At 47.1% G+C, this 732,389-nt stretch carries 606 protein-coding genes, 12 tRNA genes, 12 rRNA genes, 1 other RNA gene, 8 pseudogenes and 1 riboswitch (1 of these 640 cut by a window edge); of the genes and pseudogenes, 261 read left to right on the top strand and 378 right to left on the bottom strand.

Going from position 1 to position 732,389, the window contains the following annotated elements; translation table 11 throughout:
• The first annotated feature begins 190 nt into the window (after positions 1-190).
• From DYH48_RS24045 to DYH48_RS23540, 15 genes and pseudogenes are all read left to right on the top strand, one after another.
• Positions 191-325 (top strand): hypothetical protein, encoded by a 135-nt coding sequence (locus DYH48_RS24045; protein ID WP_256613136.1) that lies wholly within the window; start codon positions 191-193, stop codon positions 323-325.
• Positions 283-543, top strand: a complete 261-nt coding sequence (locus DYH48_RS23580) for a hypothetical protein (protein ID WP_115336061.1) — start codon at positions 283-285, stop codon at positions 541-543. Before DYH48_RS24045 ends, DYH48_RS23580 begins: the two co-directional genes overlap by 43 nt.
• Before the next feature lie 84 nt (positions 544-627).
• Positions 628-804 carry a hypothetical protein gene (locus tag DYH48_RS23795; RefSeq protein ID WP_172481234.1) on the top strand — a complete coding sequence of 59 codons (177 nt, stop codon included), beginning with the start codon at positions 628-630 and terminating at the stop codon, positions 802-804.
• Positions 801-1,592: an Ig-like domain-containing protein gene (locus DYH48_RS23790; protein WP_172481233.1), complete on the top strand. Its 792-nt coding sequence runs from the start codon at positions 801-803 to the stop codon at positions 1,590-1,592. Before DYH48_RS23795 ends, DYH48_RS23790 begins: the two co-directional genes overlap by 4 nt.
• 14 nt (positions 1,593-1,606) lie before the next feature.
• Positions 1,607-1,783 carry a hypothetical protein gene (locus DYH48_RS23785; RefSeq protein ID WP_172481232.1) on the top strand — a complete coding sequence of 59 codons (177 nt, stop codon included), beginning with the start codon at positions 1,607-1,609 and terminating at the stop codon, positions 1,781-1,783.
• Between the two features lie 109 nt (positions 1,784-1,892).
• The gene (locus DYH48_RS23780) at positions 1,893-2,219 is read left to right on the top strand and encodes an Ig-like domain-containing protein (protein WP_172481231.1); all 327 of its coding nucleotides are present in this window, start codon (positions 1,893-1,895) and stop codon (positions 2,217-2,219) included.
• A gap of 38 nt (positions 2,220-2,257) precedes the next feature.
• Positions 2,258-2,434 carry an Ig-like domain-containing protein gene (locus tag DYH48_RS23775; protein WP_172481230.1) on the top strand — a complete coding sequence of 59 codons (177 nt, stop codon included), beginning with the start codon at positions 2,258-2,260 and terminating at the stop codon, positions 2,432-2,434.
• Positions 2,428-2,709: pseudogene (locus DYH48_RS24185) on the top strand (Ig-like domain-containing protein); the annotation flags it as partial. The gene DYH48_RS23775 and the pseudogene DYH48_RS24185, both read left to right, overlap by 7 nt.
• 45 nt (positions 2,710-2,754) lie before the next feature.
• On the top strand, positions 2,755-17,646 hold the full coding sequence (locus DYH48_RS23570) for an Ig-like domain-containing protein (protein ID WP_440591198.1): 14,892 nt from the start codon (positions 2,755-2,757) through the stop codon (positions 17,644-17,646).
• Between the two features lie 91 nt (positions 17,647-17,737).
• On the top strand, positions 17,738-19,915 hold the full coding sequence (locus tag DYH48_RS23565) for a type I secretion system permease/ATPase (protein WP_115336059.1): 2,178 nt from the start codon (positions 17,738-17,740) through the stop codon (positions 19,913-19,915).
• On the top strand, positions 19,912-21,294 hold the full coding sequence (locus DYH48_RS23560; RefSeq protein WP_006083434.1) for an HlyD family type I secretion periplasmic adaptor subunit: 1,383 nt from the start codon (positions 19,912-19,914) through the stop codon (positions 21,292-21,294). The genes DYH48_RS23565 and DYH48_RS23560 overlap by 4 nt, the downstream gene beginning before the upstream one ends.
• A 29-nt stretch (positions 21,295-21,323) precedes the next feature.
• Complete coding sequence (locus DYH48_RS23555) at positions 21,324-22,742, top strand: TolC family outer membrane protein (RefSeq protein WP_006084411.1); 1,419 nt, start codon at positions 21,324-21,326, stop codon at positions 22,740-22,742.
• The gene (locus DYH48_RS23550) at positions 22,742-23,350 is read left to right on the top strand and encodes an OmpA family protein (protein WP_006083436.1); all 609 of its coding nucleotides are present in this window, start codon (positions 22,742-22,744) and stop codon (positions 23,348-23,350) included. The genes DYH48_RS23555 and DYH48_RS23550 overlap by 1 nt, the downstream gene beginning before the upstream one ends.
• 19 nt (positions 23,351-23,369) lie before the next feature.
• The gene (locus tag DYH48_RS23545) at positions 23,370-24,077 is read left to right on the top strand and encodes a transglutaminase-like cysteine peptidase (protein WP_006083437.1); all 708 of its coding nucleotides are present in this window, start codon (positions 23,370-23,372) and stop codon (positions 24,075-24,077) included.
• Between the two features lie 8 nt (positions 24,078-24,085).
• Positions 24,086-26,005, top strand: coding sequence for a bifunctional diguanylate cyclase/phosphodiesterase (locus tag DYH48_RS23540; protein ID WP_115336058.1), 1,920 nt, complete (start codon positions 24,086-24,088; stop codon positions 26,003-26,005).
• Positions 26,006-26,659: 654 nt separating this feature from the next.
• Here DYH48_RS23540 and DYH48_RS23535 read toward each other — a convergent pair.
• From DYH48_RS23535 to DYH48_RS23520, 4 genes are all read right to left on the bottom strand, one after another.
• Positions 26,660-26,736: transfer RNA gene (locus tag DYH48_RS23535), tRNA-Pro, on the bottom strand.
• 56 nt (positions 26,737-26,792) lie between these two features.
• Positions 26,793-26,869, bottom strand: a tRNA-Pro gene (locus DYH48_RS23530).
• 33 nt (positions 26,870-26,902) lie between these two features.
• Positions 26,903-26,978 (bottom strand) — tRNA-His (locus DYH48_RS23525).
• Positions 26,979-27,031: 53 nt separating this feature from the next.
• A tRNA-Arg gene (locus DYH48_RS23520) sits at positions 27,032-27,108 on the bottom strand.
• Between the two features lie 206 nt (positions 27,109-27,314).
• Between DYH48_RS23520 and DYH48_RS23515 the strand changes: the two genes are divergently transcribed.
• Positions 27,315-29,963, top strand: coding sequence for a sensor domain-containing phosphodiesterase (locus DYH48_RS23515; protein ID WP_115336057.1), 2,649 nt, complete (start codon positions 27,315-27,317; stop codon positions 29,961-29,963).
• A gap of 47 nt (positions 29,964-30,010) precedes the next feature.
• Here the strand turns inward: DYH48_RS23515 and rep are convergent, their stop codons facing one another.
• Positions 30,011-32,023, bottom strand: coding sequence for a DNA helicase Rep (gene rep / locus DYH48_RS23510; protein WP_115336056.1), 2,013 nt, complete (start codon positions 32,021-32,023; stop codon positions 30,011-30,013).
• A 234-nt stretch (positions 32,024-32,257) separates the two neighbouring features.
• On the opposite strand from rep, the gene ubiK reads away from it, so the two are divergent.
• The 3 genes from ubiK to DYH48_RS23495 all read left to right on the top strand — a co-directional run bounded on the left by ubiK (position 32,258) and on the right by DYH48_RS23495 (position 33,375).
• On the top strand, positions 32,258-32,512 hold the full coding sequence (ubiK, locus tag DYH48_RS23505) for a ubiquinone biosynthesis accessory factor UbiK (RefSeq protein ID WP_006083441.1): 255 nt from the start codon (positions 32,258-32,260) through the stop codon (positions 32,510-32,512).
• Between the two features lie 96 nt (positions 32,513-32,608).
• Positions 32,609-32,953 carry a hypothetical protein gene (locus tag DYH48_RS23500; RefSeq protein ID WP_115336055.1) on the top strand — a complete coding sequence of 115 codons (345 nt, stop codon included), beginning with the start codon at positions 32,609-32,611 and terminating at the stop codon, positions 32,951-32,953.
• Between the two features lie 74 nt (positions 32,954-33,027).
• Entirely contained in the window at positions 33,028-33,375 is a 348-nt protein-coding gene (locus tag DYH48_RS23495) for a hypothetical protein (RefSeq protein ID WP_115336054.1), read from the top strand.
• Here DYH48_RS23495 and DYH48_RS23490 read toward each other — a convergent pair.
• A pseudogene (locus DYH48_RS23490) lies at positions 33,372-34,543 on the bottom strand (winged helix-turn-helix domain-containing protein). The gene DYH48_RS23495 and the pseudogene DYH48_RS23490 overlap by 4 nt on opposite strands.
• Before the next feature lie 245 nt (positions 34,544-34,788).
• On the opposite strand from DYH48_RS23490, the gene DYH48_RS23485 reads away from it, so the two are divergent.
• The 3 genes from DYH48_RS23485 to DYH48_RS23475 all read left to right on the top strand — a co-directional run bounded on the left by DYH48_RS23485 (position 34,789) and on the right by DYH48_RS23475 (position 37,886).
• Complete coding sequence (locus DYH48_RS23485; protein WP_115336053.1) at positions 34,789-35,295, top strand: hypothetical protein; 507 nt, start codon at positions 34,789-34,791, stop codon at positions 35,293-35,295.
• A gap of 207 nt (positions 35,296-35,502) precedes the next feature.
• Entirely contained in the window at positions 35,503-36,981 is a 1,479-nt protein-coding gene (gene creD, locus DYH48_RS23480; protein WP_006083446.1) for a cell envelope integrity protein CreD, read from the top strand.
• A 122-nt stretch (positions 36,982-37,103) separates the two neighbouring features.
• Positions 37,104-37,886 (top strand): phosphatase PAP2 family protein, encoded by a 783-nt coding sequence (locus DYH48_RS23475; protein ID WP_115336186.1) that lies wholly within the window; start codon positions 37,104-37,106, stop codon positions 37,884-37,886.
• Positions 37,887-37,939: 53 nt separating this feature from the next.
• Here DYH48_RS23475 and DYH48_RS23470 read toward each other — a convergent pair whose 3' ends face one another.
• On the bottom strand, positions 37,940-38,665 hold the full coding sequence (locus tag DYH48_RS23470; RefSeq protein ID WP_115336052.1) for a substrate-binding periplasmic protein: 726 nt from the start codon (positions 38,663-38,665) through the stop codon (positions 37,940-37,942).
• Between the two features lie 192 nt (positions 38,666-38,857).
• Between DYH48_RS23470 and DYH48_RS23465 the strand changes: the two genes are divergently transcribed.
• Both DYH48_RS23465 and DYH48_RS23460 read left to right on the top strand, forming a co-directional pair.
• A complete protein-coding gene (locus tag DYH48_RS23465) occupies positions 38,858-39,358 on the top strand; it encodes an Lrp/AsnC family transcriptional regulator (protein WP_115336051.1) in 501 nt (166 codons plus the stop codon).
• Positions 39,359-39,726: 368 nt separating this feature from the next.
• Complete coding sequence (locus DYH48_RS23460; protein WP_115336050.1) at positions 39,727-41,091, top strand: sodium-dependent transporter; 1,365 nt, start codon at positions 39,727-39,729, stop codon at positions 41,089-41,091.
• A gap of 86 nt (positions 41,092-41,177) precedes the next feature.
• Here the strand turns inward: DYH48_RS23460 and DYH48_RS23455 are convergent, their stop codons facing one another.
• Positions 41,178-42,041, bottom strand: coding sequence for a Tim44 domain-containing protein (locus tag DYH48_RS23455; protein ID WP_115336049.1), 864 nt, complete (start codon positions 42,039-42,041; stop codon positions 41,178-41,180).
• Positions 42,042-42,565: 524 nt separating this feature from the next.
• Here DYH48_RS23455 and DYH48_RS23450 point away from each other — a divergent pair.
• Complete coding sequence (locus tag DYH48_RS23450; protein ID WP_256613133.1) at positions 42,566-43,186, top strand: hypothetical protein; 621 nt, start codon at positions 42,566-42,568, stop codon at positions 43,184-43,186.
• Positions 43,187-43,668: 482 nt separating this feature from the next.
• Here the strand turns inward: DYH48_RS23450 and DYH48_RS23445 are convergent, their stop codons facing one another.
• The 7 genes from DYH48_RS23445 to ilvC all read right to left on the bottom strand — a co-directional run bounded on the left by DYH48_RS23445 (position 43,669) and on the right by ilvC (position 53,088).
• The gene (locus DYH48_RS23445; protein ID WP_115336048.1) at positions 43,669-43,929 is read right to left on the bottom strand and encodes a hypothetical protein; all 261 of its coding nucleotides are present in this window, start codon (positions 43,927-43,929) and stop codon (positions 43,669-43,671) included.
• A gap of 1 nt (position 43,930) precedes the next feature.
• Positions 43,931-45,064: a pyridoxal-phosphate-dependent aminotransferase family protein gene (locus DYH48_RS23440; protein ID WP_115336047.1), complete on the bottom strand. Its 1,134-nt coding sequence runs from the start codon at positions 45,062-45,064 to the stop codon at positions 43,931-43,933.
• Between the two features lie 244 nt (positions 45,065-45,308).
• Positions 45,309-46,904: a threonine ammonia-lyase, biosynthetic gene (ilvA, locus tag DYH48_RS23435; protein WP_115336046.1), complete on the bottom strand. Its 1,596-nt coding sequence runs from the start codon at positions 46,902-46,904 to the stop codon at positions 45,309-45,311.
• A gap of 1 nt (position 46,905) precedes the next feature.
• Positions 46,906-48,795, bottom strand: coding sequence for a dihydroxy-acid dehydratase (ilvD, locus tag DYH48_RS23430; RefSeq protein WP_107946308.1), 1,890 nt, complete (start codon positions 48,793-48,795; stop codon positions 46,906-46,908).
• Positions 48,796-48,931: 136 nt separating this feature from the next.
• Entirely contained in the window at positions 48,932-49,189 is a 258-nt protein-coding gene (gene ilvM / locus DYH48_RS23425) for an acetolactate synthase 2 small subunit (protein WP_006083459.1), read from the bottom strand.
• Positions 49,186-50,859 carry an acetolactate synthase 2 catalytic subunit gene (gene ilvG / locus DYH48_RS23420; RefSeq protein ID WP_172481228.1) on the bottom strand — a complete coding sequence of 558 codons (1,674 nt, stop codon included), beginning with the start codon at positions 50,857-50,859 and terminating at the stop codon, positions 49,186-49,188. The genes ilvM and ilvG overlap by 4 nt, the downstream gene beginning before the upstream one ends.
• A gap of 750 nt (positions 50,860-51,609) precedes the next feature.
• The gene (gene ilvC / locus DYH48_RS23410) at positions 51,610-53,088 is read right to left on the bottom strand and encodes a ketol-acid reductoisomerase (protein ID WP_115336044.1); all 1,479 of its coding nucleotides are present in this window, start codon (positions 53,086-53,088) and stop codon (positions 51,610-51,612) included.
• Between the two features lie 248 nt (positions 53,089-53,336).
• Between ilvC and ilvY the strand changes: the two genes are divergently transcribed.
• Entirely contained in the window at positions 53,337-54,209 is an 873-nt protein-coding gene (gene ilvY / locus DYH48_RS23405; RefSeq protein ID WP_115336043.1) for an HTH-type transcriptional activator IlvY, read from the top strand.
• Positions 54,210-54,420: 211 nt separating this feature from the next.
• Here ilvY and paeA read toward each other — a convergent pair whose 3' ends face one another.
• From paeA to DYH48_RS23390, 3 genes are all read right to left on the bottom strand, one after another.
• Positions 54,421-55,737: a polyamine export protein PaeA gene (gene paeA / locus DYH48_RS23400; RefSeq protein ID WP_006084442.1), complete on the bottom strand. Its 1,317-nt coding sequence runs from the start codon at positions 55,735-55,737 to the stop codon at positions 54,421-54,423.
• Between the two features lie 907 nt (positions 55,738-56,644).
• A complete protein-coding gene (locus tag DYH48_RS23395; RefSeq protein WP_115336184.1) occupies positions 56,645-58,429 on the bottom strand; it encodes a sensor domain-containing diguanylate cyclase in 1,785 nt (594 codons plus the stop codon).
• A gap of 45 nt (positions 58,430-58,474) precedes the next feature.
• Positions 58,475-59,503 (bottom strand): ABC transporter substrate-binding protein, encoded by a 1,029-nt coding sequence (locus DYH48_RS23390; RefSeq protein WP_115336042.1) that lies wholly within the window; start codon positions 59,501-59,503, stop codon positions 58,475-58,477.
• A gap of 586 nt (positions 59,504-60,089) precedes the next feature.
• Between DYH48_RS23390 and DYH48_RS23385 the strand changes: the two genes are divergently transcribed.
• The 3 genes from DYH48_RS23385 to yihG (DYH48_RS23375) all read left to right on the top strand — a co-directional run bounded on the left by DYH48_RS23385 (position 60,090) and on the right by yihG (DYH48_RS23375) (position 63,580).
• On the top strand, positions 60,090-61,616 hold the full coding sequence (locus DYH48_RS23385; protein WP_115336041.1) for a YifB family Mg chelatase-like AAA ATPase: 1,527 nt from the start codon (positions 60,090-60,092) through the stop codon (positions 61,614-61,616).
• A gap of 109 nt (positions 61,617-61,725) precedes the next feature.
• On the top strand, positions 61,726-62,622 hold the full coding sequence (yihG, locus tag DYH48_RS23380) for a 1-acylglycerol-3-phosphate O-acyltransferase, YihG family (RefSeq protein WP_115336040.1): 897 nt from the start codon (positions 61,726-61,728) through the stop codon (positions 62,620-62,622).
• A gap of 13 nt (positions 62,623-62,635) precedes the next feature.
• On the top strand, positions 62,636-63,580 hold the full coding sequence (gene yihG, locus DYH48_RS23375) for a 1-acylglycerol-3-phosphate O-acyltransferase, YihG family (RefSeq protein WP_115336039.1): 945 nt from the start codon (positions 62,636-62,638) through the stop codon (positions 63,578-63,580).
• Here the strand turns inward: yihG (DYH48_RS23375) and DYH48_RS23370 are convergent.
• Positions 63,577-64,062, bottom strand: coding sequence for a 2-thiouracil desulfurase family protein (locus DYH48_RS23370; protein WP_432344237.1), 486 nt, complete (start codon positions 64,060-64,062; stop codon positions 63,577-63,579). The genes yihG (DYH48_RS23375) and DYH48_RS23370 overlap by 4 nt on opposite strands.
• Positions 64,063-64,392: 330 nt before the next feature.
• Between DYH48_RS23370 and DYH48_RS23365 the strand changes: the two genes are divergently transcribed.
• The 7 genes from DYH48_RS23365 to DYH48_RS23330 all read left to right on the top strand — a co-directional run bounded on the left by DYH48_RS23365 (position 64,393) and on the right by DYH48_RS23330 (position 77,435).
• Complete coding sequence (locus DYH48_RS23365; protein WP_115336037.1) at positions 64,393-65,160, top strand: GntR family transcriptional regulator; 768 nt, start codon at positions 64,393-64,395, stop codon at positions 65,158-65,160.
• Positions 65,161-65,217: 57 nt separating this feature from the next.
• On the top strand, positions 65,218-66,096 hold the full coding sequence (gene prpB / locus DYH48_RS23360; RefSeq protein ID WP_071940617.1) for a methylisocitrate lyase: 879 nt from the start codon (positions 65,218-65,220) through the stop codon (positions 66,094-66,096).
• A 275-nt stretch (positions 66,097-66,371) separates the two neighbouring features.
• Positions 66,372-67,499, top strand: a complete 1,128-nt coding sequence (gene prpC / locus DYH48_RS23350) for a bifunctional 2-methylcitrate synthase/citrate synthase (RefSeq protein WP_012090444.1) — start codon at positions 66,372-66,374, stop codon at positions 67,497-67,499.
• A 96-nt stretch (positions 67,500-67,595) separates the two neighbouring features.
• Positions 67,596-70,199 (top strand): Fe/S-dependent 2-methylisocitrate dehydratase AcnD, encoded by a 2,604-nt coding sequence (gene acnD, locus DYH48_RS23345; RefSeq protein ID WP_115336035.1) that lies wholly within the window; start codon positions 67,596-67,598, stop codon positions 70,197-70,199.
• A 160-nt stretch (positions 70,200-70,359) separates the two neighbouring features.
• Positions 70,360-71,583 (top strand): 2-methylaconitate cis-trans isomerase PrpF, encoded by a 1,224-nt coding sequence (gene prpF / locus DYH48_RS23340; protein WP_115336034.1) that lies wholly within the window; start codon positions 70,360-70,362, stop codon positions 71,581-71,583.
• A 55-nt stretch (positions 71,584-71,638) separates the two neighbouring features.
• Entirely contained in the window at positions 71,639-72,493 is an 855-nt protein-coding gene (locus DYH48_RS23335) for an isocitrate lyase/PEP mutase family protein (RefSeq protein ID WP_115336033.1), read from the top strand.
• A 415-nt stretch (positions 72,494-72,908) separates the two neighbouring features.
• Positions 72,909-77,435 carry an EAL domain-containing protein gene (locus DYH48_RS23330; RefSeq protein ID WP_115336032.1) on the top strand — a complete coding sequence of 1,509 codons (4,527 nt, stop codon included), beginning with the start codon at positions 72,909-72,911 and terminating at the stop codon, positions 77,433-77,435.
• Between the two features lie 95 nt (positions 77,436-77,530).
• On the opposite strand, the gene DYH48_RS23325 is transcribed toward DYH48_RS23330, so the two are convergent.
• Positions 77,531-78,622 carry a branched-chain amino acid aminotransferase gene (locus DYH48_RS23325; protein ID WP_006084457.1) on the bottom strand — a complete coding sequence of 364 codons (1,092 nt, stop codon included), beginning with the start codon at positions 78,620-78,622 and terminating at the stop codon, positions 77,531-77,533.
• Between the two features lie 553 nt (positions 78,623-79,175).
• On the opposite strand from DYH48_RS23325, the gene DYH48_RS23315 reads away from it, so the two are divergent.
• Positions 79,176-79,448, top strand: coding sequence for a Rho-binding antiterminator (locus DYH48_RS23315; protein ID WP_006084458.1), 273 nt, complete (start codon positions 79,176-79,178; stop codon positions 79,446-79,448).
• A 39-nt stretch (positions 79,449-79,487) separates the two neighbouring features.
• Positions 79,488-79,802, top strand: a complete 315-nt coding sequence (locus tag DYH48_RS24160; protein ID WP_319796006.1) for a hypothetical protein — start codon at positions 79,488-79,490, stop codon at positions 79,800-79,802.
• A gap of 138 nt (positions 79,803-79,940) precedes the next feature.
• On the opposite strand, the gene DYH48_RS23305 is transcribed toward DYH48_RS24160, so the two are convergent.
• Both DYH48_RS23305 and DYH48_RS23300 read right to left on the bottom strand, forming a co-directional pair.
• Complete coding sequence (locus DYH48_RS23305; protein WP_006084460.1) at positions 79,941-80,294, bottom strand: RidA family protein; 354 nt, start codon at positions 80,292-80,294, stop codon at positions 79,941-79,943.
• A gap of 80 nt (positions 80,295-80,374) precedes the next feature.
• Positions 80,375-81,868, bottom strand: a complete 1,494-nt coding sequence (locus DYH48_RS23300; protein WP_006084462.1) for a Na+/H+ antiporter NhaC family protein — start codon at positions 81,866-81,868, stop codon at positions 80,375-80,377.
• Between the two features lie 179 nt (positions 81,869-82,047).
• On the opposite strand from DYH48_RS23300, the gene DYH48_RS23295 reads away from it, so the two are divergent.
• Entirely contained in the window at positions 82,048-82,269 is a 222-nt protein-coding gene (locus DYH48_RS23295) for a cell division protein ZapB (RefSeq protein WP_006083484.1), read from the top strand.
• Here the strand turns inward: DYH48_RS23295 and DYH48_RS23290 are convergent.
• From DYH48_RS23290 to DYH48_RS23255, 7 genes are all read right to left on the bottom strand, one after another.
• Complete coding sequence (locus tag DYH48_RS23290) at positions 82,266-82,478, bottom strand: DUF1107 domain-containing protein (RefSeq protein WP_006083486.1); 213 nt, start codon at positions 82,476-82,478, stop codon at positions 82,266-82,268. The genes DYH48_RS23295 and DYH48_RS23290 overlap by 4 nt on opposite strands.
• Before the next feature lie 506 nt (positions 82,479-82,984).
• Complete coding sequence (locus DYH48_RS23280; RefSeq protein WP_006083489.1) at positions 82,985-83,593, bottom strand: thiol:disulfide interchange protein DsbA/DsbL; 609 nt, start codon at positions 83,591-83,593, stop codon at positions 82,985-82,987.
• A gap of 130 nt (positions 83,594-83,723) precedes the next feature.
• Positions 83,724-84,746, bottom strand: coding sequence for a serine/threonine protein kinase (locus DYH48_RS23275; RefSeq protein ID WP_115336031.1), 1,023 nt, complete (start codon positions 84,744-84,746; stop codon positions 83,724-83,726).
• A 2-nt stretch (positions 84,747-84,748) separates the two neighbouring features.
• Positions 84,749-85,081: a DUF3630 family protein gene (locus tag DYH48_RS23270; RefSeq protein WP_006083491.1), complete on the bottom strand. Its 333-nt coding sequence runs from the start codon at positions 85,079-85,081 to the stop codon at positions 84,749-84,751.
• Positions 85,082-85,094: 13 nt separating this feature from the next.
• Positions 85,095-86,549 carry a protein adenylyltransferase SelO gene (locus DYH48_RS23265; RefSeq protein WP_012588772.1) on the bottom strand — a complete coding sequence of 485 codons (1,455 nt, stop codon included), beginning with the start codon at positions 86,547-86,549 and terminating at the stop codon, positions 85,095-85,097.
• Positions 86,550-86,558: 9 nt separating this feature from the next.
• Positions 86,559-86,870: a hypothetical protein gene (locus DYH48_RS23260; protein WP_115336030.1), complete on the bottom strand. Its 312-nt coding sequence runs from the start codon at positions 86,868-86,870 to the stop codon at positions 86,559-86,561.
• Between the two features lie 144 nt (positions 86,871-87,014).
• The gene (locus DYH48_RS23255; RefSeq protein ID WP_115336029.1) at positions 87,015-87,851 is read right to left on the bottom strand and encodes a hypothetical protein; all 837 of its coding nucleotides are present in this window, start codon (positions 87,849-87,851) and stop codon (positions 87,015-87,017) included.
• 274 nt (positions 87,852-88,125) lie between these two features.
• Here DYH48_RS23255 and DYH48_RS23250 point away from each other — a divergent pair, with 274 nt between their 5' ends.
• The 4 genes from DYH48_RS23250 to DYH48_RS23235 all read left to right on the top strand — a co-directional run bounded on the left by DYH48_RS23250 (position 88,126) and on the right by DYH48_RS23235 (position 90,740).
• Positions 88,126-88,485 (top strand): DsrE/DsrF/TusD sulfur relay family protein, encoded by a 360-nt coding sequence (locus DYH48_RS23250; RefSeq protein WP_115336028.1) that lies wholly within the window; start codon positions 88,126-88,128, stop codon positions 88,483-88,485.
• A gap of 147 nt (positions 88,486-88,632) precedes the next feature.
• Positions 88,633-89,031: a nitrous oxide-stimulated promoter family protein gene (locus tag DYH48_RS23245; protein WP_115336027.1), complete on the top strand. Its 399-nt coding sequence runs from the start codon at positions 88,633-88,635 to the stop codon at positions 89,029-89,031.
• Between the two features lie 57 nt (positions 89,032-89,088).
• Positions 89,089-90,003 (top strand): hypothetical protein, encoded by a 915-nt coding sequence (locus tag DYH48_RS23240; protein WP_115336026.1) that lies wholly within the window; start codon positions 89,089-89,091, stop codon positions 90,001-90,003.
• Between the two features lie 152 nt (positions 90,004-90,155).
• The gene (locus DYH48_RS23235; protein ID WP_006083498.1) at positions 90,156-90,740 is read left to right on the top strand and encodes a YSC84-related protein; all 585 of its coding nucleotides are present in this window, start codon (positions 90,156-90,158) and stop codon (positions 90,738-90,740) included.
• Positions 90,741-90,923: 183 nt separating this feature from the next.
• Here DYH48_RS23235 and DYH48_RS23230 read toward each other — a convergent pair whose 3' ends face one another.
• From DYH48_RS23230 to DYH48_RS23200, 7 genes are all read right to left on the bottom strand, one after another.
• A complete protein-coding gene (locus tag DYH48_RS23230; RefSeq protein WP_256613132.1) occupies positions 90,924-92,060 on the bottom strand; it encodes a GGDEF domain-containing protein in 1,137 nt (378 codons plus the stop codon).
• A 228-nt stretch (positions 92,061-92,288) separates the two neighbouring features.
• On the bottom strand, positions 92,289-92,894 hold the full coding sequence (locus DYH48_RS23225) for a hypothetical protein (protein WP_115336024.1): 606 nt from the start codon (positions 92,892-92,894) through the stop codon (positions 92,289-92,291).
• A 95-nt stretch (positions 92,895-92,989) separates the two neighbouring features.
• Positions 92,990-94,027, bottom strand: a complete 1,038-nt coding sequence (locus tag DYH48_RS23220; protein ID WP_006083507.1) for an acyltransferase family protein — start codon at positions 94,025-94,027, stop codon at positions 92,990-92,992.
• A gap of 2 nt (positions 94,028-94,029) precedes the next feature.
• Positions 94,030-95,427 (bottom strand): hypothetical protein, encoded by a 1,398-nt coding sequence (locus DYH48_RS23215; protein WP_115336023.1) that lies wholly within the window; start codon positions 95,425-95,427, stop codon positions 94,030-94,032.
• A 193-nt stretch (positions 95,428-95,620) separates the two neighbouring features.
• Positions 95,621-95,971, bottom strand: a complete 351-nt coding sequence (locus tag DYH48_RS23210; RefSeq protein WP_115336022.1) for a YkvA family protein — start codon at positions 95,969-95,971, stop codon at positions 95,621-95,623.
• A gap of 49 nt (positions 95,972-96,020) precedes the next feature.
• A complete protein-coding gene (locus tag DYH48_RS23205; protein WP_006083510.1) occupies positions 96,021-96,779 on the bottom strand; it encodes a helix-turn-helix transcriptional regulator in 759 nt (252 codons plus the stop codon).
• A 24-nt stretch (positions 96,780-96,803) separates the two neighbouring features.
• Positions 96,804-97,343: a YbhB/YbcL family Raf kinase inhibitor-like protein gene (locus DYH48_RS23200; protein WP_006084477.1), complete on the bottom strand. Its 540-nt coding sequence runs from the start codon at positions 97,341-97,343 to the stop codon at positions 96,804-96,806.
• 470 nt (positions 97,344-97,813) lie between these two features.
• Between DYH48_RS23200 and speFL the strand changes: the two genes are divergently transcribed.
• From speFL to DYH48_RS23180, 4 genes are all read left to right on the top strand, one after another.
• Positions 97,814-97,930: a leader peptide SpeFL gene (speFL, locus tag DYH48_RS24155; protein ID WP_100199882.1), complete on the top strand. Its 117-nt coding sequence runs from the start codon at positions 97,814-97,816 to the stop codon at positions 97,928-97,930.
• A gap of 321 nt (positions 97,931-98,251) precedes the next feature.
• Entirely contained in the window at positions 98,252-100,414 is a 2,163-nt protein-coding gene (speF, locus tag DYH48_RS23190) for an ornithine decarboxylase SpeF (protein WP_012197746.1), read from the top strand.
• 86 nt (positions 100,415-100,500) lie between these two features.
• Complete coding sequence (gene potE, locus DYH48_RS23185) at positions 100,501-101,820, top strand: putrescine-ornithine antiporter (RefSeq protein ID WP_006084479.1); 1,320 nt, start codon at positions 100,501-100,503, stop codon at positions 101,818-101,820.
• A 118-nt stretch (positions 101,821-101,938) separates the two neighbouring features.
• Positions 101,939-103,093: a porin gene (locus DYH48_RS23180; RefSeq protein WP_012197747.1), complete on the top strand. Its 1,155-nt coding sequence runs from the start codon at positions 101,939-101,941 to the stop codon at positions 103,091-103,093.
• A gap of 459 nt (positions 103,094-103,552) precedes the next feature.
• Here the strand turns inward: DYH48_RS23180 and DYH48_RS23175 are convergent, their stop codons facing one another.
• Entirely contained in the window at positions 103,553-104,113 is a 561-nt protein-coding gene (locus tag DYH48_RS23175) for a gluconokinase (RefSeq protein ID WP_006084481.1), read from the bottom strand.
• An 85-nt stretch (positions 104,114-104,198) separates the two neighbouring features.
• Between DYH48_RS23175 and gntU the strand changes: the two genes are divergently transcribed.
• Positions 104,199-105,542: a gluconate transporter gene (gntU, locus tag DYH48_RS23170; protein WP_115336021.1), complete on the top strand. Its 1,344-nt coding sequence runs from the start codon at positions 104,199-104,201 to the stop codon at positions 105,540-105,542.
• Between the two features lie 53 nt (positions 105,543-105,595).
• On the opposite strand, the gene gntR is transcribed toward gntU, so the two are convergent.
• The 3 genes from gntR to DYH48_RS23155 form a co-directional block, all read right to left on the bottom strand.
• Positions 105,596-106,594, bottom strand: a complete 999-nt coding sequence (gntR, locus tag DYH48_RS23165) for a gluconate operon transcriptional repressor GntR (protein ID WP_115336020.1) — start codon at positions 106,592-106,594, stop codon at positions 105,596-105,598.
• A gap of 390 nt (positions 106,595-106,984) precedes the next feature.
• A complete protein-coding gene (locus DYH48_RS23160) occupies positions 106,985-109,420 on the bottom strand; it encodes a YgiQ family radical SAM protein (protein WP_115336019.1) in 2,436 nt (811 codons plus the stop codon).
• A gap of 217 nt (positions 109,421-109,637) precedes the next feature.
• On the bottom strand, positions 109,638-110,048 hold the full coding sequence (locus DYH48_RS23155) for an MAPEG family protein (protein ID WP_106649122.1): 411 nt from the start codon (positions 110,046-110,048) through the stop codon (positions 109,638-109,640).
• Positions 110,049-110,207: 159 nt separating this feature from the next.
• Between DYH48_RS23155 and DYH48_RS23150 the strand changes: the two genes are divergently transcribed.
• Positions 110,208-111,428: a threonine/serine exporter family protein gene (locus tag DYH48_RS23150; protein WP_006083522.1), complete on the top strand. Its 1,221-nt coding sequence runs from the start codon at positions 110,208-110,210 to the stop codon at positions 111,426-111,428.
• 191 nt (positions 111,429-111,619) lie between these two features.
• On the top strand, positions 111,620-113,266 hold the full coding sequence (locus tag DYH48_RS23145) for a BamA/TamA family outer membrane protein (protein ID WP_115336018.1): 1,647 nt from the start codon (positions 111,620-111,622) through the stop codon (positions 113,264-113,266).
• Positions 113,267-113,396: 130 nt separating this feature from the next.
• Here DYH48_RS23145 and DYH48_RS23140 read toward each other — a convergent pair whose 3' ends face one another.
• The 5 genes from DYH48_RS23140 to rsmI form a co-directional block, all read right to left on the bottom strand.
• Positions 113,397-113,645, bottom strand: coding sequence for a hypothetical protein (locus tag DYH48_RS23140; RefSeq protein ID WP_115336017.1), 249 nt, complete (start codon positions 113,643-113,645; stop codon positions 113,397-113,399).
• 11 nt (positions 113,646-113,656) lie between these two features.
• Positions 113,657-114,148 (bottom strand): hypothetical protein, encoded by a 492-nt coding sequence (locus tag DYH48_RS23135; RefSeq protein WP_115336016.1) that lies wholly within the window; start codon positions 114,146-114,148, stop codon positions 113,657-113,659.
• Positions 114,149-114,157: 9 nt separating this feature from the next.
• Positions 114,158-114,481: a DUF883 C-terminal domain-containing protein gene (locus DYH48_RS23130; RefSeq protein ID WP_006083526.1), complete on the bottom strand. Its 324-nt coding sequence runs from the start codon at positions 114,479-114,481 to the stop codon at positions 114,158-114,160.
• A 361-nt stretch (positions 114,482-114,842) separates the two neighbouring features.
• Positions 114,843-115,194: RNase P RNA component class A (gene rnpB, locus DYH48_RS23125), an RNA gene on the bottom strand.
• Positions 115,195-115,259: 65 nt separating this feature from the next.
• Positions 115,260-116,102, bottom strand: coding sequence for a 16S rRNA (cytidine(1402)-2'-O)-methyltransferase (gene rsmI, locus DYH48_RS23120; protein ID WP_012090476.1), 843 nt, complete (start codon positions 116,100-116,102; stop codon positions 115,260-115,262).
• An 88-nt stretch (positions 116,103-116,190) separates the two neighbouring features.
• On the opposite strand from rsmI, the gene DYH48_RS23115 reads away from it, so the two are divergent.
• The 4 genes from DYH48_RS23115 (at position 116,191) to dolP (ending at position 119,684) form a co-directional block, all read left to right on the top strand.
• Positions 116,191-118,095 carry a penicillin-binding protein activator gene (locus DYH48_RS23115; RefSeq protein ID WP_115336015.1) on the top strand — a complete coding sequence of 635 codons (1,905 nt, stop codon included), beginning with the start codon at positions 116,191-116,193 and terminating at the stop codon, positions 118,093-118,095.
• Positions 118,092-118,418, top strand: coding sequence for a YraN family protein (locus tag DYH48_RS23110; protein ID WP_006084496.1), 327 nt, complete (start codon positions 118,092-118,094; stop codon positions 118,416-118,418). Before DYH48_RS23115 ends, DYH48_RS23110 begins: the two co-directional genes overlap by 4 nt.
• A gap of 109 nt (positions 118,419-118,527) precedes the next feature.
• Positions 118,528-119,121, top strand: a complete 594-nt coding sequence (locus DYH48_RS23105; protein ID WP_006083530.1) for a phosphoheptose isomerase — start codon at positions 118,528-118,530, stop codon at positions 119,119-119,121.
• Positions 119,118-119,684 carry a division/outer membrane stress-associated lipid-binding lipoprotein gene (gene dolP / locus DYH48_RS23100; RefSeq protein ID WP_006083531.1) on the top strand — a complete coding sequence of 189 codons (567 nt, stop codon included), beginning with the start codon at positions 119,118-119,120 and terminating at the stop codon, positions 119,682-119,684. The genes DYH48_RS23105 and dolP overlap by 4 nt, the downstream gene beginning before the upstream one ends.
• 92 nt (positions 119,685-119,776) lie before the next feature.
• On the opposite strand, the gene DYH48_RS23095 is transcribed toward dolP, so the two are convergent.
• Positions 119,777-120,661, bottom strand: a complete 885-nt coding sequence (locus DYH48_RS23095) for a DMT family transporter (RefSeq protein ID WP_115336014.1) — start codon at positions 120,659-120,661, stop codon at positions 119,777-119,779.
• Between the two features lie 120 nt (positions 120,662-120,781).
• Here DYH48_RS23095 and DYH48_RS23090 point away from each other — a divergent pair, with 120 nt between their 5' ends.
• On the top strand, positions 120,782-121,654 hold the full coding sequence (locus DYH48_RS23090; RefSeq protein WP_172481227.1) for a LysR substrate-binding domain-containing protein: 873 nt from the start codon (positions 120,782-120,784) through the stop codon (positions 121,652-121,654).
• A 63-nt stretch (positions 121,655-121,717) separates the two neighbouring features.
• Here the strand turns inward: DYH48_RS23090 and trpS (DYH48_RS23085) are convergent, their stop codons facing one another.
• From trpS (DYH48_RS23085) to rpe, 3 genes are all read right to left on the bottom strand, one after another.
• The gene (gene trpS, locus DYH48_RS23085) at positions 121,718-122,716 is read right to left on the bottom strand and encodes a tryptophan--tRNA ligase (RefSeq protein WP_012090479.1); all 999 of its coding nucleotides are present in this window, start codon (positions 122,714-122,716) and stop codon (positions 121,718-121,720) included.
• 71 nt (positions 122,717-122,787) lie between these two features.
• The gene (locus DYH48_RS23080; RefSeq protein ID WP_115336013.1) at positions 122,788-123,465 is read right to left on the bottom strand and encodes a phosphoglycolate phosphatase; all 678 of its coding nucleotides are present in this window, start codon (positions 123,463-123,465) and stop codon (positions 122,788-122,790) included.
• 2 nt (positions 123,466-123,467) lie between these two features.
• A complete protein-coding gene (gene rpe / locus DYH48_RS23075) occupies positions 123,468-124,142 on the bottom strand; it encodes a ribulose-phosphate 3-epimerase (RefSeq protein WP_006084504.1) in 675 nt (224 codons plus the stop codon).
• A gap of 556 nt (positions 124,143-124,698) precedes the next feature.
• Between rpe and DYH48_RS23070 the strand changes: the two genes are divergently transcribed.
• Both DYH48_RS23070 and DYH48_RS23065 read left to right on the top strand, forming a co-directional pair.
• Positions 124,699-125,064 carry a hypothetical protein gene (locus DYH48_RS23070; protein WP_071940652.1) on the top strand — a complete coding sequence of 122 codons (366 nt, stop codon included), beginning with the start codon at positions 124,699-124,701 and terminating at the stop codon, positions 125,062-125,064.
• Positions 125,064-125,249: a DUF2970 domain-containing protein gene (locus DYH48_RS23065; RefSeq protein ID WP_006083538.1), complete on the top strand. Its 186-nt coding sequence runs from the start codon at positions 125,064-125,066 to the stop codon at positions 125,247-125,249. Before DYH48_RS23070 ends, DYH48_RS23065 begins: the two co-directional genes overlap by 1 nt.
• 18 nt (positions 125,250-125,267) lie before the next feature.
• Here the strand turns inward: DYH48_RS23065 and DYH48_RS23060 are convergent, their stop codons facing one another.
• The 9 genes from DYH48_RS23060 to DYH48_RS23020 form a co-directional block, all read right to left on the bottom strand.
• Positions 125,268-126,107: a Dam family site-specific DNA-(adenine-N6)-methyltransferase gene (locus tag DYH48_RS23060; RefSeq protein ID WP_011848129.1), complete on the bottom strand. Its 840-nt coding sequence runs from the start codon at positions 126,105-126,107 to the stop codon at positions 125,268-125,270.
• Positions 126,108-126,155: 48 nt separating this feature from the next.
• Positions 126,156-127,604: an AAA family ATPase gene (locus DYH48_RS23055; RefSeq protein WP_115336012.1), complete on the bottom strand. Its 1,449-nt coding sequence runs from the start codon at positions 127,602-127,604 to the stop codon at positions 126,156-126,158.
• Between the two features lie 18 nt (positions 127,605-127,622).
• On the bottom strand, positions 127,623-128,699 hold the full coding sequence (gene aroB / locus DYH48_RS23050) for a 3-dehydroquinate synthase (protein ID WP_006084509.1): 1,077 nt from the start codon (positions 128,697-128,699) through the stop codon (positions 127,623-127,625).
• Positions 128,700-128,708: 9 nt separating this feature from the next.
• Positions 128,709-129,224, bottom strand: a complete 516-nt coding sequence (gene aroK, locus DYH48_RS23045) for a shikimate kinase AroK (protein WP_006083542.1) — start codon at positions 129,222-129,224, stop codon at positions 128,709-128,711.
• 216 nt (positions 129,225-129,440) lie between these two features.
• Complete coding sequence (locus DYH48_RS23040) at positions 129,441-131,492, bottom strand: type IV pilus secretin PilQ (RefSeq protein ID WP_006084510.1); 2,052 nt, start codon at positions 131,490-131,492, stop codon at positions 129,441-129,443.
• Between the two features lie 21 nt (positions 131,493-131,513).
• Positions 131,514-132,029 carry a pilus assembly protein PilP gene (locus tag DYH48_RS23035; protein ID WP_006084511.1) on the bottom strand — a complete coding sequence of 172 codons (516 nt, stop codon included), beginning with the start codon at positions 132,027-132,029 and terminating at the stop codon, positions 131,514-131,516.
• Entirely contained in the window at positions 132,029-132,652 is a 624-nt protein-coding gene (locus DYH48_RS23030; RefSeq protein WP_006083545.1) for a type IV pilus inner membrane component PilO, read from the bottom strand. The genes DYH48_RS23035 and DYH48_RS23030 overlap by 1 nt, the downstream gene beginning before the upstream one ends.
• The gene (locus DYH48_RS23025; RefSeq protein WP_006084512.1) at positions 132,649-133,233 is read right to left on the bottom strand and encodes a PilN domain-containing protein; all 585 of its coding nucleotides are present in this window, start codon (positions 133,231-133,233) and stop codon (positions 132,649-132,651) included. Before DYH48_RS23025 ends, DYH48_RS23030 begins: the two co-directional genes overlap by 4 nt.
• Positions 133,221-134,300, bottom strand: a complete 1,080-nt coding sequence (locus tag DYH48_RS23020; protein WP_012090485.1) for a pilus assembly protein PilM — start codon at positions 134,298-134,300, stop codon at positions 133,221-133,223. Before DYH48_RS23020 ends, DYH48_RS23025 begins: the two co-directional genes overlap by 13 nt.
• 188 nt (positions 134,301-134,488) lie before the next feature.
• Between DYH48_RS23020 and DYH48_RS23015 the strand changes: the two genes are divergently transcribed.
• On the top strand, positions 134,489-137,023 hold the full coding sequence (locus DYH48_RS23015) for a penicillin-binding protein 1A (RefSeq protein ID WP_012090486.1): 2,535 nt from the start codon (positions 134,489-134,491) through the stop codon (positions 137,021-137,023).
• 100 nt (positions 137,024-137,123) lie between these two features.
• Here the strand turns inward: DYH48_RS23015 and argH are convergent, their stop codons facing one another.
• The 5 genes from argH to argC all read right to left on the bottom strand — a co-directional run bounded on the left by argH (position 137,124) and on the right by argC (position 142,612).
• A complete protein-coding gene (gene argH, locus DYH48_RS23010; protein ID WP_115336011.1) occupies positions 137,124-138,491 on the bottom strand; it encodes an argininosuccinate lyase in 1,368 nt (455 codons plus the stop codon).
• Positions 138,492-138,600: 109 nt separating this feature from the next.
• Positions 138,601-139,839, bottom strand: a complete 1,239-nt coding sequence (locus DYH48_RS23005; RefSeq protein ID WP_006083550.1) for an argininosuccinate synthase — start codon at positions 139,837-139,839, stop codon at positions 138,601-138,603.
• Positions 139,840-139,899: 60 nt separating this feature from the next.
• The gene (locus tag DYH48_RS23000) at positions 139,900-140,805 is read right to left on the bottom strand and encodes an ornithine carbamoyltransferase (RefSeq protein ID WP_115336010.1); all 906 of its coding nucleotides are present in this window, start codon (positions 140,803-140,805) and stop codon (positions 139,900-139,902) included.
• 12 nt (positions 140,806-140,817) lie between these two features.
• The gene (gene argB, locus DYH48_RS22995) at positions 140,818-141,600 is read right to left on the bottom strand and encodes an acetylglutamate kinase (protein ID WP_115336009.1); all 783 of its coding nucleotides are present in this window, start codon (positions 141,598-141,600) and stop codon (positions 140,818-140,820) included.
• A 31-nt stretch (positions 141,601-141,631) separates the two neighbouring features.
• Positions 141,632-142,612, bottom strand: coding sequence for an N-acetyl-gamma-glutamyl-phosphate reductase (argC, locus tag DYH48_RS22990; protein ID WP_115336008.1), 981 nt, complete (start codon positions 142,610-142,612; stop codon positions 141,632-141,634).
• 624 nt (positions 142,613-143,236) lie between these two features.
• Between argC and ppc the strand changes: the two genes are divergently transcribed.
• Both ppc and DYH48_RS22980 read left to right on the top strand, forming a co-directional pair.
• Positions 143,237-145,906 carry a phosphoenolpyruvate carboxylase gene (ppc, locus tag DYH48_RS22985; protein WP_115336007.1) on the top strand — a complete coding sequence of 890 codons (2,670 nt, stop codon included), beginning with the start codon at positions 143,237-143,239 and terminating at the stop codon, positions 145,904-145,906.
• Complete coding sequence (locus DYH48_RS22980; RefSeq protein WP_115336006.1) at positions 145,906-146,451, top strand: YceB family lipoprotein; 546 nt, start codon at positions 145,906-145,908, stop codon at positions 146,449-146,451. Before ppc ends, DYH48_RS22980 begins: the two co-directional genes overlap by 1 nt.
• 143 nt (positions 146,452-146,594) lie before the next feature.
• Here DYH48_RS22980 and DYH48_RS22975 read toward each other — a convergent pair whose 3' ends face one another.
• From DYH48_RS22975 to DYH48_RS22935, 8 genes are all read right to left on the bottom strand, one after another.
• Complete coding sequence (locus DYH48_RS22975; RefSeq protein ID WP_115336005.1) at positions 146,595-147,869, bottom strand: CinA family nicotinamide mononucleotide deamidase-related protein; 1,275 nt, start codon at positions 147,867-147,869, stop codon at positions 146,595-146,597.
• A gap of 535 nt (positions 147,870-148,404) precedes the next feature.
• Positions 148,405-148,520: ribosomal RNA gene (rrf, locus tag DYH48_RS22965) — 5S ribosomal RNA — on the bottom strand.
• A 190-nt stretch (positions 148,521-148,710) separates the two neighbouring features.
• Positions 148,711-151,615: ribosomal RNA gene (locus DYH48_RS22960) — 23S ribosomal RNA — on the bottom strand.
• A 416-nt stretch (positions 151,616-152,031) separates the two neighbouring features.
• Positions 152,032-153,576, bottom strand: a 16S ribosomal RNA gene (locus DYH48_RS22955).
• 530 nt (positions 153,577-154,106) lie between these two features.
• Positions 154,107-154,694, bottom strand: coding sequence for a TlpA disulfide reductase family protein (locus DYH48_RS22950; protein WP_011982120.1), 588 nt, complete (start codon positions 154,692-154,694; stop codon positions 154,107-154,109).
• Positions 154,691-155,170: a heme lyase NrfEFG subunit NrfF gene (nrfF, locus tag DYH48_RS22945; RefSeq protein WP_006079712.1), complete on the bottom strand. Its 480-nt coding sequence runs from the start codon at positions 155,168-155,170 to the stop codon at positions 154,691-154,693. The genes DYH48_RS22950 and nrfF overlap by 4 nt, the downstream gene beginning before the upstream one ends.
• Entirely contained in the window at positions 155,167-155,721 is a 555-nt protein-coding gene (locus DYH48_RS22940; RefSeq protein ID WP_006079711.1) for a DsbE family thiol:disulfide interchange protein, read from the bottom strand. Before DYH48_RS22940 ends, nrfF begins: the two co-directional genes overlap by 4 nt.
• Before the next feature lie 11 nt (positions 155,722-155,732).
• Positions 155,733-157,712, bottom strand: a complete 1,980-nt coding sequence (locus DYH48_RS22935; RefSeq protein WP_115336004.1) for a heme lyase CcmF/NrfE family subunit — start codon at positions 157,710-157,712, stop codon at positions 155,733-155,735.
• Positions 157,713-158,112: 400 nt separating this feature from the next.
• Here DYH48_RS22935 and ccmI point away from each other — a divergent pair, with 400 nt between their 5' ends.
• Positions 158,113-159,366 carry a c-type cytochrome biogenesis protein CcmI gene (gene ccmI, locus DYH48_RS22930; protein WP_011982118.1) on the top strand — a complete coding sequence of 418 codons (1,254 nt, stop codon included), beginning with the start codon at positions 158,113-158,115 and terminating at the stop codon, positions 159,364-159,366.
• A 63-nt stretch (positions 159,367-159,429) separates the two neighbouring features.
• Here the strand turns inward: ccmI and DYH48_RS22925 are convergent, their stop codons facing one another.
• A complete protein-coding gene (locus DYH48_RS22925) occupies positions 159,430-159,729 on the bottom strand; it encodes a c-type cytochrome (RefSeq protein WP_006079708.1) in 300 nt (99 codons plus the stop codon).
• A 318-nt stretch (positions 159,730-160,047) separates the two neighbouring features.
• Here DYH48_RS22925 and ccmA point away from each other — a divergent pair, with 318 nt between their 5' ends.
• The 6 genes from ccmA to DYH48_RS22895 all read left to right on the top strand — a co-directional run bounded on the left by ccmA (position 160,048) and on the right by DYH48_RS22895 (position 163,970).
• Positions 160,048-160,698, top strand: coding sequence for a cytochrome c biogenesis heme-transporting ATPase CcmA (gene ccmA / locus DYH48_RS22920; protein WP_006079707.1), 651 nt, complete (start codon positions 160,048-160,050; stop codon positions 160,696-160,698).
• An 11-nt stretch (positions 160,699-160,709) separates the two neighbouring features.
• On the top strand, positions 160,710-161,396 hold the full coding sequence (gene ccmB / locus DYH48_RS22915; RefSeq protein WP_006079706.1) for a heme exporter protein CcmB: 687 nt from the start codon (positions 160,710-160,712) through the stop codon (positions 161,394-161,396).
• 1 nt (position 161,397) lies between these two features.
• On the top strand, positions 161,398-162,144 hold the full coding sequence (locus tag DYH48_RS22910) for a heme ABC transporter permease (protein WP_011982117.1): 747 nt from the start codon (positions 161,398-161,400) through the stop codon (positions 162,142-162,144).
• Complete coding sequence (gene ccmD / locus DYH48_RS22905) at positions 162,144-162,344, top strand: heme exporter protein CcmD (RefSeq protein ID WP_011982116.1); 201 nt, start codon at positions 162,144-162,146, stop codon at positions 162,342-162,344. Before DYH48_RS22910 ends, ccmD begins: the two co-directional genes overlap by 1 nt.
• A complete protein-coding gene (ccmE, locus tag DYH48_RS22900; protein ID WP_011982115.1) occupies positions 162,341-162,829 on the top strand; it encodes a cytochrome c maturation protein CcmE in 489 nt (162 codons plus the stop codon). Before ccmD ends, ccmE begins: the two co-directional genes overlap by 4 nt.
• Positions 162,830-162,962: 133 nt before the next feature.
• A complete protein-coding gene (locus DYH48_RS22895) occupies positions 162,963-163,970 on the top strand; it encodes an ABC transporter substrate-binding protein (protein WP_115336003.1) in 1,008 nt (335 codons plus the stop codon).
• 59 nt (positions 163,971-164,029) lie between these two features.
• On the opposite strand, the gene rplQ is transcribed toward DYH48_RS22895, so the two are convergent.
• The 45 genes from rplQ to DYH48_RS22670 all read right to left on the bottom strand — a co-directional run bounded on the left by rplQ (position 164,030) and on the right by DYH48_RS22670 (position 196,420).
• A complete protein-coding gene (gene rplQ / locus DYH48_RS22890; RefSeq protein WP_006083573.1) occupies positions 164,030-164,425 on the bottom strand; it encodes a 50S ribosomal protein L17 in 396 nt (131 codons plus the stop codon).
• A 40-nt stretch (positions 164,426-164,465) separates the two neighbouring features.
• Positions 164,466-165,455, bottom strand: coding sequence for a DNA-directed RNA polymerase subunit alpha (locus DYH48_RS22885; RefSeq protein WP_006083574.1), 990 nt, complete (start codon positions 165,453-165,455; stop codon positions 164,466-164,468).
• A gap of 24 nt (positions 165,456-165,479) precedes the next feature.
• On the bottom strand, positions 165,480-166,100 hold the full coding sequence (gene rpsD, locus DYH48_RS22880) for a 30S ribosomal protein S4 (protein WP_006083575.1): 621 nt from the start codon (positions 166,098-166,100) through the stop codon (positions 165,480-165,482).
• Between the two features lie 32 nt (positions 166,101-166,132).
• Positions 166,133-166,525 (bottom strand): 30S ribosomal protein S11, encoded by a 393-nt coding sequence (gene rpsK, locus DYH48_RS22875; RefSeq protein ID WP_006083577.1) that lies wholly within the window; start codon positions 166,523-166,525, stop codon positions 166,133-166,135.
• A gap of 15 nt (positions 166,526-166,540) precedes the next feature.
• A complete protein-coding gene (gene rpsM, locus DYH48_RS22870) occupies positions 166,541-166,897 on the bottom strand; it encodes a 30S ribosomal protein S13 (protein ID WP_006083578.1) in 357 nt (118 codons plus the stop codon).
• 117 nt (positions 166,898-167,014) lie between these two features.
• Positions 167,015-167,128 (bottom strand): 50S ribosomal protein L36, encoded by a 114-nt coding sequence (rpmJ, locus tag DYH48_RS22865; protein WP_006083579.1) that lies wholly within the window; start codon positions 167,126-167,128, stop codon positions 167,015-167,017.
• 21 nt (positions 167,129-167,149) lie between these two features.
• Complete coding sequence (secY, locus tag DYH48_RS22860) at positions 167,150-168,490, bottom strand: preprotein translocase subunit SecY (RefSeq protein WP_006083580.1); 1,341 nt, start codon at positions 168,488-168,490, stop codon at positions 167,150-167,152.
• A 7-nt stretch (positions 168,491-168,497) separates the two neighbouring features.
• Positions 168,498-168,932 carry a 50S ribosomal protein L15 gene (gene rplO / locus DYH48_RS22855; RefSeq protein ID WP_006083581.1) on the bottom strand — a complete coding sequence of 145 codons (435 nt, stop codon included), beginning with the start codon at positions 168,930-168,932 and terminating at the stop codon, positions 168,498-168,500.
• Between the two features lie 3 nt (positions 168,933-168,935).
• Complete coding sequence (gene rpmD, locus DYH48_RS22850; RefSeq protein WP_006083582.1) at positions 168,936-169,118, bottom strand: 50S ribosomal protein L30; 183 nt, start codon at positions 169,116-169,118, stop codon at positions 168,936-168,938.
• Positions 169,119-169,124: 6 nt separating this feature from the next.
• A complete protein-coding gene (gene rpsE / locus DYH48_RS22845) occupies positions 169,125-169,628 on the bottom strand; it encodes a 30S ribosomal protein S5 (protein WP_006083583.1) in 504 nt (167 codons plus the stop codon).
• An 11-nt stretch (positions 169,629-169,639) separates the two neighbouring features.
• Positions 169,640-169,990, bottom strand: a complete 351-nt coding sequence (rplR, locus tag DYH48_RS22840) for a 50S ribosomal protein L18 (protein ID WP_006083584.1) — start codon at positions 169,988-169,990, stop codon at positions 169,640-169,642.
• 10 nt (positions 169,991-170,000) lie between these two features.
• Positions 170,001-170,534 carry a 50S ribosomal protein L6 gene (rplF, locus tag DYH48_RS22835; RefSeq protein ID WP_006083585.1) on the bottom strand — a complete coding sequence of 178 codons (534 nt, stop codon included), beginning with the start codon at positions 170,532-170,534 and terminating at the stop codon, positions 170,001-170,003.
• A 10-nt stretch (positions 170,535-170,544) separates the two neighbouring features.
• Positions 170,545-170,937: a 30S ribosomal protein S8 gene (gene rpsH / locus DYH48_RS22830; RefSeq protein WP_006083586.1), complete on the bottom strand. Its 393-nt coding sequence runs from the start codon at positions 170,935-170,937 to the stop codon at positions 170,545-170,547.
• 24 nt (positions 170,938-170,961) lie between these two features.
• On the bottom strand, positions 170,962-171,267 hold the full coding sequence (gene rpsN, locus DYH48_RS22825; protein WP_006083587.1) for a 30S ribosomal protein S14: 306 nt from the start codon (positions 171,265-171,267) through the stop codon (positions 170,962-170,964).
• Between the two features lie 10 nt (positions 171,268-171,277).
• Positions 171,278-171,817 (bottom strand): 50S ribosomal protein L5, encoded by a 540-nt coding sequence (gene rplE / locus DYH48_RS22820; RefSeq protein WP_006083588.1) that lies wholly within the window; start codon positions 171,815-171,817, stop codon positions 171,278-171,280.
• A gap of 12 nt (positions 171,818-171,829) precedes the next feature.
• Positions 171,830-172,144 (bottom strand): 50S ribosomal protein L24, encoded by a 315-nt coding sequence (gene rplX / locus DYH48_RS22815; protein WP_006083589.1) that lies wholly within the window; start codon positions 172,142-172,144, stop codon positions 171,830-171,832.
• Between the two features lie 11 nt (positions 172,145-172,155).
• Entirely contained in the window at positions 172,156-172,524 is a 369-nt protein-coding gene (gene rplN / locus DYH48_RS22810; protein ID WP_006083590.1) for a 50S ribosomal protein L14, read from the bottom strand.
• 180 nt (positions 172,525-172,704) lie between these two features.
• Positions 172,705-172,953, bottom strand: coding sequence for a 30S ribosomal protein S17 (gene rpsQ, locus DYH48_RS22805; protein ID WP_006083591.1), 249 nt, complete (start codon positions 172,951-172,953; stop codon positions 172,705-172,707).
• Positions 172,953-173,144, bottom strand: coding sequence for a 50S ribosomal protein L29 (gene rpmC / locus DYH48_RS22800; protein WP_006083592.1), 192 nt, complete (start codon positions 173,142-173,144; stop codon positions 172,953-172,955). Before rpmC ends, rpsQ begins: the two co-directional genes overlap by 1 nt.
• Positions 173,144-173,554, bottom strand: coding sequence for a 50S ribosomal protein L16 (rplP, locus tag DYH48_RS22795; protein ID WP_006083593.1), 411 nt, complete (start codon positions 173,552-173,554; stop codon positions 173,144-173,146). The genes rpmC and rplP overlap by 1 nt, the downstream gene beginning before the upstream one ends.
• Positions 173,555-173,565: 11 nt before the next feature.
• Positions 173,566-174,258 carry a 30S ribosomal protein S3 gene (gene rpsC, locus DYH48_RS22790; protein WP_006083594.1) on the bottom strand — a complete coding sequence of 231 codons (693 nt, stop codon included), beginning with the start codon at positions 174,256-174,258 and terminating at the stop codon, positions 173,566-173,568.
• 9 nt (positions 174,259-174,267) lie between these two features.
• Positions 174,268-174,600, bottom strand: coding sequence for a 50S ribosomal protein L22 (gene rplV, locus DYH48_RS22785; protein ID WP_006083595.1), 333 nt, complete (start codon positions 174,598-174,600; stop codon positions 174,268-174,270).
• Between the two features lie 15 nt (positions 174,601-174,615).
• Positions 174,616-174,894, bottom strand: coding sequence for a 30S ribosomal protein S19 (rpsS, locus tag DYH48_RS22780; protein WP_006083596.1), 279 nt, complete (start codon positions 174,892-174,894; stop codon positions 174,616-174,618).
• 14 nt (positions 174,895-174,908) lie between these two features.
• Positions 174,909-175,733, bottom strand: coding sequence for a 50S ribosomal protein L2 (gene rplB / locus DYH48_RS22775; RefSeq protein ID WP_006083597.1), 825 nt, complete (start codon positions 175,731-175,733; stop codon positions 174,909-174,911).
• Positions 175,734-175,749: 16 nt separating this feature from the next.
• Complete coding sequence (gene rplW, locus DYH48_RS22770; protein ID WP_025008843.1) at positions 175,750-176,052, bottom strand: 50S ribosomal protein L23; 303 nt, start codon at positions 176,050-176,052, stop codon at positions 175,750-175,752.
• Positions 176,052-176,657 (bottom strand): 50S ribosomal protein L4, encoded by a 606-nt coding sequence (gene rplD, locus DYH48_RS22765; RefSeq protein ID WP_006083599.1) that lies wholly within the window; start codon positions 176,655-176,657, stop codon positions 176,052-176,054. Before rplD ends, rplW begins: the two co-directional genes overlap by 1 nt.
• 17 nt (positions 176,658-176,674) lie before the next feature.
• Positions 176,675-177,313, bottom strand: coding sequence for a 50S ribosomal protein L3 (rplC, locus tag DYH48_RS22760; RefSeq protein ID WP_006083600.1), 639 nt, complete (start codon positions 177,311-177,313; stop codon positions 176,675-176,677).
• A gap of 30 nt (positions 177,314-177,343) precedes the next feature.
• Entirely contained in the window at positions 177,344-177,655 is a 312-nt protein-coding gene (gene rpsJ / locus DYH48_RS22755) for a 30S ribosomal protein S10 (RefSeq protein WP_006083601.1), read from the bottom strand.
• Between the two features lie 335 nt (positions 177,656-177,990).
• Entirely contained in the window at positions 177,991-179,175 is a 1,185-nt protein-coding gene (tuf, locus tag DYH48_RS22750) for an elongation factor Tu (RefSeq protein ID WP_006083602.1), read from the bottom strand.
• Positions 179,176-179,247: 72 nt separating this feature from the next.
• Positions 179,248-181,344, bottom strand: a complete 2,097-nt coding sequence (gene fusA, locus DYH48_RS22745; protein WP_006083603.1) for an elongation factor G — start codon at positions 181,342-181,344, stop codon at positions 179,248-179,250.
• Positions 181,345-181,422: 78 nt separating this feature from the next.
• The gene (gene rpsG / locus DYH48_RS22740) at positions 181,423-181,893 is read right to left on the bottom strand and encodes a 30S ribosomal protein S7 (RefSeq protein ID WP_006083604.1); all 471 of its coding nucleotides are present in this window, start codon (positions 181,891-181,893) and stop codon (positions 181,423-181,425) included.
• Positions 181,894-181,974: 81 nt separating this feature from the next.
• On the bottom strand, positions 181,975-182,349 hold the full coding sequence (gene rpsL, locus DYH48_RS22735; protein WP_006083605.1) for a 30S ribosomal protein S12: 375 nt from the start codon (positions 182,347-182,349) through the stop codon (positions 181,975-181,977).
• A gap of 179 nt (positions 182,350-182,528) precedes the next feature.
• Positions 182,529-186,746, bottom strand: a complete 4,218-nt coding sequence (gene rpoC / locus DYH48_RS22730) for a DNA-directed RNA polymerase subunit beta' (protein WP_006083606.1) — start codon at positions 186,744-186,746, stop codon at positions 182,529-182,531.
• Between the two features lie 84 nt (positions 186,747-186,830).
• Positions 186,831-190,862, bottom strand: a complete 4,032-nt coding sequence (gene rpoB / locus DYH48_RS22725; protein WP_006083607.1) for a DNA-directed RNA polymerase subunit beta — start codon at positions 190,860-190,862, stop codon at positions 186,831-186,833.
• Positions 190,863-191,105: 243 nt separating this feature from the next.
• On the bottom strand, positions 191,106-191,471 hold the full coding sequence (rplL, locus tag DYH48_RS22720; protein WP_006083608.1) for a 50S ribosomal protein L7/L12: 366 nt from the start codon (positions 191,469-191,471) through the stop codon (positions 191,106-191,108).
• Between the two features lie 54 nt (positions 191,472-191,525).
• Entirely contained in the window at positions 191,526-192,026 is a 501-nt protein-coding gene (rplJ, locus tag DYH48_RS22715; protein ID WP_006083609.1) for a 50S ribosomal protein L10, read from the bottom strand.
• A 268-nt stretch (positions 192,027-192,294) separates the two neighbouring features.
• Complete coding sequence (gene rplA, locus DYH48_RS22710; RefSeq protein ID WP_006083610.1) at positions 192,295-192,996, bottom strand: 50S ribosomal protein L1; 702 nt, start codon at positions 192,994-192,996, stop codon at positions 192,295-192,297.
• Between the two features lie 4 nt (positions 192,997-193,000).
• On the bottom strand, positions 193,001-193,429 hold the full coding sequence (gene rplK, locus DYH48_RS22705) for a 50S ribosomal protein L11 (protein WP_006083611.1): 429 nt from the start codon (positions 193,427-193,429) through the stop codon (positions 193,001-193,003).
• Between the two features lie 127 nt (positions 193,430-193,556).
• Positions 193,557-194,108: a transcription termination/antitermination protein NusG gene (nusG, locus tag DYH48_RS22700; RefSeq protein ID WP_006083612.1), complete on the bottom strand. Its 552-nt coding sequence runs from the start codon at positions 194,106-194,108 to the stop codon at positions 193,557-193,559.
• A gap of 9 nt (positions 194,109-194,117) precedes the next feature.
• Positions 194,118-194,489, bottom strand: a complete 372-nt coding sequence (gene secE, locus DYH48_RS22695) for a preprotein translocase subunit SecE (RefSeq protein WP_006083613.1) — start codon at positions 194,487-194,489, stop codon at positions 194,118-194,120.
• A gap of 264 nt (positions 194,490-194,753) precedes the next feature.
• Entirely contained in the window at positions 194,754-195,938 is a 1,185-nt protein-coding gene (gene tuf, locus DYH48_RS22690; protein WP_006083602.1) for an elongation factor Tu, read from the bottom strand.
• 117 nt (positions 195,939-196,055) lie between these two features.
• A tRNA-Thr gene (locus DYH48_RS22685) sits at positions 196,056-196,131 on the bottom strand.
• Between the two features lie 8 nt (positions 196,132-196,139).
• Positions 196,140-196,213 (bottom strand) — tRNA-Gly (locus DYH48_RS22680).
• A 38-nt stretch (positions 196,214-196,251) separates the two neighbouring features.
• A tRNA-Tyr gene (locus DYH48_RS22675) sits at positions 196,252-196,336 on the bottom strand.
• 8 nt (positions 196,337-196,344) lie between these two features.
• A tRNA-Thr gene (locus tag DYH48_RS22670) sits at positions 196,345-196,420 on the bottom strand.
• Between the two features lie 234 nt (positions 196,421-196,654).
• Here DYH48_RS22670 and coaA point away from each other — a divergent pair.
• Positions 196,655-197,605 (top strand): type I pantothenate kinase, encoded by a 951-nt coding sequence (coaA, locus tag DYH48_RS22665; RefSeq protein ID WP_115336002.1) that lies wholly within the window; start codon positions 196,655-196,657, stop codon positions 197,603-197,605.
• 27 nt (positions 197,606-197,632) lie between these two features.
• Here the strand turns inward: coaA and birA are convergent, their stop codons facing one another.
• The 7 genes from birA to DYH48_RS22630 all read right to left on the bottom strand — a co-directional run bounded on the left by birA (position 197,633) and on the right by DYH48_RS22630 (position 205,262).
• Positions 197,633-198,592, bottom strand: coding sequence for a bifunctional biotin--[acetyl-CoA-carboxylase] ligase/biotin operon repressor BirA (birA, locus tag DYH48_RS22660; protein WP_115336001.1), 960 nt, complete (start codon positions 198,590-198,592; stop codon positions 197,633-197,635).
• Complete coding sequence (murB, locus tag DYH48_RS22655; RefSeq protein WP_115336000.1) at positions 198,585-199,610, bottom strand: UDP-N-acetylmuramate dehydrogenase; 1,026 nt, start codon at positions 199,608-199,610, stop codon at positions 198,585-198,587. The genes birA and murB overlap by 8 nt, the downstream gene beginning before the upstream one ends.
• A gap of 199 nt (positions 199,611-199,809) precedes the next feature.
• Positions 199,810-199,925, bottom strand: a 5S ribosomal RNA gene (rrf, locus tag DYH48_RS22650).
• Between the two features lie 136 nt (positions 199,926-200,061).
• Positions 200,062-202,966, bottom strand: a 23S ribosomal RNA gene (locus tag DYH48_RS22645).
• Between the two features lie 362 nt (positions 202,967-203,328).
• Positions 203,329-203,404: transfer RNA gene (locus tag DYH48_RS22640), tRNA-Ala, on the bottom strand.
• 137 nt (positions 203,405-203,541) lie between these two features.
• Positions 203,542-203,618: transfer RNA gene (locus tag DYH48_RS22635), tRNA-Ile, on the bottom strand.
• 99 nt (positions 203,619-203,717) lie between these two features.
• A 16S ribosomal RNA gene (locus tag DYH48_RS22630) occupies positions 203,718-205,262 on the bottom strand.
• Between the two features lie 659 nt (positions 205,263-205,921).
• Between DYH48_RS22630 and DYH48_RS22625 the strand changes: the two genes are divergently transcribed.
• Positions 205,922-206,386: an RNA-binding protein gene (locus DYH48_RS22625; protein ID WP_006083618.1), complete on the top strand. Its 465-nt coding sequence runs from the start codon at positions 205,922-205,924 to the stop codon at positions 206,384-206,386.
• Between the two features lie 37 nt (positions 206,387-206,423).
• Here DYH48_RS22625 and murI read toward each other — a convergent pair whose 3' ends face one another.
• Positions 206,424-207,248, bottom strand: a complete 825-nt coding sequence (murI, locus tag DYH48_RS22620) for a glutamate racemase (protein ID WP_115335999.1) — start codon at positions 207,246-207,248, stop codon at positions 206,424-206,426.
• A 243-nt stretch (positions 207,249-207,491) separates the two neighbouring features.
• Between murI and trmA the strand changes: the two genes are divergently transcribed.
• On the top strand, positions 207,492-208,589 hold the full coding sequence (gene trmA / locus DYH48_RS22615) for a tRNA (uridine(54)-C5)-methyltransferase TrmA (RefSeq protein WP_115335998.1): 1,098 nt from the start codon (positions 207,492-207,494) through the stop codon (positions 208,587-208,589).
• Positions 208,590-208,716: 127 nt separating this feature from the next.
• Here trmA and fabR read toward each other — a convergent pair whose 3' ends face one another.
• A complete protein-coding gene (fabR, locus tag DYH48_RS22610) occupies positions 208,717-209,331 on the bottom strand; it encodes an HTH-type transcriptional repressor FabR (RefSeq protein ID WP_115335997.1) in 615 nt (204 codons plus the stop codon).
• A gap of 144 nt (positions 209,332-209,475) precedes the next feature.
• Here fabR and DYH48_RS22605 point away from each other — a divergent pair, with 144 nt between their 5' ends.
• The 3 genes from DYH48_RS22605 to mnmH all read left to right on the top strand — a co-directional run bounded on the left by DYH48_RS22605 (position 209,476) and on the right by mnmH (position 212,836).
• Positions 209,476-210,582 (top strand): acyl-CoA desaturase, encoded by a 1,107-nt coding sequence (locus DYH48_RS22605; protein WP_115335996.1) that lies wholly within the window; start codon positions 209,476-209,478, stop codon positions 210,580-210,582.
• Between the two features lie 95 nt (positions 210,583-210,677).
• Positions 210,678-211,736, top strand: coding sequence for a selenide, water dikinase SelD (gene selD / locus DYH48_RS22600; protein ID WP_063884299.1), 1,059 nt, complete (start codon positions 210,678-210,680; stop codon positions 211,734-211,736).
• Positions 211,736-212,836, top strand: coding sequence for a tRNA 2-selenouridine(34) synthase MnmH (mnmH, locus tag DYH48_RS22595; protein WP_063884300.1), 1,101 nt, complete (start codon positions 211,736-211,738; stop codon positions 212,834-212,836). The genes selD and mnmH overlap by 1 nt, the downstream gene beginning before the upstream one ends.
• Positions 212,837-212,886: 50 nt before the next feature.
• Here the strand turns inward: mnmH and DYH48_RS22590 are convergent, their stop codons facing one another.
• The 12 genes from DYH48_RS22590 to DYH48_RS22535 form a co-directional block, all read right to left on the bottom strand.
• Complete coding sequence (locus DYH48_RS22590; RefSeq protein ID WP_115335995.1) at positions 212,887-214,200, bottom strand: hypothetical protein; 1,314 nt, start codon at positions 214,198-214,200, stop codon at positions 212,887-212,889.
• Between the two features lie 55 nt (positions 214,201-214,255).
• Complete coding sequence (locus tag DYH48_RS22585) at positions 214,256-216,133, bottom strand: MFS transporter (RefSeq protein ID WP_115335994.1); 1,878 nt, start codon at positions 216,131-216,133, stop codon at positions 214,256-214,258.
• A complete protein-coding gene (locus DYH48_RS22580; RefSeq protein ID WP_115335993.1) occupies positions 216,124-216,735 on the bottom strand; it encodes a TetR/AcrR family transcriptional regulator in 612 nt (203 codons plus the stop codon). Before DYH48_RS22580 ends, DYH48_RS22585 begins: the two co-directional genes overlap by 10 nt.
• 298 nt (positions 216,736-217,033) lie before the next feature.
• Positions 217,034-217,477 carry a GNAT family N-acetyltransferase gene (locus DYH48_RS22575; RefSeq protein WP_115335992.1) on the bottom strand — a complete coding sequence of 148 codons (444 nt, stop codon included), beginning with the start codon at positions 217,475-217,477 and terminating at the stop codon, positions 217,034-217,036.
• Positions 217,478-217,484: 7 nt separating this feature from the next.
• Positions 217,485-218,297, bottom strand: coding sequence for a 3'(2'),5'-bisphosphate nucleotidase CysQ (gene cysQ / locus DYH48_RS22570; protein ID WP_006083628.1), 813 nt, complete (start codon positions 218,295-218,297; stop codon positions 217,485-217,487).
• Positions 218,298-218,368: 71 nt separating this feature from the next.
• Positions 218,369-218,920, bottom strand: coding sequence for an ADP compounds hydrolase NudE (nudE, locus tag DYH48_RS22565; protein ID WP_115336183.1), 552 nt, complete (start codon positions 218,918-218,920; stop codon positions 218,369-218,371).
• Between the two features lie 236 nt (positions 218,921-219,156).
• The gene (locus tag DYH48_RS22560; RefSeq protein WP_370452682.1) at positions 219,157-231,084 is read right to left on the bottom strand and encodes a putative Ig domain-containing protein; all 11,928 of its coding nucleotides are present in this window, start codon (positions 231,082-231,084) and stop codon (positions 219,157-219,159) included.
• 94 nt (positions 231,085-231,178) lie between these two features.
• Positions 231,179-231,778: a phage tail protein gene (locus tag DYH48_RS22555; protein WP_115335991.1), complete on the bottom strand. Its 600-nt coding sequence runs from the start codon at positions 231,776-231,778 to the stop codon at positions 231,179-231,181.
• 243 nt (positions 231,779-232,021) lie between these two features.
• Positions 232,022-232,510: a GNAT family N-acetyltransferase gene (locus DYH48_RS22550; RefSeq protein ID WP_115335990.1), complete on the bottom strand. Its 489-nt coding sequence runs from the start codon at positions 232,508-232,510 to the stop codon at positions 232,022-232,024.
• The gene (locus DYH48_RS22545) at positions 232,507-233,667 is read right to left on the bottom strand and encodes a hypothetical protein (RefSeq protein ID WP_115335989.1); all 1,161 of its coding nucleotides are present in this window, start codon (positions 233,665-233,667) and stop codon (positions 232,507-232,509) included. The genes DYH48_RS22550 and DYH48_RS22545 overlap by 4 nt, the downstream gene beginning before the upstream one ends.
• Positions 233,667-235,724, bottom strand: coding sequence for a phytanoyl-CoA dioxygenase family protein (locus DYH48_RS22540; RefSeq protein WP_115335988.1), 2,058 nt, complete (start codon positions 235,722-235,724; stop codon positions 233,667-233,669). The genes DYH48_RS22545 and DYH48_RS22540 overlap by 1 nt, the downstream gene beginning before the upstream one ends.
• A complete protein-coding gene (locus DYH48_RS22535; RefSeq protein WP_172481226.1) occupies positions 235,702-236,301 on the bottom strand; it encodes an aspartyl/asparaginyl beta-hydroxylase domain-containing protein in 600 nt (199 codons plus the stop codon). The genes DYH48_RS22540 and DYH48_RS22535 overlap by 23 nt, the downstream gene beginning before the upstream one ends.
• Before the next feature lie 167 nt (positions 236,302-236,468).
• Here DYH48_RS22535 and yrfG point away from each other — a divergent pair, with 167 nt between their 5' ends.
• Complete coding sequence (gene yrfG, locus DYH48_RS22530) at positions 236,469-237,131, top strand: GMP/IMP nucleotidase (protein WP_115335986.1); 663 nt, start codon at positions 236,469-236,471, stop codon at positions 237,129-237,131.
• 77 nt (positions 237,132-237,208) lie between these two features.
• Here the strand turns inward: yrfG and DYH48_RS22525 are convergent, their stop codons facing one another.
• The 12 genes from DYH48_RS22525 to gspC all read right to left on the bottom strand — a co-directional run bounded on the left by DYH48_RS22525 (position 237,209) and on the right by gspC (position 248,822).
• Complete coding sequence (locus DYH48_RS22525) at positions 237,209-237,970, bottom strand: type II secretion system protein N (RefSeq protein WP_115335985.1); 762 nt, start codon at positions 237,968-237,970, stop codon at positions 237,209-237,211.
• A 14-nt stretch (positions 237,971-237,984) separates the two neighbouring features.
• Complete coding sequence (locus tag DYH48_RS22520; protein ID WP_011982096.1) at positions 237,985-238,461, bottom strand: type II secretion system protein M; 477 nt, start codon at positions 238,459-238,461, stop codon at positions 237,985-237,987.
• Between the two features lies 1 nt (position 238,462).
• Positions 238,463-239,653, bottom strand: a complete 1,191-nt coding sequence (gene gspL, locus DYH48_RS22515) for a type II secretion system protein GspL (protein WP_115335984.1) — start codon at positions 239,651-239,653, stop codon at positions 238,463-238,465.
• Positions 239,654-239,790: 137 nt separating this feature from the next.
• Positions 239,791-240,789, bottom strand: coding sequence for a type II secretion system minor pseudopilin GspK (gene gspK, locus DYH48_RS22510; protein ID WP_115335983.1), 999 nt, complete (start codon positions 240,787-240,789; stop codon positions 239,791-239,793).
• Positions 240,786-241,559, bottom strand: coding sequence for a type II secretion system minor pseudopilin GspJ (gene gspJ, locus DYH48_RS22505; protein ID WP_115335982.1), 774 nt, complete (start codon positions 241,557-241,559; stop codon positions 240,786-240,788). Before gspJ ends, gspK begins: the two co-directional genes overlap by 4 nt.
• Positions 241,540-241,908: a type II secretion system minor pseudopilin GspI gene (gene gspI / locus DYH48_RS22500; protein ID WP_006083643.1), complete on the bottom strand. Its 369-nt coding sequence runs from the start codon at positions 241,906-241,908 to the stop codon at positions 241,540-241,542. The genes gspJ and gspI overlap by 20 nt, the downstream gene beginning before the upstream one ends.
• The gene (gene gspH, locus DYH48_RS22495) at positions 241,895-242,470 is read right to left on the bottom strand and encodes a type II secretion system minor pseudopilin GspH (RefSeq protein WP_115335981.1); all 576 of its coding nucleotides are present in this window, start codon (positions 242,468-242,470) and stop codon (positions 241,895-241,897) included. Before gspH ends, gspI begins: the two co-directional genes overlap by 14 nt.
• Before the next feature lies 1 nt (position 242,471).
• The gene (gspG, locus tag DYH48_RS22490; protein ID WP_006083645.1) at positions 242,472-242,906 is read right to left on the bottom strand and encodes a type II secretion system major pseudopilin GspG; all 435 of its coding nucleotides are present in this window, start codon (positions 242,904-242,906) and stop codon (positions 242,472-242,474) included.
• A 62-nt stretch (positions 242,907-242,968) separates the two neighbouring features.
• On the bottom strand, positions 242,969-244,192 hold the full coding sequence (gene gspF / locus DYH48_RS22485; protein ID WP_115335980.1) for a type II secretion system inner membrane protein GspF: 1,224 nt from the start codon (positions 244,190-244,192) through the stop codon (positions 242,969-242,971).
• Between the two features lie 3 nt (positions 244,193-244,195).
• A complete protein-coding gene (gene gspE, locus DYH48_RS22480; protein WP_115335979.1) occupies positions 244,196-245,761 on the bottom strand; it encodes a type II secretion system ATPase GspE in 1,566 nt (521 codons plus the stop codon).
• Positions 245,754-247,868 carry a type II secretion system secretin GspD gene (gene gspD, locus DYH48_RS22475; RefSeq protein ID WP_115335978.1) on the bottom strand — a complete coding sequence of 705 codons (2,115 nt, stop codon included), beginning with the start codon at positions 247,866-247,868 and terminating at the stop codon, positions 245,754-245,756. Before gspD ends, gspE begins: the two co-directional genes overlap by 8 nt.
• 24 nt (positions 247,869-247,892) lie before the next feature.
• On the bottom strand, positions 247,893-248,822 hold the full coding sequence (gene gspC, locus DYH48_RS22470; RefSeq protein ID WP_006084927.1) for a type II secretion system protein GspC: 930 nt from the start codon (positions 248,820-248,822) through the stop codon (positions 247,893-247,895).
• 253 nt (positions 248,823-249,075) lie between these two features.
• Between gspC and hslR the strand changes: the two genes are divergently transcribed.
• From hslR to DYH48_RS22440, 6 genes are all read left to right on the top strand, one after another.
• Complete coding sequence (gene hslR / locus DYH48_RS22465; RefSeq protein ID WP_006083650.1) at positions 249,076-249,474, top strand: ribosome-associated heat shock protein Hsp15; 399 nt, start codon at positions 249,076-249,078, stop codon at positions 249,472-249,474.
• 14 nt (positions 249,475-249,488) lie between these two features.
• A complete protein-coding gene (gene hslO / locus DYH48_RS22460) occupies positions 249,489-250,349 on the top strand; it encodes an Hsp33 family molecular chaperone HslO (protein WP_115335977.1) in 861 nt (286 codons plus the stop codon).
• A gap of 210 nt (positions 250,350-250,559) precedes the next feature.
• The gene (locus DYH48_RS22455) at positions 250,560-252,101 is read left to right on the top strand and encodes a phosphoenolpyruvate carboxykinase (protein ID WP_115335976.1); all 1,542 of its coding nucleotides are present in this window, start codon (positions 250,560-250,562) and stop codon (positions 252,099-252,101) included.
• Positions 252,102-252,679: 578 nt separating this feature from the next.
• Positions 252,680-253,930 carry a dicarboxylate/amino acid:cation symporter gene (locus DYH48_RS22450; protein ID WP_063881968.1) on the top strand — a complete coding sequence of 417 codons (1,251 nt, stop codon included), beginning with the start codon at positions 252,680-252,682 and terminating at the stop codon, positions 253,928-253,930.
• A gap of 294 nt (positions 253,931-254,224) precedes the next feature.
• Complete coding sequence (locus DYH48_RS22445) at positions 254,225-255,343, top strand: FUSC family protein (protein ID WP_115335975.1); 1,119 nt, start codon at positions 254,225-254,227, stop codon at positions 255,341-255,343.
• Between the two features lie 133 nt (positions 255,344-255,476).
• Positions 255,477-257,531 carry a M14 family metallopeptidase gene (locus DYH48_RS22440; protein ID WP_115335974.1) on the top strand — a complete coding sequence of 685 codons (2,055 nt, stop codon included), beginning with the start codon at positions 255,477-255,479 and terminating at the stop codon, positions 257,529-257,531.
• A gap of 25 nt (positions 257,532-257,556) precedes the next feature.
• Here DYH48_RS22440 and DYH48_RS22435 read toward each other — a convergent pair whose 3' ends face one another.
• A complete protein-coding gene (locus tag DYH48_RS22435) occupies positions 257,557-258,324 on the bottom strand; it encodes a class I SAM-dependent methyltransferase (RefSeq protein ID WP_115335973.1) in 768 nt (255 codons plus the stop codon).
• A gap of 285 nt (positions 258,325-258,609) precedes the next feature.
• Between DYH48_RS22435 and DYH48_RS22430 the strand changes: the two genes are divergently transcribed.
• Entirely contained in the window at positions 258,610-259,395 is a 786-nt protein-coding gene (locus DYH48_RS22430) for a DUF4097 family beta strand repeat-containing protein (RefSeq protein WP_115335972.1), read from the top strand.
• A 303-nt stretch (positions 259,396-259,698) separates the two neighbouring features.
• On the opposite strand, the gene DYH48_RS22425 is transcribed toward DYH48_RS22430, so the two are convergent.
• The 4 genes from DYH48_RS22425 to DYH48_RS22410 form a co-directional block, all read right to left on the bottom strand.
• Entirely contained in the window at positions 259,699-260,220 is a 522-nt protein-coding gene (locus tag DYH48_RS22425) for a hypothetical protein (protein WP_006083658.1), read from the bottom strand.
• Between the two features lie 234 nt (positions 260,221-260,454).
• Entirely contained in the window at positions 260,455-261,063 is a 609-nt protein-coding gene (locus DYH48_RS22420; protein ID WP_115335971.1) for an SIMPL domain-containing protein, read from the bottom strand.
• Positions 261,064-261,266: 203 nt separating this feature from the next.
• The gene (locus DYH48_RS22415; protein WP_115335970.1) at positions 261,267-261,716 is read right to left on the bottom strand and encodes a GIY-YIG nuclease family protein; all 450 of its coding nucleotides are present in this window, start codon (positions 261,714-261,716) and stop codon (positions 261,267-261,269) included.
• A gap of 11 nt (positions 261,717-261,727) precedes the next feature.
• Positions 261,728-263,863 carry a S9 family peptidase gene (locus DYH48_RS22410; RefSeq protein ID WP_115335969.1) on the bottom strand — a complete coding sequence of 712 codons (2,136 nt, stop codon included), beginning with the start codon at positions 263,861-263,863 and terminating at the stop codon, positions 261,728-261,730.
• Between the two features lie 180 nt (positions 263,864-264,043).
• A riboswitch (FMN riboswitch) is annotated at positions 264,044-264,274 on the top strand.
• Positions 264,275-264,466: 192 nt separating this feature from the next.
• Between DYH48_RS22410 and ribB the strand changes: the two genes are divergently transcribed.
• Together ribB and DYH48_RS22400 are read left to right on the top strand one after the other, a co-directional pair.
• Positions 264,467-265,120 (top strand): 3,4-dihydroxy-2-butanone-4-phosphate synthase, encoded by a 654-nt coding sequence (gene ribB / locus DYH48_RS22405; protein ID WP_006083662.1) that lies wholly within the window; start codon positions 264,467-264,469, stop codon positions 265,118-265,120.
• A 440-nt stretch (positions 265,121-265,560) separates the two neighbouring features.
• Entirely contained in the window at positions 265,561-268,785 is a 3,225-nt protein-coding gene (locus DYH48_RS22400; RefSeq protein WP_115335968.1) for an EAL domain-containing protein, read from the top strand.
• Between the two features lie 94 nt (positions 268,786-268,879).
• Here DYH48_RS22400 and ftnA read toward each other — a convergent pair whose 3' ends face one another.
• Positions 268,880-269,416, bottom strand: coding sequence for a non-heme ferritin (ftnA, locus tag DYH48_RS22395; RefSeq protein WP_107946218.1), 537 nt, complete (start codon positions 269,414-269,416; stop codon positions 268,880-268,882).
• A gap of 349 nt (positions 269,417-269,765) precedes the next feature.
• On the opposite strand from ftnA, the gene moeA reads away from it, so the two are divergent.
• The 4 genes from moeA to DYH48_RS22375 all read left to right on the top strand — a co-directional run bounded on the left by moeA (position 269,766) and on the right by DYH48_RS22375 (position 272,825).
• A complete protein-coding gene (gene moeA / locus DYH48_RS22390) occupies positions 269,766-271,019 on the top strand; it encodes a molybdopterin molybdotransferase MoeA (RefSeq protein WP_115335967.1) in 1,254 nt (417 codons plus the stop codon).
• Between the two features lie 10 nt (positions 271,020-271,029).
• Positions 271,030-271,797 (top strand): molybdopterin-synthase adenylyltransferase MoeB, encoded by a 768-nt coding sequence (gene moeB / locus DYH48_RS22385; RefSeq protein WP_115335966.1) that lies wholly within the window; start codon positions 271,030-271,032, stop codon positions 271,795-271,797.
• Positions 271,798-271,896: 99 nt separating this feature from the next.
• Positions 271,897-272,559, top strand: coding sequence for a Bax inhibitor-1 family protein (locus DYH48_RS22380; protein ID WP_115335965.1), 663 nt, complete (start codon positions 271,897-271,899; stop codon positions 272,557-272,559).
• Positions 272,560-272,576: 17 nt separating this feature from the next.
• On the top strand, positions 272,577-272,825 hold the full coding sequence (locus DYH48_RS22375; protein WP_006084905.1) for a putative hemolysin: 249 nt from the start codon (positions 272,577-272,579) through the stop codon (positions 272,823-272,825).
• Positions 272,826-272,899: 74 nt separating this feature from the next.
• Here DYH48_RS22375 and rlmF read toward each other — a convergent pair whose 3' ends face one another.
• Positions 272,900-273,991 (bottom strand): 23S rRNA (adenine(1618)-N(6))-methyltransferase RlmF, encoded by a 1,092-nt coding sequence (gene rlmF / locus DYH48_RS22370; RefSeq protein ID WP_115335964.1) that lies wholly within the window; start codon positions 273,989-273,991, stop codon positions 272,900-272,902.
• Positions 273,992-274,049: 58 nt separating this feature from the next.
• The gene (locus DYH48_RS22365; protein ID WP_012586415.1) at positions 274,050-274,472 is read right to left on the bottom strand and encodes a flagellar basal body-associated protein FliL; all 423 of its coding nucleotides are present in this window, start codon (positions 274,470-274,472) and stop codon (positions 274,050-274,052) included.
• 116 nt (positions 274,473-274,588) lie between these two features.
• Between DYH48_RS22365 and DYH48_RS22360 the strand changes: the two genes are divergently transcribed.
• Positions 274,589-275,152 carry a chorismate--pyruvate lyase family protein gene (locus tag DYH48_RS22360; RefSeq protein ID WP_006084902.1) on the top strand — a complete coding sequence of 188 codons (564 nt, stop codon included), beginning with the start codon at positions 274,589-274,591 and terminating at the stop codon, positions 275,150-275,152.
• A 95-nt stretch (positions 275,153-275,247) separates the two neighbouring features.
• Here the strand turns inward: DYH48_RS22360 and DYH48_RS22355 are convergent, their stop codons facing one another.
• Both DYH48_RS22355 and DYH48_RS22350 read right to left on the bottom strand, forming a co-directional pair.
• Positions 275,248-277,845 (bottom strand): immune inhibitor A domain-containing protein, encoded by a 2,598-nt coding sequence (locus tag DYH48_RS22355; protein ID WP_115335963.1) that lies wholly within the window; start codon positions 277,843-277,845, stop codon positions 275,248-275,250.
• Between the two features lie 314 nt (positions 277,846-278,159).
• Positions 278,160-278,753 carry a YhgN family NAAT transporter gene (locus DYH48_RS22350; protein WP_011848195.1) on the bottom strand — a complete coding sequence of 198 codons (594 nt, stop codon included), beginning with the start codon at positions 278,751-278,753 and terminating at the stop codon, positions 278,160-278,162.
• A 532-nt stretch (positions 278,754-279,285) separates the two neighbouring features.
• Here DYH48_RS22350 and DYH48_RS22340 point away from each other — a divergent pair.
• Both DYH48_RS22340 and DYH48_RS22335 read left to right on the top strand, forming a co-directional pair.
• The gene (locus DYH48_RS22340) at positions 279,286-280,944 is read left to right on the top strand and encodes a ZIP family metal transporter (protein WP_115335962.1); all 1,659 of its coding nucleotides are present in this window, start codon (positions 279,286-279,288) and stop codon (positions 280,942-280,944) included.
• A gap of 61 nt (positions 280,945-281,005) precedes the next feature.
• Positions 281,006-281,809 carry an NRDE family protein gene (locus DYH48_RS22335; protein WP_107403196.1) on the top strand — a complete coding sequence of 268 codons (804 nt, stop codon included), beginning with the start codon at positions 281,006-281,008 and terminating at the stop codon, positions 281,807-281,809.
• A gap of 73 nt (positions 281,810-281,882) precedes the next feature.
• Here DYH48_RS22335 and DYH48_RS22330 read toward each other — a convergent pair whose 3' ends face one another.
• Positions 281,883-282,335 carry a YybH family protein gene (locus DYH48_RS22330; protein WP_011848197.1) on the bottom strand — a complete coding sequence of 151 codons (453 nt, stop codon included), beginning with the start codon at positions 282,333-282,335 and terminating at the stop codon, positions 281,883-281,885.
• A gap of 392 nt (positions 282,336-282,727) precedes the next feature.
• Between DYH48_RS22330 and DYH48_RS22320 the strand changes: the two genes are divergently transcribed.
• Both DYH48_RS22320 and DYH48_RS22315 read left to right on the top strand, forming a co-directional pair.
• Complete coding sequence (locus DYH48_RS22320; RefSeq protein ID WP_011848198.1) at positions 282,728-283,291, top strand: lysophospholipid acyltransferase family protein; 564 nt, start codon at positions 282,728-282,730, stop codon at positions 283,289-283,291.
• Between the two features lie 26 nt (positions 283,292-283,317).
• The gene (locus tag DYH48_RS22315; RefSeq protein ID WP_115335961.1) at positions 283,318-283,941 is read left to right on the top strand and encodes a LysE family translocator; all 624 of its coding nucleotides are present in this window, start codon (positions 283,318-283,320) and stop codon (positions 283,939-283,941) included.
• Here DYH48_RS22315 and DYH48_RS22310 read toward each other — a convergent pair.
• Complete coding sequence (locus DYH48_RS22310) at positions 283,938-285,206, bottom strand: mechanosensitive ion channel family protein (protein ID WP_115335960.1); 1,269 nt, start codon at positions 285,204-285,206, stop codon at positions 283,938-283,940. The two genes, DYH48_RS22315 and DYH48_RS22310, sit on opposite strands and share 4 nt — an antisense overlap.
• 208 nt (positions 285,207-285,414) lie before the next feature.
• Here DYH48_RS22310 and DYH48_RS22305 point away from each other — a divergent pair, with 208 nt between their 5' ends.
• The gene (locus DYH48_RS22305; RefSeq protein WP_115335959.1) at positions 285,415-285,993 is read left to right on the top strand and encodes a TonB-dependent receptor; all 579 of its coding nucleotides are present in this window, start codon (positions 285,415-285,417) and stop codon (positions 285,991-285,993) included.
• A gap of 36 nt (positions 285,994-286,029) precedes the next feature.
• Here DYH48_RS22305 and DYH48_RS22300 read toward each other — a convergent pair whose 3' ends face one another.
• Positions 286,030-286,422, bottom strand: a complete 393-nt coding sequence (locus tag DYH48_RS22300) for a DUF1090 domain-containing protein (RefSeq protein WP_115335958.1) — start codon at positions 286,420-286,422, stop codon at positions 286,030-286,032.
• A 233-nt stretch (positions 286,423-286,655) separates the two neighbouring features.
• Here DYH48_RS22300 and DYH48_RS22295 point away from each other — a divergent pair, with 233 nt between their 5' ends.
• Together DYH48_RS22295 and DYH48_RS22290 are read left to right on the top strand one after the other, a co-directional pair.
• On the top strand, positions 286,656-287,282 hold the full coding sequence (locus DYH48_RS22295; protein ID WP_115335957.1) for a DUF3157 family protein: 627 nt from the start codon (positions 286,656-286,658) through the stop codon (positions 287,280-287,282).
• A gap of 138 nt (positions 287,283-287,420) precedes the next feature.
• Complete coding sequence (locus DYH48_RS22290; protein WP_115335956.1) at positions 287,421-288,416, top strand: DUF481 domain-containing protein; 996 nt, start codon at positions 287,421-287,423, stop codon at positions 288,414-288,416.
• A 3-nt stretch (positions 288,417-288,419) separates the two neighbouring features.
• Here the strand turns inward: DYH48_RS22290 and DYH48_RS23845 are convergent.
• From DYH48_RS23845 to DYH48_RS22275, 4 genes and pseudogenes are all read right to left on the bottom strand, one after another.
• Positions 288,420-288,601 (bottom strand): annotated as a pseudogene (locus DYH48_RS23845) (VOC family protein); the annotation flags it as partial.
• Positions 288,602-288,705: 104 nt separating this feature from the next.
• Positions 288,706-289,998 carry a M23 family metallopeptidase gene (locus DYH48_RS22285; protein WP_115335955.1) on the bottom strand — a complete coding sequence of 431 codons (1,293 nt, stop codon included), beginning with the start codon at positions 289,996-289,998 and terminating at the stop codon, positions 288,706-288,708.
• A 507-nt stretch (positions 289,999-290,505) separates the two neighbouring features.
• Positions 290,506-290,928, bottom strand: coding sequence for a VOC family protein (locus DYH48_RS22280; protein WP_006083714.1), 423 nt, complete (start codon positions 290,926-290,928; stop codon positions 290,506-290,508).
• 18 nt (positions 290,929-290,946) lie between these two features.
• Positions 290,947-291,585 (bottom strand): MliC family protein, encoded by a 639-nt coding sequence (locus DYH48_RS22275; protein WP_115335954.1) that lies wholly within the window; start codon positions 291,583-291,585, stop codon positions 290,947-290,949.
• Positions 291,586-291,987: 402 nt separating this feature from the next.
• Here DYH48_RS22275 and DYH48_RS22270 point away from each other — a divergent pair, with 402 nt between their 5' ends.
• A complete protein-coding gene (locus DYH48_RS22270; protein WP_115335953.1) occupies positions 291,988-292,623 on the top strand; it encodes a hypothetical protein in 636 nt (211 codons plus the stop codon).
• Between the two features lie 208 nt (positions 292,624-292,831).
• The gene (locus DYH48_RS22265) at positions 292,832-294,166 is read left to right on the top strand and encodes a M48 family metallopeptidase (RefSeq protein ID WP_115335952.1); all 1,335 of its coding nucleotides are present in this window, start codon (positions 292,832-292,834) and stop codon (positions 294,164-294,166) included.
• A 138-nt stretch (positions 294,167-294,304) separates the two neighbouring features.
• Here the strand turns inward: DYH48_RS22265 and yedF are convergent, their stop codons facing one another.
• The 3 genes from yedF to fdhD form a co-directional block, all read right to left on the bottom strand.
• Positions 294,305-294,538 carry a sulfurtransferase-like selenium metabolism protein YedF gene (gene yedF / locus DYH48_RS22260; protein WP_006084883.1) on the bottom strand — a complete coding sequence of 78 codons (234 nt, stop codon included), beginning with the start codon at positions 294,536-294,538 and terminating at the stop codon, positions 294,305-294,307.
• A complete protein-coding gene (yedE, locus tag DYH48_RS22255; protein ID WP_115335951.1) occupies positions 294,538-295,752 on the bottom strand; it encodes a selenium metabolism membrane protein YedE/FdhT in 1,215 nt (404 codons plus the stop codon). The genes yedF and yedE overlap by 1 nt, the downstream gene beginning before the upstream one ends.
• Before the next feature lie 110 nt (positions 295,753-295,862).
• Positions 295,863-296,699, bottom strand: coding sequence for a formate dehydrogenase accessory sulfurtransferase FdhD (gene fdhD / locus DYH48_RS22250; protein WP_115335950.1), 837 nt, complete (start codon positions 296,697-296,699; stop codon positions 295,863-295,865).
• 141 nt (positions 296,700-296,840) lie between these two features.
• Between fdhD and DYH48_RS22245 the strand changes: the two genes are divergently transcribed.
• Positions 296,841-296,935 (top strand) — tRNA-Sec (locus tag DYH48_RS22245).
• A gap of 93 nt (positions 296,936-297,028) precedes the next feature.
• Here the strand turns inward: DYH48_RS22245 and selB are convergent.
• The 9 genes and pseudogenes from selB to hutC form a co-directional block, all read right to left on the bottom strand.
• A pseudogene (gene selB / locus DYH48_RS24150) lies at positions 297,029-298,852 on the bottom strand (selenocysteine-specific translation elongation factor); the annotation flags it as partial.
• Positions 298,849-300,270, bottom strand: a complete 1,422-nt coding sequence (selA, locus tag DYH48_RS22235; protein WP_115335949.1) for an L-seryl-tRNA(Sec) selenium transferase — start codon at positions 300,268-300,270, stop codon at positions 298,849-298,851. The gene selA and the pseudogene selB, both read right to left, overlap by 4 nt.
• Before the next feature lie 97 nt (positions 300,271-300,367).
• Complete coding sequence (gene fdhE / locus DYH48_RS22230) at positions 300,368-301,273, bottom strand: formate dehydrogenase accessory protein FdhE (RefSeq protein WP_115335948.1); 906 nt, start codon at positions 301,271-301,273, stop codon at positions 300,368-300,370.
• A complete protein-coding gene (locus DYH48_RS22225; RefSeq protein WP_006084873.1) occupies positions 301,273-301,914 on the bottom strand; it encodes a formate dehydrogenase subunit gamma in 642 nt (213 codons plus the stop codon). The genes fdhE and DYH48_RS22225 overlap by 1 nt, the downstream gene beginning before the upstream one ends.
• Positions 301,911-302,822, bottom strand: coding sequence for a formate dehydrogenase subunit beta (fdxH, locus tag DYH48_RS22220; RefSeq protein WP_011982053.1), 912 nt, complete (start codon positions 302,820-302,822; stop codon positions 301,911-301,913). Before fdxH ends, DYH48_RS22225 begins: the two co-directional genes overlap by 4 nt.
• 2 nt (positions 302,823-302,824) lie before the next feature.
• A complete protein-coding gene (fdnG, locus tag DYH48_RS22215; RefSeq protein ID WP_147287780.1) occupies positions 302,825-305,839 on the bottom strand; it encodes a formate dehydrogenase-N subunit alpha in 3,015 nt (1,004 codons plus the stop codon).
• A 681-nt stretch (positions 305,840-306,520) separates the two neighbouring features.
• Positions 306,521-308,062, bottom strand: coding sequence for a histidine ammonia-lyase (gene hutH, locus DYH48_RS22205; RefSeq protein WP_115335946.1), 1,542 nt, complete (start codon positions 308,060-308,062; stop codon positions 306,521-306,523).
• A 52-nt stretch (positions 308,063-308,114) separates the two neighbouring features.
• Positions 308,115-309,782, bottom strand: a complete 1,668-nt coding sequence (gene hutU / locus DYH48_RS22200) for a urocanate hydratase (protein ID WP_115335945.1) — start codon at positions 309,780-309,782, stop codon at positions 308,115-308,117.
• Between the two features lie 155 nt (positions 309,783-309,937).
• Positions 309,938-310,645, bottom strand: a complete 708-nt coding sequence (gene hutC / locus DYH48_RS22195) for a histidine utilization transcriptional repressor HutC (protein WP_115335944.1) — start codon at positions 310,643-310,645, stop codon at positions 309,938-309,940.
• A gap of 233 nt (positions 310,646-310,878) precedes the next feature.
• Between hutC and hutI the strand changes: the two genes are divergently transcribed.
• Positions 310,879-312,105: an imidazolonepropionase gene (hutI, locus tag DYH48_RS22190; RefSeq protein WP_063881898.1), complete on the top strand. Its 1,227-nt coding sequence runs from the start codon at positions 310,879-310,881 to the stop codon at positions 312,103-312,105.
• A gap of 111 nt (positions 312,106-312,216) precedes the next feature.
• Here hutI and DYH48_RS22185 read toward each other — a convergent pair whose 3' ends face one another.
• The 4 genes from DYH48_RS22185 to DYH48_RS22170 form a co-directional block, all read right to left on the bottom strand.
• Positions 312,217-312,975, bottom strand: a complete 759-nt coding sequence (locus DYH48_RS22185; RefSeq protein WP_115335943.1) for a siderophore-interacting protein — start codon at positions 312,973-312,975, stop codon at positions 312,217-312,219.
• Positions 312,968-313,528, bottom strand: a complete 561-nt coding sequence (locus DYH48_RS22180; RefSeq protein WP_115335942.1) for a MarR family winged helix-turn-helix transcriptional regulator — start codon at positions 313,526-313,528, stop codon at positions 312,968-312,970. Before DYH48_RS22180 ends, DYH48_RS22185 begins: the two co-directional genes overlap by 8 nt.
• 549 nt (positions 313,529-314,077) lie before the next feature.
• A complete protein-coding gene (locus DYH48_RS22175; RefSeq protein WP_115335941.1) occupies positions 314,078-314,659 on the bottom strand; it encodes a hypothetical protein in 582 nt (193 codons plus the stop codon).
• A gap of 170 nt (positions 314,660-314,829) precedes the next feature.
• Positions 314,830-315,102 carry a hypothetical protein gene (locus tag DYH48_RS22170; protein ID WP_115335940.1) on the bottom strand — a complete coding sequence of 91 codons (273 nt, stop codon included), beginning with the start codon at positions 315,100-315,102 and terminating at the stop codon, positions 314,830-314,832.
• Positions 315,103-315,599: 497 nt separating this feature from the next.
• On the opposite strand from DYH48_RS22170, the gene DYH48_RS22165 reads away from it, so the two are divergent.
• Positions 315,600-316,217 carry an FMN-binding negative transcriptional regulator gene (locus tag DYH48_RS22165; RefSeq protein WP_115335939.1) on the top strand — a complete coding sequence of 206 codons (618 nt, stop codon included), beginning with the start codon at positions 315,600-315,602 and terminating at the stop codon, positions 316,215-316,217.
• Between the two features lie 218 nt (positions 316,218-316,435).
• Positions 316,436-318,259, top strand: coding sequence for a glycerophosphodiester phosphodiesterase (locus tag DYH48_RS22160; RefSeq protein ID WP_115335938.1), 1,824 nt, complete (start codon positions 316,436-316,438; stop codon positions 318,257-318,259).
• 12 nt (positions 318,260-318,271) lie between these two features.
• Here the strand turns inward: DYH48_RS22160 and DYH48_RS22155 are convergent.
• From DYH48_RS22155 to DYH48_RS22140, 4 genes and pseudogenes are all read right to left on the bottom strand, one after another.
• Positions 318,272-318,476: pseudogene (locus tag DYH48_RS22155) on the bottom strand (hypothetical protein); the annotation flags it as partial.
• A gap of 293 nt (positions 318,477-318,769) precedes the next feature.
• Positions 318,770-319,783, bottom strand: coding sequence for a DUF3137 domain-containing protein (locus DYH48_RS22150; protein WP_115335937.1), 1,014 nt, complete (start codon positions 319,781-319,783; stop codon positions 318,770-318,772).
• Positions 319,784-319,879: 96 nt separating this feature from the next.
• Entirely contained in the window at positions 319,880-320,314 is a 435-nt protein-coding gene (locus DYH48_RS22145) for a hypothetical protein (RefSeq protein ID WP_006084852.1), read from the bottom strand.
• 203 nt (positions 320,315-320,517) lie between these two features.
• Complete coding sequence (locus DYH48_RS22140; protein WP_172481225.1) at positions 320,518-321,675, bottom strand: alpha/beta hydrolase-fold protein; 1,158 nt, start codon at positions 321,673-321,675, stop codon at positions 320,518-320,520.
• Positions 321,676-321,917: 242 nt separating this feature from the next.
• Between DYH48_RS22140 and mtnC the strand changes: the two genes are divergently transcribed.
• Positions 321,918-322,598, top strand: coding sequence for an acireductone synthase (mtnC, locus tag DYH48_RS22135; protein ID WP_115335935.1), 681 nt, complete (start codon positions 321,918-321,920; stop codon positions 322,596-322,598).
• 96 nt (positions 322,599-322,694) lie between these two features.
• Here mtnC and DYH48_RS22130 read toward each other — a convergent pair whose 3' ends face one another.
• The 4 genes from DYH48_RS22130 to DYH48_RS22115 form a co-directional block, all read right to left on the bottom strand.
• Positions 322,695-323,777, bottom strand: coding sequence for a hypothetical protein (locus tag DYH48_RS22130; RefSeq protein WP_012586387.1), 1,083 nt, complete (start codon positions 323,775-323,777; stop codon positions 322,695-322,697).
• A gap of 295 nt (positions 323,778-324,072) precedes the next feature.
• Positions 324,073-324,459 (bottom strand): carboxymuconolactone decarboxylase family protein, encoded by a 387-nt coding sequence (locus DYH48_RS22125; RefSeq protein ID WP_071940568.1) that lies wholly within the window; start codon positions 324,457-324,459, stop codon positions 324,073-324,075.
• A gap of 193 nt (positions 324,460-324,652) precedes the next feature.
• Positions 324,653-325,009 (bottom strand): MerR family transcriptional regulator, encoded by a 357-nt coding sequence (locus DYH48_RS22120; protein WP_115335934.1) that lies wholly within the window; start codon positions 325,007-325,009, stop codon positions 324,653-324,655.
• A 3-nt stretch (positions 325,010-325,012) separates the two neighbouring features.
• Positions 325,013-325,408 (bottom strand): GFA family protein, encoded by a 396-nt coding sequence (locus DYH48_RS22115; protein WP_006083738.1) that lies wholly within the window; start codon positions 325,406-325,408, stop codon positions 325,013-325,015.
• A gap of 156 nt (positions 325,409-325,564) precedes the next feature.
• Between DYH48_RS22115 and DYH48_RS22110 the strand changes: the two genes are divergently transcribed.
• The 3 genes from DYH48_RS22110 to DYH48_RS22100 all read left to right on the top strand — a co-directional run bounded on the left by DYH48_RS22110 (position 325,565) and on the right by DYH48_RS22100 (position 327,197).
• Positions 325,565-325,993, top strand: coding sequence for an acyl-CoA thioesterase (locus tag DYH48_RS22110; RefSeq protein ID WP_012586384.1), 429 nt, complete (start codon positions 325,565-325,567; stop codon positions 325,991-325,993).
• Positions 325,994-326,055: 62 nt separating this feature from the next.
• On the top strand, positions 326,056-326,322 hold the full coding sequence (locus DYH48_RS22105) for a GNAT family N-acetyltransferase (protein ID WP_115335933.1): 267 nt from the start codon (positions 326,056-326,058) through the stop codon (positions 326,320-326,322).
• Positions 326,323-326,414: 92 nt separating this feature from the next.
• A complete protein-coding gene (locus DYH48_RS22100; RefSeq protein WP_115335932.1) occupies positions 326,415-327,197 on the top strand; it encodes a hypothetical protein in 783 nt (260 codons plus the stop codon).
• Between the two features lie 73 nt (positions 327,198-327,270).
• Here the strand turns inward: DYH48_RS22100 and DYH48_RS22095 are convergent, their stop codons facing one another.
• From DYH48_RS22095 to DYH48_RS22065, 7 genes are all read right to left on the bottom strand, one after another.
• On the bottom strand, positions 327,271-327,819 hold the full coding sequence (locus DYH48_RS22095) for an HPP family protein (RefSeq protein WP_006084842.1): 549 nt from the start codon (positions 327,817-327,819) through the stop codon (positions 327,271-327,273).
• A 123-nt stretch (positions 327,820-327,942) separates the two neighbouring features.
• Positions 327,943-328,353 carry an acyl-CoA thioesterase gene (locus DYH48_RS22090; protein WP_115335931.1) on the bottom strand — a complete coding sequence of 137 codons (411 nt, stop codon included), beginning with the start codon at positions 328,351-328,353 and terminating at the stop codon, positions 327,943-327,945.
• Positions 328,354-328,481: 128 nt separating this feature from the next.
• The gene (locus DYH48_RS22085; RefSeq protein ID WP_115335930.1) at positions 328,482-330,935 is read right to left on the bottom strand and encodes a toxin-antitoxin system YwqK family antitoxin; all 2,454 of its coding nucleotides are present in this window, start codon (positions 330,933-330,935) and stop codon (positions 328,482-328,484) included.
• Between the two features lie 143 nt (positions 330,936-331,078).
• Positions 331,079-332,884, bottom strand: a complete 1,806-nt coding sequence (locus DYH48_RS22080) for an AMP-dependent synthetase/ligase (RefSeq protein ID WP_115335929.1) — start codon at positions 332,882-332,884, stop codon at positions 331,079-331,081.
• Positions 332,885-333,012: 128 nt separating this feature from the next.
• Positions 333,013-334,323 (bottom strand): ABC transporter permease, encoded by a 1,311-nt coding sequence (locus DYH48_RS22075; RefSeq protein WP_115335928.1) that lies wholly within the window; start codon positions 334,321-334,323, stop codon positions 333,013-333,015.
• Positions 334,320-335,183 (bottom strand): ABC transporter ATP-binding protein, encoded by an 864-nt coding sequence (locus tag DYH48_RS22070; protein WP_115335927.1) that lies wholly within the window; start codon positions 335,181-335,183, stop codon positions 334,320-334,322. The genes DYH48_RS22075 and DYH48_RS22070 overlap by 4 nt, the downstream gene beginning before the upstream one ends.
• Before the next feature lie 53 nt (positions 335,184-335,236).
• Positions 335,237-335,608 (bottom strand): GntR family transcriptional regulator, encoded by a 372-nt coding sequence (locus DYH48_RS22065; protein ID WP_006084836.1) that lies wholly within the window; start codon positions 335,606-335,608, stop codon positions 335,237-335,239.
• Positions 335,609-335,701: 93 nt separating this feature from the next.
• Here DYH48_RS22065 and DYH48_RS22060 point away from each other — a divergent pair, with 93 nt between their 5' ends.
• From DYH48_RS22060 to DYH48_RS22045, 4 genes are all read left to right on the top strand, one after another.
• Positions 335,702-337,351, top strand: a complete 1,650-nt coding sequence (locus DYH48_RS22060) for an alpha/beta hydrolase (RefSeq protein ID WP_115335926.1) — start codon at positions 335,702-335,704, stop codon at positions 337,349-337,351.
• 3 nt (positions 337,352-337,354) lie between these two features.
• Positions 337,355-338,089 (top strand): ABC transporter ATP-binding protein, encoded by a 735-nt coding sequence (locus DYH48_RS22055; protein WP_115335925.1) that lies wholly within the window; start codon positions 337,355-337,357, stop codon positions 338,087-338,089.
• A 94-nt stretch (positions 338,090-338,183) separates the two neighbouring features.
• Positions 338,184-339,323, top strand: coding sequence for an ABC transporter permease (locus DYH48_RS22050; protein ID WP_115335924.1), 1,140 nt, complete (start codon positions 338,184-338,186; stop codon positions 339,321-339,323).
• Between the two features lie 107 nt (positions 339,324-339,430).
• A complete protein-coding gene (locus tag DYH48_RS22045) occupies positions 339,431-339,682 on the top strand; it encodes a hypothetical protein (protein WP_115335923.1) in 252 nt (83 codons plus the stop codon).
• Positions 339,683-339,706: 24 nt separating this feature from the next.
• Here the strand turns inward: DYH48_RS22045 and pbpC are convergent, their stop codons facing one another.
• From pbpC to DYH48_RS22015, 6 genes are all read right to left on the bottom strand, one after another.
• The gene (gene pbpC / locus DYH48_RS22040) at positions 339,707-341,989 is read right to left on the bottom strand and encodes a penicillin-binding protein 1C (RefSeq protein ID WP_115335922.1); all 2,283 of its coding nucleotides are present in this window, start codon (positions 341,987-341,989) and stop codon (positions 339,707-339,709) included.
• The gene (locus DYH48_RS22035; protein WP_115335921.1) at positions 341,986-347,604 is read right to left on the bottom strand and encodes an alpha-2-macroglobulin family protein; all 5,619 of its coding nucleotides are present in this window, start codon (positions 347,602-347,604) and stop codon (positions 341,986-341,988) included. The genes pbpC and DYH48_RS22035 overlap by 4 nt, the downstream gene beginning before the upstream one ends.
• Positions 347,605-347,812: 208 nt before the next feature.
• On the bottom strand, positions 347,813-348,346 hold the full coding sequence (gene mog / locus DYH48_RS22030) for a molybdopterin adenylyltransferase (protein WP_006083754.1): 534 nt from the start codon (positions 348,344-348,346) through the stop codon (positions 347,813-347,815).
• 253 nt (positions 348,347-348,599) lie between these two features.
• Positions 348,600-349,559 (bottom strand): carbohydrate kinase family protein, encoded by a 960-nt coding sequence (locus DYH48_RS22025; RefSeq protein ID WP_012196493.1) that lies wholly within the window; start codon positions 349,557-349,559, stop codon positions 348,600-348,602.
• Between the two features lie 119 nt (positions 349,560-349,678).
• Positions 349,679-352,075 carry a TonB-dependent receptor domain-containing protein gene (locus DYH48_RS22020; protein WP_012586370.1) on the bottom strand — a complete coding sequence of 799 codons (2,397 nt, stop codon included), beginning with the start codon at positions 352,073-352,075 and terminating at the stop codon, positions 349,679-349,681.
• A gap of 278 nt (positions 352,076-352,353) precedes the next feature.
• Positions 352,354-353,574 carry an MFS transporter gene (locus tag DYH48_RS22015; protein ID WP_006083757.1) on the bottom strand — a complete coding sequence of 407 codons (1,221 nt, stop codon included), beginning with the start codon at positions 353,572-353,574 and terminating at the stop codon, positions 352,354-352,356.
• Between the two features lie 269 nt (positions 353,575-353,843).
• On the opposite strand from DYH48_RS22015, the gene gtfA reads away from it, so the two are divergent.
• Positions 353,844-355,322 carry a sucrose phosphorylase gene (gtfA, locus tag DYH48_RS22010; RefSeq protein ID WP_115335920.1) on the top strand — a complete coding sequence of 493 codons (1,479 nt, stop codon included), beginning with the start codon at positions 353,844-353,846 and terminating at the stop codon, positions 355,320-355,322.
• Between the two features lie 114 nt (positions 355,323-355,436).
• Here gtfA and DYH48_RS22005 read toward each other — a convergent pair whose 3' ends face one another.
• The 7 genes from DYH48_RS22005 to DYH48_RS21975 all read right to left on the bottom strand — a co-directional run bounded on the left by DYH48_RS22005 (position 355,437) and on the right by DYH48_RS21975 (position 363,307).
• Entirely contained in the window at positions 355,437-356,468 is a 1,032-nt protein-coding gene (locus DYH48_RS22005) for a LacI family DNA-binding transcriptional regulator (protein ID WP_115335919.1), read from the bottom strand.
• A gap of 92 nt (positions 356,469-356,560) precedes the next feature.
• Positions 356,561-358,024 carry an MFS transporter gene (locus tag DYH48_RS22000; RefSeq protein ID WP_006084820.1) on the bottom strand — a complete coding sequence of 488 codons (1,464 nt, stop codon included), beginning with the start codon at positions 358,022-358,024 and terminating at the stop codon, positions 356,561-356,563.
• A gap of 59 nt (positions 358,025-358,083) precedes the next feature.
• Positions 358,084-358,548 carry an NlpC/P60 family protein gene (locus DYH48_RS21995; RefSeq protein WP_006083761.1) on the bottom strand — a complete coding sequence of 155 codons (465 nt, stop codon included), beginning with the start codon at positions 358,546-358,548 and terminating at the stop codon, positions 358,084-358,086.
• 136 nt (positions 358,549-358,684) lie between these two features.
• A complete protein-coding gene (locus DYH48_RS21990) occupies positions 358,685-359,422 on the bottom strand; it encodes a sulfite exporter TauE/SafE family protein (protein WP_006084819.1) in 738 nt (245 codons plus the stop codon).
• A 134-nt stretch (positions 359,423-359,556) separates the two neighbouring features.
• Positions 359,557-360,801 (bottom strand): L-lactate MFS transporter, encoded by a 1,245-nt coding sequence (locus DYH48_RS21985; RefSeq protein ID WP_115335918.1) that lies wholly within the window; start codon positions 360,799-360,801, stop codon positions 359,557-359,559.
• Between the two features lie 107 nt (positions 360,802-360,908).
• Positions 360,909-361,640 (bottom strand): LytR/AlgR family response regulator transcription factor, encoded by a 732-nt coding sequence (locus DYH48_RS21980; protein WP_011848248.1) that lies wholly within the window; start codon positions 361,638-361,640, stop codon positions 360,909-360,911.
• Positions 361,634-363,307 (bottom strand): sensor histidine kinase, encoded by a 1,674-nt coding sequence (locus DYH48_RS21975; protein ID WP_172481224.1) that lies wholly within the window; start codon positions 363,305-363,307, stop codon positions 361,634-361,636. The genes DYH48_RS21980 and DYH48_RS21975 overlap by 7 nt, the downstream gene beginning before the upstream one ends.
• A gap of 525 nt (positions 363,308-363,832) precedes the next feature.
• On the opposite strand from DYH48_RS21975, the gene DYH48_RS21970 reads away from it, so the two are divergent.
• The 5 genes from DYH48_RS21970 (at position 363,833) to DYH48_RS21950 (ending at position 368,873) form a co-directional block, all read left to right on the top strand.
• Positions 363,833-364,756 carry a pirin family protein gene (locus tag DYH48_RS21970; RefSeq protein ID WP_012196485.1) on the top strand — a complete coding sequence of 308 codons (924 nt, stop codon included), beginning with the start codon at positions 363,833-363,835 and terminating at the stop codon, positions 364,754-364,756.
• A 272-nt stretch (positions 364,757-365,028) separates the two neighbouring features.
• Entirely contained in the window at positions 365,029-366,075 is a 1,047-nt protein-coding gene (locus DYH48_RS21965) for a sensor histidine kinase (RefSeq protein WP_115335917.1), read from the top strand.
• Positions 366,076-366,765, top strand: a complete 690-nt coding sequence (locus tag DYH48_RS21960; protein WP_115335916.1) for a response regulator transcription factor — start codon at positions 366,076-366,078, stop codon at positions 366,763-366,765.
• Between the two features lie 46 nt (positions 366,766-366,811).
• Positions 366,812-367,510, top strand: coding sequence for a potassium channel family protein (locus tag DYH48_RS21955; RefSeq protein ID WP_006084814.1), 699 nt, complete (start codon positions 366,812-366,814; stop codon positions 367,508-367,510).
• 1 nt (position 367,511) lies between these two features.
• Positions 367,512-368,873, top strand: a complete 1,362-nt coding sequence (locus DYH48_RS21950) for a TrkH family potassium uptake protein (RefSeq protein ID WP_115335915.1) — start codon at positions 367,512-367,514, stop codon at positions 368,871-368,873.
• Between the two features lie 230 nt (positions 368,874-369,103).
• Here the strand turns inward: DYH48_RS21950 and DYH48_RS21945 are convergent, their stop codons facing one another.
• The 6 genes from DYH48_RS21945 to DYH48_RS21920 form a co-directional block, all read right to left on the bottom strand.
• Complete coding sequence (locus DYH48_RS21945) at positions 369,104-369,853, bottom strand: HIRAN domain-containing protein (protein WP_115335914.1); 750 nt, start codon at positions 369,851-369,853, stop codon at positions 369,104-369,106.
• A gap of 30 nt (positions 369,854-369,883) precedes the next feature.
• The gene (locus DYH48_RS21940) at positions 369,884-370,819 is read right to left on the bottom strand and encodes a HipA domain-containing protein (protein WP_115335913.1); all 936 of its coding nucleotides are present in this window, start codon (positions 370,817-370,819) and stop codon (positions 369,884-369,886) included.
• Between the two features lie 202 nt (positions 370,820-371,021).
• The gene (locus DYH48_RS21935) at positions 371,022-372,206 is read right to left on the bottom strand and encodes a BaiN/RdsA family NAD(P)/FAD-dependent oxidoreductase (RefSeq protein ID WP_115335912.1); all 1,185 of its coding nucleotides are present in this window, start codon (positions 372,204-372,206) and stop codon (positions 371,022-371,024) included.
• A 185-nt stretch (positions 372,207-372,391) separates the two neighbouring features.
• A complete protein-coding gene (gpsA, locus tag DYH48_RS21930) occupies positions 372,392-373,408 on the bottom strand; it encodes an NAD(P)H-dependent glycerol-3-phosphate dehydrogenase (RefSeq protein ID WP_006084809.1) in 1,017 nt (338 codons plus the stop codon).
• Positions 373,409-373,412: 4 nt separating this feature from the next.
• Complete coding sequence (gene secB, locus DYH48_RS21925; RefSeq protein ID WP_006083777.1) at positions 373,413-373,898, bottom strand: protein-export chaperone SecB; 486 nt, start codon at positions 373,896-373,898, stop codon at positions 373,413-373,415.
• 295 nt (positions 373,899-374,193) lie between these two features.
• The gene (locus tag DYH48_RS21920; protein ID WP_006083779.1) at positions 374,194-374,628 is read right to left on the bottom strand and encodes a rhodanese-like domain-containing protein; all 435 of its coding nucleotides are present in this window, start codon (positions 374,626-374,628) and stop codon (positions 374,194-374,196) included.
• A gap of 267 nt (positions 374,629-374,895) precedes the next feature.
• On the opposite strand from DYH48_RS21920, the gene gpmM reads away from it, so the two are divergent.
• The 4 genes from gpmM to DYH48_RS21900 are packed head-to-tail and all read left to right on the top strand — an operon-like array spanning position 374,896 to position 379,590.
• On the top strand, positions 374,896-376,440 hold the full coding sequence (gene gpmM / locus DYH48_RS21915) for a 2,3-bisphosphoglycerate-independent phosphoglycerate mutase (protein WP_115335911.1): 1,545 nt from the start codon (positions 374,896-374,898) through the stop codon (positions 376,438-376,440).
• Between the two features lie 10 nt (positions 376,441-376,450).
• Entirely contained in the window at positions 376,451-377,584 is a 1,134-nt protein-coding gene (locus DYH48_RS21910) for a murein hydrolase activator EnvC family protein (protein WP_115335910.1), read from the top strand.
• A gap of 32 nt (positions 377,585-377,616) precedes the next feature.
• Positions 377,617-378,822 (top strand): S41 family peptidase, encoded by a 1,206-nt coding sequence (locus DYH48_RS21905; protein WP_115335909.1) that lies wholly within the window; start codon positions 377,617-377,619, stop codon positions 378,820-378,822.
• A 12-nt stretch (positions 378,823-378,834) separates the two neighbouring features.
• Positions 378,835-379,590, top strand: a complete 756-nt coding sequence (locus DYH48_RS21900; protein WP_115335908.1) for a divergent polysaccharide deacetylase family protein — start codon at positions 378,835-378,837, stop codon at positions 379,588-379,590.
• Here DYH48_RS21900 and DYH48_RS21895 read toward each other — a convergent pair.
• From DYH48_RS21895 to DYH48_RS21870, 6 genes are all read right to left on the bottom strand, one after another.
• Positions 379,565-380,020 (bottom strand): Rrf2 family transcriptional regulator, encoded by a 456-nt coding sequence (locus DYH48_RS21895; RefSeq protein WP_115333713.1) that lies wholly within the window; start codon positions 380,018-380,020, stop codon positions 379,565-379,567. The two genes, DYH48_RS21900 and DYH48_RS21895, sit on opposite strands and share 26 nt — an antisense overlap.
• A 22-nt stretch (positions 380,021-380,042) precedes the next feature.
• Positions 380,043-380,297: a YkgJ family cysteine cluster protein gene (locus DYH48_RS21890; RefSeq protein ID WP_006084804.1), complete on the bottom strand. Its 255-nt coding sequence runs from the start codon at positions 380,295-380,297 to the stop codon at positions 380,043-380,045.
• A gap of 362 nt (positions 380,298-380,659) precedes the next feature.
• Positions 380,660-380,736 (bottom strand) — tRNA-Asp (locus tag DYH48_RS21885).
• Between the two features lie 36 nt (positions 380,737-380,772).
• Positions 380,773-380,888 (bottom strand): 5S ribosomal RNA (gene rrf / locus DYH48_RS21880).
• Between the two features lie 138 nt (positions 380,889-381,026).
• Positions 381,027-383,931: ribosomal RNA gene (locus DYH48_RS21875) — 23S ribosomal RNA — on the bottom strand.
• 367 nt (positions 383,932-384,298) lie between these two features.
• Positions 384,299-385,843, bottom strand: a 16S ribosomal RNA gene (locus DYH48_RS21870).
• Between the two features lie 568 nt (positions 385,844-386,411).
• On the opposite strand from DYH48_RS21870, the gene DYH48_RS21865 reads away from it, so the two are divergent.
• A complete protein-coding gene (locus DYH48_RS21865) occupies positions 386,412-386,960 on the top strand; it encodes a gamma carbonic anhydrase family protein (protein ID WP_115335907.1) in 549 nt (182 codons plus the stop codon).
• A 119-nt stretch (positions 386,961-387,079) separates the two neighbouring features.
• On the opposite strand, the gene DYH48_RS21860 is transcribed toward DYH48_RS21865, so the two are convergent.
• Positions 387,080-387,355, bottom strand: coding sequence for a DUF1488 family protein (locus tag DYH48_RS21860; RefSeq protein ID WP_006083787.1), 276 nt, complete (start codon positions 387,353-387,355; stop codon positions 387,080-387,082).
• 5 nt (positions 387,356-387,360) lie between these two features.
• Positions 387,361-388,209: a shikimate dehydrogenase gene (gene aroE, locus DYH48_RS21855; protein WP_115335906.1), complete on the bottom strand. Its 849-nt coding sequence runs from the start codon at positions 388,207-388,209 to the stop codon at positions 387,361-387,363.
• 153 nt (positions 388,210-388,362) lie between these two features.
• Here aroE and DYH48_RS21850 point away from each other — a divergent pair, with 153 nt between their 5' ends.
• On the top strand, positions 388,363-388,800 hold the full coding sequence (locus DYH48_RS21850; RefSeq protein WP_006083789.1) for a group II truncated hemoglobin: 438 nt from the start codon (positions 388,363-388,365) through the stop codon (positions 388,798-388,800).
• A gap of 34 nt (positions 388,801-388,834) precedes the next feature.
• Here DYH48_RS21850 and hemF read toward each other — a convergent pair whose 3' ends face one another.
• From hemF to DYH48_RS21820, 6 genes are all read right to left on the bottom strand, one after another.
• Entirely contained in the window at positions 388,835-389,743 is a 909-nt protein-coding gene (gene hemF / locus DYH48_RS21845; RefSeq protein ID WP_115336181.1) for an oxygen-dependent coproporphyrinogen oxidase, read from the bottom strand.
• A gap of 25 nt (positions 389,744-389,768) precedes the next feature.
• The gene (tsaC, locus tag DYH48_RS21840) at positions 389,769-390,335 is read right to left on the bottom strand and encodes an L-threonylcarbamoyladenylate synthase type 1 TsaC (RefSeq protein WP_115335905.1); all 567 of its coding nucleotides are present in this window, start codon (positions 390,333-390,335) and stop codon (positions 389,769-389,771) included.
• Positions 390,336-390,461: 126 nt separating this feature from the next.
• A complete protein-coding gene (locus DYH48_RS21835) occupies positions 390,462-391,025 on the bottom strand; it encodes a DNA topoisomerase family protein (RefSeq protein WP_063884471.1) in 564 nt (187 codons plus the stop codon).
• Positions 391,026-391,144: 119 nt separating this feature from the next.
• The gene (locus DYH48_RS21830) at positions 391,145-391,618 is read right to left on the bottom strand and encodes a DUF494 family protein (protein WP_006083793.1); all 474 of its coding nucleotides are present in this window, start codon (positions 391,616-391,618) and stop codon (positions 391,145-391,147) included.
• A gap of 2 nt (positions 391,619-391,620) precedes the next feature.
• Entirely contained in the window at positions 391,621-392,637 is a 1,017-nt protein-coding gene (dprA, locus tag DYH48_RS21825; protein ID WP_172481223.1) for a DNA-processing protein DprA, read from the bottom strand.
• An 83-nt stretch (positions 392,638-392,720) separates the two neighbouring features.
• Positions 392,721-393,851 (bottom strand): LysM peptidoglycan-binding domain-containing protein, encoded by a 1,131-nt coding sequence (locus DYH48_RS21820; protein WP_006084796.1) that lies wholly within the window; start codon positions 393,849-393,851, stop codon positions 392,721-392,723.
• 125 nt (positions 393,852-393,976) lie between these two features.
• Here DYH48_RS21820 and def point away from each other — a divergent pair, with 125 nt between their 5' ends.
• Genes def through DYH48_RS21795 form a run of 5 tightly spaced genes read left to right on the top strand, consistent with a single transcriptional unit; the run spans position 393,977 to position 399,630 of the window.
• Positions 393,977-394,489 (top strand): peptide deformylase, encoded by a 513-nt coding sequence (gene def / locus DYH48_RS21815; RefSeq protein WP_218565658.1) that lies wholly within the window; start codon positions 393,977-393,979, stop codon positions 394,487-394,489.
• Between the two features lie 8 nt (positions 394,490-394,497).
• Positions 394,498-395,454 carry a methionyl-tRNA formyltransferase gene (fmt, locus tag DYH48_RS21810; RefSeq protein WP_115335902.1) on the top strand — a complete coding sequence of 319 codons (957 nt, stop codon included), beginning with the start codon at positions 394,498-394,500 and terminating at the stop codon, positions 395,452-395,454.
• A 1-nt stretch (position 395,455) separates the two neighbouring features.
• The gene (gene rsmB / locus DYH48_RS21805; RefSeq protein ID WP_006083798.1) at positions 395,456-396,742 is read left to right on the top strand and encodes a 16S rRNA (cytosine(967)-C(5))-methyltransferase RsmB; all 1,287 of its coding nucleotides are present in this window, start codon (positions 395,456-395,458) and stop codon (positions 396,740-396,742) included.
• Positions 396,743-396,757: 15 nt separating this feature from the next.
• The gene (gene trkA / locus DYH48_RS21800; RefSeq protein WP_006083799.1) at positions 396,758-398,167 is read left to right on the top strand and encodes a Trk system potassium transporter TrkA; all 1,410 of its coding nucleotides are present in this window, start codon (positions 396,758-396,760) and stop codon (positions 398,165-398,167) included.
• A 20-nt stretch (positions 398,168-398,187) separates the two neighbouring features.
• Positions 398,188-399,630: a TrkH family potassium uptake protein gene (locus DYH48_RS21795; protein WP_006084792.1), complete on the top strand. Its 1,443-nt coding sequence runs from the start codon at positions 398,188-398,190 to the stop codon at positions 399,628-399,630.
• 70 nt (positions 399,631-399,700) lie between these two features.
• On the opposite strand, the gene hemG (DYH48_RS21790) is transcribed toward DYH48_RS21795, so the two are convergent.
• Complete coding sequence (gene hemG / locus DYH48_RS21790; protein WP_006083801.1) at positions 399,701-400,252, bottom strand: menaquinone-dependent protoporphyrinogen IX dehydrogenase; 552 nt, start codon at positions 400,250-400,252, stop codon at positions 399,701-399,703.
• Between the two features lie 200 nt (positions 400,253-400,452).
• Between hemG (DYH48_RS21790) and DYH48_RS21785 the strand changes: the two genes are divergently transcribed.
• On the top strand, positions 400,453-400,761 hold the full coding sequence (locus DYH48_RS21785) for an ArsR/SmtB family transcription factor (protein ID WP_115335901.1): 309 nt from the start codon (positions 400,453-400,455) through the stop codon (positions 400,759-400,761).
• A gap of 63 nt (positions 400,762-400,824) precedes the next feature.
• Here the strand turns inward: DYH48_RS21785 and hemG (DYH48_RS21780) are convergent, their stop codons facing one another.
• The 4 genes from hemG (DYH48_RS21780) to pepQ all read right to left on the bottom strand — a co-directional run bounded on the left by hemG (DYH48_RS21780) (position 400,825) and on the right by pepQ (position 404,851).
• On the bottom strand, positions 400,825-401,349 hold the full coding sequence (hemG, locus tag DYH48_RS21780; RefSeq protein WP_115335900.1) for a menaquinone-dependent protoporphyrinogen IX dehydrogenase: 525 nt from the start codon (positions 401,347-401,349) through the stop codon (positions 400,825-400,827).
• A gap of 2 nt (positions 401,350-401,351) precedes the next feature.
• A complete protein-coding gene (locus DYH48_RS21775; RefSeq protein ID WP_006083804.1) occupies positions 401,352-402,809 on the bottom strand; it encodes a TrkH family potassium uptake protein in 1,458 nt (485 codons plus the stop codon).
• 77 nt (positions 402,810-402,886) lie between these two features.
• Complete coding sequence (locus tag DYH48_RS21770; RefSeq protein WP_115335899.1) at positions 402,887-403,501, bottom strand: YigZ family protein; 615 nt, start codon at positions 403,499-403,501, stop codon at positions 402,887-402,889.
• Between the two features lie 27 nt (positions 403,502-403,528).
• Positions 403,529-404,851: a Xaa-Pro dipeptidase gene (gene pepQ, locus DYH48_RS21765; protein WP_115335898.1), complete on the bottom strand. Its 1,323-nt coding sequence runs from the start codon at positions 404,849-404,851 to the stop codon at positions 403,529-403,531.
• 490 nt (positions 404,852-405,341) lie between these two features.
• Between pepQ and fadB the strand changes: the two genes are divergently transcribed.
• From fadB to DYH48_RS21735, 6 genes are all read left to right on the top strand, one after another.
• Positions 405,342-407,492 (top strand): fatty acid oxidation complex subunit alpha FadB, encoded by a 2,151-nt coding sequence (gene fadB, locus DYH48_RS21760; protein ID WP_115335897.1) that lies wholly within the window; start codon positions 405,342-405,344, stop codon positions 407,490-407,492.
• A 22-nt stretch (positions 407,493-407,514) separates the two neighbouring features.
• Positions 407,515-408,678, top strand: coding sequence for an acetyl-CoA C-acyltransferase FadA (gene fadA, locus DYH48_RS21755; protein ID WP_006083808.1), 1,164 nt, complete (start codon positions 407,515-407,517; stop codon positions 408,676-408,678).
• A gap of 243 nt (positions 408,679-408,921) precedes the next feature.
• Positions 408,922-410,085, top strand: coding sequence for a diguanylate cyclase domain-containing protein (locus DYH48_RS21750; protein WP_115335896.1), 1,164 nt, complete (start codon positions 408,922-408,924; stop codon positions 410,083-410,085).
• Between the two features lie 170 nt (positions 410,086-410,255).
• Positions 410,256-410,501: a sulfurtransferase TusA gene (gene tusA, locus DYH48_RS21745; RefSeq protein ID WP_006083810.1), complete on the top strand. Its 246-nt coding sequence runs from the start codon at positions 410,256-410,258 to the stop codon at positions 410,499-410,501.
• A gap of 47 nt (positions 410,502-410,548) precedes the next feature.
• A complete protein-coding gene (locus DYH48_RS21740; protein ID WP_115335895.1) occupies positions 410,549-410,995 on the top strand; it encodes an MOSC domain-containing protein in 447 nt (148 codons plus the stop codon).
• Positions 410,996-411,256: 261 nt separating this feature from the next.
• Positions 411,257-414,445, top strand: coding sequence for an amidohydrolase family protein (locus DYH48_RS21735; RefSeq protein ID WP_115335894.1), 3,189 nt, complete (start codon positions 411,257-411,259; stop codon positions 414,443-414,445).
• Positions 414,446-414,646: 201 nt separating this feature from the next.
• Here the strand turns inward: DYH48_RS21735 and DYH48_RS21730 are convergent, their stop codons facing one another.
• Positions 414,647-415,249: a DNA-3-methyladenine glycosylase I gene (locus DYH48_RS21730; protein ID WP_115335893.1), complete on the bottom strand. Its 603-nt coding sequence runs from the start codon at positions 415,247-415,249 to the stop codon at positions 414,647-414,649.
• A gap of 117 nt (positions 415,250-415,366) precedes the next feature.
• Between DYH48_RS21730 and glyQ the strand changes: the two genes are divergently transcribed.
• Positions 415,367-416,272 (top strand): glycine--tRNA ligase subunit alpha, encoded by a 906-nt coding sequence (gene glyQ / locus DYH48_RS21725; protein WP_006084781.1) that lies wholly within the window; start codon positions 415,367-415,369, stop codon positions 416,270-416,272.
• 10 nt (positions 416,273-416,282) lie between these two features.
• On the top strand, positions 416,283-418,352 hold the full coding sequence (gene glyS / locus DYH48_RS21720) for a glycine--tRNA ligase subunit beta (protein ID WP_006084780.1): 2,070 nt from the start codon (positions 416,283-416,285) through the stop codon (positions 418,350-418,352).
• Positions 418,353-418,439: 87 nt separating this feature from the next.
• Here the strand turns inward: glyS and DYH48_RS21715 are convergent, their stop codons facing one another.
• Positions 418,440-419,480 carry an HDOD domain-containing protein gene (locus tag DYH48_RS21715; RefSeq protein ID WP_006084779.1) on the bottom strand — a complete coding sequence of 347 codons (1,041 nt, stop codon included), beginning with the start codon at positions 419,478-419,480 and terminating at the stop codon, positions 418,440-418,442.
• Between the two features lie 333 nt (positions 419,481-419,813).
• Here DYH48_RS21715 and DYH48_RS21710 point away from each other — a divergent pair, with 333 nt between their 5' ends.
• Positions 419,814-420,734, top strand: a complete 921-nt coding sequence (locus DYH48_RS21710; protein ID WP_006084778.1) for a 5-oxoprolinase subunit C family protein — start codon at positions 419,814-419,816, stop codon at positions 420,732-420,734.
• Between the two features lie 80 nt (positions 420,735-420,814).
• Here the strand turns inward: DYH48_RS21710 and DYH48_RS21705 are convergent, their stop codons facing one another.
• The 4 genes from DYH48_RS21705 to DYH48_RS21690 are packed head-to-tail and all read right to left on the bottom strand — an operon-like array spanning position 420,815 to position 423,060.
• Positions 420,815-421,150 (bottom strand): c-type cytochrome, encoded by a 336-nt coding sequence (locus tag DYH48_RS21705; protein ID WP_006084777.1) that lies wholly within the window; start codon positions 421,148-421,150, stop codon positions 420,815-420,817.
• On the bottom strand, positions 421,147-421,530 hold the full coding sequence (locus DYH48_RS21700) for a hypothetical protein (RefSeq protein WP_006084776.1): 384 nt from the start codon (positions 421,528-421,530) through the stop codon (positions 421,147-421,149). The genes DYH48_RS21705 and DYH48_RS21700 overlap by 4 nt, the downstream gene beginning before the upstream one ends.
• A complete protein-coding gene (locus DYH48_RS21695) occupies positions 421,530-422,756 on the bottom strand; it encodes a sulfite oxidase (protein ID WP_115335892.1) in 1,227 nt (408 codons plus the stop codon). Before DYH48_RS21695 ends, DYH48_RS21700 begins: the two co-directional genes overlap by 1 nt.
• A 1-nt stretch (position 422,757) precedes the next feature.
• Positions 422,758-423,060, bottom strand: a complete 303-nt coding sequence (locus DYH48_RS21690; RefSeq protein ID WP_006084774.1) for a c-type cytochrome — start codon at positions 423,058-423,060, stop codon at positions 422,758-422,760.
• A gap of 240 nt (positions 423,061-423,300) precedes the next feature.
• On the opposite strand from DYH48_RS21690, the gene DYH48_RS21685 reads away from it, so the two are divergent.
• Positions 423,301-423,963 (top strand): glutathione S-transferase family protein, encoded by a 663-nt coding sequence (locus tag DYH48_RS21685; RefSeq protein WP_115335891.1) that lies wholly within the window; start codon positions 423,301-423,303, stop codon positions 423,961-423,963.
• An 84-nt stretch (positions 423,964-424,047) separates the two neighbouring features.
• On the opposite strand, the gene gyrB is transcribed toward DYH48_RS21685, so the two are convergent.
• From gyrB to dnaA, 4 genes are all read right to left on the bottom strand, one after another.
• Complete coding sequence (gene gyrB, locus DYH48_RS21680) at positions 424,048-426,465, bottom strand: DNA topoisomerase (ATP-hydrolyzing) subunit B (RefSeq protein ID WP_006084772.1); 2,418 nt, start codon at positions 426,463-426,465, stop codon at positions 424,048-424,050.
• 16 nt (positions 426,466-426,481) lie between these two features.
• A complete protein-coding gene (gene recF / locus DYH48_RS21675) occupies positions 426,482-427,564 on the bottom strand; it encodes a DNA replication/repair protein RecF (RefSeq protein ID WP_006083824.1) in 1,083 nt (360 codons plus the stop codon).
• 201 nt (positions 427,565-427,765) lie between these two features.
• A complete protein-coding gene (dnaN, locus tag DYH48_RS21670; RefSeq protein WP_006083825.1) occupies positions 427,766-428,866 on the bottom strand; it encodes a DNA polymerase III subunit beta in 1,101 nt (366 codons plus the stop codon).
• A 19-nt stretch (positions 428,867-428,885) separates the two neighbouring features.
• Entirely contained in the window at positions 428,886-430,274 is a 1,389-nt protein-coding gene (gene dnaA / locus DYH48_RS21665) for a chromosomal replication initiator protein DnaA (RefSeq protein WP_006083826.1), read from the bottom strand.
• Positions 430,275-430,720: 446 nt separating this feature from the next.
• Here dnaA and rpmH point away from each other — a divergent pair, with 446 nt between their 5' ends.
• From rpmH to glmS, 23 genes are all read left to right on the top strand, one after another.
• Positions 430,721-430,858, top strand: a complete 138-nt coding sequence (gene rpmH / locus DYH48_RS21660) for a 50S ribosomal protein L34 (protein ID WP_006083827.1) — start codon at positions 430,721-430,723, stop codon at positions 430,856-430,858.
• 15 nt (positions 430,859-430,873) lie between these two features.
• Positions 430,874-431,230 carry a ribonuclease P protein component gene (rnpA, locus tag DYH48_RS21655; RefSeq protein ID WP_006083828.1) on the top strand — a complete coding sequence of 119 codons (357 nt, stop codon included), beginning with the start codon at positions 430,874-430,876 and terminating at the stop codon, positions 431,228-431,230.
• Positions 431,197-431,451 carry a membrane protein insertion efficiency factor YidD gene (yidD, locus tag DYH48_RS21650; RefSeq protein WP_006083829.1) on the top strand — a complete coding sequence of 85 codons (255 nt, stop codon included), beginning with the start codon at positions 431,197-431,199 and terminating at the stop codon, positions 431,449-431,451. Before rnpA ends, yidD begins: the two co-directional genes overlap by 34 nt.
• A 3-nt stretch (positions 431,452-431,454) precedes the next feature.
• Positions 431,455-433,080: a membrane protein insertase YidC gene (gene yidC, locus DYH48_RS21645; protein ID WP_006083830.1), complete on the top strand. Its 1,626-nt coding sequence runs from the start codon at positions 431,455-431,457 to the stop codon at positions 433,078-433,080.
• A gap of 127 nt (positions 433,081-433,207) precedes the next feature.
• Positions 433,208-434,569, top strand: a complete 1,362-nt coding sequence (mnmE, locus tag DYH48_RS21640; protein ID WP_012090676.1) for a tRNA uridine-5-carboxymethylaminomethyl(34) synthesis GTPase MnmE — start codon at positions 433,208-433,210, stop codon at positions 434,567-434,569.
• A 266-nt stretch (positions 434,570-434,835) separates the two neighbouring features.
• Positions 434,836-435,276 carry an FMN-binding protein MioC gene (gene mioC, locus DYH48_RS21635; protein ID WP_006083832.1) on the top strand — a complete coding sequence of 147 codons (441 nt, stop codon included), beginning with the start codon at positions 434,836-434,838 and terminating at the stop codon, positions 435,274-435,276.
• Between the two features lie 439 nt (positions 435,277-435,715).
• Positions 435,716-437,605: a tRNA uridine-5-carboxymethylaminomethyl(34) synthesis enzyme MnmG gene (mnmG, locus tag DYH48_RS21630; protein ID WP_115335890.1), complete on the top strand. Its 1,890-nt coding sequence runs from the start codon at positions 435,716-435,718 to the stop codon at positions 437,603-437,605.
• A gap of 117 nt (positions 437,606-437,722) precedes the next feature.
• A complete protein-coding gene (gene rsmG / locus DYH48_RS21625) occupies positions 437,723-438,352 on the top strand; it encodes a 16S rRNA (guanine(527)-N(7))-methyltransferase RsmG (protein ID WP_115335889.1) in 630 nt (209 codons plus the stop codon).
• Positions 438,353-438,416: 64 nt separating this feature from the next.
• Positions 438,417-439,205, top strand: coding sequence for a ParA family protein (locus DYH48_RS21620; protein ID WP_012090674.1), 789 nt, complete (start codon positions 438,417-438,419; stop codon positions 439,203-439,205).
• A gap of 9 nt (positions 439,206-439,214) precedes the next feature.
• Entirely contained in the window at positions 439,215-440,093 is an 879-nt protein-coding gene (locus DYH48_RS21615; RefSeq protein ID WP_006084765.1) for a ParB/RepB/Spo0J family partition protein, read from the top strand.
• Between the two features lie 225 nt (positions 440,094-440,318).
• Positions 440,319-440,702: an ATP synthase subunit I gene (locus DYH48_RS21610; protein ID WP_006084764.1), complete on the top strand. Its 384-nt coding sequence runs from the start codon at positions 440,319-440,321 to the stop codon at positions 440,700-440,702.
• Positions 440,703-440,714: 12 nt separating this feature from the next.
• Positions 440,715-441,509 (top strand): F0F1 ATP synthase subunit A, encoded by a 795-nt coding sequence (gene atpB, locus DYH48_RS21605; protein ID WP_006083839.1) that lies wholly within the window; start codon positions 440,715-440,717, stop codon positions 441,507-441,509.
• Positions 441,510-441,573: 64 nt separating this feature from the next.
• Positions 441,574-441,825 (top strand): F0F1 ATP synthase subunit C, encoded by a 252-nt coding sequence (gene atpE, locus DYH48_RS21600; protein ID WP_006083840.1) that lies wholly within the window; start codon positions 441,574-441,576, stop codon positions 441,823-441,825.
• 37 nt (positions 441,826-441,862) lie between these two features.
• Positions 441,863-442,333: a F0F1 ATP synthase subunit B gene (atpF, locus tag DYH48_RS21595; protein WP_006083841.1), complete on the top strand. Its 471-nt coding sequence runs from the start codon at positions 441,863-441,865 to the stop codon at positions 442,331-442,333.
• A gap of 15 nt (positions 442,334-442,348) precedes the next feature.
• On the top strand, positions 442,349-442,882 hold the full coding sequence (gene atpH / locus DYH48_RS21590; protein WP_115335888.1) for a F0F1 ATP synthase subunit delta: 534 nt from the start codon (positions 442,349-442,351) through the stop codon (positions 442,880-442,882).
• A 14-nt stretch (positions 442,883-442,896) separates the two neighbouring features.
• A complete protein-coding gene (gene atpA, locus DYH48_RS21585) occupies positions 442,897-444,438 on the top strand; it encodes a F0F1 ATP synthase subunit alpha (RefSeq protein ID WP_006083843.1) in 1,542 nt (513 codons plus the stop codon).
• Between the two features lie 50 nt (positions 444,439-444,488).
• Positions 444,489-445,349 (top strand): F0F1 ATP synthase subunit gamma, encoded by an 861-nt coding sequence (atpG, locus tag DYH48_RS21580; RefSeq protein ID WP_006084762.1) that lies wholly within the window; start codon positions 444,489-444,491, stop codon positions 445,347-445,349.
• Between the two features lie 35 nt (positions 445,350-445,384).
• Positions 445,385-446,776 carry a F0F1 ATP synthase subunit beta gene (gene atpD, locus DYH48_RS21575; RefSeq protein WP_006083845.1) on the top strand — a complete coding sequence of 464 codons (1,392 nt, stop codon included), beginning with the start codon at positions 445,385-445,387 and terminating at the stop codon, positions 446,774-446,776.
• A 36-nt stretch (positions 446,777-446,812) separates the two neighbouring features.
• Positions 446,813-447,241: a F0F1 ATP synthase subunit epsilon gene (locus tag DYH48_RS21570; protein ID WP_006083846.1), complete on the top strand. Its 429-nt coding sequence runs from the start codon at positions 446,813-446,815 to the stop codon at positions 447,239-447,241.
• A gap of 187 nt (positions 447,242-447,428) precedes the next feature.
• Positions 447,429-448,811 (top strand): bifunctional UDP-N-acetylglucosamine diphosphorylase/glucosamine-1-phosphate N-acetyltransferase GlmU, encoded by a 1,383-nt coding sequence (gene glmU / locus DYH48_RS21565; protein WP_115335887.1) that lies wholly within the window; start codon positions 447,429-447,431, stop codon positions 448,809-448,811.
• A 284-nt stretch (positions 448,812-449,095) separates the two neighbouring features.
• Positions 449,096-451,216 carry a TonB-dependent siderophore receptor gene (locus DYH48_RS21560; RefSeq protein WP_115335886.1) on the top strand — a complete coding sequence of 707 codons (2,121 nt, stop codon included), beginning with the start codon at positions 449,096-449,098 and terminating at the stop codon, positions 451,214-451,216.
• Positions 451,217-451,416: 200 nt separating this feature from the next.
• Positions 451,417-452,187, top strand: coding sequence for a DeoR/GlpR family DNA-binding transcription regulator (locus DYH48_RS21555; RefSeq protein ID WP_012090670.1), 771 nt, complete (start codon positions 451,417-451,419; stop codon positions 452,185-452,187).
• 49 nt (positions 452,188-452,236) lie between these two features.
• Positions 452,237-454,066, top strand: coding sequence for a glutamine--fructose-6-phosphate transaminase (isomerizing) (glmS, locus tag DYH48_RS21550; RefSeq protein WP_006079348.1), 1,830 nt, complete (start codon positions 452,237-452,239; stop codon positions 454,064-454,066).
• Positions 454,067-454,174: 108 nt separating this feature from the next.
• Here glmS and DYH48_RS21545 read toward each other — a convergent pair whose 3' ends face one another.
• From DYH48_RS21545 to DYH48_RS21535, 3 genes are all read right to left on the bottom strand, one after another.
• Complete coding sequence (locus tag DYH48_RS21545) at positions 454,175-454,378, bottom strand: DUF2061 domain-containing protein (protein WP_012090669.1); 204 nt, start codon at positions 454,376-454,378, stop codon at positions 454,175-454,177.
• A 185-nt stretch (positions 454,379-454,563) separates the two neighbouring features.
• On the bottom strand, positions 454,564-455,469 hold the full coding sequence (locus DYH48_RS21540; RefSeq protein WP_006084758.1) for a 1,4-dihydroxy-2-naphthoyl-CoA synthase: 906 nt from the start codon (positions 455,467-455,469) through the stop codon (positions 454,564-454,566).
• A gap of 124 nt (positions 455,470-455,593) precedes the next feature.
• Positions 455,594-455,944 carry a hypothetical protein gene (locus tag DYH48_RS21535; protein ID WP_006079351.1) on the bottom strand — a complete coding sequence of 117 codons (351 nt, stop codon included), beginning with the start codon at positions 455,942-455,944 and terminating at the stop codon, positions 455,594-455,596.
• A gap of 91 nt (positions 455,945-456,035) precedes the next feature.
• Between DYH48_RS21535 and ccoG the strand changes: the two genes are divergently transcribed.
• The 5 genes from ccoG (at position 456,036) to DYH48_RS21510 (ending at position 465,939) form a co-directional block, all read left to right on the top strand.
• On the top strand, positions 456,036-457,463 hold the full coding sequence (gene ccoG, locus DYH48_RS21530; RefSeq protein ID WP_012588966.1) for a cytochrome c oxidase accessory protein CcoG: 1,428 nt from the start codon (positions 456,036-456,038) through the stop codon (positions 457,461-457,463).
• A gap of 616 nt (positions 457,464-458,079) precedes the next feature.
• Positions 458,080-459,624: ribosomal RNA gene (locus tag DYH48_RS21525) — 16S ribosomal RNA — on the top strand.
• Between the two features lie 416 nt (positions 459,625-460,040).
• Positions 460,041-462,945, top strand: a 23S ribosomal RNA gene (locus DYH48_RS21520).
• 139 nt (positions 462,946-463,084) lie between these two features.
• Positions 463,085-463,200: ribosomal RNA gene (gene rrf / locus DYH48_RS21515) — 5S ribosomal RNA — on the top strand.
• A gap of 288 nt (positions 463,201-463,488) precedes the next feature.
• Complete coding sequence (locus DYH48_RS21510) at positions 463,489-465,939, top strand: GGDEF domain-containing phosphodiesterase (protein WP_115335885.1); 2,451 nt, start codon at positions 463,489-463,491, stop codon at positions 465,937-465,939.
• On the opposite strand, the gene DYH48_RS21505 is transcribed toward DYH48_RS21510, so the two are convergent.
• Both DYH48_RS21505 and DYH48_RS21500 read right to left on the bottom strand, forming a co-directional pair.
• Complete coding sequence (locus DYH48_RS21505) at positions 465,896-466,879, bottom strand: alpha/beta fold hydrolase (protein ID WP_011845362.1); 984 nt, start codon at positions 466,877-466,879, stop codon at positions 465,896-465,898. The genes DYH48_RS21510 and DYH48_RS21505 overlap by 44 nt on opposite strands.
• Positions 466,880-466,974: 95 nt before the next feature.
• Positions 466,975-468,786 carry a DUF885 domain-containing protein gene (locus tag DYH48_RS21500; protein ID WP_063884460.1) on the bottom strand — a complete coding sequence of 604 codons (1,812 nt, stop codon included), beginning with the start codon at positions 468,784-468,786 and terminating at the stop codon, positions 466,975-466,977.
• Between the two features lie 210 nt (positions 468,787-468,996).
• Between DYH48_RS21500 and add the strand changes: the two genes are divergently transcribed.
• Positions 468,997-469,992 carry an adenosine deaminase gene (gene add, locus DYH48_RS21495; protein WP_115335884.1) on the top strand — a complete coding sequence of 332 codons (996 nt, stop codon included), beginning with the start codon at positions 468,997-468,999 and terminating at the stop codon, positions 469,990-469,992.
• 94 nt (positions 469,993-470,086) lie between these two features.
• Here the strand turns inward: add and hemN are convergent, their stop codons facing one another.
• From hemN to DYH48_RS21465, 5 genes are all read right to left on the bottom strand, one after another.
• Complete coding sequence (gene hemN / locus DYH48_RS21490; protein WP_006084752.1) at positions 470,087-471,463, bottom strand: oxygen-independent coproporphyrinogen III oxidase; 1,377 nt, start codon at positions 471,461-471,463, stop codon at positions 470,087-470,089.
• A 261-nt stretch (positions 471,464-471,724) separates the two neighbouring features.
• Positions 471,725-472,192, bottom strand: a complete 468-nt coding sequence (locus tag DYH48_RS21485) for a DUF2489 domain-containing protein (RefSeq protein ID WP_006079358.1) — start codon at positions 472,190-472,192, stop codon at positions 471,725-471,727.
• Positions 472,193-472,266: 74 nt separating this feature from the next.
• Positions 472,267-472,827, bottom strand: a complete 561-nt coding sequence (yihI, locus tag DYH48_RS21480) for a Der GTPase-activating protein YihI (RefSeq protein WP_006079359.1) — start codon at positions 472,825-472,827, stop codon at positions 472,267-472,269.
• A gap of 90 nt (positions 472,828-472,917) precedes the next feature.
• Entirely contained in the window at positions 472,918-473,556 is a 639-nt protein-coding gene (locus tag DYH48_RS21475; RefSeq protein WP_006084750.1) for a class I SAM-dependent methyltransferase, read from the bottom strand.
• An 821-nt stretch (positions 473,557-474,377) separates the two neighbouring features.
• Positions 474,378-475,001 carry a c-type cytochrome gene (locus DYH48_RS21465; RefSeq protein WP_006084749.1) on the bottom strand — a complete coding sequence of 208 codons (624 nt, stop codon included), beginning with the start codon at positions 474,999-475,001 and terminating at the stop codon, positions 474,378-474,380.
• 168 nt (positions 475,002-475,169) lie between these two features.
• Between DYH48_RS21465 and yihA the strand changes: the two genes are divergently transcribed.
• Positions 475,170-475,829, top strand: a complete 660-nt coding sequence (gene yihA, locus DYH48_RS21460) for a ribosome biogenesis GTP-binding protein YihA/YsxC (protein ID WP_006079362.1) — start codon at positions 475,170-475,172, stop codon at positions 475,827-475,829.
• 1,246 nt (positions 475,830-477,075) lie between these two features.
• Here yihA and polA read toward each other — a convergent pair.
• Positions 477,076-479,841 carry a DNA polymerase I gene (gene polA / locus DYH48_RS21455; protein ID WP_041411530.1) on the bottom strand — a complete coding sequence of 922 codons (2,766 nt, stop codon included), beginning with the start codon at positions 479,839-479,841 and terminating at the stop codon, positions 477,076-477,078.
• Positions 479,842-480,228: 387 nt separating this feature from the next.
• Here polA and elbB point away from each other — a divergent pair, with 387 nt between their 5' ends.
• Complete coding sequence (elbB, locus tag DYH48_RS21450; protein WP_115335883.1) at positions 480,229-480,891, top strand: isoprenoid biosynthesis glyoxalase ElbB; 663 nt, start codon at positions 480,229-480,231, stop codon at positions 480,889-480,891.
• 89 nt (positions 480,892-480,980) lie between these two features.
• On the opposite strand, the gene glpG is transcribed toward elbB, so the two are convergent.
• From glpG to DYH48_RS21425, 5 genes are all read right to left on the bottom strand, one after another.
• On the bottom strand, positions 480,981-481,826 hold the full coding sequence (glpG, locus tag DYH48_RS21445) for a rhomboid family intramembrane serine protease GlpG (protein ID WP_107403004.1): 846 nt from the start codon (positions 481,824-481,826) through the stop codon (positions 480,981-480,983).
• Positions 481,823-482,128: a thiosulfate sulfurtransferase GlpE gene (gene glpE, locus DYH48_RS21440; RefSeq protein ID WP_006084745.1), complete on the bottom strand. Its 306-nt coding sequence runs from the start codon at positions 482,126-482,128 to the stop codon at positions 481,823-481,825. The genes glpG and glpE overlap by 4 nt, the downstream gene beginning before the upstream one ends.
• Before the next feature lie 101 nt (positions 482,129-482,229).
• Positions 482,230-483,255, bottom strand: coding sequence for an L-threonine 3-dehydrogenase (tdh, locus tag DYH48_RS21435; RefSeq protein WP_006079369.1), 1,026 nt, complete (start codon positions 483,253-483,255; stop codon positions 482,230-482,232).
• An 11-nt stretch (positions 483,256-483,266) separates the two neighbouring features.
• Entirely contained in the window at positions 483,267-484,460 is a 1,194-nt protein-coding gene (locus DYH48_RS21430; RefSeq protein WP_006084744.1) for a glycine C-acetyltransferase, read from the bottom strand.
• A 287-nt stretch (positions 484,461-484,747) separates the two neighbouring features.
• Positions 484,748-485,395 (bottom strand): TetR/AcrR family transcriptional regulator, encoded by a 648-nt coding sequence (locus tag DYH48_RS21425; protein WP_006084743.1) that lies wholly within the window; start codon positions 485,393-485,395, stop codon positions 484,748-484,750.
• Positions 485,396-485,537: 142 nt separating this feature from the next.
• Here DYH48_RS21425 and waaA point away from each other — a divergent pair, with 142 nt between their 5' ends.
• A complete protein-coding gene (gene waaA, locus DYH48_RS21420) occupies positions 485,538-486,800 on the top strand; it encodes a lipid IV(A) 3-deoxy-D-manno-octulosonic acid transferase (RefSeq protein WP_006084742.1) in 1,263 nt (420 codons plus the stop codon).
• Between the two features lie 26 nt (positions 486,801-486,826).
• On the opposite strand, the gene DYH48_RS21415 is transcribed toward waaA, so the two are convergent.
• A complete protein-coding gene (locus DYH48_RS21415) occupies positions 486,827-487,582 on the bottom strand; it encodes a 3-deoxy-D-manno-octulosonic acid kinase (RefSeq protein WP_006084741.1) in 756 nt (251 codons plus the stop codon).
• A 98-nt stretch (positions 487,583-487,680) separates the two neighbouring features.
• Between DYH48_RS21415 and DYH48_RS21410 the strand changes: the two genes are divergently transcribed.
• From DYH48_RS21410 to DYH48_RS21400, 3 genes are all read left to right on the top strand, one after another.
• Positions 487,681-488,724 carry a glycosyltransferase family 9 protein gene (locus DYH48_RS21410; protein ID WP_115335882.1) on the top strand — a complete coding sequence of 348 codons (1,044 nt, stop codon included), beginning with the start codon at positions 487,681-487,683 and terminating at the stop codon, positions 488,722-488,724.
• Positions 488,725-488,815: 91 nt separating this feature from the next.
• Entirely contained in the window at positions 488,816-489,901 is a 1,086-nt protein-coding gene (locus DYH48_RS21405) for a glycosyltransferase (protein ID WP_115335881.1), read from the top strand.
• Positions 489,902-489,923: 22 nt separating this feature from the next.
• Entirely contained in the window at positions 489,924-491,006 is a 1,083-nt protein-coding gene (locus DYH48_RS21400) for a CDP-glycerol glycerophosphotransferase family protein (protein ID WP_370452681.1), read from the top strand.
• A 48-nt stretch (positions 491,007-491,054) separates the two neighbouring features.
• Here the strand turns inward: DYH48_RS21400 and DYH48_RS21395 are convergent, their stop codons facing one another.
• A complete protein-coding gene (locus tag DYH48_RS21395; protein ID WP_012197882.1) occupies positions 491,055-492,227 on the bottom strand; it encodes a glycosyltransferase family 4 protein in 1,173 nt (390 codons plus the stop codon).
• Positions 492,228-492,581: 354 nt separating this feature from the next.
• Entirely contained in the window at positions 492,582-493,652 is a 1,071-nt protein-coding gene (locus DYH48_RS21390; RefSeq protein WP_115336180.1) for a glycosyltransferase, read from the bottom strand.
• A gap of 287 nt (positions 493,653-493,939) precedes the next feature.
• Between DYH48_RS21390 and coaD the strand changes: the two genes are divergently transcribed.
• Positions 493,940-494,431 (top strand): pantetheine-phosphate adenylyltransferase, encoded by a 492-nt coding sequence (coaD, locus tag DYH48_RS21385; RefSeq protein WP_115335879.1) that lies wholly within the window; start codon positions 493,940-493,942, stop codon positions 494,429-494,431.
• Between the two features lie 90 nt (positions 494,432-494,521).
• Complete coding sequence (locus DYH48_RS21380) at positions 494,522-495,997, top strand: capsule assembly Wzi family protein (RefSeq protein WP_006084734.1); 1,476 nt, start codon at positions 494,522-494,524, stop codon at positions 495,995-495,997.
• 65 nt (positions 495,998-496,062) lie between these two features.
• Here DYH48_RS21380 and DYH48_RS21375 read toward each other — a convergent pair whose 3' ends face one another.
• Together DYH48_RS21375 and DYH48_RS21370 are read right to left on the bottom strand one after the other, a co-directional pair.
• Positions 496,063-497,070, bottom strand: coding sequence for an NAD-dependent epimerase (locus DYH48_RS21375; RefSeq protein WP_115335878.1), 1,008 nt, complete (start codon positions 497,068-497,070; stop codon positions 496,063-496,065).
• A gap of 32 nt (positions 497,071-497,102) precedes the next feature.
• Positions 497,103-498,266, bottom strand: a complete 1,164-nt coding sequence (locus tag DYH48_RS21370; protein WP_115335877.1) for a nucleotide sugar dehydrogenase — start codon at positions 498,264-498,266, stop codon at positions 497,103-497,105.
• Positions 498,267-498,500: 234 nt separating this feature from the next.
• On the opposite strand from DYH48_RS21370, the gene DYH48_RS21365 reads away from it, so the two are divergent.
• The 3 genes from DYH48_RS21365 to DYH48_RS21355 are packed head-to-tail and all read left to right on the top strand — an operon-like array spanning position 498,501 to position 501,633.
• Positions 498,501-499,232 (top strand): glycosyltransferase family 2 protein, encoded by a 732-nt coding sequence (locus DYH48_RS21365; protein ID WP_115335876.1) that lies wholly within the window; start codon positions 498,501-498,503, stop codon positions 499,230-499,232.
• Between the two features lies 1 nt (position 499,233).
• Entirely contained in the window at positions 499,234-499,899 is a 666-nt protein-coding gene (locus DYH48_RS21360; protein ID WP_115335875.1) for a TVP38/TMEM64 family protein, read from the top strand.
• Between the two features lie 9 nt (positions 499,900-499,908).
• On the top strand, positions 499,909-501,633 hold the full coding sequence (locus tag DYH48_RS21355) for an ArnT family glycosyltransferase (protein ID WP_115335874.1): 1,725 nt from the start codon (positions 499,909-499,911) through the stop codon (positions 501,631-501,633).
• Between the two features lie 62 nt (positions 501,634-501,695).
• Here the strand turns inward: DYH48_RS21355 and mutM are convergent, their stop codons facing one another.
• The 8 genes from mutM to DYH48_RS21315 all read right to left on the bottom strand — a co-directional run bounded on the left by mutM (position 501,696) and on the right by DYH48_RS21315 (position 508,754).
• Positions 501,696-502,511 (bottom strand): bifunctional DNA-formamidopyrimidine glycosylase/DNA-(apurinic or apyrimidinic site) lyase, encoded by an 816-nt coding sequence (mutM, locus tag DYH48_RS21350; RefSeq protein ID WP_071940241.1) that lies wholly within the window; start codon positions 502,509-502,511, stop codon positions 501,696-501,698.
• Positions 502,512-502,546: 35 nt separating this feature from the next.
• Entirely contained in the window at positions 502,547-503,002 is a 456-nt protein-coding gene (locus DYH48_RS21345) for a hypothetical protein (protein WP_006084727.1), read from the bottom strand.
• A gap of 90 nt (positions 503,003-503,092) precedes the next feature.
• Complete coding sequence (gene moaA / locus DYH48_RS21340; RefSeq protein ID WP_006084726.1) at positions 503,093-504,076, bottom strand: GTP 3',8-cyclase MoaA; 984 nt, start codon at positions 504,074-504,076, stop codon at positions 503,093-503,095.
• A 16-nt stretch (positions 504,077-504,092) separates the two neighbouring features.
• Positions 504,093-505,904: a bifunctional molybdopterin-guanine dinucleotide biosynthesis adaptor protein MobB/molybdopterin molybdotransferase MoeA gene (locus DYH48_RS21335; protein WP_115335873.1), complete on the bottom strand. Its 1,812-nt coding sequence runs from the start codon at positions 505,902-505,904 to the stop codon at positions 504,093-504,095.
• 33 nt (positions 505,905-505,937) lie between these two features.
• Positions 505,938-506,528: a molybdenum cofactor guanylyltransferase MobA gene (mobA, locus tag DYH48_RS21330; protein WP_071940244.1), complete on the bottom strand. Its 591-nt coding sequence runs from the start codon at positions 506,526-506,528 to the stop codon at positions 505,938-505,940.
• Entirely contained in the window at positions 506,512-507,222 is a 711-nt protein-coding gene (locus DYH48_RS21325) for an ABC transporter ATP-binding protein (RefSeq protein ID WP_115335872.1), read from the bottom strand. The genes mobA and DYH48_RS21325 overlap by 17 nt, the downstream gene beginning before the upstream one ends.
• Positions 507,223-507,225: 3 nt before the next feature.
• Positions 507,226-507,933: an ABC transporter permease gene (locus tag DYH48_RS21320; protein ID WP_006079398.1), complete on the bottom strand. Its 708-nt coding sequence runs from the start codon at positions 507,931-507,933 to the stop codon at positions 507,226-507,228.
• A complete protein-coding gene (locus DYH48_RS21315) occupies positions 507,930-508,754 on the bottom strand; it encodes an ABC transporter substrate-binding protein (protein WP_006079399.1) in 825 nt (274 codons plus the stop codon). The genes DYH48_RS21320 and DYH48_RS21315 overlap by 4 nt, the downstream gene beginning before the upstream one ends.
• 284 nt (positions 508,755-509,038) lie before the next feature.
• Here DYH48_RS21315 and DYH48_RS21310 point away from each other — a divergent pair, with 284 nt between their 5' ends.
• Both DYH48_RS21310 and DYH48_RS21305 read left to right on the top strand, forming a co-directional pair.
• Positions 509,039-510,421 carry a sigma-54-dependent transcriptional regulator gene (locus DYH48_RS21310; RefSeq protein ID WP_115335871.1) on the top strand — a complete coding sequence of 461 codons (1,383 nt, stop codon included), beginning with the start codon at positions 509,039-509,041 and terminating at the stop codon, positions 510,419-510,421.
• A 1-nt stretch (position 510,422) separates the two neighbouring features.
• Positions 510,423-512,576, top strand: a complete 2,154-nt coding sequence (locus DYH48_RS21305; protein WP_115335870.1) for a sensor histidine kinase — start codon at positions 510,423-510,425, stop codon at positions 512,574-512,576.
• A gap of 350 nt (positions 512,577-512,926) precedes the next feature.
• On the opposite strand, the gene DYH48_RS21300 is transcribed toward DYH48_RS21305, so the two are convergent.
• A complete protein-coding gene (locus tag DYH48_RS21300) occupies positions 512,927-513,385 on the bottom strand; it encodes a GNAT family N-acetyltransferase (protein ID WP_115335869.1) in 459 nt (152 codons plus the stop codon).
• A 100-nt stretch (positions 513,386-513,485) separates the two neighbouring features.
• On the bottom strand, positions 513,486-514,145 hold the full coding sequence (locus tag DYH48_RS21295; protein ID WP_012588938.1) for a 7-cyano-7-deazaguanine/7-aminomethyl-7-deazaguanine transporter: 660 nt from the start codon (positions 514,143-514,145) through the stop codon (positions 513,486-513,488).
• 215 nt (positions 514,146-514,360) lie between these two features.
• On the opposite strand from DYH48_RS21295, the gene DYH48_RS21290 reads away from it, so the two are divergent.
• Positions 514,361-515,101, top strand: coding sequence for a substrate-binding periplasmic protein (locus DYH48_RS21290; RefSeq protein ID WP_006079406.1), 741 nt, complete (start codon positions 514,361-514,363; stop codon positions 515,099-515,101).
• Between the two features lie 12 nt (positions 515,102-515,113).
• Here DYH48_RS21290 and DYH48_RS21285 read toward each other — a convergent pair whose 3' ends face one another.
• Positions 515,114-516,472: an isochorismate synthase gene (locus DYH48_RS21285; protein ID WP_115335868.1), complete on the bottom strand. Its 1,359-nt coding sequence runs from the start codon at positions 516,470-516,472 to the stop codon at positions 515,114-515,116.
• A 424-nt stretch (positions 516,473-516,896) separates the two neighbouring features.
• On the opposite strand from DYH48_RS21285, the gene DYH48_RS21280 reads away from it, so the two are divergent.
• The 8 genes and pseudogenes from DYH48_RS21280 to DYH48_RS21245 all read left to right on the top strand — a co-directional run bounded on the left by DYH48_RS21280 (position 516,897) and on the right by DYH48_RS21245 (position 524,949).
• The gene (locus DYH48_RS21280) at positions 516,897-519,128 is read left to right on the top strand and encodes a TonB-dependent receptor plug domain-containing protein (protein ID WP_115335867.1); all 2,232 of its coding nucleotides are present in this window, start codon (positions 516,897-516,899) and stop codon (positions 519,126-519,128) included.
• A 1-nt stretch (position 519,129) separates the two neighbouring features.
• Positions 519,130-520,500, top strand: coding sequence for an ATP-binding cassette domain-containing protein (locus DYH48_RS21275; RefSeq protein WP_115335866.1), 1,371 nt, complete (start codon positions 519,130-519,132; stop codon positions 520,498-520,500).
• Positions 520,490-521,170: a CbiQ family ECF transporter T component gene (locus DYH48_RS21270; protein ID WP_006084716.1), complete on the top strand. Its 681-nt coding sequence runs from the start codon at positions 520,490-520,492 to the stop codon at positions 521,168-521,170. The genes DYH48_RS21275 and DYH48_RS21270 overlap by 11 nt, the downstream gene beginning before the upstream one ends.
• Complete coding sequence (locus DYH48_RS21265) at positions 521,163-521,705, top strand: hypothetical protein (RefSeq protein ID WP_012588933.1); 543 nt, start codon at positions 521,163-521,165, stop codon at positions 521,703-521,705. Before DYH48_RS21270 ends, DYH48_RS21265 begins: the two co-directional genes overlap by 8 nt.
• A gap of 29 nt (positions 521,706-521,734) precedes the next feature.
• Positions 521,735-522,472 (top strand): DNA-binding protein, encoded by a 738-nt coding sequence (locus DYH48_RS21260; RefSeq protein WP_012588932.1) that lies wholly within the window; start codon positions 521,735-521,737, stop codon positions 522,470-522,472.
• 38 nt (positions 522,473-522,510) lie between these two features.
• Positions 522,511-522,749, top strand: a pseudogene (locus DYH48_RS21255) (hypothetical protein).
• Between the two features lie 234 nt (positions 522,750-522,983).
• Complete coding sequence (locus tag DYH48_RS21250) at positions 522,984-524,174, top strand: HD-GYP domain-containing protein (RefSeq protein ID WP_115335865.1); 1,191 nt, start codon at positions 522,984-522,986, stop codon at positions 524,172-524,174.
• A gap of 112 nt (positions 524,175-524,286) precedes the next feature.
• Positions 524,287-524,949, top strand: a complete 663-nt coding sequence (locus DYH48_RS21245) for a paraquat-inducible protein A (RefSeq protein ID WP_115335864.1) — start codon at positions 524,287-524,289, stop codon at positions 524,947-524,949.
• Positions 524,950-524,996: 47 nt separating this feature from the next.
• Here the strand turns inward: DYH48_RS21245 and DYH48_RS21240 are convergent, their stop codons facing one another.
• From DYH48_RS21240 to DYH48_RS21225, 4 genes are read right to left on the bottom strand one after another with little or no spacing between them, the layout of a single operon-like run.
• A complete protein-coding gene (locus DYH48_RS21240) occupies positions 524,997-525,302 on the bottom strand; it encodes a DUF3240 family protein (protein ID WP_006079422.1) in 306 nt (101 codons plus the stop codon).
• Positions 525,299-528,352 carry an efflux RND transporter permease subunit gene (locus tag DYH48_RS21235; protein WP_115335863.1) on the bottom strand — a complete coding sequence of 1,018 codons (3,054 nt, stop codon included), beginning with the start codon at positions 528,350-528,352 and terminating at the stop codon, positions 525,299-525,301. Before DYH48_RS21235 ends, DYH48_RS21240 begins: the two co-directional genes overlap by 4 nt.
• A 1-nt stretch (position 528,353) precedes the next feature.
• A complete protein-coding gene (locus tag DYH48_RS21230) occupies positions 528,354-529,382 on the bottom strand; it encodes an efflux RND transporter periplasmic adaptor subunit (protein WP_006079425.1) in 1,029 nt (342 codons plus the stop codon).
• Positions 529,379-530,602 carry a metal transporter gene (locus tag DYH48_RS21225; RefSeq protein ID WP_115335862.1) on the bottom strand — a complete coding sequence of 408 codons (1,224 nt, stop codon included), beginning with the start codon at positions 530,600-530,602 and terminating at the stop codon, positions 529,379-529,381. Before DYH48_RS21225 ends, DYH48_RS21230 begins: the two co-directional genes overlap by 4 nt.
• A 145-nt stretch (positions 530,603-530,747) precedes the next feature.
• On the opposite strand from DYH48_RS21225, the gene DYH48_RS21220 reads away from it, so the two are divergent.
• Positions 530,748-531,293, top strand: coding sequence for a helix-turn-helix transcriptional regulator (locus DYH48_RS21220; protein ID WP_006079428.1), 546 nt, complete (start codon positions 530,748-530,750; stop codon positions 531,291-531,293).
• A gap of 113 nt (positions 531,294-531,406) precedes the next feature.
• Entirely contained in the window at positions 531,407-531,553 is a 147-nt protein-coding gene (locus DYH48_RS21215) for a hypothetical protein (protein ID WP_086014207.1), read from the top strand.
• A 23-nt stretch (positions 531,554-531,576) separates the two neighbouring features.
• On the opposite strand, the gene DYH48_RS21210 is transcribed toward DYH48_RS21215, so the two are convergent.
• Together DYH48_RS21210 and DYH48_RS21205 are read right to left on the bottom strand one after the other, a co-directional pair.
• Positions 531,577-532,527 carry a YeiH family protein gene (locus DYH48_RS21210; protein ID WP_006084708.1) on the bottom strand — a complete coding sequence of 317 codons (951 nt, stop codon included), beginning with the start codon at positions 532,525-532,527 and terminating at the stop codon, positions 531,577-531,579.
• Between the two features lie 288 nt (positions 532,528-532,815).
• The gene (locus DYH48_RS21205; protein WP_115335861.1) at positions 532,816-533,379 is read right to left on the bottom strand and encodes an aldolase/citrate lyase/malate synthase family protein; all 564 of its coding nucleotides are present in this window, start codon (positions 533,377-533,379) and stop codon (positions 532,816-532,818) included.
• Positions 533,380-533,630: 251 nt separating this feature from the next.
• Here DYH48_RS21205 and DYH48_RS21200 point away from each other — a divergent pair, with 251 nt between their 5' ends.
• Both DYH48_RS21200 and DYH48_RS21190 read left to right on the top strand, forming a co-directional pair.
• Complete coding sequence (locus DYH48_RS21200) at positions 533,631-535,160, top strand: DUF3612 domain-containing protein (RefSeq protein WP_115335860.1); 1,530 nt, start codon at positions 533,631-533,633, stop codon at positions 535,158-535,160.
• 502 nt (positions 535,161-535,662) lie between these two features.
• Complete coding sequence (locus DYH48_RS21190; RefSeq protein WP_115335858.1) at positions 535,663-536,355, top strand: DUF4145 domain-containing protein; 693 nt, start codon at positions 535,663-535,665, stop codon at positions 536,353-536,355.
• A 424-nt stretch (positions 536,356-536,779) separates the two neighbouring features.
• On the opposite strand, the gene DYH48_RS21185 is transcribed toward DYH48_RS21190, so the two are convergent.
• The 16 genes from DYH48_RS21185 to DYH48_RS21115 form a co-directional block, all read right to left on the bottom strand.
• The gene (locus DYH48_RS21185) at positions 536,780-537,106 is read right to left on the bottom strand and encodes a DUF3325 domain-containing protein (RefSeq protein WP_115335857.1); all 327 of its coding nucleotides are present in this window, start codon (positions 537,104-537,106) and stop codon (positions 536,780-536,782) included.
• A complete protein-coding gene (locus DYH48_RS21180; protein ID WP_115335856.1) occupies positions 537,103-538,707 on the bottom strand; it encodes a PepSY-associated TM helix domain-containing protein in 1,605 nt (534 codons plus the stop codon). Before DYH48_RS21180 ends, DYH48_RS21185 begins: the two co-directional genes overlap by 4 nt.
• Positions 538,704-539,072: a hypothetical protein gene (locus DYH48_RS21175; protein WP_115335855.1), complete on the bottom strand. Its 369-nt coding sequence runs from the start codon at positions 539,070-539,072 to the stop codon at positions 538,704-538,706. Before DYH48_RS21175 ends, DYH48_RS21180 begins: the two co-directional genes overlap by 4 nt.
• On the bottom strand, positions 539,065-542,244 hold the full coding sequence (locus tag DYH48_RS21170; RefSeq protein WP_115335854.1) for an efflux RND transporter permease subunit: 3,180 nt from the start codon (positions 542,242-542,244) through the stop codon (positions 539,065-539,067). Before DYH48_RS21170 ends, DYH48_RS21175 begins: the two co-directional genes overlap by 8 nt.
• A 4-nt stretch (positions 542,245-542,248) precedes the next feature.
• Positions 542,249-543,298, bottom strand: coding sequence for an efflux RND transporter periplasmic adaptor subunit (locus DYH48_RS21165; RefSeq protein WP_115335853.1), 1,050 nt, complete (start codon positions 543,296-543,298; stop codon positions 542,249-542,251).
• Positions 543,299-543,324: 26 nt separating this feature from the next.
• On the bottom strand, positions 543,325-543,966 hold the full coding sequence (locus tag DYH48_RS21160) for a nickel transporter (RefSeq protein ID WP_115335852.1): 642 nt from the start codon (positions 543,964-543,966) through the stop codon (positions 543,325-543,327).
• 39 nt (positions 543,967-544,005) lie between these two features.
• Positions 544,006-546,192 (bottom strand): TonB-dependent siderophore receptor, encoded by a 2,187-nt coding sequence (locus DYH48_RS21155; protein ID WP_115335851.1) that lies wholly within the window; start codon positions 546,190-546,192, stop codon positions 544,006-544,008.
• A gap of 402 nt (positions 546,193-546,594) precedes the next feature.
• Positions 546,595-547,842 carry a glutamate-5-semialdehyde dehydrogenase gene (locus DYH48_RS21150; RefSeq protein WP_115335850.1) on the bottom strand — a complete coding sequence of 416 codons (1,248 nt, stop codon included), beginning with the start codon at positions 547,840-547,842 and terminating at the stop codon, positions 546,595-546,597.
• Between the two features lie 48 nt (positions 547,843-547,890).
• Complete coding sequence (proB, locus tag DYH48_RS21145) at positions 547,891-548,991, bottom strand: glutamate 5-kinase (RefSeq protein ID WP_006079434.1); 1,101 nt, start codon at positions 548,989-548,991, stop codon at positions 547,891-547,893.
• A gap of 11 nt (positions 548,992-549,002) precedes the next feature.
• Positions 549,003-550,499: a sodium/proline symporter PutP gene (putP, locus tag DYH48_RS21140; RefSeq protein ID WP_006079435.1), complete on the bottom strand. Its 1,497-nt coding sequence runs from the start codon at positions 550,497-550,499 to the stop codon at positions 549,003-549,005.
• 3 nt (positions 550,500-550,502) lie between these two features.
• Positions 550,503-550,679: a hypothetical protein gene (locus DYH48_RS23770; RefSeq protein ID WP_006079436.1), complete on the bottom strand. Its 177-nt coding sequence runs from the start codon at positions 550,677-550,679 to the stop codon at positions 550,503-550,505.
• 163 nt (positions 550,680-550,842) lie between these two features.
• Complete coding sequence (locus DYH48_RS21135; protein ID WP_115335849.1) at positions 550,843-552,915, bottom strand: FUSC family protein; 2,073 nt, start codon at positions 552,913-552,915, stop codon at positions 550,843-550,845.
• Between the two features lie 5 nt (positions 552,916-552,920).
• Positions 552,921-553,784: an efflux RND transporter periplasmic adaptor subunit gene (locus DYH48_RS21130; RefSeq protein WP_115335848.1), complete on the bottom strand. Its 864-nt coding sequence runs from the start codon at positions 553,782-553,784 to the stop codon at positions 552,921-552,923.
• Between the two features lie 6 nt (positions 553,785-553,790).
• Positions 553,791-553,991, bottom strand: a complete 201-nt coding sequence (locus DYH48_RS21125) for a DUF1656 domain-containing protein (RefSeq protein ID WP_006079439.1) — start codon at positions 553,989-553,991, stop codon at positions 553,791-553,793.
• Between the two features lie 465 nt (positions 553,992-554,456).
• Positions 554,457-556,127, bottom strand: coding sequence for an ATP-dependent helicase (locus DYH48_RS21120; protein ID WP_006084694.1), 1,671 nt, complete (start codon positions 556,125-556,127; stop codon positions 554,457-554,459).
• Positions 556,124-558,043, bottom strand: coding sequence for an AAA family ATPase (locus DYH48_RS21115; protein ID WP_012197858.1), 1,920 nt, complete (start codon positions 558,041-558,043; stop codon positions 556,124-556,126). The genes DYH48_RS21120 and DYH48_RS21115 overlap by 4 nt, the downstream gene beginning before the upstream one ends.
• Positions 558,044-558,568: 525 nt before the next feature.
• On the opposite strand from DYH48_RS21115, the gene DYH48_RS21110 reads away from it, so the two are divergent.
• On the top strand, positions 558,569-559,552 hold the full coding sequence (locus tag DYH48_RS21110) for an AAA family ATPase (protein WP_006084691.1): 984 nt from the start codon (positions 558,569-558,571) through the stop codon (positions 559,550-559,552).
• Positions 559,553-559,561: 9 nt separating this feature from the next.
• A complete protein-coding gene (locus DYH48_RS21105) occupies positions 559,562-562,066 on the top strand; it encodes a S8 family peptidase (RefSeq protein ID WP_115335847.1) in 2,505 nt (834 codons plus the stop codon).
• Positions 562,067-562,291: 225 nt separating this feature from the next.
• On the opposite strand, the gene DYH48_RS21100 is transcribed toward DYH48_RS21105, so the two are convergent.
• Both DYH48_RS21100 and DYH48_RS21095 read right to left on the bottom strand, forming a co-directional pair.
• A complete protein-coding gene (locus DYH48_RS21100; RefSeq protein WP_012090613.1) occupies positions 562,292-563,707 on the bottom strand; it encodes a DEAD/DEAH box helicase in 1,416 nt (471 codons plus the stop codon).
• Between the two features lie 4 nt (positions 563,708-563,711).
• The gene (locus DYH48_RS21095) at positions 563,712-564,254 is read right to left on the bottom strand and encodes a VspR family transcription factor (protein WP_006084687.1); all 543 of its coding nucleotides are present in this window, start codon (positions 564,252-564,254) and stop codon (positions 563,712-563,714) included.
• 131 nt (positions 564,255-564,385) lie between these two features.
• Between DYH48_RS21095 and DYH48_RS21090 the strand changes: the two genes are divergently transcribed.
• Positions 564,386-564,592 (top strand): helix-turn-helix domain-containing protein, encoded by a 207-nt coding sequence (locus tag DYH48_RS21090; protein WP_006084686.1) that lies wholly within the window; start codon positions 564,386-564,388, stop codon positions 564,590-564,592.
• A gap of 109 nt (positions 564,593-564,701) precedes the next feature.
• Here the strand turns inward: DYH48_RS21090 and DYH48_RS24030 are convergent, their stop codons facing one another.
• Positions 564,702-564,830 carry a hypothetical protein gene (locus tag DYH48_RS24030; protein ID WP_006084685.1) on the bottom strand — a complete coding sequence of 43 codons (129 nt, stop codon included), beginning with the start codon at positions 564,828-564,830 and terminating at the stop codon, positions 564,702-564,704.
• 173 nt (positions 564,831-565,003) lie between these two features.
• Here DYH48_RS24030 and DYH48_RS21085 point away from each other — a divergent pair, with 173 nt between their 5' ends.
• The 7 genes and pseudogenes from DYH48_RS21085 (at position 565,004) to DYH48_RS21055 (ending at position 574,850) form a co-directional block, all read left to right on the top strand.
• Positions 565,004-565,234, top strand: coding sequence for a hypothetical protein (locus tag DYH48_RS21085; RefSeq protein WP_006084684.1), 231 nt, complete (start codon positions 565,004-565,006; stop codon positions 565,232-565,234).
• Positions 565,235-565,294: 60 nt separating this feature from the next.
• Positions 565,295-565,702: a LexA family protein gene (locus tag DYH48_RS21080; RefSeq protein ID WP_006084683.1), complete on the top strand. Its 408-nt coding sequence runs from the start codon at positions 565,295-565,297 to the stop codon at positions 565,700-565,702.
• A complete protein-coding gene (locus DYH48_RS21075) occupies positions 565,702-566,958 on the top strand; it encodes a Y-family DNA polymerase (RefSeq protein WP_006084682.1) in 1,257 nt (418 codons plus the stop codon). Before DYH48_RS21080 ends, DYH48_RS21075 begins: the two co-directional genes overlap by 1 nt.
• 693 nt (positions 566,959-567,651) lie before the next feature.
• A complete protein-coding gene (locus DYH48_RS21070) occupies positions 567,652-572,340 on the top strand; it encodes an RHS repeat domain-containing protein (RefSeq protein WP_006084681.1) in 4,689 nt (1,562 codons plus the stop codon).
• Between the two features lie 41 nt (positions 572,341-572,381).
• Entirely contained in the window at positions 572,382-573,278 is an 897-nt protein-coding gene (locus DYH48_RS21065; RefSeq protein ID WP_006084680.1) for an RHS repeat domain-containing protein, read from the top strand.
• A 24-nt stretch (positions 573,279-573,302) separates the two neighbouring features.
• Positions 573,303-573,719, top strand: a complete 417-nt coding sequence (locus tag DYH48_RS21060; protein ID WP_006084679.1) for a hypothetical protein — start codon at positions 573,303-573,305, stop codon at positions 573,717-573,719.
• 97 nt (positions 573,720-573,816) lie between these two features.
• Positions 573,817-574,850 (top strand): annotated as a pseudogene (locus tag DYH48_RS21055) (transposase).
• A gap of 266 nt (positions 574,851-575,116) precedes the next feature.
• Here the strand turns inward: DYH48_RS21055 and DYH48_RS21050 are convergent.
• The 7 genes from DYH48_RS21050 to DYH48_RS21020 form a co-directional block, all read right to left on the bottom strand.
• Complete coding sequence (locus DYH48_RS21050) at positions 575,117-575,575, bottom strand: hypothetical protein (RefSeq protein WP_006084676.1); 459 nt, start codon at positions 575,573-575,575, stop codon at positions 575,117-575,119.
• Complete coding sequence (locus DYH48_RS21045; protein ID WP_006084675.1) at positions 575,572-577,623, bottom strand: hypothetical protein; 2,052 nt, start codon at positions 577,621-577,623, stop codon at positions 575,572-575,574. The genes DYH48_RS21050 and DYH48_RS21045 overlap by 4 nt, the downstream gene beginning before the upstream one ends.
• A 4-nt stretch (positions 577,624-577,627) precedes the next feature.
• A complete protein-coding gene (locus DYH48_RS21040) occupies positions 577,628-579,382 on the bottom strand; it encodes a hypothetical protein (protein ID WP_012090611.1) in 1,755 nt (584 codons plus the stop codon).
• Positions 579,375-580,700: a tyrosine-type recombinase/integrase gene (locus tag DYH48_RS21035; RefSeq protein WP_006084673.1), complete on the bottom strand. Its 1,326-nt coding sequence runs from the start codon at positions 580,698-580,700 to the stop codon at positions 579,375-579,377. Before DYH48_RS21035 ends, DYH48_RS21040 begins: the two co-directional genes overlap by 8 nt.
• 104 nt (positions 580,701-580,804) lie before the next feature.
• Positions 580,805-582,163, bottom strand: a complete 1,359-nt coding sequence (gene gorA, locus DYH48_RS21030) for a glutathione-disulfide reductase (RefSeq protein WP_115335846.1) — start codon at positions 582,161-582,163, stop codon at positions 580,805-580,807.
• 179 nt (positions 582,164-582,342) lie between these two features.
• On the bottom strand, positions 582,343-582,906 hold the full coding sequence (locus tag DYH48_RS21025; protein ID WP_115335845.1) for a hypothetical protein: 564 nt from the start codon (positions 582,904-582,906) through the stop codon (positions 582,343-582,345).
• A gap of 168 nt (positions 582,907-583,074) precedes the next feature.
• Positions 583,075-583,866, bottom strand: a complete 792-nt coding sequence (locus DYH48_RS21020) for a hypothetical protein (protein ID WP_115335844.1) — start codon at positions 583,864-583,866, stop codon at positions 583,075-583,077.
• A gap of 268 nt (positions 583,867-584,134) precedes the next feature.
• On the opposite strand from DYH48_RS21020, the gene prlC reads away from it, so the two are divergent.
• Both prlC and DYH48_RS21010 read left to right on the top strand, forming a co-directional pair.
• Positions 584,135-586,174, top strand: coding sequence for an oligopeptidase A (gene prlC, locus DYH48_RS21015; RefSeq protein ID WP_115335843.1), 2,040 nt, complete (start codon positions 584,135-584,137; stop codon positions 586,172-586,174).
• Positions 586,175-586,358: 184 nt separating this feature from the next.
• Positions 586,359-586,889, top strand: a complete 531-nt coding sequence (locus DYH48_RS21010; protein WP_006079446.1) for a thioesterase family protein — start codon at positions 586,359-586,361, stop codon at positions 586,887-586,889.
• Positions 586,890-586,914: 25 nt separating this feature from the next.
• Here DYH48_RS21010 and DYH48_RS21005 read toward each other — a convergent pair whose 3' ends face one another.
• Positions 586,915-587,562: a glutathione S-transferase family protein gene (locus DYH48_RS21005; RefSeq protein WP_115335842.1), complete on the bottom strand. Its 648-nt coding sequence runs from the start codon at positions 587,560-587,562 to the stop codon at positions 586,915-586,917.
• A gap of 207 nt (positions 587,563-587,769) precedes the next feature.
• On the opposite strand from DYH48_RS21005, the gene DYH48_RS21000 reads away from it, so the two are divergent.
• Entirely contained in the window at positions 587,770-588,459 is a 690-nt protein-coding gene (locus DYH48_RS21000) for a DNA-3-methyladenine glycosylase I (protein WP_115335841.1), read from the top strand.
• 133 nt (positions 588,460-588,592) lie between these two features.
• Here DYH48_RS21000 and DYH48_RS20995 read toward each other — a convergent pair whose 3' ends face one another.
• The gene (locus DYH48_RS20995; protein ID WP_011845425.1) at positions 588,593-589,339 is read right to left on the bottom strand and encodes a TorF family putative porin; all 747 of its coding nucleotides are present in this window, start codon (positions 589,337-589,339) and stop codon (positions 588,593-588,595) included.
• A gap of 898 nt (positions 589,340-590,237) precedes the next feature.
• Between DYH48_RS20995 and DYH48_RS20990 the strand changes: the two genes are divergently transcribed.
• From DYH48_RS20990 to DYH48_RS20975, 4 genes are all read left to right on the top strand, one after another.
• Positions 590,238-591,383: an efflux RND transporter periplasmic adaptor subunit gene (locus DYH48_RS20990; RefSeq protein ID WP_115335840.1), complete on the top strand. Its 1,146-nt coding sequence runs from the start codon at positions 590,238-590,240 to the stop codon at positions 591,381-591,383.
• Positions 591,384-591,392: 9 nt separating this feature from the next.
• Entirely contained in the window at positions 591,393-594,527 is a 3,135-nt protein-coding gene (locus DYH48_RS20985) for an efflux RND transporter permease subunit (RefSeq protein ID WP_115335839.1), read from the top strand.
• Between the two features lie 145 nt (positions 594,528-594,672).
• The gene (locus DYH48_RS20980; RefSeq protein ID WP_006079452.1) at positions 594,673-594,936 is read left to right on the top strand and encodes a hypothetical protein; all 264 of its coding nucleotides are present in this window, start codon (positions 594,673-594,675) and stop codon (positions 594,934-594,936) included.
• Positions 594,937-594,973: 37 nt separating this feature from the next.
• Positions 594,974-595,297 carry a hypothetical protein gene (locus DYH48_RS20975; RefSeq protein ID WP_115335838.1) on the top strand — a complete coding sequence of 108 codons (324 nt, stop codon included), beginning with the start codon at positions 594,974-594,976 and terminating at the stop codon, positions 595,295-595,297.
• Between the two features lie 74 nt (positions 595,298-595,371).
• On the opposite strand, the gene DYH48_RS20970 is transcribed toward DYH48_RS20975, so the two are convergent.
• On the bottom strand, positions 595,372-596,994 hold the full coding sequence (locus DYH48_RS20970) for an AbgT family transporter (RefSeq protein ID WP_012588902.1): 1,623 nt from the start codon (positions 596,992-596,994) through the stop codon (positions 595,372-595,374).
• A 572-nt stretch (positions 596,995-597,566) separates the two neighbouring features.
• Between DYH48_RS20970 and DYH48_RS20965 the strand changes: the two genes are divergently transcribed.
• From DYH48_RS20965 to DYH48_RS20955, 3 genes are read left to right on the top strand one after another with little or no spacing between them, the layout of a single operon-like run.
• Positions 597,567-598,133, top strand: coding sequence for a LemA family protein (locus DYH48_RS20965; RefSeq protein ID WP_006079455.1), 567 nt, complete (start codon positions 597,567-597,569; stop codon positions 598,131-598,133).
• A 49-nt stretch (positions 598,134-598,182) separates the two neighbouring features.
• Positions 598,183-599,220: a DUF3137 domain-containing protein gene (locus tag DYH48_RS20960; protein ID WP_115335837.1), complete on the top strand. Its 1,038-nt coding sequence runs from the start codon at positions 598,183-598,185 to the stop codon at positions 599,218-599,220.
• Entirely contained in the window at positions 599,220-599,975 is a 756-nt protein-coding gene (locus DYH48_RS20955) for a lytic transglycosylase domain-containing protein (RefSeq protein ID WP_115335836.1), read from the top strand. Before DYH48_RS20960 ends, DYH48_RS20955 begins: the two co-directional genes overlap by 1 nt.
• A gap of 68 nt (positions 599,976-600,043) precedes the next feature.
• Here DYH48_RS20955 and DYH48_RS20950 read toward each other — a convergent pair whose 3' ends face one another.
• Positions 600,044-600,889: a 23S rRNA (adenine(2030)-N(6))-methyltransferase RlmJ gene (locus tag DYH48_RS20950; protein WP_006079458.1), complete on the bottom strand. Its 846-nt coding sequence runs from the start codon at positions 600,887-600,889 to the stop codon at positions 600,044-600,046.
• Between the two features lie 92 nt (positions 600,890-600,981).
• A complete protein-coding gene (locus DYH48_RS20945; protein ID WP_115335835.1) occupies positions 600,982-603,246 on the bottom strand; it encodes a bifunctional diguanylate cyclase/phosphodiesterase in 2,265 nt (754 codons plus the stop codon).
• Positions 603,247-603,512: 266 nt separating this feature from the next.
• On the opposite strand from DYH48_RS20945, the gene DYH48_RS20940 reads away from it, so the two are divergent.
• Positions 603,513-604,259, top strand: a complete 747-nt coding sequence (locus DYH48_RS20940; protein WP_115335834.1) for a class I SAM-dependent methyltransferase — start codon at positions 603,513-603,515, stop codon at positions 604,257-604,259.
• A 109-nt stretch (positions 604,260-604,368) separates the two neighbouring features.
• On the opposite strand, the gene DYH48_RS20935 is transcribed toward DYH48_RS20940, so the two are convergent.
• The 10 genes from DYH48_RS20935 to DYH48_RS20890 all read right to left on the bottom strand — a co-directional run bounded on the left by DYH48_RS20935 (position 604,369) and on the right by DYH48_RS20890 (position 613,403).
• Positions 604,369-605,184: an energy transducer TonB gene (locus DYH48_RS20935; RefSeq protein WP_115335833.1), complete on the bottom strand. Its 816-nt coding sequence runs from the start codon at positions 605,182-605,184 to the stop codon at positions 604,369-604,371.
• Entirely contained in the window at positions 605,181-605,585 is a 405-nt protein-coding gene (locus DYH48_RS20930; RefSeq protein ID WP_115335832.1) for an ExbD/TolR family protein, read from the bottom strand. Before DYH48_RS20930 ends, DYH48_RS20935 begins: the two co-directional genes overlap by 4 nt.
• On the bottom strand, positions 605,585-606,055 hold the full coding sequence (locus DYH48_RS20925; RefSeq protein ID WP_115335831.1) for an ExbD/TolR family protein: 471 nt from the start codon (positions 606,053-606,055) through the stop codon (positions 605,585-605,587). The genes DYH48_RS20930 and DYH48_RS20925 overlap by 1 nt, the downstream gene beginning before the upstream one ends.
• The gene (locus DYH48_RS20920) at positions 606,039-606,965 is read right to left on the bottom strand and encodes a MotA/TolQ/ExbB proton channel family protein (RefSeq protein ID WP_115335830.1); all 927 of its coding nucleotides are present in this window, start codon (positions 606,963-606,965) and stop codon (positions 606,039-606,041) included. The genes DYH48_RS20925 and DYH48_RS20920 overlap by 17 nt, the downstream gene beginning before the upstream one ends.
• Before the next feature lie 8 nt (positions 606,966-606,973).
• The gene (locus DYH48_RS20915) at positions 606,974-607,342 is read right to left on the bottom strand and encodes a DUF3325 domain-containing protein (RefSeq protein WP_107402957.1); all 369 of its coding nucleotides are present in this window, start codon (positions 607,340-607,342) and stop codon (positions 606,974-606,976) included.
• Positions 607,343-607,362: 20 nt separating this feature from the next.
• A complete protein-coding gene (locus DYH48_RS20910) occupies positions 607,363-609,042 on the bottom strand; it encodes a PepSY-associated TM helix domain-containing protein (RefSeq protein WP_115335829.1) in 1,680 nt (559 codons plus the stop codon).
• Entirely contained in the window at positions 609,039-609,401 is a 363-nt protein-coding gene (locus DYH48_RS20905) for a hypothetical protein (protein ID WP_014358124.1), read from the bottom strand. The genes DYH48_RS20910 and DYH48_RS20905 overlap by 4 nt, the downstream gene beginning before the upstream one ends.
• A gap of 2 nt (positions 609,402-609,403) precedes the next feature.
• Complete coding sequence (locus tag DYH48_RS20900) at positions 609,404-611,803, bottom strand: TonB-dependent receptor (RefSeq protein WP_115335828.1); 2,400 nt, start codon at positions 611,801-611,803, stop codon at positions 609,404-609,406.
• A gap of 101 nt (positions 611,804-611,904) precedes the next feature.
• Positions 611,905-612,894: a FecR domain-containing protein gene (locus DYH48_RS20895; RefSeq protein WP_115335827.1), complete on the bottom strand. Its 990-nt coding sequence runs from the start codon at positions 612,892-612,894 to the stop codon at positions 611,905-611,907.
• Between the two features lie 2 nt (positions 612,895-612,896).
• Positions 612,897-613,403 (bottom strand): sigma-70 family RNA polymerase sigma factor, encoded by a 507-nt coding sequence (locus DYH48_RS20890; RefSeq protein ID WP_012090589.1) that lies wholly within the window; start codon positions 613,401-613,403, stop codon positions 612,897-612,899.
• 358 nt (positions 613,404-613,761) lie between these two features.
• Between DYH48_RS20890 and DYH48_RS20885 the strand changes: the two genes are divergently transcribed.
• Entirely contained in the window at positions 613,762-614,505 is a 744-nt protein-coding gene (locus DYH48_RS20885; protein ID WP_115335826.1) for a substrate-binding periplasmic protein, read from the top strand.
• 322 nt (positions 614,506-614,827) lie between these two features.
• Complete coding sequence (locus DYH48_RS20880; RefSeq protein ID WP_014620493.1) at positions 614,828-615,475, top strand: CatB-related O-acetyltransferase; 648 nt, start codon at positions 614,828-614,830, stop codon at positions 615,473-615,475.
• Positions 615,476-615,521: 46 nt separating this feature from the next.
• Here the strand turns inward: DYH48_RS20880 and DYH48_RS20875 are convergent, their stop codons facing one another.
• Positions 615,522-616,442, bottom strand: coding sequence for a LysR family transcriptional regulator (locus DYH48_RS20875; RefSeq protein ID WP_115335825.1), 921 nt, complete (start codon positions 616,440-616,442; stop codon positions 615,522-615,524).
• Between the two features lie 184 nt (positions 616,443-616,626).
• Here DYH48_RS20875 and DYH48_RS20870 point away from each other — a divergent pair, with 184 nt between their 5' ends.
• From DYH48_RS20870 to DYH48_RS20850, 5 genes are all read left to right on the top strand, one after another.
• Complete coding sequence (locus DYH48_RS20870) at positions 616,627-617,376, top strand: 3-oxoacyl-ACP reductase family protein (RefSeq protein ID WP_115335824.1); 750 nt, start codon at positions 616,627-616,629, stop codon at positions 617,374-617,376.
• 196 nt (positions 617,377-617,572) lie between these two features.
• Positions 617,573-618,001, top strand: a complete 429-nt coding sequence (locus DYH48_RS24145) for a hypothetical protein (protein WP_037390930.1) — start codon at positions 617,573-617,575, stop codon at positions 617,999-618,001.
• Between the two features lie 279 nt (positions 618,002-618,280).
• Positions 618,281-620,392 carry a protein-disulfide reductase DsbD family protein gene (locus tag DYH48_RS20860; RefSeq protein ID WP_115335823.1) on the top strand — a complete coding sequence of 704 codons (2,112 nt, stop codon included), beginning with the start codon at positions 618,281-618,283 and terminating at the stop codon, positions 620,390-620,392.
• Positions 620,393-620,514: 122 nt separating this feature from the next.
• Entirely contained in the window at positions 620,515-621,399 is an 885-nt protein-coding gene (locus DYH48_RS20855) for a DsbA family protein (RefSeq protein ID WP_115335822.1), read from the top strand.
• A gap of 25 nt (positions 621,400-621,424) precedes the next feature.
• Entirely contained in the window at positions 621,425-621,949 is a 525-nt protein-coding gene (locus DYH48_RS20850) for a protein disulfide oxidoreductase (RefSeq protein ID WP_014620499.1), read from the top strand.
• 110 nt (positions 621,950-622,059) lie between these two features.
• On the opposite strand, the gene cyoE (DYH48_RS20845) is transcribed toward DYH48_RS20850, so the two are convergent.
• From cyoE (DYH48_RS20845) to DYH48_RS20820, 6 genes are all read right to left on the bottom strand, one after another.
• The gene (gene cyoE, locus DYH48_RS20845; RefSeq protein WP_006079488.1) at positions 622,060-622,992 is read right to left on the bottom strand and encodes a heme o synthase; all 933 of its coding nucleotides are present in this window, start codon (positions 622,990-622,992) and stop codon (positions 622,060-622,062) included.
• A 13-nt stretch (positions 622,993-623,005) separates the two neighbouring features.
• The gene (cyoD, locus tag DYH48_RS20840) at positions 623,006-623,347 is read right to left on the bottom strand and encodes a cytochrome o ubiquinol oxidase subunit IV (protein WP_006084647.1); all 342 of its coding nucleotides are present in this window, start codon (positions 623,345-623,347) and stop codon (positions 623,006-623,008) included.
• Positions 623,347-623,967, bottom strand: coding sequence for a cytochrome o ubiquinol oxidase subunit III (cyoC, locus tag DYH48_RS20835; protein ID WP_006084646.1), 621 nt, complete (start codon positions 623,965-623,967; stop codon positions 623,347-623,349). Before cyoC ends, cyoD begins: the two co-directional genes overlap by 1 nt.
• Before the next feature lies 1 nt (position 623,968).
• Entirely contained in the window at positions 623,969-625,948 is a 1,980-nt protein-coding gene (gene cyoB / locus DYH48_RS20830; RefSeq protein WP_006079491.1) for a cytochrome o ubiquinol oxidase subunit I, read from the bottom strand.
• A gap of 2 nt (positions 625,949-625,950) precedes the next feature.
• Positions 625,951-627,054, bottom strand: coding sequence for a ubiquinol oxidase subunit II (gene cyoA, locus DYH48_RS20825; RefSeq protein ID WP_115335821.1), 1,104 nt, complete (start codon positions 627,052-627,054; stop codon positions 625,951-625,953).
• Between the two features lie 188 nt (positions 627,055-627,242).
• A complete protein-coding gene (locus DYH48_RS20820; protein WP_006079495.1) occupies positions 627,243-627,632 on the bottom strand; it encodes a hypothetical protein in 390 nt (129 codons plus the stop codon).
• Positions 627,633-628,256: 624 nt separating this feature from the next.
• Between DYH48_RS20820 and DYH48_RS20815 the strand changes: the two genes are divergently transcribed.
• On the top strand, positions 628,257-631,880 hold the full coding sequence (locus DYH48_RS20815; protein WP_115335820.1) for a bifunctional diguanylate cyclase/phosphodiesterase: 3,624 nt from the start codon (positions 628,257-628,259) through the stop codon (positions 631,878-631,880).
• A gap of 97 nt (positions 631,881-631,977) precedes the next feature.
• Entirely contained in the window at positions 631,978-632,454 is a 477-nt protein-coding gene (locus DYH48_RS20810) for a hypothetical protein (protein WP_012090576.1), read from the top strand.
• Between the two features lie 91 nt (positions 632,455-632,545).
• Here the strand turns inward: DYH48_RS20810 and DYH48_RS20805 are convergent, their stop codons facing one another.
• The 4 genes from DYH48_RS20805 to DYH48_RS20790 all read right to left on the bottom strand — a co-directional run bounded on the left by DYH48_RS20805 (position 632,546) and on the right by DYH48_RS20790 (position 636,541).
• Complete coding sequence (locus tag DYH48_RS20805; protein ID WP_115335819.1) at positions 632,546-634,048, bottom strand: DUF3300 domain-containing protein; 1,503 nt, start codon at positions 634,046-634,048, stop codon at positions 632,546-632,548.
• A 147-nt stretch (positions 634,049-634,195) separates the two neighbouring features.
• Positions 634,196-635,560, bottom strand: coding sequence for an ATP-binding protein (locus DYH48_RS20800; RefSeq protein ID WP_115335818.1), 1,365 nt, complete (start codon positions 635,558-635,560; stop codon positions 634,196-634,198).
• A complete protein-coding gene (locus DYH48_RS20795; protein WP_115335817.1) occupies positions 635,553-636,248 on the bottom strand; it encodes a response regulator transcription factor in 696 nt (231 codons plus the stop codon). Before DYH48_RS20795 ends, DYH48_RS20800 begins: the two co-directional genes overlap by 8 nt.
• Positions 636,249-636,250: 2 nt before the next feature.
• Positions 636,251-636,541 (bottom strand): PepSY domain-containing protein, encoded by a 291-nt coding sequence (locus DYH48_RS20790; protein ID WP_115335816.1) that lies wholly within the window; start codon positions 636,539-636,541, stop codon positions 636,251-636,253.
• A 358-nt stretch (positions 636,542-636,899) separates the two neighbouring features.
• On the opposite strand from DYH48_RS20790, the gene DYH48_RS20780 reads away from it, so the two are divergent.
• Positions 636,900-637,856 carry a choice-of-anchor H family protein gene (locus DYH48_RS20780; protein ID WP_115335814.1) on the top strand — a complete coding sequence of 319 codons (957 nt, stop codon included), beginning with the start codon at positions 636,900-636,902 and terminating at the stop codon, positions 637,854-637,856.
• A gap of 80 nt (positions 637,857-637,936) precedes the next feature.
• Positions 637,937-638,410 (top strand): peroxiredoxin, encoded by a 474-nt coding sequence (locus DYH48_RS20775; RefSeq protein ID WP_115335813.1) that lies wholly within the window; start codon positions 637,937-637,939, stop codon positions 638,408-638,410.
• 77 nt (positions 638,411-638,487) lie between these two features.
• Here DYH48_RS20775 and DYH48_RS20770 read toward each other — a convergent pair whose 3' ends face one another.
• The 3 genes from DYH48_RS20770 to ompR form a co-directional block, all read right to left on the bottom strand.
• Entirely contained in the window at positions 638,488-640,467 is a 1,980-nt protein-coding gene (locus tag DYH48_RS20770) for a methyl-accepting chemotaxis protein (RefSeq protein WP_115335812.1), read from the bottom strand.
• A 129-nt stretch (positions 640,468-640,596) separates the two neighbouring features.
• Positions 640,597-641,913 carry a two-component system sensor histidine kinase EnvZ gene (gene envZ / locus DYH48_RS20765; RefSeq protein ID WP_115335811.1) on the bottom strand — a complete coding sequence of 439 codons (1,317 nt, stop codon included), beginning with the start codon at positions 641,911-641,913 and terminating at the stop codon, positions 640,597-640,599.
• Between the two features lie 42 nt (positions 641,914-641,955).
• Entirely contained in the window at positions 641,956-642,681 is a 726-nt protein-coding gene (gene ompR, locus DYH48_RS20760; RefSeq protein WP_006079507.1) for an osmolarity response regulator transcription factor OmpR, read from the bottom strand.
• A gap of 358 nt (positions 642,682-643,039) precedes the next feature.
• Between ompR and DYH48_RS24140 the strand changes: the two are divergent.
• From DYH48_RS24140 to DYH48_RS20735, 5 genes and pseudogenes are all read left to right on the top strand, one after another.
• Positions 643,040-647,929 (top strand): annotated as a pseudogene (locus tag DYH48_RS24140) (PAS domain S-box protein).
• On the top strand, positions 647,929-648,861 hold the full coding sequence (locus tag DYH48_RS20750; protein WP_014620512.1) for a diguanylate cyclase: 933 nt from the start codon (positions 647,929-647,931) through the stop codon (positions 648,859-648,861). Before DYH48_RS24140 ends, DYH48_RS20750 begins: the two are co-directional and overlap by 1 nt.
• 83 nt (positions 648,862-648,944) lie before the next feature.
• Positions 648,945-649,439 carry a transcription elongation factor GreB gene (greB, locus tag DYH48_RS20745; RefSeq protein WP_115335810.1) on the top strand — a complete coding sequence of 165 codons (495 nt, stop codon included), beginning with the start codon at positions 648,945-648,947 and terminating at the stop codon, positions 649,437-649,439.
• A gap of 172 nt (positions 649,440-649,611) precedes the next feature.
• On the top strand, positions 649,612-651,975 hold the full coding sequence (locus tag DYH48_RS20740; RefSeq protein WP_115335809.1) for a Tex family protein: 2,364 nt from the start codon (positions 649,612-649,614) through the stop codon (positions 651,973-651,975).
• Positions 651,976-652,192: 217 nt separating this feature from the next.
• Complete coding sequence (locus DYH48_RS20735) at positions 652,193-654,157, top strand: LTA synthase family protein (protein ID WP_115335808.1); 1,965 nt, start codon at positions 652,193-652,195, stop codon at positions 654,155-654,157.
• 99 nt (positions 654,158-654,256) lie between these two features.
• On the opposite strand, the gene DYH48_RS20730 is transcribed toward DYH48_RS20735, so the two are convergent.
• Both DYH48_RS20730 and bioH read right to left on the bottom strand, forming a co-directional pair.
• On the bottom strand, positions 654,257-654,814 hold the full coding sequence (locus DYH48_RS20730) for a hypothetical protein (protein ID WP_115335807.1): 558 nt from the start codon (positions 654,812-654,814) through the stop codon (positions 654,257-654,259).
• Between the two features lie 61 nt (positions 654,815-654,875).
• On the bottom strand, positions 654,876-655,670 hold the full coding sequence (gene bioH, locus DYH48_RS20725) for a pimeloyl-ACP methyl ester esterase BioH (protein WP_115335806.1): 795 nt from the start codon (positions 655,668-655,670) through the stop codon (positions 654,876-654,878).
• A gap of 32 nt (positions 655,671-655,702) precedes the next feature.
• On the opposite strand from bioH, the gene DYH48_RS20720 reads away from it, so the two are divergent.
• A complete protein-coding gene (locus tag DYH48_RS20720; protein WP_172481222.1) occupies positions 655,703-656,494 on the top strand; it encodes a ComF family protein in 792 nt (263 codons plus the stop codon).
• 241 nt (positions 656,495-656,735) lie between these two features.
• Complete coding sequence (nfuA, locus tag DYH48_RS20715; protein WP_006079591.1) at positions 656,736-657,314, top strand: Fe-S biogenesis protein NfuA; 579 nt, start codon at positions 656,736-656,738, stop codon at positions 657,312-657,314.
• 84 nt (positions 657,315-657,398) lie between these two features.
• Here nfuA and DYH48_RS20710 read toward each other — a convergent pair whose 3' ends face one another.
• The gene (locus DYH48_RS20710; RefSeq protein WP_115335805.1) at positions 657,399-659,336 is read right to left on the bottom strand and encodes an alpha/beta hydrolase family protein; all 1,938 of its coding nucleotides are present in this window, start codon (positions 659,334-659,336) and stop codon (positions 657,399-657,401) included.
• 80 nt (positions 659,337-659,416) lie between these two features.
• Positions 659,417-660,784 carry an MATE family efflux transporter gene (locus DYH48_RS20705; protein ID WP_115335804.1) on the bottom strand — a complete coding sequence of 456 codons (1,368 nt, stop codon included), beginning with the start codon at positions 660,782-660,784 and terminating at the stop codon, positions 659,417-659,419.
• A gap of 22 nt (positions 660,785-660,806) precedes the next feature.
• Between DYH48_RS20705 and DYH48_RS20700 the strand changes: the two genes are divergently transcribed.
• Positions 660,807-661,853 (top strand): polysaccharide deacetylase family protein, encoded by a 1,047-nt coding sequence (locus DYH48_RS20700; protein WP_115335803.1) that lies wholly within the window; start codon positions 660,807-660,809, stop codon positions 661,851-661,853.
• On the opposite strand, the gene DYH48_RS20695 is transcribed toward DYH48_RS20700, so the two are convergent.
• The 5 genes from DYH48_RS20695 to DYH48_RS20675 all read right to left on the bottom strand — a co-directional run bounded on the left by DYH48_RS20695 (position 661,854) and on the right by DYH48_RS20675 (position 665,832).
• Complete coding sequence (locus DYH48_RS20695) at positions 661,854-662,486, bottom strand: SCO family protein (RefSeq protein ID WP_115335802.1); 633 nt, start codon at positions 662,484-662,486, stop codon at positions 661,854-661,856.
• Positions 662,487-662,533: 47 nt separating this feature from the next.
• Positions 662,534-663,439 carry a heme o synthase gene (gene cyoE, locus DYH48_RS20690; protein ID WP_006079596.1) on the bottom strand — a complete coding sequence of 302 codons (906 nt, stop codon included), beginning with the start codon at positions 663,437-663,439 and terminating at the stop codon, positions 662,534-662,536.
• A gap of 14 nt (positions 663,440-663,453) precedes the next feature.
• A complete protein-coding gene (locus tag DYH48_RS20685) occupies positions 663,454-664,431 on the bottom strand; it encodes a COX15/CtaA family protein (RefSeq protein WP_071940320.1) in 978 nt (325 codons plus the stop codon).
• A complete protein-coding gene (locus DYH48_RS20680) occupies positions 664,431-664,976 on the bottom strand; it encodes a redox-active disulfide-containing membrane protein (protein WP_115335801.1) in 546 nt (181 codons plus the stop codon). The genes DYH48_RS20685 and DYH48_RS20680 overlap by 1 nt, the downstream gene beginning before the upstream one ends.
• A gap of 91 nt (positions 664,977-665,067) precedes the next feature.
• Entirely contained in the window at positions 665,068-665,832 is a 765-nt protein-coding gene (locus tag DYH48_RS20675; protein WP_115335800.1) for an SURF1 family protein, read from the bottom strand.
• Between DYH48_RS20675 and DYH48_RS20670 the strand changes: the two genes are divergently transcribed.
• Positions 665,831-666,049 carry a DUF2909 family protein gene (locus DYH48_RS20670; protein ID WP_115335799.1) on the top strand — a complete coding sequence of 73 codons (219 nt, stop codon included), beginning with the start codon at positions 665,831-665,833 and terminating at the stop codon, positions 666,047-666,049. The genes DYH48_RS20675 and DYH48_RS20670 overlap by 2 nt on opposite strands.
• A 4-nt stretch (positions 666,050-666,053) precedes the next feature.
• Here DYH48_RS20670 and DYH48_RS20665 read toward each other — a convergent pair whose 3' ends face one another.
• From DYH48_RS20665 to lexA, 6 genes are all read right to left on the bottom strand, one after another.
• Positions 666,054-666,929: a cytochrome c oxidase subunit 3 gene (locus DYH48_RS20665; RefSeq protein WP_115335798.1), complete on the bottom strand. Its 876-nt coding sequence runs from the start codon at positions 666,927-666,929 to the stop codon at positions 666,054-666,056.
• The gene (locus DYH48_RS20660) at positions 666,926-667,507 is read right to left on the bottom strand and encodes a cytochrome c oxidase assembly protein (RefSeq protein WP_115335797.1); all 582 of its coding nucleotides are present in this window, start codon (positions 667,505-667,507) and stop codon (positions 666,926-666,928) included. Before DYH48_RS20660 ends, DYH48_RS20665 begins: the two co-directional genes overlap by 4 nt.
• A 1-nt stretch (position 667,508) precedes the next feature.
• Positions 667,509-669,101, bottom strand: a complete 1,593-nt coding sequence (ctaD, locus tag DYH48_RS20655; protein ID WP_006084616.1) for a cytochrome c oxidase subunit I — start codon at positions 669,099-669,101, stop codon at positions 667,509-667,511.
• 9 nt (positions 669,102-669,110) lie between these two features.
• Complete coding sequence (gene coxB, locus DYH48_RS20650; RefSeq protein WP_115335796.1) at positions 669,111-670,667, bottom strand: cytochrome c oxidase subunit II; 1,557 nt, start codon at positions 670,665-670,667, stop codon at positions 669,111-669,113.
• Between the two features lie 402 nt (positions 670,668-671,069).
• Positions 671,070-671,582, bottom strand: a complete 513-nt coding sequence (locus DYH48_RS20645; protein ID WP_006079607.1) for a cell division inhibitor SulA — start codon at positions 671,580-671,582, stop codon at positions 671,070-671,072.
• On the bottom strand, positions 671,579-672,199 hold the full coding sequence (lexA, locus tag DYH48_RS20640) for a transcriptional repressor LexA (RefSeq protein ID WP_006084613.1): 621 nt from the start codon (positions 672,197-672,199) through the stop codon (positions 671,579-671,581). Before lexA ends, DYH48_RS20645 begins: the two co-directional genes overlap by 4 nt.
• 160 nt (positions 672,200-672,359) lie before the next feature.
• On the opposite strand from lexA, the gene plsB reads away from it, so the two are divergent.
• From plsB to DYH48_RS20625, 3 genes are all read left to right on the top strand, one after another.
• A complete protein-coding gene (gene plsB / locus DYH48_RS20635; RefSeq protein WP_006079610.1) occupies positions 672,360-674,783 on the top strand; it encodes a glycerol-3-phosphate 1-O-acyltransferase PlsB in 2,424 nt (807 codons plus the stop codon).
• Positions 674,783-676,039, top strand: a complete 1,257-nt coding sequence (gene mtr, locus DYH48_RS20630; protein WP_011845445.1) for a tryptophan permease — start codon at positions 674,783-674,785, stop codon at positions 676,037-676,039. Before plsB ends, mtr begins: the two co-directional genes overlap by 1 nt.
• 149 nt (positions 676,040-676,188) lie before the next feature.
• On the top strand, positions 676,189-676,962 hold the full coding sequence (locus tag DYH48_RS20625; protein WP_115335795.1) for a VOC family protein: 774 nt from the start codon (positions 676,189-676,191) through the stop codon (positions 676,960-676,962).
• A gap of 204 nt (positions 676,963-677,166) precedes the next feature.
• Here the strand turns inward: DYH48_RS20625 and DYH48_RS20620 are convergent, their stop codons facing one another.
• Both DYH48_RS20620 and DYH48_RS20615 read right to left on the bottom strand, forming a co-directional pair.
• Entirely contained in the window at positions 677,167-679,128 is a 1,962-nt protein-coding gene (locus tag DYH48_RS20620; protein ID WP_115335794.1) for a methyl-accepting chemotaxis protein, read from the bottom strand.
• A gap of 353 nt (positions 679,129-679,481) precedes the next feature.
• Complete coding sequence (locus DYH48_RS20615; protein WP_115335793.1) at positions 679,482-680,651, bottom strand: ribonuclease T2 family protein; 1,170 nt, start codon at positions 680,649-680,651, stop codon at positions 679,482-679,484.
• 406 nt (positions 680,652-681,057) lie between these two features.
• Between DYH48_RS20615 and trpS (DYH48_RS20610) the strand changes: the two genes are divergently transcribed.
• Positions 681,058-682,095, top strand: coding sequence for a tryptophan--tRNA ligase (trpS, locus tag DYH48_RS20610; protein WP_115335792.1), 1,038 nt, complete (start codon positions 681,058-681,060; stop codon positions 682,093-682,095).
• 111 nt (positions 682,096-682,206) lie between these two features.
• On the opposite strand, the gene DYH48_RS20605 is transcribed toward trpS (DYH48_RS20610), so the two are convergent.
• From DYH48_RS20605 to DYH48_RS20580, 6 genes are all read right to left on the bottom strand, one after another.
• Positions 682,207-685,344, bottom strand: coding sequence for an efflux RND transporter permease subunit (locus DYH48_RS20605; RefSeq protein WP_115335791.1), 3,138 nt, complete (start codon positions 685,342-685,344; stop codon positions 682,207-682,209).
• A gap of 9 nt (positions 685,345-685,353) precedes the next feature.
• Positions 685,354-686,895: an efflux RND transporter periplasmic adaptor subunit gene (locus tag DYH48_RS20600; protein ID WP_115335790.1), complete on the bottom strand. Its 1,542-nt coding sequence runs from the start codon at positions 686,893-686,895 to the stop codon at positions 685,354-685,356.
• A 21-nt stretch (positions 686,896-686,916) separates the two neighbouring features.
• Positions 686,917-687,177: a heavy metal-binding domain-containing protein gene (locus DYH48_RS20595; RefSeq protein ID WP_115335789.1), complete on the bottom strand. Its 261-nt coding sequence runs from the start codon at positions 687,175-687,177 to the stop codon at positions 686,917-686,919.
• Positions 687,178-687,444: 267 nt separating this feature from the next.
• Complete coding sequence (locus tag DYH48_RS20590) at positions 687,445-687,882, bottom strand: hypothetical protein (protein ID WP_006079621.1); 438 nt, start codon at positions 687,880-687,882, stop codon at positions 687,445-687,447.
• A 109-nt stretch (positions 687,883-687,991) separates the two neighbouring features.
• Positions 687,992-688,447 (bottom strand): DUF2057 family protein, encoded by a 456-nt coding sequence (locus tag DYH48_RS20585; RefSeq protein ID WP_011845453.1) that lies wholly within the window; start codon positions 688,445-688,447, stop codon positions 687,992-687,994.
• A 100-nt stretch (positions 688,448-688,547) separates the two neighbouring features.
• Positions 688,548-688,910, bottom strand: a complete 363-nt coding sequence (locus tag DYH48_RS20580; protein WP_115335788.1) for a hypothetical protein — start codon at positions 688,908-688,910, stop codon at positions 688,548-688,550.
• Between the two features lie 435 nt (positions 688,911-689,345).
• Here DYH48_RS20580 and DYH48_RS20575 point away from each other — a divergent pair, with 435 nt between their 5' ends.
• On the top strand, positions 689,346-689,909 hold the full coding sequence (locus DYH48_RS20575; RefSeq protein ID WP_006079625.1) for a NapC/NirT family cytochrome c: 564 nt from the start codon (positions 689,346-689,348) through the stop codon (positions 689,907-689,909).
• A gap of 102 nt (positions 689,910-690,011) precedes the next feature.
• On the opposite strand, the gene DYH48_RS20570 is transcribed toward DYH48_RS20575, so the two are convergent.
• Entirely contained in the window at positions 690,012-690,296 is a 285-nt protein-coding gene (locus DYH48_RS20570; RefSeq protein ID WP_012588824.1) for a DUF1145 domain-containing protein, read from the bottom strand.
• Positions 690,271-690,939, bottom strand: coding sequence for a 16S rRNA (guanine(966)-N(2))-methyltransferase RsmD (gene rsmD / locus DYH48_RS20565; RefSeq protein ID WP_115335787.1), 669 nt, complete (start codon positions 690,937-690,939; stop codon positions 690,271-690,273). Before rsmD ends, DYH48_RS20570 begins: the two co-directional genes overlap by 26 nt.
• Positions 690,940-691,152: 213 nt before the next feature.
• Between rsmD and ftsY the strand changes: the two genes are divergently transcribed.
• The 4 genes from ftsY (at position 691,153) to rpoH (ending at position 695,649) form a co-directional block, all read left to right on the top strand.
• Positions 691,153-692,889: a signal recognition particle-docking protein FtsY gene (gene ftsY, locus DYH48_RS20560; RefSeq protein WP_115335786.1), complete on the top strand. Its 1,737-nt coding sequence runs from the start codon at positions 691,153-691,155 to the stop codon at positions 692,887-692,889.
• A 3-nt stretch (positions 692,890-692,892) separates the two neighbouring features.
• Positions 692,893-693,606, top strand: coding sequence for a cell division ATP-binding protein FtsE (gene ftsE, locus DYH48_RS20555; RefSeq protein ID WP_006079632.1), 714 nt, complete (start codon positions 692,893-692,895; stop codon positions 693,604-693,606).
• On the top strand, positions 693,603-694,568 hold the full coding sequence (ftsX, locus tag DYH48_RS20550; protein WP_012090538.1) for a permease-like cell division protein FtsX: 966 nt from the start codon (positions 693,603-693,605) through the stop codon (positions 694,566-694,568). Before ftsE ends, ftsX begins: the two co-directional genes overlap by 4 nt.
• A gap of 223 nt (positions 694,569-694,791) precedes the next feature.
• Positions 694,792-695,649: an RNA polymerase sigma factor RpoH gene (rpoH, locus tag DYH48_RS20545; protein ID WP_006079635.1), complete on the top strand. Its 858-nt coding sequence runs from the start codon at positions 694,792-694,794 to the stop codon at positions 695,647-695,649.
• Positions 695,650-695,741: 92 nt separating this feature from the next.
• Here the strand turns inward: rpoH and menE are convergent, their stop codons facing one another.
• The 5 genes from menE to DYH48_RS20520 form a co-directional block, all read right to left on the bottom strand.
• Positions 695,742-697,154 carry an o-succinylbenzoate--CoA ligase gene (gene menE, locus DYH48_RS20540; protein ID WP_115335785.1) on the bottom strand — a complete coding sequence of 471 codons (1,413 nt, stop codon included), beginning with the start codon at positions 697,152-697,154 and terminating at the stop codon, positions 695,742-695,744.
• Position 697,155: 1 nt separating this feature from the next.
• Positions 697,156-698,256 carry an o-succinylbenzoate synthase gene (gene menC, locus DYH48_RS20535; protein ID WP_115335784.1) on the bottom strand — a complete coding sequence of 367 codons (1,101 nt, stop codon included), beginning with the start codon at positions 698,254-698,256 and terminating at the stop codon, positions 697,156-697,158.
• A gap of 27 nt (positions 698,257-698,283) precedes the next feature.
• Positions 698,284-699,078 carry a 2-succinyl-6-hydroxy-2,4-cyclohexadiene-1-carboxylate synthase gene (gene menH / locus DYH48_RS20530; protein WP_115335783.1) on the bottom strand — a complete coding sequence of 265 codons (795 nt, stop codon included), beginning with the start codon at positions 699,076-699,078 and terminating at the stop codon, positions 698,284-698,286.
• Positions 699,078-700,799, bottom strand: a complete 1,722-nt coding sequence (gene menD / locus DYH48_RS20525; protein ID WP_115335782.1) for a 2-succinyl-5-enolpyruvyl-6-hydroxy-3-cyclohexene-1-carboxylic-acid synthase — start codon at positions 700,797-700,799, stop codon at positions 699,078-699,080. Before menD ends, menH begins: the two co-directional genes overlap by 1 nt.
• Before the next feature lie 181 nt (positions 700,800-700,980).
• Positions 700,981-701,949, bottom strand: coding sequence for a LysR family transcriptional regulator (locus DYH48_RS20520; protein ID WP_006084593.1), 969 nt, complete (start codon positions 701,947-701,949; stop codon positions 700,981-700,983).
• Positions 701,950-702,358: 409 nt separating this feature from the next.
• Here DYH48_RS20520 and DYH48_RS20515 point away from each other — a divergent pair, with 409 nt between their 5' ends.
• The 4 genes from DYH48_RS20515 to nrfD all read left to right on the top strand — a co-directional run bounded on the left by DYH48_RS20515 (position 702,359) and on the right by nrfD (position 705,008).
• A complete protein-coding gene (locus tag DYH48_RS20515; RefSeq protein ID WP_006079641.1) occupies positions 702,359-702,835 on the top strand; it encodes a DUF2726 domain-containing protein in 477 nt (158 codons plus the stop codon).
• Positions 702,836-702,912: 77 nt separating this feature from the next.
• Entirely contained in the window at positions 702,913-703,374 is a 462-nt protein-coding gene (locus DYH48_RS20510; RefSeq protein WP_012586446.1) for a nitrite reductase, read from the top strand.
• A gap of 9 nt (positions 703,375-703,383) precedes the next feature.
• Complete coding sequence (locus DYH48_RS20505; RefSeq protein ID WP_115335781.1) at positions 703,384-704,070, top strand: 4Fe-4S dicluster domain-containing protein; 687 nt, start codon at positions 703,384-703,386, stop codon at positions 704,068-704,070.
• Complete coding sequence (gene nrfD / locus DYH48_RS20500; RefSeq protein ID WP_115335780.1) at positions 704,067-705,008, top strand: cytochrome c nitrite reductase subunit NrfD; 942 nt, start codon at positions 704,067-704,069, stop codon at positions 705,006-705,008. The genes DYH48_RS20505 and nrfD overlap by 4 nt, the downstream gene beginning before the upstream one ends.
• 278 nt (positions 705,009-705,286) lie before the next feature.
• Here the strand turns inward: nrfD and DYH48_RS20495 are convergent, their stop codons facing one another.
• A complete protein-coding gene (locus DYH48_RS20495) occupies positions 705,287-705,718 on the bottom strand; it encodes an Lrp/AsnC family transcriptional regulator (RefSeq protein ID WP_006079646.1) in 432 nt (143 codons plus the stop codon).
• 251 nt (positions 705,719-705,969) lie between these two features.
• Between DYH48_RS20495 and yjeH the strand changes: the two genes are divergently transcribed.
• On the top strand, positions 705,970-707,232 hold the full coding sequence (gene yjeH / locus DYH48_RS20490; RefSeq protein WP_006079647.1) for an L-methionine/branched-chain amino acid transporter: 1,263 nt from the start codon (positions 705,970-705,972) through the stop codon (positions 707,230-707,232).
• Positions 707,233-707,322: 90 nt separating this feature from the next.
• On the opposite strand, the gene DYH48_RS20485 is transcribed toward yjeH, so the two are convergent.
• On the bottom strand, positions 707,323-707,934 hold the full coding sequence (locus tag DYH48_RS20485; protein WP_115335779.1) for an energy transducer TonB: 612 nt from the start codon (positions 707,932-707,934) through the stop codon (positions 707,323-707,325).
• A 340-nt stretch (positions 707,935-708,274) separates the two neighbouring features.
• Between DYH48_RS20485 and DYH48_RS20480 the strand changes: the two genes are divergently transcribed.
• A complete protein-coding gene (locus DYH48_RS20480) occupies positions 708,275-709,099 on the top strand; it encodes an HDOD domain-containing protein (RefSeq protein ID WP_115335778.1) in 825 nt (274 codons plus the stop codon).
• Between the two features lie 285 nt (positions 709,100-709,384).
• On the opposite strand, the gene DYH48_RS20475 is transcribed toward DYH48_RS20480, so the two are convergent.
• Together DYH48_RS20475 and DYH48_RS20470 are read right to left on the bottom strand one after the other, a co-directional pair.
• Positions 709,385-709,858, bottom strand: coding sequence for a tellurite resistance TerB family protein (locus DYH48_RS20475; RefSeq protein WP_011845463.1), 474 nt, complete (start codon positions 709,856-709,858; stop codon positions 709,385-709,387).
• 101 nt (positions 709,859-709,959) lie between these two features.
• Positions 709,960-710,490 (bottom strand): DUF2780 domain-containing protein, encoded by a 531-nt coding sequence (locus DYH48_RS20470; RefSeq protein WP_006084587.1) that lies wholly within the window; start codon positions 710,488-710,490, stop codon positions 709,960-709,962.
• Positions 710,491-710,679: 189 nt separating this feature from the next.
• Between DYH48_RS20470 and DYH48_RS20465 the strand changes: the two genes are divergently transcribed.
• Positions 710,680-711,387: a hypothetical protein gene (locus tag DYH48_RS20465; RefSeq protein ID WP_006084586.1), complete on the top strand. Its 708-nt coding sequence runs from the start codon at positions 710,680-710,682 to the stop codon at positions 711,385-711,387.
• A 33-nt stretch (positions 711,388-711,420) separates the two neighbouring features.
• Positions 711,421-712,896, top strand: coding sequence for a DUF4145 domain-containing protein (locus DYH48_RS20460; protein ID WP_115335777.1), 1,476 nt, complete (start codon positions 711,421-711,423; stop codon positions 712,894-712,896).
• An 85-nt stretch (positions 712,897-712,981) separates the two neighbouring features.
• Here the strand turns inward: DYH48_RS20460 and DYH48_RS20455 are convergent, their stop codons facing one another.
• A complete protein-coding gene (locus DYH48_RS20455; protein ID WP_115335776.1) occupies positions 712,982-713,329 on the bottom strand; it encodes a hypothetical protein in 348 nt (115 codons plus the stop codon).
• 374 nt (positions 713,330-713,703) lie between these two features.
• Here DYH48_RS20455 and DYH48_RS20450 point away from each other — a divergent pair, with 374 nt between their 5' ends.
• A complete protein-coding gene (locus DYH48_RS20450; RefSeq protein WP_115335775.1) occupies positions 713,704-715,575 on the top strand; it encodes a methyl-accepting chemotaxis protein in 1,872 nt (623 codons plus the stop codon).
• A gap of 89 nt (positions 715,576-715,664) precedes the next feature.
• On the opposite strand, the gene DYH48_RS20445 is transcribed toward DYH48_RS20450, so the two are convergent.
• Entirely contained in the window at positions 715,665-716,636 is a 972-nt protein-coding gene (locus tag DYH48_RS20445) for a LysR substrate-binding domain-containing protein (RefSeq protein ID WP_115335774.1), read from the bottom strand.
• Between the two features lie 113 nt (positions 716,637-716,749).
• On the opposite strand from DYH48_RS20445, the gene DYH48_RS20440 reads away from it, so the two are divergent.
• Both DYH48_RS20440 and DYH48_RS20435 read left to right on the top strand, forming a co-directional pair.
• Positions 716,750-717,958, top strand: coding sequence for a multidrug effflux MFS transporter (locus DYH48_RS20440; RefSeq protein ID WP_006079661.1), 1,209 nt, complete (start codon positions 716,750-716,752; stop codon positions 717,956-717,958).
• A 157-nt stretch (positions 717,959-718,115) separates the two neighbouring features.
• Entirely contained in the window at positions 718,116-718,739 is a 624-nt protein-coding gene (locus tag DYH48_RS20435) for a tRNA-uridine aminocarboxypropyltransferase (RefSeq protein WP_115335773.1), read from the top strand.
• A 261-nt stretch (positions 718,740-719,000) separates the two neighbouring features.
• Here DYH48_RS20435 and DYH48_RS20430 read toward each other — a convergent pair whose 3' ends face one another.
• Positions 719,001-721,121, bottom strand: a complete 2,121-nt coding sequence (locus DYH48_RS20430; RefSeq protein ID WP_115335772.1) for a putative bifunctional diguanylate cyclase/phosphodiesterase — start codon at positions 721,119-721,121, stop codon at positions 719,001-719,003.
• A gap of 293 nt (positions 721,122-721,414) precedes the next feature.
• On the opposite strand from DYH48_RS20430, the gene DYH48_RS20425 reads away from it, so the two are divergent.
• From DYH48_RS20425 to DYH48_RS20400, 6 genes are all read left to right on the top strand, one after another.
• A complete protein-coding gene (locus DYH48_RS20425; RefSeq protein WP_172481221.1) occupies positions 721,415-721,786 on the top strand; it encodes a hypothetical protein in 372 nt (123 codons plus the stop codon).
• Between the two features lie 104 nt (positions 721,787-721,890).
• The gene (locus DYH48_RS20420) at positions 721,891-722,529 is read left to right on the top strand and encodes a methyltransferase domain-containing protein (RefSeq protein WP_115335771.1); all 639 of its coding nucleotides are present in this window, start codon (positions 721,891-721,893) and stop codon (positions 722,527-722,529) included.
• Positions 722,530-723,025: 496 nt separating this feature from the next.
• Positions 723,026-723,757, top strand: coding sequence for an FRG domain-containing protein (locus DYH48_RS20415; RefSeq protein WP_115335770.1), 732 nt, complete (start codon positions 723,026-723,028; stop codon positions 723,755-723,757).
• Positions 723,758-724,144: 387 nt separating this feature from the next.
• Positions 724,145-725,560: an amidohydrolase gene (locus DYH48_RS20410; RefSeq protein ID WP_115335769.1), complete on the top strand. Its 1,416-nt coding sequence runs from the start codon at positions 724,145-724,147 to the stop codon at positions 725,558-725,560.
• 137 nt (positions 725,561-725,697) lie between these two features.
• Positions 725,698-727,029, top strand: a complete 1,332-nt coding sequence (locus tag DYH48_RS20405) for a M16 family metallopeptidase (protein ID WP_115335768.1) — start codon at positions 725,698-725,700, stop codon at positions 727,027-727,029.
• On the top strand, positions 727,026-728,489 hold the full coding sequence (locus DYH48_RS20400) for a M16 family metallopeptidase (RefSeq protein ID WP_115335767.1): 1,464 nt from the start codon (positions 727,026-727,028) through the stop codon (positions 728,487-728,489). Before DYH48_RS20405 ends, DYH48_RS20400 begins: the two co-directional genes overlap by 4 nt.
• A 116-nt stretch (positions 728,490-728,605) precedes the next feature.
• Here the strand turns inward: DYH48_RS20400 and DYH48_RS20395 are convergent, their stop codons facing one another.
• On the bottom strand, positions 728,606-730,627 hold the full coding sequence (locus DYH48_RS20395) for a S9 family peptidase (RefSeq protein WP_115335766.1): 2,022 nt from the start codon (positions 730,625-730,627) through the stop codon (positions 728,606-728,608).
• A gap of 300 nt (positions 730,628-730,927) precedes the next feature.
• Here DYH48_RS20395 and DYH48_RS20390 point away from each other — a divergent pair, with 300 nt between their 5' ends.
• The gene (locus tag DYH48_RS20390) at positions 730,928-731,482 is read left to right on the top strand and encodes a hypothetical protein (RefSeq protein WP_115335765.1); all 555 of its coding nucleotides are present in this window, start codon (positions 730,928-730,930) and stop codon (positions 731,480-731,482) included.
• A gap of 42 nt (positions 731,483-731,524) precedes the next feature.
• On the opposite strand, the gene trmL is transcribed toward DYH48_RS20390, so the two are convergent.
• The gene (gene trmL, locus DYH48_RS20385) at positions 731,525-731,989 is read right to left on the bottom strand and encodes a tRNA (uridine(34)/cytosine(34)/5-carboxymethylaminomethyluridine(34)-2'-O)-methyltransferase TrmL (protein WP_006079682.1); all 465 of its coding nucleotides are present in this window, start codon (positions 731,987-731,989) and stop codon (positions 731,525-731,527) included.
• A gap of 159 nt (positions 731,990-732,148) precedes the next feature.
• Here trmL and DYH48_RS20380 point away from each other — a divergent pair, with 159 nt between their 5' ends.
• Positions 732,149-732,389: the 5' end (the start) of a type 2 periplasmic-binding domain-containing protein gene (locus DYH48_RS20380; RefSeq protein WP_115335764.1), read on the top strand. 533 nt of this gene lie beyond the right edge of the window; 241 of the gene's 774 nt are visible here — the first part of the coding sequence; it begins with the start codon at positions 732,149-732,151; the stop codon falls past the right edge of the window.

The raw sequence follows: 732,389 nt of genomic DNA, 5'->3' as shown, positions 1-732,389 counted from the left end.
ACACCACTGCCAACGGCTTGGTATTGATGCCAGCGGTAACTGGAGCATCGACTTAACCGGCACCACCTTGGCCGATGGCACTTACCCTGTCAGCGCCACGGTCCACTGACCTGGCGGGCAAACAGCAAACCGTCACCCAGGACGTGGTGATTGATACCAAGAGATTGACCAAGATGGCGACGGCAACACCGTGGCGATCACCAGCATTACCGATGACACCGGCGCCTCGGGCAGCGACTTCATCACCAACGACAACACCTTAGTGTTCAACGGCACGTCGATTTGGGTGACAACAGCACCTTGGCCGTCACCATCAATGGCGTGATCTACACCACTGCCAACGGCTTGGTGATTGATGCCAGCGGTAACTGGAGCATCGACTTAACCGGCACCACCTTGGCGATGGCACTTACCCTGTCAGCGCCACGGTCACTGACCTGGCGGGCAACAGCAAAACCGTCACCCCAGGACGTGGTGATTGATACCAAGATTGACCAAGATGGCGACGGCAACACCGTGGCGATCACCAGCATTACCCGATGACACCGGCGCCTCGGGCAGCGACTTCATCACCAATGACAACACCTGATTTCAACGGTACCGGTCGATTTAGGTGACAACAGCACCTTGGCCGTCACCATCAATGGCGTGGTCTACACCACCGCCAACGGCTTGGTGATTGATGCCAGCGGTAACTGGAGCATCGACTTAACCGGCACCACCTTGGCCGATGGCACTTACCCTGTCAGCGCCACGGTCACTGACCTGCCGGCAACAGCAAAACCGTCACCCAGGACGTGGTGATTGATACCAAGATTGACCAAGATGGCGACGGCAACACCGTGGCGATCACCAGCATTACCGATGACACCGGCGCCTCGGGCAGCGACTTCATCACCAACGACAACACCCTGATTTTCAACGGTACCGTCGATTTAGGTGACAACAGCACCTTGGCCGTCACCATCAATGGCGTGGTCTACACCACTGCCAACGGCTTGGTGATTGATGCCAGCGGTAACTGGAGCATCGACTTAACCGGCACCACCTTGGCCGATGGCACTTACCCTGTCAGCGCCACGGTCACTGACCTGGCGGGCAACAGCAAAACCGTCACCCAGGACGTGGTGATTGATACCAAGATTGACCAAGATGGCGACGGCAACACCGTGGCGATCACCAGCATTACCGATGACACCGGCGCCTCGGGCAGCGACTTCATCACCAATGACAACACCTTAGTCTTCAACGGTACCGTCGATTTAGGTGACAACAGCACCTTGGCCGTCACCATCAATGGCGTGGTCTACACCACCGCCAACGGCTTGGTGATTGATGCCAGCGGTAACTGGAGCATCGACTTAACCGGCACCACCTTGGCCGATGGCACTTACCCTGTCAGCGCCACGGTCACCGACCTAGCCGGCAACAGCAAAACCGTCACCCAGGACGTGGTGATTGATACCAAGATTGACCAAGATGGCGACGGCAACACCGTGGCGATCACCAGCATTACCGATGACACCGGCGCCTCGGGCAGCGACTTCATCACCAACGACAACACCCTGATTTCAACGGTACCGTCGATTTAGGTGACAACAGCACCTTGGCCGTCACCATCAATGGCGTGGTCTACACCACTGCCAACGGCTTGGTGATTGATGCCAGCGGTAACTGGAGCATCGACTTAACCGGCACCACCTTGGCCGATGGCACTTACCCTGTCAGCGCCACCGTCACTGACTGGCGGGCAACAGCAAAACCGTCACCCAGGACGTGGTGATTGATACCAAGATTGACCAAGATGGCGACGGCAACACCGTGGCGATCACCAGCATTACCGATGACACCGGGCCTCCGGCAGCGACTTCATCACCAACGACAACACCTTAGTGTTCAACGGCACGGTCGATTTGGGTGACAACAGCACCTTGGCCGTCACCATCAATGGCGTGGTCTACACCACTGCCAACGGCTTGGTGATTGATGCCAGCGGTAACTGGAGCATCGACTTAACCGGCACCACCTTGGCCGATGGCACTTACCCTGTCAGCGCCACGGTCACTGACCTGGCGGGCAACAGCAAAACCGTCACCCAAGACGTGGTGATTGATACCAAGATTGACCAAGATGGCGACGGCAACACCGTGGCGATCACCAGCATTACCGATGACACCGGCGCCTCGGGCAGCGACTTCATCACCAATGACAACACCTGATTTTCAACGGTACCGTCGATTTAGGTGACAACAGCACCTTGGCCGTCACCATCAATGGCGTGGTCTACACCACTGCCAACGGCTTGGTGATTGATGCCAGCGGTAACTGGAGCATCGACTTAACCGGCACCACCTTGGCCGATGGCACTTACCCTGTCAGCGCCACGGTCACTGACCTGGCGGCAACAGCAAAACCGTCACCCAGGACGTGGTGATTGATACCAAGATTGACCAAGATGGCGACGGCAACACCGTGGCGATCACCAGCATTACCGATGACACCGGCGCCTCGGGCAGCGACTTCATCACCAATGACAACACCTTAGTCTTCAACGGTACCGTCGATTTAGGTGACAACAGCACCTTGGCCGTCACCATCAATGGCGTGGTCTACACCACCGCCAACGGCTTGGTGATTGATGCCAGCGGTAACTGGAGCATCGACTTAACCGGCACCACCTTGGCCGATGGCACTTACCCTGTCAGCGCCACGGTCACTGACCTGGCGGGCAACAGCAAAACCGTCACCCAGGACGTGGTGATTGATACCAAGATTGACCAAGATGGCGACGGCAACACCGTGGCGATCACCAGCATTACCGATGACACCGGCGCCTCGGGCAGCGACTTCATCACCAACGACAACACCTTAGTGTTCAACGGCACGGTCGATTTGGGTGACAACAGCACCTTGGCCGTCACCATCAATGGCGTGGTCTACACCACTGCCAACGGCTTGGTGATTGATGCCAGCGGTAACTGGAGCATCGACTTAACCGGCACCACCTTGGCCGATGGCACTTACCCTGTCAGCGCCACGGTCACTGACCTGGCGGGCAACAGCAAAACCGTCACCCAAGACGTGGTGATTGATACCAAGATTGACCAAGATGGCGACGGCAACACCGTGGCGATCACCAGCATTACCGATGACACCGGCGCCTCGGGCAGCGACTTCATCACCAACGACAACACCCTGATTTTCAACGGTACCGTCGATTTGGGTGACAACAGCACCTTGGCCGTCACCATCAATGGCGTGATCTACACCACTGCCAACGGCTTGGTGATTGATGCCAGCGGTAACTGGAGCATCGACTTAACCGGCACCACCTTGGCCGATGGCACTTACCCTGTCAGCGCCACCGTCACTGACCTGGCGGGCAACAGCAAGACCGTCACCCAGGACGTGGTGATTGATACCAAGATTGACCAAGATGGCGACGGCAACACCGTGGCGATCACCAGCATTACCGATGACACCGGCGCCTCGGGCAGCGACTTCATCACCAATGACAACACCTTAGTGTTCAACGGTACCGTCGATTTAGGTGACAACAGCACCTTGGCCGTCACCATCAATGGCGTGGTCTACACCACTGCCAACGGCTTGGTGATTGATGCCAGCGGTAACTGGAGCATCGACTTAACCGGCACCACCTTGGCCGATGGCACTTACCCTGTCAGCGCCACGGTCACTGACCTGGCGGGCAACAGCAAAACCGTCACCCAGGACGTGGTGATTGATACCAAGATTGACCAAGATGGCGACGGCAACACCGTGGCGATCACCAGCATTACCGATGACACCGGCGCCTCGGGCAGCGACTTCATCACCAACGACAACACCCTGATTTTCAACGGTACCGTCGATTTAGGTGACAACAGCACCTTGGCCGTCACCATCAATGGCGTGGTCTACACCACTGCCAACGGCTTGGTGATTGATGCCAGCGGTAACTGGAGCATCGACTTAACCGGCACCACCTTGGCCGATGGCACTTACCCTGTCAGCGCCACCGTCACTGACCTGGCCGGCAACAGCAAAACCGTCACCCAAGACGTGGTGATTGATACCAAGATTGACCAAGATGGCGACGGCAACACCGTGGCGATCACCAGCATTACCGATGACACCGGCGCCTCGGGCAGCGACTTCATCACCAATGACAACACCTTAGTCTTCAACGGTACCGTCGATTTGGGTGACAACAGCACCTTGGCCGTCACCATCAATGGCGTGGTCTACACCACTGCCAACGGCTTGGTGATTGATGCCAGCGGTAACTGGAGCATCGACTTAACCGGCACCACCTTGGCCGATGGCACTTACCCTGTCAGCGCCACGGTCACTGACCTGGCGGGCAACAGCAAAACCGTCACCCAAGACGTGGTGATTGATACCAAGATTGACCAAGATGGCGACGGCAACACCGTGGCGATCACCAGCATTACCGATGACACCGGCGCCTCGGGCAGCGACTTCATCACCAATGACAACACCTTAGTCTTCAACGGTACCGTCGATTTAGGTGACAACAGCACCTTGGCCGTCACCATCAATGGCGTGGTCTACACCACTGCCAACGGCTTGGTGATTGATGCCAGCGGTAACTGGAGCATCGACTTAACCGGCACCACCTTGGCCGATGGCACTTACCCTGTCAGCGCCACGGTCACCGACCTAGCCGGCAACAGCAAAACCGTCACCCAGGACGTGGTGATTGATACCAAGATTGACCAAGATGGCGACGGCAACACCGTGGCGATCACCAGCATTACCGATGACACCGGCGCCTCGGGCAGCGACTTCATCACCAATGACAACACCTTAGTGTTCAACGGCACGGTCGATTTGGGTGACAACAGCACCTTGGCCGTCACCATCAATGGCGTGGTCTACACCACTGCCAACGGCTTGGTGATTGATGCCAGCGGTAACTGGAGCATCGACTTAACCGGCACCACCTTGGCCGATGGCACTTACCCTGTCAGCGCCACGGTCACTGACCTGGCGGGCAACAGCAAAACCGTCACCCAGGACGTGGTGATTGATACCAAGATTGACCAAGATGGCGACGGCAACACCGTGGCGATCACCAGCATTACCGATGACACCGGCGCCTCGGGCAGCGACTTCATCACCAACGACAACACCCTGATTTTCAACGGTACCGTCGATTTAGGTGACAACAGCACCTTGGCCGTCACCATCAATGGCGTGGTCTACACCACTGCCAACGGCTTGGTGATTGATGCCAGCGGTAACTGGAGCATCGACTTAACCGGCACCACCTTGGCCGATGGCACTTACCCTGTCAGCGCCACCGTCACTGACCTGGCCGGCAACAGCAAAACCGTCACCCAAGACGTGGTGATTGATACCAAGATTGACCAAGATGGCGACGGCAACACCGTGGCGATCACCAGCATTACCGATGACACCGGCGCCTCGGGCAGCGACTTCATCACCAATGACAACACCTTAGTGTTCAACGGTACCGTCGATTTGGGTGACAACAGCACCTTGGCCGTCACCATCAATGGCGTGGTCTACACCACTGCCAACGGCTTGGTGATTGATGCCAGCGGTAACTGGAGCATCGACTTAACCGGCACCACCTTGGCCGATGGCACTTACCCTGTCAGCGCCACGGTCACTGACCTGGCGGGCAACAGCAAAACCGTCACCCAAGACGTGGTGATTGATACCAAGATTGACCAAGATGGCGACGGCAACACCGTGGCGATCACCAGCATTACCGATGACACCGGCGCCTCGGGCAGCGACTTCATCACCAACGACAACACCCTGATTTTCAACGGTACCGTCGATTTGGGTGACAACAGCACCTTGGCCGTCACCATCAATGGCGTGATCTACACCACTGCCAACGGCTTGGTGATTGATGCCAGCGGTAACTGGAGCATCGACTTAACCGGCACCACCTTGGCCGATGGCACTTACCCTGTCAGCGCCACCGTCACTGACCTGGCGGGCAACAGCAAGACCGTCACCCAGGACGTGGTGATTGATACCAAGATTGACCAAGATGGCGACGGCAACACCGTGGCGATCACCAGCATTACCGATGACACCGGCGCCTCGGGCAGCGACTTCATCACCAATGACAACACCTTAGTCTTCAACGGTACCGTCGATTTAGGTGACAACAGCACCTTGGCCGTCACCATCAATGGCGTGGTCTACACCACCGCCAACGGCTTGGTGATTGATGCCAGCGGTAACTGGAGCATCGACTTAACCGGCACCACCTTGGCCGATGGCACTTACCCTGTCAGCGCCACGGTCACCGACCTAGCCGGCAACAGCAAAACCGTCACCCAGGACGTGGTGATTGATACCAAGATTGACCAAGATGGCGACGGCAACACCGTGGCGATCACCAGCATTACCGATGACACCGGCGCCTCGGGCAGCGACTTCATCACCAACGACAACACCCTGATTTTCAACGGTACCGTCGATTTAGGTGACAACAGCACCTTGGCCGTCACCATCAATGGCGTGGTCTACACCACTGCCAACGGCTTGGTGATTGATGCCAGCGGTAACTGGAGCATCGACTTAACCGGCACCACCTTGGCCGATGGCACTTACCCTGTCAGCGCCACGGTCACTGACCTGGCGGGCAACAGCAAAACCGTCACCCAGGACGTGGTGATTGATACCAAGATTGACCAAGATGGCGACGGCAACACCGTGGCGATCACCAGCATTACCGATGACACCGGCGCCTCGGGCAGCGACTTCATCACCAATGACAACACCTTAGTCTTCAACGGTACCGTCGATTTAGGTGACAACAGCACCTTGGCCGTCACCATCAATGGCGTGGTCTACACCACCGCCAACGGCTTGGTGATTGATGCCAGCGGTAACTGGAGCATCGACTTAACCGGCACCACCTTGGCCGATGGCACTTACCCTGTCAGCGCCACGGTCACCGACCTAGCCGGCAACAGCAAAACCGTCACCCAGGACGTGGTGATTGATACCAAGATTGACCAAGATGGCGACGGCAACACCGTGGCGATCACCAGCATTACCGATGACACCGGCGCCTCGGGCAGCGACTTCATCACCAACGACAACACCCTGATTTTCAACGGTACCGTCGATTTAGGTGACAACAGCACCTTGGCCGTCACCATCAATGGCGTGGTCTACACCACTGCCAACGGCTTGGTGATTGATGCCAGCGGTAACTGGAGCATCGACTTAACCGGCACCACCTTGGCCGATGGCACTTACCCTGTCAGCGCCACCGTCACTGACTTGGCGGGCAACAGCAAAACCGTCACCCAGGACGTGGTGATTGATACCAAGATTGACCAAGATGGCGACGGCAACACCGTGGCGATCACCAGCATTACCGATGACACCGGTGCCTCCGGCAGCGACTTCATCACCAACGACAACACCTTAGTGTTCAACGGCACGGTCGATTTGGGTGACAACAGCACCTTGGCCGTCACCATCAATGGCGTGGTCTACACCACTGCCAACGGCTTGGTGATTGATGCCAGCGGTAACTGGAGCATCGACTTAACCGGCACCACCTTGGCCGATGGCACTTACCCTGTCAGCGCCACGGTCACTGACCTGGCGGGCAACAGCAAAACCGTCACCCAAGACGTGGTGATTGATACCAAGATTGACCAAGATGGCGACGGCAACACCGTGGCGATCACCAGCATTACCGATGACACCGGCGCCTCGGGCAGCGACTTCATCACCAATGACAACACCCTGATTTTCAACGGTACCGTCGATTTAGGTGACAACAGCACCTTGGCCGTCACCATCAATGGCGTGGTCTACACCACTGCCAACGGCTTGGTGATTGATGCCAGCGGTAACTGGAGCATCGACTTAACCGGCACCACCTTGGCCGATGGCACTTACCCTGTCAGCGCCACGGTCACTGACCTGGCCGGCAACAGCAAAACCGTTACCCAGGACGTGGTGATTGATACCAAGATTGACCAAGATGGCGACGGCAACACCGTGGCGATCACCAGCATTACCGATGACACCGGCGCCTCGGGCAGCGACTTCATCACCAATGACAACACCTTAGTCTTCAACGGTACCGTCGATTTAGGTGACAACAGCACCTTGGCCGTCACCATCAATGGCGTGGTCTACACCACCGCCAACGGCTTGGTGATTGATGCCAGCGGTAACTGGAGCATCGACTTAACCGGCACCACCTTGGCCGATGGCACTTACCCTGTCAGCGCCACGGTCACTGACCTGGCGGGCAACAGCAAAACCGTCACCCAGGACGTGGTGATTGATACCAAGATTGACCAAGATGGCGACGGCAACACCGTGGCGATCACCAGCATTACCGATGACACCGGCGCCTCGGGCAGCGACTTCATCACCAACGACAACACCCTGATTTTCAACGGTACCGTCGATTTAGGTGACAACAGCACCTTGGCCGTCACCATCAATGGCGTGGTCTACACCACTGCCAACGGCTTGGTGATTGATGCCAGCGGTAACTGGAGCATCGACTTAACCGGCACCACCTTGGCCGATGGCACTTACCCTGTCAGCGCCACGGTCACCGACCTAGCCGGCAACAGCAAAACCGTCACCCAGGACGTGGTGATTGATACCAAGATTGACCAAGATGGCGACGGCAACACCGTGGCGATCACCAGCATTACCGATGACACCGGCGCCTCGGGCAGCGACTTCATCACCAACGACAACACCCTGATTTTCAACGGTACCGTCGATTTAGGTGACAACAGCACCTTGGCCGTCACCATCAATGGCGTGGTCTACACCACTGCCAACGGCTTGGTGATTGATGCCAGCGGTAACTGGAGCATCGACTTAACCGGCACCACCTTGGCCGATGGCACTTACCCTGTCAGCGCCACGGTCACTGACCTGGCGGGCAACAGCAAAACCGTCACCCAGGACGTGGTGATTGATACCAAGATTGACCAAGATGGCGACGGCAACACCGTGGCGATCACCAGCATTACCGATGACACCGGCGCCTCGGGCAGCGACTTCATCACCAACGACAACACCTTAGTCTTCAACGGCACGGTCGATTTGGGTGACAACAGCACCTTGGCCGTCACCATCAATGGCGTGGTCTACACCACTGCCAACGGCTTGGTGATTGATGCCAGCGGTAACTGGAGCATCGACTTAACCGGCACCACCTTGGCCGATGGCACTTACCCTGTCAGCGCCACGGTCACTGACCTGGCGGGCAACAGCAAAACCGTCACCCAGGACGTGGTGATTGATACCAAGATTGACCAAGATGGCGACGGCAACACCGTGGCGATCACCAGCATTACCGATGACACCGGCGCCTCGGGCAGCGACTTCATCACCAACGACAACACCCTGATTTTCAACGGTACCGTCGATTTAGGTGACAACAGCACCTTGGCCGTCACCATCAATGGCGTGGTCTACACCACTGCCAACGGCTTGGTGATTGATGCCAGCGGTAACTGGAGCATCGACTTAACCGGCACCACCTTGGCCGATGGCACTTACCCTGTCAGCGCCACGGTCACTGACCTGGCGGGCAACAGCAAAACCGTCACCCAGGACGTGGTGATTGATACCAAGATTGACCAAGATGGCGACGGCAACACCGTGGCGATCACCAGCATTACCGATGACACCGGCGCCTCGGGCAGCGACTTCATCACCAACGACAACACCCTGATTTTCAACGGTACCGTCGATTTAGGTGACAACAGCACCTTGGCCGTCACCATCAATGGCGTGATCTACACCACTGCCAACGGCTTGGTGATTGATGCCAGCGGTAACTGGAGCATCGACTTAACCGGCACCACCTTGGCCGATGGCACTTACCCTGTCAGCGCCACCGTCACTGACCTGGCCGGCAACAGCAAAACCGTCACCCAAGACGTGGTGATTGATACCAAGATTGACCAAGATGGCGACGGCAACACCGTGGCGATCACCAGCATTACCGATGACACCGGCGCCTCGGGCAGCGACTTCATCACCAATGACAACACCTTAGTCTTCAACGGTACCGTCGATTTGGGTGACAACAGCACCTTGGCCGTCACCATCAATGGCGTGGTCTACACCACTGCCAACGGCTTGGTGATTGATGCCAGCGGTAACTGGAGCATCGACTTAACCGGCACCACCTTGGCCGATGGCACTTACCCTGTCAGCGCCACGGTCACTGACCTGGCGGGCAACAGCAAAACCGTCACCCAAGACGTGGTGATTGATACCAAGATTGACCAAGATGGCGACGGCAACACCGTGGCGATCACCAGCATTACCGATGACACCGGCGCCTCGGGCAGCGACTTCATCACCAATGACAACACCTTAGTCTTCAACGGTACCGTCGATTTAGGTGACAACAGCACCTTGGCCGTCACCATCAATGGCGTGGTCTACACCACCGCCAACGGCTTGGTGATTGATGCCAGCGGTAACTGGAGCATCGACTTAACCGGCACCACCTTGGCCGATGGCACTTACCCTGTCAGCGCCACGGTCACCGACCTAGCCGGCAACAGCAAAACCGTCACCCAGGACGTGGTGATTGATACCAAGATTGACCAAGATGGCGACGGCAACACCGTGGCGATCACCAGCATTACCGATGACACCGGCGCCTCGGGCAGCGACTTCATCACCAACGACAACACCCTGATTTTCAACGGTACCGTCGATTTAGGTGACAACAGCACCTTGGCCGTCACCATCAATGGCGTGGTCTACACCACTGCCAACGGCTTGGTGATTGATGCCAGCGGTAACTGGAGCATCGACTTAACCGGCACCACCTTGGCCGATGGCACTTACCCTGTCAGCGCCACGGTCACTGACCTGGCGGGCAACAGCAAAACCGTCACCCAGGACGTGGTGATTGATACCAAGATTGACCAAGATGGCGACGGCAACACCGTGGCGATCACCAGCATTACCGATGACACCGGTGCCTCGGGCAGCGACTTCATCACCAACGACAACACCTTAGTGTTCAACGGCACGGTCGATTTGGGTGACAACAGCACCTTGGCCGTCACCATCAATGGCGTGGTCTACACCACTGCCAACGGCTTGGTGATTGATGCCAGCGGTAACTGGAGCATCGACTTAACCGGCACCACCTTGGCCGATGGCACTTACCCTGTCAGCGCCACGGTCACTGACCTGGCGGGCAACAGCAAAACCGTCACCCAAGACGTGGTGATTGATACCAAGATTGACCAAGATGGCGACGGCAACACCGTGGCGATCACCAGCATTACCGATGACACCGGCGCCTCGGGCAGCGACTTCATCACCAACGACAACACCTTAGTGTTCAACGGCACGGTCGATTTGGGTGACAACAGCACCTTGGCCGTCACCATCAATGGCGTGGTCTACACCACTGCCAACGGCTTGGTGATTGATGCCAGCGGTAACTGGAGCATCGACTTAACCGGCACCACCTTGGCCGATGGCACTTACCCTGTCAGCGCCACGGTCACTGACCTGGCGGGCAACAGCAAAACCGTCACCCAGGACGTGGTGATTGATACCAAGATTGACCAAGATGGCGACGGCAACACCGTGGCGATCACCAGCATTACCGATGACACCGGCGCCTCGGGCAGCGACTTCATCACCAACGACAACACCTTAGTGTTCAACGGCACGGTCGATTTGGGTGACAACAGCACCTTGGCCGTCACCATCAATGGCGTGGTCTACACCACTGCCAACGGCTTGGTGATTGATGCCAGCGGTAACTGGAGCATCGACTTAACCGGCACCACCTTGGCCGATGGCACTTACCCTGTCAGCGCCACGGTCACTGACCTGGCGGGCAACAGCAAAACCGTCACCCAGGACGTGGTGATTGATACCAAGATTGACCAAGATGGCGACGGCAACACCGTGGCGATCACCAGCATTACCGATGACACCGGCGCCTCGGGCAGCGACTTCATCACCAACGACAACACCTTAGTGTTCAACGGCACGGTCGATTTGGGTGACAACAGCACCTTGGCCGTCACCATCAATGGCGTGGTCTACACCACTGCCAACGGCTTGGTGATTGATGCCAGCGGTAACTGGAGCATCGACTTAACCGGCACCACCTTGGCCGATGGCACTTACCCTGTCAGCGCCACGGTCACTGACCTGGCGGGCAACAGCAAAACCGTCACCCAGGACGTGGTGATTGATACTACCGCCCCAGCGGTCAGCATCAGCATCACCGAAGACACCAACAATGACGGCCTGCTCAGTAGTGCTGAGCTCGACGGGCAAGTAAACTACGTCGTTACCCTCGGCGCCGGCACTGCCCTGGGCGATACCTTAGTGATTGTCGATCAAGACGGGAGCGAGCTGTTTAACGGCCCTGTCACCCAAGCCATGCTCGACAGCGGTCTGGCGCTGGCAGTGAATGCTCCAGCAGACGGAGCTACCCTAACCCTAACGGCCACTGTCACCGACCCTGCGGGCAACAGCTATTCCGCCCACGACAGTGTCACGATTGATACCACCGCCCCTAATCCTCCAACAGTATTAATCGTTGATGACGGTATACCTGGTGATGGTGTACTTACTCAATCTGAGATTAGTAATAATGGTGCTGGTGTTCAGATCGAAGTTAATATTGATGCCACTGACTTTTTAGCTGGAGGGCATGTTAATTTAACGATCAATAACAGTGCAGTCATAACCTCAATTGAGCTTAAAATAGTCGATGTTGGTAACGGGGTTATCGAACTACAATTTGCTGATGGCACTCCCGCAACAAACTTCAGCTACAGTAATGGTATCATTAGCTGGACAGAGTCAACCCCTGAAGCAGGTCAAGATATTACAATCTATGCGACCCAAACGGATGCGGCGGGCAACACTTCAAGTCAGGGCTCAGATACTGCAACGGTCAATTCAGTACCAACGATTAACGTACTTAATAACGTAATTGTTTCAGAGGAAGGTTTGCCCCTAGGTCTACCTGATAGCACTGGAGATACCGATTCGACTAATAGTCCTGACGCCTCTGGGACAGTAAGCATACAAGATAGTAATAATGATAATCTGACCGTTTCACTTTCTGGCCCATCAGGATTATTCTCTGGTGGCCAAGCAATTCAATGGAGTTGGGACCCTGTCACGCAAACTTTAACGGGTTATATTGGTACTGCAGGTGAGGCTTCATATACCGAAATTATGACTGCAACACTGACGCCACCGGTTAATGGTAGTTCAGGAAATTGGACCTATGATGTCACGCTTAAAGGTCCCGTCGATCATCCAGATACTGAGACTGAAGACACCTTGTCAGTCAATATCGGTATCAATGTTGATGATGGTCATGGTGGAACATCAACTGGAAGTTTCAATGTCACCATTGAAGATGATGCTCCAGTCATATCACCAATTGCAGCCGTGCAAACTACAACGACAAGTATTCCTGATTCATTGGTGGGTTCATTCTCACTCACTGGTTACAGCGGCAACAGTAATTCATTAGATTTCAATGGGTTTACTATCAGTGCAAGAGGATTCACTTCGTCAACTAACTCAAATTTAATTGATGCCGCAATCTTTGGTAGTAGTAGTGGGATAGGTGTTAGTAGCGCTGGTGCTCCTTATCATAATCTCGCGAACGAAGTCGATTTCCGTAAATTTGCAGATGGAAGTTCTGCATCTGAAGAAATCATCATTACTCTCGATCCTGGAACTATTGCCTACGGCGTAAATATCCAGTTTTCCCACATGTTTGGTGGCGAACTAGAAGTCGGTGTCGTCGAGTTTTGGCGAGATGGCCAACTTATCGCAACTCAAACATTTAGCTCAGATGCCAGCAGTGGCGACTATGCCGCCAACTTCCAAGCCTTACAAGGCGGTTTTGACACTATGGTCATCAAAGCCCTTGATAATGGCCAGGGCCCAAGTAGCGGTGATAATAGTGACTTCACTGTTACCGCTATTGAGTTTTTAGGCGCAACTACTCCACCAGCAATCGCCTTTGCTTCAGGAACAGTTAGCCCTGATTGGGGCGCAGATGGTAAAGGTTCGCTCACATTACAAGGTAGTGATGAAACCAATTTATTCACGGCAACAGGCAGTGCAATTACCATAACCCAAACGGCAAATACACTGATTGGGGTCGATGCAGCTGGTCACTTGGTATTCAAACTGGAGTTCACCCCAGGTACTGGTCAATGGGACTTCCATCAATATCAAGAGATGTTACAACCTAGCGATGGTGATATTGATTTCAAAGTAAGAGCCACTGATGGAGATGGCGATCATACAGATGGTACTTTCTCTGTTATTCCACAAGTTTATGTTGATACAACGCCACCTTCTGCACCTGAAGTACGCATCATAGATGATGTAAATGATGACGCGTATTTGACGAGTACTGAGATAGGTAGTAATGGCGTTCAAATACAGGTCAAAATTAATGCTAGTGACTTTAATACTGGCGGCAGTGTACATCTAGAAATCGATAATGCAGGTAATAGCAGTACAGTAGACCTCATTCTTGACAATGGCGTACTGAAATTTAGTAATGGTGCTCTAGCAACAGGTTACACCTATACAAATGGTGTTATTACTTGGACAGAGCCTACTCCGACTGCAGGTCAGGCAATCTCAGTCACCGCAACTCAAACTGATAGTGCTAATAATGAATCAGCTGAAGGCACGGATAATGCTACTGTTATTGATGCGACTGACGATCGCTATACCATCGACGAAGATCAACAGCTAACGGGTAATGTTCTTACCAATGATCAACTCGGCAATCTGAGCATCACTAGCTTCAGAGTCATGTATAACGGTATGCAAACCAGTTTTAACGCTGGGCAAACCGTTACCTTGGCCGTGGGTAGCTTATTAATACAAGCTAATGGTGAATTCCAGTTTACTCCAAATGATAACTGGGCAGGCGAAATGCCAAGTGTCACCTACACAACAAATACTGGTTCCACAGCAGCACTTGATATCACTGTTTTACCTATAGCAGATAAGCCTGTCGTTAACGTTATTCTGACTGATAATGGCATACCGCTATACAGTAACTTTAAGACTTCAGGCATCACTACCGAACAGTTCCGTACGGGCGATTTCACTACCGCACCATTTAATACTGGTACGCGTACTATTGATAATACTTCCGGACAAGATCAGTTGCTCGGTACTGGGGGGAACGATCATCTTGTCAGCGCAAATGGCGGCGGTGATCTACTTTACGGTATGGATGGTGATGACATACTCGTCGGCAGTGATGCCGTTCAAGGTGACTCTCTCTATGGCGGAACAGGAAATGATGTTCTTGTTGCTGGTCTAGGTAATGACGGGCTCTACGGTGGTGCAGGAACAGATATCGCCGTACTTCTTGGCAACCGAGCCGACTACATAATAGAGAAAAGTACTGGCTACTCTAGTAATGATCGTTGGTTCAACTTCTTTGTAACTGAAAATGGTATCGGTGTCACTAAGGCCCTGCATGATATTGAGTATGTGCAATTCAAGGATGGCATATACGCGATCAATCAAATCACAGGTGAACTCACATTAGAACAGCCTACAGCTGTAGACTATCCAATCGAAATTAATGTGTCACTTGCGGATCGAGACGGTAGCGAAAGCATCGATAGCATTCAGCTCAGTGGTTTACCCGAAGGCACCTTACTCTACAGTAGTAACGGTACATTGATGGGAACTGCAGATGCAGACGGTAATATTCTTCTAAATCATGGCAGCGTATGGAACAGTGCATCTTTAGATGTCAATCTGACAGGATTAACATTAAGGGTTCCTGGTGAATATGCAGGTCAAGTCAACCTCGTTGTCGAAGCAGTATCAAGAGAGTCAGGTACAGACCTGACCAATACTGCAACAGATGCAGATAGCGTCATTCTTAGCTACTTCAGTGGTCATGAAGGAGAGCCTGGCGATCAAAATCTTAACTTTGGTAATGAGCACAACATTGTGGTCGGCGATTTAGACGGTAGCGTTATTTTGCCAGGTCAAAACTACAATATCGCCTTTATGGTCGATAGTTCTGGCAGTATTGGAAGCACGGCGCTCAATAGCATGACAGCGCAACTTGAACAGGTGTTTACGACACTGAAAAACAGCGCTACCGCTGAAGGCAGCGGCACTGTAAATGTGTTCTTGGTTGACTTTGATGGCATTTCTAAAGGTTGGGTTTCTGTCGATATGAAAGACCCCAATGCCCTGTCGATACTGGAAGATGCATTGGACGACATGCGTTCAGGTGGAAACACCAACTACGAAGATGTATTTAAAACGACCGCCAACTGGTTCTCTGGCATCAGCGGTAACAGTGCCACAAATCTGGCTTACTTTATTACCGATGGCCAAGCTAATGAGTACAACTACAATGAGGGCCAAAACCCTGAGGTTTATAACCCACGCGGAGCAAACAACAGTATTTACCTATCCAGTATCATCCAAAACGGTTATGTATTTGGCAATATATATAGCCAGGATGGACGTACGATCATCAACCAGTACGGTGAAGTATTAAAATGGACCCAAAATAGCAATAATAGTTGGAGCTCAAGTTCAGTTGGCTTTATGCGCCCAGATGGTAATGGAGGTTTCCAATTTGCCAACTTGGGTACAAACGGCACCGGAACGAATGCGAATTCCCAGCAAGGATTTGCTTTCCTATCAACGCTAGGAGTGATTGTTCAGGCCATTGGGATAGGCCCATCACTGGATAGTGAAGATCTTAAGCCATTTGACTCTGACGGTAATGTTCTGACTAACATCAACGCTGAGGATTTAGCCGATGCGATCATTGGTACTCCAATTACCCAACTGCCAGGATCTGATACCATCAACGGTGGTAACGGCGACGATATACTCTTTGGTGATGCCATCAACTTTAACGGTATCAGTGGCCAAGGTTATGTTGCCATCAAAGATTATGTTGCTGATCAGCTAGGGATAGCTGCAGTAACCGATGCCCAAGTACATAGATATATTACTGAGCATGCATCTGATTTTGACCAATCTGGTGCCAGCGATAAGGCAGATGTTCTTATCGGCGGACAAGGTAATGACATACTTTATGGGCAAGGTGGGAATGATCAGCTTTACGGCGGTAATGGTAATGATCTTATATTTGGTGGTGCTGGTAACGATACTATTATTGGGGGCCTAGGAAACGATAAACTAACGGGTGGGACTGGTGCTGATACTTTCGTCTGGCAGGCTGGCGAGTCAGGAACAGACCATATCACTGACTTTAATATCCATGAAGATAAATTGGATTTACGCGATCTACTTCAAGGTGAAAATACCAACACGCTAGACAGCTATTTGAATTTCAGCCTTAACAGTAGTGGCTCTACAGTGATCGATATTGATGCCAATCAAGACGGTGTCTTTGAACAACATATCATCCTTGATGGTGTTAATTTGTTCGACGAATATGGCAGCACTAACGATGCTGGTATAATTAATGGCTTACTGGGTAGTAATAATGATGGTCCGCTAATCATTGACTCTCAGCCTGTCACACCAGAACCTGTACAAGGAATCGCACCACTGGATACTAATCCACACCATAATATTATTCCTTAAATAAAATCAGTTCAGATGGCCTATAGAAATATAGGCCATCATGACCGATACTTGCCATAACCATATAAAAATCCAAAGGATAAGTAATTAGGTGTCAGCTGCAGCTTCTGAAAAAATTGACCAATGGACCATTTCAGCCTCGCAAAGAGTCTTAGTGGACCCGCTGCTGGATTGTTTAGTGTTACTCACTGAGCATTTTGGCAACCCGTGCTCGAGCGACTCGCTTGCGGCAGGTTTACCTTTGTCAGGTGCGGTATTAACACCCGATTTATTGCCTCAGGCCGCATCGAGAGCTGGCCTAGCGGCGAAGTTATCCCGAAAAGGCTTAAACGAAGTATCACCGATATTGCTTCCCTGTATTTTGTTATTAAAAAACAAGAAAGCCTGCATATTGCGTGAACTTGATGTTGAGTCCGATAAAGCGATTATTCAATTACCTGAGACGGGTGGTGAAGAGACGCTGACAATTGAGTCGCTCGAAGCCTTATATGTGGGATATTTATTCTTAGTTAAACAAGAATACCGTGGTGACATGGGCTTTGATGTTTATCTACACGATAATAAAACCCACTGGCTAGTCCAAACCTTAAAAGATTCTGCACCCATTTATCGCGATGCATTAATCGCTTCTGTATTAGTGAATTTGTTCGCCTTAGTTTCACCTTTATTTATCATGAATGTGTATGACAAAGTCGTGCCCAATCTTGCCTTTGAATCCCTGTGGGTGTTAGCGATTGGCGCTTCTATTGCTTATCTGTTTGATCTTGTCATGCGGCAGCTCAGAAGCTACCTGATTGATGTAGCAGGTAAAAAAGTAGACATCATAGTATCTTCTCGCCTCTTCGCAAAAGCGATTGGTATCCCCTTAGAAAAACGCTCCCCCAGTATTGGCGGTATGGCAAAACAATTAGGCGAATTCGATAACATCCGTGAAATTTTAACCTCGGCGACGATCACAACCTTAGTCGATCTGCCCTTTGCGGTATTTTTCTTAATTATTATCTACATCGTTGCTGGCGATCTCGCCATTGTTCCAGTGATCGGTGGCGCCATCATTATTGGCTTTACGCTTTATATTCAACCTAAACTCAAAGCCGCTATCGAAGAAGGCAATAAATTTTCAAGCCTGAAACATGGGCATTTAATTGAGAGTTTATCGGCACTAGAGTCAATCAAAGCCAATGGGGCCGAAGGGATAGTACAAAAAAGCTGGCAACAAATGATAGGCCACAGTGCCAACTGGCAATTAAGGTCAAAAAAGCTCTCCAACTCTGTCTCGAACGTGGCTAACTTCACAGTGCAATTTACCGTTGTTTGTGTGGTGATTTTGGGCGTTTATCGCGTGGCCGATAATGCGATATCGATGGGCGGAATTATTGCAGCCGTTATGTTATCAAGCCGTGCTATTTCACCTATGGCGCAGCTTGCAGGCCTGATGACCAGAGCAAATCACACTGCCAGCGCACTGCGTCAGCTTAATGAAATTATGACTCAAGAAGATGAGTTTGAAAATAAAGGGCATTTGGTTAGCAAACAAAGGCTAATAGGCAAAATCAATGCTGATCATGTCGGTTTTGGTTACCCAGGTTCAGAAAAACCTGTACTTCATCCTATGTCATTGACGATTAATCCCGGCGAGCGTATTGCGATTATTGGCCGCAATGGTTCAGGTAAAAGTACCCTTGCTAAGCTATTGGTTGGACTATTTCAACCGACAGCAGGAAGCCTGCGTTATGACGGTTTAGACTCGGCACAAATCCATCCGAGTGATTTACGCCGTAACTTTGGCTACTTGCCCCAAGATGTCACCCTGTTCCACGGTTCGATTCGCGACAATATTTTATTTGGTACCCGCCAAGTCACTGAACACCAGCTAATCCGTGCCGTGCAACTTTCTGGGGTGAGTCAATTTACCAACCTAGAAGCAGAAGGGTTAGACCAACAGGTCGGTGAAGGTGGTATGTCACTCAGTCGCGGACAAAGGCAAACCGTTGCCCTTGCCCGCGCCACACTCAATGATCCACCAGTGCTACTGATGGATGAGCCCACCGCCAGCTTGGATGCGCGCGCAGAACAACAATTTATTCGCTCAATGCAGAATGTCAGCAAAGACAGAACCTTGATTCTTATTACCCATAAGATGCATCTACTGCAGCTTGTTGACCGTATTATCGTACTCGAGCGCGGCCATGTGGTCGCCGATGGTCCCAAGGCAGAAGTGTTAGAAAAACTCAATTTTGGCCTCGTGAATGGAGAAGCTAAAAGATGAGTAAAAATTTAACCGCAAATGACTTAGACATGGTTGATGATGTCTACGGCGCCATGATGACGGACGCTCCCAGCGGACACAGGTTAATCATATGGGCACTTGCAGCTATGGTTGTGTGTTTTTTACTGTGGGCAGGTTTTGCTAAATTAGACAAGGTCACCACTGGGACAGGTAAAGTCATCCCCTCATCACAAGTCCAAGTCATCCAGAGTTTAGATGGCGGCATAATGCAAGAGCTCTACGTTCAGGAAGGTGAAATGGTGACTAAAGGGCAACCTTTAGTGCGTATTGATGATACCCGCTTCCGCTCCGACTATGCTCAACAAGAGCAAGAAGTTTTTGGCTTAAAAACCAATGCTATTCGTATGCGCGCCGAACTCGACAGCATTCTCATATCAGACATGACTTCTGACTGGCGCGAGCAAGTACTCATTACTAAAAAAGCATTGGTATTCCCGGAGAATATTATTGCAGCGGAACCGGCATTAGTTAAAAGACAACAAGAGGAATACAACGGACGCTTAGATAACTTAAGTAACCAGCTTGAAATCCTGGTCCGTCAAATTCAACAAAGACAACAAGAAATTGATGATCTCGCGTCTAAAACAACGACATTAACCACCAGTATGCAGCTGATCTCCCGTGAGCTTGAACTCACTCGGCCTTTAGCTAAAAAAGGTATCGTGCCTGAAGTTGAACTGCTCAAGCTCGAACGCACAGTGAACGATTTGCAAGGCGAATTGAATTCAATGCGCCTACTGCGCCCGAAAGTCAAAGCGGCGATGGATGAAGCCATCTTAAAACGCCGTGAAGCCGTATTCGTTTATGCCGCCGATCTACGCGCACAGCTTAATGAAACCCAAACCCGCCTGTCTCGCATGAATGAAGCACAAGTGGGCGCACAGGATAAAGTCAGCAAAGCCATTATCACCTCACCAGTCAATGGCACCATTAAAACCACTCACATCAATACACTAGGCGGCGTTGTGCAACCTGGAGTCGATATTATCGAGATAGTGCCATCGGAAGATCAGTTACTGATTGAAACCAAAATCTTGCCTAAAGATATCGCCTTCTTACACCCAGGATTACCCGCAGTGGTAAAGATTACCGCCTATGACTTTACTCGCTATGGCGGCCTTAAAGGGACAGTTGAACATATCAGTGCCGACACATCCCAAGATGAAGAAGGCAATAGCTATTATCTCATTCGAGTCAGAACCGCAGAATCCAGTTTAACCAAAAACGATGGCACACAGATGCCAATTATCCCGGGAATGTTGACTTCGGTTGACGTTATCACGGGGCAAAGATCCATACTTGAGTACATTTTAAATCCAATTTTAAGGGCTAAGGACACAGCGCTAAGAGAGCACTAAGCCTTTTTTTATAAACCGGGAGGTTGGTCATGAAGACTTCAGCAAGACGACAATTTCAATGTTCAAAGATAGCCATAGTGCTGTCATTGATCCTGTTACCTTTATCGGCTCAAAGCCAGACGTTAGAACAAGCCGTTGCACATACGCTTGATACGAACCCTGATTTACGGGTTGCCTTTAACCGCTTTAAAGCGCGTGAAGAGCAAGTTAATCAAGCAATCGCAGGCTATATGCCGACGATTGATGTCACTGGTGGCTACGGTTACGAACAGACAGACAGTGTGTCGACCCGTAGACGACCTAACGTCGGTGAAGTTGATAGCAAAGGGGTGGCAGAATTAAACCGCGGAGAGTTTGGTGTTAGCTTAAAACAAATGCTTTTCGATGGTTTCTATACCAGCAGCGAAGTTGATCGTTATAGCTTTGAAGCCAGCGCAGACCAATGGGCGCTACTTGCAGCGGCTGAAGATATGGCACTCGATGTCAGTAAGGTCTACCTCAACTATTTACGCACTGATGAAGTGCTAAAATTAGCGGAGAAAAACCTTAACAGCCATAAAGAAATTTATGACCAAATCAAGCAACGTACTGATTCAGGTTTAGGCTCAATTGCAGATCTCTCCCAAATCACGGGACGCTTAGCGCGGGCCAATGCCAACGTGATTTCTGCTCGTAACAATTTACTTGATGCAAAAGCGCAGTACATTAGAATTGTAGAGTCGGCACCAGCAGACTTAATCTTACCAGTGCCCGATGCAGATATGCTGCCAAAGGATCTAAGCTCAGGCATTATCGAAGCGCAGGAGAATCACCCCATACTCAAATCTGCAGCGAATGATATCCGTGCAGCAGAGAATGAACGCTCTTCAGTACAATCTAATTACTATCCTCAGGTTTCTTTGGAGCTGAATGGTAATTGGAATAATGATGTCGGCGGCGAAGATGGTATCTCTGGCGCAGGAGCCTTCCGCAGTGATGTGGGTGGCTATAGCAATGATTTAATGGCCATGGTTCGAGTAAAATATAACTTATTCTCGGGCGGTAAAGATCTTGCCCGTGAGAAAGAAACGGCCTACAAACTTGGTGAAGCCAAAGAAATCCGTCAACGTGCCCAGCGCGAAGTCGTTGAAGGCGTCAACCTGGCTTGGAACGCTTTTGAAATGCTTGCTCCGCAAAAACAATACATTCGAGATCATGTTGTGGCCGCAAAGGATACCCAAACAGCCTATGCGCAACAGTTCAACTTAGGTCAACGCAGTCTACTCGACTTATTGGATACCGAAAATGAGCTCTTCGAAGCACGTAAAGACTACTTACAAGCCGAATATGACGAGATCATCGCTAAGTATCGCGTGCTAAATTCTACTGGACGCTTATTAGACTCACTCAGAGTCACCAGACCTGAAGCATGGCGTGGTGAGCGCAACTATGAAGGAGGAGCTAACTAATGAAAACTCTCACATTTTTTCTCAGTGTCACTCTTTTAGCTGGTTGTTCAATGCGCGATACAGTTAATATTGACGAAATGACCACAACCCAAGCCTATGATCTATCTGATAAAGATGGTGATGGCGTGATAGAGGCCCGTGAACGTTGCAATGATACCGCGCAAGGGGCTGGCACAGACAACTATGGCTGCGGCAAAATCAAAGCGATAAACGAGCGAAAAGAAATAAATATTTTATTTCCTAATGACTCTGCATATATCGCACCTGAGTATTATCCTCAGATAGAAGAAGTTGCCATTTTTCTTCGTCAGTATCCAACGACCAAAGTGACGATTGAAGGCCATACTAGTCGCACAGGCACCGATGAGCGTAATGCGGTATTATCGCAAGATCGTGCAAATGCAGTGACTGCTGTGTTAGCCGAACGCTTTAGTATTGATAGAAGTCGATTAACTGCAATTGGATATGGCTCTAGTCGCCCTGTTGTTTTAGAGCAAACACCAGATGCAGAGATCCGTAACCGCCGTGTCGTGGCTGAAGTGACCGGTGATGATACGGCCACGGACATGAAATGGACGATTTACTCGGTCGATGACAACACACAATAAAGGACTCACACATTAGGTTATGAACGGCAGACTTGGTTATAAACATTCATTATTGCGAGTCTGCCGCTTTAGCCTCATAGCGTCAGCCTTAGGCATATGCTGCCTATATGCTGCCCCCACACAAAACCTTGATGAAGGGAAGATCACTTCAACCCTTGAAAAACATTATGGTGAGCGTGCAGGGATGCGAGCTAGGGCTTGGTTCAAAGTGTTATCGGAAGCAAGTACGCTAGATGAAAAAGAAAAGCTATTGAAAGTAAATAACTTTTTTAACTTATTCCGCTTTATTGATGACAGTAAATTATGGGGTGAGTCGAATTATTGGGCAACGCCGATGGAGTTTATTGGCGTGAATGGTGGTGACTGCGAAGATTTTTCGATCGCTAAATACTTCACCTTGCTCCAACTTGGCGTGCAAGAGGACAAGATGCGGATCACTATGGTTAAAGCGACTACGGTAAATCAATACCACATGGTATTGGCTTACTATGAGACACCAGCATCGATCCCCTTAGTTCTCGATAATCTTGATCATGAAATAAAGCCCGCCACCAAAAGAAAAGATCTACTACCTGTTTATAGCTTTAACGGTAAACAGTTATGGCTCAATAAAGAGCAAGGTCGAGGTGTACTAGCAGGTTCGTCAACACGGCTAGAAAAATGGAACGATCTTAACCATAGATTAGGTGTTGACCGCCTTAGACAACCAAAATTAAAACTGGAGTAGCACCAAAAATGACACTGTTTAGACAGATTTATTCGCTGCTTTTTAGCCTATTTTTGCTCGTAGTTGCAAGCCTTGGCTATGTGCAATTTACTGAGACTCAAAGCTTTTTGACCAAGCAAATGGAGTCAGATCTAAACAATGCCAGCACTTCACTTGGTCTAATGCTTACTCCAGCACTTCAAGCTGGCGATACCGCAGCGGCAGAAACTTTAGTGAATGTCATCTTTGAAGGTGGCTATTATCAAAATGTAAAGCTGACATGGATGGTGGATGGTAAGCAACAAGAGTGGAATAACCCTTTAAGAATTGAAGATGTACCTCAATGGTTTATCAATTTAAATCTATTTAAAACCATCAAAAAACAAAGCACTATTACTTCTGGCTGGTTGCAACTCGCGCAACTTGAGATCACCGCTCATCCTGGGTTTGGTTACCATGAGCTGTGGCGAATCATGTCCAATACAATCATTGCCTTCTCTCTACTTTTCCTCGTCGCCATTTTTACCGCAAGAATTGGTTTAACGTGGATATTGAAACCTCTACACACTTTGTCGGAACACGCGAAAAGTATTGCGGCACGCCAATTTGGCCCAGACATGGCATTACCTAAGACCACTGAATTGAAAGACTTAGTGACCGCATTTAACAGTATGTCGGCGCAGTTAAAGCAAGTATTCCATTCCCTCGACGAAGAAGTCGGCGCGTTACGTAAGAAGAATCTTGTCGATCCTGCGTCAGGCCTGCCTAACCGCCAATATGTGGTGAGCCGTTTAAATGGTTGGTTGAGTGAACCTAGCAGCGGCGCGTTATTCCTGGCTAAACTCGACTGGCTCGAAGAAGTGCACAGCAAATATGGCTACCAAGTTCGAGATGAAACCATACGGATCTTGGCAGAAAAGTTTCAGCTGCAGTTAAACGAAATAACACCGTCTGTTATAGGCCGCATTGCCGCCTATGAATTTGCATTTTTAGTGACTGATGTTGAACACGATCAAATAAGCAAATATTTACAAACACTTATCCGCACCATCAACCAAGAAATGTCGAAGGCGGGCTGTAAGCCTAATGAAGACTTTGCGATTGGTATTGCGGAGCGTATTGGGCAAATGAATGTGTCGGATATTTTGGCCCAAGCCGACAACGCCCTTCAAAAAGCGTTACAAGAAAATAAAACATTCCATTGGTTTGAAACCACAGAGCAGCAACTATTCACCCGTGAACAGTGGCGGGATAACCTTAGCCATGCCATCAGTAATAAGAAGTTTAAGTTTAGATGGCAGCCTATCCAGTTTTGCGATGGGGATGGTATAGCGCAGCGGGAATTATATTGCCAATTAGAGCTCGGCGATCAACTCGCCCATGCAGGGCAATTTATGCCTTATATCGAGCTCTTATCACTCGGTGCCTTGCTCGATAAATGTTTGATTGAAACCGTCTACGAGCAGAAACTGCTAGAGCGTAGCTATGAACCGCTCGCGATTAATTTAACCCACCAAAGTATTAACGATCCTCAGTTCCATGAGTGGCTCAATCACTTCTTACGTAATGCTACATTTATTGAGCGGATCTGCTTCGAAATTCCTGAGGCGGGCGTCTATAGCGATCTTAATTCGTGTCAGCACTTATGTAACATTATTCGTGATAATGGCGCTAAGTTCGGCATTGACCACTTTGGCCGTCAGTTTGGCTCTATGTCTTATCTACAGGAATTAAGACCGAGTTATGTGAAACTCGATCAATCCTTCGCCTACTATGATGAGACACACCATAATAGTGAGCTCTGCCGCGCGCTAATCAACGTAGCGAAAGGATTAGATATTCAAGTCATAGTGACGGGTATTCAAGAAAAAGCTCAGCTAGAGCGCTTTAACGAGCTTAGAACAGATGCCTATCAAGGCTTTATCGCCCCTCCGGTGAGTCTTGATTAAGCCGAATTAAGAAGTGAAATTAAAAACAAAAAGCTCCGTAAGGAGCTTTTTACTTTTCTAACGACAGAATGGCTATATCGATACCGTTGCACATCTGTATTGTCTACAAAGAGTTTAAGCAAGCGCATAAACAATTTCTGTATGAAGCTACATTGCACAAATGCCAAAAAGCCCCTGCATAATGATTAAGAATGCTGAGGTGTTTCTGCTTATTTGTTCGATGCGTTGAATTTGGTCGATACGTTGAAAGCGCGAGGATTCGCCCCCCCTGCTTTCTGGCAATAAGGCTTCTAATGCCAAGATACAAACAGCAAACCGCAGATGCAAAAAAGCCCCAGTGCATTCATTAGAATACTGAGGCTTTTTTACTTATTTGGTCGATGCGCTGAAAGAGTGAGGATTCGACCTCTGCTTTCTGGCAATAAGGCTTCTAATGCCAATCAAGACAAGCAAACCGCAGATGCAAAAAAGCCCCAGTGTATTCATTAAGAATGCTGAGGCTTTTTTATTTATTTGGTCGATGCTTTGATAGAGTGAGGATTCGACCTCTGCTTTCTGGCAATAAGGCTTCTAATGCCAATCAAGACAAGCAAACCGTAGATGCAAAAAAGCCCCAGTGAATTCATTAAGAATGCTGAGGCTTTTTTACTTATTTGGTCGGTGATAGAGGATTCGAACCTCTGACCCTCTGGTCCCAAACCAGATGCGCTACCGGGCTGCGCTAATCACCGTAAACTGTTCACTATTTACTTAACTTACATTAAGTTCGCTAGCTATGCGAAGAATTTGGTCGGTGATAGAGGATTCGAACCTCTGACCCTCTGGTCCCAAACCAGATGCGCTACCGGGCTGCGCTAATCACCGAGAATATCAATCTTTATATCAAAGCAAACGAAATGGGGTGACTGATGGGGCTCGAACCCACGACAACCGGAATCACAATCCGGGACTCTACCAACTGAGCTACAATCACCACTGACTTTCACTTATTTTGCTAACCTAAAAGCTCACAACTCTGTTCGGAATTGGTGCGCCCAAAAGGATTCGAACCTTCGGCCTCACCCTCCGGAGGGGTGCGCTCTATCCAGCTGAGCTATGGGCGCTCGCCTTGGTTAGCGCCGCATATACTAGGGTCAAATCCCCTTTGAGTCTATAGCTGTTTTGCACTTTTTTTACTGACTGCTCAAGTTTTATCACATTAGCTGACTTTTAAAGCAAAATGCAGCCAAAATATGACTTGGATGTTACAGTATTTCATGCTAATTATAGAGATTGGTAAAAGCAACCCTATATTTAACTAGTGAGTATCATGTTTAAGGATGAAGATGAAACTGGCCAGCCTCGCATAAATGAAGCTGAACGCTTACGCAAAAAAATTATTCGCTTAAAACAATTAGCGCATAAGTACAAGCATGCCGAGATCATTCAAAACGCATTACTCGAAATTTCCAATATTGCGACCCATGCTTCTTCACTCGAAGAATTCTATGTCGGCGTGCATAGCCACCTAAAACAACTCATTCCCGCTGATAATTTTTTTATTTCAACCCTCGATGTCAGCACTGGCGAGCTTGCTATCCCTTTTTTCGCCGATGAGAAAGATGCGCATCCTGCGGAGCTTTATCCTGAACAATCCTTATCAACATTACTACAGCAGGGATTAACGGGCTACGTTCTCAGAACTGGTAAGGCTTTGTTATGTGATGATGACAAAGTCAATGAACTGATTGCCGCAGAGGAAATCGTTAACTTAGGTTCTCCCTGCCATTTATGGCTTGGCGTGCCCATCAAACACGATGACATAGTGACCGGCGTATTAGTCGTGCAAACATACGACACGAATGTCAGTTATGGTGAAATCGAACTCGAGTTAATGACCTTCATTTGTCACCATATCTCAGGAGTAATGGAACGGCTCAAGCATCAGGAGCAATTAGAACAAGCCATCCAGCAAAGAACCAGAGAACTCAGCCAAGCCTACGACAAATTAAAACTAGAAGTCTATGAAAGACGCAGAGCTGAGCGCTTACAAAAATCACTGTTTGAGATTGCCGAACTAGCCAGTTCCAGTGCCGACAACCCAGACTTTTATGCCCAATTGCATAATGTCATTCGACACCTCATTCCCGCCAACAATTGCTATATCGCGCTTTTGGATGACACAGAAACTCATCTCACGTTCCCCTTTTATGTCTCGCAATTAGCCAATAAGCATCCAGGAACTCGGCCACTACAGGATGGCTTAACCGAATATGTACTCAAACATAAGCGCCCACTACTGTTAGATCAAAATAGTATCAATGCGTTAATTGCCTCTGGCGAATTGTATTCCCAAGCGCCAGCGTTAAACCACACTCAAACTATGCATCAATGGATTGGCATCCCCCTCTTTATCCATGATCAAGTACGTGGTGCCTTGACGATTTACAGTTTTAGCATGACGCAAAATTACCAAGTCAAAGACTTAGAATTACTGACATTTGTCTCGCAACACATTGGTTCTGCTATTGAGAAAAAACTGTCCGCAGAGTCCTTGCAACGCAGTTATGAAGAGTTAGAAGAAAAAGTCATCGACCGCACTAAAGCGTTAGCCGAACTCAATCAAAACCTTGAAAAAGAAATTCAACAACGCCGCAGTATGGAAGCTAAGTTAGTTCACGACGCTAAACATGATGCGCTCACAGGCTTGCCTAACCGCGCTATGTTTATGGAACGCTTATCTCAAGCCATTAAGCACGTCCGTCGCCATAGCTTAGAACAGTTTGCCCTGCTCTTTATCGATCTCGACCGCTTCAAACAGATTAACGACACTATGGGGCACTTAGAAGGCGATAAATTCTTAATCGAGACCGCAAGCCGCCTCAAGTCCTGCATTCGTGATAACGACACGTTAGCGCGCCTGGGGGGCGATGAGTTCGTGATCTTGCTCGATAGTATTAACAACATCAACGACGCTAGGGACGTATCAGAAAGAGTGATCCAAAAAATATCCCAGCCCTATCGACTCGGCACGATGGAATTTAACTCTGGCGCCAGTATCGGTATCACCATCAGTGGTAAACATAAAGTCGATACCAGTGAATCTATGTTGCGTAACGCGGATACAGCCATGTATCAAGCGAAAGCCAACGGTAAGGGCTGCTATGTTATTTTTGATGATAACGCCCAACATCAAGCTATACAGGATGTCGAGTTAGAAAATGAATTTAGACAGGCATTACACCTTGCCGAAATCGAACTCAGTTATTTACCTGTCGTCGATTTTAACACTGGTCAAGTACATGCATTAGAAAGTCGCCTGTTTTGGCAGCACCCACTACGTGGACTTTTACAACAAGAACAACTCAGTGCGCTTGCCGAACAATCCCATCTTACCGTTGAACTCGATAAATATACGATCAGCATCATTGATCGCACTTATGCTGAACTTATCAAGCAACATGATGAATCTATTGAATTACATGTGATGCTTTCGAGCCAACATCTCAAGCATAAGCATGTACTGCGCAGTTTGAAAAACACCCTCAAGCAAACTCAGTTAAACCTGAGCCATTTGTGGTTATTCTTTAATGAAAAAGCCCTAGTGCAGGAGACTGAAAATCATATCAATGGCTTTGAATTGTTGCAGAAACTCGGGGTAAAACTCGGTATCAGCCATTACGGTAGCGGCTATAGTGCATTAAATAGCTTATTGTTTTTGCCGATTAAAGGCTTAAAGCTCGACGCCAATCTCACTAAACAGATACACGCTGAACAGCAGCTTAAATTAATGTCCGCTTATCAAAAAACGGCATCAACCTTAGAACTGCAAACCTTTGTAGATGGCATTGATTGCCCTGAACAAAAACGTATCTTCAGTGAACTGGGTTATCAGCTGGGTCAGGGGGCTGCTTTAGCCAACACTTTTACCTTAAGTGACACCCAACCACAGATATGTGTTCAGCTCGAATATGCCTAGATAAAATATAAGTAATTAATTTAAAAAACATTAAGTGAAACAACTCGCTATTTTTTAAACATATCCCTTAAGCTAGAAATGTTGGCTCGCCCAGTCTGCATCCGCTCCTGCTCAGTTTGCTGTGGTTTACGATTTTCCCACACCACATCATCTTGAGGTAACTCAAGCAAGAAACGGCTCGGCTCACAACGCATGGTTTCACCAAATTGACGCCTTTCACGGCAGAGGGTAAACCACAGTTCACGTTGAGCCCGAGTGATACCCACGTAGGCTAAGCGACGCTCTTCATCGACATTGTCTTCATCTATGCTGGTTTGATGGGGCAAGATCCGCTCCTCCACTCCCACCATAAACACAAACGGGAACTCTAAGCCCTTAGAAGCATGCAAGGTCATCAACTGCACCTGATCGCCGCCTTCATCCTCACTATTGCGCTCCATCATGTCTCTGAGCGTCAGTCGAGTCACAACCTCAGGCAAGGTCATTGGCTCATCTAATTCATCACCCGCGAGCATCTCAGTTACCCAACGGTATAGCTCAGAGATATTCTTCATCCGCATTTCAGCGGCTTTGGCACTCGTGCTGGTTTCGTATAGATAATCTTCATAATTGATCTTACGGATCAAATGCTTCACAGCCTCGACAGGTTCACCACGCTCTGCATGATCCCCGGTCTCGACAATGAAACGACCAAATTGATACAGGGATGACATGGCCGCCGGCGGCAAATGATGATTGAGTTCAGGCTCAAAAATCGCCGCAAACATAGAAATATGCTTCTCATTAGCGAAATTACCTAAGCGCTCTAAAGTCGATGGGCCTATGCCACGTTTAGGCAAGTTAACGATGCGCAGGAAAGCATTATCATCATCGGGATTCACCACCAGCTTTAGATAGCCCATGATGTCTTTGATTTCAGCACGGGCGAAGAATGACGTGCCACCACTCAATTTGTAAGGAATACGGTTCGTCATCAGCGCGCGCTCGAGTAACCGCGATTGATGGTTGCCGCGATACAGAATCGCATAGTCGCCAAACTGAGTACGGCCAACAAACTTGTGTCGCACTATTTCCGCGACCACACGTTCTGCCTCTTGCTCCTCGTTGGCGGCAAATAGCACCCGCAGCGGCTCCCCATAGGCAAGCTCACTAAAGAGCGCTTTATCGTAAACATGGGGATTGTTCGCGATAAGAATGTTGGCAGCCCGCAGGATCCTTTGGCTAGAACGGTAGTTTTGCTCGAGTTTAATTAACTTAAGCTGCGGAAAATCCGTACCCAATAACACTAAGTTTTGTGGTTTAGCACCGCGCCATGAATAGATGGACTGATCGTCGTCACCCACTACGGTAAAGCGCGCCCGATCACCCACTAACAGCTTTACCATTTCATATTGGCTGGTATTGGTATCTTGATATTCATCCACCAGCAAGTATTGGATCTTGGTTTGCCAGCGGGTACGCACTTCTTCATGATGCCGCAACAATAAGGTTGGCATCAGGATTAAATCGTCAAAATCTAAGGCGTTATAGGCTTTCATGTGCTGGGCATAACGCTGATACAACATGGCAAATAAATGCTGCTGCTCATCTTTAGCGATTTTACGCGCATGCTCGGGAATAACTAAACCGCCCTTCCAGTTTGAAATCGTACTGGCGAGCGCTTTGAGTAAATCTTTATCTTCGTCTAATTCGTCTTGGGTTAACTCTTTGAGCAGTGCCAAGGTATCTTGATCATCAAACAGCGAAAATCCCGGCTTTAAGCCTAAGACCTTATGCTCACGTTTAATGATTTCAAGCCCTAAGGTGTGGAAGGTTGAAATCCACAGGCCTCTGGCCTCTTTGCGTCCCATGGACTGAGCGACCCGCTCTTTCATCTCACGGGCAGCCTTGTTGGTGAAGGTCACCGCCGCAATATTGCGCGCCTTATAGCCGCATTTTTCGACCAAGTAAGCGATTTTATTGATAATTACGCGCGTCTTACCACTGCCCGCACCCGCCAATACTAGGCAAGGGCCTGAAACATAATGAACAGCATCGTTTTGGGCGGGATTGAGTTTCATCTTTGCGCAATATCCAAACAAGTCGACAGAAAGGGATGGGATCATAGCAGAATCGGCGGTTTTAAGGCTAACAAATCCCCGCTTGGGCTGAGCAGAACTCAACCCAATAGACATGCTTGGCCGTGATATAAGCCTCAACAACGACTCACTAAAGCCATTGCGCGTTAGCTTTACTTTTGAAACCTAACGCACTGAGTTACAATCGAGCTATTCAGTGAAGAGGCGGACAAGATTATGATCAATCCAAAGAAAATCGAAGAAATGGCGAAACAGCTGAGCGAAAGTTTGCCCAGCGGTCTGAAGCAATTTGCCGGTGAATTTGAAGAGCGCAGCAAACAAGTTCTGCAAAATCAATTACTCAAGTTGGATATGGTTTCCCGTGAAGAATTTGATGTGCAGCAACATGTGCTACTGAAAACCCGCGAAAAGTTAGAAGCGCTGCAAGCTCAAGTCAATGAGTTAGAAAAAAAGCTCAACGCTGCGGGCTAACTTACGTTACGCATATTGAATAAAGCACGGTGAGCGAAAGCGCAGCTGTGCTTTTTTGTTTTTAACGCTTCGAGCAGTGCGTCACTTGGGGAAATAATGCAGCAACTCGCCAGCTATATTCTTGCAATTCATGGATATCCAAGCTTAGTATCGATATTGAGCCATTCGAGTAAAAGCCATAGCTATCAAGATGATGACCTCACTATTCATGAAATAGAAACGCTGTATCACTTCGATAATGGCGTGGTGATCTGCCAGCAAACCGAACAAGATCAACTCATGATTGAGGCGGCATCGGACAGTGTTTGCGAAGACTATTGGATAAACTATCGGGTGATAGCATCGAGCGGAATCGTTATTTCACCGCAGCAGAAATCCTTCAGTAACCTTTGCCAACAGGGATTCTGGCTCAAGATGCAACGGGATCGCAGCTCAATATAGACCCGCAAAATAGACCAGCAAACCTGAGTGATTGATTGAGGCAAAGCGTCAACAGAGGGAAGACGATAAGCGTGATGGAAACCGCAGTGGAATTGACGACTTTTGAGAGCCTAATACGCTGGATATTACTCCTGCTCGGTGGCCTGCCGCTACTCACTTATCCCGGAGTGCTCCTCGCCAGTTTGATGGGACTGGCCAGTCAATCAAGTATCAAACCCGCTTTTATCACTCGATTGATGAATCAGTGTTTTCTGTGGGGCAGCTTAGTTTATCCCGCCGTATATATTCCCTGCTATCGCATCGCTAGCGATAGCACAGCCTCGTCACCCTTAGTCACCGCAGCCTTGCCACTGCTGTATCTTATTTTACTCTATGGTTGCTTTCGCTTTATGGACATTCCAATTAAAGCGACTGATGACTAACACTTTTGTTGGCGAGCATACTTCTGCTTAAGGCCTTTATGATTTGCTTTAACTAACTTCCAGCGATCGCAACCGTTAAAGCGGGCATATTCACTGACGGCGATATCAAAGGCAGCACAGAAATCCTCATCTAGGCCATTCACCATCACGCCCGCTTCTAAGGTCAATTGCTGCAATAACAAGATGCCCGTTTGGCGATCGGCTTTCACATCCACGCGGCCGACAAAAGTATCGCGCCACAGAATCGCTAAAGAATAATAACCATACCGACGCTTTTCGGCGGGCACATAGACTTCAATTTGATAATCAAAATCAAACCATTGCTTTAGCCGTTGCCGTTGGATTAATAAATTATCGAAGGGATTTAGCAGCCAGACTTTATTGGGTAATGGCGCATGGAGCTGTAATGCAGGGTGGTAAAAGTAGCTTTGCCCCGCCGCCTTAAACTCGCTAATCCCCCCTGTGACAGCATCTCTGCCAGCTCTTGGGCTACTGCTGATTTTAAGCCTTTGCGTAGATAAGCTATTTGCGCCGCAGTACCAAAGGCATGGGCATAGAGATAACGATCAATCAGATAACGGATAAACTCAGCCTCTGTTGGTGCTTCAGTATTAATACCTTGGGGTAACACCCGCGCAGTGAGATCGTAAACCTTCTGGAATTTTTCCCGCCGCACTACCATCAACTCACCACGCATAAAGAGCTGCTCTAGGGCTTTTTTCGCAGGTTTCCAATCCCACCAGGCACCATTTTTACCTTCACTGTGTTCAAAATCACTGGCCTTGAGCGGCCCTTCTGCAAGGATTCTCGCCCGCACTTCCTGCATCACTTTATCATCGGGTTCAAACCAATGCTTACCGCCATTTTGCAACTGTTGTTTACGTTGCAAACTAAACCGGTAATCGGCAATCGGTAAATAAGCCGCCGCATGGGACCAATATTCAAAAATCTCACCTTTAACCAAAGCCGAATCAAGCATCTTCGGCTGGTATCCAGGCATACGGCTATGCAATACATGGTGATGCGCCCGTTCAACCACATTAATCGAGTCGATTTGCACATAACTGAGGCGCGAGATAGTCTCAGCCACCGAAGTCTGTGGCTGCAATAATCCTTGCTGCTGCATCGTTAATTGCAGCCATTCGCGGGGTGAAAAGGGATTAGACATCTCGTTTCCTAAGGTAAAACCTGCAAACACTAAGCCCAACAGACAAAACTAAGATTCTAAAAAATGCTGATGTAGTTTGTATCTTTCAAATGAGCCCCTAAAATACACCGCAAACTAGCTCACGCAGCGCGCTCTTCGGATAACATAAGCCATTTATAACTTAACGGCTATCGCTTTACAGGCCTGTTAGTTTCACGACTCAAGGTCGCGCTAACCACGTACTGACGCCTCATTAAGGATTGATGATGAATATCTACTATCGCCAAGCACAACTCTGCGGCCGCAAAACGGGCAATGGCGCTAAGCTGCCATTTTTGATGAATATCTTGTATTCTCTTGCGGCTAAAAATGGCGATCACCAGCCCTTTTCAATGGATGACATTAACGCCGTACTGTTCAATCAACATCAGTCGATTGGTTGCTCTATCAAAGCGCCGCTACCGATAGTGAGCTGGCGCACCGAAGCGATAGAGTATGAGTTATTCAAAGGCGAAGAGCTGGTTTATCTGCCCCAATGCATCATCTTTAGCAATGGCGCCATCGCCTATGTCATTGTCGTCATAGGTGATGAGTATGAGCTGCGTATTTGGCCCGATTACAGTAACCGTGAGCGTGAAAAACACCACTGGTTTTCCCACCATGCCATAGTCTATTCCGCCGAACTTGACGTCTTTAAGCAAAGCTTCGAAGCACTGCTTCAGCATATTCGAAAAGAAGATGACTATGAGTCAAAACACCCCAAGTTTGGCTAAAGCGCCATGCTTTTGAGTAACTCATGTATCGCTTAATATTTTAATTAACAGCCACTGCCATAATTTTGCCACTATTGATCAGCAACTTGCCCGCAACTCTTGTGGGGAAATCTGTTTTAATACTTGCCGTTAATGCTTAGCCTTCTTGGCGAAACATGGCATAAAAACTTAAGGCTCAGTACTGTATTTCATAGGGAATGAAATCACATGTTCAACATTATCGTGGGCGTCATCGCCCTATTCACTTTGGCATTATTTGGTGGTGCAGCCTACTTAGTCGTACGCGCACTGCTAAAAAAATTCAATCGAGATCAAGGAATAGACATGGAATCGCCACAGGCACAGTCCTCACACAGCAAAGGGACACCACTCGCCAAAAACACCACCCTATTGAAAGCGTTAACCATAGGCATACTGTCGATCTTAGCTATGATCCCATTAGGGATCATCATGGATATGACCTCAGATCGCGAAGCCTTGTACCACAGTGTTGTCGATGAAATTGGCCGTTCATGGGGCGAGCAGCAAACCCTCTCTGGGCCTGTGCTTGTGATTCCCTATAGCTATTTTGTGATGCAGGAAGAAGTCAGCGCCGATGGCAAAAATCGCCATCAAGTGAAGCGTACCTATCAAGATGAATTGGTCATACTGCCAAAAAAACTCAAGCTCGATTTAGATCTTAAGCATGACTTTCGTACTCGCGGGATTTATCAATCCTTAGTCTACAACGCTACTTTGCAAGGCAAGGCAGATTTCAGTTTAAGTCATTATGAAATCCCTAACCTCATTGCCTTTGACAATAAAAATGCGCGCCTCGCCTTTGGTGTTTCATCAAATCAAGCCATTGATAAAGTGGATAAACTTGAATTAACGGGTGATGCGGTCACGCTTTCAGGCTCACTGATGTCGGGCACCGGATTAGGCAGCACCGGCGGTCTAGAAAAGGGCTTCAACCAAGGCGTACAAGTCGCCGAAGCCAGTGACTTTAGCGTGGACTTTGCGATGACACTGCGCGGTTCTCAGTCCATCAGCGCCCTGCCACTGGGTGAGCAAACCTTAATTAACATTCACGCCGACTGGCCACACCCGAGCTTCAAGGGATTATTACCCGCAGAGCGTGATATTAACGCGCAGGGCTTTACGGCAAGCTGGAATATCAGTCACTTAACCCGTAACTATCCTCAGGAGTTCATTAAGAGTAATCAATCGAGCCTGACCGAAGTATCGGCCAATGCGATTCTGTTCGAGCCCGTGACTCACTACGGCAAGATTGAACGCTCAGTGAAATACGGCCTGCTGTTTATCGTACTGACTTTTATCATGTTGTTCATTTTTGAGCTTGGGCAAAAAACCAGCCTCAGCACGATTCAATATGTGTTAGTCGGCAGCGCCATGGCCTTGTTCTATTTGCTACTGCTGTCGCTGTCTGAGCATTTAGCCTTCTTGCATGCCTATTTAATTGCCGCCTGTATTCCCGTGTTGTCGGTATCCGCCTACGTGGGCAGTGCTACTGCAAGCATCAAGCGCGGTGCGATAGTAGGCATTATGCTGGTGAGTTTATATGCCGTGCTGTACTCGATACTGCAACTTGAAGATTACGCCCTGCTGATGGGCACAGGATTACTGTTAGTTGTCCTACTGATTTTGATGTTTGTCACAAGGCATCAACCCAAGAACACGGCGTAACAGCGCCCAACCGATCCACCCTTGAAGACCCCCGACAGCGCCACTTTTTGCTGTCGGGATTTTTTTATTGGCAAAGCCATTGCCGCGTTGTAGCCTATGGCGTTTATCAAGAGGCTTATATTTTGACCCATAGCGCCTATCTTTTCCGCCGTTTAGGTTTAGCCTGGTTATTGCTGGCAAGCATTCCAAGCTTACTGTTACTGACCCAAAATCAGTTGTTTCCACTGATCGATCTGCACTCTCACTTAGCCCGAACCTTATATTGGATTACCATGACGGGCACAGCGCCCTATGGCGTGGCCACTGTGTTGTTTGTGCTGGCTATCGCCTATCGTCTTATGCCTAAAGCCCTCTTTATGAGTTTGTTTTTAGCCATTAGTCTCAGCCAAGTCATCAGCTTAAGTGTGAGCCATACGCTCAAATCCTATTTCAAAGAGTCCAGACCTAATCTGGTCTTTTTGGCTAAGCAAGCACTGCCTACGAACGAGCAGCTTTCACTCGATGCCTTTTATCAATTGGATAAACAGGGGCGCTCCGAGACAATATCCACTGCGCTAGATGGCTTAAAAACGACTGAACCTGAGATGAGACTCGACTCGCGCATTCACCAGCATTGGGAAGATGAAATTGGCTACTCATTCCCTTCTGGGCATACCATTTTTGCTGTGACACTGGTGCTCACCGCCAGTTACTATCTGCTGCTCGCAGGCTTACCTAGCGTTGCATTGGTATTATTAGGTTGGGGATTTTTGATGGGATTAAGCCGCATGCTGTTAGGGATGCACTGGCCACAAGATGTGCTGTTTTCAACCTTTTTAGCCGCCTTCATCAGCAGCTTGAGCGTGTTCTTAGTCAGTAAAATACGCCCACTCACACAAGCGCTCGTGAACGAGCCAGAACGCTAACCTCTGTAGTTGATCATCTCGATTCAGCCTTCCACTCAAATACTTAGGCCTTGCTAAGCACTGCCTAAGTATTTGACCACTAAGGCCTGATAAATCCCATTGGCCTTAATTTTTGCCAGCCCTTGATTAAAAGTATCCCGCGCCACTGAGTTGTGGAATACCATGCGATAGGATGTCGGCGGGAAAATAAAGTGATAGCTCAATGCTTGCTGGGTGTCGATATTGGGTTCAACAAACCGATTCAATTGAGTGAAGATATAACGGTCGGCAATCACGGTATTAATCCGACCTAAGTACAACATACGATTCTGGCTTAATTGAGTATCAACTTCGCGATAAATCGTCTGTTGCGCTACGGCATTAAATTCAGCACCGAGCAATAGGCGAGCATTTTCAAAGGCCGCAATACTGTAGTTTTTTAGATCGGCAATACTTTTTATTTCAAGGTGTTGCGCAGCCAAGCTAATCGCCACATTGGTATAGTCGACATAATCATTAGACCAATAGCCATCTACACCATTTGCGGGATTCATGGTCATCACGGCATCTAATCTGTCTTTGTTGAAATATAAGACTTGGCGCTTACGAGAGTAAAATTTAAAGTTAACTGGCTGGCCCATTTCCTTAAAGGCAGCCTTAATAATATCAATCTCAAGTCCCGATTCGGCATCTTCGATAATATAGGGTGGGCGATTTAACGCACTACCAATGGTTATCGAGGCAGAAAATGCATACGTCGGTAAGATTAATAGGCAGATTAACAGCAAACTCAAGCGCATACAGTGTCTCACTCTTATTAGTATTATAACTATAGCGGTAAATGGTGGGAGATCCAGACAGCGCGCCCCTCACCCACAGTCAGTAAGGGTGATCACTCTCCCAACTTTTAAATCCTGATTGACTCAAGATTTTTGGCAAACTTGGCTAAGACTGGCAAACTAGGGGCAGACCCAGCCAACCCTAAGCTTTCGATGACAGAAACTCCCCCATACAAACTCGATCAACTCGATTTAACCATTTTGCGTTTACTGCAAACCCACGGCAGATTGTCCAACCTCGAACTGGCCAATAAAGTCGGCCTGTCGCCGTCCCCTTGCTCGCGCCGTGTTAAAGCCTTAGAAGAAGCGGGTTATATTGCCGATTATGCAACGCGTCTGTCGGCGGATAAATTCAACCTGCATTTGACTGCGTATATCCATGTGCGGATGGAAAAACACACGCCAGCAATCCTCAATCAATTTGAAGCCAATGTACTGGCCTACGAAGAAGTCCAAGAATGCGCGCTGATCACAGGTTCTGAAGCCGACTACCAACTTAAAGTGTTAGTACAAGATATGGCGCACTTTCGCACTTTCCTGTTAGATAAACTCACGACGAATGTGCATATCGCAGGTGTGCATTCCAGCTTTGTGTTGAAAAAGGTCAAGGACCACACGGCCATTCCCTTAAGCCATATCACCATTCAACCATAGGCTATGTAAAAGATACGGCGTTCAAACACAAAGTGCTGCGACATGACTCAGACTTATCCAGTCACAATTGTGGCTTAAGTAAAGTCATAGCATCAAAATACCCACTAAGCTTCTGCCATACGGTATTTTTTGACCATAAGATCACAATTCATTGCATTTTTATCATCGCAATTATTCGCTAAAGTGAGGCCGCGAGTCATCGCTACTCGCAATATAGTCTCGCATAAAGTCTTCTGGCGAAACACAACACCAAAATATCAGTAAATTTGGAATATAAATTGCCGATTAACATCATTATAACGCACTAAAATTGCGTTGAACTTCTTATTTATCCGCCTAAGATACGCCTTCTTTTTACGGGAGGCATAATGCAATCGGCCAATACAAGTTCGACTAACCACTTCAGCTCACGCTTAGGTTTTATCATGGCGGCAGCCGGTAGCGCCGTTGGTGTAGGTAACATCTGGGGATTCCCTACCCAAGCGGCCACCCATGGCGGCGGTGCCTTTTTACTGGTTTACCTAGTACTGATTTTTATCCTAGGCATTCCCATGCTCATGGCTGAACTCATGATAGGTCGCCACGGACAAACCAACCCCGCCGATGCCATGGGCAAACTCGGCTTCAACACCCTAACTCGCAATTTAGGCAAGGCGATAGGTTTGATTTCCATCGTCACCGCGGGATTGATTTATACCTTCTACAGCATTCTTTCTGGCTGGTTTGTCAGCTACGCCATCGCCCCGATTGCCACAGCCTTTGGTTCGAACGATACCGCCGCTTGGTTAGTGGATTTCTCGCTGTCGCGCAATCTCGTGTTCACGCTGATCTTCAGCACACTCGTGTTTCTAGTATTGCTGCAAGGCGTGCAAGAAGGCATAGAAAAATGGTCGAAACGCTTGATGCCGTTATTGTTGATCATGCTGATCGCGGGCGTGGCGTATATTTTCACCCTTAATGGTGCGAGCGAAGGCATTACCGCACTATTAACGCCTAACTTTGCTAAGGCACTGGCGCCAGATACCTTGATCAGCGCGCTCGGACAAACCTTCTTCTCCCTCACCATAGGCACAGGTGCCATGATGGTTTATGGCAGCTATTTGAGCCAAAAAGAGAATATCGCCAAGCTGACCGTCTGGGTTGCCTTTACCGATAGCGGCATCGCCTTTCTCGCCGCCTTTTTAATCATCCCAGCCATGTATGTGGCCCAGCACAATGGCGTGGAGATTTTTAACGCCGAGGGCAAATTACTCGATTCAGATGCGCTGGTGTTTACTGTTTTACCCGCGTTATTTTCGACCTTAGGAGACACCGCCAACCTCATCATCAGCGTGGTGTTCTTTATTCTGCTGATCATCGCCGGCCTGACTTCAGCCATTTCCATCGCCGAAGTCCCGACTAGTTATGTGATGCAAAAATTCGTGCTCAGTCGCCAGCGCGCCACCTTGATCATCGGCCTATTACTGACCTCATTATCTCTATTGCTGGCGGTATTTTTTGAGACGTTATTTAGCTTCACTATTATGCTCACCACCCAAATCGCCCAGCCGCTGGTCGCCCTTGGTATCGCGATTTACTTAGGTTGGATTTGGCGCCAAACACAATTACTCAAGGCGATTCGTGGACAAGAGGGTGTCGATACCACAGGACTCTTCTGGCGCATTTGGCCAAGATACGTGAAGTATGTGTGCCCAGTCCTGATCATCGCGATCGCTATCAGGCAATTTGTGTAACCCTTTAAAAAGCAAAATCCCCGCTGAGTGCGGGGATTTTTTATTTAGCAATTAACAGATTAAGGCTGCTTTTGAAGATGGGCAGATTACTGTTCGATACCAACGATCAACCAAGGTGAATTGGCTTGCGTTACGTTACGCTCTAAATGCCAGATTTCCTTAATGTCCTCTTCTACGCCTTCAACGGTATCACGATAGCGGCCAGTAAATTTAACGCTCACTTCCGCAAGATTTGCATTGTGTGTGGCGCGGACAAGTTCTGCATCCAAAAACATCACTTCAGTGTGCTGATCGCCAACTAACTCGCGACGTTGGTTGCTGAGTTCATTGTAAAGATCAATAGAAACATACTCTTGGATTTTGCTTAAGTCGTTTTCATTCCACGCCAATTGCAAGGTTTTGTAGTGACTACGAGCACCTTCCAAAAAGCTGGGTAAATCAAAACCGGCAGGCAAATCGAAGGGAACTGCGCTTGTCGCTTGGCCAAAACCATTGCTGCCGCTGTTTGCATTGGTGGCAAAACCTGTTTGTTCAGTCTGTTGGCGCTGCATATTCGGATTGGGTTGGCCAGCACCCGCGTAGGCTGGTCTTTGCTGCGTCCCCGCTTTTGAGGCCATCACAGTACGGACGATTTTGAATAGTACGAATGCCAGCAAACCGATTATCAAAATATCCATAATTTGAATATTTTCAAAACCACCGCCCATAAACAGCGCAGCCAATAAGCCACCTGCTAATAAACCGCCTAACATGCCGCCCATCATACCTTTCTTGCCCGGCGCTCCCGCTGGTGCCGTAGTCGGTGTATTGGCCGCCGCTGGTTGAGCCGGAGCCGTTTGGTGACTCTTGCCAATAGATTTACTACCGCCGAATTTTTTTGCTTCTGCGACTGGACTAGCAACCAAGCTAACCGCAAAAATCATCGCAAACATAATTAATAACTTTTTCATTTATAAGATCTTTGTTTGTATAACCTGTGGTATCGGCATCATAGCGGGATGACATTATATGTCAACTATCAAAAGAGGGGCCTAAGCTTACAAACTTCGTTTGTTCTTCTAAATCAAAATCGTGGGGCTTCATCCCTGATTATTCAACATGACTCAACTAAGAATGCGTCAAAAGATATGACCATTAGACTATGTGACGTGAGAAGTGACTAAGCACTGTCATTCCAGTGACACGCAGCAAGCACATCCCTGTGAGCTCGACCGTGACATCCCTGTCACGAACGGTCACTTACATGCCAGTGCTTAATCCCGTTAACTTCCGTGCATTCTGTTCGCCAGAACTACCCGAGGTCCAATGCCAAGATCTAAGTAACATCTCAATAGGCATATTTTTTGAAATATGCGATTCGATACAATGTTATTAGATAAATGTATGCCTGTTCTTTGTTTTTTCTAACATAATAGAACAACTAATATAGTTAACATTAGAGGACATGGCAGTGTGTCATTATAGGGAAATGATTATGAGAAGCGCTGGGGTTATTTTGCTTTTGTTGTTAACGGGTTGTCAGCCTAACGATACTGACTTTAATAATGAAGTCAGTGAATTCAAATCGACTGGAATAGGGGCTGATATTGCCAATAGTCGATTTATTCCTCCATACAATAGTTTTGAGCCATTACTTGAATATACACAGTGGTGCAATTCAGTCTTATGGGCTCAACAGTCTGCTGAAGAGACTTCGATTGATTTGGCATTTTTAAGAGAAGAAGTTTTTGTAATGACACCCCCAGAAATTATTGGTGCTAAAGGCTTAGTAAATGAGTTTGTTGAGCGTAGCGGTGGTGTAGATTCTCTTTATCCCTATATTCACGGGGATGCTGCTTATCTTATGAAACCTTCTCGTCTAGCGATGCCAATTATTAAGAAGATGCTAAATAGCTACCAAAGAAGTGCTAGTTTTAAAAAGGCAATTGAACTTAATAAGAAGAGACCCAAAAGGTCAAAGTCTTTCACTGATGCTGATACCTTGTGTTTTAAAGCGGACATGTTGACCGGTATTTTAGATGGGGAAAGTCGCTCAAGGAACGTTATTAGTGAAGTTTCGGAATTAGTTCGTAAGAATACTTTAGCAAGCCGATAAATCCACATTGTTGGTATCCGGTAGTTTTTACCTAATTTGACCACGAATGCCGCAGGATACGATTTCCCTGCGAAGTTGCCGCGGGGCGTTGGAATAAATTGCGTGAGTCCGGACATGGATGTCCGGCTAGCTTCCGTAGGTACAGGGACGTTGCCTTCGGAAGCGATAGCCATTTATCCATAAGACCAAGGCCAGTATCTAATGCATGTAACTTCGCTAGGGACGGCAAGGGAGATCCAAGAGGGGATTGCTGTTGATCCCCTCTTGGTCGGGTGTGGGGTGAAGCCCCACGACTTTCTCGGCCGTAAGGCCGCAAATGTGTTTAATAAAATACAACTTTAAAACCGAAAATCCTCTAGAGCCCATTGAACATTATTCTGGGTGATTTCAGAAAATATCAACTAAGTGCAACCAGCAGAAAAGTAAAAATCCCCGCATTGCGGGGATTTTCAATATTTCAAAGACAACTAACACTCACAGCGTTACACGCATTTTCCATCCGATGACTTATCGGAAGAAAGTGCTCGGCTGATGCCGCCGAAGATGACACTTAAGAAGCCAATACTGACATCTTTTTGTCGCTCATCGGCGCTGCCCGTATCGTGGCCGCTCGCCTCACGCATACTTTGATTATTGTTGGTTCCGCGCACAAAATCGCAGGACGCATTGCTGGTATTGTTCACCGAGCAGGCACTGAGTAAAGCGATCATTAGGCCGCAAAGGGCAAGGCGTAATCTTGGCATATTAGTTCAACACTTCTTCTAATGCCTTGAGGCATAAAGAAACATTCTCACGGCGGGCACCAAAGCCCATCAGACCGATGCGCCATGCTTTACCCGCAAGGGCGCCAAGGCCTGCACCGATTTCGAGGTTGTAATCCTTCAGTAAACGAGTCCGCACTGCGGCATCATCGACACCAGCGGGGATATAAACCGTATTCAGCTGCGGTAGGCGATAATCTTCGGCAACCACAAAATTAAGCCCTAACTTTTCCAGCCCAGCACGCAGCACTAAATGCATTTCGTGATGGCGTTGCCACGCATTCTCTAAGCCTTCGGCCGCCAAAATACGTAGGGATTCATGCAGTGCATAAAGCGCGTTCACTGGCGCAGTGTGATGATAACTGCGCTTGCCGCCCGCGCTGGTCCAATAGGCCATCACTAGACTTTGATCGAGGAACCAACTTTGCACTGGGGTTTTACGATTCTTGAGTTTTTCGACGGCAGCAGGCGAGAAAGACACAGGTGATAAACCCGGTACACAGGAAAGGCACTTTTGACTGCCAGAATAAATAGCATCAATGCCCCATTCATCGACTCTTAACTCGACGCCACCAAGGGAAGTCACGGCATCGACGATTGATAAGCAGCCGTATTGTTTGGCTAATGCACACAAGGTTTTGGCATCGGACAAAGCACCAGTAGAGGTTTCTGCGTGCACAAAGGCTAAAAATTTGGCATCGGGATTGGCTTTCAGCGCCACTTCAACCGCAGCAGGGTCGACAGGGGCACCCCACTCATTGTCCACCAGCACTGCAATGGCGCCCACACGCTCGACGTTTTGGCGCATACGCTCACCAAACACACCGTTACGACAGACAATCACCTTCTCACCCGGCTCGACTAAGTTAACGAAACAGGTTTCCATGCCCGCACTGCCCGGCGCAGAGACCGCCATGGTCATTTCGTTTTTAGTTTGGAAAGCATATTGGATCAGGCTCTTAAGCTCATCCATCATGCCCACAAATAGCGGATCTAAGTGGCCAATTGTCGGTCTGGACTGCGCCGCAAGCACTTCAGGATAAACATCCGACGGGCCTGGGCCCATTAAAATACGGCGAGGAGGATTAAAAGCGGTAAAACGCGGTGCTGGTAACATCATGTCTCCTTAATGCGTGCAGGTCGAGGTCTCGTTGTTATTCGTTAGCCGTTCTGTTTTAAGAAACTGCCAGTTAATCGTTAGCGGGTTAAGTCAGTAACTTAACTGTGACGTATTAATCGGCGGCTAGAGTATTAAGTCTACAAAACTACCACAAAAAAGGGCGCATGTGCGCCCCTCCTTTAGCCTAACTTTGCCTAACATGTCATCGCGTCGATCTAAGCTATGTGCATCACCGCAAACCCTATAAGACTTTGTTGCCGTTACCCGCATTTAAAAACAGCTGATAGGCAGGACTTTGGGTTTCCTCTTGATAGACGAAACCCAACTCAGTTAAAAACTGTTGGAACGGCAAGGCATCACTCGCGGGCACTTCAAACCCAGCCAGCACTCGGCCAAAGGCCGCGCCGTGGTTGCGATAATGGAACAGACTAATGTTCCATTTGCTCTGCAAGGTAGTTAAAAACTTCAGCAGCGCACCGGGATGTTCAGGGAATTCGAAGCTAAACAAACGCTCTTCTAAAGGCTCAGGTGGATGGCCGCCGACCATATAGCGCACATGCAATTTCGCGGTTTCATCGCCGGATAAATCCTGCACTTCAAAATCGTTAGCCTCTAAGGTAGCGATGATTTGTTCAAGCTCGCCTTGGCCTCGGCTTAAGCGAATGCCAGCAAACACCACGGCTAGATCGCGACTACTAAAACGATAGTTAAACTCTGTCATCACCCGCTTATCGAGTAACTCACAGAATTTTAAGAAACTTCCCGGACGTTCAGGGACTTTCACCGCCAGAACTGCTTCTTTTTGCTCACCAAGTTCGCAGCGTTCCGACACATAACGCAGACTGTGGAAATTCACATTCGCGCCACTCAAAATCGCAGCAACTTTTTCGCCTTTACCGCTGTCGCCACTCGCATTAGCGCTGACATATTTTTTAAGCCCAGCCAAGGACAAAGCCCCAGCGGGTTCAGCAATCGCACGGGTATCTTCGAAGATATCTTTCACCGCAGCGCAGATTTCATCCGAGGTCACAGTGACCACTTCATCGACATACCGTTTGGCGACTCGAAATGGCTCAGTGCCAATACGCTTCACCGCCACACCGTCGGCAAATAAACCGACTTGTGCCAGTGTCACAGGCTCGCCCGCTTCCATCGCTGCCTTTAAACAGGCGGCATCTTCAGGCTCGACGCCGACAATTTTCACCTGCGGCATCACCGCCTTGTAATAGGCAGCAATACCCGCGATTAAACCGCCGCCGCCCACGGGCACAAATACCACTTCGAGATCGCGCTGCTGCTGCAACATCTCTTGGGCGATAGTGCCTTGGCCTGCGATCACCGCTTCATCGTCGAAGGGCGCGATATAAACTCGGCCCTCTTCCTTGGCCAGCGCCATCGCATAGCCATTGGCTTGATCGAAGGCTTGGCCGTGCAATACCACGTTGCCACCTAAACGGCGCACCGCATCGACTTTAATATCGGGCGTTGTCTCAGGCATCACAATTACAGCATCCACGCCGCGACTCGCCGCCGACATCGCCACACCCTGAGCATGATTGCCTGCCGAAGCGCACACCACGCCGCGCTGACATTCTTCTTTCGTCAGCTGGGCGATACGGTTATAGGCACCGCGTAACTTGAAGGAGTGCACTGGCTGCATATCTTCGCGCTTCAAAAATACCTGACAACCTAAACGCGCCGATAACTTGTTCATGCTTGAAAGCGGCGTCACTTTCGCTATGTCATACACAGATGACAACAGGATTTTTTGCAGATAGCTTTGTGCCAATTGAAAATGTGCTAAATCCGTCCGAGCTTGCGATGCAAGTGGCAACATATTAGTCCTCCAGTTTACTGCGATCGCGCACTGCGCCCTTGTCGGCACTGGTAGCGAGCATGGCGTAGGCCTTAAGCGCGAGTGATACATAACGTTGGCGACCGATAGGTTTCCACGCCATTGGGCCAAGACTGTGCATTTTTTCGCGGCGAGCATTGAGTTCAACATCGCTTACTGCCAGCTTGATGCTGCGCTTTGGAATATCAATTTCGATGCGATCGCCATTTTCAATCAAGGCGATTGTGCCGCCCGCTGCCGCTTCGGGTGAAACGTGGCCAATCGATAAGCCTGAAGTGCCGCCGGAGAAACGACCGTCGGTGATCAGCGCACAGGCTTTGCCTAAGCCACGTGATTTTAAGTAACTGGTTGGGTATAACATTTCTTGCATACCCGGGCCGCCTTTCGGGCCTTCGTAACGGATAACAACCACATCACCCGCCACCACTTCGCCGCCTAAGATACCCGCCACTGCGTCATCTTGGCTTTCATAGACTCGCGCCGAGCCAACAAAGGTCAGATTCGATTCATCCACGCCCGCCGTTTTAACGATACAGCCGTTCTCGGCCACGTTGCCCGACAATACGGCAAGCCCGCCCTCTTGGCTGAAAGCAAACTCGCGGCTACGGATACAACCTTCTTGTCTGTCGTTATCCAGTGACGGCCAGCGACAATCTTGGCTAAAGGCTTTAGTGGTCGGAATCCCCGCAGGCCCCGCCATAAAGAAGTGTTTTACTTTTTCATCTTGGGTTTGCATCACATCGTATTTCGCCAATACCGACTTCAAGGTACCGCCGCCCTCAGCGCCACCAGCAAAAGTACCATCATTGTCAGCCGCCACATGGAACACATCGGTATGCAGTAATCCGGCTCTGTCGAGCTCGCCTAAAATCCCCATCACACCACCCGCGCGGTGCACATCTTCCATATGGTATTTAGGCGTCGAGGGCGCGACCTTACAAAGGTGCGGCACTAGGCGCGACATACGGTCAATATCCGCCATGGTAAAGTCAACATCAGCTTCCTGCGCGGCAGCCAATAAATGCAAAACGGTATTAGATGAGCCGCCCATGGCGATATCTAAGGTCATGGCATTTTCGAAGGCTTTAAAGTTCGCGATATTGCGTGGCAATGCCGATTCATCATCTTGATGATAATAACGTTTTGCCAGCGCCATCACGCGGCGACCCGCTTCTAAAAACAGCTCACGACGATCGGCGTGGGTTGCCAGCATAGAGCCGTTACCCGGTAGCGATAATCCTAGAGCTTCGGTTAAACAGTTCATTGAGTTGGCGGTAAACATGCCAGAGCAAGAGCCACAGGTTGGGCAAGCACTACGCTCAATTTTGGCACTGTCTTCATCGCTCACGTTCGAGTCGGCGCCCGCAATCATGGCATCGACTAAGTCGAGCTTGATGAGTTTATCCGACAGCTTAGTTTTACCCGCTTCCATCGGTCCGCCAGAGACAAACACGACGGGAATATTAAGGCGCAGCGCCGCCATCAACATACCGGGAGTGATCTTGTCGCAGTTGGAGATACACACTAAGGCATCGGCGCAGTGGGCGTTAACCATATATTCCACACTGTCGGCGATAAGCTCACGCGATGGCAGACTGTAAAGCATGCCGCCGTGGCCCATGGCGATACCGTCATCGACGGCAATGGTATTGAATTCTTTGGCGATACCGCCCGCTTCCTCGATGGCGCTCGCAACGAGTGAACCCATATCTTTTAAATGCACGTGGCCCGGTACAAACTGAGTAAAGGAGTTAGCAATAGCGATAATTGGCTTACCAAAATCATTGTCTTTCACCCCTGTGGCGCGCCATAACGCACGTGCACCCGCCATATTGCGGCCTTCGGTACTGGTAGCTGATCGTAACTTTGGCATTGACTGTATCCTTTATCTCAAATCGAAAATCGTATTCTTAATTCACATGGCGAATGCTGCACTTACCGCATTCGTCTCAATATCTGGCACTCATAGTCACTCAACATCAGGGACTAAAATGAACCCAAGCAAGGCCTTAAGCATTCGCCGTTTGTTGCAAGCTCAGCGGTAACAATACCTTACATTGAGTCACATCAATCAGTTTATTCAGCTGATTACTTAGCAGTTCGATGGCACGTTCGCTATCGACCTCCATATCCAGTGATAGACTCGCATCGTCATTCATGCGCATCTGCATTTGGGTAATCGTAAAGCCACGGTGGCGAGTCACGCGCAAAACACGCTCAAGCACTTCGGGGCGTTGTTGAACCGTTAATTCCAGAGAGTGGATCATGTTTGTTTCTCCATTTCGTCCATCATATCGCTGTTTGATGCGCCTGGGGGCACCAGTGGCCAAACGTTAAAAGCATCGTCGATTGCAACGTGTAATAAATACGGGCCCTTAGCCGCTAACATTTCTGTTAAGGCTTCTTCCACTTCGTCGGAAGAGAAAATCGTGCGGCCGGGGATATCAAAGGCGGAGGCCAATAAAACAAAATCTGGGTTATCGGATAAATCCGTTTCGCTGTAGCGTTCTTCAAAGAATAGCTGTTGCCACTGTTTCACCATGCCAAGCTTTTGGTTATCAACCAGCACGATTTTCACTGGCAGCTTGCGGCGTTTGATGGTGGTCAGTTCCTGCACATTCATCATAAAAGAACCATCGCCAGATACTGTCACCACAGTGGCATCGGGACGGGCCACTTGCGCACCAATCGCGGCGGGTAAGCCAAAGCCCATAGTGCCTAAGCCCGCGCTGGACAGATGATCTTCTGGGCGGCGGAACCACATATGCTGGGCCACCCACATTTGGTGCTGACCCACATCGCAGCACACTACGCTGTCTTCGGGTAACTTATTGGCTAAACGGCGCAGCAACGCTGGGGCGTAGATCAAACTGCCGGGGTGTTGATAATCCCATTGGTGCTTACGGGATAAATGCTCCACCTCGGCCTGCCAAGGGGTGATGTTCATCGACATGGCTAAGGCAGGTAAGATTTGGCGTAAGTCGCCGGCGATTGCCACCTCAGGCATACGCAATTTGCCCAGTTCGGCGGCGTCGATATCTAAATGGATCACTTTGGCCTTGTCGGCAAAGCTCGCTAAACGGCCTGTTACCCTGTCGTCGAAACGAGCACCCACCACGATCAGCAAATCGCAATCCTGTACCGCTAAGTTAGCGGCCTTGCCGCCATGCATGCCTAACATGCCTAAGTAACCGGGCGTGCCGTGGGCGATACTGCCCAGCCCTTTCAAGGTCGCGACCGAAGGTATGCCCGTCACTTTGATAAACTCACGCAGTTGATCGACCGCGCCCGCCATGCCTACACCGCCGCCGACATACAACATAGGCTGTTTAGCCTCTGCCAACAGCGCACGGGCGGCGTCGATATCACTCATCTCGGCTTGGGGTTCGTTCATCACGGCCAGCAAAGGGGTGCGATATTCCAATTGGGCGATTTGGATATCCTTCGGGATATCGACCAGCACAGGGCCAGGGCGACCGGATGCGGCGATCTCAAAAGCTTGATACAAGGTTGGGATCAGTTCGTTGACGTCTGTCACCATAAAACTGTGCTTAGTGCAGCTCAGTGACATGCCCAGTACGTCGATTTCTTGAAAGGCGTCGGTGCCGATTACGGCGGTAGAGACTTGGCCTGTGATGGCCACCATAGGCACAGAATCTAACAGGGCATCGGCTAAGGAAGTGATCAGGTTAGTCGCGCCTGGGCCTGAAGTCGCAAAGCACACGCCAGTTTTACCGCTGGCTCTTGCGTATCCTACGGCGGCAAAGGCGGCGCCTTGTTCGTGACGGCTGAGCAGATGTTCGACAGGGCTTCCATAGAGGGCATCGTATATTGGCATAATGGCACCACCTGGGTAACCAAACACTGTGGTGACTCCATGTGCTGCTAACACTTTGATTACCGCGTCTGCGCCTCTGATCATCTGCCCTGGTTCCATATTCTCTCTCGCTACGTTAGTCCTGAATTGCCGAAAATCGACGCTAATTTTTTACTCTTTCGAAGCTTAGGACCTTGCTCTAGGCCCTGAAACGAAGAACCCCCCGGTCCTTTCGGAGCGGGGGGTTCTTTCGAAACTTCTAACCTTTTAGGTCTATCAGTTTGCCATGCGCCGCCCCCGCTGTGATTTAATAATCACGACGGTAATAATCACGAGAATGAGCTTGGCAGCTTGGTTAAACATCAATATGGATTCCTAATCGGTGTTTCTAAAATTGGGATATTGCATGAAAGTTAGTTTCGCTTTGGACTTTGCCCTACCGCGAGCTATTAGCTTTACCATAAAGCGACAGCCAAACACAATAAAAAATATCTTTTGTCAAAAAAAATTCAGCTTCCCTGCCGAGACAATGCAAAACAACAAAGTAAAACGTTAACTGTTGATCCTCAGTCGGCGCGATTCACCTACCGCAGGATTCATTCACTGAACGCGCATTAACTCGCGAACGCTCACTGAAGATTCACTCACTAACTATTAACTCACTAACTATGTCGTTTTTGCCCGCTCGACAGCCCACTGAACAGGAAAAAATTTGTTTCTCACTAAGCAGATTCATCACTAAGCTGATTCATCACTAAGCAAGCTCAAGATGCGCGTTTCAGTATCTGAGGTTGCTTGGGAACTGAGCTGAGACCCAAGTCCTTTGAGTCTCAACCCTCTCCCCCAATGTTGGGCTTAATTAACTATCAATTAAGCCTCAACAATGCTCTTCATATCAGTCATGTAACCGCGAAGTTCAGCGCCAACATATTCCACAGCCGTTTCACGAATCGCTTCGTTAACTGCGATGAGCGTTAGGTTGTCGACACCGGTTGCGCTGTCTTTCAGGCCAGCACCTAAATACTCAGATGACATGGCATTAACGTAGTCGCGCAGCATAGGTACGGCGGCGTGATTGAACAGGTAGCAACCGTATTCGGCCGTGTCTGAAATCACCACGTTCATCTCATACAAACGCTTACGGGCAATAGTGTTGGCGATAAGTGGAGTTTCATGCAGTGACTCGTAATAAGCCGACTCTTCCACGATACCCGCAGACACCATGGTATCGAACGCCAGTTCCACACCCGCTTTGATCATAGCGACAAGGAAAATACCTTTGTCGAAATAGGTTTGTTCGTCGATATGCTCGCTCGATACGGGTGCATTTTCGAAACCTGTTTCGCCAGTTTCCGCTCTCCAACGCAGTAAGTTCGCATCTTCGTTCGCCCAGTCTTCCATCATAGTGCGAGAAAATTCGCCGCTGATGATGTCATCCATGTGCTTTTCAAATAATGGCTGGAGGATTTCTTTTAAATCTTCTGCAATTTCAAATGCTTTAATCTTGGCTGGATTAGACAAACGGTCCATCATGTTAGTGATGCCGCCGTGTTTCAACGCTTCAGTGACCGTTTCCCAACCTTGCTGGATAAGCTTGGCCGCGTAGCCTGGTTCAACACCATCGGCGATCATTTTCTCGTAACCTAAGATGGCACCCGTCTGCAACATACCGCACAGAATGGTCTGCTCGCCCATTAGATCTGACTTCACTTCGGCGATAAAAGACGACAGTAAAACACCGGCTCTGTCTCCACCCGTTGCGCTAGCGTAGGCTTTAGCAATCTCTAAGCCGTCACCGTCTGGATCGTTTTCTGGGTGTACCGCAATAAGGGTTGGCACACCAAAACCACGTTTGTATTCTTCACGCACTTCAGTGCCCGGGCACTTAGGCGCAACCATCACCACAGTGATATCGGGACGAACTTGCATGCCCTCTTCAACGATGTTGAAGCCGTGTGAGTAAGACAAGGTAGAACCTTGCTTCATCAGTGGCATAACCGCGTTAACCACGTTGGAATGCTGTTTGTCCGGCGTCAGGTTAAGTACCAGATCCGCCGCGGGTATTAATTCTTCAAAGGTACCGACACGGAAACCGTTGTCAGTCGCTTTTTGCCATGAGGCACGTTTCTGTTCAATCGCTTCAGGACGCAGGGCAAAAGAGATATTCAGACCCGAATCACGCATGTTCAAGCCTTGGTTAAGACCTTGAGCACCACAACCTAAAATAACAATATTCCAATCTTTGATATAGTTACAGCCGTCGCTAAACTCAGAACGGTCCATGAAACGACATTGGCCAAGCTGTGCTAATTGTTGACGTAAATTCAGAGAGTTAAAATAGTTAGCCATCTGATATACCACCTATAAGTCAGAAATTTTGGACGCAACCAAACTAACATAATGTTACGGCTTGGTTGTGATTGAAATCACTATAACCCATGCTTATCATTGCTTAAAATGATATATTCGAAACTTCATATTGCATTCTGCGCAACGTCAACTGTAATCATGAGCAGTAACATCGGCGCCAATATGCGGCACCCAATCACGCCGTCACTCAAGCCAAGGCTCAAGCTCAGACTAAACAGGATAAGATCATGGATATTCGTACCCTCAAATTGTACCTGCACTTATGTGACAGTTTGCACTTCGCCAAGACAGCGGAACAGATGCATGTGAGCCCATCGACCTTAAGCCGAGCCCTGCAAAGATTAGAAGAAGAAGTGAATGCTAAGCTGTTAGAGCGGGATAATCGCAGCGTGACCTTAACCCACGCGGGACACGAGTTTAAGCGGTTCGCCGAGCAGACCTTGAACCATTGGAGCACACTCAAGCACAGTATCGATCTCAAGCAGGACGTACTGCGCGGTCGATTGAATCTGTATTGCTCGGTCACCGCCGCCTATAGCCATTTACCAGGTTTATTGGATTTATTCCGCCAAGAACATCCCTTCGTCGAAATCGCCTTAACCACGGGAGATGCGGCGAACGCGCTGGCCGAAGTGCAACAGAATCGCGCCGATATCGCCATCGCCGCCCTGCCCGATCCGTTTCCCAGCAGCTTACACTTTGCCAAAATCGACGATGTGCCGCTGTCGATTATCGCCCCAACCATACGTTGCGCGGTGCAGCAGCAGATTTCCCAAACGCCCATCGATTGGTCGAGCGTGCCCTTTATCATTCCCGACCACGGGCCCGGACGTCGCCGCGCCGATAACTGGTTCAAACAAATGGGCATTAGCCCTAATATTTACGCCCAAGTGTCAGGCCAAGAAGCGATCGCCTCTATGGTGGCGTTAGGCTGCGGCGTGAGCATAAGCCCAGAAGTGGTAATCAATAACAGCCCAGTGCGGGATCGCATTCAACTGCTCTCGTCGCCGGTTGCGATTCCACCGTTCGAGTTAGGGTGCTGCTGCAAAGTAAAACGGCTCGACGATCCCATCGTTAATGCATTTTTGGATGTGATTTAAGCGGTACGAGTTAATACAAAAGAAATTTATGCGACAAGAGTGAATACAAAAACGGTTTTTACGTGGCGGGTATTGATGGGGCACTAGGAGCGCTAACAGTAAAACGACTCTCCAAGGCAAACACTTAGCCCAAGAGAGTCACTTATATTGAGAGTCGCTGAATCGAAAATAACTTAATCGAGAATAGCTTAATCGTCACCAGATAACGGGATTACACATCCGGTGAGTTGAGCTTATCGATAGGATCGATGCGCGTAACCAATAGCTGATCGACCTTGTAAGAATCGATATCGACCACCTCAAATTTATAGCCCGCATAGTTCACGAAATCGGTACGCTTAGGGATTTTACGCAGCATATACATCATAAAACCGGCAATGGTTTCGTAGTTCTGATTATGCGGGAATTCTTCGATGCCGAAGGCGCGCATTACGTCTGTAATAGGTGTTACCCCATCGACTAACCAAGAGTTGCTATCACGGGCGATGATCTGCTCTTCGCTCTCATGCAATGACCAAGCACCCATTACCGCGCGCTGCAAATCGTTGGTCGTGACAATCCCGACCACTAACGCATATTCGTTCATGACCACGGCAAAATCGGCGCGGCTATTCTTAAAGTATTCCATTGCCTCAGATAGGCTCAAAGTATCAGGAATAATCAGCGAAGTGTGGACTAAGTTACTGCCTTTTAAGGTAATATTCTCACCGTTAATCACTCGGATCAGCAGCTCTTTTGCATCCACAAAACCTTTGATCATATCTAACTGACCATCGCAGACGAGGAACTTGGTATGGGGATCTTCAGAAATCTTACGCTTGATATCTTCTTCGCTATCTTGCAGTAAAAAGTACACTAAGCTTTCACGGGCCGTCATGGCAGAAGTCACAGAAACGGTTTGCATTTCAAACACATTTTCCATCATCTGTTGATCACCGCGATCTAACACCCCTGCTTCGGCGCCCGCATTCATCACGGCATAAATGTCGTCAGAGGTGATGGCATCGTTACGCACGGTTGGGATTTGCAGCAGTTTAAAGATGCCGCTCGCCATACCATTGAAAAACCACACTAATGGACGCAGTAGCACGATACAGAAAGACATAGGCCCAACAACGGCCAAAGCGACGGGCTCAGGCATCGCCATGGCAATGCGTTTTGGCATCAAATCGGCCACCAGAATAAAGGCACTGGTGACGACAATAAAGGATAAAACAAAGCTCATTTGGCTCAACCAAGGATCGGTCAGCAAAGGCGACAGTAATTCATAGAAATAAGGCCGAAATGCCGACTCACCGACGATACCGCCCATGATGGCAACGGCATTAAGACCGATTTGTACTACAGTAAAAAAACTGCCGGGAACGGCTTGTAACTGCAGCACTTTTTCTGCACGGGCATCGCCCTCATCGGCCAACTGACGTAAACGGATTTTACGTGAAGCGGCAAGTGCAATTTCTGACATAGAGAAGAAACAACTCGCGCCGATTAGGCACAATATAATCATCACGTTATCAAAGAGACTCATGTAACACCTTTCATTTAACACTGGACTAACTAGGACCAACCCGCGCTTTATTGCTCGCGTGTCAGCTGAATTCATTTTATTTGGGCGCAGTTTGCTTTGTCTTGCTTGGTCTAAAAACCGTTCACGCGGCTGCGCCAGCCACTTGCTACCCTAAGATAAAAAAGCGCTTAAATTGCTCGCTTTAGGCTGTTCTCAGTATATCTGCAAATTCACGGCTTAGGCGTGACTCGACTCTCGCAGCCAGCGAATAGCGCAAATGCGCTTGCATCATTTAAGTGACGTTTTGTGTCGAAGAGACTGAATATCCAGCATTTAATTATTTTATTCGACTCGACATCATTAAGATAACTAAGTGCGGCGGCTTTGATATTGAGCTGCTAGAACGTACATTTAAGCCAATGGAATTGACTAGGCAGTCGTGGCTTTCGCTTAGTTGCGTTACGAGAAATACGTCCAGAATGGCAGCATGGATGTCACTCAGAGTGCATCACTAAATCGACTATGGGCGACAGATTATATCTCATCTGCCGCCTAATATTACCTCACCTTGAGATAATTTTTATCTTAACGGCGGATCTACAGCACAGTTTCATATAAATGTTATCAGTTAGTTAGCACGATTAGAGGCTGTCTGTGACATAACGAAACTCAGCTGACAGGGCCTAAATGTTACCGGATTTATATATAAGCGAGAGAGGATAACTGAGTAGAGATGGCTGAGTGGTAATGGCTTAATGGTGATGAATTAGGCATAACTTAGGTATAAACTTAGGCATGGATACAGGGCAGTTTGACTGCTTGATAATCAATCACAAAGCGCAGAGATAAGCTATTGATGGAGCAAAACTCAGCTTGTGCCCAACCGCGAAAGACTACGATAGGCACAAGCCTGCCTCGACCCTAGCCATTAAATCACTTCAACCTCAACTCTATTGCGACCTTTATCCTTAGCGCGATAGAGGCAAACATCGGCGCGGCGTAACACGTCGGCCATCTTAAGCCCCGAGACCTTATCTAATGGTAAAAACACGCTGCCAATACTGATGGTCACCACAGCCAACGGCGATGCTTGATGGGGTATATTGAGTTGCTCGACGAGATAACACAGCTGCGTGGCAATGGCCGTTAACTGTGCAGGCGTGACATGCTCAACAACTAAGGCAAACTCTTCGCCACCGATGCGCGCCAACAAAGCATTGTGCGGCAGGATATCGCACTGCGCTAAGGCATCTGCCACACGCTTAAGCACTACATCGCCTTCGAGATGACCGTAAGTGTCGTTGTAGGATTTGAAATAATCGACGTCCAACATAAACAGTCCCGCAGGAGTATCCGCCTGTAGTACGGTTTCTAATCTTTCGGTGAAGGGGCGTCTATTGGCTAAACCCGTTAACTCATCGGTTTCGGCCATTTCTTTCAATTGAGTATTGGCAGAAACCAGCGCTTGTTGCAGCACTATCATCTGCTGCTCTTTTTGCTCGCGCAGCAGTAACTCGTTCAATGCGGAGGCAAACTGAGTCAGCATATTCTTTTTCTGGGCGTTCCAATTCAAGGGCCGCGACACCGTCGACAGCGAGAGTAATCCCAATAACTCTCCGGCATTTTTAATCGCAAAGGCAGCAATAGAGCAAATGCCCACGGATTTCATCACTTCATATTCCTGCGGTGACAATGCCTTTAACGCCTCAAGATCCTCAATCACTAAGGTCGATTCAGTTTCGAATTTTTTAGCAAGCTGAGTAATGTTGTCCACCGAAATCCCTTGGACCTTGTTAGCATGTAACTCGCTGGTCCAAAAGCTGCGGTAATAGGCATGCTGTTGATTAAATTCGAGAATACTCACTCGTTCAACATCAAACAACTGACCGATTTTGTGGCACACCTCAGTTAAGGTTTTATCCACATTGCAGGTGTCTATGCTTAAAAATTGCAACGAAATCTCTGCCAGTAATTGATTCGACTGCGACTGCCAATCCAGTTCTTTGGTCCGCTCTTTCACTAAGTCCGACAATAAATGCTGCTGTTGCTGTAACGCACGTTGATGGCGTTTATTGATAGCGAGGTCGTTGCGTATCCTTTGATACATGGCCTTAAGCGACAATGCCACATGGGCAATCTCATCAGGACTGGCGGTCATCGTCTCGGGCACAGATAACTTCTTTAGGGATTTTAGATTGATTTTATTAGTAAAGTCTTCCAATGCTGACAATCTATCCGTCACCATGAGTCGCACTAAGGTCAAGATCAAATAGATCATCAGTAGGGTCTTTAAGCCATTGCCGAGCACAATAAAAATCAACTGTCGCCACAGCTCGTAGTAAAGCTGGTTGGTGTCTAAGCCTACGGTTAAGGTTGCGATCAGCTGATCTTGATAAGTCACAGGATAATGAAACAGGGTTTGCGACTCGTCGTCGGTTAACAGCGGTTTACCCAGCTGCATAGTGACGCCGTCGATACTGTCTAAATGCACGCTCGACACTAACGGCATCATTCCTAAACCAGAGAGCAAATCAGATAGCAGGCTGCGGTCGACGTCCCACAGCGACTTCGCCACGCTCGGCAGAATAGATTCTGAATATTCGCGGATATCCGACGTGGCATTGTCGATACTATCCTGATAGTTCCAAATCAACTGCACCAGCATAGTTAACACAGCAAAAAATGAGCTCACCCCGATAATGGTCAGCGTCATCTTATGACTAATAGAATGATTTCGATGCTTCATGTACACCCGTTATTACGCCTTGAAGGGCAACTTATTCAAAATCTGAGACTGGAAAATCTGTGGCCAATCCCGAGCAACTAACATTTGATAAAATGCCGAATCAGGCAGTAAAACGCCGAACAAGGTGACATTGTCATAGGGAATATAGTGCTTATGCTGCTGATAATATTTCAACTCGACCAAAGCTAACGCGCCAGCCATAAAGTGCCCGCCACCAATAATGCTCACCGAGTGTTGGCGACAAAGCTGTAAAATCTCGGGGGACGTATTGATCGTACTGACAAATACATCCCTACCCGAGACTAAGCCTTTTTCCTTCAATGCTTTAAGCACTCCAATCGCCATACGATCACTGGCGGTCCAAATAACATTCAGATCGGGATAACGATTCAGTAGGGTTAACGCTTGACCATAAGCCACAGCGTCGCTCCACTGGCCATAAACCGTTTGAGTCAGAGTGGCATTGGCCTGCATAAAGAAATAATCACTGGCACCTTGGGTACGTAGCACTGAAGCAGGCGTCGATTTATCGCCAGAAATCAACAGAATTTTAGCTGGCTTTCCCTCTAAGTCGTCCATTAAGCCCTTAGCGGTCGCCGAACCAATGGCGTAATTATCGGGAATAATGGCGGGTAACAGATATTCTTGCCAATGGGGATCTTGCAGTAGCGCATCACGCTCACCGATGGAAATATCATTTAAAATCAATTGCACGTAGATAGGAAAGGGGGAAAGCGCTTGCAGCATTTTTATCGCGGATTGTTTTTCATTAACCAGAATAACGTAATTGGGCAGTACCTTTGCGGAAGCTAACAACTCATCGAGTTGGGTGATCATCTTGAAATGATTGCGATCGGAATGAATGATTTCGAGCTTAATATTGAGTGTCGTCGATGCCTCCAACATCAATTGGTCGACGTCCCCCCAAAAACTGTCATCGACAGCCCCCGGATTAAAAAATACAACATCGAGTTTTGCCCAAGCCGCCCCACCAAAACCCGCAGTACAGATAAACACACACGCTAACATCCACGAACGCATAGGCGAGTTCTCCTCGACCATGTTCCCTCAAATGTCATCCTTCACAAGAGGTCACTTTATTATTATCGATTCACAACCTTGTTACCGCATCGCCGCCCAAAATGTTGCTAAAACCAGCAGCAGATGTTTCGATTAAACCACAAAATGATACAAAGTATACTTTATATGCTGACTATTTATTCAGACACCCAGTCTGTATAAGGAAATCGCGTGGATCCGTAGCAGAATATTTATGAGTCATTGCAGACTATCTTATGGGTCAGTCTTACGGCCTAACCACGTAGAAAATGACAGGGACTTAAACGTTTTAAAAGGGGAAGTTGTTGGTTCGTCATTAAAAGTCACAAGGTATACGAGTTCACTCTAGGCGTTAATGCGGCCTAACGGCCGAGGTGAATCAAGGTCGTGGGTATTCAACCCACGACTTTGACTCTAATCAAAAACTAAACCTGAACGTAAAACGTACTTCAAAGTACCGCGCCGTTTCGCGTATAACCAAACGGCAATCCCCATAGATGGCGAAGCCATAATCCCAATTACTGCTACACTCAAATTCTGCGCGAAATGACCACAAAAGGATTTGTTTATGGCGATTGCCTGCGTCAATACCCGAGCCAGTTGTGGGGTCGAAGCTCCCCAAGTCACAGTTGAAGTGCATCTCAGTAACGGCTTACCGGCATTTAATCTAGTGGGATTACCCGAAGCGTCGGTGAAAGAAGCCCGCGAGCGGGTGCGCAGCGCACTGATCAATGCAGGATTCGAGTTTCCGATGCGGCGGATAACCGTTAACCTCGCGCCAGCAGATTTACCTAAACAAGGTGGTCGCTACGATTTACCCATAGCCGTGGGCATACTAGCCGCCTCGGAACAAATCCCAGCTAATAGCTTAAAAAATCTTGAGTTTGTCGGTGAGCTGGCACTGTCTGGGCACATACGTTATTGCCAAGGATTATTACCGGCGATTATCGCCGCTAAGCGCCAAGACCATACCTTGATATTGCCGCTGGATAATCGCCACGATGCCGAGCTAGTCGGCTATCCTAATGTGTTGTTTGGCTCGCACCTTCAGAGCTTAGCCGCTTATTTACAGGGGCAAAACCAACTACCGACGCTGGCGCCGCAATTAGAATGGATAAGCCAAGAGACGCCTGAGTCCCATACTTGCCTGAGCGATGTGATTGGCCAATATCAGGCCAAGCAAGCACTCGAAATTGCCGCGGCGGGAAACCATAACCTCCTGATGCTTGGCCCGCCAGGTACGGGCAAAACCATGCTTGCCAGCCGAATGATGGCGCTTTTGCCCGCGCTTAATTATGAGGAAGCTTTAGAAGTGGCAGCGATTCATTCCGTTGCCGGACTCGACATTAAGCCGCAGCATTTTTTGCAGCGACCCTTTCGCTCGCCACACCACACAAGTTCATCGATATCCCTCGTGGGTGGCGGCAGTATCCCAAAACCCGGTGAAATTTCCCTCGCCCACCGTGGCGTGCTGTTTTTAGATGAAGTGGCTGAATTTCCGCGTAAAGTCTTAGATTGCCTGCGCGAGCCGATGGAAACCGGCGAAGTGGTGATTTCCCGCGCAGCCGCTAAGCTGACATTTTTGAGTCGCTTCCAACTAATTGCGGCGATGAATCCCAGCCCGAGCGGTGATATTGATAGCCAACACAGATCGAGCCCCGAACAGATTCAACGTTATCTTTCACGGCTTTCGGGCCCATTTCTCGACCGTTTCGATTTAACCATTGAAGTGCCCAAACTCCCCGCCGGCACCTTGACTCAAACCGCGCCGCAAACAGAAACCAGCCAAGATATCGCCAAGCGAGTGAAACGAGCGCGTGAGCTGCAACTCGGCCGCGCTGGCGTGCTCAATAGCGAACTCACAGGGAAACAATTGAAACGCTTTAGCGGGATCAGTGACGCTGATTTAGTGTTTTTGGAACAAAGCGTGGTAAAGCTTGGCCTCTCGGTTCGCAGCTTTCATCGTATACAAAGAGTCGCGCGCACGATTGCCGATCTGGAACAAGTGCCTAACACAGAACGCCGCCATATTGCCCAAGCACTGGGTTATCGCGCTATGGATAGATTACTCGCCCGCTTATCCCAGCAATATTGAGTTTTCGCGGGAACAAATGTTAACAAATGCACCGACCAGCAGTGCCTAAGATTGAGCCAAACGCCGACACCGAGTAACATAGGCCTCCAATTTTTGTCAGGGGGCTCGGATGGGAACGCTGTTTTCACAGATAAAAGGCTGTATCGCATTTTTAGGCTACGTTATAAATACCGTCTTTTGGACTATCCCAATCGTGTTGATCAGTTTTATAAAACTGATACCTATCAGTCCATTAAGGACTGCAACTAGCCATGTGCTCGACTTTTGTGCCAGCGCTTGGATCAGCGTCAATGGTGTGATTGAGCGCTGCTTGCATCCGGTTAAGATAGAACTGAGTGGTGACACCGACTTTTCCACTAAAGAGTGGTATATGGTGATTGCCAATCACCAGTCTTGGGTGGATATCCTGATCCTGCAGCGGGTTTTTAACCGAAAAATCCCTTTCTTGAAGTTTTTCCTCAAGCAAGAACTGATTTTTGTGCCGATTTTAGGCTTAGCTTGGTGGGCGCTCGATTTTCCTTTTATGCGCCGTTACAGCACGGCACAGTTGCGTAAAAATCCTAAGCTAAAGGGCAAAGACATTGAAATTACTCGTAAAGCCTGTGCTAAGTTCAAGGCTAAACCGGTAAGTGTGATGAACTTTGTCGAAGGCACGCGCTTCAGCAAGGCTAAACATCAAAAGCAGAACTCACAGTTCCAACATTTGTTAAAACCCAAAGCGGGCGGCATGGCCTTCGCGCTATCGGCCATGGGTGAACAGATCCACAAGCTAGTCGATGTCTCCATTTACTACCCAGACTCAGTGCCAAGCTATTGGGACTACCTGACAGGTAAGTTGCCAAGCGTTAAAGTACACATCAAGGTTTCTGATATTGATCCTGCGATGCGCGGCGATTATATGAATGACCGCGATTTTAAAATTGGCTTCCAAGAACAACTGAATCAACTCTGGCTCACTAAGGATCAAGTGTTAAGCCAACTCGCTAGCCAAGCGAATAAAGAATAAAGGTAACGCCACTATGTTGAATTTCCTGCCCGGGCCAGTGTTGTTTATGCTGAGCTTAAGCTTGCTGATCATTAATACCGCCGTTTGGGGCTCGCTTATCAGCATAGGCGGAGTCGTAAAACTCGTGATGCCAGCGCAAAGTGCACGTAATGCGGTGACTGCGGTTATGAATCGTTTTATGTGGGCGTGGGCCTGCTGCAACGGTGGCATCTTGTATTTGATCGCTAAAATTGAGTGGGATGTCGAAGGGCTCGAAGGACTCGATAAAAACAGCTGGTACTTGCTGATCAGCAACCACCTCAGTGGATTCGACATTGCCGCGCAAACCTATGTGTTACGTAACCATATTCCTATGCTGAAGTTCTTCCTCAAAAGAGAACTCGCCTATGTGCCGATTATGGGACTGGGTTGTTGGGCGCTGGATATGCCTTTCATGAACAGGACTAGCCCGGCAAAACTCAAGAAGAATCCGAAGCTTAAGGGCAAAGATTTAGCGACCACACGCCGCGCCTGCGAAAAGTTTAAAAATATGCCCACCTCGATCATTAACTATGTTGAAGGCAGTCGTTTCACTAAAGATAAACATCAGCGCCAAAACTCACCTTATCAGCATTTGTTGCGTCCTAAAGCAGGCGGTATCGCCTTTACTTTATCGGCCATGGGTGAGCAATTTACGAGCCTGCTGGATATGACTATTGTCTATCCCGATGCACCTGACGATATTCTGTTTTGGGTAATGAACGGTAAAGTCACTAAGATCATTGTTAGGATAAGAGCGTTGCCCGTACCTCAAGTCGATCCAACGCGTTATTTCTCTGAGTCTGAATATCGCGTCGAGTTCCAACGCTGGTTAAACCAAGTGTGGGCGGAAAAAGATCAACAAATCGATGCCTTACTGCAAACGAATCAAAATGTCGCGGATAGCGCCGACAGCACCAATCACACTCAAGCGAGCTAGATCTGCTCAGTTCTTTTCTTACTTTGCTCTAGTTCTGCAACCCATGCCGCTGCAGCGGATAACTCAAATTCATTGAATACGGTTATCCCTGCTGCGCTGAGTTTTTCAGCCGTTAATCCCTGTCCCGCGATTAATTGCTTCGCAAATTGACCATCGTAGATCTGCTTATTACCACAGGATGGACTGCGGGCTTTTAGGATCGCCACTTTAATCCCTTCTTGCTGCGCCAGCTTTAGGGCGAGATCGGCTCCCAGACTAAAAGCGTGGGTCACATCCTCACCCTGAGCGGTTAAGATACGCTGCCCAACCCGCTCAGCAGGCGGTCTGGGTGTCGGCAAACCGCCTGCACATTCGGGACAAATCGCCACAATCCGCCCTTGCTCGAGCCACGTCTGCACAAGTTCGCTCTCCATCAAGTTATGACCACCGTCGTAGCGCACCGCTTGCCCGAGTAAACAACTGCTCACTAACACTTTTTCCACTGTCATGCCCAAATGTCTCATTCCGCCCATAGCATAACGCGAAGGACAAACATGCCAAATGCTTTTGGACGATTTCCCCCAAAGCCATCAACACCTGCAACAAGAACGGACGGCAAAAACCACTTAATTGTTGACAATTTAATATTTAAAAATTCATAAGCTAAAATATTAAAAACGAACAAATTAAAATAAAACTATAAAAATCAGAGTAATAAATAAAAATCAATTAGGATGTAGACTTACGTCTAAGTAAACACATTGTTGACAATCCACTAAGAGAGGGCTATTTTTTACCCATTGTCGACAATCCTATTAATAGTGATGCGCTCTATGTTGAAGCAAGACACGACGTTCGTTTCTGATGACACACATGTTTCCCACCTGCATAAGGTCAAATCGACCTCGGCAGATAAAACGTCGACCACACTCGCCGATCAAATTTTGGTGCAGATCCAAACCAGCATCATCAAGGGCGAACTGCCTGCGGGCAGTAAAATTAACGAGCAAGCGCTGGCCGAAAAATACGGTATCAGCCGCGGCCCGACCCGCGAAGCCCTGCAAACCTTAGAAAGACAACGCTTAGTAGTGCGCGCACCCCATGTTGGCGCCCGCGTAGCACAGCTGACAGTTAGCGAACTTAACGATTTATATCAACTGCGTAGCGTACTTGAAGGCATGGCCTGCGAACTCGCCGCCAGTCGTATCACTCCAGAACAATTAGCCAAGTTAGAAGATTTGCTCGCCATGCAGGAAGCGGCGCTCGCTAAGGGTGATACCTACTTCCAAGAGGAAGGCGATGTCGATTTTCACTACCAAATTATTCAAGCCAGCGGTAACAAGCATCTGCAGGAAACCTTAGTCGGCGGCCTGTATCACCTGCTGCGCATGTACCGCTACCAATGCACCAATAAAAATCGCCCCGTTAAAGCGATTGCCGAACACAGACGCATAGTAGAAGCCATTGCCCAGCGCGATGGTGAGTTGGCCAGTTTGCTGATGCGTCGCCATATCGAGCAGGGGCGTAAAAATACCGAATTACGCTTAATTGAATTGCAAGCCAATGCAGCCGCAAAAGAAACCTTAGCCAACATCAGCTAAGTTTATACGGCTCAATATGCCCACTTCCCATAAATGGAAAAGGATAAGGACAAGACCATGACCCAAAGCGCAGGATTACGTTTTCGCCAAGCTCTTGCTAAGGCTAAACCGTTACAAATCGTTGGCACCACCAATGCCTATTTTGCCTTGATGGCAGAGCAAACTGGCTTCCAAGCCTTGTATCTTTCGGGCGCTGGCGTTGCCAATGCTTCATACGGTTTGCCTGACTTGGGCATGACCTCAATGAACGACGTGCTGATCGATGCTGGCCGAATCACCTCTGCAACACAAGTGCCTTTACTGGTCGATATCGATACAGGCTGGGGCGGCGCATTCAACATTGCTCGCACCATCAAAGAATTCGAAAAAGTCGGCGTCGCCGCTGTGCACATGGAAGACCAAGTGTCGCAAAAGCGTTGCGGCCACAGACCTAACAAAGCGGTCGTGAGCATTGAAGAAATGGTCGATCGCATTAAAGCGGCCGTCGATGCCCGTACCGATCCTAACTTTGTGATCATGGCGCGTACCGATGCGGTTGCCGTTGAAGGCTTAGAAGCAGGTATCGAACGCGCGCAAGCCTATATCGCCGCCGGTGCCGACATGATCTTCGCCGAAGCTTTAACTGAGCTAGACCAATATCGCCACTTTAAAGCGCAAGTCAAAGCGCCGATTTTGGCCAACATGACTGAATTTGGCCAAACCCAATTGTTCAATAAAGAAGAACTCGCCGAGGCGGGCGCCGATATGGTGCTCTATCCACTCGGTACTTTCCGTGCAGCCAACCAAGCGGCACTGAACGTCATGCAAGCGCTGATGAATGATGGTCATCAACGCAACGTGCTCGACACTATGCAGACCCGTAAAGACTTGTATAAGTACTTGGGCTACCACGCCTTTGAAGACAAGTTAGATCAACTGTTTAGCCAAGATAAATAACTAAGCAAGCGAGAAAGCAAAATACACAAGACCATGGATTGTCAGTAGAAGCGCAAGCTCATGTTGTTACTGAAACCCAGACGCTTTGCCCCAAGCAGCAAGGCGTCACCGAAAAGCTGCACCCCTACAGGGTTTGGCGTTAAAGCAGATTTAACGTTAAACAAGTTACATAAAAAGTGCAGCCTTAACCAATAAATGTCGGCGAATGAACACTCAAAAATGAGTGCATTCATCCACCAGCAATAACCACACAGAGTTAACGGAAGGGAAGGATTATGTCAGAAGCTAAAAAACTAAGCGGTGCAGGATTACGTGGCCAGAGCGCAGGCGAAACGGCATTGAGCACAGTGGGCGTGTCAGGCAGCGGCCTCACGTACCGCGGTTATGATGTGAAAGATCTCGGTGAAAATGCCACCTTCGAAGAAGTCGCCTATCTCATTCTTTACGGCGAGTTGCCCACTCAAGCCCAGCTTGATGCCTACAAAACCAAACTCAAAGGCCTTCGCGGTCTACCACAAGCCTTAAAAGAAGTATTAGAACGCATTCCTGCTGAAACTCATCCTATGGATGTGATGCGTACTGGCTGCTCTATGCTAGGCAACTTAGAAGCCGAACACAGCTTTGCCGATCAGAGTGAAATCACCGACCGCCTATTGGCTGCATTCCCATCGATCATCTGTTACTGGTATCGCTTTAGTCACGATGGCGTGCGTATCGACACTGAAACCGATGACGATCAAATTGGCGCGCACTTCCTGCATTTATTACATGGTAAAGCGCCGTCGGCACTGCATGCAAAAGTGATGGACGTATCATTAATTCTTTATGCAGAACATGAATTTAACGCATCAACCTTTACCGCTCGCGTCTGTGCTTCAACTCTGTCAGACATGCATTCGTGCGTAACAGGTGCGATTGGTTCACTGCGCGGCCCGCTGCATGGCGGCGCGAACGAAGCAGCGATGGAACTCATTCAAGACATGAAAGATGAAGCCGATGCGCGCGACATTTTAATGGGTAAACTGGAGCGTAAAGATAAGATCATGGGCTTCGGTCACGCAATTTACCGCGACAGCGATCCACGTAATGCCATCATCAAAGAATGGTCAGAAAAACTGGCTGCCGCCAACGGTGACGACCGTCTATACCGCGTATCGGTTGCCTGTGAAGCCCTGATGTGGGAACAGAAAAAACTCTTCTGTAATGCAGATTTTTTCCACGCCAGCGCGTACCACTACATGGACATTCCGACTAAGTTGTTCACGCCAATCTTCGTGTGTTCACGGGTAACGGGCTGGGCGGCGCACGTGATGGAGCAACGCTCTAACAACCGCATCATCCGCCCAAGTGCCGATTATGTGGGCGTTGCACCACGCAAAGTCGTCCCCATTGCCAACCGTTAAGCCAAGCTAACGACTCTTGGCGCGAGACTTCTGTTAAAGAAATGTCTGTGAATAGACTGTCTCGCGCCAACTTCATTTTCCGAAATGGATGATGTTATGAACACTGCTATGAATACCCAATATCGCAAGCCCTTACCCGGCACCAAACTCGATTATTTCGACACCCGCGAAGCCATAGAAGCGATCGCTCCTGGCGCGTACGCCAAGCTACCTTATACATCGCGCGTACTCGCGGAAAACTTAGTCCGTCGCTGCACACCTGCGGACTTAACCGCCTCGCTGAAACAAATTATCGAATCTAAGCAAGAACTGGATTTCCCTTGGTTTCCTGCCCGCGTAGTTTGCCACGACATTTTGGGGCAAACTGCCTTAGTTGACCTTGCAGGCCTGCGTGATGCGATTGCCGCTAAAGGTGGCGATCCCGCTAAAGTGAACCCTGTTGTACCAACACAACTCATTGTGGATCACTCGCTCGCCGTTGAGTTTGGTGGTTTTGATAAAGACGCCTTTGCCAAAAACCGCGCTATCGAAGACAGACGCAACGAAGACAGATTCCACTTTATTGATTGGACGCAAAAAGCCTTTAAAAACATTGATGTTATCCCTCAGGGTAACGGCATCATGCACCAAATTAACTTAGAGCGTATGTCGCCTGTGGTGCATGCTCGCAATGGCGTGGCCTTCCCCGATACTCTAGTTGGCACCGACAGCCACACGCCGCACGTTGATGCTCTGGGCGTTATCGCCATTGGTGTCGGCGGGCTAGAAGCCGAAAGCGTGATGCTGGGACGCGCATCTTATATGCGTCTGCCGGACATTATCGGTGTCGAGCTCACAGGCAGACCGCAGCCTGGCATTACGGCCACTGACATAGTATTAGCCTTGACCGAATTTTTACGCGCACAAAAAGTCGTCTCCTCTTACTTAGAGTTCTTCGGTGAAGGCGCAGCGGCGCTGACACTCGGCGATCGAGCCACGATTTCAAACATGACGCCTGAATTTGGCGCCACCGCAGCCATGTTCTACATCGACCAGCAAACCCTTGATTATTTGACCTTAACGGGCCGCGAAGCCGAGCAAGTAAAACTGGTTGAAACCTATGCTAAAACCGCAGGTTTGTGGGCCGACAGCTTGACTGAAGTGCACTATCCACGGGTACTGCGTTTTGATTTATCCTCGGTGGTGCGCACCATTGCAGGACCATCAAACCCACATGCACGGGTGCCAACATCAGAATTGGCTGAGCGCGGAATTAGCGGCGTAGTTGAAAACGAGCCCGGCTTAATGCCCGATGGCGCAGTGATTATCGCGGCGATTACCAGCTGTACTAACACCAGTAACCCACGCAACGTGATTGCTGCTGGTCTGATTGCCCGCAACGCCAACGCTAAAGGCTTAAGCCGCAAACCTTGGGTCAAAACCTCACTGGCACCCGGCTCTAAAGCGGTGCAATTATATTTAGAAGAAGCCAAGCTATTACCAGAGCTTGAACAGCTCGGTTTTGGCATTGTTGGTTTTGCCTGCACGACATGTAACGGCATGAGCGGCGCGCTGGATCCTGTGATTCAAAAAGAAGTGATCGACCGCGACTTGTACGCCACCGCAGTGTTATCGGGTAACCGCAACTTCGATGGCCGTATTCATCCCTATGCTAAACAAGCCTTCTTAGCATCGCCGCCATTAGTGGTCGCCTACGCAATTGCCGGCACTATACGTTTCGATATCGAAAAGGATGTGCTGGGATTAGATCATGATGGTAAACCAGTCAAACTTATCGACATTTGGCCATCGGATGAAGAAATCGATGCCGTGATTGCGACCAGTGTTAAACCTGAGCAGTTCCGCAAAGTGTACGAGCCTATGTTCGATTTAGCCGTCGATTACGGCGAGCAAATTAGTCCGCTGTACGATTGGCGTCCGCAATCTACTTATATTCGTCGCCCACCTTATTGGGAAGGCGCATTGGCCGGAGAGCGCACGCTAAAAGGCATGCGACCACTAGCGGTACTGGGTGACAACATCACCACAGACCATTTATCACCGTCGAACGCCATTATGCTCGACAGCGCCGCAGGCGAATACCTGCACAAAATGGGCTTGCCGGAGGAAGACTTTAACTCCTACGCCACCCACAGAGGCGATCACTTAACCGCCCAGCGCGCGACCTTTGCCAATCCCAAGCTCAAAAACGAGATGGCAATCGTTGACGGTAAAGTACAACAAGGTTCACTAACGCGTATCGAGCCCGAAGGCCAAGTGACCCGCATGTGGGAAGCGATTGAAACCTATATGGAACGTAAGCAGCCGCTGATCATCATAGCGGGTGCAGACTACGGCCAAGGTTCGTCCCGCGACTGGGCAGCCAAAGGCGTGCGTTTAGCTGGGGTTGAGGCCATTGTTGCCGAAGGTTTCGAGCGCATTCATCGCACTAACTTAGTGGGTATGGGCGTGTTGCCGCTGGAATTTAAAGCCGGCGACAATCGCGCCACCTACGCCATCGACGGCACCGAAGTGTTCGATGTCCTCGGCACGCCAGCGCCACGAGCAGATTTGACCGTCGTCATCACCCGTAAAAACGGTGAGCGCATCGAAGTTCCAGTAACCTGTCGTCTCGATACCGCCGAAGAAGTCTCGATCTACGAGGCGGGCGGCGTATTGCAACGCTTCGCGCAGGACTTTCTCGAATCGAATCAGGCTTAAATCGAATCTTGTTTGAGTCGAGTCTTGAATCAAGGCTCGGCTCAAGTAAAACACGAATATCAGCTAAAGATAAGCTAGCTAAACCGAGCGCCAATAACTTCCCCAATTAAGTTACTGGCGCTCATTTGGATTCCATTGGGAGTCCTTTTGGAGTCAATCTATGAATGCTTCAACACCCCACGCGCCGCAAATCAAAGTTGCTGCGACCTATATGCGCGGCGGCACCAGTAAAGGCGTGTTTTTCCGGCTGCAGGATTTGCCTAAAGCCGCACGAGTTGCTGGCCCTGCTCGTGATGCGCTACTGCTGCGAGTGATTGGCAGCCCAGATCCCTACGGCAAACAAATTGATGGCATGGGTGCAGCCACCTCAAGCACCAGTAAAACTGTGATCCTCTCCCCTAGCACTCAAACCGATCACGATGTCGATTACCTGTTCGGCCAAGTGGCCATCGACAAACCCTTTGTCGATTGGAGCGGCAACTGCGGCAACTTAACCGCCGCCGTCGGCGCCTTTGCCATCAGCAATGGCTTAATTGATACGGCCCGCATTCCACACAATGGCATCTGCACTGTGCGTATTTGGCAAGCCAACATAGGCAAAACCATTATCGCCCATGTACCCATCACCCAAGGTGAAGTGCAAGAAACCGGTGATTTTGAGCTCGATGGTGTGACCTTTCCCGCGGCCGAAGTGCAAATCGAATTTATGAATCCGGCTGCGGACGAAGATGCCAATTCTAACGGAGGGAGTGGCAGCATGTTCCCGACCGGCAATGTTGTTGATGTACTAGAAGTGCCGGGTATTGGCAGCTTTAAGGCCACTATGATTAACGCTGGCATTCCCACCATTTTTATCAATGCAGAGGACTTAGGCTACACAGGCACTGAGCTGCAGGATGATATTAATAGCGACACGGCGACACTGGCTAAATTTGAAACCATTCGCGCCTATGGCGCTGTGCGTATGGGCTTGATTTCGCATATAGATGAGGCCATTACACGCCAACATACGCCCAAGGTCGCCTTTGTTGCTAAACCCAAAGCCTATGTGTCATCGAGCGGCAAACCCGTCAATACCGATGATATCGACTTGCTCGTGCGCGCACTGTCGATGGGCAAACTGCACCACGCCATGATGGGCACAGCAGCAGTGGCAATTGGCACAGCAGCAGCAATCCCCGGCACCTTAGTTAACTTAGCCGCTGGTGGAGACATTAAGGACAAAATAGATGCAGTGCGTTTTGGTCATCCCTCAGGCACGCTGCGTGTTGGGGCTGAGGCGTCAATGGTTGACGGCGAATGGACAGTCGTTAAAGCCATTATGAGCCGCAGCGCCCGCGTGCTAATGGAAGGTTTTGTGCGAGTGCCGAGCGAGTGTTTCTAATCGTTTATCTGGTTTTAGGTTCAATCGCTAAAGGCACACAAGGAAGACGATTCAAATGAAAAAAACAACGGCATTACGACAAATGCTCAGTGGTAGCGATATTCACGTCGCCCCAGGCGTTTACGATGGCATGACCGCACGTTTAGCCGAACAGGCGGGGTTTAAGCTGATTTATGCCAGTGGCGGCGCGATTGCGAGAAGTTGTGGTTTCCCCGATATAGGCATGCTGAGCTTTAGCGAAGTGTTGCATCGACTCGAGCAAATGGTCGAAGTGACCCAAGTGCCCATCATAGCGGATGCAGATACTGGGTTTGGTAATGCCATCAACGTGAGCCGTACAGTGAAAGCCTTTGAGCGAGCAGGTGTCGCAGCATTGCACTTGGAAGATCAAACCTTTCCAAAGCGCTGCGGCCATCTGAATGATAAATCTTTGGTGAGTACCCAAGAAATGGTGCACAAAATCCGTGTTGCCAAGGATAGCCAAACTGACCCAGATTTTACCTTAATTGCCCGCACTGATGCGATCGCCGTTGAAGGATTCGACGCTGCAATGGAACGATCACATGCGTATTTAGCAGCGGGTGCCGACGTGATTTTTGTCGAAGCGCCAGAAACCGTTGAGCAAATTGAATTGATCGCTAAGCATATCAAGCAGCCTAAGCTCATCAATATGTTCCACAGTGGTAAAACACCGCTGGTGTCGAAGGACAGACTGCAAGCATTGGGATACAAGTTCATCATTATTCCCTCAGACTTACAGCGAGCGACTATCCATGCTTGTCAGCACACCTTACGCACCATTCTCGAGCAAGGTGACAGTGGCAGTATTGCCGAGCAGATGGTGTCGTTTGCAGAGCGTGAACGGATCATAAATACACAAGCGTATTTGGATCTTGACCTCGGCTATTGACGTAACTGAGTCAATGCAAGTTTACCCCTGCCATCTAAACGCTAAAACAGTTCAACCAAAGACCTTGCTTCTCCCCCTTCCGGCAAGGTCTTTTTCTATTCGCCCTCATGATTTTAGTGACTCTGCGCACTGGTTTTCGCTGCATTTGTCGCAGCATCATATGTTGGCCAATCTTAAACAGTGCTAAGATTCTTAAGCTTAAACACTGGAAAAAAAGCTCGTCATAACCAGCACAAAGACACTAAAACAGCATATTTGAACTATCGCGTTATCGATGACAGAATCGCGCCCATCGATTTTGGTTGTTTTTAAACCAAGTCAGCAATTTAAGCTAAAGTTTTTACAACAAAATGGCATTTAAGGTCTAGGCTAAGAACTAAACTAAATAGAAACCTAATCAGGATGGGTCCGTTTTTTGGTAGGGGAAAATTTGAGTCAACTAATCCACAAGCTAGTGCTAGGCGCGCTTTGTATCCTAAGTTTGTGGGGGATCTCGTGCAATGGATTAGCGCAACCATTGAGCGCCGCTTTCACGCAGCTTAAATTTGAACATATTCGCAGTGAAGATGGTCTCAACCAGAATACGATTACCAGCCTGTTTATGGACAGTGCTGGCATGTTGTGGATTGGAACTCAAGATGGTTTGCATGCCTACAACGGTCATAACTTCACCATTTTCACCCACTCTCCCAACGATCCTAGCAGTATTTCTGAAAGTTATGTCTCTGACATTATTCAAGATTCAGAAGGCTACATTTGGGTTTCCACGTTCAGCCAAGGGGTCAATCGACTCGATTTGAGCACTGGGACCTTTGAGCACTTTGGCCAAGAACAAGGTCTGACCGATCCCCGCACCACCAAACTCAGCATAGTGGGTAATACACTCTGGATTGGTACTAAAGCAGGACTATTTTCCCTATCGACCAAAACCAAACGCATTACCCAGGTCAGTTTAGGTAACAGCGTCGAGCCCTATATCACTAGCTTAGCCAATGTTGAAAACACGTACCTGCTGGCAGGTACCCAAGATAGCGGCACCTTTGCCGTCAGTGCGAATACCATCACTCGCTTAAACGTGCCGCAAAATGTCACCACCTATCAAATTCGGGCGAACTCGGCCTACTCGATCACTTTAGCCCTTGGTGGACAACTATGGCACTACAACTTGGCCTCGCAGCAGGGCGAAATCCTTTGGCAGACTGACGATAACGTGCCTTACATTAAGGATTTTATCCAAACCGAACAGGGTGACTTTTGGGTCGTCGGGCCTGAAGCGGGTCTCATTCAACTCGAGAAAAATGATAATTTATTCACAGCGACCTACCATAGATACGATCCTAAGCGCACTAACAGTATCAGTGAAAATAACATACTGAGTTTACTACAAGATCCCTTTGGCAACTTATGGCTAGGCGCCAGTTATTCGGGATTAGATAAAATTAATACCCGTCGCCAGTATTTTCAGCATATTTTCGAATACACCACGGAGCTGTCGCAACAGAGCAACAATATTCGCACCTTATTCCGCAGCAAAGATAATGCCCTTTGGATAGGCACTGAAGGCGCAGGGCTTAAGCGCATATTAGCCGATGGAAAATATGAGCATTATACGGAGCTATTTGCGAACGCCTTAGGAATGCATCAACGCAATTTAAACCTCATCCTGCGAGATATTGATCAAGACAAAGCTGGCGTGCTCTGGTTTGCCACTAACTATGGACTCGGTCGGCTGTCGCCAGAGGGCGATTTCCAATTACTCAAGGTCACTACAAGTACGGACCAAGGCTCTGAAGCCAATTATATTCGCAATCTAGACATTGATGATCAAGGTCATCTCTGGGTAGCAACGACCCATGCCATCTATCGCAAAGCTATAGATACCGATGAGTTTACTTTTATCTCATTGGCACATATTGATAATTTCTATCCGGCACAAAACCAGCTTTTAATCCTAAGAGCACACAAAGATACGCTTTGGATAGGCACACTCAATGGCCTGCTGAAACTGGATATGAAAACGGGGATAGGTAAATCTTACTTCCATCAATCCTCTAATAAGAAAAGCTTAATCAACAACCGTGTCCGCGATATTTTGGTGACTCAGGCGGGTGAGGTATGGTTCGCCACCCATGGCGGGATCAGTAAGTTATCTTCCCAAGGTGCCGATGCAGGCTTTACTCATTACACCCGCGAGCAGGGATTACCAAGCGATACCATCTACGCCTTACTTGAGGACCAAGAACATAACATTTGGTTTAGCAGCAATGCCGGCATAGGTAAACTTAACCCTAAAACCAATCGCATCATCATATTCAACGAACAAGAAGGTTTGCAGGCACTGGAGTTTAACGGCGGTGTAAAACTTCAGGACAGCGATGGCGATCTCTGGTTTGGCGGTATTAACGGCATCAATCGTTTCAATCCCCAGTCGATTCCAGATCAACGACCAGATGTCAAAGTCGCGCTCACTGGCTATAGCATTGCGGGAAAAGGCCACACGATTCTCGATTTAAGCCGCCCCCCTAGCATAGTGATGGACTATAGCGATCAGCTAGTCAGTTTTGAGGTGACCTCATTGGATTTCAGCTACACGGGTAAAAACCGTTTCAGCTATTATCTCGAAGGGTTTGATAACAGATGGCATGAGCTACCCACAGGCAATGAAATCACCTTTACTAACATCAATCCTGGCCATTACCGATTACATGTTCGTCATGGGCTGCAATATAACTCAGAAGGTGCCTATGCGCTGCTTGTCGATCTGAATGTGCAAGCCCCCTTCTATCGCACTCAATTCGCCTATATCCTCTATTTCTTACTCACTTTAGGACTGCTGGCTTGGGCCATTATCTGGCGTAGGAACAAACGCCAACAGCAACGTGAATTTGAAACCAGTATCCGCGCCTCAGAAGAGCGGCTAAAGCTGGCACTTTGGGCGTCTGGCGATGGCATGTGGGACTGGAACATAGCCGAAAACCAAGTCTATCGTACCAATATGGACTCTTCGATTCCCCATTGGAACAGCAGCAATATTGCCCATGAGAGCATGCACTCTGAAGACAGAGAGAGATTCAAACTTGAGCTAAACGAGCACCTTCAAGGCCGCTCGCCTTTCTTCGAAGCTGAGTACCGTGTCGAACGCTCACCGGGTAATTGGGTGTGGATTTTAGACCGTGGCAAAGTGGTTGAAAAAGATAGCTTAGATAACCCAATCCGCATGACAGGGACTAACCGTAATATCACCTCTCGTAAACTGATTGAGAACGAGCTGGTATTGTCCTCGCAAGTGCTCAACAGTATGAATGAAGCGGTTGTCGTGGCGGGCCTAGATTATCGCATTCGCTCGGTTAATCCCGCATTTTGTGCCATTACTGGCTACACAGAGCGCCAAATCACCGACAGGCATTTCATTCATTTAGCCTTTGGGCGCCAACAGCGAGAATTGTTCAATACCATTGAACAACAGCTACTGCGCCATAAACATTGGGTCGGGGAGCTGTGGATCCGCAATAAACAACGGCAGGCGATTTTAGTCTGGCTTGAGATCAACCAAGTTATCGATATTAAAGGTGAAACCAGTCACTTCGTCGCCGTATTTACCGACATCACACAGCGGAAAAAAGCCGAAGAAGATCTGCGTTTCCTCGCCAGTTTCGACACCTTAACGGGCCTGCCAAACCGAACCTTATTCCAAGACAGGCTCAATCACGCGATAACCCAAGCGCATAGGGCGAACAATATCGTCGCCTTACTGTTTTTAGATCTCGACCGCTTTAAACATATCAACGACTCCATGGGGCACCATGTCGGCGATTTACTGCTCAAAGCGGTAGCCAGAAGACTGCAAAATGCGGTGCGTGATGGCGATACGGTCGCACGCCTAGGTGGTGATGAATTTACCATTATTTTAGAAGGGGTGGCGAAAACCAAAGCCGCCACTTTGATCTCAGAGAAAGTACTCAGAGCATTCCAAACGCCCTTCTTATTGGACGATAAAACGCTAACCATTTCGACCTCCATCGGCATCAGTCTCTATCCAAATGATGCTGATAATGCCGACTCGCTGATTAAATTTGCCGATACAGCCATGTACCACGCGAAATCCTCAGGTAGAAATAACTTCCAGTTTTATACTTCTAAGTTAAATGAAATTGCCACTCGCCATGTGCAACTCGAAAGTGGGTTAAAAGAGGCGATTCAGCGCAACGAGTTGAGCTTAGTTTATCAGCCTAAGTTCTGTTTAAAAGATGGCTCGCTGACTGGGATAGAAGCGCTTTTACGTTGGCATCACACTGAACTTGGCCCCATTTCCCCCGTCGAGTTTATTCCGCTGGCGGAAGAAACCGGCATCATCACCCAAATTGGCCATTGGGTGATCAATCAAGCTTGCCAGCAATTAGCCGAATGGAACAGCTTAGGATTCAACGGTATCACTGTCGCCGTTAACCTATCGGCTCGCCAACTTAAGGCCGATATTATCTCCACTATAGAAGTTGCCTTAGCGGTTTCAGGTCTCCCGGCACAATCCCTTGAGCTTGAACTGACAGAGTCGATGATCATGGGCAATCCGCAGGAGTCAGTCAGTATTCTATCTAAACTAAAGGCCCTAGGCTTGACCATAGCGGTGGATGATTTTGGGACGGGTTATTCGAGCCTAAGTTATCTCAAACGCTTCCCGATAGACACGCTGAAAATCGATCGAGAGTTCGTCAGAGACATCACCAATGATCCTGACGATGCGGCCATCACCAGCGCCATTATTGCCCTCGCTCACAGCTTAGACCTGAACGTTGTCGCCGAAGGCGTAGAGACCCAAGAACAGCTCAACTTCTTGGCGATGCAGGGTTGCGATCAAGTACAAGGTTTCTTACTCAGTAAACCCTTAAGTGCCGCGGATTTTTTAACTTTACTCAAGAATCAATCTAAGCCACAGCCGATTTGATTTGGTTTGATTTGAGGCGAAGCCTACAAATGTCATCGTCAAAAATAGCCAATAAAAAAGGCTCCTAGGAGCCTTTAATCATCACCACAACATCCTTACTTTGCTAAACGTTCAACACGCTTAACCCAGCCTTCAGGACCTTGAATGTGGCCCTTTTGGATTTCGGTATACAGTTTGTAGATGCGCTGAACATGCTCGCCCACTTCACCATTACCGACAGTGACTATGTGGCCATCTTCAAAAATGTAGGAACCCACAGCTGAAACCACAGCCGCAGTCCCGAAACCACCCGCTTCGATAATTTCACCAGATTCGATATCGGCGATAAATTGATCAAGCATGACAGTCTCTTGGCGCACTTCACAACCAAGCATCTCACCCAATTCCATGATGGATTGCGAGGTGATCGACTTAAGAATGGTATCGGTGAAGGTCGGAATGATCACAGTGCCATCTTTTAATATGTGGAAATGGTTCATCGCGCCCGCTTCTTCAATCTGTTGATTGGTCGAGTCGAGATATAACACTTGCGATGCACCAAAGGCTGCCGCGGCTTTACCCGCACGCAACGACGCCGCATAGTTACCCGCCGCTTTTGAGGCACCAGTGCCACCCGATACCGCGCGATGGAAAGTTTTGCTGATCAATAAGCGTATGCCTTTGTTCACGCCCGCTGCGTAATAAGCACCACTTGGGCTTAATACCACACAGAAGGTATAACGCGTGCTTGGGCTAACAGAGAGACGGTCTTCGGTCGCAAAAATAAAGGGGCGAATATACAGACACGCACCTTCTTGCATCGGGAACCACAGGCGATCGACATCGATCAACGCATTGATCGCATCCATCTGCACTTGTTCATCGATATTAGGAATACAGACGATATCGGCGGAGCGATTCATCCGCTCGGCATTCTTATTAATGCGGAAAGTATAAATCTCGCCATCTTCGTGCATAAAGGCTTTCGCGCCTTCGAAGATCGACTGGCCATAATGCAACGCCATTGCACCCGGTGCCATTTCAAATGGACCATAAGGAACGATGCGCGGATCGCACCATTCTCCATCATGATAATCCATCAAAAACATATGATCGGTTCTGAGGCTACCAAAGCCCACATTCCCCTCGGGCTTGAATTGCTCAGTACGGCGCTCGGACGCAGGTTTTAAATTGTAAGTTATTTCCATCGCATACCACCTTGATTACTGAACAAGCAGACTAGGGAGCGACAGGAATAAAGTCAAGAGGGGCGCGCATATCTATACCCAAACAATCTGAAGATGCAGGATTCAGCGGCTGATGTTAACGGAATGGTAACGCACTTTAGGCAAGGCCCTTTATTGCTCCTGCATAAATGGCATTCACGCCATCCATGGCGATTGCGGTTATTTGCGGACCTAGTGGGCTAAGTTAAAAATAACCAACACAGCATAAAGTGCATTAAAACCCGCCGGGACGGAGCGCCTAGGGAACTCCACTTCCGTGTTGCATCAATTCAAAAGGTGACCGACATTCTGTCATTGATGCGCCTTGAATTGAAGCACCCTAGGCGCTCTGAAACTCGTATCTTCAGGTAGCTTGGGTATAAAGGTCTAAGCAATAAAAAACTCGCTAACATGCTTGGCTCAGCCTTTCACACTGCCTTAGATACAAGATAAAACAATCCGCATTGGGTCACACATAATGCCAATGGCAAGTATTTTTGCCACAATGGGGTCGAACTCCCGATGAGATAAACCTATGTCTGACTATAAGATGATCCCCTGTGAGCACTACGATTACCTCGAACTTGCCTGCCTGCGCGGTTATCAACTCAAGATTGAGTTGATTGATGGCACGCAGTGCCAAGGTCAAGCCATCACCACGCAGACCAGAGCCGACAAAACTGAGTGGCTTGTTATCCAGCAGCAACAAAATAAACAATCCCTTAGGCTCGACCATATCGTCGCTATCACGCCTGTCGATGTGCATGCTGAATTTGGCAGGGTACTGATTGTCACTAAACGAGGTTAGCGAGAACAACACATGGCAAAGATGATTTTAGCGGTTTAAATCGGTCACTGGACCGGTGGGCATAATGGCCAATATCCCCAGCTGATTGAGTTTGATACGGCGCATCTTGATAGACCCTTTCAGGTCAGCGAGGGTTGGGGGCATGGTTTAGGTGGCGCGGCTTACTCACTCGCACAATTTGTCGCCACGCCTTATTACCTAAAGCTCAAAACCGAGGCTCCTTGGGCGTTTGCCATTATCGAACAGGGCTTAGCGCAACAGAATATGGATGCGATCGCCGCGGCACTCTCAATGCAATATGTGGATCATCCACCGCTTGTGCCTGCACATTTAATGGAATACTTATTAGGTTAAAGCTGAAAGATTTAGCTAGAAGAGAGTGAACGTGATGAACAATGCAGGTTTAGATAGCGAGGTGTATTGCGGAAAAGCGTCACCGAGTCATGACACTCGGTGACAGGATTCTAAACTGGACGAAAAATAGCTCCGCGCTTAAACCGCGACCGCCGCTATCACAGACACTTCAACCAAATATTCCGGTTCAGCAATGGCAGCTTGCACGCAAGCGCGGGCTGGCGCATGGCCTTTAGGCACCCAAGCATCCCATACGGCATTCATCGCATCGTAATCACCCATGTCTTTCAGATAGATAGTCGCTGACAATACATGCTCACGCGCACTCCCCGCCTGCGCCAACAAGGTATCGACTTCTTCAAGCATAGTGACGGTTTGTTCAGTGATATCTTGATACTTATCCTTGGCCACTTGACCACACAGATACACAGTACCTTGGTGAATGACTATGCTGCTCATGCGGGTGCCAACGTCTAAACGGGTAATGCTCATATTGATCATCTCTTAAATCAGTACATTTAAATAATTGGTTTAACTCAAACCGAATAGGCCATTTTAACGATAAACAGGCGTTATGTCTGCGCCGCTAACTTAGGCCAAGGCGAATAGAAGCGCGCCATCAAGGCAAATAAACCGAGACCACAGCTCACCACGGCCAACCACACTAACGGCGTCGCCACTTCTAAATTCACTAATTGGAATCCAACCAAGGCCGAACACGCCGCGATTAACGCGAAAGGCAACTGAGTCACCACATGGTCATGGGGAGCGCAACCTGAACTGGTCGCACTGAGCACGCTGGTATCTGAAATGGGCGAGCAGTGATCGCCAAAAACTGACCCCGCCATCACAGCGCTCAATACTGGCAATAACAGATGAGGATCTAAATTATGGGCAATCTCAGCGCCAATCGGGATCATAATCGCAAATGTGCCCCAGCTTGAACCCGTCGCAAAAGCCATTATCGCGCAGAGTAAAAACATGCCCGCCACCAGCAAGTGCGGAGAAAGATAAGATTTAGCCCAAGCGGCCAACAATTTCGCCACGCCAAGATCTTGGATAACAGCGCCAATCATCCAAGTGCAGAGCAAAATTGCAATGGCAAAGGCGATCATGCGCACACCGTGGCTCAAATCCCCCACTAACGCCGTTAAGCGTCGCCCAGACAAGCCCAGCATAATCAGAGTGACCAAGGTCGCCAACAAACAAGCATCGCGCATAGAGGCGCCAATATCGGCCTTAGCCATCCAGAGCGACACATCCCAAGAAGAGACCTGCTGAGCCCCCGACCACAAAGTTAATCCCACTGAAGCCAATAACAGCGTCAGCATAGGAATAGCGAGCAGCCAAGGATTACCCTTGGTCTCGACTGTACTTGAAGATTCCACCACGGTAGCGGCGACAAAAGAGCGAAAACCCACGCCATACCAAGCGACAAGCACGGACAAACCTAAGGTCACTATGGCGTAAAAGTTGAATAAGGCCACATCTATAAAGGCTTCCAGCGGCGACACTGGCAAAAAGCTGATCCCCGCAATAAGTGCCATCACATAGGGGCCCCAACTGGAGAAAGGCAATAGCGCGCACAGGGGCGAGGCATTGGAATCGACCAGATAAGCGAGCTGCTCATGGCGAATGCCATAACGCTGGCTCAATGGCTGACAAACATGACCGACGGCAAGGCAACTGAAAATCCCATCAATGAACACTAACCAACCGAGGAAAACCACTCCCAGACGCGCCTGACGCTCAGTGCGGATACGGCTATATAGCCAATCGCCAAACTGACCCACGGCGCCGCCACGTGCTAACAACTGCGTCATGCTACCTAGCAGCAACATGGCCAATAGCACATTGAGGTGCCACGCTTGCCACGCGCCTTGGGCATAAAATTGTTTAACACCGATATCAAGCAAATACCGCCCAGTTTGTAGCGGGTCAAATTGGGCGATCAATAGGGCGCCAGAGACGATACCAACGCCTAACGCCACCAGCGTGCGGCGTAAAAACAGGGCTAAGGTTAAGGTCAACAGTAGCGGGAGTATGGCGAGCAGACTAGGCGACATGGACCATTCCGATAAAAAATAAAACCAAGAATACTAACGAGTTAATAACAAATGCAAAAAAACTTAATTTAGAACCCAGTAATAGGGTGTTTTTTGACCAAACGACAAGAATCGCTATTCCTTAAGTTCTAGGCACTGCTAGAATCACAGTCCCATCCAGAAACCATAGGACTCTCCAGATGAGCCTTGAATTACTGTCCAAACTGGAAACCAAAATCCAGGCTGCACTCGAAACTATCGAGCTTCTAAAAATGGAGCTTGAAGAAGAGAAGCAAAAAGCGTCTACGCTAAGTGAGCACAATCAACAATTGAATGCGCAAAACCAGCAACTACAAGAAGAACTCACTTCTTGGAACGAAAAAGTGACTGGCCTTGTTGGCTTGTTAAACAGCGAAATCTAAACAGCATTTGTTTGATGATGCTGCGCTTCGATCAGTTCGTTCAATTCTAAAATAGCCTGCTTCACTTTTGGCAGGCTTTTTCTTGGCAGTAAAAACCGCCCCTTCTCAAATTCCAATCGTCCTAAGTCTTTAACCCAAATAACACCAGTGAGAAAAATACGCGCGTGCTTAACGATAAGCTTAGGTGCGTAGACAGGAAAAACTCTCATATGACCACCTACAAGCATTCTTGTTGTTATTGATTACAGTTGTTTGACAGAAGCTTTACCACTTGAGTTCATCTTTCGGAGGCTTTTTTTCATATTTGATTGCCCAACACTGTTAATCATCTGATTTAGTTAACTTACCAATATGCCATGCTGCAAACCAAAAAAACAAAGCGCCATAATAATGTCACTTGCCAATTTTTTGACGCTCTGTTAAATTAGCAGCGTTACTCAGGGTAAAAATGAGTCCTCTGGCTCAAGTCCGTACTTTCCGTTATAAGAAGTACGGTTTTTTTTGCCCATTTTTTACCTCGTCTTTATTCAATGAGTTCAAACGACTAACCTCTCTAACAGCCTACCGTATGCCTTACAGCAGCTGTCTCTGCTCGTTTCACCTTACTGTTGTTCTTTGCCGCAACAAAAAAGGAGCCTTAAGGCTCCCTTTAAAACGCTGTACGTGCAGTATTATCAACCGCTCAGATGACAGCGGTGTGATAAGGTCATCCGAACTATTTTTTTGCTAAGTAGAAAGCGATATCTAACAGTTCGTCGTAGGATTTAATCGCACCGGTTTCAACACGATACTTACCGTTAACGACGAGAGCTGGTACGCCAGTCAGCTTAGCGTTTTCAGTATCACGCTTCATTTTCGCCATTTGCGCCTTCACCATGAAAGACTCAGCGGCCGCATCGAAGGTTTTACCATCGACACCATTAGCCACGAAAAGAGCGCGAATATCGGCAAGGCTAGTGAAGTGTTCTTTTTTCTCATGAATGGCAGAGAATAACGCCGCATCCATTTTATCATCGACGTTTAACTGATGCGCAACTGCGAATGCGCGTGACATTTCAACGCCCATTTCTTTACCAATAAAATCAACGTGTGCTTGGTTAAACGCTACGCCTTCAGGCTTTTCGGCGAGAATTTTTGGCACTACCGTTTTAGAGAAATTAAAGCAGTGTGGGCAATAGAAAGAGAAAAACTCGGTGATCTCTGGCTTAGCCGTTGCTGGGCCATCGTTAATCACTGTGTAATGCACACCTTCTTGGTATTCCACAGCCGATACAGCCAGTGGCGCCAGTAATAAAGCCGCGGCCATAAGTAATACTTTTTTCATGAACATTCCTTAAATCATTTTTGATAAATTGGCTGGAGACTAACATATTCCATTTTTTGAGTGTAACTCAAGCTTAAGAGTTCAATCTAATGTCACAAGATACGTCAGTGACATCATATTTTGCTCAATACTAATAAGGCACTAGGCTCAGTGGTGGCTCGCCAAGGGCAAAAAGTTGCTCCTTAAATGCCAAGATCTGCTGTTCCCAATATTTTTCATCCCCAAACCAAGGGAAGTTCATCGGGAAAGCAGGATCGTCCCAGCGACGGCCAATCCACGCGTTGTAGTGCACCATACGCAGCGCCCGCAGCGGTTCAATCAAGGCTAACTGCCTGGTATCAAACTCACAAAACTCTTCATAGGCTTCGAGCAATATCTCAAGCTGCATCAACTGCTGCGCTCTATCACCCGTTAACATCATCCATAAATCTTGAATTGCTGGCCCCATACGCGCATCGTCTAAATCGACGAATCCGGGACCGTCTGGCATCCACAAAATATTGCCTGGGTGTAAATCGCCATGCAAACGAATGGCCGCAAAATCTTGGCGCTCCCAAATCGCATTCGCCTTAGCCAACACTTGCTCAACGACGGTAAAAAACGGTAAGCGTAGGCTGTTAGGCACCAGATTAGATTGCTTTAACCACGCAAGCGGCTCGGCACCTAAAATCTGCGGATTCAGCGGTTCACGTTCAGCAAATACAGTTTGCGCCGCGTACTGATGTATACGACCGATGAATCGGCCAACTAATTCCAGCTGTTCTAAATTATCGACTTCAAAGGCGCGGCCACCCAAGGAAGGAAACAGGGTAAATCGATAGCCTTGGTACTTGTGTAACGTATGACCTTCGATGATCACAGGTACGGCAATCGGGATATCTTCTGCCGCAAGTGCGAGCGCATAATCATGTTCCTCTTGGATCTGCGCGTCGCTCCAACGGTCGGGGCGATAGAATTTCACCACATAACGCAGTCCTTCATCACTACGGAACTGATACACGCGGTTCTCGTAACTGTTCAGCGCAAGCAGGCCCGTTTCTGGGTACACGCCCAAACTTTCGATCGCATCTAAGATCAAATCCGGCGTTAGGGCTTGAAAATGGAACTCAGCGCCGCTAGAACTCGTGGTTGGTGGCGTCATATTCTGACTCATATTCAGTTCACTCTTAGGTGAGGTTGCAGCAAAGTGGCTAAGTATTCCAGCACCTCAAAATCGGCTTCTCGTTCGGTCGAGAGCCAGCAAATGTTGCCGTAAAACTCATAATTGAGCCATAACTGGCTGCCTTCAAATTCTAATAACCATTGATGCCTATCGGCGCCCCACTGACGCTCGCGCACAGTGCAATCGAGCGCCGCGGCTAAGGGTTCGGCAAAGTCGGCGAAACGATCAAAATCGATATCCGCACTAACCGCTAAACTTAAGGCGCTTCTATCTAAGCTTATGGTATCTAAGCTAATAGCTTTTAAATGCGTGCTTGGTAATTTCATGCTTGTTATCCAATTAACTACTACATGACATGATCAAACCTTGGCCCCAGTCCGGTGGACGCTTGGCCAAGTCTTCATGTTCTGCGTGTTCAGCAAAGGGCTGAGTTAAGATTTTTTGCAGCAAATGCAGCGGCGCAAGATTACCCTCTTCTACCGCGATTATCGCCTCTTGGGCTAAATAGTTACGCAAAATATATTTGGGATTCACACTATTGCGCTCAGTTTGCCACGCAGGGATATCAGCCACCGCGCCCAATCGCTGTTGATAGGCTTGATACCAAGTATCAAACTGGCTGACATCGATAAAGTCATCCCGCAGCGCACTGTGTTTGCTGGTCGGATCTAACTTACCTAATTGACGCCAAGTCTGAGTGTAATCAAGCTGATTTTTCTCCATCAGCACAGTGAATCGACCTATGAGGTCGAGATCCTGTTTGTCCTGCTCTACCGACGGGACATCAACTGCAGAGAGACCTAATTTCGCCCGCATCAAGCGCAAATAAGGCTGCACTAGCGCCTCTTGGTATTGATTAAGAATGGCAATTAAGTCATCGGATGGGATCACAGGTGTGAGCGCCTGCGCTAAGCGTTGCAAGTTCCACAAACCAACGCCCGGCTGCTGTCCAAAGGCATAACGACCTTCGGGATCCGAATGATTACAGATAAAATCCTCTTGGAATGTATCGAGGAACGCAAAGGGACCGAAGTCAAAACTGTCACCCAGAATCGACATATTGTCTGTGTTCATCACACCATGGGCAAAACCGACCGCTTGCCAGTGGGCAATCATCTTGGCGGTATCTTGCACTACCTGCAAAAACCACGCTTTATAACCTGCGGCATCACAACTCAAATGGGGATAATGCTGAGTAATAGTGAAGTTGAGTAATTGAATCAGCTTATCGGCACGACCGCGTTCACTGTGGCAGAAAAACTCGAAATGACCGAAACGAATATGGCTACGGGCTAAACGCACAGTAATGGCTGCGGTTTCTTGGCTCTCGCGCCATACGGGTAGGTCAGAGCCAATCACCGCCAAGGCACGGGTCGTCGGCACATGTAAATGATGCAGCGCCTCAGAGACTAAAAACTCACGCACGGCAGAGCGCATCACAGCGCGGCCATCACCACGGCGCGAATAAGGCGTCGGACCGCCGCCTTTAAGGGCGACATCCCATGCGCCATTTGGGCCAATCGCTTCACCTAAAATGATCGAGCGTCCATCCCCTAAGCGCGGCGTATAACCGCCAAATTGGTGACCGCTATACACTTGGGCATAGTAAGTCGCGCCATCGACGGCGGCATTGCCAGACAAGCCCAATAACAACTCATCTGTGGGTTGGCTCAAGCCAATCAATTGGGCGGCGTCATCACTCCATGCCAGCCATTCAGGCTTAGTTATCCCTTGCGGGTACACTTGCGAGTAAAACTCAGGTAACTGTGTAAAAAAATCCTGTTTAAACTTCATCTTGTCCACCTATTGGCTCATGGTCTTGCAAACCAGCACCGACTTATCGTCGAACTCACATAGGTGCCCACATTGATACACCCCAAGGCCAAAGCCACTTACGCCAGAGCTGCTTAGACGCTGCATGCCGTGGGCCTTGCTCTGGCATTGCGCTAGGGTGTCGTAGTAGCCATTAATATCCTCAGCCTGCAAGGATGTCACCGGAATGGCACTCACATCGGGATAATAAAATAGGGTCCATTCTGGGGTTTTAGTACAGCCACTGAGTAGCAATAATCCAAGCCCGAATAAGACATTCGGTAAGGCATAGCTTAGTTTCATTTTTCCCCTATCAAGCCCATAAAAAAAGCGAACCTTAGTTCGCCTTTTGCGCATTCAGTTAGCAGGGATTCTACACTGCTTAGACGAGGGAAATAACCGCTTTTCGTTTAAGGATTTACCCGCTAAGCGCTCCCATCCAAAGTGTTAAGCCGTGGCGGCTTTAGCCTGTGCTTTCTCAATCCGATTTATCCGGCCCTCAAAGCCAGTGACAGTGCCATCGCTCAGCCCAAGCTCTAATGCTTTACGGCAAATGACAATGGCGGCATCGAACGCTTGGGTATCATTTAGCAAGGTGGCTAAATGCAAGAAACCGGAAGATTTAAGCTCAGTATCTTTGCCTTGCTCGGCGCTAGCCGCTTGGAACAGTGCGACATATTCTTCAGCTAACTGAGCGCCATAGTTGAGATAATCCGCCGATTTACGCTGCTTGTAGCACTCTGCGACCATATTTTGCAGCGCGGTATAGCGAGCACTGGCTGACGTTGCCCCTTGATATTCTTCAAAGGCCCGAACTAAGGTTACATTCGCCCAAGCCCCTGGCGCACCGACCTCTGAACGCGTGCTCGATGCAGGCTCAGCTTCAGTCTTAACGTCAGCTTGTTCATCTGTTGGCGTGGTGCCTAAAATGATCACCGCCTCTTCATTATGGGCCGCAGGAATATCGACTTCGATGATATCTGTGTCTAGCTCCACCGAAATGTTCGCCGGCTCATTCGTCTCACGGGGCATTAATTCAGCTTCAACTTCGATGATAGGCTCAACTTCCACCACGCGAGTGTCCTCAGCCTGCTCAACTGGCTCAGGCTCTACGCGCTCGGGTTCAGCAGCGGAGGAAATAGGTACCTCTTCGGTAGGAACAACAGGTTTTACCGTGGTCGACTTAGGTTTCATCGCCTCTTGTTCTTCTTTCGCCAATCGCTGCGCGCGAAGGAATAAAAACACCCCGACAGCAATTAGTATAAATACGACTATGATCTTCATTCTTGTTCACCTTTGATGGCCGCTTCTCGTCAGAAGCCGTGTCAATTGGTTTGCCAAAATCCATTAGGACAGTGTCCATGGCAACCGAGTCTAGCTAAAAATTGAGCAGAGATTAACCGCTATTAAAGTCCATTGTGTCGGTGTAAATCAAGTATTTATGCCTTTTTATACGATCTTGCGCTCAAATAGTTATAGCCAATTGCGCTAGACTGACGGAACCGCGTTGCCTTATCACCCCAATCGCCCAGTTTACGACAAATATAAGGAAAACCTGATGCAAAGTATTCTTATCGTGGCCCACGCTAGCCCCTACGGGACAGAAAAGCTATTTAACAGCCTACGCATCGCATTAACACTGAAGGATCAGGATGAACAAGCCGTCGATCTTAAACTCTTTCTCATGTCTGATGCCGTGTTTGGCGCACTCAAAAATCAAACCACACCCGACTTAAGCTATAACCTACAACAGATGTTCGAGATCCTCTCAGCGCAGCAAGTGCCTATCCTGCTTTGTAAGACCTGCGCTCAAGCGCGAGGCGTCACGGCGGAAATGATCATCGAAGGCGCGCGCATAGGTACGCTACAAGATTTAACTCGCTGGACACTGGCTGCCGACAAAGTGATGCATATCTAAGGTTTACTTTTAGGTGCGTATGCTAAGAGGGCGGGATTGTTTAAAGCCCCATTTTGTGCGCACCTTCATAAATTGGCGCTTTCGTTTTGTCAGCGCCAATTTCACTGCCTATGATGGGATTTCCGAGTGACAAGCTAAGGTATTCCAATGGGCACAGCCACACTGCTTACGGGCAAACTCCTGTACGAACACCAAACCATTGCCGCTATGGTAACGATTTATTGCAAGGCGAAACACCAAGGCCAAGACGCGACAGGCCTATGTGCAGATTGCATTGAGTTATTGGATTATGCCGCAACGCGCCTAGATCGCTGCCCCTACGGACAAAGCAAACCCACCTGTAATAAATGCCCTGTACATTGCTACAAACCAGCGCAGAAACAAATCGTCAAAGAGATCATGATCTTCTCCGGTCCTAGGATGCTGTTACCGCATCCCATTCGTGCAATCAAACACTTACTCGCGGAACGCGTTCCCGTTCCCAGCACAGTGCCCGAGGCGGCTTCAAATCGTCATCAGCGCATAGCAAGCCAGCAGAAAAACTAACAGCGATACTTTTACCGAGCCGATTTCCCTGATATAACAGGGCTCGAGGTATCGCATATGAACGATTTTAATACTTTTTTCGCTCAAGCTTACTGGTGGTTGTCGTTATTCGGAGGCGTACATTGCCTCGCGTTAGCTATTTATATTCGCTACTTTTATCACCCAGACGGTAACCAAAAACTCCTCGCCGCTTTCTTAAGTCTCATCGCCCTGTACTTCCTAACGGGTTTGCTGAACCGCGATAACAGTCCAATTCCGATCCATATTCTATTCAACCTGATTAACCCTATCTATTTTTTGCTCATGCCTTTGCTCTATCTCTATTGCAAACGCAGCTTAGTACCAACCCATAAACCGCTAGGGTTTTCAAAACATTACTGGCCGTCGGCATTCACCTTAGTTTTCGCCATTTTAGATATCGCCCTAAGATTAAGCGCGCATCCAAACGGGGAGTGGCAGCCTGTAACCCAGATGCTGAAGGAAATTAGCATTAGCCAATGGGGCGCCATACTGCCCGCACTGCTATCAATACAAACCTGTTGTTACTTTATCGCGCTGTGGGTGCTGTTTCGTCGGCATAAACGCAATCAAAGCGATGCCACACTAACCCAAGAGGCGCTCGGTACCATTCGGTTTCGTTGGCTGATAGGTTTGACTTTAGCCATGTTGTTGAACTGGTTGATCCGCGTGTTTGTGGTGATTTTGCCCTTCTATCTTGGTGATAACTTATCGTTGCTATCCCATGCGTTACCAAGACTCACCTTACTGCTGAGCATGTATATGTTGGCCGTATACGGCCTGAAACAAATCACCCGATCTGCCTACCTAAAAGGTCGCCTAGCTAAACCCCAATCACCGCCACGCCCGATCGCGATTGAAAACGTGCTCCCCCCTGAGGAGTATGAATTCTTACATCAAATTCAGCAGGACGACACAGAAAAACCCCAAGCTTCTTCACCACCTAAGAACTAATTGGCGAAACCACACTCCAATAATCACCATCAATATCACTCCAACCATTGAGCCGAACACTGAACCTAAGCTGACACAGGAGTCACTTTGGGCTGTCATTTGTGTCGATAAAGGCTAGTCTGGAGCAACTGAAGACTTGAAGAGGCATTACCATGAAATCATTTTTAACTGCCATTGCGGCATCGACATGCCTTATCGTGAGCCTATTTGCGGCGCCCACTGCACATGCGGATGAAAGCTATGATCAGGCGGTAGTCAATTTCCAAAAAGCGAAAGAAACCAGTAAGTTTTTCGACACAGCCTATGGCTATGCGTTATTCCCGACTGTGGGCAAAGGCGGCATAGGCATTGGCGCAGCCTATGGCAAGGGCCGAGTCTATCAAGGCGGTGTTTATATGGGTGATTCGAGCCTGACTCAATTATCCATCGGTTTTCAATTAGGTGGCCAAGCCTACAGCGAAATCATCTTCTTTAAAGATGCTAAATCCTATGAAGCCTTCACGAGCGGCAGTTTCGAGTTTGATGCCCAAGCCTCGGCGGTTGCCATTAACATGGGCGCGAGCGCTCAAGCTGGAACCACAGGCAACTCAGCAGGCGCAGGCCAATCGGGTGGCAATCGCTCGGCAAGTGGCTCGTACATTAACGGCATGGCGGTATTTACCGCAGCGAAAGGCGGTTTGATGTTTGAAGCAGCACTTGCGGGTCAAGCCTTTAGCTTCGAGCCTAAAGCTAACTAATACGAACCATTAACGGTTAACTCAAACGGCGGGCCTCAGTGCTCGCCGTTTTTTTTATAACGTTATGATTTAAGATAGAAGTAAACAATATTTGAAACCACTTTTAGCTTGTTCCCAAGTGACTTGGTCGTATAAAGGCTGAATACATGAAATAACAGGATAAATAAGCCATTGAATAAAAAACTAATTAAGTGCTAACAGATCTGCATGAATTACCTGATTGCGACCTTTAGATTTAGCCTCATACAAAGCCTTATCGGCCCGAATAAGCAAAGGCTCAATACTCGAAACACTACTAGACGTCGCCACACCAATACTAATTGATAACCGTATATCTGGATTTACATTAATTGTTTCAATAGCTAATCGAAGTTTTTCGGATACAACTAATGCTTGTTCGCTATCTGCTCTGGGTAAAATGGCGGCGAACTCTTCGCCACCGAAACGGCCAATAATGCCATATTGCTTTAGTCCATCTTGCAAAGCATCAGCACAAAGCTTAAGCACAGTATCGCCGACATTATGTCCGTGTACGTCATTAATTTTCTTAAAATTATCAAGATCTAACATAAGCACACTAACGGGAAAGTTTTCACTGGCGATGATACTCGTCGCATTATGCATAAAAGCCCTTCGGTTAAATAAACCCGTCAAACTATCCTGCGAAGCTAATGTGGATAACTCTTTGTTTAATCTATCCAATCTAACTAACAGAATGACAACCGTGCTGAAAATGATATAAATCATTCCAGCAATCACTAATCCACTCTGAAAAGAACTTTTGGCGACTAAATGAATAAATAATTCAGGTTTTACATAACAAAATAAGGCTCTTACGATAAAGCCTACCCCGAATAAGCCAGTAGAATACATCAACCAGCCCTTTAGCTTTTCACTTCCATACCAATTGCCTCTCGTTAAAATAAATGCCATTAAGATCAATTGAGTACCCGTAATAATACTTGCAAAAATAACTCGCATGGCTATGTCATCAATATAAATAGACATAGTCAGGATCATCACGAATATGGGAAATAAAACGAGCCAAAGCGGCGCTTGTTTACCCACTAAGCGAGCAAACGCCAGATAACTGAATGAAAACGCAGTAGTGACGCAAAAATTATAAAAAATAACCGCAATAACGGGAGGTAAATAAGGACGAGAAAACAGCAGTAAGTTAGCAATCCCGTGGATAAACAGTGCAATAACCCAGTACTTTGTCCCTTTATCCATTCCCCTCTCAGCCATCAGTAATATTGCAAGCAGCCATTGAACAATAGCTTGTGCGATGATTAGCGTTGGAGAATCGAGTTCTATCATGTTTTGGACTGATAAGTTCATGTCTAGGTTTAGATAGAAATAGTATCAGAGTCGATACTCATACGATAATAAGTAATTCCGCAATGCTGATAAGGAGCCGGATAGAGAATGTCAAAGCATGCTTTCAGCAAAGGTTTCTGCTGAAAGCAAATCACAAATGAAATACATAGAATAAAGTGAAATACATCAAATTATAGCAACATCAGCCCAATTATAGGCCCAGCTAAACTACTCATGCCCCCAAGGTTTTGGCGGTAATACGACGGGTTGAGTGAGATCAAAATCGACTTTGAAATCGCGGTTTTCGCGCGTGAGTTGATAGCTAAACGTTGTTGGCGTAATTTCCATGTGCCACACATTCGTGATCGACTGGGTTAGCCCATTCTTAACGAAGTTATCGATAGATTCCCGATCAATGGGAAACGATTGTTTCAGCACTGTCCCGTCATTCATGGTATCGCCGCCATACATAGTCACAGCATCTTCACTGCCATCTTGATGGCGATGGTCGTGTTTCAACTTAAGTCCTTGCTGCGTTTTAGTCAGCACCCAAGTACGTGAATGGTCATCACCGACATGGAACGGGATCTTAAGCTCAGTGTCGCTGCATTCGCGCACGTGCATAATTAAAGACTTACCGCTAAAGGCCGAGTCCGCAGTGTCACCCGAAACCACTTTGCCCGCAAAAGCTTGGCCACAATGGGCGGCAATTTGCGCAAAGAAAGCATTCTGGGTCTCAGTGGATAAGGGCTCAGCTTGAGCCGCTATGGATGGTAAGGCAATCGAAGACAAACAGGCGAGCGCGAGACTCTGTAGGGCAATTCTGGACTTCATCATGTTCTCCATTTTTTTAGATGAAAAACACCCTAACACTAGGAAATAAATTCAAACTGAATTTCCCCTAGTGTTAGTGATGATAAGCCAAGTGATTACCAGCCGATATACGTGCGTGAACGGTTACCGAGACGCTTCTTGATAAAGCGAGCCGTAATAATACTGCCCATCATCAGGAAGATAAAAATCCCCGCGGAGAAGAGCACGCTAGTGACCCAAGATCCCGGCGGTAAACGGTAACGCATTAAGGTCGCAGTGGCGTTAAACATCATGTCGAACAGCGGATGAATAAAGAAAATCGCAAAACTCATCTCAGCCACTTCCACTAACCAAGGCAACCGACTGCGCCCCGACAACCATTCGCAGAAATTCAGCACTAACACACATAAACAGAGTTTTTGAATAAACTGCCAATCAATGCCGTTATATTCAAACGGAGCCTTATGGTAGTTACCAATATGCTGCACTATGTAAGTTTGCTCGACTAAACTCACCACTAAAAAAATCATCGCGAGGGCAGTAAAGATAGAACCAAAGCGCGTCACAATATGTTCATCTTGCGAATATAAAATACCAATCAAATAGAAAGGCATAAAATACACCACTGAGTGGATGAAATTGACGTTACCTATGGGTCTATGCAGCAGAATAGCCACCACACAACTCAGTACAAATAGCGTCCAACGCATCTGCTGTGAGCAACGGATAAACCACAAAAATATTGGCGAAAATAAAAACACCGCCATGATGAATGGAATATACCAATGCGGATACAGGATATAACCGTTACGTATGGTGTAAAAAATACTCAGCAAGAGTTTGTCGAGCGACTGGTGCTCCATAAAAATCCAGCGCAAACACAAACAGAATAAACCGATCAGAGACACGACTAAAAAAGGATAAAGTACGTTCTGTACTTTGTTCTTCATGAACTTGCTGTAGTCGAAATCCTTATAAAAAATACGATGGAAAAAGTACCCTGAGATAAACACGAACAAAGCCGTGCCACCGCGTAATAGGTTTTCCAACAGCAGCGGGAAACCTTCTCCAGAGTTGTAAATACTGTGGCCAAGCACGATAAAGATAATCGCAATGCCACGCATGTAGGTAAATTCGAGCTGATTTTTTCTCATTATTAATTCATCGCACAGTAGAGGGTTCTTCCATCAACAACACTCGCAGAAACCCTAATAGTTCCATGGACTTCTGCTTCATTGAATACCAGATACTGACCCTCACGCTGAAAGGGGAATGCCAAAGGTAACAGAGTTGCAGCCTCAATGCCCTCACAATAATTTTGTACAGGAACATCGAGTAATGGACTGCCACTCACTGACAAGTTACTAAATTGCGCGCTCATCCCTAGATAGGCTTGCGTCATTTCATCTTGGTACGGCACAACATAAAAACCAGAACGCACATCACCCACATCAATAAAACTACTGCTATCACTGACGCTCGGCATCACCAATAACGGTACTCTAACGTCCTGCGCATTCAATAATAGCTGCGACAATTTCGCTTGAGTGGCGGGATAATACGCCAGCATTTCCTGTAACGGCTTCTTCTGTTTATTGTATTTTCTTTCTAAGGGCGGCACTGGTTTCACGCGATTTAACAGTAAATCTAGCGGTAACATGCCCGACATGACAGACTCTTTCCACACATAAGGGTCTTGAGTGCTATCCAACAATATGCCCGCCAGTGCACCGATGTTTTCCGCCTCAGCCGTCCAACCACCCAACATTTTCCGCTGCTGGTAATAGTCGTGCACATATTGGGTCAGTATTTGCTGATAACCGAGTAAGGTTTGATTTTGGCTCAAGATACGTGCGCCAGCGGCCAATTCCACATACTTAGCGCTGCCTTCGACGAGGTCGTTGATGTAACCGACTCTATCCTCGTTTGGCGCAATTTGACGCCATTGCTGCAACCAATAGGCCGCATGGCTCAAGTGTAATGACTGCTGCTCGGGTTGTGCCAGCGCCGCCATTAAGGCATCAAACAACTGTAAACGGTAATAACGGGCATCGAGGCTGAGCGGAAACACTTCGCCCTCGTAACGCCTGCCCTCTTCTAATACTCGCCATTCGGATTGCGCATAAAAATGGAAAGCTTCATGCAGGCCATTACTAGCCCAGATTAAAAAGGCTAAATCCGTGGGCTTAGTGTCGGCAGTAAATTGGATGTTCGGCGCTTCGAGTTGGATTAGTACCCCTGGCTGACCTTGATATTGCGGAAAACCGAAATTAACAGACAAACCAGACTGCAGGTTGACTGACTCTAAGACACTATTATCTTGAATGATTTCGCCACCGGGCTGACGCAGCCAGACGTTGCCGCCATAACTAAAGAGGTGCACTTTATCTTCGAGGCGAAAACCCGGCCACAAAGCTTCGCTCTGGCGACTATTCTGCGCCATAAAATCGAGGTAAAGACGGGCGAGTTGTTCCGGAGAGGCCTCATCGGCAAACGCGGGGGTAGCGGCAGAGACACCTAAAAACCATAGGATCACTACCATAATATTTTTCATTTATCTGCCTAAACAAACACAAGGGGTTTACAAAACAGCGCTAGCATATAGCGCAATCAAGCAATAGTGAAACGTTTGCAAAAAAATATTTTTACCCCAGAAAATCTAAGTAAAAACCAAATCAACGACTCCTAATAAAATCATATTTTTAGCGCAATTTAGCATCACTTAGGTCTTGTCGCGCCCATTAGGCTTAAACCTTAGTTTCCGTCGGTTTATCGCCAAACCAGAGCGCCAGTTTATCCGCCGCGAGGGATTTCACTTCGTCATCGATATATAAGGTCACCATAGTCAAAGCTGCGGCAAGGGCACCTAAGTCATCGGTAAAACCCACTAAAGATGTGAGATCGGGGATCGCATCTAAGGGAGAAATAAAATACGCCAAGGCACCGAAGATGACAGACTTGGCCCATTTAGGCGTATTCGGCTGCTGCGCCGCATAATAAAGCCACAGGGCACGCTCGATCACTTCCCTGCCCGCCTGACGGCTAAAGAGTTTAACCTTGTTCCAAAATCCGCTGTCGGTAAATTGCTCATCCGCCATTATATCGCTCCTGCAGCTTGAGATTGTTTGAGTATCAATCTATTCCTCCTCACAGTGTACGACGATAAGCCGCAGGGGTCAGGCCAAATTGTTGCTTAAAACGTAAGGAAAACTTTTCCGCCGATTGATAACCACAGGCTAAGGCCACTTGTAGTAATGGCTCGCCCGAGTTTTGCAGCATGGCCAAACCATGGCTCAGCCGGACTTCGACTAACAACTGCCTAAAACTGGTGTCTTCTAACGCCAATTTACGCCTAAGGCTGGCCGTGCTCATGTGTAACTTGTCGGCAATCTCCTCCTGCTGCCATGGAGCCGAAGGACTCACGCTCATCAAGGCCAAGGCCGCTTGAGTCACGCTGCGTTGCGTGTGACCATACAACCAGTTCACACTGCGTTTATCAGGCAAACTGAGCAGTAACGCAGCCAGATAATGCAGCTGAACAGAATCAGCCAGCGACAAGCTCAAACTCTGTAATAACGCATTCCAAGCTAAGTCCACCGCGCGCGATACGTTTTGGACTGGCATAGGATCGCGCCAATCGGCCGTGCTCGATAAAATGCCTTGGGGTAAATCGTGGGGAAGCAATAACTGCACTGCCCGATAGCGCCCAAGAAAAGGCCGATTCACAAAGCTGATATGCGAACCCGCCGGAATTAACAGTAACTGACCTTGGCCCACCAAAACGGATTCATCTTGCCAGAGTAAAGACTTTTCCCCATGGATAACCCGAATAATCGACGGCTGGTGCACAGGTACTTGAGATAAAGACTGTGCCTGCTTCGAATCATATTCAAACAAACGGATCATGACACCAGCCTAATTATCAATGGATTATCGGTTATATACCGCAGTCAACTTGGCGCTACCTAAGGCTTGTGCTCTGAGCATAAAGCCTAATAATGCAGGGCTAGCGTCCTTTGGCAGATCTAATGCACTGGGCAATGCCCACACAGTGAATTCATACCTGTGTACGCCATGACCTTCGGGCGGACAAGCGCCACCAAAGTCAGTGGTGCCGAAGTCGTTCTTCAAAGCAATAGCGCCTTTGGGCAGTGCATCGGCATGCGAACCCGCGCCCTGCGCCAATGATGTTTGCGCTACGGGTAAGTTATATACCGCCCAGTGCCACCAACCGCTGCCCGTTGGCGCATCAGGATCATAAGCCGTCACCGCAAACGCTTTCGTCCCCGCAGGTACTTCAGTCCAAGTCAGTTGCGGCGAAATGTTTTCACCTTGGCAACCGAAACTATTAAATACTAATTGCGATGTGAGTTTATTGCCCTCGCTCATATCTTTGCTCGTTAACGTCATAGCATGTGCCTGTCCAAATAAGCCCAATACTAAACTCGCCCCTAGCCACCATTTATTCATGTCTATCTCCCATTGATGTTTCGACCTGACTAATCTACGTCAATCCAAAAGATCACATCTGCCCTAAAACGGCAACTTTCTGCCCAAAATGCTCAAATGTGAGAAAAAAACTGTCATTTTTGCAATTTTTCAGCATGCAAGTGATTTTGTAAAGAGAATTTATGCATAACCATGCAGGTGCATCGTGCGGTATAAATCAAGAAGCTTATTACTACAGCCTTTTAATTAAAATTAGAGAAAAAGAATAAGATGTTTTATGCAAAAATTATTATTTAAATAACACTGACAATATTTACTTTCATAATTTAGATAAAGATACTTAAGTATGATTGACTCAGTTTAATATCGATTAAATAAGTTAAATTTAAGCACTGAATATTAAAAAGTAAGACATAGGTCATGATTTTATTTATAACTCACATATAAACTTCACTCCGTAATAAAAACCTAACTATTTTCTCTAAGTCATAATGGAGTCGTATATGAAGAGGAAATCTAAAATAATGGCGCATATCCGGCGCACGCGGCATATCATGATGCCTAGTCAACGTGACTATTTCGATCACTCCTTTATCTTCCTCCGCTAATCTCAGCGCAGGTAGTAGGCCAACAAACAGGTCTAAAGTGCTATTGCTCTAATTTTTGCAAACACTTAATGTACTGTCTTTTTTTGGTTTATTATCTTGCGTCACTATCAAAGCATTCTTTTATCAGTGCAGTTTTACTGCGGCTAAGCTATTTGCACGCCCAATAAATATATTTTAACTTTTATTTATTTCGCGACATTGGCATAACCACATCTAACCTGCGCACGGAATAGCTATATCTAATTTTTATGCCATTAATGTTTTTAATTAGGTATAGGCACACTTGTATCTATTTTTTAAAAAGTAAAAGGGAAATTAACTATGAAATCATTAAAAGTAGCCGCTAGCTTATCTGTTAGATCTTGTTTCGATATCGACAGAGAAGTCGTCAATGTATTAACCACAGATTTTTGCGATGTGGGCGCGGCTGTAGTCTCTGTTGATGATGTTAGAAATGGTATTGTTGAAAAGATTAAAAACACCGGATTGAAACTACCGATTTTCGTTTCAGTTTGCTGCGAAGAAACTTTCCCAGACGATGTTTGCTCATCTATTACTGGGGTATTTGAACTCTGCGGCGATAACACTGACTTCTACGGAAAACAGGTTGAAACTGCGGTCGATAAATATGAGCAAGCGCTATTACCTCCTTTCTTCGGCACACTGAAAAAGTACGTTGAGATGGGTAATTCCACCTTTGCTTGTCCAGGTCACCAAGGCGGACAATTCTTCCGTAAGCATCCTGTGGGTCGTCAGTTCTTCGACTTTTTTGGCGAAACGATTTTCCGCGCCGATATGTGTAATGCCGACGTCAAATTAGGTGATTTATTGATCCATGAAGGCGCACCACTGGCAGCGCAGAAATATGCTGCCAAAGTCTTTAATGCCGATAAAACCTACTTTGTACTTAACGGGACTTCATCTTCAAATAAAGTGGCGACCAATGCGCTGCTTGCTAAAGGTGACCTGGTATTATTCGACCGCAATAACCACAAATCAAACCACCATGGCGCGTTAATCCAAGCTGGTGCAACACCCGTTTATTTAGAAACCGCACGTAATCCCTTCGGATTTATTGGTGGCATCGACGCTCATTGCTTCCAAGAGTCCTATTTAAGAGATCAAATTCGCGAAGTCGCCCCAGAAAGAGCCGATGAAAAACGCCCCTTCCGTTTAGCGATAATCCAACTCGGCACCTATGACGGCACTATCTACAATGCTCGCCAAGTGATTGATAAAATTGGTCATCTGTGTGATTACGTCTTGTTTGACTCAGCTTGGGTCGGTTACGAACAGTTCATCCCTATGATGAATGACTGCTCGCCACTCTTGCTCGAACTAACCGCTGAAGATCCGGGCATTATCGTGACTCAGTCGGTGCATAAACAGCAGGCGGGCTTCTCGCAAACATCGCAAATCCATAAAAAAGATAAACATATCAAAGGCCAAGATAGATATTGCAACCATAAACGCTTCAACAACGCCTTTATGATGCATGCTTCTACCAGCCCCTTCTATCCTCTATTTGCGGCGCTAGATGTGAACGCGAAAATGCATGAAGGCGCAAGCGGTCGTTACCTGTGGCGCGAAGCGGTAAAAGCCGGCATCGAAGCACGTAAGCTACTGTTGAAAAAGTGTAAATATATCAAGCCATTCGTGCCAACCATGATAGATGGCCGCCTATGGCAAGACTATGAAACTGAGCAAATGGCCGATGACTTACGTTTCTTCGAATTCGAACCCGGTCAGAAATGGCACTCATTCGAAGGTTATGACAAAGGCCAATACTTCGTTGACCCTTGTAAGTTCCTATTAACAACACCAGGCATAGATGTAGAAACCGGTAAATATACCGACTTTGGTATTCCAGCGACTATTCTGGCTAACTTCTTACGGGAAAATAATATTATTCCTGAGAAGTGCGACTTAAATTCTATTTTATTCCTGATGACGCCTGCGGAAGATATGGCCAAGATGCAACATCTGGTCTCACAAATATCTCGATTCGAGAAATTAGTCGATGAAGATGCGCCATTATCTGAAGTTTTACCTAACGTCTATAACGCGAATAAAGCACGTTATCAAGACTATACCATCCGCCAACTTTGCCAAGAAATGCACAATCTTTATGTCAGTCATGACGTAAAACAACTGCAGAAAGAAATGTTCCGTAAAGCGCATTTCCCAACCAAAGTCATGGATCCACAGGAAGCAAACCTAGAGTTTATTCGTGGCAAAGTCGAATTAGTCCCACTATCAAAAATTGAGGGAAGAATCGCCGCAGAAGGCGCACTTCCTTACCCACCAGGTGTGTTATGTATGGTACCAGGTGAAATATGGGGTGGCTCTGTTCAACGTTATTTCCAAGCTCTCGAAGAAGGTATCAACTTATTACCTGGATTCTCGCCAGAACTACAAGGTGTTTATCTCGAAAACACTCCTGACGGCAAAATTCAAGCAATGGGCTATGTACTAAATAAATAATGAAGACTGACTGCAGAGTTTATTAACCCCGCTCTGCAGTCAATTTCATACTCCCTATAATAAGTCACCTACATTAGGTTATTAGTATGAGTAAATCAGAAAATAAAATTGGCGTCGTCCAATTAACTATTATCACCATAGTCAACATGATGGGTTCGGGCATTATTATGCTGCCAACCCAATTAGCTCAAGTCGGTACTATTTCGATTTTATCTTGGTTAGTCACAGCGGCGGGTTCAACTGCCCTCGCCTACGCTTTTGCCAAGTGCGGTATGTTCAGTAAGAAATCCGGTGGTATGGGCGGTTATGCCGAATATGCCTTCGGCCGCTCAGGCAACTTTATGGCTAACTACACCTATGCCGTTTCGCTGCTCATCGCCAACGTCGCCATTGCGATCTCAGCCGTGGGTTATGCCGCCGTGCTGCTCGATGTAAACCTAAGCCCGATGGCCATTTGTCTTGCAACCATTGGCGTACTTTGGCTGGCAACGATTGCTAACTTCGGTGGTGCCCGTATCACAGGTCGCGTAAGTAGCGTGACTGTGTGGGGGATTATTCTGCCCGTGATTGGCGTGTCGTTAATTGGTTGGTTCTGGTTTGATATCGACCTCTATAAAGGCGCATGGAACCCGCATGATATGCCATTCTTCAAAGCGTTAGGCGGTTCTATCGCCATGACTTTGTGGGCATTCCTTGGTTTAGAATCGGCCTGTGCCAACTCAGAAGCCGTCGATAATCCAGAGAAAAACGTCCCTATCGCAGTAATGGGCGGTACTTTAGGCGCGGCGGTAATTTATATCGTCTCTACTAACGTCATTGCCGGTATTGTGCCAAACGCCGAACTTGCCATGTCAAACGCGCCCTTCGGTTTAGCCTTCGCGCAGATGTTTAACCCTGTGGTCGGTAAAATCGTGATGGCCTGCGCCATTATCTCTTGTACTGGCTCGCTGCTAGGTTGGCAGTTCACTATTGCCCAAGTGTTTAAAGCCTCTGCAGATGAAGGATTCTTCCCTAAAATCTTCTCTAAAGTCAGTAAAGCCGATGCGCCAATTTGGGGTATGACCATTATCGTTTGTATTCAAACCGTTTTATCTCTGATGACTATTAGCCCATCACTGAGCAAACAGTTCGAAGCACTCGTTAACCTCGCCGTCGTCACCAACATTGTGCCTTACATCCTATCGATGGCCGCCCTTGGCATAATGCAAAGACAGCAAAAAGTACCAGTTAATAAAGCCCGTATTGCCAACGTGATTGCCGTGATCGGTGCCTTATATAGCTTCTATGCCCTGTATAGCTCAGGCGAAACCGCAGTAATGCTTGGCGCCATGGCCACCTTCTTCGGTTGGACTATCTTCGGCGTGATCTCAAACAAAGCACCCGTTGCCGATACGCGTCCAGCCTAAATCCGGCTAGCGCATTATCGAAAACGATTAATCACACCATCTAAAAGAACGGTTACTCAGGGATCATAGGCCAAGCCTATGATCCCCTGGAGAATACTTGCTCATTATCGGGGGATTTATGAATAAGACTTGTCTCGCCTTAGCGTTACCTATGCTATTAACGGCCACCAGCAGTCAGGCGGTTGAGCTCTATAAAGATCAAAAAAACACATTAGATTTAACCGGTTGGTTGGGGTTTGCCGCCTTGAATGACAGCCACGACACCTCGGTTATCGACGATTCATCACGCTTAAGATTTAGCTTCGAGCGCAGTGAGAGAAACGGCTGGACCGCCTTCGCCACCACAGAATGGGGGATCAATATGGTCTCCAGCGACGATGGCCTAGTGATGCAAGGGGGCAAACTCGCTGCCGAAAAGACCGATGATTTTCTCTATAACCGCTTAGGTTATGTCGGCATGTCCCACGATGTCTGGGGGAGTTTGAGCTTTGGTAAACAATGGGGCGCCTATTACGATGTCGCCGGCACCACAGATTTACCCAACGTTTTCGCAGGCTACAGCGTTGGCGCTTACACCTTTGGCGATGGCGGCCTCACCGGCACTGGCCGTGCCGACTCCGCCTTTATTTACCGCAATAGTGTCGGCCCCGTGCAAATCGCCTTGCAATATGCCGCCAAAACCAATGGCGATGTCAGCTTAAAAAATGATGACGGCAGCGAAATGAGTAACTCTGAGCTGAGTTTCGACAGCAGTTACGGTGCCAGTATCACCTATTCAGCAACCGAAAAATTCAAGCTGCTTGCAGGCTTTAACCGCGGTGATTTTGAAGGCCACTTAGGCAATACTCAAGTCGACGAAACCAATGAAATCATCGGCATTGGTGCCATGTATGGTGACTACTACCACTATGCCGAAGGACGCGAAGCCAGCGGTCTTTATGTGGGTTTTAACGCTCACCAAAGTAAGAGTAATGAACTGGTCAATGGTGATCTCTACGACGCCACTGGTGCCGAGTTGATGACGGCCTATCAATTCGACAACGGTTTTGTGCCTATGGTCGTACTCAGTTATTTAGATTTAGACACAGATGCAACTACGCCCATCCAAGGTAATTGGACCCGCCAATTTGCCATGCTGGGTCTGCACTATCGCTATAGCAACGACACTGTGATGTTTGCTGAAATGAAGTTAGATTTCAGTGATATGGATGATACCGCGCTCGAGGCCCAGGAAGACAACAGCTTCGCAGTCGGGATTAATTACTTCTTTTAAGGCTCAAGGGAATTTAGCTAAGGTGACTAAAGCGCCCATTCAACTTTAGCATTCCTTGGTCATATATAGCGGGACTATTTTACATAACAGTGTTCAGTGGCTGTTTTAATCACATGTTGAATTAACCATGTTTTGCAGGACAGGCAGCTCGCGTCATCGCTCATATGCGTGAGCTTATTTGAGGCTGAGGTGCGGCGCACGTTTCGTCTACAAACGCTCGCCGTAACACTCATTGGATGGTACCGCAGGCTTACCATTATCTCTACGCCACTCCAAGTCAGTTTCTGGAGTGGTTTTTTTTCAATTTCGAGCGGCTAGCTCCAGATTTGCTTCGACCTTCGGCGGCACTTATTAATACCGACGACTGTCGTTCAGCTACCCCTTCGCTTTAAAGGCTAATCTGCAACATCATGATAAAGCAGCAAAGCCTCGCGTTAAGATCCAATAACTGACTTATGCCTATACTTCGCCATTTATCGCCTGAATACAGCGCTGCACCACCTCTTCGAAAGTGCCATCTATGCTCACTTGGATAACGTCAGCTTCATCGGTCGCAGGCATTTCCAGCGTATCGAACTGACTCTTGAGTAGCTCAATCGGCATAAAGTGGGCTTTTCTGGCAAACATGCGTTCTTTGACTAATTCAAAATCACCATATAGATGAATAAACACCAGCTTACTGTTGTTCTGACGGATTAAGTCACGATACTGACGACGCAGCGCAGAGCAGACAATCACCCCCTGTTCACCTTTTTGTTCAATGCTATACACAGCATCGTTGATGCGCTCAAGCCAAGGAGCGCGATCGCTATCGTTAAGCGGTGAGCCAGATTTCATCTTGATAATATTGGCTCTAGGATGCAGATCATCACCATCGATAAATTTCGTCTCTAACGCCTTTGCGACCGCAGCACCAATCGAAGATTTGCCACAACTAGAGACGCCCATGAACACATAGCTATTGCCTTTTTTTCTCTCAGTCACTTTGTTAACCTCATGCCAATTCTCGAATTTAGTCACTTCCCACTCTATCATATTACGGGTAACATGTTACCGGTAACCTACAAAAATGTGGACAACTTAACTAACAAGGAAAAGTCCTCTTATGTCTGATATGTCATTGATTCTGACAGCGCTGGGTTCAATCGCCCTGCTACTGTTCTTAGTGATGAAAGTGAGATTACATGCAGTGGTATCACTGATACTGGTGTCGATCATTGCCGGTCTTTTCTCTGGCATGAACCCAGCCGATATCACTAATACTATTCAACAAGGTATGGGGGGAACACTGGGCTTTGTTGCGGTAGTGGTCGCTTTGGGGGCGATGTTTGGTCGGGTCATGGAAGAGACTGGTGCACTAGATCAGATAGCCCATACACTGCTGAATAAATTTGGTAACGACAAAGCCCACTGGGCGATGACCTTTACTGGCTTTATCTGTGCATTACCCCTCTTCTTCGACGTTGCTGTAGTGCTGCTGATTGGCATCGCCTTTGCCGTAGTTCGTAAAGGGGGTGGCAGCGTCGTTAAAATTGGTATTTCGCTGCTCGCGGGTATTGCCACCTGTCAGGCGTTTCTTATCCCTGCACCTGGGCCTATTTTGGTCGCTTCCCAGCTCAATGCCGACTTTGGCTACATGATAGTCTTCGGTCTGCTGGCATCGATTCCTGCGATGATTCTAGGCGGTCCACTCTTTGCCAGTCTCATCTCGCAAAAAGTCCATGTTGAGCTGCCAGCCCACGAGCAGCAAGAAAAAGGTGAACGAGAAGGTGGACCTATCCCCTCATTCGCGCTCTCAATCAGTATTGTGATTTTTCCACTGCTGCTTATCGGTTTAAAGACAGTTGTGTCGCGCTTTATTGATGAAAAATCCGATCTGCATAATTGGCTCGCCTTGATAGGTCATCCTTTCACCGCCATTCTGCTTGCCTGTTTAATCGCATTTTATGTGCTGGGCGTGAGACGTAATATTCCCAATGACCGCATCATGGAAATCTGCAACAGTGCGCTTCAACCTGCTGGGGTCATTATTCTCGTCACCGGTGCTGGCGGCGTGTTCAAGCAAGTGCTGATTGATTCGGGTGTCGGCGATGCGTTAGGGAATATGCTGGCAGGTTCGGGATTACCGATTGTGATACTGGCATTTATTTTGTCGGCTTCAGTGCGCGTGATCCAAGGGTCGGCAACCGTGGCTATGTTAACGGCTTGCGGCCTTATCATCCCGATACTTGAACCACTAAACTTAGATGGTGCTCAATTAGCGGCAATTACGATTGCCATTGGCGGTGGTTCGATTGTGCTCTCGCACGTTAATGACTCAGGCTTCTGGCTCGCTAACCGTTTTCTTGGATTATCAGAAAAACAAACGCTGCAAACCTGGACTGTGATGGAAACCATTATTGGCACGACGGGCGGCATAGTCGCAGTCATCATCTCTGCGTTTCTTTAACGCTAGCCAGTGATGACAAGCATTAGCCGTTAAGCGAAAGACCGAGGGGAAGTCTACAATGTTTCCCCTAGATCAATGCGATAACCCAGATCGATAACCGATGCTGCTATCTCTTTGCCATTTAACCTGTCTAATAACTCTGTGGCAGCAATTCGACCGATCTCCTTTCTTGGGGTAATAATGCTCGCCAATTTTGGCGTCATGGATTGCCCTATATCATGGCCATGAAACCCTGCAACGCCTATTTGTTCTGGGATCTTGATGCCTTGTCTTTGACACTCAAATATCACCCCCGCAGCCAAATCATCGTTAGTGCAGAAAAAGCTATCCACATAGGGATATTTCGCTAAGGTTTGTTGCAATAACGACGCCCCCAAGGAAAACGATGAAGCCTCATTAGTGGTCATCGTCAAAGGTGTGAGCTTGGCTTCCTGCATCGCTAACTCGTAGCCTCGCATCTTAAGCTGAGTGCGAATATCCATGCGCGCACCTAAGTAAGCAATGTGGCGATAGCCTTGTGCAATCATGGCCTTAACCATTTCGTATGCAGCCGCTGTGTTATCGAAACCCACACACTGTTGAATCGAAGGCGACACACTATCCATCATTTCAATGACCGGAATGCCGGCCGTTTCAATCATTCGCACGGTACGCGGCGTGTGGTAACTTTCGGATAAAAGTAAGCCATCAATATTGTAAGAAAGCAGTGATGCCACCCGCTCCTCTTCCAATTCAGCTTGATATCCGTAGTGAGCCAGCATGGTTTGATAACCTCGTTTGCCGGTAACATTCTCGATACCGCGCAGCACTTCAGCAAACACTTGGTTGGTTAACGACGGCACTAACACGCCAATGGCGCGGCTGGTCGCTTGCGCCAAAATTTCCGGAGCGCGATTAGGTATATAACCTAAGGTTTCTAGCGCGATAGCTATCTTTTCTTGAGTGCTTTGCGCCACCCTTGTTGGATTTTTTAAATAGCGGCTCACCGTCATTTTGGTGATCCCAACTTGATCGGCAACGTCTTGAAGAGTGGGTCTACGCTTTTTATTCATAGTATCTAATGTTAGTTAACAAGCCGCGGGTATGGGTGAGATGTATAGCTAAAATATCGAATATAAACAAATAGTAGACATAAGCATCAGACGAGATTTTATAATAGTTCGCCCTGCGATACCAGTTAGGACTCTTTTATCGCGGCGCCGCTCATTGTAAGCATTTATCGGTAAAGATGATGAGGGGCTGATAACAAAAAGCTCAAGTGCTAGCCCGTATATACATTAACTTATTTCAGACTGAGCTAAGGCAAACATACTGGCAAAATTGTGGCGAAATCAAAAAGGATTGTAAAAAAGGAGAGTATAGCGGGATGATCGTGCTAGCTAGGCCGCTCCAAACTTATGTCTGGAGCGGCCTTTGTATATTATTGTGGTAGCTAAAAGTGATTACTTAGCCTGTTGGCGACCTTGGGATGGCTTACCTGCAGGTTTACCACCACTTTTTGATGGACTTCCACCTTTAGCCTGAGAACCGCTTTTAGCTTGAGCACCTCCCGCCTTAAAACCAGACTGTCCGAAAGGCGCTTTCGCTCCAGGACGGCTCGAATGAGCTCCGCTAGGTTTAGAGCCAGTTGGTTTAGCTCCTGCTGGCTTAGCAGCATTCGCTGCAGGTTTTCCACCTTTTGCGGCCGGTTTTGATTCAGCACCAGCTTGCGCGCCGCCTTTAGCCGCACCTTTAGATTTGCCATCGCCCTTGCGGTCATCAAACTGATTACCCGAGAAGCGCGTAAAGGCTTTTTGGCCTTGGTTGGCATCTTTCATCCACTTAGGTCCGCGCTCATTTCGACCTTCTGGCGGCACTAATTGATGTGGGCTATTGCCGATCAAGTCTTCACGCCCCATGGCAGTTAACCCTTCACGGATCAATGGCCACCCCGCAGGATCGTGATAACGCAGCAATGCTTTGTGCAGACGACGTTGGCGCCCTTTCTTCGGCACTGATACCACTTCACTGGTGTGCTTGACGTTTTTCAGCGAGTTTAACTCGGTATGATAAATCGTGGTCGCATTCGCCATCGGTGACGGATAGAAGTTCTGCACTTGGTCGAGCTTGAACTTACGCTCCTTCAACCACAGCGCTAAGTTCACCATGTCTTCGTCGGTCGTGCCCGGATGCGCCGAAATAAAGTAAGGGATCAAGAACTGCTCTTTGCCCGCTTCCTTAGAAAACTTGTCGAACAATTCTTTAAACTTATCGTAGGCGCCCATGCCGGGTTTCATCATCTTGCTGAGCGGACCTTCTTCGGTATGCTCAGGGGCGATTTTTAAGTAGCCGCCCACATGGTGCTGCACTAACTCTTTAACGTAGGCCGGATCTTCGATCGCCAAGTCGTAACGCACGCCAGAGGCGATCAATACTTTCTTGATGCCAGGTACAGCACGCGCCGCGCGGTACAAGTCGATAGTGTGTTTATGATCTGTGCCTAAGTGGCCGCAAATCGATGGGAACACACAAGAAAGACGGCGACAGGTTTTTTCGGCCTTTTCGCTAGTACAACCTAAACGGTACATGTTGGCGGTAGGGCCGCCTAAATCTGAAATTACCCCAGTAAAGCCTGGCACTTTTTCCTGAATATCTTTGATTTCTTTAACAATCGATTCTTGTGAACGACTCTGAATGATTCGGCCTTCATGCTCGGTAATCGAGCAGAAAGAACAACCACCAAAACAGCCACGCATGATGTTGATAGACGTCTTGATCATGTCATAGGCAGGGATTTTTTCCTTGCCATAGATAGGATGAGGAATGCGCTGATAGGGCAAATCGAATACCGCATCCATCTCATCGGTATTGAGCGGCCATGCGGGCGGATTCACCCAAACGGCGCGATCGCCATGGGGTTGAAATAACGCACGGGCACAACCTGGGTTTTGCTCTTGGTGCAAAATCCGTGAAGCATGGGCATATAAATATTTGTCTTCAGAGACTTTTTCAAACGCTGGCAGCAGCACATAGGTTTTATCCCATGGCTTAGGTTTAGGCGGTTGAACGCTAATTGGCTTAGGGGCTTCGTTATCGAATATCTTCACATCCGACGGGCCAGACAAGTTAGCACAACCCACATCATCGGCGCCGTAAGGATTCGGCAGCGGCTCTATCTTGTGCAGTTGGTCAATCTTGCGCGAGTCCATACCGCGCCATTCGGGCAGCGGCTCTTTACGGATAACCGCTGTGCCGCGCACATCGTGCAACGAGCTAATAGGTTCACCCGCAGCTAAGCGGCGAGCCACTTCAACTAAAGGACGCTCGGCGTTGCCATACATAAGAATGTCGGCCTTGGCATCGAAAATCACACTGCGACGCACTTTGTCCGACCAATAATCGTAATGGGCGATGCGGCGTAAACTGGCTTCAATACCGCCAATGATCACAGGCACATCTTTAAAGGCTTCTTTACAACGCTGAGTGTACACAGTCACGGCGCGATCTGGGCGCTTACCGCCAATATCGCCCGCGGTATAAGCATCGTCAGAACGTAAACGGCGGTCAGCGGTGTAACGGTTGATCATCGAATCCATGTTGCCGGCGGTGACGCCAAAAAACAGGTTCGGGCGGCCCAATTGCATAAAGGCGTCTTTGCTCGACCAATCGGGCTGGGAAATAATACCGACTCGGTAACCTTGGGCCTCTAACATACGGCCGATCACCGCCATGCCAAAGCTTGGGTGATCCACATAAGCGTCGCCTGTGACTATGATAATGTCACAGCTATCCCAGCCAAGCTTATCCATCTCCTTGCGGGACATAGGTAAGAAAGGCGCAGTGCTATCGCCTGTAGCCCAATACTTGGGATGACTAAAGAGTGTGGATTCAACTTGCATCGATTGTGACCCGAAAACGTAATGTCAAATAAAGGCGCCACTGAAAATAAGTTACGCCAATTTAGGGACGCGGAGTATAGCAGGCAATGGTGGATAAGTGCGATTAAAAAAACATCAATCAAGGCGTTTTTCAGGGGTATTTGAGCCTGAAGCCAAATACCCCTAAATCCGCTATGGATATGGCTTGGGGCGGAATTGACCGCCCAAACCGACCAGCCTAGAGACCCTTTCCTAAACCTTGGGCAAAATGCAGCAAATTCACCAGCGCCAAACTGATAATCACTAGCCAAGTGAGCAATACGCCCCAGAAACGCCCAAAATGATAACCCCCTTGGCCTTGGGTTAAGCCGATAGCATGGAGTAGGCGCGCCACTATCCACACAGTCCCAAAGCAATGGAGATAAAATACAGGTAAGCCACCGGCTTCGGCCACCAGCATGAGAATCAATACGATAGGCGCATTTTCGATCAGGTTGACATGGACACGATTCGCTAAGGCGAGCGCATTGTTACCCCCATCGCCTAGGCCGATTTTCTGACCTCGCCTCAATTTCACGACTCGATAAGCCAAAGCGACAATTAATAGCCCTGTGAGGCTAGCGTAAAGACCCGTTACCATCAAAGACATACCTATTATTCCCCTTATCAAAAAGCTGACTATAGCCCGAGCTGCAAAAATTCAGCAATTTATTTGTATTAAGGTTAAAAGCCGTTAACCTTTTATAGACAAGATAGGTTAATATGCGCGCGTTAATCCCTACAACTTTTTATACAGTGAATACCCCGATTGGATAACGACGAGTTTATCGAAAAACGCAGATTTATCATCAAGCTAGGCAAGGCATTGCATAAGTTTGGCACACCCGCTTATCGCCTAGAAACCCACTTACAAACCGTTGCGCGCACCTTAGGTATCGAAGGCTACTTCCTTATCTCGCCAACTTCGATGACCTTCGTTTTACAACACGATACAGATCAAGAATATAACCATGCCGCTCGAGTGAAGCCCGGTGAACTCGATTTAGGTTCACTCGCCCGCACTGATGAATTAGTCGATGAATTAACTTCGGGCAAGCGCACTTTGGCCGAGGCCTTAGACCGCTTAGAAGAAATCGCCAACAAACCCAATCCCTATGGCCCAGTGTTAACTTGTTTTTCATTTGGTACTTCTGCCGCCGCCTTCGCCATGTTAATGGGCACAGGTTGGAACGATGTATTTTGGTCGGGGTTATTAGGCTTATTTGTCTATGGCTTGGTATACCGTGCCGAACGCTCGGCACGCATGGCCGAAGTGCTCGAACCCTTCGCCACCATTCTTTGTGCTATCGCCGCCTGCGGCATAGCGCGCATCGATCCCAACATTAATATCCCAGTGGTGATCCTCTCCTCGATCATTATTTTTATTCCCGGCTTAGCCTTAACCTTAGGTCTGGCCGAACTCGCTGCGCGGGATTTGATTTCCGGCACGGCGCGCATCATGGATGCGATTATGCAATTGTTTAAACTGTACTTTGGTGCAGTGCTCGGCATGGCGATTGGTAAAGCCGTGTTTGGCGAAGCGATTCATATCGAGCCAGAAGGCTTGCCGCGCTGGGCAATTTGGTCGGCGGTGCCGATTTTATCTATGGCATTAGTGTTTATCTTCAAGGCACGGATGCAAGATTCACCTTGGGGCGTATTAGCTGGAATTGTGGCGTTTTTCTCGGCCATGCTCGGCGGACATTATTTTGGTGATTCGGTGGGCATTTTCTTTGGCGCCTTGGCTGTCGGGATTTACTCCAACCTCTTCGCCCGCTGGATGAAAGCTCCCGCCTCCATCGCCCTGTTGCAAGGCATAGTGATCTTAGTGCCCGGCAGTAAAACCTATATCGGACTCAATGCCTTAATCTCAGGTGAGACCATGCTCAATCAATCCCATATTGGCTCGCAAATCTTTTTGATTTTTATGTCGCTGATCGCGGGATTGATTTTTGCCAACGTCGCCGTGCCGCCAAGGCGAACATTGTAACAATTGTGAATTCGGCTGGAACCCACGCCCAGCCGCTACCTCAAGACAATCTTAAGCTAACCTTAAGTAAAATCAGAAACTTATTAAAATGTTTTCTTGACTAGCCTCCACTTTCCATGTGTTATTAAATTGTGAATTGCAGAGTGAAGTTGTTTTCGCTGCAGTCGTCAATTTCATGGGAGTGGCCTTTTATGCAGAAATTCATTCAGTATGCATGCATCCTACCTTGTTGTGTTGGCAGCCTAATCAGTGCTGCCCAAGCAGAAGACACTAAGCTCACCGATCCCGCAACACAGGCTCAAGCAACCAAAAAAGTCAGCAAGATAGTCGTAGTTAACAATCCTATTTTTGATGAATCCGATCCCGATGCTTTTTTCATCCACCGCTGGGCGAACGCTTTACACATCAACACCAAAGAATATGTGGTGCTCGATAAACTGACCTTCGGCGAAAATGATACTGTCGCCCAGAAAGACCTCGACGAATCGCAACGGCTATTACGGGCTGTGCCCTATATCCGCGACGCCAAAATTTATGTCGCCGAAAAAGATCCCCTCGCCGATACCGATCCCACGGTGGAATCCGTTGTCGTCGAAACCTGGGATAACTGGTCATTATTACCCACTGCTAGCCTGAGTAGTTCAGGTGGCGATACTCGTTATTCTTTTGGTGTTAAAGAAGACAACTTACTCGGAACAGGTATCCGCACTCGACTCAAGTACCAGTCCAACGAATCCCGTAATGGCTACAAATTTGCGTTCGAAGCTCCGCTGAGCATTATCGAGCACGGCACGGTTGCCGCCGAGTTTTACGACAATAGCGACGGCCAAGCTAAGCACGTTTATGTGAGCAAGCCTTTCTATTCTCTCGATACCAATACCATGTATTCGGCGGAGTTTTTAGACGATAACCGGATTGATACCCTTAGGCAAAATGGGCAAGAGATAAATGAATTCGAACACACAGTCGACTACCTTAATCTGCAATATGGCTGGTTAATTAATAAGAACAGTGAGCATCTTTCTCGCTTTATTACCGGTGTTACCCAAGACAAACACGAGTTTGCCAATTCAGATCTCTACCCCAATTCGATGCTGCCTCAAGACCGGGACTTTATGTATCCTTGGGTCGCCTACGAGTTTATCCAAGATGATTTCCATGTACTGAATAACGTTCACCTGATCACCAACAACGAAGACTTTAACTTAGGCTGGCATCACTATGTGCAACTCGGCATAGAAACCAACGATATAGGCGACAACAATCCTGTCGGTTACCACGTGAATTGGCAAAGTACTGGCGGCTATAAGTTTGACGACCAACTGTGGCTGCTAGAAATGGGCGGCACTAGCACAATCGGCACAACCCAAAAAGACACTTACAAGATCGATGTCCAAGCCGAATACTTCTATCAAATCAATCCTAAGTGGACAGCCTACGGCAAAGCATGGGCCAGTCTTTCACAGAACACTTATCTGGATCTGACCAAAGGGCTGGGGGATGAAACTGGCGTGCGCGGTTATCCAAACGAATACCAACAAGGGGACAATCAGTGGTTATTGACCGCCGAGATACGTAATTACCCTAACATCAACTTATACCAATTGGCTGAATTGGGCTGGGCAGTCTTTACTGATTTGGGTCAAGCTTCCGGCGGCCAATTTGCCGATAATAATGAAGTCAGCGGTCCACTGGGCAGCATAGGCATAGGCGCACGGATTTATTCCTCTCGCTCCAGCTATGGCAACGTCGCCCATATCGATTTTTCGATTCCTTACACGGGCGGCGAGTCAGTGAACAGTTGGGAATGGCGATTCCTAGTGAAACGCAGTTTTTAGCGGCTGATTTACGAATTGCGAATAAGGTAGGGTGCTGAGTTAAAGCGCATTGATAAGATGTTGATCTACAAAGTCATGCAGGTTAGTCCTACAAAACCAAACGCTAACCGTCCAGAGAATAACTGGGCAGTTAGAGCTTGGTAATCCAACGCAGGCCAAAGGTGCTACGCAGTAGTTTTACAGTACTGTTGTGGCGCAGCTGAAACAGACAGCCAAGGCTAAAACTGACGATTAAACCTGGTGTCGACCCTATAAAATCACGACTGCTTTGCGCTAATTGTCGTTTCCTCATCAGTAACAAATCATGCTGCAACTGGCCTTGTTCCGTCAGCACTGTCAGCTGCAACTGCTGTTTTTTAAGTAACTGTTGAATTAGCATACTCGCGCCCCCTATTTTTGATGTCCCGACTCTCGAGTCGAGAACAAAAGCTGTAATTGCTGCCAAGTCTTCGAAAAGCCCGTTTGTGACAACACATAGCCAAGACTACGCCAACACCAAAGCAATAAAACAAACTGTAGCACCACCAAAGCGCTCACAGTGGCTAATAACGAGCCGCTCAGTTGAAACAGCAAATAGCCCAGCAACAACAAGATACTGCCCCAGAATAGGGTAATACCCGTCCCAAAACAGACAACCAAAGCCGCAGCAACAATCAAGCTGCGACCCGTTAACTGCCATTCTGCTGTTGCGATTTTCCCTGCCAAATTTAACTGATTGATATAGGCTTGCTTCACCGAGCTGCTCAGTGCCGCTATCTCAGCCAATTGCTCAATGGCCTGATCAACCACTTTATTCTGGGCAGCGGATGCTGGCTGCCCAGTGGGTTCAGCATGCTGGACAGGTCTTTGCTCTGGCGCCTCTGACTGTGCACGGTTTTGCATAACCCCACCTTAGCGACGGCGTAACAAGGCCGTCAACACTACACCAGCAGCAAACGCTATCCCGGCGGTGGCCAGAGGATTTTGCGCTGCCAGCTCACGGGTTTTACTGTAAGAGCTTTGCAGTTGCTGTTTGATTTCCTCTTGCTTGTGCGCCAGTGTTTCCTGCGAGCTGGCGGCGGTTTTACGCAAAGTATCCTCTGCAACAGCGGCTTTCTCTGCCACAGCGTCAACGGCATGATGCGTCACTTCGCTGGCTTTCGCTGTGGTTGGCGAATTTAACGCGCCGTTATCTTTACTGTTAGTTTGTTCTGTTACACTTTTTGAACTGGCCATTAGCAGACTCCTTGATGAACCGAGTGCAATGCAACAAAATGCTGCACTTTGCATATAAACCAATGCAATGGCTAAGCCAATTGATATAAACAAATAAAAACAAAAGCTTAGATTAAAATCATTTATATCCTTGCCCTCAGTTAACGGTAGATGTTACCTACATAGGGTAATTTTTACCTGCAGCGAAGGATGATAAAGAGAGCGACAGAACAGAGAACTAAATAGGATATAGATTGGATACGGAAGGGGAATTCAACACTTTGATTTTTAATAATTTAAAAAGTAACGGTCACTTAAAACTGCAATAGTTAAAAAACAAAAAGCCCGTTTGTCATTACGACAAACGGGCTTTCTATTGAATGAGGTGAGTTGGCCGATAAGCCGGGTCCTGTCTTGGACAGTCATTCATCTAGGCCTGCAATCGCTCACAGGCTCAAGCGACCTACCCGGTTCCAACGCGAGCCACGCCATACGGAACCCTATTTGGTCTTGCTCCGGGTGGAGTTTACCTTGCTACGAACTATTGCTAGCCGCACGGTGCGCTCTTACCGCACCCTTTCACCCTTACCGACCTGATAAATCAGGCAGGCGGTCTACTCTCTGTTGCACTTGTCGTCGGTTCACACCGCCCAGGCGTTACCTGGCACCCCGCTCTTTGGAGCCCGGACTTTCCTCCCCGTTCTTACGAACGCGGCGACTGTCTGGCCAACTCGGCGCGGATTATAGCCTAAGCCACCCTGATGCACCACAGATAATCCGCTCGCGGCCGTTTTAGCGCTTATAAATCAGACTCTAGGCCGTATTTATACAAGGCATTCTTTTTAAGTCCATGAATTTGCGCGGCAATTGCAGCGGCTTTCTTCAATGGCAATTCTTCACATAAGAGTTTGAGCGTGTTTATGGCGACCGTGGGAATCGCTTCGTCATCACTCAAATGGTAGCCATGCACCATAAGAACGATTTCGCCCTTCTGCTGATTAGGGTCAGTACTCACTTTAGCGAGCACTTCTGAAACTGGGCCAGATAAAAAGGTTTCGAAGGTTTTCGTCACTTCGCGCGCCATCACCACATGGCGATCACCGCCCAGCACTTCGACCATAGTCGTTAGACTGTGCTCGATGCGGTGTGGTGATTCATAAAATATCAGCGTGCGCGGATCTTCTTTCAGTGCCAATAACTTATCGGCGCGGGCTTTTTCTTTTGAGGGCAGAAAACCTTCAAAAGTAAAACGGTCCGATGGCAAACCAGAGGCGCTTAAGGCAGTAATCGCCGCGCAAGGGCCCGGCAAAGGGATCACATTAAACCCAGATTGGCGCACATGTGAGACTAAGTGGTAACCAGGATCGGAAATCAACGGCGTACCCGCATCGGAAATTAATGCTATCGACTGACCCGCTGCAAGCTGATCCACAATCCACTGGGCACGCGCACGCTCGTTGTGGTCATGCAAGGCCGTCGTTTTAGTGGTAATGCCGAAGTGGCTCAACAACTTACCGCTGTGGCGAGTGTCTTCACAGGCGATCAATGAAACCTGATTCAGCACCTCTATTGCCCGCGAGCTCATATCGCCCAAATTACCTATGGGAGTAGGAACTATGTAGAGTGCGACGCTTTGGTCCATATATACCTCTGTAATGACAGTGCCAAGACTTTCGTCAAGCGCGAGAGAAGGTTAAACTAGAGGCCGCATCTTACCAGAGTGAAGCCCAGTGTTAAAAAGCCTGAATACAACTAAGTTCGTTTCCGTGGCCATTTTATCGGTAATCTTGGCGGGTTGTGGTGTTTCATCGCCCAATTCCACTGGAACAACCGCCACATTGGCTACCTCATTAGCATCCGCACCTTTGGCGGCAAATGTCTATTTGGCGCAAGCGGCCAATAGTAAAGATCCGCAGCAGCGCGATACTAATCTGCTGCTAGCAGCCCATGCCTATATTAATGCCAATGACTATGCCGCAGCGCAGAAGCTACTTAAATCGATACAGCCGAGCTTAACTCAGAGCCCAACATTACTGGCCGAACATAAATACTTAACTGCACGTGTGCTTGAACACACGTCCACCTACAGTGATGCCCTTAAAACCTTAAATTATCCAAGTAATTGGAGCCTGCCAAGCTGGCAGATGACGGCTTATCACCAGTTCAAGGCGCATTTATATCAATTGAATAAACAGCCAATTGAACAAGTACGCGAGTTGAGTTTACTGACAACTTACTTGCCACCCGCCCAAGCCAACGAAGTGAATAACACCATTTGGCAAGTGCTGCAGCCGATGCACGAACAAACCATAAAGACGTTTACGCAAGATGCTAAAAGTCCAGTGTTTGCAGGCTGGTTACAACTGGCTTATATCGCTAAGCATTATGCCGTCGATCCCACCCAGTTAGTGCGCTACTTAGGTGAATGGCAAAAGCAGAACCCTTATCACCCAGCTGCGGCAAAGTTGCCTGCCGATTTAGACAGAGCCCTCAACGCTAAGCCTTTTACACCGAAAAACATTGCAGTGCTGTTGCCGCTGACTGGCCCAAGAGCGAACGCCGCCAATGCGATTCGCCAAGGCATATTAGCCAGCTATATGGCGAAGCAAAACGATAAAGTCGCAGTGAATTTTTACGATACGGCCAACGATGCGGCGAGTGCCTATCAACAGGCGCTGATGGCGGGAGCCGAGTTTATTATTGGCCCATTACTGCCGACTGAAATCGAACAACTGCAAGTGATGAATGCGGCAAATACTGCCGCCACTAATGCAGTGGCCAATGCTGCCAACCCAGACAAAACGGCCAATACGGTTGCAGCGGCTCCTGCTGCGCCTGTACCACAACTCTTTTTGAATCAAGTGGATAAATTCACACCCGATCCAAACAAATTCTACTTTGCGCTATCGCCAGCCCAAGAAGCAGCCGATGCCGCCGAGCATTTATATCAAGATGGCGTCACTATGCCATTGCTGCTCGCCAGCAATGATGCCCTTGGCAAACGTATGGCCGAGAGCTTTATTCAAGCGTGGAAAAAGAAGAGCGATAACGTCGTCGAAGTCTATTACTACGATGGCGGCGACCAAATGAAAACCACAGTGCAAGATGCCCTTGGCGTTCGTGATAGCCAAGCCCGTATCGCACGCATCAAGGAGCTGCTGGGTAACTCAGTGCAGGCTGACTTCCGCTCACGCCAAGATATTGATGCCATTTATATGATTTCAACGCCGCAGGATCTGACTCTGCTCAAGGCCTTTATCGATGTTAACTTCAGCGTGTTCACTCAACCTGTGCCCTTGTATACCTCAAGCCGCAGCCGAGTTGAGAACGAAAGCACACAAACGGCGCAGGATTTAAATAACCTCACCCTCAGCGATGCCCCTTGGCTGATGCAAAACGGCGAAGAAAACCTAATGGTTAACACACTATTTTCGGGCTGGAATAACAGTCAGAAACGTTTGTTTGTTATGGGTTATGATGCGATGGACTTGATCGGACGTTTAGCACAAATGCGCTCATTTACGGGTTACCAATTCAATGGCCGCAGCGGCGCTTTATCGGTTAGCCCAGATGGCATAGTAAACCGCCAATTAAGCTGGGGACGCTACCAAAGAGGCAGCTTCCGCCAGCTATGACACTCGGACAGCAGGCAGAAGCGCACGCACAACGTTACCTTGAACAGCAAGGGTTAACTTTTGTCGAACGTAATGTCCGCTATCCGTTTGGGGAAATTGATTTGATCATGCGCCATAAAAGCCATTGGGTATTTGTTGAAGTGAAGTATCGCTCGGCAACCCAATATGGCGGCGCATTACAGGCTTTAAGCGCGGCGCAAATAACGCGGATTCGCAAAGCGGCCAACCATTATTTGCAACTCAATAGACTCGATGTGCCCTGTCGTTTCGATGTCATCGCCATGGAAGCCGATCAAATTCATTGGCTCGTCGATGCCTTTTAAGCGCCAATAGTGCGAGAGTGGCAACACAAATTATTTTTAACGTCTGTGCCTCAACACGCTTGTGGAAATATGGCATGATAGCAACACTTTATCCTGAAAGGATTTATCCATGTTAGAACGCATTAAAGACAGCTTTACTGAATCTATCCAGACAAAAATCGATGCAGCCGAAGCACTGCCAGAATCAATCGCCAAAGCGGCCGAGATGATGGTGCACTGTCTTTTGGGTGGCAATAAAATCCTTGCTTGCGGTAACGGCGGCAGTGCTGGCGATGCACAACATTTCTCAGCCGAACTGCTAAACCGCTACGAGATTGAACGTCCACCCTTACCGGCCATCGCCCTGTCTACTGACACTTCAACCATCACAGCTATCGCCAACGACTATAGCTACGATGAGATTTTCTCAAAACAGATTTTTGCCTTAGGTCAACCGGGCGACATTCTGCTGGCGATCTCCACCAGCGGTAACTCAGGTAACGTGATTAAAGCCATGGAAGCCGCATTAAGCCGTGACATGACGATCGTTGCACTAACGGGTAAAGATGGCGGCGCTATGGCAGGCCTGTTGAGTGTGGGCGATGTGGAAATCCGCGTGCCTTCAAACGTCACCGCACGTATCCAAGAAGTGCACTTACTGGTGATCCACTGCCTGTGTGACAACATTGACCGCACACTCTTCCCGCAGGACGAGCAGCAATGAGACACGCTGCCCCGCTGTTAATGGTTTGCTTGCTGCTACAAGGCTGCGCCGGTGCCGTTATGGTGGGCGCAGTGAGTGGCGCTATGATGGCCAACGATGAGCGTACTGTTAAGACACAGATTGATGATACTAATACCGATTTTAGGATCACTAGTGCGCTACTAGAGCAAGAAGATCTTAAAAAACAAACTAATATCACTGGTGTGTCCGTCAATGGCAATGTGCTTATGATAGGCCAAGCCCCTAACTCTACGTTAAGGGATAAAGCCATCAAGGTCGTACAAGATCTTAAGCTAGGCGGCAAGATCCACAATCAGATCCGCATTGGCAACCCAACTTCTTTCACCACACGCAGCAACGACACTTGGATCACCACCAAAGTGAAGGGCCGCATGCTAAACGAGAAAGATTTGGATATGACTCGCATTAAAGTCATCACTGAAAATGGTGAAGTCTTCTTGCTCGGCGTGATCCATCGCTCGCAAGCAGACTTAGCCGTTGATATCGCCCGCAATACAGCAGGCGTGCGTAAAGTGGTAAGAGTATTTGAATATACAGAGTGATTTTACAATTTGAGCAGGTTGTAATTTGAGCGTAGTGGAAGTTAAGCCTAAGTCGCGAGTCAACTCGTACACTTAGGCTTAAACGCTCACCATTATTTCCCCGTTAGTGTATCCGCAACCTTAGGCGTCGATTTTGATAACAGCGACCCTAACCAAGGTAAACACAACGAAGGCAACACAATCAAAGCAGCGCCGAGCCAGCTTAAGTTATCCAACCACTCATCGAATAACAACCAGCCTAAAAAGACAATAAATAACAAGCCAGTGTATTCCGCAATCGCGATATCGCTTGCCTGTGCTTTACGGTAGGCCAGCACGCAAAACCAATGATACACAAGTAAGAATACGTTGCTCAGCAATGCCACGCCCACCAGCTCCCAACTCAAACCTTCAATGCCCTGAAACGCCGCAATCACTAACGTCGCCGGAATACCCAGCAAGTTATACAACATCAGCGTTAATACTGGATGTTCAGCATGGGGCACTTTTTTCAGCGCTAACTGATTCACCGCAAAGGTAAAAGCCGAAAATAGCACAGCAATGCCATACCAGTTTATTTCGCTCGGTCGCAGGATAATCAAAATACCGACAAAACCTAAGCCTGTGCAGATGGTCTGGGCGGCAGTGATCCGCTCTCTCAGGAAAAAATACCCCATCAAGATGATCATCAAAGGCGCCGAGTAAAATAATGAACTAACCGTCGCGAGTGGCAATGCCATCAAGCCAATAATTAAAAAAAGCGCGCCAACCGAGCCTATGTTGGCACGCCAAAGGTGAACTGAAATATGTGTCGTCATTGGCCGCTGTGAATACAGCCACACTGGCAACAGCATAAAGACTGAGGAAATCTGCCTGACAAGGAGGAAAGTCGAGGCATTTGCATCGTCCGGCAACCACTTGATCGACACATCATAGAAGGCACTGAATAGATTACCTACTATCAATAAAATCAAACCGATAACAACTGGGCGTTGCATTTTTTAACATCCATAAATCTCAATGGCGGCATGATAATCCTCCCAAAACTTAAGCTGAAATGATGCTTTCTCATGCTAGATGAATTAAATTCATACTAAAGCCTTTAGATATTGAAAATAATGAGAAAGCTACCACCATTACGCGCTCTGCAAGTGTTTGAGGCCGCCGCCAGACAGCAGCATTTTTCTAAGGCAGCCGATGAACTGTGCATCACCCAAAGTGCGGTTTCTCACCAAGTGCGGGTATTAGAAGAGTATTTTGGCGAGCAACTGTTCGACCGCCAGGGGCGTAAACTGCAGTTAACCCCAAAAGGACACGGACTATTTCTAGAGTTAGAGCGGATATTCAACGAGTTAAGTGATCTTAATTTGAAGGTTCGCGACACGCCAAATCAGCAGCTGTGCTTAGCGGTTTACAGTTCCTTCTCGGTGAAATGGTTGATCCCCAGACTCGCCGATTTTCGCCGCCAATATCCGAGCGTGAAAATCCGCCTCGAGATGATCACCCAAGATCCTGATCTCAGCACTAGCACGGCGGATATCTTCATCGCCGGTAAACTGAATCAACGCGGCTATTGGCAACAGTTACTCCACAAAGAGCGGTTAATCCCAGTGTGCAGCCCAAATTTCTACCTTAAATGGCGCGACATTAGCCTGAGTAATTTCCAGCAACAAGCCCTGCTGGTTGTCGATGAAGGCCCACTCGGACTCGACTGGCACAAGTGGTCATCGGCACACCAGATTCCACTCGATAACGAACAGCAGCATGTGTTTAGTCATATTGTGATGGCAATTGAGGCGGCGATTGCAGGCCAAGGCTTAGCCCTAGCGCCGGACTTTATGGTGGCTGGCGATATCACCACAGGGCGTTTAGTCGCCTTGAATCTTCCCGATGTGCATACCGGATTTGAATTTACTTTCTTTTGTAAGCAACGCCGTTTATCTGAGCCTGCGATTGCTGCCTTCTCATCTTGGCTAAAATCACAGGCCTAAGGTGAACATACAGACACAAAAAAGCCGACGCTGACGTCGGCTTAATTTATCGATATCGATTGATTACACTAACAAACCAATCTTCTCGTACACTTTCTTCAATGTCACTTCGGCGCGCGCCTGCGCACTTTCAGCGCCAGCTTTCATCACTTGGTCTAAGTAAGCACGGTCGGCACGAATCGCGCGGTAACGCTCTTGCAGCGGCTCTAACATGCTCACAACCGCTTCGCCTGCTGCACCTTTCAAATGGCCATACATCTTGCCTTCAAACTCGGCTTCTAGGCTTGCAATACTTTGCCCCGTCACACCCGACATGAGACTCAGCAGGTTAGAAACGCCTGGCTTATTCTCCATATCGAAACGCACGACTGGCGGCTCATCACTGTCTGTCATAGCTTTTTTCAGCTTCTTCAGCACGGCTTTTGGATCTTCTAGCAGGCCGATGACGTTGTTACGGTTCTCGTCTGACTTAGACATCTTCTTCAGCGGCTCCTGCAACGACATCACTTTCGCGCCATGTTCAGGAATAAATGGCTCAGGAATGGTGAAAGTATCACCGTAGGCATTGTTGAAGCGAGTCGCGATATCACGCGTTAACTCAAGGTGTTGCTTCTGATCTTGACCAACTGGGATTTCGTTCGCTTGATAAATCAGAATATCCGCCGCCATCAGCACAGGGTAACCAAACAGACCTACATTGATGTTGTTAGCATGCTTTTGTGACTTATCTTTAAACTGCGTCATGCGGCTCAACTCGCCCATTTGGGTGTAGCAGTTTAGTGCCCAACCTAATTGCGTATGTTGTGGTACCTGTGACTGGATAAACACTGTGCTCTTTTTAGGATCGACGCCACAGGCCAAATACAGGGCTAAGGTGTCTAAGCAGGCTTCGCGCAACGCTTTAGGATCTTGACGCACGGTAATGGCATGCAAGTCGACCACACAATAGAGGCAGTCGTGGCTATCTTGCATCGCAACCCATTGACGCAATGCACCCATGTAGTTACCTATGGTTAATTCGCCGGACGGCTGTGCACCGCTGAGTACTATGGGTTTGGTCATTACGTCATTGCTCCACTATCTATATATAAAAAAGACTATAAAAAATCGACTAAAAAACGGGTAAACACGCATTACTTGGTAGGTTTTACCCAGTTCAAAATCTCACTAAATTGCTCACATACGGCATCTGGGCCACTGAGCCCAATATCTTCACCGTAGTTGTAGCCGTAGGTCAAGCCGATTGACGCTATCCCAGCCGCTTTCGCCGCTAAAATGTCGTTTTTAGAGTCGCCGACCATCAATAACGCCTCTTTATCCAATTGCCACTCATGTAATAAGTGCTGCAGCGGCAAAGGATCGGGCTTCATCTTAGCGAGAGTGTCGCCACCTAACACTAAGCTGAAAAAGTCATTAATCCCAAAGGCATTGAGTAATGGCAAGGTAAAACGATAGGGTTTATTAGTGACAACGGCGAGCTTAAAACCTGCATCGAACAAGGTTTGCAGTACTTGATGCACGTCGCTATACAGCGCACTGTGCTTTTCAAGATTCTCTTGATAGTGATGCATAAAAATCGGCATGGCCGCATCAAGCACGGTTTGCTCAACATCTAATCCCAAGGCATGGGTCATGGCGCGGCGCATTAACATCTCGGCGCCGTTACCGACCCAAGTACGCACTTGCGCCTCTGAGCAGCTCTTCAAACCTAACTCGGCTAAGGCTTCCTGCGTGGCAACGGTTAGGTCAGGCACACTGTCGATCAGCGTGCCATCAAGATCAAACGCTATCGCTTTAATCTTATCCCACATACCTATGCCCCAACTTTAGCAAGTTCGGCACGCATCTCATCAACAACGGTTTTGTAATCTGGCTTGCCGAAAATGGCAGAACCCGCAACAAACATGTCAGCACCGGCGGCGGCGATTTCGGCAATATTGTCGACCTTAACGCCGCCATCCACTTCTAAGCGAATATCAAAACCACTGGCATCGATACGCGCACGCACTTGGCGCAGCTTATCTAACGTAGATGGGATAAAAGATTGACCGCCAAAACCAGGGTTCACCGACATCAATAGAATCACATCCAGCTTATCCATCACATGGTCGAGATAATGCAGTGGTGTAGCAGGGTTAAACACGAGACCCGCTTTACAGCCACACTCTTTGATCAACTGAAGTGTGCGATCGACGTGTTCTGAAGCTTCTGGATGGAAAGTAATAATAGACGCGCCCGCCTTAGCAAAATCAGGCACGATGCGATCAACCGGCTTGACCATTAGATGCACATCAATATCGGCGGTAATACCGTAGTTACGCAGCGCTTGGCACACCATAGGGCCAATCGTTAAGTTAGGAACATAGTGATTATCCATCACATCAAAATGCACTACGTCGGTCCCCGCATCTAACACGGCTTTTACATCATCGCCCAAACGGGCAAAATCGGCAGATAAAATCGATGGAGCAATCAAGAATGGACGCATAAAACACTCGCTGCTATTTGGATAAAAAGTGCCTTATTTTACCCTGAGCCAAGCTAAGCCTCTATAGCTAAAGCCACATTTCTGGCAATTGATACGCGATGCAGCTGTCAGCAAAGCAACACATTCTGCAACTATCGTAGTCAATTGGGGTCTAGATAATACCAATCGTATTAAATATCTGTTCATTCAGCGGGAGTTCAACGCGATTTAGACAAGGCGAAGGCTTGAAGGCATAGTGGTGCTCTGTCTAAAGCCTTGAACGAAGTATAAAGCGCATTGCCATGCCGTTAACATCAGCCGCCCTTCGGGAGCCTCACAGGCATCCCACTCCCGTGTTGCATTGACTTAAAAGGGAATAACCATTTCTGCGTCAATGCGCCTTGGATTGAGATGCCTGTGAGGCTCTGAACTGATTAGATATTTAATGTGATTGGTATAATATGAAATTTGCTAACATTTACGCGCATTTTGGTGGCTATTGATAAATTTTTGTTCATAAACTAGGCGAGTTTGTTATACTCGAGGCGCAATGCTGGTTCATTTCAAAGGAAGCGTTATGAAGGGGCGGTTTAGTTTGTTTTCACACTATGTTAGGTCGGTGACATTTAAGTCATCTATGATGTTGGCATTCACTGCAGTTGTCGTGGCCACGTTAGCTTTTGGCGTTGAAAAACTTACGGAAAATACCGAAACAGCTTCTTGCGCTTGTAGCAGTGATACCCGTTACAATAGTGCTTTACCTAGTAGTCATCCTAATAATCGCTGCGCCGATCAAGCACAAACCCTAAGCTGGAAAACGTGGCTCACAGGTAAAAACCGTTCGAGTCAGTTCCACTTTGTCGATCTGCTTGAGCTATTACACGGTCATCAAGATAAGCCTATGGATGATCTCAAACCCACTACGTCGCATCTCGCCTATTAATGCTTAGCCGTATCTGGCAAGTATTCCACAGTACAGTTGCCGCTTTTTTCGGGGTACAAACTGACGACAATCGAAAAAAAGATTTCCAAACTAGCTCACCATTACCTTATATCGCAATGGGAATCGTGTTGGCAGTCATCTTAGTGGCAAGCCTGATGTTTCTCGTAGGACAAGTGCTTAGCTGAACGTAGGCTATGTCGAACCTAGTCATCCTTTGGATCGTAATTTTCATCATATAACGCCATCAACTCATCCACTTTGTTACGACCACTACCATTTTGGCTAATGTTACGTTGCACTTGGATTTTCGCTAAGTGAGCGCCGCGGTATAACTCGCGAGTCAATGGAATATCGTGATTACTGATCAACACAGGAATACCACGCTCTAGTGCTGTATGGCGCGAATGACGGGCCAGCAGCGCTTGGTCGTCTAGACTAAAGCCTGCACCAACATACGTAGTAAAACTGGATGTGGTAGATAATGGCGCATAAGGTGGATCGCAGTAAACCACATCGCCGCTACGTGTCTGCTCAAAGGCTTTTTCGTAACCTATGCATTTAAACTCGGCACGTTGCGCTTTTTCAGAAAAGGCCCAGATTTCCTTTTCGGGGAAATACGGCTTTTTATAGGAACCAAAGGGTACATTGAAGCCGCCTTTACGGTTATAACGGCATAAGCCATTAAAACCATGACGGTTTAGATAGAGGAAATAGACGGAACGTTGGAAAGGGTCGCGACATTTATTAAAGTCGGTCCGCACCTGATAGTAAGCGTCTTTTTGATTCATCTCATCAACAAACATTGCCTTAGCCGCGGCAATGTAAGCTTCTGGTTGATGCTTCACAATCTGGTATAACTCAATCAAGTCCTGATTAATATCACAGAGCAGGTAGCTAGGATAATCCGTATTTAAGAAAACGGATCCTGCACCCACGAATGGCTCGACCAAACGGTCTCCTGCGGGTAAATAACTGGCCAAATCATCCACCAATTTAAATTTACCGCCAGCCCACTTAAGGAAGGCTCTGTGTTTTTTTATCATTTAACTTGATGAATGCCGACAAAAATAAAGGCCATGATTGTACTCTGTTTATTCTGAAATTTCACGATTTGGCAGACTTTCTTCTAGTTGATAATCTTTTAAATCCGCCCATTTTCTTACCCAAGGTTGCTCGAGACGATACTCTTTAACCAATTGTGCCGCCGCATTCGAAGCTGACTTGCTACTGCTGTAGTTGCCAACGAGGACAACCCAACGCTGCTTATGTTGTGCAACGCGAACGCCCTCAAGATGCTCAATACTCTTTAATGTTGCACGCAGGGTATCCAACTGAGCAACACTGGCAATCTGTATTGTGTAACCTTTGAGCGGCTTTTGCGTATCCAAGCCCGCTTTAGCTACCGGCTTATCGACCTTTGCAGCTTTAATGGTTGCAGGCTGAGTCTGAGCCGCTTTGGCTTGTGGTTCTGTATCCTCAAGCGGCTTATCCTCACCAAAAGACTTACTACTCACTTCACCCACACTCACGAAGCCAGCACCGTCAGGCATGGGATGTGGCGCTTCACCGTGGAATTCACTTAAGGGATCGACGGCTTGTTCAGTTTTGGCTTCTGCCGTCTCGATTTCAATAACTTTCGCAGTCTCCGCGGCGAGCTTCAGTTGCTCAGCGCGCAGCGCAAAATACGGCGCTAAGACTTTTTGCCCGTAGGACAAAAAGGCGGGTGAATCTATCGCAGGATAAGTCGCAGCCTCTAAGGCTTGCTCCTCAGAAAAAGGCTGAGTAACGCCAAGCCAAATGCCTAAGGCGAGTAACATACTCACAGCAGTCACCATCACAGCTTTATATTTCACCAAGGAAGATGTCTTCTCAGGCGCGCTATGCAAGGCTTTATCTAATAGATTAACCACTTCCTGCGGCGTACCGGTTTGTTTCTCAAGCTGACTGCGCACAATTTCCCTTGGGGTAAAAGGATTTTGATCGCTGTATCTCAGTAACGTTTGATACAAGGCCTCACGCTCAGGCATAGTTAACGGCTCAATACTGATAGGCAATATCTGCCGCCGTAACTGCTCCGGTAATTGTGGAAGTAGATCTGCTAAAAATGCCGGCGGAACCGTGAGTGTGACAGCGATATTCTTACCCGCACACTGAATTTGATTGAGAATAATGCACTCAGCCCATAATGCCTTAGGCAATAAATGCGCATCATCGATAATGATATGTAAGGGTTTAGTTTGCGTGCTCGCAAGCCGCAACAGGGTATCGGCGAGGGGAATATCGTCGTCAAAAATCGGGGATGAAATTAACTGGACCAGAATTTTACGGCGGATTTCCGCGTTATCGGCATGCATAGGACAAATCACAAATGCCGCATTTGACTCGTCAAAATCGGTCGCCAATCCGGTCACTAAGGTGGTTTTTCCTGAACCGCTGATACCAGAAAGCACCAGTAGCTGATCGCTATAACTGGCAACATGATGCATTCTTTGTATGAGGGCTTCCTGAGAAGGAAGCAAGACAGAACCTTGAAACGTCACTCGCCCACCACACAGTTTTTATGCGCAGCGAATAACCTGTTCAAGGGTAGATTCTGTGACTTGACTAAACACATCCGCGCGGCCTATAGCCGTTGGGAGCACCAGTCGAATCTGACCGCCTAAAACTTTTTTATCGCGTCGCATATGTTGAATGAAACTGTCGAAATCCATAGATTCCGGCGCACTCACTGGAAGATCAAAAGCTTGTAGTAACTGTATGATACGACAAACTATTGACTCATCGATAAGCCCCAGTGCCTTAGCTGTTTGAGCAGCAAGGACTGTGCCAGCTGACACGGCTTCACCATGCAACCAATTACCGTAGCCCATTTCGGCTTCAATCGCATGACCAAAGGTATGACCCAGATTCAATAAAGCACGTACACCCTGCTCAGTTTCGTCTTGGCTAACCACATCGGCCTTAATCTCACAGCAACGGGAGATAGCATAAACCAATGCTTGGGCATCTAAGGTTTTTAGTGCCGTTACATTATCTTCAAGCCATTGAAAAAAATCAGCATCCCACATGATGCCATACTTGATGACTTCCGCCATTCCCGCCGCAAACTCGCGCGCTGGAAGCGTATGTAAACATAAAGTATCGATAAGCACGATTTGTGGCTGATAAAAGGCCCCAATCATGTTTTTACCAAGAGGATGGTTAACAGCCGTTTTACCGCCGACGGAAGAATCCACCTGCGACAATAGGGTTGTCGGAATTTGAATAAAATCGATCCCACGTTGATAACATGCCGCGGCAAAGCCCGTCATATCACCAATTACGCCGCCACCCAAAGCCACCAGCACAGAATCTCGACCATAGTTTTGCTGCAGCAATGCAGTAAAAATTGTATCTAGATGCGCTAAGTCTTTGAATTGTTCGCCATCGGGGAGGATAACACTCTCTACCTCACCAAACGAAGCCATCGTCTCTTGTATCTGTTTAAGATACAAAGGCGCGACAGTTTCATTGGTGACGATAAGAATACGTTTTTTAAGCAGGTAGCGAGACAAGGTCTCGCCATCACTCATCAAATTCTGGCCAATGTAAATGGGATAACTACGTACACCTAAATCAACCTGAATTTGCTTCATAAATTCTGCCTAAAAACCTAATTGCTCAATGATCTGATTGGCGACAATCTTTGCGCTTTGATCATCGGTTTTGACAATCACATCGGCAATTTCTTCGTACAATGGATTACGGATCTCTGCAAGATTCTCCAACACTTCTCGAGGATCATCCACTTGCAATAATGGGCGTCGCTTGTCTCTTTGAGTACGAGCGACCTGTTTGTCGATAGTGGTTTCCAGATAAACCACAATGCCACGAGCAGACAGATGATTACGGATATCTTTGCTTTGTACTGAACCACCACCGGTGGCAAGGACGATACCTTGTTTTTCAGACAAATCAGCAATAACCTGAGCTTCACGACGACGGAAGCCTTCTTCACCTTCGACGTCAAACACCCAAGCAATATCAGCGCCTGTGCGTTGCTCAATCTCTTGATCTGAATCGTGGAATTCTAAATGCAGCATTTGCGCCAGATGGCGACCAATTGTGCTTTTACCTGCGCCCATAGGGCCTACCAGAAAAATATTACGTTTTTCAGCCATTTCTTGTACGTCTGAATCTTATTGAAAAGTATGCCTATATCGACTCAAAATCAAGCCGACCTATATGTTACCTTGCTCTTATGAGACTTGACCGAGGATTATCTCAGCTTAGGGTCTACTATGGCAAGCCATGTGCGCTATTTATGCAAAGAATTGTATAACAGTAATAATAAAGCCAGCAATCACTGCTGGCTTTAGTCGATACATAGCAAGTGCTTAGATCTTCTCACCGACTATTTTTGGGGTGACGAAAATAAGTAGCTCTTGACGCTCATTTTTGTCTGTTGTGTTCCTAAACAGGAAACCTACCAGAGGAATGTCACCTAGAATTGGTACTTTACTCACACGGCTGATCAGATTTTGCTGATAAATACCACCAAGCACTATGGTTTCGCCGTTATTAACGAGCACTTGGGTGCCGATGCGTTGAGTATCGATGGCAACTGCGGGACCCGTTGGAGTATCAACGGTTTTGCCCTGAGAATCTTGAGTGATTTCTAAATCTAAAATGACTCGGTTATCAGGCGTAATTTGGGGTGTAACCCGTAGAGACAACACCGCCTTCTTAAACGTGACTGACGTTGCACCACTCGAAGTAGACTGCACATAAGGGATCTCGACACCTTGTTCAATATAAGCCGCCTTTTGGTTAGAGGTGGTGATGCGAGGGCTCGCGATGATTTCACCTTTGTTTTCTTGCTCTAATGCGCTTAATTCCAAATCAAGAATGGTGCCGTCCGCCAATTTAGCGACATGGAAGGCAATACTCGCTGGATTAGTGGCTGCCGCGGGTAAGTTAACGTTCAAACGCTGATCGGGAGTAGGAATAATCCCATTGGCAATACTCTGTGCACCTTCTAATGTGCCTGAGGTTCCCTTACTACCCTGCTGATCTGTGACGCCCCAACGAATACCTAGGTCTTCGGAGACATCGTCTTTCACTGTCACCATACGTGACTCGATCAACACTTGGCGGATGGGGATATCGAGCACTTCGACTAAACGGTGAATGTTCTCAATCGTTTCAGCCGTATCTTTCACTAACACTGTGTTAGTACGTTCATCGACCGCGACTGAACCGCGTGGTGAAAGTAAGCTTGAATCCGCGCTTTTCAATAACTCAGCAATATCGACCGCTTTAGCGTAGTTAATTTGCAAGTACTCAGAATAGAGCGGTGCTAACTCTTTAACCTCTTGTTTGTTTTTGAGGTTCTGGCTTTCACGAATTGCCAGTTCTTCGCTCGGCGCCACCATTAAGATGTTACCTTCGATACGCTTATCTAATCCTTTGGTTTGCAGAATTAATTCTAAAGCTTGATCCCAAGGCACATCGTCCAATCTTAAGGTGATATTGCCTTCCACAGTATCGCTGGTGACTAAGTTAAAGTTATTATAGTCGGCGATGATCTGCAACACAGTGCGCACTGGGATATTTTGGAAGTTAAGCGACAAAGTCCGGCCATTGTATTTTTTAACATCTTTCTTGGCGGCGGCCCTCTCGACTTTATTCATTGAGAGTCTAAAGAGGTTATCTTCTTGCTTGTAAGTGAATTCATACTCACCCGTAATATCGACGACAATACGCGCCGTTAAATCTTCTTTAAATGTCTCGAAGCTTTTTACTGGCGTGGAGAAATCTTTCACATCCATAACATACAGAAGATCGTTATTAATATCTGTGTTATATAACTTCACTTCGAGCTTAGCGCCCACTTGCTCGACATTAGCCGCAACCGAGCGATTATTTAGATAGACTAATAGCTCACCGCCACCATTATCATTACGACGAAAATCGATATTTTTAATGCTATTAACGAAAGGGTTTTCAGCTTGGGCTTGAGTACCCGCCACTTCATCGTTGATTGTTAATCGATATGAATTGCCCATGACAGAACCTTGGTAAGGTTTCACTTTGGACATACCTAAGATGACTTTAAGACGAGTATCTTGCTGCTCAGTGGTGATGTCTGTCACCCCAACCTGATTAATAGGTAAACGATCCTTAGATAAACCTGAGATAGTGTTATCGAAGGTCAGCACTAGCTCTGCGGGCGAGGCATTTGAATCTATTGAAGGCGGAGCGACCGCCTCTTCAAAGACCAGCTCGAGCTCCAATTGATGATCAACCAAAGCATGGTATTTAACATCCATTAATCGATTTGCCGCAAAACTCGATGGCAAAATTCCAAATACCAGTGCGATCCCTATAACAGACTTGATTAAGCCTGAAGAAATTAACGGGACTTTTATCGCGGCAGAAGATTTCATTATTCCCTCATCCTTCGCTCGTTATTCTCCAGAAAGTTCTAAATTGCTTGTCCTTTCGGACCAACAACCAGAACCATCTGGAATTAATTCTACTACTTCGACATTTTGTGAAGTAACTTTAGAAATGCGTCCATTAAACAGACCTAAATACTCACCAGCTCCCATCCGATACACACTGCCGTCATTTGTTTCAACTAATGCCCAAGTCGTATCAGCTTCACTTAAGGTGCCGCGCATTTTTAAATTATCTAAAGGATAAGTTTCTAACCGCCCTTTTCGACGCTTTAAATCCGGTTGTAAACAATCCTTGCTGGTATCGACAACCTCTTCCGTTAATTCACGCGAAGGAGGTACAAAAGGGCTACGCATTAACTCAGCTTGATAGGCGAAGTGCTCAAATCTCGGCGGCTCTTTCAAGGGCGGGATATGAGCAACATGTTGCGCTTTGGTTGTAGTAACAAATAGCTCTAAATCACTGCGATCGCCAACGCAACCCGTTAAAAAAATACACATAACCACTAGAGGTAAGAATTTCATTATTTCTTCCCCTTCTTAGCAGGCTTTTCAGGCGGTAATTCAGCCCCCTCTTTAAAGCGATAGGTCTTGGCTAAAATGTCCATTGCTAAGTTGCCAGCATCATCGCGCTTAATGGTAAAATCATGAAGGCTGACAATACGTGGCAGTTTTGCTACGCCACTCACCATATTACCTAGCTGATGATAATCGCCCGTCACGGACATTTTGATGGGAAACTCAATATAGAAATCCCGCTGAATTTCCGGCTCCCAATCTAAGCTCTTTATTCGAAGTCCTGCATCAGTCGCGACGAAGGTTAAATCGTCTAGCAAACCAGGCATTTCATTCTCAGAGGGTAGCATCTTCAGTAACTCGGCGAATTGCACTTCCATCGTTGCTAGCTGCTCACGATAGAGTTTTAAATTTGCGGCAAGTTGATACTTATTCTTAAAGTCATCTCTGAGTTGTAATTCCCTATCTTGCTCTGCGGTATAAGTATCAACCGAATCTGAAACGACTAAGAAATAACCCGCAGCAAAAACACAAAGTGCTAATAGGATCGCGAAAAAACTTTTAACTTGGTTAGGCCAACCACCAATATTTTCAAAGTCGATATCATTAAACTGACTTAGATCGAGTTTCATTTACTCGCTCCTTTTGTCATTTTCTCAGGCTCACCTACATTCGCGCCTTTAATCGTGACTCTTAAACTGAATCGCTGTAATTGCCGTAATTCTTCATTTTGGGTCACGATCGATTGCATATTCGGATCGGTTAGCCATTCAGAGGTTTTTACCTTACGCATCATATTAGCAACGTTATTATTTGATTCGCTACGCCCTTCTATCAGTAACAAACTGCCCTTTTTCTCTAAGCTAGAAAGGTATATTCCAGGGGGCACTATTCGCACTAGCTCATCTAACACATGAGTAGGTAAATTACGGGATTGTTGTAAATTCAGAATAATTTCGGTGCGACGCTCAATGTCTTTCTTACGCTCGGTAATTTTCTTAATCTCAGAAATTTGTGTTTCGAGCAGGCTAATTTCCGATTGCAAATAACTATTACGCGCTTTCTGCTCATCAGTCATAACGTCCAATAGAGATACTGCCACATAGACTAAAATCGCCGACGCTAAAAATACCGCAGCTAAAATACCAATATAATCGCGCTTTTGTTTTTCTCTCGCCTCTTCTCGCCAAGGGAGTAGGTTTATGTTCGCCATTGACCGTAACTCCTCAATGCTAAGCCACAAGCAACCATATATTTGCTGATTGTGGGTTGCAGCGCACTTTTAACCGACTCATCGGCATGCAAACACCCTTGAAAAGGATCAGCGATGATAGTGTGAACACCCAATTCATTCGTCAGTAAATTAACCATACCTTCTAATTTAGATGTCCCACCACATAATACGAGATAGTCGACTTTATCTTTACCGCTCGAAGTACAATAGATTTGTAGCGTACGTTTTATTTGTTGTAATAGCTGAGTTTGGAAAGGTGACAAGACTTCAAACATATAATTTCGTGGTAGGTCGCCTTCAACTTTTGCTTTCTCAGCTTGATCGTAGGACATGCCATAGAAAGATAAAATTGACTGAGTAAATTGCTCACCACCGAAGGCTTGCTCGCGAATAAAAGTCGTCTCACCCGCTTCAACTACAGAGAAAGTGGTCATATTCGCGCCGATATCAACCATAGCGACGGCCTTATGTTTCGCCCCTTCGGGTAGTTGTGCCAGAATCAATTCGGCGGCGCGGCCTAAAGCATAACCCTCGACATCAACAACTTTGGCCTCAAGCTCTACGCTATCGAGCGCATCAACTCTGACATCAATGTTGTCAGTACGGCATGCGCTCAACAACACATCTACCTTGGTTGGATCTGTACTATTTACGCTGAGGGTTTCAAAATCTATGCTGACTTCATCGAGTGAATACGGAATAAGGTTGTCGGCTTCAATTTCTATCTGCGCCTCCATTTCTTCCTCGCTCAGCGAAGCATCCATGTAGATCACTTTGGTCATCACAGCAGAGCCTGAAACACAAACCGCCGCATATTTAACCGATTTAGGTAAATTGCGTTTTATTTGCCTAAGGCATTCGACAACGGCATCTGCATCACGAATATCATGATCGTTAACGGCCCCCTTTTTAATGGGTACCGCCGCATGACTCAATATCTTGTATCCATCAGCAGTCTTGCTCAACAAAATGGCCTTAACTTCATGGGAACCTATGTCAATTCCCACCATCTGCGGAGCCTGACGCTTCCATAAATTTGAAAGCATATCCATTGTCACTTTTTTATTTATATTTCAGTAAAAGAGATTAGCACAAAATCAACTTGTTATACTTACTTGTATCGAATGTTTCATCATTTTACAAACGCTATTTTAAGCTTCTCACGTTTTTACTTCACCAAGAGGTGTACGCCTTATATACTGTCGCACTTAACGGAACATTAGGATAAATTTTGGTGAAGTGGTTAAAACGTATTGTTATAGCACTATTCAGTCTAGCCCTTTTGGGAGTAGGCGCCATTGTGGCAGCATACTTTTATGTTTTGCCGGATTTGCCGGATGTTTCAACACTAAAAAATGTGCAACTTCAAACACCTTTACGCATCTACAGCAGTGACGGCAAACTTATTTCACAATTTGGTGAGAAACGTCGCATTCCATTGAAGTTAGACGAAGTGCCAAAACCCCTACTTCAAGCGTTTATCGCAACTGAAGATGCGCGTTTTTACGAGCATGGTGGTATAGATCCTGTAGGTGTACTTCGCGCCGCATTAGTGATGTTGACCACAGGTGAGAAAAAGCAAGGTGCCAGTACCATTACCATGCAGGTTGCGCGTAACTTCTTCTTAACCCGCGATAAAACCATTATTCGTAAAGTGAAGGAGATTTTTATCTCCTATCACATTGAAGAATTACTCACCAAAGACGAGATTTTAGAACTCTATGTGAACCGCATTTACTTAGGCCAACGCGCCTATGGTGTTGGTGCCGCTGCACAAGTTTATTTCGGTAAAGATGTTAAAGACCTTACACTCTCAGAAATGAGTATGATCGCGGGCTTACCCAAAGCGCCTTCGACACTCAACCCTGTGACCTCACCTTCTCGTGCCGTCGCTCGCCGTAATGTCGTCCTCATGCGGATGAATGAAGTAGGTTACATCAGCCAAGCCGAATACCAAGCCGCACTACAAGAACCGCTGGTCGCTAAATACCACGGCGCCGAAATTGATCTCTATGCGCCGTATATTTCTGAAATGGCACGAGATTATATGGTGCAAAAGTACGGAGAAGAAGAAGCTTATACCAATGGCTACAACGTCTACACAACCATTTCATCGGATATACAGCTGAAAGCTCAGCAAGCATTACGTAATAACGTTTATGCCTATGATGAGCGTCATGGCTACCGTGGTCCTGCCGCCGTTCTGTGGACAGATGAAAAACCAGATCAAGCTCAAATCAAGGCTGAACTGGCCAAGGTGGCTTCAATTCAAGAACTGCAACCCGCAGCAGTCATCAGCGTGGCAGATCAACAAGCCAGTGTCATGACCGCCAAGGGCGAGACTAAAGTCATTACTTGGGATGGTTTGAAGTGGGCGCGTAAATTTATTACCGATAAACGTCAAGGCAGTGTACCTAAGTCAGCTTCTGACATGCTCAAGGTTGGTGAGCGTATTTGGATCCGTGATAACGGCCAATATTTGCAGTTATCGCAAGTACCAGAAGTTGCCAGCGCGACTGTGTCACTCGACCCACAAAATGGTGCGATTCGTTCTTTAGTCGGCGGATATAGCTTTAGCCAAAGCCAATACAACCGCGTCACTCAAGCAAAACGCCAATTAGGTTCGAACATCAAACCTTTCATCTATGCTGGCGCATTAGAGAAAGGCTTTACCTTAGCGACCCTCATCAACAATGCACCGATCAATAAACCCGATATCAGCCAAGGCACCGCATGGCGCCCTAAAAACTCGCCTGATATCTATGGCGGCCCAACCCGTTTACGTGTGGGCTTAGCGCAATCAATCAACGTGATGTCTGTGCGTGCAATGCGCCATGTCGGACTCGATGCCACCATTGCTGAATTGATAAAATTTGGTTTCGACCCTAATGACCTACCGCGTAACGAGTCGATTGCATTAGGTTCGTCTTCAGTAACGCCATTACAAGTGGTCACGGCATTTAACGTGTTTGCTAACGGCGGTTTCTTACTCGAACCTTTCTACATCGATCGCGTCGAAGATGCCTACGGTAATGTGATTGAAAAAGCGAATCCAACATTGGCCTGTAAGCCTAGCCAAAGTCTTAGCCAACCAATTACACCGAGCGATCCTATGGCGTTCAGTGTAACTGGAGACTCTAGTACTGAACCGAGTGCACCTGTTGCCCAGTGTTTCGAGCAAACGGGTCGCTTTGCACCACAGATCATTTCAGAGCAAACTGCATTCCTCATCACCGAGGCGTTAAAGAGCGTGATCTGGGGTGGAGGTGATTGGAGTCACGGCACTGGCTGGCAAGGTACGGCTTGGCGTGCTGCAAGATTGATTAAACGCCATGATATTGCGGGTAAAACAGGTACAACCAACGAATCTCGCGATACTTGGTTCAGTGGATTTAGCCCTGTGCTCACCAGTACGTTCTGGGTTGGCTTCGACGATCACGGTCGACAACTGGGCAGAACCGCATGGAATGCCAATGGTGAAAAAGATCAGATCACCGGCGCCGAAGCTGGCGCGAAAACGGCAGGTCCGGGTTGGAACGAGTTTATGAACAGTGTCTTACAAGGCACACCTGAAACCACATCGATTCCACCAGAAGGTATTGTCTCGGTACGAATCGATTTAGCGACGGGTAAACTCACGCGTAAAACCGACTATACCAGTGCGTTCGAATACTTCATCTCGGGCACTGAGCCGAAGGAATACATCAGCGAAACTCAGGATGAGAACAACATCTTCATCGATGCGCCAACTGACGATCTATTCCAATAAACGACTCATAGAAAGTCATTGCCCATACGGATAATGACCCAATAAAAAACGCGACTTAAAGTCGCGTTTTTTATTGGCTTGTTGATTTGAACAACTTGCCTTAGCGGGCTTTCTTAGCCGCGATCGCCTGCTGAATTTGCGGCAGAGCAGTCCCACCAAGCACGTCGCGTTTCGCTAAACAGGCTTCAATTGTGAGGTTAGGATAAACGTCATCTTCAATAATAGCGGCAAAGGTTTTTAACTCAGCCAAGGAAAAATCCTCCAGCGGAATTTGCTTCGCTATCGCGGCAACCACCACTTCACCCACAACGTGGTGCGCCTCACGGAAAGGCATACCCTTAGAAACTAGATAATCAGCTAACTCAGTAGAGTTGGCATAACCTTGCTGCGCAGCTAACAGCGCATTAGGACGATTAACTTTCAGACCCGATAACACTAACGCCGCCATATCGAGGCAAATTGCCCAGCTATCAACTACGTCAAACAGGCCTTCTTTATCTTCCTGCATATCTTTGTTGTACGCCAAAGGCAGTGCTTTCATGGTGGTGAGAATACCCACTAAACTGCCATAAACCCGACCCGTTTTACCACGGATAAGCTCTAATGCATCAGGATTTTTCTTCTGTGGCATCAGGGATGAACCCGAGGTCACTTCATCACTCAGAGAGATAAAGTTGGCTTCGCCCGAGTTAAAGAAAATCAAATCTTCGGCCATACGGCTTAAATGCATCATGCTGATCGATGCAGTAGAACAAAGCTCTACTACGTGATCTCTATCTGACACACTGTCTAAACTATTGAGCGTCGGTGCGGCAAAATTCAGCGCGGCAGCCAGTGCATGTCGATCCATTTTATAGGCTGTGCCAGCAAGGGCACCCGAACCTAATGGACAGGTGTTAGCGCGGGTTAACGCATCGGCTAAACGGCTGATATCACGCTCATACATTTCCACATAAGCTAAACACCAGTGACCAAATGTCACAGGTTGGGCGCGCTGCAAGTGAGTGTAACCTGGCATTACCGCATCAAACTCACGTTCAGCCAACGCCAGTAATTCAGCATGTAAGCTGTGAAGGCGCGCGAGTAGTGCAGCCCCTTCGGATTGACACCAAAGCTTTAAATCGGTGGCGACTTGATCGTTACGGCTACGGCCAGTGTGCAATTTTTTACCGAGATCGCCTACTTTGGCAATCAAGGCCGACTCGACGAAACTGTGGATATCTTCAGCGCCCGACGCGAGAATAATCGCTGGATCGCCATTCACTTCCACTAGCAAATCATTGAGTGCTTTTTTCAAGTCGCGGCATTCAGTTGCCGAGATAATTCCCACGCTGGCGATCGCATCAGCCCATGCGATAGAGCCGATCACATCCTGTTCGAACAGGCGATAATCCACGGGTAGCGAATCGTTGAATAATTTGAATAGCGCGCTCGTTTCGCCCTGAAATCTTCCACCCCATAAAGCCATGCTAACTCCCCTTACTCACTGCTGATTTGAAATCGACTCATCTGAATCAAAAAACTTGATCAAAACCTAGAAACAAAAAAGGGCGCTAGGCGCCCTTTTAAACGACCTATTACTTAGACTTAACGTCATTAGCGTTGAGTGCGCGGATGCGGCTCGCTAATGAGTACAGGCGGATAAAGCCTTCTGCATGTTTTTGGTCGTACACTTGATCTTCACCAAAGGTGGCAAACGCTTCAGAGTACAAGCTATTAGGTGAACGTTTCTTCACTGCCGTCGCTTGACCTTTGTAGAGTTTAACCACGACTTCACCGTTAACTGATTCTGCCAGTGACTCAGATGCTGCCAGCAGTGACTTACAAAGTGGCGTGAACCAACGACCGTCATACACTAAATGCGCCATTTGTGCGGCAACTTGCTCACGCCAGTTACGGCTGGTTTTGTCGAGTACAAGTTCTTCAATCGCACGCAGCGCTGCGAACATCACGGTGCCGCCGGGTGTTTCGTAACAGCCACGAGACTTCATGCCCACTAAACGATTTTCCGTGATGTCGATACGACCCACACCGTGTGGCGCAGCAATCGCGTTTAATGTCATCAGCGCAGCATAAGGCGTTAGGGCTTCACCATTCACTTTAGTGATACGGCCATGTTCTACTTCTAGCGACACATATTCAGGCTTGTTCGGTGCATCTTCAGGATCGGCTGTCAGAGTCCACACACCTTTGCTTGGCTCGTTCCATGGATCTTCTAACTCACCACCTTCATGGGAAATATGGAAAGCATTGGCATCACGGCTATAGATTTTAGTCGCTGACGCTGACGTCTTAATGTCACGTTCGGCTAAATAGGCCAGTAGATCTTCACGGCTCTGCATGGTCCATTCACGCCATGGTGCAATCACTTTTAAATCAGGCGCTAATGCAGCGAAACAACCTTCGAAACGCACTTGATCGTTACCTTTACCGGTACAACCGTGGCACAGAGCATCGGCGCCCACTTTACGGGCCACTTCAACCTGTGCTTTGGCAATGATAGGACGCGCCATTGACGTACCGAGTAAATAAGTGCCTTCGTAAATCGCACCGCTCGCAATCGTTGGGTAGATATACTCTTTAACGAATTCTTCTTTCAGATCGACAATATGACACTCAGACGCACCCGAAGCTAAGGCTTTTTCAGTCAAGCCAACCAGCTCTTCTTCGCCTTGGCCGACGTCGGCGCAAAATGCGATGATTTCACAGTTATCGTAGTTTTCTTTTAACCAAGGAATAATGGCCGAGGTATCTAGACCACCTGAATAGGCTAAAACCACTTTTTTCACGCCAGTATTTTTTATCTCGATAGACATCTTAAATTCCTATGACTCGTTTCTCACCTAGGAGAAAACAGGCTGCTAAACAGGGTTAATTTAACTAAATAAGGTTACCAGTACCGCATTTTGGGCATGCATCCGATTTTCGGCTTGTTGCAGAATTAAGGAGCCTGCACCGTCCATCACTTCATCTGTTACTTCTACACCACGGTGGGCGGGCAAACAATGCATAAAGAAGTTAGCGCCCGCTTTCGCCATCAAGGCTTTGTTTACTTGGTATGGTGCAAACTTCGCTTTGATATCCGCCAGCGGCGTTGGATCGCCCATTGAAATCCAAGTATCGGTATAAATAGCGTCGTGACCTTCAATCGCATCGATATCTGAAGTCAGTACCAGCTTACCGCCATATCGCTTAGCAAGCTCTTGCACTTCTGCCACTACGTAGCCATCAGGAAAGTGACCCGCTGGGCAGATCACTGTCATGGTAGCACCGAGAATAGCCGCACAGTACATCAGCGAGTTAGTGACATTATTACCATCACCAACATAAGCTAATTTGGCTTTGCTGACATCCTTAAACTGCTCGGCCAGTGTTAAAAAGTCGGCTAATGCTTGGCAAGGATGATAAAGATCCGACAAGGCATTAATCACGGGCACTGTGCCACACTCGGCTAATTGTTCTATGGTGGTGTGCGAATAGGTTCTCGCTACAATCGCATCGGCCCAACAAGACAGGTTAGCAGCAAAGTCAGCAACCGATTCCCGTTGACCTAGCGCACCATTTTGTTGGTCTAGGTATAAACAGTGGCCACCGAGCTTATTAATACCAATATCAAAGCTAACGCGTGTTCTGAGCGAGGGCTTTTCAAACAACATCACCACACTCTTGCCATCCAGCGCATGGCGGTACTCTGCCGGATTGGCTTTGATCGTTTTTGCCAAGGCAATCAGATCGAGTAACTGCTGCTGGGTTAACTCTTTTATCGATAGTAAATGCTTCATAACCTACTCCACTTATGGTTGGATTTGTGTTCCTACGGCTTCACCTTTTGCTAATGCGATTAATTGGCTTGCATCACGCCACGAGGCAACTTGAACCGCCTGCCCCATCCACTGTGCAACTTCGAGCGCAGCTTCAACTTTGACCTTCATTCCCTTTTCGATCACACCTTGTTTAACAAGGTCTGCTATCTGCTTGCCATTTAAACTGTGAATGAGCTGGCCTTTACCATCGAGCACACCAGACACATCCGACAGCAGCACTAACTTGCCGCTCACTAATTTGGCTAAGGCCGTCGCAGCTTGGTCAGCATTGACGTTAAGCATTTGGCCATCGTCCATCATGGCGATAGAGCTACAAATCGGCATCCAACCTTGGGCGAGGATAAACTTAAGATAAGCGCCATCTTTTGGTGTCACTTCACCCACTAGGCCTAAACGTTCATCTTTAATCTTTGCCGATACAGTATTGCCATCGGCGAGGCTCATGCCCACACTCACAATCCCAGCTTTAGTCGCTGCGCCTTGGAGGATCTTGTTCGAAGTACCTGCAAGTGCGCCGGCAATAATCGGCATTTGCTCAGGCGGAGTCACCCGTAAACCTTCTAACTTGACGGTTTCCATGCCGTTTGCCGCTAACTGTTCATCCACTAAACAGCCGCCGCCATGCACCATCAACACTTGCTGACCATTGGCTAACATAGCCGCAGCCGTATCCATTAACCGCGCCATCCCCATTTCACACTGCAGCAGCGCGCCGCCCACTTTAAGAACTAATACTGAGTTGTTTGTAGACATCTTGACGACTCTCTTAAATAAGGATGAACAATTAAAGGTTAAAATGAATCTTTATGCATTGTAGCGCTTGGCTGGCAGCACCTTTCATCAAATTATCGATTGCACTGGCGACCACAAAGTAACCGCTATTCTCATCAAACTTCCAACCTAAGTGGCAGTTAGGTGTCAGCACCACATCGTCCACTTTCGGGAACTGATTGTGCTTCACGGTGACCAATGGCGCCTGGTCATACACGCTATAGGCCGCTGCCACATCGGCAGTTGTAGTGCCTGGTTTTAGCTGCACGGTAATAGTCGCTAAAATGCCACGCTTAAAGTTGCCAAGGTGCGGGGTAAATATCACTTCTTGACCAAGCTGAGTGGCGATCTCGGGTTGATGTCTGTGGCCTAATACGCCGTAAGGTGTCAGGCTCACTTCACAAAAACTGGTGTGTAACTGCGCTTTGCGACCCGCACCCGTTACGCCGCTCACGGCATTGATCACCGGATAAGCTGATGTCAGTAAACTCGCCAGCGGTTTTAACGCTGTAAGTGATGCGGTTGGATAACAACCTGGCACGGCGATCATCTTAGTCGCAGCGATTTCTTTAGCATTCCATTCGGCAAGTCCGTACACAGCTTTGGCTAAAACTTCAGGATATTCATGCTCAAAGCCATACCACTTAGGATATTGCGCCACATCGCTAAAACGATAAGCACCGCTTAAATCGAATACCGCTAACCCTTGACTATAAAACCAAGCGGCTAAATGTAAGCTCACTGAATGCTCAGTCGCTAGCACCACGGCATCGGCTTCGGCAACGATTTTTGCCTTAGCGTCATCGGACAATGGCGACAGCGTTAATGCGATATGGCTATAGCTAGGGTACAAATCCGCTAAAGGCTTACCTTTATCTAAACTGTTTTCAGAAACATACAAACCCTGAATCGTCAGTTCTGCTTCTGCATAGATTAAAGCGGTCAGTTGTGCGCCTGTGTAACCACTGGCACCAATAATGGCGATATTTTTCATGTGTTGTTGTCTTATTAACCGAATCAAAGAAACTTAAAGAATAGATGAATAGCGTACACGCAACTGCGCATATCTATGATGACAAGATTATCGTCGCAGGAAATCGTAATTGGTTGTTATTTTATTCACTGTCAGGTTAATGCTCTGAATCATGATATTTACTCTACAGGTCACAGGGGGTGACTCATCTCAACTGCAGGCTAGACTACCACAAAGATCTACTTATGCAATATATGTGAATATATATTTTTAATTTATTTTTATATTTCTTACTAAAATGCAGATCTCGCCCGCCTATCATCCGTTCAGCTAACTCGTTAATAACTCAGTTATCTAGGGTTAATTTGCGCCAAAATCAGTCCTTTTTATTAACAGCTAAGATACATTTCTGCAAAGCCAAAAATGATGCACTCCATATTCACTTACGCTAATCATCACAAAATATTGCGTAGCTTCGCATTTATATTGAATATTCCTCAACGATCATTGCGATTAGTTGCATATTAGATAAGCCAGTCGTATAAGTTATAAGTTCTTCTGTTGACCATTGCCCCAAGTGATAGGTATTGTGCTAACGGGCTAAATGCAATGCGGAATTTTCATGTTTTTCTATTCGGAGTAACTATGGTTGTAACCAAGGCAGACAATATGACCGATATGTATGCGTCATTAAGATCGAACGTGAGTATGTTAGGACAAATCCTCGGTGACACTATGCGCACCCACCTCGGGGACTCTTTTCTCGAGAAGGTTGAACAGATCCGTAAACTTGCTAAAGATTCACGCCGGGGCGATCAAGCCGCTAGAGAGCAAATGCTCGAGTTACTCACCGCCCTGCCAGACGAAGAATTAGTTCCGTTTGCAAAGGCATTTAACCAGTTCCTCAACCTAGCTAATTTATCTGAACAATTTCATACCATTAGCCGCAACTGTGACGAACTCGTCTGCGTGCCTGATCCCGTGGAACAACTCCTAGGGCGCATGTTAAATGGCCGTGTAGACCAAACGAAAATGCTCGACTGCCTTAAGACACTGGATATCGATCTAGTGCTGACAGCGCACCCCACTGAAATTTCCCGTCGCACCTTGATCCAAAAGTACGCCGCCATTGTCGACTGCTTAACTGAACAAGAAAACGACCAATTATCAGATAGAGAGCGTCAGCAAATCAGTCTGCGCCTGCGCCAATTGATCGCGCAAATCTGGCACACCAATGAGATCCGCCGTGAGCGCCCAACACCTGTTGATGAAGCCCGCTGGGGATTATCGACCATTGAAGAGTCACTTTGGCATGCGGTGCCGGACTTCTTAAGACAGCTTAACGACCAAGTGCAACAACGCACGGGTCAACAATTACCGATTGATATCGCGCCAGTGCGTTTTTCAAGCTGGATGGGCGGCGATCGCGACGGCAACCCCTTTGTTACCGCGAAGGTCACCCAAGAGGTGCTCGATCGCAACCGCCATGCCGCCGCCAGATTATTTCTAAAAGACATAGTCCTACTGGTTGGCGAGCTGTCGATGGAAGAAGCCAATGATGAATTAAAGGCTTACACCAACAACAGCTGCGAGCCATACCGCCACGTGTTGCGATCTATTCGTCAAAGACTGCGTGACACCATAGATTATTTAAATGCGCGCATCGAAGGCCACAATCCTGAAGTCGATAAGTCGAGCCTGATTTGGCAAGAAAGCGATCTCAAAGCGCCGTTAGAAATGCTTTATAAGAGTTTGACCGACTGCGGTATGCGCTTAATCGCTAACGGTTTATTGCTTGATATTCTCCGTCGCCTCGCCTGTTTTGGCATTCATATGCTCAGACTCGACATTCGCCAAGACGCCAGCCGTCACAGCGATGTGCTCGCCGAATTAACTCGCTATCTCGGCATGGGTGATTTCAACCATTGGGATGAAACCGAGAAACAAGCTTTCCTATTACGCGAACTCAGCAACCGTCGTCCGCTGATCCCAAGTAACTGGCAGCCGTCAGCCGATGTGGCCGAAGTGCTTAATACCTGTCGTTTGATCGCTAAACATCCAGCTAAGGCACTTGGATCCTATGTAATTTCGATGGCGGGTAAGCCATCGGATGTCTTAACGGTTTTACTGTTACTCAAAGAAACGGGCTGTTCGCACCCAATGCGCGTGGTGCCGCTATTTGAAACCCTAAGCGACTTAAACAACGCCGCAGCCTGTATTACCGATTTACTCGACATCGACTGGTATCGTGGTTATACCAAGGGCATGCAAGAAGTGATGATTGGCTACTCTGACTCTGCTAAAGATGCCGGCGTAATGGCGGCGGCTTGGGCTCAGTATCACGCTCAAGAGCAGTTAGTGGCGGTCTGTAAACAAGCGGGCGTCAAGCTCACACTATTCCATGGCCGTGGCGGCAGCATTGGTCGCGGGGGCGGTCCAGCACACAAAGCGATTCTATCCCAACCTCCTGGGTCGGTAGATGGTCGTATTCGTGTCACTGAGCAGGGCGAAATGATCCGCTTCAAGTTTGGCTTGCCAAAACTCGCGGTTCAAAGCTTAGCCTTGTATACCTCTGCCGTATTGGAAGCAACCCTACTACCACCGCCAGAGCCTAAACAAGAATGGCGCAATTGCATGCAACGTATCGCTGAAGAATCAGTGGGTGCTTACCGTGGCATAGTGCGTGATGAACCTGATTTCGTGGCTTATTTCCGCGCGGCAACGCCAGAAGTGGAATTAGGAAAACTACCACTCGGCAGCCGCCCTGCCAAACGTCGTGTCGATGGTGGGATTGAAAGCCTACGAGCAATTCCGTGGATTTTTGCTTGGTCGCAAAACCGCTTGATGTTACCTGCATGGCTTGGCGCCGGTGAAGCACTTCAAGCCGCCAGTGAACGCGGTGAAATGGGCTTACTGCAAGATATGGAGCGGGAATGGCCCTTCTTCAGCACTCGCATTTCAATGCTAGAAATGGTCTACGCCAAGGCAGAACCTAATTTGGCCCGCTACTATGAAACCTGTTTAGTACCAAAGGACTTACATCACTTAGGCGAAACCTTGCGCCAACGCTTAGATCTGGGCATTAAAGTCGTGCTTGAACTGACAAAATCAGATAGCTTAATGGCGCATACGCCGTGGAATCGCGAGTCAGTAAAACTGCGAAATCCGTATATCGATCCATTAAACTTCTTACAAACCGAGCTATTAGCGCGGACACGTAAGGAAACAACCGAAACTCCCGCGTCTGAACATGTGCAGCTAGCGCTAATGCTGACTATTGCAGGTGTGGCAGCGGGAATGAGAAACACTGGTTAATGAAAAAACTTTCCCGCACGATTTGCTTGGGATTGACTGTACTGCTTGGCGGCTGCGTCTCGCAGTACAGTATCAGCGAGCACGAAATGGAGCAGTACCTCAGTAAAGAGATCCATTTTGAGATTAAACAAGGTAATCAATTAGTTGGCGCAGAAGTGCGTATTAACGACATCAGTGTCAGGCTAGGTGCAAAACCTGACACTATGAGCGTAAGTGCTGCAACTCAAGTATCAATTAAGAATCCAATCTTTCCATTGAGTGCCAAACTCACGACGACTTTTGAGGCCAAGCCTTGGTATGACAGCGCAACGCACAGTGTCTATCTGCGCCAGCTCGAATTAGTTAAAGTGGAGTCAACACCAAAAGATATTGAAAAAGCGATCAGCAGTGCCACACCGCAGGTGATGGGTTATCTAAGACAATTCTTAGAAAACCAGCCTGTGTATGTGCTTGATACTAAGGACACTAACCAAGCACTAATGGCAAAAATGACCGAAAGCATTCAAGTTGCTCCTGGCAAATTAGTGCTTAAATTCACGAAATAACCGATTATTTTGTGGATCATCCGCCATAAAAAATGCTCCCTCGGGAGCATTTTTTGTTAATACGTTTAAACTGACGTAAACCAATAAATCTTAAAAATTGTATAATCTTTAAGCTTGTATAATCTTCAAGCTTGTATAAAAAGTTACTTACTGAATCGACCAATAGACTGATAATCAACAATCACGGCTTCAGCTAAAAGCTCACGTCTTAACATATCGTAAGCCACAGCAGCACTTAGGCTACGCACCAGATCCCGCGAACGTCGTGGTAGCTTGATCATCTGGCTATAAACACCGCCGCGAGTTGCTAAGGCAATCGCCACAGTGCCCACAGGCTTCTCGTCTGTGCCACCATCGGGTCCCGCAATACCACTGGTTGCCAGCGCATAGTCACTGTCCAATATTTGCCTTGCCCCCTTTGCCATTTCTTCCACAGTCGCAATAGAGACTGCGCCATGATCATCCAAGGTTGAAGGATTGACGCCTAACACGCGCACTTTAGATTCATTACTGTAAGTCACTAATCCGTGCTGTAAGTAAGATGAACTACCAGGGAAATCAACTAACTGACTGGTGATCATGCCGCCAGTGCAGGATTCTGCAATGCTTAAGGTCAAGCCGGAATTGAGTAACTTATAATGAATTTCTTCGGCAAGAGTGGCTTTATCTTCCGCGACTACCGCAGTGCCCAGCACCATTTTGATATGCCCAGCGACCCGAGGTAATACCGCTATCGCCTTCTCGCCACGGGCAAAAATCTTAATCTCAATATGCGGCATAGAAGAACGGTAACCAATAGTAATGCCTTCTGGCAGCTCTAATGGCTCTAACTTATCCGCCAACGCCGACTCACCTTGGCCTATCGTTAATAATTTCTTTAATGCGACCTTGGAATCAAGATTAAACTCATCGCGAATAAAAGGCACAAACTGCTCTGTAACCATGTGCTTAAGCTCAAAAGGCACGCCCGGTGTAAAGAATAACCACGCGCGGTTAAGCTTAACTCTAAAGCCACAGGCCGTTCCCACGGGGTTATCAACCATCACAGCTGAGGCTGGCAGCATAGCTTGCTTGAGATTACTTAAAGGCATTTCACGGTTATTACGGGTAAACCAGTCTTCTAAACGCTCACGCCACTCCGCATTCTCGACCAATGGTTCGCCCTTAGCCTTCGCCATCGCTAAAGCTGACATGTCGTCACTCGTCGGCCCGAGACCACCATTAACCAAAATAACATCGGCATGTAAGCTACGTTCTTGGAAAACTGCAATCAAATCCTCGAGGCGATCGCCGACAGTCACTCGACGCTGGATCTCGACACCATGCTCCATCATAGTACTGGCAAACCAAGCGGCGTTGGTATCAACAATCTGTCCCGCCAACACCTCTTCCCCAGTACAAATCATCTCTAACTTCATCTCAGATCCTTATCTACCCCAACAAATTAAATCATAAGGTAAGTAACCGCTTAACTAATAGCAATAGCTAGGCGCGATCTAGAACTCAGATCGCTGTAGCGAAATCGAAGCATTGTCAGAATAACTGCTGAAATAAAAGCCAAGCGGCACGAATTATCAATATCGTGGAGCGTGAAAGAAGGTAATTGTAGAGAGAAAATTGAAGAGAAACTAATAAATTGAGGACAAACTAGGCTGAAATTAACAAATTCTAGACGCAAAAAAGCCGGCTTATTCAGCTGGCTTCGTTACATCTCAATGAGATAATTAGGCGCTTGGCGATGGCCTACTTTCTTTTATCCCCGAAGGGGATACATGGGGGCGAGTCATCATTGCCTAAAATGCGCAGCATTTTGATGATGTGTCGCGCGGAGCAATGTATTGCGCAGCTGGGGATCCCGCTCAGCGGCGGGTTGACATCAAGATAAGTTTTCGCGAAGCGTATAAACACAAAAGCCCTAGCGGTTTAGGCTAGGGCTTTTGTGTTTATTTGGATGCTTGGCGATGACCTACTCTCACATGGGGAGACCCCACACTACCATCGGCGCGTTTGCGTTTCACTTCTGAGTTCGGGATGGGATCAGGTGGTTCCACAAGGCTATTGTCACCAAGCAAATTCTGTTTATTACCGTGTCCATCTCTGGACCACGTTAATAATAATTCGGAAAGCTGATTTTATTTGTTTGAGTTCGCACTTCATCAAGTGTCGATATTCTGTCTAAGGCTTTTCGTACGACCTCCATGGATGGAGGAAGTGCTAGAAAATGTCTGGAACATTTTCAGTAAAACCCATCTGGGTTGTATGGTTAAGCCTCTCGAGTCATTAGTACATGTTAGCTCAACGCCTCACAACGCTTACACACCATGCCTATCAACGTCCTAGTCTCGAACGGCTCTTTAGAGGAATTAAATTCCTAGGGATGACTCATCTTAGGGCTCGCTTCCCGCTTAGATGCTTTCAGCGGTTATCGATTCCGAACGTAGCTACCGGGCAATGCCATTGGCATGACAACCCGAACACCAGCGGTTCGTCCACTCCGGTCCTCTCGTACTAGGAGCAGCTCCCTTCAATCATCCAACGCCCACGGCAGATAGGGACCGAACTGTCTCACGACGTTCTGAACCCAGCTCGCGTACCACTTTAAATGGCGAACAGCCATACCCTTGGGACCGACTTCAGCCCCAGGATGTGATGAGCCGACATCGAGGTGCCAAACACCGCCGTCGATATGAACTCTTGGGCGGTATCAGCCTGTTATCCCCGGAGTACCTTTTATCCGTTGAGCGATGGCCCTTCCATTCAGAACCACCGGATCACTATGACCTACTTTCGTACCTGCTCGACGTGTATGTCTCGCAGTTAAGCTGGCTTATGCCATTGCACTAACCGTACGATGTCCGACCGTACTTAGCCAACCTTCGTGCTCCTCCGTTACTCTTTGGGAGGAGACCGCCCCAGTCAAACTACCCACCAGGCACTGTCCCTAATCCCGATAAGGGACCTAGGTTAGAACATCAAAACTACAAGGGTGGTATTTCAAGGACGACTCCATCATGACTAGCGTCACAACTTCAAAGTCTCCCACCTATCCTACACATGTAGGTTCAATGTTCAGTGCCAAGCTATAGTAAAGGTTCACGGGGTCTTTCCGTCTAGCCGCGGGTATACGGCATCTTCACCGCAATTTCAACTTCACTGAGTCTCGGCTGGAGACAGCGTGGCCATCATTACGCCATTCGTGCAGGTCGGAACTTACCCGACAAGGAATTTCGCTACCTTAGGACCGTTATAGTTACGGCCGCCGTTTACCGGGGCTTCGATCATGAGCTTCTCTTGCGATAACCCAATCAATTAACCTTCCGGCACCGGGCAGGCGTCACACCGTATACTTCCTCTTGCGAGTTTGCACAGTGCTGTGTTTTTGATAAACAGTTGCAGCCACCTGGTATCTGCGACTCCCGTCAGCTTAGAGAGCAAGTCTCATCACCAACAGGAGCGTACCTTCTCCCGAAGTTACGGTACCATTTTGCCTAGTTCCTTCAGCCGAGTTCTCTCAAGCGCCTTGGTATTCTCTACCCGACCACCTGTGTCGGTTTGGGGTACGATTCCCACTAACCTGAAGCTTAGAAGATTTTCCTGGAAGCATGGCATCAACTACTTCAGTCCCTTAGGACCTCGTCATCAGCTCTCAGTCTGCACACTAAAGTGCGATTCCCCGGATTTGCCTAAGAAATCAACCTACCACCTTAAACGCGGACTACCAACGCCGCGCTAGCCTAGCCTTCTCCGTCTCTCCATCGCAGTTAGCGGAAGTACAGAAATATTAATCTGTTTCCCATCGATTACGCCTTTCGGCCTCACCTTAGGGGTCGACTCACCCTGCCCCGATTAACGTTGGACAGGAACCCTTGGTCTTTCGGCGAGGGGGTTTTTCACCCCCTTTATCGTTACTCATGTCAGCATTCGCACTTCTGATACCTCCAGCGTGGGTTACCCCTTCACCTTCAACGGCTTACAGAACGCTCCTCTACCGCGCATCTCTAATGAAATGCACCCGTAGCTTCGGTGACTAGCTTAGCCCCGTTACATCTTCCGCGCAGGCCGACTCGACTAGTGAGCTATTACGCTTTCTTTAAATGATGGCTGCTTCTAAGCCAACATCCTAGCTGTCTAAGCCTTCCCACATCGTTTCCCACTTAGCTAGTACTTTGGGACCTTAGCTGACGGTCTGGGTTGTTTCCCTTTTGACGACGGACGTTAGCACCCGCCGTCTGTCTCCCGAGTAGTACTCATTGGTATTCGGAGTTTGCAAAGGGTTGGTAAGTCGGGATGACCCCCTAGCCTTAACAGTGCTCTACCCCCAATGGTATTCGCTCGAGGCGCTACCTAAATAGCTTTCGAGGAGAACCAGATATCTCCCGGTTTGATTGGCCTTTCACCCCCAGCCACAAGTCATCCGCTAATTTTTCAACATTAGTCGGTTCGGTCCTCCAGTTGATGTTACTCAACCTTCAACCTGCCCATGGCTAGATCACCGGGTTTCGGGTCTACACCTTGCAACTAAACGCGCAGTTAACACTCGGTTTCCCTACGGCTCCGCTATTCGCTTAACCTCGCTACAAAATGTAAGTCGCTGACCCATTATACAAAAGGTACGCAGTCACGGTCTCAAGAACCGCTCCCACTGCTTGTACGTATACGGTTTCAGGTTCTATTTCACTCCCCTCACAGGGGTTCTTTTCGCCTTTCCCTCACGGTACTGGTTCACTATCGGTCAGTCAGGAGTATTTAGCCTTGGAGGATGGTCCCCCCATATTCAAACAGGATGTCACGTGTCCCGCCTTACTCGTTTTCATCAATGGTTAGTTTTCATGTACGGGGCTATCACCCTGTGCCGCTGTGCTTTCCAACACATTCCACTAACACCCCACTGACTTAAGGGCTAATCCCCGTTCGCTCGCCGCTACTAGGGGAATCTCGGTTGATTTCTTTTCCTCCGGGTACTTAGATGTTTCAGTTCCCCGGGTTCGCCTCGCAACACTATGTATTCATGTTGCGATAACAGCTTATGCTGCTGGGTTCCCCCATTCGGACATCGTTAGCTCAAATGCTTGTTACTAGCTCGCCAACGCTTTTCGCAAGTTACTACGTCCTTCATCGCCTCTGACTGCCAAGGCATCCACCGTATACGCTTAGTCGCTTAACCATACAACCCAAATGAGTTTCACTCACCTGGGTCGCATTGCGACCAGCTTGGTTTTACTTGTCTCACTTCTGACCAAAGAAGTGGACGCGCCTTAGACGTAAACTATTCAATAAAGAATAATTTACTTTTGAATATTCAAGACACTTAATAAAGTGTTTGAGAACTCATGATGCAAACGTTTCCACGTTTACATCGGTTTGTAAGTAACATGACGACAGACATCATCACGTTACATACTATCAGCTTTCCAAATTGTTAAAGAACAATGCGTACCGGCTAGCGGCGCATTCAGCTCTGACTTCTCCTAAGAGAAGATAAACAAGCAATCTGTGTGAACACTCAAAAGGTACACGGATGTACCGAATGTCGAAAATGCAGGAGCATTTTTCGACCAAGAATTAAGTTAGTCGTATAGGTAAGGAGGTGATCCAGCCCCAGGTTCCCCTAGGGCTACCTTGTTACGACTTCACCCCAGTCATGAACCACAAAGTGGTGAGCGCCCCCCCGAAGGTTAAGCTACCCACTTCTTTTGCAGCCCACTCCCATGGTGTGACGGGCGGTGTGTACAAGGCCCGGGAACGTATTCACCGTGGCATTCTGATCCACGATTACTAGCGATTCCGACTTCATGGAGTCGAGTTGCAGACTCCAATCCGGACTACGACGAGCTTTGTGAGATTAGCTCCACCTCGCGGCTTTGCAACCCTCTGTACTCGCCATTGTAGCACGTGTGTAGCCCTACTCGTAAGGGCCATGATGACTTGACGTCGTCCCCACCTTCCTCCGGTTTATCACCGGCAGTCTCCCTAGAGTTCCCACCATTACGTGCTGGCAAATAAGGATAGGGGTTGCGCTCGTTGCGGGACTTAACCCAACATTTCACAACACGAGCTGACGACAGCCATGCAGCACCTGTCTCACAGTTCCCGAAGGCACACCTGTATCTCTACTGGCTTCTGTGGATGTCAAGAGTAGGTAAGGTTCTTCGCGTTGCATCGAATTAAACCACATGCTCCACCGCTTGTGCGGGCCCCCGTCAATTCATTTGAGTTTTAACCTTGCGGCCGTACTCCCCAGGCGGTCTACTTAATGCGTTAGCTTGAGAGCCCAGTGTTCAAGACACCAAACTCCGAGTAGACATCGTTTACGGCGTGGACTACCAGGGTATCTAATCCTGTTTGCTCCCCACGCTTTCGTGCCTGAGCGTCAGTCTTTGTCCAGGGGGCCGCCTTCGCCACCGGTATTCCTCCAGATCTCTACGCATTTCACCGCTACACCTGGAATTCTACCCCCCTCTACAAGACTCTAGTTCGCCAGTTCGAAATGCAATTCCCAGGTTGAGCCCGGGGCTTTCACATCTCGCTTAACAAACCGCCTGCGCACGCTTTACGCCCAGTAATTCCGATTAACGCTCGGACCCTCCGTATTACCGCGGCTGCTGGCACGGAGTTAGCCGGTCCTTCTTCTGTAGGTAACGTCACAGTAATAGCGTATTAAACTATTACCTTTCCTCCCTACTGAAAGTGCTTTACAACCCGAAGGCCTTCTTCACACACGCGGCATGGCTGCATCAGGGTTTCCCCCATTGTGCAATATTCCCCACTGCTGCCTCCCGTAGGAGTCTGGGCCGTGTCTCAGTCCCAGTGTGGCTGATCATCCTCTCAGAACAGCTAGGGATCGTCGCCTTGGTGAGCCATTACCTCACCAACTAGCTAATCCCACCTAGGTTCATCCAATCGCGGAAGGCCCGAAGGTCCCCTCCTTTCCCCCGTAGGGCGTATGCGGTATTAGCAGTCGTTTCCAACTGTTATCCCCCTCGACTGGGCAGATCCCTAGGCATTACTCACCCGTCCGCCGCTCGCCGGCAAAGATAGTAAACTATCTTCCCGCTGCCGCTCGACTTGCATGTGTTAGGCCTGCCGCCAGCGTTCAATCTGAGCCATGATCAAACTCTTCAATTAAAGTTTTTTGCTTCCGTCTTACGACTTCAGCGGCTCAATGAATTCTGATTTTTTGTTTCTCGCACTCCTTATAAAAGAAGGGCTGAAACAAACTGTACATATTGCTATGAACACTCATTGTTACATTGATTTAAATTTTTGACTGCCAACCCGAAGGTTAAGCAGTTTCGATTAACTCAACACCTGTGAGTGTCCACACAGATTTCTTGTTTTATCTTGTTAAAGAGCAACTCAATATTCGTAAGAGAACTTGAGTACCACACTGAGCGCCGAACGCTTCCAGCTGGCTAGGGCTGCGTATTCTACGCATTTCCCGTTTCGCGTCAAGGAGTTTTTGCAAACTTTCTCGACACTCATCAATTAGTAAACTCATTGATGAACTGTCACATCAGGCTGCTTAACGCTGTCTGCCGTGTCAGTGGATGCGCATTATAGGGAGCAGGAGATTTTGTGCAAGGGCTTTTTTAATGAAAAAAGATCGCATGGCGATCTTTTAAACGATGGTGATTCTTTTACGTGCAGAGTGCCGATTAATTGGGCTTTTTACTGCCTTTATCGATAAATCCTTGGATTAGCGTGACAGCTTTGGCATCGTCCCAATCGACATAAGATCGAACAAAAGCTATCAATTGGCCCTGTTGATCAAGAATAAATGTCGCTGGAATCGTATCGAGCGGGAAAACATCCCCAAGACTTTGTGACTGATCGTAGTAAGAGTTGAAATTTGGCATACCTAACGAGTTTAAGAACGGTTGAACTTGTTGCTTACCTTCTGCATCAATAGAGATAGGTAATAGTACAAAGTCTTCAGCTTTGAACTTGGTCGCGAGTCTTTCGATTGCTGGCAGCTCCCTTACACAGGGTGGACACCAGGTCGCCCACATGTTCACCATGATGATCTTGCCTTTAAATTGACTGAAGTCGATGGCTTTACCATCGACGTCATTAAAGGCGACAGGCTCTATCGGGAAAGTCTTTGACAAGACATTGATCAAATCAACGGTTGATTCCATCGGTTTCGTCGCTTGCTGCATGCCAGGGTACGCATGCGCGACCCCACCAGCAAGTAACGAAAAGAGGGATGACAACAATAATGCCGCTATGACTTTATGCTTCATTTAGTATTACGCTTTAGCAAGGTATCTAACTCTCGCTGATCTTCTTCGCTAATTTCGTTCGGCACATTACCGCTGATACGTTGTTTACGAATGAAGATAAAACCAATCACTAGACCCATAAGTAACAAACCGATAGGACCTAACCAAAGAATGTAGGTTTTGGTTTCCATCTTAGGGTTATAGAGTACGAACTCACCATAACGGCTGGTCATAAACTCGATGATCTCATCATCGCCTTTGCCTTCGTCTACCATCTTGAAGACTTCAAGACGCAGATCGCGCGCAACCGGTGAGTTTGAGTCGATCAAGTTTTGATTTTGGCACTGTGGGCAACGAAGCTCATGGGCCAAAGACAAACCGCGCTTTTGATTTTCAGGCGTTTTGAATTCATAAGTATCAACCGGTGTTGCCATAACGGCAGTCGTCATGCTGAATAACAGCACTAGACCACCAATGATTTTTGTCAGCGTTCTCATGATGCGCCATCCTTCGCCGCTTCAGCTTGTAATTGTTGGATCATAGGGTAAAGGGTTTCACTCCATACGCGTTGGTCGATTGGACCCGCATAACGGAAGCGGATAATACCGTTGTGATCAACCACAAAACTTTCAGGTGCACCATAGACCCCAAGGTCTAATCCTAAACGGCCATCTTTATCATAGATATTGACGTTATAGGGGTCGCCCTGACGCTTCAACTCTTCTAATGCGGGAGCACGCTCATCGCGATAGTTGATCCCGTAAATTGGCAGAAGATTTTTACGCTTTAGCATCACTAAGAAGGGATGCTCATATTTACAAGATGGACACCAAGTCGCCCACACATTAAGTAATGACACCTTACCTTTTAATTGCTCATTCGTAATGATCTCAGCTGGTGTCTCTAAGCGTTCCAGTTGGAAAGCCGGAATAGGCTTTCCTTCCAGTGCCGAATCCAATTGCTGCGGATTCAGGAATAACCCTTTATATAGAAACACCCCCATGGCGAGAAATATGACCAATGGGATAAACAGAACCAACTTCTTCATACATTCCCCAATTATTGAGCCGTTGCCAATTTTGCCTTTTCGGCCGAAGGCGCGACAGCTGCAGTGACTTTCGCACGGTAACGTTTATCCGATGCCGCGAAGAATCCACCAATCATCATGAAAATTGCCCCAAACCATAACCAACGCACGAACGGTTTGTAGTTCAAACGAACCGAAAATTCAGTGCTGGTAATTGGATCGCCCATGGTCACATACAAGTCACGGAATAGACCCCAGTCGATACCCGCTTCTGTCATGTCCATAGTACGCACATTATATTGACGACGGTCTGGCTTGAGTAATGTCAGCAGCTCATCACCTTTGTAGACTTCTATCTGTCCCTGCATTGCAGTGTAGTTAGGACCCACTACGTTTTTGGTCTCCAGATACTTAAAGGTATAACCCGCAAGCTCTTGGCTAATACCAGGTCCCATGCGAACACTTTTCTCAATCGAGTAATTCGACACCATAGTGGCACCAATCACAGACACAGCAATACCAAGATGCGCGAAGATCATGCCCAGCTGACTACGGCCCATACGGCTGATGCTGATATCACCTTCTTTCGACTTGACCATGTTATAGGCCGCTCTTGCTGTCGCTAGGATAATCCAAGAAGCCGCTGCAATACCAAAGGCAACCCAAGTATTGAATACACCATCGACGATAAATGGCGTCACAATACCGATAGCCGCAGCAATCATTGCAGGGATCAATAGCTGACGCCTAAGCTCGCCTGCTTTCGATTTTTTCCAACGGATAATTGGACCAATACCCATAAAGCCAAATAAGACTAATACGATAGGCACAAATACAGCGTTGAAGTATGGAGGTCCTACAGAAATTTTACCCATGCCGAGTGCATCGATGAGCAATGGATAGAGTGTACCCAATAGCACAGTACCTGCGGCAACAGTCAGTAACACGTTACAGACCAATAGCATGGTTTCTTTAGACTTCAGCTCGAAACGGGCTGGACTGCTCATTTCACTGGCGCGGAAGGCAAACAGTGTTAATGAACCGCCAATCGCTAAGCCAAGTAACAACAGAATAAACATACCGCGGCTTGGATCGGCTGCGAATGAATGTACTGAGGTTAATACGCCTGAGCGAACAATAAAGGTACCAAGCAAACTTAAAGAGAAAGCGAATATAGACAGTAATACGGTCCAATTACGGAAGGCGCCGCGTTTCTCGGTCACAATCAAAGAGTGAACAAGCGCAGTACCCACTAACCAAGGCATGAAAGAGGCGTTCTCAACAGGATCCCAGAACCACCAACCGCCCCAGCCTAATTCATAATATGCCCACCAAGAACCTAGCGCGATACCTCCAGTTAGGAAGATCCAAGCGGCTAAGGTCCAAGGACGAGTCCAACGAGCCCATGCAGAATCGAGACGACCGCTCATCAGCGCGGCAATCGCAAATGCAAAGCTCACCGAGAAACCCACATAACCTAAATACAGCATAGGTGGATGGAAGATTAACCCCACATCCTGCAGCATAGGGTTTAAGTCACGACCTTCGGCAGGGATCGGGAACAAACGTTCGAATGGGCTAGAGGTGAGTAGCATGAATAAGCTAAAGCCAATCACGATCAGTGCTAATACTGCCAGTACACGCGCAGTAAACACTTCCTCTAAACCTTTACTAAATAAGGCAACCGCTGCAGCCCAAGTCGATAAAGCAAACACCCAGAACAACAGTGACCCTTCATGACCGCCCCATACGGCCGAAATCTTAAAGAAGATAGGTAACTGAGAATTAGAATGATGTGCCACATAAGCGACTGAGAAATCATCGACGGCAAAGCTATAGGCCAGCACGACAACTGATACAGTGATAAAAAAGAACATTCCGTACGTTAACGGCCAAGCATACCTAACAAGGTATTGATCTTTACGGGCAACACCTATTAGGGGGACGCTGATTAATAAGAATGCAAAAGCCACCCCTATTATCAGCGCAAAGTGTCCAAGTTCTGGGATCATGGGTTTTCCTCAGTCTTCAATAATATGTTGATTTAGAAAGACTCTATCTCAACGCACAACATGTTATTCACGCAAATGCACGAAATGTTGCTCATTTTAGTATTTGCTATTGTTCCTGTCTGCCTCTTTCGTACAAAACTGGGTTACTTGTCTCATTCTCAATTTTAGAGGCTGATGAAAGTCACGGAAGAGGCTCAGTTCTGCATGTGACCGACAAATGACACTTAAGTTTCATACAATTTTTACAAGAAGAATCAATTTGTGAACCAGTGCCCAACTATAAGCTTTCGGTACTGGGATTACCTTATATTACTGTTCAATGAACAATCTTTACGTATAATCTTGCTTCCAAGCCTAGCGGTTACTCCGCTTTCTGCAAACTAAAGTGAATATAGAAACAATGACGACATTTTGGATTTTTATTGCGCTTGTTATGTTAGTCGGCCTGATGCTGATTTGGATCCCGCATTTCAGACAGCAGAAGTTGCTGAAAACTGAAGAAGCTGGAGTTCGTAAACAAACGAACCTTGAATTGTTCAATGAGCGCCTAGGCGTTCTTGAAAAAGAATTAAGCGAAGAGTTACTGGATCAAGCCGAATTCGATGCATTGAAAAAAGAGCTTGAAATCAGTCTACTCCAAGACATCAAAGAAGCGAGCGATGATTCACTGGTCAACCAAATCAAGCCAAAGACGATTCTGTGGCCGTCGATCATGTCAGTTTGTTTGATTGTTATCTCAGGCTATCTCTATCAGCATTTAGGTGCCTTCGAGAATATTGAAACTGCCCAACAACCTGCCAACCCACATGAGGGAATGGATACGGCTCAAATCATGGCGCAGCGCGTACAGATGATGGAAGCCCAAGTAAAAGCCGAGCCAGAGAACAGCCAAGTATGGTTCAGCTTAGGCCACGCTTATGTATCGGCAAACCAATACGACAAAGGGATTGCGGCTTTCGATAAAGTAATGGATTTAGTCGGAAAACACGCTGAATTATTAGGTCCTAAAGCAACAGCCATGTATTACAAAGCGGGCCAGCAAATGACACCGCAAATCCAAGCGATCATTGATGAATCTTTAGCGATGGATGCTCAAGACCCTTCAACACTATTGCTCGTAGGAATGGATGCTTTCTTTACCGCGGACTACAAAAAAGCTATCGCATCATGGCAAATCATTCTTGATAGCGATCGTGCTGATGTTGATCGCGCAGCCCTAATGAATGCTATCGAAACGGCTAACTTACGTATGCAGTCTGAAACGGCTGGCATGCCAAATGATGATGCCCACAAGCAAGTGAAGGCGAGTGCGACTAAGTCGGTCAATGTGACTATATCTATCTCTGCAGAACTTGCCGCTAAAGCCAGCCCTGAAGACACTATCTTTATCTTTGCCCGTGCAACTGAAGGACCAAAAGTCCCATTAGCGGCAACCAAAGTCAGTGCTAAGTCGTTCCCAATTACGGTGACATTAGATGATAGCAGCGGTATGGGTGGCGATAAGAAATTAAGTGACGCTACCAATGTGGAAGTAATTGCAGTGCTTTCTAAGCACGGTAATATCAAACCACAAGCGGGCGATCTTCAAGGTAAGATCAGCACAGTGGCTGTCGGCGATACCGCTAACCTAGTGCTTGATACCCAAGTGCAATAAACCCAGTTTATTGCAGACATAAAAAAACCGGCTTTGGCCGGTTTTTTATTAACACTGAAAAAATTACTGAGCTTTAGACATAAACTCGATAGCTGCTTTGTAATCTTCGTCAGTACAATCAGTACACATACCGCCTGGTGGCATTGCATTCAAACCAGTTTTCACACTGTGCAGTAGAGCATCAATACCCTTAGCTAAGCGTGGTTCCCATTCTGCAGCGTTATGCACTTTTGGAGCGCCAGCAACACCCATGCTGTGGCATACGGTACATGCCTTGTTGAAAATAGCTTCAGCTTCTTGAGCTGATACGTTGACTGACATAGTCAAAGCAGCGACTGCAGTCATTGCTAACAGTTTTTTCATGTTCAATGTTCCTAATGCAAATACGTACAAAGCTCGGCGCTGCCCTTACTTAGGCAGACTCATTATAGCCGACTAAGATTACTACAAACTTCAAGAAATCTCATCTTTTTGTGATTAGAATCTCAACACAAAATGAATCAGGCGACAAGGGTGACAAATTCGTTAATATATTAGCAAGTCGTAAAAAAGTTCGATAAATATTGCGGTTATTGGAACCACATCATATTGCTGACATCTAGTGCAAACCAAGAGTAAACCCCCAATAACGTTTGTGTTAGAATAACTTGTGTTTCCTTCCGGCTTGAGATAGAGGGTTCAGTGACAAATATAACTAAAGAAACCACATTAGTGTCAGCCAGCAAGCTGACCTGTATCCGCGAAGAACGCATCCTGTTTGATGAGTTAAGTTTTGATATTAATGCCGGTGATATTGTTCAAATTGAAGGCCCTAACGGCGCGGGCAAAACCAGTTTATTACGCATATTGGCAGGTCTTTCTCGCCCCTATGCCGGACAAACCTTTTACAGAAATGAAGACATAAACCGCTGCCGTGATGAATACAATGAAGATCTCTTGTATCTCGGCCATTTAGCGGGAGTGAAATGCGAGCTTACCGCCGAAGAAAACCTTAATTTCAATTTAAGAATCAGTGGCTATGATGACTTTGATACCTCAGCCATTTTAGCCAAAGTAAACTTAACAGGTTTTGAAGAGGCGCTTGCCGGACATTTATCCGCAGGCCAGCATCGCAGAACCGCGCTATCGAGATTGTGGCATAGCAATTGTAAAATTTGGATCCTTGACGAACCTTTTACCGCGATCGATAAAAAAGGCGTCGAAGAGCTGGAGCAATTATTTATTCAGCATGCGGATAATGGTGGTTGTGTGATCCTCACAACTCACCAAGATATGGGCATTATCAAAGATGATAGGCTTCGTAAAATTCGTCTAGATTATCGCTTCATATAAGGTCAGGCTAAATGAAAAGAGGCATCAGTTTTACCCAGGCATTTTTCACCTTGCTGCAGCGAGATCTTAAAATTGCCATTCGTCACCGCGGCGACATTTTTAACCCACTGCTATTTTTTATTATGGTTGTGACCTTATTCCCACTGGGGATTGGCCCAGAGCCACAAATGTTAGCCCGTGTGGCTCCTGGGATAATTTGGGTTGCAGCGTTATTAGCCTCTATGTTGTCACTTGAAAGACTGTTCAAAGCGGACTTTAGTGATGGCAGCTTAGAGCAAATGTTATTGAGCCCACAGCCATTAGCCATTCTGGTATTAGCCAAAGTGTTAGCCCATTGGATTTTAACCGGTGTGCCACTGATTATTATTGCGCCACTGTTAGCGGTGCTACTCAATTTAGATGGCAATAGTTATGGTGCGTTAATATCGACCCTTGCGCTAGGCACGCCAGTATTATCGCTATTAGGTGCCATTGGTGTGGCATTAACCGTCGGCCTTAGAAAAGGTGGCGTGTTACTCAGCTTACTTATTTTGCCCTTGTATATTCCGGTTCTCATTTTTGCAACGAGTGCCATAGACGCGGCAGGAATGAATTTACCCTATGACGGTCAGCTCGCTATAATAGGCGCTATGCTGGTCGGATCGTTAACCTTAGCACCTTTTGCAATTGGTGCATCTCTGCGAGTGAGTACTAACTAAAATGTGGAAATGGTTACACCCTTACGCGGATCCTGAACGCGCATATAAGTTATCAGGAACATTATTTCCATGGTTTGCGATCTTAGCAGGTCTGTTTATTGCTGTAGGCACAACATGGGGATTAGCCTTCGCGCCGACGGATTACCAACAGGGTGATAGCTATCGCATTATCTTTATCCATGTACCCGCAGCCTCTATGTCGATGGCAGCTTACATGGGTATGGCTACAGCAGCCTTTATCGGTTTAGTGTGGCAGATAAAACTTGCCGACTGGGCAGCGGCTTCGATTGCGCCTATCGGTGCAGTAATCACCTTTATTGCCCTCTTTACCGGTGCTGCATGGGGTAAACCTATGTGGGGCGCTTGGTGGGTATGGGATGCACGCTTAACCTCTGAGCTAGTATTACTGTTCCTATATCTAGGTGTTATCTCACTCTATGCCTCATTTGAGGATAAAGTGCTCGCGGCTCGTGCTGCAGGGATCCTAGCGATCGTGGGTGTAATTAACATCCCTATCATCAAATACTCAGTTGAATGGTGGAGCTCATTACATCAGCCATCAACTATCCGCATTACCGAGAAATCGACTATGTCGACGGAAATGCTCTATCCACTGTTAATCAATATGCTTGGCTTCGGTCTCATGATTGGTGCCATCACTATTGTGCGATTCAAAGCAGAAATTTTAGCAAGAAATGGCATGCGCCCTTGGGTGCGTGAACTAGCTAAGGCTGAGGAGGTCAAATAATGCAATTCGATTCAATCAGTGATTTTTTTAATATGGGCGGCTATGCATTTTACGTGTGGCTATCCTACGGAGTGACCTTCTTCTGCCTCTCAACGCTTATCATTACCAGCGCACGCCAAAAGCGTAAGGTGTTAATTGAAATCGCGAAGAAGATGGATAGAGAAGAACGCCTAAAAGAAACTAGGAGTACTAAATCGTGAACCCAAGACGCAAAAAAAGACTGACGTTAGCAGTGGCATTAATCGGTGGTGTTGCCGCGATTACTTCGCTTTTGCTTTATGCGCTGAACTCCAACTTAAACTTATTCTATACACCGTCTGAAATTGTCCACGGCAAAACAGATACTGGCGTCAAACCAGAAATTGGCCAACGCATTCGTGTGGGCGGCATGGTAACAGTCGGTTCTATGGTGCGAGATCCTAAGAGCTTACATGTGCAGTTCGCAGTGCATGACTCTCTAGGCGGCGAAGTACTGGTCACCTATGACGATCTACTGCCCGATCTATTCCGTGAAGGACAAGGTATTGTGGCGCAAGGTGTACTCGGTGCTGATGGTAAGCTAGAAGCGACTGAAGTACTGGCTAAGCATGATGAAAACTACATGCCACCAGAAGTTGCCGAAGCCATGGGCCAAAAGCACGAAAAGTTGGATTACAGCCAACAAAAGGCACCAGACACTAAGTAAGCGATTGATGAAGTAGCAACAGCATACACAATAAGCCTCCTAGCCTAATAACTAGTGAGGCTTTTTTATTATCTCAATCTAGATAATTAAAGGTGAACTATACTCAAGGCAGCTTCAAAACCTAAGACTGCGTATGATTCAAATAACACCATTAAACATAAACTTGCTTTGTGTTGCCCTACTCTTATGCCTTGTGAGTCTCTCACAGAACGCCAATGCAGCTAAAGTGATCGTGATCGAAAGCTATCACCATGGATATCAATGGGACCAAGAATACTACCGAGTGATTAATGACACGCTTAGCCCCCTGCACGATGTGAGTTATTTCGAAATGGATACCAAGCGTTTACCAAAGGAGCAATTTGCCGAAAGAGCTGATTTAGCGTGGAAGTACATCCAAAGCCAAGCACCTCAACTGGTTATTCTCACCGATGATAATGCGGTTAACCTTTTGCATCAGCGCCTCAATGACAGCTTAATCCCCGTGGTCTATCTTGGGGTGAATATGAACCCTAGAGAGTATCATCTCAATGAGCACAAGCGCTTTACCGGTGTCATAGAAAGGCCGCTGCTACGACGCTCACTCCTCCTCATTCAACGCTTACTCCCACAGACTGTGCACCGTAAAATACTAGTCCTATTTGACCAAGGTGTTACCTCAGACTCAGCTGCAGAATACATCAGCAAACAACACTCAAGTATTTTGGGTGATATCGAAGTGAATTTGGTGCAATTGTCACAGCTCGCAGATTGGCAGCAACAGGTACTGACGGCGAAGGAGCAAGGCTATAACGCCATTGTCGTGGCGCTCTACCAAACAGTGAGGGATGCAGAAAATCGTTCTGTGGATGCGGATCAGCTCCTAAAATGGATATCAGAACATACACCGGTACCGAATTTCGGATTTTGGGGATTTAGCGTCTCCTCCGAGGGCAATATTGGAGGTTACGTACTCGATGGCTATCATCATGGCGAATTAGCAGCGAATATGGCGTTAAAAATACTGGCTGGCGAGAAACCCGAAAACATCTTTCCAGTGACGGATGATCTTGGGAAATACATGTTTAGTCAGCAAGGGTTGGCCAAATGGAATATTAGCCTACCGAAAGAAATCGAGAAAAATACTCTTTGGGTGAAGTAACGATAAAAAGACATAAAAAAGCCGGGCATTAGCCCGGCTTTTTAAAAGTGTAACCTTAATTACTCAGCAGCTTCAACATCAACAGCTTGAGCAGCTTCTGGACGGCCAACTAGCTCGATGTAAGCCATAGGGGCTTTATCACCAGCACGTAAACCGCACTTAAGGATACGGGTATAGCCACCAGGACGTTCCTGGTAACGTGGACCCAACTCAGTAAATAACTTACCTACGACTTCAGCGTCGCGAGTACGTGCAAACGCTAAACGACGGTTTGCAACGCTGTCACTCTTAGCAAGTGTTATCAGAGGCTCAACTACGCGACGCAGTTCTTTCGCTTTAGCCACAGTTGTCTTGATGATCTCATGACGAACTAGTGAACCGGCCATGTTGCGAAACATGGCTTGGCGATGACTGCTGTTACGGTTTAGTTGACGACCACTCTTACGATGGCGCATGACCTAATCCTTATAACCTAAATCTGTACAAACCTGAGACTTATAGGTCGTCTGCTAAACTGGCTGGAGGCCAATTTTCCAAACGCATACCTAACGACAGTCCGCGAGAAGCTAAAACGTCCTTAATTTCAGTAAGAGATTTCTTACCTAAGTTAGGGGTCTTCAGCAACTCAACTTCAGTGCGCTGTACCAGATCTCCGATGTAATGAATCGCTTCGGCTTTCAAGCAGTTAGCCGAACGTACAGTTAGCTCTAAATCGTCGACAGGACGCAGCAGAATCGGATCGAATTCCGGCTTCTCTTCTTTCAGCTCTGGCTCAGTCACGTCACGTAATTCAACAAACGCATCTAGCTGTTCAGCCAGAATAGTTGCAGAACGACGGATAGCTTCCTCAGGATCGATAGTACCGTTTGTGGTCATATCGATAACGAGTTTATCTAAGTCAGTACGCTGTTCTACACGTGCTGCTTCTACATTGTAGGCAATACGTGCAACTGGCGAGAAAGAAGCATCAACCAGCAAGCGGCCGATTGGGCGATCATCGTCTTCAGTCTGTGCACGAGCAGATGCTGGTACATAGCCACGACCACGCTCAACGCGAATACGCATGCTGATATCATTGTTACCTGTCAGGTGACAGATAATATGATCAGGATTCACGATAGTGACATCACCATCATGCGTGATATCTGCTGCGATGACAGGGCCTGCGCCGGACTTGCTCAACGTAAGCATAGCCTCGTCTTTACCCTCGATAGTCACTGCTAACCCTTTCAGGTTTAACAAGATCTCAAGGATATCTTCTTGAACGCCTTCCTTACTGCTGTATTCGTGCAGTACACCGTCAATCTCGACTTCGGTAACCGCGCAGCCGGGCATAGACGACAATAGGATGCGACGCAACGCGTTACCTAAAGTGTGGCCGAAACCACGCTCAAGTGGTTCCAATGTAACCTTGGCACGTGTTGAGTTAACCTGCTCGATATCAACGAGACGCGGTTTAAGAAATTCTGTAACAGAACCCTGCATTGTGTCCTCTCTTGTTTGTTAGCCTTACTTAGAGTAAAGCTCGACGATCAGCTGTTCGTTAATTTCCGCAGACAAATCGCTACGTTCTGGAACGCGCTTGAAAGCACCTTCCATTTTCGCATTGTCGACTTCAACCCATGTAGGCTTCTCGCGTTGAGCTGCCACTTCTAAAGCCGCTTTAATACGAGCTTGAGTACGTGACTTCTCGCGGATGCTCACAACATCATTCGCAGACACTTTGAATGATGGAATGTTAACAACACGACCGTTAACCATAATTGATTTATGGCTTACTAGCTGACGTGATTCTGCACGAGTTGCACCGAAGCCCATACGATAAACGACGTTATCAAGACGGGTTTCTAAAAGCTGAAGCAGGTTTTCACCTGTGTTGCCTTTAGTACGTGCAGCATCTTTGTAATAGTTACGGAATTGTTTTTCTAACACACCGTAAATACGACGAACTTTTTGTTTTTCGCGTAACTGAGTACCGTACTCTGACAAACGTGGCTTACGAGCGCCATGTTGTCCAGGTGCAGTTTCCAGTTTACACTTTGAATCGATTGCTCTCACACCGCTTTTTAAGAAAAGGTCTGTACCTTCTCGGCGGCTGAGCTTGAGCTTGGGACCCAAGTATCTTGCCATGATCTTTCTCCAACTATCCTAACGAAACGGCGTTATACACGACGCTTTTTAGGAGGACGACAACCATTATGAGGGATCGGCGTCACATCGGTAATGTTGGTAATTTTATAACCAACAGCGTTCAGCGCACGAATGGCTGACTCACGACCTGGACCTGGACCCTTCACAAACACTTCAAGGTTTTTTAAACCGTAGTCTTGAGCAGCAGCACCTGCACGCTCAGCAGCCACCTGTGCAGCAAATGGAGTAGATTTACGTGAACCACGGAAACCTGAACCACCTGAAGTAGCCCATGACAACGCATTACCTTGACGATCTGTAATGGTGACAATAGTGTTGTTGAAAGAAGCATGGATATGAGCCATGCCATCTGCAACCTGTTTACGTACGCGCTTACGCGGAGAACGTGACGGAACTTTAGCCATTGCTTTACCTTCCCGTTACTTTCTAATAGGTTTACGTGGACCTTTACGCGTACGCGCATTGGTCTTAGTACGTTGCCCACGGAGAGGCAGGCTACGGCGATGGCGGAGACCACGATAACAACCAAGATCCATAAGACGCTTGATGTTCATTGAAATCTCACGACGTAAGTCACCTTCTACAATGTATTTGGCGACTTCTTCGCGTAGTATATCTATTTGAGCTTCGCTCAATTCCTTGATCTTAGCAGTTTCAGCGATTGCTGTAGCCGCGCAGATTGCTCTAGCGCGAGTACGGCCGATGCCGAAAATAGCAGTCAATGCGATGACTGTATGCTTTTGATCAGGAATGTTAATGCCAGCGATACGGGCCACTATGCACTCCTTAAAGTTAAAGGCCAACTGCGAAAAGCCCGAAAGGATACTCGACAGTCAACAGATTTGCAAACTAAATTTTGTTCAGCCCAATTCATGGGCTGAACAAATTACTTTTTAGCCTTGACGCTGTTTGTGTTTTGGTTCAACACAGATAACGCGTACAACGCCACTACGCTTGACGATCTTGCAGTTACGGCAGATCTTCTTCACGGAAGCTCGAACTTTCATTTCATCACTCCGTAAAGCTACTTAGCGACCAAAGCGATCTAAATTCGCTTTGTTTACTAGGTTAGCTTTCTTCATCACAGACTCATACTGATGAGACATCATATGCGTCTGAACCTGAGCCATGAAGTCCATGATCACGACTACCATAATGAGTAGTGAAGTACCGCCAAAATAGAACTGTACTTTCCACGCGATTAACATGAACTCCGGAATTAAGCAGATAAAGGTTATGTATAACGCGCCTGCCAATGTCAAACGGGTCATAACTTTATCAATGTAACGCGAAGTCTGTTCTCCAGGACGGATCCCAGGGATGAATGCACCACTCTTCTTCAAGTTATCTGCTGTTTCGCGTGGGTTAAATACCAACGCAGTATAGAAGAAACAGAAAAAGATAATTGCTGTTGCATATAATAATGAGTAAAGCGGTTGTCCAGGTGACACAGCCAGTGAAAAATCACTTAACCATGACATGGATTCATTTTGACCGAACCACTGAGCCAGTGTTCCAGGGAACAAAATGATGCTTGACGCAAAAATTGGCGGAATAACACCTGCCATGTTTATTTTAAGCGGTAAATGGGTACTTTGCGCAGCGAACACCTTACGGCCCTGCTGACGCTTAGCATAGTTAACGACGATACGACGCTGACCACGTTCCACAAACACTACAAAATAAGTCACTGCAAACACAATTACCGCGAGCAACAACAATACTAACACATTCAAGTCACCTTGACGCGCCTGCTCAGCCGTTTGGCCGATAGCGGAAGGTAATCCAGCAACAATACCTGCGAAAATCAAAATCGAGATACCGTTACCTATACCACGTTCGGTAATCTGCTCACCTAGCCACATAAGGAACATAGTTCCCGTCACTAAGCTCACAACCGCAACAAAGTAGAACCCAAATCCAATGTTGACCACAAGGCCTGGCACTAAGTTTGGTAACCCGGTTGCAATACCGACCGACTGGAATGTACCCAGCACTAAGGTACCCCATCTGGTATATTGACTGATTTTCTTACGACCTGATTCGCCTTCTTTTTTCAATTCAGCGAGTGCAGGATGTACGACAGTCAACAGTTGCATGATAATCGATGCCGAAATATACGGCATGATACCTAATGCAAAGATAGAGGCACGCGAAAGGGCGCCACCCGAGAACATGTTAAACATGCCCAGGATGGTCCCTTTTTGCTGAGCAAACAGCTCTGCTAATACAGCTGCGTCAATACCAGGAATTGGCACAAACGAACCGGCTCTAAAGACGATAATCGCACCAATCACGAACAGGAGGCGAGCTTTCAATTCTGAAAGTCCACCTTTCGCGCTTTTTAAATCAAGTCCTGGTTTTGCCATCGACGTATTATTCCTCGATCTTACCGCCGGCAGCTTCAATAGCTGCACGTGCACCTTTGGTTACCTTCAGACCTTTAACAGTCACAGGGCGCTCAATGGTACCTGAAAGAACAATTTTCGCAAACTGGATGTTGCGAGTTATAACGTTCGCATCTTTCAGAGCGTTTAAGTCGATAACATCACCGTTAACTTTTGCCAGTTCGAGTACACGAACTTCAGCTGTTACCATAGCGCGACGCGAGGTAAAACCAAATTTAGGTAAACGGATTTTAAGTGGCATTTGACCACCTTCAAATCCTGGGCGTACACCGCCACCAGAACGAGACTTTTGGCCTTTATGACCACGACCCGCTGTTTTACCTAGACCTGAGCCCATACCACGGCCTACACGCTTTGGTGCATGCTTAGAGCCTGCAGCTGGAGATAGAGTATTTAAACGCATCTATTAATCCTCCACCTTAACCATGTAGTAGACCTTGTTGATCATACCGCGAACTGAAGGAGTATCTTCTAATTCAACAGTGTGACCAATGCGACGCAAACCAAGACCCGTTAGGGTTGCACGGTGCTTCGGTAAACGACCGATACCGCTTTTAGTTTGAGTAACTTTTACAGTTTTAGTTGCCATGGTGCATTACCCCCGAATTTCGTCAACATTCAGGCCACGCTTAGCTGCGATTTGCGAAGGTGACTTCATGTGCACCAAAGCATCGACAGTCGCGCGAACGATGTTGATCGGGTTAGTAGAACCGTATGCTTTTGACAGAACGTTATGAACGCCTGCTACTTCCAATACGGCACGCATTGCGCCACCGGCAATAATACCAGTACCTTGTGATGCGGGTTGCATGTACACAAGAGAACCAGTATGACGACCTTTAACTGGGTGATGCAGAGTACCTGCATTCAACTCAACGGTCACAATGTTACGACGAGCTTTTTCCATAGCTTTTTGAATCGCTGCTGGAACTTCACGTGCTTTGCCATAGCCATAGCCAATCTTACCGTTACCGTCACCCACTACTGTCAGTGCTGTGAAGCTAAAGATACGACCGCCCTTAACTACTTTAGAAACACGATTAACTGCAATCAATTTCTCTTGCAGATCGTCTTTTTGCTGAGCTTCTAATTTAGCCATTTTATAACCCCTTAGAACTTCAGGCCAGCTTCACGAGCTGCATCTGCTAAAGCAGCTACACGACCGTGATACTTGAAACCAGAACGATCGAACGCAACTGAAGTTACGCCTTTTTCGATCGCGCGCTCAGCAACAAATTTACCTACTGCTTTCGCTGCGTCTACGTTACCGGTACTCTTCAGTAGCTCTTTAACCGCTTTTTCTACGGTTGAAGCAGCTGCCAACACCTGAGCTTCAGGATTGATCACCTGAGCATAAATGTGACGCGGTGTACGATGTACAACCAGACGGTTCACGCCCAGCTCTTGGATCTTCTTACGAGCGCGAGTAGCGCGACGTAAGCGAGATGTTTTCTTATCCATATCGCGTTACCTACTTCTTCTTAGCCTCTTTACGGCGTACTACTTCGTCGTCATAGCGAACACCCTTGCCTTTATATGGCTCTGGTGGACGGTATCCGCGAATCTCAGCAGCGACTTGGCCAATTAACTGTTTATCAACGCCACGTAGGACGATGTCAGTTTGGCTAGGGCACTCTGCAGTAACGCCTGCGGGCAGTTTGTGTACTAACGGATGAGAGAAACCTAAAGTAAGGTCAATGTCAGAACCGACGAGTTTCGCACGGTAACCAACGCCAACTAACTTTAATTTACGCTCAAAACCTTGAGATACACCAACAACCATGTTGTTTACTAATGCACGAGTTGTACCAGCCTGTGCCCAAGCGTTAGAAACGCCTTCAACAGGGAGGAACTTAACTACGCCAGCTTCAATAACAACATTGACCGCATTGTTGATCACTCGAGTCAGACTACCTTTTCCGCCTTTGACGGTAAGGGTCTGTTCGTTCAAGGTCACCTCTACGCCAGCTGGAATAGATACTGGTGCTTTTGCTACACGAGACATTCCTAGCTCCTTAAGCTACGTAGCAGATAACCTCGCCACCCATGCCTGCAAGGCGGGCGGCACGATCAGTCATCAAGCCTTTAGAAGTGGACACAATTGCGACACCCAGACCGCCCATCACCTTTGGAAGTTCGTTTTTACCTTTGTAAATACGAAGACCAGGGCGACTTACACGCTGGATAGTCTCAACGACTGGTTGGCCTTGGAAATACTTTAAAGTAACTTCCAGTTCAGGCTTGGCTTCATCTGCTACGGCGTAATCAGCGATATAACCTTCATCTTTAAGTAGTTTCGCAATTGCGACTTTCAACTTAGCTGAAGGCATCTTCACCGATACGTGGTTAGCAGCTTGGCCGTTACGAATACGGGTTAACATATCCGCAATAGGATCTTGCATGCTCATATTAGCTTACTCCGTGACAAGTGCTTACCAGCTGGCCTTACGCAGGCCAGGAACTTCACCACGCATGGTTGCTTCACGTAATTTGATACGGCTTAAGCCGAATTTACGTAAGAAGCCATGAGGGCGACCAGTTTGATTACAACGATTGCGTTGACGCGCAGCGCTGGAATCACGTGGTAGAGCTTGCAGCTTAAGTACCGCATCCCAACGATCTTCGTCAGAAGAAGCTGGACTTGCAATGATAGTCTTAAGAGCCGCACGCTTTTCAGCGTACTTGGCCACGAGCTGTGCACGTTTAGCTTCACGTGCTTTCATTGATGTTTTTGCCATTACGCTACCCTTATTTCTTGAATGGGAAGTTAAAAGCGTCTAACAAAGCACGACCTTCTTCATCATTCTTCGCAGTAGTAGTGATAACAATATCCATACCACGAATCTTATCGATTTTATCGTAATCGATTTCTGGGAAGATGATCTGCTCACGCACGCCCATTGCGTAGTTACCACGGCCGTCAAACGCTTTAGCGCTTAAGCCACGGAAGTCACGAATACGTGGGATTGCGATATCGACTAAACGCTCTAAGAATTCCCACATACGCTCACCGCGTAGGGTAACTTTACAGCCAATAGGGTAGCCTTCACGGATTTTAAAACCAGCAACTGACTTACGAGCTACAGTCACTACTGGTTTTTGACCAGCGATTGCAGTCATATCACGGACAGCATGGTCCATGATTTTCTTGTCTGCAACAGCTTCGCCAACACCCATGTTTAGGGTGATTTTCTCAATCCGAGGGACTTGCATGACACTGGTATAACCGAACTTTTTAGCAAGTTCAGCGACAACAGTCTCTTGGTATTTATCATGCAGTTTCGCCATCGTTTACTCCAATTACTTAACGAGTTCACTGTTCGATTTGAAGAAACGAACTTTTTTGCCGTCTTCAAAGCGGAAACCAACGCGATCAGCTTTGCCAGTGGCAGAGTTGAAAATCGCTACATTTGATGCTTGTATCGGTGCTTCTTTCTCAACAATACCGCCAGCTACGCCCAATTGTGGGTTTGGCTTTTGGTGTTTTTTGACAAGATTGATGCCTTCAACAATCAATTTACCAGTAGGAAGGACTTGAGAAACTTTTGCACGTTTACCCTTGTCTTTACCTGCTAATACAATCACTTCGTCTTCACGACGTATTTTAGCTGCCATTTTGAAGCTCCTTACAGTACTTCTGGTGCCAGCGAGACAATTTTCATAAACTGCTCATTACGCAATTCACGTGTCACTGGTCCAAAGATACGAGTACCAATCGGCTGCAGGTTGTTGTTCAAAAGAACAGCTGCATTCCGATCGAAGCGAATGACAGAACCGTCTGGACGACGTACGCCTTTCTTAGTACGGACTACCACCGCGTTATACACATCGCCTTTCTTCGCTTTAGCGCGAGGAATCGCTTCTTTAACAGAAACTTTGATGATGTCGCCGATACCGGCATAACGACGATGAGAGCCACCCAAGACCTTAATACACTGAACTCTGCGTGCGCCGCTGTTACAAGCAACGTCAAGAGTCGATTGCATTTGGATCATTTTAAGTGCTCCGCTATCGTTACTACACAATTCCCACTATGGGACAATAAAAACACTCATTTTTGCTATTAATTTAGTCAAAAATGGCGCGCAAATATAACACCATAAAAGTGGAATGTATAGTATTAAAAAACAAACGGCCCCACATTCTGGAGCCGTTTACCTAAATACCTAATTAACTTAGGCCTTTGATACTACTTCAACCAGGGTCCAAGACTTAGTCTTAGACAAAGGACGACATTCGCGAATCGCTACTAAATCGCCTTCATTGCACTGATTAGTTTCGTCATGTGCATGGATCTTCGTCGTACGCTTAATGTATTTCCCATAAATTGGGTGTTTCACTTGGCGTTCGATAGCAACAGTAATGGACTTGTCCATCTTGTTGCTAGTTACACGACCCTGCAAAGTACGGATTTTATCAGACATTATGCACCCGCCTTAGAAGTAATAATGGTCTTAACGCGCGCAATGTTACGGCGCACCAATTTCAGTTGATTAGTCTGAGTCAACTGACCAGTGGCGTGTTGCATACGCAGGTTAAACTGCTCACGCAGCAGACCAAGTAGTTCAGCGTTCAGTTCTTCAACGCTTTTTTCTCTCAGTTCGCTCGCTTTCATTACATCACCGTCTTAGTTACGAAGGTAGTCTTAATTGGAAGCTTGGCAGCAGCCAAAGCAAACGCTTCACGAGCGATCACTTCAGAAACACCATTCATCTCATAAAGAACCTTACCAGGTTGAATCTGACATACCCAGTATTCAACGTTACCTTTACCTTTACCCATACGCACTTCAAGAGGCTTAGAGGTAATCGGCTTGTCCGGGAAAACTCGAATCCAAATTTGTCCCTGACGCTTAATGTGACGTGTCATGGCACGACGTGCAGATTCGATCTGACGGGCAGTTAAACGGCCACGGCCGACTGCTTTCAGACCAAAAGTACCAAAGCTAACTTCGGTACCGTTCGCTAGACCGCGGTTGCGGCCTTTGAACATCTTGCGAAACTTCATACGTTTAGGTTGCAGCATTGCCGGCTCTCCTATTTACCACGAGGCTTGCGCTTAGGTTGCTGCTGCTTCGGTTCTTCAATCTGTGGCAGCATTCCATCTAGAACTTCACCTTTGAAGATCCAAACTTTAACGCCAATCACACCGTATTGGGTGTGACTTTCAGATGTAGAATAGTCGATATCAGCACGCAAAGTATGTAAAGGTACACGACCCTCACGATACCACTCGTCACGCGCAATCTCAGCTCCGCCTAAACGGCCACTAACTTGTACTTTGATACCTTGAGCACCAATACGCATTGCGTTTTGAACTGCGCGCTTCATAGCACGACGGAACATTACGCGACGCTCTAATTGCTGTGCAATTGAATCAGCAACTAATTTGGCATCTAGCTCAGGTTTACGGATCTCAGCGATGTTAATTTGAGCAGGAGTGCCAGCAAGTTTTGACACTGCAGCACGCAATACTTCAACGTCTTCACCTTTCTTACCGATCACAACACCTGGACGGGCAGTGTGAATGGTAACGCGGATGCTTTTCGCTGGACGCTCGATAACAATCTTAGATACTGAAGCAGCTTGTAATTTCTCTACAAGAAACTTACGCACTTCCCAGTCGCTGTTCAGGTTACTTGCGTAATCTGATTTATCTGCGTACCAGGTAGAGATCCAAGGCTTGGTGATACCCAGACGGATACCATTAGGATGTACTTTCTGTCCCATTGCTCTCTCCTAGCGATCTGATACAACCACAGTAATGTGGCTGGTACGCTTCATGATACGATCAGCGCGGCCTTTAGCACGTGGCATGATACGCTTCATAGTAGGGCCTTCATCTACGAAGACGGCTCCTACTTTAAGCTCATCAATATCCGCGCCTTCGTTGTGTTCGGCGTTTGCGATAGCTGAGTCAAGTACTTTTTTAACCAGTACGGCGGCTTTCTTGGGGCTGAAAGTCAAAATTTCGAGTGCCTTAGCAACAGGCAAACCACGAATTTGATCAGCAACCAGACGGGCCTTCTGCGCAGACGTACGGGCAAAACGATGTTTAGCTAAAACTTCCATCTTATTCCTCCCGTATTAACGCTTCTTCGCTTTCTTATCAGCGGCATGGCCACGATAAGTGCGAGTTGGTGAAAATTCACCAAGTTTGTGGCCGATCATTTCGTCAGTTACGAACACAGGAACGTGCTGACGACCATTATGGACAGCGATGGTCAAACCAATCATATTTGGAATGATCATAGAGCGACGTGACCAAGTCTTAATAGGCTTTTTGTCACCGGCTTCCATCGCTTTCTCTACCTTCTTCAGCAAGTGCAGGTCAATGAAGGGACCTTTCTTGAGAGAACGTGGCATGGCGAATCCTCTTACTATTTATTACGACGACGTACGATGTACTTGTCAGTGCGCTTGTTACTACGAGTTTTATAACCCTTAGTTGGCACACCCCATGGAGTCACTGGGTGACGACCACCAGAAGTACGGCCTTCACCACCACCGTGTGGATGGTCTACTGGGTTCATTGCAACACCACGCACTGTAGGACGTATGCCTCTCCAGCGTTTAGCACCTGCTTTACCTAACTGGCGTAGCATGTGTTCGGCATTACCAACTTCACCAAATGTCGCGCGGCAATCAACTGGCACTTTACGCATTTCGCCTGAGCGAAGACGTAGAGTGGCATATGCGCCATCACGAGCAACAACTTGTACATAAGCACCTGCAGAACGAGCGATCTGAGCACCTTTACCAGGCTTCATTTCAACTGCGTGAACTACAGAACCTACTGGGATGTTGCGCAGTGGCATTGCGTTACCGGTTTTGATCTCGGCAGCAACACCAGACTGGATCTTATCGCCAGCTTGCATGCCTTTGGCAGCAAGAATATAACGACGTTCACCATCCGCATACAGTACTAACGCGATGTTAGCTGTGCGGTTTGGATCGTATTCCAGACGCTCAATCTTTGCAGGGATACCATCTTTATCGCGTTTGAAGTCGATTAGACGATAATGCTGCTTATGACCACCACCTACGTGACGGACAGTGATACGGCCAGTATTGTTACGGCCACCACTTTTAGATTTTTTCGCCAACAGGCCAGCAAAGGGTTTACCCTTATGCAGGTCAGTGTTCACCACTTTAACAACGTGGCGACGACCTGGAGAGGTTGGCTTACACTTAATAACTGCCATGATAATTCTCCTTTGCTTACTCAGCGCCGCCGACGAAATCGATGTCAGCACCAGCAGCTAGAGTTACATAGGCTTTTTTCCAATCGCTACGACGACCAGTACGGCCACCAGTGCGTTTAGTTTTGCCTTTGCTTACTAAAGTGCGAACTGAATCAACTTCAACTTCAAATAGCTTAGCAACAGCAGCTTTAATTTCAGCTTTAGTTGCATCGATAGCTACGCGGAAAACAACAGTGTTGTGCTTCTCAGCGTTCACAGTGCTCTTTTCAGAGATGTGTGGAGCGAGAATAACTTTTAGCAAACGTTCTTCGCGGATCATCATGCTAGCATCTCCTCGATTTGCTTCACTGCGTCAGCAGTCACAAGCACAGTGTTGAACGCGATCAGACTAACTGGGTCAAGACCCGCTACGTCACGAACGTCAACTTTGTACAGGTTACGAGCTGCTAAGAATAAGTTCTCATCAACTTCTGCAGTCACAATCAGAACGTCTTCAAGGTTCATTGCTTTCAATTTAGCTTTCAGCTCTTTAGTTTTAGGAGCTTCAACACCGAAAGATTCAACAACAACCAGACGCTCTTGACGTACCAATTCAGACAGAATGCTTTTCAGCGCGCCGCGGTACATCTTTTTGTTAACTTTTTGGCTATGATCTTGGGTTTTAGCAGCGAATGTTACGCCACCGCCACGCCAGATTGGGCCTTTAACAGAACCAGCACGAGCACGGCCAGTTCCTTTTTGGCGCCAAGGCTTTTTGCCTGAGCCAGTTACTTCCGCACGAGTCTTTTGAGCACGAGTGCCCTGACGCGCGTTTGCAGCGTATGCTACAACTACCTGATGAACCAGTGCCTCGTTAAAGTCACGGCCGAAGGTAGTTTCGGAAACTTCAAGAGCGCTTTGCGCGTCTTTCAATACCAATTCCATTACTATCTCCTCAGACCTTAAGCTTTAACGGCAGGCTTGATAATCAAGTCGCCATTGGTAGCGCCAGGAACAGCGCCACGGACTAGTAGCAGGTTACGCTCAACATCTACACGAACTACAACTAGATTTTGAGTAGTAACACGCTCGGCACCCATATGGCCTGACATTTTTTTGCCTTTGAATACGCGACCAGGCGTTTGGTTCTGACCGATAGAACCATTCGAGCGGTGCGACAAAGAGTTACCGTGAGTCATATCTTGAGTACGGAAGTTCCAACGCTTAACGCCGCCTTGGAAGCCTTTACCTTTAGATTGACCAGTAACATCTACTTTCGCTACGTCTGCGAAAATATCAACATTTAGCTCAGCACCAACTTCAATGCCCTCGCCTTCACCGTCTACCAAACGCATTTCCCACAAACCACGACCGGCTTCAACGCCGCTCTTGGCAAAGTGACCTGCTTCTGGTTTAGTGATGCGATTGGCTTTTTTGGTGCCAGTTGTAACTTGAAGTGCACGGTAGCCGTCAGTTTCTAAAGTTTTCACTTGAGTAACACGGTTGCCTGCAACTTCAATTACAGTAACTGGTATTGAAACACCATCTTCAGTGAAGATGCGAGTCATACCAACTTTACGACCAATAAGACCGATAGCCATCTCTCAAACCTCTTCTTACTAGGATCTCAATTAACCCAAGCTAATCTGTACGTCGACACCAGCCGCAAGATCTAAACGCATTAACGCGTCTACAGTCTTTTCAGTTGGCTCTACGATGTCAACCAGGCGCTTGTGTGTACGTAATTCGTACTGGTCACGAGCATCTTTATTAACGTGCGGAGAGATCAAAATGGTATAACGCTCTTTACGCGTAGGTAGTGGAATTGGACCACGTACTTGAGCGCCTGTACGCTTAGCAGTTTCAACGATTTCCGCTGTAGATTGATCAATTAAGCGATGATCAAATCCCTTTAAGCGGATACGGATTCTTTGGTTCTGCATTGACCAGAGCTCCTAAAATGGACATATAAAAAATCACCCTCTAGCTTCTTCTATATAGAAAAGCAGAGCGAGATGATTTAACCGTTCGACTCCCAATCGGAGCCGCTATGATAATGATTAACTTAAGCGACTAATCATTTAATTCGTCGACCTAGGTCGACGAGGGGGCCATTATACCTATCTAAATCCGGATATCAAGCCCACTGTGTAAATAGTCATCAAATAACTATTTAACTTCAGAGTGGCGAGCATTTTACACAAATTTGTGGATAAAACCAGCCCCTAAAACAAAAAAGGAAGCCGAAGCTTCCTTTTCAAACTAATCTCTATCGCTATTAAGCAATGATTTTAGCTACTACACCAGCACCTACTGTACGACCACCTTCACGGATTGCGAAGCGTAAACCTTCGTCCATCGCGATTGGGCAAATCAGAGTAACTACCATTTTGATGTTGTCGCCAGGCATTACCATCTCTACGCCTTCTGGCAGTTCGATAGTACCGGTTACGTCAGTTGTACGGAAGTAGAACTGTGGACGGTAGCCTTTGAAGAATGGAGTGTGACGTCCGCCTTCTTCTTTTGACAGAACATAAACTTCTGATTCAAAAGTGGTGTGTGGGTTGATTGAACCTGGTTTAGCCAATACTTGACCACGTTCTACGTCATCACGCTTAGTACCACGTAATAACACACCACAGTTCTCACCTGCACGACCTTCGTCAAGCAGCTTACGGAACATTTCTACGCCAGTACACGTTGTTTTAGTCGTAGTGCGAACACCAACGATTTCAACTTCATCACCAACTTTAACAATACCACGCTCAACACGACCAGTTACTACAGTACCACGGCCAGAGATTGAGAATACGTCTTCGATTGGCAGTAGGAACGGCTTATCGATGTCACGTTGTGGTTCTGGAATGTAAGAATCCAGTGCATTTGCCAGTTCAATAATCTTAGCTTCCCACTCTGGTTGGCCTTCTAGCGCCTTCAGAGCTGAACCTTGGATTACTGGTAAATCATCACCTGGGAAATCGTATTCTGACAGAAGTTCACGAACTTCCATTTCTACCAATTCCAGTAATTCTTCGTCATCTACCATGTCACATTTGTTCATGAACACGATGATGTACGGTACGCCAACCTGACGAGAAAGCAGGATGTGCTCACGAGTCTGTGGCATTGGACCGTCTGTAGAAGCAACTACTAGAATCGCGCCGTCCATCTGTGCAGCACCAGTGATCATGTTTTTAACATAGTCAGCATGGCCTGGGCAGTCTACGTGTGCGTAGTGACGTGAAGGCGTGTCATATTCGATGTGAGAGGTATTGATTGTAATACCGCGCTCACGCTCTTCTGGAGCGTTATCGATTTGAGAGAAGTCTTTAGCTTCGCCACCGTAGGTCTTAGCCAGTACGTGAGAGATAGCTGCAGTCAGTGTGGTTTTACCATGGTCAACGTGACCAATGGTGCCCACGTTTACGTGAGGCTTAATACGTTCAAATTTAGCTTTTGCCACGATATATTCCTTTCTTTTCAGAATAGTCCAGTCAGTGCTGGACCATAATAACATTTATGTCGTAACTGGATATTAGCTACGAGATTCAATAATCGCTTTTGCAATGTTTTGCGGTGCATCAGAGTACTTCAAAAACTCCATAGAGTATGAAGCGCGACCCTGAGTAGCAGAGCGCAAATCAGTTGCATAACCAAACATTTCAGAAAGAGGCACTACAGCATGGACTATTTTGATGCCACCGAAGCCATCATCCATCCCTTCAATCAAGCCACGACGACGGTTTAAATCACCAACGACATCACCCATATAATTTTCAGGGGTAGTTACTTCTACTTTCATGCAAGGTTCGAGCAACGCCGGATTCGCTTCAAGCGCACCCTTTTTGAAGCCCATAGAACCTGCAATTTTGAACGCCATCTCATTCGAGTCCACATCATGATATGAACCGTCGAACAGAGTGACCTTCACGTCCAACACAGGGAAGCCAGCGAGAACGCCATTCTTCATCTGTTCTTGGATACCTTTATCAACCGCAGGAATGAATTCACGAGGAATCACACCTCCCACAACTGCATTGACAAATTCGTAACCAGCGCCTTCTTCATTAGGCTCTAGTTTTAACCAAACGTGACCGAATTGTCCACGACCACCTGATTGGCGTACAAATTTACCTTCAGCTTCTACTGATGCTCGGATAGTTTCGCGGTAGGCCACTTGTGGCTTACCTACGTTACATTCAACACCGAATTCGCGACGCATACGGTCGACGATGATGTCTAAGTGTAACTCACCCATACCCGAAATCAGAGTTTGTGATGATTCTTCGTCAGTTTCAACTCGGAATGATGGATCTTCCGCTGCAAGCTTTTGCAACGCGATACCCATTTTGTCCTGGTCGGCTTTTGACTTAGGCTCAACGGCAATGGTAATTACTGGCTCTGGGAACTCCATACGTTCCAAGATCACTCTATGATCGTTATCACAAAGCGTATCACCCGTAGTCACTTCTTTTAGACCAATCGCCGCTGCGATATCACCAGCACGGACTTCTTTCAGTTCAGTACGATCGTTTGCATGCATTTGCACCATACGACCTACGCGTTCACGCTTCTGTTTCACAGAGTTGTAAACGCCCGAACCTGATTCGAGTACGCCTGAGTACACGCGGATAAAGGTCAAAGTTCCTACGAATGGATCTGTAGCAATCTTAAATGCCAATGCAGCAAAAGGCGCATTGTCATCTGATGGGCGCTCTACTTCTTGGTCGTTCTCATCGATGCCCTTAATTGGAGGCACATCAATTGGCGCTGGCAAGAATTCAATAACCGCATCAAGTACCGCTTGAACGCCTTTGTTCTTAAATGCAGAACCACAAGTCGCTAAAACGATTTCATTATTTATAGTACGCTGACGTAGTGCCTTTTTAATCTCGTCTTCTGATAGCGTGCCTTCTTCAAGGTACTTATCCATCAGTTCATCCGAGGATTCGGCGGCTACTTCAACTAGATACTCATGCATTTCAGCCGCTTTAGCCGCTAACTCTGCAGGGATCTCCTCATAAGTGAAAGTCATACCCTGGTCTGATTCATTCCAGTTAATTGCTTTCATCTTGATTAAGTCGATCACGCCTTTGAAGTTTTCTTCTGCACCAATATTCAATTGAATAGGCACACAAGTGGCTCCAAGACGAGTTCTAATTTGCTTCACTACACGTTCAAAGTCTGCACCTGCACGGTCCATCTTGTTGATAAATACTAAGCGTGGAACGCGGTATTTATCAGCTTGACGCCACACTGTTTCTGACTGAGGTTCAACACCAGATGAACCACAGAAAACGACAACAGCGCCGTCGAGGACGCGCAGAGACCGTTCAACTTCAATAGTAAAGTCAACGTGACCAGGGGTATCGATGATATTGATGCGGTGTTCAGTGAATTGAGCATCCATACCACGCCAGAATGTGGTTACCGCAGCCGAGGTGATAGTGATACCACGCTCTTGCTCTTGAACCATCCAGTCTGTGGTAGCGGCGCCGTCATGCACCTCACCGATTTTATGAGACAAACCGGTATAGAACAGAACACGTTCTGTTGTGGTGGTTTTACCTGCGTCAACATGAGCACAAATACCGATATTACGATAACGCTCAATTGGGGTTGTACGAGCCACGATTATACCCTCTCCACCAAGACCTAAGCCTTGGCAATATCAACAACTATGGTGTGGGCCTAAGCCCACACCATCATATTACCAACGGTAATGAGCAAAGGCTTTGTTAGCTTCAGCCATGCGATGCACGTCTTCACGCTTCTTAACAGCAGTACCTTTGTTTTCAGACGCATCCAGCATTTCACCTGCCAGACGTAAAGCCATAGATTTTTCACCACGCTTACGAGCAGCTTCAACTAACCAGCGCATCGCCAGTGCGTTACGACGCACAGGACGAACTTCACATGGTACCTGGTACGTAGAACCACCAACGCGACGAGATTTAACTTCGACTGATGGGCGAACGTTGTCCAGGGCTGCTTCAAGGATAGTCAGATGTGATTCGCTTTTCTTTTCAGCGACAACATCTAGTGCCTTGTAGATAATTTTTTCTGCAGTCGACTTTTTGCCGTCTTGCATAATGACGTTGATGAACTTAGCCAGCAACTCACTGTGAAACTTTGGATCTGGTAGGATTTTACGTTGTCCTACAACGCGACGTCTTGGCATAACAATTCTCCGTATGCTTCAGGGATTTCCAAAACTGGAATTCTCAAAATAAAACTAGCTTGGCCTTACTTAACGGATAAGTTAAGACTTAGGACGCTTAGCACCGTATTTAGAACGGCTTTGGCGACGTGAAGTCACGCCTGCACAGTCTAATGCGCCACGAATAGTGTGATAACGCACACCTGGTAAGTCTTTAACACGACCACCACGGATTAAGATCACGCTATGTTCCTGCAGGTTGTGGCCTTCACCGCCGATGTACGAAGTCACTTCGAAACCGTTAGTTAGACGCACACGAGCTACTTTACGTAGTGCAGAGTTAGGTTTTTTAGGGGTAGTTGTGTACACACGTGTACAAACACCACGTTTTTGCGGGCACGCATTCAACGCAGGCACGTTAGTCTTGTCGACTTTTGGCGCGCGTGGCTTACGTACCAACTGGTTTACAGTTGCCATGTATAGCTCCGAGTCAGTTGAATCAAACTCAACGATAAGGTGTGAAAAATCTATATCCCACAATGGTGGGACGCGGAATTTTAGAAAGGTAATGCCTGACTGTCAAGAAATAGCCAACTTTTGCGGCATATTACAAGAAAAAAGGCGCCATAGGCGCCTTTTTATAACAAACTGATTACTTAATCTTGGCTACCAGCCAGGTTTAAGAGATCGGCCAAGTTCTGTTCGGCTTCACTTGCAGTGATCTTATTCACTACTACAGGTTCGTTTTTCTTCGCACGCGCTTCATTACGAGTCTTGTGATAAGCGTAACCAGTACCGGCTGGGATCAGTCGGCCAACGATAACGTTTTCTTTCAGACCACGTAATTGATCGCTCTTACCACCTACGGCGGCTTCGGTCAGTACGCGCGTAGTTTCTTGGAACGATGCTGCTGAGATAAAGGATTCTGTTGCCAGAGATGCTTTAGTAATACCCAGTAGTTCACGTTCGAAAGTCGCAGGCACTTTACCTTGGGCGATCAGTTCGCGGTTAGCGATCTTCACGCGTGACACTTCAGCTTGTTCCCCTTCGAGGAAGTCAGTGTCACCAGCAGAAGTGATAAGACACTTACGCAGCATTTGACGGATGATCACTTCGATATGCTTATCGTTGATCTTCACGCCTTGCAGACGGTAAACGTCCTGTACTTCGTTCACAATGTAGTTTGCTACGTTGTGGATACCACGAAGACGCAGAATGTCGTGTGCCGCTTCTGGACCGTCAGCGATAACTTCACCACGTTCGACTTTTTCACCTTCGAACACGTTTAAGTTACGCCACTTAGGGATCATCTCTTCATAATGATCGCCGCCATCAGCAGGTGTAATCACCAAACGACGCTTACCTTTGGTCTCTTTACCAAACGAGATGGTACCAGAGATTTCCGCCAGAATAGCAGGCTCTTTTGGCTTACGCGCTTCGAACAAGTCAGCAACGCGTGGCAGACCACCGGTGATGTCGCGTGTTTTAGACGATTCCTGAGGAATACGAGCTAAAGCGTCACCCACGTTGATTTGCGCGTTATCTTCCAAGTTAACGATCGCACTACCTGGTAAGAAGTACTGTGCTGGCACTTCAGTGCCAGGGATCATTAAGTCAGCACCATTAGCGCCAAGCAGACGGATCATTGGGCGCATTTCTTTACCCGCAGTACCACGCTGACCAACGTCAAGGATAACGATTGATGATAGACCCGTTAGTTCGTCTGTTTGACGTGTCATAGTGACACCGTCAATCATGTCTACGAACTTGATACTACCCGCCACTTCAGAAATGATTGGGTGAGTATGTGGATCCCAGTTAGCGATAACATCGCCCGCTTCAACAGCTGCTTCTTCTAGCTTCTCGAGCACAGTACCGTATGGCACTTTATAACGCTCTTTCTCACGACCCAGCTCGTCAATAACGGCCAGTTCAGAAGAACGAGAAACGATAACCAGTTTGCCGTCACTGTTAGTAACATGCTTAGCATTATGCAGTTTCAATGAACCCGAGTTTTTCACTTGGACATTGTTTTCTGCAGACGCTCTTGATGCCGCACCACCGATGTGGAACGTACGCATCGTTAACTGTGTACCTGGTTCACCGATAGATTGTGCTGCCACAACACCGATTGCTTCACCGTGATTAATGATATGACCACGAGCCAAGTCACGACCGTAACAAGCTGCACACACACCGAAATCGGTATCACAAGAAATAACAGAACGTACAATCACTTCGTCGATTGAATATTCTTCTAACTTGTCACACCAGGCTTCGTCGAGTAGCGTGTTACGTGGTGCGAGTACGTCTTCAGTGCCTGGATAGAACACATCAAGCGCAACCACACGACCCAGTACGCGTTCACGTAACGGCTCAACCACATCACCACCTTCAATCAGCGGTTTCATGGTTAGACCTTCGTGAGTACCACAATCGTCTTCGATAACCACTAAATCTTGTGCAACGTCTACAAGACGACGAGTCAGGTAACCCGAGTTCGCTGTCTTCAATGCCGTATCGGCTAGACCTTTACGCGCACCGTGAGTAGAAATAAAGTACTGGAGTACGTTTAGACCTTCACGGAAGTTAGCGGTAATTGGCGTTTCAATGATTGAGCCATCTGGCTTAGCCATCAGACCACGCATACCCGCCAACTGACGGATCTGTGCGGCACTACCACGAGCGCCTGAGTCAGCCATCATATAGATGCTGTTAAACGAGGCTTGTTTCTCTTCAACACCATCACGGTTAATCACTGTCTCAGTTGACAGGTTTTCCATCATAGCTTTAGAAACTTTTTCGTTGGCACTTGCCCAGATATCGATAACTTTGTTGTAACGCTCACCGGCTGTAACTAGACCAGATTGGAACTGCTCTTGAATTTCAAGAACTTCCGCTTCTGCATCAGCAACTAAGGTGTATTTCTCGTCTGGAATAACCATGTCATCGATACCTACAGAGGCACCAGAGATGGTTGCAAAACGGAAACCGGTATACATCAATTGGTCAGCGAAGATAACAGTATCTTTCAGACCCAGTTGACGATAACAAGTGTTCAACAGTTTAGAGATCTGCTTTTTGCCCATGTTCTGGTTAACCAGATCAAATGACAAACCTGCTGGCAGAATAAGTGACAGCAGAGCACGACCCACAGTCGTATCAACGATACGGCGTTGTTCAGTACGTTCACCAGTGTCACCAATAATGGTTTCAGTGATACGTACTTTTACGCGGGCATGCAGTTCAGCAGCGCCAGTTGCGTAAGCTTTTTCAACTTCAGCAACAGACATAAATGCCATACCTTCACCACGGCCGTTAATACGTTCACGGCTGGTGTAGTACAGACCCAATACCACGTCTTGAGACGGTGTGATAACAGGCTCGCCGTTAGCTGGTGACAGGATGTTGTTGGTAGACATCATCAGGGCACGGGCTTCAAGCTGCGCTTCCAGTGTCAACGGTACGTGTACCGCCATTTGGTCACCGTCGAAATCGGCGTTGTATGCCGCACAAACGAGTGGGTGTAACTGGATTGCTTTACCTTCAATCAGTACTGGCTCGAACGCTTGGATACCCAGTCTGTGCAGTGTTGGTGCACGGTTGAGCATCACTGGATGTTCGCGGATCACTTCATCCAGAACGTCCCATACTTCCGCCACTTCACGCTCAACCATCTTCTTAGCCGCTTTGATGGTAGTAGCTAAGCCACGACCTTCAAGCTTGCCATAGATGAATGGCTTGAACAGTTCCAGTGCCATCTTCTTAGGAAGACCACATTGGTGCAGACGTAGAGTAGGACCTACGGTAATTACCGAACGACCAGAATAGTCGACGCGCTTACCCAATAAGTTCTGACGGAAACGACCTTGCTTACCTTTGATCATATCGGCCAAAGATTTCAGAGGACGTTTGTTAGAACCGGTAATAGCACGACCACGACGACCGTTATCTAATAGCGCATCAACAGACTCTTGTAACATACGCTTTTCGTTGCGTACGATAATGTCTGGCGCAGCTAAATCTAACAGACGCTTCAAACGGTTGTTACGGTTGATCACGCGGCGATACAGGTCGTTAAGATCTGAAGTCGCGAAGCGGCCGCCATCAAGTGGTACCAGCGGACGTAAGTCAGGTGGTAACACAGGCAGTACTTTTAAGATCATCCACTCAGGCTTGTTGCCTGAAGTGTAGAATGCTTCCATCAGCTTAAGACGTTTAGTCACTTTCTTACGACGAGTCTCAGAGTTGATTGACGGCAATTCTTCACGCATTTGTTCGATTTCTTTCGCTAAATCGATAGCACGTAACAGTTCAAGCACTGCTTCGGCACCCATTTTAGCTTCGAACTCATCACCGTATTCTTCTAATGCATCCAGATAAGTTTCTTCTGTCAGCATTTGGCCACGTTCAAGGCTGGTCATGCCAGGCTCGATCACGACAAATGATTCAAAATACAGTACGCGTTCGATATCACGCAGCGTCATATCCAGCATTAAGCCAATACGTGACGGTAGTGATTTTAAGAACCAAATGTGCGCAACTGGGCTAGCCAGTTCGATGTGACCCATACGCTCACGACGTACTTTAGTTTGGGTTACTTCAACGCCACACTTTTCACAAATAACACCACGGTGCTTCAAACGTTTGTACTTACCGCACAAACATTCGTAATCTTTGACTGGGCCAAAGATACGCGCACAGAACAGACCTTCACGCTCAGGCTTGAAGGTACGGTAGTTGATGGTTTCTGGCTTCTTAACTTCACCAAAAGACCAAGAACGGATCAGATCAGGCGATGCCAGACCAATTTTGATGCCGTTAAATTCTTCAGTCTTGCTTTGCTGTTTCAGAAACTTTAATAAGTCTTTCACGTTTCTCTCCTGAAGGAGTTAAACCGGGTGCTCCGCTCGCACGGAGCACCATTCTGTTTGCCAAACGCGGCTAAAGGCCTGCGCTTATGCCTGATCCAACTCGATATTAATACCGAGTGAACGGATCTCCTTCAGTAACACGTTGAAGGACTCTGGCATGCCAGGTTGCATCTGATGGTTACCGTCGACGATGTTCTTATACATCTGAGTACGACCGTTAACGTCATCCGATTTAACAGTGAGCATTTCTTGAAGCGTATAAGCGGCACCGTATGCTTCTAGTGCCCACACTTCCATCTCACCGAAACGCTGACCACCGAACTGAGCTTTACCGCCCAGTGGTTGTTGAGTCACTAAGCTGTACGAACCTGTAGAACGGGCGTGCATCTTGTCATCAACTAAGTGGTTCAGTTTGAGCATGTACATGTAACCAACAGTTACTTGACGCTCAAATTCGTTACCGGTACGACCATCAAACAACTTCAACTGACCAGAGGTTGGCAAACCTGCAAGTTCAAGCATCTGCTTGATCTCTTTCTCTTTAGCACCATCGAATGCAGGAGTTGCAATCGGGATACCGCCTTTCAGGTTAGTCGCAAGACGTAATACTTCATCATCAGTGAATGAATCGATATCGACGCGCTGTTGCACTTCGTCACCTAATTCATAAACTTGTTTGATGTAGCCACGAACTTCAGCCAGCTCACGCTGTTCTTCAAGCATCGCAGTGATCTTGTTACCAATGCCTTTGGCAGCGGCGCCCATATGGACTTCAAGTACCTGACCAATGTTCATACGTGATGGAACACCTAGTGGGTTCAATACGATGTCTACTGGGTTACCTTGTTCGTCATACGGCATGTCTTCGATTGGGCAAATCTTAGAGATAACACCCTTGTTACCGTGACGACCCGCCATCTTGTCACCAGGTTGGATAGTACGCTTAACCGCTAAGTAAACCTTAACGATCTTGAGTACGCCTGGAGCCAAGTCATCACCTTGGGTGATCTTGCGACGTTTGATTTCAAACTTCTTATCGAAGTCAGCTTTCAGCTCTTCATGCTGTTCAGCTAATTGCTCAAGTTCAGTTTGTTTAGTTTCATCGTCAATGACTTGAATCAAAACATCTTTACGTGGCAAGGCAGCAATTTGCGCGTCAGTGAAACCAGCACCGATTAACAAGTTACGCGCACGGCTCAATACACCTTCTTCAAGGATCTTGAACTCTTCGCCTAAATCTTTACGAGCTTGGGCAATGTGCATCTCTTCGATTTCAACTGCACGCTTGTCTTTCTCAACGCCGTCACGGGTAAATACCTGAACGTCGATGATAGTACCCTTAACAGAGTTAGGTACACGCAGTGAACTGTCTTTAACGTCAGACGCTTTCTCACCGAAGATAGCTCGCAATAACTTCTCTTCTGGCGTTAGCTGTGTTTCGCCTTTTGGCGTCACTTTACCAACCAGAATATCGCCGCCCTTCACTTCTGCACCAATGTAAACGATACCTGACTCGTCGAGTTTCGACAGAGCAGACTCACCTACGTTTGGAATATCAGCCGTGATTTCTTCGCTACCCAACTTAGTATCACGAGCAATACAAGACAGCTCCTGAATGTGGATAGTAGTGAAGCGGTCTTCTTGCGCTACGCGCTCAGAAATTAAGATCGAATCTTCGAAGTTGTAACCGTTCCAAGGCATGAACGCGATACGCATGTTCTGGCCAAGGGCTAAGTCACCTAAGTCAGTAGACGGACCGTCTGCTAACACGTCACCGCGAACCACTGGCTCACCAACTGAACAACAAGGACGTTGGTTGATACAAGTGTTTTGGTTAGAACGGGTGTACTTAGTCAGGTTATAAATGTCGATACCGGCTTCGCCTGGGCGTAGCTCATCTTCATTTACCTTAACAACGATACGGCTCGCATCAACGTAGTCTACAAAACCACCACGCTTAGCAACAACCACAACACCTGAGTCAACAGCGAGAGTACGTTCAATACCAGTACCTACTAGCGGCTTTTCAGAGCGCAGCGTTGGTACGGCTTGACGTTGCATGTTCGCACCCATCAATGCACGGTTAGCATCATCGTGTTCTAAGAACGGGATGAGCGACGCAGCAACAGAAATGATCTGTTGTGGCGAAACGTCCATATACTGGATGTCAGCAGCGCGCATAAAGGTAGATTCACCTTTATGACGACAAGCAATTTGCTCTTCTGCCATACGACCGTTCGCATCAATTTCAATGTTCGCCTGTGCAATCACATAACGACCTTCTTCGATTGCTGACAAGTATTCCACTTCGTCAGTAATCACGCCGTCGATAACCTTGCGGTATGGCGTTTCTAGGAAGCCGTATGAGTTAGTACGGGCAAAACTTGCTAATGAGTTGATTAGACCAATGTTTGGACCTTCAGGGGTCTCAATTGGACATAAACGACCATAATGCGTTGGATGTACGTCGCGGACTTCGAAGCCTGCACGTTCACGAGTCAAACCACCTGGGCCAAGAGCAGAAATACGACGCTTATGCGTTACTTCTGACAGCGGGTTGTTTTGGTCCATGAATTGTGACAGCTGAGAAGAACCGAAGAACTCTTTCACTGCAGCAGAAATTGGCTTAGCGTTGATCAAGTCTTGTGGCATCAGCTCGTTCAGATCGCCTAAAGATAGACGTTCACGCACGGCGCGCTCAACACGGACTAAACCTACGCGGAATTGGTTTTCAGCCATTTCACCGACACTACGAATACGACGGTTGCCTAAGTGATCGATATCATCGACTTCGTCGAAACCGTTACGGATATGAATGATGTTCTTCATTACCGCGACGATGTCTTCTTTAGACAATACACCGCTACCTTCGTCATCAGGAATGCTGAGACGACGGTTGAACTTCATACGACCTACTTTAGACAGGTCATAACGCTCTTCACTGAAGAACAAGTTCTGGAATAGTGCTTCGGCAGCATCTTTGGTTGGTGGCTCGCCAGGACGCATCATACGATAGATCTCAACCAGCGCTTCTAAGCGGTTAGTGGTTGAATCGATACGCAGCGTATCTGAAATATAAGCACCATGATCTAGCTCGTTGATATACAAGGTGCTGAGTTCTTTAATACCGGCCAATGATAATTTAGCCAGATCTTCTAGGCTAATTTCACTGTTGGCAGAGACTAAAACTTCACCCGTGTCCGGATCGATATAATCTTGAGCAGCATATTTGCCCACGATATATTCAACTGGCACTTCGAGTTCAGTGGTATTGGTTTTTTCTAATTGGCGAATGTGGCGCGCAGTGATACGACGACCGGCTTCAACCAATACAGAACCTTCAGCATCCTTGATGTCATAGCTGGCAGTTTCGCCACGCAGACGCTCAGGAACCAAAGCCATAACCAGAGTATCTTTCTTGATCTTGAACTCAACGCGTTCAAAGAACAGATCGAGGATCTCTTGAGTAGAATATTCTAATGCACGTAACATGATGGTCGCAGGCAATTTGCGGCGACGGTCAATACGCACAAATAGTGCATCTTTAGGATCGAATTCAAAGTCAAGCCATGAACCACGGTAAGGAATAATACGTGCGTTATACAGCACCTTACCTGATGAGTGGGTTTTACCACGGTCATGATCAAAGAACACGCCTGGAGAACGATGTAATTGAGATACGATTACACGCTCAGTACCGTTGATAACAAAAGTACCGTTATCCGTCATCAATGGGATATCACCCATGTAGACTTCTTGTTCTTTAATATCTTTTACTGTGCCCGCCGCTGCTTCACGGTCATACAACACCATGCGTAATTTAACGCGTAGTGGAGCTGAGTACGTAACACCACGGATCTGACACTCTTTCACATCAAAAACAGGCTCGCCAAGCTTATAGCTGACGTATTGCAGTTCTGAATTACCAGAAAAGCTCTTGATGGGAAAAACGCTACGGAAGGCGGCTTCTAAACCGCGCTCACCGGTAGGATCTTGATCGGTGAACTTCTTAAAAGAGTCTAGCTGGATAGACAATAAATAAGGGATATCCAAAACTTTTGGACGCTTACCAAAGTCTTTGCGAATACGCTTCTTTTCAGAATAGGAGTAAACCATGGGTTTCCTCTGCTTACGAGATGTGACCAAGACTGAATAAATAACTTAAGTTATTAAAATTCAGCACGTTTGCCCATCACCGTTGATGGCAAGAACCTAACCAGTAATCTCTGCTAGGGACTGCAAAATTTGGCGACAAACGGTGAAAAAAAATCGCCAGCGCATATAGCGCAAAAAAGGCCGACGGTTAAAAAACCGCCAGCCTCCACCCAAGTGGCTTGGGTGAGCAAGCTAAATAATAGCTTACTTGATTTCTACAGAAGCACCAGCTTCAGTAAGTTCTTTCTTCAGAGCTTCAGCTTCTTCTTTAGAAACGCCTTCTTTAACTGCTACTGGAGCAGCTTCAGACATAGCTTTAGCTTCTTTCAGGCCTAAACCTGTTGCGCCACGGATTGCTTTAATAACAGCAACTTTGTTGTCGCCGTGAGCAGTCAGAACTACGTTGAATTCTGTTTGTTCTTCAACAACAGCAGCTTCAGCACCGCCAGAAACAACAGCAGCAGCAGCAGAAACGCCGAACTTCTCTTCCATTGCTTCAATAAGTTCAACAACTTCCATTACAGACATAGCTGCAAAGGCTTCTAAGATTTGGTCTTTAGTGATAGACATAACAAATGTTTCCTATTGTTCTGAATTCAATTTTATTAAGCAGCCAGCTTGAAATTAAGCGGCTTCTTGTTTTTGATCGCGCAGGGCGGCCAGTGTACGAACGAACTTGCCAGCAGATGCTTCTTTCATAGTCATCATTAACTGAGCTAGTGCTTCTTCGTATGTTGGCAGTTTCGCCAAACGATCAATTTCAGCTGCAGGGATGAAATTCCCTTCAAAGGCTGCGCCTTTAACTTCGAAGTTAGCTTGTTCTTTAGCAAAGTCTTTTAACAGACGTGCTGCAGCACCTGGGTGCTCTAAAGAAAAAGCGATCAAAGTTGGGCCAGTGAACGTCTCTGCTAGGCACTCAAAAGCAGTACCTTCAACAGCACGACGAGCCAATGTGTTACGTACTACACGTACATATACACCAGCTTCGCGAGCTTTTTTACGCAGACCGGTCATAGCACCTACAGTCACACCGCGAGAATCAGCGGCAACTGCAGATAGCGCACCTTTGGCAGCTTCGTTGACTTCAGCAACAATCGCTTTTTTGTCTTCGAGTCTTAATGCCATTGGCTTTACTCCTGGATTCTACCTAGGGTATTCCCTAGTATTTACCATACTAAATACTTATGTATTTAGTGACTTACGGTGCAGATTATCCAGTAAAAAAATTTAGCTGGGGCCTGACACCGTCTACGCAGGAAATTAAGTTATTTTTACAAAAAACACCTGCGGTCTTGGACGGAAACCTGAGTTAAACACCGCTAAAACGGAGGATAAAACAGGCTTCAACCCACAAAGTGCGCGCATTATAGACTAATGCACGCGCTTTGTAAAATTATACGGTTGTTTCAAGCGTAGCTTGATCAACTGCAACACCTGCACCCATAGTGGTAGAGATGCTGATCTTTTTCACGAAAATGCCTTTAGCAACTGCAGGCTTAGCCTTTTTCAGTGCTGACACTAACGCTTCCAAGTTTTCTTTCAATTGAACTGGTGTGAAATCCACTTTACCGATAGTAGTGTGGATAATACCGTTCTTGTCGTTACGGTAACGAACTTGACCAGCCTTGGCATTCTTAACAGCTTCAGCAACGTTTGGCGTTACTGTACCTGTTTTAGGGTTAGGCATTAAACCACGTGGGCCTAAGATTTGACCTAACATACCAACAACGCGCATTGCATCTGGAGATGCGATAACCACGTCAAAGTTCATTTCACCGGCTTTGATTTTCTCAGCCAGATCATCCATACCAACTAGCTCAGCGCCAGCTGCTTTAGCAGCTTCAGCATTTGCACCTTGTGTAAATACTGCAACGCGAACGTCACGACCAGTACCGTGTGGCAACACTGTTGCACCACGAACGTTTTGGTCAGATTTACGTGGGTCGATACCCAGGTTAACTGCTACGTCTACACTTTCAACGAATTTTGCAGTTGCTAATTCTTTTAACAGAGCAACAGCTTCGTTGATATCGTAGCTTTTAGTACCGTCAACTTTCTCGCGAATTACGCGCATGCGTTTAGTTAGCTTTGCCATTATATTAATCCTCTACAACCAAACCCATTGAACGCGCAGTACCTTCGATTGAGCGAGTCATCGCTTCAATGTCAGCACCAGTCATATCGGCAGCTTTAAGTTCAGCAATTTCTTGAACTTTAGCGCGAGCGATAGTACCCACTTTCTGAGTGTTTGGACGTGGAGAACCTGATTTCAGGCCTGCAGCAGTCTTCAGTAAGTAAGACGCTGGAGAAGTCTTGGTTTCAAAAGTGAATGAACGGTCACTGTATACAGTGATCACGACTGGAATAGGCATGCCTTTTTCCATTTTTTCTGTACGGGCGTTAAACGCTTTACAGAATTCCATGATGTTCACACCTTTTTGACCCAAAGCTGGACCAACTGGTGGTGACGGGTTCGCAGAACCTGATTTTACTTGTAGCTTAATATAAGCATCAATCTTCTTTGCCATCTGACATTTCCTCAGTTTGGGTTCAAACGCGCATCAGCGACATGCTGACGTGCTCCCCCGAAAACAACGGGGACGAATTATATAGAAATTCGCCCCCGTTGCCAAACGGATTTTGTATTTTATTTAATCAGCCTTTTTCAACTTGACTGAAATCAAGTTCAACAGGCGTAGAACGACCAAAGATCATTACTGATACTTTTACGCGGCTCTTGTCATAATCCACTTCTTCAACGGTACCGTTAAAGTCAGCAAATGGACCATCACACACACGAACCAATTCACCTGGCTCAAATATGGTTCTATGAGTCGGTGACGCTGTCGTTTCTTGTAAGCGACGCAGAATTGCATCCGCTTCTTTATCTGAAATTGGGGCAGGACGATCAGACGTTCCGCCAATAAAGCCTAAAACACGCGGGATGCTTTTGACTAAATGCCAGCTGTCATCGTTCATTTCCATCTGGACTAAAACATAGCCAGGGAAAAATTTACGTTCGCTCTTGCGACGCTGACCTGCACGCATTTCAATGACTTCTTCAGTCGGAACCAATACTTCACCGAAGTATTCTTCCATGCCGTGCATCTTAATGTATTCAATCAGTGACTTACAAACTCGGCCTTCATAGCCTGAGAATGCCTGCACTACATACCATCTTTTTTTAGCTTCTTTAGCTTCAGTCATTCGAGGTGCCTATACGCCAGTGATAAAATTGACAATTCGCATTAACACAGCATCCATACCCCAAAGGATAAGAGCTAAGATACCTGTTGCTGCAAGGACAATAAAAGTGGTGTTTAGCGCTTCTTGACGCGTCGGCCATACAACCTTGCGCACTTCGATATGCGCTTCACGGGCAAAAGCTAATGCTTTTTTACCTTTTACAGTCTGGAGCGCAATAAAACCAGCAATAGCGAATGCAACGATAACACTAAGCGCACGTATGACGGCACTGGCTTCGCTATACATTTGATTGCCAATAACAGCAGCGGCTAGCAATACAATCACTAAACCCCACTTCACGATATCCAGAGAATTGTTCTGGTTTTCAGTATTTGTTGTCATCGGTTTTTCCGTTACTCAATACGGCCTGAGCTTAGAGCACATTAATTGACGGGCATAATTCCCACATCATACTCTGCATTTCCGAACACCCTTAGAAACGCAAAATAGCATAAGCTCAGGGTCAAAAATCGGCCATAGATTGTATTCTTATTCGACTTTGTAAGCAAGGATGCGAATCCCATGCAAACCACAAAACCTATGAAATAATCCACTTAAACAAAAAAGGAAGCCGAAGCTTCCTTTTCAAACTAATCTCTATCGCTATTAAGCAATGATTTTAGCTACTACACCAGCACCTACTGTACGACCACCTTCACGGATTGCGAAGCGTAAACCTTCGTCCATCGCGATTGGGCAAATCAGAGTAACTACCATTTTGATGTTGTCGCCAGGCATTACCATCTCTACGCCTTCTGGCAGTTCGATAGTACCGGTTACGTCAGTTGTACGGAAGTAGAACTGTGGACGGTAGCCTTTGAAGAATGGAGTGTGACGTCCGCCTTCTTCTTTTGACAGAACATAAACTTCTGATTCAAATGTAGTGTGTGGGTTGATTGAACCTGGTTTAGCCAATACTTGACCACGTTCTACGTCATCACGCTTAGTACCACGTAATAACACACCACAGTTCTCGCCTGCACGACCTTCGTCAAGCAGCTTACGGAACATTTCTACGCCAGTACACGTTGTTTTAGTCGTAGTGCGAACACCAACGATTTCAACTTCGTCACCCACTTTAACAATACCACGCTCAACACGGCCAGTTACTACAGTACCACGGCCAGAGATTGAGAATACGTCTTCGATTGGCAGTAGGAACGGCTTATCGATGTCACGTTGTGGTTCTGGAATGTAAGAATCCAGTGCGTTAGCCAGTTCGATAATCTTAGCTTCCCACTCTGGTTGACCTTCTAGCGCCTTCAGAGCTGAACCTTGGATTACTGGTAAGTCATCACCTGGGAAATCGTATTCTGACAGAAGTTCACGAACTTCCATTTCTACCAATTCCAGTAATTCTTCGTCATCTACCATGTCACATTTGTTCATGAACACGATGATGTACGGTACGCCAACCTGACGAGAAAGCAGGATGTGCTCACGAGTCTGTGGCATTGGACCGTCTGTTGAAGCTACTACTAAAATCGCGCCGTCCATCTGTGCAGCACCAGTGATCATGTTTTTAACATAGTCAGCATGGCCTGGGCAGTCTACGTGTGCGTAGTGACGTGAAGGCGTGTCATATTCGATGTGAGAGGTATTGATTGTAATACCGCGCTCACGCTCTTCTGGAGCGTTATCGATTTGAGAGAAGTCTTTAGCTTCGCCACCGTAGGTCTTAGCCAGTACGTGAGAGATAGCTGCAGTCAGTGTGGTTTTACCATGGTCAACGTGACCAATGGTGCCCACGTTTACATGGGGCTTAATACGTTCAAATTTAGCTTTAGCCATGGTAATGCCTCAGTCCAAGAATCTTGGTGATGAAAACTAACATATAGAAAAAATCCGATGCATTAAAATGACATCGAACCGATTATGTTTAGGCGTAGGAGCTAAATTTAGAGAGGCTGGTGCTGATAGGCAGATTCGAACTGCCGACCTCACCCTTACCAAGGGTGTGCTCTACCAACTGAGCCATATCAGCAACTAATTTGGAGCGGACAGCGGGAATCGAACCCGCGTTATCAGCTTGGAAGGCTGGAGTAATACCATTATACGATGTCCGCGCAACCTAACTAAGGCTACCTAACTACCTAGAAAAAAGTGGTGGAGGGAGAAGGATTCGAACCTTCGAAGGCTGAGCCGTCAGATTTACAGTCTGATCCCTTTGGCCACTCGGGAACCCCTCCACAGAAAATGGTGCCGGCACCAAGAGTCGAACTCGGGACCTACTGATTACAAGTCAGTTGCTCTACCAACTGAGCTATGCCGGCATATCATTTCGGAACGGGATATTAGGTAAATGCGCTCTCAAGTGCAAGTAAAAAACGTCCATTTACGTAAAAAAAGCGCTTGAACGGTGTTTTTTTACACGTTATCCAACTTTGGCGACCAATTAAACAGCGAATACATCAAACGACGACGGAAACACGACTGCAATCACCCATTTAGTATTGTTCCGAATAATCTCATAGTGTACTGTGCCTTTCCTAAGCAGAGGAAAGCCAATGACTTCTAAAAATTCAATTCAAAAAGCACTCTATCTCGCCTTTGAGCGCCTGCAATGGTCTGAGTTACGAGATTCAGTGCCGCTGACGCTGAGTGAGCAAGACTTGGAAAACCTTAGAGGCATAAATGAGAAGATTTCCTTATCGGAAGTCACTGATATTTACCTTCCCCTTAGCCGGCTACTCAATTTAATTGTCAAAGCTAAGCAGCAACGTGGCTTAGTGGTTGATGAGTTCCTTGGGCAAAAACCATCAAGAAGCCCTTACATCATTAGTATTGCCGGCAGTGTCGCCGTCGGCAAAAGTACCACAGCGCGTATCTTGCAAGCCTTGCTACGACATTGGCCTGAGCACCCTAAGGTCGATCTCGTCACAACGGATGGCTTTTTGTATCCACTGGCTGACTTGAAGCGTAAAGGCTTGTTACAACGTAAGGGATTTCCGGAAAGCTACGATATGAAAATGCTGGTTGAGTTTATCTCAGCAGTAAAATCTGGCCAACCCCATGTGAAAGCCCCTATCTATTCACATGTCACCTATGACCGAGTGAAGAATCAGCACCAAACCGTTTCTCAGCCAGACATCTTAATTTTGGAAGGCTTGAATGTATTGCAGACTGGGCTCGACTCGCCCGTAGATACCCGTCGTCCTTTTGTCTCCGATTTTGTCGATTTCTCTATTTATGTCGATGCGGAAGAGCCGTTACTTAAGCAATGGTATAAAGAACGCTTCTTGCAATTCCGCTCTGGCGCCTTCAGTGACAAGAAATCCTATTTCCATCACTATTCGTCGCTGACCGATGATGAAGCCAATTCCATTGCCGCTAATATCTGGGACACGATTAACGGTCCCAACCTGCAGTTGAATATTCAACCGACCCGTGAAAGGGCGCATTTGATCCTACAGAAAGGTCAGGATCATTTGATGTCCCACGTACTGATGCGCAAATAGTTTTCTGTAAAATAGGCTCTTGGGGGCTTAACGAGCCCTTAAGCTAATTTCACCGCCGATAAATGCTTGAACACCCTCGGCGGTTTCAAGTAACACTGCGCCCTGCTCATCAACACCACGACAAATACCATCCACAAAGTTATCAGCCATTAGTAACCGAATTTCACGTCCATAAAATAAATCCGCAGCTTGCCAACGAAGCTTGAATGCACGAAGTCCTTCACGCTCAAATAACTGGATGTCACGCTTCAGCTGCTTCTGTAATTCTATAACAAGCTCTGTTTTGTCTGGCATATCAACCAACTCTGACAGGTCGCTCCAAGGCTGATCGATACCTTTGCCTTGTTCCTCAGACATCGCCATATTGACGCCAACACCAATGATCAGCTGACACTGGCTATCGGCCTGCCCCGACATTTCAATTAAGATCCCGGCAAGCTTCTTGTTATCCAAATAGATATCATTCGGCCACTTAACCCCAATATTCTCGACCCCAAACGATTTAAGCACTTCAACTAGAGTGCACGCCACCACTAAACTTAATCCCATGGCCTGTGCCATTCCCTGCGGGAATGTCCAAAACAATGAGAAGTACAAGTGATGCCCATAGGGCGACACCCAAGTGCGACCTCGGCGACCGCGACCTGCAGATTGATACTCTGCCACGCACACGTCACCATTCTTTAGCTCAGTGGTATGGCTTAGCATAAAGGCGTTGGTACTTGCTATCTCATCAAAATAAAAGCAGCGGTTATCAATTGACTGCACTAAACGTGAAGCATCAATTAAAGAGATGGGATTGGCTAACTTATAGCCGCGACCTTTAACGCTATAAATTGCCACACCATAGGCTTCTAACGCATCAATGTGCTTATTTACTGCGGCGCGTGAAATCCCAAGTTCAGTGGCTAACTGCTCGCCTGAAACAAACTGACCGCTAGACAATAACGCTAATATCTGGCGTTTTCTTCCCCAATTATCAGACATACAAATCTCCTTCACCGTTAGCGCCCATGATTCTAGGTTCAGCTTCTAGCACAACACCAAATTTATCCTGTACTTGCGCAATAACATGCAGCGCTAAGCGACAAATATCGCGCCCCGTTGCCCCGCCTCGATTCACTAATACCAAAGCTTGTTTGTCATGCACAGCAGCATTACCAAGCACAAAACCTTTCAATCCCGCTTGTTCAATCAACCAACCTGCCGCCAATTTCACCGTCGCATCCGCTTGCGCGTAACCCACTATCGTCGGAAAACGCTGTACTAAATCTAGATAACAGGCCGCGCTGACAATAGGATTTTTAAAGAAACTGCCTGCATTGCCGAGCACAGCAGGATCGGGGAGCTTTTCACTGCGAACTTGGCATACGCGATTAAAAATTTCACGCGCTGTGACGGTTGCTGGATCAAACGATTGCAGTGGACCATAGGCCAAACGCGGTTGCCAACGTTTAGCTAAGCGCAGTCCGACTGCTGTAACTACGGCAAGATTGCGTAATTTGTCTTTGAAAATGGATTCACGGTAAGCAAATTGACACTCAGCAGTGCTTATACGCACAAACTCACCTGAGGGTAAATCAAGATACTCAACCCAATCACATACATCACAGAGTTCAACACCATAAGCGCCAATATTCTGGATAGGTGCTGCCCCAACCGTTCCAGGAATTAACGCCATATTTTCCAGCCCAAACATGCCATGCTCAAGCGTAAACTGAATTAACTCGTGCCAATTCTCACCCGCCTCAACCTCGAGATAAAATGCTTCTCCGTCTTCAGATACTTTTATCCCCTTCGATAAAATCCTGACAACTGTACCGTTAAAGTCCTCAGTGAAGACCAGATTGCTACCGCCACCAAGCACCAACATAGGCAATTGCTGTTGCCATAGTGGCAAACACATCGCCTGAACAGCTTCTTTTGAGTGCACCTCAACAAGATCGGCGCAAGACTGGGCTAAACCAAAGGAATTAAACGATTTAAGGCTATGAGCTAGAGACATGTGTTTGATCAATGACGACAAAAACACATTGTAACTGCTAAAAGCGAGGATTGCAGCTAACGCGGAGGACACGTATTGATGAAATAGTCATCGTGGAGTAGGCATTTAGGCGAAAAATCATGCTGGAATTGACAAATTGCAGACGCAAAAAAGCCAGCTTATTCGCTGGCTTCGTTACATCTCTACGAGATAATTAGGCGCTTGGCGATGACCTACTCTCACATGGGGAGACCCCACACTACCATCGGCGCGTTTGCGTTTCACTTCTGAGTTCGGGATGGGATCAGGTGGTTCCACAAGGCTATTGTCACCAAGCAAATTCTGTTTATTACCGTGTCCATCGCTGGCTCACGCTAATAATAATTCGGAAAGCTGATTTTTTTTTGAGTCTTTAACTTTATCAAGTGTCTATATTCTGTCTAAGGCTTTCAGTAAAACCCATCTGGGTTGTATGGTTAAGCCTCTCGAGTCATTAGTACATGTTAGCTCAACGCCTCACAACGCTTACACACCATGCCTATCAACGTCCTAGTCTCGAACGGCTCTTTAGAGGAATTAAATTCCTAGGGATGACTCATCTTAGGGCTCGCTTCCCGCTTAGATGCTTTCAGCGGTTATCGATTCCGAACGTAGCTACCGGGCAATGCCATTGGCATGACAACCCGAACACCAGCGGTTCGTCCACTCCGGTCCTCTCGTACTAGGAGCAGCTCCCTTCAATCATCCAACGCCCACGGCAGATAGGGACCGAACTGTCTCACGACGTTCTGAACCCAGCTCGCGTACCACTTTAAATGGCGAACAGCCATACCCTTGGGACCGACTTCAGCCCCAGGATGTGATGAGCCGACATCGAGGTGCCAAACACCGCCGTCGATATGAACTCTTGGGCGGTATCAGCCTGTTATCCCCGGAGTACCTTTTATCCGTTGAGCGATGGCCCTTCCATTCAGAACCACCGGATCACTATGACCTACTTTCGTACCTGCTCGACGTGTATGTCTCGCAGTTAAGCTGGCTTATGCCATTGCACTAACCGTACGATGTCCGACCGTACTTAGCCAACCTTCGTGCTCCTCCGTTACTCTTTGGGAGGAGACCGCCCCAGTCAAACTACCCACCAGGCACTGTCCCTAATCCCGATAAGGGACCTAGGTTAGAACATCAAAACTACAAGGGTGGTATTTCAAGGACGACTCCATCATGACTAGCGTCACAACTTCAAAGTCTCCCACCTATCCTACACATGTAGGTTCAATGTTCAGTGCCAAGCTATAGTAAAGGTTCACGGGGTCTTTCCGTCTAGCCGCGGGTATACGGCATCTTCACCGCAATTTCAACTTCACTGAGTCTCGGCTGGAGACAGCGTGGCCATCATTACGCCATTCGTGCAGGTCGGAACTTACCCGACAAGGAATTTCGCTACCTTAGGACCGTTATAGTTACGGCCGCCGTTTACCGGGGCTTCGATCATGAGCTTCTCTTGCGATAACCCAATCAATTAACCTTCCGGCACCGGGCAGGCGTCACACCGTATACTTCCTCTTGCGAGTTTGCACAGTGCTGTGTTTTTGATAAACAGTTGCAGCCACCTGGTATCTGCGACTCCCGTCAGCTTAGAGAGCAAGTCTCATCACCAACAGGAGCGTACCTTCTCCCGAAGTTACGGTACCATTTTGCCTAGTTCCTTCAGCCGAGTTCTCTCAAGCGCCTTGGTATTCTCTACCCGACCACCTGTGTCGGTTTGGGGTACGATTCCCACTAACCTGAAGCTTAGAAGATTTTCCTGGAAGCATGGCATCAACTACTTCAGTCCCTTAGGACCTCGTCATCAGCTCTCAGTCTGCACACTAAAGTGCGATTCCCCGGATTTGCCTAAGAAATCAACCTACCACCTTAAACGCGGACTACCAACGCCGCGCTAGCCTAGCCTTCTCCGTCTCTCCATCGCAGTTAGCGGAAGTACAGAAATATTAATCTGTTTCCCATCGATTACGCCTTTCGGCCTCACCTTAGGGGTCGACTCACCCTGCCCCGATTAACGTTGGACAGGAACCCTTGGTCTTTCGGCGAGGGGGTTTTTCACCCCCTTTATCGTTACTCATGTCAGCATTCGCACTTCTGATACCTCCAGCGTGGGTTACCCCTTCACCTTCAACGGCTTACAGAACGCTCCTCTACCGCGCATCTCTAATGAAATGCACCCGTAGCTTCGGTGACTAGCTTAGCCCCGTTACATCTTCCGCGCAGGCCGACTCGACTAGTGAGCTATTACGCTTTCTTTAAATGATGGCTGCTTCTAAGCCAACATCCTAGCTGTCTAAGCCTTCCCACATCGTTTCCCACTTAGCTAGTACTTTGGGACCTTAGCTGACGGTCTGGGTTGTTTCCCTTTTGACGACGGACGTTAGCACCCGCCGTCTGTCTCCCGAGTAGTACTCATTGGTATTCGGAGTTTGCAAAGGGTTGGTAAGTCGGGATGACCCCCTAGCCTTAACAGTGCTCTACCCCCAATGGTATTCGCTCGAGGCGCTACCTAAATAGCTTTCGAGGAGAACCAGATATCTCCCGGTTTGATTGGCCTTTCACCCCCAGCCACAAGTCATCCGCTAATTTTTCAACATTAGTCGGTTCGGTCCTCCAGTTGATGTTACTCAACCTTCAACCTGCCCATGGCTAGATCACCGGGTTTCGGGTCTACACCTTGCAACTAAACGCGCAGTTAACACTCGGTTTCCCTACGGCTCCGCTATTCGCTTAACCTCGCTACAAAATGTAAGTCGCTGACCCATTATACAAAAGGTACGCAGTCACGGTCTCAAGAACCGCTCCCACTGCTTGTACGTATACGGTTTCAGGTTCTATTTCACTCCCCTCACAGGGGTTCTTTTCGCCTTTCCCTCACGGTACTGGTTCACTATCGGTCAGTCAGGAGTATTTAGCCTTGGAGGATGGTCCCCCCATATTCAAACAGGATGTCACGTGTCCCGCCTTACTCGTTTTCATCAATGGTTAGTTTTCATGTACGGGGCTATCACCCTGTGCCGCTGTGCTTTCCAACACATTCCACTAACACCCCACTGACTTAAGGGCTAATCCCCGTTCGCTCGCCGCTACTAGGGGAATCTCGGTTGATTTCTTTTCCTCCGGGTACTTAGATGTTTCAGTTCCCCGGGTTCGCCTCGCAACACTATGTATTCATGTTGCGATAACAGCTTATGCTGCTGGGTTCCCCCATTCGGACATCGTTAGCTCAAATGCTTGTTACTAGCTCGCCAACGCTTTTCGCAAGTTACTACGTCCTTCATCGCCTCTGACTGCCAAGGCATCCACCGTATACGCTTAGTCGCTTAACCATACAACCCAAATGAGTTTCACTCACCTGGGTCGCATTGCGACCAGCTTGGTTTTACTTGTCTCACTTCTGACCAAAGAAGTGGACGCGCCTTAGACGTAAACTATTCAGCAAAGAATAATTTACTTTTGAATATTCAAGACACTTAATAAAGTGTTTGAGAACTCATGTTCAATGCTTTCGCATTGAACGTTTTGTAATTAATTACATGACAGACTCATGCAATTAAATACTATCAGCTTTCCAAATTGTTAAAGAGCGGGCTTAAAAAAGCCAAAGATAATTTTTAAGTTTATCTTTGGCATCTCTATCCATAGTGCATATGCCTTATTACTTTGCAATAAAGTCAGAATAAGGTGTAAATGGTGGAGCTATGCGGGATCGAACCGCAGACCTCCTGCGTGCAAGGCAGGCGCTCTCCCAGCTGAGCTATAGCCCCATTTACATGCAGTGCGAGTAAGTAAGATGTTCCAAACCTCTAAAAGGATTGGTTTGCCAATCATTTCTTATCAAGGCGGACAGTGGCGACGTTTAGTTTACTAAACGAGTCACTTTCCAACGCTGAGAAGGAAGGATTGGTGGGTCAGAGTGGACTTGAACCACCGACCTCACCCTTATCAGGGGTGCGCTCTAACCAGCTGAGCTACAGACCCATCTTTGATGAACCTATTTAATTAGGTTTATCTTTTACTCTTTCTTCTATCAAGCAAATCTGTGTGAACACTCAACAAACATTAAGTTAGTCGTATAGGTAAGGAGGTGATCCAGCCCCAGGTTCCCCTAGGGCTACCTTGTTACGACTTCACCCCAGTCATGAACCACAAAGTGGTGAGCGCCCCCCCGAAGGTTAAGCTACCCACTTCTTTTGCAGCCCACTCCCATGGTGTGACGGGCGGTGTGTACAAGGCCCGGGAACGTATTCACCGTGGCATTCTGATCCACGATTACTAGCGATTCCGACTTCATGGAGTCGAGTTGCAGACTCCAATCCGGACTACGACGAGCTTTGTGAGATTAGCTCCACCTCGCGGCTTTGCAACCCTCTGTACTCGCCATTGTAGCACGTGTGTAGCCCTACTCGTAAGGGCCATGATGACTTGACGTCGTCCCCACCTTCCTCCGGTTTATCACCGGCAGTCTCCCTAGAGTTCCCACCATTACGTGCTGGCAAATAAGGATAGGGGTTGCGCTCGTTGCGGGACTTAACCCAACATTTCACAACACGAGCTGACGACAGCCATGCAGCACCTGTCTCACAGTTCCCGAAGGCACACCTGTATCTCTACTGGCTTCTGTGGATGTCAAGAGTAGGTAAGGTTCTTCGCGTTGCATCGAATTAAACCACATGCTCCACCGCTTGTGCGGGCCCCCGTCAATTCATTTGAGTTTTAACCTTGCGGCCGTACTCCCCAGGCGGTCTACTTAATGCGTTAGCTTGAGAGCCCAGTGTTCAAGACACCAAACTCCGAGTAGACATCGTTTACGGCGTGGACTACCAGGGTATCTAATCCTGTTTGCTCCCCACGCTTTCGTGCCTGAGCGTCAGTCTTTGTCCAGGGGGCCGCCTTCGCCACCGGTATTCCTCCAGATCTCTACGCATTTCACCGCTACACCTGGAATTCTACCCCCCTCTACAAGACTCTAGTTCGCCAGTTCGAAATGCAATTCCCAGGTTGAGCCCGGGGCTTTCACATCTCGCTTAACAAACCGCCTGCGCACGCTTTACGCCCAGTAATTCCGATTAACGCTCGGACCCTCCGTATTACCGCGGCTGCTGGCACGGAGTTAGCCGGTCCTTCTTCTGTAGGTAACGTCACAGTAATAGCGTATTAAACTATTACCTTTCCTCCCTACTGAAAGTGCTTTACAACCCGAAGGCCTTCTTCACACACGCGGCATGGCTGCATCAGGGTTTCCCCCATTGTGCAATATTCCCCACTGCTGCCTCCCGTAGGAGTCTGGGCCGTGTCTCAGTCCCAGTGTGGCTGATCATCCTCTCAGAACAGCTAGGGATCGTCGCCTTGGTGAGCCATTACCTCACCAACTAGCTAATCCCACCTAGGTTCATCCAATCGCGGAAGGCCCGAAGGTCCCCTCCTTTCCCCCGTAGGGCGTATGCGGTATTAGCAGTCGTTTCCAACTGTTATCCCCCTCGACTGGGCAGATCCCTAGGCATTACTCACCCGTCCGCCGCTCGCCGGCAAAGATAGTAAACTATCTTCCCGCTGCCGCTCGACTTGCATGTGTTAGGCCTGCCGCCAGCGTTCAATCTGAGCCATGATCAAACTCTTCAATTAAAGTTTTTTGCTTCCGTCTTGCGACTTCAGCGGCTCAATGAATTCTGATTTTTTGTTTCTCGCACTCCTTATAAAAGAAGGGCTAAAACAAACTGTACATATTGCTATGAACACTCATTGTTACATTGATTTAAATTTTTGACTGCCAACCCTAAGGTTAAGCAGTTTCGATTAACTCAACACCTGTGAGTGTCCACACAGATTTGCTTGATAAATTGTTAAAGAGCGTTGACCACACACTGAGTTTTCAGCGGGTCAGGGCTGCGTATTCTACGCATTCCCGTTAGTGCGTCAAGTAGTTTTTTCAACTTTCTCAACACTCATCGCTTAGCTCGCTAACCGATGAACTGCTTGGCTTTCTTTGCTTAACTTGCGTTACGCTGTCTGCCGTGTCAGTGGATGCGCATTATAGGGAGATTGAGAAAGTCCGCAAGGGCTTTTTAGCGATCATTGAATCGTACGTCGATATTTTAAACGTTATGACCATTTTTTAGCTTGTAGACCTTATTTATCAGAGATAAGTCAGCTTTTTTATCTAATAATTGATAATTCACGCTCAATATTTCAGCAATGGTCTAGTGTAAAAGTAAATAATTCATTACCATATACTTGCTGTTAACAGTTATTTATCAATTTCCCATTCATCAGAGAGCATTCTTATGCAAAAGTCATTTCTTATTGTTTTGATTGTCGCCATTGTTGGCGCCTTTGTGCTATTTCAGTTTGCACCTACGCTGCCGGCTTACATTGCCTTCGTTGCAGGCGTTATTGTGACTAGCCTTATCTTTAAACTTGTTCCAGAGACTTCATCATCTCATGCTACAGAAGAACAATATGTTGGTCCTACTATGACCTTATATGTAGGTAACCTGCCTTATCGTGTCCATGAAGGTGAAGTAAAAGTATTGTTTGGTGAGTTTGGCCCAGTAAACTCTGTGCGTTTAGTCAGAGATCGTAAGACTGGTCGTCGTAAAGGTTTTGGTTTTGTGGAGATGTCAGAGTCTGGCGCTCAGAAAGCCATGGTTAAACTGAATGACTATAGCTTCCAAGAAAGAACCTTAAAAGTAAGAGAAGCAAAAACACAAGATTCGGAAGCTGCCGACCGTACTGGTACTGACGAGTAGTATTGCCGTTTAAACTGTTTTGTTTGACGTTGTAAATTTAGTTGGTTGTGGTGATTCGTTCGATAGTTGAAAAGCCACAATCAATTAATGTTGTTGTTAAGCCTTCACTGATTTCCGCTTTAGTATAGAACGCCTGCATTGCTGACTCCCCAACGGCTTCTCTCTCATTTGTTACTCTGCGCTGTTCCACAATAAGATTCTGTTGCGTTAAAAGAGTCACGACTCGCTTAGCTATCGCAGCGCCAGAATCCATTAACGTTACGCCCGCACCGAGCACTTGTTGTAATTCAGCTTTGATCATCGGGAAGTGAGTACAACCCAGTACGAGAACATCTAATTGCGCGGCAACGACTGGCGCCAGTAAATCTGCCAGTCTGCGCATGTCCATTTCACCTGTCGCCACTTTCTGTTCCGCCATCATGACTAGTTCAGAACAACCAAAAAGTTCGACATGGCAATCATCGGCAAATTGGCTGATGAGCTCATGGGTATAATGACGCTTAACTGTGCCAGGGGTAGCCAAGAGTCCAATACGTTTACTCTTAGACATCTGTGCCGCGGGTTTGATAGCGGGTACAACGCCCACAACAGGAATACTGAGGTTTGCACGTAATGCCGGTAGCACAACAGTGCTCGCGGTATTGCAGGCGACGACCACTATCATTGCATTGGTGCGAGCTACAAGATCACATACTAATGCGACACAGCCAGCAATTAATACCTGCTCTTCTAACTCGCCATAGGGCAACCTCGCATTGTCGAAAAGATAACAATAATCGCTATGGGGCAAACTCTTGCGGATTTCAGCCAATACGGATAGGCCACCAATCCCAGAATCAAACACTAATATAGGTCGCGACAAGCGAGTCTCCCGTTTCGGTTATAACAAATTGGCTATACAGATTGAACGCATTACAACATTAACTGATTCGATGTTTGATGACTGAATGAATCCAACCAAATATTCAAAGAATACCCATAGAATCACACTCAAGCGCGCGGATTTTCCCACAGCTTTGCGTAAACAGCAAAAGCAAGATGCTGGACATTCGTGTCACCTAGTATAATATTTGCGCCCCAATTTACAGCAACGGTGAATCAAACAATGAACTTAGCAGCAATGGACCCTCAGACTTATGATACGCAGTTAGAACACAAGCGTATCAAGCTAGAACAAGCCTTTGCCCAATTTGAAACACCGAGTGTTGAAGTTTTTGCCTCAGAGCCTGCCAACTACCGTATGCGCGCTGAATTCCGCATGTGGCATGACGGTGACGACTTATACTATTACATGTTCGATAAAGTATTGAATGAGAAAGTGCGATGCGATCAATACTTGCCAGCCAGCGTGCTCATAAATCAAATGATGTCGGCCTTAATCGCCGAACTAAAACCGAATCCTAGTCTAAGACATAAACTGTTCCAAGTGGATTTTTTGTCGACCTTAAGCGGCGAGATCTTAGTGTCCTTGCTTTATCACAGACAGCTTGATGACCAATGGCGCGCCGATGCGGCTGCACTAAAAGCCAAGTTAAGCAGCCAGTTTAACGTCAACATCATCGGCCGTGCCCGTAAGCAAAAAATCGATTTAGATAAAGACTTTGTGGTCGAGTCATTACAAGTGAATGATAAAACCTTCTTATATAAGCAAATCGAGAACAGCTTTACTCAACCGAATGCCAAAGTTTCCGTAAAAATGTTGGAGTGGGCTATCGATGCGACTCAAAACAGTCAGGGTGATTTACTAGAACTCTACTGTGGTAATGGCAACTTCTCTATCGCACTGGCGCAAAACTTTAATCGCGTATTGGCCACCGAACTCGCTAAGCCTTCAGTCGATGCGGCACAATACAATATCGAAGTGAATGGTATTGAGAATCTGCAGATTATTCGCATGTCGGCCGAAGACTTTAGCGATGCCATGGCGAAGAAACGCAGCTTTAGACGTTTAGAAGGTATCGATCTCGACAGCTATGTGTGCAACACCATTTTTGTCGACCCACCACGCGCAGGGATTGATCCTGATACGTTGGCGTTAGTACAAGGTTACGAGCGGATCTTATATATTTCCTGCAACCCAGAAACCTTAAAAGACAATCTGCAGCAACTAAACGAAACCCATAAAGTCACTCGCTTCGCCTTGTTTGATCAGTTCCCTTATACCGATCACATGGAAACAGGTGTCCTACTAGAGCGTCGTTAGTCACCTCAAATGCATTAAGCTCGACTGCATAGCAGTTAAACTTAGCTAGAACTCAAACATAAATTCGCTAAAAATAATGGAGCCTCAGGCTCCATTATTTTTAGCAACTGATGTGCAGGTCACTCAGTTAGCGGTGCTCAACTTTGTGCTGCAAAGCCTCGGCGCCTTTGGCGATCATACGCAATTGCATGACTAATTGATCGGCAAGGATTTTACGATCTGCACGTTTCATATCTAATGCGGAAGCGCCAGCGTTAAACACCAAAGTGACTAAAGCTTCTGCCTGCGCCCGAGCTAATAACGGAGTTCGGCCCGCTTTCGCTTCGGTATAGTGAGCCAATTCAGAAATAAAATGTTCAATTTCGCGAGCAACCGCCGCACGGAACGCTGCAGAGGTTCCTGAACGTTCATGCAATAAGATACGGAATACGTTTGGATTAGAATCAAGCACTTCCATAAAAGTATCAACAGAAATACGGATCACACTGCCACCGGCTTCGGCTCGCTGACGGCCTTTGCGCATCATCTGCCTGAGTGCTAACCCACCCTCGTCCACCATAGTGAGACCGAGTTCGTTCATATCTTTAAAATGGCGATAAAAAGATGTCGGCGCAATATTGGCTTCCCGAGCAACCTCTCGCAAACTCAGACTTGAGAAACTGCGCTCAGCACTTAGCTGATTAAAGGCCGCATCGACTAAAGCTCGACGAGTTTTCTCTTTTTGCTGTGCTCGAATACCCATTCTTAAATCCGCTAACTGAATGTAATGACGCGATAATACCGCTTTTAGGCATTAAACACAGCCCCATCGTCCTTGACCAAACAATATAGCTAGGCTAAATTAGCTTACAGATGTACGCTCAAAAGCGAATTTTGGAAACCTATAATGAAAAAACCCCCTATCATCTGGCTTAATGTCAGTCTGTTTGCCATCACTTTCCTCAGTGCGGTGATCTTAGTTCCATGGCGCGGTATTGTTCACGGCTATGGTGCTAGTGAATGGATCGCTTTTATTGTCTTAGCCTTTGCCAGTGGTCTGTCGATCACCGCAGGTTATCACAGACTATGGTCACACAAGGCCTATAAAGCCCATCCAGCTGTGCGATTCATGTATGCACTCGGTGGCGCTTTAGCATTGCAAAACAGTGCATTACATTGGGCATCCGATCACAGAGTGCACCATAAGCACGTCGATGATAACGACAAAGATCCGTACTCAGCCAACATGGGATTCTGGTACAGCCATATCGGTTGGATGCTGCGTGAGTATCAGTCGCAACGCTATCATGATTATCAAAATGTGCGCGATCTGCAAAATGACCGTATCGTGATGTGGCAACACAAACATTACCTCGCACTTGTATTGTTGATGAACATTGGACTGCCTGCCCTGCTCGGCTGGTTAAATGGCGACGTGCTGTCTATGTTATTGATGGCGGGTTTACTGCGTTTAGTGGTGGTGCATCACAGCACTTTCTTCATCAACTCTTTAGCGCACGTGTGGGGCAGCCAGCCTTATACCGATAAGAACACCGCCCGCGATAATGGCTTTCTCGCCATGCTGACCTACGGTGAGGGCTACCATAATTTCCATCACATCTTCGAAAATGACTATCGTAATGGCATTAAATGGTGGCACTACGATCCAACCAAATGGTTGATTAAGTCATTATCTTGGTTGGGGTTAGCCAAGGACTTGCGTACGAGTCCACAGGAACGTATCGAGAGCGCACGCTTGCAGATGCAGCTACTGCGGACAAAGAACAAAGTCGTGCACTTACCCAATGCCGATGAAATTATTGAAAAAGTCCAAGCTGAGTATGAATTACTCAAGCTGCACTTAATGGATTACTATCAAGCAAAGAAAACCTTGCTTGAGGCCAAGCGTAAACAACTTGTCGATCAGCAGCTATTGCAGCAAGTTGAGGAGCTAAAAGCGCGTTTCTTAGTCCAGCAAAAACATTGGCGCAGCCTAACCGCAACTTATAGCTAAGCCACAATTCTGCCCGAAAGTCATACGGCCACCTTGCATGGTGGCCGTATCTGATTATGATGATGCCTTAATCACTTAAATAGGCTGTTGAGATCATGTCAGATTCCCTAGTTACACTCCCAGAATCAATCAAACTAACAGAATATAGTCATGGTGCAGGTTGTGGCTGCAAGATATCCCCTAAAGTGCTCAGCACTATATTAGCCTCGCAATTACCCGTGTTTACCGATCCTAATCTGTTGGTCGGCAATCAGAGCCGTGACGATGCCGCAGTGTATAAACTCAATGACGACGTAGGCATCATCAGCACTACCGATTTTTTCATGCCGATTGTTGACGATCCCTTCACCTTTGGCCGCATCGCTGCCACCAATGCAATCAGCGATATTTATGCCATGGGCGGCACACCTATCATGGCGATCGCTATTTTAGGCTGGCCAATCAATAAGCTACCCGCAGAAGTTGCACAACAAGTGGTCGATGGCGGCAGACAAGCCTGTATGGAAGCGGGGATCATGCTCGCCGGTGGCCACAGCATAGATGCGCCTGAACCGATTTTTGGGCTCGCAGTGACAGGACAAATTGCGTTAACTGACTTAAAACAAAATGACACTGCTAAAGCGGGCGATCGTTTATATCTCACTAAGCCTATCGGCATTGGCATTTTAACCACGGCGCAGAAACAGAAAAAACTCCAAGATGAAGACAGTCACATTGCGGTTAATGCTATGTGCCAGCTGAATACTATAGGCACGACGATTGCCAAAATTAGCGGCGTAAACGCCCTGACCGATGTCACAGGATTTGGACTGGCGGGACACTTACTCGAAATGTGCCAAGGTGCCAAGCTCACGGCAAAACTCAAATTTGATGCGGTGCCGTTACTGCCACGCGCCTTAGATTACTTAGCCTTAGGTTGCGTTCCTGGCGGGACTCACCGAAATTACGACAGTTATGGCGAGCATCTCCCCGAGCTCAGCGAGCATCAAAAAGCGATTTTGTGCGATCCGCAAACCAGCGGTGGTCTGTTAGTTGCCGTCTCGGCCGAAGCCGAAGCCGAATTGATTGCTCTACTCGATGCACATCATATCGCCCCAATTTGCATTGGATCACTGGAAACACCCACCACTGAAGCGAATGTGGTGTTGTGCTGATGCCAAACGCGATCGTCGCTGCAGAACAATATCGGGAAATTTTCCTTAATCAACATCCCATCATGGATGTGCGAGCACCTATAGAGTTTACTCGAGGTGCGTTTCCCAACTCGACCAACTTACCCTTGATGCTGGATAGTGAAAGGGAAAAAGTCGGCACTTGTTATAAGCAATCAGGTCAGCAAGCCGCGATTGCATTGGGTCATTCACTGGTTAATGGTCCCATCAAGCAACAGAGAATCGAGGCTTGGGCAAGCTATGTGAAAGCCAACCCCAAGGCCTACCTTTATTGTTTTCGTGGCGGCTTACGCTCGCAACTCACGCAACAATGGCTTAAAGAAGCCGGTGTTGAAGTCCCTTATATTCAGGGTGGCTATAAGGCCATGCGCCAATATCTGATTGGCGTGATTGAAGCGGCACCAGCTCAGCAGCCGTTATTGAGTTTGAGTGGGATGACGGGCTGCGGTAAAACCGATTTTTTACTGCAACGTAAAGAAGCGGTTGATCTTGAAGGGATAGCCAATCATAGAGGCTCTAGCTTTGGGAAGAATATCGACCCACAGCCGACGCAGATTAACTTTGAAAATCAGCTTGCCATTGCCTTGCTACAGCACCAAACGAGTGACGCAGCCTGTTTACTGCTCGAGGATGAAAGCTTCCTGATTGGGCGCTCGGCACTGCCGCAGACATTTTACAATGCCATGCAAGCCGCCAATGTCTTAGTGCTAGAAGAGTCAGACGATGCGAGGCTCGAACGCTTACGCAATGAATATGTGCATAAAATGTATAACGGCTTCTGTGAGCGCCTAGGGCCGGAAGCGGGTTTTGCGGCATTTAGCGACTATCTATTGCAAAGTTTAGTGAGCATTCGTAAACGTTTAGGCGGGAAGCAGCATCAAGAACTGCAAGATTTGATGCAACAAGCACTCGATCAGCAAATCAACCAGAATGACACTTCGCTGCACTTAGTTTGGATAAACCTGTTATTACATAAGTATTACGACCCTATGTACCGATACCAATTACAGAACAAGTCCGAACGTGTTCTTTTTAAAGGCTCACATCAAGCGATGCACGAATGGTTGGATAGTTATTACTAGAGTCTAAAATTAGCCGCACAATAAGCAGTGCGGCTAATACTTTAGAAAAACTAGTAGGCAGTAATAGTAATATCTTCGTAGTCATAGTCGTCGAATTTAGTCGAACGAATAGGGCTAGTACTACGACTCGATTTGCTGAGTTCTGAACGTAAATCATATAATCCAGCCATACCACCATAACCCCATACATAAAAACTCATCGAACTTACAGATGAATTACCAAATACGGATTGCAAGTTTGTAGGTAAATCCAAATTAGGAATCGAGCCTTTTAAGGGGCCTGAAATAGCCCAGTAAGCATTACCTTGCCCTAATGTGATCTGAACACCTTGCATATTGGTAGAGTTATAACTGAAGTCGTAACTTGTATTACCAGCACCATCCATGACCCCCATTAAACGCGTAACCTCGTTTAACATTAGGTTTTCATTTAATGGTAAATTTAGGTTTAATTTATTTGAAGTATCAGTCACGGCTCTTCTGGTTAATCCAGTATAACTCAAATAACCTATATCATTTCCACCAAGATCTATCCGTTGCGATGCAGATACTAGATTACGATTAAAAAGTTCGGGGAATAGCTGAACTTCTTTTGTCGGCCAGATAACCCAGTTTTGACGACCATATTCAGTTTCTGAGTAACTTCGCAAAGAGTAGTTGCTGCTATTCACGTCAATATTAACAAAAGTACCTTCGTGATTTGCCCCTTCAAACATACTACTCGTCAATGGAATCACTTGTGATAGATCAAGCTCGTTTGGATCAATATTTCCTGCGTAGGCAGCAACTCCACCCTGTTTCGGAATCAATACCATGTTTACAGGTGCGAATTTATTATCACTCTTACATACATGTAACGGATAATCAGTAAATATAGGATTTATATAAGCATTATCCACATAAAGGTTGTAGTTACTATAAACAGTAGCTATCTCACTAACATCTAAGTTGATATAGCTACATTCACAACTGTTATTTAATCTTTCATCAAAAAAGCGATAAATACCATAGTCACCAGCTTTCGCGTTTAGATCTGTTCGGATATTCCAAGAGATACTACCACTTATAAACTCAGGCGCTGCAACCGTCAAATGTGATGCCTCACTAGACCAAGGGACATCAACATGCCCTTGCGCATCACTCTTATAAGAGCTAAGAATGCTACCATCACGACGATGGACAATAACATCAACACCTGCTTTTTTCTCCACCACATTGCACATATTTGCAGTGCTCTCGACATCCATAACAAGTCGAGGTAATGAAGGAGTAACTCCATCTGAGTCACTATTATTTGAATCGCCTGAACCTCCACATCCACCAAGCAATAACATTAGCGCGCTGGCATAACATCCTTTTCTCATGACCAAACTCCAAAGCTTATAAGTTATTATTTTATACGTTTTTTAAACATATTAATTACATCACAATTTTATTTCGTTCGGCAAGCAGGTTTGCAACTTGATGATGTAAGTTTTCACGGCTGACGGATACTCCTTCCTGAGGAGCCGCAATATCTACCAACACCCTTGACCAAAAACGCTTGGGCATTTTAGCTAAGGCATGTCCGCCCTTGCGGCTAAAGTAAGACCCCCATAATCCGTGTAATGCCATTGGAATAACAGGCACAGGATCTCTGGCTAAGATCTTATCGATTCCGGGACGAAAATCGCCAAGTTCACCGTCAGGTGTGAGTCGACCTTCCGGGAAAATACACACCAACTCGCCATTGGCGAGCGCCGCATGAATCGCCTCGAAGGCACGATTATAGGTCTCTTCACTTTGCTTAGGCGAACAGATAGGGATCACCCCAGCGTGGCGGAACACATACTTCAGCAGAGGAATCTCGCTAATGGATTTATCCATCACAAAGCGGATCGGCCGTGTCGAGGCTCCCATAATAATCAATGCATCCACATAACTCACATGGTTACAGACTATGATGCCAGCCCCTTCCTTTGGAATTTTTTCACGGCCAGTTACAGTCACGCGGTACATAACATGGCTAAGTAAGTAACTGATAAATCGCTGAGTAAATTCTGGCACTTGCGAATAAACATAAAGGGCAACGACAAAGTTCATTACGGCAAGCAACAAGAATAACTGCGGAATCGTCCAACCCGCTACGCCCAGCAACAACATAGATAACAGCGCCGAAGCCACCATAAACAGAGAGTTCATAATGTTATTGGCAGCAATCGCCTGAGCACATTCACCCTTAGCCGAACGCGATTGAATAAAGGCGTATAAGGGGACGATGAACAGCCCGCCGCTAACGCCGATCATAAAGAAATCTAGCATCACCCGATAATGTTGCGACTCGGCAATAAAGGCTTTTAATCCATAGACAAAACCAGCATCCACTGGCGCAGGTGGAATAGCCCAAAGCAAATCGACACCAAAGATAGTTAATCCCAGCACCCCAAATGGCAGCAAACCGAGTTCCACATGACCGTAGGAAAAACGTTCACAGACGAAGGAGCCAACGGCAATCCCGATGGAAAACATGCCCAACAATAACGACACCACAGTCGCGCCAGAATGCAGATGCAGCTTGGCAAAGTTAGGGAATTGAGTCAGATAGGTCGCGCCTAAAAACCAAAACCAACTGATAGCGAGGATCGCCATCCAGATTGAAGGTGTTTGACGCGCTTTTTTAATACTGCGCCAAGTACCAGAAAGTGGGCGAAACTGAATCTTTTGCACTGTCCCCTGCGGGGGCAAAGCCGGAATAGCCCGACTCGACAAGTATCCTGCTAAAGACAATACGGCGACGGTAATGGCAGCCCAAAGTGTACCGTTGACTTCAGAAACTAAGATCCCCGCACTTAACGTGCCGACCAGAATAGAGAGAAAAGTGCCCATTTCAACCCACGCATTGCCTGTGACTAACTCGTCCTCTTTCAACGCTTGGGGTAACAAGGAATATTTGACCGGACCGAAATAAGCCGACTGACTACCTGTTAAAAATAACAGTAATAACATCATCATATAGTTCTCGCTCACTATCGCGATAGCGGCGCAGGACATGATAATAACTTCGAGTAATTTCAATCGACGGATAAGTTTGGCCTTATCCATATTATCGGCAACCACACCTGCGTGGGCCGAAAACAGAAAAAACGGCAGGATGAACACCCCAGCAGCTAAATTCACAAACATATCGACGCTTATGGGTAAGTCTTTGACCTGACTGAAGGTCACTAACAGCAGCAACACATTTTTATAGATATTGTCATTCAAGGCGCCGAGGCACTGAGTCGCAAAATAAGGTAAAAAACGTTTTGTTAGCAACATGATAGTTCCCTCTGGTAACCCATTCCTTGTAGATAAGCCTGCACATGGCTCTCAAGTAAATCCCGCAGCGATAGCGATTCAGCAAAGAGCTTATTATCGAGGGACAATGCAGTTAGCCCATGAATCCCCCCCCACAACACACGACTCATACTAAGATGCTGCTCCGGTGTCGCCTCAGGGAAAAGCTGCGCTAACTCACGTTCAATCAGTGTGAATAACCCTGTAATCAATTGTCCTTGTGATTGCGGCAGCGGCTCAGAATCGAGTAATTGCAACTCAAAAACCTGTTTGAAAGCTTGGCGCTGTTCATGGGCGAATTGACTATACTCCCACGCCATTGCAATGATTTTACGCAAACTGTCAACCGCGCAAACACCCGCTAATCTGTCATGTAAAGTCCTAAGCGTTGACTCAGAAACGGCCAGTAGCAAATAGTTGTAACTGCCGAAAATATTGATCAAGGTACTAGGGACATAGCCAATTTGGCTGGCCACTTTGCGCAAGCTCAGCCCGACAACACCTTGCTCGGTCAGTAACTCAGTTGCCGCTTGTATTGCCATCGCGCGAATTTCATCATGGCTGTGTTCTTTTCGTCTAGCCATAGCTCTCACTCCCTATTGGATAGCAAGAGACTAACAGCAGTCAAAATAAAAAACAACGTTCAAAATAAGTTTGTTTTACGTACAGTCGCGGGTAAATAGTGAAGGATATCATTGAGGATGATAAATAAAGATAGACGCTCGAAATCGATTCACTCAGTAAAACTGAACTATATATGTGGGATTACACCACACAAAATAACATAAAAAACGGCGCACTCAGTCAGCACGCCGTCCATTATTTAGGTTTAAAAATCATTCTTAATTCAAAGGTGTTTTTAATTAAAAGTGACCATGGAATTTAAGGCCTGCGATAAGTCATCACCACTCTATCTGCACCAGCGCCAAAATAATCGGCCTCAAAAGCCGAATCAACGAAACCTAAATGCTGATATAAGCCATGGGCAGGATTACTCGGGTCAACCGTTAAACACACCCGCTCAACAGCGGCGGGCAACTCAGCTAAACACTGCTGCATCAAACGTTTGCCTAATCCCTTTCCACGAGAATCTTCACTTACTGCAACAGATAAAATCCACCTAGAACTAGGATCGCCACTCTGGGCACAGAGCAAATAACCTTGCAGCAGATTATCTTCATCCACGGCAACTAAAAATTGCTCTGGCCAACAATCAAATCCCTGACGGAAGAAAAAATCGGGATAGCTATGTTCGCCAAAAATGGCCTGCTCAAGCTGATAAACCGCGAATAAATCTGACTTTAATACCGGACGTATAGACTGCATTCGAAAATCATTCACCTATTAAAATCTTATCCCACTCTAAGTTGGGTGCGCCCACTACGATAAAGTTAGGGTTTTCTAACGTCTCGCGCTCATTATAGGTTAACGGTTGCAGCTCAGTATCCATCAGCTGCCCACCCGCTTCCTCGACGATAATTTGCGCGGCTCCCGTGTCCCACTCACCCGTTGGGCCAACTCGCACATAACAATCGGCTCGACCTTCGGCGACAAGACAACTCTTTAATGCTGCGCCGCCCATCACCACGAGCTCGCAATGTTTAGGGTGGTTGAACAGGGTCAATACAGATTGAGGATCCTGACGACGACTCACGGCCAATCTTAGGGAGACCTTTTCACGGTGCTCGATTTGGCGACTGCTGATCCGCACTTCCTGTTTGTCCGTACGTTTGTATGCCCCTAAACCTGCAATCGCGTAATAACACACTTGCGTCATAGGCACATACACCACGCCCATTACAGGACGATTGTGCTCAACGAGTGCAATAATCACCGAAAAATCACCACTGCCAGCAATAAACTCACCCGTACCATCGAGTGGATCGACCAACCAATAGCGTTTCCAAGATTCACGCACGCTCAGCGGAATGTCGGCCGCCTCTTCAGATAACACTGGAATATCAGGCGTTAAAGCAGTTAATCGGTCACAAATGATCTTGTTCGCCGCTAAATCAGCGGAAGTGACAGGGGTATTGTCAGACTTCATTTCTCGCTCAAAATTACCTTTGAGATAAATGTCACGGATAGTTATCCCGGCATCGGTCGCAATCGCAATAACTTCGTCGATCAACTCTTCTGGCTTCATAACAACTCCAATCGCAAAGTTCGCGAATGTTTTGCAAGCGTTCCAGCTTTGAACGCTTAAAAGGAAAAAGATTATTTAAGTTGTATATACTTTTGCGCTAAAAACAACGCGCTCACACTACGGGATTCGGAAAAATCGACATCATCGAGCAAGGCCTCCCAATCGGCGAGCGCCCAAGGCACCACATCAATGGGCTCAGGCTCATCACCTTCAAGCCGACTCTCATACAGATCTTCTGCAAGAAAAATTTGCATCTTACTAGAGAAATAACCCGGAGCTAGGCTGAGTTCTTTCAATAGCGTGAGCTTATTCGCCCCAAAGCCAATTTCTTCCTGTAATTCACGGTTAGCAGCTTCTATTGCTGTCTCACCGGGATCGATCAAACCTTTTGGGAAACCGAGTTCGTAATTATCAGTTCCTGCAGCATATTCTCGTGCCAGTAGCATTTTCCCTTGATGAATAGGCACTATCATCACAGCGCCACGACTACCGCCTTTCATGCGCTCATATTGGCGCTCTACACCATTGGAGAACTTAAGATGCACTTGCTCAATTTGAAATAATCGGCTTTTCGCGACAACTTCGGTATGCAATATTTCCGGCTTATTCTGCCGCTGCGACATAACTGCCTCTGGATAAAAAAGCGATAAATTAAATAAGGTAAGTGACAATCTTACTATTCTGCCTTTAATCTACAACCTGAATTTATTGCATACACCTAAAGACAAGCTGTAAATTCTTTGCGAGATACATCACAAACCAAGCTCAGCCTAAGTGAACTGCATCAAAGTATGCCTAAAAAATTCTGTAGCTTATAAATAGTAAAAAGGGGCGAATGCCCCTTTTGATATGCTAACGCTTAAAATTGATAACGTAGATTGAGCTGGTAACTGAGGAAGTCATTCGGCTCGATATCCACATACTGATACCCCAAGCCAACTGACCAAGCGTCGCTCACTTGATAGCTAAACCGCACTCCGGCATACCAATCAGTGCCATCGAGTTCTGTGGTTAAACGGCTATTGCCCATAGTGCTACTGATATCCGCTTGCCATCGAAATAATCCGATAGGCACTTCAAAGCGCCAAGCATCATGCTGCAGTAAGGTTAAACGCAATCCCAACATTACGCCATCGGCCAATACGGGGGTCACGGCTTTTACCTGCTCATGGTATTGCGCCGGAGTAAGACTCGCGCCCTCAATCCGCGCACTTCCATCACCAAAGTCAGCATAGCCTAATTCGATTGCCACCATGGGAGTCCATTGATAACCCACACTTAAGCCAAACGCGGCATCTTTGTCATCAACCGATGTCACTACGCCAGCGGCTGCCTGTGGCTGTAAATCTCGTCTGCTGCTATCAACCTGAGCTTGCCCGACAAAGCCCTCGACATACCAGTTATCAGCCCCATTCGCTTGACTGACTGTGCCTGCGAGCAACACAGCCCCCAAGACCGCTTTATGTAATTCACGGCGGCGGATTAAACCCGCCGTAATAATCAATCCTAATGCCCACAAGGACATGCTACCTCCTCCCGATTTGTTATCAATCACCACTTCTTGATAGGCCTTAACGGTAATGAACACTTGCCCTGTTGCCTCACCGCCCAACCCATCGCTAATCCCATAGCTCACAGTATCAACACCATCGAATCCCGCTTTAGGGATATAACGCAGCTTGTTCGACTCCACTGACACAGCCCCTTGCTGCGCGGTAGCGCTGACTAAAGTTAAAACATTACCGTCTGGATCACTGTCGTTACTCAGCACATCGAGTAGCAAGCTCGTTCTATCGTCGGTTGCGGCGCTGTCGTTGACTGCCGTTGGTGCGGTATTGCCACTCACTACCACAGTCAACTCACTACTCGCAGTGCCACCTTTTCCATCGGTAATGCTATACACCAGCACATCCGTACCGATGAAATCGGTTGCTGGCGTGTAACTTAGCTGCTGATTGTCCAAGATGACGGCGGTGCCGAACTCGCTGGTCACTTGCGTGACCGTCAGCGTATCACCATCGCTATCGGTATCATTGGCGAGCACATCAATATCGAGACTCTGATTCCAAGGTAAAGAGGCGGCATCTGGATTAGCCACTGGTAAATGGTTGCCATTGAGTATCACGGACACGCCACTTGGATCGACGATAGTACGGTTAGCGACGCCATCGTCATCGTTTGGACCGCCATCCTCTAGGGTTAACTGCACACACCAATGACCTTCAGTTAATCCCGCCGTCCAACGACTGTCTCCTGGTGGAGGACAGAAACCTCGCTCACCTTCACTACTGGCGACACTATTGCGCGTATCAATCACAAAATCCTTCCAACCATTTTGGGCTTGATACTTACGATATACCGCATTGGCAGGAACTGGCGAACGTTGTGGTATCACTAGACTGTAACTCTGCCCTTGTTGTGGCAATCCCGTCGCGATGAAGTCAAAAATACCGCCGACATTAGCCGCTATGCTGTCTTCTGGGACAAGATCAGGTAATAGTTGAATACCACTTTGCTCTTGCATCAGTGCAATATTACCTAAGCGTAAGCACACACCAGCCTGCCCCTCAGCCAAGAAGTACACAGGCTGTAATTCACCTTCGGGCATAATGTTACAGTCGTTAATCGCATCCAAGTAATCAGGAATACCGTCATCATCTGAATCGGTAAAGCCTTCTTGAACATCTGGGATCAAATCACCGTCTGTGTCTGCGCCTGTCAATATAGGTAGGCTTGAACGTACAACAATGTAGACTCGTTCTGTGGTTGACAGCGCTGGCAAACCATTATCAGTAACCGTCACACTCACAGGGTAAATGCCCGGCAGGACAGAGACTGGAGAGAAGAACATGCCCGCATCATCGGATTGTAAGTTCAGCGAACCGCTTGCCCATGTTGACGTTAAGCTATCCTGCATATTGGCGTCACTGATATCAGCATTAATGCGTACATCACCGCCATTTTGCGCCACGATAAATTGGTGCGCTCCCGCTTGAGTAACATCCAACGTCACCTTAGGCGCAATATTCGCTTCGGTGATCAACACCTGAGTTTGCTGCTTACTGCCCAAGTTCAAGCTAGGGTCTAGACTAATCAGCACATCCTCATCCCCTTCGACCTCACCATCTTCAAAGGTGCTAAAGCGGATCTCAGCTTGTTGACCCGATGTCACCTCGACCACCCCATCAACCAAATCATGATCACTGCTACCTGCAGAGCCTGAAACGGTATAAGGCACCGAAAGGGGATATACGGGTGCGACGCCATTAAGGTGCACACTCACCACCACCTCATTGCCCTCACCCACAAGCTGATCTTTACTCAAGGAAATCAGTGGATGTACTTTCACTTTTTGAGCCTTGATCGCCTTATTACCATCGCGATCTACAGCTTGCCAGTAAGCTAAGTAGCTGCCTGGTGCGAAGAACAGACTCTTATTCACCAGAGAAACTGGCAATGGATGGCCATTACGATCGACTGCTTTCGCGAAACCAAGCTTAACGCGAGTAAATAGCCCCGTTGCATTCACATCGACATCGTCTGGCAAAGTGATCACTGGCTGATTTGCCGACTCAGCGCCTTCAATCAGTACATTCACTTTGGCACTTGCACGCCCCTTGTTACCATCACTGATGGTATAGCGAAGCGCCACAGGCCCGACATACGCTTCAGGCGCAGTAAAGCTCAAGCCATCACTGGTGATTTGCACACTGCCGATATCCGCAGCCGCACCATCAATCGTTAAGGTATCACCATCGACATCAACATCGTTCGCGAGCACCGCAAGCGCATAATTATCGTTGGCGGTACTTGTTAATGTGTAGTCGTCATCAACCGCCTGCGGATCATCATTCACTGGCGTGACGTTAATCGTGACAGTTACAGGCTCTGAACTCAGCTCGGCATCCTTAGCAATAAAGCTAAACACGTCTGTTCCATTGAAATCCTTCTCAGGGGTATATAACCAAACAGTGCCATGTTGCTCTAAGGTGCCGGAATCTGGCTGACTCACCACTTCATAGGTAAGCGGGTCGTTATCCACATCCTCCGCCGTAAGGATGATAGTCACCGAACCATCTTCCTCTAACGTCACAGTCGAACTTGTCGCTACAGGTGCATCATTGACGTTGGTCACGGTAATGCTGAAGCTTTGCTCTGCTGTTAAGCCGTCCGTGTCCGTCACTCGCAGTAACACGACATGGCTGCCCACATCGGCATTGCTGGGTGTGCCACTTAGCACGCCAGTGGCAGCATTGAAGCTCAACCAACTCGGTTTGGTCACCGCGCTGAATGTCAGTACATCGCCCACATCGGTATCACTCGCCGCAAAGGTGTAGCTGTACGCCGCATCTTGAGTGGCGGCAGTGATGGCCGTTGAACTGATGGTCGGTGCGTCATTGACGTTAGTCACGGTAATGCTGAAGCTTTGCTCTGCCGTTAAGCCATCCGTGTCCGTCACTCGCAGTAACACGACATGGCTGCCCACATCGGCATTGCCTGGCGTGCCACTTAACACGCCAGTGGCAGCATTGAAGCTCAACCAACTTGGTTTGGTCACGGCGCTGAATGTCAGTACATCGCCCACATCAGTATCTGCGGCCGCGAAGGTGTAGCTATAAGCCGCATCCTGAGTGGCGGCAGTGATGGCCGTTGAACTGATGGTCGGTGCGTCATTGACGTTGGTCACGGTAATGCTAAAGGACTGGTCAGCGGTTAAGCCATCCGTGTCCGTTACTCGCAGTAACACGGCATGGCTGCCCACATCATCATTGCCTGGCGTGCCACTTAACAGTCCAGTGGCAGCATTGAAGCTCAACCAACTCGGTTTGGTCACGGCGCTTAAGGTTAAGGTGTCACCCACATCAGTATCCGCAGCCGCAAAGGTGTAGCTATAAGCCGCATCCTGAGTGGCGGCAGTGATGGCCGTTGAACTGATAGTCGGTGCGTCATTGACGTTGGTCACTGTAATGCTGAAGGACTGGTCAGCGGTTAAGCCATCCGTGTCGGTGACTTTCAGTGTCACCGCATGACTGCCCACATCGGCATTGCTTGGCGTACCACTTAACAATCCAGTAGCCGCATTGAAGCTCAACCAACTCGGTTTGGTCACGGCGCTGAATGTCAGTACATCGCCCACATCAGTATCTGCGGCCGCGAAGGTGTAGCTATAAGCCGCATCCTGAGTGGCGGCAGTGATGGCCGTTGAACTGATGGTCGGTGCGTCATTGACGTTGGTCACCGTGATGCTGAAGCTTTGCTCTGCCGTTAAGCCGTCCGTGTCGGTGACTTTCAGTGTCACCGCATGACTGCCCACATCGGCATTGCTTGGCGTGCCACTTAACACGCCTGAAGTCGTATTGAAGCTCAACCAACTCGGTTTGGTCACCGCGCTTAAGGTTAAGGTGTCGCCCACATCGGTATCACTCGCCGCAAAGGTGTAGCTGTATGCCGCATCTTGAGTGGCGGCAGTGATGGCCGTTGAACTGATGGTCGGCGCATCGTTGACGTTGGTGACCGTGATGCTGAAGCTTTGCTCTGCCGTTAAGCCATCCGTGTCCGTCACTCGCAGTAACACGACATGGCTGCCCACATCGGCATTGCCTGGCGTGCCACTTAGCACGCCAGTGGTAGCATTGAAGCTCAACCAACTTGGTTTGGTCACCGCGCTGAATGTCAGCACATCACCCACATCAGTATCTGCGGCCGCGAAGGTGTAGCTGTACGCCGCATCCTGAGTGGCGGCAGTGATGGCCGTTGAACTGATGGTCGGTGCATCGTTGACGTTGGTCACTGTTATACTGAAGCTTTGCTCTGCCGTTAAGCCGTCCGTGTCGGTGACTTTCAGTGTCACCGCATGGCTGCCCACATCGGCATTGCCTGGCGTGCCACTTAGCACGCCAGTGGTAGCATTGAAGCTCAACCAACTTGGTTTGGTCACCGCGCTGAATGTCAGCACATCACCCACATCAGTATCTGCGGCCGCGAAGGTGTAGCTGTACGCCGCATCCTGAGTGGCGGCAGTGATGGCCGTTGAACTGATGGTCGGTGCATCATTGACGTTAGTGACCGTGATGCTGAAGCTTTGCTCTGCCGTTAAGCCATCCGTGTCCGTCACTCGCAGTAACACGACATGGCTGCCCACATCGGCATTGCTGGGCGTGCCACTTAGCACGCCAGTGGCAGCATTGAAGCTCAACCAACTTGGTTTGGTCACGGCGCTGAATGTCAGTACATCGCCCACATCAGTATCTGCGGCCGCGAAGGTGTAGCTATAAGCCGCATCCTGAGTGGCGGCAGTGATGGCCGTTGAACTGATAGTCGGTGCGTCATTGACGTTGGTCACTGTAATGCTGAAGGACTGGTCAGCGGTTAAGCCATCCGTGTCGGTCACTCGCAGTAACACGACATGGCTGCCCACATCGGCATTGCCTGGCGTGCCACTTAGCACGCCAGTGGTAGCATTGAAGCTCAACCAACTTGGTTTGGTCACCGCGCTGAATGTCAGCACATCACCCACATCAGTATCTGCGGCCGCGAAGGTGTAGCTGTACGCCGCATCCTGAGTGGCGGCAGTGATGGCCGTTGAACTGATGGTCGGTGCATCATTGACGTTAGTGACCGTGATGCTGAAGCTTTGCTCTGCCGTTAAGCCATCCGTGTCCGTCACTCGCAGTAACACGACATGGCTGCCCACATCGGCATTGCTGGGCGTGCCACTTAGCACGCCAGTGGCAGCATTGAAGCTCAACCAACTTGGTTTGGTCACGGCGCTGAATGTCAGTACATCGCCCACATCAGTATCTGCGGCCGCGAAGGTGTAGCTATAAGCCGCATCCTGAGTGGCGGCAGTGATGGCCGTTGAACTGATAGTCGGTGCGTCATTGACGTTGGTCACTGTTATACTGAAGCTTTGCTCTGCCGTTAAGCCGTCCGTGTCGGTGACTTTCAGTGTCACCGCATGGCTGCCCACATCGGCATTGCTTGGCGTGCCACTTAACACGCCCGTAGCCGCATTGAAACTCAACCAGCTTGGTTTAGTCACCGCGCTCAATGTCAGTACATCGCCCACATCAGTATCTGCGGCCGCGAAGGTGTAGCTATAAGCCGCATCCTGAGTGGCGGCAGTGATGGCCGTTGAACTGATAGTCGGTGCGTCATTGACGTTGGTCACTGTAATGCTGAAGGACTGGTCAGCGGTTAAGCCATCCGTGTCCGTTACGCGCAGTAACACGACATGGCTGCCCACATCGGCATTGCCTGGCGTGCCACTTAACACGCCTGAAGTCGTATTGAAGCTCAACCAACTTGGTTTGGTCACGGCGCTGAATGTCAGTACATCGCCCACATCAGTATCTGCGGCCGCGAAGGTGTAGCTATAAGCCGCATCCTGAGTGGCGGCAGTGATGGCCGTTGAACTGATGGTCGGTGCGTCATTGACGTTGGTCACCGTGATGCTGAAGCTTTGCTCTGCCGTTAAGCCGTCCGTGTCGGTGACTTTCAGTGTCACCGCATGACTGCCCACATCGGCATTGCTTGGCGTACCACTTAACAATCCAGTAGCCGCATTGAAGCTCAACCAACTCGGTTTGGTCACGGCGCTCAATGTCAGCACATCGCCCACATCGGTATCACTCGCCGCAAAGTTGTAGCTGTACGCGGTATCTTGAGTGGCAGATGTGATGGCCGTTGAACTGATGATCGGTGCGTCATTGACGTTAGTGACCGTGATGCTGAAACTTTGGTCAGCAGTTAAGCCGTCCGTGTCGGTGACTTTCAGTGTCACCGCATGGCTGCCCACATCGGCATTGCTTGGCGTGCCACTTAACACGCCTGAAGTCGTATTGAAACTCAACCAACTCGGTTTGGTCACCGTGCTGAATGTCAGTACATCACCCACATCAGTATCTGCGGCCGCGAAGGTGTAGCTGTACGCCGCATCCTGAGTGGCGGCAGTGATGGCCGTTGAACTGATGGTCGGTGCATCATTGACGTTGGTCACGGTAATGCTGAAGCTTTGCTCTGCCGTTAAGCCATCTGTGTCTGTCACTCGCAGTAACACGACATGGCTGCCCACATCGGCATTGCTGGGCGTGCCACTTAACAGTCCAGTGGCCGCATTGAAGCTCAACCAGCTTGGTTTAGTCACCGCGCTGAATGTCAGCACATCGCCCACATCAGTATCTGCGGCCGCGAAGGTGTAGCTGTACGCCACATCTTGAGTGGCGGCAGTGATGGCCGTTGAACTGATGGTCGGTGCGTCATTGACGTTAGTGACCGTGATGCTGAAACTTTGGTCAGCAGTTAAGCCGTCCGTGTCTGTCACTCGCAGTAACACGGCATGGCTGCCTACATCGGCATTGCCTGGCGTGCCACTTAACAATCCAGTGGCAGCATTGAAGCTCAACCAGCTCGGTTTAGTTACCGCGCTTAAGGTTAAGGTGTCGCCCACATCAGTATCTGCAGCCGCGAAGTTGTAGCTGTACGCTGCATCTTGAGTGGCTGCAGTGATGGCCGTTGAACTGATGGTCGGTGCATCGTTGACGTTGGTCACGGTAATGCTGAAGCTTTGCTCTGCCGTTAAGCCATCTGTGTCAGTCACTCGCAGTAACACGACATGGCTGCCCACATCGGCATTGCTGGGTGTGCCACTTAGCACGCCTGAAGTCGTATTGAAGCTCAACCAACTCGGTTTGGTCACCGCGCTGAATGTCAGTACATCGCCCACATCGGTATCACTCGCCGCAAAGGTGTAGCTGTACGCCGCATCTTGAGTGGCGGCAGTGATGGCTGTTGAACTGATGGTCGGCGCATCGTTGATGTTCACTACACTTAAATTAAATGCGGGTAAACTCGCAGACAAAGCACCATCAGAAACACTGATAATAATCCCGCTAGTTACACCAACATCCTGATTAGAGGGAGTACCTGACAGCGTTCCTGTTGTTGTGTTAAATGTCGCCCATGCAGGTTTATTAGCAATACTAAAGCTAAGTACATCTCCCACAGAGTCAGACGCTGTAGGCGTAAACTGATACGACACATCTTGATTAACACTTAAGGTCGGCGTACCACTAATGACTGGGGCGCCATTTGGCGTTACCGAGTTACTCGCCACTGACGCACTACTGCTGCCAATCGCGTTCGTTGCTACGACACTAAAGGTATAAGGACTACCGTTTGCAAGCCCAGTGACTGTAATAGGGGAAGCTGCCCCCGAAGCGTGGAAACCACCTGGGCTTGAGGTCACTGTGTACCCCGTGATTGACGAACCACCATTGAATATCGGAGCGGTAAAACTCACACTCGCTTGGCTATCAGCTGCACTAGCCGCTCCTATGGTTGGCACGCCAGGAACGACAGCATTCACAGTGAATGAGCGACTCACCTGAGCCGCAGCTAAGTAACTGCCATCTCCCGCTTGATTCGCATCAATGGTACAGGTGCCAGTGCTACCGAACGTTAAGGCGCCACCAGCGGTAATAGTACAAACTCCTGTAGTAGATGATGTAAAAGTCACTGTTAAGCCAGAGCTTGCTGACGCAATGAACGTCGGTGCGGTACCAAAACTTTGAGCACCAGGGTCTGCAAAAGTGATGGTTTGTATCGCTTTAGGCGTGGTAGAGCTAGTTGCAGTAGAAGCGGCTCCCGTCCCCACCGAGTTAGTAGCCGTGACGGTAAATGTATATGCTACACCATTAGTAAGACCAGTTACTGTCAGCGGTGAGCTAGCACTCGCCCCAGTGAAGCCACCGGGATTTGACGTTGCTGTATAACCAGTAATAGCTGCACCACCGGTAAAAATTGGCGCACTAAAGGTCACACTGGCTTGAGTATCGCCAGCAGTCGCACTCGCTGCAGTTGGCGCACCTGGTACAACCGCACTGATACTAAATGAGCGGCTGACAGTCGTCGCTGCCAAATAGCCGCTATCGCCCGCTTGATCGGCATTGATAGTGCAAGTACCCACGGAAACGAAGTTTAATAACCCGCCAGAAGAAATAGTACACACTCCTGTGGTTGATGAAGTAAAGGTCGGGGTTAATCCTGAGTCTGATGTCGCCGTCAAGGTTGGCGAGGTACCAAAATTCTGCGCCCCTGGATTGGCGAAGGTAATTGTCTGCGGTGATGCCGGTGTGACGGAATTAGATGCTGCTGATGCAGCACCTGTACCCGTCGAGTTAGTCGCGGTAACAGTGAAGGTATAAGCCACTCCATTGGTTAATCCTATCACCGAAATGGGTGAACCCACGCCCGTACCGGTAAAACCACTGGGGTTGGATGTAACTGTATAGCTAGTAACCGCAGCACCACCATTACTTGCGGACGCAGTAAAGCTAACCGATGCCTGGGCATTCCCTGCCGTTGCGGTGCCAATCGTAGGGGCACTTGGCACTACGGCATTCACCATAAAGGTTTGACTTACAGTGCTTGCAGCATTGGTACTCGCGTTACCACTCTGATCTGTATCGATAGTACAGGAACCCGTTGACAAAAAGGTCAGGGTTCCACTACTCGTAATCGTACAAACTGCTGGTGTCGATGAACTGAAACTGACAATTAACGATGAATCTGATGTTGCAGTTAACGTCGGACTAGTGCCGAAATTTTGCGCCCCCGGATTAGCAAAAGTAATTGTCTGGTTAACTTTGGGTATTACTGAATTTGAAGCACCTGATGCAGAGCTTGTTCCAATGGTGTTAGTTGCCGTCACAGTAAAGGTGTAAGCCGTACCATTTGTTAGGCCAGTTACCGTTATCGGAGAAGTTGTAAATCCATTACCACCAGCACTAATGCCATCAGGGGTAGATGTTACTGTATAACCCGTTATGGCAGCGCCGCCATTATTTGCAGGTGCGCTAAAAGCCACAGAGGCTTGCCCAATACCTGCCGTTGCAGCGCCAATAGTAGGAGCATCTGGGGCTGTCGGGATAGCCACAGTATGAGTTGAGCCGCTGGTATAGGCTGCAGGGCCAGCGTTACCCGCTGCATCGCTGATATTGGTCGATGCATTCAGGTTGAGTTTGATAGTGCCAATACCCGTAATACCGCTCACTGTCACATTCACGCTGGAGCCTGAACTCGCGGAGACGCTGACTATAGTGGCAGTCGCGCCACCGGTAGTACCCAAGGCAAAATCATCGATAGAAATATTGTTGACTGATTCGTTGAAGTTAACGGTGAAATCAACACTGGTATCTGTTGATACTGCACCACCCGAAGGTGCGGTGTTCGTCACAGAGGGCACAACGCCGTCCACTACCAGCGCTTTATTATTGCCCAGTGAATTAGCTGCGCCAGGCGAAGCCAATGTGAGGGTCGCATTGTTAGTAGCGGCATCGCGGATGGTTCCGCTATTCAATGCCAAGGAGTTAGTGGCGACATAATCTAGGTCACTGGACGTATCGCCGGACTGAATGGTGTAGTTGAATGTCAGCGTACTGGAACCACTACCACTTGCGTAGTCAATCGTTCTATCCGTTGTACCCGTATCCAGCGTTAGTTGCGGGGTACCAGTGACGCTCACCACTTCGCTAAAGTTAACTTGGATACTAATGATATCGCCCAGTTTGTAAGTACCGTCCGCGGTGCTGGCATTAACAGATGAAACCGTCGGGGCCACGCCATCGATGACGATATTTCTATTCGCCCCCAAAGAGTTTGCTGCACCGGGAGAAGGCAAGGTCAAGGTGGCGTTGTTACTTGCCGCGTCGCGAATAGTGCCACTATTTAGCATCAATGAATTGGTAGCAACATAATCTAAATCGGCCGAAGTATCGCCAGACTGAACGGTGTAATTGAATGTTAACGTACTGGAGTTACTACCGCTGGCGTAGTTAATGGTGCGATCAGTGGTGCCTGTTTCAAGTGTGAGTTGAGGTGTGCCAGTAACCAATACTGCTTCATCAAAGTTAACCTCAACACTAATAACATCACCGAATTTGTAAGTACCGTTTGCGGTGCTGGCGCTGATAGAACTTACCGCAGGGGCAACAGAATCGGTAACAAATGCACCCGTTGCGTTATACCCGATACCGCTGCTAGTACCTGTTAACATGGAGGAATTAGTCTGGCTATCGTTGACTGTCGTACCGCTGGCTTCATTCAGCTTCCAATAACCCAGCAGGCCGGATTCATTGCCTACCAACTCGATACTACGGTTATTTTGAATCTGCACTTGCGTGCGCGCACTACTCCACATACGTATATCATCGATACTACCGACGAAATCATCTACCGCTACGTGGTTCTGCAACCCAAACACAAGATTGGTCACTCCAAATCCCGTATAATTAGGAACGCTACTACGGGCGCCTTGATCTAAAACGTTTATTCCCTGTCCGACGCCATCAACATAAAAATCCCAAGTTCCATTATCAAATACAACTGCAATGTGATACCAGGTTCCTGCGCTTAACGACAACACATTACTTTCTGTCAGGTTATGAAAATCCTGCTCAAGATCGACAGTTAGTATACCTGAGTTCAATATGAGGCCACCGGCATCGGCACCGCCAGTGAAATCCACTAAATTGATGGTCCCACTGACGTTAGTAAATTTGGCCCAAAACTCCAGTGTAAATGTTGTTCGATTAGATAGTGCAGATCCCGCATTTGTCAGCGTTACGGTATCGCCAGTTGTAAAGTCAAAAGAACGGTTTTGTGCACTAGCATGGAGGGAGGTCATCGCAAAAAAACTGCCTACAATGAACATTTTCAAATAAGAATGACAGAATCTAGTCATAATATGCTTAAAAGCATGAATCATTTTGTAAGCATGTTGCAGCATGACACATCCCCTAAATTAGCTTGTTTTAAATACAAGTAGCGCACAATCCTTGCGCGCATTTGCACTTACAGATTTAAACCATATTGTTTCAGATTTAATTACGAGAAGGGAAAAGGCCCTCAAGAGCAATAATGAAATTCACAACTTGGTAAGGTTGTACGATATGCACTGGCATATTATTACCGGCAATACCAGTATTTCCATTTACGTTAACCGTTGTGGTGGCAGTCGCAGGCGACAGTGTGGTGTCTGGTGCAGTAGTGCTAAAAGCATTAAGAGCAGTTAGCCCACTAACCACTTTGGCGGGTACCGTGGCTGGCCCTGGAATAGCGGTATTACCGTTAGCGGAGGAAGCTCCCAATGCAACGCTCGTATTTCCGGTTCCATTTAGTGCCACGGAATGAACATGCGCGGGTAATTCATTGGCAGTCAATGTCACATTTTCAGTCCCACCCGTTTGTCCCAGGTTATATTGACTCATGCCAGGGCTTTGGCCTTGATGCACAGGCACACGCCCTTGCAGGTTAGGCAGTGCAAAAGTCGTTTGGCCATTGCCACCATATGTGGTGCCTAGAATTGCAAAAAGCGCAGAGTTTTGCGAGACGGACAATAATTGCCCATTACAAAAGGCCCAACCACGGGGAGCGAAATTACCAGCGAACATGGAAATTTGACCGATAAATGGATCAGACATTGTTTTTCTCCTTAAAATCACGATTTTGTCTATTTAACGTTTTTCAACGAAATGATTACTCACGACATTTAATCGACAGCGAGTTCCTTTTGCTGATTACAACATCATCCACATCACACGATGAGAGGACTATCTAGATAACTTAAATCAAAAACAAAACAAATTGATTACAATTAAACATACATTAAAAATCAATAAACACAATTGTACAAAAATAAATCAGTGTAAATTATCACTCTCCACTTAACGCCATAGCATAGATTCATAGGCGCCAGAGTAACTTTCGGGCTTAAACCCATGCTTTAGATAAAGCTTTTTAGCTTGAGTATTTTCACTCTCCACAGATAAACCGACAGGTAAATGGCGTTTCATCGCTTCTTGCTTAATGGCCGCTAAAATGGCCGAACCAAAACCGCGTCCCCGCATACTTGGTATGATAATAAAATCAACAAGATGAATCCTATACTCACTGATATCGAGCATCACTTTTCCTACGGCTTGCTGGTGATAAAACAAGATATAAGTGTTGGCATTTGGATATTGTTCCCGATAAGAGGCTTGCTGTAGTCGGTATTGTTGCTCCAGCATGATTTCAACGACTTCACTAGGTAAACCAAGTTCATAAAAAAGCGTTTTTGTAGAATAAAAAAGCTGTGCCATAAATGGGTCGTCATTTGTATTAGCAGCTTTAACACTCAAGCCTATTGGTAGATTTAACTCACCTCGCATCATGCCTTTTTATCCCAATATAAACGCTGCAAAAGTTGGTTATAGGTGATTAATAATTGCTGCCACGATGGGTTTTGACATTCACGGATTGGGACGGGCTCATTTGGCACAACAGGTGTAAATAGTTGCCCTTGCTGCTTCGCATCAAAACGCCAATGGTGTTGCCAGCGCTCAATCTCACCTTCAGATAGTGGCCATCCTAAGATGGTAGAGAATGTTGTGGGTTTAAAATCTTTTAATTGATGATAATCCAGTAGAATAACTCGAGAAAATTGATGTAAAGCGACAGATAATTGCGCTAAATACTGTAAAACGGTGGTGCGAAATTCATCTAAACTAGGCTCAGTATCCGTATTTTCCATCTGTTGAGTTTGCAGTTCAGTTGGAAGTAAACTTTGCCCTCCAGCCATATGTCTCCCAGCAACTCTTTGATGAGAATCAATAATATCCTTAGGATTGCGTATCAAGCATAACACTCGGCTCTTAGGGTAAAGTTCGAGCAACATCGACCAGCAAGCCAGATCCCATGCATTCCACTTGATCACTAACTCACGCTCGCCTAATCTCAATCGCCCCTGTAGCCGCAAGCATAAATCGACGAGCTGAGGCTTTAGTGCCAAAGGCCAATGGTCATCATGCATAACATCGCTGCAGAGCATTGATTCAGAGAGCACTCGGCAAGTTTCGAGCAGGGCAAAGCTACTCGAAACTAGCGTCGAACCACAACGGGACCAGTGAAAAATCATCAAACTTGGATTTACGATAGGCAAACTTTCCCGTTGGGATAATAGGGGTTCGAGCAAGGTTTTAGGTTGGATAAAACTGGCGAGTAAACAACGACGAGCATCACTGATATCGTCCTCTAGGAAAGGCTTGGATAACTTATGAAGTGCGGGAACCCAACTGACCGTTTTATGTTGTGAGTGATAACGACAAGGGAACCAGGCTTGGCTGAAGCGATCTAAATCTGGAATAAAGGTTTCTTGCTGCAAAGCAATGAATGCGAGCATGTGTTCCAAACTAAGCTCAGGCCAAGCAAGAAAATCAGCCATCAGCACGATAAAATGCTCCACATCATTCGCTCGATGCAGTAAAAACAATGACTCTGGTTGATGTAACAATTGCCAATAGCGTTGCTCCTGTTCTTTAAAATCAACCATTAGCAAGCCATAGGATAAAAGTTAATGTATTGCACCATTCGCGGTAACGTCCCACGATTAGGACTGGCGCCGTGGGGCAAGGCATGGTGCCAAATGATTAAATCACCTGCATTTGCGGCTATGGGTTTAATAGGCCACTTGCTCCAATCCTGTTGCTGAAGCTCGATATCCGTCTTGTTTTGCTTTTTGTTTTGTTCGAGAAGCCATTCTTCTATCTTGAGATGAAATCCGGGAACACAACAAAATGCGCCTTGGTCAACACTGGTATCGGTTAAATAAATTAACCCTTGAGTGCCAAAGTCAACGGGTAGCTGCAGTGGCATATCCCAGTGCATATCTGGCCCGGGAAAACGCCAAGTGGGTGTTTCAGGTGGATTAAAGCTGACTCTGTCGGTTGTCATGACTAAATCGGTTCGCTGCCATAGCTGTTCAAACACTTGACGGATTTTGGGGACTTGTCGATTCGCGTCCAGTTGCGGATGGCGAAACAGTTGCAGCATTATTTTCTGCATAAACGCATGAGCTTGATACCAAGTGGCGGGATCTTGTTCATTTGCCCCTAACTGCTGCCAAATAAAATCTCGAGTTGCGGCGCATTGCTCCGCCGTGAGTACTTGCGGAATCACTAGGTAACCTTCACTACGCCAAAAATTGAGTTGTGACTCGCTGAGTACTACCGCCGGATTTGAGACTTCAACCTCTATTGAATTTAAATCTTCGACTTCTGGCATTGTGAGCGATAGCGTTAATCCATTAAAGATAGAGCGCAATTGCTGATTTATATTGGCAATATCCGCGGTAGTCAGCTTGGCTGTTTGCTGAATAAAAGCGACAAAAGCTGACTGATGAACGTTTTGATATAAAGCCCTCAGACCCGGCTCTAGCCCTATTCCACAAAGATCCAGCAAGGTTTTATCTAAGTGCCATTCATTTGCCAGTTCAGTGAATGACTCTCCCCGTTTGCGTAGCTGTATCTTTTGCCAAAGCCGCTGCAAATGGTAAATGCCTAAGCAGCTCAGATCGTCACTCGACACCAGCACAGGCTTTTGCTCTATGACATCAAACACAAAATCGGGATGAGTACCTTGCTCATACCGAAAACTGAGAGTTGAAAGAGGCTTAAGCCAATGCTCGCGTCGATATCGAGGTAAGGTGAGTTGAGATTGGTTTGCGCTCAGCTTGGAATGACCATAGACTTGAATGGAAGTCGTGAACTTAAGCGTTACCGCACTCGGGCTGAAATCGGGGAGCAGTAAAGTACCAGCCAAGAAGCTACGGTCTCCACTGGCAAGTAAGCGCGCAGTTTGCAGGTTGAGTGCAAACAAAGGTCCTAAATAATGCGTCTCCACAAAATCCTGCACAGTACGACACTCAAGCCAAGCGTCTAACTCAATATTTTGCGGGATGAGCACACCATCATCTGCAAGATACGCCTGTAAGTGGCTGAATATCTGGACTTGAGGCTCCTGTTGCAGCAGATGCTTCATGGTTTCAGAGACTATCATTTCGAACTTTACTGCAGCTTCTGGTTGCCAAACTGTGGCGTCGGCGCAGACATACGTTGCCACACGATCTGCTAAATCAAAGTGTTCAATAAGCTTGGTGACTTTATCTAACGAGGCAGGGTGAATGTCGAGCAAGGAGACTTGAATCTGACTTGCAGAAAACAGCGGCAGCAGAGGTAATAACAACCAGGCAAAAGGTCCTGTACCCGCATACAAAATCTGTATTGGCCGTTGCGGATTTAGCGCCAACTTATCCTGTATAGCCTGATAAATGCTCTGAATAAACACTCGCCCACGCTCAGGATCTTCAGCACACTGCGCCGCAGTAGTGAGCGACACAGCCTTACCAAAAGGTGTCATACTCGCCTCGGTATCCAAAAAATACTCGGGGTGAAGCTCAATTTTCGTCATAGCGCATAATTGTGCCAGCATGGGATCGATAAGCCGTTTAGCCTCCCCTGCCGAAGAGGCCTGTAATAGCGCGTTGGCGAAGTGAATTAACGCTTTAATATCTGCACTTTGTCCTGATTCAACCCCTGAACTTTGCGGCATAGACCAACTCCCTTAGCCAAGTATTCACTTCACAATCAATCACTAGGTTGATGCGTGCATCCTGTCCTTTATTCTCGACCCAATGGACTTGATCGGCATTGATATACCAAAGCTCCCCAGCCTGCATGGGTACACGTTTCTCATCCACATAAAAATTTAACGCATCATTCGTTTGCAGTGGTAAATGCAGTCTTGCCTCACCTTGCTCTAGGCAGAGCCCTTGATCTCTATGTGGTTTGATTTCAGCCCCCGCATGTAAGCGCATCAAACGCACAGATTTCACTGGGCAGGTTAGGGATTGCAGAAAACGGCATAATGTAGGGCTCGATTCGAGACGAGGCAGATCATTCCAGTGAGCCTGTGTAGAGATTGAGAAGGCTTGCAAGATAGGATGTGCTGTTTGATACTCGGCGGCGCAGCGCAAAGGCAACACATCCCAACCGCCCTGATCCCCTTGACGATAATCACGCTGATTTACGTGGGGTAGCCAGTCTTGCAGCAGCAAAGCATTCAGCTCTTGCTGTAAACTAAGGGAGTTTGGAACTTGAGCTAATAGGGCAAAAGAACAGATATCCATATCCAACCGCTTAATTTTCAGACTAAAAATAATTAGTCATCCAAGACTAGCACAAAGATATGAGCATACAAGTTGCGTGAATAATCATAATGACAGCCTTTGAAAATCACCCTGCTCACGCGTCAATCGCAGGCGTTGTTCATCATGCAAAGAATAGGAAATACCCAATGTTTAACTGGAAGACTATCGATACGGTTCTGCTCGACATGGACGGCACGCTATTGGATTTGCACTTCGATAATCATTTTTGGCTGAGTTTAGTGCCACTGGAATTAAGCAAACGACGGGGGCTGAGCAGCGACGAAGCGCAGCAGTTAGTCGTAAATGCCTATGAGAAAGTCGTCGGCACACTCGATTGGTACTGCCTCGATTATTGGCAGGAGCAGCTACAACTCGACATTATGGGTTTACATCGCACTTTGGTCGATCGCATTCAGCTGCGCCAAGACAGTATGCCGTTTTTAGCGGCCTTAGCCGCTGCGGGTAAACAGCGCATTCTGGTGACCAATGCCCACCCTAAGAGTCTCGCCCTAAAGCTTGAACATACCGAACTAGCAACAGGGCTCGATGCCATGATCTCCAGCCACGAAACAGGTTACCCCAAGGAGCATCCGCAATTTTGGCTCACCTTATTTGAAAAGTTTCAACTTGAGCCAAGTCGCTGTCTCTTTATCGATGATAGCGAACCCATACTCAAGGCCGCTAAACTTGCCGGCGTAGGCCATCAATTGGGGATTGCTAACCCAGACAGTAAAAAGCCAGTCAAAGTCTTTCAAGATTTCCCCGCGATTACCGACTATCACTCGCTACTCAATGATCTAACACGATAAAAAGACAATAAAAAAGGCACCTAAGGTGCCTTCGTTTTCATCATAATGCAGATCTATCATCGCGCGCTGAAACAGCACTATAACCCAGGAATACGACCCTGATATACCACAGGGAAATAACCGTCGCTGCCGCGTTTACCTAGCATACCCAGTGACTTACGCATATCTTCTGGTTGCTCAGCCGTTTCTTTAATCTTAGCTGCTACTTTGACCATATTGCCTTCATCTAACTGCAAGGTGCCGACGATGCCGAGCTGGTTTTTGGCTTCATCTGTGGCTAATTGCGCTTTGCCGTCTACGCAACTCAGGCCGAGTTCGATATTGCCTAGTGGATAGTTGCCAAACTGGTTTTTAACATTGGTTTGATTCAAAAACAGCTTACCAGATAACTGCTCGCACCAAGGTTTACCTTGCTCTAACGTCTCGACTAATAGGCTAACTTCACCGGATATTTCGGTTTTAAAGGGCAGTTTTGCATTGCCGAGTAAAAAGCTATCTGGCGCTTCGAAACGTAAACCCTGCGCACTTAAGCCGCCCATGGACCAAGAGACTAATCCCTTAGCGCTAACCGGCGTTGCGCGGCTGCCCACTTGAAAATCAACTTTCACTTTACCTAACCACAAGGCCCAAGGGCTGAGATCCCAACGCACTTGTTCTAACTGGCGTTGCGGCATACTTAAGGTTTCTATGCTGCCAGACCAAATACTGCCGCTCACACCCGAAACACTGATATTTGCAGGTAATGGCGCTAACGCTATCGCAATCTTAGCGGGAAATAGAACGACTAAAAATACTAAATAAATCAGTACGCCTATGATGACTTTTTTTATCAAACTCACAGCTACACCTTAATTTATTGCGACAGTTGGATACGTCTAACTTTGACATAGCCAGGGGCATCGGCCTCTGCCAAATCAACACTTTCGAGTGAAAGTCCTTTTTTCTGCACTAACTCACTCAAATAACCTAACAAGGCATCAAAAGGAACATCGTCCATCCACACTTGGATCTTATCGCCTTGAGGCTGCATGCGAGTAATCACTAACCCATAATTGCCCGCAGTTTGGTTAACCACTGAGCTTAAACTGCCCGACATAGTCGGTTTAGTACCGTTCTGCTTCAAACTCGCAATTTTATTCGCCGTTTGTTTTACATGGTTCAACGTCTGTTGCTGCACAGTGAAGTTACGTAATGCATCGGCTTCGGCAGTGGCGATTGGCGTCCAAACACCCCAATAAAAAATACCTATGACTAAGAATACCGAACCAAAACCGACTAACTGCTGCTCGCGCGATGCGAGCCCTTGCCACCAAGTCCGCAAATTATCCATCTTATTTGCTCCTCAAGGTTAAGGTACTGGTGACTTGATCTTCACCGCTATTCATAGTACCGCCATCGAGTTGGAAACGACGACCAACGATCTCTTTAAACTTCTCGATCTGCGCGTAATTTTTCGCACTCACTTGCATACGGATCTCGTTACGCGCACTTTCGAATCTTAAGCTATTAGGTTTAAGTTCAGGTACTTGCTTAAAGGCATCCTGCAAACCATCGAGCATGGCAAAAAACTCGGCACCACTGCCCTGTCCCTGCAAAGATCGCAGTTCTATATCTATTTGCTGTCGTAAAATACTACTTTGCGGCGTACTGCCTGGTATCACTTGCTTATAAATATCCGCACTCTGTGCCGTCAATTCCGCAGTTTGCGCATTGACTTGATGTATGGTCAGCCCTTTATTCACTAAAGCCAGCACGCACGCGATGGCGATAACGATGGCAGCACTCTTCCACATCATCAACTGTTTGCTGTATTCGCGCTTAGGCGTGTAAACGCCGCCCAGTAAGTTAACTGGCGCATGCACAATACCGCGGGCTAACACTAGCATAGGCAGCTCGAGTGATTGTGGCTTAAGCTCAACACCTTCGAGTTGCATGTCGGTATAACTGGCGACAGACACTTCGCCCTGTGCGGGCCTAAGTTGTTCCAGCGCAATCGGTAACCAAGGCAAAGGTAAACTCTGGCCCGTGGCTAATCCGGTACGCAGTAATAGTTCATTACCAAAATTCATTGCCGCCCATTGGCACTCTTGCAATGGTAAGGCTAAGCAGTCGGGTACGATGCGCTTCACTTTTAAACCCGCCTCGGTCAAACAGTTCAGCCAAGTCTGCATTTGCTCATGGGCCACGGCCACCACGCTTAAGGCATCGCCATCACGCGGGCCGACGGTAAAATGCATGGCATCGACGTCCTCGGCTAAGGCTTCTTCGAGCATAAAGGGCAAGGCTTTCAAGGCTTGGCGTTGGCCTTTTTCGGGCAAATGCACGCTAGTGAGTGTCATTGCCGCGGCGGGCACTAACACATCGACGGGACGATTACCCGCACGCTCAGTTAAGGTCGACAAACCTTGGGCATTGGCGAGCTCGCCAGAGGCGATAATTTCCTGTTCTTGCTCAGACCAAACGAGCCAAGAGCATGCTTGCTCTGCTGTTCTGCCTAAGCGAATAAATAGCCGTTCACTCACAGTTTTTCTCCACCAGTCCCAGTCAAGAAAGCGTGACTGAGCTCGTTGCTATTATTTTTGTCCACCAGATTCTGCCGGGTGAGCACTTCCATTACTTCTGGCCACCAACATCAAACCCTGCCGGGTGAGCACTGCCATTATTTTTGTCCACCAAACTGACGGGTGAGCACTTCCATTTTGTTGCCGCCGCCCTTTTTGAGCACGCTTTCCATTCTAAATACGGCGTTATCGACTTTCGCCCCCGAGGCCAACAGAAAATATTGGCTATCGATGACAAAACTCGACTTCATGGCACCTTCCCACTTGATCGAGCCCATAGATGAGCTTTCATAAAAATCTTCGATTTTGGCAAAGCCATCGCCGGGGCGTTGGTTGATAATGCTTTCAGCTTCGCCGACCGAAATCTGATTATCGAGCATGCCAGCTAACAGCGCCGCTTGCTCAACTTCCACAGTATTGACGTTAAGCAATTGCCTATCATTGCCTGGGATCACACAAACATAGGGCAAGAGTTTCAAATAGATATCTTGGGTGTATCCCATCACCGCCCGCAACTCACTGCGATGATTCATCAGCGTATTGGCCGCACGGTAAGGCACATTTCGCGCTTCATATTCTGCATCTTCGGCGCCGTAGGGGCTGGCCGTCATGTCTTCGTCGATATAATCTTTTAAGGTCTGAGTCAGGCGATCCGCACTAAAGTCGTCCATCCCTAAACTCACCAATAAAGCCTTATATTGCTTCGCCGCCAAGGGCAGCTTAGGTTGACCGTTTTCCACCTCTTTCGTGGTCGCGGACAAGGCATTTAAGTTGAAACAGGCACGCATATCGGTGATCTTGCCCGCAATTTCACCGTATTCAGCTGGAAACACCACATCGGCCATGGCCCAATATTGTTGCCTGTGGACTCGACCTTCAGAGTCATCTAAATCTTGTTTTAAAATCTTCTTCGCCAATTCTTCGGCGGAAATCGCATACCAATAAGCTTGATCGTACTGGGCCAAGTTTAAGGTTCGGCGCATAGATAACTGATTACGGCCAGTGATGTTTGTCGCGATGATCACCACCATAGCCACAATCAAGAGCACGACGATCAGTGCAACGCCGCGCTGTTTAGACCGAGATTGGGTTCTCATTCGCGGCCCTCTGCGTCTGGATCGCCGTCTCCGGAATCGCCAGAATCTGGGTCACCGGAACCATTGCCGGTTCCATTGCCGTCGTCGTTTTTATCTTTGTTAGCATCGTCTGGATTTTCGTCTTTATTATCATCATCCTTAGACTTTTCAGGTGCTGCAGCACCTAGCGGCAGCAAGAACTTACGTTGGATCTTGCCTAAGCCTTCAATCTCAATCTCCATGGCGATCGCTTTAGGCAACTTAGTCGCCTCGACTTTGCGCTCCCATTTGTCATCCATAAAGAAGGAATATTCCACCGACAATACTTTATCTATGACCACTGTCTTAATCGGCTCGGCACCAAATTCAGGCTCAGGATAAGGAAAATACCAACGCTCCAGTCGCCCTTCGTGCACCACATACGCCACAGACTGTAAGCTGCCCCGCGGTAATAAACCGTCGGGATTTAACCAACCTAAACGGTAAAATACTAAGGCTTCTGATTCCGAGTCTAAGATATCATTGCCCGTTTGGAAGACAGTCGAACCTCGACCCCCTTCGAGTAATCTGGGTGTACGCGCCACCATTTGGGCGAGATCACGCTCAATCGCACCAAAGCCTTGCTGCAGGGCTTTAAGCCGAGTAGAGAAAGTGCGCGTCACTTCATCGTTAGTCAGCACAGTGCTGAGCACGGCATTAGAGGCCAAACCTATCATGGCGAAAATCGCGATGGCGATCAGCATTTCTAGCAGGGTAAATCCCCGCTGCGCACTAGTCAGTTTTAAGGACATAACTGCTCACTTGTGCTGCAATACGCTGATATCGTTCGTCTTCACTCACGCTAATGCGGATCATACGAAAATTATCGTCCGTGGTTTTCACCACTTCTTTACGCCAATACCAATCCTTTCCTGCAAGTTCGACTTGGCCTTCTTTTTTACCGATTTCAGGAAACTGCGGCTCGAGTCTGGCATCGACCATCTGATTATCGGCCACCCACTGTGCCAAAGTACGCGATTCCAGAATTGGCATGTTGGCCATCTGTTCGCCCAAACTTTTAGTGATCGACACGGCCGCAATCGAAAACACGGCAAGGGCCACAATCACTTCGAGTAACGTCATGCCCTTAGCGCGTTTCATCGGGACGCCCTATGGTTAATCTGCCCAGCGCATCACCGACCACTAACGCTTCGACCTGCTGACCTTTGTCAGTTTTGGTGATAAACGTCAGCTCAAAAGCGCTCATTTCGCCGCTCGGGAATAGCATGACCTGTGGCTCAGGATGCTTCTTCTTGTCATCGGCAGAAGGCTCAATCAGTGGTTCTTCAAACCAAGAATCGTCTTCTTCATCGTCTTGTACCAAAGGCAAACCATCGAGCACTAAGTTCATCACGACACCCGGCTCCATCTGCTTTTCAGACAAGAGCCTGTCTTTATCCAAAGGCTCCCACTTACCGTCTTTATAAAAAACAAACTGATAACTGGTTTTCTCAATCACAATACCAATAAATTGGCCACTCAAAACGGTCTCATCGAGCACCATTTCAGTGGCAGCGATAAACTGCCGCGCCGTTCTATCTAGGGCCTGTTGTGGGCCCGAATTGCCGATAGACATAGTCACAGCCGCTGCCGTGAGTCCCATCAACAAGATCACTAGCATCACCTCCATTAAGGTGAAACCAGCGTGGCGCAGCTTTAGCATCTTATTGGAAATTCTGTAAATTCCAGTTACCGATGTCATCTTCGGTACCTGGTTGACCATCTGGGCCTGCTGTGAATATATCTAGCTTGCCGTTTTCGCCAGGGCTGAGCAGCAAGTACTTATTGCGCCATGGATCTTCTGGCAGACGTTTTACATAACCATCTTCACGGTAATTACGTGGCTCAGGCGAAATCGTTGGCTTTTGCACTAAGGCTTCTAAACCTTGCTCGGTCGTTGGGTAGATGCCGTTATCTAACTTGTACATATCTAAGGCATTTTCGAGTGCGACTATGTCAGATACCGCTTTTTGTTGGTCAGCTTTATCTTTGTTACCCATTAAGTTAGGCACCACCATAGAGGCTAAAATCCCTAAAATAACGATAACCACCATCACTTCGAGTAAGGTAAAACCTTGATGTTTCTTGTTCATTTGCATCGACTACTTCTCCTAAAAAATCCTATGCCAATCGACTTGGTCATAATCCATAAATTCAAAAATTAACCGCTAATCAAGTTATTCAAGGCTAAGATTGGCTGCAGAATCGCCATCACGATAAACAGCACCACACACGCCATACTCACCACCAGCATAGGTTCAAATACCCCTAACGCTATATTGACGTTGCCCTCGAATTCCCTGTCTTGGTTATCGGCGGCGCGTTCTAACATTTGCTCAAGCTGACCGCTCTTTTCGCCCGAGGCAATCATGTATAACATCATTGCCGGAAACAACTTAGTATTAGTCAGTGCCGCACCTAAGCTAGTTCCTTCACGCACCCGCGCAGTCGCATCATCCACTGCAGCCCGCACACGCACATTCTGCAATACTTCACTGGCGATACGCATACCGTCGAGCAAAGGCACAGAGCTTGCGGATAAGATACTTAAGGTCCGTGCAAAACGCGCCGTATTCAAGCCCTTACTCACGCGGCCCACAACCGGCATGCTCAATAAAAAATTGTCGTACTTCATTCGAAACGCAGGCGACTTTAACATGCGCCGAAAGAGCGCGAACAGCATCACGAGGGCGATAACGACAAACACACCGTAGTTTTGTACAAAGTCAGAGGCCGAAATCAAGAAGCGTGTCGAAGCCGGTAACTCGGCGCCCATGTGTTCAAACTGCCCAACGACTTTCGGCACCACCGCCGCCAGCAGGATGGAAATCACCCCAATAGCTACTGTGGTCAATACCGCAGGATAAATCATGGCTTGAGTCAGCTTAGATTTAAGCTGTTGGCGTCGCTCTGTGTAATCCGCCAGTCGATTGAGCACCACTTCTAAATGACCGGATTTTTCACCCGAAGCCACCATGGCACGATATAAATCATCGAAAATATGCGGAAATTCAGCCAAGGAGTCGGCCAGACTATAACCTTCCACCACCCGCGAACGTACCGCCATAATCATACTTGCAAGGCGATCTTTTTCGCATTGCTGACCAACGGCCTTGAGGGATTCTTCAATCGGTAAACCCGCGGCCACTAAGGTCGCGATTTGACGGGTGATCAAGGCTAATTCAGCGACCGAGATACCCCGTTTGAAAAACGCAAAGCTGCTGCTTTTGGCTTTGGCTTCTTTTTCAGAAACAGGCAGAATTTCTAAGGGCATCATGCGCTGATCGCGCAACTGGCTGCGGGCGTGTCTGGCGGTATCCGCCTCGATTACACCCTTAAGCTGCTTTCCCTTTGCATCCAATGCCTTATATTCAAATGCTGGCATAAATTACTCCTCGCGAGTCACACGTAGCACTTCTTCGAGAGTGGTGATGCCCGCGAGCACTTTGCTCATGCCATCGTGACGAATGCTCGGCACTGACTGACGGATATACTTTTCGATGGCTAACTCACCGCGGCCGCCATGGATCAATTCGCGGACATTGTCATCAACCAGCAATAATTCATGAATACCGGTTCGACCACGGTAGCCATTGTTACCACAGGACTTACAACCATTGGCGCGGAAGATACGTCTGTCGTCATCGGCCGCTATGCCCAGTAACTCACGCTCACGTGCATCGGGCACATGCTCAATTTTACATTTGGGACAAAGGGTACGGATCAAACGTTGCGCCAACACACCGAGCAAACTCGATGATACAAGGAATGGCTCAACGCCCATGTCTTGCAAACGCGTAATTGCGCCAGAGGCCGTGTTGGTATGCAGGGTTGAAATCACCATGTGACCAGTCAGTGATGCTTGCACCGCAATTTGCGCGGTTTCGAGGTCACGGATTTCACCTATCATCACCACATCGGGATCTTGACGCAAAATTGCGCGCAGACCTCGAGCGAAAGTCATGTCAGCCTTAATGTTAACTTGGGTTTGACCGATACCGTCTAGCTCGTATTCGATTGGGTCTTCGACAGTAAGTATGTTGGTGTCTTTTGAGTTGATCTCAGTCAGACCCGCATACAAGGTGGTACTTTTACCCGAACCCGTTGGGCCAGTGACCAGAATGATGCCGTGGGGGCGACGAATAAGATCTTCAAACTTAACCCGAATACTGTCGGTCATCCCCAATTGCTCTAAATCGAGGTTGCCAGTATTTTTATCCAGCAGACGCAGCACGACGCGCTCACCATGGCTCGATGGCATGGTCGATACCCGCACATCCACCGCACGACCAGCAATACGCAGGGAAATACGGCCATCCTGTGGTACACGTTTTTCGGCGATATCGAGGCGCGCCATCACCTTAATCCGCGACACTAACAGCGACGACAGCTTACGGTTTGGCTTAAGCACTTCCTTGAGCACACCATCGATACGGAAACGCACTATGAGCTGTTTCTCGTAGGTTTCGATGTGGATATCCGACGCTTCTTCTTTAATCGCTTCAGATAACAAGGCATTAATCAGTTTGATGATAGGCGCGTCATCATCACCTTCGAGCAAGTCTTCGGTCTGCGGCAGCTCTTCGGCAAGGGTGAATAAATCCATCTCGTTGCCGATATCTTCCATCAACTGCTGCGCTTCAGACGAGTTAGCCTGATACGCTTGAGTGAGTTTGGCCTCAAACTTAGCGACTTCGAGCTTAACCAAAGGCAAATCAACACCCGAATAACGCCGCGCTTCGAGCATGGCCGTTAACGGTGTTTTGCTGGTATAAAACAAGCTCAACTCGCCCGTTTCACCCGGCGCGAGCACCACATCGTGGCGATGGGCGAAGGCAAAAGGTAAGCGCTCTTTACTGCTCGAACGAAACACCTCATCACCTTCAGCTTCCAGACCTAGCTCATTGGAGACTTGGCTGAGGTCATCGACTTGGGATAATTGTATTTCACTCATTGGTTTTATCTTTATTCTTGTTTTCTTCCAGTGACTTTAAAGTCGGATCCGTTTGGCGCATCTGGGCATCTAAACCTTTGCCTTCTTTGTAACGCTCTAAAATCGCGTTAACTTCTGGCGGCAAATACTCTGATTGATTCCATTCTTCCAACACAGGCACTTTTGTATTTGGCATTAAGTTAACGCCACGCTCTTGCTGCTCAAGTTGTAATGCTCTGAAATAGTTATATTTACGCCCAGCAATCCCTTCCATTGTGATGCCATCACGGATAATGGTTGGTTTGATGAAGATCATCAGGTTTTTCTTGGTCTTTTTGCTCGAAGAAGATTTGAATAAATGTCCCAAAATAGGAATGTCACCCAAGAAAGGCACTTTTTGCACACTTTCTTGCACTTCTTCGTTGATCAAGCCCCCCAGAACCACAATTTGCCCTGAATCAGCCATAACGGTAGTGGTTAAACGGCGTGTCGCAAAGGAAATATCCACACCTGTATTACCGTTAACTCCTGATACTTCCTGCTCAATCGTCAGCTTAACCGCATTGCCTTCGTTGATCTGCGGCACCACTTTCAACTTAACCCCAACCTCTTTACGTTCAACGGTTTGGAATGGGTTGCTATTGTTAGAGCTGGCGGTAGAGCCCGTCAGAATAGGCACTTCATCACCGACGATGAAAGATGCTTCTTGGTTATCTAAGGTGGTAATAGAAGGTGTCGCCAGTACGTTTGAGTTAGTGTCACTGGATACGGCTTGGATCAGCGCACCAAAGTCACCCATGGCCACACCCCATGCCATACCGTTCACTTTACCTAAAGCTTGTGCGAGCAAGGTAACATCACCTTGTTTATCTGGATTTCGCTTACAATTGTCTAAATTAGTGCCAGAACAAACAAGATCCCCCTCGGTAGGCTGTGCAGCCCAAACACCCGCACCAATCTCACCGATAGTTGGGCCTAAGTTATTAAACTGAGTGCCGCCGCCCGCTTTAGCCGCCCATTGCACCCCAAAGCCAACGTTATCGCCCTCAGCCACTTCCACGATAATCGCTTCAACTAACACTTGAGCACGGCGAATATCGAGCTGATTAATCACGCTCTCGATAGTGCGCATCTGATCGGGCTCGGCGCTGATCACTAAGGCATTGGTTTCAGTATGCGCCATGATATTGATTTCATTACGGCGTTTACCACCTGCAGCTTGAGCGCTTGGGTCTTTATCACCCTCTAATTTTTGGGCAAACCCTGTCAGCACTTCAACTAAATCTTCGGCCTTGGCATAACGTAAGTAACGCACCTTAGTGTTGCCGGTGCTGGCTTGCTCGGCATCGAGACGATGAATAAGCTCGACCACACGTTGGCGACTCTTTTCATCACCGCTAACAACCACAGCGTTGATGCGTTCGTCGGCAACCACTTTTGGCGCTTGGCCTGGCAATTGAGCTTGGTTAGCCGTGGCACGGTAAAGGGTATCGATAATTCGTACCATTTCCCCCGCAGAAGCGTATTCGAGCGGCACGACTTGTACTGAAGTATCGCCCTGCTTATCTACGCGGCGGACAATTTCAACCAACTTATTCACCACGGCAGCACGGCCAGACAACATCAAGACGTTGGAGGGATCGTAGTTCACTACGTTACCGCCACCCGCGTTATCATTTAATTGGCGTAACAGCGGAGCTAATTGCTTGGCCTCAGTGTTATACAGCGCCACGATACGCGTGACCATCTCATCGCCTATCCCAGGTTCGGCATCATTAGCCACTCGGATTGCTGCAGTTTTGGCGTCTTTGTCTTTGATGACTTTGATGACGTTATTTTCCATCTCGACGATGGCATAACCGTAGACTTGTAAGACGTTGAGGAAGAACTGGTAATACTGTTCATCGTTCAGCAGATCATAACTGCGAACGTTGATTTTACCGCGGATCGTCGGGTCGACTATGATGGTCTTGTTCAAGTTTTTACCAACTATGTTGATAAACTCTTGAATATCCGTGCCCTTAAAGTTGGCCGCATACTGTTCAGACCAAGCGAATTGGGAGGAGAACATGGCTGCACCCGCAACAATCCCTGCAATCAGCTTGCGTCGAATCCTTTTGTTATTCATTCTTTTTCTTTCCTCTAACGCGTGTTATTGCGGCAAACTAAACATGATTTCAACCAATTGTCCTTCCCGTTCAACCATAATTGATACTTCGGTTAACTCGGATAATTGGCTCATCATTTCTAACGCCTGACTCATTACGGTCAAGTCGTATCCATTAATCGATTTAGCTAAATCATTGGCTTTAAAACCCGCCTGCTTGAACAAATTGGCGTCTTTACCCGGATTCAAACGATAACCTGCCACAGAATCACCCTGTCTCACGGGTGAAATGGCAATGTAATCGGTGATCTTACTGGGGTCGGCTAACAATTCGGTGCGGGATTCGGCGAGTTCTTGGGAAATATCGGCATTGTTACGTTGATCAACACGGCTCACTGCCGAGCCAGCCTTATTACTTTTAGCTTGTTGTAACTGCTGATTGGCTGGGCTTTGGCTGGTGTACACTAAGCCATCGAGCATTAAGGTCTCGTAACGGCCAGCGTTAGTGATGATGATACGGTCGGCATAGACTTCTTTGAGTGATGCAGATGTGCCCTTGATCTTATCGCCGAGGCTATAAGTATCTTGGCTGCCGTTTGACTCAATAATTGCGAGGCCTTTCTGGTCCGCTGTCGATGCGACAACCCCAGTCAGCTGAATTGAGAGTGTGGTCTTAGGTGCGTCTGTCACAGTCTCGACTGCTTCGACTTTAGGTTTATCAGATGTCGCATCCGCCTTACCAAAGAGTCCAAGCTGCTGCAGACCTGCGAGATCAACCTGACCGGCACCTTTGCCATTCACGCTTACGGGCGTTGGGGACCAAGCACTGGCTGATGAGCTAGTAGGCACTAATTTCCATGTAATTTGCGCAGCTAACAACATGATCACAATAAAGCCCAACCAGAAGACGATCCGGCTTAGGGGTTTATGGGGCATGCCAATGGCTTTTGCGATAACTTTATCTAATAAATCCATATTTTATGTGGACCCTCGATACAGGTCTCTGTTCTGATTATAATAATTAGGCAATAACCGCCTCATGCTAACCTAGGCTGCATTTGGCAACAAGCCCTTAACAGCATTCAAATTGGCGAAAATAGGCCAATTATGCTAACTTTGCCCGCCACAAAAGGGTGTGAAGCACGCCACCCTTTAACATAATAGAAATGCACTTCACGCATTTTCTTGCTCGGCATGTGAACTCATCGATCTTTTAGCTGGAGACACTATGACTCAAGGTCAAAGCGACAAAACAGACATTCGACTCGATAAGTGGCTTTGGGCTGCACGTTTTTATAAAACCCGTGCCATCGCCAAAGAAATGATTAACGGCGGCAAAGTACATTACAACGGCCAGCGCGCCAAATCTAGTAGGAATGCCGAGATAGGCGCCGTCCTTAAGATACGCCAAGGATATGACGATAAAGAGATCGTCATAAAAAAATTATCGCAATTACGCCAAAGTGGTGCGATTGCACAAGAATTGTACGAAGAAACCGCGACTAGTCTGGCTAAACGGGCCATTAATGCTGAGCAACGACGTCTCAACATGCTCAATAACCCGATACCCGATCAGAAACCAGATAAAAAGCAACGACGCCAGCTCATGCGCTTTAAAGACCTTTAACAGTGAGATACACGATGAACCAAGATACTTTACACCGCTACTTGTTCGACAATGCCGATGTGCGTGGTGAACTGGTGCAGTTACAAGACAGCTATCAACAAGTGATCAGCGCCCAAGAATATCCAGCCGTACTGCAAGTATTACTGGGTGAATTAATGGCGGCCACCTCACTATTAACGGCGACATTGAAATTTAGCGGCGATATCAGCGTACAGTTACAGGGCAATGGTCCTGTTTCTTTAGCGGTGATCAACGGTAACAATCTACAAGAGTTACGCGGTGTGGCTCGCTGGAATGCTGAACTGGCCGATGATGCCAGCCTTACCGATCTTTTCGGTCAGGGCTATATGGTCATCACCTTAACACCCGACGAAGGTGAACGCTACCAAGGTGTGGTCGCACTCGACAAGCCAACGCTAGCGGCCTGCGTTGAAGAATACTTCAATCAATCTGAACAGTTACCAACAGGCATTTGGTTATTTGCCGACGGCAAACAAGCGGCGGGCATGTTCCTACAAATTCTGCCAAGCCAGCAAGATCACAACGCCGACTTCGAACACTTGAGCCAACTAACGTCGACCATCAAGGCCGAAGAGTTATTCACTCTTGATGCAGAAAGCGTATTACATCGCCTATATCATCAGGAAGAAGTGCGCCTATTCGATCCTATCGATGTGAGCTTTAAGTGTACTTGCTCCCATGAACGCAGTGCCGGCGCGATCAAGACCTTAGATCAAGCTGAAATCGAAGCCATTCTCGCCGAAGACGGCAAGATCGAAATGGGCTGCGAATATTGCCACGCAAAATACATTTTTGATGCCATAGACGTAGCGGCATTATTTGCGAACGGTCAGACGTCAACGACCCAGCAATAATCGGTTAACCGGATCATCAAAGTTAAACAATATGGGCGCCCGATTCGGCGCCCATTTTTTATTCATACCTACAATCCCCTCACACATTGCACTCGGCTTAGGCTACAATCGCCTCACTTTGTTACCTAGCAAAGCTTAGGTGATAAATAAAATAAAATCGGCAGACGATCGATAACAAAATAACCTTACAAATCAAATGGAGACCTCACTATGGCGGATGGATTAAACCGCGTTCACTTTAACCCCTCAACAGCACAACTTGTCGAATTTGCCCTGCTACGCGGCGAAGGTGAATTGACAGCCAATGGCGCATTAGTCGCTAAAACAGGCGCTCGCAGTGGTCGCTCACCCGGCGATCGTTTTATCGTAAGAGAACCCAGTTCAGAAGCAGAGATTGAATGGGGCCCAGTCAATCAAGCTTTCGATCCAGGTGCTTTTGAAGGTTTATGGGCACGGGTTGAAGCTTACCTAGCCGATAAAGAACTGTTTGTCTCAGATCTCGAAGTCGGTGCCGATACAGAGCATTACCAGCCAGTACGTGTGACCACGCAATACGCTTGGCACCAACTGTTCGCCCGCAATCTATTTATCATTCCTGAAGAATTTAATCGTAAAGACAAACCTGTGTGGCAGATCATCAATGCTCCTGACTTTGTTTGCGATCCAGAACGTGATGGCACTAACTCAGATGCGACCGTGATTTTAAACTTCGCCGAACGCAAAGTGCTGCTCGCGGGCCTGAAATACGCTGGCGAAATGAAAAAGTCTATGTTCTCAGTGCAGAACTTCCTACTGCCAGCCCAAGGCGTGCTACCTATGCACTGCTCGGCCAACGTAGGTAAAGATGGCGACACTACGCTATTTTTCGGTTTATCTGGCACAGGTAAAACCACACTCTCTGCCGATCCTAAACGCTTCCTGATCGGTGACGATGAACACGGCTGGGCACCTGGCGGCGTATTCAATATTGAAGGCGGTTGCTACGCCAAATGTATCGATTTAAGCCAGAAGAATGAACCTGTTATTTGGGATGCGATTCGTTTCGGCACTGTGCTTGAAAACGTCGTAATGGACGAACACCGCGTACCCAACTACAAAGACAGCAGCCTGACGGAAAACACCCGCGCGGCGTATCCGCTAGAGCACATCGCCCAACGTAAAGAAGATAACTGCGGTGCCGAGCCACATGCCGTTGTGTTCTTAACCTGCGACGTATCTGGCGTATTACCACCAGTTTCTATCCTGACCAAAGAACAAGCGGCATACCACTTCTTGTCTGGCTACACGGCTAAAGTGGGTTCGACTGAAATCGGCTCAACCTCAGCGATCCAATCGACCTTCTCGACCTGCTTCGGTGCACCTTTCTTCCCACGCCCTGCTGGCGTGTACGCTGAACTGTTAATGAAGCGCATTGAGTCATTCGGTAGCCAAGTGTACTTAGTCAACACCGGCTGGACTGGCGGTCCACACGGTGTAGGTAAACGTTTTGACATCCCAACCACCCGCGCCATCGTCGATGCGATTGTAAGCGGTGAATTGAAAGATGTTGAAACCGTCCACTTAGACACATTGAACCTCGCCGTTCCTGTGGCAGTCACAGGCGTAGACAGCAACTTACTCAACCCAATCAACACTTGGAGCGATAAAGCGCTATACGCCGAATATGCCCAGAAGCTGGCCGAAGCTTTCACTAAAAACTTCGCTAAGTATCAAGTGTCAGACGCTATCCGCAACGCTGGTCCAAAGGCATAAACGCTTAAGTATTAAGCCATAGCCTTACTTGTAAAAAAGCGCCGACCCAGCAATGAGTCGGCGCTTTTTATTGTCGTGCCAAAGGCAAATACTTAGTCTTGATGCTATTAAGATCCCACAGAGTCAATGCTGCACGACCATTTAAAGCTCAGCGACTCCCTCATTAAAGATGGATGGACGCTTAATATCTCCCAACGGCATCATTGCGACGGCAACTATATTGGTGGGCATCCGAATTAAATTTATATAGCAGATGTTGCAACAGCCCCAAAAATAACAATTCACCAATCCGGCAGCTAAAATCGCACCATTAAATAAACTTTATTCATTTTTAAGCTAATAAATTTAAGTATTCTTCATTTGACATTAACGTGATTTAGACTTTGGTTATTTTGAAACCAAGGTTGGTAATGTTTCACAATCCCCTGCTATGCAATTGTGGTACTTTAGCCGGACAAAAAAGTGTCGGGCATTGGCTTTTAGCCTAGAGTAGGCCTTAATCACTAAGGTTTACGGCGTCTAGATTCAAATCGTCTACATGACACAAAATGCTGCGGCAACTGGGGAGTTTCGCAAGAATGAAGAGCAAGAGTTTATTAGGCAATATTGGTGTGCAAGTGGTTATTGCCATGATTATCGGCGCGCTAGTCGGTTTTATCATGGGCGAGAGTGCAAGCGTGTTTGCACCACTCGGAACCATTTTTATCCATTTAATCAAAATGCTAGTGATCCCACTAGTGTTAGTTTCTATCATCAGCGGTGCCGCGAGTTTAGGCGATAGCCCATCGGCGGGTAAGATAGGCATCGGCACTTTCGGCTTCTTTATCGTGACATCTGGCATCGCCGTGGTGCTGGCGTTGGTGATGGGAAATCTGTTCCAACCGGGCGCGGGTGTTGATTTCACTGCCCACAGCAGCTCAGATTTGATGGAAGTAACCAAGGAACACGGCGCATTGCCTGGGGTGATGGATACCTTTATCGGCATGATCCCAACCAATGTGTTCGAATCGCTGAACGGCGGTAACATCTTACAAATCTTAGTCTTTAGTATCTTCTTCGGTATCGCGCTGACTAAGGTTAAAGGCGATGGTGCTAAGCCTATTTTGGCCGCACTCAACACTGTCGTCGACGCCTTTGTGTGGATGATCAACTGCGTGATGATCATTGCGCCTATTGGTGTATTTGGTTTGATGGCCGATTCCGTGGGCACCTTCGGTTTCGATGCGTTAGAAGTGGTATTTAAGTTATTCGCCGTGTTTGTGGCCGCGATTCTGATCTACGGTTTTATCTTCTTCCCATTGGTGGTGCAGCTCTTCTCAAGAGTGTCGGCACGCCAGTTTATTTCGGCAATGAAGAAACCACAGGTGATGGCGTTATCGACCGCCTCGTCAATGGCGACGCTGCCGGTGAATATGGAAACCTGCGAGGAAGATCTTAAAGTCTCTAAGGCAACCACAGCCTTCGTGCTGCCGTTAGGCGCCACGATCAATATGAGCGGCAACGCGATTTATTATGGTTTAGTGGCCATGTTCTTCGCCCAAATGTATAACGTCGACCTGTCGATGACGGCCTATGCGGCCATTATCTTCACCTCAACCTTAGGAGCGATTGGTCAAGCGGGTGTGCCCGGTCCGTCTTTCTTAGTGGTGGCAGTGCTGTTAGCGGCTGGCATCCCTATCGATGGTTTACCTTTGCTATTTGCCTTAGACAGAGTGTTTGACATGATCCGCACCGCACTCAATATCACTGGCGATGCGGCTTGTGCCTTGATCATGGATAAGTACACAGAAGTTGAAGTTAAAGCGGATAGCGAGCGCAGCTTAAGCTAGCGAATACAGTCACTCAACACTTCAAATACCGGCTTGAATAGGCAAGGCTTATTCAAGCTTTTTTATGCCTGCTGCACGGCATAACACTCCCGCTTCTACACACGACTGTTCAGCCAATCCAATTCAAATATCTGAATTTAAATGTGATCTCTCCCGCGCTATCCACTAAGCTCAATTTGCTAGATTTCGCAATTCGTATTTCTTTCTGGCGCAATAGCCGCAAGTGACACGGTTTTTCTGCGATACTGGCTCTACGTAATGTCGCTTGGCTAACGCCCAAAGGAATTCTGCCCTATGTCTGTATTTGCCCCAGCCACCCCCTTTGCCGACTTTATCTATCGTCATTTCCGTTCAGTCCACGCCTTAAAACTCGGTTTAGCCCTGCTCGTTGCTGTCACTATTAATGCGATTTGGGCGCCGCCGCATTTTATTTGGAGCATGGTGACGATTGTTGTCATCATGATGAGCCTGCCGCAGGTCGGCGGCGCGATTGAAAAGTCACTGCAAAGAGCGATAGGTACCTGTTTGGGCTCAGCTTATGGGGTGATGCTGGTTGCCACAGTTGACAGTTATTGGCTGATCATGAGCCTGCTGATCTTAGCCGTCAGTTTGATTTGTTTTATCTCTGCCGGACGCTACAGCTACGCCTATTTAGTGTCAGGATTTACCATCATCATAGTGGTCGGCGATGCAAATCACGATACCTCCGAGGCACTGTGGCGCACGGCCAATATACTTTCTGGCTGCGTGATCGCTATTTTGGTCTCGCTGTTTATTTTCCCGATCAAAGCCAAACAAGATTGGCGCTCTCAACTCACTCATGCCATCGACAATATGGCCGAAGTACTAGCCCAGCATCTTAAGGCGCCAGCTAATCACGACCTCGATTTTCGCGCTAAACTCGAAACGGCCATGAAAGCGGTATTAACCCAAAAGAAGCTGTTTTTCTCCCTAGAATGGGAAAGCCAAACCTTAAAAAAACATAAAATACTGCTGGCGGAATTGGTCAATAAACAGGTTCGGCTGATCACCTTACTCGAATTGTTGCCTTTGAGTCGCTGGCAGGAAGCCGACAAAGAGGCTTACCACCAAATCAATCGCGTCGCCGCCGAGCTGACCGCCCATCTTCAAAGGCTGAGTGAATTTGTCGCAGGTAAAACCGCATCTTTACCCACACTGCCCACCGCCCTAGGGCAAGAGTTGCAACTCAGATTACAACTCAGCTTGGCCGCCCAGACACCGAATTCGGCCCCTTTAGCAAATGAAGTCGCGCAGGGATTTGCCCTCACGGGATACGGCTGGCTTATCTATCAACTCGCCATCGCCGTCGAAGCCCTCTACGCCGATATCGAGATTATCGAAATCGCCTATCGCGGACAAACCGTGTTACACAAAACTGCCAAGCGTTCATAAGCCGTTACCACGGGGAATCACAGCTAAAAATCACTCTCGCGAACCAAGATAACCCCTTGACCGCCCTTGCGTTAACGGGGCGTTTAATGAAAAGATACCGTCCTATTAAAAATTCGATATCTGGACTCTTTTCATGCGCTTATTTTCCCTCTCCGTTATCGCCATTGCCTGCCTTTCTGCCGGCAGTCTCTACACTGTCGATGCTGTTGCCAACGAGGCAAAAACCTTAGCCAAAACAGCTCAAGCATCTACTGAGTTGTCGGCCTCAACGCCAGTCGCTGCGGCGCAAACCGTTACCGACAAAACGCCAGTTGAAACCCCAGTAGCAACAGCGCCAGAGGATGTGAATCCGGCTGCGAATACCCAAGCAACCGAACCCGCTGCGACTGTCGCAACCTATGCCACCACTGTAGCGCCAGAGCCCGCGCCGACTCCTGAGCGAACCAACACCTTTGTCAACGATGCCATTTTACCGCCGAGCATCACTTGGCATGGCGCCAGCGAATCGCTCATGTTAAGTGTTGATAGCGAGTGGGCGACGCCGTTTGAGCAAAGTGGCGGTATTGAAAGTCCAAGCTACGATGCCACTATCGCTTGGCTCGACAAACTCGCGGGCGAGACCGATAAATTACAAAAGGTGAGCCTAGGTAAGAGCCCACAGGGGCGCGATATTTGGATGTATATCGCCAGCAGTGAAGGCATTAATGAGTCGGCACGCCTCAAGCAAAACACTAAACCAACTGTGTTAGTGCAAGCGGGGATTCATGCCGGAGAAATCGACGGTAAAGATGCCGGCATGATGCTGCTACGCGACATTATTAAGGGCGATAAAAGCGCCCTGCTGGATAAAGCCAACCTCTTGTTTGTGCCTATGTTTAGTGTCGATGCCCATGAGCGCAGCGGCGAATTTAATCGTGTGAATCAACGCGGTCCTGTGAATATGGGCTGGCGCACTACCGCAAATAATCTCAACCTTAACCGCGATTATGCCAAGGCCGATACCTTAGAAATGCAGCACATGCTGCGCGCAATCAACGTCTGGCAGCCTGACTTGTATATCGACGTGCATGTCACCGACGGCATCGACTATCAATACGATGTCACCTTTGGTTATAACCTAGCCCAAGGGTTAAGCCCAGCCAGTTACCGCTGGCTCGAAAACAGCTACAGACCCGCGGTTGAAGCGGCATTAACCGAGCAAGGCCATATTCCCGGCCCGCTGATTTTTGCCGTGGATAACGCCGATATCACCAAAGGCATGTCGCTGTGGAATCCTAGCCCACGCTTCTCTAACGGTTATGGCGATGCCCGCCATTTACCCACTATTTTGATTGAAAACCATAGCTTAAAACCCTTTAAGCAAAGGGTGCTCGGCACCTATGTGATGCTGGAGCAAACCCTCAAAACCGTGGGTGAACAGGCGACTAAACTGAAGAGTGCAATTCAAGAGGATAAATATCGCGCTTCACCGCTGATCACCCTCACGTGGAAATCGGCACCGCTCGCAAAAGGTTGGGACTTTAAGGGTATAGATTACCAGCTAGAGCAGAGTCCGATTAGCGGCACAGAGGTGGTGCGCTGGAGCGGTCAACCTAAGCTGTACCCCAACTTGCCCGTGATCGCCGAGACTGTGCCCGATATTAAAGTCACTCGTCCGAGTGCTTACTATATTCCGGCTCAATGGACGCAGGTGATTGATCGCCTGAACATACACGGCATCCGCATGACGCGCCTGACCAAACCGACCGAGTTGAAATTACAGCAGTACAAACTCAGCAATCCTGTGTTTAACACTAAGGATTTTGAGGGCCATCAAACGGTCAAAGCCGAGTCAGAGTTGACGAAAGTCAGCACCACTCTGCCCGCTGGCACCATTAAAATCAGCACAGATCAACCTCTGGGCGATCTGGCGGTTTTACTGCTGGAGCCGCAATCACCTGATTCCTTGCTGCAATGGGGTTTCTTTAATCCTATCTTCACCCGCACTGAATACATTGAAGATTATGCGGTTGAGCCGCTGGCGGCCAAGATGCTAAAAGATGATCCTAAGCTGCAGGCTGAGTTCGACAAGGCACTGACCAACGCCGAATTTGCCGCCGATCCCGAGGCACGCCTGCGCTGGTTCTATGAACGCAGCCCTTACTACGATAACCGTTACCTTAAGTATCCGGTTTACCGTAGTCGTTAATCCTCGCCAACACAAACGGCTAGGATTACGCGGGCTTACGAGCACTTATGCTATACACCAAGGGCACATTCTGCCCTTGGTGTGTTAACACATAACGACCATCGGCTTGCGCTTCGAGCCCTTCGAAACAGTTGTACGGGCTGAAATCAAATTCGTGGAAGAACTCCAACACTAAGCCCGCCTGCAATAACGCATTGATCACTTCCGATAAACTGTGTGACCAACACATTAAGGTTTGCTGATCATCACCGGCATTTTCGGTATAAGTGCCTTCCTGCTCTATATCTGGCTCACCCCGATTAAAATAGCTATAACCATCGAACAACTGCTGCGCCGGATGAAACTCGGCCATGTAAAACTGTCCGCCGGGTTTTAAACAGTCAGCAACCGTCTGCGCCCACAGGGTTAAATCTGGCAGCCACACAATGGCACCATAGGACGTAAAAACAATATCTTGCGGCTCAACCTTGCTCGCCACACTGTAAACATCGCTACAAATAAACTCGGCGGACAATTGTGTCTGCTGCGCCAGCTTTTGTGCTTCATCAATCGCCACCTCAGACAAATCAACGCCCAGTACTTTAGCGCCCATGCGCGCCCACGACAGGGTATCTAAGCCAAAATGGCATTGCAGATGCAGCAAGCTTTTCCCTGCCACATCCAGCTCGCTAAGCTCGATTTCCCGTAATGAGCAATTCCCACGCAGGAAGCCCGCCACATCGTAAAAATCCGAGGTTAAATGTACCCGAGTGCGCGCATCCCAAGCCGTCTTGTTCGTCGTTAAATAATCCATCTGCATCCCTTCTTATGTTTTTTGTATTTTTTGTATTGTCTGTATGTTTGCTCGGCCAGACCTATGAGGCTCAAGCTAACTCAATAAATGAGCAATTTCACTAATCTGTGAGTAAATCCCTCATTAGGCGGACATGTCCACACAGCCAAGCGCGGACACTTTTATTTTAAATCATTGATTATAAATGAAACTTAAAATTGGCATGGGCTGTGCAATGTCTTATCCATCGCAAGACGACTCAGCACTCACACGAATAACGAGTGCCAGATAAACAAGGAAGCTAACATGTCACTACGCCCATTTATATTCACCCTCGCTTTTATATTGGTGTTTACCGCAGGGGTATCGCTCACCGGCTGCATTATTAATGTCAACGCCGCTGGCATGCCGGATTTAGACCACCAGCAACGCGAACTCACACTCGATAGCCAAGACTTGCAAGGCCTGATTGCCGAGACTGGCGCAGGCAGCCTCGAAATTATCGGTGTCGAAGGCCTTACCCAAATTAAACTCGTCGCCGACATCTATAGTAATAAGGACGGTAACGACGACAGCAAAGTCATTCTCACCCTTGAGAAAAAGGCTAACAAAGCCAAACTCAAGGCCGATTTTGAACAAAGCGGTTTTAATAATTACTCGCCCTATATCGATCTAAAACTTCAATTGCCTGCGAATTTAGCACTGGATATCGATGACGGCTCAGGCGCCATTTTGATCAGCAAGATGACAGCAGATATCAATGTCAAAGACGGTTCAGGCGAACTCATCATCAACGGCGGTAACAATGTCAGCATTGATGATGGCTCTGGTGATATTGAAGTCAGTCAAATCAACGGCAACCTAACCGTTGAAGATGGCTCTGGTGCCATCAAGGTGATTGATGTTCGCGGCAATATCGCCATCGATGACGGTTCAGGCAACATCGAAGTCGCCAATGTGCAGAGCCCAGTGACCATCACAGATGGCTCAGGCAACATTAATGTCTTTAATACTAAGGGATTAACGATTCTTGCGGCAGGTTCTGGCGATGTGAAATTTAACAAAATCGACGGCCCAGTAAGCATGGAATAACGCGCCGCTTTACCACTCTATACCCAAAGGTTTTACTAACTTCCCGGCGTAGAGACTGATGTTGCAACGGTTCCCAGCCAAGATGTCAGTCTTCTACCCACCCTTTTAAGCTTGTGCCCGACTTATGCATTTATGCCACTAACCCCTTGTAGTGGCATCTTTTTAGCTCTCGATTCTTACTTCTCCAACCACAATGCAGGCCAGTCGTTGGTAAAGTTTTACCTATTTGTCTTTTCGGAGCAAAATTTGACTATGGATGTCTCGATATACTCGTATTTATTATTCAAGCCAAAGCTAAATTATCTACCACTCATTTCTACTAGCATTTGACGTCATGATTTTTTTGACTTTCTTGAAGAAAACTGTTTGAACCTCAGATGGTTGGCCGCCTACATTTATTATTTCTGAAATTAACTCTATTGAGGATGTTCTTTGTGCCTCAGAAAAGCTCTCTAGTGAAAGTTTTAATACTTTCTCAGGTGCTTGAAAAACATCTTCTCCTGATCCTAAAAGATAAACACTTGCACCAATCAGTTGTACAGCATCTTTTTCAGACTGATTGAACGTCTTTTGAAATATAACCTTTAGTTTTTCTTTTTCTTCAATTGAAAGATCACCGTCAATTTTCGCTGCTGCAGTTGCTATCAAAGCAATTGCATCAATTGGCTTATTAAGACCATAGGCGGGATGTCCAGTTGATTGCTTTAACCATGCGCGGCGACGCTGCCAAGCCCACGGGTTAAACCAGCCTATGTCAATCCCCAATCTATCCAATGCAAAAAGCACTGTTGCTAATGCCGTTAAAAATCCAATAATAATATGCACAATAATTCCTTTATTATTCGAATGCAGAACTAAAAGACATTACTTAAGTTCGAAATATACTTCGTTTGTAATTATCCAGTAACAAGAAAAGTGGTCATAAACAGGATCATTACAGACATCCAATCTTGAAGTTCCATTTTCCACTTTTTAGCTAAGTTTATCGAGACACCTCTTGTGAAATTTTTGATGTCGCGATAACTATTTGTGTCAATCCGGACTTTTGTAGTAAAACTATCACTTAACATCGAGATCAAATACCACACTGATAGATGCTGAAAAAACCATATTCTCCTGCAGATATTGCCCTGTCACTTGAGGTTTCCCCATACGTGAACCAATTCGCTCGATTCCATTGTTGGCACCATAACGGCCAATGCTGTCATCTGTTGAAGAACCAATGCTGTAAATTTTGCCAATAGTAGCCCCAAAAGCGTTCGCCAATAGACTTCCTCTTTCTTTAGCATCTGCAACAGCCAAGGCTCTAGCCTCATTTTTAAGCTCAGCCTCTTTCGAGGATTTCAGCTCAACGCGTGTGATTTCATCAAGTTGTACACTTAAGGCAAAATCCATAAAAGCGTTTAGATGTTCTAAGTTATTGAGGGTCACTTTTAAATTGCGACTAGCTCGGTAACCATCAAGCACACGTTTTTCATTATCACCGAAGGAATACTCGGGCGCTGTCGAGATTGAGGACGCAGAAACATTTTTCTCATCGACATTAAATTTGCCAAGGCCTAACAAAAGCTTGTTAACCCTATCATCTGCATCATTTTTAGCTTCGGCACTACTCGCTTTTAAGCTTTCCACCTCAAGATAGACCACTGTATATACTGAGACACCCATTGTTAAATTTTGCAACGTAACGACAGAATGCAGGCTAACAGAATACTCAGTGGTTAACGGGATTAAGCACTGACATGGAAGTGACCGTTGACGGCATGGATGCCGTCGTCGAGCCTATAGGGATATATTCACGGCGTGTCACTGGAATGACAGTGCTTAATCATTACACGTGTACACCAATGATTTAGCTCTTTTATCTCGCACTATCTATATTCAGCAGATTCAATCAATGCCAGCTTTTGACTACGGCTTAACTTTTTAACTGCGATCTCACGTCGCAGTGCATCGCCGTGACTACCAACCTGCTCTTGATACATCAGCGTTAATGGACCTTTACCGCGCAGATACTTAGCGGATTTGATGCTACCCGACTGATGCTCGCTAAAGCGTCGCGCTACGTCAGTGGTGACACCTGTGTATAAATGCCCATTGGCACAGCGGACGACATACAAGTACCAGAGAGATGATGACTTTATGGGTGTAGGCTTCAGAGGTGCAGGATTTAATGGTACGGGATTCAGCGAAGCTTCTGTCACTGCATCTTTGGCAATGACAGCACTAGTCACTGGGGCAAGTGCGTCTGCCCCCAGTGACTCATGTTGCTGTAAAGCGCCTATGTCCGTATTGCCTAGGCTGACGGCTGATTCGGTCACTTACGAATGACCTACTTCGCCATACCTAACAGACTCAAGAAGAACGCATATTCTTGGGCTGTGTCTTGGTATTGGCGATAACGACCACTCTTACCACCATGGCCGGCTTCCATATCCACGTTAAGTAACAAGACTTTATCGTCACTCTTGTACCATTGGTTTTTAACATCGCGCAGCTTAGCCACCCACTTGGCGGGTTCAAAATACTGCACCTGTGAATCATGCAAACCCGTCGTCACTAACATGTGTGGGTATTCTTGCTCAGTGACATTGTCATAAGGCGAGTAACTCAGCATATAATCGAAATAGGTTTTCTCGTTCGGATTGCCCCACTCATCGTACTCATTGGTCGTCAGCGGAATCGACTCGTCCAGCATAGTGGTCACCACATCAACAAACGGCACATGGGCTGCGATGGCAAAATACTTGTCCGGCGCTTGATTAGCAATTGCGCCCATTAGCAAACCACCCGCGCTGCCGCCAGAGGCGACGACCTTGTTTTTATCGCCATAACCTTGTGCCGTTAATGCCGTGGTTACATCGATAAAATCATGGAAGGTGTTTTGCTTATTCAACAGCTTACCGTCGTCATACCAAGGGCGGCCGAGCATTTCTGAACCGCGCACATGGGCGATGGCATACACAAAACCGCGATCGAGCAGACTGATAACGGATGAAGAAAAGTCTGGTTCAACTGTGTAACCGTAAGATCCATAACCATATTGATACAGAGGGTTAGTGCCGTCTTTGTTGAATTTATCTTTACGATACACCAAAGAAACAGGCACTTTTACGCCATCACGAGCGGTAATAAACACACGTTCGGCACGATATTGGCTGGCATCGAAGCCGCCTAAGACTTGATCTTGTTTCAATAAATCCCGTCTATCGGGATTCACCAGCGAATATTCGTATACGGCTTCTGGCGTTGTCAGGCTAGAGTAGAAAATGCGTAACTTATTGCTGTCTTGCTGAGAATTAACATCTAACCCCATCACATAGGCAGGCTCATCAAAGCTCAATTCGAAGGGCTTTTGACCGTTGAATGGCATCACTTTAATGCGCGTTAGGCCATTTTCGCGGGTCTGAATAATCAGATAGTCCTTGAGCACTAACTCGTCTTCGATACGGGCATTGGGGTTATGCGCAACCACTTCTTGCCACTTAGATTTGTCCGCCGCATCTTTAATGGCGACCTTCATCAAACGGAAGTTTGTCGCCTGCCAGTTGGTAAGAATGTAATAAGTATCACCCAGCTTAGACACGCTGTATTCGTGACCTTCTTCCCGCGCTAACACTGGCTTGAATAAACCCAAAGGATCCTTGGCATCGAGCACTGACACTTCGCTCGTTGTGGTGCTCTCTTGGAACAACACAATTTGCGATTCATCTAAGGTTTTGCCCAGCGAGATATAAAAAGAATCGTCTTGTTCTTCATACACTAACACATCGCTCGACTGCTTAGTGCCCAACTCATGGCGATACACTTGGTAGCCAAGTAAGGTCTGCAAATCTTTGGCGATATAGAACACATGTTTGTTGTCGTTCGCCCACACCACTCGACCTTCAGTGTTTTCAAGCACGTCGACGATCATGTCACCCGAGGCCAAATCTTTAAAATAGATGTGGTATACACGGCGGCTGAGGACGTCTTCGCCAAAGGCCAACATGGTTTCATCTGGGCTGACACTCGCGCCGCCTAAGCCATAAAACTCATGGCCCTTAGCTCGCTCGTTAACATCCAGCATCACTTGCTCAACGCCATCGGCGCCCTTACGGCTGATTAACGGATATTCGCCGCCTTCTTTATAACGACTGTAATAGCTGTGCTGGTGCCATTGGTACGGCACGCTCGACTCATCGGCGACTAAGCGCTCAGTTAATTCTTTAAAAAGGCCATCTTGCAGCGGCTTTAAGGGTTTGAAATAAGCCGCAGTGTAGCGATTTTCGGCTTCGAGATGGGCCAACACTTTAGGATCTTTGCGTTCATCGTCACGCAGCCAATAGTAATCATCGGTGCGCGTTACGCCATGCAAAGTCATCACATGGGGAATTTTTTCAGCAACTGGGGCGGGTACTTGCCCTTTTGAGGTCGAACAACCGGATAACAACATGGCAATACCTAAAGTTAGCAGCAGAGATCGCATTTATACGTCCTTGTGACGTCCATAACGACCGTCGCAGAATGCAACGGCAAGTCAATAAGCTTATGTGTTCAATATGATAGTGGTCAGGTGTGCACTAGCGCAAACATTGAACGCGAGAAGTTGCCATTCACGGTAAATAAGAGCAACATAACCGCGTTTTTGAGCGCAAACGGCTCAAAAGCAAATTCTCAGGGCGGGGTGAAACTCCCCACCGGCGGTAAATGGGTAACAGCGAAGTGATTATTTTACTGAGCATCCCCAAAGCCCGCGAGCGCCCGAAATCACTTTCGGGGTCAGCAGATCTGGTGCCTTAGATTTTGCCGAGTGCAAAACTGACTATTCCAGAGCCGACGGTAATGGACTGTTTGCTTTAATGGCGACAGTGCTGAGTCCGGATGGAAGAGAATGTAAGACAACACCTTGTGGTATTTAAGTGCAACGCGCTTATGTATCGCAGTGTTAGCCTCATGTTTTGCAATAACTTCACCCCAAAGTGAAGTGATATTGCTACAGCAAAATCGAGCCATTAGGTTTGATTAGGTTGTATTTCTGCACGCCCTGATTCTGGATATTCCAATGTCGTATTTTTTAAGGATATTAACCATGAATCAGTCTTTACTTGCTCCTTTTGGTACTGCTATCGAACGCGTTGAAGCGGGTCTTAATGCCCTGCGTCAAGGCCAAGGTGTGTTAGTGGTCGATGACGAAGATAGAGAAAACGAAGGCGATTTAATTTTCGCTGCCGAGACGCTGACGAACGCCCAAATGGCCATGCTCATCCGTGAATGTAGCGGTATTGTTTGCCTGTGTTTACCCGATGAAAAAGTCAAAGCCCTCGAACTGCCTGCTATGGTCGAGCACAACTCGAGCCAATACGGCACGGCTTTCACTGTAAGTATTGAAGCAACTGTCGGTGTAACGACTGGGGTTTCTGCCGCTGACCGCGTGACCACCATTAAAGCCGCGATTGCCGACAACGCTAAGCCAAGCGATCTCGCTCGCCCTGGCCATGTGTATCCACTTCGCGCCCAACCGGGCGGCGTGTTAACTCGCCGCGGCCATACCGAAGGCACGATCGATTTAGTGCAACTCGCTGGCTTAAAACCCGCAGGTGTATTGTGTGAAGTCACTAACCCAGACGGTACTATGGCGCGTTTACCCGAAATTATCGCCTTCGGCGCACTGCACAATATGCCTGTGCTGACGATTGAAGACATAGTGGTCTACCGTAAATCGCTACTGGCGAAGGTCGGTTAAGTCAGACCTCAATGGCCTAAACTTAGGTCATTAGCTAAAAAATAAAGGACGTTTCGCTGCGGCAAACGTCCTTTTTATTGGGCGTTATTTGCAGCCCAACTTCGCCTATCCCACTTTTTATATCTTCCCTGAATCACTGCCCATGGAACATGAAATAAAGTCATTCTTTCGAATGGCAAAAACTGTCTCACATCACAGACAAATGAAATGTTTGTTTGATAGGCACAAAATATGCTAATAAAAATAGCTGTTTAGCTCGATATATAACAATTTGCTTAATTTCGTGACCTAGATTAGATATCCATAAACTAAAGGTCGCGGTGACTGGCCGCCTATGTTAAATATTCTCACCCTGTGCCTAGTTCCATTTTCAACTCAAGTTCAACGTGATGACGTTGAATTTCTTTTTTTGACTAGGCGAACGAGTGGAGTGATCTTTAATGCCGTCAGCGTTACACCACCTTAGTTTGAAGCAAAAGCTCATACTATTTTCGCTTGTCCCCTTGTTGATGATGAGTTTTTTTATCCTGACGCGCATGCATGGCTTAATAAATGAATCACACTCGGCCAAGCACAACCATCTTGCGGTGCAGGCGACGGTACACATCACCGAATTACTGTATCAGTTGCAGAACGAATATGGTCTGAGCACCAATCAACTGCCCGCCGATAACGCGCTAGTCACGCAACAACAGGCGACCTCCAAAGCTCTCGATACGTTACTTAACAGTGAACCTTTAGCCCACCTCAGTGAGTCGCTCGATCCTAAGAGTATTGAAGCCAGTCAGATGAACGCATTATTAGATGCCATCACACTCACAGGCCACAGACTCGCCAACGCACGTCAAACTCTTGCGAGCGAAACACAAGGCTCGTTTAGTGATCTCTATAGTCAACTGCACACTCAGCTATTACAGCTCATTCAACTATTGCAGTTACAAACCAACGAAATCAGCCAATCCCGCGCCTATACCGATTTAATAAACTTGCTGATGGTGCAAGAACTCGCCGTAAAAGAACGTAGCGCGATCAATCATTTGCTGCTCAGCGACTCACTCAATTTGAATGATTACCGCACCATAGGCTCCTTCATGTATGAATATGGCCGAGCTGTGATGCACGCGAGCAGTGCCGCGATTTCCGATAGAAAATCGTTACTGAAAAACCTGCAAGATTCGCCAGAGAATCAACGTATTCTGCAAATTAGCCAACAAATCGAGCAACAAACCCGCATTAGCGCACTGGCACAGAATATTAATGCCAACTTAGGTTACGGTGGCTTAATGGGGAGTTTTCAGGACTATCTGCTGAAGGGCGATGACGTTTCACTGCAAAAATTTAATGATGCGCTAGCGAACATTCACCTCAACTTAGATGAACTCAATCACGAAATTCGCTTTCTCCCCGAATTTAAGTCGGCGCTGAAAACCATTGAGAACAGCGTAGATCAATACCAGTTCAGCATGGTCAAGCTAAAGCAACTGCGGCAGCAAGGTTTGCCGATGGCGGAGATCAACGCCATCGCGCAAGTCCCAGCCAGTGAGGACAAGTTAAGCCAAGCGATGACACAGCTGTTAATGCCGCCACACCCGATTGACAGCCAAAAATGGTGGGGACTCACCACAAAGCGTATCGAACAACTGCATCAACTCGCCAAGGACATCACCCAGACCATGGCGCAGCAGAGCGAGTATCAACAAAACCAAGCCCTGACCTTCCTCGGCTTGTACTTGTTATCAGCCCTATTTACCGCAACCGTTACACTCTGGCTCGGACAGAAGATCATTCGCAACTTTATGGATAAAATCACTAAGATTGCCAATGATATGCAGCAAATGGCGGAAGATCCCAAGCTCAATATCAATATCCGCGTCTCAGGTACCGATGAACTGGCTCGCATGGCTCGCGCCATGAACCGCATGATCAGCGAACGGCAGAAGGCAAACCATGCTCTCACCCGCGCCGCTGCGGTATTTGACTATTCTGCCGAGGGCATAATGGTGACTGATGCCGACAACCATATCGAACTGGTCAATCCGGCTTTCTGCAATATTACTGGCTATACATTGGAAGAAGTGAAAGGCCGCAGTCCATCCCTTCTCAGTGCTAACCGTCACCCACAGCACTTTTACACCGCCATGTGGGAGTCGCTGCAAACAGAAGGAAAATGGGAGGGCGAGGTTTGGAATAAGCGCAAAAATGGCCAAGTGTATCCCGAGTATTTAGCCATTACTGTGGTGCGAAATGAGCAGGGGAAAATAATCCAACACATTGGTTTATTTATGGATATCAGTAAGCGTAAGCAATATGAGCAAGATCTTTGGTATCAAGCCAACTTCGATGCGTTAACGGGCCTGCCTAATCGTAAGTTGTTTAATGAGCGCCTGCAGCACGAAATCCATGTGGCGCAGCATGACTCACGCAAACTGGCGATTCTGCTGATTGACTTAGACCAATTCAAATACATCAACGATGTGCAAGGCCATGCCACGGGCGACTTATTACTTAAAGATGTGGCCAAGCGCTTAGAAAGCATTGCGGGTAAAACCGACTTTATCGCCCGCATCGGGGGGGATGAATTTGTGCTTATATTGCCGCGACTGACTAACGAACTCGCCATCGAACACATGGCAACGCGTATTATCGAAACCTTAGGCATACCATTTGACTTAAATGACCGCGAGATCCAGATTTCAGCCAGCTTTGGTATCGGCGTCTATCCCGAAGATGGCCTCGATGTCAGCTCACTCACCCGCAATACCGAAACCGCCATGTATCAAGCCAAAGATGCGGGACGGAATAATTTTAAATACTTCACCGCGGGTATGAATCAAGCCATGTTCGCCCGGATGGAATTAGAGCAACGCCTGCGCCGCGCCGTGGCACAAAATGAATTTGCCCTGCATTATCAACCCATAGTGGATATGCAAACTGGAGTGGTCTGCAGCGTCGAAGCCCTTATCCGCTGGCAAGACCCCGACTTTGGCCTGATCCCACCAGATCAATTTATCCCGCTGGCCGAAGAAACCGGACTGATAGAACCTATGGGCGAATGGGTGCTCAACCAAGCCATGCATGATTTGAGGCAGTGGCAAAAAAGTGGCCTAAAAATCAATGTCGCGATTAATGTTTCCGGTCGCCAATGCATCAACACCCGCGGCATGGGATTCGACCAAGTGCTGCAGGAATGCTTTAACCGCCACCATGTAAACCCGCGCAATGTGCATATTGAGATCACTGAGAGCATGCTGATGGGCGATGCCAGCCATTGCTTGAGCACGCTAGAATCGATTCGCCATTTAGGCTCGCAAATCTATATCGATGACTTCGGTACAGGTTATTCTTCCCTGAGTTATTTGAAGAAATTCCCGATTTCTGTGATTAAAATCGACCGTAGCTTTGTGGAAAATGCCCTCGAAAGTAACGCTAATGCTAACTTAGTCAAAGCTATCGTCATGATGGGGCAAAGTCTCGAAATGGAGTTAGTGGCCGAAGGCATAGAAACCGAGGCCCAGTGGCACTTCCTGCGGGATCTAGGTTGCCACTTTGCCCAAGGATATTTGATCTCTAAAGCACTGCCCTTCGACGAGATCACGCCCTTGCTGCACATCAAGCACACAGCACTGCTTAACCACGATTACCAAGATAGATGCGTGAATATCTAAGATGCTGAAAGCTAGCAACTAATAGCAAAAAGAATTGAAGAATAAATAGCAAAAAAGCAGCCTAGGCTGCTTTTTTGTGGCAAATAAAACGGACTTAAGCCTGTGGTTGGCCTTGACCGTTCATTATGCTTTCGCCGCCCTTAGAGGCTAACTTAGCTAAATCTTTATCAATAAAGAACAGCGCCTTACCATCTTCACCCACTAAACGTATCTTATCGACAATCGACTTAAACAGCTTTTCTTCTTCGTGCTGCTCGGCCACATACCATTGCAGGAAGTTGAAGGTTGAATAGTCTTGATTCGAAAAGGCAGCATGGGCCAAGGCATTGATCTGACTGGTAATCAACTGCTCATGTTCATAGGTGAGTTCGAACAGAGCCAGCAGCGAATCAAACTGTGACTGTGGCGCTTCGATAGCCCCTAACAAAGGTAAGCCACCGGTTTCACTCACATAAGTGAACAGACGACGCATATGGCCCATCTCTTCGTCCGCGTGCTCACGCATAAACTTAGCTGCACCTTCAAATCCCTGATCTTCACACCATGCGCTCATTTGCAGGTATAAATTTGAGGAGAAGAACTCCATATTAATTTGTTCATTCAACTTTTCGATCATAGTGGCTGACAGCATAGTAAATCCTCTTTTGCATTCGAACTGAATCATGGGGCACATTGTCATCAAGGGGGTCGACAAAAGCAACAAAATTTACCTTTAGATTTTTAGCTAAGTTAATGATTCATTGATAAAAATGATTTTCATTTGTCCAGCGACTCGCGTTCAGCCTTCGACTTAGCTGCGCAAATTGCGTTACTTCTTGCTAGGGTATCATCCAAAGTGGCAGGAAAAACTGACTGGCCTATCACAGAAACTCACATGCAAATCATAGCCATCGCCGATCACCGTGGCATAATAGCCAATCATAGTCAGGTGGAAATTCATTCAGCGTCATCACGACCCATTGCATATAAGGCAGACCCTCATGTCCGTAAAAGCCGATCCTTGTTCGCAACCTAGCTTAATGCATCCAGATCAAGCTATTCCCCTTTTGCTCGAACAAGTTAGCCCAGTGTCAGACACCAAAGTCGTATTGCTTCCCCATGCCCTTGGCCGCGTCCTTGCCGAAGATCTCGCTTCCTGCATCGACCAGCCCCCCTTCGACAACTCCTCCATGGACGGTTACGCCTTCCGTTTTGTCGACTTGAATACGCAAACCAATCACACCTCATTGCGCCTTATCGGCACTTCGTTCGCCGGCCATGGTTTTGAAGGTGAAGCCAAACCTAATACTTGCATACGGATCATGACGGGCGCGCCCGTGCCTGCGGGTTATGACACAGTACAAATGCAGGAAGAAGCCAAAGTTGAAGGTGAGATTATTCATATTCGCCATCCTAAGGCGCAAGGTGCCAATGTGCGTTGCCGTGGCGAAGAGCTGACCCAAGGCACTAAAGTACTTACTGCTGGTATTGCAATTGGCGCCGCCGAGCTCGGCGTGTTAGCCACTATTGGTATCAGCCAAGTACGAGTCTATCGTCAACTTAAGGTGGCGTTTTTCTCCACGGGTGACGAACTGCGTCCGGTTGGCAGCGAACTCGCGCCAGGGCAAATTTACGATTCAAACCGTTACTCGATTCAAGGTTTACTCAGCCGCGCTAATGTTGAATGGCTCGATTTAGGCGTGATTGCCGATGATCCTGAAGCCATACGTCAGGCATTTCGCCAAGCCGCCAGCCAAGCCGACATGGTGCTGACCTCGGGCGGCGTGTCGGTCGGCGAAGCAGATTTCACGAAACAAATTCTCGATGAAGAAGGCAAAATCACCTTCTGGAAACTCGCCATCAAACCAGGCAAGCCTTTCGCCATGGGCAAAATTGGCAAGGCGGTATTCTGTGGTTTACCGGGGAATCCCGTGTCTTCTATGGTGACGTTTTACAAACTCGTTTGGCCAATACTGAACAAGATGCAGGGTTTAACCCCAGTTGCACCTTTGATGTTAGACGCCACTCTGACAACACCTGTGCGTAAACAACCGGGCCGCGTCGAATATCAACGGGGCATTTTAAGCCGTAATGCACAAGGTAAACTCGAGGTTGCCATTACTGGTAGCCAAGGTTCTGGCATGTTGACTTCAATGAGCCTAGCGAACTGTTTCGTTTTATTGGAACAATTCCAAGGGGATACACCCGCAGGCACCCAAGTGACGGTCGAGCCCTTTAACAGCGTGCTCTGCTAGGAAAATCTCAATGAATGTGCCTGACGATATTCTCAGCGACAGCGAACTCTTAAGATACAGCCGTCAGATCTCCATCAAAGCCATGGATATCGACGGCCAAGAACACCTAAAACAAGCGAAAGTGTTGATGATAGGTGCAGGCGGATTAGGCTGCGCCGCTAGTCAATACCTCACAGTTGCAGGGATTGGCGAGCTGACCTTGGTCGATTTTGATCACGTTGAATTTTCTAACCTGCAGCGCCAAGTGCTGCATCAAGATGCCAATGTCGGCCAGCCAAAAGTCGAATCGGCCAAACAGAGCCTGAGTCAGCTCAATCCCTTTATTAAGATCAACATTATCAATGCAGTATTAGATGATCATGAGATTGACGCCCTTGTCGCCAATCACAATCTAGTGCTCGACTGCACCGATAATGTCAGTGTGCGCGAACAACTCAATCTCAGCTGCTTTAAGCATAAAGTGCCCTTAGTGTCCGCTGCGGCAATTCGCATGGAAGGCATGGTCACAGTGTTCGATTATTACAGCGAAACACCTTGTTATCATTGCTTTAGCGCCCTATTTGGCGAGCAACAACTCAGCTGCGTCGAGTCGGGCATCCTAGCCCCTGTCGTCGGCATGATAGGTTGCTTGCAGGCGGTTGAAGCCATCAAGGTGATCACTGGTATGGGTAAAACCTTAGCGGGCCGCATTTTGATGATCGATGCGATGACGATGGAGTTTCGTGAGATGAAACTACCGAAACACAGCAACTGCAGTGTCTGTGGTACTCAGGCTTAAGATATTCTCGCTTGAAAAACGGCTTTACTTGCCTTAACTTAGCCCAACGCTGGTGATGCTGAACGACCAGTTAACATAAGGAAATCACAAGGAAAACATATGGATTCGGAAAACAGTGTATTTGATCGTATGACCACAGACGATCCCATCGTTGGCGCAGGTATGTACAACCTCGTTATCGGCCTCACGCTGATTTGGGGTTTTGCGGTTAACTATTGGATGGTCACCAATATCGACCCAGAAGCGATTGCCAGCGTGAATCCTTGGATTTTCTTTATCGGCTATTTTGCCTCCTGTTTTTTCGGGATTTATCTGTTTCAAAAATCGAGCAATCCCGTGGTCAGCTTTATTGGCTACAACTTTGTAGTCGTCCCCTTCGGCTTAATTATCAATATGGTAGTCAGTCAATACGACCCTGAGTTAGTGACAGAAGCCATTCGCATTACTGGCCTAGTGACCATTGCCATGATGTGTTTAGGTACACTCTTCCCCGCCTTTTTCCAGAAAATTGCCGGTGCACTCACGATTGCTTTGTTGCTGGTTATCGTCGTCGAGCTGATTGAAGTGTTTATCTTTAATACTCACCACGGCATTTTAGATTGGATAGTGGTGCTGATTTTCTGCGGATATATAGGTTACGACTGGGGACGGGCGAATCAAATTCCGAAAACCATAGATAATGCCATCGATAGCGCAGCCGCTTTGTATATGGATATCATCAACTTATTCCTACGCATTCTGCGGATTCTAGGGCGTAAATAAGTCACCAAGGAGTGTCTATGAAAGTCCTATTACCGCTTGCCGCTACTTTACTGCTAGCACTCGTGGGTTGCGGCGAAGCTGAAATACCTGCTGCGCAAGTTAAGATTGCCAATCCCGCCTCTGAGTATTGCATCTCTGTCGGAGGCAGCTTGGCAATAGAGAAAACCGCCGAAGGTGAGCATGGCATCTGTACCTTGCCAAACGGTGAAGCCATGGAAGAATGGGCGTTATTCCGCCGCGATCATCAGGAAGAAAAGCCGCAGTAACAGTGGTTCTTTTTACCTTTAAAAAACAGGCGCCAATAATGGCGCCTGTTTTGTTATTGAGTAAACTGAAAATCTTAATTGGCTAAGTGTTCAGCGCGCCAGATTTTGCGTTTAGCGGCCGACTGAAAGCTCCACGCTAAGACCCGCGTAATTTTATTGCCTTGCTGCATTTCAATCGTCTTCACTGTATCGACGTTCAACTGTGCTAAGGCTTGATAACAAGGTTTCAGATTTTCTTGCTTCGACACTAGGCTAGTGAACCACAGGCATTGGTCTGCAAACATCTGACTCTCGCGGATCATGGTCGCCAAGAACTGTCGCTCTCCACCTTGGCACCAAAGCTCTGCCGCTTGACCACCGAAATTCAGCTTAGGTGCGGCCTTTACTGAGCTCCCCCGATTAAGCTGTAGATTATTCACCTTACGCTTTGTACCTTCGCTCGCTTCGGCCATAGAGGCATGAAATGGAGGATTACACAGGGTTAACTCAAAACGTTCTTCGGGCTGAACAATTCCCTTGAAGACCGCCTTGTCATCCGGTTGTAATCGTAAGCTTATCCGCCCTTGCAGCGCAGGGTTTTGCTCGATAATACTCTGCACATTGGTGAGTGAATGGGCACTGATATCCGAGGCAACAAATTGCCAGCCGTACACTTGGCAGCCCAATATGGGATAAATGCCGTTCGCGCCAGTGCCAATATCTAATACCCTCGCCTTACTTATGGCACATGACTTATCGCCTTCGGCTAACAGATCTGCCACGTAATGCACATAATCGACGCGACCGGGAATAGGAGGACAAAGTGCACCCTGCGGAATATCCCAAGCTCCAATTCCATAGTGATGTTTGAGTAACGCCGCATTGAGGGTTTTAACTGCCAGCGGGTCGGCAAAATCTATCGATAGCGCGCCATAGGGCGTGGGCCGCACAAAGGTTTTCAGCTGAGGAAATGCACTGATTAGCGCCGGAAAATCATAGCCATTCAAGTGGGCATTACGCGGATGCAGGGCTTTTTTGATTTCAGTTCTGGCTCTGTCTTTGACTGGCTTTGCTCTGCCTTTACCTTCAGGTTTAGCCTGCTTGGGTGCTTTTTGGCGGGGGTTCGCTGCACGGCTTGCGGTTTTCGCAGTCGCTGATGGAACGGATTTCACGGCAGGTTTTGACATAGCAGCTCTTGTAACACAATGGGCCGAAATAAGTCAGCCCATAGAATAAGACAATGAATTAATCGTACAGATAAGAGGTAAAGAGTAAGTTTACAATCAAGGCCTTGCCCGCTTCTTTAGTGAGCAGATTATTGACCATATCAAAGCACTCACGACGGATTTCTTCACGGCCAGTGAGTGACTTAATCTTTTCTTCCGATTGATTACCTAACACTTCAACAATCGCGGCGCGTAATAGCGGATCGTGACGCTCAACGGTGACCAAATCATCTGGGCTCTTAACCATTAACTCGACGCTGATCTTCACAAAACCTAATTTCTTACGGTTAGAAATGTAGTTAGTGACGATTTCAGGCTCAAAACCATAGTAGGCGTACTCACCCGTAGGCGTCGCTGCAGGTGCCGCTTCTTTTTCATCGGCCGCATAAACACTGAAAACACTGGTAAACAGGATCAGACAGACTGAGAGTAATTTTTTCATAGCGGCTTACGGCTCCCTAAAAACAATAATGGTAATGGAAGAAACTTCCCAATCTATCTGCTCGCGTCGCGACATGCTAGACTGCCGACGTTTGCCTATATTGTAACGAGTATTTAATGAATGTGACTAGCTTAAGCTTCCCCTATGGTGAATCTATTCAGTGGTTTTGTGCCGAAAGCGCCAACAAACTCCCCAAATCGCCCTTGAAAGAATGGTTACTTGCCACTGGCAGCCTAACGCAAAAACTCAAAACTTGCTGCACTCAATTTGAAGTCAAAGTCCTTGGCGAAGGACTGCATGCGCCCTTAGATGGCGAATATCCCCAGCAAGGCTCAGTATGGATCCGCGAAGTGTTACTTTGCCTCGACTCAATCCCTTGGGTATTTGCCAGAACTTTGATCCCCGAAAAGTTAATGGCCGAGCGCCAAGCGGATTTCCTTGGTCTGGGCACCCGCCCCTTAGGTGAACTGCTGTTTAGCCAAGATCATTTTATCCCTGGCAGAATTGAAGTCGCCAGTTTTGAGACCTGTAGCCGCCTCGCGCATTTAGCCGAAAGTTTAGATCAGAGTGTCGAACATGAACTCTGGGGACGCCGCCGCTATTTTCATCACGGTGAACACGAAATGATCGTCAGTGAAATCTTTCTGCCTGCGGCCGAGCAAGCCATCCGTCAGTTGTGAATCCGAGTTTTAGCCAAAGCTTGCTTTAATGACTGATGACAAATAAAAATGCCTCTAAATTAGAGGCATTTTTGTTCTGCTATCACGCGATTAACTTAGCGAATATTTAACTGGCGACGCCAAGTCAATAAGCTAAGGAAAGCAAGGCTCAACCAACCTAGACTACCACCGCCAGAACTCTCATTCGCCGGCGGAGTCACCGGAGGTGTGACTGGCGGCGTAACTGGTGCAGTAACGGTCACTGTCAGACTACTAATATCTTTAGTATTTTGCGCATCTGTTACTGTAAGCGTCACAGTATAAGAGCCTGCGCTTGCGTAGGTATGGGTTGGCGAAGCCGCTGCACTTGTGGTGCCATCACCAAAATCCCAAGCGTAGGTTAATGCTCCCGCACCACCATTGACATTACTGGTGAAGTTTACAACTAATTGATTGGCTGTATTAGTAAAACTGACTTTTAACGGCGCTACAGCATCAGAATTTGCATTTGCTAACCGAATAACCGCTGTGCTGTTATTACTGGCTTGCGATAGTACCTGCATCGTCAAACCTAACTGCTGCAATACCATACCTGACTGGGGTTGTAGCGGCGCACTGTAATCTAGACTGTCATCAAACAGGCTGACAGCATCGCGATTATTGTCACCAGCATAGAAGGTTTGTTTTACTGTGCTAAAGGCTGCATCGCGGATTTGTACCTCGGTAGAGCGAGTGCCAATCAGGTTTTGGTCAGCATCAATCACGCCAATCAAGCCATGGCCCGCATGATCCGAGACATTATTGTCACTGTAACCAAAATCTTCTAACCAGACTAATACACCAGGATCAAAACTTGCCACGTTTAAGCCAGCATCGACACCGTTATGGCTACGCAGTTGGATAAGATAGCGAGATGCTGGCCCAGGACGTGAGTCCTTAATCCGACTATAACCATAGAACGTCACTTTATCCGCAACTTCGGCGTTATCACTATAGAACTCAGTGGTATTTTGTTTAACGCTGATGTTATCGAGAGTGATACCTGACCCTCCGGTATAGTCATCGGTGACATAATTGATCTCGACCGCAATCGTTTTCCCTGAATAGGCAGATAAATCATACTCTAACGTTACCCAAGCATCATTGCCCTCCGCCTGAGCAATCGCAGACGACTCGCCTGTAATGATATGGCGAGCGCTATTTACCCCATTGTTAAACTTAGTGTGATTACCCGCAATAGCCTCACCATCCACTTTCACTTGCATGTAGTCATAGTCACGCTCAATACTCCAACTGGCTTTCATACTCAGGATCAGTTTATCTGTCGTGACTGCGGGCAAAGTAACATTGAAATTCATGCTGTTATTCAGCATATCCCCTTGACCAGAATAATACTGATAACTGCCCTGATAAGGTGCTTTAAAGGGGATTGGCGTTGGAGGAAGTGGAATGGATATCTGGTTAACCGCCTGATGATTAACCGCCTCATTCAAGGTCACATCCATGCCAGATTTTGGAATACTATCTAAACTGATTTCACGTTCATTCAACCACTTACCTTTATATCTTTCCTGTAGGTAAGAGCGCGCATAGGGACTAAAGCCACTCGGCTGGGCACCAGCGATAGCACCAGCCCAACTTCCACCAGACATCAAAGACCATAACCCTACAGGCGAGCCGTCTTTATTATCATTTTCAGTGGTATCGTATTCATCTGGCAGACCTAAATCATGGCCAAATTCGTGGGTACACACACCCGTGGCCGCATCGATAGGCTGAATGGTATAACCGAATACTTTTTTATCCGTACCAGGAAGCGCATAGCCATTGGTTGCTTGGTCAACAAAAAATCGATGCGACCAAATTGCACTCGCGCCTAAAGCTCCACCACCGGCTTCTTCACCTATGCTAGAGTGGAAAATCATCACATGGTCGATAATGCCATCGGGCTCGTTGTAATTACCGTTGTTGTTCAAGTCATTTTGGTCTTCAACATCATAGCTAGCCAACTCTGCAGGAGACATATTCGCGACGGCTTGAGATACGGCTTCTTTTACCAATTGTTCGACCTGTGAATCACTACGAGTATCTGGATCATTAGCACCATAGTATTCGGCATTTTGTGAGGCGGTATACCAACCCTTTACATCCCCAGTAAAGGAAAAGGTTTGCCCTGAAACCGCTTGATAATATTGATAGCCCGAATCTAACGTCTGCCCCTGTGGACCGTTAAAGCCTGTCGTCGAAAAGAGTAATGCCTTGTAGTGGGACGCAGGATAACTTGGGTAATACATGGCTGTATCGCCCGCACTTAAGCCATTGTTATCATGTTTTAAATCAGGGAAATCCACTAATACAGTGAGTACTTTAACGGTTTTTTTTACATCCGCATCAACCAGCAAACGCTGTGCGGGTGAGCGCATCATTTGCGATGACTTCGCTCTTTGCAGACGCGCATGCTCGGCTTCAACTTCGATGCGCGGCGCCTTAGGTTGAGTCAAGGTGGCACGATGAATATACGCTTCTATCGCTTCCTGCTTGACGCTATCACTGGCATCGGCGGCCACTTCGCCACGCTTAATCAACCAATATAAAATTCGATCTTTATTAATCACACCCGCATCAGCAGGCGTATGATTCGGAGCCGCAATACTCGCGCCGCTAATCAATGCCAACATCAGTCCAAACGCTGTCACGCCTTTTGCACTTCGCATTTTTAACATCCTTACTGTAACAGCCAACGCCATTCTATTTATTAAGACTAGTGTCTCTTTGTATTAAGACAAATTTGCCTTTATGAGTCATCTACTCAGGGTTGCCCCATCTCAAGATACAGATGGAGTTTTCGACATTAGCAGCACCACACACCAGTAACAACTTGATACATTGCTTCACCAGAAAGATTTACACTTTTGTCAGCGTTTATTCAGCAAACCTCTGTGCTGAGGGTATTCCAGCCAAATCCCAGCCATAAAAAAACCGCATTAACAGCGTTAATGCGGTTTCGTTTTGGGCGAGCGAGATAAATTTAGCCGGCGGTTTTTAGATAATTTGAAATACCGTCGAGGAACATTTGTACTGAGATCATGACCAATACCATGCCCATCAAACGCTCAACCGCAGTGAGGCCTTTTTCACCCAACACACGGGTGAAGAGTTTATAAAACATTAAGATCACTGCGCTTGCCCCCCAAGCAGAGACTAATGCTATGGTCCAATCGCCCATACGTGAGCTATCGGTATGCGCCAGTAGAATCAAAGCGGCAAGAATCGATGGACCTGCCATCAAGGGAATGGCCATAGGCACGATAAAAGGCTCTTCTCCCGCCGCTAATCCAACGACACCGCCGGGTTGGGGGAAAATCATTTTAATCGCGATAAGAAACAGAATAATCCCGCCCGCGATACTCACAGATTCAGAGCGAAGATTTAAGAAACTTAAGATAGCCTCACCCGCATAAAGGAAAGACAGCATAATCACTAAGGCGAAGAGTAACTCGCGGATCAATACCTTACGACGTTTCTTGGGATCGATATGCCGTAGAATCGACGCAAAAATCGGCAAATTCCCCAGGGGGTCCATGATCAAAAACAACATTACCGCAGCAGAAAATATATCCATTTAACGTATCAACACCCAAGCCAACATAAGCCCATATTATATACCCAAACAACCTGAAGATGCAGGATTCAGCGGGAATGTAACGCACTTTAGGCAAGGCCCTTAATTGCTCCTGCATAAATGGCATTCACGCCATCCATGGCGATTGCGGTTATTTGCGGACCTAGTGGGCTAAGTTAAAAATAACCAACACGGCATAAAGTACGTTACAACCCGCCGGAACGGAGCGCCTAGGGAGCTCCACTTCCGTGTTGCAACAATTCAAAAGGTGGCCGACATTCTGTCATTGATGCGCCTTGAATTGAAGCACCCTCGGCGCTCTGAAACTCGTATCTTCAGGTAGCTTGGGTATAGTACCTTTTCTCGATGTTGAACTGAAAATTTCTCCGCTAAATGGTCAAAGTGAATAAAATTCGCCCCCGAAAACCCCAGCGCAAAATGTCAGTTTGGTAAATTGCCAGCAAGTCACTGCTCACTTTGCCTTACAGCTGGTATACTATGGCGTTTTTTCAGCAAATTTTCCGTGGAATCCATGCTCTATCTTCTTGCTAGCTGTATCGCACTCTTAATTGGGCCACTGTTTTATCGCTACTTTTCATCGGGCAGCGGATTACAGAAGGGGCTCGATGGCTTTATATTCGTCTCATTAGGCGGATTAGTGCTGATCCACATCTTGCCAGAGCTACTGCAGCATGGCGGTTTGCTAGCCGTAGTCTTTGTATTCCTAGGTATCTGGGGACCGACCGCTAGCGAACGCCTTTTCCACCGTTATTCAGAAATCACCCATAATCTCACCTTATCCCTAGGGATTGGCGGCTTGCTACTGCACACCATCACCGACGGTGGCGCTATGGTATTGGCGCAGCAAGACGGCAGTTCGATCTTACTTGCCCTCGGGGTCATTATGCATCGCCTCCCCGTCGGCCTCGCCATTTGGTGGTTACTCAAACCTCAAGTCGGCACCCGCTGGGCTAGCTTAGTGCTGGTCGCTATGATGCTACTTACGGGTGTTGGTTACTTTGCAGGCGAGCAATTAATCACTCAGCTCAGTTTAGAAAATACCGTTTATTTACAAGCCTTTGTTACCGGTTCGATTTTGCATGTGGTGCTACATCAACCCCACGGTCAGCACGATACCGACAAGCAAGGCAAATACGAGTACCAAGCGGGTATCGGCAGTTTGCTCGGCATAGGCTTGCTCGTGATGCTGCTCTTGATGGATTCTGGCGGCCACGAACATGCCCACCATGATCACAGCACAGAACAATTAATGACTTGGCTACTGACACTCGCGCCCATATTACTGCTGAGCTATGGTGCGGCGGCGCTGCGCTTTAAATTAGGTCTGACACCGCAGGATAGCAGCTTAGCCCGTCGCTGGTTCCAACGCTTAGCGGGGCCAGAAGCTCTCGTCATCACCGCCCTGTTACTCGGTCCTTGGCTAGCGTTATTCCAGTTACTTGTGGTTTTTATTCTTAGCGCTTATTTAAGCCACGCTAACGTTACTATTACCGATCCGCATACTAAATTACCCAGTAATTCCCTACGTTTCGGCTTTGCACATTTAGTCGATCGCAGCGCACCGTGGATTTTACTCAGCCTAGTACTAGTGAATTTAATCGGCCATCCTTCAGTGCCATTAAGCAATCCGCTACTGCAGGTTATAGTGCTGTTACTCGTATTTTTACCTATGCGTTTCTGCAACTTAGGCGCAGCGGTGCTGGCTCTTGCACTGGCCTACAGTGGCTGGAGCCCTATCGCAATTATGATGCCGCTGATTGCCGCACCTGTGCTTAACATAGCGCAGCTTAAGTTAATGACATGGCCGCAAAGGGCAATATTACTGAGTATTATTGCGCTGAGTTTAGTCGCAGCACTGCGTCTACCACTGTGGTTCTCGCTGTTCACTTTACCGGAAGTGGTGAACTTAATCGCGCTGCTGATCCTGTCGGGATTATTTGCCGCCAGCTTACTGCGCTTAGGCCCACGTAAATTTCTACGCCGCTTAATGCTGAGCAAACCGGCAGCTCATGCGCATAGTCATTCGCACAGCCACGAACATGCACATAGCCATGAACCTAGCGCTTCACACACATCTGTGCAGAGCACTGCTGAAACGCCTAGTGCCCATGATCATTCCGATGAACATACACACGATAAAGCAAAAGCAGATAAGCACTCGCACCACTAACACTGTTCATTTGTGAGCAGACAGGCTAAGTTAATCTACCTTTGGATTAATTTAGCCTGTTATGTGCATACTCTTTGTCGCCATTAATGCCCATCCTAAGTATCCCTTAATCATCTGTGCCAACCGTGACGAGTTTCACCATAGACCGACCGCGCCAGCGCACTTTTGGCCACCGGAAGAAAACATACTCGCAGGTAAAGATCTGCAGGCGGGCGGCACTTGGTTTGGGGTGAATAAACAGGGACAAGTCGCCGCAGTGACGAATCTGCGCGTACCGCAAAAGAATCCTGAAGCCATGCGTAGCCGCGGTGAACTCATCACTATGACCCTAAGTTCAGGCTCGCTCATTTGCCCGAATTGGCTCATTGAGCACAGTGACAATTATCAGCCATTCAACCTCGTCTTCGGCCAAGGTACTGACTTATATTGTTTTAACAGTATCAATAAAGACACAGTCAAACTCGCCGATGGGTTTCATGCCATTAGCAATGGGGCGCTCGATGATATTTGGCCGAAAATGGCGAAGGGACAGCAAGCGCTAGAAGCCGTGATCAATCAGTCCGACAACCTAGAAGTGCAAGCGCTGTTACAGCTGATGAAAGACGACTCCCAACCACAAGATAATGAATTACCTAACACGGGAGTGGGGATCGAGTGGGAACGGCGCTTAGCCGCGATTTATATTCGTCACCCCGACTATGGCACGCGCTCCACCAGCATTCTGCTTGAAGATGCTGAGGGCGGCATGCATTTCACCGAAGTGAGATACGACGGCAAAGGTAGACAGCTCGGACAGCAGGATTTCCATTTAACCCTGCCCGCCGAACCACCCGCTAAGCCAGACTGTTTACTAACGCAAATCTAAACTGAGCAACTGTGCAGCCTTGTATTGAAACGGCGCACTTTGGTCAGCGCTATTGTTCAATTAAAGCAGTAGCTTAGTCCGAACTGTGATCCATAGTGATCACCCAACGATCGTCAATTTTCTCAATCAACAGGGTAAACACGCCCGTTGGGGCATCTTTTATCCGCCGTAAATCCCAGCGCCCAACGACCATAGCGGCGTAATTGCTGAGCATTTTGATTTCTTTGATCGTGAACTTCAGCTCACCAAGCGCTTCTTTATTGGGATAATTTTTCTTATAGGCAGCGAGCGTATCCTCCCAACCGAAACGGAACTTACCGTTAGAGACAAAGCGCAGTTGCCCGCTCTTCCAGTAGCCTTGCATATAAGCATCGAGATCGCCGCGATTCCAGGCGTCTTCTTGGCCTTTGAGCATCTGCGTAATTTCATCCGTCGGCACCGCACTCACATGGCAAGTCACTAAGAGTAAAAGTGCCGCAAAAACACGCTGCCAGCTAACCTTGTTTAATAGTCCATTTTTCAACATAGTATTGTTCCCCCACAATCAGGTTAGACTGTATTATACCCAAGCTACCTCAAGATACGAGTTTCAGAGCGTCTAGGGTACACCAATTCAAGGCGCTTCAATGAAGGAATGTCGACCACCTTTTGAATTGATGCAACAATGAAGTGGGGTGCCCTAGGCGCTCCGTCCCGGCGGGTTTTAACGCATTTTATGCCGTGTTGGCTATTTTTAACTTAGTCCACTAGGTCCGCAAATAGCCGCCTTGCCTAAAATGAGTTCAATTCCCGCTGAATCCTGCATCTTGAGGTTGTTTGGGTATATCGCGAATTCAGCACAGACTATCTTGCTTAAGCCAATTTAAAATCTAAAAAAGCTGATGATATTATTAATTTTTCGACTCTGGGCACCGAACTATGTTTACACCACTTTGCCGTTGGCTACTTAAGCTTTCAGGCTGGCAGATAGAAGGCCAACTGCCCGACTGCGCTAAATACATCATCATAGTCGCGCCGCATACCAGTAACTGGGACTTCATCGTGGGTATCTTAGCTCGTGGGGCGCTTGGCACTCGAATTCACTTTCTCGGTAAACACCAACTCTTTATCCCGCCTTGGGGATGGTTCTTCCGCGCGATTGGCGGCAGCCCAGTGGATAGACGCAAAAACAACAACTTGGTCGATGCCGCTGTGCAGCTGTTTGAGTCGAAAACCGATTATAAGCTAGCGTTGGCGCCCGAAGGTACTCGCAGCCCAGTAACACGCTGGAAGTGCGGCTTCTACCATATTGCCTGCAAGGCTCACGTGCCTATCACTCCCGTTGGCTTAGACTTTAGCCGCCGCACTGTCGTTATCCGCACGCCACTGCAACCCAGTGGTGATATCGCGACCGACATGCACGAGATTTTAAGCTTTTATCGCACCATTAAAGGTCGCCATCCTAAGGTGATCCCTGATTTTGTGGCGAGCGCGAAGCATTAATATTTCCCCCATCTAGAGCGGCACACATGCAACCCGAAACTTGGTTACTCTATCTCTTGGCCATTGTATTGATTGGGATCTCACCCGGCCCCATCGCTATGCTGTCTATGTCCCACGGGATCCATTTCGGTAAGATGCGCAGCATGGCCACTGGTCTTGGCAGTGTGAGTGCCGCATTAGTCTTGATGATGGCATCAGCGGCGGGATTAGGCGCCATTATCAGCGCCTCAGAATACGGTTTTACCCTGCTAAAATGGTGCGGTGCGGCCTATTTAGTGTTTTTAGGTATTAAGCTGTTGTTGACCAAAAACCAAGATCAGCCCCTTGAGATCAGCCAATCAAAAGGAAAAGGCACACCAAGGCAACTTTATCAGCAGGCGTTTCTAGTGGGGATCAGTAATCCCAAGGATTTACTGTTTTTTGCCGCGCTGTTTCCGCAATTTATCAATCTTGCCGCGCCGCAATTACCGCAACTTATGATACTGGCAGCCACTTGGGCAATAGTGGATTTTAGCTTTGTGATGATTTACGCCAGCATGGCCAATGTGCTTGCGCCCAGCCTAAAGGCGAGCAACAAGCTGCATTGGTTTGACAGAACCAGCGGCGGTGTATTTCTTACCTTAGCCGCGATTCTGATCAGTCGAGACTAACCCTCGACCTTCACCGATTTTAAGCTGCGAATATCGTTACCCGTTGGCGCTTGGAAAGCCTGCAGACCAAACTCAGGCAATATTGCAAAAACATGGTCGAAGATATCTGCTTGTATCGCTTCATAAAATGCCCAGCGAGTATCGTTAGTGAAGATATAAATCTCGATTGGTAGACCCTCTGTGGTTGGTGCGAGCTGACGCACCATTAGGGTCATGTCCTTGTGCACTTTATCGTGACGCTGTAGGTATTCCTGCAGGTAAGCGCGGAAGGTGCCGACGTTAGTCAAATGGCGACCATTCACTTTCATATCAAGATCAGAGACTCTGGCATTCGCCTCGCGGATTTCGTTGATTTTGGCAGGGAAATATTCTTTTAAGCAATTGATCTTACTGAGACGTTCGTGCTCTTCCTCGCTCAAAAACTTAATGCTGTTGATGTCGATATTAACAGCGCGTTTGATCCTACGCCCACCCGACTCAGACATACCACGCCAGTTGCGAAACGCATCCGACACTAAGGCATAGGCGGGGATCATAGTGATGGTTTTGTCCCAGTTACGCACTTTAACTGTGGTCAGCGAGACTTCTTCTACCGCACCGTCGGCGCCATATTTGTCCATCTGGATCCAGTCGCCCTTGCTCACCATGCGGTTTGCTGCTAACTGAATACCCGCCACAAAACCTAAAATAGTGTCGCGGAACACTAACATCACAAAACCCGTCGCCACACCTAAGCCGCTAAGGAAGTACACAGGGGACTGATCGGCCAAGATGGAGATAGAAACGATAATGCCGACAAAAAATAAAAACAGCTTAGTTAACTGCACAAAGCTTTTAACGGGTAAACGTCGGCTCACCAGATTGACATCTGAAATTTCATCGACCGCATCTAAACCCGCATAAATAGCGCGGATCATCAGCACCACCAGCCAAATACTCAGCAACCGGTCGATTAAATTACTTAAGATTTGATGTTCGGTTAAGGCGATGGGCACTAATAGATTGAGCACGATTGCAGGCACTAGCATGGCCAGCTTTTCGAGCACCTTGTAACGCATGAACACGTCGTCCCAGGTAACTTTGGAGCGGAGGATCACCATGTTGACCGCACGTATGACCACGCGTCGAACAATGAAATAAGCGATTCCCGCGAGCAGTAAGCAGGCAATGATCATGATGCTGGTTGATATGCCGTCCGAGGGTTGGCTATCAATCCCAAAGCCCGCTAGCCATGCCGAAATTTCGAGCCTTATTTCCTGATCCACAATTCCACTCCAACGTAGGCGCTAGCGCAACAAACCCATACAAAGGTAACCGCCGAGTTGACCTCGGTTAATGTCACCCTAGAAAATACTGATATCCAAACACAATAAATTTACAAACACTTATTTTAAAAGAGATTTTAGCATTTTGAATTGACCGAGCACAAAGGAAAATGAACAATCTTCAACCTGTTCCCAAGGAAATCATCCCATGAGTCGTTATTCATCTATGCTAGCCTGTCTCAGCTTTGGACTATTGAGCCTAAGCCAACCACTTCAAGCTGCCGAATATAGCACTTCGAAGCCATTGGTGATGTCAGATAAATCAGAGAAAACCGCCAATCCTTCTTATATCGCCCTCATGCTGGATTACATTCCCGCTGCAGACAACCTCTACGGCATTACATTAGCACCCTATCATTTCGATAATAATTACCAGCAATGGGGCTATTACCTCGGCTATGCCCGCAGCCGAGAAACCGATGTAATAGTGCCAGAACCAGCGCTGTCATATCGCCAAGAAAGCCTCTTTCGCTTAGGGTTAAGCTACAGCCTCACTGCCGACTTAAGCTTTTATGCGGGCGGCAGCGGCTATATCAGCACAGTGTCTTACACGAATAATATTTCACCCAAAATTGTCGATGGCAAGCCCACATGGGAAGAAGATAAAACCACCCGTTGGGGCGCAGAAGCTGGGCTAAGATACCGCATTACAGAACATTTCATCCTGAGCGCGGGCTATAACTCCAGTACAGAATCCACAGTTTTGAGCATAGGTTACGCGGGCTAAGCCTAATGCTTATCCAAACGACTGAGCCTAGGCGACTTATTGGGTTAGCTCGGCTCGCGCCTTAGCAAGCTCCAATTCCACTTCGGCGACCTTATTGCGTTTCTTATTGATTTTATCCATAGAACGACCTTCTTCTATGGCTTTAGCCAACTCGTTTTGGCGCTCAGTCAGTTTTTCTTCTAAAGCCGCAACTTTGGCGGCGCGCTCGGCATATAAACTGTCGTCATCACAATGGGTTGAGACTTCGTAATAGGCCTTTTCGAGCCCGTCAACTTTATGTTTATTACCCGCTGCTTTGGCTTGGGCTAGTTCAGCACTGATGGCTTCTAACTTAGCCGCGCAGCCCACTTTAGGGGTTTCATCGGCCCATGCTGTCGCGCTCAATGCCAAGCTAATAACGACGCCATAAATTCCATGTTTAATCTGCATATTAATCTCCTCACGCTTAATTCATTGATCATTGCCGCTATCTGACTGTGTCCTGTCACCGCGCTATCAATATAGTGCCACACTCAGTGAGCTCAATCTGTATTCGAGTCAGTATCTTCCAGCTAAATCCACTTTATTCGTCAAAACACGACTTAGACAGTGACTAATATGCGGCAAATTGTTTATGTTAGGGCAGAATATTGACTCAGACGGATATCGGAGCCAGAAAATTAATGCAAACTTCATTACGCCTTAGCGCACTTAGCTCATTGTTATTGCTAACATCATCGGTTATGGCCGCCGACGTAGCTCAAATCACCCTAGAAAATGGCGCCCAAGTCAGACTCAAAGACGACTTTACCTGGGAATATGTGATCACAGAAACCAAAGCTGCGCCCAATGCCTTAGCAGCGACGGCAGTGAGCGCCTCAAGCAATATTGCCAGCGTCCCAAGTGTTGCACTCGCCACTCAAACTGTAGCGGCGCCTGTCACCACCTTGACTGCCACCGCAATTGCCCAACCTGAGCTACTAGGCTCAACCGGTAAAGATGGCATCAAAGTCAGCTTTGCCGAAGGTCAATGGAAAGGCGATAAACTCGGACTCAGTTTCGATCTTGCCAGTACCAGCAATGAACACGTGACCTTAGTCGAAGTGGAAGCCAGCTTCTTCGCCGATAATGGCACTTTGCTCAAAACCGAAAAACTCGAAGTGTGGGAAGCTATTTTCCGCATGCCTGAAACCTATCTTCGCAAGGGCGAGCAGCGTAAAAGCAGCGTGATTTGGGTCGAAGGCATAGATAAAGCTCAATGGCAGAAGCAGTTAATTAACCTCAAGATCACTGAAATTAACTCCCGCTAACACGGCGAATAAGTAAGGGATTGCGAGCCAGTTTTCAATCCCTTATCAGTACTTTTAGCGAATGTTATTGCTTTGTAGTGCTAGAGTTCAGGTAGAATAACCACACACTAACGCCCTTATTTTGAGCTCACAAGCAAGATGCATAATCTGATATCCAATCCAGCATTGTACCTTGCTGCTACGCTCTGTAGCCTCAGCCCCTTGTGCTTAGCCGATACGGTTTTCTTGCTCAATGGCGATAAAATTAGCGGTGAAATCAAAGAATTCAACGATCAAGATTTAATCATCAAAACCAGCTATGCCCCTAAGATTGCCATTCAGCGCAGTGCTATTCTCAGTTTTGAAGTCTCAACGCCTAAACCTTGGAGTGTCGGCCGCTCAATACAGGACATCAGTATTCAGGCTTCTGAACAACATGGCATGGTATTGATTAATCACCAACAAACCCCAGTGGATGAGCTGAGATTTTCCCAACGCTATGCGGACTCAGCTTGGAATTATAACGGCAGCGTAGAAAGCTCACTCGATGTCACTAAAAACAAGAAAAATAGCCAGAAGCTGCATGTCAAAGGGGATATCACGGCGGAAACCCTGCAATGGCGACACAATCTCAAGACCGAAGTGCGCTACGAGACCGAAGATGACGTGACAAAGCGCAACACCTTCGAAGGACATTATTCATTAGACTATCTGATCAATGAGCATTGGCTGTTACGTCAGGAAGATTTTTATCAACAAGATAAGCTCGGCATAGATAGCCATAGCTATTATGCAGCGCTCGGTCCTGGTTATCGTTTTTGGGGGGCTGGGCGCGATAAATTAGACTTCGTCGTAACCTACAACCATTTTTGGCTTGGACAACAGTCTTTTAAGCTAGAGCTTAACGCTTGGGCAGCATCGCTTAACTATAAACAATATTGGTTTGATGGCATTTTAGAGTCCTACGCCGATCTGCAAATTGCCTTCCCAGATATACCAGCGATTGATTACATCTCAAACTCGACCCTAGGGCTTAAATATCTGCTCACTCAGCGGATTTATTTGTCCTTTAAATATGACTTTAACGACACTAAAACCGTCATAGGCAATACGAGAGATACGAGCTACACCTTAGGATTAGGTGTGAATTTCTAATCCTCACTCCCGATACGCTAACCTGTGCGCCATAGGATGCTCATCATTCAATTGCAGTAATCCCATAGGTTACCGTAGAGATCTTTAAACACAGCGACTGTGCCCTAGTCTTGTTCTTGCGGCTCGCGCGCAAACTCGGCGACCATACGGCGATAATCACGCCAAAAGTCATCGGTATTCAAAAATTGAAGCAGGGGATATCCAAATAATTTGAGGGTCCAGCTAGCTTAGCGATCAACTGTGCTCCGCATAATATCAGCCCCTCGATTGAGGGGCTTTCTATCATGGATTAGAGACTTCCCGCATTATACAGCGGCGCCCAAGCGCACATTGTACGATTGTTACTTACATCAAACAGATTGAAACGACTACAGTTATTGTCATAGTTGTAACTACCAATGTTGACTCTATATTGCCCCAAATGTACATCCTGCAACGACACATGGCGGCCATCCTTTAATAAAGAAAAATGCAAATGGGGCCCAGTTGAACTCCCGCCTTCACACAAGGCTGCATTTTTATTATTTGCATAAATGCCCATCACGGTATTTTGATTTACATATTGACCATTACGCACTGTAATTTGATCCATATGATAATAGTTAGTCGCCCAACCGTTAGCATTTGTCACCCGTACTTGGCAGCGAGACAACACATTAACAGTCCCGCCATGTGCTGAAGCAACCGAATACGTCGGACTGCCCCATTGCGGCCAATCGTAGGAGACATCGATTGATGATAGCGGATAGCCAGACCCAGTATGCGAATGGGCACCATTGGATTGCCATGAATAGCCCTGTCGCCAAGGCATTTGCAACATGTTACTGGGTGGCAGACTGCTCGCGGTGATACTAGCCAATGGGACGACTTGTTGCATCGACTGAGTCGAATCAGCTACTGGCGGATTTTGAACAACGGAACTCATTAACAACTCACGGTCAGTATTGCCAAATAATAATCTAAACTGCTCAATAAATGGGTCCAATCCCAAAGCGTGCTCACCCGACATAACGGCATGCTGCTCTATCCTACGACCGTTTAACAAAGCCAATAATGCGAAACTCGATGCATTAACTGCGTCGGTACTTGACGGGTATAGGCCTTTTAATTGAGACTCTTCATAGGCATAAAAACGTTGTGATAACTGAGCCAATACATCTTGAAGTTGTTCCTCAAAGCCCTGCTTATCCGATAATGCTCCCAAAGGTCGGTTAAGCGCTTCCGCTGTCGGAGACGAAATTAACTGAGATTGCATTTCCATCAAAGTCAGTATGACTTTGGGGTTAATACTATAATATCCAGCCCAATGCGTAATAGCCTCTTCTTTATCAATTAAGTCAGGGGCATTAACGTAAATAAAGTCCGCTAAATCAAACTGCGATGCATCTACCCCATATAAAAACATCAAATTATTAAATGGCAGTAACACACTAGGCATATTCACCATTTTTATTTCATCTGAATCAATATGATACTGGCTAGTTGGCATATCAGATGCCATCGATGGTAACGCTAATATCGCGGAGATACTTAACGCGCGGCCTATCCACAATACCGCACAACGTATTTTAAAAAAATTCATACTTATCAAATTCCTTTAGTAAGTTACTCAGATTAAATATTGATTAAATATTATTTTTAAATGCCAGCTTGCTTTAGACGCAATGATATTCACGACTAATGTTTTTGCTAAAATTTTATAGCTAAAGAACATTAAAGAAGCTAAGTGACAATAATCGTCTATGCAAATAAGTGACGAAAAAAGCTGTCAACAAAAGCTGACATTTATTAATTTAAATGTGAGTTAAATACTAAAGTACATAATAAGTGAATGGGTAATGATAAAAACAAAAGAGTAATTTATTCGATAGGCATTGAATTTTAAATAAAAACATAATGGCATTGACCAATCCATTATAAAACCTATCCGTTCCACAAGAATAAATTGAAATTTACAGTGAATCCCCAATAAAAATGATCAATAACTGAGAATTGTCGATGAATTTAACAGAGGTCATACACAAAGAGTATTCTCAGTGTTTGACCCCATTAAATAACTTGCGCGGTAATTCATACGAAATACTGAATCTTAACTCATTCGCTTAGCCATGACATGATTCGGATTCAATTGCAGTAAATCCCATAAGTTACCGTAGAGATCTTTAAACACGGCGACTGTGCCATAGTCTTGTTCTTGCGGCTCGCGCGCAAACTCCACGCCATCGGCGACCATACGGCGATAATCACGCCAAAAATCATCGGTATTCAAGAATAAGAACACCCGCCCACCCGCTTGATTACCAATAAAATCGAACTGCTCTGGCTTAGAAGCCCGCGCTAACAAAATAGACGCGCCCTTAGAACCCGGTGGGGCAACAACGACCCAGCGCTTATCTTGCTCGGCTTGATAAGTGTCTTCGACTAATTCGAATTTTAATTTATTCACATAAAAATCAATCGCCTCGTCGTAATCTCTTACGACCAAGGCGATATGCACTAGAGCTTGTTTCATGGCAACCTTAAATCAATCCTATTTGGTCACCAGTTTACAGGTCATTTCTGGTGCTTCGTAGCCCCAAACCACTTTAGCTTCGCCTTGATGTTCCCATAGGCTTTCATTGCGGCCTTGATACTTAGCGCCGCTGCCGCTGGGTTGCACAAACATTAATGAAGTACTATCACCATGTTCAGCAATCAGGGTGGCAGGTTCGGTTTTAAAATAAGTCACGACCACTTCGTTAGCTGGATTGCCGTCACAGGCATAAAACACTGGGCCGGTCATGTCGACTAAACGATATTGTGCCTGCAGTTCGGCAATGCGGGTTTGATAGCTAGATTCAATACACGCGTGCTTATCGTCGCTCTTCCAGCACTCATTACGGCCTTTCACCCAACCACGCTGCATCGCTTTTAAAGTCGGTGGCTGTTCATTTTTTGCTTTTTCAAGCGCTTGGCTGTAAACCTCAGCTAACTGATTATCGAGTTGGCTCAGTCCCGCATCCTTACAAACCATAGCTTCGATACTGCCCGCATTGACTTTTGCGCAGTTAAAGGAAGGCGCATCGGCCGCCATGGCGCCTGTACTTAACGAACTCACCATCACAACGGCGGCGCAATACCTAGTGAAGCCCAGTCGATTATTCAACATCTTATTGATTAACTTTACCATCTCAATTCCTTTATATTCTGTGGTTTACTTCAACGCTTGCCATAGCTAACCCTAGATCGGCTTAACCTAACCTGACTCAAAGAGCCATGCCTTAAATCGCACTCAAAATAGTGTAAAAATCGTGATTAAATTCACCATTATCTCGACCCCACAAGCACTTCATTCTAGTGCTAACAATCAAACTCGGCGAGGAAAATGCAACGGCTTAGCAGCCCGTGTCCACCAGCCTGACCGGACACATTGCCGGACACTCTCGCGCTATCTTGGCGGCGGCCAGCGGACACTAAAATAGCCATTACATTGATAAGTAATATGAAATTTTTATGGCACAGATTCTGCTGTGGCAGGCTAATGCAACTCTGGCATAACCCGCCGATCCACATAGCCATACAAGGAAGCACTATGAATACACGCACTCAACTTATGGGCGGTCTATTTATTCTCGCTCTGATCCCAACCGCCATTTGGGCGACTCAAACAAAGGGCCAAACAACGAGCAACAGTGCCGATGGAGGTATATCAGTCATCAGTAAATCGGTGCTCAGCCAAAGTCAGCCAGATTTCTCATGGATTTATGTTCAGCAAGATGGCGAGATGACTATCGGCGCTGGCCACAGTGACGATTGGGAACAGCTGGAGCGCCAAGGTAATCCTTATCATGCCGATTATCTGTGGGTGAAAACCGCAGGAACGCCTTACGTGATCACAGATCCCGCCATAGTGGCGCAAATCAAAACCGCCATCATGCCTATGCAGCAACAGGGAGAAAAAATGCAGGCGATAGGCGAACAGCTGCAGCAAAAAGGCAACGCGATCAACAGTCAAACTCAGCAACTTTTACTCAATGTTGCGACCGAGAATGAAGATCCTAAGATACAGGTGGAGATCGACAGTCTGAGCGCATCGATAGACGTGCTTGATCAACAAATGAATGAGCTAGGCAAAGTTCAGGAAAGCCTTTCCAATACCGCAGAGAAGGAAATTGTCAGCCTCGCTCAAGCAGCCATTAAAGCGGGCACGGCGATAAAGGCACCTTAAACTGCCTTTGGAAAATAGCCAGCGCATTTGCCAACTGGCTAAAAGCCGCAAGATCCTGAGACAAGCTTCCTACGTCAGTTGCGCGTAATGCTGATTTAACCGAATCACAAAACGGTTAATTTTAGCATTACGCGTGATAGTGGTTGAATTTTCGAGCGAAATTGACTATTTTCACGCCGCTTGTCACTTCACTAGGAAAAGGATCAACATGGAACAAGTTATTACCGCAACCGCAGGGAACGATAATCCGATTCAAATGACAGAAATTGTCTATTCGAAGGAAAAATCGCTATTCACTCTGTTAGCGATTATCTCAGGGATCGTCTGGGCAGCATTGATCATAGGTACTTTGGGCATGGCCCTGCTCTATGTGTTGATGTTTTTCATTATTTATCTTTTCAGCCACTCCGCTTTTATCAGCTACCTAAAAGGTACAGCTGTCGAAATCAATGCAGAGCAATTCCCTGAATTACATAAACAATACTTAGCATGCTGCGAACGTTTAGAAATGAAAGAGCCACCACGGGCTTACTTGTTGGCCGCCGATGGCATGCTCAACGCGCTGGCAACCCGCTTCCTCGGCCGTAACTATATCGTGTTGTTTTCATCGATTGTGGATGCGCTTGAGTCCGATAAAGATGCACTTAACTTCTATATCGGCCACGAATTAGGCCATATTCGCCGCAATCATATTGGCAAAGCACCCTTTTTAGTCTTCGCCACTTGGTTGCCTTTAGTGGGCGCGGCTTATTCTCGCGCCTGCGAATATACCTGTGATCTCCACGGGTTACGTTGCTGCAACAGCTTACGCTCTGCCACCAATGCCGTCGCCGTTTTAGCCGCTGGCGTAGAGCAATGGAAACGTATGAATGTAGATCAATATATCCGCCAAGCTCGCGAATCGAGTGGTTTTTGGATGTCACTGCACGAGCTTAACGGCAGCTATCCTTGGCTGACTAAGCGTATGGCAAGAGTCGACGCTAAAGCGCAGGGAACTGAATACACGCCGCCATCACGCAGTGCGTGGGCATTTGTATTTAGCCTCTTTATGCCACGCATGGGCACGGCAGGCGGTGGACTCATTATTTTTGCTGCGATTATTGGAGTTGCCGCCGCAGTTGCGTTGCCAGCATACAAGCAATATCAAGAAAAGATGAGTGCAGCCAGCAGCTATGAAGCCCCGGCTGCAACCGAAGCGACACCAGCAGCCATGACAGTGCCTGACGCGACACTCGCCATTGCCAGTATCGATCAGCAGCACCAAGCATTAACGCCGATCACCGACATCTTAGTTGGCTATTATCAAACCAACCAAGCATGGCCAACTGAATTAGATGCCCTAAAGCTGACGGACGAGCAGATTGCGACATTTAATTTGTACACAGATGGCATTGTCGGCTTTGTAGGAAGCGAAGCCCTCGGTGATTATCAAGGCTACGAAGTCTATCTTTCGCCACAAGTTGATGAGCAAAGCAATATCACTTGGGTTTGCAGCAGTAGCGACATTCCCGACGAATATCTGCCGCTAGATTGCCAAGGCTAAGCCTGAGTTAACTCAATTAGACATCGACTGAAGGCAGCTTTCCTGAGGAAGTTAATTGTATTTCCAAAGGAGATAGTAAAAAGGCACAAACATAAGTTTGTGCCTTTTTCAGTTTTACGCCTCAGCGAAAATCAATCGCTAACGCTGGATCAGATAACGGATAGTTGGTCCATTCTGCTCAATTTCCAACACTTTATAACCATGATTTTTAGCGTCGAGAGGAATATTGTTGATGGACTGCGGACAGTCACTGATCACCTCGAGGATTTCACCGGGCTTTAACTTAGGCATAGCTTCAAGGGTGGCCACTGCAGGATAAGGGCAAGGTTCACCGACCATATCGAGTTGATAATCTGGAACATATTGATTCATTACGCCGCCTCCGCTAGCAATTGTTCATCACGCTTCGCCTTGCGAGCAAAGAAACGTTTTTCCCATAGCAACATAGCGCCAAAGGAAAGTCCCAGCAGCACATAGGTCAGCAATAAGCCGCCCCTATCACCAAAGCTGGTCAATAAATTCACTTTGTCCCAGTTGGTCGCTAAGGGTTGAGCTAAGTCATCCCAGTAATACGCCAGTAAAGTCGAACCTAACACGTTGCCTAAACCGACCCACCAGAAATGCACTTGGCCTTCGACTGCACGGTACATCCAGCCCGTTTCACAACCACCAGCAAGCACAATACCAAAACCAAAAAGCAAGCCGCCGATCACCGCATTAGGACCCGCCCACATAATTTTAGGTGGTACCCCCAGTTGCACATAGCTATAAATGCCAATAGCACTCACCGCCATACCGAGAATAATCGCCTTAGCCATATGAGTACGACCAGTGATCCACATATCACGGAACGCTGAGGTAAAGCAGATTTGCGCCCGTTCAATTAACAGACCAAATCCAACTCCGCAAAGCAATGCGATACCGAGTTTAGGCGCATTGAACATAGTCAATAAGCCCCAGCCGACGATGCCGACAAACACTAACATACCGATGCGAAAACGTCGTCTGGCTTGATTTTCATCCTGCTTAATCGAAGTCGCTTTATTCACCTTCTTAAGCTTTACCGGAATACGGAACATAGGCAGTAAGGTAAACCTTGCACCAAAGTAAGAGCCCGCAGCGGTCGCCAAGGCAAAAAACCAAGCATGTAAAGAGAACTGAGGAATACCCGTGAAGAAGGCGGCAAGGTTACAACCCATAGCCAAGCGGGCACCAAAGCCAGCAATAATGCCGCCGATCAGTGCCTGAGCAATACGGATACGGCTCTGTGGCATACGCAGTTTGACGTTATTGGCCCAAAGCGCAGCAGCAATACAACCACCAAACATACCGATAATCATCATGCCGTCGATACGATCTAGAGGAGAGCCCTGCAGACCTATCACTTTGAAATAGCCCCAAGTTTCTGGTTCTGCACCTAAAAACTGCAGTAAATGACCACCCCAACGAGTGAATTCCCCAGTAACGGCCCAGAAGGTTCCGGTCAAACCAAAATAGTAAGTAGAAAGGATACCCGCAGCGATAACCGCTGGCATAGGTGCCCAAAAACGGACTAAATATTCTTGTTTAAATTGTTGCCATGTCATGTCATTACCCTAATGAACGAGACTATAAAAAATAAGCGCAATGCGCTTATAACCTGTGTGCCAGAGTGATTGAAGTCGTTCGACAACTTCAATCTCAAGTGGCCTCACGCTTAAATGGCTTTAGCTAAGCTGACACACTGCTGCCCCAACAGGCGATAACCGTGGGTGTAAAGCGTTGCCCTGCCATTACGGCAAAAACCGATAAGCGTGATATTGCTTTTCTCTGCTAATTCCAACGCCAGTGAAGTCACGGCGGACATAGCAAACAGAATTTGGATATTGGCACTAGCGGCCTTTTGCACCATCTCAAAACTCGCGCGACTGGTGAGCAATACGGCCACTGGACGTTCCACATTTTGAGCGGAAAAGGCGCCAATTAGCTTGTCTAGTGCGATATGCCTGCCTATATCCTCATAGGCGGCGATGATCTGTCCTTGATGGTTAAGCCCCATGGCCGCATGAGTGGCGCCCGTCAGCTTAAAATGTTGTTGATTATCTTGAATTTGCCCAAGTGCAACCTGTAAGTGTTCGATATCGAATCTGGCATCTGAGTCCACCCGCATCACAGGCTTGACGGCCTCTTCGAGCTGGGCGACGCCGCACAATCCACAACCTGTGCGTCCTGCCATATTCCGCCTTTGCTGCTTGAGTTCCATAAAGCATCGTTGGTTGATTTCCACTTGGATCAACACACCTTCACTGGTGAACTCGAGCTCCACCCCTTTGATATCATTGATATGGGAAACGATACGTTCAGATAACGTAAAACCAATAGCGAAGGCTTCTAAATCTTGAGGACTCGCCAACATCACGGTATGCGCTATGCCGTTATAGACCAGTGCGACCCGCACTTCATTAGCTAAGTAGTCAGTCAGCTCAGATGCGTGCCCATGTTCTAACAAGACTACGCTTCTTTCGGTAACCACTTCATGTGAATGATATTCCATAGCGCCCCTTTAAAACTATAAAACCAAATAAAAACAATTAGTTTGATAACAATTTAAGACTTGCATCACAAACCCATAAACTAAATAAGAATCGCCTTGAATCATCCTTACGCATTTTCTACTATCCCTAAGTCTTCTATTGGAAGAACGTCGTCTCCGGTGAGACGTCCGGATTTCAAATCCGGGTAGGGCTGCCAGCAGTCCTGGGTAGGTTCGACTCCTATGTTCTTCCGCCAATTCTCATGGGAGAAAAAAAGCTCCGCGTCACGAATTTCCCGGCTATTACTGCGATATTTCCTACGGGTAAAACCACTTCTGTCAAAAAACTCAAGCAGCTGAATGCTGACCTTGCGGCCAAGGCCAATCAGATCCTTAAATTCTGCGGTTTCGAGCTTGCCGTGGGTGTCCACATGCTCACGCACCAGATTGGCGTAGTGGCACAACTGCTCACTCAGCAAATATCTGTCCTTCACCACAGCGGTAATAAAGCCCTGTTGCACCAGTTGAAAGCACAGCAATCTGAGTTTGGCGGGCTCGAGTTCGAGATATTCCCCCATCTCAGTCACCCACACAGGGGACGTTTGCTGCGCCAACCAAGGAGCCAAGCGTTGCCAGCACTGCTGCGCCTCGCTATCGAGGACAATTCTGTGGTCCGCCAACTGCAATAGAGCGCCACGCAATACCATGCGTCCCTCTTGGCACAGCGTATCAAGTACTTTATTGGCTAATTCGGGCGGCAAAGCGCTATGGCTCATGCGTTGCAGGCGATTACGTCCAAGCCCAAGTTGGTCGGGATGCTGTTGATGGAACTCGCTCAGTAAAGTAATAAACTGTTGTTTTTCTTGCTCAAGTAAACGTGTGGCCACGGCAAACTCGCCAAGACGGACTAAACCCGCTTGGGCTAAGAGCATAGCCAGCCCTTCGTCGGTTAATTGCCAACGCCACGCCACTTCAGCAAGTTCTAGTGCCTGAGTTTGCCCGAGTAAAGCCACCACATGGGCAGGATTATCCAAGCGCGCTAATTGCTGTAATCTCGCGACTCGTTCAGGCGTACGCTTCTTACGATTGGGGACTTTAATTGCTAACACTCGCCCTGCACCTAAAGTCTGTTTGCCGCCAATGTGTCGCAGGACAACGCGGTCGTCTTGACATAAAAGTAGCGGCTTTTCGAGTACCAACTCTGCTAGATAACAACCTTCTGCATCAGCTTCATTTAAGAGCGAAACTCGCCCTAAAGTATGATCAGCGCCATGGTGACAGTGAACATTTTGCCAATGCACCAAGGACTCAATACCTAATAAATCGAAGACTCGAATATGCACCACAGGGCGGCTACAGAGCTCGGCTTGAGGCAAGCTGCTTAGCCAATCGCCGCGCTTGGGCGACCTATGGTTATCAACTCCGGTTAAATTGAGTGCTACACGTGTCCCCGTGACGGCCCTTTGGGCTTCTTGTCCCTGACAATGGATGCCTCGAACTCTCAGCTTGGCCTTTTGTCCTGAGCTAAAAAGACTATCACCCACGCACACATTGCCGCTGATCACTGTGCCCGTAACCACACAACCTGCACCCTTCACACTAAAGGCGCGATCGAGCGTCATCCTAAAACTGCTGGCATCCTCAGCCCGCTTAGACTCCTGCTCAGCTAAATCAAGAATATGCGCCTTAAGTGCGGCCACACCATTGGATGCTAAGTCGGCAGTTTCACTTGCCGACACCTGAAAAACACCACTGGACTCAATGCCATACTCGGCCAGCAAAGTGAGTCCATCGGCGACAAGCTGCTCAGCCATATCACTATCAACCAGATCCCGCTTAGTCAGTACTAAGGTCAAACTGTGCAAAGGTAAAAGCGCAAGAATTTGCAGATGCTCACGGGTTTGCGGCATAACGCCATCGTCACAGGCAAGCACGAGTAAGGCATGGCGAGCATGACTCACACCCACCAGCATGTTGTTGATAAATTTTTCATGCCCAGGCACATCAATAAAAGCAAGCCGCGAACCATCCCTAAGCGGCATAAACGCATAGCCGAGATCAATCGTCATACCGCGGCGTTTCTCCTCCGGCAGACGATCGGTATTCATCCCAGTCAAAGCGTGAATAAGTGTACTCTTGCCATGATCGACATGACCCGCAGTTACAATGATCACAACTGCATACCTAAGATGCTCAGCTCGGCAAGTAGCTCGGCTTCGCTATCAAGACCGCGTAAATCCAATCTGAGTTGATCGTTACTCATGCGACCTATGACAGGGCGTGCCGCCTGCTTAAATTTTTGTTCTAACAAACTTAAACTGCCGCCATCGAGTGCAGTAAAACACAGCGCCACTGAGGGTAAAAAAGTGTCGGGCTGCGAGCCACTGCCGACCTGTGTTTGGCACTCGACTAACTCAATGCGATAACAAGGCTCAAAGTGAGCTGCCAAAGCATGCTGTAAGCGATGACCAATCTGCCATAACGTCTCTTGGCTACAGGCAAATTTCGCCATAATGGGCAGCTCAGTGTCTAAGGTTTCAGGGTTAAGATAGTGGATTAATGTTGCCTCTAACGCCGCCAAAATCAGCTTATCGCAACGTAGGGCACGCTTTAGTGGATGACTCTGTAACTGCTTAATCAGCGACTGTTTACCGACAATTAAACCCGATTGAGGACCGCCCAATAATTTATCGCCAGAAAAACTCACTAAATCGACTCCATCTGCTAGCATGGCTTGGGGCGTAGGTTCTTGCTTTAGGCCAAAGCGGCGCAGATCAGTAAGTGAACCGCTACCAAGATCCGAAATGAGTGATATGCCACGCTCACGGCATAACTGACCCAGCCTTGCCTCCTCCACTGCGGCAGTGAAGCCACTGATATGATAATTACTGGTGTGGACCTTCATTATTGCAGCGGTATTTTCAGTAATCGCCTGCTCATAATCCTTAAGATGTGTCCGATTGGTGCTGCCGACCTCAACTAAGGTGCAGCCCGCTTGGCGCATAATGTCAGGGATACGAAATGCGCCGCCAATTTCCACCAGCTCACCACGGGAGACTATGACTTCTTTCCCCGCAGCCACCGCAGAAAGCATCAACAACACAGCTGCGGCATTGTTATTCACGACACAACAAGCCTCGGCACCCGTTAAGCGCTGGATTAAAGCACTGATCGCATTATCCCTGTGACCACGTTCACCTGCCGCAAGCTCAAACTCCAGCGGTGTGGGGTAGCGCATAACAGAAGTCACGGCTCGAATTGCCGCTTCTGACTGCTGCGCTCGGCCAAGGTTGGTATGCAGTATGGTGCCAGTAAGATTCCACACAGGTATTAAGCTGTGGCTGTAGTCTTTAGACAGTTGATCAACCAAACATCCGTACAATTGCGCAATCTCGCCACACCATGTCGGCAAACGGCGCTCACTGCCGATTAAGCTTCGCGCAGCCTTTAACTGGCTATCCAGCGCCGCCTTTACTGCCACTTTGCCGTAGGACTGCTGCAATACCACAAAACTAGGCTCTGCAAGTAGGCTATCCATTGAAGGCAAAGCTCGGTACAGAACTTGTAGTGTTTCAGGTGCTTGGGTCATCATCTGTGTCATCTTGTTTAAGTTATTGCCATTTGTTGAATAAAAAGCAGGAAGGGATCAGCAACCCGACTCCCTCCTGCATTGACGTTAGCTATTTGGCTTACGTGGTTTCGTGGGCCAGTAGTAGTGGGTTCAATGTTGTCGCCCCAAAGCCTTTGGCATTTAGCTCACTGTCTAACATCAAGGTCGCGAGATCGTCAGCCGCCACATCCATAGAAGGTGACATTTCAACAAACATCATCTTGGTGTAGCCATGACATTCATCGCAGCTTTCGATCCGCACTTGAGCCTGAGCATCATCTAGCGACCAAATCGTCATCTCTTTGTCCTGACCGCAACTGGTGCAATGGGCGCGAATGTAATGCCATTCGCTTTCACACAAACTGCAATGCAGGTAGCGCAAACCAGCGCGGGGCTGATCGACAATCACGCTAGCCACGGGATGACATCCACATACGGGGCACATACTCTGTTGCGCCACCTTACGTTGATCCATCCGCTTGATGACCATAGGTGCCCAATGCGACCAGTAGACGCCCATCGCCGCCCAGATGAATAAGCTAAAATGGGCCGGCACTTCACTGACATGTCCTTGGCGCAGTGAACGCCCCCACAAACTCAGCTGCTCTGGAGATTGCTGCATCAGCAAACGCACTACCCGAGCAATGGATTCATCCACTTGCGGCAACAAATCACTTAGCAGTTGTTGTAGCAGTCCTTGCCAATAGCTATCTGCCTCTGAGCCCAACAGAGAAAGCGGAGTCGCCTCATCTTTCCCCCAAGCGAGCAGCTGACCGAAGTCAGCCTCCTCCGCCAATTTGGCCTGTATAGAGACCAGACGGCGGCACAGCTCAAAGTAGTCAGCCAGCGGCGAGTCCTTGGCCAATGACAGCAAACGATGCACCCTTCTGTGATACACAATTTGGGGATCTGCCGCTTTTAACGGTTTAAGTTCCAGCGGCGATTCGCTGCCGGGGACCAGAGGTATCTCGGCTGTATGACTCATTATTTTTTCTCCACGTCCGAATGTTCATCCAACATCACAGGGTGATGCTTACGGCACCAAGCCTTAGAGACCTTGCCGTAAAGCATGCCCGTTACCGACCCTTCCACCCATGTCGCCATCCAGAAATGCACCATCACAAAAATCAACATGATGAGCGCACAAATGGCGTGCAACAGAATGGCCCAACCCACCACAGTGGCGGAGAAATAGGGCGCAAAATAAGGCTGCCACATGATGATCCCCGTCACGGTTAAAGTGACAGACGTCAGCACGAAGGCGCGAAACAATACCTTTTGCCCTGGATTGTAATGACCGATAGGCGGGATTTTCTCCTCGTTCTCGAACATCACATCCTTAATGGCGAGCATCCAAGCGAGGTCGTGTTTTTCCCATTTGTTGTGTTTGTAGTAACGCACCAACATCAACATCAGCGGTAAGCACATCATCAAGCCCGCAATGGGATGAATGAACTTCGCCAATTGCGGTGTGCCCGCTATCGCCCCCAACCATTGAAACGACGGATAAAAGAAGGAAAAGCCAGTGAGAAAGGTCACTAGACCAACCGCCACAATGAACCAATGACAGATGCGATCGAACAGCTTGTGACGCACTATCATTTCTTGCTTATCATGCTTGCTCATTTGTCGCCCTCCTCTTCCTGCTTAGCCTCTTCCTCTGGCGGTTGATAACCCGGCTGGTCCTCTTCCACTATGTTGCGACCGACGGTGATCTTATGCAGACAAGCGACAGCGGCAGTGGCAAGAATGCCCATAGTGCCTAAAGGTTTGACCCAGTCTTGCCACAGAGTCAGTGACAGCGGGATCTGCGGGTTATCAGGCATGTTGTAGCTTTCGGGCTGATTGATATCGTGCAATATCATCATCATACCCGTACCACCTACGCCCTCAGGGTTATAGAGTCCTGCCTTAGCGAAGCCCCTTTCCTTCAGTTCTTCAACCCGTTTTTGCGAGTAAAACAACATGTCCTCACGGGTGCCAAAACGCAGCGCCCCTGTGGTACAGGACTTAACACAGGAAGGTTCCAATCCCACGGCCAAACGGTCAGAGCACATAGTGCACTTGTAGGCCTTGTTGTCCTTAGGATCGATTTTGGGCACATCGAAGGGACAAGCACTGGCGCAATAACCGCAGCCGATACACTTGTCCGAATCGAAGTCCACCACACCATTGGCGTGCTGGATAATCGCGCCCGAGGTCGAACAGGCAGTTAAGCAGGCAGGGTCGGCACAGTGCATACAGGCCGAGTGGGTAAATTGCCAACGCAGCTTGTTGCTTTCCATCACCTCATGGAACTCCATCAGGGTCCAACATTGGCCCGATAGTGACATAGGGTTTTGGTAACTACCTTGGAACGTGCCCACTTCTTCCCGTAAATCATTCCACTCAGAACACGCCACTTGGCAGGCTTTACAGCCATTACACTTAGTGGCGTCGAACAGCTTGGCGACCTTTTCTGACGAATTACGCCCCTTTGCCGCAGGCGTCACCGCTGAAGTACCGGAGCGGCGGATAATGTCTTGTGATGCCATAATCAGAGCCCCTTCGCTTTAGTGATGTTAACCAAAAATGCTTTGAACTCAGGCACCTGTGTATTTGCATCCCCCACTTCCGTGGTGAGCACGTTACAGGAGTAACTCTTACGAGTGAGCGCATTATGGCTGCCATGACGGGGTAACCCGACGGTATGAACTAACTGACCATTCACCTTTAACGGCTGCAGACGTTTAGTCACTAAAGCTTTGGTTTCAATGCTGCCACGTTTAGAGCTGACAGTGACCCAATCCCCATTGGCGATACCTTTTTCTGCTGCCAACATTTCATCGATTTCGACGAAGGTTTCCGGCATAGAAATCGCTGCCAAACGGGCATGAGTAGACCAAAAATTAAAGTGTTCAGTCACACAGTAAGTGGTTGCCACATAAGGGAAGTCCTTATGGGAACCTAAGGTTTCCTTCACACCCGGTAGCATACGTACCGCAGGGTTACTGGTGACCTTGTGTAACGGGTTCACCCCAATAGGCGACTCCATAGGCTCGTAGTGCTCAGGGAACGGACCTTCGGCCAACAACTTAAGGGCAAAGAAGCGACCCACACCTTCGGGTTGCATGATGAAGGGACCTGCGGATTCCTGTGGGGTTAACTTCATATTGAAGTCGCCCACATCGATACCATGCCACTTACCATCAACCCACTCGACGATAGTACGTTTAGGATCCCAAGGTTTGCCGTTGATATCGCAAGAAGCGCGGTTATACAGCACACGACGGTTGGCTGGCCACGCGAATGCCCAGCCCGGAGTGACACCTTTACCCGAAGGATCATGGTTGTCGCGGCGAGCCATCAAGTTGCCCTCTTCGGTCCAAGAACCCGCATAAATCCAGCAGGCGCTAGCAGTACTACCATCAGCTTTGAGTTCAGAGAAGCTACTGAGCTGACGCTGAGTCACGAGATCCTTACCGTTAAGCTCACGAGCAACTTCTTCGGCATGCGGCGAGTAAGGATTATGGTAATCCCAACTTATCGCTTGCACTGGCTCAGGCAATTTACCACCCTCTTGCTTATACAGTTCACGCATGGCCATTAAGACACCGGAGAGGATCTCAGCATCTGGCTTGGCTTCACCCGGCGGGTTAGCGCCCTTCCAATGCCACTGCATCCAACGTCCAGAGTTGACGATGGAACCTTCTTCTTCGGCAAAACACGTCGTCGGTAAGCGGAACACTTCAGTCATGATTTCAGCGGGATTCACCTCGTTGAAGCCATCGGCGTTTTGCCAGAAGGTTGCGGTTTCCGTTGCCAAGGCATCCAGCACCACCATGAACTTAAGATTACTCAAGGCTTTGAGTACCTTATTGCGGTTCGGCATAGAGTTAATGGCGTTAACACCTTGGATAATGTAGCCATTCACTTCACCGTGGAAAGCCATGTCTAAGTGCTTAGTAAAGTCGTACTGTTTATCCCACTTAGGCACCCAGTCATAACCAAAGTCGTTTTCAACCGTGGCGTTATCGCCCCAGAAGCTCTTCATTTGTGAAATAAAGAATTTAGGATAATTTTGCCAATAGTTGGTTTGACCCGGACGCAAGGCGACAGGCGTGTAACGATCGAGATAGGTCTTAAGATCAGTGTCTTTTTCACTCGGTAACTTCAAGTAACCAGGCAAGCTTTGGCACAATAAACCCATATCGGTCGCGCCTTGCACGTTAGAGTGACCACGCAGTGCGTTAACGCCACCGCCCAACACCCCAATGTTACCCAGCAGCAACTGCACCATAGCCATAGAGCGAATGTTCTGCGCCCCTTTAGTATGGTGAGTCCAACCTAAGGCATACATAAAAGTGGCGGCCCTATCGTGGGTATGAGTGCTGCCAATTTGCTGGCAAACCATCTCATAGTCCGGAATCGGCGTACCGGTAATATTGCTTACTGTTTCAAAGTCATAGCGATCTACATGTTGCTTCATTAAGTTCCACACGCAACGTGGATGCTCGAAGCTAGGATCGACTTTCGCGTAACCCTGTTCGTCTAACTCGTAGTACCAAGACTCTTTATCGTAGCTATCTGTTTCTTCATCGAAACCACTGAACAGACCTTCACTAAAAGAGAAGTCTTCGCGCACTATGTAACTGGCATTGGTATAAGCCTTCACATAGTCGTAGTTCACTTGTTTGGTTTCAATAAGATAGCGGATCACCCCGAGCAGGAAGGCGATATCTGTGCCCGAACGGATCGGCGCATAATAATCGGCCACAGCGGCGCTACGGGTGAAGCGAGGATCGACCACCAAAAGTTTAGCGTTGTTATGTTGCATCGCTTCTGTAACCCAGCCGAATCCGACAGGGTGAGCCTCTGCAGCATTACCGCCCATGATAATGATCAAATTAGAATTTTTAATATCGATCCAGTGGTTGGTCATGGCACCACGTCCAAATGTCGGAGCAAGACTTGCTACCGTTGGAGAGTGTCAGTTACGCGCAATAGTATCGATTGCAACTAGGCCCAGTGCCCGTGCAAATTTCTGGGTGATATAGCCGCCTTCGTTCGGCATCGCCGACGAGGTCATCATCCCAGTGCTAAGCCAACGGTTAACCGTCGTCCCGGCAGAATTCTTTTCAATTAAGTTAGCATCACGATCATCTTTCATCAGGCGGGCGATGCGTTGGTAAGCTTCGCTCCAGCTGATACGTGTCCATTCATTGCTGCCTGGTGCACGGTACTCTGGATATTTAAGACGATTGGGACTATTTACATAATCCACTAAACCAGCGCCTTTAGGACACAAGGCCCCACGGTTAACTGGATGGTCTGCATCCCCTTCGATATGGAAAATACTCTGTTCGGCGTTCTTGCCATTACTTCCTTTGCTGTACATCAGCAATCCGCAACCCACTGAGCAATAGCAGCAGTTATTGCGGGTTTCTTTCGCGCTAATGAGTTTGAATTCCCGAACGGCCGCATAGGCCTTTTCGGACATCAATCCCAACGCAGAAATTGCTGAGGTGGCAGCTCCGGCAGCACACAGTCTAAAAAACTGGCGTCTGTTCATTGCGTCCTCTCACACTCTTGTCGTTATGAGTCTAGTGGTTGCTGTGATGAAAATTGCAACCGATCGAGTGGGCCACTTAAAGACCACACTTAATTTAAGATTATCCTTAAAGAGGAAATAGATAACAAATAATGACATGAGATCGAGATCGCAAATAATCAATCACAAAACTTAAATCTAAATAAATAAATAATATTGAAATTAAAAACTTTAAATAATGTAAAAAACACCAAATTAAAGATTTAAAGTCCAAAAATACCAAAAGGACAATTTGTCTAGCGATGCAGGTCCATATTGTCCCACAACCTAACAATATGGTTATTAAAAATAGTTTTAGATATTAAAATGTGTATAACGATGGCGGATAAAAACACAAAAGTGACGGTTTATTGAGGGGTAAGTAGCCACTGAAATTGACAATGTAAAGATCAGCGCAAAAAGTGCAGAGTCGGCGGTGTTAAACACACCAAAAGGGCAAAGATGAGGATCGAGCTAAAAAGGGGAAACACTCAATAAAAAGGCATAAGCAATCCACTTATGCCTTCGTTTTGTTTTATTTCAGCAGTTATGTTTAGCAAATTGGGGAGTGAATCCTGAGTATTTCAGCAAAAGCGCCCCAATACGCCCAACTCAACCGAGTCAACAACGGCTTAGTCGTTTACTCACTCGGAGCTAAAACGCTTAAAAGCTGGCTAGCGTTCCTGCTGGCAGGTAAGCGTTAAAGCTTGCTGTGTATAACAGGTCTATCGCGGCTTCGATATCTGGCGCGAAATATCTGTCTTTATCGTAATAGGCGACGACTTCACGCAATTCAGTTTTGGCCTTAGCCACCGCAGTACTTGGAATTAAAGGTGCGCGGAAATCTAAACCCTGCGCCGCCGCTAACAATTCAATTGCCAGTACACCACGGGTGTTTTCACTCATATCGCGTAAACGACGGGCCGCAAAAGTCGCCATAGAGACGTGATCTTCTTGGTTAGCAGATGTCGGTAAACTGTCTACCGACGCTGGATGGGCGTAGGTTTTGTTCTCGGATGCTAAAGCTGCCGCAGTGACTTGAGCGATCATAAAGCCTGAGTTCACGCCGCCGTTTTTCACCAGGAAAGGCGGCAGTTTCGACAGGCTAGAATCGATTAACAGTGCGATACGACGCTCGGCAATAGAACCCAGTTCGGCAATTGCAATCGCCAAATTATCCGCCGCCATCGCCACAGGTTCAGCGTGGAAGTTACCGCCTGAAATGATATCGCCTGTGTCTTGGAACACCAGTGGGTTATCGGTTACGCCGTTGGCTTCAGTGCCTAACACATCGGCCGCATGGCGAATTTGCGTTAAACAAGCACCCAACACCTGTGGCTGACAGCGCAGTGAGTAAGGATCTTGCACCTTTTCACAGTTTGCATGGCTCACGCTGATCTCAGACTCCTCGCCCAATAGATGACGGAAAATCATGGCCGAATCAATTTGGCCTTTCTGACCACGGGCCGCATGGATGCGTGAATCGAACGGGCTACGACTGCCCATAGCCGCTTCGACGCTCATGGCGCCGATCACTGAACTTGCCGCAAACAAGTCTTCGGCGTGGAATAACCCTTCCAGCGCTAGCGCAGTCGAGGCTTGTGTGCCGTTAAGCAAAGCGAGCCCTTCTTTGGCCGCTAAATCGATTGGCTTAAGGCCGGCTATTTCTAAACCTTCGGCGGCAGAAATTAACTCACCTCGATAGCTCATCTCGCCTTCGCCCAGCATAGGCAAACACATGTGCGCCAGTGGCGCTAAATCGCCCGAGGCACCCACTGAGCCTTTTTCTGGCACACAGGGATACACTTCGGCGTTCACTAAACTGATTAAGAAGTTAATCACTTCTAAACGAATGCCCGAGAAGCCACGGCTTAATGAATTGATTTTTAACACCATCATCAAGCGCACTGTGGCGTCTTGCATGTATTGGCCCGTGCCAGCGGCGTGCGACAACACGATTGAGCGTTGCAGCAATTGCAGATCTTCGGGCGCTATCTTGGTATTGGCCAACAAGCCAAAACCCGTGTTGATGCCGTAAACGGTGCGCCCTTCATCTAACACTTTTTGCACGATTTGCGCGCTGGTGTTGATGTCAGTAATGGCCTCTGGCGCGAGTTCGAGTGTTAGCTTATGGCGGCTGATTTCGCGTAATTGCGCTAGGCTCAAGCTGCCCGGCGTTAACACTAAGTGATTCACAGATTTCATATTTTTAGCTCCAAGCTTTTAGTTATTATTGTTATTTAGTCGTTAGCATCGGCTAGTCTTGCATAGGTAAATCGAGGCCCTGCTCTTTGGCGCAGTTTTTCGCAATCTCGTAGCCCGCATCGGCATGGCGCATCACGCCTGTCGCTGGGTCATTCCACAGCACACGGCCAACCCGTTTTGCTGCCGCGTCGGTTCCGTCACACACAATCACCACACCCGAGTGTTGGCTAAAGCCCATGCCGACGCCGCCGCCGTGGTGCAGCGACACCCAAGTTGCGCCGCTGGCGGTGTTGAGTAGTGCATTCAATAATGGCCAATCGGATACCGCATCTGAACCGTCCAGCATAGATTCGGTTTCGCGGTTCGGGCTGGCAACAGAGCCAGAATCTAAGTGGTCGCGACCAATCACCACGGGCGCCGACAACTCACCATTTTTGACCATTTCATTAAAGGCCAATGCCAAACGGGCACGATCTTTTAAGCCGACCCAGCAGATACGCGCAGGCAGACCTTGGAAGGCGATACGCTCGCGTGCCATGTCTAACCAGTTGTGCAGGTGTGGATTATCTGGGATCAGTTCTTTGACTTTAGCGTCGGTTTTGTAGATATCTTCAGGATCGCCAGATAACGCCACCCAGCGGAACGGGCCAATGCCTTCACAGAACAGCGGACGAATGTATGCAGGCACAAAGCCAGGGAAATCAAAGGCGTTTTCAACGCCCATCTCAAACCCCATTTGGCGAATGTTGTTACCGTAATCTAAGGTAGCTGCGCCGGCAGCTTGCAAATCGAGCATGGCTTGTACTTGCACCGCCATCGAGGCTTTTGCCGCTTTCACCACGCCCGCTTCGTCGGTTTTACGCATGGCTGCGGCCTCTGCCATAGTCCAACCATGCGGCAGATAACCGTTTAATGGATCGTGGGCCGAGGTTTGGTCGGTTACAACATCAGGGGTAACGCCGCGCTTAACCAGTTCGGCAAACACATCGGCGGCATTCGCTAATAAGCCCACAGATACTGGCTTGCCAGCTTGGTTCGCTTCTTCAATCATGGTTAATGCTTCATCGAGCGAAGTAGCTTTCTTGTCAACATAGCGGGTGCGCAAACGGAAATCGATGCGGGTCTCGTCGACTTCACAGGCTAACACAGAGAAGCCCGCCATAGTGCCCGCCAGCGTTTGCGCGCCGCCCATACCGCCTAACCCGCCAGTGAGGATCCATTTACCTTTGGAGATACCCTCAAAGTGCTGTTTCGCTACAGACACAAAGGTCTCGTAGGTACCTTGAACTATGCCTTGAGTGCCTATGTAGATCCAAGAACCCGCCGTCATCTGGCCATACATGGCTAAACCTAGCTTATCTAACTCGTTGAAATGCTCCCAGTTAGCCCAATGTGGCACTAGGTTTGAGTTAGCGATTAACACGCGCGGCGCATCGGCGTGGGTGCGAAATACGCCCACAGGTTTGCCCGATTGCACTAATAAGGTTTCGTCATCTTCGAGGCGTTGTAAGACTTCGATGATTTTGTCGTAGCAATCCCAATCGCGGGCGGCGCGGCCGATACCACCATAGACGACTAAGTCTTCTGGGCGCTCGGCGACATCTGGGTGCAAGTTGTTCATTAACATGCGCATTGGCGCTTCGGTCAACCAGCTTTTGCAGCTTAATTGTGTGCCATGCGGTGCAATAATGCGGCGGCTTGGGTCGTGTCGCTTGTCCATTGAATTTTCCTCTTTCAACCTGTGGTGCTAACTCGTATTCGCTAAGTCGCTAATACGGGTTAGCACTATTGTTTTTATTGTGTTTTTATCTTTTAACTTATAAAGGTACAGCTATTGGAGTGACTGATTTACATCGGTAAATAACGCCACTGGCGCTACTTGCTAAAAGTTAAGTGGCCGCCGAGTTTAAAGCGGCTGCCGGGGTGAACTAACTTGGCAAAACTCACCACGCCTTGGCGTGACCAAGTGCGGCGTAAAATCTGTAAACAGGGCTCAGTCGCAGGGATCTCGAGCCTTTGCTGTAATTCGGCGCTGGCGATAATCGCTTCAATCGTGTGATGCGCCTCGGTCAACGGTGCCACTTGGGATAAATATTCGTGGGGCGTCTGCAAGGTAAAATCCTGCAATAAATAATCGGGCACCAACTCGGGATTCACGTAACGCTCCTCGACTTGCAGCGGTAAACCCTGCTCGCAATGCACTAAGATCGAATGGAATACCTTTGCACCGCGCTCAAGCCCAAGGGAAATTGCGATAGTTGTACTGGCAACGGTTTGTTCTAACACCCATTGCTGTACGCTATAGCCGTGGCCGCGGTCTTTAATCTCATCGGCAATATTGCGAATCGCCAACATAGATGACTGGGATTTTCGCCCAGCCACAAAGGTGCCAAGCCCTTGGGAGCGTTCGAGTACGCCGCTATCCGTAAGCTCGGTTAACGCACGTCGTGCCGTCATTCGGCTGCAGGTAAACAAATCGGCCAGCTGATTCTCGGAAGGCACGCGGGCGCTTTCTTCCCACTCGCCCGACTCGATAGAGGAGATAATGTATTGTTTAATTTCTGCAAACTTAGGAATAGCCAAAACACTTCCTCTTAAATTCAGCTTCTTGTTCCTGTGCCCTTGCGAAAGTCATGCTTGCTAAAGTGGCACTGACGCAGGCGACAAAGACACGGGTCTGTCATGCCACTTTCAAACGGTGAAAATAGCGGCTACAATCCTAGCTTGTATATACAAGTAAATACAAGCTAGCTCACATAAATTTAATAAACCGTTAATCACTTGGTTAACATCTGCCAGCACAGCGAGGGGAATACATGTCTTGGGATCAGGTTTGGATTGACGTTAACTTAGCCACAATGGACCCTTCCATATCAGCACCTTATGGCGCGATCACCAACGCGGCTATCGCAGTTAAAGATGGCAAAATTGCTTGGCTTGGCCCCCGCAGCGAACTGCCTGCCTTCGATGTTTTGTCCATTCCCGTTTACAGAGGCAAAGGCGGCTGGATCACCCCAGGATTGATTGATGCCCACACCCACTTAATCTTTGCCGGTAATCGCGCCAATGAATTTGAGTTACGCCTACAAGGCGCGAGTTACGAAGAAATTGCCCGCTCAGGTGGCGGCATTATTTCAACCGTTAAAGCTTGCCGCGAGGCGGATGAAGCAGAATTATTTGAACTCGGCCGTCAGCGCTTAAACGCCCTAGCCAAAGAAGGGGTGACTACGGTTGAGATCAAATCAGGTTACGGCTTAGATACTGAAACTGAATTGAAAATCCTGCGTGTCGCCCGCGAGCTCGGCAAGCATCACCATGTAGATGTGAAGACCACATTCCTTGGCGCCCATGCGATTCCGCCTGAGTATAAAGACAACAGCGACGGCTATGTCGACTTAATTATCAATAAGATGCTGCCCGCAGTGATCGCCGAAAACCTTGCCGATGCAGTGGATGTGTTCTGCGAAAATATCGCCTTTAACCTTGAGCAAACCGAACGGGTACTCAGCGCAGCCAAAGCGGCGGGCTTAGAGATTAAACTCCACGCCGAGCAGTTAACTAATATGGGCGGCAGCGCACTGGCCGCACGTCTTGGCGCTAAGTCTGTAGATCATATTGAATACTTAGATGAAGCAGGCGTTAAAGCCTTGAGTGAAAGTGGCACCTGCGCCGTACTGCTGCCAGGCGCGTTTTACTTTTTGCGGGAAACCCAAAAACCACCTATCGATTTATTGCGTCAATACGGCGTACCTATGGTGCTCGCCAGCGACTTTAACCCAGGCTCATCGCCCATCTGCTCGACCCTGCTGATGTTGAACATGGGTTGCACCCTATTCCGCTTAACGCCCGAAGAAGCGCTCGCGGGTTTAACATTGAATGCCGCCAAGGCACTTGGGATTGAAGAGAATGTTGGCAGTTTAGTTGTTGGCAAACAAGCCGATTTTTGCCTGTGGGATATCGCCACTCCAGCACAATTAGCCTATTCCTACGGCGTCAATCCCTGCAAAGATGTAGTGAAGAATGGCAAGTTAGTACACCAATAGAATGCGCGTACTCGCCGCAAATGTGGCATAAGTAGCAAATAGAATAAGGTCGCAAAATCAAACTTGGCGACCTTATCTTTTTTAATAACTCGGTTTGTTTAAAAACAGGATTTAAGCTTTAGCACTGGCACCATTTTCTAACTGTTCATCTTCTTGTTTTACCAACTTATGCTCGCCCTCGTTACAGCCTATTTTCCAATAGCTCGAGGTATAAAAATGGCTATTGGGCAGTGAATGCGCTTGCTTAAAGTATCTTCTTAGCGCGCGCATGCTGTTGAATTCACAAGCAATCCACATGGCGGGCTCGCCAGCAAGCCAAGGTAATTGGGCTATTCGCTCAACCAAAGGGCGACCTTCTGGATCGGCCTCAGGATTGATCACCCAATGCAGCTCAACATTTTCAGGATGCACAAGAGGTTGAATGTCGGCTTCGCTCAATACTTCAATCACAGCGTAACCCACTGCATTGTTTGGTAATTGTGCCAGATTCACGCTAATTGCGGGCAAGGCGCTCATATCACCTGCGAGTAAAAACCAATCTGCCTCAAAGTTGATCAGTTTTTTAAGCCCGGGTCCGCCAATTTGAATAACATCGCCAACCTGCGCCGTTTTCGCCCAACTCGATGCAGGGCCGTCGGTATCGTGCAATACAAAATCCACATCTATTTCATCAGCACGTTGCTGGCGAATCGTGTAGGTTCGCATCAAGGGACGTTCACCCGTTTGTGGAAATAACAACTTAATATAGGCACTCTCTTGATCGATAGGAAAACCAGCGAATCCCGCACCGCCTAAGGTCATGCGTAACATATGCGGGGTGATATAAGTCGAGCGGATCACTTCAAGCTCACGTGGTGCAGGTTTATTCATTATGATTTTCTCCTATGGCGTGTTCTTGCATTAAGCGCGCCTCAACGGCTCCTTTGCCAATCGGGTCTTTTGGCTTACTAGATGGTCTTTTTTGAGCATGGCAATCCGCACCACTTTTAGCGGCAGCCGCCTCATCCACACTTTTGCTGATCCGATTGGCAAGTTTAATAAAGGTGTCGACTTCGGCTGAACTGAGCGCCTGCGTCATACGCGCCACGGTTTTACGTTCTGAGGTACTGATCTGGGTCATGATCTTTTCCCCCTCTGCCGTGGGTCGCAGTAACTGGCTGCGGCCATCCTTAGGGTTATCGATTTTAGTGATCAACCCACCCTGCAGTAACTCATTAAGAACACGGGTAATTTGCGCTTTATCCCGCTGCATTCGCAGGGCGATAGACTGGGCTGTCGATTCAGGATTGCGACACACGCCCTTCAAGGCACGGATATGAGTGACAGGTAAATCAATCTCTTGTGCAGCAATATCGCTACGCAATTGCTTTTTGTAGGCATGCACTAATCTGTGCAAAGTTTCACTGAGTGACAATGAAGGCATAGAAGGCTCTCGATATAGTTGACTTAATCAACCATATCGAGATTGGTTGATTGTGTCAACTAAGTAACCCTGTACTGAATGTGCGGCAATGTGTAAATAATCAGAAAATGATTAAGCACTGGCTTTCCAGTGACACGCCATAAACTCATCCTTGAGGGCTCGACCGTGACATCCCTGTCACGAACGGTCACTTACAAGCCAGTGCTTAATCTCATCAACTCCCGTGCATATTGATGACCTAATTTAGCCATTAGCCTGATACAATTTGCGTTACAGGAAACTGCGCCACCATCATAAACTCGTTATGTTGATAATGTGCCGTCATCAAGTGAGCTTGAATCAGTTCTTAAGAGATTTGATTCATTTTAGGATAAAAAAATGCCCTCAAATAGCCGCAAACAGGCCGTGAGAACGGGTTTTAGCTGTTGGCGTGAATCAGTCTGGTACAGTGTGATTCACGGGCTAACTTTTGAACAAAATTCAATTAGTACAATAATACTAAATAAACCTCAATAGATTACAAAAGTGTCTTGAAACCCTAAACGCTGGTTATCTGAATTGTGACCAAAATGACCTATTAATATATAGGTGAGTAGCACTTACTGATTGTTCTCTCGGAATTGAATTTTGGTCGAAGTAACTAACCCAAAAAGTTACCGTTTTAAGAACATAATCATTTAAAGTTACCTCTGTACCATCTTCAAACCGGACGAGGTAGCTAGGTTTTGCTTGACCTTCCGATTCTCTAAATGTTTTGTCATTAACTGCTTTTTGCAATTTTTCAGGAATGTTTTCACCAACACAAAAATTAACAACATTTGCTTTTTGTGCTTCTGATTCTTTAAGTTTAGGCTGATAGAGATCGATACCAAAATGTTTAACCGAGTTAGCAATATCTTTAGCAATTACTAAAAAAGGTTGCTTATCCCACTGCTGATTTAACGTCTTTTTTGTGGCTTGTTGGTTCTGATACTTAATGCACCAGTCACGAATTGAATGCGCAGTGACTGAAAAGTTAAAAAAATGATCTGTTAGATTTTCAGGTTCTTCTTCAAACGTAATCCTGTTCCCCTCACGGATAAGCTTAAGAAGCATATCCTTGGGTTCTGAGATACTTTGTATAAACGACATATAACCTCTTATTCAACGCCCTATTATGGTATTCGACTTTTGAGCAACGCAATACTAAACCTGCTGTGTGACGCTTAAGTGCATAAATATACGCACAGTGAAAATGCCTCGCGTGCCGAATCATTTTTAAATAACTGATATCGATGACACTGACTCCCCACCGCAACTTGCTAACGTTTAGAGGCTAACTTAGTTTGAATATGTTCTAAAAACTTTACGCTATCTCCAACATATCTAACGTAAACATCAATATAGTTGGAATCAAAATGGTGTAGTAATGTGACAACCTCAAAATACAGACCAGACTGATTTAAGTATTCACCAACTTTAGGTGGCAACGGAGAAATCACCTCTTGGTCTCTTTCAAAGTTGTCAAATTGACTACCTGTTTCAATATCAACAAGGTAGTACTTTGTACGTTCATCATCACTTAAATGTGTCATTTAAAAATCCTTCTTTAGAACACGGAATAAGAAGAGTACAAGTAGCATATCAATTTGTATAGAAAGAAGGCTAGGATTCGTGAAGTTTCCTCCTTCTGATAATTTCAGTAAGGCAAACTCGTTTTGACAGGATATGTATGAGCAAAAGTACTAACGAATCAAGGGGCAAAAGCGCATTAGCCCAAAGCCAGCGTAAAATGGCAGGATTTTATGCGTGAATCAGTCTAGGCAAGTTTGATTCGCGGATTTTAACGAGGCTAGATGTATACGCAGGTCTTAACTAGATTAAGCACTCGCATGGATGCCACGTTCGAGCATACACGGATGTACTTGCTGCGAGTCACAGTAATGCGAGTGTTTAATCTCCGAGTCCGAGTTTAAGTCCATACGATTTTGATTTTAATAAGCCACAAACTAACACTCTAAATCCCCTATCGACTCCCGACTTTTTCCTTGTAATATAACGCTTTCACTCATGTTGAAACCCAAGGATGATAATGTATACCCCTAAGAATATGGCGATGACAGATCAGCAGGCCATCACAGCTTTTATCACGCAAAACAGCTTTGGTTTGCTGGTTTCGAGCTCACTGAATGCGACCCATATTCCCTTTGTACTCGATGCAACATTGGGAGAGAAAGGCGTGTTGTATGGTCATGTTTCGCGAGCAAACTCACATTGGCAAGAGCTTGAAAACCAGCGGGTATTGGTGGTTTTCAGCGGCGCACACGCTTACATTTCACCAACTTGGTATGATGCTAAACCTGCGGTGCCTACATGGAATTATGCGGCGGTGCATTGTTATGGCGTCGCAAGCCTGCTGAGTGATACCGAAACTCAAGACATGTTGGACAAGCTAGTCACAAAGTACGAACCCAAGCTATTGCAAGATAAACAAATTATGCCAGATGAGTATCAGCAGAAACTGCGCCAAGCTATCGTCGGCTTTAAAATTGTGATTGATGAGATTCAAGCAAAGGAAAAGCTCGGCCAGCATAGATCCATTAGCGATCAACAGGGTGTGTTCAGCGGCTTAAGTGCCAGCCCCCATGCCGATGCAGCGCAATTAGCCCACTATATGAATCAACGAGATATTGGCAAAGGTAATGGCTGAGCCCATGCCGCTGAGCCAATACTTTGATTAGCCACTCACAGTCACGCAGCACTGTTAATCATTGTCGAATGTAATCATGTACCCATAGGTCTTCTGAAAAATCATTGAGAAGAAGACTTTAACAGCCTTCCCATATCTAAAACATTGCACCAATGACTAACCGCCAACCTGAAACACTGCTAAATTACAGTCCTAACTCGCACGAATAAGGAAGCTGCATGCTCAATCCTGAACACAGTTACTGGCATGACACGCTTAAAGCCATTCGTCGCTGCGGTAGAAAACTCATTGAATTTGAACTGCTATTTACCTTAGTGTCGGCGGGTATTATCGTCCCGTCTTTTGGCTGGCTACTGCGCCATCTGATTGCCAAAACGGGCAATGTCACCATAACCAATTACGACTTAATCGCCTTCGCCATGTCTCCCTATGGCTTGCTATTTATGATCATTACCCTATTCAGCAGCTTTACCGTGTTTTTCACCCAGCGCGCTGGGGTCACGATTCTGGCCGCATCTGGGCTATACGATATTCCCATAGGCCCAGTGCGGGCACTGATTTTCGCCACGGCGCGTTTACCCGTATTCATTCGCCTTGGTAGCATATATGCGGCTTGCTTACTGCTGCTCTGCGTACCTTTTATGGGATTAGGGTATCTTATTTTCAGCGTGTTTCTACAGGGACACGACATCAATTACTACCTGTATTTCAAGCCAGTAGAATGGTATTTAGCCTTATCGAGTATGGCCTTCTTAGCGTTACTCTATCTGCTTATTAGCTTATATCTGTGGGCCAAAGCGGCCTTTTCCCTGACGATAATTGTCAGTGAAACAACCGATGCATTAACGGCACTCAAACGCAGTTGGCAGTTAAGTGCGGGTAATGAACGCGCGATTATGTGGCACGCGGCGGGTTGGTGGTTAAGGATAGGGGCTTTGCTGTATCCCTTAATGCTGTTGATCTCATGGGGGGCCGATAGCTTGCTCGACCGAATTTCACTGACACTTTCGGCAGAATTAGCCATATTGGCCCTCGTCTCTGCGCTGATTTTTATGTTAAGTGCGACATGGTCCTTGCTCGGCATGTTTGGCGAAGCCTTTATCATCTTGTTGTTATACCGCCAACTGGGAGAGAAACCTGCAGGGTTAGAACGCCTTGGGCGAGAGACAGTAAAAAAGACTTCAGAGCTGTCGATTTACACTCTAAGTGGCGTCTTGGTCACGACTTTTTTAATCATGCTGGGATTTGGAGTGTATGCCCTAAGCAGTGAGCCACAAAGGGATGAAATCCTCATTTCAGCCCACCGAGCGGGGGCAGCTAGGGCACCAGAAAATACCCTTGCGGCTTTGCGTTTAGCGATTGCAGAAAAGGCCGATTATGCTGAAATAGATGTGCAAACCGCCGCTGACGGCACCTTAATGGTGCTGCACGATGCGGATTTAATGCGTATCGCGGGCGATCCACGGCGAGTAGCTAATCTCAGCGCCAGTGAAATACAACTACTCGATGCGGGTCGCTGGCACAGTGCCGCCTTTACCGGTGAATCCGTGCCGACGCTACTACAAATGCTCAATGAGGCGCGCAATAAGATAGGTTTAAATATTGAGCTTAAATATAATCAAGCCGATCCCACCTTAGCGCAGGCTGTTGTTGCCCTACTGCAACAACAGAAAATGACGCAACAAGTAGTAATTACCTCGCTCGAAGCAAGAGCCATTGAAGAAGTGCAGCGACTAGACCCTTCAATCCAAACAGGGCTGATTGTCACCCAATCTATCGGCGACCCGATTAAGTCGAATGCACAATTCTTAGCGATAAATCAGTCGATTACTAATGAGAAGTTTATCGCCAGAGCGCATAAGGGCGGCAAGCAAGTTCATGTGTGGACAGTGAACAATCCACGGCAAATGCTACGCATGTTAGCACTGGGAGCCGATGTACTGATCACCGACTATCCACAGGAAGCGGTGGAAATACGAGAACAATGGCTATCACTGTCACCCGTTGAGCAGACGGCACTGCGCCTACGTTATGTACTGTAAATGCCGCAACGATTAGCTGGGCATAGCCTCAAGGCGCTTAGCTCTTCGCTGCAGTAACCAGAAGATGACTAATACCCCAAAGGAAGCGGCGAAGGTGGTCAGCGTTAGCGCAAAACCTTTGAATGACAATAGGTTTAAGCTAACACCATCTAACGCCAGCACAGCCCAATAGCATTTGGATGAGCACAGCGGTGAACCAATCGAAGGGAAGTTTCGGGATTCATTGTTATGGTGTCTCAAGCCTGTAGAAAGCTTCGACAGGCTATATTGAAGATTGTGATTGATATGATTCAAACGAAGGAAAAGCTCGGCTAGCATAGACCCAACCCATTAGCGGTCAACAGCGTGTTCAATGACTTGAGTACCAGCTTCCATGCCTATGCAGCTTAACTCACCGCTCACAGTAGGCGCTGAACATACCTACCGCAGCAAAGTTGTACCGACGCTAAATCGCCGTAGAACACTAGGGCCAATAGATACCATGCACTTATTCGTTAATAACCTAACACTCTAGAGCCCAGTATGCTTATCAAGTTTTAAAGTATCGATTATTGAGAAGGTATAACCTAACTCGGTAAACATCTGCTCGATATTACGCTTAAAATTGATGGGGCGATCTAAGTCGAGTTGATTGATAAAGAAATGGTGTTTTGTCGGGATCTTAATCAGCAACTGTTTTTGATAGAAACAGGCTTCAACCTCAGCATTTAACTCGCGGCTCAAAGCCAACAAATTTTCCATCATCAAGGGATTGAGTAAGTAGCGCGCCTCGACTTGGTCGCTGCTATAAACCTCAAAGCGCCGCTCGAACCTTACGTCCTCAAGCTTGACGCGCAACAGCTTAGTCTTAAAACCCTCAAGGCGATTTTTTAAACTGCCCTTATCCGTGACTAACAGCGTAGTACTATTGAATCGCTTAGGAATATTGCAAACCAGCAGCACACCATTGAAGATGGTCTCTCGCTGAACCGAGCCATTATCGTTCGCTTTAGTGTTGTAAGCATCGACTTCGTAAAACTGGAACGGCACCTTGTTATAGGTTCCCTTAAGGCAATTTTGCGCATACTGCTTATCGGTTTTAGGCAGCAGCCCCAGCTCAAGGAAGAGAGAGAAATCGACCTTAGGCTCCCTCGTTAGCGCAAAGTCATCGCCAAAATACTTAAGGCTAATGGGATAGAGTTTTTCAAAGGCGGCATTATAGAGTTCATTGCTTTCCTTACCCGAGGCAATGACCACTAACGCTATCACGGGAGCGGGCAGGAACGCGACAATCATCAAAGGCACAAAATAATCCATAGGCACCAGCATAAACTGGACCCCGAGCAGCCCGGCGAATGCCCCCAAAATCACCGTGATGCATATGTAGTAGATTGGGGTGGTGAACTTGGCATTTTCACGCCGCCTTTGGTTCACGCCTTCACGTTTTGCTTCAAACGGACCGCATTTAGGGGCGATTTTTTGTTTGTAATACTTCTGAAAGGCAATACGGTGATCTTCGGGAATATCAAATTCAATCGAACTCATTGGCTCCTACTCTTACGATTCAAATCCATTTAGGCCAATGATTTTACATAATTTAGTTACCGAAAAACAGTTAAGCATCCTGCGGTATATGCTGAACTAATCGTTAACCGTAGCTAAAGACAAACGGCGTGCTCGACGCTGCAGTAACCAGAAGATGACTAATACTCCAAAGGAAGCGGCGAAGGTGGTCAGCGTCAGCGCAAAACCTTTGAATGATAATAGGTTTAAGCTAAAACCGTCTAACGCCAACACAGCTAAACCCAGTGGCATTTGGATGAACACAGCGGTGAACCAATCGAAGGGAAGTTTTGGAAAAATCCTGTGATAAGCGTAAAGCACTAAACCTGCTAGCAATATCAGCAAACTCGCATCGTGAGCCCCTAACAACAGGTACTCCACACTGTTCGGCGTAATCTTGGGCACTGCACTTAACATATCCAGCATATAACCCGCGCTCGCGACTAATGAGAAACTGATAAAACTCAGTAAAGCTAATAAGATACCAAAGCCAAGAGCGGGTAAATATTTCATTGAAGGTCTCTCTATTTGCAACTGAAAATAGGCAGTCTCATCTCCCGAAAAACCACTGCATGCAAGCCACAGAATAGAAAAGGGACTTTAGCTACAATAGCAGGCTAAATTTCCCTTAGCTATTAAGACCATAGTCTTATGGTAGCCACAAACTTATACACATGAGTACAGTTAACGACAGGCAAAAACGTGAGCGTTTACACTTAATGCTTCGCCTGATACTCAGCTAACTGTTTACTGTATTTGTCTTGGAAGAATGGATGGTCAGTTAATTCAAGCGCTTGCTTTTCATACTTAATCGCTTCAACTAGCTGACCTTGGCTCGCATAGACGCTTGCCAATGCATGGCTGGCCTCGAATGCTGTTGGGATCGCTTTTAAAGTTTGCTGATAAATGTCGATAGCTTTGGTGGGATCAGTCGTCTCGACAGAACTTGCCAACGCGATAAGCGAATCGGTAGCGGGCACGTCAAAACCATATTTGTCGTTCGACAGGGTTTTATAATGCGCCAAAATAGCGGCTACGCCTTGACGTGATATTGCCGAGTCAGGCTTAAGCACTTGGTGTACATCGTTAAAAATAGCTTCAATACCATAAGCCGTCGCCAAAATAGGTTGCGTCATATAGTAAGTGCCATCGAAGCGCTTGATGCGATAATCGAGTAAATTCGTAGCGTTCGCTTTGATAATGGCTTCAAGCTTGGCAAAGTCAGCTAATTGATTTTGTTCGAAATCACTGTCGCTAGTGCTCATAAAAAGGAATCTTGGCTTACCTTTCATCCCTGCGAGCTTCTTTGCAGCATCTGCCATTACAAAAGCGTAGTTATCATCCAGTACCGGACTTGCGGCGATGTAAGCATTAAATAGGCTTGGGCGATTCAAAAGCGTATAGAGGCTGAAAGTGGCATTGCCAGTGAAGCCATTAAGGATCCGAAAACCATTTGTGCGATATTGTTTATCGATGGCGGGCAATAGATCTTGCTCCATAAAATCTAAAAACTGCTGATTTTCTTGCTGCTTAATGGCTAAAGTTTTTAACTCACCTAAGCCTGCATGACCATCTGGCGCCGTCACGATAATGGTTTCCAGCCAAGGCCAGCCACCGTTATGACTCATCCAGTCTTCCATTCCAGCGAGATAGCCATGACTACGAGGATGTAAATCCACCAGTACCACGTAACGTTTATCAGTATTGGACTGGTAACTGGCCGGCAATGTCACCTTAAAGTCAGCAGGCTCAGTTAACAGGCTCGAACTGACCTTTAACATCAGTGGTTGAGCGGGAAAAGTATCATTGGCATTTGCTGACACATTGAAGAATGCAAAGCTGTAAATCACCAGCAGAATTAATAGCGTACGCATAAATTTCATTCCTTGAAAATCAACTATATAAGTATCAGCCGAAGTTAACACCCGTATTATTGAAAGTAAATCCGATCTCACAGCCTAATCCTTCTGCCAAGCATATCGCAAACCCTAAGTATTCCCATTTAGGCTGTGATAGCTGTGGTAAGACTCGCGAAATAGACTAGCCAATTTCGCCAATAACGCTTAGGATCGGAGTTGCATTTTTAAGCCAACATATTGTGGAGTATCAAAACATTATGGGTATCAGAGCCATAGTCGTAGACACAGCAGGCACCACGACAGACCTAAACTTTATCCAAGATGTACTATTCCCCTATTCTGTCAAAGCCTTGCCAGACTTTTTAGAACAGAACCAACACAATGTATTGGTTGAAAACTGTATTTGCGACACCCGAGATATCGCCCTAGAGCCAGATGCGGACTTAGCACGCGTGACTGAAATTTTGCAGCAGTGGGTCAGCGAAGATCGTAAAGCGACACCACTCAAAACCCTGCAAGGCTTGATCTGGAAGCAAGGCTACGCCCATGGCGAATTTAAGGGCCATATCTTCCCTGATTTTATTGAAGCGGTGAAACGTTTTAGCGCGCAAAATTTGCGTATTTACAGTTTTTCATCGGGCTCTGTTGATGCGCAAAAACTGTTATTCAGCCACAGTGACGGCGGCGATTTAACCGAGATGTTCAACGGTCATTTTGATACCCGTACAGGCAACAAATTAGATAAACAGGCTTACTGCAATATCCTCAACACTATCAGCTTAAGCCCTAAGCAAGTGCTGTTTGTGTCTGATGTGATTGAAGAATTAAAGGCTGCTGAAGCTGCAGGCATGATGACCTGCCAAATGGTACGCGATAGCAAACAGCGCACTGGTGAGTTCCGTAAAATCAGCAGCTTCGATGAGCTGCTGATTGAATAACGTGATTGTTGAAGAACGCAATAGTCGACTAACTCAGCCAAGCTGATTTAGCCAAAAATGAAAGCGACCTTATGGTCGCTTTTTTTATTAGGCAGCTTATTTGCCCTTTTCTGTCAGCGGAAACGCGGCCGAGATACACTTTTTCACTTCAAAACGATAACCATAATCCGCTTTCTTATCCGGCGTGATCTGCAAAATCTCATAGTCATTCAACTCGATCACATTCGATTCGGCGGGCTTCTCACAACGCGAACGGCTATTGGCTTCAAGCGCAAAGGCAAACGTCGCTAACCATTGCCGCACGAGATACTGATATTGCGCCCGCACCGACGCATAGGTTTGCTTGCGTTCCGCTTCTTCGCGCTCATCGGCGGTTTGTTTGTCAGCCGGTTTGTCGGCTTCAAGCTCGGGCTTAATCTTAGCTAACTCAGCAATCGGTGCCGTCAGCACATCGGTCGTATGCGGCATAAGCCCTAATGCTGGCTCGACGGGATTATGTTCAGAGGCTTCTTGAGTTGTTGTAATAAAGTCCGCAAACGAGGTTTGAAGGCGGGTTTCTAAATCAATCAGTAAGCTCAAGTGATACAAGACCACAGCCGCCAACACGATACGGATCGTAAAGGTCGTTTTACGAAATGATGTATGTGAGGTGATCCGTAACGATTTGACACCCAAAGGTTTAAGCAAAAAAATTAAGACTAAATAGATGGGGATAATCAACTGCAATGCCAGCAGCACAATTGCGCTCACCATTAAAAACCAAGCGGGCATATAAAGTAAAATCGCTAAGTTATGGGTGTAGTCCAGATGACTTGCCGACACCCCAACCACTTCGTTAACTATGGCGCCAGACCAACCTAAAGCAAAGTTGGCAATAATGGCGTAAAACAGCAACAACACGGCCTTGCCCGCCAAACTATGCCAGACCCGCTCGAACACGGGCCAAAACTCGATAGCCATAGCGATGACAGCAATCACGGCGACCACACCCATCAAGTCGGTACTAAAGGCCAATATCAAGGCAATAAGATACAGCTTTTGCGCAAAGGATAACTTAGCAAACCCTTGGCTTAGGTAGCGCCACAACTTGCTCAACCCTAGCTGGAGCTCGCTAGGCAAAGGCTTGATGACTTGCCGTAAGTGCTGGCGGGCAGATTCAGTGTAACGACCTAAATTCATTATAATTTTAAATTCCGGTTACGATTAAGACACGCTTGAGTTGCCGATGTAAGCTGCAAAATCTATGGCGACACTCGCGTCACCTATGCCAGTGTAGCGACTAACTTTGGCAATTTACTAACAAAACTTGCCGAATCGTCCTTTAGCGGCGAAATGAATCTCCCGCGAGATTCTATGTCGATGATGTGGAACAGAAATACCGTTTAAATGGATTTGAAAGTAATACCAATGAGTACAATTAAAGCGACCTTAAGATCGCCTCAATGAAGTGCTATGAACCTAACTCAGAATAGACTCAAACGACATTTAACTCCCGCTCGGCAAAGACAGCTTTCGCGACGAACATGCCATTCAGTGCTGCGGGGAAGCCAGCATAAACAGACATTTGCAGTATCACTTCGACGATTTCCTGCGGTGCACAACCGACATTCAACGCGCCATTAATATGGACGTTAAGCTGCGGCTGACAATGCCCTAATGCAGTGAGCGCCGCGACAGTGACTAACTCCCGCGTCTTAAGATCGAGTCCTTCACGCTGATAAATATCCCCAAAAGGATATTCGATAATGTACTTACCCAAGTCGGGGCAAATATTTGCCAGACTACTGATCACTTTCTCGCCCGCTTCACCGTCGATTTCAGTCAGCTTAGCTAAGCCCTGCACATACCTTTGATTACTCATTTTGACTCCTTAGGATTTGACCACAGAAGTCAGCTTACGCCTTAGAGTTAACTCTAAGTCAACGGCTGATTGATGAATAATGCAGGTAGCCCTGTGATTGAAGAAGGAAGACAGCAGCTAAAGATAAAAGCGAAGAATATTAATCGATTAGGATTTAAATGCAGAACTTAGCGACTGAACCGAATCGCTAAGCTTAATCACTGAAATGCGTTTGGTAATAGCGGATTTTTTGCTCGAGGGCGATCAGATGCGCCTGCTCTTGGCGAATACGCTCAGCCAATTGTGAGGCATGTTGCTCAAGTAATTGCTGCCGCTCGCCTGCGGTTGTATTGCCTTGAGCACGCAGTTCGGCATAGGTCAAAATCTGCTTTAGCGGCATGCCAGTTTCTTTTAAGCGATTGATAAACCCAATCCATTCCGCTTCTTTCGCGGCATAGTCGCGGTGCCCGCTCGCATTTCGCACCACAGACTGCAGTAGGCCAATTTTCTCGTAATATCTGAGCGTGTGCGCCGACAATCCAGTAAGTGCAGCAAACTGACCTATGTTCATAATCTAACGATCCGCAGGATGGTTAACGCCATCATTCGTGGGCACATTGTCTAAATCGAATGGATTGACCCCTTCGAGGCAACCAATGTTGTAACCATATTCATGGGGATTGGAACGCCGCTGGTGATGGGTGTAAATGCCGCAGTTGGAGCAGAAGTAATGCTTAGCGGTTTTGGTATTGAATTCATAGCATTTCAGCACATCTTCACCCTTGAGGATCTTGATCCCCGCCAGCGGTACAGAGCCGACAATCGCGCCCTTACGGCGGCAGATAGAACAATCGCAGCGGCGCGGATTTTCGATGCCATTGGGCAGCGATAATTGCAACACCACAGCGCCACAGTGGCAAGACGCTTGGTGTTCAGCTTGAATATGGGTGTTTCCGACTCGTTTAATCATGCACTGCTCCTTGTTTCGCTTAATGTTATCGCTAAATGCCTATAACGCCATGGCTTGTCGCTTGTTCTTTATGCTGCTAGTCTGACCATCTTAAACGAGCGTTTCAACTCGCATTTTTAGATCGGCAATTCAATGCCAAACACACTGGAAAACATAATGGAAAAGTTTCTCGCACAGCACCCTATAGTGACCGAAATCCCCGTGGCTTGGGGCGAAATGGATGCGTTGCAACACGTCAACAACGTCGTCTATTTCCGCTATTTTGAAACGGCCCGTATCGACTTTTTCAATCGCCTTTTCCCGCTAGATACCCTGTATAAATCAGGTATTGGCCCGGTGATCAGCGAAAATCAGGCTCGCTATAAACGCCCAGTGACCTTCCCCGATACTCTATTAGTGAGTGTCAGCATTAGCGATATTCACAGCGATAGATTTACCATGCATTATCAGGCTTTTAGTAAACAGCAGCAGGCAGTAACCACCTTAGGTACTTCAGTCGCGGTGATGTTTAACTTTAAAACCGGCAAAAAGGCCGACTTACCGGCAGAACTGCTGGCGATTCTCAAACAACACGAAGTCGCCTAAGCTAACCAAATCGATAGCTAAATTGCCAGCACACTTTAAGCCACTCCTTGAGGGAAGAATGTATGTCAGATAACGAAAATATTGAGATAGCCATTGAACATCAACAGGATAGACAGCGTTTTATTATCCCTGTCGATGGCTATGAAGCCGTATTGGAATACCAATTATCAGGCAAGGATATCGATTTTAGCCGCACCTTTGTCCCCAACGAACTGCGCGGTAAAGGACTTGCCGAACGCTTAGTTCGCCACGGACTTAAATGGGCCAAAAGCCAAGATTTGGCTATCCAAGCCAGCTGCTGGTATGTGCAGAAGTTTTTGAAAAACTAGCAGAACAAATGTAGAAACATCTTTGAATGGATACTTCATTAATATTAAAATAGTCATCACATATAAGCAGAGTTATAGGATATTTATAAAAAATGGATAGTAAGGCGCTAAAGGACAATACTGAAAAAAATAATTTCAGAGAATACATGTCAGACTCAAATACACTGCTTAGTTTTATACTTACCTTACTGGCTGTTTTAGTGCCGACATTTAGAGGTTCAGACTTCTTAAGACAGTTATTTCAACTTAACGTTGATGGATTATTACTCTATCAAGCTATCTTTGCATTTTTAGCTCTCATGTCAGCATTTTCAATTCTTTTTATCGTCAACAGACTTGTTTCCAAAGTAAAAGATCGAAAAACATGGAGAAAATATGGATATTACACATTTGTTTTTTTGATGCTGGGAGCTTTGTCCTTAAGCCTAAGAGAGTTTTATGCTCCATCATCGTCGCTAAGCAGTTACTTTCTTGAAAAAGAAGAACGTATTAGCTATAGCATGGTACAAGTAGAGGCTGGATTAGAAATTGAGCTAGATTATTGTTCAAAATCAGGTTCTCAGGTCATATGTAGTCTTTTTGTTCGAAATGTTTCAGATGAAGATCTAGAAATTGGTGGAGTTAATAACACTAGAATTTATGATCAAGAGAACACTAGAGCTGAGCTAGAACGAGTACATATAGCAAATGAGTTTATTAGATCATCAAGAAGTATTCCTTTGACAAAAAAATCAGCTACATCTCTAAAGCTATTTTTCAAATATCCTACAGAGTCAAATCCAGTCATGATCAAAAAGTTAAATTTCAAGTTAGATTATTCTGACGGTACAAGAATTATAGCATTTAGAAATATAGCAATAACTAGCGGTATTTAATCTGAAATATAAACATAAATAGATGGGCGCAATAACAGTTGCGCTCATCTAGTTGGAATAATGTTAACTTTAGCTAAATCCAATACACAGGGTAATGGCGCTTGGGATCGGTGGAGAGGTTATTGACCACCAGCGCGACTAGTAAGAGTAATACTGAGCCGAGGAACACTGGCATTAGCGCGTAGAGAAAGCCGAGTTGATGCACATTTTCACCGCCAATCACGGCGATCAATGCCGTTGCACCGCCCGGTGGATGGAGAGTGCGGGTCAAGTACATTAATGCGATAGACAGGGATACCGCTAAGGCGCTGGCCAGCACTACATAATCGCCACACACTTGGTACACGGCGACCCCAATTAAGGCCGATAACACACTGCCACCAATCAAGTTACGCGGTTGAGAAAACTCCGCCAGCGGTGCGCCGTACACCAGCACAGCAGAAGCGCCGAATGAGCCAATCACAAACATAGTGCCGACGAGGTTTTCGCTCATATAATTTGCGAGACTCGCGACTAAGTAAATGCCACAGAAAGCCCCAACCCATGACCACACAATCTTTTTAAGTGGCTGTCTTGGTGGACAAATATCCTTCGAGCGCATGCGGGTAAAATAGAATCTCATGATTAATCCGAACCGATAAAAATTTGGCGATACAGGTAAGTGATCTGCATCACAGTTAGCGGGTCGACAAATTAACGCTTCAGCAGCGCAATTGCAATTGCGCTGACCGAGAGACAGGGCAGATTAAGCGCTTTCACCATTCAGCTTGGCGAGCATTTCGCGGATATCTTCAGGGATAGGGCGGCTTTTTTCGCAGCTGTAGTCGTAATGTACCAGTGTGGTTTTCACTTCGGCGGTCTTGTTACCCGCTTGCCAACAGGTTTGAGTCAGTTCGAAACTGCTGTTGCCGATGCGGCTGACAAAGGTTTTCACTGTCACGCTTTTGCCGTAATAGGTTGGCGCAATAAACGCCACGGTAAAGCCCGCGACAATTAAGTTCCATTGTTGCAAATCCAACTCTGGATTAAAAATCTCGAAAATTGGCGTGCGCGCGGCTTCGCACCATACAGGGATCACTGTGTTGTTGATATGACCTAGACCATCGGTTTCAGTGAATCTTGGGTGGATTTCGAGGTTGTATTCGGTAACTGACATTCGGACTTCCCTTTTATTGTTATTCTGTAAGCTGATGAATTTAATGATTATCGCGATTAAGCTACCCGCATCAAATTCATCCTTTATCCCAAGCCTACCAGACCCTAAAGGCTAAACAAACCTAGACCTTAGAATTGGCAACTGGCAGTATCTACCGTTTGCTTGCCATTGGCATCATACTTTTTAAAGCATCCTGCCTTACCCATATTAAAAATTTTTTCATAATCTAACTTGCCACTATTGTAGGACTTAAACACGCCATGGCTTTTTGGGTTTTCTAAGTGATAAATAGTGCGACCTTTGACCATTTTAGAATGAGCAGCAAACCCTGGGTCTTCCTGATAGATCACCCCATTGATATAACGCTTATGGACCACATGCTGTTCATCGATGCGCAGCATTTCTTGCGCGATTTGGCCATTAGAGTCGTAACACACTTTATCCACGGCATAATTGCTATCTAACTCTTCGATGCAATTCACGGCACCATTATCAAAATACTCCCGCTGTATACCACAGCGCGCAATGGCGTTATCCCAGTAGTAAGGTTCACCGTTCCAGGTTTCGCCTTCTTGCTGGCAGTAGTTCCAAAAATGCTTTAACTGACCGTTCGGATAGAAGCTGTAATGGGGGCCAGAGAGACGGTTATTCACCAACTGACCATATTGAGAGAGTGAGTATCCACCATCTGTGGAATAACTGATACTTGGGCCGTATTCCTTACCCGCTTTAAAGGCCTTCATATACTTTAAACGGCCGTTGGAATCGAACTGATATTCTTTATCTACGGCGCCATTAGTGTAATAGGACAATTTATATAACGTGCCGCTGTCGAGATATTCACGCTGCTCGCCGTGTTTTATCGATGAGGTTGTTTCACTTTTATTATTGATCACCCCTTCACAATCATCTGAGTAGGGATTCTCACGCATGATACATTCATCGTGCGAAGGCTTTAGCGCCACCGCTTCATTAAATTTATAACTCGTTAATTCAGCCAGCTCACTGCTCCGGGGGTTAAAACGCATTTGCTGGCCATCTAACTCACCTTGGCGATAGTTAGAAATATCTACCATAATATTCTGACTGGAATACCAAATACTCTGACCATTAAGCCTACCTTGCTCATAATGGCGGATATTAAACATCCGATTATTCTTGTCGAATGATTTAGACTCACCTTGACGCAAGCCGTTGATATAATTCACTTCAGTACGAGCCCCGTTCTCGGTTTTAAATATCCAAGGACCAGTGCGTTTTCCTCCAAGGTAAGCCCCTTCGCCGACCTGATCGCGAAAATGTCCGCGGGTCTCTTTATCGACCCAAGGCCCTTGTTTTACGCCTTGTTCATAGTGACCTTTCGTCCCATCTTGCTCTAACCATTCACCGTCTTTGACTCCGTTGCGATAAATGCCTTTCTCCATTAATTGCTTAGCGCTTTCGGTGCTGGAGCCATAATCTGGTGCATAAATTTCGTAGGGGCCGTCGAGCACATCCTGATTATAGTGAGCAAAACCGAAGTTATCGGCCTCATCGAATATTGACTGTGCGATCCATTTACCTTGTTTTTTACCGTCAAGGTATTCGCCTTCCCAATAGGTTTCTCGGCTATCGGCTTCCATCCACTTACCGACTTTTTTACCCTGCTTGTAATCGCCCGAATACATCACATTACCATTGCGGCCATCGTAAGCAACATAGGCACCATCGAGCTGACCTTGGGCATAATGACTTTCACTCGCAAGCCCTGCCCAAGTGCTACCCATGCCCATGCTCATAAAATTGTAGAATGGGCCTGTGCGGGGGATTTCAGCGCCGCCGCTTTTAAGCCAGTCGAAGTTATCGGCCTCAAAGGCCACACTCACCAATACAAAACTACCGTCTTCTTCGCTATAACCACTGCGATCAAAGGTGGTCACTAAGCTGTATTGGCGCTCAATGCCTTGAGCATCTTTATCTTTGCGAGTCAGTGGATAACGTAATTTATACTCGACGGCGGTTTTTACATCGACGGGTGAACCTTCGGAATTTCGATAACCCACTAAGGTTGGCCTGAGCTTAGTTGAGCCATCGACAATCGCTTTAATGGCAGGATCTTCAATTGCTTCAACATCATAGGTCATACGGTATTGCTGTGGCGGAATTTGGCTTAGTACTTTACGGACGCCGCCCACGGTAAACGTGGTTAAGGTTGGGGCCACTTCATCGAGCACAACTTGTAGGCGCGGTAGTTTAGTCAGCTCTTCCCCATCAAAACCATAGCCGCGCAGGTGCTGACCATCGACATCCTTGAGCATGACGATCACTTCTTTAGTGCCGCCTTTATCAAAGTCATAGTAAAAAACCGCCACAATTTCGGCGCGGCCATAATCGTCAATACGCACGCCGGGCGCATCGCCGTAGAGCATTTCGCCCCACACTTGCTGATCTTTTTGATAGAAATTAAGCCATTGACCATGGGGTAAATCCACAGGTCCGTGGACGATTTTGTCGTAATCCGCAGCGATAGCAGCAGGAGTGACAGAAAATGCAGACAACAACACCGCAGTGGCAGCGAAAAGACTACGAATCGAAAGTTCCATTTAAACTACGCCCTTTATACCGATAACTTGCGCCTCGTGCGCACCAGTAAACGGAGCGAATTTTAAGCTAAGTTAAGCGCTTCAGGAAGTAGCAGAAACAAAAAAGGCCGCAACAGCGGCCTTTAGTAACAATGACTTAACAATCAGTTGTTGTACATAGCATTAATTTCGTGGGCGTATTTATGATAAATCATCTTGCGGCGCAACTTGAGCGTTGGGGTGATTAACCCCGCTTCCATCGAGAAGGCTTCTGGCAACAGTGTGAACTTTTTAATCTGTTCAAAGCCAGCCAGCTCATGCTGCAACTGCTTGAGACGTTGTTCAAAATGTTCAACCACATGGCTATGGCGTAGCAATTCTAAAGGCGACTCATACTTCAGCCCTTTGTCCTTCGCCCACGCTTCCAGTGACTCAAACGCTGGCACAATCAAGGCGGTCACATAGTTACGCGCATCGGCAATAATCGCCACTTGCTCGATAAAAGGACAACAACCCACAGCACCCTCAACCCGTTGTGGCGCAATATATTTGCCGTTAGAGGTTTTCATTAACTCTTTGATACGGTCAGTAATAAATAAGTTACCGTTCGCATCGAAACGCCCAGCATCGCCGGTTTTTAACCAACCGTCTTCGAAGGCGGCGGCGGTATCTTCTGGTCGATTGTAATAGCCACGCATCACAGTCGCGCCGCGGACTAAAATCTCATCGTCCTTGCCTAGCTTGATTTCGGTTTCCAGCAGAGGTTGACCATTAGAACCTGGCACTCGATTACCTAAGGTATTGCAAGTCACGGTCGCGTTGGTTTCCGTCATGCCGTAACCACACAGCACAGGAATATTAATCGCATGGAAGAAGCTGCCGACATTCACATCTAACGCCGCGCCACCGCAGGGCATAAACTTCAAACGCCCGCCAAGCACGGCTTGTAGCTTGCTATACACAAGTTTGTGGGCCAAACGCCATTGCAGCGACAACCATAATCCGCCCTTAGCACGACCTTGACCGACTTCGAACTGGCGTTGGCCAACGCGCATAGCCCACGCAAACAACTTCTTACGACCGTCGGCAGATTTGGCGACTTTATCTTGTACGGCGCTGTACACTTTTTCGAGGAAACGCGGCACCACACACAAGGTATGCGGACGCACGGCGCTAATCGCCTCTTTCACTCTTTGGGTATTTTGCAAATAGACGTTATGACCGCCACGGCACAAGACGTAAAAACTCCAACTGCGCTCAAATACATGACTCAAGGGCAAGAATGCCAAAGACACATCGCCAGAATGGAAAGCCAGTTTTTGATCGTGTTGACGTATGGTCGAGGCCATATTGCGGTAATCCAGCATCACGCCTTTAGGATCGCCCGTGGTGCCAGAGGTATAAATGAGGGTCAGTAAATCATCAAGATTGGCCGCTTGTAAACGCTGGTTAAGCTCAACTTCTTGCTTCATCGCTTTCGCATCGCCCGCTAGCAGCGCATCTAAATGCCAATGCTGCTCAGCTTTGTCAGCGGCAAGTGCCACGCTGGCATCAAAAACAATCACATGCTCTAGGCTTGGACATAAGCTTTGAAGCTCGCAGGCCATAGCGTATTGTTTAGCATCGTCGACAAAAATGACTTTCGCCGCCGCATCGTTAACGATAAAGCTCGCCTGCTCGACGGTACTGGTGGGGTAAATCGGCACCACAACGGCGCGACTTTTAAGTGTACCGACATCGGCACAAGTCCACTGTGGGCAGTTTTGCGCCAAAATAACGCAACGGTCTTGCACTTGTACGCCAAGTTCGATCAACACTTGTGCAATTTTACTGCTAATTTGGTCAAAGGCTTGCCAGCTCACCTGATACCAAGGAGCGGCCATTTCAAAACCTTCCAGCGCTATCGCGTCTTTTAAAGACTCGCTCTGCTGCTGTAATAGTCGAATAACATGATATTGATCGAGAGACATAAGAGACTCACCTTTTAGCTTACAAGTGTACCGCTTTTTCGCCATTCTACCTGAAGGCCAGTCAAAAACTAAGAGTTTTTGCTCTAATCTTGTGCAAGCTGAATCCCAATATCGCAATCTATATCCATTTAGCCGCTAATGACATCTCCCTTCCAGAGGATTTTCTTGCCCCAAATCAGTACTATGCTCCCAAGTATCATTAAGAGCATATCCCAGATAATCCAATCGCCTAGATTGCCGCCATCGCGTAACGATGCAAGGCTGATGGACACCCACAGGGAATGCCCCGCAACAACCGTCATAGTGAGCGTGACATGCAACACTCGGCGACACATGCAGCCAAAACCTAAGGTCAAAGCGCAGGCCCAGTAAGTGCTAAGCACCAGATGACCTACTAACTGCATATTCAAATCACCACTGAGCCAACCCAGCAGCAGACTACACGCCAGCATAATGCCAACGACCACATTCAGCAGTCGTTGCTGGCCACGGCAAAAAGCCGCTATGAGTCCTTTTCGACCATCAAATCCTGGCATCAGCAATAAGGTTTCTGTCGAGCGCGAACGCTGCACTCGGCTCCAATGCACCAGCGAACACATAATCACGCTGAACTGTGCCAACAGCAGTAACACGGGGAAATTCTGATGGAATTGATGCGATAACACCCCAAGCACTAAGCAGACTGCCGGTATGAGCAGCAGTAAAATCGTCAGCATAGGGCCGATAAAAAAATTGGTGGGATGCAGATAACGCTCAAAACGGCTTAAGATACGCATCGATTGCAAATTGGGCAGCCAGAACCAGCCCATTTCGAGGCCATTGAGGTACACAGTTCTCGCCTCAGCACGCCAAGGTAAAGCGCGGCAGATTCGGATAATGAAAGCACCTAACGCCACCAGTGCAATCGCGCTTAACCATAGGGGAATATAACCTGTAATCAAGGAGATAAACGGCACTAAAACAAACAGTAAGAAGGAAGCATAAAACCACTGAGTGCTGAGTAAACACAGGCAAATAAAGGCAAAACTCATCACCAAGGCTAACACTAAAGTGGATAGGCTAGACGTTGAACCTAAAGCTAAACAGAACAATACGCTTATGCCAAATACGCTGGTTAACACCACTGCGCTTTGGATATAAATATGGCGGCGATAATGGGGAATTAACTGGGCGCACTCGCTCGCCATCAAACGTATGAGTTGCCATGCCACCGCCGCCGAGCTTGAAACGATTCCCATAGAAAACAACAGTTCAGCACTGTCACTTTTGCCCTGCAACGCTGTAATGCAACCTAAGATCATTCCCAGTAAGCCGGTACCTAAAAAGCTCACACTGCCGACGTCAAAACACCAAAGACGCAGCATGCCATTAAATGGATTCATCAACCGCGCGCCTTTCATTTTAGCTGTCGGCGTGATGTTAAGTTCTGGCGCACTCATCTGTGTAGCTCCATAAAAAGCTGTTCCAGATTAAGCGCTTCGTTCTTTAACACGCCCGAAATTAGCGCGCTGTGCTCGCCTAAATCCACCAGCACTGAATCACCGACACGACTCAACACAGTGACCGACTCAGGCAAAACCGTTTCGGGCGCGAGAGTGAGTAAACGCACTTGTTCCCGTAGGGCATCGATTTCTTTAAACAGCACTAATTCGCCGTGTTTAATCAGCGCCACATGACTGGCAACCCGCTCGATATCTGAAGTGATATGGGATGAAAACAGTACAGCGGAACCCGATTCGAGGGCGAGATCGAACAAATCGACCATAAATTTACGCCGTACAATCGGGTCGAGACTGGCGACGGGCTCATCGAGGATCAACAGTTCAGGGCGATAGGCCATCGCCATAATCAAGGCTAGCGATTGCCTTTGCCCCACAGATAAACGTTGCACCTGTTGAGTCACATCTAGCTCGAACCGTACTAGCCAATCTTGCTCTAATTGCATGTCCCAATTGGGATAAAAACTGCGGTGTAAATCGAGAGCCCGTTCAATGGTAAAACCTTCATAACCAAAAGGTTGCTGCGGCACATAACCTAAGCGCTCCTTTGCCTTTGAAGTTAAGTTTTCGGGCGTTTCGCCTAAGGTAACAATACTGCCTGAATCCGGCATGAGCACACCCAAAGCGCAGCGCATTAGGGTCGATTTACCCGCCCCATTTTGCCCTAATAACCCGACCACCATGCCCGCGGACAAGGTTAACGATAAATCCTTAAGCGCCCACTTTTCACCTGCGCCTTTACCGCGAAAGACTTTATTCACTTGGCTAAATTCAAGTATTGGTGTGCACGCTTGGTCCATCGAATATCATCCTTTTTTATTCTATTTTATCGATAAGTGACAGTAGGTTAACGCTAGTCTTGCCAGCGTTCATTTATCAATTGCATTAACTCGGGCAGGCTGACGCCTAACTGTTTAGCCTGCGACAACAAAGCATCGAGTTGGGGTTCGAGCATGCTCGCCCCCGATGCCATAGTCTCAGTGCGCAGCGCGACTTTTGTCGCTTGGCCGCGGCGGCGTTCGAGCCACCCCTGATCGACAAGCTGCTGAATCGCGCGGGAGACAGTCATAGGATTCACCGCAAGATACTCGGCAATCTGGCGCACAGAGGGCAAGACATCATCCACTTGTAGCTGACCGCCCACAATTAAACGCACGACTTGTTCGTGTAATTGCTTGTAAATTGGTTCACCACTACTGGGGTTGACATTTAAAAGTTCTAACATTAGCCTCTACACACTGTATTAATACATTGATACACCGATACACTGGTAGTTAAATTAACACACTCGTCCTGAAATGCAAAAAGGAAAGCGCGCATGATAGATAGCATGACACACAGGAAGTTAAGCAACACCGCTCAACGCCCTTCGCCAACTCGGCCACGGCATGGCGCTACTAATGCCACTGTTGCCACATTGCGTACGCGTATTTTAGGCTCGCGTATGTTAAGCATAAGCGCACTCATGCTGGCGATGGCAAGTACGGCGACGTGGGCGAGTGATGTAAAAAGCCAACAGACACAAGCGGCTGATATAGCGAATAACACCGACACTTGTTATGTGGAAGGCGTATCCGATCGCCTAAACTGCGGTTTTGTGACTGTTCCAGAAAATCCTAACAAACCCGATGGCAAACAGATCCAAGTGCATTACGTCGTATTGCCCGCGGTGAAAAACGTCAACCATGAAGAAGCCTTACTCGCCATTGCTGGCGGTCCAGGACAATCGGCCATAGACAATGCCGCGGGTTTCGATGCCATGCTGAGCAAAGTCCGCCAACAGCGGGATATCTTGCTGATCGACCAAAGGGGCACAGGCCGCTCGAATCTGCTGACCTGCGATGAAGGCGCGCAATCTCCACTGTCATTCGATGATGACAATGCCGACACCAAAGCCGAAACCCAAAAATGCTTAGCCAAAATCGATGCCGACGTCACCCAATACGGTAGCCTCAACGCGATTAAAGACTTCGAAGCCGTACGTCAGCATTTAGGCTACAAAAAACTGCATATTTACGGCATCTCCTACGGCACGCGTATGGCGCAGCTTTACATGCGTTTATACCCGGCACACTTAGCCACAGTGACCTTAGACGGCATAGTGCCGATGCAACAAAGCGTATTAGAAATCGGCGCATCGATTGATCGAGGCTTTGATTTACTCTTTAAAGATTGCCGAGAAACCACCGCTTGTCATACGCAGTTCCCTGAGCTGAAAGCCGAATTCGACCAAGTTGCGGCCTCACTCGCCAAAGCGCCTGTGATGGAAAACGTCTACGACCCTGTCACGGGTGAAAAGACCATGTTGACCATGACGCGCGGTAAGTTCTACGGCTCCATCCGCATGGCGCTGTATCAAGCCAATGTGCGCGCCTTAGTGCCCCATGCGATTCATCAAGCCGCGAAACACAACTTCCAACCCATACTCGGTTTGTATTCCCTCACTATCGACAATGCTGGCATGGCGATGGGTATGCACGCATCCGTGGTCTGTGGCGAAGATATGCACCGTATTACGCCCGCCATGCGCGAACAGGCTCAGCACTCCTTTATGGGCAAAACTATGCTCGAAGGCTTAGAAGCCACGTGTGAAGTATGGAAAGTCCCCGCGGTCGATAAAAGCTTTAGCGAGCCCATCAGCAGCGACATTCCGACCTTGTTGTTATCCGGCGAAATCGACCCTGCCACACCGCCGAGTTGGGGCGAGTTAGCGATGGAAAAACTCACCAATGCCAAGCACTTTGTCGCCCCCTATGCGACCCACGGCGTGGCCTATCAATCCTGTGCCAATAACCTTATCGCCGATCTCGTTCGCTCGGGTTCCGTTAAAGATCTCGACGGCGAATGTTTAAAGAAAGATGTGCGCCGCAGCTTTTATTTAAATGCCAGCTCGGTAGAACCGCTTGATGCGACCAGCACAAAAACCACGACAACGGATGACCACGCCAGTACAGGGGCCAAGGAGTAAGCCATGATCAAAGTATCCCATCTTTCCAAGCGCATCGGTGACGTACAGGCGCTCAATGACTTAAGCTTCGTCGCACAAAACGGCCAAATAACAGGATTGCTCGGCCCCAACGGCGCGGGTAAAACTACCTGTTTACGCACGATTTTTGGCTTGCTGAAACCCGATAACGGCAAAGCAGAAATCGAAGGGATAGATGTCGCCATCGACCCTATCGGCGCTAAGCAGCAACTCGGATTATTCCCCGACCCTTTTGGTCTGTACGAACGCTTAACGCCACGGGAATACATTCGTTATTTTGCCGAGCTAAGCGGCTTATCCTCTAAGGATGCCAAGGAGGCCACCAGCCAAGTGATTGCGAAATTACGTTTGGAAGACATTAGCGATCGCCGCTGCAAAGGCTTCTCCCAAGGACAAAGGATGAAAACCGCCCTCGCACAGGCCATTGTCCACAGCCCGAGCAATATTATCCTCGACGAACCAACCCGAGGGCTCGATGTGATGAGCACTCGCCTGCTGCGTGACATTCTTATCGACCTTAAGAATCAAGGACATTGCGTGCTGTTCTCTAGCCATGTGATGCAAGAAGTCGCCGCGCTGTGTGACCAAGTGATCGTTATGGCTCAGGGCAGAGTCGTCGCCATTGGTAGCCCCACCGAACTGTGCACCCAAACGGGTAAAGACACACTCGAAGAAGCCTTTATTCAACTGATCGGCACAGATGAAGGGATAGCGGCATGATGACTCAGCAAAGATTACGCCCGCAGGTTTTAACCTTTAAGAGCTTGATATGTAAAGGCGTGGAATTTAAGAACATGGTTAAAGGAATGACAGCATGAATAAAATAATGGCTATGGTTCGTAAAGAACTCATCGACGCCGCCCGAGATAAGCGCTCTGTGATGGCAGGGCTTTACTACGCCATCGGCACGCCGCTGATCATGTGCGGCCTATTTATGGTGTTAATTGGTCAGCTGACGAGTCCAGACGATCTAAAAATCACTATTACCAATCCCGATAAAGCACCGGATTTAGTGCGTTTTTTGTCGAATAAAGGCATTAGCAGCGGTGAAGTGAAGGACAGTGAGCTTAAAGCCATAGAGCTTATCATCAGCCCCGACTATGCCGCGCAGATGAATCAAGGCAAAGGCGCCGAGATCACGATTGTTGCCGATAATTCCGATGAAAAACTGCAAAACTCGATTCGTAGACTCGAGAAGCAACTGCAGTCCTACAGCACAGAAATGGGCAGCCTACGACTGATTGCCCGCGGTATCGATCCTCGCGTGATGCAGCCACTGAAGGTCAGTGTCCACGACCAAGCGACAACAGACTCTAAGGGCGGAATGATCTTAGGTATCGCGATTTTCACTATGATTTACTCGGTATTTATCTCGGGCATGAACCTCGCCATAGATACCAGCGCGGGTGAACGCGAACGTAACTCGCTAGCTCTGTTACTCAGTCATCCATTGACCACACGCCAATTAGTGCTGTCGAAAATCATCGCTGTGAGTCTGTTTGCTCTCTTAGGCTTAGTGCTGATTTTGCTGGTATCTAAAGTCGCCTACACCTTTGTACCTTGGCAGGAGTTAGGCTTTAGCGTCAACATCACCACAGAATTTATGGCGCTGATGTTAGTGGTCGGTATCCCTGTTGCGTTAATGGCCGCTTGCTTGCAATTGTTTGTGTCTTTCATGGCGAAAACCTTTAAGGAAGCCCAGTCCTACCTAACCATGGTGTTGTTTGTACCCTTAGCCTTATCGATGGCCGCCAGCTACAACATAGCGCCAGACATACTGCAGTGGCTGCCGGTCTCGGGTCAGCAACAGGCCTTAATGGACTTTATCAAAGGTAAAGACTTGCCCATGTTGCAGTTACTGGTTTCGACCTTAGGCACGCTCGCCATCGCAGTACTACTCGCCTTTGGCATGGAAAGGTCGCTCAAGAGTGAAAAAGTGATCTTCGGTTTGTAGGATGCTTCGATTGATCAACTTGGGGCAATAAACTTTAACCGACAAACTTGGGAACGACTATCCTGTCGTTCCCAAGTTGAAAACCTCAACAGTAATGGGAGTTTGTTATGGAAAACGAATATGTCTTAATGGTGATTATGGTCACCTTCATCATAGGAATCAGTGCCACTGAAATGTTTAAGCACTATCTAAAGGCGCGCCAACTTGGAGTCGGCACCACAGACGATAGCCACCTTATGGATAAAGTGACTCAACTCAGCCTACAAAACCAAGCACTAATCGAGCGAGTGCAAGTGCTTGAAAAAATAGTGACAGAGCCAGAGTACGAGCTAAAGCAACAGATTAGCGCGTTAAAATAAGAGTCAGGCCTAAAACCATTAGGGTTACTGCAAGATGCTGACATTAAGATTCAAACTCGCACTACGACCCTTGTCGTCAGTGACAGATAACTTATAGTCACCCGCCGTCGAGGGCCGCCACTCTAAGGTCTGTTTCGGTAAGCTTTGGCCGATGAGATCCCGCCCAACAAACCAGTACAATATACTCGCGTCGGATGCAGCATCGGCTTTCAATGCAATATGTTCATTTAAATGACTTTGCCTCAAGCTATAAGTGACATTTCTCAGGGGGGAGCGAATAACAGGATCTATGCTAGTGAGCTGAATAGTGTTACGACACGATTCGGGCAACTGTGGCGCTAACTTACGTGGTAACCCCGCCTGCTCAAATAAACTCGCCATGTCCGAAGGCCAGAAAGCGAAGACTTCTTGGTGCTGGGTTTGAGTATCATAGGGTGGACACACTGCCATACCCGTTTGATTATCAACCCAAACAGGACGATGTAGCGTAGACACTTTGACGGGGGAGACGCCGGGAATAAACCAACCCTCAACCACTTTAGGGCACCACAGGTTAGGCAACTCACCTGATTCGGCGCAAATGTTCACTTTTTTCACTGTACTGGGTTGAGCTAAGGCTTTATCGGCGGTACTCGGCAGACTTGCCTGCAAAGCATCACTGATGCTAAAAAATAATGGCCCAGCTATTTCAGCACCAATAAAAGCAGCATTCGGCGTTGCATCGAAATTCCCTACCCAGACCACCAATACATAGGGGCCAGCGACGCCAGCGCTCCAGGCATCATGGAATCCCCAAGAGGTACCCGTCTTCCAAGCCACACGCCAGCCCTGCTTAGGTAAACCATCGGCGCGCGGATTGTCTTTAAGCATATCCAACACAAGAAAGCTCGCAGCTGGACTCAATAACTGAGTGCTCGGCGGATTAATGGGCTGATCTGTCCTCTCCCGTAAAGGATAGTAACGTCCCTCACTCGCTAGCATTAGGTAGAGTCTGCCAAGTTCCATCATAGTCAACTCGCCACCCCCTAAGGCAAGTGCTAGCCCATAATGGCTTTCTCCCCTTAGGCCAAGTATCTGGGCTTGTCGTAAAAAGCCGTACAAATTAGGACGAGTCAACTGTCCGGCCAACCACACTGCAGGTAGATTGCGGCTCTTGATCAAAGCATCGTGGGCACTAATAGGGCCCGTGAAGCGATGGTCGAAATTCTCCGGTTCAAAACTCCCAAAAGCGGTAGGCGCATCTTTAATGATACTTTGGGGATGAATAATTCCTTGATCTAAACCTAACGCATAGAGAAAGGGTTTCAGAGTCGAACCCGGGGAGCGGCGGGCGACAACACCATCAACCTGACCATAAATCATGGGATTAAAAAAATCAGCTGACCCCACCCAAGCCTTAATCGCCTGATCACGGGTATCGATCAATAGCGCTGTGGCATTATTCACGCCTAAATGGCGCTTACCCGCAACATACTGACGAATTCGCAGTTCAAGCAGCGTTTGTAATTTAGGCTCTATTGTCGTGTGAATAATGGTCGCGTCTTGGCGTAGTTGTCGACGCGTAAAATGGGGCGCCTTAAAAGGCAGCTCGTTGCGTTCAGCCCCTAGGGCCGTCAACACCAGCAAGCCTTGATTACGAGGATCATCTGGATAGGTCTGCTGCCAAAATAGCGCCAGCCTATCCCTCGCCGCTTGAAAGTCTGCCTGAAACCGAGCCCGACGCGCTGGACTCTGAGGCATAACCGCTAAGCTCAAGGCTTCGCTCAAAGACAACTCAGCCGCGATTTTATGGAAATAAATCTGACTTGCAGCACCAACCCCTTCGATATTGCCCCCCATGGGAGCGAGGTTAAGATAAGCCTCTAATAGCTCATGCTTGCTATAACGAGCCTCTAACCAAAATGCCGCCAAGATCTGCTCTAATTTGCCCGACACAGTGCGACTGTTAATATCATAAACTCGACGAACTAACTGCATAGTCAGGGTCGAGGCACCTTGACGATCACCGCCAACATAAGTGGCTAATATGGCACGTACTAATGCGACTGGATTAACACCTGGGTGATAATAGAAATAGCGATCTTCCTTTAACAACATGACCTTAATCATGATGGGGGAGATATCCTCTAAATCTTGCCAGAGTCGATATTGGCCATCAGTGGCTAAGGTCAGGCGCATTAAAGAGCCATCGGCAGCCAACACCTCACGTGAACTGGGCATCAGTTGGCTCAATGGCTGCGCAGGCCAAAGTCTAAGCCCTAGCAATATGACGGCTAGGGCGACTAAGGCTAAATAAACGGATCTCATGGAGCAGAGATCACTAATTCACTGCCCGCCCCCAGTGCTTGTTGCAGAGGATCATACAGCCCTTCAGCATAGGCAGCTGGCACTTGGAAATGGCCAACATTGGTTGCGCGCGCTTTGTAAGTAAAGCTGCCCACATCACGGCTAGCCGTACCATACAATACGACTCTATCCTCACGGACATTGAGCCAAGAAGGTGACCAATCACTCCGTTCGCCAACGCCTATTGGTGGCTGCCAACCACTGAATTCTTCACCTTTGTCTCTATATACTGGCTCAACACCACCGGGGAGCAGATCGATAACAACGACTTGTTCCAGCTGTTCGAGCGACGTCGCACGCAGTCGCAATCGAACTAAGAACTCCTCTCCGACTTTCAATCCCTTAAGCGGCTCGCCCTTAAGATCGAGATAATCGCGACTCACTTCTAAACCGTGACTGAAAGCGGCAACGGGCTGCTTATCGAAACCGGCTTCCATCAACATATAGAAAGCATCGGCAGCCCCCGTCTTTTGGACTTTGACCTTATCAGTAGTAAACGGCAACTCAGCCTTGGGCAAGGTTTGCAGCAGCCACTTGTCCGCCACTTGAGCGGTTAACGTCAACTCACCACTGCTTGCTTGCTGATCGTAAGCCGCCAGTGCTCGTACTAGCGTTCCAGCAGATAGAGAAGTATAACGTTGTGCCGATAGCCAGTTACCCACACGTTCTAACAATCCCTCGGGTAGCTTCTCAAGGCGTTCTGGTGCGTGGCGGGCGACTAGGGTTAGCAATTGAGCATCATGAACCAAAGGATCTAAATATAGATCGAAACGCTTCGGCGTTTTCTGCATTAATTCCCATGTTTGTGCTTCCCACAATGGCTTCGCCAGCGACTGTTGCTGCATAAGTGTGAAACTCGCCGCTAGCCAAGCACTCGCAATATCAGACTGCCAATCTTTAGGATAATAACGCTGTAATCGATCGCGAATATCAGCCAGAGCACCGCTGACCTGCACACCTTGGCGAGCCAAGAGATAAGTGCCGTAGGCGCGCTGACGCAACTCGCTCAAACCACTACTCGGGCCAGTGCTCAGCACAGATAAATAGCCATTGGCTCTCTCTAGCATGTCCTGCGGTACAGCATAGCCATTGCCTTTGGCGTCCAATAGCATATCCACGACATACAGGGATACCATAGGTTCAACAACGGGATTTGCAGCCCATAGACCGAAGGCACCTTCACTGTTCTGGCGGCTACGGAGCTGAGCAATCAGTTGATTAAAGGCGGGTAAATTCTCCTGCGGTTTCCCTAATATCAGGGCTGGAACAGATTTAGATACCAGTTGTTCGGTACAGGCATGGGGATAACTATCGAGATAAGCACTTAATCCCTGCGCCCAGACCAAGGGGCTACTTTGCAGTCCCGCCTCTTTGCGGCTAAAAGGCTCAAATAGCTTCCGCTCCAGCGATAATTGCTTCTCTGCACTATCTAACACTGCCGTCTGCAACTGCACGCGATTCGTGGTTAGAGGCCGGATTGAAATACTCTCTCCAATCTGGAAATCTCCTTGTTCACCCTTGAGCGTCCAATGCAACTTCGCCTCTCCCAGAGGCTCAATCGCCTTGAGTTTGAAACGCGCCGTGGCCTCTTGTCCCGGTAGAATATCAAACGATTGCTCAGCACCCTCTAGCTGGGTCAATCCACCCTCCAAAGATAAAGCCACTTGGACATGGGTAGATGTAGGCTCAGTGTTGTAGAGTCCAAGCGTGATTTCGGCCTCATCACCTGGAGCCAAAAACGCGGGCACATTTGGACTCATCACCACTGGCGCCTTCACGTGAACTGAAGCTTCGGCAACACCCATATTGCTGTCAGTCACACTGACGGCAAAGAAATGAATCTTTCCATTAAACGTATCGGGCACACTGTAATTAAACTGCTGTTCACCGGCGCTGAGCTCCTGTAGTCCAGACCAATATACGACAGGCGATGCACGTTTACGCTTAAACGGATTCAAATTTGCAGCGAGCAAAGCTTCGGCATCTCCGCCCGGTGCGGCATTACGCATTAACACGTTAAGATCTGGTAATAACAAGTCTAAGATTTGGCTCGAGTTTACCGTCAACGCCTTTTTAGCAAAGAAGTGTCCTAACGGATCGGGAGTTTGATAACGGGCGACTTGTAATATGCCTTCATCCACCCCAAAGACCACGACTTTTGAAGCTGTAGACAAGTTCAAGCCAATTTTTAGCTCATTACCCGGCTTCATCTGCTCTGGCAGGCTTAACGATAAGGGCTGACGACGCTCCCCTAAATCTATCTTAAAGGGTTTAACCGCATAGGATAACGGACTCATAAAAATCTCATCAGAGTCTGGCGCACGCAAGAACTGCACATTCACATAGGCATTGCCTTCTATCCCCTTTGGCAATTGGATCGATTGCACCGAGCGACTGCTATCTGCTTTAAACCATTTAAATGCATAAACTTTATCTCGCTCAATGGTGATCAAACCCGCACCAGTGTAGGGAGCTTGAATCGCGAGTTTGATCGTCTCGCCGGGTTGATACTCATCTTTGTCTAACTTGAGCTGGAGTTCAGCATTACGCTCTAAGGCACGACTCGCATTTCCCTGACCCGCAACACTATAGTCAATTTGGTTAAGCTGGCGCCCTTCGGCATCGATGATCCTTAATCGGTAATCACCAGACTCACGCGTATCGAGAGACAAATCGAGTTGACCCTGCTCAAGCTGTAAATCTGTGCTTTCCAATAGCGTATCTTTACGACGTGACTCATAACGATACGTGCCATCATTTTGCTTCACCAACACAGAGACCCAACGTCGAGCAATACGTTCAGCCTTAAGTTGTACGGCTTGAGGTTGTAAATCTTGACCCACAGTCACTAGCTTAAGATGCCGTTCTCCACCTTTGCTAATAAAGCCCAAATCACCATCGGCTTTATAACCCAGTAGCATATCGGCGCTCGAGACCAGTGCCTGATCTTGAGCACTCACACCTCTACCGGATCCTGCCTCATACACTTTTGCAAGCAGATGCAACTTGAACGTCGTCTGTCCGAAACGATCTAAGGCGAGATTCAGCCCTGCAACGCCTTCTTCATTGGTATTCACTTCCGCTAAGGTCTCACGGAAGGATTCTTTCAACTCACCTAACACACCAAAGTAATAACCTGGCCACTCCTTAAAACTAATATCCGTGGGCGACAGTACAATTTCGCCCGTCACGCGTCGATCGCCCGCGGGTCCACCAAACAGCTGCTCAGCCTGAACCTTAGCCGACACGTCCTCAGGTTTTAACCACCCTAAACCAGTGCCGCCATCCGTCGCCCCTAGGGTTACTCTGACCTTGATACGATCAGGTTCAAAATCGCGAACTTTAAAGCTCACCTCACCCAAACGAGTCAAACGATGTTTATCGCGGATTAAAGATAAGCTGGCAGTGTACTCACCTGCCACAGCGGCCTCGGTACTGCTAAAGTCCAAACTGTTAAAACCGCTCGCATCTAAATTAAATATGCGATCTAATACATTAATGCCCCGCGGATCTGTCACCACCATTTTGACTGGCAAGCCCTTAAAAGAGGCTGCCCAACTCTGGCTCCTGACTAAACTCGCCACATGGGCCGTTTCACCTGGTCGATATAACCCTCGGTCAGTAAAGAGATACGCGCTCAGCGTATTAGGATCTTCACTCTCGTAGCTACCGCCAATATCAAAACGGGACATATCGAGCTGACGGTGCCAATCGCCTATCGGCAAGAAAGACACATCTCCGGCTTTTTCTACCCGATAGAAAAGCGGCGTTTTTTCACGACGCAATTCACCTAACTGAGGTAAATGCACATGCCCTTGTGGATCAGTAAGTCCTTGCGCCACTGGCAGACCGTTGCGTCCGACCACTTCCACCTTGGCATCGGCAATTGCTAAGCCCTTGGATAATGACTGCACAAATATATCCAAACTGCCGTCGACACTGCGCTTAGCCAAAATCCCCAGATCAGTGACTACCACAAAACGTAAATCATGGGCCTCACGTGGATAATCGTCGAAGGTACCGTAATTATTCTCTTCGGCTGGCGTTAACTTAAGCACAAAAATGCCGCGCTTATCCGCGAAGTAGGATTTAAGGTCCACCTGACCATAGGAGGTTTTAGCGGGGTCAGTCGATGCGAAGCTTTGGGTTATTTCAGTGCGTGTCACCAGTCGGTCGAAGGCGGCATTGTTAAAATACTGAGCCGTGAAAATACCCGAATTCTGATCCACCAGCTGATGAAGTTGATCGGGCAACAGTTGACCGACCTCAATCCTGACATCTGCAACACCTCTCACTAGATAACCTAAACGTTGATCATCATTTAACGTTAGTAGCGCGCCCTCGCCGAGGAACGAAAGCGCCTTGGGATATTCCGGCATACGCACCACGGAAAAAGCGGCATCACGGGACAAATAGCCACCCTGACCTTCCACATGCTTAGCCACTTTAATGGCAAGATAACGCCCCACAGGTGCTTTAAATTTAAAGCTATGTAACTGATTAAGGCCTTCCGCTCCAGGGTTTTGACTCAATGACACTTTCGGTGCTGCAAGCAACACTGAGTCAGTGACATTTTGAGTATTCCAGTACGTATTCCCTTGGGGATCTTTCTGGGGCAACAACCAAGCTTCGACCTTGCCTTTAAGTGCCTCATCTCCCACGGGACGAGAACTCTCCATGGTCAGTACAGGCTCAGGTTCTTCCTTATCGTTATAGGCGAAACCAATTTGCGCTGCGGAAAAACTCAACTGATAACGTCCCGGCACACTAACCTGCGTACTGCCTTCTGCGGCCGCATTCCCGCCAGTTGCCGCTTTAATCCCTTTACTCAGTTCTAACTTAACCGAGCTCGGTTCCAATGGCGTCGCTAAAGGCGCCGAATGAATATAGGCATTGAGGTGTTTATCATCGAAGGTCAGCTCATAATCACTGTCTTGGCTATAGGTTAAACCTGGGCTTAACAGTACAGACAAGGCTGGCTTAACGGTTTGTGTAGCGACGGGATGACTAAAATGAACGGTTGCGACAAACTTTTGAATATTGGGCTGATTCGGATCATGGTAAAGGCGGGCATCGCTAATATTGGCGCTGAAGGGAGCGGTCTTAAACTCGAGGCGATACTTATCCAGTAGAATATGACTGGCTAATAATGTGTCACTATCCAGTGTGAGATCGTAGGCTTGATCCACTGGCCAGTCACCATCAGGTTGAAACTGTAGATGTTTATCGCTCGCCCAGCGCCATTGACCTGCAATAGCGGGGCTCAAATGGACGCCCTTATTCAAGGGTTTGCCTATATTATCGAGGGGGGCAACTGAATCGCTAAAACGAACGACGAGCGGTGCAACCTGAGTCGTCTCAGCCTCGTAATTAGTCAATGACGGCGCGAATATTCTAGACTGCACTGTTTGTGGTTTAGGTAAATGCTGATACCAATCCCACGCCTTCCATAGGCCTGCTGCAACGAATAATAGGGCTAATAGGCTACCGATACTTTTGCCTGGATGAGCTTTGCACCAGCGCATCCAAGGTGGTGATTGCCATTGACCAAAAATATTTGCTAACAGAGTCTTCATCCCTAATTTCTCCTACATCCCCGCGGATGCATCCAATGGCAGTATGACCAACACGAATTAAATAAATACCCACATCAACCGAGGCGAATGGGGCTAGATGTTACAACCCATAGACGATTTTGCGTGGGCTATGTATTTCCATCCACAGCTCCGCCGCAGCGTCTGCCTAGACTGACAGCAACCAAGTTTAACCTAACATCCCAATAGATTACTTAGCCTTAGGCCTGAATGGCTTGATCACGGCTTCGTTGCACTCTAAATACGGGCCTTCCATTAAGTCGATACAGTACGGAATGGCGGGGAACACGGCATCTAAACATTCGCGAATCGATTTTGGCTTACCGGGCAAGTTCACGATCAACGAATCCCCCCGTAGACCTGCGGTTTGGCGCGATAAAATGGCGGTGGGGACAAATTTTAATGACTCGGCGCGCATCAACTCACCAAAGCCTGGCATCATGCGATCGCATACGGCTTCTGTGGCTTCAGGGGTAACATCGCGTTTCGCAGGTCCTGTGCCGCCCGTAGTGACAATCAAACAGCAGTCCTGCTCGTCGGCCATTTTGATCAGCGTCGCTTCAATCACATCCTGCTCATCGGGGATCACTTGATAAATCGGCTCCCACTCGCTGGTGAGGTAGTCGTTGAGCGTGTCGATAATCGCCTTGCCTGAGATATCTTCATAAATCCCCGCGCTGGCGCGATCGCTTACCGTCACAATACCGATTTTTGCTTTGCTCATAGGAAATCCCCAATGATGTTGAAATAAAACATACCGAAATAAAAATGTCGACATCTAGCATGGAAGAAGCCGCTGCAGCTTCGACCTTAAGTCGCAGCTAAAATAGCATAAATGCTCGGGAAAGGGGGCGACTAAAACGTGATTAGGTTCGCGCTATGCTATTGAAAAATGACGAACAGAAAATCTAAAAGGCAAAAAATCCAAGGTCAACTCAACAGGCTCGCCTTGGATTTTATCGTTAATGCAGTCAGGTTTAGCTAACCTGCGCCAACGTAGGTAAGGAGGGAAACGCGCCCTTTTGTCCGCAGGTAATCGCGCCGCAGCGAGTGGCAAACACCACCGCCGCCTCTAAGTGCGCTTTGCTTTCGAGCCTTTGTTTCAAGGTCAAATTGCCTAAATCGTATTCCAGCTCTAAGCCTAAGGCGAACAGGAAGCCTGAGATAAAACTGTCGCCCGCGGCCGTGGTATCGACGGCTGAGATTTTGGGAACTGGGACGCTAAACCTTTGCTGCGCTGTGATGCATTGCACTGGGTTGGCGCCATCGGTGACCAAAATCACCTCAACCCCTTGGGCGAGGCAGAACTGCAGATAATCTTCAAAGCTCTTATCCCGCGCCAGCGCTAAATAGTCCGCTTCTTCGCGGCTCATTTTCAGCACTTGGGTGTAACGGAAACACTGCTCAACCCGCTCGGCCAGTAAAGACGTATCCTGCCACAGGGATAAACGCAGGTTCACATCGAAACTCACTAAAGTCGCGAATGCATTGGCACAACGCGCGCCATAAAGGCTAGTGTTAAAGATGGCAGTTTCAGTAAAGGTATTCGAACAAAGGTGAAAGATATCAATCCCCTGCCATGGAATATTGTCAAAATGCTGATTGCTGTAGCGCATGTCGGCTGTGCCATTTCGGTTAAACTCAAAGGTGCGCTCACCCTGTTCATCTAAATTCACCAGCACAGTCGCGGTAGCGGCGCCCGGCACTTCGGCCAAATAATCGGTCGCCACGCCCTGATCCGCTAAGGCTTGCTTTAACATGACGCCATAATGGTCGGCGCTGATGCCACCGGCAAAATAACTCTTACCGCCGAGTTTAGCGTAACCCACGGCCACATTGGCGGGCGCGCCACCCGCAATCGGCTGATGATGTTTGCCCGTGGCATCGGTTGGCAGCAAGTCTACTAACACCTCACCGAAACTGAGTAATACCGTCATTTTCACTCCAACTTTGTTTTCTATATTCTGTATTCTGTAGCAGGCAAAAAGCCCACTTTCATGGGCTGTTTTGGGCTTAACATTTTTTCTGTAAAAACAGTTTCTGTAGCAAGATCCGCTTAGAACTCGTATTTAAGCGTCGCACTCGTGGTGCGGCCATTAATGGTACGGGCACGGATGATATTGTTATCAGGGATTGAGCCTTCTTCCGCTTCAGTAATACCCGTGACATTAAACAAGTTGTTGACGTTTAAAGACACACTCATGGCTTCGGTCAGATTGTAAGTTGCAAAGGCATTTACTTGGTTGTAGCCGTCGAAACTTAAGTCGTTATTATCTTGAGCATAAGAATCCGTGGTACCGATTAAGTTAACGCCCACTGAACCTTGGTCAAAGTTGTAACGACCCATCAAAGAGTAGATAAAGTCAGCCTGTCTTCTTGGGGTGTTACCCACCACTTCTGGCGTTAATGCATCTTTAGCAATCTCAGCATCGGTCCAGGTTAGGTTGCCTCTAAAGTCGAAGTCACCGATAAAATAGGCAGACTCGATTTCGATACCTTTGGCTTTGTACTTACGGTCGAAGAAACGTTGGCTGGTGGCTTCAAAGTTTTGCTCTTCGGTTTCAGAGTAGAACGCTGTCGCGAACACAGACAGATCATCGTAACGGTACTTAACACCTAACTCATACTGGTCAACGATATCAACCGCATCTTCCTTCGCCACTGAACCATCGGCACGCACCTTACCAAATAACAGACGGTCGGCATTGGCGCGGCCACCGTGGCTCAAGCGTGCAAAAGCAGCTAAGTCACTGGCAAACTGATAGTTAGCACCTAATGAGTAAGAGGTGTAGCTCCAATCGTAGTTCACTGGCTGAGGATTCGCATTATCGATGGAAGACACGCTCTGCTCAGGGATTGAAATCACCCCATCGAGATTCATATCCACTTGCGATTGCACGCTACCGGCGTAGTTACCGCTCGCATCACCACTGTCATAACGCACACTGGCATCGAGCGATAAGTCACCAAAACTCGAGGCTAACGCGAGGTAAGGCGCTTTAATGGTGTAGTCGGTATCGTAATTACGTTGGCAACAATTTCCCCAGTAAGGTACGCCATAACCATAGAGGCCATTGTCAGAATACGCAGTACCATCGGCGGCAACCACATCTAATAGCGCGGCATTATCGCCTTTTACTTCCATCAGATAAGAGTTCCACATCCAGGTCATGCTGATGTTTTGCACCGCATTGTAATAACCTAAGGTCACGCTGGTATCGTCGAAGGTTTTAGTCAATTTGAAGTCGTTTACGATTGAGCCAAAGTCATTCATCTGCACATCAAAGGTATTGATACGCATGGCTAAACCGTCCATCTGACTACCAGAATTAGGTCCATTGGCGTAAATCAACTTAGCGCCAGTGCCTGCAATACTGGTCGCGATGTCGCTACCGTTGGCCACTTCGGCTGGGAATGGCGCAATGAAGTTACCGCTCACATCGGAGAAGCGGAAACGGTTTTCTACCTGCCAATCGTTACCTAAATCGAAGGAGGCTTCTAAGCCGACAGAATTAACTACAGGATTCATGCCATCGCGCATATCGCCACGGCGACGTTCGCCATCGGCACCTAAGCTCAAGGTTGATTGGAAATACGCGGATTGAATTGCATCGGATTTAGCATCAAAACCTGGGATTGAACTGCCATCTGAGTACATAGGCATAGGTAAGTAACCAATGCTTTTATCGTCTAAATGTTTGAAATACAGACGAACATAACCCTTATCGAATTCTTTGGTTAAGTTAGCTTTGATCTGGCCGCCTTTGTTGGCGTTATAGCCAGCGTCGCGTGGGCCTTCGCCCGTGCGCACAAAACCGCCCACATGAAAACGCAGGCTGTCGTTGATGCTAGTGCCGTATTCAAAGTCGGTACGGAAAGTGTCGTAATCCAGCCCTAAGGTGGTAGCAACACTGCCCGAATCCGAAGTACCGGTTTTACTGATCACGTTGATAATGCCGCCGGGCGCATTACTGGCCGCAGTCGATGCCGAGCCACCACGGATAGATTCAATGGTTTGCACTGTTGAATCTAAGCGTAAAAAGATGTCTGCGTTACCGAAGGCGATATCGCCAAACTGCAGGATTGGCAAACCATCTTCTTGAATTTGTAGGAACTTAGCACCACCAGACGCCACAGGTAAACCACGCACGGCAATGTTAGCGTTACCTTCACCGCCAGTAGACTCGACCTTCATCCCCGGAATAATACGAAATGCCTCGGCCGATGAACGTGGTGAGCTCACTTCAAGCTCAGCCAGTGACACACTGCTGACTGACACACTCGAGTCCATAACACGAGTGCCGCGGGCAACCCCAGTCACGGTAATTCTTTCTAAACCTAACGCGTCTTTCTTGGCTTCTTCCTGTTGCGGTGCTTCGGCTGCCCAAAGGTGAGAACTCACCAACACGGCCAATGTACTTAACAAGAATTTCTGTGATGTGCTTTTTATCATTTTTATGTCCCCACCCATATTTGAGATGCAGCCCTATCTCCCCATGGCTGCCTCTACCGAATTGTGATTAATCGAAGAACCATCTTAGTGATTGCTCAAGGTCATATTGAACTTAACCTTGAATCAACTTAATCGATTAAGTTAACAAGTTAGCAACTTGGTAACAAAAAGCAAGTGCGTTTTTTGCACAGTTTTGGTTCTCACTCTAGGTGCACTAGGTCAAAGTATTGATTAATTGAAGAAATGTGACAGAAAAATATTTTCTGTCACAACCCAAATTAGTGCGCTTCAGCCGTTAACAAATGACGGGCAGGATCTTTAACGAGATTAAATCCGCTCAGGAGGCATAACAAAATGGCAAAACCAGTGGCGAGGTAGAAGCCATATTTAACATGGCCGAAAATATCGCCCACTAACCCCATCAACAAGGGGCCAACGGCGGCGGACACGGCAGTAAAAAACAGAATCACCCCAGCCACAGAGCCATGCTGATCTACGGGAAAACAACTAATCCCCTTAGAATTAAGCGTGGGATACATCATCGACATAAACAGCCCGGACAAGGGCAATAAGACAACAGCCGCTTCAATGCCGTAGATCATAGACCCAAGATAACAAGCACTTATCGCGAAGCTAAACCAGAACATCACTTGCTGCCACGGGAAGCGATCGAGCACCCACCCCCCTAAAAAGCGCCCACCCGCACGCAGGGTAAAGAAGATCGTCAGGGCATAAGCGGCCAATGTGGTGTAATCGCCTTGATAACTTTGCAGCAAGGTCGGCATCCACACATAAATCGCCACTTCGGTGGCAACATATAAGCCAATCGCGAGTGAAAACCCTAATGCATAAGGGTTTTTCATCATCTTAAAAGTGCTAGCAAGGTTAATGGCATCCGTCGAAGAACGTTTGATTTGCGGATAATCCGCTCGGTAAGCTAACCAGCACAGCACTAAACAGAAGCAACCTGCGCCAAAATACAGATACTTCCAAGAGACGCCGCTGATCAGTAAATAACTAACAATGGCTGGCCCTATCATGGCGCCGACACCAAAGTAGCCCTCTACCGTATTCATAGTGCTCGAATGCTGTTTTGAGGAAGTCGAGATATCGCCGATAAGCCCGAGTGCGCCGGTTTTAAAGACGCCAATCGCCGTGCCGACAAAGGCAAGTAGGAACAAGAAATAGTAAAACGATTCCCCCAGCGCGAACATAAAGCAGGCGAGCGCGAATAATAATAACCCCAATAGAATGGTTAACTTACGCCCAATCTTATCTGCTAAGAAGCCTAAAAACAGTCCACTCATCGCGATAAAAATCATCGGCATATAATGGAAAGCACTGGCCTGCGACATGGACAAACCAAACTGGGATATCAGCTCTGGAATAATGACACCCACGGCATCTGAGGTCATAGCGAACATGAAAAACATTAAATATGTGAGTACCCGAATACGGGTGTGATTGCGGTTATCGCAACCTTTTGAATCACTTACCATACCATTTCACCTTATCGTTATTATACCTACTCGATCTCAGCAGCTCAGCAGCTCAGTAACAGCATGCTGAAAGGGTTTCGGCTTTTGTGTACAGCAGTGAGCCAGCCTCCCCCAAAACTTGAGACTAACTCAAAAATCCAACAAACCACTTGAATAATGTTTCATATTGGTTAAATATACAACTTAATCGATTAAGTTTAGTTGTGCAATCAATTAAAGGATTGCCATAAACCTTTACTCTAAAAAGACAACTCAAGCGTGGGCAAAGTATGAAAAACCAAGTGCAACTGATCACCTATGTCGACAGGATTACCAATGCCGGGCTCAAGGAGCTCAAAGCGCTGCTCGATGACGAGTTGCAAGGTCTATTCGGCGGCGTACATCTTTTGCCTTTCTATTTCCCCATTGACGGCAGCGATGCGGGCTTCGATCCGATAGACCATGTGCAAGTCGATTCACGCTTAGGCAATTGGGATGACGTTAAACGCATTGGTGACGACTACGACATCATGGCCGACCTTATCGTTAACCACATGTCCGCCGAATCGCCAGAATTTAAAGACGTGCTCAAGCACGGCAAACAATCGGCTTACTGGGATTTATTTTTAACCAAAGACAAGGTATTTCCTGAGGGGTTAAGCGAGCAAGATCAAGCCGCTATCTATCGTCCGCGTCCGGGCAGTTGTTTTAGCACTTACACCTTAGCCGATGGCTCGACCGAAGAGTTTTGGACCACCTTTACCCGCAATCAAATCGATATCGACGTTCATTCCGCCGCGGGTAAAGATTATTTAAACAGAGTGCTGGCGCGTTTCGACCACAGTAAAGTGAATCTGATCCGCTTAGATGCTGCGGGTTATGCAATTAAAAAGCCCGGCACTAGCTGCTTTATGATTGAAGAGTCCTTCGAGTTCGTGGATAAGTTAGCTAAGCAAGCCAATGCGTTAGGTATGACAACGCTGGCCGAAATCCATTCGCACCACATGACTCAGGTCGAGATCGCCAAACGGGTCGACATGGTGTACGACTTCGCCCTGCCACCGCTCATCTTGCACACGCTGTTTAGCCAAGATTGCCAAGCCTTGACCCATTGGCTGGAAATGGCGCCACGCAACTGCATTACCGTACTCGACACCCACGACGGCATCGGCATTATCGACGCCGGCCCTATGGATGGCTTGCGCGGATTATTGACCGAAAATCAAATCGATAATCTGGTTGAAACCATACATGGCAACAGTAAGGGCGAGAGTCTTCAAGCCACAGGCGCGGCCGCCAGCAACGTCGATTTGTATCAAATCAACTGCACCTATTACGATGCCCTCGGTCAGAATGACCTAGATTATTTGATGGCGCGGGCGATTCAGTTTTTCGCACCGGGTATTCCGCAGGTGTACTACGCGGGTCTGCTGGCTATTCCAAACGATATGGATCTGCTCAACAACACCCATGTCGGTCGCGATATCAATCGCCCTTATTTGAACCGTGAAAAAGTGCAGCAAGCCATGCAGAAACCTGTCGTTAAGGCGCTGACTCAGCTGATTAAACTGCGTAATAGCAGCCCAGCCTTCGATGGCCGCTTTACGATGGCATCAGCAGAACGCACGTTAACCTTATCTTGGACAGCGGCCGATTCGCAGGCAAGTCTCACCCTCGACTTTGCCAATAAAGATGGCCAAATCATCCTTTTAGATAAGCAAGGTAAAGAGACACAAGTGTCGTTATCAAAACTGTTGGCTCAAGCATAAGCTTGCGTTCCTGTTCGGACTTGAGCTTAGGTTTAAGTTCAAGCTAAGCGGCATAGTTTTGAGATAGCAAAAAGGCGCATTCAATGCGCCTTTTTTAGTTAAAAGATGTAGCGATTAGCAGCTCTTACCGAGGCGTAATTCATAGCCCAAGACTTCCGCATGCACCGCATCACTGACAAACATTTGCGCCGCTTTTCGGCCCTTCTGCTCAGAGTATTGATAGACAGTCGTTAACGGCGGATTTGAACGTGTGCCTTCATCTATACCATCAAAGCCCACGACTCGCACATCTTCAGGAACATTCAGCCCCATGGCCTGCGCCTCACCGAGCACACTCAAGGCGATTAAGTCACTCATGCATAAAAACACATTCGGCCGTGGAGTCGAGTTCAGCGCTTCTTTTGCCGCTATCGCCGCATAGTCGGCATTGCTCTCGGGGATATTCCAAATGCGGTCCTGCCCCAGTACAACGCCCACTTCTTCAATCGCTTGCAAGTAACCCTGTAATCTTTGATGGGCAACAGAGGTATCGATCTCTAACAAATTCAAATCATAAACGCGGCACGTTAAGTGGGTATCGAGCAAACGTAACCCTAAAATGGCCACATTGTCTGTGAGTGACTGCAATGCCAGTTTCGCCACTTCATAGGCGGCTAACTTATTGTCTATGCTCACTGATGCATTGCGGTGGATATCAAAATCGACCGTGACGACCTTTTTCTTTACCTGCTTTAACTGCTCGGCCAACAGCGCATTGCGCGGGCGACCATAACAAATAAAACCATCCACAAAGTCGGCCACCGCATTCACGCTGTCTGAGCTGCCCGAAAACAGTAGCAAATTGAGTTTCTCTTGCTCTAAGACAGAGGCTACGCCCTTCATAAATTTACTGGCGACGGGATCGGACACCATGTATTCCACGCTGTCCGACAGTACCAAGGCGACAGTATCAAACTTGCCCTTACGTAGGGATTGAGCCGCTTTATTTGGTCCGAAATATCCTAACTTAGTACAGGCAGCTAAAATGTCGTTACGACGTTTTTCCGATAATTGGTCGGGGCGATTAAACGCGTTAGAAACAGTGGCATTAGAGACACCCAACTCGTTGGCTATGCTCTTTAGGGTCCAGTGTTTTGTTGTTGTCATGCTTATGTCCTGGAATCGAATAAGGCCACAAAAATACGGCTCAGCGCAAATAGTACACGGCTTAAATGGGTCGTGCACCTGCAAATCTAGGCTTAATGCGCAGTTTCGCTATCGTGATCTTTTAATGCCGTCGCAGGAGATAGAAAACCGACTATCGCGGCACACAATGCCACACCCGCAGCGGCCATAAATCCATATTGGAAGGCGTGATGCACCACCTCTGTCGGCAATGTTTTAATCGCGGCGATGCCAAGCTCTGAACCCGTGAGTGGCAAAAGACTATAAAGCAGCACACTAAACAGCGCAGTACCGATAGCAGCGCCCATAGAACGACACAGTGACACCATGGCCGTGATCTGGCTGAGTCGCGCCTTGCCCGACACGCTCTGCACCACGAGCTGCACACTCGGCATCACAGTCCCTAACCCTATCCCGACCAACACACCTAAGCCGCCGATCACATTGGCATTGGGCGGCACAAAGCTAATCAATAACAAGCCGATGAAAGCTAAGCCCATACCAAAGGTCGGCAACCACTTAGGCGCAACATCTTTGCTTAACAGTCGGCCTGCTATCGTCGAGCCAGTAACAATACCAAAGGTCATAGGCAAGAGCAGCAAACCGGTTTTGGCGGGATTGGTGTGTAAGCCCACTTGCAGATAAATCGGCAGGAAGAAGATCATAGCAAACAAACAGGCCGCAAACAGCGCCGCCGTCAGCAGTGGCATATAAACGGCCTTCTTCGCCAGTAAATCTAACGGCAGAAACGGGCTCGCCAATCGCCGTTCCCACAACAGCAGACCTAGAATGCCGAACACCACAAAAACGGCAAAGCCTAAGCTGGTCGCAGAAAGCCAAGCAAACTCTTGCCCCGCTACAGATAACCAATATAACAGTGCGGTGATAATGGTCGGAAACAAGACCACGCCCACTAAATCAAACTTGCCTTGGCGAACGGGTTTAACGCTGCGCTTATGCAGCCCATTGAGTCGCCATACGGCCAGCATAGCCAGTGGAATATTCGCCCAAAACAGCCAATGCCACGAATAGGCATGCACCACAATACCGCCAATAACAGGGCCGCCAACACTCGCGAGGGTAAACATAGCAGCAAAATAGCCTTGAAAACGCGCCCGCTGCCGAATGGGAACTAACTCACCAATCAAAGATTGAGACAAACTCATCAAGCCGCCACCGCCCATGCCCTGCAAGATACGTCCGGCGATCATGTGATCCATAGTGCCCGCACTCGCCGAAACGATGGAGCCCAGTGCAAAAATCACTATGGCGATCATCAGGATTTTCGCGCGACCGAAGTTATCCCCTAACCAGCCATAAATCGGCACAGAAGCGGCCATCGCCAGCATATAACCGATAGTGATCCACGAGGCTTGGCGCAGGCCGCCAAGATCTTCAACTATGGCTGGCGTTGCCGTGGCGAGTAAGGTTTGATCGACCGCCGCCAAAAACATGGGCAAGAATACGGCCGAGAAAATGGCGAGAAAAACAGAAGTCGGTAAAGGGTCACTCTGGGATAACGCAGGCTCTAAGGACATATTGTCTCCGCTAACTCATCAGCCCAAGTGCATAAAAGAAAGTGCATAAAGAAGATGTGCTAAATTCGCCGTGCATTCCAATACTTAGACGCCCAATAGCTGTTATGCAGGCTCGAAATCTTCACCCCTTGGCTAGTGGAAACATGGAGAAAATTATCGTCTCCCACATAAATGCCGACATGGTGCGTGCTCCAACCTGTCTTGAAAAATACTAAGTCGCCCTTGCGCAGTTGATTTCTCGGCACAGGTTTGCCTAGGGCTTGTTGTTCTTCAACCGTGCGCGGCAGCGTCATACCCAACATCTTCTGATAGGCGACCGACACAAAGGCCGAGCAATCTATGCCCCGCTTAGTGCCACCGCCTAAACGATAGGGCACACCGCGCCACTCAGAATGCAGTTCGGAGATATTGCTATCGTTCCAAACCGTGGCGGGTTCAACTTGCTTTACCACAGGCTTAGGTTCTGGCGCGCTAGCACAAGCGCCAAGGCCTAAGGCTAAGATAACTATCAATAATCGTTTCATAGCTTCAAACTCATTGCAGGCAGATTTCACAGTAACGTAATTTTGAGTTTTTATCAGGTAAATTCAGGGCGGCTGGGGATCAAAATGCCCCAACACCCGCGCACTCTAGCAGACTAATGTAACCCAAAGCTTAAAACTATAACGCGGTCCACAATAAACGTACGCCCACCAGCACCATTAAAATCAAGATGATGCGTTTAAATAACCTGTCGTTAATTTTATCTTGAATAAACAAACCTAGCTTTACCCCTAGCCATGCCAGCGGCACCAGTAACAGAGAAACTAAAATATTCTCTTGGTTAATCTGCCCAAGCAAACTGTAGGGGATAAGCTTGACCAGATTTACCACAGCAAAAAATACCACCGCCGTGGCTAAAAATTCTGCCTTAGCCAAACGCAGCGGCAACAAATAAGCGTTGAGTGGCGGCCCGCCCGCATGGGCAACAAAGCTAGTAAATCCTGCTGTTAAGCCACACAAGCGTCCTACTAGAGGTGAAGGTGATGCTTGGGTTTTATCCCCCAGAATCAAACCATACAAACCAAAACCAAGGGACACACAACCTAAAATCGCCCGTAGATATTCTTCATTCAACCTATCAAACAACAGATAAGCGATAAAAATACCCACTATCGCCGCGGGCAGTAATATCCATAAATGACGCGGATTATGTTGCCCCCACCAAGAACGCACGCTTAAAAAATCCATATAAATCAGCAGCGGTAACATAAGCGCCGCCGCGGTGGTAGGGCTAATGGCCAGCGCCAATAGCGGGACAGTTAAGCCGCCCACGCCACCCGCAAAACCGGATTTAGAAATCCCCGTAATCAAGACTGCGGGTATCGCCACCAACCAAAAAAGAGGGTCCGTTAACATCAACACATCCTGAATAACGCTTTATGGCTATCAAGTTACCTGTTGTTGAGGTGATAAAAAAGCAAAAAATCCGCAACCATTTAGCTGCGGATTTTTGTTTTAGCTTTTGGCTAAGGCGGACTAAGTGTTTGTGCTTACGCCGATTCTGCCGTCATGTTCACTAAGCGCGGTGTACTCTTAGTCGCTTTCTTGGCTGACGCTGGAGTTTTAGGCTCTGGCATACGTATGGTTAATGACATCACTAACGCCACCACCAGCAGCACTAAAATCACGTTGAAGGTCGCAATAAAGCCACCAAATAACGAGGCGACAATCGAACCGATAATACTGCCGACACCGAAACCTAAGTAGATAACCCCATAGTTTTTAGTCAGGTTATTAAGGCCGAAGAAGTCGCTTACCAATGATGGATAAACAGTGATAGTACCGCCAAAACTAAAGGCAACGCACGCAACGGCAACGAAGAACAGATTAGCATTCAAAGGTACAAACAGTAGTAACACCATACCGACTAAGGTGATGATCTGCGCCAGCGAAATAACGCGAATGCGGGGGATTTTGTCCGACAGGATACCCAGCACCAAACGACCACTGAGGTTCGCCATGGCAATTACCGCAACCGCATTGGCGGCGACCAGTACAGGTAAGTCGACCATCTTCTCGCCGATATCTTTCGCTACACCAATCACATACAAACCACTCATACAGGCCGACAGGAACATCAGCGCCAACATCCAATATTGCGGCTTACGCATGGCTTCTGCGAGGGTGAAGTCGCGGCTTTCGGCTTGCTGACTTGCGGCTGATTGTGCAGGCGCATCTTTCATCAACATGCCGCCACATAACACCAGCGCCATGGCGATTAAACCCCACAGTTGGAAGGTGGTTTCAAGGCCAGTATTTTCGAGTAACAGCACATTGATGTACTTAAATCCAAGGCTGCCTAGACCATAAGCGCCAATCGCTAACGCCGAAATCAGCCCTTTGCGTTCGGGGAACCACTTCACGCAGTTAGATAAAGTCATTAAGTAGCCAGTGCCATCGGCAAAGCCCACTAAAATCCCAGCACACAGGTAAAGCATCATCAAGTTACTGGCTTGGGCTGTGAGTAAGAATCCGAGCCCGAGTAATAGGCCTGCGCCTAAGGTGACATTACGCACGCCGAAGCGTTCCTGTAATTTGCCCGCCATGGAAGAAGCCACGGCCAAAGACAAACTCAGCAAACCAAATACAAACGCCACTTGGCTGACTGGCTCGTCGAGCTTCGCGGCCAACTGCGCATTGAACAGGCTCCAAGTGTAAACTGAGCCGAGTGCAAACTGGGTGATAATAGTACCAACTAAGGTCAGGTACCGAGTACGGTTCATCTCTTTAGTCATGATGCATCTCGCTTTAGGGGATCAGGAATTGAGTCCACTATAAGAGAGATGCCATTCGCGCCGATCAATTAAGGCATGAAATACAGATCTGCAGGAATGAATGACAATTACAGCCTCATCAGCTGTCGAAAAGCCTTAATATTACTACGGCTAACGGGCACCTCGAACGACAAATCATGCAAGCGGATCAGGTAAGTACTATTGAACCAAGGCACGATTTCGCGGATCTTGTTGATATTGACGCAATAGGAACGGTGGCAGCGGAAAAAGCCCTCGGCGGGCAAGCGGCTGACAAACTCGCTAATGGTCATCTGCATCACATAACGGTCGGTGCGGGTATACACATAAGTCAGTTTTTCATCGGCCTCGGCGTAGTAGATTTGCTCGCAAGGCGTAACGATAATCCGCTCACCTTTGACTAAGTTCACGGTACGACTCGCATTACTCGCGGCTTCATGTTGCGGCTTTGGCGCTTGTCGCCCCGCCAGTTCAATCTTCTGCAATAAGCTGATGATCCGCGGCTCATTGTAGGGCTTGAGAATATAATCGAAGGCTTCGAGCTCGAACGCTTCTACCGCAAATTCTTTATAGGCAGTCACAAACACCACATGGGGTGGATGGGTCGATTTATGCAGATTCTTCGCCAGCAATAGGCCATCGATGGATGGAATTTGGATATCCAAAAACACCACATCAACCTCATGATCCTGCAGATATTTAAAGGCCTCCAAGCCATCCTCAAAGCTTGCCACTATGTCTATCTCACTGTGGCTCTTTACTAAATACTCCAGCTCCTCACGGGCCAGATATTCATCTTCAACTATGATGGCTTTTAACATACTTGCGCCTCATTTTCCGGTAAATAAAAGCTGACTTCAGTCCCCGGCTCCAGCCGTTTAAGCTGCAGCCCTTCGCCGTACAATAACTTCACCCTCTGGTGCACATTCATTAGCCCAATACTGCTGCTTTCTATGCGACCCGCGGCGACGCCATCTATCACCTCTTGGCTGATGCCATAACCAGTGTCACGCACGGCCACGCGAATGCCAGAATCGAGTTTTTTCACTTCTATGGTCACTCTACCCGGCGCACTGCGCGGCTGAATGCCATGCAAAATGGCGTTTTCCACCAGCGGCTGCAATAAGAGGCAAGGCACGCAAAAATGCACATCGTCGACATCGAACACCACTTCAAGCTTGTCGCCAAAGCGCGCCTGCTCGATCGCCACATAATCGCGGACTTGTTTGACTTCCTCTTGGATATCAATCAGCTCATCGCCCTTGGCTAGGTTATAGCGCAGATAATCGGCCAGATTAGCAATCAACTCCCGCGCCTGTTGCGGCCGAATGCGGATCAGTGAAGAAATAGCATTGAGGGCATTAAACAAAAAGTGCGGGTTAATCTTGCTCTGCAGCGCAGTAAACTCCGCCTTGCGGGTCATCTCTTGCAGTTGCTCGATACGCGACACTTCCATCTGAGTCGAAATCAGCTGCGACAAGCCCACCGCCATTTCCCGCAGCGAGCTGGTAATACGATAGTGATTGCGATAATAAATCTTCAACGTGCCGCTCACAGTGCCGTTTTCACGCAGCGGGATTATGATGACCGAATGAAAGTCCGATAAATGATATTGGCGTAAGTCGTTGTTAATAATGTTTTGATCTAGCTCTATCGCCCTTTGAGTCATCTCGCTAATCGCTTGATGACCATCGACCTCGTAGTAATCTTTGCCTACGCCCATATAGGCTAATACATCGCGAGTATCGGTAATCGCCACGGCATCAGCATGGATTTCATTACGGATCACGCCGCACACTTGCTCTAAGGCATGGCGGTCAATTTTGCGGAAGAAAGGTAAGGTTTTGTTGGCAATATCCAGCGCGAGCTTGGCCTGCTTGGCGGCAATGAGCTCTTTCTCATCGTCGAGGTCTTGCACTAGCTTGATAATCAGTCCGATGCACACAGTGCCCGCAATCATGGGATAGGCAATGTGACTCACAATCTCTACACCCACTTGGTGCGGCTCTGTCAGTAGCCAAATCAACAACATGGTCAGTGTTTCGCACAACATGCCCGCCACAATGCCATAAATCCATAACTTAGATTTGGGGCATTTGTAGTAAATCCAGGTCGCCATTAGACCGGCAATAATGCTGGCGATTAAACACGGGATAGAAGTATCGCCATCCATATCAATCAAATATCTATGCAGCCCCGACAACACGCCCGCAGGAATACCGACCCAAGGGCCAAATAAAATTCCACCGGAAATAATCGCAATAATCCGCACGTTAACCAGCGCGCCTTCAACCTCAATACCGGTATAGGTACTAAACACCGCAAATAAGCAAAATATCGCCGCCACAGAGACCAGCTCTGCGGGGGTGTGATTACGCTTTTGGAATAAACGCTGGAACGGTCGAGTGCGGGTTAAAAAGAACAAGGTCATCAGCATCAAGGCCGCCCGTTCAAATACCGCCAGTAACATTATTTGATTTTCGAGCACGCTTTCCCCTTAATCAATCACGCTGAGTGACAGCCTAATTCTATATGTGAATTCTATCTGTGTTAGTGTTAAGCAGTATGCTGAATTGATTACGGCTTAGGCTGGCAATGTCGCCGCCAACACCGGTACCGATAAAAGATAGACTCGATTTTGCAGATCTGACTTAACGCGTGAAGGATAAAAACACCGAGACTAACCCAGAACTCGTCCGCTATTACGGCTCGAGTAAAACATCAAACGCTAATACCCCACATAAATACAGGCTTGCTAAAGTAAAGGACAGCAAAAACTCCCATACACGCGGGCTCAGTCACATATTCACGTTTGAATTGGGTTAACAAAGTTATCGAAGGGCGATTTTAACAGCTCAATTACCCAGCCATATGGCAGCGTCGATTTGCAAAATTCACGGGAATACCCGAAGCTAAAACCTTCGGCTCGAATGCAAGATGGGATCTGAAACCAGTTCAGCATGCCAGACTAACACTAACTAAGTGTGTCCTCGCAAAGGAATAAGGAGCGAACATGAGTGAAGTTCAAGCACAGTTTTATGGTGGCCCTAAGGAATGCCCTATTGAAAATGGCCGCATTCAAGTTCAACGAATTTCCCCAAAAATCAGTGATGTCGGCGGCATTCCCGTCGCACGGGCGATCCCACAAAAAGAGCGTCGTCTTATCGGCCCTTGGTGTTTCCTCGACCATATTGGCCCAGTCACCGACGGCCCTGAGCTAAACGTTGGCCAGCATCCGCACATTGGGCTGCAAACTTTTACTTGGATGCTCGAAGGCGAAATCATGCACAAGGACAGTCTCGGCAGCGCCCAAGTGATCCGCCCTAAACAAGTTAACTTGATGACCGCCGGACACGGTATCGCCCACACCGAAGAATCCGTCGCTGGCCATAGCACTATGCACGCGGCGCAGCTGTGGATTGCCCTGCCGCTTGAGCATAAAGATACAGCGCCGAGATTCGATCACTATCCCGAACTCCCGACGTGGCACGATGCGGGCGTTGATTTCACCCTACTGATTGGCAGTTGGCAGCATCAACAGGCGCCCACATTGCACTTCTCGCCGATAGTGGCGATGGATTTGTTTGCCGCCGAAAACACTGAGCTTACTCTGACTCTCGACCCGAGTTTTGAATATGCCCTCATGCCACTCGAAGGCTTTTTCCGTATCGATGACCAAAGCTTCAACAACAACGATCTCGCCTATCTGGGGATGTTACGCGAAAGCGTCACGGTCGAACTCGACGCGGGTTGCCGCATATTGCTAATCGGCGGCGCACCACTGGCCGACCCTGTCAGTATTTGGTGGAACTTTGTCGGCCACAGCAAAGACGAAATTGCTAAGGCTCAAGCCGATTGGGAAGCCAAATCTCCACGCTTTGATACTGTGCCCGGCTATGACGGCAAGCGCTTAGTGCCACCGCCGATACCTTGGTGATCTTTAGGCAGATAAATCGATGGGCAAATACTTGATAGCTAGCCCATTAGCGTCAATCCGATAACGACCCACGCCTAGAATGGCTTACCCCATGAGTCTATGGGGTAAGCCTGATTATTAGCTCGCAGCTTGATATAAGTGCGCGAGAACAGCCCGAGTAAACTGCACGCTAAGCCACTCACAGGGCTATAAATTTTACGGATTTTTTACGCGCTATCTTAAAATGGCTTTGCTAGAGTACAGACACTTTCTTTATATGCGTCTTTCTATCCATGACTTCATCCATAGCGGCTCCCATGACCCAATACTGGCGTTCGCACCCAACATTTTTTACCGGCACAGTGCTGGTGATTGCGATTTTTAGCAGTGCTTTTATCGATTATTTTGCTGGCTCCACCATAGCCGTGCTGCTGATTTTACAATTAGCCGTGGTCGCAGTGGCCCTGCAATGCAACGCTAACTTTGCCTATTTTGCAGCTGTGTTTGAGGCGACCAGCTTTAATTTTCTGTTTACCACGCCGCGCTATTCGCTACAGATGTTCAATCTTGAGGACATTCTCAATCTAACTGTGTTTTTACTTGTCGCCCTGACCACCAGCAAATTAGCCGAACTTTATCGCCGCCAACAAGCAGCACTCGAACAGGCTCAGTTACGCAACAGCATCTTATTGTCAGTTTCCCATGACTTACGCACCCCGCTCTCAACCATAATAGGCACCCTGACGACATTGAAGGAATACATGCCTAAGCTCAGTGCGTCGCAAAAGACTGAGCTGATTGATAGCGCGGCAGCCGAGAGTCATCGTCTGCATCAATATATCGAAAACCTGTTACAGGCGACTAAGTTACAACACGGTGCACTCAAGTTCAGCCTGAGTGAAGACGCCATGATGAATGTGTTGCACCAAGCTATCGGCCGCTTTCCCGCCGCGCAGCCGCGAATTGTTATCGACAGCGAGGCCGAACTGCCGCCGCTGATGATCAGCAGCTCTTTGATTGAACAGGCCATTTTTAATGTGCTGGATAATGCGCTGCGCTATTCGCCCTTAGATAAACCCGTCACAGTAAAGGCTTACCAGCAGGGCGATATGCTGCGGTTAGATATTCAAGATGAGGGCGTAGGCATTGCCCCCGCAGAAGCGCAGGCTATTTTTGAACTCTTTTATCGCCAGCATCCCTCCACCGATGGCGGCGCAGGCCTTGGGCTTGCCGTTGCTAAAGGCATTATTACCGCCCATGGCGGCCAGATCAGCGCCGAACTTGTGGCTAAGGGCAGCCTTATTCGTATCGCTTTGCCGATTAAAAAGGGAGAGCAATAAATGGCTTACAAGGTACTGGTTGTCGATGACGAAGCGCAAATTCATACTTTTATGCGGATATCGTTAGAAGCGGAAGGCTTTGAATATCATGGCGCCGCCTCGATTGCCTCTGCCCTCGCCCAATATCAAGCCCAACGGCCACACGTGTTAGTGCTCGACCTTGGCTTACCCGACGGCGATGGCATCACCTTGCTGCAAACCCTAAGGCAGCATGACAAAGTGCCCGTGCTTATCTTAACCGCCCGCGATCAAGAGGAAGAGAAAATCCGCCTGTTGGAAGCAGGCGCCAATGATTATCTCAGCAAGCCATTTGGGATCAGAGAGTTAATCGCACGCATTAAAGTATTAGTCCGCGACTTAGTGGATGAACCCGCCTTGAGTGATGTGCTGCAGTTTGGCGCACTTAAGCTGCAAAAAAGTACCCACCAGCTTTGGCTCGAGCAGCAAGAAATCGCCTTAACTAAAAAGGAATTCGCCCTGATTGAAACCTTAATGTCTCACCCCGGTCAGTTAGTGAAACAGACTGAATTGCTGCGGGATATATGGGGCGAAACCCATACCGATGACAGTCATTATCTGCGGATCTTGGTCAGTCAATTACGTAAAAAGCTCAACGACAGCACAGAGCAACAGCTGATCAAGACAGAAGCGGGACTCGGCTATCGCTTGACTGACATGAGTCACAAATAACGTTTTTATCATCAACACTTTCAAAAAATCATAAAAGGATGTTTGTATGGCGCATTTTACCGTTATTGGATTAGGGCGATTTGGCGTCGCAGTGAGCCGAGAACTGATCCACTTAGGTCATACGGTTACAGGTGTCGATAATGACCATAAAGCTGTTGAAAAATATGTAGAAGTTCTTACAGAAGCCGTAATTTGCGATTGCGCTGATGAGGCGTCACTAAGGGAACTCGATCTTGCCAGTAGCGAAGTTGTGATTGTCGCTATCGGTTTTGATATGCAATCGAGCCTGCTGTGCACACTGGCACTGAAAAATCTCGGCGTGCAAAATATTTGGGTTAAAGCCAGCAATAAGGCGCACCACACCATATTGTCTAAACTCGATGTTACTCGGATTATCCACCCTGAAGAAGATATGGGGGTCCGCGTCGCCCAGTCGCTAAACTACCCTATGGTTAATAACTTTCTCGCCATCGGCGACGGGCTCTATATTGTTGAAATCCATATTAAAGCCCATTTGCATCAAGCCACTGTTGGCCAGCTGCTAGGGAACTTGCAAGAGAAAAACACTGATGAGCAAACTAACGTGCAACGCAGCCCTAAGGGCAAAGTCGCGCCGTTAATGGTCAAACGTGAGCAGAGCGTATTTAGCAAGATTGATAGCGATTTTACCTTGCACACAGAGGATGCCTTATTCCTTTGCGGTAGCCGTGCCGAGTTAAAACAGCTCGCGCCAAGGTTGGTGTAAGGTGGTTCAATGGCATCCTTCGCTCACCCTAGAGCACACTCCTAAAAGCGGCAAAAAACTCTTTGGCGCGCCGCCCTTTATCTTAAGTGCAAGCTTTGCCCTGCTGATACTCGTCGGCACATGCTTACTTAAACTGCCCATCGCCACTGTGTCACCCATTACTTGGTTGCAAAGCCTATTTACCGTCACCTCGGCGGTGACAGTAACAGGGCTTGTGGTCGTCGATACTGGAAGTGTGTTCACGCCCTTTGGCCAAGTGATAATCGCGCTGTTAATTCAATGCGGGGGTTTAGGCTTGATGACCTTTGCGATTGTCACCCTTATCGCCCTTGGCGGTAAGATTGGCTTTCTACAGCAAACCGTCGCAAAAGAGGCGTTTAATCAAACCGATACATCGACATTAGTCTCAACCGCCAAAGCCGTATTTGTGTTTTCGCTGCTGGTTGAAGCCGTAGGCATGCTGATTCTATCAGTGCATTGGAGCCATGAACTCGGCTGGCAAACCAGCTTATTCCACGGTTTTTTCTATACGATTAGCGCCTTTAATAACGCAGGTTTTGCCCTCAGTGCCGACAGCCTAATGCCCTATGTGGCCGATCCCGTGATCAACCTAACCATCACAGGTTTATTTATCATTGGTGGTTTAGGATTTTCGGTGTGGATAGATCTGCGTAGGAACAAACGTTGGTCAAAACTCAGCGTTTACAGCCGCATGATGATCACCGGCACTATTGTCATCAACGCGGTCGCCGTGATTGCGATTTACTTTATTGAGTACAACAACCCCAACACCTTGGCGCCCTTAAGCGAACTCGGCAAATGGTTAGCCTCATGGTTTCAAGCCGTTACACCGCGCACCGCAGGCTTTAATACCCTAGCGATTGACCAACTCGAAGACGCCAGCACCTTGCTCATACTCGTGCTGATGTTTATCGGCGGCGGCTCATTAAGTACCGCTAGCGGCATTAAAGTCGTCACCTTTATGGTATTGATTTTGGCCACTTATGGTTATTTACGCCGCGACGAAGCCATCTATGTGTTTAAACGGGAAATCCCCAAAGATACCGTCAGCAAAGCCTTAGCGCTGACCATCATCTCTCTGGTCGTATCTTGGCTGGCCATCTTCATATTGGTATTAAGTGAGAAAGCACCGTTAATCGATATCGTCTTCGAGGCCATATCCGCACTGGGTACTGTCGGTTTGTCCCGAGGTTTAACTGGTAACTTAACTAGCCTAGGCCAAGCCATCATCATCTTTATGATGTTCATGGGTCGCCTCGGCCCACTCATGCTCGCCTATTTCCTCGCGAATCCAAGGGTGAAAAAACTGCGCTACGCAGAAACCAAACTGGCGATTGGTTGAGTTGGTATTCTTGACATCAAGGACCTAGAAAGCCACAAATTGGTGAAGAGTCAAAGAGATCCTAAGTCATAGGACATATCGCGTTGTTAGAATAAAACCGTTGTTTTTTGAAAAAAAGGAAATAAAAAGCCACTTGACTTGTGGCTTATTTCGACATCTAAATATGTTAATTAACCTTAGCACAGGATCTACAGGAAGGATAAAAATCCATCATAATCAGATAGTTGAAGCTAATTACATTCTTTAGCGTTACTTAGGCTTGTATATGTTAAATACTCTTCAGAAACTAATGGGCTAAATCCCTTAGGCCATCTAGTAACGAATTCACATAACACTCTAAATTGACTTGGCGCATCCTGATTTACTTTCACAACTCTCAAAGAGTGGGAGCTCAGCTTCGGATCTTCGAGAAGAGCTCGGATATCGCAATTGAAATATTTAGGGCAGTAGCCAACGGGAACATTATCTTTAGTAGCTACTAAAATAGCTTTGCAATCATGTAAGTTTGTATCCTCATAAACTAACGTTAGCTCTTCTCCTTCTTCTAACTTTTTAACACGATCCGCACCTTCTGCAGTCAAGTATCTTACGCCACTAATGAAAAAACGAATTTTGTATAGACCACTTAGAGTAACCTCTGGTTCGGGAATAATACGAAACTCATCCGTTTTTCTCGCGCCACCAGAAACACCAAGTAAATCAAGTTCATCATAGCCTTGAGCATGAATATCTGACCATTCCAACATCATTTTAAATTCTGGTCTATTTGTAGGAATGAGACGGTTGGTGAAAAAAGAAAACATTGACGCTGAATGATATACTTTTGCTAAATCATCCATACGAGGGAATGCTATAAAATTTTTATTGTTTGCGCCTTTGGTGTAATAGAAACGATACCCGTCTTCTGAACGAGTAAGCTTAGCTACAGGATGCCACATTCCATCCTCGCTATCTTTCCAAATGACAAACACACTTTTCATGAAATAGTTCCCTTATCCTCTTAAATTTTTCTATATAAACAATTCTTTATTCTGCAATATACGGTTTTTATTAGCAATTAATATACCCATACAAAACTCTTTTTCAATGCTTCCCATCATTGCCTCTGGAACGCCATTTACAATTAAAAACATTGAATCATGATCGAATGTTTCAAGTCTTGTTAACCACTCCATAGTTGCCTTTTTCCTGTATTGCCCAAAGCTCAAAAAGGCTGCAAGAGTTTTTAGCCGCTCATTTCCATTATAAAAGTGAGACTTACTTCTGCTGACATAAGCTGAAATCTGTCGGCCCTCATCCTTACTAGCCAAAATTTCGCGCATTTTCTCAATAGATTCATTTCTTCCAAGACTAGCGGCATGGTCAAAGGACGGTGCAAGGAAACTCTTGCTACCATCTGTAATCATCGCCCAGTTTTCGTTATGGCGATCTTGATTAGAAATCAAAGTGTCTAATAGCAAGTAACCAATAAATACGTCAAAAGCCGACTTTATATTATCGGTAGGGACCCACTCTTTGGGAGGGTTTACAACTAGTCGAGCTAAAATTACCGCTACACGATCAATTTTTTGTGAACGCTGTCCAATCTCTAAAGGGATATTAATTCTATTCGCTACATGCTCAATCAGCTGATTACCAAAAAACATATTATCTCCGGTATCGGTGAATTTCTTACTTCGAATTCCTCTTTTACCTTGATAGTTTGCTAGATCATAATGAGCATGTGGAATACCTAAAGCTTCAGCAATACCACAAGCAATTTTTTCAGCCCAGTCTTCACCTTTTCTTTCAATGGGGTTTCCTTGACGATCTTCGGTATGAATGGACTTAAAGAGAAACTCTTCTCCCGTTTGTGAGTCGGTATACCAAAATTTTGATTTGGTCCCCATCTGCTCAAAACCATCAATATCTTGATCAGAAATATCAATAATTGAGTAATTTGCCAACTTTATACGTCCCTGAATAAGTTCTAGCCATGATGAAATATAGCATTACTCAGAATTGCGAATACCATTTAAGTTTCCAAGCAAATATTTACACTTCAAGAGCCAAAAAAAGACAAACACCACTTTAGAATAGTTACTTTAACATAATCTAGTTGCTCAAAGTTGATCCAACTACAAACGTAAAGATAATAAACCAGATTCTCTAAACCGCTTTTCCTGCAGCCACGCCGGATGCCCAGGCCCATTGGAAATTAAACCCGCCTAACCAACCACTTACGTCCATGACTTCACCAATAAAGTAGAGTCCTGCGACTTTACTGGCTTCCATGGTTTTGGATGACAACTCATTACTATCAATACCACCTAAGGTCACTTCTGCGGTGCGGTAGCCTTCAGTGCCGTTCATTAATAGTGTCCAACGGTGGATATCATCGACTAATTTTGCGCGCTCGGCGTGCACTAGCTGATTTAAGGCTTTATTCAACAGAGCTTCATCGAATAGCACTTCAACCAAACGTTTAGGTAACCACTGGCTGAGGGTGTTGCGCAGGCTTTGCTTAGGGTGCGCGGCGAATTGTTGCTCTAGCAATTGCGCCAAATCCATATTCGGCAAGAGATCGATTTCTATGGTTTCGCCCGCTTTCCAATAGTTGGAAATCTGCAAAATTGCGGGGCCAGATAAGCCGCGGTGAGTGAATAGCAACGCTTCGCTAAATGCAGTGCCATCTTTGGCGGTAATGCGGCTCGGCACTGCGATGCCCGACAAAGGTTCGAAGCGAATTTTATCTTCACTGTGCCATGTAAAAGGCACTAAACCCGCGTGAGTTGGCAATACTTTGAGACCAAATTGCTCGGCCAGTTGATAACCGTAAGGCGTGGCGCCGAGTTTAGGCATGGATAAGCCGCCCGTGGCGATAACTAGTGAGTCGCAGCTTAGTTCGCCATTAGAGGTATTGAGCTCAAAGCGCCCTGCCTCGGTCTTTTTAACAGCCAGAATATCGGTGCGCAGCTTAATGGTAACGCCTGCCCATTCACACTCGGTCAATAGCATAGTGACTATCTCTTTAGCCGAGTCATTGCAAAACAGTTGGCCGTGGTCGCGTTCGTGGTATTCAATGCCGTGGCGCTCGACCAGTTCAATAAACTGGTGCGACGGATAACGCGCGAGTGCCGACTTAACAAAGTGGGGATTACCACAGAGGAAGTTAGCGGGCTCGACTTTAAAGTTAGTGAAGTTACAACGCCCGCCGCCGCTGATGAGGATTTTACGCCCGGCTTGCTTGGCATTGTCGAGTACGAGTACATCACGGCCTCGGTAACCCGCGGTCGCTGCACACATCAATCCCGCGGCGCCGGCTCCGATAATAATGACATCATGATGTTTCACGCTCTTACTCCACACAGATAAATTGATTGGTATTGACTGCCAACAGGCAGTTTGCTGACTCACGAACCTTTAGCAGGCAAGCCAGCAACCGCTAAACGGAGCAAAGATAAGCTCAAACGTTAGGCACAAAAAAGGGCGCTATTTTAGCACCCTTTCCTTTATTCAGCATCATTGCGGCTCGCGGTTTATTGCGCGGGCGTTTCTGATTTCTTTTCTCTGCTGAGCAATTCTTTCGCAGCATCGACGGGCGATTTACCTTGGTACAAGACTTGGTAAATCTGCTCGGTGATTGGCATTTCAACCCCAAGGCGTTTCGCAAGCGTAAACACTTCTTTGGTATTGCGATAACCTTCAACCACTTGGCCGATTTCAGCCTGTGCAGTGATCACATCACAGCCTTTACCTAAGGCTAAACCGAAACGACGGTTACGGGATTGGTTGTCGGTACAGGTCAACACTAAGTCGCCTAACCCCGCCATTCCCATAAAGGTGGCCGCATTGGCCCCTAAGGCTTCGCCTAAACGAGTTAACTCGACTAAACCACGGGTAATCAAGGCCGTTCTGGCATTGGCACCAAAGCCGATGCCGTCAGACATACCCGCACCAATCGCGATCACGTTCTTTACCGCACCGCCAAGTTGCAGTCCGGTAAAGTCGTCGTTGGCGTAAACCCGCAAACGTTTAGGGCTGTGTAACAGCTCGACGAGATCGTTGGTGAACGTAGGACAAGTACCCGCAACCGAAATGGCCGTAGGTAAACCCATGGCTAATTCTTTCGCGAAGGTCGGCCCAGATAACACCGCCAGCGGATATTGCTCACCTAACACATCACGGGCCACATCTTGCAGCAAACGTCCGGTTTCAGGCTCGAGCCCTTTCGTTGCCCATACGATGCGCGCATCGCTACGGAGTAACGGTTTAGCTTGCTCAAGCACAGTTCCAAACACATGGCTTGGCACTACCACTAACACATTATTACTGGCAGCTAAGGCTTTGGCTAAATCGGCTTCGATCTGTAAACAATCAGGAAACGCAATACCAGGCAAAAACGCTTGGTTGCACTTGTCTTGAGCAAGCGTTTGCATGTGGACAGGATCGTGTCCCCATAACAAGGTCTTATGACCGTTGCTGGCTAAAGAAATGGCAAGGGCGGTGCCATAAGAGCCCGCCCCTAATACCGTGATATCGGCAGAGTTTTTCATGTAATTAAGCGTTAGCTTCTTCGGCAGCTGGTGCAGTCGCAGCAGCTTGACGTTGTTGCACGTATTGAGCAAACAGCGCGTCGAAGTTAACTGGTGCTAAGTTCAGTTGTGGGAAAGTACCACGACCGACTAAGCTGCCCACGGTTTCGCGAGCATATGGGAATAGGATGTTAGGGCAGTATGCACCTAATGAATGGGCCAGTTGTGGCTCAGTCAGACCAGTGATAGAGAAGATACCAGCTTGTTGTACTTCACATAGGAAAGCGGTATCGCCACCGTTTTGTGCAGTTACCGTTAAAGACAGGACAACTTCATACACATCGTCAGCTAATTTAGCGCTGCGCGTGTCTAAATCTAACTTAACTTCTGGGTTCCATTCTTTTTGGAATACAGCTGGGCTGTTAGGCGTTTCGAAAGACACATCTTTAGTGTAAACACGTTGGATGTTGAATTGTGGGGCTTGTTGTTCGTTGTTTGCTACTTCAGCCATAATTTCCTACCTATCCTATCAATGTTGTATCGGCTTTTCGTTGAAAGCCAATTATTATTTGAAAGCCAATTCATCTTTGAACGTAAATTGGCTCGGGGCTTATGTTACTCAAGGCCTGTATCAGATCTCGGTATCATCCCAACTTGCACCCATATTCGGGTATCGATCGAACCAGTCTAAAAACTTACATTAAGCCCTTAGCGACCGCAGGATCAGTATGCCAAACAATGATGACTGTATTGCTACACTGCCTAAAGGATAGGGTGCAGCTTAAATCATAACTGCCGCCGACAACTTATCTTTTGCTTTTTGAAACAGGCATATTTGCTGCCTGCCATTCACCCATACCACCTTTCAAGTTATACAGGTTTTCGAAACCTTGTTGGCTTAAAAGCTGAGCGGCTTGAGACGAGGTCATGCCAGCATTGCATACCAATATAATGGGACTGGCTTTAAACTTTTCAAGGGCAGATATCTGATTATTTTTAATATCTGCTAGCGTAACGTTAATTGCATCAACAATATGCCCCTTGCGGAACTCGTCATTAGAGCGCACATCAACGACTTTAGCGTCTTGTCTGTTCACCATAATTGTCAGTTCTTGGTGAGAAATACTTTTGATTTTTGACATGCTCGATTTGATGATACTCGCGACAAGCACAACAAATAATCCCACCCAGGCCAGACTTAACATTGAGTGAGCTTTAAAAAATTCGATATATTCTTGCATGATGATTGCCCGCATAAATGGCGAAAATTCGATAAGGGCACAGAGTATACCGATTGCCTTGGCAGATTGCAGCAGTTTAGTCACAGTTCGAGATCGCACTTTTAGCGCAATTGCCTAGGTGCTTGTTACAAGCCAGCCACAGAATCGGACGAATTAGTGATTCGATGACCTTAATCGGGGTAAAGCGCTTTTTCATACCCCGCTAACGTAGTAATATTTGACCAATTTCAGATTTCTATCGCTTCTATAAAACTTAAAGGTATCACTATGACGACAGCTAAACGTCCGCTCGCGTTGTTGATCCTCGATGGCTGGGGCTACCGTGAAAACACGCATAACAATGCGATTTTCCACGCCAATACTCCGGTACTCGACCGTCTCAACGCTCAATATCCACATAGTTTGATTTCAGGTTCTGGCTTAGATGTAGGCTTACCTGATGGCCAGATGGGAAATTCTGAAGTTGGCCACATTAACTTAGGCTCTGGCCGTGTGGTTTATCAAGAACTCACTCGCATCAGTAAAGCCATTGCAGATCATGAGTTTGAACAAAATCCAGCCCTGTGTGATGCGGTTGACTCGGCCATTAAAGCCGGTGGCGCAGTGCACATTATGGGTCTGCTTTCTGCCGGTGGTGTTCACAGCCATGAAGAGCATATCGAAGCGATGTGCCGTATGGCCGTTGCCCGTGGCGCAACTAAGGTTTACTTGCACGCTTTCCTCGACGGCCGCGATACACCACCGCGTAGCGCTAAGAGCAGCTTGAGCCATTTTGATGATCTGTTTACTACATTAGGCCATGGCCGTATCGCCTCGATGATTGGTCGTTACTTTGCAATGGACAGGGATAATCGTTGGGATCGCGTCTCGCAAGCCTACGATTTAATCACCCAAGGCAAGTCAAAATTCCAATACGACAATGCGGTTACTGCATTGGAAGCGGCTTACGAGCGTAACGAGAATGACGAGTTCGTCTCTTCATCGGCAATTACAGATGCAGACGGCCAAGTTGCGACCTTGCAAGATGGCGATGCACTGATATTTATGAACTTCCGTGCCGACCGTGCCCGCCAAATCACCCGTAGCTTTATCAACCCAGACTTCGATGGTTTCGAACGTGCTGTAGTGCCGAAAATGCACTTTGTCACTCTGACTGAGTACGCCGGCGACATCAAAGCACCTATCGCGTATCCATCTGAAAACTTGGTGAATACCTTAGGTGAAGTGCTGCAAAAACAAGGTCGTACTCAACTGCGTATTTCTGAAACTGAGAAATACGCCCATGTGACTTTCTTCTTCAACGGCGGCAAAGAAGAGCCATTCGAAGGTGAAGATCGCATCCTAATCAACTCACCTAAAGTGGCGACTTACGATCTACAGCCTGAGATGAGTTCAGCCGAGCTGACCGACAAGTTAGTGGCGGCGATTGAGTCGACCAAGTACGACGTGATCATCTGTAACTATCCGAATGGCGACATGGTTGGCCACACGGGTAATTTCGATGCCGCCGTTCAAGCCTGTGAAGCAGTTGACGCTTGTATCGGCCGTGTAGTGGATGCGCTGGCGAAAGTGGGTGGTGAATGCATTATTACCGCCGACCACGGCAACGCCGAGCAAATGACGGACGAAACCACAGGTCAGGCACACACAGCCCACACCAGTGAACTGGTACCTTTCGTCTTTGTGGGCCGCGATGCGACCATAGATGAAGGTGGTAAACTCAGCGATGTCGCACCGACTATCTTGACCTTGATTGGCGAAGCCATTCCAGCAGAGATGACGGGCAAGCCCTTAATCCACATTAAAGAGTAACCGTTACCTAGTGAGCACTCGACTCCTTGTCAAAGCCAGCATTCTTGCTGGCTTTATGATGTTATGTTTCTCGGCCAACGCTTCTGATTTGGAGAAGCGTCAGTCCGAGTTGAAATCAATCCAATCGCAAATAAATCAACAACAAAGCGCGTTAAAAACCACCAGTAAACAAAGAGAAAAATTGCTGTCATTGCTGCGAAGCGATGAAGAAGCAATTGCGTCAGCGGCCAAAAAAGTCAACAGCACCAAAAATAGCTTAGCGCAAATCGACACTAAACTGACCGAGCTGAAACAACGTCAAGATGAGTTAGAAACGCTTAAAGTGAGTCAGCAACAAACACTGTCGAAACAGCTGTCGAGCGCCTATCTTGCCGGTAATCACGATTACACTAAGATGATGCTCAATCAGCAAAGTCCTGCCACTATCGAGCGTATGTTGGCCTATTACCAATACCTCAATAAAGCGCGGATGAAGTCGATCAACGAATTAAAGCAAACCTTGACCGAGCTAGATGAGATCAAGGTGTCGCAAACGAGTAAGCAAAAACAATTAACCAAACTCGTGGCCGAACAACAGGTCCAAGCCAAACGTTTGAGCCAAGAACAAGATCAGCGACAACTGACCATCAAAGAGCTGCAACGCACCTTAAATTCTAAGGGCGCTGAGCTGGAGCAGTTGCAAATTGAAGAGGCCAGCTTAAAGCGTGTGGTCGAACAAGCGCTGCGGGCCATGAAAGACAATCCTTCGATGGAAGGTTTTGGTAAACAAAGTGGCAAACTCAAATGGCCGACTAAAGGTCGCGTCAGTGCCAGCTTTGGCAGCCAACGTTCCGGCCAAGTGGTGTGGAAAGGCACTATGTTATCCGCACCAGAAGGGCAAAATATTCGAGCCGTTTCAGGTGGTAAGGTTATTTATGCCGACTGGTTACGTGGTTTTGGTTTAGTGATGGTTATCGATCATGGCAAAGGTTATATGAGTCTTTACGGCCATGCTCAAACCCTATTAAAAAGCCCTGGCGACATGGTAAAAAGCGGCGAAGCGATAGCTTTAGTCGGACGTTCGGGTGGACAGAGCGAGGCTGGCCTATACTTTGAAATAAGGCACAAGGGGCAAGCCGTCGATCCAGCGAAATACTGTCGCTAATCATAACGGTCCCCTCATCACAGGGGACGGCTATGAAACACATGATCCGCTATATCAGTTGCGTTGGATTAGGCCTGACTTTGGGCCTATCCATCAGCCTCTCTAGTCAAGAGAACGCTAAGTCCTATCGCAGTGATTTTGACTATCCGTTACTGCAAGATGTACTTGAAACTGTTGAAACTTATTATGTGAAAACCGTTTCGAAAGAAGAGTTAGTGCAAGCGGCAATCAAAGGTATTTTTGAGCACTTAGATCCCTATTCCAGCTTTTTGAATCACCAAGAATTACTCGATCTCAAAGACTCCAATCGCGGAGAATATTTTGGTTTCGGCTTCGAAGTCGCAACCCAAAATAACCACATCAACATCATCGCCCCCTTCGCCCATTCCCCTGCAGAACAAGCCGGAATACGCGCAGGCGACATTATCGTTAAGCTCAACGACACACTGGCGACCGAGACTAACCTCGCCAATATCCTTGCCGAGATAAAAAAACATAGCCTCAGCAATCAAAGCATTAAGCTAGTGCTTAAGCACAGCAATGACGATGCGACCTTTGAGGTGTCACTCAAGCCGAGCACTATCACTATCGAATCTGTCACCACTCAACTGCTTGATGGCAATATTGGGTATGTCAGATTAAGTAGCTTCCAAGAAAACTCGACCGAAGATATGGTGCGCTCACTTAGCCAATGGCAAAACAAACCGCTTGCCGGACTCATCTTAGATTTACGTAATAATCCCGGCGGCCTGCTCGACCAAGCCGTTAAAATTGCTGACCTATTCCTCGCCAAGGGCCGAATAGTCTCAACCTCTGGCCGCTTCTTCGATGCCAACTCCGACTACTATGCCTCACCACAAACCATGCTGACTAACGTGCCCATGCTAGTATTGATCAACAAAGGTTCGGCCTCAGCATCCGAAGTGCTCGCCGCCGCACTGCAGGAAAATGGTCGAGCTAAGCTGTTAGGTGAGACCAGTTTCGGTAAAGGCACAGTACAAAGCCTGATCCCCATCTTAGAAGATGGTAACGCGATAAAACTCACCATTGCCCAGTACAATACCCCCAGAGGTGAAAACATTCACAACATAGGAATCGTCCCAGACATAAAAATTGCCGCAGAAACTGGTTCCGGCGCGGGTAATTTGGCTATAATCGACGCCCTATCCGCCCATGCATCTCTGGCCCAAGATCATCAAGTGACCTCAGCTATTGCATGGATACAGCATCATGACTAATAAGAAGAAACTGTGCGCTTACTTTATTCCTTGGCCCTATTGGCCCTAAGCATTTCTCAAAGTCATGCTGCTCAAATTGCCCTCATTATTGATGACATAGGTTATCGTCATACCGATCAAGCCGTGCTGGCACTGCCCAGCACAGTGACACTCTCAGTGTTGCCTCATACTCCTCTAGGCAAAGAACTCGCAAATGCTGGCCATAAAAAGGGCCACGAAATCATGCTGCATCTGCCTATGCAGGCGCTTAATGGTAAGGCGTTAGGGCTGGGTGGATTGACCAATACTATGACTGAGGCACAAATTCGCGCCAGTGTTGTCGATGCAATTAACAGCGTTCCTTTTGCTAAAGGTGCCAATAACCACATGGGGAGCTTACTGACTCAACTCGATGCTCCTATGCTGTGGGTGATGGAAACACTCAAACAAAAGCATCTGTATTTTATCGATAGCATGACAACAAGGTTCACTAAGGCGGGAGAGACAGCGGATCAGTTGGGCGTGCCGTTATTAAAACGCCAACTGTTTCTAGACAATGATACCAGTGCCAAAGCACTCGAAAGACAATTTAACTTAATGATAAGTCAGGCACATACTCAAGGTAGCCTAGTGGCGATTGCCCATCCTTATCCAGAAACCATGCGCTTCTTAAAGGCCAATCTACAAAGACTAAAAACCGAGGGGATTGATCTAGTACCTGCATCAAGCTTGCTCCCCATCGGCATTGCACACAAAAATGGAACTAATCCAGCTGTAACACTGAGATAGACATGTCAGGCAACAAGGCAAGTAACTCATCACGATTACTCACAATGTCCAGCAGAGTATATTGATCGAGCACATTCAAATAGGCTTCAACTGCTTGTGCTAACACGCCTTTCAGCTTACAGGCAGGCGTGAATCGGCAGTAAGGTTTACTGCAATCAATCGGCGCCAACGAGTTTTCTAACACCCGAACTAACTGACCTAAGTTAATCTCACTCGCAGACTTACCCAAACGGAAACCGCCCATCTTGCCGCGAATGGTTTCGAGGTAACCCATCTTGCCTAAATGATGCACTATCTTAGAGACATGATTTGGAGACAGATCAAATACCTGAGTAATTTCAGCAATTCTAAATAAAGTGGTTCTGTCTGGCTGAACCGCCAAATACATCAAGGTTCGAACGCCAAAATCGGTATAACGAGTTAACTGCATATTTCACCTGTCAGCGATAAACTTAATGAGAGGTTTGAGCTTCGAGTTGGGTAATCAACCAAAGCGCCTCTTCGTTCGAATGACCGCATACATCTTCCGATGCATCGAAATCACTACAAACCGCGGGACGATCGGGCGAGCCGAAGATCAAACATAAATTGGCATCACTCAGCTGCACACAACGCTCACCCGCAGCCTTACCATTTGGCATACCAGGAATACTGCTGCTAATTGAAGGCGCAATACAGCAAGCACCACACCCAAGACGACAATTCATTTTCGTTACTCATGAAAGACATAAGGCATTATACCGTTTAATTTGTCCGAGATCAGTGTCACAGGTCAATACTGCCAAGTCACGCACAAGCGCAATTCTGTGCGTGAAAGACATAATATTAATAAGCAGGACGAACTTAAACAAAAAGTAGGCTGAGATTTAAATTTTACGCCGACGAATGTGAGGTAGCGATGCCAAGCAGGGCTGTTAAGCAGGGCTGTTAAGCAGGGCTGTTAAGCAGGGCTGTTAAGCAGGGCAGTTAAGCAGGGATGCTGTTGGACGGGGACGGCCGCGACAATAGAAATAGATAAATTCCAGATACGAAAAAGCCCTAACATTGCTGTTAGGGCTTATCGAAATGTTGGCGGAGCGGACGGGACTCGAACCCGCGACCCCCGGCGTGACAGGCCGGTATTCTAACCAACTGAACTACCGCTCCTTTAGTCTAACGTTTGCACGTTAACCTAAATTAGGCGCTTGGCGATGACCTACTCTCACATGGGGAGACCCCACACTACCATCGGCGCGTTTGCGTTTCACTTCTGAGTTCGGGATGGGATCAGGTGGTTCCACAAGGCTATTGTCACCAAGCAAATTCTGTTTATTACCGTGTCCATCTCTGGACCACGTTAATAATAATTCGGAAAGCTGATTTGCTTTGTTTGAGTTCACACTTCATTAAGTGTCTATATTCTGTCTAAGGCTTTCAGTAAAACCCATCTGGGTTGTATGGTTAAGCCTCTCGAGTCATTAGTACATGTTAGCTCAACGCCTCACAACGCTTACACACCATGCCTATCAACGTCCTAGTCTCGAACGGCTCTTTAGAGGAATTAAATTCCTAGGGATGACTCATCTTAGGGCTCGCTTCCCGCTTAGATGCTTTCAGCGGTTATCGATTCCGAACGTAGCTACCGGGCAATGCCATTGGCATGACAACCCGAACACCAGCGGTTCGTCCACTCCGGTCCTCTCGTACTAGGAGCAGCTCCCTTCAATCATCCAACGCCCACGGCAGATAGGGACCGAACTGTCTCACGACGTTCTGAACCCAGCTCGCGTACCACTTTAAATGGCGAACAGCCATACCCTTGGGACCGACTTCAGCCCCAGGATGTGATGAGCCGACATCGAGGTGCCAAACACCGCCGTCGATATGAACTCTTGGGCGGTATCAGCCTGTTATCCCCGGAGTACCTTTTATCCGTTGAGCGATGGCCCTTCCATTCAGAACCACCGGATCACTATGACCTACTTTCGTACCTGCTCGACGTGTATGTCTCGCAGTTAAGCTGGCTTATGCCATTGCACTAACCGTACGATGTCCGACCGTACTTAGCCAACCTTCGTGCTCCTCCGTTACTCTTTGGGAGGAGACCGCCCCAGTCAAACTACCCACCAGGCACTGTCCCTAATCCCGATAAGGGACCTAGGTTAGAACATCAAAACTACAAGGGTGGTATTTCAAGGACGACTCCATCATGACTAGCGTCACAACTTCAAAGTCTCCCACCTATCCTACACATGTAGGTTCAATGTTCAGTGCCAAGCTATAGTAAAGGTTCACGGGGTCTTTCCGTCTAGCCGCGGGTATACGGCATCTTCACCGCAATTTCAACTTCACTGAGTCTCGGCTGGAGACAGCGTGGCCATCATTACGCCATTCGTGCAGGTCGGAACTTACCCGACAAGGAATTTCGCTACCTTAGGACCGTTATAGTTACGGCCGCCGTTTACCGGGGCTTCGATCATGAGCTTCTCTTGCGATAACCCAATCAATTAACCTTCCGGCACCGGGCAGGCGTCACACCGTATACTTCCTCTTGCGAGTTTGCACAGTGCTGTGTTTTTGATAAACAGTTGCAGCCACCTGGTATCTGCGACTCCCGTCAGCTTAGAGAGCAAGTCTCATCACCAACAGGAGCGTACCTTCTCCCGAAGTTACGGTACCATTTTGCCTAGTTCCTTCAGCCGAGTTCTCTCAAGCGCCTTGGTATTCTCTACCCGACCACCTGTGTCGGTTTGGGGTACGATTCCCACTAACCTGAAGCTTAGAAGATTTTCCTGGAAGCATGGCATCAACTACTTCAGTCCCTTAGGACCTCGTCATCAGCTCTCAGTCTGCACACTAAAGTGCGATTCCCCGGATTTGCCTAAGAAATCAACCTACCACCTTAAACGCGGACTACCAACGCCGCGCTAGCCTAGCCTTCTCCGTCTCTCCATCGCAGTTAGCGGAAGTACAGAAATATTAATCTGTTTCCCATCGATTACGCCTTTCGGCCTCACCTTAGGGGTCGACTCACCCTGCCCCGATTAACGTTGGACAGGAACCCTTGGTCTTTCGGCGAGGGGGTTTTTCACCCCCTTTATCGTTACTCATGTCAGCATTCGCACTTCTGATACCTCCAGCGTGGGTTACCCCTTCACCTTCAACGGCTTACAGAACGCTCCTCTACCGCGCATCTCTAATGAAATGCACCCGTAGCTTCGGTGACTAGCTTAGCCCCGTTACATCTTCCGCGCAGGCCGACTCGACTAGTGAGCTATTACGCTTTCTTTAAATGATGGCTGCTTCTAAGCCAACATCCTAGCTGTCTAAGCCTTCCCACATCGTTTCCCACTTAGCTAGTACTTTGGGACCTTAGCTGACGGTCTGGGTTGTTTCCCTTTTGACGACGGACGTTAGCACCCGCCGTCTGTCTCCCGAGTAGTACTCATTGGTATTCGGAGTTTGCAAAGGGTTGGTAAGTCGGGATGACCCCCTAGCCTTAACAGTGCTCTACCCCCAATGGTATTCGCTCGAGGCGCTACCTAAATAGCTTTCGAGGAGAACCAGATATCTCCCGGTTTGATTGGCCTTTCACCCCCAGCCACAAGTCATCCGCTAATTTTTCAACATTAGTCGGTTCGGTCCTCCAGTTGATGTTACTCAACCTTCAACCTGCCCATGGCTAGATCACCGGGTTTCGGGTCTACACCTTGCAACTAAACGCGCAGTTAACACTCGGTTTCCCTACGGCTCCGCTATTCGCTTAACCTCGCTACAAAATGTAAGTCGCTGACCCATTATACAAAAGGTACGCAGTCACGGTCTCAAGAACCGCTCCCACTGCTTGTACGTATACGGTTTCAGGTTCTATTTCACTCCCCTCACAGGGGTTCTTTTCGCCTTTCCCTCACGGTACTGGTTCACTATCGGTCAGTCAGGAGTATTTAGCCTTGGAGGATGGTCCCCCCATATTCAAACAGGATGTCACGTGTCCCGCCTTACTCGTTTTCATCAATGGTTAGTTTTCATGTACGGGGCTATCACCCTGTGCCGCTGTGCTTTCCAACACATTCCACTAACACCCCACTGACTTAAGGGCTAATCCCCGTTCGCTCGCCGCTACTAGGGGAATCTCGGTTGATTTCTTTTCCTCCGGGTACTTAGATGTTTCAGTTCCCCGGGTTCGCCTCGCAACACTATGTATTCATGTTGCGATAACAGCTTATGCTGCTGGGTTCCCCCATTCGGACATCGTTAGCTCAAATGCTTGTTACTAGCTCGCCAACGCTTTTCGCAAGTTACTACGTCCTTCATCGCCTCTGACTGCCAAGGCATCCACCGTATACGCTTAGTCGCTTAACCATACAACCCAAATGAGTTTCACTCACCTGAGTCGCATTGCGACCAGCTTGGTTTTACTTGTCTCACTTCTGACCAAAGAAGTGGACGCGCCTTAGACGTAAACTATTCAACTAAGAATAATTTACTTTTGAATATTCAAGACACTTAATAAAGTGTTTGAGAACTCATGATGCAAACGTTTCCACGTTTACATCGGTTTGTAAGTAACATGACGACAGACATCATCACGTTACATACTATCAGCTTTCCAAATTGTTAAAGAACAATGCGTACCGGCTCGCGGCGCATTCAGCTCTGACTTCTCCTAAGAGAAGATAAACAAGCAATCTGTGTGAACACTCAACAAACATTAAGTTAGTCGTATAGGTAAGGAGGTGATCCAGCCCCAGGTTCCCCTAGGGCTACCTTGTTACGACTTCACCCCAGTCATGAACCACAAAGTGGTGAGCGCCCCCCCGAAGGTTAAGCTACCCACTTCTTTTGCAGCCCACTCCCATGGTGTGACGGGCGGTGTGTACAAGGCCCGGGAACGTATTCACCGTGGCATTCTGATCCACGATTACTAGCGATTCCGACTTCATGGAGTCGAGTTGCAGACTCCAATCCGGACTACGACGAGCTTTGTGAGATTAGCTCCACCTCGCGGCTTTGCAACCCTCTGTACTCGCCATTGTAGCACGTGTGTAGCCCTACTCGTAAGGGCCATGATGACTTGACGTCGTCCCCACCTTCCTCCGGTTTATCACCGGCAGTCTCCCTAGAGTTCCCACCATTACGTGCTGGCAAATAAGGATAGGGGTTGCGCTCGTTGCGGGACTTAACCCAACATTTCACAACACGAGCTGACGACAGCCATGCAGCACCTGTCTCACAGTTCCCGAAGGCACACCTGTATCTCTACTGGCTTCTGTGGATGTCAAGAGTAGGTAAGGTTCTTCGCGTTGCATCGAATTAAACCACATGCTCCACCGCTTGTGCGGGCCCCCGTCAATTCATTTGAGTTTTAACCTTGCGGCCGTACTCCCCAGGCGGTCTACTTAATGCGTTAGCTTGAGAGCCCAGTGTTCAAGACACCAAACTCCGAGTAGACATCGTTTACGGCGTGGACTACCAGGGTATCTAATCCTGTTTGCTCCCCACGCTTTCGTGCCTGAGCGTCAGTCTTTGTCCAGGGGGCCGCCTTCGCCACCGGTATTCCTCCAGATCTCTACGCATTTCACCGCTACACCTGGAATTCTACCCCCCTCTACAAGACTCTAGTTCGCCAGTTCGAAATGCAATTCCCAGGTTGAGCCCGGGGCTTTCACATCTCGCTTAACAAACCGCCTGCGCACGCTTTACGCCCAGTAATTCCGATTAACGCTCGGACCCTCCGTATTACCGCGGCTGCTGGCACGGAGTTAGCCGGTCCTTCTTCTGTAGGTAACGTCACAGTAATAGCGTATTAAACTATTACCTTTCCTCCCTACTGAAAGTGCTTTACAACCCGAAGGCCTTCTTCACACACGCGGCATGGCTGCATCAGGGTTTCCCCCATTGTGCAATATTCCCCACTGCTGCCTCCCGTAGGAGTCTGGGCCGTGTCTCAGTCCCAGTGTGGCTGATCATCCTCTCAGAACAGCTAGGGATCGTCGCCTTGGTGAGCCATTACCTCACCAACTAGCTAATCCCACCTAGGTTCATCCAATCGCGGAAGGCCCGAAGGTCCCCTCCTTTCCCCCGTAGGGCGTATGCGGTATTAGCAGTCGTTTCCAACTGTTATCCCCCTCGACTGGGCAGATCCCTAGGCATTACTCACCCGTCCGCCGCTCGCCGGCAAAGATAGTAAACTATCTTCCCGCTGCCGCTCGACTTGCATGTGTTAGGCCTGCCGCCAGCGTTCAATCTGAGCCATGATCAAACTCTTCAATTAAAGTTTTGTTGCTTCCGTCTTACGACTTCAGCGGCTCAATGAATTCTGATTTTTTGTTTCTCGCACTCCTTATAAAAGAAGGGCTGAAACAAACTGTACATATTGCTATGAACACTCATTGTTACATTGATTTAAATTTTTGACTGCCAACCCGAAGGTTAAGCAGTTTCGATTAACTCAACACCTGTGAGTGTCCACACAGATTTCTTGTTTTATCTTGTTAAAGAGCAACTCAATATCCGTAAGAGGACTTGAGTACCACACTGAGCGCCGAACGCTTCCAGGTGGCTAGGGCTGCGTATTCTACGCATTTCCCGTTTCGCGTCAAGGAGTTTTTGCAAACTTTCTCAACACTCATCAATCAGTAAACTCATTGATGAACTGTCACATCATGCTGCTTAACGCTGTCTGCCGTGTCAGTGGATGCGCATTATAGGGAGATTGAGAAAGTGCGCAACCCCTATTTTTAAGATAATTGTCATTTTCTCACTGTTCGTTGGATATTTGACCTGACCAGCTAGTTTTTAACCTTTATAATGCAAAAAACCACTCAATTAGGGACTTTTCTATGTCAGGGCCACTCAGAACTTACCAAGGTATTCATCCTCAATTAGGCAATAATGTGTATGTAGATGAAGCTTCGGTGCTTGTTGGCGATATTGCGTTAGATACTGATGTCAGTATTTGGCCTATGGTGGCGGCGCGTGGTGATGTTAACCATATTCGTATTGGTAAGCGCTCGAACGTGCAAGACGGTAGCATATTGCATGTGACGCGTAAGTCAGCTGCTCGTCCCGATGGTCATCCACTGATTATTGGTGATGATGTGACTATTGGTCACAAGGCGATGCTTCACGGTTGCAAAGTCGGTAACCGAGTATTAGTGGGCATGGGCGCGATTATTCTTGACGGTGCGATTTTAGAAGATGATGTGATCTTAGGTGCGGGCTCTTTAGTGCCACCGGGCAAGGTATTACAGAGCGGCTATTTATATGTGGGCAGCCCAGCTAAGCAGGCTCGTCCATTAACACCTGCCGAAATGGCCTTTTTGCCAGAATCTGCCGACAACTATGTCAGACTGAAAAACGAGTACTTAGTTGAGTTACAAAACATCTAGTCAGTTAGCGTTAGTCGCTTAGTATCGCTATATAAGAAAGGCGGCAGAGACTCATTCAGTCTCTGCCGCCTTTTGCTATTTATTGATTCAAAATCTATCCACTGAAACTCGCTATCAAACTAGCCTAGGCGTACTGCGCCAAACTCATCAAACTCTTCGGCTTCGATTAAGTCTTCCGCCATTTCTTCGGCGTCAAATCTCACCGCATCAAATAATGCCAGCATAGCAGCCGCTTCATCGGTGCTCGGCTGTTCAGAGAAATCATTCAGCTCACGTAATTTAGCAGCACTGATATAGCACTTGATGTTCATCCCCTGCGATTGCGCCATAAAACAGATTTGCCCTTGGGCATCGTCCCAATATTGCAGATCGGGGAAAAGAATACTTTGATTCATGCTTCCTACTTAGGCTCTGCCATTAGTTTGTCCCGCAAAAGCGTCAACACCACTTGGGTGTCGGGCTCAATACCTCGCCATAGGGTAAAACTCTTAGCCGCTTGTCCGACTAACATACCTAGCCCATCAATGACTTGCGCCGCACCTTGGGAGAGTGCCCATTGGTTAAACGCGGTGACCGAGGCGCCATACATCATGTCATAACAAACGGTTTGGGTGGTGATGATATGTGCTGGCAAAGGTGGCAACTCGCCCGCAAGGCTAGCAGAGGTTGAATTAATAATGATATCGAACTCGCCCGCAAGCTCACTCATTTCTACGGCGGTGACTTTACTCGCGTAAGCGCCGTTATCCACAGAAGTAAAGATATCGACCAAAAGCTGCGCCTTTGCGTGAGTGCGATTGCTGATGGTCAGCTGCGCAATTCCCGCATTTAATAACGGCAGAATACAACCGCGCGCCGCGCCACCAGCGCCAATGATTAACACGCGCTGATCTTGCAAGCTACCTAAGTTAGCGATGAGATCGGCCACCAGCCCTAAGCCGTCAGTGTTATCACCGCGAATAGTGCCATCGGCCAATAAACTTAAGGTGTTGACTGCGCCAGCGAGTTTGGCTTCTGGGCTAATACTGCCACACAGCGCAAAAGCTTGCTCCTTAAAAGGCACTGTCACATTGGCGCCCTTACCGCCCGCATTGAAAAACGCCGTCAATGAGGCTTCAAAACCATCGACCGGAGCAAGAATGGCCTCATAGGTTAATGACTCTTGGGTGGGCGCGGCAAATTGTCCATGGATGAACGGCGATTTACTGTGGCTAATTGGATTGCCAAACACTGCGTATCTGTCTGTCATAGCGATATGAAATTTTAGGTTCAATGGCTTTGCAGTCTACCGCGCTTTTGAGCCCACGCAAGACGAATTATGCTCAACTAAATTTCACGCTAGGTTTCACGCTATAATGCGCCATCGGCTCAATACACTCTACTTTAGTGAACGACTATTCCAATGAACTGGCTTAAAAAGATTTTTAGTAAACACACTCCGCCGCAGGATGATCGCGATCCGAGTCAATCTAACGCCTATGACTTAATCGGCGGCGAAAAGGTGATCCGCGCTATCACTAAATGTTTTTATCAGAAGATGGCAAGTTCGGCAGAAACGACAACACTGCTTGCCATTCATAGGGCGCCCATTGCGGAGTCTGAGCAGAAGCTATTCGAATTTTTAAGTGGCTGGCTCGGCGGACCGCAGCTTTATCAGCAAAAATATGGTCATCCCGCATTGCGAGCACGACACATGCATGTCGATATTGATGAGGCAATGCGCGATCAATGGCTGTTTTGTATGAAGTTTGCGATTGAAGAGAACATTAAAAAGCCAGAGCATCGAGCCGCCATCTTTGAGGCGATTTCAACTCTGGCCGATCATATGCGTAATCAATAAAGTGGATATGGCATCCACTTTTTAAGATTAACGGCTAAACCCAATCGCGTGGTTTGAGGTAGTTATCGTACAAATCTGCCTCTGGGCTTCCCGCCTCTGGCGTATAAGCATATTGCCAACGCACTAATGGCGGCATCGACATTAAGATAGACTCGGTACGTCCACCGGTCTGCAGACCAAACAACGTGCCTCTGTCGTAGACTAAGTTGAACTCAACATAACGACCACGGCGATAGAGTTGGAACTGACGCTCACGCTCACCGAACTCAGTATCCTTACGACGCTCAACAATCGGCGCATAGGCCGTTAAGAAGCCATTGCCCACGGCTTGCATAAAGCTAAAGCTTTGATCGAATCCTGCTTGATTCAAGTCATCGAAAAACAGTCCGCCCACACCGCGGGTTTCATTACGATGCGGCAGGAAGAAATACTCATCGCACCATTTCTTATACTTGGGATAAACCTCATCCCCGAAAGGCGCACAAATATCCTTAGACGTCTGGTGCCACTCGCGCACATCTTCTTCAAATGGATAATAAGGCGTTAAATCAAAACCACCGCCAAACCACCACACAGGATCGGCACCTTCTTTTTGCGCGATAAAGAAGCGCACATTGGAGTGAGTCGTCGGGATATACGGATTGTTAGGATGGATCACTAAAGACACACCCATAGCTTCAAAACTGCGACCCGCCAATTCTGGGCGATGCGCCGTTGCCGACGCCGGCATAGCGGCGCCAGTCACATGGGAAAAGTTAACTCCAGCTTGCTCGAATACTGCACCTTGGGTTAATACTCGGCTCGTGCCACCACCGCCTTCGGCGCGGGTCCATGAATCGGCGGCAAACGTTGCTTGGCCATCCAGAGCCTGTAAACCGGCACAAATTCGGTTTTGTAAATCGAGTAAAAACGCTTTTACCACTGCAGCATCAGGCACACTCATCTTGTTATCCTTATTATTGGTTTGCTCATTGTCCATTTCGTAAAATTTTGCCGCTACGCGCATCTATGATGGTCGAGGGTTGACGTTGTTCGCCGAGTTCGCCTAATACCAGTGCATCGATTTTACCGGTAAAATCGGCGAGGATTTCAGCGGCAGTTAATGCGGGCTCTTCACCCGCAAGGTTAGCACTGGTCGACACTAAAGGTTTATTAAGCGCGCGGCACAGGGCTTGTACCCCAGCATGGGCCGACACTCGCACTGCGATAGAGTCAAATTCGCCACAGAGGTATTTTGAAACATGTGCTTTGATTGGCATGACAAAGGTAAAAGGCCCGGGCCACTTGGAAAATGCAAATTCAAGCTGCTCAGCCGTCAATTGCGATTCATCAACATAAGCTAAAAGCTGCTGAAAATCACTGGCGACTAAGATCAGTCCTTTCTGCCATGGGCGCTGTTTTACCGCCAATAACTTTTGGATAGCAGTGTCGTTATCAGGGTCGCAACCTAGGCCATAAACCGCCTCGGTTGGATAAGCGATAACGCCACCTTGAAGAATGATGTCTTTTATATCGGATGGGTGTAGCTGCAACATTATCAAATCACCTTATGCGTCTTATCAGTTTTTGTCATTACCCGAATCTTCGCCGCCCCATCTAACGGTCGGTTGGGGATTATACTCAAGCCGCACTAAGGCAACAAATATTATGCAATGGCCTCGCTACAAGGGGCGCTTGTACTTGCAGGTTTTTTGCGGACATTCTAAACGCATCCCCGCCGCACCTTTACGCTCGACTAAGATCCCAAAACCACAACTTGGGCAATCTTCCGCAACTGGAGGATAATTCACAATAAACTTGCACTTAGGGTAAGCGCTGCATGCATAAAAACTCTTTCCGAAGCGGCTCGTTCTGTGCTCCAGTTTACCCGTTTTACATTCTGGGCAAGGGATATCAGGCTTGTCACTCGCTTGATCCTGTTTTTCAATATGCGTGCAGCTAGGGTATTGAGTGCAACCGATAAAGATCCCAAATCGACCAGACTTTACCGCCAGCTCGTGGCCGCATTCAGGACATACAGAACCTTCAATCACTTGAGTTTCAATGGATTCGTGCTGCACTAAGGGGCGAGTGTAATTACAGCTAGGGTAATTATTACAGCCAACAAAACCACCGTGCTTACTGTGTTTGACCGATAACTCACTGCCACATTCAGGGCAAAGTTCGTATTCTTTTTCCAGTGCGTGTTCGTGGGCACTAAATAATTGTTCATCAATCTTAGACATAATCATTCACCACCTGTCGTAGCGCATTAGGATATCAAGCGCAGTGCCATCAAGGAATTTATGGCATCAAAAAAGGAGGTCTTAGCCTCCTTTCTCTCATAATTCATCTTTCACAACGATTAAGAATGTAGTCGGCCTTCTGGCTGTTCGAAGATTAAATCTTCCATTTGCTCATAAGCGGACTCATGACCAGGAGCGTTAAACAACACCATTAAGATAACCCATTTGAGATCTTCTAAAATCAGGGTTGGCTCATCCAACTCCATGACTCTATCGATCACCATTTCACGGGTTTCGACATTCAGCACTTTAACTTGCTCTAAAAACAGCAAGAAACCGCGGGATTCCACATCCAGCTTGTCCATTTCGTCCTTTGTATAGATACGAAACGAATGCTGATCGTGATTACAAAGATAAGGTTTATCACCTTCTTGTAATTCTGCTAAGCGCTCTAACCAAGTTAACGCTTTTAAAATCTCGGATTGATGAAATCCGGCACGAGTGAGTTCCTTGGTTAACTCGTCTTCATCAACTAGTAGTTCAACTTCACTGTGAACATAGTTTTCAAATAGATACATGAGGATATCAAACATGGCTAGCTCCTCTTTACTCTGACGTAACCACCGGGTACTGCAATCACCCAACCTTGCAACTCAAGTTCAAGCATTTGTTCTAACACCAGATCTATCGTTTTCCCACTATGTTCAACTACTGCATCAATGGATGTAGTTTCATAACCTACACTAGCTAACAGAGACGAAAATGGCAAATTACAAATCTCGCCTTGCTGTATATGGTGGCATAACTTCAATTCTTCAAGGTGGTAAGCGGTTAAACTTGCCAACTCCTCCACTATATCGGCGGCTGTTTCCACAAGTTTTGCCCCATCACGTAATAAATCATGACAACCTTGATGGTAACCGCCCAAGATTGAGCCCGGAACGGCAAATACCTCACGCCCTTGCTCCATCGCCAACCTAGCTGTGATTAAAGAACCGCTTTTACGACAGGCTTCAACCACAAGAGTCCCTAAAGAAAGACCGCTAATAATCCGATTTCGTTTCGGGAAATTCCCCGCAAAGGGACCGACATCTGGCCAAAACTCGCTAAGTATACAGCCTTGCTGCTGAATATCATGATAAAGCTGCCGATGTTTTCGTGGATAAACAGTCTCAATGCCAGTCCCAAGCACAGCAACAGTTCGCCCTTGATGTTCAACACAGGCTTTATGGGCAGCGCCATCAATCCCCATCGCCATACCGCTGCAGATACCAAATCCCATTGAGGACATCTCCGCAGCCAGCTGATAAGCGACCTGCAATCCACCTGGAGAAGCATTACGACTGCCAACAATTGCAAGATAAGGAAGGGCTAACGCCTCCAAACAACCTTTAACGAACAGGACCGCGGGCGGATCTGAGAGTTGTTTTAATAACGGCGGATAAAGCGGATCGGAGAAACAAACAAGATGATGGTCAGCGGCTTGCAGCTGCCATTCGAGGGCGACATCGACTTTTTGATAATCAATAGCAAGACTATGGAGCAGATGGTCAGATAAAGGTAGCGCTTCTCTCTCGTGCTCTAACCTTTGCCTGAGGTCGTCCACTTCCATGTGCGTTAATAATTGTTGGATCCGAGCGGGTCCCAGCCCAGATACAGCGCAAACAACTAACCAATCGACCAAATGTTCAGATATTACTGACCTCTTAAGGCTAAAGACTCAGGGGCAATTAACTTATCGTCGACACGCACAGGCCGCTCAGTGGAGACAATCAAACCTAAGCTCGCTTTGTCGAATACTTTGAACACCAACAGTTTGCCATGATAGATATCTGGCATTTGAATAGCGCGATCCGATGAGACAGATGCCATTAAGTTATCGTAGGCGGTGCGCTCAGTGGCAGGCACTGGCATACCATCATTGTTGATGACGATGACTTCACCATCACGGTAAATAGAGAACACGACTCCGGGCTCAACCCCATCCTGGGTGCCTTTATCTAAATACACCACATCCAACTTACCCGCTTCACGCATCTTTGATTCGATAGCAAGCACGACGGCTGGCGTCTTTAACTCTGCCGGTTTTGGCGTAAAGTAAGCTGACATCAAGGAATCACTTTCCATCGGCATGACTCTGAAACCCGCTTTGGTTTCACGAAAGCTGGTTAACAACTTAATTTTTGAAACCTTACCAGACTCAACCACTTGCCCAGTAGAGGCTAAAATGGCCTCTTGTCCTATCGCTTCGCCTGACGCTTTATTGAAAAACTCGCGACCACGTTCGTAAACACCGTACTTTTGATTCATCGGCAGTTCAGCATCGATATAAATCACATCACCCACAATATGGTGACGCGATGGGCTTTCACCTGCCAATACCATAGGTTGCTCGGCAAGCCAGTCGGTTGCGACAACGCGATTCTGCACTAAATACTGTTCAATCAAAGCCAAGTCGACGGCAGGAATGGCATTGCTCTTGGCAATAATCCGTCCTTCAGGACTCTTCTTCACATGGGGTTTAGCACTGTCGACCATGTCGCCGTTGCGCACAAGCCGAGGCTGACCATCGACAAACACGAGCGTGAGTTGATCGCCAGGATAAATAAGATGGGGATTGGCAATCTGTGGGTTTACATCCCAAAGACGTGGCCATTTCCATGGATCATTTAGAAACGCTGCGGAGATATCCCAAAGAGTATCGCCCTTTTTCACCACATATGACTCAGGATGCCCCGCTTTCAGCGTAAGGGTATCGGCGGCAACAAACGTGCAATTGAATGTCATTAACGCGAGTAAAATTAACCGTTTCATGGGTATTTCCATGTTGTTTGGCTCTTAGTTTGAGCTTTTACTGTTATTGATAGGCACTAAAGATTAAAATTAACCCATTAGCATCAGTCAGTATAACTAACTGGCAGAGATTTGACAGACTTGTTAAGAGTTTATGTATGGCACAATTAAAAGTATTACAATTTCCTGACGAAAGATTGCGGACACATGCCACACCCATCACAGAGTTTAATGCCGAGCTGCAAACTCAAATTGATGATATGTTCGAAACCATGTACCAAGAAAAAGGTATCGGTCTGGCCGCGACCCAAGTGGATTACCATAAACAACTTATTGTCATGGACTTACAAGATGAAGTCGAGCGACCTAAAGTGTTTATCAATCCCGAAATTATCGCCAGCAGCGGCGACTTCTGTAATGAAGAAGGTTGCCTGTCGGTGCCGGGTATTTATGCCAAAGTCGATCGCGCCGAATTTGTTACGGTAAAAGCCCTAGACAGGCACGGCAACGAATTTATTGTTGAGGCCGATGAGCTTTTTGCTATCTGTATTCAACACGAAATGGATCACCTCAAAGGCAAATTGTTTGTCGATTATCTGTCGCCGCTAAAACGTCAGCGGATCAAACAAAAACTTGAAAAAGCGGCCCGATTGGACGCCAAAGAAGCATAGGATCAGATTTGAAACCACTCAACATCATCTTTGCCGGAACACCGGATTTTGCCGCTCGCCACCTACAAGCACTGTTGAACTCACACCACAATGTGATTGGCGTTTACACTCAGCCCGATAGACCCGCTGGCCGCGGCAAGAAACTGACCGCCAGCCCAGTAAAAGAACTCGCCGTCGCCAACAATATTCCTGTGTATCAACCCGGTTCATTACGTAAAGAACCCGCGCAACAAGAACTTGCCGCGCTGAATGCCGATATTATGGTGGTAGTTGCCTACGGCCTTATCCTGCCAAAAGTCGTATTAGATACACCGCGTTTAGGTTGTATTAACGTTCATGGTTCTATTTTGCCACGCTGGCGCGGTGCCGCACCAATCCAACGCGCACTTTGGGCCGGCGACAAAGAAACTGGCGTGACCGTTATGCAGATGGATGTGGGTTTAGATACCGGCGATATGCTACTGAAAACCACTCTGCCGATTGAAGATAGCGACACCTCAGCCAGCCTTTACGAGAAATTGGCGGAACAAGGTCCTGTTGCCCTATTGCAAGCCCTCGAAGGTCTAGCAAACGGCACCTTAGCCGCTGAAAAACAAGATGAAACTTTAGCTAACTACGCAGAAAAACTCAGCAAAGAAGAAGCCAGACTCGATTGGAATAAATCTGCCAAGCAACTCTGGCAAGAAGTCCGAGCCTTTAATCCTTGGCCAGTGAGTTACTTTGAGCACCAAGGCAATACCATTAAAGTGTGGCAGACCCAAGTTAGCGAAACCACCAGCACAGCCGCTCCGGGCACTATTATCAGCGCCAGCAAGAAAGGCATAGAAGTCGCCACCGCCGACGGCGTATTAACCCTGCTGAGTATGCAGCTGCCGGGGAAAAAGCCGCTCAATGTTGCCGATATTCTCAATGCTCGAGGTGAATGGTTTAGCCCGAATACTCGCCTCGCAAACGAGGCACAATAGTATGAACTTGCGCGCACTGGCTGCGAAAGCCATCTTCGAAGTATTAGAAAAAGGCGTGTCACTCTCAGTGGCATTGCCCGATCAACAAAAGCACCTTGCCAGCGGCAAAGATAAAGCCCTACTCGCCGAACTCTGTTACGGCGTGATGCGCACTCTGCCGCAAATAGAGAAACGCATCAGTGAATGCCTAGCGAAACCACTCAAAGGTAAGCAAAGGATTATCCACCAGCTGCTGATCATAGGTTGCTATCAACTTTACTTCACTCGCATTCCAAGCCACGCCGCGATTTCAGAAACCGCCGAAGCCTGTCGCCAATTAAAATTTGAAGGCATGGTTAAGGTCGTTAACGGTGTACTGCGCAACATTCAGCGTCAGCTTTCGCCGCTAAGCACTGAGTCAGATACCTTAAGCTACAACACGCCCGCTTGGTTGATTAAGCGCTTGAAAGAAGCCTATCCCGAGCAGTGGCAAGACATCATTCAACAAAGCCATGAACGCCCACCTATGTGGCTGCGTAACAATCGCTTATCCCAGAGCCGTACCGAATACCTTGCTGCCTTAGCCGAACTCGAGATTGAAGCGAGCGAAGGCAGCAGTGCCGATGCTATTCTTTTAGCGCATCCAAAGGATGTCGCCATATTGCCACGCTTCCACGAAGGCGCGGCCTCAGTGCAAGATGGCGCGGCGCAATGGGCGGCGACATTACTGGCGCCACAAGCGAATGAGTTAATCCTCGATGCCTGCGCGGCGCCCGGTGGTAAAAGCTGTCATCTACTCGAACTTGAGCCAAGCATCAAACTGGTTGCCGTCGACTTTGATGCCAAACGCCTCGAGCGCGTGCAACAGAACCTTGACCGCTTGTCATTAAAAGCGGAGCTTATCCATGGCGATGCGGCCAATATTGACTCATGGTGGCAAGGTGGACAATTTGATCGTATCTTACTGGACGCGCCATGCTCGGCCACGGGAGTGATCCGCCGCCATCCCGATATTAAATGGTTACGTAAAAACCATGACATCGAAGAACTGGCTGAACTACAACAGCAAATTCTCGATCATTGCTGGAAGTGGCTCAAACCCGGTGGCACGATTCTTTATGCTACTTGCTCGATTTTACCGCAGGAAAACCGCGACCAGATCAGTGCGTTTTTAGAGAGAACGGCAGATGCTAAGCTAGACACACTCTCCCAGCAAAATTCGCCACAGGATATAGGTTGGCAAATCACGCCAGGACAAGACAATATGGATGGGTTCTATTACGCCCGTTTATTAAAAGCGACCGATTAGGAAGTAAGCAAGGCCATGAAAATTATCATATTAGGTGCGGGTCAAGTCGGGGGAACCTTGGCCGAAAATTTGGTAGGTGAGAATAATGACATCACCATAGTCGATCATGACAAATCCAGACTACGCGCCCTGCAAGATAAATATGACCTTCGCGTTGTGGCGGGCCATGCAGCCCACCCTGATGTGCTCAGAGAAGCGGGCGCAGAAGATGCCGATATGCTGATCGCGGTAACCAATAGCGATGAATGCAACATGGCCGCCTGTCAGATTGCTTACACCCTTTTCGGCACGCCAACAAAAATTGCCCGTATTCGTTCAGAACCTTATCTGGCGATGCGCGATAAACTCTTTATCGACAGTGAAACCAAAAATAGCGACGGTCGCCCCCGCGGCGGCTTCGTGATCGATGAATTAATCGCCCCTGAACAGTTAGTGACCGCTTACATTCAGCGACTCGTTGAATATCCCGGCGCGCTACAAGTACTCGAATTTGCCGAAGGACGGCTAAGCCTAGTGGCCGTTCGTGCCTATTATGGTGGTCCACTGGTGGGGAATGCGTTAGCGGCACTGCGCGAACACATGCCGAATATTGATACCCGGGTTGCGGCGATTTTCCGCCAAGGCCGCCCTATCATGCCTCGCGGTACCACGATTATCGAAGCCGATGATGAAGTCTTCTTCGTCGCCGACAGTCGACACATTCGCGCTGTTATGAGCGAAATGCAAAAGCTCGATAACTCCTACCGCAACATTATGATCGCCGGTGGCGGTAACATAGGCTTAGGTTTAGCCAAACGCCTTGAGCGCACCCACTCAGTTAAACTTATTGAGCATAAGTATGAGCGGGCTGAAGCCCTATCGGAGCAACTGGAAAATACTACCGTGTTCTGCGGTGACGCTTCAGATCAAGAATTACTGCTCGAAGAACACATAGATCAAACCGACGTATTTATTGCGGTGACCAATGACGATGAAGCCAATATTATGTCGGCATTGCTGGCAAAACGTATGGGCGCGAAAAAAGTCATGGTGCTGATCCAGCGCGAAGCCTATGTGGATATCGTCCAAGAAGCTAATATCGACATTGCTATCTCACCCCAGCAAGCCACCATTTCGGCACTGTTAACCCATATCCGTCAGGGTGATATCTGTAACGTTTACTCCCTACGTCGCGGCGCCGCCGAGGCAATTGAAGCGATTGCCCACGGGGATGCCAGCACGTCTAAAGTGGTTGGCAAAGCCATTGGCGATATTAAGTTGCCACCGGGAACCACCATTGGTGCTATTGTCCGCAACGACGAAGTATTAATGGCTCACGACAAAACCGTGATAGAACAAGGGGATCACGTGATCTTATTCCTAGTGAATAAAAAGTTTGTCGGCGAAGTCGAGAAGCTTTTCCAACCAAGTGCTTTCTTCTTCTAAGAACCTAAGTAAGCCAACTTATGCTGAACTTTAGACCACTATTGTTTATTTTAGGGCTGTTTTTGTCCATGCTGACAGCCTTCATGTTGATACCACTGCTCCTCGCCGTGTTCAATGCCGAGGAAACCGTGGGCTCTTTCATGCTGTCGGCGTTAGTGACAGGCATTAGTGCCAGCTTGTGTTTACACAATGGCCAGAGCAAGACTATTAACCTCAATATCCGCGATATGTTCCTGTTGACCAGCTTGACGTGGTTGATCGTGAGCCTGTTTGCGGCCATGCCCTTTACCCTATATCACGGGATTGGCTATACCGACGCCTTCTTTGAGACTATGTCCGGCATCACGACCACAGGTTCTACTGTGCTCTCGGGGTTGGATACCATGGATCACAGTATCTTAATCTGGCGCTCTTTATTGCAGTGGCTTGGCGGGATTGGTTTTATCGTGATGGCGGTGGCCATTCTGCCCTTCTTGAACGTCGGTGGTATGCGGCTGTTCCGCACTGAATCTTCGGATTGGAGCGATAAAGCCGTACCACGCACCCAAAGTATGGCTAAGTACTTATTCTTTATCTATATTTTGCTGACTGTTGCCTGCTGCGTTGCCTATCATCTGGCGGGAATGACTTGGTTTCAAGCCATCAACCATGCCATGACCACCCTATCGACCGGCGGCTACTCAACATCTGATAGCTCAATGGCCGCGTTCTCCCACTCGGCTCACTGGGTTGGCGTGTTCTTTATGGCGGCGGGTGGCTTACCGCTACTCATGTTTGTGCACACCATACAGCAAAGGGATCTGCGGATTTGGAACGATGCTCAGGTCAAAGGTTTCTTGTTTTTCCTGACCTTCGTGTCTTGTTCTATTGGCTTTTGGCTGTGGCAAACCCGCGATATTGAACTCCTTGATGCGCTGCGTTTATCCAGCTTTAACGTAGTTTCTGTGGTGACCACTACAGGTTATGGCTTAACGGATTACGGTGCTTGGGGCGCCTTTGCCAACATCGCCTTTATGTTCTTAATGTTTGTCGGTAGCTGCTCTGGCTCAACTTCAGGCGGGATTAAAATCTTCCGGTTTCAAATCGCTGGCGCCATTATGCGCGAGCAATTGAAACAGCAATGTCATCCAAACGGTATCTTTAGGGAACGCTACAACAATCGCATCATCAGTGAAGATATCGTGCGCTCGCTGATCACTTTCGTGCTGTTGTTTGTAATGGTGATTGTAGGCTTGTCGGTAATTTTAGTGCTCACAGGGCTCGATCCTATGACCAGTTTCACGGGCGCTATCACGGCGGTCACGAACGTAGGTCCTGGCTTAGGGCCGATTATTGGCCCTGCGGGTAACTTCTCAACCCTGCCCGATGTGGCGAAATGGGCGTTGTCACTCGGCATGTTACTCGGTCGTTTAGAAATTCTGACCGTAGCAGTGTTATTCCACCCGAGTTTCTGGAAGTATTAATTCAGTAGAGCTTGAATACTAAAAAGGCGCTTAACAAGTTAAGCGCCTTTTTTATTAAGCCTGACCCGTCCTAAATAGCGGTAACGTCGACTAATTCAAGCAGATGATCGGCATAGACCTTTACATCTGCCCAGTCGGTGTAGTCGATAACCGACTTAGGATCAGTTGGGCCTTTGGTCATCTTCATAATCAACTGGATCATCCACCTGTCGTACCAAGGCCATGAAGGATAATCCACTTTCCCCGCAATAATTTTAAGATCGGCTGGCGTCCACGGCGATAAGGCGATGAACTTTTGCAGATATTTATTATTCTCAGGAATACGTTTTTCTGGATTTCTCGCTACCACGTTGACGCAGAAGAAACTGTTTGGCAATGCACCCAAAGCCTCTGCATGTTGCTCGATAAACTTGAACACACTCTTATCATAGGTGCCATAGAGTACGCAGGCACCTAAGGCGACAACCTCGTAATCAGGCCAATTGATACAAGTCGCGGCAGCACTGTTGATATCGACAAGGTCGACCTTAGCGCCACGAAAGGTTAATTGGTCGGCAATTGCATTGGCAATCTTGGCCGTGTGGCCACCACGGGTAAAATAAAGTACGAGAACGCGTGTCATAGGGAATTACCGATCCACTGAGTTAATGTCACCATTGTGGCAAGATTACGTTAAATAAACCTCTGATAGGATCACAAATCAGCCGTATCTCATATTCTGAGATGCAAAAATTGAGATCTGCATGGCTGAGCAGTATGATTGCGTAAACACAGGTGTTCAATTAGAATTATCTAATCAAAAGCGATGAAGTGAGTGACCTTATGCAAAATGACATAGATGTAGCTGCAATGGTAACTAATGCGGAAAGTGCGGCTAAATGGCTTAAGGCCATAGCGAACCCTTATCGCCTAATGATTTTATGCCTATTACTAGACAAAGAGTTGAGCGTAACTGAACTCAATGCCACTGTGCCATTAAGCCAGTCGGCACTATCCCAGCATTTAGCCGTATTACGCTCTGAAGATCTGGTGGATACCCGTAAGAGCTCGCAAATTGTTTACTACAAGCTCAAGAACGAACAAGTCACCCAAGTGATTTCGATTCTGCATAGCCGCTACTGCGCAGTGTAACACGGTAAAGCTAGCTTAAATTTAAGCCCTAATCGCTTGCAAGTGATTAGGGCTTAATGGTTTTTAGTGCTGGCTAAAGCGGTTACCGAAGGCGTCGACTTTTTCCCAATCGGTAAACTCAAAGGTGCCTGTGATATCGGTTGGCCCTTTAGTCATCCACATAATGAAACGTATCATAGTGCGATCGAAGAAACCGTATTTAGGATAATCAATCTTGCCCGCAAACACTTCAAGCAACTGTGGCTGCCACAGTGAAAGCTGCAGAAACTTTTGCATATAAGGATTGGTTTCAGGCGTATTCTTTAAGGGTTTGCGCGCCACGACATTAACGGTAAAAAAGCCATTAATCTTAGTATCGAGCACCGCATGGTGGCGGTTCACAAACTGGTAAAGTTCAGGTCTATGCTTACCATAACGAATACTGGCGCCGATCAGCACTTTATCAAAATCAGCTAAGCTCAACGCTTCAGCCTGCTCTAATGTGACCAGCGAAACCTGCTCTCCCGCCTGCTCTGCAATCGTCTTCATTTTTTGGCAAATTGCCAATGTTTGGCCATCAATCGTCGAATAGATTATTAACGTCTGCATGATTAATTCTTCCAAAAAGTTGGCGTAAACAAAATCAGTAAGGTAAATACTTCGAGGCGACCAAACAGCATAGCCGCGACCAATACCCATTTGGCGCCATCGCCAATACTGGCGTAGTTACTGGCTACCGCACCTAAGCCTGGGCCTAGATTGTTTAAGCAAGCCGCGGTAGCACTAAAGGCGGTAATATCATCTAATCCCATCGCCATGAGTGCAAGCATACAGATCACAAACACCAGCGCATAGGCAGAGAAGAATCCCCACACGGCATCGACAACGCGATCGGGCAAGGCTTTAGAACCGATACGGATAGAGAACATCGCCTTAGGATGAACCAGTCGCTTTAATTCGCGCGAGCCCTGTAACAGCAGCAAAATGACCCGAATCACTTTAATCCCACCCGCAGTTGAGCCACCACAGCCACCGATAAAACTCGAAAATATCAATAGAATAGGTAAAAACAGCGGCCACATGTGGAAGCTTTCAGTACCAAACCCTGCGGTAGTGGCCACGGAAACCGCCTGAAATAAGGCATGGTCTAAGGTTTCTTCCGGCGAATCATAAATGCCCGAATGATAAAGCGTGAGGAAACAAATCGCGGTAAGAATAAGTTGAATAGCCACCAGCATCTTAAATTCGGCATCTTTAAAATAGACTCTAACGTTAATCCCTCGCCGCGAAAATGCCGCAAAATGCACGCTAAAGTTAACTGCAGAAACGATTAAAAAGAACACACAAATAAGGTTAATCACTGAACTATCGAAATACCCCATGCTAGCATCGTGGGTCGAAAAACCGCCAATAGCGATAGTTGAAAATGAATGGCAAACCGCATCGAACACACTCATGCCCGCCAGCCAATAGGCGGTTGCACAGGAAATAGTTAACAGTAAATAGATATACCACAGTGCCTTAGCGGTTTCGGCGATCCGCGGTGTCATCTTACTGTCTTTCACTGGGCCCGGAATTTCAGCGCGATAGAGCTGCATTCCCCCTACGCCAAGCACAGGTAAAATCGCCACGGCGAGCACAATAATCCCCATACCGCCGAGCCATTGCAGCATATGGCGATAAAACAGAATGGCTTTAGGTAAGAAGTCGAGCCCGACAATCACTGTGGCTCCGGTGGTGGTTAACGCAGAGAAAGATTCGAAGAAGCTATCGGTCCAGCTAAGGTCGGGTTGACTCGAGAAGATAAACGGTAAAGCACCGATAGAACCCAGTACGGTCCAGAACAGGACCACAATCAAGAAACCCTCTCGGGTACGCAATTCTTCTTTACAGTGGCGATTGGGATACCAGAGCCAGAAACCAATAAATAGGCTGACAAAAAATGCCTGCATAAACGCCGTGCCGCCGCCATCGTTATACCAAACAGCGATCAGTGCTGGTGGCAGCATAGTGATTGAAAATAAACCAATCAGCAGGCCTATGATTCTTATTATGGTTTTATATTGCATTAAGCGAGTTCAATCATTCCATTGGCTGCAAAGGTATTTTCAGCATTTGGGCTATTTTGGCATAATTTACGCAGGCATCACAGCTCAAACTCAGGCCTCAAACTTCCCTGACTGAGCGTCGCCAGCGACTCACACAGTAATGCCTGTTGCTGCCTGCCTATCTCGAACACAATATCGACCGCTTCGGCAAATTGCTTGTCGATAATCACGGCATCGACTTGCTGTAATAGATGTTCCACATCGCGCAGCTGAGCATAATCACAATGCAACTTGGCGGGATAACGTAACTGTTTTAGTCGCGTCGGCAATTGAACCAAACCTTGCCGTAAGCCTGACGTATAAGCCCGAACCAGCCCACCAACGCCTAGCTTAGTGCCGCCATAATAACGCACCACAACAGCGCCCACTTCGCCGATATTCGCCCCTTGCAACACAGCTAACATAGGGCGACCAGCACTGCCGGCAGGTTCGCCGTCATCACTCGAACCAATTAAGACACTATCATCCGGTGCGCCAGCCACAAAAGCAGAGCAATAATGGCTTGCGCCGGGATAGTCACGCTTTATGTCAGTGAGTACTAACTTAAATTTATCAAAGCTATCGCAATGAAACAGAAAAGAGATAAAGCGGCTATGCTTTATCTCTTCTTCAATCACGATATCTTCACGGGGAACGCTATAACTTTCGAGCACACATCCGCCCTAATCTTTACCCTATGATCAATCGGTCAAGCCGAGTTCACGGGTCATGTTCTCGTTTCTATCTTGATGCACTATGACGTTATCTTCGATACGAATACCGCCAAAAGGTCTTAACTCATCCACCGTTTGCCAGTTGATCTGTTGGCCACGACTATCTTGTTTAAGCTCATTGAGCAGAGTATCGATAATGTATAACCCAGGTTCCATGGTCAGCACTTGGTTTGGCGCTAAAATGCGGGTGCAACGTAGGAATGGATGGGCCTCTGGCGCCGCAATATGAGTACCGCGTTCATCGTGGGAGAAGCCACCAACATCATGCACTTGTAGACCTAACATGTGACCTAAGCCATGGGGGAAGAAAGCACTGGTTATGCCTTGATCGACCAAACCTTGGGCATCACCCGTGGCTAAATCAAAATCCAATAGCATTTGCGCGACTTTTGTATGGGTGACCAAGTGTAAATCGGGATAACGCACACCCGGACGCATCATGTCGATAAGCTCTAGCTGCGCCTTGTTCATCGCAGTGATCAATTCATCGAAACGATTCTTCTCAAATGCATAGGATCTGGTGATATCAGAGGCATAGCCAAAGTAACTTGCGCCGGCATCGATAAGAAATGACAAACGTTTCGCAGGGCTTTGGTGTTCAAGTGCGGTGTAATGCAAAATCGCCGCATTTTGGTTAAGAGCGATGATATTGCCATAGGGCACTTCATTCTCGCTCTGGCCTACGGCGGATAAATAGTGCTGCTGGATTTCGAACTCGCTCGCACCATTATAAAAGGCATTTTTAGCAGCCAAATGTCCCTGCACCGCAATTTGATTCGCGCGGCGCATACATTCCAGCTCATATTCGGTTTTAGTGGTTCTGTGGTAATGCAGATAACTCATCACAGCATCGGGATTACGACTAGTAAAACCCAGCACTTCGGCCACATCTAAATGCTCACCTAAATAGGCCCAATTGGCGATATCTGTCGGTAAAAATTCAGCGACCTTATCAGCTTTGGTCAGCAGCTTAATATCGAAATACTCAGTCCAAAACATATCAGGCACATCAGACACTTTGTGCCAAAAATCCACAGGACGATAAAAAATCAGCTGCGGCTTATCACGGCCGTTAATCACCAACCAGCAATTCGGATTATCCAACACAGGCAACCATGCCTTGAAGTGCGGGTTTGCCTTAAAGGGATAATTGATATCATCTAAAAACATCCGATGCGGCTGACCCGAATGGATCACTAAACCAGACAAGGCTTCTCGAGACAAAATCTCTGCGACTCGACGGTTTAACTCGGCAATATGGGCACGATAGTGATGAGCCAACTGATCCATTTGTCATCTCCTGCAATGAATAAAAGTTAATAATATGAGCCGAATTTGCTCACATATTCTTAATCTGATCATGAACAACAGATTCAATCAAAACACTAAACTGTCACTCAATCTAAAATACATGGCCGCTGAACAAAGAACATTAAAGCGATAACGTCATGATTATCTTTAAGAGTTATGTTCAACCCTAGCATGGCTGCAACGTTTAAACGTCTAAGGTAAACAGCCACAAAGACCTATTTATCCGCAAAGTGATTTAACGCATTCTAGGTGTTCTACACTCTGTGCAGTGTATCACAAAGGTGAAAAATCACTCTAGCCGACAAGAAATTAAACAGTCGTTTAAATTGGGTGTTGTAATTTATCGAATTTCGAAGCACACTGGCACACAACTGGTCAAATGATGGCCGAAGCTGCTGTGAGATAGAGAGTCGTACTAGCACCAACACATAATGGTGGGTATCACTTTTAAGCCAAAAGGAAGCAAGCAATGATCTACCAAAGTCCTACAATTCAGGTTGAGTTACTCGAGGATAATATTGCCAAGCTGTGCTTTAACGCACCCGGTTCGGTGAACAAATTCGACAGAGAAACCCTCGCCTCGCTCGATGCGGCATTAGACAGCATCAAGCAAGATTCCAATATCAAAGCGTTAGTGCTGACCTCAAGTAAAGATACCTTTATTGTGGGCGCCGACATTACCGAATTTTTAGGCCTGTTCGCACAAGATGACGCCGTATTGCTCTCTTGGGTTGAACAAGCTAACGCAGTCTTCAACAAACTCGAAGACTTGCCTTTCCCAACTGCATCAGCAATCAAAGGCTTTGCCTTAGGTGGCGGCTGTGAAACCATTCTGGCAACCGATTTCCGTATCGCAGACACCACAGCCAAAATCGGTTTACCTGAAACTAAACTCGGCATCATCCCAGGTTTTGGCGGCACAGTTCGTCTGCCACGTGTGATTGGTGCAGATAACGCACTTGAGTGGATCACCACGGGTAAAGACCAACGCGCTGAAGATGCACTGAAAGTCGGCGCTGTTGATGCCGTGGTTGCACCACAAGCGTTAGAAGCTGCTGCGATTCAAATGCTCAAAGACGCTGTTGCTGAAAAGCTGGATTGGCAAGCACGTCGTAACCGTAAACTGTCGGCGCTAACACTGCCAAAACTTGAAGCTATGATGTCATTCACCACAGCCAAAGGCATGGTGTTTGCGGTTGCGGGTAAACACTACCCTGCACCAATGGCTGCTGTAAGCGTAATTGAGCAAGCATCGACTAAAGGTCGTGCTGAAGCATTACAAATCGAACATCATGCCTTTATCAAGCTAGCGAAAACCGACGTTGCTAAAGCGCTTATTGGTATTTTCCTTAATGATCAATTCGTTAAAGGTAAAGCGAAGAAAGCCGGCAAGTTAGCGAAAGAAGTCAACAACGCGGCCGTATTAGGCGCAGGTATTATGGGCGGCGGCATCGCTTACCAAAGCGCCAGCAAAGGCACACCGATTGTCATGAAAGACATTGCCCAGCCAGCATTAGATTTAGGCCTCAATGAAGCCGCTAAACTGCTGTCTGCCCAAGTCGCCCGTGGCCGTTCAACGCCAGAAAAAATGGCTAAAGTGCTGAACAACATCACGCCTTCGTTAGATTATGCCGCGATTAAACACAGTGATGTTGTCGTTGAAGCCGTTGTTGAACATCCAAAAATCAAAGCACAGGTTTTAGCCGAAGTTGAAGGCTATGTGAGTGAAGATGCAATTATCGCGTCAAACACTTCAACGATTTCAATCAACTTGCTCGCTAAGAGCATGAAGAAACCTGAGCGTTTCTGCGGTATGCATTTCTTTAACCCAGTGCACAAAATGCCGTTAGTCGAAGTTATCCGTGGCGAGCACAGCTCTGAAGAAACCATCGCCTCTGTTGTGGCTTATGCCAGCAAAATGGGCAAGACCCCAATCGTTGTTAATGATTGCCCAGGCTTCTTCGTTAACCGCGTACTCTTCCCTTACTTTGCAGGCTTTAACGGCTTACTTGCCGAAGGTGGCGACTTTGCTGCAATAGACAAAGTGATGGAAAAACAATTCGGTTGGCCAATGGGTCCAGCTTACCTGCTCGACGTAGTCGGTTTAGACACAGGTCATCACGCCCAAGCTGTAATGGCTGAAGGTTTCCCTGATCGCATGGGTAAATCAGGCACTGACGCGATTGATGTGATGTTTGAGAACAAACGTCTTGGCCAGAAAAATGGTAAAGGTTTCTATGTCTATTCAGTCGATAGCCGTGGCAAGCCGAAGAAAGATGTCGATCCAACGAGCTACGGCCTCCTGAAAGATGCCTTTGGCGAGTTAAAAGCCTTTGAAGCCGATGACATTATTGCCCGTACTATGATCCCTATGATCATCGAAACCGTGCGCTGTTTAGAAGAAGGTATTGTCGCATCGCCTGCCGAAGCGGATATGGGCCTAGTTTATGGCTTAGGTTTCCCGCCATTCAGAGGCGGCGTATTCCGTTACTTGGATACCATGGGTGTCGCAAATTTTGTGGCCTTAGCAGACAAATACGCTCACTTGGGCGGTCTGTATCAAGTCACAGATGCGATGCGCACATTAGCAGCCAATAACGGTAGCTACTACCAAGCCTAATTAGCGGGAAAGGAATTTAATCATGAAACAAGCTGTTATCGTAGACTGCATCCGTACTCCGATGGGCCGCTCAAAGGCTGGCGTATTTCGTAATGTGCGTGCAGAAACTCTGTCTGCCGAATTAATGAAAGGTCTGTTGCTGCGTAACCCACAACTCGACCCAAACCTGATTGAAGACGTGATTTGGGGTTGTGTGCAACAAACCCTAGAGCAAGGCTTCAACATCGCCCGTAACGCTTCGCTATTAGCGGGCATTCCAAAGACCGCTGGCGCTGTGACGGTTAACCGCCTATGTGGTTCATCAATGGATGCTATCCATCAAGCTGCACGTGCGATTATGACTGGCATGGGCGACACCTTTATTATTGGTGGCGTAGAACACATGGGCCACGTGCCAATGAGCCATGGTGTCGACTTCCACCCAGGTCTTGCTAACAACGTGGCAAAAGCCTCTGGCATGATGGGTTTAACGGCTGAAATGCTGGGTAAACTGCACGGTATTACCCGTGAACAGCAAGATGCTTTTGCGGTACGTTCACACCAACGCGCTTATGCTGCAACGGTTGAAGGCCGCTTTGCTAAGGAAATCTATGGCATTGAAGGTCACGATGCTAACGGCGCCTTAATTAAAGTCCTGCAAGACGAAGTGATCCGCCCAGAAACCACAATGGAATCTTTGGCTGCACTGCGTCCCGTGTTTGATCCAGTAAACGGTACTGTGACTGCTGGTACTTCTTCTGCACTGTCTGATGGCGCTTCAGCCATGTTGATCATGGAAGAATCTAAAGCGCGCGCACTTGGCTTGCCAATTCGAGCACGCATTCGCTCCATGGCGGTTGCAGGTTGTGACGCGGCTATCATGGGTTACGGCCCAGTGCCAGCCACGCAAAAAGCACTGGCTCGTGCCGGTATTACCGTTGCCGATTTGGATGTGATTGAACTTAACGAAGCGTTTGCTGCTCAGTCTTTACCTTGTGTGAAAGATTTAGGTTTAGCAGATGTGGTTGATGACAAAATCAACCTCAACGGTGGCGCGATTGCACTAGGTCACCCACTGGGTTGTTCAGGCGCTCGTATCTCTACGACGCTGATCAACTTAATGGAAGACAAAGACGCGACCTTAGGGTTAGCGACCATGTGTATTGGTTTAGGCCAAGGTATCGCCACTGTATTCGAACGCGTTTAATTCGTTACTCGAATAATGGTCAAAGCCGGAACTTGTTCCGGCTTTTTTATGCCAAATATTCTGCCAGCGTAAATATTAATATTTCTCATTTCTTCTGCTGTTCATTTGAAAATCAGTCCGTTATCAACTTAACTACAAGGGCATCACTGGCTATTGTGGACGACAACAGGCAAGCAATCATCAGCCAAATCTAGGCAGTGTAGTGCAAGGATGCAATTCGTTGTTTTACAAGAGGAATGCCTGATGCTACAAACGGAACAGACCCTTTTCGAACAAATGCGGATTACTGAGCTGGAGATCGAGTCTCGTAAGGCGCTCTTCTCTTTTACTGGGGCGGACGTAAAGGCCCTGCAATCCTTTAAGCCCATCATTGAAGAAAACATAGATAAAATCGTCGATGACTTTTATGGCTTACAAACCAGCGTGTCAGAAATTGCGCTGCTGATCGGAGACTCAGACACCCTTGCCCGCTTGCGTACTGCACAGAGAAGATATGTGCTCGATTTATTTAATGGTGTTTATGACCTTGAGTACGTAAACAATCGCCTGCGGATTGGGTTGGTCCATAAACGCATTGGTGTTGAGCCTAAGCTTTACCTGTCTGCGGTACACACACTAAAAGAGCTTATCTACGCCGTGATCAACTGTTCAGTGCAAGATACACATCAAGGCGAATGTATCCGTGTCGCGATTGATAAACTGGTGCTGTTTGATGTCACGCTGGTATTTGATACTTATATTCGCAGCTTAGTATCCGAGATTGAGAACGCTAAGGATAAAGCCGAAAAATATGCCCAAAGCATGGAAAGCAAAGTCAAAGAGCGGACGCAGCAGCTTGAAGAACTGTCGCAAACCGATCCCTTAACAGGCCTGCTCAACGTTAGGCATTTACAAGAGACCGCAACGCGCATACTAAGGGCCGCCCAAAGGCGTGCCGAACCCGTCAGCGTGATCTACTTAGACGTAGATGATTTTAAGTCATTCAACGACACCCAAGGCCATAGATCTGGGGATGAAGTACTGTGCGCTGTAGCAAAAGCGATTAAAGAAATCACTCGGGCCGAGGATCATTGCTTTCGATATGGTGGAGATGAGTTCTGTATCATCATGCCTAACTGCCGTGAAGAACAAGCTCGGGATAATTTCATCACTCGATTCAATCAAAAAATAAAACTCAGTTTAAACAATATTTCCTTAAGCTTTGGCATTATTGATACAGGGCCCTACGAATACGAAGAAGCCAATAGCTTAATTCATAAAGCCGATCAGCGAATGTATAGCTACAAACGTGCGTCCAAACAGCAACAACAAACTATGGCGGCAGCAAATGATTTAGCACCTGAGAATAGTACCGCAGATGTCCATTTTATCTCTCAATCTCAAAGCGTTGATAAAGCCGTCGAGTAATTTTTAAACCCATTCGTCATCATGTTCCACGTGGAACATTAAATATCTAACATTCGTATTGATAAAACACATCAATAAAACCAGATCACAAATTGAAACCGCCAACTTGGTTTATCATGGGGGCTGGAGTAACATTAGCTAATTCTGCTTAACCGTTCAGTAGAGGTAATATGAACGACGCTTTCTCAACAGCACAGCATAGACTCGATGCTCTTGGTTTACGCTGCCCAGAGCCTGTAATGATGGTGCGTAAAACCGTAAGACAAATGGCTGCCGGCGAGACACTGCTGATCATTGCCGATGACCCTGCAACGACGCGCGATATTCCGAGCTTTTGTGAGTTTATGGATCACACCTTAATTGCCAGTGAAACCACGCAAACGCCATATCAATATTTGATCAAAAAAGGACTTTAAGTCGTATCGTTAACGACTTACTCATAAAACAAAGGATGTGAGAAACTATGCCAAAACTGCTGGCGATTGCCTATAAAACTGTAAAACGCGGCCCAATGAATGAAGTTCTCTGTGCCAATGTCACTCAACTTAGTGGCGTAGAGAAAGATGTGTTTGGTCGCCCAGGCAAACGCCAAGTCACTGTGCTTTCTAAACTTCAGTGGCAACAGGCCTGCCATAGTATCGAGGCAGATTTACCTTGGACGACTCGCAGAGCAAATCTGCTGGTGGATGATCTCGTATTTAGCTGTGCCGATGTTGGTAAACATTTACATATCGGTGAGTTACGACTTGAAATCACGGGTGAAACCGATCCCTGTAAAAAGATGGAAATAGCGCATGTCGGTTTAGAGGCCGCGCTCACGCCAGATTGGCGAGGTGGTGTAACCTGCCGAGTATTAAATGATGCCATGATCCACTTAGGCGATGAGATCACTCTGGTTAATCCAAGCTAATTTTATTCCCAGCTAGTCGACCACTCTTAGTTAATTCTCCATACTCCTCAGTAAATAGAACCAAGTGACTTGGTTCTATTTCTGCTGCGCCAACTCTCATTCCATATAGCCATACTTGTCCCTCGCTCGGTCATCAATTGAAACAGTATTTACGTTTTCCTTCTTATCTATTTATGCGATAACTAGACTGAGTATTAACAAAAGTTCATCTTAATATTAATACCACTCAAGCAGTCCATAAGAACGATAACAGGAAGTGACATGTTGAAATCTAAACTTACTCCGCTTTATATCGCCCTAGCTCTAGGGATCAATACCCTAGCCGTTAACGCAGCAGAAACTAAGGAGGCCGAATGGAATGTTAACGCTCCAGCAAATGCGCCCTTAGAGCAAGTCAAAATTAACGTTAATGAAGGCACTTGGATGAACCTTAGTGTCAGTCCAGATGGCAAGCATATAGTCTTCGACTTGCTCGGCGACATTTATCAAATCCCCATAACAGGCGGTGAAGCTGAGCCATTAGCCCAAGGCATTGCTTGGCAGATGCAGCCCGTTTATAGCCCAGATGGCAAACACATCGCATTTACTTCGGATGGCGATGGTGGTGATAATATTTGGATCATGGATGCTGATGGCAGTAATCCACGAACAGTCACCCAAGAAACATTCAGGCTGCTAAACAGTCCCGCTTGGAGCCCTGACTCACAATACCTTGTGGCCCGTAAGCATTTTACCGCCAGCCGCAGTTTAGGTGCGGGTGAAGTGTGGCTATACCACGTAGCGGGCGGCGAAGGCGTCAAACTAACTGAACGCCCAAATGATCAGAAAGATTTAGGCGAACCGGCGTACTCGCCAGATGGCCGCTATATCTACTTTAGTCAAGATGATACGCCAGGCAAAACATTCCATTATTCAAAGGACTCAGTTAACGGTATCTACAAAATCAAACGTTATGATACCCAAACCGGTGACATTGAAATTTTGATTGAAGGTACCGGTGGCGCAATTCGACCAACACCAAGTCCTGATGGCACTAAGCTCGCCTATATAAAGCGCGATGATTTTAATTCGTCACTCTACCTGCTCGACCTCAAGTCTGGTGAAACCACTAAACTGTTTGGCGAACTAGACCGTGATATGCAAGAGACTTGGGCGATTCATGGCGTCTATCCAACAATGGCATGGACTCAAGATAACAAGGATATTTTCTTCTGGGCGAAGGGAAAGATTAACCGCCTGAATGTTGCCAGCAAAACACTCACAGATATCCCCTTTAGCGTAAAAACTGAGTTAGCAGTACAACCCTCAGTGCGCTTTAAACAAGATATAGATAAAGATGTTTTCGATGTCAAAATGCTACGTATGGCGCAGGTCTCTCCCGATGGCAGTAAAGTGGCCTTCGAAGCGCTGGGTAAGATTTGGTTAAAATCATTACCCGATGGAAAAATGTCGCGCTTAACTGAACTCAATAATGGGATTGAAGAACTGTATCCCCAATGGTCACGCGATGGCAAAAATATTGTTTTCACCACTTGGAATGACCAAGAACAAGGAACAGTGCAAGTCATTAGTGCCAAAGGTGGTAAACCTAAGCAGCTAACATCTGAGCCAGGAAAGTACGTAGAACCCACCTTTTCACCCGATGGTGAACTTGTGGTGTATCGTAAAACCCAAGGCGGTAACCTCACACCAAGAACTTGGTCGCAGGAGCCTGGACTATATAAAGTCGATATCAAAGGCAAACAAAATAAGAAAATCAGTGCCGATGGCTACCAAGCTCAATTCGGTGCCAATGCCGAACGCGTCTTTTTTATGAATAGCAGCGAAGATGAAACGCCACAGTTATCATCTATCAACTTAGATGGCTTCGATAAGCGAGTTCATTACAGCAGTAAGCATGCGACTGAGTTTAGGGTTTCACCCGATGGTGAGCAGCTCGCCTTCGCAGAACGCTTTAAGGTTTGGGTGACGCCTTTTGCTAAACACGGTGAGACAGTTGAGATTGGCCCCAATGCCAACAATTTACCCGTAAGTCAATTGAGTGTCCGCGCGGGTGAAAGTATCAGTTGGAACAGTAAAAGCAACCAACTGTATTGGACACTTGGCCCAGAACTTTATCAAGCTAAGGTTAATACTCAATATCTCAATAAAGATAAAAAGGCTCAACCAAGTATTATCAATTTAGGCTTTACCGAAAAGGCCGATGTTCCACGTGGAACAATCGCCTTCATCGGTGGCAAAGTGATTACAATGGAAAATGACCAAGTCATAGATAATGGCGTGGTCATAGTCAAAGACAATCATATTGTCGCCGTAGGTGATGCCAATATCGCGATTCCTAAAGATGCACAGATCATCGACATCAAAGGAAAATCGATCATGCCTGGGCTATTCGATGCCCACGCTCATGGACCGCAAGCAGATGATGAAATTGTGCCACAACAGAACTGGGCGCTGTATTCTGGCCTTTCCTTAGGTGTCACCACGATTCACGATCCCTCAAATGACACGACAGAGATTTTTGCCGCTGCCGAACAACAAAAAGCAGGACACATAGTTGGCCCACGTATTTTCTCTACTGGTACCATATTGTATAGTGCCAATGCGCCTGGCTACACATCGCACATAGACTCCCTCGATGATGCCAAGTTTCATCTTGAACGTCTGAAAAAAGTCGGGGCGTTTAGCGTAAAAAGCTACAACCAACCGCGACGTAATCAGCGGCAGCAAGTCATCGCTGCCGCACGTGAACTCGAAATGATGGTCGTGCCTGAGGGTGGCAGTTTGCTGCAACACAATCTCACTATGGTCGCCGATGGCCATACAACGGTTGAGCACTCTCTGCCAGTGGCAGCGATTTATAACGACATCAAACAATTCTGGAGCCAGACTAAAGTCGGTTACACCCCAACCTTAGTGGTCGCCTATGGCGGTATTTCGGGCGAAAACTACTGGTACGACAAAACCGATGTGTGGGCGCATCCACGCCTGTCCATGTATGTCCCCGCCGATATATTACAGGCGAGATCAATGCGACGCCCGCATGCTCCAGATGGCCACTATAATCATTTCAATGTTGCAAAAGTCGCTAACGAGCTCAATAAGTTAGGGGTTCACCCAAATATTGGCGCCCACGGTCAGCGTGAAGGTTTAGCGGCACATTGGGAAATGTGGATGTTCGCCCAAGGCGGCATGAGCAATATGGAGGTTTTGAAAACGGCCACCATTAATCCTGCGACAACCTTTGGTATGGAACAACAGCTAGGCTCGATTAAAGAAGGTAAGCTCGCAGACTTAATCGTTATTGATGGTGATCCATTAGCCGATATTCGCGTTACAGATAAAGTCACTTATACCATGGTCAACGGTAAGCTTTTTGATGCAGAGACGATGAATGAGCTTAATGGGGATAAGGAAAAACGTAAGCCATTTTTCTTTGAGAAAATCTAAACTCTATCCTCAAGGCTAGAATCGGAGAGTCGCTTTCCTGTTTTAATTATTTGGTTTAACCAGATATCACCAATGAAGATAAAAGCATGTTCCACGTGGAACATGCTTTTTTACATTTTGTGCATTGTTTATTGTGTATATGGACAAGAACTCGAATATTGCTATGAGTACTGTCCTACATCACATCAGCAAGATGAGCGATTACTGATGTTCGCAGTGATGCTGACCGGCACAGGAATCAACACAGGCCTGGTAGGAAATACACTCTACAAGGTGATCATTTACCATGCCCACCGCCTGCATAAAGGCATAACAAATTGTTGGGCCGACGAAATTAAATCCAAGCTTCTTTAACGCTTTTGACATGGCTTCAGATTCCGGCGTTTGCGCTGGAACCTGCGACATAGCAGTAAACTGATTCACTATGGGCTTACCCCCAACAAAGCTCCATAAGAATGCAGAGAAATCCTTCCCATCGGCAGTATAGGCCAAATATCCTTTGGCATTCTTGATAATAGAGTTCACCTTCAAGCGATTGCGCACTATGCCGGGATTCAACATAAGTTCCTCCACTTTCGCCTCATCAAAGCCAGCAATCGCTTCTGGTTCAAAATTGGCAAAGGCTTGTTCGTAATTTTGTTGTTTCTTCAGGATCGTAATCCACGATAATCCGGCCTGTTGACCGTCTAAACACAGCTTAGCAAACAGTTCCTTAGGATCTCGAACCGGCCGCCCCCAAACTTTGTCATGATACTCACGATACAAGGGATCATCACTTACCCAGCCACAACGGATCTCTTCCATGGTATATAACCTTATTGTTTTAATTAAGAAGGTAAAAAATAACCTACATAAGCAGATATCTACAAGGTATAATCGAACCCATTTTCTATTCAGGCTGACGGCAGTAGACAAGTAGACATGACGACAAAACACGACGTAAAAACATTTCAGGGTTTCATTCTCACCCTGCAGGAATATTGGGCACAGCAAGGCTGTGCAATCGTTCAACCTCTAGATATGGAAGTCGGCGCTGGAACATTCCACCCACAAACTTTCCTACGTTCTCTAGGGCCAGAACCTATGAGCAGTGCCTATGTGCAGCCATCGCGCCGCCCTACGGATGGTCGTTACGGTGAAAACCCTAACCGTCTGCAGCACTACTACCAATTCCAAGTCGTGTTGAAACCTTCACCTGACAATATTCAAGAGCTATATTTAGGCTCACTACAAGCACTGGGTATTGATACTCAAATCCACGATATCCGCTTTGTAGAAGATAACTGGGAATCACCAACACTAGGTGCTTGGGGCTTAGGCTGGGAAGTCTGGCTTAATGGCATGGAAGTTACTCAGTTTACGTACTTCCAACAGGTCGGCGGCATCGAATGCAGCCCTGTCACAGGTGAAATCACCTATGGCCTAGAGCGTCTGGCCATGTATATCCAAGGCGTTGATAGCGTTTATGATCTCGTATGGACCGATGGTCCACTAGGCCTAATCACCTATGGCGATGTGTTCCATCAAAACGAAGTCGAGCAATCGACCTATAACTTCGAGCACGCCGATGTGGACTTTATGTTCACCCTGTTCGATCAGTGCGAAAAAATGTGTCAGCATTTATTGTCACTGGAAAAACCTTTACCTCTGCCCGCCTACGAGCAAGTGATGAAAGCCTCGCACGCCTTCAACTTACTCGATGCCCGCCATGCCATTTCAGTGACTGAGCGCCAACGCTACATCTTACGCGTTCGTACTATGGCGAAAGCGGTCGCTGAATCTTATTATCAGGCACGCGAAGCGCTTGGCTTCCCAATGTGTAAGTAGAGGTAAAAACATGAATTTTGAAAACTTACTCATAGAGTTAGGCACAGAAGAGTTACCACCTAAGTCACTGCGTAAACTGGCTGAATCCTTTTTAGCTAACTTTACCGAAGAACTCACCAAAGCCGATTTAGCATTTAGCTCTGCCGTTTGGTACGCAGCGCCGCGTCGTCTGGCGATTAACGTCACTGAACTGGCCCTTGCACAAGCCGACAAAGTGGTTGAGAAACGCGGCCCCGCCGTGAGTTCAGCCTTTGATGCTGAAGGTAAGCCGACTAAAGCCGCCGAAGGTTGGGCGCGTGGGAATGGTATTACTGTTGAACAAGCCGAACGTTTAGTGACAGATAAAGGCGAATGGTTAGTCCATAACGCTAAAGTTGAAGGCGTCGAAACGAAAAGTTTGATCGCTGCTATGGCTCAACGTGCACTCGATAAATTGCCCATTCCTAAGCCAATGCGTTGGGGTAATAATAAAACCCAATTTATTCGCCCTGTGCACACCGCGACTATGTTGTTAGGCAGTGAGTTGATTGAAGGTGAATTGCTGGGTATCAAATCGGCACGCACTGTTCGCGGTCACCGCTTTATGGGACTCAAGCAGTTTGAATTAGCTCATGCTGATCACTACCTTGCCGACCTGAAAGAAAAAGGCAAAGTCATCGCTGATTACGAAAGCCGTAAAGCATTGATCAAAGCCGATGCCGAAAAAGCCGCCGCTAAGATTGGTGGTACAGCCGATATCGAAGATAGCCTACTTGAAGAAGTCGCCTCTTTGGTTGAATGGCCAGTGGTATTGACCGCCAGCTTCGAAGAAAAATTCTTAGCCGTACCGTCTGAAGCTTTGGTCTACACCATGAAGGGCGATCAAAAATACTTCCCAGTCTTTGATGACGCGGGCAAGTTACTGCCAAACTTTATCTTTGTGACCAACATAGAATCTAAAGATCCTGCGCAAATTATCTCTGGTAACGAGAAAGTCGTTCGTCCACGTCTTGCCGACGCCGAATTCTTCTTTAATACCGATAAAAAACACACGCTGGAATCACGTTTACCTAGCTTAGAAACAGTCTTGTTCCAACAGCAGCTGGGTACATTAAAAGACAAAGTAAATCGTATCTCTGCCCTAGCCGCCTTTATTGCCGAGCAAACTGGCGCGAATGCGGTTGATGCAGCCCGTGCAGGTTTGTTATCTAAAACCGATTTGATGACCAATATGGTGATGGAATTTACCGATACTCAAGGCACTATGGGCATGCATTACGCCCGCCTCGATGGTGAAACCGAAGCCGTTGCAGTTGCGATGGAAGAGCAATACAAGCCTAAGTTCTCTGGCGATACAGTGCCAAGTGCTGGCGTATCTTGCGCTGTCGCATTAGCAGATAAGCTCGATACTTTAGTCGGTATCTTTGGTATTGGCCAAGCTCCTAAAGGCGCAGCCGATCCCTTTGCCCTACGCCGCGCAGCAATTGGCGTGCTACGTATCATAGTAGAAAACAAGCTACCACTTGATTTAGTTGATCTTATTGCTAAAGCACAAGCTCTACATGGCACTAACTTAAGCAACGCCAATGCAAGCGATGAAGTGTTAGAGTTCTTAATGGCACGTTTTCGCGCTTGGTATCAAGATAAAGGCATTGGTGTTGATGTGATCTTAGCCGTGCTAGCACGTCGCCCAACACGCCCAGCTGATTTTGATAGCCGTATCAATGCGGTATCACACTTTAGAAGCCTAGAAGCTTCTAGCGCACTTGCGGCAGCGAACAAACGTGTATCGAACATTCTGGCTAAGGTTGAAGGTGCTTTACCGACAACGATCAATGCGAGTCTGTTAACCGAAGCCGCAGAACAAGCATTAGCGGCCAAGTTGAACGAGCTACAACCACTGCTGGCACCATTGTTTGCCAATGCCGATTACCAACAAGCCTTAACCTTGTTAGCTGGCCTACGTGAAAGCGTGGATCAGTTCTTCGAAGATGTGATGGTAATGGCAGATGATGAAGCGTTGAAAAACAATCGTTTAGCATTGTTGAATAATCTACGCGAGCAGTTCCTGCACGTCGCGGATATATCACTACTGCAATAATGATACTAAAGCTTTTAAAATTATCGCTTTATAAAAAACGCGCTAAATAGCGCGTTTTTTATTGTCCTGATTTCATAAGCCACCCAATCAGAACTGCGTCAGTTTTTGATGTAAGCCATCAAATTGAGTTTGATCTAAGTTAACTTGCTGCAGTAAATTCGCCAGTATTTCAGGAGACAATTGCCCTGCTTGATGCAGCATAGAAATCTCGCTGATCACATTCGCCCGCCATACCACAGCGGCGAGCCCAGCTTGCGGGCGCGAGTTCACACTGGCGAGCTTGTCTAATTCTGTTTCAAAGGTATTGGGTAACTGCCAATACTTAGCGAGCAATGAACTCAAGGTTAACGATTTCGTCGTCATCACTTGTCTAAATAACCCAGAATTAGGCTGTTCTCCGGGCTCCGCCTGCACAAACGCATCGAGTAGCATTTTGAAAATGGCCAGCTTGCCGACATCATGCAATAAGCCCAATAAAAAAGCCGTATCTTGATCTTCATCGCTTAACTCACTGGCGAGAAAGGCGACCTGCATCGAGTGGCGCCAAATTTCAGCCCCAAAACGACGAAAATAGATTGGCTTGATATCTAACATTTCACGCACTAGACAAGTGGTGACAAACTTTCTCAACTGTTCACGACCAAGCTGTACCAAAGCCTGTTGTAAACTGGTGATATCCCTATCGCTACGTTTAAACGCAGGGGAATTACATAGCTTAAGTACCTCAATACTCAGTAAAGGATCTCGCTCAATAAGCGCTAATAGATCCTTAATATCAAACTGAGGATCGGCCAGCTTACGATCTAGCTCCAATACCTTTGACGGCAGCTTTAGCACTTTTTCGGCGATCACTTGTGGCGATGCCAAGGCCTGCTCTATCTCCGCCATGACTCGACGTTCAAGATTATTAGCTACACCGCCAGTGTCCTTAACCCGTGTCGGAAACAACAAACTATAAAAGAGTGCGGCTAAATCCACCGATACCACACTAATGTCTTCGAGAGGTTTAGCTGGCTTTCGCGCAGGTTCAAGCGACTTACCTAAGTCAGTGGTTGAAAAACTTTTGGGCCTCTCAACCGTCGCTGTATCGCGAATATTAAAGAGCTTATTAAAAAGTGATTTAATCAAGAAGCATCAACCTGTCATTATAAATAATTGTTAAAAAGTCAGTTAAATATTGCCCATAATAAATCCATTTTGATCCGCTAAAGCTATATATAAACACGTTGCAGACATGCTAATGGCTTGCTTAAGTGTAACATATTCAATTCATTTCTGACGCCAGCAATCCCATGATTGTAGCCTCTATTAGGACAATCTTGGTTACAACTTGAAACCTCAAAAAACTTACATTCCGGCATCATTTAGCTGACAATATGTCCACCCTTCATAAAGTGATACGTATTTCGTCTCCCTTTAAGTCATTCACGACATACTCGCCAGCTAACGACGGAATATTTGATGATCGAGGTAATAAAAGCGGGTGCACTAACCACAGTTCAAGATCTCGGACGCATGGGATACCGACATTTAGGTGTAACCCAAGCTGGCGCCTTAGATAGACCTGCCCTGTGTTTAGCAAACCGCCTATTATCAAACCCAGATAACACACCCGTATTAGAATTGACCTTCGGCCAATCGATTTTTTTGTTTAAACGCGACGCTTGGATTGCCTTAACCGGTGCCGATTTCGATGCTCGTATAGACAATAAGCCCATAGTTTGCGGCTGGCGTTACTCCATTAAGGCAGGGCAAAAACTCAGTCTTAGAGGGGGAAATAAAGGCATGCGTGCTTATATTGCCGTTGATGGCGGCGTTAAAGTACCGCTAGTGATGAATTCTGCCGCTACCGATTTAACCTCAGGTATCGGTGGATTTCATGGCCGCGCATTAGAAGCGGGCGATCGCCTGACCTTAGGTTCAGCTCATCCACTAAGAAGGCAAGTTGGCGCAATTCAAAAAAGTTGGGATGGGCATATTCGCGCACTCGCGACCAAGCACACTCAAGCCTTCTCGTTGAAATCTCAGCAAACATTCTGGCAAACACAGTGGCAACTTTCAGCTGAAAGTGATCGTGCGAGTGCAATACTCAAAGGTGATACGTTAACATTGGCGAAGCCATTCCCAGTACAATCACACACAGTCACGCCCGGAGTGGTTCAAGTCTCCGCTTCTGGGCAACCACTCGTGTTACTTGCAGATGCGCAGACCACCAGCAGTCATCCTCAAATAGCCGTGATTATTGAAGCCGATCTTTGGAAGCTTGCCCAAACTCGCCCAGGGCAAACAGTAAAATTCGAATTAGTCGACGATGAACAAGCCGCAACGGCGCAAGCAGAATGGCATGACTACTTCTATCGCTTACAACGCAGTCTAGGTTAACAGGCCGCTTGCCAAGAAACATCACCCCGTATTCCTAGCAAGCCACATTCGACGTCATTCAAATAGTACCCACAATAATGCTAATTCGCACTTAGGTTCGGTGTAACTTGCTGGCTATAAAATAGTGCCACATCTTGTAATTGCTCAGAGCTTAACGCGCTGACTTGCGACTGCATCAAAGGATCGAGTCGTAAACCTGCTTTAAAATCGACAAGCTGTTTATTGAGATAAGCTAATTTCTGTCCCTTTAAGTTTGGGAATTGCTTGGCCATAGCGATCACCGCATTGCCATGGCATGACTCACACTGTGCCGTAGCCAATGCCTGACCACGTTCACTATCTGCTTGATAAACCGCTCCAAAAACCTCTGTAGATAAGCCACATAAGGCAATCAAGCTTATGATAAGAGCTTTCATTTAGTTTCCTTAGAGACAGAATTAACGAGCGCAGGCGGCAGGCTAGGTTCTAAGGGAAGACGCCTAAAAAGCGTCATATCCATTTCAGCTTGACCATAATAAGTGCTTAGATAACTCAAGGTCGGCTCCCAAGTATCCGACAAGTCCCACAGGCCTTGAGTGTCAACCATCCACTGCAGAGTCTCTTTCCAAAAGGCTTTATCGCCATGATTTTGCACGACTATCATGCTGGTATGGCAAGCATTACACTGATAATTCACTAACTCCCAGCCTGGAGCCATAATTAAACCCGATTTAGGGTCCACAGGATACTCAGCGGCTAGCGAAATACTGGATGCCACTAGCCCAAGAAAAATAAATAGCTTGTTCAGCACTCTCATTACACCACCCTGACGACAATACGATGGCAACCATTAAACATATATCCCTTAGGATTCCATTGTGGCTGTACTACTGGCTGACTATCTCCTTGGTTATCAGTCGCTTTGGCCCAGATTTCATAATATCCCTGCGACGGTAATTGCAATTCAATCTTCCACTGCTGCCATGCCGCTACGTTTTTAGGTTTTTCTAACTCAGCGGTAAACCAGCGGGTTCCATAGTCATAACTCACTTCCACTTTAACGACTTCCCGCAATCCCGCCCAAGCATGGCCTGCGATAACCATCTTTTGACCCACAGCTAATTCGGTTCCGGATTGAGGCTCGGTAATCAAGGACTTCACTATCATTTCTTCAATGATTCGGTAGTCTTTATTGTCAACGGACTCTCCTGGCGCTATCGGATACTTAGGGAGTTGATACGCTGGCGCTTCCATTTTATGTCCATCATGCACTTTATTGCGCACACTGATCCCCGTAGCGGCTTTTTGCGAAACGGATCCCGGCCGGCCACCAAACACAATACGTAAGGGATATCCATGTAGATAAGGAATGTCCTCACCGTTCATCGACCATGCAATGAGTCCAAGCTCTTCGAGCGCCGCCTTTATTGGCACACCGCGTGAAATCGCCTCACCTTTACCGCTCAAATGCCGATCAACACCGTGATGACCCGTATAAACAGCATCGGCTTTAATACCGCAATCCTTAAGCACGTCGCTCACCAAGACACCCGTCCACTCGGAACAAAATACCCCGGCATTATTCCATTGATTGCCTTTAGTGCTAGGAAAGAAGCCTGAACGGCTATTGCCACCACATTCAATCAGTAACTGTAATGTGTAATGCTTAAAGCGGCGCTTGAGCTCATCGATTGTGTATGTTTTCGGGGTAGCAACGGACTCGCCATCCACTTTAAAAGTCCAAGTCTTAGCATCAAGCGCCTTAAAATCAGGCACTATGCCATTCCAACGGATAAATGAGGCATCTGCTGGCGTCACAGCAGGATCAAGTTTATGCTCCGGTGGAAACGCATTCAGTGGATGAGTGTTTAATACTTTGAAATAACTCGGCAAGTCCTCAGCCTTAGTCCATGTTAATGCTGATATATCCAGAGGAGTAACGGCTGCGGGAAGCTGATCGGCAAATACCCACTTAACGGGTAAAGCTGATAACACAGACGTCGCTACCGCTCCTTTAATAAAAATCCGACGATTAAGATCCATGTTATTTGTCCTTTCCGAGGTAAAAGTAATCCGCCATCTGCTGCATATCAGCCTCACTCAACAATTGGGCGACTTTAGTCATAGTGGGATCTTGGCGATTTCCCGTCTTAAAGGCTCGAAGCTGCTTCAACAGGTAATCCGAGTTTTGCCATCCAATGTTAGGAATATGCTCAAAACGGCTCATGCCAGACTCGCCATGGCAGGCCTTACACATGTTCAATAACTTATTAGCCTCATCGGCGTTTACCACAGCTGGTAACATTAATATCAGCACGCTCGCCGGATAGATCACTCGCAGCCACATCCGCTGTTCTCATCAGTTAGTCTTCATCCCGACGAGTTCCATCGAACGAAGTAATTAAGATATGCTTAAGTTATCCCAATGCGGTGAGTGGTTTAAATTCAATAAAAGTGACTCATAAGCTCAAGAGAAATGACGCGTATTAGCGGATGTAGAAAGGGTAAAATATTCATTAGTCACAGCTGAAATCAGCCCATATAGTAGCTTTGCAGAAACACTCGGCATTTCACTCAAGGACAAACAATGGATCTTTATATTGGCAATAAAAACTATTCGAGCTGGTCACTGCGGGCTTGGTTAATGGCCGCAAAATCTGGCGTGCAGTTCAACGAAGTATTACTGCAACTCGATACCGACAGTTTTTATCAGCAACTCAAAGCTATATCTCCCACTTTAAAAGTACCGACATTAGTCGATGGCGATATAACGGTATGGGATTCACTCTCGATTTGCGAATACCTCAACGACACCTATCTTGCCGGTAGTGCATGGCCGCAAGATCCTAAACAAAAAGCCAAGGCTAGATCGATTGCCAGTGAAATGCATTCTGGCTTTAATGCCGTGCGTAACGCTCTACCAATGAACATACGCGCGAGCCGTTATGTTGAGCTCACTGATGCGGTCCGCAAAGACATTGAGCGCATCAATGCGATTTGGTCAGCACAAATGGCCGAGTTCGCCCCATCACATGCGGAAGGTACTTGGTTATTTGGCCAATGGTCGATTGCCGACATGATGTTTGCGCCTGTGGTCATGCGCTTTCTCACCTACGGTGTTGAAGTCTCGCAGGCAAGCAGTGCCTATATGCAGCATGTGATCAGCTGTCCGGAATTGCAGGCGTGGATGAGTGCGGCTAAAGCTGAGACTGAAATTGTTGCAGCGGATGAAGCGGGTATTGATCGATAGAAGAGATAAATCATAGAAATAAAAAAGGGAAAGCCTTGGCTTTCCCTAATCATTCACGTACTAACACGAGTCACTTAACGCGCATTACACGTCTAAGTTAGCCACGTTCAATGCGTTCGCTTCGATAAACTCACGACGAGGTTCAACTTGATCACCCATCAAACAAGTGAACAACTGATCGGCACCCACGGCGTCATCAATCGTGACTTGCAACATACGGCGTGATTCAGGATCCATTGTAGTTTCCCACAGTTGCTCAGGGTTCATCTCACCCAATCCTTTATAACGTTGAATGTATAAGCCGCGTTTGGCTTCAGAAATCGTCCAATCTAGCGCTTCAAGGAAGCTGCCGACTTCTTTAACACGTTCACCGCGTTGTACATAGCCGCCTTCTTCAATCATGCCATCTAACGCCGCACCTAACTTACCGATACGTTGATAGTCGCTTGATTGGAAGAAGTCATAAGTAAACAGATAATTAGTATCGATACCGTGTTTACGAATGGTGATCTTAGGCAGATACACTTTACGCTCAGGATCGAGAATCGGCTCAGCAGAATACAGTACGCCGCTGCTTTCCATTTCCACCAGCTCATGGATAAAGGCATCGATCCACTCTTTCATCTTGCCTTCATCGGCCAACATCTCGTTGGTGATCATTGGGTGGTAAAGCATACGGTTAGTAATGTGCGTTGGATAGCGCTGCTCTAAACGGGCAACAATGGCTTCCACTTCACGATACTGAGTCACTAAACGCTCTAACGGCTCACCTGACATACCAATCGCACCTTGGGTTGGGTACACAATAGTGCCATCCAATGCTTGAGTCGTGAGATATTGAGTCAATGCTGGCTCGTCTTTCAAATACTGTTCTTGCTTGCCCTTTTTCACTTTAAATAGTGGTGGCTGAGCAATATACACATAACCACGTTCAATCAATTCAGGCATTTGACGGAAGAAGAAGGTCAACAGCAAAGTACGAATGTGCGAGCCGTCGACGTCAGCATCCGTCATGATGATGATGTTGTGATAACGGGTTTTATCTGGGTTATATTCGTCGCGACCAATACCACAGCCAAGCGCCGTGATCAGTGTGGCCACTTCTTGAGAAGACAACATCTTATCGAAGCGGGCTTTCTCAACGTTTAGAATTTTACCTTTCAGTGGCAGAATCGCTTGGTTCTTACGGTTACGTCCCTGCTTAGCGCTACCGCCAGCAGAGTCACCTTCCACTATGTAAATTTCTGAAAGACCGGGATCTTTTTCTTGGCAATCGGCCAGCTTACCTGGCAAACCACCTAAATCGAGTGCGCCTTTACGACGGGTCATTTCACGGGCTTTACGCGCCGCTTCACGGGCACGGGCTGCATCGACAATCTTACCGACAATCAACTTAGCATCGGCTGGGTTTTCCAGCAGATAATCGTTCAGCTTCTCACCCATAGTTTGTTCAACCGCGGTTTTCACTTCACTAGAAACCAGTTTATCTTTGGTTTGCGAGCTGAACTTAGGATCAGGCACTTTAACAGAAATAACGGCAGTCAAACCTTCACGGGCATCGTCGCCAGTCGCGCTAGTTTTGCCTTTCTTGTTATAGCCTTCGTTTTCCATGTAGCTGTTGAGGTTACGTGTCAACGCACTACGGAAACCGACTAAGTGAGTACCACCATCACGCTGTGGAATGTTGTTGGTAAAACAGAAAATATTTTCTTGATAACCGTCATTCCACTGCATAGCCACTTCAACGGTAATGCCATCTTCACGCTCTTGCATAAAGTGGAATACGTCTTTGTTGACGGGGGTTTTATTACGGTTCAAATAATCTACGAATGCGCTAATACCGCCTTCGTATTTAAAGAATTCATTCTTGTTGTCACGTTCATCAACCAGACGAATACCTACGCCTGAGTTAAGGAATGACAGTTCGCGCACGCGCTTTGCCAAAATTTCAAAGTGAAACTCAACATCGCTAAAGGTATCTTCACTTGGCCAAAAACGGATTTCGGTACCGGTTTTAGTCGCGTCACCAATCTCTTTGATTGGCGCATCAGGCACACCGTGAGTATAAAACTGCTCGTACACTTTGCCAGCACGACGAATGGTCATTTGCAGCTTTTTAGATAAAGCGTTTACAACCGATACACCCACACCGTGGAGACCGCCAGACACTTTATAGGAGTTATCGTCGAACTTACCGCCGGCATGCAATACCGTCATGATAACTTCTGCTGCCGATACGCCTTCTTCCTCATGGATAGAGACCGGAATACCACGGCCGTCATCCTTAACAGAAACCGAACCATCGACATGGATAGTAATGGTAATATCGCTGCAGTGGCCGGCTAAGGCTTCATCGATAGAGTTATCGACTACTTCGAACACCATATGATGTAGACCCGTACCGTCGTCGGTGTCACCAATATACATCCCAGGTCTCTTACGTACTGCATCAAGGCCCTTAAGGACCTTAATACTCGAAGAATCGTAACTATTCTCTGACATATTATTCTCTCAATGGTTATTCAATTACCGTTACACGTCCCTGTTCCACATGAAACATCCTACTGGGAGGCGTGTGTAACGAATCGACTATTGCAGCAGGATCGATGGCGGTCACAAAAACTTGTGCTCCGGTATCCGTTAACTGCTTAAGCAATAGCTGCCTATGCTGTGCATCCAACTCGGACGGAAGATCATCCACAAGATAAATACTGTGTTTATCTATTTGTTGTTTGAGCAACTTTCCCTGTGCAATACGCAGTGCACAGACTAATAATTTCAATTGACCACGGGACAGGGCATCCTGCGCCGGCAAAGTGCCTACACGAAGTCTAAGGTCAGCTTTATGGGGACCGCTGACGGTATGACCTGTGGCCAAATCTCTGGAATATTGGTTTTCGAGTAGTTCTGCAAAATCCGTTTTACTATCCCAGCCGCGCGTAAATGAAACCTTCACATCTACACTCGGTAAAAACTCCCCGATTATACCCTTAAGTAGCTCATTTAACGAGTCTACATAATGGTTTCGTATTTCAGTAACCTGCTCGGCATAACGCACAAACTCTTGGTCCCAAAATTGAATATTACTATAGGACGAGCCATTTCTAAGCAATTGATTTCTTTGCTTAAGAACGCGGCGAACATTCGTCCAAGCACCATAAAACTGTGGGTCAGCATGAAATGCGCCCCAATCGATAAATTGTCGGCGGGATTTTGGGCCTTCAAACAGTAAAGAAAAGCTTTCAGGCGTGATCACTTGAATAGGTAACGTTTCGGCTAATGTCGACAGACGTTTGACTTTTTCGCCGTCGATTCTCACTTCAGTCTCACCACTACGAAATCGGCGCAAACCGATTTTACTGTCACCGCGCGCTAAATTTAAGGTTGCAAAGAGCGTTAACTTATCGTCGTCGTTATTAATCACTCGTTGGGATAAATGGCTGCGAAACGATCGCCCCATACCGAGGAAATAAATCGCCTCAAGAATACTGGTTTTGCCGCTGCCATTTTGGCCATAAATCAAGTTAATCCCAGGTGCGGGGATTAACTGTGCGGACTGAATGTTGCGAAACGCTTCGATATTGAGACGGGTCAGGCTCATGCATTACTCATTAAGCCGCGTAAACGGCGAAGGCAAGGATTCATAACACTTAACAGGCAACTCAAGCGCTGCCACAGGCTAAGGCTATCGGTAAATGAGTGAAGGAATGGCCAATGCTGCGTATTAAACACTGTGCCGCCGTTAAGCGGCATAGACATCGAAGACAGAGGTACAAACACGGGTAACGTAAAAATCGATGGTTTATAAGCGCATCGGCATAACCACATACATGGAATCTTCTTCCAAATGGTTTTCGATTAGGGCGCTGGAGTTACCATCAATGAGCGTGATACGCACATCATCGGACTTAAGGTTGTTGAGCACGTCGAGTAAATAACTGACGTTAAAACCAATTTCTAAGGCTTGGTTGTTGTATTCCACATCGATGATCTCTTCCGCTTCTTCCTGTTCAGGATTGTTAGCGGTGATCTTGAGCAGACCATTTTCGAGTTGAATACGCACACCACGGAATTTTTCGTTCGATAAAATCGATGCGCGGGTCAGCGCTTGCTTCAGGTGATTACGACTCGCAATCACTATTTTATCACCGCCCTTTGGCAATACACGGCGATAATCAGGGAAGCGGCCATCGACTAATTTACTGGTAAATACAGTATTAGCCGTAGTGGCACGAATGGCATTATCACCGATGGCAATCGCGATATCGAGATCGTCCGACTCCAATAAACGTGCCATTTCCATTACGCCTTTGCGTGGAACAATGACTTGTTTTTCAGGTAATTGTGCTTCAATCGTGCGGTGACTTAAGGCTAAACGGTGGCCGTCGGTCGCAATAGCGCGCAACACATTACCTTCAGTTTCAAACAATAAACCGTTGAGGTAATAACGCACATCTTGGTTAGCCATAGAAAATTGCGTTGAGTCGATAATCGACTTCAATACGCCCTGCTTCAAGCTAAATTCAATCTCAGCTTGGAAGGCTTCAACGTTGGGATATTCTTCTGCGGGCAACGTCGCTAATGAAAAACGGCTACGGCCTGAACGCAGCAACCATTTATTATCTTGTTGTTCGACTTTCAGTTCGCTTTGTTCTGGCAAAGACTTAACAATATCGAGCAGCTTTTTAGCCGGAACCGTAGTACGACCTTCTTCGATATCACCGTGAACCACAACTTGACCCACGAGTTCGACTTCTAAATCTGTTCCGGTCAGCTTAAGTGAGTGACCACTTACTTCTACAAGGAGGTTAGACAAAATGGGCAAATTATGGCGTCTTTCTACCGCACCACACACCAATTGCAACGGCTTTAATAGGGCATCCCTATCAATTGAGAATTTCATAGTGTCCAAATTCCTTGTTTTAAGAAGATAAGGTTCTAATCAAATTAGCATAATCTTCTTTAATGTCGTGGCTCTCTTCCCGTAGCTGAGCAATCTTACGACAGGCATGCAACACTGTGGTGTGATCTCGACCACCAAAAGCATCACCAATTTCCGGCAAGCTTTGGTTAGTTAATTCTTTGGATAACGCCATTGCCACTTGTCTTGGCCGCGCGACACTGCGTGAACGGCGCTTAGACAACATATCAGCCATCTTGATCTTGTAGTATTCAGCTACGGTTTTCTGAATATTGTCTATAGTGACTAATTTTTCTTGAAGTGCCAAGAGGTCACGTAAAGCTTCACGAACAAAATCAATGGTAATTGGGCGGCCAGTGAAGTTAGCATTGGCGATAACGCGGTTTAACGCCCCTTCTAGCTCACGCACGTTTGAACGTAAACGTTTAGCAATAAAGAAGGCCACTTCATCGGGCAAGTTAATGCCACTCTCTTGGGCTTTACGCATCAAAATCGCCACGCGGGTTTCTAACTCTGGTGGCTCAATCGCCACGGTTAAACCCCAACCAAAACGCGATTTCAATCTGTCTTCAACACCGTCGATCTCTTTTGGATAACGATCTGAAGTCAAAATAATTTGGTGATTCCCCTCAAGCAAGGCGTTGAAGGTATGGAAAAATTCTTCTTGGGATCTGTCTTTATTGGCAAAAAATTGAATATCATCGATAAACAAGGCATCGACGCTACGGTAGTAACGTTTAAATTCTTCGATCGCATTGTTTTGCAGCGCTTTAACCATGTCTTGGACAAAGCGCTCGGAATGCATGTAAACCACTTTGGCATTCGGATTATTTTTAATGATCCCGTTACCTACAGCGTGCAACAAGTGAGTCTTACCTAGACCTGTTCCGCCATATAAGAATAATGGGTTATAAGCACCACCTGGATTTTCAGCCACTTGCAACGCCGCAGCCTTACCTAATTGGTTCGACTTACCTTCTACGAAGTTATCAAACTGGTAGCTAGGATTGATGTTACTGCGGTGATTCGCGTTCGCCATCGGCTCGGCTTGGACGTTAAACGTCGTGCCTACTGTCGCTTTAGTTTGGGTATTTGCTACACGAGTTGGCGCTATAGGTGCTGGCACACTTGGCTTTTTCGCCGAAGGACGACTACCAATATCGAAACGCAATTTAGGTGCATCGCTGCCCATCTGCTCAGTAAAGAACTGATTAATGATATTGATGTACTTATCTCTGACCCAATCAAGCACGAAGCGGTTGGGCGCATAAAGCACCAGAGTATCTCCATCCATTTCGGCTTGTAACGGTCTGATCCACATACTGAACTGCTGAGCAGAAAGCTCATCTTGCAATCGTCCGATACATTGTTGCCAAAGTGAAACAGCCACTTAGTTATCCCCAAAAGATCATCAAAAAAGAGGTGTATTCTATAGCGAGATCTCAAGGATCGCTATCCTTAAAAAATATTTATCCCCAGCGAGATCATTCTGTGTGGATATCCTCGATCATCAAAGATCCAAAACGATCCTTTTATTCTGCACTATCCGCAAATCCTGCTTTATTAAGCGATCCACATTGATCTATAATGGCGCCCCTTCGATCGGCTCGAAGATCCCCTGCACTACTATATGTAGTGTCCGTACACAGAGTTATCCACATCTTATGGTGTATTCTGGGGATTGATCAAAGGATACGCTGGCAGAAATAAAGCACTTACTTACTTTCGTAGTTGACGTGACTAAGTATTGTGATTACAATTCGGCCTCTTTTTTGCCCTTACCTCTATCCTAGAGATAAGGATATGTTCACTAATTAACAAAGACGGATTGCCATCATGAGTAAACGTACTTTTCAACCTAGCAACCTGAAGCGCAAGCGTTCTCACGGCTTCCGCGCTCGTATGGCTACTGTAGGCGGCCGTAAGGTGCTTGCACGTCGTCGTGCGAAAGGTCGCGCTCGTTTATCTGCTTAATAAGTGGGTAACTAGTTGACTAGCTATACCTTTTCGCGGGAGTTACGTTTGTTAACTCCCGCGCAATTTAAATCTGTATTTTCCAATCCCATCAAAGCATCTTCTGCTGAAATTACCTTGCTCGCTATTCCTAACACGGAACAACATCCGCGTATGGGCCTTACTGTTGCCAAACGCTTTGTAAAACGCGCCAATCAACGTAACCGTATTAAGCGTGTGATCAGAGATAGTTTTCGCTTAAATCAACACGACATTCCTCATCTTGATATTGTTGTGCTTGTCAGAAATGGCGTGATGGAAATGGAAAACGCTGAAATCAACAAATTGATAGAAAAGCTATGGCGCAAACTCAGTCGCCGCTACAATGGCTAGCGACCACGTTAATTCGTGGCTATCAAGTATTCATAAGCCCTATACTGGGCCCTCGATGCCGTTTCAATCCCACCTGCTCTCACTACGCTATTGAAGCAATAAAAGTGCATGGAACCGCGAAAGGTTGTTGGTTTGCATTGAAACGCATATTAAAATGTCACCCTTTACATCCCGGCGGTAGTGATCCCGTCCCCCCTAAAAATGACAGGTGTAATAAATAGGCTATGGAATCTCAACGCAATATATTGCTCATAGGACTACTGTTTGTCAGCTTTTTGCTGTGGCAACAGTGGCAAGCAGACAAAGCTCCTAAACCAGTTGCAACCGAATCGTCCTTAGTGGCGAACGCGGCAAACTCACACAGTGCCGATGTTCCAGAAGCTGATACAGGTGTTCCTGCAGCAGTGACAGCAACCAGCAAACTGATTACCGTGAAAACCGACCAGTTGGATGTTCAAATTAATCCAATCGGTGGCGACATTGTTTTTGCTGCGTTAGTTTCGCACAAGATGGAACAGGATAAAGATCAACCCTTCGTGTTGCTTGAGCAAACGAAAGATTTCACTTATATAGCCCAGAGCGGTCTTATAGGTCGCGATGGTATCGACAGTAGCGCCAAAGGCCGTGCCGCATTTAGCACTGCAGCGACTGAATATACCTTAGCCGAAGGTCAAGACACTTTAGAAGTGCCGTTAACTTATGTAGCCGACAATGGCGTGACATACACTAAAGTGTTTGTATTCCATCGCGGTAAGTTCAACGTCGATGTTGACTATAAAATCAACAATACTTCAGCGGCTCCGCTGCAAGTTCAGATGTACGGTCAAATTAAACAAACGATTAAACCGTCTGAAAGCAGCATGGTTATGCCTACCTACCGTGGTGGCGCATTCTCTACGCAAGATGTGCGTTATGAGAAATACAAATTTGATGACATGGCGAAAAGCAACCTGAACCAAGCTACGTTGGGCGGTTGGGCTGCCATGCTACAACATTACTTCGTTTCAGCTTGGATCCCACCGGCTACCGACAGCAACACTATTTTCTCTAGTGTCAGTGCGGGCGGTTTAGCCAATATTGGTTTCCGCGGCGCGGTATATGATATTGCACCAGGTGCGACTCAAGAAATTAGCTCACAGTTCTACGTTGGCCCTAAGGATCAAAAAGCACTGTCAGCCATCTCTGATACCTTAAACCTAGTGGTCGATTATGGCTTCCTATGGTGGTTAGCAGTACCTATTCACTGGCTATTGATGTTCTATCAATCATTCGTCGGTAACTGGGGTATGGCTATTATTCTGATCACCTTAACCGTTCGTGGTTTACTGTTCCCGCTGACAAAAGCGCAGTACACCTCAATGGCGAAGATGCGTAACCTGCAACCTAAACTGACTGACTTGAAAGAACGCTTTGGTGATGACCGTCAAAAGATGGGTCAGGCCATGATGGAACTGTATAAGAAAGAAAAAGTTAACCCTATGGGTGGCTGTTTACCTATTATTTTACAGATGCCAATCTTCATTGCCTTGTACTGGGTATTGTTAGAAAGCTTCGAATTACGTCACGCACCATTTATGCTGTGGATCCACGATTTATCGGTACAAGATCCTTACTACATATTACCGTTGCTGATGGGCGTATCTATGTTTGTGATGCAGAAGATGCAACCTATTGCACCGACTATGGACCCAATGCAAGTGAAAATGATGCAGTGGATGCCAGTGATCTTTACCGTATTCTTCCTCTGGTTCCCAGCGGGTCTAGTACTGTACTGGTTAGTGGGTAACATAGTTGCTATCACGCAACAGAAGATTATTTATGCAGGTCTGGCGAAAAAAGGCTTAAAATAAGCCTAAGATTTGCAAGACTCTAGCGCATCGTTACAGATTAATGTGAACGAATGACACTAAAAGGCGGCTTAATTGGCCGCCTTTTCCTTTACATGATTTAGTAGATATTAGTTTGGTGGGTATTTCCGTGACAACTGACACTATCGTGGCTCAAGCCACCGCGCCCGGACGTGGCGGCGTTGGCATCATTCGAATTTCAGGCGACAAGGCCAGTGATGTCGCTATGGCCGTATTAGGTCATCTTCCTAAAACCCGATATGCCGATTATTGCGATTTTAAGAGTGCATCGGGCCAAGTAATAGACCAAGGCATAGCGCTGTTTTTTAAAGGACCGAATTCCTTTACTGGCGAAGATGTCTTGGAACTTCAAGGCCACGGCGGCCAAATTGTCCTCGACATGCTGATCAAACGTGTAATGGAAGTCGGTGGTATTCGTATCGCAAAACCAGGTGAGTTCAGCGAACAAGCCTTTATGAACGATAAACTCGACTTAACCCAAGCCGAAGCCATTGCCGACCTTATCGACGCCACCAGTGAACAAGCCGCTAAAAGCGCGCTGCAATCACTACAAGGTGAATTTTCTAAGGAAGTCCACGAGCTGGTGGACCAAGTCACTAACCTGCGTTTATACGTTGAAGCCGCAATTGATTTCCCCGATGAAGAAGTCGACTTTTTAAGTGACGGCAAAATTGCCAATGCTCTCTATAAAATCATCGACAAACTCGACCTAGTGCAAGCTAGTGCCAAGCAAGGTTCTATTATTCGTGAAGGGATGAAAGTGGTAATTGCCGGTCGTCCCAATGCCGGAAAATCGAGCTTACTGAATGCGTTAGCGGGTAAAGAGTCGGCCATTGTGACTGAAATAGCCGGTACAACACGCGACGTATTACGTGAACATATCCATTTAGATGGTATGCCGCTGCACATTATTGATACCGCTGGCCTGCGTGATACCACAGATACGGTAGAACAAATTGGTATTGAACGCGCATGGAATGAAATAAACAGCGCCGATCGCGTGCTATTTATGGTGGACGGCACGACAACCGCCGCCGTCGATCCCCATACGATTTGGCCTGACTTTGTCGATCGCCTGCCCTCCAATTTAGGTGTAACAGTGATCCGTAATAAAGCCGATCTCACGGGCGAAGACTTAATGATGACCGAAGAACAAGGTTATAGCGTCTACCGGATCTCGGCTAAAACAGGCTTAGGTGTTGAAGAATTAAAGCAACACTTGAAGTCACTTATGGGTTATCAGAGTAATCTCGAAGGTGGCTTTATCGCCCGTCGTCGTCATTTAGAAGCCCTGGAATTAGCCGCTGGACACCTGCAATTGGGTAAAGAGCAGTTAGAGGTTTACCTTGCCGGAGAGCTGCTGGCGGAAGAGCTGCGTATGTGCCAATTAGCACTATCTGAGATCACAGGCCGCTTCACTTCTGACGATTTACTCGGCAAGATTTTCAGCTCTTTCTGTATCGGGAAGTAATATTCTCGACATGTGAACTGCTTTTCTAGCAAAGGCTTGTTGTGCTCAACAAGCCTTTCTTTTAACTAAAACCTCGTATTCTTGCTTATATTCCTCCCTAAACTCCTCTCGCTATACCCGTATAAATCCCAGATTTACACAGCATCTCATAGAGACAAGCCTGGTTTTACCTTATGATGAAGCCGTATTAGCGCCCGAATACAGCCCCAAAAAGGCAGTAAACGAGTGTATTTCAGCGAGATTATCCATAAAAGGTATCGTCATAAATGGCAAAGATTGAAGTAATAGTCGGCACAACATTGGGCAGTGCAGAGTATGTCGCCGACGAAATGATGGCGCAATTAACGGATCAAGGGCACCAAGTTCAAGTGCATTTAACCCCAACTCTGTGTGAAATCGACACCCATGCACTGTGGATTATCGTGTCATCTACCCACGGCGCAGGTGATCTTCCAGATAATATCCAGCCCTTTTTCAATGAAATTACCGAGCAAAAACCGGATCTCAGCCAAGTGAACTTTGCCTTATGTGCAATTGGCGACTCAAGTTACGACACCTTTTGCCAAGGCCCTGAAAAATTAATTTCAGCCATTCAAGACTGCGATGCTAAAGCCTTTGTGGATAAGATCCAGATCGATGTTCAGCTTGATCCCGTGCCAGAAGACCCAGCCCTTGCATGGTTAGCACAATGGCAACAGGAGATTTAAGATCGCCTATGGGATAAGGTCGCGATCTATGTACAGTTTAGATCCTATTTATCCACAATTTACTTATTAAAAGTATAAACATGTGGATAAGCTATTATTTAGATCTGATCAACCTCTGTACTATTCACACTCCGATCTGCTTAATGATCCACCCTGTGGATAAGTAGGCGATCTATCCCCATGTTTAATGGCGTTAGATCGCGATCAGATCACAGGATCAAGATCGCGCTAATTAATGATTTATATACTGAATTTGGGTTATGCACAGAAAAACTCGATCCTAATAGTAAACATAATAAGAAGATCTATATAAAGATCTTAAGATCTATTAGTCCGGATCATCTCGATCGAACAGCGTAAAATGATCATTCACCTAGGGCAAAGCAAATGCTAAAATACTCGGCTCGTACTGAGTCTCTTAGCAATTGAAGGTAGTGGCATGCATTTTCATGAACGGTTTGATGTAATTGTTGTTGGTGGTGGTCATGCCGGAACTGAAGCCGCGTTGGCAGCAGCAAGAATGGGATCAAAAACATTATTACTAACGCACAATATCGATACGTTAGGACAAATGTCATGTAATCCAGCGATCGGTGGCATAGGCAAAGGCCACCTAGTGAAAGAAATTGACGCCTTAGGTGGTGCAATGGCGATCGCAACCGATTATGCAGGGATCCAATTTAGAACCTTGAATTCAAGCAAAGGCCCAGCAGTACGAGCGACACGTGCACAAGCTGACCGTGCGCTGTATCGTCAAAAAATCCAAAACATATTACAAAACCAACCTAACTTACGTATTTTCCAACAAGCCGTTGATGACTTAATTGTTGAAAATCATCAAGTCGTTGGTGTAGTGACTCAAATGGGATTAGCCTTTGAATCTCCAGCCGTTGTGTTAACAACAGGCACATTCTTAAGCGGCAAAATCCACATAGGGTTAGAAAACTACAGCGGTGGCCGTGCAGGCGATCCACCAGCCATTGCCTTAGCCAATCGTTTACGTGAGTTACCGATCCGTGTGGGCCGTTTAAAAACTGGTACCCCGCCACGTATTGATGCAAACACGATCGATTTTTCTCAAATGACTGAACAAAAAGGTGATTCTCCGTTACCTGTGATGTCGTTTATGGGTGATGTCAGTCATCATCCAAAGCAGATTTCTTGCTGGATCACTCATACCAATGAAAAAACCCATGAAATTATTCGTGGTGGTTTAGACAGAAGCCCAATGTATTCAGGCGTAATCGAGGGTATTGGGCCACGTTATTGCCCATCGATTGAAGACAAGATCCATCGCTTTGCAGATAAATCTTCGCATCAGATCTTTATCGAACCTGAAGGGTTAAATACCAATGAGATCTACCCTAACGGGATCTCGACCAGCTTACCTTTCGATGTACAGCTGAATTTAGTACGTTCGATCAAGGGCATGGAAAACGCAGAAATCATGCGTCCAGGTTATGCGATCGAATATGATTATTTCGATCCAAGGGATCTGAAAAACTCATTAGAAACCAAAGCGATCAATGGGTTATTCTTCGCTGGCCAAATAAACGGCACAACCGGTTATGAAGAAGCCGGTGCTCAAGGTTTATTAGCGGGCATGAATGCGTCGCTGCAAGTGCAAGGCAAAGAAGCTTGGTGTCCACGTCGCGATGAAGCGTATCTTGGAGTACTGGTTGACGATCTGTCGACTCTGGGTACCAAAGAACCGTACCGCATGTTTACTAGCCGTGCCGAATACCGTTTGTTACTCCGTGAAGATAACGCCGACATTCGCTTAACGGCAAAAGGTCGCGAACTCGGTTTAGTCGACGACGCTCGCTGGGCAGCATTTAGTGAGAAGCTAGAATCCATTGAACTTGAACTGCAAAGGCTACGTTGCCAATGGGTACATCCAAATTCGCCTTTGATCCATGCGTTAAACCCACATTTGAATACGCCTATCTCTCGCGAAGCGTCATTTGAAGAATTACTGCGTCGTCCAGAAATGGATTACAGCAAGTTAATGCAGATTGAAGGTTTTGGTCCTGGGCTTGAAGATCCACAAGCAGCTGAACAAGTTCAGATCCAAGTGAAGTACTCTGGTTATATTCAACGCCAGCAGGAAGAGATCAACAAAGCCGTGCGTAATGAGAACACAGGTTTACCTTTGACGCTCGATTACAAAGAAGTACCAGGCTTGTCGAACGAAGTGATTGCTAAGTTAAATAACCACAAACCAGAAACCATAGGCCAAGCGTCACGGATCTCTGGTATTACCCCTGCGGCTATTTCAATTTTGTTGGTTCACCTCAAAAAGCGTGGCTTATTACGTAAGAGTGCGTAAAAGCTAGCTTAATCGCTGCTTAGGTCATAGAAGGGAAGCATTCAGGCTTCCCTTCATCGTTTTCGGGCTTCATAATAGCCTTCGCGTTCATAATCGTATCTTTGTTGAGGTTGCTCAGTGTTATCTGCCCAGTTAGAGGCTTATTTAGCCGAAATTAATTTGCCCGCAACCGCCGAGCAAAAAAAACAACTAATTGATTTTGTTGGCATGCTCAACAAATGGAATAAAGCCTATAACCTGACATCGGTGAGAGATCCCGAAGCCATGTTGATCCGTCATATCATGGACAGCTTAGTGGTTTCAAAACATCTGCAAGGTGAACGTTTTATCGATGTGGGCACAGGACCCGGTTTACCTGGGATCCCGTTAGCGATTATGAATCCCGATAAACAATTTGTGTTATTGGACAGCTTAGGTAAACGCATTCGTTTTCAAAAACAAGTGTCCTTTGAATTAGGCATTCATAACATCAGCTCAGTTGAAAGCCGCGTAGAAGCTTATCAACCTGAGCAAAAATTCGACGGCGTATTAAGTCGTGCATTTGCTTCAATCCAAGATATGCTGACTTGGTGCCATCATTTACCCGCCGAACATGGGCAGTTTTATGCCCTTAAAGGCCAGTTAAATGATGAAGAGATGCAACATATTCCTAGTGGATTTGCAGTGAAAGAAGTCATCGAGCTCAAGGTGCCTAAACTCGATGAACAAAGAAATTTATTGAAAATAATCAAAGAATTACAGGCTTGAAAGTGATGAATGAGTCATTTTTAAGTAAGGGCAATAAACCAGCATTTACATACAGGGTGATATTGTGGGTAAAGTGATTGCCGTGGCTAACCAGAAAGGTGGCGTAGGAAAAACAACTACTTGCGTTAACCTCGCCGCTTCGTTAGCAGCAACAAAACGTAAAGTATTATTGATCGATCTCGATCCCCAAGGTAATGCCACTATGGGCAGTGGTGTCGATAAATACGAGGTCGAAAATACGGCCTACGAATTATTGGTCGAAGAGAAATCCTTCGACGAGATCGTCATTAAAAATACTGCGGGTAAGTATGATCTGATCGCCAGTAACGGCGATGTCACAGCGGCAGAGATCAAACTGATGGAGTTTTTTGCGCGTGAGATCCGTTTGCGTAACGCGCTCGCACCGATAAAAGATCAATATGATTATATCTTTATCGACTGCCCTCCTTCATTGAACATGTTGACGGTGAACGCTATGTCAGCGGCTGACTCTGTGCTTGTGCCTATGCAGTGCGAATACTATGCCCTAGAAGGCTTAACGGCGCTGATTGATACCATCACTAAGCTTGCCGCTATGGTTAACCCTGGGCTTGGCATTGAAGGCATTTTACGCACTATGTACGATCCGCGTAATCGTTTGTCTAATGATGTGTCCGATCAGCTAAAACAGCATTTTGGTGACAAGGTATATCGTACTGTTATCCCGCGTAATGTCAGGCTGGCTGAGGCGCCAAGTTTTGGTGCGCCTGCTATGTATTACGATAAATCGAGTGCCGGCGCTAAGGCGTATCTAGCGCTTGCGGGTGAAATGATCCGTCGTTCAGAACAACAAACTCAGGCTAAGCAAGCGTAAAGGATCACCATGACGTTAAAGAAAAGAGGATTAGGCAAAGGGTTAGATGCCCTACTGAGTAACAGCCATGCCGCCAGTAAAAAACACACTGACGAAGCTAATGTTGTCGATAAAAAAGAAGAGCTTATCCATCTCGATTTAGACTTATTACAACCGGGTAAGTATCAACCTCGTAAAGACATGTCCCCCGAAGCGTTGGAAGAACTGGCGCATTCTATCCGCAACCAAGGCATTATTCAGCCCATCGTTGTAAGACAAGTGGCAAACGACATGTATGAGATCATTGCGGGCGAACGTCGCTGGCGTGCTTCTCAACTTGCTGGCTTAAATAAAATCCCCTGCATAGTCAAACAAGTGCCCGATGAAGCCGCTGTTGCTATCGCTTTGATTGAAAACATCCAGCGTGAAGATTTAAATGCCATGGAAGAAGCCATTGCATTGCAACGTTTAATGCAAGAATTTGAACTGACTCACCAACAAGTTGCCGATGTTGTGGGAAAATCCAGAGCGAGTGTATCTAACTTGTTACGTTTAAACGGCTTAAATGAGCCGGTAAAACGTCTACTCGAGTATGGTGACATCGATATGGGTCATGCTCGCGCTTTGTTAGCAATTGAGGGAGAAGAACAAACAAATCTTGCGAGATTAGTGGCCGCTAAGGAATTAACCGTTCGCGAAACTGAACGATTAATTAATCAAACCTTAAATCCGCCTAAACAAGCCGAAACTACGACTAAAGATCAAGATGTTTGTCGTTTAGAGCAGCAGTTAATTGAAAGATTAGGTGCCAAGGTTTCTATCGCTCATAGTAGTAAGGGCACAGGTAAAATTGTAATTAACTATCAGAATCTGGCTGAATTAGACGGAATTCTTAGTAAAATTCATTAATGTCTGTAGATTAACAGTTTTTAATGTAAATTTGTGACAGATGCTAATCTTACATTTTAACTCGTTTGGCGCTAGATCACGTTAAAAGTGTTGTTTTTCCTTATCTCAAAGTTGCAATGAAGGCGTGAAAAGGTATACTTTCGCAAGCTTTTTGTGCATCGACATAAATACGGGTATTTGTCATCCGGTCATCGAAACAAAAAGTATGAATGCGGAGAGGATGAATTGAGTAAGGTTTTAGCGCGTCGTGGCCGGTGGTCAGCCTATAAATTGGTGATGATGCAGGCGGCGGTCGCTGGGGGTGCTTCAATTCTCTTTTTCGCCGTGTGGGGAGTTCAGTTTGGCTATTCTGCTTTAGCAGGTGGTTCAATCGCTGTGCTCCCTAATTTTGTATTCGCAACCCTCGCTTTCTCCCACACGGGAGCAAGTTCAGCTGCAAAAGTCATAAAGGCTTTTTACTGGGGGGAAGCGGTAAAGTTGCTGTTAACCATCGCAATGTTTTCGTTTGTATTTATCAATCTTAAGGTCGCTTTTATGCCGCTTTTTGTTTGTTATGTGCTGACGCTAATCGTGCATTGGACAGCTCCTTTATACTTCAAGCAAAGTTAAGTGGGATGAATCATGGCTGCAACTGGTGAAGCGTTAACACCGCAGGGCTATATCCAACATCACCTTACCAACTTAAGTGTTGGTGAAGGCTTTTGGACATGGCACATTGATTCGTTGTTCTTTTCGGTTGGTCTTGGTGTTCTGTTCCTGTGGATTTTCCGCAGCGTTGGTAAAAAAGCGACTTCCGGTGTTCCTGGCAAACTGCAATGTTTTGTTGAGATGATCGTTGAGTTCGTAAATAACAGCGTGAAAGAAAGTTTTCATGGTCGCAATGCTCTGATCGCACCTTTAGCTCTGACCATTTTTGTATGGGTATTCATGATGAACTTCATGGATATGATCCCTGTTGATTGGCTGCCTCACGCAGCAAGTTTAATGGGTATTCCATATCTTAAAGCGGTTCCGACGACTGACGTTAACATTACCTTTAGCTTAGCTATCGGTGTGTTCTTGCTGATTATTTTTTACAGCATTAAGGTCAAAGGTGTGTCTGGGTTTGTTAAAGAACTGACACTACAGCCCTTTAACCATAAGGCAATGATACCCGTCAACCTCCTATTAGAGACTGTTACTTTGATAGCAAAACCAATTTCATTGGCATTGCGACTCTTTGGTAACTTGTACGCAGGTGAGTTGATCTTCATCCTTATTGCGCTGATGTATGGTACCAACTTGTTATTATCTACCCTAGGTGTGACTCTGCAACTGGGTTGGTTAATATTCCACATTTTGGTTATCACACTGCAAGCGTTTATCTTCATGATGTTGACCATTGTTTATTTAAGCATGGCGCATGAAGATCATTAAGGATTGCTGAAGAAATTTTAAACTAAATCATCAACTAATATAGATTTAGATACTGGAGATACAGATGGAAACGATTTTAGGCATGACAGCTATCGCTGTTGCTCTGCTGATTGGTATGGGTGCTCTTGGTACTGCAATCGGTTTCGGCTTATTAGGCGGCAAGTTCTTGGAAGGCGCTGCGCGTCAACCAGAAATGGCTCCTATGCTACAAGTTAAAATGTTCATCGTAGCGGGTCTTCTTGACGCCGTAACTATGATCGGTGTTGGTATCGCATTATTCATGCTATTTACCAACCCACTGGGTGCAATGCTGTAAAAAACGCTTCTGTCTTAACTCTAAATAGGAGGCTGTTGTGAATTTCAACGCTACCCTAATCGGTCAGACGGTCGCCTTTATCATCTTCGTGTGGTTTTGCATGAAGTTTGTATGGCCCCCTTTGATGAATGCCATCGAAGAGCGCCAAAAAAGGATTGCTGACGGTCTAGCTGATGCTGATCGTGCGGTAAAAGACCTGGAGTTGGCACAAGCGAAAGCGACTGACCAACTAAAAGAAGCCAAGGTAACGGCTAATGAAATTATTGAGCAAGCTAACAAGCGTAAAGCTCAAATAGTTGAAGAAGCCAAAACCGAAGCAGACGCTGAGCGTGCTAAAATCATCGCTCAGGGTAAAGCAGAAATTGAAGCTGAACGTAATCGCGTCAAAGAGGATCTGCGTAAGCAGGTTGCTACTCTTGCCATCATGGGTGCTGAGAAGATCCTTGAGCGTTCTATTGATCCAGCCGCCCACAGTGACATAGTTAATAAACTAGTCGCTGAAATTTGATAAGGGAGTTGAGTTATGGCTGAATTAACCACCATCGCTCGCCCTTACGCAAAGGCAGCTTTTGACTTTGCTATTGAACAAGATGCAGTGGATTCATGGGCAGAAATGCTTACGTTTGCCGCATTGGTGAGTGAAAACGAAACCATGCAACCACTGTTAGCTGGCTCTTTAGCCAGCACTAAGCTCGCAGCACTCTTTATTAGTGTGTGTGGCGAGCAAGTCAATGTGCAAGGTCAGAACCTGATAAAGGTAATGGCTGAAAACGGTCGCTTAAAGGTACTACCTGCTGTATCTCAGTTATTTACTGAATACCGTAATGAGTGGGCAAAAGAAGTGGAAGCCTATGTGGTTTCTGCAACTGAGCTGAGCTCTGAACAACAACAGCAGATTAGTATTTCTTTAGAGAAACGTCTCGCACGCAAAGTTAAGCTGAATTGCAGCACTGACGCCGCGCTCATCGCCGGTGTAATCATTAAGACAGGAGACCTAGTCATCGATGGCTCGGTCCGCGGTAAATTATCGCGTCTGTCTGATAAGCTGCAGTCGTAATTGGGAGTTTGAGCATGCAACTGAATTCCACTGAAATCAGCGATCTGATTAAGCAGCGGATCGAGCAGTTCGAAGTCGTTAGCGAATCTCGTAACGAAGGTACTATCGTTGCGGTAAGTGACGGCATCATCCGCATCCACGGCCTAGCCGACGTGATGCAAGGTGAGATGATCGAACTGCCTGGTAACCGTTTTGCAATCGCGTTGAACCTTGAACGTGATTCTGTCGGTGCCGTAGTAATGGGTCCTTATGCTGATTTAGCAGAAGGCGTAAAAGTGAAAACGACTGGCCGTATTCTGGAAGTTCCAGTTGGCCGCGGTCTTCTTGGCCGCGTTGTTAACACTCTAGGTGAGCCAATTGACGGAAAAGGACCTATCGATAACGATGGTTACTCGCCAATTGAAGTTATCGCACCAGGTGTTATTGAACGTCAGTCTGTTGATCAACCAGTTCAAACTGGTTATAAAGCCGTTGATGCCATGATCCCTATCGGTCGTGGTCAACGTGAATTGATCATTGGCGACCGTCAAACTGGTAAAACAGCTATGGCGATCGACGCAATTATCAACCAGAAAAATTCTGGCATTAAATGTGTGTACGTTGCGATTGGCCAAAAGGCTTCTACTATCGCTAACGTAGTGCGCAAGCTAGAAGAACACGGTGCGTTAGCTAACACTATCGTTGTTGTTGCAACGGCTTCTGAAGCTGCTGCTCTGCAATACTTAGCGCCATATTCTGGTTGTTCTATGGGTGAATACTTCCGTGACCGCGGTGAAGATTCTTTGATCGTATACGATGATTTGTCTAAACAAGCAGTTGCTTATCGTCAAATTTCGTTACTGCTCAAGCGTCCACCAGGCCGTGAAGCTTACCCAGGTGACGTATTCTATCTACACTCACGTTTACTAGAGCGTGCATCACGCGTTAACGCGATTTATGTAGAGAAGTTCACTAAAGGTGCAGTAACTGGCAAAACCGGTTCTTTAACCGCGCTGCCGATTATTGAAACGCAAGCGGGTGACGTTTCTGCATTCGTACCGACCAACGTAATTTCTATTACCGATGGTCAGATCTTCCTTGAGACCGATCTGTTTAACTCTGGCCTACGTCCAGCGGTTAACCCAGGTATTTCTGTTTCTCGTGTTGGTGGTGCGGCTCAGACTAAGATCATCAAGAAACTGTCTGGTGGTATTCGTACCGCACTAGCACAGTATCGTGAGCTTGCTGCGTTCTCGCAATTTGCATCTGATCTTGACGATGCAACACGTGCTCAACTTGAGCATGGTGTGCGTGTTACCGAACTGATGAAGCAAAAGCAATATGCTCCAATGAGCGTAGCCGCTCAAGCTGTGTCTATTTTCTCAGCTGAAAAAGGTTACCTGAAGAGTGTTGAGCTGAATAAGGTCGGTAATTTCGAAGCCGCTCTGCTCTCGTTCATGAACAGCGAGCATGCTCCTTTAATGAAGCTTATCAATGATACTGGCGATTATAGCGCTGATATCGAAGCTGAATTAAAAGCTGGCCTCGACAAGTTCGTAGCAACCCAAACCTGGTAACAATGATAGAGGTGTCTTAAGACACCTCAGGTCCAGATTGGAGAGTAGAGATGGCCGGCGCTAAAGAGATTAAAACCAAGATCGCGAGTGTGAAAAACACTCAGAAGATCACGTCCGCCATGGAAATGGTGGCAGCCAGCAAAATGCGCAGAGCGCAGGAACGCATGGCTGCGAGCCGTCCATATGCGGAAAGCATGCGTAAGGTGATCGGTCACGTAGCGCAAGGTTCTCTCGAGTATAAACACCCCTATTTGGAGGTGAGAGAGGCTAAGCGGGTTGGTTACATTGTTGTGGCAACCGACCGTGGCCTTTGTGGTGGTCTGAACGTTAACCTTTTCAAAAAGGTTATTGCAGACGTGAAAAGCTGGAAAGCCCAAGGTGCAGAATTTGAATTTTGCCCAATCGGCGCACGTAGTGTGCAGTTTTTCAAAAACTTCGGTGGACAAGTGTCTGCTCACGCTTCAGGTTTAGGCGATGCTCCAAAGCTCGCTGACTTGATCGGGACAGTCGGTGTCATGCTAGAAGCTTACAACGAAGGCAAGCTGGATCGTCTGTACGTGGTATTTAACAAATTTGTGAATACTATGACGCAGACTCCTGTGATCGAGCAGCTGCTACCTTTGCCTAAATCAGAAGATGATGAAACTGCTCATCGTTGGGATTATATCTACGAGCCAGATCCAAAAGCACTTTTGGATACCTTATTGGTCCGTTATGTAGAATCTCAGGTTTACCAAGGTGTTGTTGAAAACATTGCCTCTGAACAAGCTGCCCGTATGGTGGCGATGAAGTCGGCAACAGACAACGCTGGTGAGCTTATCAACGACTTGCAACTGGTCTATAACAAGGCCCGTCAGGCTGCGATTACGCAAGAACTGTCGGAAATTGTTTCTGGTGCCTCTGCGGTTTAGGTTAGGTAACGAATACAAGTTTTAGAGGATTAATCATGAGCACAGGTACTGTTGTCCAAGTGATTGGCGCGGTTGTGGACGTAGAGTTTCCACAAGATGCCGTACCTCAAGTATATGACGCTCTGAAAATCGTAGGTGAAGGCCCGTGTAATGGTTTGGTGCTGGAAGTTCAGCAACAACTAGGTGGTGGTGTAGTTCGTACCATCGCTATGGGTTCTTCTGACGGTCTGCGTCGTGGTCTTGAAGTAGTAAACTCAGGTTCACCTATTACTGTTCCTGTTGGTACCGCCACTCTTGGCCGTATCATGAACGTATTAGGCGAGCCTATTGATGAAGCGGGTCCAATCGGTGAAGAAGAGCGTTATGTGATTCACCGTACAGCTCCTTCATACGAAGATCAATCAAGCTCTACTGAACTATTAGAGACTGGCATCAAGGTTATTGACCTTGTTTGTCCATTCGCTAAGGGCGGTAAAGTTGGTTTGTTCGGTGGTGCGGGTGTTGGTAAAACAGTTAACATGATGGAACTGATTAACAACATCGCTAAAGCCCACTCGGGTCTTTCTGTATTCGCCGGTGTAGGTGAACGTACTCGTGAAGGTAACGACTTCTACTACGAGATGAAAGATTCTGGCGTTCTCGACAAAGTGGCCATGGTTTATGGTCAGATGAACGAGCCTCCAGGTAACCGTTTGCGCGTTGCACTGTCTGGTCTGACTATGGCAGAGAAGTTCCGTGACGAAGGTCGTGACGTACTGTTGTTCGTTGACAACATCTACCGTTATACCTTGGCCGGTACTGAAGTATCTGCACTGTTAGGTCGTATGCCTTCTGCGGTAGGTTATCAACCAACATTGGCTGAAGAGATGGGCGTTTTGCAAGAACGTATCACTTCAACTAAGACCGGTTCTATTACCTCTGTACAAGCGGTATACGTACCTGCGGATGACTTGACCGATCCGTCACCAGCAACAACCTTCGCTCACTTAGATGCGACTGTTGTACTGTCACGTCAAATTGCTTCTCTGGGTATTTACCCAGCGGTTGACCCATTGGATTCGACTTCACGTCAATTAGATCCATTGGTTGTTGGCCAAGAGCATTATGATGTTGCTAACGGCGTGCAAACTGTACTGCAACGTTACAAAGAGCTGAAAGACATTATTGCGATTCTGGGTATGGATGAATTGTCTGATGAAGACAAAACAACTGTATTCCGTGCTCGTAAGATTGAGCGTTTCTTATCTCAGCCTTTCTTCGTAGCAGAAGTCTTTACTGGATCTCCTGGTAAGTACGTTTCTCTGAAAGACACTATCCGTGGCTTTAAGGGTATTTTGAACGGTGAGTTTGATCACCTGCCAGAACAAGCGTTCTACATGGTTGGCTCAATCGATGAAGTCATCGAGAAAGCGAACAAAAAGAAATAACTAAGTAGCAATACTTAGTTTCTTAAGGAGAACGGGATGGCAGCCATGACAGTACATCTTGATATAGTAAGTGCAGAGAGCAAAATCTTCTCTGGTCGTGTAGCTTCGCTGCAAGTGACTGGTTCAGAAGGTGAGTTGGGCATAATGCATGGCCATGCTCCTTTGCTGAGTTATATCAAACCTGGCATGGCGCGCATCGTCAAGCAAGACGGCAGTGAAGAAGTGTTTTACCTTTCAGGTGGTATTCTGGAAGTACAACCTTCTACTGTTTCCGTATTGGCTGATGTGGTTATGCGTGCCAAAGATATTGATGAGCAAGCGGCATTAGAAGCTAAGCGTCGTGCAGAAGCCCATATGGCTAATGCAGGTGCTGACTTCAATTATGACGCGGCTATGGTTGAACTAGCTAAGGCTATGGCTCAATTACGTGTTGTTGAAACCATCAAGAAAAACATTGCCAGATAAGGTTATTGTTTGTGAAAAAAGGCGACCATAAGGTCGCCTTTTTTGTGGCTGAAATTTGGGTAAGCGTGTTTTTGAGCTATTCCTATCGCTATCCGCTTCGCTTTTCTATGTGCTTTCCGTTAAAATTGCGCTACAAAATCGACCGTAATTTTTTCACCCTCTTGGGTATTTGTTCAAGGATATGACAATGGCATTAAATGTAGTGATCTTAGCAGCTGGCAAGGGAACACGGATGCGCTCTGACCTTCCTAAGGTATTACATCCCATCGCCCACAAGAGCATGGTGCAACATGTCATAGATACCGCCCATAAAGTGGGTAGTGACGCGATTCAGTTAGTCTACGGTTATGGTGCTGATAAGCTAAAAGCCAGCTTAGGTGAGCAACAACTTAACTGGGTATTGCAAGCTGAGCAATTAGGCACGGGTCATGCGGTTGCGCAAGCGAGCCCGCATATTGCTGACAATGATACTGTGCTCATTCTTTACGGCGATGTGCCACTGATTCAACAATCAACCCTTGAAGCCTTACTCGCTGCTCGCCCTGAAAATGGTGTGGCTATTTTAACGGTGAATTTAGCCAATCCTATGGGTTATGGCCGTATTGTCCGTACTCCCTGTGAAGGTCAAGAACAAGGAAAAGTCATCGGTATTATTGAGCAGAAAGATGCTACAGCAGAGCAGCTACTGATCAACGAAATCAATACCGGCATCATGGCCGTTCCAGGTAAACAACTTAAAGCTTGGTTGAGCCGTTTATCGAATAACAATGCCCAAGGCGAATATTATCTAACGGATATTATTGCCATGGCGCACGCTGATGGCGTTGCTATTGATACTGCTCAACCACAATCTGCGATTGAAGTGGAAGGCGCCAATAACCGCGTGCAACTGGCGCAACTTGAACGCGCTTACCAAGCCCGTGAAGCCGAAAAACTGATGTTGGCGGGGGCGAACCTGCGCGATCCAAGCCGTATCGATATCCGTGGTGACGTCACCGTCGGTATGGATGTGATGATCGATATCAACGTGATATTCGAAGGCAAAGTGACCTTAGGTAATAATGTTACTATTGGCGCTGGAGCGATTTTAATCGATTGTGAGATTGCCGATAACGCTGAGATCAAACCTTACTCTATTATCGAAGGCGCTAAACTGGGCGTTGCTGCCAGTGCTGGCCCATTTGCCCGTTTACGTCCGGGAGCAGAACTTAAGCAAGATGCACATATAGGTAACTTTGTTGAAGTGAAAAAAGCGGTGATTGGCGTGGGATCAAAAGCTGGACACTTAGCCTATTTAGGCGATGCCGTTATAGGTGATGGCGTTAACATCGGTGCTGGCACTATTACTTGTAATTATGATGGTGCGAATAAGCATCTTACCGTTATCGAAGATAATGTCTTTGTTGGCTCAGACACTCAGCTAGTGGCACCTGTCACTATCGGTAAAGGCGCAACCTTAGGCGCTGGCTCAACCATTACCCGCGATGTGGGTGAAAATGAGTTAGTCATTACCCGTGTTAAACAAAAGCACCTGACGGGTTGGCAACGTCCAGTCAAAATTAAAAAGTAAGTTTATTTAACTCAACTGAGTATCTATAAAGCGGCCATGTGCCGCTTTTATATTTAGTCAGATTGTTGGAAATTAGATTCGTTTAATTCAGATGGAAAACAATAAAAGTCACGTAATTAAGGTTGAGTTAATCCTATTGTGGTATTTGCAATCTATTGGTTTTAAACAGATTTAGATCTATATCACAGCTAATTGTAAATTCGTGTAAAGAAGATTAAATAAAAACACTTCTCATTTATATTGCCTGCAATTCTAAGACGAAAGGTCTAATTGAGGTGTTGGCAATGGTATTTAAATATTCAGTTGTAGGTTTGGCCGTAGGTTCGGCATTAATGGCTATGCCTGTGTTGGCAGAGGTGGCTAGCGACGCAAATATCGAGCGCATTAATGTTACTGGCCGCACTTTTAACGATTATAAAGTGGGTACAGCATCAGGCGCCATGCGCGGTGATATCGACTTAATGGATACCCCACAATCAGTTAATGTGATCCCCGATTTTGTCACGGACGAACAGCTGGCGACTAACCTCGCTGAAGTGTTAGTTAATGATTCCTCTATCACTGCAGGAACCCAGCGTTGGAACCGCCAAGTTTTTAGCATCCGTGGCTTCGAGTTAGATTCTGGTAATGGTTATCTCATCAATGGCCATCAGCAATGGTCCCATTACGTACAACCCATCGAAACCCTGCAGCAAGTCGAAGTGTTAAAAGGCCCTTCGAGCATGTTGTATGGTCAATCTGGCCCTGGTGGTTTAGTGAATATGGTCACTAAGAAACCAACCTATGATTCAATGCTTAACTTAGGTTTTGATACCGATGGCTACGGTTCTACCCGTGCACAGCTCGATGCGGGTGGCAGTTTAAACGAAGCACAAAGTATTCGTTACCGCGGTGTGTTAGTGAAGCAAGATACAAAATACTGGCGTGAGTATTCCGCTAATGATGAGAACCAAGAGCGCGATCGCTGGTTAGGTTATCTCAACATGGAATTTGACCTAAGCGACGATTTGTTACTGTCGGTTAAATACGACCATACCCAAGATAAAGCGGATATCGATGCGGGTGGTTGGTTAGATAAACAAGGTAATGTCATTGGCGAACGTAAAACCGTTTGGGATGCGCCTTGGGCCTTTACTGACAATACAGTGTCAAACTTAGGTGCCGATCTGACTTGGCATATGAGTGACAACTGGAAAGTCAAAGCGGGTTATAACGATCAGCAGTTTAATCGCCAACGTTTTGATTCTGCGCCAAGTTTGATTGAAGGCTCCGAAGATCCATTCAAGGATGGTTATAAGATTAAACCCTTCGATCGTTACGATGATTGGCAGCATAAAACCGCTTATGCCGATTTCACCGGTGAATTTGCGTTGGCGGGAATGCAGCATCAACTGCTGATTGGGGCTAACTATCTCGATTATTTCTATCAGCAACAAATTCACCGTGGGGCAGCTCAAACGGTTATTCCTGGGCAGCCTATTACTCAGCCTGCTCTCGATTACCACACAAAACCCAAAGGTAACGCGAGTACCTATAAGTATTACGGTTTCTACCTGCAGGATTTAATGACGCTTAATGAACAATGGAAGTTACTTGCAGGTGTACGTTACGACGAACAGAAGAAAGACGCTATAGGTGGGAACAGCTATGCCGTGTCGCCTAAGTTTGGGGTGATTTATTCGCCAATGGCTAATGGCAGTATTTACATTAATTATTCAAAAAGCTTTACACCACAGGGTTCAGTGACAAGTTCAGAAGATGTAAATGAAGGAGATAACCTTAAGCCTGAATACGGTACTCAATATGAATTAGGGACTAAGTGGGAGTTGTTTGATGACAGCCTACTGTTAACAGCAGCACTTTTTGATATTACGGTTTCTAATGTCACCATAGAGCAAGATATTCCCGAAACGAGTGATGGCAAGAAAACTATTACTACTCAAGGTGGCGAGCAGCATCACCGCGGTTTTGAAGTTGGTGCCCAAGGTCAGTTAGGTGAAAGCTGGTTTGTGACTTCTTCTATGATGTATTTAGATGCCGAATATAAAACGGGTGCTGGCAAGATCGATGGGAAAATCTTAGATGGTAAAACACCTGTCGATGCGCCTGAATGGTCGGCGAATATCTGGACCCGTTATGAAGTGACTGATAACTTTGCTATGAACTTTGGTGCCATTTATGTGGGTGATCGCTTCGCCGATAAAGATAACAGCATTACTAAAGGCGGCTATGTGCGCTTCGATATAGGTGCAGCCTACACTATGGATATCATGGGTAAAGATGTGAGCCTTCGTGCCAACGTCAGAAACCTATTCGATACTGAATATTTAGACGGTGGCAGCGATAAGATGGTGACTATCGGCCAAGGCCGTAACTTTAGTGTTGCCGTCGAAGCTAAGTTCTAAATTTATTAGGTTTTAAATTCATTTAAAGCCGCTTGTCCTTAAATGATAAGCGGCTTTTTTTATTGGCTGATGTTTAAGTTCATTATTACAGAACGATAAAAAATACGCCGGAACATGCGAAACAGTGTTTCGAATACTAGCAAAAAAGTTTCGTTTCACTATAATGCATCTTTCGAATCGAAACTTACCTGAAAGGTTTTATGAACAAACGAAACACACAGCAGCGTCGCCACAGCATAATCACCATATTGAACGAACAGGGTGAAGTGAGTGTTGATGAACTGTCGTTACGTTTTGAAACCTCAGAAGTGACGATTCGCAAAGATCTGGCTGCGCTTGAGAAAACGGGCCTGCTACTGCGCCGTTACGGTGGCGCTGTGGCGATTCCTGACGAAGTGACCCAACAGTTTTCTGCCAAAATCGCGCCTAATAAGCTGTCTATTGCGAAAACCGCCGCGCAGCTGATCAAAGATCACAATCGCATCATTATCGATAGCGGCACTACGACTTCTGGCTTGATTGAACAGCTGAACGATAAGCGTGGGCTGGTGGTCATGACGAATGCATTGCACCTTGCCAATGCCATCCATGAACTTGAAAACGAGCCAACCTTATTGATGACCGGTGGTACTTGGGATCCGCATTCTGAATCCTTTCAAGGTCAAGTCGCCGAGCAAGTGTTGCGCTCATATAACTTCGACCAACTGTTTATCGGTGCCGATGGTATTGATCTTGAACGCGGCACCACTACCTTTAACGAGTTAACTGGTCTAAGCAAAGTCATGGCCGAAGTGTCCCGCGAAGTGATCGTTATGGTGGATTCAGACAAAATCGGCAAGCGGATCCCTAACTTAGAGTTACCGTGGGCTAAGGTGAGTGTGTTGGTCACCGACGATCGTATCGACGAGAGCGCGCTAAAACAAATTTCAGATCAGGGCGTGCGAGTCATGCTAGCGCCCTACGCTCAATAGTGAGTGAAAATAACTTAACAACTTCATTTTTAATTTATAGGTAAAGACTATGTGTGGAATCGTAGGCGCTGTGGCGCAAAGGGATGTGGCTGAAATTCTAGTAGAAGGCTTACGCCGCTTAGAATATCGCGGATATGACTCCGCAGGCGTTGCCGTTATTCACAATGGTGAACTCAATCGCACGCGCCGCGTTGGCAAAGTACAAGAGCTTTCAGCAGCGCTTGAAACTGACCCATTAGCGGGCGGAACCGGTATCGCGCACACTCGCTGGGCGACCCACGGTGAACCGAGTGAGCGTAATGCTCACCCGCATTTATCGGAAGGTGATATCGCGGTGGTGCACAACGGCATTATTGAAAACCACAATAAACTGCGCGAGATGCTAAAAGGTTTAGGCTATAAATTTAGCTCAGATACCGATACTGAAGTGATTTGTCACTTAGTACACCATGAGCTGAAAACTAACAGCACTTTACTTTCTGCCGTACAAGCCACAGTTAAGCAACTCGAAGGCGCCTATGGCACAGTGGTAATCGATCGCCGCGACAGCGAGCGCTTGGTTGTGGCTCGCTCAGGTAGTCCTTTAGTGATTGGTTTTGGTCTAGGTGAAAACTTTGTCGCCTCGGATCAACTGGCACTCTTGCCTGTGACTCGTTCATTCGCCTTCTTAGAAGAAGGTGATGTGGCCGAAGTAACCCGTCGCAGCGTGAGTATTTTCGACTTAAACGGTAATGCCGTTGAGCGTGAAGTCAAAGAATCTGAAATTACCCACGATGCTGGTGATAAGGGCGAATATCGCCACTACATGCTTAAAGAGATTTACGAGCAGCCATTGGCACTGACGCGCACTATCGAAGGCCGTATCGCAAACAAGCAAGTATTAGATACAGCCTTTGGTGATAACGCTGCTGAGTTCTTAAAAGATATCAAACACGTGCAAATCATCGCCTGTGGCACTAGCTACCATGCGGGCATGGCGGCGCGTTACTGGTTAGAAGATTGGGCTGGCGTATCGTGTAACGTCGAAATTGCCTCTGAATTCCGTTATCGCAAGTCGCACTTATTTCCAAATAGCTTATTAGTCACGATTTCACAATCTGGTGAAACTGCTGATACTTTAGCGGCCATGCGCTTAGCGAAAGAAATGGGTTACAAAGCCACGTTGACGATTTGTAATGCGCCAGGTTCGTCACTGGTTCGCGAATCTGATATGGCTTACATGATGAAAGCGGGCGCCGAGATTGGCGTGGCATCCACAAAAGCCTTCACAGTTCAGCTTGCAGGCTTATTAATGTTGACTGCGGTGATCGGTCGCCACAATGGTATGTCTGAGCAAATGCAGGCTGACATCACTCAAAGCTTACAATCTATGCCAGCTAAAGTAGAACAAGCTTTAGGGCTAGATGCTGCGATTGCTGAACTGGCTGAAGATTTTGCCGATAAACACCATGCGTTATTCCTTGGCCGTGGCGATCAATACCCGATTGCGATGGAAGGCGCGTTAAAGCTGAAAGAGATTTCTTACATTCATGCTGAGGCCTATGCCTCTGGCGAATTAAAACACGGCCCACTGGCGCTTATTGATGCCGATATGCCTGTGATCGTCGTTGCGCCAAACAATGAATTGCTCGAAAAACTGAAATCGAATGTCGAAGAAGTGCGTGCCCGTGGTGGATTAATGTACGTGTTTGCCGACGTGGATGCCGAGTTCGAGTCGGATGACACGATGAAAGTGATCCCAGTGCCACACTGCGATATCTTTATGGCACCGCTGATTTACACTATTCCGCTACAGCTATTGTCGTACCATGTTGCGTTGATCAAAGGTACCGACGTGGATCAACCACGCAACCTAGCAAAATCTGTAACAGTAGAATAAATATAAGCATTTAAATAAAAACCGCCTTTATTGGCGGTTTTTTCATTTAGATTCACAACAAAACGACGCTTAACTTACAGCAATAGCAAATGCTGGTGGCTTAGCTTTCTATGCTGGAATGACATCTAGCTCGTGCTGCTTTTTTGCCTCAATGCGTTTCCATACTTTGTCGTGGAAGTAAAACACCACAGTGTTAATCGCGGGTTCAACTAAGGCCACTGCGCCGCCGACGATCACGCTGCCGGTTAATAAATAGGTTACGGTAAAAGCGACGCTAAAATGTAGTACGGCAAAAGTAAGTGTCTTAGTCATGATCTTGTCCTCTAAACAGGCTCCCAGCGGGAATACCTAGATGATAACAATTCTCATTAAAATTAAAAGCCGTGTTTTCAGATTAGTTTAAACGGTTTTATCTATTTATCCGTTGTAAAAAACATAAAGCCCTCACTCTGGAGGGCTTTGGGCTGCTAGCAGTAAAGTAAAGCACTGCTAATAAACTAGTAATGCCAAGGGAAGGCGGAGAAATCTTGATCGCGTTTCTCGAGGAAGGCATCGCGCCCTTCCTGCGCTTCGGCGCTCGCATAGGCTAAACGCGTCGCTTCACCGGCGAATAATTGCTGACCGACCATACCATCATCTGTCATGTTAAAACCGTATTTAAGCATACGCATTGCCGTAGGCGACTTAGAGTTAATCTCTTTGGCCCACATTAATGCCTCGGTTTCTAGCTCTGCATGGGGAACGGATTTATTGACCATACCCATGTCGAAGGCTTCATCGGCGCTGTAGTTAAAACCACAGAAGAAGATTTCGCGGGCACGTTTTTGACCTATCATCTTGGCAAGATATGCGCTGCCATAACCTGAGTCGAAGCTCGCTACGTCGGGATCAGTCTGCTTAAATATCGCGTGTTCTTTCGAGGCTAAGGTTAAGTCGCATACTACGTGTAAGCTATGGCCGCCACCTACCGCCCAACCCGGCACAACGGCGATGACCACTTTAGGCATAAAGCGGATCAAGCGTTGCACTTCTAATATATGTAAGCGGCCCATTCTGGCTTGATCGGCTTTACCTTCTTCGGCGCCTTCATATTTATAGCCATCTTTGCCGCGAATACGTTGATCGCCACCCGAACAGAACGCCCAGCCACCATCTTTTGCCGAAGGACCATTACCTGTTAGCAGTACACAACCTACATCAGACCATTGGCGCGCATGATCGAGTGCGATAAATAACTCATCAACGGTTTTAGGTCTGAAGGCGTTGCGGCACTCAGGGCGGTTAATGGCAATGCGAACTGTGCCGTGGGCTTTAGCTCTGTGGTAGGTGATGTCGTCGAATTGAAATCCACTGACTTCATCCCATAGGGTGGGATCAAAAATGTCTGATACTTGTTGGGTCATGATTCATAGGCCTTTGTGCTGTAATGCCTCAAAGGCTAGGCGGAATCATATATAAGGTCAATCACCTAAGCCTAAAGCTTAGCGCTATATAGCAAAATCCCGTTTGCCTATGAGTCGATGATGGTTAGAGGTGATCACAGAGATAAAGCTGATTATCCTTGCTGAACACTGGATGTTCTGGCGCCATAGTGCCGCAATAGTTAGCTTTAAAGTCGGCAATAGACTCGGGTGTCATTGGAATCTGATTAAAGGCTTCGAGTTCTAATGTCGACAAGCGCTCGACGATGTCGGTTCTTACCTTAGCCAATTTATGGTCGATTTTTATGATTTTTGTTCCCGTCATAGAGTCAACTTTATTCTCTATTTTTTTGACCATAGCCTCAGTCTTTGCAATAGGAGCATCTAATTTATCTGTTTCTGTGTATAAGTAATACAAAGCACCCGCGAGTAGCGCCAATATGAGCCAACCTTTCATCTTTTAGTCCAACATAAGTGAATAACCATTAAGAATATGGGTATAATAAGCTAGTTTTCGTCCAATATTAAAGCAGTAAAAGGCTGTAACGATGAACTCAGAATCTAACAACAAGGACTATTCGAAAACCAATCGAATTAAGATTCACCAGCCAGATGCGAGTAAAGCGGATCGCTTTAACCCTCGTAATCGGATTTATGTCCGAGCCATAGACGGTTTGTGGAGTAGCTTACGTCGCCGCATGGGCTGGATTGCCATGTTATTTTTCCTGCTTTTACCTTGGATCCCTTGGGGCGACCGTCAAGCTGTATGGTTTAACTTAGGCGAACAAAAATTTCACGTCTTCGGTTTAACCATTTGGCCGCAGGATCTCACCTTGCTCGCAGCGTTGTTTATGATAGCTGCCTTTGCGCTGTTTTTTGTGACCACCTATCTTGGCCGCGTTTGGTGTGGATACACTTGCCCCCAAACAGTATGGACTTTTATGTTCATCTGGTTCGAGGAAAAACTTGAAGGTGCGCGCAATAAACGCATTAAGTTAGATCAAATGCCATGGAGCTTTAACAAACTCTGGCGTAAAACGGCAAAACATACGGCTTGGCTATTGCTCTCACTGATGACGGCGATGACCTTTGTGTCCTATTTCGTGCCGAGTCGTGAAGTCTATGTCGACGTCTTCACGCTTAATGCTTCTGGCGGTATCTACTTCTGGGTCGTGTTCTTTACACTTGCCACATACGGCAATGCGGGTTGGATGCGTGAAATCATGTGTATCCACATGTGCCCTTATGCTCGTTTCCAAGCGGCCATGTTCGATAAGAATACCTTTATCGTAGGTTACGATACTAAACGTGGTGAGACTCGTGGTCCGCGTTCGCGTAAAGATGACCCAAAAGAGCTAGGCCTTGGCGACTGTATCGACTGTGATTTATGTGTGCAGGTATGTCCTACCGGTATCGATATTCGTAACGGTCTGCAATATGAGTGCATTAACTGCGGTGCTTGTATCGATGCCTGTGACCAAACTATGGATCGTATGGGTTACGAGAAAGGGCTTATCAGCTATACCACTGAGAACAAGTTAGAAGGTATAAAGCAAAAAGTACTGCGACCTAAGCTTGTCGGTTATGGAGTGGTATTGATGGCGATGATATTAGTCTTTATATACTCCAGTGCGACCATAGCACCTGTGCGTATGGACATCATTCGTGATCGTAACCAGCTCTATAGAGAGAACAACCAAGGTTTGATTGAAAACACCTTCACCTTGAAGATTCTTAATAAGACTGAGCAATCCCACGAATACACTATGAGTGTCGAAGGATTGGAGCACTATAAATGGTACGGTCCAATTTCGGTCACTATTGCGGGTGGTGAAGTCTTAACGTTACCTATAAGTGTCGGCATCGATCCGGTTGAGCTTTCTCGTTCAGTTACTGACATAGAGATCAAAGTGAAAACCCATATCGACGGTGAAGAAGTCGAAGTTGAGCAAGAAACTCGCTTCTTCAGTCCATAGATAACAGTATTAATGATGATCTAACTGAGCGTGACTCTATAGATTGTCAGACTTAATCGAGGACAAAGGGGCTTTTTAGCCCCTTTTTTATACGTATCGTTTGATAAGTAAACGTCTAAACCATTAATCGTTATTTTCCTACAAAAAGCCCTTGCGCACTTTCTCAATCTCCCTATAATGCGCATCCACTGACACGGCAGACAGCGAAAGCAAGCTGGCGAGTTAGGTTGAGTTGAATGGCTTACTCTCTGTTGATAATGGCACTTAATTCAATCGCAGCAAGAAGTTGAAAAATACTCCTTGACGCGAAACGGGAAATGCGTAGAATACGCAGCCCTAGCCAACTGGAAGCGTTCGGCGCTCAGTGTGGTACTCATCTTCTCTTACGAGGTTGAGTTGCTCTTTAACAAGATAAAACAAGAAATCTGTGTGGACACTCACAGGTGTTGAGTTAATCGAAATTACTTTACTTTCGAGTGAGTAATCAAAGAATTAAATCAATGAATGAGTGTTCATAGCAATATGTACATAATTTTGGTTTCGCTTTTTTAAAAGCGGAAACAAATGACAGAATTCATTGAGCCGCTGAAGTCGTAAGACGGAAGCAACAAAACTTTAATTGAAGAGTTTGATCATGGCTCAGATTGAACGCTGGCGGCAGGCCTAACACATGCAAGTCGAGCGGCAGCGGGAAGATAGCTTGCTATCTTTGCCGGCGAGCGGCGGACGGGTGAGTAATGCCTAGGGATCTGCCCAGTCGAGGGGGATAACAGTTGGAAACGACTGCTAATACCGCATACGCCCTACGGGGGAAAGGAGGGGACCTTCGGGCCTTCCGCGATTGGATGAACCTAGGTGGGATTAGCTAGTTGGTGAGGTAATGGCTCACCAAGGCGACGATCCCTAGCTGTTCTGAGAGGATGATCAGCCACACTGGGACTGAGACACGGCCCAGACTCCTACGGGAGGCAGCAGTGGGGAATATTGCACAATGGGGGAAACCCTGATGCAGCCATGCCGCGTGTGTGAAGAAGGCCTTCGGGTTGTAAAGCACTTTCAGTAGGGAGGAAAGGGTGAGTCTTAATACGGCTCATCTGTGACGTTACCTACAGAAGAAGGACCGGCTAACTCCGTGCCAGCAGCCGCGGTAATACGGAGGGTCCGAGCGTTAATCGGAATTACTGGGCGTAAAGCGTGCGCAGGCGGTTTGTTAAGCGAGATGTGAAAGCCCCGGGCTCAACCTGGGAATTGCATTTCGAACTGGCGAACTAGAGTCTTGTAGAGGGGGGTAGAATTCCAGGTGTAGCGGTGAAATGCGTAGAGATCTGGAGGAATACCGGTGGCGAAGGCGGCCCCCTGGACAAAGACTGACGCTCAGGCACGAAAGCGTGGGGAGCAAACAGGATTAGATACCCTGGTAGTCCACGCCGTAAACGATGTCTACTCGGAGTTTGGTGTCTTGAACACTGGGCTCTCAAGCTAACGCATTAAGTAGACCGCCTGGGGAGTACGGCCGCAAGGTTAAAACTCAAATGAATTGACGGGGGCCCGCACAAGCGGTGGAGCATGTGGTTTAATTCGATGCAACGCGAAGAACCTTACCTACTCTTGACATCCACGGAATTCGCTAGAGATAGCTTAGTGCCTTCGGGAACCGTGAGACAGGTGCTGCATGGCTGTCGTCAGCTCGTGTTGTGAAATGTTGGGTTAAGTCCCGCAACGAGCGCAACCCCTATCCTTATTTGCCAGCACGTAATGGTGGGAACTCTAGGGAGACTGCCGGTGATAAACCGGAGGAAGGTGGGGACGACGTCAAGTCATCATGGCCCTTACGAGTAGGGCTACACACGTGCTACAATGGCGAGTACAGAGGGTTGCAAAGCCGCGAGGTGGAGCTAATCTCACAAAGCTCGTCGTAGTCCGGATTGGAGTCTGCAACTCGACTCCATGAAGTCGGAATCGCTAGTAATCGTGGATCAGAATGCCACGGTGAATACGTTCCCGGGCCTTGTACACACCGCCCGTCACACCATGGGAGTGGGCTGCAAAAGAAGTGGGTAGCTTAACCTTCGGGGGGGCGCTCACCACTTTGTGGTTCATGACTGGGGTGAAGTCGTAACAAGGTAGCCCTAGGGGAACCTGGGGCTGGATCACCTCCTTACCTATACGACTAACTTAATTCTTGGTCGAAAAATGCTCCTGCATTTTCGACATTCGGTACATCCGTGTACCTTTTGAGTGTTCACACAGATTGCTTGTTTATCTTCTCTTAGGAGAAGTCAGAGCTGAATGCGCCGCTAGCCGGTACGCATTGTTCTTTAACAATTTGGAAAGCTGATAGTATGTAACGTGATGATGTCTGTCGTCATGTTACTTACAAACCGATGTAAACGTGGAAACGTTTGCATCATGAGTTCTCAAACACTTTATTAAGTGTCTTGAATATTCAAAAGTAAATTATTCTTAGTTGAATAGTTTACGTCTAAGGCGCGTCCACTTCTTTGGTCGGAAGTGAGACAAGTAAAACCAAGCTGGTCGCAATGCGACTCAGATGAGTGAAACTCATTTGGGTTGTATGGTTAAGCGACTAAGCGTATACGGTGGATGCCTTGGCAGTCAGAGGCGATGAAGGACGTAGTAACTTGCGAAAAGCGTTGGCGAGCTAGTAACAAGCATTTGAGCTAACGATGTCCGAATGGGGGAACCCAGCAGCATAAGCTGTTATCGCAACATGAATACATAGTGTTGCGAGGCGAACCCGGGGAACTGAAACATCTAAGTACCCGGAGGAAAAGAAATCAACCGAGATTCCCCTAGTAGCGGCGAGCGAACGGGGATTAGCCCTTAAGTCAGTGGGGTGTTAGTGGAATGTGTTGGAAAGCACAGCGGCACAGGGTGATAGCCCCGTACATGAAAACTAACCATTGATGAAAACGAGTAAGGCGGGACACGTGACATCCTGTTTGAATATGGGGGGACCATCCTCCAAGGCTAAATACTCCTGACTGACCGATAGTGAACCAGTACCGTGAGGGAAAGGCGAAAAGAACCCCTGTGAGGGGAGTGAAATAGAACCTGAAACCGTATACGTACAAGCAGTGGGAGCGGTTCTTGAGACCGTGACTGCGTACCTTTTGTATAATGGGTCAGCGACTTACATTTTGTAGCGAGGTTAAGCGAATAGCGGAGCCGTAGGGAAACCGAGTGTTAACTGCGCGTTTAGTTGCAAGGTGTAGACCCGAAACCCGGTGATCTAGCCATGGGCAGGTTGAAGGTTGAGTAACATCAACTGGAGGACCGAACCGACTAATGTTGAAAAATTAGCGGATGACTTGTGGCTGGGGGTGAAAGGCCAATCAAACCGGGAGATATCTGGTTCTCCTCGAAAGCTATTTAGGTAGCGCCTCGAGCGAATACCATTGGGGGTAGAGCACTGTTAAGGCTAGGGGGTCATCCCGACTTACCAACCCTTTGCAAACTCCGAATACCAATGAGTACTACTCGGGAGACAGACGGCGGGTGCTAACGTCCGTCGTCAAAAGGGAAACAACCCAGACCGTCAGCTAAGGTCCCAAAGTACTAGCTAAGTGGGAAACGATGTGGGAAGGCTTAGACAGCTAGGATGTTGGCTTAGAAGCAGCCATCATTTAAAGAAAGCGTAATAGCTCACTAGTCGAGTCGGCCTGCGCGGAAGATGTAACGGGGCTAAGCTAGTCACCGAAGCTACGGGTGCATTTCATTAGAGATGCGCGGTAGAGGAGCGTTCTGTAAGCCGTTGAAGGTGAAGGGGTAACCCACGCTGGAGGTATCAGAAGTGCGAATGCTGACATGAGTAACGATAAAGGGGGTGAAAAACCCCCTCGCCGAAAGACCAAGGGTTCCTGTCCAACGTTAATCGGGGCAGGGTGAGTCGACCCCTAAGGTGAGGCCGAAAGGCGTAATCGATGGGAAACAGATTAATATTTCTGTACTTCCGCTAACTGCGATGGAGAGACGGAGAAGGCTAGGCTAGCGCGGCGTTGGTAGTCCGCGTTTAAGGTGGTAGGTTGATTTCTTAGGCAAATCCGGGGAATCGCACTTTAGTGTGCAGACTGAGAGCTGATGACGAGGTCCTAAGGGACTGAAGTAGTTGATGCCATGCTTCCAGGAAAATCTTCTAAGCTTCAGGTTAGTGGGAATCGTACCCCAAACCGACACAGGTGGTCGGGTAGAGAATACCAAGGCGCTTGAGAGAACTCGGCTGAAGGAACTAGGCAAAATGGTACCGTAACTTCGGGAGAAGGTACGCTCCTGTTGGTGATGAGACTTGCTCTCTAAGCTGACGGGAGTCGCAGATACCAGGTGGCTGCAACTGTTTATCAAAAACACAGCACTGTGCAAACTCGCAAGAGGAAGTATACGGTGTGACGCCTGCCCGGTGCCGGAAGGTTAATTGATTGGGTTATCGCAAGAGAAGCTCATGATCGAAGCCCCGGTAAACGGCGGCCGTAACTATAACGGTCCTAAGGTAGCGAAATTCCTTGTCGGGTAAGTTCCGACCTGCACGAATGGCGTAATGATGGCCACGCTGTCTCCAGCCGAGACTCAGTGAAGTTGAAATTGCGGTGAAGATGCCGTATACCCGCGGCTAGACGGAAAGACCCCGTGAACCTTTACTATAGCTTGGCACTGAACATTGAACCTACATGTGTAGGATAGGTGGGAGACTTTGAAGTTGTGACGCTAGTCATGATGGAGTCGTCCTTGAAATACCACCCTTGTAGTTTTGATGTTCTAACCTAGGTCCCTTATCGGGATTAGGGACAGTGCCTGGTGGGTAGTTTGACTGGGGCGGTCTCCTCCCAAAGAGTAACGGAGGAGCACGAAGGTTGGCTAAGTACGGTCGGACATCGTACGGTTAGTGCAATGGCATAAGCCAGCTTAACTGCGAGACATACACGTCGAGCAGGTACGAAAGTAGGTCATAGTGATCCGGTGGTTCTGAATGGAAGGGCCATCGCTCAACGGATAAAAGGTACTCCGGGGATAACAGGCTGATACCGCCCAAGAGTTCATATCGACGGCGGTGTTTGGCACCTCGATGTCGGCTCATCACATCCTGGGGCTGAAGTCGGTCCCAAGGGTATGGCTGTTCGCCATTTAAAGTGGTACGCGAGCTGGGTTCAGAACGTCGTGAGACAGTTCGGTCCCTATCTGCCGTGGGCGTTGGATGATTGAAGGGAGCTGCTCCTAGTACGAGAGGACCGGAGTGGACGAACCGCTGGTGTTCGGGTTGTCATGCCAATGGCATTGCCCGGTAGCTACGTTCGGAATCGATAACCGCTGAAAGCATCTAAGCGGGAAGCGAGCCCTAAGATGAGTCATCCCTAGGAATTTAATTCCTCTAAAGAGCCGTTCGAGACTAGGACGTTGATAGGCATGGTGTGTAAGCGTTGTGAGGCGTTGAGCTAACATGTACTAATGACTCGAGAGGCTTAACCATACAACCCAGATGGGTTTTGCTAAGCGAACTTAGACAGAATATCGACACTTGATGAAGTGCGAACTCAAACAAAGCAAATCAGCTTTCCGAATTATTATTAACGTGGTCCAGAGATGGACACGGTAATAAACAGAATTTGCTTGGTGACAATAGCCTTGTGGAACCACCTGATCCCATCCCGAACTCAGAAGTGAAACGCAAACGCGCCGATGGTAGTGTGGGGTCTCCCCATGTGAGAGTAGGTCATCGCCAAGCGCCTAATTATCTCATTGAGATGTAACGAAGCCAGCTGAATAAGCTGGCTTTTTTGCGTCTAGAATTTGTAAAATCAGCGTTAATACAGAACATTGTTCTATTCGTTTTAGCTTTGGTCATTTCGCTAGTTCTTTACGTTTTTTCCTTCCTTTATTTCAGACTTTTATACTCTAAGTTGATTATTTACATCAAGATCTCGCTTAGTTTGATAAGTCCTTTTGCTTAGTGGTTAGTTTCCCGTTAGCATACAAAACTATTCACATTTTTGTTAAAGGCTGTCTGTTGCCTATGCTTCGTAAGCTTTCGCTCGCGGTACTACTCCCTCTGTGTATGCTGACACTATATTTAGTGTTGGTCATAGGCGAGTACCTGTTTGAAAGCGATCAAGTGCGCGCTGAATTGGCGCAGCGACAATCAACACTGATAAAGCAGCAGTTGTTCCGGATGCAGAATGTGGTTCAATCGGCGCAGGCTTTACAGGATATGGAGCGGATCGAGCAGGAAGTTTCCTTAGCTGCGCTGGATATGGGCACTATGGTGTATATCTTGGTTGATGCTGAAAGCCGTATTCGTTTTGCTAATCATACTGTGTGGCGTGATAGCAATGCGACTCAAGTCATCGATGGTTATGATGTAGATCTTCACCGCTCTGTGGTTCAAGCTTTTTTTCCGCAGATCCTCGTTAATCTCGACCGTTTAACTATTCAAGCATATTATCCCGTTCTTCCCCAGTATGGTGGTGCGGTTGATTTGATTTATCTTGAAGCCGATTTAGCGCCTTTAGTTGCCGAAGCTTCCGCTAAGTTACAACAACGTTTTATGCGGGTTTGGGGGCTGGGTGGATTATTACTGATTGGTTTTACCTTCATTCTCTATTTCCTGTTGATCCGTCCATTCCAAATATTAAGCGAGGCCGCTAAACAGGTAGGGACTTCTTCCTTTTCGACATCGATCCCATGGAGCTCATCAGAAGTCTTATCATTGCAAGCCAGTTTGCAGCAGGTACATGAACGTTTGAGTCGTGCCGTGAAACAGTTGAATGATAGCGAACTGCGCTGGCTGTTTGCAGTGGAAGGCTCGCGGAACGGTATTTGGGATTGGGATATCAGTACGGGTGGGGTTTTTCTTTCTGATCGCTGGAAAGAGATGATCGGTTATGCGCCGGATGAATTAGCGGGCGTATTCCAGACTTGGGAAACGCGGTTACATCCCGATGATAGGGATATCGTACTTGATGCGTTGCAGGAGTACGTTAGCGGTAAAAGTAAGGAATTTGAAAGTGTCCATCGCCTGCGACATAGAGAGGGGCATTATGTGTGGGTGCTGGATCGCGGCATGCTGGTTGATTGGGACCCTCAAGGACGTCCTACTCGGATGATCGGCATTCATATGGATGTGTCAGAAAGTGCCAAGAACCATGCTGCGATTAATGAACTTGTGGATCAATCTGTTACGGGTCGCAAGATGTTACCCGATGTCTTTATGGCACGACTGTCGCAATTTTTAATCCAAGGTAATAGTTCAGGTCAATGGGGAGCATTGCTGCTCGTTGAGGTGGATAGATTAGGCTTGGTCGCGACTCTAAACTCCCACGAATTAGAGCGCTTACTCACGCAAGTGGCTGCACGTCTATCGAGTTATTTCACTGAGAATATTACCGTTGGCCGATTGGAGTCCGGTGATTTTGTTTTGCTGGCTAAAGACTTAGCGATTGATGCTTCAGTGGCTGCGCGTCGTGCTTTAGCGCTTGCGAGTGAGTTAAGGCAAGTGATTGCTCGACCATTCCATTACGGTCATCATCACTTTGAGCTCAGCGCGAATGTGGGGATTTGTTTGCTCGACAGCATAGAGACCTTAGATCCAGCTTTAGTCATGCGCCGCGCCGAGCTAGCAACCTTGAGTGCTAAGCTACCTGGGCAAGCGGGATGCGCTTTCTATCATGCTGAGATGGATTTACGTCAGAGCCGTGATGAACAGTTACAACAGGAATTACAGACGGCATTACAGCAAGATAGCATGACGTTAATGTTCCAACCTGTGATGAATGCCCACAGTGAACTGGTCTCGGCTGAAGTGCTCACGCGTTGGTATCGTGCCGATGGCGAGTTTATCCCGCCTGCAGAGTTTGTAGCGTTAGCCGAACAGGGAGGAATGATTGCTGAACTCGACCTTTGGGTCGCTAAACGTGTGAGTCAGTTTATTCAGACATCCCATGCCCAAGGCCGGAGTTTGCCTACTTTAACTCTTAATATCAGTGCATTCTCATTTGGTCAGGCAGATTTTGTTGATGCATTGGTTGCGTTAGTTAAAGAGCATGGTATTGCGGCGAATCAACTGGGTATTGAGCTCAATGAGGTCGCATTGTTAATGCAACCACAGTTTGTGGCTGAGCGCGTGTCTAAGTTGGTCGATGCGGGGATAGGTATCGTCCTCGATCATTTCGGTTCTGGCTCGAGTGCTTTGAGTTGTTTAGCCAACCAGCCATTAGTTGCGGTTAAATTGGATATGAGTTGTATTGATTCATTAGCCGCAATGCCACAAAGAGTGAAGGCGTTGATTGTCTCTGCGCAGCAGTTTAATTTGCACGTGGTGGCTAAAGGCGTTGAATCACCCCAACACTATCAAGCCTTTGTTGAATTTGGCTGTGATGGTTATCAGGGCTATTTATTCAGCCGAGCGTTAAACCAAGTGGACTTTATCCAGCTTGTTTGTCCTCGTCCTTTATTGCGAAGCGTTTAAAGAAGTCGAGGGCATAATTTAAGGCTTGGTTCCGATAGGCGTCTTTTTCCATAAAAATCTCATGGGCAGCCCCTGCGATCACCTTCAATTGGCAATGAGTGCTCACCGCAAGATTCTGGGCTGCATTATCAACAATCTTATCTTCACTCGCTTGCAGTATCAGGATCGGCGTGCGAATTTGCGCTGTTGCCAGTACGCAGGTGTCTGCTGCATCTAAAGACTCTGTCAACCAACGGTTAGTTGGGGAACCGAGTTGTAACTTAGGGGCCGCGTCATACAAGTCTCGATAGGCTTGGTATCTACTTTGGCAATGGGTTAGCTCATTTCCTTTGAAGGGAACCGGTTTATAGTTCTGTCCTCCAAGCACATAGTTAGGTTCGCCGCCATTGAGAGTGGTATCGAGCTTACTTGCTAACCAGCGCACGAATGCTTTTGGCATAGGTAATTTGATGCCATACATGGGCGCTGAAAATGCCGCTGCGGTAAAAATATCGGGATGCTGTTTGAGATACAAAGTGCCAATCGCGCCGCCCATTGAATGGCCAAGTAGCATGAGTTGTTTGTCGTTTTGCGGTAACACTTTCTTCTGCATAAACAGTGCAAAATCATCAATATAATCATTAAATCTTCGCACATGACCCATGTGCGGATTAATTGTCATACGATCCGACAATCCTTGGCCACGGTGATCTATGGCATAAACTGAGTAACCCTGCTGGTATAAGTCGAATACCAATTCTTGGTACTTTAAATAGGATTCAACTCGGCCACTACTGAGAACGATTGCGGTATGCGCTTGGGGATGTTTGACCATCATATAAGCCAGCGTGATGCCATCAGCTGTGATCAGCGTGTCTTGAACAACGCTTTGCCAGAAGGCTTGCTGCTCTGAGGTATTTAAATCGTGTTCAGTCGAAAATGTCGCTTTGGCTTGGCTCATACTCAGTCGCAAATCATTTGGCTTGAATGGTTTGCTAGAGTGTAACAGACAACCATGGGAGTCTGAAAATACCGACTCCCATGGTTGTGATTAACTTAGCGTATCGCCTTTTTAGCTTCAATAAAATCATTGATTTGCTGTTCGAGGATCGACATAGGTACTGAGCCATTTTCGAGCACAGCGTCGTGGAAGGCGCGAATATCAAACTTGTCGCCGAGTTCCTGTTCTGCTTTAGCGCGTAACCGCTTGATCGTTAACTCGCCAATCTTGTAGGACAAAGCTTGTCCTGGCCACGAAATATAACGGTCAATTTCGGTCGTGACATTGTGTAGTGATAGCGCGGTATTGCTGGCCATAAAGTCGATGGCTTGTTGACGGCTCCACCCTTGAGCATGCATGCCTGTGTCTACGACTAAACGCGCCGCCCGCCACATTTCATAGGTTAGGCGGCCAAAGTTACTGTATGGATCTTGGTAGAAGCCAGCCTCCAAACCTAAGTATTCGCAATACAGACCCCAGCCTTCACCGAAGGCAGAGATATAGCCATAACGACGGAAGTCAGGGAGTGACGTTAGCTCAGAGTTGAGTGAAATTTGCAGATGATGACCGGGTACGGCTTCGTGCAAAGTTAAAGCTTCTAACTCGTAGAGTGGGCGCTTATCCAATGCATAAGTGTTGACCCAGTAGTAACCGGGTTCGTCATCGCTGTTCGATCCTGAATATCGTCCTGTGGTGTATTTCGGCGCAATTTCGGCGGGCACTGGCGCTATACCATAGGGTTTACGGGGAAGTTTGCCGAAGTACTTAGGCAGCATGGCATCGGCTTTTTTGGCAATAAATGCCGCTTCTTTGAGTAACTGATCGGCACTGCTGGTGTAGAACTGGGGATCGGTCCGCAGGAAATGTAAGAAGTCGGCAAAGCTGCCTTTAAAGCCAACGGACTTGATGATTTGCTCCATCTCTTGGCGGATACGCTTAACTTCTTTTAAGCCCAGCTCATGCACTTCTGCCGACGTCATATTCAAGGTCGTATAGTAACGAACTCGATTCTCATAAAACTCAGCACCGTTAGGTAAGCTGCTGGCCGCGATATTTTCCCGTGCATTGGGAATGTACTCTTTGGTCATAAAATCATAGAAGTTTTGATATAGCGGTAGGACTTTTTGCTCGACTAAGGCGCGACCTTCTTGGGTCAGCTGAGTTTTTTGTGCTTCAGTGAAATAGCTGGGGTATTGGGTAAAAGGTTTGAAATAACCGCTCTTTTCCACAGGGACGATATAAGCACTGATACTGTCTTCAAAGCCATTGAGTGTCACTTTAGGCGGCGTTATTCCCTCGGCTAATCCTTGTTTCAGCCAGTGAGTTTGCTGGGCGAAATAGGTCGGGAGTGCATTGAGTTTGGCAATATAGTTGCGGTAATCCTCAAGGGTGTTGAATCTTCCCTGTGCGATTGAGGTGATATAAGCGTGGAAGCCGCTTTCCGCGGTAATGGGCAAGTAATAATCTTTAAAGCGATACAGGTCGACATCGTTTTGGATCTGATCTTCCAGTATTTGAGCGTTAATCTTATCTTCTTTACTCAAACTGCTGCGGTCGAGTGCTTTGAGCTGCGCTAATACTGCGATTTGGCCTTGATTGAGCTTAGCGAGCGCAGCTGGCGAGAGATCCGATAACTTTCCTGCGGCACTGGCATCACCCATGCTGTAAGCCATTTCAGGACTCGCGCTGAGCTGTAATTGCCAGCTTTGGTCGATAATCGCCTGCAGCGCGGGAGCTATGGGCTCAACTTGCGATTGTGTTGTCGATATTGCCTGTGGCGCTGCGGTTTGGCTATTTTCTGTGATTTGAGTGGCACTGCAGGCGCTTAATGCGCATATCAATAAACTGGGGGTTAAGAGTTTATGCATAGTCGATCTCTGATATTTTCTTTGTTATTGAAGTCATTATGCCTGATGAATACGGCAGTTCCTTGTATGGATATTAAGCAGAATTGTGACTGAATGTGAATTTAAATGCGTTTGGCGCATAAATGCCCCTGAAAATGCGTGTTAAACTTAGTGTCCGCCCGCGACCAAATAACAAAAGCATTGGCTGGGTAGTTCAAATAGGGGTTAAATATGATTGATACATCCATTCCATTGGTGGATCTGCATCGTCACCTAGACGGTAATGTGCGAGTAAACACCATTTGGGAACTAGGACACCAACACGGCATTGCGCTACCTGCCGATTCTTTAGAGACTCTCGCACCTTTTGTGCAAATTCAGGGGAAAGAAACTAGCTTAGTCGCCTTCTTAAAGAAGCTCGATTGGATGGTTGGCGTACTCGCTGACTTGGATGCGGTTAAACGCGTTGCCTATGAAAACGTTGCCGATGCGGCGTTGTCTGGCTTAGATTACGCTGAGTTACGTTTTAGTCCTTACTATATGGCGATGAACCATAAGTTACCGATTGAAGGCGTAGTTGAAGCGGTAGTCGACGGCGTTAAAGCGGGCTTAAAAGACTATAACGTGAAGATCAATTTGATTGGTATTTTGTCACGTTCATTCGGTCAAGCCGCTTGTACTCAAGAACTTGAAGGCTTACTCGCCCATAAACAACATCTCGTGGCTATGGACTTAGCTGGAGATGAAATGGGCTTCCCTGGCGAGTTATTTAACGATCACTTTAAACGTGTTCGTGATGCTGAACTGGCGATTACGGCTCACGCCGGTGAAGCCGCGGGTTCACAAAGTATGTGGCAAGCGATTCAAGAACTTGGCGCGACGCGAATTGGTCACGGGGTGAACGCGATTCACGATCCTAAGTTGATGGAATATCTTGCTAAGCACCGTATTGGTATCGAATCTTGCCCAACCAGTAACTTGCATACTTCTACTGTCGCTTCTTACGCTGAGCATCCTTTCCGAACTTTTATGGATGCAGGCGTATTGATCAACTTAAATACCGATGATCCCGGTGTGAGCGCTATCGATATTAATCATGAGTATCGTATTGCTAAAGCTGAACTCAAATTAACCGATGCCGAGTTAGCGCAGGTGCAACGCAACGGCGTTGAAATGGCGTTTTTATCCGACAGTGAGCGCAAAGCGCTGTATGCCGCTAAGGTATAAGCTCTGAGTCATTAATAAAAATAGCTATAAATAAAAAATCCGACTCTAGAGTCGGATTTTTTTATGAGCGTTCACGAGTGCAGCTATATGCGCTTTAGATCACGCGCGAGAACTGTTGCTGACGTGCTTTTTGACGATAGTAAAGATCGAAGCACATACAGATATTGCGGATCAATAAACGGCCAGTTGGGCTGATAGTGATCTGTCTGTCGACGATTTCAACTAACTTGTCATCGATAAATGTCTGCATTAACTTAAGATCTTCCGCGAAATAGGTTTCGAAGTTAATCCCCAATTTTTCATCAATTTTCGCCATATCCAGTTCGAAATGGCAAATCAGCTGTTTAATCACTACGCGGCGGATTTCATCGTCACGGTTCAGGCTACAACCTTTCCACAAAGCATGGCCTTCCTTATCTATGGCTTCATAGTAAGGGCGGATATCTTTCTGGTTTTGCGCATAGCAGTCGCCAATCTGGCTGATGGATGACACGCCAAGACCTAACAAATCGCATTCTTCTTGGGTGGTATAACCTTGGAAGTTGCGGTGCAGTCTACCTTCGCGCTGTAACTTGGCTAACTCGTCATCGGGTTTAGCAAAGTGGTCCATACCGATATATTGGTAGCCCGCGCCAGTTAAGGTCTCGATAGTTTGGTGCAGCATTTCGAGTTTTTGTTTTGGCGAAGGTAAATGCTCGTCTTTGATCTTACGTTGAGCGGCAAAGCGCGCAGGTAAGTGAGCATAGTTAAATACCGATAGACGGTCAGGCGATAAATCTAAAACGCGCTGCATAGTGACGGCAAAGGTTTCTGGCGTTTGGTGTGGCAAACCATAGATTAAATCTATGTTGGTTGACACAAAACCCATGGCTTTCGCTTTGGCCATCAAGTCGAAGATAAATTGCTCGTCTTGTTCGCGATTAACGGCAATTTGTACTTCTTTATTGAAATCTTGTACGCCAATGGAGATCCGGTTGAAGCCCGCTTCTTTCAATGTGTCGAGCATTGACAGTTCTATCTCGCGAGGATCGACTTCAATCGAGTACTCGCCTTCTTCCGCAAAGTTAAAGTTAGCTTTAATCAATGACGTAAGTTTAAGAATCTGCTCAGGATTTAAGAACGTAGGTGTACCGCCGCCCCAATGCATTTGGGTCACACTGTAATGTTTAAACAGGGGCGCACGTTTGATAATTTCTTGGCTTAAATATTCAATGTACTGATCGGCTTTGTGTTGGTGGCGGGTGATGACTTTATTACAGCCGCAGTAATAACAAAGCTTGGCGCAGAACGGGATATGAATATACAGCGACAGTTTATCGCTTTTGCTATTTTCAATGGCCGTTAGCAGGTTTTGTTCGGTGAATGTGTCATCGAACTCCAATGCCGTTGGGTAAGAGGTATAACGGGGACCGCTGTAGTTATACTTTTCGATCATCGACTGATCCCAGCTAATCTGAGTGGGCTGCTTCAAGGCGTGTCCTCCGTGGGTAAATTAGCAACAAGCGAAGTATGCAAGGTTCTTAAGTAAATAACCTTGATCTAGGTTGTAAAAATGACGTCTGTCTTTTTAGAAGTTACGCAATATCTATCAAAAAAGTACGCTTGTCTGTCGATATGTGGTGGTTTTGTGCGCAGGCTCACGGGAGAAAGCAGAGCAAGATTGGAGTGGGTTTTATCGAGATGACCTCAAAACCACAACATAAGTGGTCTTGAGGTATAACAATGAGCGGGTTTAATGCATCGCTTTGGCTTGGTAATCCGCCAGCTTTTTCGCATCATCACTAATGCCTTGCTCTAATGCCGCTTCGGACTTCATTCTGATCAAGTCTAACTTCATCCTTTCTTGCTTAGGCAAGGCTTGGCGAGCATCCATGATGGGATGATCTTTAATTAGCTCAAAGTGTTTGAATAATGAAGGGTAATCAGGAGCCACGCGCTCACTCAATGACAGGATTTCAAATAATCTCCCAATTCTGACCACGCCTTCAGAGATCTCACAGCGGTCTTCAATCATGGCTGTGGCGATATAGCGGATATCATCTAAAACTTGGGCGCGTTTTGCATTCGCCGTGACTTCACGCTCGGCTTGTTCGGCCTGCTGACGCTTTTTTTGCTGCTTGAGTTTTAGGATTAAGAAGGTGGCGTAGCTACTAAGCGCTACTATGATGATAAAACCGAGAATAATGATAGCCGTAGACACAGAGACTCCTTATATGAATGGCATAAGGAGCACAGCTAAAAAACTGAGTTCCCTATGCCTTAGCACTGAGAGGTTTAGAACTTGTCTTGATAATCTTTCAGTAAGTCAGCGCCTGATTCGAACTTGTCGAACAACTCATCGTCAGACAAAGACTTAGCTGGTGATGAAGGTGCATCATCATCCATATCATCGCTAATGCCCAGTTTAACCATCAGAGCTTCAATCTTATTCAGCTGTTGATCTAACCATTTTTGGTCAACATCGTTGAGATCACGGCCTTCTTCAAGCATATCTAACAGCTGATTTAGTCTTGGATCTTCTTCCAATTTCAGCAGTTTTTGCTCGTCAGTCAGCTTCGCTTGTTTCACTTTTGGCTGAGCGGCTTTATCTGTAACCACTGCCGCTGGAATCGCTAAAGCAATAGGCTTCTTGCTGCCATGACGCGGGTCTTTTTTCTTCGCTGCCTGCTGTTGCGGCGCTTGCGCTAAAATTAAGCTTTCGTTATGACGACTGCCTGATTTATTGCCAGAATCTTTACGTTTGCCAGTCGCTACAGCGCGATCTTGCTTCTTCACTCTTGGCTGTAACTTAGGGCTGTTCTCGCCGCCCTTGCGTGTTTTCTTGCTACGAGACATGGTCTTCTCAATTGTTTACAACGTATGGCCTCGCAGACTAAGGTTGAGCTTGTCTACAAGGTGCGAAATTAGGCCGAGTGTTATACCAGATTATGATGTTTTTTGCATCAAAACGAGGTCCTTTGCGGCAAATAATAGTTCAAAATCGCTATTGTTTGCTAGGTACTCGAAGGTTTGTCGCTGGTAAAAGCTCACATGGGTGAGGTTGTTCTTGTAATGCCACTTAGCAAAACCATCTAATTCAGTCAGTAACGGTGTGCTTATCGCTAACCAACCACCAGAATGCAGTAGTCGAGAGAGTAAGGCCCACTCTTTTATTGGGTACTGAAAATGTTCAAAAACGCGATAACAGCAGATAAAATCATATTCTTGCTTTAACACATCATGATTCGGGGCAAAAAAGGGATCGTATTGGTTTAACTTGTGGCCCGCATTTTCTATGGTCGCCAGACTCTCATCATTGAGTATGCGTCCAAAATTCAATCCTAATAAACTACCAGCTTGCTGCTGCTCTAATTGCGCTAACAGCGGCAAAATAAATTGCGATAGCTGCTTTTGCTTCAACGCTATGCGTGAACGACCGTACCTTTGTTTCTCTGCCGCGGGTGGTAAATGGCTATTGGCATCCGCAAAGGTTAACTCACATGTCTTGCAAACATAAAAACTCCGTTTTTTATCTTGATGAAGGAGTTGTGTCTGACTGTTATGACAAAGAGGGCATCTGGGCATTGAGTCTGCTGAAGTGGTTATTAAGGCTTTGATTGTACCAATTATATTGGTCGAGTGCACATTTTAGACACTGGTGGTGTATTTACACCAAAGAAAAAAGGCGGCAGTTAAACTGCCGCCTTACAAAGGGTGCTTTAGCACCTTATCCTGATTCCAAGTATCCATACTTGCTATGCGACTTTCCCGGTCGGTATCCTTCTTTTTTTTACTGCTTTCCCTGCATTATTTTTGTTAACGGTCTTCCAGACACTTTATTTTTTTCTGTCGCCATCCTGACCACAGTTTCCGTAGATGGTCTCGCGACACATCATTGTATAGCATCGTCATCACTGACGTTTAGTTAACCATCCATGTTACTTAAGTACCTTCCAGTGATAACAAGCATCCAGCCAGTGCATCCTAAGCTTATAGCTTCCTTTGCTACAGTTTACATCATGTAAACTGTGTCCTGATGGGGCAAGTTCCCCTGAGTGTAAGGCGTTTTGCTAGAAGCAAATTGGCGTTATCGGCCATCCCTTACAAAATTGTGCTGACCTGGATTTCAAGTGGAAATCACGACTCTTGTTATTATTAGAGAGTGGTCTTAAGTATATTATTGTTATTGAGTGTCTTTATTCTTATATCTTGAATGTTAATTATACCGAAACCTGTAAGTTATTATTAATCTTTTTGTACAAACAGATGGGTTTATCTCGGTACGGGGCTTATTAAACCCAAATCTGTGATCTATGTCAAGCATGAATCTTATGCAGTTTACGTTCACGTCAACTTGGTGGTGTAAAAAAAGGGTGGTAATACACCCCTTTCTTAACTGACTAAGATTATTTCAGGCTAGAAAGATACTTAGATAGTGCGTCGATATCGCTATCGCTTAGCTTTTTAGCCACATCTTGCATCATGCCGTTCAGATCATTATGACGACCCGCTTCACGGAATTTTGTCAGTTGGATCTTGATGTAATTGGCGTGTTGGCCAGCCAATGTTGGGAAGCCTGCAAGTTCTGCGCCTTTACCATCTGGGCCATGACATGCCATACAAGCGGTAATGCCACGTGAAACATCGCCACCTTTGTAAAGTTTAGCGCCTAACTCAGGGACATCTTTCGCTTCAGCTACTTGGATTGCTTGGCTAGAAAAATATGCAGTAATGTCGAGAATATCCTGATCGCTAAGAGGCATTGCCATGCCACTCATGATAGGATCCATACGACCGTCTTTACCGCCAGTTTGCGCTGCACTACGGAAATCATGTAGTTGCTTTTGGAGGTAAGTGGCGTGTTGGCCCGCAAGTTTAGGGTACATATCGATCATACTGTTACCGTCCATACCATGGCAGGCTGAACAGACAATGATTTTCGTTTTTCCCGCTTCAGCATTACCTTCAGCAATCGCAGGTGAAGATATGGCGGCAATTACAACAGACAGCGCAAGAGCTAGCTTTTTCATGGCGTTCCAACTTCTGGTTAAGATTATTATCCTGAGCTTACTAGGGTGACCCGCAAGCGTGGTAAAATATGATTAATGTGATCGGAGTAATATTTTACACGAAAACGTGGAAAAGTAAGTAATTCTTCATAAATTATGGTATTGCGTAGAAAAATTTCGGAGTAAATAGTGACTGAATCTCGTATAGATTTTCGTAGGGCAAAGTTTTTAATCAGTGCACCTGACATTGCACATTTGGATCAATATCTGCCCGGCGATGTTGGAGTTGAGATTGCATTTGCTGGCCGCTCTAATGCTGGAAAGTCTAGTGCACTCAATGCATTAACTGAGCAAAAAAGTTTAGCAAGAACCAGTAAAACCCCTGGCCGAACTCAATTAATTAACGTATTTGAGTTAGATGCTCAGCGTCGTTTAGTTGACTTACCTGGCTATGGTTTTGCACAAGTCCCGCTTGCGTTGAAAAATAAATGGCAGCAGGCATTAGGTGAATATTTGCAAAAACGCGCTTGTTTAAGTGGCGTGGTTGTCTTGATGGATATACGTCATCCACTAAAAGATCTCGATATGCAGATGATCGAGTGGGCGGTTGCCAGTGAAATCCCTGTGTTAGCTTTGCTGACCAAGTCAGACAAATTAGCTCAAAGCGCTAAGATGAAAACGGTAAATGAAGTGCGTCTGGCGTTGAGTGAGTTTGGCGACTGGGTACAAGTTGAGCCTTTCTCATCGCTTAAAGGAACCGGTAAGCCTAAAGTGTTGGCTATTCTAAATGAATGGTGTCATCCGCAATGGTTGACTGATGAGTTAGATGCGGCGAACAACGCCGAATAATATTGCCTGTTTTGGCATACATTGTCGAGTTTGACTGTGTATGCCGCCCCTCTGTTTTTCCTTATCTTTCCCTCTTGTTAAGCTTTTATCCCTATTAACTTTTCGTCAATTTCAGGCAAAAAAATAGCCGATGACAGTGTCACCGGCCAAAAATATTAGCTCTTTTGGGGAGAAGCTAAATTCAACAAGACTCAAGCACCACCAAATTAGCTTCAATGGTTCTCAATGAATCTAGCATACAGCCAATTTACTTTTTATTAAAGTAAATACTCTAAAATTTACCTAAAGTCTGAAAAAAGACCAAAAAAAAGCCTCAGCAAACAAGTTGCTGAGGCGCCAGAATTTGGCTCATCACTATAAGTGAAATAAAGGTCTGAAAGATAGAACATCTTAACCTCTGTACCCTACGCAGAGAATATTACTCCATTTATCTTTAAATGGAAAACAGTTTTTTCAAAAAAGAGGTAATTATGTGCGCTTGATCTCAGGTTATGAGTGAAAAAGCATCTTAAATTGATCTTAAAATTTCATTAAAAATGCTTAATCGGCTGATTTAGCGGGGAAATCCGAAATTTATATACAAAAGAGATCAATATTTGAGATTTAATGTTTTTACTCTAAATCTTGCTTAATGTTTTAGTGTACGCGTGAGAGAACAACCGTTATGACACTTTTGAGCATATATAGCTGGCTTTAACGCCGTTTCGATTCGTGTAATCACACCCTTGAGTTTCCATCTGCTGCGGCAGTGTATCGATGAGCTCTACTGCTAAATGAATCAGGTAAAGATTGTTTGGTCGTGAGTTATGCATGTTGCTGCCGATGATGTTGCATCGTACTTGATGCTCTAGTGTTTGTGGGGTAAGGAATGTTTAGTTGTGAGTCATGGTTTGTGTCGTCTGTTAAGTTGCGCTGCGCTTAACGAACTAGCGGGTTCTGAATACAGATTGTTTGGCTGTGAGTCATACATTATGTTGCGCCGAACTTGATGGTCTAATATTTGCGGAGTCGAGATTGCTTCGTTGAGAGTCATACATTGTGCTGCCGATGCAGTTTTTCTTAACTTAATGGTCTGATTTGTATTGTGAAAAGATAATTTTCGCACAGTGATGAAAGGGACTCAGTATTGGTGTGCTTAGAGATGATTAAGACGGGAGAGAGCTAACCTGAGTTCAAAATATTGAATTCAGGTTAGCTTTATTTACTTTAAATTATATTGATAGTGTTGGTTTTGATGTCACTAAGGTTAGTGGGCTTCATCCCAGTTATTACCAATGCCCGCTTCGGCAAGCAGTTCAACATCGAGATCGGCGGCTTGTGCCATTAAAGTACAGATTGTCTTTTTAAGCGCTTCTGCTTTATCCGCATCGACTTCAAACACCAATTCATCGTGAACCTGCATGATCATAGTGATTTCGCCTTGGGTTTCTGTCTTGATCCACTGGGCGATATTGATCATGGCCTTTTTGATGATGTCGGCAGCCGTGCCTTGCATTGGGGCATTAATCGCAGCACGTTCAGCACCTTGGCGGCGCATCGCATTACGATCACGGATTTCGGGTAAATAGAGGCGACGGCCAAACAGAGTCGATACATAACCTAGGTCGGCAGCCCCCGCACGCGTTTCTTCCATATAACGTAATACGCCTGGATAACGGGCAAAGTAGGTGTCGATATAGGTTTGTGCTTCATGGCGCGGGATATCGAGCTGACGCGCTAAACCAAAGGCTGACATGCCGTAAATTAAGCCGAAGTTAACCGCTTTGGCCCGGCGACGCTGTTCTGTGGTTACTTCATCAAAGTCAGTGCCAAACACTTCGGCAGCCGTAGCTCTGTGAATGTCTTTGCCCTCGGCGAATGCTTTGAGTAAGCCGGCATCTTGGGATAAATGTGCCATGATCCGCAGTTCGATTTGCGAGTAGTCGGCTGCCAAAATTTTACGACCATCAGGTGCGATAAAGGCTTGGCGAATACGGCGACCTTCTTCGGTGCGGATAGGAATATTCTGCAGGTTAGGCTCGCTCGATGATAAGCGTCCTGTTGCCGCATTGGCCTGATGATAGCTAGTGTGCACACGACCCGTTTTAGCATTGACCATGAGTGGCAGTTTATCTGTGTAAGTGCTCTTTAATTTAGATAGGCTGCGATGTTCGAGGATCACCTTTGGCAAAGGGAAATCTAATGCCAATTCGACCAACACTTCTTCTGCGGTTGATGGTGCGCCCTTGGGGGTCTTTTTGGTGATCGGATAACCTAGCTTTTCAAAAAACAATACTTGCAGTTGTTTAGGCGAGCCAAGGTTAAATTTCTCACCGGCAATGTCGTAGGCTTTTTCTTCTAAGGTATCGATTTTACGCGCTAGCTCGTCGCTTTGTTGGCCGAGTAACATGCTATCGATTAATACCCCTTGGCGTTCAATATCCGACAATACTTGGATCAGCGGCAATTCGACTTCGGTAAACATAGCGGCCAGTTCCGCTTCTTTTTCGAGTCTTGGCCACAAATGTTGGTGTAAACGTAGGGTGATGTCGGCATCTTCGGCCGCATAAGGCGCAGCCGTTTCCAGTGGAATTTGGTTGAAGGTCAGCTGTTTTGCACCTTTGCCAGCGATTTCTTCGAAGCTGATATTCTTATGGCCTAAGTACTTGAGTGCTAAGCCATCCATATCATGGCGCGAAGCCACTGAGTTGAAGACATAGGATTCGAGCATAGTATCGAAAGCGACGCCCTGCAGTTTGATACCCGCATTGGCTAAGATACTGATGTCGTACTTAAGATTTTGACCGACTTTCTTAAGTTTTGGATCTTCAAGCAGTGGACGCAGTTTTTCTAGCGCGACGGTTTTATCGATTTGAGTCGGTGCGCCAACATAATCATGGGTCAAAGGCAGATAAGCCGCTTTTCCTGCCTCAACGGCGAAGGAGATCCCGACTAATTCAGCCACCATGTAATCTAAGCTGGTGGTCTCGGTATCTACCGCCATCAAGTTGGCTTTTTTAAGCTTAGCAATCCAAGCGTCTAATTCGGCTTCCGTGAGAATGCAGTCGTACTGCGTTGCAATCGCTTCGACTGGAGTTGAGTCTTCCTGTGTCTCGGATGCCGCATCAATTGAGGTATTTGCAGTGATTTTGTTATCTAAGACTTCGGCTAACCAACGCTTAAACTCCATCTCGCCGTAGCATTTGATCAGTTCATCTTTGTCTGCGGGCTTGATGGTGAGTTCGTGCCAGTCTTGCTCAAGTTCGACATCGGTTTTAATGGTGGCGAGTTCGTAAGAAAGCTTGAGCATATCGGCATTTTCAATGATCTTCGCCGCCATGGTTTTAGAACCCCTAAAGCCGAGCTCGGCGACTTTTTCGGGTTCCGCTAATAAATTACTCACGCTGCCGGCTCCTGTGAGCATAGCGAGCGCAGTTTTCTCACCAACGCCGGGTAAGCCGGGAATGTTATCGGCCTTGTCGCCCATCAGCGCGAGCAAATCTATGATACGGTCTGGACCAACACCAAATTTAATCGCGACTTCTTCTGGGCCCATTATGGTGTCTGTCATGGTGTTGATTAGCGTGACGTTCTCATCGACTAACTGCGCCATGTCTTTATCGCCAGTGCTGATAAGCACTGCACGGTTTTCTAAACTGGCTTGGCGAGCAATAGTGCCGATCACGTCATCGGCTTCGACGCCGGAAATCGAAATCAGTGGTAAACCCAGTGCACGAATAATGCGGTGTAAAGGTTCGATTTGCGAACGTAGGTCATCAGGCATAGGTGGGCGCTGTGCTTTGTACTCGCTGTACATGTCATTGCGGAAGGTTTTGCCCTTGGCATCGAATACGACTGCGATATGGCTCGGCTGATAGCGAGTCAGCAAGCTGCGTAACATATTCACTACGCCATAAACGGCACCGGTTGCTTCGCCCTTTGAGTTTGTCAGGTGAGGAGGCGCATAATAAGCGCGATATAAATAAGAAGATCCATCCACAAGCACAAGTGGGTTTTTAGCGACGGTTGGCATAAGTATTTTTCGTTTATCGATGACTTTGATGGCGCTAAGCATGCCACATAAGCGCTATTTCAGCCACGGCAAAATGACTCCCAGCCTGTGGATAAGTCTGTGAGTGAAAAAGTCAACTGAGAATAATGGCGATGATTACGGCTTAGTGCGATATTTTTAAGTTGTTGTTTTTTATATTTTTAAAAGATTTGTGTGAGTTCAATACTGTTTCTTAAAAAATCTTCCCAATTTGTGGATTTTTTATTGACTCCGTAAAATACATCTAAGGATTGGCTTAATTTTCGGCACCCGTCAGATTCGACGAATTAAGTTAGCACGATTTTTAATCAGATCAACTGGTTTGTTTGTAGTTTGTTAAAACTTAATGACATAAGAAGGATATTTTTAATGAAAAAAGTCGCAGTGTTACTGAGTGGGTGCGGTGTTTTCGATGGAACAGAGATCCATGAATCGGTTTTAACGCTTTTATGCTTATCCAAAGCGGGGGCTCACTACCAATGTTTTGCACCTGATATCAAACAGATGCATGTGGTAGATCATCTCACTGGTGAGGTCGATGCGACAGCAAGTCGTAATGTGCTGGTGGAGTCGGCGCGCATTGCCCGTGGCGAAGTTAAAGCGACCACAGAATTAGCTATCGCCGAATTTGATGCCTTGATCATTCCCGGTGGTTTTGGTGCGGCGAAAAATCTGTGTAATTTTGCGACGAACGGCAGTGAGTGTGAAGTAGATCCGCTGGTCACAGATTTTATCAATGAGTTCATTCTGGCGAAAAAGCCCGTTGGCTTTATCTGTATCGCACCTATGATGATCCCGCGTTTATATTCCCATGGCGTAAAAGGCACTATTGGTAATGATAGCGATACTGTTGCGGCGTTCAATTTGATGGGTGGAGAGCATCAAGTCGCGACTGTGCATGAGATCGTCGTAGATGAAGCGAATCGAATTGTCAGCACTCCCGCTTATATGTTGGCTGGAAGTATTGCTGAAGCGCATTCAGGCATCGACAAGCTGGTTGCTAAGGTACTGGAGATGACTGACGCACGTTAGTTTGAGCGGTTTGTAGAAGTGTAAGAGCGCGTCATTGAACCAAGATAAATCCCCATGCGCTCTTCAGGATTTATCTTGGTATAACGGGATTAGACTGAGCTTGAGGACTTGCGGCTATCGAATAAACCTTGGGCTAACCCTATGAGTAAGCCACCAATGTGGGCACCGTTCGCAACGGCAACCCCTAGAATATCCGTGAATCCCAATGCCAACCAAATCATCATAAAGGCCATATATGATGGTGGAAAGTCTATTCCAGCAGCAGGTTTACGTATCCCCATGACCCAAGTGTAACCCACCACGGCATACACAACGCCGGATAGCCCGCCGAAGTTAGGTCCACCGACATAATATTGGATGACGTTTGGCAGTGTGCCCGCCACAAACAGCAAGATTAGCAATGGTGCTGTGCCGATTCGGGTTTCGATTTTTCCGCCTAAATACCACCACCAGAGCAAGTTAAAGATGACGTGCATGGCTGAAAAATGCAGCAGGCTCGGAGTGAAAACGCGCCAGAACTGGCTGAACTCTGAATTTGGTACCGCGCCAAAATAGGACAGTGCTGCGTAGGTTTGGTTGGCGAACCCTAAGTTCATCGCCGCAAAAATGAGTACACAAACCGCAAAAACGATCAACGTGACTGGGCCTGCGCCGGTAATGAATTGGGTAAACAACTGTAGCGAAGGGGCGCCGTAATCTATCTTAGTTTGGGTATCGCCGTGTTCCCACGAGGCTTGCAGATATTTACTGTCGTAGGGATGAGCCATGAAATGGGCAAACTCTGTGCGCGCTTGCTCCAGATCTTTGTCATGGATGACGAGAATGGCGACACCTTGCTCCAGCGGCTCAATTTGGCAGTCAATGTGTTCACCTTTGAGGTAATCGACAAATGCCTGCGCGGCTCTACTGTTGGGGAGTCGGCCAATTTCTATCATGCATTCGCCTCATGCCAGGCGCTATAGCCGCCGTCTAGGCTGTAAACGTCATCAAACCCTTGCTCGCATAAATACTGTGCCGCATTTTGGCTGCTCATACCGTGGTAACAAACCACCACTAGCGGGCTGTCCATATCGGCTTGGCTAATAAATTGCGCTAGGTTTTCGTTATTCAGGTTAGTTGCACCTGCAATATGGCCGTTGGTGAAGCTATTGCCATCGCGGATATCGACGATTTGCACTGGCTGTGCTTCGGTCATTTGCAGCAATTGATTAACGCTTAAGTGTTTAAAGGAAGACATAATAAAACCTGACAGAGCTAAGAGATGGAAATCAAGATGGGATAAGTGTGCAACAAGGGGCTGCGAGTGTACAGCCCCTATCGAGGTTATGCTCTGCAGGATTAATCCCAGCTGAGGATCACTTTACCCGATTGGCCCGAGCCCATAGCGTCGAAACCTTGTTGGAAATCATCAATCTTGAAGTGGTGAGTGATGATAGGCGAAATATCTAAGCCCGATTGGATAAGGCTCGCCATCTTGTACCAAGTTTCGAACATTTCGCGGCCGTAGATGCCTTTAATGACCAAACCTTTGAAGATCACTTTGCTCCAATCAATCGCCATTTCGCCACCAGGAATACCCAGCATAGCGACTTTGCCGCCGTGGTTCATGGTATCTAACATGGCGTGGAAGGCTGATGGTACGCCAGACATTTCTAAACCGACGTCGAAACCTTCGGTCATGCCCAGTTCTTTCATCACGTCTTTCAGGCTTTCTTTAGACACGTTCACTGCGCGAGTAGCACCCATTTTTCGGGCCAGCTCTAAGCGGTATTCGTTAACGTCGGTGATCACTACATGGCGCGCACCTACGTGACGACATACTGCCGCAGCCATAATGCCGATTGGGCCTGCGCCTGTGATCAATACGTCTTCACCGACTAAATCGAAGGATAATGCTGTGTGCACAGCGTTACCAAACGGGTCGAAGATTGACGCTAAATCATCGCTGATATCATCAGGGATTTTAAAGGCGTTAAAGGCGGGAATCACTAAGTATTCCGCGAATGAACCTTCACGGTTTACACCGACACCAGAGGTGTTGCGGCATAAATGGGTGCGGCCAGCGCGACAGTTACGGCAGTGGCCGCAGGTAATATGACCTTCGCCAGATACGCGGTCGCCAATCTTAAAACCACGCACTTCTTGTCCGATATCAACCACTTCGCCTACATATTCATGGCCAACAACCATAGGAACGGGAATAGTTTTTTGTGACCACTCGTCCCAGTTGTAGATGTGCATGTCGGTGCCACAAATCGCCGTTTTTTTAATTTTGATCAGCAGATCGTTGTGGCCCATTACTGGCTTAGGCGCATCGACTAACCAAATACCTTTTTCGGCTTTTAACTTGCTTAGTGCTTTCATTGTCTTGAGTCCTAAATAATGCCCATTTCTTTGGCAATACGTGTAAAGGCGGTGATCGCTTTGTCGAGTTGCTCACGGGTATGTGCCGCTGACATTTGCGTACGGATACGGGCTTGTCCCTTAGGAACTACTGGGAACGAGAAGCCAATAACATAAATATGTTCTGCTAATAAGCGGTTAGCAAAGTCGCCTGCTAGTTTCGCATCGCCAATCATCACTGGGATAATCGCGTGGTCGGCGCCACCTAAGGTAAAGCCAGCTGCTGACATTTGCTCACGGAAATAACGGCTGTTTTCCCATACGGCTTCGCGCAGGGCTTGGCCTGATTTGAGCATTTCTAATACATGGATAGATGCAGTCACGATTGACGGCGCTAATGAGTTAGAGAACAGGTAAGGACGTGAACGCTGGCGTAACCAGTCGATGACTTCTTTTTTACCCGAAGTGAAACCGCCCGATGCGCCGCCTAGTGCTTTGCCTAAGGTGCCTGTGATGATGTCGACTCTGTCCATCACATTGCAATATTCGTGGGTGCCACGGCCGTTTGCGCCGATAAAGCCTACCGCGTGAGAGTCATCGACCATCACCAGTGCGCCGTATTTATCGGCTAAATCACATATGCCTTGCAGATTAGCAATCACGCCGTCCATCGAAAATACACCGTCGGTGGCGATCAAGATATTACGGGCGCCTGCTTCTTTCGCGGCGATCAACTGAGTTTCTAAATCGGCCATGTCGTTGTTGGCATAGCGGAAACGCTTGGCTTTACATAAACGTACACCGTCGATGATAGAAGCATGGTTTAGCGCATCGGAAATAATCGCGTCTTCTGCATCTAACAAGGTTTCGAATAAACCGGCGTTAGCATCAAAACATGAAGAATAAAGAATGGTATCTTCAGTGCCGAGGAATTCGCTCAGGCTAGCTTCTAGCTTTTTATGGATATCTTGGGTGCCGCAAATAAAGCGCACCGACGCCATACCAAAGCCGTGGCTGTCTAAGCCCTGTTGGGCGGCTTTGATTAGCTCAGGGTGATTCGCTAAGCCTAAGTAATTATTCGCGCAAAAGTTAACAACTTCTTGCTGATTAACTTGAATGGCAGTCTGTTGCGGTGAGGCAATAACACGCTCGCTTTTATATAAGCCTTCGGCTTTGATGTCTGCAAGCTGTTGATTAATCTGTGCGTAGAATGAGGTAGAGGCCACCTGATATCTCCTTAGTTAACTTTATTCTGATTTTGGGAGTGGCGGCATTCTAACTCTAAACCTAATCGGCCTACAGCCTTTTTTTCATGCAGGTTCGCAAGATAAACGAGTTTAGGGCTAAAGTGGTTTTTACATTATAAAAACTAATGTGCAACATAAGTTTGCCACTGTTTGGCTGAGTCTTCTTTTAAGAGGTGTAGAGCGAAAAACGGGCTCGCACTCAGTACTATAATTGCTTTGAGTTTAGTTCCGAATGCGAGTTCCCAACATAGTCGTTTGGGATGACGTTATAGAGATTCTTGACTCGCTAGCGCGTGGTAATGTTGCTCTAGGCGAGTAAACGTCGCGACGGATGTCGGGGTTGCATAGGCTTTGAAAATCATCAGCACCCTTAAAACGCCTTCATAAAGTGTCGCTTTAGTGATGGTCGATGTGCTGGATTGCGTGAGTTGGTAACCAATCCAAAAGCTGACGATCATCTTGATGGTATCTGCCAGTGGCGTGATTTTGTCGCTCTCTAAGTTTAAAAAGCCATCTTGCTTAAGTTTATGCAGCACGTGGCTCGAGCGCGTTAAGACTTGCTGCTGTGCATGCAAATAGCGTTTTTTTAGCTCTTCATCGCGGGCGAGAATATCCGCAAGGTTGGCGTACATGAAGCGGAATTGCCACAAGGTATAGAACATCGCATCGAAGTAGCCGATTAACAGTTCCACATCCACTTGCTTATCTTCATAGGGTTGGAAACCCGATTCGAGATGATTCTCATATAAGCTGAAAATGCAGCGGATAATGTCTTCTTTATTGCGAAAATGGTAATAAAGATTCCCGGGACTCATATTTAAGTGAGCGGCAATGTGATTGGTAGTGATGTTTCTTTCGCCATGCTCGTTGAACAGTTCAAGACTGGCATAGATTATTTTGTCGCGGGTTTTCATAAGTTATCCAAATTGCTAGTGAACGCCACATCATAGATAGAGTTAACCAACGACCGCCATACTGCTGGTAAATTATCCCTAATTTGGTGCATATGCTAACATTGCCGCCATTCAACAGGCAAAACTCATAAGCACGTTTTTAATGAATCGTTTTCTCTATTCCACGATCTTATATTTATTATCCCCTTTGCTAATCGTCTATTTAGCATTTCGTGCTATCAAAAGTCCCGATTACCGTGGTCGTTGGGGGGAGCGTTTTGGATTAACCCAACTAAAATCGACGGATTTACTGATCCATTCTGTGTCTATGGGGGAAACGCTCGCGGCAATCCCTTTGATCCGTTTGATTATGCAATCACACCCTGAGCTAAGTATTACGGTTACCACAACCAGTCCAACAGGATCTGCGCAGGTGCGCAAAGCCTTTGGTGACTCAGTGCAACATTGTTATTTGCCCTTTGACTTACCTTGGTGCGTGCGGCGTTTCTTGCGCCAAGTCTCACCTAAATCTTGCATCATTATGGAAACCGAACTGTGGCCTAACTTAGTTGCTGTTGCTGCTAAACGCGGTGTGCGCTTGATGTTAGCGAATGCTCGCTTATCGGCCAAGTCGGCGGCGCAATATGCTAAGCGCCCTAAACTCAGTCGACCTATGTTGCAACGACTCGATGTTATTGCGGTGCAGACTCAAGTAGAAGCGCAACGTTTTATCGAGTTAGGAGTATCGCCGGACAGAGTGACAGTATGCGGTAGCTTGAAATTTGATCTCAGTATTACGCCTGAGCGTTTAGCTAATGCCAAGCAGTTGCGTCAGGCTTGGGGACGTGAAACCTCGCCGATTTGGGTTGCTGGCAGTGTGCATCCTGGAGAATTTGACGCCATGCTCGCCGCCCATAGGCAATTATTGGCTCTGTGGCCCGATGCCTTGATGATTATTGCACCGCGTCATCCTGAGCAGTTTTCTGCCGTTGCTGAGGTTGTTGCCAGCCAAGGTTTTGAATTAATTCGTCGCAGCAGTAATCTTCCTCTGACGGCAACGACTCAAGTGCTGGTCGGCGATACCATGGGTGAACTTCTGACTTTTTACGGCGCGGCGGACCAAGCTTTTGTCGGTGGTACGCTGATCAATAATGGTGGCCATAATCCCTTGGAGCCAGTCGCTATGGGCGTGCCTGTTATGGTGGGGCCGAACCATTGGGACTTTGCCCAAATTACCCTGATGTTGGCGGATGCTGGTGGGTTAAGGATTGTCGCTTCGTCGGATGAACTGGCGGCTAACTTGATTGCCTATTTTGCTAAACCTGAGTTGCGCCAGCTGGCAGCAAACGCGGGATTGGCAGTGGTTGAGGCAAATCGCGGTGCCTTGCAACGACAATTTCTTCTCGCGCAATCATTAATCAATTAATTCAACAAGATAATTTATTTAGTGGTTCAGGCGCTTTGCATCGCCGCTTGGTAGCCCAGCAGTAGTGATGACCAGTTATCGGCAGTGAAGGCAAGGTTTGGCAGTTTGCCTTGTTCTTTATTAAAGGAGCGTAACAGTCTGTCTAGATTCGATTGCTGCCATTGCGGGCTCGGTGTTTTTAACTCACCGCGGTCGAAATCGATAAGATAAAAGCGTTCTGCCGTTATGGGTGCTGTTTGCGCAGGCTGGAACAGAATGTTTTTGGCATTGAGATCGGCGTGGTACACACCGCGCAGGTGGAATTGGGCGATAGTTGCTCCCAACGCCTGCCATTGCTCTGTGCTCATGACCCCTTTGCCGAGTTTAGCGACTAAATCTTCGGCGCCTTCGACCCGTTCGATAATGATATCGGCGCGGTAAAATAATCCATCGCGTACTATGTTGGCGGCAATCGGCTTAGGTACGGCAAAATCTTCGTGATACAAAATGTTTAATAAGTGTAACTCACCCATGGCGCGGGTATTTTCGAGGCCAGTATAAACGTAAGCGTCTTTGCTGAATTTCTCCATTAAGCCGCCACGCCAATAATGCCGCAATACCCAATGACTGTGCTCAAATGCCACAAACCAAGTGGTGTAGCGGCCTTTTGATGAACCGACGACAGCATTTTTAGCCCGCCAAAAATCCACCGAGAACCACGCGGGATCGATATCTGTTGGCGTATTTTGGCAAACTGCCATGTGACCTTGGGCGGTTTTTATGAGCTGTATCTGAGCATTCATGGGAGATTTGTTGACTTAAGCGTGGCACCTAGGGCCATTCTACATTAAGATCCTTAGCTTGCGCCAAATAACCTTAAGAGCTTTTAGCTTCAATCCCAATGAGTTTAAATCCCAATACCATGAATTCCCTTTGTTTGCTGCGCTTATCCGCTATCGGTGACGTCTGTCATGCCGTGGCAATGGTGCAGGCGATTCAGCGGCAATACCCCGAGCTCAAAATCACATGGGTGATCGGTAAACTCGAATATCAATTGTTGAAGCATTTACCTGGCATTGAGTTTGTTATTTTTGATAAATCTCAAGGATGGCGTAGTTATTTTAATTTACGTAAGGCATTAAAAGGCCGACGTTTTGACGTGCTGCTGCATATGCAGGTTGCGCTACGTGCAACTTTGGCTTCATTGGCTATTTCGGCAAAAGTACGCATTGGTTTCGATCGTGCCCGCGCTAAAGAAGGCCAATGGCTAGTGACGAATCGTAGAGTTGAGCCCTTGGCCAAGCCCCATGTGCTAGAAGGATTTATGGGCTTCGCTAAGGCGATTGGCGTTAACGATCTTACTCCCCAGTGGCATATTCCTGTGCCAATTGCGGATACTGAATTTGCTCAGACACAGATTAAAGACAATGAAAAAGTCTTTATCATCTGCGCCGCAGCCAGTAAGGCTGAACGTAACTGGTTGCCCGAGCGTTATGCCGCCGTCGCGAGCCATGCGATTGCGAAAGGATTTAGAGTCATGCTGTGCGGTGGCCCAACTCAACTTGAGAAGGATTTAGCAGAGCAAATCTTGCAGGCGTGCCCTTCTAAAATCGATAATTTAGTGGGCAAAACCAGTCTGGCTCAACTATTAGCCCTGCTAAAACGCGCTAGTTTAGTGTTAGCGCCTGATACGGGCCCAGCGCATATGGCGGTGACCCAAGGCACGCCAGTCATTGGCTTATATGCCCATTCAAATCCTGGGCGCACTGGTCCATATTTATCGCAGCAATATGTGGCGAGCGCCTATGATGAGGCGATAGCATCCCAACATAGTGGCGAAGTTAAGTGGGGCACTCGCGCCAAAGGCGAGCATTTGATGGCGTTGATCAGTGTTGAAGCCGTGATTGAGAAGTTTGAGTTAGTGGTTCAGCAGACACTCAGTTAAGGCTTGTTAGTATCGTGCATTCTTGTTCAGCACTCTTGAAATATCGCTGCATTAGCGGTGGGTATTCAGAATATCGTTTAGGAGATAAATCATGCGGATAGCTATTGCCATTGATAGTTTAGCGGGTGGCGGAGCCGAAAAGGTCATGATTACCTTAGCCAAGCAATTTATTCGCTTAGGGCATGAGCCGCATTTTTTAGTCATGGAGGATAATCGCTATTATGAAATCCCAGAGGACTTACCCGTTCATCAATGTTTTGCCCCTAAGGATAAAGATTTCGACCATTTTGTGCGATTGAATGCTTCGGTTCACAAGCTCAGCGCAAAAATCGCTGAAATTGAATCTAAAGTGGGCAAGTTCGATTTGTTTTTATCTAACTTAGATAAAACTAATTTGATGATGACCAAAACGGGCGTTTCACCGCTTTATGTCATAGTCCATTCCTCAGTGGAAGAAGAGTTGAGCCGCCAATTTAAATTGGGGCCGTTCGCGTACTTTAAAAAGCTCAGAGCCAAAAAAGCGCTCAATGGCCAGCATTTGATTACAGTCTCAAATGGCATAGCAAATGAGATCAAAGATAAAGGTCGTTTGCATCCAGCATCGATGCAGACTATCTATAATCCATTTGAGTTTAATGACATCACATCTCAATCACAGCAAGATAATCCGCAAATTCCTCAGGGTGATTATCTTATTCATGTCGGTCGCTTTGCTAAGCAAAAACGCCATGATGTGCTGTTTGAAGCCCTCAAGCTCACGCAAAATCAGCTTCCCGTGGTGCTCTTGTGCCACAACCACAAGAAAGCGATAAAAGCGGCGAAAAAGTTTGGTATTGAAAAGCGATTAATTATTCCCGGTTTCCAAAGCAATCCTTTTCCTTGGATTAAGCAGGCTAAGGCATTAGTGCTTAGCTCCGATTTTGAAGGCCTGCCGACAGTCTTGATTGAATCGTTAGCGTGTGGGACGCCTGTGGTGAGTACTGATTGTCCCCATGGTCCTAGTGAGATTTTAACTGGGAATTTAGCACCGTATCTTGTGCCGCGTCGCGATCCTGCGGCGTTAGCAAAAATGATAGATGAGGTTGTCAGCCAACCGCCATCCCTTGAACAGGTGGATATTTTGGCCAAAGTGGATGCCACCTTAATTGCTGAACAATATTTAGCGTTGGCCAAATAATTTAACAATTTATTGTAGGAGGATGCGGGTGGAAGAAGTCAAACAAGCCAAAAGACGTTACTTATTTTACATTGCGCAAAACTATTCCTATGCGATGTTAAGGCCGCTTCAACAAGTCATTTGGGCTAGAGGCGATGAGGTTTGCTGGTTTTTAGAGGGAAATGAAGTCGACGCTAAGTTTCTAAAGGCTGATGAGTCGCGTTTGTTGAGCGTTGATGCCGTTAAGGCGTGGAAACCCGATGCGGTATTTGTTCCTGGGAATGTTGTCCCTCGTTTTATTCCAGGGGTTAAAGTCGGGGTATTTCATGGCTTTAATGCAGGTAAAATGAACCATAAGGGCCGCGAAGATCACTTCGAAATCCGTGATTGTTTTGACTTGTATTGTACCCAAGGCCCAGCGACAACTTTGCCTTTCCTTAAGCTCGAGAAAAAGTTTGGTACTTTTACAGTGGCTGAAACGGGTTGGCCTGCACTCGATCCCTTATTTCTTGAGAATAAAGATAATCCCTATATCAAAGCGGATGACCCAAGACCTGTGGTACTTTTTTGCTCGACATTTTCTCCTAGTTTGACCTGCGCACCTGTGGTATTTGAGCAGATCAAAATCCTGTCGCAAAATGGTCAATGGCGCTGGTTAGTACAATTTCATCCTAAGATGAACCCTAAGATTGTTGAGCAGTACAGGGCTTTAGAAAACGAGAATTTACAGTTTGTTGAAACCGATAATGTGATCCCTTTGCTGCAGGCGGGTGATGTAATGTTGTGTGACACCTCATCGATTCTGCTGATGTTTTTAATGCAGCGAAAACCCGTGGTGACCTTTAAAAATCAGTCACCTAAAGATCATTTAATCGATATCAGTCAGGTTGAGGATATTGAATCTGCATTAACGCGAGCACTGAGTCGTCCAGATGATTTGATGGCGTATATCCATGATTATTGTAATCAAATTCACCCTACGGGGGATGGCCAATCTAGCCAGCGAGTTTTAGCCGTAACAGATGCTTTGATTGATAAAGGCACCGATTGGCTTAAGCCTAAACCATTAAACTTGCTGCGCCATTTTAAAATGCGTCGCAAGCTAGGTTATTGGAAGTTGTTTTAGCTAGCTGTTGTTACTTATGGGCCGATATTTTAATATCGGCCCATTTTGTTAGCCTTGTAGTTTCGTTTCTTCCACCAGTTTAAAGATGATTTCTTGCATATTTTTCTGGAAATCTTCAATACTGTGGTTGGCTTTGATGTAGTTAACCGCCTTAATCGCGAGCTCTTGCCTGAGTGGTTCGTTTTCCATGAGATGGCGAATGCCATCGACAAATAAATCGACTTTGTCAAAACCATCCCCGATCACTGTACCTGTAAATACGCCAAATTGGCTAGTCAGCTCGTCAGGATCACGACAACTGACGAGAAGAGTGCCATAAGATAAGGCTTCTAAGAAAGAGATAGGTAGAGCTTCATGGATTGAAGTGTTAACCAATATTTTAGCATCTTTGATTAATTGCGCTTTTTTCTCGCCTTCTACATGGCCGACAAAATGTAGGTTGGGAATATTTAGGTAGTCATTCATGATGGACTGATTTTTCTTTGACTGCCTAAATGACTGACCTAGCATGAAAAATTCATATTCAGGCATCAGTTTAGCTATTTCGCAGAACAACCAACCACGTTTGACGGACTCAATTCGTCCCAGAAAGATAATGTGATTTTTCTTCGGGTGTGCTTCTACATCGAAACTATGATCGATCTCGATAGGATTGGGTAAATATTTGATTTCTGTTTTATCATCGAGATTATAGAGATCTCTGGCTTTACGATCTAAAAAGCGTGCCTGAGAAATAAATGAGACTTTCCCAGCTGCCCAAAGGTCATTAACAAACTGATAAATATTACTGTCCCAATAACTTTTTTCTGGGAAAAGTTTGACGGTATTTATTTCATCCCATTCATAATCAGGTCTTGGATCTTGAACCCAAAAGAGGAGCTTTTTATCAATATTAGGGATAGTTTTCAGAATACGATAGGAGTGGGTTGTCATTTCTATTGACAAAAATATATCGTAATTTTTCTTTTTCAAAAATCTAATATTAAGAAAATCCATAAATTTAGCCGCTAAGCGATAAACTTTAATGCCATCGATCATATAGCGACGAGGTATTAATCTTTGCTTGCTGCAGTCTTTTTTTATGAGCACTTCTACTTCAATATTCTCATTGGGTAAGTGTTTGGCGATTAAGTGACGTGCTAGAAAACCGTACCCACCGTACACTGTGCCTGTGCCACCAAAGTACTCATCAACTAATAAAGCCACTTTAAGCTTACTCATTACTACCCCAAAAAATCATTTATTGCTAATTCTACTTAGGCAGAATTATTTGATGGGAGTATTTTGATATTTTTCAAATAGACTATCAATGAAATTATTTATTCATAAATACAGAATGGATGACCTTATAAATAACTGTATTACATATGTTCTGTAATCGTGATTATATAAACCAAAGGTATTATATCTTTGTGTCTTTTACGCTAAAAATGATACAGATGTTAAGTTTGATGAGCGCTTGCGAGTGATTTAATGGGCTTGCATATTGTATCAGAGTGTAACTTTTCAGCGAGATTAAATAGAAACTCTATTTATATTAGCCATAGAGCTCCTATTTACTACTGATAAAGATATTTATTCTGCCAAATTCAAATATTGCTGAGCAATATATTGGCTGTCTACGGCTTTAAGAATCGCAAGACCTTCAAGTGATGGGGGCGATGCTAGACATTCTAGAGCCTTCTGTGCCAGCAGTGCTGGTTGACGAACGGGGACTAAGTATTTTGCTAAGTGCCCTGTAAGGATTTCATTTGGGCCGTGAGGACAGTCTGTGCTGACAACTGGCGTGCCGCAGGCTAATGATTCAATGACCACAGTGGGCAAGCCTTCAAAGTCGGAACTCAGTAGCATCAATTCTGCGTTAGCAATCCAAGCATAGGGATTATGTTGAAAACCAGGTGTGATAATTCGGTGCTCTACGCCGTATTTTTTGGCTAATTTACGCGCCTTATTTGGCCTATTACAGAGAAGAACTAGCTTAGGTGCTGTCGGCATATCCCTCAATGCTTTGAAGAGAATGTCATGGCGTTTTTGACGAGTCACTCTACCCACATGGATCATGTAAGGTTCGTTGGGAATTTCGGCAATGACTTCTTGAGTCTTATTTTTTATTTCGTCTAGGCGAAAAGGGTTGTAGATGGTTTGCACGCTCTTGGGTTTTAACCACGACGTGGCTCTTAGCTCGTCTGCAATACCATTTGAAACTGTGATGATTTTTTTGCCGATCAGAGCTTTGGTTTTTTTCCATCTGCGCCAGAAGTGCACTGGACCGCGTTTTAACTCCATCAATAATTCTTGCTTTAAGGCGCAATGACAGAAGTAGTAGCAAGGATCGAAATGACAGCCGGAAACAACAACGTCGCAGTCGGTTGAATTGCTTAAAAATAGTGAGAATTTCCCCGTTTTTTCTGCTTCGTTCACTTTCGTTATAAGTTGTTGTCTCTGCTCCTGAAGCGAAGGTTTTTGACCCGCTTCAAACAGATAATGAATGGTTACATTTTGTGGCGGTATAAAATCGCCTTCCTTGTGAAACACAAACAAATGCACATCCTGACCTGCTTCCTGCAACACTTCTGCCTGCGATAAGGCTATTTTTACCGTGCCGTTGGAGAAAAAGTTATGGCAAAAAATCGCGATTTTCTTCATATAAGTGCTCTTCTGCGTGTCTTTAAACGTCACGGTTTCAACCTAGCTTTGGCTCAGCGTATTAGCGTTGAATGGGGAAGCGACATCGTATTTGGTCGGTTTCAATTAGGTGAAACATTATATCAGTTTGCGCCTTTATAGGGGCTTACTCACTTGGATTCTTGCCTATTTCGATGCTTTTTGTGGCTATTTAAAGCCGATTTTGCTGCGATTATTCACTCGCTTGGCTAAAACGAGTAGACTGACGAGCAATGATTTTTGGTATCCATGTGAGTTGAGTCAGTAAAGTGCATACAAGAGCTATTTATCCAGGAACCTTTGATCCTATTACCAATGGTCATGCCGATTTAATTGAGCGTGCCGCTAAGTTATTCAAGCATGTGATCATTGGCATTGCAGCTAACCCTTCTAAGCAGCCAAGATTCACCTTAGAAGAGCGGGTTGAACTGGTAAACCGTGTCACCGCTCATTTGGATAATATCGAGGTGGTGGGATTTTCCGGCCTGCTGGTGGATTTTGCCAAGGAGCAAAAGGCCAGCGTGCTGGTGCGTGGGTTACGTGCGGTATCTGACTTCGAATATGAATTCCAGCTAGCAAATATGAATCGTAGATTGAGCCCAGATCTGGAAAGCGTGTTTTTAACGCCTGCCGAGGAAAATTCCTTTATCTCCTCAACCTTAGTAAAGGAAGTCGCCTTGCATGGTGGCGATGTGAGCCAATTTGTTCACTCAGAAGTGGCGACAGCATTAGCAGCAAAGCTTAAGCTGGCTAAACCTTAGATTTTACCTGCGTACCTGATGGTTTTTACGTAGGCGTTTTGTGTTAACTTTGAGGCCTAGTGGCCTCGCGATGATACTTAAAAGGATGTTATGAAGGCTTTTTTAACCCCCACGATCCTTGCTACTAGCATTGCCTCTGGCCTATTTTTTTCTTCAATACTTGCCGCTGCACCTTGGGTTGATGCCTCTGATATTTATCTTAGAGCGGATATTCAAGCGTTGGCCGATGCGGGAGTGATCACTGTTCCTGTGAATACTTACCCCTTGATGTGGTCAGGAATTGGCGGTGATCTAGCGAAAGTTGAGCCTGAACTGCTGTCGCCTTTTTTAGTACAAGCTTATGCTCGGGTTAACTTTTATTATCAAAGTGCCGTCGATAATCGCGGTAATGCGCGGATAAAAGTGTCGGCAGCGTCTGATCCTGCTCGCTTTCAACATTATGGTTCCGACTATCGCGAAAAAGGAGAAGTGCTGGGGTCTTACGAATATTTAGGGTCACGTGTTGCCTATAAGGCGACGGTGGCAGAAACCTATGATCCGCAAGATAATAAAAATTTTCGCCTCGATGAGTCATATTTTGCCATCATTTTAGGTAATTGGATTGCGACCTTAGGTTCGGTTGAACAGTGGTGGGGGCCTGGATTTGACTCTGCATTGCACCGTTCTAATAACGCTCGCCCTATGCAGTCGCTAACGCTGAGCCGCAATAATGCCGCAGCCTTTGAAACGCCTTGGTTATCTTGGATTGGTCCTTGGACATTTAAAACCGGATTTAGCTTAACGGAAGTTGATCGTGCTGTGCCTAAAACGGCTGAGTGGGATATGCGCTTAAGTGCAAGACCGATTAAGCAGCTAGAAGTGGGTCTGTCGTGGTCGACATTGTTTTGCGGAGAGGGCCAAGATTGTAACTTCAACTTTTGGTGGGATTCGGTTGCCAGCAACTCAGTTTGCCTCGATGGTACAAGTGATTGCGCGCCAGAAGAGCGCCGCGATGCAGGCCATAGAACCCAAAGTATCGATATGCGCTATACCAGCTCATGGCAGGATATTCCTGTGGGATTATATCTCGAACATAGTTGTGAGAATGGCAGCGACTGTGGCTCACTTTGGGGGATTGATACCAATTTTGGCACATCGGGTAAGCAGTTTAAGCTGTTTATGGAATATTCAGACACCTATGTAAAATGTGATGGCGATAGTGCCAATTGCTTCTATGAAGATCCTGTCTATCTTAGTGGTTCTCGTTATTATGGCCGTGCTTTAGGCTCAACCTATGATAGCGATGCTCAAACGTTTGTGGTGGGATTAGTCGGCCAGTTTAGTAACAGCCGAGGTTTTACCTCTTTATTGCGTTATGCGAAGTTGAATAAAGATGGCACTAATGTGGCGAGCACTTGGGCGCCACAACCACCGAAGGAAGATTTGTTGATGCTTGAGCTTTCTTACCGTATGCCTGTATGGAAAGGCATGTGGAGCTTAGGTGGAACGGTATCGAGATCGGAATTTGATGTTCAAGAAAACGATACTAATGCCACGCTCTTTAGCAGTTTTGAGTATCGCTTCTAACATTCATGATTAAAGCAAAGGCCTGCATTCTTGCAGGCCTTTTTGTTTGTCTTTTGGGCGCTAACTTATTTGTTATAGAACTGGCGATACCAGTCCACAAATTGCATGACGCCAGTGTTGATATCCACCAGTGGCTTATAGCCAACGGCATCAAATAGGTCGTTTGTGTCGGCCCATGTCGAATGCACATCGCCAGGCTGCATCGGTAGGAAGTTCTTGTTCGCTTTAATGCCTAAGGCATCTTCTAGCGCTGTAATAAAGTCGAGTAACTGCACTGGGCTACCATTGCCAATATTAAAGACGCGATATGGCGCGCTGCTGGTGGCTGGCGTGCCAGCTTCTACTGTCCAGTCCGTATTTGGGCGAGGTGGTTTGGCTTGTACCCGAATGATTCCCTCAACAATATCATCAATATAGGTAAAGTCTCGACTGAGGTCGCCATGGTTATACACATCGATCACTTCACCTGCGAGTATGGCTTTGGTGAATTTAAATAAAGCCATATCGGGACGGCCCCAAGGGCCGTAGACGGTAAAAAAGCGCAGACCTGTCGTCGGTAATTGATATAAATGTGAGTAAGTGTGCGACATCAACTCGTTGGCTTTCTTCGTGGCGGCATAGAGCGAAATGGGATGATCTATGCTGTCTTCAGTGGAGAAGGGCATTTTCTGATTTAATCCATATACAGACGAAGATGAGGCATACACGAGATGCTCAATTTTATGGTGGCGACACCCTTCTAAAATAGTGAGATGGCCAATTAAATTACTGTCGGCATAGGCTAACGGATTGTCGAGCGAGTAACGTACGCCAGCTTGAGCCGCAAGATGGATAACACGTTGGAATGCATGCCGCGCAAAAAGCGCAGCAATACCTTCTCTGTCTGCAAGATCGAGTTGAATAAAATAGAAATTATCTAAAGTTTGTAAAAGGTCTAAACGTGCCAATTTGAGATTGACGTCGTAATAGTCATTGAGGTTATCAATGCCGATAACTTCATGGCCAAGCAAGCAAAGGCGTTCACTGACTTTGGCGCCGATAAAACCCGCGGAGCCTGTGACTAAGTATTTCATTTAGAACCTTTATTATTGGATTAGAAAGTATATTAATCGTGGTGAAATAGATCTCGGGTATAGACTTTGTTTGCAACATCATTGAGTTCATCAACCATACGGTTGGAGACGATCACATCGCACATTGACTTAAATTCAGTTAAGTCTCTCATCACGCGAGATTTGAAAAAATAATCTTCCTTAAGCACAGGCTCAAACACGACGACTTCAATGCCTTTCGCTTTAATGCGCTTCATCACACCTTGCACTGCTGAGGCGCGGAAATTGTCTGAATCGGCTTTCATGATCAAACGATAAATTCCTACACATTTTGGCTGCTTACGGATAATTGCGTCGGCGATAAAGTCTTTGCGTGTGGTGTTTGAGTCGACAATGGCACTGATTAAATTGTTTGGGACATCATTGTAGTTAGCCAGTAATTGCTTAGTGTCTTTCGGAAGACAGTACCCGCCATAGCCAAAAGAAGGATTGTTGTAATAATCACCAATACGCGGATCGAGGCTAACCCCCTCAATAATCTGGCGAGTATTTAATCCTCGACTCTCTGCATAGGTATCGAGCTCGTTAAAGTAGGCTACCCGCATGGCGAGAAATGTATTAGCAAATAACTTAATCGCTTCGGCTTCGGTGCTATCGGTCAGCAAAATAGGAATATCTTGCTTGATTGCCGCCTTAGCTAAAAGGTCAGCAAAGACTTGGGCACGCGCCGAGCGTTCACCGACTACAATCCGTGAGGGATAAAGGTTGTCATACAAGGCTTTCCCTTCGCGTAAAAACTCTGGAGAAAAGAGTATGTTGTCGCTCTTAAACTTGTGCCTTAATGCAGCGGTATAGCCGACGGGTACAGTCGATTTGATGATAATAGTCGTATCAGGATTAACTGCGAGTACATCACGAATGACGCTTTCAACCGAATGGGTATTAAAATAATTAGTCTGAGGATCGTAGTCTGTTGGAGTCGCAATAATCACAAAGTCAGCCGATTGAAAGGCTACATTTTCCGTTGTCGCAGTTAAATTCAACGGTTTGTTTTGCAGGTAATCTTCGATTAATTCATCGACCACAGTGGATTTACGCTCGTTAACTTGCTTTACCCGCTCAGGAACTAAATCAATTGCGGTGACTCGATTTTGCTGCGCCAATAAGACGGCATTTGACAGGCCCACATAGCCCATCCCCACAACAACAATATCCATAGATTATTTTAAGGTTATGCGTTCTGCTTAATAAACTAACACTTATTTTATCGATAAATATGTCCATACTATGAAATCCACAGTTCCAAATTAAGTGCTGTTTCTTTATTGTTTGGCCAGTTTATAATTCTGAATTAGTGTTTTTTTTGCCAATCATCCCTATTTTTCCAGATTTTAATTTTGCAATAATTATGTGGTACCGTATTTTTTGTCATAAAGTTGTGGAGCGTTGAATTGATCTCTATTGTGATCCCCGCTAAAGATGAGGTGGGCAATATTGGCCCCCTGATCGAAGAGATATGCCAAGCCCTCCAAGGTTTGACTGAGTTTGAAATCCTTGTCGTCGATGATGGCAGTCAAGATGATACCTTTGGTGAAGTGATGCGTACCGCAGCTGAACAGCAATGTGATGCGAAAGCGATTCGCCATGAGCGTAGCACAGGGCAGAGTACCGCCATTTCGACTGGCGTTTTACATGCGCGCGGCAAATATATTGTGACCTTAGATGCCGATGGTCAAAATGATCCCGCCGATATTCCTGCCATGTTTGCCCAGTTGCCTCAGATCCAAGCCGAGCACTTCTGTATTGCGGGCTACCGTAAAAATCGTAAAGACACGGCCTGGAAGCGATTCCAGTCTCGCTTTGCGAATAAGGTTCGCGATGCGCTTCTGCACGATGGCGTGCCTGATACGGGCTGCGGCCTTAAGTTAATTCCCCGTGAAACCTTCCTTCGCTTGCCCTATTTCGACCATATGCACAGGTATATTCCTGCTTTAGTGCGTCGTATGGGTGGTGAGATTTTTATTTCGGTGGTGAATCATAGGGATCGTCAAGTGGGTATCTCTAAGTACACAGCTTGGAATCGCGTCTGGGTTGGTATCGTCGATATTGTGGGGGTGATCTGGCTAGGTCGTAGAGCTAAAGTTGCCAAGGTTGCACGCAGTGAATCGAACTGGCGCGACTAAAATGAAGCGATTCTATAAGGCGATATTTATCGTCTGTATTTTGTTGGTGTTGATGCTTGCCGCCCAACAGGGATTATTCGAGCACGTTACCGATAGCAACTGGGTCGCGCATTTTATTGCTGATAAAGGCAGGTTTGCATTTTTAGTGTTGTTAGCTATTGGTGCCTTGTTTACCGCTGTGGGTGGTCCAAGACAAGTCATCGCCTTTGTTTTTGGTTTTGCTTTGGGTGGCATCTATGGTGGGTTGTTTTCGACCCTAGCTGCCTTACTGGGCTGTGTACTGGCCTTTTATGTGGCGAGATTAACTATCCGCAGCAGTTTACAGCGCCGCTTTGGCCGTAGGTTGCAAAAATTTGAAGCTCTTATCAGCGACAAAACCTGGTTGAAAGTGCTGATGATACGCTTACTGCCCGTCGGCAGTAATTTACTCACCAATCTATTTGCTGGTGCAACTCATGTTCCTGCGCGTGGCTTTATGCTGGGCAGCGTATTAGGCTATTTACCGCAGATGTTGATTTTTAGCTTTGCGGGCGCGGGTATAGGTTTATCGGATCATCATCAGCTAGGGATTAGTATCGGATTATTTATCCTATCAAGCGTGATTGGCGCGTATTTGTACCGTTCAAGCCTGCGTAAACAGGTCGATGAATTGGAAATCGAAGCATAAGGATTCAGGATGGAAGCTCTTAGTCGCCGTTTCAATAGTCAGGATTACTACCAAGTACTCTGGCCTTTGCTCTTGATAAGCTTGCTGATTTTGCTGGTGGGAGTGGGATTTCGATCCCCTTGGCCTGCAGATGAGCCGCGGTTTGTGGAAGTCGCACGGGAAATGGTGTCTTCGGGACAATGGTTATTTCCTACCCGTGGCGGCGAGTACTACCCTGATAAACCCCCGGTATTCATGTGGGCTATCGCGCTATTTTACCAGCTGACGGGTTCCCTTAAGCTCGCTTTCCTCCTCCCTAACGCCTTGTGCGGCCTGCTGACTGTGTTCCTGGTTTACGATCTTGGCGCCAGATTGTGGAATGTACGTGTTGGCCGAAATGCCGCGCTGTTACTGTTAATTGTGCCGCAGTTTTTAATGCAGGCTAAAAATGCCCAGATCGATGCTATGGTGATGTGTTGGATTACTGTGGGATGCTACGGCTTGATCCGCCACTTTATGCTCGGTCCCCATTGGCGTTGGTATTTTGTTGGCTGGGGATTTATGGGGCTAGGGGTGATCACTAAGGGCGTCGGCTTTTTGCCTTTATTAATGCTGATCCCTATTGGTATTTATGCCGTTAAAGACAAAAGCCGTTTTCAAGGTCGTTTAACTTGGTTATGTCTTGCTGGGCCTTTGGCTATGCTTGCCGTGATTGCCTGCTGGTTGGTGCCCATGGTGCTGACAGTGCAAGCCCATGGCACGCCTGAACTTGTTGCTTATCAAAATAACATCTTGTTTAAGCAAACCGGTGAGCGTTATGTCAACGCTTGGCATCATATTAAGCCTTGGTATTTCTTTGTCTTAAGTGTCATTCCTTGGATGTGGTTCCCTATTTCGCTGCTGGTGGTTGCTTACTGGAAACAATGGGTGCAGAAGGTGAAGGCCGATCCTATTATTGCAATTCTGTTGATTTGGGTGGCACTTGTGGTGCTGTTTTTCAGTATCAGTCCGGGTAAGCGTAATGTGTATATTCTGCCGGCTTTGCCTATGTTGGCGCTGGCGGCCTCAGCGGTGTTAACGGGTGTTGCGCCTAAAGTGTGGTTTGAAAAACTCGTCAGCGGATTACTGTGGTTTTTAGGTGGAGTAGTCTTGCTGGCGGGTGTGCTTGCGCTTATTCACCATCCCGCATTAGTCAAAGCCCTTGCCGACTATACTGATGATTTAACGGGTATTGGCTACCTATTTATCCTGCTTGGTCTGCTCTGGTTCCTGCTGCTTTGGCTCGCCCGTAAACAGTTTGCTCTCGTTAAGATGGGGATTGTCTCTGCCTTAGGCTGGGGGCTGATCAGTACTTGGGGGTATTCTATGCTCGATGAAATGCGCACTCCTAGAAGCTTGATGCTGCATACGGCGGAGGTGATTGGCGAGGACGCTGAGCTAGGCCTAGTGAACTTTAAAGAGCAGTTTATTTTGTTCTCTCCCATGAGTGTGACGCACTTTAGTTATCTTGCTTCGGTTGAGGAACAAGAGCGTAATGCATGGCAATGGATGCAGGAAAATAAACAACGTTATTTATTAGTGCCTAGCGGGGCTGAGCTGAGTTGTTTCGATATTAAAGGCGGTAAGAGCATGGGAATGGCCCATCGTGATGAGTGGATTTTGTTATCGGCCACTGAGCTAAAGTCGCAGTGCGAAAAGCCCAAACGTGAATATCGTTACTTTACTGATCATCCGGGGCGCTGGTTAAAAGAGTAACCAATATAAAGAATAAAATGCCTGCAATTGCAGGCATTTTTACGGCTATTAGCGAGTGATAGTTAGCGTGTCTGGCAAATGCCACAGAATACTGTGGTGCGTTGACCTAAACGGATTTCACTTAATAAGTTACCGCAGCTGGTGCAGGTTTCACCGCCGCGACCATAGACATGCAGTTTTTGGGCGAAGTAGCCCGGCTTGCCATCGGCATTGGTAAAGTCTTTCAACGTAGTGCCGCCTTGCTTAATGGCGTGGGCTAAGATTTGCTTCACTTCGGCAACTAAAACGGTCAAGCGCTCGATATCGATTTTACCTGCTTCGGCTTCTGGATGAATGCCCGCCGCAAACAGGGCTTCATTGGCGTAAATATTACCCACTCCCACCACGATATGATTATCCATCAGGCAGAGCTTGATGGCCTTTTTCTTGCCCGCTAAAGCTGCCGCTAATTGTGCGACATTAAAGGCATGGGTCAGTGGCTCTGGCCCCAGTTTGGCGAGTAATGGATGCGCTTCTTCTGGGAGTTCACACCATAGCCAAGCGCCGAATCGTCTCGGATCGTTAAAACGTAAAATGCGGCCGTTGGCGAGCACTAAGTCGATATGGTCATGCTTTTCCACTGGGGTATCGTGGGGCAAAATCCGTAAACTCCCCGACATGCCTAAATGCACTATGCTAGTGCCCGCATCAGTGTCGATTAACAGATACTTAGCACGGCGACGCACTTGGCGTATGACTTGGCCGATAATTTGTTTGGCGATGTCAGGCACTGGCCAGCGCAGCGAACCATTGCGGATCACAAGATCAACCACGGTTTGCTCGACAAGGAAGGGTGCAATACCCTGACGGGTGACTTCAACTTCTGGTAATTCCGGCATGGATTCTTTCTTATCTTAAGTAAAATGGGGCGGCATTAAGCTGCGGGTTTCGCATCGAGGATCGGTTGCAGTTTAGCTCGTAAACTCGGAGGCACTAAATACCAATTGCCTGCGGGAGACTTTAAGGCGCCTTCATTGGGGAAATAGATCCACAGCTGAGCATCGCGGATATCTGCTATCTGGATGACTAATTCTTGTGGATTATCTGTGGTTTCTGGTGCAGCCGTTAAGGGAGACACCCGTATGGTTTGCCACGCTTTAGCCCATTCATCACAGTTGAGGACTGTAGTGTCGCACTCCCATTGTGATGCTTGCTTGTGCAGCCACATCCCATTGAGTTGCAGCTGTGAAAGCGGCGCATTATCGTCAAATAGCAGCTGAGCATCACTCGGAACATTATTGGTCTTGTTATCCATAAAAGTCAGCACGGCGACCATAAAGACACAGGCGACAATAATGACGTTATTCCATTGCTTACGAGTTAAGGCCATAGAAATGTGTGACGCTAAGTATGGGGTGATGCTTCGAGTTTATCACGGCAAAATTGAGATGCTAGCCCTTAAGCGATTGAGGGGGGATGCTTAACCGCCAGTGGCGTTCATAAAACGTAGAATTTGTACCTGATTATTGCCAAAGTCGTGTTGCTTAGGCTTGAGGTTAATGCCCGCGAGAATAGCGGCTTTAAGTCTCTCAATATCTGCTGGAAATTCCCTGACTATGCTTTTGAGATCAACAGCATGCTCATTGCCCAAACACAGCAATAATTGGCCTTCGACTGTGACGCGTACTCGATTGCATTCGTGGCAGAAGTTGTGGCTGTGGGGTGAGATAAAACCGATATGGATTGGGCTGTCGGCCATAGTGTAATACCGCGCTGGGCCGCCAGTGCGTTTGCTCGATAGCTGCAGCGGATAGCGGCTTTCTATGATGGCTTTGACTTCATCACTGCTGCAATGACGGGCGCGTTTACGCTCATCTATTTCGCCAAGTGGCATTTCTTCGATAAAGGCGATATCTAAACGGCGACCACGGCAGAAATCAACTAAATCAATGACTTCATTATCGTTCTGTTGTTTTAAAATCACTGCATTAATCTTGATACGTTCAAAGCCCGCCGCAATGGCGGCATCGATACCGTCGATGACTCTGTCTAACTTGCCGTTACGTGTTAACTGGGTAAACAATGTGGGGTTTAAGGTATCTAGGCTGATATTGAGGCGCTTTAATCCTGCAGCAAACATGGGCTTAGCGAATTTTGTCAGCCTTGAACCATTGGTGGTCATGGACAAATCTGTCAGCCCAGGCAGTTTGCCAAGCAGACTCACTAGCTGATCGCAATCGGTGCGAACTAAGGGCTCGCCGCCAGTCAGGCGAATTTTAGTCACACCAAGCTCGGTAAAAGCTTGGGCAATCCAAGCTAATTCTTCGAGGTGGAGTACGTGGTCCTTTGGCAGAAAACAGGGATCTTCCGTCATGCAATAGACACAGCGAAAGTCGCAGCGGTCGGTGACCGAGAGCCGTAAATATTCGACCTTACGGCCAAAGGAATCCACCATTAGACTCATAAAAACTCACTGGATCTTAAAGCAGATCCGCAAAGGGTTGAATAAACACAGTTTCATCTGCATTCACGGCTTCTGCATCATCGCCTATGATGATGAGACAATTCCCTTTGACCATTGAACTTAACATTCCGGAACCTTGGTTACCCGTGCTGCTCACGTGTAGGCGTCCATCTTTGCCAAGTTGATAAATCCCGCGAATAAATTCGGTGCGGCCTTGGCGGCTTCGCAGTGTTTCATCACTTATTGCGGGGAATAGCTGCGCTTGCCAGTTCACTTCACCTGCCAATTTTCGCAAAGCGGGCTGCACAAATTGCTGGAAAGTAACCATTACCGCCACTGGGTTGCCCGGCAGTCCGAAGAATAAGCTATCACCGATTTTACCAAAGGCGAGTGGCCGACCCGGACGCATGCTAATCCGCCAAAAATCGATTTTGCCTAAGCGGGCAAGTACGGTTTTAATGTAATCCGCATCACCGACTGACACGCCGCCAGAGCTAATGACAACATCGGCAAGGGTGGCGGCTTTAGCCAGCGTCGCTTCGAGCGCGGTTTCAGAATCTTCGATAATGCCTAAATCGATAACATCACAACCAAGACGTTTCGCCATCGCTTTGATGGTAAAGCGGTTTGAGTCATAGATGCAGTTGGCTTTGAGTGCTTCGCCAGGTTGGCTCACTTCATCGCCGGTGGAGAACACGGCAACGGTTGGGCGGCGATAAACATTCAAACGATTGAGCCCAAGTGAAGCCAGTAAACCTTGTTCGGCGGCGCTTAGGCGAGTGGCTTTGGCGAGGGCGACTTGGCCTCGGGCGATATCTTCCCCCGCGAGGCGAACGTGTTGACCCGCCAGAATACGACCGTCGAAGCTAACATTGTCGTCGACTTCTTTCGCTAGTTCACGGGGCTGCACTGTATCGGCACCCACGGGCACAGTCGCGCCCGTCATGATTCGCACAGTTTCGCCGACGTTAAGCGTGCCCGAATATTGATGACCGGCAAGGACCTCACCCACCCGTTTTAAGGTAGCAGGCATGGGGTCTTGATAGACAAAGGCGTAGCCATCCATCGCCGAATTGGTTTGTTGCGGCACGTCGACGGGAGAAATACTGTCGCTGGCCAGTACGCGGTTATCTAAGGCATCTAAGTCAATCTCTTCGACCTCTGCCACGGGGGAGACATGGAATAGAATCTGCGCTAAACCTTGGCTGACGGTGAGGTTTTTGTTGTCGCCTATGGTGCAGGCATCCACGGCTGAAATCGGGTATTGGAGTGGCGCTTCCCAGTTTTGGGCATACTCAATGACAAAGTCGGCAATTTGGCTGACATTGTTGAGATCGAGTCGGCGCAGCTCATTTGGAAGTGCGTCGCTTGGCAACTGAGTATCATCGCAACAGGCGATGGCGAGGATATTTTCATCTTGGGTGTAGATAAAAGGTTTGCCGTGGGCGGCGCGGTGCAATTCAATTTTAGGTAAAGCGAGTTTTTTAAAGCCTTCGACGAGGACGATATCGACTTTGTCGGCTTCGATTTGCTTGAGCAAATGGACTAACTCAGGATCGCCATCGCGTGCATCTTCTGTCATCAGCGCCCAGCGCACGTGGGAGGCGACCAGCATTTGCCGCGCACCGGCTTTACGCATTTCGTAACTGTCTTTGCCGGGAATATCCACGTCGAAATTATGGTGCGCATGTTTGATCACGGCTAAGCGCAGACCACGTTGATTTAGTTCGGGGATCAATTGCTTGAGTAAGGTGGTTTTCCCCGTGCCACTGTAGGCACAAAATCCGAGAACGGGAATAGCGAGCGGATTGACGAAGGGGTTACTCATTTGCACCTCTAATTTGGGTTATTGGAGCCTTAGCTATTTGGTAATTTCCATGGCCAGTCGTTGTTTTTGTTCTGGCGTATTCACATTTACAAAGGCATTGGGCTGGTCGGCGAAAGACTCCACAACAAAGTGGTGCTTGGCATACCAAAAGTCCACTTTACGCTCACCCGCCTCAAGAAACGCTTTCATCGAGTCACGTAAGCTGGGCTTTAACAGTAAGACGACGGGTTGCTCATATTCACCGTCACTGGCGACGGCGATCTCTGCATCTTCAGCCTTAATAGCTGCCAGCATACGCGGCACAAGGTCGGTTGGCAGCAGTGGGCAGTCGCAGGGCACCACCAATAAGTAGTCTGCATCCGTTTGCCCCATTGCGGTGATCATTCCCGCCAAAGGGCCGAGGAAACCAGTATGTTCATCGCTTATCACTTTAAAACCGAACTCAGCATAACGTGTTTGGTTGCGATTTGCGTTGATCAGGATCTCCTTAACCTGAGGTTTTATTCTGTCTATTGTGTGCTTAATCATGGCTTCGCCGTTTAATTCGACGAGACCTTTATCGTCGCCGCCCATGCGACGCGCCATGCCACCGGCGAGAATAACGGCATCAATTTGCGATGACATATAAAGACTCCTGTGCTGGCAAAGATTCTGGGTGTTGATAAGAGGTCGTCACTCGTTCGCCTTCTATGTGCCACTGCTGTTCGCAGATGGAGGTTAACGCGCAATTCTGATGACTACTCAACAACATACCTGTGCCTTCGTGTTTGAGTTGTTGGATCATTTTTAATACTAGCTCTTGGGAATCCTTGTCCATATTGGAGGTTGGTTCGTCGAGCATTAACAGTTTAGGTTGTAGGATCCAAGCGCGCGCAATGGCGAGCCGCTGTCTTTCGCCGCCAGAGAGATTACTGGCTCTGGCGTGTAGCAGCGATCCTAGTTGTGCCATCTCAATCGCTTGGGTAATACGTTGTTTCGCCTTGGCTTTTGTTTCTGAACTGAAATTCAGCCCATAGGTGAGATTATATTCCACTGTGCCGTCGAACAAATAAGGATGTTGGTGCAAATAAACTGCTTTACCTAATAATGGATTGCGTCGCCACCAAGCATTTTGGGCAAAACCCACAGTCTCAATTTTGCCTTTCGTTGGCGCCATCAAGCCCGCAAGAATTTTCATCAAGGTCGATTTACCCGTGCCGTTGTCGCCTTGCAGATAAATCACATCCCCTTGGCAGAGCGCTAATGCGTCCGCTTTGAATAACAGGCGCGCACCAAAGGACATCTCTAAGTCACGGGCGATCAGTTTGACCTTAGTCATTGCTTAATGGCTCCTTGGCATGGCTTTGCCACGTAAACCACCGAGGGCAAAGTTGAGGATCAAGGCCAAGATTAGCAGCACTAGCCCGAGGGCGATAGCTTGGGCGAAGTCGCCTTTGCTGGTTTCGAGTGCGATAGCTGTGGGTATGTTACGGGTTACGTTTAAAATATTGCCGCCGACCATCATAGAACAACCCACTTCGGTCAGAATACGACTAAACGCCGCGACAATTGCCAGCAGTAAGGGCATACGTAGCTCGCGGCAGACTGTCCATACGGCGCGGCACCAAGAGGCACCTAAAGTGCGTGAGGTTTCCCATGCTCTACGGTCAACGCTAGTAAAGGCGGCTTGGCTCATCGCAATCAGTACGGGCGCGCAGATCAACATTTGCCCGAGGATCATGCCTTCTTGGGTGAATAACCATTTTAGATCGCCAAGAGGACCATTGCGGGTGAGCAGTAAATAGACCAGCAGACCGATAACCACAGTGGGGATGGATTGCAGAGTTTGAACTAAGTTAGTGACTATCCATTTGCCGCGAAATGGCGCAAACGCCAGCACAAAGCCGAGTACCATAGAAGGCACCAGCGTGATGAGCAGCGCCGCGAAAGATACCGAAAACGAGATCGAAATGATGGACCAAACGTCGGGGTCTAAAGAAAACAGCAGGCTTAACGCCTGCTGTAATAGTGCTAGCCAGCCGTCGCTCATTCGCTATAAGTTGCCTTGAACAATTGCTCGCCATCAACTTTGAAGTTATTGATCATGCTTTGACCTTCTTTGCTGATCAACCAGTCACTGAACGCTTTAGCGCCTTTGTGGTTTAGATCTGGGTACTTAGCAGAGTTGATCAGGATAACTTGGTATGGGTTGGCTAAGGTTTTGCCGCCATCGAAATCAACACCAAGATCTAGCTTAGTTTTGTAAGCTACAAAAGTACCACGGTCAGACAGAGTGTAACCTTGCATTTCGTTTGCCATTAGCAGGGTTTTACCCATGCCTTGGCCTACTGAAGTGTAACCTTTGAAATCGGGTGTCACACTTGCCGCTTTCCATACTTCTAACTCTTTGATGTGAGTGCCTGAATTGTCACCACGAGAGATAAAAGGTACGCCTGATTTGGCTATTTTAGCGAAAGCTTCTTCGGCATTTTTGCTGTCACGGATTTTTGCTGGGTCATTTTTAGGGCCCAGTACCACGAAATCATTTTCCATGATGCCACGGGGCTCAACACCAAAACCGTCGGCGACGAATTTAGCTTCGGCACTTGGCGCATGAGTCATAACTAAATCCACGTCACCTTGCTCACCCAGTTTCAGGGCTTTACCTGTACCAGTGGCGATAACTTGAACCTTGTAGCCAGATTCACTTTCAAACTTAGGTAACAGTTCTTTTAATAGGCCTGAGTTTTCAGTGCTGGTGGTAGTAGCTAATTTGATAACTTCAGTCGAGTGAGCGGGTAAAACGGTGAACATACTGGCTGCAACAACTAGGCCCAGTAGTGACTTAATATGAGATTTCATGTTTAGCATGGGTACTCCTTGGCGAAAAATAGGATTCCAACTCAAATGCCTACTGAGTGGAAGGTCTCGTAAATTGTAATACGTTCGGTTGAAAGCAAATTAGATGCCAAGCTGAGAATGCGGTCATTTTCTTCACAGCTTAACCTAATTTGTGAGCTTGATCCCAAGCTTAACAAATACTCTACAGACAAATTGTCTCAGCACCTACTTCCTGTGGTTCATAGTGACCTATTCATCTATTTTCAGTGCTAGAATTGGTCGCAAATGAGTCAAAATGTCCAGAAGCAGACAATATGAGCCAGATAGATAATAACCTCAAGCCTCTTCCATCGGCAGTATCGGTACTGATTGTTGATGATGAACCCGGAATGCGCAGTTTTTTAAATAAGGCACTCTCGAAGAAATTCGCCTTAGTCGAAACAGCGGGCAGTATCGAAGATGCGGAGCAGCTACGTAGCCGCTGCCATTTCGATTTGCTGATCGTCGACATTCGCTTGCCAGGCCGCTCAGGTATCGAATGGCATGAAGCGCTAGATGAGCAGGGTCGTCGTTCGGACATCATTTTTATGACCGGCTATGCCGACATGGAAGTGGCGATTACTGCGCTGCGCGCGGGTGCATCTGACTTCATCATGAAACCTTTCCACCTTGAGCAGATGATGACAGCGGTCGATCGTTGTATCGAACGCCGCCTGCTCAAACGCGAAAACTTGATGCTGCGCCGTGAGGTTTCAATTGGTTACTCATCGACCATTATTGGCAGCAGTGAGGCCATGAAGTCGGTGAAACACATTATCGAACGTGTGGCGCCGACCAATGCGGTTGTGCTGATCCAAGGTGAGTCTGGCACGGGTAAGGAATTAGTTGCACGCCAACTACATTTACTCAGTGGACGTCAGGGACCTTTTGTCCCAGTTAACTGTGGCTCTATCGCCCCTGAATTACTCGAAAGTGAACTGTTTGGTCATACCGCAGGTGCATTTACGGGCGCCAAAGGTAATCGTGAAGGTTTATTCAGTTTTGCCTCGGGCGGGACGATTTTCCTCGATGAAATTGGCGAAATGCCACTGAAAATGCAAACGGCATTGCTCAGAGTATTAGAGCAAAAAGCGATTCGCCCAGTGGGCAGCGAGAAAGAAGTGAACATCGATGTGCGAGTGATCGCGGCCACCAACCGCACTCTGATTGATGAAGTGGATGCGGGGAATTTCCGCCGTGACTTATATTATCGACTGAATGTGCTCGATATTTTAATCCCACCATTACGTGACAGACCCGAAGATGTGGTCGAGTTAACCCATCACTTCACCCGTCAACTCGCCGCCGAATTAGGGGTTAGAGAAATAGTGTGGAGCCATGAGGACATGGTGAAGTTGCAACAACACGAGTGGCCGGGCAATATTCGTGAGCTGCGCAATATGATTGAGCGCTGTATTTTGCTGGGCAAGCCGCCTGCGGAATATTGGAAACAACAGCTGAAGAGTGAGTCTTTATCGACATCGGGTTATCCATTGGATTGGCCATTAAAAGAAGTCGAAAAACACCATGTGACCAGCGTTGTGGACTTACATTCTGGCAATAAGTCTGCCGCGGCGAGGGATTTAGGCGTTTCGCGTAAGACCTTAGATCGTAAGTATAAAGAGTGGTTTGATTTCAGCGGCGATCAGGAGTCATAGGGTGTCATTCTTCACTCACTTTTTTGGTGTCAGTTGGCAGCAAATGCAGGCCAAGGTGCGCTATCGCATATTAATCCTGACATTACTGCCTATTCTGCTGACACTGGTGAGTTTAGTGTTTATCACTATTTACTGGAATATCAGTTACACAGGTAAGCAGCTGTTTATGAAGGTTAAAGCTGACTTGTCTGTTGCCGAAAATACCTTGCAGCAAGTGCAAGTTCGCCAAGAAAAGCAACTCGAACGTGTGGTAACGTCTTGGACCTTTCAAAATGATTTTAGGCCACTTTTCAGTGGTAAAGAATTAACTGGTGAAGTCATCCACAGAGCCAGTCTCGACGCATTTCTCCTCGAACAGAAAAAACAACTTAACCTCGATTATCTGCGTCTCGTCACTGTCGCCGAAGCGGCCGCTGACCCTGATTTACGGCAGATCCTCCCAAAGATAAACGGGTTATTACCTTATTCCGGCTTGATGGTGTTGCCGCCCGAACGTTTATCACGCATCGACCCAGAATTAGCGGTCACAGCGAGCATCCCGATAGTCGCGACTTTGCGGGCGCAGAGCCCGACAAAAACCGTTGAAGAACGCGGTTTATTGAGCCGTAGTCTACTGCCCGTGCCTGATATGCAAGGTAAAGTGGCGTGGTATCTGGATGGCGGGATTCTATTCAATCGTGACATTCGGATTGTCGACCACATTCGTGATCTGGTGTACGACAAGGGCACCTTGCCCGAGCGCTCCATCGGCACTGTAACCATCTTCTTAGATAACATCCGTATCTCCACTAACGTGCCGCTGCACTTTTATCCGACGGGCAACGAGACGCAAGGTCGCGCGCTGGGCAGTTTAGTGTCGGAGGAAGTTAAGGAGAAAGTGTTAACCCAAGGCGAGCAATGGGTCGATCGTGCCTTCGTGTTTAACGATTGGTTTATATCCGCTTATGCTCCCTTGGAAGATATTCGTGGCCAGCGTGTTGGCATGATCTATACGGGGTTTTCTGAGTCGCCTTTTATCCATAATTATTTATTAAATATCATAGAGCTGGGCACGATTCTAATGTTGGTGCTGTTGGTGTCGGGCTTGCTGGTTTATCGCGGCGCCTATAGCTTGTTGCAGCCGATTGAGCGTATCCATCACGTGGTGCAAGCAGTACAGTCGGGGCGCAATATTCGTATTGGCGCCTTAGGGTTAGATAGGGATAACGAGTTATCGAACTTGGCCGAGCAGTTCGACAGTATGCTCGATCTGCTGCAGCGCCGAAATGCTCAGATCCAAGCGGCGGCAGAGCAGCTTGAAATGAAGGTTGAAGAACGTACCCGCAGTTTGCAGGACAAAACCTTAGAGTTGCAACGTAACGTGGCGTTACTGAATGAAACGCGTCAACAGCTCGTCACCAACGAAAAGCTCACCGCTCTGGGCGAGTTGACCGCGGGTATTGCCCACGAAATCAATAATCCGACCGCCGTTATCCTCGGCAACATGGAGTTACTGCGCTACGAACTTGGCGATAATGCGGAAGTGGTAAAAGAAGAAATTGATCTCGTTATTCAGCAGGTGGGACGGATCAGTACTATTATCCGCAGTCTGCTGCAGTACAGTCGTCCGGGCGAATTTAACGCCCCGCTAGAAATGCATCCGATTACCCCCATTATTGAAGAAATGTTGGTGTTAGTGCGGCATTCGATTCAGAAACAAGAAGTGGTATTGATCACTGAGTTAAACGCCAGTTTTCCAGTGCAGGTCAATCGACCGCAGTTACTGCAAGTCTTGATTAATCTGGTAGTAAACGCGGCGCATGCGATGGACGGTAAAGGACGTATCTGGGTGCGAACCTATGATTGGGTACAGCAAGATATGCCGATTGGCGTCAAAATCGAAGTGGAAGATGAAGGTTCTGGAATAGCACCAGAGCAGCTAGGGCGGATTTTCGACCCTTTTTACACCACGCGTAAGGATGGCACTGGTTTAGGGCTTTCGCTCAGTTACGGCATTATTAAGCGGATTGGTGGCACGATAGAAGTGAGCTCAACTTTAGGTAAAGGCACATTATTTACCATAGGCTTGTACCATGAGGCGAAGGAAGATCAGCAAAACAATCCCTATGAGGGCTTACATATTGCGGGCAACTACAGCGACATGTCTGCCGATTAGCTTAGCGGTTTAGTTTTGCCGAGTGAGATATGGCTGTTTGTTGTATTCGATTGATAATATGTCATTAAAATATGGCTGTAGTTGTTAGTTCTGCTTTATGTGGATTTGCATCACCGAATTTTAGGCAAAAAAAAGCCGGATGATGAATCCGGCCACAAAGAGTGTGTGTGAGCAATGTCGTGCTTGCAAACTCAGGAGCTCCGTAACAACGTCGATTACCAGTCATCGTTGTTAAAGATGAGTTTTGGAACGCACGTTAACGATAATCATTCTCAATTGTGTTTGCAAGCTATTTATTGAAAAAAGTGCATATCTTTACAAATATCGTTTCGCTCTCATCCATTAACGGTTTAGATCGACTTACGTAGATGCAGTTTATGGTCGACTAAGCTTTTAGGATCGGCGTTGAGCTCGGTAATTAAATATTGATTACTGATCAACAAATTAAGCATCGCAGGGAAACGGTTCATCGTTTTCACCTGAATATGGTTATAGCCTTGACGGCGTGCCCAGGTTTCTTGGTATTCGAGTAGACTCTGCGCTAAGCCTAAACGTCTAAAGTCGGAGGCAACGCCACCTAACCAGCTATAAAAGATGGCATTTTCTTGCTCGTAACCCAGTTTAAATCCCGCCAGTTCACCTTCCACATACGCAACTAAAATCAAACACTTTTTGCCCTGTAAGCGCTGATTTAGCACTTCGCTGGTGAGGGGGCGATCGAGTTCAGGGATTTGTTGACTAAGTTGGATAAGCTGAGTGGTTAACTCGGGAGTCAAACCTGACTCTGCTTTAATTTCGATAGAATACATTGCTTGCTCTCATAAAAAATCAGCCCCAATCGCGCGTTAACAGGAGCAGGGCTGAACTATTAACTGGTCAAATTATAACAGGTCTGGCCAGTTGAGTTAATCAGGAAATTGATTCTTGCGGATTGGTGCGCAAAATCTTGTCTTGTAAGACTTTTAGCAAAACCCCGTAGGCAGGCAGGAAAAGACCTAAGCTCACGATCAGCTTAAAACCGTAATCGACAGTGGCGATTTCGGGCCAATTGGCCGCCATAAAGCTATCGGAAGAGGCGTAAAAGGCGATGCTGAAGAACACTAAGGTATCGACCAAATTACCCACTAAGGTCGATGCTGCAGGCGCGACCCACCAAGAGCGGCTCGTTCGCAGACGGGCAAAAACCTTAATATCCATTAACTGGCCAATCAAATAAGCAGCAAAGCTGGCGAAGGCGATTCGGAACACAAAGGTATTCCACTCTGCAAGTGAGTCAGCGCCTTGGAAGCTACCTTGATGGAACACGACTCCCATCACGTAGGAAATCATCAAAGCGGGAACCATAGCTTTGAGTATGATGCTACGTGCGGCTTGTTGGCCAAAAATACGGACAGTGAGATCTGTGGCTAAGTACACGAATGGAAAGCTAAATGCGCCCCAGGTTGTGTGGTAACCAAATAGCTGAAATGGCAATTGTACTAAGTAGTTGCTGACGCAAATAATCAGTATGTGGAATCCTACTAATAGGAATAAGGCACGGCGAAGCTGCGCTGTGGTTAACATTAACATATGTGGCCTTTTTAGTTGTGTAGGGCGGGGTGAGGGAACCCGCTAATTTTCAATTTATTATGTTTACGACAATATCACCGAACATTACCGATCGCATCGAGGCGAAATCGGGTCGCCATTATAGTGTTCGAGTTTTAAGATGCAAGCCTGCTGTTTAAATGTACGCATAGAATGAAAACTCTTCTACACTTTGTGTACGTCGAAGGAGGATAGCCATGAGACGATTCTTTGCTATTTTTTGCTTACTTTTAGCCGTGTTACCTGTATCCATTTGCGCCGCCCAGCCGATTGTCGTCAATGTAGCGACGGCATCGTGGGATGATTTTGCCAATCGTGATGAAACAGGCTATTACTTCGAGTTACTTCAGCGGGTTTTCCCTGAGCCAGAGTGGCAACTCAAGGTGCAGTTTATGCCCTTTGCCCGCAGCCTTTATCTGGTTGAGCATAATCGTACCGATATCACCCTCAGCGTTTATAAGGGAGATACTAAAAAGGCGCTGTTAACTGAGAATACGGTTGAAGTGGATTCTATCGATGTAGCGGTGACCGCCGAGTTAGCGGCGACTTGGACAGGACTTGAGAGTCTATCCCATAAGAGGGTTCAGGCGATGTTGGCCTATCGATACAATATGTTGACTCCCGTGCCCATGTACTACGAAGAAAGTAGCGATATGCTGACTATGCTCAATAGCTTAAATGCAGGGCGCATAGATGCAGTGCTGGATTATAAATCTAATTTGCTTATGTATGTGCCTAAGCTGAAGGCGCCACAAAATTTTGTGATTATTCAAGGCGTACTCAAGGCTGAAACCTATTTCGCCTTCGCGAATACTGAAAAAGGTCAGATGCTGAAACACCATTTTGACCTTGCACATAAACGTTTAATTGATTCGGGTGAACAGGACAGGCTTTACCTTGAAACGCTTGAAAAACGAAGGGTTGATGGTGAAAAATAGACCTTAGGCTTATTACATTTCGAACAGAATCGACATGATAGTCGCGAGTTTATTTTCAAGCTCTTGCCACTCAGCTTCGGGCTCAGAACCCGCAATAATTCCCGCCCCAGCAAATAGGTTAATCCGACCCGGTTCGATCAACGCACTGCGGATAGCCACCGAAAACTCACTCTCATACTTATTGAAGTAACCGCAGGCACATGCGTACCAGCCACGAGTATAACCTTCACGCTGACGAATAAAGTTCAATGCCGAATGTCGCGGCAAGCCACCCACAGCAGGGGTTGGATGCAGAGCTTGCAACAGTTGAAAATCATTTACGCCCGGCTTTAATTCGGCTCGAATCGCGCGGTGCAAATGCTGAATATGATTCAGTTTAAAGATGGTCGCTAATTCATCGGCGCCGACATAATTGCTCAGCGGCGTGAGCATATTCACTATGTGGCTACGAACGAGTTGGTTCTCTACGCTATTCTTGTTGTCTTCTAACAAGGCATTCGCCAGCGCAATGTCTTCTTCTTGGCTCAGACCGCGTACCGTTGTGCCTGCTAGCGCCTCAGTGAATAGTTCCTGCTGACGGCGGCGGAATAAACGTTCCGGTGAACAAGAGATAAAAGTGCGTTCTGGGCTGAATTGAAAGCCAAATTGGAAGCTGTTGGGATTACGTCCCTGCCAGCACGCCAGTACCATCCAAGGATCGATAGATTCGTTCACTTCAAGCTGAGTTAAGCGGGATAACACTACTTTTGGGGTGTCTTGATTGAACTTTGGCTCGACCACTTGCTCCACTAAGGTCTTCCAGCGTTCAAAATCAGGCTTGTCACTACGGCCAAGAGGAACGATTTTCTTCGGCGGCGAGAGTGGTTTCGCGGGCATCACAGCTTCGATAGCGGCGATGGCTTTGTCGATTTCGCTATGGTGATCATTCTCGGCAAAATTAAGATTCACCAACAGGCTAAACTTGCTTCCGCTGCGTCTAAATTCAATGCGCGGCAGGATAAAGCGACTATTACCGAACTCTGGCCAAGATTCTATGGTGCGATCGAAGGCAACGCCGCCGTAGTAGCGAATATTTTGATTCGTCGATAAGGCTCGCTGCTCTTGGTAGGCCATGGCCAGTTGTTGATCGTTAATGCCGGTTTCAAATCTGAAGTCTTTACATGCCCCAATCGCCGCTACTTCTTCGATTCTGTCGCGCCCATGCCAGTAGATGCGCGGAAATTGCGTCTGCGATGCCAACCATGAAATTAAAGGCATAGCGACAGTATTAAGCGACAACTGCACTATCGGCTCCGTCGGCGGAACTTGCTTTAATTGAATGAGTTTGTCGATGAGAGACTTAAGGTCTTCAGACAGGGCATGAACGGGCAAATAGAACTCCAAAGTAAAGATAAGGGATGAAGGCGAAAGCTGAAGGTCACTCTGTCAGCGTCAATGAATTCGACTCAGGTTAATGTACTCTTTTTCAAGTCATTACCTTTAGTTGATTCAGCCTGTAAATAAGAATCTTTCGCTCAAATTAAAGGCCAAGGTCTAGAGTGTCAAGATGTAAGCCCCCAGCGTGTGACTTTCGCCATAGTCTCATTTTACGCTGCTAAAAAATGTGACTTGAGTGGGTCTTTTTGTCGGATAAGTCACCCTTGGTGGACATTTTGTCTCTTGGTTACGCCATGCGCTTTCCCTTTGTTTCAATTTGTCGATCTGGGTTGGTTTTTAAACGTTTTCCGGTTGAGACAGAATAATCGCGGTTCACAATAGCGGGCACATCTTAAATTTTCGACGTGACAACAATAATATGATTACCACGAATACCCTCTTTAGAGTGTCATCTTTAGCCTTAGCTATTGGTCTTAGTTTTACTGTTCAAGCCGATGAAATCGCCCGTGATCCGCGACTCAATATCAATGAAGTGATCGTCGTGCATGGTGACGGCGGAGAAGCCAGTGAAATGGCGACGACCCATTGGAGCATCAGTGAGGAAGAGATCCGCGCAACCGGAGCGCAAACCCTAGACCAAGTCTTAAAGAATGTGCCGGGTGTGTACATTCGTGTTGGTGGCGACGGTACGCCAAGGGTTGATATTCGTGGTTTTAAAACTCGCCATGTGACCTTATTGGTCAATGGTGTGCCCATGAGCAGTGCCGATGATGGTCAGTTCGACCCGAGTATTATTCCCACAAGCCAAATTGCCTCGGTAGAAGTCTCTGTCGGCCCCACATCTGTGCTTTATGGCCCAAGTGGTGCGGGCGGCGTGATCAACATTATTACCAAGCAGGGCAGCACGGCACCAGCTCTGGCTGGGCGCCTCGAAGCGGGTAAAGACAATACATTTAATGGTGATATCAGCGCCGCAGGTTCGGGTGAGGATTGGCAAGGCTTGGTCAGTATCAGTCGCCAGCAAACTGACGGCTTCCCTATGTCGAATGACTTTGAACCGACGCAATACCAAGACGGCGAATTGCGCGCGAATTCAGATAAAGAAGTCACTAACGTTTATGCCCAAGGCAGTTACTGGTTATCTGATAAAACTCAATTGATTGCCAACATGGCACTGCGTAGCGGCGAATGGGGAAAGCCCGCCCGTGACGGCACTGGTAGCGGCAAGCTCAAATTTGAACGCACTGATGATTATGACGCGCATACTTTCCAACTGGGATTAGCACATCAGTTTGATGACACTTTCACCCTGCGTGGCTTTGGCTATCACAATCAAAGCGATACCTTAGAAGCCTCCTATGCCGATGAAGCCTATCAGGCGGTGACGCTGTCGCAAGATGGACGTTCGGTTGTGCAAGGTGTCAATCTGCAGTTAATCACAGACTTGCATACTGCGGGTTTATTGACGACTTCGGTCATTGCCGAGAAACAGAGCTGGAAGTCTGTCGTCGATACTTATACGGCTAATACCGGCAGCAATAATGGCGGTGGAACAGGTTCAGGCGGTGGAACAGGCACAGGTGGTGGAACAGGTTCAGGTGGTGGAACAGGCACAGGCGGTGGAACAGGTACAGGTGGTGGAAATGGCACCGGCGGTGGAAATGGCACCGGCGGTGGAAATGGCACAGGCGGTGGAACAGGTACAGGTGGTGGAACAGGCACAGGTGGTGGAACAGGCACAGGTGGTGGAACAGGCACAGGTGGTGGAACAGGTACAGGTGGTGGAACTGGCACCGGCGGCGCCGAGAACTTAAATGATTCTGCCTGGTTATATACGGCCGCGGCTGAGTATCAGTACCAATCTGAGCTGCAGTACGGCTTCACATTAGGTGGCGCTTATCATTCACTCGACACCACAGATAGTACCGATGGCAACTATTCGGCCATGGCCTCCAGTTATTGGCAGGCGGCGCAAGATTCCCGCTTAAGCTTAAGTGTGGCACGTAAAGTGCGTTTCCCGTCTATGGTGAACTTTTATTCGCAGCTATCTGGTAATCGTGATTTAGAAGCCGAAGAGTCTAAGCATGTGGAGCTGGGTTTAGAGCAGAATCTGCCGGCGAGTACCGATTTCTCCCTTTATGGCTATTACACTGATGCGAAAAATTACATCGCCAAGGATGTCGATGGTTTCTACCAAAATATGGGGCGTTATAAGTTCAAAGGGGTAGATTTCCAAATCAATAACCATACGATTGAGCACTTAGATCTGAGCTTCTCTTATAGTTTTCTCGATTCAGAAGAGATAGACGGCGACGATACCTTAGATGCCTTGCAATATCGTCCACGTCACCAGTTACGTTGGCAGATGAGTTACGAGTTTCCCCTCGAGACTCAAGTTCACCTCAACGTGGAGCGTATTTTAGACCAAGTCTATGCGACGCAGGTGAAGGTTGGCGGTCAGACCCAATATCAACAGCAGTCGTTAGATAACTACACCTTAGTGGACGTAAATCTGGTACAGCCATTAATTCGTGACAAGTTAGATGTTTACCTACGTGCGACTAACTTGCTGGATGAAAACTACTACCAGAGTGAAGCTCTGCCACAGGCGGGACGACAGATCTTCATCGGTGTGAACTGGCAGATCTAAGATGAAACTCCTAGCGCTCGAAGGCGTTAGCTTCAACTATGGTAGCCAGTTACCGACTGTATTGCAGGAGGTTAACTTGGCGATTGGCACCGGCCAATGCCATTGCGTGAGCGGTCCTACGGGCTCTGGGAAATCGAGTCTGCTAAACCTACTGGCGGGCGTATTAAATCGCCCGCATGAAGGCGACATCTGGCGTTACCCACAACTGGTTACGGGTCTGGTGATGCAAGACCCGCAAACTCAGCTACTTCGGCAAACCGTTGGCGCCGAAGTGGCTTTCGCCTTAGAAAATCTCGGTATTCCCGCCGAGAAAATGCTACCTAAAGTGCAATTGGCGCTACGGCGTGTGGGTTTGTATCTGCGCCTCGATACCCAAGTCAGCACGCTTTCCCTCGGTCAAAAATATCGTTTAATGATTGCCGCCCAACTGGTGTGCGAGCCGCATTTACTGCTGCTCGATGAGCCTTGGGCACAACTCGATGATCACGGTGTAAGTGAGCTGCTGGTCGTGCTTCACAATCTTATCCAAGATGGCATGGCGCTGGTGTTGGTTGAGCATAACGCCTCGGCCTTCGCTGAGATTATTCAGCATTACTGGCAGTTAGAGGCGGGCAAGCTATCCGAAGGCATCTATACCGTGAACGATGCGCCGCAAATTGAGGCGCCTGCGTGGCGAAATCAGCCTAAGTTTGAGCATTTAGGCAAAGTCTTGGTCAGCGCCGAAGCCTTTGATTTTGGGTTCGATGCTTGTCCTACATTATTTGCGTGTCCGCAGGGATTTCAACTGCAGGCGGGTGAGATAGTGACCTTAGTGGGAGATAACGGCTCAGGTAAAACTAGTTTGTTGAAAACCATAGCTGGCGTACTCAGTTCAAGGCAGCGTCTTCCGCTTAAAGTGCTCGGGCGAAGACCTAAGCTAGGGATTTATGGCGCTGAGCTGGGTCTGCTGATGCAAAGGCCGAGTCGACAATTATTCGAGACCAGCGTGCTGGCCGAAATGCAGTTTAGCCTTAGGCGTTTTGAACTCCCCAAAGAACGCGCGGCGCAGATGTTGGATGAATTGGATTTATTTAGCTTAGCTCAGCTGTCGCCCCACAAATTATCCTACGGCCAACAGCACTTGATTGCCTTAGCGTCACTCGCCTGTTTACGCCCTAAAGTATTGCTTTTGGACGATCCATTGGCGGGGATGGATAAGCATTATTACGGCAAAGTGTGGTACTTGCTGAAGCGGTTAAGCTCGCAAGGTTGCGCTATTTTGCTCAGCAGCCACAGAAGCATTGAACACAGCGCTGTATCACGGCAATTGAGTTTGCGTAATGGTCTATTGGTGGAGGAATTGATTGAAACAGGAGAGCGTTATGTGGGCTAGTTGTCGGCGCCTACGCGCGCTGCGGCATTGGAGTTATGAGCGGCGGGAAACGGCACTTTGTGCGTTGTCGCTGCTATTGGTGTGCGTGCTTTCAGCTTGTGCTTTTGTATTGCCCGCTGCTTTACTCTTGCCATTAGCTGGGCTTAATGGACTGCTTGTTATCCACGGTTTGCTGCGGCGCGGCAGTATTTGGGGCGTGCTAAAGCTAGGTTTAGTGCAATTGAGCATCACTTTGAGTCTGTATTTAATCCTCTATGGCGTTGAACATTTAGCCCAAGGCGCCGTGGTGGTTGCGCGTATTATTTTGGCGACCATTCCCGGGTGGTGGCTGTGTCTTACGGCAGCTCCCGAGCGAATTGGTGAAGTGTTAAGTGCGTTTTTACCGACCAAGTGGGCCTTTGTGGTCGCGGCGTCCTTAAGTTTATTGCCCTATATGGCAGATGAGATCCGCGAGATATATCAGATCCAGTGTCTGCGCGGGGCTCGCATTACACCTAAGGCGCTGCGTAACCCTAAAAATTGGTCCGAGTTGGTGTATTGCGTGTTGTTTCCCGTCTTAATCCAATTACTTAAATTATCTCGCCAGATGGCCGTTGCAGCGCAGAGCCGTCACTTTGGTTTAGCGCAACGGCCAACACATTGGCATTCACCGAGAGACAAAAATGACTAAAAAAATCCCGCTGAGTCTACAAGACTCTCTATTTGTCGGCTTTTGCGCCACCTTGCTGGTGGCATTAACGGGCATGTTAAGGCTGAAACTGGGCTTGTCTGGTCACAGCATGTTCCTGATGAGCTTCTTTTATCTGATCTGTTACGGCGTGTTAGGTCGTTTCGGCAGCATGACGGCATGCGGTGCTATCGCGGGCATAGTGGCTATGGCTTTAGGCGTAGGTAAAGGCGGGCCTATGATTTTACTGAAGTTTGCCTTGCCTGCCATAGCAATGGATCTCGTCGCCTTACTCTTGCCACTCAGTATGAACTTGCATTGGCGCTGCGTGATCTTAGGCATTGCAGGCTGTATCGCTTGGGCGGGCAAAGTGGCACTCACCAATGTGCTCGCGGGCATGGCGCTGGATGTCGTGTTGATTCAGTGGGGTTTGAGTGTATTAAAAGGCGGTTTTTTTGCCACTCTGGGCGCCTTGCTTGTACCGCCTGTGCTGACGCGATTAAAAGCCCATGACCTGTTACACCGTGACAAATTTTAAAAACCTTTTTAAAGCTTTAGGAAATGCAGATGAAAAATTGGCTGATTTGTATCGACGATACCGATGATATAGGCACTAAGGGCACGGGCGAAATTGCCGAGGAAATCGCCCATCTGCTCGCGAATATGTCGGGCGGCCATGCTTCGTTTGTGACGCGGCATCAATTGTTTGTGCACCCCGATATTCCTTATACCTCACATAACAGTGCCATGTGTTTTGCGCTGCGCTCGCCACTGACGCAGGCCGAGATCCACCAACATGCCGTTGCGCATTTGGTCGCGGAATCGGCTCCTGCGGCAGACCCTGGCATCGCCATACTCGATGTAGACTCTCGCTATGATGCCGCATCTTTAATGGATTTTGGCCGCAGAGCCAAGGTTGAAGTGATCACGAAAGCGGCGGCCTATGATTTGGCTGAACAACTTAATATTCTGCTGACCGAACATGGCGGCACAGGCCAAGGTGTGATTGGTGCGTTAGCGGGATTAGGGCTACGTTTGATGGGCAGCGACGGCCGGGTAAAAGGCCAGATTAAACTTGGCCAATTTGAGGATGCTTCACTCGAACTCAGCGTTGCCGATATCCTCGAACAAACCGGACTTGATGCTGTGATGAGTACGGACAAGTATCGACTTGCGCTTGATGAGCGAGTGCAGCTTAAGGGCAAAGTGAAAGCCATATACCTTGATCACCAGTTTGTATTGCTCGTTCATCAAGAGGCAGAGCAATGGCGCAATGCGGGCAAGCAAGCCCTGCAAGCCTATTAGAGCAAGTTTAGTGAAAGAGTTTAAAAAGAGAGTGCTAAATGGATCTCAACTTGGTCGAACATGCATTTGAATTAAAGGATGACCGCTGGATTTTTAAGGCGGGATTGGCTCAATATCCACAGGCGAGGCAAGCGGCCAAGTTGTGCACGCGTTTATCCCAGATGATGAAGACGAGCAGATCGACGATGAGCCCCGCTCCTGCTACAACTGCCAATATCGCCGCTGGATGGTCGCCGGTTTTGAATGCCTAGCCCTTAGGCATTTATTGAAAAAGTGAGAGTGTGAAAGGGTCTTGCTTGAGCCTTAGGCCCTTATTCCATCGCATCCTGTTTAGGGCATTTTGTTTACCAAGAAAGTCTATGGTGATTTTCTAATGCGCGGCTTAGAATGCCCCTCACGCCTGTTCTATAATAATCAAGAATAACAACAGAACATTTGAGCGTAGGTCGCTTTTATGTCGTATGGTTAAGTTGATATTTTATTCGGGCACATCATCCTTGGGGTTGTAGATATGAGTGAGTCGGCAGAATCAGTTGAGCTTATCAAATTACCTGTGTCGCAATTGACATTAGGTATGTTTGTCAGTGCCATAGACAAAAATGATAAAGGTCAACTTGCTATTGCAAATGCTGGACAAATTAAGCACAAGGATGCGATTTTAAAACTGGCCAAAAGCGGTATTAAATTTGTTTGGGTAGACGCCGAGCGTTCGGCAGAACATTGCGGTTTAAAGAAAAAAGCTACCAACGATAGTCAAACCGACAATCGAAAAGCGTCAGTGAGTCGTGATAAGCAACAAGCTCAAGCTAAGGTCATGCTGACCGAAGCGAAAGATCTTATTCGTAAAGTGTTATCAGAAACCTTCGAAGGCAAAGCCATCGAAGTAGCGCCCTTCGAAGCGTTAGCCGATACCATGATCGAGTCTGTCATGTTAGATGCTGATGCGCTTAAATGTATGTCTGCGCTCCGTTCAAAAGATGCCTATCTACTCGAACATTCAGTGAATGTCGCCTTTCTGCTGGTAACCTTTGGCAAATACCTACAGCTCGATCGCGATATGCTGCGGCAAATGGCGGTCGGTGGGATTTTGCACGACATTGGCAAGATTAAAGTCGATAATAAAGTGCTGCACAAGCCGGGTAAACTGACACCAGAAGAGTTCGAACATATGAAGCTGCATCAAGTGTATGCGCTTGAAATTATGAACGAAACTACTGGTCTGTCGCAGATCAGTAAAGATATCTGCTTAATGCACCACGAAAAGTTAGATGGCCGTGGTTATCCAAGGGGCTTGAAGGGTGATGAAATCCCTCGCCACGGTCGTATGAGTTGTATCGTCGATATCTTCGATGCGTTAACTGCAACGCGCTGTTACAAAGAGGCAATGAGTCCTGCCGCAGCTTTTAAAATTTTACTGAGTCTGACGCCATTTCACTTAGATCAAGGATTGGTCTATGAGTTTATTCGTTGTATTGGTGTTTACCCTGTGGGTTCCTTAGTTGAATTATCGGACGGCCGAATTGGTATTGTCTGGGCCTCGAAGGACAGAGATGCACTGCATCCGATCGTAAAGTGCTTTTATTCTTTAAAAGTAAAACGTTACACAGATGTCGCTATGGTGGATTTATTAAAATCTGAGTTGTATATCGAGCGCGGCGTGTCACCGAGTTCATTGGATATCGATCCAACGCCTTTCTATTAATCCTCAAATCTTGTCTCTAATGCCGGTCATCTAAGTCGATGGCTGGTGTGAACGATTGCAGAGCCTGCGCTAAAAACCGTAAACTGAATGTCTTCTCCAGTCTGGCAATGGGATGAACAGTGCTATGAAATCATTATTTCCTATTTTTATCATTCTCTTATCTTTGGCTTTATTAATCCCTGGGGTGACTCAACCTATTTTGAGCATTAGCGGCACTATCGATAAGGCCAAGCTGACCGAGCAGGGCATAGAGCAAGTTGCTCAACGTTTCGATGAAGACTCGGGGCGCGACAGCGCTCGCGGTATGCTGAGTATGGTCAGTGGTTTGCTTGGGCTCAATAGCCTTAAGGGCGAAGTCGAAGTGTTGCAGAAAACCCGTAGTATTTGGGGGACGGTGACCGAACTTTATCACTCTGGGAACGGGCTCGTCGCAGGATTAGTGATGTTATTCAGCGTGGTGGTGCCTGCCTTGAAGTTGAGTTTAATGCTGGCACAGCAATGTGTGAGTTCGATTGGTCTGAAACTGAGGATTAATGCCGTCGTCAATGCACTCGCTAAGTGGTCGATGGCCGATGTGTTTGTGGTGGCGCTGATCATCACCTTTATGGCGGGGAACGCCTCAGGCGCTATGGGGGAAATGCTAAAAACACAGGCGCAATTTGAAAACGGTTTTTACTTTTTTACCGCTTACTGCATTTTATCGATTTTGAGTGGTTTTTTAGTGCGGCGTCCAACGCCAATTTTGTGGCTATTTTATAAGGCATCCCGACCTTAGCGATAAGGCCGGATGCCGAGATTTAACGCGGTTAATGGCGCAGTGAGTTAGGACAAGGTGCCATTTTGATAAATGGGCATAATCCAATAGCGGCAGGGATTATGTTTGCAGACCAAAGCCAGTGCAGCGAGCAGCGCCGCTTGTTGCGCAGCGGGGTGCATGATTTCGAATTTACAAAACTCCCGATAACCTTCCACTTGTTCCTTGATATTAAAATGGCTGTGTTCACGGCTAAAACCACAAATATTCCCTAGGCTAAAGCCCGACAGAAACTCCAGCTCTATCAAGGTATCGACTATGTCGTCCTTAATATCATTTTGGGCGATCAGTACTAACAGTTGTTCTGTGCTCATTTACGTTTCTCCAGCCAAAAATACAGAATTGGCAGTAAATACAGTGTGGTAATGGTTGAAGTGAGCAGACCGCCAATCACCACAATCGCTAAAGGTTTTTGAATTTCAGCCCCAGGGCCCGAGGCAAACACTAGTGGCATAAGACCAAACATCGCCGTTGTCGCCGTCATCAAAATGGGACGTAAACGCCGCGCCGCACCTTGTTCCACCCGTTCGCGCAGGTTGCTGAACATGTGCTTGGTTTGTTCGTAATAGCTGACCATCACTACGCCATTGAGCACAGCGACGCCGAGCAGGGCGATAAAGCCAACCGAGGCGGGCACTGATAAATATTCCCCCGACAAATACAGGCTAACTATGCCGCCCATCATAGCGAAGGGAACGTTGGCGAGAATTAAGCCCGCTTTGGCAAGCGAGCCAAATGTGGTGAATAAAATCAGGGTGATCAGTGCGATAGCAATGGGGATCACTAGTAGTAAATTGCTGGTGGCCCGCTGTTGGTTTTCAAACTCGCCACCAAAACTCACGCTATAACCGCTCGGAAGTTTGATTTCCTGCGCGATTTTAGCGTTGAGCTCTTCTACAAAACTCACGATATCGCGACCTTGCACGTTGGTGGTTATCACTGAAAAGCGATTCCCTTGCTCACGCTCGATAAGGATGGGGCCTTGCTTATAGCTTAAGGTGGCGACATCACTCAGGCGTTTTAAGGAGTGATCTGGCATCACCAGTAACTGATTTTTAAGCTCATTAATGCTACTTAAGTGGCTCTGATTGTTAGCAATCAGCACGGGGGTGCGCTTTTTACCTTGTAGCACTTCGGTCACTATTACGCCTTCGAGCTGGCTTTTCAGGTAGCGGGCAAACTCCATGGTGCTCATGCCAAAGCCTCGGGCGAGCTCGTTATCTAAGGTGAGGTTGATAAAAGGACTGCCTTCGATCATCGCCATTTTCACATCGACGCTGCCGCTGGTGGCATTAACCAGCTGTTGGATTTGGCTCGTGAGCTGACCTAAGGTGTCGATATCGTTACCAAAGACCTTGATCGCCACGTCGCCAATGCTGCCGGTGAGCATTTCGGATACGCGCATTTGTATCGGTTGAGTGAAGTTAAAATTAACGCCGGGATAGTCCAATAACACAGTGCGGATCGCATCGATAAGCGCTTCTTTATTTGCAAAGCGCCATTCGCTGCGGGGTAAAAGTTCTAAGAACACATCGGTTTCATTGAGTCCCATGGGATCTAAGCCGATTTCATCCGCGCCAGTACGCGCCACCATCTGTTTGATTTCAGGTACTTTAGCCAGCAAAGTTTGCTGAATTTGCTTGTCGATGGCAATCGAAGCCTCGAGCGAAATCGACGGCGATTTCTCCAACTGCAGAATAATGTCGCCCTCATCTAAGGTCGGCATAAAGGTTTTTCCCACTAACCCGAACAGCCCTAGGCTGATGATAAGCAAGCTAAAGGCGATCACTATAAAGCGTTTTTGATGGCTAAACGTGCCCTTGAGACTGCCCAGATAAAGCTGTTTAAGCTTTTCAATCGCCTTAGGTTCCTTGGCGGCTTTTTCGTTGACGAGATAAGAAGCGATAACCGGAATAACAGTTAACGACAACACCAGCGCCGACAGCATGGCAAACACGATAGTGACCGCAACTGGGGTAAAGAGTTTACCTTCGAGCCCGCTCAAGGTCAGCAAGGGCGAGAACACTATCATGACGATCACTGTGCCCGACACCACGGGAATGGCAACGTCCTTGGTCGCGCGAAAAATCAAATGCAGCCGGGGTAATCTCTGCTTTGTGGCGATGAGATTCACCATGTTTTCGACTACGACCACAGATGAATCCACTAACATGCCGATGGCGATAACCAGCCCGCCTAGGCTCATTAAGTTCGCAGAAAGATTGAAGTAATCCATCATCAAAAACGTCATCAGCGCGGCGAGTGGCAGCGAGAGTGACACGACTAATGCGGCGCGCACGTTGCCTAAAAATAGCGCCAGCAAGATGATCACCAACACTACGGCTTCGAACAAGGCATTGGAGATGGTCTCAATCGCGGTATTGATCAGATTCGCGCGGTCATAAAAGGTGTTTATCTGGCTCCCTTCTGGCAAGGTTAGGCTGATTTGATTGAGCTTTTCCTTAATATTCTTGACTACTTGTGCGGTATTGGCGTCTTTCAGGGCGATGATTAACGCTTCGGCGGTTTCGTTGCCGTCTTTCGTGACTGCGCCATAGCGGGCTAAGTGGCCAATTTGAATATCGGCCAAATCCTGCAGTCGATACACTCTGGCATCATCGGCCTTGATCACTAATTGTTTGAGTTCGTCGATATCATCGATGCGGCCTTCGGCGCGCACTATGATGGTGTCTGTGCCAATGGTGAGCTTACCTGCACCTTCGTTGTGATTATTCTCAACGATCGCCTGTTGCAGTGCCGCAAAGCTCACGCCTGCAGCTGCCATGGCCGCAGGTTTAGGGGTCACACTAAAGCTTTTAGCATAACCACCGAGGATATTCACATCGGCGACACCCGCAACGGTGCGTAACAGTGGGCGGATTTCCCATTCGAGCAACTGCCGTCTTTCCATTAGCGAAAGATTGGGATTTTCGAGTGAAAACATAAAGATTTCGCTGAGCGGCGTACTCATTGGCGCTACGCCGCCCGTCACACCTTCAGGAAAACTGTCCCACACGGCGGCGATGCGCTCGCTCACCTGTTGGCGCGCCCAATAGATATCTGTGCCTTCGTCAAAATCGAGGGTGATATCGCTGATGGCGTATTTAGTTGTCGAGCGCAGAATCGATTGATGGGGAATACCTAACAGTTCGGTTTCAATCGGCACGGTAATTTGCGCTTCAATTTCCTCCGGCGTCATGCCGGGCGCCTTGAGGATGATCTTCACTTGGGTGGGCGAAATATCGGGAAAGGCATCCAAGGGAATGGAAAACCAGGCTCGCGCTCCCGCTAACATAATAATCAGCGCCACAATCAGCACAAATAGGCGCTGCGTGAGCGAAAAGCGGATGACTGAGGTCAACATCTTATTCGCCTCCTAGGCCAAGCATTATGCCTTTGACTGCGGCAACCGACTGGGATAACACTTGGATTTGGCTCAGATCTTGATCGCTTTCAACGATATATTGCTCAGGGGTTGAACCAAGAATATCGATCGTAATCGAGGTGAGCGTGTCGGCGGTTTTAGTGAAGACTTGGCTATCTTGCTCCCAACTAAAAACACTATTTTTAGGCAATAAATACACCGCCTTTTGATACTCGGGTATCACAGTGATCTGTTGTCCTAACAGTAAGTTACACTCCTGCGGCACGGGTGATGACCAAGCGGTCACGAAGGCACCTTCGGCGATGGCCGACATGGACTCAATGGCGATATGGCACTGATTGATGTTCACCGCCGAGAGCGAATGTGACTGGCTCATAGGTACGCTGACTTTGACGCGAATGCTGTCGCTAGGCACCAGTGAAAATAGCTGTGAACCCGCCATGTAAGGTCCATTTACTTGGTTGAGTTTAACGATTCCCGCCACTGGCGTGCCCACCACTAGCGAGTCTGTGGTGGCATCTGTGCTTTTGACTATCTCCATAAAATGCTGCATGTGCTCGTATTCGAGGTGAGTGCTGAAGTAGTCTTGGCTGATCTCGCGCCACTTTTCGGCGCTGATACTGCCATTGTTTAATAAGGGTTTATTGCGCTCATAACGGCTCTTTGCCAGTTGATATAAGCTACCTGCGGCTTCGACTTGGGCAAGGTAGTGGAACACTTCTGGCCCTGTGAGTTTGACTATCGCTTGGCCCTTAGTAACGAGCTGGCCTTGGCCGACGAGGAAGCTGATCTGTTGGATATTCTCCGGCGTGCTGATCCAGTAATCATTACCGGGGAGGATTTCAACCTGCGCGGGCAATGGGCTGCCCTCATAGCTGGCGACTTTCTGTGGTTGCACATAACTCAGGTCTAAATTACCGAGGGAACTAATTGTTAGGGATTCAGCCTGCGCTAACGTGGCTACACTGGCGGATAAACAGAAAAGGCATGCGCCGTACTTGGCCATCATAATGAAATTCCTAAGGCTTGCAGTTGTTGGGAGTGCAGTTGTTGCTGGGCGACTTGGTTCAGTGCCAAGCGGGATTCGGTATCGAGCGCATCCATATAGCGGCGCAGCCAGACTTCATAGCTAACTTGATTTTGGTCTTTGACCTTGGCCAGCTCTTCAGTAATGGTGCGGCTAAGGTGTAAGGCTTGGGTTAGCAATGTCTGTTGGTCGAGTAAGTTTTGTTGCTGTTGCTCTAGCTTTTTAAGCTGAGTTTTTAGCTCGATATAAGTACGGTCGAGGTTGAGCGTGTGCTCGGTATTGGCTTGTTGCCATTGGGATAATTCGGTTTGCGATAGGGCAGAACCTAAAGTCAGTGGCACAGAAACTGCGATGCCAAGCTGTTGATCATCAACTTGGTTATCGGCGGTATTTTTGGCCGTGAGTGACACTGTCCAAGGGTCTTTATCTCCCGCTTGCTGACTCTGGATGATCAGTAGCTGTTGCTGCTTCTGCAGGCTCAATAATTGCCATAATGGATGCTGCGCGAGAATGTCATTGGGTTGGCTGCTGGCTGACAGTGGCCGCGCAGTTTCGGCTATGTCCTGCGGTATTTGATCTTGTCCTGTCAGCTGTTGATAGAGGGCAAGCGCCTCAGCCTGTTGCTGATTAAGATCGACCCGTTCCAGTGCAATATCCACCAGTTCGCGTTCTAACAAGAGTAGGTGGGCAATCGGCAGTTCGCCCGCATCTGTGAGTTGCTTCTGCTGACTATGGAGCTTGTCGAGTAATTGGCTCTTGCGATCTAGTTGGGCCAGTTTCACTGCTGCAAGACGATGTTCCCACAGGCTTTGTCGCAATAATCCCGATAAATACAGACCTTGCAGCGCGACTTGTTGCGCCTGAATGCCTTGGGTGAGTTGTTTAATCTGCTTATCGCTGCTGTGCAAAGCAGGGGATTTTATTGGCAAATTGAGTGAGAGTTCCTGCTCGTAGCTGTTACCATCATCTAGGCTACCTAAGTGACTCAGGCTAATGCTCGGCAGGCCATTGAGCCAAGATGAGCTACTTAAGCTTATTTGCGATTGCGGTAACTGGCCGCCCGATTTAGATAGAGAATGTAATCTAGCTTGGCTGGTGGAGAGTGCTTGAGATAGCTCGGAATTCGCGGCGTGGCACAGGAAACTGCTGCTGACTAAGGTCGCCAACAGACATAACTTGATACAAGACGTACTGACAGACATAGGACGATTCTATGGTAATAAAGTGTGCTGTCAGTGTAGGGATTGGTGGGCGAAAGTCGTGGGGGACATGTATCATAAAACCGTCTATGGTACATATGTCCCATAAATTAATTGGTTGATTTTGCTTTTATTTAGGAGTTTTTCGATGAAGGATCTTGTCATTATTGGTCTGTTGGCCTTGATCATATGCTTTAAGCTTTTTGACATCTCATCCGACATTCAATTGGGCATTCCCCAATGGCATATTGCCCAGGAAGCCATGTTATTAGTGCTCACTGTGATTGGTGCCATGTACTTAAGTTATGACCTTATTCGTCGCTCCCGCGAAGTGAAAGCGTTGGCTAAACGGTTGGAGCATGCGGATAAAAAAATCGACAATATGTCGACGCAAATGCGCTCTGCCAGACAAGAATACAGCCAAGCTGTATCGCAGCAATTCGAGACTTGGGGCTTTACTAAGAGTGAGCAGCAAGTGGCATTTTTATTACTTAAAGGCTTAAGTTTTAAAGAAATTGCCGAAGTTCGCCAGACTAAAGAAAAAACCGTCAGACAACAGGCATCGACCATTTATGGCAAAGCGGCTGTGGATGGACGCCACACTTTCTGTGCTTGGTTTATGGAAGACTTTATTCAAGAACATAATCAAGATCTTGCTGCGAATGAAGCGGCATCAAGTTCTAAGGCGGCTTAATCTGCGCTGGATTGGCTTAGCTGTTATAGCTATTTGTTATTGAAAATCGATATTTGCTGAGTTTTTAGTTCTAAACAATAATGAGCATCCCCTAAGTTTGCAGGAAGATGCAATTGAAAAACTGGCTGATTATCGTGTTTTGCCTGATTGCCTTGGTCGCTTCAACGCAAACCACAGGACTCGTGCGTTCACTTATCGAATTCTCCGCCTTTGTAGGCGTCCTCTGCTGGGCTTGGCGAATGAAGCCGACGGCAGAGTAGACTGGCTTTCCGCAAAATCTTAGCTATTGAAAATAAAGAATATACACTAAAGACGTGATACCAATCGCTGCCCACAGCATGACCCCAAGCAACAAAGGTTTGGGGCCACTCGCCCGCATTTTCTGCACTGTAATTCCTGCACCAATCAAAAACAAACACAGGACTAATGCCCGTTTCGACATCATAAACAAGGTGTCATAAACAGCGTTAAACTGCGGCAGCCAATGCGCCACAGCAATGGCTAAACAATAAAAACCGATAAAATACGGTAGGTTAAGTTTGCGCTTATCGCCACCAAACAGCATAGCGCTGACCAGTGCGATCGGGATAATCCACAGGGCACGTGCGAGTTTTATGGTTGTTGCGGTTTTTAAGGCTTCATCGCCATAGGCTGAAGCCGCGCCGACAACCGATGAAGTATCGTGGATGGCGATGGCACTCCACACACCAAAATCGTATTGGCTCATATTGAGTAAGTGACCGAGTGCGGGGAACAAAAACAGCGCGACTGAGTTCAGCACAAACACACAGGCTAAAGCCGTGGCGGTTTGATCGTTACGCGCATTGATGGCCGGAGCCACTGCGGCAATGGCGCTGCCACCACAAATAGCAGTACCAGAGGCAATCAAATGACCAGTGACATGATCAAATTTCAGGGCGCGGGTGAGCACAAATCCTAAGCTGAGGGTGAAAAAGATTGAGCCAACTATCAAGCCGAAGTTGTGGGTGCTCGCCTCTATCGCTGCGTTTAAGTTAATCCCAAATCCTAAGCCAATAATCGAATAAGACAGGAGTTTTTTGGTGAGAGCGGCAATATTCCATTGCACAGGTACCCAGCCAAGGCTGGCTAAGGTAAAACCTAACACTAGCGCCATGGGCGACGAGATAAAAGGCGCGAGGCATAACAAGCCCGCACAGATGAAAACGATGCGATGAGTCTTATTATCTTGCTGTGATGTCGATGAAGAATTCATAACGCCTTAGGCTCGAGCGATTCAGTTTTATCGTTCCAACCATAGATCTTCACATTAAGTGACGGATACAAAATGGCGATCAATGGGGATTGATCATGGAGACAGATGCAAGGGGGCATTATAGCTGTGAGTATTAGCCTCAATAAAATCAATTAAACTTATCTAGTTAATCAGTTTTATTGACTCTTAGAAGGTTTGGCAAAGCAGGAGGGTAAATCGAAGAAGATGAACTGAGCTCAGTTCATCTTCTTCGCTGGATTATAAATGGCGAGGTTACAGAGCGTGAAATTATAAATTTACGATACTTTTCAAGTTGTAATCGCTTCCATCCTTTGCGGTAAACAACTTATCTTGGGTGTCGTTAGCGCTGGACATACCCGCATGTAACAGGCTGAGCCAATGGCGCGATGCGGCTGAACGTGACTCTTGTGTTCCGACGACCATGTTTAATGACGTTTCGATTCGGATATCTTCCAGATTGGCAACGTCTCTCGCCCCTATCATGCCATTGCGGTCGAAACTGAGTTCAACGTGGCAACCTAGGTCCTGCAACACTATGGCGCAGGGCGCATCTTTAGTGCCATTAAAGGCCACGAACTGTTTTGGCTGACGTAAACCGCTGTGGCTGCCGTCGGCAAAAAAAGCCAACAGGTGTTGATAGTAAACCACATAGCTGCTCACATCTTGGTGTGAACCAGAGTTGAGTGGAAAGAGGCGGTCGAGGAATTGTTTCGCATTGGCGATCTTCTCGTGCTCAGCGACATTCACTTGGGCCACGGCTAGCACTTCTTCTGCGATGAGGCTGTTTAGATTCGGTTGGATCTGGTTGCTCTTGATAATTGACATATTCATCGCTCGTTCCTCTCACTCTTTCAATTTAAAAATTCAGGGTTTTGATTTAACTTTTGGTTTATTAAAGTTTGTTTTCAACTTGGCTTGTCCGCTTTAAGTGCTTGCCCGCTTTAAGGGTTAGTGGTTAAGCATTTCTTGAATTGCTGACTCCGCTGGTTTGCTTGAGTCGTTTCTCGATTGCTTAATTTGTAGTCTAGTCTTTTTTTGACTACAATTTCACAATAAAAATTTTACACTGTGAATTTTACAAAATGCGCAATGACCAGAGCTTGATGAGAAAATCACACTTCCTAGGCACAAAAATACGTAACCTACGGAAACGTAATAACTTAACCATGGAAGATTTGTCGGCACGCTGCATTCGAGTCGACGCCGGAAGTGCGCCCTCTGTGTCATATTTGTCGATGATCGAGCGTGGAAAACGAGTGCCGAGTGCCGGAATGCTGGCTGTGATCGCCGCGGTTTTTCAAAAAGACGCCGACTGGTTCCTCGACGATGTGCCTGAAGAGAGCGCTATTACGCCAGATAAAGGCCGACGTGGTGGCATAAGCGGTATGGCGCTCGAACCCAGCTTTTTGTTTTCCAATGATATTTTACAAATCGCGATTCCAGAAATGCTGTCGCAGACGGGGATCTCTGGTCGGCAGTTTGCCCATTTATTGATCCGCGCCCATCAAGAACACCATCAAAATCATTTCCCCGATCTTGAACGGGCCGCCGAAGAAGTCGGCCTCAAACGTATGCCCTTATCTCTGGACGATATGTTGGATATCGCTAAGGGAATGGGATTAAAAATCAAGTGGATAGACAGTACACCGCAGGAAGTGATCGATGAAATGGGCGTGAGTTCACGTCAGTTGGTCACCTCATTTATTGAGCCGCCGAGCACGATTTATGTAAATAAAATCCTCAAAAATCGTCCCAATAGACTCAAATATGATTTAGCCGTGCACATAGGTCATTGCGTGTTGCACAACAAGGACGGCCTCAAGAGTGTGATGATCTCAGGCCGTAAATTAGAAGTGGATGAAGAAGCGGGTATGCAGTCCAATACCTTGAACGCGCAGGATATCTTGCATGCGTGGCGCGATTTTGAATCGAGCTTCTTCGCCGGTGCGCTGCTGTGCCCTAAAGTGCCCTATCGGCAATTGCTCGACCGCCATGGCTACGAAATTGAGGTGCATAAACAGCTGCAAGTGTCGGCCTCGGTCGCCATGCGGCGGATGACGGTCGTATCGCCTTATCCCCATTGGCATTATTTTGACGCTTACGCACCAGGCAAACTCAAAGCCGTTTACCGTGGCAACGGTATCCCACTGCCTTGGGGCAATATGCGACTAGTGGAAGATCCTTGTCAGCATTGGGCCGTATTTAGGATGATCAGCGAGCCAACGGTCGGCACTTCGGCACAGATTTCGATTTTAAACGTCGGCAACGAACCCCGCATTTACTGCTGTGAGTCGATTAAAGTCGAAGATTCGGCGGGTAACCCGCATGTGCTCTGTGCCGGTATTGATTTAAATCCAGCCATTGAAGCCCAAGGCAAAGATGCCCTGTCTATCGCCCACGATTTGAAAGATGCCTGTGTCGCCAGTGGTGGTTCAGTCACCATTCCCAAACACATTAAAAGCGATCTGGTGAGCGTCGCAAAAATCCTCAATATCAACTGGATAGAGCGCGGGATCAAAAACGACGCCCGCCTGATTTGCTCCCGCGGCGCCGTGTGTCCACGTCAACCGAGTTGCTATCAAGCAGGTAAGTCACAGTGTGATGGGGAATAAGTTTGGGTTAATCACTATTGTGATTTTATTATCAAGCTGCGCTTGATTAATGTCGTGGGTCTTCAACCCACACCCGACCAAGAGGGGATCAACAGCAATTCCCTCTTGGATCTCCCTTGCCGCCCCCAACGGAGTTGAAAGCCCCCTTGTGCTCATTGGCAAATTTGCTATCGCTTCCGAAGGATGCGTCCATGCACCTGCGAAAGCTAGCTCGCCATCCATGGCGAGACTCACGCGAATTTACCATTCGCCCTGCGGCAACTCCGAGGGGGGAATTGTATTCTGCGACATCAGAGGTGAATCTATGTCAAAATAAATCAGCTATTTATGTTCTTTCGGCTTTTATAAAAGTAACAAAGTTTTGGCAAACAGCTAGCGGCTTAATTAGCGAGTGTCGCACTTCGGAGTTGAATTCGGGGGTAAGTAGAAATCTGATGATTTCCGATTGAGTCTAGTAAAAGTTAGAGTAATACAGTATCTGTTTTCAAGAGGGAGTAAAGCGTTGGGGAAAATAACCAAAAAATACAAACTTGAAGAAACATCGGATGAGAAGTTCAAGTTTATATGCAATGAATGTGCAAGGGAGACTTCTCATGTTGTAGTGGCTTCTTATCATGAGAGCGGATTCGATGACGCAGGTAATAATTGCTATGCTGACTGGGACGAGCGCAATCAAATTATCCAGTGCCAAGGGTGTGATACCATTTCATTCCGTGTCGAGCTAACTCATTCTGAAGATAGTGATTATAGTTACGAACATGATACTCATATTCGAAATATAAGAGAAAATTACTTTCCAAATCGAACTCATCAACTTAGAGAAATAAATACATTCCTGCTGCCCATTAATGTCAAAGAAATATACCAAGAAACAACATCTGCAATTAGTAACGGCTTATTCATTTTGGCTGGTATTGGTGTTCGTGCTTTGATTGAAGCTGTATGCAAAGAACAAAAAGCAAAAGGCGGTAATCTTTACGATAAAATTGACTCATTGTACAAAATGTCTGTTGTTACAAAAGAAGGTTCAGAGACACTTCAAAAACTTCGAAATTTGGGAAACAAAGCCGCTCATGAAGTTAAACCACAAAGTGAAGAGCAATTGTATACAGCAATGCAAATCATTGATCACATGTTAGAGGGTACATACATAATACCCAAACGAGTGGAACAAGTTTTCGGTCAAGAAGGATAACAAACAAGCCTCGTATAAGTGGTAATCCATAAGATCATGAATATATTATATATTTATTCCGCTATCATTATTCAAATGAAGATCATGTTAATTTCCGGTCTTTGAGTTTGAAATAGAAGCCTATAGAGGCACGGGAATTGACAGGATTAAGCACTCGTATGTAAGTGACCGTTGGCGGCATGGTCGCTCTTTCACATCCATGTGATCGCGACATTCGTAGGTCCTTCTACATCAGATGCCGCCGTCGAGCCTATAGGGATATATTCACGGCGAGTCACTGGAATGAGAGTGCTTAATCATTAGTTATGTCGTCACTCATGTGTTTATCGCTTTAAAAAGAACTCATCTCACAATCCCTACTCTATGATTTTTTATCAATCAGTCTCGCTCATGGTTGACGTGATTTTGTGTTTAAAATCATTGGTTAATATAACAAGCCGAGCAAGCACACTACGGTGCTGGCTGGCAATATGGGCTGTAACCAGCGTGGCTTGTAGCTGAGTAAAATTACTAGGATTATTGAACTTAAACACACCCAGCCGAGCAGTAATACGCTGGCGTACGCGGGGCCGTAATGACGACTGGTAAGCCAATAGCACAGGACGAGCATTGCAGTGCCAGCGGTGCGAAATCCGCGTGCCTGTACATCGGTTAACGGGCGGTTACGCACCACTCGGTGGTGGCTAAAATAAGATAAGGCCAACAGCCCCATGGCAATAAAACAGGTTAACAATTCGCCTGTGGCTGTCATGATTCAACTCCTAATTCTGTCGTCGCTTTGGTTATCCGTGTAGCCAGCACTTTTTTAGGGCTACGCAAGCGTTTGGCTGCCATGTAAAACAGCGCCGCAAGTGCGAGCATCATGAGATCAAATCCTGCTAGAACATAGGCTTGGCGCTGTAGATTGCTCATCAGCTGATACTGCGAAGTCATAGCATTGAGCAGGGGTAGCAGACCATAAAGCAAGGCGGTGAGTAAAAAGAGTCGTTGCCATGTTTGTTTATCTCGTTTGAAGCAAGCGAGCAGTGCGACTAACGCACAACTGATAAAGAAACAATGGATTTCCCAATTCTCTCTATCCATAAAGCTGACGGGTAAGAGTCGGTTGGCGTAGAAATAACTGGCTAACGCTATGGGAAGACCTGCAAAAGTTGCCAGATTCAGCATTTTTACTAAGGCTAAGCCGGGTTTGAACTGGCCGCTTTTTTGTTGTTTCTGAGCGAGTTTTTCTGCCCACATGATGGCGCCCGTCGCAATCATCACGCAGCCTGTAATCCCTGCTAGTAAATATAATAATCTCAAACCTTGACCAGCAAAGCGGCCGCTGTGGAGTGCTATCATAGTGCTTTGGGTTTTATTCGCTGCCGATTTAGCCGTTGATTCTTCTGTTAATTTCCCCGTTATTGCGCTGAAGCGATACCAAGGTGCTTGCTGGTTTAAGCTGTGTTCTGGACTCATTCGAACTGTTACCTTGGCGTTGGCATCATTCAAGTGCTCGACCTGTAGCATCTCTATTGGACTCGCCGCTTCATCACTCATGGGCATGGCAGCATTAAGGCTTGCAAGCAGTTGCTGCGGACTCTGCATAGTGGCGGCTTCACCGCTAGGGACACTTGAGCTATAAATGGGTTTCCATTGCGAATAAAAGGCTTGAGTTTCATCACCATATTGCGTGTTAAGCCCCCATGGCATATACATAAACATCAGGGTCACTAGGCCGGTGTAAGTGATCATAAGATGGAAAGGTAAGGCAAGCACTGAGCTGGCGACATGGGCATCTAACCAAGAGCGCGGGCCTTTGCCGGGTCTAAAACTAAAAAAATCCTTAAAAATCCGCTTGTGGATCACTATCCCGCTGATGATGGCGACCAACATGAACATAGTGCAAAAGCCGATAATCCAACGCGCCGTGAGCACACTCATGTAGTACAAGTCGAAATGCAGTCGATAGAGGAAATCGCCACCTCGACTTTCCCGTGCTTTGGGCAGGGCTTCACCCGTCGCAGGGTTAATAAAGCCTTGATGATAATCACCAAATCGCTGGCCTTCAGCGGCAGGTTCACTCCACGCATAGGTCAGTAATGGCGTCCGCTGTGTGGGCAGATACACCCACCATGTCTCAGCGTCGGGGGCTTGCTGTGCCAAGGCCGTTAGACCTTTGAGTATCAGCTGTTGGTTATCCGCATGGGCATCATATTGGCTGCCGTGGTTTTCGGGTTGCATCCATAGGTTGATTTCAGCACGGTAATAGGCCGCTGTTCCGGCGAAAAAAACCAGAAACAACACCCAGCAGGTGAGCAATCCAACCCAAGTGTGTAGCCAAGTCATTGAACGAAAAAAGGAGTCTTTCATAATCCGCCACCTTGAATAGGATTGATATCCAACGCCTTAGCGGCAAGGTAGGCTAAATACAGCAGACCGCTAAGCGCGAATAAATCCAGCCAGTATCGCCACGTTGATTTAACGCTGAACACCCAAATCACGGCGCAGGTGTACACAGTAAATGACAGCATCATGGCGGTTAACACCCGATCAACCTGAGATAACGGCAGGATTTGCGCGAGCAAAATAGTCGCTACCGCACTTAACAAGTAGCCACCAAAGGTTGCTGCGAGGCAGCGATTGCCTATGTGCAGACTATCGCGCCAAATAGTGGCTTTTTTCCAACGCGTTAGCCTTTGTATTAACGGCTGAGTCATGGCGATTTTCTCAATCATGATGGCGTGCCACTTTGGCTGAACTGGCGGTTAAATTGGCCCTGTTGGTGTAGGACAACACAGAGATTAACAGGGCGGGTAAAAAGGTTAAGCTGAGTAGCGTTGCCACGATAAGGCCTGCCAGCACTACTATGCCAACGCCGCGGTAGAGCTCGCTGCCCGCACCGGGGAATAACACCAGCGGCAATAGGCCAAACAAGGTCGTCGCGGTAGACATTAAAATCGGCCGCAATCGATTAGCGACGGCCGATTTTACGGCGTCAACGACACTAAACAGACTCGATTGTAGGTTTTTACGGCTCTGTTCCACGATCAAAATTGGGTTGTTAACGACAGTGCCGAGTAGGATTAAAAACCCAAGCATAGTAATCATATCAAAGGGTTGGTGCCAACCTTGGCCGCCAAAATACGCAAATAAGCTGCCAGTATAATTCAGCGCTTGTAAGCCGACTAACCCGCCTGCGAGCCCGAGCGGGATAGTGATCAGCACAAATAACGGATAACCCCAGTGATTAAAAATTGCGACTAATAACAAGTAGATGATCAACACGGCGACCAGAAAATTGCTGGAGAGTGCCGCTTTCGTCGCTTCGAGTTGATCGGCTGCGCCCGAAATATCCAAACTGACATCTTTGCCGACCGCCCCTTGTTGATAGAGGATAGGGACTAGTTCTTCCCGCACCTTCGCCACTGCGGTTTCCAGCGCAATGGCGCGCGGCGGAATGATGTAAAGGGTCACGGTTCTGCGGCCATCGACGCGGCGTAAACTGTCGCTATCCATCTGCTCGCTAATGTCGGCCAAGGCTTGCAGTGGCAGTACATTACCCTTAGGCGTGACTATCGGAGCGAGTGCCAATTGCGACAGACTCTGTTGATTGCCTGCCAGACTAAATAGAAAGATATCCACTTTGTTATCATTGAGGAAAAACTCGTCGACATAGGCGCCATCGCTCAGTGCCGAAACCGCATAGCCAAACTCGCTGCCGCTAAAGTCTTGTTCTACAAGACGTTGCCAGCGAGGGGAAATCTGCCACAGGGGTTGATCTAGCGACAAGGTTGATGGGTCTGAATACAGCTGTGGTTCGGCAAATACTTTTTCCGCCGCTTGATACGCCGCTTCGGCAGCGCGGTAGAGGCTGGCTTGATTCGGGCCAGAAATATCCAAGGCGACAGCGCGGGTGCCACCATCGTTGCTGGAAATAATTGACCCCCGCGATGAATAGGCGCGCATGCCTGGATATTGCTCAAACAAGGCGGTGAGTGAGCTCATCATGGCATCCATATCTTGGCTGAGAACGGGCTCGCTCATCACCCAAATACTGCCGACACCTACGCTGAGGGTATAGTATTTTAGCGGCGGAATTTTTTGCTCACCACGTTCAAAGGATGCCGCCTCTGCATTGACTCTCGCCGATAGCTGAGTCGTTAATTCTTCAGCAATTTTAGCCATTTCCGATAGGTTGTAACCCGGCGGCGCGACCATAGAGGTAAAGGCTTTTGGTTCTTCACCTTCGGGTAAATATTCGGCCGGAGGCATAAGCCAAGCCGCTAGCCCAATCGTTAAGGCGAGCGAGAGCATAATCACAGCGGCACGGCGTCTTGCCGACAGTACAAGTTGGCTGACTAAGCTCAATATGCGTGATGCTTTGGGCTGCTCACTTTGGTTTGTCTGCGCCGAGTGCATCTTACCGAAACCAAAACGGGCAATAGCGGCGGGAACGATGAACACTGCGACCAACATAGAAGCGACAATAGATGAAGCGATGGCAATCGCGATATCCGAGTACAGTTGTCCCGCTTCTTGTTTGATAAATAGAATGGGTACAAACACCAGCACTGTAGTGAGTGTCGAGGCCAGTACCGCAGGCCACACATCGTAAATGCCACTGATGGCTGCTTCGAGGCGATCTAATCCGCGTCTGCGGGCTTGTTCAATGCTTTCGAGTACCACAATGCTGTTATCGACCGTCATGCCTATGGCAAAGGCAACACCCGCCAGCGAAATGACATTAATAGTGCGATCAAACACCAGCAGCCCGACGAAGGCGGCTAAGGTACATAGCGGAATACCGATAACACCAATCAGGGTGGCTCGATTCGAGCGTAAAAAGAGATACATCACTAAGGTTGCTAGTAAGGCACCTAGGCCTAAATTGACCCAGACATTTGCAACCGAATCTTGCACATAGCGCACATCATCACTGAATAACTCTAATTGCATGGCGTGCTGGGCGAGTTGATTTTGATTGATCTGCGCTACCACAGGCATCATAGCGGCTTTGATGGCGATAACGTTAGAACCGACGTCTCGCTTAACCGCTAAGCTGAGGGTACGTTCTTGTTCGGCAAAGGATAGTTCTCGGATCTCGGCGTGGTCGAGTTTTATCTCGGCAACGTCTTGCAGCAGAATATTGGTATTACCTTGGCGTTTTAAAATCAGTTGCTTAAGTTGATTTAAATCCTCGAAACGGCCAATCACCCGCAGTAAATAACGTTTTTTACCACTGTCGATATCGCCCGCAGAGGTGTCTTTGTTGCGATCTCTAATGGCTTGGCGCACATCCATAATGCTGATGCCGCGTTGGGCGAGTTTGGCGGGATCGAGCAGTATTTGGATTTGCCGTTCAGCGCCGCCTTGAATGGTGACGGAGGAGACACCTTTGACGCGCTCCATTTGTGGGCGAATAAAGTCGTTAGCGAAATCGCGCATCATGTCTATGTCTAGATTCAGCGGGTTCCCCGCGACAGGCACGAGGCGGAAATACATGAAAGCGTTGTCTGAATATGAACTGCTGTAAAGCCTTGGTTGATCGACGTTTTCAGGGTAGGACGATACTTGGCTGAGCGCATTGCTAACACGAATAAGCGCATCGCTTATCTCTGTGCTTTGGGGGAATTCGAGTTCTATCCATGCCGAGCCCGTATCGGCCCAAGAGGTCATGCGTTGTAAGTTGGGCAGGGTGCGCAGGTAGCGTTCCTGCTCAAGCAGAATTTCTTTTTCGACGTCTTGCGGTGTCGCTCCCGGCCAACCTGTGGCCACGCTGATGGTGCGCACATCTAAGTCGGGGATCATTTGGATTGGGATACGCAGTGCGGCAGCCGTGCCCAATACGCAAAATATCAAGACGATGACCGACAGTAAGGTGCCATGTTTAATTCCAAACTTCAGCATCCCACTAACCTCCTATGACAGAGTTGAGTACAGAGACTGGCTGTTGGTCTTGTAGGCTTTCGTTACCGCGGATCACCACGGGCGTATCTTTGGGTAATGGGCTAAGGATTTCAATCCCGATGGCGCTCGTATGGCCCACTTGAACGGTATGCCGTTGGGCTATGTTGTTTTGCACGGTAAAGACACTGAACTGGCCGTCGGGGTGACGGACTAGCGCATCTTGCGGCACGACAACACTGTGTTGCGCCCGCTGTAAGTGGAAGGTCGCAGTGGCCGATGTGCCGGGCATCAAAAGTCCATCTGCCTCGGGAATGGTCAAGCGTACCAAGAAGCTGCGAGCATTGTGGTCGCTCACAGGGACAAGGGCACTCACATGGCCGATAAACGCTTGTTCAGGCAGCATGTCGGCGGCAATGTCCACGTGAGTCGCAGTGGCTACGCTTTGGAACATTTCCTGCGGCACTTGAATGTCGAGCCAGAGCTGCTCTTGGGACACTAAGGTGAAGATTTCAGTGCCGACATTAACCCACTCACCGGTTTCAGTTTGTTTGCTGGAAATCACCCCTGCAAACGGCGCCATCAGTTGGTGGCGGGCGACCACCTCTTTTTGGTGTGCGAGTGCCGCCATTAAACTTTGCAGATTGGCTTCGGCCTCGGTTAACGCCGCTTGGCGAATCGCGCGCTCTGTTTCGGGGAATAACTGCTGAGCGCTGAGTGTTTGCGCCTCGGTGAGGAGTCGCTGCTTTTCTGCCAGCATGGTCTTAGCGGCCATTACATCGGCCTGACGCTGTGCTAATTGGTGTATGGCTAAGGTGTCATCGAGTGCGAGCAAAGGCTGGCCTGCGCGGACTTGCGAGCCCGCATCGACCAGCACTTTGGCGACTAGGCCATCGGTACGTGCCGATAAGCGAGCCACCCGTGCGGATTTAATGGAGCCACTGAGTGGCAAAAGTTCATTGGTGCTGCCAGTTTGGGGCAAGGCGACTGTTACAGGTACTGCGCTTGCGTGGACTGCAAAACACAGCAGGTATAAACCTATCATTAAATACCGCACGTTAACTCCATCTCACTATAAGATTATTACTGAGTGATAAAACTCGTGGTGGTGATGTGTAAAACGCTATCAACCTCGTTGCCTGCGAGTGTTTGTTTACCTTCTGTGGTGTGATTACTGACGAGCAAATAGCGGCCGGCATCTGGGGTATCGAGGGCGAATTTACCTTGGGCATCGGTAGTGAAAGACTTGCTCCAAAAACCGGGGCGATACACTTGCACTGGATGATTCACCAGTGGCGCGCCTTTATAGCTAAGCACAAACTCGGAAGTGCCTGATTTTAATGGCGTAAATTCAAAATCTTGCAGCGCTTTGGTGTGCTCTTGTCCCGTGCGGGCATAGAGTATTGCGGCCTGCGATCCAGTTTCGGTTTTCCATGGCTGCCACGCGGTATCGGCATAGAAACTGACATCACTCTTGCCATCTTGGGTTTTAACCAGCAAATGATCGGCTTGCGCTGTGGCGGTCAGCGGTGCTTTGGCATTGGCGTCGAAAATTCGTGCCGCGCTTAACGACGCTAACTCTTCGGCTGTGGCGTACTCTGAACCCGGTTCACCAAATTGCACTTTGACCGAACCATCGCTGCTGCGCTCAAGCCATACTTCATGTGCTTGAGCCGAAAAGGTGATACCGCCGAGTAAAGTGAGTAGTACAAGTGCTTGTTTCATTTAATTATCCTTAATGTAGTTTAGTGTTGGGTGCAAAATTTACAGTGTCCAACGTAATGACAGCGTGGCATTACGTGGCTCGCCAAAGTCTGCGTAACCCCAGAGTGAGCGGTTATAGTTTTTGTCGAAAATATTGTTAATGTTCACTTGCATCGAAATCGACGGTGTTATTTGGTAGCCAAACATTAAGTCGACGAGTGAGTAGGCTGATTGTGTTTGGCGATAAGCCACATTCGGCGCGCCATCGACGCCATAAATAGTGCCTTGATAGAAAGTGCTGCTCTGCCAGCGCCAGCTTGCGCCCGCAGTAATGCCCGGCAGAATGTCTTCAAAGTTATATTTAGTGGTGAGTTTGAAAATATCTTCGGGTAGATAAGTTTGACGACGTAGGCCATCTTCATCTTCCGCGTCGTTATGGGTATAACCGCCACTGATATCCCATAAGTCGGTAAGCCGTCCGGCAATTTCTAACTCGTAGCCCTTGGTGGTAATGCCATCCACACTTTCGTAGATAGAATCCCCAGAAGGGAGCTGACCTTTACCCGCATATTCGGGTTCGTTGTCTTTATTGGTTTCGTAGATTGCCGCTGACATATTGAGTGTGTCATCGAACAGTGCGACCTTGATGCCGCCTTCGACGTTGGTGCCTTCTGCGGGTTCGAGCAGTTGGCCATCTTCACCAAAATAGGTGCCAGGTTTGAAGATTTCAGTACGGCTGGCATAGACAGAGATTTGTTCGGTCACATCGTAGACTAGGCCATAGTAGGGGATGAAAATACCGGTTTTTTCCATGGTCGCATCTGTGCTGTTACCCACGAGATCATGCTTTTCATAGGACCAGTTACTTACGCGTCCGCCGATCATTAATTTCAGTGAATCCAACACATTGACACGGACAGTGCCGTAAACACCCGATTGGCTTTGCTCATTGGTTTGGCCATTGGTGGGTGAATTAGGCAGATTAGGCTTGGGATAATGGCCTTGATCCGCCACGTTATAGCGACGTTGGCGTGCGGAGTTTGTGTTGATGTTATCAAACTCGTTGTCACCATAGTTAAAACCGATCACCGCACTATGTTCACGGCCGAGTAAGTCGAAGTTACCCGTGGCGTACAGGTTGAAGCTGTTGGTATCGGATTCGCGATCATGCTGGGCGGCATAGGTATCGCCCCAAGGGCCAACAAATTCGCCGGTTGATTTGACAATATAATCGCCAGGGTAAAAGGCCAATGCGTCTATGGTGGCGTTGGCAATACGATAGGCACTGACGAGTGACCAGTCGTTATCGAATCTATGTTTAAATTCGGCCATGAGACTCTTTTGGGTCACATCCCAATGGGTCCAGTCCTGTGAGCTGGAATAGCTGCGGCCAAAATCGACAGCTGTGCCATCGGTATAAAATGCGGGATTAGAGTTCCAGTTATACACGCCGTCGGTTTGCGATTTTTGATAGTCCGCAAACAGTGATAGGCTAGTATCTATGCCGAGACTCGTTTCAACTACGCCATAAAGCACAGTGGTATCGCGCTGATAGCGGTCGATAAATGAATCGCCTTTCTTCACCGCACTCACGAATCGACCTTTCACATTGCCAGAATCCGTTAGCCAGCCAGAAACATCGGCCTCAAGTCTATAGGTATTCCATGAGCCATAACTGATACTTGCCGTGGCACGGGTGTCATCCGTTGGGCGTTTACGAATAAAATTAACCGTGGCAGAAGGTTCACCTAAACCACTTAAGATCCCAGCCGCACCTTTTAATACTTCAACTCGTTCGGCAATTACAGGGTCTAAACCTTGATCAATTGAGCCGCTGTAAACATGGGATGAAGAAGTAGTGATTAAGCCGTCAATTTGCACCCCGCTGTCGAGCGCATAGCCGCGCACGAATATCTGACTATTTTCAGAGGCATCGCCCACCATAGTGACGCCCGGAGTGTGATTTAACACTGACTCCATAGTGACCAAACCTTTATCACTGATCATCTCTTCGGTAATTAAGGTGACGCTTTGCGGGGTTTCTTTGAGTGACATAGACAAACCCGTGGCGCTATTCATTGCCGCTCGGGTGTAGGTTCCGACTACGTTTAATCTTTCTATCTGTTCTGTATCTTCTTTCTCATCCTGCTTAGGGTCCGTATTGGCTTGAACCGTCAAAGTGAGTGTGCTGAGAAGTACAGGGATCAATGGCGAGCGCCATGACGTTAAAACAGATAGGGGAGGCATGGTATTTCAATCCTTTCAGGCGATTTCAGATTAAATAATGATTGGCGATCCTGAGTGCAAATAAAGCACATAGTTGCAAATGAGAATCGATCGCATGATAGGTTTGTTGAAAATAAATGCAATATGCCCAATGTGTAAATTGTTGAAGCGGGGTTGTAACTTATTGGCGAATAGTTTGTCAGCGAGCTGTGATAAGCGGTCGCGGTGAGTGCTTCACTTTTAGCGCATGCCTTACTATAACTCGGTTTCAGGGCATCGACTTGGAACAGAAGCTGTTGTGACTCAAGTTCCTTTAGCTAACAAAAAGGCCACAGTCGTTACCGACTGTGGCCTTTAATCTTTACAATCGAATCGAAATCCAACCGACTTATTAAGCCTAAAAGTATGATTTACATTCTCGGTTTATGCCCGTACTTGGCCTGTGCCTGAGACTAAATACTTCTCAGCGGTCAAGGATTCGAGCCCCATTGGGCCATAGGCATGTAGCTTAGTGGTGGCGATGCCGATTTCCGCACCAAGGCCGAGTTCGCTGCCGTCGGAGAAGCGCGAAGAGGCATTGACCATTACCACTGAAGCATCGACTGCGCGTTGGAAGCGTGCGGCAGTGACTTCGTTTTCGGTGCAAATCACTTCGGTGTGCTGGCTACCAAAACGGGCAATGTGTTGGATTGCATGGTCGAAGTGATCGACTTGGCGAATGGCGATTTCGAGATCTAAATACTCTTGGCCGAAATCGTCTTCTTCCATATAAGTACAGTTTTCGAAGTAGCCACCGGATTGGGTACAAGCATTGATTTTAACCTTATGCTCGGCCAGCGCTTTGGCCACTTTAGGCAGAAATTGCGAAGCAATTTCTTGGTGCACTAATAGGGCTTCGAGGGCATTACATACGCCTGTGCGCTGGGTTTTACCGTTGAGCAGTAAGTCCAAAGCAATATCCAGATCGGCATCTTTATCGACGTATAAATGACACACGCCTTTAAAATGCTGGATCACTGGGATTTTACTGTTGTCAGTCACAAATTGAATCAAGCCTTCGCCACCACGGGGAATGATCACATCGATATAATCTCGTTGCTGCATCAGTTCCAACATCAGGGCACGGTCAGGATCGGGCACTACAGTGATTAACGCCTCGGGCAAGCCGTACTGTTTCAATACGCTTTGCAAAATGGTGGCGATAATTTTACTGGTGTGCAGCGCCTCTTTACCACCGCGCAAAATCACGGCATTACCGGATTTAAAGCACAGGGCACCTGCATCGGCGGTAACATTCGGACGCGCTTCATAAATCATACAAACCACGCCTAATGGCACGCGCATCTTGCTGATGGATAAGCCGTTAGGTCGTTGACCAATATAGCGTTCGTTGCCAATGGGATCGGGCAAGGCAGCGATGGTTTCAATCCCTACTGCCATGGCTTCTACGCGTTCTGGTGTTAGCGTTAAGCGGTCGAGCATAGCAGGGGCAACGTTATCGGCTGTTGCTCTGTGTAGGTCAATTAAGTTAGCGCTTTGGATTTCGTAGGACTTTTCACGTAATGAACGCGCCATGTCGAGGAGTACAGTATTTTTAAGCTGTTCGTCAACTTGGGCGAGAATAAGAGCCGCTTTAGCAGCTTCTTGAGATAAGTTTTTGATTAAAGTCATATTTACTCCGCTTAGATGTTTACTCGCTTAGTTTTATTCGGCTGATGCTTATTCGAGAATGGCGATGTTTTTCTCGGAAATGATCGGTCCAGTCTTTTGCTGAAATTCACTGGCAAACTCGCGATCGTCTTGGTCCGTAATAAAGCTAAGTAAACAACTGCTGTAATTGGATTTGGCCTTGGCCAATTTAGTACCATCACCTTTGCGTACTAAAATGGTGTCACCGGCAGAAAAGTCCCCATTGATGGCGACGACATCGTCGCTGGTCAATTGTTCGCTATGGATATCGAGGGAGATATTAAAGTCATTTTCAACAATGACTTCGCCCTGAGCCTGCGAGGTATGTGTCATCCAGTGCAAGTGATCTTGCATTGGCTTTTCATCGGGGGTAAATAAGGTTCCTGGGTTTTGGCCCTTCAACAATTGGTTGAATGAGTCAGCATCAAAACCATTGATAATAAAGGTTTCGATCCCGTGGGAAATCGCCTTCTTGGCGGCTTGTATCTTAGTCCGCATACCACCAGTGCCGACGGCACTGCTGGCGCCGCCTGCCATGGCGTAGATTTCGGCGTTAATCTCGGTCACCTGCTTGATAAGCTGTGCATCGGGATTTTCATGGGGGTTTTGTGTGTAAAGCCCATTCACATCCGAACAGATAATCAGGGTATCGGCATCGGCCGCTGCGGCTACCATGGCCGAGAGATTATCGTTATCGCCAACTTTGAGCTTGTCGGCGGTCACGGCATCGTTCTCGTTGATGATAGGCAGTAGCCCATGTTCGAGTAGGCTGAAAATCGTATCTTTAATACTGATGTAACGATCTCGGTTGCGTAAATCGCCGTGAGTTAACAGTAGCTGTGCGGTCGGGAAATCAAATAACTTGTTCCATGTGGCCATCATATCGGCCTGACCTGCTGCTGCCATGGCTTTCTTCACTGTGACGCTAGGTTTATCAACCTCGCCAAAGTGATGCCATCCCGCGGCGACTGAGCCCGAAGAGACCAAGACAACTTGGATCCCTTGGGCACGACAATAAGTAATAAATTGGGCAATGCCGAGTAAGTAGTGACTGCTGCAACCTTGTTTGTGGGGTGCAATCAGGGCACTACCTACCTTAACGACAATGCGTTTCCAGGGTAAGTCAGTCATACCTGCGCGCCTCATCTGTCTTCGGCTAAAACACGGCCAGCCTTATGGAATAATTTAGTGGTTTTGGCACAGGGATCAGTATCGAGTAACGAGACTATCCAAATCACCACACTGCTCACGGCAAAGCCGGGGATCATTTCATACACCACTGTGGTTAAGGCTTGTCCATCTGCCAATACCGGAGCATAAATCCAAAACAACACTGTAGCTGCGCCTGACACTATGCCGGCAATCGCGGCTTTGTGGGTTAGGTTCGCTTTGTACAAGCTAAACAAAACTAACGGACCGAAGGCGGCACCGAATCCTGCCCATGCATTACTCACCAGTGATAGCACACTGCTAGAGCGGTCGAGCGCCAGTAGACTCGCGACAATTGCCACGCCTGCTACGCCAAAGCGTCCCATTTTCACCATGTCTTTCTCGGTAGATTCTTTCTTCGAAATAACGCGATAGATATCTTCCGTGAGTGAGCTTGATGACACTAATAGCTGCGATGAAATGGTGCTCATGATCGCGGCCAGAATGGCGGCCAGTAAGAAGCCACTAATGATCGGATGGAACAACAACTCAGAAAACACGATAAAGATGGTTTCAGGATCGGTCAGCTTCATACCAAATTTATTGGCGTAAGCGATACCGACAAGACCTGTTGCCAGTGCACCCACAATGGTCACTGTCATCCAGCCCATACCTATGTGTCTGGCGGTTTTAATGTCAGCTACTGAACGAATCGCCATAAAACGCACGATAATATGCGGTTGGCCAAAGTAACCGAGTCCCCAAGATAAGCTTGAGATAAGCCCTAACATAGTGACGTTTTGCATCGCATCGGTGAAGTGTGGAATCGACTGATACGCAAAGTTCAACATAGTGTCAGCGCTGGTAAATTCTTGATATGCCACGACAGGAACTAAGACTAAGGCGACAAACATAATACAGCCTTGGACAAAGTCAGTGAGGCTCACTGCCAAGAATCCGCCTAACAGGGTGTAAGAAACCACAACCGCTAGTGTGACGACTAAACCTATGTCGTAGTTCAGGCCAAATGCTGACTCAAACAATTTACCGCCAGCCACTAAACCTGCTGAGGTATACAAGGTAAAGAAGATCACAATGATCACGGCCGAAATAATACGGATACTGCCGTTGGCATTGCCGAAGCGTTTAGCAAAAAACTCCGGGATAGTGAGGGCGTTGTCCGCCACCTCGGTATAAACCCTAAGTTTTGGTGCGACGACCAAGTAATTGATTAGAGCACCAATCAATAGCCCAAGTGCGATGTAAATGGTTTCGAAACCAACCAAAAACATAGCGCCGGGAAGACCCATTAGCATCCAGCCACTCATGTCAGATGCACCCGCTGAAAGTGCGGTGACCTGTGGACTTACCTTACGGCCGCCAAGAATATAGCCTGACACATCGCTGGTGGATTTTTTGTAAGCGAATAAGCCAATGGCGAGCATAACGATAAAGTAGATAGCTAAGGAAATGTAAGCGAGGTAATTCATTGGTTATTTTTCTCCTAACGCTTTGTTATTTTGAATAATACTCGGTTTCAAAATGACAAAGAGATAGGTGCTTAATATTGCAAGTAAACACATAAACTGCATTGATTCCTTAGCGTGTAATCGGGTAAAGCTTGCTACTTGCGAGATGAGATTTTCCTCTGGTGGGTTCTCCGTAGACATAATTTCTCCTTGGTTGATAACTGAATTTATATCACCAATATAGTTAGTGATCTAGCTATATTAAGGCATTTTATCGGCCAAATATCAAGCTTCTATTGGATTTAAATGGTTTTGGTGGCAGTAAAAGAGCGGCTTTTGGGGCGAAAAATAGTTTGAGAACTGACTATTTTTCTGAGGTGTTTTTCTGCTCGGCGATACTGTGGGCTGTGCGTTCGAAGGTTAAAGTGATGCGTTCAAACATCCCAGTAATCATAGTGAATTGTTCGTGGGGTAACGGACATTGGGCCAGCGCTTGTAATAAGGCCTCGCTGCTGATTTTAAACTCTTCTGCGACTTGTCCGTGGGCGCAGGCGATAAATGCCTGACCTAAATTGTGTTGCCAGAGGTTGAGTGCATTTTCTAAGCCTAAGTTTAAGTGCGTATCTGAAATGCCCTGCAACATGCGCCGCATCCGAATCGACACATGGCCTAGATTAAGTGCAGTAAACACCAGATCGGTAAATACCCTCGAACTCTTGCCCGAGCCTTTTTCATAACTGGCGATCCGCAGCAGTCGATCGCCCATGCGGGCGTTAAACCAAGGATCAGGATCATCATGCTGCGCGATATGCACCAGATCTTTTTGGATGGATTGCAGCAGACGATATTGCATCAACCGCTGGCTGGGTTCGGTAATCAATTTAAACAACCAATACAGCACAGTCACGCCAACAAAAATCGCTAAGGCATTGCTGACGGTGTTTTCTATCGCAAATGAAATGGTGTTGCTGGGCTGCACTAACACAGCAAACGGCACGCAAATGCCGAGCCCATAGGGCAAGGTCGGTCGATTCGCCAAGGCGAGTAAGCCAATAAAAAACGGCCCAGCGAGCACTAAAACGAGGATTTCGAAATCGCCGCTACTCTGTGCCAGCAAAGGTAAAGCATAAAACACTGTGAGGGGCACAGCGATAGTGATGCCGACAAGAATGCGGCGCAAAATCGTGGTTAACATCGGCAGTGGTTGGCGCGCCATCATGATGGAAAAGACGACGGGCAGCAGGATCATCATGAGGACCGCGCTCGACCCTGTGCCAATCCACAGTGAAGCCCCAATGACAAACACCGCCATGCTGCGCAGGCCCGTGGTAACGCCTATTAATGGGTCTCGGTGAAACTCCATCGGCGGCGCGTTGAGCTGTACCGCAGAATGACTGGTTAGCACGTTATAACTCTTGAGCACCATGATCAGATCGGCGCTTAATTCCATCGCAACTTTGAGTAAGCGCGTCTCTAACGGCGCGCGGTCGCGGTATTGCATCAGGTTTTGTTGGAGTTGATACCTCAAGGTGCGCGCCATTTTGTAGCATTCTTGGTAATCACTGGATTGCGCCATCAAGGTAAAACTACTGCGCATATTGGCTAAGGATTTAGCGAGTGGTTCGCTAACAAGATGGGAATGATTACGTTGCAGCCGGCCAAATATTTGGATTGCCGCCAATAGCGAAAGGGTTTTATTGCAGAGAAAGTTCGCCGCATGGCTCTGCCCGCGTCCTTCGGGGCCTTCATAAATCACCGCACTGGAATCGTCACTCAGCGCCGATACTGACTCCATAATCGTGTCGATATGTTCATGGCGACTCGCATGTTCCCCCTGTAAATCGAGTTCTAATGCAAGATAGTTAAGCGTATGATTAATTGTGTTTTTAGCATGCAGTTGCAGACTATGTTTTACCTTGGTCGGCCAAAGTAGCGAGCTGACCAAGACGGCGCATATCGCCCCAACAACAATCTCGCTGATCCTCGACTGCGCCACATCGAATATTTTTGCGCTATCGGCCGTGCTCGGGCTTGCCATCACAATGAGCACTATCAAGCAGGCGGTCATGCCCGCCATAGCAAAGGCATAGACAAAGTTTTGCTGGCGCACCATGGCCGATAACCCAGAATTTAGCCCTATCCAGCAGGCGAGTAATCCTAAGGCGAGTTCGGGATAGGGCGTAAACCAGTTGAGTATGGCAATCCCCGCGAGCGCGCCGACTAAGGTGCCGCCGATTTGGCATAAGCCCTTTTCGATCACGAGTCCACTTTCGGGGCGGATTTGCAGAAATACCGCCGACACCAGCGCCCAATATGGCCGTTCTAGATTTAAGAACATGGCCACATATAAGGCGAGCGCCATCGAAATCACGCCTTTAATCGCGAAGATGAGGGTTCGTCGGTCTGGAAAGAATAAACTCTTCAGTAACAGCGTCATAATGACTATTGGTCAGTCTGTAGCTGGATGGAAACTGTCATGCCGACGCTCAGCTCTATGTCCTTAGGAATGTTATCTAGCTGGATATCGACCGGAATACGCTGCGACAATCTTACCCAATTAAAGGTTTGGCCGATTTGCGGTAATAACTGTCCATTAGTAGTGACATTGGTATTGGCGATTGCTTTACCTATGCTGGTCACTTTGCCATGCAAGACGTGACCGCCACTCATAAGGCTGACATTGGCGTTTTGACCTATGTGAACCAAGGGGATTTTGGTTTCTTCAAAATAGCCTGTGATATAGAGAGAATCTTGTTTGACCAGCGAAAATACCGAGTTGCCTTTGCTGACATAGTTGCCATTGCGCAGACTTAAATTGATCAGCGTGCCATTTTCGGGAGCGTGAATTTGTGTCCGCGCTAAGTCAATTTTGGCGGTATTCAATTGCGCCTGTGCGAGTTCATAACTGGTTCTTGCCAGTTCGGTATTGATAAAGGCTTCGTCGAAGGTTTCTTTGCTGACCAAGTTGTCATTGGTCAAACCGATACGGCGTTTGTACTTATGTTTTGCCAGTTCCCATGCCAATTTTTGGCTTTCCGCTTTGGCATTCAATTCGGCAATCGTGGCCTTGTAGCGGGTATCGTCCACAGTGAACAACACATCACCCTTATTGACGATTTGATTGTCTTTTACATTCAGTTGGTTCACCCAACCGGACACATCTGGCGCTATGGTAATGATTTCGGCGCGAACTCGGCCGTCGCGAGTCCAAGGAGAATAAAGGTAGTGTGACCATATCCAATGTCCGGCTATACCTGCAACCGCGACCACAATGAGGGTGAGGCTGATACGAAAGATTTTTCCCATGAACAATCAACTCCCAAGCAAGTAAATGACCAACGCCAGATAGCAGATAAACAGCCCAACTTCGAACCAAGCTTCGCGCCACAGCTTGTGATAGAGCCCAGTTTGATAGAGTACCAAGCGAGTGATGCAGGAAAGCAGAAAAGCTAAGGGGATAAAGATAATTAATGGACTAAATAACAAACCATCGAACGCGAGTTCTTTAAGCATTACGCTATTCATCCCGATTACAGTGGCGCAGCGATAACCGCGCTGTGTGTTTAAAATGCAAAGTACTCAGTCGAGATTATAGGAAAGTCGCGTGAGAGTTAATGATTTTATGCTATCTATGATCAATTAGGGCCAGCATTAGCTGGCCCTAAATATGATGAAATCAAAGCGAAAATCGCTTTTACCTCATGGTAACATGATACTGCCACACGTTGAATCTGGAGGATTTCTGTAAAGCCTTTAACTGCAAGGCGTGTGTGTGTTTTCCAGAAAAATGAGTTTTGGCGGTCATTTTTCCTAAAAATGTAGATATCAACATACCATTTTCCAGAAGCTTAATCATTAATGATTTTCCAAGTAGTCGTCACAATTTTTCAAGTAAGCAACGTAGTATTAGAGTTTAATTGTATCTTTCATGCTGTCATTGTAAGCAAACCCATCGTATATCATAAGTCACTATTTAATTTAGTTATTGTTAGATAAAAATGGCCTGACATAACCAGCATACTCATTAACAAGTGTTCTTTGTTCACTCCACCGACCAGAAAAGCCTTCTGGCCGTATTCGCTCTTTTGCAAATGTTAACAATAGCTTACATTTAGCTCTGGAAACTCCAACAAAAAAGGTACATAGGTTCTCTTGAGGGGCCCCAAAGTAACATTCATTTTCGATGCCTAAAAGTACTACAGTATCAAACTCTAGCCCTTTACTTTTGTGTGAGGTCAATATTCTTACTGATTGATCATCTGTAAACTGGCAAAGTGCTTCAAGTAGTGTCAGGCCTGAAGCCAAGGTTTCATCTAACTTATTAAATGTTGCCCTTAGAACTTCATTTAGACGAGAGGCTGTTTCGTAGTCATGTGAAAGTGCTGTCATTGTTTCAATACCGACAAGTTCAATAAAACTTTGAACACTTTGCCAACGACTTTGGTTATCTATTGTTATTGGGTTTTCCCTAATTCTTTTCCGCTGGCGTTGAATGAAGTTAAGCCAGATTTGCTGATATTTATCCTGCTCTTCTTCGTCATCGGTAAATGGGATCAATTGGTTCATTAGCCTTAACCAAGCTGCGGGTTCACGTTTACCAAAAGTACAAAGAAGGAAATCGACAATGAGGCGGGCAGCAGGTTCCACAGTTATATCCTGTAATTCTTGCTCGTTTCTAAAAGGTATTTGTCTATTTCGCAGCGCAGGTATTAGATGTTGGGCATATAAATGTGGTTGATTTCGTATGAGTATAGCAATCTCGTTTGGAGGGATATTATCTACGATTATCCAATTTTGAATTTGTTCGGCTAGATATTCAGCTTCACGTTGGCTTGTTTCAAATTGAAATGCTCGTATTTCTCCTTCATTGCCAACAATGAGTTCATTCGGCATCACCGAGGCAGGATCTAGTGTCCGGATGATTTCGTTTTGTAACCGAAGAAGCTGTGGCTTTGAGCGGAAGTTACGATACATGTTTAATGGTAATGCTTGAAAATCTTGAGCATAAGTGACAAAAATCCCATCAAGCGCACCTGCCCACCCCATAATTTTTTGCTTCGTATCTCCAACAGCTGTTAATCGAATTGTTGTGCTTTGGAAAGCTATTTTTAGAAACTCATACTGAATATCTGTACAATCCTGAAATTCATCCAAGAACACATCAGTATATGTTTGTCTTATGGCATTTCTAGCTACAGCAGAACTTTGGAGGATACGAGTTGCTAATGGAACCAAATCTGCAAATTCTATTTGCTTCTGAGGCGTTCTAGGACTTCCAATGGTATATTCTGAATCTAACGTGTAGATGCCTGTGAGTATGGGGCGAAAACGGTCAATAATTCGCTTAGCAAATGCATGAAACGTGTAACTATCAAATCGAGATGATAATTCATCTCCACTCCTGCGAGTTACCCGATCTTTTAGGTTTGAACTGGCATCAACTTTAAATGAAATTGCCAAAATTCGCTTCGGATAGCGGCAAGTGCCTGTTCGGAGTAAGAAGTCAGCTCGCTGAGCAAGCATTTCTGTTTTACCAGCACCAGGACCTGCTGTTAGGGCTAAATTTTTTTCGCATTCTTTTACTGCTCGTTCAGCATTTGGTTCAAGAGTTAGCCCATCCGCAGGTTTCCAGTTATCGTGTCTAATCACTCTGGTAACTCCGCTAGTTTAGCGATAACGGCGTCTGCTAATCGGCCTAATGACGGCGGTATTGAGGCAAGAAGCTGTGTATTGGAAATGTTGGACAGTGCATCAATATGCACTGCTGGTTTGCTGCCAAGCTTGAATAGCTTGTGATATGTGACGAATAACTTCCTTTCATCTTCCTCATACTCAGAAGCATCTGTACGGGATTTACCAAGTACAGCTTTAATCGTGCTTTCTTCAGGTTCTATCTGGTTTATTGCCTGTACCTTGAATGCATTAGGAAAGGCTTTCAGCATCGCTAAGTCAAGATCCATTGGATAAGAGAAAAAAATGCCGCGCTTTTCTAATTCCAAAAGATATATCAGATAGTTTTTGATTTTATATTGTTCACTATCCCACGCTGGAATATTTACGAAGTCGCCGGTTAATTGTTGTGCTGGATTGTGTAGTTTTAACTGTTCATTACAAGTTTTCACTCGTCCCCACCCTCCATTAAACCGACTCATGTCAAGGTCTAATAAAGTAACGTAAGGGATGTTTAAACCTTCAAGTAAACGCCAGAAGTGATTAACATGTCGGCCACCTAAAGGCGTTACCGTTATAGCAAATTCGTCAACAGGTACTCCTTTGGCTTCCATTAATCTAGGAAGAACAATTTCTTCACTATCACCTTCACCCAGCACAACAAGTCGAGAAAAATAAATTTCAGGAAATGCTTTTACTGCTTGCGTAACAAATTTATGTGCGTCTCCTGAAGTCTCGGAATCAGGAAGACTGATGTTTGAAATAGTAGTGTGTCTACTTGTATTTAGTCGAAGATATCGAATTTGCTTTGGCTCGATTCTTCTTAGCATTGAAGGTGCATGGGTAGCAATCAATGCCTGAGCATCTCCATTGGAATTCATTTCTTTCAAAGCACTTACAATTCTACCGAGGAAATGTGGTGATAAGCTATTTTCAGGTTCTTCAACCGCAACAATCGTGAAAACTGGGGGGCGTAACTTATCTGGGTCAAAGGAGTTATCACCATTCAAGGCCGCGCGGCCAATGACTTGAGATGATAAAACGAGAGATAAATATAACATCGACTTCTGTCCGTCACTCAAGCGCGAAAAGTCTACCAGAGTTTCATCATGTCCAGGGGTGAATGAAATGGAAAGATGACGCAGAAGTGATTCAATTTCACTGGCAACAAAAGTTATTTTTGGCTCCTTAAAAAACTCACCTTTGTGTAAGCTTGCCCATGAACTTTTTATGCTATTACTAAGAGCATTTACGGAAGTATTTGCAGCGAGATCTTGGCTTATTTGCTCTGTGTGCTCTTTTATAGCTTCCCTCTCTCCTTCCCAATTTACGGCTCTTAGAAGCCGTCCTAAAATAGCATTTGTAGCGAAGGTGATATGCTCAGCTGGATCACGACGTGCTGGTAGATAATGAAGCTGAATTAGATTGCGTTCACCTCGTCTAACTTTTGCTGTAGAGAGTGGATGTCCATGCTTATCTAGATCGTGTACATAAACAAAAGACTCCTCGATGTCACCATCAACCCCAATTGATGCTTCTAACCTAAAGCGAACTCGCGGAATTCCGTCACCATCATCAAGCCTCATGTGACCAAAGTGAGGGGCTACAGTTGTATTCCCTGCTTCATCATTAAGTTCGGAAAATTGAAAATCTGCTTCAATCCAAAGGTTTCGTTCGTCCGGAATTTCGATTTCGTCGTATGGTACATGGAAATCAGATTTTTTAATTCGACGTACTGAAGGGTCAAGAGCAAACATTCTGCAGAGAGCTTGCAATGCTGCTGTTTTCCCCGAACCGTTAGAGCCAATAAGAAAGGTTAAATTTTCGAGATTTAGTTCAGTTGAAGTAGGTCCAAAACTTTGGAAGTTGGATAAGCGTACGCAGCTAAGCTTCATGTGTAGTCCCATTTGTAGTTGTCACGACAAGTAACAGCTGGATTCGTCCTTGATGGTGTTAAGTTAATTAATCATAAGTAAAAAAGATAGTGAAAGGTGTGATCTTTCCCTCGCCGATGAAGTCGTTGTTTTCACATTGTTGAACGAAGATTTTTTGTATGAATTTTTAATTTAGTATACTGACTACTTATTGAGTTTCTAATCCAACTATTTGTCTTAAAAGGAATTATAGATGTCATACTTTATGGATACGGCTGCAAATATTTTGGGTAATTCCAAATTCAGTGTGCCACTATATAATTAGCAATAAATAAGCGAACAATGTAGTAAAAATTTCCAAACTATAATTTGGCTAAGAGTAAGACGTTTATTAAATCACAAGCAAGCTCAATCATAATCAACGAGAACCGAATACCTACTATTGACGCGTTTGAGTAGCAAGACAATCTCTTGAAAAAGCTGTATCATCGTATCATTAGCAATACAATTTGCAATTTAACTATATAAAACAATGAAGTAGCGAAAATGGCCAGTTCAGAACAACTTAAAGCTCTAGTTAGCTCACACATTGAAAAGGACGACGATCGATTTTTATCGTTAACCTTGCAAGTTGCTGCGCACGAAGCAAGGAGTGGCCACGGGCGTTTAGCTCAAGAGTTGAGAGATATAGTAGAACAAGCTAAAAAGGTATCCCTTAAGAACTTACCTATTTCTATAGCAAAAAGCATAAAAGATACCAATGGTCTGCTTTTTACTAGCCATCCCAAAGAAAAGCTGAATAATTTAACAGCTCCTGTCGAGTTAAAAGACCAATTAAAACGTCTAATTAGAGAACAAAGGCACATGGTAAAGCTAAAAAATCATGGTCTTTCACCCAGACGAAAAATCTTATTAGTTGGTCCGCCTGGCACAGGTAAAACATATACAGCCTCAATTCTTGCAGGAGAGCTAGATTATCCTCTTTTTCAAGTGAGGCTGGATGGTATACTCACCAAATTTATGGGTGAATCTGCTGCAAAATTACGACAAGTTTTTGATGCTATAAATGAAGTTCGTGGAGTATATTTTTTTGATGAATTTGACGCTCTTGGTTCACATCGTTCTTCAACAAACGATGTGGGCGAAGCTCGACGAATTTTAAATAGTTTTTTACAAATGATTGAACAGGATGATTCAAATAGCGTTATCGTATGTGCAACCAACCATATGGAAATTCTTGATCATGCACTATTCCGCAGGTTTGATGATGTAATACATTATCAACTTCCTGATGATAGTGAGATTATTACTCTTTTAAAAAACAAACTTATGCCTTTTGTTGCAAAAAGTTTTGGTTGGAATAAGCTACCAGAGCAAGCTAGAGGACTAAGTAGCGCAGAAATAACTCGTGCCTCTGATGATGCAATAAAAGAAATGTTAATTAATGGATTACCTAGAGTCACTGCTTCGATCCTAATTAAATCAATCAAAGAAAGATACAAAATGAGTCAGCATTTAAATAAAAAATAAGGATGTTAAATGTCTTTAAATAATGGAGCGAAGCCTCATATATTTCTTGGAAGAAATGGTACATCCTTACCATATACTTATCCTAAAAAGGTTATTATAAATAAAGATATTCCAGAAAAACACCGCCCAACTCATGGGGCCGCCATACAATCCCAAATAACTTTAGTTAAAAAATTTCAAGCACAGTTAGAACAAAAAGCTGCACAGTATGAGCTTGAATCAAGACTTGGAATTCAAGTAGCATTCGAAAGCTTTCCTGGCGTGGAGTTAGCAGTTGAAAGCCTAGCGGATGCTGTCCAAGGAATTGAATTACTGAATGTTCGATATTCAGAAAATCAAATTCTTGCCACTATATTTGTTCCACAAGGCAAACTTGTCTCTATTGAAAAAAAGCTCGAAGCTTACTTAAATTTTAAAAAAGACAAAAACAAAAAACCAATTGATAACAGAAAGTTATTCGATGCTATAAAGTCACTGAAAATAGCCGCTATTGAAGCCCTATGGACAGACGATCCTGATTTATTACCTGAAGACATTCACAAAGTGTTTTGGTGGGAAGTTTGGTTACCGGTCATGGATGATAGACAGGCTTTAATTCATGACTTTAAAATACTCTCAGCCGAATTAGAAATTCAGGTATCAGATCACGTTCTTGAATTTCCTGAACGCTCAGTTTTATTAGCAAAAGCAAATAGAAAACAATTCATTAATAGTTCCCTTTTGCTAAGTAAGATATCTGAATTACGCCTTGCAAAGGAAACGGCCTCGTTCTTTGATGAGTTATCACCTATAGAACAGCAAGATTGGAGTAATGAGCTCTTATCTCGAACAATGATTAAAGGCGAAAATCCACCATATTTATGTATTTTAGATACTGGCGTAAATATCTGCCACCCATTATTACAACCATTTATTAATGAAGTAGATCAATTCTCGGTTAATCCTGATTGGAGTCCAAGTGATGATAATGGACACGGTACAGGAATGGCAGGTCTTGCTTTATGGTCTGATTTAACTGATGCACTTTCATCTACAGAGACTATTAATATTAGCCATAGGTTAGAGTCAGTAAAACTACTTCGCCATTCAGGTGATAATGAAGGCAAACACTATGGAATAATTATGAGTGATGCTATTTCTTTACCAGAAATATCGGATCATAAGCGTACTCGTGTTTTTGCAATGGCATTATCATCCTCCGACAGTAGAGATAGAGGGAGACCATCTGCTTGGTCTAGCACAGTGGATGAGTTAGCTACTGATTCGCTAGGAGATAATCTTAATCCGAGATTAATAACTATTTCAGCAGGGAATACGGGGGATGATCTCGTTGGGTTACTGGAATATCCTGACTACAATCAACTACAAGATGTACATGATCCAGGACAAGCATGGAATGCATTAACTGTTGGTGCATACACACAGAAAACTCATATCACTGAAGAAGATACTCAAGCATATTCATCACTAGCTCCGCATGGTGGATTAAGTCCTTATAGTACAACATCAGTATTATGGAACAGAAATACACCAATTAAACCCGAGGTTGTCTTTGAAGGTGGTAATGTTGGTTATGACCAATTGAGCTGCTCTGGCTTTGCAAGTCTGAAATTATTAACTACACATAATAAGATAACAGAAAGGCATTTTTCTACATTTGAAGCAACAAGTGCAGCAACCGCACTTTCGGGTAAATTTGCAGCTGAAATTTATGCGATTTATCCCTCAATATGGCCTGAAACGGTAAGAGCGCTCATCGTCCATTCAGCTGAATGGACTGATGCAATGAAAAAACAATTCGTGCACGGCACAACGCCCCGCCAACAAGCAACACATTTAGTCCGTTGTGTTGGTTTTGGAGTTCCAAATTTAGATAAAGCTATAAAAAGTATGAATAATTCTCTGGCTTTAATAGTGGAAGATGAATTACAACCATATGAAAAAAAGCAGGGTAAGCAACCAAGCACACGTGATATGCATATACACGATATCCCATGGCCTAAGGATAGCTTATTAAAACTAGGGGAGGTGGATGTCGAAATGACGGTTACGCTCTCTTATTTTATAGAACCAAATCCTTCAAGCAGAAATGTTTCCGGTAAATATAGTTACCCTAGTCATCAACTTAGATTTGATGTGAAGCGGTCAACTGAATCAATTAAAGAATTCCACGCTAGATTAAGTCGTAACGCCCAAGATACAGAAGAAGGTACTGCTATTGCTCCTAGTGATCCGAACTGGTTGCTGGGTGATTTTAGGCATAAAGGTTCCATTCATAAAGATGTCTGGAAAGGAACTGCGGCTGATTTGGCTGCAAGAGGACAAATTGCGATTTACCCTGCTATGGGGTGGTGGCGCACTCGAACAAAATTGCAAAAATGGGATAAAAAAGCTCGCTATTCCATGATTATTTCCATAGCGGTACCAGAAGTCGATATTGATGTAGATCTTTATACTGACATTATGAATCAAATTGATACACCGGTTCAAATAACATCCGAAGTATTTGTGTGATACTTAATAGTATAAACTTGTGGCATCTTCAAGTTTGATTGTTTTCAGTCTCACTTTTGTACACAAAGATCTGTAAAATGGTAAAAATTTGTTGGTATTCTATCTTTGGCTTCTATAGCTTTTAAGGCTTTAGTGTATCCAATCATTTTTAGTTTTATGGAACTACCATGAAACTAAAAATCAAAGTGTCGAGAAAAGTGGGCACCATAATTCAGACATTTGGATTTAAAACGGTGAGTCAAAAGTTGAGACAACTTTTTCTCTAAAACCACCTAAAAGCTCAAATGATAACGATGCTGGAGTACCTAAAAATTCCCTTGATAAAAGCTCTACAGAATACGATTGTGTCTGTTTAGCGAGGTATTGCCTGCCAATATTCAGAATATTGCTGTTAGTAGGTGGCATTGTTTTCACTGTCATATCATGGGTTTCGGGTTGCTCGCGTTTGAGATTTATCTCGATTGGCTCTCTAAATAACACAGGTATATCAGGTATTTCTTCTGCTATACGGTTGGCAAATTCGACAAGTTTTGGCTCTGCAAAGGTGTATAGCCAAGCTTGTTGGTTCGTCGAATCATTCGTACGTAAAATACGACCTAAAACCTGCCTAAAGTAGAGCTCGGTTTTTACTCGGCTAAGGTGGCAGCAGACCTGTAGACGAGGGATGTCAGTCCCTTCACTTATCATGCCTACACTGACGATCCAATTAGTCGTACTATTTCTAAATTCATTTATCTTAAGTGAGGGGTCATCTTCTTTGTAGGTAACTATCTGAGTTGTTTCACTAAAATCTGTTTTTAGCATATTAAAGATATATGCGGCGTGCGATATTGATGAAGCGACGATGAGTCCGGCAGCATTAGGATTGGACTGTTTTATCATTCCAAGTTTGTCCGTTGCTAGCGCTAAAGTATGTCGAATTGCTTCATGATTTTTGATGATCGACTGGTACGAAACCGATGAGCATTTAAATAAGTCATCTAAACAACTGTATGTCTTTGTTTCGTTTTCTTCGTCAGTAACTAAAATTTTGTCATTATCAATAAGTACAATGCGGGGGCTACGACATACACCGTCGGCAACAGCTTCCTTCAGGCCATACACATAGTCACATTGAATTTGATTATCAGGGTCGGTATATCGAGATAAAACAATCGGTGCTTGATCTGAGCGCCAAGGCGTACCAGTTAACGCTAGTGTGTACTGCGCTTGATCTTGTATGTTGAGTAGAATCTCTTCCCCCCATGCGTTCGCATCTTCTAGAGAGCTCCCTGCGCAATGATGAATTTCATCAAAGATCACGAGTACTCGATTTCTTTTTAGCAGTTGCCAAAAGTCTTCTTTAAAGGCCAACATCCCTTGGTAAGTATAAGAGCAACCAACTGAACCTATCACGCCATCAAACCGGCAGCTTAGACGACTTGAAAAGGTTTGTTTCATCCCTTGAGATATATTCACTGACGGGGAGAAGCACAGTACAAAGTCGATTAAATCATCTTCAAATAATTTCGCAGCAACTTCGGCTGCCATAATCGATTTTCCAGCCCCAGGCGTTGCTAAACAAAGAAAGTGTCTATGTGCACCGTGAAAGTGTCTTAGAGCGCGTTTGACACACTCTGATTGCCATTGTCTAAGTTGCATTCGGTTACTTTTGCTGATGGGTGATAGCAGATTTAATCGCTTTGATTTGGCCAAGTAGTTTTGAGCTTGTTTCGCGAGCCTGCAAGTACTGGGATTCGAGGTGTACTTTCATGTCGGGAAAGGATTGATATAAGCGCATATACTCTTCGGACTCGCCGATGCTCGTAAATAAATCAATTTCGGATTGCTTGAGCCGCTCTTCTAATTGATTAATTGCATTACTTTTTTGCGTGTTTCTTGTTGGCGATTCTGTAGTGGATGTAGATGCCTCTGATTTTTGCAGAATAAAATTTGTTTGAAAGAATTTTGCAGTCTTTTGGTAAGTTGTTTCCTTCGTCTGTTCATCCACATTTTTATCTAAGATCCCCTTCTTCACGAGCCTGTGGACCTGACGATAAATGAAATTGTAGGTATCACTAAGACTAGGAGCGCTAGTTGAAGCTGCGAGATAGGCGTCTCTCAGGCCCATTACTTGAAAATTATTGAAGCTCTCGTCCTGGAGAATGTTATGCAATGTCGTGCATATTTTGATTGAAGATTTAGGCATGACGTTCTCGCAGCAGGCTGTTTAGTGATCGCTCTAAGCGTTATTAGAGCATTGTAAATGTAATGCGGATTATAATCCGTGGCTTTGTAAGCCGCAACTTTGGATAGTCTTTCTCTTTAACGAGATGAAAAATGAAAGACTTAGCGATCCAATTTGGGGCGAAACTGCGGGAAGAACGTAAACGGCTTGGTATTTCTCAAGATAAAATGGCGCTATTGGCTGAAATTGACCGTAGTTATGTAGGACGAATAGAGCGTGGCGAGGTAAACATCACGCTCGAAAAGGCTTATCAGTTGGCCGAAGTATTAGGGTGTGATATCAGAGTACTCTTGCCATAAGGGAAGCGCTAATTGATCTCAAATTGCATTTCTAGCGAGGTTTTTTGATTCTGCTCAGTTTACCCTTTGCAGTGTCCGCGAACTTCCGAGTTAGCACTCTAGGTTTATATTAGTCACCTTTTTTGTGCTTGTGTGGTTTTAGGTCGGAGTGTTCTTTCTTTTTTCCCTCGGTAACTCTTTGCCTTTTATCCGGCGTACCATCCTCGTTTGTTCTTTTAGGCCCTGGTTTGATTTGCATATTTAACTCCTTGTAATTTAAAATTGTGCAAAATTTATTCGCCAATCTAAGTTAACTCGCTTTTGCCCCAATGAAAGTTTGGTTCATCTTGATTGATTTTGCATTTTTGCCCCGCTGTTACTACATTTCAACGTAGCTAAACAGGTTGTCTATTTGCAAAGGAAAGCAGAACCATGCTCTTCAGACCAGTGCGAGTCTTTGTCACAACATTATTTTTAACCACTTTTGGCTTCTTTATCATGTTTCTGGTGCAGTTGTCGGAACCTACCTGTGTTGATGATTTATCTGAACTAAAAGATATCGTTGCAAAGAGAAACCAGACGGGTGACACCACCGCGGCGAATGTTGACGTGGGGTTTGATAAAGAAAAGAACCAATGGTGTTACATCGAAACATCACAATAATTCTTGCCAGTTACCTAACAACGCCTATAATTACTGTATATAAAAACAGTGGTATTAACTATGCGTATTATCCCCATCCATGCCAGTGCCGGTATCACTGGCTTCGAAAGCCCTGCAGCTGAATATGGTCAATTAGGTCTGAGCCTCGATGAGCTGTTAGTTGTGCATCCTAGCGCGACTTTTATTGGTATCGCCAAAGGTGACTCAATGCAGGGAGTGGGCATTTTTTATGGCGATTTACTGATTGTTGACCGTCAGGAAACCGCGCGTCATGGTGATGTGATAGTTGCCAATTTCAACGGTGAATTTGTATGTAAAATCCTCGATAAAAAGCATCGCATGCTGCTGTCGTCGAATGAACAGCACCAACCTCAGCCTATTCACGATTACGATAATTTTACCATTGAAGGTGTTGTTATTCGTTCTATTCGTTGTCATCGCCAAAGTCCATTATTAGCAGACATCTGATGTTTGCCTTGGTAGACGCCAACAGTTTCTATTGCAGTGCCGAGCAGGTATTTAGACCTGATTGGCGTGGTAAGCCAATGATTGTGTTGAGCAACAATGATGGCTGCATCGTAGCGGCAAACAAGCAAGCGAAAGAACGGGGTGTGCCTAAGTTTGCACCATACTTTCAAGTCAAAGACCTGTGTACGAAATTAGGTGTCATTGTTTGTTCAAGTAACTATGAGCTCTATGCCGATTTATCTGCAAAGATGATGAATATCATTGGCCGATTTGCACCAGAGCAGCATGTCTATTCGATTGATGAAAGCTTTCTCTCCTTTAAAAATAGTTACCCCGCCATTAAGTGCTTACAAGCCCAAGGCCAGTTGATTCGAAAAGCGGTTTGGAAAGAAACACGTTTACCGGTTTGTGTCGGTATCGGCTCAACACTCACACTGGCTAAAGCTGCCAATCATGCGGCAAAGAAGTTACCTGGCTATCAGGGTGTGTGTGCTATCGATAATGAACAAGACCGGATTTCAATTTTACAATCAATGAGTGTGAATGATGTCTGGGGCATTGGGCGCAGGATAAGCAAAAAACTTGAATTGATGAACGTAAGAACCGCCTATGACTTAGCAAAAATCCCTGCAGGTTTAGCGCGAAAGCAATTTAGTATTGAAATAGAACGCACTGTGCGTGAACTCAATGGGCAAGCGTGCAAAGTGTGGGACGAGGCGAGGGCGGATAAGAAGCAAATATTCTCAACTCGTAGTGTGGGCGAGCGTATTACCGAGTATGAGGATTTACTGCAAGCGTTAAGTAAGCATGTGGCGATTGCCGCAGCGAAAGCGCGTAAGCAAGGTTCTAGCTGTAAAACCATGTTGTTGTTTGCCAGCAATTCTCCCTACGATGAACGCCCAACAGGCTTTAAGACCTTAGTGCACTTTGCTTGCGCCACTGATTGCAGCATTGAGCTTATTCAAGGGATGACACAAGCAGCATCTCAACTTTTCCGTGCAGGCGTACGTTATTACAAAGTCGGTGTAGGTCTGATTGATTTGGTCAGCACCCAGCATGGCCAGTTAGATTTATTCAATGTCTCAAAAGCCAAACCAGCATTAATGAAAACCCTCGATGGCATCAATCAACGTTATGGTACTGATACCTTATTCATTGCCGCCCAAGGTATCGAGCAAAAATGGGCCATGCGTCGAGATTTACTCACACCGCAATACACTACCAAGTGGAAATGTCTGCCCGAGATAAAGTGTTGATATCTGACAGTAGATGGATTTATACGTTTATGCCCCAAAGCAATTCAGCGCTTTACTTTTAAACATCGCCTTACATTCACTTATGCATGAGATTTTGTAATCCATTCTGTAAAATTAAGAATGGCATCTCCAACATACTCCTAGCGTTTATGCATCAATCGATGAGGTATAGCTATTTCCATTTTTAGACTAAAAACTAAACAATTAACGGAGCGTAACAAATTGGGTCATATTAGTTAACCTCCCAAACCAAACTGACATTATCCATCTATTCAACATGTTGGGGATGAATCTCCCTCACAATGAGGTTTGTGCTAAGACGAAATACCGTATTTTGTTCGAGAAATGTTAGCGAAAAATCCTATAGATGGGCAACTATGATTAAAAAAATAAAACTACTAATAATTTTTTTTGTAGTGACTAATTTCACTTTATGTTGAGCTATTGGTTAGTTCATGGCGCTAATTGAATAATGTGTAGGTTTTTGTCTTTAAAATTAACTGGTGTGAATTCACCAAGCTTCCTACAACCACTTGTTTCAATAGTGTTTGCAATGTTATTTTACACGCATAAATGTTACCGTGCCGATATTGGCAACATTAACTTTAGCTGAGATCGATTTAATCTCAAATTTAAAGAATAACATTAAATATATTAGTAATTCATGTTGAATAAAAATAAGGACAACGTGATATGGATATCGGTTACAAGAAACTGTCTTCCGCATTATTTTTGACATTTTTATCGCCCCTTACAAGTGCAGCGTATGCTGCCGACATCAATCCTGTGATTGCTGAAGCTTTGGAGGAGCCTGGCTTTGGTCTTACTCAACAGCCTCAGGGTATTTCAAAATTTGCTGTTGTATCAGCGGCAAATACCGGAGGTTCGGACACATCCCCCACAAATACCGCTGAACTTGCCTTAGCAAGGATGAATATAAAAACAGAGGTGACCCCTGAAACAACTGAGCTTTTCGGTGAAAAGGTTGATTTAAATTCAGGGGCTATCAGTATGACAAATACTGATTTAGTAATTCCTGGTAATTTTCCTATCGAAATGGGTATTACTCGAGTTTATAAAGGAGTCCAATATTCACAGGGGCAATTATTGCACTTTGCGGATTGGCAGTTAGATATACCGTCAATTTCTACCACCATAGTAGATGGTGATGCTACAGTTAATACTTGGACAAATGGCAAACCTTGCTCAGGCTCCCTCAATCCAGGTTCAAGTTACCTTGGCGATGGTATGGGCTATATTGTCGCGAAACAATATTGGAACGGTGACTTTATTAACGTCCCAAGCGTAGGCTCAGAGCGATTACTTGAACCTAATACGGTAACCCCAGGTGTCACGCGGGTTGCTAAAAACTGGCGTATCACCTGTCAGGCTAATGGCAACTCAGAGGCGTTTATTGCCACATCTCCACAGGGGATTACCTATACGTTTAGCATGTTACGCACTTTTCCAGCAGAGATATTAGAAATCCCTTTCGTCGATAAAGAAACGAGTGCTACATGGACAACTACAACCCCCGTATTTAAAGCATATATGCAGGTTACCGAGGTAAAAGATAGGTTTAATAATAAAGTAACCTATCACTACAGCGCGCCAGACCAATTGGATTCGATTACCTCTTCCGATGGCAGGTCTATTCATTTTACTTATGAACCTGGTGTAGAACGAAAGCGTATTAAGTCTATTACAAGTGATGGAAAAACCTGGTCGTACTATTATCGAATCGCAACTGAGAAAAAGGTTATTGGAGGTATTAGTATTTATCCAGACCAACTTTATCGTGTTGTTTTACCTGATGGACGTGAATGGGTATATGATATTGACTTTGCACCGACTAATGCCTTAGAGCAGCGCCATATTCAATACAGTCTAGGCGACTCCCAACAAGATGACATGCAGTGCACATTTTCTGAGATGAATCCTAATTATGTGCCTCGATCTTATGTTAGTCGAGTGACTCATCCTAATGGATTGAAAGCTGAGTTTGAGGTTCGGTCAACACTGTTTGGACGCTCACAAGTACCTAAGCAATTTGAACGGCTACCTAATATTAGGATCAACGTTCACAATAGATGTTTTTCAAACTTTGCGCTGATTAGAAAAACGTTATCAGGGAAAGGCGTTTCTCCACTGCATTGGTATTACAGTTACTCACAAAACCCAGGGCAATACGTAGATGGAAGTGGCGATTATGGACCTGCACCACAGGCATTATCGGGTCTACCAGAACTACCAAGTGGCATGTCAGCAATGGATTTACGTTCAACCACTGTGGTTGCTCCTGATGGTAGTAAAGCAATCCATGTGTTTGACCGTCGTTATAACTATTCGCAAGATAAGGAGGTTGCGACCTACTTGTACGATACTGACGGTACCACATTATTGCAGCGCAGCGAGATGACCTATGGCCAAGGGAGTGCGATAGGTAAATCGCAGTTATTTAGCGGTAAATGGGACGGAAAAATTTTTTTAGGCAGCGCCGCTTCATTTGAAAATGAGTCGCAGTACAATAGCTTTGTCAATAATATAAAAAGTACTATCTATCAACATACGCAAGACTCAAGAGTTGATGCTTATACTAAAGAGTTTTTAAACTTCAATAACTACGGCTCACCCGAGTTAACGGTAGAGTCCAATGGTTTTAATGCTAATAGGAAATACCTAAAAAATACGTATTATCATGATTTGAATAATTGGTTAATTAATCTTGAGGATAGCAACGCCATTTCATTTGATGGGGTTAACTATATCACCGCCAAGAAGAATACCTATTATCCTGATAATTCCGCCGAAAAGTCTTCGCTTTACCAAGAGTATCAAAATGGCAGATTGCTCAGCACGCACAGTTACTATGGTGATGGCAACATAAAGCAAACTACGTTCAATGCAAACAATCGTTGGATGGCATTTGCCAATTATATGCGTGGCAAGCCGCAGTTAATCAAAATCCCTCAACGTGACACTGCTAATTGTGCAAACCCAGATACCTGTTTTTTGTCGGCATCAATGGTGGTCGATGGCAGTGGCAATATCACCAAAGTAACCGACTTTAATGGTGTTGAAACTCACTATCGTTATGACAGTAATAACCGCGTTATCAATGTAAAGAATGCGGATACGCGATGGGCTGATACAACTATTAGCTACGACTTAGACAGTAGTGATAATGCGGCATTGTTCCAAAATATTACACGTGGCAACTACAAAAAGACGGTCACGCTCGATGGCTTAATGAGGCCTATTTTAGTGAAAGAGTGGGACTTAAATAACGAGTCTGCAACCGCTAAATATATTAGCCAAGCATTTAACGTTTACGGTAAGCCTACCTTTACTTCATTTCCATCGACCTCACCTGATGAGACGCTGGGAACCACTATCACTTACGATGGGCTCATTCGCACCACATCCACAACTCGCACAAGTGATAATAGCCAGACAACGACGCAATATCTATCAGGCAATCAAACTGCAGTAACAGATGGTCGTGGCAATACAACGCTAACAAATTATTTGGCTTATGGCTCGCCATCGAGTGAGAAAGCGACGCAGATAGCTGCGCCTGATACTGATGTCATTAGTATCAACTACAATGAATTAGACCAAATTGTTGCCATTACTCAGGGCTCGATTACGGAAAACCGTTTGTACAATGGCTATCGCGACCTGTGTAAGGTGGTGCGTCCTGATACGGGGATGGCAGCATTTGGCTATAATAATGTTGGTGAAATGATATGGCGAGCAGAGGGGACATCTGGTAGTACGACGTCTTGTGATGAAGCCTCCGTACCTTCGGCACATAGAGTGGTGCTTACTTATGACAACGTCGGTGCACTCAAGACTGAAGACTTCCCAGATTCAACACCTGACAGACAGTATACCTATGACAATAACGGCAATTTGAAGTCGTTAACAACGGGAACGGCTTCGTGGCAATATCAATATAACAGTCTCAACTTGCCTCAGAGTGAAACTCTCAGCATTGATGGTCGCAGTTTTGCGTTGACATCGGGCTACGATAGCTTAGGTAGTGTTGCCTCTCTCCAATATCCCTCTGGTGCCGTGGTGGACTTTGCGCCTAATGCATTAGGTCAAGCCACAAAAGCGGGCACCTATGCTTCAGGAGTCAGTTATTATCCAAATGGACAACTTAAACAATTCACCTATGGTAATGGCATTGTGCGTAACGTCGCATTGGACACCACTGGGCGAATTGATGCGCTAACGGATATCAAAGCTGGCTCGCTGAAGAATAGCCTCGACCCTAGTTATGACAGTAACGACAATTTAACCCGCTTGATTGATGGTGTTGACTCAAGCAACAACATATCTAACCTGAGTTACGATGGCGTCGATAGGCTGAGGTCTGCCGATGGCAAATGGGGAACAGGACGTTACGTCTATGACGGTCTGGGTAACATCCTTAGCCGTAGTTTGAACAATTCCACTATCAACTACCATTACAACACGCTTAATCGTTTAAATAACTTAAGTGGTGCCTATGCCTACAGCTATCAATATGATACCGCTGGCAATATTACTCATAACGGACGTTATTCACTGAGTTTTAATCGTGCTCAGCAAATGGTGGCCGCTAAAGACATGGCTTATGTCTATGATGGCTTTAATCGCAAAATCAAACAGAACAAGCCATCAGGTACTGCTTATACCGTATATAACAAAGCCGGACAGCTACTGTACCGTGAAGATGATAATGGTAAAAAGACAGACAGCGTTTACCTTGGTAAGCAGATAGTGGCTGAAGTGGATATTTGCCCGCCATCAGGATGCGCAGTCACTCAACCAGCAACGAAGACTTGCCCTGTGGGATACAGCTTAAACACGGCAGGAACGCTTTGTGAGAAAGCAGAAACACAGGCGGCCAGCATTAGCAGTTATAGCTACAGTTGCCCAACGGGTTACACCCTGTCGGGGTCGACTTGCCAGAAGACGGAATCCAAAACGGCTAACAGTACAACTCAATTGAGTTGCCCTAGAGGCGGTTCGCTCAATTCAGCGACCTCGATGTGTTCTCGCTTTTTTAGTCAAACATCAAGTAAGCCACCTACTGGTACAGGATTATCTTGTACGGGGGGTGAACCAATGGGTGGGGGAATGCGTTTATGGGAGTGCACTGAAACCTATGCCGCCACGCCGAAATCTGTGTATTCCTGTGATGCAGGTTGGACGCTAAGTGGTACTAGCTGTACTCGCACGTTATCACAAAATGCGACCAGTACCCCTGTGTATGCCTGTGTTTCAGGTTGGACTCTGAGCGGCTCTCAATGTAGCCGATTGGCAACCACCGCTATCGTTTACACTTGCCCATCTGGCTGGACGCTGAGTGGTAGCCAATGTACTCAATAATTGCTCAGGGACAAACATCAGTGTTAAGGAAGGCTAATTTTATGAAATGGATAAATGTGATATGTGCATTAATGCTCTTTGCGCTCCCAGTTCAAGCAGCAAGCGTGCGTTACCAGCACACAGATATGTTAGGGTCGGTCGTATCAGAATCGGATGAGTCGGGTAATATTATCAGTCGCAGCCAGTATGAACCATTTGGTAAGCGCATGGGTGGCGATAAAGAAGGCATTGGGTATACAGGTCATCTGCAAGATAAAGACTTGGGCCTGACCTATATGCAGGCACGATATTATGATCCACTGATAGGTCGGTTTTATTCGAATGATCCGGTTGGGTTTGATAATGTTCACAATTTCAACCGATATAGTTATGCAAATAACAATCCGTATAAATACATTGACCCAGATGGCAGAGATAGTTTTCTTGTTAGTCGAGCGTTAAAAGGATCTCCAATAGGAAATCACAACTTTATTGTCTCTCACGCAAAATATCTTGGTGATCCAAATGCCAAAGTATACTCTTGGGGTCCTCTTGAAAGTGGAAAAATGGGATTAGTTAATCACGTAAATTCAGGAGGTGCAGCTCGAACTTGGGAAGACGATAGTTCAGCATGGCAATCTTTAAGTTTCGAAGGAAACAGTGGCGTTGCTTTCAGGGCAATAGATGCTTCAGATAGTGATGTGAGTTTCTTGGCTCGTACAGTTCAAGAAAATAGGAATTACAAATACGTACCTAGTCTTTTTACTGGCTCAGTTAATAGTAATTCCGCTGCAGGTGCTGTCGCACATGCAGCGGATGGGGGAACAGCCAATGTACCAACTGGAGGATGGCAGCCGGGACATAATCAATCTTCAATGGTGAACGTTGGTAATTCACCTCCGGTTTTTCGGGTATCAGGTAGACTTGATTCACGTAAACTCGATGAAGAGTTAAATTAAATATGAGCTGTAGGAAACTTCACTATGAAAGCATTAAAATTATCTACTTTATTGTTACTAATACTTGCTGTATTTATTTTTTATTATTACGGCGAGGAGTCTATTAAAGGAGGTCAGAAATATGGACTATCTATTGGAGATGATAAGAGTAAGGTTTATAATAATCTAGGTAAATTCTTTTCCGAAATCAAAAGTTCAGGCGACAAAGTTTTTATCCTTGTCAAGGTTTCAGAAAGTGCTTCTAAACTTCTTGTTACAGATAAAGGATTCGATGTTTTTATTGAGCCATATTTTCATAAAAACTCTGGTGAAGAGTTTAAAAAAAGTGATAGATGGGTTTTTTATTTAAATGCTAGTTCTATGGATATTGTCGAATTAAGGTTTGATAATGAAAAATTAACTGAGATATACAGAAATAGAAGATTCGTCGAGCTACCGTAAAATACAGGAAAATAGCAGGTACAGGTATATCTTTTTGTTTTTCAGACTCTTCAACTAGGCTTTAAATCACTCTGATTTTGTCTGTGTGGAGTTTGCAATGACTTCGGCCAGAAGACAGCTAATTGATGCCAATACAACGCCCTTCTATCATGTGATAACTCACTGTGTTAGAAGGGCCTTTTTGTGCGGTGAGGATAAGCTTTCGGGGCGCAGTTACGAGCATCGACGTGGCTGGATAGTTGATAAAATCAAAGCCTTGTCTGCGATATTTTGTATCGATATTTGCGCCTACGCGGTGATGAACAATCACTATCATTTAGTGCTTAAAATAGATGTCGATAAGGCCAAATCGTTAACGCAAAAAGATATTATCAGCCGTTGGTGCCAAATCACTAAAGGCCATGCAATTGCTACTAAGTATATGAATGGTGATGCTTTAATCGGCGGTGAACACATATTACTCGATGGCTTAATTACCGAGTGGCATGAGCAATTAAGCAGTATTTCTTGGTTTATGCGTTGTTTAAATGAAGAAATTGCCCGCAAGGCCAATCGTGAAGATGAGTGCAAAGGTGCTTTTGGGAAGGCCGATTTAAATCGCAAGCGCTGTTAGATGAACAAGCCCTGCTCGCGTGTATGATGTATGTCGATTTAAATCCAATCAGAGCGGGTATTGCCGATTCTTTGCAATTCTCTGATTTTACATCGATTCAGGAGCGAATTAACTCGCTCAATTCACCCAATCGCCCATTAGCTATCTCAACGCTACAAACTGACTCCGCAACCAATGAAACTCATATTTACCACAAGTCTCTCGTCCAATTCGATGGCGCAGCACACCTGAATGAGCAAGCGGGCATTCCGTTTCATTTTGCCGATTATCTCGAACTGATTGATTAGACGGGTCGCGCCATCCGCCTTGATAAGAAAGGCTATATCGATAATCAACGGCCGAAACAACTCAATGAATTAGGCATTGCACCCGATGCGTGGCTCACGTCAGCCAAAGAGTTTCGTCGTCAATACAGTGGCATAAGTGGTCGATGGGATAGCATGTGCGCGTTTAAAAAGCAGCCCAACAGCGGTAAATGGTGTAAAGGTAATGCCTCAAGCCAAGCGTTACATCCTTAAGTTGCTCACGACTCAGCGTTTGGGATTATTTTTGTTTATCCGAAATGGAGATGATTTCGCGCAAAACATAGCACGCTTTTGTCCCCAAGTGAGCTAGTGGACCAGACTTGCCTAGTCTGGTTTGCGTACAAAAAAACAGCCATTTCGCATTCGTTTTTAGCTGACGTATGGCTGCTATTATTTGTATCTTATCTCACGGTCTAGTAGACCAAGATCTACTAATGTTACAATACCTCACTTTGAAATGATCTAAGTTAAAAGTCAGCTCATTTAATTGGCACAATCTTACTTCTGTTAAGCTCTGTGACCTTTTCTTTTAGGTTCGAATTCTCAAACTCTAATTCCTCAATTCTTGCTAAAGATTGTACTAACTTATCATTGAGGTGATGCTGTGCTGCAGCAAAGTTAGCTAGTTGTTCTCTTACCGCTTCGTACTTCTCTTTGTAGTTTTGCTTAATACGTTTCTGTTCATTGAGTTTAAGGCGTACATTCTGTATCTCTGGTTGTACTCTTTCACCTTTGCCTGCCGCAATTTCAGTTTTGACCTGCTTAACTTTTTCAACAAATTCAGGGTAGTAATAACCACTACCATTGCCTAGATTCGCTTCTTCTTCAACAGCTCTCACACTTAGCTTTCGTGTAGCTGGAATGCGCTTGGGTTTCCCCTGTGAAATACGATCTAGTGCTGCCTCTAACATCAATAATGTATTTTCGCTTTTACTCATAATTCAGTTACCTTTAATTCCGGTTCAAAAGGTATAAAAGGCATATCAAAGTCTTTCATGACGTTTTCTGCTGCTCTGATTTGAGTAATGAAGTGACTACGTTCGCTTACAGATATATCTTCACCAAATTCCATGTAAGTAACTAAGCTTAGGTGCTTTTTCTGCCACCACAAGGCCTGATCTTTGTCGATGATGCTCCCATGACCAGCACAATCAACACAGAATTGGGGCATTACAATGCCATCCATATCACAATCGTAACCGTTTTTACAGTAACTATGCGCTGTACCGTGAAGTGTTAGTGTACCTTTCAGTACTGCTCGATATATGGTGTCCCATGTGCTGTATATGTGTGGAATATCTCCTCTCATTTTTACAATGGCTTTGCCATGAGACCCTGAAAGTGGCTCATTTGAATGCCATTGCTTAAAGATTTTGCTTGCTGTCATTTCCGCATTAACCGCATTCAGAGCTTGTTGTATCTCATTATCAACGGTTAAATTTCTCATGCTGGCTAATTGTCCTCCGTTGGAATACCACTCTGCCATTGCTAGATATAAATGCTTAAACTGCTGTTTTAAAGCTACTTTTGTGGCTAGCCTGTGTTTGGTAGCGTAAAATGCTAGCGAACGCCGAAGTTGGTGAGGAGCTAGAGGCCAAGGTTGACCAATGGTCACGATTTCTTTAATTTTAACTAGTGAACTAGGATTCGATTCAATACACTCTTGATAATCTTCTCTTGTTACCAAGAAATTGAATTTTATGCAGAAAATGCGTAATCTCAATCCCCATTTTTTGATCAGAACTGGTGGTATTGAACGAGCTTTTTGAATGCACCAGAGGGTATTTATATAACGACTGTCCGGATATTCTATTTGAGATCTCCATGTCCTTGTCAATGTTGATACTAGTTCGATTGCTTGTTTTGTAATTGGGGCCGTTATCCATGTTTCTCGCTTTTCACCTAGTTTAAAAGTACTTGACTGAAGCATATGGAAGTCACGTCCATCAACGTTGTCTATGTAGTAACTGTTAGGTGTAAGTTTATCTAGTTCAGATTCGCGCATACCTGAAAATCCACCACAAATAATGAAGCATGCGGTAATTAATTGTCCAATATAAGCACGAAACTCAATACCACTATTAATTTGTATGCCATTTATTTGATTAGACAGTGGGGAAATAATTTCTTTAGTCCGTAAAGGTTGATAGTAGGCAATGATATTTGCATATTTCTGGCTATTAATTATATTGCCGTTAGCGTCAGTCCAGGTAAATCTAGCTCCATATTTTATTTTTTCATCTATAATCTTTTTGCCATTCAGATAGTTAGTTTGCAGTAGGTTCTCTGTGTTACTAATTATATCTTTATGTGGTAGTGCGTTTTGGATTAACTCAATAGCTTTTCCATAGATAGCATTACTTAATTGTTCAGGGATGGCCAGTGTTTGCTGAAGCTCTCTATTGCTCAAACTCTTAGATAAAGCGATTACAGATAGTTTTTCGCTAAAGCCTAATGGATATTTTAGCCAAGGTTCAAGTCTTATTACGTTATTTAATGCAATGAATAAGTTTTGCAAATTTCTTTGACTTGAGTTTTTTGTTAATAAAAATGATTTAAATGCTTCAAATGACCTTTTATTTGATAAGTGGCTGATTGATTTTTGTTTTGCTATTTTTAGATATGTATAAACTGTTTTTAGTCGTGAAATATTACTCACTACAGTTGAGAACTTAGGTGCCGGACCTCTCCTACTTTTATGGAAAAGCAAACCATACGCTATGAGCTTAAACTCAATTTGTAATTCAAGTTCGTTATCCAATCCTTTAAAATTAAAACTATTTTTCCCGTTATGGTTTCTATCATATGGGGTTAGATCCCATTCGCTGTCACTAAAACGCGCAGTGACCTTTCCCGTTTTATCACGACAAATAACAATATTATTGAGTTTATCCCATTTTTTTTGATGGAAAAGTTCAATTAAATCAATGTTCTCAAATTTGTATTTTTCTGGGAAATCATCGGGATATAGATTTTGATTATGCATTTTCCTACTCCGTAACCGACCACATCGGTATAGTTGGTATCATTGGTAGGATAATGTTAGTATCCTGCCATAGAGGATGTAGCCCATTGTCATCAATTAATTTTTCCGCTTTTTTTAGAATATCTTTTTTTATTTTTGGCAGAATATTTTCTCGAATGAATGAGATTACACTTTCAAAATTTTGACGATAATGGTGGATATCCAGATGTTGGTATATTGATTCCTCAATACAGGTTTTAAATGAGAGTAAACACCAAATATCACTGACTGATTGGACGATAACTTGATGTGGGCAACCAAAGCATTTTAAAAGTTCTGCACATGCTAGTTTCTCGCCATCTTTTAATGACATCAGCTGTTTTGCTTTTCGATTATAGGTGTCAGACTTTTCGCTAAAAGGATTCGTGCAACTTCCACCATTTGGAGTTCGTGATAGCATAGGGTAGTTAGCTTTAAATTCTTCTTCAATCGTCAGCACTTCTATCCTTAGTGCTAGTTGAGCTGATTTAACGCTTTGCTTAGTTTGTACCTGCTCTTGCCTGATAGACAGTACATCTTGCATCATTCCATTATTACTGTGCGTATTGCCCTTTGAGTAATGTTTACTACGGGTTATAGGGCTATTACCAAGAGTTATATTATTAGCCAGCTCACCTTGATGCACTGCGGTTAGTTGAGCTCCGGTTTCGCGAAAACGACTCACTACTGGTCGCAGTTTTCTGCCTGTTTGGTCGATAAAAACAAAATGCTTTTCCAACCATATACCGTTGAAGGCTTGAAGTGTGTTAGGTTTGATGGGTGTCAAGGTATTATTGGAAATAGTTTGAAACAATAATGCATCATCGGAACTATCTAATACCTTTGAAACCTCCAGTAATTTATCAAATAAAGTTAAACTGTATTTTGGTATATCAAGATAGTCATGTTCTCCCATTTCAACATGAACTATTTTGAAGCTTCGACGCTTAAATGCCGGCATTTGGTACCACTGTTTACTTATCGACACTGAATTGTTTTTGGGACGTTTGAGCTTAAAAAGTGTACTGGTATTCGAGTAGGTGTAGTAGCTAAGCAAAAACAGAGCAGAGCACATCATTTTAGTTATTGTCGCTTTAAGTATGTATTCATGGCCTTGCCAGATAAAGATCGCAGTACACTGATTTTTGTGAGCATCCATGTACTTTTTTGGGTTTTCAAGAAACTGATCAGCCGTTTGATTAAATAATTTACGCAAAAACGGTAACATTTGCTTTAAATCGCTTCGACTATAAGCTTCAAAAGGTTCGTTATCTCCTCTTCTTATTGTCGGTATGGCTATCAACCAATCGCTAGGGTAATCAAGATAGTCGTTAAATATCTTCCCCATTTTAGTGATTATTTGCGAATATGAGGTTGCTTTTAATAAACCCAACCTTACCCTCTCAAATTGGTATGCCATATACGCTTCAAGCGACTGTTTTGAAAATGCTTCTATTTCTCTTGTGTCACACCATTTAAGGAACGACATTAGCTTGATGTACGAAAGACTAAGTGTGGCATGGGAGCAACCTTCTTTCATTTTTTCTTCAAATCGCTCTTTGAACTGAAAAATTATTTCATATCGATGCGCATATTCAACGGTGTTTCCTTGTTGAATATACTTGGTGTTTGGGCATCCTTTATAGAGCATACGATTGAAGTCACATCTTGGTGTATAGTCATCATTCATATGGAAGAGCAGATTGCCATCCCAACTATTTAAATAGTTGTTATTACTCATTATCAACTCCCAAAGCCTCATGCATGATGGTATCTAGTATGCCAAATTTCATCTTAAAAACTTCTTTTCGCTGGAGGTATCGTAAGTATTTCCAAGTGGTGCTTTCATCTTTGTGCCCCATCCATCCCATAAGTAGTTCCAACGACTCGATTGTGCCTAACTTAGCATTAAGCAAATCACTTAAACGGTAGGTAGCATAAGTTGCTCTTAAATCGTGAAATCGATGTTTGAAGTCTCTGTCTTGTTGTTGAATCAATGCCCTTAATTCAATCCATCTGGACTCTATTGATTCTCTCGTCATTGGGTTGCCTTGTTGGCTGATGAACAAGGGTTCGTGGCGTTGACATCGTTCGAGCACCGCTATTAGGTCATGGTGAAGTGATAACTTACCATCAGTAAGTTGATTTATTTTGTAATACAACTTATCTAAGCGATTAAGTCTGCGCTCAGAAATTTGATACACACGCAGTGCTTCTAGTAAATAAATAGAGATTTCAATACGTCGCCTTTTGCCGTATTTGGTCTGAACGCCTGTATTTTTAGGGCATAAAGTCAATTCAAAACGATGCTGACTTTCAGAGATTGCCGTCGCCGTTTTTAACGCATCTAAAGTCAATGTACTGACTTCTTCAATACGCAAACCACTATCTAGAGAGAGAAGAAGTTGCAGTCTTAATTCTTCGGATACTTTTGGGAGAAATGTAATTAATAATTCGATTGAGTCTCGACTCAGTGGTGAAAGGGGGCGAATATTCTTTGAGTAGTTGTCTTTGGGGACATTTATTCTTAGATCACTAGTTTGAACTGTAAATGTTGGCCTAATATGAGCCAGCATTCCTTGATTTTGTATCTGAATAAACTCTAGTTTGAACGGCGCTTCCTGTTCATTCTGAACTTTTAAATATCTTTCGTGTATGGTCCACAGATAAAAGTTCTTAACGTGGTTCATGTATGCGTTTGCAGTGCTATGTGCCAACTCCCCAAGCTTGATTGATTTAAGCAAGTAAGAGCGAAATTGATAGGTGGGCTTAAGCCTTTTTATGGGAGGAAAGTAATTCCAATCTAATTTTTCATCCTCTAGAAATTGATAGTATTTGAGTAATGCTCGGCTACATGGACTGAGATCTTTCGCTTTCTTTATAGCTTTAAGATAAAAAAGATAGCTGTTGGGTTCGTGAAGAAAAATGCCGTGATGAGAAAAGAGGGTTGGTACGGGGCCGATATTATCATTAGAAGGTTGACAGCTGTAAGTACCGCCATCACTACGCATTAATTCTGTGCTCTTATAAACATCACTTGAGAGTATTATTTGTGCCATTAATCCACCTAGAAAGTAACACCACCTTCACTGATTATATAAAAGTGTAGGTGGTGTAGATTGTTTTTCCAGATTTCTGAACGTGTGTAAGTTAAGTTTCTACACTAACCCTTCATAGTAACGAATTCTTCGGCGCCCGTTGGGTGGATAGCAACAACCGCATCGAAATCAGCCTTAGTTGCGCCCATTTTCATAGCGACGCCGAAACCTTGGAGGATTTCGTCCATACCAAAACCAATACCATGAATACCGACGACTTTTTCGTCCTTGCCTGCGCAGACTAACTTCATCTTACAGGCTTGGCGATGGGCAGTTACGGCGGTGTACATTGAGGTAAACGTCGAGGTATACACTTTAACGTTATCATCGCCGTATTGGGTACGGGCTTCTGGTTCGGTCAAGCCCATAGTACCGATTGGTGGATGGCTGAACACGACGGTTGGGATCAGCTTGTAATCCATTTTGGCATCTGTCATGCCGTTAAATAAACGCTCGGATAACAAACGGCCCGCTTTAACCGCAACAGGGGTGAGCTCTACGCCGCCCGCCATAATGTCACCGACACAGTAAATCCCTTTGTGAGTGGTATTTTGTTGCTCGTCAGTGATGACATAGCCTTTGCTATCTACTTGCACTTCGGTGTTTTCTAAGCCGATATTGCCCGTCGCAGGTGAACGGCCAATTGCCCAAATCAAGCAATCGACTGTAATGCTTTCACCATTTTCTAAGCTCAGTGTCAGGCTGTCATCGGCATTTTTAACCACTGCCTTGGGCACGCTATGGGTGTGCAGTGTTGGACCTTCGGTCGCCATGGCCTCAACGAGGGCGTCGACTAAGATGGGGTCAAAGTTACGCAGCGGCGCATGTTTACGTACTAATAAGTGAGTTTCACTGCCTAGAGCGTGTAACACGCCAGCGACTTCGACGGCGATATAGCCTGCACCTACAACGGCAACGCGCTTAGGTTGCTCGCGTAGGGCGAAGAAACCATCGGAGTCGATACCGTATTCAGCACCAGGAATGTTCGGAATAGTCGGCGCGCCGCCAGTGGCGATAAGGATGTTATCGGCGGTGTAATGTTCGCCGTCCACTTCAATAGTGTTGCCATCGACAAAACGGCCGTAGCCATTTAACAGGGTCACTTTGTTGTTGGCAAAACCACGGCCGTAGGCATCATGAATGCGGCCAATGTAGGCTTCGCGGTTCTCGACCAAGGTATTCCAATCGAATTTATTAACAGTGACGTCGAAACCATAATCTTTGGCGTAAAGGTTCATCGCTTCGGCAACATGGGCGCCATACCACATGACTTTTTTCGGCACACAGCCTACGTTTACACAGGTGCCACCTACGTGTTTGGCTTCGATGAGTAGAACCTTAGCGCCACGCATTGCTGCTCGGTTTGCTGAGGCGATACCGCCGCTGCCTGCGCCTAGGCAGATATAGTCAAAATGTTGAGCCATGAGTTTCTCCGTCTTACTTCAAGGATGAGATGCTTTACAGCAGAAGGTCATTGTAGGGGTGTTTGCGATAACAGACCAGCCCATTGCATGACTAACGCATGAGACCGTACTTTAACTGAAAAAGATCCCGAACTTTACACTTACCCGAACTGGGCACTAGCTGTTCATCGGGTCGCCGTCTAGCGGCGATATTGGCAATTAGAGTGGTCGTTTTGAGCGGGACCTTCTGCGCCACATTTCAAACATTGCCATTCCTTTTGGCGGGCGCTGAGTTCGTCGGCTTGATGCGTAGCGGCATTATCTTGTTTGCCGCCGAGTTGCGCTTCTAACTGATCCATACGTTTATCGAGCCAGCGACAGTTGGGATCATTTGCTACGTGTTCACGGCTGGCAAGTTGTTGCTTGCGGCTGAGTTTTTTACTCTTAGCGGCTTTGGTCGATTGCGTGGCTTTAGTTGATTTAGTGGTTTTGGATGGCTCGGTTGGCGTGAGAGTGGGAGCCGAATACTCGAAACTGCTTTGCTCTTGGTTAGGCAGATTAATCGGTTTGCCCTCACTGTCGAGCAAGGTGCCTAGGGGCAAAGGCGCGGTTTGTGTCGATTGCGATAAGGACTCCAGACTCGGTTCAGATTCAGGCTCAAGTTCAAGTAATTGCCGTGCGTCAGCCGAGTATATGACTGGGAGAAAAAGCAGAAGTAAGGCAATAACGGCGGTGCGGATGAGATAAAAGTGCTGGGCTAACATTCCCTGTTCCTCGGCAAAATCGATATGAATGGTGAGTCGTTCCGTCGACGTTTTGAGTGTAGTTAGTGAGCGTTATTTTGCCAAATGGAGCGGGATAAATTGACAGAGGAAGGTTGTAATACGGCGCTACAAAACACTGAGCTAAAAAACACGGCGCTAAGAATGGAGTTAAAACGTCATCGCAAAGTGGATGCCGGCATAGGTTTCATCTTGCGAGTTCATATCGCCATTCGCCATCGCTTCTTGCTCAATATCACCTTGGGCAATGCTGTAGCTGATGTGACCATCGATACTAATGTAGGATGACAGCTGATAACTGGCTTCGAGGCCAAATTGCAAGTTATTGCGGCCATCGTGTTCTTCTGTGCGGTATTTAAAATCAAACCCTTGAGTGATGTATGGCGTGAGGCTGAGCTGATCTGTGACATGCCAATAACTGTGTAAACTCACTTCAACAAAGTAACCCGCAGCCTCGGTGGAATAGACATAACTTGCCGATGGTACTAGCCAAGGTTCAGCTGTGTAAGCGAGTTCGGCAAATAGCTCGTTATCGTGGCAACGGCTATTGCTGTAGCCTTCAATGCGTTGATATCCCACATTAGCCTCTAGGTTTTCGGCCACGTCGAACCCATATTCAAGGCCGATATTCCACTCAGTGTAGGCTTGGCTATCGCCGCGGCCAACTAAAGCGTAGGCGGTGATATTGTCTTGCTGGACTGCGGTATTCAGCCAATAGATGCCGCCATCTTGCAGATTATTACGACCCTGTGAGACGTATTGACTGTCCCAACCTAAATCCAGTGTCACAGCCATTGCTTGGCTATTCTGGCTGGGCAATCCTGCGCTTGAAATGCTCTCGATGCTTTCTAGGCTCTCATTGGCGAATGCGTTGTCACTCAAGCCGTTGATGCCTAAAGTGCAGAGGATGCTCGCCATCAGTTTTACTGAGTGTGTTGCCATATTTTTGCTGATTTAGGTAGAAATGCGTTTGTTAGGGCGAGAATACCTTCTCCATAGATAAGTGTTAATGAGAATTGATTCGATTTGCGATCAGGCCGACAATAATGCTTAGGTACATTAAGCGTAAATGCTAAATGCGAACGAGTTCACTTTTTTTAAGCAGAAATCGCGTTAGCAAGGCGTTCGAAGGGGGCAATCGGTTTTCTCGCCTTGATAAATAGCCTGTTAGCCCTTATCTATAAGTGATACAGATTGTTGAGGAGTCAATATGAGCAACCCTTTGCTTAGCGGCGCAAAATTACCGCTTTTTTCACAGATTAAACCGGAACATATTCAAGTTGCCGTTGAGCATGCCATTGCTCAGTGCCGCACAAAGATTGATGAAGTGCTGCAGAATCAAGGTCCTTACACTTGGGACAACTTGGTCGCGCCACTAGAACAGGTTGACGATGAACTGAGCCAAATTTGGTCGCCCGTTTCTCACATGAATTCAGTGACCAGCACCGATGAATGGCGCGCTGCTCATGATGCTTGTTTGCCGCTATTGTCGGAATACGGCACCTATGTTGGTCAACACCAAGGTTTGTATCAAGCCTATAAAGCCCTGCGTACATCGAATGAATTTACACAGTTAAGCCAAGCCCAGCAAAGGGTGATTGAACACAGCCTGCGCGATTTTGAACTATCGGGTATTGGTTTAGATGACGCGCAAAAAGTGCGTTATGGCGAAATGGTAAAACGTCTTTCTGAACTCACCAGTGGCTTTTCGAATCAATTACTGGATGCGACTCAAGCTTGGACCAAGTTAATCACGGATGAAGCGGAACTTGCTGGCCTGCCAGAGTCTGCCAAAGCCGCCGCTAAGGCAATGGCCGATGCGCGTGAGTTAGACGGTTGGTTGTTTACCTTAGATTTCCCTTCTTATTTACCTGTCATGACTTACAGCGAAAACCGCAGTCTTCGGGAAGAGTGTTACCGCGCCTTCGTTACGCGCGCCTCGGATCAAGGCCCTAATGCTGGCGAGTTTGATAACAGCCCGCTGATGGACGAAATCCTAGCGCTGCGCCACGAACTGGCATTGTTACTCGGTTTTGACAGTTTTGCCGACAAATCCCTAGCGCCGAAAATGGCTGAAACGCCGGCGCAGGTGATGGCATTTTTAAATGAGTTAGCGCTGCGCTCAAAGGATCAAGCTAAGGCAGAAGTGGCCGAGCTGAGAGCTTTTGCTGAGACGGAATATGGCGTGAGCGAAATGGCATCTTGGGACTTAAGTTTCTATGCCGAGAAGTTGCAGCAGCATAAGTATGAGATTTCACAGGAAATCCTGCGTCCGTACTTCCCTGAAGATAAAGTGCTCTCGGGCTTGTTCTACACAGTATCGCGTTTGTTCGGCCTTAAAATCGTTGAGCAAAAAGACCTTGATCGTTGGCATAAAGACGTGCGTTTCTTCGATATTTTCGACGAAACTGACGAACACAGAGGCAGTTTTTACCTCGACTTATATGCCCGCACAGGTAAACGTGGCGGTGCTTGGATGGATGACTGCCGCGTGCGCCGTCAAACCGCCGATGGATTGCAAAAGCCAGTGGCCTATTTGACCTGTAACTTTAATGGACCGGTCGATGGCAAACCTGCGCTATTCACTCACGATGAAGTGACGACCCTGTTCCACGAATTTGGCCATGGTATCCACCACATGCTGACCAAAATCGATGTTGCAGGCGTGTCGGGTATCAATGGTGTGCCTTGGGATGCGGTCGAGTTACCGAGCCAATTTATGGAAAACTGGTGCTGGCAGGAAGAAGCCTTAGCCGAAATTTCAGGTCACTTCGAAACGGGCGAGCCATTACCTAAAGCCTTGTTAGATAAGATGCTGGCGGCGAAAAACTTCCAATCTGGCATGATGATGCTGCGCCAACTTGAGTTCTCGTTGTTCGATTTTAGAATGCACCACGAATACGACCCCGCTAAAGGCGCGCGCATTCAAGAAACCTTAGACGAAGTGCGTCGTCAGGTAGCCGTATTAACGCCGCCAGACTTTAACCGTTTCCAACATGGTTTTGCCCACATTTTTGCGGGCGGTTATGCTGCGGGTTATTACAGCTATAAATGGGCAGAAGTGCTGTCGGCGGATGCGTTTTCCCGCTTCGAAGAGGAAGGAATTTTCAACCCTGAAACGGGTCGTCGTTTCCTGCACAATATCCTCGAAATGGGTGGCTCAGCCGAACCTATGGACTTGTTCAAACAGTTTATGGGACGTGAGCCGAATATCGATGCCCTGTTAAGACATTCAGGCATTGCTGCATAAGCTAGATAAGCAATTGTTCGCCTTGATAAATCAGCCCATTATAACGGGCTGATTTTCTCTGAGCATTTAGTTTTGCTAAAGGATAAAAAGGCGTCATCTGACGCCTTTTTTGTGACATAGATCCCGCTTGCCCTGTGGTATGACCTCTGTTAGCCTGTGGCTCTTATTCCAAGGGCGACTCGTTATGAATCTGTATTTTCGTTTGTTTTGGTTGTTATTTTGGCGCACGCGTCACTGCCGTAAGATCGATTTTTTAGGGACAAGCCGTATCACGTATCGTGCTTTACCGAGTGATTGCGATATCAATTTCCATCTGACTAACTCCCGCTATCCCGCGTTTATGGATCTGGCGCGGACTTATATGTTGGCTGAGATGGGTCTGCTGAAACGTTTCTTAAAGTTGAAGTGGATGCCGATAGTTAACGCCGCCGAGTTTACCTATATTCGCGATATCAAGCCGCTAAAAACCTTTGAAATTGAAACCAAAGTCGTCGGTTGGGATGAGAAATATTTCTATATTGAACAACGCTTTGTGAGCGAACGTGGCCTGCATTGTATCGTGCATGTGCGCGGCGTGTTCGTGTGCAAAGGTAAGCAAGTGCCGCTAGATGTGTTAGTGAAAGAGGCGGGTTATACCGATGCTGCACCTGAGTTGCCGCCAGAAGTCGTGAAGTGGAAAGCGTTTTTGCAGTTGAAGAAAGAACGCAATATGTGATCTTGTTGAGGCATGACTTACCCCGCTAAGGTATGCCTCTTATTCCCGCCGTTTCCTCCATTTCAGCCAGCAACACCTCTTCTTGTACTAACATCCAAGCGCCACGCAATTGTGCCTGCTGCCAATAGCGTACGATTTCATCCAAATCCAACAGATTTAAGTGTTGAAAGCTATAACTTAAACAAGGGATTAGGGCGCAGTCGGCTAAGGTAAAACTGTCGCCACAAACCCAATGGTGTTGCGTGAGTTGCGTGTCTAAGCGTTGAAATTGTACCAGTAGTTGTTTCTCTAATTGTTTGATTTCGAACTCGTTACTGTCCTCGGTATGCTTCAACTTTTCTAATTGAAATAATGGGTTATTAATATCATTGTCTATGATGCGATCGAACAAACGCACCTGTAAGTTGCGTTGCGGTTCTTGGGGCAGCAGCTGGGTACTGTTATTAAAATGCCTATCTAAGTATTCAATAATAATGCTGGATTCGGGAACAAGCAGCTCATCGTTGGTTTTTAGCAGGGGAACTCTCGCCTGCGGATAGGTTTGGTGAAATTCCTTGCGTGAAAAAGGGTCGCGCAGATCTATGATTCTGGGATAGAAATTGGCCTGCTTTTCATAAAGTGCGATCAGCACCTTTTGTGAATAGCGAGATAAGGGGTGATAAAAAAGCTCCATAGGCACTAACTCCAAACCCTGAATTTTACTGACTTTACGCCTTAACTTTAGTCGTAATTAAGGTGCTTGCTGTAAGAGTTTTTCTAAAAAATGCAGGGATAAACACAATTTTTAGCGGCAAAGCCAAATGATCCATCAAGGATAAAAATCGGTATTATTAACGACATATTAAAAGTGTCGGGATTTAATCATTTTAAAGGTAATAATATGAGCCAGTTAGAGCGTTTTTCATCTATTTATGCCAGAGCCAGTGAGCGCAAAGGCGGGGCTGCGGGACTCGAAGCCTTGTTGTCTGGTTGCCTGTCCGATGATGAAATTCGCCAGTATCGTGATGCTGAATTATTGTCAGCGATGAGCCGTCAGGTGTTTCAAAGTGGTTTTGTATGGCGGGTGGTTGTTAATAAATGGCCTGAATATGAGAAGTCATTCTTCGGGTTTGAACCGCATAAAGTGTTGATGTTATCCCCTGAACAAATTCAAGCGCGGGCGAGTGATGCTACGCTGATCCGCCATCTAAAAAAGACCCAAGCCATTTATGACAACGCCTTAATGATCCACGATATTGCTCGCGAACATGGCAGCTTGGCGCAGCTGATCGCCGCTTGGCCGACGCAGGATATTATCGGTTTGTGGGCACTGTTAAAGAAACGCGGTACCCGACTGGGCGGCAACACAGGTCCTTATTTTCTGCGCGGCATTGGCAAAGATACCTTTTTGTTAACCGATGATGTGCAAGGTTATTTTAAAGCACACAAGTTAGTCGATGCGGGTTTTACGTCGCAGACGGCGCTTAAACAAGTCCAAGCTGTATTTAATCAGTGGCAACAGGAATCGGGTCGTTGCTTAGCTGATATCAGCCGCATATTGGCTTGTAGCGTGGGGGATAACCGAATTTAGGATGTTTAGATTTAGTATTTTTAAGCGCGACATAAAAAAGACCAGCCGCGTGGGCTGGTCAAGGCTCTATTCATCAAGCCTCTGGAGTGCCGCAGGGAAGCAGCGGATGCGCGGGTAACGCGACGAACTACACTTAGAAACTTTTGCTGATACCCACGACAAATCTGTCATCGAAGATTTCAGTCTGAGTGCCATAGACCTTATGGTCGGTATCGACTGTGCTGCCGTGGTAACGGACATCAAAATTCAACCCGTAGAATACTTTGCTTAGACCTAAGTTCCAGTGTCCCCAACCTTCGGCACCTTCACCGCTCAAGTCTTGATAACCGACAGAGCCTGAGATTTTTACGCCATTATCGAAGTTGTAGCTTGGGTGCAAGGCGTAGTTCACGCCGTGCCAGCCATCGACACCAAACCAGTCATCGACTGTGGGTGTGACTTCTAATTGTAAATTGGCGCGGCCAAACTGTTTGCCCACTTTGAGCCAGAGTTCTGTGTAGTTTGAATAGGATGCACCTGGGTAGAGGTATGAAAACAGCATCACATCATAGGTAAATCCTGAGTCGCCAAATTCACCGGCTTTGCCGATAAAAGGCGCGGTAACGATCTCTAAATTAGGATCGGCAAACTTAATGTTGGAGCTAAATACCCCAGCATACCAACCTTCATTGTGATTCCAGCTTAAGGTGCCTTGCACTACGGGGATATCGCCGTCTAAGGTTTCAGATTCACCGCGGAACACATAATCGGAGGCAAAGTTAACATTGGCATTAATCGTACCGCCAAAGAGCTGGTTGTCATCGGCCGCTTGAGCAGTCATAGCAAGGGAAAGTAACGCCCCACTGAGCAGAAATTTAGTGCGAGTCTTCATAATCATCATCTCAAAATTATTTCAAATTATTGGGAGTTGTTAGCGCACCATTATCGTAAAAATAACTTGTGAATAGCCGTGATGCTTGGAATGAACCAATCACGAAAATATGTGAATGAATATGAACAAATGCGTTTTTAAGCGAGGAATTTTTAGCTTTGTAAGCAATATTCGTCATTAAAGAAGTGTTAATTGTGGGAGTCTGAGTTTCATTTAATGGGGTATTAAACTGGATTTCGGGTTTGCTCCGCCTATGGCTAACCACTAAAATAACCCGCTCAGTATAATTTGAGACGGTTACTTTTATTGTTGTGGGTTTGACTCAAACCATTGGCGCCGTATTTCGGCCATATGTCTGAGGTAACAAACTGCACATTAATCCGCTAAATGATGCTTTTTACGCGCAGGCAGTCTGAAGCCAATTCCTTGCTTACTCTCTTTCGGTATTGTCAGTCTTGATAGGTCGTTTTTAGCGACTTGATGCTGAGAGTGGCCTGAGTAAAAACAACAGTGCTGCGTTTTCGTCTCTATGTACAAATTATTGCAACAAGTGGCGGTTAAGCTAACGCTATTGAGCTGTGGGCCTTGGCCTATGGCAAGTTTAGAATATGAACAGATTTGCAACATATTCAATATGGAGTAGGCTTATTGGGTGTTTTACGGCATATCCCTCTAACAATGTTACCCAAAGTTAACAGGCTTTTTAAATCGAATAACAATTCGATGAATATAGTAATGCCGAATGAGTGAAAATTTTCATTAGTTTACAATTTAGTTTCGTTATCTTCCTTGTTGATTCATATAGGCTATGAGATAAATAACGGATTTGATTTTAGTTACAATTACGGCTCGTGTCAGCGCAATAAGTGTACTGGTATGTGGGCAGTTAATATTTGAAGGAGTTCTCATGCGGCAGACAATTAAACTTGCCTCAGTTATAAGCGTGGCGTTATGGATGGCAGCTTGCAGCCCTCAAGAAGAGAAAGCTCAGGCGGGCGCTGGCCCACGTAGTATGGAAGTGGGAATCCTTAATGTTGTTGCCCAGCCACAAGTGATTCAGGTGGAGTTACCAGGACGCAGTAAAGCTTTCCTCGAGGCCGAAGTTCGTCCACAGGTGAGCGGTATTATCACTAAGCGTAGTTTTGTTGAAGGTGGCAATGTGAAACAGGGTGAATCCTTGTATCAAATTGACTCTGCAACTTATAAAGCCGCGTTAGTGAGTGCCAATGCCGATTTAGCCAGAGCCAATGCGGGTTTAGCCTCAGCAAAAGCTAAGGCTGCACGTTATCAGCAACTGGTGAAAACCAATGCCATCAGTAAGCAAGAATTTGATGAAGCTGAAGCGGCATATAAAGAAGCATTAGCGAATGTCACCGTGGCAGAAGCTGCGATTAACACAGCTAAAATCAACCTGCAATACACTGAAGTATTAGCGCCTATCTCTGGTCGTATCGGTAAATCGAGTGTGACTGCGGGTGCGTTAGTGACAGCGAACCAAAGCCAAACGCTGGCGACGATTCAACAACTTGATCCTATCAATGTGGATATCGCGCAATCGAGTGCGCAGTTGTTACGTCTTAAAGCTAAGTTGCAGCAAGGTAAGCTACAAGCTTCAGAAAATGCTGATGTGCAGTTGTTGCTCGAAGATGGCACTCAATACAGCCATCTCGGTAAGTTGCAGTTCGCCGAAGTGAGTGTGGATGAAAACACTGGATCTGTGATTCTGCGCGCCGAGTTCCCGAACCCTGAAGGTATCTTGTTACCTGGTATGTATGTTCGCGCCATGTTGAATGCGGGTACTGATCCACAGGCTATCTTGGTTCCACAAAAAGCCATCACGCGTAACTCTAAGGGTCAAGCAGTGGCTATGGTTGTAAATGACCAAGGTGTCGTTGAATCGAAAACTGTAACGACCGCTGAAGTGATTAACAACCAATGGCGAGTCACTTCTGGTTTAGCTGTGGGCGATAAGTTAATTGTGGAAGGATTACAGAAAATTCGTCCAGGCGCTCCAGTAACCACCAAAGTTATTTCTGAAACGCAAGCACAATAGGGCATAGCTATGGCACGTTTTTTTATTGATCGCCCCATCTTTGCGTGGGTGATCGCCTTGATTATCATGCTGGCGGGGATCCTCTCGATCCGCTCGCTGCCAGTGTCTCAATATCCTAACATTGCACCACCTACCGTGGTGATCAGTGCTAACTATCCTGGCGCTTCCGCTAAGATCGTTGAAGATTCTGTAACTCAGGTAATTGAGCAACGTATGACGGGTATCGATAACCTCCGTTATATCTCCTCAACCAGTGACAGTTTTGGTAATGCGTCTATTACCTTAACCTTCAACGCCGAAGCCGATCCGGATATTGCACAGGTTCAAGTTCAGAACAAGTTACAGGGCGCTATGACCCTGTTACCGCAAGAAGTGCAGTCGCAAGGGGTTAACGTTAACAAGTCGAGTTCAGGCTTCTTAATGGTATTAGGCTTCGTATCGACCGACGGTTCGTTAGATAAAAGCGATATTGCCGACTACGTGGGTGCGAACATTCAAGATCCTATGAGCCGTGTTCCGGGCGTAGGTGAAATTCGGCTGTTCGGTGCCCAATATGCGATGCGTATATGGCTAGATCCGTTGAAGCTGACTCAATACAGCTTAACCAGCTTAGATGTTGTTGCGGCGATTCGTTCTCAAAACGCTCAAGTCTCCGCTGGACAGTTAGGTGGCGCGCCATCTGTGGCTGGCCAAGAGCTGAACGCGACGGTATCGGCTCAAAGCCGCTTACAAACGGCGGAAGAGTTTCGCAAGATTATCCTTAAATCGGATATTTCAGGCGCAAATGTCTTCCTCGGTGATGTGGCGCGAGTTGAGTTAGGTTCTGAAAGTTATGCCGTGGTATCACTGTATAATGGTCAACCTGCAACAGGGTTAGCAATTAAGCTAGCAACGGGGGCTAACGCGCTGGATACCGCATCAGCGGTTCGTGAAAAAATTGCTGAAATGAAGCCTTTCTTCCCGCAGGGGTTAGAAGTCGTTTATCCATACGATACAACACCTTTCGTAGAGCAATCTATCGAAGGTGTGGTGTATACCTTGCTTGAAGCTATCGTACTTGTGTTCGTTATCATGTACCTCTTCCTGCAAAACTTCCGTGCAACCTTGATCCCGACCATTGCGGTACCTGTGGTATTGCTGGGTACCTTTGCGATTCTATCGATGGCGGGCTTCTCGATTAACACCCTAACCATGTTCGCTATGGTGCTCGCCATCGGTTTGCTGGTGGACGATGCGATTGTGGTGGTGGAAAACGTCGAGCGGGTGATGTCCGAAGAGGGCTTAAGTCCACTCGAAGCGACGCGTAAGTCGATGGACCAAATTACCGGTGCCTTAGTCGGTATTGGTCTGACCCTATCCGCTGTGTTTGTACCTATGGCATTTATGTCAGGTTCAACGGGTGTGATCTACCGTCAGTTCTCGATCACTATCGTCTCTGCGATGGCGCTGTCTGTACTGGTGGCGTTGATTTTAACGCCAGCACTGTGTGCGACTATGCTCAAGCCAGTCAAGAAGGGCCATGGTCACATAGAAACAGGCTTCTTCGGTTGGTTTAACCGTACTTTCGACAAGCTGACTAATCGTTATGAATCGAGCGTGGCTGGTATCATCAAGCGCAGCTTCAGAGTCATGACGATTTACGTTGTGCTGGTTATTGCAGTGGGTTGGATCTTCATCCGTATGCCTACCGCCTTCTTGCCAGACGAAGACCAAGGTATTTTGTTTACCCAAGCTATTTTGCCGACTAACTCAACCCAAGAAAGCACCCTAAAAGTATTGGAGAAAGTTTCTGATCACTTTATGGCTGAAGAAGGCGTGAGATCGGTATTTAGCGTGGCGGGCTTCAGTTTTGCTGGTCAAGGGCAAAACATGGGTATCGCCTTCGTTGGCTTGAAGGATTGGTCTGAGCGTGAAGCGCCTGGCATGGACGTGAAGTCTATTGCGGGTCGTGCCATGGGTGTGTTCGGCCAGATGAAAGATGCCTTAGTCTTCGCCTTCGTGCCTCCTGCGGTTATCGAGTTGGGTACGGCGAACGGTTTCGACATGTACTTGCAGGATAAGAACGGCCAAGGTCACGAGAAGTTAGTGGCGGCACGTAACCAACTGCTGGGCATGGCGGCACAGAATCCAAATCTGGTGGGCGTGCGTCCTAACGGTCAAGAAGATGCGCCGATTTATCAATTACATGTAGATCACGCTAAGTTAAGCGCGTTAGGCATTGAAATCACTAATGTGAACAGTGTGCTTGCCACTGCTTGGGGTGGTTCTTATGTGAATGACTTTATTGACCGCGGCCGCGTGAAAAAAGTGTATGTGCAAGGTGATGCCCAGTATCGTATGCAGCCAGGAGACTTAGACTCTTGGTACGTGCGTAACAACAAGGGTGACATGGTGCCATTCTCTGCCTTTGCGACGGGTACATGGGAATTCGGTTCACCACGTCTAGAGCGCTTTAACGGCTTACCGTCGATGAACATTCAGGGTGCTACGGCTCCTGGGTTCAGTACCGGTGCGGCGATGGAAATTATGGAAGACCTTGCTAAGCAGCTTCCTCCTGGCTTTGGTGTTGAGTGGAACGGCTTATCGTACGAAGAGCGTCTATCGGGTAACCAAGCGCCTGCGCTGTATGCCCTGTCGATCTTAGTGGTGTTCCTCGTACTTGCGGCACTCTATGAGAGCTGGTCGGTGCCGTTTGCTGTTGTGCTGGTGGTGCCACTCGGGATCATCGGTGCCTTAGTTGCAATGAACGGTCGCGGCTTGCCAAACGATGTGTTCTTCCAAGTGGGGCTGTTAACCACAGTGGGCTTGGCAACCAAGAATGCCATCTTGATTGTGGAATTCGCGAAAGAGTTCTACGAGAAAGGTTCAGGCTTAGTCGAGGCGACCTTGCATGCGGTACGTGTGCGTTTACGTCCTATTCTGATGACGTCTCTTGCCTTTGGTTTAGGTGTTGTGCCATTAGCCATTAGCTCGGGTGTGGGTTCTGGTAGCCAAAACGCCATCGGTACTGCGGTACTTGGCGGTATGATGAGCTCGACTTTCCTAGGTATCTTCTTCGTACCATTATTCTTCGTGATAGTGGAGCGTATCTTCAGTAAGCGTGAGAAGAAAGGTAAGGAAGAGAAGCCAAACTCAGCTGAATAAGCTCAGTCATTTCTAAACTAAAGCCCTGCAATTGCGGGGCTTTTTGTTATTTAATTTTGCGATTTAATGCTGTTAGTTATAAAGATGGATAGGCACTGTGCGCGAGTTCTGGCATATTGCGCTTAGGCCGTTAAGAGGACGAAACATGGATGATGCAGCATTGCAATTGCAAAAACTAGATGCACTACTTGCTAAGGGGAAGATGTACGTCATTTTAGTCTTTGGCGTATTTTTCTGGGGTATGTTGGTGTCCCTCATGGTCGCCTTAATCCATTATTTTATCTTGGGCGATCCATTCTGGGCGGAACTGCAAAGAGCGCTCTATATTTATCCCATTAGCGGCATTTTATTTGGTTGGTTTACGTGGGTGCAGATTCATCGTAAGCGAGATAAACTGCGCGCCCAATAGCATCAATAGTTCTGGTTAAGCTGAGTGTAGGGGTGACATGGTGTTTTCGTGGGGTAATCTTGCAACTAAGCAACTTATCGTGGGAATGATATGCTATACCATAGCGCTGGCGTTTTTGGCCTATGGTGTATATGCGTTTTACTTGCCGGCGCTTGCTGTGCCCGAGTTAACCCGCTGCGTCGGTGCTGCCGTGTTATTTGTCGGCATGGGGTTAACCCCGCAGTTATTTTTTATGTCAGTGAGCCAAATAGTGTCGCAAGCCAAGGACACGCCAGAAAAATCCACACTGCAGACCTATGTGTTTAATCTAGGTATGTTTTTGCTCATTTGCAGTATGTTGATGGAATGGTTATACGACTAAATCTACGGGTTTTAGTGGTTCAACCCGATAAAGCAAGGGTGTCGACTTCATCATCGACGCCCTTTTTATTGAGGTTAAGGCGTGTAGTAAGTCGCTGCGCCTGGCCCGACGGGCAGACCAAAGCCAAATACCCACAGGAAGAAGAATGCTGTCCAACCCACGAAAAACACCAGGGTGTACGGCAGCATAGTGGCGATCAGCGTGCCTATACCGAGGTTTTTCTGGTAACGACAGGCGACCGCTAATATCAAACCAAAGTAGCTCATCATAGGCGTGACTAAGTTAGTCACCGAGTCCCCAATACGGTATGCCGCTTGAATTGTTTCGGGCGCATAACCGACCAGCATCAGCATAGGCACGAAAATCGGGGCGGTAATGGCCCACTGTGCCGAGGCGCTGCCGAGCATTAAGTTGATAAAGCCGCAAAGCATAATAAAGAACAGGAACACAATAGGGCCAGTCAAGCCTATAGATTGCAGCCCATCGGCCCCTAACACTGCGAGTACCGCGCCTAAATTACTCCAGTTAAAGAAGGCGACAAACTGCGCGGCGAAGAAGACGAGGACGATATACATGCCCATAGTGCTCATGCTGTGGGACATGGCATTGATGACATCTTTATCATTTTTGATGCTGCCCACTATTTTGCCGTAAATAAAGCCCGGTATGGCAAAACAAATAAAGATGAAGGCGACTATACCCTTAAGGAAGGGCGAACCTGAGATAAGGCCAGTTTCTGGATGACGCAGCGGCGCACCTTCGGGGACGACTGAAAGCGCTAGGATAACGGCGAGCACTAACATAGATAACCCCGCCCATTTTAAGCCACGCTTTTCAATCTCACTAACGCTCTCCATCGATTGCAGTACGGTTTCATCCGCATCATCACCTTGGTATTTGCCTAACTTAGGCTCGACGATTTTCTCGGTAACAAAGGCGCCGAGGAAAGTGATCACAAAGGTGGAAACAAACATGAAGTACCAGTTCACTTCTGGGCCGACGTTGTACTCAGGATCTATCATGCGCGCCGCAGCTTCGGTAATGCCTGATAATAAGGGATCGACAGTACCCAGTAACAAGTTTGCGCTATAGCCTCCTGAAACCCCCGCAAAGGCGGCGGCTAAACCGGCCAGAGGATGGCGACCAAGGGAGTGGAAAATCATCGCCGCCATAGGGATTAACACCACATAGCCAAGCTCGGCGGCCGTGTTGGACATAATGCCGGCAAAGACTATGGTCACAGTAACCAATCGCTTTGAGGCGCCCATGACTAAGGCGCGCATAGCGGCGGATAATAAGCCGGAACGTTCTGCAATCCCGACGCCGAGTAGTGCGACGAGCACAGTGCCAAGCGGCGTAAAGCCAGTAAAGTTAGTCACCAGATGCGAGACTATCATCCGCAAGCCTTCGGCGTTCATTAGGCTTACCACATGGATTAAACCATCGGCACTGCGGCCGTGGGAACCAATAGGTCTTGGGTCAACAACGGTCAGGCCAAAGTAACCCGCGATACCTGAAATGACGACCACAGCGACACAGAACAGCGCGAATAGGGTGATTGGGTGGGGGAGAAGATTACCTAAGCGTTCAACAATATTGAGAAAACGCACAAACCAACCACTGGCGCTGATATCGCCATGTTGTGGATCTGGCTCCGAGGCCTTTTTTGGGGGGATATCGCCGGAATTGAAACTCATCGTTCTTCCTTTATGTCAACCTTTGCGCAGCGCACTATCTTTGACCCTAGAACAGACGCGAGGCATAGCCAACGGCCGACTGCGAATAAGGTGGCTGAGGGGATGACTCTGGCAGCAAGTATTCTGGGGGAAAGCTAAGGTAAAAGTTAAAAAATTAGCCGGAAAGTATGATTGTTAAGTTTTAATTGAAACTTAAATGTTGCGATTGGCTGTGTAGAAGTGATGAGGGCAAAATGGGGATAAAAAAATGGACTCTCGAGGAGTCCAGTATTCACGAGCAAAATTGGATGCTCTAATGTTGTGCCAATACACTATAGACCTTGTTTGCTGTATCGGAGCTGAATATCGTTAAATTTATATTTTAATTGCGCTTTTTAATGTGCCGGATCACAGTTTTCCGCCTAAAGAGGCGAGTTTTGCTGGTGGTTGAAGCTCCAGATAGCCACTTTCACCATTGCCAGCTCTGACCAGCGAATAATTTCATCGTCTTAACCTGTGCCATAGGTGAAATTTCCACTCATTTATGATTAGCTGTATCCTGTTAACAAGAATAAGAAACCTAAGGATGGAAGATGGAAAAATTGTTATTGGGATTAACGCTGATTTTTATCGTTACCTATCTTTGGTACGTCAGCCTAGTCAAAAAGCGCAATACTGCACTCGAGGCCCTGTCGGGTATCGATGTACAGCTAACCAAACGTGCCGATCTTGTGCCTAATATTCTAAAAATCGCCAAACGATTTATGGATCATGAAAAGTCGCTGCTCACTGAAATCACCGAATTACGCACTCAGCTCAGTCATAATTACAACAAGGCCGATCCGAGTGCCGTTAAAGAGCATTTAGTTCAGGCTGAGCGGTTGAACGATAAAATGGGTGCCTTAATGGTGAATGTGGAGAACTATCCCGAGCTCAAGTCCGACAACACTATGTTGCAGGCGATGCAGACCTATAACGAGGTCGAAGCGCATATCTCTGCAGCGAGACGTTTCTATAACTCGGCAGTGTCAGAGCTTAATACTGCGGTCGAAATCTTCCCCGGCTCGATTATCGCTTCTATGGCGAGCATTAAAGTGATGCCATTCTATGAGGTGAGCGAAGCGGCAAAAGCGCCCGTAGATGCGGCCGAATACTTGTAAGCTTAGCTGTGCAGGGGGAGTGTTCACCCTGCAATACTATGATATCAATATGAATATTTTCACCTTTATTTTAGGTAGCCCGATTCGGACTTATCGGGGTCATGTTGGTTTGTCTGCGGATTTGGATGAACTTCCTCAACTCGAAGCGTATTACGAAGAACACCTAGCCCCCATTAGTCGTAAATATGAAACTAAGCGCGTGGCCTGCCTTAAGGCGGCGCGCAAACGTTTATATTTGAGTTTGATGATAGTACTTGGGCTGACCTTGCTGACTGTGATTGGCTATTACCGCGGCGTTGCTTATTTTCCTCCTTTACCCTTGCTTGCTTTAGTTGGGTTGAGCTGGTGGAGCTTTGCGCCGACTCGAGATTTTAAACATCTGGTTCAACGGGATATTTATCCACTGATGTTTAAATATTTCGGAGATGATTTTGTTTATAGCCGCGAAATGCGCCTCGATATGAATAGACTCGTTGCGGCTAAGGTATTGCCGCAATACGATAAAGTCAGTTTCGGTGACTATATTCAAGGCCGCTATAAAGGCGTTGAGCTAACTGTAAATGAACTCACCTTGACCAAAAATGTGCAAGTCGAAGAGCTGGATGCCAGCACCAATAGGCGCAGAACCGTTACCCGCACCGAAACCCAGTTTAGTGGCTTAGTGGTTGAGCTGAGTAGCCATAAAGCGTTTATCGGCCACACTGTGGTGCTGAGGGATCGCGGTGGTTTAGCGAATTTATTGTCTGACAGCCATGCTGGACTGGTGCGAGTGAAACTTGAAGATCCGCAATTCGAAAAAGAGTTCGATGTGTTTTCAACGGATCAAGTTGAGTCTCGCTATTTGCTCAATACGGCATTTATGGAGCGCTTACAGGAACTTGCCAAGCATTTTGGTGGAAATATTCAATGCGCTTTCTTTCGCAACAAGTTGATTATGTTCCTGCCAAATCGCAGAACGCGTTTTCAAATGCAGTCCATTTTTAATGGTGCGACCTTTTCAGCAGAATTTAGTCAGATAAACCGAGAGATGAAGCAACTCTTTGCTATTATTGAAGTACTTAAACTTAATCAGCACACGGGACTTTGATGTTGCTCACTCGCTCGGTACCGACTCGTACACTGATGGCAGCGGCCTTTTTATCGCCTCGCAGCCTTGCCGTGTTGGGTCTGTGTTTATCGCTGATATCGAGTCTGATGATGAGTGTAAACGCGGAGGAGGCGAGCGTTAAAGCTAAGCCGCGTATCGTTGCCAGATATTCAGAGAGCGGCATAGTCAGCCGTGAAGGCTTAGAAAAACTCAAGATTTATCAATACCAACAAGCCAATGGTGTCACTGTATTTACCGACAAAGCCCCTGCCAATAACCCATATCAAATTCTGTTGTATGACTGTTTTGCCTGTCGCCCCGACTCGACTATAGATTGGAATGGTATCCGTTTATTTACCGCCAATTACGATGCCCTGATCACCCGTGCTGCCCATAAACATCAACTCGACCCCGCCTTGATCCGCGCCGTGATTCACGCAGAATCAGCCTTCAATGCGCGTGCATTGTCGCGTACTGGCGCTATGGGATTGATGCAATTAATGCCTGAAACGGCTAAAGAAATGGGTGTGGCAAACGCGTTTTTACCCGAAGAAAATATCTTAGGTGGCAGTAAGTATCTGGCGCAAATGCTAAAACAGTTTAACGGGGATGTGGCCTTGGCTTGCGCGGCCTACAATGCGGGGCCGACAACTGTGGTGCAGTACAATGGCATTCCGCCCTATCCTGAAACTCAAGCTTATGTTGAGCGTGTGAAAATTCTATTGAAGCGTTATCGCGAGCAGAAGGGCGCTTAGCTGTAGACTTTGTGAACTTAAATCAAGCGGCGAAAACCTGAGATCATCGCCGCCATTTGAGTAGAAGGTTATTCGCCGACTTCCCATTTTACTGTGATATTACCGTCCGCTTGTCCGAGCGTCTTACCTAAGTAATCCATTAATTCGGTTGCGATTTCATCTAACTGCCAAGGCGGATTGATGATCCATAACCCTGCCGCTGTCATGCCAAACTCATCCGAATCGGGTTTAATTGCTTGCTCGATTCTTAGCTGACGTTTAATGCCACTACTGGCGAGGCGCGATAACATGCCTTCGGTCTGAGCGCGATTCACCACTGGATACCAGAGCATAAACACGCCCGTAGCAAAACGTTTATGCGCTTTGATCAGGGTTTCGGCCACATCTTGATAGTCGGTTTTCATCTCGTAGCTAGGATCGACGAGCACCAGAGCGCGGCGCTCTAAGGGTGGCACTGCGGCGATAAGGCCTTTTAAGCCATCGCCTTTGATCACTTTTACTTGTCTGTCTTCGCAGAAATAATCGTCCAGTAACACATAATCAGTGCTGTGCAGCTCGTGCAGCACCATGCGATCTTTAGGCCCCAATTCCATGTCTATAATGGCAGGCGAACCTGGGTAGAAGTTGAGTTCGTCAGGATTTTCTTCATTAAAATGACGCACGGCGGCGACATAGTCCTGCAGCGACTGCGGCAGATCAGTTTTATCCCAAAGCTTAGCTACACCTTCGAGGTATTCACCGGTTTTTTGTGCAAATTCATCGCTTAAAGCATAACCACCTGCACCCGCATGGGTATCGATATACACGAGTGGTTTGTCTTTCTTGTGCATCAGCTGCAAGGTTTGAAGCAAGATGGCGTGTTTCAACACATCGGCATAATTGCCAGCGTGATAACCATGGCGGTAACTTAACATGGGGGATCCTAGTAATTTGCAAACAAAGCAAAGAGAGGCAAATGCCTGACGCCAATTATACCTGCGATGCTTGTAGGCGTAAATTTAATGCCTCAGTTGGCGCTCTTTTTATTGGCGAACCAGTGTGTGGGCGTTTGCATTTGAAAGGTTTTCAGCCATAGATTCGCGGGTGCGGGTTTACCGAATAGATAGCCTTGAAATTGTTCACATCCTAACGCCGTGAGTTGCAATAACTGGGCTTCGGTTTCGATACCTTCGGCAATGACGTTGAGTTTTAAGCTCTTGGCTAACAGGATGGCGGCGTTGACAATTTGGGTATGGCGTTCACTAATGCCCATTTGACTGACAAAGCAGCGGTCGATTTTTATCGTGTCGGCACTGATATCGATGAGTTGGCTTAATGACGCATGGCCAGTGCCAAAATCGTCAATGGCGATAGAAACTCCCATGCGAGCTAAGGTGTTTAGGCGTCGGCCCGTTTCTTTATGGGTTGAAAATACTGAGGTTTCAGTGATTTCAATCTCTAATAATGGGATGAGTTCGGGGTGATTCATATAGGTTTGGATCAACACCTTAAAGAAGCGATCCGACAAAATATCCTGCCCAGATAAGTTGAAGGCTATCCTGACCAGAGGCACATTTTTCGGCCAAGAACGGATCAGTTGTAGTAATTGCCTGAAGACTTTTATCGCAAAAATCGCCTGTAATTGGGATGACTCTATGATGGGGATAAACGTGTTCGGCATAATCATAGTGCCGTCTTCATCGAACATTCTTGCCAGCGCTTCAAAGCTAATAATGTGGCCATCGGCCCTTACTTTAGGCTGTAGCCACATTTCCAGACGATTGTGTTTCAATGCGTCGCGAATTTTAGCTTTCTGCGATGAGGCTTCGAGAAGATTATTAATCAAACCAATGTAATACACCATGACTGGGCTAGCTTGGGTGGTTTGCTTAATGGCAATTAAACATTGCTCTGCGGCTTGCTGCGGTGAGGCTTTATTACCCGAACTGCAACCGACTCGGCACTCGAGATGATATTCAATTTGTTGTTCATGTTTGAGCTGCAGGTTCGTTGGAATACGCTCGCGTAATTGCTGCGCGAGGTTTTCGGGGGAGATCAGCGGCAGGCTGGTAAACTCAAGCGCAAACGAGGCTCCCCTAAACCGGTATATTTTTGCGTGATGACCAAAGCGATTTTTGAGTTCGGTCGCAAAGGCTTTTAAGATGGCATCCCCGACGCTGATACCGAAGGCGGCATTGATTTGACTCAGATTATCAATTTTGACTAAGGCGACTGTCATATCCAAATGGATCGTACTTGGGGCTGGGTTATACCAGTGATTCTCGTTGGGTAATCCGGTCACTAAATCATAGAAATGTGTGCTGATATGGTGCTTTTTAAGTCGGCTTAGTTCAATCGCATGGTTTGCCTGTTCTGTGACATCGTGGCAGTGAAACAACAAAGTGTCATGGTGCTCTAATGAGGCTTTCTGCAGCAGATATTTAGTGCCGTTGTTGTTCTTTAGATGGGTCGGAAACGCGGCCGCCAGTAAGTTTGTGCTGGTATCTTCGGTAAGTTCAAAAATGTCACATAGGCGAGTGCGGTTTAGTGTGACCTCTCCGGCGATTTCTTTGGCCGCATTATTCAGGTTGAGAATCACGCCGTCCTCATTACAGAAGAAGGAAGCGGTACCATTATTTTCAAAGATTTCAGCATATTGATCTAAGGTACGTTGCAGAGCATTTTGATGCTGGATCATTTGCTGCGCATGGACTTTCTGGGTTTTTAGCAGGCGCATCGCCGACAAGGGAATACAGATATTAAAAAAGACAAACAGCAAGCCATTCAGATAAGCGTGGGTCGCAGGCAGACTGATATCAATATCAATAATCGGGGGAATATTTTGGTTACGCAGCAGCAGTAAAAAAGGCAATACATTAAAAAACATCATGATAACGGCTACTTTTCTGCCAAATAGAAAAAGCGCCATTAGGGGCAAGGTATATAAGAAGGTAATCCCTGACTGGGATAAGTTAAAGTCTGGGACAAACAAGAGTATAGAAATGCAGGCGGCAATGACCATAGCCAACAGACTGATTGAGCTGGCGAGTAAATATTTGCGGGTAAACCATAAAGTTAAGAAGAGTACGGTTAAAAAACTGACCGTAATGCTGATAATAAAAGCGAGGTTTAACTGATATGCAATTAAAGAGCTATGCAGCACTATGCTAGCGGTCAACATCGCGCCACTGAGCAGAATGATCCGCAATAAGCTGGTTTTTAATATTGTTCTATCAGGATTTAAAAAGTCTCGATCCCTAATAAACAAAAAACCTTTCAGCCATTGAAGCAAAAAGAGTCCTTATCCCATACGGAAGTCACGCAGGTTGACTGGGGATATAACATATAACATAAATCACTTAATTGTTATACAAATAGATTACTATCTTTATAAATCAGTGGATTACAGTGTGATGCTTGTTTGAATCTTTAAGGGTGCACTGCGACAAATTGACTAAGATAGTGATGAGTTTGCTGATGTGATTTGCTGACTGGCATATTCATAAACCAGATTTTTAGGCATAATGGCCATCATTTTCGTTGGTTAGAAGACAGCCTGTGACCCCGATTTTTTTCAATCAGCAATACCCAACACTTGTGGATATTTGTGCACGTTGGCAACTCGTCTACGATGCGAATGCGACCTTCGAATTGCGTTTTGAATCAGATACTTTATCACTGCATAAACGCGATGAGCCTAAGCTTGATGGCATAGTGGTGGACTTTGTGACTGGCGCCGTCGCCCATAGACGTAAGTTCGGTGGTGGTCGCGGCCAATCCATCGCTAAAGCCGTGGGATTAAAGCAAGGGGTAATGCCAAGTGTGGTTGATGGCACTGCGGGTTTAGGACGCGATGCCTTCGTGCTAGCAAGCCTTGGTTGCACTGTAACTATGGTTGAACGTCATCCTGTGGTTGCGGCATTGCTTGAAGATGGTCTGCGCCGCGCCTATCAAGATGCTGAAATCGGTGTCTGGATGCGTGAGCGGATGCGCCTGTTCCATGGTTCGAGCCTAGAAGCCCTTTCGAAATTGGCACAAGAGGTAGATGTGGTGTACCTCGACCCTATGTATCCCCACCGCGATAAATCGGCCCTTGTTAAAAAGGAAATGCGTGTATTCCAATCCTTAGTTGGTGCCGATTTAGACGCCGATGGTCTACTCGCTCCTGCTTTAGCCTTAGCAACTAAACGTGTCGTTGTTAAGCGCCCAGACTACGCCGAGGATTTGGACGGGGTTAAGCCAAATACGGTTATCGAAACTAAGAAAAACCGTTTCGATGTCTACGTAAAAGCCGCGATGAAATAGGGTTTATATCTATTTACATGATTGCTCAGACAAACAAGCAAGGCACTCATTAAATATGATGACTAGGTCGACAAGTTTGTCCGCTGGATCTTCCATTTCACGGTGCAGCTTAACGTAAGAAAAACTGCACTGGCACAACAAGTTCTAACGTCTCGTTTGGCATTGCATCGGGTATGGCAGGTAAGGGCTGGGCTCGCTCCAACATTTTTAGTGCTTCTGCATCTAATGTTTGATAGCCCGAACTTTGCTCAATTCGACTCGCGCTGACTCTGCCTTGGCGATCTAACACAAAATACAACATGACTGTGCCTTGCTGACGTCGATTACGTGCCGTGCGCGGATATTCCTTATGTTGTTCCAACCAGGCTAATAAAGTCGCAGTGTAGTCTTGGGTATCGCCAAGCAAACCTCCTCCAGTCATGTTATTGCCGCTGGCCGCCTTATTCTGTTCTGCGGAATTAGCTTCACCACTTTGACCTACTTCGTTGGCAGACGCTGCAGACGCTGCTGACGCTGTCGGCGATGGGGTTTCGGTTGGGCTGCTATGCTGCTCATTCACCTCGGACTGAGTTGTTAGCTCATCTTGAGGCGTTGGCGCTATGGGTTTAGGTTTGGTACTTAGTGTGGGAGTTACTTTCTTTGTTATGGGTGGCAGTCGTGCTGGTTTATCGAGTTGCTCTTTAATGGGCTCAGACTTTTGCTCAGCTACTGGCGCCGTCGTTTGTGGCAGAGCACTCGCTGCGCTACCTGCTGGCCCTAAGGAAATTTCAATCCCTCCGTTGCCAACCGCTTTAGCCTGACCCGAGGGCGTTATTACTGCTGGTGACCAAAACACTGCAGCCGTTAAGGCGATGTGCAAAAAAGTCGCTAACAGTAAAGCTATACAGCATTGCACTATGTTCGGCGCGAACTCTTGGTCTGTCATTTGGCCCCCAGCTCAGTTAATAAACGCAGCTTTTTAACGCCTACGCTATACAAGGCTTGGGTAAAATGTACGAGCTGGTTTCCCGATAACTCACCATCAACTTTCAGCGTGACTTGGGTTTCTGGCTCGGCGGACAGCAGCATATCGATGCGTGCTAACAGTTCTGCTTCCGTAATCGGTTCATTATCGAGTGCGAGCTTGTTTTCACGGCTTATTAGGATGAGCACTGCATCCGGTTCATCTACGCCATCACTTTGCGAGACCGGTGGAGTGACATCAAACGGCGCTGTCACTGAAAGGCTACCTGCGATCATAAAAAAGATTAACAGCAAGAACACCACATTAATCAGCGGCAAAATACGTTCTTCGGTTTGGTCTGGTCGACGTTCAGGAAAATGCATTAGTGGCTGTTCTCCATATTATTGCCTTCCGCTTTCGTCGCAGGTGCGGGTTGCCAATTGGAGTCTTCTACCAGTGTTAGCGGCGTAATCCCTGCGGCATTAAGTGCATCCAATACCTGTACTAACCTTTGTACTGGAGTATCCGCCTGCGGCTGTAGGCTCACTATCTGGCTTGCAGGCTGGCGCCCTTGTGCTTTTTGCTGTAATGCTTCCAGTGTGATCGTTTCGCCGTTTAGTTGCAGTTGGTCTGCGCTAATTTGTACTAAAAATGGCGCTTGCTCAGCGGGAGCGGGGCTACCTGCCGTGCTGGTATCGAGCGCCACAGTGCGCCAGTCTAGAAAACTGGAAGACAGCATAAAAAACACCAATAGGATAAACACCACATCAATGAGTGGCGTTAAGCTAATCACAGCTTTACGTTTTGAAGGATGAGCCGTGAGTCTTGGTCGTTGACTAAATGGCGCTTGCATGGAGTGCCTGTTTGTTATTGGCTGTGAGTGGTGTAACCACAGTGCTTGGTGCTTGATAAGTGCTGGCCGCCGATAACTCTGGGGTAAACAGTTGCGTCACTAAGTTATCCATTTCATGTGCGAGGTGATCGACGCGCCGCTCCAGATAGTTCAGCAATGCCACCACTGGGATAGCGACACACAAACCGACCGCTGTGGTGAGCAAGGCTTCCCAGATCCCGCCCGATAGAATCGCCGGATTCACTTTATTACCCGCCGCTTGGAGTTGTTGAAAGGCGGCGATCATACCCATTACCGTGCCCAGTAATCCCAGTAGTGGTGATAATGAACCTATGACCTCTAGTGGGCGCAATCCGCGTCTTAACTGAAATAGCGCATTACAGCCATAACGCAGTACTTCTTCGCGGACTAAAGATTCAGGCAGTTGGCGTGTGATGCCACGAATTGCTTGTGCCATTGCCTGTGCTGTGGGATTGCGGCTTACTGCAGCAAGCTGTAATGCTTCTTCCTGCTTGCCTTGTTGCCATAGCGCTAATGCCTGCCTTGCGGGTTTACGTTGCCACAGACCTGCTCGCTGAAACTGAATAAGTTTTATCAGCACAATCGTCATCGCAACCAATGACATCAGCACCAATATCACCACTACTGTGCCGCCCGTCTCTAGCAGCGCGAGGGCATCGTTCCACCAAGTCGATGTTGCTAACACATCTGTAGCGGAAGCTTCCTCCGTTGGCTGTTGCACACTCGAAACTACCGTTTCAGGTACTGAAGACAATTGCTCAATGGCATGAGTCTCAGTGTTGATCGGTAACGTGGCTTGGCTGTTATCGGCGCTGGTATTTTCCTGCGCCCAACTGGCGAGTGGCACAGCAAGTAATACCAATGAGAGTAAAACGGCTTTCAATATCATCAATTTTATCAACCTTTAACTTGATTCATTTTATGGTTAACTCGCCCTGTATCTGGGTAAGTGAAGGAGAATAATTTACCCGCAGGACGTAACCAGCGAGGTCGCCAAGCTAAGGTTAAAGCAACGGCAAGTGCAGCCACGCCAATCATTGTTATCCAGAGCAGACTGCCAAAGCTGGCACCGTCGCGCACCAGCGATAGTGCTAAAGATATGCTTAGCATCAAGATACCTAGGCTGCGTAGGAGCAACACCTCCCTTTGAGTGGGTAGCGCCTTATCGAAAACAACGCGCCAATGCCGTACTTGGCTCAGGGCGAACAAAGCAAAGCTGAGGTAGGCCGTGCTAAATATGGCGACTAACAGCAGGTCTTTAGGCATTAATCCTCTCCTTTTAACATCTAACTCTCACGGATGACTGATAGTTTCCGCGCTGCGTAAATGGCCATCACTGCACTAGTAACAAGCACTAAGTCTAGGGTCGCAACGGGCCAATAGGTATGGGTGAATAGGGTCTTAAGCAGATGGTCGCCTGTGGTTATCCAGTTCAGTCCCACAGCTGCGATAGCAATCAGAGCAATCGCCCAGCATTGTTCTGCCCAAGCCTTTCGGTAACCATGCTGTTTGTTCAAAAACACTCTGATCAACGCATGAAGTAAGCAAGCTAACCAGACACCAAAGAAGGCATATACCTCTAAATCGCGGCTGGAGATACCTGCTAATTGTTCTCTATTATTGAGCAAGCGATTGACCACTAAAAAAGCCCCGGTCGCAGAAATAATGCCAGTGATCGCAGCGATGTTATGTGCATTCATAAAAGACACATTGAAGCCAGTGCTGCCTTGCTTTTGGTTACGTGCCTGAGCCCAATGCAGTAGGCCAGTGGCGATTAACGCGCAAGCACCCAGCCCTGCGATAAAATAAAGCCAGCGCAGTGGCCAGTGTTTAAATTTGATGTAATGCATACCAGCAATAAAGTTAAATACATTGGTCGTCGAGGATGAGTTGAAATGTGCTAGTTCCTCTCCAGTGGCGGTAGAAAATCTCCTATTATCAATATTCTGAGATACGCTGTTATCGCCATTTAGCCTGAGTGCGACGACACCACCTGCATCTCCAGGATTGCTAACCCGAATCATATAGACAGCCCCTTGACCTAGTTCGTTTTCGGTCGCCGCAATCATAGGATCAATTGCGACAACATTGGCGGGTTGGCCTATTGCTTGTGGTCTAACGCGCCCCTGTGATTCGGCGATAAAACGGCTCCGAGCTGGACTATTGCGTGAGCCTTCTCTGGCATCGGTAATTTCGTCTTCATTTTCACTGCTAACATCTTGCTCACGTTTGCGTGAAGCTTCTCTTACTTTGGATTTGGGTCGTTCCTGCGTCACGGATGGTGGGTTGAGCTGTGCGAAAACGGCATCGGGCGCCTTGGGGAAATAGATCAAGTGCGCAATCATTAGCCCAGACAAGGTGATGACGATAGTGAAAGGCAGCAGCACAACGCCTGTGAGGTTATGAATATCGAGATTGGCTCTGCCAAAGCCACGAAGCAGCCTAAGGGTAAAGAAATCGGCAAATATTCTACGGTGTATGACTATGCCGGAAATTAACAGGCAAAGCATACCCATGCTCGCAATACCAACCAGTAGGGCGCCAATGTTGTTTTGGCGTAAGGTTAAATTGTGATGGAAGGGGTAAATAAAGTTACTCGCTCCTCGGGTGTTTGGAGCCGGAAGCGGTTCGAGCGTGATCGGGTGGAAACTATTTCGCTGTGCTATGTGTGACTTTGCAGAATCATAAGCCAATGTCAAAAAAGGTCTGCGCTCAGCGGGTAGCACTATAGTCCAAGCTTTTGCCCCCTCAGCTCGCTCTGCCAGTAAAGGTATAATCTCGCGGTCTACCGATAATGGCCTTGCTGTATCCATGTGGATTCGAGTGTGTGGCATCATCCAGCGATCGATTTCTTTATCGAATACTGACAGCGTGCCGGTCCAGAAAATGGCGAACAGCAAGCCGCTTAACATTAATCCTGCCCAAGTGTGCAGGAGACTCATCCGAGTACGGAATCCATCTTTCATACTAATGCTCCAATTATCCAAGCCATGAAGATGGAGAGGCCAGTCAGGCTGCTTACATTCAGCCAAGTTCGCAGGACGCCGTTACGGGAAAATGCCCACAATAGAATGAGCACTAAGTAGATAAACCCGAGCATACTGGTGACGACCACGGCATCCGTCCATGGCATGCCCATGTGGTAAAGCAGAGCTCCTGTTGTATTAACAAATTGGCCACTGGATAAATAGCACAATAAACAGATGGCGATTGAGTGTGCCACCATCCCAGTGGTGAACAGCCATTTGCCAACGGCGCTTTGATTGCCGCGCTTCGATTGATGGGACAATCGTGAGTCTTTTTCGAGCATGATATGTAGGCCCATATTCAGAATTGCGTCTTAACGCTAACGAAATAGCTACGTCCGCGCTCTGAATAGCGGTAGGCCCCAGTATCGTTATTCACTTTAAATCGTGTAGCGTCGGTGATGTTGTCTATCCCGACGTTGAAGCTAATATAGCGGTTCAGCGAATAGTTCAGACCTGCGTCCAGCGTGATCAAATCCTTGTCACTCTTATCGACCGTGTTGCGTTCGAAGCTGACTCGGGTAATTTCGCCCTCATAATTACCTCTCAGGAATGCCGAGAGTGCCTCTGTAGGTTGGTAGTCGAGCGTAATTGAGCCGTTATGATTTGGGATACCGACGAGTGAATTTCCGTCTAGCAATGCCAAGGTGTCACCGAAAGGGCGTGGACCCGCGGGGGTATTGATGATCACGTTGTCTGCGTCAATTCGTGAATCGGTATAGGTGTAACTCGCTTTGAGCGCCAAGGTATCAGTTATGTCCCAGTGACCTTCAAGTTCGACACCGCGGATCTGTGCTCCCTTGGCATTTAGCCAAGTGGCCCAAGCTGGGCAGTCTTTGGTGCCAACGTCACCTGAAATGCAATAGGCTGGAATATATCCACCGTTACCATCGTCGAAATAGAAGGTGTTGGTGTTAAGGATTTTGTTGGAAAAGTCATTGAAAAATAGCGTTGCGCCGATATTTAGCGTGTCATCTTTAGTGTAAAGCGCGCCGATTTCATAATTCGTGCTTTGTTCTGGCTCTAAGTCCGGATTACCAACAATGACAAACTGACTCGTACTGCCGCCGCGTTGAGAGCCTGTGGTGTTATCAATCTGGTCAATCTTCGGGCTCTTGTAGCCAGTGGCTATGCCCCCTTTGAAAGTCCAGTGATCGTTATGATTGAAAACAAGATATGCTCTAGGTGAGACATGATGACCAAAGAATTCGTTATCCGTTAGTCGCGCACCAAGGGTGAGATAAAGTTTCTCTGTGAGCAGTTCCCATTCGTCTTCTGCAAAAATACTGATATCGCTGACAGAGCGGGTACCAAAGCTTCGGGGAGTACCATTACCTAAATCACCGTTAGTCAGTTTGTCGTTAGTCCATTGACCACCGAAAGTCAGAGTATGGCTATCTACACCTGTGATGAAGCGCGCATCGCCGACTTTGTTTGTTGATCCTGTAGTGAAATCAGCTGCAGCAGGATAAGTCAGTCTTTCATAATCTTCTTCATAGTATTTCAGTTCTAGTTCGCCAAGATCGAACAAGGCATTGTAGGCAATGCTCCATGCATCTCGGGTCCATTCGCGGTCAATACTTCCTCTGGCGGTGGTGAGTAGAACTCCACCAGGATTGCCAATGTAGCGCTGACTCGCCTTTGAGTAGTCGAGGATAAACTCGTGGTCGCGATTAGGCGTGATCCGCAGCTTACCGCCTAGGGTTCGCTTAGTGGATTCCTGATATCCACCGTAATATTTGTCTTCGTCCTGTACGGCTTGATTTCCCCAAATGGAAGCACCAAGCAGATCTTTAACCAGTGGCCCCGAAATATAGATATCCTGTTGGTTTTGATTCCCCATAGCGCTGCTGTCTGGCACGCGCAAACTATAGCCCGCGCTGGCACTCCAATGTTCGGGTGTTTTTTTGGTAATGATATTGATGATGCCGCCCATTGCATCGCTACCGTAGAGAGAACTCATAGGTCCACGAACCACTTCGACGCGCTCAATCGACGCAACGGGAGGGATAAAATTGCTATCGAGATCTTCGTTGTTCAATCCTCGCGGATTTCCCGTGTCCGAGCGTACCCGCTTGCCGTCAACGAGCACTAACGTATAACCCTTCTCCATGCCGCGTATGGATATTCCGCTCTGTGCGCCAGAGCCAATCACATTGACACCGGGAATTTCCCGCGCGATATCTTGCAGTGAATTAAATTTGCGTTGCTCTAGATCCTTGCCTGAAAGCACACTAATGCTCGCTGGCGCATTTTTGATATCCTGTTCATAACCCGCAGCGCTGATAACCGTTATGGGTGCCAACACTATTGCGGCGGTCGCCTTGCCGAGAATATATTGCCCCTCAAGGCGCGATGTGACCTGTAAACCCGTCCCCGCCAGTATCTTTTGCAAGCCTGCTTCAATCGAGTATTGTCCCTCTAGCCCTAAGCTGGTTTTACCCCGAGTGAGTGCTGAAGATATCGACAGATCAATATTCGCGGCTAGAGCAAAGCTGTTGAGTACAGCATCGAGCGTGCCCGCCTTAATCTGATAATGTTGTAGCTTGTTGATTTGTCTAGCATCAACATCGACAGTTTGAGCCAGTGATGGCTGTGGTGCTGTAATGCTTAAGATGACGGTGAAACTCAGGCCCATAAGGGACAAGTAGTTAGCGCGGTATTTTTTGGGTCGCGAACGGCCAAATTCAACGGAATGCATAGAGAGTCCCAAGGGGGAAAGTTAATAGGTTCTATCTACTATTCCGAACGAGATCGCAAAACCCGTAAAAATTTTTGAAAATAATTTTCAGCGTTAAGGTTTTAGCGGGCTGGGATCACTTTGACCCAGTAAGCGGTGCGATATTGCAGTTCTACTGACAGGCTGCTTGCAAGGCTTTGTAGGGCAAGGTCGGTATCTTGCAGAGAAAATACGCCGCTGATGGTCAAATTGGCCACGGCACTATCGTATAGCGTGAAGCCGGGTCGATAGCGGCCGATCTCCTCGATAAAATCCGCTACCCGCATCCCTTCTGCCACTAGCTTGCCATGACGCCAACTTATCGCTGCGTTTTGTAGCGGTTTAGGAGGCGCAATCATTGTCTTATCAAATCGAGTTTGTTGGCCTGCATCCACTCGTTGTGGCTTACCACCACTGGCAGCATAAGCTTCTACTGCGCCGTCGATTACGGCTACACGGGCATAGTATTCGTATTGGCGGATGCAGAACTCAGTACCTAACGCGATTAGTTGGCCAAAGTGAGTGGTGACTAAGAATTGGCGACGGGGAGATTCATGACCCGTTTTGATCAAGATCTCTCCTTGATGGAGTTGTATTTGCCGTTTCTCGGCGGAGAAATCCACATCCACTGCAGTATCTATGTTTAGTGTTAAGCGGGTGCCATCTTCAAGAGTAAAGGTGCGAGTTTCGTTTGCGCCGGTGCGGTATTGAGCCTGCAGACTCCGGCCAAGTCGAGTCTGTGACGCGCCAAGCCAAGTCGCGGTGACGCCAATCCCTGCCAGCGCTAAAACATTGAGGAAACGCCGACGTGATACGACGGACTGGCTAACTTTTTCAAGCACTTGGATGCCTGTACCCTTAGGTAAGGAGGCGAACTTGCCAGTGATCTGGCACATGCGTTGCCATGCTTGTTCGTGAAGTGAGCTTTGGTCACGCCATTGTTGGCAGTTAATACTATCCTGCTCGGTAGCGTCATCCGCCAACAGACGTGCCATCCAGCCAGCAGCAGCTTCAATGGCATCGCAGTTGTTTTCCTGCCCGATATTCTCGGCCCCGGATTGATTGGCAGGCATGACTAATAGGATTCCAGCGCGAGGCAGCAGGCCGCTAAGCCTCGCGCAACGTACTTTTCTACCGATGAAACAGAAACTGATAGTTGCTTAGCAATGTCGGCATAGCTTAAACCCTCTATCTGGCGCAGTAACAGCGTCAAGCGCACATTATCCGGCAAGTTATCGAGCATAACGGCAATTTCAGCGAGTGTTTCAATGATGACATGATGGATTTCTGGCCCAGGAATGAATGTTTCTGGCATCAAGCTCAAACTTTCTAGGTAGGCTTCTTCAATCTTCTGCCGACGATAAGCGTCAATCATCAATCCTTTGGCAATGCGGGTTAAAAAACGCCGCGATTCGCCTGAAGGCGGTAAATTTCCGGTTTTTAACAAACGTAGAAATGTATCTTGGGCTAGGTCGGCCGCTGTTTCTGAACAACCCACGCGTGAGTATAGCCAGCCGCGTAGCCAAAACTGGTTATCTCTATATAGGTTATTGATAGGAGAAGAAATATTGACCGACGTCATACGGTATAGGCAAGAATATTAATAATGCTGTAATGATATTGATTATCATTTGATAGGTCAAGTTTTGTGTCATTACGCCCATGAGATTACCTGCTTATGCATAGCGATAATCATGGTGGAAATAAGCTGTAATCCTGTTTTATGCGACTTTCGAGCAAAAGGATTCGCCTATCTTTTTGTGTTTTTGACTGGCTCAACTAAACTTGAGCCTTATCTCTATAGGACTACCGATTATCTTTTTGAAAAATATGGTGATTCATTAATGATATAAAAACATCTTGTTAGGTTTAGCTTGCTGGTGGTTTGACTTAGTTTCTAAGTGAATAAAAAGAAAGTTGGAATATTTTAGGAGAAATTGATGAGTAAGTTTCTGCTGTTCCTGATTTTAACTATGAGTGCCTTTGTTGCGGCTGCAAACCAAGATGTTCTTATCGGTAGCGGAGAATGGTCTCCGTATGCTGGCGCTAAATTGAAAGGATTAGGTTTTTTAAACGATGTGGTCACAATCGCTTTTGAGCAGGAAGGAATTACCGCAAAATTCGAGTTCAAACCTTGGGCTCGTATTGAAGTCGAAACCGGTAATGGGTATTTTCTCGCGTCACCCGGTTGGTCCATTCAAGAAGATCGTAAAGCCCAATATCTGTTCAGTAAGAAACCGATAATCGTTTCTCGCAGCGTATTTATTGAACGAGTTGATAGTCAGTTTGACTGGAAGATTATGAGTGATCTTAAACAATTTACTATCGGGAGCAACCGAGCCGATTACTATGTTAACGCATTGACTGAGATAGGAGTTAAAGTTCAAGAGTTAAACGAATACCCACAGGGAATCAAGATGCTACTTGCTAAACGTTTTGACGCGTTCATTGTAAATGAAGCCGTGGGGCTGAAACTGATACGCGATTTATCTGCTGAAGAACAAGCTAAAATTCAAATACACCCTTTAGCGTATGATGAAAATTTCTCCTTCCTCATGTTTTCTAAAAATTACCCTAATGTCGAAGCTCTTGTCGAAAAGTATGATTCTGGCTTTGAAAAAATACAGAAATCAGGGCTATATCAAACAATGGTTCAAGATTTATATAAAGGTAAATATGATTGATTAGATTTTATTGCGCGGCAAAAAAGTGGAATATTTTTACGATCAAAATGTTTTTCACCCTCAAGTCATTGTCTAAACGTGTGACTTAACTAACCATCATAGCTTTGCAGCGGCGGGCTATGGTGGTTAACATGTCGGCTGGCATAGCTCATGTCGATATTTCAGCTTTATGGGCTATTTTCTTTTTGATACCCACTTATGACTTTTATATGAAACTCATTCCTCTGCTAAAACAACCGCGTATTCACTGACTATTCTAATGTGAAACTTCTCATAACATCATGTCTTATATTTATTATTTTGTTTATAAAGAGGATTTACAATGCAGAACAAGCATTGGTCAAAAGTTCAGTTATTGCATGAGGTGGTCACCAATCCCAATATCATAGTCAAAGGCCAACATAGCTATTACAGTGATTGCTGGGATGCTGGCTTTGAGGGATCCGCAGTGAGATATCTTCATGGTGATGAAGTGAGCCGTGAGTGGGAGCCTAAGTGGCCTATCGATAAACTTTATATCGGGAACTATGTGTGTATCGCCGCCGAAGTTGTAATCTTAATGGGCGGAAATCATACGCATAGAGCGGATTGGTTTTGTTTATATCCCTTTATGGATTTCATCGAGGAGGCCTATGTAGGCAAAGGCGATACTCATATTGGTGATGGGGCTTGGTTAGGCATGAGATGTATGTTGATGCCTGGGGTGACGATAGGTGAAGGTGCGGTTGTTGCCGCAAATAGTGTCGTCACTCAAAATATCGAACCCTACAGTATTGTGGCGGGATCACCTGCGAAATTAATCAAGTATCGGTTTGATAAAGACGTCATTACTGAGTTACTGGCGTTAAAAATCTACGATTGGCCTGCCGAAAAGTTTGAAAGCTTAAAGCGGTATTTGTGTTCGGCGGATATTGACGCGCTCAGCAAAGCGATCACTCGCTATGATCAATCCATACATCAAAGCAAATAACCGTTAGTCCCAAAGTGAAAGGTCGCGCTCAGTCGAGGCCTTTCACTTATTCTGCCTTAAATCTGCTTTTTGGCGTTTTGGCTAGTTCCAGCAGTTCTTCGATGATCACCCGTAGCTTGGGTTGGAGGTAAGGGGTTTTAAGCCAAATCAGGTGGATAGGCGTGTCGTCACTGGCGAGTTCGTCCAGTACCGAGATGAGTTCACCGGTTTTAAGATAGTCCTCAACCAACCATATCGGCACTTGCGCTAAACCCACTCCCGCCAGTGTGGCCGCTAAAATGGCTTCGCAATCAGCGATTTCGTGGCGTACTGGAATGTCATAGGCCTCGATGATCCCATCCTCATTTTTAAGTAACCAGCGATGTTGCTGCCCGAGCGGCCAGCCAACAATGCATTGGTGCTGGCTGAGATCTGCTTTGTCTTGTGGCGTGCCAAGTCGAGCAAAATAGGCAGGAGATGCGCAGATCACTCGGCGTTGTTCCCCTAATCTACGGGCGACTAAATCCACAGTGTCGCCGAGTTGTCCGACACGCACTGCCAAATCAATGCCGTCACTGAATAAGTCGGTCGTTCTATCGTTGAAGGTGATAGATAACTCGAGCTTGGGATATTTTTGCGATAGTGATAATAGGGTTGGCAGTATATATCGCCGCCCAAACGTGACGGGTAAATCCACTCGCACTCGACCTGAGGGAATTTGCTGTTCGCTGCCGAGTCGGCTTTGTGCATTGTCTAGGATTGCCATAGCATTTTGGCAGTCTTTGAGGTACGAATCGCCATCATTGGTTAAGCTCACACGCCTTGTGGTGCGGTGTAAAAGTTTAGTGCCTAAGCGGGTTTCTAATCGCACTATGCTTTTACTGAGCGCCGAACCTGTCATGCCTAACGCCTGCGCCGCTAAGGTATAACTGCCGAGCTGTGCAACTGTGACGAAATGGCGTATCTCAACAAATTGATTATTTATCACAGTAATTAATTCCTTGAAGGACTTAGTGATGGTCATTTTAGTGACTTAATCATGGCAAGTGAATCGCGTAAGCTACTACCACAGTATGAAAATGAGCGTTAATAACTGGTCAATGGCTAATTTATGATTGATAAGTAACGTTTTCTATACCATGAATTTTTTATTCCTATTGAGTGAGCTAACTATGAAATCGTCGAATAATCTGCAAGGTAAAGTGGCTTTTGTACAAGGTGGTAGCCGTGGTATCGGTGCTGCCATCGTTAAGCGTTTAGCGAGTGACGGCGCCGCGGTTGCCTTTACCTATGTGTCTTCTGAGGCGCAGTCACAATTGCTGGTGGATGAAGTTATATCGCAGGGTGGTCAAGCCGTTGCCATTAAGGCTGACAGTACTGATCCAGAAGCGATCCGTCGTGCCATCCGCGAGACCAAAGCGCTTTTCGGAGGTTTGGACATAGTCGTCAATAATGCGGGCACGTTGATTTGGGATAGCATCGAGAACCTGACGTTAGAAGACTGGGAACGAACTGTTAACACTAATGTGCGCAGTGTGTTTGTGGCCAGTCAAGAAGCTGCGCTGCACATGAATGATGGCGGCCGCATCATCAATATCGGTAGCACCAACGCTGAGCGTATTCCGTTTGTAGGTGGTGCGATTTACGGCATGAGTAAATCTGCCTTAGTCGGTTTGGCCAAAGGATTAGCGCGGGATTTAGGCCCACGTGCCATTACGGTGAACAATATTCAGCCAGGACCTGTGGATACCGATATGAACCCTGATAACGGTGATTCATCTGAGCCCGTTAAGGCGATGGGTGCTCTGGGTCGTTATGGTAAAGCCGAAGAGATTGCCAGTTTTGTCGCCTTTATCGCGGGTCCAGAAGCGGGCTACATCACTGGTGCGAGTTTGATGATTGATGGTGGGTTTTCAGCATAAGCTTTGTCTGTATCTATTTTTCAGGCAAGCCAAAATAATTTGCTTGTTGATGAACTATTGTTACAATCCGCCGGTCTTATCTGCAGCTATATGTTGAAAGACACTCATTTTTTATCTTTATTATCAAAGAATAAGACGAAGAGAAATCCAAATTTTTACGTTATTGACTAAGAAAACAGGCAACTTATGGGGCGTGATGGTGTTTACCATTCTGACCTTGTTCTGTTTGACTCAAAACAGTGGAATACTTAACTTGTTGCTCAAGGAGTCGAGCGCGCAAGCGATGTCGGCTACGTCTTTTTCTGGTGCTGGTTTTAACGCCAACTCAGTTTTAAACTCGAGTTCAGCTTTAAACAGCAGCTCAGCTTCAAGCAATATGGCTAGTCACGTCGATGCCCAAGCGGCGGGTACTGAGCTGGTCAAAAGCGAGCCTAAAAAATGTGAATTGTCTGAGAAATCGATCCGAACCTGCATCGATGCACCGAGTTCCATTCCATTTCTTATCCTGTTGTTCCTACTTCCGTTACTTCCCCGCGCCTCCCGCGTAATAACACTGTTACCCATACAAGGTTATCAAGCTAAACCTAGGCGAATACATCTCACTCTCTGTCGCTTTCAAGAATAGAAATAATTTACTTATCAAACTGATAGGTGAGTTTATTCTGGCGCCCATTCTCTAGCTCGATCGTTGGCTTTTCTTACCCGTTTACCGGTTGAAAGGACCATTACCCAGCTGCAGAACGTCCGCTTTTACACATCCTATCTCAGATCAAATTTCTTGAATTAAGCCTGCTACCACACTGATTTTTCTTAAGCCATCACGCCCTTTGTAACGGGGGCAGAGTTAAGCAGTAAAGCAAGCATTTACAGGGCATAACGAACAGTTCATGCCAATGGGGACAAAATGAGTACATTAAAATCCATGTTAACCAGATTCTGGATACTCGCCTTGATAGTGACGAGTCCGTCACTATTGGCCGCATCGACGGGGTGGTTAGTTAACGATAATCACCCGCCAGCCAAAGTACGTTTTATGCTGACGGGCGAAGTTGATCCCACAACGAATACTTTGCCCGCTGTGCTTGAAGTACAACTTGAGGGTGATTGGAAAACCTATTGGCGTAGCCCTGGGGAAGGCGGTATCGCGCCTACCATCAAATGGGATGGCTCACACAATCTACAGCAAGTAGATTGGAGGTGGCCAGCGCCAGAGGAATTCTCATTATTGGGATTACAAACCTTTGGTTACAAAGGAAATACCACCTTCCCATTAACCCTAAAAGTCGATGATATCGCTGCACCAACCCAGCTGCGCGGCAAAGTGACCTTGTCGACCTGTACCACTATCTGTGTACTGACGGATTATCAGATTAGTCTCGACTTCACGCCCAATGCGCTGCAAGCAGATACCGATGCCATGTTGGCCTACAACAAGGCCGTGTCGCTTGTGCCACAAAAAGTGTTGTCCCAAGAGGGCCAGAATCCTGCCATGACAATGGGTTGGGATGCCGCCAAAGGTCAACTTGAAGTCAGACTCAATGATGCCAACTGGCAGCAACCCACAGTGATTATCGATGGCGAGCCAGATACCACATTCAAGCTAGTGAGCTTAAAGCCAAGCGAAAGTGATGCTAACGGCAAGCAATTGGTCGGTATTTTCAGCGGTAAAAGTTGGCTGGGCGAGCCTGAAGTTTTGGGTAAATCGCTGAACATGACTGTCGCCGATAGCGAGCGAGCGTTGGAATACAGCGCCGAAGTTAAGCCTGTGGTGATTACCCAAGCAAGTACCTCGATATTTGGCATGATTTTGTTAGCGCTTATCGGTGGTTTGATCTTAAACGTCATGCCCTGCGTGTTACCCGTTCTCGGCATGAAGCTCAGTTCAGTGGTAGCTGCGCCTGATCTGAAGCGTAATCAAATCCGCCAACAGTTCATCGCATCAGCGCTGGGGATATTGGCCTCATTCTGGTTACTGGCTGGCTTTATCTTAATGCTTAAGCTCACGGGTCAAGCGATTGGTTGGGGTGTGCAGTTCCAAAACCCTTGGTTTATCGGCTTTATGGCGCTGGTGACCACAGTTTTTGCCTTCAATATGTTAGGTGTGTTTGAGATCAACTTACCCTCTAACGTGCAAACCAAGTTGGCGACAACGGGCGGCAATAATAACAGCGGCCATTTTTTACAGGGCATGTTTGCGACGCTGCTGGCGACACCGTGCAGTGCACCATTTTTGGGTACTGCAGTCGCCTTCGCCTTGGGCGCCGATGTACTTAGCCTGTTTGCCATCTTTACCGCGTTGGCCGTGGGTATGGCGTTCCCTTGGTTGATTGTGGCGGCATTTCCGCAAGTGGCGGGTTATTTCCCCAAACCCGGTCGCTGGATGAATACAGTCAAAGTGTTTTTCTCCGGCATGTTGCTCATCACCAGTCTGTGGCTGATTAGCCTGTTGGCCAGCTTTATTGATGTGCTCTACCTGTGGCCGTTAGCGGGTGTCATTACACTGATATTTATGGTGTTTATGGCTAAAAAGTATGGCGCGATTGCCATCGTGAGCTGCTTAGGTATCGGCATTTTACTGTCGGCGATTATCGCATTTATGACGGCGAGCCAGTGGGCTAAACCTTTACCTGCGGATCTTGCTTGGACGCCATTGGATCAAGCATTGATTAATCAGCAGGTGGTCCAAGGAAAAACTGTGTTTGTCGATGTGACGGCCGATTGGTGTATCACCTGTAAGGCCAATAAAGTTGGCGTGATCTTGCAAGATCCAGTCTATAGCCTGTTGCAACAGCCGCATATTTTGCCGATGAAGGGCGATTGGACCACGCCTTCTGAGCCCATTACTTATTACCTGCAAAGCCATAATCGTTTCGGAGTGCCATTCAACGTGGTTTACGGCCCTGGTGCGCCGCAAGGGATTGAGTTACCGGAAATTCTATCGACTGATCTTGTGCTTGCTGCGATTGAGCAGGCTTCAGCGTCCCCTGAAAAGTCATCTGTAGCGACAGGGAAATAACGTTAACGACCAGCCGTTCACTCGGCAATATCACTAGCCAATCTCGTACGGTAGCTCGCCGAGTGGCACTCAACAAATACTCAGGTCAGGAAGCCCCTGACCTGAAACAATGGAAATCGATTATGAAACAGACAATTGAAGCACAAAACATCACTGAATCAATGCAGAATACTCAAGTCATCGGAGGCACTAAGATGTCGAAATTTAGCTCTTTATTCAAACATCGCAAGTTGCAGATGTTTGCTGTCTCGGGTGTCGTCATGGCAATGCTGGTGGTTTCCTTGCCTTCGGTGAGCACCATGGCCTATGCCAAGGACAGCAGTTTATCGGCGGCGCAGCAACAAGAGGTGCGAGCGATTCTTAAAGATGCCTTGATCAATGATCCTGACCTAATGAGAGAGGCGATTATTGCGTGGCAAGCAAGGGAGCAAGAGGGGGCAAATACAGCCATGCAAACCAGTCTTGTGACTCATCATAAAGCCATGTATGAGACCAAAAGCGATCCGTGGAAGGGCGCTGCGACACCTGAGATTGAGATGGTGTACTTCACCGATTTTAACTGCCCATACTGCAAGAAAATCGAGCCTTCGCTGAACCAGCTGATTGAAGAATTTCCGCAGTTAAAAATCATAGTCAAAATGGTGCCGCTGCAGGGCGAAGGCTCCAAAATGGCGGTCGATTTTGCCCAAACGGTTTGGTTAAACGAGCCTGAAAAGTATCTCAAGGTGAAGGATATGTTGATGTCGAGCCCGCGTGGACTCGATGCCGCCGCCATCGCTAAGGTCGCTAAATTGACGGCAACCGAGCGCTGGGTCGGCAACACAGATGAGCGCGTCGCTAAAATGGTCGATGATAATGTTAATTTAATGAATGAGTTAGGCATAGGTGGCACGCCAAGTATGATAGTGGCCGATACGCTTATTCCCGGACTAGTGCCTTACGAAGTGTTAAAAGAGCAGCTTGAAGCCGCGATTGCCGCTAAAGATAAGACGCAGAAGAGCAGTTAAGATGCAGCCAAAGGAAACTGAAAATATGAGCGCCGAACAAGTTTCGATATCTTTACCTAAACGCATATTGGGCTGGATTAAGCAGCTGGCACTTTTGCTGCTCATTGTCATTATCGTGACCAGCGTGATGGACATCTGGCGTGGCAAAGATATCCCACGGGATAATTTGCCGCAGCTACAAGGGACGACCTTGGCTGGGGAGATGCTTGATATTGCCACGCTCAGCCAAGATCAGGCGGTATTGGTGTACTTCTGGGGCACTTGGTGTCCTGTGTGTAATTTTGTCAGCCCAGCGGTCAATCAAATGTCGGCCTATTACCCCGTGGTGACGGTTGCCATGAGTTCGGGTGAGGATGAGAAACTGAGAAAATATCTGCAGCATCAGGATTATGGCTTTGACACTATTAACGATAGTGACAGCAAGATTGCCCGTGATTGGTCATTGCAGGCGACGCCAACCATTATGATCTTTAAAGATGGCGAGTTAAAACACTACACGACTGGCTTTACTAGCCTGCCAGGCATGTGGTGGCGAATGATGTTCACTTAGAAGTGATATATCAGGGGCTGTTTTAAGGTGGAAAAAAGCGCTAATTTAGGTTAGCGCTTTTGTATTATCAACTTATTTCAGGACTAGACAACTAGCTGAAAGCTTAGGATTTACTTCACTAAGGTGAGCAGTGGCGCCTGACTCACGACTTGGAAGTCGAGCGCCATAGTCACACTGAGCGCCGTAATAGTGATGATTGAAAAACCAAACACTTGGCGAGCCCAGCGTTGCATGTCGACGCCGTGGCGATAACCTTTTAATGCCATGGCAAGCCACCACAGGCTGGTGGCGCAGGTGACCGCCATAAAGGCGATACCTGTGTAACCCGCGAGTGGCAACAGTGCACTGACTAAGGCGAACACGGCAATATAAAGCACGATATGCAGTTTTGCTTTGGTCATGCCTTCTGCAACCGGTAGAACAGGAATATTGGCTGCCGCATAGTCATTAAAACGGAAAATCGCGATGGCGTAAGAATGTGGCATCTGCCATAGACTGAACATCAACAGCAAAATAGCCGCGCCCATGTCCATTTGCCCTGTCACACTGCAATAGCCAACCACGGGCGGTACTGCGCCCGAGAAGCTGCCAACTAAAGTGCCATACACTGAGTTACGTTTCATGTAGAGGCTATAAACCCCCACATAAACGATGTAACCAATAACGGCAAATAGCAGGGCTAATGCATTGGTAAACAAGGCTAAGATGCTAAAGCCCAACACGCCTAAGGCGAGTCCAAACGCGAGTACGTTACCCACGGCAATTTCGCCCGTGACGGTCACGCGTTTGCAGGTTCGCTGCATCTTGGCGTCGATATCACGGTCAATACAGTTATTGATTGCGCAGCCCGAGGCTACGACCAAGGACAATCCCACTAAGCTCGCCAGCATCAAGACCAAATTTACGTCGCCTTTGGCGGCTAATAAAAAACCGCCAGCAACGGAAATCAGATTCCCGAAAATGATGCCAGGCTTAGTAACCTGCACATACCCTTTGAAGCGTGCTTTCCATTGCGGTGACATAAATCTGTCTTGTATTTGCATAGACTGTTTCTCGTTACATCATCAAAGCGTTGGCTTCGAGTATGATCCATACCGACAAGCCGACTACCATGACAATAATCAGGGCGGTAAACAGGAAGGAGAAGGTATTTACTTTGCCTTCTTTCGAGAAATCTAAGTGCAAGAAGTACTTTAGATGTACCACTATCTGCACTATCGCCATCACTAGCACTAAGCTAAGGGTGGTCGCTTTCTCGAAGTGATGGGTCATTACGGCCCAAAACGGAATGGCGGTTAATACCACTGACAGCACAAAGCCCATTAGATATGACTTAATGCTCGCGGCCAGATCGTCAGTGCCATGGCTAGGCTTATGAGTATGACTATGTGCGCTCATTAAAGTGCTCCCAATAAATACACAACCGTGAATACACAAATCCACACTATGTCGAGGAAATGCCAGAACAAGCTTAAGCAGCTCAGGCGGGTGATGCTGCGATTACCTAAACCAGTTTTCGCCACTTCAATCATCATGATCGCCATCCAAATCAGACCTGCGGTCACGTGCAAGCCGTGCATACCGACAAGGGTGAAGAAGGACGACAGGAAAGCGCTACGCTGTGGGCCATTGCCGTGTTCAATCAGGTGATGGAATTCATAGACTTCCATCCCGATAAACACACAACCCAGTGCAAAGGTAATGGCTAACCAAGTGAGGGTTGCAGCTTTGTTGTGGCGCTTAGCAAAAATCAGCGCCATGCCATAGGTAATACTACTAACGAGCAGGGCGGCAGTTTCAATCAGCACAAAGTCCAATTCGAAAATGTCTTTACCCGAAACGCCACCGTCCGTGTTCATGTAGAGCACAGCATAGGTTGCGAAAACCGAGGCAAACAAAATGCAGTCGGTCATCAGGTAAATCCAAAAACCAAACAGAGTGTTGCCACTCGTGTCATGGTGTTCGTGGTGATCTTCTGCGTGAGCTACTTCTAAATCTGCTGGGATTGCAATACTCATATCAGCCCCTTACTACATTGTTTAAGTGGGCATTTTCAATGCGAGCCACTTCATCGGGTTGCACGTAATAGTCGACGTCATTGTTATAAGCACGGAACAGGAACACCACGAAAGCGCCCACTAAACCCACAATGGCTAACCACAGGATGTGCCAAATAGCGGCAAAACCAGCGGCAGTGATCCCCAGCGCCATTAAGATACCGCTTGGGGTATTTTTCGGCATATGGATAGCTTGGTAGTGTTTTTGACGTTGATAAGCCACGCCTTTTTCTTTCGCATCGGTAAAGGCATCGATATCAGCAACCTGTGGCAGCTTAGCGAAGTTATAGAACTGTGGTGGAGAAGCGGTTGACCACTCTAAAGTATGGCCATTCCATGGATCGCCTGTGGTGTCGCGGTTTTGGTCGCGGTCACGGATACTCACGTACAGTTGGATAAACTGCAGAATGATACCGACCATGATGATGCAAGCACCCACGGCGGCTAAGTAGATCCACACGTTCCACGCTGGGTTATCAATGTGGTTGATACGGCGTGTCATACCCATAAAGCCCAGTACGTACAGCGGCATAAAGGCCACATAGAAACCGATTTGCCAGCACCAGAATGACGCTTTACCTAAACGCTCATTCAAGTGGAAACCTGTCGCTTTCGGGAACCAGTAAGCAAAACCTGCTAAGTAACCAAATACCGCACCACCAATAATAGTGTTATGGAAATGTGCGATTAAAAACAAACTGTTATGTAGAACGTAGTCGGCACCCGGTAAGGCTAATAACACCCCTGTCATACCGCCTATGGTGAAAGTCACCATAAAGCCCAGCGTCCACAACACAGGTACCGTTAAACGTAGGCGGCCACGGTAGATAGTGAACAACCAGTTAAACAGTTTTACCCCGGTTGGAACCGCGATCACCATAGTCATAACCCCGAAGAAGGCGTTGACGTTGGCACTTGAGCCCATGGTGAAGAAGTGGTGTAACCAAACGATGAAACCTAGAATTGAAATCGCACCACTCGCCCACACCATAGAGGTGTAACCGAACAGACGTTTAGAGGTAAAGGTTGAGATCACATCGGAGAAAATACCAAAAGCAGGCAAAATCAGGATGTAAACTTCAGGATGTCCCCACGCCCAAAACAGGTTGATATACATCATGGCGTTACCGCCACCGTCATTGGTGAAGAAGTGGAAATCCATGTAACGGTCGAGTGTCAGCAGGGCTAACACAGCGGTTAAGATTGGGAATGACGCGACGATCAATATGTTCGCCCACGTACAAGTCCAAGTGAAGATTGGCATTTGCATCAGCTTCATGCCTGGGGCACGCATCTTCAGTACGGTGGCGATAAAGTTCACCCCGGTTAAGGTCGTCCCTATGCCCGAAATCTGCAGTGCCCAGATATAGTAATCGACCCCAACCCCCGGACTGTAAGCCAGCTCTGAGAGGGGTGGATACGCCACCCAACCTGTCTTAGCAAATTCACCTAAACCCAATGAAATATTGATCAACACAGCGCCAGAGGCGGTAAGCCAGAAGCTGAGGTTGTTCAAGAATGGGAAGGCAACGTCGCGAGCACCAATTTGCAGCGGCAACACTAAGTTCATCAGACCTATCATAAATGGCATCGCCATAAAGATAATCATGATCACGCCGTGGGCGGTGAAGATTTGGTCGTAATGTTCAGGCGGCAGATAACCTGCGGCGCCGTTGGTGGCGAGTGCTTGCTGGGTACGCATCATAATGGCATCGGAGAAGCCACGAATGAGCATCACCAAAGCTAACACTATGTACATGATACCGAGGCGTTTATGGTCAACTGAGGTTAACCAGTCGTTCCAAAGTACGCTCCATTTTTTGTGTTTAGTGATCAAGGCTGCGATATACAAACCTACCACTGCGACGACCGCTAAGGTCACCATGATGATAGGCTCGTGATACGGAATCGCATCTAAGCTTAATTTACCGAGAAATGACATGATTACTCCGCCTCCACTTGTTGAGTGGATGAGTGCTCTAAGGATAAAGGTTCTGTGGATGAGTCCTGTGTTGATGACGGTACAGAAGGTGTTGAGCTATCCATGTCGGCCATGTTCTGTGTATTTTCCATCGCGTGCTCGCCTGCCATATGTGCCATGTCGTGCATACCTTTCATGTCTGCCATGTCAGATGTGTGCTCAGTGCCCATAGGTTCCATGCCTGCGTGCATGTCCATTCCTTCGTGACCTTTCATGCCGTCATGTGAGTCCATGTGCATGTATTGCATCACGATTTGGTCAAACATCCCTTTGCTCACTGAGCCAAAGTATTCAACCGGATTGTATTCACTCGGTTTAGCCAGTGTGGCGTAGGCCGCTGAGTCCAATGTCTTGCCCTGTTGTTTTAACTTGGCAACCCATGCATCGAAGTCGGCAGGTGTCTGAGTGGCAATCGCTTTAAACTTCATGCCCGCAAATCCGGCGCCGCTGTAGTTAGCCGAGATACCATCGAAGGTGCCTGGCTCGTTAGCGATCAAATGCAATTTAGTAGTCATGCCCGCCATAGAGTAAATCTGGCTGCCTAACTGCGGGATGAAGAAGGAGTTCATCGCAGTGTCAGAGGTGATCTTAAAGTTCACCGGCACATTGGCTGGGAACGCCAACTCATTGACCGATGCCACGCCTTGTTCTGGGTAAATGAATAACCATTTCCAGTCCAGCGACACCACTTCAACCGTGACGGGTTTAGCTTCGTGCACTAAAGGCTTATATGGATCAAGATCATGGGTCGAACCCCAAGTGATCACACCTAGCACTATTACGATCACAATCGGCACTATCCACACGACGGTTTCAATCGCCGTTGAGTGTGCCCATTTAGGCGCATAGATTTCTTGATCACGGCCATCGCGATATTTCCACGCGAAGTACAATGTCATGGCAATCACAGGGATAACAACAATGAGCATGAGTAGGGTGGCGACGATAATCAGGTGTTTTTCATCGATACCGATTTGGCCCTTAGGGTCCAACACACCGCCATCACAACCCGCGAGCATGAATGCTACTGCCGCGATTGCCGCTTTACTTAATTTTCGAATTAACAAAGGAAGATTCCTCTAACCCTAAGGTTTACAACTCTGCCAAGCGTGAACCGGCAGTCGCACTAAGCGGCGTTATCTGAGCGCAAATCCTGAGACCCAAGAGGAATGACACAAAAATGTGCCGCCATCCCGACGAAATCGAAGATCAGCTTTCAGCGCTTAATGCTTAATTTGAATTTAAAAACAGAGGGTTAAAATGGTGGGGCGCGACAACCGTGGGCGGTATGTTCGAGGGATTTTAGCCTTGGGGGTGCTAAAAAAAGTGAAGCGTTAGTTAAATCGAGATTATTGAAAAATTTGAAGCAGCAGTCGATTAAATGCCATAACTGCAGAATAACGAGGGGGTTGAGCAATAACAGGCTGAGCAGACTAGCGCCGATAAACTCGACCAAAAAGCCATTGCTGAGGCTGATGAGTTCACTAATATCGACACAACCGCCGATCAATACGTACAAAACGTCAGCTACAGGCAGCACAAACAATAACCCGAAAAACAGGGTTAGGTTTGTCATGCTAAAGGTTGAAAACCGAATAATCAGGTTCAATCTTTCAGCAATGAATTGGCTAAGAGCTAATTTCAATTAACGGGTCCGGTTGAACGGGAAAGGGAGTCAGTTGGCAGAACAAAAAATATTCAGCATGCAACTTTTTTATGCGGCAGGAGGATACCAAGAAGCGGCTATTGAATGAAAGCGGATCCCCGCGGTAAAAGGGCCTAAGCGTTAAAAAAACCTTAATTAAAACCAAATAAAATCAATAAATTTACAAAATTAACCGAAATTTAACTGATTTGGTTCTCATAAAATAAAAATGTGTGAGGCGCTTCATTTATTCGTTTTGGCTAAAGTTGATGTATTGGCGACGGTATGGCGTGGATTAATGCCCCTATTAGCATGTGGGTTTTAGCCAACAGTCGCTTTTGTCGCATACGAATGACACTGCTATTTACCCTTGCGCGCCGCACATTTTTGCATGCTGATTTTTGATGCGAGTTAAGTGTCGTGGAATGGATTTTAGCTGGGCATCTCAAATAAAAACATCAAGTTAAAACAATTATTGTGTCAGTCATTTACGCTATTTACATTAGGTAAAACGACTATTAGACTGTGATTTTATCACTGCCCAGATATCTACTTGAGATTGCGTTAACGAGTAGGGCATTATGATTCTGAATATTGTAACTATGGCAGTTTAAAGGATTACACATAAAGTCAATTACCCCATACCTTAAGGTAAACATTTTCATCGCCTTAGCTTACATCATTGTAGGTAAATTAGGCTTGATGATTGCTGTGCCGCCTGGATATTCTGCGGCGATTTGGCCTGCCGCAGGGATTGCCATTGCTGCTTGTATCCTATGGAAAGAGTATGTCCCTTGGGTTGGCGTGTTTATTGGTTCCCTGCTGATTAACATCAATATTGGCGGGCATATCCATTGGGGCTGGTTACCCTTTGCTATCTCGATTGGGTCTTGTATACAGGCTGTGCTTTCAGCCCATGTTCTTGGGCGAGTCGATCATTTATTCACCTTAGATAATCCTAATACCGTTATTAAATCCTGCTTGAGCTTAGCCTTGACTTGTATTGTGGCGACCGTTTTTGGCAACAGTGCCTTAGTGATCAATGGTACGATTCCACCATCTGATTTATTGGGGAGTTTAGTGAATTGGTGGACGGGGGATTTGCTCGGCGCCGTGATCTTTATCCCTTTGACTATGTTGTTATTTGATAAGCGAGCTATCTGGCGTGCTCGCCGCATTCAGACGGGTGTTCCCCTGCTGGTGGGCTTTTTATTCTGCGTGGGGATTTATTACTACTCGGATATGAACCAGCGCCAACAGTTGCAGGATAAGTTTCAGATCCAATCCAATGCCGTGATTAGTAATATTGAAAGTTTTCAAGAGGCTAATCTGCAGCAAATCATCGCCTTAGCGAGCTTGTTCGATAATAGCGAGCAGGTTTCTGAGGATGAGTTTGTGCAGTTTGGCAAACGTAACATGCTGCAGCAAGATGGCTTTAGAGCTTGGTCTTGGTCGCCGTTAGTGGCGGCTGCCGATCTGCCCAGTTTTGAGGCATCGACCCGCTCAGCCATTGGCGCTCCCTACAAAGTCACGCGGCCTCAAGGCTGGCAAGCTAATGCCGATGGCTGGTTAGTGCCAGTGATGTATATTCAGCCACTCATAGGTAATGAAGCGGCATTGGGATTAGATCTCAATAGTGAACCAATACGAGCCGCTGCCATTGCCAAAGTGCGCGCGACCTTAGCGCCTGTGATGACGGCGAAGATCCAATTAGCTCAAGATCCCAATGGCCCAGGTGGCACCTTGCTTCTAGCGCCCTCGTTCGATCGGCTGGGTAAAATCTCAGGATTTTGTTCAGCTGTGATTGATTTGCAAAGCATTATTAATGATGTTGAGAGCGTAAAGGGATTGCAGTGGAAACTCTCCGACATGAGTGCGGGCGGTGCATTGCTTTACAGCAATACCCAGAAGTCATTTCCCGCATTTAGCAGCAAGCTATTTAGCGATAAAACCGGCCAGTATTTTCAAGCAAACCTGCAGCTTGCAGATCGGCATTGGCACATAGTGATTTATCAATCCTATGCGGTGCTGATGGGCGATACTTTTAGCTTATCGCTACTTATGCTGCTCCTCGCCTTTATCACCTGTGCTGTTGTGGGTGGTATGACGCTGGTTTCCTCCGGCGAGCGCCAACGTATTGCCGAGAAAGTGACTGAAAAAACCATGGCCTTATCGAAGGAAATTGCCCGTCGTCAAGCTTTTCAGGCCACTTTAGTCGAAAGCGAGCAAAGATATCGTAACTTGTTTGATAAGGCGCCTGTAGGGCATGTGCTTAAACGTTTAGACGATAGTCAGTTTGTGGCGATCAACCCCGCATTCGAAGCGATCACGGGTTACACACTCGCTGAGTTAAATGAGCTTGACCCTTGGGAGCTCACACCAAAGCGTTACCAATTAAGTGAAACTGAGCAATTAGAACATCTAAAGCAAACGCGTCGTTATGGCCCTTATCAGAAGCATTATTTGAATAAGAATGGTCAATTAGTGGCGGTGCGTCTCAATGGTGCGTTAGTCACAGGTGCCGATGGTGAACAGCTTATTCTCTTTATCGTTGAAGATATTACCGAGCAGGAGCGCACCGTTGCGCGGGTAAATCTATTGGCGCAGGTGTTCCAGCAGAGTGGTGAAGGCATCACTATTATGGATGCCAACGACATTATTGTGGATGTGAATACTGCGTTTTCTCAGATAACCGGCTATTCACGAGAAGAAATCATTGGTAAAAACTGCCGCTTTTTAGAGGCCGAGCGTACCGACAAAAATATCGACCCTCAAGTGCGTGCCGCCCTAGAACAAACGGGATTCTGGCAAGGCGAAGTTTGGGGCAGGCATAAGCATGGTTACGATTTCCCCAAATGGTTGATGATGTCTGTGGTGCGCGATGATGCAGGTGCCGTGAGCCATTACATCGGCAGCTTTACCGATATCAGCGAGCGTAAAGTCAGTGAACAACGGATTCATTTCCTCGCCCACCATGATTCTTTGACCTTACTGCCTAATCGACTCAGCTTACAGTCGCGCCTCGAAGTGGTTTTCAGGGAGGCGCTGGCATCCGACAGCCAAATTGCCGTGATGTTTATCGACATGGACCACTTTAAAAATATCAACGACACCTTGGGCCATCATGTGGGCGATCAACTGCTGCTAGAGGTTGCCCGACGTTTGAAAAACATCGTTGGTGATACTGACACTGTGGCACGTCTAGGTGGTGATGAGTTTGTGGTTGCCTTATCTGATACGAACCATGATGAGGTGGCCAGTTTAGCCGAGGCGCTGCGCAGTGGTTTGAGTCAAACCTATGTTATTAACAATCAAGCATTACATTCATCACCGAGTATAGGCATCAGTTTATTCCCGACCGACGGCGACAGTGTTGAAGCCTTGATGAAAAACGCCGATATGGCCATGTACCGCGCCAAGGCTGCGGGGCGCAACAACTATCAATTCTTTACTGCGGCGATGAATACCTTGATCACCGAGCGCCAGCAAATTGAAACGGGCCTGAGGCAAGTGCTCGCTAACGATGAATTACGACTGCATTATCAGCCACAAATTGATATCCGCACTGGGCAAGTGGTCAGTGTCGAAGCCTTAGTGCGCTGGCAACATCCCGAATTTGGCATGGTAGCGCCAGACCGCTTTATTCCCATTGCTGAAGAGATTGACATGATCATTCCTATCGGCCAATGGGTGTTAGAAACCGCGATGGCGCAGCTTGCCGCTTGGCGCGCTGCGGGTGCGACCGAGCTGCGAATGGCGGTGAATCTGTCGGCGCATCAACTCCGCAAAGATAGCATTGTCGCCGATATCACCAATGTGCTTTTAAAGCATCAGTTAGGCAAAGGTGCATTGGAGCTCGAAATCACCGAGAGTGTGGCAATGCAATATCCGGAGCAGAATGCGCGCCTGTTAGCGGAATTGCGCCAGCATGGTATCGAACTTGCGATTGATGATTTCGGCACGGGTTATTCCTCGTTATCCTATTTGAAACTCTTGCCCTTAGACAGATTGAAGCTCGACCGCTCCTTTGTGAAGGATATTGAAAGCGATCCGAACGATGCCGCTATCAGTGCTGCGACCATTTCTATGTCCCATGAGTTGGGGTTAACTGTGGTGGCCGAAGGGGTTGAAAACGAGGCGCAGTTGGTATTATTGTCGAGCATGGGGTGCGACTTAGTGCAAGGGTTTTACTTTAGTAAACCCTTAGCGGCAGAAGAGTGTTTCCGCTTTATCCAGCGTAATTTATAACGGCAGAGTCTTGCTGTTTTTCTAATGCTGGCGCAGAGTTGGACTATACTTGAGTTCGCATTATGTATGCGTTAATCGAAATACTAAGGATGGTTTTATGCAAGTCATCTTCACCAAAGGAACCCAGCGTTATGGTCAGTTGCGCTGCGTGCGCATGGACGGTAGTGCGACCCAAACCCAAATGCCAGAACAGGGCATTGCTCCCCACGATATGATCCATTATGTTGTTGAAAAACGCCTGCATATTCAAGGGGCTTTCTTCTCGCAGGTCAGAGCTGGCGCCGATATCAGCTTCGCCTTGGAACATAATGAAACCTCCCGCGCCATCGCAGATAAAACGGAAGTGTGGCAAACCGAATCCATAGTCGAGACCTTGCAGTCACTACTCTGGTCGGGTGAAACGCCAACCTATAACGGCTTTATTTATCTGTTAGAGCAAGCCTGTAACAGCCGTGACCTAGCCGTTCCAACCGTTAGCCAATCGGACTTTGAGCATATTCTCAATGAGATTATGGATCTGAGCATCGAGTGGCAAGGAATGGGTGAAGGTCAGTCCCTGACCTTGAAGTTTTAAGCGGTTTAAAACTAAGTGATTTAAAAATAACTGATTTAAAAAAAAGAGCGCAGTTAACTGCGCTCTTTGTGTTACTGCGGCCATAGCGGGATCATTCTCTATGACGGCGTTCTTGGCTTTGAGTTGAGCGACCTTGGTTATGTTCTACCGAGCGAGCGGTTTGCGCATTTTGGCGTGGCTCACTTTGTCTTACTCTCACTTCTTCGCGTTGTCTTGGTGCTGCTTGTCTTGGTTGTTCAATACGTTGCGGTTCTGCGCGTCTTGTCTCAGGTCGTGGCGTTTCAACTCTTGGGGTCGCAGCCCTTGGATTTTCTTGCCTTTGTGGCTGCGTCCTTTGTTGATCGACATTACGCGGCTGTGACTCCCGAGTTTGATATTGCCTTTGCTGCGGCTCCTTCGATGGCATTGGCTTTGGCTGCACGGGTCTCGATTGCGCGTCATTACGCTCCTTGTGAGTCGGCGTTTGTACCATAGTCGCGGATCGACGTTCCTTTAACTCGGCCTGCGTTTTTTGATAACTCGGTGCGCGGTTATCACGTTCACGACTGGCGTTGTGATAGTCCTTATTGTCACGACTCTTATGACCCTGATTACTCATATTACTTTGATTGCTATGGGTATCTTGGCGTTCTTTTGACTTCGAATATTGACTATTGAAGTGCTGCTTACTGCCGCTAGAGTGTGAATCTCTACCGCGATACTTGTCTTCGTTGTAATAGCGTTGCTTCACGACGGGGTTGTGGTAACTCACGCCACGTCTATGTTCGGGTTTATGTTTCCAAGGCTGGGCACCATAGCTGACCGTGTATCTTTCACGTGGGCGATAACGATGTGAATGGCGATAGTCGATCACGACCACTTTATGGTTGTGCCAGTGGAATGAACTGAAGAAGTAGTTAAAGGAAATATGGATGCCAGGTGACCAGTAGAAATGGTTATGACTCGGACGATAGGGATAGCCAGCATAGCCGCCAAATTCCCAATACACGGGGGGATAAGCCACACCCCAGCGCCATGTGCCATAAACCACGCGCGGATCATAATAGGGCACGTAGACGATTTCTCGCTTAGCGGGTTCTATGATGATCTGATTGTTGGCGCGGGTGATCGCCATGTTATCCATGTCCGCTAAGCTATTCGCTTTATCAGCCTGTTGCCTTAGGGATTGAATGCTGTTCATCACTTGGCCTTCATCTTCTAAGAAGGCTTCACCGAGTCTTTGAGTCCAGTCGAGATCTTCACTCATTTTTTGCAGCAGCGTCGGAAAGGCCAGCAAAGCTTTGACGCTCGGGTCCCAATCTTGGTCTTCGGCTTGCGACATCAGTTGATCGACTGATGATTTGGGGCGCTGGGTTAACCAACGTTGTGCCTGCACGATTTCGAGTGGATAAGTTGAGGCAATAAGTATGTGGGTCAATAAGCTATCGGGATACAGTGCAATAGGCGCCAGCATTTGTTCGAGTTCGGCTTGGCTTGCCGCAGTGCTCGAGCCTTGGCTCACAGATACGCCCGCAGCTTGGGCTGTGGTAGTGAAAGGCAAGGCCACTAATGCCGCCGTTAACACTAGCCAATTCCATCGATGTAGTCTGTTCATGGTTTGCTCCAATAATCCTGTTCGAGGATGTTATGGGCATCATAGGCGTTTGAATATGAACATAAGCTGAAAGCATTTTGCGGTTAAAAAGTTATTTTTAACCGCAATTTAGGATGGGGTTTAAATCTATATTATTGAAATTAAAGGTTAAATAGAATGCACGAAGCTGATGCTGAACTTGGCGCCGCCCAAGGTTTCTGAACGTGAGACTGAAATTCTGCCGTTATAGCTGTCGACTAAATCGCGCACGATCGCAAGCCCAATACCATTACCTTGATGATAGGAATCAGCGCGAATACCGCGTTCAAAGATTTGATTTTGCAGCGCCTCACTGATCCCTGGCCCATCATCTTCGATGCAGATCAGCAATTGATAGGCATCGCCGGTCACGGTTAATTTAACCGTGGACTTTGCCGCTTTGCAGGCGTTGTCGAGCACGTTACCGAGAATTTCCGTGAGATCCGCTTCATCACCTTTGAATACTGCTTCGTCTGCCATCTCGCCGCTGAGGTTGATTTGCGGCTCGCGATAAATTTTAGCTAAGGTGCGTAATAACTTAGCGGCGACGTCATCGACGCGAATCCCTAAATGCCACGAGGCTGCCGCTGCCGTTTGGGCGCGTTTCAACTGGTGGCCAATAATGCGGCTGATCACCGACACTTGCTCGCTGGAGGCTTCGCTTAAGTCGGCCTGACTCTTGATCACCGCCAGCGGTGTTTTGAGGCTGTGGGCAAGATCGGCCAAGGCATTACGATAGCGTTTGCGCTGGGTTTGTTCGGTATTGAGCAAAATATTGAGCTGCCGCGCAACCGCTTGTAGTTCAGTGGGGTACTGACTACTTAGCTGCATCGACTTACCTTGCTCGACGGAGTGTAATTCTTGGGTAAAGCGTGCCAATGGCCGCAGCGTCCACACTAGCCAGCTCAGTTGGAACACGAGCATGACGAACATGAGGATCAGCAGCCAAGTCCAAAGCTGTTGGTTGAATTGATCGATTTGCTGCTGAAATTCGCGCTCGTCCTTGATGATGTGAATCGTCACAGGCACGTTTTGATTTTGACTGGCGAAACTGACGCTAAAGCTATAAATCAAATGGGGTTGTTCGGCGAGCTCGATTTGCTCAAAGTCACTTTGACCCGTTGCTGGGATGGTAAAATGTGGCGGTGGCACCATGCCCATAAAAGATTGCGAGTGCCACACGATCGTTTGTTTGCCGCTGGCATCTTCAGTGGTCGCAATGGCATACAGCCCAGATTGAATGAGGTTAAAACGATTTTCGAGTACTAATTCTGGGATAGATATTTGTTTATTCTCGACTTCCGTCACCGCGAGTATCGAATAGACATAGGCGCTGAGTTCATTTTTGGTCGCGCTTTTAACTTGCTCGGTAAAGGCATCGTTTAAGGCGACGCCGATCAAAGGCAATAACACTAAGATAAACAATAATGCACTGGCAACTAAGCGCGCTTTAAGGGAGTTCAATACTTGCCACACAATGGCACGTTTACTCATCGGCAGTTGGCTCGGGCGTTAACGTTTTTAGGCGATAACCTTGGCCGCGCAGGGTTTCAATCAGGTTATATTGATTATCAGGATCGAGTTTTTTACGTAACCGGCGGATAAAGACTTCAATGACGTTTGAATCTAAATCAAAATCTTGATCGTAGATGTGCTCCGTCAATACGGTTTTGGATTTCACTTCACCCTGATGCAGCATAAAAAATTCGAATAACTTGTATTCAGAGCCGCTGAGGTTAACCAACTCTTCACCTTTACGCACTTCTAAGCTGCTGGTATTTAGGCTAAAGGGACCGTTATAAATCAAAGGGCTGGCCTTGCCGGCAGAGCGACGGATCAAGGCTTTTAGCCGCGCGACCAGTTCTTGGGGATGAAAAGGTTTCGTCAGGTAGTCGTCAGCACCGGCGTCGAGCCCTTCCACCTTGTCTTGCCAACTGTCCCTCGCGGTTAAAATTAGGATTGGGAAGTCGCGTTCCTGTTCGCGTACGCTGCGGATAAGCGCGATACCATCGAGTTTAGGCAAACCGACATCGATTATCGCCGCATCATAGTTGTATTCGAGTGCTTGAAATAAGCCTTCTTCACCATCGCTCGCCACATCGATACTGTAATGGGCATCGAGCAGATGTTGTTTTAAGTTAGCCTGCAGTTCTAAATCATCTTCAACCAATAACAATCGCATAGTTAATTCCTCGACACTCGGCCAGTTGCGGCATCCACTGAGACTGAAAACACTTGGCCGTCATTATTGAGGAGCTTAACCCGATATCCTGAGCCGCTGGATTGCACGCTCAGTACCTTGCCTTGATATTGGCGTTGCACCATAGCTACAGCTTGATCTGGGCTATTGACCGCCAGACGGCGCTGCTCATTCTTCGCACCTTGGTTGCGATCATTCTGTCTATCATTGCCTGCCATGCTGCCAAAGGAGGCCAATAAGCAAGCGATTAGGGCCAATGTCAAACAAAGTTTCATATCTGGTACCCGCAATGTTCGGCGATCTTAAGCTAATGGGTGAGATGGATAACTTATCGAGTCGACTAAGAATACCTCATCACCTTAACAAACACATAGAGATCAGCCAATTGGTTGGCACAATTCCATCAAAATTAACTTTGGTAGTCATTTTGTTATTCGTGACAGAACTGAAACTCTGTCAGCGAGTCTATTCCTATGCTCGCATTCAATATGCCCTAGTGTCGGCTAATTCAGATGAACTAAGGCTGAACGTATTGTCGCGCTAAGAACACTAAATGTTGATGTTCAGCTTATGTTCACCTTCATTACACTTTAATGACTCCAATTTGAACGGGTTATCCATGGGGTATTCAAGATGAACACACTCAATAAACAAGGTATGGCAGCCACAGTTAACTGTCGGGTTAACACCCATTTCGTTAAAGCGACGGCCATTGCCGCGCTGTTTTTAGCGTCCACTGCCGTCAGCGCTCAGCCCCGCGAACTGGAATCATCGCAAAGCTTAACGCCATTTACTGCGGCCAGTGTCGGCATTGCCAAAAAAGCTGAAAACAGCGAGCAAGCAGCCGAGCAGGAACAGCAAGCTTTAGCCCTGTTACAACAAGCTGCGCCCGCAAAAAATGTCACTGAAGCCGCTGCTGCAGCCGTTAAATCCTTGGCGCCAGCCTTATCCTCTAAAGCGCCGACGGCAAACCGCGTGCAACTAATGGGCGCATCGCCGATGACGCGTGAGCAAGTGACTGCGAAACATGCGAGCCAAGGCATGCCGAGTTCGAGCGCGACCAGTGAAGATCCCTACCGCGCCCCTGTGTATCACAGCTTTTCGATTTTTGATGCCAGCAGTCGTTTGTTCGAAGACTTTGACTACGATGGGTTTTATCAAACCTTTAGCGTGACCTTCGACGTCGATGTTAACGGAGCGTATCTTAATGAAAGAGCTGACTTATTTGCCGAGCTTTATCTCAGCCGTAATGGCGGCCCTTGGGTGCATTACTACACCACGGACGTGTTTACTATTTATGGCGATTCAACACAGGACGACTATGAAGTGCTGACCACGCTCTACACGGGTTATGCGACGGACCACTACGATGTGTTGATTGATGTGTATGAAGTGGGTTACAGCGATATTGTCGCGACCATTAGTGCCGATGAAACCGATGGTTTGTATGCACTGCCATTGGAAAGTAGCGATCGAGACCGAGAGCCTGATGTCATAGTCGTCGAAGAAAGTGGCGGTAGCTTATCGGTATTGGGTCTGTTGTTCCTCGGTTTGTGTGCAGGGCTGCGGATGAATCGCACTCGCGGCTAATCACCCTTTTTTCTCTCTGTGTTTATCTCAGGTAAATAGGGCTAGTATGGTCAGGTTAATTTAACTAAATGGAGATAAATATGATTGATCAAGGTCAAACATTACCAGCAGCTACATTAGGCCAACTAACGAAAGATGGCATGGTGAATCACCAAGTTACTGAACTGTTCGCTGGTAAAAAAGTGGTATTGTTTGCTGTACCCGGTGCTTTTACTCCGACCTGTTCTGAAGCGCATTTACCTGGCTATGTCGTATTAGCCGATCAATTTAAAGCGAAAGGCGTGGATTTGATTGCCTGTGTTGCTGTGAACGATGCCTTCGTGATGAAAGCGTGGGGCGAAGCGCAAAATGCCTCTGAATTGATGATGCTAGCCGATGGCGATGCCAGCTTTACTAAAGCGTTAGGCTTAGAAATGGATACTGCTGGTTTTGGTGGCGTGCGTTCACAACGTTACGCCATGATCATAGATAACGGCGTAGTGACTCTGCTGAATGTTGAAGAGCCAAAGGCTTTTGAAGCCAGTAAAGCCGAAGTGGTTTTAGCTGCACTGTAATGATTAAGGTCCGAACGTAATCGGACATCAAAATAAATGGGAGCTTAGGCTCCCATTTTTATTGGTATTTTAGTGGGTTAAGCGGCCCGCGACTGTGGTGTTAAGTTACCAGCATCGGCAATGCCTAAACTGGTCTCAATATCCTCGACGCTCTGCTGCACTTCTTGGGCGATGACTTCACTCTGTTGTGAACTGGTTTGTGCCTGCTCTTTTAAGCTATCCATAGTGCGCACAAATTGATCGAGATAATCGACTTGCTCCTTGGCATTGAGCGAGCCTTGTTTAGCGGTATTGGCCATGTCGCTCGCTTGGTTTTGCACCGTTTGCGCTACTTGCCATAGGCTTTGAGCGCGCAGTTTTTGACTGCTGGTGGCCTGTGCTATGCCATCGACACTCTCACTGAGGGCATGATTCGATTGGGTCAGTTGCTGCAGAATCTTCACGATTTCGTTTAAGGACACTTGGGTGCGCTGACTTAAATTTCGCACTTCATCGGCAACCACGGCAAAGCCGCGACCTTGCTCTCCCGCCCGCGCAGCTTCAATGGCGGCATTGAGGGCGAGTAAGTTAGTTTGTTCGGCGATATTGCCAATTACATCAATGATTTTCGACACATCCGTCACTGAGTTATTCAGGCTTTCAAGGGAAGCATGGCAAAGGCCAACGGCGGTTTGCGTCTGCTCAGTTGCGCTGAGTACGGCCTCGGCTTCAGTTTGGCTCGACTGCATTTGGCGCATGGTTTCGGCGGCGCTGTCTTCCACGAGTGCCGAAGTGTGGCTCACCTCATTGGCGAGGCTGCGGATATGTTCGGTCTGTGTTTGCGTATCGGCCACAATCGTCTGAGTGTGCTCTGTGTGCTGCGATAGCTGAGTAATGCGCGCAACCAGTTGGCTTAATGATTGAGAAACCTTAGTGATTTGTTGGCGCTGTGCCTCGTCTTCCTGTTCAAACCTTTGCAGCAACTGGTTGAAATGACCTGCGATTTGGCCCGTCTCGCAGCGACGATTAATGTCTAAACGTTCGCGGCTGTTCGATTCGCTTAATTTCATAAAGGCTTGATTAAGACGTTTCAGCGGTTTGACGACGCGATTTTGCTGCAGGATTAAATAACCTATGGCAAACAAGGCCATGATGGAAACCATAGTGTAGAGGATCAGTTGTAGCTCATATTTCAGCTGTTGATTCTTTGCCGCCTGAGCCTCACCTAAGCCAATAAGCTGTTGTTCCACATTGCTGATCGCTTGAATGAGTTGATCTTGCATCTCTTGGTTGGCTTGCAGCAATTGGTGGGTATTGGCGACTTCTTTGTTGTATCGATTGGCGAGACTGAGCAGTTCACTGCGGTCACTGTCGCCGACTTCAATCTGTTCTGGTTCGCTGGCACCGAGGGCAAATTCATCGGCTTCTTGCTGCTCATATACGCCGATTAACGGCAGTGCGCTGAGGGCGTCGTGCCATGTATTTAGCTCTTTGCTGGTGCTGTCTAAAATGCCCTTGAGTTGCTGATTTTTGCCGATCAGATAGCCATCGGTCAGCTGGGAAAGTTGGTAGACGATAGAAGGTAAATCGCGGCTCAATTGCAGATATTGTTCGGCGACCGCCGCATTTGTGGCTAAGCCTTTATCGGCATAACTGCCCAAACGACGGTTATAGTCGAGCATTTCAGATTCGGCGTGGGCCAGCAATTGCCTGGGGTTGCCAGCGAGTTTACCCGCGGCGCGGTACTTGGTATCTAAATCTTGAATGAAGCTGCTGAGACTTGCTTGCAAGTCATTATCGGTAGCGCCCATGGTGGCTAGATTAAGCTCTGTGAGCTGGTTCTTAATGGCGCTGAGTTTAGTTTTAGCTTGTTCAAGTTGGCTAGAGTTGCCGCTGGCGAGATAGCCGTCGAGATCGCGGCGTACGCCGACGAAGTCTTCTTGTATGCTTTGCAGTGTGAGTGTTTGTTGTTCTATATTTTGTCGCTGATCACTACTCCACAGCACTACGGCCGCTAATAATCCCGCGAGCAATAACAACAGGGCAGAAGCAGAGAGCGACAGCGTTGAAATTTTCATTTTGCAATCTTCATAATTGTCAGAGCCAGTTAACTGTTCTGAGTTTATGAATTTAGCGTGACATTAATATGACAAGCGCCCACATGAATGTCAGCGTTGTCATTTGATTTGCCGATATGTGATCTCGCGCTATTCCAGCGGCAGCCACACTTGGGCTCTTAAACCGCCTTCGGTGCGGTTGGAGAGGGTGACTTGCCCTTGGTGTCTATCGATAATCCGTTTGATGATGGCGAGACCTAGGCCTGAACCGACACTGCCACGGGCGATATCACCTTGGGTAAAGGGTTGAAATAGTTTGGTAATTTGTGACTCGTCGATTCCTGGACCATTATCTTCAACAGTAAAACCGATACGTTTGCCGTCGAACTGCGAGCTAATGCGGATCCAGCCAGAACCATAGCGAAAGGCATTTTCGACTAAGTTACTCAGTACTCGCTTGATGGCAATCGCTTGGAATTGAGCTTCGGGGCAGTCAGTTAATACTACTTCTATTTCACCGGCGCGATTGGCTTCTGCTTGAGCGACATCTTGAATGAGTTTATTGATTTGGCCTAGTTCACGGCTGGTTTCCTGATCTTGGCGAATATACGCAATAAACTGGCTGATGATGGCGTCCATATCTTCGATATCGTTGACTATGCCATCTTTAAGATATTGATCTTCCTCAACCATCATCTCAGAAGCGAGACGAATACGGGTGAGCGGCGTGCGCAAGTCGTGGGAAATCCCCGCCATCAATAGCGCTCTGTCCTGCTCCAGTTGTTTCATGCTGTGCGCCATCTGGTTGAAGGCGTTAGTCACTTCGACAATTTCACTCGAACCATTAAGCGGCAAGGGATCGGGGAATTCACCGCGGGAAACGGCAATCGCGGCTTTTTGTAGTCGCCTAAGTGGACGGTTTTGTTGGCGGGCAAACCACCACCCCCCGGCGACGCTGAGTGCACCAATGACCATTAAATAGAGGGTCAGCGGCGAAAGATCTGAAACATTTTGGCCAATCAGCGGCACTTTTATCCAAATCGAGGGCGCCTGTGGTGGACGGATCCAAATCTGCAATACGCTGCCGTGGGTGACGCGCACTTCGGCGTCGCCGCCGAGATATTCCGACATCTGCGCCGACCAGAAACCATAATAGGTCGCTTGCTCAATACCGGCTTCGCGCGCTTGCTGTTGATTGTAGATTTTCATGCCATCGTCGTGGACTTTGGCATTGAGGGCATCGACTATGGTTAAGTGTTCGCGGCCAATATCTATGCCATCGACAAACAGCAATTTGACTTGGCGAGCGATTAACTGATTGATTTGCTGGTAGCTTGGCTTAAGCACATAAACGGCAACTGTGACGTAAGACACCAGCTGATTGATCAGTAGTAGACAACCAATCAGCATCACGGTTTGGCTAAACGCGCTGCGAGGCACAAACCGCCACCAAAACTTAGCTTTCATCGGGGGCTCAATAACCGCAGCAGATTAAGATGGCAGCGCGGCTCATCGACGCGCGGCGCCATCGGGCACAAACACATAACCTAATCCCCACACAGTTTGAATGTAGCGCGGATTCGCAGGGTCTTTTTCGATTAAACGCCGCAGACGTGACACTTGCACGTCGATGGAGCGTTCTAGCGCCGAATAATCGCGGCCACGGGCGAGGTTCATCAATTTATCCCGAGACAAGGGCTCGCGTGGATGGGTAACTAGCACTTTAAGCACGGCAAACTCACCGCTGGTGAGCGCAATCGATTCGTCGCCGTGGTACATCTCACGGGTGGCTAAATCCAGCGAAAACTCACCGAAGCTGATCTGCGCTTCCTGCTGGGCTGGCGCACCGGGCACATCTTGGGTTTGGCGACGCATCACGGCTTTGATCCGTGCGAGTAATTCCCGTGGATTGAAAGGTTTTGGCAGATAATCGTCGGCGCCTAACTCTAGGCCAATAATACGGTCGACTTCATCGCCCTTGGCCGTCAGCATCACGATCGGAATAGGATTACCTTGCTGGCGCAAACGGCGGCAGATAGATAGGCCATCTTCACCGGGTAACATCAAGTCGAGCACGAGTAAATGGAAGTTTTCGCGTTCTAATAGGCGGTCCATCTGCTCGGCATTGGCCGCGCTGCGCACCTGATAACCTTGCTCCATCAGGTAACGCTCGAGTAACGCTCGCAGGCGCATATCATCATCGACGACGAGGATTTTCGAGGTTTCTTGTCCCATGGGATGTCCTTTAATTGCTCAGATTGGTGCTTATTCTACTGACGAGAAACAGTTAAGATTAACCAACTGGCTGAAATTGAAAACGAATCTGCCTAATATAGCCGCATTCAACCAAGGCGACTAGCTCACCTTAGTAACTTGAATGCGATAAATGCTGATATTGATTGCCCAATGTTAATACTAAGCAAATGAAATTGCATGGGAATACTCGCGTTTATTCACGCTATAGCTGAAATTGTAACTAAATGGGCATCAGCAACTTTTGGCGCATTTATCGTTTGTTGCCACTCGCTGAGTGGCAAAAGAATTTTTATTAGTCCAAAATCATAACTCTCTGATTAAAAATTATTAGGCGTTTATGCACTTGTCCATGAGTTATAAAAATGCTTCGAAATGGGGCTTATTAGTCCTGTTGATTGGATTGGTGCTAAGCGCGTTATTAACAGGGTTGACGGGGCGCATGAACGCCCAAAAGATTGAGCAAGCCTTGCGCGAGGACGCGGAGCAAATCAGTGAGAACGTGATTAACCGTATCACCTTATATCAATATGGTTTACGCGGTGCACGCGGCACGATAGTCACTGCGGGTGAGCATGATATTAGTCGTGCTAGCTTCCATCGTTATAGTTTAACGCGGGATGTGGACCATGAGTTTCCCGGCGCCCGTGGATTTGGCTTTATTCGTCGAGTACCCAGTGCCGATGAAGCGGCATTTATAGCAAGAGCTCGTCAAGATGATTGGCCTGATTTTAATATTCGCCAACTTAACGCTCATGATGGCGAAAGATACGTTATTGAATATATTGAGCCAGTAGACCGCAATAAAGCTGCCGTTGGCTTAGATATTGCCTCAGAGGCACATCGTAAAGCCGCTGCCGATGCGGCTATGTTATCCGGTGAAGTGCGCTTATCTGCACCCATCACATTAGTGCAGGCTACGGGTAGGCCGCTACAATCATTCTTAATTCTGCAGCCTATTTATCGCACGGGTTTAGTACCTAAAACACAACAGGATAGACTGTCAGCCGGGTATGGTTGGAGTTATGCCCCCTTAGTGACGAACGAAGTTCTAATGGGGTTAGCGTTGAATCAGAAGATGACTAAGCTGTTGCTTAGCGATATCACCCAAGCTGAGCGTCCCATCAGTTTTTTTGAAACACACCCTGATGAGGCGTCTCCACTATCTGCATATCGCCATAAAATGACGAAAGACATTTTTGGTCGTAAATGGCAGATAGAAGTTATCGCTTATCCATCCTTTATTAAGTCATTGCATCTTAATCAACCCAGTTTAGTGCTGTTGAGTGGCAGTTTGTTTAGCCTGCTTTTAGCTGCGTTAATTGCCATGTGGTCCATCAGTTTGCAGCGTAAGCAGCAGGTGCTGCTTGAACAGGCTAGGCGCGCCAGCATGCTGGAGCATTCTCTCGATGGCATTATCAGTTATGACACTAGGGGCCAAATTACCAGTTGGAACCAAGGTGCCGAGCAGTTATTTGGCTATACCGAAGCGCACGCTCTTGGCCAGTCGTGTTGTAAATTGATTGTTCCTGCCAGCATAGTGCAGGAAGAAAGAGCATTATTCGCCGAAGTGTTAGCGGGGAAAACCTCTTTAAATCGGATAACTAGCCACCAACGGCAGGATGGTAGCCATTTATCAACCTCGACTACAGCCGTACCTATTTACGACGAGCACGGCAAGATAGCTGGCATGAGCCAAACGATCCGCGATATTACAGCGCAGCTTGAAGCTGAACGACATATTTTAAGCTTGAATGCAAGTCTCGAACGGCAAGTCACCAAGCGTACCCATGCGTTGCAGCAGGCGTTACTCGAAAACCAAACCTTGCTCGACACTATTAATCAACAGCTACTCTATTCCGTTACTGACCCCAATGGCGTCATCTTAGAGGTGAATGATAACTTTTGCCGCATTAGTGGCTATTCGCGTGAGCAACTTGTGGGGAAAACCCATGCAATACTCAAGTCGGGTGAACATGATGTGTCTTTCTGGCGATCTATGTGGCAACAGATAAACTCGGGACAGTCTTGGCACGGTGAAATCTGCAACCTTGATAAGCATCAAACGTTGAAATGGTTCGATACTGTGATTGGTCCAGTATTTGATGAATACGGTAAAATTGAACGTTTTGTGGCATTAAGGATTGATATTACCGACCGTAAGTTGACACAGATTGAGAAAAATAACTTAGGGTCATTACTGACTAACGTGCTCGATGCCGCCTCTGAAATGTCCATTATAGCCACTGATGTGCAAGGCAATATCACCATTTTTAACCGTGGAGCAGAGCGCTTACTTGGTTATTCAGCCGAGGAAATGATAGGCCAATCTACCCCTGCGCCTCTGCATTTGCTCGAGGAGGCGATGATAAGATCTGCAGAGTTATCCGCTGAATATGGTAAAGACATTCAAGGCTTTGATGTTTTCATCTATAAGGCAAGAGCCGAAGGTTCGGAAACTCGCAATTGGACCTATGTGCGTAAAGACGGTAGCCAGTTCCAAGTGTCACTTTCTGTCACTGCTATGCGTGACATTGTTGGCGAGATTATTGGTTATTTAGGCATTGGCGTCGATATTTCACTGATGTTACTGCAGCAACAAGCACTGATGACGGCCAGTAACCATTTAAGTAAGGCAGCCGAAGTGGCTCAATTAGGTATCTGGACTTGGAATCTGCTCGGTAATTCGCTTGAATGGAATGAACGTATGTTTGCGATTTACGATCAGCCTGAAAGTCTTCGTGAACAAGGATTAACCTATTAGCACTGGTCGATGCGGGTCCATCCTGACGATATTGCTTTTGCTGATGCTAAATTGAAAGGCGCTGTTGAAGGAACGGCGAAATATGACCCTATTTTTAGGGTGGTAAGGACAGATGGCTCGATTCGCTTCGTTCAGGCAGCCGCCCAAGTAGAGCGCGATAAACAGGGTCATGCGATTAGAGTGATTGGGATTAATTTAGATATCACTGAACAGCAACAATTGGAAGAAAGCTTGCGAGAAGCTAAGCAGGAGGCCGATGCGGCGAGTGCGGCTAAGTCTGCATTTTTAGCCAATATGAGCCATGAAATTCGCACCCCAATGAATGCCGTATTAGGCATGCTGCAATTAATTCAATACACCTCTTTGTCTAGGCAGCAGCAAGATTATGTTAATAAAACTCAAACGGCCGCTAAGTCCTTATTAGGACTGCTGAACGACATTCTCGACTTTTCTAAAATTGATGCTGGCAAGTTAGTACTCGATCTTCATCCCTGTTCGATTGAATTGCTGATGCGGGATCTTGCCGTTGTACTGTCGGGTAACCATGGTGATAAAGATGTCGAGGTGATGTTTGATCTCGACACGGCTTTACCTCCTTGGCTGTTAGCAGATCAACTTAGATTGCAACAGATCCTCGTTAACCTCGCGGGTAATGCCCTTAAATTCACTCACCACGGTCAAGTGATTGTCGGCATTGAATGTTTACGCCATGAGGCAGATACAGTCACAGTACAAATTTCAATTACCGATACGGGTATTGGTATCAGTGATGAGCAGATTGAGCGGATTTTTACCGGATTTGAACAGGCAGAATCCTCAACATCACGCCGCTTTGGGGGCACAGGGCTCGGGCTAGCAATAAGCAAAAGGCTTATCGGCCTTATGGGCAGTGAGTTACATGTGACCAGCAAGGTGGGTGTTGGAAGCCGTTTCTGGTTTGATATGACGTTTCCTATTATACAAGTCGAACAAACTCGGCACACAGACCTTAGCGGATACCGTGTGTTAGTGGTTGATGATAATGAATTGACGACGGAGATTTTAGAGAAAATTTTGACCGGATTTGGGTGTGAGGTTGAAACTGCCTTAGGTGGATATGCGGCTCTAGAGAAGGTTAAAAAATCCCATGACAAATCGGTACCGTTTGATGTGGTGTTGATGGATTGGCGTATGCCAGACCTTGATGGGTTACAAACCGCCGAAATGCTGCGTAACTCAGACGCGAATAATCAGACTCCGCTGGTGGTGATGTTAACGGCCTACGGCCATGAAGTGATTGCCGAGAGTCAGCAGATTAGACATGTCCCTTTCGTTAATTTCCTCACTAAACCTGTGACATCGCAGATCTTGGCTGAAGCTGTGTTAAATGCCATCGAAGGTAAGACAATGGAGGCGCACCCTCAGCCGCGTTCACAGCGATTTTTAGCAGGGCTAACCATATTAGTGGTGGAAGATAATCAACTCAATCGACAAGTTATCGATGAGCTATTGAGTTATGAGGGCGCGAATGTCGTATTGGCAGAAGGCGGCATGGAAGGTGTTTCCTTGGTGCTCGAGAGTGGTGACTTATTCGATATTGTCATCATGGACATGCAAATGCCCGATATGGATGGATTGGAGGCGACTCGACGTATCCGCGCTGATGGACGTTTCGCAGCATTACCGATACTTGCGATGACAGCTAATGCTTCACAGTCCGATAGGCAAGAGTGTCTCAATGCGGGTATGAATGACCATGTTGGCAAACCCATCGATATGCCACTATTACTACCGAGTATTTTGCGCTTAGTTGGCCGTGAGGATATGACCTCTGCTGAATTTGAAGGGCACTGGCCTGAAGCGACGCAGGAGCAGAGTGATGAGCAATTACTCGATGATATTCGCCTGATCCTGCGTCGTTTTGGGGGGAATCAGTCTTTCTTCCAAAAAATGGCCAAAAGTTTTGCGCCTGAAATGATGAAGCAACTCGCGCTCTTTAAGCAGTCGACTAAGATATTTGATCACTCAACGGCGGCGGCGATTAGCCATGGTATTAAAGGCATTGCCAGTAATTTTGGTGCTCGGCGTTTAGCTGCGCATGCGGCTTACTTAGAGAAACAGTTTAAGCAAGAATGCCCTGAACTGATTGATATTAAGCGCTGGACGGATACGTTAGAGGTACTCATTAATCAGAGTAGTCAGCAGCTTTCAACCTACTTTGAGGTGGAAGAATTTAATGCAGTTATTAGCGATAATGTAGAAAAAGCCGTGTATTCTTCGGTATCGGTGCAAAGTGTTAAGACGGACCTTAATACCCTAATGAACCTATTAAAAGAGAACAATTTAGAGGCTATGGCCTTAACTGACCAGTTAGCTGAATTGCTGTCAGGCCATCCACAATGGTCCATATTGCATGGGCAAGTGCAAGCGCTCGATTTTAATCAGGCATTAGATACGCTACGGATTATCATGTTGGAGGAGGCGTAATGCATCTTGCAGAATTAATTGCTCGGCCCCAAAGTGAGAAAGGTAAGATCCTCATCGTTGATGATCAGCCGCTCAATATCAAAATATTGCATCAACTCTTCAATGAAGAGTATGAGTTGTTTATGGCGACCAATGGTGAGCAGGCGATAGCCATATGCCAGAAGGTACAGCCAGATTTAGTGCTGTTAGACATTGAAATGCCTGGTATGTCGGGTTTTGACGTTTGCCAACATCTTAAAGCCGATCCTGAAACCGCGACTATTGGGGTTATTTTTGTTACGGCTCATTTTGATGAAGTGCAAGAAGTTAAAGGTTTTCAGCTGGGAGCAGTCGATTTTATCCATAAACCTATCAATCCAATTATCACCACTGCGCGGGTAAAAAATCAGTTTACCCTCAAGCGACAATCTGATCTGTTGCACTCTATCGCGCTGCTTGACAGTTTAACGGGCGTCGCCAATCGACGTCAGTTTGAGCAGCGACTTCCTGAAATATGGAAACATTGCTGCCGCAACGAGTTAGCCTTATCTGTGGTGATGCTAGATGTGGATTTTTTTAAACGTTTTAATGATCGTTATGGTCATCAGGAAGGCGACCAATGTTTGCGACAAGTTGCAAAAGCCATTAGTGATTCTCTGCAGCGCGCGACTGACTTTGTTGCACGTTATGGCGGGGAGGAGTTTATTTGTATTCTGCCAGAAACCAAGCTTGCCGGTGCCATTCATACGGCACAGAAAATAGTGAATGCAGTACAAGCTTTGCATCTTGAACATCTCGAGTCGAGCTTCCAAGAGGTGACGATTAGTGCGGGTGTTGCGAGCGTGCTGCCCAAAAGTGATTTGACTTGGCAAACACTGATCGAAACAGCGGACCAGCAATTGTACTTGGCGAAAGAGAGTGGACGTAACCAAGTAGTAGGCCTAGGGCTTTAGCCTGTGAGTTTGTATGTGATTTTTAGCGTGCATTTTGTGAGATTGCCGCTGTTTTTTGCTCAGCATGTGGATAATAAAGAGTTATGAAAGCGCATTTGATCACCCGACAGGGTTGGCAAACTTTAGATAAAGAATTGAAGTATTTGTGGAAAGAATATCGGCCGCAAATCACCCTTAAAGTCCAAGAAGCGGCGGCGCAGGGCGACCGTAGTGAGAACGCTGATTACACTTACAACAAGCGTTTGTTAAGACAAATTGACGGCCGAGTCAGGTACTTAGTTAAGCGGCTGGAAGAGTTAAAAATCGTCGATTACTCACCGCAGCAGGAAGGTAAAATATTCTTCGGTGCTTGGTTTGAGCTTGAAAATGAAGCCGGTGATCGCGTGCGTTATCGGATCGTCGGTAAAGATGAGCTCGATACCAAATTGGGCTACATCACCATCGACTCGCCCATGGCGCGTGCCTTAATCGGCAAGCAAGTGGACGATGAGGTGGTAGTGCAAACGCCATCGGGTCCAAAAGAGTGGTATATCAATCAGATCCGTTACACTCCTTTTGAATCCACTCTCGCCAGCTAGGCAGATTAGCGACAGGGTTGCAGCCGTGACAACCGCTGCGGTCACCATGGCATGGCGATGAAAGATCAAAGACTCTGCTTTGACCTAGGCTTTAGCATGAAACATACGGGGCGCCTGTGGTATCTTTGGCGCAATAACGACTTACTTTACAGTTAGGCACGACACTTTATTTATGCAAACTAATGCACATAACATCGCTCAGATTATCGCTCAAGAACTGAATGTTCGTGAGCAACAAGTTGCCGCAACCATCACTCTGCTTGACGATGGTGCGACAGTTCCCTTCGTTGCCCGTTATCGTAAAGAAGCCACGGGCGGATTAGACGATACGCAACTGCGTACCTTGTACACACGTTTAGGTTACCTGCGTGAGCTGAACGACAGACGCCAAGTGATTCTGTCTAGCATCCAAGCTCAGGGTAAGTTAACGCCAGAATTACAAAGGGCTATTGACGACGCAGACAGCAAGACACGTCTCGAAGATTTGTATCTGCCCTTCAAACCTAAGCGCCGCACTAAGGGCCAAATCGCTATCGAAGCTGGGCTTGAACCATTAGCCGATGCCTTACTGGCTGACCGTAGCGCCGATGTCGAAGCCAAAGCGGCGGGTTATATCAATAGCGAAGCGGGTTTCGCCGATGTGAAAGCTGTGCTTGAAGGCGCGCGTTATATCCTGATGGAGCGCTACGCCGAAGACGCGGAATTACTGCGTAAAGTGCGTGAACATTTAAGCCAAAACAGTGTGTTAGAAAGCCGCTTAATTGCAGGTAAAGAGAAAGAAGGCGCGAAATTCCGTGATTATTTCGAGCATACCGAACAGTTAGCGAAGATCCCTTCTCACCGTGCGCTGGCGATGCTGCGTGGCCGTAACGAAGGTTTCTTAGCGTTATCTATGAATGCCGATCCTGCTGCTGAAGCGGGCCAAGGCAGTTATTGCGAAGTAATTATCTGCGATCACTTAGGGCTGAAATTAGGCGATAGCAGCGTCGATCAATGGTTGAAAACCGTGGTGACGGCGACATGGCGCATTAAGATTGCGCTACAGATGGAAACCGAGTTTATCTCGCAAATGCGCGAACGCGCCGAAGCCGAGGCCATTAAAGTTTTCGCCCGTAACTTAGGTGATTTATTGATGGCCGCTCCAGCGGGCGCGAAAGCGACCATGGGACTCGATCCAGGTTTACGTACTGGCGTGAAAGTGGCGGTGGTCGATAACACGGGTAAGATGTTGTGCCATGCGACGATTTTCCCGCACGCACCGCAAAATCTGTGGGAAAAGTCGATTCGTACTTTGGCTAACTTAGTCAAAATGCATAAGGTTGAATTGATTGCGATTGGTAATGGTACGGCATCACGGGAAACCGACAAGCTAGCCGCTGAGCTGATTGCCGCCGTGAAAGATACCCATCCACAGTTGACTAAAGTGATGGTCAGCGAAGCGGGCGCGTCTGTGTATTCAGCATCGGAATTGGCGGCGCTGGAGTTTCCTGATCTCGATGTCTCGATTCGTGGTGCTGTGTCTATCGCGCGTCGTTTGCAGGATCCGTTAGCCGAACTGGTGAAAATTGAGCCTAAATCTATCGGTGTGGGCCAATACCAACACGACGTGAGCCAAAGCCAATTATCGGGTTCGCTGGAAGCCGTGGTGGAAGACTGTGTAAACGGTGTGGGTGTGGATCTCAACATGGCCTCTGCGCCTTTGTTGTCGCAAGTGGCTGGTTTAAACAAGACGTTAGCGAAAAATGTGGTTGATTACCGCGATGCCAATGGTCAGTTTAAGAATCGTAAAGAGTTGCTGAAAGTGCCACGTTTAGGGCCTAAAGCCTATGAGCAAGCGGCGGGCTTTTTGCGTATTCGTGAAGGTGACAATCCACTCGATGCCTCGTCTGTGCATCCAGAGGCTTATTCGTTAGTGGAAACTATCGCTAAGACTAAGCAAGTGGAGCTGGCGAGCCTGATGGGTAACTCAGATCTACTGCGCAGCATCAAACCTGAAGAGTTCATTACGGCGGAGTTTGGTTTACCTACTGTGACGGATATTTTGGCCGAACTGGATAAGCCAGGTCGTGATCCCCGTGGTGAGTTTAAAACCGCCAAGTTTAAAGATGGTGTGGAAGAACTTAAACACTTGAAACCTGAAATGGTGCTCGAAGGCGTGGTGACCAACGTGACTAACTTTGGTGCCTTCGTCGATATTGGCGTGCATCAAGATGGACTGGTGCATATCTCTTCACTGACCGACAAGTTTATCAGCGATCCCCACACAATCGTGAAAGCGGGTGATGTGGTCAAAGTCAAAGTGATGGAAGTGGACGTCGAGCGTCGTCGTATCGGTTTGAGCATGCGTTTGGATGAAGCTATCGATCAAAGTAAATCGCAGCAAAGACCACATAATCCTGCCAGAACTCATAATGGTAAGGCACCACAGTCGACGAAACCTGCTGCACGTCCTGCACAAAAGCAAGCACCTAAAGCACCTGCGAACGCGGCCATGGGCAATGCCTTTGCCGATGCCTTCGCTAAGCTGAAAAAGTAAGCGTTAACCGTTAAGACTCGGACTTAAGCCATGTCCGAGTCGACTTTTTTACATGTTACTCACAAAATTGTTGCATCAATATCGTCTTAGGGAATATAAAGTCGGCATTTAATGCAACGTTAAGCAAAATCGGTTGTCATAGCACAGCTTATTCACCGATTTTTTTCAAATTGACACTCCAACGCTGAGTGGCTCATTATACGTTTTGGGGTAACACATGCAATCTGGTTTATCACCTCGCGGGCACAACAATGCCCATGGGCCTTTCCGCGCCATCTTTATTTTCTCGCTATTAGTGCTTTTTATTGCCACCGCGAGCCGTATCGCTTTAGGGCTGTGGCAAGCCGATCGCGTGGCCGCTGTTGATGGTTGGTCGCATCTCTTAATCCAAGGTTTACGCGTCGATATCGCGACTCTGTGCTGGTTATGGGGTATTGCTGCCTTAGGAACCGCATTATTTTCGGGTGATCATTTTATTGGCCGTCTGTGGCAGCCAATTTTACGGGTGTGGTTAACTGTCGGTCTGTGGATCATCCTCTTTTTAGAAGCATCGACTCCTGCGTTTATTGAAGAATACGGTATTCGCCCAAATCGTTTGTATGTAGAATATCTGATCTACCCGAAAGAAGTGCTTTCTATGCTGTGGGCGGGTCGCAAACTTGAGCTGATCTTCTCCGTGCTATTAACTATCGGTACGCTTTGGGGGGGCTGGGTGTTAAGCGGTAAGCTCACTAAAAATCTACGTTTCCCGCGCTGGTACTGGCGTCCTGTATTGGCAGTGCTTGTTATCGCCATGACGTTATTAGGTGCGCGTTCAACCTTAGGCCATAGACCGATTAACCCTGCTATGGTGGCGTTTGCCGACGATCCATTAGTGAACTCTTTAGTCATCAACTCAGCCTATTCATTAGTGTTTGCCATCAAGCAGATGGGTAGTGAAGAAGATGCCTCTAAAGTGTATGGCAAGTTAGATAACGCTGAGATTATTGCGACCATAAGACAGGAAAGTGGTCGTCCTGAAAGTGTATTTACCTCAACGGATATCCCATCGCTAAGCTTTAACCAAGCCAGTTATACCGGAAAGCCAAAGAACTTAGTGATCCTACTGCAAGAGAGTTTAGGCGCACGTTTTGTGGGGAGTTTAGGTGGTTTACCCCTGACTCCGAATATCGATGCCTTGTCCAAAGAAGGTTGGTATTTCGATAACTTGTACGCCACTGGCACTCGTTCAGTGCGCGGGATAGAAGCCGTAACGACAGGTTTTACCCCGACGCCAGCTCGTGCTGTGGTGAAACTGGGTAAGAGCCAAGTTGGCTTCTTCAGCATAGCTGAATTACTTAAAAATCATGGCTATACCACGCAGTTTATTTATGGTGGTGAGAGCCATTTCGACAATATGCGTAGCTTCTTTTTGGGTAACGGCTTTAGTGACATCATAGATCAGAAAGATTATAAATCTCCGGCCTTCGTGGGTTCGTGGGGCGCGTCAGACGAAGACTTAATGCGTAAGGCGAATAGTGAGTTTGAGCGTCTACACAGTGAAGGTAAGCCTTTCTTTAGTTTAGTGTTTAGCTCGAGTAACCACGATCCATTCGAATTCCCTGATGATCGTATCGAGCTGTACGAACAACCTAAGCAAACCCGCAACAATGCGGCGAAATATGCCGATTATGCGATTGGTGAGTTTTTTAAACTCGCGAAAAATGCAGACTACTGGAAAGACACGATTTTTATCGTGGTTGCCGACCATGACAGCCGAGTAGGTGGTGCGGATCTGGTGCCAGTGTCACGTTTTCGTATTCCGGGTTTAATCCTTGGGGATAATTTAGCGCCAAAACGCGATCATCGTATAGTGAGCCAGATTGATTTACCGCCGACACTTTTATCATTGATTGGTATTTCAGACTCTTATCCTATGCTAGGCCGAGATTTGACCCAGGTCAGCGATGATTGGCCTGGACGCGCGTTAATGCAATACGATAAAAACTTTGCCCTGATGGAAGGTAAAGATGTAGTGATCCTGCAGCCAGAAAAAGCGGCTCAAGGTTTCGAATATAACGAAAAAACTGAGCAGTTAACGCCTTATGCGCCAGCTGCAGCAGCGTTAGAGAAGAAAGCCTTAAGTTGGGCATTATGGGGCAGTTTGGCCTACCAGCAAGAGCTGTATCGTTTGCCTAAATAAGCGTTAAACAGCATAAAAAATGCCGCTATTTTTAGCGGCATTTTTGTTTATCATTCATGTTAATTTTGTGCGCAAACGGATTCATACGATTGGAATAGGTTAAATCCACGTCGACATAATAGATTCTTGCTCTGGCTGAGTCTGTTGTTGATAGAACTGACCAATGCGTTGTCCAAGCTGTTGATAAAATTGAGTCGGTTCTCCTTGGAGCGATTGACGCGCCGCACTGCTGGTATTCGCTTTGGCGTTACTGCTGGCATAATTTGCCGCACCTTGACTGACCTTTAAGCGGATATCCTTACGTTGCAGCGCCGCTTGACCGCGTGCGGCAATTTTAAGCGTCTTAGGTAAAACTCGCTCGGCCACCACAATGGGGGCTTTTTTCTCTTGTTGCTGTTGGCTTTGTTGCTGCGAGGATTGCTGTTGCTGCTGTTTTTCTTGAACTTGTTGCTGATTATTCTCGAGCGTTTTGGTTTGTTGCTGAGTTTGATCTGCTGTGCGTTCATTCTGCGAATTAAAGGCACGTTCTTCATGGCCTTTAGTGGCAGCTTGTGGGGGAATGACCACAGGTTTCAGTTGGTTGTCGACCCGAGCCGAGTCCGTCGCGACATTACTGGTCGCTAGTGGGACTTGGGGGTAGTTACTGACAACTAACATGGAAAATTCCTTGGTGCACTAATGGTTAAATACTAGTCATTAATCGCTCAAAGATAAAGCGTTAGCGTGTCTGTAACGCTAACCAAGGCATAAATATCTGCAAAAACTCCTGTTGATGGGAAATAAACGGCGCATGTGAGGCTTTGGCTAGCATCACATCTTCAATTTGCGGCGTGATCGGCATCTTAGGTTGTACGCGTTTGGGGACGAGTCCATCGAGTCGGCCCCAAATTCTAAGCCAAGGTTGCTGTAACTCTGTCAGTTGCGGCCTTAAGTCGATGTCGGTCAGCATACTCAGACCTTGAGTTAAGGCTCTGGCATCGGGTAACGGACGCGCAAGCACAAGATCGCGCAGCCGTTTGATATCTTCCTTGGCGGTTTCGCTGCCCATGGCTTGAATCGCCAAAAATCTCTCAATGGTTTTAGGTAAATTTTGCCCGAGTTGTTCTCTAAATTGATTAAGGACTTGGGGCGGAATGCCCGGCCATGCTTCGTCTTCCCTTGCCATAAAGCAAGGGGATGAGGCAATAGTGATCAAGCCTTTGATTTTTTGCGGATAACTCAGTGCTGCCTGAGTCGCAACTAGCCCACCAAGTGACCAGCCGGCCCAAATAGCGTGTTCTGGTAATGCGGCGACTAAGACATCGACCCAAGCTAATAGATCACCTTCCACCATCTGACTATGGCCGAAGCCCGGCAAGTCGACATAGTGCACCCTATACTGAGACAGTGACTCATGTAATGGCGTAAACACAGCGCTATTGACTCCCCAACCGTGAAGCATCACCAGATCTGGCCCTTGGCCTCTGATTTCAATATGCAAATTTGCGTGGTTTGTGGATGTCACTTGGCTCACTTGAGTGCCTCAAAAATGGATTAGGTGAAGGTATGTCGCGCTTTGTTAAAAGGATTTGGCCGCCATCCGCTTGGCGGATAGTGTGTTTAGGCTATCAACTCAGCACAAGGTGGTTGGCGGGCAGTTTACCTAACCGTTGCCTGCTGTGCCACCAATCCATACCTATCCCCGAGACGGGCATTTGCATCGTTTGTCTTCAATCTGGCTTATATCATGGACCTATTTGCTTAGGCTGCGGTAAGTCGATGCAAATCGAGGTTGATTATTGCGGGGAATGCCAAAAGCGTCAGCCGCGTAAAGTCGTTGCCCCCTGCAGTTACCATCAAGGTTTAGGTGCTTGGATCGGCGCGATTAAATATCAGGGGCAACTTGCCGCTTTACCTGTGCTATGCCGCGCCTTAGTGGCGCGAATTAAGCTATTAGAACAGCAAGGATTAATCATGCTGCCGCAAGCTATAGTGCCAGTCCCATTGCATCCAAAACGCTTGCAACAACGGGGGTTTAATCAGGCGTGGTTAATTGCCCATGAGTTATCACAGCTCTTGCAACTGCCATTAGTGAGCAAAGGATTAACGCGCCAGCAAGACACTCGGCCGCAGGCCGGACTTTCAGGTGCACAACGACGACGCAACTTACACGATGCCTTTATGTTAGCGGATGATTTTGCGTTCCAGCGTATTGCACTGGTGGATGATGTGGTCACGACAGGCACCACAGTCTCTGAAATTGCCCGCTTATTCGAAGCGCGATACGTACATGTGCAGGTATGGTGTTTGGCAAGGGCAGAGGCGCCAGGCTTGTTGGATGATCTCGATAATGAATGAGAAGCATGTATATAGCGTCTTGGAATGTCCACTCAAGTGACTGTCTTATTAGCATTATTCGATTTTAATTCGCTAAGCTTTTATCGTTTAAATAGCTCAAATGACCCAGTCGAATCGTGATCGCTATGGCAAAAATCCACAAACTTGCTACCCAAGGGACTACAAAGCGAAGGTGAGTCGGAGTATCATACGGCTAATTCTTACTAAAACACTCAGGTATCCCCTGACGGAGCAGGTTTTCATGATTACCATTTCCGATGCGGCTCAAGCCCATTTTGTTAAGTTGTTAGCAGATCAACCTGAAGGCACTCATATTCGCGTATTTGTGATCAGTCCAGGAACCTCGCAAGCCGAGTGTGGTGTGTCTTATTGTCCACCGGATGCAGTAGAAAGTGATGATATTGAAATCGAGTTCACTGGCTTCAATGCTATGGTCGATGAGAAGAGTGCACCTTTCCTTGAAGATGCCACTATCGATTTTGTGACTGACCAATTAGGTTCACAACTCACGCTCAAAGCTCCTAACGCAAAAATGCGTAAAGTGTCTGGCGATGCACCTTTAGTCGAGCGTATCGAATACGTGATCCAATCTGAGATCAACCCTCAGTTAGCCGGCCATGGTGGTAATATCATGCTGGTTGAAATCACTAAAGAAGGCGTAGCTGTACTGCAGTTCGGCGGTGGATGTAACGGTTGTTCTCAAGTTGATATCACCCTGAAGGATGGTATCGAGAAACAACTGTTAGACATGTTCCCAGGTGAGTTGACTGGCGTACGTGACGTGACAGATCACCAACACGGTGAGCATTCTTACGCTTAATCTTGTTTGTTGAGCTGAATAAAAAACGCGACCTCTGAGTCGCGTTTTTTATATTTTGCATTCGCTTAAAGTGCTGCTGTTCAGTTATAACTTATGGTTGAGGTTATCAGCTAAGAACTTATCTAAGGCTTTAAATGTCGCGAGTCTGTTGTCGTTATTGCTCAAGTAATGATCGCCATTCTCCAGCTCAATATACTCCACTGGTTTTTTCAGTGATTTGAGTTCGTCATACATTTCTCGGCTATGTTGAACCTTCACCACTCTGTCCTTATCGCCATGTAGCAGCAATACTGGGATGTTAATTTTATCGGCTTTACTGATCGGCGAGCGGTCATAGAGCGCATCAAAGTCATCCCCTATTTGCTCTTTAACCACTTTATAGTTAGTAAATCTTCGGCTCGATTTCACTAGATAGGCCACATCGGTGACACCCGCTACACTCACGGCGCAGCGGTAGAGATCGGGAGTCATGGCTGCACCCATTAAGGCCGCGTAACCACCATAGCTAGCCCCGACAATACAAATACGTTTAGGATCGCTAATCCCTTGATCTATTAGGTAGCGAGTCCCGTCTTCGACGTCGTTTTGCATTTCGAGTCCCCAGCTTTTTAGGCCAGCTTTCATAAACTCATAGCCGTAACCTGCCGAGCCCCTGAAGTTCATCCGAAATACCGCATAACCACGATTAGCGAAGAACTGTGCCCAGTAGTCAAAGTCGTTGCTGTCGTAACTGATGGGGCCGCCATGGGGGAAAATAATCGTCGGCAGTTGCTTGGCTTCAAGCCCTTTTGGCACGGTTAGGTAAGCATCGATTTTGAGCTTATCCCTTGCCTCATAAGTTAAATATTGGGTATCGGCGAGGAGTTCACTCTTGAGTCTGCCGTATCGGTTAGCGATTGGATAAAGCGTTTTTTCGTCCCTATCGCCAAAATAGTAAGTGCCGGGCTCGGTCGAGCTAGTGGAATACACTATGTAGCGGCGTTCATCGGTACTGAACTGAGTAATATAGTTGTGTGCATTGGGTAACACGGCTTTAAGGCCATTTTGTAGGCCCACATATTCTTTTTCCCAAAAGGTGTATTCTTCGCCGTCACCTTCACTGATACCAATCACTTTTTTCTTCAGTTTCGAATAGAGTAAATTACCTTCAACGTCAGTATCTTCATTGGCGTAGACCAATTCTTTTGTGAGCTTAGGATCGGTCAGATTGACTTTAAATATGGCTTCGAAACCTTGGTGATAGGCGCGAACGTAAAGAATATTGGGGTCAGCATCAAAACCTAATGGCCAAACACTGTCCTCTGAGAAGGCTTTAAAGGTCCAAAGTAAACGTGAATCTCTCTTTTGCTCGGCCTGTTCATAAATGCGGTACTCAGTATCATCGTTATAGATAGAAATACGGACCTTGTGTTGCCTGTCAGTAATCCAACTGATGATCTTCTTTTTAGCATTTTGGGTGTAACTGGATTTACCCTGCGCTAAATTGACTTTCAGTACACTATCTTCGCCTACGTTTTCGCCCATTCCGTCTAATGACAGTAAAATATTGTCGGGATCATCTGCCATCAGATCGATAATTTGTCCCTGATGTTGCGGTATCCAATTGAGACGATCTAAGACACTGCGTGGAATGACACTCGAGGTTTTTTTAGTGGTCAAATCATACTTAACAAGGCGGGTTTCGGTTGTCGGTGTACCGTAACGGTTAGCCGGAAACTTAGCACTGATCAGTAAGATATTATCGTTTGCCCACTGCAGAGACAGGATGACAAATTTTTGATTATCCGTGTGCAACGGAATGCTTTTTTCGCCTGTTTCTATATCTTGGATACTAACGACAGTACCTTTGAGTTTGGCTTGGTCGACGCGTACAACCGATGCGAGTTTTTTGCCGTTAGGCGAGAGTTGCACAGAGCTAACATCTGGGATGCTTGCAAAGGCTTCAACGGGTAATTGTGGCGCTGTGTCGGCAACGGCATGGTTGCATAGCCACATAAAAAGCAGCGGTAAAATCCTTTTCATTATAGAATCACATCTTTGTTACAATTGTAAAATCAACATCATAGTGATTTTGATATTTGTAAGCTACTGTCTTTACAGATTTAATTATTCAAAAAGTCTTTGCTGAAATAATAGTGCCCCGCAAGCGTTAGGCTTCTGGCGATCATAAAGACACTCATGGCGGCCCAAAGGGCGTGGTTACCTTGCTCAGGCAATAATAGTTGCTGCAGCAAATACCAGGTCGGGAAAAATGCACCGAAGGTGGCGAGTATCATGCTATTGCGCATCACTTTGCCTTTAGCGGCACCGATATAAACCCCGTCGAATAAATACGAGCTAAAAGACCATAAAGGCAAAAATATCAGCCAAATAAGATAGGTCTGTGCAGTGGTTCTGACCTCATTAATGCTGGTCAGTAACGCGATAATATTACTGCCAAAAAGACTGAATACAGCGCAGAACCCTAACGCAGTAATGGCCGACCAGCTCCAGGCTAAGATCACTGCTTCCCGTAATTGCTCCGCCTGTTTTTGGCCATAGGCTCGGCCGACTTCTGCCTCGGCATAATAGGCAATGCCATCGAGTGCATAGGAGATTAACAGCAGTAAATTCAGTAACACGGCATTGGCGGCAACGGTATTATCACCCAGACCCGCACCATGAAAAGTCATAAAGGCAAAGGCCGCTTGCAGGCAGAGGCTGCGGATAAAAATATCTGTGTTGAGCCTCAGTAATTTGCCGTACCCCGTCAGGGTGACATGGGGTAATAGCTGGGATAAGCGAAAATCGGCTTCGCGCTTGAGTTGCTGTAACACCATAGTGAGTGCGACTGAGAAAGCGGTGATATCGGCAAAGACTGAGGCGAGGGCGGCGCCTTTAACGCCCCAGCCTAAGCCGAGGACAAACACCACATCGAGAATAATATTGGCAAGGTTGGCTAATATCAGCTGCCACATAGCGGCTTTAGGTTGCTGACGTCCCAATAGCCAGCCAAGCATTACTAAGTTGAGTAGGGCGAAGGGCGTTGACCAAATTCGTACCTGAAAATACTCGCGGCAATAGCGCTCGACTTCGCTACTCGCTTCGGATAATCCTAGCGCTAAATTTAATATCGGGACTTGCAGCGCGATAACGCCAGCGCCCAATAACACAGCTAGCATAGCGCCTTGGACTAAGAGTTTATGCTGGGCGTGAAGATCATTTGCACCATAGGCCTGCGCGACTAAACCTGTGGTCGCCATACGCAAAAATCCCAATAACCAAATGATTAATGTGATAATCGTTGACCCGACAGCGACTCCCCCTAAATAATAGGCTTCACTCAGATGACCTATGACAGCCGTATCGACTAAGCCCAAAAGTGGGATAGTGATATTGGAGAGTATCATCGGCAGGGCAAGCGCCAGTAATTGACGATTTTTCGCGCCGTTAAGCATTAGGTCGAGCCAAGTTGATTTAGCAGTATTCATTAATTTCAGAGGTGTTCACATTATGGTTAAACGTGTGCTGTTGGCACTCATAGGGCTAATGACGTTTTCTGCCCATGCTGTGGTCATTCTGCAATATCACCATGTGTCAGAAACCACTCCGGCGGCCACAAGCGTGACGCCCGCGCAATTTCGTGAGCAAATGCAGTTTCTAGCCGATGATGGCTTTAAGGTGATCCCGCTTTCTCAGGTAGTTGAAGCGATAAAGCAAAAACAAGATTTACCTGCGAAAACAGTCGCAATTACCTTCGACGATGGTTATCGCAGCATAGCCACTACGGCGCATCCTATCCTAAAGGAATTTGGATTTCCCTACACCTTGTTTGTGGCAATTGAGCCGATTAAACAAAAGTTTACCGAGATGATGACTTGGGATGAGCTGATAACGCTATCCAAGGAAGGCGCCGATATTGCTAACCACAGTTGGGCGCACGAACATTTGATCCGCGCCTTAGAAAATGAATCACAGGCGCAGTGGCTAGCGCGAGTAAAGGCCAATATTTTAGACACAGAAAAAGCCATTTTGGATGCCACAGGGCACAATTTCAAAATGCTGGCTTATCCCTACGGTGAGTACAATCAAGCCTTGCAGGATATGTTAACCGAGAATGGCTTTGTTGCCTTGGGGCAACAATCGGGTGCCGCTGGGCCCTATTCGCCATTAACGGCGCTGCCGCGTTTCCCTGTTGCTGGACAATATGCTGATTTAAAAAGCCTTAAGGCCAAGCTATACAGTTTAAATATGCCTGTGATTGCGCAGAGTCCTAGTGATCCTGAGTTAAAGGGCGGCCACTGGCGCCCAGAGCTTAAAGTCACCCTAGATATGAGCGATATCTCGGCTAAGCAAGTGATGTGTTATATCCAAGGCCAAGGTTCAAAACAGCCGACTTGGTTGAGTGAGAGCGAGTTTAGTGTTCAAGCGGATTTAGCTTTACCTGCGGGTCGTTCCCGTTACAACTGCACTGCGCCGAGTAAGGCGCGAAATGGCTACTATTGGTTTTCTCAGCCTTGGGTGAGGCCAAAGGACGATGGCTCTTGGGTCAAAGAGTGATCAACGACTAGGTTTGTATTGAGCCACTATTTTTCTAAAATCGCTAATCATTTCATCATTTAACACTTGCGGCGGTTTGCCTAGCGCGGCCGTAGGTTTAAACACTGCGACTCGCGTTCCCTGCGGCGACACCAACACATAACCCGCACTATGGTCGACTTGGTAGTTTTCCCCTTCACCGACCATGGCATAGGTCTGCCCTAAGCTGCGGGTGAGCGGGAAGATTTGTGTCTGCTCGCCCGTGACCGCTTTAAATTCTGGATTGAAAAAATTAACATAGGTCAGGAGTTTATCCGGTGTGTCCCGTTTGGGGTCGACGGATAGAAACACCACCTGCAATGGCGCAATTTTGTTTAGATCGGGATAAGCCGCCGCGAGTTTATTTAAGGTCGTAGGACAAACGTCGGGGCAAAAGGTAAAACCGATAAAGAATAAGCTCCATTTCCCCTGCAAGCTGGCGTTGGTAAAAGCCTGCTGATGTTGATCAACCAATTCAAAGGGCGCTAATTCATAGGCCTGCGGAAACAAAAAACCACTCTCTAGCTCGATAGGTTTCGGGGGATTAAATTTCACCGCAAATAGACCGCCAAGGCCGATCAATAATATGGCGATGACTAAAATTCTTTTCTGCATTATTGGCTCCATAACGACAGGTTAGCGCGACAAACGAGTTGCATACACTAGTTCCACAAATAGTGGTCGAGCAGTAATGCCATAAATAACAACATCAAATGATAGATAGAGAAGCGGAACACTTGCATCGCCAAGCCATCATGATCCCGATATTTAAGTTGCCATGCTTTATAAATAAATCCGGTGCTGAGCAAACTAGAGCAGACGAAATATACAGGCCCACACATGCCAACCAGCACAGGTAATAGGCAAGCAATCGCCAGCAATACTGTGTAAAGCAGAATACAGGTTTTAGTAAACTCGACACCGTGGGTAACCGGCAGCATAGGAATATCCACTTTGGCATATTCGGCGCGTCTGTGAATGGCCAGAGCCCAAAAATGTGGCGGCGTCCACGTAAAAATGATGATCACTAACAGCAGCGCATGACCATGAAATTCGTTCGTCACTGCCGTCCATCCCAGCAAGGGAGGCATGGCTCCCGCAAGGCCGCCGATCACAATATTTTGTGATGTCGCGCGTTTCAAATAGGCAGTATAAACCAAGGCATAACCAATCAAGCTGGCAAAGGTCAGCCAAGCCGTGAGTGGATTCACCAAGGAATATAAGACGATAAAGCCAAGGCTACCTAAGCTGGCAGCGAAAATTAACGCGCGCGTAGCCGAAATGCGTCCCTTAGGCAGCGGGCGATTGTAGGTGCGCGCCATTAAGCCATCGATACGGCGATCGATCAGATGATTCAACGCCGCCGCCGAGCCCGCCATCATGGCAATGCCCAGCATACCAGCGAGTAAAGGTTGAACGGGCACCGCATGGGGTACGGCCAAACACATGCCGACTAAGACAGTGAGCAGCATAAGTGCGACCACTTTAGGTTTGGTCATTTCAAAATAGGCGCGCCATGTCACGCTGAAAGTGGGTAGGCTACTGGTGATTGAGAGTGGTTTTGCCATCTTGGATCCCTCGCTTATGCTTTGCGCCATAAAAAATAGTTGATTGCGACTAAGGTCAGCAGCAGTAATGCCGCCCCGCCGTTGTGAGACACGGCAATGCCGAGTGGTAAATGCATCACTACGTTAGAAATACCTAAGCTCACTTGCAGGATCACTAACCCTACCAATAAGAGACTTAAGGCCCTCATCCCAGCAGCGCCAACAAATAATCGATAGGCGAGCACGAGTAATAAACTCGCGGTAACGATAGCGCCAATTCGGTGGGCGATGTGGATAGTCATACGTGCTGGGTAATCGAGCACTCCAAATTCGAAACTGTGGTGTTGGCCTTGGAATGGCGAAAAAGCTTCCGCTATTGCCAAATTATCCACCCAGTTGCCTTCGCAAATGGGTAAAGCGGTGCAGGCGAGCGCCGCATAATTAGATGATGTCCAAGCGCCCAACATAATCTGTCCTACAAGAACGAATAGGCTCACCAGTGCCAGCTGTGCCAGATTGCGGGCATAGGTTTCGCTATTAAAGATCCGCCGTGGTCGGGTTCGCAGATAGAGGAGTAACAATAGTGAAATCAGGCTGAAGCCACCAATAAGATGCGACATCACCACTATAGGCATGAGTTTCATCGTCACTGTCCACATGCCGAGTGCCGCTTGAAAGAGGATCAATAGCACTATGATGAGCGGCAATTTTTTCGGTGCTTCCGGCGTTTTCAAACACAGCACTAAGATGAATAACACCAGTAAGCCAAGTCCGCCGGCGATATATCTGTGGATCATCTCCAGCCAAGCTTTTTCTGGGTGGATATCATGATCGGGGAAGATGGTTTGTGCATGGGCGATTTCATGGTCTTGGGTGGGCACCTTGATATGGCCGTAGCAACCCGGCCAATCGGGACAGCCTAGCCCCGCATCCGATAGGCGAGTGTAAGCGCCCATTAAGATCACCAACAAGGTAAAGACTAAGGTTAAGCGTAGGACCCAAGTTAGCTGCATCAATCTACCCTCGACAGTTTTAACAACTTACGCAGATCCGCAACCAAGGCCTTGCCTTGAGCTAAATGGGCTTCTCTGCCCTGCACTTGGGGATAGCGCAGCACTAAGCTACCTAAGGGATCGACTATGAGCAGCTGCTGTTCATCTAGCCAATGGCTTAAGCCAGCATTAGCGGGACGAGTGTTAAACTGAAAGGCGCTTAAAGCATTGAGATCGCTGTCGGGATGGGTGAGGATCAGCGGTTCGACTCGTGCCTGATCTGGCCCTAAAGCAGTGTGGCTTTGGCGTAAAATATACAGGCGTTCGCGGCAAGCATCGTCGCATTGGGCGGGCAGTAAATACAGCAGTTGCCATTCTTTGGGATTGGGATTTTCAACCCCAAGGCTGGTATAACTGGTCTCAGGATTGATCAGCTCGCCATGATTAGTGGCGCCGCCGTGGTATAAATTCAGGCTCAGCACTAGCTTGGCTATCACCACGGGCGCGATAAACGCCAGCAACAACAAGCCCAATGCTTTGTGTTTAGATTTATTCTGGGAGTTCATGCTTGCTCCTCTCATTCAAATTATCCCTAATTTATTGTTTTATATTTATTTAGTTTTTATTTGTGTCTTGCTAAGTATGGTACGAATTTCCCTATTCGCTCCTTGAGTTTGCGATTGTTTCGGCACTATGGCGTTTTACATACTTAATCCCTTGCCACAGCATGAGCCCAGCAAACACGGCTGCCATCGAAAACCACTGCAGCGCATAACCCCAATGTTTTTGCGCCGACAGTGGGAAGGGCTGCCAAGGATGTGGCAAGGCGAGGGCGGGTAGCTCATCCGGTTGCAGCACTGCATCGAGCAAGGGATGGCCTAACATCTGCGCCATTTCCGGTATATTCAAATTCTGAAAGCGAACACTTGTCCCTGTTTCTGCCATTAAAGCCTGACTCAAAGGATTGATTTGCTTTTGATAAAGCCGACCTTCGATATTCAATTCACCGCTAAGTGGGCTGATGTGGGGCAACTCATCACGGTGGGAACTGGCTGCGACAAAACCTAATTCGACAAGTACCCAAGGTTGACCCGCTGCCACTTGCAGGGGCTGAAAGGCTAAATAGCCCACTTGGCCCTGATAGATTTGATTATCCAGTAGCCATATTTGCGAGCTCGCGGGTATGGCGTGCACATGCAGTCGATAACCTGTTACGCCTTCCTTATCGATTTTGAGTTGGAGCTGCTCAAAACTTAATGGCAGCAAGGATTGTCTTGCCTCCATTTGGGCTAACAGCATGGTTTTTTCTTCGCCGCGGGCTAATTGCCATTGACCTAACTTGACCAACATCACGAATACAGCCACAGTCAATATCAGTAAAAAAACCGTTAATTTATTCAGCAGAACATAAGGATATTGCATGAATACCCTATTCATTTTTAAATTGGTCTTAGTTCTGCTGTTGCTGTTCATCATTTTTAATCTAGGTAGGGCCTTGTTTATTATGGTTAAAGGTGACAACCAAGTGCCTATGAGCCGTTATCTTGGTCGCCGGGTGATTTTCTCGGTACTCGTTATTCTGTTACTGCTGGTGGCCTTAGGGACTGGGTTAATTAGCCCCAATCCCACGCCTTACTAAAGCCTTAAAGTACGTAGACGAAAATAAACAAACACAGCCAGACCACATCGACAAAGTGCCAATACCAACTCCCAGCTTGGAAAGCAAAATGCTTATCTGCGCTAAAGTGCCCCTTCAACACTCTGAAAAACAACACTAATAAAAACAGGGTGCCAAGCGAGACATGCATGCCGTGAAAGCCAGTTAAGAGGAAGAAGGTGTTGCCATAAACCCCAGAGGTTAGGGTGAGCCCCATTTCATGGTAGGCATGCATATATTCTTCGGCCTGCAAGGCAAGGAAACCCATACCCAAAAGTATGGTGATCCCGAGCCACAGTGTGATGGCCGAGCGCTTGTTTTTCTCTAGGCTGACATGGGCAAAATGTAAGGTGACTGAGGAGGTCAGCAGCACGATAGTGTTGATTAACGGCAGGCCATTCCACGGCATCGCTTCGGTTTTGGTGCCATCTGGCGTAGTGAGCAATGGCCAAACGGCTTCGAATTGTGGCCAGAGTACTTCGTGGGTCATGGCATTATTGGAGGCGCCACCGAGCCAAGGCACTGCGACCATACGGGCATAAAATAACGCACCAAAAAATGCGCCGAAGAACATCACTTCCGAAAAAATAAACCAGCTCATGCCTTGGCGAAAGGATCTATCCATTTGGTGCGAATAAAGCCCAGTCATAGATTCGTTGATCACGGTTCTAAACCAGCCAACCAGCATAAAGAGGATCACGGCGATACCCGCTAGCAGGATATAACCGCCACCTGATGCGCCCGATTTTAGTTGATGGACAAAGTGTCCTGCGCCCAAGGCGATTAGAAACAATCCTATAGCGCCAATGATGGGCCAAGCACTTTGGGCGGGAACATAGTAATTTTCATGTTTTGTGGTCATTTTGCAGCTCCTTGCTCTATGGCAGACGCTAACTGCTTGTCGGTAATGTCGTAGAGGGTGTAAGAGAGGGTCAGAGTGTGGATGGATTCAGGTAACTGAGGATCCACAAAGAAAATGAGCGGCAACTCAGCGCTTGTCGAAGCCGCTAAGTGCTGTTGGTTAAAGCAAAAACATTCCGTTTTATTAAAATATGCCGCGCCTTGGCCGGGTGATATTGAAGGTATCGCCTGACCGACCGTGGCTCTGTCTGACACATTGCGTGCCAAAAATGCTGTGTGTATCAGTTCGCCGGGGTGAACTTCGAGCCGCTTGGTCTGCGGCTCAAATTTCCACGGCATACCCGTTTGCACTTGGGAGATAAATTCCACGGTGACAATACGGCTAGTATCTATGGTTATCGCTTGATAACTACTGGCAGTATTGGAGGTTTTACCGTTAATCCCTAGCTTCTCACACAGCACATCGTATAGCGGCACCAGCGCGAACCCAAAGCCAAACATACCGATACAGCCAATGACGAGCATGCTGATCAGTTTACGATTTGACTTAGGTTTTTCTGGCTGGTGATGGTTCGTCATTTCATTTCACCTCAGGTGGTGTCGTGAAGGAGTGGTAAGGCGCTGGGCTTGGCAATGTCCACTCTAAACCCTCGGAACCTTCCCAAGGTTTAGCGGGGGCTTTCTCGCCGCCACGGATGCACTTGATGACTAACACTAAGAAAATCAATTGCGATAAGCCGAAGGCAAAGCCACCAATCGAGACGATTTGATTAACATCGGCAAATTGAATCGAGTAATCGGGGATACGCCTTGGCATACCTGCGAGCCCAAGGAAATGCATCGGGAAAAACAGTACGTTGACCGAAATCACCGAACACCAGAAATGCCATTGCCCCAGTCGCTCGTTGTACATGTGCCCCGTCCACTTAGGTAGCCAGTAATAGGCTGCCGCCATGATGGAGAAAATCGCCCCAGTCACGAGCACATAATGGAAATGCGCCACCACAAAGTAGGTGTCGTGGTATTGGAAGTCGGCTGGCGTAATGGCGAGCATTAACCCCGAAAACCCGCCAATGGTGAAGAGTATGATAAAGGCCACGGCGAACAACATAGGGGTTTCGAAGCTGAGTGAACCACGCCACATAGTCGCGACCCAGTTAAACACTTTCACCCCCGTTGGTACCGCAATCAACATAGTGCAATACATGAAGAACAGCTCGGCAAACACTGGCATGCCTGTAGTGAACATGTGGTGCGCCCACACGAGGAACGACAGAATTGCAATACTGGCAGTGGCATAAACCATTGATGCATAGCCAAATAATGGTTTGCGGCTGAAGGCGGGTACTATGGCGGAGATGATGCCAAAGGACGGCAAAATCATGATGTAGACCTCAGGGTGGCCGAAGAACCAGAAAATATGCTGGAACATCACAGGATCGCCGCCGCCTGCCGCTTCGAAGAAGCTAGTGCCGAAAAACTTATCGGTCAGCACCATAGTCACAGCGCCCGCAAGTACTGGCATCACAGCGATCAGCAGGAATGCTGTGATAAGCCAAGTCCACACAAACAGCGGCAACTTCATCCATGTCATACCGGGCGCACGTAAATTCACTATGGTTACAATCACGTTGATTGCACCCATGATCGAACTTATCCCCATGATATGAATAGAGAACACGAAGAGTGCCGTGCTGTCAGGACTATAAGTGGTAGACAGTGGCGCGTAGAAGGTCCAACCAAAGTTAGGTCCGCCGCCTTCCATAAACAGCGAGCTGAGTAGGATGGTAAAGGCGAAGGGTAAGATCCAAAAACTCCAGTTATTCATCCGTGGCAGCGCCATATCTGGCGCACCAATCATCATAGGGATCAGCCAGTTTGCTAGCCCAGTAAAGGCGGGCATTACCGCGCCGAATACCATGATCAGCCCATGGACTGTGGTCATTTGGTTAAAGAAGTTGGGCTCGACCAATTGTAATCCGGGCTGAAAGAGTTCAGCGCGGATCACCATGGCCATAGCACCACCGGTTAAAAACATAATGAAGCTGAACCATAAATACAAAGTACCAATGTCTTTATGGTTGGTGGTTAGCACCCAGCGCATGATGCCCTTTGGCGCACCATGATGATGGTCATCATGGGCTGCGGTTTGATCTTGAGTCGTTGTGCTCATCATAATCCCCTACTGTCCATGGCTTGCGATATCAGCAGGTTGCACTGTATCGCCGGTATTGTTGCCCCAAGCATTGCGCTCATAGGTAATGACTGCTGCGAGTTGCTGTGGGCTGAGTTGTTTGCCAAATGCCTGCATAGCCGTGCCCGTTTTGCCGTGCATCACAATATCGAGATGATTGGCGACGGGCCCAGTGGCGATAGCACTGCCAGCGAGGGCGGGGAAGGCCGGTGGTATGCCAGCTCCCGTTAACTGATGGCAGGCCGCGCAAGTGGTGGTGTAGACAGTTTCACCTTCGGCCATCAGTGCCTCATGGGTGAGCGTGGGGAGACTCGCCGGATCGACTATGGTTGCGGAGTCGACAACTGCTGCGGGCTCAGTTGTAGGTGCGGGAGTTGGGGCCGTGTTGGCTGGTGTGGTAGCAGGTGCCTGTGTGCCAGCACTGCCGTTCATATGCTCGTTGACGTCTTTGGCCTGCATAGCATCGCCAGTATTATTGCCCCAAGCATTACGCTCATAGGTAATCACAGCGGCAATTTCTTGTGCAGTCAATTGCTTGCCAAAGGCTTGCATGGCCGTCCCTGTTTTACCGTTGAGCACAATTTCAAGGTGGCCGCTGAGCGGCCCTGTTGCTATCGGGCTGCCTTTGAGGTGTGGGAATACGCCTTGTAAACCCTCGCCATTGGGCTGGTGGCAGGCTGCGCAGTGCCCGAGGTAGACTTGCTCACCTTGGGCCATCAGATCCTCTTTGCTAAGGGTCTGTGATAAAGCGGCTTGAGCGGCTTCTGCCGCCGCACCTGCGGCTTGTTTTTGCTCTGTAACCCAGGCTTCAAACTCGGCTTCGGGTAAGGCTTGCACTACGATCGGCATAAAACCATGATCTTTACCGCAAAGTTCGGCGCACTGACCACGGTAAATACCGGGTTTGTCTATGCGAGTCCAAGCCTCATTGATAAATCCTGGGTTGGCATCTTTCTTCACGGCAAAAGCAGGTACCCACCATGAATGGATGACATCTTCAGAGGTCATCAAAAAGCGGATTTTGCGATTTATCGGCAGAACGAGTGGCTTATCGACCTCCAATAGGTAGTGTTCACCCTTGGTTTCGGTACCGTCGATTTGTGCTCTAGGGGTTGCGAGTATGCTGTAAAAATCAATGTCTTGATCGAAATAGCTGTAATGCCATTTCCATTGGGAACCCGTGACTTTAACGGTCAGATCGGCGTCGCTGGGATCTTCCATCGCAATTAAGGTTTTTGTCGCAGGAATCGCCATTAAGATCAAAATGATAAATGGCAGAATCGTCCAAGCGATTTCAACTTTAGTGCTTTCGTGAAAGTGGGACGCGACAGCGCCTTTGGATTTTCTGTGGTTGATCATGGCGTAAATCATCACGCCAAAGACCACAAGGCCAATGGCGCAGCAGATATACAAGATGGTCATGTGCAAGTGATAAACCTTGCCACTGATCTCGGTTACGCCAGGGGTCATGTTGAACCGCATGTCCGCGGCGGCCAACGGTGGTGCGAATAACACCACGAGTAAACAATACAACAATTGCTTCACAAGACTTCTCCTCTGCCAATTGCGAATAGCAACTACAAAGAAGAGCAACACAGTAAGTCTCAACTCTATGCAAACTCTTCAGTTCCCAAAAAAGCTTTTTTGACTTCAACGTGCGTTGGCGGCTGTTACTTTTAATTAAGTATTATTACTGCTGGTATTAGCCACGCTGGCACATACGACTGAAATAAATCTGTTCTCTATTTTTAGTGGCATTTTGAACGCGATAACGGCTCGATTTATTTGCCACGTGCGGCGATATATCATCGCCGACTAAACCAACCATACTTGCTGTTTAAATATTGATCAAGATCACTTATTTATCTAATTGTCTGAAAAATTGCCAAAAAAAAGCCTCACATTCATAGGCGAGGCGGCTTTCAAGGTAAAAAATTAAATGAATATTTAATGCACAGCGCTAAAAAAAGATTGTTGGCCGAAGAGGCTACCTTGCTCAATGCGTACGTCGCCATGTAAGTGACTGTTTACGTCTTCTAGCACTATGCCCATGGCGCGGGCACTTTTAGCGACAATTTGCAGGCGACGATTATCGCGTGCATCCAATGATTGGGTCCAAGTAATAACCGCACTGGACGTACCACTTGTTAAGGCTTTTTCCATCGCCCACAGGGTTTCCACTTCATCTTTCGCGTGCACCAGCAAGACTCTATCCATACGCACGCCAGCGTTGGCGAGCATTTGTTTGTAGCCAATACTCGGCGGGTTGATGAGCACTAACCAACGGCCCTGTTGGCTTAACTGGGCGAGTTGCGCGCTCAGATGGATTAATTCTTGGCGACCTTGAGTCTTAGTTGGCATGCAGGCGATAGGTGCATGGTGCCAGTCATAGTCGGCATCACGTACTTCATCGAGCCACAAGCCCGGATGGCGGGGTGCATTGCCAAGTAGTTTGTTCATAGCCAATCTCCATTACGGATCACACCGACGGCGAGTCCTTCAATTGTTAAACTTTGATAGCCTAAATCCACTTTAATCGGTGAATAGTCTTCATTTTCGGCGTGTAGATAGACCACATTACCTTTTTTTTCGAAACGTTTAACAGTGACATCGTCGTCGACTCTAGCGACAACCACTTGACCATTTCTAGCTTGTTGTACTTTATGAACTGCCAGCAAATCTCCTTCGAGAATGCCAATATTCTTCATGCTGTCGCCTTTAACCCGCAGTAAAAAATCGGCGGCGGGATGGAACATGCTGGGGTCGACTTGGTAGTACTGTTCAACATGTTCTTGGGCGAGAATAGGTTCGCCAGCGGCTACTTGACCGATAAGCGGTAAACCTGTTTCAGTTACTTCTTCGACTTCCGCAGTCAGACGAATGCCCCGCGATGTGCCTGGCATGATCTCAATGCAGCCCTTTTTCGCCAACGCTTTAAGATGCTCTTCAGCCGCATTGGCGCTCTTAAAACCTAAACGGGTCGCGATTTCTGCCCGAGTGGGTGGCATGCCAGTATCGGCAATATTTCGTTTAATTAGCTCTAAAATTTCAGCTTGGCGTGGCGTCAAAGGTCTCATGGTGTTTCCTGTTTTTCTATACAGTTACTGTTAGTATATACAGTATTATTTGCAGCGCAAGTATTAACCACTTTTTAGCTATGTTGGAGAGAATTAGCGAATATTACCCATAGTCTGGTATTCTACCGGGCTAGTAAACGTACTTAATTGCATAAGAATAATGCCTAAACACGACTCTCTTTGGTTGAAATCATTACGCTGGATCCAAAAACACTTAGTGCACACTATTGTTGTGCCTCAGGATCCCTTTGCCGATCTTAATCTGGATGCCTCCAGACCCCTTGCTTATGTGATGAAAACGGAATCGCTGAGTGACATCGCTGCTCTGAGCGAAATAACGGCTAAGTTAGGACTACCGAGCCCCTATGAGCCTTTAGTGGCAAATGGTGTGATTGCGCCTCGGGTTGTCTGCCTTCAAGGGCGTAAGCCGCTGTTTGGCGAGCGTGCCGGTAACGAGCCTTTCCTCGAATGCTTTATGCGTTTGTTGGCCGTGCATAAGGAACGCCCTGAATTAGACATTCAACTGGTGCCTGTGAGCCTGTATTGGGGCCGCACGCCAGGGAAAGAAGACGACACTATGAAGGCGGCTGTGTTTGAGCGGGAAAACCCGACTTGGCTGCGCAAGTGCTTGATGATTTTGTTTTTAGGTCGACATAATTTCGTACAGTTTTCAAATGCGGTATCCCTGCGATACATGGCAGACGAACACGGCACTGACATGGGGATTGCCCATAAATTAGCGCGGGTCGCGCGGGTGCATTTCCGTCGTCAACGTAAGGTGATGACAGGGCCTGTGCTGCCAAATCGCCAAGCACTGTTTCATTCGCTGCTCAAATCTGAGTCGTTGCGTAAAGCGATTCAAGAAGAAGCGGCCAACAAAAAGATTTCTGAGACCCAAGCGCGCGAGACGGCTATTGAGTACCTTGATGAAATCGCTGCAGATTACTCAGATAGCTTAGTGCGTATTGCTGAGCGTTTCTTAACTTGGTTGTGGAACAAGCTTTACAGCGGGATCAACATTAAAGGCGCCGAGCAAGTTCGCCAGTTGCACCATGATGGCCACGAGATTGTCTATGTGCCTTGCCATCGCAGCCACATGGATTACCTGCTGTTATCGTATATTTTGTATTATCAAGGCATGGTTCCGCCGCACATTGCAGCCGGTATTAACCTCAACTTCTGGCCCGCTGGACCTATGTTCCGTCGCGGTGGTGCCTTCTTTATCCGCCGTAGTTTTAATGGCAACAAGCTGTATACCGCAGTATTCCGTGAGTATTTAGATCAACTGTTTGCGAAAGGTTATTCGGTGGAATATTTCTCCGAAGGCGGCCGCTCACGTACCGGTCGTCTATTGGCGCCAAAAACCGGCATGATTGCTATGACGATGAACAGCGTGCTGCGCGGTATCGAGCGTCCAGTCACACTAGTGCCTGTGTATTTAGGCTATGACCATGTGATGGAAGTGGCGACTTACCATAAAGAGTTAAGTGGTAAGAAAAAGAAAAAAGAATCTGTGTGGCAGGTGTTTGGTGCGATTCGCAAACTTGGTAATTTCGGCCAAGGTTATGTGAACTTTGGCGAGCCGATTACTCTGCAAAACTTCTTAAATGAGCGCGCGCCAAACTGGCGTACTGAGTTGGCCGATGATCCTGAGCAAAAACCAAGCTGGTTAACGCCAGCGGTAAACGTGCTGGCAAATCGAGTGATGACGAATATTAACGATGCGGCGGCGGCGAGTTCGGTGACCTTGACGAGTTTAGTGTTGCTGGCCACAGATCAAAATGCCTTAGAGCGCAGTCTGCTGGAACGTCAGCTTGATCTGTATCTGACCCTACTCAAAAAAGTGCCTTACACTACTTATACTTCGGTTGCCGAAGGTGATGGTAAGCATTTAGTGCAGCAAGGTTTAGAGCTGAATAAGTTTGTTGTTTGTGCCGATCCTTTAGGTGAAATCGTGTCTATCGAGGCGAGTCAGGCTGTGTCCATGACTTACTATCGTAACAATATCATCCACTTATTTATTGTACCGTCATTAATTGCGAGTTGTTTAACGCATAATGAGCAGATCCCGCGTCAGCAAGTGGTGTCAATCGTTGCCGATTTTTATCCACTGCTGAAAGCCGAACTCTTCATGGGCATTAAGGATGTACCTGCCTATGTCAATCAAGTGCTGGATTTCTTCATTGAACAAGGGTTAGTGGTTGAGACTGATACCTTAACCGTCGTGCCTGAGCACACTAGCCAACTATTATTGTTAGCCAGTTCAGTAAGCGAGACTCTGCAACGCTATGCCATTATTTTCAATCTGTTAGCGAACAGGCCTAAGATGGAGCGCTCAGAACTTGAGTCTGAGAGTCATCTACTCGCCCAGCGTTTAGGCGCTTTGCATGGCATTACCGCGCCTGAGTTCTACGATAAGAAACTTTACGGCACCTTGAGTGTTAAGCTCAAAGAATTGGGCTATCTAGCGGATAACCAAGATAAGTCCAATATCAATCGCATACGAGATCAAGCCAATAGCTTATTACGTCCGTCAGTGAAACAAACGATAGTGGCGAGTGTCACCGCGGAGCATACAGTTTAATGGCAAATCATATGAATGCGGCTAAGCATAAGCCCGCAGGTAAGTCCTTGCTCGGCGGCGCCATGATTATTGCCGGCACGACCGTAGGCGCAGGGATGTTTTCTCTGCCCGTGGTCGGTGCAGGTATGTGGTTTGGCTATTCGATTTTAATGTTATTGGGCATTTGGTTTTGCATGTTGATGTCGGGCTTATTGTTGCTCGAAACCAATTTGCATTTCGAACCCGGTGCCAGCTTCGATACTTTAAGCAAGCAAACTTTAGGGCAGTTTTGGCGGATAGTGAACGGCGTTTCTATCGCGTTCGTGCTGTATATTTTGACCTATGCCTATATCAGCGGCGGTGGTTCGATTGTGAATCACAGCTTGCAGGGCATGGGAATTGAGTTGCCGCAAAGTGTGGCAGGGCTGGTGTTTGCCATAGTATTGGCGAGCATAGTGTTGATCAGCACTAAGGCCGTGGATCGCATTACCACGATTATGCTCGGCGGTATGATCATTACCTTCTTCCTTGCTATCGGCAATTTACTGATCGAAATCGATGTGACTAAGTTGCTCGAACCCGATGGTAATAGCAGCTTTTCACCTTATTTGTGGGCGGCGTTGCCCTTTGGTCTTGCCAGCTTTGGTTACCATGGTAACGTTCCCAGCTTAGTGAAGTATTACGGCAAAGATTCCGCCACCATTATCAAGGCGATTTTCGTCGGCACCTTTATCGCGCTGGTGATTTATGCCTGTTGGTTAGTGGCGACTATGGGCAATATTCCCCGCAGCCAGTTTATCGATATTATTGCCCAAGGCGGCAATATGGGCGTCTTGGTGGGCGCTTTGTCCGAGGTGATGGCGAGTAGCTGGTTGAACAGTATGTTAACGCTGTTTGCTAACTTGGCCGTGGCTTCATCTTTCTTAGGGGTGACCTTAGGTCTGTTCGATTATCTCGCCGACTTGTTTGGTTTTGACGATTCGCGCTCGGGCCGGATGAAAACCGCGTTAGTGACCTTTGTGCCGCCGACGATTTTAGGATTACTGTTCCCCGACGGCTTCTTGGTGGCGATTGGCTTTGCGGCATTAGCGGCGACAGTGTGGGCGGTAATCGTCCCGGCGCTGATGGCCTATAAATCACGGCAGTTATTCCCCGACAGCACAGGTTTTAGAGTGATAGGCGGTACGCCGCTGATTATTCTTGTGGTGTTATTTGGCATAGTCACGGGTGCTTGTCATCTGCTCGCGATGGCAAATTTACTGCCGCAATATTCCTAATTTTTTTCGATGATTTAAGCCCTCTGCGTGAGGGCTTTTTTGTATTTGGCGATTGAGTTTTAATTCTGCAGATCTTTTTTATCCCGACACTGGACAGAAGTACGAACTCAGACTTAACTCGAATGATTGTAAAAACGAAGGAGCAAATGATGAAAATTACTCAGTACGCACAAGGACATGCATGTTGGGTTGAACTCGCAAGCCACGATTGGCAAGCTGCTAAGACATTCTACCAAGCGTTATTTGGTTGGGATTCAGTTGACATGCCAATCCCAGAAGGTCATTTTTCGCTATTCAATTTAGCGGGAGATGATTTAGGTGCCATGTACCAAATCCCCGAGTCAGAGTCGCAGATCCCTAGCCATTGGCGTGTCTACTTTGCCGTTGATGATATGGATGCCAGCATTGCAGCGATTCAAGATGCGGGCGGCCAAGTGCACATGGGGCCGCATATTGTGGCTGACGCGGGCGTGATGGCGCAGGTGAGCGATCCACAAGGCGCACGTTTTGCGCTGTGGCAAGCGAAGAATCATATCGGTGCTCGCCGTCAGGGTGAACTCAATACCCTTTGCTGGGTTGAGCTGGCATGTAAAGAACCACGCGCTGAAGAAGCCTTTTACTGCAAAATATTCCCTTGGACTAACTCGCCCAGCGACATGCCGGACATCGAATACTCTGAGTGGCAAGTTGACGGCCAATCCATCGGCGGCATGATGACCATAATGCCCGAATGGGGCGACATCTCTTCCCATTGGCTGCTTTATTTTGCAGTAGCCGATTGCGATGCATTTGCAGAAAAAGCCCAAGCGTTAGGCGCGCAAGTGTGCATTCCGCCCAGTGATATCCCTGATGTGGGCAGATTCTCTGTAATAGCCGACGCCCAAGGCGCCACCTTTGCGGTGATCAAGCTTAATCAGATGTAAGCCGTAGTTATCATTATCCGCAGCAGTGAATTTAATGCTGACGATCTAAAGCGATAGGTTTAGAGGCTAAGTTTAAAGAGGCTAGGTTTAAAGATATGGGGTCTACAACAACTAGGTACACCAGAGCGCACCTAGTTGTTAAATTGCCGCTGAGCTTATTATGTTCTCTGTTCAGCCTTCATTAAACTCCTCATCAAACTTCTATTACACTCTGAATTCACTGACTAAATTATCTAGTTGATGACCTAGCTTGAGTAAGTCGTTCGCCGAGCTCGCTGTTTGATTCACGCCGCCTAAGGTGCGATTTGCACTTTCACTCACGCTGTTAATCGAAATATTGATCTCTTCGACAACCGTCGACTGTTGTTCGGCGGCGTGGGCCATTTGTGAGACTGAGTGGCTGATTGACATGACCATATCCGTTATCGTCGATAGCGCGGCCTCAACCTTAGTCACTTGGATCACGGTTGTACTTGTGGCTTCGCGGCTTTGTCCCATCATAGTGGCCGCTGAGCTTGATCTGTTTTGCAGTGTTTGAATTATCTGCTGAATTTGCTTGGTCGATTCCTGTGTCCGGCTGGCAAGTGAACGCACTTCATCGGCAACCACGGCAAAACCGCGTCCTTGCTCGCCCGCCCGCGCAGCCTCGATGGCGGCATTGAGCGCGAGTAAATTGGTTTGTTCGGCAATCGCACGAATTACATCGATCACTTCACCTATCTTGTCGTTGTCATTCCTTAACAGTTCTATGGTGTTTGCTGAAGCTTCTACTTTTTCCGCTAATTCCTTCATCGAATGGGTGGCATTAGCGACAATTTCACGGCCGGAGAGGGATTGTTCCCGCGCTTCTTCGGACAGCTTGTTGGCAGTATCAGCACTGGCGGCCACTTCTATGGCGCTGGCTGCCATTTCGGTTATCGCGGAGGCAACCTGTTGAGTCTCATTTTGCTGCGAGCTCATATCTTTGGTCGCGCTATGGGTGACACTGCTGAGTTGAGTCGACGCGCTAACCAGTTGCACTGTGGTGTTTTTCACTTGTGAGACTAACACTTGGATACGCACCACGAAGCGATTGAAATTTTTGGCTAATTGAGTCAATTCATCATGGCCATTTTCAGGTAATCTTTGAGTTAAGTCGGCCTCTCCATCAGCAATTTCATTGAGTAGTGTGACAACTTCACGAATGCTGCTCAGCAGGCTTTGCGTCACAATGAAGGTTATCAGGGCGGCCATAAGGATGGCGATAATCAGGATAATACTGATGAAAGTGATTTTTTGACTGACTTCCTGAGCCGCTTTATCGCCCGCATCAGACAGTGATTTCATCGTGCTATCTTGCAAGTCGGAGGTCATTTCAGCCATTTCAATACCAATCTTATCAAGCTCTACGATAGCGGTATTGCGATTATTTATGGCTTCGACAACGGACTGAGCCGCTTGCTCATATTCTTTAAGGAGTTGATTTGCCTGTTTGACTTGGGATTGATATTCGAGATTTTCGAGTGACGCGGCAAGCTCGTCTATCGCCAGGTGGGTTTTGTTGAGTTCATCTGTGAATCTTTTGGCTTGTTCAGGTTGATTATCGACTAAAAACTTCACCACATAGAGTCTTACTAACAGCAGTTCCCTCAAGGTTTTACCGGCATAAAATGCGCCCCTGACATCCCCGTCATTAAAGGAAGATTGCATGATTTGTGATAGTATTTTTTCAACCTCAGGCCCTTTAATATCAAGCGTTCCTGAAACTAATCTTTCTCTATTTTGCTGATTAACAATTATTTTTCGATTAAAAATGTCAACATATTCGACTTGGTGCTCGCCGATTTGATTGATGAATTTGATTCTTTCAGGGAAGGAAATGTGCGCTTTAGCTTTTGCAATCATCTCGTGGGCTTTACTACTCTGATTGCTAAAATCTGTGGCGGCTTCTGCTGATCCCGTTTTGACATAGGTCTTTACTGCTAAACGAAGTCGATAAATTTCCTGTAATAAGTTGCTGGTGATCGCACTCTCAGGAGCAAGATCTTCAGTGACTAGTCGCATTCTATTATCGATATCAGTTAGTGCGAAATAACTCGTGAGTCCAAGAGTGATAAGCATTGCCACGAGTAACGCTGGCACTATGGCGAGTTTTTTAGTTAATGCGAGTTGGTTTATGGAGAACATGATTGCCCCGAGCTAAAAATGTCTTCCATGGCATTGGTGGATACGATAGAGCCTCTCTATCGCGAGAACTATTTGAGTATAGGTGAGTTATTTCAATGACAAGCTAATGCGGCCGAACATAAACTTTGTTTAATGTAAGTTCGTTGCAACCTTAGGGTGTGAATGGGGTGAAGCGAAATATCTTATTGGGATTGTATTTATGGTATTGAATTTAAAATAAATTTATCAGTTTACCTTTTGGGCTGTGGACATGGTCTAAAACCGAGTTGCTGCGGCGAGCTATCCGTTGGTGATTGAATTTGACGGCCGAATTGGGCCGTCATCACTCTTAAGCATTTGCGGGTTTAGAATATTTAATTAGCATTATCAATCATGATTGTCTCAGGGCAGGAGCCTCTGCCTGCCTTGTTAGCTTTGGCGAGTAGGCTAGGCAAGGAGTCTGAGGCTTTAATGACCTCGGGCAAGTTAATGCGGATTTCACTCAGTAATCCCTTGCCACATTCTAGGCTCATTTTAGCGTGAGCACCTTGACCGAAACTGCTATCAAAACTTTGGTTTAACTCACTTTTACTGACACTCTTACCTATGTTGTCATGAATAAATTTTTGTACCCATGCCGAGGCATTGACGGCTTGGGTCAGCTGGGTTGCCAATAAAAAGTACTCGTTAGGGTCTTGGCTACGGCAAGTGCCGTGTTTCCACCATTCGTGGCGTTCTAAACAGGTGCCATATTGGGCGCTTGGCATGACTTCTTCTAAATTTTTGCGCACCGATGGATTCAGTTCAAACTCAGGATAAGTACAGAAATCATTCGGCTGCAGTTTGACTGTGCTGCAATAGCCATAACGTGTGCCGCATTGTTGTTTATTCGGCCACAGCCCGTGCAGGCTGAAGTGTTGCCACTGGCTCGATTCTGGCGTTTGGCTGAGGGCGCGGCATTCGGCTTTGCGGCGGCCATAGAGTTCACAAAAGGTGCTTTGCCAGCTTAATGCCAGCACGTTGGCGTCAAATTCACCGCCGATTCGGCATTGATCTCCTTGACGTTTTTCTGGTGTGCCATGCTCTTTAAGGCCGTCTCGGCTTTTGGCTTTGATATCCGATGCTGTAGTGGTTTGCGCGGGTTCTACCGCTGTTGCAGGTGTCGATACATTACTGCCTGCAACATTGGAAAGATACTGACCACAAGCGCCACTGATCCACCGCATGGGAGACTTCACTGCGTTGGTGCGCACTCGCAGCCAATCAGGTTTGGCGCTGTTGCCGAGGATTTCGAGTACCGGATAGCGCTCACCAATATTGCTCTGCCATTGATCTGGATTCGTCTGCTTATTTTTCGATTGAAATAGCTCACAGCGTTTATCGGCAACGAACTCACCGGTTGCGGGCGCGGCAACGGCAGGTACTGCTGAAATGATTAGCGCAGCGCATAAACCGAACGCCGCAAGTAACGTACGCGATAGGCTTTTAAGGGAAAGTGCTTGCGGCCATATCCGGCGGATGGTCAAACAAAATGGCTTGGTCATGTGATGGAATCCTTTCTTCTTGAGCAATTAATCAGAGCAAGGCTAAACGGACGCTTGCTGGTAAACCATTTTGCAGGTAATTCAACGAATTCGCTAATGAGATTTGGTTTAGTGACAGTGGGATTGTTAGCGTGTTTGATTGGATTCAGTACAGTTTTGAAAGCAGTGGAAGTACTGAGTATATCTAGTTTACTGCTTTTTATATTTGCAATGAGTTAGCTATTTAGTTAAGGTAAAATGATGAAAAAATATTCTATGTCTTTCATATCATACACTTTAGTAACTACTTGGTGGCGCTCATTCCTATAGAGCGGCGCTAGGATTCTTATATTCAAAAGCTGCCGGAAGGCAACTAGTGAATATCCATTATTGTGTCTCCGGTTGGTTAATTTATCGGAGATATAACATGCAAATTAGTTCATCAAAACCGCTTTTATCCTCAAATACTCAAGAGAAAGTGCTTACCGGCGATAGGGCGACAGGGCCTTTACATCTGGGCCATTATGTTGGCTCGCTCAAGCAAAGAGTCGAGTTACAACACAGGTTTGACCAAACTATCCTTGTCGCCGATATGCAAGGCCTAACGGACAATGGGCATAACCCTCAGAAAGTGGCATCGAATATTTTAAATGTTGTAGCTGATTATCTCGCTATCGGAATTGACCCCAGTAAAACCACTATATGTTTACAGTCAGCTATTCCAGCATTGGCTGAGCTGACTATGTACTATGCAAACTTAGTTTCTATTGCCAGACTGGAACGAAATCCGACCGTTAAAAGTGAGATAAACAGTAAAGACTTTGGCCGGGCCATTCCTGTAGGTTTTTTAACCTACCCCATTAGTCAGGCCGCTGATATTACCGCCTTTCGTGCGACGCTTATTCCTGTGGGAGATGATCAGTTGCCTATGTTGGAGCAGACGAATGAAATCGTTAGGAAGCTTAATTCGATAGCACAGGATGAGGTGCTACTAGAGTGTAAGCCGTTATTGAGTAATGTATCACGCTTACCCAGTGTTGATGGCAAAGGTAAAATGTCTAAGTCTATGGGTAATACCATAATGTTAGGTTCAAGTGCGCAAGATATTTCAAAGGCAGTTAAGGCTATGTATACCGATCCCCTGCATTTGAGTGTGAATGATGCGGGACGGGTCGAAGGCAATGTCGTTTTTACTTATCTCGATGCTTTTCACCCTGACATAGAATATGTGGCTGAGCTCAAATCGCATTACCAAAAAGGCGGCTTAGGTGATGGTAAGACTAAAGCTATTTTAGAGGAGTGCTTACAAGAGTTGCTTGCGCCAATTCGTGAGCGCCGGGCTTTACTCTTATCTGATAAAGCTCAGTTAGTGTCGATACTCAAAGTTGGAACGGAGCAAGCCCGTGAAGAGTCGGATGCTTTATTACGACGAGTTAAAGCTGCGTTCGGCCTAAATTTATTTTGATGCAGCACTATTTTTGCTGAAGAAGGCTCGGGTGAATTTTATGAATCTGAGCAGTGCTAAATAATAAAACCCCTAGAGTTTTGAGGACGCTAGGGGTTTTATTTCAAATATCTAAGCGTCTTTCTTTAATTTACGCGAGTAAATCAGTAGATAGAGTGCGGGCAGGACAAACAGCGACAGTATGGGCGCTGTGACCATGCCGCCGACCATAGGTGCGGCGATTTTTTGCATCACATCGTTACCCGAACCCGCACCCCACATAATGGGCAGTAGGCCGAAAAAGATGGTCGCCACTGTCATCGCTTTGGGGCGGATCCGCATAACGGCGCCTTCAATCAAGGCTTCTTTCAAGTCATTGACGCTGTGATAATTATCTTTTTCTTGCCTGTGTTTGATGGCGTTATTGAGATACACCAACATCACCACCCCAAACTCGGCGGCGACACCCGCTAAGGCAATCATACCGACGGCGACGGCCACTGAGATGTTGTAATCCAGCAGATACAACAACCAAGTGCTGCCGACCAATGCGAAGGGGAGGCTTAGCATAATAATGCTGGCCTGAATGGTGGAGCCGAAGGTCATCATCAGCAGGATGAAGATCACGGCTAACGCCATAGGGATCACTTGTTTAAGCTTAGCATCGACCCTTTGCATATATTCGTACTGACCCGCAAAGCTATAGCTGTAACGGGGCGGGACAACGAGTTCAGCATCTAAGGCCGTTTTCGCGGTGGCGATATACTCACCGATAGAGGTGCCTTCGATATCGATAAACACCCAAGAAATTAAGCGGCCATTCTCACTCTTTAACATAGGCGCGCCATCGTTAATTTCGATGTCGGCCAAGTTACGCAGCGGCAGATAATGCCCCGACTTAGTGATCACGGGCAGCTCGCGCAGCTTCTCAATATTGTCGCGCAGCTCACGGGGATAACGCAGGTTGATAGGATAACGTTCGGCGCCTTGTACTGATTCGCCAATATCCATACCGCCGATGGCGTAACGCACCACATCTTGAATATCCTGCAACGTCATACCGTAACGAGCGGCCACATCCAGTTTCGGACTGATATCGATATAACGGCCGCCGCCACTGCGTTCGGCGTAGGCCGATTTGGTGTGTGGCACTTTGCTTAAGATAGCTTCAATCTTAGTACCAATGCTTTGCAGTTCGTTGACATCGGCCCCAGTGATCTTAATGCCGACAGGGGTTTTGATCCCCGTCGAGAGCATGTCGATTCGGGTTTTGATGGGTTGCACCCAAGCATTGGTGAGTCCAGGTACTTTTACGGTTTGCTGTAGCTGGGCAATAATGCCATCTAAGGTCATGCCTTCACGCCATTCGTCATGGGGTTTAAGCATGATAGTGGTTTCAAGCATAGTCAGCGGCGCGGGATCGGTCGCGGTTTCGGCGCGGCCTACTTTGCCAAACACGCGGGCCACTTCGGGCACGGTTTTGATTAAACGGTCGGTTTGCTGTAACACTTCGGCGGCCTTGCTGGCACTGATGCCGGGCAACGCCGTTGGCATGTAGAGCAAATCGCCTTCTTCGAGTGCGGGCATAAACTCGCTGCCCATGCGGGTCATAGGATACCAAGCGCTGGCCAGCGCGATTAACGCTAACATCAGGGTGACTTTAGGGAATTTCAGCACCAATTTTAGTGAAGGTTGATAAATCGCGATCAAGAAACGGCTGATGGGATTGCTACGTTCGCTGGGGATTTTACCGCGAATAAAGTAACCCATCAAAATCGGCACTAAGGTAATAGATAAAAATGCCGCCGCTGCCATGGCGAAGGTTTTAGTGTAGGCCAGTGGCGCGAATAATCGACCTTCCTGCGCCTCGAGTGCGAACACAGGCACAAAGCTTAAGGTAATAATAATCAATGAGAAAAATAACGCAGGGCCGACTTCAATCGACGCTTCGGTGACGATACGCCAATGCTCTTTCGTATCGGGTTCGCGATCATGATCCGCTTTAAAATGCTCTAAATGCTTGTGCAAGTTTTCGATCATCACAATCGCGCCGTCCACCACGGCGCCGATGGCAATGGCGATGCCGCCAAGGCTCATGATATTGGCGTTAACACCCATCTTGTTCATCACGATAAAGGCGATAAGGATGGATAGCGGCAGGGTGATCACGGCCACGAGTGTGGAGCGCGCATGCAGCAAAAACAGCAAACAGACTAAGCCGACCACCAACATTTCTTCGACGACCTTGCTAAACAAGTTGTCGACGGACTTAAGGATCAAGTGAGATCTGTCGTAGGTGGGGATAATCTCAACTCCATCGGGCAGGCCGGCTTTGAGTTCTTCGAGTTTTGCTTTCACCGCATCAATTGTCGCTAAGGCGTTTTCGCCGTAACGCATCACCACAATTCCGCCAACGACTTCACCTTCACCGTCGAGTTCGGCTATGCCGCGGCGTGAGGCTGGGCCTTTACGCACAGTGGCAACATCTTTGAGGGTTAAACCTGTGCCAGAAGGACTGGTGATACCAAGGGGGATTTCACGAAAATCCTCTAGCGTCTGGCGATAGCCTTTGGCGCGCACCATGTACTCGGCTTCGGCCATCTCGATCACTGAGCCGCCAGCTTCGCTGTTGGCTTTATCAATGGCTTGTTTAATGGTGGCGATATCCAGCTTATAGATCGCCATTTTGTCGGGCTCAAGCACTATCTGATAGGTTTGCTCCATGCCGCCAACGGTGGCGACTTCAGAAACACCCGCCACGCTTTGCAGCTCTAGCTTGAGGTACCAATCCTGCAGACTCTTGAGTTGCGATAAATCTAAATTGCCGGAGCGATCGACCAGCGCATATTCAAACACCCAACCAACGCCAGATGCATCTGGGCCGAGGGAAGGTTGCACATTTTGCGGTAAACGGCTGCTGATCTGACTCAGGTATTCGAGCACCCGTGAGCGAGCCCAGTAAATGTCGGTGCCATCTTCAAAAATCACATACACGTAAGAGTCGCCGAACATGGAATAACCACGCACGGTTTTGGCGCCGGGGACGGCTAACATGGCGGTCGACAAGGGATAAGTCACTTGTTCTTCAACCAATTTTGGCGCTTGACCCGGATAAGGGGTTTTAATGATCACTTGCACATCGGATAAATCCGGCAGCGCATCGAGCGGCGTTTTCCGCAGCTCCTGTACGCCCCAAACAGTGATCATGATGGCGATAATCAACACCATAAATCGCTGCCTGATGGACGCCTCGATAATATATTTCAACATAACGCGCTCCTAGTGCTGATGACCGCTGCTTAAACGCATTAAACTGCCCTTGAGGCTAGCCTCGGAGTCGAGTAAGAATTGCCCCGAAATCACCACTCGTTCACCTTCATTCAGGCCTGAAATAATCTCGGCCTTACCTTGGCTCATCATGCCGACGGTTACGGCCTTGGCGGTAAAGCTGTCGTCGGTTTGCTTGACGATCACGCGGTTTTCTTTGCCCGTTTGAATTAAAGCTTCCTGCGGGATCACTAGCACATCTTTATTCGGGCCACCGAATAGCGAAACTTTCGCGAGGGTTTTAGGTCTTAAATCTACCTCGGTATTGTTGAGCACTACTCGTACTCGCAGGCTGCGAGTGACAGGATCAAGCTCAGGATAGATGTAATCTATCGTGCCTTCGATGCCGCTGATATTCATGGCGGGAACGGCAATTTCGGCCTTCTGACCTTTGGCAATCCAGCTTTGCTCGTTCTCAAAGACGTCGGCAATCACCCAGACTTTGGAGAGATCCACCACAGACATGACTTCTGTCGACGGCTGAATATACATGCCATCGCGAATGTCGAGGGCTTTCACTATGCCGTCTTCTTTGGCGTAGAAAGGTACCCTATATTGGGTTTGATGTGACTCGGCTAATTGTTTGATTTGCCTGTCGTTAAAACCAAGGAATGATAAGCGTAAGCCCGCATTGCGCACCAAATCTTTGTAGCGGCCTTGGCCGTTTGCTTTGGCGGTGTCCATAGCGAGCAGATAGTCATCCTGGGCGTTGATTAAATCGGGGGAATAGATCTCGTAGATCAGCTGGTCTTTCTTTACGGTATCACCCACGGATTTGATCATCAGTTTTTCAATCCAGCCAGTAACGCGGGCATGGATATGGGTGATTTGGCTTTCGTCATAGTCGATTTGACCGACGGTTTCGACAAATTTCCACAGTGTGTCGCGTTCAACCTTGGCCACCTTTAACGCCAACGCTTGCTGCATGCTGCCGGATACATTGATGTTGATTTCTTGGGTATTACCGCCCGTTTCGACCTTTTCTAAGTTCATACCGCAGATAGGGCAAGTGCCGGGTACATCACTGATAATGTGGGCATGCATAGGGCAAACGTACTTGATTGTTGTCACATGATTTTGGGCTTTAACTAAACTGTCGGCCTTAGGTGTTGGGGTATCGAATACCTGACTCGCAGCTTTGGCGGCAGAGGTTTGCCCATGCTCAGAGGCTTGGTGATCTGCGGCTTGATGCTGTGCATGCTCGGCCGCAGGGTTCGCGGCATCGAGTTTCTCAACTAAAAACATATTGCACTTAGGGCAGCGACCCGGCTCATGGCTGAGCACTTCGGGATGCATAGGGCAAGTGTAGGTTTTCACTTGATTTAACGGATTATTCTTAGGCGCAGTTGCAGAGTTTACTGCCGCTTCGGTCGCCGTGGGCTCTTGTGTGTTAGTCAGCTGGGCATGGCTCAACCAAGGCGTACTAATGAGCAAGCTACTCAAGATCAGTACGGCCTTAGGGGCCTGCTTTTTTACTGTATTAAATTGGTTCATATGCCTCATCTCCAGCCTAGCTTAGTGGTGTTCGTGCGCGTTGTGCATCGTACCTTCAGCCATTTTTACTTCCGTCGCCTTTGGTTCTAAGTCCATGCCACATTTAGGGCAAGTATCGCCTTTATTGCCAGTCACTTCGGGGTGCATAGGGCAAACATAGGTTTGTGCTTGTTGCGGTGGATTTGCATTGTCGTGTTGATGTTCGTGCGGCGCAGCCGTGGCAAACACGCTAGTGCTGGTCAGCAAGAATGCGATTAAGGCGAGATTAGTTAGTGTTTTCATATTATTCACTCCATCGGATTAACGGCCGAATATGAGCGCATAAACGTCTGTGAGCACAGTGGTTCAAAGCGGTTCGCTTTGATAGACGGATTGATGCCACAACTTGGCATTCGGCTCAGTTAACAACGTTTTGCTAGACTCGGGTGCACGATTTAACGATAAGGCACCACAATAAACGGCTAAATTTGGCGTTAGCTTAGGGCTAACTGGATTGTCGTTTTAGCTTGGCTTCTTTAGGGCGATTTGCCCATTAAGCGCAAAGTAGGCCTAGGCTATCGGAGGTTTAAAGGCCGAAGACAAAGAGATCGAGTGGAAATGAGGCATAGGAGTGGCCATTGCAGTATCGCTCATGCTCACACTTGGCCAGAGGTGTGGGCTGAATAGAGTGCCAGCGACTGAAATCGTCAAACAATGACCACAATCATTTGAACATGATGTGGTGCCATCACAGCAATGCTGTTTCGCGCCGGGAAGCATTTTATCGTTGCAGCAATCCGCGTTGGCCATTGAATGTGAGTCAGAAGGATTCTCAGTGTTCATCTGCATCATGGCAGCATGGTGCATTTGGGGGGAAGCTTCATGATTCATCGCACTCATATCCATAGTGTGCGGCACCATGGCGTGACCATTAGACACAACACTTTGCCCGACGAGTGCGAGTAAAGTGAACATGACTAAAAAGTAACGACCGAGTGTGTGATGCATAAGTATTCCAAATGATGAACGGCTCGAGTCTAGCATAGAGGCATTATGCTGTAATGATTTAACTCACATTTCAGCACATGCCTCAAATTAAATATTTTGCTTTTCTAAATTAGAAAGCGGGATTGCTGACTAACATTTTCGCCATCAGCTGGCTGTGGCTTTGCAGTGGATATTCGCCCGCTTTGTCACCATTAATACTGAGTTGAATCGTTGGATATTTAATAAATTGGCGCGCTTCAGCTTCAGTCATTATTTTGGGCTGGGTGATTTGGTAGCTATCACTCGCCTTCACATCCAGCACTAAGTAAAGCGGCGCTGATTTAACCCAGTTACCACTATCATCGGCGCGATAATCAAATATATCCTGATATTTTAGCTCGAGCAGTACTTTCCCTGCGGAGAGTTGGATAGGTTTAAAGGGCGTCGCTGGCACACCATTGATACTGATAACACTGAGCGAATCTGTGCTTTTTAAGCTAGCGGCTGTGACAGTGGTGCTACTTAATAAGGCACCGATAACGAAAGTTAGGCCTAGTAAGCTTTTGTTCAATAAAGAGGTTTTCATAATAAACTCCAAAAATTCTCTGTACCTCGTTGCGGTGCGGATATGCAGCGGCGCAATCATAGGTGTTTAGTCGGTTTTACGTTGTAAAAAACGAAAGACGTTACAGTGAATTGGAGGTGGGAGGCGGCGTAGTGAGTCCAAGATCGGCAGTTTGCATCGCCCAGCCTTGGATGGCAATACGCTTGCTTGCTGGGTTGGCGAAGGCCAGTTTTAGCGCTGCAGGCTCAATGAAAAGTGATGATAGACAATGGATTTGGCAATGATTTGTCATGCTATCTTGGCAGTGTTGCAAGCAATCGGATGCAGAACAATCTGGCATGGTGCAGTTCATTTCTGCATCCATCATCAGCATGGTTTGACTGCTGTGGCCATTGGTATTGGCTGAAGTTGGCATAGCACTCACCATCGCCGATTGGGCGATTAGCGAAAATAACACTGCTATGGTGATCCAAAATTTAGCCATGATAACTCGGAAAATTGATTGCTTACCCTTAGAGACCTTAGTTAGCCCGATAAAGTTTCATATCGCGTTCAATTTTTTAATTTCTAATGATTTATTCCTGGCCACTTCTAATAATTAAACAAAACGTCGTTTAGATCACATTTCTATTTTCTAGAAATGATTTCAATAGTTATTGATTCTCAAAGGGGAAATCTCATCGCGATAATCGCTAACTTGCGATTATGGGATGATTGCATTAGCTTTAGTTAAAGTGCATTGCAGCTCAGCTAGCGGTTTTTACCAAATGTCGTCCTAATAGTTAGAGCTAAGTCTCATTTTGCGCTTTTAAGGTTAATTTAATCGGCAAATTTCGGCTTAAAATCAAATTTCTAATAAATGAAAGAACATAAACTAGTCTTATAAAAACTAATTTTGACAATTTTTGGAGATAGAGTGATGAACTGGCGTGCACTATTTAAACCTAGCGCAAAATATTCAATCCTGGCGCTACTGGTCGTCGGTATTGTTATCGGTGTTGTGGGCTATTTCGCAACCCAAACAACCTTACATGCAACCAGCCAAGACGCATTCTGTATGAGCTGCCACAGCCAACATTCATTGAAAGATGAAGTGATGGCGTCTGCCCACGGTAACAACCGTGTGGGTATCGTGGTTCAGTGTCAGCAATGTCACATCGCACAGGAACCATTCCAATACCTGAAGAAAAAGATCATCGTTTCTAAGGACGTTATTGGTTTCTTAACTATCGATGGCTTTAACACGCAAGCATGGTTAGATGAAAACCGTAAAGAACAAGCTGAGTTAGCGCGTGATTACCTTCGTGCAATCGATTCTTCAACCTGTCAAAACTGTCACAACCGTATTTATGAAAACCAATCAGAAAATATGAGCAAAATGGCAGTGAGAATGCACAGCAATAACTTCAAGAAAGCCCCAGAAGATAGAAAAACCTGTATCGACTGTCACAAAGGCGTCGCTCACCCTTACCCTAAAGGATAAGGTTTAACGGTTAACTTACGTTATCGTTAGTCATTAAAAAGCCCTCTGTTGAGGGCTTTTTGCTGTCCGTGTCTGAGTACCTGACGGTGCCTAAATGTTAGGTTAACTCGCTGGAGTCATCACTTTTTGTCGATAAGCTAACAGGCTAAAAATACCGAAGATAAATACTTGCAGATAATCAAGCTTTGTTAATGGCAGTAAGGTCTTAAATAGCATGTGGAAAATGGCCACTTGGAAGCAGTGCATCATGCAGGTTATGCCAAACAGGATATTCAAAATAATCGCCACATTACCTTCAAATGGCATAACCAAGTTGTAGGCCATCATCAACCAAGCGATGAGGGTAATGGCTTTACCTAGGTTAATCAGCAAGGGCATGGCTTTCATCTTCGATAGGTTCGGCAGTGTTGTCGGCTTGATATTGATATAAGCGGTAACTCACTTGCCCCGCATTCTTTTCTTTCAAGGCGTGCCAGCTAGATGGAATGGCCAGTTGGGTTAATTCAGATTCGATCTCGACATAAATCAGCGCGCCATCATTGAGCCAAGCTTGAGTATCGAGCAGTTGAATGGTCTTTTCTGCCAATCCTTTGCGAAAGGGTGGATCGATAAACACTACATCGAAACCTTGCTCGCAGCCCCTTTGCAACACCACTAAGGTATCGGCGTTGAGCACTTCGGCCTTATCGCATTTAAGGGTTTGCAGATTTTCTTTTAATTGCATGGCTGCGCCGCGTTGCAACTCGATAATCTTGGCGAAACTGGCATAGCGAGATAGGGCTTCGAGGGCTAAAGCGCCGCTGCCGCCGAAACAGTCGAGTACTCGCGCATTAACTAAGTCATTGGCAAGCCAGTTAAACAGGGTTTCGCGCACTCTGTCTGTTGTCGGGCGTAAACCTTCGAGATCTTGAATAGGTAAACGACGCGAACGCCATTGGCCCGCGATGATCCGCACTTGACCGCTCCCGGGTTTATTTTTGGCTGTTGGACTTTTGGTCACATTATTTTTGACCGTTCGATTCTTAACCAAAGTGCCCCCGTGATTTTGCCTGAAGAAAGAAAGTGGTAGACTATGCCACCTTAATAAAGGCCACTATTTTATATCAAAGTCTCACTAAAAGGTGATAAGGCTGAGCGAGCTTAGCTAATTGCCGACTTTTTGGGCGTAATTGCCGAGGCAATCTGGTATAACATCAGGGTCTTATTCAAAATTCAACACTGAAGTAGAGCGCTGGAATCACACATGGCAAAGAAAGGTTTTTTCTCCTGGTTTCGTAAAGATAAGTCACAAGATGAGGTCGTCGCTGAAACTCCAGTTGTTACTCCAACACAAGACACTGAAGCAGCAGAGCGTTTAGAACAAGAACACGCAGAGGCGCAACGTTTAGCTGCTGAGGCTGAGGCAGAGGCTCAAGCGGCCGCAGAAAGGCTGGCAGCAGAACAGTTAGCTGCCGAGCAGGCGCAAGCCGAGCGTATTGTCCAAGAACAAGCTGCAATCGAAGTTCAGCGTTTAGCCGAGCAACAAGCCGAAGCGGCGCGTCTGGCGGCGGCTCAGTTAGAAGCGGAACAACTTGCGAAAGTGCAAGCCGAGCGTATTGCTCAAGAGCAAGCGCAAATTGAAGCCCAACGTTTAGCCGAACAACAGGCCGAAGCGGCTCGTCTGGCGGCTGCTCAGCTAGAAGCTGAACAACTTGCTGCAAATAACTTAGCCGCTGAAAAAGCCGCTGCAGAGCAATTAGCCCAAGCGCATGCTAAGGCTGAAGCCGAGCGTATTGCCCACGAACAAGCACAAATCGAAGCTCAACGTTTAGCCGAGCAACAGGCCGAAGCGGCACGACTGGCGGCTGAACAAGCTGCAGCCGAGGAAGCTGAAAGTGCTCGTGTTGCCGCCGAACAAGCTGCCGCTGAAGCGTTAGCTGCGGAGCAACTCGCTGCTGAAGCATTAGCACGTGAGCAAGCAGAAGCGTTAGCGCAACAACAGGCCGAAGCTGCACAAACCGCTGGGCCCGTGACTGAATTGCAGCCAGAGCCGCAGGCGAGACCCGTTAAAGAAGGGCTATTTGCTCGTCTGAAACGTGGCTTGATGCGTACCAGCGAGAATATTGGCAGTGGTTTTATCGGCCTGTTCCGCGGCAAGAAAATCGATGATGATCTGTTTGAAGAACTCGAAGAACAGTTATTAATCGCCGATGTTGGCGTCGAAACAACCACGCGTTTGATCAAGAATTTGACCGAGCAAGCGTCGCGTAAGCAATTGAAAGATGCTGAAGCTTTATATGACTTGCTACGGGAAGAAATGCAGAAGACGCTCGATCCAGTCGCAATTCCGTTAGTGCCAGACAATGCAAATGGCCCATTTGTGATCTTAATGGTCGGCGTTAATGGTGTGGGTAAAACCACCACTATCGGCAAATTAGCCAAACAATATCAGAGCCAAGGTAAGTCTGTGATGTTAGCCGCGGGCGATACCTTCCGCGCAGCTGCGGTAGAGCAGCTACAGGTTTGGGGCCAACGTAATGATATTACTGTGATTGCCCAACACACAGGTGCCGACAGTGCATCAGTGCTGTTTGACGCTTTACAAGCCGCCAAGGCACGTAAAGTGGATGTGTTGATCGCCGACACTGCGGGTCGCCTGCAAAACAAAGCGCACTTGATGGAAGAATTGAAGAAAGTGGTGCGAGTGATGAAAAAGCTCGACCCAGATACGCCGCATGAGGTCATGCTGACATTAGATGCGAGCACAGGACAAAATGCGATTAGCCAAGCGCAATTATTCCAAGAAGCCGTAGGTGTAACGGGTATTACCATCAGCAAGTTAGACGGAACGGCTAAGGGCGGCGTGGTGTTTGCGATTGCCGACAAGTTTAATATTCCGATCCGTTACATAGGCGTGGGTGAGCAAATTGATGATTTGCGAACCTTCAATTCGAAAGAATTTATCGATGCCTTGTTCACTCAAGAAAAAGCGGATAGCTAATTTATGATTGATTTTCAGCAGGTCAGTAAGATTTATCCTGGCGGCCAAATGGCGCTGGAAGATGTGAATTTTCATCTTCAACAAGGTGAAATGGCATTTTTAACCGGCCACTCGGGTGCGGGTAAAAGTACGCTGTTGAAATTAATCACGGTTATCGAGCGGGCGACGACCGGTCGTGTCGCCATCAATGGCCACGACATCGCCAAAGTTAGCCCTAAACATGTGCCTTATTTGCGTCGGAATATCGGCATGATTTTCCAAAACCATCACCTATTGATGGACAGAAGCGTGTTCGACAATGTGGCCTTGCCGCTGGTGATTGAAGGTTTCTCTCACGGTGAAATCCGTAAGCGAGTGGCCGGCGCCCTCGACATGGTGGGTTTATATGGCAAAGAACGCCATAACCCGATTATGTTGTCTGGCGGTGAACAGCAACGCGTCGGCATTGCCCGCGCAATTGTGAACAAGCCGCCCTTACTGCTCGCCGATGAACCAACGGGTAACTTAGATCCTAAATTATCGATGGATATTTTGCGTCTGTTTGAAACCTTCAACGATGCAGGAACCAGCGTGTTAATCGCTACTCATGATTTAGGCTTAATCGCGCGGATGAAATATCGCACTTTCACCCTCAAACAGGGTCGTATGTTGGGCGCACAGGAGTTGCATCCTAGCGTGCATACGCGTGCGCCGACGAATAGAGGTGAAGGGCAATGAGCGACAGCGCTAAATTAACCCGCAGTAAGTTACCTCTGTCTGGGCGGATTGTGATGTTCTTTATTCGCCACGTTCAGCAAGCGATGGCGAGTATGGGAGAACTCTGGCGCAACCCAGTGTCTTCCGTGATGACAATGGCAGTATTGGGTGTGAGCCTGAGTTTGCCTGCGGCATTGCAAGTGTTAGTTAAAAACGCTGAGACCATTACCAGCTCGTGGAACAGCGCTGCGGAGATCTCTTTGTTTATCGAAGACAATCGTAGCGATCAAACCATTCAGAGCCTGCTGACGCGGATTCGGACTTATTCCGAAGTGGATAAAGTGCAGTACATAGATAAAAACCAAGCTCTAGAAGAGTTTCAACGTCTGTCTGGTTTTGGCGAGGCCTTGGCCTATTTAGATAAAAACCCTCTGCCAGCGGTCATTACCGTCACACCGACACCGCGTTATTCAACGCCAGTGGGCGCCCGTGAACTCTTGACTAAGCTAGAGCGCGAGCCTGAGATTAGCTTTGGCCGTTTAGATATCGAATGGCTAGAGCGGTTACAGGCGGTAGTGCGTCTTCTTGAACGCACTGTGATGGCGATTGCCGCATTACTCGTGCTGGCTGTGGTCTTAGTGATAGGCAATACGATTCGCTTAGCGATTATGAATCGACGCAGCGAAATCGAAGTGATGAAGCTTGTTGGGGCAACCGAAGCCTTTATTCAGCGTCCATTCCTCTACACTGGGATTTGGTACGGGGTGATTGGCGGCATATTGGCTTGGCTGATCATTAACTTATTAGTGTGGTATCTCGATTCGGCTCTTGCCGAGCTGTTGGGCTTATATGGCAGTCAGCTCGAGATGAAATCGCTCACTTTTACTGAACTGCTGCAATTGGTTGGACTGGCGTCATTTTTAGGTTGGTTAGGTTCGTATTTGTCTGTACGCCAGCATTTACGGTCGATTGAACCTTCATAATAATCAGTCGATTAAACTAAAAAAAGTGATGAAAAAAATGCTGAGGAATGAACTTTTGTTCACTTGCAATGTCTACTTCAGCGAGGTAAAAAGGGTATCGCAAACGAGCTGAGGTTGACATACTCTGTCAATTAGCCGATAGTTCGTGAGCTTATTCTTAGGGTATTTTGTTATTGAACCTTAGAATGCACTCGTAAGTAGTCTGATAAATGTAGGAGAGCGAATGACCTTTCAAACGCAATCAATGGCACTGACAGTCCCACAGGGCGCCAGTAGTCTAGAAGCTTATATCCATTCAGTGACTAGCATCAGCATGCTGGACGCTGAGGCTGAGTATGAGTTGGCCAAGCGTTTACAGGAAACTGGTGATCTACAAGCTGCGAAGCAACTGATTATGTCGCACTTACGTTTTGTAGTGCACGTTGCAAAGGGCTATTCAGGCTATGGTTTGCCACAGGCAGACCTGATCCAAGAAGGCAACATAGGCTTGATGAAAGCGGTTAAACGCTTCGATCCCGATGTTGGCGTGCGTCTAGTGTCTTTTGCTGTGCACTGGATCAAAGCTGAAATTCATGAATATGTGCTGAAAAACTGGCGCATTGTTAAAGTCGCGACCACTAAAGCGCAACGTAAGTTGTTCTTTAACATCCGTAAAGCGAAAAAACGCTTAGGTTGGTTCAGCGATGCAGAAGTCACTATGGTGGCTGAAAATTTAGGTGTGTCTAAGGCCGATGTGACCGAAATGGAATCACGTATGGCTGCGCAAGATCCGGCATTTGATTTAACCAATGATCAAGACGAGGAGCATGATTTTGCCCCAGTCCATTATTTGGAAGATCATTCATCGGATTTAGCGGAAAACATTGAAAACGATAACTGGGAATCGAATGCCCAAGGTCGTTTATTATCGGCCATCAAAACCTTAGACGAACGCAGCCAGCATATTCTGCGCGCCCGTTGGTTAGATGACGATAAAACCACACTGCAAGAACTTGCAGAGACTTATCAAGTGTCGGCTGAACGTATTCGCCAACTTGAGAAAAATGCCATGAACAAGCTGAAAGCTTGCATGGAAGCCTAAGTCGCATCACGTTTAAGGTGACAGTGATTTAGCCATAAAAAAACCTGCTACGGCAGGTTTTTTTATGGGTGAAATTTGGCTTGATGACGTTGTCAGTGTTTAACAAGATTAGCTATCAAGGCTTTTCTATTTACTTTCAGCCCTGTCTGCTCATGATTTTCTGGCCATACATAATATTGTCTTGGGCGTTTGAAGCGGGCGATTTTTTCGGCGAGGAACAATTCGAGTTCATTGGCAATCGACTCTGTGTGATGAGTTAAACTGCCGCGAAGGATAGCGGCGGGGAGATTGCTAAATTGTGCATCGGGGATGGCGAAAACGATAGCATCATCTATTTGTGGGTGCTGTTTAAGCGCGGCTTCGATTTCTTCTGGTTGGATATTTTCGCCGCCACAAATGAACATGTTATCGACGCGACCAAGGATGTGTAGATTGCCATTTTCGTCCCATTCGCCCCTGTCTTTGGTGTAAAACCAGCCTTCTTGATCCACGCCAGCTTGTATTCCCTCTGGGGTGAGGTAGCCGATAAACAGGCATTCGCCGCGCACCCAAATCACACTGTCTTCGATTTTAAGCTCACGCTTGGGGAGTAATTTGCCACTGCTGCCGTCGCTTAATGCGGGACCTGTGGTGATCTGCGAGCCCATTTCTGTCATGCCGTAACTCGTGTAACTGGCGATATTGCGTTGCTTAAGCTGCGCGAGTAAGTCTAGCGAGACTGCGCCGCCGCCAAGTACTAAGGCTTTGATACTTTTAAGTTTGCTGCTTGTGTCGGCTAATAACTTGCTCAGTTGTGCTGGCACCAAAGAGAGGTGGGTCAGCTTATCTTGGTCAATTTGCTGACTAAGACTTAGCGCTTGGTCTGGCATAACAACAGTGGCACCGACTAAGGCACAGCGGTTTAATATCGCTAGACCACCGATGTGGAATAATGGCAAGGAGAGCAGCCAAGCATCATCTTGTTTGAGCGCGATTAAGCTGCGAGCGCCTTCGGCATTGGCAATATGGTTGGCTAAGCAATGGACCGCCGCTTTTGGAAAACCGCTAGAACCCGACGTTAAAATCACATTGGCAGGGCGGGTAATATCGACAGGCTGAGCTGACTCTTTGCTGAGGCGATTAAAATCTAAGGCTAGTTGGCTGCAATTTTGCAGATCAGAAATCTCAGCCCGCCACACATAGCGGATCTGATGTTCATCGATTAAACCTTGGATCTGCGCGAGAGGAAAACGAGGTGAGATAGGAAAAAAGATCGCCCCGATATCGATGCAGGCCCAATAGAGGCAAATCATCTGGAGATTATTCACTGCAATACAGGCGAGTGGCTCATCCTCTGCGATGCCTGCAGCTCTTAGCTGCTGACCCAGTGCGATAACGCGCTGGCTAAGCTCAGAGTAACGAATGTTTTGTCCAGCTAACTTGATAGCCGTCTGCTGTGGAAACGCCAACGCGGCTTGGTGCACGGGTGGCAGTGCTAGCAACTTCGATAGGCGTTTGTCAGACAAACTAGTTTTCCTCACGCTTGGCTGCACCCAAATCACTTTGCTGCGTTGAATCAATGGCGTGTTGTGCAATGAGTTCAAGTTGGGCGAGTGTGAGGCAGTGTTTTTTACCCGATGACACGATTAAATCTTGGCTAAAGGCGCTGAGGGTATCGAGTCCTGGGATTTCATCGGGAGTGAGAATCGCGGCTAAATGGGCGAGATCGCTAATGCCTAAACTGCTTTCAAGACTCGAACTGATAATGCAACGCACGCCATAGCTTTGCGCCGTATCGATTAAATGGGCTAGCTTTTCAATACTGCCGAGCAGCATAGGTTTGATGACGAGCGCAGTCAGGCCATTTTGCATTACAAACTGATAATCGGGATCGTTAAGCGATTCATCGAGGGCGTAGGGCATACCAATCGCTTGATAAAATTCCAGATTATCCTGTGGATTCTGGCAAGGCTCTTCTATGTATTCGATGGTGTCTAGGGGCAGACAAGCGGCAAATTCGATGGCTTGTTCTAGTGTAAAACCACGGTTCGCGTCTAAACGCAATTTGAGATCGGGGCGGGTACGTAAAATGCCATAAATCAGGCTCAGTTCATCTTCGATCGAAGTCTGCGCGACTTTAACTTTCACCGAGTGAACATGCATGCCGAGCGCCGCAATCTTGTTATCGAGCAAGTCATTGCCCGCATCCGTTGGATGATAAATCAAAGGGACGGTGGCAGTTTGTGGACGAATGGCATCGAGTTTGCCCATTAACTTGGCATGCAACAGACTTAAACCGAAGGCCAAGGAAGGGTAAGGGCTTTGCTCGGCGTAATCCAGCAGGGTATCGATATGCTGACCGCCGAGCCGGGGTAATAACTCGGTTAACGCCGTTTGCACTTGAGCCAGTGTTTCGCGGCTAAATCCCACTAAGACTTGTTCATCGACATCTATGCCAGAGAGTGGGGCGATTTCAACTTCGACTTGTCTGTATTCGCCACCAACATTCGCGTTGGCGCAGGCTTGCAATACTAATCCAGCCCTGCGGTCGATGCGTTGCTTGCCTACGGGCAATAATACATCGAGCGGTAGTCGATATTGATACAGGTTAAGCGAAGTTAAGATCATATATTTCCTACATTTTAATTCTGTTATTTACCCAAGCAGCTTAACTATTTTTGTGATTAATGCCTCGGGAGCTGCTTGGTGTATGTTGTGTCCGGCGTCGCTAATACTGTGGACGAGAATAGGTGCGTGTAATTGCCACTCTTGGGCGAGGGCGTGAAACTTGGCATCTTGGCTGCCCGCAAAGAAATGGCATTCACAGGCAAGCTGCGAAGGCACATCCCACATCGATGCTTGGCGCGCAAGTGAAGTGGCTAAGAATACCTCTTTAAGCAGCTGTTTAGGATGCAGATCTAAGACGGCAGATCTCTGCTCAATTAAGGCTTTACGTTTGGCCGCAGTCATGTCGGCAAACACGGGCTGCTGATACCACAAGTTTAAAAAATCTTTGCTAGCCAGATGCAATAAACGCTCGGCCCACTGGGTATCATTCTTGGTTCTGGCCGTTTTTTCTTGCGGGTCTGCGAGCCCTGGGTGGCAGGATTCGAGGTTCAGACTTAACAAGCGCTGCGGATAGGCTTTTGCAAGGTGCAAGGCAATACGCCCGCCTAAGGAATAACCGTAGAGATGAAACGGTTCGGGACTTGGATTAAGGCTATCGAGCCGCGTCATTATGTTTTCGACGCAAAAGTCGAAATCGAGCTTAGCCTCAGTCGGCCCTTCAGCTTGATTATCTCCATGGCCAGGCAGATCCAAACAAATACAATGGAAGTGCTGGCTTAGCGCAGGCATTAACGGCAACCAGTCCGCCTTAGTACCCAAAAAGCCATGCAGTAGCACTAAGGTCGGTAGTGAAGGATCGCCGTAACGGGCCATGGTTGGCATTAGCTTTGTTTCACCCAAAGGTTGAGCGCGGCGATTTGGTCGCTGGCTTGGTTTTGGCTCACATTGACTTCAATGATCGAAGCCCCCTGAAAATCCAGTGCTTCATTATAACTATCTTGAAAATCGGCTAAATTATCCACTTGATTATAGGGCAAATTAAACATGGCTGCGGCGTAGCCAAATTCTAAGCCGTGGCTGAGTCGATAATAATCACTGCGGACTTGTTCATTGGGAACCGGCAATAAGTTAAAGATATTGCCACCATCGTTATTGAGGATCACGATCACCAGCGGGCTGGTTAAGCCTTTGGCGATGGCCAGCGAGTTAAGATCGTGCAGTTGTGATAAATCACCGATGATCAAACTGGTGGGCTTGCCTTCGTGGGCCGCAATGCCGCAAGCGGTGGCGAGCAAGCCGTCAATACCAGAGGCGCCACGGTTGGTATAAGTGGTCGCTGTGCAGCAACTAACTGGGGCGTACATGTCATACAAGCGTACAGGCAGGCTGTTGCCGATAAAAAGCTGCTGTTCTAAGGGGCGAGTGTTAGCGATGGCGCGTATCACTTGCGCTTCACCAAATTCCCCTTGATCGATGTTGCGCACAAATAAGTTATGCAATTCATCGTTATAGGTGATTAAGGTATTCGCCCAGTTCGCTGAGGATGAACGATACCAGTTCAAGGCCGCAAACTGCTCTGCATTGGCATGCCAAATGTGCTTCGCATTGTGGCTCGGATCTAGCCTGTCTTGCTCGGGTAACACCTGCCAGTAGCTGTGCCAATTCTGCTCAGCAAGATAACCTATCACCCGTTTTGACAATAAACGGCCGCCGAACACGAGTACGCGATCCGCTTCCTGTAATAGATTGCGCGCCTTTGGATGTTGTAGCAGTTGGTCGATATTGCCTATTGCCGCGGGATGTTGGCGCAGTTGCGACTGGGCATCGGTAAGCAAAGGCCAGCCAATTTTTTGCGATAACGCGATAAGCTGCTGTGGATCTTGCTCGGGCGTGAGTGTACCGACAACGATCACGCCTTTACCGTGGACGAACCGCATGATGGCATCGTCACTGGGGCTGCTCAATTGTTTGCACTTGCCGTATTGGGTATACGGGCGGGCGAGTTGCAGCCAAGTTTGCAGTGGTTTGAGGTAAGGCGATTCGGCATCGAGAATCACGCCACTGAGTTCACTCGGATACAAGGGCTCGCGATACATGCAGTTGATGTGCACTGGACGAGTTTGATTCGCCACCGCTTCATCCACTGTGGTGAGCAAGGCCTGCGGTGCGATATGCGTATCTGGCGTTGGCAGATTCACTTGGGTAGCGTAATTCGCAAAAATCCCCGGTTGGACTATGGCTTGATTGGCGCCGCAGCCGAGTAATTCGGGTGGACGATCGCCGCTTAAGACGATCAAAGGCACGTGGGTTAGCCAAGCTTCAACAATCGCAGGATACAAGTTAGCGACGGCGGTGCCCGAGGTGGTGATGATAGCGACCGGTGCGCGGCTGGCTTTTGCCAGACCTAAGGCCATAAAGCCGAGTCCACGTTCGTCAAAATGCAGGTGACGCTGGAGTTTAGTTTGCTGGGCGGCGGCGAGGGTTAACGGCGTCGAGCGCGAGCCCGGTGCCATACACACATGTTGCACGCCAAGACGTGCCAACTCCTCAAGAATAAGGGCTCCCCAAATAAGATTAAGAGTGGCTGTATTTTCGGTCCGCATAGCTGAATCTATTAGGATAAAGATGGGCTTAGTGTAACGTGTTTATGCCCCAAGATGTATGCTTGGCTTAACAATTCTCGGCGGGTTTGTATGGGGGCTGAGGTGGAGCCTAAGCTAAGGCAAGGGATGCCTATCACCTCTGTACAGTGGCTAGTCTATGGGTTGTGTAAGCTGCTTTGGGCTAAATAATATGGTCAACAATCTTTTTAATCTGTCCACTTAGCCACACTAAATCATCATTCACTTTGCTTGGCTGATTTTTTTGCACTAAGAAAATGGTTGGCGCTTCGGCATGAGCATATAAACGTTCGGCTTCGAGTTGCGATAGCTGGCATGTGTGCAGTTCAGCCACATCACTTACCATCTCGTAAACCACGCGGTAGGGCAATAACGACAGTGCCTGACTCTCTCCTAGGTATTCAAACAAACTTGAAATACTGGTAATAGTAATTTCAGTATTGAGTTTAATGTTGCTCTTCAGACAAAACTCTTGGTAAGGACTGAGCTTAGAACTGGGATTACCAAGGTCGGTATTCACATAGGGATATTCTGCAATCGTCTCTAAAGTGATTTCCCGTTTGAAAATAGGATGATTACGGCTCGCAAGAAGGTAAACCTTATCCATGCTTTGCAAAGTGGTCGTCAGGAGTTTATCGCCAAAGGCGGCCACATCAGCCGTGCTTTTATTGCAGCAAATGCCCAGCGTAGTATCACCGTTAATAATGTCTTGGGTCGTATGCATAGACCAAGGGGTGATATTAATGTGCATCAGCTTCTGTTCATCTTTAATGGCCTGCATTAACGCTTTCGGAAAAGCGTAAGCAATCAAGCCGGGAGCAGCAATCTCGATATGCGTTTTCACTAAGTTAGCATTTGCGGCTCTGGCCTTATGAAACTTATCAGTACATTCAATGGCTTCTTTCGCGATTGGATATAAATGGGTCGCAAACTCATTGGGGAATAGTCCGTATTTACGACGAATGAAAAGTTCATCACCAAAAATTTCCCGTAGATTTTTAAGGCTACGACTAATTTTAGGAGCCGGAATATCAAGAGCCTTAGATACGTATGTTGCAGACTTGTTCTCATATAATGAAACGAGTATTTTCAAACTCAGAATATCTAGGCCATCCATGTTACTAATGTGCATTTTTTATATCCCTTTTATCGAGCAAATACTTTAAAGAACGATTAATTATGGCGTCATTAAATAAATTTAATGTGAAACATATCTCAACTTCAAAACTATAATATCGCAGTCTGCTAGTGTCGTTTTTAGATTTAATATTTTTTATATTTCAAAATGTGATAAAGATAAATTTGGAATTTTAAAAGGTGAAATTCATTTAATTGAATTTCACATTGGCGATTATCAATTATCTATTTTTACATTCAAGATTTGCGCTAAATGGTAATGAGATCGAATTCTTAACTTATTGTTTATTATTAAATTGCCATTGTTAAATGTGATCGTGTTCAAAAAAAATAAAACGCTTCACGTTAATACTAAAGTTGCGTTAAAAGAGATAACAAAAAATAAATAGGTTATTGGAGGCGTTATGAATACTTCAGTCATTCTCAGCTATGCGTTTATGTATTTCGTGCTGTTTGTAGCAGTGCCATTTGTTTTTGTCATGTTCGTCATGACCTGCATTAAGTTTTTTAAAGCAGGCCCCGATGAGGCAGAACATCATGAAATGAAACTTAAACCAGTACTGTTCGATAAACAAAGTTTTAACTTTTTTAAATCGTTAAAAACCGTAGTGGAAGGCAAATACGATGTTTGCTGTAATGTCCCGCTAGACACCGTATTTGAAATGGACCAGCATGACGCTGATTTAAATCACGAGTGCCGACTAGACTATGTGTTAATAGATCATGACTCATCTGAAGTGAAAATGGTGATCAGTGATTTTGGCAAAGAACACAACTCGCCAATGAAAAAGCTGTTTAGTAAGTTCAATATCAACTTTATTGAAATGAACCAACATAAACAGTGGGATACACAGAGCCTAAAGCAAGCGTTAGCCGTCTGATCCGACCGTCGGGTTCGGGTAACTCCGAACCCTGACACTCCTCTTCTCCCTTCCCAAAATAAATGTGAGGACTCCCTATGTCCAAAAGACAATGGCTGTGGTCGATTCGCTTGGGTGCAATTGCATTGCTTTTAAGCTTTGGTGCGACAAGTGCCGAGTCGGCCTTTCAAATTAACAGTGACACGACTTGTATGAAGTGCCACAAACGTAACGGTCAAATGTTAGGGCATCACGGCCAAGATGCGATGAAAATGACCTGTTCAACCTGTCATGGTGAAAAAGGCGACCACCCTAAAAAGCCGAATGATATCGTAGTGTTTGGTATGAAAGATGGCTCGGAGCTTGATACTCAGCTCGCCGTTTGTCACAAGTGCCATACACAGCGAAAACTGGGTGAAACCGAATGGACGCATAATGTGCACGCACAAAAAGTGCCCTGTGCCGCCTGTCATAAATTACATAGCCCAACCGAACCTATGGCAGACATGACGCCAAAAGTTCGCAGTGAGCTGTGCCGCAATTGCCATAGTGGCCAGTAGGGGTAGGTTATGGAAAATTCAAAAAGAAGATTTCTAAAAGGCACATGTGCCTTATTTGCTGGCGCTACGGGCGCATCACTGCTCGCCACAGTGAATGCCGCTGAAGGTGCTAAAGCAGAGTCAGATATTAAATATGCGATGATTCATGATGAAACTAAGTGTATTGGTTGCCGCGCATGTGAAGTGGCATGTCGTGAAACCAATCAAGTGCCAGAAGGGGTTTCTCGGGTCAGGATTGAGCAAACTGGACCGTTCGGTGAGTATCCGAATGAGTATTATCACTTTAGCCGTGTTTCTTGCCAGCATTGTGAAGATGCACCTTGTGTCAACGTGTGCCCAACGGGGGCTGCCTTTATTGATAAAGAAACCGGCATAGTGTCAGTCAATGCGTGGAAATGTGTCGGCTGCCAATATTGTATTGCGGCTTGCCCTTACAAAATTCGTTTTATTAATCCAGTCACCCACGCGGCGGATAAGTGTGATTTCTGCCGTGAGACGAATCTTGCGCAAGGTAAACAGCCTGCCTGCGTTGAGGCTTGTCCGACTAAGGCGTTAGTGTTCGGTAATTTAAAAGATCCAACGTCTGAGTTAGTACAAGTGCTGCGCGCTAACCCAACTCAACGCGCGAAAGTCGCCCTCGGAACGCGACCTAAGTTGTTCCGTATCCTGGCAAAATCCGGGGAGGTGATACTATGAGTGCCCTACATTTTGATACCTTAGTCTGGCATTGGCCGATTGCAATTTACCTGTTTTTAGCGGGTGTATCAGCAGGGGCTATGTTCTTTGCCGTACTGTTGAAACATTTTGTTTTGAAGCAAAACGCCTATCAGTCTGGTTTTATACGTGCCGCCTGTATTGTCGCCCCAGTCGCCGTAATGGCGGGCTTAGGCATATTGGTCGCAGATTTAACTAAACCCCTCGATTTCTGGAAGATTTTGGTGTTTTACAATCCTAAATCTGTGATGTCGATGGGTGTACTTATTCTGTTGATTTACCAAGTGTTTATGTTTATGTGGATTGGGTTGATCTTTCGCAAACCTGTCGATGCTTGGTGTGAATCGCGTTTCCCTATCGTCCTTAAACTGACGGCTTTGCTAGCTCGGTTTGAGGCGACGATTACGGGATTACTGGTGATTCTATCCTTAGCATTGGGCGCGTATACCGGCTTCTTGTTATCTGCGTTACCTGGTTATCCCATGCTGAAAAATCCTGTGCTGCCTTTACTGTTCTTGGTATCAGGGCTGTCTTCCGGTGCGGCATCTTCTTTACTCGGTGGCGTGTTGATGAATGGCAAACCGAATGACAAAGAGGTGCACTTTATCCACAAGGTTGAAATTCCACTAATTTTAGTCGAAATCGTGCTGATTTTTACCTTCTTTATGGGCTTAGTACTAACAGGTGGACAGAGTAAAATTGCCGCCTTTAATGCCTTAGGTTATGGCTTCTGGGGCTGGATTTTCTGGGTAGGGATTATCGGACTCGGTTTATCAGGCCCGTTAGCGATGAACCTGTTTATGACCACGACGTCGAAACGCAAATGGGCTTATGTAGCAGGGACGGCTTGCTTGAGCTTAATCGGGGTGTTATTGCTGCGTAACTTCATACTGTACACAGGACAAATGACGATCGCTTAAGGTGCGAACGCTTCATTCAAGACGAACAAGATGATAATAATCAAGGAAATCGACGGATCGCGGAAACAATGTCAAAGGAAAACATTGTAGATGAGGCCCTTGCGGCGCTGGCTGAGCTCTCAAGGGGTAAGTCTAGTCGCGGTTGGTTGTGTAACAGGGAGGTCGCTGGGCAAGGATGCCATATTTTACACTTCAATATTTTGCCCTGCCTCCAAATGGGCCTCGCCACCTCTATTCCTTAGGGTGGCGTTTCTTGCTTTAGGGCCACTCGATTTAAGTTACTCGCCTAAATTATTAATCCACTCACTCATCACTACATGGGTTTTGATCTTGATGATGTCAGTGTGAGTGTCGATATATTCACGGATCTCATGCAGGCGGCGCATTGAGGGTGCATGCACGTACACGAGTAAATCCATATCACCGGAAATACCACGGCAAGTGATCACTTCGGGGATCGCTTGGAATACGTGTACTACGTCGGCGCAACGTGGACATTGATGCTGGATTTCGAAGTAAGCCGACACCCCTTCTTTTTGCGACTCACTCAAGAGCACTTGATAGCCACGGATCACCCCAGTCTGTTCGAGTTTTTTAATCCGCTCGGCTACCGCGCTGCGGGAAAGGTTCACCTGTTCGGCAATATTCGACACGCTCTGGCGTGCATCCTGACGCAAACTATGAATGATGGCGGTATCGAATTTATCCAAGGGTGACTCCAGTGAAAATGGCTATATTGGATCTGTGTGCAATTTTGCCATTGGTTTGAATGGCAACAGAATTTACTGAGTATTTGAGCTTATAATTTCACCACACCTTAAGCTGGCCGTCATTTTGATGGAAATAACGCTATTTGCCGTGATTTTGCCGGTATTGGACGTGGAGAACACTGAAATTAACGGCAGATTGTGGGGCAAAATCTCACTATACTGACAGCTCAAATACCACAGAATATTAACAGATGAATTCAAATAGCGGAACTATAGGTCGTTGGCAAGGTGCGGGTCTAATGGCGACCACTTTGCTCGGTACTGGGGTGTTTATTTTGCCTCAGATGACAATTGAAAAAGCGCAATCTGGCGCGCTAGTCGCATGGATATTGCTCACCTTAGCCATTATTCCTGTGGCGCTGGTCTTTGGTCGTTTAGCGAGTGTATTTCCCCATGCTGCTGGCCCCGCTTACTTTGTCGAAAAAGCCTTTGGTCGCACCGCTGGTCGAACAATTGGACTGATCTTTTTACTTGTTGTGCCCATGGGCGCCCCCGCCGCGATTTTGATGACCTTTCAGTTTGTGAATGCCTTAATGCCGATATCGGGTTGGTCCAAGGTCGGTGTTGAAGTATTAGTGATTTTTGGCCTGTTCCTGATTAATTTAAGGGGCATTCAAGTGTCGGCCAAGCTACAATTTGGCTTAACGCTGTGCATAGTGGCCGTCGTTGTCCTCTTATTTGGCGCAAGCAGTTTTCAGCCCGGTCATCTGACAACACTCGCCAGCCATGGTATGCCTGAAATGCCGACTGTGATGATTGCCGCTGGCATCGCTTTTTGGAGTTTCTTGGGCATAGAAGCGATGACGCATCTGGCCGATGATTTTCGCCGTCCGCAGCAGGATATGATCCCCGCTATGATGATGGGTACTGTGCTGGTGGGCGTCATTTATGTGGCTTGTACACTATTACTACTGTTAGTACCGACGGATAAAAGCGTCGCTATGATCGGCGTGTTTGATCAGTTGCTTGGTGGTTACGGCGCGCAAGTGATTGGCGTGTTGGGGATTGCAAGTGGATTGGCAACCGTGAACGTGTATTCGGCCAGTGCGGCACGTTTAGTGTGGAGCTTTAGTTGTGAAGGCATTTTGCCGCGCTTTTTTGCGGTGAAGAATGCCCACGGCGTACCTATTCGCGCGCTGGCTGCACTGTTATCTGTGATGGCGAGCGTGATAGTGCTGACATATCTTACTGGACAAGAGTTAGAACACCTTATTGCATGGAGCAACGGCGTATTTGTGGTGATCTATTTGATGGCAATGTTAGCGGCCGCTAAGTTATTACCGCGCCATAATTGGCCACTAGTCGCGCTGGGTTGTGCGTTTTGCTTGGCATTAGGTTTTGCCCTAGGTGCGAGCATGTCCTATGTATTGGTGTTGATATTAGTGGTGGCGCCATTTCTGTGGTGGCAAAAGACCCATATCAGCCGCAAACAAGGTTTAGCGATTCCTGAGTAATCCTGAAAAAAGTTCAATCAAAAAGCCCTGAACTCTTTTAATTCGAAAGAGATTGCAGGGCTTTTTTGTGCGTTTTGATTCGTCTGCGGATTAAATCTTTTGATCTAATTTAAAGTCTAACTGCACTTGCTGATTGAGTTGCGCAACGGCTTTGCCTGCATCAAATTTCGGTTTGTACTTCCAATTCTGCACCGCTGATAACGCCGCCTTATCGAAAACACGCTTAGGGTTCGCATCCAATACCCGCACATTACTCACAGTGCCGTCGGCCGTAATATCAAACCCCACAACCACATAACCTTCTTTACCACTTTGCGCCGCATCTATGGGATAACGAGGCGACACTTGCACAACTGGCAGAGCTTCGGCTGTCATCGCAGATTGTGTATAGAGGGTGGTTTGCGTTTGCATTTCGGGCATGAATGTCTCAGAAGTAAAAGTTAACGACTCGCTGGTTTCACCGGGGACACTCACACGCTCCCGCGCAGGAATGGGCTTTGGTGGTTCGGGCTTAGTTTTTTCTTTTGGCGGTATCGGCGTGCGTTCTGCCATCAGTATATTGATTTGCGGCGCATCCGAGGCTTGTCCTGCGACAGTTTGTGGATTGTTGATGAGCTGCGCCATAAAGACGAACAGCCCTAAGGTGATTAAAGCACTAGCTAAGATAAGACCAGTGCGGCTAACGAGTGCGTTTTGGCTCATATTGCTTCCTTACAGTGAGTTAATAGCCTTTTATCAATATCACTCTTTACTGAATTTTTGAAATATTTATTTACAATTTAACCAAAGTTGCTCCTCTAGCTTTAGGGCTTTAATCCCGCTTTCGCTCTGCGTCAGCCTGTGCATAGCTTTATGGATCTCGATGCTGAATATGTTGGAGTGTGACTAATATTGAGCGAAATCGAGGGGTAAACCTTAAGTTTGATGGCCGGTAATAGGTGTCGCAGAAGGACTGCACATTACTGATATTTAATTATATCTCGCGAGCGAGGCGCTAGTTTGTGTTCTATATTTTGATCATTCATACAGAAGGAGCATAAAAATGGATTCAGCTGCGTTACTCAATCGAGTGGATGAATTACCCAGGTTACCCAAGGCGATCAGTGAACTATTAGACGCAGTCAATGATGATAATGCGACAGTAAAAAGTATTGCCACTAAGGTTGCACACGATCCATTAATCAGCGCGAGGGTATTACGCCTTGCCAACTGTGCCCACTATGGACGCAGTCGAGAGGTGGGCACGATCGACGAAGCCGTGGTGCGTCTTGGGATGCAAACCCTGCGTACCTTAGTGCTTGCATCGGCCGTAATTGGCGCGGTTCCTAAGTGTGAAGGAATCGACTTAGCCCAGTTTTGGGGGCAAACCTTTGAGATTGCCCTATACAGCCAAGAAATGGCGAAACGTTGTGGTGCTATGCCTGAAGAAGCATTTACCTGCGGTATCTTGCACCGTATTGGCGACTTACTCATTGCGGCTGTGTCACCTGAAGATGCGGCGAAAATTGCTGAAGCCGTGGCGCAGGGCAAAGATAAGCATGAGTTTGAGCGTGAGTTGCTTGGATATGATTCACCCGATATCGGCGCATTGCTGGCCAAAAATTGGAAATTCACCACAGCGTTGGTGGAAGGTATTTTGTATCAAGATCATCCTAAGGATTCGGACCCATTTTCAAAACTTGCCGCATTATTATGCCTATCTTACAAAGTGTTGGATGAGTGGGATACCATTGAGGATGATGAGAAAACCAGTTGGTTATCCCAGTTAGCCACCAAGAAAGGATTAAGAATGGAGATGGGTGGATTGCGGACTAAGTTGACTGAGTTACGCGGTTCAGGGTTCGAAATCGGTAAAGCCTTAGCTTAGGATTTAATTGAGCATAGTGCTTTATTGTCTGGAGCTTTACTGAGTCGGTTTAACTAATGAGTGGCGTTCAACTGGCTAGTGTTTAACGAACTAAGGCTTAATTGACTAGGATTTAAGTGAGTTGGGTTTAAGTAAATCGCGCGGCAGGACAAATCATTTTTAGTCAAAGACGATATCAATAAGGTCTTAAGACTATAGCGTGAATGTGAAACGAGATAGCGTTTCGCATTCACGCTTTTTTATGCGACGGATTAATCGAATTAGTACTTTGATTCAACCGTTGAATCACTGGGGCGCCTGATCAATATGTCGATTGGCGGCGATGGCAAGATTGCGCATTTGAATTAACTCGCTGTGTTTGAGGTACAGCAAATCAGCGGTGCGACGAATGATTTGGTCTTCATATTGGGATAACTGCCCATCAGCATAGGCCAGTTGCCACATCGCGAGCAATAATTGCTGCTTTTGCGCTAGGCTAAATTCGGCGTTAATGGCTGAGGTAAATTCAAACAGTGAGGTCGCGCTACCTTGCACGCTTTTGGCTTCATCAATCAGTATCTTAGCGTCAGCTTCTGACATTGATAGCGTATCTGTCAGCAACTTAGGCAATAAGGCTTCTTCCTCTGCCGTTAAGGTATCATCGGCAAACACCACTTCAAGTAACATACTCGCCGCGGCGAGTTTAAGTTGATGCGCCTTGTCTTCAGGGGAGACTGCTTGCGTATGTGCTTCAAAGAATCGTCTTAACTTCGCAATCATATTTGGCGGTTCTCATGTTGGAGGGAATATTAAGGTAGAGTCGATTGGGGGGCGAAAGTTCACCCTAAGCACTGTATTGCTTAGGGTGAGATAAAACGGGATTACAGTAGCGAGTTCAGACCTTTCATCAGTAAGTCTGAGGTGCCTTCAGTGCCATTGGTATCCAAGTAAGACTTAGCTATGTTGATCATCGGCATCGCTAGATCTTTAGAAATGCCCAATTTTTCAAAGGCATCTAACACCATCGCACTGCCTTGCAGTGATGAACCTAAATCACCCGCTTTGGATAACAAGCCAGAAACGCCTGATTTTGAGTCCAATTTAGGTGCTGCAGCTAACAAGCTATCGGCATTAGGAATGCTGGCAGCCAGTTTTGAGTAGTCGGTTGTCCCTAGGCTAGATTGCGCTAAGCCTAATAAACTGCCTAAGCCACCTTCGGCTTGAGTTTGGTTTAAACCCAATTGTGACATGACGCTGCCAACTAAATCATTTGACTGAGTTGCTGTCGCCGTTGTGGCCGCTTTTTCAGTTTTGGCTTGAGTTCCGGCCAAGTTATCTAACCATCCTGCACTGGCTGGCGCTGCTAAAATACAAGTGCCGAGGAAGATAGAGAGGGTAAGAGTGTGTTTCATATGGAAGCGTCCTTTGATGGTTTGCGCATGTGTTCGCGGGACAGTTTAGCGGGTTTGCAACTTTTGTTGCAGTAGTTTTCTGTGATTTACGATTCACACTGGTGATTTCTGCTGTGCATTGCTACGGGATTTTCGGTATCCTTAGCGCAATTCTAAGTGTTAATTCATTTCAATTATTTGGAAAGTCGCATGTCACTGTCCGCAATTTTGTCAGAAGCCTATAACTTCTTCCGTAATCATCTGGCGCAACTCGCTATGCTGACGATTCCATTACTTTTGATCCAAGTAGGGATCCAGTTGTGGCTTGGCGTAGAGATGAGTAAAGTCGATCTTGAAAATCCACAGTTTGGCGCACCACACATGGTCGCCATGATGCTGTTACTGCTCACCTTTTCGGTATTAATCGCCGCCCTGACACTGTTTTTAGAACTGCGCTCTCAAGGGCATAGTCCTTCTGCGGGCATGGTGCTGAAGGCAAGTCTACCTTTTGTTCCACCACTATTATTAGCTGGGGTGTTTTCTGGTTTAGCGATTTTAGCGCCAGTGATGCTGTTTGCCGCCTTCGGTCCTTTGTGGCTGGTGGGGTTGGTTATTAGCTTCTATCTCTTCGCCCGTTTGGCCTATGTGAACTTTATGGTCGTGGTTGAGCGTTTAACACCGCTGGAAGCCATCAAGGGCAGTTTTAGCTTTAGTGGTCCTATCGTGCTGAGAACTATTGCACTATTAATGCTCTATCTGCCACTTTCAGTGGTGGGTAATCTGCTGTCAGGTGCTGCCTCTATGGGCGGATTACCGCTGCAAATGCTATCGGATACCTTTATGTCTTTCATTGGCTTATTCGTTAACGTGGCTTTGTTCCGCTTATATATGGTGTCGAAAAAACCAAGCGTCGAATAGTGCAAACTCAATTCAGCCTGCAGGGAATCACTCATGGGGACGAAAACGGTCATTAAGGATAGTGAGTTTATCCAAGATTTTTCGGCCTCCTTGAGTGATGACTACCTCAAGGCAAAAAGCTATGTGCAGGATGTGCCGACTCAGTCGCTACTGCACATTCGCAGTTTTACCCATAAGCTCACCGAGTTACTGGGGCAAGATAAGCACATAGTGTTTTCGAGTCCGAATCTATACGATAGGATCGAGCAACTAAATCAGCAGCGCGTTATCGATGTTAAGACGACTCGCGCGCTGCATCGATTGCGGGCCGACGGTAACCGCGGCGCTCATCCTGAAAAATATCACCTGACTCAAGCGCAATTGCTCGCGCTGGCGCAAAAATCTATTAAAGATGTTTTGGCGCTAGTCGAACACTTGTATCCCAAGGTTAAAGGCCAAGTCGCACCTGATTATCGTTATGAAGCGTCTGATGCCATGACCGCGAAGGATTTATGCTACCGCGCTGTGATGGAAGATGACGCCGAAGCCCAGTATCTAGTGGGAATATCCTTTAAGACCAAGGCCCTGATACTGAAAGAGCAAGAGCAGCAACAAGATCAAGAGTTTGCCACTTCAGCTGAAGCTACTTCTAATCCAGAATCTTCTGGCGTTTCACCTCTTACTTCCCATATCAGCGCCGCTGACAGTTTTGCTCGTGCCGCCTATTGGTTTGCCCTTGCGGCGCCTCGGCATATGGAAGCGTTACATGAGCACGGTGTGGCCTTGATCCACGGTTATCAAGGTGTGCCAGAGGTGGCGAAAGGTGAGCAGCTGATTGCGACGGCGGCCGAGGCTGGGGTAGTCAATGCGATGGCGTTATTGGGATATTTTTATCTTGTCGGCAGTGAGTCGTTTCAACCCGATAGCAAGTTAGCGCAGCAATACTTACAGCGCGCAGCGGAGGGTGAGCAAACGGAAGCGATGGCGAACTTAGGTGTGCTGCATTATCAGCAAAAAAATCTCGCCCAAGCCTATCATTTTATTAGCAAAGCCGCACAAGCGGGTTATCCCCACGCCCAGTATCATTTGGCATTAATGCTCGCCAATGGTGATGGCTGTACTCGAGATATGATTGCCAGCGAGTATTGGATGGCTGAAGCAGCCGAGCAAGGGCAACTCGATGCCATGCTGACGCGGGCACAGCATATGCTCAATGACGATAATACTTTTGGTAGTGATTTGACTCAGGCTGAGGATTATCTGCGCCAAGTGATCAAATATGGTCACAGTGTGCCTGCGATGATCGAGCTGAGTATGGCACTGGCCGACGGTATGTTAGGGCGAATTGATGTTGTGGGAGCCGCTGCTTTGCTGAAGTTGGCGCGACAACATGCTAATAAAAAAGAGGCCGAGATTATCGAGCCTCTTTGGCGTTCTCTTGCATTACAAATTAAAAATGTACTTAAAGTAACTCAAGATCCCGCAGAAATTCATAGCCTTAATCGCGCACAGGCATTACTCGTCATTTGAGTCGAATAACGACACTTCACACCTCGTTTCGCGAACACTAGCTTGCCAGAGCGAACAAAATTTAGTCTCGAACCGTCAACACGCCCTAGTGTTCATCCTCTTTATGCTCAAAAGTCCGCCCTTGATGGCGCGTCGCATTGGATTCCCTAACAATCGTTTCTGAACCATAAACCTGGCTCTGTGGCTCACCTGCAGCATGGGCGTGTTGCTTGGCGTTTGCCTGTGCCTGATTAAATTTAGCTAACTGACGTGCCATGTAAAAACGGCTAAACACGACTAAACAACCGAGCGCAATGGCGCCAAATAAAAGCACGAATGGCAATAAAAATAGCGATAAACAGATAAGGCTAACGCTAATTGCCATGGCTAACCAAGCCCGTGGGCCAGAAATTCGGGTCTGCAGCGGGCTCTGTTGGAACTGTTGATAAATCATAAGAACTCCTCGATAGGCAGTGGACATTTAGTGTGCAATAGCGAGTGCGTCTAGGTCACGTTAATCTTGATTAATTTACTTTATTTTACCTCTGAGACCATTTGGCTGTTACGTATCATCCCGATATGTGATCTCGTGGTCACCTATGTTGTGCATCGAATAACGGTTAGTTAATCATATGTTTTTGCTCGAATCTTTTTGATGTAAATCTGAGCAATTTCTTTGCGAACTGTACAGAGTATGAGAAAATTAAGTTCAGATTAAGCTGCAGTTTTAACTCAGTTTGCCGCTTTATTAAATTAGTTTTAAATGTTCGTTCAACTCGCTCAGACACCCTCTTGTTTCACTGCTTTGTTAATAAATTAGACGCCAACATGAACTCATATTCGCTCAAGCAAAAAATTCTGTTCTCCGTCGTGGTAGCCCTTTCACTCGTGATTGGTTTGTTGTCATGGCAAAGTTATTCCAGCCAAAAGTCTCAGCTGTTAAAAAACAGCCTAGAACAAGTGCAGCGCTTAGGTGAGCAGCAGGCTGAGCGTATTCAAGAATGGTTGGCCGGCCGCCAAGATATTATGGGGGCACTGGCGAGCAAAGTTGAGGGTGATAGCCTAAATACGTTACAACAAGCACAAGCGTCTGGCCGTTTCCAGTTGACCTATTTTGGGAGCCAAGCGGGGCAAATGCTGGATTCTGATCCGAGTGTAGACCGTACTGGTTATGATCCTCGTAGCCGTCCTTGGTATCAACAAGCCATCAGTGCACGCGGTCCTATCTTGACTAAGCCTTACGTAGATGTGGCTTACAACATTCTGGTTGTGACTATGGCGCAGCCTACGACACAAGGTGTTGTGGGTGGTGACTTATCTATCGCGAGTCTAGTTGACGGCGTTAATCGGATGAAGTTACCGGCCAACGGTTATGCCATCATGATGCACAAAGACGGCACGGTTATCGCTTATAAAGATCAAGCGAAGACGATGAAACCTATAGGTGAAATCGACAACGATCTTAATCGCAACTTGCCAGAACAGAGCCATGCAGCGGGTACTCTGCTGCCTATGTATTTTGAAAATGAAGGACGCGACAAGTTAGTTTGGAGCGTTGATATCCCCAATACAGATTGGGAATTAGTGTTAGTGCTTGATAAGGAAACGCTAGAAGCGCCACTGTCGAGCCTGTTACTCACCCAACTGGGTTTATCGGCACTCGTACTGCTGTTGAGTGTGTTAGCGATTTCTTGGTTAGTTGGCATGTTACTGGGTCCTTTGAGCCGAGTTTCGCAGGCACTGGCGCGTATCGCCGATGGTAACGGTGATTTAACTCAGCGTATTTCAGTCGACACTCAAGATGAAGTGGGCGTGCTTGCCGATAGCTTTAACCGTTTTGTTGGTAGTCAACATCAGCTTATCAGCCATATTCGCCAGTTAGCGAATGAGTTAGATGCCGATGCTGAACGTAGTCTGGCCACCACACAAACCTCAGTGACTGAACTACAACGTCAACAACAGGAAGTGGCTATGGTCGCGACCGCAGTCACAGAAATGGCGAGTGCCACCAATGAGATTGCGGCCAATGCTGAAAACACGGCAACGGCGGCTCAACAATCTGCCGCGAGCAGTTTACAGGGTAAAGAGTTAGTCAATAAAACCCGTAACTCGATTAATTCGCTGGCCGATGAAGTGACTCAAGCGACCGATGTCATTGCTGATTTGAGCCGTCACGCTCAATCCATTTCGAGCATCCTGGCGACGATTCAAGGGATTGCAGAACAAACTAACTTGTTGGCGCTTAACGCTGCCATTGAAGCGGCGCGTGCTGGTGAGCAGGGCCGTGGTTTCGCCGTGGTCGCGGATGAAGTGCGCGTGCTATCGCGCCGTACTCAAGATTCGACTCAAGAAGTGCATACTACGATTGAAACACTGCAACGCACAACCGCCAGAGCCGTCAGCTTGATGGAAAGCAGCCAAGCATTAGCGGGTCACAGTGTTGAAGATGCGAATGCGGCGGCGAAAGCCCTTGAAGAAATTACTCAAGCGGTCAACGTGATTTCAGATATGGCAGGCCAAATTGCTACCGCAGCGGAAGAGCAGACTCAAGTGACGGGTGAAATCACCCAAAACACCGTTGCGATTAAAGATGTGACCGATGAGATCACCGCATCGGCCATGGCAGATTTGGCACAGGCGCGTGGATTAAAAGCCCGTGCTAATGATCTTAATGCACAAGTCGCGACCTTTATTCTGTAACCACTATTTGTTTGTAGCGCTTCACTTTGATAAGAGCCCGATAACGCCTTTGCTTTATCGGGCTTTTTTATTGATGGTGATTTGGTGTGTTAAAGCATTTCTGCGGGAGTAAATAACTTAGCCACACTCTGACAAATCGTTTCTCTAATCCATTTATGCCCTTGATCTTCATCATTTCTTTGATGCCATAGCAGCACATAGGCCATGGGCATAAATTCGAAGGGTAAGGGCAGTAGTTTAAGCGGGTAGAGCTGGCAGGCGTGCCTTGCAAAGCTCGAAGGAAGAGTGAAGATTAAATCGCTGTGGGCGCACACACTGGCGGCACCGTAAAAGTCGGGTACTGTCGTACTGATCCGGCGTCGATGGCCGAGATCGGCAAGAAAGTAATCCAGTGCCCACCAATCGCTGCCTTCACAGCGAACCTGTACATGGGCCATGTCGAGGTAGAGTGGTAGATTCCATTGGTCTGAAGTGATCGCCGCCATCAGCGGGTGGTCTTCACGGACTAAACACACTTGTTGATCGGTAAACAGTGCTTGATAGGCAATCCCTTCGGGTAGGCGATCCACCTGAAAATCGGACAATGGATGCAAGTCCCGCCCTGAAATACCAAAGTCAATTTGCCCTTGTTGTAAATCCTGCATCGATTTTTCGGTCCAGACATAGGAGTCAAGTTTGACGTTGGGCGCTGTGGTTAGCATAGGGCCAATAAAATACGGGATTAAGGTTTCATAGGCGCTTTCCACCATGGCAAAGGAGAATTGTCGATTGCTACTGGCGGGATTGAAGGTCGGAGGCTGGGTGAGTTGATATAAGTCTTGCAAAATATTCGGCAGTTTTTGCCCAAGAATTAGGGCGTGCGCCGTCGGTTTTAAGCCGTGGGCCGTGCGCTGAAATAGGGGATCATCTAAGGTTTCTCTGAGCCGATTTAAGCTCTTACTGAGAGCTGACTGGCTTATATGTAATCGGCTGGCGGCGCGAGTCACGCTTTGCTCTTCTAGCAGAACTTTGAGTATGACCAGCAAGTTAAGATCGATTCTGGCTAAGTTGTCGATATTCACAGATATTCCTCAGAGGAAATTTACTTTGGAAATTATACCATTTCTGTTCATACCTTGAGTTAATTAAAATAGCGCCCACTGAAATACCTTTTCCTGATCAACTGAGATTATTTATGCGGCGCAATCTATTACCTATCCTGATGTCTATGGTGCTTCTCAGCCCATTGGCAATCGATATTTACTTACCTTCAATGCCAACTATGGCGGCAGAATTCGCCGTATCTGCCAGTGATGTGCAATCTACGATCGTATTATTTTTATTCGCCATGGGCTTAGGCCAAGTGTTGATCGGGCCATTAGCCGACCGTTATGGCCGCCGTCCTGTGGCAATCTTTGGGGTCTTACTCTACGGTGCGAGCAGCCTTTTAGCCGCTGCGGCTATCGAGTTCCATTGGTTACAGATTGCCCGTTTGCTGCAAGGTTTAGCTGCCTGTTCGACTTCTATCGTGGTGTTTAGCGCGGTGCGTGACTGCTACGATCAAAAAGAAGGCGCTAAGATTTACAGTTACTTAAATGGTGCCATTTGCGTTATTCCTGCATTAGCGCCGACTTTAGGTGGTTTATTGGCAATGCAATTTGGGTGGCGCTCAACCTTCGTTTTCATGACGTTATATGCCATGTTGATGTTGCTCGTTGTCGGTTATCGCTTACCTGAGACTCGACCTGCCAATACGGTTACCACAGGGCCGCTTTACCGTTGGGGTCGATACAAGCCTGTACTGGGTAACACTCACTTTTTGTTTTATGCCTTTGCTTGTATGTCGGCGATGGCGGCGATTTTGTGTTATGTGTCGTATGCGCCTGTGTGGCTGATTGGGCATTTAGGGCTTTCTGAGCTCATGTTCAGTGGTCTATTCGGTTTTAATGCTGTGTTTAATATCGTGGCCTGTTTTACGGCGCCGCTGGTCATTCGTAAACTCGGTAATCGTCCGACAACGATTTTGGCGCTGTCCATACTCGTTCTGTCTGCCGCTATCACTGTGGCGGGTCAGCAATTCGGTCCGAGCACTGGAATGATGGCAGCGTTTGCCTTTATGTTGCCCATGTTGATGTTAGGCGTGGGATTTTCCTTCTTACTTGGCCCTGCGACCAGTATGGCCCTGTCGGCCTTCGGTGAACGAGCTGGAACGGCGGCGGCTATGTTAGGTTTTATTCAGATGAGCGGTGCATCCGTGCTCGCTGGACTCGTACAGCAAACGAATTTAACCGCACCTTATGCAGTGGCCTTAGTGATGGGCGTATTTCCTATTGGTTTATTGTTGATGATGGCGCTGAGTCGATTCGACCACTGGCATCAAGAGCAGTTAGCTGGCGAGCATTAGTTCGCGGCACAGGTTAATTACAAAGTCGTTAATTACAGAGCACACCCTTTACCCACAGTTTGTTTGACCGCGAACTGTGGGTATTTTTTATTGTGCCTAATACCCCTTTATCCTTTGGTATACTCGTAAAATAACTTACTCAAACCGAGGGTAAAGCTTGTCCCGTCACTATTGTGCTATTTGTCGTTATCCCCAGAATGCTTGCCTGTGCGCGAGTGTTCAGCCTATTTCTCCAATGACTCAGTTGGTGGTTTTACAGCACCCGAGTGAAGTCGAGCATAAAAAAAATAGTGTGCGGGTATTGAGTCTTGTTGTTGCTGAAACGCAAGTTTATGTGGGCGAAAGCGAGGCCGACTTCAATGGTTTACGGGAACATTTAACGGCGTGTAATAAGCCGATTTATCTCGTCTATCCCTCTGAGCAAAGTGTGAGTGTTGAACAGCAGCCTATCAATCCAGATTGTGTATTGCTCTTACTCGATGGTACTTGGCGCAAGGCGTTTAAGATGTTGCAGCTGAATCCTTGGTTAACCCAGTATCCTGCGGTGCATTTGGCTGAAGGTTATGAGTCGCGCTACCGGATCCGTAAGTCGAGTCGTAGCGACAGTTTATCGACCTTAGAAGCTTGTGCTTATATGCTAAGCGCCCTTGATCCTCGGCTTGATGTTCAACCCTTAATGACGGCATTTGATGCTATGGTTGAACTGCGGATTAAGGCGATGCCGAGCACTGTGCAGGCTCGTTATCAGAACTCAAACAAACCTAACTGCGAGACTAAGTGAATGTTTTGACATTATTTAGTCTTAGAGGTTTTAGGTCTGAATTAATGCTTTTAAGTTATTGCAGTTTTGATACTGCGTACGAATTAAAATAGTCAAAATCTTATTCAGATCACGCTAACTTAGTGTGAAATACGGTTTAATAACAAGGATTCATTTGCGCAGCAAATGATGAGATAGCTTTGCCAGCCAATTGCTTTGCAGGGGAGTGATTCCATTGTTAATCACAATTAGTTAATGGCGTGCTGGCAGGGCTATCGAGCTTTAAGCTATATGTTTTTCCGTAAGAAAGGTTTGGGTGAAGTTATCGACTGAACTCGGGTAGCCAAAAAGAAATCCTTGGGCAAAACCTTGGCCCATGTCTGTCATTATGTCCCTTTGTTGTTGAGTCTCTATGCCTTCGGCGACGAAGTGAATATCGAGTGCCTGCGCGAGTTGCACTATGGCATTACAGAGCTTTTGTCCTGACACTTCGTTTAAACGTAGGGCAAACTCGGCATCAATTTTTACACTATCTATGGGCAAAGTGCCTAAGCGACTGAGTGAAGATAACCCAGTACCAAAATCATCAATGGCAATGCTGACACCTAAGGCTTTGATGCGATTGAGTGTGAGTCGTGCTTGTTCAGGTTGGCGTAAAAGTGCCGATTCGGTGATTTCTAAAATCAGTGCTTCAGCAGGTAAATTAGCCATGTCCAAGGCGTTAAGTACTTGGTCGATAAAGTCTAAGTGTTCCAATTGCAGTGGTGACACATTGACTGAAATTCTAAAGTCCGCCTGATTATGTGCCCGCCATAGTGCCGCTTGCACGCAAGCCTGTTCCAATACCCATTGACCAATACTGACAATTAACCCTGTCTCTTCCAGCAATGGAACAAAATCGGCGGCGTCATAATACTCGGTAGGTGATTTTTGCCAGCGCAGTAGGGCTTCAGCAGCTATCGTTTGATTTGTGTGTAAATCCACTATGGCTTGATAGGCGAGAGTGAATTGTTTTAAGCTGTGAGCATGCCTTAGGCTATTGATTAACTGCAGCTTTAATTCTGCTGCTTGGCTCATAGCCTTATCGTAAAACACGAGGTGCGGTAAGCTCTTTTTAGCACAATACATGGCTGTATCTGCAAGGCTAATCAGTTGTCCCGCTTTATCACTGTGGGTCGGAAATAGCGCAATGCCGATACTTGTGCCTAAGAAAAACTTTTGTCCTTCAATTTCAAAGGGGCTCTCAAATAAGCTGAGTATCTGTTCTGCAAACAGTTGGATTTCATCCTTGCAGCTGCAGTCTTGCAGCACTAAGGTAAACTCATCTCCGCCCATCCTGGCTATGTCTGCTTTTTCGATACAACCGGCTTCGAGTCTGGCTGCGACGAGTTGTAATACTCTATCGCCCATGGAGTGGCCGAAGCTGTCATTGATATTTTTAAACCCATTGAGATCTAAAAACATTAGCGCACCAAGGGCGAGGGGATCGGTTTTAAGTTTTTCGAGGGCAGTATTGAGGATCTGCTTAAGGTGGAATCGGTTAGGCAATCCAGTCAAGGTATCGTACATAGCACGGGTCGTCAGCTGAGTTTCGAGCAGCTTTTTCGTGCTAATATCACTGAAAATATTCACATTATAGTGAGCGCCATCTTCGGTAATGATTTTACGGCTACTCTGCCAAGCAGGGAAATTGCTACCATCTGAACGTTTCTTCCAGGTTTCACCCTGCCAAAAGCCCCTTTGCTTCAGTGCAGTTTGGCACTCGGTTTCTGCCCCTAAATGATGGCTTTTCAACTCTAAAAATTCAGGGGTTTTACTGATAAGCTGCTCGGCGCTATAACCGCAAATACGGCACATAGCTTTATTAACGGCCAAAATCTGATCATCTGAGTCTGTGATATACACAGCTTCGGCACTTTCCTCGAGTGTCGTCGACAAAATCTCTTTGGGAATATGGGCAAAGCCATCGGTAATAATTTCGCGCATTTGATTACGGCGATTGAGCGCTTGAAATTCCACGAGCACAACGGGCTGTTGCTGCAGATAGCAGCGATAAAGGTTTACTCGAGTTGGCAGTTCATTGCCGAGTTGACTCAAGTGTAGCCAGTTAAATTCAACATTCTTTCCTGCAATGGCTTCGAGGATCATTTCCCTCGCATATTCAACACTGTTGCGGCCGGATGATTGAATTCTCGGAGAAAAGTCATAGGGCGTTGCATTCACAAAGGCGTCATACTCAGTCTCAAAATAACCGAGTGTCGCTTGGTTGGCGCTAATAAAGCTGAAGCCTTGAATTAAGGCTAAGGGAGTTTTGTGGGGATGTGCTTGCCAGAGCGACAGCTTTTCTTGCAGTACTGGATCATCCGTACTGAGTTTCTTAAGTAAGTGTTGCCATCTGATCATTTAGGATACTCCCTTGTGACGCATATAAGGTCACATCCTATTTTTTAGGTCTTCGTTGATACGAAGTTGCCCAATAGTACATCATTCCAATGGGGTTAAAAATAAACCTAATTGTTGTTTCACTCAAATAGAAACTCAAAAAGTGTAGTTTAAGACTTGTATTTAAGCATATTTTTTAAGAACACCTGCTGCATATTTCAAACTTTGACAGATTTTATGCTATGTTTTTCGCATCGTGTTTGAGTTGGCTGTTATCGTTCATCCATCCGATGACCAAATAAAGGAGGCAGGAAATGGCACATTTATCTAAGGTGCTCATCTCTAAAATGTTGATGTCGTTCATACTGATTTCCTGCATTCATCTTGCTGTGGCTAATGCCGCCGATGCGCCAAAGCCAAAATTAACCCTAGAGCAAAGAGCCGATAAGGCCCGGATAGACTCCCAGCGATTAGAGCAGGCCCAATTAGAGAAGGCGCGCCAAGCCGCCAAGGAGACTGCAGAGCGAGAAGATAAAATCAAACAGCAGTCCCAAACCCATGATTGGGAGGCTCAGCAAAAACTCAAGGCACAGAAACAGTTCGACGAGAGGGAAAGTCGCGAGCAAAAATATTTACGGGAAGCAAAAGAAGCCGCAGCAAAAGAGCGTAAAATCCCAAAGCCTTAAGCGGGCCATCGACACAGTCGATTTCAGCTAGGCAGTGCTAGCCTTATTTGTTGGCATTGCGACTACTCTCATTAATTGCACCTTACTATCCCTAGGAATTGTTGTTGAATATCTGCCCCTTATGCCACGGCACAGAATTACTCGCTTATCATCAGGATAAAAAGCGCGACTATCATCAATGCCAAACCTGCCAACTGGTGAGCGTGCCTCCTGAGTTTTATCTCTCGGCCGAGGCAGAAAAAGCCGAGTACGATAAGCACGAGAACCATGCCGATGATCTGGGCTATCAAACCTTTTTAAATCGCACACTCGAGCCACTACTTAGCCGTGTTAGCACTTCGGCCCAAGGGCTCGATTTTGGCTGCGGCGAAGGCAAAGCCTTGAGTTTAATGGCAAAGGCGCGCGGTTATCAAATTGATAATTACGACCTTTATTACGCCAATAATCCCGAAACGTTAGCCCGCCAATACGATTTTATTACCTTAACAGAAGTCATAGAGCATGTGAGCGATGCCGCAGGTTTGCTTGCCCAACTTGATAGGTTATTAAAACCCAACGGCATTCTGGCGGTGATGACTAAACGCGTGCAAGATCAGACTGCATTTACCCGCTGGCACTATAAAAACGATCCCACCCACATCAACTTTTACGCCGAAGCGACCTTTGAGTGGCTTGCGCATCACTATGGCTGGCGACTCGAAATTATTGATAAAGACGTGGTGTTTTTGCATAAAGTAAATTAGTGCTTAGTGTCCTTAATGTCAGCGTGTATTTAGCCGCTATATGTCGTGAATTTAACACTGTGTTGCTGATTAAATTCTAATTTTTTGCACGGTAATCCAAATAATCAAAAGTTGATTATAGAATTAACGCATCAACTATTAAGCATTTCCACTTCAGTGACATGCAGCAAGTCCATTATCTAAATGCTCGAACGTGGTATCTGTTGTATAGGGCATACGAATATCGGGATCATATGGATGTGAATAAGCAACCATGCTACGGATGGTCACTTTCGTGGCAATGCTTAATCCAGTGAATGCTAATCTGTGTTCTGCTTCCAGTTATTCGCCACGAGCGGTCGAGGCTGGAACGTCATACAGTCGTATTCAAAAATGCTTGGTTTTGAGTGTTTTTAGTCAGAGTGCACGCGTGATATCTCAATAGTCTGAATTTAAAGCCATTTAAAATTAATTACTTAAATAAAAGGTGATTGTATAATTGACTTTGGACACACGCATGCGTACTAATAAAATTTTATGTGAATGGGAGATATCAATGATTACTGAGGTTGCTGAGATAGAGAGCTTCGCAAATTATATTGAGTCTATGGAAATTGCTCCATTATTCGGAAATAAAGTTTTATTTCGTGGTCAGCCAGTAAAAGGTAACTTGCTTCCAAGTGTGGCACGAGAAGATAAAACAAAAGACACAACGCACATCGAGAAATATTCTCTAGAGCAAATGCGGCTAATTGGTTCTAGTTTATTGAGCACAAGAGATGAAGACGATTGGAATGCTATTGTTAAGGCACAACATCATGGCTTGAAAACTCGTTGTTTGGACTGGACATCCAATCCAATGGTAGCTTTGTGGTTTGCATGTTCAAACCGTCAAGACCGTCCAGATCATGATTCTTATGTTTATATGCTGGTAGCTGATCACGCAGCTCTTCCAGACAGAACTAAATCACCTTTTCAGCAAAAGCATGTTTGTATCTTGCAACCAAATTATGAAAGCCCGAGAGTTAGTGCCCAGCATGGATGGCTTACAGTTCACAACTATGAAAATGGGCAATTTACACCGTTAGAAGATAGCCAAGAGGACCAGATTTTTTTGTGTGAGTATCTTATTCCAAAGACAATCAAAGCTCAGATTATCGATGGCTTAGATAGGTGTGGTATCAATCAAAGTACCATTTTTCCTGATTTAGACGGATTGTGTGGATATCTCAATCGAAACTTCACATAACAATTATTTAAGAGTGATTTCATTCCATTGTTGGGATTTATATGTAAGGCGCATCGGTATTAGTGGTGTGCTCGCATGGCCGTAAAATGCGGACTTTCAGACATGCGAAGGAATAACGGCAGTGCTTAATAGTTTTACGATTTCATTTCATAATAAATCAACTATTTAAATATGAGTGTCACTTAAAAAGATTTTTTATACTCTCAAGATCGAACAGACTCATTTACCTAAAAGCTGGATACCCGCCCACAAGTATTGCGGGAATGACGGTTAAAGACTGCCTGTAATGAAGCACGGTCTCTTTTACCTTCACCATTAAATCTATTAACAATTCATCAATGTCCGTGTACTTTAGGTAGCTTATAAAAACAACAATAGGCTATCGCTATGACTTTACCTTCTGTATCACCATCTGCAATCTCAAAATCAGCAATCCTAAAGGCATTTGAATTTAAATCCTCAGCAAATAAATCCCATTTTTCTAAGACTTTACTCGCTTCGGCCTTAGCCTTGAGCTTTATGGCCGCGGGTTTGAGTTCGGCGCAAGCGGCGACCAGTGCTGTGCCTGATGCGGCTAAGTTGGCGGCGGGTGTGGAGCAGAAGGTGATCGACTGGCGCCGCGATTTACATCAACACCCTGAGTTGTCTAACCGTGAGTTTCGCACCAGCAAGATTATTGAAAAGCATCTGAAATCATTAGGATTGGAAGTACAAACGGGTGTGGCGCATACGGGCGTGGTGGCCATTTTGAAAGGCGGAAAGCTGCAAGGTGGCAAGTCTGGTCCGTTGATTGCGATTCGGGCGGATATGGATGCTTTACCTGTGACTGAGGTGGTTGACTTGCTCTTTGCCTCTAAAGCGACCGACACTTACCGCGATCAAAAGGTGGGGGTGATGCATGCCTGTGGGCACGATACCCATGTGGCAATGTTGATGGGCGTGGCTGAAAACCTCGTGAAAGTGAAAGACAGCCTCGCGGGTGATGTGATGTTTATCTTCCAACCTGCCGAAGAAGGCGCGCCAGACGGGGAAGAAGGCGGTGCGGAGTTAATGCTTAAAGAAGGGCTGTTTGCTAAGCGTAAACCTGACCAAGTGTTTGGTATGCATGTGACCTCCAGCATGCCGAGTGGCATGATTGGTGTGCGCAGTGGTCCGGCGATGGCGAGTGAAGATTCCTTTACGATCAAAGTGAAAGGCCGCCAAACCCACGGTTCGCGCCCTTGGAATGGGGTCGATCCTATCGTCGCCGCGGCGCAAATTATCACTAACGTGCAAACGATCGTCAGCCGTCAGGTGGATATCACTAAAGCCCCTGCCGTGGTGAGCTTTGGTGCGGTTAATGGTGGCATTCGCTCTAACATTATTCCCGATGAAGTCGAGCTGATTGGTACGATTCGCACCTTCGACCAGCCCATGCGCGCCGATATCAAACTGCGTTTAGCTGAAATGGCCGAGTTATCGGCGAAAACGCTTGGTGCGAGTGCGACCACAGAGATCCATCCAGGTTATCCTGTTGTGGTTAATAATCCTGAATTAGTCGCCAGTATGCGTCCTGTGCTCGCCAGTGTGGTGGGCGATAAGATGCTGATTGAACCAGGATTAATCACAGGTGCCGAAGACTTTTCTTATTACGCCTTAGAAGCGCCGGGGATGTTTTTCTTCCTTGGGGTGACGCCAAAGGGAACGGATCCAGAAACCGCGGCCAGCAATCATTCTCCGGCTTTTTATGTAGATGAAAGCGCGCTAAAAGTGGGGGTTGAGGCCATGACCAAAGTGGCGCTGACTGCGTTAAACGCTCAATAAGCCACGCAAGCCTTATTCCGTAAGCTCTTCGGTATAACTTGAGCTTACAAAAAATCGGCGCGGGATAAGCATCCAGAGCTTGATTTGTTAAACAATTTACCTCTATATGTGGATATTTACAGCAAGGAGCGAACAAGATGAAGCGCACGCTATCGGCTCTTGTGTTGGCCATGGGACTTTTTAACCCCCTAAGCCAAGCACAGGCCACCACGGCAGAAGACATTAAGAGTTTCACGCTAGATAACGGCATGAAAATCATGGTGCTAGAAGATGCCTCTATTCCCAATGCCAACATGTATTTGTTTTGGAAAGTCGGTTCACGTAACGAAGTGCCCGGCATCACCGGTATTTCGCACTTTTTCGAACATATGATGTTTAACGGTTCAAAAAAGTACGGCCCAAAAATGTTCGACCGCACTATGGAAGCCGCAGGTGGCGCGAACAACGCCTATACCACTGAAGACATGACGGTTTATACCGATTGGTTTCCCGCTAATGCGCTCGAAACTATGTTCGATCTCGAAGCCGACCGTATCGCAAACTTAGATATCAACCAAACTATGGTCGATAGCGAACGTGGCGTAGTGCAGTCGGAGCGCTCCACTGGCTTAGAAAACTCTAACTGGAATGCCCTTGAAGGCGAAATCAAAGGCGTGGCATTTTTAGCCCATCCTTATTCTTGGTCGGTGATCGGCCACGAGTCGGATATCGCCGCTTGGACGCTGGAAGATCTCGTGCAGTACCACAAAACCTATTACGCGCCGAACAATGCCGTGGTTGTGATTGCTGGTGATGTAAAGGTTGCCCAAGTTAAAGCCTTGGCCGACAAGTATTTTGCGCCTATTCCGGCACAAACTCCGCCTAAAGCGATTCGCACCGTAGAACCTGAGCAAAAGGGCGAGCGTCGTACCTTTGTGCAAAAGGCATCGGTGAGCACACCGAATGTGATGCTGGCATACCATATTCCGGCGGCGACTCACGCAGATTTTTATGCGCTGGATTTATTAAGCTCAATTTTAAGCCAAGGTAATAGCTCGCGTTTATATCAATCACTGGTTGATAAACAAGTGGCCTTAGAGGCGCAAACCTACATGCCGATGTCGGTCGACCCGAACCTCTTCTATGTGATGGGTGTTGCCACTCCTGAGGTGAAAGCCTCGACGCTGGAGCATGCGCTGATTGAACAAATCGATGCGATTGCGACAACGGGTGTTACTCAGCAAGAACTGGATAAAGTTAAAAATATCAAGTTGATGGATTTTTATCGTTCGATGGAAACCATTAATGGTAAGGCTAATACCATAGGCACCTATGAGATGTATTTTGGCAGTTACGACAAGCTATTTAATGCGCCAGAAGCCTATAACAAGGTGACGCCAGCGGATATTCAACGTGTTGCCCAAACCTACTTACGTAAATCGAATCGCACTGTAGCTGTGCTGGCGGCAAACGAGGAGATCTCTCAATGAAATCGATGGCAATGAAATCACTTAAGATGGCATCACTCGGGAAACCTTCTAAGTTAATGGCCGCATTAGCCCTAGGCACAAGTTTAGCCTTAGCGGGTTGTGCTACGACATCGGCGCCAAAACGCGTCGATACTGGCAGCTTTGTGATGCCAAGTTACGACAAGTTCGTGCTGGATAACGGCTTAACTGTGTATTTAATGCCGCAGCGCGAAGTGCCTTTAGTGACCTTAAATGCCGTGGTACGTGCGGGTGCTGTCAATGACACCACCGCAGGCGTGGCGCAAATGACGGCAGAAGGTTTGCTGTTAGGGGCGGCGGGTAAATCTAAGGCGGATATCGAGCAGCAAGTGGATTTTCTCGGTGCAAGTTTAGGCGCTGAAGCGGATAAAGAAGGCAGCTATCTCAGCGCCGATTTTATGGCGAAAGACACTGACGTCATGCTGGGCTTATTTAGCGCGGCGATGTTAACGCCGGACTTTGACGCCGCCGAGTTCGATAAACTTAAGCAACGTGCAATTGCGGGATTGCAGCAAGATAAAGAAAGCCCACGGGCGGTGATTGGTCGTTACTTCGATAAGCTGGTATTTGGTGCCCATCCTTATGGTAATGCGGCTTCGGGTAACAGTGATTCGCTTGAACAAGTGACGGTGTCGCAACTGCGCGCTTTCCATAAGAGTTACTACCAACCGGCCAATACTGCGATTACCGTCGTGGGTGACTTTGATGTTGCTGCGATGAAGGCCAAGCTGACACAAACCTTTGGTCAGTGGAAAGGCAGCGAAAAGCTGGTGCAGCCTGACTTAAATCAAGGCTTGCCTCAGTTAACTGCGGCGAAAGTTTTGCTGGTGGATAAACCCGATGCAATCGAAACCACCTTTGTTATCGGCGGTTTAGGCATTAGTCGTGACAATCCAGACTATGTCGGTTTAACAGTAGTGAACACTATTTTAGGTGGTCGTTTTACCTCTTGGCTTAACGACGAGCTGCGGGTAAACGCTGGCTTAACCTATGGCGCACGCTCAGGTTTTAGTCCTTATACCGACTCGGGTGTGTTTACTATCAGCACTTTTACTAAGACGGAAACCACTCAAGAAGCGATTGATCTCGCACTGAAAACCTATGCTCGTTTATGGGACAAAGGCGTAGATCAAACCACTTTAGATTCGGCTAAAGCATATGTGAAGGGTCAGTTCCCACCTAAGTTTGAAACCTCAGGCCAACTGGCGGGATTATTGTCTGGCATGTATCTATACGGCTTCGATGATAAGTTTATCAATGAGTTCCAAGCTAAGGTGGATGGTTTGACCTTAGAAGAAACTCAAAGGCTCGTGAAAACTTACTTCCCGCAAAAAGATCTGCAATTTGTGCTGATTGGCAACGCGGCTAAAATTGCACCTATCGCCGCTAAGTATGGCAAAGTGCAAACCGTGGATATTAAAGCCACGGGCTTTGGCCAATAAGCTCAGTCATTTCAAGCTAAGTCATTTCAAACTAAAGCGTTAGCCTACGCTTTAGTTTAAGTAAACCCATTAAAAAGGTCTGCATTGCAGACCTTTTTTGTATCTATGAATCGCGTTTAACGCGCGCCAGGTTCGGCAAAGTGGGTCATCCACTTCTTCACTTCGTTATACCAGTAGACTGAGTTATTAGGCTTCATAATCCAGTGATTTTCATCGGGGAAATAAATCATCCGCGATTCAACATGTCGACTTTGCAGGGTGTGGAACAGTTCGAACCCTTGGGTCGCCGGCACTAAGTAATCGAGTTGACCATGGCTGACTAAGGTTGGAGTGTTGAAGTTAGCCGCAAAGTAATGGGGCGAAATGGCTTTATACAGTTCTGGATTATCCCAATAGTAGCCAAATCGGGTACTGTGTACGGCAAAGTCCGACGCCATTTGTGCATACATGTCGTAAACCGCAGCATGGATCAATAGCGCTTTAAAGGGATGCGGCTGACCCAAAATAATCGAGGTCAGGTAACCACCATAACTTGCACCACCCGCCACCATGCGATCACTGTCTATCCAGCTTTGTTGTTTAAACCAGTCTGCCGCCTTGAGCACATCCTCAAGGGGTTTTGTCTTCCAATCGGGATTGATGGAATCGGCAAATTCCTGACCAAAGCCACTCGAACCGTGGAAGTTTGGCCACGCCGTGACATAACCCCAAGAAGCAAAGGTTTGCGCGTTCCAACGGAAATGGAAACCGTCGGTAATGGCATTGTGTGGCCCGCCGTGGACGAGCATAAACAGTGGGTATTTTTTGCTGCGATCAAACCCTGCGGGGTAGTGGACCCACATTTGAATATCTTTACCTTGATAGCCTTTGTAGGTGACTGATTCATAAGTGCCTAGGTCGACATCTTTGAGAATATCGTCGTTAAAGTTTTCTAGGCGTTCAATCTTACCGTTGCGAGGATTGATGCTGACCAAGCGAGCGGGATACAAAAAGCTCTGATTGGTGGCAATCAGTTCGCCGTCTTTGCCTATGGCGGGTTGGCTAAAATCGGTTGCCTCTGTGATGGCTTTTACTTTGCCGTTCTTGGCATCGATAGAGTAAATACGGTTTGTGGCGGCGTCTTCCACAGTGGCATAAAAGCCCTTATTGTCGGGTGTCCAACTGAATTGAGAGACAGAACGGTCCCAGTCAGATGTGAGTGTTGTGAGTTTTCGACTGTCGATATCCAGCAGCATCAGCCTTGAGGTATCGGCGTAGAAACCGGGGATTTTTTGGCGGGTAAAGGCGAGCGTTTTACCGTTAGGGCTAAAGCTAGGATTCAGATCTGGCGCTTGATTATCAGCAGTGAGATTTTCGGCCTTGTTGCCTCCAATCGCAGCGAGAAATATATCAATTTTAGGATCGACTTTATTCTCTGAACCATAGGCGTTGAAGGCAATCCAGCGCTCATTGGGGGAAACATCATAGCTTGCACTGCTTTGATCTGAGCGTGGTAATTCATGGCCCGCAGGTTGGGTGATGTTTTCGACATTACCGCCCTTGGCCGGAATTCTAAATACGTGGGCTTGGCGACGTTCATCTAACCAGTGATCAAATTGGGAATAGGGTAAGGTGTTCCATTGATGGGCAGAAACCTTATTGTCGGTATCTGTGGCGAGCTGGGTTTTCATTTCTTCCCAGCTTTGATTAGGGAAGATATTGCTGATGAAATACAAATGCTTGCCAACCCACTTAATGCTGTTAACGCCAGTGGGAATATCGGTTAAGCGCTGCGCTTCACCCGGACCATCCATCGGCAGCAGGTAAATTTGGCTCGCCTCGTCTTCATTGCGCTTACTTACAAAGGCCAAGGTTTTGCCGTCGGGGGAAAACACGGGCTCGCTCACCCTTAAACCTTTGGCTGTGATGGCTCGGTTATGCTTGCCATCGAAATGCCACAGCTGGGTTGAGCCTTTATCGGCTTTTAGATCGTACTCTGTGACTGGCGCGATAATGTGTTCGCCCGTTGGAGATACAATCGGGCTACCGATACGTTTGAGTTGCCAAAGCAATTCTGCTGAGAGTGGTTTGCCCTGTTCTGCAAATGCCGAGCTAAAGGGCATCAGTAAACAGAGTAATAAAATGCCTGTCTTCTTCACTATGAGTCTCCTTGTGATACAAACAGTTACTAGGATTATGATGTTGCGTATTTTTGCTAAGTGGCAAGTTAGCATGAAAACCCGCCATGCCTGAATAAGCTGTTATGTAAGCAACTGTGAATCTTTGTTGGGTATCTCAGCTCAAAAGCGGCGGATGTAGGCGGTAAACAGTCAGGCTAACTGTAATACTAATACAAAAGCGTTCATTCCGTCGTTAAAGGAATCATTTGTGATGGGGGATTTGTCGATTGATGCTTTTAACGCTAATGTATTGATATGTTTCGGGTAGGTGCTAGAGATATGCCGCTTAAAATCGACCGTTTGAACCTTATGCTGGGTCTTGCCATTGTACTGAGCGTGTTTTCGTCCTTCTCAGTCATGGCCGCTAAGGTCAGTTTCAAGGAATTTTGTCCACAATTAGTGGGGCAATGGGCGGGTGATGCTGCCAAGGCGGGGGAAATTCCGAAAAAAGTGGCCGTCACGGGCTTTTGCTCCCACGATCAGCGCCAGTTGATCTTATCTGTGAGTATCGGCACGCGGGCGCCCTTTAGCGAAACTTGGTGGTTTAGGGAACAAGGCGATCAAGTGTTACTGACCTATTACGACGGTGTGGCGGAAGATAAACAGCAAGTCTTTAGTTTATATCGACAAAATGGGGATTATTCTCTGCTAGGGGAAGGGGTTGTTAATGCAAGACCCGCGTTGATCCAGTTACTTTTTGATGCTCAGACTCGGGCTCAAAATCAAGCGGGTGGATGGCAATGGACGCAGAACATCCAATATCTCGATGATGATATCGATCGCTATCAGCTGTTTCGCGGGATAGAGATGACGCCTGTCGCACCATCTCCATAGCCGCCCCTTAGCCACAAATCCGCGATTTAGCTGCGGTAGCGCTTAAAGTGCGCCAGCAAAATCCAGTTGGCGCCACGCTTCATAGCTGATAATCGCCACCGCATTAGAAAGATTCAAGCTACGGCTGGTGGCCGCCATGGGGATGCGTAGTCTCTGCTCTGTGGGGATAGATTCGATAATCGCCATCGGTAAACCTCGGGTTTCTGGGCCGAATAGCAGCACATCGTCTTTGGCAAAACTCAGCTCAGTATGCGGACGACTGCCTTTAGTGGTGCAGGCCATAATGCGCTTACCTGCCATGGCTTCGAGGAAGGCATCGAAGTCTTTGTGGCGAGTCACATTGGTTAAGTCGGCATAATCTAAACCAGCGCGGCGTAACTTTTTCTCTTCTAGATCAAAACCTAATGGCTCAATCAAATGCAGCTGACAACCGTTGTTGGCGCATAAGCGAATGATATTACCTGTGTTAGGTGCGATTTCTGGCTCATAGAGTGCGATATGGAACATACTGGCCCGCCTATAGAAAAATGACGGCTGATTATACGGTAAACGGCGGCTAAGCGCAGTGACAGAGTGATGCTTTACACGTTCTCATTTGGATGCGAGGAATGAACGCCACAATCGTTGTCGTCTGCTAAGCTTGAGAAAGCCACCGAGGGACCACCCATGTTTAGTCACTTTATTACCTTGTGTATTTTTTCTGTGCTTTTCCTTCACAGCATTTTCACCCCAGCCTATGCCGCGGATGATGTTGTCATTAATGCTGGCGGCAAGCGGCAAATGACGGCTTATTTAGGGGAGATCCCTGGATTAATTAATGCCGATGGCACAGGGCCATTTGTGGAACTGGTTAAAGCAATTGATAGGGCAGATCCTGAGGTTGAAATTGATATTAAGGTTTTCCCGC

Origin of the sequence: Shewanella baltica (assembly GCF_900456975.1) — a bacterium.
GTDB lineage: Bacteria > Pseudomonadota > Gammaproteobacteria > Enterobacterales > Shewanellaceae > Shewanella > Shewanella baltica.
Note: the sequence above shows the minus strand (reverse complement) of the source record. Positions and strands in the feature narration are given on the sequence as shown.

Excerpts from the sequence above, each read along its gene's own strand:
- DYH48_RS23560 (WP_006083434.1), top strand. The coding sequence starts at position 19,912 with ATGAGTAAAAATTTAACCGCAAATGACTTAGACATGGTTGATGATGTC.
- DYH48_RS23555 (WP_006084411.1), top strand. The coding sequence starts at position 21,324 with ATGAAGACTTCAGCAAGACGACAATTTCAATGTTCAAAGATAGCCATA.
- DYH48_RS23550 (WP_006083436.1), top strand. The coding sequence starts at position 22,742 with ATGAAAACTCTCACATTTTTTCTCAGTGTCACTCTTTTAGCTGGTTGT.
- DYH48_RS23545 (WP_006083437.1), top strand. The coding sequence starts at position 23,370 with ATGAACGGCAGACTTGGTTATAAACATTCATTATTGCGAGTCTGCCGC.
- DYH48_RS23540 (WP_115336058.1), top strand. The coding sequence starts at position 24,086 with ATGACACTGTTTAGACAGATTTATTCGCTGCTTTTTAGCCTATTTTTG.
- DYH48_RS23515 (WP_115336057.1), top strand. The coding sequence starts at position 27,315 with ATGTTTAAGGATGAAGATGAAACTGGCCAGCCTCGCATAAATGAAGCT.
- rep (WP_115336056.1), bottom strand. The coding sequence starts at position 32,023 with ATGAAACTCAATCCCGCCCAAAACGATGCTGTTCATTATGTTTCAGGC.
- ubiK (WP_006083441.1), top strand. The coding sequence starts at position 32,258 with ATGATCAATCCAAAGAAAATCGAAGAAATGGCGAAACAGCTGAGCGAA.
- DYH48_RS23500 (WP_115336055.1), top strand. The coding sequence starts at position 32,609 with ATGCAGCAACTCGCCAGCTATATTCTTGCAATTCATGGATATCCAAGC.
- DYH48_RS23495 (WP_115336054.1), top strand. The coding sequence starts at position 33,028 with ATGGAAACCGCAGTGGAATTGACGACTTTTGAGAGCCTAATACGCTGG.
- DYH48_RS23485 (WP_115336053.1), top strand. The coding sequence starts at position 34,789 with ATGAATATCTACTATCGCCAAGCACAACTCTGCGGCCGCAAAACGGGC.
- creD (WP_006083446.1), top strand. The coding sequence starts at position 35,503 with ATGTTCAACATTATCGTGGGCGTCATCGCCCTATTCACTTTGGCATTA.
- DYH48_RS23470 (WP_115336052.1), bottom strand. The coding sequence starts at position 38,665 with ATGCGCTTGAGTTTGCTGTTAATCTGCCTATTAATCTTACCGACGTAT.
- DYH48_RS23465 (WP_115336051.1), top strand. The coding sequence starts at position 38,858 with ATGACAGAAACTCCCCCATACAAACTCGATCAACTCGATTTAACCATT.
- DYH48_RS23460 (WP_115336050.1), top strand. The coding sequence starts at position 39,727 with ATGCAATCGGCCAATACAAGTTCGACTAACCACTTCAGCTCACGCTTA.
- DYH48_RS23455 (WP_115336049.1), bottom strand. The coding sequence starts at position 42,041 with ATGAAAAAGTTATTAATTATGTTTGCGATGATTTTTGCGGTTAGCTTG.
- DYH48_RS23450 (WP_256613133.1), top strand. The coding sequence starts at position 42,566 with ATGAGAAGCGCTGGGGTTATTTTGCTTTTGTTGTTAACGGGTTGTCAG.
- DYH48_RS23445 (WP_115336048.1), bottom strand. The coding sequence starts at position 43,929 with ATGCCAAGATTACGCCTTGCCCTTTGCGGCCTAATGATCGCTTTACTC.
- DYH48_RS23440 (WP_115336047.1), bottom strand. The coding sequence starts at position 45,064 with ATGTTACCAGCACCGCGTTTTACCGCTTTTAATCCTCCTCGCCGTATT.
- ilvA (WP_115336046.1), bottom strand. The coding sequence starts at position 46,904 with ATGTTGCCACTTGCATCGCAAGCTCGGACGGATTTAGCACATTTTCAA.
- ilvD (WP_107946308.1), bottom strand. The coding sequence starts at position 48,795 with ATGCCAAAGTTACGATCAGCTACCAGTACCGAAGGCCGCAATATGGCG.
- ilvM (WP_006083459.1), bottom strand. The coding sequence starts at position 49,189 with ATGATCCACTCTCTGGAATTAACGGTTCAACAACGCCCCGAAGTGCTT.
- ilvG (WP_172481228.1), bottom strand. The coding sequence starts at position 50,859 with ATGGAACCAGGGCAGATGATCAGAGGCGCAGACGCGGTAATCAAAGTG.
- ilvC (WP_115336044.1), bottom strand. The coding sequence starts at position 53,088 with ATGGCTAACTATTTTAACTCTCTGAATTTACGTCAACAATTAGCACAG.
- ilvY (WP_115336043.1), top strand. The coding sequence starts at position 53,337 with ATGGATATTCGTACCCTCAAATTGTACCTGCACTTATGTGACAGTTTG.
- paeA (WP_006084442.1), bottom strand. The coding sequence starts at position 55,737 with ATGAGTCTCTTTGATAACGTGATGATTATATTGTGCCTAATCGGCGCG.
- DYH48_RS23395 (WP_115336184.1), bottom strand. The coding sequence starts at position 58,429 with ATGACGCTGACCATTATCGGGGTGAGCTCATTTTTTGCTGTGTTAACT.
- DYH48_RS23390 (WP_115336042.1), bottom strand. The coding sequence starts at position 59,503 with ATGCGTTCGTGGATGTTAGCGTGTGTGTTTATCTGTACTGCGGGTTTT.
- DYH48_RS23385 (WP_115336041.1), top strand. The coding sequence starts at position 60,090 with ATGGCGATTGCCTGCGTCAATACCCGAGCCAGTTGTGGGGTCGAAGCT.
- yihG (WP_115336040.1), top strand. The coding sequence starts at position 61,726 with ATGGGAACGCTGTTTTCACAGATAAAAGGCTGTATCGCATTTTTAGGC.
- yihG (WP_115336039.1), top strand. The coding sequence starts at position 62,636 with ATGTTGAATTTCCTGCCCGGGCCAGTGTTGTTTATGCTGAGCTTAAGC.
- DYH48_RS23365 (WP_115336037.1), top strand. The coding sequence starts at position 64,393 with ATGTTGAAGCAAGACACGACGTTCGTTTCTGATGACACACATGTTTCC.
- prpB (WP_071940617.1), top strand. The coding sequence starts at position 65,218 with ATGACCCAAAGCGCAGGATTACGTTTTCGCCAAGCTCTTGCTAAGGCT.
- prpC (WP_012090444.1), top strand. The coding sequence starts at position 66,372 with ATGTCAGAAGCTAAAAAACTAAGCGGTGCAGGATTACGTGGCCAGAGC.
- acnD (WP_115336035.1), top strand. The coding sequence starts at position 67,596 with ATGAACACTGCTATGAATACCCAATATCGCAAGCCCTTACCCGGCACC.
- prpF (WP_115336034.1), top strand. The coding sequence starts at position 70,360 with ATGAATGCTTCAACACCCCACGCGCCGCAAATCAAAGTTGCTGCGACC.
- DYH48_RS23335 (WP_115336033.1), top strand. The coding sequence starts at position 71,639 with ATGAAAAAAACAACGGCATTACGACAAATGCTCAGTGGTAGCGATATT.
- DYH48_RS23325 (WP_006084457.1), bottom strand. The coding sequence starts at position 78,622 with ATGGAAATAACTTACAATTTAAAACCTGCGTCCGAGCGCCGTACTGAG.
- DYH48_RS23315 (WP_006084458.1), top strand. The coding sequence starts at position 79,176 with ATGTCTGACTATAAGATGATCCCCTGTGAGCACTACGATTACCTCGAA.
- DYH48_RS23305 (WP_006084460.1), bottom strand. The coding sequence starts at position 80,294 with ATGAGCATTACCCGTTTAGACGTTGGCACCCGCATGAGCAGCATAGTC.
- DYH48_RS23300 (WP_006084462.1), bottom strand. The coding sequence starts at position 81,868 with ATGTCGCCTAGTCTGCTCGCCATACTCCCGCTACTGTTGACCTTAACC.
- DYH48_RS23295 (WP_006083484.1), top strand. The coding sequence starts at position 82,048 with ATGAGCCTTGAATTACTGTCCAAACTGGAAACCAAAATCCAGGCTGCA.
- DYH48_RS23290 (WP_006083486.1), bottom strand. The coding sequence starts at position 82,478 with ATGAGAGTTTTTCCTGTCTACGCACCTAAGCTTATCGTTAAGCACGCG.
- DYH48_RS23280 (WP_006083489.1), bottom strand. The coding sequence starts at position 83,593 with ATGAAAAAAGTATTACTTATGGCCGCGGCTTTATTACTGGCGCCACTG.
- DYH48_RS23275 (WP_115336031.1), bottom strand. The coding sequence starts at position 84,746 with ATGAGTCAGAATATGACGCCACCAACCACGAGTTCTAGCGGCGCTGAG.
- DYH48_RS23270 (WP_006083491.1), bottom strand. The coding sequence starts at position 85,081 with ATGAAATTACCAAGCACGCATTTAAAAGCTATTAGCTTAGATACCATA.
- DYH48_RS23265 (WP_012588772.1), bottom strand. The coding sequence starts at position 86,549 with ATGAAGTTTAAACAGGATTTTTTTACACAGTTACCTGAGTTTTACTCG.
- DYH48_RS23260 (WP_115336030.1), bottom strand. The coding sequence starts at position 86,870 with ATGAAACTAAGCTATGCCTTACCGAATGTCTTATTCGGGCTTGGATTA.
- DYH48_RS23255 (WP_115336029.1), bottom strand. The coding sequence starts at position 87,851 with ATGAAGATCATAGTCGTATTTATACTAATTGCTGTCGGGGTGTTTTTA.
- DYH48_RS23250 (WP_115336028.1), top strand. The coding sequence starts at position 88,126 with ATGCAAAGTATTCTTATCGTGGCCCACGCTAGCCCCTACGGGACAGAA.
- DYH48_RS23245 (WP_115336027.1), top strand. The coding sequence starts at position 88,633 with ATGGGCACAGCCACACTGCTTACGGGCAAACTCCTGTACGAACACCAA.
- DYH48_RS23240 (WP_115336026.1), top strand. The coding sequence starts at position 89,089 with ATGAACGATTTTAATACTTTTTTCGCTCAAGCTTACTGGTGGTTGTCG.
- DYH48_RS23235 (WP_006083498.1), top strand. The coding sequence starts at position 90,156 with ATGAAATCATTTTTAACTGCCATTGCGGCATCGACATGCCTTATCGTG.
- DYH48_RS23230 (WP_256613132.1), bottom strand. The coding sequence starts at position 92,060 with ATGATAGAACTCGATTCTCCAACGCTAATCATCGCACAAGCTATTGTT.
- DYH48_RS23225 (WP_115336024.1), bottom strand. The coding sequence starts at position 92,894 with ATGAAGTCCAGAATTGCCCTACAGAGTCTCGCGCTCGCCTGTTTGTCT.
- DYH48_RS23220 (WP_006083507.1), bottom strand. The coding sequence starts at position 94,027 with ATGAGAAAAAATCAGCTCGAATTTACCTACATGCGTGGCATTGCGATT.
- DYH48_RS23215 (WP_115336023.1), bottom strand. The coding sequence starts at position 95,427 with ATGAAAAATATTATGGTAGTGATCCTATGGTTTTTAGGTGTCTCTGCC.
- DYH48_RS23210 (WP_115336022.1), bottom strand. The coding sequence starts at position 95,971 with ATGGCGGATGAGCAATTTACCGACAGCGGATTTTGGAACAAGGTTAAA.
- DYH48_RS23205 (WP_006083510.1), bottom strand. The coding sequence starts at position 96,779 with ATGATCCGTTTGTTTGAATATGATTCGAAGCAGGCACAGTCTTTATCT.
- DYH48_RS23200 (WP_006084477.1), bottom strand. The coding sequence starts at position 97,343 with ATGAATAAATGGTGGCTAGGGGCGAGTTTAGTATTGGGCTTATTTGGA.
- speFL (WP_100199882.1), top strand. The coding sequence starts at position 97,814 with ATGGAGTCGTATATGAAGAGGAAATCTAAAATAATGGCGCATATCCGG.
- speF (WP_012197746.1), top strand. The coding sequence starts at position 98,252 with ATGAAATCATTAAAAGTAGCCGCTAGCTTATCTGTTAGATCTTGTTTC.
- potE (WP_006084479.1), top strand. The coding sequence starts at position 100,501 with ATGAGTAAATCAGAAAATAAAATTGGCGTCGTCCAATTAACTATTATC.
- DYH48_RS23180 (WP_012197747.1), top strand. The coding sequence starts at position 101,939 with ATGAATAAGACTTGTCTCGCCTTAGCGTTACCTATGCTATTAACGGCC.
- gntU (WP_115336021.1), top strand. The coding sequence starts at position 104,199 with ATGTCTGATATGTCATTGATTCTGACAGCGCTGGGTTCAATCGCCCTG.
- gntR (WP_115336020.1), bottom strand. The coding sequence starts at position 106,594 with ATGAATAAAAAGCGTAGACCCACTCTTCAAGACGTTGCCGATCAAGTT.
- DYH48_RS23160 (WP_115336019.1), bottom strand. The coding sequence starts at position 109,420 with ATGCAAGTTGAATCCACACTCTTTAGTCATCCCAAGTATTGGGCTACA.
- DYH48_RS23155 (WP_106649122.1), bottom strand. The coding sequence starts at position 110,048 with ATGTCTTTGATGGTAACGGGTCTTTACGCTAGCCTCACAGGGCTATTA.
- DYH48_RS23145 (WP_115336018.1), top strand. The coding sequence starts at position 111,620 with ATGCAGAAATTCATTCAGTATGCATGCATCCTACCTTGTTGTGTTGGC.
- DYH48_RS23140 (WP_115336017.1), bottom strand. The coding sequence starts at position 113,645 with ATGCTAATTCAACAGTTACTTAAAAAACAGCAGTTGCAGCTGACAGTG.
- DYH48_RS23135 (WP_115336016.1), bottom strand. The coding sequence starts at position 114,148 with ATGCAAAACCGTGCACAGTCAGAGGCGCCAGAGCAAAGACCTGTCCAG.
- DYH48_RS23130 (WP_006083526.1), bottom strand. The coding sequence starts at position 114,481 with ATGGCCAGTTCAAAAAGTGTAACAGAACAAACTAACAGTAAAGATAAC.
- rsmI (WP_012090476.1), bottom strand. The coding sequence starts at position 116,102 with ATGGACCAAAGCGTCGCACTCTACATAGTTCCTACTCCCATAGGTAAT.
- DYH48_RS23110 (WP_006084496.1), top strand. The coding sequence starts at position 118,092 with ATGACACTCGGACAGCAGGCAGAAGCGCACGCACAACGTTACCTTGAA.
- DYH48_RS23105 (WP_006083530.1), top strand. The coding sequence starts at position 118,528 with ATGTTAGAACGCATTAAAGACAGCTTTACTGAATCTATCCAGACAAAA.
- dolP (WP_006083531.1), top strand. The coding sequence starts at position 119,118 with ATGAGACACGCTGCCCCGCTGTTAATGGTTTGCTTGCTGCTACAAGGC.
- DYH48_RS23095 (WP_115336014.1), bottom strand. The coding sequence starts at position 120,661 with ATGCAACGCCCAGTTGTTATCGGTTTGATTTTATTGATAGTAGGTAAT.
- DYH48_RS23090 (WP_172481227.1), top strand. The coding sequence starts at position 120,782 with ATGAGAAAGCTACCACCATTACGCGCTCTGCAAGTGTTTGAGGCCGCC.
- trpS (WP_012090479.1), bottom strand. The coding sequence starts at position 122,716 with ATGACCAAACCCATAGTACTCAGCGGTGCACAGCCGTCCGGCGAATTA.
- DYH48_RS23080 (WP_115336013.1), bottom strand. The coding sequence starts at position 123,465 with ATGTGGGATAAGATTAAAGCGATAGCGTTTGATCTTGATGGCACGCTG.
- rpe (WP_006084504.1), bottom strand. The coding sequence starts at position 124,142 with ATGCGTCCATTCTTGATTGCTCCATCGATTTTATCTGCCGATTTTGCC.
- DYH48_RS23070 (WP_071940652.1), top strand. The coding sequence starts at position 124,699 with ATGAAGGGGCGGTTTAGTTTGTTTTCACACTATGTTAGGTCGGTGACA.
- DYH48_RS23065 (WP_006083538.1), top strand. The coding sequence starts at position 125,064 with ATGCTTAGCCGTATCTGGCAAGTATTCCACAGTACAGTTGCCGCTTTT.
- DYH48_RS23060 (WP_011848129.1), bottom strand. The coding sequence starts at position 126,107 with ATGATAAAAAAACACAGAGCCTTCCTTAAGTGGGCTGGCGGTAAATTT.
- aroB (WP_006084509.1), bottom strand. The coding sequence starts at position 128,699 with ATGAAGCAAATTCAGGTTGATTTAGGTGTACGTAGTTATCCCATTTAC.
- aroK (WP_006083542.1), bottom strand. The coding sequence starts at position 129,224 with ATGGCTGAAAAACGTAATATTTTTCTGGTAGGCCCTATGGGCGCAGGT.
- DYH48_RS23040 (WP_006084510.1), bottom strand. The coding sequence starts at position 131,492 with ATGAAATCTTCTGCCGCGATAAAAGTCCCGTTAATTTCTTCAGGCTTA.
- DYH48_RS23035 (WP_006084511.1), bottom strand. The coding sequence starts at position 132,029 with ATGAAATTCTTACCTCTAGTGGTTATGTGTATTTTTTTAACGGGTTGC.
- DYH48_RS23030 (WP_006083545.1), bottom strand. The coding sequence starts at position 132,652 with ATGAAACTCGATCTAAGTCAGTTTAATGATATCGACTTTGAAAATATT.
- DYH48_RS23025 (WP_006084512.1), bottom strand. The coding sequence starts at position 133,233 with ATGGCGAACATAAACCTACTCCCTTGGCGAGAAGAGGCGAGAGAAAAA.
- DYH48_RS23020 (WP_012090485.1), bottom strand. The coding sequence starts at position 134,300 with ATGCTTTCAAATTTATGGAAGCGTCAGGCTCCGCAGATGGTGGGAATT.
- argH (WP_115336011.1), bottom strand. The coding sequence starts at position 138,491 with ATGGCTTTATGGGGTGGAAGATTTCAGGGCGAAACGAGCGCGCTATTC.
- DYH48_RS23005 (WP_006083550.1), bottom strand. The coding sequence starts at position 139,839 with ATGTCTATCGAGATAAAAAATACTGGCGTGAAAAAAGTGGTTTTAGCC.
- DYH48_RS23000 (WP_115336010.1), bottom strand. The coding sequence starts at position 140,805 with ATGAAGCATTTACTATCGATAAAAGAGTTAACCCAGCAGCAGTTACTC.
- argB (WP_115336009.1), bottom strand. The coding sequence starts at position 141,600 with ATGTCTACAAACAACTCAGTATTAGTTCTTAAAGTGGGCGGCGCGCTG.
- argC (WP_115336008.1), bottom strand. The coding sequence starts at position 142,612 with ATGAAAAATATCGCCATTATTGGTGCCAGTGGTTACACAGGCGCACAA.
- ppc (WP_115336007.1), top strand. The coding sequence starts at position 143,237 with ATGGTTGTAACCAAGGCAGACAATATGACCGATATGTATGCGTCATTA.
- DYH48_RS22980 (WP_115336006.1), top strand. The coding sequence starts at position 145,906 with ATGAAAAAACTTTCCCGCACGATTTGCTTGGGATTGACTGTACTGCTT.
- DYH48_RS22975 (WP_115336005.1), bottom strand. The coding sequence starts at position 147,869 with ATGAAGTTAGAGATGATTTGTACTGGGGAAGAGGTGTTGGCGGGACAG.
- DYH48_RS22950 (WP_011982120.1), bottom strand. The coding sequence starts at position 154,694 with ATGAAGCATAAAGTCATAGCGGCATTATTGTTGTCATCCCTCTTTTCG.
- nrfF (WP_006079712.1), bottom strand. The coding sequence starts at position 155,170 with ATGAGAACGCTGACAAAAATCATTGGTGGTCTAGTGCTGTTATTCAGC.
- DYH48_RS22940 (WP_006079711.1), bottom strand. The coding sequence starts at position 155,721 with ATGAAGAAGTTGGTTCTGTTTATCCCATTGGTCATATTTCTCGCCATG.
- DYH48_RS22935 (WP_115336004.1), bottom strand. The coding sequence starts at position 157,712 with ATGATCCCAGAACTTGGACACTTTGCGCTGATAATAGGGGTGGCTTTT.
- ccmI (WP_011982118.1), top strand. The coding sequence starts at position 158,113 with ATGACGACATTTTGGATTTTTATTGCGCTTGTTATGTTAGTCGGCCTG.
- DYH48_RS22925 (WP_006079708.1), bottom strand. The coding sequence starts at position 159,729 with ATGAAAAAACTGTTAGCAATGACTGCAGTCGCTGCTTTGACTATGTCA.
- ccmB (WP_006079706.1), top strand. The coding sequence starts at position 160,710 with ATGAAAAGAGGCATCAGTTTTACCCAGGCATTTTTCACCTTGCTGCAG.
- DYH48_RS22910 (WP_011982117.1), top strand. The coding sequence starts at position 161,398 with ATGTGGAAATGGTTACACCCTTACGCGGATCCTGAACGCGCATATAAG.
- ccmD (WP_011982116.1), top strand. The coding sequence starts at position 162,144 with ATGCAATTCGATTCAATCAGTGATTTTTTTAATATGGGCGGCTATGCA.
- DYH48_RS22895 (WP_115336003.1), top strand. The coding sequence starts at position 162,963 with ATGATTCAAATAACACCATTAAACATAAACTTGCTTTGTGTTGCCCTA.
- rplQ (WP_006083573.1), bottom strand. The coding sequence starts at position 164,425 with ATGCGCCATCGTAAGAGTGGTCGTCAACTAAACCGTAACAGCAGTCAT.
- DYH48_RS22885 (WP_006083574.1), bottom strand. The coding sequence starts at position 165,455 with ATGCAGGGTTCTGTTACAGAATTTCTTAAACCGCGTCTCGTTGATATC.
- rpsD (WP_006083575.1), bottom strand. The coding sequence starts at position 166,100 with ATGGCAAGATACTTGGGTCCCAAGCTCAAGCTCAGCCGCCGAGAAGGT.
- rpsK (WP_006083577.1), bottom strand. The coding sequence starts at position 166,525 with ATGGCTAAAGTTCCGTCACGTTCTCCGCGTAAGCGCGTACGTAAACAG.
- rpmJ (WP_006083579.1), bottom strand. The coding sequence starts at position 167,128 with ATGAAAGTTCGAGCTTCCGTGAAGAAGATCTGCCGTAACTGCAAGATC.
- secY (WP_006083580.1), bottom strand. The coding sequence starts at position 168,490 with ATGGCAAAACCAGGACTTGATTTAAAAAGCGCGAAAGGTGGACTTTCA.
- rplO (WP_006083581.1), bottom strand. The coding sequence starts at position 168,932 with ATGCGTTTAAATACTCTATCTCCAGCTGCAGGCTCTAAGCATGCACCA.
- rpmD (WP_006083582.1), bottom strand. The coding sequence starts at position 169,118 with ATGGCAACTAAAACTGTAAAAGTTACTCAAACTAAAAGCGGTATCGGT.
- rpsE (WP_006083583.1), bottom strand. The coding sequence starts at position 169,628 with ATGGCTAAATTAGAAGCTCAGCAAAAAGACGATCTGCAAGAGAAATTG.
- rplR (WP_006083584.1), bottom strand. The coding sequence starts at position 169,990 with ATGGATAAGAAAACATCTCGCTTACGTCGCGCTACTCGCGCTCGTAAG.
- rplF (WP_006083585.1), bottom strand. The coding sequence starts at position 170,534 with ATGTCTCGTGTAGCAAAAGCACCAGTATCTATTCCAGCTGGCGTAGAG.
- rpsH (WP_006083586.1), bottom strand. The coding sequence starts at position 170,937 with ATGAGCATGCAAGATCCTATTGCGGATATGTTAACCCGTATTCGTAAC.
- rpsN (WP_006083587.1), bottom strand. The coding sequence starts at position 171,267 with ATGGCAAAAACATCAATGAAAGCACGTGAAGCTAAACGTGCACAGCTC.
- rplE (WP_006083588.1), bottom strand. The coding sequence starts at position 171,817 with ATGGCGAAACTGCATGATAAATACCAAGAGACTGTTGTCGCTGAACTT.
- rplX (WP_006083589.1), bottom strand. The coding sequence starts at position 172,144 with ATGGCAGCTAAAATACGTCGTGAAGACGAAGTGATTGTATTAGCAGGT.
- rplN (WP_006083590.1), bottom strand. The coding sequence starts at position 172,524 with ATGATCCAAATGCAATCGACTCTTGACGTTGCTTGTAACAGCGGCGCA.
- rpsQ (WP_006083591.1), bottom strand. The coding sequence starts at position 172,953 with ATGTCTGATAAAATCCGTACTTTGCAGGGTCGTGTAACTAGCAACAAG.
- rpmC (WP_006083592.1), bottom strand. The coding sequence starts at position 173,144 with ATGAAAGCGAGCGAACTGAGAGAAAAAAGCGTTGAAGAACTGAACGCT.
- rplP (WP_006083593.1), bottom strand. The coding sequence starts at position 173,554 with ATGCTGCAACCTAAACGTATGAAGTTTCGCAAGATGTTCAAAGGCCGC.
- rpsC (WP_006083594.1), bottom strand. The coding sequence starts at position 174,258 with ATGGGACAGAAAGTACATCCTAATGGTATCCGTCTGGGTATCACCAAG.
- rplV (WP_006083595.1), bottom strand. The coding sequence starts at position 174,600 with ATGGAAGTTTTAGCTAAACATCGTTTTGCCCGTACGTCTGCGCAGAAG.
- rpsS (WP_006083596.1), bottom strand. The coding sequence starts at position 174,894 with ATGCCACGTTCTCTCAAGAAAGGTCCCTTCATTGACCTGCACTTGCTG.
- rplB (WP_006083597.1), bottom strand. The coding sequence starts at position 175,733 with ATGGCAGTTATTAAGTGTAAGCCAACCTCTCCAGGTCGTCGCCACGTT.
- rplW (WP_025008843.1), bottom strand. The coding sequence starts at position 176,052 with ATGATCCGCGAAGAACGTTTGCTAAAAGTTATTCTCGCTCCACACATC.
- rplD (WP_006083599.1), bottom strand. The coding sequence starts at position 176,657 with ATGGAATTGGTATTGAAAGACGCGCAAAGCGCTCTTGAAGTTTCCGAA.
- rplC (WP_006083600.1), bottom strand. The coding sequence starts at position 177,313 with ATGGCTATCGGTCTTATTGGTCGTAAAGTTGGTATGACTCGCATCTTC.
- rpsJ (WP_006083601.1), bottom strand. The coding sequence starts at position 177,655 with ATGCAGAACCAAAGAATCCGTATCCGCTTAAAGGGATTTGATCATCGC.
- rpsG (WP_006083604.1), bottom strand. The coding sequence starts at position 181,893 with ATGCCAAGACGTCGCGTTGTAGGACAACGTAAAATCCTACCAGATCCA.
- rpsL (WP_006083605.1), bottom strand. The coding sequence starts at position 182,349 with ATGGCAACTGTAAACCAGTTGGTACGTAAGCCACGCGCGCCAAAAGTC.
- rpoB (WP_006083607.1), bottom strand. The coding sequence starts at position 190,862 with ATGGTTTACTCCTATTCTGAAAAGAAGCGTATTCGCAAAGACTTTGGT.
- rplL (WP_006083608.1), bottom strand. The coding sequence starts at position 191,471 with ATGTCTATCACTAAAGACCAAATCTTAGAAGCCTTTGCAGCTATGTCT.
- rplJ (WP_006083609.1), bottom strand. The coding sequence starts at position 192,026 with ATGGCATTAAGACTCGAAGACAAAAAAGCGATTGTTGCTGAAGTCAAC.
- rplA (WP_006083610.1), bottom strand. The coding sequence starts at position 192,996 with ATGGCAAAGCTAACTAAACGCATGCGCGTAATTCGCGAGAAAGTTGAC.
- rplK (WP_006083611.1), bottom strand. The coding sequence starts at position 193,429 with ATGGCAAAGAAGATTGATGCTTATATTAAGCTACAAGTAAAATCAGGT.
- nusG (WP_006083612.1), bottom strand. The coding sequence starts at position 194,108 with ATGACTGAAGCTAAAGAAGCTAAAAAAAGATGGTATGTAGTGCAGGCA.
- secE (WP_006083613.1), bottom strand. The coding sequence starts at position 194,489 with ATGACAACAAATACTGAAAACCAGAACAATTCTCTGGATATCGTGAAG.
- tuf (WP_006083602.1), bottom strand. The coding sequence starts at position 195,938 with ATGGCTAAAGCTAAATTTGAACGTATTAAGCCCCATGTAAACGTGGGC.
- coaA (WP_115336002.1), top strand. The coding sequence starts at position 196,655 with ATGACTTCTAAAAATTCAATTCAAAAAGCACTCTATCTCGCCTTTGAG.
- birA (WP_115336001.1), bottom strand. The coding sequence starts at position 198,592 with ATGTCTGATAATTGGGGAAGAAAACGCCAGATATTAGCGTTATTGTCT.
- murB (WP_115336000.1), bottom strand. The coding sequence starts at position 199,610 with ATGTCTCTAGCTCATAGCCTTAAATCGTTTAATTCCTTTGGTTTAGCC.
- DYH48_RS22625 (WP_006083618.1), top strand. The coding sequence starts at position 205,922 with ATGCAAAAGTCATTTCTTATTGTTTTGATTGTCGCCATTGTTGGCGCC.
- trmA (WP_115335998.1), top strand. The coding sequence starts at position 207,492 with ATGAACTTAGCAGCAATGGACCCTCAGACTTATGATACGCAGTTAGAA.
- fabR (WP_115335997.1), bottom strand. The coding sequence starts at position 209,331 with ATGGGTATTCGAGCACAGCAAAAAGAGAAAACTCGTCGAGCTTTAGTC.
- DYH48_RS22605 (WP_115335996.1), top strand. The coding sequence starts at position 209,476 with ATGAAAAAACCCCCTATCATCTGGCTTAATGTCAGTCTGTTTGCCATC.
- selD (WP_063884299.1), top strand. The coding sequence starts at position 210,678 with ATGTCAGATTCCCTAGTTACACTCCCAGAATCAATCAAACTAACAGAA.
- mnmH (WP_063884300.1), top strand. The coding sequence starts at position 211,736 with ATGCCAAACGCGATCGTCGCTGCAGAACAATATCGGGAAATTTTCCTT.
- DYH48_RS22590 (WP_115335995.1), bottom strand. The coding sequence starts at position 214,200 with ATGAGAAAAGGATGTTATGCCAGCGCGCTAATGTTATTGCTTGGTGGA.
- DYH48_RS22585 (WP_115335994.1), bottom strand. The coding sequence starts at position 216,133 with ATGTTGCTAACAAAACGTTTTTTACCTTATTTTGCGACTCAGTGCCTC.
- DYH48_RS22580 (WP_115335993.1), bottom strand. The coding sequence starts at position 216,735 with ATGGCTAGACGAAAAGAACACAGCCATGATGAAATTCGCGCGATGGCA.
- DYH48_RS22575 (WP_115335992.1), bottom strand. The coding sequence starts at position 217,477 with ATGCAGTCTATACGTCCGGTATTAAAGTCAGATTTATTCGCGGTTTAT.
- cysQ (WP_006083628.1), bottom strand. The coding sequence starts at position 218,297 with ATGAAGCCAGAAGAGTTGATCGACGAAGTTATTGCGATTGCGACCGAT.
- nudE (WP_115336183.1), bottom strand. The coding sequence starts at position 218,920 with ATGTCGCAGCGGCAGAATAAGCCGGAAATATTGCATACCGAAGTTGTC.
- DYH48_RS22560 (WP_370452682.1), bottom strand. The coding sequence starts at position 231,084 with ATGCTGCAACATGCTTACAAAATGATTCATGCTTTTAAGCATATTATG.
- DYH48_RS22555 (WP_115335991.1), bottom strand. The coding sequence starts at position 231,778 with ATGTCTGATCCATTTATCGGTCAAATTTCCATGTTCGCTGGTAATTTC.
- DYH48_RS22550 (WP_115335990.1), bottom strand. The coding sequence starts at position 232,510 with ATGATGCGAGGTGAGTTAAATCTACCAATAGGCTTGAGTGTTAAAGCT.
- DYH48_RS22545 (WP_115335989.1), bottom strand. The coding sequence starts at position 233,667 with ATGGTTGATTTTAAAGAACAGGAGCAACGCTATTGGCAATTGTTACAT.
- DYH48_RS22540 (WP_115335988.1), bottom strand. The coding sequence starts at position 235,724 with ATGCCGCAAAGTTCAGGGGTTGAATCAGGACAAAGTGCAGATATTAAA.
- DYH48_RS22535 (WP_172481226.1), bottom strand. The coding sequence starts at position 236,301 with ATGGATATCTGTTCTTTTGCCCTATTAGCTCAAGTTCCAAACTCCCTT.
- yrfG (WP_115335986.1), top strand. The coding sequence starts at position 236,469 with ATGTTTAACTGGAAGACTATCGATACGGTTCTGCTCGACATGGACGGC.
- DYH48_RS22520 (WP_011982096.1), bottom strand. The coding sequence starts at position 238,461 with ATGGATAATTTGCGGACTTGGTGGCAAGGGCTCGCATCGCGCGAGCAG.
- gspK (WP_115335983.1), bottom strand. The coding sequence starts at position 240,789 with ATGAGAACCCAATCTCGGTCTAAACAGCGCGGCGTTGCACTGATCGTC.
- gspJ (WP_115335982.1), bottom strand. The coding sequence starts at position 241,559 with ATGTCCTTAAAACTGACTAGTGCGCAGCGGGGATTTACCCTGCTAGAA.
- gspI (WP_006083643.1), bottom strand. The coding sequence starts at position 241,908 with ATGAAACGCGCTAAGGGCATGACGTTACTCGAAGTGATTGTGGCCCTT.
- gspH (WP_115335981.1), bottom strand. The coding sequence starts at position 242,470 with ATGCTAAAGCTGCGCCACGCTGGTTTCACCTTAATGGAGGTGATGCTA.
- gspG (WP_006083645.1), bottom strand. The coding sequence starts at position 242,906 with ATGCAAATGAACAAGAAACATCAAGGTTTTACCTTACTCGAAGTGATG.
- gspF (WP_115335980.1), bottom strand. The coding sequence starts at position 244,192 with ATGCCAGCATTTGAATATAAGGCATTGGATGCAAAGGGAAAGCAGCTT.
- gspE (WP_115335979.1), bottom strand. The coding sequence starts at position 245,761 with ATGAGTGAAATACAATTATCCCAAGTCGATGACCTCAGCCAAGTCTCC.
- gspD (WP_115335978.1), bottom strand. The coding sequence starts at position 247,868 with ATGAATAACAAAAGGATTCGACGCAAGCTGATTGCAGGGATTGTTGCG.
- gspC (WP_006084927.1), bottom strand. The coding sequence starts at position 248,822 with ATGGATTTATTAGATAAAGTTATCGCAAAAGCCATTGGCATGCCCCAT.
- hslR (WP_006083650.1), top strand. The coding sequence starts at position 249,076 with ATGACTCAAGGTCAAAGCGACAAAACAGACATTCGACTCGATAAGTGG.
- hslO (WP_115335977.1), top strand. The coding sequence starts at position 249,489 with ATGAACCAAGATACTTTACACCGCTACTTGTTCGACAATGCCGATGTG.
- DYH48_RS22455 (WP_115335976.1), top strand. The coding sequence starts at position 250,560 with ATGGCGGATGGATTAAACCGCGTTCACTTTAACCCCTCAACAGCACAA.
- DYH48_RS22450 (WP_063881968.1), top strand. The coding sequence starts at position 252,680 with ATGAAGAGCAAGAGTTTATTAGGCAATATTGGTGTGCAAGTGGTTATT.
- DYH48_RS22445 (WP_115335975.1), top strand. The coding sequence starts at position 254,225 with ATGTCTGTATTTGCCCCAGCCACCCCCTTTGCCGACTTTATCTATCGT.
- DYH48_RS22440 (WP_115335974.1), top strand. The coding sequence starts at position 255,477 with ATGCGCTTATTTTCCCTCTCCGTTATCGCCATTGCCTGCCTTTCTGCC.
- DYH48_RS22435 (WP_115335973.1), bottom strand. The coding sequence starts at position 258,324 with ATGGATTATTTAACGACGAACAAGACGGCTTGGGATGCGCGCACTCGG.
- DYH48_RS22430 (WP_115335972.1), top strand. The coding sequence starts at position 258,610 with ATGTCACTACGCCCATTTATATTCACCCTCGCTTTTATATTGGTGTTT.
- DYH48_RS22420 (WP_115335971.1), bottom strand. The coding sequence starts at position 261,063 with ATGGGTGTCTCAGTATATACAGTGGTCTATCTTGAGGTGGAAAGCTTA.
- DYH48_RS22410 (WP_115335969.1), bottom strand. The coding sequence starts at position 263,863 with ATGCGATCTCTGCTGCTAACTTTAGGTATTGCCATGTTGTTATCCGGT.
- ribB (WP_006083662.1), top strand. The coding sequence starts at position 264,467 with ATGAATCAGTCTTTACTTGCTCCTTTTGGTACTGCTATCGAACGCGTT.
- DYH48_RS22400 (WP_115335968.1), top strand. The coding sequence starts at position 265,561 with ATGCCGTCAGCGTTACACCACCTTAGTTTGAAGCAAAAGCTCATACTA.
- ftnA (WP_107946218.1), bottom strand. The coding sequence starts at position 269,416 with ATGCTGTCAGCCACTATGATCGAAAAGTTGAATGAACAAATTAATATG.
- moeA (WP_115335967.1), top strand. The coding sequence starts at position 269,766 with ATGTCCGTAAAAGCCGATCCTTGTTCGCAACCTAGCTTAATGCATCCA.
- moeB (WP_115335966.1), top strand. The coding sequence starts at position 271,030 with ATGAATGTGCCTGACGATATTCTCAGCGACAGCGAACTCTTAAGATAC.
- DYH48_RS22380 (WP_115335965.1), top strand. The coding sequence starts at position 271,897 with ATGGATTCGGAAAACAGTGTATTTGATCGTATGACCACAGACGATCCC.
- DYH48_RS22375 (WP_006084905.1), top strand. The coding sequence starts at position 272,577 with ATGAAAGTCCTATTACCGCTTGCCGCTACTTTACTGCTAGCACTCGTG.
- rlmF (WP_115335964.1), bottom strand. The coding sequence starts at position 273,991 with ATGTCAAAACCTGCCGTGAAATCCGTTCCATCAGCGACTGCGAAAACC.
- DYH48_RS22365 (WP_012586415.1), bottom strand. The coding sequence starts at position 274,472 with ATGAAAAAATTACTCTCAGTCTGTCTGATCCTGTTTACCAGTGTTTTC.
- DYH48_RS22360 (WP_006084902.1), top strand. The coding sequence starts at position 274,589 with ATGAATGTGACTAGCTTAAGCTTCCCCTATGGTGAATCTATTCAGTGG.
- DYH48_RS22355 (WP_115335963.1), bottom strand. The coding sequence starts at position 277,845 with ATGCGAAGTGCAAAAGGCGTGACAGCGTTTGGACTGATGTTGGCATTG.
- DYH48_RS22350 (WP_011848195.1), bottom strand. The coding sequence starts at position 278,753 with ATGGATATATTTTCTGCTGCGGTAATGTTGTTTTTGATCATGGACCCC.
- DYH48_RS22340 (WP_115335962.1), top strand. The coding sequence starts at position 279,286 with ATGCTCTATCTTCTTGCTAGCTGTATCGCACTCTTAATTGGGCCACTG.
- DYH48_RS22335 (WP_107403196.1), top strand. The coding sequence starts at position 281,006 with ATGTGCATACTCTTTGTCGCCATTAATGCCCATCCTAAGTATCCCTTA.
- DYH48_RS22330 (WP_011848197.1), bottom strand. The coding sequence starts at position 282,335 with ATGTTGAAAAATGGACTATTAAACAAGGTTAGCTGGCAGCGTGTTTTT.
- DYH48_RS22320 (WP_011848198.1), top strand. The coding sequence starts at position 282,728 with ATGTTTACACCACTTTGCCGTTGGCTACTTAAGCTTTCAGGCTGGCAG.
- DYH48_RS22315 (WP_115335961.1), top strand. The coding sequence starts at position 283,318 with ATGCAACCCGAAACTTGGTTACTCTATCTCTTGGCCATTGTATTGATT.
- DYH48_RS22305 (WP_115335959.1), top strand. The coding sequence starts at position 285,415 with ATGAGTCGTTATTCATCTATGCTAGCCTGTCTCAGCTTTGGACTATTG.
- DYH48_RS22300 (WP_115335958.1), bottom strand. The coding sequence starts at position 286,422 with ATGCAGATTAAACATGGAATTTATGGCGTCGTTATTAGCTTGGCATTG.
- DYH48_RS22295 (WP_115335957.1), top strand. The coding sequence starts at position 286,656 with ATGCAAACTTCATTACGCCTTAGCGCACTTAGCTCATTGTTATTGCTA.
- DYH48_RS22290 (WP_115335956.1), top strand. The coding sequence starts at position 287,421 with ATGCATAATCTGATATCCAATCCAGCATTGTACCTTGCTGCTACGCTC.
- DYH48_RS22285 (WP_115335955.1), bottom strand. The coding sequence starts at position 289,998 with ATGAATTTTTTTAAAATACGTTGTGCGGTATTGTGGATAGGCCGCGCG.
- DYH48_RS22280 (WP_006083714.1), bottom strand. The coding sequence starts at position 290,928 with ATGAAACAAGCTCTAGTGCATATCGCCTTGGTCGTAAGAGATTACGAC.
- DYH48_RS22275 (WP_115335954.1), bottom strand. The coding sequence starts at position 291,585 with ATGGTAAAGTTAATCAATAAGATGTTGAATAATCGACTGGGCTTCACT.
- DYH48_RS22270 (WP_115335953.1), top strand. The coding sequence starts at position 291,988 with ATGAATACACGCACTCAACTTATGGGCGGTCTATTTATTCTCGCTCTG.
- DYH48_RS22265 (WP_115335952.1), top strand. The coding sequence starts at position 292,832 with ATGGAACAAGTTATTACCGCAACCGCAGGGAACGATAATCCGATTCAA.
- yedF (WP_006084883.1), bottom strand. The coding sequence starts at position 294,538 with ATGAATCAATATGTTCCAGATTATCAACTCGATATGGTCGGTGAACCT.
- yedE (WP_115335951.1), bottom strand. The coding sequence starts at position 295,752 with ATGACATGGCAACAATTTAAACAAGAATATTTAGTCCGTTTTTGGGCA.
- fdhD (WP_115335950.1), bottom strand. The coding sequence starts at position 296,699 with ATGGAATATCATTCACATGAAGTGGTTACCGAAAGAAGCGTAGTCTTG.
- selA (WP_115335949.1), bottom strand. The coding sequence starts at position 300,270 with ATGATGACCCAAGCACCTGAAACACTACAAGTTCTGTACCGAGCTTTG.
- fdhE (WP_115335948.1), bottom strand. The coding sequence starts at position 301,273 with ATGAGTCATACAGCCGAGATACCTCTGGTCCCCGGCAGCGAATCGCCG.
- DYH48_RS22225 (WP_006084873.1), bottom strand. The coding sequence starts at position 301,914 with ATGAGCAAGCATGATAAGCAAGAAATGATAGTGCGTCACAAGCTGTTC.
- fdxH (WP_011982053.1), bottom strand. The coding sequence starts at position 302,822 with ATGGCATCACAAGACATTATCCGCCGCTCCGGTACTTCAGCGGTGACG.
- hutH (WP_115335946.1), bottom strand. The coding sequence starts at position 308,062 with ATGAAATCTGTGAATCACTTAGTGTTAACGCCGGGCAGCTTGAGCCTA.
- hutU (WP_115335945.1), bottom strand. The coding sequence starts at position 309,782 with ATGGACAAGCGACACGACCCAAGCCGCCGCATTATTGCACCGCATGGC.
- hutI (WP_063881898.1), top strand. The coding sequence starts at position 310,879 with ATGTCTTGGGATCAGGTTTGGATTGACGTTAACTTAGCCACAATGGAC.
- DYH48_RS22185 (WP_115335943.1), bottom strand. The coding sequence starts at position 312,975 with ATGAATAAACCTGCACCACGTGAGCTTGAAGTGATCCGCTCGACTTAT.
- DYH48_RS22180 (WP_115335942.1), bottom strand. The coding sequence starts at position 313,528 with ATGCCTTCATTGTCACTCAGTGAAACTTTGCACAGATTAGTGCATGCC.
- DYH48_RS22175 (WP_115335941.1), bottom strand. The coding sequence starts at position 314,659 with ATGTCGTTTATACAAAGTATCTCAGAACCCAAGGATATGCTTCTTAAG.
- DYH48_RS22170 (WP_115335940.1), bottom strand. The coding sequence starts at position 315,102 with ATGACACATTTAAGTGATGATGAACGTACAAAGTACTACCTTGTTGAT.
- DYH48_RS22165 (WP_115335939.1), top strand. The coding sequence starts at position 315,600 with ATGTATACCCCTAAGAATATGGCGATGACAGATCAGCAGGCCATCACA.
- DYH48_RS22160 (WP_115335938.1), top strand. The coding sequence starts at position 316,436 with ATGCTCAATCCTGAACACAGTTACTGGCATGACACGCTTAAAGCCATT.
- DYH48_RS22150 (WP_115335937.1), bottom strand. The coding sequence starts at position 319,783 with ATGAGTTCGATTGAATTTGATATTCCCGAAGATCACCGTATTGCCTTT.
- DYH48_RS22145 (WP_006084852.1), bottom strand. The coding sequence starts at position 320,314 with ATGAAATATTTACCCGCTCTTGGCTTTGGTATCTTATTAGCTTTACTG.
- DYH48_RS22140 (WP_172481225.1), bottom strand. The coding sequence starts at position 321,675 with ATGCGTACGCTATTAATTCTGCTGGTGATTTACAGCTTTGCATTCTTC.
- mtnC (WP_115335935.1), top strand. The coding sequence starts at position 321,918 with ATGGGTATCAGAGCCATAGTCGTAGACACAGCAGGCACCACGACAGAC.
- DYH48_RS22130 (WP_012586387.1), bottom strand. The coding sequence starts at position 323,777 with ATGAATTTAGGTCGTTACACTGAATCTGCCCGCCAGCACTTACGGCAA.
- DYH48_RS22125 (WP_071940568.1), bottom strand. The coding sequence starts at position 324,459 with ATGAGTAATCAAAGGTATGTGCAGGGCTTAGCTAAGCTGACTGAAATC.
- DYH48_RS22120 (WP_115335934.1), bottom strand. The coding sequence starts at position 325,009 with ATGAACATAGGTCAGTTTGCTGCACTTACTGGATTGTCGGCGCACACG.
- DYH48_RS22115 (WP_006083738.1), bottom strand. The coding sequence starts at position 325,408 with ATGATTAAACGAGTCGGAAACACCCATATTCAAGCTGAACACCAAGCG.
- DYH48_RS22110 (WP_012586384.1), top strand. The coding sequence starts at position 325,565 with ATGGAAAAGTTTCTCGCACAGCACCCTATAGTGACCGAAATCCCCGTG.
- DYH48_RS22105 (WP_115335933.1), top strand. The coding sequence starts at position 326,056 with ATGTCAGATAACGAAAATATTGAGATAGCCATTGAACATCAACAGGAT.
- DYH48_RS22100 (WP_115335932.1), top strand. The coding sequence starts at position 326,415 with ATGGATAGTAAGGCGCTAAAGGACAATACTGAAAAAAATAATTTCAGA.
- DYH48_RS22095 (WP_006084842.1), bottom strand. The coding sequence starts at position 327,819 with ATGAGATTCTATTTTACCCGCATGCGCTCGAAGGATATTTGTCCACCA.
- DYH48_RS22090 (WP_115335931.1), bottom strand. The coding sequence starts at position 328,353 with ATGTCAGTTACCGAATACAACCTCGAAATCCACCCAAGATTCACTGAA.
- DYH48_RS22085 (WP_115335930.1), bottom strand. The coding sequence starts at position 330,935 with ATGGAACTTTCGATTCGTAGTCTTTTCGCTGCCACTGCGGTGTTGTTG.
- DYH48_RS22080 (WP_115335929.1), bottom strand. The coding sequence starts at position 332,884 with ATGTCTCTCGATCAATATCATGTTATTCGACTATTACAGCAGCAGAGC.
- DYH48_RS22075 (WP_115335928.1), bottom strand. The coding sequence starts at position 334,323 with ATGAGTGCGCCAGAACTTAACATCACGCCGACAGCTAAAATGAAAGGC.
- DYH48_RS22070 (WP_115335927.1), bottom strand. The coding sequence starts at position 335,183 with ATGGACCAAGCGTGCACACCAATACTTGAATTTAGCCAAGTGAATAAA.
- DYH48_RS22065 (WP_006084836.1), bottom strand. The coding sequence starts at position 335,608 with ATGTTAGAACTTTTAAATGTCAACCCCAGTAGTGGTGAACCAATTTAC.
- DYH48_RS22060 (WP_115335926.1), top strand. The coding sequence starts at position 335,702 with ATGATAGATAGCATGACACACAGGAAGTTAAGCAACACCGCTCAACGC.
- DYH48_RS22055 (WP_115335925.1), top strand. The coding sequence starts at position 337,355 with ATGATCAAAGTATCCCATCTTTCCAAGCGCATCGGTGACGTACAGGCG.
- DYH48_RS22050 (WP_115335924.1), top strand. The coding sequence starts at position 338,184 with ATGAATAAAATAATGGCTATGGTTCGTAAAGAACTCATCGACGCCGCC.
- DYH48_RS22045 (WP_115335923.1), top strand. The coding sequence starts at position 339,431 with ATGGAAAACGAATATGTCTTAATGGTGATTATGGTCACCTTCATCATA.
- pbpC (WP_115335922.1), bottom strand. The coding sequence starts at position 341,989 with ATGAGATCCGTTTATTTAGCCTTAGTCGCCCTAGCCGTCATATTGCTA.
- DYH48_RS22035 (WP_115335921.1), bottom strand. The coding sequence starts at position 347,604 with ATGAAGACTCTGTTAGCAAATATTTTTGGTCAATGGCAATCACCACCT.
- mog (WP_006083754.1), bottom strand. The coding sequence starts at position 348,346 with ATGAGCAAAGCAAAAATCGGTATTGTGACGGTAAGCGATCGCGCCAGC.
- DYH48_RS22025 (WP_012196493.1), bottom strand. The coding sequence starts at position 349,559 with ATGACGGTATTACTCAGTTTCGGTGAGGTGTTAGTAGACTTGCTGCCA.
- DYH48_RS22020 (WP_012586370.1), bottom strand. The coding sequence starts at position 352,075 with ATGATAAAAAGCACATCACAGAAATTCTTGTTAAGTACATTGGCCGTG.
- DYH48_RS22015 (WP_006083757.1), bottom strand. The coding sequence starts at position 353,574 with ATGGTAAGTGATTCAAAAGGTTGCGATAACCGCAATCACACCCGTATT.
- gtfA (WP_115335920.1), top strand. The coding sequence starts at position 353,844 with ATGAAAAACCAAGTGCAACTGATCACCTATGTCGACAGGATTACCAAT.
- DYH48_RS22005 (WP_115335919.1), bottom strand. The coding sequence starts at position 356,468 with ATGACAACAACAAAACACTGGACCCTAAAGAGCATAGCCAACGAGTTG.
- DYH48_RS22000 (WP_006084820.1), bottom strand. The coding sequence starts at position 358,024 with ATGTCCTTAGAGCCTGCGTTATCCCAGAGTGACCCTTTACCGACTTCT.
- DYH48_RS21995 (WP_006083761.1), bottom strand. The coding sequence starts at position 358,548 with ATGAAACGATTATTGATAGTTATCTTAGCCTTAGGCCTTGGCGCTTGT.
- DYH48_RS21990 (WP_006084819.1), bottom strand. The coding sequence starts at position 359,422 with ATGTTAACGGACCCTCTTTTTTGGTTGGTGGCGATACCCGCAGTCTTG.
- DYH48_RS21985 (WP_115335918.1), bottom strand. The coding sequence starts at position 360,801 with ATGACTAAAGAGATGAACCGTACTCGGTACCTGACCTTAGTTGGTACT.
- DYH48_RS21980 (WP_011848248.1), bottom strand. The coding sequence starts at position 361,640 with ATGTTAAAAGCCATCATAGTTGAAGATGAATATCTGGCCCGTGAGGAG.
- DYH48_RS21970 (WP_012196485.1), top strand. The coding sequence starts at position 363,833 with ATGAGTGAAGTTCAAGCACAGTTTTATGGTGGCCCTAAGGAATGCCCT.
- DYH48_RS21965 (WP_115335917.1), top strand. The coding sequence starts at position 365,029 with ATGACTTCATCCATAGCGGCTCCCATGACCCAATACTGGCGTTCGCAC.
- DYH48_RS21960 (WP_115335916.1), top strand. The coding sequence starts at position 366,076 with ATGGCTTACAAGGTACTGGTTGTCGATGACGAAGCGCAAATTCATACT.
- DYH48_RS21955 (WP_006084814.1), top strand. The coding sequence starts at position 366,812 with ATGGCGCATTTTACCGTTATTGGATTAGGGCGATTTGGCGTCGCAGTG.
- DYH48_RS21945 (WP_115335914.1), bottom strand. The coding sequence starts at position 369,853 with ATGAAAAGTGTGTTTGTCATTTGGAAAGATAGCGAGGATGGAATGTGG.
- gpsA (WP_006084809.1), bottom strand. The coding sequence starts at position 373,408 with ATGAAAAACTCTGCCGATATCACGGTATTAGGGGCGGGCTCTTATGGC.
- secB (WP_006083777.1), bottom strand. The coding sequence starts at position 373,898 with ATGGCTGAAGTAGCAAACAACGAACAACAAGCCCCACAATTCAACATC.
- DYH48_RS21920 (WP_006083779.1), bottom strand. The coding sequence starts at position 374,628 with ATGCAAGAATATATCGAATTTTTTAAAGCTCACTCAATGTTAAGTCTG.
- gpmM (WP_115335911.1), top strand. The coding sequence starts at position 374,896 with ATGACGACAGCTAAACGTCCGCTCGCGTTGTTGATCCTCGATGGCTGG.
- DYH48_RS21905 (WP_115335909.1), top strand. The coding sequence starts at position 377,617 with ATGAAACACATGATCCGCTATATCAGTTGCGTTGGATTAGGCCTGACT.
- DYH48_RS21895 (WP_115333713.1), bottom strand. The coding sequence starts at position 380,020 with ATGCAGTTAACTCGTTATACCGATTTTGGCGTTCGAACCTTGATGTAT.
- DYH48_RS21890 (WP_006084804.1), bottom strand. The coding sequence starts at position 380,297 with ATGAATTGTCGTCTTGGGTGTGGTGCTTGCTGTATTGCGCCTTCAATT.
- DYH48_RS21865 (WP_115335907.1), top strand. The coding sequence starts at position 386,412 with ATGTCAGGGCCACTCAGAACTTACCAAGGTATTCATCCTCAATTAGGC.
- DYH48_RS21860 (WP_006083787.1), bottom strand. The coding sequence starts at position 387,355 with ATGAATCAAAGTATTCTTTTCCCCGATCTGCAATATTGGGACGATGCC.
- aroE (WP_115335906.1), bottom strand. The coding sequence starts at position 388,209 with ATGACAGACAGATACGCAGTGTTTGGCAATCCAATTAGCCACAGTAAA.
- DYH48_RS21850 (WP_006083789.1), top strand. The coding sequence starts at position 388,363 with ATGAACTGGCTTAAAAAGATTTTTAGTAAACACACTCCGCCGCAGGAT.
- hemF (WP_115336181.1), bottom strand. The coding sequence starts at position 389,743 with ATGAGTGTGCCTGATGCTGCAGTGGTAAAAGCGTTTTTACTCGATTTA.
- tsaC (WP_115335905.1), bottom strand. The coding sequence starts at position 390,335 with ATGTTGCAGCTACACCCATCCGATATAAAAGACATCATTCTTCAAGGT.
- DYH48_RS21835 (WP_063884471.1), bottom strand. The coding sequence starts at position 391,025 with ATGTCTAAGATTGATGAACAATTATTTAGTGCCCACGAACACGCACTG.
- DYH48_RS21830 (WP_006083793.1), bottom strand. The coding sequence starts at position 391,618 with ATGTTTGATATCCTCATGTATCTATTTGAAAACTATGTTCACAGTGAA.
- dprA (WP_172481223.1), bottom strand. The coding sequence starts at position 392,637 with ATGGAAGTGGACGACCTCAGGCAAAGGTTAGAGCACGAGAGAGAAGCG.
- DYH48_RS21820 (WP_006084796.1), bottom strand. The coding sequence starts at position 393,851 with ATGGAAATACCCATGAAACGGTTAATTTTACTCGCGTTAATGACATTC.
- def (WP_218565658.1), top strand. The coding sequence starts at position 393,977 with ATGGCACAATTAAAAGTATTACAATTTCCTGACGAAAGATTGCGGACA.
- rsmB (WP_006083798.1), top strand. The coding sequence starts at position 395,456 with ATGAACTTGCGCGCACTGGCTGCGAAAGCCATCTTCGAAGTATTAGAA.
- trkA (WP_006083799.1), top strand. The coding sequence starts at position 396,758 with ATGAAAATTATCATATTAGGTGCGGGTCAAGTCGGGGGAACCTTGGCC.
- DYH48_RS21795 (WP_006084792.1), top strand. The coding sequence starts at position 398,188 with ATGCTGAACTTTAGACCACTATTGTTTATTTTAGGGCTGTTTTTGTCC.
- hemG (WP_006083801.1), bottom strand. The coding sequence starts at position 400,252 with ATGACACGCGTTCTCGTACTTTATTTTACCCGTGGTGGCCACACGGCC.
- DYH48_RS21785 (WP_115335901.1), top strand. The coding sequence starts at position 400,453 with ATGCAAAATGACATAGATGTAGCTGCAATGGTAACTAATGCGGAAAGT.
- hemG (WP_115335900.1), bottom strand. The coding sequence starts at position 401,349 with ATGCAGACGTTAATAATCTATTCGACGATTGATGGCCAAACATTGGCA.
- DYH48_RS21775 (WP_006083804.1), bottom strand. The coding sequence starts at position 402,809 with ATGCAATATAAAACCATAATAAGAATCATAGGCCTGCTGATTGGTTTA.
- pepQ (WP_115335898.1), bottom strand. The coding sequence starts at position 404,851 with ATGGATCAGTTGGCTCATCACTATCGTGCCCATATTGCCGAGTTAAAC.
- fadB (WP_115335897.1), top strand. The coding sequence starts at position 405,342 with ATGATCTACCAAAGTCCTACAATTCAGGTTGAGTTACTCGAGGATAAT.
- fadA (WP_006083808.1), top strand. The coding sequence starts at position 407,515 with ATGAAACAAGCTGTTATCGTAGACTGCATCCGTACTCCGATGGGCCGC.
- DYH48_RS21750 (WP_115335896.1), top strand. The coding sequence starts at position 408,922 with ATGCTACAAACGGAACAGACCCTTTTCGAACAAATGCGGATTACTGAG.
- tusA (WP_006083810.1), top strand. The coding sequence starts at position 410,256 with ATGAACGACGCTTTCTCAACAGCACAGCATAGACTCGATGCTCTTGGT.
- DYH48_RS21740 (WP_115335895.1), top strand. The coding sequence starts at position 410,549 with ATGCCAAAACTGCTGGCGATTGCCTATAAAACTGTAAAACGCGGCCCA.
- DYH48_RS21735 (WP_115335894.1), top strand. The coding sequence starts at position 411,257 with ATGTTGAAATCTAAACTTACTCCGCTTTATATCGCCCTAGCTCTAGGG.
- DYH48_RS21730 (WP_115335893.1), bottom strand. The coding sequence starts at position 415,249 with ATGGAAGAGATCCGTTGTGGCTGGGTAAGTGATGATCCCTTGTATCGT.
- glyQ (WP_006084781.1), top strand. The coding sequence starts at position 415,367 with ATGACGACAAAACACGACGTAAAAACATTTCAGGGTTTCATTCTCACC.
- glyS (WP_006084780.1), top strand. The coding sequence starts at position 416,283 with ATGAATTTTGAAAACTTACTCATAGAGTTAGGCACAGAAGAGTTACCA.
- DYH48_RS21710 (WP_006084778.1), top strand. The coding sequence starts at position 419,814 with ATGATCGAGGTAATAAAAGCGGGTGCACTAACCACAGTTCAAGATCTC.
- DYH48_RS21705 (WP_006084777.1), bottom strand. The coding sequence starts at position 421,150 with ATGAAAGCTCTTATCATAAGCTTGATTGCCTTATGTGGCTTATCTACA.
- DYH48_RS21700 (WP_006084776.1), bottom strand. The coding sequence starts at position 421,530 with ATGAGAGTGCTGAACAAGCTATTTATTTTTCTTGGGCTAGTGGCATCC.
- DYH48_RS21695 (WP_115335892.1), bottom strand. The coding sequence starts at position 422,756 with ATGGATCTTAATCGTCGGATTTTTATTAAAGGAGCGGTAGCGACGTCT.
- DYH48_RS21690 (WP_006084774.1), bottom strand. The coding sequence starts at position 423,060 with ATGTGGCTGCGAGTGATCTATCCGGCGAGCGTGCTGATATTAATGTTA.
- DYH48_RS21685 (WP_115335891.1), top strand. The coding sequence starts at position 423,301 with ATGGATCTTTATATTGGCAATAAAAACTATTCGAGCTGGTCACTGCGG.
- gyrB (WP_006084772.1), bottom strand. The coding sequence starts at position 426,465 with ATGTCAGAGAATAGTTACGATTCTTCGAGTATTAAGGTCCTTAAGGGC.
- recF (WP_006083824.1), bottom strand. The coding sequence starts at position 427,564 with ATGAGCCTGACCCGTCTCAATATCGAAGCGTTTCGCAACATTCAGTCC.
- dnaN (WP_006083825.1), bottom strand. The coding sequence starts at position 428,866 with ATGAAATTCTCAATTGATAGGGATGCCCTATTAAAGCCGTTGCAATTG.
- rpmH (WP_006083827.1), top strand. The coding sequence starts at position 430,721 with ATGAGTAAACGTACTTTTCAACCTAGCAACCTGAAGCGCAAGCGTTCT.
- yidD (WP_006083829.1), top strand. The coding sequence starts at position 431,197 with ATGGCGCAAACTCAGTCGCCGCTACAATGGCTAGCGACCACGTTAATT.
- yidC (WP_006083830.1), top strand. The coding sequence starts at position 431,455 with ATGGAATCTCAACGCAATATATTGCTCATAGGACTACTGTTTGTCAGC.
- mioC (WP_006083832.1), top strand. The coding sequence starts at position 434,836 with ATGGCAAAGATTGAAGTAATAGTCGGCACAACATTGGGCAGTGCAGAG.
- mnmG (WP_115335890.1), top strand. The coding sequence starts at position 435,716 with ATGCATTTTCATGAACGGTTTGATGTAATTGTTGTTGGTGGTGGTCAT.
- DYH48_RS21615 (WP_006084765.1), top strand. The coding sequence starts at position 439,215 with ATGACGTTAAAGAAAAGAGGATTAGGCAAAGGGTTAGATGCCCTACTG.
- atpB (WP_006083839.1), top strand. The coding sequence starts at position 440,715 with ATGGCTGCAACTGGTGAAGCGTTAACACCGCAGGGCTATATCCAACAT.
- atpE (WP_006083840.1), top strand. The coding sequence starts at position 441,574 with ATGGAAACGATTTTAGGCATGACAGCTATCGCTGTTGCTCTGCTGATT.
- atpH (WP_115335888.1), top strand. The coding sequence starts at position 442,349 with ATGGCTGAATTAACCACCATCGCTCGCCCTTACGCAAAGGCAGCTTTT.
- atpA (WP_006083843.1), top strand. The coding sequence starts at position 442,897 with ATGCAACTGAATTCCACTGAAATCAGCGATCTGATTAAGCAGCGGATC.
- atpG (WP_006084762.1), top strand. The coding sequence starts at position 444,489 with ATGGCCGGCGCTAAAGAGATTAAAACCAAGATCGCGAGTGTGAAAAAC.
- atpD (WP_006083845.1), top strand. The coding sequence starts at position 445,385 with ATGAGCACAGGTACTGTTGTCCAAGTGATTGGCGCGGTTGTGGACGTA.
- DYH48_RS21570 (WP_006083846.1), top strand. The coding sequence starts at position 446,813 with ATGGCAGCCATGACAGTACATCTTGATATAGTAAGTGCAGAGAGCAAA.
- glmU (WP_115335887.1), top strand. The coding sequence starts at position 447,429 with ATGGCATTAAATGTAGTGATCTTAGCAGCTGGCAAGGGAACACGGATG.
- DYH48_RS21560 (WP_115335886.1), top strand. The coding sequence starts at position 449,096 with ATGGTATTTAAATATTCAGTTGTAGGTTTGGCCGTAGGTTCGGCATTA.
- DYH48_RS21555 (WP_012090670.1), top strand. The coding sequence starts at position 451,417 with ATGAACAAACGAAACACACAGCAGCGTCGCCACAGCATAATCACCATA.
- glmS (WP_006079348.1), top strand. The coding sequence starts at position 452,237 with ATGTGTGGAATCGTAGGCGCTGTGGCGCAAAGGGATGTGGCTGAAATT.
- DYH48_RS21545 (WP_012090669.1), bottom strand. The coding sequence starts at position 454,378 with ATGACTAAGACACTTACTTTTGCCGTACTACATTTTAGCGTCGCTTTT.
- DYH48_RS21540 (WP_006084758.1), bottom strand. The coding sequence starts at position 455,469 with ATGACCCAACAAGTATCAGACATTTTTGATCCCACCCTATGGGATGAA.
- DYH48_RS21535 (WP_006079351.1), bottom strand. The coding sequence starts at position 455,944 with ATGAAAGGTTGGCTCATATTGGCGCTACTCGCGGGTGCTTTGTATTAC.
- ccoG (WP_012588966.1), top strand. The coding sequence starts at position 456,036 with ATGAACTCAGAATCTAACAACAAGGACTATTCGAAAACCAATCGAATT.
- DYH48_RS21510 (WP_115335885.1), top strand. The coding sequence starts at position 463,489 with ATGCTTCGTAAGCTTTCGCTCGCGGTACTACTCCCTCTGTGTATGCTG.
- DYH48_RS21505 (WP_011845362.1), bottom strand. The coding sequence starts at position 466,879 with ATGAGCCAAGCCAAAGCGACATTTTCGACTGAACACGATTTAAATACC.
- DYH48_RS21500 (WP_063884460.1), bottom strand. The coding sequence starts at position 468,786 with ATGCATAAACTCTTAACCCCCAGTTTATTGATATGCGCATTAAGCGCC.
- add (WP_115335884.1), top strand. The coding sequence starts at position 468,997 with ATGATTGATACATCCATTCCATTGGTGGATCTGCATCGTCACCTAGAC.
- yihI (WP_006079359.1), bottom strand. The coding sequence starts at position 472,827 with ATGTCTCGTAGCAAGAAAACACGCAAGGGCGGCGAGAACAGCCCTAAG.
- DYH48_RS21475 (WP_006084750.1), bottom strand. The coding sequence starts at position 473,556 with ATGCCCAGATGCCCTCTTTGTCATAACAGTCAGACACAACTCCTTCAT.
- DYH48_RS21465 (WP_006084749.1), bottom strand. The coding sequence starts at position 475,001 with ATGAAAAAGCTAGCTCTTGCGCTGTCTGTTGTAATTGCCGCCATATCT.
- polA (WP_041411530.1), bottom strand. The coding sequence starts at position 479,841 with ATGCCAACCGTCGCTAAAAACCCACTTGTGCTTGTGGATGGATCTTCT.
- elbB (WP_115335883.1), top strand. The coding sequence starts at position 480,229 with ATGAAAAAAGTCGCAGTGTTACTGAGTGGGTGCGGTGTTTTCGATGGA.
- glpG (WP_107403004.1), bottom strand. The coding sequence starts at position 481,826 with ATGATAGAAATTGGCCGACTCCCCAACAGTAGAGCCGCGCAGGCATTT.
- glpE (WP_006084745.1), bottom strand. The coding sequence starts at position 482,128 with ATGTCTTCCTTTAAACACTTAAGCGTTAATCAATTGCTGCAAATGACC.
- tdh (WP_006079369.1), bottom strand. The coding sequence starts at position 483,255 with ATGAAAGCACTAAGCAAGTTAAAAGCCGAAAAAGGTATTTGGTTAGTC.
- DYH48_RS21425 (WP_006084743.1), bottom strand. The coding sequence starts at position 485,395 with ATGAAAACCCGCGACAAAATAATCTATGCCAGTCTTGAACTGTTCAAC.
- waaA (WP_006084742.1), top strand. The coding sequence starts at position 485,538 with ATGAATCGTTTTCTCTATTCCACGATCTTATATTTATTATCCCCTTTG.
- DYH48_RS21415 (WP_006084741.1), bottom strand. The coding sequence starts at position 487,582 with ATGAATGCTCAGATACAGCTCATAAAAACCGCCCAAGGTCACATGGCA.
- DYH48_RS21410 (WP_115335882.1), top strand. The coding sequence starts at position 487,681 with ATGAGTTTAAATCCCAATACCATGAATTCCCTTTGTTTGCTGCGCTTA.
- DYH48_RS21405 (WP_115335881.1), top strand. The coding sequence starts at position 488,816 with ATGCGGATAGCTATTGCCATTGATAGTTTAGCGGGTGGCGGAGCCGAA.
- DYH48_RS21400 (WP_370452681.1), top strand. The coding sequence starts at position 489,924 with ATGCGGGTGGAAGAAGTCAAACAAGCCAAAAGACGTTACTTATTTTAC.
- DYH48_RS21395 (WP_012197882.1), bottom strand. The coding sequence starts at position 492,227 with ATGAGTAAGCTTAAAGTGGCTTTATTAGTTGATGAGTACTTTGGTGGC.
- DYH48_RS21390 (WP_115336180.1), bottom strand. The coding sequence starts at position 493,652 with ATGAAGAAAATCGCGATTTTTTGCCATAACTTTTTCTCCAACGGCACG.
- DYH48_RS21380 (WP_006084734.1), top strand. The coding sequence starts at position 494,522 with ATGAAGGCTTTTTTAACCCCCACGATCCTTGCTACTAGCATTGCCTCT.
- DYH48_RS21375 (WP_115335878.1), bottom strand. The coding sequence starts at position 497,070 with ATGAAATACTTAGTCACAGGCTCCGCGGGTTTTATCGGCGCCAAAGTC.
- DYH48_RS21370 (WP_115335877.1), bottom strand. The coding sequence starts at position 498,266 with ATGGATATTGTTGTTGTGGGGATGGGCTATGTGGGCCTGTCAAATGCC.
- DYH48_RS21360 (WP_115335875.1), top strand. The coding sequence starts at position 499,234 with ATGAAGCGATTCTATAAGGCGATATTTATCGTCTGTATTTTGTTGGTG.
- DYH48_RS21355 (WP_115335874.1), top strand. The coding sequence starts at position 499,909 with ATGGAAGCTCTTAGTCGCCGTTTCAATAGTCAGGATTACTACCAAGTA.
- mutM (WP_071940241.1), bottom strand. The coding sequence starts at position 502,511 with ATGCCGGAATTACCAGAAGTTGAAGTCACCCGTCAGGGTATTGCACCC.
- DYH48_RS21345 (WP_006084727.1), bottom strand. The coding sequence starts at position 503,002 with ATGGCCTTAACTCGTAAGCAATGGAATAACGTCATTATTGTCGCCTGT.
- moaA (WP_006084726.1), bottom strand. The coding sequence starts at position 504,076 with ATGAGTCTAATGGTGGATTCCTTTGGCCGTAAGGTCGAATATTTACGG.
- DYH48_RS21335 (WP_115335873.1), bottom strand. The coding sequence starts at position 505,904 with ATGAGTAACCCCTTCGTCAATCCGCTCGCTATTCCCGTTCTCGGATTT.
- mobA (WP_071940244.1), bottom strand. The coding sequence starts at position 506,528 with ATGTCATCGCAAATTGATGCCGTTATTCTCGCCGGTGGCATGGCGCGT.
- DYH48_RS21325 (WP_115335872.1), bottom strand. The coding sequence starts at position 507,222 with ATGACTAAGGTCAAACTGATCGCCCGTGACTTAGAGATGTCCTTTGGT.
- DYH48_RS21320 (WP_006079398.1), bottom strand. The coding sequence starts at position 507,933 with ATGAGCGACGGCTGGCTAGCACTATTACAGCAGGCGTTAAGCCTGCTG.
- DYH48_RS21315 (WP_006079399.1), bottom strand. The coding sequence starts at position 508,754 with ATGCTAAACATGAAATCTCATATTAAGTCACTACTGGGCCTAGTTGTT.
- DYH48_RS21310 (WP_115335871.1), top strand. The coding sequence starts at position 509,039 with ATGAGCCAGATAGATAATAACCTCAAGCCTCTTCCATCGGCAGTATCG.
- DYH48_RS21300 (WP_115335869.1), bottom strand. The coding sequence starts at position 513,385 with ATGTATTCTATCGAAATTAAAGCAGAGTCAGGTTTGACTCCCGAGTTA.
- DYH48_RS21295 (WP_012588938.1), bottom strand. The coding sequence starts at position 514,145 with ATGTTAATGTTAACCACAGCGCAGCTTCGCCGTGCCTTATTCCTATTA.
- DYH48_RS21290 (WP_006079406.1), top strand. The coding sequence starts at position 514,361 with ATGAGACGATTCTTTGCTATTTTTTGCTTACTTTTAGCCGTGTTACCT.
- DYH48_RS21280 (WP_115335867.1), top strand. The coding sequence starts at position 516,897 with ATGATTACCACGAATACCCTCTTTAGAGTGTCATCTTTAGCCTTAGCT.
- DYH48_RS21275 (WP_115335866.1), top strand. The coding sequence starts at position 519,130 with ATGAAACTCCTAGCGCTCGAAGGCGTTAGCTTCAACTATGGTAGCCAG.
- DYH48_RS21270 (WP_006084716.1), top strand. The coding sequence starts at position 520,490 with ATGTGGGCTAGTTGTCGGCGCCTACGCGCGCTGCGGCATTGGAGTTAT.
- DYH48_RS21265 (WP_012588933.1), top strand. The coding sequence starts at position 521,163 with ATGACTAAAAAAATCCCGCTGAGTCTACAAGACTCTCTATTTGTCGGC.
- DYH48_RS21260 (WP_012588932.1), top strand. The coding sequence starts at position 521,735 with ATGAAAAATTGGCTGATTTGTATCGACGATACCGATGATATAGGCACT.
- DYH48_RS21250 (WP_115335865.1), top strand. The coding sequence starts at position 522,984 with ATGAGTGAGTCGGCAGAATCAGTTGAGCTTATCAAATTACCTGTGTCG.
- DYH48_RS21245 (WP_115335864.1), top strand. The coding sequence starts at position 524,287 with ATGAACAGTGCTATGAAATCATTATTTCCTATTTTTATCATTCTCTTA.
- DYH48_RS21240 (WP_006079422.1), bottom strand. The coding sequence starts at position 525,302 with ATGAGCACAGAACAACTGTTAGTACTGATCGCCCAAAATGATATTAAG.
- DYH48_RS21235 (WP_115335863.1), bottom strand. The coding sequence starts at position 528,352 with ATGTTGACCTCAGTCATCCGCTTTTCGCTCACGCAGCGCCTATTTGTG.
- DYH48_RS21230 (WP_006079425.1), bottom strand. The coding sequence starts at position 529,382 with ATGATGGCCAAGTACGGCGCATGCCTTTTCTGTTTATCCGCCAGTGTA.
- DYH48_RS21225 (WP_115335862.1), bottom strand. The coding sequence starts at position 530,602 with ATGTCTGTCAGTACGTCTTGTATCAAGTTATGTCTGTTGGCGACCTTA.
- DYH48_RS21220 (WP_006079428.1), top strand. The coding sequence starts at position 530,748 with ATGAAGGATCTTGTCATTATTGGTCTGTTGGCCTTGATCATATGCTTT.
- DYH48_RS21210 (WP_006084708.1), bottom strand. The coding sequence starts at position 532,527 with ATGAATTCTTCATCGACATCACAGCAAGATAATAAGACTCATCGCATC.
- DYH48_RS21205 (WP_115335861.1), bottom strand. The coding sequence starts at position 533,379 with ATGAATATGTCAATTATCAAGAGCAACCAGATCCAACCGAATCTAAAC.
- DYH48_RS21200 (WP_115335860.1), top strand. The coding sequence starts at position 533,631 with ATGCGCAATGACCAGAGCTTGATGAGAAAATCACACTTCCTAGGCACA.
- DYH48_RS21185 (WP_115335857.1), bottom strand. The coding sequence starts at position 537,106 with ATGACAGCCACAGGCGAATTGTTAACCTGTTTTATTGCCATGGGGCTG.
- DYH48_RS21180 (WP_115335856.1), bottom strand. The coding sequence starts at position 538,707 with ATGAAAGACTCCTTTTTTCGTTCAATGACTTGGCTACACACTTGGGTT.
- DYH48_RS21175 (WP_115335855.1), bottom strand. The coding sequence starts at position 539,072 with ATGATTGAGAAAATCGCCATGACTCAGCCGTTAATACAAAGGCTAACG.
- DYH48_RS21170 (WP_115335854.1), bottom strand. The coding sequence starts at position 542,244 with ATGCTGAAGTTTGGAATTAAACATGGCACCTTACTGTCGGTCATCGTC.
- DYH48_RS21160 (WP_115335852.1), bottom strand. The coding sequence starts at position 543,966 with ATGAAACAAGCACTTGTACTACTCACTTTACTCGGCGGTATCACCTTT.
- DYH48_RS21155 (WP_115335851.1), bottom strand. The coding sequence starts at position 546,192 with ATGCCTCCCCTATCTGTTTTAACGTCATGGCGCTCGCCATTGATCCCT.
- DYH48_RS21150 (WP_115335850.1), bottom strand. The coding sequence starts at position 547,842 with ATGACTTTAATCAAAAACTTATCTCAAGAAGCTGCTAAAGCGGCTCTT.
- proB (WP_006079434.1), bottom strand. The coding sequence starts at position 548,991 with ATGACTGACTTACCCTGGAAACGCATTGTCGTTAAGGTAGGTAGTGCC.
- putP (WP_006079435.1), bottom strand. The coding sequence starts at position 550,499 with ATGAATTACCTCGCTTACATTTCCTTAGCTATCTACTTTATCGTTATG.
- DYH48_RS23770 (WP_006079436.1), bottom strand. The coding sequence starts at position 550,679 with ATGTCTACGGAGAACCCACCAGAGGAAAATCTCATCTCGCAAGTAGCA.
- DYH48_RS21135 (WP_115335849.1), bottom strand. The coding sequence starts at position 552,915 with ATGACGCTGTTACTGAAGAGTTTATTCTTTCCAGACCGACGAACCCTC.
- DYH48_RS21130 (WP_115335848.1), bottom strand. The coding sequence starts at position 553,784 with ATGGGAAAAATCTTTCGTATCAGCCTCACCCTCATTGTGGTCGCGGTT.
- DYH48_RS21125 (WP_006079439.1), bottom strand. The coding sequence starts at position 553,991 with ATGCTTAAAGAACTCGCGTTCGATGGTTTGTTATTTAGTCCATTAATT.
- DYH48_RS21115 (WP_012197858.1), bottom strand. The coding sequence starts at position 558,043 with ATGAAGCTTAGCTGCGTACGCTTATCCAACTTCCAAAGTTTTGGACCT.
- DYH48_RS21110 (WP_006084691.1), top strand. The coding sequence starts at position 558,569 with ATGGCCAGTTCAGAACAACTTAAAGCTCTAGTTAGCTCACACATTGAA.
- DYH48_RS21105 (WP_115335847.1), top strand. The coding sequence starts at position 559,562 with ATGTCTTTAAATAATGGAGCGAAGCCTCATATATTTCTTGGAAGAAAT.
- DYH48_RS21100 (WP_012090613.1), bottom strand. The coding sequence starts at position 563,707 with ATGCAACTTAGACAATGGCAATCAGAGTGTGTCAAACGCGCTCTAAGA.
- DYH48_RS21095 (WP_006084687.1), bottom strand. The coding sequence starts at position 564,254 with ATGCCTAAATCTTCAATCAAAATATGCACGACATTGCATAACATTCTC.
- DYH48_RS21090 (WP_006084686.1), top strand. The coding sequence starts at position 564,386 with ATGAAAGACTTAGCGATCCAATTTGGGGCGAAACTGCGGGAAGAACGT.
- DYH48_RS24030 (WP_006084685.1), bottom strand. The coding sequence starts at position 564,830 with ATGCAAATCAAACCAGGGCCTAAAAGAACAAACGAGGATGGTACGCCG.
- DYH48_RS21085 (WP_006084684.1), top strand. The coding sequence starts at position 565,004 with ATGCTCTTCAGACCAGTGCGAGTCTTTGTCACAACATTATTTTTAACC.
- DYH48_RS21080 (WP_006084683.1), top strand. The coding sequence starts at position 565,295 with ATGCGTATTATCCCCATCCATGCCAGTGCCGGTATCACTGGCTTCGAA.
- DYH48_RS21075 (WP_006084682.1), top strand. The coding sequence starts at position 565,702 with ATGTTTGCCTTGGTAGACGCCAACAGTTTCTATTGCAGTGCCGAGCAG.
- DYH48_RS21070 (WP_006084681.1), top strand. The coding sequence starts at position 567,652 with ATGGATATCGGTTACAAGAAACTGTCTTCCGCATTATTTTTGACATTT.
- DYH48_RS21065 (WP_006084680.1), top strand. The coding sequence starts at position 572,382 with ATGAAATGGATAAATGTGATATGTGCATTAATGCTCTTTGCGCTCCCA.
- DYH48_RS21060 (WP_006084679.1), top strand. The coding sequence starts at position 573,303 with ATGAAAGCATTAAAATTATCTACTTTATTGTTACTAATACTTGCTGTA.
- DYH48_RS21050 (WP_006084676.1), bottom strand. The coding sequence starts at position 575,575 with ATGAGTAAAAGCGAAAATACATTATTGATGTTAGAGGCAGCACTAGAT.
- DYH48_RS21045 (WP_006084675.1), bottom strand. The coding sequence starts at position 577,623 with ATGCATAATCAAAATCTATATCCCGATGATTTCCCAGAAAAATACAAA.
- DYH48_RS21040 (WP_012090611.1), bottom strand. The coding sequence starts at position 579,382 with ATGAGTAATAACAACTATTTAAATAGTTGGGATGGCAATCTGCTCTTC.
- DYH48_RS21035 (WP_006084673.1), bottom strand. The coding sequence starts at position 580,700 with ATGGCACAAATAATACTCTCAAGTGATGTTTATAAGAGCACAGAATTA.
- gorA (WP_115335846.1), bottom strand. The coding sequence starts at position 582,163 with ATGGCTCAACATTTTGACTATATCTGCCTAGGCGCAGGCAGCGGCGGT.
- DYH48_RS21025 (WP_115335845.1), bottom strand. The coding sequence starts at position 582,906 with ATGTTAGCCCAGCACTTTTATCTCATCCGCACCGCCGTTATTGCCTTA.
- DYH48_RS21020 (WP_115335844.1), bottom strand. The coding sequence starts at position 583,866 with ATGGCAACACACTCAGTAAAACTGATGGCGAGCATCCTCTGCACTTTA.
- prlC (WP_115335843.1), top strand. The coding sequence starts at position 584,135 with ATGAGCAACCCTTTGCTTAGCGGCGCAAAATTACCGCTTTTTTCACAG.
- DYH48_RS21010 (WP_006079446.1), top strand. The coding sequence starts at position 586,359 with ATGAATCTGTATTTTCGTTTGTTTTGGTTGTTATTTTGGCGCACGCGT.
- DYH48_RS21005 (WP_115335842.1), bottom strand. The coding sequence starts at position 587,562 with ATGGAGCTTTTTTATCACCCCTTATCTCGCTATTCACAAAAGGTGCTG.
- DYH48_RS21000 (WP_115335841.1), top strand. The coding sequence starts at position 587,770 with ATGAGCCAGTTAGAGCGTTTTTCATCTATTTATGCCAGAGCCAGTGAG.
- DYH48_RS20995 (WP_011845425.1), bottom strand. The coding sequence starts at position 589,339 with ATGATGATTATGAAGACTCGCACTAAATTTCTGCTCAGTGGGGCGTTA.
- DYH48_RS20990 (WP_115335840.1), top strand. The coding sequence starts at position 590,238 with ATGCGGCAGACAATTAAACTTGCCTCAGTTATAAGCGTGGCGTTATGG.
- DYH48_RS20985 (WP_115335839.1), top strand. The coding sequence starts at position 591,393 with ATGGCACGTTTTTTTATTGATCGCCCCATCTTTGCGTGGGTGATCGCC.
- DYH48_RS20980 (WP_006079452.1), top strand. The coding sequence starts at position 594,673 with ATGGATGATGCAGCATTGCAATTGCAAAAACTAGATGCACTACTTGCT.
- DYH48_RS20975 (WP_115335838.1), top strand. The coding sequence starts at position 594,974 with ATGGTGTTTTCGTGGGGTAATCTTGCAACTAAGCAACTTATCGTGGGA.
- DYH48_RS20970 (WP_012588902.1), bottom strand. The coding sequence starts at position 596,994 with ATGAGTTTCAATTCCGGCGATATCCCCCCAAAAAAGGCCTCGGAGCCA.
- DYH48_RS20965 (WP_006079455.1), top strand. The coding sequence starts at position 597,567 with ATGGAAAAATTGTTATTGGGATTAACGCTGATTTTTATCGTTACCTAT.
- DYH48_RS20960 (WP_115335837.1), top strand. The coding sequence starts at position 598,183 with ATGAATATTTTCACCTTTATTTTAGGTAGCCCGATTCGGACTTATCGG.
- DYH48_RS20955 (WP_115335836.1), top strand. The coding sequence starts at position 599,220 with ATGTTGCTCACTCGCTCGGTACCGACTCGTACACTGATGGCAGCGGCC.
- DYH48_RS20950 (WP_006079458.1), bottom strand. The coding sequence starts at position 600,889 with ATGTTAAGTTACCGCCATGGTTATCACGCTGGCAATTATGCCGATGTG.
- DYH48_RS20935 (WP_115335833.1), bottom strand. The coding sequence starts at position 605,184 with ATGACAGACCAAGAGTTCGCGCCGAACATAGTGCAATGCTGTATAGCT.
- DYH48_RS20930 (WP_115335832.1), bottom strand. The coding sequence starts at position 605,585 with ATGCATTTTCCTGAACGTCGACCAGACCAAACCGAAGAACGTATTTTG.
- DYH48_RS20925 (WP_115335831.1), bottom strand. The coding sequence starts at position 606,055 with ATGCAAGCGCCATTTAGTCAACGACCAAGACTCACGGCTCATCCTTCA.
- DYH48_RS20920 (WP_115335830.1), bottom strand. The coding sequence starts at position 606,965 with ATGATATTGAAAGCCGTTTTACTCTCATTGGTATTACTTGCTGTGCCA.
- DYH48_RS20915 (WP_107402957.1), bottom strand. The coding sequence starts at position 607,342 with ATGCCTAAAGACCTGCTGTTAGTCGCCATATTTAGCACGGCCTACCTC.
- DYH48_RS20910 (WP_115335829.1), bottom strand. The coding sequence starts at position 609,042 with ATGAAAGATGGATTCCGTACTCGGATGAGTCTCCTGCACACTTGGGCA.
- DYH48_RS20905 (WP_014358124.1), bottom strand. The coding sequence starts at position 609,401 with ATGGGCCTACATATCATGCTCGAAAAAGACTCACGATTGTCCCATCAA.
- DYH48_RS20900 (WP_115335828.1), bottom strand. The coding sequence starts at position 611,803 with ATGCATTCCGTTGAATTTGGCCGTTCGCGACCCAAAAAATACCGCGCT.
- DYH48_RS20895 (WP_115335827.1), bottom strand. The coding sequence starts at position 612,894 with ATGCCTGCCAATCAATCCGGGGCCGAGAATATCGGGCAGGAAAACAAC.
- DYH48_RS20890 (WP_012090589.1), bottom strand. The coding sequence starts at position 613,403 with ATGACGTCGGTCAATATTTCTTCTCCTATCAATAACCTATATAGAGAT.
- DYH48_RS20885 (WP_115335826.1), top strand. The coding sequence starts at position 613,762 with ATGAGTAAGTTTCTGCTGTTCCTGATTTTAACTATGAGTGCCTTTGTT.
- DYH48_RS20880 (WP_014620493.1), top strand. The coding sequence starts at position 614,828 with ATGCAGAACAAGCATTGGTCAAAAGTTCAGTTATTGCATGAGGTGGTC.
- DYH48_RS20870 (WP_115335824.1), top strand. The coding sequence starts at position 616,627 with ATGAAATCGTCGAATAATCTGCAAGGTAAAGTGGCTTTTGTACAAGGT.
- DYH48_RS24145 (WP_037390930.1), top strand. The coding sequence starts at position 617,573 with ATGGTGTTTACCATTCTGACCTTGTTCTGTTTGACTCAAAACAGTGGA.
- DYH48_RS20860 (WP_115335823.1), top strand. The coding sequence starts at position 618,281 with ATGAGTACATTAAAATCCATGTTAACCAGATTCTGGATACTCGCCTTG.
- DYH48_RS20855 (WP_115335822.1), top strand. The coding sequence starts at position 620,515 with ATGAAACAGACAATTGAAGCACAAAACATCACTGAATCAATGCAGAAT.
- DYH48_RS20850 (WP_014620499.1), top strand. The coding sequence starts at position 621,425 with ATGAGCGCCGAACAAGTTTCGATATCTTTACCTAAACGCATATTGGGC.
- cyoE (WP_006079488.1), bottom strand. The coding sequence starts at position 622,992 with ATGCAAATACAAGACAGATTTATGTCACCGCAATGGAAAGCACGCTTC.
- cyoD (WP_006084647.1), bottom strand. The coding sequence starts at position 623,347 with ATGAGCGCACATAGTCATACTCATAAGCCTAGCCATGGCACTGACGAT.
- cyoC (WP_006084646.1), bottom strand. The coding sequence starts at position 623,967 with ATGAGTATTGCAATCCCAGCAGATTTAGAAGTAGCTCACGCAGAAGAT.
- cyoB (WP_006079491.1), bottom strand. The coding sequence starts at position 625,948 with ATGTCATTTCTCGGTAAATTAAGCTTAGATGCGATTCCGTATCACGAG.
- DYH48_RS20810 (WP_012090576.1), top strand. The coding sequence starts at position 631,978 with ATGCAAGTCATCTTCACCAAAGGAACCCAGCGTTATGGTCAGTTGCGC.
- DYH48_RS20805 (WP_115335819.1), bottom strand. The coding sequence starts at position 634,048 with ATGAACAGACTACATCGATGGAATTGGCTAGTGTTAACGGCGGCATTA.
- DYH48_RS20800 (WP_115335818.1), bottom strand. The coding sequence starts at position 635,560 with ATGAGTAAACGTGCCATTGTGTGGCAAGTATTGAACTCCCTTAAAGCG.
- DYH48_RS20795 (WP_115335817.1), bottom strand. The coding sequence starts at position 636,248 with ATGCGATTGTTATTGGTTGAAGATGATTTAGAACTGCAGGCTAACTTA.
- DYH48_RS20790 (WP_115335816.1), bottom strand. The coding sequence starts at position 636,541 with ATGAAACTTTGTTTGACATTGGCCCTAATCGCTTGCTTATTGGCCTCC.
- DYH48_RS20780 (WP_115335814.1), top strand. The coding sequence starts at position 636,900 with ATGAACACACTCAATAAACAAGGTATGGCAGCCACAGTTAACTGTCGG.
- DYH48_RS20775 (WP_115335813.1), top strand. The coding sequence starts at position 637,937 with ATGATTGATCAAGGTCAAACATTACCAGCAGCTACATTAGGCCAACTA.
- DYH48_RS20770 (WP_115335812.1), bottom strand. The coding sequence starts at position 640,467 with ATGAAAATTTCAACGCTGTCGCTCTCTGCTTCTGCCCTGTTGTTATTG.
- envZ (WP_115335811.1), bottom strand. The coding sequence starts at position 641,913 with ATGAAAGCTAAGTTTTGGTGGCGGTTTGTGCCTCGCAGCGCGTTTAGC.
- ompR (WP_006079507.1), bottom strand. The coding sequence starts at position 642,681 with ATGGGACAAGAAACCTCGAAAATCCTCGTCGTCGATGATGATATGCGC.
- DYH48_RS20750 (WP_014620512.1), top strand. The coding sequence starts at position 647,929 with ATGCATCTTGCAGAATTAATTGCTCGGCCCCAAAGTGAGAAAGGTAAG.
- greB (WP_115335810.1), top strand. The coding sequence starts at position 648,945 with ATGAAAGCGCATTTGATCACCCGACAGGGTTGGCAAACTTTAGATAAA.
- DYH48_RS20740 (WP_115335809.1), top strand. The coding sequence starts at position 649,612 with ATGCAAACTAATGCACATAACATCGCTCAGATTATCGCTCAAGAACTG.
- DYH48_RS20735 (WP_115335808.1), top strand. The coding sequence starts at position 652,193 with ATGCAATCTGGTTTATCACCTCGCGGGCACAACAATGCCCATGGGCCT.
- DYH48_RS20730 (WP_115335807.1), bottom strand. The coding sequence starts at position 654,814 with ATGTTAGTTGTCAGTAACTACCCCCAAGTCCCACTAGCGACCAGTAAT.
- DYH48_RS20720 (WP_172481222.1), top strand. The coding sequence starts at position 655,703 with ATGTCGCGCTTTGTTAAAAGGATTTGGCCGCCATCCGCTTGGCGGATA.
- nfuA (WP_006079591.1), top strand. The coding sequence starts at position 656,736 with ATGATTACCATTTCCGATGCGGCTCAAGCCCATTTTGTTAAGTTGTTA.
- DYH48_RS20710 (WP_115335805.1), bottom strand. The coding sequence starts at position 659,336 with ATGAAAAGGATTTTACCGCTGCTTTTTATGTGGCTATGCAACCATGCC.
- DYH48_RS20705 (WP_115335804.1), bottom strand. The coding sequence starts at position 660,784 with ATGAATACTGCTAAATCAACTTGGCTCGACCTAATGCTTAACGGCGCG.
- DYH48_RS20700 (WP_115335803.1), top strand. The coding sequence starts at position 660,807 with ATGGTTAAACGTGTGCTGTTGGCACTCATAGGGCTAATGACGTTTTCT.
- DYH48_RS20695 (WP_115335802.1), bottom strand. The coding sequence starts at position 662,486 with ATGCAGAAAAGAATTTTAGTCATCGCCATATTATTGATCGGCCTTGGC.
- cyoE (WP_006079596.1), bottom strand. The coding sequence starts at position 663,439 with ATGGCAAAACCACTCTCAATCACCAGTAGCCTACCCACTTTCAGCGTG.
- DYH48_RS20685 (WP_071940320.1), bottom strand. The coding sequence starts at position 664,431 with ATGCAGCTAACTTGGGTCCTACGCTTAACCTTAGTCTTTACCTTGTTG.
- DYH48_RS20680 (WP_115335801.1), bottom strand. The coding sequence starts at position 664,976 with ATGAACTCCCAGAATAAATCTAAACACAAAGCATTGGGCTTGTTGTTG.
- DYH48_RS20670 (WP_115335799.1), top strand. The coding sequence starts at position 665,831 with ATGAATACCCTATTCATTTTTAAATTGGTCTTAGTTCTGCTGTTGCTG.
- DYH48_RS20675 (WP_115335800.1), bottom strand. The coding sequence starts at position 665,832 with ATGCAATATCCTTATGTTCTGCTGAATAAATTAACGGTTTTTTTACTG.
- DYH48_RS20665 (WP_115335798.1), bottom strand. The coding sequence starts at position 666,929 with ATGACCACAAAACATGAAAATTACTATGTTCCCGCCCAAAGTGCTTGG.
- DYH48_RS20660 (WP_115335797.1), bottom strand. The coding sequence starts at position 667,507 with ATGACGAACCATCACCAGCCAGAAAAACCTAAGTCAAATCGTAAACTG.
- ctaD (WP_006084616.1), bottom strand. The coding sequence starts at position 669,101 with ATGAGCACAACGACTCAAGATCAAACCGCAGCCCATGATGACCATCAT.
- DYH48_RS20645 (WP_006079607.1), bottom strand. The coding sequence starts at position 671,582 with ATGAACAAACTACTTGGCAATGCACCCCGCCATCCGGGCTTGTGGCTC.
- lexA (WP_006084613.1), bottom strand. The coding sequence starts at position 672,199 with ATGAGACCTTTGACGCCACGCCAAGCTGAAATTTTAGAGCTAATTAAA.
- plsB (WP_006079610.1), top strand. The coding sequence starts at position 672,360 with ATGCCTAAACACGACTCTCTTTGGTTGAAATCATTACGCTGGATCCAA.
- mtr (WP_011845445.1), top strand. The coding sequence starts at position 674,783 with ATGGCAAATCATATGAATGCGGCTAAGCATAAGCCCGCAGGTAAGTCC.
- DYH48_RS20625 (WP_115335795.1), top strand. The coding sequence starts at position 676,189 with ATGAAAATTACTCAGTACGCACAAGGACATGCATGTTGGGTTGAACTC.
- DYH48_RS20620 (WP_115335794.1), bottom strand. The coding sequence starts at position 679,128 with ATGTTCTCCATAAACCAACTCGCATTAACTAAAAAACTCGCCATAGTG.
- DYH48_RS20615 (WP_115335793.1), bottom strand. The coding sequence starts at position 680,651 with ATGACCAAGCCATTTTGTTTGACCATCCGCCGGATATGGCCGCAAGCA.
- trpS (WP_115335792.1), top strand. The coding sequence starts at position 681,058 with ATGCAAATTAGTTCATCAAAACCGCTTTTATCCTCAAATACTCAAGAG.
- DYH48_RS20605 (WP_115335791.1), bottom strand. The coding sequence starts at position 685,344 with ATGTTGAAATATATTATCGAGGCGTCCATCAGGCAGCGATTTATGGTG.
- DYH48_RS20600 (WP_115335790.1), bottom strand. The coding sequence starts at position 686,895 with ATGAACCAATTTAATACAGTAAAAAAGCAGGCCCCTAAGGCCGTACTG.
- DYH48_RS20595 (WP_115335789.1), bottom strand. The coding sequence starts at position 687,177 with ATGAAAACACTAACTAATCTCGCCTTAATCGCATTCTTGCTGACCAGC.
- DYH48_RS20590 (WP_006079621.1), bottom strand. The coding sequence starts at position 687,882 with ATGCATCACACACTCGGTCGTTACTTTTTAGTCATGTTCACTTTACTC.
- DYH48_RS20585 (WP_011845453.1), bottom strand. The coding sequence starts at position 688,447 with ATGAAAACCTCTTTATTGAACAAAAGCTTACTAGGCCTAACTTTCGTT.
- DYH48_RS20580 (WP_115335788.1), bottom strand. The coding sequence starts at position 688,910 with ATGGCTAAATTTTGGATCACCATAGCAGTGTTATTTTCGCTAATCGCC.
- DYH48_RS20575 (WP_006079625.1), top strand. The coding sequence starts at position 689,346 with ATGAACTGGCGTGCACTATTTAAACCTAGCGCAAAATATTCAATCCTG.
- DYH48_RS20570 (WP_012588824.1), bottom strand. The coding sequence starts at position 690,296 with ATGAAAGCCATGCCCTTGCTGATTAACCTAGGTAAAGCCATTACCCTC.
- ftsY (WP_115335786.1), top strand. The coding sequence starts at position 691,153 with ATGGCAAAGAAAGGTTTTTTCTCCTGGTTTCGTAAAGATAAGTCACAA.
- ftsE (WP_006079632.1), top strand. The coding sequence starts at position 692,893 with ATGATTGATTTTCAGCAGGTCAGTAAGATTTATCCTGGCGGCCAAATG.
- ftsX (WP_012090538.1), top strand. The coding sequence starts at position 693,603 with ATGAGCGACAGCGCTAAATTAACCCGCAGTAAGTTACCTCTGTCTGGG.
- rpoH (WP_006079635.1), top strand. The coding sequence starts at position 694,792 with ATGACCTTTCAAACGCAATCAATGGCACTGACAGTCCCACAGGGCGCC.
- menC (WP_115335784.1), bottom strand. The coding sequence starts at position 698,256 with ATGATCTTAACTTCGCTTAACCTGTATCAATATCGACTACCGCTCGAT.
- menH (WP_115335783.1), bottom strand. The coding sequence starts at position 699,078 with ATGCCAACCATGGCCCGTTACGGCGATCCTTCACTACCGACCTTAGTG.
- menD (WP_115335782.1), bottom strand. The coding sequence starts at position 700,799 with ATGCGGACCGAAAATACAGCCACTCTTAATCTTATTTGGGGAGCCCTT.
- DYH48_RS20520 (WP_006084593.1), bottom strand. The coding sequence starts at position 701,949 with ATGCACATTAGTAACATGGATGGCCTAGATATTCTGAGTTTGAAAATA.
- DYH48_RS20515 (WP_006079641.1), top strand. The coding sequence starts at position 702,359 with ATGAATACTTCAGTCATTCTCAGCTATGCGTTTATGTATTTCGTGCTG.
- DYH48_RS20510 (WP_012586446.1), top strand. The coding sequence starts at position 702,913 with ATGTCCAAAAGACAATGGCTGTGGTCGATTCGCTTGGGTGCAATTGCA.
- DYH48_RS20505 (WP_115335781.1), top strand. The coding sequence starts at position 703,384 with ATGGAAAATTCAAAAAGAAGATTTCTAAAAGGCACATGTGCCTTATTT.
- nrfD (WP_115335780.1), top strand. The coding sequence starts at position 704,067 with ATGAGTGCCCTACATTTTGATACCTTAGTCTGGCATTGGCCGATTGCA.
- yjeH (WP_006079647.1), top strand. The coding sequence starts at position 705,970 with ATGAATTCAAATAGCGGAACTATAGGTCGTTGGCAAGGTGCGGGTCTA.
- DYH48_RS20485 (WP_115335779.1), bottom strand. The coding sequence starts at position 707,934 with ATGAGCCAAAACGCACTCGTTAGCCGCACTGGTCTTATCTTAGCTAGT.
- DYH48_RS20480 (WP_115335778.1), top strand. The coding sequence starts at position 708,275 with ATGGATTCAGCTGCGTTACTCAATCGAGTGGATGAATTACCCAGGTTA.
- DYH48_RS20475 (WP_011845463.1), bottom strand. The coding sequence starts at position 709,858 with ATGATTGCGAAGTTAAGACGATTCTTTGAAGCACATACGCAAGCAGTC.
- DYH48_RS20470 (WP_006084587.1), bottom strand. The coding sequence starts at position 710,490 with ATGAAACACACTCTTACCCTCTCTATCTTCCTCGGCACTTGTATTTTA.
- DYH48_RS20465 (WP_006084586.1), top strand. The coding sequence starts at position 710,680 with ATGTCACTGTCCGCAATTTTGTCAGAAGCCTATAACTTCTTCCGTAAT.
- DYH48_RS20460 (WP_115335777.1), top strand. The coding sequence starts at position 711,421 with ATGGGGACGAAAACGGTCATTAAGGATAGTGAGTTTATCCAAGATTTT.
- DYH48_RS20455 (WP_115335776.1), bottom strand. The coding sequence starts at position 713,329 with ATGATTTATCAACAGTTCCAACAGAGCCCGCTGCAGACCCGAATTTCT.
- DYH48_RS20450 (WP_115335775.1), top strand. The coding sequence starts at position 713,704 with ATGAACTCATATTCGCTCAAGCAAAAAATTCTGTTCTCCGTCGTGGTA.
- DYH48_RS20440 (WP_006079661.1), top strand. The coding sequence starts at position 716,750 with ATGCGGCGCAATCTATTACCTATCCTGATGTCTATGGTGCTTCTCAGC.
- DYH48_RS20430 (WP_115335772.1), bottom strand. The coding sequence starts at position 721,121 with ATGATCAGATGGCAACACTTACTTAAGAAACTCAGTACGGATGATCCA.
- DYH48_RS20425 (WP_172481221.1), top strand. The coding sequence starts at position 721,415 with ATGGCACATTTATCTAAGGTGCTCATCTCTAAAATGTTGATGTCGTTC.
- DYH48_RS20415 (WP_115335770.1), top strand. The coding sequence starts at position 723,026 with ATGCGTACTAATAAAATTTTATGTGAATGGGAGATATCAATGATTACT.
- DYH48_RS20410 (WP_115335769.1), top strand. The coding sequence starts at position 724,145 with ATGACTTTACCTTCTGTATCACCATCTGCAATCTCAAAATCAGCAATC.
- DYH48_RS20405 (WP_115335768.1), top strand. The coding sequence starts at position 725,698 with ATGAAGCGCACGCTATCGGCTCTTGTGTTGGCCATGGGACTTTTTAAC.
- DYH48_RS20400 (WP_115335767.1), top strand. The coding sequence starts at position 727,026 with ATGAAATCGATGGCAATGAAATCACTTAAGATGGCATCACTCGGGAAA.
- DYH48_RS20390 (WP_115335765.1), top strand. The coding sequence starts at position 730,928 with ATGCCGCTTAAAATCGACCGTTTGAACCTTATGCTGGGTCTTGCCATT.
- trmL (WP_006079682.1), bottom strand. The coding sequence starts at position 731,989 with ATGTTCCATATCGCACTCTATGAGCCAGAAATCGCACCTAACACAGGT.